This is a genomic window from Mesorhizobium sp. P170090 (genome assembly GCF_057786115.1).
Genome location: NZ_JBYNWH010000001.1, coordinates 2,549,878 through 3,451,200, shown reverse-complemented (window position 1 = coordinate 3,451,200; position 901,323 = coordinate 2,549,878). Strand labels below are relative to the sequence as shown.

Annotated in this window: 885 protein-coding genes, 6 tRNA genes, 14 pseudogenes and 1 riboswitch (2 of these 906 cut by a window edge); of the genes and pseudogenes, 408 read left to right on the top strand and 497 right to left on the bottom strand. The window is 63.2% G+C overall.

What is annotated here, in order from left to right:
- From AC3EML_RS16555 to AC3EML_RS16520, 8 genes are all read left to right on the top strand, one after another.
- Nucleotides 1-128: the final stretch of a (R)-mandelonitrile lyase gene (locus AC3EML_RS16555; protein ID WP_023700619.1), read on the top strand. 268 nt of this gene lie to the left of the window's left edge; the window shows 128 of its 396 coding nt (coding positions 269-396); its start codon lies off the left edge, out of view; its stop codon occupies nt 126-128.
- Between the two features lie 25 nt (nt 129-153).
- Nucleotides 154-1,170 (top strand): zinc-dependent alcohol dehydrogenase family protein, encoded by a 1,017-nt coding sequence (locus AC3EML_RS16550; RefSeq protein WP_352520935.1) that lies wholly within the window; start codon nt 154-156, stop codon nt 1,168-1,170.
- A gap of 150 nt (nt 1,171-1,320) precedes the next feature.
- Complete coding sequence (locus AC3EML_RS16545; protein WP_488505263.1) at nt 1,321-1,659, top strand: lipocalin-like domain-containing protein; 339 nt, start codon at nt 1,321-1,323, stop codon at nt 1,657-1,659.
- A gap of 29 nt (nt 1,660-1,688) precedes the next feature.
- Nucleotides 1,689-2,870 carry an arabinose transporter gene (locus tag AC3EML_RS16540; protein WP_352497281.1) on the top strand — a complete coding sequence of 394 codons (1,182 nt, stop codon included), beginning with the start codon at nt 1,689-1,691 and terminating at the stop codon, nt 2,868-2,870.
- 300 nt (nt 2,871-3,170) lie between these two features.
- On the top strand, nt 3,171-7,259 hold the full coding sequence (locus AC3EML_RS16535; protein ID WP_352520936.1) for a Pls/PosA family non-ribosomal peptide synthetase: 4,089 nt from the start codon (nt 3,171-3,173) through the stop codon (nt 7,257-7,259).
- Nucleotides 7,259-7,717 (top strand): GNAT family N-acetyltransferase, encoded by a 459-nt coding sequence (locus AC3EML_RS16530; RefSeq protein ID WP_031199606.1) that lies wholly within the window; start codon nt 7,259-7,261, stop codon nt 7,715-7,717. Before AC3EML_RS16535 ends, AC3EML_RS16530 begins: the two co-directional genes overlap by 1 nt.
- On the top strand, nt 7,714-8,382 hold the full coding sequence (locus AC3EML_RS16525) for a 4'-phosphopantetheinyl transferase family protein (RefSeq protein ID WP_023832847.1): 669 nt from the start codon (nt 7,714-7,716) through the stop codon (nt 8,380-8,382). Before AC3EML_RS16530 ends, AC3EML_RS16525 begins: the two co-directional genes overlap by 4 nt.
- 113 nt (nt 8,383-8,495) lie before the next feature.
- Complete coding sequence (locus tag AC3EML_RS16520; RefSeq protein ID WP_023712768.1) at nt 8,496-9,032, top strand: dihydrofolate reductase family protein; 537 nt, start codon at nt 8,496-8,498, stop codon at nt 9,030-9,032.
- Nucleotides 9,033-9,201: 169 nt separating this feature from the next.
- Here the strand turns inward: AC3EML_RS16520 and AC3EML_RS16515 are convergent, their stop codons facing one another.
- From AC3EML_RS16515 to AC3EML_RS16495, 5 genes are all read right to left on the bottom strand, one after another.
- Nucleotides 9,202-10,062: a patatin-like phospholipase family protein gene (locus tag AC3EML_RS16515; protein WP_023712767.1), complete on the bottom strand. Its 861-nt coding sequence runs from the start codon at nt 10,060-10,062 to the stop codon at nt 9,202-9,204.
- Nucleotides 10,059-11,435, bottom strand: a complete 1,377-nt coding sequence (locus AC3EML_RS16510; protein WP_023821174.1) for a M16 family metallopeptidase — start codon at nt 11,433-11,435, stop codon at nt 10,059-10,061. Before AC3EML_RS16510 ends, AC3EML_RS16515 begins: the two co-directional genes overlap by 4 nt.
- 188 nt (nt 11,436-11,623) lie before the next feature.
- Nucleotides 11,624-12,979, bottom strand: a complete 1,356-nt coding sequence (locus AC3EML_RS16505; RefSeq protein WP_352520937.1) for a M16 family metallopeptidase — start codon at nt 12,977-12,979, stop codon at nt 11,624-11,626.
- Nucleotides 12,980-13,075: 96 nt separating this feature from the next.
- Nucleotides 13,076-13,630 (bottom strand): 16S rRNA (guanine(966)-N(2))-methyltransferase RsmD, encoded by a 555-nt coding sequence (gene rsmD, locus AC3EML_RS16500; protein ID WP_023671544.1) that lies wholly within the window; start codon nt 13,628-13,630, stop codon nt 13,076-13,078.
- A gap of 47 nt (nt 13,631-13,677) precedes the next feature.
- Nucleotides 13,678-15,876, bottom strand: coding sequence for a pseudouridine synthase (locus AC3EML_RS16495; RefSeq protein ID WP_352520938.1), 2,199 nt, complete (start codon nt 15,874-15,876; stop codon nt 13,678-13,680).
- Between the two features lie 180 nt (nt 15,877-16,056).
- Between AC3EML_RS16495 and AC3EML_RS16490 the strand changes: the two genes are divergently transcribed.
- On the top strand, nt 16,057-16,509 hold the full coding sequence (locus AC3EML_RS16490) for a nucleoside deaminase (RefSeq protein ID WP_352520939.1): 453 nt from the start codon (nt 16,057-16,059) through the stop codon (nt 16,507-16,509).
- Between the two features lie 28 nt (nt 16,510-16,537).
- On the opposite strand, the gene AC3EML_RS16485 is transcribed toward AC3EML_RS16490, so the two are convergent.
- The 3 genes from AC3EML_RS16485 to AC3EML_RS16475 form a co-directional block, all read right to left on the bottom strand.
- Nucleotides 16,538-17,221 carry a hypothetical protein gene (locus AC3EML_RS16485; protein ID WP_023682973.1) on the bottom strand — a complete coding sequence of 228 codons (684 nt, stop codon included), beginning with the start codon at nt 17,219-17,221 and terminating at the stop codon, nt 16,538-16,540.
- A gap of 201 nt (nt 17,222-17,422) precedes the next feature.
- Nucleotides 17,423-20,404 carry an isoleucine--tRNA ligase gene (gene ileS / locus AC3EML_RS16480; protein ID WP_352520940.1) on the bottom strand — a complete coding sequence of 994 codons (2,982 nt, stop codon included), beginning with the start codon at nt 20,402-20,404 and terminating at the stop codon, nt 17,423-17,425.
- A gap of 234 nt (nt 20,405-20,638) precedes the next feature.
- Nucleotides 20,639-21,442: a MipA/OmpV family protein gene (locus tag AC3EML_RS16475; RefSeq protein ID WP_023824511.1), complete on the bottom strand. Its 804-nt coding sequence runs from the start codon at nt 21,440-21,442 to the stop codon at nt 20,639-20,641.
- Nucleotides 21,443-21,653: 211 nt separating this feature from the next.
- On the opposite strand from AC3EML_RS16475, the gene AC3EML_RS16470 reads away from it, so the two are divergent.
- The 4 genes from AC3EML_RS16470 (at nt 21,654) to AC3EML_RS16455 (ending at nt 23,552) form a co-directional block, all read left to right on the top strand.
- On the top strand, nt 21,654-21,959 hold the full coding sequence (locus AC3EML_RS16470; protein WP_023671538.1) for an ArsR/SmtB family transcription factor: 306 nt from the start codon (nt 21,654-21,656) through the stop codon (nt 21,957-21,959).
- Nucleotides 21,956-22,438 (top strand): SRPBCC family protein, encoded by a 483-nt coding sequence (locus tag AC3EML_RS16465; protein WP_352520941.1) that lies wholly within the window; start codon nt 21,956-21,958, stop codon nt 22,436-22,438. Before AC3EML_RS16470 ends, AC3EML_RS16465 begins: the two co-directional genes overlap by 4 nt.
- A gap of 12 nt (nt 22,439-22,450) precedes the next feature.
- Nucleotides 22,451-22,864 (top strand): MAPEG family protein, encoded by a 414-nt coding sequence (locus AC3EML_RS16460; protein WP_352520942.1) that lies wholly within the window; start codon nt 22,451-22,453, stop codon nt 22,862-22,864.
- A gap of 133 nt (nt 22,865-22,997) precedes the next feature.
- Complete coding sequence (locus AC3EML_RS16455) at nt 22,998-23,552, top strand: HdeD family acid-resistance protein (RefSeq protein ID WP_352520943.1); 555 nt, start codon at nt 22,998-23,000, stop codon at nt 23,550-23,552.
- Nucleotides 23,553-23,581: 29 nt separating this feature from the next.
- On the opposite strand, the gene AC3EML_RS16450 is transcribed toward AC3EML_RS16455, so the two are convergent.
- On the bottom strand, nt 23,582-24,565 hold the full coding sequence (locus AC3EML_RS16450; protein WP_352520944.1) for a bifunctional riboflavin kinase/FAD synthetase: 984 nt from the start codon (nt 24,563-24,565) through the stop codon (nt 23,582-23,584).
- Nucleotides 24,566-24,574: 9 nt separating this feature from the next.
- Nucleotides 24,575-25,435, bottom strand: a complete 861-nt coding sequence (locus AC3EML_RS16445) for a TIGR01459 family HAD-type hydrolase (RefSeq protein WP_352520945.1) — start codon at nt 25,433-25,435, stop codon at nt 24,575-24,577.
- Between the two features lie 337 nt (nt 25,436-25,772).
- Between AC3EML_RS16445 and AC3EML_RS16440 the strand changes: the two genes are divergently transcribed.
- The 4 genes from AC3EML_RS16440 (at nt 25,773) to AC3EML_RS16425 (ending at nt 31,320) form a co-directional block, all read left to right on the top strand.
- A complete protein-coding gene (locus AC3EML_RS16440; protein WP_023805011.1) occupies nt 25,773-27,689 on the top strand; it encodes a TadE/TadG family type IV pilus assembly protein in 1,917 nt (638 codons plus the stop codon).
- A 189-nt stretch (nt 27,690-27,878) separates the two neighbouring features.
- Nucleotides 27,879-29,852 carry a TadE/TadG family type IV pilus assembly protein gene (locus tag AC3EML_RS16435; RefSeq protein WP_352520946.1) on the top strand — a complete coding sequence of 658 codons (1,974 nt, stop codon included), beginning with the start codon at nt 27,879-27,881 and terminating at the stop codon, nt 29,850-29,852.
- A 158-nt stretch (nt 29,853-30,010) separates the two neighbouring features.
- Nucleotides 30,011-30,643, top strand: a complete 633-nt coding sequence (locus AC3EML_RS16430) for a LysE family translocator (RefSeq protein ID WP_023671530.1) — start codon at nt 30,011-30,013, stop codon at nt 30,641-30,643.
- A 146-nt stretch (nt 30,644-30,789) separates the two neighbouring features.
- Entirely contained in the window at nt 30,790-31,320 is a 531-nt protein-coding gene (locus AC3EML_RS16425) for a CAP domain-containing protein (RefSeq protein WP_488505262.1), read from the top strand.
- Nucleotides 31,321-31,349: 29 nt separating this feature from the next.
- On the opposite strand, the gene AC3EML_RS16420 is transcribed toward AC3EML_RS16425, so the two are convergent.
- The 5 genes and pseudogenes from AC3EML_RS16420 to AC3EML_RS16400 all read right to left on the bottom strand — a co-directional run.
- On the bottom strand, nt 31,350-33,968 hold the full coding sequence (locus AC3EML_RS16420) for an EAL domain-containing protein (RefSeq protein ID WP_352520948.1): 2,619 nt from the start codon (nt 33,966-33,968) through the stop codon (nt 31,350-31,352).
- Nucleotides 33,969-34,301: 333 nt separating this feature from the next.
- Complete coding sequence (locus AC3EML_RS16415; protein ID WP_023671527.1) at nt 34,302-35,837, bottom strand: DHA2 family efflux MFS transporter permease subunit; 1,536 nt, start codon at nt 35,835-35,837, stop codon at nt 34,302-34,304.
- A gap of 349 nt (nt 35,838-36,186) precedes the next feature.
- On the bottom strand, nt 36,187-37,380 hold the full coding sequence (locus AC3EML_RS16410) for an HlyD family secretion protein (protein ID WP_023671526.1): 1,194 nt from the start codon (nt 37,378-37,380) through the stop codon (nt 36,187-36,189).
- Entirely contained in the window at nt 37,377-37,847 is a 471-nt protein-coding gene (locus AC3EML_RS16405) for a MarR family winged helix-turn-helix transcriptional regulator (RefSeq protein ID WP_023705728.1), read from the bottom strand. The genes AC3EML_RS16410 and AC3EML_RS16405 overlap by 4 nt, the downstream gene beginning before the upstream one ends.
- Nucleotides 37,848-37,973: 126 nt before the next feature.
- Nucleotides 37,974-38,182, bottom strand: a pseudogene (locus tag AC3EML_RS16400) (iron chelate uptake ABC transporter family permease subunit); the annotation flags it as partial.
- 128 nt (nt 38,183-38,310) lie between these two features.
- Between AC3EML_RS16400 and AC3EML_RS16395 the strand changes: the two are divergent.
- The gene (locus AC3EML_RS16395) at nt 38,311-39,141 is read left to right on the top strand and encodes an AraC family transcriptional regulator (protein ID WP_023705726.1); all 831 of its coding nucleotides are present in this window, start codon (nt 38,311-38,313) and stop codon (nt 39,139-39,141) included.
- A 6-nt stretch (nt 39,142-39,147) separates the two neighbouring features.
- On the opposite strand, the gene AC3EML_RS16390 is transcribed toward AC3EML_RS16395, so the two are convergent.
- Together AC3EML_RS16390 and AC3EML_RS16385 are read right to left on the bottom strand one after the other, a co-directional pair.
- On the bottom strand, nt 39,148-40,083 hold the full coding sequence (locus AC3EML_RS16390; RefSeq protein WP_352520949.1) for a bifunctional helix-turn-helix transcriptional regulator/GNAT family N-acetyltransferase: 936 nt from the start codon (nt 40,081-40,083) through the stop codon (nt 39,148-39,150).
- Between the two features lie 79 nt (nt 40,084-40,162).
- On the bottom strand, nt 40,163-41,350 hold the full coding sequence (locus AC3EML_RS16385; protein WP_027049676.1) for an MFS transporter: 1,188 nt from the start codon (nt 41,348-41,350) through the stop codon (nt 40,163-40,165).
- Between the two features lie 170 nt (nt 41,351-41,520).
- Between AC3EML_RS16385 and AC3EML_RS16380 the strand changes: the two genes are divergently transcribed.
- Nucleotides 41,521-42,147: a TetR/AcrR family transcriptional regulator gene (locus tag AC3EML_RS16380; protein WP_023712752.1), complete on the top strand. Its 627-nt coding sequence runs from the start codon at nt 41,521-41,523 to the stop codon at nt 42,145-42,147.
- Here the strand turns inward: AC3EML_RS16380 and AC3EML_RS16375 are convergent.
- The gene (locus AC3EML_RS16375; RefSeq protein WP_352520950.1) at nt 42,144-43,013 is read right to left on the bottom strand and encodes a hypothetical protein; all 870 of its coding nucleotides are present in this window, start codon (nt 43,011-43,013) and stop codon (nt 42,144-42,146) included. The two genes, AC3EML_RS16380 and AC3EML_RS16375, sit on opposite strands and share 4 nt — an antisense overlap.
- A gap of 82 nt (nt 43,014-43,095) precedes the next feature.
- On the opposite strand from AC3EML_RS16375, the gene AC3EML_RS16370 reads away from it, so the two are divergent.
- From AC3EML_RS16370 to groL (AC3EML_RS16360), 3 genes are all read left to right on the top strand, one after another.
- On the top strand, nt 43,096-43,893 hold the full coding sequence (locus AC3EML_RS16370) for a class I SAM-dependent methyltransferase (protein WP_023682988.1): 798 nt from the start codon (nt 43,096-43,098) through the stop codon (nt 43,891-43,893).
- Between the two features lie 184 nt (nt 43,894-44,077).
- Complete coding sequence (gene groES / locus AC3EML_RS16365; RefSeq protein ID WP_006203049.1) at nt 44,078-44,374, top strand: co-chaperone GroES; 297 nt, start codon at nt 44,078-44,080, stop codon at nt 44,372-44,374.
- Between the two features lie 63 nt (nt 44,375-44,437).
- Nucleotides 44,438-46,093 (top strand): chaperonin GroEL, encoded by a 1,656-nt coding sequence (groL, locus tag AC3EML_RS16360; RefSeq protein WP_023709705.1) that lies wholly within the window; start codon nt 44,438-44,440, stop codon nt 46,091-46,093.
- Nucleotides 46,094-46,164: 71 nt separating this feature from the next.
- On the opposite strand, the gene AC3EML_RS16355 is transcribed toward groL (AC3EML_RS16360), so the two are convergent.
- A complete protein-coding gene (locus AC3EML_RS16355) occupies nt 46,165-46,773 on the bottom strand; it encodes a TetR/AcrR family transcriptional regulator (RefSeq protein ID WP_023671514.1) in 609 nt (202 codons plus the stop codon).
- A gap of 102 nt (nt 46,774-46,875) precedes the next feature.
- Between AC3EML_RS16355 and AC3EML_RS16350 the strand changes: the two genes are divergently transcribed.
- The 3 genes from AC3EML_RS16350 to AC3EML_RS16340 are packed head-to-tail and all read left to right on the top strand — an operon-like array spanning nt 46,876 to nt 48,781.
- On the top strand, nt 46,876-47,886 hold the full coding sequence (locus AC3EML_RS16350; protein WP_352520951.1) for a zinc-dependent alcohol dehydrogenase family protein: 1,011 nt from the start codon (nt 46,876-46,878) through the stop codon (nt 47,884-47,886).
- Nucleotides 47,887-47,927: 41 nt separating this feature from the next.
- Complete coding sequence (locus AC3EML_RS16345; protein ID WP_023671512.1) at nt 47,928-48,377, top strand: OsmC family peroxiredoxin; 450 nt, start codon at nt 47,928-47,930, stop codon at nt 48,375-48,377.
- Nucleotides 48,378-48,394: 17 nt separating this feature from the next.
- The gene (locus tag AC3EML_RS16340; protein WP_023735849.1) at nt 48,395-48,781 is read left to right on the top strand and encodes a nuclear transport factor 2 family protein; all 387 of its coding nucleotides are present in this window, start codon (nt 48,395-48,397) and stop codon (nt 48,779-48,781) included.
- Between the two features lie 71 nt (nt 48,782-48,852).
- On the opposite strand, the gene AC3EML_RS16335 is transcribed toward AC3EML_RS16340, so the two are convergent.
- Both AC3EML_RS16335 and AC3EML_RS16330 read right to left on the bottom strand, forming a co-directional pair.
- Nucleotides 48,853-49,368: an OsmC family protein gene (locus AC3EML_RS16335; protein ID WP_352520952.1), complete on the bottom strand. Its 516-nt coding sequence runs from the start codon at nt 49,366-49,368 to the stop codon at nt 48,853-48,855.
- 56 nt (nt 49,369-49,424) lie between these two features.
- Nucleotides 49,425-49,850 (bottom strand): GFA family protein, encoded by a 426-nt coding sequence (locus AC3EML_RS16330; RefSeq protein WP_352520954.1) that lies wholly within the window; start codon nt 49,848-49,850, stop codon nt 49,425-49,427.
- 182 nt (nt 49,851-50,032) lie between these two features.
- On the opposite strand from AC3EML_RS16330, the gene AC3EML_RS16325 reads away from it, so the two are divergent.
- Complete coding sequence (locus AC3EML_RS16325; protein ID WP_352520955.1) at nt 50,033-51,025, top strand: AraC family transcriptional regulator; 993 nt, start codon at nt 50,033-50,035, stop codon at nt 51,023-51,025.
- A 23-nt stretch (nt 51,026-51,048) separates the two neighbouring features.
- Here the strand turns inward: AC3EML_RS16325 and AC3EML_RS16320 are convergent, their stop codons facing one another.
- The 8 genes from AC3EML_RS16320 to AC3EML_RS16285 form a co-directional block, all read right to left on the bottom strand.
- The gene (locus tag AC3EML_RS16320) at nt 51,049-51,660 is read right to left on the bottom strand and encodes a LysE family translocator (protein ID WP_352520956.1); all 612 of its coding nucleotides are present in this window, start codon (nt 51,658-51,660) and stop codon (nt 51,049-51,051) included.
- A 69-nt stretch (nt 51,661-51,729) separates the two neighbouring features.
- A complete protein-coding gene (locus AC3EML_RS16315; RefSeq protein WP_023671506.1) occupies nt 51,730-52,062 on the bottom strand; it encodes a YkgJ family cysteine cluster protein in 333 nt (110 codons plus the stop codon).
- Nucleotides 52,063-52,114: 52 nt separating this feature from the next.
- Complete coding sequence (locus AC3EML_RS16310) at nt 52,115-52,279, bottom strand: hypothetical protein (protein WP_023671505.1); 165 nt, start codon at nt 52,277-52,279, stop codon at nt 52,115-52,117.
- A 1-nt stretch (nt 52,280) separates the two neighbouring features.
- Entirely contained in the window at nt 52,281-52,688 is a 408-nt protein-coding gene (locus AC3EML_RS16305; protein WP_023814785.1) for a hypothetical protein, read from the bottom strand.
- A complete protein-coding gene (locus AC3EML_RS16300) occupies nt 52,688-52,912 on the bottom strand; it encodes a hypothetical protein (RefSeq protein ID WP_023689917.1) in 225 nt (74 codons plus the stop codon). The genes AC3EML_RS16305 and AC3EML_RS16300 overlap by 1 nt, the downstream gene beginning before the upstream one ends.
- Before the next feature lie 293 nt (nt 52,913-53,205).
- On the bottom strand, nt 53,206-53,415 hold the full coding sequence (locus AC3EML_RS16295) for a cold-shock protein (protein ID WP_023671502.1): 210 nt from the start codon (nt 53,413-53,415) through the stop codon (nt 53,206-53,208).
- A 466-nt stretch (nt 53,416-53,881) separates the two neighbouring features.
- Nucleotides 53,882-54,211, bottom strand: a complete 330-nt coding sequence (locus AC3EML_RS16290; protein WP_050589967.1) for a YciI family protein — start codon at nt 54,209-54,211, stop codon at nt 53,882-53,884.
- A gap of 30 nt (nt 54,212-54,241) precedes the next feature.
- Nucleotides 54,242-54,895 carry a glutathione S-transferase family protein gene (locus AC3EML_RS16285; RefSeq protein ID WP_352520957.1) on the bottom strand — a complete coding sequence of 218 codons (654 nt, stop codon included), beginning with the start codon at nt 54,893-54,895 and terminating at the stop codon, nt 54,242-54,244.
- Between the two features lie 171 nt (nt 54,896-55,066).
- On the opposite strand from AC3EML_RS16285, the gene AC3EML_RS16280 reads away from it, so the two are divergent.
- The gene (locus tag AC3EML_RS16280; protein WP_023694693.1) at nt 55,067-55,246 is read left to right on the top strand and encodes a CsbD family protein; all 180 of its coding nucleotides are present in this window, start codon (nt 55,067-55,069) and stop codon (nt 55,244-55,246) included.
- Between the two features lie 50 nt (nt 55,247-55,296).
- Here the strand turns inward: AC3EML_RS16280 and AC3EML_RS16275 are convergent, their stop codons facing one another.
- The gene (locus AC3EML_RS16275) at nt 55,297-56,421 is read right to left on the bottom strand and encodes a metallophosphoesterase (protein WP_352520958.1); all 1,125 of its coding nucleotides are present in this window, start codon (nt 56,419-56,421) and stop codon (nt 55,297-55,299) included.
- A 132-nt stretch (nt 56,422-56,553) separates the two neighbouring features.
- Between AC3EML_RS16275 and AC3EML_RS16270 the strand changes: the two genes are divergently transcribed.
- The gene (locus AC3EML_RS16270) at nt 56,554-57,147 is read left to right on the top strand and encodes a hypothetical protein (RefSeq protein WP_352520959.1); all 594 of its coding nucleotides are present in this window, start codon (nt 56,554-56,556) and stop codon (nt 57,145-57,147) included.
- A gap of 18 nt (nt 57,148-57,165) precedes the next feature.
- Here the strand turns inward: AC3EML_RS16270 and AC3EML_RS16265 are convergent, their stop codons facing one another.
- Complete coding sequence (locus AC3EML_RS16265; RefSeq protein WP_023689911.1) at nt 57,166-57,852, bottom strand: TetR/AcrR family transcriptional regulator; 687 nt, start codon at nt 57,850-57,852, stop codon at nt 57,166-57,168.
- A gap of 85 nt (nt 57,853-57,937) precedes the next feature.
- Here AC3EML_RS16265 and AC3EML_RS16260 point away from each other — a divergent pair, with 85 nt between their 5' ends.
- From AC3EML_RS16260 to AC3EML_RS16235, 6 genes are all read left to right on the top strand, one after another.
- Nucleotides 57,938-58,699: an NIPSNAP family protein gene (locus tag AC3EML_RS16260; RefSeq protein WP_023705704.1), complete on the top strand. Its 762-nt coding sequence runs from the start codon at nt 57,938-57,940 to the stop codon at nt 58,697-58,699.
- A gap of 127 nt (nt 58,700-58,826) precedes the next feature.
- On the top strand, nt 58,827-59,588 hold the full coding sequence (locus AC3EML_RS16255; protein WP_031246519.1) for an SDR family oxidoreductase: 762 nt from the start codon (nt 58,827-58,829) through the stop codon (nt 59,586-59,588).
- A gap of 4 nt (nt 59,589-59,592) precedes the next feature.
- On the top strand, nt 59,593-60,678 hold the full coding sequence (locus AC3EML_RS16250) for a glycosyltransferase family 10 domain-containing protein (RefSeq protein ID WP_245262867.1): 1,086 nt from the start codon (nt 59,593-59,595) through the stop codon (nt 60,676-60,678).
- Between the two features lie 582 nt (nt 60,679-61,260).
- Nucleotides 61,261-62,658, top strand: a complete 1,398-nt coding sequence (gene fumC / locus AC3EML_RS16245) for a class II fumarate hydratase (RefSeq protein ID WP_023671491.1) — start codon at nt 61,261-61,263, stop codon at nt 62,656-62,658.
- A gap of 255 nt (nt 62,659-62,913) precedes the next feature.
- Nucleotides 62,914-63,336: a DoxX family protein gene (locus AC3EML_RS16240; RefSeq protein ID WP_352520960.1), complete on the top strand. Its 423-nt coding sequence runs from the start codon at nt 62,914-62,916 to the stop codon at nt 63,334-63,336.
- A gap of 137 nt (nt 63,337-63,473) precedes the next feature.
- On the top strand, nt 63,474-63,881 hold the full coding sequence (locus tag AC3EML_RS16235) for a DoxX family protein (RefSeq protein ID WP_023715186.1): 408 nt from the start codon (nt 63,474-63,476) through the stop codon (nt 63,879-63,881).
- A gap of 262 nt (nt 63,882-64,143) precedes the next feature.
- On the opposite strand, the gene ppx is transcribed toward AC3EML_RS16235, so the two are convergent.
- Both ppx and AC3EML_RS16225 read right to left on the bottom strand, forming a co-directional pair.
- Entirely contained in the window at nt 64,144-65,676 is a 1,533-nt protein-coding gene (ppx, locus tag AC3EML_RS16230) for an exopolyphosphatase (RefSeq protein ID WP_023804989.1), read from the bottom strand.
- Complete coding sequence (locus tag AC3EML_RS16225; protein ID WP_023689905.1) at nt 65,676-67,868, bottom strand: RNA degradosome polyphosphate kinase; 2,193 nt, start codon at nt 67,866-67,868, stop codon at nt 65,676-65,678. The genes ppx and AC3EML_RS16225 overlap by 1 nt, the downstream gene beginning before the upstream one ends.
- 234 nt (nt 67,869-68,102) lie before the next feature.
- On the opposite strand from AC3EML_RS16225, the gene AC3EML_RS16220 reads away from it, so the two are divergent.
- Together AC3EML_RS16220 and AC3EML_RS16215 are read left to right on the top strand one after the other, a co-directional pair.
- Nucleotides 68,103-68,348: a zinc-finger domain-containing protein gene (locus tag AC3EML_RS16220; protein ID WP_023705697.1), complete on the top strand. Its 246-nt coding sequence runs from the start codon at nt 68,103-68,105 to the stop codon at nt 68,346-68,348.
- Nucleotides 68,349-68,367: 19 nt separating this feature from the next.
- Complete coding sequence (locus tag AC3EML_RS16215) at nt 68,368-69,606, top strand: FAD-dependent monooxygenase (RefSeq protein WP_352520961.1); 1,239 nt, start codon at nt 68,368-68,370, stop codon at nt 69,604-69,606.
- 223 nt (nt 69,607-69,829) lie between these two features.
- Here AC3EML_RS16215 and AC3EML_RS16210 read toward each other — a convergent pair whose 3' ends face one another.
- The 6 genes from AC3EML_RS16210 to AC3EML_RS16185 form a co-directional block, all read right to left on the bottom strand.
- Entirely contained in the window at nt 69,830-70,480 is a 651-nt protein-coding gene (locus AC3EML_RS16210; RefSeq protein WP_352520962.1) for a TIGR02117 family protein, read from the bottom strand.
- 105 nt (nt 70,481-70,585) lie between these two features.
- The gene (locus AC3EML_RS16205) at nt 70,586-71,389 is read right to left on the bottom strand and encodes an amino acid ABC transporter ATP-binding protein (protein ID WP_023671483.1); all 804 of its coding nucleotides are present in this window, start codon (nt 71,387-71,389) and stop codon (nt 70,586-70,588) included.
- 22 nt (nt 71,390-71,411) lie between these two features.
- Nucleotides 71,412-72,569 (bottom strand): amino acid ABC transporter permease, encoded by a 1,158-nt coding sequence (locus AC3EML_RS16200; RefSeq protein WP_023684325.1) that lies wholly within the window; start codon nt 72,567-72,569, stop codon nt 71,412-71,414.
- 4 nt (nt 72,570-72,573) lie between these two features.
- Entirely contained in the window at nt 72,574-73,761 is a 1,188-nt protein-coding gene (locus tag AC3EML_RS16195) for an amino acid ABC transporter permease (protein ID WP_023689901.1), read from the bottom strand.
- A gap of 62 nt (nt 73,762-73,823) precedes the next feature.
- A complete protein-coding gene (locus AC3EML_RS16190; RefSeq protein ID WP_023684327.1) occupies nt 73,824-74,852 on the bottom strand; it encodes an amino acid ABC transporter substrate-binding protein in 1,029 nt (342 codons plus the stop codon).
- A gap of 89 nt (nt 74,853-74,941) precedes the next feature.
- The gene (locus tag AC3EML_RS16185; RefSeq protein WP_023684328.1) at nt 74,942-75,133 is read right to left on the bottom strand and encodes a hypothetical protein; all 192 of its coding nucleotides are present in this window, start codon (nt 75,131-75,133) and stop codon (nt 74,942-74,944) included.
- A 178-nt stretch (nt 75,134-75,311) separates the two neighbouring features.
- Here AC3EML_RS16185 and AC3EML_RS16180 point away from each other — a divergent pair, with 178 nt between their 5' ends.
- The 5 genes from AC3EML_RS16180 to AC3EML_RS16160 all read left to right on the top strand — a co-directional run bounded on the left by AC3EML_RS16180 (nt 75,312) and on the right by AC3EML_RS16160 (nt 79,528).
- The gene (locus AC3EML_RS16180; protein ID WP_352520963.1) at nt 75,312-76,481 is read left to right on the top strand and encodes a cystathionine beta-lyase; all 1,170 of its coding nucleotides are present in this window, start codon (nt 75,312-75,314) and stop codon (nt 76,479-76,481) included.
- A 224-nt stretch (nt 76,482-76,705) separates the two neighbouring features.
- Complete coding sequence (locus AC3EML_RS16175; protein WP_352520964.1) at nt 76,706-77,794, top strand: HPP family protein; 1,089 nt, start codon at nt 76,706-76,708, stop codon at nt 77,792-77,794.
- Nucleotides 77,795-77,897: 103 nt separating this feature from the next.
- Nucleotides 77,898-78,566: an RNA polymerase sigma factor gene (locus tag AC3EML_RS16170; RefSeq protein ID WP_352521097.1), complete on the top strand. Its 669-nt coding sequence runs from the start codon at nt 77,898-77,900 to the stop codon at nt 78,564-78,566.
- 115 nt (nt 78,567-78,681) lie between these two features.
- Nucleotides 78,682-79,206: a DUF4142 domain-containing protein gene (locus tag AC3EML_RS16165; protein WP_023697729.1), complete on the top strand. Its 525-nt coding sequence runs from the start codon at nt 78,682-78,684 to the stop codon at nt 79,204-79,206.
- Nucleotides 79,207-79,216: 10 nt separating this feature from the next.
- The gene (locus AC3EML_RS16160) at nt 79,217-79,528 is read left to right on the top strand and encodes a cupredoxin domain-containing protein (RefSeq protein ID WP_023730436.1); all 312 of its coding nucleotides are present in this window, start codon (nt 79,217-79,219) and stop codon (nt 79,526-79,528) included.
- Here the strand turns inward: AC3EML_RS16160 and AC3EML_RS16155 are convergent.
- The gene (locus AC3EML_RS16155; protein ID WP_352520965.1) at nt 79,504-80,388 is read right to left on the bottom strand and encodes a crotonase/enoyl-CoA hydratase family protein; all 885 of its coding nucleotides are present in this window, start codon (nt 80,386-80,388) and stop codon (nt 79,504-79,506) included. The two genes, AC3EML_RS16160 and AC3EML_RS16155, sit on opposite strands and share 25 nt — an antisense overlap.
- 81 nt (nt 80,389-80,469) lie before the next feature.
- Here AC3EML_RS16155 and AC3EML_RS16150 point away from each other — a divergent pair, with 81 nt between their 5' ends.
- Complete coding sequence (locus tag AC3EML_RS16150; protein WP_023730434.1) at nt 80,470-81,060, top strand: TetR/AcrR family transcriptional regulator; 591 nt, start codon at nt 80,470-80,472, stop codon at nt 81,058-81,060.
- 92 nt (nt 81,061-81,152) lie between these two features.
- On the opposite strand, the gene AC3EML_RS16145 is transcribed toward AC3EML_RS16150, so the two are convergent.
- Together AC3EML_RS16145 and AC3EML_RS16140 are read right to left on the bottom strand one after the other, a co-directional pair.
- On the bottom strand, nt 81,153-82,379 hold the full coding sequence (locus AC3EML_RS16145) for an anion transporter (protein ID WP_352520966.1): 1,227 nt from the start codon (nt 82,377-82,379) through the stop codon (nt 81,153-81,155).
- A 763-nt stretch (nt 82,380-83,142) separates the two neighbouring features.
- A complete protein-coding gene (locus AC3EML_RS16140; protein WP_352520967.1) occupies nt 83,143-83,379 on the bottom strand; it encodes a hypothetical protein in 237 nt (78 codons plus the stop codon).
- A 274-nt stretch (nt 83,380-83,653) separates the two neighbouring features.
- On the opposite strand from AC3EML_RS16140, the gene AC3EML_RS16135 reads away from it, so the two are divergent.
- From AC3EML_RS16135 to AC3EML_RS16110, 6 genes are all read left to right on the top strand, one after another.
- Nucleotides 83,654-83,980, top strand: a complete 327-nt coding sequence (locus AC3EML_RS16135; protein WP_023727873.1) for a hypothetical protein — start codon at nt 83,654-83,656, stop codon at nt 83,978-83,980.
- Between the two features lie 414 nt (nt 83,981-84,394).
- Entirely contained in the window at nt 84,395-84,745 is a 351-nt protein-coding gene (locus tag AC3EML_RS16130) for a hypothetical protein (RefSeq protein WP_352557177.1), read from the top strand.
- Between the two features lie 5 nt (nt 84,746-84,750).
- Nucleotides 84,751-84,918, top strand: coding sequence for a Thivi_2564 family membrane protein (locus AC3EML_RS16125; RefSeq protein WP_023671469.1), 168 nt, complete (start codon nt 84,751-84,753; stop codon nt 84,916-84,918).
- A 13-nt stretch (nt 84,919-84,931) separates the two neighbouring features.
- Nucleotides 84,932-85,225: a hypothetical protein gene (locus AC3EML_RS16120; protein WP_352520968.1), complete on the top strand. Its 294-nt coding sequence runs from the start codon at nt 84,932-84,934 to the stop codon at nt 85,223-85,225.
- Between the two features lie 161 nt (nt 85,226-85,386).
- Nucleotides 85,387-85,857, top strand: a complete 471-nt coding sequence (locus AC3EML_RS16115) for a GFA family protein (protein ID WP_023715175.1) — start codon at nt 85,387-85,389, stop codon at nt 85,855-85,857.
- Nucleotides 85,858-86,428: 571 nt separating this feature from the next.
- Complete coding sequence (locus tag AC3EML_RS16110; RefSeq protein WP_023824484.1) at nt 86,429-86,623, top strand: hypothetical protein; 195 nt, start codon at nt 86,429-86,431, stop codon at nt 86,621-86,623.
- A gap of 83 nt (nt 86,624-86,706) precedes the next feature.
- Here AC3EML_RS16110 and waaF read toward each other — a convergent pair whose 3' ends face one another.
- Nucleotides 86,707-87,729 carry a lipopolysaccharide heptosyltransferase II gene (gene waaF / locus AC3EML_RS16105; RefSeq protein ID WP_023824483.1) on the bottom strand — a complete coding sequence of 341 codons (1,023 nt, stop codon included), beginning with the start codon at nt 87,727-87,729 and terminating at the stop codon, nt 86,707-86,709.
- A gap of 519 nt (nt 87,730-88,248) precedes the next feature.
- On the opposite strand from waaF, the gene AC3EML_RS16100 reads away from it, so the two are divergent.
- On the top strand, nt 88,249-89,232 hold the full coding sequence (locus AC3EML_RS16100) for a glycosyltransferase family 25 protein (protein WP_352520969.1): 984 nt from the start codon (nt 88,249-88,251) through the stop codon (nt 89,230-89,232).
- A 19-nt stretch (nt 89,233-89,251) separates the two neighbouring features.
- Here the strand turns inward: AC3EML_RS16100 and msrA are convergent, their stop codons facing one another.
- The 22 genes from msrA to AC3EML_RS15990 all read right to left on the bottom strand — a co-directional run bounded on the left by msrA (nt 89,252) and on the right by AC3EML_RS15990 (nt 106,905).
- A complete protein-coding gene (gene msrA / locus AC3EML_RS16095) occupies nt 89,252-89,770 on the bottom strand; it encodes a peptide-methionine (S)-S-oxide reductase MsrA (RefSeq protein ID WP_352520970.1) in 519 nt (172 codons plus the stop codon).
- Nucleotides 89,771-89,838: 68 nt separating this feature from the next.
- A complete protein-coding gene (locus AC3EML_RS16090) occupies nt 89,839-90,162 on the bottom strand; it encodes a hypothetical protein (RefSeq protein ID WP_023689880.1) in 324 nt (107 codons plus the stop codon).
- 3 nt (nt 90,163-90,165) lie between these two features.
- Nucleotides 90,166-90,357: a hypothetical protein gene (locus AC3EML_RS16085; RefSeq protein ID WP_023671459.1), complete on the bottom strand. Its 192-nt coding sequence runs from the start codon at nt 90,355-90,357 to the stop codon at nt 90,166-90,168.
- Nucleotides 90,342-90,581, bottom strand: coding sequence for an ABC transporter permease (locus AC3EML_RS16080; RefSeq protein WP_352520971.1), 240 nt, complete (start codon nt 90,579-90,581; stop codon nt 90,342-90,344). Before AC3EML_RS16080 ends, AC3EML_RS16085 begins: the two co-directional genes overlap by 16 nt.
- 96 nt (nt 90,582-90,677) lie before the next feature.
- Nucleotides 90,678-90,881, bottom strand: coding sequence for a Pam3-gp28 family putative phage holin (locus tag AC3EML_RS16075; protein ID WP_023689878.1), 204 nt, complete (start codon nt 90,879-90,881; stop codon nt 90,678-90,680).
- Nucleotides 90,878-91,570 carry a glycoside hydrolase family 108 protein gene (locus AC3EML_RS16070; protein WP_352520972.1) on the bottom strand — a complete coding sequence of 231 codons (693 nt, stop codon included), beginning with the start codon at nt 91,568-91,570 and terminating at the stop codon, nt 90,878-90,880. Before AC3EML_RS16070 ends, AC3EML_RS16075 begins: the two co-directional genes overlap by 4 nt.
- A gap of 170 nt (nt 91,571-91,740) precedes the next feature.
- Nucleotides 91,741-92,685 carry a glycosyltransferase gene (locus AC3EML_RS16065; protein WP_023814807.1) on the bottom strand — a complete coding sequence of 315 codons (945 nt, stop codon included), beginning with the start codon at nt 92,683-92,685 and terminating at the stop codon, nt 91,741-91,743.
- 36 nt (nt 92,686-92,721) lie between these two features.
- A complete protein-coding gene (locus tag AC3EML_RS16060; protein ID WP_352520973.1) occupies nt 92,722-94,731 on the bottom strand; it encodes a pyocin knob domain-containing protein in 2,010 nt (669 codons plus the stop codon).
- Nucleotides 94,732-94,841: 110 nt separating this feature from the next.
- The gene (locus AC3EML_RS16055; RefSeq protein WP_023734801.1) at nt 94,842-94,994 is read right to left on the bottom strand and encodes a hypothetical protein; all 153 of its coding nucleotides are present in this window, start codon (nt 94,992-94,994) and stop codon (nt 94,842-94,844) included.
- Nucleotides 94,985-95,287: a hypothetical protein gene (locus AC3EML_RS16050; RefSeq protein WP_352520974.1), complete on the bottom strand. Its 303-nt coding sequence runs from the start codon at nt 95,285-95,287 to the stop codon at nt 94,985-94,987. The genes AC3EML_RS16055 and AC3EML_RS16050 overlap by 10 nt, the downstream gene beginning before the upstream one ends.
- A 369-nt stretch (nt 95,288-95,656) precedes the next feature.
- On the bottom strand, nt 95,657-95,914 hold the full coding sequence (locus tag AC3EML_RS16045) for a hypothetical protein (RefSeq protein WP_352520975.1): 258 nt from the start codon (nt 95,912-95,914) through the stop codon (nt 95,657-95,659).
- A 10-nt stretch (nt 95,915-95,924) separates the two neighbouring features.
- Nucleotides 95,925-96,326 (bottom strand): hypothetical protein, encoded by a 402-nt coding sequence (locus tag AC3EML_RS16040; RefSeq protein ID WP_488505256.1) that lies wholly within the window; start codon nt 96,324-96,326, stop codon nt 95,925-95,927.
- A gap of 41 nt (nt 96,327-96,367) precedes the next feature.
- Entirely contained in the window at nt 96,368-96,574 is a 207-nt protein-coding gene (locus tag AC3EML_RS16035; RefSeq protein ID WP_023734799.1) for a hypothetical protein, read from the bottom strand.
- Nucleotides 96,571-96,966 (bottom strand): SMI1/KNR4 family protein, encoded by a 396-nt coding sequence (locus tag AC3EML_RS16030; protein ID WP_023735867.1) that lies wholly within the window; start codon nt 96,964-96,966, stop codon nt 96,571-96,573. Before AC3EML_RS16030 ends, AC3EML_RS16035 begins: the two co-directional genes overlap by 4 nt.
- Before the next feature lie 2 nt (nt 96,967-96,968).
- Nucleotides 96,969-99,287: a hypothetical protein gene (locus AC3EML_RS16025; protein WP_352520976.1), complete on the bottom strand. Its 2,319-nt coding sequence runs from the start codon at nt 99,285-99,287 to the stop codon at nt 96,969-96,971.
- Nucleotides 99,288-99,818, bottom strand: coding sequence for a hypothetical protein (locus AC3EML_RS16020; RefSeq protein ID WP_023743954.1), 531 nt, complete (start codon nt 99,816-99,818; stop codon nt 99,288-99,290).
- 2 nt (nt 99,819-99,820) lie between these two features.
- Complete coding sequence (locus AC3EML_RS16015) at nt 99,821-100,540, bottom strand: hypothetical protein (protein WP_352520977.1); 720 nt, start codon at nt 100,538-100,540, stop codon at nt 99,821-99,823.
- 251 nt (nt 100,541-100,791) lie between these two features.
- Nucleotides 100,792-103,272 carry a phage tail protein gene (locus AC3EML_RS16010; protein ID WP_352520978.1) on the bottom strand — a complete coding sequence of 827 codons (2,481 nt, stop codon included), beginning with the start codon at nt 103,270-103,272 and terminating at the stop codon, nt 100,792-100,794.
- Nucleotides 103,269-103,871: a phage connector family protein gene (locus AC3EML_RS16005; protein WP_023743951.1), complete on the bottom strand. Its 603-nt coding sequence runs from the start codon at nt 103,869-103,871 to the stop codon at nt 103,269-103,271. The genes AC3EML_RS16010 and AC3EML_RS16005 overlap by 4 nt, the downstream gene beginning before the upstream one ends.
- Nucleotides 103,872-104,139: 268 nt before the next feature.
- Nucleotides 104,140-105,129: a hypothetical protein gene (locus AC3EML_RS16000; RefSeq protein ID WP_023751142.1), complete on the bottom strand. Its 990-nt coding sequence runs from the start codon at nt 105,127-105,129 to the stop codon at nt 104,140-104,142.
- 44 nt (nt 105,130-105,173) lie between these two features.
- Nucleotides 105,174-106,085: a hypothetical protein gene (locus AC3EML_RS15995; RefSeq protein ID WP_352520979.1), complete on the bottom strand. Its 912-nt coding sequence runs from the start codon at nt 106,083-106,085 to the stop codon at nt 105,174-105,176.
- Between the two features lie 247 nt (nt 106,086-106,332).
- Nucleotides 106,333-106,905, bottom strand: a complete 573-nt coding sequence (locus AC3EML_RS15990) for a hypothetical protein (RefSeq protein ID WP_352499182.1) — start codon at nt 106,903-106,905, stop codon at nt 106,333-106,335.
- 256 nt (nt 106,906-107,161) lie between these two features.
- Between AC3EML_RS15990 and AC3EML_RS15985 the strand changes: the two genes are divergently transcribed.
- A complete protein-coding gene (locus tag AC3EML_RS15985; protein ID WP_023695029.1) occupies nt 107,162-107,479 on the top strand; it encodes a YMGG-like glycine zipper-containing protein in 318 nt (105 codons plus the stop codon).
- A 564-nt stretch (nt 107,480-108,043) separates the two neighbouring features.
- Here the strand turns inward: AC3EML_RS15985 and AC3EML_RS15980 are convergent.
- The 8 genes and pseudogenes from AC3EML_RS15980 to AC3EML_RS15945 form a co-directional block, all read right to left on the bottom strand.
- Nucleotides 108,044-108,805 carry a phosphoribosyltransferase gene (locus AC3EML_RS15980; protein ID WP_023739166.1) on the bottom strand — a complete coding sequence of 254 codons (762 nt, stop codon included), beginning with the start codon at nt 108,803-108,805 and terminating at the stop codon, nt 108,044-108,046.
- A 132-nt stretch (nt 108,806-108,937) separates the two neighbouring features.
- Nucleotides 108,938-109,066 (bottom strand): annotated as a pseudogene (locus tag AC3EML_RS15975) (IS1595 family transposase); the annotation flags it as partial.
- Between the two features lie 273 nt (nt 109,067-109,339).
- Nucleotides 109,340-109,660 (bottom strand): Bbp19 family protein, encoded by a 321-nt coding sequence (locus AC3EML_RS15970; RefSeq protein WP_023749681.1) that lies wholly within the window; start codon nt 109,658-109,660, stop codon nt 109,340-109,342.
- Entirely contained in the window at nt 109,657-111,450 is a 1,794-nt protein-coding gene (locus AC3EML_RS15965; protein ID WP_352520980.1) for a portal protein, read from the bottom strand. The genes AC3EML_RS15970 and AC3EML_RS15965 overlap by 4 nt, the downstream gene beginning before the upstream one ends.
- A 213-nt stretch (nt 111,451-111,663) precedes the next feature.
- Nucleotides 111,664-112,851 (bottom strand): acyltransferase family protein, encoded by a 1,188-nt coding sequence (locus AC3EML_RS15960; RefSeq protein WP_352520981.1) that lies wholly within the window; start codon nt 112,849-112,851, stop codon nt 111,664-111,666.
- Nucleotides 112,852-113,266: 415 nt separating this feature from the next.
- Nucleotides 113,267-113,392 carry a hypothetical protein gene (locus AC3EML_RS15955; protein ID WP_023740006.1) on the bottom strand — a complete coding sequence of 42 codons (126 nt, stop codon included), beginning with the start codon at nt 113,390-113,392 and terminating at the stop codon, nt 113,267-113,269.
- A 10-nt stretch (nt 113,393-113,402) separates the two neighbouring features.
- Complete coding sequence (locus tag AC3EML_RS15950) at nt 113,403-113,930, bottom strand: hypothetical protein (protein ID WP_023743326.1); 528 nt, start codon at nt 113,928-113,930, stop codon at nt 113,403-113,405.
- A gap of 404 nt (nt 113,931-114,334) precedes the next feature.
- Complete coding sequence (locus tag AC3EML_RS15945) at nt 114,335-115,072, bottom strand: hypothetical protein (RefSeq protein WP_352520982.1); 738 nt, start codon at nt 115,070-115,072, stop codon at nt 114,335-114,337.
- Between AC3EML_RS15945 and AC3EML_RS15940 the strand changes: the two genes are divergently transcribed.
- Nucleotides 115,071-115,232, top strand: coding sequence for a hypothetical protein (locus AC3EML_RS15940; protein ID WP_352520983.1), 162 nt, complete (start codon nt 115,071-115,073; stop codon nt 115,230-115,232). The genes AC3EML_RS15945 and AC3EML_RS15940 overlap by 2 nt on opposite strands.
- Nucleotides 115,233-115,564: 332 nt before the next feature.
- Here AC3EML_RS15940 and AC3EML_RS15935 read toward each other — a convergent pair whose 3' ends face one another.
- Together AC3EML_RS15935 and AC3EML_RS15930 are read right to left on the bottom strand one after the other, a co-directional pair.
- The gene (locus AC3EML_RS15935) at nt 115,565-116,539 is read right to left on the bottom strand and encodes an IS1595 family transposase (RefSeq protein WP_352520985.1); all 975 of its coding nucleotides are present in this window, start codon (nt 116,537-116,539) and stop codon (nt 115,565-115,567) included.
- 110 nt (nt 116,540-116,649) lie between these two features.
- Nucleotides 116,650-116,853, bottom strand: a complete 204-nt coding sequence (locus tag AC3EML_RS15930; RefSeq protein ID WP_352520986.1) for a hypothetical protein — start codon at nt 116,851-116,853, stop codon at nt 116,650-116,652.
- A 688-nt stretch (nt 116,854-117,541) separates the two neighbouring features.
- Here AC3EML_RS15930 and AC3EML_RS15925 point away from each other — a divergent pair.
- Both AC3EML_RS15925 and AC3EML_RS15920 read left to right on the top strand, forming a co-directional pair.
- On the top strand, nt 117,542-118,027 hold the full coding sequence (locus tag AC3EML_RS15925; protein ID WP_352520987.1) for a hypothetical protein: 486 nt from the start codon (nt 117,542-117,544) through the stop codon (nt 118,025-118,027).
- Between the two features lie 23 nt (nt 118,028-118,050).
- Complete coding sequence (locus tag AC3EML_RS15920; protein WP_352520988.1) at nt 118,051-118,470, top strand: hypothetical protein; 420 nt, start codon at nt 118,051-118,053, stop codon at nt 118,468-118,470.
- Between the two features lie 251 nt (nt 118,471-118,721).
- Here AC3EML_RS15920 and AC3EML_RS15915 read toward each other — a convergent pair whose 3' ends face one another.
- From AC3EML_RS15915 to AC3EML_RS15900, 4 genes are all read right to left on the bottom strand, one after another.
- Complete coding sequence (locus AC3EML_RS15915) at nt 118,722-119,330, bottom strand: hypothetical protein (protein WP_352520989.1); 609 nt, start codon at nt 119,328-119,330, stop codon at nt 118,722-118,724.
- Entirely contained in the window at nt 119,287-120,777 is a 1,491-nt protein-coding gene (locus AC3EML_RS15910; protein ID WP_352520990.1) for a hypothetical protein, read from the bottom strand. The genes AC3EML_RS15915 and AC3EML_RS15910 overlap by 44 nt, the downstream gene beginning before the upstream one ends.
- A gap of 138 nt (nt 120,778-120,915) precedes the next feature.
- Entirely contained in the window at nt 120,916-121,671 is a 756-nt protein-coding gene (locus tag AC3EML_RS15905) for a phage terminase large subunit family protein (RefSeq protein ID WP_352520991.1), read from the bottom strand.
- Nucleotides 121,672-122,043: 372 nt separating this feature from the next.
- Nucleotides 122,044-122,748 carry a hypothetical protein gene (locus tag AC3EML_RS15900; protein ID WP_352519808.1) on the bottom strand — a complete coding sequence of 235 codons (705 nt, stop codon included), beginning with the start codon at nt 122,746-122,748 and terminating at the stop codon, nt 122,044-122,046.
- Between AC3EML_RS15900 and AC3EML_RS15895 the strand changes: the two genes are divergently transcribed.
- On the top strand, nt 122,729-123,616 hold the full coding sequence (locus tag AC3EML_RS15895; protein WP_023712570.1) for a HEAT repeat domain-containing protein: 888 nt from the start codon (nt 122,729-122,731) through the stop codon (nt 123,614-123,616). The genes AC3EML_RS15900 and AC3EML_RS15895 overlap by 20 nt on opposite strands.
- Before the next feature lie 334 nt (nt 123,617-123,950).
- Here the strand turns inward: AC3EML_RS15895 and AC3EML_RS15890 are convergent, their stop codons facing one another.
- Genes AC3EML_RS15890 through AC3EML_RS15880 form a run of 3 tightly spaced genes read right to left on the bottom strand, consistent with a single transcriptional unit; the run spans nt 123,951 to nt 125,395 of the window.
- Nucleotides 123,951-124,688, bottom strand: a complete 738-nt coding sequence (locus AC3EML_RS15890; protein ID WP_488505403.1) for a terminase large subunit domain-containing protein — start codon at nt 124,686-124,688, stop codon at nt 123,951-123,953.
- Nucleotides 124,588-124,977: a hypothetical protein gene (locus tag AC3EML_RS15885; RefSeq protein WP_352520992.1), complete on the bottom strand. Its 390-nt coding sequence runs from the start codon at nt 124,975-124,977 to the stop codon at nt 124,588-124,590. Before AC3EML_RS15885 ends, AC3EML_RS15890 begins: the two co-directional genes overlap by 101 nt.
- Nucleotides 124,970-125,395, bottom strand: coding sequence for a hypothetical protein (locus AC3EML_RS15880; RefSeq protein ID WP_023730425.1), 426 nt, complete (start codon nt 125,393-125,395; stop codon nt 124,970-124,972). The genes AC3EML_RS15885 and AC3EML_RS15880 overlap by 8 nt, the downstream gene beginning before the upstream one ends.
- Nucleotides 125,396-125,642: 247 nt before the next feature.
- Here AC3EML_RS15880 and AC3EML_RS15875 point away from each other — a divergent pair, with 247 nt between their 5' ends.
- From AC3EML_RS15875 to AC3EML_RS15855, 5 genes are all read left to right on the top strand, one after another.
- Nucleotides 125,643-126,653 carry a class I SAM-dependent methyltransferase gene (locus AC3EML_RS15875; protein WP_352557178.1) on the top strand — a complete coding sequence of 337 codons (1,011 nt, stop codon included), beginning with the start codon at nt 125,643-125,645 and terminating at the stop codon, nt 126,651-126,653.
- Between the two features lie 247 nt (nt 126,654-126,900).
- On the top strand, nt 126,901-127,344 hold the full coding sequence (locus tag AC3EML_RS15870; RefSeq protein ID WP_023671447.1) for a Ros/MucR family transcriptional regulator: 444 nt from the start codon (nt 126,901-126,903) through the stop codon (nt 127,342-127,344).
- 42 nt (nt 127,345-127,386) lie between these two features.
- A complete protein-coding gene (locus AC3EML_RS15865) occupies nt 127,387-127,581 on the top strand; it encodes a hypothetical protein (protein WP_023689866.1) in 195 nt (64 codons plus the stop codon).
- Nucleotides 127,582-127,709: 128 nt separating this feature from the next.
- Nucleotides 127,710-127,973 carry a hypothetical protein gene (locus tag AC3EML_RS15860; protein ID WP_352519804.1) on the top strand — a complete coding sequence of 88 codons (264 nt, stop codon included), beginning with the start codon at nt 127,710-127,712 and terminating at the stop codon, nt 127,971-127,973.
- A gap of 91 nt (nt 127,974-128,064) precedes the next feature.
- The gene (locus AC3EML_RS15855) at nt 128,065-128,370 is read left to right on the top strand and encodes a hypothetical protein (protein ID WP_023671444.1); all 306 of its coding nucleotides are present in this window, start codon (nt 128,065-128,067) and stop codon (nt 128,368-128,370) included.
- A 22-nt stretch (nt 128,371-128,392) separates the two neighbouring features.
- Here AC3EML_RS15855 and AC3EML_RS15850 read toward each other — a convergent pair whose 3' ends face one another.
- Together AC3EML_RS15850 and AC3EML_RS15845 are read right to left on the bottom strand one after the other, a co-directional pair.
- Entirely contained in the window at nt 128,393-128,806 is a 414-nt protein-coding gene (locus tag AC3EML_RS15850; RefSeq protein ID WP_352519803.1) for a DoxX family protein, read from the bottom strand.
- Nucleotides 128,807-128,951: 145 nt separating this feature from the next.
- Nucleotides 128,952-129,281, bottom strand: a pseudogene (locus AC3EML_RS15845) (Lrp/AsnC family transcriptional regulator); the annotation flags it as partial.
- 128 nt (nt 129,282-129,409) lie between these two features.
- Between AC3EML_RS15845 and AC3EML_RS15840 the strand changes: the two are divergent.
- From AC3EML_RS15840 to AC3EML_RS15830, 3 genes are all read left to right on the top strand, one after another.
- Nucleotides 129,410-129,775, top strand: coding sequence for a VOC family protein (locus AC3EML_RS15840; protein ID WP_352520994.1), 366 nt, complete (start codon nt 129,410-129,412; stop codon nt 129,773-129,775).
- A 402-nt stretch (nt 129,776-130,177) separates the two neighbouring features.
- Entirely contained in the window at nt 130,178-130,354 is a 177-nt protein-coding gene (locus tag AC3EML_RS15835; protein WP_023671438.1) for a hypothetical protein, read from the top strand.
- 113 nt (nt 130,355-130,467) lie between these two features.
- On the top strand, nt 130,468-130,761 hold the full coding sequence (locus AC3EML_RS15830) for a DUF982 domain-containing protein (RefSeq protein WP_023685943.1): 294 nt from the start codon (nt 130,468-130,470) through the stop codon (nt 130,759-130,761).
- Between the two features lie 49 nt (nt 130,762-130,810).
- Here AC3EML_RS15830 and AC3EML_RS15825 read toward each other — a convergent pair whose 3' ends face one another.
- On the bottom strand, nt 130,811-131,530 hold the full coding sequence (locus tag AC3EML_RS15825; protein ID WP_023671436.1) for a Crp/Fnr family transcriptional regulator: 720 nt from the start codon (nt 131,528-131,530) through the stop codon (nt 130,811-130,813).
- 284 nt (nt 131,531-131,814) lie between these two features.
- Between AC3EML_RS15825 and AC3EML_RS15820 the strand changes: the two genes are divergently transcribed.
- Together AC3EML_RS15820 and AC3EML_RS15815 are read left to right on the top strand one after the other, a co-directional pair.
- A complete protein-coding gene (locus AC3EML_RS15820; protein ID WP_023671435.1) occupies nt 131,815-132,045 on the top strand; it encodes a DUF6894 family protein in 231 nt (76 codons plus the stop codon).
- Nucleotides 132,046-132,151: 106 nt separating this feature from the next.
- Complete coding sequence (locus AC3EML_RS15815; protein WP_023685942.1) at nt 132,152-132,652, top strand: hypothetical protein; 501 nt, start codon at nt 132,152-132,154, stop codon at nt 132,650-132,652.
- A 37-nt stretch (nt 132,653-132,689) separates the two neighbouring features.
- Here the strand turns inward: AC3EML_RS15815 and AC3EML_RS15810 are convergent, their stop codons facing one another.
- The 3 genes from AC3EML_RS15810 to AC3EML_RS15800 form a co-directional block, all read right to left on the bottom strand.
- Entirely contained in the window at nt 132,690-134,804 is a 2,115-nt protein-coding gene (locus tag AC3EML_RS15810; RefSeq protein WP_488505253.1) for an EAL domain-containing protein, read from the bottom strand.
- 145 nt (nt 134,805-134,949) lie between these two features.
- On the bottom strand, nt 134,950-135,507 hold the full coding sequence (locus AC3EML_RS15805; protein ID WP_352520996.1) for an RNA polymerase sigma factor: 558 nt from the start codon (nt 135,505-135,507) through the stop codon (nt 134,950-134,952).
- A gap of 150 nt (nt 135,508-135,657) precedes the next feature.
- Nucleotides 135,658-136,047, bottom strand: a complete 390-nt coding sequence (locus AC3EML_RS15800) for a DUF427 domain-containing protein (protein ID WP_023671430.1) — start codon at nt 136,045-136,047, stop codon at nt 135,658-135,660.
- Nucleotides 136,048-136,863: 816 nt separating this feature from the next.
- Here AC3EML_RS15800 and AC3EML_RS15795 point away from each other — a divergent pair.
- The 4 genes from AC3EML_RS15795 to AC3EML_RS15780 are packed head-to-tail and all read left to right on the top strand — an operon-like array spanning nt 136,864 to nt 141,459.
- Entirely contained in the window at nt 136,864-137,355 is a 492-nt protein-coding gene (locus AC3EML_RS15795; protein ID WP_023671429.1) for a Csu type fimbrial protein, read from the top strand.
- Nucleotides 137,356-137,382: 27 nt separating this feature from the next.
- Nucleotides 137,383-138,105, top strand: coding sequence for a fimbrial biogenesis chaperone (locus AC3EML_RS15790; protein WP_031215130.1), 723 nt, complete (start codon nt 137,383-137,385; stop codon nt 138,103-138,105).
- Nucleotides 138,077-140,500, top strand: a complete 2,424-nt coding sequence (locus AC3EML_RS15785; RefSeq protein ID WP_352460556.1) for a fimbria/pilus outer membrane usher protein — start codon at nt 138,077-138,079, stop codon at nt 140,498-140,500. The genes AC3EML_RS15790 and AC3EML_RS15785 overlap by 29 nt, the downstream gene beginning before the upstream one ends.
- 14 nt (nt 140,501-140,514) lie before the next feature.
- The gene (locus tag AC3EML_RS15780) at nt 140,515-141,459 is read left to right on the top strand and encodes a Csu type fimbrial protein (RefSeq protein WP_352520997.1); all 945 of its coding nucleotides are present in this window, start codon (nt 140,515-140,517) and stop codon (nt 141,457-141,459) included.
- Here the strand turns inward: AC3EML_RS15780 and AC3EML_RS15775 are convergent.
- The 7 genes from AC3EML_RS15775 to AC3EML_RS15745 form a co-directional block, all read right to left on the bottom strand.
- Nucleotides 141,453-142,442: a branched-chain amino acid ABC transporter permease gene (locus tag AC3EML_RS15775; RefSeq protein WP_352520998.1), complete on the bottom strand. Its 990-nt coding sequence runs from the start codon at nt 142,440-142,442 to the stop codon at nt 141,453-141,455. The two genes, AC3EML_RS15780 and AC3EML_RS15775, sit on opposite strands and share 7 nt — an antisense overlap.
- A 1-nt stretch (nt 142,443) precedes the next feature.
- Nucleotides 142,444-143,331: a branched-chain amino acid ABC transporter permease gene (locus tag AC3EML_RS15770; RefSeq protein WP_023671423.1), complete on the bottom strand. Its 888-nt coding sequence runs from the start codon at nt 143,329-143,331 to the stop codon at nt 142,444-142,446.
- Between the two features lie 171 nt (nt 143,332-143,502).
- Nucleotides 143,503-144,207, bottom strand: coding sequence for an ABC transporter ATP-binding protein (locus AC3EML_RS15765; RefSeq protein WP_352520999.1), 705 nt, complete (start codon nt 144,205-144,207; stop codon nt 143,503-143,505).
- On the bottom strand, nt 144,204-144,995 hold the full coding sequence (locus AC3EML_RS15760) for an ABC transporter ATP-binding protein (RefSeq protein ID WP_352460554.1): 792 nt from the start codon (nt 144,993-144,995) through the stop codon (nt 144,204-144,206). Before AC3EML_RS15760 ends, AC3EML_RS15765 begins: the two co-directional genes overlap by 4 nt.
- A 14-nt stretch (nt 144,996-145,009) precedes the next feature.
- The gene (locus AC3EML_RS15755; protein ID WP_352521000.1) at nt 145,010-146,218 is read right to left on the bottom strand and encodes an ABC transporter substrate-binding protein; all 1,209 of its coding nucleotides are present in this window, start codon (nt 146,216-146,218) and stop codon (nt 145,010-145,012) included.
- Between the two features lie 207 nt (nt 146,219-146,425).
- Nucleotides 146,426-147,484, bottom strand: a complete 1,059-nt coding sequence (locus AC3EML_RS15750) for a GSU2403 family nucleotidyltransferase fold protein (protein ID WP_352521001.1) — start codon at nt 147,482-147,484, stop codon at nt 146,426-146,428.
- Between the two features lie 210 nt (nt 147,485-147,694).
- Complete coding sequence (locus AC3EML_RS15745; protein ID WP_031204812.1) at nt 147,695-148,291, bottom strand: YdeI/OmpD-associated family protein; 597 nt, start codon at nt 148,289-148,291, stop codon at nt 147,695-147,697.
- Nucleotides 148,292-148,460: 169 nt separating this feature from the next.
- Here AC3EML_RS15745 and AC3EML_RS15740 point away from each other — a divergent pair, with 169 nt between their 5' ends.
- The gene (locus AC3EML_RS15740; protein ID WP_023693763.1) at nt 148,461-149,075 is read left to right on the top strand and encodes a hypothetical protein; all 615 of its coding nucleotides are present in this window, start codon (nt 148,461-148,463) and stop codon (nt 149,073-149,075) included.
- Nucleotides 149,076-149,266: 191 nt separating this feature from the next.
- Here the strand turns inward: AC3EML_RS15740 and AC3EML_RS15735 are convergent, their stop codons facing one another.
- Nucleotides 149,267-150,178: a S1C family serine protease gene (locus tag AC3EML_RS15735; protein WP_023671416.1), complete on the bottom strand. Its 912-nt coding sequence runs from the start codon at nt 150,176-150,178 to the stop codon at nt 149,267-149,269.
- Nucleotides 150,179-150,608: 430 nt separating this feature from the next.
- Here AC3EML_RS15735 and yghU point away from each other — a divergent pair, with 430 nt between their 5' ends.
- Entirely contained in the window at nt 150,609-151,478 is an 870-nt protein-coding gene (yghU, locus tag AC3EML_RS15730; protein ID WP_023671415.1) for a glutathione-dependent disulfide-bond oxidoreductase, read from the top strand.
- Nucleotides 151,479-151,598: 120 nt separating this feature from the next.
- Here the strand turns inward: yghU and AC3EML_RS15725 are convergent, their stop codons facing one another.
- Entirely contained in the window at nt 151,599-152,798 is a 1,200-nt protein-coding gene (locus AC3EML_RS15725) for an aminotransferase-like domain-containing protein (protein WP_352521098.1), read from the bottom strand.
- Nucleotides 152,799-153,068: 270 nt separating this feature from the next.
- Between AC3EML_RS15725 and AC3EML_RS15720 the strand changes: the two genes are divergently transcribed.
- Nucleotides 153,069-153,809, top strand: coding sequence for a sulfotransferase family protein (locus tag AC3EML_RS15720; protein WP_023754595.1), 741 nt, complete (start codon nt 153,069-153,071; stop codon nt 153,807-153,809).
- A 22-nt stretch (nt 153,810-153,831) separates the two neighbouring features.
- Here AC3EML_RS15720 and AC3EML_RS15715 read toward each other — a convergent pair whose 3' ends face one another.
- From AC3EML_RS15715 to AC3EML_RS15700, 4 genes are all read right to left on the bottom strand, one after another.
- The gene (locus AC3EML_RS15715; RefSeq protein WP_023671412.1) at nt 153,832-154,020 is read right to left on the bottom strand and encodes a hypothetical protein; all 189 of its coding nucleotides are present in this window, start codon (nt 154,018-154,020) and stop codon (nt 153,832-153,834) included.
- A 285-nt stretch (nt 154,021-154,305) separates the two neighbouring features.
- A complete protein-coding gene (locus AC3EML_RS15710; protein ID WP_352521002.1) occupies nt 154,306-155,010 on the bottom strand; it encodes a Crp/Fnr family transcriptional regulator in 705 nt (234 codons plus the stop codon).
- A gap of 163 nt (nt 155,011-155,173) precedes the next feature.
- Nucleotides 155,174-155,347 (bottom strand): hypothetical protein, encoded by a 174-nt coding sequence (locus AC3EML_RS15705; protein WP_023689840.1) that lies wholly within the window; start codon nt 155,345-155,347, stop codon nt 155,174-155,176.
- 140 nt (nt 155,348-155,487) lie between these two features.
- Nucleotides 155,488-155,643 (bottom strand): DUF1127 domain-containing protein, encoded by a 156-nt coding sequence (locus AC3EML_RS15700; protein WP_352515062.1) that lies wholly within the window; start codon nt 155,641-155,643, stop codon nt 155,488-155,490.
- Nucleotides 155,644-155,876: 233 nt separating this feature from the next.
- Here AC3EML_RS15700 and AC3EML_RS15695 point away from each other — a divergent pair, with 233 nt between their 5' ends.
- Both AC3EML_RS15695 and AC3EML_RS15690 read left to right on the top strand, forming a co-directional pair.
- Nucleotides 155,877-156,032, top strand: a complete 156-nt coding sequence (locus AC3EML_RS15695) for a hypothetical protein (RefSeq protein WP_352515061.1) — start codon at nt 155,877-155,879, stop codon at nt 156,030-156,032.
- A gap of 218 nt (nt 156,033-156,250) precedes the next feature.
- Nucleotides 156,251-157,087 (top strand): SLC5/6 family protein, encoded by an 837-nt coding sequence (locus tag AC3EML_RS15690; protein WP_023693768.1) that lies wholly within the window; start codon nt 156,251-156,253, stop codon nt 157,085-157,087.
- A gap of 317 nt (nt 157,088-157,404) precedes the next feature.
- On the opposite strand, the gene AC3EML_RS15685 is transcribed toward AC3EML_RS15690, so the two are convergent.
- Nucleotides 157,405-158,472, bottom strand: a complete 1,068-nt coding sequence (locus AC3EML_RS15685; RefSeq protein ID WP_352521003.1) for a M35 family metallo-endopeptidase — start codon at nt 158,470-158,472, stop codon at nt 157,405-157,407.
- Between the two features lie 268 nt (nt 158,473-158,740).
- Here AC3EML_RS15685 and AC3EML_RS15680 point away from each other — a divergent pair, with 268 nt between their 5' ends.
- The 4 genes from AC3EML_RS15680 to AC3EML_RS15665 all read left to right on the top strand — a co-directional run bounded on the left by AC3EML_RS15680 (nt 158,741) and on the right by AC3EML_RS15665 (nt 164,689).
- Nucleotides 158,741-159,367, top strand: coding sequence for a nuclear transport factor 2 family protein (locus AC3EML_RS15680; RefSeq protein ID WP_352521004.1), 627 nt, complete (start codon nt 158,741-158,743; stop codon nt 159,365-159,367).
- Between the two features lie 48 nt (nt 159,368-159,415).
- A complete protein-coding gene (locus AC3EML_RS15675) occupies nt 159,416-161,374 on the top strand; it encodes a hypothetical protein (RefSeq protein WP_023734000.1) in 1,959 nt (652 codons plus the stop codon).
- 97 nt (nt 161,375-161,471) lie between these two features.
- Nucleotides 161,472-164,555 carry an ATP-binding protein gene (locus tag AC3EML_RS15670; RefSeq protein WP_488505251.1) on the top strand — a complete coding sequence of 1,028 codons (3,084 nt, stop codon included), beginning with the start codon at nt 161,472-161,474 and terminating at the stop codon, nt 164,553-164,555.
- The gene (locus tag AC3EML_RS15665; RefSeq protein ID WP_155921578.1) at nt 164,552-164,689 is read left to right on the top strand and encodes a hypothetical protein; all 138 of its coding nucleotides are present in this window, start codon (nt 164,552-164,554) and stop codon (nt 164,687-164,689) included. The genes AC3EML_RS15670 and AC3EML_RS15665 overlap by 4 nt, the downstream gene beginning before the upstream one ends.
- Nucleotides 164,690-164,784: 95 nt before the next feature.
- On the opposite strand, the gene AC3EML_RS15660 is transcribed toward AC3EML_RS15665, so the two are convergent.
- The 16 genes from AC3EML_RS15660 to AC3EML_RS15585 form a co-directional block, all read right to left on the bottom strand.
- Nucleotides 164,785-165,768, bottom strand: a complete 984-nt coding sequence (locus AC3EML_RS15660) for a substrate-binding domain-containing protein (RefSeq protein WP_352521005.1) — start codon at nt 165,766-165,768, stop codon at nt 164,785-164,787.
- Nucleotides 165,769-165,896: 128 nt separating this feature from the next.
- A complete protein-coding gene (locus AC3EML_RS15655) occupies nt 165,897-166,949 on the bottom strand; it encodes an ABC transporter permease (RefSeq protein ID WP_023705098.1) in 1,053 nt (350 codons plus the stop codon).
- Nucleotides 166,949-168,466, bottom strand: coding sequence for a sugar ABC transporter ATP-binding protein (locus AC3EML_RS15650; protein ID WP_352521006.1), 1,518 nt, complete (start codon nt 168,464-168,466; stop codon nt 166,949-166,951). The genes AC3EML_RS15655 and AC3EML_RS15650 overlap by 1 nt, the downstream gene beginning before the upstream one ends.
- On the bottom strand, nt 168,463-169,476 hold the full coding sequence (locus tag AC3EML_RS15645; RefSeq protein ID WP_352515053.1) for a LacI family DNA-binding transcriptional regulator: 1,014 nt from the start codon (nt 169,474-169,476) through the stop codon (nt 168,463-168,465). The genes AC3EML_RS15650 and AC3EML_RS15645 overlap by 4 nt, the downstream gene beginning before the upstream one ends.
- 266 nt (nt 169,477-169,742) lie before the next feature.
- Entirely contained in the window at nt 169,743-170,207 is a 465-nt protein-coding gene (locus AC3EML_RS15640; RefSeq protein ID WP_352497247.1) for a GFA family protein, read from the bottom strand.
- Nucleotides 170,208-170,239: 32 nt separating this feature from the next.
- Nucleotides 170,240-170,776, bottom strand: coding sequence for a cysteine hydrolase family protein (locus tag AC3EML_RS15635; protein ID WP_023747809.1), 537 nt, complete (start codon nt 170,774-170,776; stop codon nt 170,240-170,242).
- A gap of 79 nt (nt 170,777-170,855) precedes the next feature.
- Nucleotides 170,856-172,865: an amidase gene (locus AC3EML_RS15630; RefSeq protein ID WP_352521007.1), complete on the bottom strand. Its 2,010-nt coding sequence runs from the start codon at nt 172,863-172,865 to the stop codon at nt 170,856-170,858.
- Between the two features lie 231 nt (nt 172,866-173,096).
- A complete protein-coding gene (locus tag AC3EML_RS15625; protein WP_352521008.1) occupies nt 173,097-173,297 on the bottom strand; it encodes a tetratricopeptide repeat protein in 201 nt (66 codons plus the stop codon).
- A 6-nt stretch (nt 173,298-173,303) separates the two neighbouring features.
- Nucleotides 173,304-174,479, bottom strand: coding sequence for a tetratricopeptide repeat protein (locus AC3EML_RS15620; protein WP_352521009.1), 1,176 nt, complete (start codon nt 174,477-174,479; stop codon nt 173,304-173,306).
- An 80-nt stretch (nt 174,480-174,559) separates the two neighbouring features.
- Nucleotides 174,560-176,170 carry a WD40 repeat domain-containing protein gene (locus AC3EML_RS15615; RefSeq protein WP_352521010.1) on the bottom strand — a complete coding sequence of 537 codons (1,611 nt, stop codon included), beginning with the start codon at nt 176,168-176,170 and terminating at the stop codon, nt 174,560-174,562.
- A 105-nt stretch (nt 176,171-176,275) separates the two neighbouring features.
- Complete coding sequence (locus tag AC3EML_RS15610; RefSeq protein WP_023727066.1) at nt 176,276-177,046, bottom strand: exodeoxyribonuclease III; 771 nt, start codon at nt 177,044-177,046, stop codon at nt 176,276-176,278.
- Between the two features lie 7 nt (nt 177,047-177,053).
- Entirely contained in the window at nt 177,054-177,698 is a 645-nt protein-coding gene (locus AC3EML_RS15605; protein WP_352521011.1) for an alpha/beta hydrolase family protein, read from the bottom strand.
- 212 nt (nt 177,699-177,910) lie between these two features.
- A complete protein-coding gene (locus AC3EML_RS15600; RefSeq protein WP_488505249.1) occupies nt 177,911-179,038 on the bottom strand; it encodes a tetratricopeptide repeat protein in 1,128 nt (375 codons plus the stop codon).
- Nucleotides 179,035-179,940, bottom strand: a complete 906-nt coding sequence (gene ku / locus AC3EML_RS15595; RefSeq protein WP_352521013.1) for a non-homologous end joining protein Ku — start codon at nt 179,938-179,940, stop codon at nt 179,035-179,037. The genes AC3EML_RS15600 and ku overlap by 4 nt, the downstream gene beginning before the upstream one ends.
- 273 nt (nt 179,941-180,213) lie before the next feature.
- Nucleotides 180,214-182,700, bottom strand: coding sequence for a DNA ligase D (ligD, locus tag AC3EML_RS15590; protein WP_352521014.1), 2,487 nt, complete (start codon nt 182,698-182,700; stop codon nt 180,214-180,216).
- 116 nt (nt 182,701-182,816) lie between these two features.
- Nucleotides 182,817-183,041 (bottom strand): hypothetical protein, encoded by a 225-nt coding sequence (locus AC3EML_RS15585; RefSeq protein WP_352521015.1) that lies wholly within the window; start codon nt 183,039-183,041, stop codon nt 182,817-182,819.
- Nucleotides 183,042-183,440: 399 nt separating this feature from the next.
- Between AC3EML_RS15585 and AC3EML_RS15580 the strand changes: the two genes are divergently transcribed.
- The 5 genes from AC3EML_RS15580 (at nt 183,441) to AC3EML_RS15560 (ending at nt 189,128) form a co-directional block, all read left to right on the top strand.
- A complete protein-coding gene (locus tag AC3EML_RS15580; protein WP_023742427.1) occupies nt 183,441-184,448 on the top strand; it encodes an aldo/keto reductase in 1,008 nt (335 codons plus the stop codon).
- 407 nt (nt 184,449-184,855) lie between these two features.
- Nucleotides 184,856-185,803: a substrate-binding domain-containing protein gene (locus AC3EML_RS15575; RefSeq protein WP_023673481.1), complete on the top strand. Its 948-nt coding sequence runs from the start codon at nt 184,856-184,858 to the stop codon at nt 185,801-185,803.
- Between the two features lie 231 nt (nt 185,804-186,034).
- On the top strand, nt 186,035-187,606 hold the full coding sequence (locus AC3EML_RS15570) for a sugar ABC transporter ATP-binding protein (protein WP_352521016.1): 1,572 nt from the start codon (nt 186,035-186,037) through the stop codon (nt 187,604-187,606).
- A complete protein-coding gene (locus AC3EML_RS15565) occupies nt 187,603-188,619 on the top strand; it encodes an ABC transporter permease (RefSeq protein ID WP_023685887.1) in 1,017 nt (338 codons plus the stop codon). The genes AC3EML_RS15570 and AC3EML_RS15565 overlap by 4 nt, the downstream gene beginning before the upstream one ends.
- Before the next feature lie 11 nt (nt 188,620-188,630).
- Nucleotides 188,631-189,128 (top strand): GNAT family N-acetyltransferase, encoded by a 498-nt coding sequence (locus tag AC3EML_RS15560; protein ID WP_023814844.1) that lies wholly within the window; start codon nt 188,631-188,633, stop codon nt 189,126-189,128.
- A gap of 66 nt (nt 189,129-189,194) precedes the next feature.
- Here AC3EML_RS15560 and AC3EML_RS15555 read toward each other — a convergent pair whose 3' ends face one another.
- Nucleotides 189,195-189,428, bottom strand: a complete 234-nt coding sequence (locus tag AC3EML_RS15555) for a hypothetical protein (protein WP_031193476.1) — start codon at nt 189,426-189,428, stop codon at nt 189,195-189,197.
- Between the two features lie 145 nt (nt 189,429-189,573).
- The gene (locus AC3EML_RS15550; protein ID WP_023703088.1) at nt 189,574-190,203 is read right to left on the bottom strand and encodes a glutathione S-transferase family protein; all 630 of its coding nucleotides are present in this window, start codon (nt 190,201-190,203) and stop codon (nt 189,574-189,576) included.
- 210 nt (nt 190,204-190,413) lie between these two features.
- On the opposite strand from AC3EML_RS15550, the gene AC3EML_RS15545 reads away from it, so the two are divergent.
- The 7 genes from AC3EML_RS15545 (at nt 190,414) to AC3EML_RS15515 (ending at nt 197,907) form a co-directional block, all read left to right on the top strand.
- A complete protein-coding gene (locus AC3EML_RS15545) occupies nt 190,414-191,400 on the top strand; it encodes a tagatose kinase (protein WP_023814845.1) in 987 nt (328 codons plus the stop codon).
- Nucleotides 191,397-192,674: a D-tagatose-bisphosphate aldolase, class II, non-catalytic subunit gene (locus tag AC3EML_RS15540; RefSeq protein ID WP_023673474.1), complete on the top strand. Its 1,278-nt coding sequence runs from the start codon at nt 191,397-191,399 to the stop codon at nt 192,672-192,674. The genes AC3EML_RS15545 and AC3EML_RS15540 overlap by 4 nt, the downstream gene beginning before the upstream one ends.
- Before the next feature lie 52 nt (nt 192,675-192,726).
- Nucleotides 192,727-193,317 carry a DUF922 domain-containing Zn-dependent protease gene (locus AC3EML_RS15535; protein WP_023673473.1) on the top strand — a complete coding sequence of 197 codons (591 nt, stop codon included), beginning with the start codon at nt 192,727-192,729 and terminating at the stop codon, nt 193,315-193,317.
- Between the two features lie 194 nt (nt 193,318-193,511).
- The gene (locus AC3EML_RS15530) at nt 193,512-194,597 is read left to right on the top strand and encodes an ABC transporter ATP-binding protein (protein WP_023673472.1); all 1,086 of its coding nucleotides are present in this window, start codon (nt 193,512-193,514) and stop codon (nt 194,595-194,597) included.
- Between the two features lie 39 nt (nt 194,598-194,636).
- A complete protein-coding gene (locus AC3EML_RS15525; protein ID WP_023693796.1) occupies nt 194,637-195,962 on the top strand; it encodes an ABC transporter substrate-binding protein in 1,326 nt (441 codons plus the stop codon).
- Nucleotides 195,963-196,103: 141 nt separating this feature from the next.
- A complete protein-coding gene (locus tag AC3EML_RS15520; protein ID WP_373432851.1) occupies nt 196,104-197,003 on the top strand; it encodes a carbohydrate ABC transporter permease in 900 nt (299 codons plus the stop codon).
- A gap of 1 nt (nt 197,004) precedes the next feature.
- Nucleotides 197,005-197,907 (top strand): carbohydrate ABC transporter permease, encoded by a 903-nt coding sequence (locus AC3EML_RS15515; protein ID WP_023673469.1) that lies wholly within the window; start codon nt 197,005-197,007, stop codon nt 197,905-197,907.
- A gap of 30 nt (nt 197,908-197,937) precedes the next feature.
- Here the strand turns inward: AC3EML_RS15515 and AC3EML_RS15510 are convergent, their stop codons facing one another.
- A complete protein-coding gene (locus AC3EML_RS15510) occupies nt 197,938-198,642 on the bottom strand; it encodes an SDR family oxidoreductase (protein WP_352521018.1) in 705 nt (234 codons plus the stop codon).
- A gap of 131 nt (nt 198,643-198,773) precedes the next feature.
- On the opposite strand from AC3EML_RS15510, the gene gcvA reads away from it, so the two are divergent.
- Nucleotides 198,774-199,673, top strand: coding sequence for a transcriptional regulator GcvA (gene gcvA, locus AC3EML_RS15505; protein ID WP_352521019.1), 900 nt, complete (start codon nt 198,774-198,776; stop codon nt 199,671-199,673).
- Between the two features lie 58 nt (nt 199,674-199,731).
- Here gcvA and AC3EML_RS15500 read toward each other — a convergent pair whose 3' ends face one another.
- Together AC3EML_RS15500 and AC3EML_RS15495 are read right to left on the bottom strand one after the other, a co-directional pair.
- Nucleotides 199,732-200,835 carry a flavin-containing monooxygenase gene (locus tag AC3EML_RS15500; RefSeq protein ID WP_023685900.1) on the bottom strand — a complete coding sequence of 368 codons (1,104 nt, stop codon included), beginning with the start codon at nt 200,833-200,835 and terminating at the stop codon, nt 199,732-199,734.
- Nucleotides 200,836-201,285: 450 nt separating this feature from the next.
- Nucleotides 201,286-201,702 (bottom strand): winged helix-turn-helix transcriptional regulator, encoded by a 417-nt coding sequence (locus AC3EML_RS15495; protein WP_352521020.1) that lies wholly within the window; start codon nt 201,700-201,702, stop codon nt 201,286-201,288.
- 136 nt (nt 201,703-201,838) lie between these two features.
- On the opposite strand from AC3EML_RS15495, the gene AC3EML_RS15490 reads away from it, so the two are divergent.
- Nucleotides 201,839-202,426: a dihydrofolate reductase family protein gene (locus AC3EML_RS15490; RefSeq protein WP_023673464.1), complete on the top strand. Its 588-nt coding sequence runs from the start codon at nt 201,839-201,841 to the stop codon at nt 202,424-202,426.
- 95 nt (nt 202,427-202,521) lie between these two features.
- Here AC3EML_RS15490 and AC3EML_RS15485 read toward each other — a convergent pair whose 3' ends face one another.
- Nucleotides 202,522-202,950 carry a VOC family protein gene (locus AC3EML_RS15485; protein ID WP_156936038.1) on the bottom strand — a complete coding sequence of 143 codons (429 nt, stop codon included), beginning with the start codon at nt 202,948-202,950 and terminating at the stop codon, nt 202,522-202,524.
- Nucleotides 202,951-203,197: 247 nt separating this feature from the next.
- Here AC3EML_RS15485 and AC3EML_RS15480 point away from each other — a divergent pair, with 247 nt between their 5' ends.
- Nucleotides 203,198-204,406 carry an MFS transporter gene (locus tag AC3EML_RS15480; RefSeq protein WP_023735437.1) on the top strand — a complete coding sequence of 403 codons (1,209 nt, stop codon included), beginning with the start codon at nt 203,198-203,200 and terminating at the stop codon, nt 204,404-204,406.
- A gap of 30 nt (nt 204,407-204,436) precedes the next feature.
- On the opposite strand, the gene AC3EML_RS15475 is transcribed toward AC3EML_RS15480, so the two are convergent.
- Nucleotides 204,437-206,731 (bottom strand): cation:proton antiporter domain-containing protein, encoded by a 2,295-nt coding sequence (locus AC3EML_RS15475; protein WP_352521022.1) that lies wholly within the window; start codon nt 206,729-206,731, stop codon nt 204,437-204,439.
- Between the two features lie 238 nt (nt 206,732-206,969).
- Between AC3EML_RS15475 and AC3EML_RS15470 the strand changes: the two genes are divergently transcribed.
- Nucleotides 206,970-207,701 (top strand): DUF2270 domain-containing protein, encoded by a 732-nt coding sequence (locus tag AC3EML_RS15470; RefSeq protein WP_023673885.1) that lies wholly within the window; start codon nt 206,970-206,972, stop codon nt 207,699-207,701.
- A gap of 37 nt (nt 207,702-207,738) precedes the next feature.
- Here the strand turns inward: AC3EML_RS15470 and AC3EML_RS15465 are convergent, their stop codons facing one another.
- On the bottom strand, nt 207,739-208,083 hold the full coding sequence (locus AC3EML_RS15465) for a PQ-loop domain-containing transporter (RefSeq protein ID WP_023673886.1): 345 nt from the start codon (nt 208,081-208,083) through the stop codon (nt 207,739-207,741).
- Nucleotides 208,084-208,367: 284 nt separating this feature from the next.
- On the opposite strand from AC3EML_RS15465, the gene AC3EML_RS15460 reads away from it, so the two are divergent.
- On the top strand, nt 208,368-208,673 hold the full coding sequence (locus AC3EML_RS15460) for a hypothetical protein (protein WP_023689804.1): 306 nt from the start codon (nt 208,368-208,370) through the stop codon (nt 208,671-208,673).
- Nucleotides 208,674-208,725: 52 nt separating this feature from the next.
- Here AC3EML_RS15460 and AC3EML_RS15455 read toward each other — a convergent pair whose 3' ends face one another.
- Nucleotides 208,726-209,358, bottom strand: coding sequence for a Vgb family protein (locus AC3EML_RS15455; RefSeq protein ID WP_023730380.1), 633 nt, complete (start codon nt 209,356-209,358; stop codon nt 208,726-208,728).
- Between the two features lie 29 nt (nt 209,359-209,387).
- Complete coding sequence (locus AC3EML_RS15450; protein WP_488500309.1) at nt 209,388-210,608, bottom strand: helix-turn-helix domain-containing protein; 1,221 nt, start codon at nt 210,606-210,608, stop codon at nt 209,388-209,390.
- Nucleotides 210,609-210,997: 389 nt separating this feature from the next.
- On the opposite strand from AC3EML_RS15450, the gene AC3EML_RS15445 reads away from it, so the two are divergent.
- The 3 genes from AC3EML_RS15445 (at nt 210,998) to AC3EML_RS15435 (ending at nt 213,162) form a co-directional block, all read left to right on the top strand.
- Nucleotides 210,998-211,750 carry a DUF899 domain-containing protein gene (locus AC3EML_RS15445; protein WP_023695474.1) on the top strand — a complete coding sequence of 251 codons (753 nt, stop codon included), beginning with the start codon at nt 210,998-211,000 and terminating at the stop codon, nt 211,748-211,750.
- Nucleotides 211,751-211,836: 86 nt separating this feature from the next.
- Nucleotides 211,837-212,109 carry a hypothetical protein gene (locus AC3EML_RS15440; protein ID WP_352521023.1) on the top strand — a complete coding sequence of 91 codons (273 nt, stop codon included), beginning with the start codon at nt 211,837-211,839 and terminating at the stop codon, nt 212,107-212,109.
- A 48-nt stretch (nt 212,110-212,157) separates the two neighbouring features.
- Complete coding sequence (locus tag AC3EML_RS15435; RefSeq protein WP_352521024.1) at nt 212,158-213,162, top strand: zinc-dependent alcohol dehydrogenase family protein; 1,005 nt, start codon at nt 212,158-212,160, stop codon at nt 213,160-213,162.
- An 18-nt stretch (nt 213,163-213,180) separates the two neighbouring features.
- Here the strand turns inward: AC3EML_RS15435 and AC3EML_RS15430 are convergent, their stop codons facing one another.
- The 3 genes from AC3EML_RS15430 to AC3EML_RS15420 form a co-directional block, all read right to left on the bottom strand.
- A complete protein-coding gene (locus AC3EML_RS15430; RefSeq protein WP_352521025.1) occupies nt 213,181-215,043 on the bottom strand; it encodes an ATP-binding cassette domain-containing protein in 1,863 nt (620 codons plus the stop codon).
- A 72-nt stretch (nt 215,044-215,115) separates the two neighbouring features.
- On the bottom strand, nt 215,116-216,261 hold the full coding sequence (locus AC3EML_RS15425; protein WP_032923983.1) for a sugar ABC transporter substrate-binding protein: 1,146 nt from the start codon (nt 216,259-216,261) through the stop codon (nt 215,116-215,118).
- 158 nt (nt 216,262-216,419) lie between these two features.
- Nucleotides 216,420-217,076: an SGNH/GDSL hydrolase family protein gene (locus tag AC3EML_RS15420; protein WP_352521026.1), complete on the bottom strand. Its 657-nt coding sequence runs from the start codon at nt 217,074-217,076 to the stop codon at nt 216,420-216,422.
- A 166-nt stretch (nt 217,077-217,242) separates the two neighbouring features.
- Here AC3EML_RS15420 and AC3EML_RS15415 point away from each other — a divergent pair, with 166 nt between their 5' ends.
- From AC3EML_RS15415 to AC3EML_RS15405, 3 genes are all read left to right on the top strand, one after another.
- On the top strand, nt 217,243-218,478 hold the full coding sequence (locus tag AC3EML_RS15415; protein WP_352521027.1) for an ROK family protein: 1,236 nt from the start codon (nt 217,243-217,245) through the stop codon (nt 218,476-218,478).
- Nucleotides 218,479-218,721: 243 nt separating this feature from the next.
- Nucleotides 218,722-221,271 (top strand): caspase family protein, encoded by a 2,550-nt coding sequence (locus tag AC3EML_RS15410; protein WP_352521028.1) that lies wholly within the window; start codon nt 218,722-218,724, stop codon nt 221,269-221,271.
- 14 nt (nt 221,272-221,285) lie between these two features.
- Nucleotides 221,286-221,594 (top strand): hypothetical protein, encoded by a 309-nt coding sequence (locus AC3EML_RS15405; protein ID WP_352521029.1) that lies wholly within the window; start codon nt 221,286-221,288, stop codon nt 221,592-221,594.
- Nucleotides 221,595-221,618: 24 nt separating this feature from the next.
- Here AC3EML_RS15405 and AC3EML_RS15400 read toward each other — a convergent pair whose 3' ends face one another.
- Nucleotides 221,619-221,981: a hypothetical protein gene (locus tag AC3EML_RS15400; protein ID WP_352521031.1), complete on the bottom strand. Its 363-nt coding sequence runs from the start codon at nt 221,979-221,981 to the stop codon at nt 221,619-221,621.
- A 134-nt stretch (nt 221,982-222,115) separates the two neighbouring features.
- On the opposite strand from AC3EML_RS15400, the gene AC3EML_RS15395 reads away from it, so the two are divergent.
- Entirely contained in the window at nt 222,116-224,212 is a 2,097-nt protein-coding gene (locus tag AC3EML_RS15395; RefSeq protein ID WP_031195131.1) for an alpha/beta fold hydrolase, read from the top strand.
- A 9-nt stretch (nt 224,213-224,221) separates the two neighbouring features.
- Here the strand turns inward: AC3EML_RS15395 and AC3EML_RS15390 are convergent, their stop codons facing one another.
- Nucleotides 224,222-224,839: a TetR/AcrR family transcriptional regulator gene (locus AC3EML_RS15390; RefSeq protein WP_032897510.1), complete on the bottom strand. Its 618-nt coding sequence runs from the start codon at nt 224,837-224,839 to the stop codon at nt 224,222-224,224.
- Nucleotides 224,840-225,299: 460 nt separating this feature from the next.
- Between AC3EML_RS15390 and AC3EML_RS15385 the strand changes: the two genes are divergently transcribed.
- The 3 genes from AC3EML_RS15385 to AC3EML_RS15375 are packed head-to-tail and all read left to right on the top strand — an operon-like array spanning nt 225,300 to nt 229,071.
- On the top strand, nt 225,300-225,794 hold the full coding sequence (locus tag AC3EML_RS15385; protein ID WP_352521032.1) for a (2Fe-2S)-binding protein: 495 nt from the start codon (nt 225,300-225,302) through the stop codon (nt 225,792-225,794).
- A complete protein-coding gene (locus tag AC3EML_RS15380; RefSeq protein ID WP_352521033.1) occupies nt 225,791-226,774 on the top strand; it encodes an FAD binding domain-containing protein in 984 nt (327 codons plus the stop codon). Before AC3EML_RS15385 ends, AC3EML_RS15380 begins: the two co-directional genes overlap by 4 nt.
- A complete protein-coding gene (locus AC3EML_RS15375) occupies nt 226,771-229,071 on the top strand; it encodes a xanthine dehydrogenase family protein molybdopterin-binding subunit (protein ID WP_352521034.1) in 2,301 nt (766 codons plus the stop codon). The genes AC3EML_RS15380 and AC3EML_RS15375 overlap by 4 nt, the downstream gene beginning before the upstream one ends.
- Nucleotides 229,072-229,254: 183 nt before the next feature.
- On the opposite strand, the gene AC3EML_RS15370 is transcribed toward AC3EML_RS15375, so the two are convergent.
- Complete coding sequence (locus AC3EML_RS15370) at nt 229,255-230,265, bottom strand: zinc-dependent alcohol dehydrogenase family protein (protein WP_352521035.1); 1,011 nt, start codon at nt 230,263-230,265, stop codon at nt 229,255-229,257.
- A 106-nt stretch (nt 230,266-230,371) separates the two neighbouring features.
- Between AC3EML_RS15370 and AC3EML_RS15365 the strand changes: the two genes are divergently transcribed.
- Both AC3EML_RS15365 and AC3EML_RS15360 read left to right on the top strand, forming a co-directional pair.
- Nucleotides 230,372-231,319 carry a LysR family transcriptional regulator gene (locus AC3EML_RS15365; RefSeq protein WP_023688979.1) on the top strand — a complete coding sequence of 316 codons (948 nt, stop codon included), beginning with the start codon at nt 230,372-230,374 and terminating at the stop codon, nt 231,317-231,319.
- A gap of 95 nt (nt 231,320-231,414) precedes the next feature.
- Nucleotides 231,415-231,915, top strand: a complete 501-nt coding sequence (locus tag AC3EML_RS15360) for a hypothetical protein (protein ID WP_352521036.1) — start codon at nt 231,415-231,417, stop codon at nt 231,913-231,915.
- 140 nt (nt 231,916-232,055) lie between these two features.
- Here the strand turns inward: AC3EML_RS15360 and AC3EML_RS15355 are convergent, their stop codons facing one another.
- The 3 genes from AC3EML_RS15355 to AC3EML_RS15345 are packed head-to-tail and all read right to left on the bottom strand — an operon-like array spanning nt 232,056 to nt 234,816.
- Entirely contained in the window at nt 232,056-232,946 is an 891-nt protein-coding gene (locus AC3EML_RS15355) for a ribokinase (protein ID WP_023824452.1), read from the bottom strand.
- Nucleotides 232,943-233,818, bottom strand: a complete 876-nt coding sequence (locus tag AC3EML_RS15350; protein ID WP_023824451.1) for a MurR/RpiR family transcriptional regulator — start codon at nt 233,816-233,818, stop codon at nt 232,943-232,945. The genes AC3EML_RS15355 and AC3EML_RS15350 overlap by 4 nt, the downstream gene beginning before the upstream one ends.
- The gene (locus tag AC3EML_RS15345; RefSeq protein ID WP_023805590.1) at nt 233,815-234,816 is read right to left on the bottom strand and encodes a sugar phosphate isomerase/epimerase family protein; all 1,002 of its coding nucleotides are present in this window, start codon (nt 234,814-234,816) and stop codon (nt 233,815-233,817) included. Before AC3EML_RS15345 ends, AC3EML_RS15350 begins: the two co-directional genes overlap by 4 nt.
- 238 nt (nt 234,817-235,054) lie before the next feature.
- On the opposite strand from AC3EML_RS15345, the gene AC3EML_RS15340 reads away from it, so the two are divergent.
- From AC3EML_RS15340 to AC3EML_RS15315, 6 genes are read left to right on the top strand one after another with little or no spacing between them, the layout of a single operon-like run.
- The gene (locus tag AC3EML_RS15340) at nt 235,055-235,657 is read left to right on the top strand and encodes a CDP-alcohol phosphatidyltransferase family protein (protein ID WP_352497223.1); all 603 of its coding nucleotides are present in this window, start codon (nt 235,055-235,057) and stop codon (nt 235,655-235,657) included.
- A gap of 41 nt (nt 235,658-235,698) precedes the next feature.
- Nucleotides 235,699-237,480 (top strand): bifunctional alpha/beta hydrolase/class I SAM-dependent methyltransferase, encoded by a 1,782-nt coding sequence (locus AC3EML_RS15335; protein ID WP_488505401.1) that lies wholly within the window; start codon nt 235,699-235,701, stop codon nt 237,478-237,480.
- A 4-nt stretch (nt 237,481-237,484) separates the two neighbouring features.
- The gene (locus tag AC3EML_RS15330; protein WP_352497221.1) at nt 237,485-238,855 is read left to right on the top strand and encodes a phosphatase PAP2/dual specificity phosphatase family protein; all 1,371 of its coding nucleotides are present in this window, start codon (nt 237,485-237,487) and stop codon (nt 238,853-238,855) included.
- A gap of 10 nt (nt 238,856-238,865) precedes the next feature.
- Nucleotides 238,866-239,300: a hypothetical protein gene (locus AC3EML_RS15325; protein ID WP_023693832.1), complete on the top strand. Its 435-nt coding sequence runs from the start codon at nt 238,866-238,868 to the stop codon at nt 239,298-239,300.
- A gap of 3 nt (nt 239,301-239,303) precedes the next feature.
- Nucleotides 239,304-239,972: a lysophospholipid acyltransferase family protein gene (locus tag AC3EML_RS15320; RefSeq protein WP_023672504.1), complete on the top strand. Its 669-nt coding sequence runs from the start codon at nt 239,304-239,306 to the stop codon at nt 239,970-239,972.
- Between the two features lie 39 nt (nt 239,973-240,011).
- On the top strand, nt 240,012-240,941 hold the full coding sequence (locus tag AC3EML_RS15315) for a phosphatidate cytidylyltransferase (RefSeq protein WP_031201228.1): 930 nt from the start codon (nt 240,012-240,014) through the stop codon (nt 240,939-240,941).
- 10 nt (nt 240,942-240,951) lie between these two features.
- Here the strand turns inward: AC3EML_RS15315 and AC3EML_RS15310 are convergent, their stop codons facing one another.
- The 6 genes from AC3EML_RS15310 to AC3EML_RS15285 all read right to left on the bottom strand — a co-directional run bounded on the left by AC3EML_RS15310 (nt 240,952) and on the right by AC3EML_RS15285 (nt 247,845).
- Nucleotides 240,952-242,559: an FGGY-family carbohydrate kinase gene (locus AC3EML_RS15310; RefSeq protein WP_352521037.1), complete on the bottom strand. Its 1,608-nt coding sequence runs from the start codon at nt 242,557-242,559 to the stop codon at nt 240,952-240,954.
- A 119-nt stretch (nt 242,560-242,678) separates the two neighbouring features.
- Entirely contained in the window at nt 242,679-243,407 is a 729-nt protein-coding gene (locus AC3EML_RS15305) for an SDR family oxidoreductase (protein ID WP_352521038.1), read from the bottom strand.
- 28 nt (nt 243,408-243,435) lie between these two features.
- On the bottom strand, nt 243,436-244,695 hold the full coding sequence (locus AC3EML_RS15300) for a sugar ABC transporter permease (protein WP_023685459.1): 1,260 nt from the start codon (nt 244,693-244,695) through the stop codon (nt 243,436-243,438).
- Nucleotides 244,692-245,516, bottom strand: coding sequence for an ATP-binding cassette domain-containing protein (locus AC3EML_RS15295; protein ID WP_023715131.1), 825 nt, complete (start codon nt 245,514-245,516; stop codon nt 244,692-244,694). Before AC3EML_RS15295 ends, AC3EML_RS15300 begins: the two co-directional genes overlap by 4 nt.
- A 151-nt stretch (nt 245,517-245,667) precedes the next feature.
- The gene (locus AC3EML_RS15290) at nt 245,668-246,732 is read right to left on the bottom strand and encodes an ABC transporter substrate-binding protein (RefSeq protein ID WP_023672498.1); all 1,065 of its coding nucleotides are present in this window, start codon (nt 246,730-246,732) and stop codon (nt 245,668-245,670) included.
- Between the two features lie 228 nt (nt 246,733-246,960).
- Nucleotides 246,961-247,845: an AraC family transcriptional regulator gene (locus AC3EML_RS15285; protein ID WP_023824443.1), complete on the bottom strand. Its 885-nt coding sequence runs from the start codon at nt 247,843-247,845 to the stop codon at nt 246,961-246,963.
- A 307-nt stretch (nt 247,846-248,152) separates the two neighbouring features.
- On the opposite strand from AC3EML_RS15285, the gene AC3EML_RS15280 reads away from it, so the two are divergent.
- The 4 genes from AC3EML_RS15280 (at nt 248,153) to AC3EML_RS15265 (ending at nt 252,030) form a co-directional block, all read left to right on the top strand.
- Nucleotides 248,153-249,214 (top strand): maleylacetate reductase, encoded by a 1,062-nt coding sequence (locus AC3EML_RS15280; protein WP_352521039.1) that lies wholly within the window; start codon nt 248,153-248,155, stop codon nt 249,212-249,214.
- Between the two features lie 302 nt (nt 249,215-249,516).
- A complete protein-coding gene (locus tag AC3EML_RS15275; protein WP_352521040.1) occupies nt 249,517-250,398 on the top strand; it encodes a metal ABC transporter solute-binding protein, Zn/Mn family in 882 nt (293 codons plus the stop codon).
- Between the two features lie 26 nt (nt 250,399-250,424).
- Entirely contained in the window at nt 250,425-251,219 is a 795-nt protein-coding gene (locus AC3EML_RS15270) for a metal ABC transporter ATP-binding protein (protein ID WP_023693839.1), read from the top strand.
- Nucleotides 251,203-252,030, top strand: a complete 828-nt coding sequence (locus AC3EML_RS15265; protein ID WP_023727023.1) for a metal ABC transporter permease — start codon at nt 251,203-251,205, stop codon at nt 252,028-252,030. The genes AC3EML_RS15270 and AC3EML_RS15265 overlap by 17 nt, the downstream gene beginning before the upstream one ends.
- 692 nt (nt 252,031-252,722) lie before the next feature.
- On the opposite strand, the gene AC3EML_RS15260 is transcribed toward AC3EML_RS15265, so the two are convergent.
- Nucleotides 252,723-253,076 (bottom strand): cupin domain-containing protein, encoded by a 354-nt coding sequence (locus AC3EML_RS15260; protein ID WP_023672492.1) that lies wholly within the window; start codon nt 253,074-253,076, stop codon nt 252,723-252,725.
- 459 nt (nt 253,077-253,535) lie between these two features.
- Here AC3EML_RS15260 and AC3EML_RS15255 point away from each other — a divergent pair, with 459 nt between their 5' ends.
- On the top strand, nt 253,536-255,491 hold the full coding sequence (locus AC3EML_RS15255) for an acyltransferase family protein (protein WP_352521042.1): 1,956 nt from the start codon (nt 253,536-253,538) through the stop codon (nt 255,489-255,491).
- A gap of 50 nt (nt 255,492-255,541) precedes the next feature.
- Here the strand turns inward: AC3EML_RS15255 and AC3EML_RS15250 are convergent, their stop codons facing one another.
- A complete protein-coding gene (locus AC3EML_RS15250) occupies nt 255,542-256,534 on the bottom strand; it encodes an HNH endonuclease (RefSeq protein ID WP_023831081.1) in 993 nt (330 codons plus the stop codon).
- Nucleotides 256,535-256,777: 243 nt separating this feature from the next.
- On the opposite strand from AC3EML_RS15250, the gene AC3EML_RS15245 reads away from it, so the two are divergent.
- Together AC3EML_RS15245 and AC3EML_RS15240 are read left to right on the top strand one after the other, a co-directional pair.
- Entirely contained in the window at nt 256,778-258,052 is a 1,275-nt protein-coding gene (locus AC3EML_RS15245) for a DUF763 domain-containing protein (RefSeq protein WP_023824439.1), read from the top strand.
- A gap of 147 nt (nt 258,053-258,199) precedes the next feature.
- Nucleotides 258,200-258,967: a COG3904 family protein gene (locus AC3EML_RS15240; protein ID WP_156933462.1), complete on the top strand. Its 768-nt coding sequence runs from the start codon at nt 258,200-258,202 to the stop codon at nt 258,965-258,967.
- A 57-nt stretch (nt 258,968-259,024) separates the two neighbouring features.
- On the opposite strand, the gene AC3EML_RS15235 is transcribed toward AC3EML_RS15240, so the two are convergent.
- Nucleotides 259,025-259,909, bottom strand: coding sequence for an NmrA family NAD(P)-binding protein (locus AC3EML_RS15235; protein ID WP_023730350.1), 885 nt, complete (start codon nt 259,907-259,909; stop codon nt 259,025-259,027).
- A gap of 203 nt (nt 259,910-260,112) precedes the next feature.
- On the opposite strand from AC3EML_RS15235, the gene AC3EML_RS15230 reads away from it, so the two are divergent.
- Complete coding sequence (locus AC3EML_RS15230; protein WP_023831082.1) at nt 260,113-260,421, top strand: hypothetical protein; 309 nt, start codon at nt 260,113-260,115, stop codon at nt 260,419-260,421.
- 66 nt (nt 260,422-260,487) lie between these two features.
- On the opposite strand, the gene AC3EML_RS15225 is transcribed toward AC3EML_RS15230, so the two are convergent.
- From AC3EML_RS15225 to AC3EML_RS15215, 3 genes are all read right to left on the bottom strand, one after another.
- Nucleotides 260,488-261,087 carry a DUF6456 domain-containing protein gene (locus tag AC3EML_RS15225; RefSeq protein ID WP_023831083.1) on the bottom strand — a complete coding sequence of 200 codons (600 nt, stop codon included), beginning with the start codon at nt 261,085-261,087 and terminating at the stop codon, nt 260,488-260,490.
- Nucleotides 261,088-261,413: 326 nt separating this feature from the next.
- Complete coding sequence (locus AC3EML_RS15220; protein ID WP_023689006.1) at nt 261,414-262,106, bottom strand: GcrA cell cycle regulator; 693 nt, start codon at nt 262,104-262,106, stop codon at nt 261,414-261,416.
- Between the two features lie 86 nt (nt 262,107-262,192).
- Nucleotides 262,193-262,567 (bottom strand): hypothetical protein, encoded by a 375-nt coding sequence (locus AC3EML_RS15215; protein ID WP_023689007.1) that lies wholly within the window; start codon nt 262,565-262,567, stop codon nt 262,193-262,195.
- Nucleotides 262,568-262,647: 80 nt separating this feature from the next.
- Between AC3EML_RS15215 and AC3EML_RS15210 the strand changes: the two genes are divergently transcribed.
- Nucleotides 262,648-263,310 carry a LexA family transcriptional regulator gene (locus AC3EML_RS15210; protein WP_023727016.1) on the top strand — a complete coding sequence of 221 codons (663 nt, stop codon included), beginning with the start codon at nt 262,648-262,650 and terminating at the stop codon, nt 263,308-263,310.
- Nucleotides 263,311-263,482: 172 nt separating this feature from the next.
- On the opposite strand, the gene AC3EML_RS15205 is transcribed toward AC3EML_RS15210, so the two are convergent.
- From AC3EML_RS15205 to AC3EML_RS15190, 4 genes are all read right to left on the bottom strand, one after another.
- Entirely contained in the window at nt 263,483-264,490 is a 1,008-nt protein-coding gene (locus tag AC3EML_RS15205) for an ABC transporter substrate-binding protein (protein ID WP_023689009.1), read from the bottom strand.
- Nucleotides 264,487-265,269: an ABC transporter ATP-binding protein gene (locus AC3EML_RS15200; RefSeq protein WP_023689010.1), complete on the bottom strand. Its 783-nt coding sequence runs from the start codon at nt 265,267-265,269 to the stop codon at nt 264,487-264,489. Before AC3EML_RS15200 ends, AC3EML_RS15205 begins: the two co-directional genes overlap by 4 nt.
- Complete coding sequence (locus tag AC3EML_RS15195) at nt 265,266-266,108, bottom strand: ABC transporter permease (RefSeq protein ID WP_023689011.1); 843 nt, start codon at nt 266,106-266,108, stop codon at nt 265,266-265,268. The genes AC3EML_RS15200 and AC3EML_RS15195 overlap by 4 nt, the downstream gene beginning before the upstream one ends.
- A 255-nt stretch (nt 266,109-266,363) precedes the next feature.
- Nucleotides 266,364-266,972, bottom strand: coding sequence for a YkoF family thiamine/hydroxymethylpyrimidine-binding protein (locus tag AC3EML_RS15190; protein WP_352521043.1), 609 nt, complete (start codon nt 266,970-266,972; stop codon nt 266,364-266,366).
- Nucleotides 266,963-267,075, bottom strand: a riboswitch (TPP riboswitch). Its footprint overlaps the gene before it by 10 nt.
- 341 nt (nt 267,076-267,416) lie before the next feature.
- On the opposite strand from AC3EML_RS15190, the gene AC3EML_RS15185 reads away from it, so the two are divergent.
- Complete coding sequence (locus AC3EML_RS15185) at nt 267,417-267,668, top strand: hypothetical protein (RefSeq protein ID WP_023735464.1); 252 nt, start codon at nt 267,417-267,419, stop codon at nt 267,666-267,668.
- A 158-nt stretch (nt 267,669-267,826) separates the two neighbouring features.
- Here the strand turns inward: AC3EML_RS15185 and AC3EML_RS15180 are convergent, their stop codons facing one another.
- The 4 genes from AC3EML_RS15180 to AC3EML_RS15165 form a co-directional block, all read right to left on the bottom strand.
- On the bottom strand, nt 267,827-268,066 hold the full coding sequence (locus AC3EML_RS15180) for a DUF2934 domain-containing protein (protein ID WP_023684825.1): 240 nt from the start codon (nt 268,064-268,066) through the stop codon (nt 267,827-267,829).
- Between the two features lie 92 nt (nt 268,067-268,158).
- Nucleotides 268,159-268,374, bottom strand: coding sequence for a hypothetical protein (locus AC3EML_RS15175; protein ID WP_023670360.1), 216 nt, complete (start codon nt 268,372-268,374; stop codon nt 268,159-268,161).
- A 98-nt stretch (nt 268,375-268,472) separates the two neighbouring features.
- Nucleotides 268,473-268,802, bottom strand: a complete 330-nt coding sequence (locus AC3EML_RS15170; RefSeq protein ID WP_023670359.1) for a DUF1236 domain-containing protein — start codon at nt 268,800-268,802, stop codon at nt 268,473-268,475.
- Nucleotides 268,803-269,143: 341 nt separating this feature from the next.
- On the bottom strand, nt 269,144-269,446 hold the full coding sequence (locus tag AC3EML_RS15165) for a hypothetical protein (RefSeq protein ID WP_023684824.1): 303 nt from the start codon (nt 269,444-269,446) through the stop codon (nt 269,144-269,146).
- Nucleotides 269,447-269,606: 160 nt separating this feature from the next.
- Here AC3EML_RS15165 and AC3EML_RS15160 point away from each other — a divergent pair, with 160 nt between their 5' ends.
- Nucleotides 269,607-269,936: a hypothetical protein gene (locus AC3EML_RS15160; protein ID WP_023705173.1), complete on the top strand. Its 330-nt coding sequence runs from the start codon at nt 269,607-269,609 to the stop codon at nt 269,934-269,936.
- Between the two features lie 140 nt (nt 269,937-270,076).
- Nucleotides 270,077-270,307 carry a hypothetical protein gene (locus AC3EML_RS15155; protein WP_023702926.1) on the top strand — a complete coding sequence of 77 codons (231 nt, stop codon included), beginning with the start codon at nt 270,077-270,079 and terminating at the stop codon, nt 270,305-270,307.
- 20 nt (nt 270,308-270,327) lie between these two features.
- Here the strand turns inward: AC3EML_RS15155 and AC3EML_RS15150 are convergent, their stop codons facing one another.
- The 3 genes from AC3EML_RS15150 to AC3EML_RS15140 form a co-directional block, all read right to left on the bottom strand.
- Entirely contained in the window at nt 270,328-270,549 is a 222-nt protein-coding gene (locus tag AC3EML_RS15150) for a hypothetical protein (RefSeq protein ID WP_023693867.1), read from the bottom strand.
- 266 nt (nt 270,550-270,815) lie between these two features.
- Nucleotides 270,816-271,223 carry a heme-copper oxidase family protein gene (locus AC3EML_RS15145; RefSeq protein WP_023684822.1) on the bottom strand — a complete coding sequence of 136 codons (408 nt, stop codon included), beginning with the start codon at nt 271,221-271,223 and terminating at the stop codon, nt 270,816-270,818.
- Between the two features lie 154 nt (nt 271,224-271,377).
- Complete coding sequence (locus AC3EML_RS15140; RefSeq protein ID WP_023670353.1) at nt 271,378-271,614, bottom strand: hypothetical protein; 237 nt, start codon at nt 271,612-271,614, stop codon at nt 271,378-271,380.
- Between the two features lie 233 nt (nt 271,615-271,847).
- On the opposite strand from AC3EML_RS15140, the gene dinB reads away from it, so the two are divergent.
- Nucleotides 271,848-273,089, top strand: coding sequence for a DNA polymerase IV (gene dinB, locus AC3EML_RS15135; protein ID WP_023749883.1), 1,242 nt, complete (start codon nt 271,848-271,850; stop codon nt 273,087-273,089).
- Between the two features lie 26 nt (nt 273,090-273,115).
- Here dinB and AC3EML_RS15130 read toward each other — a convergent pair whose 3' ends face one another.
- A complete protein-coding gene (locus AC3EML_RS15130) occupies nt 273,116-274,078 on the bottom strand; it encodes a LysR family transcriptional regulator (RefSeq protein ID WP_352521044.1) in 963 nt (320 codons plus the stop codon).
- A gap of 111 nt (nt 274,079-274,189) precedes the next feature.
- Between AC3EML_RS15130 and AC3EML_RS15125 the strand changes: the two genes are divergently transcribed.
- The 6 genes and pseudogenes from AC3EML_RS15125 (at nt 274,190) to AC3EML_RS15100 (ending at nt 276,314) form a co-directional block, all read left to right on the top strand.
- Nucleotides 274,190-274,813, top strand: a complete 624-nt coding sequence (locus AC3EML_RS15125) for an SDR family oxidoreductase (RefSeq protein WP_352521045.1) — start codon at nt 274,190-274,192, stop codon at nt 274,811-274,813.
- Between the two features lie 11 nt (nt 274,814-274,824).
- Nucleotides 274,825-275,100, top strand: coding sequence for a hypothetical protein (locus AC3EML_RS15120; protein ID WP_352521046.1), 276 nt, complete (start codon nt 274,825-274,827; stop codon nt 275,098-275,100).
- Nucleotides 275,101-275,102: 2 nt separating this feature from the next.
- Nucleotides 275,103-275,692: pseudogene (locus AC3EML_RS15115) on the top strand (DUF924 family protein).
- A 199-nt stretch (nt 275,693-275,891) separates the two neighbouring features.
- The gene (locus AC3EML_RS15110; RefSeq protein ID WP_023670351.1) at nt 275,892-275,990 is read left to right on the top strand and encodes a hypothetical protein; all 99 of its coding nucleotides are present in this window, start codon (nt 275,892-275,894) and stop codon (nt 275,988-275,990) included.
- Between the two features lie 59 nt (nt 275,991-276,049).
- Nucleotides 276,050-276,148 (top strand): hypothetical protein, encoded by a 99-nt coding sequence (locus AC3EML_RS15105; RefSeq protein ID WP_023684816.1) that lies wholly within the window; start codon nt 276,050-276,052, stop codon nt 276,146-276,148.
- Nucleotides 276,149-276,221: 73 nt separating this feature from the next.
- Nucleotides 276,222-276,314 carry a hypothetical protein gene (locus tag AC3EML_RS15100; protein WP_023689018.1) on the top strand — a complete coding sequence of 31 codons (93 nt, stop codon included), beginning with the start codon at nt 276,222-276,224 and terminating at the stop codon, nt 276,312-276,314.
- Nucleotides 276,315-276,404: 90 nt separating this feature from the next.
- Here AC3EML_RS15100 and AC3EML_RS15095 read toward each other — a convergent pair whose 3' ends face one another.
- The 9 genes and pseudogenes from AC3EML_RS15095 to minC form a co-directional block, all read right to left on the bottom strand.
- Nucleotides 276,405-277,580: a hypothetical protein gene (locus AC3EML_RS15095; protein WP_352460523.1), complete on the bottom strand. Its 1,176-nt coding sequence runs from the start codon at nt 277,578-277,580 to the stop codon at nt 276,405-276,407.
- A gap of 145 nt (nt 277,581-277,725) precedes the next feature.
- Nucleotides 277,726-278,607 (bottom strand): EamA family transporter, encoded by an 882-nt coding sequence (locus AC3EML_RS15090; RefSeq protein ID WP_023749550.1) that lies wholly within the window; start codon nt 278,605-278,607, stop codon nt 277,726-277,728.
- Nucleotides 278,608-278,785: 178 nt separating this feature from the next.
- A complete protein-coding gene (locus tag AC3EML_RS15085) occupies nt 278,786-279,607 on the bottom strand; it encodes an integrase core domain-containing protein (protein ID WP_286487484.1) in 822 nt (273 codons plus the stop codon).
- 301 nt (nt 279,608-279,908) lie between these two features.
- Nucleotides 279,909-280,490: a dihydrofolate reductase family protein gene (locus AC3EML_RS15080; protein ID WP_352521047.1), complete on the bottom strand. Its 582-nt coding sequence runs from the start codon at nt 280,488-280,490 to the stop codon at nt 279,909-279,911.
- 165 nt (nt 280,491-280,655) lie between these two features.
- Nucleotides 280,656-281,192: an SRPBCC family protein gene (locus AC3EML_RS15075; RefSeq protein WP_023738676.1), complete on the bottom strand. Its 537-nt coding sequence runs from the start codon at nt 281,190-281,192 to the stop codon at nt 280,656-280,658.
- A 119-nt stretch (nt 281,193-281,311) separates the two neighbouring features.
- Nucleotides 281,312-281,635, bottom strand: a pseudogene (locus AC3EML_RS15070) (ArsR/SmtB family transcription factor); the annotation flags it as partial.
- 309 nt (nt 281,636-281,944) lie between these two features.
- On the bottom strand, nt 281,945-282,217 hold the full coding sequence (gene minE, locus AC3EML_RS15065; protein WP_023684809.1) for a cell division topological specificity factor MinE: 273 nt from the start codon (nt 282,215-282,217) through the stop codon (nt 281,945-281,947).
- A complete protein-coding gene (minD, locus tag AC3EML_RS15060) occupies nt 282,214-283,029 on the bottom strand; it encodes a septum site-determining protein MinD (RefSeq protein WP_023670342.1) in 816 nt (271 codons plus the stop codon). Before minD ends, minE begins: the two co-directional genes overlap by 4 nt.
- Before the next feature lie 49 nt (nt 283,030-283,078).
- Nucleotides 283,079-283,909 carry a septum site-determining protein MinC gene (minC, locus tag AC3EML_RS15055; protein ID WP_027048754.1) on the bottom strand — a complete coding sequence of 277 codons (831 nt, stop codon included), beginning with the start codon at nt 283,907-283,909 and terminating at the stop codon, nt 283,079-283,081.
- A 758-nt stretch (nt 283,910-284,667) separates the two neighbouring features.
- On the opposite strand from minC, the gene AC3EML_RS15050 reads away from it, so the two are divergent.
- On the top strand, nt 284,668-286,488 hold the full coding sequence (locus tag AC3EML_RS15050; RefSeq protein ID WP_352521049.1) for an ATP-dependent nuclease: 1,821 nt from the start codon (nt 284,668-284,670) through the stop codon (nt 286,486-286,488).
- A gap of 74 nt (nt 286,489-286,562) precedes the next feature.
- The gene (locus tag AC3EML_RS15045; protein ID WP_352521050.1) at nt 286,563-287,549 is read left to right on the top strand and encodes a GIY-YIG nuclease family protein; all 987 of its coding nucleotides are present in this window, start codon (nt 286,563-286,565) and stop codon (nt 287,547-287,549) included.
- 187 nt (nt 287,550-287,736) lie between these two features.
- Here the strand turns inward: AC3EML_RS15045 and AC3EML_RS15040 are convergent, their stop codons facing one another.
- The 4 genes from AC3EML_RS15040 to AC3EML_RS15025 all read right to left on the bottom strand — a co-directional run bounded on the left by AC3EML_RS15040 (nt 287,737) and on the right by AC3EML_RS15025 (nt 293,996).
- Nucleotides 287,737-288,054 (bottom strand): DUF2934 domain-containing protein, encoded by a 318-nt coding sequence (locus tag AC3EML_RS15040; protein WP_488505248.1) that lies wholly within the window; start codon nt 288,052-288,054, stop codon nt 287,737-287,739.
- 85 nt (nt 288,055-288,139) lie between these two features.
- On the bottom strand, nt 288,140-288,724 hold the full coding sequence (locus tag AC3EML_RS15035) for a BA14K family protein (protein WP_352518970.1): 585 nt from the start codon (nt 288,722-288,724) through the stop codon (nt 288,140-288,142).
- A gap of 190 nt (nt 288,725-288,914) precedes the next feature.
- A complete protein-coding gene (metH, locus tag AC3EML_RS15030; protein WP_352521052.1) occupies nt 288,915-292,724 on the bottom strand; it encodes a methionine synthase in 3,810 nt (1,269 codons plus the stop codon).
- Nucleotides 292,725-292,874: 150 nt separating this feature from the next.
- Nucleotides 292,875-293,996, bottom strand: a complete 1,122-nt coding sequence (locus AC3EML_RS15025; RefSeq protein ID WP_352521053.1) for a KamA family radical SAM protein — start codon at nt 293,994-293,996, stop codon at nt 292,875-292,877.
- A 201-nt stretch (nt 293,997-294,197) separates the two neighbouring features.
- On the opposite strand from AC3EML_RS15025, the gene AC3EML_RS15020 reads away from it, so the two are divergent.
- From AC3EML_RS15020 to AC3EML_RS15010, 3 genes are all read left to right on the top strand, one after another.
- Nucleotides 294,198-295,844 (top strand): acyl-CoA synthetase, encoded by a 1,647-nt coding sequence (locus AC3EML_RS15020; protein ID WP_352521054.1) that lies wholly within the window; start codon nt 294,198-294,200, stop codon nt 295,842-295,844.
- Between the two features lie 205 nt (nt 295,845-296,049).
- Nucleotides 296,050-296,943: a hypothetical protein gene (locus tag AC3EML_RS15015; RefSeq protein WP_023693888.1), complete on the top strand. Its 894-nt coding sequence runs from the start codon at nt 296,050-296,052 to the stop codon at nt 296,941-296,943.
- Nucleotides 296,944-297,205: 262 nt separating this feature from the next.
- Nucleotides 297,206-299,827: a bifunctional diguanylate cyclase/phosphodiesterase gene (locus AC3EML_RS15010; protein ID WP_023827696.1), complete on the top strand. Its 2,622-nt coding sequence runs from the start codon at nt 297,206-297,208 to the stop codon at nt 299,825-299,827.
- A 45-nt stretch (nt 299,828-299,872) separates the two neighbouring features.
- Here AC3EML_RS15010 and AC3EML_RS15005 read toward each other — a convergent pair whose 3' ends face one another.
- Together AC3EML_RS15005 and AC3EML_RS15000 are read right to left on the bottom strand one after the other, a co-directional pair.
- Nucleotides 299,873-301,495, bottom strand: coding sequence for an ABC-F family ATP-binding cassette domain-containing protein (locus AC3EML_RS15005; RefSeq protein ID WP_352521055.1), 1,623 nt, complete (start codon nt 301,493-301,495; stop codon nt 299,873-299,875).
- 377 nt (nt 301,496-301,872) lie between these two features.
- The gene (locus AC3EML_RS15000) at nt 301,873-302,616 is read right to left on the bottom strand and encodes a 2OG-Fe(II) oxygenase (protein WP_023705198.1); all 744 of its coding nucleotides are present in this window, start codon (nt 302,614-302,616) and stop codon (nt 301,873-301,875) included.
- 65 nt (nt 302,617-302,681) lie between these two features.
- Between AC3EML_RS15000 and AC3EML_RS14995 the strand changes: the two genes are divergently transcribed.
- Nucleotides 302,682-303,140, top strand: a complete 459-nt coding sequence (locus AC3EML_RS14995) for a hypothetical protein (RefSeq protein WP_050586866.1) — start codon at nt 302,682-302,684, stop codon at nt 303,138-303,140.
- Nucleotides 303,141-303,186: 46 nt separating this feature from the next.
- On the opposite strand, the gene AC3EML_RS14990 is transcribed toward AC3EML_RS14995, so the two are convergent.
- Complete coding sequence (locus tag AC3EML_RS14990; protein ID WP_352521056.1) at nt 303,187-303,726, bottom strand: carboxymuconolactone decarboxylase family protein; 540 nt, start codon at nt 303,724-303,726, stop codon at nt 303,187-303,189.
- A gap of 44 nt (nt 303,727-303,770) precedes the next feature.
- Complete coding sequence (locus AC3EML_RS14985; protein WP_023670326.1) at nt 303,771-304,193, bottom strand: OsmC family protein; 423 nt, start codon at nt 304,191-304,193, stop codon at nt 303,771-303,773.
- Between the two features lie 200 nt (nt 304,194-304,393).
- Between AC3EML_RS14985 and AC3EML_RS14980 the strand changes: the two genes are divergently transcribed.
- The 9 genes and pseudogenes from AC3EML_RS14980 to AC3EML_RS14940 all read left to right on the top strand — a co-directional run bounded on the left by AC3EML_RS14980 (nt 304,394) and on the right by AC3EML_RS14940 (nt 311,538).
- The gene (locus AC3EML_RS14980; RefSeq protein ID WP_352521057.1) at nt 304,394-305,119 is read left to right on the top strand and encodes a 3-keto-5-aminohexanoate cleavage protein; all 726 of its coding nucleotides are present in this window, start codon (nt 304,394-304,396) and stop codon (nt 305,117-305,119) included.
- A gap of 36 nt (nt 305,120-305,155) precedes the next feature.
- A pseudogene (locus AC3EML_RS14975) lies at nt 305,156-305,560 on the top strand (acyltransferase family protein); the annotation flags it as partial.
- A gap of 23 nt (nt 305,561-305,583) precedes the next feature.
- Entirely contained in the window at nt 305,584-306,333 is a 750-nt protein-coding gene (locus tag AC3EML_RS14970; RefSeq protein ID WP_023834740.1) for an acyltransferase family protein, read from the top strand.
- A 319-nt stretch (nt 306,334-306,652) separates the two neighbouring features.
- A complete protein-coding gene (locus AC3EML_RS14965) occupies nt 306,653-307,162 on the top strand; it encodes an Lrp/AsnC family transcriptional regulator (protein ID WP_023670324.1) in 510 nt (169 codons plus the stop codon).
- Complete coding sequence (locus AC3EML_RS14960; protein ID WP_023733917.1) at nt 307,159-308,322, top strand: saccharopine dehydrogenase family protein; 1,164 nt, start codon at nt 307,159-307,161, stop codon at nt 308,320-308,322. The genes AC3EML_RS14965 and AC3EML_RS14960 overlap by 4 nt, the downstream gene beginning before the upstream one ends.
- Nucleotides 308,323-308,430: 108 nt before the next feature.
- The gene (locus AC3EML_RS14955) at nt 308,431-309,219 is read left to right on the top strand and encodes an ABC transporter substrate-binding protein (RefSeq protein ID WP_023684789.1); all 789 of its coding nucleotides are present in this window, start codon (nt 308,431-308,433) and stop codon (nt 309,217-309,219) included.
- A gap of 171 nt (nt 309,220-309,390) precedes the next feature.
- Nucleotides 309,391-310,068, top strand: a complete 678-nt coding sequence (locus AC3EML_RS14950; RefSeq protein ID WP_023693902.1) for an amino acid ABC transporter permease — start codon at nt 309,391-309,393, stop codon at nt 310,066-310,068.
- Nucleotides 310,065-310,739, top strand: a complete 675-nt coding sequence (locus tag AC3EML_RS14945) for an amino acid ABC transporter permease (protein WP_023684787.1) — start codon at nt 310,065-310,067, stop codon at nt 310,737-310,739. The genes AC3EML_RS14950 and AC3EML_RS14945 overlap by 4 nt, the downstream gene beginning before the upstream one ends.
- A gap of 70 nt (nt 310,740-310,809) precedes the next feature.
- Nucleotides 310,810-311,538: an amino acid ABC transporter ATP-binding protein gene (locus AC3EML_RS14940; RefSeq protein ID WP_023670319.1), complete on the top strand. Its 729-nt coding sequence runs from the start codon at nt 310,810-310,812 to the stop codon at nt 311,536-311,538.
- Between the two features lie 208 nt (nt 311,539-311,746).
- Here the strand turns inward: AC3EML_RS14940 and AC3EML_RS14935 are convergent, their stop codons facing one another.
- The 9 genes from AC3EML_RS14935 to AC3EML_RS14895 form a co-directional block, all read right to left on the bottom strand.
- A complete protein-coding gene (locus AC3EML_RS14935) occupies nt 311,747-312,814 on the bottom strand; it encodes a cyclic nucleotide-gated potassium channel (protein ID WP_023684786.1) in 1,068 nt (355 codons plus the stop codon).
- Between the two features lie 144 nt (nt 312,815-312,958).
- Nucleotides 312,959-314,029, bottom strand: coding sequence for an adenylate/guanylate cyclase domain-containing protein (locus AC3EML_RS14930; RefSeq protein WP_023693905.1), 1,071 nt, complete (start codon nt 314,027-314,029; stop codon nt 312,959-312,961).
- 3 nt (nt 314,030-314,032) lie between these two features.
- Entirely contained in the window at nt 314,033-314,527 is a 495-nt protein-coding gene (locus tag AC3EML_RS14925; RefSeq protein WP_023670316.1) for a Rab family GTPase, read from the bottom strand.
- An 11-nt stretch (nt 314,528-314,538) separates the two neighbouring features.
- A complete protein-coding gene (locus tag AC3EML_RS14920) occupies nt 314,539-317,217 on the bottom strand; it encodes an OmpA family protein (protein WP_031204504.1) in 2,679 nt (892 codons plus the stop codon).
- Between the two features lie 7 nt (nt 317,218-317,224).
- Nucleotides 317,225-317,890, bottom strand: a complete 666-nt coding sequence (locus AC3EML_RS14915; protein ID WP_023670314.1) for a hypothetical protein — start codon at nt 317,888-317,890, stop codon at nt 317,225-317,227.
- 197 nt (nt 317,891-318,087) lie between these two features.
- On the bottom strand, nt 318,088-318,489 hold the full coding sequence (locus AC3EML_RS14910; RefSeq protein WP_023715108.1) for a GFA family protein: 402 nt from the start codon (nt 318,487-318,489) through the stop codon (nt 318,088-318,090).
- Nucleotides 318,490-318,510: 21 nt separating this feature from the next.
- Nucleotides 318,511-319,569, bottom strand: a complete 1,059-nt coding sequence (locus tag AC3EML_RS14905) for a Gfo/Idh/MocA family protein (RefSeq protein WP_023670312.1) — start codon at nt 319,567-319,569, stop codon at nt 318,511-318,513.
- A 103-nt stretch (nt 319,570-319,672) separates the two neighbouring features.
- Nucleotides 319,673-320,458 carry a ThuA domain-containing protein gene (locus AC3EML_RS14900; RefSeq protein ID WP_352521058.1) on the bottom strand — a complete coding sequence of 262 codons (786 nt, stop codon included), beginning with the start codon at nt 320,456-320,458 and terminating at the stop codon, nt 319,673-319,675.
- Nucleotides 320,459-320,708: 250 nt separating this feature from the next.
- A complete protein-coding gene (locus tag AC3EML_RS14895) occupies nt 320,709-322,271 on the bottom strand; it encodes a DUF2778 domain-containing protein (RefSeq protein ID WP_488505245.1) in 1,563 nt (520 codons plus the stop codon).
- 482 nt (nt 322,272-322,753) lie between these two features.
- On the opposite strand from AC3EML_RS14895, the gene AC3EML_RS14890 reads away from it, so the two are divergent.
- The 3 genes from AC3EML_RS14890 to AC3EML_RS14880 all read left to right on the top strand — a co-directional run bounded on the left by AC3EML_RS14890 (nt 322,754) and on the right by AC3EML_RS14880 (nt 324,253).
- Entirely contained in the window at nt 322,754-323,302 is a 549-nt protein-coding gene (locus tag AC3EML_RS14890; RefSeq protein WP_352521059.1) for a cytochrome c, read from the top strand.
- Nucleotides 323,303-323,431: 129 nt separating this feature from the next.
- The gene (locus tag AC3EML_RS14885; protein ID WP_023684778.1) at nt 323,432-323,854 is read left to right on the top strand and encodes a hypothetical protein; all 423 of its coding nucleotides are present in this window, start codon (nt 323,432-323,434) and stop codon (nt 323,852-323,854) included.
- A 237-nt stretch (nt 323,855-324,091) separates the two neighbouring features.
- Nucleotides 324,092-324,253, top strand: coding sequence for an FCD domain-containing protein (locus AC3EML_RS14880; protein ID WP_352521060.1), 162 nt, complete (start codon nt 324,092-324,094; stop codon nt 324,251-324,253).
- A gap of 324 nt (nt 324,254-324,577) precedes the next feature.
- Here AC3EML_RS14880 and AC3EML_RS14875 read toward each other — a convergent pair whose 3' ends face one another.
- Together AC3EML_RS14875 and AC3EML_RS14870 are read right to left on the bottom strand one after the other, a co-directional pair.
- Nucleotides 324,578-325,510 carry a dimethylarginine dimethylaminohydrolase family protein gene (locus AC3EML_RS14875; RefSeq protein WP_023693913.1) on the bottom strand — a complete coding sequence of 311 codons (933 nt, stop codon included), beginning with the start codon at nt 325,508-325,510 and terminating at the stop codon, nt 324,578-324,580.
- 19 nt (nt 325,511-325,529) lie between these two features.
- A complete protein-coding gene (locus AC3EML_RS14870; protein WP_352521061.1) occupies nt 325,530-327,131 on the bottom strand; it encodes a zinc-binding metallopeptidase family protein in 1,602 nt (533 codons plus the stop codon).
- Nucleotides 327,132-327,214: 83 nt separating this feature from the next.
- Here AC3EML_RS14870 and AC3EML_RS14865 point away from each other — a divergent pair, with 83 nt between their 5' ends.
- The 6 genes from AC3EML_RS14865 to AC3EML_RS14840 all read left to right on the top strand — a co-directional run bounded on the left by AC3EML_RS14865 (nt 327,215) and on the right by AC3EML_RS14840 (nt 332,888).
- Nucleotides 327,215-328,111: a LysR substrate-binding domain-containing protein gene (locus AC3EML_RS14865; protein WP_023705214.1), complete on the top strand. Its 897-nt coding sequence runs from the start codon at nt 327,215-327,217 to the stop codon at nt 328,109-328,111.
- Nucleotides 328,112-328,214: 103 nt separating this feature from the next.
- The gene (locus AC3EML_RS14860) at nt 328,215-329,306 is read left to right on the top strand and encodes an ABC transporter ATP-binding protein (RefSeq protein ID WP_023727814.1); all 1,092 of its coding nucleotides are present in this window, start codon (nt 328,215-328,217) and stop codon (nt 329,304-329,306) included.
- Nucleotides 329,307-329,389: 83 nt separating this feature from the next.
- Nucleotides 329,390-330,505 (top strand): ABC transporter substrate-binding protein, encoded by a 1,116-nt coding sequence (locus tag AC3EML_RS14855; RefSeq protein ID WP_023727815.1) that lies wholly within the window; start codon nt 329,390-329,392, stop codon nt 330,503-330,505.
- Between the two features lie 21 nt (nt 330,506-330,526).
- Complete coding sequence (locus AC3EML_RS14850) at nt 330,527-331,360, top strand: ABC transporter permease (protein ID WP_023670301.1); 834 nt, start codon at nt 330,527-330,529, stop codon at nt 331,358-331,360.
- A complete protein-coding gene (locus AC3EML_RS14845) occupies nt 331,360-332,166 on the top strand; it encodes an ABC transporter permease (RefSeq protein ID WP_023695543.1) in 807 nt (268 codons plus the stop codon). Before AC3EML_RS14850 ends, AC3EML_RS14845 begins: the two co-directional genes overlap by 1 nt.
- Before the next feature lie 107 nt (nt 332,167-332,273).
- Nucleotides 332,274-332,888: a LysE family translocator gene (locus AC3EML_RS14840; RefSeq protein ID WP_245259945.1), complete on the top strand. Its 615-nt coding sequence runs from the start codon at nt 332,274-332,276 to the stop codon at nt 332,886-332,888.
- Between the two features lie 46 nt (nt 332,889-332,934).
- Here AC3EML_RS14840 and AC3EML_RS14835 read toward each other — a convergent pair whose 3' ends face one another.
- Entirely contained in the window at nt 332,935-333,825 is an 891-nt protein-coding gene (locus AC3EML_RS14835) for an alpha/beta fold hydrolase (RefSeq protein WP_023727817.1), read from the bottom strand.
- A complete protein-coding gene (locus AC3EML_RS14830; protein ID WP_031198108.1) occupies nt 333,825-334,160 on the bottom strand; it encodes an antibiotic biosynthesis monooxygenase family protein in 336 nt (111 codons plus the stop codon). Before AC3EML_RS14830 ends, AC3EML_RS14835 begins: the two co-directional genes overlap by 1 nt.
- A gap of 130 nt (nt 334,161-334,290) precedes the next feature.
- Here AC3EML_RS14830 and AC3EML_RS14825 point away from each other — a divergent pair.
- Nucleotides 334,291-334,364: transfer RNA gene (locus tag AC3EML_RS14825), tRNA-Cys, on the top strand.
- Between the two features lie 20 nt (nt 334,365-334,384).
- Here the strand turns inward: AC3EML_RS14825 and AC3EML_RS14820 are convergent.
- Nucleotides 334,385-334,461 (bottom strand) — tRNA-Arg (locus AC3EML_RS14820).
- 60 nt (nt 334,462-334,521) lie between these two features.
- On the bottom strand, nt 334,522-334,827 hold the full coding sequence (locus tag AC3EML_RS14815) for an ETC complex I subunit (RefSeq protein ID WP_023670294.1): 306 nt from the start codon (nt 334,825-334,827) through the stop codon (nt 334,522-334,524).
- A 173-nt stretch (nt 334,828-335,000) separates the two neighbouring features.
- Between AC3EML_RS14815 and AC3EML_RS14810 the strand changes: the two genes are divergently transcribed.
- The 4 genes from AC3EML_RS14810 to AC3EML_RS14795 all read left to right on the top strand — a co-directional run bounded on the left by AC3EML_RS14810 (nt 335,001) and on the right by AC3EML_RS14795 (nt 337,421).
- A complete protein-coding gene (locus AC3EML_RS14810) occupies nt 335,001-336,185 on the top strand; it encodes a flavin-containing monooxygenase (protein ID WP_352497184.1) in 1,185 nt (394 codons plus the stop codon).
- Nucleotides 336,186-336,236: 51 nt separating this feature from the next.
- Nucleotides 336,237-336,313 (top strand) — tRNA-Pro (locus AC3EML_RS14805).
- 180 nt (nt 336,314-336,493) lie between these two features.
- On the top strand, nt 336,494-336,805 hold the full coding sequence (locus tag AC3EML_RS14800; protein WP_023670292.1) for a hypothetical protein: 312 nt from the start codon (nt 336,494-336,496) through the stop codon (nt 336,803-336,805).
- A gap of 373 nt (nt 336,806-337,178) precedes the next feature.
- The gene (locus tag AC3EML_RS14795; RefSeq protein WP_352497183.1) at nt 337,179-337,421 is read left to right on the top strand and encodes a hypothetical protein; all 243 of its coding nucleotides are present in this window, start codon (nt 337,179-337,181) and stop codon (nt 337,419-337,421) included.
- Between the two features lie 307 nt (nt 337,422-337,728).
- Here AC3EML_RS14795 and AC3EML_RS14790 read toward each other — a convergent pair whose 3' ends face one another.
- The 5 genes and pseudogenes from AC3EML_RS14790 to AC3EML_RS14770 form a co-directional block, all read right to left on the bottom strand.
- Entirely contained in the window at nt 337,729-338,145 is a 417-nt protein-coding gene (locus AC3EML_RS14790) for a type II toxin-antitoxin system VapC family toxin (RefSeq protein ID WP_023684763.1), read from the bottom strand.
- The gene (locus AC3EML_RS14785; RefSeq protein ID WP_023670289.1) at nt 338,142-338,396 is read right to left on the bottom strand and encodes a FitA-like ribbon-helix-helix domain-containing protein; all 255 of its coding nucleotides are present in this window, start codon (nt 338,394-338,396) and stop codon (nt 338,142-338,144) included. The genes AC3EML_RS14790 and AC3EML_RS14785 overlap by 4 nt, the downstream gene beginning before the upstream one ends.
- 123 nt (nt 338,397-338,519) lie before the next feature.
- Nucleotides 338,520-339,224: a DnaA regulatory inactivator HdaA gene (gene hdaA, locus AC3EML_RS14780; RefSeq protein ID WP_023670288.1), complete on the bottom strand. Its 705-nt coding sequence runs from the start codon at nt 339,222-339,224 to the stop codon at nt 338,520-338,522.
- 2 nt (nt 339,225-339,226) lie between these two features.
- The gene (locus AC3EML_RS14775) at nt 339,227-340,420 is read right to left on the bottom strand and encodes an AI-2E family transporter (RefSeq protein WP_023711891.1); all 1,194 of its coding nucleotides are present in this window, start codon (nt 340,418-340,420) and stop codon (nt 339,227-339,229) included.
- A pseudogene (locus AC3EML_RS14770) lies at nt 340,392-340,948 on the bottom strand (CDP-alcohol phosphatidyltransferase family protein). The gene AC3EML_RS14775 and the pseudogene AC3EML_RS14770 overlap by 29 nt, the downstream one beginning before the upstream one ends.
- Before the next feature lie 187 nt (nt 340,949-341,135).
- Between AC3EML_RS14770 and purM the strand changes: the two are divergent.
- Genes purM through AC3EML_RS14755 form a run of 3 tightly spaced genes read left to right on the top strand, consistent with a single transcriptional unit; the run spans nt 341,136 to nt 343,450 of the window.
- Nucleotides 341,136-342,215, top strand: a complete 1,080-nt coding sequence (gene purM, locus AC3EML_RS14765; RefSeq protein ID WP_352521101.1) for a phosphoribosylformylglycinamidine cyclo-ligase — start codon at nt 341,136-341,138, stop codon at nt 342,213-342,215.
- Complete coding sequence (gene purN, locus AC3EML_RS14760) at nt 342,212-342,919, top strand: phosphoribosylglycinamide formyltransferase (RefSeq protein WP_023689060.1); 708 nt, start codon at nt 342,212-342,214, stop codon at nt 342,917-342,919. Before purM ends, purN begins: the two co-directional genes overlap by 4 nt.
- A 6-nt stretch (nt 342,920-342,925) precedes the next feature.
- Nucleotides 342,926-343,450 carry a SixA phosphatase family protein gene (locus AC3EML_RS14755; protein ID WP_023705321.1) on the top strand — a complete coding sequence of 175 codons (525 nt, stop codon included), beginning with the start codon at nt 342,926-342,928 and terminating at the stop codon, nt 343,448-343,450.
- Between the two features lie 193 nt (nt 343,451-343,643).
- Here the strand turns inward: AC3EML_RS14755 and AC3EML_RS14750 are convergent, their stop codons facing one another.
- The 6 genes and pseudogenes from AC3EML_RS14750 to AC3EML_RS14725 all read right to left on the bottom strand — a co-directional run bounded on the left by AC3EML_RS14750 (nt 343,644) and on the right by AC3EML_RS14725 (nt 349,468).
- Nucleotides 343,644-343,877, bottom strand: coding sequence for a DUF680 domain-containing protein (locus AC3EML_RS14750; protein ID WP_023689062.1), 234 nt, complete (start codon nt 343,875-343,877; stop codon nt 343,644-343,646).
- A 237-nt stretch (nt 343,878-344,114) separates the two neighbouring features.
- Nucleotides 344,115-344,888: a 4-hydroxy-tetrahydrodipicolinate reductase gene (dapB, locus tag AC3EML_RS14745; protein ID WP_352521062.1), complete on the bottom strand. Its 774-nt coding sequence runs from the start codon at nt 344,886-344,888 to the stop codon at nt 344,115-344,117.
- Nucleotides 344,889-344,951: 63 nt separating this feature from the next.
- Nucleotides 344,952-345,755: an agmatinase gene (gene speB, locus AC3EML_RS14740; protein ID WP_023689064.1), complete on the bottom strand. Its 804-nt coding sequence runs from the start codon at nt 345,753-345,755 to the stop codon at nt 344,952-344,954.
- A 96-nt stretch (nt 345,756-345,851) separates the two neighbouring features.
- Nucleotides 345,852-347,024, bottom strand: coding sequence for an amidohydrolase (locus tag AC3EML_RS14735; RefSeq protein ID WP_023743827.1), 1,173 nt, complete (start codon nt 347,022-347,024; stop codon nt 345,852-345,854).
- Nucleotides 347,017-348,263: pseudogene (locus AC3EML_RS14730) on the bottom strand (allantoate amidohydrolase). Before AC3EML_RS14730 ends, AC3EML_RS14735 begins: the two are co-directional and overlap by 8 nt.
- A gap of 2 nt (nt 348,264-348,265) precedes the next feature.
- Entirely contained in the window at nt 348,266-349,468 is a 1,203-nt protein-coding gene (locus AC3EML_RS14725) for a diaminopropionate ammonia-lyase (protein WP_023752542.1), read from the bottom strand.
- Between the two features lie 103 nt (nt 349,469-349,571).
- Between AC3EML_RS14725 and AC3EML_RS14720 the strand changes: the two genes are divergently transcribed.
- On the top strand, nt 349,572-350,048 hold the full coding sequence (locus AC3EML_RS14720; protein ID WP_023689068.1) for an Lrp/AsnC family transcriptional regulator: 477 nt from the start codon (nt 349,572-349,574) through the stop codon (nt 350,046-350,048).
- A 57-nt stretch (nt 350,049-350,105) separates the two neighbouring features.
- Here AC3EML_RS14720 and AC3EML_RS14715 read toward each other — a convergent pair whose 3' ends face one another.
- The 3 genes from AC3EML_RS14715 to AC3EML_RS14705 all read right to left on the bottom strand — a co-directional run bounded on the left by AC3EML_RS14715 (nt 350,106) and on the right by AC3EML_RS14705 (nt 353,694).
- Entirely contained in the window at nt 350,106-352,214 is a 2,109-nt protein-coding gene (locus AC3EML_RS14715; protein WP_352521063.1) for a molybdopterin-containing oxidoreductase family protein, read from the bottom strand.
- Between the two features lie 159 nt (nt 352,215-352,373).
- Nucleotides 352,374-352,787, bottom strand: a complete 414-nt coding sequence (locus AC3EML_RS14710) for a GFA family protein (RefSeq protein ID WP_023689070.1) — start codon at nt 352,785-352,787, stop codon at nt 352,374-352,376.
- On the bottom strand, nt 352,780-353,694 hold the full coding sequence (locus AC3EML_RS14705; RefSeq protein ID WP_081730967.1) for an NAD(P)-dependent oxidoreductase: 915 nt from the start codon (nt 353,692-353,694) through the stop codon (nt 352,780-352,782). The genes AC3EML_RS14710 and AC3EML_RS14705 overlap by 8 nt, the downstream gene beginning before the upstream one ends.
- Nucleotides 353,695-353,819: 125 nt before the next feature.
- On the opposite strand from AC3EML_RS14705, the gene AC3EML_RS14700 reads away from it, so the two are divergent.
- On the top strand, nt 353,820-354,158 hold the full coding sequence (locus tag AC3EML_RS14700; RefSeq protein ID WP_023689072.1) for a winged helix-turn-helix transcriptional regulator: 339 nt from the start codon (nt 353,820-353,822) through the stop codon (nt 354,156-354,158).
- Between the two features lie 224 nt (nt 354,159-354,382).
- Here the strand turns inward: AC3EML_RS14700 and AC3EML_RS14695 are convergent, their stop codons facing one another.
- The 5 genes from AC3EML_RS14695 to AC3EML_RS14675 form a co-directional block, all read right to left on the bottom strand.
- Entirely contained in the window at nt 354,383-356,260 is a 1,878-nt protein-coding gene (locus tag AC3EML_RS14695) for an ABC-F family ATP-binding cassette domain-containing protein (RefSeq protein WP_023689073.1), read from the bottom strand.
- A gap of 137 nt (nt 356,261-356,397) precedes the next feature.
- Nucleotides 356,398-356,844 carry a Ros/MucR family transcriptional regulator gene (locus AC3EML_RS14690; protein WP_023670270.1) on the bottom strand — a complete coding sequence of 149 codons (447 nt, stop codon included), beginning with the start codon at nt 356,842-356,844 and terminating at the stop codon, nt 356,398-356,400.
- A gap of 167 nt (nt 356,845-357,011) precedes the next feature.
- A complete protein-coding gene (locus AC3EML_RS14685; protein WP_023684750.1) occupies nt 357,012-357,245 on the bottom strand; it encodes a hypothetical protein in 234 nt (77 codons plus the stop codon).
- The gene (locus AC3EML_RS14680; RefSeq protein WP_352560211.1) at nt 357,238-358,194 is read right to left on the bottom strand and encodes a DMT family transporter; all 957 of its coding nucleotides are present in this window, start codon (nt 358,192-358,194) and stop codon (nt 357,238-357,240) included. The genes AC3EML_RS14685 and AC3EML_RS14680 overlap by 8 nt, the downstream gene beginning before the upstream one ends.
- Before the next feature lie 25 nt (nt 358,195-358,219).
- A complete protein-coding gene (locus AC3EML_RS14675) occupies nt 358,220-359,053 on the bottom strand; it encodes a hypothetical protein (protein WP_352518950.1) in 834 nt (277 codons plus the stop codon).
- A 111-nt stretch (nt 359,054-359,164) separates the two neighbouring features.
- Here AC3EML_RS14675 and AC3EML_RS14670 point away from each other — a divergent pair, with 111 nt between their 5' ends.
- A complete protein-coding gene (locus tag AC3EML_RS14670) occupies nt 359,165-360,133 on the top strand; it encodes a LysR substrate-binding domain-containing protein (RefSeq protein WP_352518949.1) in 969 nt (322 codons plus the stop codon).
- Between the two features lie 238 nt (nt 360,134-360,371).
- Here the strand turns inward: AC3EML_RS14670 and AC3EML_RS14665 are convergent, their stop codons facing one another.
- Nucleotides 360,372-360,524: a hypothetical protein gene (locus AC3EML_RS14665; protein ID WP_352518948.1), complete on the bottom strand. Its 153-nt coding sequence runs from the start codon at nt 360,522-360,524 to the stop codon at nt 360,372-360,374.
- Nucleotides 360,525-360,660: 136 nt separating this feature from the next.
- Between AC3EML_RS14665 and AC3EML_RS14660 the strand changes: the two genes are divergently transcribed.
- The 3 genes from AC3EML_RS14660 (at nt 360,661) to AC3EML_RS14650 (ending at nt 363,421) form a co-directional block, all read left to right on the top strand.
- Nucleotides 360,661-360,828, top strand: coding sequence for a hypothetical protein (locus AC3EML_RS14660; protein ID WP_023701895.1), 168 nt, complete (start codon nt 360,661-360,663; stop codon nt 360,826-360,828).
- A gap of 50 nt (nt 360,829-360,878) precedes the next feature.
- The gene (locus AC3EML_RS14655) at nt 360,879-362,960 is read left to right on the top strand and encodes an ATP-dependent helicase (protein ID WP_023735480.1); all 2,082 of its coding nucleotides are present in this window, start codon (nt 360,879-360,881) and stop codon (nt 362,958-362,960) included.
- Between the two features lie 158 nt (nt 362,961-363,118).
- The gene (locus AC3EML_RS14650) at nt 363,119-363,421 is read left to right on the top strand and encodes a DUF982 domain-containing protein (RefSeq protein WP_023670262.1); all 303 of its coding nucleotides are present in this window, start codon (nt 363,119-363,121) and stop codon (nt 363,419-363,421) included.
- Nucleotides 363,422-363,780: 359 nt separating this feature from the next.
- Here the strand turns inward: AC3EML_RS14650 and AC3EML_RS14645 are convergent, their stop codons facing one another.
- The 3 genes from AC3EML_RS14645 to AC3EML_RS14635 are packed head-to-tail and all read right to left on the bottom strand — an operon-like array spanning nt 363,781 to nt 366,335.
- A complete protein-coding gene (locus tag AC3EML_RS14645) occupies nt 363,781-364,908 on the bottom strand; it encodes an acyltransferase family protein (protein WP_196813603.1) in 1,128 nt (375 codons plus the stop codon).
- A gap of 34 nt (nt 364,909-364,942) precedes the next feature.
- Nucleotides 364,943-365,722 carry a methyltransferase domain-containing protein gene (locus AC3EML_RS14640; RefSeq protein WP_155923276.1) on the bottom strand — a complete coding sequence of 260 codons (780 nt, stop codon included), beginning with the start codon at nt 365,720-365,722 and terminating at the stop codon, nt 364,943-364,945.
- 16 nt (nt 365,723-365,738) lie between these two features.
- Complete coding sequence (locus AC3EML_RS14635) at nt 365,739-366,335, bottom strand: acyltransferase family protein (protein ID WP_155923277.1); 597 nt, start codon at nt 366,333-366,335, stop codon at nt 365,739-365,741.
- 477 nt (nt 366,336-366,812) lie between these two features.
- Here AC3EML_RS14635 and AC3EML_RS14630 point away from each other — a divergent pair, with 477 nt between their 5' ends.
- The 3 genes from AC3EML_RS14630 to AC3EML_RS14620 are packed head-to-tail and all read left to right on the top strand — an operon-like array spanning nt 366,813 to nt 371,808.
- Nucleotides 366,813-367,745 (top strand): class I SAM-dependent methyltransferase, encoded by a 933-nt coding sequence (locus AC3EML_RS14630; RefSeq protein WP_245260074.1) that lies wholly within the window; start codon nt 366,813-366,815, stop codon nt 367,743-367,745.
- Between the two features lie 8 nt (nt 367,746-367,753).
- On the top strand, nt 367,754-371,023 hold the full coding sequence (locus tag AC3EML_RS14625; protein WP_196813604.1) for a glycosyltransferase: 3,270 nt from the start codon (nt 367,754-367,756) through the stop codon (nt 371,021-371,023).
- 2 nt (nt 371,024-371,025) lie between these two features.
- Entirely contained in the window at nt 371,026-371,808 is a 783-nt protein-coding gene (locus AC3EML_RS14620) for a hypothetical protein (RefSeq protein ID WP_155923278.1), read from the top strand.
- Between the two features lie 35 nt (nt 371,809-371,843).
- Here AC3EML_RS14620 and AC3EML_RS14615 read toward each other — a convergent pair whose 3' ends face one another.
- The 3 genes from AC3EML_RS14615 to AC3EML_RS14605 form a co-directional block, all read right to left on the bottom strand.
- Nucleotides 371,844-372,629 carry a GGDEF domain-containing protein gene (locus AC3EML_RS14615; protein ID WP_023705331.1) on the bottom strand — a complete coding sequence of 262 codons (786 nt, stop codon included), beginning with the start codon at nt 372,627-372,629 and terminating at the stop codon, nt 371,844-371,846.
- A 392-nt stretch (nt 372,630-373,021) separates the two neighbouring features.
- On the bottom strand, nt 373,022-373,672 hold the full coding sequence (locus AC3EML_RS14610) for a hypothetical protein (protein WP_352521064.1): 651 nt from the start codon (nt 373,670-373,672) through the stop codon (nt 373,022-373,024).
- 447 nt (nt 373,673-374,119) lie between these two features.
- On the bottom strand, nt 374,120-374,632 hold the full coding sequence (locus AC3EML_RS14605) for a DinB family protein (protein ID WP_023673440.1): 513 nt from the start codon (nt 374,630-374,632) through the stop codon (nt 374,120-374,122).
- 248 nt (nt 374,633-374,880) lie between these two features.
- Between AC3EML_RS14605 and bluB the strand changes: the two genes are divergently transcribed.
- Nucleotides 374,881-375,516, top strand: a complete 636-nt coding sequence (gene bluB / locus AC3EML_RS14600) for a 5,6-dimethylbenzimidazole synthase (RefSeq protein WP_352521065.1) — start codon at nt 374,881-374,883, stop codon at nt 375,514-375,516.
- Between the two features lie 9 nt (nt 375,517-375,525).
- Here the strand turns inward: bluB and AC3EML_RS14595 are convergent, their stop codons facing one another.
- Nucleotides 375,526-375,687, bottom strand: a complete 162-nt coding sequence (locus tag AC3EML_RS14595) for a hypothetical protein (protein WP_023689085.1) — start codon at nt 375,685-375,687, stop codon at nt 375,526-375,528.
- 300 nt (nt 375,688-375,987) lie between these two features.
- Between AC3EML_RS14595 and ndk the strand changes: the two genes are divergently transcribed.
- On the top strand, nt 375,988-376,410 hold the full coding sequence (gene ndk / locus AC3EML_RS14590; RefSeq protein ID WP_023673443.1) for a nucleoside-diphosphate kinase: 423 nt from the start codon (nt 375,988-375,990) through the stop codon (nt 376,408-376,410).
- A 67-nt stretch (nt 376,411-376,477) separates the two neighbouring features.
- On the opposite strand, the gene AC3EML_RS14585 is transcribed toward ndk, so the two are convergent.
- On the bottom strand, nt 376,478-376,933 hold the full coding sequence (locus tag AC3EML_RS14585) for a MarR family winged helix-turn-helix transcriptional regulator (protein WP_023727329.1): 456 nt from the start codon (nt 376,931-376,933) through the stop codon (nt 376,478-376,480).
- A gap of 64 nt (nt 376,934-376,997) precedes the next feature.
- Here AC3EML_RS14585 and AC3EML_RS14580 point away from each other — a divergent pair, with 64 nt between their 5' ends.
- Nucleotides 376,998-377,474 (top strand): cupin domain-containing protein, encoded by a 477-nt coding sequence (locus tag AC3EML_RS14580; protein WP_023701902.1) that lies wholly within the window; start codon nt 376,998-377,000, stop codon nt 377,472-377,474.
- 3 nt (nt 377,475-377,477) lie between these two features.
- Here AC3EML_RS14580 and AC3EML_RS14575 read toward each other — a convergent pair whose 3' ends face one another.
- The 6 genes from AC3EML_RS14575 to AC3EML_RS14550 all read right to left on the bottom strand — a co-directional run bounded on the left by AC3EML_RS14575 (nt 377,478) and on the right by AC3EML_RS14550 (nt 382,656).
- Nucleotides 377,478-378,245, bottom strand: coding sequence for a YbaY family lipoprotein (locus AC3EML_RS14575; RefSeq protein ID WP_023814922.1), 768 nt, complete (start codon nt 378,243-378,245; stop codon nt 377,478-377,480).
- Nucleotides 378,246-378,315: 70 nt separating this feature from the next.
- Nucleotides 378,316-378,789: a molybdenum cofactor biosynthesis protein MoaE gene (locus AC3EML_RS14570; protein WP_023733882.1), complete on the bottom strand. Its 474-nt coding sequence runs from the start codon at nt 378,787-378,789 to the stop codon at nt 378,316-378,318.
- A 4-nt stretch (nt 378,790-378,793) separates the two neighbouring features.
- The gene (gene moaD / locus AC3EML_RS14565; protein ID WP_023689089.1) at nt 378,794-379,051 is read right to left on the bottom strand and encodes a molybdopterin converting factor subunit 1; all 258 of its coding nucleotides are present in this window, start codon (nt 379,049-379,051) and stop codon (nt 378,794-378,796) included.
- Nucleotide 379,052: 1 nt separating this feature from the next.
- Nucleotides 379,053-379,649, bottom strand: coding sequence for a CDP-diacylglycerol--glycerol-3-phosphate 3-phosphatidyltransferase (gene pgsA / locus AC3EML_RS14560; RefSeq protein ID WP_023673449.1), 597 nt, complete (start codon nt 379,647-379,649; stop codon nt 379,053-379,055).
- Between the two features lie 170 nt (nt 379,650-379,819).
- Nucleotides 379,820-381,895, bottom strand: a complete 2,076-nt coding sequence (gene uvrC, locus AC3EML_RS14555; RefSeq protein WP_352521066.1) for an excinuclease ABC subunit UvrC — start codon at nt 381,893-381,895, stop codon at nt 379,820-379,822.
- Nucleotides 381,892-382,656, bottom strand: a complete 765-nt coding sequence (locus AC3EML_RS14550; RefSeq protein ID WP_023684725.1) for an SDR family oxidoreductase — start codon at nt 382,654-382,656, stop codon at nt 381,892-381,894. The genes uvrC and AC3EML_RS14550 overlap by 4 nt, the downstream gene beginning before the upstream one ends.
- 412 nt (nt 382,657-383,068) lie before the next feature.
- Between AC3EML_RS14550 and AC3EML_RS14545 the strand changes: the two genes are divergently transcribed.
- Nucleotides 383,069-383,719 (top strand): outer membrane protein, encoded by a 651-nt coding sequence (locus AC3EML_RS14545; protein WP_023743811.1) that lies wholly within the window; start codon nt 383,069-383,071, stop codon nt 383,717-383,719.
- A gap of 63 nt (nt 383,720-383,782) precedes the next feature.
- Here AC3EML_RS14545 and AC3EML_RS14540 read toward each other — a convergent pair whose 3' ends face one another.
- The 3 genes from AC3EML_RS14540 to AC3EML_RS14530 form a co-directional block, all read right to left on the bottom strand.
- Entirely contained in the window at nt 383,783-384,379 is a 597-nt protein-coding gene (locus tag AC3EML_RS14540; RefSeq protein WP_023689091.1) for a glutathione S-transferase family protein, read from the bottom strand.
- Nucleotides 384,380-384,719: 340 nt separating this feature from the next.
- Complete coding sequence (locus AC3EML_RS14535; RefSeq protein WP_023673454.1) at nt 384,720-385,109, bottom strand: hypothetical protein; 390 nt, start codon at nt 385,107-385,109, stop codon at nt 384,720-384,722.
- Nucleotides 385,110-385,689: 580 nt separating this feature from the next.
- The gene (locus tag AC3EML_RS14530; RefSeq protein ID WP_352521067.1) at nt 385,690-386,217 is read right to left on the bottom strand and encodes a DinB family protein; all 528 of its coding nucleotides are present in this window, start codon (nt 386,215-386,217) and stop codon (nt 385,690-385,692) included.
- A gap of 62 nt (nt 386,218-386,279) precedes the next feature.
- Between AC3EML_RS14530 and AC3EML_RS14525 the strand changes: the two genes are divergently transcribed.
- Nucleotides 386,280-386,903, top strand: coding sequence for a TetR/AcrR family transcriptional regulator (locus tag AC3EML_RS14525; protein ID WP_488505242.1), 624 nt, complete (start codon nt 386,280-386,282; stop codon nt 386,901-386,903).
- 96 nt (nt 386,904-386,999) lie between these two features.
- Here AC3EML_RS14525 and AC3EML_RS14520 read toward each other — a convergent pair whose 3' ends face one another.
- From AC3EML_RS14520 to AC3EML_RS14500, 5 genes and pseudogenes are all read right to left on the bottom strand, one after another.
- The gene (locus AC3EML_RS14520) at nt 387,000-387,446 is read right to left on the bottom strand and encodes a hypothetical protein (RefSeq protein WP_352521068.1); all 447 of its coding nucleotides are present in this window, start codon (nt 387,444-387,446) and stop codon (nt 387,000-387,002) included.
- Between the two features lie 202 nt (nt 387,447-387,648).
- Entirely contained in the window at nt 387,649-388,071 is a 423-nt protein-coding gene (locus AC3EML_RS14515) for a VOC family protein (RefSeq protein WP_023684718.1), read from the bottom strand.
- Between the two features lie 303 nt (nt 388,072-388,374).
- Nucleotides 388,375-388,557: pseudogene (locus AC3EML_RS14510) on the bottom strand (MarR family winged helix-turn-helix transcriptional regulator); the annotation flags it as partial.
- Between the two features lie 244 nt (nt 388,558-388,801).
- On the bottom strand, nt 388,802-389,650 hold the full coding sequence (locus AC3EML_RS14505) for a 23S rRNA (adenine(2030)-N(6))-methyltransferase RlmJ (RefSeq protein WP_352521069.1): 849 nt from the start codon (nt 389,648-389,650) through the stop codon (nt 388,802-388,804).
- A gap of 7 nt (nt 389,651-389,657) precedes the next feature.
- Nucleotides 389,658-390,272 carry a hypothetical protein gene (locus AC3EML_RS14500; RefSeq protein ID WP_352521070.1) on the bottom strand — a complete coding sequence of 205 codons (615 nt, stop codon included), beginning with the start codon at nt 390,270-390,272 and terminating at the stop codon, nt 389,658-389,660.
- Between the two features lie 182 nt (nt 390,273-390,454).
- Between AC3EML_RS14500 and AC3EML_RS14495 the strand changes: the two genes are divergently transcribed.
- Complete coding sequence (locus AC3EML_RS14495; protein ID WP_352521071.1) at nt 390,455-391,612, top strand: ATP-grasp domain-containing protein; 1,158 nt, start codon at nt 390,455-390,457, stop codon at nt 391,610-391,612.
- 58 nt (nt 391,613-391,670) lie between these two features.
- On the opposite strand, the gene AC3EML_RS14490 is transcribed toward AC3EML_RS14495, so the two are convergent.
- From AC3EML_RS14490 to AC3EML_RS14440, 11 genes are all read right to left on the bottom strand, one after another.
- Complete coding sequence (locus AC3EML_RS14490; RefSeq protein ID WP_023672747.1) at nt 391,671-391,964, bottom strand: addiction module antidote protein; 294 nt, start codon at nt 391,962-391,964, stop codon at nt 391,671-391,673.
- 1 nt (nt 391,965) lies between these two features.
- On the bottom strand, nt 391,966-392,253 hold the full coding sequence (locus tag AC3EML_RS14485; RefSeq protein ID WP_023672746.1) for a type II toxin-antitoxin system RelE/ParE family toxin: 288 nt from the start codon (nt 392,251-392,253) through the stop codon (nt 391,966-391,968).
- Between the two features lie 52 nt (nt 392,254-392,305).
- Nucleotides 392,306-393,310, bottom strand: a complete 1,005-nt coding sequence (locus AC3EML_RS14480; RefSeq protein ID WP_352521072.1) for a Rieske 2Fe-2S domain-containing protein — start codon at nt 393,308-393,310, stop codon at nt 392,306-392,308.
- A complete protein-coding gene (locus tag AC3EML_RS14475; protein WP_023689099.1) occupies nt 393,307-394,440 on the bottom strand; it encodes a GNAT family N-acetyltransferase in 1,134 nt (377 codons plus the stop codon). The genes AC3EML_RS14480 and AC3EML_RS14475 overlap by 4 nt, the downstream gene beginning before the upstream one ends.
- The gene (locus AC3EML_RS14470) at nt 394,437-395,693 is read right to left on the bottom strand and encodes a F390 synthetase-related protein (protein WP_352521073.1); all 1,257 of its coding nucleotides are present in this window, start codon (nt 395,691-395,693) and stop codon (nt 394,437-394,439) included. The genes AC3EML_RS14475 and AC3EML_RS14470 overlap by 4 nt, the downstream gene beginning before the upstream one ends.
- Nucleotides 395,690-396,514: an MBL fold metallo-hydrolase gene (locus AC3EML_RS14465; protein ID WP_352521074.1), complete on the bottom strand. Its 825-nt coding sequence runs from the start codon at nt 396,512-396,514 to the stop codon at nt 395,690-395,692. The genes AC3EML_RS14470 and AC3EML_RS14465 overlap by 4 nt, the downstream gene beginning before the upstream one ends.
- A complete protein-coding gene (locus AC3EML_RS14460) occupies nt 396,511-397,515 on the bottom strand; it encodes an NAD-dependent epimerase/dehydratase family protein (RefSeq protein WP_352521076.1) in 1,005 nt (334 codons plus the stop codon). The genes AC3EML_RS14465 and AC3EML_RS14460 overlap by 4 nt, the downstream gene beginning before the upstream one ends.
- Nucleotides 397,512-398,450 (bottom strand): 3-oxoacyl-ACP synthase III family protein, encoded by a 939-nt coding sequence (locus AC3EML_RS14455; RefSeq protein ID WP_352521077.1) that lies wholly within the window; start codon nt 398,448-398,450, stop codon nt 397,512-397,514. The genes AC3EML_RS14460 and AC3EML_RS14455 overlap by 4 nt, the downstream gene beginning before the upstream one ends.
- Before the next feature lie 142 nt (nt 398,451-398,592).
- On the bottom strand, nt 398,593-399,042 hold the full coding sequence (locus AC3EML_RS14450) for a DNA polymerase III subunit chi (protein WP_352521078.1): 450 nt from the start codon (nt 399,040-399,042) through the stop codon (nt 398,593-398,595).
- A gap of 8 nt (nt 399,043-399,050) precedes the next feature.
- Nucleotides 399,051-400,541 (bottom strand): leucyl aminopeptidase, encoded by a 1,491-nt coding sequence (locus tag AC3EML_RS14445; RefSeq protein WP_023752528.1) that lies wholly within the window; start codon nt 400,539-400,541, stop codon nt 399,051-399,053.
- A 49-nt stretch (nt 400,542-400,590) separates the two neighbouring features.
- Entirely contained in the window at nt 400,591-400,884 is a 294-nt protein-coding gene (locus tag AC3EML_RS14440; protein ID WP_155923279.1) for a hypothetical protein, read from the bottom strand.
- A gap of 32 nt (nt 400,885-400,916) precedes the next feature.
- Here AC3EML_RS14440 and lptF point away from each other — a divergent pair, with 32 nt between their 5' ends.
- From lptF to AC3EML_RS14400, 8 genes are all read left to right on the top strand, one after another.
- Complete coding sequence (gene lptF / locus AC3EML_RS14435) at nt 400,917-402,116, top strand: LPS export ABC transporter permease LptF (protein WP_023672737.1); 1,200 nt, start codon at nt 400,917-400,919, stop codon at nt 402,114-402,116.
- A 2-nt stretch (nt 402,117-402,118) separates the two neighbouring features.
- On the top strand, nt 402,119-403,201 hold the full coding sequence (lptG, locus tag AC3EML_RS14430; protein WP_023731132.1) for an LPS export ABC transporter permease LptG: 1,083 nt from the start codon (nt 402,119-402,121) through the stop codon (nt 403,199-403,201).
- Nucleotides 403,201-405,651, top strand: coding sequence for an LPS-assembly protein LptD (locus tag AC3EML_RS14425; protein ID WP_023685694.1), 2,451 nt, complete (start codon nt 403,201-403,203; stop codon nt 405,649-405,651). The genes lptG and AC3EML_RS14425 overlap by 1 nt, the downstream gene beginning before the upstream one ends.
- Nucleotides 405,652-405,742: 91 nt before the next feature.
- Nucleotides 405,743-406,672 carry a peptidylprolyl isomerase gene (locus AC3EML_RS14420; RefSeq protein WP_023685693.1) on the top strand — a complete coding sequence of 310 codons (930 nt, stop codon included), beginning with the start codon at nt 405,743-405,745 and terminating at the stop codon, nt 406,670-406,672.
- A 12-nt stretch (nt 406,673-406,684) separates the two neighbouring features.
- Complete coding sequence (pdxA, locus tag AC3EML_RS14415) at nt 406,685-407,713, top strand: 4-hydroxythreonine-4-phosphate dehydrogenase PdxA (RefSeq protein WP_023685692.1); 1,029 nt, start codon at nt 406,685-406,687, stop codon at nt 407,711-407,713.
- A 25-nt stretch (nt 407,714-407,738) separates the two neighbouring features.
- Nucleotides 407,739-408,578, top strand: coding sequence for a 16S rRNA (adenine(1518)-N(6)/adenine(1519)-N(6))-dimethyltransferase RsmA (rsmA, locus tag AC3EML_RS14410; RefSeq protein WP_352521103.1), 840 nt, complete (start codon nt 407,739-407,741; stop codon nt 408,576-408,578).
- A gap of 115 nt (nt 408,579-408,693) precedes the next feature.
- Nucleotides 408,694-408,897 (top strand): hypothetical protein, encoded by a 204-nt coding sequence (locus tag AC3EML_RS14405; protein ID WP_352521079.1) that lies wholly within the window; start codon nt 408,694-408,696, stop codon nt 408,895-408,897.
- 9 nt (nt 408,898-408,906) lie between these two features.
- Nucleotides 408,907-409,485 carry a Fic/DOC family protein gene (locus tag AC3EML_RS14400; protein ID WP_352521080.1) on the top strand — a complete coding sequence of 193 codons (579 nt, stop codon included), beginning with the start codon at nt 408,907-408,909 and terminating at the stop codon, nt 409,483-409,485.
- An 84-nt stretch (nt 409,486-409,569) separates the two neighbouring features.
- On the opposite strand, the gene gmk is transcribed toward AC3EML_RS14400, so the two are convergent.
- From gmk to fabD, 7 genes are all read right to left on the bottom strand, one after another.
- Entirely contained in the window at nt 409,570-410,244 is a 675-nt protein-coding gene (gene gmk / locus AC3EML_RS14395) for a guanylate kinase (protein ID WP_023672729.1), read from the bottom strand.
- 6 nt (nt 410,245-410,250) lie between these two features.
- Nucleotides 410,251-411,141, bottom strand: a complete 891-nt coding sequence (locus AC3EML_RS14390) for a YicC/YloC family endoribonuclease (protein ID WP_023695597.1) — start codon at nt 411,139-411,141, stop codon at nt 410,251-410,253.
- A 264-nt stretch (nt 411,142-411,405) separates the two neighbouring features.
- On the bottom strand, nt 411,406-412,662 hold the full coding sequence (mltG, locus tag AC3EML_RS14385; RefSeq protein ID WP_023715070.1) for an endolytic transglycosylase MltG: 1,257 nt from the start codon (nt 412,660-412,662) through the stop codon (nt 411,406-411,408).
- A gap of 202 nt (nt 412,663-412,864) precedes the next feature.
- Nucleotides 412,865-414,127, bottom strand: a complete 1,263-nt coding sequence (gene fabF, locus AC3EML_RS14380; RefSeq protein ID WP_023685687.1) for a beta-ketoacyl-ACP synthase II — start codon at nt 414,125-414,127, stop codon at nt 412,865-412,867.
- Nucleotides 414,128-414,161: 34 nt separating this feature from the next.
- Nucleotides 414,162-414,398 carry an acyl carrier protein gene (locus AC3EML_RS14375; RefSeq protein ID WP_006203723.1) on the bottom strand — a complete coding sequence of 79 codons (237 nt, stop codon included), beginning with the start codon at nt 414,396-414,398 and terminating at the stop codon, nt 414,162-414,164.
- 221 nt (nt 414,399-414,619) lie between these two features.
- On the bottom strand, nt 414,620-415,357 hold the full coding sequence (gene fabG / locus AC3EML_RS14370; RefSeq protein WP_023685686.1) for a 3-oxoacyl-[acyl-carrier-protein] reductase: 738 nt from the start codon (nt 415,355-415,357) through the stop codon (nt 414,620-414,622).
- Nucleotides 415,358-415,417: 60 nt separating this feature from the next.
- Nucleotides 415,418-416,365, bottom strand: coding sequence for an ACP S-malonyltransferase (gene fabD, locus AC3EML_RS14365; RefSeq protein ID WP_023743797.1), 948 nt, complete (start codon nt 416,363-416,365; stop codon nt 415,418-415,420).
- Between the two features lie 277 nt (nt 416,366-416,642).
- Between fabD and AC3EML_RS14360 the strand changes: the two genes are divergently transcribed.
- The 13 genes from AC3EML_RS14360 to AC3EML_RS14300 all read left to right on the top strand — a co-directional run bounded on the left by AC3EML_RS14360 (nt 416,643) and on the right by AC3EML_RS14300 (nt 430,656).
- Nucleotides 416,643-418,571, top strand: coding sequence for an LTA synthase family protein (locus tag AC3EML_RS14360; RefSeq protein ID WP_023743796.1), 1,929 nt, complete (start codon nt 416,643-416,645; stop codon nt 418,569-418,571).
- Nucleotides 418,572-418,882: 311 nt separating this feature from the next.
- Complete coding sequence (gene rpsF, locus AC3EML_RS14355) at nt 418,883-419,383, top strand: 30S ribosomal protein S6 (protein ID WP_023672722.1); 501 nt, start codon at nt 418,883-418,885, stop codon at nt 419,381-419,383.
- Nucleotides 419,383-419,631: a 30S ribosomal protein S18 gene (gene rpsR, locus AC3EML_RS14350; protein WP_006203718.1), complete on the top strand. Its 249-nt coding sequence runs from the start codon at nt 419,383-419,385 to the stop codon at nt 419,629-419,631. The genes rpsF and rpsR overlap by 1 nt, the downstream gene beginning before the upstream one ends.
- Nucleotides 419,632-419,897: 266 nt before the next feature.
- The gene (gene rplI / locus AC3EML_RS14345; RefSeq protein ID WP_023672721.1) at nt 419,898-420,485 is read left to right on the top strand and encodes a 50S ribosomal protein L9; all 588 of its coding nucleotides are present in this window, start codon (nt 419,898-419,900) and stop codon (nt 420,483-420,485) included.
- Nucleotides 420,486-420,671: 186 nt separating this feature from the next.
- The gene (locus AC3EML_RS14340; RefSeq protein WP_023672720.1) at nt 420,672-422,021 is read left to right on the top strand and encodes a cyclopropane fatty acid synthase; all 1,350 of its coding nucleotides are present in this window, start codon (nt 420,672-420,674) and stop codon (nt 422,019-422,021) included.
- Between the two features lie 157 nt (nt 422,022-422,178).
- Nucleotides 422,179-423,144: a small ribosomal subunit Rsm22 family protein gene (locus AC3EML_RS14335; protein ID WP_023695601.1), complete on the top strand. Its 966-nt coding sequence runs from the start codon at nt 422,179-422,181 to the stop codon at nt 423,142-423,144.
- Between the two features lie 230 nt (nt 423,145-423,374).
- The gene (locus AC3EML_RS14330) at nt 423,375-424,868 is read left to right on the top strand and encodes a replicative DNA helicase (RefSeq protein ID WP_023672717.1); all 1,494 of its coding nucleotides are present in this window, start codon (nt 423,375-423,377) and stop codon (nt 424,866-424,868) included.
- Between the two features lie 230 nt (nt 424,869-425,098).
- Entirely contained in the window at nt 425,099-426,502 is a 1,404-nt protein-coding gene (radA, locus tag AC3EML_RS14325; protein WP_023672716.1) for a DNA repair protein RadA, read from the top strand.
- Nucleotides 426,503-426,550: 48 nt separating this feature from the next.
- Nucleotides 426,551-427,216: a CvpA family protein gene (locus AC3EML_RS14320; RefSeq protein ID WP_023672715.1), complete on the top strand. Its 666-nt coding sequence runs from the start codon at nt 426,551-426,553 to the stop codon at nt 427,214-427,216.
- Nucleotides 427,217-427,324: 108 nt separating this feature from the next.
- Nucleotides 427,325-428,806 (top strand): amidophosphoribosyltransferase, encoded by a 1,482-nt coding sequence (gene purF, locus AC3EML_RS14315; RefSeq protein ID WP_023672714.1) that lies wholly within the window; start codon nt 427,325-427,327, stop codon nt 428,804-428,806.
- A gap of 30 nt (nt 428,807-428,836) precedes the next feature.
- On the top strand, nt 428,837-429,592 hold the full coding sequence (locus tag AC3EML_RS14310) for an SDR family NAD(P)-dependent oxidoreductase (protein ID WP_023672713.1): 756 nt from the start codon (nt 428,837-428,839) through the stop codon (nt 429,590-429,592).
- Nucleotides 429,593-429,669: 77 nt separating this feature from the next.
- Nucleotides 429,670-430,299: a hypothetical protein gene (locus AC3EML_RS14305; protein WP_023752520.1), complete on the top strand. Its 630-nt coding sequence runs from the start codon at nt 429,670-429,672 to the stop codon at nt 430,297-430,299.
- A 135-nt stretch (nt 430,300-430,434) separates the two neighbouring features.
- Nucleotides 430,435-430,656, top strand: coding sequence for a hypothetical protein (locus AC3EML_RS14300; protein WP_023689120.1), 222 nt, complete (start codon nt 430,435-430,437; stop codon nt 430,654-430,656).
- A gap of 153 nt (nt 430,657-430,809) precedes the next feature.
- On the opposite strand, the gene AC3EML_RS14295 is transcribed toward AC3EML_RS14300, so the two are convergent.
- Nucleotides 430,810-431,316 carry an OsmC family protein gene (locus AC3EML_RS14295; RefSeq protein WP_488505241.1) on the bottom strand — a complete coding sequence of 169 codons (507 nt, stop codon included), beginning with the start codon at nt 431,314-431,316 and terminating at the stop codon, nt 430,810-430,812.
- Nucleotides 431,317-431,605: 289 nt separating this feature from the next.
- On the opposite strand from AC3EML_RS14295, the gene AC3EML_RS14290 reads away from it, so the two are divergent.
- From AC3EML_RS14290 to AC3EML_RS14280, 3 genes are all read left to right on the top strand, one after another.
- The gene (locus AC3EML_RS14290) at nt 431,606-433,111 is read left to right on the top strand and encodes a S10 family peptidase (RefSeq protein WP_352521081.1); all 1,506 of its coding nucleotides are present in this window, start codon (nt 431,606-431,608) and stop codon (nt 433,109-433,111) included.
- A 149-nt stretch (nt 433,112-433,260) separates the two neighbouring features.
- Nucleotides 433,261-434,148: a DMT family transporter gene (locus tag AC3EML_RS14285; protein WP_023689123.1), complete on the top strand. Its 888-nt coding sequence runs from the start codon at nt 433,261-433,263 to the stop codon at nt 434,146-434,148.
- Nucleotides 434,149-434,199: 51 nt separating this feature from the next.
- Nucleotides 434,200-435,108 carry a DMT family transporter gene (locus tag AC3EML_RS14280; RefSeq protein WP_023727358.1) on the top strand — a complete coding sequence of 303 codons (909 nt, stop codon included), beginning with the start codon at nt 434,200-434,202 and terminating at the stop codon, nt 435,106-435,108.
- A gap of 134 nt (nt 435,109-435,242) precedes the next feature.
- Here the strand turns inward: AC3EML_RS14280 and AC3EML_RS14275 are convergent, their stop codons facing one another.
- On the bottom strand, nt 435,243-436,106 hold the full coding sequence (locus AC3EML_RS14275; RefSeq protein ID WP_023689125.1) for a LysR substrate-binding domain-containing protein: 864 nt from the start codon (nt 436,104-436,106) through the stop codon (nt 435,243-435,245).
- 112 nt (nt 436,107-436,218) lie between these two features.
- Here AC3EML_RS14275 and AC3EML_RS14270 point away from each other — a divergent pair, with 112 nt between their 5' ends.
- A complete protein-coding gene (locus AC3EML_RS14270; protein ID WP_352521082.1) occupies nt 436,219-436,629 on the top strand; it encodes a tautomerase family protein in 411 nt (136 codons plus the stop codon).
- A 3-nt stretch (nt 436,630-436,632) separates the two neighbouring features.
- Here the strand turns inward: AC3EML_RS14270 and AC3EML_RS14265 are convergent, their stop codons facing one another.
- Nucleotides 436,633-437,139: an RES family NAD+ phosphorylase gene (locus AC3EML_RS14265; protein ID WP_352521083.1), complete on the bottom strand. Its 507-nt coding sequence runs from the start codon at nt 437,137-437,139 to the stop codon at nt 436,633-436,635.
- Nucleotides 437,136-437,624 (bottom strand): type II RES/Xre toxin-antitoxin system antitoxin, encoded by a 489-nt coding sequence (parS, locus tag AC3EML_RS14260; protein ID WP_352521084.1) that lies wholly within the window; start codon nt 437,622-437,624, stop codon nt 437,136-437,138. The genes AC3EML_RS14265 and parS overlap by 4 nt, the downstream gene beginning before the upstream one ends.
- Before the next feature lie 199 nt (nt 437,625-437,823).
- Here parS and AC3EML_RS14255 point away from each other — a divergent pair, with 199 nt between their 5' ends.
- Complete coding sequence (locus tag AC3EML_RS14255) at nt 437,824-440,046, top strand: AMP-binding protein (RefSeq protein ID WP_023715065.1); 2,223 nt, start codon at nt 437,824-437,826, stop codon at nt 440,044-440,046.
- 160 nt (nt 440,047-440,206) lie between these two features.
- Here the strand turns inward: AC3EML_RS14255 and pssA are convergent, their stop codons facing one another.
- Nucleotides 440,207-441,022 (bottom strand): CDP-diacylglycerol--serine O-phosphatidyltransferase, encoded by an 816-nt coding sequence (pssA, locus tag AC3EML_RS14250; protein WP_023672701.1) that lies wholly within the window; start codon nt 441,020-441,022, stop codon nt 440,207-440,209.
- A gap of 3 nt (nt 441,023-441,025) precedes the next feature.
- A complete protein-coding gene (locus AC3EML_RS14245) occupies nt 441,026-442,039 on the bottom strand; it encodes a phosphatidylserine decarboxylase (protein WP_352521085.1) in 1,014 nt (337 codons plus the stop codon).
- Between AC3EML_RS14245 and AC3EML_RS14240 the strand changes: the two genes are divergently transcribed.
- Together AC3EML_RS14240 and AC3EML_RS14235 are read left to right on the top strand one after the other, a co-directional pair.
- Nucleotides 441,988-442,665, top strand: coding sequence for a lysozyme inhibitor LprI family protein (locus AC3EML_RS14240; RefSeq protein ID WP_352521086.1), 678 nt, complete (start codon nt 441,988-441,990; stop codon nt 442,663-442,665). The two genes, AC3EML_RS14245 and AC3EML_RS14240, sit on opposite strands and share 52 nt — an antisense overlap.
- Nucleotides 442,666-442,763: 98 nt before the next feature.
- Complete coding sequence (locus tag AC3EML_RS14235) at nt 442,764-443,636, top strand: SMP-30/gluconolactonase/LRE family protein (RefSeq protein ID WP_352521087.1); 873 nt, start codon at nt 442,764-442,766, stop codon at nt 443,634-443,636.
- Here AC3EML_RS14235 and AC3EML_RS14230 read toward each other — a convergent pair.
- The 4 genes and pseudogenes from AC3EML_RS14230 to AC3EML_RS14215 form a co-directional block, all read right to left on the bottom strand.
- The gene (locus AC3EML_RS14230) at nt 443,615-443,962 is read right to left on the bottom strand and encodes an antibiotic biosynthesis monooxygenase (protein ID WP_352521088.1); all 348 of its coding nucleotides are present in this window, start codon (nt 443,960-443,962) and stop codon (nt 443,615-443,617) included. The genes AC3EML_RS14235 and AC3EML_RS14230 overlap by 22 nt on opposite strands.
- Nucleotides 443,963-444,224: 262 nt before the next feature.
- Nucleotides 444,225-446,104, bottom strand: a pseudogene (locus AC3EML_RS14225) (ABCB family ABC transporter ATP-binding protein/permease).
- A 24-nt stretch (nt 446,105-446,128) separates the two neighbouring features.
- Nucleotides 446,129-446,464, bottom strand: coding sequence for an ArsR/SmtB family transcription factor (locus tag AC3EML_RS14220; RefSeq protein ID WP_023672695.1), 336 nt, complete (start codon nt 446,462-446,464; stop codon nt 446,129-446,131).
- A gap of 229 nt (nt 446,465-446,693) precedes the next feature.
- Nucleotides 446,694-448,379, bottom strand: coding sequence for a LysM peptidoglycan-binding domain-containing protein (locus AC3EML_RS14215; protein ID WP_352521089.1), 1,686 nt, complete (start codon nt 448,377-448,379; stop codon nt 446,694-446,696).
- Between the two features lie 124 nt (nt 448,380-448,503).
- Here AC3EML_RS14215 and AC3EML_RS14210 point away from each other — a divergent pair, with 124 nt between their 5' ends.
- On the top strand, nt 448,504-449,115 hold the full coding sequence (locus AC3EML_RS14210) for an LOG family protein (protein ID WP_023673582.1): 612 nt from the start codon (nt 448,504-448,506) through the stop codon (nt 449,113-449,115).
- Between the two features lie 32 nt (nt 449,116-449,147).
- Here AC3EML_RS14210 and AC3EML_RS14205 read toward each other — a convergent pair whose 3' ends face one another.
- The 9 genes from AC3EML_RS14205 to cysS all read right to left on the bottom strand — a co-directional run bounded on the left by AC3EML_RS14205 (nt 449,148) and on the right by cysS (nt 457,175).
- On the bottom strand, nt 449,148-449,834 hold the full coding sequence (locus tag AC3EML_RS14205) for a glutathione S-transferase family protein (protein WP_352521090.1): 687 nt from the start codon (nt 449,832-449,834) through the stop codon (nt 449,148-449,150).
- A gap of 11 nt (nt 449,835-449,845) precedes the next feature.
- A complete protein-coding gene (rarD, locus tag AC3EML_RS14200; RefSeq protein WP_352521104.1) occupies nt 449,846-450,775 on the bottom strand; it encodes an EamA family transporter RarD in 930 nt (309 codons plus the stop codon).
- Nucleotides 450,776-450,914: 139 nt separating this feature from the next.
- On the bottom strand, nt 450,915-452,531 hold the full coding sequence (cimA, locus tag AC3EML_RS14195) for a citramalate synthase (protein ID WP_023684468.1): 1,617 nt from the start codon (nt 452,529-452,531) through the stop codon (nt 450,915-450,917).
- Nucleotides 452,532-452,718: 187 nt separating this feature from the next.
- A complete protein-coding gene (gene pip / locus AC3EML_RS14190) occupies nt 452,719-453,675 on the bottom strand; it encodes a prolyl aminopeptidase (protein WP_023684469.1) in 957 nt (318 codons plus the stop codon).
- Between the two features lie 8 nt (nt 453,676-453,683).
- Entirely contained in the window at nt 453,684-454,160 is a 477-nt protein-coding gene (locus tag AC3EML_RS14185) for a GFA family protein (RefSeq protein WP_023684470.1), read from the bottom strand.
- Nucleotides 454,157-454,648, bottom strand: a complete 492-nt coding sequence (locus AC3EML_RS14180) for a GFA family protein (protein WP_023684471.1) — start codon at nt 454,646-454,648, stop codon at nt 454,157-454,159. The genes AC3EML_RS14185 and AC3EML_RS14180 overlap by 4 nt, the downstream gene beginning before the upstream one ends.
- 22 nt (nt 454,649-454,670) lie before the next feature.
- Nucleotides 454,671-455,057 (bottom strand): VOC family protein, encoded by a 387-nt coding sequence (locus tag AC3EML_RS14175; RefSeq protein WP_023684472.1) that lies wholly within the window; start codon nt 455,055-455,057, stop codon nt 454,671-454,673.
- Nucleotides 455,054-455,458 carry an endonuclease domain-containing protein gene (locus AC3EML_RS14170; protein ID WP_352521091.1) on the bottom strand — a complete coding sequence of 135 codons (405 nt, stop codon included), beginning with the start codon at nt 455,456-455,458 and terminating at the stop codon, nt 455,054-455,056. The genes AC3EML_RS14175 and AC3EML_RS14170 overlap by 4 nt, the downstream gene beginning before the upstream one ends.
- 283 nt (nt 455,459-455,741) lie before the next feature.
- Nucleotides 455,742-457,175: a cysteine--tRNA ligase gene (gene cysS / locus AC3EML_RS14165; RefSeq protein ID WP_023738583.1), complete on the bottom strand. Its 1,434-nt coding sequence runs from the start codon at nt 457,173-457,175 to the stop codon at nt 455,742-455,744.
- Nucleotides 457,176-457,565: 390 nt separating this feature from the next.
- Between cysS and AC3EML_RS14160 the strand changes: the two genes are divergently transcribed.
- Nucleotides 457,566-457,721, top strand: a complete 156-nt coding sequence (locus AC3EML_RS14160; RefSeq protein ID WP_023673568.1) for a hypothetical protein — start codon at nt 457,566-457,568, stop codon at nt 457,719-457,721.
- A gap of 136 nt (nt 457,722-457,857) precedes the next feature.
- On the opposite strand, the gene AC3EML_RS14155 is transcribed toward AC3EML_RS14160, so the two are convergent.
- Complete coding sequence (locus AC3EML_RS14155; protein ID WP_352459643.1) at nt 457,858-458,616, bottom strand: SOS response-associated peptidase; 759 nt, start codon at nt 458,614-458,616, stop codon at nt 457,858-457,860.
- A gap of 126 nt (nt 458,617-458,742) precedes the next feature.
- On the opposite strand from AC3EML_RS14155, the gene AC3EML_RS14150 reads away from it, so the two are divergent.
- The 4 genes from AC3EML_RS14150 to AC3EML_RS14135 all read left to right on the top strand — a co-directional run bounded on the left by AC3EML_RS14150 (nt 458,743) and on the right by AC3EML_RS14135 (nt 461,088).
- Nucleotides 458,743-459,150, top strand: a complete 408-nt coding sequence (locus tag AC3EML_RS14150) for an NUDIX hydrolase (protein ID WP_352522220.1) — start codon at nt 458,743-458,745, stop codon at nt 459,148-459,150.
- 67 nt (nt 459,151-459,217) lie between these two features.
- Entirely contained in the window at nt 459,218-459,595 is a 378-nt protein-coding gene (locus AC3EML_RS14145) for a TIGR02301 family protein (protein ID WP_023684478.1), read from the top strand.
- A 325-nt stretch (nt 459,596-459,920) separates the two neighbouring features.
- Nucleotides 459,921-460,178: a hypothetical protein gene (locus AC3EML_RS14140; RefSeq protein WP_023673564.1), complete on the top strand. Its 258-nt coding sequence runs from the start codon at nt 459,921-459,923 to the stop codon at nt 460,176-460,178.
- 106 nt (nt 460,179-460,284) lie between these two features.
- Nucleotides 460,285-461,088, top strand: a complete 804-nt coding sequence (locus tag AC3EML_RS14135; RefSeq protein WP_023735503.1) for a hypothetical protein — start codon at nt 460,285-460,287, stop codon at nt 461,086-461,088.
- Nucleotides 461,089-461,109: 21 nt separating this feature from the next.
- On the opposite strand, the gene AC3EML_RS14130 is transcribed toward AC3EML_RS14135, so the two are convergent.
- The 3 genes from AC3EML_RS14130 to AC3EML_RS14120 all read right to left on the bottom strand — a co-directional run bounded on the left by AC3EML_RS14130 (nt 461,110) and on the right by AC3EML_RS14120 (nt 463,514).
- Complete coding sequence (locus AC3EML_RS14130) at nt 461,110-461,838, bottom strand: nucleotidyl transferase AbiEii/AbiGii toxin family protein (RefSeq protein WP_352522229.1); 729 nt, start codon at nt 461,836-461,838, stop codon at nt 461,110-461,112.
- Nucleotides 461,839-461,900: 62 nt separating this feature from the next.
- On the bottom strand, nt 461,901-462,128 hold the full coding sequence (locus AC3EML_RS14125) for a hypothetical protein (protein ID WP_027049982.1): 228 nt from the start codon (nt 462,126-462,128) through the stop codon (nt 461,901-461,903).
- Nucleotides 462,129-462,182: 54 nt separating this feature from the next.
- Nucleotides 462,183-463,514 (bottom strand): dihydroorotase, encoded by a 1,332-nt coding sequence (locus AC3EML_RS14120; RefSeq protein WP_352522221.1) that lies wholly within the window; start codon nt 463,512-463,514, stop codon nt 462,183-462,185.
- A gap of 82 nt (nt 463,515-463,596) precedes the next feature.
- Here AC3EML_RS14120 and ygfZ point away from each other — a divergent pair, with 82 nt between their 5' ends.
- The 3 genes from ygfZ to AC3EML_RS14105 all read left to right on the top strand — a co-directional run bounded on the left by ygfZ (nt 463,597) and on the right by AC3EML_RS14105 (nt 467,295).
- On the top strand, nt 463,597-464,457 hold the full coding sequence (gene ygfZ / locus AC3EML_RS14115) for a CAF17-like 4Fe-4S cluster assembly/insertion protein YgfZ (protein ID WP_352522222.1): 861 nt from the start codon (nt 463,597-463,599) through the stop codon (nt 464,455-464,457).
- On the top strand, nt 464,457-465,095 hold the full coding sequence (locus AC3EML_RS14110; RefSeq protein WP_023742620.1) for an HD domain-containing protein: 639 nt from the start codon (nt 464,457-464,459) through the stop codon (nt 465,093-465,095). The genes ygfZ and AC3EML_RS14110 overlap by 1 nt, the downstream gene beginning before the upstream one ends.
- A gap of 67 nt (nt 465,096-465,162) precedes the next feature.
- Nucleotides 465,163-467,295, top strand: coding sequence for a putative bifunctional diguanylate cyclase/phosphodiesterase (locus tag AC3EML_RS14105; RefSeq protein ID WP_023670259.1), 2,133 nt, complete (start codon nt 465,163-465,165; stop codon nt 467,293-467,295).
- Here AC3EML_RS14105 and AC3EML_RS14100 read toward each other — a convergent pair.
- Nucleotides 467,264-468,112, bottom strand: coding sequence for an AraC family transcriptional regulator (locus AC3EML_RS14100; protein WP_352522223.1), 849 nt, complete (start codon nt 468,110-468,112; stop codon nt 467,264-467,266). The two genes, AC3EML_RS14105 and AC3EML_RS14100, sit on opposite strands and share 32 nt — an antisense overlap.
- Before the next feature lie 91 nt (nt 468,113-468,203).
- Between AC3EML_RS14100 and AC3EML_RS14095 the strand changes: the two genes are divergently transcribed.
- Nucleotides 468,204-469,370 carry an amidohydrolase gene (locus AC3EML_RS14095; RefSeq protein WP_352522224.1) on the top strand — a complete coding sequence of 389 codons (1,167 nt, stop codon included), beginning with the start codon at nt 468,204-468,206 and terminating at the stop codon, nt 469,368-469,370.
- 12 nt (nt 469,371-469,382) lie between these two features.
- Here AC3EML_RS14095 and AC3EML_RS14090 read toward each other — a convergent pair whose 3' ends face one another.
- Nucleotides 469,383-470,300, bottom strand: coding sequence for a fatty acid desaturase family protein (locus AC3EML_RS14090; protein ID WP_352522225.1), 918 nt, complete (start codon nt 470,298-470,300; stop codon nt 469,383-469,385).
- An 85-nt stretch (nt 470,301-470,385) separates the two neighbouring features.
- Between AC3EML_RS14090 and AC3EML_RS14085 the strand changes: the two genes are divergently transcribed.
- Nucleotides 470,386-471,285: a LysR substrate-binding domain-containing protein gene (locus AC3EML_RS14085; protein ID WP_352522226.1), complete on the top strand. Its 900-nt coding sequence runs from the start codon at nt 470,386-470,388 to the stop codon at nt 471,283-471,285.
- A 13-nt stretch (nt 471,286-471,298) separates the two neighbouring features.
- Here AC3EML_RS14085 and AC3EML_RS14080 read toward each other — a convergent pair whose 3' ends face one another.
- From AC3EML_RS14080 to AC3EML_RS14045, 8 genes are all read right to left on the bottom strand, one after another.
- The gene (locus AC3EML_RS14080; RefSeq protein WP_352512320.1) at nt 471,299-471,571 is read right to left on the bottom strand and encodes a DUF3303 domain-containing protein; all 273 of its coding nucleotides are present in this window, start codon (nt 471,569-471,571) and stop codon (nt 471,299-471,301) included.
- Between the two features lie 39 nt (nt 471,572-471,610).
- A complete protein-coding gene (locus tag AC3EML_RS14075) occupies nt 471,611-473,074 on the bottom strand; it encodes a RimK family ATP-grasp domain-containing protein (protein ID WP_488505240.1) in 1,464 nt (487 codons plus the stop codon).
- Nucleotides 473,075-473,079: 5 nt separating this feature from the next.
- Nucleotides 473,080-474,177 carry a peptidase C39 family protein gene (locus tag AC3EML_RS14070; RefSeq protein WP_023692865.1) on the bottom strand — a complete coding sequence of 366 codons (1,098 nt, stop codon included), beginning with the start codon at nt 474,175-474,177 and terminating at the stop codon, nt 473,080-473,082.
- 159 nt (nt 474,178-474,336) lie between these two features.
- Nucleotides 474,337-475,128, bottom strand: a complete 792-nt coding sequence (locus AC3EML_RS14065; protein WP_023670251.1) for an anti-sigma factor family protein — start codon at nt 475,126-475,128, stop codon at nt 474,337-474,339.
- A complete protein-coding gene (locus tag AC3EML_RS14060) occupies nt 475,125-475,643 on the bottom strand; it encodes an RNA polymerase sigma factor (RefSeq protein WP_023670250.1) in 519 nt (172 codons plus the stop codon). The genes AC3EML_RS14065 and AC3EML_RS14060 overlap by 4 nt, the downstream gene beginning before the upstream one ends.
- Before the next feature lie 162 nt (nt 475,644-475,805).
- A complete protein-coding gene (locus AC3EML_RS14055; protein WP_352522227.1) occupies nt 475,806-476,222 on the bottom strand; it encodes a type II toxin-antitoxin system VapC family toxin in 417 nt (138 codons plus the stop codon).
- Nucleotides 476,222-476,464, bottom strand: a complete 243-nt coding sequence (locus tag AC3EML_RS14050) for a type II toxin-antitoxin system VapB family antitoxin (protein WP_023670248.1) — start codon at nt 476,462-476,464, stop codon at nt 476,222-476,224. Before AC3EML_RS14050 ends, AC3EML_RS14055 begins: the two co-directional genes overlap by 1 nt.
- 47 nt (nt 476,465-476,511) lie before the next feature.
- A complete protein-coding gene (locus AC3EML_RS14045; RefSeq protein WP_488505239.1) occupies nt 476,512-479,310 on the bottom strand; it encodes a DUF2339 domain-containing protein in 2,799 nt (932 codons plus the stop codon).
- A 247-nt stretch (nt 479,311-479,557) separates the two neighbouring features.
- Here AC3EML_RS14045 and AC3EML_RS14040 point away from each other — a divergent pair, with 247 nt between their 5' ends.
- Together AC3EML_RS14040 and AC3EML_RS14035 are read left to right on the top strand one after the other, a co-directional pair.
- Nucleotides 479,558-480,022: an NUDIX hydrolase gene (locus tag AC3EML_RS14040; protein ID WP_023687287.1), complete on the top strand. Its 465-nt coding sequence runs from the start codon at nt 479,558-479,560 to the stop codon at nt 480,020-480,022.
- 100 nt (nt 480,023-480,122) lie between these two features.
- The gene (locus AC3EML_RS14035) at nt 480,123-481,205 is read left to right on the top strand and encodes a transposase (protein WP_488505238.1); all 1,083 of its coding nucleotides are present in this window, start codon (nt 480,123-480,125) and stop codon (nt 481,203-481,205) included.
- A 248-nt stretch (nt 481,206-481,453) separates the two neighbouring features.
- Here the strand turns inward: AC3EML_RS14035 and recO are convergent, their stop codons facing one another.
- The 11 genes from recO to rpoZ form a co-directional block, all read right to left on the bottom strand.
- Nucleotides 481,454-482,245 (bottom strand): DNA repair protein RecO, encoded by a 792-nt coding sequence (gene recO / locus AC3EML_RS14030; RefSeq protein WP_023692858.1) that lies wholly within the window; start codon nt 482,243-482,245, stop codon nt 481,454-481,456.
- A gap of 102 nt (nt 482,246-482,347) precedes the next feature.
- Nucleotides 482,348-483,241 carry an aminoglycoside phosphotransferase family protein gene (locus AC3EML_RS14025; protein ID WP_352522266.1) on the bottom strand — a complete coding sequence of 298 codons (894 nt, stop codon included), beginning with the start codon at nt 483,239-483,241 and terminating at the stop codon, nt 482,348-482,350.
- A gap of 44 nt (nt 483,242-483,285) precedes the next feature.
- A complete protein-coding gene (gene era / locus AC3EML_RS14020; RefSeq protein WP_023670243.1) occupies nt 483,286-484,212 on the bottom strand; it encodes a GTPase Era in 927 nt (308 codons plus the stop codon).
- The gene (gene rnc / locus AC3EML_RS14015) at nt 484,209-484,925 is read right to left on the bottom strand and encodes a ribonuclease III (protein ID WP_023692856.1); all 717 of its coding nucleotides are present in this window, start codon (nt 484,923-484,925) and stop codon (nt 484,209-484,211) included. Before rnc ends, era begins: the two co-directional genes overlap by 4 nt.
- Complete coding sequence (gene lepB / locus AC3EML_RS14010; RefSeq protein ID WP_023670241.1) at nt 484,925-485,674, bottom strand: signal peptidase I; 750 nt, start codon at nt 485,672-485,674, stop codon at nt 484,925-484,927. Before lepB ends, rnc begins: the two co-directional genes overlap by 1 nt.
- Nucleotides 485,675-485,764: 90 nt before the next feature.
- Nucleotides 485,765-486,178 (bottom strand): holo-ACP synthase, encoded by a 414-nt coding sequence (acpS, locus tag AC3EML_RS14005; RefSeq protein WP_023670240.1) that lies wholly within the window; start codon nt 486,176-486,178, stop codon nt 485,765-485,767.
- Nucleotides 486,175-486,759: a DUF2062 domain-containing protein gene (locus tag AC3EML_RS14000; protein WP_023670239.1), complete on the bottom strand. Its 585-nt coding sequence runs from the start codon at nt 486,757-486,759 to the stop codon at nt 486,175-486,177. The genes acpS and AC3EML_RS14000 overlap by 4 nt, the downstream gene beginning before the upstream one ends.
- Nucleotides 486,760-487,048: 289 nt before the next feature.
- Nucleotides 487,049-487,429 carry a VOC family protein gene (locus tag AC3EML_RS13995; RefSeq protein WP_023670238.1) on the bottom strand — a complete coding sequence of 127 codons (381 nt, stop codon included), beginning with the start codon at nt 487,427-487,429 and terminating at the stop codon, nt 487,049-487,051.
- An 11-nt stretch (nt 487,430-487,440) separates the two neighbouring features.
- A complete protein-coding gene (pyrE, locus tag AC3EML_RS13990) occupies nt 487,441-488,019 on the bottom strand; it encodes an orotate phosphoribosyltransferase (protein ID WP_023670237.1) in 579 nt (192 codons plus the stop codon).
- Between the two features lie 80 nt (nt 488,020-488,099).
- Nucleotides 488,100-490,331, bottom strand: a complete 2,232-nt coding sequence (locus tag AC3EML_RS13985) for a RelA/SpoT family protein (protein WP_023670236.1) — start codon at nt 490,329-490,331, stop codon at nt 488,100-488,102.
- 127 nt (nt 490,332-490,458) lie between these two features.
- The gene (gene rpoZ, locus AC3EML_RS13980) at nt 490,459-490,860 is read right to left on the bottom strand and encodes a DNA-directed RNA polymerase subunit omega (RefSeq protein WP_023670235.1); all 402 of its coding nucleotides are present in this window, start codon (nt 490,858-490,860) and stop codon (nt 490,459-490,461) included.
- Nucleotides 490,861-491,190: 330 nt separating this feature from the next.
- Here rpoZ and AC3EML_RS13975 point away from each other — a divergent pair, with 330 nt between their 5' ends.
- Together AC3EML_RS13975 and AC3EML_RS13970 are read left to right on the top strand one after the other, a co-directional pair.
- Nucleotides 491,191-491,772 carry a LabA-like NYN domain-containing protein gene (locus AC3EML_RS13975; protein WP_023670234.1) on the top strand — a complete coding sequence of 194 codons (582 nt, stop codon included), beginning with the start codon at nt 491,191-491,193 and terminating at the stop codon, nt 491,770-491,772.
- Complete coding sequence (locus AC3EML_RS13970; protein ID WP_023731417.1) at nt 491,769-492,434, top strand: uracil-DNA glycosylase; 666 nt, start codon at nt 491,769-491,771, stop codon at nt 492,432-492,434. The genes AC3EML_RS13975 and AC3EML_RS13970 overlap by 4 nt, the downstream gene beginning before the upstream one ends.
- Nucleotides 492,435-492,444: 10 nt before the next feature.
- Here the strand turns inward: AC3EML_RS13970 and AC3EML_RS13965 are convergent.
- Nucleotides 492,445-492,908 (bottom strand): annotated as a pseudogene (locus AC3EML_RS13965) (zinc-binding dehydrogenase); the annotation flags it as partial.
- Nucleotides 492,909-492,916: 8 nt separating this feature from the next.
- Between AC3EML_RS13965 and AC3EML_RS13960 the strand changes: the two are divergent.
- Nucleotides 492,917-493,072: pseudogene (locus tag AC3EML_RS13960) on the top strand (winged helix-turn-helix transcriptional regulator); the annotation flags it as partial.
- A gap of 37 nt (nt 493,073-493,109) precedes the next feature.
- On the opposite strand, the gene AC3EML_RS13955 reads toward AC3EML_RS13960, so the two are convergent.
- Nucleotides 493,110-493,598 (bottom strand): Lrp/AsnC family transcriptional regulator, encoded by a 489-nt coding sequence (locus AC3EML_RS13955; RefSeq protein WP_050592001.1) that lies wholly within the window; start codon nt 493,596-493,598, stop codon nt 493,110-493,112.
- Between the two features lie 138 nt (nt 493,599-493,736).
- Here AC3EML_RS13955 and AC3EML_RS13950 point away from each other — a divergent pair, with 138 nt between their 5' ends.
- The gene (locus AC3EML_RS13950) at nt 493,737-494,636 is read left to right on the top strand and encodes a DMT family transporter (RefSeq protein ID WP_245263125.1); all 900 of its coding nucleotides are present in this window, start codon (nt 493,737-493,739) and stop codon (nt 494,634-494,636) included.
- Between the two features lie 36 nt (nt 494,637-494,672).
- On the opposite strand, the gene AC3EML_RS13945 is transcribed toward AC3EML_RS13950, so the two are convergent.
- The 3 genes from AC3EML_RS13945 to dapA all read right to left on the bottom strand — a co-directional run bounded on the left by AC3EML_RS13945 (nt 494,673) and on the right by dapA (nt 496,882).
- The gene (locus AC3EML_RS13945) at nt 494,673-495,413 is read right to left on the bottom strand and encodes a glycoside hydrolase family 25 protein (protein ID WP_023670227.1); all 741 of its coding nucleotides are present in this window, start codon (nt 495,411-495,413) and stop codon (nt 494,673-494,675) included.
- Between the two features lie 82 nt (nt 495,414-495,495).
- A complete protein-coding gene (gene smpB, locus AC3EML_RS13940; RefSeq protein ID WP_023670226.1) occupies nt 495,496-495,975 on the bottom strand; it encodes an SsrA-binding protein SmpB in 480 nt (159 codons plus the stop codon).
- A 25-nt stretch (nt 495,976-496,000) separates the two neighbouring features.
- Nucleotides 496,001-496,882, bottom strand: a complete 882-nt coding sequence (gene dapA, locus AC3EML_RS13935) for a 4-hydroxy-tetrahydrodipicolinate synthase (RefSeq protein ID WP_023684500.1) — start codon at nt 496,880-496,882, stop codon at nt 496,001-496,003.
- Between the two features lie 278 nt (nt 496,883-497,160).
- Between dapA and AC3EML_RS13930 the strand changes: the two genes are divergently transcribed.
- Both AC3EML_RS13930 and AC3EML_RS13925 read left to right on the top strand, forming a co-directional pair.
- Nucleotides 497,161-499,194 (top strand): lytic transglycosylase domain-containing protein, encoded by a 2,034-nt coding sequence (locus AC3EML_RS13930; protein ID WP_352522267.1) that lies wholly within the window; start codon nt 497,161-497,163, stop codon nt 499,192-499,194.
- Nucleotides 499,195-499,494: 300 nt separating this feature from the next.
- On the top strand, nt 499,495-500,415 hold the full coding sequence (locus AC3EML_RS13925; protein WP_352522268.1) for an alpha/beta fold hydrolase: 921 nt from the start codon (nt 499,495-499,497) through the stop codon (nt 500,413-500,415).
- Between the two features lie 40 nt (nt 500,416-500,455).
- Here AC3EML_RS13925 and AC3EML_RS13920 read toward each other — a convergent pair whose 3' ends face one another.
- Both AC3EML_RS13920 and AC3EML_RS13915 read right to left on the bottom strand, forming a co-directional pair.
- Nucleotides 500,456-501,532: a tyrosine-type recombinase/integrase gene (locus AC3EML_RS13920; protein ID WP_352522269.1), complete on the bottom strand. Its 1,077-nt coding sequence runs from the start codon at nt 501,530-501,532 to the stop codon at nt 500,456-500,458.
- A 240-nt stretch (nt 501,533-501,772) separates the two neighbouring features.
- The gene (locus AC3EML_RS13915; RefSeq protein ID WP_023731410.1) at nt 501,773-502,987 is read right to left on the bottom strand and encodes a porin; all 1,215 of its coding nucleotides are present in this window, start codon (nt 502,985-502,987) and stop codon (nt 501,773-501,775) included.
- Nucleotides 502,988-503,451: 464 nt separating this feature from the next.
- Between AC3EML_RS13915 and AC3EML_RS13910 the strand changes: the two genes are divergently transcribed.
- From AC3EML_RS13910 to AC3EML_RS13900, 3 genes are all read left to right on the top strand, one after another.
- Nucleotides 503,452-503,542: transfer RNA gene (locus AC3EML_RS13910), tRNA-Ser, on the top strand.
- Between the two features lie 271 nt (nt 503,543-503,813).
- Entirely contained in the window at nt 503,814-504,056 is a 243-nt protein-coding gene (locus AC3EML_RS13905; protein WP_352521909.1) for a GIY-YIG nuclease family protein, read from the top strand.
- 121 nt (nt 504,057-504,177) lie between these two features.
- The gene (locus AC3EML_RS13900) at nt 504,178-505,350 is read left to right on the top strand and encodes a porin (protein ID WP_352521857.1); all 1,173 of its coding nucleotides are present in this window, start codon (nt 504,178-504,180) and stop codon (nt 505,348-505,350) included.
- A gap of 71 nt (nt 505,351-505,421) precedes the next feature.
- Here AC3EML_RS13900 and AC3EML_RS13895 read toward each other — a convergent pair whose 3' ends face one another.
- Nucleotides 505,422-505,601, bottom strand: coding sequence for a hypothetical protein (locus AC3EML_RS13895; RefSeq protein WP_352521858.1), 180 nt, complete (start codon nt 505,599-505,601; stop codon nt 505,422-505,424).
- Between AC3EML_RS13895 and AC3EML_RS13890 the strand changes: the two genes are divergently transcribed.
- The 9 genes from AC3EML_RS13890 (at nt 505,600) to AC3EML_RS13850 (ending at nt 514,138) form a co-directional block, all read left to right on the top strand.
- A complete protein-coding gene (locus AC3EML_RS13890) occupies nt 505,600-506,712 on the top strand; it encodes a pyridoxal phosphate-dependent aminotransferase (protein ID WP_352521859.1) in 1,113 nt (370 codons plus the stop codon). The two genes, AC3EML_RS13895 and AC3EML_RS13890, sit on opposite strands and share 2 nt — an antisense overlap.
- A gap of 146 nt (nt 506,713-506,858) precedes the next feature.
- Entirely contained in the window at nt 506,859-507,149 is a 291-nt protein-coding gene (locus AC3EML_RS13885; RefSeq protein WP_352521860.1) for an acylphosphatase, read from the top strand.
- A gap of 69 nt (nt 507,150-507,218) precedes the next feature.
- Entirely contained in the window at nt 507,219-507,863 is a 645-nt protein-coding gene (locus tag AC3EML_RS13880) for a TetR/AcrR family transcriptional regulator (protein ID WP_352521861.1), read from the top strand.
- A complete protein-coding gene (locus AC3EML_RS13875; RefSeq protein ID WP_352521862.1) occupies nt 507,832-508,995 on the top strand; it encodes an isovaleryl-CoA dehydrogenase in 1,164 nt (387 codons plus the stop codon). The genes AC3EML_RS13880 and AC3EML_RS13875 overlap by 32 nt, the downstream gene beginning before the upstream one ends.
- A 1-nt stretch (nt 508,996) precedes the next feature.
- Nucleotides 508,997-510,604, top strand: a complete 1,608-nt coding sequence (locus tag AC3EML_RS13870) for a carboxyl transferase domain-containing protein (RefSeq protein WP_352521863.1) — start codon at nt 508,997-508,999, stop codon at nt 510,602-510,604.
- A 1-nt stretch (nt 510,605) separates the two neighbouring features.
- Nucleotides 510,606-511,136 carry an O-acetyl-ADP-ribose deacetylase gene (locus tag AC3EML_RS13865; RefSeq protein ID WP_352521864.1) on the top strand — a complete coding sequence of 177 codons (531 nt, stop codon included), beginning with the start codon at nt 510,606-510,608 and terminating at the stop codon, nt 511,134-511,136.
- A gap of 120 nt (nt 511,137-511,256) precedes the next feature.
- Complete coding sequence (locus AC3EML_RS13860; RefSeq protein ID WP_023670207.1) at nt 511,257-511,631, top strand: hypothetical protein; 375 nt, start codon at nt 511,257-511,259, stop codon at nt 511,629-511,631.
- Nucleotides 511,632-511,676: 45 nt separating this feature from the next.
- A complete protein-coding gene (locus AC3EML_RS13855; protein ID WP_352521865.1) occupies nt 511,677-512,051 on the top strand; it encodes a hypothetical protein in 375 nt (124 codons plus the stop codon).
- Nucleotides 512,052-512,176: 125 nt separating this feature from the next.
- Nucleotides 512,177-514,138: an acetyl/propionyl/methylcrotonyl-CoA carboxylase subunit alpha gene (locus AC3EML_RS13850; protein ID WP_352521866.1), complete on the top strand. Its 1,962-nt coding sequence runs from the start codon at nt 512,177-512,179 to the stop codon at nt 514,136-514,138.
- 66 nt (nt 514,139-514,204) lie between these two features.
- Here AC3EML_RS13850 and AC3EML_RS13845 read toward each other — a convergent pair whose 3' ends face one another.
- Together AC3EML_RS13845 and AC3EML_RS13840 are read right to left on the bottom strand one after the other, a co-directional pair.
- Complete coding sequence (locus tag AC3EML_RS13845) at nt 514,205-515,326, bottom strand: ABC transporter substrate-binding protein (RefSeq protein ID WP_023687260.1); 1,122 nt, start codon at nt 515,324-515,326, stop codon at nt 514,205-514,207.
- 386 nt (nt 515,327-515,712) lie between these two features.
- Nucleotides 515,713-515,979, bottom strand: a complete 267-nt coding sequence (locus AC3EML_RS13840) for an SEL1-like repeat protein (RefSeq protein WP_006199745.1) — start codon at nt 515,977-515,979, stop codon at nt 515,713-515,715.
- A gap of 437 nt (nt 515,980-516,416) precedes the next feature.
- On the opposite strand from AC3EML_RS13840, the gene AC3EML_RS13835 reads away from it, so the two are divergent.
- Nucleotides 516,417-516,758 carry a DUF2147 domain-containing protein gene (locus AC3EML_RS13835; RefSeq protein WP_023687258.1) on the top strand — a complete coding sequence of 114 codons (342 nt, stop codon included), beginning with the start codon at nt 516,417-516,419 and terminating at the stop codon, nt 516,756-516,758.
- Between the two features lie 136 nt (nt 516,759-516,894).
- On the opposite strand, the gene AC3EML_RS13830 is transcribed toward AC3EML_RS13835, so the two are convergent.
- The gene (locus AC3EML_RS13830; RefSeq protein WP_352521912.1) at nt 516,895-517,125 is read right to left on the bottom strand and encodes a hypothetical protein; all 231 of its coding nucleotides are present in this window, start codon (nt 517,123-517,125) and stop codon (nt 516,895-516,897) included.
- Between the two features lie 51 nt (nt 517,126-517,176).
- Between AC3EML_RS13830 and AC3EML_RS13825 the strand changes: the two genes are divergently transcribed.
- The 3 genes from AC3EML_RS13825 to AC3EML_RS13815 all read left to right on the top strand — a co-directional run bounded on the left by AC3EML_RS13825 (nt 517,177) and on the right by AC3EML_RS13815 (nt 520,263).
- A complete protein-coding gene (locus AC3EML_RS13825) occupies nt 517,177-517,371 on the top strand; it encodes a hypothetical protein (RefSeq protein ID WP_023670200.1) in 195 nt (64 codons plus the stop codon).
- 277 nt (nt 517,372-517,648) lie between these two features.
- Nucleotides 517,649-519,109, top strand: a complete 1,461-nt coding sequence (locus tag AC3EML_RS13820) for an AMP nucleosidase (protein ID WP_023731828.1) — start codon at nt 517,649-517,651, stop codon at nt 519,107-519,109.
- A gap of 140 nt (nt 519,110-519,249) precedes the next feature.
- Nucleotides 519,250-520,263, top strand: a complete 1,014-nt coding sequence (locus AC3EML_RS13815) for an endonuclease/exonuclease/phosphatase family protein (RefSeq protein WP_488505400.1) — start codon at nt 519,250-519,252, stop codon at nt 520,261-520,263.
- A gap of 25 nt (nt 520,264-520,288) precedes the next feature.
- On the opposite strand, the gene AC3EML_RS13810 is transcribed toward AC3EML_RS13815, so the two are convergent.
- The gene (locus tag AC3EML_RS13810) at nt 520,289-521,035 is read right to left on the bottom strand and encodes a DUF922 domain-containing protein (RefSeq protein WP_488505237.1); all 747 of its coding nucleotides are present in this window, start codon (nt 521,033-521,035) and stop codon (nt 520,289-520,291) included.
- On the bottom strand, nt 521,032-522,711 hold the full coding sequence (locus tag AC3EML_RS13805; protein ID WP_023692823.1) for an electron transfer flavoprotein-ubiquinone oxidoreductase: 1,680 nt from the start codon (nt 522,709-522,711) through the stop codon (nt 521,032-521,034). The genes AC3EML_RS13810 and AC3EML_RS13805 overlap by 4 nt, the downstream gene beginning before the upstream one ends.
- Nucleotides 522,712-523,013: 302 nt before the next feature.
- Here AC3EML_RS13805 and AC3EML_RS13800 point away from each other — a divergent pair, with 302 nt between their 5' ends.
- The 3 genes from AC3EML_RS13800 to AC3EML_RS13790 all read left to right on the top strand — a co-directional run bounded on the left by AC3EML_RS13800 (nt 523,014) and on the right by AC3EML_RS13790 (nt 525,625).
- Complete coding sequence (locus AC3EML_RS13800) at nt 523,014-523,568, top strand: hypothetical protein (RefSeq protein WP_023698594.1); 555 nt, start codon at nt 523,014-523,016, stop codon at nt 523,566-523,568.
- Between the two features lie 141 nt (nt 523,569-523,709).
- On the top strand, nt 523,710-524,588 hold the full coding sequence (locus tag AC3EML_RS13795) for a uracil-DNA glycosylase (protein ID WP_352521867.1): 879 nt from the start codon (nt 523,710-523,712) through the stop codon (nt 524,586-524,588).
- Between the two features lie 224 nt (nt 524,589-524,812).
- Complete coding sequence (locus AC3EML_RS13790; RefSeq protein ID WP_023687252.1) at nt 524,813-525,625, top strand: helix-turn-helix domain-containing protein; 813 nt, start codon at nt 524,813-524,815, stop codon at nt 525,623-525,625.
- A 19-nt stretch (nt 525,626-525,644) separates the two neighbouring features.
- Here the strand turns inward: AC3EML_RS13790 and AC3EML_RS13785 are convergent, their stop codons facing one another.
- Nucleotides 525,645-526,547: a DMT family transporter gene (locus AC3EML_RS13785; RefSeq protein ID WP_023687251.1), complete on the bottom strand. Its 903-nt coding sequence runs from the start codon at nt 526,545-526,547 to the stop codon at nt 525,645-525,647.
- Between the two features lie 420 nt (nt 526,548-526,967).
- Between AC3EML_RS13785 and pepN the strand changes: the two genes are divergently transcribed.
- On the top strand, nt 526,968-529,607 hold the full coding sequence (gene pepN / locus AC3EML_RS13780; RefSeq protein ID WP_352521868.1) for an aminopeptidase N: 2,640 nt from the start codon (nt 526,968-526,970) through the stop codon (nt 529,605-529,607).
- Between the two features lie 310 nt (nt 529,608-529,917).
- On the top strand, nt 529,918-532,239 hold the full coding sequence (locus AC3EML_RS13775) for a PAS domain-containing sensor histidine kinase (RefSeq protein WP_352521869.1): 2,322 nt from the start codon (nt 529,918-529,920) through the stop codon (nt 532,237-532,239).
- A gap of 103 nt (nt 532,240-532,342) precedes the next feature.
- Here AC3EML_RS13775 and AC3EML_RS13770 read toward each other — a convergent pair whose 3' ends face one another.
- The 5 genes from AC3EML_RS13770 to AC3EML_RS13750 all read right to left on the bottom strand — a co-directional run bounded on the left by AC3EML_RS13770 (nt 532,343) and on the right by AC3EML_RS13750 (nt 539,911).
- A complete protein-coding gene (locus AC3EML_RS13770; RefSeq protein ID WP_023754798.1) occupies nt 532,343-532,816 on the bottom strand; it encodes an EF-hand domain-containing protein in 474 nt (157 codons plus the stop codon).
- A 64-nt stretch (nt 532,817-532,880) separates the two neighbouring features.
- A complete protein-coding gene (locus AC3EML_RS13765) occupies nt 532,881-535,847 on the bottom strand; it encodes a bifunctional [glutamine synthetase] adenylyltransferase/[glutamine synthetase]-adenylyl-L-tyrosine phosphorylase (protein ID WP_488505236.1) in 2,967 nt (988 codons plus the stop codon).
- Nucleotides 535,847-537,322, bottom strand: a complete 1,476-nt coding sequence (locus AC3EML_RS13760) for a sensor histidine kinase (protein WP_023684525.1) — start codon at nt 537,320-537,322, stop codon at nt 535,847-535,849. Before AC3EML_RS13760 ends, AC3EML_RS13765 begins: the two co-directional genes overlap by 1 nt.
- 107 nt (nt 537,323-537,429) lie before the next feature.
- Nucleotides 537,430-538,104, bottom strand: a complete 675-nt coding sequence (locus AC3EML_RS13755) for a response regulator transcription factor (RefSeq protein WP_352521871.1) — start codon at nt 538,102-538,104, stop codon at nt 537,430-537,432.
- Nucleotides 538,105-538,357: 253 nt separating this feature from the next.
- A complete protein-coding gene (locus AC3EML_RS13750) occupies nt 538,358-539,911 on the bottom strand; it encodes a Do family serine endopeptidase (protein ID WP_023752740.1) in 1,554 nt (517 codons plus the stop codon).
- 191 nt (nt 539,912-540,102) lie between these two features.
- On the opposite strand from AC3EML_RS13750, the gene AC3EML_RS13745 reads away from it, so the two are divergent.
- The gene (locus AC3EML_RS13745) at nt 540,103-540,372 is read left to right on the top strand and encodes a CopG family ribbon-helix-helix protein (RefSeq protein ID WP_352521872.1); all 270 of its coding nucleotides are present in this window, start codon (nt 540,103-540,105) and stop codon (nt 540,370-540,372) included.
- The gene (locus tag AC3EML_RS13740) at nt 540,369-540,677 is read left to right on the top strand and encodes a type II toxin-antitoxin system RelE/ParE family toxin (protein WP_023670182.1); all 309 of its coding nucleotides are present in this window, start codon (nt 540,369-540,371) and stop codon (nt 540,675-540,677) included. Before AC3EML_RS13745 ends, AC3EML_RS13740 begins: the two co-directional genes overlap by 4 nt.
- Here the strand turns inward: AC3EML_RS13740 and AC3EML_RS13735 are convergent.
- From AC3EML_RS13735 to AC3EML_RS13700, 8 genes are all read right to left on the bottom strand, one after another.
- The gene (locus AC3EML_RS13735; RefSeq protein ID WP_352521873.1) at nt 540,674-541,135 is read right to left on the bottom strand and encodes a cytochrome c-type biogenesis protein; all 462 of its coding nucleotides are present in this window, start codon (nt 541,133-541,135) and stop codon (nt 540,674-540,676) included. The two genes, AC3EML_RS13740 and AC3EML_RS13735, sit on opposite strands and share 4 nt — an antisense overlap.
- A complete protein-coding gene (locus tag AC3EML_RS13730; protein WP_023702187.1) occupies nt 541,132-543,123 on the bottom strand; it encodes a heme lyase CcmF/NrfE family subunit in 1,992 nt (663 codons plus the stop codon). Before AC3EML_RS13730 ends, AC3EML_RS13735 begins: the two co-directional genes overlap by 4 nt.
- The gene (ccmE, locus tag AC3EML_RS13725; RefSeq protein WP_023705431.1) at nt 543,123-543,566 is read right to left on the bottom strand and encodes a cytochrome c maturation protein CcmE; all 444 of its coding nucleotides are present in this window, start codon (nt 543,564-543,566) and stop codon (nt 543,123-543,125) included. The genes AC3EML_RS13730 and ccmE overlap by 1 nt, the downstream gene beginning before the upstream one ends.
- 3 nt (nt 543,567-543,569) lie before the next feature.
- A complete protein-coding gene (gene ccmI, locus AC3EML_RS13720; protein WP_023754802.1) occupies nt 543,570-544,724 on the bottom strand; it encodes a c-type cytochrome biogenesis protein CcmI in 1,155 nt (384 codons plus the stop codon).
- A gap of 85 nt (nt 544,725-544,809) precedes the next feature.
- Complete coding sequence (locus tag AC3EML_RS13715; protein WP_023687241.1) at nt 544,810-545,253, bottom strand: RT0821/Lpp0805 family surface protein; 444 nt, start codon at nt 545,251-545,253, stop codon at nt 544,810-544,812.
- A gap of 174 nt (nt 545,254-545,427) precedes the next feature.
- Nucleotides 545,428-546,846 carry an ATP-binding protein gene (locus AC3EML_RS13710; protein WP_023747490.1) on the bottom strand — a complete coding sequence of 473 codons (1,419 nt, stop codon included), beginning with the start codon at nt 546,844-546,846 and terminating at the stop codon, nt 545,428-545,430.
- The gene (locus tag AC3EML_RS13705) at nt 546,830-547,495 is read right to left on the bottom strand and encodes a response regulator transcription factor (RefSeq protein WP_023670175.1); all 666 of its coding nucleotides are present in this window, start codon (nt 547,493-547,495) and stop codon (nt 546,830-546,832) included. The genes AC3EML_RS13710 and AC3EML_RS13705 overlap by 17 nt, the downstream gene beginning before the upstream one ends.
- Before the next feature lie 82 nt (nt 547,496-547,577).
- Nucleotides 547,578-547,838, bottom strand: coding sequence for a hypothetical protein (locus AC3EML_RS13700; protein WP_023670174.1), 261 nt, complete (start codon nt 547,836-547,838; stop codon nt 547,578-547,580).
- Between the two features lie 279 nt (nt 547,839-548,117).
- On the opposite strand from AC3EML_RS13700, the gene AC3EML_RS13695 reads away from it, so the two are divergent.
- A complete protein-coding gene (locus AC3EML_RS13695) occupies nt 548,118-548,504 on the top strand; it encodes an ester cyclase (RefSeq protein WP_023732030.1) in 387 nt (128 codons plus the stop codon).
- A 6-nt stretch (nt 548,505-548,510) separates the two neighbouring features.
- On the opposite strand, the gene AC3EML_RS13690 is transcribed toward AC3EML_RS13695, so the two are convergent.
- Nucleotides 548,511-548,918, bottom strand: a complete 408-nt coding sequence (locus tag AC3EML_RS13690; protein ID WP_023670173.1) for a DUF3168 domain-containing protein — start codon at nt 548,916-548,918, stop codon at nt 548,511-548,513.
- A gap of 217 nt (nt 548,919-549,135) precedes the next feature.
- On the opposite strand from AC3EML_RS13690, the gene AC3EML_RS13685 reads away from it, so the two are divergent.
- Both AC3EML_RS13685 and AC3EML_RS13680 read left to right on the top strand, forming a co-directional pair.
- On the top strand, nt 549,136-549,345 hold the full coding sequence (locus AC3EML_RS13685) for a hypothetical protein (protein ID WP_352521874.1): 210 nt from the start codon (nt 549,136-549,138) through the stop codon (nt 549,343-549,345).
- A gap of 7 nt (nt 549,346-549,352) precedes the next feature.
- Nucleotides 549,353-549,544 (top strand): hypothetical protein, encoded by a 192-nt coding sequence (locus tag AC3EML_RS13680; RefSeq protein ID WP_023670171.1) that lies wholly within the window; start codon nt 549,353-549,355, stop codon nt 549,542-549,544.
- Nucleotides 549,545-549,586: 42 nt separating this feature from the next.
- Here AC3EML_RS13680 and AC3EML_RS13675 read toward each other — a convergent pair whose 3' ends face one another.
- Nucleotides 549,587-549,853, bottom strand: coding sequence for a DUF1488 family protein (locus AC3EML_RS13675; protein ID WP_023698579.1), 267 nt, complete (start codon nt 549,851-549,853; stop codon nt 549,587-549,589).
- Nucleotides 549,850-550,122: a hypothetical protein gene (locus AC3EML_RS13670; protein WP_023698578.1), complete on the bottom strand. Its 273-nt coding sequence runs from the start codon at nt 550,120-550,122 to the stop codon at nt 549,850-549,852. Before AC3EML_RS13670 ends, AC3EML_RS13675 begins: the two co-directional genes overlap by 4 nt.
- A 248-nt stretch (nt 550,123-550,370) precedes the next feature.
- Here AC3EML_RS13670 and AC3EML_RS13665 point away from each other — a divergent pair, with 248 nt between their 5' ends.
- The 3 genes from AC3EML_RS13665 (at nt 550,371) to AC3EML_RS13655 (ending at nt 552,724) form a co-directional block, all read left to right on the top strand.
- Entirely contained in the window at nt 550,371-550,733 is a 363-nt protein-coding gene (locus tag AC3EML_RS13665) for a co-chaperone GroES (RefSeq protein ID WP_023698577.1), read from the top strand.
- Nucleotides 550,734-550,797: 64 nt separating this feature from the next.
- Nucleotides 550,798-552,426 (top strand): chaperonin GroEL, encoded by a 1,629-nt coding sequence (groL, locus tag AC3EML_RS13660; RefSeq protein ID WP_023705440.1) that lies wholly within the window; start codon nt 550,798-550,800, stop codon nt 552,424-552,426.
- Nucleotides 552,427-552,559: 133 nt separating this feature from the next.
- The gene (locus tag AC3EML_RS13655) at nt 552,560-552,724 is read left to right on the top strand and encodes a hypothetical protein (protein WP_023687237.1); all 165 of its coding nucleotides are present in this window, start codon (nt 552,560-552,562) and stop codon (nt 552,722-552,724) included.
- Between the two features lie 12 nt (nt 552,725-552,736).
- Here AC3EML_RS13655 and AC3EML_RS13650 read toward each other — a convergent pair whose 3' ends face one another.
- Both AC3EML_RS13650 and AC3EML_RS13645 read right to left on the bottom strand, forming a co-directional pair.
- Nucleotides 552,737-554,290 carry a trimethylamine methyltransferase family protein gene (locus AC3EML_RS13650; RefSeq protein WP_023684538.1) on the bottom strand — a complete coding sequence of 518 codons (1,554 nt, stop codon included), beginning with the start codon at nt 554,288-554,290 and terminating at the stop codon, nt 552,737-552,739.
- On the bottom strand, nt 554,272-554,577 hold the full coding sequence (locus tag AC3EML_RS13645; RefSeq protein WP_245264567.1) for a glycine cleavage T C-terminal barrel domain-containing protein: 306 nt from the start codon (nt 554,575-554,577) through the stop codon (nt 554,272-554,274). Before AC3EML_RS13645 ends, AC3EML_RS13650 begins: the two co-directional genes overlap by 19 nt.
- A 127-nt stretch (nt 554,578-554,704) precedes the next feature.
- On the opposite strand from AC3EML_RS13645, the gene AC3EML_RS13640 reads away from it, so the two are divergent.
- The 4 genes from AC3EML_RS13640 (at nt 554,705) to AC3EML_RS13625 (ending at nt 559,470) form a co-directional block, all read left to right on the top strand.
- Nucleotides 554,705-556,864 carry a transglycosylase domain-containing protein gene (locus tag AC3EML_RS13640; protein ID WP_023684539.1) on the top strand — a complete coding sequence of 720 codons (2,160 nt, stop codon included), beginning with the start codon at nt 554,705-554,707 and terminating at the stop codon, nt 556,862-556,864.
- Between the two features lie 73 nt (nt 556,865-556,937).
- On the top strand, nt 556,938-557,522 hold the full coding sequence (locus AC3EML_RS13635; protein ID WP_352521875.1) for a DUF1214 domain-containing protein: 585 nt from the start codon (nt 556,938-556,940) through the stop codon (nt 557,520-557,522).
- Nucleotides 557,515-558,063, top strand: a complete 549-nt coding sequence (locus AC3EML_RS13630; protein ID WP_023684541.1) for a DUF1254 domain-containing protein — start codon at nt 557,515-557,517, stop codon at nt 558,061-558,063. Before AC3EML_RS13635 ends, AC3EML_RS13630 begins: the two co-directional genes overlap by 8 nt.
- A gap of 396 nt (nt 558,064-558,459) precedes the next feature.
- On the top strand, nt 558,460-559,470 hold the full coding sequence (locus tag AC3EML_RS13625) for a hypothetical protein (protein ID WP_352521876.1): 1,011 nt from the start codon (nt 558,460-558,462) through the stop codon (nt 559,468-559,470).
- Here AC3EML_RS13625 and AC3EML_RS13620 read toward each other — a convergent pair.
- From AC3EML_RS13620 to AC3EML_RS13610, 3 genes are all read right to left on the bottom strand, one after another.
- Nucleotides 559,457-559,804 (bottom strand): DUF1491 family protein, encoded by a 348-nt coding sequence (locus tag AC3EML_RS13620; protein ID WP_023698568.1) that lies wholly within the window; start codon nt 559,802-559,804, stop codon nt 559,457-559,459. The two genes, AC3EML_RS13625 and AC3EML_RS13620, sit on opposite strands and share 14 nt — an antisense overlap.
- Before the next feature lie 73 nt (nt 559,805-559,877).
- On the bottom strand, nt 559,878-560,666 hold the full coding sequence (locus tag AC3EML_RS13615) for a peptidoglycan-binding domain-containing protein (RefSeq protein ID WP_023727647.1): 789 nt from the start codon (nt 560,664-560,666) through the stop codon (nt 559,878-559,880).
- The gene (locus AC3EML_RS13610; RefSeq protein WP_352521877.1) at nt 560,641-562,386 is read right to left on the bottom strand and encodes a sensor histidine kinase; all 1,746 of its coding nucleotides are present in this window, start codon (nt 562,384-562,386) and stop codon (nt 560,641-560,643) included. Before AC3EML_RS13610 ends, AC3EML_RS13615 begins: the two co-directional genes overlap by 26 nt.
- A gap of 532 nt (nt 562,387-562,918) precedes the next feature.
- On the opposite strand from AC3EML_RS13610, the gene AC3EML_RS13605 reads away from it, so the two are divergent.
- Both AC3EML_RS13605 and AC3EML_RS13600 read left to right on the top strand, forming a co-directional pair.
- Nucleotides 562,919-563,287, top strand: a complete 369-nt coding sequence (locus tag AC3EML_RS13605) for a DUF5330 domain-containing protein (protein WP_023732038.1) — start codon at nt 562,919-562,921, stop codon at nt 563,285-563,287.
- Nucleotides 563,288-563,404: 117 nt separating this feature from the next.
- Complete coding sequence (locus AC3EML_RS13600; protein WP_023684547.1) at nt 563,405-563,833, top strand: SufE family protein; 429 nt, start codon at nt 563,405-563,407, stop codon at nt 563,831-563,833.
- Nucleotides 563,834-563,959: 126 nt separating this feature from the next.
- Here AC3EML_RS13600 and AC3EML_RS13595 read toward each other — a convergent pair whose 3' ends face one another.
- Nucleotides 563,960-564,385: a Ros/MucR family transcriptional regulator gene (locus tag AC3EML_RS13595; protein WP_023673680.1), complete on the bottom strand. Its 426-nt coding sequence runs from the start codon at nt 564,383-564,385 to the stop codon at nt 563,960-563,962.
- Between the two features lie 412 nt (nt 564,386-564,797).
- A complete protein-coding gene (locus tag AC3EML_RS13590; protein ID WP_352521910.1) occupies nt 564,798-565,172 on the bottom strand; it encodes an SH3 domain-containing protein in 375 nt (124 codons plus the stop codon).
- Nucleotides 565,173-565,286: 114 nt separating this feature from the next.
- Between AC3EML_RS13590 and AC3EML_RS13585 the strand changes: the two genes are divergently transcribed.
- From AC3EML_RS13585 to AC3EML_RS13575, 3 genes are all read left to right on the top strand, one after another.
- Nucleotides 565,287-567,434 (top strand): S9 family peptidase, encoded by a 2,148-nt coding sequence (locus AC3EML_RS13585; RefSeq protein ID WP_352521878.1) that lies wholly within the window; start codon nt 565,287-565,289, stop codon nt 567,432-567,434.
- Nucleotides 567,431-568,057 (top strand): LysE family translocator, encoded by a 627-nt coding sequence (locus AC3EML_RS13580; protein ID WP_023684550.1) that lies wholly within the window; start codon nt 567,431-567,433, stop codon nt 568,055-568,057. Before AC3EML_RS13585 ends, AC3EML_RS13580 begins: the two co-directional genes overlap by 4 nt.
- Before the next feature lie 145 nt (nt 568,058-568,202).
- The gene (locus AC3EML_RS13575; protein ID WP_460221704.1) at nt 568,203-568,592 is read left to right on the top strand and encodes an SET domain-containing protein; all 390 of its coding nucleotides are present in this window, start codon (nt 568,203-568,205) and stop codon (nt 568,590-568,592) included.
- Between the two features lie 20 nt (nt 568,593-568,612).
- Here AC3EML_RS13575 and AC3EML_RS13570 read toward each other — a convergent pair whose 3' ends face one another.
- The 4 genes from AC3EML_RS13570 to AC3EML_RS13555 all read right to left on the bottom strand — a co-directional run bounded on the left by AC3EML_RS13570 (nt 568,613) and on the right by AC3EML_RS13555 (nt 571,756).
- Complete coding sequence (locus AC3EML_RS13570; protein WP_023699274.1) at nt 568,613-569,563, bottom strand: cytochrome c; 951 nt, start codon at nt 569,561-569,563, stop codon at nt 568,613-568,615.
- A gap of 9 nt (nt 569,564-569,572) precedes the next feature.
- Nucleotides 569,573-570,010 (bottom strand): c-type cytochrome, encoded by a 438-nt coding sequence (locus AC3EML_RS13565; RefSeq protein WP_023687226.1) that lies wholly within the window; start codon nt 570,008-570,010, stop codon nt 569,573-569,575.
- A 159-nt stretch (nt 570,011-570,169) separates the two neighbouring features.
- Nucleotides 570,170-570,772 (bottom strand): superoxide dismutase, encoded by a 603-nt coding sequence (locus AC3EML_RS13560; protein WP_023699276.1) that lies wholly within the window; start codon nt 570,770-570,772, stop codon nt 570,170-570,172.
- A 105-nt stretch (nt 570,773-570,877) separates the two neighbouring features.
- The gene (locus AC3EML_RS13555; protein WP_023673688.1) at nt 570,878-571,756 is read right to left on the bottom strand and encodes a branched-chain amino acid aminotransferase; all 879 of its coding nucleotides are present in this window, start codon (nt 571,754-571,756) and stop codon (nt 570,878-570,880) included.
- A 168-nt stretch (nt 571,757-571,924) separates the two neighbouring features.
- Here AC3EML_RS13555 and AC3EML_RS13550 point away from each other — a divergent pair, with 168 nt between their 5' ends.
- The 9 genes from AC3EML_RS13550 (at nt 571,925) to AC3EML_RS13510 (ending at nt 582,804) form a co-directional block, all read left to right on the top strand.
- Nucleotides 571,925-572,587, top strand: coding sequence for a haloacid dehalogenase type II (locus tag AC3EML_RS13550; protein ID WP_488505235.1), 663 nt, complete (start codon nt 571,925-571,927; stop codon nt 572,585-572,587).
- A 175-nt stretch (nt 572,588-572,762) separates the two neighbouring features.
- Nucleotides 572,763-573,572 carry a L,D-transpeptidase gene (locus AC3EML_RS13545; protein WP_352521879.1) on the top strand — a complete coding sequence of 270 codons (810 nt, stop codon included), beginning with the start codon at nt 572,763-572,765 and terminating at the stop codon, nt 573,570-573,572.
- Nucleotides 573,573-573,862: 290 nt separating this feature from the next.
- Nucleotides 573,863-574,063 carry a hypothetical protein gene (locus tag AC3EML_RS13540; protein ID WP_023702206.1) on the top strand — a complete coding sequence of 67 codons (201 nt, stop codon included), beginning with the start codon at nt 573,863-573,865 and terminating at the stop codon, nt 574,061-574,063.
- Between the two features lie 806 nt (nt 574,064-574,869).
- Complete coding sequence (locus AC3EML_RS13535) at nt 574,870-575,805, top strand: helix-turn-helix domain-containing protein (protein WP_023752755.1); 936 nt, start codon at nt 574,870-574,872, stop codon at nt 575,803-575,805.
- Between the two features lie 233 nt (nt 575,806-576,038).
- Nucleotides 576,039-576,458: a hypothetical protein gene (locus AC3EML_RS13530; RefSeq protein WP_023687221.1), complete on the top strand. Its 420-nt coding sequence runs from the start codon at nt 576,039-576,041 to the stop codon at nt 576,456-576,458.
- Between the two features lies 1 nt (nt 576,459).
- Nucleotides 576,460-581,037: a YadA-like family protein gene (locus tag AC3EML_RS13525; protein WP_352521880.1), complete on the top strand. Its 4,578-nt coding sequence runs from the start codon at nt 576,460-576,462 to the stop codon at nt 581,035-581,037.
- A 9-nt stretch (nt 581,038-581,046) separates the two neighbouring features.
- Nucleotides 581,047-581,622 carry an invasion associated locus B family protein gene (locus AC3EML_RS13520; protein ID WP_023670757.1) on the top strand — a complete coding sequence of 192 codons (576 nt, stop codon included), beginning with the start codon at nt 581,047-581,049 and terminating at the stop codon, nt 581,620-581,622.
- Nucleotides 581,623-581,635: 13 nt separating this feature from the next.
- Nucleotides 581,636-582,331 (top strand): hypothetical protein, encoded by a 696-nt coding sequence (locus AC3EML_RS13515; RefSeq protein WP_023727661.1) that lies wholly within the window; start codon nt 581,636-581,638, stop codon nt 582,329-582,331.
- Nucleotides 582,328-582,804, top strand: a complete 477-nt coding sequence (locus tag AC3EML_RS13510; protein WP_023687219.1) for a DUF4189 domain-containing protein — start codon at nt 582,328-582,330, stop codon at nt 582,802-582,804. The genes AC3EML_RS13515 and AC3EML_RS13510 overlap by 4 nt, the downstream gene beginning before the upstream one ends.
- Before the next feature lie 4 nt (nt 582,805-582,808).
- On the opposite strand, the gene AC3EML_RS13505 is transcribed toward AC3EML_RS13510, so the two are convergent.
- The 7 genes from AC3EML_RS13505 to AC3EML_RS13475 form a co-directional block, all read right to left on the bottom strand.
- A complete protein-coding gene (locus AC3EML_RS13505) occupies nt 582,809-583,678 on the bottom strand; it encodes an aldose 1-epimerase (protein ID WP_023742672.1) in 870 nt (289 codons plus the stop codon).
- A gap of 2 nt (nt 583,679-583,680) precedes the next feature.
- Nucleotides 583,681-584,436, bottom strand: a complete 756-nt coding sequence (locus tag AC3EML_RS13500) for an SDR family oxidoreductase (protein WP_352521881.1) — start codon at nt 584,434-584,436, stop codon at nt 583,681-583,683.
- Nucleotides 584,437-584,448: 12 nt separating this feature from the next.
- Complete coding sequence (locus AC3EML_RS13495; RefSeq protein WP_023692780.1) at nt 584,449-585,180, bottom strand: ATP-binding cassette domain-containing protein; 732 nt, start codon at nt 585,178-585,180, stop codon at nt 584,449-584,451.
- A gap of 3 nt (nt 585,181-585,183) precedes the next feature.
- A complete protein-coding gene (locus AC3EML_RS13490) occupies nt 585,184-586,161 on the bottom strand; it encodes an ABC transporter permease (RefSeq protein WP_023702213.1) in 978 nt (325 codons plus the stop codon).
- An 87-nt stretch (nt 586,162-586,248) separates the two neighbouring features.
- Nucleotides 586,249-587,226: a sugar ABC transporter substrate-binding protein gene (locus AC3EML_RS13485; RefSeq protein ID WP_023692778.1), complete on the bottom strand. Its 978-nt coding sequence runs from the start codon at nt 587,224-587,226 to the stop codon at nt 586,249-586,251.
- A gap of 35 nt (nt 587,227-587,261) precedes the next feature.
- Nucleotides 587,262-588,452, bottom strand: a complete 1,191-nt coding sequence (locus AC3EML_RS13480; RefSeq protein WP_031208948.1) for a mandelate racemase/muconate lactonizing enzyme family protein — start codon at nt 588,450-588,452, stop codon at nt 587,262-587,264.
- A gap of 1 nt (nt 588,453) precedes the next feature.
- Nucleotides 588,454-589,173: a FadR/GntR family transcriptional regulator gene (locus AC3EML_RS13475; protein ID WP_352521882.1), complete on the bottom strand. Its 720-nt coding sequence runs from the start codon at nt 589,171-589,173 to the stop codon at nt 588,454-588,456.
- Nucleotides 589,174-589,278: 105 nt separating this feature from the next.
- Between AC3EML_RS13475 and AC3EML_RS13470 the strand changes: the two genes are divergently transcribed.
- Complete coding sequence (locus AC3EML_RS13470; RefSeq protein WP_352521883.1) at nt 589,279-590,208, top strand: SMP-30/gluconolactonase/LRE family protein; 930 nt, start codon at nt 589,279-589,281, stop codon at nt 590,206-590,208.
- 6 nt (nt 590,209-590,214) lie between these two features.
- Here the strand turns inward: AC3EML_RS13470 and AC3EML_RS13465 are convergent, their stop codons facing one another.
- Nucleotides 590,215-591,759 carry a helicase HerA-like C-terminal domain-containing protein gene (locus AC3EML_RS13465; RefSeq protein WP_352521884.1) on the bottom strand — a complete coding sequence of 515 codons (1,545 nt, stop codon included), beginning with the start codon at nt 591,757-591,759 and terminating at the stop codon, nt 590,215-590,217.
- Nucleotides 591,760-592,108: 349 nt separating this feature from the next.
- Between AC3EML_RS13465 and AC3EML_RS13460 the strand changes: the two genes are divergently transcribed.
- From AC3EML_RS13460 to AC3EML_RS13450, 3 genes are all read left to right on the top strand, one after another.
- Entirely contained in the window at nt 592,109-593,551 is a 1,443-nt protein-coding gene (locus AC3EML_RS13460) for a methylmalonyl-CoA mutase subunit beta (RefSeq protein ID WP_352521885.1), read from the top strand.
- Nucleotides 593,548-595,668 (top strand): methylmalonyl-CoA mutase, encoded by a 2,121-nt coding sequence (scpA, locus tag AC3EML_RS13455; protein ID WP_352521886.1) that lies wholly within the window; start codon nt 593,548-593,550, stop codon nt 595,666-595,668. Before AC3EML_RS13460 ends, scpA begins: the two co-directional genes overlap by 4 nt.
- A gap of 64 nt (nt 595,669-595,732) precedes the next feature.
- Entirely contained in the window at nt 595,733-595,969 is a 237-nt protein-coding gene (locus AC3EML_RS13450) for an AbrB/MazE/SpoVT family DNA-binding domain-containing protein (protein ID WP_023698162.1), read from the top strand.
- A gap of 7 nt (nt 595,970-595,976) precedes the next feature.
- Here the strand turns inward: AC3EML_RS13450 and greA are convergent, their stop codons facing one another.
- On the bottom strand, nt 595,977-596,450 hold the full coding sequence (gene greA, locus AC3EML_RS13445; protein ID WP_352521887.1) for a transcription elongation factor GreA: 474 nt from the start codon (nt 596,448-596,450) through the stop codon (nt 595,977-595,979).
- Between the two features lie 137 nt (nt 596,451-596,587).
- Between greA and AC3EML_RS13440 the strand changes: the two genes are divergently transcribed.
- The gene (locus tag AC3EML_RS13440) at nt 596,588-597,943 is read left to right on the top strand and encodes a TIGR03808 family TAT-translocated repetitive protein (protein WP_352521888.1); all 1,356 of its coding nucleotides are present in this window, start codon (nt 596,588-596,590) and stop codon (nt 597,941-597,943) included.
- Here AC3EML_RS13440 and AC3EML_RS13435 read toward each other — a convergent pair.
- Entirely contained in the window at nt 597,936-598,940 is a 1,005-nt protein-coding gene (locus AC3EML_RS13435; RefSeq protein WP_488505234.1) for an asparaginase, read from the bottom strand. The genes AC3EML_RS13440 and AC3EML_RS13435 overlap by 8 nt on opposite strands.
- Before the next feature lie 27 nt (nt 598,941-598,967).
- Nucleotides 598,968-600,134, bottom strand: a complete 1,167-nt coding sequence (locus tag AC3EML_RS13430) for an acetyl-CoA acetyltransferase (protein ID WP_352521890.1) — start codon at nt 600,132-600,134, stop codon at nt 598,968-598,970.
- Between the two features lie 189 nt (nt 600,135-600,323).
- Here AC3EML_RS13430 and betI point away from each other — a divergent pair, with 189 nt between their 5' ends.
- From betI to betB, 5 genes are read left to right on the top strand one after another with little or no spacing between them, the layout of a single operon-like run.
- Nucleotides 600,324-600,914: a choline-binding transcriptional repressor BetI gene (betI, locus tag AC3EML_RS13425; protein ID WP_352521891.1), complete on the top strand. Its 591-nt coding sequence runs from the start codon at nt 600,324-600,326 to the stop codon at nt 600,912-600,914.
- A gap of 11 nt (nt 600,915-600,925) precedes the next feature.
- Nucleotides 600,926-602,452: a choline-sulfatase gene (gene betC / locus AC3EML_RS13420; protein ID WP_352521911.1), complete on the top strand. Its 1,527-nt coding sequence runs from the start codon at nt 600,926-600,928 to the stop codon at nt 602,450-602,452.
- Entirely contained in the window at nt 602,449-603,453 is a 1,005-nt protein-coding gene (locus tag AC3EML_RS13415; RefSeq protein ID WP_352521892.1) for a threonine/serine dehydratase family protein, read from the top strand. Before betC ends, AC3EML_RS13415 begins: the two co-directional genes overlap by 4 nt.
- A 3-nt stretch (nt 603,454-603,456) precedes the next feature.
- Nucleotides 603,457-605,109 (top strand): choline dehydrogenase, encoded by a 1,653-nt coding sequence (betA, locus tag AC3EML_RS13410; protein ID WP_352521893.1) that lies wholly within the window; start codon nt 603,457-603,459, stop codon nt 605,107-605,109.
- A gap of 34 nt (nt 605,110-605,143) precedes the next feature.
- On the top strand, nt 605,144-606,607 hold the full coding sequence (gene betB, locus AC3EML_RS13405; RefSeq protein ID WP_352521894.1) for a betaine-aldehyde dehydrogenase: 1,464 nt from the start codon (nt 605,144-605,146) through the stop codon (nt 606,605-606,607).
- Between the two features lie 73 nt (nt 606,608-606,680).
- Here the strand turns inward: betB and AC3EML_RS13400 are convergent, their stop codons facing one another.
- The gene (locus AC3EML_RS13400; protein WP_352521895.1) at nt 606,681-608,918 is read right to left on the bottom strand and encodes a mannose-1-phosphate guanylyltransferase/mannose-6-phosphate isomerase; all 2,238 of its coding nucleotides are present in this window, start codon (nt 608,916-608,918) and stop codon (nt 606,681-606,683) included.
- 11 nt (nt 608,919-608,929) lie between these two features.
- Entirely contained in the window at nt 608,930-610,450 is a 1,521-nt protein-coding gene (locus AC3EML_RS13395; protein ID WP_352521896.1) for a phosphomannomutase/phosphoglucomutase, read from the bottom strand.
- Nucleotides 610,451-610,650: 200 nt separating this feature from the next.
- Here AC3EML_RS13395 and AC3EML_RS13390 point away from each other — a divergent pair.
- Together AC3EML_RS13390 and AC3EML_RS13385 are read left to right on the top strand one after the other, a co-directional pair.
- Nucleotides 610,651-610,727, top strand: a tRNA-Pro gene (locus tag AC3EML_RS13390).
- Nucleotides 610,728-610,898: 171 nt separating this feature from the next.
- Nucleotides 610,899-611,237 (top strand): hypothetical protein, encoded by a 339-nt coding sequence (locus AC3EML_RS13385; protein ID WP_023684572.1) that lies wholly within the window; start codon nt 610,899-610,901, stop codon nt 611,235-611,237.
- 41 nt (nt 611,238-611,278) lie between these two features.
- Here AC3EML_RS13385 and AC3EML_RS13380 read toward each other — a convergent pair whose 3' ends face one another.
- From AC3EML_RS13380 to AC3EML_RS13315, 14 genes and pseudogenes are all read right to left on the bottom strand, one after another.
- Nucleotides 611,279-612,898, bottom strand: coding sequence for an ABC transporter ATP-binding protein (locus AC3EML_RS13380; RefSeq protein WP_023702233.1), 1,620 nt, complete (start codon nt 612,896-612,898; stop codon nt 611,279-611,281).
- A gap of 47 nt (nt 612,899-612,945) precedes the next feature.
- Nucleotides 612,946-614,073 (bottom strand): ABC transporter permease, encoded by a 1,128-nt coding sequence (locus AC3EML_RS13375; protein WP_023709835.1) that lies wholly within the window; start codon nt 614,071-614,073, stop codon nt 612,946-612,948.
- A gap of 9 nt (nt 614,074-614,082) precedes the next feature.
- Nucleotides 614,083-615,006, bottom strand: coding sequence for an ABC transporter permease subunit (locus AC3EML_RS13370; protein ID WP_023684574.1), 924 nt, complete (start codon nt 615,004-615,006; stop codon nt 614,083-614,085).
- A 426-nt stretch (nt 615,007-615,432) separates the two neighbouring features.
- Nucleotides 615,433-616,578, bottom strand: a pseudogene (locus tag AC3EML_RS13365) (peptide ABC transporter substrate-binding protein); the annotation flags it as partial.
- Nucleotides 616,579-617,221: 643 nt separating this feature from the next.
- Nucleotides 617,222-618,871 carry a beta-galactosidase BglA gene (gene bglA / locus AC3EML_RS13360; RefSeq protein ID WP_352521897.1) on the bottom strand — a complete coding sequence of 550 codons (1,650 nt, stop codon included), beginning with the start codon at nt 618,869-618,871 and terminating at the stop codon, nt 617,222-617,224.
- Nucleotides 618,871-620,871, bottom strand: coding sequence for a glycogen debranching protein GlgX (gene glgX, locus AC3EML_RS13355; protein ID WP_352521898.1), 2,001 nt, complete (start codon nt 620,869-620,871; stop codon nt 618,871-618,873). The genes bglA and glgX overlap by 1 nt, the downstream gene beginning before the upstream one ends.
- Nucleotides 620,872-621,028: 157 nt before the next feature.
- Nucleotides 621,029-622,657, bottom strand: coding sequence for an alpha-D-glucose phosphate-specific phosphoglucomutase (locus AC3EML_RS13350; protein ID WP_352512842.1), 1,629 nt, complete (start codon nt 622,655-622,657; stop codon nt 621,029-621,031).
- Nucleotides 622,658-622,660: 3 nt separating this feature from the next.
- Nucleotides 622,661-624,106, bottom strand: a complete 1,446-nt coding sequence (gene glgA, locus AC3EML_RS13345) for a glycogen synthase GlgA (protein WP_023670730.1) — start codon at nt 624,104-624,106, stop codon at nt 622,661-622,663.
- Nucleotides 624,107-624,125: 19 nt separating this feature from the next.
- Entirely contained in the window at nt 624,126-625,391 is a 1,266-nt protein-coding gene (gene glgC, locus AC3EML_RS13340) for a glucose-1-phosphate adenylyltransferase (RefSeq protein ID WP_023715696.1), read from the bottom strand.
- 83 nt (nt 625,392-625,474) lie between these two features.
- Nucleotides 625,475-627,688: a 1,4-alpha-glucan branching protein GlgB gene (gene glgB / locus AC3EML_RS13335; RefSeq protein WP_488505233.1), complete on the bottom strand. Its 2,214-nt coding sequence runs from the start codon at nt 627,686-627,688 to the stop codon at nt 625,475-625,477.
- A 70-nt stretch (nt 627,689-627,758) separates the two neighbouring features.
- Complete coding sequence (locus tag AC3EML_RS13330; protein ID WP_023687197.1) at nt 627,759-630,221, bottom strand: glycogen/starch/alpha-glucan phosphorylase; 2,463 nt, start codon at nt 630,219-630,221, stop codon at nt 627,759-627,761.
- 140 nt (nt 630,222-630,361) lie between these two features.
- Complete coding sequence (locus AC3EML_RS13325) at nt 630,362-631,165, bottom strand: ATP-binding cassette domain-containing protein (RefSeq protein ID WP_245269849.1); 804 nt, start codon at nt 631,163-631,165, stop codon at nt 630,362-630,364.
- Nucleotides 631,141-632,202: an ABC transporter permease gene (locus tag AC3EML_RS13320; protein WP_023670725.1), complete on the bottom strand. Its 1,062-nt coding sequence runs from the start codon at nt 632,200-632,202 to the stop codon at nt 631,141-631,143. The genes AC3EML_RS13325 and AC3EML_RS13320 overlap by 25 nt, the downstream gene beginning before the upstream one ends.
- A 150-nt stretch (nt 632,203-632,352) precedes the next feature.
- Nucleotides 632,353-633,330, bottom strand: coding sequence for a sugar ABC transporter substrate-binding protein (locus AC3EML_RS13315; protein ID WP_081725578.1), 978 nt, complete (start codon nt 633,328-633,330; stop codon nt 632,353-632,355).
- A gap of 264 nt (nt 633,331-633,594) precedes the next feature.
- On the opposite strand from AC3EML_RS13315, the gene AC3EML_RS13310 reads away from it, so the two are divergent.
- The 4 genes from AC3EML_RS13310 to AC3EML_RS13295 all read left to right on the top strand — a co-directional run bounded on the left by AC3EML_RS13310 (nt 633,595) and on the right by AC3EML_RS13295 (nt 637,627).
- Nucleotides 633,595-634,821, top strand: a complete 1,227-nt coding sequence (locus tag AC3EML_RS13310) for an ROK family transcriptional regulator (protein WP_023702241.1) — start codon at nt 633,595-633,597, stop codon at nt 634,819-634,821.
- Nucleotides 634,822-635,268 carry an RbsD/FucU family protein gene (locus AC3EML_RS13305; protein ID WP_023684581.1) on the top strand — a complete coding sequence of 149 codons (447 nt, stop codon included), beginning with the start codon at nt 634,822-634,824 and terminating at the stop codon, nt 635,266-635,268.
- The gene (locus AC3EML_RS13300; RefSeq protein WP_023684582.1) at nt 635,265-636,188 is read left to right on the top strand and encodes a carbohydrate kinase family protein; all 924 of its coding nucleotides are present in this window, start codon (nt 635,265-635,267) and stop codon (nt 636,186-636,188) included. Before AC3EML_RS13305 ends, AC3EML_RS13300 begins: the two co-directional genes overlap by 4 nt.
- A gap of 296 nt (nt 636,189-636,484) precedes the next feature.
- On the top strand, nt 636,485-637,627 hold the full coding sequence (locus AC3EML_RS13295) for a DegT/DnrJ/EryC1/StrS family aminotransferase (RefSeq protein WP_352512846.1): 1,143 nt from the start codon (nt 636,485-636,487) through the stop codon (nt 637,625-637,627).
- A 1-nt stretch (nt 637,628) separates the two neighbouring features.
- Here AC3EML_RS13295 and cysQ read toward each other — a convergent pair whose 3' ends face one another.
- Genes cysQ through cysD form a run of 3 tightly spaced genes read right to left on the bottom strand, consistent with a single transcriptional unit; the run spans nt 637,629 to nt 641,273 of the window.
- The gene (gene cysQ / locus AC3EML_RS13290) at nt 637,629-638,417 is read right to left on the bottom strand and encodes a 3'(2'),5'-bisphosphate nucleotidase CysQ (protein WP_352459697.1); all 789 of its coding nucleotides are present in this window, start codon (nt 638,415-638,417) and stop codon (nt 637,629-637,631) included.
- A gap of 10 nt (nt 638,418-638,427) precedes the next feature.
- Nucleotides 638,428-640,365: a sulfate adenylyltransferase subunit CysN gene (cysN, locus tag AC3EML_RS13285; protein ID WP_023670718.1), complete on the bottom strand. Its 1,938-nt coding sequence runs from the start codon at nt 640,363-640,365 to the stop codon at nt 638,428-638,430.
- A gap of 2 nt (nt 640,366-640,367) precedes the next feature.
- Complete coding sequence (cysD, locus tag AC3EML_RS13280) at nt 640,368-641,273, bottom strand: sulfate adenylyltransferase subunit CysD (RefSeq protein WP_023670717.1); 906 nt, start codon at nt 641,271-641,273, stop codon at nt 640,368-640,370.
- 414 nt (nt 641,274-641,687) lie between these two features.
- Here cysD and AC3EML_RS13275 point away from each other — a divergent pair, with 414 nt between their 5' ends.
- Together AC3EML_RS13275 and AC3EML_RS13270 are read left to right on the top strand one after the other, a co-directional pair.
- Complete coding sequence (locus AC3EML_RS13275; RefSeq protein ID WP_031198404.1) at nt 641,688-642,980, top strand: O-antigen ligase family protein; 1,293 nt, start codon at nt 641,688-641,690, stop codon at nt 642,978-642,980.
- Nucleotides 642,977-643,912, top strand: coding sequence for an NAD-dependent epimerase/dehydratase family protein (locus AC3EML_RS13270; protein WP_023670715.1), 936 nt, complete (start codon nt 642,977-642,979; stop codon nt 643,910-643,912). The genes AC3EML_RS13275 and AC3EML_RS13270 overlap by 4 nt, the downstream gene beginning before the upstream one ends.
- Here the strand turns inward: AC3EML_RS13270 and AC3EML_RS13265 are convergent.
- From AC3EML_RS13265 to AC3EML_RS13200, 14 genes are all read right to left on the bottom strand, one after another.
- Nucleotides 643,900-644,439 (bottom strand): sugar transferase, encoded by a 540-nt coding sequence (locus AC3EML_RS13265; protein ID WP_023684586.1) that lies wholly within the window; start codon nt 644,437-644,439, stop codon nt 643,900-643,902. The two genes, AC3EML_RS13270 and AC3EML_RS13265, sit on opposite strands and share 13 nt — an antisense overlap.
- A 17-nt stretch (nt 644,440-644,456) precedes the next feature.
- Nucleotides 644,457-645,389 (bottom strand): glycosyltransferase family 2 protein, encoded by a 933-nt coding sequence (locus AC3EML_RS13260; protein WP_023732070.1) that lies wholly within the window; start codon nt 645,387-645,389, stop codon nt 644,457-644,459.
- A 138-nt stretch (nt 645,390-645,527) separates the two neighbouring features.
- The gene (locus AC3EML_RS13255) at nt 645,528-647,516 is read right to left on the bottom strand and encodes an SDR family NAD(P)-dependent oxidoreductase (RefSeq protein ID WP_352521899.1); all 1,989 of its coding nucleotides are present in this window, start codon (nt 647,514-647,516) and stop codon (nt 645,528-645,530) included.
- Between the two features lie 297 nt (nt 647,517-647,813).
- Entirely contained in the window at nt 647,814-649,130 is a 1,317-nt protein-coding gene (locus AC3EML_RS13250; RefSeq protein ID WP_352563479.1) for a glycosyltransferase family 2 protein, read from the bottom strand.
- Between the two features lie 3 nt (nt 649,131-649,133).
- Nucleotides 649,134-650,654, bottom strand: a complete 1,521-nt coding sequence (locus tag AC3EML_RS13245; RefSeq protein WP_352521901.1) for an ABC transporter ATP-binding protein — start codon at nt 650,652-650,654, stop codon at nt 649,134-649,136.
- Nucleotides 650,644-651,432, bottom strand: coding sequence for an ABC transporter permease (locus tag AC3EML_RS13240; protein ID WP_352521902.1), 789 nt, complete (start codon nt 651,430-651,432; stop codon nt 650,644-650,646). The genes AC3EML_RS13245 and AC3EML_RS13240 overlap by 11 nt, the downstream gene beginning before the upstream one ends.
- Before the next feature lie 97 nt (nt 651,433-651,529).
- On the bottom strand, nt 651,530-652,300 hold the full coding sequence (locus AC3EML_RS13235) for a class I SAM-dependent methyltransferase (protein WP_352521903.1): 771 nt from the start codon (nt 652,298-652,300) through the stop codon (nt 651,530-651,532).
- 46 nt (nt 652,301-652,346) lie between these two features.
- Nucleotides 652,347-654,041 carry a rhamnan synthesis F family protein gene (locus AC3EML_RS13230; RefSeq protein WP_488505232.1) on the bottom strand — a complete coding sequence of 565 codons (1,695 nt, stop codon included), beginning with the start codon at nt 654,039-654,041 and terminating at the stop codon, nt 652,347-652,349.
- Nucleotides 654,034-656,715 carry a glycoside hydrolase family 99-like domain-containing protein gene (locus AC3EML_RS13225; protein WP_488505231.1) on the bottom strand — a complete coding sequence of 894 codons (2,682 nt, stop codon included), beginning with the start codon at nt 656,713-656,715 and terminating at the stop codon, nt 654,034-654,036. Before AC3EML_RS13225 ends, AC3EML_RS13230 begins: the two co-directional genes overlap by 8 nt.
- Nucleotides 656,712-657,614, bottom strand: coding sequence for a dTDP-4-dehydrorhamnose reductase (gene rfbD, locus AC3EML_RS13220; protein ID WP_352521906.1), 903 nt, complete (start codon nt 657,612-657,614; stop codon nt 656,712-656,714). Before rfbD ends, AC3EML_RS13225 begins: the two co-directional genes overlap by 4 nt.
- Entirely contained in the window at nt 657,611-658,705 is a 1,095-nt protein-coding gene (gene rfbB / locus AC3EML_RS13215) for a dTDP-glucose 4,6-dehydratase (protein ID WP_352521907.1), read from the bottom strand. The genes rfbD and rfbB overlap by 4 nt, the downstream gene beginning before the upstream one ends.
- A 25-nt stretch (nt 658,706-658,730) precedes the next feature.
- Entirely contained in the window at nt 658,731-659,285 is a 555-nt protein-coding gene (rfbC, locus tag AC3EML_RS13210) for a dTDP-4-dehydrorhamnose 3,5-epimerase (RefSeq protein WP_352521908.1), read from the bottom strand.
- 1 nt (nt 659,286) lies between these two features.
- Nucleotides 659,287-660,168 carry a glucose-1-phosphate thymidylyltransferase RfbA gene (gene rfbA, locus AC3EML_RS13205; RefSeq protein ID WP_023732078.1) on the bottom strand — a complete coding sequence of 294 codons (882 nt, stop codon included), beginning with the start codon at nt 660,166-660,168 and terminating at the stop codon, nt 659,287-659,289.
- 272 nt (nt 660,169-660,440) lie between these two features.
- Nucleotides 660,441-661,034, bottom strand: coding sequence for a biotin transporter BioY (locus AC3EML_RS13200; RefSeq protein WP_023684601.1), 594 nt, complete (start codon nt 661,032-661,034; stop codon nt 660,441-660,443).
- Nucleotides 661,035-661,151: 117 nt separating this feature from the next.
- On the opposite strand from AC3EML_RS13200, the gene AC3EML_RS13195 reads away from it, so the two are divergent.
- Entirely contained in the window at nt 661,152-662,060 is a 909-nt protein-coding gene (locus AC3EML_RS13195; protein WP_352522280.1) for an MBL fold metallo-hydrolase, read from the top strand.
- Between the two features lie 2 nt (nt 662,061-662,062).
- On the opposite strand, the gene AC3EML_RS13190 is transcribed toward AC3EML_RS13195, so the two are convergent.
- Nucleotides 662,063-662,845, bottom strand: coding sequence for a DUF1499 domain-containing protein (locus tag AC3EML_RS13190; RefSeq protein WP_352522281.1), 783 nt, complete (start codon nt 662,843-662,845; stop codon nt 662,063-662,065).
- Between the two features lie 122 nt (nt 662,846-662,967).
- Nucleotides 662,968-664,596 (bottom strand): fatty-acid--CoA ligase, encoded by a 1,629-nt coding sequence (locus AC3EML_RS13185; RefSeq protein WP_352522282.1) that lies wholly within the window; start codon nt 664,594-664,596, stop codon nt 662,968-662,970.
- Between the two features lie 297 nt (nt 664,597-664,893).
- Here AC3EML_RS13185 and AC3EML_RS13180 point away from each other — a divergent pair, with 297 nt between their 5' ends.
- Together AC3EML_RS13180 and AC3EML_RS13175 are read left to right on the top strand one after the other, a co-directional pair.
- The gene (locus tag AC3EML_RS13180; RefSeq protein WP_023670697.1) at nt 664,894-665,253 is read left to right on the top strand and encodes a hypothetical protein; all 360 of its coding nucleotides are present in this window, start codon (nt 664,894-664,896) and stop codon (nt 665,251-665,253) included.
- Nucleotides 665,254-665,412: 159 nt separating this feature from the next.
- Complete coding sequence (locus AC3EML_RS13175) at nt 665,413-665,802, top strand: DUF427 domain-containing protein (RefSeq protein WP_023698131.1); 390 nt, start codon at nt 665,413-665,415, stop codon at nt 665,800-665,802.
- A gap of 165 nt (nt 665,803-665,967) precedes the next feature.
- On the opposite strand, the gene AC3EML_RS13170 is transcribed toward AC3EML_RS13175, so the two are convergent.
- From AC3EML_RS13170 to ppdK, 3 genes are all read right to left on the bottom strand, one after another.
- Nucleotides 665,968-666,738, bottom strand: coding sequence for a polysaccharide deacetylase family protein (locus tag AC3EML_RS13170; RefSeq protein ID WP_352522283.1), 771 nt, complete (start codon nt 666,736-666,738; stop codon nt 665,968-665,970).
- 89 nt (nt 666,739-666,827) lie between these two features.
- Nucleotides 666,828-667,928 (bottom strand): glycosyltransferase family 9 protein, encoded by a 1,101-nt coding sequence (locus tag AC3EML_RS13165; protein ID WP_352522284.1) that lies wholly within the window; start codon nt 667,926-667,928, stop codon nt 666,828-666,830.
- Nucleotides 667,929-668,102: 174 nt separating this feature from the next.
- A complete protein-coding gene (ppdK, locus tag AC3EML_RS13160; RefSeq protein ID WP_352522285.1) occupies nt 668,103-670,808 on the bottom strand; it encodes a pyruvate, phosphate dikinase in 2,706 nt (901 codons plus the stop codon).
- A gap of 216 nt (nt 670,809-671,024) precedes the next feature.
- Between ppdK and AC3EML_RS13155 the strand changes: the two genes are divergently transcribed.
- Together AC3EML_RS13155 and AC3EML_RS13150 are read left to right on the top strand one after the other, a co-directional pair.
- Nucleotides 671,025-671,369 carry a VOC family protein gene (locus tag AC3EML_RS13155; RefSeq protein ID WP_023670692.1) on the top strand — a complete coding sequence of 115 codons (345 nt, stop codon included), beginning with the start codon at nt 671,025-671,027 and terminating at the stop codon, nt 671,367-671,369.
- A 108-nt stretch (nt 671,370-671,477) separates the two neighbouring features.
- A tRNA-Gln gene (locus AC3EML_RS13150) sits at nt 671,478-671,552 on the top strand.
- 118 nt (nt 671,553-671,670) lie between these two features.
- Here the strand turns inward: AC3EML_RS13150 and AC3EML_RS13145 are convergent.
- From AC3EML_RS13145 to AC3EML_RS13130, 4 genes are all read right to left on the bottom strand, one after another.
- Nucleotides 671,671-671,979, bottom strand: a complete 309-nt coding sequence (locus AC3EML_RS13145; protein ID WP_352522286.1) for a hypothetical protein — start codon at nt 671,977-671,979, stop codon at nt 671,671-671,673.
- 1,237 nt (nt 671,980-673,216) lie between these two features.
- The gene (smc, locus tag AC3EML_RS13140) at nt 673,217-676,675 is read right to left on the bottom strand and encodes a chromosome segregation protein SMC (RefSeq protein ID WP_352522287.1); all 3,459 of its coding nucleotides are present in this window, start codon (nt 676,673-676,675) and stop codon (nt 673,217-673,219) included.
- A 69-nt stretch (nt 676,676-676,744) separates the two neighbouring features.
- On the bottom strand, nt 676,745-677,473 hold the full coding sequence (locus tag AC3EML_RS13135; RefSeq protein ID WP_023692056.1) for a DsbA family protein: 729 nt from the start codon (nt 677,471-677,473) through the stop codon (nt 676,745-676,747).
- A gap of 167 nt (nt 677,474-677,640) precedes the next feature.
- Nucleotides 677,641-678,147: a DUF721 domain-containing protein gene (locus AC3EML_RS13130; protein WP_023687168.1), complete on the bottom strand. Its 507-nt coding sequence runs from the start codon at nt 678,145-678,147 to the stop codon at nt 677,641-677,643.
- A gap of 50 nt (nt 678,148-678,197) precedes the next feature.
- Between AC3EML_RS13130 and mutY the strand changes: the two genes are divergently transcribed.
- Together mutY and AC3EML_RS13120 are read left to right on the top strand one after the other, a co-directional pair.
- Entirely contained in the window at nt 678,198-679,319 is a 1,122-nt protein-coding gene (gene mutY / locus AC3EML_RS13125; protein ID WP_352463259.1) for an A/G-specific adenine glycosylase, read from the top strand.
- Nucleotides 679,320-679,341: 22 nt separating this feature from the next.
- The gene (locus AC3EML_RS13120; RefSeq protein ID WP_352522288.1) at nt 679,342-679,953 is read left to right on the top strand and encodes an HAD family hydrolase; all 612 of its coding nucleotides are present in this window, start codon (nt 679,342-679,344) and stop codon (nt 679,951-679,953) included.
- Between the two features lie 256 nt (nt 679,954-680,209).
- Here AC3EML_RS13120 and AC3EML_RS13115 read toward each other — a convergent pair whose 3' ends face one another.
- Nucleotides 680,210-681,292: a transposase gene (locus AC3EML_RS13115; RefSeq protein WP_286459149.1), complete on the bottom strand. Its 1,083-nt coding sequence runs from the start codon at nt 681,290-681,292 to the stop codon at nt 680,210-680,212.
- A gap of 212 nt (nt 681,293-681,504) precedes the next feature.
- Nucleotides 681,505-682,638 (bottom strand): site-specific DNA-methyltransferase, encoded by a 1,134-nt coding sequence (locus AC3EML_RS13110; protein WP_023687165.1) that lies wholly within the window; start codon nt 682,636-682,638, stop codon nt 681,505-681,507.
- Nucleotides 682,639-682,826: 188 nt separating this feature from the next.
- On the opposite strand from AC3EML_RS13110, the gene AC3EML_RS13105 reads away from it, so the two are divergent.
- Nucleotides 682,827-683,513: an HAD family hydrolase gene (locus AC3EML_RS13105; RefSeq protein ID WP_023706677.1), complete on the top strand. Its 687-nt coding sequence runs from the start codon at nt 682,827-682,829 to the stop codon at nt 683,511-683,513.
- 5 nt (nt 683,514-683,518) lie between these two features.
- Here the strand turns inward: AC3EML_RS13105 and AC3EML_RS13100 are convergent, their stop codons facing one another.
- The 7 genes from AC3EML_RS13100 to AC3EML_RS13070 form a co-directional block, all read right to left on the bottom strand.
- Nucleotides 683,519-683,950: a DUF1801 domain-containing protein gene (locus tag AC3EML_RS13100; protein WP_023668394.1), complete on the bottom strand. Its 432-nt coding sequence runs from the start codon at nt 683,948-683,950 to the stop codon at nt 683,519-683,521.
- Nucleotides 683,951-683,963: 13 nt separating this feature from the next.
- On the bottom strand, nt 683,964-684,422 hold the full coding sequence (locus AC3EML_RS13095) for a DUF1801 domain-containing protein (protein ID WP_352521294.1): 459 nt from the start codon (nt 684,420-684,422) through the stop codon (nt 683,964-683,966).
- A gap of 3 nt (nt 684,423-684,425) precedes the next feature.
- Nucleotides 684,426-684,647, bottom strand: a complete 222-nt coding sequence (locus AC3EML_RS13090; protein WP_023668396.1) for a hypothetical protein — start codon at nt 684,645-684,647, stop codon at nt 684,426-684,428.
- A 25-nt stretch (nt 684,648-684,672) separates the two neighbouring features.
- Entirely contained in the window at nt 684,673-685,065 is a 393-nt protein-coding gene (locus tag AC3EML_RS13085; RefSeq protein WP_023716120.1) for a VOC family protein, read from the bottom strand.
- A gap of 57 nt (nt 685,066-685,122) precedes the next feature.
- A complete protein-coding gene (locus tag AC3EML_RS13080) occupies nt 685,123-685,548 on the bottom strand; it encodes an SRPBCC family protein (RefSeq protein ID WP_352521293.1) in 426 nt (141 codons plus the stop codon).
- Nucleotides 685,545-685,868: an ArsR/SmtB family transcription factor gene (locus AC3EML_RS13075; protein WP_023738492.1), complete on the bottom strand. Its 324-nt coding sequence runs from the start codon at nt 685,866-685,868 to the stop codon at nt 685,545-685,547. The genes AC3EML_RS13080 and AC3EML_RS13075 overlap by 4 nt, the downstream gene beginning before the upstream one ends.
- 197 nt (nt 685,869-686,065) lie before the next feature.
- Entirely contained in the window at nt 686,066-686,797 is a 732-nt protein-coding gene (locus tag AC3EML_RS13070) for a hypothetical protein (protein WP_352519998.1), read from the bottom strand.
- A gap of 128 nt (nt 686,798-686,925) precedes the next feature.
- Here AC3EML_RS13070 and thrC point away from each other — a divergent pair, with 128 nt between their 5' ends.
- The 4 genes from thrC to AC3EML_RS13050 are packed head-to-tail and all read left to right on the top strand — an operon-like array spanning nt 686,926 to nt 693,133.
- A complete protein-coding gene (gene thrC / locus AC3EML_RS13065) occupies nt 686,926-688,323 on the top strand; it encodes a threonine synthase (protein WP_352519997.1) in 1,398 nt (465 codons plus the stop codon).
- Nucleotides 688,324-688,337: 14 nt separating this feature from the next.
- The gene (locus AC3EML_RS13060; protein ID WP_023668402.1) at nt 688,338-689,630 is read left to right on the top strand and encodes a M16 family metallopeptidase; all 1,293 of its coding nucleotides are present in this window, start codon (nt 688,338-688,340) and stop codon (nt 689,628-689,630) included.
- A 14-nt stretch (nt 689,631-689,644) separates the two neighbouring features.
- A complete protein-coding gene (locus AC3EML_RS13055) occupies nt 689,645-690,241 on the top strand; it encodes a GNAT family N-acetyltransferase (protein ID WP_023668403.1) in 597 nt (198 codons plus the stop codon).
- Nucleotides 690,242-690,244: 3 nt separating this feature from the next.
- Complete coding sequence (locus AC3EML_RS13050; protein ID WP_023754851.1) at nt 690,245-693,133, top strand: EAL domain-containing protein; 2,889 nt, start codon at nt 690,245-690,247, stop codon at nt 693,131-693,133.
- 186 nt (nt 693,134-693,319) lie between these two features.
- Here the strand turns inward: AC3EML_RS13050 and AC3EML_RS13045 are convergent, their stop codons facing one another.
- The gene (locus AC3EML_RS13045; RefSeq protein ID WP_023668405.1) at nt 693,320-693,928 is read right to left on the bottom strand and encodes a YqgE/AlgH family protein; all 609 of its coding nucleotides are present in this window, start codon (nt 693,926-693,928) and stop codon (nt 693,320-693,322) included.
- A 215-nt stretch (nt 693,929-694,143) separates the two neighbouring features.
- Between AC3EML_RS13045 and AC3EML_RS13040 the strand changes: the two genes are divergently transcribed.
- The 3 genes from AC3EML_RS13040 (at nt 694,144) to AC3EML_RS13030 (ending at nt 696,111) form a co-directional block, all read left to right on the top strand.
- Entirely contained in the window at nt 694,144-694,950 is an 807-nt protein-coding gene (locus AC3EML_RS13040) for a protein-disulfide reductase DsbD domain-containing protein (protein WP_023687156.1), read from the top strand.
- A 111-nt stretch (nt 694,951-695,061) separates the two neighbouring features.
- The gene (locus tag AC3EML_RS13035) at nt 695,062-695,544 is read left to right on the top strand and encodes a peroxiredoxin (RefSeq protein ID WP_023698522.1); all 483 of its coding nucleotides are present in this window, start codon (nt 695,062-695,064) and stop codon (nt 695,542-695,544) included.
- Between the two features lie 87 nt (nt 695,545-695,631).
- The gene (locus tag AC3EML_RS13030; RefSeq protein WP_352521292.1) at nt 695,632-696,111 is read left to right on the top strand and encodes a DUF2938 domain-containing protein; all 480 of its coding nucleotides are present in this window, start codon (nt 695,632-695,634) and stop codon (nt 696,109-696,111) included.
- A gap of 72 nt (nt 696,112-696,183) precedes the next feature.
- Here AC3EML_RS13030 and AC3EML_RS13025 read toward each other — a convergent pair whose 3' ends face one another.
- The 13 genes from AC3EML_RS13025 to coxB form a co-directional block, all read right to left on the bottom strand.
- Entirely contained in the window at nt 696,184-696,768 is a 585-nt protein-coding gene (locus tag AC3EML_RS13025; RefSeq protein ID WP_352521291.1) for a histidine phosphatase family protein, read from the bottom strand.
- 29 nt (nt 696,769-696,797) lie between these two features.
- A complete protein-coding gene (gene rnhA / locus AC3EML_RS13020) occupies nt 696,798-697,334 on the bottom strand; it encodes a ribonuclease HI (protein ID WP_023692070.1) in 537 nt (178 codons plus the stop codon).
- Nucleotides 697,331-698,293, bottom strand: coding sequence for a homoserine kinase (locus tag AC3EML_RS13015; RefSeq protein WP_352521290.1), 963 nt, complete (start codon nt 698,291-698,293; stop codon nt 697,331-697,333). Before AC3EML_RS13015 ends, rnhA begins: the two co-directional genes overlap by 4 nt.
- Before the next feature lie 7 nt (nt 698,294-698,300).
- Nucleotides 698,301-699,311, bottom strand: a complete 1,011-nt coding sequence (ispH, locus tag AC3EML_RS13010; RefSeq protein WP_488505229.1) for a 4-hydroxy-3-methylbut-2-enyl diphosphate reductase — start codon at nt 699,309-699,311, stop codon at nt 698,301-698,303.
- 161 nt (nt 699,312-699,472) lie between these two features.
- Entirely contained in the window at nt 699,473-700,228 is a 756-nt protein-coding gene (locus tag AC3EML_RS13005) for an SURF1 family protein (protein ID WP_352521288.1), read from the bottom strand.
- Complete coding sequence (locus AC3EML_RS13000) at nt 700,225-700,611, bottom strand: DUF983 domain-containing protein (RefSeq protein ID WP_023740707.1); 387 nt, start codon at nt 700,609-700,611, stop codon at nt 700,225-700,227. The genes AC3EML_RS13005 and AC3EML_RS13000 overlap by 4 nt, the downstream gene beginning before the upstream one ends.
- 13 nt (nt 700,612-700,624) lie before the next feature.
- Entirely contained in the window at nt 700,625-700,765 is a 141-nt protein-coding gene (locus tag AC3EML_RS12995; RefSeq protein WP_023668415.1) for a L,D-transpeptidase family protein, read from the bottom strand.
- A gap of 77 nt (nt 700,766-700,842) precedes the next feature.
- A complete protein-coding gene (locus tag AC3EML_RS12990) occupies nt 700,843-701,724 on the bottom strand; it encodes a cytochrome c oxidase subunit 3 (RefSeq protein ID WP_023668416.1) in 882 nt (293 codons plus the stop codon).
- A gap of 1 nt (nt 701,725) precedes the next feature.
- The gene (locus tag AC3EML_RS12985; RefSeq protein WP_023692073.1) at nt 701,726-702,352 is read right to left on the bottom strand and encodes a cytochrome c oxidase assembly protein; all 627 of its coding nucleotides are present in this window, start codon (nt 702,350-702,352) and stop codon (nt 701,726-701,728) included.
- An 8-nt stretch (nt 702,353-702,360) separates the two neighbouring features.
- Nucleotides 702,361-702,516: a hypothetical protein gene (locus AC3EML_RS12980; protein ID WP_023821033.1), complete on the bottom strand. Its 156-nt coding sequence runs from the start codon at nt 702,514-702,516 to the stop codon at nt 702,361-702,363.
- A complete protein-coding gene (locus AC3EML_RS12975; protein WP_023668419.1) occupies nt 702,513-703,457 on the bottom strand; it encodes a heme o synthase in 945 nt (314 codons plus the stop codon). The genes AC3EML_RS12980 and AC3EML_RS12975 overlap by 4 nt, the downstream gene beginning before the upstream one ends.
- A 71-nt stretch (nt 703,458-703,528) precedes the next feature.
- On the bottom strand, nt 703,529-705,181 hold the full coding sequence (gene ctaD, locus AC3EML_RS12970; RefSeq protein WP_023668420.1) for a cytochrome c oxidase subunit I: 1,653 nt from the start codon (nt 705,179-705,181) through the stop codon (nt 703,529-703,531).
- Nucleotides 705,182-705,219: 38 nt separating this feature from the next.
- On the bottom strand, nt 705,220-706,116 hold the full coding sequence (gene coxB, locus AC3EML_RS12965; protein WP_050485823.1) for a cytochrome c oxidase subunit II: 897 nt from the start codon (nt 706,114-706,116) through the stop codon (nt 705,220-705,222).
- Between the two features lie 363 nt (nt 706,117-706,479).
- On the opposite strand from coxB, the gene AC3EML_RS12960 reads away from it, so the two are divergent.
- The 5 genes from AC3EML_RS12960 to AC3EML_RS12940 all read left to right on the top strand — a co-directional run bounded on the left by AC3EML_RS12960 (nt 706,480) and on the right by AC3EML_RS12940 (nt 709,780).
- Complete coding sequence (locus AC3EML_RS12960) at nt 706,480-707,082, top strand: invasion associated locus B family protein (RefSeq protein WP_488505228.1); 603 nt, start codon at nt 706,480-706,482, stop codon at nt 707,080-707,082.
- A 69-nt stretch (nt 707,083-707,151) separates the two neighbouring features.
- Nucleotides 707,152-707,349 carry a hypothetical protein gene (locus AC3EML_RS12955; RefSeq protein ID WP_155923284.1) on the top strand — a complete coding sequence of 66 codons (198 nt, stop codon included), beginning with the start codon at nt 707,152-707,154 and terminating at the stop codon, nt 707,347-707,349.
- A complete protein-coding gene (tldD, locus tag AC3EML_RS12950) occupies nt 707,346-709,049 on the top strand; it encodes a metalloprotease TldD (RefSeq protein ID WP_023816786.1) in 1,704 nt (567 codons plus the stop codon). The genes AC3EML_RS12955 and tldD overlap by 4 nt, the downstream gene beginning before the upstream one ends.
- Before the next feature lie 79 nt (nt 709,050-709,128).
- Complete coding sequence (locus AC3EML_RS12945) at nt 709,129-709,404, top strand: AbrB/MazE/SpoVT family DNA-binding domain-containing protein (protein WP_081725433.1); 276 nt, start codon at nt 709,129-709,131, stop codon at nt 709,402-709,404.
- Nucleotides 709,391-709,780, top strand: a complete 390-nt coding sequence (locus AC3EML_RS12940) for a type II toxin-antitoxin system VapC family toxin (RefSeq protein WP_023687145.1) — start codon at nt 709,391-709,393, stop codon at nt 709,778-709,780. The genes AC3EML_RS12945 and AC3EML_RS12940 overlap by 14 nt, the downstream gene beginning before the upstream one ends.
- Nucleotides 709,781-709,846: 66 nt before the next feature.
- On the opposite strand, the gene AC3EML_RS12935 is transcribed toward AC3EML_RS12940, so the two are convergent.
- Nucleotides 709,847-711,082 (bottom strand): class I SAM-dependent RNA methyltransferase, encoded by a 1,236-nt coding sequence (locus AC3EML_RS12935; RefSeq protein WP_023668426.1) that lies wholly within the window; start codon nt 711,080-711,082, stop codon nt 709,847-709,849.
- A complete protein-coding gene (locus AC3EML_RS12930) occupies nt 711,079-711,873 on the bottom strand; it encodes a TlyA family RNA methyltransferase (RefSeq protein WP_352521286.1) in 795 nt (264 codons plus the stop codon). Before AC3EML_RS12930 ends, AC3EML_RS12935 begins: the two co-directional genes overlap by 4 nt.
- A 146-nt stretch (nt 711,874-712,019) precedes the next feature.
- Here AC3EML_RS12930 and AC3EML_RS12925 point away from each other — a divergent pair, with 146 nt between their 5' ends.
- A complete protein-coding gene (locus AC3EML_RS12925) occupies nt 712,020-712,421 on the top strand; it encodes a GFA family protein (RefSeq protein ID WP_352521285.1) in 402 nt (133 codons plus the stop codon).
- Here AC3EML_RS12925 and AC3EML_RS12920 read toward each other — a convergent pair.
- The 9 genes from AC3EML_RS12920 to AC3EML_RS12880 all read right to left on the bottom strand — a co-directional run bounded on the left by AC3EML_RS12920 (nt 712,418) and on the right by AC3EML_RS12880 (nt 719,532).
- The gene (locus tag AC3EML_RS12920; protein WP_023740703.1) at nt 712,418-712,702 is read right to left on the bottom strand and encodes a hypothetical protein; all 285 of its coding nucleotides are present in this window, start codon (nt 712,700-712,702) and stop codon (nt 712,418-712,420) included. The two genes, AC3EML_RS12925 and AC3EML_RS12920, sit on opposite strands and share 4 nt — an antisense overlap.
- Nucleotides 712,703-712,847: 145 nt before the next feature.
- Nucleotides 712,848-714,761, bottom strand: coding sequence for a 1-deoxy-D-xylulose-5-phosphate synthase (gene dxs / locus AC3EML_RS12915; protein WP_023685414.1), 1,914 nt, complete (start codon nt 714,759-714,761; stop codon nt 712,848-712,850).
- A gap of 101 nt (nt 714,762-714,862) precedes the next feature.
- Nucleotides 714,863-715,783, bottom strand: coding sequence for a pirin family protein (locus tag AC3EML_RS12910; RefSeq protein ID WP_023685413.1), 921 nt, complete (start codon nt 715,781-715,783; stop codon nt 714,863-714,865).
- Nucleotides 715,784-715,793: 10 nt separating this feature from the next.
- Nucleotides 715,794-716,060 (bottom strand): DUF2277 domain-containing protein, encoded by a 267-nt coding sequence (locus AC3EML_RS12905; RefSeq protein ID WP_023668432.1) that lies wholly within the window; start codon nt 716,058-716,060, stop codon nt 715,794-715,796.
- A 38-nt stretch (nt 716,061-716,098) separates the two neighbouring features.
- Complete coding sequence (locus AC3EML_RS12900; RefSeq protein WP_023668433.1) at nt 716,099-716,350, bottom strand: exodeoxyribonuclease VII small subunit; 252 nt, start codon at nt 716,348-716,350, stop codon at nt 716,099-716,101.
- A 3-nt stretch (nt 716,351-716,353) separates the two neighbouring features.
- Nucleotides 716,354-717,280: a histone deacetylase family protein gene (locus tag AC3EML_RS12895; protein WP_023692080.1), complete on the bottom strand. Its 927-nt coding sequence runs from the start codon at nt 717,278-717,280 to the stop codon at nt 716,354-716,356.
- 71 nt (nt 717,281-717,351) lie between these two features.
- Nucleotides 717,352-718,329: a hypothetical protein gene (locus AC3EML_RS12890; protein WP_023692081.1), complete on the bottom strand. Its 978-nt coding sequence runs from the start codon at nt 718,327-718,329 to the stop codon at nt 717,352-717,354.
- A gap of 85 nt (nt 718,330-718,414) precedes the next feature.
- Nucleotides 718,415-718,789, bottom strand: coding sequence for an Imm8 family immunity protein (locus AC3EML_RS12885; protein WP_352521284.1), 375 nt, complete (start codon nt 718,787-718,789; stop codon nt 718,415-718,417).
- A gap of 134 nt (nt 718,790-718,923) precedes the next feature.
- The gene (locus tag AC3EML_RS12880; RefSeq protein WP_023692083.1) at nt 718,924-719,532 is read right to left on the bottom strand and encodes a TetR/AcrR family transcriptional regulator; all 609 of its coding nucleotides are present in this window, start codon (nt 719,530-719,532) and stop codon (nt 718,924-718,926) included.
- Between the two features lie 119 nt (nt 719,533-719,651).
- Here AC3EML_RS12880 and AC3EML_RS12875 point away from each other — a divergent pair, with 119 nt between their 5' ends.
- The gene (locus tag AC3EML_RS12875; RefSeq protein ID WP_023692084.1) at nt 719,652-720,875 is read left to right on the top strand and encodes an MFS transporter; all 1,224 of its coding nucleotides are present in this window, start codon (nt 719,652-719,654) and stop codon (nt 720,873-720,875) included.
- A 63-nt stretch (nt 720,876-720,938) separates the two neighbouring features.
- Here the strand turns inward: AC3EML_RS12875 and AC3EML_RS12870 are convergent, their stop codons facing one another.
- The 3 genes from AC3EML_RS12870 to aroC form a co-directional block, all read right to left on the bottom strand.
- A complete protein-coding gene (locus AC3EML_RS12870; protein ID WP_023692085.1) occupies nt 720,939-721,361 on the bottom strand; it encodes a hypothetical protein in 423 nt (140 codons plus the stop codon).
- Between the two features lie 18 nt (nt 721,362-721,379).
- Nucleotides 721,380-722,480 (bottom strand): 3,4-dihydroxy-2-butanone-4-phosphate synthase, encoded by a 1,101-nt coding sequence (gene ribB / locus AC3EML_RS12865; RefSeq protein ID WP_023685407.1) that lies wholly within the window; start codon nt 722,478-722,480, stop codon nt 721,380-721,382.
- 74 nt (nt 722,481-722,554) lie between these two features.
- A complete protein-coding gene (gene aroC, locus AC3EML_RS12860) occupies nt 722,555-723,670 on the bottom strand; it encodes a chorismate synthase (protein ID WP_352521283.1) in 1,116 nt (371 codons plus the stop codon).
- Nucleotides 723,671-723,853: 183 nt separating this feature from the next.
- On the opposite strand from aroC, the gene AC3EML_RS12855 reads away from it, so the two are divergent.
- A complete protein-coding gene (locus tag AC3EML_RS12855; RefSeq protein WP_023685405.1) occupies nt 723,854-724,108 on the top strand; it encodes a DUF1344 domain-containing protein in 255 nt (84 codons plus the stop codon).
- A gap of 84 nt (nt 724,109-724,192) precedes the next feature.
- On the opposite strand, the gene AC3EML_RS12850 is transcribed toward AC3EML_RS12855, so the two are convergent.
- The 3 genes from AC3EML_RS12850 to mddA all read right to left on the bottom strand — a co-directional run bounded on the left by AC3EML_RS12850 (nt 724,193) and on the right by mddA (nt 726,607).
- Nucleotides 724,193-724,780 (bottom strand): histidine phosphatase family protein, encoded by a 588-nt coding sequence (locus tag AC3EML_RS12850; protein WP_352521282.1) that lies wholly within the window; start codon nt 724,778-724,780, stop codon nt 724,193-724,195.
- 46 nt (nt 724,781-724,826) lie between these two features.
- On the bottom strand, nt 724,827-725,648 hold the full coding sequence (gene fabI, locus AC3EML_RS12845) for an enoyl-ACP reductase FabI (protein ID WP_023727494.1): 822 nt from the start codon (nt 725,646-725,648) through the stop codon (nt 724,827-724,829).
- Between the two features lie 224 nt (nt 725,649-725,872).
- The gene (mddA, locus tag AC3EML_RS12840) at nt 725,873-726,607 is read right to left on the bottom strand and encodes a methanethiol S-methyltransferase (RefSeq protein WP_023723279.1); all 735 of its coding nucleotides are present in this window, start codon (nt 726,605-726,607) and stop codon (nt 725,873-725,875) included.
- Between the two features lie 186 nt (nt 726,608-726,793).
- Here mddA and AC3EML_RS12835 point away from each other — a divergent pair, with 186 nt between their 5' ends.
- Nucleotides 726,794-727,429 carry a TetR/AcrR family transcriptional regulator gene (locus AC3EML_RS12835; protein WP_023692089.1) on the top strand — a complete coding sequence of 212 codons (636 nt, stop codon included), beginning with the start codon at nt 726,794-726,796 and terminating at the stop codon, nt 727,427-727,429.
- Between the two features lie 19 nt (nt 727,430-727,448).
- Here the strand turns inward: AC3EML_RS12835 and AC3EML_RS12830 are convergent, their stop codons facing one another.
- Both AC3EML_RS12830 and AC3EML_RS12825 read right to left on the bottom strand, forming a co-directional pair.
- Nucleotides 727,449-728,378 carry a DnaJ C-terminal domain-containing protein gene (locus AC3EML_RS12830; RefSeq protein WP_352521281.1) on the bottom strand — a complete coding sequence of 310 codons (930 nt, stop codon included), beginning with the start codon at nt 728,376-728,378 and terminating at the stop codon, nt 727,449-727,451.
- A gap of 124 nt (nt 728,379-728,502) precedes the next feature.
- Nucleotides 728,503-728,964 (bottom strand): RT0821/Lpp0805 family surface protein, encoded by a 462-nt coding sequence (locus AC3EML_RS12825; RefSeq protein WP_023687129.1) that lies wholly within the window; start codon nt 728,962-728,964, stop codon nt 728,503-728,505.
- Between the two features lie 28 nt (nt 728,965-728,992).
- On the opposite strand from AC3EML_RS12825, the gene pdxH reads away from it, so the two are divergent.
- Complete coding sequence (gene pdxH, locus AC3EML_RS12820; RefSeq protein ID WP_081725434.1) at nt 728,993-729,622, top strand: pyridoxamine 5'-phosphate oxidase; 630 nt, start codon at nt 728,993-728,995, stop codon at nt 729,620-729,622.
- Between the two features lie 22 nt (nt 729,623-729,644).
- On the opposite strand, the gene AC3EML_RS12815 is transcribed toward pdxH, so the two are convergent.
- The 6 genes from AC3EML_RS12815 to AC3EML_RS12790 form a co-directional block, all read right to left on the bottom strand.
- Nucleotides 729,645-730,208 (bottom strand): hypothetical protein, encoded by a 564-nt coding sequence (locus tag AC3EML_RS12815; RefSeq protein WP_352512909.1) that lies wholly within the window; start codon nt 730,206-730,208, stop codon nt 729,645-729,647.
- Nucleotides 730,205-730,801, bottom strand: coding sequence for a hypothetical protein (locus AC3EML_RS12810; protein ID WP_023685398.1), 597 nt, complete (start codon nt 730,799-730,801; stop codon nt 730,205-730,207). The genes AC3EML_RS12815 and AC3EML_RS12810 overlap by 4 nt, the downstream gene beginning before the upstream one ends.
- A complete protein-coding gene (locus AC3EML_RS12805) occupies nt 730,798-731,382 on the bottom strand; it encodes a hypothetical protein (protein WP_023702034.1) in 585 nt (194 codons plus the stop codon). Before AC3EML_RS12805 ends, AC3EML_RS12810 begins: the two co-directional genes overlap by 4 nt.
- A complete protein-coding gene (locus AC3EML_RS12800) occupies nt 731,375-732,712 on the bottom strand; it encodes a hypothetical protein (RefSeq protein WP_352521280.1) in 1,338 nt (445 codons plus the stop codon). The genes AC3EML_RS12805 and AC3EML_RS12800 overlap by 8 nt, the downstream gene beginning before the upstream one ends.
- Before the next feature lie 198 nt (nt 732,713-732,910).
- A complete protein-coding gene (locus tag AC3EML_RS12795) occupies nt 732,911-733,663 on the bottom strand; it encodes a crotonase/enoyl-CoA hydratase family protein (RefSeq protein ID WP_352521279.1) in 753 nt (250 codons plus the stop codon).
- 31 nt (nt 733,664-733,694) lie between these two features.
- Complete coding sequence (locus AC3EML_RS12790; RefSeq protein WP_023752611.1) at nt 733,695-735,464, bottom strand: acyl-CoA dehydrogenase family protein; 1,770 nt, start codon at nt 735,462-735,464, stop codon at nt 733,695-733,697.
- Nucleotides 735,465-735,912: 448 nt separating this feature from the next.
- Here AC3EML_RS12790 and AC3EML_RS12785 point away from each other — a divergent pair, with 448 nt between their 5' ends.
- Nucleotides 735,913-737,025 carry a glycoside hydrolase family 25 protein gene (locus tag AC3EML_RS12785; RefSeq protein WP_023723281.1) on the top strand — a complete coding sequence of 371 codons (1,113 nt, stop codon included), beginning with the start codon at nt 735,913-735,915 and terminating at the stop codon, nt 737,023-737,025.
- A 3-nt stretch (nt 737,026-737,028) separates the two neighbouring features.
- Here the strand turns inward: AC3EML_RS12785 and purD are convergent, their stop codons facing one another.
- Nucleotides 737,029-738,315, bottom strand: coding sequence for a phosphoribosylamine--glycine ligase (purD, locus tag AC3EML_RS12780; protein ID WP_352521278.1), 1,287 nt, complete (start codon nt 738,313-738,315; stop codon nt 737,029-737,031).
- A gap of 133 nt (nt 738,316-738,448) precedes the next feature.
- Nucleotides 738,449-739,243, bottom strand: coding sequence for a phytanoyl-CoA dioxygenase family protein (locus AC3EML_RS12775; RefSeq protein ID WP_023706642.1), 795 nt, complete (start codon nt 739,241-739,243; stop codon nt 738,449-738,451).
- A gap of 91 nt (nt 739,244-739,334) precedes the next feature.
- Here AC3EML_RS12775 and AC3EML_RS12770 point away from each other — a divergent pair, with 91 nt between their 5' ends.
- The gene (locus AC3EML_RS12770) at nt 739,335-740,246 is read left to right on the top strand and encodes a LysR family transcriptional regulator (RefSeq protein ID WP_023687123.1); all 912 of its coding nucleotides are present in this window, start codon (nt 739,335-739,337) and stop codon (nt 740,244-740,246) included.
- 51 nt (nt 740,247-740,297) lie between these two features.
- A complete protein-coding gene (gene ubiA, locus AC3EML_RS12765) occupies nt 740,298-741,281 on the top strand; it encodes a 4-hydroxybenzoate octaprenyltransferase (protein WP_023687122.1) in 984 nt (327 codons plus the stop codon).
- 262 nt (nt 741,282-741,543) lie between these two features.
- On the opposite strand, the gene AC3EML_RS12760 is transcribed toward ubiA, so the two are convergent.
- The 3 genes from AC3EML_RS12760 to AC3EML_RS12750 all read right to left on the bottom strand — a co-directional run bounded on the left by AC3EML_RS12760 (nt 741,544) and on the right by AC3EML_RS12750 (nt 744,708).
- Nucleotides 741,544-742,110, bottom strand: a complete 567-nt coding sequence (locus AC3EML_RS12760) for a DUF6101 family protein (protein ID WP_023668457.1) — start codon at nt 742,108-742,110, stop codon at nt 741,544-741,546.
- A 183-nt stretch (nt 742,111-742,293) separates the two neighbouring features.
- On the bottom strand, nt 742,294-743,724 hold the full coding sequence (locus AC3EML_RS12755) for an FAD-binding oxidoreductase (protein ID WP_352521277.1): 1,431 nt from the start codon (nt 743,722-743,724) through the stop codon (nt 742,294-742,296).
- Nucleotides 743,725-743,742: 18 nt separating this feature from the next.
- Nucleotides 743,743-744,708: an L-threonylcarbamoyladenylate synthase gene (locus AC3EML_RS12750; protein WP_352521276.1), complete on the bottom strand. Its 966-nt coding sequence runs from the start codon at nt 744,706-744,708 to the stop codon at nt 743,743-743,745.
- Between the two features lie 369 nt (nt 744,709-745,077).
- Between AC3EML_RS12750 and AC3EML_RS12745 the strand changes: the two genes are divergently transcribed.
- Nucleotides 745,078-745,536 (top strand): hypothetical protein, encoded by a 459-nt coding sequence (locus tag AC3EML_RS12745; protein ID WP_352521275.1) that lies wholly within the window; start codon nt 745,078-745,080, stop codon nt 745,534-745,536.
- A 165-nt stretch (nt 745,537-745,701) separates the two neighbouring features.
- Entirely contained in the window at nt 745,702-746,085 is a 384-nt protein-coding gene (locus AC3EML_RS12740) for a hypothetical protein (RefSeq protein WP_081731237.1), read from the top strand.
- An 80-nt stretch (nt 746,086-746,165) separates the two neighbouring features.
- Here the strand turns inward: AC3EML_RS12740 and glyS are convergent, their stop codons facing one another.
- The 3 genes from glyS to AC3EML_RS12725 form a co-directional block, all read right to left on the bottom strand.
- Nucleotides 746,166-748,634, bottom strand: a complete 2,469-nt coding sequence (gene glyS / locus AC3EML_RS12735; RefSeq protein ID WP_352521274.1) for a glycine--tRNA ligase subunit beta — start codon at nt 748,632-748,634, stop codon at nt 746,166-746,168.
- Between the two features lie 425 nt (nt 748,635-749,059).
- A complete protein-coding gene (locus tag AC3EML_RS12730; RefSeq protein WP_023692101.1) occupies nt 749,060-749,461 on the bottom strand; it encodes an endonuclease domain-containing protein in 402 nt (133 codons plus the stop codon).
- A gap of 397 nt (nt 749,462-749,858) precedes the next feature.
- Nucleotides 749,859-750,803, bottom strand: coding sequence for a glycine--tRNA ligase subunit alpha (locus tag AC3EML_RS12725; protein ID WP_023684365.1), 945 nt, complete (start codon nt 750,801-750,803; stop codon nt 749,859-749,861).
- Nucleotides 750,804-750,979: 176 nt separating this feature from the next.
- Between AC3EML_RS12725 and AC3EML_RS12720 the strand changes: the two genes are divergently transcribed.
- Nucleotides 750,980-751,441: a GNAT family N-acetyltransferase gene (locus AC3EML_RS12720; protein ID WP_023684366.1), complete on the top strand. Its 462-nt coding sequence runs from the start codon at nt 750,980-750,982 to the stop codon at nt 751,439-751,441.
- 209 nt (nt 751,442-751,650) lie between these two features.
- On the opposite strand, the gene AC3EML_RS12715 is transcribed toward AC3EML_RS12720, so the two are convergent.
- From AC3EML_RS12715 to AC3EML_RS12695, 5 genes are all read right to left on the bottom strand, one after another.
- A complete protein-coding gene (locus tag AC3EML_RS12715; RefSeq protein WP_488505399.1) occupies nt 751,651-753,426 on the bottom strand; it encodes a tetratricopeptide repeat protein in 1,776 nt (591 codons plus the stop codon).
- Between the two features lie 191 nt (nt 753,427-753,617).
- Entirely contained in the window at nt 753,618-754,034 is a 417-nt protein-coding gene (locus AC3EML_RS12710; RefSeq protein ID WP_352521273.1) for a DUF1284 domain-containing protein, read from the bottom strand.
- A 110-nt stretch (nt 754,035-754,144) separates the two neighbouring features.
- Nucleotides 754,145-754,738, bottom strand: coding sequence for a biotin transporter BioY (locus tag AC3EML_RS12705; protein ID WP_352521272.1), 594 nt, complete (start codon nt 754,736-754,738; stop codon nt 754,145-754,147).
- A 353-nt stretch (nt 754,739-755,091) separates the two neighbouring features.
- Nucleotides 755,092-755,760, bottom strand: a complete 669-nt coding sequence (locus tag AC3EML_RS12700) for a GntR family transcriptional regulator (RefSeq protein ID WP_460221696.1) — start codon at nt 755,758-755,760, stop codon at nt 755,092-755,094.
- A gap of 87 nt (nt 755,761-755,847) precedes the next feature.
- Nucleotides 755,848-756,864, bottom strand: a complete 1,017-nt coding sequence (locus AC3EML_RS12695) for a polyprenyl synthetase family protein (protein ID WP_023668471.1) — start codon at nt 756,862-756,864, stop codon at nt 755,848-755,850.
- Nucleotides 756,865-757,085: 221 nt separating this feature from the next.
- Here AC3EML_RS12695 and AC3EML_RS12690 point away from each other — a divergent pair, with 221 nt between their 5' ends.
- From AC3EML_RS12690 to AC3EML_RS12660, 7 genes are all read left to right on the top strand, one after another.
- A complete protein-coding gene (locus AC3EML_RS12690) occupies nt 757,086-757,310 on the top strand; it encodes a putative signal transducing protein (RefSeq protein ID WP_488505225.1) in 225 nt (74 codons plus the stop codon).
- Entirely contained in the window at nt 757,310-758,104 is a 795-nt protein-coding gene (locus AC3EML_RS12685) for a tRNA1(Val) (adenine(37)-N6)-methyltransferase (protein WP_023684372.1), read from the top strand. Before AC3EML_RS12690 ends, AC3EML_RS12685 begins: the two co-directional genes overlap by 1 nt.
- 120 nt (nt 758,105-758,224) lie before the next feature.
- Nucleotides 758,225-759,082, top strand: a complete 858-nt coding sequence (locus AC3EML_RS12680) for a S49 family peptidase (protein ID WP_023668474.1) — start codon at nt 758,225-758,227, stop codon at nt 759,080-759,082.
- 72 nt (nt 759,083-759,154) lie between these two features.
- A complete protein-coding gene (locus tag AC3EML_RS12675; RefSeq protein ID WP_023668475.1) occupies nt 759,155-759,340 on the top strand; it encodes a membrane protein in 186 nt (61 codons plus the stop codon).
- Nucleotides 759,341-759,366: 26 nt separating this feature from the next.
- On the top strand, nt 759,367-760,260 hold the full coding sequence (locus tag AC3EML_RS12670) for a 4-(cytidine 5'-diphospho)-2-C-methyl-D-erythritol kinase (protein WP_352521271.1): 894 nt from the start codon (nt 759,367-759,369) through the stop codon (nt 760,258-760,260).
- Nucleotides 760,247-760,801, top strand: a complete 555-nt coding sequence (moaB, locus tag AC3EML_RS12665; RefSeq protein WP_023726394.1) for a molybdenum cofactor biosynthesis protein B — start codon at nt 760,247-760,249, stop codon at nt 760,799-760,801. Before AC3EML_RS12670 ends, moaB begins: the two co-directional genes overlap by 14 nt.
- Nucleotides 760,802-760,927: 126 nt before the next feature.
- Complete coding sequence (locus tag AC3EML_RS12660) at nt 760,928-761,359, top strand: GFA family protein (RefSeq protein WP_023687107.1); 432 nt, start codon at nt 760,928-760,930, stop codon at nt 761,357-761,359.
- Here the strand turns inward: AC3EML_RS12660 and AC3EML_RS12655 are convergent.
- Both AC3EML_RS12655 and AC3EML_RS12650 read right to left on the bottom strand, forming a co-directional pair.
- Complete coding sequence (locus tag AC3EML_RS12655; RefSeq protein WP_023687106.1) at nt 761,349-762,323, bottom strand: hypothetical protein; 975 nt, start codon at nt 762,321-762,323, stop codon at nt 761,349-761,351. The genes AC3EML_RS12660 and AC3EML_RS12655 overlap by 11 nt on opposite strands.
- Nucleotides 762,324-762,575: 252 nt before the next feature.
- A complete protein-coding gene (locus AC3EML_RS12650; RefSeq protein WP_023684377.1) occupies nt 762,576-763,079 on the bottom strand; it encodes a glycosyltransferase in 504 nt (167 codons plus the stop codon).
- 150 nt (nt 763,080-763,229) lie between these two features.
- Between AC3EML_RS12650 and AC3EML_RS12645 the strand changes: the two genes are divergently transcribed.
- Nucleotides 763,230-764,384, top strand: a complete 1,155-nt coding sequence (locus AC3EML_RS12645; RefSeq protein ID WP_460221947.1) for a PA0069 family radical SAM protein — start codon at nt 763,230-763,232, stop codon at nt 764,382-764,384.
- A gap of 154 nt (nt 764,385-764,538) precedes the next feature.
- Nucleotides 764,539-765,234, top strand: coding sequence for a ribonuclease HII (gene rnhB / locus AC3EML_RS12640; RefSeq protein ID WP_023747565.1), 696 nt, complete (start codon nt 764,539-764,541; stop codon nt 765,232-765,234).
- A gap of 250 nt (nt 765,235-765,484) precedes the next feature.
- Here rnhB and AC3EML_RS12635 read toward each other — a convergent pair whose 3' ends face one another.
- The 7 genes from AC3EML_RS12635 to AC3EML_RS12605 form a co-directional block, all read right to left on the bottom strand.
- Complete coding sequence (locus AC3EML_RS12635) at nt 765,485-765,976, bottom strand: F0F1 ATP synthase subunit B (RefSeq protein ID WP_023668483.1); 492 nt, start codon at nt 765,974-765,976, stop codon at nt 765,485-765,487.
- Nucleotides 765,977-765,986: 10 nt separating this feature from the next.
- A complete protein-coding gene (locus AC3EML_RS12630) occupies nt 765,987-766,586 on the bottom strand; it encodes a F0F1 ATP synthase subunit B (RefSeq protein ID WP_023684380.1) in 600 nt (199 codons plus the stop codon).
- Between the two features lie 92 nt (nt 766,587-766,678).
- Complete coding sequence (locus AC3EML_RS12625) at nt 766,679-766,903, bottom strand: F0F1 ATP synthase subunit C (RefSeq protein WP_006206606.1); 225 nt, start codon at nt 766,901-766,903, stop codon at nt 766,679-766,681.
- A 65-nt stretch (nt 766,904-766,968) separates the two neighbouring features.
- On the bottom strand, nt 766,969-767,727 hold the full coding sequence (locus AC3EML_RS12620) for a F0F1 ATP synthase subunit A (RefSeq protein WP_023696586.1): 759 nt from the start codon (nt 767,725-767,727) through the stop codon (nt 766,969-766,971).
- A gap of 65 nt (nt 767,728-767,792) precedes the next feature.
- Nucleotides 767,793-768,185 carry an AtpZ/AtpI family protein gene (locus tag AC3EML_RS12615; protein WP_352521270.1) on the bottom strand — a complete coding sequence of 131 codons (393 nt, stop codon included), beginning with the start codon at nt 768,183-768,185 and terminating at the stop codon, nt 767,793-767,795.
- 265 nt (nt 768,186-768,450) lie between these two features.
- A complete protein-coding gene (locus AC3EML_RS12610; protein ID WP_023668487.1) occupies nt 768,451-769,635 on the bottom strand; it encodes a cell wall hydrolase in 1,185 nt (394 codons plus the stop codon).
- A gap of 136 nt (nt 769,636-769,771) precedes the next feature.
- A complete protein-coding gene (locus AC3EML_RS12605) occupies nt 769,772-771,067 on the bottom strand; it encodes an MFS transporter (RefSeq protein ID WP_023726389.1) in 1,296 nt (431 codons plus the stop codon).
- Nucleotides 771,068-771,184: 117 nt separating this feature from the next.
- On the opposite strand from AC3EML_RS12605, the gene AC3EML_RS12600 reads away from it, so the two are divergent.
- A complete protein-coding gene (locus tag AC3EML_RS12600; RefSeq protein ID WP_023668489.1) occupies nt 771,185-772,093 on the top strand; it encodes a LysR substrate-binding domain-containing protein in 909 nt (302 codons plus the stop codon).
- Nucleotides 772,094-772,326: 233 nt separating this feature from the next.
- On the opposite strand, the gene der is transcribed toward AC3EML_RS12600, so the two are convergent.
- Together der and AC3EML_RS12590 are read right to left on the bottom strand one after the other, a co-directional pair.
- Complete coding sequence (gene der / locus AC3EML_RS12595; RefSeq protein WP_023668490.1) at nt 772,327-773,757, bottom strand: ribosome biogenesis GTPase Der; 1,431 nt, start codon at nt 773,755-773,757, stop codon at nt 772,327-772,329.
- Nucleotides 773,758-773,833: 76 nt separating this feature from the next.
- The gene (locus AC3EML_RS12590) at nt 773,834-774,496 is read right to left on the bottom strand and encodes a tetratricopeptide repeat protein (RefSeq protein WP_023726388.1); all 663 of its coding nucleotides are present in this window, start codon (nt 774,494-774,496) and stop codon (nt 773,834-773,836) included.
- A gap of 193 nt (nt 774,497-774,689) precedes the next feature.
- Here AC3EML_RS12590 and AC3EML_RS12585 point away from each other — a divergent pair, with 193 nt between their 5' ends.
- The gene (locus tag AC3EML_RS12585; RefSeq protein ID WP_031214688.1) at nt 774,690-775,694 is read left to right on the top strand and encodes a polysaccharide deacetylase family protein; all 1,005 of its coding nucleotides are present in this window, start codon (nt 774,690-774,692) and stop codon (nt 775,692-775,694) included.
- A 26-nt stretch (nt 775,695-775,720) separates the two neighbouring features.
- Here AC3EML_RS12585 and sbmA read toward each other — a convergent pair whose 3' ends face one another.
- From sbmA to AC3EML_RS12570, 3 genes are all read right to left on the bottom strand, one after another.
- Nucleotides 775,721-776,989 carry a peptide antibiotic transporter SbmA gene (gene sbmA, locus AC3EML_RS12580; RefSeq protein ID WP_023704870.1) on the bottom strand — a complete coding sequence of 423 codons (1,269 nt, stop codon included), beginning with the start codon at nt 776,987-776,989 and terminating at the stop codon, nt 775,721-775,723.
- A 115-nt stretch (nt 776,990-777,104) separates the two neighbouring features.
- Complete coding sequence (locus tag AC3EML_RS12575) at nt 777,105-778,262, bottom strand: YbfB/YjiJ family MFS transporter (RefSeq protein ID WP_352521268.1); 1,158 nt, start codon at nt 778,260-778,262, stop codon at nt 777,105-777,107.
- A gap of 81 nt (nt 778,263-778,343) precedes the next feature.
- On the bottom strand, nt 778,344-778,559 hold the full coding sequence (locus tag AC3EML_RS12570) for a hypothetical protein (RefSeq protein WP_023668495.1): 216 nt from the start codon (nt 778,557-778,559) through the stop codon (nt 778,344-778,346).
- Nucleotides 778,560-778,653: 94 nt separating this feature from the next.
- On the opposite strand from AC3EML_RS12570, the gene AC3EML_RS12565 reads away from it, so the two are divergent.
- The 3 genes from AC3EML_RS12565 (at nt 778,654) to AC3EML_RS12555 (ending at nt 781,284) form a co-directional block, all read left to right on the top strand.
- Nucleotides 778,654-779,568: a LysR substrate-binding domain-containing protein gene (locus AC3EML_RS12565; protein WP_023687096.1), complete on the top strand. Its 915-nt coding sequence runs from the start codon at nt 778,654-778,656 to the stop codon at nt 779,566-779,568.
- Nucleotides 779,569-779,654: 86 nt separating this feature from the next.
- Nucleotides 779,655-780,911, top strand: coding sequence for an aminopeptidase (locus AC3EML_RS12560; RefSeq protein WP_023729299.1), 1,257 nt, complete (start codon nt 779,655-779,657; stop codon nt 780,909-780,911).
- A 16-nt stretch (nt 780,912-780,927) separates the two neighbouring features.
- The gene (locus tag AC3EML_RS12555) at nt 780,928-781,284 is read left to right on the top strand and encodes a DUF488 domain-containing protein (protein WP_352521267.1); all 357 of its coding nucleotides are present in this window, start codon (nt 780,928-780,930) and stop codon (nt 781,282-781,284) included.
- A gap of 210 nt (nt 781,285-781,494) precedes the next feature.
- Here AC3EML_RS12555 and AC3EML_RS12550 read toward each other — a convergent pair whose 3' ends face one another.
- Complete coding sequence (locus AC3EML_RS12550; protein WP_023709906.1) at nt 781,495-781,842, bottom strand: ArsC family reductase; 348 nt, start codon at nt 781,840-781,842, stop codon at nt 781,495-781,497.
- Nucleotides 781,843-782,007: 165 nt separating this feature from the next.
- Here AC3EML_RS12550 and AC3EML_RS12545 point away from each other — a divergent pair, with 165 nt between their 5' ends.
- Together AC3EML_RS12545 and AC3EML_RS12540 are read left to right on the top strand one after the other, a co-directional pair.
- On the top strand, nt 782,008-782,364 hold the full coding sequence (locus tag AC3EML_RS12545) for an ArsR/SmtB family transcription factor (protein ID WP_488505222.1): 357 nt from the start codon (nt 782,008-782,010) through the stop codon (nt 782,362-782,364).
- Nucleotides 782,361-782,840: an SRPBCC family protein gene (locus AC3EML_RS12540; protein WP_352521266.1), complete on the top strand. Its 480-nt coding sequence runs from the start codon at nt 782,361-782,363 to the stop codon at nt 782,838-782,840. Before AC3EML_RS12545 ends, AC3EML_RS12540 begins: the two co-directional genes overlap by 4 nt.
- 91 nt (nt 782,841-782,931) lie before the next feature.
- On the opposite strand, the gene AC3EML_RS12535 is transcribed toward AC3EML_RS12540, so the two are convergent.
- Nucleotides 782,932-783,285 (bottom strand): nuclear transport factor 2 family protein, encoded by a 354-nt coding sequence (locus AC3EML_RS12535; protein WP_023668502.1) that lies wholly within the window; start codon nt 783,283-783,285, stop codon nt 782,932-782,934.
- 187 nt (nt 783,286-783,472) lie between these two features.
- Here AC3EML_RS12535 and AC3EML_RS12530 point away from each other — a divergent pair, with 187 nt between their 5' ends.
- Entirely contained in the window at nt 783,473-784,177 is a 705-nt protein-coding gene (locus AC3EML_RS12530) for an SOS response-associated peptidase (protein ID WP_352521265.1), read from the top strand.
- A 440-nt stretch (nt 784,178-784,617) separates the two neighbouring features.
- On the opposite strand, the gene AC3EML_RS12525 is transcribed toward AC3EML_RS12530, so the two are convergent.
- The 6 genes from AC3EML_RS12525 to AC3EML_RS12500 all read right to left on the bottom strand — a co-directional run bounded on the left by AC3EML_RS12525 (nt 784,618) and on the right by AC3EML_RS12500 (nt 790,780).
- Nucleotides 784,618-785,703 carry an ABC transporter ATP-binding protein gene (locus AC3EML_RS12525; RefSeq protein WP_023668504.1) on the bottom strand — a complete coding sequence of 362 codons (1,086 nt, stop codon included), beginning with the start codon at nt 785,701-785,703 and terminating at the stop codon, nt 784,618-784,620.
- Complete coding sequence (locus AC3EML_RS12520) at nt 785,693-786,292, bottom strand: helix-turn-helix domain-containing protein (RefSeq protein WP_023684396.1); 600 nt, start codon at nt 786,290-786,292, stop codon at nt 785,693-785,695. The genes AC3EML_RS12525 and AC3EML_RS12520 overlap by 11 nt, the downstream gene beginning before the upstream one ends.
- Nucleotides 786,293-786,568: 276 nt before the next feature.
- On the bottom strand, nt 786,569-787,675 hold the full coding sequence (locus AC3EML_RS12515) for an ABC transporter substrate-binding protein (RefSeq protein WP_352521264.1): 1,107 nt from the start codon (nt 787,673-787,675) through the stop codon (nt 786,569-786,571).
- Between the two features lie 25 nt (nt 787,676-787,700).
- Nucleotides 787,701-788,528, bottom strand: coding sequence for an ABC transporter permease (locus tag AC3EML_RS12510; RefSeq protein WP_023709184.1), 828 nt, complete (start codon nt 788,526-788,528; stop codon nt 787,701-787,703).
- Nucleotides 788,525-789,406: an ABC transporter permease gene (locus AC3EML_RS12505; protein WP_023830315.1), complete on the bottom strand. Its 882-nt coding sequence runs from the start codon at nt 789,404-789,406 to the stop codon at nt 788,525-788,527. The genes AC3EML_RS12510 and AC3EML_RS12505 overlap by 4 nt, the downstream gene beginning before the upstream one ends.
- A gap of 96 nt (nt 789,407-789,502) precedes the next feature.
- Nucleotides 789,503-790,780: an NAD(P)/FAD-dependent oxidoreductase gene (locus AC3EML_RS12500; RefSeq protein WP_352521263.1), complete on the bottom strand. Its 1,278-nt coding sequence runs from the start codon at nt 790,778-790,780 to the stop codon at nt 789,503-789,505.
- A 175-nt stretch (nt 790,781-790,955) separates the two neighbouring features.
- Between AC3EML_RS12500 and AC3EML_RS12495 the strand changes: the two genes are divergently transcribed.
- The 7 genes from AC3EML_RS12495 to AC3EML_RS12465 all read left to right on the top strand — a co-directional run bounded on the left by AC3EML_RS12495 (nt 790,956) and on the right by AC3EML_RS12465 (nt 799,105).
- A complete protein-coding gene (locus tag AC3EML_RS12495) occupies nt 790,956-792,113 on the top strand; it encodes a fumarylacetoacetate hydrolase family protein (RefSeq protein WP_352521262.1) in 1,158 nt (385 codons plus the stop codon).
- Between the two features lie 137 nt (nt 792,114-792,250).
- Nucleotides 792,251-793,795 (top strand): sugar ABC transporter ATP-binding protein, encoded by a 1,545-nt coding sequence (locus AC3EML_RS12490; protein ID WP_352521261.1) that lies wholly within the window; start codon nt 792,251-792,253, stop codon nt 793,793-793,795.
- A complete protein-coding gene (locus AC3EML_RS12485) occupies nt 793,792-794,820 on the top strand; it encodes an ABC transporter permease (RefSeq protein ID WP_352521260.1) in 1,029 nt (342 codons plus the stop codon). Before AC3EML_RS12490 ends, AC3EML_RS12485 begins: the two co-directional genes overlap by 4 nt.
- Before the next feature lie 298 nt (nt 794,821-795,118).
- On the top strand, nt 795,119-796,051 hold the full coding sequence (locus tag AC3EML_RS12480; RefSeq protein WP_023692133.1) for a substrate-binding domain-containing protein: 933 nt from the start codon (nt 795,119-795,121) through the stop codon (nt 796,049-796,051).
- A 109-nt stretch (nt 796,052-796,160) separates the two neighbouring features.
- The gene (locus AC3EML_RS12475) at nt 796,161-797,147 is read left to right on the top strand and encodes an ABC transporter permease (protein ID WP_023668514.1); all 987 of its coding nucleotides are present in this window, start codon (nt 796,161-796,163) and stop codon (nt 797,145-797,147) included.
- 4 nt (nt 797,148-797,151) lie between these two features.
- Nucleotides 797,152-797,946 carry an ATP-binding cassette domain-containing protein gene (locus AC3EML_RS12470; protein ID WP_023668515.1) on the top strand — a complete coding sequence of 265 codons (795 nt, stop codon included), beginning with the start codon at nt 797,152-797,154 and terminating at the stop codon, nt 797,944-797,946.
- A 136-nt stretch (nt 797,947-798,082) separates the two neighbouring features.
- Nucleotides 798,083-799,105 carry a LacI family DNA-binding transcriptional regulator gene (locus tag AC3EML_RS12465; RefSeq protein WP_352521259.1) on the top strand — a complete coding sequence of 341 codons (1,023 nt, stop codon included), beginning with the start codon at nt 798,083-798,085 and terminating at the stop codon, nt 799,103-799,105.
- A 336-nt stretch (nt 799,106-799,441) separates the two neighbouring features.
- On the opposite strand, the gene AC3EML_RS12460 is transcribed toward AC3EML_RS12465, so the two are convergent.
- Nucleotides 799,442-800,023 carry a TetR/AcrR family transcriptional regulator gene (locus tag AC3EML_RS12460; protein ID WP_023668517.1) on the bottom strand — a complete coding sequence of 194 codons (582 nt, stop codon included), beginning with the start codon at nt 800,021-800,023 and terminating at the stop codon, nt 799,442-799,444.
- A gap of 242 nt (nt 800,024-800,265) precedes the next feature.
- Between AC3EML_RS12460 and AC3EML_RS12455 the strand changes: the two genes are divergently transcribed.
- The 8 genes from AC3EML_RS12455 to AC3EML_RS12420 all read left to right on the top strand — a co-directional run bounded on the left by AC3EML_RS12455 (nt 800,266) and on the right by AC3EML_RS12420 (nt 810,568).
- A complete protein-coding gene (locus tag AC3EML_RS12455) occupies nt 800,266-800,526 on the top strand; it encodes a hypothetical protein (protein WP_023692134.1) in 261 nt (86 codons plus the stop codon).
- Nucleotides 800,520-803,708, top strand: coding sequence for an efflux RND transporter permease subunit (locus AC3EML_RS12450; protein WP_352521258.1), 3,189 nt, complete (start codon nt 800,520-800,522; stop codon nt 803,706-803,708). The genes AC3EML_RS12455 and AC3EML_RS12450 overlap by 7 nt, the downstream gene beginning before the upstream one ends.
- A gap of 14 nt (nt 803,709-803,722) precedes the next feature.
- Nucleotides 803,723-804,877, top strand: a complete 1,155-nt coding sequence (locus AC3EML_RS12445) for an efflux RND transporter periplasmic adaptor subunit (RefSeq protein ID WP_023740662.1) — start codon at nt 803,723-803,725, stop codon at nt 804,875-804,877.
- A gap of 179 nt (nt 804,878-805,056) precedes the next feature.
- Nucleotides 805,057-805,764, top strand: a complete 708-nt coding sequence (locus tag AC3EML_RS12440; protein WP_352521257.1) for a GntR family transcriptional regulator — start codon at nt 805,057-805,059, stop codon at nt 805,762-805,764.
- A 17-nt stretch (nt 805,765-805,781) separates the two neighbouring features.
- Nucleotides 805,782-806,885, top strand: coding sequence for a mandelate racemase/muconate lactonizing enzyme family protein (locus tag AC3EML_RS12435; protein ID WP_352521256.1), 1,104 nt, complete (start codon nt 805,782-805,784; stop codon nt 806,883-806,885).
- A gap of 161 nt (nt 806,886-807,046) precedes the next feature.
- Nucleotides 807,047-808,369: an NAD(P)H-dependent oxidoreductase gene (locus tag AC3EML_RS12430; protein ID WP_352521255.1), complete on the top strand. Its 1,323-nt coding sequence runs from the start codon at nt 807,047-807,049 to the stop codon at nt 808,367-808,369.
- Nucleotides 808,370-808,389: 20 nt separating this feature from the next.
- Nucleotides 808,390-809,877, top strand: coding sequence for a xylulokinase (locus tag AC3EML_RS12425; RefSeq protein ID WP_352521254.1), 1,488 nt, complete (start codon nt 808,390-808,392; stop codon nt 809,875-809,877).
- 97 nt (nt 809,878-809,974) lie between these two features.
- Entirely contained in the window at nt 809,975-810,568 is a 594-nt protein-coding gene (locus tag AC3EML_RS12420) for a hypothetical protein (protein WP_352521253.1), read from the top strand.
- 17 nt (nt 810,569-810,585) lie between these two features.
- Here the strand turns inward: AC3EML_RS12420 and AC3EML_RS12415 are convergent, their stop codons facing one another.
- Nucleotides 810,586-811,548 carry a sugar-binding transcriptional regulator gene (locus tag AC3EML_RS12415; protein WP_352521252.1) on the bottom strand — a complete coding sequence of 321 codons (963 nt, stop codon included), beginning with the start codon at nt 811,546-811,548 and terminating at the stop codon, nt 810,586-810,588.
- 287 nt (nt 811,549-811,835) lie between these two features.
- On the opposite strand from AC3EML_RS12415, the gene AC3EML_RS12410 reads away from it, so the two are divergent.
- From AC3EML_RS12410 to AC3EML_RS12360, 11 genes are all read left to right on the top strand, one after another.
- On the top strand, nt 811,836-812,819 hold the full coding sequence (locus tag AC3EML_RS12410) for an ABC transporter permease (protein ID WP_488505398.1): 984 nt from the start codon (nt 811,836-811,838) through the stop codon (nt 812,817-812,819).
- A gap of 129 nt (nt 812,820-812,948) precedes the next feature.
- On the top strand, nt 812,949-813,887 hold the full coding sequence (locus tag AC3EML_RS12405) for a substrate-binding domain-containing protein (protein ID WP_488505221.1): 939 nt from the start codon (nt 812,949-812,951) through the stop codon (nt 813,885-813,887).
- Nucleotides 813,888-813,917: 30 nt separating this feature from the next.
- Nucleotides 813,918-815,426: a sugar ABC transporter ATP-binding protein gene (locus AC3EML_RS12400; protein WP_352521250.1), complete on the top strand. Its 1,509-nt coding sequence runs from the start codon at nt 813,918-813,920 to the stop codon at nt 815,424-815,426.
- Nucleotides 815,427-815,532: 106 nt separating this feature from the next.
- Nucleotides 815,533-816,297, top strand: a complete 765-nt coding sequence (locus tag AC3EML_RS12395) for an SDR family oxidoreductase (RefSeq protein WP_023754060.1) — start codon at nt 815,533-815,535, stop codon at nt 816,295-816,297.
- 9 nt (nt 816,298-816,306) lie between these two features.
- Nucleotides 816,307-817,092, top strand: coding sequence for an SDR family oxidoreductase (locus AC3EML_RS12390; protein WP_352521249.1), 786 nt, complete (start codon nt 816,307-816,309; stop codon nt 817,090-817,092).
- 425 nt (nt 817,093-817,517) lie between these two features.
- Nucleotides 817,518-818,492, top strand: a complete 975-nt coding sequence (locus AC3EML_RS12385) for an ABC transporter substrate-binding protein (protein WP_023740654.1) — start codon at nt 817,518-817,520, stop codon at nt 818,490-818,492.
- 70 nt (nt 818,493-818,562) lie between these two features.
- On the top strand, nt 818,563-819,642 hold the full coding sequence (locus AC3EML_RS12380) for a quaternary amine ABC transporter ATP-binding protein (RefSeq protein WP_352521248.1): 1,080 nt from the start codon (nt 818,563-818,565) through the stop codon (nt 819,640-819,642).
- Complete coding sequence (locus AC3EML_RS12375) at nt 819,639-821,618, top strand: ABC transporter permease (RefSeq protein WP_352521247.1); 1,980 nt, start codon at nt 819,639-819,641, stop codon at nt 821,616-821,618. The genes AC3EML_RS12380 and AC3EML_RS12375 overlap by 4 nt, the downstream gene beginning before the upstream one ends.
- Nucleotides 821,619-821,625: 7 nt before the next feature.
- The gene (locus AC3EML_RS12370) at nt 821,626-822,426 is read left to right on the top strand and encodes a hypothetical protein (protein ID WP_352500548.1); all 801 of its coding nucleotides are present in this window, start codon (nt 821,626-821,628) and stop codon (nt 822,424-822,426) included.
- Nucleotides 822,427-822,430: 4 nt separating this feature from the next.
- A complete protein-coding gene (locus AC3EML_RS12365; protein WP_023726364.1) occupies nt 822,431-822,568 on the top strand; it encodes a hypothetical protein in 138 nt (45 codons plus the stop codon).
- A 154-nt stretch (nt 822,569-822,722) separates the two neighbouring features.
- A complete protein-coding gene (locus AC3EML_RS12360) occupies nt 822,723-823,517 on the top strand; it encodes a hypothetical protein (protein WP_352521246.1) in 795 nt (264 codons plus the stop codon).
- Between the two features lie 41 nt (nt 823,518-823,558).
- On the opposite strand, the gene AC3EML_RS12355 is transcribed toward AC3EML_RS12360, so the two are convergent.
- Complete coding sequence (locus AC3EML_RS12355) at nt 823,559-824,917, bottom strand: trimethylamine monooxygenase (RefSeq protein WP_352521245.1); 1,359 nt, start codon at nt 824,915-824,917, stop codon at nt 823,559-823,561.
- A 269-nt stretch (nt 824,918-825,186) separates the two neighbouring features.
- On the opposite strand from AC3EML_RS12355, the gene AC3EML_RS12350 reads away from it, so the two are divergent.
- On the top strand, nt 825,187-825,900 hold the full coding sequence (locus AC3EML_RS12350; RefSeq protein WP_352521244.1) for a helix-turn-helix domain-containing protein: 714 nt from the start codon (nt 825,187-825,189) through the stop codon (nt 825,898-825,900).
- 165 nt (nt 825,901-826,065) lie between these two features.
- Here AC3EML_RS12350 and AC3EML_RS12345 read toward each other — a convergent pair whose 3' ends face one another.
- Genes AC3EML_RS12345 through AC3EML_RS12330 form a run of 4 tightly spaced genes read right to left on the bottom strand, consistent with a single transcriptional unit; the run spans nt 826,066 to nt 829,850 of the window.
- Nucleotides 826,066-827,106: a heme-dependent oxidative N-demethylase family protein gene (locus tag AC3EML_RS12345; RefSeq protein WP_023819018.1), complete on the bottom strand. Its 1,041-nt coding sequence runs from the start codon at nt 827,104-827,106 to the stop codon at nt 826,066-826,068.
- Between the two features lie 9 nt (nt 827,107-827,115).
- Nucleotides 827,116-828,081 carry a PDR/VanB family oxidoreductase gene (locus AC3EML_RS12340; RefSeq protein ID WP_352460075.1) on the bottom strand — a complete coding sequence of 322 codons (966 nt, stop codon included), beginning with the start codon at nt 828,079-828,081 and terminating at the stop codon, nt 827,116-827,118.
- Entirely contained in the window at nt 828,078-828,674 is a 597-nt protein-coding gene (locus AC3EML_RS12335; protein WP_352521243.1) for a dimethylamine monooxygenase subunit DmmA family protein, read from the bottom strand. Before AC3EML_RS12335 ends, AC3EML_RS12340 begins: the two co-directional genes overlap by 4 nt.
- A 42-nt stretch (nt 828,675-828,716) precedes the next feature.
- A complete protein-coding gene (locus tag AC3EML_RS12330) occupies nt 828,717-829,850 on the bottom strand; it encodes an aminomethyl transferase family protein (RefSeq protein ID WP_352521242.1) in 1,134 nt (377 codons plus the stop codon).
- Nucleotides 829,851-830,034: 184 nt separating this feature from the next.
- Here AC3EML_RS12330 and AC3EML_RS12325 point away from each other — a divergent pair, with 184 nt between their 5' ends.
- From AC3EML_RS12325 to AC3EML_RS12250, 16 genes are all read left to right on the top strand, one after another.
- Nucleotides 830,035-830,424 carry a hypothetical protein gene (locus AC3EML_RS12325; protein WP_352521241.1) on the top strand — a complete coding sequence of 130 codons (390 nt, stop codon included), beginning with the start codon at nt 830,035-830,037 and terminating at the stop codon, nt 830,422-830,424.
- Nucleotides 830,425-830,452: 28 nt separating this feature from the next.
- The gene (locus AC3EML_RS12320; RefSeq protein ID WP_023668545.1) at nt 830,453-830,830 is read left to right on the top strand and encodes a hypothetical protein; all 378 of its coding nucleotides are present in this window, start codon (nt 830,453-830,455) and stop codon (nt 830,828-830,830) included.
- A gap of 27 nt (nt 830,831-830,857) precedes the next feature.
- A complete protein-coding gene (locus AC3EML_RS12315) occupies nt 830,858-831,019 on the top strand; it encodes a hypothetical protein (protein ID WP_023668546.1) in 162 nt (53 codons plus the stop codon).
- A gap of 14 nt (nt 831,020-831,033) precedes the next feature.
- On the top strand, nt 831,034-832,428 hold the full coding sequence (locus AC3EML_RS12310; RefSeq protein WP_023696629.1) for an APC family permease: 1,395 nt from the start codon (nt 831,034-831,036) through the stop codon (nt 832,426-832,428).
- Between the two features lie 42 nt (nt 832,429-832,470).
- A complete protein-coding gene (locus AC3EML_RS12305) occupies nt 832,471-833,160 on the top strand; it encodes a hypothetical protein (protein WP_352521240.1) in 690 nt (229 codons plus the stop codon).
- Nucleotides 833,157-833,474, top strand: coding sequence for a hypothetical protein (locus AC3EML_RS12300; protein WP_352521239.1), 318 nt, complete (start codon nt 833,157-833,159; stop codon nt 833,472-833,474). Before AC3EML_RS12305 ends, AC3EML_RS12300 begins: the two co-directional genes overlap by 4 nt.
- An 84-nt stretch (nt 833,475-833,558) precedes the next feature.
- On the top strand, nt 833,559-834,455 hold the full coding sequence (locus tag AC3EML_RS12295) for a class II glutamine amidotransferase (protein WP_488505220.1): 897 nt from the start codon (nt 833,559-833,561) through the stop codon (nt 834,453-834,455).
- A gap of 4 nt (nt 834,456-834,459) precedes the next feature.
- Nucleotides 834,460-835,188, top strand: coding sequence for a GltB/FmdC/FwdC-like GXGXG domain-containing protein (locus AC3EML_RS12290; protein ID WP_023684434.1), 729 nt, complete (start codon nt 834,460-834,462; stop codon nt 835,186-835,188).
- Between the two features lie 6 nt (nt 835,189-835,194).
- Nucleotides 835,195-836,523 carry an FMN-binding glutamate synthase family protein gene (locus AC3EML_RS12285; RefSeq protein ID WP_352521237.1) on the top strand — a complete coding sequence of 443 codons (1,329 nt, stop codon included), beginning with the start codon at nt 835,195-835,197 and terminating at the stop codon, nt 836,521-836,523.
- 30 nt (nt 836,524-836,553) lie between these two features.
- Complete coding sequence (gene glnT, locus AC3EML_RS12280; protein WP_023726360.1) at nt 836,554-837,861, top strand: type III glutamate--ammonia ligase; 1,308 nt, start codon at nt 836,554-836,556, stop codon at nt 837,859-837,861.
- A gap of 36 nt (nt 837,862-837,897) precedes the next feature.
- Entirely contained in the window at nt 837,898-839,151 is a 1,254-nt protein-coding gene (locus AC3EML_RS12275; RefSeq protein ID WP_352521236.1) for a sarcosine oxidase subunit beta family protein, read from the top strand.
- A 10-nt stretch (nt 839,152-839,161) separates the two neighbouring features.
- The gene (locus tag AC3EML_RS12270) at nt 839,162-839,437 is read left to right on the top strand and encodes a sarcosine oxidase subunit delta (protein ID WP_352521235.1); all 276 of its coding nucleotides are present in this window, start codon (nt 839,162-839,164) and stop codon (nt 839,435-839,437) included.
- A gap of 181 nt (nt 839,438-839,618) precedes the next feature.
- Nucleotides 839,619-842,612, top strand: a complete 2,994-nt coding sequence (locus AC3EML_RS12265) for a sarcosine oxidase subunit alpha (protein WP_352521234.1) — start codon at nt 839,619-839,621, stop codon at nt 842,610-842,612.
- Nucleotides 842,590-843,222 (top strand): sarcosine oxidase subunit gamma, encoded by a 633-nt coding sequence (locus AC3EML_RS12260; protein WP_352521233.1) that lies wholly within the window; start codon nt 842,590-842,592, stop codon nt 843,220-843,222. The genes AC3EML_RS12265 and AC3EML_RS12260 overlap by 23 nt, the downstream gene beginning before the upstream one ends.
- A 349-nt stretch (nt 843,223-843,571) precedes the next feature.
- On the top strand, nt 843,572-845,941 hold the full coding sequence (locus AC3EML_RS12255; protein ID WP_352521232.1) for a trimethylamine N-oxide demethylase: 2,370 nt from the start codon (nt 843,572-843,574) through the stop codon (nt 845,939-845,941).
- 306 nt (nt 845,942-846,247) lie between these two features.
- Nucleotides 846,248-847,957, top strand: coding sequence for a trimethylamine N-oxide permease (locus AC3EML_RS12250; protein ID WP_023825985.1), 1,710 nt, complete (start codon nt 846,248-846,250; stop codon nt 847,955-847,957).
- Between the two features lie 61 nt (nt 847,958-848,018).
- On the opposite strand, the gene AC3EML_RS12245 is transcribed toward AC3EML_RS12250, so the two are convergent.
- From AC3EML_RS12245 to AC3EML_RS12225, 5 genes are all read right to left on the bottom strand, one after another.
- The gene (locus AC3EML_RS12245; protein WP_023752568.1) at nt 848,019-849,374 is read right to left on the bottom strand and encodes an LLM class flavin-dependent oxidoreductase; all 1,356 of its coding nucleotides are present in this window, start codon (nt 849,372-849,374) and stop codon (nt 848,019-848,021) included.
- Between the two features lie 275 nt (nt 849,375-849,649).
- Nucleotides 849,650-852,787 carry an efflux RND transporter permease subunit gene (locus tag AC3EML_RS12240; RefSeq protein WP_352521231.1) on the bottom strand — a complete coding sequence of 1,046 codons (3,138 nt, stop codon included), beginning with the start codon at nt 852,785-852,787 and terminating at the stop codon, nt 849,650-849,652.
- 248 nt (nt 852,788-853,035) lie between these two features.
- Nucleotides 853,036-854,175 (bottom strand): efflux RND transporter periplasmic adaptor subunit, encoded by a 1,140-nt coding sequence (locus AC3EML_RS12235; protein WP_023692166.1) that lies wholly within the window; start codon nt 854,173-854,175, stop codon nt 853,036-853,038.
- A 58-nt stretch (nt 854,176-854,233) separates the two neighbouring features.
- A complete protein-coding gene (locus AC3EML_RS12230; protein WP_023668564.1) occupies nt 854,234-854,839 on the bottom strand; it encodes a TetR/AcrR family transcriptional regulator in 606 nt (201 codons plus the stop codon).
- Nucleotides 854,840-855,002: 163 nt separating this feature from the next.
- Entirely contained in the window at nt 855,003-856,643 is a 1,641-nt protein-coding gene (locus tag AC3EML_RS12225; protein ID WP_352521230.1) for an acyl-CoA synthetase, read from the bottom strand.
- A 190-nt stretch (nt 856,644-856,833) separates the two neighbouring features.
- Between AC3EML_RS12225 and AC3EML_RS12220 the strand changes: the two genes are divergently transcribed.
- From AC3EML_RS12220 to AC3EML_RS12200, 5 genes and pseudogenes are all read left to right on the top strand, one after another.
- A complete protein-coding gene (locus AC3EML_RS12220; protein WP_352498080.1) occupies nt 856,834-857,805 on the top strand; it encodes a sugar-binding transcriptional regulator in 972 nt (323 codons plus the stop codon).
- Nucleotides 857,806-857,899: 94 nt separating this feature from the next.
- Nucleotides 857,900-859,954 (top strand): bifunctional aldolase/short-chain dehydrogenase, encoded by a 2,055-nt coding sequence (locus tag AC3EML_RS12215; RefSeq protein WP_352521229.1) that lies wholly within the window; start codon nt 857,900-857,902, stop codon nt 859,952-859,954.
- A 214-nt stretch (nt 859,955-860,168) separates the two neighbouring features.
- A pseudogene (locus tag AC3EML_RS12210) lies at nt 860,169-860,503 on the top strand (D-alanine--D-alanine ligase A); the annotation flags it as partial.
- Nucleotides 860,504-860,597: 94 nt separating this feature from the next.
- Nucleotides 860,598-860,858, top strand: a complete 261-nt coding sequence (locus AC3EML_RS12205) for a ribbon-helix-helix domain-containing protein (RefSeq protein WP_023692171.1) — start codon at nt 860,598-860,600, stop codon at nt 860,856-860,858.
- Nucleotides 860,851-861,054 (top strand): type II toxin-antitoxin system RelE/ParE family toxin, encoded by a 204-nt coding sequence (locus AC3EML_RS12200; RefSeq protein ID WP_023668570.1) that lies wholly within the window; start codon nt 860,851-860,853, stop codon nt 861,052-861,054. Before AC3EML_RS12205 ends, AC3EML_RS12200 begins: the two co-directional genes overlap by 8 nt.
- Nucleotides 861,055-861,209: 155 nt before the next feature.
- On the opposite strand, the gene AC3EML_RS12195 is transcribed toward AC3EML_RS12200, so the two are convergent.
- From AC3EML_RS12195 to AC3EML_RS12185, 3 genes are all read right to left on the bottom strand, one after another.
- Nucleotides 861,210-862,262 (bottom strand): substrate-binding domain-containing protein, encoded by a 1,053-nt coding sequence (locus tag AC3EML_RS12195; protein WP_023687049.1) that lies wholly within the window; start codon nt 862,260-862,262, stop codon nt 861,210-861,212.
- Nucleotides 862,263-862,308: 46 nt separating this feature from the next.
- Complete coding sequence (locus AC3EML_RS12190; protein ID WP_023668572.1) at nt 862,309-863,304, bottom strand: ABC transporter permease; 996 nt, start codon at nt 863,302-863,304, stop codon at nt 862,309-862,311.
- 74 nt (nt 863,305-863,378) lie between these two features.
- Nucleotides 863,379-864,890 (bottom strand): sugar ABC transporter ATP-binding protein, encoded by a 1,512-nt coding sequence (locus tag AC3EML_RS12185; RefSeq protein ID WP_352521228.1) that lies wholly within the window; start codon nt 864,888-864,890, stop codon nt 863,379-863,381.
- Between the two features lie 137 nt (nt 864,891-865,027).
- On the opposite strand from AC3EML_RS12185, the gene mtnK reads away from it, so the two are divergent.
- From mtnK to fba, 3 genes are all read left to right on the top strand, one after another.
- The gene (gene mtnK, locus AC3EML_RS12180) at nt 865,028-866,296 is read left to right on the top strand and encodes an S-methyl-5-thioribose kinase (RefSeq protein WP_023687046.1); all 1,269 of its coding nucleotides are present in this window, start codon (nt 865,028-865,030) and stop codon (nt 866,294-866,296) included.
- Complete coding sequence (gene mtnA, locus AC3EML_RS12175) at nt 866,293-867,387, top strand: S-methyl-5-thioribose-1-phosphate isomerase (protein WP_352521227.1); 1,095 nt, start codon at nt 866,293-866,295, stop codon at nt 867,385-867,387. Before mtnK ends, mtnA begins: the two co-directional genes overlap by 4 nt.
- A 315-nt stretch (nt 867,388-867,702) precedes the next feature.
- The gene (fba, locus tag AC3EML_RS12170; protein ID WP_031247178.1) at nt 867,703-868,767 is read left to right on the top strand and encodes a class II fructose-bisphosphate aldolase; all 1,065 of its coding nucleotides are present in this window, start codon (nt 867,703-867,705) and stop codon (nt 868,765-868,767) included.
- 157 nt (nt 868,768-868,924) lie between these two features.
- Here the strand turns inward: fba and AC3EML_RS12165 are convergent, their stop codons facing one another.
- From AC3EML_RS12165 to AC3EML_RS12145, 5 genes are all read right to left on the bottom strand, one after another.
- Nucleotides 868,925-870,031 (bottom strand): isopenicillin N synthase family dioxygenase, encoded by a 1,107-nt coding sequence (locus AC3EML_RS12165; RefSeq protein ID WP_023701524.1) that lies wholly within the window; start codon nt 870,029-870,031, stop codon nt 868,925-868,927.
- Between the two features lie 136 nt (nt 870,032-870,167).
- Nucleotides 870,168-870,824: a methionine ABC transporter permease gene (locus tag AC3EML_RS12160; RefSeq protein ID WP_023668578.1), complete on the bottom strand. Its 657-nt coding sequence runs from the start codon at nt 870,822-870,824 to the stop codon at nt 870,168-870,170.
- A complete protein-coding gene (locus AC3EML_RS12155; RefSeq protein ID WP_352521226.1) occupies nt 870,805-871,893 on the bottom strand; it encodes a methionine ABC transporter ATP-binding protein in 1,089 nt (362 codons plus the stop codon). Before AC3EML_RS12155 ends, AC3EML_RS12160 begins: the two co-directional genes overlap by 20 nt.
- An 84-nt stretch (nt 871,894-871,977) precedes the next feature.
- Nucleotides 871,978-872,832, bottom strand: a complete 855-nt coding sequence (locus AC3EML_RS12150) for a MetQ/NlpA family lipoprotein (RefSeq protein ID WP_023668580.1) — start codon at nt 872,830-872,832, stop codon at nt 871,978-871,980.
- Between the two features lie 172 nt (nt 872,833-873,004).
- Complete coding sequence (locus tag AC3EML_RS12145; protein ID WP_023668581.1) at nt 873,005-873,688, bottom strand: SDR family NAD(P)-dependent oxidoreductase; 684 nt, start codon at nt 873,686-873,688, stop codon at nt 873,005-873,007.
- A gap of 213 nt (nt 873,689-873,901) precedes the next feature.
- On the opposite strand from AC3EML_RS12145, the gene AC3EML_RS12140 reads away from it, so the two are divergent.
- Nucleotides 873,902-875,017 carry an anhydro-N-acetylmuramic acid kinase gene (locus AC3EML_RS12140; RefSeq protein ID WP_023709949.1) on the top strand — a complete coding sequence of 372 codons (1,116 nt, stop codon included), beginning with the start codon at nt 873,902-873,904 and terminating at the stop codon, nt 875,015-875,017.
- On the opposite strand, the gene AC3EML_RS12135 is transcribed toward AC3EML_RS12140, so the two are convergent.
- Nucleotides 875,014-875,433 carry a GNAT family N-acetyltransferase gene (locus AC3EML_RS12135; RefSeq protein WP_023684459.1) on the bottom strand — a complete coding sequence of 140 codons (420 nt, stop codon included), beginning with the start codon at nt 875,431-875,433 and terminating at the stop codon, nt 875,014-875,016. The two genes, AC3EML_RS12140 and AC3EML_RS12135, sit on opposite strands and share 4 nt — an antisense overlap.
- Before the next feature lie 60 nt (nt 875,434-875,493).
- Nucleotides 875,494-876,672 (bottom strand): MFS transporter, encoded by a 1,179-nt coding sequence (locus AC3EML_RS12130; RefSeq protein WP_023696650.1) that lies wholly within the window; start codon nt 876,670-876,672, stop codon nt 875,494-875,496.
- Nucleotides 876,673-876,720: 48 nt separating this feature from the next.
- On the opposite strand from AC3EML_RS12130, the gene AC3EML_RS12125 reads away from it, so the two are divergent.
- The 6 genes from AC3EML_RS12125 (at nt 876,721) to AC3EML_RS12100 (ending at nt 884,780) form a co-directional block, all read left to right on the top strand.
- On the top strand, nt 876,721-877,260 hold the full coding sequence (locus AC3EML_RS12125) for an Lrp/AsnC family transcriptional regulator (protein ID WP_023724276.1): 540 nt from the start codon (nt 876,721-876,723) through the stop codon (nt 877,258-877,260).
- A 98-nt stretch (nt 877,261-877,358) separates the two neighbouring features.
- Nucleotides 877,359-878,762, top strand: a complete 1,404-nt coding sequence (locus tag AC3EML_RS12120; protein WP_352521225.1) for an SWIM zinc finger family protein — start codon at nt 877,359-877,361, stop codon at nt 878,760-878,762.
- Nucleotides 878,759-880,192: a DUF5691 domain-containing protein gene (locus AC3EML_RS12115; protein ID WP_023738416.1), complete on the top strand. Its 1,434-nt coding sequence runs from the start codon at nt 878,759-878,761 to the stop codon at nt 880,190-880,192. The genes AC3EML_RS12120 and AC3EML_RS12115 overlap by 4 nt, the downstream gene beginning before the upstream one ends.
- Before the next feature lie 19 nt (nt 880,193-880,211).
- Nucleotides 880,212-881,291, top strand: coding sequence for an ATP-binding protein (locus tag AC3EML_RS12110; protein WP_023673899.1), 1,080 nt, complete (start codon nt 880,212-880,214; stop codon nt 881,289-881,291).
- A gap of 4 nt (nt 881,292-881,295) precedes the next feature.
- The gene (locus tag AC3EML_RS12105; RefSeq protein ID WP_352521224.1) at nt 881,296-883,548 is read left to right on the top strand and encodes a DUF5682 family protein; all 2,253 of its coding nucleotides are present in this window, start codon (nt 881,296-881,298) and stop codon (nt 883,546-883,548) included.
- A gap of 2 nt (nt 883,549-883,550) precedes the next feature.
- A complete protein-coding gene (locus tag AC3EML_RS12100; protein WP_352521223.1) occupies nt 883,551-884,780 on the top strand; it encodes a VWA domain-containing protein in 1,230 nt (409 codons plus the stop codon).
- Nucleotides 884,781-884,803: 23 nt separating this feature from the next.
- Here the strand turns inward: AC3EML_RS12100 and tssH are convergent, their stop codons facing one another.
- Entirely contained in the window at nt 884,804-887,623 is a 2,820-nt protein-coding gene (tssH, locus tag AC3EML_RS12095; protein ID WP_352521222.1) for a type VI secretion system ATPase TssH, read from the bottom strand.
- 324 nt (nt 887,624-887,947) lie between these two features.
- Here tssH and tssA point away from each other — a divergent pair, with 324 nt between their 5' ends.
- From tssA to tssM, 12 genes are all read left to right on the top strand, one after another.
- A complete protein-coding gene (gene tssA / locus AC3EML_RS12090) occupies nt 887,948-889,126 on the top strand; it encodes a type VI secretion system protein TssA (protein WP_023687034.1) in 1,179 nt (392 codons plus the stop codon).
- A gap of 6 nt (nt 889,127-889,132) precedes the next feature.
- Nucleotides 889,133-889,669, top strand: a complete 537-nt coding sequence (gene tssB / locus AC3EML_RS12085; protein WP_023673718.1) for a type VI secretion system contractile sheath small subunit — start codon at nt 889,133-889,135, stop codon at nt 889,667-889,669.
- Between the two features lie 3 nt (nt 889,670-889,672).
- Complete coding sequence (gene tssC / locus AC3EML_RS12080; protein WP_023682611.1) at nt 889,673-891,178, top strand: type VI secretion system contractile sheath large subunit; 1,506 nt, start codon at nt 889,673-889,675, stop codon at nt 891,176-891,178.
- A 52-nt stretch (nt 891,179-891,230) separates the two neighbouring features.
- Nucleotides 891,231-891,680 carry an Hcp family type VI secretion system effector gene (locus AC3EML_RS12075; protein WP_023673716.1) on the top strand — a complete coding sequence of 150 codons (450 nt, stop codon included), beginning with the start codon at nt 891,231-891,233 and terminating at the stop codon, nt 891,678-891,680.
- Nucleotides 891,667-892,422 (top strand): type VI secretion system baseplate subunit TssE, encoded by a 756-nt coding sequence (gene tssE, locus AC3EML_RS12070; RefSeq protein ID WP_023687033.1) that lies wholly within the window; start codon nt 891,667-891,669, stop codon nt 892,420-892,422. Before AC3EML_RS12075 ends, tssE begins: the two co-directional genes overlap by 14 nt.
- A 3-nt stretch (nt 892,423-892,425) precedes the next feature.
- Nucleotides 892,426-894,300, top strand: a complete 1,875-nt coding sequence (tssF, locus tag AC3EML_RS12065; RefSeq protein WP_352521221.1) for a type VI secretion system baseplate subunit TssF — start codon at nt 892,426-892,428, stop codon at nt 894,298-894,300.
- Entirely contained in the window at nt 894,264-895,307 is a 1,044-nt protein-coding gene (tssG, locus tag AC3EML_RS12060; protein ID WP_023687032.1) for a type VI secretion system baseplate subunit TssG, read from the top strand. The genes tssF and tssG overlap by 37 nt, the downstream gene beginning before the upstream one ends.
- Nucleotides 895,304-896,773 (top strand): type VI secretion system-associated FHA domain protein TagH, encoded by a 1,470-nt coding sequence (gene tagH / locus AC3EML_RS12055; RefSeq protein ID WP_023687031.1) that lies wholly within the window; start codon nt 895,304-895,306, stop codon nt 896,771-896,773. The genes tssG and tagH overlap by 4 nt, the downstream gene beginning before the upstream one ends.
- A gap of 3 nt (nt 896,774-896,776) precedes the next feature.
- Entirely contained in the window at nt 896,777-897,229 is a 453-nt protein-coding gene (gene tssJ, locus AC3EML_RS12050) for a type VI secretion system lipoprotein TssJ (RefSeq protein WP_023687030.1), read from the top strand.
- A 158-nt stretch (nt 897,230-897,387) separates the two neighbouring features.
- Entirely contained in the window at nt 897,388-898,722 is a 1,335-nt protein-coding gene (gene tssK, locus AC3EML_RS12045; protein ID WP_023687029.1) for a type VI secretion system baseplate subunit TssK, read from the top strand.
- A 4-nt stretch (nt 898,723-898,726) separates the two neighbouring features.
- On the top strand, nt 898,727-900,052 hold the full coding sequence (gene icmH, locus AC3EML_RS12040; protein ID WP_023754025.1) for a type IVB secretion system protein IcmH/DotU: 1,326 nt from the start codon (nt 898,727-898,729) through the stop codon (nt 900,050-900,052).
- Nucleotide 900,053: 1 nt separating this feature from the next.
- Nucleotides 900,054-901,323 carry the 5' portion of a type VI secretion system membrane subunit TssM gene (gene tssM, locus AC3EML_RS12035; protein ID WP_352521220.1) on the top strand. 2,267 nt of this gene lie beyond the right edge of the window, so the window shows 1,270 of its 3,537 coding nt (coding positions 1-1,270); its start codon is at nt 900,054-900,056; the stop codon falls past the right edge of the window.

Here is a 901,323-nt window from a genome sequence, read left to right as displayed (position 1 = left end):
CCGGCGAAAAGCACTGGCACGGCGCGTCGCCTCGGACCGCCATGACCCACATTGCCCTCCAGGAGGTCAAGGACGGCAAGGTCGTGGACTGGCTGGAACATGTCAGCGAAGCCGACTACGGCGGCTGATCTTCTCCCCTCGGAAGGAACCAACATGCTTGCAACCGTTCTTCACAAACCGGGCGACATACGCTGCGAGGAAATCGCCGATCCGAAAATCATGCGGCCGACGGACGCCATCATCAAGCTGTCGGCAAGCTGCATCTGCGGCTCGGACCTGTGGCCCTATCGTGGGCTGCAGCCGGTCGCCGGGCCTATGCATATGGGCCACGAATATTGCGGCATCGTCGTCGAGGTCGGCACAGAGGTGCGCACGGTCCGTCCCGGCCAGTTCGTCGTCGGGTCGTTCTGCCTCTCGGACAACACCTGCCCGCATTGCCGCTTCGGCTTCCAGTCGTCTTGTGTGCAGCGCGAGTTCATGTCGGGCGCGCAGGCGCCTTACGCCCGCGTACCCTTGGCCGATGGCACACTGGTCGCCACCGCCGAGGTGCCGCCGGCCGACCTCATCCCTGACCTGCTGGCGGTGTCCGATGTGCTCGGCACCGGCTGGTATGCGGCCGACGCAGCCGAGGTCCGCGAAGGATCGACGGTGGTCGTGGTCGGCGATGGTGCGGTCGGCCTGATGGGCGTGCTTGCGGCCAAGGAGATGGGCGCCGAGCGCATCATCGCCATGAGCCGGCACGCCAGCCGCCAAAAGCTCGCCCGCGAGTTTGGCGCGACCGACATCGTCGCCGAGCGCGGCGAGGAAGGCGTGGCCCTCATCAAGGAACTCACCAAGGGCGTCGGCGCGGACTCCGTGCTGGAATGCGTCGGCACGGGAGAATCCTTCGACCAGGCGCTGGCCTGCTCCCGCCCCGGCGGCACCATCGGCTATGTCGGCGTGCCGCATGGCGTGAACTTCGACGGCCAAAAACTATTCTTCGGCCAGAAACGCATGCTGGGCGGCCCGGCGCCGGTGCGCCGCTTCCTGCCCGACCTGATGGACCGTGTGCTGCAAGGTCGGATCAAGCCCGGCAAGGTCTTCGACCTCAAGCTGCCGTTGGCCGAGGTCGCTGAAGGCTACCGCGCCATGGACGAGCGTCGCGCCATCAAGGTCATGCTTTCGGTGTGAGCAGCAATCAGGCGGACGGCCTGTGCGCACCCAAAACTCAGAAAAGGAACAACATATGACAATGAGATTGAAGATTGCCGCCTTGCGCTTGCGCTTTCGGTCGCCACGCCGGCTTTCTCGCAAGAATCCGCGATCATCGGCGCATGGCGCATGATTTCGCTCGAGGCCGGGGCAGAGGGAAACCTGAAGCCCGTGCCCTATTCCGGCCAGGTCATCTTCACCGAGGCCGGCACCCTCTCGGTGCAGGCGCAGAACCCCGACACCAAGGCGCCGGACACGCCTTACACGGCGAATGGCTACGAAGCCTATTACGGGCCGGTCGCCATCAACGACCAGGACAAGACCTTCGTCATCACAATCGATTCCTCCCTGGTCCGCAACCTCGTCGGGAAGAGCATGAAACGCAAATTCGAGGTCTCGGACAACAAACTGGTCCTCACGCCTGACAACCCGGCCGAAGGCTGGCGCGTGACCTACGAACGCTACTGATCCGAACAGTTGGGTTGCCGATGGCCAAGATGGCGCGGATTTCAGACCGAAATGGCGTCATGGCGGAACTGGTGCCGATCATGGCGGCTGTCTTCGCCGGCTTCCTGCTGATCGGCCTGGCGCTACCCGTCCTGCCGCTGCATCTTGACCAGCAGCTCGGCTTCGGCCCCTTCGCAGTGGGACTGGTGACGGGCAGCCAGTTCGTCGCCTCGATGCTGTCGCGCATCGGGGCTGGAAACTATGCCGATGGACGCGGCGGCAAGCGCGCCGTCATCGTCGGCCTCGTTGCCGCTGCCCTTGCCGGGCTATTTTACCTCGGCTCGCTGGCATTGCTCGACCGGCCGGTAGCGTCCGCATCCGCGCTGTTCGCCGGACGGGCGGTACTGGGCGCGTCCGAGAGCTTCATCATCACCGGCGGCGTCGCCTGGGGCCTCTCCGTTGCTGGCGGACAGAACTCCGGAACAGTCATAGCCTGGGTGGGCACGGCGATGTTTGCGGCGCTCGCGCTGGGAGCGCCGGTCGGATCCGCGCTTTATGCGGCGAGCGGTTTCACCGCGATCGCACTCGCGACGATCGTCCTGCCGCTGGCGACGCTGCTTGCCATCCTGCCGATGCGCGGCACCGGCGCCGTCGCGGGCAGCGCGCCGCAGTCATGGAGGAGCGTGGCGAAAGCGGTCTGGCTTCCTGGCGTCGGAGCTGCTTTCAGCAGCCTCGGCTATGGTGCTATTCTGGGCTTCGGCGCCCTGCTCTTCGCCGAGCGGGGCTGGCAGCCGGTATGGCTTCCCTTCACGGCCTATGCCGCGTCGCTGATCGTGGCAAGGCTGTGCTTCGGCCACCTGCCCGACAGGCTTGGAGGCGCACGCGTCGCCGTGATCTTCGTCGCGGTCGAGGCGGCAGGGCTGATGCTGATCTGGCTTGCGACCGGGCCTGTTGTCGCCGCAATCGGAGCGGGTCTGACTGGCCTCGGCTACTCGCTGGTCTATCCCGGCCTCGGCGCCGAGGCCGTAGGCCATCTTCCGTCGCGCAGCCGCGGCCTGGCCATGGGACTCTACACCGTCTTCCTCGACGTGGCGCTCGGCTTCGGCAGTCCGGCGCTCGGCCTGGTCGCCGCGTCGACCGGGCTGCAATTCGTCTTCTTCGCCGTTGCGGCGGCAACGCTTCCGGCGTTGGGCATCGCTCTGCTGCTGGGTCGCCGTAGCGCTCCATTATAGACAGCTCGCCGGCGCCGTCTGCATGAGGTTCGCTCATAGTCTCTTTCCGGGTCGCCACGGAGGCTGAACCCCTCCCCGCAAGGGTCGACGAGGCCCCGGCAAATCCCCGCCCAGACACACTCCAGAAACAAAATTCAACAGTTCGGAAAAACCGGCGAAAAGATCGGGTGGCATAAGCTTCCCGGATTCCGGGTTCTTCCTTTTTGGAAGCCCTCCACCAACAAAATCGCAGCGGCGGCGCAGTGCCTCCTCCAGCGGCCGCATGAACAGCCGGGCAATGCCCGGCGAGGACGAGAAAGTATGGACATGGACTACGATATCGCCGAACTGGACAGCGACGCGGCAACGGCGATCGGCAGCCTGGCAAGCATCGATGCGCTGGCAAGGATCGCTCGCGGCCCGGCAAGGGACGGCCAGGTCCTGACGGGCGCCGACTTTGCCCTGCAGCCGGGTGAGCGGCTCGATACGGTGTTCGAGCAGCTCGCCGTGACATTCGCCACGTTGCCGGCGGTGATCTCCGACGGACGCGTGTGGACCTATCAGGAGCTGAACAGCCGTGCCAACCAGTTCGCCCGCATGCTGATCAAGCACGGCGTGCGGCCGGGCCACCGGGTCGGGCTCATTCTCGATCGGTCGGCGGAGACCTATGTCGCGTTGCTGGCGGTGATGAAGGCGGGGGCTGCCTTCGTGCCGCTGGCCACCGCGTTTCCGCAGGAGCGGATGGCGCTGATCATCGAAGACGCCGCCGTCAGCATGATCGTCACCATCGCCGCCTATGCGTCGCGCGCCGGTCAACTGCCCGTTCCCCATGTGCTGATCGACAGCGCCGCCGCCGAGATTTCCGCGCAGTCGCCCGCGCCGCTGAAGCCGCAGGCGGCCGACGACATTTGCTACATCCTCTATACCTCGGGCACCACCGGCAAGCCCAAGGGCGTGGTCATCACGCACCAGAGCTTCGTCAATTTCATACACGTCGCGGCCGCCTCCTACGGCTACCGGCCGGGCGACCGGGTGTATCAGGGCATGACCATTGCCTTCGACTTTTCCTCCGAAGAGATCTGGGTGCCGTTCGTCGCCGGCGCGACGGTGGTGCCGGCTCCTGGCCAGATGCCGCTGGTGGGCGAGGAACTGGCGGATTTCCTGCGCCTCCATGACATCACCTGCATGGCCTGCAGCCCGACCTTGCTGTCGTCGATGACATCGGACGTTCCCAGCCTGCGCACGCTTCTGGTGGGCGGCGAGGCCTGCCCGCACAATCTGGTGGTGCGCTGGTCGAAGCCGGGCCGGCAGATCCTCAACACCTACGGGCCGACCGAGGCGACCGTCACCGCAACGATGGGGGCGCTGACGCCGGACCGTCCCGTCACGATCGGCGCGCCGTTGCCGACTTACTCGATCGTCATTCTCGACGCTTCGCTGCCGCAACTTGCCGAGCCCGGTGAACTGGGCGAGATCGGCATTGCCGGCATCGGGCTCGCCGTCGGTTATCTGAACCGGCCGGACCTGACCGACCAGAAATTCATCGCCGATTTCGTCGGCCTGCCGAACAACCCGTCGCAGCGCATCTACCGCACCGGCGATCTTGGCCGGATCAACGATAGCGGCGAGATCGAGTATGCCGGGCGCATCGACACGCAGGTGAAGATTCGCGGCTATCGCATCGAGCTCGGCGAGATCGAGGCGGTGCTGCTCGACCAGCCCGAGATCGCCCAGGCCGCCGTCACCACCTGGGAGATCGAACCCGGTCGCGTCGAACTGGTTGCCTATTACGCGCTTAAAACCGGCGTAGCGGCGATTTCCCGAGGGGATCTCGCCCAGACGATGAAGCGGCGGCTGCCCGACTACATGGTGCCCGGCTATCTGGAGGAACTGCCTGCCATCCCGATGACCGTCTCCAACAAGGTAGACCTGCGCCAACTGCCGAAGCCGACGAGCGTCCGGCTTTCGGCCGATCGCACAATGGTGCCGCCCGGCAATGAGGACGAGCGATTCCTGGCGGAAGCGCTGGCCACGGTGCTGAAATTCGACGCGGTGTCGGTCGAGGATCACTTCTTCGACGATCTCGGCGCCAACTCCTTGCTGATGGCGCATTTCTGCGCGCGCGTGCGCACCAGGAAGGAATGGGCGACGACGTCGATGCGCGACATCTATCTCTATCCCACAGTGGCGCGCCTGGCGCTGCATCTGGGGGTAGCGGAGGAGATGACGACGGCAACCAACGAGCCGGTCCTCACCCGCCGGGCCTCGAATTTCGCCTACTGGACCTGCGGCGCGGCGCAGCTTTCGTTCTACGGCCTCTACAGCTACGTGGCGCTCTGGGCGATCAATGACGGCCTCAACTGGATGTATGACGCGCTCGACGATCCGCTGCAGCTCTATATCCGGTGCGTGGCGCTTTCGGCGGCCGTGTTCTTCGGCATGTCGGGCTTTGCCGTCCTTGCGAAATGGGTGCTCATCGGCCGGTGGAAGGCCGAGGCGTTTCCGATCTGGGGCGTGCCCTACTTCCGCTTCTGGGTGGTCAAGACATTGATCCGCACCGCGCCCGTCGTGCTGTTCCGCGGCAGCCCGCTCTACAGCCTCTATCTGCAGCTGCTCGGCACCAAGCTCGGGAAAAACGCCGTCATCGAATCGAAATCCGTGCCCGTCTGCACGGATCTTATTTCCATCGGCGCCAACACCATCCTGCGCAAGGAATCGATGATCCTCGGCTTCAGGGCCCAGTCCGGTTATATCCACACCGGGCCGCTGACCATCGGCCGCGATGCCTTTGTCGGCGTCGGCTCCACGCTCGATATCGACACCAGGATCGGCAACGGCGCCCAGCTCGGCCATTCGTCCTCGCTGCATCGCGGGCAAAGCATTCCCGACGGCGAGCACTGGCATGGATCGCCGGCGGTGCCGACCACGGCGGACTATTGCAAGGTGCGCAATGTCAATCCTTACCAGGTCCGGCGCTTCCTCTATGAAGCGCTGCAGCTGATCGGCCTGTTTGGCCTCGTCACCCCGCTGCCGCTCCTGTTCCACAGCTACTGGGAATATGTCGGCGACGACTATCAGGAGACGATCGGCCTTGTCGCAATCGGCACCACGGTCACGCTTTTCGGCTATATCGCGGCGGCTTTCCTGGCAGCGACGCTGGTGCCGCGCCTGACCAGCCTCATCTTGAAGCCGGGCCGCACCTACACGCTTTACGGTTTCCGCTACTGGCTGCAGACCGTCGCCGAATTCGCCAGCAATTCCCGCGTGCTCGGGCTCCTGGCCGGCGACAGCTCGGCCGTCGTGCACTACATGCGCGCCATCGGCTGGAACCTCAACAGAGTGGTGCAGACCGGCTCCAATTTCGGCTCCAACCAGCAGCACGAAAATCCGCTTCTGTGCGAGATCGGCACCGAGACCATGGTCTCGGACGGGCTGTTCATGATCAACATGCACAAGTCCGCCTCGGCCTTCAGGCTCGAGCCGACGCGCATCGGCGAACGCAACTATCTCGGCAACAACATCTATTATCCCCCGGACGGCCGCACCGGCGACAACGTGCTGCTCGGCACCAAGGTGATGATCCCCATCGATGGGCCGGTGCGCGAGAATGTCGGCCTTCTCGGTTCGCCTGCGTTTGAAATCCCGCGCATGGTGAACCGCGACAAGGAGCTTATCGCCGGCGTCGACGAGGCCGACCGGCGCCGGCGCATCCCGCACAAGAACCGCCACAACCTGGTGACCATTCTTCTGTTCCTGGCAACGCAATGGGTCATGCTGTTCGTCACGCTGGCGATCTGGGACCGGGCGCTGAACTACTATACGGAATGGGCGGAGGTCGCCCTGTTCGCCGCCGTGCTTTTGACCTCGGCGATCACCATTCCGTTCTACATTCTGGTCGAGCGGGCAAGCCTTGGCTTTGGCCGGTTAAAGCCGCAGATGACGACGATCTACGACGTCGCCTTCTGGCGCCACGAACGCCACTGGAAGCTGGCGGATTCGCCGATCGTGCGCCTGTTCGCCGGCACGCCGTTCCGGCCGATGATCCTGCGCCTGCTCGGCGTCAAGGTCGGCAGCCGGGTCTATGATGGCGGCAGCAACCTGACCGAGCGCTCGCTGGTCGAGATCGGCGACGACGTCACGCTCAACGAGGGCTGCGTCATTCAGGCCCACTCGCTGGAAGAAGGCGCGTTCAAGTCCGATTTCATCCGCATCGGCGATGGTTGCACGCTCGGACCTTCCGCCTTTGTCCACTACGGCGTGGTGATGGGCAAAGGCTCGATGGTCGACGCGGACTCCTTCGTGATGAAGGGCGAAGAGCTGGAACCCAACTCGATCTGGCGGGGCAACCCGGCCAAGCTGCATCGCTTCGTCGAGCCGCTGCCGGAGGATAGCGTCAAGGCAACGGCTTGATGGGCGCAGACGTCCGTCTCGTTTCGGTGACTGCGGCCAACCGGGCCCTGGTCGCGGCTCTGGAACTGGCCGCGGATCAGATCGATTTTGTCGCCAGCAATGCGGAGTCGCTGGACGAAGCCGAAACCGACGGGGACGCACGGCCGCGCGTCGTCATGGCAGGGGATCGCGTCGTCGGTTTCCTGATGTATGAGGCGCCAGAGGACGACGACGAGGCGCGGATCTACCGCTTCATGATCGATCGCGTCCATCAGGGCCAAGGCTACGGCAAGGCCGCTTTGCGCGAAGTGCTGGATGAAATCATGCGGCTCGGCCACATCAGCCACGTTTCGATCTGCTACGAACCTGGGAATGAAGCGGCACGCCGCCTCTATCGCGCTGCCGGTTTCGTCGAAGAAGGGCCCGACGAGGACGGGGAAATGATCGCCGACCTCGCTCTGCGGGGCGAACAGCCATGACGCGCCCGCTCGATGCCGGCGCCAGCCTGTCGGCGCAGTTGCTGGCGGCGATGGCCGCCATGGCACCCGCCGGCGTTCGGATCGGATGCCGCACGATCCGCGAAGGCGATGAGAACCATTTGCTGCCGCAGGAAGCACACTCCATCCCGTCACGCCTGCCGCTGATGCGGCGGGCGAGTGGCGCGGCGCGGTGGATCGCGCACGAGTTGCTGGCGGATATGGGCTTGAACGACGTCGCTATCCTCCGCGGCTCCTCCGGCGCACCGGTATGGCCTCATGGAGTAACGGGGTCGCTGGCTCACGACGACGAGATGGCCGTGGCGGCCGTCGCGCCGCTCTCCCACGTCGCCTCGCTCGGCATCGATATCGAGCCCGCTTTGCCCCTGCCCGACGACATCTTCGCGCTGGTTGCAGCCCCCGCTGACCGGATCGACGCAACCGACCCGTATCTTGCCGGTCGCATCCTTTTTGCCGCCAAGGAAGCTGTCTACAAGGCCGCCTACCCGCTTGATGGCGAAGTGCTGGGCTATGAGGACATCACCGTCGATCTCGACGCAAGCGACGCTGTGACGAAGACGGGCCGCAGAGCGAGACTGGTTTACTGCGTTGCTCCGTGTGTGGTCGTTCTGGCGTTTGTCGATGGTGTCCGAAGCGCCCCCCTTTAAGCGCGATGGGCCAGCGCCCGACAGCAACGCCTGCTCAACAAAGCGCTTTTTTTTCGCAGAGCGGTCGCAAAAGGCTCACACGGTTCGTCCTTTGACAGAAGAAGGAGAGCGCCATGAGAAACCTTATTGTCACCGAATTCATCAGCATCGATGGCATCGCCGAGGTCGAGAAGCTGCCCAGCGTGACCTGGAACGATGAGATGCAAAGGTTCAAGGAGGACGAGCTTGCCGACAGCGGGGCCATGCTTCTGGGGCGCACGACCTACGAGATTTTTGCCGGCTCTTGGCCCAAGGAAACCGGAGACTTCGCCGACCGGTTCAATGCGCTGCCGAAATATGTCGCGTCGACAAGCCCGAAGGCACTCGACTGGAAACCGGCCGAGTTGCTGAAGGGTGTGTTGCCGGAAGCGGTTCGGGCGCTGAAGCAAGGCAGCGGCGGCAACATCTATGTGCATGGCAGCCTGAGCGTCGCGCGGGAATTGCTGCGCCATGGTCTGGTCGATCGCGTCAGGCTGCTGAGCTACCCTGGCTCCGTCGGGGAGGGCAAGAAGCTGTTCCCGCCCGATATGCCGGTGGCGTTGGAGCCGATCTCGACCGTACAGTTCAGCAATGGCGTGGTGGCGCTGGAATATGCGGCTGGGAGGGTGTGAGACGCTGGTGGGGTAATCTCCCCTTTAGGGGGAGATGTCGCCGAAGGCGACAGAGGCGGTCGGTCCGTCCTGACGCAACCTCCTATCGACAGTAGGAGGTCTAGCTTCACGCGAGACGACCCCCTCTGGCCTGCCGGCCATCTCCCCCTCGAGGGGGGAGATCGGCAGCTCACCCTACTTTCTTCCCCCGCTTGCCCTTGGCACGCGCCTCGACCACTCTTTCCACCTCGCGCTTCAGTTCGTCCTTGACCTCCTGCGTCTCGGCCATCAGCGTGTCGATCTTCATGAAATCGAGCACGCGGTATTTCGACACTGGCGGGCGGATCAATATGTCTGGTGGGCGCTGGTTCAGCTTGTGGGCGATGATCGACTGCATCATCAATTGCGTCGCGCCATACATCAGGTCGACCGTGGTCGGGTGCTTGCGCTCGGCCTCGCTCGGCGCGCCGACGACGTCGATGGCGATGATGATGTCGGCGTCGTTTTCGATGAGGTCGAACGGCACCGGATTGTAGATGCCGCCGTCGATCAGCACGCGGTCGTCGCGCGTCACCGGGCGGAACACGGCGGGAATGGCAGCCGAGGCGGCGAGCGCCGAATGCAGGTCGCCCTCGTCGAAGACGGCCAGCTTGTGACCGAAATAGTCCGTCGCCGTCACCTTCAGCGGGATTTTCAGCTCGGCGAAGGTTTCCGGGATGGCTTCCGGCAGGAACGCCTTCAAGATGCGCTCTATGTTGAACTGGCTGACTCGGATGCCGCCCTGCATCGCCTCGGCGATGGTGCCGGGACGCGAGCGCCACATGCGCGCCGCCACCTCGGCGCGGCGGCCGAGGATCGAGCGGGCGTAGTCCTCGATGTCCTTGCCGCTCATGCCCGAGGCCATGCCGGCGCCCATGATGGCGCCGATCGAGGAGCCGGCGATGGCCACGGGCTTGATGCCGAGCTCGTCCAGCGCCTCGACGATGTGGATATGGGCGAGGCCGCGCGCGCCGCCGCCGCCAAAGGCGATACCGAAAGTCGGACCTGTCATTTGGCCTCCAGCTTCGGCCCGATGCTCATGATCGCGGGCGCCGGCGTCAGCAGCTTCTTCGCCGCTGCCTTGACCTGATCGAGCGTCACGCCGTTGATGAGCGCCGCGCGGCGCTGCACGTAGTCGATGCCGAGATTGTCGAGCTGCAATTCCACCAGGGTCGCGGCAATGGCGCTGGAAGAATCCAGATTGCTGATAGCATAGGAGCCGACCATGTATTTCTTGGTCGCGTCCAGCTCGGCCTCGGTCGGCCCCTCCTGCGCCATCTTCTTGACCACCTCCTTGACGATGCCGAGCGTCTCGGCGGCGCGGTCGGAACGCGTCGCCGTGGTGATGATCAGCGCATTGGAATGCTGGTGGTCGACCAGGTTGGAATCGACGGAGTAGGCCAAGCCGCGCTTTTCCCGCACCTCGTCATAGAGGCGCGAGGTGAAGGTGCCGCCGCCGAGAATCTGGTTCATCAGCACCGCAGGGAAGAAATCCGGCGCATCGCGCTTCACACCGGGATAGGCAAACTGCAGCGAGGTCTGCGGCAGGTCGTAGTCGACCTCGAGCTGCTGGCCGAGCTTCAGCTCGGTATCGGCAACCGGTTGCAGCACCTGCTTTTCCGGCAGATCGCCGAAGACCTCGTCGAGCTTCCGTTTCAGCGTCGCGGCATCTATGTCGCCGACCACCGCAACATGCAGGCCGCTGCGGGCGAAATTGGCCTTGTGGAAGGCAGCCAGATCCGCCGCCGTGATGGTGGCGATGCTGTCCTTGGTGCCCTGGTCGGGCCTGGAATACGGATGTTCGCCATAGATGGCGCGCAGCCATTTGGTTTGCGCGACGGTGTTGGGGTCACGCTCATTGGCGATGATGCCGGACAGGATCTGGGCGCGGATACGGTCGATCGGCGCCTGGTCGAAGCGCGGGCTGGTGACCGCCAGCCTGAGCAGGTCGAAGGCCGCATCCTTCTGCTCGGCCAGCATCCGCATCGCGCCATAGGTGCCGTCGCGCGCCGCTTCGAAGCCCATTTCGGCGCCGGCATCGTCAAGCTTGATCTGGAAGGCCTCGCTGTCGAGGTCGCCGGCGCCCTCGTCGAATAGGCCGGTCATCAGATTGACCAGCCCTTCCCGCCCCGCCGGATCCTGCGTCGAGCCGCCATCGAAGACGAAGCGGATGGCGACGATCGGAATGGAGTGGTCCTCGACCAGCCAGGCGTTGACGCCTTTCGATGAGGTCACCGGCTGAATGTCCATCGCGTGCGCGGCAAGCGCCGGCAGGATGAGGAAGAAGATGCCGAGGAACAGTGTGGCGAAGACGTGGAGAACCGCGATGCGCCTATGAGTAATCCCATCAGGCCATTGATCGCCAAGGTCAGCTCCGCCCCTCATCGCGCTGCCGGGCACTTCTCCCCGTATAGTGACGGGGAGAAGGGGTCTCGCCGCGACGCTGGCGCTCTTCTTACGACGCTGATGGTTGGTGAAATCGACGATGACAGCGCCCCTCTCCCCGTCACTATAGGGGGAGAGGATGCCGGCAGGCAGGTGAGGGGCAGCGCTAACGCTCAATCTCGTCATCATCAATTCCCCGCCTGTTGCTGCGGCAAGAGATAGCCGGTCGTCGTACGATCGAGCAGCAGATAGCGTGCGGCGACCGCCTTGATCTCATCGGCGGTGACCTTGCGAATGCGTTCCGGCCATTCCTCGTTATCCCTGACGTTGCCGCCGGTGGCGAGCTCGGCGCCGTAGAGATTGGCCATCTCGTCCTGCTTGTCGCGGGCGAAGATCATGGCCCTGATATAGCGGGCCTTGGCCTTCTCCAGCTCATCGGCGGTGACGCCGTCCTTGACGATGCGGGCGATCTCGGCGTCGACGGCCGCCTCGACGTCGCTCAGCTTGGCGTCGCCGCGCGGCGCGCCATAGACGGTGAAATTGGTGGCGTCGAGCATCGTACCCTGGAAGAAGGCGCCGGTCGCCGATGCGATGCCTTGCTTGACCACGAGTTGCTGGTAGAGCCTGCTGCGGCTGCCGCCGCCAAGGATCTCTCCCAGCAGGTCGAGCGCCTCGGCCTCGCCGGGTTTTGCCGTGTGGTAGGACGGAACCACCCATTGCGTCGAAAAGCTCGGCACCGAAACGCGCCCATCGGTGAGCGTCACCGTGCGCTTGGTGTTCTGCTCCGGCTCGACCGGGCGGATGCGCGGGGGCAGGTCGGGACCGCGCGCGACCTTGCCATAGGTTTTTTCGGCCAGCGCCTTCACGACCTCCGGCTCGACATCGCCGGCCACGATCAGCACCGCATTGTTGGGGCGGTAGTATTTGTCATAGAAGGCAACCGCATCGGTGCGGTTCAACTGCTCCATCTCCTGCATCCAGCCGATCACCGGAATGCGGTAGGGCTGGTTCTGCCAGAGCGTCGCGTCGACCTCCTCGTCGAGCACCGCCTGCGGATTGCTGTCGATGCGCGCGCGGCGCTCTTCCAGGATCACGTCGCGCTCGGTCTTGATGACCTCGTCGGTCAAGATGAGGTTGCGCATGCGATCGGCCTCGAAGCTCATCATCTCACCGAGTGCCGAGGGCGCCACCGTCTCGTGGAAGGCAGTGTAGTCATAGGAGGTGAAGGCGTTGTTGGAGCCGCCGATGGCCGATATGGCGCGGTCGAACTCGCCCGCGGCGTGGTTGGTCGTGGCCTTGAACATCAGGTGTTCGAAGAAGTGCGCTATGCCGGACTTGCCTGGCGGCTCGTCGGCGCTGCCGATCTTGTACCACACCATATGGGTGACGATGGGGGCGCGGTGATCGGGAATGACCACCACCTCCATGCCATTGTCGAGCAGGAAGTTGGCCACCTTGCCATCGTCCGCGGCCAGGGCCGGGCCGGCCATGGTCAGCGCGGTGGCGAGCAAGGCTCTCCGCAGCCATTCAGTATGAAATGTCATTGATGGCTCCGGTTGTTATCGCGCGACGATAGGCAAGGTTAGCCGCGGAGGCAAAGTGAATTGTGCGTCATTTTGAAGGCGCCGGTCGCTCCACCCTTACGCAAGCTCGATGAACCGGACCACCGTCTCGCCGTAGTTTCGTTCATCAACCACCGAGAATTCCGGCCCAATCTCGAAGGGCGCCGAGGCGGCTTCCTCGACCACGCAGAGCGCGCCGGGCAGCAACCAGCCGCCATCCCTGGCCGAGCGCAGGGCGCGCTCGCCAAGGCCCTTGCCATAGGGCGGATCGGCGAAGACCAGGCCGAATGCCGCAAGCGTACCGGCCTCACCCAGGGCGGTCGCGTCGCGGCGGAAGATCTTGGTGCGGCCGGTAAGGCCAAAAGCTTCGACATTGGTGCGGATCAGGCCGCGTCCTTCGGCCGATTCTTCGATAAAGACGCCATAGGAAGCGCCGCGCGACAGCGCTTCGAGGCCGAGAGCGCCGGTGCCGGCGAAAAGGTCGAGCACACGCGCGCCGTCGAGCTTGTCGGCAAAGCGGTGCGCCAGCACGTTGAAGACGGCCTCGCGGGCGCGGTCGGTCGTCGGGCGGATGGCATGGTCGCGCGGCGTCGCCAGCGGACGCCCGCGAAATTGGCCGCCGACGATTCTCATTTATGCCCGGGTCTCATTTAAGGCCGGATCTCATTTAAGTCCCGGCATCATCTGGTCCTCGGGCCCTTGGGACCGTTGCGTGGCCGCTCGCCGCCCCGACCGCCATCCGGACGCTCGCCACCCGGCTTGCCGAACGGCTTGGCTCCGCCCGGCTTGCCATAGGCCGGCTTGCCATAGGACGGCTTGCCATAGGACGGCTTGAACGACGCCTTGCGCGCCTTGGCCTCGGCCGCCTTGGCGGCATCGGCTTCCGCCCTGCCCTTGCCGATCGGACGCGCGCCCGGCGCCATCCAGACATTAGCCTTGCGCTGGCCCGGCGGATCGATCGGCCGCTGCTCGCGCTCGGGCTTCTTGCCGCCGCGCGGTTTGTCACCAAAGGCGCCGCGCGGCTTGTCGCCGAAGCCTCCACGGGGCTTGTCGCCAAAATCGCCGCGCGGCTTTTCGCGAAACTCGCTGCGCGGCTTGTCCGAAAACTCGCTGCGCTCGGGTCTCGGGCCGCGTTCGCCAAAGCTCTTTTCCGGCCTCGCGCCCCTTTCGGGACTGGTCGACAGCTTGCCGAGCGCTTCGTCGCGGCTGCCTTCGCGGCGCTTGCGGTTCTTGATCAGACCGCCCTCGCCGATCGGCCGATGGTCACCCTCGCGGGTGACTTTCGGCCGTTCCGGCTCCGCGTCACGCTCTCGCCGCACCGGCTGGTTGGAAAACGGCTTGATGATCTCGGCGTCGAAATTGGCGCCGGATTCCTCGACCAGTCGCTCGCCGAGCTGGTCGCGCAAGACGCGGCCCTTGATCTCCAGCACATGGCCTTCGGCGAGATCGTCGAGCTGGAACGGTCCGTAGGAGATACGGATCAGCCGCGTCACGTCGAGGCCGAGCGATCCAAGGATGTTCTTCACTTCGCGGTTCTTGCCTTCGCGCAGGCCGATCGTCAGCCAGGCGTTGGTGCCTTGCTCACGGTCGAGCGTCGCTTCGATGGCGCCGTAGAAGACGCCGTCGACGGCAATGCCTTCACGCAGGCCTGCGAGCATGCTTTCCTCGACCTTGCCATGGACGCGCACGCGGTAACGGCGCAGCCAGCCAGTGGCAGGCAGTTCGAGCACGCGCGACAGACCGCCATCATTGGTGAGCAGCAGCAGGCCTTCGGTGTTGATGTCGAGGCGGCCGATGGTCATCAGCCGCGGCAATTCGGCCGGCAGCACGTCGAACACGGTCTTGCGGCCCTCGGGGTCGCGGTTGGTGGTAACGACGCCGGCCGGCTTGTGAAACAGGAACAGGCGGGTGCGCTCGATCGGCGGGATCTCCATGCCGTCGAGATGGATGATGTCGCCCGGCATGACGTTGAAGGCCGGCGAGGTCAAAGCCCGGTTGTTGACCTTGACACGGCCCGCCGCAATCAGGTCTTCGGCGTCGCGGCGCGACGCAAGGCCGGCGCGCGCCAACCGCTTGGCGATACGCTCGCCGGCTTCTTCAGCCTCGGCCGGACGCGGGCGCGGCTTGAAGGCGCCGCCAGATGCTTGCGGCCGGTCACCGCCGAAATCGCGCTTGGGGCGATCGCTGAAGTCACGCTTGGGACGATCTCCGGCGTCGCGCTGCGGGCGATCGCCAAAGTCGCGCTTTGGCCGGTCAAAACGCTTTTCGCCCTCGGCGGAAGCAGGCCGATCGCCGCGCGGTGCGTAGGGCTTGCGCGGCCCTTCACGCTTTTCGAAAGGCTTGCCTTCGGGACGCGGCCCCTTGCTGAACGGCCGATCGCCGCCCTTGAAATCGCGCTTTGGCCGCTCGCCATCGGCCGCAATCGGCCGATCGCCGCGCGGTACATAAGGCTTGCGCGGCCCCTCGCGCTTTTCATACGGCTTGCGTTCACCCTCGGCCGCCATAGGGCGATCCCCACGCGGCGCATAGGGTTTGCGCGGCCCTTCGCGCTTTTCATACGGCTTGCGCTCGCCTTCGGCTGCCATCGGCCGGTCACCGCGTGGTGCATATGGCTTGCGCGGTCCCTCGCGCTTTTCGAAAGGCTTGCCTTCGGGACGCGGACCCTTGCTGAATGGCCGGTCGCCACTTTTGAAATCGCGCTTGGGCCGCTCGCCCTCAGCCACTGCCGGCCGGGCGCTGCGCGGTGAATAGGGTTTCTTGGCCCCGAAGGAGGGTTTGCCGCTTTTGCCGGCGGCGCCATCGCGGCGCGGCCCCGCGGCTCCAGGGCCGCTTTTGCCCGGGCCTTTGTGGCGCGGAGATTTCTTGTCGTTGTCGTCCATGTGGCCTTTGCCTTGTTGCGCTGCTACAGCGTGGCGCATCCTTTCGGACGCGCAAAGGACGCTATAGCACTTTGATTTGGCGCATGATCATTTCCGAAAATCTGTTCCGATATTCGGGTTGACGCGCTCCATAACAGGATCACCGCCAAGTGGCGAGGAGATAATCGGAATGGAAACCGCTTGAAGCGGCCGGGTTTCATGGCGCTGGCGCTGAAAGAGGCGCAAGCCGCCGCCTTGCGCGGAGAAGTTCCCGTTGGCGCCGTCATCGCCAGCGGCGACACGGTGGTGGCATCCGCCGGCAACCGCACCCGCGAACTTGCCGATCCGACGGCGCATGCCGAAATGCTGGCGATCCGCGCGGCCTGCCAAACGCTCTCCAGCGAGCGGCTGACCGGCCACGACCTCTATGTGACGCTGGAACCCTGCGCCATGTGCGCCGGCGCCATTTCCTTCGCCAGGCTGCGCCGGCTCTATTTCGGCGCGGCCGACGAGAAGGGCGGCGCGGTGGTCAACGGCGTGCGCTTCTTCGCTTCGCCGACCTGCCACCATACGCCCGACATCTATCCGGGCATGGCCGAAGCCGATGCGGCGCTGCTGCTCAGGGACTTCTTTCGGGAAAGACGCGAAACGTAGAGCCTTCAGCTACCGAAGGCGACGGTTCCTACCAGGAGGGCAGCCAGTCGAAGAGCCCGCCGCTCTTGCCCTTGGCGGCCGCTTCCTTCTTGAGGCGGCGTTCCTTCTTGTATTCATCCTCGCCGAGTTCGCCCTGCGGCGCCGTGTCGGAGGCAGCTCGATAGGCCAGAGGCGGCTCGCTCAGGTATCTGCGAGTGTTGGGATCGCCCTGCTTTTGCTCTGCGGTGCGGCGCTGGATCTCGGCGGCGCGGCCCTTGTCTGAATCCTTCGGCGACCAGGCCGGCGGGTGGCTTGAGCCCGAATCCGCCAGCGCCTTCTTCACGGAAGCCGGATCGGTCTGCACGTCGTCGACGATCCCCGACTGATAGGACGGGTCGTCCTGGTGGGCAGTGGCGTCGGCACGCAGGCGGGCGCGGCGCTGCTCGGGCGATTCGGGCCAATCGGTGCTCGCCGTCTCGATGCTTTCCTGAGGCGGCGGCAGCACTTCCTTCTGCCCCGGCGCCGGCTTTACCAGCTCCGGACGCGGCCTGTAGTCGATCTGTTCCTTGTGCTTGGGCGTGATGGCGAAGGCGCCGGAAAGGTCGCCGGCAAGCTGCTCGCCAGCCGTCTTGTCGGTGCCGTAGGTCGGCGAACCCATGCAACCGGACAGAGCGAGGCCGGACGCGACAAGCGGCGCCAGCAGCGCAACGCGCACGGAAGTTCTGTCGATCATGCCAAAAAGTCCCACTCTAGACAGCCTCTCGATCGTCACCGGCCAAAGGCCCCGGTCCCCATCGTCCACGCTCTTGCGACGGAATTCCGGCGACAATTTGTCTTCCGGAGTTTCGCGTGTTTATCTCAACCACTCGTTAAGGGCAACGCGCGGGCGCTTTTCACCCGCCCGCCGTGGCATTTGTGCACCGGCTTTGAGCACTCACAAACGTCCCAGAGCCTTGAGTTCATGCAGCACGGCGGCATCGCGGGCAGACACGTCGGGGAATTCCACGTCCTGCCCGACATCGGCGGTATAGCGCCACGAACGCGCGCATTTGACCAAGCCGCGGTCCTCGGCCTTTTCGACCACCACCGCGACACCTTTGACATCGTCGAGCGCAAAGGCGCCTTCCGGCGCCTTGCCGTGGGCGATGACGAGATCGCTGGTGATCGCCATTTCGGCCATGTCGACATCGGCGATCGCGGCTTCAAGCGCGGCATCGTCGAGGGTCACGACCGGCACGGCTTCCAGCGAGGCACCGATGACCTTCTGAGCGCGTGCGATCTCGAGCGCGCCGGTGACGACGCGGCGAACCTGCCGCACCTTGCGCCATTTCTCAGCCAGTGCCTCGTTCTTCCAGTCGGCCGGAATCTCGGGGAACTGGTCGAGATGCAGCGAGACAGCATCCGGATGACGGTCGAGCCAGGCTTCTTCCGTGGTGAAGGGCAGCATCGGCGCCAGCCATTTCACCAGGCAGTCGAAGAGGTGGCGCACCACTTGCACCGAGGCCTTGCGCTTCACGCTGGCGGGTCCCTCGCAATAGAGCGCGTCCTTCCTGATGTCGAAATAGAAGGCCGACAGCTCGACCACCATGAAGTCGAGCAAAGTGCGGGTGATGCGTTTGAACTCGAACGCGTCGTAGCCCGAGCGCACGACCTCATCGAGCTCGGCCAGCCGATGCAGCATCAGCCGCTCCAGTTCCGGCATCTTGTCCAGCGGCACCTCCTCGCCATCGTCATGGGCGAGCGTGCCCAGCATCCAGCGGATGGTGTTGCGGAGCTTGCGGTAGGCGTCGATGTTGGTCTGCAGCACGTTCTTGCCGAGACGCTGGTCTTCCCAATAATCCGTCGTCACCACCCATAACCGCAGAATGTCGGCGCCGGACTGCTTGATGACGTCCTGCGGCACGACGGTGTTGCCGAGCGATTTCGACATCTTTCGCCCCTCCTCATCCATGGTGAAGCCATGGGTGACGACGGTGTCGTAAGGCGCCCTGCCCCTGGTACCGCAGCTTTCGAGCAGCGAGGAGTGGAACCAGCCGCGATGCTGGTCGGAGCCTTCGAGATAGACGTCGGCCGGCCATTTGAGGTCCGGACGGTCTTCCAGCGTGAAGACATGCGTCGAGCCCGAATCGAACCAGACGTCAAGGATGTCCATCACCTGCTTCCATTTGGAGGCCTCGTGATTGCCGAGGAAACGCTCCTTGGCGCCGGCAGCGAACCAGGCGTCGGCGCCTTCCCTCTCGAATGCGTCCATGATGCGCTGGTTGACGGCTTCGTCCTTCAGCACATTGCCGTCCTCGTCGGCAAAGACGGCGATCGGCACGCCCCAGGCGCGCTGGCGCGACAAGACCCAATCCGGGCGTTCCTCGATCATGGCGCGGATACGGTTCTGGCCGGCCGCCGGCACGAAGCGTGTGTCATCGATCGCCTTCAGCGCACGGCTGCGCAGCGTCGTGCCGTCGCCGAGGTCCTTGTCCATATAGACGAACCATTGCGGCGTGTTGCGGAAGATGATCGGCTTCTTCGACCGCCACGAGTGCGGATAGCTGTGCTTCAGCCGGCCGCGCGCGAACAGCGCATTGCGCTTGATCAGTTCGTCGATGACCGCCTGGTTGGCATTGCCCTTCTTGCCGTTGTCGTCGATGACGCGCGCCGCCCCGCCTTCGCGATCCGGGCCAAAACCCGGCGCGTCCCTGGTGAAGAAGCCGGCATCATCTACAGTGAAGGGGATGGCAGGGTCGATGCCACGTGCGCGCAAATCCGATGCCGCATCCATCCAGGCATCAAAGTCCTCGCGGCCATGGCCGGGCGCGGTATGGACGAAACCGGTGCCGGCATCGTCGGTCACATGATCGCCGGCCAGCATCGGCACGGCGAATTCGTAGCCGCCGCCGAGACCTTTGAAGGGATGTGAAAGTGTAAGGCTTCCAAGCTCTTCGACCGAAACGCTGCGAAGCCGATTCAAGGTGACCTTGGCCTTGGCCGAGGAGTCTTCGGCAAGCGCATCTGCAAGAATCAGCTTTTCACCGGGCTGTGGACCGAACGAATTTTCGGCTGCGGTAACTTCATAAAGGCCGTAGCCGATCCGTGACGAATAATTGACGGCACGGTTGCCGGGGATCGTCCATGGGGTTGTCGTCCAGATGACGACGTGGGCGTTGTCCAAAAGTGCAACGCTTTCCGGAACGCGCATGGACGGTGCAGCGTCTGATACAAAGTGCTCAACGCTCCAAAATCCTGACACAACTGGAAACTTCACCCAGATCGTGTCGGACTCATAGTCCTGGTATTCGATCTCGGCCTCGGCCAGTGCGGTGCGCTCGACGACGCTCCACATTACCGGCTTGGAGCCGCGATAGAGCTGGCCCGACATGGCGAACTTCAACAACTCCCCGGCGATGCGCGACTCCGAGTGGAAAGCCATTGTCGTATAGGGGTTCTTGAAATCGCCAACGACGCCGAGCCGCTGGAACTCGCCGCCCTGCACCGTGATCCAGTTCGCGGCGAAGTCGCGGCATTCCTTGCGGAACTCGTTGACCGGCACCTCGTCCTTGTTCTTGCCCTTGGCGCGGTACTGTTCCTCGATCTTCCATTCGATCGGCAGGCCGTGGCAGTCCCAGCCGGGCACGTAATTGGAGTCATAGCCGCGCATCTGGAACGAGCGGGTGATGACGTCCTTGAGGATCTTGTTCAGCGCGTGGCCGATATGGATGTTGCCGTTGGCGTAAGGCGGGCCGTCATGCAGCACGTATTTCTCGCGGCCTGCGGCCTCTTCGCGCAGCTTGCGGTAGAGATCCATGTCCTGCCAGCGCTTGACCAGCAGCGGTTCCTTTTCCGGCAAGCCGGCGCGCATCGGGAAATCCGTCTGCGGCAGGTAAAGCGTCTTGGAATAGTCGATCGTTTCAACAGTGTCGGTCATTGGTCTGCCATGTGCATTGCCCGGCGGGCGTAAAAGCTCGGGCGTGAACTATCATGATTTGGAAAAGCGCGAGGGGGGCGCGCAAAACTCCCGGCGGCTCCGGCGGCGCTCAGGCCGCCCGGAACACCGGGCCTGTAATTCGTATCGTCAGCGCGCGAACGCGTGAAAAGCTCGTCATTGCCGGGCTTTTAGCCGAGAAAGCCGCAGGAATAAAGCGTCTCTTGTTCGATTCACTTACATCGCGAAGTCGAAGCGATAGGTGGTCGAGACGCCGACCGTGAACTGGTTACGGTCGCCGCGCTCCTTGACCAGGCTGGAATCGGCGGCCGGGCCCATCAGGCGCGCATATTCGCCGAACAGGCTGGCGGTCATCGGATCGGTCACCTTCCAGGTGATGGCGCCACCAAGGCCGGTCGATTTCAGGCCGCCGCCAGGATGGTATTCGCTCAGGCCCGAGGCCGCAGCCTCCTTGGCGTTGACACCATAATAAGAGTCGAAATAGCCCGACGAGGCAAAGGACACGCGTGGTCCGCCCGAAATTCTGACAGTCGGCGTCACGTCGTAGAAAGCATCGGCGGCGATGTCGGCGACAAAGCCATCATGGGCACGAATGCCATGGCGCAGTTCGGCGCGGGCGCGCAGCCAGTCCGTCGGATAGATTTCGAAGAAGCCGCCGACCTCACCGCCCCAGCGCACCGGGTCGAGGCCCTTGAGCTCATCCTTGCTGTCGCGGGAAAACAGGAATTTTCCGGTCAGGCCGGCGCGGACGCCGCCATCGTCGACCAGCGCCAGCGAGATGTTGTCGTTGCGCGAGGTAAAGCGCGCGGCCGGGCCGGCCTTGCCCAGCGAGATGATCGGCGATGCGCTGAGCAGATAGCTGTTGGAGCCCTCGAATTTCGGCGCGACCATGCCGGTGGCGCCAAGCGTCAGGTACCAGTCGCCGGACATCCAGCCGAAGGCACCCTCGCCCGCATTGGCGGTGGACACAGTGAGCAGCGCCGAGGCGAGAAACAGCGGAATCGTCCAGACAATACGCATCATCACCCCATACGCGAAACAAACGGAGAGAACACCCGGCAGCCAAAGCCATGGCGCCGGTTCGGTAAAATTTGACTTAAAATCTACAGCAGTGGCGGCAACTGCGACCCTGTTTTTTGCGCTGTGGCCCATTTGAACAGGGCGCCGCCGGGCCTGTGGCGAGTTGACAGAAATAGCGAGGTTGCCTAAATTCGCGTTAGTGCAGACTAACATGAACAGATGGACCGCGCTTGGCGACCCGACCAGGCGGACGATCTTCGAACTGCTGGTCGAACAACCCTGTTCGGTCGGGGAATTGGCTCGTGCGCTTCCTGTCACCCGGCCGGCGGTCTCGCAGCACCTGAAGGTGCTCAAGGACGCCGGCCTCGTGGCCAACACACGGCTAGGCAAGCAACGCATCTACCGGGTCGATCCGGAAGGCTTGGCCAGCCTGCGCGCCGAACTCGACCGGTTCTGGAGCAAGACCTTGGCGGCCTACAAAGTGGTCGTCGAACAGCCCTTGAAGGAGCAGGAATGAGCACGCATCAACCGCCCGTGAGGCACTCCATCCTTGTCGAGGCTCCGATCGCGCATGCCTTCAAGGTTTTCACCGAGCACTTCGGCAGTTTCAAACCCAAAGAGCATAACCTGCTTGCGGTGCCGATCGCGGAGACGATCTTCGAACCCCGCGTTGGCGGTCACGTCTACGACCGCGGTGTGGATGGCAGCGAGAGCCGCTGGGCACGGGTGCTGGCCTACGAGCCGCCGAACCGACTGCTTCTGAGTTGGGATATCAGCCCTCAATGGCAGATCGAGACCAATCCGGACAGGACCAGCGAGTGGGAAGTCCGGTTTACGGCGGAGACGAATAGCCGGACCCGCGTCGAGATCGAGCATCGCAATCTCGAACGTCATGGCGAAGGCTGGGAAGGCGTGCGCTTTGGGATCGACGGGGATCAAGGCTGGCCCCTCTATCTCAGGCGATTCCAAGATCTTTTTGCCAGCAAGGTGACCTGAAGGAGCACAATTATGGAACCCTATTGGCTAAGCATCCTCGGTGTACTGATCCTCTGTCTTTTGTCAGTCGCGCTGGCGGTTTACTCGGGTTCGTCCAAGGGATTTGCCGGAGCGCTTTCCGGTCCGGTGATCCCGGCCGACGACGCCAATCTCCTCTACAGGATCGACCGCGTGCATATGAACTCGGTCGAGGCGCTGGCGCCTTTTGTCGTCCCGGCGGTGCTGGCCATGATGGTTGGCGTTGGGTCGGCCACGTTGGCGACCATTGTCTGGGTTCATGTGGCGATACGCCTGCTTCACCTGGGGGTTTACCTACGCGGCGGCAATGCCGCCAAGGGTGGCAGTGTCAGAACGATCGTCTACGTCTCTGGAGCGCTCGTCACGCTTGTCCTCGTCCTTGTGACTGGGTGGGCTGCCATAAGTTGACACATACGCGCGAACCTCAAGCCGCGCCACCGACGCTTTGTTTGTTTGGTAGCCGTCGCCATCGGCTGGACGTCCGCTACAGCCGGGGCTAACCTCCCGGCAAGGTGCCAGGCGATTTCGAGGAGATGCAGCCATGACGTTGCACGGTGATACCCTGAAAGATGCGATCGGCCGGACACGGGACAAATGGGGGTGGTTCGTCGCGCTCGGCGTGCTGCTGCTCATCTTCGGCGGCATTGCCTTCGGCAATCTGTTCATCGCCACCGTCGCCTCGGTCTATGTCGTGGGCTGGCTGATGCTGATGGCCGGCATCATCGAGATCGTGCATGCCTTCGGCGTGAAGACCTGGAGTCGCTTCTTCTATTGGCTGCTCAGCGGCCTACTTTATGCCGTTGCCGGTTTCTTTGCCTTCGACAATCCGCTGCTGGCCTCGACGGTGCTGACCTTGCTGCTGGCGGCGGCGCTGGTCGCTTCAGGCGCGCTCAGGGCCTGGGTCGGCTATAGCCACCGACCGGAAAAGGGCTGGGGCTGGGTCGTCGCGGCGGGCCTGATCAGCGTGCTGGCGGGGCTGACCATCGCCATGGGCTGGCCGGTCAACAGCCTGTGGGTGCTCGGGCTGTTCCTGGCCATCGACCTGATCTTCCAGGGCTGGAGCTTCATCGCTCTCGGACTGGCGTTGAAGAAGTAGGGGCTTGAAGAGGTAAGCGGCCGGAAGGCTCAAAAAGCGATGGCGCCGTCCAGATCCGAAAGCGGCCTGACGCCGGCCAGCAGCGCGCGCGCCTCCGCCTCGTCGCGCTTCATTTGTGCCACCAGCCCATCGAGCCCATCGAACTTCACCTCGGGGCGCAAAAAGCCGAAGAACGATACGTCGCAGATCTCACCATAGAGATCGCCGGCAAAGTCGAAGACGAAGGTTTCGAGCAGCGGCGCGCCATTGTGGTCGACAGTCGGGCGACGCCCGAAGCTGGCGACACCATCATGCAGCGTGCCGTCGCCGCGGCGAAAGCGGACGGCATAAATCCCTTCCTTCAGAGTCGTTTCCGGCGAAAGCCTCATGTTGGCTGTCGGGAAGCCGAGCGTGCGGCCGAGCTGCTGGCCGCCGATCACTTCGCTTTCGACGGTGAAGCGGTAGCCGAGCAGGCCTGCGGCCTCGGCGACCTCTCCCTCGCAGAGCAGCTCGCGGATACGGCTCGACGACACGACCTCGGCGCCCTCGTCGCGAAAGGCGTCGACCAGGGTGACGCCGAAACCATGGCGCTCGCCTGCCGCCATCAGAAACGCAGGACCGCCCTGCCGGTCCTTGCCGAAGTGGAAATCGAAGCCGGTCACGGCATGGGTGATGCCGAGGTTCGTCTCCAGTACATCGGTCACGAAAGCCTCGGCCGACAGGCCGGCAAAGGCGCGCGTGAACGGCTGTTCGACGAGTGCGGCAAAGCCCAGATGCGACAACAGCCGCGCCTTCATCGGCGGCGGCGTCAACACGAACAGCGGCATATCCGGCCTGAACACCTTGCGCGGATGCGGCTCGAAGGTCAGCACCAGCGCCGGCACGCCGCGCCGCCCGGCTTCGGCAAGCGCGCGATCGAGCACCGCCTGGTGGCCGCGATGGACGCCGTCGAAATTGCCGATCGCCACCACGCCGCGGCGCAAATGCGGCGGCAGCGGCGCGGTTGCTGAAATGTGTTCGAAAGCTGCGCTCATGCAGCAACCCTACCGCAGTCTCGGAATGACGGCGACCGGCCGGTAGCCGTGCTTTTGCAGAAAGCCCGCGAGCCTGGCGGGGTCCGGCTGCATGGGATCGCCATAGTCGCGCGCGTGAATGCCGCCCGAGACGTAAAGCACATCGATGCCGTTGTCGGCCGCGCCCTTGACATCGGTCATCATGCCGTCGCCGATGGCCAGCACCTCGGAGCGCGCGACGTCGCGGTCGAGAAGCACGGCAACCTCCCGCAGCGCTACGTCATAGACCGGCGCATAGGGTTTTCCGGCGATCAGCGTGCGGCCGCCAAGCTGGGCATAGTCGCGCGCCAAGGCGCCGGCGCACCAGATCATGCGCTCGCCGCGTTCGACCACGATGTCGGGATTGGCGCAGATGAAAGGCAGGTTCCTGGCGCGCAGCCGGCGCAGCATATCGGCGTAGTCCTCAGGCGTTTCCACCTCGTCATCGAACAGCCCGGTGCAGACCACGCCGGAAGCCTCGAACTCCTCGACGAGCTCGACGTCGAGACCGTCATAGAGGGTGAAATCGCGGTCGGCGCCGATATGGAAGATTTTTCGTGGACCTTCGGCGATAAGGTCGCGGGTCACATCGCCTGAGGTGACGACGCGATCGTAGGCGGCGGCGGGAACGCCGATCGCATTCATCTGCGCCACCACATCGGCATTGCGGCGCGGCGAGTTGGTGATCAGGACGACCGGGACCTTCGCCGCACGCGCGGCGGCAAGCGCTTCGGCAGCCGCCGGAAAATGCCATTCGCCATTGTGGATCACGCCCCAGACATCGCACAGGATGGCCGAGTAGGCGCCCGACAAATCCGCGAGCGAGCCGATGATGTCAGGCGAATCCGCCATGCCGTTTTCCTGCTGTGACGATCATTGCGAGAGCTGCAGCCGACGGTCCGCCGCAACCGGCCCCGCATTAACCGAAGCGTTTCATCCTGTCACCAGCTTTTCGGCACTTGCGAGGCTGTTGCGCAACGGGCTGATCGAAGGTTGCAACAGGCAGGAACCACCCTTCTCCGAGCTTCGGTCGATCGAAACAATGTCGCACCGCTGATCACCAGGGCCGAGTGGTTAACGAGCCTTGAAAAGATGGCCCTATGTTGAACGCAGTTCAGCAACCTGAAATTTAACGATTTTGTGGGCATCTTCGGACCGATATTGGGGTCCTGGCAGGGGTGCTGAAGGCATGATCCGCAGATTTCTGAACGACAGACGCGGCAACTATGCCTTGATGACAGTGATCACCATGGTGCCCTTGATGGGCGCGCTGGCGCTTGCCATCGACTACACCGACCTCCTGCGTCAAAAGCAGAACATGCTGAATGCGCTGGATGCCGCCGGGATCGCCACAGCGCAGCAGATCGTCGCCGGGGCGACCGACGCTGCGGCCAAGACCTATGCCAAAGTTTTTTTCGAGGGCAATCTCGGCCGCGTCAAAGCAACCAACACGGCGCTGACCGTGACACTGCCCAACAACAACACAGGCGGCGGCACGCTAAAGCTGTGCGCCACTTTGACGTTCCACCCTTATTTCCTGCCGGCAGCGGCCATGATGATCGGAAGAACCGCCGCCGACGTCACAACGTCGGCATGCTCGGAGATCCGTCTGAAGAACACGCTGGAAGTGGCGCTGGTGCTCGACAACTCCGGCTCGATGGACCAACTGGGGCATGGGTCCAACGAGGTGCGGTTCACCTTGCTCAAGAAAGCCGCCAAGCAGCTGGTCGATCAGCTGGCCGCCCAAGCGCAACAGATGAGGCAGGTCACCAGACCGGTGCAGTTCAGCCTCGTCCCCTTTGCAGCCTCCGTCAATGTCGGCCCGACAAATGCCGACGCACCGTGGATGGACACGACAGGCGTTTCGCCCCTCGACCAGGAGAACCTCGATTGGTCGACGCTTACCTCGGCTAACTCCCCAAACCAGTACGCACAAAAGTCCGGCAACTACTATTATGCGAAAGGCTCGGCCTGGGATGCGACGCAGCTGAACCAGGTGCTGACGCGCTTCTCGATCTACAAATGGATGAAGCGCATTTCGTCGTGCAAAACCTCAAACGGCGTCTGCACGTCCAATATAGTTTACGCACCGATTGCGACCTGGGGCGGCTGCGTCGAATCGCGTCCCTATCCTTACAACATACAGGATACGGCGGCTTCGACCTCGACACCGGCGACGATGTTCGTGCCAATGTTCGCCCCTGACGAGACCGACAATACCCAGAGCAAGAGCGGCCACCTTCTCCCCGCAAACAACAACTGGCACCTCGATATAACGTCAGGCACCGATTCTATACGTCAGAAATACATGCCAAAATATTTTAACGCCGGCGTCGGAAACAAGGTGACGCCGGCCTACGGGTCCAATGCCGGGCCGAACGCCAGCTGTAGCACGACCCCAATCACGCCGCTGACGGATGTGTCACCCGACGCCGGGGCGGCGGTAAAGAAAGCTATAGACGACATGGTCGATGTCGGCGCCACCAATGTGCCGGAAGGAATGGCCTGGGGCTGGCGGACCCTTTCGCACGCGGCGCCGTTCACGGGCGGCCGGCCCGAAACCGAAAAGGGCAACGACAAGGTGCTGATCGTGCTGACTGACGGTGCCAACACTTACTACACGCCAGACAGTGTGAGCGCTCAGCAATACTCGGGCACCGACTACCAGTACGGCGGCAACGACCTCGCCGGTAGCAAGGCCCTCTATTCGTCTCTCGGGTACCTCGCCTATCCCGGCCAGACCAAGCCCTTCAACAGCGCCTACACCTATGGCCGTCCGTTCCTCGGCACCACCACCAACGTCAGCAAGAGCGACTATTCGAATCCCAACTACACCAAGGCGATGAACGAGCACTTCGCCACGCTCTGCGACAATGCAAAGTTGGCCGGCGTGATCGTCATGACGATCGCGCTTGACCTCGACGCAAGCAAGGCCGCCGAGTCGGCACAGATGACTGCCTTGAAGACCTGCTCGTCGAATTCTCGCTTCCGCAAGGATGTGGCCGGCAATCCGGAGAAGCTGTTCTATAACTCGACGGGTGCCACGCTGTCGGACGATTTCAAGAAAATCGGCGACGAACTGTCCAATTTGCGCATCGTCAGCTGACCGGCGTAATCCAAAGGAACGAAGCGCCACTTCTCCAGCGGGGCGTTTTGCGTTCGGCAGCTGGCGCATTTGGTTAGCGCCTGGTGAAGCGCTATCCGCGCAATCGAGCAGTTTCCCAAACCCGTCCTTCAACGTTTTGTGAAACTGTGGCGGCATTGAAGAATCCGCAGGCGGGGCCGCTTACATCACATGCGTGAACTCTGGCGCACATTCCGGCGTGACTTCTGGCGTGACCGCCGCGGCAATTACGCTCTGATGACCGTTGTGGCGATGGTGCCACTGATGGGCGGCGTGGCAATGGCTGTCGACTACACCGGCGTGGTCAGCGAGAAGCAGAGGGTGGTCAACGCGCTTGACGCCGCCAACTTCGCCACAGCGCGCCGGCTGGTGGAAGGCGCCACCGACGACCAGTTGCGGGCCTATGCGCTCGACTTCTTCAAGGCAAACCTCAACGACGTCGATCCCGCCGACACGACGCTCAGCGTTACGCTGCCCAGCAGCACGACCGGCGGCGGCATCGTCAAGCTGTGCGCCAGCCTGGTCTACAAGCCCTATTTCCTGCCGGCAGCGGCGATGCTGATCGGCAGGACGTCGGAAAACGTCACCTACTCCGTGTGTTCGCAAGTCCGGCTGAAGAACACGCTGGAAGTGGCCATGGTGCTCGACAATTCGGGGTCGATGTCGAACACGGGCACGGGTGCGGGACAAAAGCGCATCGACCTTCTCAAGCAAGCCGCCAAGCAGCTGGTCGACACGCTTGCCTTGCAGGCCGCGATGATCAAGCAGATCGACAAGCCGGTCCAGTTCAGCCTGGTGCCGTTCGCCGCCTCTGTCAATGTCGGCGCCAGCAACGACAACGCGTCATGGATCGACGCCTACGGGCTGTCGCCCATCCACAACGAGAATTTCGCTTGGTCGACGCTTAACGCAGCCGACAAATATGCCCAGAAGATCGGCGGCATCTGGTACAAGAAAGGCACTGGCTGGGGTGAGCAGGAGGGGCAGATGCTGACCCGCTTCTCGCTCTACCGCGACATGAAGGTGGTCACCAGCCACGAGCGCATCGTCGGCAGCAAACGCGTGGTCTGCGACAAATATCGTGCCAATCATACATGCTCGGACAGCCACAACGAATACGACTACAACGACACATACGGACCGTTCGCCAGCTGGCAGGGCTGCGTCGAGGTCCGTCCCTACCCCTATAATGTCACCGACGCGCCGGCCTCCGGCGGACCGAACAACACCGGCACCGGCGTCGGCGATCCCGCGACCATGTTCGTGCCGATGTTCGCGCCAGACGAGCCGGGCAATCATTGGTACATAACGCAGGACCCCGACGAGGTGGCCCCCAAGACCTATGGCGCGGCCAACAGCTGGTGGAACGACGATCCGGCGAGCACCTCCGGCAAGTCCAGGCAGTCCAACATGGCCAAGTATTTCCAGCCGCGGCCGATCAATGCTCCGGTGCTGTCGGCCGGTGCCGGTCCTAACTACAGCTGCACGACGACACCGATCACGCCGCTGACCGACGTCTCCAACACCGCCGGGCTGACCAAGATCAAGGCTGCGATCGACCTGATGGCGCCGAACGGCTTCACCAATGTGCCGGAGGGCATGGCCTGGGGCTGGCGCACCGTCTCCAGCACGGAGCCTTTCACAGGAGGACGTCCTGAGACGGAGCGCGGCAACGACAAGGTGGTCATCGTGCTCACCGACGGCGAGAACACCTACGCGGTGCCCAGCAGCGATCCCGCCGGCAACAAGTCGACCTATGCCGGCTATGGCTATACCGGCGTCGGCTACAACGGCACTGCGGTCACCCGCCTGTTCGGCGGCACGTCGAGCGCCAGCGGCCAGCTCAACTATTCGTCGAGCAACTACACCGCCGCCCTCAACGAGCAGATGGCGACGCTGTGCAACAACGCCAAGGCGGCCAACATCATGGTGATGACGGTGGCGCTCGATATGTCGACGACCGACGCCGGCGACAAGAGCGCGATGGAGGCACTGAAGGTGTGCTCGTCGGACTCGCGCTTCCGCAAGGATCCGGCCGACCCGAGCAAGCCTGCAAAACTGTTCTGGAACGCGACCGGCGCCACGCTGTCCGACAATTTCAAGGAAATCGCCAACGAGCTCTCGAACCTGCGCGTGGTGAGCTGAGGGTTGAAGCTGCTGATCTTCCCCCACCTTGCGGGGGAAATTGGCGGCTTCGCCGCTTTCGCCAATTTTCGACGCTGGCGCAAAGGCTCCGGCCATCATGCTCTTGCGGTGAGTCAAAACGCGTGGTGGGTATCGTCACCGCTTCCCGGAGATTGCCCGTGCCCGAAACCGCCAACCATCTCGCCTTCGCGCTGGTCTGCCTGGGCATGGTGCTGACGCCCGGGCCGAACATGATCTACCTGATCTCGCGCTCGCTGTCGCAAGGCCCGAAGGCCGGGCTGATCTCGCTCGGCGGCGTGGCGGCCGGCTTTCTGTTCTATGTCGTATCGGCTGCGCTGGGCATCACCGCGCTGCTGCTTGCCGTGCCGTTTGCCTATGACGCACTGCGCATTGCCGGCGCGCTCTATCTGCTATGGCTCGCCTGGCAAGCGGTGCGGCCCGGCGGGCGCTCACCATTCCAGGTGCGCGAACTGCCGAAGGACAGGCCGCGCAAGCTGTTCGCGATGGGCCTGATGACCAATCTCCTCAATCCCAAGGTGGCGGTGCTTTATCTGTCGCTGCTGCCGCAGTTCATCTCGCTGGGCAACGGCCATGTGCTGTCGCAGCTTCTGGTGCTCGGCGCCACGCAGATCTCGATCAGCCTGACCGCCAATGCCATCATCGCGGTAACGGCCGGTTCGATCGCCACCTTCCTTGCCGGACGGCCGCTATGGATGGTCATCCAGCGCTGGATGATGGGCACGGTGCTCGCCGCGCTGGCGCTTAAAATGGCGACCGACGCGCAACGCTGATCGGACGCAGCGCGCCGAGACTACATCGGCCGCCGACCTTCCCATTCGAATCGGCCGGCCGAACCTGCACGGAGGCCAGCGATTGAGATTTTCGCAGCCCTGCCCGGCAAAAGCCATGATCGCCGCTAAGTCAGGCAGGCATGACAATGATCTGCACCACCAATCATCCGCTCGCGCAAACCCGCTCTGGCGCAGCAAGTCCAAAACCAAGCAGGCGCCTGCTGCTGATCGGCCTTGCAGCCATGGCCGGCCTCGCTGCTTGCAGTACGGTCTCGGTGCCGACCGGCGAAGGCGCCGGTGTGTCGTCCTCGGCCACCGCGACGCTGGCCGGCATCCGAGCTTCGGCCGGACTGCCGGCGCTGGTGCCGGACGCCCAGCTCGAGCAGGCCGCTCGGCAGCAGGCCGGCTATATGGCCTCACGCGAACGCATGAGCCACACGACGGGCTGGGGAAAGGATTTCGCGTCGCGGATGAAGGACAATGGGGTGCGGGGCGCCGCCGCCGAGAACATCGCCGAGGGCCGCTTCGACCAGCAGAAACTGTTCGACATCTGGATGCATTCGGCTGGCCACCGCCGCAACATGCTCGATCCGGATTTCAGCCGCTTCGGCCTCGCCTATGTACGCGACGGACGCGACAGCGCCATCCGCTACTGGAGCCTGGTGCTCGGAAAATAGCAGCCAGCGGTTACGGCGCGAGCCAGCCGTCAGCCTTTCGCGATCAGCTCGCCGATATCCCCAGCCGACAGGGGTTTGCTGAAATAATTGCCCTGCACCTCGTCACAATTGTTCTTGCGCAGGAAGGCGACCTGGTCTTCCGTTTCGACACCTTCGGCCAGCACCCGAAGGTTCAACTTCTGCCCCAGGGAAATCACGGCGCCAGTGACCGCTTGATCGTTCTCGTCGGTCGCGAGATCGTTGATGAAGGACTTGTCGATCTTCAGCCGCGCCACCGGAAACGTCTTGAGAGCGCTGAGACTGGAATAGCCTGTTCCGAAATCGTCGATCGATATCTGCACGCCGAGCTTTTGCAGTCCGTTCATCGTTGCGACCGCCAGCTCGAAATCCTGCATGATCAGGCTTTCCGTCACTTCGAGCTCGAGATACCTCGCCTCCAGGCCGCTTTCCTTCAATGCGTTGACGACGCGGTCGATCAGGTTCTTCTCCCGGAACTGCCGCGCCGACACGTTGACGCAGACGGTTACGGGCGACAGACCGGCGCGCTGCCAGGCTTTGTTCTGCCGGCAGGCTTCGTGCAGGATCCAGTCGCCGAGCGGCACGATCAGCCCGGTCTCCTCGGCGGTCGGGATGAACATCGCCGGCGAAACCAGGCCTCGCGTCGGGTGGTTCCAGCGCACCAGCGCTTCGACGGCGAAAACCTGCCCCGATCGCAGATCCACCTGTGGCTGATAATGCAGAGCGAATTCCGACCGGGCGAGCGCGTTTCGCAATTCCTCCTGAAGCAGGAATTTTTCATGTGCCGTTGAGTTGAACTCCGGGGCATAGAACTGGAAATTGTCGCGGCCGAATTCCTTGGCGCGATACATGGCGGCGTCGGCATTGGCCAACAGCGTATCCGGGCTGGTCCCGTCCTTCGGGTAATTTGCGATGCCGATGCTGGCCGTCGTTCTCAGCCGATGCTCTCCGACAAGAACCGGTTCCGCGATCGCATCCCTGATCGTCTGCAGGGTTTCCGAGACCACATCGACATTGGTGGTTTGGTCGAACAGGACGATGACAAATTCGTCGCCGCCAAGCCGCACGACGGTGTCGGTGGCCTTCACGCATCCAACCAAACGGCTGGCGACGGTCTTGAGGAGTTCGTCGCCGGCATTGTGGCCAAACGTATCGTTCACCAGTTTGAAATTGTCGAGATCGATGAACACTACCGTCATCCAGCGATTGTATCGCTGCGCGTAGAGGACCGCCTGGGAAAGCCGATCCTCCAGCAAAGCGCGATTGGGCAGGCCGGTCAGCGCATCATGGTTGGCCATGAAGTGGATCTGGTCTTCCGCCAATTTGCGCTCGATTGCGATGCCGGCAATGTGTGTGGTGAATTCGATCAGGCGGGTCTCGGCATGGGTGGGTTCGCGCACGGTCATCGAATACATGGCAAAGGCGCCCAACACGACGCCCCGATGCGACAGGATCGGGGTTGACCAGCACGAACGATAGCCATGGGGTGCCGCCAGTTCGCGGTAATCGTCCCAAAGCGGATCCTGCAGAATATCGGTAACAATGACCGGTTCCCGCCGGTAGATGGCGGTTCCGCAGGATCCCACCTTGGGACCGATGGCGGCCCCATCGATGGCGCTCGTATAGGCTTTCGCCAGGCCCGGCGCCGCACCGTGACGCAAATGAATGCCGTCCTTGTCGAGCAGCAGGACGGAACCGAATATCCCCTTCAACTGAGACTCGACGAAGCGCATGAGGCGGTCGAGCACGTCCTCCAGCGGCGCGCTCGTGGCAATCATTTCGAGGATCTGCGCCTGCCCGCTGCGAAGGACATCCGCCTGCTTGCGGGCGGTGATGTCGTGGGCGATGCCAACCAGGCCGAAGATTTCATTTTGACGATTGCGCAGCGGCACCTTCGTCGACGAAAGCCATTTGCCGTTCCCCGACGCATCGACGACAAACTCTTCCGCGTCGATCATTGGTTGTCCGCTCTTGAGCAGGCGCTGCTCGACCAGGCGAAATTTCCGCGCAAATTCCGGGGGGTGGAGATCAAAATCGGTCAAACCGATCATGTCGCTGGTCTTGTTGCGGCCGCTATCGGTCGCAAGGGCGCTGTTGACCACGACGAAACGGCTTTGCGTATCCTTGACCCAGAGATAATCGGGCACCCAGTCGATCAGCGCCTGCAGCGAAATGCGCTCGTCGACGATCTGCCGATTTGCGAGGAGTTCAGTGATGTCCTCATGCGTGGCGATCCAACTGCCATCGGGCATGGGCTGGTTACGGATCTGGATTGTGCGACCATCGACAAGTTTGGCGGTCCAGAGCCGCGAAGCCTTGCCCGAATTGATCGAGCGAGCCGTTGCGAGATAGGTGTCGGCGGCCGTCGCCGCCGTGCCGGCGGCAACGCGGCGTTCGACTATTTCGCTCAGTGTCACGCCAGGCCGCAATTCCTCGGGCGCAATGCGGTAGATTTCCGCATAGCGCCGGTTGCTCAGGATCAGCCGTTCATCGGCATCGAAAAAGCAGATGCCTTGCGAAATATTCTCGATCGCAGTCTCGAAGCGCAGGGTCTGCCCTTCGAGACCCGCAATGGTCGTGCGAAGTTCTCCCTCGAGCGTATCGTAGGAAACGTCAGCCAGTCTTGCCAATGCGGCTACGCCCACCGGCCGGCGCGCCCCGACGGATCTTCTGGATGACTTCGTGACCAAACAGACCTCCTCCGGTTTGGCACCTGAAACAAGAAAGGGCCTCTGTCGTGCCAGACGAAAGTCGACTGACAATGTTACAGATGTGCTAATTCAAGATGAACTGTAACGGAATTGGAGGCGTCAGCAACCAGATACCAAAGGTGCAAATGTCATTTCAAATCAACTTCCAACGGCTCATTATCGATATTCTTTTGCACACGCGGGTTTTGACGATCATCCGAGCAACAATCATCAGGGGCAACCAGCTTGCTGCCAGCGCTACCGGCGCCCGCCTCAATCCATATGCGCGGCAGGAGCGGCCGCGCCGGCCGGAGCGGTCTTCGGCTTGCGCAGCAGGAAGACAAACGGAATGGCAACCAGCGTCATCACCATCAGCAGTTTGAAGTCGTTGACGTAGGAGATCATCATCGCCTGGATGTTGACCATGCGGTCCACCTGCGAAAGTGCCGTCGGATCGCCGCCTGCTGCCGCCGGCGAGGCCGCCCACAAATTGGGGTTGAACGGGTTGATGAAAGCCGACAGTTCGGTGTGATTGACCTGCGTGTTGCGCACCATGAGAACCGTCACCACCGACACGCCGATCGACGAACCGAGATTTCGAACCAGGCTGAACAGGGCCGTGGCGTCGGTGCGGAAGCGCACGTCGAGCGTGGCGAAGGCCACCGTCGACAGCGGCACGAACACCATGCCCATGCCCAGGCCCTGGATGACGCCGGAGCTAAGGATCAGCCAATTGTCCATCTGCGGCGTGAAGGAGGACATGGTGTAGAGCGACTGCGCGGTGAGCAGAAAGCCGATGACGACGAGGATGCGGGCGTCGATCCTGCTCATGAGCCGTCCAACGACAAGCATCGAAATCATCGTGCCGACACCGCGCGGCCCCAGGACGACGCCGATGGTGACGGTCGGATAGCCGAAGATGGTCGACAGCATCGGCGGCAGCAGCGACATCGAGGCCAGGATCAGCACGCCCATGACGAAGATGAAAGCCAGACCGGTGACGAAATTGCGGTCGAGGAAGATCTTGGGGTCGATGAAAGGACGTTCCGCCGTCAGTGTATGGATGATGAAAACCCAGAAGCCGGTGATCGAAAGAGCAAGCTCGATCCAGATTTCGACCGAGGAAAACCAGTCGACCTCGCCGCCGCGGTCGAGCAGCAGCTGCAGCGCGCCGACGCCGAGCGAAATCATGGCGAAACCGAAGAAATCGAAGCTGCGGATCCGCCGGGCAACGACCGGCAAATAGGCTGCCATGCCGAGGAAGGCGATGATGCCGACCGGCAAATTGATGAAGAACACCCAGCGCCAGTTGAAATTCTCGGTCAGCCAACCGCCCAGCGTCGGACCCAGGATCGGCCCCAGCATGATGCCGGCGCCCCAGATGGCCATCGCCTGGCCGTGGCGTTCCCTGGGGTTGATGTCGAGCAGGAAGGTCTGCGACAGCGGCACGATGGCTGCGCCGAACACGCCCTGCATCAGCCGGAAGAACACTATGCTCTCCAGGCTCCAGGCAATGCCGCACAGCATCGAGAACACGGTGAAGCCGACAACCGCCGCCAGGAACAGTTCCTTGCGGCCGAAGCGGTCGGCCAGCCAGCCGGTCACCGGCGTCATGATCGCGGCGGCAACGATGTAGGAGGTCAACACCCAGTTGATGTTGTCGGGCGACGCGCCGAGGTCGCCGGTCATGGTCGGCAGCGCGACATTGGCGATCGTGGTGTCGAGCGCCTGCATGACCGTCGCCAGCATCAGCGCCACGGTGATCAGGCCGCGATGCGGCACTTCCTTGAAAGGTTCTGGTGTGGTCATGATGCGGAACTTCCGACAGGTAACAAAAAGGTGTACATTAGGTTTCCGGGCGGCGAGGCCTTCTCTGGTGAAGAGACCCTCATCGCGGTGGGACGCGATCTATCGATGTGGGGGTTACATCGATCGAAGGTCTCGACACATCAGGCGCTTGCCGCCCGGAAATCCAAGGTCCGAAGGATGGGCGCCGAAGTGGTCCAGGTTCTGGGCAGGCCGCGATGCGGCCCGGTCCAATCCACCCCTCGTTCAACCTGCCGTCGGACCGATCCTGTCATCTCAACTTCACCTCGCCTGCGGCGGGCGTTCTGCCGGGCCGTGATCCTGCTTTTCGAGATCACGGTCCATTCACAGTCTATTGTGCTTCGCCTGCGGTGGCGTGGCCGAAGATAGCGGGGAACCCGCGAGCAACGCCGGTATCCACCGTAACCGAGGCGCTCATACCGGTGCGCAGCGCCATTTTGGCGTCGGCATCGGTCAGCTCCAGGCGCACCGGAATGCGCTGCGTGACCTTGACCCAGTTGCCGGTGGCGTTTTGAGCAGGCAACAGCGAAAACTCCGCGCCGGTGCCGGCGCCGATCGCCTTGACGGTGGCCTCGAAAGTTCTGCCCGGATAGGTGTCGACGACGATCTCGGCCTTCTGGCCAGGCTTCATGTGGGTAAGCTGGGTTTCCTTGAAATTGGCATCGATCCAGGTGTCGCCGGTCTCGACCAACGCAAACAGCGGCGTGCCGGAACCGACATACTGGCCGATCTTGAACGAGGAGGCCTGGCTGATGACGCCGTCGGCCGGCGCCTTGACCGTGGTCTGCGCCAGATCGTAGGCGGCCTTGTCGCGCGCGGCGAGTGCGGCCATCACCGTCGGATGCTTGTCGGTCTCGATATCGGGATTGCCGGCGAGAGCCGCCTTGGCGCTGATGATGCCTTGCTCGGCAACGGCCAGTTGCTGCCTGGCTTTGTCGAGATCGTTCTTGGCCTCGTCCAGCGACGATTTGGCGTTGATGCCCTTCTGGGCAAGGTCGGCGGCGCGGTCATACTGCGACTGCGCGTAGTCGACCTGGCTGGCATCGGACTTTTCCTGCGCCAGCGCCTGGCTGTAGGCGGCGCGCAGCTGTTCGATACCGACGCGTGCGACTGCGACCGCCGCGTCGGCCTGCGCCAATGCAATCCGGTAGGGCTCGGGGTCGACGGCAAACAGCACATCGCCCTGCTTGACCTGCTGATTGTCCGAGATGCCGACCTGAACGATGCGTCCGGCGGTGTCCGAGGCGATCGACACCTTGGCCTGCTGCAAATTGGCGTTCTCGGTTTCCTGATAGCGGCCGCCGGTCACCCAGACATAACCGCCACCAATGGCCAGCGCGGCCGGCAGGGCGACCATCAGCAGCAAGCGGCCGAGGCGGCGCTTCTTGACCGGAGCCGGAGCGGGTTGAACCGGGGGAGCCACCGCGACAGGTGCTGCGGCCGGCTGTGCAGGCGCTTCGGCGGCCGGCTTTGCCGGCGTCTCGATCTTGGTTACATTCTCGTCTAGTTTGGCTGCCGCGTTCATGCTGCTGCCCCTTCCGTACTCTTCAAGGACGACGTCTCGCCGTCCGCCAGGTTTTGCACGATGGTGTCCAGCGCCCGGATCAGGACGCGGCGGTCGTCCGGCGAAACGCCGACCAGCGATTCCTCATAAACTTCGCCGGCAAGGCTTTTGACCTCGGCATAGGCCGCGTTCGCCTTGGCTGTCGGGAAGATCATGCGCACGCGCCGGTCAGTTGCATCGGAGCGCCGTTCGATCCAGCCGCCCTCCTCCATCCGGTCGACGAGGCGTGAAACGCTGATCGGCTCGATTTCGAGAAGTTCGGCGAGGCGAGCCTGGGCGACGCCCGCCTCCTTCGCAACGCGAACCAGAAGCCGCCATTGTGCCGAGGAAAGGCCAAGTCCGCTGGCGCGCGCCTCGAAGCGCTTGCGCATAAGGCGCTGCACGTCGTGGATCAAAAAGCCCAATCTATCTATGCCGTCGGAAACCATGAGCGGTATATATTATAAGCGTGCTTACCATTCAAGGCGCCGCATTGCACCAGAGCCGAAAAAGAGGGATGGCAGCCATGCAGATGCGGTCATGGCACAGTCAATGACGGTTGCGGATGACCTCCCGACCGTGACGTGAATTGCCGTCGAGAACGCCGCGAGGAGAAAGGTCGTCTTGCGCGTCCTCGCCACCGGCACACCTAGGCTTTCGGCGGCATTTTCGCCGGCGGCGAAGGCATCGAGCCGGCGGTGGTTCCACAGCGCATAGGCAAGGATGGTGCCCGCACCCAGCGCGCCCAGATATTGTCCCAGCGAGCCAGGCCGAGGCCGCCCAGCAACGGCTTTCCACGATGGTGACCTGCCACAGTCGACCAGCGCCCTTCGATTTTACGACAGGCGCAATTTCGATCAAACTGGCCTCGCAAAAAGCCGACAAAATGTGCCGCCAAATGCGAGGAGACCTATGAACCCGACCGAGAAAGCGCTGTGGTTTGTCGAGAGCCATCTGCCGGAAGCGATCTCGCTTGAAGATGTCGCGCAAAGCAGCGGCGTCTCGCGCTTTCATGTGACGCGCGCCTTTGGCGCCGCCACCGGCCGTTCGGTGATGGGCTATATGCGCGCGCGCCGGCTGACCGAAGCGGCGCGCAAGCTGGCTTCCGGCGCGCCCGACATCCTCGCGGTCGCGCTCGATGCCGGCTACGCCTCGCACGAAGCCTTCACCCGCGCCTTCCGCGATCAGTTCGGCACGACGCCGGAACTGGTGCGCGCGCAGGGCAGCCTCAGCAATCTCGACCTGGTGGAGCCGATCCTGATGGACCAGTCCTTCCTCGCCTCACTGCCGCCGCCGCGCTTCGAGACCGGCCGTCCCTTCCTCATTGCCGGCCTCGGCGAGCGCTACAGCTGCGAAACCAGCGCGGCCATTCCGATGCAGTGGCAGCGCTTCGGTCCCTATATCGGCAACATTCCGGGCGAGACCGGCGACGTCGCCTATGGCGTCTGCGTGAACGGCGACGATGCCGGCAATTTCGACTATATCGCCGGCGTCGAAGTTTCGGATTTCTCGGACCTGCCGAAGGAGCTTTCGCGGGTGCGGGTGCCGGCGCAGAAATACGCCGTGTTCACCCATGCCGAGCACATCTCCACGATCCGCCGCACCGTCAACACGATCTGGAACAAATGGCTGCCGGCCTCGGGGCACGATATAGCCGACGGCCCCGAATTCGAGCGCTACGGCCCGGAGTTCGATCCGCGCAGCGGCAATGGCGGGCTGGAGATATGGGTCCCGGTGGCCTGAACGCCGCTACAGCTCCAGGTTCCAGTTCTGGCCGACCAGATCCTTGCCGAAGGCGTGATGGCGCTCTTCGTCTACCAGCCTGAAGCCGGCACTCTCGTAGATGTGGCGGGCGGCGGTCAGGATGTCGTTGGTCCATAGGGTCAGCGTCTTGTAGCCCTTGGCACGAGCAAAGCCGATGCACTCCTGAACCAGCCGCTTGCCGATGCCGAGGCCGCGCGCCGATGGTTCGACATAGAGCAGGCGCAGCTTCGCCACCGCGTCGGATTTGCGCACGACGAAGACCGAGCCGACCACCTCCCCTTGCCGTTCGGCAATCCAGCTGCGTTCCCATTCTGGATCGAAGGATTTTACGAAGGCGCCGAGGATTTCGGCGACCAGCGCCTCGTAGGTTTCGTCCCAGCCATAGTCCTGTGCGTAGATCTGTCCTTGGCGGCGCACCACCCAGCCGATGTCGCCGACCTGCAAGGGGCGCAGCATATACGGCACTTTGGACTCCGGGCTGTCGCCCAGGAGTTGCTGCACCGTCTGCATGGCCTTGACCAGCCGGTCCTGTTCGGCAGCAGGAAGCCGCTCCAGCAAGGCCGCGACCTGGTCGTGCGAAGCCCGGTTCAGCGGCGCGAAGGCCTGCCGCCCCACCGGCGTCAGCGTGATCGACGACTGCCGCGCATCCGACGCCAGCGACGCGCGCGCAATCAGCTGCAGGTGCTCGAACTTCTTCAGGAGCCGGCTGACATAACCGGCGTCGAGGCCGAGATCGCGGATGAGATCGCTGGCGGTCAGGCCATCGCGATGCGCCAGTTCGTAGAGCACCCGCGCCTCGGTCAGCGAGAAGGCGCTTTTCAGCAGGCCTTCGTCGAGCAGACCTATCTGGCGGGTGTAGAAGCGGTTGAAAGCCCGCACCGCGTCGATGCGCTCCTTGCCGGGTTGATGATGGATCGTCATGGGAAGCCTCCTGCCCATCAACGATCGGTCATTTATTTGACTTAGTCAAGTATGTACGAGATGCTCACGCGGTCGCTTCTCAGGCGATCGCGCGGCGGCGCCGCGCGATCAGGACGAACAGGCCGAGCAGCACGACGCTGGCCGCCGCACTGGCGGCGGCAAATTCCGGCACCGGGCGAAAATCCTTGCCGTCGATCAGCAGCGATGCCGCGACCGGGCCGATCGCCAGACCGAAAAGCTGGGCCGCCGGCACCAGAAGCACGGCCGTGCGCGTCTCGTCGGCGGTGATCGCCAGCCGGATCTGATAGGGCACGATGAACAGAAGGATGAAGCCCATGATCAAGGCCGCGACCCAGAAAACCGTCAGGCCGGGGCTGCCGGCGAGCACCACGGAACTGGCGACGGCGACCACGCCGATCGCCACGATCGCGAAGCGGTAATCGATGCGCGCCTCGAAGACGGTAGCCGTCATTGCGCCCAGCACCTGCAATGCGAGGTTGGCCGAGACGATCAGGCCGACGGTGCGGCCATCGATGCCGTATTGTGCGCCAAGTGGCTCGAGAAACGCCCAGACCGAGCCGAAGAACATGAAGTAGCAGAAGACGCTCAGCAAAGCGGCAAGCGAAGGAACGGTCAGCACATTGCTGAACTGTTCCTCCTTGGGCAGGTCGGCATAGCTATCGGGGACGATGAAGGCGACCGCCACCGAAGCGATGCAGACGACGGCAAGGACGATGAAGCCGCCTGCCGATCCGGCGGCCGGGATGACGTAAAGCGCCACCAGCAGGGCAAGGGCGCATTGCGCCAGGGTCTGAAGGGTGACGAAGAAGCCGCCGATGCGCTCGGCCCGGCGCGAACGGGCGATCAGTTCCGTGGCGACCGCCACCAGCCCGCCCTCGGCGAGGCCGGCCACCGCGCGGGCGGCAATCAGCGAGGTGGAGGTCAGCGCATAGGAGGTCGCCCAGTTCGCCAGCGCCAGCAGGACCAGAAGGACGGCACTTTTCCAGCGCATATTGTGGGCGGAAAGCATCATGGCCACCACAGCCGAACCGATGCCGATGGCAATCATCTCGGCCGTGGCGACCAGCGCGAGTTCGTCGCCGCTGACATGCCCCTCGGTATAGAGTGCGCCGAGCAGCACCGGCTGCAGCCCGAGAATGAGCAGGCCGACCGAGCCGATCCACAATGCCGAGGCGAGTTGCGCCCCAGTGGGGTTGCCGACCAGCCAGTCGCCGTTCCCGGCATCGGCGTTACCAGCAGAAGTCACGGTCGCCTCCCAACGTCCTTGCCTGGCGGCAAAAAAACTGACAGTCTGTCAGCATTTAGAAACTGATACTCGATCATATTCGTTTGTCAATCAGTAGCGGGACTTGGCACCAACAAGGCTGGGGATGGTCTTGGCGATCGAATGGTCTGGGCGATCGAGAGGATGGCGGCATGAACGAAGCAGTGCAGATGACGACCGAACCGAGGCGCAGGCCCAAACAGGAGCGCAGCCGCGAGCGCATCGACGCCATCCTGTCGACGACCATGCGGCTGATCGGCGAGAAAGGCATCGACGCCGTCACCATGAAGGAAGTCGGCGCACAGGCCGGCGGGCCGATCGCCACCGTCTATCATTACTTCCCCAACAAGTCGGCGATCCTGGCGATGCTCTACGAGCGATTCTCCGAAGTGAGCCGCGCCCGGCTTGCCGCGATCGTTGCCGACGTCGGCGGGCTGAGCGACGTTATCGCTGCGGCCGACCGGCTGCTCGACGACTACTATGAGCGCGTCGCCGGCGACCCCGCCATTCAGGACCTGCAAAACGCCATCCAGGCTGACAAGGCGCTGAAGAATCTCGACATCGCCGAAACCCGGCACCAGGCGACGATGTTCTGCGACCATGTCGGCCCCTTTCTCGCGCCAGAGCGACGCAATGAGTTCGGCCGTATGGTTTTCCTGATCTTCCAGCTGGCCGGCGGCGTCGTGCGCATGGCGCTGACCCAGGACCAGGAGGAAAGCCGCCACACCATCGAGGACTACCGGTCGATCATCCATACGCAGTTGGGACTGTTTCTCTAGCGCCCGATTCGACCCCGTCCGGTCTGGTGGATGAGGTTTTCGAAGCCGTCGGCCAGGTTGGCGGCGCCGGCGGCGACGATCTTCGACAGGTTTCTGGCGCGACCCGGGGTCTTGTTGGCATCGAGCAGCACGGCCCTGCCCTCATGCACGACAAAGTCGAATTTGCCATAGTCGAAGCCCAGCTTCCGACGCAGGGCGCGCAATTCGTCGGGAACCGCAACCGGCTCCCGGCGGATGGTGTCGTCGCCCTTGACCAGGCGCTGTGGCGAGACATAGCGGATGCAGCGCTCCCGATCGCCGCAGAATATCCAGAACCGCGCCGCAAACCCGTCGGGCTCGATTTCGGGAATGAATTTTTCCACGATCAGGTCGGCACGCCTGAAAATCTCCGGCGCCACATCGGCCAGCGAGGCATGCACCTGATAACGGTCGAAGGTCTGCGCGCCCGGGAAAGGCACTGCCTTGCCGGCGCGAACGGATTTTCGGTTGAGCTGCTCCTCGGGCGTCCCCCAATGATTGAGGTTGCTCTTGACGATGACCTGGCCGCTCCAGTTGGCACCCTCCTCGAGGATCGCACCGCTGATGCGGCGCTTGGAAATGTCGGTCGCACCAAGATTGAGACAAATCGGAAATCCGCGCGCGTAGTCGACATAGTCCGATGGCGTCACTGTCGCGTCGACATGCAGGACGGCAATATCGGCGTTATGACTTGCCGAGGGTCCACGCATGATCTGCACGGAGTGACCGCGCCGTTTCAGCTCCGCCAGGACGTCGAACAGCATGTAGGGGCTGTCCTGGCGCAGCAGGAGGCCCCGCCGGCTCTGGAAGCGGTCAAATTCATGCGTTATGACGGCAATGCGGGCCATGGCCTTTCCTGCATGAGGTAACTCGCAAGGCAACCAACAGCCTGGAAGGAAATATGTCCAGCCTTTCCCCAAACCGTTCCGCATGACTGAGCATTGGGACGCAATTCGCCGTCATTGGCGGCTTCTCGGGTCGCCGCTGTGTCCGCCCCCGGAAGCTGTCGCCGCCTATGAGCGCGAACTTAGCCTGCAATCAGTCGATGTGGTGCTGCTCGGGGTCACGCCGGAGCTTGCCGGCCTCGGAAGGACCATGCTCGCGATCGACGAGTCCACTGCCATGATATCGGGCATCTGGCCGGGCGATACCGCCTCACGCAAGGCGGTGATCGGCAACTGGCTGGAGTTGCCGCTGGGCGACGAAAGCGCCGGGGCGGTGATCGGCGACGGCTGTCTGTCGGCGCTGGACTCCTCGGTTGCACGGCAGGCGCTGCTTGCCGAGATCGCGCGTGTGCTGAAGTCCGATGGGCGGGCTGCATTGCGCGCCTATGCAAGCCCTCAGGTGCCGGACGATCTGCAGGAGGTCCGGGCGCTGACGCTGTCCGGTGGTGTCGCGACCTTCCACGAACTCAAATGGCGCATTGCCATGGCTTGTGCCGGCGGCGATCCCGACCGCGCCATTCCGGTGCGGGCGATCCTCGACGCCTTCGATGCGCTGTTTGCCGACCGGGAGGCCCTTGCCGCGACGACCGGATGGGAGATGCCGGTCATCGGCACCATCGATGTCTATGCGAATTCGCAGACTGTCTACAGTTTCGCCCCGGCGGCGACGCTGGTCGAAGAGGCGAGCCGGTTTTTTGACAGTGTCCGCCTCGCGCCGACAGGGACCTATGGGCTGGCTGAACGCTGTCCGCTTCTGGTGCTTATATCGCCGCGGCGCCGGTAGGGTCTGCCGTCGGATCGCGGCACGGCTCCAATTGGCACAATTGTGCTCACCGTTCGCCTTGACTCTCGAAAGCCACGCGCTTATTTCAGCGCACGTTAGCACTCTCCCCAGGTGAGTGCTAACGCACATCCGGCACCGCCGGATCGAGGAACAGCTCTCACCGTTCTCATTCGAGGAAGAAAAAATGGCAAAGTCGAAGTTCCGCCCGCTTCATGACCGCGTGGTCGTACGCCGGGTCGAATCCGAATCCAAGACCGCCGGCGGGATCATCATCCCGGATACGGCAAAGGAAAAGCCGCAGGAAGGCGAGATCATCGCCGTCGGCTCCGGCGCTCGCGACGAAGCCGGCAAGCTGGTCCCGCTGGACGTCAAGGCCGGCGACCGCATCCTGTTCGGCAAGTGGTCGGGCACCGAAGTCAAGCTCAATGGCGAAGACCTTCTGATCATGAAGGAATCCGACATTATGGGCATCATCGGCTGATCATCGGCCTCACCGTCAACTAATTTCGGGCTTGATCGCAAGCCCCCTGCCAGGAGCTAAAAAATGGCTGCTAAAGACGTAAAATTCTCCCGCGACGCCCGCGAGCGCATGCTGCGCGGCGTCAACATCCTCGCCGACGCAGTGAAGGTCACGCTCGGCCCCAAGGGCCGCAATGTCGTCATCGACAAGTCGTTCGGCGCACCGCGCATCACCAAGGACGGCGTCACCGTCGCCAAGGAAATCGAGCTTGAAGACAAGTTCGAAAACATGGGCGCGCAGATGGTCCGCGAAGTTGCTTCGAAGACCAACGACATTGCCGGCGACGGCACCACGACCGCGACCGTTCTGGCGCAGTCGATCGTCCAGGAAGGCCACAAGGCCGTTGCCGCCGGCATGAACCCGATGGATCTGAAGCGCGGCATCGATCTGGCCGTCACCGAAGTCGTCGCGGCTCTCGGCAAAGCTGCCAAGAAGATCAAGACCTCCGAGGAAGTTGCCCAGGTCGGCACGATCTCGGCCAATGGCGACGAGTCGGTCGGCGCCATGATCGCCGAAGCGATGCAGAAGGTCGGCAATGAAGGCGTCATCACGGTTGAAGAAGCCAAGACCGCCGAGACCGAGCTGGAAGTCGTCGAAGGCATGCAGTTCGACCGCGGCTATCTCTCGCCCTACTTCGTCACCAACGCCGACAAGATGGTTGCCGAGCTCGAGGACGTCTACATCCTCCTGCACGAGAAGAAGCTGTCCAACCTCCAGGCCATGCTGCCGGTTCTCGAAGCCGTCGTGCAGACCTCCAAGCCGCTTCTTATCATCTCGGAAGACGTCGAAGGCGAGGCTCTGGCCACGCTGGTCGTCAACAAGCTGCGCGGCGGCCTGAAGATCGCCGCCGTCAAGGCGCCGGGCTTCGGTGATCGCCGCAAGGCCATGTTGGAAGACATCGCCATCCTCACCGGTGGCCAGGTCATCTCGGAAGACCTCGGCATCAAGCTCGAGAATGTCGGCCTCAACATGCTCGGCCGCGCCAAGAAGGTGTCGATCTCCAAGGAGAACACCACCATCGTCGACGGCGCCGGCAAGAAGGCCGAGATCCAGGGCCGCGTTGCCCAGATCAAGCAGCAGATCGAAGAGACCACGTCGGACTACGACAAGGAGAAGCTGCAGGAACGTCTGGCGAAGCTCGCCGGCGGCGTTGCGGTGATCCGTGTCGGCGGCGCGACGGAAGTCGAAGTCAAGGAAAAGAAGGACCGCGTCGATGACGCCCTCAACGCGACCCGTGCGGCCGTGGAAGAAGGCATCGTTGCAGGCGGCGGCGTCGCTCTCCTGCGCGCTTCGGCCAACATCAAGGTCACCGGCGTCAATGCCGACCAGGCTGCCGGCATCAACATCGTTCGTCGTGCACTGCAGGCTCCGGCCCGTCAGATCGCTTCGAACGCAGGTGCTGAAGCTTCGATCGTCGCCGGCAAGATCCTCGACAACAAGGGCGCGACCTACGGCTACAACGCCCAGACCGGCGAGTATGGCGACATGATCGCCATGGGCATCGTCGACCCGGTCAAGGTCGTTCGCACCGCTCTCCAGGACGCGGCTTCGGTCGCCGGCCTGCTCGTCACCACCGAAGCCATGATCGCGGAGGCTCCCAAGAAGGAGTCGGCTGGCGGCGGCATGCCTGGCGGCATGGGCGGCGGCGGCATGGGCGGCATGGGCGGCATGGATTTCTAATCCAAGCTATCTGGCTTATGCATACGGAAAGGGCGCCGAGAGGCGCCCTTTTTATTTTGGAAAGCGGATGGTTAGGCGGCGCTGTCCGCCTGCCGCGCAACCTTGCCTGCAAGCACCGCCTGCTCGACAAGCGCCGCCACCTCGTCGGCCACCACCAGCACCGGTGCACGGTCGCGGGTGGCCCGCGCAATCACCATAAGCCCTTCCAGCGACGATTCGATCAGCAGCGCCAAAGCGTGCGCGCGGCGTTCGGGCACCCCTGCCCTGACGAAGGCCTGTCGCAGCAAGCCGATCCATTGCTCGAAAGCCGATCGGCAGAGTTCCGCCAGTTCCGGCACATCGGTGGGTGAATCCAGCACCACCGGCGCGATGGGGCAACCCAGCGAAAAATCATTGTCCTCCAGCATGCGCCCGACCGACTGGTAGATGTGATGGACGGCCACTGCAGGATCGCTCTCGGCTGCCAGTGCTTCGCCCAGCTTTTTCGTGACGTCGGCAACGCTGTTGCGCGTCACCTCGATGACCAGTTGGTCCTTGCCGCCCGGGAAATGAAAATAGAGCGAGCCGCGCGGCGCCCCGCTGGCGCCCAGAATGTCGTTGAGCGAGGTGCCGTGATAGCCGCGCTGCCTGAGCAACAGGCCTGTGGTCTCGAGTATGCGGGTGCGGGTGTCGTTGGCCATGTCAACCTCTGTCAGCAGTGACGCATTATAGGCCTTGCCAAGAATATGACAACCGGTCTATATAATATGTAGATCAGTCTATATATTATTAAGGAGAGTGACATGCGCAGCTACCGTCTTGGAGGGTTTGGTGGAACCGAATCCCTGGCGATGCGCGAGGAGGCGCGGACGGAACCGAAACCGCATGAGATCGTGGTGCGAGTCCGCGCCGCCTCGCTCAATCGGCGCGACACGATGATCCTTGGCGGCACCTATCCGTTGCCGCTGCGGCAAGGCATCGTGCCGCTGAGCGACGGCGCCGGTGACGTCGTCGCAATCGGCGATGCCGTTACCCGTTTTGCCGTCGGCGACCGCGTCACCGGCAGCTACTTCGCCCGCTGGATCGATGGCCGCATCAATGCCGGTCTGATCGACCAGCTCGGCTGTACGCTGGACGGCATGCTGACTGAGTTTGCCGTGCTCGACGAACAATGGGCGGCGCGACTGCCCGATCATCTGAGCTGGCACGAAGCGGCGACGCTGACCTGCGCCGGCGTGACGGCCTGGAACGCGGTGACCCGGACCCGGATTCCGAAGCCCGGTCAATGGGTTCTCACCATCGGTTCGGGTGGCGTTTCGCTGTTTGCTCTGCAGTTCGCCAAGTTGCTCGGCTGCCGGGTTGTCGCCATCACATCGCGCGCGGAGAAGGCCGACAGGCTGCGGGCGCTGGGCGCCGACCTCGTTGTCTCCAGCACCGACATACCGGAATGGGGCGGCTGGGCGCGCGAGCAGACAGGCGGCATCGACCTCGTCGTCGAAACCGGCGGCCCGGCCACCTTCGCGCAGTCGCTGATTGCCAGCACGCTTTATGGACACATCGTGCTGCTGACGCTGCAGGACGCCAGTGGCAGATCGATCGAGATGCCGGCAGCGCTTTATCAGCGCAGCCTCGCCACCATCAGCCGCCTGTTCGTCGGCAGCCGCAGCAATCTTGAGGCCATGCTGCGCGCCGTGTCGCAGCATCGCCTCAAGCCCGTTATCGACAGGGTCTTCCCCTTTGCCGAAGCCCCCGAAGCGTACCGCCACTTCCAGCAGGGCGACGTGTTCGGGAAGGTTGTCATCGACTGCGCCTGACCCAATTGCCCGCTTTTCAACCCCGAATCAGGAGAACGACCATGACCATCCGTGAAGCTTCCGCAGAATGGCAAGGCACGCTGAAGGAAGGCGGCGGCCGTCTGCGGCTTGGCAGCGGCGTCTTCGAAGGCGCCTATTCCTTTCCGTCGCGGTTCGAGAACGGTCCGGGCACCAATCCCGAAGAGCTGATCGGGGCAGCACATGCCGGCTGCTTCTCGATGGCGCTGACCTTCATCCTCGGCCAGGAAGGCCACGTCGCCCGCACCATCCGCACCGTCGCCAAGGTGCATCTCGGCGCGACCGCCGCCGGGCCGACGATCACCCACATCGAGCTCGAAACGGAAGCAGAGATTCCCGGCCTTCAGCCTGCCGAATTCCAGCGTATGGCGGAGACGGCGAAGACGACCTGCCTTGTCTCTCGCGCTTTGGCCGGCGTTACAACCATCACCCTCAAGGCCGAGCTGGCCGCCACCACTGCCACGGAACAATGAAAACCAGGAGATATGAGATGAGCCAGGACAGCATCACGAGCATTCATCCGGGCGACCACTCTAGCCAGACGGCCGAGATCATGCGTCGCTTCAACGATGTGTTCCAGTTGCACGATCCGTCCGCGCTTGCCGAGTTGGTGGCGCAGGATTGCGTTATCGAAAACACCGTGCCGGCGCCGGACGGCGCCCGCCATGCCGGCAAAGAGGCATGCATTGACCTATGGTCGGCGATCGCCACCCAGCCCGGCACGCGCTTCGACCTCGAGGAAACCTTCGTCGCCGGTGAACGGGCGACGATCCGCTGGCGCTACTTCATGGCCGACGGCAACTCCATCCGCGGCGTCAACCTGATGCGTGTCGCGGACGGGCTGATCGTCGAGGCGATGGGTTACGTCAAAGGATAGAAGCGTTGCCCGGCACTCCCGTTCCCAGCCCGGAATCTCGCTCAAGTCGAGTTTCCGGGCCGGTTTTCTGGTCACTGGATGACGCGGTGCAGCTTCACCGTGGTGCCGGGACTGTTCTGGATGGTCTGGAAGATCACGCAATAGCGATCCGTGAGTTCGAGCAGTTGGTCGAGCTGACTTTGGGGAGCGTCGGTGTCGATGTCGAACCGCAAGCGGATTTCCTTGAAGCCGACTGGAACACCCGCAGTCACGCCGAGCGTGCCGCGAAGATCGACGTCACCTTCCGCGGAAACTTCGGCGGACCTGATCGGAATTTCGAGCACGGCCGCCGCCGCGCGCATCGAGACACCGGCGCATGCGATCAGCGCCTCGAGCAGCATGTCGCCGGAGCACAGTTCCTGGCCGCTGCCCCCGGCCATCGGATGAATGCCGGCAAGCGCCAGCCCGCGTCCGGTCTCGACCTTGCAGGTCACGGTGGACGCGTCGGCGACGCCTTTGGCCTTCAAGGTGAGGAACGCGGCCTTCGCATCCCTGCGATAGAGATCCTTGATCGGCTCCTGCGTGGCGCGAAATGTTGCGATTTCCATGAACAATCTCCTGTCTTGAATTGCCGTTGTCAAAAATGGCGAGCAGTGGCCGGGCCTTATTCCGGCACCGCGATGCCGGAGCCGCCGAGCTCAGCCGGAAAGTCCCTGAGCTTGGGCAGCCCGTCCTTCATCGGCAGCACGGTCTCAGCGTAGTTGACGTGAACTCCAGGCGTGAATTTCACGCCTGGTATCGTTGCCGCATAGACATCGACCAGGCCGAGCGGCGGATGAACGGTCATCAGATGACCACCGCATTTCGTGCAGAACTGGCGATCGCTCATTTCGGTCTTCTCGAACCCGGACAGGAACTCCGCGCCCCCGGTGACCTTGACGTTCTGAGGCTTCCACAGCGTGAATGCGTTCACGGGAGACGCCGACCACGATCGACACGAACCGCAATGGCAATAGCCCATTGCCTCGGCGGCTCCGTGCACTTCGATTTCCGCAGCGCCGCAAAAACACCCGCCCTTATGTACCGTCATGATATTTGTCCCTGGTTGGTTTCGACAGCACTCAGCGCCCACTCTCGGCAGCGCTTGAGCACCGGTGCAGGTTTAGGAGTTCTGGCCGCGAACTGAATGATACGGCGTCCGCCTCGCTTGACAGCGCGTCCGGAACTCGAAAGGGATGGCTGGCCGGCTAGCCGGGTGCGGGACGAAACGGAATGGCCGGGGATGCTCTGTCTGACCTGTTGAGGACGGTACGCCTTACCGGCGCGACGTTTTTTGACATTGAGGGCCACGAGCCGTGGGCCGTCTGCTCGCCGGCGCCATCGTCCATCCTGCCGAAGATCCTGCCCGGTGCGGACCATCTGATCTCCTACCATGTGGTAACGGCCGGTCGCTGCTTCGCGCGCATCGTCGGCCAGGAAGCGATCGCGCTGGAGGCAGGCGAAGTCGTCGTCTTCACCAGGAGCGACCCGCATATTATGTCCAGCAATCCGGCGCTGCGCGCCGATCCGCCGACAGCCGACGTTCTCGACATCGCAACATCCAGCCGGATGCCGGTTTACATCAACTGCGCCGGCGACGGCGCGGCCTCGGCCAGGCTGGTTTGCGGCTATCTCGCCTGTGATGCACAGCCTTTCAATCCACTGCTCGAGGCTTTGCCGTCGGTGATCAAGGCCGGAGATGCCAAAGGCGATGGCGGCTGGCTCAGCCAGTTCATCAACCTGGCTGTCACGGAGGTGGCGCAAAAGCGCGCAGGCAGTGAAACGGTGCTCACCAAACTGAGCGAACTGATGTTTGTCGACGTGTTGCGCCGCTACTTGGAATCGCTGCCGCCACAAACCACGGGATGGCTGGCTGGCCTGCGCGATCCGCACCTGGCGAGGGCACTGGCGCTGATCCACGACCGGCCGGCGCATAACTGGACGGTGGAGGCGCTGGCGAAGGACTCCGCGCTGTCGCGCAGCGTGCTCGCCGAACGCTTCACCAGGCTGGTCGGCATGCCGCCAATGCATTATCTCGCCAAATGGCGCATGCAGATCGCCTCGGAGCTGCTCAGCGCCGGCTCCAGCAACATGGCCAGCATCGCCGCTGAAATCGGCTACGAATCCGAGGCAGCGTTCAGCCGCGCCTTCAAGAAGATGATCGGCCTTCCGCCCTCGGCCTGGCGTCTAGGCATCCGGACCGGATCCGGAACCGACGAAGAGTAGGCCGAGGCCTGGCAGCTCCTGTTCTATCGATCAGCCAGCGCCAGCTTGGCGCCGAGCATGACAAAGGCGCCGGCGAAGGTGCGGCGCATCCAGGTCAGCACCATCGGCCGCGACACGACATGGCTGCGGATCGAGGCGGCAAAGATGCCGTAAGCGACGAAGACGACGAAGGTCAGCAGCATGAAGACGCTCGAGAGCTCCAGCATCTTGGCAAATGCGTTCGGTTCGGTCGTGCTGACGAATTGCGGCAGGAAGGCAAAGAAGAAGATCGACAGCTTCGGGTTCAGGATGTTGATCAGGATGCCGGAGGTGATGACCTTGGCTGCCGAGCGGGGTGCCGCGTTTTCATCGACGCTCAGGCCGCCCTTCTCCTTCAGCGTGTTCCAGGCCATGTAGAGGAGATAGGCGACGCCGAGATATTTCAGCGTCTCGAAGGCGACAGCACTTGTGTGCAGCAGCGCCGCCAGGCCGGTGATGGCGGCGGCCATATGTGGGATGATGCCAAGCGTGCAGCCGAATGCAGCAGTGATCGAGGCGCGCGTGCCTCGCGAAAGCCCGGCGCTCAGCGTGTAGAGAACGCCGGTGCCGGGCGAAGCCACGACGATCAGCGACGTCAACAGGAATTCGATGCTCATGGTTCCTCCAACGCCCTGCCCGTAGTGGAAGCTATCGGGGGATGTGGGATCAGGCAAGGTGGGCGTCGGCTAGATCGTTGGCATCCCGTGCGCCTTGCGCGCCATCAGGCAATCGTCGCCGCCAGGCATGCAGGCGTGGCAGACGTCCGGGCGGATCTCGTAGATGCCGCAGGCCGTGTGCTTGCCGATCTCGCCCGTAAGCGCCGAACAGCGCACGCCCTCGCAGCGCATCCCGGACAGGTCGGCGGACACGAACTTTTCCGGAATCCGGTCAAGTTGCGCATCGTCCTCGGTCGAGAAGCGCGGCCATTCGGCCGAGTAGGAACAGCAGGCGCCGCAGCTCTGGCAATCGAAAACCGGCTGGTCGTCCTGTTTTGACGACCGGATATCCCTGGCGGCCAACGCGACCAGCCCAGGTGCTGCGAGATTGCGATCGGCTTGGTGCGGCAAGGCGCTATTTCTTCTTGCCTGCCTTGCCCTTGGGCGTGGCGGCTGGCGCCTCGAACAGATCGGTTGCCGACGGTTCGGCGGCCTTCGGCGCGGCAGCGGGCTTGGCCTGCTTTGCAGTGGCAGCAGCCGGCGCTGCCGGCTGGTCCTTGGTGGAAAACTTTATGGCCATGTCAGTCCTCGTCGGAAAAGCGGGATGATGGTGCGCGCGGATTGCGCAAGCGGCCGATCAGCGCCGAGACCGCTGTGATGTTCATTTCCTCGGGCGACCAGTTCCTCGCCTCGGCAATGTGGTGCGCCGCCAGTTCGCGATGCGTGCTGCCGCTATAGGCGGCATCCTGGTAGGTCACGCGCTCCTGGGTCCTTTTGTCCTCGCGGACATATTCGACCAGATAGTTCGGGGCTTCGGCACGGCCGCGCACGCCGACGCGCACCTGGGCATCGCCATGCGCGCGCTTGCAGCGCTCGAGCTTTTCCAGCACACGGCGGACATATTCGACCGGCTTGTCCAGGCCCGGGACCATGGACGCTATGGTCGCATCGGCATCGATCGGCGTCGGCGGTACGCGCTTGGTGGCCATCAGCGTTTGCCTGCCCGCTTCGGCAGCGCCGCAAGGACTGCGGCCGCTGCCATGTCGTCGGCTTCCTTTTCCTTGCGCAGTTCGCGCAAGCGCGCGGTCTTGGCTTCGCGCGCCTCGCTGACGGCATCACGCTCGGACAGGATGCGGTTGAGTGACATCGACTGGGTTTGCGTCTTGCTGAACAGCGAGCCGGCCTGGTCGGCGGTCTTGGATTGAGTGGTCAAAACTTTCTCCTGTCGGGAGCCTGGTGCCGATAGAGCGAGAGCGGTCTTCGATTACGACCAAAGCAATACGGCAGCGGGGCAGTATGGGCGGTTCAGATTGCTGGAGCGTCCCTTAGCACGTTCCGGCCGGCGTGCGGCGCACTTTTAGCGGCACGACGCACAAAATGAAAAAGGCCAGGCACCGCCTGACCTTCCATGAAAGCGCCGCGCATCCAGTTGGATGCGCAAGGCGCTCCTTTCAGCCTTTCATCGGTGCCAGTACATCCGTGGTCACCGGAAGGCCGAATTCCTTATCAGGCCGCCTTCAACTGGTCGGCGGACATCTTGCCCGACTTGTTGTCGCGGGTCATCTCGTAGCCAAGCTTCTGGCCCTCGACGATGTCACGCATGCCGGCGCGCTCTACGGCCGAGATGTGGACGAAAACGTCGGCGGAGCCGTCGTCAGGCTGAATAAAACCAAAACCTTTGGTGGCGTTGAACCATTTCACTGTGCCGGTGGCCATGAAGAACCCTTTCCCTGGCAAATATTCGTTCACCATCGTGCGACTGCACAACAGCGTTTTGTCTCGATTTTTGATGGGGAAGTTCGTCAAAGGCGCGCATCATGCGCGGATAACAAAAGTCGGTCAAACAAATATCGACATATTTCTTATAGACTTCTCTTAGCGCCGAGTCAATTTCTGGTTTGGCCGCAGCCCAAATTCAACCTGAGGATGCCTGAGGCATAAGCCTCAACTGACGAGGTGGCGGAGCGCAAGGCGTTCCCAAAAAATATTTCACGCCCCGGAACCAATCGCAAGCCGGCGCATTTCCGTGGTGTCAGCAATTCAGAGAGCAATCTCGGTAATGCTGGCAAAAGGACGCCTCCCGCACATTAAACGGTGCGAGAGGCGTTCTTGTATGTGCCGTTGTCTGACACAATTCCCAAGGGAAAACCGTTTGCACACTTTTCCTTAAACTTACGCTCGCCTACAGGATCGCGCTGATCAGCGGCAGGATCTCGTAGCGGAAACCGCGGCCGGAGCTCGACACCGGATCGCCGTCGGTGACCGCTCTTGCCTCGGCTTCGCTGCCGACACGCAGGATCAGCAGACCCCAAGGGCCGGCCGGGTCGGCGACCGGCCCGGCCAGGATCATGGCGCCCTCGGCAAGCTTGCCGCGCAGATAGTCGGCATGCCGGCCCATCAACTCCCTCTCCTCCTCCGTCAGGGTGAAGGCGAAGTCCGGCCGAGGCGGGATCAGCCGGCAGTGGAAGATTGTTGGCGCGGTAGTCTCACGCGGTCCATCATTGCTGGCCATCGGTCACTCACCGTGATGTCATTAGTGGTCCTATTCGTCCGGGCCGGGTTCCGGCCAAGTCTCCTTCGCTGCTTCCGCATACCAGTGCCGCATCGCCGGCGTTGCCAACACGGCGTCGACGTAGGCGCGCGTGTCGGGCGCGAGCTTGCCGCCATAGGTGTCGAAGCGGGTGACGACAGGTGCATACATGGCATCGGCCGCGGTGAAATGACCGAACAGGAAGGGGCCGCCTTTGCCGTATTGTTCCCGGCACTGGCGCCAGATCGTTTCGATGCGCGCGCGCTGCATTTCGCCTTCGGCGTCGAGCGGCTTGTGGCCCTTCGGCCGGCGCAAATTCATCGGCCAGCCATAGCGCACCTCGCGAAAGCCGGAATGCATCTCGGTCGCCACCGAGCGAGCCAAGGCGCGGGCGCCGATATCCTGCGGCCAAAGTTTTTTCTCCGGAAACAGGTCGGCCAGATATTCAAGGATGGCAAGGGTTTCCCAGACAATCCTGCCATTGTGATTCAACACTGGCACAAGGCCGGTGGGCGAGACTTTCGCCAGAGCGGCAAAAGTCTCGGGCGTGCGCAGGCGCACGAAACCTTCCTCGAACGGGATCTCCAGATGCTTCATCGCCACCCATGGCCTCAGCGACCAGGACGAAAAGCACTTGTTGGCGATGATGAGCGTAAATACAGCCAAGGCGGTCTCCCCAAAATTTCGTCACATTAGTCACACGATACGACGCGGCAAAGCGTTTCGGCGACCATATAAGCGACCAGATGCGACGATGATCGCCGCCCAGGGAACCTAAGCCAAGCCGGCCCGTTTGCCTCCTGCGAATGAATCCCCGGAATCCCAGGAGATGCAAAGATGGTGAACAAGGATCAGGTTGCCGGCGTGGCCAAGCAGGTCAAGGGCTCGGTCAAGGAGGTCGGCGGCAAGGCGACCGGCAACAGGCAGACCCAGGCCGAAGGCACGGCCGACAAGACCGCCGGCAAGGTGCAGAAGGTCTATGGCGACGTGAAGGACAAGATCAAAAAGGCGCTCTGATTCGATCTTGCAGGCAATGAGGAAGGCGGCTCAAGGCCGCCTTTTTCTTGTCAGAGGCTGAGGCTCTTGCTGAAGGCGCTGGTGAACTTGACCCCGCCCCGGTCGCCCGCCGCCTCGCCCAGCACCACGTCCATGCCGTCCCCGGTTACCCTCACCAGCGCGAAGCCACCCATATAGGCAGCCTTCGGCTTGAACAGGTCGAGGCCATCGCTTTTGTAGATCATAGGCACTTCGTGCTGATGGCCATGGAAGATGGCGATGACATTGTAGCCCTTCAGCGCCGCCAGCATCGCCTGGCGGTCGGCCTCGCTCCACCAGTGCGGCGCGCCTGCGCCGTCATCGTCATAGGTGCGCTTGGCCGGGTCCCAGCGCTCGACCGAGAAAGTGTCCCAGCCATAGTGCTGGAACAGGATGACGGGACGGCCATCCGCCGCGTAGGTCGCCAGATCCTGCTTCAGCCACGGCAGGCTGCTCACCGCGCCGTGGCCGGTGTCGCCGGCAAAGCGGTGGGTCTGGACGAGATGCAGGCCGCCCCAGTCCCAGGAATAGCAGTCGGTGTCGACATCGTATTCGGTGGCCGGCACCGGCGGCTTGAAGAACACGCCGGGGCGGTGGTTGACCTCGACATAGTCGCGCAGTTCACGCCGATACCAGTCGACATGGGGCGGCGAGCCGTTCTGGTCGAGATCGTGGTTGCCGAGGCCGACATAGACCGGCATGTGCACGCGGTCCGGGCCGACGCCTTGTTGATAGCGCTGGCTGAACTGCAACAGTTGCGTGCCTTCGCTGGGCTCGGTGATCTGGCCGCCGCCATCGTCGGTGATGTCGCCGCCGACAACGAGGCCGAGCGGCGCATCGATGCGGCTGCCGGCCGAACGCAGGCGGGTTGCAACGCCATCGATCTCGACTGGCCATTGCCGGCCGGCCAAGCCATTGAGGACAGCGACATTGCGCAACAGCGCGGCATCGGTCTTGCCTTCCTCCAGGCAGTTGGGGCTGAGGCCGCTCGACATGCGGCAGGCATGGACATCGGCGATGAACAGAAAGGTGGCGTCGATGGGCTGGATGCGCTTGCCGGTCTGGCCAAGCGCGGCGCGCGGCAGCATGCCAGCCATGGCAAGGCCGGCTGCCTTTGCGAGGAAATTGCGACGGGAGAGGACGAGCTTGCGATTCATGACCTGAAATTCAGCACAGCCGGCGCCCCACCGTCCAGTTGCCAGGAATGGCAGGTCGACACGGCACCTGAGGCTCTGGCATTTCTTGGGTCATGCTGGCGCGCAGCAAATACAAGCAGAGGGGAGGATTTCATGAGAGCCGTTTCGATAGGCGTGGTGCTGGCTGGGTTGCTGCCGGGGGCTGCGGTGCATGCCGCCGATTGTGTCGACGCAAAATCGGCCAAGGCCGGCTTCGTTCTGGAAATGCCTGGCGTCCGCAGCGAGTTTCGGCCGGTGGCCGGCGGCATGGTGTCCGTCGCCAACACCTACGAATCGCAATCACCGCAGACACAGTTCCTGTTTGCAGGCCTGGTCGAAGTGTTTCGCGACAGCGGTACCGGACGGGTGGCGACGATCCCGTTTTCCGATCTGCGAAAACTGTTTCCGCTGAAGACGGGAGCCAAGAGCACGATCGAATTCGTCGAGTTGTCGCCGAACAAGCAGCCGAAGAGCACCAAGACACTGAGCCTGGTCGTCAAGGGCAAGGAGACGTTCAGCGTCGGCGGCTGCAAATACAACGTGCTGGCGGTCACGGAGACCTTCAAGAACGGCGCCGGCGAAACGCTGGACACATTTACCGCGCTTTATGCTCCCGATCTGCAAGCGTCTCTCGCCCGGCGTTACGACGAAGGGACCAGCGCGGAATCGGTGAACGGTTACGAGACGATCAAGCCGCTTTCCAACTAGAACAGCGCAGTTCCGGCCTCAAGGTTTTCCCGGCCGCAGCAGGATCCTGCGACGCCGCTTCGCTCTGCTCGGGAATGGCGGCGTTGAGCTGCCTTGAAGTTCGGCCAGGCAATCGCGCAGCACGCTGGCATCCTGTGCCGCCTTGGCCATCGACATGGCGCCGGAATAGGCGGCGATGGCGAGTGCCGCAAAGCGCTCGGGGTCGGTGCCCTGCTCCCTCCCCGACTGCTGGTCGGCTCGCACCTTGTCGGCAACCGCCTGACGCCATCCGGCAAAGATATCGTCCAGAGCGGCGCGGAAATCCGGGTCAGCGAGCGACAGTTCATGCGCCAGATTGTTGAGCGGACAGCCGCGCACGAAGCCTTGCTGCTCAAGCTCGGTCGCCACCGCCTCGAACACCGCGCGCACGCCTTCGCGCGCCGAGCCTGCCGCCCGTACAGGGTTGATCCAGGTTTCATCGAGGGCCGCTGCCACGCGCTCCTCGATCACCGCCAGAGCGAGCGCCTTCTTGGTCGGGAAATGATGATGCAGCGCGCCGCCGCTGACGCCTGCGGTCGTCATCAACTCGCCAAGAGCTGATGCATGATAGCCACGCGCCTGGAACGACGCTTCGGCGATATCGAGCACCTTGTTGCGCAGCCCTTCGGGATCGTTGGTGCGTTTTCGCGGCGGCCCTTTCGGAGCCCGAGCAATCTCTGCTGACATTTGCCAACGATAGCAGATTGACAAAACAGGACAACCGGTCTGTTTTATAAACCGGATGATCATCCTGTTTTTTGGAGACGACACAATGACCGTACCCCTGAATGCGCCTGCGACGGCAAGCCTGCTCGCTTCGCCTGTCGTCGAGTTGCGGCAGTACACGCTGAAGCCGGGCCGGCGCGAGACGCTGATCGACATCTTCGACAGTCGGTTCATCGAAGGCCAGGAACACGCCGGCATGACCATCATCGGACAGTTCCGCGACCTCGACCGCCCCGACATATTCGTCTGGCTGCGCGGCTTCGATGGCATGGAAGCGCGGAAGCAGGCGCTCACCGCCTTCTATGACGGGCCGGTGTGGACGGCGCACCGCGACGCCGCCAATGCGACGATGATCGATTCCGACGATGTGCTGCTCTTGAAGGCGGCATGGCCAGGCGCCGGCTTCGATCTGTCAGGCGCGCAGCGAGGCGCCATGGCGGCGGATGGAAAGCCAAGCGCAGACAATGGCTTGACCGGTGTTGTTGTCATCCAGATTCATCATCTGCGGTCTGGCGCCGAAGCCGATTTCGCCGGCAATTTCGAAACGGATGCCGTTCCGGTCCTTATCGGCGCCGGCGGACGGTTGCTTGGCGCCTTCATCACCGAGCACGCCGAAAACAGCTTTCCCCGCCTGCCGGTGCGCTTGAGCGAAAACGTCTTTATCGCGGTGACGGGTTTCAACAGTCCCGAGGCGCATGCCAGTTACGAAGCCGCAGTTGCCGCTTCGCCCCAATGGCAAGCGGCCGATGTGACCTGGCGGACCGAAACCTTGCGCCTGACGCCGACGTCGCAGTCGCTGCTGCGGTAACCGGATCGGCACGCGGCCAACCGAAGTTCATACTGAGCGATAGGCCGGCGGCTTGACCGCCCTCGCCGATCGGCATTGCCTTCGTGACGCGGGCAACAGCGAGAGCATTCGATGCGACTGGCCTTCAATGAGACTTTCTGGCAAACGAGCACTGGTGACCGGCGGCTCGGACGGCATCGGCCTGGCGATATCGGAAGCTTTCTTGCGCGAGGGCGCCGACGTGCTGATCGTCGGTCGCGACACCAGCAAGCTCGAGACCGCCCGCGAGACCCTTGCGGCGGAGGGCAACGTCGGCACCCAGTCGGCCGATCTCTCGACCTCTTCCGGCATCGATGCCGTGGTCGATCGCGCGAAAGCAACCGGCCCACTCGACATCCTCGTCAACAATGCCGGCGTCGCCTATCTGGTGCCGTTCGAGACCGTCACCGAGCACCTCTTCCAGCAATCCTTCGCGCTCAATGTGACGGCGGCGTTCTTCCTTACCCAGCGGCTGCTGCCGCATCTCGGCGCCAACGCCTCCGTCATCAACATCTCGTCCTACTTCGCCGACAAGATGATCCCGAAGCGGCCGTCGAGCCTGTATTCCTTGTCCAAGGGCGCGCTGAATTCGCTGACCAAGTCGCTGGCCTTCGAGCTTGGTCCGCGCGGCATCAGGGTCAATGCGATTGCGCCCGGCACGGTCGACACCGCCATGCGGCGCAAGTCGATCGACAACCTGCCGGCGGCAGCGCAAGCCGAGCTGAAAACCTATGTCGAGCGCAGCTACCCGCTCGGCCGCATCGGCCAGACCAGCGATCTTGCCGGCATCGCCGTCTATCTCGCCAGCGATGAGGCGGCGTGGACCAGCGGCGGCATTTTCGCGATCGATGGCGGGTATACGGCGGGGTGACCGTTTGGACGGCCCTCGGCCTCGAACAAGCGGAGCACTTGACCAAACTTCCGATACCGCGTCTGTCTGCAGATTGAGCAATGCTTCAGACATTCGTGGTGCCATGCCGTCTATCGATCCACTGATCCTCTTCTACACAACGTTCTTCAGCAAACCCGTCGATATCGCGTCGATACAGTGCGAAATGCCCGGGCGGTGGACACTGGACAAACGACGGATTTCCGAGGCCGCGGCAGTCGTCTTCCATATTCCGAACTTTCGCGAAGTTGGCGATGCCTACAAATACCCTGGTCAATATTGGGTCGCCTGGTCGATGGAATGCGGCCAAAACTACAAGCGACTTGCCGACCCCAAAATCATGCGGCACTTCGATATCATCATGACGCATGAATCCCGGTCCGATGTCTGGGTACCCTACCTTCCGCGTGCGGTGTGGTGGAAAGATGCGCTGGCCAGACCAATCGTGCCGAAAACGGAAGAAGCGCCGGTCGCACTCTTCCAGTCGGCCGGCCTGAATTATAGCGGCCGTGTCGATCTGGCGAACGAACTGGCGCGCCACATGAAGATCGATTCTTATGGCCGATATCGCAACAACCGATCGGTCTCTGGCCCCGATCTGGGCTCGAAGACCAAGATCGAAACCATTGCGCGGCACAAATTCTGCCTGGCCATGGAGAACTCGATCGAGGCCGACTATGTCACCGAGAAAATCTATGACGCGTTCATGGCCGGCACGGTGCCGATCTACCTTGGCGCTCCCAATGTGGACGAGTTCGTTCCGGAGCACTCCTTTATTGACGCCAGGGCCTTCGCCAGCGCCAGCGATCTTGCAGCCTATCTCCAGCGCCTGATAGCAACGCCGCAAGACTACGAGGCTTATTTCGACTGGCGCTCAAAGCCATTGCCCGACAATCTCGTCAAACGGGTGCAATCATTGGAAACACCCGCGTTCTGCAGACTGATGAGCGTCGTGCGCCAGCGTCTGGAGGCGCGGACAAGCAAGCCTTCCGGACGGCGAACACTTCCGTTCGGCTATAGATCCTATCTCAGGACAAAGCTGCGCCGTTGGAGGAAAAAGGTTCCGAGCTGACGGTCCGCGATCAGGCGCGCTTTCAGCAAAATACGGAGGACAAAGAGCGTCCCTTGCGACGTCGAGACGGCTTCGACCTTGCCGCCATGCATCTTGGCAATCCCCGAGGCTATGTGGAGGCGCTCCCAGGGTGGACTTGAAATTCTCGGCTTCGCGATCCGAAGCTCGATCCGGATGCGATGCCGGATTTTGGTCGGGAAACTGAACAGAAGGACAAGCGCGTAAGCTACCTCATCGCTGCTGTTGCCTGTGAGACGCCGGTACGGATGGTAGTTTGGATCGTGTGGCAGCGTCGCTCGTAGGTAGACGTGAATTGCGCATTGCTGATCCTGGGGGAAGTTTGCGTAGAGCAATCCGCCAGCTCGACATGATCTCATCGAGCAAATCCGCAAGTTTCCGTCCACTTTATGGGATCAAGCCGCACTGAGGAGCAATTTCCTTCACACGAAAGTGGAGGGTGCAGGATCCCGAAGGCCGGCGCTACCGCTTCAACCGATTTACTGCCTGCCGGCCGCAATCTCTGCTTGAAGGCCATTGTGCAACGCGATACGCCGTTGCCGAATTCGATCGTCGGAGAGACAAGTGACCGCTGCCAGGACCAGAACCGAAACCGACACGTTCGGCCCCATCGAGGTTGCCGCCGACCGTTACTGGGGCGCGCAGGCGCAGCGTTCCCTCGGCAATTTCAGGATAGGCTGGGAAAAGCAGCCGGCCTCGATCGTGCGTGCGCTCGGCATCGTCAAGCGAGCGGCGGCGGAAGCCAATATGGAGCTGAAGCGGCTCGATCCGGAAGTCGGCAAGGCGATCATCGAGGCGGCGCAAGAGGTGATCGACGGCAAGCTCAACGACCATTTCCCGCTGGTCGTGTGGCAGACCGGCTCGGGCACGCAGTCCAACATGAACGCCAACGAGGTGATCTCCAACCGGGCGATCGAACTTCTGGGCGGCGTCATGGGCTCGAAGAAGCCGGTGCACCCCAACGACCACGTCAATATGAGCCAGTCGTCGAACGACACCTACCCGACAGCCATGCACATCGCTTGCGCCGAGCGCATCGTGCACGATCTGCTGCCGGCGCTTAGGCATCTGCACGCCGCGCTCGAGGTCAAGACAAAGGCTTTCGCCCACATCATCAAGATCGGCCGCACCCATACGCAGGATGCCACCCCCCTCACGCTGGGCCAGGAATTTTCCGGCTATGCCGCACAGGTGGCCTCTTCGATCAAGCGCATCGAGATGACGCTGCCCGGCCTGCAGGAACTGGCGCAGGGCGGCACCGCAGTCGGCACCGGCCTCAATGCGCCGGTCGGCTTTGCGGAAAAGGTGGCGGCGCGCATCGCCGACATTACCGGCATTGCCTTCGTCACCGCGCCGAACAAGTTCGAGGCGCTCGCCGCGCACGATTCCATGGTGTTCTCGCATGGCGCCATCAACGCGGCGGCCGCCGCCCTCTTCAAGATCGCCAACGACATCCGCTTCCTCGGCTCCGGCCCGCGCTCGGGCCTCGGCGAACTGTCGCTGCCGGAAAACGAGCCGGGTTCCTCGATCATGCCTGGCAAGGTCAACCCGACGCAGTGCGAGGCTCTGACGCAGGTCTGCGTGCAGGTGTTCGGCAACAACGCCTCGCTGACCTTCGCCGGCAGCCAGGGCCATTTCGAGCTCAACGTCTACAACCCGCTGATGGCCTACAACTTCCTGCAGTCGGTGCAGCTGCTGGCCGACGCTTCGATCTCCTTCACCGACAATTGCGTCGTCGGTATCGAGGCGCGCGAAGACAACATCAAGGCCGCGCTCGACCGCTCGCTGATGCTGGTGACAGCGCTGGCGCCGACGATCGGGTACGACAATGCCGCCAAGATCGCCAAGACCGCGCACAAGAAGGGCACCACCTTGCGCGAGGAAGCACTGGCCACCGGGCTGGTCAGCGAGGCAGACTACGACCGGCTGGTGCGGCCGGAGGACATGACGCATCCGGGTTAAGCGATTCCAGGGAAAGTGCCTTGCGTTTCCTCGGGAAGCGCGCAGCCCCTCTTCTTGGGAATTGCGTCAACTAGAATCCGAATTGTGTGGCGGGACAATTTGCTCCCGCCGCTGCTGGCCGCGACAAGAATTTTGCGTCGGTCGAACGATCCCGAAATGTACGTCCTGTGAACAATGTGTCGCCGGACTGGCGGCTTTGGTGAACAGTCGGCTTGGTCTATCTGACGGGACATCAACCCTTTTCGGAGAGCCACCATGTCCATCAACACTTCCGCTGCCGGCGCCGGCATCGCGTCCAACAGTTCCACCACCATCCTGCTCGGCCGCATCCTGCTCGCCGCCACCTTCCTGCTTTCCGGCTTCGGCAAGCTCACCGCCATTTCGGGCACCGCCGGCTATTTCGGCGCCATGGGCCTGCCGGTGCCGACCATAACGGCCATTGTCGTCGGCCTGATCGAATTGCTCGGCGGCCTTGCCGTGCTCGTTGGCTTTCAGACCCGCATCGCCGCCTGGGTGCTCGCGGTCTTCACCATCGCCTCGGCCTTTGTCGCCCATACCGGCTGGGCCGACCAGAACCAGATGATCCATTTCCTGAAGAACGTCGCCATCACCGGGGGTTTCCTGCTGCTGGCTTCCTCAGGCCCTGGCGCCTACTCGATCGACGCCAAGCGCGGCTGAGCTTTCCCTCCCAAGCCTGAAAAAAGCGGCGTGGAATTTTCCACGCCGCTTTTTCGTTGTCTGCCCAAGCGCGCGCCCGTCCCATCCCTGCTAGGATCGGTCTCGAAACAGCCGGCGGACAGACAACGGAGATGACCATGCCCCGCGATGCATTGCTTCTGATTTCCCGGCTGCTGCTCGCCGCCCTGCTCGTTCCCTCCGGCTACCACGCGCTCGCCGACATTGCCGGGACGACCGGCTATTTCGCCGGCCTCGGCATGCCATTGCCGACGCTTGCCGCCTGGGGCACCGGGCTGTTCGAGTTGATTGCCGGTCTCTTGATACTGGTCGGCTTTCAGACGCCGGTCGTTGCGATACTTCTTGCCGCTTTCTGCATCGTTGCAGGCTCCATCGGCCACTACGGCCAGGGCGGCGATGACCCGATGCTCACCTTCCTGCACCAGCAGATGCTGATGAAGGATATTGCCATCGCCGGCGGATTCCTGGCGCTAGCCATGGCCGGCGCCGGGGCCTGGTCGATCGACGGGCGCGGTGCCGCGGTCTGATATCGTCAAATATCGTCCCGGTTGAACCATCGATGCCCGAGGCAGGTCGACCCCCACTCCGTCTCGGCTTCGCCGAGCCCCCTCTCCCCCGATCGACGGGGTAGAGGAAGGGCGCGAGCCTATTGCCGCCAACGCTTTCCAACGAGGCTCCCTTCCTTTCCCTCCGGAGGGGGAAGGTGGCGGTGCGAAGCAGCGACGGATTGAGGAAGCCGGTGCTCGAACGCGAGGCCGACGACGACATGGTTTTGCTGTCAGGCCGCGCCTACTTCACCGACACGCTCTGCCCACCCTCGACCGCCAGCACCAGCCGGCGGTTGGTGATCCGCGCCAGTTGCGCCAGCCGTCCGGCCGGGCGTTCGCCGTAAAGATCGGAAAGTGAGGCCGGCAGCACCAGCGCCAACGTGCCATTGCCGCGGTTTTCCCATTTCAGCCGCGGCATGACGCCGGGCATGGCCGCAGTCAGCAGATAGACGACGCGCAGCACCGCCGCCAGGATGCGGGCGCGCTCGAGATAGCGCGGCGTCGCCAGGCCGCGGATTTCCGGCGCCGCATCGTTGAACACGCCTTCGTGGCGGAACAGGCCGACCAGCGCCAGGAAGGCACGGCCGGGGTGATCGACGCCAATGAAGGATGCGTGGGCAATGATGTTGAGCGACTGCTTGCCGCGATATTCCGGGTGTGCGCGCCAGCCTATATCGGCCAGCAGACAGGCAGCGTGGCGATAGCGTGCCTCATCCTCCGTCTCGTCGATGCCGAAGGCGGCAAAGGTCTTGTCCGTCCATTCAACAAGCTCATGCGCATGGGTGACCGAGCGCGACCGCAGCCGCGCCAGTTCCTCCGAAGCGGAGACCAGCGGATCGGCCTTCTGCTCGGCAGGGTCGAGCAGCGAATAGAGAAACCCTTCGCGCACGCCCAATGCCGAGACGATGATCTTCGACGGTTGCATCGCCGCCATGATCTCCTGCAGCACGACCGCGCCATAGGGCAGCAGCGAACGGCGGTTCTTCGACACACCTTCGATGCCCTTGACCTTCTCGATCTCGCCTTTCGCCACCTGCTTCAGGAAATTGGCGGCGCTTTCGACACCGATCTCATAGTGGTGCATGACGCCAAGCGGGTAGTTGGTCATTTCCATGTGCAGCCGGGCAAGGTTTCGCCAGGTGCCGCCAACGGCGTAAAAGGGCCGTCCCAGCCCGCCCTTCAACAATTTGGCGCGCGCCAGTTCGTCGCGGGTGATCTTTGCCGCCTGGGCGAGCGAATTCCTGGCCATGTCCTGCAGCCGCAGGCCACCCAGCGGCAGCGTGATGCCGTCGCCGATCGCCTCGCCATTGATGTCGATAAGCTCCAGGCTGCCGCCGCCAAGATCACCGGCAATGCCATTGGCGGGGTGGAAGCCCGAAATGACGCCAAGCGCCGAATAATGCGCCTCCTGCCGGCCAGTGAGCACGCGGATCTCGGTCTTGAGCACATCCTGGGCGCGGTGGATGAAATCGGGGCCGTTGATCGCTTCGCGGGCCGCGGCCGTCGCCAACACATACATGTGCTCCGCGCCGGCCTGGTCGGAGAGCGCACGGAAACGGCGGAACTCCTCCATCGAGCGCGTCACCGCCTCGGGGTCGAGCTTGCCGGTCGAAACGATGCCGCGGCCTAGGCCGGCCAGCATCTTTTCGTTGAACAGCAAGGTCGGCGAGCGCGCCAGCCCCTCATAGACGACAAGGCGGATCGAGTTCGAGCCGATGTCGATAATGGACAGCGGCCGGCGATCCTGCAGCCGGCCTTGGGACGTTGAAATCATCAGCCGGTGTTCTTCTTGCGACGCTTGAACTGCGCGATGCGCTTGGGCGCATGCGACTTCAGCGCGTCACCCCGTCCCGACAGGCTCGGATTGGTCATGAAATATTCCTGCGCGTTGAACGGTTCCTCACCCTCCTCCAGCACGACGCGCCGGGAGGTTCCGTCAGCCAATACGTCGAAACTTTGCTGGTTGTCCATGATGTTGCCCAGCATGATCTGGCCAAGGATCTGTTCATGCACCGTCGGGTTGGTGATCGGCACCATGGTCTCGACGCGGCGGTCGAGATTGCGTGGCATCAAGTCGGCCGAGGCGATGTAGACGATCGCCTCGTCCGACGGCAGGCCATGGCCGTTGCCGAAGCAATAGATGCGGCTGTGTTCGAGGAAGCGGCCGACGATCGACTTGACCCTGATGTTTTCCGACAGGCCGGGCACCTGCGGCCGCAGGCAGCAGATGCCGCGCACGACGAGATCGATCTCGACGCCGGCACGGCTGGCGTCATAGAGCGCATCAATGATGTTGGGATCGACGAGCGCGTTCATCTTCATCCAGATGCGCGCCGGACGGCCAGCCAGCGCGTGGGCGACCTCGTCGGCAATGTGCTTGAGGATACGGCTGCGCAGCGTAAACGGCGAGATGGCGATCCGCATCTCATCGGTCGGCTCGGCATAGCCGGTGATGAAGTTGAACAGCTGGGCGACATCGCGCGCGATCGTCGGATCGGTGGTGAAGAAGGACAGGTCGGTGTAGATGCGCGCGGTCACCGGATGGTAGTTGCCGGTGCCGAGATGGACATAGTTGCGCAGCTTGCCGTCCTCGCGCCGCACCACAAGCGACATTTTCGCATGGGTTTTGAGTTCGAGGAAGCCGAACACGACCTGGACGCCGGCGCGTTCGAGGTCGCGCGCCCAGCGGATGTTGGCTTCCTCGTCGAAGCGCGCCTTGAGCTCGACCAGGGCGGTCACCGACTTGCCGGCCTCGGCCGCGTCGACCAAGGCGCGCACGATCGGGCTGTCGTTGGAGGTGCGGTAGAGCGTCTGCTTGATTGCCACCACCTCCGGGTCGGCCATTGCCTGGCGCAGGAACTGGACCACCACGTCGAAGGATTCATAGGGGTGGTGGACGACGATGTCCTTCTCGCGGATGGCCGCGAAACAATCGCCGCCATGCTCGCGGATGCGCTCGGGAAAGCGCGGATTGTAGGGGGTGAACTTCAGGTCGTCGCGCGGCACGGCGACGATCTCGGAAATCTGGCTGAGCGCCAGCGGGCCGGTCAGAACGCTGATGCGGCTCGAAGAGACGCCAAGCTCGCCGGCGACGAACTCGCGCAATTCACCGGGCATCGACTTGTCGAATTCGATGCGGATGACCGAACCGCGGCGGCGCCGCTTCAGCGCCGTCTCGAACAGGCGCACGAGATCTTCCGACTCTTCCTCGACCTCGATATCGCTGTCCCGGATGATGCGGAAGGTGCCGGAACCCTTGACCTCATAGCCGGGGAACAGCTTGCCGATATAGAGGCCGACAGCCTCCTCCAGTGGAATGAAGCGAACGTGCTGCTTGCGGTCGGGCAGGCGGATGAAGCGCTTCAGCGCCACCGGCAGGCGCAGAAGCGCGCTCATCTCCTCGCCATTCTTGCGGTGGCGCAATTGCAGCGCCATCGAGAAGCCGAGATTGGGAATGAACGGAAACGGATGCGCCGGGTCGATCGACAGTGGAGTCAGGACCGGGAAGACCTGGTCCTGGAAATGATCTTCCAGCCAGACTTTCTCATCCTTGGTCAGTGCATCGCGGGTGATGCTCTCAATGCCTTCCTTGTTGAGCAGCAACATCAGCGCCGAAAGGCTGTTCTGCTGGTCCTCCTGCAGCCGCTCGACCTCGCGCAGCAATTGTTCCAGCTGCTGCTCCGGCGTGCGGCCGTCGGGGCTCTTGAGCGCAATGCCTTCGCGCACCTGGCCGGCAAGGCCGGCGACGCGGACCATGAAGAATTCGTCGAGATTGGCGGCTGAAATCGACAGGAAACGGACGCGTTCGAGCAGCGGATGGTGCTGGTTCTGGGATTCCTCGAGCACACGCCGGTTGAACTGCAGCCAGGAGAACTCACGGTTGACGAACCGATCGGGGTTGCCGCCCTCGGGGCTCGCCACCTCGACATTGATGAATTCGCTCTGCACCGGCTTCAGTTCGTTCATGGTTCCTGCTCTTCCCCCGCCAACCGTCCCTTGGAGCGCCGCTGGACGTGCCATGCCTCTAACACGCTTTTGTGGCGCATGACCCTTCGGCGAAAACCGTTCCGATTTCAGGGACATGCACTTAACCGGCTCAACGTATCCTCTGACAGGCTTTTGCGACAGTTTCATTTCATCGATCTTGCAAACAGGCCTGTTATGTTCCAGATGCTTTTCGACGAGATCAAGGAGACGACGATGGCAGGCGGTTCCATTCCCCATTTCCAGAACGATGCGGGCCATCCGGCAATCGACATCGGCGTCAAGGAATTCATGTGCACCGGCGCCAACCCGCCCTTCGACCACCCGCATGTGTTCCTCGACATGGGCGACGACAATGAAAAGGTCTGTCCCTACTGCTCGACGCTCTACCGCTATTCGGCGAAGCTGAGGGCGACGGAAACGCTGCCGGCCGGTTGCCTTTATATCGACCAGGCCGCCTGATCCTTCCGCGACAAGCCCGATGGAAGACATCAGGTCCCGGCAGGTCATAATCGCCGGGGCCGGCATCGCCGGGCTGACCGCTGCCCTTGCCTTCGCCGGACGGGGTTATCCGGTAAAGCTGATCGAACAGGCACAGCACCTAGACGCGGCCGGCGCCGGCATCCAGCTTTCGCCCAACGCAACACGCATTCTTGGAAAACTCGGCGTGCTCGACCGGCTGCTGCCGGCAGCGTTGCGGCCGGAAGCGGTCGTGCTCAAGGACGCCGGGACGCTGCGCGAACTGGCGCGGGTACCGCTTGGGCAAGCCGCCGAAGCGCGCTGGCAGGCGCCTTATCTCGTCGCTCACCGCGCCGATCTGCAGGCAGCGCTGCTGGCGCAAATGGCCGAACGGCCAGAGATTGAGCTCATCACCGGCGCCCGCGTGACCGGCATCGTCAAAGACGCGCAATATGTCGCCGTGACCGCCGAAGTGGACGGCCGCGAGATCGAGGCACGCGGCAAACTGCTGGTCGGCGCCGACGGCGTCTGGTCGGCGGTCCGGGCGCAACTCGCAGGCGAGGACTTCGTCAAAAGCCGTTTTTCGGGCGAACTCGCCTGGCGGGCTACAATCGCAGCCGACGGTGCGGCCGGAGAAGCCTTTGCCGCGATCGGCGCCGCCGACTGCGTCACCACGTTCCTGCATCCTGGCTTCCACATGGTCGCCTACCCCGTCAGCAAAGGCCAGGCCTTCAATCTCGCCGCCTTCACCAAGGGTGAGCGCATGGCCGAAGGTTGGTCGGGCCATGCCGATCCCGCGATCCTCACGGCTGCCCTGCGCGGCACCGCGCCGGGCCTGACGAAGCTTGTGGCACTGGCCGGCCCATGGACGGCCTTTCCGATCCACACCGTCGAACAGAAGCGGTGGACGAGCCCGCAGGGCATCGCGCTGATCGGCGACGCCGCGCACGCGATGACGCCGTTTGCGGCGCAAGGTGCCGCGATGGCGATCGAAGATGCCATCACGCTTGCCGAGGCTATCGCCGATTTCCCTGGCGATCTGCCCAGAAGTTTTCGAATCTGGGAAAATCTTCGGCGGCCGCGTGTCGCCAAGGCCGCGCGTCGTGGGGCCGTAAACCGCCTCGCCTGGCATGCTGCCGGCCCGGTGGCGATCGCCCGCAATCTGTTCCTGGCCATGCGCTCGCCCGACAAGCTCGCCGCCGACCTCGACTGGCTCTATGGATGGCGAGCGGACACTCGGCAGTCTAGATCGTCGACGTAGCGATCCTTCCCACCCCCCTCTGTCCTGCCGGACATCTCCCCCGCAAGGGGGGAGATTGGATGTCGCCGTCGCCTTCGCCAAAATCGCCGGCGTTGCAGCAGGAGCGCCGCGGGCAAAACGGCTGATCTCCCCCCTTGCGGGGGAGATGGCCGGCAGGCCAGAGGGGGGTGCCGTCCCGCTGACTTCAAAAGATCCAACACTGTCGCGGTGCGATGAAGGACTGCTAGTTATAAAACCGCATCGACAAGCCCAGCGAGGCCGGCAGCGGGTTCCACCAGCCGGTGCGCAGGCCGGCGGCTGTCCAGGTGTTGCAGCCGACCAGCGCGTTGAAATGGCCGTTCGCCTCGAAGAAGCGGTCGAAGCTGGAATAGGCGGCGTTCTCGATGACCACAGGACCGTGCGGCCCTTGCTGGAAACTCGCGTCGATATAGTCGAGCAGCGCTGCAAAACGTTCCTCATCGATGTCGAAACCGGTGGCAGCAGGGTGCGGCTCGGCGATGGCCCCGGCGATATCGACATGCATGACCGAGGCGTCCAGTGTCAGCGCCTTGAGGACGGGCACTGTCTTCAGCTGCGACCAGCTCGGCGTCTCCAGATAGAAGGCCCGGCCGCCCCAGCCAAAGACGATGTAGCGCACTTCCGGGGCGTCGACAGGGATGCCGGCAGCGACCAGGAAATGGAAGCGCCGGCGCACCTCGTCATCGACGGGAATGGCGATGTCGGTGTGGATCGGATTCTCCAGCACCAGAATATGGCGCGTGCCCTCACCCGCCGCTGACGCCGGCCACAGCGGACGCGGCACCAGCGTGCCGAGCGTGGCAGCGAGCGCGACCACGATAATCAGCATGGCCAGGAAACGCAGGGTTTTTCTCATGCGGCGGCGGCTTTGCGTTTCAATGGAGAAGATCAATCCCGACCCCAGATAGCAAAAGAGCCCGGCCGCATTGCGGCCGGGCTCTTTTGCTTCGCATGAAAATGCTCAGTGCAGGATCTGCGACAGAAACAGCTTGGTGCGCTCGTGGCGCGGATGGTCGAAGAACTCGGCCGGCGTGTTCTGTTCGACGATCTGGCCCTGATCCATGAAGATCACCCGGTTGGCCACTTTGCGGGCAAAGCCCATTTCGTGGGTGACGCACAGCATGGTCATGCCTTCCTCGGCCAGGCCCACCATCGTCTCCAGCACTTCCTTGATCATTTCTGGATCGAGCGCCGAGGTCGGCTCATCGAACAGCATGATGCGCGGGTTCATGCACAGCGAACGCGCTATCGCCACGCGCTGCTGCTGGCCGCCCGACAGCTGGCCCGGATATTTGTTGGCCTGTTCGGGGATCTTGACGCGCTTGAGGAAGTGCATGGCGATTTCCTCGGCCTGCTTCTTCGGCGTCTTGCGCACCCAGATCGGCGCCAGCGTGCAGTTCTCCAGGATGGTCAGATGCGGGAACAGGTTGAAGTGCTGGAACACCATGCCGACCTCGCGGCGCACCTCGTCGATCTTCTTGAGATCGTTGGTGAGTTCCTTGCCGTCGACGATGATCTTGCCCTTCTGGTGCTCTTCCAGCCGGTTGATGCAGCGGATCATGGTCGACTTGCCCGAGCCCGAAGGACCGCAGATGACGATGCGCTCGCCGCGCATCACCTTGAGGTTGATGTCCTTCAGCACATGGAACTCGCCATACCATTTGTGCATGCCGATGATGTCGATTGCGACATCGGTGGTCGAGATGTGCATCTTCTTGGCATCGACCTTGATCTCTTCGGCGCTGACGGCGTTTTCTATGACCATGGCAGGTTCCCCTTATTTGTTTTTAACGTTTGTGGCCGGTGTCCAGCCGGCGTTCCGTATACATCGAATAGCGCGACATGCCGAAGCAGAACAGCCAGAAGACGAAGGCAGCGAAAATCAGGCCGGACTTGGTGGTCTGCGGCGTCGCCCAGTTGGGATCGGAGAAGTTCTGCTTGACGACACCGAGCAGGTCGAACATCGAGATGATGATAACCAGGCTTGTGTCTTTCAACATGCCGATGAAGGTGTTGACGATGCCGGGTATGACCAGCTTCAGCGCTTGCGGCAGCACGATAAGGTTCATCTTCTGCCAGTAACCGAGACCAAGCGAATCCGCACCCTCATACTGGCCCTTGGGGATCGCCTGCAGACCGCCGCGCACCACCTCCGCCATGTAGGCGGCGGCAAACAACGAGAAGCCGATCAGCGCCCTGAGGAACTTGTCGAAGGAAACGCCGGGGGGCAGGAACAGCGGCAGCATGACGCTGGCAAAGAACAGGACGGTGATCAGCGGGATGCCGCGAACGAATTCGATGAAGATAACGCACAGCATCTTGACTATCGGCATCTTCGAGCGCCGACCGAGCGCCAGCACGATGCCGAACGGCAGCGACACTGCAATGCCGACGAAGGCCAGGCTGAGCGTCACCAGCAGGCCGCCCCATAGCTGCGTCTCCACATGCGGCAGGCCGAACATGCCGCCGACCAGCAGCACGAAAGCGACGATCGGCAGCACCAGGAAAAGCAGGATCGCGTTCAGCCCCTTGCGCGGCACGCGCGGGATCAGCAGCGGCACCAGCAGCGCCACGAATAGTATGGCGACCAGGATCGGCCGCCAGCGCTCCTCAATAGGATAGCGGCCGAGCATGAATTGGCCGAACTTGGCGTTGACGAACGCCCAGCAAGCGCCGGACCAGCCATCCGGCTGAACGCCGCCTTGCGCCGCCGTGGCGCATACCGAGCGATCGGACCCTACCCACTGGGCGCTGATGAAGGCCCAGTTGATGATTGGCGGCAGGATCATCACCACCAGTGCGATGCCCAGTACGGTCAGGATGGTGTCGCCCACCGAACCGATCAGGTTCTTGCGGACCCAGGCGATAGGCCCCCGCACGCCGGCCGGCGCCTGTTGCGCCAGTGCCATTTCGGTCCGCACCCAAGCGGTATCATGTTCCTGCATGGCCTTACCTCTCCACCAGCGCCATCCTGGCGTTGACCACATTCATGACCGCCGACGTCACCAGGCTGATGACGAGATAGACGACCATCATGATCAGCACGTTTTCGACCGCCTGCCCCGTCTGGTTGAGCACTGTGCCGGCGGTCGCCGTCAGATCCGGGTACGCAATAGCGATGGCCAGCGATGAGTTCTTGGTCAGGTTGAGATACTGGCTGGTCAGCGGCGGGATGACGATGCGCATGGCTTGCGGCACGACGACAAGCCGCAGGATCGATCCCGGCCGCAATCCCAGAGCACCAGCCGCTTCCGACTGGCCCTTCGAGACGCCGAGAATGCCGGCACGCACGATCTCTGCAATAAAGGAGGCCGTGTAGCAGGACAGCGCCAGATAGAGCGAAAGGAATTCCGGCCCGATGTGGAAACCGCCGGCCAGGTTGAAGGTCGATTGCTTCGGAAAATCGAAGGTCAGGGGAAAGCCGCTCAGCGCATAGGCCAGAAGCGGCAGGCCGACGATCAGCGCCAGGGACGTCCAGAACACGGGAAACTGCTGACCGGTCGCCATCTGCCGCTGGCGCGCCGTGCGGGCGACGAACCATGCCATGGCGATGCCGACAAGCAAGGCGACAAAGATCAGCCAGGAGCCATCACCCCAGATGGCACGAGGAAGATAGAAGCCGCGCTGGTTGAGAAAAGAGCCGAATGGCAGGTTGATGCTTTCGCGCACCACGGGCAAGACCGCCAGCACGCCCGAATACCAGAAGAAGATCACCAGCAGCGGCGGGATGTTGCGGAAAATCTCGACATAGACCGTGCAGATCTTGCGGATCAGCCAGTTGTGCGACAAGCGGCCGATGCCGACGATGAAGCCGATGATGGTTGCGGTGATGATGCCGGCAACGGCGACGATGAGGGTGTTGATCAGCCCGACGACAATGGCTTTGCCATAGGTGTCGTCCGAGTTGTAAGGGATGGCACTGACTGAGATATCGAAGCCGGCACGGCTTTTCAGGTAGCCGAACCCGGAAGAAATGTGCAGGCGCTGCAGATTGTCGATGACGTTGTGGACAATCCACCAGACGCTCGCCACCAGCAAGACGACAACCACCGCCTGGAAGACAACTCCACGGACTTTTGGATCGTTGATGAAGGAACCGCGGCTCGGCTCCTCGCGTAGGACTTCCTGCGACGCCATTGCCCATCCCCTGCAAAGAGAAACCGGAAGGCAGACAATCTGCCTTCCGGATCGCATTTCGATCAGCGGATCGGTGGCGCGTATTGCAGGCCGCCCTTGGTCCACAGCGCATTGATGCCGCGCGCGATCTTCAGCGGGCTGCCGGTGCCGACATTGCGCTCGAACATCTCACCGTAATTGCCGACTGCCTTGACGATGTTGACGACCCAGTCATTGCTAACGCCGAGATCGGTGCCGATCTTGGTTTCGGGTTCCTGGCCGAGCACGCGCTTGATCTCCGGGTTGTCCGAGGTCTTCATCTCGTCGACATTGGCCTGGGTGATGCCCAGTTCCTCTGCCTGCAGCAGCGCGAAATAGGTCCACTTGACAATGTGGTACCACTGGTCGTCCCCCTGGCGCACGGCCGGGCCGAGCGGTTCCTTGGAGATGATCTCGGGCAACACGACATGGTCTGCCGGCGCGCTGAGCGTCAGGCGGATGCCGTAGAGACCCGACTGGTCGGTGGTGTAGACATCGCAACGGCCCGCGTCATAGGCGGCGTTGACCTCTTCAAGCTTTTCGAAGACGACCGGGTTGTACTCCATCTTGTTCGCCTTGAAGTAGTCGGCGAGGTTGAGCTCGGTCGTGGTGCCGCTCTGCACGCAGACTGCCGCACCCGAAAGCTGCAGCGCCGAATTGACGCCCGGCAGCTTCTTGGCGTTGATCATGAAGCCCTGGCCGTCATAATAGGTGACGCCGACGAAGTTCAGGCCAAGTGCCGTATCCCGATTGATGGTCCAGGTGGTGTTGCGCGACAGGATGTCGACTTCGCCCGACTGCAGCGCGGTGAAGCGCTCCTTGGCGCTGAGCGGCGTGAACTTGACCTTGGTGCCGTCGCCGAAGACGGCGGCCGCGACCGCGCGGCAGAAATCCACATCGATGCCTTTCCATTCACCCTTGTCGTCAGGCGCAGCGAAGCCGGCAAGACCTGTGTTGGTACCGCACTGGATGAAGCCTTTCGCCTTGACGTCGTCGAGCGTGCTCGCCGACGCGGCCGAAGCCATCCATCCAAGCGCAGCGGCGCCGAGAATGCCAATTGCAATGTGTTTCATAACCCACAGACCCTTTTCTGTTTTCAGGTAAACCCTGATCCTCAGGCAAATCCTGATCTTTTCCCGCGTGAACCCGGCTCCCATCCGGCTCATTCCCGGAACCCCGCGTCGTAACCGACGCCCGGCCCCTCCCATTCACGAACTGCATCGAAGGCGATTATCTCTGTGAGGTCAAGGGAAATGACCGTTTCACGACAGCTTTGAAAACCAATTGCCGCAAATGCCTGAATTGCAGACAACAGCATCAGGAAAGCAGCAAGCCCCGCAAATAAAACCGGCAAAGTCCGTCGACGCTAATCCACATCCACTCATGAAATCCGCGGCTCTGGATCGCCACGCATTCCAGACTATTCATGGGGGAATTGGCCTATGCAAAGGGCACCGCCTGGCGGGCGCCCGCTGTTGCACAGCCAATGCCGCCGCTCTATGGCTAGCGCTTTCACCACAAGGCGAAGAGCAATGGCGACTGACGGCAACGAAATGGGTATCAACACGCGGCTTGCCCATTCGGGCAACAATCCGCACGACTATTTCGGCTTCGTCAATCCGCCGATCGTGCATGCCTCGACCGTGCTCTATCCCAATGCGTCGGCGATGGCGGCGCGCAGCCAGAAATACACCTATGGCACACGCGGCACGCCGACCACCGATGCGTTGGCGCATGCGATCGACGCGCTGGAAGGCTCCGCCGGCACCATAATCGTGCCGTCGGGCCTGGCGGCGGTGACCGTCCCGTTGCTGGCGTTTCTCTCGGCAGGCGATCACATCCTGATTGTCGATTCCGTCTACCATCCGACCCGCAATTTCGCCGACACGATGCTGAAGCGGCTGGGTGTCGAGGTCGAGTATTACGATCCGCATGCCGGCGCCGGCATCGCCAGCTTGATCAAGCCGAACACCAAAGTCGTGTTTACGGAATCACCGGCCTCCAACACCTTCGAGGTGCAGGACGTTCCGGCAATCGCCAAGGCGGCGCATGAAACGGGCGCCATCGTCATGATGGACAACACCTGGGCAACGCCGCTCTATTTCCGTCCGCTCGACCACGGCGTCGATATCTCGATCCATGCGGCGACGAAATATCCGGCCGGCCATTCGGACGTGCTGCTGGGCACAGTGTCGGCCAATGCCAACTGCTGGAAGCAGCTTTGCGAGACGTTCTACACGATGGGCTGCTGCGCCGGCCCCGACGACGTCTACCAAGTCCTGCGCGGCCTGCGCACGATGGGCGTTCGGCTGGATCACCATCAAAAGAGCGCGCTTGCCATTGCCGCCTGGCTTGAAGGCCAGCCCGGCGTGGCCCGCGTGCTGCACCCGGCGCTCTCCAGCCACCCCGACCACGCGGTGTGGAAGCGTGATTTTTCCGGCTCGAGCGGCATCTTTTCCATCGTGCTCAAAGGCGGCGGCCAGAGACAGCAGCATGCCTTCCTCGATGCGTTGAAAATCTTCGGTCTCGGCTATTCCTGGGGCGGCTATGAGAGCCTTGCCGTGCCGGTCTTCCTCGGCGACCGTACCGTCGCCAAGGGCCCCTATGACGGCCCGCTGATCCGGCTGCAGATCGGGCTCGAGGATGTCGAGGACCTCAAGGCCGATATCCTGCGCGGGCTGGAAGCGGCCGCTGCGGCATGACACCAGCAAACTTGCCAAGCTGATTCCGCTAGCCGGCTTAACCCGTTGAAAGGATTGGCGAGCGACTTTCGTAGGACGATCGACCTCGCAAAGCCGCTCATCGGTCAACCAAGCGCAATGTTATTTCCCCAACGCGCTTTTTCGGATCGGTTTGACTTTCAAAATCGTCGGTCCAACGCCATTGCAGGCGCTGCGCGCACAATTCCAGCCGGACTGAGCTTGCCATGGCCTTTCGTCTCTTTGTCCCCATTCTCGCCGGCGCGACGCTGCGCGAGCGCCTCATCGCCTGCATCGGGGCGATGATCGGCATTGCGCTGACCGGCGCGATCGGCGCGCTGGTGCTTGGCAATGGCCCGCATGTGCCGCTGCTGGTGGCGCCGATGGGGGCGTCGGCGGTGCTGCTGTTTGCGGTGCCTGCAAGCCCGCTGGCGCAGCCATGGTCGATCATCGGCGGCAATACAATATCGGCGCTGGTCGGCGTGATCGTGGCCCATTTCGTCCCTCAGCCCGTTCTCGCCACGGGCATTGCCGTGGCGATGGCGATCGCCGCCATGTCGTTCTCGCGCTGCCTGCATCCGCCGGGCGGAGCCGCCGCACTGACCGCCGTGCTCGGCGGGCCGGCCGTGATCGGTGCCGGCTTCCTGTTTCCGTTCGTGCCGGTGGCGCTGAACTCCATGATGCTGGTCGCGCTCGGCTATGCTTTCCACAGGCTGTCGCGACGCAGCTACCCGCATGTGCCGGCCCCTGCCCCGAAAAGCACGCACGGAACCATCGATCCGCCGGCTCAGGAGCGCATCGGCTTCCGGGCCGAGGACATCGATGCCGCGCTGGCTGCGCTCGACGAGACCTTCGACATCGACCGCAACGATCTCGAACAGCTGCTGCGACAGGTCGAACTGCAAGCGACGATGCGCGCACACCGAACCATGTTGTGCGAGGACATCATGTCCCGCGACGTGATTTCGGTCGATGAACACGCGTCCGCCGATCGGGCGCGTCATCTGCTGCTCGACCACAATATCCGCACGCTGCCGGTTGTCGACAAGGACGCCAGGCTGGTCGGCACCGTTGGATTAAGGGAATTGGCGCGAGCCGACGAAGCCGTCGGAAGCGTTACCTCGACAGCGTCGACCGCCGCCGCCGGTACGCCCGCCATGGCCCTGCTACCGGTGCTCACCGACGGCCGCACCCATGCAGTCATCATCTTGGACGGGGACAGCCGCATCCTTGGCCTGATCACGCAGACCGACCTGCTTGCGGCCACGGCGCGAGCGCAGGCTGCTGACAAGCCGCTGGCGGAAGCAGTATTCTAGGCGCCGTCGGAGCCGGGCGAAAATGGCCGGGAACCTTTTGCCGGCGATGTCATCCAATGTCTTGATCGAGGTTTCGGACGGGGATTGGATCGAGGAACTGGCCATGCCTGCTATGTCTGTACCAATGCCCACAGCTGCTTCAAGCGAGATGCTTCTCGTGCGCCGCGCGCTGGCACGCGAAGGCAACGCCTTCCGCATCATCATGAAGACCCATAATCAGCGGCTCTATCGCATCGCTCGCGGGGTGGTGCGCAACGATGCTGAAGCCGAGGACATCGTCCAGGAGGCCTATGTCAGAGCCTTTGCCCATCTCGGTGCCTTTCGCGGGGAGTCCTCATTGGCCACCTGGCTGTCGCGCATCGTCATCAACGAGGCGCTCGGCCGTCTGCGCAAAAGGCGGCGGACGGTGGCGAAAAACCCGCAAGCCGAAATCATCCAGTTCCCCCTCAATCCCAGCGACGATCCGGAGCGGACGATGGCGCAGCGGCAGATCCTCGAGTTGGTGGAACGGGCGACCGACAGCCTGCCCGATGTTTATCGGACGGTGTTCGTGGCGCGGGTTATCGAGGGGCTCAGTATCGAGGAGACCGCCGAGCTGCTTGGCGTGCGGCCGGAAACCGTCAAGACAAGGCTACACCGCGCCCGCGCCCTGGTACGCAAGGCACTCGACGACCAGATCGGGCCGGTGCTGCTCGACGCCTTCCCGTTTGCCGGACGGCGCTGCGACAGGCTGACCAGCGCCGTCATGCAGCGGCTCGGCCTGGAGAGCTGATCATCGGCTGATTTGGCCGATTTCCCCGGGAACGTTTGCCACCGCTGCGCATCCAATGACCGTCAACTGAAAAACATGGCCCGGCGCGATCCCGCGTCCGGGCGAAGGAGATGCCATGCTTACCCGACACACCGCCGCCCTCGCTGCCTTGCTGCTGCTTGGCGCTGCCCCGCTCGCACAAGCCGCCGACAAGCCGACGGACCCTCAGATCGCCCACATCGCCTACACGGCGGGCGTCATCGATGTGGAAGCCGCCAAGCAGGCGATCAAGAAATCGAAGACCAAGGAGGTCGTGGATTTCGCCAACGACATGGTGCGCGACCACGAAGCGGTCAACGCGCAGGCACTGGAACTGGTAAAGAAGCTGAAGGTGACGCCGGAAGACAACGCAACCAGCCAGGCGCTGACCAAGGCTGCGGCCGAGGAGCGGGCGAAGCTCGCCAAACTCGACGGCGCAGCCTTTGACAAAGCCTATGTCGACAACGAGATCGCCTACCACAAACAGGTCGACGGCGCGCTTGAAACCCTTTTGATCCCATCGGCCAGCAACGCCGAGTTGAAGAGCCTGCTGCAGACCGGCCTGAAGATTTTCCAGGGCCATGAACAGCACGCCGAGCATGTTGCAGGTATGCTGAAGTAAGGACCAGGCCATGTCGAAACGGCTGCTATGGATTGCACTGGCGCTGGTCTTCGGGACCTCACCCGTGCAGGCCGAAACCATCCAGGTCACCATCGACAAGCTTGTCTTTTCGCCGGCCACCGTCGAGGCGAAGGTCGGCGACACGATCAAGTGGGTGAACAATGACGTGTTCGCCCACACGGCTACCGTCAAGGGCGGCTGGGAAGTGATGATCCCACCGAAGTCAACAGCGAGCCTGACCCTGCAGAAGGCGGAAGCGGTCGACTATTTCTGCCGCTTCCACCCCAACATGAAAGGTCATGTGGCCGTGACGGCGCCTTGATCGCGGTCCGCAAGCCCGTCCTGCTGCGTTGAGGCTCGCCTGGCTTCATCCGGCCGGGTGATGTGCGTCCACGAGCCGTGACAGCCCGGCTGGCGGCGTGCGATCCAGGCATCCAGCCCTTCGCGCAGATCAGCGGTCGGAGCCATGCGGGCGAACTGCTCGGCCTCGACAGCCAAGCCATCCGCGATGCTCTGGTTCAGGCCGCGCGCCACTGCTGTGAGGATCGAGGCAATTGCTGCAGGAGAATGCCTGGTCATGCGCCGGGCGAGATCAATTGCGGCGGGCATCAGCTCCTCATGCGGCACCACCTGATTGACGAGGCCGAGTTCGAGGGCGCGCGGCGGCGGGAACCAATCGCCGGTCAACAGCAGCTCGAGCGCCCTCTTGCGCCCTGCCAGCCTCGGAAGCCGCTGCGTGCCGCCGAAAGCAGGCGGCATTGCAAGGTTGATCTCAGGCTTGGCGAACAAGGCGCGGTCGCTGGCGATAGCGAGCGGCACGGCTTCGGTGATCTCGCAGCCGCCGCCGAAGGCGATGCCGTTGACGGCGGCGATGACGGGCTTGCGGAACGCCTCCAGCCTTGCCGTCAGCCGCTGTCCGCGCATGACGAAGTCGCGCAGGGCAACGTCGACGCCGATGGCCACGCTGCCTGAGAATTCATGGATGTCGCCGCCGGCGGAGAAGGCGCGCTCTCCTGCTCCAGTGAGGATGACGGCGCGGATGGCATCGTCGGTCTCGGCGGCATCGAGGAGCGCAAGCAGGCGATCAATCAGCGCATAGTTCAAGGCGTTGAGCTTCTCCGGCCGATTAAGTGTGAGGATGGCGATCCCGTTGCGGGCCCCGGTGAGCACAAGCTCGGTCATGTCTTTTCCTTCCCTGTGTTTGTCGACGGAGAGGATCAGGCTTTCGGTTGTATGTATATTCACTAGTCGGTATACTTGCGTATGAGCGAAGCACCAAGCCCTACCCGCAAACGCATTGTCGATGCCGCAACGAAGCTGTTCTATGCCGAGGGGATCGGCCGCGTCAGCGTCGATGCAGTGGCGGAAAAAGCCGGGCTGACCAAGCGCACGCTCTACTATCATTTCAAGAGCAAGGACGATTTGATCGCGGCCTATCTCGACGGTCGCGACCAGCCGAACCTCAAGCAGATAGCCGGCTGGTTCGAGATGGCCGAAGGCGATGTCGAGCGCAAGGTCGAGGCGATTTTCACCAATCTGGCGCGCGTGGCGAAGCACCCGAAATGGAGAGGCTGCGGCTTTCTGCGCACGGCAGCCGAACTCGCTTCCATGCCCGGACACCCGGCCGTTAAAGCGGGGGCGCGGCATAAGCAGAATTTCGAGACCTGGCTGGCCGGCGAACTCACAGGCCACGGCGTCGACGAGCCGCAGACCCTGGCGCGCGAAATCGTGCTTTTGATGGACGGCGCGTTCTCGATCATGCTGATCCACCGCAACCCCGACTATGTCGAGGCCGCCGGACATGCCGCTGCAACGCTGGTTCGAGCAAGGTCAGGATCGGCGACTATCCGCTAGAGCGTTCACCGTTTAATGGAGACGGCGAAACACGCTATTTCTTTGACGCAATTCCGGACGGAGAACCACTTCACACTTTTCGTGGAGTTGCTCTAGAATCCAGCCGCCAGCCATGCCGTGCCGACGGCAAGGGTGAGCAGCGTCAGTGGCAGGCCGACCTTGAAGAAGGCTGAGAAGGACAGCTGCGTGCCGGCCGCCCGCGCCTGTTCGGCGACGATCAGGTTGGCGACCGAGCCAAGCAAGGTGAAGTTGCCGGCCAGCGTCGAGCTCATCGCCACCACCAGCCAGGCACGCCCGGGGTTCTCAAGGCCGGGTATGAATGGCCGCAGCGCCAGCACGGCCGGAACATTGCTCATGATGTTGGAGAGCACCGCGGTGAAGCCCGATAGACGCCAGACGTCGTCCAGCCCGAGGTTCTTGGCCGAGGCGATGATGTCGGGCGTCAGCAGCGTCTTTTCGGCGCCGGCGACAACGATGAACAGGCCGGCGAACATGAACAGCAGCGGACCGTCGATCTCGCGGTAGACGCGGGCCGGCTTGATGGCGCGGGTGAGCAACAGGATGGCGCCGCCGATGAGCGCTGCCTTGGCAACCGGAACGCCGGCGAAGAAGGCGATGGCCAGGCCGATGCAGACAACCACCGCCTTCAGCACCTGTCCCGGCAGCATGCGGCCGCGATAGACTTCCGGGTTGAGATCGGCGGTGCGGGCGAATTCGGCGCGGTAGACGATGCGCACGATGACGACGACCGCGACGAGGCCGAAGAGGGCAACCGGCGCCAGGGCGGCCGAAAAGGCCGGGTAGGAAATTCCCGACAGCGCGCCGATGACCATGTTCTGCGGGTTGCCGGTGATGGTGGCGACGCTGCCGCAGTTGGACGCGGTGGCGGTGGCGATCAGATAGGGAATGGGATTGCGATTGATGACACGGGTGACGTGGACGACGATCGGCGCCATGACCAGGCAGATGGCGTCGTTGACCAGGAACGCCGACAGCACGCCGGTCAAAAGCGTCACCATCACCAGCAGCACGAAAGGCGCGTGCGCATGCTCGATAGCGTAGGCGCCAAGCGCCCGGAAGGCGCCGGACACCTTCAGATGCGCCACCACGATCATCATCCCGAGCAGCAGCGTAATGGTGTCGAAATTGATGGCGCGATAGGCATCTTCCATACTGAGTGCGCCGATGGCGATCATCGCCGCACCCCCCAGCAAGGCGATCCCTGCCCGGTCGAGACGGAGGCCTGGAATACGCCCGATTGCGACGCCGGCATAAGTCAGGACAAGGATCAAAAGTGCCGCTGCGCCCATCAATGTCATTGGCAGACATCCTTGTCCAAACGAACCGACGCAGGAACGGACTGTTCCCGCTCAGGCATTTGCCGGGCAGCTTTAACGCCGCTCCAGCAAAGCGAAAGCCTATAACGATCCGAATGCGAAAATCGGTGGGCAAAATCGCGGGTCGACCGATGCCGGGAGCAACCGGAGCTTGATCTTGAGACGGCCGAGATTGGGAATGAGACACGCGCGGCGGACTGCAGGTGGCCTGAGATTGCCATCCGCGAACTTCCCCTCGGAAGGCTCTCGTGGCGTATGTAATTAAATTCTAATTTAGGCTTTCCGGGTATGGATGCTTAGCCATATTTCGGCCTTGGGGTATCAGATGGTCCAGGTTCTTGAGAGGGAATGCCGTGTCTCGGAGAACGAGGCTCTGCTGGCGCGTCCGATGGAATGTCCACAATGCCACGGAACCCGCAAGGTGTTTGTCTGTGCCCGGTGGGCCAGCTCGAACGGCCATTGCTGCCCCGGAGGAACACACCGGCTCAGTTGCCCCGGTCACAGCGTCGCGTGCACGGAGTGCGAAGAGAACCTTGAGCGTGTCTGAAGCGATCGCGACTATTTCCTGTCGGGAAAACGCAAAAAGCCGCTCCGGCGAACCGGAGCGGGCTTTGCAACCATACGCCAAGAGTACCCTGCTGAGACCAGTACCCTGCCGAGAGCCGACCCGCTTTGCGTTTCCGCCACGGCAATAAATTGGTAGCGGCACTTCCAGAAAAGCGATTGTTGGCTAACCGCCGTCGAATTACTCGCCCGACTGGCCGTCGCCAGTCACAATGCTCCCCAGAATTCCAAAGTCCTGAGACTTAGTTCCTTGGCCCGCAGTCAGGAATCCATCCGCATCCAGGCCGCGCCGCAGCAGTTCCCGCACCGCCGCGGACCGGCTTGGCATGCGCTTTTCGAAGCGCCAGTTTTCCAAGGCAGCCAATTCCTCGGCTGTCAGCATGATCTGCAGTCGCTCGGGTCGTTCCAGCTCGGCCATTCGCGCCTCCAACCGTCAAGACCAAAAAATATGGTGAGTTAGTATGTGTCTCAATTGCAGTATAGCTAGGGGTCCCCGTGCAGCGCGTCAAGAGAGGCTGATGGGTGACTCACATAGAAGACCAACGATGAGGAAGACACGCCGATAGCACAACCCGCGCAGTCTGCTAACTACTTGATTTACTTAAGAATATTTTATATTCTTCTTGCCATCTGAAGGTCGTTGGCGCATCTTGACCACGACGGGACAACCGGCTCCTGAAAGGAAGGTTTCCATGCGCTACGGATATTCGGCTCGGCTACGGGAGGATCTCAATTCACGGGTCCTGGGCGCGCTGCGCTCGCGCGGAATGGTCAATATTGCGGTGGTTGCCGAGGACATACGATTGCGTAACCTGGACGAGAACGTCGCCCTTGAAGATGTCGAGCGGCTTGTGATGCAGACGGCCCAACTCTACGGCGCGGTGATGGAGTTGGACGGACTGACCTCCGTCGAGGCGGGGAGATTGACTTCGCTTGCCGACGATAAGCACGAACTGTCTGGCATCGGCAATTCCGACACCACAGGCGGTCAAACCGCTCCCCTGCTGGGATTGTCCTAAGGCGCGACCCGCCTTTCAATCGACAAAATCCGCGAGAGAGATTTGGACCGAGCTCAGCGGCGCTTTGAGCGTCCAGACGACGCCTTGTTCCCCAAATTCCAGTTGTCCGGTGCCGCTAAGCGCTTGTGGTGCAACCCGCTTGAGCACGACGGAGCCAAAACCGCGGCGCGTCGTCCCACTCAAGTTCGGCGGCCTCGTTGTAGAAGGTGATGCGGCCCCGTGTGTCGATGGTGTAGGCTGCAACGGGCAACGCTCCCAACAAACTGGCGGGCCCGACACCTGGGATTCCAATCCCCGCATGTTGGATGACGTATTTCCCTACCCCAAATTCCCCACCTGCTCGATTTGCCCGTTCCGCGGTAGCTGAGATGCACGTGCGAGGTTTCGGTTCCCGTCGTCCCCTTGGGACGGCAATTGTTCTCCTGCGAAAAGGCGATCACCCGCCGGGCGGCGCCGGATCTCAGGGCTCGCGCAAATGTCGACAACGAAGCGCAACTCAGGCCGTCTTTGTCGGAAGCTCGTCAACCCGAGGCGGTTCTCCCGTTAGCCCGCCTGACGCCAGCAACAAGTTGCCTGGAAACCGTGTCGCCGATGGCAAACGACAACCATTGCGGCAAACAGGCCCTGATCGGCATCCAGCTTCAAAGGCGGAACGTTGTTTCGCGGCCTTTACGCTGCGCCGATGGCTTCGCATCGACAGGAACCAATCAAGGGCCAGAGCGTTTGCCGCTGCGTACTCTTCTCAGACGTAGCCAGACCGAGTGAGGGACATGGCTTCATCGGTACTTATCGGCATTCTAATCACTTTCCTGGTGATCATCCTGGTGCTCTATCTCATCCAGCGTCTGCCGCTCGATGGCCGCACGAGGCAGATCGCGCAGATCGTTGTCATCATTATCGGCATCATTTCGCTGTTGAAATACCTGGCCGTATTTTAGGATAAGGATCGCCATGACATCCCAAACAATCGCATGGATCATTGGAACGGCCTTGTTTGCAGCAACAAGCACGGCCCACGCCCGACCCGACACGCGTTCGATGAGCTGCGAGGAGACGCAGCACCTGATCCAGAGCCATCACTCGGCGGTGTTGACGACCGGCCGGAATACTTACGATCGCTATGTCCGCCAATACGGCAACGAGTGCGACTGGCCGGAGGTGCCGGTCGCTGCCTCCGTTCCGACACGTGATGGCCAGTGCCGTGTCTATTGGTGCCGGGAACCGGTGTTCGATTTCCCGAACTGACATATCCAGCAGCCTTGCGGCGGTCGTTGCCATGGCGCTCCCGGGTTCAGACGATGCATTGCGCGAGGCGACATGGAACCCTTGCGCCGCGCGTGAATTGATTGTGCGCATGGCGCTGCAAGATGTAGCGGTGTGATGCCCAACCAGATGGAGGAGCGGTCATGCCCAATGATACAAGGCGGAGCGGCAGCTGCCTGTGCGGCGGCATCCAGTTTTCGGTGACGGGAGATCCCTTTCGGATTGGCCTTTGCCATTGCAAGGACTGCCGCAAGGCTAGCGGGTCGGCTTTTTCGGCGTTTGCAGTGTGGCCGCTCGAGGCGTTCGAAACGACGGGTATCGTCAACAGCTACGGCGACAGAAGTTTTTGTCCCACCTGCGGCGGCCGGGTCCCTTTGGTTCGTGAGAATGAGGTGGAAGTGACGATTGGCAGCCTCGATGAGGTGCCCACCGAAGGGCTGGAGCCCAGCTATGAACTCTGGGTCAATCGCCGTGAGCACTGGTTGCAACCCTTGCCTGCCGCCCGGCAATTCGAGCACGACCGGGTCGATGACGAGCCGACAAACCGGACAGCCGAACCGATTTCTGACGGTGTCGAGACGCCGTCTAGCTTGCCGCAACGCAAGTCGGCCTAGCGCGAGCGGCGCAGACAGCCGGCAGGCAGGAAATTCATTCTCGAAACCGCCCGATGTCGACAGGGCCGGGTCCGACAACATTTCACCCGGTAGAAGCCAAACGCAAAAAGCCCGCCTTGGCGTCAAGCCAAGGCGGGCGGTAGATCATCCGGCCTGCGCTGCCGTGGAACGATGGGTTGGCCAAAGCCCTGGGCTGAGACCCGGTGCCGTTTGTAACCGGCGATTGACTACGGAGCGGCCCCGGTCAGCTGGAATTCGTCTTGTGGTTGCAACGATGCTACGTTTTGTTTGGAAACGAGAGCCTAAGGCCACGCAATATCGTTACGTCAACTATGCTGTCCAAGTATCTCGTGGTGTGAACTGAAGGAATCTTCCTGTCTTGTACAAAAGAACGCTTTGTTTATTTTCTTTCCGTCAAATAGTGTAGCGAATCTTGAAGCCGGATGGGGCGGGTTTCATGCAGCCAGCGCCTTCGCAGGATCGCGGTCCGCACGTGCAATATCCACTTCACGGCTATCTTCATGCAAGCATAGTCGGCGCAAAGTTCATGCGCAGACATTGGGGGGCACCGATGGACCAGCCGAGCAAAATGGAGAACCTGCAGTTCGCGCAAGCGATACTGCGGGAGCTTCGGCAGAAAGCCGAAGCCGACGGCGAGAAGCTTCTGACCTACCTCATTGACATGGCCTACCTTGAAGCCAGCGACCGCATCCGTGCCCACTGGGTCGGCAATCACGAGCCCGAAAACCGCAGGGCCAAGGGGTAGTGTCAAGGGGTAAACCCGAAACGGGGCTATGGTTGCCCCCACGGAGCGTTTGATCAGACGCTTGGGGCCGGCGAGGCCACCGGTCAGTTGGCAATACCGGCTGAGAGGTCAGCCAGAACCTCCCTCACCCGAGTTTCGCTGACGCCGCGCGTGTCCTTGACCCAGCTAGGCGTCGAAAGCGGCGGTTCGATAAAGCGAACATGGTTGTTTACGGGCCCATGCACATAGGGGCGATTCAGCCCGTAGATGAGCGCGCATGGGACGTTCAGGGCAGCGGCGGCGTGGGAAATCCCGCCATCAACCCCGAGGAACATGGTCGACGCGGCGATCTGGCACATCGCGTCAGCAATCGACGGGGTCGAGGTGAAGTCGATTGCCTCAGGAATGGCGGCGCGGATTTTTGCGGCACCGGCGTGCTCGCGCGGTCCGCCCACAATCCAGATTGCCCAGCCGCGATCATGATGGTCTCTGGCGATCGAAATGAAGCGCTCGACGGGCCATGAGCGGAAATTCTCAATGTCGGCAGTATAGAGCGCCAGGGCCGGTCGGCCGGCATCGATCTTCTTGTGCTGGCGCCAATCGTCCAACTCGGCCGGATCGACCACAAGCCGGGGCGCCGGCCACTCTGCGCCCGCAGCCGGCTTTTCGCCAAGCGAGGCAATCGAGCAGACCTCCTCGAAGAGCCGCGTCTTGCGGGGTCCGAAGGCCCATAGATGCGCCAACCAGCCGGCGGGGAAGCGATTGAGGAGGCCGAATTGCAACTCCTGCGGATAGCCGATGCGCTCCTCTATTCCGGCCATGAACGCCATCAGCGCCGCCTTGGTGCTGCTGGTCATCAGATAGGCCGTACGGTAATTTTCCTTGCGCAACTCACCAACCAGGCGGCTGCGCTCGCCAAAACCGGGGCGCTGATGACGCTTGGCAAGCGCCCAGCCCTTCCTGACATGCGGCATCAGGCGCGCCAGCGGCGCTGCGACAGGCGAGGTGACGACATCTATGGGGCGATCAGGAAATCGCGCAGCGATGATCTGGATGGCAGAATGGCAACGGACGAAGTCGCCGACCGCGGGGAAGCCGACGAAGAGGATTGGATCGCCGGTCGTCAAGGAAGCGCTTCGCCGTCAACGATGCGGAGTGTAGGGGTCGCGCGAAAATGGACGGGAGGCATTTCGGGATCGATCGAGGCGTGCAGGACTTCGTCCTGTGGGCGGCCGGTGCCGGCCGACGACCTAGCGCCGGTGCAAACCAAATCGACATGACGCTGAATCAGCCGCATTGACCTTGCCTCACAATGCTCTCAAGACGGCCCAGTTGCGTCACGGGCTGGGCATTGTCAAGGTCGCGCCAGAAACGCAAAAAGCCGCGGCGGCCTCGACCGGGTTACGGAATCGTTAATCAGCGCTTGCTACTATGCCGGATGACCAAGAATCTCGGCAATGCGCCCACGACCATCTCCAGGCAACAGCCAAAGACCTCCGCTCTTGGTCGGCTGGCGCCCGCCCTGTTTCCCCTTGTGGTCGTCGCGCTTGGATACATGATCGGCCGGCAATTCTTCGGCTTCTAGGGCGACTCAACTCGTCTACCCGCGCACGGTTAAGCCTCGCGCCTCGCCGGGGATGCAGTCAATGTCCACCCAACCTCCAAAATCAACCGGCGGCACGTACGCCGCTACCCACTGCCCCGCACGTAAGCAAATTTTGTGCAATAACGGGAACGTGATATTCACTGATCACCGGACAAAGGGGGCGCTGATGAGGTGTCTGGTGATCAATCTTGATCGTTCTCGCGATCGGCTGGCGCATGTCGCGTCCGAGTTCGGCCGGATCGGAGTACCATTTGAGCGTGTCTCCGCCATTGGTTGCCCCGATTGCTGCTCTGTCGCCAAAAGCCCGCTGAGCGCTGCTGAGGTTTGCTGTTTCCTGAGCCACCGCTCGTGTTGGGAGATCGTTGCGAACGGCGCGGATCAATATGGCGCGGTTTTCGAGGACGACGTCGTTTTCGGCGCTGGCGCCGGCTCGCTGCTTGCTTCCGATCAATGGGTGCCACGCGATGCCGATGTGATCAAGCTGGAAACGCATTTTGCCAAAGTGAGGGTCGGACGCAAGGAAGTCGCTCTCGATGATGGGTTTTCGCTTGCCAGACTTTATGGGCTGCACGCGGGCGCCGCAGGCTATGTCCTCTCCAGATCGGCAGCGCAAAGATTGCTGCGCAGGACCATGCATCTGAGAGGAGAGGTCGACTTCGTTCTTTTTCACCCAGGATTCATGACCTGCTCGCTCAACCGAATCTATCAGATCATGCCGGCGCTTTGCGCACAGCACCATTTTGTTTCGGGACGAGAGCGCTTTCCAAGCCTAGTGCGACGGCCCGGGAGGCGGCCAAAGCCGTTTCTCGATCGAATTGTTGGAGAAGCGGTGCGAACCTTCGCCTATCTTCGAAACCAGAGCCTGACCGGAACAAAGAAGATCGAGGCCGTCGCGTTCTCAGACTCTGAGGTCGACGGCAAACCCGTCCACGGCGCGTTCGTCTATGGGCAGCCCGAGCATGGCCACCTCTACGAGGCGGCCGGCATACCGATCGCGCGGAAGAATAGTTCGACCGCCAGATAAGCAGACGATAGCGGCTGCGTTACGAAACAGCCTTTTCGCGGACCGGAAGCTTCCAGCCCGGCCTGACAAAGTGGCAGGTATAGCCGTTGGGGTATTTCTCGAGATAGTCCTGATGCTCTGGCTCCGCCTCCCAGAAATCGCCCGCCGGCGCAAGCTCGGTGACGACCTTGCCCGGCCACAGTCCAGAGGCATCGACTTCGGCAATGGTGTCTTCGGCGACGCGCTTCTGCTCGTCGCTGGTGTAGAAGATCGCCGAGCGATAGCTCATTCCGACATCGTTGCCCTGGCGGTTCCTGGTGGTCGGATCGTGGATCTGGAAAAAGGATTCGAGCAATGTGCGAAAGCTGATCCTGGCCGGATCGAAAACGATCTCGATGGCTTCGGCATGGCTGCCGTGGTTGCGATACGTGGCGTTGGGCACATCGCCACCGCTATAGCCGACGCGGGTAGAGATCACGCCGGGATAGCGCCGGATCAAATCCTGCATGCCCCAGAAACAGCCGCCGGCAAGGACTGCACGTTCGGTGGACGTCGCCATATCATACCTCCATTGGATTGCTCCTTAGGTAGGCATTGTCGCCGGCTTCTTCCAGCATCTCAAGTGCATCACTCGTTGCCGGCCGAGCCGAACCGCCGCACGATGACCTCGAAGACGATGTCGGAAATCCACATGGCCGAGACGCCGATCAAAAAGGCGGCGGCGAGCGTCGTGGTGTCGTCGGCCGGATCGGGGATAGGCATGCCGGTTGCCCTGAACCAGGCGACGGCAGGCAGCGTCAGATACGCAGCCGCCAGCGCCCCGCAGATCGGCGAGGCAATCATCTCGCGCAGCTTGTAACGATGGCGCGACAGTGCTCGCAGCACGCCGCCAGCTAGCCCGGCGGCGACGACCGGCCCCTTGATGCCGAGCATGTCGAAGAGGTCGTGCATCGGCTAAGGCCTCCATCCGCAGAGCTTTTGTCCCTTGCGGTTGTGCGCCAGGAGCGCTCTCGCCTCGGCGTCCGACAGGACGTCGACGGCTTCGGCCGACAGGCGCAGCGGGCTCGAAATCGCGCAGAAGCCGCCCGAAGCAGTCGTGCACCCGGCAAGCGCCACAAGCAGCGCAAGCATCAGTCCCTTGCCCATGATTTCAGCTCCTTTCGAACAGCGTCCGCCGGCAGTGCTCCGACGTCGTCCTGCACCTGCTCAGCGACCGCGCGCGCCGCGGCCTCAGCGGCCGCCAGTTTGCCGCGCTCGGCCCTGGCGCCGGCCAGCCGCTGGTGAGCGCCCCAACAAAGGGCGGCGATGACCGATGCCAGGAAGCCCAGCAGCGCTTTGTTGCCAAGCAGGACGGCGAGGAGCGCGCTCACAGCAGCCACCCGGCGACAAGCCCGGCGGCAAAGCCGATAGCATAGGGTTTCGCGGCTTCGAAATAGGCGATGAGCAGTTGTTGAAACCCTTCCATGTCAGTGCTCCCAGCCGGATTTGCGGGCCAGCCAATGCCAGGTCTCGGTGACCGAGGCGATGGCGAGACCGGCGGCGATCTCCAGACCAGCTTGAATGTCGGGGTCGGAAGAAAATGCCGCCGCGTCGTCGGCGCCGAGCAGGCCACGCGCGACCAGAACACCGGCGCCGTAACGCAAGCCGATGCGGATGAAGACGGCGATCATGACGAACTCCTTGCGAAAATCGATTTCAGGATTTGAAGCAGCGCACGCCAGAACGGCAGGCGTTCGACGGGGCTGACGCGCCCGCCGGTAGACACCGGCGGCATCGCACTGCCGGGCTTCGGCGAGAGCGCTGATGGCAGGGTCGGGGAGCCCGGCAAAGGTGCCGGAGCGGGCTGTAGTGCCGACATCAACAGCGCCTGGGAACGGACCGACCTGATGCGATCGCTCCAACCCTTGCCGAAAACCGGCCAGGTCGGCAGCCGCCGCAGGAATGCCAGGCGGGCATCGCAAAGATCGTCGATGACTGCGCCCGGTGGCCTGGCGCCGACAGCTTTGAGCGTGGCCGGGCCGATCCTGCCGTCCTGTGGGGTGCCAACTGCCGCCTGCAGATATTTAGCCGCCCTGCCCGGCCCACTGTTCACGGCGAAGTCGAAGACAGCATAGTCGACACCGCCGGGAAGCTCGGCGCCGGCTACCGCGTCCCAATAGAAGCGGCGATAGACCGTCGCCACCTGAGCGTTGCTGATCTCTCGCAGATCGGCCTTGCTGGCATCCGCCTTCACGTAGCGGCGGAAATTGGCGATGGTAACGCCTTTCATGGTAGCGCCACCGGGATCGGCCGGATTGTCGGACCAGCCGCCTTCCGATTTGAGGACGAGCGCAAGCGCCCGCGCGAAGTTGCGGTCCATGGGTAACCTCTGGAGATTGTGGAATTTAGCTCGGAGATTTTAGCCAGTCACAGATCACGCAAAGGAGACGAGTGTCCTGTTGATCCTGTTTGTGCCGACGGCATGTCGGTTGGCCAGCTATAACGCTTCCTCACCGGATAGGAATTTTGGATGGAGCGGCTAAAGCGGGCTCACGGAAGCACTTCCCCGTCAAGGATGCGCTTATAGAGTTCCAGGTAGGCCGTTGCGGTTTTCTGGATCGGAAATCTTTCGGCTGCCGATTCACGGCATGCTCGCGCGGAAATGCTGTTGATCTCATTGAGACCGTGAGCAAACTCATCATCGGTTTCGAAGAAACGCCCGCTGTCTGCATCGACCGTTTCGGCAAGCGCACCGCACCGAGTGGTCAGCACAGGCGTTCCGCACAGCATTGCTTCGACCGCCGCCATGCCGAACGGCTCTGCCCAGGAGATCGGGTTAAGGAAGGCGTACGCCTCGCCGAGCAATCGGAGCTTTTCCTCGCCATCAACAGTGCCGTGGAAGCGGTAGCGCCGCGATAAGCTCTTGAAGAACAGAGACTCTTTCCGGGTTTGGCTGCGCCCGAGCAACTTCCACCTCGAGCCACCCGCAATATCGAGAGCGAAGTTAAATTTCTTCGCCAGATCGACGGCCCGGTTGAGGCCCTTCCCGGCCCTCGCGATACCGCCCAAAAACAACAGCCGCTCACCTTTCCGATCTGCCAGCCGGTAGGCATCCACAGGGAAGCCGTTGTAAACAAACGTTTCTCGATCATGATGATGCGCGTGACTGGCGCTGACGAAGCTGTAATTTTGTCCCTTCCTCGGGGCGTTTGGAACATAGCCGTGCAGAGTGTAAAGCGCACGATATGGGCTTTCTACATCGTACCAGCCGTTGAAATGCACGATGTCAGTATTGATAGGGATCGCCCCCAGACATTCCACTACTGACGCGGCCTGCCGGACCTCGCAACGCGGATGGGTGGAGCCCACTCCGGCAATGAGTGTGATTTCATGTCCGAGAGATGCGAGTGCGCTGGCGAGCCAATCGATTTGCCGCTGGGTGCCGCCATAGCCTCTACAGGGAATTTTGCCTTGCACTGCAATAGTAATATGCATGTTCCAACGTTTAGACCGTTGCTCACATTTCGCAAGCTAGGCCCACGCTCTCACAACGAGTTTCCAGCTAGCGTTCGTTATGTCGTTAAAACCTGTTCCAGCCTTGTTAAGGACTTTAAGTGCGCCAGCAGCATTACCAATCCGCACATTCAAATTGGTCGCATCTGGCACGATGCTAATAGCTTGAGCGGTCGCATCAGTTGTATTGAGAGATGGGTTAATGGGTATCTCGTCACCAACCGAATACCCCGAATTAACCGTAGTACATTGAATGAAGGCCGCATAGAGCTTCGGCTTCACCCCCAGCCCATGAGCCAACGTCAGCGACCCGCCGGATGTGATGGTCTGCTGCGCGCTTTCATAAAACTTCTGAAGCAACGCCGTGGACGACTGGACATAGCGTGCATCCTGTTCGGCCTGCGACCATTGCAGCTTGATCCATCCTCCCCAGGCACCGCCAGCCTGCCTGCGCCGCCATAGCTTTTGGTCTGCCGCCGTAGTGTCGTTGACGAAATCATGCACCGTCTGCGTCCGGTAGCCAGTGCTTCCGTGCGCTTCCACAAACCCCAGGAACCAATTTACGCCGTCCGGCGCATTAGCCGCCGCCGAGGCCATATACCAGCCATTGTCCAGGGCGTTGTTCCAATCGGTGATCGTCTGCGCGACGACACCAAGGTTGGAACGGCTATCAAGTTTCAGATCAAACCCAGCCTTGACGAACCCCGTTGTAGCCAATTGCGTGGTATTCGTTCCAGGCGCTGCGGTCGGCCCCGTTGGCGTCCCGGTGAATGTCGGGCTGGCCTTCGGCGCCAGGCTGGACACCGCAATCCCACTGTCCTTCCCCACCTTGCCCGTGGTGCCCGCGAAAGTGACAATATCGTCGGTTGCCGAAGACGCAGGCCCCAAAAAATCTCCTACTCCCGTCCCGTCGGCGCCTCTGTCGCCGGCGCGGTCGAACATCAACCAGATGCCGTTGGCCACCGTCGGCAAAGTGCCGGCGCCACTGACATAGGCGAGCGTCAGTTTGCGGTAGCCGCTACCATCTACAACTGCGCCACTGACGTTATAGACATAGTAGATAGCGGTGGAGGCTTTCGAGCGCAGGGTCAACTGGCCCTTGATGGGGTTCGTGCTGTCATCAAAGCCATCGAGGATGCCACTCACGGTGGCGCCGCCGGCATCGAGATTATCGATATAGGCCGCGGTCACCAAGGCGGCGCTCGCATTGTTCAGCCGCAAGGTGCCGTTGCCCGGATCGGCGTCGGCTGTGGTCGTGGAAAAGGTGTAGCCGAGCGCCGCCACCGAGGTTGATGCCGCCGCAGCGCTGGCCGCCGCATTGGAAGCGGAGGTCGCGGCATTGGTGGCTGAGGTGGAAGCCGCGGTTGCCGAGCCCGAGGCAGCGCTCGCCGAACCGGCTGCAGCTGTAGCCGAGTTGCCTGCGTTGGTGGCGCTGGTCGCCGCGCCCGATGCCGAGCCGGAAGCCGCCGTTGCCGAATTGCCGGCATTGGTGGCGCTGGTCGCGGCTGTTGTGGCGGAGCCGGCGGCGGCCGTGGCCGAACCCGCGGCGGCGCCGGCCGAGGTGCCGGCATTGGTGGCGCTGGTGGCGGCAGCGTTCTTCGAGGTGAGCGCCGCAGCGGCACTGGCGGCAGCAGCGCTGGCCGCGCCCACCGCATCGCCCAGCGTGTCCTCCGACAGGTAAAAGGCGATCGTGACCGCGTCGGTGCCGATCACCGGATCGAGCGTTTCGAAAACATAGACGAAGTCGGCCGAGACCGCGCCCTGCTGAACATGCACCGTCGTGCCCTTCTGCATGGTGCGGCTGGTGCGGGCATCGGCGGCACGGAACCATTGGCCTTCGCTGGCGGTATAAATGCCGTTGTCGCGGGCATCGGTCTGGTTCTTGACCAGCACGCGGTCGCCGACCTCGGCCGGCACGCCGTCGATGGTCTGCAGGCCGTAAAGGGTGATGTTGCCCGTCGTCGCCAGGCGCACGGGTTCGCGTTCGCCGGTCAACAGGCGAACGGCGGCAGTTGCAGGTCGGGCCATAAGGCTTGCTCCATGAAAAAAGCCCCGCGATAGCGAGGCTTGAAAGAAGTTCCAATTTGGTGCGCCAGGATCAGCGCTGTGACGAAGGCCGAAGAGTTAGACGCGGCGCATCACCCCTCCTCAGGGTGCTTGCGCAGGTAGCGCAGCCGCTTGCGCTGCGCAGGCGTCACATAGCCATCCCCGGCCTCGGCCAGAATACGCTCTTCTTCGGTCGGCACTTTCTCCGGTTCAGCCGGCAGCCCAAGCTCGATCCTCAGCGCCATTGCCTCGGCGTCGCCCTCTGCATGACTGTGCGACCGATGTCATCAAAGTCCAGCAAGGGGTAAAAGCTGCGGTGTTCCCAACCCGTGGCATTCCGCTTTTTCTCTTCGTGGAGTTGATTCCATTCTTCGTATTTGGCCAGTAGCTCTGGCCTTTCCGAAGGATCACATGTCTCCAGCCGCCACAACCAGGCTATGGTCGGGTGTTGCCGCCGCTTGTTCAGTTCGATGTCGTCGTCATAGGAAACGTTCCACCGAGAAGTATCTTCCTGCCCATGTTCATTGCGGCGAGCCAAGGCCGCCGTCCCATGCGATTTTCAAGGTGACCGCTGGCCAGCCCTTCAGATGTAAGTGGGCGCCAGCGTAGCGAATCTAATAGACATTGCTGTTCTCCTCAACGGGTCCGTCCATACTGGAGCCACTTTGTCCGCTGGACAAGTATAACCCGGCAGTTCCTCCAACGCCCACGATCAGGCTGTCCAGCTGAATTATGCGTCTCAATGCTTCCGATTACGGTGACAGTGCACTCTTTTCAATTTGTCAGCTTTAGAGCTTTCGCTCTACCTCGCACTGGTGCGGACCTCTAGAAATACGCTGTCACCGTAATCCATCATTCTCGAAATTTTCATCTACGAACATCTCGGCAAATTTCTGAGGCGAAAGCGTTACGTCGTTGTCGCGAGCGATTTCGAGGTTCTTCGCCCATAGACCCCGGATTTCCGCCGGTATTCCTCGGAAAAATGAACAGATGCGGCAATTGCGCCCTGCCACTGTCCATCGCCTCCATAGAGAGTGTGCAGTTTGGGAGCTATCGCCTTCAAGGATTTATCCACCTCTTCGGGCAGCTCACCAATTACCCACAAAACATAAAATTCCAATAGTTTAAGCAGCGGCTTTCCGTCATAGCGCGGGTTATGTTCCACTCTATCTCTCCTATGCGTCATTGATGGCGTATTCGATAAGCCTTTGACAAACCCCCGCTAGGCTAGGTTTTTCTTTTATTGAGGCAAGCCAACCCTCGATGACTTCTCGACAGATATGTATCTCAAGAAAATATTCCAAACCGGCTTCGACGGCCTCCGGTGGCGATCTTCCCGTGTCCAGCCCGGTAGCAACCATCGCATCGGAATCCTCGGTCCAAGGCTCCGACGCATAAATCGTGTCGTACTCGTCAAACTCCGACAGCCTTGCAACTATGTCTATCAGCCTGCCTACTTGCCCCAAAGAGAAACCCTCCGCCACGATTCGGATGCAAAACCTCCTGGAAGATGGTACCATTATTATGTTGGGATCTAGGGACGAGTTGCTTGCGCCGGCGGTTCGTTGGATTTGCAAATGATCGTCCGACGCTGGTCATGGCTCGTGCTCCTTGCACTCTATTCCCCGTTTCGTCCCGCCTTTTCCAGTGCCGCCTTACGCTGAACTTCGATAGTTCGATTCCAAAAGCGCACCACTTGAAAATGCTCTTGCCTGGTCAACCAGATCTTGTTCTCCATGCTAACTGGATCGCCGCCAACCGCTACCGGTTTGATCTCGAACAATTCCATGCCTTTGGAACGCGAATCTGTACCTTGGACGCTCATTTCAAGTCCTCCAACGCAGCAAATAGACCGGCGAGGTCACGCGCTATCGTCTCGGCGGATTGCCGTTCCATAAATATGAATGGGATGCGCACGATCGGCATTTCCACATCGTGGGTGTCGAAGCCATAGGCTTCCCCTCCTCCATTCGACGCAAACAAGAGGATGCCTGGTGCGTATTTCTCAACCTCATATTCTCGATTGAAGTCTACCAACTCTTCAGCCTTGAAAAAAATTATATAGCTGTCGCCGATGAAGCCTTCACCTCCATTATGCTCCCTAAGGAAATTGGCGTAATCCTTCGGCAACGTCACTCCCAGGCTTGCGGGCAGGCCATCGACAACTGCAGCTTGAGCCGGTGGGTCGAAACGTCCCTTAGTTAGTGCATATCCCACTGCTATTCTCCAATGTCTTTTAGTAATTTGTTCCACCAGGGCGTAACCTGCTGCTGATGAACTTCTCGGGGCAGAATGACCTTGTTGGACGGATCGGTCGGACTCCCGCCAAACTTCACTGGCTTAATTTCATGCACATCCACGGGCTGGCCGACAAGGCCTCGCTCTTGGCGGATAATGCGATTGGCCTGATCAGCCGCTTTTCTAGCAGCTTTTTGCTGTGTACCTTCTAGCCGTATGAATAATCCATCTGGCTTGGGCACAACCGCTATCGGATAATCTGCCCAATCTGACATTGAGAAACTGCCCGAGGGGAGATCGGGAGCGACGGCCGGGTGTCCGCTGCCACCTTCGACGAGTCCCGCGCCTTCCTTAGACAACTCACCGGGAAGCTCTTTGGCGATGAGACCTTCGGCGCGCCCCGACGCCATGGCACTCAACGGCTCAAGTGTGCGAGGTATCCCTTTCGCGGCAACAGCAGCTCGCCCAATGCCCGGCCCAGGTATCGCCCAGCTCAATGCGTCATTTCCCTGACGCATCATCACCTTCTCGGCATTGTTCGAAGGCTCGAAGTAGCCTTGGCTGAAATCGGGAGGATCGCTTGTTCCAAGGGAAGCCCCGTAGCCAATCCCCTTCATCAATTTGCCTGCGAATATCCCCGCATTCGCACCTGCCTTGCCAAGGCCTCTGGCCTCCGATCGAAATACCTCGATCGCCGAAAGGCCAGGCTTGCCGCCAGGAAGAATCCCGCCCAGGCCGGCCTCATCCAATTCCCGAACCAAAGCTGCTCGTGCGACAGGACCCTTCGTGCGCGCGAACAACTCGCTCGCCTTCGCGTAGTTGTCCATGAAGTACATGCTTCCGCTGTCGCGCTGCTCGGCAAGCTTGAGGAGAAAAGAGAACGGCACGGGTTGGAGATTTTCATCAGCGATGCCCAATGCATTTTGCTGGGCGACAGACAAGGCTAGTGTTTTGTCGTAAGTATCTTGGTCGAAAGCCTCTGAATCAGAGGGCCCAGTGCCAAATACGGCTTTCCAACCCTCCGAGATTTCTGAAGACAATCCATCGACATAGTCACCTGGATAGACTCGTCTCCTTTCCAGGACCAGATTTGCCGCGGCAGCGGTTGAATCGTGGCCCGCCTGATCCGCCGGTGAAGCGTTCGGCCCCGGCTCGGCACTGACAACGGCGGCATTGATCTCCTGGTTCGACATGGTCGCCATGTCGAAAATCTTCTTGCCGACATTGGTACGCCATTCGAGACCCTGCCGGCGCCTGTCGCCCTCATCGAGGCCATAGATGGTCCTGTAGGCGTCCTTGCCCGGCATTGGGCCGGAGTAGGCGCCCGTGCGTGCTATCTCGTCCGGCGCTTCCCTCTCGGCGCGACCGATCTCGACGCGCGTCTGGATGTCCTGACTGAATTTTGCGACCTTTGCCTTTAAGGCCAGCGCATCCTGTTCCTCCTGCGGAAGATCGTCCCTGAACGCCTGCGCGATGCGGTCATCCGGCGTCTGCGTGCCGACGCGGTCTTCTTTCCCGGGCGCCATCCTTGGGCCGTCCACAAAGGAGTTGCCCGCAGCCTGCGCGCTATCGCCAGCGGTCTCGCCGCCGGCGGCCGCTGCGCCGCCCAGCATTTCAGCAGCCCGGTTCGGGTCCGTGGCGATCATCGCCTGAACCAGCGCCTTGGCCGAGTTGGTGCGCCAGGCGGCTTCCGCCGCTTGCCTGGCAAGCGGGTTGCCGATCTTGGCGATCAGGTCGAGCCCGCTCTGCCGGATCGCCTCGAAGGTCGCGGTGTCGTTCGGGTCGCCTTTTGCGATGGCGATGGCATTGGTCGTCAGTGTCGTGTCGACGGTGGCCTTCTCGTAGTCGTCGCGTTTGGTCTTTTGCCGCAGCGCCATGCGGTATGCGCCAACGACGCGCTTGTTTTCCTTCTGACCTGCGAAAGCGGCGCGCTGGCTTTCGGGCATCGTCCGTTTCGCATCGTCGAACAGCGTATCGTACAGGCCTGGTTTCACCACCCGGCCGGCGCGCAGGTCGACCTCGCCATACATGGCTTCATGCATGCCTGCGCCATCCGCCGGCGCGTTCGCCGCCACTTCATCTTCGGCCTGCGCGATCCGCGCGTCGAAGCCGCGACGCGCCAGCTCGGCGTCGAACGCGTCCTGCTGGTCCTTCATCTGCTGGTAGCGTTCGGCAAGAGCGGAAAGGTGGTCGCCGAAACCTTGCATGGCGCCGCCGATCGGCGACCCCTGGGGATATTGCACGGCGTTGCCGGTATCGAGCCGGCGCTGGCCGACGGAAAGGGGGATGATGTGTACCATCTAGGTGTTCCCCGCCCACGGAGCCCTGAGGGCCGCACTGCCGAAGATCACGGAGCGGCCCGGCACAGCGGCGGCCGCAGCGCTTGACGCTGCCGCTTTCGTCGGGTCGTTGATTTTGGAGAGGCCGCCAACGAGCGCGCTGCCGGCGTTGAAGATTGACGCCGTCACCGCCTGCTTGCCCTGGAAGCGCGAGATGGCGGCTTGGCTGTTGAGATTGTTCTGGCGCAGCTTCGAGCCATACAGCAGCGCGCCGAGATCCGCCTGGCCCTGCCTGGCATTCGCCGCCAGCACCTCGGTCGGCGAGCCGGCTATGCCGACGCCGGACGCGCCGGCCTGGGCGCGCGCCTGCGCCTGCAGCAGGTCCTGCTTGTGGCGCTCCTGGCCTTGCTCGAAGGCGGCGGCTTGAGCGTCCGCCTGCGCCTGCTGCTGATACGCCTTGGCCTGATAGTCGGCCATCTGCTTCGACTGCTGGCCCTCGGCCAGCGCGCCGCCGACGGAAAGAACGGTGCCGAGAAGGGCAAGTGTGCACATGGTCAGCCTCGTTCGCCCAGGGGTTTGTTTGCAGGAATGGGTTTTCTCGCGGGAATGGGTTTGATTGCGGGAATGGGTTTGCTTGCGGGAATGAACTTGCTTTTGACGCCGGCGACCGGCGCGCCAAGCTGCGGGCGCGGGTCGAGCGCACCGCCGGTGGCGAGCAGGGACAAAAGCAGCCGGTCGGCCTGCAGGCCGGCGCGGCTGAGGCGAGCGGGTGCGGCTGCCCGTGCGCCGGCCATGGCGGCGCGGCGGGCGGCGGTGAGGTTTATCTTCAGCTCGGCGACGCTGGCGGCGTCGAACAGGCCATTGGCGGTGGCGATGGCACGGACGAGCGCATCGGCCTCGAACAGTTCCTGGCGCAGCAGCTCGACCAGCCGGGCAGCGTTGCGCCAGCGCTCGGTCAGGGTGGCGGCTTTGGCCGCAATCTCGTCGCCAATAGCGGCAATGTCGGCGCGGGCTTCGCTCTCGGCGGCGTCGATGCGGCGCGTGTCGGCGACGCAGATGGTTTTTTCCAGCAAGGTGATGACGTCGTTGCAGGCATCGAGCGCGGCGCGCGCCGCGGCCAGGTCGCCGTCGCCAAAGACGGCCCGGTCCTCGGCCTGCTCCAGCGCGCGCCTGCGGACGACGGCGTCGTTAATGTCGGTGTCGAGCAAGGCGATGACGGCCGCGAAATCGGCAGCCGTCCGCGCCTTGCCGAGGGTCTCGGCATGGGGGGTCATTGGGGTCGGTTCCTTGGTGGGAATGGTGCGAGAATGGTGACGTCGGCGGGACAGCACCCCCCTCTGTCCTGCCGGACATCTCCCCCGCATGGGGGGAGATTGGCAGCTCGGGCAGGCTCGCCAGTCTTGCTACGTCAGCGATTAGTGAAGGCAAAGATGCCGTTGATCTCCCCCCTTGCGGGGGAGATGGCCGGCAGGCCAGAGGGGGGTGGGCGGGAACTCGGCGTTGACTATTGCCGCATCAAATTTTTCTACGGCTCGGCGTCGAATACCGGCGTAAACGCCAGGATCGTGCAGGGCGTCGGGTTGACGTGGCGGATGCGGACCCTGCCCTGCCCTTCCCAGCTGTCGTCGACCGGTACATCGACATTGCCGGTGTAGAGTTTCGCATTGCCGTCGGGTGCGACGATGCTCGGCATGCGCACGCTCTCCCAGCGGCCGCGGAGGAAGGACTGCACCTGCAGCCCGGTGGTGTCGGTCTCGAGCAGCGACAGGATGACTTTCGCCACCTTCTTGCGGCGGCCGATGACGGAACCGTCCTGGCCGCCGACGTCGAGTTCCAGCGTGTTGGCCTCGGACTGGAAGGGCAGCCCGACCTGCCACTTCCGAGCTGTGGCGCCGGCGGGCAGCGCCACCTGGCCGGAGGCAACCGGCAGGCCGCGATAGACCTTGCCGCCGGCCAGCACGTCGACCAGTTGGCCGTTGAGATGGCCGAGCCCGGAGACGACGTTGACGGGTGCACCCGAATAGGTCAGTCCGCAATCGACCTGGAAGGCATCCTCCAGCATGCCGTATTCGAATGGCGTGGTCATGATTTCGATGTAGCGCCTGGTCACCCCGCCAATCGTGCGCTTGACGATCAGCCAGATGTCGTCGACGCCGTTCTGGCCAGGCGTCACCACGGCGCTTTCAACGACCGCCCAAGTGGGTTGACCGGGGGCGGATCCAGCGAAGCTGCCGCCGAAGCGATGGCGGTGCATGCCGCGCACCTCCTGGCTCGGCTGGTGGGTGTAGCCGCCAAGTTCGCCATTTTCGAGCGGGAACCACAGCATCGGGTCGGGGTCGGTCTGGAAGGCGAGTTCCACCACGCCTTGCTTGGGGATATGTTCCGAGATCTGGCCGATGTCATCGGAGGTGAATTTGGCTGTAGAACTCTGCGTCAGCTCGGCGATCGATCTGCGCGAGCGGGTGACATAGAGGAAGGACTGCCCGGCATCGACCGGGCGGATGCGGGCGCAGCCAAAGGTGCGCGAACGGCGGTTCTTGAACGAGGACGGGGTGAGTGCCTCGTCGATGCCGGAGCCGGACAGTGCCCTGATACCGCCCGACGTGCCGATCAGCAGCGCACCATCGGAATCGGAGATCCAGACGATGTCATTGGCCTGGCCGCCGCCGGCCTGGACGAATTCCAGCGCGTCGTCATCTTCCTCGCCGAGCGCGAAATTGTCGAAGTCGCCGGTCGCCGATGCATAGACCGAGAATTTTCGACTGAAGGCCAACCGCTCCTCATAGAGCGAGCCCGCCTCGACATATTTTCCGGGCACGAAGGTGCCAAGCCGCCAGCGACTGATCGGACTGAGATCCGGCAAGGCATGGCCATACAGACGAACGGTAACGACTGTCGCGCTCGTGCGCGCTGCAATCTTGGCCCAGCGCCACCGCCCATCCGAACCGAGCAGCCGGATGGCCCGGCCAACGTCCGATGTCTGGAACCCGGTATCATCGTTGATACCGGTGATCGATGACGCCGTCAGATTGAACGGCGTCATAAGGTCGCCGTCCTCGTTCGGCGCCCATTCGGCGAAGTCGGTTCTGGTACTGTCGGAGCCGCCGCCACCGTCCATGTCCATGCGCAGATATTCAAAGGCGGCCTTGTTGAAGAATTCGAAGAACCGGCGCTCGGAGTTACCCCAGCCTATCTGGCCAATCCGCGAGTCGATGGTTGTCCATGTCGATCCGTCGTTCGAGCCCTGGATTTCCCATTGCGTCGGCATGTTTTCTGCTTCCGACGCGCTGTTCATGGCTTGCACCCAGTAGGCGTTGCAAACCTTCTGCGCTCCGCTCGCCTGCCGATATTGGACCCAGCCATTGGTGCCGGCACCGATCTCCGCACCTGTTCTGCTGTCCTTGTCGAAAATCGCCCACGCTGACGCGGAACCGTTGCTGGCCAAAGCCGTTCCGGCCGGAGCCGTCAAGCCTGTCATCTTCGGCACGTACGAGCCGTAACTGGCCGGCGTCATCGTGGTGCCGGTCGTGTTGATTGGGTCGTAAGGGCCGTCGAGGAACTCGTAACCTGCCAGCGTCCATGTCGTGTGGGCGGTGCGGGTCAGCACTTTGGGCGCATAGTTCTTGTGGGTGATCCACATCTGGTCGGCTGACTGGACATAGGCGAGGTCGAACAAATCGGCCTCCAGATAGGGCGAGGCCACCTCGACCGTGCCGACGCGGGCGCCATAGGCATAGACGCGGATATAGAGGTCGCCGAACTCCAGGCAGTAGGCCTGCTCGGAGGAGAAGATGAAGGGGATGGCGCGCGTCTTCCTGGCCGAATTCTTCACCTCGTTGACGAAATAGCTGCCGCCGCGGGCGCGGATACCGCCATGCGGCAACGTGACGAAGTTCTCACATTTGGACAGCGCCGCACGATAGAGATCGAGTGAGGCGCGCGCGTGCAGGCGCGGGCTGATTTCGCCACGGGTGAAAACGTCCTGGATAGGGTAGAGCGCGGTCATCGGGCAGACACCCTGAAGTCGCCGCGCTGCTGCGCCCAGGATGAGGTGTAGAGCCGGCCGCCGCGCTGGATGGCGTTGGCGGCGAAGGCCGCGTCCAGCGCCCGGTCATAGGCGGAGCGGGCGATGTCGATCATGCCCGCCTTGTGCGTCAAGGGATGCGCGATCTTGATGGCAAGGGCGGAGACCAGCACTTCGGTGAACAGCGCGTCCCAGTCGTTCGGGTCGGTAAGGTTGGCGATGTAACGGATGATCAATGGACCGGACCGATCGCTGTAGATCAGTCCGGCTTCCTGGCGCCACGAGATCGGCACGCCGTTGGGCTCGCCATTTGCGGTCAGCGGCAGCGGCCGCAGGCAATCGGCGGGCAGTTCATAGGCGAAGTTCAAGGTGCAATTGCCGCTGCCGGTGTCGGCGCCGGCGACGCTGGCGGCAAGGATGGCGAACACCCAGGCGTGCCTGGCGAGTTCGGCTTCCCGCGTCAGGTCGAAATGCAGGTTGAGCAGGCGCGCCGCCTTGACGTCCTGGTCGAGACTGTCGATCGGCGCCTCGTCGAGGACGGCGAGCGCCATATTGGCGATGTCGAGCGGGGTGATGGCCATGGATCAGCGCCTCGTGGATGGTGGTTGATTGGGCAAGGGCATATGGCGGAGCGCCAATCTCCCCCCTTGCGGGGGAGATGGCCGGCAGGCCAGAGGGGGGTGCTGTCCCGCCGACCTGACGTAATTTGGAGAAGCGGTTGTGGGTTGAAGGGGGTTGAAAGGGACCGGAAGTTGGCGATCCTTCACACCCCCCTCTGTCCTGCCGGACATCTCCCCCGCAAGGGGGGAGATCAGCAGTTTCGGCGACCCGCTGGCCGGACGAAAGGTACTACGCCTCGGTCGTTTTCAGCGCGATGAACGTCATGCTCTTGACGCTGGAGGCCGTACGGTCCCAGTTTGCCGCCAGCGCGAGTTCGGCGTCGGTGGCGAACTCGCCGGCCGAAGACGCGTCGAGGAAACGGGTGCCGGGCACGTGCGGGACGAAGTGCCTGCGGCCGACCATCTCGGTGACGCCGCCGCCATGGCCCTGGCGCGGCTTGCGGTCGAACTCCAGCGGGCCGCCTTCCGTGTTGACCGGAAGCTCGTTCCACAGGATCGCCTTGTCCTTGAACATGAAGGCGGTGTAGACGCCGGCCGCGACCGGAATGTCGTCATCGACCACGCAGCGCAGCCCCATGTAGTAGGGGATGAGCGGCCCGCCCTGCTCTGACGACGGAACATAGTCGATGAGATCGGCGAGCTTCAGTGCCTTCATCTGCTTGGAGTGCATCCAGATCGTCTTGAACTTGTCCGCGCGGTCGCCCATCAGATAGGCGGCCTCGATGATGTCGGTATCGACGATGGAGGCGCCGGTGACGCGCACCAGGTCGCCGCCGTCATTGGCGATGTTGTCGGCGACGACACCCTTCAGAATGCCGAGCAGGGTCAGCTTGTTGGCGCGCTGCCAGTACTCGGTCTGGCGCTTGACGATCAGCTTCTGCGGATCGTCGCCGGCCAGGATCGAGGTCAGGTCCGGAACGCCCCAGGCCTGGGCGCGGACATTGCGGGCGGCGACCTCGCGGCGGGCGCCGATCTTCTTCATCTCGATGGAATCGGCCGGATCGTCATTGACCGGTTCGGACGGATCGTTGCCGAGATCCTTCCAGCCGGGCATGTCGACCGAGCGGCCGCCCATCGACAGCTTGGCGGTGATGGCCGGGTCGTTGAACAGGATGCCGGCCTGGAAGATTTCCAGCGACTGGACGTGCTCCTCGAACGAGTACTGGGCATAAACGGACGGAACGATCGCGTCCGCGATACGGGTATAGGCGTCTGCCATTTTTCACTTCCTTTGAGGTTGATGTGGCGGCGAGCTTTGGAGGACTAGAGCGGGTTGTTGGGCATCCAGAGGTCGGGGTTTTCACCGGCCTCGCGTGCCAGCCGCCGGGCGCGGGCGGGGTCGCTTTTGACAAGGGCTGAAATCGCCGAAATGTTGCGGTCACCGGCGGCGTTGCGCTTGAACGGATTGCCGCCGCTCAAAGCCGCGCCGCCGTCGATCGTGTCTTCCCTGAACATCGCCTCGCCGACGGCATGGAACGCCTTGGCGATCTGCGGATCGGTCAATGCGCCGTCCGGCAGCAGGATGCCCTTGGCCTTATAGGCATCGACCAGTCCGAGCTTCTTCATCGCCCGGTTGGCGACCTCCAGCTTCTGGCGAAAGCCATCACTGCCGGTCGGTCCCCAGTCGCGCACGAGATCGTCATGCGTGGCCTCGACCGAGCGGGCAAGCGCGATGTCCTGGCGCGCGGCCTGTTCGGCCATGTAGCCGACGAAGCGGTCGTGATAGGCCTGCGCCACTTTGGGCGTGGCGCCGGCCTCGACTGCCCAGGCCTTGGACGCCTGGGCAAGCTCGTCCGAATAAGCGAAGTTTTCAGGCAGGCCGTCGGGCCGCCTGTACTCGACCTTGTCGGGCGATGTCAGCGGACGCATGGTCTCCGGCAGCCGGGCATGAAATTTCTGCCAGTCTTCCGGGGATGCGTCCGGTGCGGGAACGCGCAGGCTCTCACCCTGCTGCCGCTCCAGCTCCGCATAGGAATTGAAAACCCGATCGAGGTTTTCGGCCCTGGTCCAGCCCTTGGCTTCAGCGAGCTTGCGGTTGCCTTCGGAAAGACCGTCAAACCAACTTTTGGCCGGAAGCGCGGCGGACCCGTTATCCGCGCCTGCCGGTGGCCGTACTGGGTTGCCCGCCGGCTGCGCACGCGCCGCCACGGACCCGGCATCTACCAGATCTGTCATGAGTGGATTCCTTTGATTGTTGTTAGAAGGAGCCGGCGGCGAAGCTGCCAATCTCCCCACCTGTGCGGGAGATGTCCGGCAGGACAGAGGGGGGCGCGAAGGAACGCCAGCGTTCGGGCACTTCGTCAGCCGAAGCCTCTCCGAATAACGCAAGTGTAAAATCGACAGGACAGGCCGGCGGGACAGCGCCCCCCTCTGCCCTGCCGGGCATCTCCCCCACGAGGGGGGAGATTGGCTGTATCACCGCCTACGCGTTATCGCCCCAGTTCTCCCACAGCAGCGTGATCGTGCCCGTGACCGCCAGCGTCCCGTCGGCGTCGATATCGGTGCCGGTGGCAAACGCCAGGTTGAGGTAGAGATCCACCGGCGTCGCCGTGCCGTCCAGCGTGGCGGCTGCCGCGACATCCGCGGTCGAGGCCGTCGACAGCGCGGCGCCCAGGCCATCCAGTGTGCGGGCCGTCGAAGCCAGCACATTTACCATGGCGCCGGCCAGCGTCGCACTCGATGCCGCCACAGAGCCCAGCGACCAGGTCAGCGCCGCATTGTCGTTGATGGTCGCCGCGCGGGTGGTCAGTACCGCAAATTGCAGTCTGGCCGTGCCGCCCTTGATGCGCACCTTGCCGTCGGCGAAATCGAGCAGTTTCTGGCTGGCATAGGCCAGCGCGTCGGCGACCGGCACCTGCATGCCGGCAAGGGTGAAGACGGTGCGGTACGAGCCGCCCTGCCCCGTGGTGACGGCCTTGAGGCCGAATTTGGGCGGGGCAGATCCGGCCTCGCGGGCGGCGGCGCGCGACAGCGTCCGGGGAAGACCTCGGGTCATTGGTATCTCCATTTCTGTTCGGAATTCTGGAAAGGACGTTATTCAGAAAGCGCCGGATCAGCGCTGGCGTATCGATTCAAACCGAGGCGCTATGGCCCTGTTCGCGCAAGGCGTTTCCGCTTTGGCGACCATTGTCTTCAAGGCCCGAGAAACCACGTCTCATAGTGAGCGGGCGCGCCGCCGTTTGGCCGCAATGCGACAGCTACTGGCAACCATTCGCTCCAATCCGCGTTTGGGGCTTCAAAGGAGTTCCAAGATGATCATCAGACAAGCCATTGCCGCCGTGCTCATGACTGCCGCTCTGGCAGGCTGCGCGACCCAGACCGAACAGCAGCAGAGGGCAACCAACGGCGCGCTCATCGGCGGCGGCGTCGGCGCGCTCGCCGGCCAGGCGCTGGGCGGCAACACCAAGAGCACCGTGATCGGCGCCGCCGGCGGCGCCCTGCTCGGCGCCGTCATCGGCCAGGCCACCACGCCGCAGCGCCGCGGCGAACAGCTGTGCCGCTACCAAGATCGCTACGGCCGCATCTACACGGCGCCTTGCGACGACCGGTATTACAACGGCGATTATTGAGCCGGATTCCCTTCTCCCCGTTCACGGGGAGAAAGTGCCCGAAGGGCCGATGAGGGGCAGCGCCACCATCTGAAAAGCTGGCGCTGCCGAAGCTCAATCCGCGAAATTGCGGTCTTATGTAGCAAACGCACCAACATTCCGACTGCCGCTACCTGGTGGCTTCACATAAAATCCGGGAATGCCAAGAGCTGCCCCCATCGTTCGCTCGACCCGATACGAACACGCGATAAACACGCTTGTGGCGAATCGCGCGGAGGTCGCGCCATTGCGGCGGCAGCCCTGCCGCTTCCGGAAAGGCGAGCTTTACGGATAATCCTGAAGTGCGAGGCGGAAGGCAGCAAGGAGACGGCCCAGCGCATTGTTCAACTGAGGGGCTGGGAGCCGTCGCTAGTCGAGCGGATCAGGCAGTGCGTCAATACCGCGAAGGTGCGGCGAAGGCGGAAGGCCAAGGAGACAGAGCGCGTCGAGAGACGAGTTTAGACGTTAGCGCCCGCTTTGCGTGCCGCTAAGATTCGGGGGTTAACCTTGTGGCCACGCGCGGCGCGGATTTTAAGCGCAGAATCGCTATTCGCCTTTAGCTGCTGCCGCAGCGAGGCGATCTCTGAGTCGTTGAAATGGGCTGGCCCCATCGGAGCTTGGGTTTCTTTTTGGCCAGTCGGCCAGAAATGTTCCTTCACTCTCTGTAAGACACCGAATGTCATGGCCAATTTCCTCTATCCAGAGGGACGAAATGTCCACAGAATAAGTCGACTTAAGCACATCAACCGTATTCCCAGCAATGGGAAAACGACAGTGTAGGCCGTCATTGGTTGATAAAGCTGTAACTGCCGCGATGGTTCCACCCTTCGAAAGGATGTAGTTCCGCAGCGTCGCCAACGTGCCGCCAAGGGTACAATTGTCGTCGGCCAAGACATAGGTGCAATCTTGTCGCACCTCTCCCGCGAAGGCTGGTTGCCACAAAAACCGTGGGAACCGCTTCAATTTCGTGCGACCCGGACGCGCCGTTTCGATGATCTGGTCATCGATGGGGCAGTCCATTTCTTGGGCGAGATATGCGGCGTAGGCAAATGGAAGCGCATTTGTCGGGCGAAGGGCATTTCCTCCTTCGTCCATATCGTGAGGATCATATTCCGGGTGAGGAATCACTATCCGAGCGGGTTTCTTCTTGGCGAGAACAAGATCAATTATCTGCTCAACCACAGTCTGACGCACGCATTGGTCGACCAAATCAGCGGCGGCGCTTTCGTCAAACTGCTTCTTGGCGCGCTCGTATATCTCTGTCCCTCTAGCCGCCTCCTTTGCCGATTTTTTATAGGTTCCCTTCAACTCGCTCCATCGACAGTGCGAAAGAATGAGCTGTGGGTCATCTGCCTGCCAAGGTAGACGGGGATGCCGGCCAATTTTGCTATTCACGCGGGCACATTCAGCAGAATCTCAACAATCGCCTCTTCTGCAATACTATTCCGCTCTTTGCCAGTACCCAGCCCATACGCGGCTAACAGAATGATTGAGCGCACCACCAAGCAATGCGAAGGCATTGCCGCCATTCGACTGGCGACGGTGATCTTCCAGCCATGCGGCGTGATTGGTTGAGGTAGCGGTGCGAAACGAGCAATGGTCGAAGAAGGGATGAAAAAGAATGATCCCGGCCGGATCTAAAGGCCAGAAACGGCCAGCCGAGGGGATCGGCATGCCGTCTGCGACATGTGCATTTGTGGCCAGGTCCGGAGGCATATCCCGAAATATTGCCTGGAGCAGCTGCAATCACGGCAAACGCTGGCGGGACAGCGCCCCCCTTTGTCCTGCCGGACATCTCCCCCACACGGGGGGAGATTGGCAGCTCTACGGATGCCGCCTCACCTACCCTTCCGCCCGTGCCGCCTTCTCCAGCGCAGCCAGCTGCGTCTCGTCCAACGTCAGAAATCCCATAATGTGCTGCACCACTTCAGCCCGCGCATTGCTGAGCGCGCTGTGCAGCTCGAAACCGTTCGGCGTTCTCGTCCTGGCCATCCACTCGCCATAGGACGGGCGGCGGTAGTAGCCGACGGTTGCGGCGAGGTCGGCCAGCACCATTTCGCCGTCCTCGCCGGAGAAGACCCTGAGATAGGCCTTGGTCAGCGCGTCGCGCGCCTTGGCGGGACCGCCCGTCTGGCCGGCTCGGGCGAAGCGTTTGGCGCTCATGCTCCCTGCTCCCGCGCGGCCGGCACGGCCGTCGCTTGCCCGCCGGCGCCCGGCGCGGCCGATCCGGCCGTCGCCTCTCCGCCGCCGCCCGCCTGCTGCATCAATACGTCGAGCAACCCGCTGTCGCGCGCCTGCACCGCTGCCGGCACCGCGTCCTTGGCGACCTTGCCGGCGGAGGCGATCGCCGCCATGCCGGCCTGGGCTTGTTGGGCCTGTGCTCTTGCTCCACGCAGACCTTCCACCTCCTCCTTGCGGCGAAAGATGCGCTGCGGGCTGCGGCCGGCGCTCTGCACGATCTTCAGCGCTTCGTCGCCGTCGATATTGTCCATGATGCCGGGATCGAACTGCGCCATCTGCATGGCCGTCGTCACCACCTGGATGGTGTCGCGCGCCTCGGCCGAGCGGCGCAGCACATCGAGCGGGCCGGTGAAGGTCGGCCGTACCGACTTGCCGGCGAGGCTTTCCGGCGGCGCGAAGCGGCTGTCCTCGTCATAAAGGCCCTTTTCTTCCAGAATGCCGAGTTCGCGGTCGAGATTGCTGGCAAATCCGGCCTGGATGATCGAGCCCGAGGGGCCGAGCAGCGCGCCCTTCTCCTCTTGGCGGATCAAGGCTTCGGTCGCCGTCATCTGCGGGTTCTGCACCAGCGTCTGGAACAGGTTGACGAACATCATGTCGCGGATTTCCTCCGCCCGGCTCGCCGCATAGTTGAAGGCATAGGTCGGGTTCTGTCCGGTCGCGATCGGCTGGATCAGCGGCCTTCCATTGTCGTCGATGAGGCCGGGATAATTCTCGCCGGGGTTGAGCACCGGGACATAATCGAGCCTGGCTTTCGAGGCGGTGGCCGGATCGGTGATCTGCTGCAGGGCGCGCAGGCCCGAGCGCCGCACCGCGTTTTCCTCGCGCACCGTCGTCAGCGCCTCGATGGTCGGCGAGATACCATAGGGATCGCCCTCGTAGCGGCGCCAGTTGAATGTCGACACCGGGAAGGAGCGGAAACCGCTTTCCCTGACGATCTCCTCCTCGTCCTCGATGACGTGATAGGAGGCGAATGCCGTGTCGAGATACTGGTAGTCGCCGGAAAGCCGGTACATCTTGCGCTCGTCGCGCGGCTGGATGCACTGGATCAGCGAGATCCTGGTCTCGCATTTGGCGGGATCGTCGACCAGCATCTTGATCCGCGCCGGCAGTTTGTCATAACCGAGCAGCTGCGCCGCCTGTCTTGCCGTGCGCTCGTAGCGGCGGTGGAAAATGTCGACCTGGCCCCAGCGGTTGCGGGCGAGATAGCCCTCGACCACGGGGATCGAGGCATAGCGGATCAGCGTGCCGCCAAAGCCTTCCTCGGCATAGAGATAGGCCGGACCGTAGCGCACGACATTGCGCAGGCAAGCCTGCGTTGCCGGAACGAAATTGGAGTTGGCGGAATAGCGCAACGCAAACAGGAAATCGCGCAAGCCTTCCGCCCATTCCTTCTCCTCGTCGGTCTCCTCGTCGTTCATTTCTGCGGTGGTCAGCCCGTGCCATTTTTCCGACTGCGGGATGATCAGGCTTTCGAGCCCGGCGGCGAGGCGATTGGCGGCCGAGTTGATGGTGTTGGCATAGACGCGGGCACCGCGCCGCTCCTGCCGCTCGGCCTGCGAATCCGGTCCGCCGCTCCTGCGCCCGCTCCAGACATCGGGCGCATCGGGATCGCAAAATTCCGCCACCTGCTCCCACACCGCCTCGTACTGAGAGCGCTCGGTCTCGAGCTCGGATTGGCGGGACAGGATATCGCGGGCACGGGAATCGGTCATGAGGGGCTCGCTGGGTAGGATGTGAATGGACGGCGAAGCGGCGCTTCTCCCCACTTGAGGGGGGAGATGGCCGGCAGGCCAGAGGGGGTCGCCGCGCGTAGAGCGCTAGCGTCATCTGTCGGTGGCGGGAGGTCGCGTCCGGTCGCACCGACCCCCTCTGTCGCCTTCGGCGACATCTCCCCCTCGAGGGGGGAGATCGGCAGAGTCAGCCGACTACGCGCTGCGCTTGATGCCCTCGAGCACCGGCGCAGTTTTCCGGCCAAAGCGCTGGACGACGAAGCGGCCCGCCTTCTGGCCGGGGACCTCGATCAAAGTATAGGTGATCCAGGACAGCAACGTCACCGTCGGCAGCACAACGGCAACGACGATGGCGAAGCGCAGCGGCGCCGACAATTGGTGGCCGAACTCACTGATGACGAACGCCGCGACGGGCTGCAGCACCAGCAGATGGATCAGGTAGATGCTGAAGGAAAGCTCGCCCATCAGGTGGAAGAACCGGTTGCTGAGCGTCACGGCGATCGCTCGCGCCAGCGTTCCCGCCCTTCCAGGCAGCATGCGGTAGAGAACCAGCGCAAAGAAGCCCGCCACCAGCGCTTCACGCACCAGAACCTTGCCCAGCCCCTGGTCGCCGCCAAAGGGCAGCGCCGCCAGCAGCAGCGCCAGTGCCAAGTACAGGATAGATCGCGGCTGGCTCTGATGCACGACTCCGGCCAGCAGCATCCCGCACAGGAATATCTGTATCTTGAGCGGCAGAAAGGACGGCATCGGAAAATGGATCGACAACAGCCGCATCGCAAACACGATGACGCAGCCGGCCGCCGCGACCACAAGGGCGCTCCTCATCCAGTCCAGCCTGCGCACCAGCAGCATGACGGCCGGGAACACGGCATAGAACTGCATCTCCAGCCCCAGGCTCCAGTCAGGCAGCGGCGTGCGATAGGCGAGGTTCGGCACCAGCCCAAACAGGAACGTGAGATGAGCGACGATGTTTTTCAGGCTGCCGTCGAGGTAGCGTTCCGGCGCCTGGTGCGATCTGGAGAGGAAATCGTCGATGATGATCCTGCAATCGTAGAGATAGGGGCCAAGCGCCAGCGCCAGGAAAAGCATGACATAGAACAGCGGCGCGATCCTGAAATAGCGGCGCGTCCAGAATTTCAGCCAGGTTTCCGGTCTTAGCCAAGGCTCCTTTTCCTGGCGCAGCTGATAGTGGAACACCATCAGGAAGCCGGACAGCATGATGAACAGGTCGACGCCGAGATCCGGCTCGCCGACGATCGGAATTTGCCAGCCGGTCAAAAGCATGCAGTGCCCGACCAGCACCCAGATCGCCGCAAGCGCGCGAAGCCCGTCCAGGCATTCGATGCGCGACGACTTGATGATGCTGGTTTCGTAGCTAGCCATGTTGCACTGCAGCATGGCGCCTGAGGAGCGATTGTCAAGCCGCTGAGAGATGACGAATTGCACGCGACGGTTACGGTCTAGGAGATCGTTGTCTCCCATGGCCTTGAGCATTGCCAGATGCAGAAGAAGCGCGGCGGCGATTAGCCAATCTCCCCCCTTGTGGGGGAGATGTCCGGCAGGACAGAGGGGGGCGCGAAGGGACGCCGGCATCTCAGCCTTTCGGATACAATGCCGTGGAAGGCTGTCGTTAAGCGGATAAAGTCGGCGGGACAGCGCCCCCCTCTGCCCTGCCGGGCATCTCCCCCACACGGGGGGAGATCAGCCAATCACCGCCTTCTCACCAGCCCGGCATGCCGTCGCCAGTACCACCACGCCAGCACGCGCTTGCTGAAACTGCGTTTCATCGCGGTCATGGTCATACCCCCAGCAAAACGCGGCGCTGGCCGGTGAGGTCGCCGGGCGCGAGGTCGGTTTTCACCGTCGCCGCCGTGCCCTGGCGCTGTTCGAGTTCAGTCCGCAGGGCGGCCTCGCGCGCCTGCACGTCCTTGTCTTCAATGGTCGGGGTCGGTGGCAGCGGCTTCAGCGCCGGCGGCTTTTGAAAGAGACACATGGTTCCAGCCTTCTCTTGTCCAGTCGTAGAGGAAAAAGTCTTCGCCGTTGCGGCCATATCCAGGCAACCGGCAGCGTTGGGTGGCGCCGAGCCGGCCGAGCCAGCGCAGAGCCAGTTCGTTGGCGGCGAGCGCCCGCGCCTCGACCCGCCAGGCGCCCCGCGCCGCAACCTTCGGCCCAAGCACCGCATGGAAGTGGCCGGTGATGCCAGGCACGCAGCGCTTCATGCGGCGCGTGCCCCAGCTCCAGGCGATCCACAGCCCGCCGCGCTGTTCGGCAGCGCCAAAGCCGGCCTCCGGATTGCCGTCTAGCTCGGCAACATAGGCAAAGCCCTGCAGCGCGGTGACCGCCAGCAGGGCCGGCGACCAATGGTCAAGCTGGCAGTCGATCTCGGCCCGGTCCTCGGCACGCAGATTTGCGGCGATGTAGGAGAGATCGCGCAGCGTGGCGGAGATGATGCGGAGGGTCATGCGTGGACCTTCGTCAGCCAGAAGCGAAGCCATCGTCAGTGAAGGAAGCGAGACGTCCCCCATCCTTCGTCATCCTATGGCGAAGCAAGGAGCGAAGCGACGCGGCGCAGACCCCTGGAGCTGCTCCGCAGCCCAAGGGATCCATGCCGTGACCTGCGAGCGGTGCAGCGGTGCAGAATTCTGAGGCGCCGCGTTCTCTCGCAATCGTCGCAGCATCCGCACCGGCTATCGCGCAAACAAAAACCCGCCTGATGGCGGGTCACTGGCGCAAATCAGCACCATGGATAGAAGTATACCATTGCTGACCTCACCCGTCAACGGATTTAAGAATAAAATCCTAATTATATACGTGACAAAAGTCACAGTTAGGAATACTTCCTATGGCTGACAGGCCGGCAAACCGATCAGACGTCAAATCCGTCGATGATTTCACGGGCAAGTTTGGAGAAATTGCGCAGCGTTTCAATGACCGGCTGACTGCCGGCCTCGGGAATTTCGCGGAACGATACCGCATGGGAGAGGTTGAGTTTGATCTGAGGGTCCGCATCCACACTGACGACTGCCATGGGCTCGCCGTCTGGTCCTTTTCCCTTATGAATCGTGACCTTACGAACGTGCCCTATGACGCCAGTGTTCGTGAAGGTGGCCGAGATGGGATGATGCATTGCGGTGACCAAATCGCGATGCTTGCTCTTGTTGCTGAGCCAATGAAGGGCGTACAGGAGATTATTCCCTCCTTTGTACGGTTTAAGTGCCATGACAGCGGCTTGGTCGATATCGGAGAGAGAGCCGATCTTGCGCAGGGTACCTTTATCGGCGAAACGCGTTTCGCTGTCGCAGATCGGGAATTCAGGTACCGTCATTTTGACGGCCCCGTTCTTACGTGCCAGCGCTACGATGAGGTGGTCGAGACTGTCGCGCTGGGCCTGAATGATCATGCCCGTCGCCGTCTTGATATCGTCCGGGACGAGCGCGTCGTTCCGATAAAGTGTGGCACGTCTCATCTCACCTTTTGGATCGGGCCGGAATTCTGTGACGTTCTGTGCCATGAAGGCAGCGATTTGCGTGCTGAGGATTGTGATTTGATTGTCCGACCACTTTAGCTTGGCGCGGGCGCCAGAGAGGTCTAATTTAGTGGCCATGAACGACACCGACAGAGACAAGGACCTGGATGAAACCAAGCGCATTATGGAGCGCCTGGTGAAGCAGCCGCCGCAGCCTCACAAGCCACACGAAAAGGCGGATGATGATGCGGCTCCGGTTAAACGCAGCGATAACAAAGAGTCTCAGCGGAAGCCGTAAAGAACGGCTGCCCGCATTCCGTGCACTGTGCGTTTCCCTCGGGCGTTCGTCCTGTTCGCAACCCTAAGCTTGCCAGCGTCCGGTGGCGCGACTGCCACCACTTGCGCTCACGGTCTTGGCTTTCCTGTACAGCTTGTGTCCGCTCGTAGCGTTCCCACGCGCCGTCCAGCAATTCATCATGTTTTCGGAGATCTTCCAAAGCCCACACCTTCCCACTTCCTGAGTGGCAAGATGCTATCCCCTAGTACGGCTGCGGGCGAGTCATGAATCATGGACGATTGCGTTTTCGAAGCGTCAGTAGCCTTCGCGCCTTCTGCTTTGGTGTCTTTGCCTTAGTGAGCGCTTCGATAGGTCAACCGCTTGCCTTCGATGCCTTCCATGATGGCGTCAACGCGCATCTTGTCGGTGAAGCCAAGAACCGTGCGGCGATTGTAGCGGAAATCGAACTCAGCAAGGTAGCGGTGCAAATGAGCCTCGCCGCAATGCTGGTAGACGCCGACCATGCCGCGCTTGAAGACTGAAAACACGTTCTCAATCGTGTTCGAATGGATAGCGATGCCTTCCTCGTAGCGAACGTATTCGCCGTCCGAATGCTTCGTGGTCTTGTGAGTAGCGAACTCACCACCAGTTTCGGTGTAGAGGTTCGAAGCATCGGTGTAGAGGTTGGTATCGCGCGACACGTTGCGGACCAGCACATCGCGAACGGTGGCCTTGGTAGCGTCGTTCAGGTGGAACATGCGGGCCTTGCCGCCTCGCTCGACCAGACCGACGACGATGCGCTTCTCGCGACCGCCGCCCTTGCCCTTCTTGGTGAAGGGGCGGCCCTTGCGTTGGGCAGAAATGCGCGGCGTCTCGCGCTTGCCGATGTAGGTTTCGTCGGCTTCGACGGTCTTGCCTTCACCGCCAAGCGGGCCAGACGATGCTACGTCTTCCTTCATGGCTTCGCGGATACGGTGCGCCATAAACCAAGCCGTCTTGTAGGTCACGCCAAGCATACGGTGCAGTTGGTGTGCGGACATGCCTTTCTTGGATGATCCGAGAAGATGCGTCGCCAGCCACCACTTGGACAGCTTGATCTTAGAGCGCTCAAACACAGTGCCGACAGTTACCGTGAACTGACCTTTGCATTCGTTGCAATAGTAGAGACCCGGACGATGCGACCGCTTCTTGCCCTCTACTTTGGCGATCTTGTCGGGATTCGCGTTGCCGCAATGCGGGCAGTTCGGACCATGCGGCCAGCGGACGGATTCAAGCGCCTCGCGAGCGGCATCGTCATCGTGGAACATGGGGTGCTGAAGGTCGGTCATGCGGGTAACTCCTTGGATTTGTTATCGTCCAAGGCGCTACTTTTGTCAAGTACATAATTAGGAATAAAATCCTACTGCCCGTCGACAGGAGGCATCGCCCTAGTGAATGCTCAGTCCTTGTTCGGTTTCGCCGCCATCCGGCTGTCGATCTCGCTCAACTTGGCCAGGATGCCTTCCTGCGCGCGCGCCATCTGCTGCTGAACGCGGATGAGTTTGAATGCGAGCCAGATGCTCACCCAGACCTGCGCCACCAGATAAACCAGCAATGGCAGGTAGGAAATAATGTATGCGAGAATGCTGGTTTCCGCTTCCATGATGATGCCTCAGGTTGCTGATGCCGAACGCATCGTAAGGTCATTCCGCAAAAACCGATGATTGGCGAGCCCCGGTGAACAGTACAGAGGCTCTCGCCTCACTCGCCTCCCCCGCAGCCAGTTCCGATGCACGTCAAGCCGTATTCTTTCATCAGCCGGTGACCAAATCCCTGATCCGCTCCTCCCGCGCGTCACTCAGCCCTCCGTGGGACACTCTTCGATAGCGTAGCCGGCAGCGACGTCCGGGTTACCCTGATCGCGTGCCTTGCTTAGAACGCAGGAGAATGCCTTCCATTCTTTCTTTGAAAGGGTGATTGCCGACGCGGGCACGGCGTAGACAAGGCCAAGGGAAAGGCTCGCGAGCAGGACTGAACGTGCCTTCCACAAACTCCCAGATTGCTCCCTCACTCGCCGTCCCCGCAGCCGGTTCCGATGCATTTCAAACCGCTCTCCCTCATCAAGCGGCCAATAACCAGGTCCGGCGTCGGGCACTCATCTATGACAAAGTTTGCTGCCACCTCTGGATTACCCATAGTGCGCGCTTTTTTCAATCCTATCCCATATCCTTCCCAGCGATGTCAGCACTTGCTACAACCAAAATGGCGCTATAGCTTGCAACATACAATTTAAGAGAGCACCCTTGCGATCACTCATTCTCGCCCCAGTTGTCGCTCCAAGAGCCAACGTCATGAGAACATTTGGCTTCGCCTTCGGCCTCCTGGCGCTGTCGACGCCGATGGCCGTTGCCAAGGAGCCTATCAAATGGATCGAGTCGTTAAGCGGCGGAAGCAAGATCGAGATCCCCGAATTCTTTGAAGATGGCGATGGTTGGTTGCTTGGTGGGTTCGCCGAAAACTACGGCTCGGTGTTCCGTCCGGCATCGTATCCGGACGCAGAGCTTCGTCAGTACCGAGCCCTTGAAAAAAAGATGACTCCGTTTGAGTACCTTAAACAGGCAATCGTCGGTGATGACAGCATCGTAACGTATAAGATTGACAGGCCATCGCTCGCAGTGATTTCCGGGACCTCGCCCGATGGCGAATTCATTTTCTACGGCATGTGTCAGAAACACCGTACCGTCACCTGCTTCAATATGCATTGGAACAAGAAGGATCAGGCGCTGTTTCAGCCAATTGCCGAGCGCATTGCTCGGTCATTCCGCAAAAATCGGTGACCTGTACCGTCCTAGGAGGCAAATTGCGATCGCTCATTCTCGCCGCGATGGCGGTGTTTGCGTTGCCATTTGGCGCGGCTCAGTCGGACGACGTGGATAAGACGGACACTCTGTGGCAAAGCTGCCCAAAGGGCGTGCTCTTCACGGAACTCGAGTCGGGGATTGTCGTGACCGTCATCCGACAAGGTTCCGGTAAAGCCGCCTTCACGGCGGATAAGAAGCTTTTGCAGCCGGCCACGGCGGCGGAGCTGGTGACGAAAGAGGGCGACCACGGATTTATCAGTGGTCCGATGCCTTCCTATATGTTTGCGGTAGGTCCGGATACAGTCAAGAACTTCAATTGGAGGCCCGCTGAAACTTACCCAGATGCATTCTATACCGTTCGGGACGATGAAGGCGTCGAACCACTACTAAATTTTGTTGATGTTGGCTGCGCGCCGTAGCTGAACGGATGATGATTGTTTTCACAAATAAAGGACACCGCCTAATAAAGAGGTGGCCCTTTCTGAGCGGCACCGATATCGATCTATTTTACGGCCAAGCTGAATAGTAGTCCTCTGGTAGATTGATACCAAATTTTCCCGGAAGGAACCGCAGCAAATCGGGAGGCGTACCATGCAAATGAAGACCACGCTTCATTTTTTAATTTCAGTAACCACTTAAGACCAGATTCGTCTGCATAATCTGGATTACCTTAGCTAAGATTATCCTCAACCGATGACGGCTCGCCTGATGCACGCTGCATTAGGTATTCGTCAACTATCCTCGATGCTTTAGGAAAACGTGGGTCGCCGATGGGTACTTGATCGATGTCGGATCGATTATGCTTAGACCTGGAGGTCGGACCATTAACGTCTGAGAATTGATCCTTGCTGTTTACTACGCTTTCAATGCTGTAGCACCAATGCTGGGAAGCCAGCCGATTTAGAACCGCGTCGATAACTGCTTTAGCCTCGATTTCGTCGCTCTTAGGATAGTATTCCGTCGCAACTGTTTTCTTTAATCGAAGAATGTCTGCCGGAGATAGATCGATTGACTTCGCGAATTTTTCATTTGATGGACGCTCGGAACCGGCATCGTCAAACCCATCCGCATCCGGCTCGCCGTCAGACGCTGCCAGCGCATCTGATTGTGCCGCCTTGATATTATCCAGCTGCGTGGCCAGCGCTTTGCGCGATTTCTGATCAATTATTGCTTCAAGCGCCTTGCGCTCGGCTTCCTCCGGATCGGGGGTATCATTCCACGCTTTGATCAAACCTTCAGCGTCGGATAGGGGCAGCGGCTGAGGCTTCGCGATACCCAATTGACGCTGAGCGGCAAATGATAGCGCGACCGCGGCTTGCAAGTCCTCTGGTGTCGACAAGTTTTTGAAGGCTGTATCGACGGCCGGGGATCACCTTGCGCACGTAAGCCGCCGGGTCGATCTGCCGCTGTTGTATGATGAAAGCTGCAGCGTCCGCGTTCAATTCATAGCGCTTCTGATCTTTTTCGAAGCGCGCCTGATCCATCCTATACAGTTCGGGATCTTCCTCCTGCGAGAAGCGGTTCGGGAGGGGTTTTGCGGCAAAGATTGACGCATCGATCTGACTTGTCGGCATGACTCGCATATCGGCAAGATATGGGCTGACATCCGCTCTCCAATTGAAAGCTCTGGATCGTTTGCCGCCCTCTTCGGCACCAAAGACAGAAGTAAACTCGGTATCGTCATGTCTTGTGCCGGAATAGGGTGTCATGTTGATTATGGCTGCCCGCGCGTTTTGAGAAGCGATGTCGAGATCGGCATGGGTGCCGATGAGACTTGCCGCATCCGCGGTGCGCGCCTTGCGAACAACATCGTCATAGGAACCAGGCGAAAGCTCGGCAAGCAACGTATCGATCGGAAGATCGTCCTGAAATGCCCGCCTTATCCGTTCATTCGACGTGAGTCGGCGAACGCGGTCACCTTTTTCGGTTGACTCGTCAGAACTATCCGTTCCGGCAACAGAGTCGGTGATGATATCATCCATCCCCTGCTCCGGCTGATTGCTTTCCTGAGTGGTAAACGCTGTCGGCACGAGCAGATTGAGGGCCCTTTTCGGGTTCTGAGTTATCAGAGCCTCAATCCGTGTCTTTGCCGTGCTATCCCGCCACGCGGCTTCGGCCTGCAACTTGCCCTGCGGGTCGAGGCCCATCTTGTCGCGAACATCGAGGCCGCGCCGGCGAGCGGCGTTAAAAGCCACAGTGTCGTTGGGATTGCTTTGAGCGATGGCGTCAAGCTCGGCGCGCTGGACCCCGGACCATTGGTTCTGTTCATAATCCTTGCGCCGCTGGAGCTGCCGCTGCGCCATGCGCACCGCGCCTGCCATGCGCATCGCCTCCTTCTGCTTGGCAAAGTTGGCGCGTTGGCTTTCGGGCATGCTCGGCAAGACCTCGCCGAACATCTTGTCGAACAGACCGGGCTTCACCGCTCGGCCGTCATACGGGTCCAGCTGGCCGTACATGGCCTCGTGCATGCCCGCGCCGTCGGCCGGCGCCTTCGCCGCCAGCTCGTCTTCGGCCAACGCGATCCGGCCGTTGAATTGGCGGCGTGCGATCTCGGCGTCGAAGGCCTCCTGTCGCTCTGTCATCTTCCGGTAGTGCTCGGCCAGTGCGGAAAGCTCGTCGCCAAAACCCTGCATGGCGCCGCCGATGGGCGACCCTTGCGGATACTGCACTGCGTTCCCCGTATCGAGCCGTCGCCGACCAACGGAGAGTGGGATGATGTGTACCATTGTTGGCTGCTCCCTGGCTTTGAACAAAGGCGCGCAGCGCTGGCGACCACAGCAGGGCCGGGCCACACGCGTTCGCCCGCCCGCCTCGCGGGCTTTGTCGGATCGAAGACTCTTGGAAAGATCGAGGGCGCTTGCCCCTCACCGAAACGCCCCCAGCGGATCACTCTGCCCGGTCGTCCGCCTCGCGCTCTTGAACTCCGCGGGATCAACCACCGCTTCCCGCAGCATCATCACGCCATAGCGCGTCGCGGCCATCAAATCGTCGCGCAGTTTCACCACCTTGCCGTCCTTGCGATGGTAAAGCCGAAATTCCTCGAACCAGGGCAGCAGCGACGAGAACACCTTGAAGCGGCCGGACTGCATGCGGTCGAGCATCTCCATCAGCCCGGCCTCGACCGAGACCGAGCCGTCGGCGAAGCGGGCGTGGCCCGACAGCATGTTCAGCCCATGCGCGGAATATTGTCTGGCAAGTGCGGTGCCCGCCCCTTCCAGCGTCTCGCGGCGGCCGTCGCGCGGCCAGGCCCAGGGCAGCCACTCGCCCCACGGCTTCAGGGCCAGTACCTGCATGGCCGGCGTCTGCTGCGAGGCCCGCGCCGCCTTGGAGATATAGACGACATCGGCCTCCGTATCCCAGGCCAGCTCGACCGCGGCCGACGGATGGTCCCAGCCGAAATCGAGCGCGCCTATCCGCGGCCAGTAGCGCGGCAGCCGGAACGGCTCGCAGGCAATCAGCTCCTCGGCAATCGGAAAGATGCGGCCGGAGCCCAGCACCGGAATGCCGCGCGCCCGCGCCTCGCGCTCATGCTCGGGATAGGCGGCAACGATCGCGGCGCGCTCGTCCGGCGAATAGTGTTCGGCGTCGTCTATGGTCATGAAGGTGACGTGACGGGTCATGCAAGCATGCTCCAATAGAGTGTGGCCATTGATACCAGCGCTCATCAATGCGAAGCTGACCCAAGACTTGGGGAACACATGATTCGGATTGCAATCGTTGTCGGCATTGCCGCCAGTGCATCGGCATGCACCAGCCAGGCGAATGTTCCTTACGATACGAGTAAAAAAATCTGCAGAACCCGTACCGATCCGGGAACAGGGTTCAAACGCGAGGTCTGCGTCCCCGACACTCCCAATCAATCCTGTATGCTCTATATATACCAGTATACCGGTCGAGAGAAAATATTGTGCGGCCCATTAACGCGCAAATCGCCAACCGCCGAGGGTCGTGCCAGGCAGCTTGCGGGCACCAAATATCCCTGATTCGACTTATCAACTGGGTTTGATGCGGATCACCTTTGGCGCCTGCGCATCCATGAACATGTAGCACCTGCCAAGCAGCGCCTTTTTGCCGAGCTCATCGAACACATTCTGCCCCAGCGGCGTGATCAGCACCTCGCCCGTAGCCAGCCCATCCTGGTGGCGGGCCTCGATCTCTTGCCAATGCGCATTCGCAACGTCGGAAAGCACGACATTGAAGGCTGGATGATTGTAGCTGACCAGCACGTTGCCATCATCCATGTCGGACGGCTTCATGTCCGGGTGATAGTTGTAAATCATGGCAAGCGTCTGGATGGCGGCCATGGCTGCCGCCTCATCGGACAGGCCGGCTTCCGTCAGCACGCAGGTGCCGTTTTCAAGGATGGCAAAGTCACGGCCTCTGTCGAAGTAATAGCCGAACCGTTCCTCGATGCGATCGACGGGTTGTGAAAACGAGGGTCGCCATTTGGGCACCTGGGGCTTTGATACCTCAGCACCACCCTCCGGCGACACGACAAGCGACGACAAACCGCCTGTCAATACCTGCCGCCTGTTCATGGACTTGGTTCCTCGACAACCTGGCCACCAGTCTGGTCGCGGTTCGCGATTCCGCAACGCGCCGAAACGGGAAAGCTTCGCTCTCATCTTTTCCTTTATCGCTTTATGCGGTAGGTCTTGCCGTGCATCGGCGACATCGATGCGTCTGGGCTGGTGCATTCTGCGCGGCCTGTACTCTACGCGGGTGGGACAGCCACTCTTTGCCATGACAGATCTATTCGAGGCGATGCGCCTGTCCGCCGAGGACAGCGAGGTTGCTCATCTTTTTTTCAGCGAAGGCGGTAAGATCCTGCTGCCACTCGGCAAATCGACTAATGCCATGACAGGTCAGGAGATGCTGGAGCGGCTGCTGTCGTCCCCGCATGATGACGATGGCGCGCTTGCCAACGACCTTCTCGGCGAGCTCGGCAAGACGGTGCCGTTGGAAAGCCTTCGTCTCCTGCTGACATCTGCCAATGCTGAGACGCGAGCGGCGGGTGCGTTTATTGCCACCTTTCAAAACCAGAACATAAGTTCGATGGTGGGTGAGCTGGCCGCGCTGCTTGGGGACAGCAACCCGCGCACGCGCTTCGATGCCGTGGAGTCTATCTTGCGATGCAGTACGCGGAACGATGGTCAGCATCTCGCGCAGGCGTTGTTTGCCCTTGATGATTATCACGATGGTGTACGCATGGGAGCCGTCAAATTTGTGCGCTTTGCAAAAGACTGGCAGTTAAAGCTTGCGCGTCAGCACGCCGCGTTGCTCAGGCCGCAAACGCCGTTTTCGGCGATCGCCGATATCTCCGGGCAATGGCGAGGTGATGCATCAGGCATGATCCGTGCGATGCTCGACCATTCAGAGCCGGTAGTGCGCCGTTACGGCCTGGGGCTGGCCAGCCGGGCGAGGTTGGTCGTTGTTGACGCGTTCGTCGAATGGGCGCAGGCGTCCGCCGATCCTGAAATCAGCAAACTGGCAACCGATTGCATCGAGCACAACCAGATATCGCACCACGCCGTATGGCAATCATCATTGCCGGCAATCGCCTGAGGCACCGCTGATCTCGGGGTCAAGATAGCGACGTGACAGGACGTAGAGCCTGCCGAACTGATTCAAAGTAATGTCGCATGATGTTGTCCGAGCACGATTTTTGCGCCGGGCGTGGCGGTTCTTACCTTCTCCCCTTGTGGGGTGAGAAGCGGTCCGCGTGGCGGACGAAAAGCCAATTGATTGGCTTTTCGAGCTTCGAACGCCCTGAGCCTGCGAAGGCCCGGGTGGTGGCCGATCCATCCCTGCCGGGTCCCCGCTGCTCCGCAGCGTCCCGGCGTTCGCCGGCCTTTCGTCGTGCCACTGGCACGACGAATTCGCTTCGCGAACCAGCTGCTCACCCCACAGGGGGAGAAGGAAGAGCCTCCTGCGCAGACAAAAACCGCAGCACTACGTCGCTCATGCCCAGCAGCGGCGTGAACGTCACGATGGTGATGCCGCCGGTGGCGTTGGTGCGGGTCAGGCCTTCGGAATAGATATCGAGCGGCGGCTCCTCGTCGAACCAGACGCCGTGCAGGGTTTCGCCCTGCCACTTTTCGCGGCCCTTCTCATAGCTCTTGAACGAAAGCACCGATTCATCGGCCTGCACGTCGCCGCCGCCGCCCCAGCGCACCACGATGCTGTCGAGCGCGCCCGGGGCGCCGCGGCCCATGGTCGTGTGCAGGATGGCGTTGGCCGGGATCATGCCGGTGCCCCATGCCGCCTGCTGCTGCGGCGGGCCGACCAGCACGCGCTGCGGGTTGTCGCGCGTGCCCTCGCCCGTCACGCCGGCAGCCCATAGCCTGACGGGGGTGTCGAAGGTCTTGCCCTGCCACCACGCGGGGTAGCGGCCGGTGAGATGCATGGCCCATTCGGCGCCGCCGGCCCTGGTCTTGCCGAGCTGGTTGCCGGCCATGAACAGACGTTCCCGGTTCTGCGCGCCGGCGGCGTGAAACTCCGCCTGCCTGGGATAAGGCCGGTAGGCGGCAAGCTGGTTAGTCCTGCGCCTGCGGTCCAGCTCCTGCAGCAGCGCCAGATAGTGGCGGCGCGCCTTCAGGCTGGTCGCCAAACGGCCCGAGGACGGCTTCGAGGCCACGGATGCGGCGGCGGACCTCGTCATCGCTCAGGGCTTCCAGATTGTCAGATGAAACATGCAAATCCTTGGCCAGATCCTTGGGCAGCACCGATTGCACGATCTTCAGATACTGGTCGGGCTTGTCGGCCCGGACCGCGGCAATGACGCCGGCGCCATGGGCGCGGAAATCGGCGCGCACCGCGTCGAGGAAATCATCGCCAAGCGTCTTCTTCGTCCGCTTCGGCTTGGCAGCGGCGGCGGCAGGCGCCTTGCCGTCAGGGCGCGCACGCGGCGCCGTCCGGTCAGCCATGATCCGAGATCCCGGCGGGCTCGGCGGTCGCTGCCTGTTTCGCCTGCTTTGCCGGCCTTGCCCGCTTGATCTTGCCGGACTTGATCTTGCCGGACTTGCGCCGTGCCGATTTTGGCCCTGACCGTGTTGGGGCGGCCTTGCGGGCTGCATCAGCGGCCGGCGCGTGGCGCTTTCCGGCAGACGCGGCTTTCAGGCTTGCCCTGGCGATCGCCCTTGCGTCGTGCGCGCCGCGTGGAAAGCCGAAGCCGCCGATGGCATCGACAGGACCACCGCGAACCATGCCGATCAGCACGCCCGGCACGACCGGCTCGATACGGCCGATGCGCGCCTGCGGGGCAGCGCCCTCGAACACGCCAATGGCGCTGACGACCTCGCGGCCGTCATCGTCGGTGATGATGGTGGCATAGCGGTTGGACAAGGGAGGCCTCGCGGATAAGGCAGAATGAACCGAGGATAGCGTTCCTTCACGCCCCCCTCTGTCCTGCCGGACATCTCCCCCTCTAGGGGGGAGATTGGCAGCTCCAGGGTCGCGACCAATTTGCAGCGCTGACGATTGGCGAAAGCAAAGCGGCAGTCCGATCTCCCCCTTGAGGGACCCTTGAGGGGGAGATGGCCGGCAGGCCAGAGGGGGGTGCTGTCCCGCCGACATCCGATATCCGCACGTTGTGGGCATCAGGAACACAAAACCCGCCTTGTGGGCGGGTCGCTGGCGCAAATCAGCACCATGGGTAAATAATAGCAAAGCTGCCCTCACCCGTCAATACAAAAAAGGAAATGATTCCTACTCCCTCGTCCTTGGCGGCGGCGCGCATTGCGCGAGGGCCGCATCGATGGGATGCTGGGTCTCGTCGGAGAGAGCAATGAGCAATGTGACCAGTCACTATGGCAGCGGCGGCATCGTCGAGCGCATCCTGTCGGCTGTGCCGGACGCCAGGGCCGGCAGCCTCGCAGCCGAACAACTCTATCCGTTCGACCAGCTTCATGGCCGCGAGCTGATCGCCACGCAGGACCATGCCGCGCGTCTTGCGCCCTCCGCTTCTGATCGGGTTCTGGACATCGGCAGCGGCATTGGCGGCCCGGCCCGGTTCCTTGCCGAGACCTATGGGTGCAGCGTCGACGGCGTCGACCTGACGCCGGCGTTCGTCGAGGCATCCCGCCGATTGACCGAGTTCTGCGGCCTCAGTGACAAAGTCCGTTTTCATGAGGCCGATGCGACAAGGCTGCCTTTTGCGGACGACACATTCGACGCGGCGATCTGTTTCTATGTCGGCATGAATATCGCCGACAAGGCGGCGGTCATCGGGCAAGCGTGGCGCGTACTGAAGCCGAAGGCCAGGCTTGTCTGGACCGAGGCGGTGCTGGCGGACGGCGAGCCTCACTATCCCTTGCCTTGGGCGGTGTCGGCTGTGGCCAGCCATCTCGTCGACCGCGAAACCCTGAAGGCTCTGTTTGCTTCAGCCGGATTCCGGGTCGACGACGTCATCGACGAAACCGGCGATCACGTCGAGCTGGCGTTGAAACGGGCAAATTCCGGCATCGTGCCCTCGCCGGCCCAGCAGCAGGCCAATGAGATCGTGCTCGGCGCCGAGTTCGTGCATCGGCGAAAAAACTACATAAGCAGCCTGAGCGAGGGAAAACTCGCGTCACTGGCCGTTATTGTTTCCAAGCCGGCATGAAACAAAAACCCGCCTCGGCGGCGGGTTGCTGGCGCAAATCAGCACCATGAACAAATCATAGCATAGCTGCCCTCACCGGTCAAGATATGTCAGGAAAGAATTCCTACATCGACATCGATCGGAGACTCGGCGATGCTAGCGCTACCACATCCGGCGTCAAGTCATATGCATATGTTCTAAAGTGCCATGCCGTCGGCGGATGTTGTCTGATAATTTGCCCTTTGGCATCAAGGGGGCAAAAGAAGCCATGTCTGAGGACAAAATCCGAAATATAAATCTGACCGCCGACATCGTCGCGGCATTCGTGCGCAACAATTCAGTGCCTCCGGATAGCCTGCCGGCGTTGATCGAGAGCGTCAATGCAGCGCTCGCGGCCGTGGACAATCCCGTTGCTCCGCCGCAACCTGCGCCTGAGCCTGCGGTCAACCGCAAGCGCTCGGTAACGCCGAATTTCATTTACTGCCTCGAGGATGGCAAGAAGTTCAGGTCGCTGCGGCGTCATCTCGGCTCCGCCCATGGCATGACGCCGGAAGCCTATCGCGCCAAATGGGACCTGCCCGGCGACTATCCGATGACGGCGCCCAGCTACGCCGCCAAGCGCTCGGAGCTGGCAAAGGAGTTCGGGCTCGGCATCAGGACACCCGAGGCGCCGGCCGCCAAGGCGCCGGCCAAGAGTAAGACCAAGGCGTAAAGGCACGCCCCCTCCGTGCCGTACGCCTGCTGGAGGACGATCGTGGTGGCCGGAGAGCCCAATGACGTTCGCGTGGAACGTGTCGACCGCCGCCAATGGGCGGTGCTGGTTGCCGAGAATGGCACGGTGACCCAGCATCTGTTCATGGCCCAGGAAGCGGCCGAGGAGTTTGCCGACGGCGAGCGGACAAGGCTCGGCCTTCCCGCCAGGCCGCCGGCGGCGGATCCGCTGGCCTGAACAGTCCTTCAACCGGCTGCAGCATATCGCCGGCACTTGCGGCGGATCACAAGACGCAGCCTTCTACAGGCATCGACCGACTGGTCATTAGCTGGCTCTTATGGAACTCCAACTCGGGGGAGAGCGGGATGGACAAACCAGCCATGGCATCCGTGTTCAGGATGCGGCAAGCGCCAGCCACTGTTTCGGGCGTTCGCAGCGTCGGCCAAGGCCAGGCCGATCCGGTCATCGGCAGAAGGCCGCTCGGCGAGGCGATCCGCTTCGTCATCGACGCCCATTACGACATCAGCGGCGTTTTGATCGCCTATGGCGACGGCGCCGCCCCGCGCCTCGGCAGCCGGGAGGTCAAGGCGCTGTGGGCCGAATATGGCCGCCGCTGGATGGAAGAGTAGCGCAGGTCGGCCGACGCCTATCGCTTGTATCCCCGTCCGGATCGTAACAGCGGCTCATGCGTTGAGCCTGAGCCAAATGGGAGCAACAGCCATGAACGTCGCCAATCTGCAACTCGAAGGCCTGCTGATGGCCGTCGCCTCGATCAATCAGGTGCTGGTGCGCAAGGGCCTGCTCACGGTGGAGGATATCGACATTGCGCTGCGCAAGGCCGAGGCCATCGAAACCGGCGAGGAGCGGTCCGACGGCATGTCGGAGTCCAACCGCGACGCCGTCAACTTTCCGATCCGACTGCTGGAACTGGCCAATCAATGCCAGCCGGAGGCGGACATGCCGTCCTTCTCGAAACTGGCCCGCATGGTCGGCCAGATGAAGGAACCCTACAACGACCAGATGTGAGGCGGTCTGCCGACGCGGGGCCTCACCCTCGGCCGAGTTTCGAGGCCAGCACGCTGCCCGGTCCATGCACGGCGGCGAACAACAAGCCGGCGGCGAACGGGAAATGGGACATGAAGGCGCCGACCTCGGCCTGGTTGCCGGTCCAGTGCGACGGACCGTGGAAGGCAAAGCCGAGGAAGACCACATAGACGGCGGCGACCAGGGCGGCCGGTGTGAAGAATGCTCCGGTCAGGAGGGCGATCACCAGCAGCGTTTCGAGGATCGCGGCGCACCAGGCCAGAAACAGCGGGAACGGGAAGCCGGCGGCGGCGATGTAGCCGGCGGTCATGTTCATATCCATGAACTTGAACGCTGCTCCCATCGCGAACATGGCGGCCAGGGTCAGGCGGGCGATGAGAATGGCCGCGGTCTGCCACGGCGATTGAACGGCTTCCATGATGTGCTCCAAAGGTTTGCAACGGGTTTCATCCCAAGGACGGGCGCGACGCCGCCGATCCGACATCGTCCCGCAAAATTCTTTCCCGGCGAAGCAGAACTTCTGAAAAGGCCGCCGCTTGCGGGCAAGCCTGATTGCCGCCCGCTCAGAGCTTCGCCATCAGCTCCCGCCCCAACCGCTTCGGCGGCTCGGCGCGCAGCACCACATTGGTCGTCACCGCGCCGTAGCGGCCGATGGCGTCGACGATGCTTTCGAGGTCGGGCGGCGACGGGACGACGACCTTGACCAGAAAACAATCCTCGCCGGTCACCCGCAGCACCTCAACCACTTCCGGCATGGCCGCGAATTTCTTCAGGCAGGTCTGGATGTGCTCATGCGTGGTGCGCAGGCGGATCATGGCCATGGTGCCGAGACCGAGGGCGGTGGGATCGATCGCGGCCCGGTAGCCGGCGATGATGCCGCGCTCCTGCTGACGGCCTTCGTGAGAGAGAGACAGGCCGACCACGCAATCGCACCATAGACACCCGAAGCGTGCGCGCGGGCTTGCCCCGACTTGTCCCGCCAGCTATCTCTCGGAAGGGGCCTTTGTGAGGGAGACTGCGAATGGTGTCCGTCCGATATCTGGTCCGCGATGTCGATCTGTCCATCGCGTTTTATACGAGCCATCTGGGCTTCGCGCTGAAGCAGCAATTCGGTCCGGCGATGGCCATCCTGACGCGCGGCGACCTTTCGCTCTGGCTCGCCGGCCCCCTGGCGTCGGCAGCCAGGCCGATGCCGGACGGCCGGACACCCGAGCCGGGCGGATGGAACCGCTTTGTGCTCGAAGTCGAGCAGTTGCCGGCAGTCGTGACTGAGATGGTCGAGGCCGGCGTGCGGTTCCGCAACCAGATCGTCGAAGGTCCGGGCGGGCGACAGATTCTTTGTGAAGACCCGTCCGGCAACGTGATCGAGCTGTTCGAGCCCAGCTAGACTTCGGCCGTCGCCTCGGATTCGGCGCCGGGCTTTGCCTGGCCTTCCCACTGCCGCTCCGCCTCTGCTTTACGCTTCGGACAATCCTCGTAGTCATGCTCTCGCGAACCGCAATAGGAGCAGCATTTTGCCGGCGTGTCGGTTCGAAGCATTGTGGCCATGCACAAGAATGCACGAAAATTCATCCGGTTGCAGCAGCGTCCGCGACGTCGCTGCTGGGATGCGTGACCGCCAGCCTGGCACCGCCCTCAATAGCCGCCGCCGAGGATCGGCAGAATCTCGGCGGCAGACATTGCGCGCGGCGCGTATTCGTCCGGCCTATATCAAAGTTAAATGCGGATGCTGGGCGTGAGGTGGTAGGTGATCGCGATGGGGGGACTCTCAACGCGCTCGAGGTGTCCCATGGACGTTCGAAATCTGATTGCCAAATTGTCAGCCGCGGTATTGCACCGCCGCGCCGCGTCTTCGCCGATACTGTTCAGGCCGATCCGCAACTCGCTCGCCGACATCCCGTTGAAGCCGGCGCCGCGGCCGCCTTATCGTCCGCATCGGCCGATCTGGCCGGCAAGCAACATGTAGCTCGCCGGGCTGCAACCAGTTTGTGATTTCCTCGTTTATGGCGATCCCGTTTTCAAGGAGGCAAGTGATGAGATCGATCCGGGCGAGGCGCGAATGGTTTGGATGGTGAGCGCATGAGCCGTTTTCTGCCCCTGACGATCAGATTCGTGGACGGCAGCGCGATGACGGTGTCGTCGATCGCCGACGCCAGGAGGGCGCTAGGCGGAACATGGAAGAACAAGCAGACGGCGGCCTACAAGGCGGCCGACAGGCTGGTGGATGACGCGTTGAACGGCATTTGCCGCCCGGACATCGCCTTTGCCGCTTTCCAGAATGCCGCCGCCCAACAGGGCTTGCTGAAGCCGGCCAAGCCAAGTGCCGCCCTTGCCATGCTCGACGAATTGGCGTCGCTGGATGGGCATCGTTGAAAGACCGGCTGACGGATTGCCGGCGATGTCATGGCGAACGCCGGATAGCCTATCTCGGCTCGCGGTTCATGCTGAGATAAGTCGGGTCGAACTCGGCGATTTCCACCAGTTGCTGCCAGTCCAGAATGGTCACCATGTAATTCGCCCAGCCGATCACACCGATCTTGCGTAGCGCGCCGATGACCCGGTTCATGTGGACGACCGAAAGCCCAAGCACATCGGCCAGTTCCGCCTGCGACAGGGGAAGCCGGAAACTCATGCCGTTGGTCTGCTTGACGACCTGGAGCCGCACGAACAGCTCGCACACAAGATGCGCCAGATGCGAAGTCTTGGACCGCCGGCCCATGGCCACGATCCATTCCCGATGGATGGCGCCATCGACGAGCGTGTCCAGCCAAAGCAAGCGGCTGAGATGAGGCGCCTGTTCGGTGATCGTCCTTAGCCGACTGTGGTCGGCGGCGATCACCCGGCATGGCGACAAAGCTATAATGCCATGGTCCATTGTCTTGAGCAGGAAGGCGTGCAAATCGACAAAATCGCCGGGCACCTGCAACGAGGTGAACTGGCGGCCGCCATCCTCCAGCACTTTGTAGCGCGCCGCCAATCCCTCGATGATGAGCGTGCTGTAGCCTGGCCTCGACCCCTCGGAAACGATGTCCTGGCCAGTGGCAAAATCCATCTCGATGGTCATGGCGGCGGCCAGCAGCCCCTTTTCCTGCTCGGACAAAGCGTCATGCTGGCCAAGGTTGAGATAAAGCGGTTCTAGCATCGAGGATCCAGTTCGAGATTTCGTGGACATTCGTGGCCTAGCCAAACGCCGGAGATCGGGTGCGGTTGCAATCGGCCGGCACGGCGACGGCTCCTGGCAGGAAATCTGCTCAGGACACAGTCGCATGGAACCATGGGTGCGGGTTGGGATTTAATCCATGTCGCTCAAAAATGGCCCCGATTTTGAGACAACGACATGCATAAAAACACAGACCTGAAGCGCGTCGCCTGCGTCCTTTCAACCGCGGCGCGCCTTAGCGTTCTCACGCAGGGATCCTTGCACACATGGAACGGTTCTACTTCGACTTGTACAACGCCGAGACCCAGATTGATGAAGAGGGGCAGCTTTTTCCCAGCCGGGAGCGTGCGGGAGCCGAAGCGCTGCGCATATTGCACGATGTGGCGCGCGACGAGATTCCGGAGGGCGACCACCGGCGGATCACCGTCAAGATGCTGAACGAGAACAGGGAGCAGATATTCGAAGCGTCGCTGACCATGGCGTCGCTGTGGAGTTGAACTCGTCGACCCTGTCGAGGACTGTATGGAACCTCTTGCCCTCCCCTCTGTTTCCTAAGGAGGGGCCAGCGGCAGAAGCTGCCCGGCTGATTGACTGGAGGCATCTATGTCCTTGCAAAAGCTTCATCCCGAGCAGGTCGACGACACACGCAGGCTTGCCTATTCGACCTTTGCCCCGGCGCTGATCGGTTCGCTCACCAAGCGTCTGGCGCGGTGTCAGGGCGTCAAGGAACTGGGCGCCCTGGAAAAGTCGCTCATCCGGCTGATCGAAGACTCCGATGTCGATGGGCCGCAAGCCGAGGCGATGAAAGAGTTCGCAATCGAGCTGGTGGTGTCGACGATATCGGAAGCCCGCGCTCACCCCGACACCAAGAGCGATGTCGAAGCCGTTGGCGAGCGCCGCGCCGAAGGCCGCTCCGAGAACCCGCAGACGCTCGAGGAGCAGTTGCAATCAGGCCTCGAAGACAGTTTTCCGGCCAGCGATCCGCCCGCCGTCGTCTCGACCGCCATTTCCGGCGGCTCGAAGGACCTTGTCGGTACAGATGAGGTGTTGCGCCGCAAGAAAGAGGCGGCGCAGCGAAAGCAGGAAAAGGCCGACGCCGGTTAGCCGGACAAGTCGCGCGAGCCCGAGGCGATGAGAGCCGTCAGCCGAAGCGCTTTTCCGGTGACTGTCCGCTGGCCGGTGACTGTTCGCCGGCCCGCGCGACGATCGCCTCAAGCGGCTCCGGCCGGTGCAGCAGAAAACCCTGGCCATAGGCCACGCCCATGCCGCGCAGAATGTCGAGCGCTTCCTGCTGCTCGATCTTTTCGGCCACCACCGCGCAGCCGAGACTTTTGGCGATGCCCGCTATGGCCGAGACGATCTCGCGGTCGAAACGGCTTTCCGCGATATTCTCGATGAACGAGCCGTCGATCTTGATCTGATCGACCGGAAAGCGCCGCAAATATTCGAACGAGCTCATGCCGGCGCCGAAATCGTCGAGGCTGACACGGCATTGCCGCTCGCGCGCCTTGCGCACGAACTGCTCGGCGGCGTCGAAATTGGTTACGGCCGCGGTCTCGGTGATCTCGAAGCCGATGCCGGAATGCGGCGCCCCGGTCTCGGCGATGACGGCGTCGACGAAATCCCATAGCAGCGGATCGCTCAGCGTCTGCGCCGACAGGTTGAAGCCGAGCAAGATGGCGCCTGAGCGCATCGCCTCGCCATGCTGCGAAAGCGCTGTCCTGATGATCCAGCGGTCCAGCCGCGAGGCAATGCCGAAGCGCTCGGCGACCGGAATGAATTCGTTGGGCGGGATCAGCTTGCCATTGCGCCCGGCAAGCCGCGCCAGCACCTCGACATGGCGGCTCTCCTGCCAAGGCTGGCCCAGAAGATGGATCTCCTGGCCGAACAGTTTCAGCCGCCCGTCATCCATGGCGTCGACAGTGTCGGCGGCGACACGCGCCGCGTTGAGGCCGCCGGAGCCCGACGCCGCATCGGCCGAAAACACCGCGAAGCGATTGCGCCCGGCCGCCTTGGCCGCATAGCAGGCGTCGTCGGCGCAGGCCAACGCATCGGCAACCGTGGTGGTGGTGTCCTCGACGAAGGCGATGCCGATGCTGGCCGCGAGCTTTCGCGAGGTCGCCGGCAGTCCGAGGTCGGCGTCACGGACCGCCGCAAGGATGGCGCCGGCCAGCGCCTCGGCCTTGGCCGATTGGCAATTGGGCACCAGCAGCGCGAACTCGTCGCCGCCGAGGCGCGCGGCACGTGCCGATGCCGGCAGGCAGCCCAGAATACCGGCGGCGACACCCTTCAGCGCCAGGTCGCCGGCGGCGTGGCCGGCGAAGTCGTTGAGCGCCTTGAAGTAGTCGAGATCGACGTAAAACACCGCCAGCGGCAAAGCCCGCTCGGTGGCGATGTGCACGGCCAGCAGCCGGTCGAAGGCGGCACGGTTCAAGAGGCCCGTCAGCGCATCGTGGTGAGCGGCGTAGGCGAGTTCCCGCTCGCGTTTCTTGTCCTCGGTGATATCGCGCACGGTGCCGAGAATCTGGCCCGCTGTCTCAGGCGCCGCGATGAAGCGCACCAGCAATTCGACATGGCGGATTTCGCCGTCGCGCCTGACGATGCGGTATTGCGCGGCGACGACGCCGTCGGTCGAAAGCGGCGCCAGATGGGCGCGCTCTGCGGCATCCTTGTCGTCGGGGTGCAGATAGGAATGCCAGAGGTCGGCGGCCACCTCGTCGGTGTCGGCGACCAGGCCGAATATCTCCCTGGTGCGGGCGTCCCAATAGCTCTTGTTGGCGTCGATATCGTGATGCCAGATGCCGGTGCCGCTGGCCGCCAGCGCCAGGCGAAAGCGCACATTGACCCGCTCCAGTTCGGCTTCCGCCTCTTTCTGCCGGCTGATGTCGGTCTGCACGCCCATCAGCCTGACCGGCTTGCCCGTCTCGTCACGCTCGACAATGCCGCCGCGGTCCAGCACCCAGATCCAGTGGCCGTCCTTGTGCTTGAGGCGCAGCTCGGTCTCGATCGAGGCGGTCAGGCCGGAAATGTGCCGCTCGCCGCTGGCCAGCGCCCGCTGGCGGTCGTCGGGATGCGTCAGCTTCAGCCAGAGGTCGTCGCTGTTGGCAAGCTCGCCATCCTCATAACCCAGCATGTGCGACCAGGTCGGCGAATAGAAACAGTCGCCGCTCAAAATATTCCAGTCCCATACGCCGAGATGAGCGCGTTCGAGCGCAAGCGCCCAGAATTCGCCGTTGCGTATTTTCTCTTCAGCCATGCCCTGGTTTCGCTCACTCCGTCGCCGCCACTATGCACGCAAGCAGAGAAGAAACCGTTACCGGGTGCGCCGCGCCCACAGTGCGGACAAGGCCTGCAATCGTGCCGGACCATGCCGTAAGGCGTCATCATGCGATTGGGGCTCGTCATGCCATTGGCGCCCTGATTGGAACCGCCCTGGCCGGGCCTGGCTCGACGATCCTTATCGCGCGGCGGCGCGCATTGTCCTCAAGCAGGCCGCGCAGTTCCTCACGGCCGCGCGCGATGCGCGACATCAGGGTGCCGGCCGGCACGCCGAGCATCTCGGCGGCCTCGGCATAGGAGAAGCCCTCGATGGCGACCATGGTCAGCGCGGCACGGCGGTCCGGGCTGATCGCCTGCAGCGCGGTGATGATCTCGCGCGCGGCTACGTTCTCCAGCTGGTCGGCGGGAGAGGCCTGCACCTCGCCGGCCTCCAGCGGCAGCATCGAGGCCTCGCCTCGCCGGTTCACCTTGCGCATCTGGTCGATGAACAGATGATGCATGATCGTGAACAGCCATTTTCGCGGGCTCTCTCCCGTCTGCCAGTTGTCCAGCCGCAGCAGCGCCCGCTCCAGGCAGTCCTGGACGAGATCGTCGGCGGAATCGCGGTCGCGCAGCAGCGAGCGCGCATAGCGGCGCAGGCGCGGGATTTCGTCGAGAATTGCTCTCTGCTTTTCGTCCATGACCTTTTGTCTTCGTTTCGGCATGCCGTTGCCGCAAAACCGCTGCGCCCCCGGGTGAGGACAGCTTTGGCTGATCTGAAAAATTCCTCTGTTCATGCCTGTCGTCGGCTCCAAAAACGCTGGCCACTTTTGGGCGACAGGCATGACGCGCTAGCGCGGCGTGGCGTCGATGGCGACCCGGTCGGGATAGAAGGCGCCGTGGGCGCGAATCTCGGCCATCTCGTCGAAGGGCTGCTCATAGGCCCACATCGCATCGTTGCCGGTTTCACCCGCCGGCAGCACGTTCCAGTAGCTGGCGTCACCCTTGTAGGGGCACAGCGTCGACCGCTCCGTCTTCTTGAGCTTGCGGAAGTCGATGTCCTCGAACGGGATGTAGAAGGAGAAGGGATGGGGCGGCTCGGTCACCATTTTGGCTTTTGCCGAGGAAGCGATGATGTTGCCGCTTGCAAACACGACGACACGCCCGTTGAAGGGCTCGACGGTGATCACCTTGCCGGGATTGCGCCTGAAGCCGGGTGACGGGTTCGCATGCTGATCCATGACTGCTCTCCTTGTCCGCTGGTGGTTCGATGCCGGTCGACGGCGTCAGCTCTCACTGGTCACTGATGGGCCGGCGACAGCCGTCACGCGCGACAGCTTCTGGCGCTTTTCGAGCTTTGGCTTTTCATAGGTCTTCTTCATCGTTCTTCCTTTTCTGACGTCTGGCAGCCGGTCCGCGCGGCTACCGGCCGTACGATCATGGCTCCAAGGGACAACAGGCGCATCTCCCGTCCGGCCGATGCGCCGCCGAAGAAATCGGGGTCAGCGTGGCAAGAATGATTCGCATCGCCGCGATCCGACGGCGGTGGATTTATCTCAGCCGGGACGGCCATGCTTGGGCCGGGCGGAACACGGTTTTGGCGAATGCGGCCCTGTCAGCATGATCGCAAGGCTTGGACAGGCTGGAACAGCCACCCGCGCGGCTATATGGCGATGGCTGCTTGGCGCCGGTGCACGCCGCGAAATATCGATAATAAAGGACGGCAGGTGAGACTCTACAAAATTAAGATGATCTGCCAGATATTTTCGCCTTTTCCGCACGAGAACTAAAATAAATTATCGACAGACGAACTTTCACTTTGGAAAAATGTCCATTTTATCTCTGTTAACCAAATATTAACCAAAATTATCCGATACATACCGAAGTTATTCGCTGTCGCAATCCGAATCTAAGTTGTAATAATAATTGCACAGTTCGCTTGTGACATTACTGTACCGTTGATGTCTTGCGAAGCATGCAGCGGAGGAGCTGTAGGGGTGAAATCCGGGTCAAGACCGTTTTGCGAAGAACGATCTGCCCCGACGGAGGGCCATCGCATGAGATTGCTAAAATACGCGCTGCTGCTGGGTGGGTCGCTGCTTGCAACCCTTCCCGCGACCTCCACCGTCTTGACCACCAACTTTAACGTGAAGATCACGATCACAAACGAATGCAAGATCCTGACGGCTAGCGATCTTATTTTCGGTTCGCACGGTATCATTGATACCAATGTGGACCAGACCAGCACCATTGGCGTGCAATGCACCGCCGGACAGACCTACGTCGTGGGTCTGGGTCTCGGAAATGGCGCGGGCACAACCGTCGGGAGTCGCAAGATGACCGGGCCGGGCGCAGCGGTGGTCAACTATAGTCTTTACCAGGATGGCGGCCATGCGCAGGTCTGGGGCATCACATCCGGCACCGACACGCAAGCGGGAACCGGCAATGGCAGCGTCCAGAGCCTCACGGTCTACGGGCGCGTTCCGATCCAGCCGACACCGGTGGCGGGCGACTATGCGGACATCGTTCAGGTCACCCTAACCTACTGATTATCGGCACCAATTACGAGGAAGACCATGCGATCCATGCTTTCATGCATTGGCGCCACGGCTCTTTTATTGCTCTGCGCCGGGACGTCACACGCTGCCTCGCTGAGAGTAGCGCCGACAGGCCTCGAACTGATCGCTCCCGACAGCGCGGCGGTTCTCAACCTCGCCAACGATGACGCCAAGCGGCCGATCAATGTGCAGATCCGGGTCTTCGCATGGAGCCAGGCCGGCGGCATCGAAACGCTGACGCCGACCACGGACGTGGTCGCCAGCCCACCATCGACCAAACTCGGACCCAATGCCCAATACGTGGTTCGCGTCGTGCGCGTGTCGAAGGCGCCGGTGCGGGCCGAGGAAAGCTACCGCGTCATCGTCGACGAACTGCCGGACCCCTCACGCAAGAAGGCCGGTACGGTCGCGCTCGCGCTTCGCTATTCGGTGCCGGTGTTTTTCCGCAATGCCGATGCAGCGGCGCCGGCAGTTGCGTGGAGCATTTCGCGCAAGGGCGGCGGCCTTGTGCTGACCGCCAGCAACAGCGGCGAAAGTCGCCTCCGCCTGTCCAACCTATCCCTGACCCAGAACGGCAAGAAGCTTGGCAGCCGAAACGGACTCGTCGGTTATGTCCTGGGCGGCGCCACCATGCAGTGGCCGATCGGCAGCAGCAAATCACTGTCCGCGGGCTCGGTGCTTTTGAAGGCACAGAGCGATCTTGGACCTTTCGATGCCAAAGTTGCCGTCAAGGGCCGCTAGCACCGCGATTGTCGTCGCGCTCGCGACTTTCACACCTTGCCCGGCAGTGAACTCGCAAGAGCTGCCGGCCGTGACGAACCCTGAAGAGCCTGAATCCGTTTTGCCAGCCGGCCGCAGCCTCTATCTGGAGGTGTTCATCAACGACGCCTCGACGAAACTGATCGGCAATTTCACCGAAATGCCGGGCGGCGGCCTGGCGGCGACTCCGGAAGAGCTGAAAGGGGTCGGCCTGAAGCCGCCGGAGGGCGTAGCCGACGCCGGCGGCCTGGTCAGGCTCGACCAGCTGGCGGACGTGTCGTTTCAGGTCGACGAGGCCACGCAGCGCCTCTATGTCACGGCGGCCGATGACAGCCGAGAGGCGCGCATCGTCGATCTCGGCTTACGCTTGCAGGAGGACCGGCCGGCGCCGCAGTCGGGCTTGGGCGCGGTTCTCAACTATTCGCTGTTTGCCAGCTCCAACTCATTGTTCGACAAGGACGTCGAGCTGTTCCAGGGCGTTTCCGGCGGTTTCGATGCGCGCGTGTTCAGCCCCTACGGGACGCTCAGCCAATCCTTCATCGCCGGCTATTCCGACGGCAGGCTGGGTGGCTTCACCCGGCTCAATACGACCTGGAGCTATTCCGACCCCGACCGGCTGATGACCTACCGAGCCGGCGACTTCATCTCCGGCGGATTGTCGTGGACGCGTCCGGTCTATCTCGGCGGTATCCAGGCGCAACGCAACTTCCACCTGCGATCGGACCTGGTGACGCTGCCCCTGCCCTCCTTCGCCGGCACCGCGGCGGTGCCGTCGACGCTGGAGGTCTATACGCAGAACGTGCGCACCTATTCCGGCGACATCCAGCCCGGGCCGTTCCAGGTCACCAACCTGCCGGTGTTCACCGGCGCCGGACAGGCGCAGGTGGTGTTGCGCGACAGCCTCGGCCGCGAGACCACGGCCACCTTGCCATTCTATGCCTCCAGCATGCTGCTGCGCCAGGGACTGCTCGACTTTTCCGTGGAGGCAGGGATGGCGCGGCGCAATTTCGGCATCTCCTCCGACGATTACGACGGCCGCGTCATGGGGGTCGCCACGGCGCGTTACGGCGTGACCGACCGGCTGACATTGGAAGCCCATGCCGAGGGCGGCGCCGACCTGATCAATGGCGGCATAGGCGCTGCCTTCCCGCTCGGGGCATATGGCGCGGCTTCGCTGGCAGTCGCCGGCAGCCATCATGACGGGCGCACCGGTTCGCTGGTCGATGCCAGGGCCGAGTTCGGTTATGACGGCTGGGCGGTCAATGCCCGCATGCAGCGGGCGTTCGGCGGCTATGATGACATCGCTTCGGTGACGGCACAGCCGGTCATACTCGATCCAGATGATTTCACCCGTTTCAGCGCCGGTGTGCCGCGGGCGGTCGACCAGGTGACGCTCAGCGTGCCGATGCCGATCGATTTCTCCAGCCTCAACTTCTCCTATACCCACCTCAAGGATGCCGAAGGCGAGACCAGCCAGATCGTCGGCCTCTCCTATAGTCAGGCGATCTTCAAGCGCAGCACGCTCTATGCCACGGCCTTCGCCGATCTCGACGACGGCGACAGTTATGGCATCTTTGCGGGGATTTCGATCCCGTTCAATGACGACGTCATGGCGTCGACGGGTGTCGAGCATGGGCCTGACGGCCTCAATATCGTGGCCGACCTCGCCAAATCGGAGCGGGCCGAGGACGGCAGCATCGGCTGGCGGCTGCGCACCTCGGAGGGCGAGGTCCCCAATCGTTCGGCAGCGGTCAGCTACCGCGCGCCGTTTGCGCGTTTCGAGGCCGGCGCCCAGCAATTCGACAAGGACTTTCGCGTGACCGGACAGATGGACGGCGCCATTGCGGTCGCAGGCGGCGGTGTGTTCGCCACCAACCGCATCGACGATGCCTTTGCCGTCGTCGATGTCGGCACGCCGGACGTCGAGGTCCTGCATCAGAACCGGCCGGTGGGGAAGACCGACAGCAAAGGCCGCATCCTGGTCACCGGGCTGAATTCCTATGAGCCCAACACGGTGTCGATAGACCCGAAGAACCTGCCCGTCGACGCCGATATTCCGACCACCAAGGAGACTGTCGTTCCGGCCGACCGCAACGGCGTCGTGCTGAAGTTCGGCGTGTCGGAGGCGGCGCAGGCCGCGCTGGTGACGCTGGTCGACCCGAGCGGCACGCCGCTCGAAGCCGGGCTTGCCGGCCGCGTCGACGGCGGCACGGAAGATTTCGTCGTCGGCTATGATGGGCAGGCCTACATCAAGGGCCTCGGCAAGCAGAATGCGGTGGTGGTCGGTCTGGCGGACGGCAGCTCGTGCCGAGCGGATTTCCCGTTCGAAGCGGTGCGAGGCCGGCAAGTGACGATCAAGGATGTGGTGTGCCAATGAAAATCCCAGGCCAAATGATGCGCGCTGCAGTCGTTATAATCCTCGTACTGCTGCCGTCGCTGGCCCGGGCGCAGAGCTGCACCGGTACCGTCACCGACATGAATTTCGGTCTCATCGACACGCTGTCGGCCACCGCAGCCACCGCGACGGCGACACTCAACATGAATTGCACCGGCGGCGTGGTGCGCATCCTGTTCTGTCCGCATATCGGCGCCGGCAGTGGGGGTGCTACCTCGGCGGCAGCCAGGCAGATGGCGAGCGGCGCCAACAGCCTTAACTACCAGCTCTATTCAGACCCCGGAATGAGCGTCGTGTGGGGTTCCTATACCTGGGCCTATGCATCGCGCCCGCCGCCGCAGGTGCTGGTGCCCATTCTCATCGGCAATGCATCCGGCAGCGCCACGATCTACGCTCGGGTGACCGGCGGCCAGTCAGCGGTTCCGCCGGGCACCTATCAGTCGATATTTTCGGGCATCCACGTCGAGTTTCGCTACCAGAACGACCTGCTCGGCAACAGCTGCAACACCGGCTTCGGTCTGACGGCGCCCGATCCGACCTTCACCATCAACGCCACGGTCCAGGCAAACTGCCTGGTCACCACCCAGAACATCGATTTTGGCTCAAAGGGCGTGCTCACCGCTAATGCCGATGCCACCGGCCAGGTCTCGGTGACCTGCACGCCGTCGACCGCCTATACGGTTTCCCTGGATGGCGGCACGACAGGCGGCACGCCGACCAACCGCAAGATGTCGAAGGGGGCCGAGCGGGTCACCTACGGCCTCTACAAGGACATTGCGCGCGCGCAGCCCTGGGGTGATGCCGGAACGCCGGGAAGCACGGTGGCCGGCACCGGAACCGGTACGGCCCAGGCGCTCACCGTCTATGGCCGCGTGCCGCCGCAGACGACGCCCTCGGCCGGCGTCTACACCGACACGGTGGTGGTGACCATCACCTATTGATCGCGGCCCTCCTCGCCGTTGGCGGCCGGCGCCAGCCAGCGCGCGTAAATCTCGCCGACGATGCCGCGGCGAAAGACCAGCACGCAGATCATGAAGATCAGGCCGGTGGCGATGGTCACCGGGAAGCCGGAGGTGGCGAGGGTGTTTTCCAGCCCGACTACCAGGCCGGCGCCGACTACAGGACCGACCATGGTGCCGATGCCGCCGAGCAGTGTCATCAGGATCACCTCGCCCGACATCTGCCAGGTGACATCGGTCAGCGTCGCGAACTGGAAGACGATCGCCTTGGTGGCGCCGGCAAGCCCAGCAAGGGCTGCCGACATGACGAAGGCGGCGAGCTTGTAGCGGCCGACCGAATAGCCCAGCGAGATGGCGCGGTTCTCGTTCTCGCGGATCGAACGCAGGATCATGCCGAAGGGCGAGTTGACGATGCGCCAGACGGCGAAGACGCCGATGAGGAAGACGGCAAGCACGACGAAATACATGTTGAGCGTGACGTTGAGATCGACGATGCCGAACAGATGCCCGCGCGGCACGCCCTGTATGCCGTCCTCGCCTTCGGTGAACGGCGCCTGGACACAGAAGAAATAAAACATCTGCGCCAGCGCCAGCGTGATCATCGAGAAATAGATGCCTTGCCGGCGGATGGCGAGGAAGCCCATGACCAGGCCGAGCACGGCCGCTCCGGCGGTGCCGAGCAGGATGCCGGCCTCGGGCGGCCAGCCCCATGCCTTGACGGCGTAGGCGCAGAAATAGGCGGCGGCGCCGTAGAAGGTGGCGTGGCCGAACGACAACAGCCCGGTGTAGCCGAGCAGCAGGTTGAAGGCGCAGGCAAACAGCGCGAAGCACAGCATCTTCATCAGGAAGATCGGATAGACGAAGAAGGGCGCGGCTATCAGCGCCAGTATGGCCAATGCCAGCAATACCCGCTCCAGCCGCACGGAGGCGGCGGTGCGCTGTTGGTGAAGGGTTGCCTCGCTCATCTCAGGCGTCCCTTCCGAACAGGCCGGCGGGGCGCAGGAGCAGCACGACCGCCATGATGACGAAGACGACGAGGTTCGACGCCTCGGGATAGAACACCTTGGTCAGGCCCTCGGCGAGGCCAAGCATATAGCCGGTGACGATGGCCCCGAGGATCGAACCCATGCCGCCGACCACGACGACGGCAAAGACGACGATGATGATATCGGAGCCCATCAGCGGACTGACCTGGTAGACGGGCGCGGCGAGAATACCGGCAAGGCCGGCGAGCGCCGCGCCGAGCCCATAGGTGAGCGTCAGCAGCAGCGGCACGTTGACGCCGAAGGCCTGCACCAGCTCGGGATTTTCGGTCGCGGCGCGCAGATAGGAGCCGAGCCTGGTCTTTTCGATCAGGAGCCAGGTGCCGATGCAGATAATGAGCGAGGCCACCACCACCCAGCCGCGATAGTTGGGCAGGAACATGAAGCCGAGATTGGTGCCGCCGGCAAGCTGCGCCGGAACGGCATAAGGGTTGCCCGACACGCCGTAGTAGAAACGGAACACGCCTTCGATGACCAGCGCCAGTCCGAAGGTGAACAGCAGCCCGTAGAGCGGATCCAGGCGGTAGAGCCGCGACAGCGCCACGCGCTCGACCGCCATGCCGAAGACGCCGACGATGAGCGGAACCAGGAGCAGCGCCGGCCAGTAGCCGATGCCGAGATGGACGAGCAGCAGGTAACCGATGAAGGCGCCGAGCATATAGAGTGCGCCATGGGCGAAATTGATGATCCGCAGCAGGCCGAAGATGACGGCCAGGCCGAGGCTCAGCATGGCGTAGAAGGAGCCGTTGATCAGCCCGACCAGCATCTGGCCGAGCAAGGCCTGGACGGGGATGCCGAAGATCATGGTCATGGCGCCGTCACCGAGGGTGTTGCAAGCGGGATGCATCTGTGCGGCACGTACCCCCACCCGGACCTTCGGTCCGACCTCCCCACAAGGGGGAGGTAGGGCGGTGGCCCTCCCCCTTGTGGGGAGGGTCGCTGCGCAGCAGCGGGGTGGGGGTACTGCCGTGGGCTGTCGTCATCATACCCCCAACACCTCGTGCAGCTGTTGCGTGTGAGCGGCAAGCTCGCTTACGGCAAAACCCTCCACCACCTTGCCGTGCTCCATCAGGTAGAAGCGGTCGGCGATGCGGGCGGCGAAGCGGAAATTCTGCTCGACGAGCAGGATGGTCATGCCGCGCTTTTTCAAGGTCGCCAGCAGTTCGCCGATGCGCTGGACGATGACCGGCGCCAGGCCTTCGGTCGGCTCGTCGAGCAGCAGCAGCTGCACGCCCGTCCGCAGGATGCGGGCGATGGCCAGCATCTGCTGTTCGCCGCCGGAGAGTTTGGTGCCGGGGCTGTTGCGGCGCTCCTTGAGGTTGGGGAAGAGGTCGAAAATCTCCTCGACGCTCATGCCGCCCTTGGCCACCACCGGCGGCAGGATCAGGTTCTCGTCGACGGTGAGCGTGGCGAAGATGCCGCGTTCCTCCGGCACGAAGCCGATGCCGCGATGGGCAACACGATGCAGCGGCAGGCGCATCAGGTCGCTGCCATCGAAGGCGACGCTGCCGCTGCGCTTGCGGACCAGCCCCATGATGGCGCGCAGCGTTGTGGTCTTGCCGACGCCGTTGCGGCCGAGCAGCGTCACGGTCTCACCGCGAAAAACGTCGAGGTTGACGCCATGCAGCGCATGGCCCTCGCCATACCAGGCATGGAGATCGCGCACGGCAAGCAGCGGCTCACTCATGCTCGGTCCCCCTGCTCGGTCCCCATGTAGGCGACCCTGACGCGCTCATCGTTGCTCACCGTCGCGTAGTCGCCGGCGGCGAGCACCTGGCCGCGCTGCATGACGGTGATCCAGTCGCAGAGGTCGGCGACGACGGTGAGATTGTGCTCGACCATCAGCACGGCGCGGTCCGTTGCCAGCGAGCGGATGATGCCGGAAATGACGCCGACATCCTCGTGCCCCATGCCGGCCATCGGCTCGTCGAGCAGCAGCACTTTCGGGTCGAGCGCCAGCGTGGTGGCGATCTCGAGCACGCGCTTTCGGCCATAGGAGAGATCGCCGGCCGGACGATGCGCGACATCGTCGAGACCGACGACGGCAAGCAGTTCGCGCGCCCGTGGAGTCAGTTGGTCAAGCGCGGCCAGCGAGCGCCAGAACTGGAAGCCGAGCCCGCTCGGCCGCTGCAAGGCGACGCGGACATTGTCGAGCACGCTCAGATGCGGAAAGATCGCCGATATCTGGAACGAGCGGACGAGACCCATGCGCGCCACCCTGGCCGGCGCGGTGCGGGTGATGTCGTTGCCCAACAGTTCGATCCTGCCGCTGCTCGGCTGCAGGAACTTGGTCAAGAGGTTGAAGATCGTCGTCTTGCCGGCGCCGTTCGGCCCGATCAGTGCATGGATCTGGCCGTGATGGACGTCGAGGTCGACATTGTTGACGGCGACGAAACCGGCAAAATCGCGCCGCAGGCCGCGGGCGGAGAGCACCACCCGCGGCTTGATTTCGGCACCGTCCGGCTGGACGGCCACGGCTTGCGCCAGCGTCACTTGGTGACGAGCGGGCAGCCGCTGTCTTCAGCCTTGATGAAGGCCTTGTCGCCCGGAATGGTCGCAAGGTAGGTGTAGTAGTCCCAGTCCTTCTTCGACTCCTCGGGCTTTTTGACCTGATAGAGATACATGTCGTGCACCATCGAGCCGTCGGCCTGTACCTTGCCGTTGGCGTTGATGATGTCGTCGACGGGCATTTCATGGAGTTGCTTGGCGACCGCCTCGGTTTCGTCGGTGCCGGCCTTGTCGATGGCCTTGAGATATTGCAGCACCGCCGAATAGGTGCCGGCCTGGATCATGTTGGGCATGCGGTTGGTGCGCTTGAAGAAGCGCCCGGCGAAGTCGCGGCTCTTGTCGTCGCGGTCCCAGTAAAACCCTTCGGTGAGCACCACGCCCTGCGCCGCCTGCAGGCCGAGGCCGTGCACCTCGGCAAGCGTGAACAGAAGTGCTGCCAGCCGCTGGCCGCCGGCGACGATGCCGAACTCGGCCGCCTGCTTGATGGTATTGGAGGTGTCGAGGCCGGCATTGGCAAGGCCGATAACCTTGGCGCCGGAGGACCGCGCCTGCAGCAGGAAGGAGGAATAATCCGTCGATCCCAAGGGGTAACGCACCTCGCCCAGCACTTTGCCGCCGCTTGCCTCAACAACCTTTGAGGTCTGCTCCTTCAGCGAATAGCCGAAGGCATAGTCGACGGTGATGAAATACCAGCTGTCGCCGCCCTGCTGCACAAGCGCGCCGCCGGTGCCGACCGCCTGCGAGTGGGTATCGTAAGCCCAGTGGAAACCATAGGGCGAGCATTGCTTGCCGGTCAGGTCGGCCGATGCCGCTCCGGTAACGATGTCGATCTTCTTCTTTTCCTTGGACAACCCCTGGACGGCGAGCGCCACCGAGGATGTCGTCAGTTCCATGATCGCGTCGACCTGTTCGGTGTCGTACCACTGGCGCGCAATGTTGGAGGCAATGTCGGGCTTGTTCTGGTGATCGGCGTTGACGATCTCGATCGGCGCGCCCTGCACCTTGCCGCCAAAATCCTCGACCGCCATCCTGGCGGCCTCGACCGACCATTTGCCGCCGAAATCGGCATAGACGCCCGACTGGTCGTTGAGGATGCCGATCTTGACCTTGCCGTCGGAAATTTCGCCGGCCGCCGCCGGCATCGCAGTCGCCGCAAGCAGCACGGCTGAGACGAGATAGGATGCTTTCACAGGTGGTTCCTCCCTTGTGGCCGACGCTGGAAAACGCGGCGGCCTTGCAATGGTTCAACAACTCCGTCCGGTTCTCGCTGAAATCCGGGCCAGCGCCCGCCACTTCTCCTCTTGGCAACCCCTCCGCCCTGGGTGCGCCGGGAACCGTAGCATCACATGCGCGAGGCGAGAATGCTATTTTCGTAGCATGGCGTGCTAGCGCGGCCGCTACCAGTCGGGCTCAATTGGAAGGTCTTCGGAAAAGCCGCTCGGGCCAGGCAGAGAGAGCGTTGCGGCCGCAGCGTCCAGCAGTGGCCCCGGAAGCCCTTTGAGATGCTCGCTGTCCAGCGGAAGCGCAAGATAGCCCGTGGCAATGCGTGCAGCCGCTTCCGCCTGTTCACGATCTCTCATTGCCTTGACCGCAGACCGATCAGGCCGCGTGGCCAGCCAAGCCTTGTGCAGAGCGAACATTCGAGGGTCGACCGTCGGCATGCTTACGGGATAGCCACGCTCATCGATCGCCACAGCCTCCACCTTCGGGGCGTTGATGAGCCATTGCAGCCCCTCCATGGGTGCGCTGTCGAGGTCATCGGCAAGCTGTGTAATCGAGGTAATGGCGTTGTTCTTGAGGACATGTCTTGCCTGCGGACGGATCACGTCGACCAGATAGCCATCACGGTTCGCTGCCCTGAAGGCCCGGGGCTGGAGCGGCTTGAAGGACCTGTCCACTTTACGCAACACGCCTATCAGGCCGGACTGGCTTACCCTCTCGCCGGTCACGAAGCTGATGCGGCGTCGGGAATCGAAGAGCAGGTCAATGTCGCCGGTTGCCGTGAGACCGCTGGTGATCTGGACGCCCGCCAGAGCCTCGTAAGCGAACAGCGCATTCGTGCCGACGACCAGCAACTGCTTGCCCAGCAGGTCTGTTTCGGCGCACCGCCGCAATATCCGTGCGGCGATGGCCGGTACCCTGCCCAACCCCATTGCCACATTGACTTTCGCCAGGCCGTTCAGGCGATCGGCCAGACCTGCCAGCAGATCCTTGTTCTGCACCCTGCCCTCGGAAAACGCAGCGAACGCCTTCTCCGTCTGGCTGCTTTTCGGCCCGAGTGAATTCTCGACCTGCCGGACCTTCCGCAGCAGGTATTCAGCACCGCTGCGCTCAACCCAGCGCATGCTGCCTGCAAAGCGCCTTTGGCGCTGGTCATCAGCATGCTGCCAGGCCTCGTAGACCTGTTGCGTATCTATGAGTTGGCGCCGCTGCTCGCCGGTCAACTCTCTCAGCATCGTTTTCCACTCTTAAGCCAGGATCAAGTTAACATAGTGGAAAACTCTTAATTAACAATATGTTGTTACTTTTTTCCACTATCGCAGCTATCACCCGCACGACGAGTGGAAAATACCGTAAAGACAATATGTTATGTCCGGGCAAGCGAGGCCAGAACCTCACAAGCGGGTTTTTAGCTGCGCGCACCATGGCAGCCGCTTGCCGTCGCCTCACCGCTTCTGCGGATAGATCGTCTCGCCGCGCTTCAGCATCGCGACGAAAGCCTCGATCTTCTTCTTGCGCCCCGCCTCCGTCTTCATGTTGTGGGTGCGGAAGGCGAGCGCGAAGCGGTTTTGGGCGGAAAGCTTCGCCAGCATCTCTTTCGCCTTTGGCTCGGCATCGATGGCGGCCTGCAGATCGTCAGGGATCTTCATGTCCTTGCCTGAGGCATAGGCGCGGTCCCAGCGGCCGTCGGCCTTGGCCGCCTCGACCTGTTTCAGCCCGTGTTCGGTCATGCGGCCCTCCTCGACCAGGCGGGCGACATTGTCGATGTTGATCTTGCTCCAGATGCTCTTCTTGCCGCGCGGCGTGTAGCGCTGCAGAAAGCTCTTGTCGTCGAGCGGCTTGCGTATGGCGTCGATCCAGCCGAAGCACAGCGCCACGTCGATGGCCTGCTTCGGCGTGATCGAGGCGAGGCCCGAGCCGACCTTGTGGACCTTGATCCAGACCTCGCTCTCGCCGGCATGATTTTCGCGCAGCCAGGCGTAAAAACTGTCGGGATCGGGGAATTCATGAACCTTGTCGGGATCGACCTTGAACGGCGCCATCATCACCTCGTTGTTGCCGGGCCGGCTGTATCGGCTGTCGATGCCAGTTTCCGTCAGCGGCGTCGATACCCCCTAGCCTATTGCGAGCCGGCTTGCGCCGCAGCCGACGCCCGTGGCAGTTTCCTGCTGGTCAGCCGGGCAAGGCAGACTGCAATTCGGGGGAAATGCCATGCGAGCGATGTTACTCGGCCTCATCCTTCTGCTGCCGACCTCGGCACTGGCCGAACCGATCGAAACCCAGAAGATCATCACCGCGCTGACCGGCGACTTCAATGGCGACGGCGCCGCCGATCTGGCGATGATCGTCGAGACCGAGCCCGAAGACGATACCATGGACATGCATTTCTTCCTGAGGGACAAAAAGTACAATTTTCTGAAACCCGCCGGCGTCGTGCATGAGCAGGTCTACGGCGAATGGAACGACTACGACCAGCCGCATTATGAGGGCTCCGGCATCGAACCGGAGTTGACCTTGCTGCCCAACGGCTCGATCAAGATCTATCTGCCGGGGCTGATCGGCCCCGGCGAGCGGACCGACATGACGCTGACCATCGCCTGGCGCAACGAGGCCTTCGTCGTCGCCGGCGTTGCCTATGACCATTACAAATACCAGTCCGTTGTCGTCTACAGCAGCTGCGACTACGACGTGCTGACCGGCAAGGGCAAAAGTATGCAGACGCAGGATGATGATAGCAAGGTGAACAGTATCGTGTCTGTCGAAGGCCAGGTCGTGCCCTTCGCGGAGTGGGACACGGGGACGCCTTTTAGGGTGTGCGGGGATTGAGGGGGCAGCCAATCTCCCCCCTTGTGGGGGAGATGGCCGGCAGGGGGGCCGCTGTCCCGCCAACGCACCGGCCAGTGTCAGCCACGTTTATCCCGCGATTCTTGTCAGAAAATAGATCGAGAGGTCGCGATCCTTCGCGCCCCCCCCCTCTGCCCTGCCGGGCATCTCCCCCACTTGGGGGGAGATTGGCTTCACTGCAGATGCGGTTTCTTCAAAAAGCTGTTTCGGTCGGCGGATTTCACTCGCAGCCAAGTCTCACGACCGTCACGCACGACCCTGAGAGGAATCTCCGAACCCGCCGGATTCTGCCATAGCTTGCGGTAGAAATCGGCGAGACCGTCGACCTCGCCATCGCGCACGTCGGAGATGATGTCGCCCTGGCGCAGGCCGGCCTTGGCGGCGGGGCCGCCTTCGGCGACGCTCATCACCACGACCGCACCGTTCGACTCGGCCGAGAAGGCGCCGAGCCATGGGCGCGGCGGCTTCGCCACCTGGCCGCGCGTCAGGAGATCGTCGAGGATCGGGGTCAGAAGGTTGATCGGCACGACCATGTTGATGTCGGCGACCTCGCCGTTGCGGCTCATCTGCAAAAGCAGCGAACCGATGCCGAGCAGGCTGCCATCCTGGCCGATGAGCGCCGCGCCGCCCCAGGACGGATGCGCCGGGGCAATGAAGATCGCCTCGTCGAGCAGATATTCCCAATAGCCGGCGAATTCCTGCTTGGTGACGATGTGTGCCTTGACCGAGCGGCCGGTGCCGTCGGCAAACACCACGGGGTCGCCGATCTTCGCCTTCGAGGCGTCACCCAGCGCCACCGCCGGCAGGCCGAGCGGCGCCAGCGCCTGCACTAGGCCGAAGCCTGTCTCCTGGTCATAGGCCAGCGCATGCGCCGGCACGACGCGGCCGTCCTGGTCGGTCAGCCAGACCTCCTCGGCCTCGGTGATGAGATAGCCGATGGTGAGCACCAGCCCGTCGCCGCGGATGACGACGCCGCTGCCTTCCCGGCGCGTGCCCAGGGCATTGGCCGTGAAGGCATCGTCGGGAACCATGGCGCGCACGCCAACGACGGAGCGCAAGAGCGGGGAAACGGGATCGATCGGCATGCGGTCATCCTGGCAGATATGCGTGGGCAGTATCCTCTATAGGTATGCCGCGCTGCACAGGGCGCAAGGGCTTAGGCAACAAGGCAATCATTTCAGAGGCTGGCGCTGCTCCTCGTCCGCCTGCCGGCACCTTCTCCCCCGTATGGCGACGGGGAGAAGGGAGATGGCCGCAACATCGGCGCTCTTGGCAACGCTGGCAATTGGCGAAATCAATAGGCGACAGCGTCCTTCTCCCCGTCACTATACGGGGAGAAGTGCCCGGCAGGGCGATGAGGGGCGGCGCCGACATCGATAATAGTTCAACACAAGTTGAACCTTTCTGAATTGCACCTATGTGTTCCCGTATCTAGGTTCCGCCGACTTTTCCGCCATCAGTCTCGCGCCCTCGCGCAAGTCGTTTTCGCCCCGCCAAACCCAAGGAATTTCCCGCATGACCGAATACACCCCGCCGAAAGTCTGGAGCTGGAAGAAAGCCAATGGCGGCACGTTCGCCAGCATCAACCGGCCTATTGCCGGTCCGACGCATGACAAGGTGCTGCCGGTCGGCAAGCATCCGCTGCAGCTCTATTCGCTGGCGACGCCGAATGGGGTCAAAGTGACTGTCATGCTGGAGGAGCTTCTGGCGCTCGGCCACAAGGGCGCCGAATACGACGCCTGGCTGATCCGCATCAACGATGGCGACCAGTTCGGCTCGGGGTTTGTCGAGGTCAACCCCAACTCCAAGATCCCGGCGCTGCTCGACCGCAGCGGCAAGACGCCTGTCCGCGTCTTCGAGTCCGGTTCGATCCTGCTTTATCTCGCGGAAAAGTTCGGCGAGTTCCTGCCGACCGAACAGCCGGCGCGCGCGGAAACCTTGTCGTGGCTGTTCTGGCAGATGGGTTCGGCGCCCTATCTCGGCGGCGGCTTCGGCCATTTCTACGCCTATGCGCCGGAAAAGTTCGAATACGCCATCGACCGCTTCGCCATGGAGACCAAGCGCCAGCTCGACGTGCTCGACCGGCGGCTGGCAGAGACCGAATATCTCGGCGGCGCCTTCTATTCGATCGCCGACATGGCGGTATGGCCCTGGTATGGCGGCCTGGCGCTCGGCCGCATGTACAATGATTCCGCCGAGTTCCTGTCGGTGCAGGACTACGAGCACGTACAACGCTGGGCCAGGGCGATCGACGCCCGCCCGACCGTGCAACGCGGCCGCATGGTCAACCGCGCCTTCGGCGACCCCGCCATGCAACTGCACGAGCGCCACGACGCCAGCGATTTCGAGACGAAGACGCAGGATAAATTGGTGGTGGCGGAGTGACTTTTTTACCCTCCCCCTTGTGGGGAGGGTCGATCCGCAAAGCGGATCGGGGTGGGGGTCGGCGCCAAGCACCCCCACCCGACCTTCGGTCGACCTCCCCACAAGGGGGAGGTAGGGCGCCTAGCCCTTCATCAATTTCGCCAGCCTCGGCACGCCCTCACCCACGGCGCGTTCATCAGCCAGCGTAAAGCTCATCCGCATCGTGTTGCGGCCCGAACCGTCGGCGTAGAATGCGTTGCCCGGCACGAACGCCACGCGGGCTTCCTTGACCGAGCGGGCGAGCAGTGCCGTGGCGTCCGCACCTTCGGGCAGCGTCAGCCAAACGAACATGCCGCCTTCCGGTCGGCTCCAGCTGACGCCATCCGGCATTTCCGCTTCGAGTGCTGCAAGCAAGCCGTCGCGGCGCTGGCGATAGGCGCCGATCAGCTTTTCCACCTGGCTGTCGTACACGGCCTCGGAGACGCGGTGCATGACCAGCTGGTTGATCGACGGGCTGTGCAGGTCCGACGCCTGCTTCATCAGCACCAGCCGCTCGACGACACGGCGCGGCGCGCAGACCCAGCCGACGCGCATGCCCGGCGACAGAATCTTTGAGAACGAGCCGCAATAGAGCGTGCGGGCGTTTTCGATGCCGCCGGAGCGTTCGCAGTCGAGCGCCAGGATCGGCGGCTGGCCCTCGCCGTCATAGCGCAGCGCGCGATAGGCGGCGTCCTCGATGACGGCAATGTCGAGCTCGCCGGCAAGGTCGAGCACCGCCTCGCGCTGCTGGCGGTTCAGCGTCTCGCCGGTCGGGTTGGCGAAATCGGGCACGAGATAGGCAAATTTCACCTTGCCGCCTGCAGCGGCAGCCGCCGCCTGGTAGGCGCCGGGCGTCATGTTGCCGCCATCCGGCGTCAGCCGGTGGTAGCGCGGCTCATAGGCGTTGAAGGCCTGCAACGCGCCGAGATAGGTCGGCCATGTCACGAGTGCTGTGTCGCCCGGCGACAGGAACAGCTTGCCGAGATAATCCAGCGCCTGCTGCGAGCCGGAGGTGATGAAGATGTTGTGCTCGTCGCAGGCGATGCCAAGCTTGCCCATCTGGCCCGCCAGCCATTTTCTGAGCGGCAGATAGCCTTCGGAGACCTGATACTGAAGTGCTGCGCTCGCCTCCGCGCCGCCCAGCACCGAGGCGTAAGCATCGGCGATGGCTTGCGCCGGAAACAAGGCCGGATCGGGGATGCCGCCGGCAAAGGAGATGATATCGGGCTGGTCGAGCAGTTTGAGCAGCTCGCGGATTTCCGACGCCTTCATGCGCGAGGCGCGCGACGCCAACAGGTCCATCAAACTCACGAGCCAACCTCCCGGGATACGGCATCTGGTCCAGCATGACCGTCCCGGCCATGCGAATTTAGGTCAATCTGGCTGACCTATTATCAGGCTCCCCCACCCGCGGGAATAGCCAGACCGTCATTCCGCGTGGCCCAGACGAAAAAGCAAACACATTTTGACCCCTGCACAGGGAAAATTGTTGCGCGCCGAGGGGCGCGGATGCAACCTCATTCCGAGCGGACCGGCATAAAAAGAAAAGCGGTCTCAACCAGGGGAGATAAAATGGCGCTTGAGCTCATCGGGGCCGGATTCGGCCGCACCGGCACATGGTCGACCTTTGCCGCGCTGAACAGGCTGGGCCTTCCCAGCTACCACATGCAGGAAGTCATCCTCAACAAGGCCAACAAGGGCCATCTCGACTTCTGGCGCAAGGTGGCCAACAGCCCGCCCGGCAGCCAGCACGACTGGACCAGAGTCTTTGCCAACTACAAGGCGACGGTCGACAATCCGGGATGCTGCGTGTGGCGCGAATTGATGGCCGCCTATCCCGACGCCAAGGTGCTGCTCACCCTGCATCCGCGCGGCGCCGAGGCCTGGTACGACAGCACCATCGACACGATCCACTTCACCGAGACATTGTGGCAGTTCAAGGTGCTGGAATGGCTGACGCCGTTCGGCCGCAAATTCGGCGACATGTCGCACAGGCTGATCTGGGGCCGCACGCTTGCCGGCGTGATGGACGACCGCGCCAAGGCGGTGGCGCGCTACAACGCCTATACCGAGGAGGTGATAGCGGCCGTGCCGCCGGAGAAGCTTCTGGTGTTCAAGGTCAGCGATGGCTGGGCGCCGCTCTGCGGCTTCCTCGGCGTGGCGCTGCCCAACGAGCCTTTCCCCAACCTCAACGACCGCGAAAGCGTCAAGAAGATCATCCGCGACATCATCAAGGGCAGCTACATCATGCTGGGGCTGTCGGTGGTGGCGGTGCTTGCGGCGGTCGCGGCGCTGTGGTGGTGGCTGGGGTAGCCGCCGGACCGTCAGGGTACCGCTACTTGCGCGTGATCCAGCCGAGGAGATCCGGCTCGACATCTTCGTGGTCGGTCAGGTCGCGAACCAGGGAGGCGGCGAGCGCGCGCCAGCGCTTTTCCGGGACATTGTCTTCCATCACCGATTTGATGAAGGCGGCGCGCAGGATGGCGCAATCGAAGGCGGATACATCGAAAAGCAGTTCTGCCATTTCGGTTTTCCCCGTTCACATCGGGCGCGCGAGCCTGTCGAAGCCTCAGGCGCCAGCGCCCCATATACATGGTCGACGACAGCAGATTCATACTCTTGCCGAACCAAGGTTCAACACAATTCGATTGTACGGTTTTTACCAAGCCATTGCGGTTCGTTGCCCGCTTTTGCGCCGATGCTAGATTTGCCGGGCGGCCTCTCCCCAGACGGCCGCAAATGGCCGGCGCGGCTCTGGCAACATGCTTTCACCGGCATTCGCGTCGGCCATTTCCAGCCCGTGCCAGGCTCAGCCCAGCAGGCGTTCGTATTCGGCCTCGGCCTGGCCGTAGAAGCCGTCGGCGACGGCGATCAGGCCATCCCGGTCGCGGATGACGATCTCGCCGCGCCGCGACCGGATCAGGCCGCGCCCTTCCAGGATCTGCAGGCCGATGGTGACGCCCGGACGCCTGACGCCGAGCATGACGGACAGGAACTCATGCGTGATCTGGATCTGATGGCCGACCACCCTGTCGTCACACATCAGGAGCCATCGGGCCAGCCGATCCTCGAGCTTGGCGCGGGCATTGCTCAGTGCCGTGGATTTGGTCTGGCCGTGCAGATAATGGGCATAGCGCAGCAGGAAGGCGCGAAGCGTCGGGCTTTTCTGCAGCGCTGCCTTGAACGGCTCGGAATCGATGCACACCGCCTCGCCCGGCATCTGCATGTAGCAATCATGGGGCGCCCAGTCGGCGCCCATCACCAAAGCGGAGCCCGACATGCCTTCGTGGCCGATGATGCCGACCTCGGTGTCCAGGCCCGGCCGGTTCCTCGCCACCACCGAGGCCAAGCCGCTTTCCAGGAAGCATACCGAGCCGACCGGCTCGCCCGCCATTTCGAGCGGGGCTTTGAGATCGAGCACACGATGATGCAAATGCGGCGCAAGCAGTGCGAAGTCGGCCGGGTTCATGCGGCGCAAAAGGCCGCTTTTCTCCTTGCTGACCGACTGGTCCATCGCTCTCTCCCCAAGGGCAAGAGCACATGTCATCCGTCGGCGCCCTGCCCAAATGCAAACGGTCATTGGACGATAGCTGACTCGGATTCAGCCATTGTACTTCGTACAAAACCGACAAATCAGGGGCGACGCCCCATGGATCAATCCAGCAGCTTTTCCTGGATCAGCGCTTCGGGCGGTCAGCCGCAACCATGCGCGCTTCGCGCACGATGGACGAGCGATCGTTGCCGATCAGCGATGCGATCTCTTGTATCTGCTGCTCGGAGGCCCCGGTTTCCCGCGCCAAGGCCGCGAGCGCCTCGGCGCTCAGACCGGACTGTCTCGGTTGCTCCGCCATGGCTCCAATGCCTCCTGTCGGGGCAGGAGTGCGATGGTCGCTCCCAAGCGTCAGCGCCCATTGATGTGGCCGACGATGCTGCACTGTACGCTTCCGAACAATCGATGGCGAGCGATATATTAGCGACGCTGGATGCGGCCCTAGAACGGCAGCCTTATCTCATCGATCGACCTCGACTCCGTCCAGCCAATGTCCTTCTGGATCTCCGTCGGCAGCGCATTCAGTGCGCGCACGGTCTTCCTGTGCTTGCTGGCGCACGCCAGGGCAGCGCGAATTCTGCTGAGACTTTCAAACATCGGTTACCTCCATGCAGCAGCAGAGCGCTGCCTTAGGCCCGCTCTTGCACGGCCTCTGTAACCGATCGATTGCGCGGCAACGGTGAAGCGCTTCACAAACCGATGCCGGCCAGAAACATTTGTATACAAATCAATTCAGGGAACGGGAGAGTCGCTAAGGAAGCCGCGCCAGACTGCCCGCGTCCAAAAGGCCGATATCCGCGTCGAGCTTGCGGGACGCTGGACCCAGGGGCATGACGGTCTGCAATTTCGAGAAAATGGGCGGCATGCACCATTTCGGCGGCACGGCGAGCGAGCAGACCGACTTCCGTCACAGCGTGGCGGTGAAGCTCGACCATGCGAAGTTTTGCGATCTGATCGTGGCTGCGCTGGAGCGGCTCAAGGGGTGACTCCCTCTTCCCGGGCAATCGCGTAGGATGCGCCGCCTTATGCGATTGCCCTGCCCTCCGGCGTCCGCCCGCCTCGGCTATGGACGAATCCCATCATGCGCAATAAGGATGGGGTCTGCCGTGGCGCTTTCGCGCCGAGGCAGGCGACGTTCGATCAATGACGCTGCGCCGGGCGCCTTTGACGCCCCGCAAAAGTGTCGATACCGGGGGATCTGGTCATGACCGACAACAAGCCGACCGTAGACGTTACCAAGGACTGGCAGGCAACGCAGGGCCAGAAGTCCGGGGCCACGCGGCTGCGCCTGTTCGCCGTGCTGTCGTGGGTCATCGCCATTGGCGGCGAGATCGCCGGGATCGTACTGCTCTACAAGCACAAGTTCGACCAGGGAAACCTGCCGCTGCTGATCGGCATCCTGGTCGGGATCGCGATATTCGCCATCGCCGGCAGCCTGCTCTGGAAGGCGGCCAACCGGAAGGACCCGGCCCGCGAATCCGACACGTTCCGGTTCTTTGTCCAGAACCAGCTCGGCGCGATCATCACCCTGATTGCCTTCCTGCCGCTGGTTCTCTTGATCCTCAACGACAAGAACATGGACCCGAAGAGCAAGAAGGTGGCCGGCGGTATCGGCGCCGTGCTGGCCGTGCTGGCGACGCTGATCGGGGTCAGCTACCAGCCGCCATCGGTCGAGCAGTACACGCAGGACATGAACACCTGCGCGGAACAGATCAAGGCGGGGCAGCCGACCACGGCCTGTTCGCCCGAAGTCGCCGCCCAGGCGCAGGCGATCGCCACCGACTCCACCACGGTGGCCGCGGCGACGAAGGACGCGGCGCACCCCAATGGCCAGGATGTCGTCTACTGGATCGCGCCGGAAAACGGCGCCGCCAAGTCCGACACCGAGCATGTCTTCCACCTCTGCGCAGCGGTCAGCCCGCTGAAGGACAAGACCGTCAACAGCGGCTCGGTAACGGAAGCCTACGCCCAGAACGCCATCCGCATCACGAAGCAGATCGAGATGGAACAGAAGCAGTGCGGGTTTACGGCTGCGCCGTGAATCGGCCAGGGTTTGGCGCGCGCAGTGGATCACTGCCAAACCGGTCCAGTTCGTGTTGTCCGCATTAGCATGCGCGCCAGGACTTCGATCCTACATTTCGGAGCCAGCCGGCGGGCGGCTTGCCAAATCCTGACAGGACGAGACGAAAGTTGAAAGTCGCATTTTGGCCGAGAGCGACCGGACCGCTTTCGGTGTGCGGGAGCGATAGCGGACATTCACCATGCGATCGCAATGTGTCCGGCCCTCGGTGATCTTTTCTCGTTTCTGATGGCAATACGGCACCCGTATCCACGCTGGATCAGTTGCCTGGGTGTCCCTCACATCGGAAGATCCGGGTTGTTCTCCGCAAAGTATTCATGACTATCGGCATTTTCTGTGGCTTGCGGGGGGTTTTCAACCGCGAGTAGCTTGGCGGTATTTTGACCACCAGAGGAATAGTCGTCTGTGAAGACGACGACCTCAAAGTGACTAATTTCGTGTACAATCGTTCCAGATCTTGAATCCGTTCCTTTCAGAGCGGCTGACCAGAACTTTTGACAAACAAAGATATTATAAGGTTGACCACGGAACACATACGCATAAACTCCCGGTCCGCAGACGCTGCCGTGACATCCAAACGATATTGCTTTGTTTGCAAGAGCATCCGCAATCTTCGAGAAATTTCCAGTGGCCTTCGCGTACAGTCCTACGGTATGCGCCCCAAACCATGTCAGATATCGTTGGGAATTCGGTTGCTGGGCAGAAGGCGTGCCCTGCAAAACCTGCAGGGCAGCCGAGGCTATGTTGTTTGCTTCCGCCAGCGCAGCGCCAATATCGTCCTGTTGAGAGCTGTCACACTGGTCGAATTTGGGTGCCGAGAGCGGTATCCGTTCCGGAGGAATTCGACCGGATAGAAGCCTGAACGTGACGGCGTTGCTCAGAACCTGGGCGCGTCTCAGGGCACCTTGAGGGCCAACCAGCAGACCCACTCTCTCTGTATCATAGGTAACCGCATAGATCCCTGCTTCATAGATGGCGTAGTACAATGACAGATCGACGGGCACCGAAATCGATTGTCCGGGTTCGATATTGATAAAGTCAGCCTCGGTCGGTTCTGCTCGCTTCACCAAAGGGCCAATATACTGAATTGGCTGCGACCCTCTCGCTACTGAAAAAATTTCGCCCGAGACGCCGTCGATCGGCGTGGTCCACCTGAGCAGTCTGATCGGGCTGCGTGACCGGTTCGTGAGAGTAAAGTCAATAATTAGTGGGGTATCGTTTCCAAAAGAAGTCAGGCGCGATTGCAGAACTATCTCAATTTCCTGATTCTGCTGCGCAAACGCCAAAGGAACTATACTAAAAAAGGATGAAATTAGAAACACCATATTTCGAACAATGTTCGGCATTTTTTGCTCCTGTGTAACCACGATTAGAATCTATTGTTTCGACTACGTGAGCTTTTATTTTGCTAACACATGCCAGATTACCCACAGCTGATCCGGCAATCAGGAATAAAATTGCTGCAGACAGGGGAGTACAACTTACCACAAATTCACAAATTCAGGAATACGACATCCCCGGCCTCCAATGACATCGATTTTCACTGGCGCCTTTTTTGGCGTGGTATAAGATGAACCGCTACTTTCCCATCAAGCTCCATCCGAGGGGGCCATTATGAGCGAGCGTTGGAAAGGCTTAATAACAGTCTGCGCGATTTTGAGGTATTTTGCCCTGGCGTATGGGTTCTGTTTTGCTTTCAGCGGCACTGCTTTGGCTGATTCATGTGGAACAGAGGCTACTCATGGCTGGAACGTCAATAATAATCCTCCGGCCGAAGACCGTCAGGCAATCCAAGATCTTTTGTCCCGCTACGCCTGGACGATCGACGAAAAAAATGCAGCCGCGTTCGCCACCCTCTTTGCGGAACCTAAATCGTCTTACTATGAGATTTGCGATGCAGGCAGCAGTGTCCTCGAGCTGACACTCGACCTTGGCCCAGAGTCGGCACATGATCTTCTCGTGCAAATGAAAATAATAGTTAAGAAACTGGAAACCGATAAACTCCAGACCCGGCATCTCGTGACCAACACCTTGTTCGACGTGGTTGACGACAAGACGGTGAACACCAAATCGATAGTCCTTGTGACAATGCAGGACTCCCACTCTTCGGCACCGAGTGTTGACTATTCGGCGGATGCCCGCGCGTCTGTTGTAAAGGGCGATGACGGCATGTGGCGATTTCAATCGCTTACTGTCCACGCTGACTATGACGCTGGCTCTGTCGCAGCGAAGAAGCGATGACGCCCAGAGATCGGCCATGGGTTCACTGGCACGCTCCAGTGGGCTGAGATGCGTGCTGTTGCGCTGATCGCTGCTGTCCTCGGCGTTGCGTTTCTCCTGTTGTCCGGGACGATCGGACATGAAGCTTTCGTGTCGACGCCGCGAGCCGGCGAGAGGCAAGGCTCCAATCAGGCCGACATGATTTGCAGCAAGGCGGGCAACTGCGCGGCGTCACCATTGCCAGGCAGTTCCGCTTTCGAGCCGCTGCGCCCTCGCAGCGTCGCTTTCGCTCCCGCTGAACTCGATGGGAAGGCGTTCGCCGAAGCCGTTACGCGATGGAACCCTGACATCTTTTGGGCGCCAGCCTCAAAGAGCACCGACGTCATAACGAGGTCTGGCGATGAAGCGCGGGCGGTGTTCGGTCCTATTCCAGAGGGCGATTGCGGCAGCCCACAGATGAAGGTCATCCCACTGGAAGTTGATGGCAATGTCGTCGACCTCAAGCCCAATCCGACAAAACCGGGCTCTCCGCTGGAGTTCGAGCACAGCAATGAGAACGGAGAGGTGGTGAAATGGACGGCGACATTGCCCAGATGCGACAAGCCTTCGCTAACTGGCAGCTCAACCTACTGTGGGCTGAACTCACGTGCAGTAAGGGTCGTGCGCGGCAACGTGGAATGGCTGTTCCTCTGCAGAAAGTCCAATATCAGCCACGAGGTCAGCACCGATCCCTACTGGACACGGTCGGATCCGAGATTTTCCGTCTTCGGCACCATCGGGTTCAATCGGAAATCCGGAGAAATCATCTTCTTCGACGGCCGCAAGGACCGGAGCGAGTTCGATTGGTCAAAGCCCTTCGTTCCGCCAGGCGGGCGCAACTATTCCGATGACATCGGAAGGGTTGCGGCGGAGAAAATATATGACCCGACGTTCCAGATCTCGTGCCATGCATGCCATGACAACAAAAGCCCCTATGTGATAGATCCGCACATTGAACAGAGCAGGGTCGGTTTCCGTTCAGCCCGCGATTCCAAATCGACCGCCTTCAGCCTGGGAGATTTTCTACCGCGCCGACCGCGGTTGCCGGGCGCGCCGTTCCGCGTGGTCGGCTCCGGTTACACCGGCACCTATCCCAATGAACTTAGCCAAGCCAGGACGGTCGAAGATCCGACCGGAAACTGCACAAGCTGCCACACGCTTACCACACAAATCACCGGCCGCCGTTTTGCCGCGGACGCAGTCGGGTACGAACCGGCGGTCACATCGCCAACCTGGGTCCAATTGCTCGAGCTGCACGAGGAACAGACCGTCTACGCCGGCATAGAAGCACATCGCACGGACTGGGCGATCGGCAGCAGCGGCATCCATCCCTGGATGGTGCCGGGGTCCGGCAATGACCTGTCCTCAGGAACGCCTCGATTGAGCTTGGAAGACTGGCGCAAGCTGAGCGACTGTCTGTGGGGAGCCGGCGGTCCTGAGTGTGGCTACCGCCCACTCTACACGCGCTGCCCGGCGCCAGAAGCGCAGGATGAAGGCTCTTCGCTTGCCGATGCCGAGATTCGGGTTTTGCCTCCACCGCCCGGAGAGGACGTCAGGACGCGTGTCCTTCGCTTAAGCTGGACCTTTCGCAACAGCTACGGTGGTGTTCCCGAGCGCGACGATATCAGGATCAATGTGGCAGTCAGCGCGGGCACGATTCCGGCAAACGGGGATCCGCCGCAAAGTGGCGAGTATCCAAGCATCGAGCAGGCAAAGGGCATCAGCGTCGAGGCTATCTCCGGTCCAGTCGGTTCAGCCGGCTCCAGCTTGTGGATCGAGAACGTTTCGTTTGCTGGTCACAAGAAATGGAGCGATCCGGCGCCGTCGATGTCGCCGCGCACCTTCCAGATCGATCTGCCCGGTGAATGCAACCGACGCACCTTAGTTCGTTTGGTGCCCAAACGGTTCTGCTTCGACCAGAGCCAAGCGGCATTTAGCGAGGCAGACCATTTGATCTACGCCGATGTTCAGTGTGGCGAGCTTCAATGAACCACCTGACGCGATCGAAAGCGACTGGTGAGCGCCGGGATTTGCGATAACATGACTGGGTGCTACATGGTCGCCGCACTAAGGAGGGTCCCGGAGCGTGACCACGCCGGTTCCATTGGCTAGCCCCATTTTGCCCGGCAATCCGGCGAAACCTGTTGCGGAACGGCGTTATCTCACCATCCTGTTCTGCGACATGGTGGGGTCAACCGAATATGCCGACCGCCTGGATCCCGAGGATTTCCAACACCTGATTGAGAGCTTTCTACAGACCTGCAGCAGCGTCGTCCGGCGCCGCAAGGGCGTGACGGCTAGTTACATCGGCGATGCTATTCAGGCCTATTTCGGCTATCCAACAGCTGGTGAGGACGACAGCGAGTTCGCGGTGCTGGCCGCGCTCGAGATCGTTGATGCGGTGGCCACCATCTCCGCAAATCAGGGATATCCGTTGCAAGTGAGGATGGGTATCGCGAGCGGCCAAGTCGTGGTGGGTGAGTTCGTCGGCGCACCGAGCGGTGTATCCACCGTCGCCTTCGGTCACGTCGCGCATCTAGCGGCACGGCTGCAGGTACTGGCCAAGCCGAATACGATCCTTGTCGACGCGGCGACCTTCGAGGCCGCAAGCGGTGCGGTTGATTTCACCGGGTTCGGCAAACATGAACTGAAGGGATTCGCCGCGCCAGTCCAGGTTTGGCAGGTGCAAAGGGCGCGCATGGTGCCGACCCGCTTTGCAAAGCGGGCGCGTATGACCAAGCTGTGCGGCCGCAACGCCGAATTGCGACTGCTGATGGAGCACTGGGAGACTGTCGTGCGCGACAGGCGTGGCAATGCCGTGTTGGTCTCGGGGGAGTCGGGAATCGGCAAGTCCCGGTTGCTCAACGAAATCCAGCAGCGTCTGCGCAGCTTTCCGCAACTGACCATGCAATGTTCTCCGACCTTTGAGAACAGTACCCTTTATCCATTCCTTGCAGAGTTGCAGAGGATTGCAACGATCGAGGACGGTGACTCAACGGAAGAAAAGCTTCGAAAGCTCCGCAACGGATTGTCGATAGGCTCGGTGTCCAGCGACATCGCGCTGGCGATCTTCTCAGGCCTGCTCGGGATGCCGACGACAATGCCGGACAGGCTTGAAGGGATAAGTGCCGAACGACAGCGCAACATTGCCGAGCAAGCATTCATCGATCTGGTCAGTTATTTGGCGCGAACTACCCCGATCCTGATCTTGTTCGAGGATGAGCAATGGGCCGATGCGACCTCGCGCGACCTTCTCGAAAAAATCGTCGCCAGCCTGGCTTCGACACCCGCCCTCTTGCTTGTGTCGAGCAGGAACAACGCAAGCGTTCCATGGGTCGACGGTCCTGACGGGCACCATATCAGGCTTGAAGCGCTCAGCCGAGCGGACGCTGAAGCGATTGTCCATGACATTAGTCCGAACGCGCTCGCTGCTGACGTAGCAGCGGTGCTCGATCGCGGTGAAGGCGTCCCGCTCTATATCGAAGAGCTTACTCGAAGCGTGGTCGAAACAGGGTTGCGCCTAGACGTATCGCAGCCCAAGCGTCTGTCACTCACGAACAACATTCCAAACTCTCTGCAGTTCTCGTTGCTTGCCCGTCTCGACAGGCTGGGGACCGCCAAGGAAGTCGCGCAGGTCGCGGCGGCGATCGGCCGCGAATTCGATTTCGACATGCTGCGCGAAATTTGTGATTGGCCTGAAGCGGAGTTGCGCGCTGCGGTTGGTGAGCTGATGCGCACAGGGCTGATCGTAGCCGAGCGAGGGACGGCCGGAGCAGGCTTTTCGTTCACCCACGTGCTGCTACAGCAGGCCGCTAGAGGCACGATGCTGCACGAACGTGCGCAACAAATTCACAAATCGATTGCCGAATGCATCGAGCTGCGCGACCCCAACGCGGGCTTTGCCTATCCCGAAGTGCTCGCTGAGCATTTCGCCGACGCCGGTCTGTTCGATCGCGCCGCTGACTACTGGCTGCAGGCAGGGCTGAAGGCCGCCAAGACTTGGGCGAAAGTTGACGCAGTGCGTATCTTCAGGAAAGGGCTTGAAGCAGCGAAACTCTTGCCTGACTCCGACGATCGTAGCCGCAGGTTGCTTCGCTTCGAACTGGAACTGGGCGACGTTCTGTACGCTGCGCTCGGCTACGTGACGGGCGAAGGCAGTGCCGCGTATCAGCGGGCCATAGCGCTGAGCGGGAAGCTTGGCGAACTGGAGGCGACGATTAGGGCACTCGACGGGCTTTTCGGTACCCATTTCAACTCGGGCCAGTTTGGTAAGGCCCTCGCGGCCAGTGATGAATTAATTCGAGTCGGCGAGGAGGGCGGCTACCTAAACGCGCTCGTTATAGGTCTGCAGTTTAAGGGCATGAGTCTGTTCTGTCAGGGTGAGTTGGCGGAGGCTCGGCAATATCTTGAGCGCGCTCTCAGCCACAAGGGCAGTGCAGACGAGGTCGGCAGCGACTTTCCGAGTATGGCCATGATCTACCTTTCGTGGACCTTGCATATTCTGGGGTATCGCCGTCAAGCGCTGAAACTCTACCTCGAGGCGGAGGCGACCGTTCGGCAGCAATCCGCCTATCGCTTGGCCGCCTGCTTGGGAAACGGGTGTGTGTTGTTCGCCTTCCGCGAAGAGAGCAGGGATATCGCTCGGCTGGCGGATGAACTTCTGCCATTAGCGCAGGAAAACGGTTTCAACCTCTGGACACGGGTGGCGCGCTTTTTTGGTGGCTTGGCTGCATCAAGCCTCGATGACAGTCTGGTGGGAAGCCATATGATGGCATTGACCGAGAGTGACCTTGAAGATCAGGAAGTCGACAAATCGTGTTATTTAGGCTTACTGGCCAAAGCTTTCATTAACTCTGGACAATTCGATATAGCGGCAGAGACCGTCGAGAAAGGTCTGCGCGAGGCCGAAAAGATTGGCGAGCATTACTTTACAGCTGCCTTGCTTCGCATTCGCGGCGAGATCGAACTTGCAAATGGAGTCGGAGACAGAGCGGCAGAGGCTTCTTTCCGCGAGGCTATTGCCTTTGCGCGGCAGCAGCGCGCTAGGAGTTGGGAGTTGCAGGCGACCAATAGTCTGGCAAAGCTATTGCGGTCACAGGGTAAATTCGAAGAGGCGCGTGCGGAATTGCGGGAGATCAACGATTGGTTCATCGCAGCAGACATTGAGTGATTAACGACGCATCACGTTCTGCCGGCAATCTCGACGAGCGCGGATTCGGCAACATCACGATCCCCGGCGCAGCCGCAACTTACGGTTTAAAGCAGACCAACGTCCGCTTACGGGTAGCGATGGCATTGATCTGAAGGCCGGCAGCGGCCATTCACCCGTAGCTCGCCGCAACGCAACAAGGCCCCTCCCGGGGCCTTGCTTTCAACCTCAGTGCTGAGCGTCGCCCCCCTCACTTCCCCATCAGCTGCTTGGCATTCTCGGCCGTGATCGCCGTCGTCTCCACGGTCACCGTCTTGTCCACCTCGGTCGCGCAGTCGAGCAGGATCTTTTTCGACATCTCGATCGCTTCCTTGGCGCCTGTCGGGTAGGTGAAGGTTGCGACCCAGTCGCCCTTGGCGACGGCTTCGATGCCGCCGGCCGGGCCTGGCAGGCCGTCTGTGCCGATGATCTTGACGTCCTTGCCCGCGCCCTTGGCGGCAAGCAGCGCGCCGGCGGCCATCATGTCATTGGAGGCGTAGAGCACCTTGATGTCGGGGTGCGCCTGCAGCATGGCGGCGAAGGCGACCTGCGCCTTGTCCGGCACCCAGTCGGCGGCCTGCTCGGCGACGATCTGGACTTTCGGGTTGCCCTTGACGCCTTCCTTGAAGCCGTTGAGGCGTTCGACAGCCGGCGTCGAGCTCGGCAGGCCTTGCAGCACCGCCGCCTCGCCGCCATCGGGCAGCAGCGTCTTGGCGGTGTACTTGCCGGCTTCCTCGGCGATCTTGAAATTGTCGCCGCCGATGAAGGCGGTGTAGTCCTTGCCGGGGTCGCCGACCGTCTTGCGGTCAAGCTCGATGACCGGGATGCCGGCATCCATGGCGCGCTTCACCGCCGGCGTCAGCGGTGCGGCCTCGAAGGGCGAGATCAGCAGGATGTCGACCTTCTGGGTAATGAAATTGTCGACCTGCGAGGTCTGCGTGTTGACGTTGCCGGCACCGTCGGCGATCTGCAGCGTGAAGCCAGGCACTTCCTTGGCGGCCGCCTCCAGCTCGTCATTGACGTGCTGGCGGTAGGGCTCGGCATTGTTGGCCTGCGAAAAGCCGACGACGAACTGGCCGTCCTTGGCGCAGGCTTTCACCAGCGGCTCGGCGGCGTAAGCGGAGCCTGCAATGCACAGGCCAGCGCCTGCCAGCAGCACGGCCTTGAGGGTCGATCCTCTTAGTGTCGTTTTCATAACTCACTCTCCTCCTCGTCCGGCCGGGGGGCCAGACCTTGGTTTGACGTTCACGTGTTGCCGTCTCCTCCTTGTTTGTTTGTGCATGTCGTCATCGCAAAACCGATGTCACTTTTGCGCGACATGCACTAACGACCCAACCCCTCGCGGCGGCGAACGAGGGATTGAAGCACTGCCGCCAAAACGATGATCGCGGCGGTCGCGAGCAGCTGCATGGCGGGCGTGATGTTGTTGAGCTGCAGGATGTTGGCTAGCGCGCCAAGCATGATGGTGCCGGCAACGGTGCCGACCATCGAGCCGGCGCCGCCGAACAGGCTGGTGCCGCCGATGACCACGGCGGCGATGGCCGTCAGCTCATAGCCCATGCCGTCATTGGCGCTGCCGAAATTGAACTGGCCGGCATGCACAATGCCGGCAAGGGCGGCGGCAAAGCCGGTGATGGCATAGACCGAGATTTTCACCATCGACACCGGCACGCCGGATATGCGCGCGGCGCGCTCATTGCCGCCGACGGCAAAGACATAGCGGCCGAAGCGCGTGGTGTTGAGCACGATGGTGGCGATCGCGGCAAAGACGACGAACACAAGCGTCGCCACGGGCACGGTGTTGTTGAACAGCCGCTCGCCCAGCACGGCGAACACCGGCGGCGCCAGGCCCGGCCCTTCGCCATAGGAAATGTTGATGTACTGGTTGCCGGAGACGACCAGCGCCAAGCCGCGCGCGGCCTGCAGGCCGGCCAGCGTGACGATGAACGGCTCCAGCCTGAAACGCGTCGAGATGGTGCCCTGGATGGCGCCGAAGACGATGCCCAAAGCGAGCACGGCGAGGATGGTGGGGATCAGGCCGAAGCCGCCGGAGATCATCATCGAGGCGGTGACGACGCTGGACAGGCCAAGCACCGCGCCGACCGACAGGTCGATGCCGGCGGTGATGATGACGAAGGTCATGCCGATGGCGATGATGCCGGTCTCCGACACGGCGCGCACGATGTTGGCGATGTTGTCGGGGTTGAGGAACAGGATCTCGCCGTGGCGGCGCGGCGAGAAGATGATGCCGCCGATCGCCACCAGCACCAGGCCGATCAGGCTCTGGAAGCGCACGATGAGCGCCAGCGGGTCGCGATGCTTTTGAGGCGCCGCCATCACCGGGCTCGCTGCCACTGGATTGTTGTCCTGGGACATCAGGCCTCCCTGCCGTTAGCCGCGGCCAGCACCGTGTGCTCGTCGACGCCGCCCATGAATTCCGCCACATTGCGCCCCTGGCGCAGCACCACGACGCGGTCGCACAGACCGATCAGCTCCGGCATCTCGCTGGACGCCACCAGAATGCCGAGCCCTTGCGCGGCGAGTGCCCTGAGCCGCTGGTAGATCTCGCCCTTGGCGCCGACATCGACGCCGCGCGTCGGCTCGTCGAGAAGCAACAGGCGCGGATTGCCGAGGATTTCCTTGGCCAGCACCACCTTCTGCTGGTTGCCGCCCGAGAGCGCGCCGACGGCGATATCGGGGTTCTTCGGCCGGATATCGAACTGACCGAAGGATTCCTTCACCGCCTCGGCCTGGCGGCGCGGCGAGACCAGCCAGTTCGGCGAGATTCGGGATATGACCGACATCACCAGATTGAGGCCGACGGCCATGCGCAGCATCAGGCCCGAGCCCCGGCGGTCGTCGGTGACGAAGGCGATGCCGGCGTGGCGGGCAGCGCTGATCGAATCCAGTTTCACCGGCTTGCCGCCGACAGCGACCTCGCCCTCCCAGCGGCCGGACAGGCCGGTGCCGTAGAGCGCGGACAACAGTTCGGTGCGCCCTGCCCCCATAATGCCGGCCAGGCCGACGATCTCGCCTTCATGGACATCGAGCGAAACGCCTTGCGGCGCCTGCCAGCCGGCGCTGTCGCGGGCGAGCTTGAAGCTGGCGTTCCTCAGGCTGAGCAGCGGCTTGCCCGCGGCCTTGGCGCGTTGCGGATAGAGTTCGTCCAGCGGACGTCCGACCAGCAGCCTGACCAGCTCGGCCTGCGGCGCGTGCGGCTCGGTGATGCCGGCGACACGGCCGTCGCGCATTACCGTCACCCGGTCGGCAATCCCTGGCACTTCCTCCAGCCGGTGCGAGATGTAGACGATGCCGACGCCGGTGGCTGCGAGTTTTCTCATGATGTCGAACAGCCGCTCGACTTCGCCGACGGTAAGTGCGGCCGTCGGCTCGTCCATGATCAGCACGCGCGAGGCGTAGGACAGCGCCTTGACGATCGCCACCACCTGGCGCTGGCCGATCGACAGGTCCGCCACCATGGCGGCCGGATCGATGGCGATCTCGATGGCTTCCAGCCGCTTCTTGGCCTCGCGGCGCATTGCCGGCACGTCGAGGAAGCCGCCCGGACGCATCAGTTCGCGGCCGAGGAACAGATTGGCGGCGACATCCAGCGACGGCACCAGGTCGAGCTCCTGGAAGATGGTGGCGATGCCGGCCGCTTGGGCCTCACGCGGGTTGTTGAAACGCACGGGTTTGCCGTCGATCTCGATCGTGCCTTCGTCCGGCGTGTAGACGCCCGACAACAGGTTCATCAGGGTCGACTTGCCGGCGCCGTTCTCGCCGAGCAGCGCGTGGATCTCGCCCGCCTTGAGGTCGAAGTCGACGCCGCGCAGCGCCTGCACGCCGCCGAAGCGTTTGACGGCGCCGGTCATCACCAGCAGCGGCGCGGTCATGTTAGCCTCGTGTGGGTCGGCCTCCCGCAGGAGGCGCGCGCCCGCAGCGTCGCCTGCAGCCGCACCGAACGCGGCGCGGAACCGGTCGCCGCGATGCGGGCGCTGAGCAGGGCCGCGGCCTGCCTGCCTATCTCGGTGCAGGGCTGCGCGACCAGCGTCAGGCGCGGTTCGAAACAATCGGCCCATTCGAAATCGTCGAAGCCGGCCAGCGACAGATCGCCCGGAATGGTGAGGCCTTTTTCGCGGATGGCGCGGACGGCTCCGATCGTCGTCATGTTGTTGCCGGTGACCAGTGCGGTTGGTGGCGACGGCAGCGACAGGATGGCGTGGGTGGATGCGGTCGCCGCCGCCGTGTCGACATTCTCGGCCGAGAGATAGCGCGGCACGCTTTCAAGTCCATTGGCGGCGAGCGAAGCCTGGAACGCCTCGATGCGCTCGCGCGTCGTCGTCAGGCCGGGCTGTCCGGCGATATAGCCGATGCGCTTGTGGCCGAAGGAGGCGACATGGTCGATCAGCGCGCGCATCGACGTTTCGTTCTCGACGCCGATCTGGTCGAAGCGCTGGTCGGCGAAACGGTCGATCAGAACGCATGGCATCTTCTTGTCGGCGAGGTAATCGATGGCGCGCTGCGGCGAGCCCGACGGGGCCAGGATGACGCCGTCGACGCGGCGCTGATGGAAAGCGCGCACCACCTGCAGCTCGCGGTCGGGATCTTCCTGGGTGTCCGACAGGAAGACCATCAGCCCGAGCCGCGCGCATTCGGCCTCGACCGCGCAGATGATGTCGGTGAAATAAGGGTTGGAGATCGCCGAGATCGCCAGGCCGACGCTGTTGGTGGTCGAGGCCTTCAGCGAGCGCGCCAGCTCGTTAGGCTGGTAGCCCATGGCGGCAATGGCGTCGTTGATCAGCCTCGCCTTTTCCAGCGAAACGAAGCGCGTGTTGTTGACGACATGCGAGACGGTCGACACCGACACACCGGCGCGCCGCGCCACTTCAGCCATTGTCGGCAAGACATATCAGCGCCTGCAAGCGCTCCTCCCTAGTATGCGTTTCCCATCCGCTCTGATGGCGGATTTCAAGGGAGCTTAGGGTGATCGAAACGTTTGCGCAATCAATTCGATCCAAATTTTTAGCGGGGCTTATCTCCCCCCTCGAGGGGGAGATGTCGCCGAAGGCGACAGAGGGGGTCGGTTCGACTAGGCTCGGCCTCCTGCGGCAGATGGAGGTTGGCGCTTCACGCGATGCGACCCCCTCTGGCCTGCCGGCCATCTCCCCCTCAAGGGGGGAGATTCGCAGTTTCACCGAACTCCGCCACCAGCCCCTCATACGCCTCAAAGGCCGGCAGCGCCTCGTAACTGTGCACCGCGGGCGTCGTCGCCCAGGGGAGTTTCTCGCTGGTCCATGTCTCGATGAACGGCGTGAACCAGCCAGGCTCGTCGAGCATGGTCGGACGCAGATTGACGAACCAGTCGAGCCCTTCGGGGCGCGTGAACATCCAGCTCATGCAATGTGGGCAGAAGTAATGACGCGAGGCGCCGTGCAGTCCGCCGATCACCGGCTCGCCTTGCATGATCTCGAACCCGTCCGAGGGAATGGCGGCGCTCAGCGAATAGGCGCTGGCCGACATGCGCTGGCAGCCGATGCAATGGCAAGCCATGGTCAAAAGCGGTTTTGCGGAAATCTTGAGCCGCACACGTCCGCAGCGGCATCCGCCTTCGGCCGGCAATTTCAGGGTTGGCACGGCGGTCTCCCACTCTTCGAAGCGCCGGCGCTTCAGTCGCCGGTCAGCGCCTTCGTCGTCACCAGCGTGACGCCGGCATCGGTGAAGTCCGCATTGTACCGGGCGATGATCTCGGTCGCGGTTTCGCCTTCAGTGTCCAGCGTCGAGTGCGCATCGGAAACGACAGTGACGCCGAAGCCTTCGGCCAGGGCGCCCTCAACGGTGCCGGCGATGCAGAAATCGGTTTGCGCTCCGGCAAGCACGACTTCGCCGACTCCTTGCCCGGCCACCCAGGCGCCAAGCTCGGCATTCGAGAAGGCGTTGCGGACGGTCTTGGAGAATGTCGGCTCGTCCTTGGCCTGGCCGAGTTCCGGCCATACCGGCCAACCCGGCTCGCCGGGCGCCAGCGGATCGCCGGCCGGCCCGTCATGCCTGACGAAAGCAACCTTGCGCCCCTCGCGCCGCGCCCAGTCGATCAGCGAGCAGGTACGCTCGGCTATGCCAGGCGCATCGTGGATCGGCGGCTCGACGCGGCCGTCGAACATGTTGGTCTGGAGGTCGATGACGATGAGGGGAGCGAGGTTTGGCATGGCGCGAAGATAACGCGGGCGATGGGAGGGTCAAGACGGCGAAGCTGCTGATCTCCCCCTTGGGGAGATTACATGTACCTCACCCGATTCCACCCGCGACCACGTAAGCACCAGCCGTGCGTCCATCCTCCAGCCGGATGACGGCCGTAACGATCGAGCCGTAAGCGCCTCGCCACACACTGTGCATTCTTTCGTGCTCGCCGGCGGGCACCAGGATGCGACCGTGAAAGCTTGTGCCGCTGCGCCGCAGAGCGACCGGTTCGCCATTGACGTGAACCTTGACGCCAGCGGTCTCCGCATCGAGTTCAACCGTCACGGCGATCTCGGCCTGGTCTCCTCGCCGCGTCGTCTCGGCAACAAGCGTAAGCCTCGGCGCCGGCGCATCGCTGGCCCGCAATCCACCAGGCCGCCCCGCAAACGCATCGTCCGGCAATTCCGGCGTGCGCGGCGGGCTGGTGCGGCGTTGGGTGGCGCGCTCGTAATCGCCGGCGAGCCGCAGCAACTCCGCATCATCATAGGCCTTGCCCGCAAAGGTCAGCCCGACCGGCATGCCGATATCGGCCATCGTTCCCATAGGCACGGTGACGGTCGGAATGCCGAGATGACGCCACACCAGATTGCCATTGGCGACCCAGGTGCCGTTGCGCCAGGCGATTTCTGCAGAGGTCTGGTTGACGTCGGCGCTGGCCGGCCCGACATCGGCGACCGCCGGCAGCACGACGGCGTCGAGCCTGTGCTCGTCCAGCCAGTCCTCGAAGTCGATGCGCCGCGTCGCCTCCAATCCCTTCAGACCTTCCGCCAGCGTTGGGATATCCAGCAATGGCATCACGCCCTGCTTGGCGCTCGTGACGTAGTCGGCCAGATCGAAATCGTCGTCGCCATAGCGGTCCGGCAGCGCGCCCGGCGGCTGCGGGAAAATCTTTGGGCCGTCGACCGCAGCCAGATCGGGGATCGCCGGATCGGCATTTGCGCGCAGGAAATCGTCCCAGCCCCAGATGCAGAGATCCCAGATTTCGCGCTCTGCAAAGGCTTCCGGCACCAGCCCGCGTTCGACCATGGTTTTTGTGCCCGGACGGTCGCGCTCATAGTTCGAGACGACGGGGAAATCGACCTCGACCACCTCCGCGCCGAGCTTTTCCAGGTCACGCGCCGCCTGCCGCCAGAGGTCGAGCACCGAGGCGCGGGTCTCGATGGGTTTGGGCGCGCCGCCGTCGCGGCCAATATACATTTTCGGCACGCCGAGGCGTTTGCCTTGTAATGAGCCTTGCAGTTGGAGCGCAGTGTAGCTTGGCGGCCTGAGAGCAGCGCTCTTCGCGATCGACACCCAAGGCTGCACACGCCAGAAATCGCCGCGCGTCTCCGCATCGTCGGCGACGATCACATCCAGCAACTCCAGCATGTCGGCAATGCCGCGCGTGTGCGGCACCACCACATCCATGGTCGGCACCAGCGGCCAGTTGCCCCTGACCGAAATGACGCCGCGCGACGGCGTGTAGGCGACAAGTGCATTGTTGGACGCCGGCGCGCGGCCGGAAGACCATGTCTCCTCGCCCAGCCCGAAAGCGGCAAAGCTCGCAGCGGTCGCGGTGCCGGAACCGTTGGACGAGCCGGAAGCGAAGGCGGCGGTCAGGTAATCTGCATTGTAGGGGCTTTCGGCGCGGCCATAGACGCCGCGCTGCATGCCGCCATTCGCCATTGGCGGCATGTTGGTCAGCCCGATCAGCACCGCGCCGCCGGCCCGCAGCCTGGCAATGGTGAAGGCGTCCTCATTGGCGACGAGATGCTCGAAGGCGGGCGAGCCGGCGGCCACCGTCAGGCCCTTCACCTTATAGCTGTCCTTGGCGGTGTAGGGGATGCCGTCGAGCGGCCCGAGGGTGGCGCCATTGCGCCGCCGCAGGTCGGACGCCGCCGCCTCCTCGAACATTGCCGGGTTAAGCACCGGCACGGCATTGAGCGCGATGCCATGGCGGTCGTAGTGCGCGATGCGCCTGAAATACGCGCCGGCCAGCTCGACGCTGGTGACGGTACCGTCTTCCAACGCGCGCCGCAGATCGGCAATCGAGGCTTCGACGATGTGGAGGTTGGGCATGGGATTCTCGAGGTGCAGCGGCAAATGAGTCTTCGCATCGTGCGATGCGAGTGTCACGCCTCAAACGGAAGGCGTGACGGCGACGCTGCTGATCTCCCCAAGTGGGGAGATGGCCGGCAGGCATAAGTGGCCTCCGAAATTGACTGATGAAAGACAGTTTTGGTATCCGCTGCCGATGTCCATTATATGACACGACCTCACCGACGTCATCGGCGTTGCCTGACCCTGAGCTCACAGCGTCTTGCTGTCGAACTGGCCTTTTTCCTTCATCATTTCGAGGAAGGTCCTGGCCTCGGCGTTTCCGTGGCTTGCCGATGTGGAAAACCACTTGGCAGATTCCGGATAGTTCGGCTTGCCGCCGATCCCGGTGTAATAAAGCTTGCCAAGGTTGAGTTCTGCTTCGACATTTCCCGCCTTGGCTGCCTCCAGCAACCAGAATTAGGCGGATTTTTCATCCTTGGCTATCCCTCTGCCGCGGGCATAGGCAACAGCCAGGTACAGTTCAGACGAAACGTCCCCCTGCTTTGCGGCCTTGAGCCACCACGAAACGGCATCAGCGTCGCTCTGAGTCAGTCCGGCGCCCGTCCAATATGCAAGGCCGAGGTTCGCCTGCGCATAGGCGTCTCCCTGGCTCGCCGCCTTCAGCCACCAGGACGATGCTTCGGCATCACTTTTGGCAATGCCCTTGCCCGTAGCATAGGCAAAGGCCAGCGCAGACTGCGCCCGGACATTGTCCTGTTCCGCCGCCTTGACCAACCAGGCGAACGACTGGGCGTCGTCCTTGCCGATGCCTTTTCCCAATTCATACGCATTTGCTAATGAGTATTGCGCTTCCGGCACACCGGCGATCGCGGCTTTCATCCACCATTCGAAGGCCAGGCGGTCATCCTGACCGACGCCGTGACCAAGCGAATACAGCGTGCCCAACAAAGACTGGGCATTCGGCTCACCCATGTCGACCGCCTTTCGCACCCACATCACGGCGAGCTGATCGTCCTTCTCGACGCCTTCACCGAGATAATAGGATCGACCGATGCAGTAGGCAGCTTCGGTACTGCCGCCATCGGCTGCCTTGCGCCACCAGGAGAGAGCTTGCTCATAGCTTTGCGGAACACCTTGGCCCTGCGCGTACAGGGTGCCGATGGCATAGTAACCATTCGCGTTGCTCTTGTCGGCCGACTGTGTGGCAAATTTTAACGCCAGCTGGTCGTTTCTTTCGACACCTCGGCCATGGGAATAGGCCTGGGCGAGCAAGGATGCCGCATCTGCATTTCCTTGCTCGGCTGCTTTGCCCCACCAGTAGGTCGCCTGCCTGTCATTTTGGGCAATACCCTGGCCACGCCAGTACATTAATCCCAGATTGTACTGTGCGTCAGCATTTCCCATGTCGGCCAGCACGGAGATCTGATGGAATTGCTCGCGATAATCCTTTGCCAGGACAGCCGCTTGAATCTTCTTAATGGCCGACCACTGCACATAATAATTTCGGCCAGGACCGAGCAGCACATAAGCCGCCAGCAACACCAGAACGACGGTAAGGACCCCTCGGCGACGCGACTTGGGCGGGCTGTAGACAGGTGTATCCACTTTGGGCGCCCAGTCGTTGTTGCTCACCGTCCCCAATCCATTTGCAGCCACCAGTAATCCATAGCGCAAGCCAGGCTGTTCTGGAATATCCAAAGTATTTGATGTCGCTACTGCGGTGCGCCGGCGAACAGGATTTCGCCATCGCCGCCAGCCGCCGGCCAATCCCTGATGGTGCGGTCGTTGCCGCCGGTGAGCAGTGTGCCGTCGGCGGCGAAGGCAACGGCGTAGATCGGGCCGGTGCGGCTGTCGAACATGGCGATCTGGTCTCCAGTGCCGACATCCCACAGCCGCGCCGTGCCGTCGAGCGAGCCGGAGGCCAGGCGCTCGCCGTCGGCCGACAGGGCCAGCGTATAGACGGTGCCTTCGTGGCCCTCGAAGCGGTGCAACTCCCTAAACGTGTCGAGGTCCCAGAGCTTGATCGTGTAGTCGCCGCTGCCGGTGACGACATGATGGCCGTCGGCGGTGAAGACGGCGCCGTAGGTGCCTTGCTCGTGGCCGTGCCAGCTTCGCAATTGCTTGCCGCTTTCAACGTCCCACAATTTCAGCGTGCCGTCGATGGAGCCGCTCAGCGCGCGCGTGCCGTCGGGCGAGATTGCGACCGTGCTGATCGGCCAGTCATGTCCGGTCATCACATGCAGCACCGATTTGTTGACGAGATCCCAGACGATGACGTTGCCGGTGTCGTGGCCACTGACGGCGCGCTTGCCCTCCGGGCTGATCGCCAGCTTGCGCACGCCGCCATTCGCGCCCGACGAGAAGACATGCAGCACCGCGCCGTCGGCAAGCTTTCGCAGCACGATCTCGCCATCGTCGCCGGCGGTCAGCGCGGTTGCGCCGTCGGGCATGAACAGCGCCGTGCGCGCCATGTCCTTGTGTTCACCAAGGTTGCGGATCAGCCGCTTGCCGGCGATGTCCCAGAGCTTGATCATATGGTCGGTGCTGGCGCTCATGACGTCGCGGCCATCGGCCGAGACGGCGAGCCAGACGACGGCGTCGCGATGGCCGTCGGGCTCGGTCGGCAGCGCCGGCGGAGGCGGCGGCAAGGGCGCGACGGTTTGCGGTGGCGGTGTCGCCGGAGCCGGCGGTGGAGCAGTCTCCGGTGGCGGTGTCGCCGGAGCGACTGCGACTTGTGGCGGCCGAGGGGGAGCAGCCGGAGGCGTAGGCTGCGCCGGTTCCGGCGGTTTGGCAGCCTGCTCAGGCGGGGTTGGCTCGGGAGGCGTGGCGAGCGGCGGCGAACTCGGTGGAACCGCCGGCGTCGCCAGGTCCGGTGGGACGCCGGCGATATCCTGGCCCTTCGGCTCGGCTTTGGGCTCCTTCGGGGCGACGACCTCAGCGCCCGGGCCGGCGTCACGCGCCCAAGGGAAGTGGTCGGCCAGCAGCGCCAACACGGCGAGCACCGGCAACATGAGGAAGGCGCGCCGCCAGCCTGGGCGACCCTTGGATTCCATCTCGGCGTCGCGGCCAAAAAGCGGCGTTCCAGCAGGCTGGCTTCGCCGACCCGGCAGCAGTCCGGCCCAGAACGACAGGGCGCCAAGCAGGCAAAGCCCGCCGACGGTCAGGAACACCACCGGTCGCAGCGTGGCTGGGCCGTGCAGCATGTGGTCGATCCCGCTCCAGCTGAAATCTCTGTCGCCGAGCAGCAGATACGCCCGCACCAGACAAGCCAAAGCGGCCGCCAGCAGCGGAAGCGCAAACAGCCTTTCGGCCAACCTGTCCATCGGACTCCCCTCCGGTGCCGCACCTTGCTCATCATGCGGCCGCCGCAGCGAAACAAATAGCGCAAAACTGCGCCCACGAAAGTGGGCGCGATCACGCAGCCAAATTCACTTCAATTCGACCCATACCGGCGCGTGGTCGCTGGCGCCGTCCTCACCTCTGACATCGCGGTCGATGCCGGCAGCAGTGAGGCGGCGCGCCAGTTTCTTCGACAGCAAGATGTGGTCGAGCCGCAGCCCGGCATCGCGCGGCCAGCGGTTGCGGCGGTAGTCCCAGAATGTGTAGAGCGTTTCCTTCGGATGCTTCTTGCGCAGCGCATCGGTCCAGCCCTGCTCGAGCAGACGCTGGAATGACGCCCGGCTTTCTGGCTGCACCAGCGCGTTGTCGTCATAGGAGCGGGTGGCGTAGATGTCGCGCGGCTCGGGCACGATGTTGTAGTCGCCGACCAGCGCCACCGGCAGGCCGGTGTCGAACAGTTCTGCGGCATGCGCCTCCAGCCGCGCGTGCCACGCCAGCTTGTACTGGAATTTCGGCCCCGGCTGCGGGTTACCGTTGGGCGCGTAGAGACAGGCGATGACGACGCCCGACACCGCCGCCTCGATGTAGCGGCTCTGCTTGTCGGCGGTATCGCCGGGCAGTTCGTCACGGGTCAGCACCGGCTCGGCTCCTCGCGCCAGTATGGCTACGCCGTTCCAGGTCGGCTCGCCCTTCCACACCGCGCCATAGCCGGCGTCGGCCAGTGCCGTGCGCGGAAACTGCAGGTCGCGCGCCTTCAGCTCCTGCAGGCAGACGACATCGGGCTTGGCTGCCGCCAGCCACGCCAGCAGGTTTTGCAGCCGGCTGTTGACGTTGTTGATATTGAAGGTGGCGATTTTCATTTGGCGATCAGGAAACGATCCGCCCTGTCCACGCCTTCACCGTCCCGGCCAGCGTCTTCAAATGATCGGCGGTCGAAAACCCCGACACGCTCTTGCGCGGCTTCAGGTCGTGGTCGCCATCCTCCAGCCAGATCACCTCGATGGCTTTGGAGAGGCCGTAGGTCGCGACCTCTTCTTTCGTGCCGAACTCGTCGCGGGTGCCCTGGAAGATCAGCGTCGGCGTCTTGAGGTCGGCGAGATGTTTTGTCCTGAGTTGCTCGGGCTTGGCCGGCGGATGAAAGGGATAGCCGAGGCAGACGAGGCCCGAAATCTCGCCCTTGGCGAACATCTCGTCGGCGACCATCGAGGCGACGCGCCCGCCCATCGACTTGCCGCCGATGATGAGCGGACCAGCGACGCCCCTCGCCCTCAGATCGGCGATGGCCTTGATGTATTCCGGGTTGACCGTCTCGGCGCGCGGCGGCGGCTTGCGCTGGCCATAGCGTCGCGCCGCCATATAGTGGAATTCGAAGCGCGCAACCTGGAAGCCGGCTGTGGCGAGCGCCTTGGCGGTGTCGGTCATCGAGGGGGAATCCATCGACGCGCCGGCGCCGTGGGCCAACACGATGGTGACCGGGGCGGTTTCGTTACCGTCGAAGAGGAAGGCGGTCATGGGGTGCGCTGCCGGTAAAGGCCGAGTTCCTTCGCGCCCCCCTCTGTCCTGCCGGACATCTCCCCCTCAAGGGGGGAGATTGGCAGTTTCAGCGCCTCACGGACCTCGCGACGATAGTGATTGGCGAAAGCGATGGCGACATCCAATCTCCCCCCTTGAGGGGGAGATGGCCGGCAGGCCAGAGGGGGGCGCTCAAGCGCTGCCATTGCGCCCTACCCCGCCGTCCGTGCCAATTGCAGATCGACGAACTGTATCCCCTTTTGCGCAGTGCGCGCCCATTCGCTGTCAGCATCGAGTTCGAGATAGCGGACCCAGTGGCGGCGGGCTTCGGTCAGATTGCCGGCGTCGAACTCCAGCCGGGCAAGGTTGAACACCGGATCGGCGTAGCTCTTGTCGAGCGCAATGGCCTTGACCAGATGCCGGCGCGCCGAGGCGATCTTGCCTTCGTCGCTCATCAGCCCGGCGAGGTTGAACCAGGCCTCGACGAACGCCGGATCGAGCTTGATCGCTCTTGCATAGTCATGCGCCGAGTTGGCCACGCGACCGGCGCCACGCAAGCAATTGGCGCGGTTGAACGCGGCGATGGCGTCGCTCGGATCGATGCTGAGGCAGCGTTGGTAGAGCGCCGCGGCATCGTCGTGCCGGCCCTCCTCTTCCGCGCTTTCAGCCTCGGCGAACAATTCTTCCAGCGTGTCGTCGCCGGCTGCGCTTGCGCTGCCGAGATCGAACAGCAGCTGGCCGTCGAGTTCGCTCTGGCCGCCTTCGAGATAGATCGCATCGGGCCTGCCATGCTGCGAGCCGACATTGAGCGATTTGGCGGTGAGCGAGGCGACCGGGCCGGAACGGTGGACCGAGCGCGCGATGGCGCCCCAGGATGCGCCGCCGGCGACCAGCCCGGCATATTTGCGGGCAAGGATCAGATCGCGGAACGAGTAGGGTTCGCCATCATGCTCGAACGCATCGAACAGGCTGAGCAGGTCGAGGTCGGCGCCCGGCAGTTTTGACTGGTCGATGAGCGACTGCCTGGACAGCGAAGACGCCTCGGGCGCCTTCATCAGACCGAGCAGGCGCAGGAAGCCATTTTCGCTAAGGAGCGTGCGGCCGGCGGCTCGCTCGGCCGCGACACGGCGTTCGATCTCGGCATCACCGGCTTTCGCCAAGCCGGCCTTGGCAAGCAGCGTGCGCCCGAACACGACGTGCGTCGTGCGTCGGGTAACGCCGCGCCGCAGCTGGCCGTGCTGACGCTCCACCTCACGGGCCGCGAGCCGCAGCGGAAATGCCGTCAGCGCGCCGATGGCGCCGAAGACGGCGCCCGGGATTATACCGGTCGGCGCCGTCACCCCTTGCTCTTGCCGACGGCCTTGAGCAGATTGGCCTTCAACGGGTTTTCCTTGGCCGCACCCGCCTTACCCTTGGCGGCAGGTTTTTCAGCGTCGCCGGTCTTGCTCTTCGACTTGGCCGGCGGCTTGGCTGATTGCGACAGGCTCGCCTTCAACGCGTCCATCAGGTTGATGACATTGCCACGCTCGGGCGCCGCCGCAATGATCGGCTTATGGCCCTTCAGTTTCTCGCGGATCATCGTCATCAGCGCGATCTCGTAGCGGTCCTCATAATTCTTCGGATCGAAGGTGGTTTCCTTCTGCTTGATCAGCGCTTCGGCCAATTGCAGCATTTCGGGATCCGGCTTGCCAGCCGGGATGTTGCCGAAATATTCAGCCGTGCCGCGCACTTCGTTCGGGTTCCTCAACGTACACACGAACATGCCGTTCTCGCGCGCGCCGATCGTCACCACGCGCTCGCGGCTGGACAGGACAAGGCGGGCAATGGCCAGCTTGCCGGATTTGCGCATTGCCTCGCGCAGCACGGCGAAGGTTTCCTCCGCCATGGCGCCATCCGGCGCCATGTAGTACGGCGCATCCTGATAAATGACGTCGACCTCGTCTTCGTCGACGAAGGCCTCGATGTTCATCGTGTGATTGGATTCGATGCGCACTGCTTCGAGGTCGGCCTCATCGATGATGATGTACTGCTTGTCCTCGTATTCGTAACCCTTGACCAGGTCCGCGCGCTCGACGAGGCCGAGTTCAGGGTCGACCGGCTTCATGTTGATGCGGTTGTGGGTCTTCTTGTGCAATTGGTTGAACGATATGCGCTCGCTGGTCGTCGTTGCCGGATAGAGCCGGACCGGACAGCTGACGAGGCTGAGCTTGAGGTAACCTTTCCAACTTGCCCTGGGCGCCATGATACTCTCCTACGCGGCCACGCACTGACATTTCAGACTGAGCATGATCTTATCCGAAAACCGGTTCCCACTTTTCGGGATCATGCTTACTGCAGCGCTTCGTCCAAAGGACGAATGGTGCTGCGGAAATCCTACACCGACCGGGCACGATACAGGCAAATCCCTAGCGAAATCTTCCAGTCGCCCTGAAGGTCCAAGGCCGAGAATAATTCAAATTGTCCGAAGCGTCGATGGACTTGGGTTCCTCGCCCCGATGAAATGGGGAGAAAAACCTTATTTGAAGGCCGGCAAATCCCTCGCGAAATCCTCCATGTCCGCCCAGGGGTCGCCCGAGGTCGCCAACAACCCCGGCAGCGAGGAATAGTTCAGATCCTGCGGCGCATCGATCGTCTCAAGGTCGCTCCAGTTCACCGGCGTCGACGCCGGCAGGTTGGTGCGGGCGCGCAGCGAATAAGGCGCCGCGGAGGTGTGGCCGCGCGCGTTGCGGTGGTAGTCGATGAAGATGCGGCGCTTCCGGTTTTCCTTGCCCATTGTGGTGGTGAAAGTGTCGGGCGCCGTGGCCGCCAGATGCGTGGAGATGGCGCTGGTAGCCTGGTGCAGCTTCTTCCAGTTCTGCTTTTGCGTCACCGGCACGGTTATGTGGATGCCGCCGCCGCCGGATGTCTTGGCGAACGGCACCAGGCCGAGCCGTTCCAATTCGCCCTTGATGTGGACGGCGGCCTCGACCACCTCGCGCCAGGCGATGCCCTCACCCGGATCGAGATCGAAAACGATCTGGTCGGGCTTGTCGAGGCTCAAGCGATGCGTGCCCCAGGTGTGGAACTCGACGACGCCGAACTGCGCCAGCGCCAGATAGCCTTTTGCTCCCTCGACCGACAGATAGGATTTGGTTTCACCTTCGGAGTTGGTGGCGTCAAAAGTGACCACCGACGGCGGCATGCCGGTGAAGGCGTGGCGCTGGAAGAAACAGTCCTTCGGCAGGCCCGTCGGGCAGCGCACCAGCGACACCGGGCGGCCCATAATGTGCGGCAGCATGAAATCGCCGACCAGCGCGTAATAGACGGCGATGTCGAGTTTGGTCGGTCCGGTCTTGCCGAACAGCCGCCGCTCCGGATTGGTCACCCAGATGGTTGCGAGATCAGCTTCGGCGATCAGCCGCTTGCGCTTCGGCGACACCGGCGTCGACAGGCCGACATCGCGCAAGCCCCGAAACACACCGTGGCGCAGCGAATTGTCCGCCGTTCGGTTGGCGTAGTGGATGCGGGCCGACAGCATCGGCCGCACCCATTTCATCTCGCGCATGATCTCGCGCGGCACACCCTCGGGTGCTGTCGCGCCGTCGCGCAGCGGCTGCAGCCGGGCCAGCAAGTCGCCCGCCGTAGCGGCATCGAAGCCGGTGCCAACCTTGCCGCGATAGTGCAGTTCGCCATCCGCGAATTCAGCCATGCCGAGTGCCGCCAGTCCTTCGGCCGCGTCGGAAACGGTGTAGCCGGCGATGATGAAATCGCCGGTCTCCAGCGCCTTGACCTTGGTCCAGCTCTTCGTGCGGCCGCTCTGGTACATGGCGTTGGCGCGCTTGGAGACGACGCCTTCCAGCCCAAGGATCGAGGCCTGATCGTACAGCCCCTGTCCGTCGCCTTCGACATGGTCGCTCAGCTGGATGGCGGAGTTGGCGCCCTGTCCGGCTAGCAGTTCGGCGAGCAGGGCCTTGCGCTTTGCGAGCGGCGCCTTGCGGAGGTCCCAGCCGTCGAGATGCAGCAGGTCGAAGGCATAGAAATGGAGCTTGCTGCCCGCACCCGCCGACAGCGCATCCTGCAGCAGCGCGAAACGCGAGATGCCCTTCTCGTCCAGCACCATGATCTCGCCGTCGATGATCGCCTGGCTGAGGGGCAGCCGGGCGAATGCCTGCGGCAGGTCGCCGTAACGCCTCGTCCAGTCGATGCCGCCGCGGGTGATCAGCCTGACCTCGCCATCGGCGATATGCGCCATGGTACGGTAGCCGTCGAATTTTATTTCGTGCAACCAGAGTTCACCTGTGTCTTCCACTGGCCCACCCGGTGGCTTCGGCACCTGCGTGGCGAGCTGCGGCTCGATGCGCGACGGCGGATCGCCCCTGATCGCGCCGGGCAGTGCACCGGGTTTCAGCGCGCCGGGTTTTGGCGGCAGCCGCGCCGGCTTTTTCGGCGGCGCCACCAGCTCCTCGATGCGCTTGCCGGTCTTCACGCTTTCCGGCCGCGCTTCCAGAATGTCGAGGCTGGTGTCGGAGGCGAGGTCGCGCTCCTTGAACAGCAGCCAGTTTTTCTTGTTCTCGTCCTCGCCGGGTCTGGGCTTCAGCCGGGTCAGCATCCAGCCGCCATTGAGCTTTTCGCCGGCCAGCCGGAACTTGAAAGCGCCGGTGCGCAGGCTTTTTTCGACATCGTCCATCGGCGCCCAGATGCCGGTGTCCCAAACGATCATCGGCCCGCCGCCATATTCGCCTTCGGGAATGACGCCCTCGAAGTCAATATATTCGAGCGGATGGTCCTCGGTTTCGACCGCCAGCCTTTTGTCGGCAGGGTTGAGCGAGGGGCCGCGCGGCACCGCCCAGCTTTTCAGCACGCCGCCTACCTGCAGGCGCAAATCGTAATGGTCCGCGGTGGCGTGATGCTTGTGGACGACGAAGCGGTTGCCGTCGCCTGAAATGACCCCGCCCGCCGGTTCCGGCGTCTTGGTAAATTCGCGCTTGGCGCGATAGGCCTTGAGTGTTGGCGGGGTTGGCATGGGTCAGGCGGGAGCGGCGGCGGCGGACGAACCTTCCCTGCGCAGCGTTCCTGCACAGTGCTGTCCCGCCAACATTTCAAATTTCCCAGCGCGGTGCGAAGGAACGGCGTTCACACTCAATCGTCGGTGGCCGGCGTCAGGTCTAGCTCGGCCGGGGACAGACCCTGCTGCAGCTGGCCCAGCCGGAATTCGTCGACCCAGTAGGCCTCGCCGTCGACCAGCACGCGGGCCGAGTAGACACCACCGGAAAAGCTTTGCGCGGTGACGTAGACCTTGTGGCGGTCGAGCGCCTTGCGCACCGCGGCGCGCTTGGAATTCTGGCTGGTGACGGAACTGGCCATGGCTCACTCATACACAAGAGCCGCTAGGCATGGCGGCTACCTAAGGATGCTGGAGATCAGGTGCTCTGTCAATTTTGACCGCCTGCTTCTGGCAGCGCTATGATCCGGCGGCAGCAAAAAACCGCTGCGCTTCGGCAGTGGACTTTGCAATGGCGACGACAATATTCGGTTAGTGGTCCGAAGGAATTATGAGCGCGGTGACGCGCGAGAGCTGCTGACGCCGGTTCAGCGTCGACTTCTCGTAGATCTTCTTCATTGGTATCCCCATGGCCCCCAATGGCCGCCGGCAAGGGCGCTTGCGGCTGGGTTTGTCAAGGGAAGCGCTGTTCTTCCGCCGAACAGCTATGGAAACTGGAGGAGCGGCCGCTATAGTTTTCCTCAGCCCCAAGGAGAACGGCAATGACCCTCAGCACCCGCAAACTCGGCAGCCAGGGGCTGCAGGTCTCGGTGATCGGCCTCGGCTGCATGGGCATGAGCCAGTCCTACGGCCCTGCCGACGAGGCGGAATCGATCGCCACCCTGCACCGAGCCATCGAACTCGGCTGTACCTTCCTCGACACGGCGGAAGTCTACGGCGCTTATGCCAATGAAGAACTGCTCGGGCGGGCGCTGAAGGGCCGGCGCGATGAGGTGACCCTTGCCACCAAATTCGGCTTCCGCATCGAAAACGGCAGACAGGTCGGCACGGAGCGTGACAGCCGGCCCGACCATATCCGCGAGGCGCTGGAGGGCTCGCTGAAGCGGCTCGGCACCGACCATATCGACCTTTACTACCAGCATCGCGTCGATCCGGCGGTGCCGATGGAAGACGTCGCCGGCACGGTCGGCCGGCTGGTTGCCGATGGCAAGGTGCGCTTCTTCGGCCTGTCGGAAGCGGGCGCGGCGAATATCGGCCGTGCGCATGCCGTGCACCCTGTCTCGGCGCTGCAGAGCGAGTATTCGCTTTGGGAGCGCAATCTGGAGCCGGAGATCATCCCGCTGCTCAAAAAGCTCGGCATCGGCCTGGTGCCGTTCGCGCCGCTCGGCCGCGGTTTCCTCGCCGGCGACGTCAAACGCGCCGAGGATTATCCGGAAGGCGATTTCCGCCGCGGCGACCCCCGCTATCAGGGCGCCAACTACGACGCCAATGTCGCGGCTGCGGCTGCGGTGCAGGAGGTGGCCGCGGCCAAAGGGGCAAAGCCCGCACAGATCGCGCTGGCCTGGGTGCTCGGCAAGGGCGACGGTTTCGGCATTGACATCGTGCCGATCCCGGGGACAAAGCGGCGCAAGTATCTCGAAGAAAATGTTGCTGCGGCCGCGATCACGCTCGACGCGGCCGAGATAGCTGCGCTCGACGCAGCCCTTGCGCCGGGCAAGGTCTCAGGGCCGCGCTACAATGAGCGGGTGATGACAACGATCGACAGGTAGAGGCGTCTAAGCTGCCAATCTCCCCCCTCGTGGGGGAGATGCCTGGCAAGGCAGAGGGGGGCGCGAAGGATCGCCCGCATCAAGTATTCTGCGTAGAGGTTAGCTCAAAGATGTAAGTGAAATTGGCCAATGTCGGCGGGACAGCGCCCCCCTCTGTCCTGCCGGACATCTCCCCCACAAGGGGGGAGATTAGCAGTTTCAGCCCCTCGCCTCACCTTGCGTAATCGATTTTCCTTGGCTAGCATCCTCGGGTCGGCGCCGTGCGGAGGAGAACGTTGCGGCGGACCGGCTGGAGCGCCTCGCGTCCCCTCGGGGCGGTCACAGGACACTCCATTTTTGAATTGACGCAAGGACCGTCCCGAGCCGCTCCCGGTTTCGGGCTCCTGCGTTCATGTGGAGGATATCTGATGAACAGACGCGAATTCCTGTTGTCGACGGTGGCGACCGGCGCCATGGCGCTGGCCGCGCCCATGGCCTTTGCCGCCGACAAATTGACCATATTGGGCTCGGTGCCCAATCTCGGCTTTCCGTTCTTTGTGCACATGCTGAACGAGATCAAGGCGGAGGCGCAGGCGCAAGGCGTCAATCTGACCGAGAGCGACGGCCAGAACTCGGCGCCGAAGCAGACCGCCGACATCGAGGCCGCACTTGTGCAGAAGGTCAACGCCATCGTGATTTCGCCGCTTGACGTCAACGCGCTGGCGCCGGCGATCGAGGAAGCGGTCAAGGCCGGCGTTCCGGTGGTGACGATCGACCGCCGCGTCGACGGCGTCGAGGGCATTCTCGCCCATGTCGGCGCCGACAACGTCAAGGGTGGCGAAGCCGAGGCGCAGGCCATGGTGGCGGCGTTCCCCAACGGCGCCAAGCTGTTCCATTTGCAGGGCCAGCCGGGTGCCGGGCCAGCGATCGACCGCAACAAAGGCGTCCACAATGTGCTCGATCCGCTCAAGGACAAGTACCAGATCATCTTCGAGCAGACCGCTAATTTCGCCCGCGCCGAAGCGCTGTCGGTGACCGAGGCCGGGCTTGCCGCCAACGGCAAGCCGGACGCCATCATCTGCGCCAATGACGACATGGCGCTCGGCGCGCTCGAAGCCTGTGCCGCGCGCAACTTCACCGACGTCAAGATCTACGGCTTCGACGCGCTGCCGGAAGCGCTGGTCGCCGTGCGCGACGGCAAGCTCGCCGGCACGGTCGAGCAGTTCCCCGGCGAACAGTCGCGCAAGGCGGTGCAGATCGCGGTCGCCTTCGCCAGGGACAAGACCGAGCCGAAGGAGAAGCTGGTGCTGTTGACGCCGATCGTCATCGGCAAGGACAATCTCGACAAGGCGGAGAGGTTGAACGAGACGAAGTGAGAGTAGGGCCCATGACGGGTGGAGGTCGCGCTCTGTCGCGCCCCCCTCTGTCCTGCCGGACATCTCCCCCACTTGGGGGGAGATTGGCCGTCACGTCTGCTTTCGCCAATCGCCAGCCTTGCAGTGAAGGTGCCACCGGCGAAACTGTCAATCTCCCCCCGTGTGGGGGAGATGTCCGGCAGGACAGAGGGGGGCGCTGTCCCGCTGCCTATCGCAATCCGGGAGCAATGCTTGTCCGCCGTTGAATCCACCGCATCATCGCCCCCGCTCCTTTCCGTCGAAGGCGTGACCAAGCATTTCTCCGGCGTCACCGCACTCAGCGATGTCTCGCTCGAGGTGCGGTCCGGCGAGATCCTCGGCCTGCTCGGCGAGAACGGCGCCGGCAAGTCGACGCTGCTGAAAATCCTGTCCGGCGTGATGCCGCCGTCGAGCGGCAGCATCGTCTTCGACGGCGCTGACTACGCGCCGTCCAGCCCGCAGGACGCCAAGCGGCACGGCATCGTCACCATCTACCAGGAGCTCAGCCTGATCCCGACACTGACGGTGGCGGAAAACATCTTCATCGGCCGCGCGCCGATCGGTCCGCTCGGGCTGGTCAGCTGGCGCAGGATGGAGGACGCCTCGCGCGCGATCATCGCCCGCGTCGGTCTCGACATCGATCCGGCAACGCCGGTGTCCTCGCTGTCGGTAGCCGAACAGCAGCTGGTCGAGATCGCCCGCGCTCTGTCGCTGGAAAGCCGCCTGATCATCATGGACGAGCCGACCTCGGCGCTGACCGAGACCGAAGTGCAGAAACTGATGTCGATCATGGACCGGCTGCGCAAGGACGGTGTCGCCATCATGTTCGTCACCCACCGGCTGGAAGAAGCGTCCGCCATTTGCGACCGCATGACCGTGCTGCGGGACGGCAGGCTGGCCGGTCATCTCGACCGCGACGGCCGGCCGATCCAGATTCCGAAGATCATCGAGAAGATGGTCGGCCGCGCCGCCTCCGAACTCTACGCGCGGCCGACGCAGCGCGACGTCGCCGGCGAGGTCCGGCTCTCGGTGCGAGGCTTGCGAACGGTGCGCGATCCGCTGGCGCCGCACGCCATCGTGCTCGAAGGTGTCAACCTCGATCTGAAGGCCGGCGAAATCCTCGGCGTTGCCGGTCTCGTCGGTTCCGGCCGCACCGAGCTTGCCCGCGCTATTTTCGGCGCCGACCGCATCGCGGCCGGCACGATTGCGCTCGACGGCAAGCCGATCGCCCCGGCTTCGCCCGCCGACGCCATCAAACTCGGCATCGGGTTGGTGCCGGAAGACCGCAAGCACCAGGCGATTTTTGCAGCACTTGGCATTCTCAACAATTTCTCCATCGCCTCGCTCGGCCGCTACAGCAATGGGGCCGGCTTCATGGCCGAACGGCGCGAGCGCGAGGCGCTGGCCGGCTATCGCAAGGCACTGTCGATCCGCATGGCCTCGCCCGAGCAGGCGATCGAGGGCCTGTCCGGCGGCAATCAGCAAAAGGTGATCCTGGCCCGCTGGCTGGCGCGCGACCCGAAAGTACTTATAGTCGACGAGCCGACGCGCGGCGTCGATGTCGGCGCCAAGGCCGAAGTGCACCAAATCCTGGTGCAGCTTGCCGCACGCGGCATCGCCATCATGATGATCTCGTCGGAGCTGCCGGAGGTGCTGGCAGTGTCGGATCGCATCGTTACGATGCGGCGCGGCCGTATCACTGGCGAAATGCCGGGCATCGAAGCGACCGAGGAAAAACTGATGGAACTGATGGCGCTCGACCGCAAGCAGGACGCAACGCAATGACCAGCACCACCGAACAGACCCAGCGCAGCGGCATCAACATCGCGCGGCTTCTGATGAGTTTTGGGCCGCTGATGTTCCTGGCGGTGTTGATCGTCATCTTCACCGTGCTGAAGCCTAGCTTCATCGATCCAATCAACCTGTTCAACATTTTGAGGCAGATCTCGATCACCGGGCTGATCGCGCTCGGCATGACCTTCGTCATCCTCACTGCCGGCATCGACCTGTCGGTCGGCTCACTGCTCGCCTTCTGCGGCATGGTGGCCGCGGTGGTGGCCAAGGGCGGCACCGCCAACACGCTGTCGCTGTCGACCACGGGCACGCAAGGCTATGGCTGGTTCGCCGCCTTGCTTGCCGCCGTCATCGTCGGGGCGCTGGCCGGCGGCGTCCAGGGCTTTGCCATCACCCGGCTGAAAGTACCGCCCTTCGTCGTCACGCTGGGTGGTCTCACAGTGTTTCGCGGCCTGACGCTGACCATCTCCAATGGTGGACCGATCTCCGGTTTCGACGCCTCGATGCGCTGGTTCGGCACCGGGCTCATCGGACCGGTGCCGGTGCCGGCGATCATCTTCGCGGCGGCGGCCATCCTGTGCCACATCGTGCTGCGCTATACGCGCTATGGCCGCGCCGTCTATGCCGTCGGCGGCAATGCCGAGGCCGCACGCCTGTCGGGCCTGCGCGTCGACCGCATTCTGATCTCGGTCTATGTCATCGTCGGCTTCTTCGCCGGGCTGGCCGCCTTCGTTTTGTCAGCACGGCTCAACTCCTCCGAAGCCGTGGCCGGCATCGGCTACGAGCTTACGGTGATTTCGGCCGTGGTCATCGGCGGCACCTCGCTATTCGGCGGCATCGGCTCAGTCGGCGGCACGGTGGTGGGCGCAGCACTGATCGGCGTGCTGCAGAACGGGCTGCAGTTCAACAATGTCTCGTCCTACACACAAAGCATCGTCATCGGCCTGATCCTGATCCTCGCCGTGGCCTTCGATCGTTGGCTGAAGTCGCGGGTGAGGCGGTGAGGATTTAGGCCATGGTTCAGATCAGGGCGATGACCGAGAAAAATATAGCGGCGGTGTCGCGGCTGTTGGGGGAATCCTGGCGGCGCACCTATTCGGCGATTATGGGGCCAGAGACCACTGCGCGGCTCTCGGACGACAAGCATGCGCCCGAGCGGCTGGCCGAGGAACTTGCGGACGACAACAAGATGTCGTTCGTGGCCGAACGGCCGGACGGTTCGATCGCCGGCTACGCGATGGCGGCGATGGACGATCGTGGCGATGTCCTGCTCGACCGGCTGCACATCGACAAGACAGAGTTCGGCAGCGGGCTCGCCACCGACCTGCTGCACGCGGTGCTTGTCGCGCATGCCGGCATCCCCAGCATTGCGCTGGAAGTGATCGAGGGCAACGACCGGGCGATCGCCTTCTATCGCAAGCACGGTTTCGAAGTGGTCGAGCGCCGCACGGCCGCGCACGGCGTTGGCGGCCACGCCTCGCTGATCATGCGCCGGCTGCTGTCGAGGGCGTAAGGGGAGGGAATAGGCCGTAGGGAATAGGGAATAAGGTGGCGCAGACCGATACCCTACGCCTACAGCCTACTGCGCCGCCGCTTGCCGGCCGTCCTCGTCGTCCGGCATATCGAGAATTTCGATCAGCCGCGCCACCTTCGTTCCCGGCAAGGGGCGGCCCTCGTTGACCAGCGCCTCGTCGGCACCGAGCCAGGCGAACGCCTCGCGCAGTTCTTGAAGGGTGGCGCCGGTCAGCGCGATGTCGGCTATGACCGCCTCGTCTACCGGCCCCAACACCGAAATGATGTCGTCGCGTGTCATGGTCACCTCCATGCTAAGTGCCGGCAGGTCGTCGAGTTGACGCCGGGATCCGGCCATCCAGTCAACGGATTGCGAGCGAAAGCCGCCGACAAAGCAGAATCTGGGTCTTCTTTTCGACTAAGCAAGGTGAACGCGCCTTTTGCCTTCAAGCAGCCGAATGCCGATCGATGCTGTAGAGATGCACGGGATAGCCGGGACCGATGGCGTCGCGTACCCGGCCCGTCCAGGCACGAACCGCCGGATAAGCCGCCAGCGCAAAGCCGCAATCTTCGGCACGGTGGCCGTAGGCATAGACAGCAATGTCGGCGATGGTGAGCATGTCGCCGACAAGGAACGGCGTGTCGTTCAGGCTGCGCTCCAGCGCTGCCAGCGTGCGGGCGCCGGCTTCGCGCTTGGCCGGAAGCGTCGCCTGGTTGCGCTCCAGCCTTCCGGCCAGCGTCCAGAAGCGCAGGGAGCCGATGACCGGCTCGACATGGTACTGTTCGAAGAACAGCCATTGCATAACTTTCGCGCTGACATAGCGATCCGCCGGCAGCAAGGGCGTGCCTTCGGCGAGATAAATGAGGATCGCATTCGATTCGGCGATAGCACGGCCATCCTCGAGTTCGAGCACAGGAACGGCGCCGGCCGGGTTGAGCTTCAGGAAGGCGTCGGTGTGGCTCTCGCCCTCGAAAATCGACACCAGGCGGCTTTCATAGGGAATGTTGAGCAGGCCGAGCACGACCCTCGCCTTCCAACCGTTTTGCGACGGCAAATAATCATGAAGCGTGAGCATGGCTGTCCTTTCGCTGCGGTCGACGCCTGATTTGCACGGTGCCACGATACCAGCCACCCGAATCCTGCAATGTGTACGCGCGGAAACAGATAAACTATACGCATGTAGAGTTTTATTGACTTCGCTGTATGTGCGATTTACCCGATAAACACTTGCGTCGGATAACTGCGCGGGCAAGCAATCAGTTTGCGTGTGAGAGGAATCGCAAGCATGAGCCTTTCGCGCCGAAGCGAGATCGCCGCCGAGGCCGTGGGGCCAACGATTGTCGCCGGCGAAATCCTGGTCGAGATCATGGCGACGGAACGGGGTTTCGGCTTCCTCGAGCCGCAATCGCTTGTCGGGCCATTCCCCAGCGGTGCGCCGGCGATCTTCATCGATCAGGTCGCCCGGCTGGGAGGCGGCGCCGGCATTATCGGCTGCGTCGGCCGCGACGATTTCGGCACGCTCAACCTGGACAGGCTGGAGCGCGACGGCGTCGACGTCTCAGCCGTCGATATCAGCGACCGCTTCCCGACGGGATGCGCCTTCGTGCGCTACCGGCCCGATGGTATCAGGGACTTCGTCTACAACATCGCCGAATCCGCCGCCGGGCAGATCCACCTGACCACTGCTGCGCGCCTGCTGGCGGACAGGGCCGGCCATCTGCATATCATGGGATCGACGCTGTCGGTGGCAGGGCTGAAGGAGATCGTCAGCTACGCAGTGAAGGCGGTTCGTGCCCGCGGCGGCTCGACCTCATTCGACCCGAATGTGCGCAAGGAGCTGATCGACGGCTCCGACGGCGCACTGTTTTCCGCACTCATCGACGATGCCGACCTGCTGCTGCCGTCCGGCGACGAATTGCTCGCTACGGCGGGCGTCGATGACGAGCACCGGGCGGTGGCGGCGCTGTTTGCCAGGGGCGTCGGCGAGATCGTGCTGAAGCGCGGTGCTGACGGCTCTTCCTGGTTCGGCGCCGACGGCGCCAGGATCGACTGCGCCGGTTTTCAGGTCGAGGAAGTCGACCCGACGGGCGCCGGCGATTGTTTCGGCGCCACCTACCTGACCTGCCGCCGCCAGGGGATGGAGCCCGGCAAGGCGCTGCTTTATGCCAATGCCGCCGGCGCCCGCAACGTCACCCGGCGCGGCCCGATGGAGGGCGTCACCAGCTTCGACGGACTCGATCAATTCATCAAGGGAACAGCGAGACGGACATGAGCGCCAACCCGCTTGCAGGCCTCGCCAGCGCGCGCAAAAACGGCTCGCCCTACGGCATCACCTCGATCTGCTCCGCGCATCCGCTGGTGATCCAGACGGCGATCAGGCGCGCCGTTGCCGACAGGGAGAAAAACCTGCTGATTGAGGCAACCTGCAATCAGGTCAACCAGTTCGGCGGCTATACCGGAATGACCCCGGCGCTGTTCGTCGCCTTCGTGCTGGAGATCGCCTGCCGCGAGGGGCTGGAAGCCTCGCGTATCATCTTCGGCGGCGACCATCTGGGACCGAACCCGTGGCGCGCAGAGCCGGCGGCGCAGGCGATGGACAAGGCCGAGGCCATGGTCGGCGCCTATATCGCGGCCGGCTTCACCAAGATCCATCTCGACGCATCGATGGGCTGCGCCGGCGAGCCGGCGGCGCTTGACGACGAGACCATCGCCACCCGGGCGGCGCGGCTGGCAAAGGCGGCCGAAACGGGCGCGCACGCCGCAGGCAGCACCTTGCCGGTCTACATCATCGGCACCGAAGTTCCCGCCCCCGGCGGCGTCGACCATGCGATCAGCGAGTTGAAGCCGACCGAGGCGGCGGCGGCGCGGCGCACGATCGAGGTTCACCGGGAGATCTTTGCCCGCGAAGGCCTGACCGAGGCGTTCGGCCGCGTCATGGCCGTGGTGGTGCAGCCGGGCATGGAATTCGGCAGCCAAAATGTCGTCGCCTACGCGCCCGAAAAATCCAAGGGCCTGACCGGCTTGCTCGATGAGCAGCCGTCGCTCGTCTACGAGGCGCATTCGACCGACTACCAGACCCGTGCGGCTTTGACCGCGCTGGTCGCAAACGGCTTTCCTATCCTCAAGGTCGGCCCCGGCCTGACCTTCGTCTTGCGCGAGGCGCTTTACGGGCTCGACCTGATCGCCTCCGAAATGGCCAGGGACTATGGCGACCGGTCGCTCGCCCGGACCATGGAAAGCGCGATGCTGGCAGCCCCCGGCCATTGGCACAGCCACTATCACGGCAATGAAGCAGAGCTCTATGTGCAGCGGCATTACAGCTACAGCGACCGCATCCGCTATTATTGGAGCAACCCCACCGCTGTCGCGGCCGTCGAGCGCCTGCGCAAGGCGCTGGACGACGTTGCCATTCCCGAAACGCTGATGCGGCAATTCCTGCCGGCGCTGCCGGCCGAACTCGGGCCGGCGGGCAATCCCGAGGCTATCCTTCTCGAAGCTGTCGATCAGGTGCTGGCCGACTATGACGCGGCCTGCCGTGGGACCTGAGTGCATTGCGCCGGGTTGATCTTTGCCTCAGCCCAGTGTCTCTGACGTTTCCATGAAACCAGCCATGTTCTTTCTCCTGTTCGCGGCCTCCCTGCTGGCGTCGCCGGCACGGGCCGACTGGAAGCCGGTCGAAAAGGTCGAGACCTACGCCATCGCAGGGCGGACCGGCCCGGAACTCTATGCCGCGATCGGCGAAGCCGGCCCCTTGCTCGGCAAGGGTCGGGTCATTGCGCACACCAATTTCAAGCTGACCTGGACCAGGGACTACAGGCCGCAAGGCGACGCCTGCGTGCTCAAATCGGCGCGCCCGAAACTGATCATCACCTACACCTTGCCGAAGCCGGCCGAACCGTTGCCGGCTTCCGTCCAGAAGAACTGGACGGTGTTCATCGCCGGGCTCGCCGCCCACGAGAGAGTGCATGGCGCAGCCATCGCCGAGATGGTGCGCAAGATCGAGGCGGTGAGCGTCGGCCTGACCGTTACTGATGACCCCGCCTGCAGCAAGATCAGAACCGAGCTGACGAGGCAACTCGCCCAGATCTCGCTGGCTCAGCGGCAGGCGAGCCGCGACTTCGACCGGGTCGAATTCGGCCCCGGCGGAAACCTGCAGAAGCTGGTGCTGGCTTTTGTGAATGGGGGGTAGTTTGCCGGCGAACCGGTCATTGCGCCGGTGTTCCGAATGACAAGAGCACCGGCCGCATGGCCGCTTTACAGGCAGGCTTGGTAGCGCTACCGTCTGATCGTCACGCGACCTGTTGGGGGAATGGGAGACGGTTGCGAGGCGGGAGAGGAGCGGTTTCCTTCGGGGCGTCGCAAGAAGCATTCGGGAGGAGATCGATGGCGTCTGTCGCGATCGGCGATGTTTACAAATCGTTCGGGACCGTCGAGGTCCTGCATGGCGTCAGTGTGGATATCGACGACGGCGAATTCGTCACGCTGGTCGGCCCGTCGGGTTGCGGAAAATCGACCCTTCTCAGGATGATCGCCGGCCTGGAAAAGATTTCTCGGGGCGAGATCGCGATCGGGGATCGGGTCGTCAACAACGTTGCGCCGAAAGAGCGCGACGTTGCCATGGTGTTCCAGAACTACGCGCTCTACCCGCACATGACGGTCGCCGAGAACATGGCGTTCTCGCTCATGCTCAAAGGTGTTTCGAAGGCCGATTGCGCTACCAGCATTCAGCGCGCCGCCGAAATCCTCGGGCTGGTGCCATTGCTGACGCGATATCCGCGCCAGCTTTCCGGCGGCCAGCGCCAGCGCGTCGCCATGGGCCGGGCGATCGTGCGCGATCCACAGGTTTTCCTGTTCGACGAACCGCTCTCCAATCTCGACGCCAAGCTCAGGGTGCAGATGCGCGCCGAGATCAAGGAACTGCACCAGCGGCTCAAGACGACCACAGTCTATGTCACCCACGACCAGATCGAGGCCATGACCATGGCCGACAAGATCGTCGTCATGCATGACGGCATCGTCGAACAGATCGGACCGCCGCTGGAGCTCTACGACAGGCCAAACAATCTCTTCGTCGCCAGTTTCATCGGCTCGCCCGCCATGAACCTGATCAAGGGCGAGATCGTCACCGACGGGTCTCCGTCCTTTCGCGGCGCCGGGGGAATTTCCGTGCCGCTGGCCGGCGCGCCGGCCGTTGGCAACGGTCATCCGGTGGTGCTGGGAATACGGCCCGAGCATTTGCGGCTATCGTCAGACCAAGGCATTCCAGTCACCGTCGCGGTGGTCGAGCCGACCGGGTCGGAAGTGCAGATCATCGGCCGCACCGCCGGCGGCGACGAGATCGTCGCCAATTTCCGCGAACGCCATGCCTTAACACCGGGCGAATCCATACGCCTCTCTGCCGCGCCTGGCCTGATTCATCTCTTTGACGGCAAGACCGGAACACGATTTGAAACGCGTAACGGATGGTAAGGACCGCATAGCAAGGAAGATAAACCGGAGGAGACGACCATGAAATTCACGAGACGCGATGTAATCCGCACGACCGCAGGTGCCGCGGCGGGAGCTCTGGGAAGCCGGTTCGTCGGCTCGCCGGCTTTTGCCCAGGAGGGCTTGAAATACAAGCCCGAGGAAGGCGCAAAGCTGCGGCTGCTGCGCTGGTCGCCCTTCGTCAAGGGCGATGAGGATCAATGGCTGGCCAACACCAAGCGCTTCACCGAGGCGACAGGTGTCGAGGTTCGTGTCGACAAGGAAAGCTGGGAGGACATTCGCCCCAAGGCAGCGGTCGCCGCCAATGTCGGTTCCGGCCCGGACCTCATGTTCGTCTGGTTCGACGACCCGCATCAATATCCCGACAAGCTGCACGACGTGACCGAGCTCGGCGAGTATCTGGGCTCGAAATATGGCGGCTGGCACGACGGACCAAAGCAATATGCGACGCGGGACGGCAAGTTCGTCGGCCTGCCGCTGGCCACGATCGGCAATGCCATCGTCTATCGCGAAAGCTGGGTGAAGGAGGCCGGCTTCTCCGAATTTCCGAAGGACACGGCAGGCTTCCTCGAGCTTTGCAAGGCGTTGCAGGCGAAGGGACATCCGGCTGGCTTCACGCACGGCCACGGCGTCGGCGACGGCAACAATTACGCGCACTGGCTGCTGTGGAGCCATGGCGGCCAGATGGTCGACGAGAGCGGCAAGGTGGCGATCAACAGCCCCGAGACGCTAAAGGCGATCGGATACGCGCAGGAACTCTACAAGACCTTCATTCCCGGGACCGAAAGCTGGCTCGACGTCAATAACAACCGCGCCTTCCTGGCCGGCGAACTCGGCGTCATCGCCAACGGCATTTCCGCCTACAATACGGCCAAGATCAACAAGGACAACGATCCGAAGCTGGCTGAGATCGCCAAGGACATCCGCACCACCAACCTGCCGATCGGTCCCGTCGGGAAATCGGTCGAACTGTTCCAGGTGACCACCGCCGTCATCTTCAACTACACGCCCTACCCCAATGCGGCCAAGGCCTATCTGCAGTTCATGTTCGAGGATCCGCAGATGACCGACTGGATCACCTCCTCGGCGGGCTATTGCTGCCAGACGCTGAAGGCCTTCGACAACAATCCAGTGTGGACGGCCGACCCGAACAATGCCGCCTATGCCAAGGCCTCGGCGACGCTGCGCCCCAACGGCTATGCCGGGCCGCTCGGCTATGCCTCGGCGGCGACCATGGCCGACTATGTCCTGGTCGACATGTTTGCCAAGGCGGTGACCGGCCAGGCGACGCCGCAGGAGGCGATGGAGGAGGCGGAGAAGCGCGCCAACCGCTACTACCGCGTTTGATCACGGCACCGCCGGGCAGCGTCTAGTGCGCTGCCCGGCCCGTCGCACAATCCCATGGCGGCCGTTGACGCCGTGACCTGATTCTCCGATGAGGAGCCCTCCATGGCCGTGCCGTCCGTTGCCGCCCAGCCGCGTCCGTCGATGCTTTCGCGGATCTCCGAAAGCCGCAACGCGCTGGGCTTCGGCTTCATGCTGCCGGCGGCGGCGCTGCTGCTGGTCTTCCTGACCTATCCGCTCGGGCTGGGCGTCTGGCTCGGTTTCACCGATGCCCGGATCGGCCGCCCCGGCATCTTCATCGGCGTCGAGAATTATCAGTACCTTTGGAATGACAACGTCTTCTGGCTCTCCGTCTTCAACACGCTGCTCTACACGGTCAGCGCCTCGATCCTGAAGTTCGTGCTCGGCCTGTGGCTGGCGCTCATCCTCAATGAAAACCTGCCGTTCAAATCGTTCTTCCGCGCGATAGTCCTGCTGCCCTGGGTGGTGCCCACTGTACTGTCAGCCATCGCCTTCTGGTGGATCTACGATTCGCAGTTCTCCATCCTGTCCTGGGCGCTGCAGCAAATGGGCCTGATCGACCACCGCATCAATTTCCTCGGCGATCCGGAGAATGCGCGCGCTTCGGTTATCGCCGCCAACGTCTGGCGCGGCATTCCTTTCGTCGCCATCACGCTGCTCGCCGGCCTGCAGACCATTCCGCAGTCGCTCTACGAGGCGGCCACGCTCGACGGCGCCAGTCGCTGGCAGTTGTTTCGTTATGTGACGCTGCCGCTGCTGACGCCGATCATCGCCATCACCATGACCTTCTCGGTGCTTTTCACCTTCACCGATTTCCAGCTGATCTACGTGCTGACCCGCGGCGGACCGGTGAATGCCACGCATCTGATGGCGACATTGTCTTTCCAGCGCGGCATTTCCGGCGGCCAGCTTGGCGAGGGCGCGGCCATCGCGGTGGCCATGATCCCGTTCCTGCTGGCGGCGATCCTGTTCAGCTATTTCGGCCTGCAACGCCGCAAATGGCAACAAGGCGGCGGAGACTGACATGGTCAAGACGGCCGCGACAAGGAAGGCGAAACGTGGGGATATCGACGAAGGCGGCATGGGCTACCTGCAGAGCCTGCCGCGCCGCGTGGTGACGGTCTATCTGCCGCTGCTGGTGTTCGTCTTCGTGCTTTTGTTTCCATTTTACTGGATGACGATCACGGCGGTTAAGCCCAATCTCGAGATGACCGACTATGCGCAGTTCAATCCGTTCTGGGTGGTGCATCCGACATTGGAGCATATCCGCTATCTCCTGTTCGAAACCTCCTATCCGGGCTGGCTGCTCAACACGATCATCATCTCGACCGCCGCCACGTTCCTGTCGCTGCTGGCGTCGGTGTTCGCCGCCTATGCGATCGAGCGGTTGCGCTTTTCCGGGGCGCGGCAGGTCGGCCTCGGCATCTTCCTCGCCTATCTGGTGCCGCCCTCGATCCTGTTCATTCCGCTGTCGGTGATGGTGTTCAACCTCGGGCTCTACGACACGCCCTTCGCACTCATCCTTACCTATCCGACCTTCCTGGTGCCGTTCTGCACGTGGCTGTTGATGGGTTACTTCCGCTCCATCCCGTTCGAACTGGAAGAATGCGCGCTGATAGACGGAGCGAGCCGGTGGCAGATCCTCACCAAGATCGTGCTGCCGCTGTCGGTGCCCGGCCTGATCTCCGCCGGCATATTCGCCTTCACCCTGTCATGGAACGAGTTCATCTACGCGCTGACATTCATCCAGTCCTCGGAAAACAAGACCGTGCCGGTGGGTGTGCTGACCGAGTTGGTGCGCTCCGACGTCTACGAATGGGGGGCGCTGATGGCGGGAGCGCTGATCGGCTCGCTGCCGGTGGTGGTGCTCTATTCGTTCTTCGTCGAGCACTATGTCTCGTCGATGACCGGCGCGGTGAAGGAGTGACGCGCCGGCTCACGCGAGGCGACCGCGCGGTCAGATCGCGCCGATGATGCCGCCGTCGACGCGGATGTTCTGGCCGGTGATGTAGCCCGCCCCTTCGGAAGCGAGGAAGGCGATGGTCGCGGCAATTTCCTCCGAGGTGCCGTAGCGCTGCATCGGCACGCTGTCGCGGCGCTCCTCGGTGGCCGGCAGGCTGTCGATCCAGCCGGGCAGCACATTGTTCATGCGCACATTGGCGGCGGCGTAGGTGTTGGCGAAGATCTTGGTGTAGGCGGCAAGACCGGCGCGGAACACGGCGGATGTCGGGAACATCGGGCTCGGCTCGACCACCCAGGCGGTCGAGATGTTGATGATGGCGCCGGCCCTCTGCTTGACCATCTGCGGCGCCACGATGCGCACCGGCCGGATGACGTTCATCAGATAGACGTCGAGACCGGTGTGCCACTGCTCGTCGGTGATTTCGAGGATCGGCGCGCGTGGCCCGTGGCCGCCGCTGTTGACCAGCACGTCGATGCGGCCGTAGCGCTCGAGCGTGAGGTCGGCGAGCCGCTGCAGATCGTCATTCGACTGGTTGGAGCCGGTGACGCCGAGGCCACCAAGCTCTTTCGCCAAGGCCTCGCCCTTACCTGAGGACGACAGGATCGCGACCTTGAACCCGTCCGCCGCCAGCCGCTTGGCCGCCGCCGCACCCATGCCGCTGCCACCGGCGACGACCACTGCCACTTTTTCTACATTCATCTTGATTTTCCTTCGCACGGGTTGGCGGGACTCTGAAGCCCATGTTTCCGACCTTCGAGCAATGCTATAAACGGTGTTGCCATCTGGTTCGAACCAGAAAGCCTGAAATCAAGCTGTAGAAAAACTCCTGCATGCCTGAAGCCTTCCTGAGCCTGCCACCATTGAATGCGCTGCGTGCCTTCGAAGCCGCCGCGCGTCATCTCAACTTCCGCATCGCCGCCGAAGAGCTGAACGTGACGCAAGGGGCGGTGGCGCAGCATATACGCGGGCTGGAGGCGGATCTCGGCGCAAAGCTGTTCGACCGGCTGCCGCGCGGCCTGGCGCTGACCGATGAGGGACGTGCCTATGCGCCGAACATTCGCCGCGCCTTCGAGCTGATCTCCGAGGCAACGCTGCTGTTGCGGCCCGAGCCGGCGCGGCTGACGATCAGCGTCACGCCGAGCTTTGCCACCAAATGGCTGATCCCCAAACTGCCGGAGTTCGTCGCCCACAACCCGCTCGTCGATTTGCGCATCCTGGCCAGCCAAAGCCTGTCGAGTTTTCAGGCCGACGGCGTCGACATTGCGGTCAGGCAAGGCCGCCCGCCCTTCGGCGCCGGCCTGATGGTCGACCTGTTGTTCCCACAGCAGATCGTCGCCATCTGCAGCCCTGCCCTGCTGCCAACCGAGGCGAACGAGATCGCGACGGCCGATATCCAGCATCATGTCCTGTTGCACGACGCGCACAATCTGTGGCCGGAATTCATGGAGAGAGCGCTCGGGCTGAAGATGGCCACCGAGGCCAAACGCATGCGCTTCAACCAGACAGGCCTCGCGATCGACGCCGCCATTGCCGGCCAGGGCATCGCGCTGGCCAGCCGGTTTCTCGTCGCTGCCGACATTGCCGCCGGCCGGCTGGTGCAGCCGATCAACGCAGAGATGCGTGGGACGCACGATTTCTATGTCGTGATGCCGCGCAAGCAACGGCACCCAGAACCGACGCAAGCCGTGCGGCAATGGCTGCTCGATGAGGGCGACGCGGCGGGGCTGTGATGGATAGCCGATCTCCCCGCAAGGCGGGAGATCCGCAGCTTGGCCGACGCCGCCCCTTTCAGCCTCGCCGAGCAATGTCGGCCGCCACTGCCTTCGCCTCGCGTCCAATTTCCCTGAGCAGACCGGTGACCGGATTGTAGAAGCCGACGAGGTAGAGGCCGAGTTGCGAGGCGCGGGCGTTGACGCCACTGCGCTCCGGCTGCAATTCCACGGGCAGAAACTTTTCGTAGCCCGGGCGATAGCCGGTGGCGAGGATGACGGCGTCGAAATTTTCCTGCCTGCCGTCGGTGAACGCAGCGCCGCGCTCGGTGAAGCCCGCTATGTCGGGCGCGATCTTGATGGCGCCTTTGGTGATGGCGTCGACCGTGCCGACGTCGATGACCGGGATGCGGCCGACTTCGTCGATCTGTTGCAGGATGCCCTGTTTCGGCCTGACGATGCCGTATTTCTCGAGCTTGCCCAGCGCGAAATCGAGGATGATCGGAAACATCCAGTCGTTCAGCGCCTGCGGCATTGGCCGGCTGGCGATGCCGACCATCTGGATCGGCACGCCAAACAGCTGGCGCGGCACGATGTGGACGCCCTTGCGCACCGAAATGGTCGGACGCGCGCCACTTTCCGCCAAGTCGAGCGCGATCTCGGCGCCGGTGTTGCCCATGCCGACGATCAGCACCGAGCGGCCGGCAAAGGGCGCCGCTTGCGTATAGTCGGCGCTGTGCAGCACCTCGCCCTTGAAAGCTTCGATGGCAGGGAGCCGGGGGACGATCGGCTCGGCATTGTTACCGCTGGCGATAACGACATGGCGCGCCTTGAGGTTGTCCGATCCTGTCTCGACCAGAAAACCGCCGTCCCCGAGGCGAATGGCTTTCACCGTCACGCCGAAGCGCGGGCGCAGATCGAATTTTTCCGCGTAGTCGTCGAGATAGCGGACCACCAGTTCGCGCGGCACGTAGCGCGGATAATTTTTGGGAAAGGGCAGGAACGGCAGCGACGAGAACGACTTGACCGTATGCAGATGCAGCCGCCGATAGTGCCGCCGCCAGGCGGGCGCGATCTCCTGCGATTTTTCGAGCAGGATGAAATCCACTCCTGCCCGCTTCAGGCAGGCACCGACCGCAAGGCCGGCGGGCCCGGCGCCGACAATAACGACAGTGGTGTCCAAGCGATTCTCCTCCCGCTAGCTCCTTAGGCTACGCGTAGAAGCGCAGGCGGGACAAGGCGCGCCTCACCTTCTCCCCTTGTTGGAGAAGGTGGACGGCGCGCTAGCGCCGAGACGCCTTCGCATCGCGGCGCGCACGCTACGCATCCTGTCCGGTCTCGGCTCACCCCGGTGACGAATGTCTATCCCGGCAATCGCCCCATGCTGTCGGACGGGCTGCCTGTCGCCGGCCGCACCGCGGTCGAAGAGCTCTACGTGCATGGCGGCATAGGCCCAATCGGCATGCATGCCGCCCCCGCCACCGCGCGCTGGCTGGAGGAGGCCGTGGTTCGGGCGATGGCAATCCGAAGCAGACATGGCTCCGGCCACAGCGATTTGCGGGATGGGAAGGGTGAGGCTGCGCGATGTCGTGTCGATCTAGCCCGCCACCAGCGCGAAGGGAGGCGTTCCTCCCTAGCCGACATGCTCGGCGCGCAGCTTCTTCTTTATCTGCTCGAGCGCTGCCTCGCCGCCGGCCGCCAGTTCGTCGGCGATCCTGGCCAGCTTGTCGTCGGCGTTGCGGTATTTGCTGCCCCAGGCGCCGAGCGTCGCCAGCACCGGCAACAGGTCGATGCCGGCCTCGGTCAGCCTGTAGATCGCCTTGAGCTTGTGCGTGGGGTCGTCGCTTCTGGTGACGATGCCCTCATCCTGCAAGGTCTGCAGCCGCTCGGCCAGCGTGCGCGACGAGATGCCTTCGCCTGATAGCAGGAACTCCCTGAAGTGCCTTTTTCCCGCGAAAATCATGTCGCGGATGATCAGCAGCGTCCAGCGGTCACCCAGCAGTTCGAGCGACAGGCTGATGGGGCAGCCGGATCTTTCCCTGGTCGACATTTCAATGCTTCCATTTCTAAATCACTTTACTATTGACATCATTTTTCTCTCGTGTCAATGGTTCCGAAAGTAAAGCAATAACCAACGCCGCCTGACCTGGCGCTGGTGACACCAGAGCTCAATCAGGAGAACGACGATGAGAAAACTGATCCTGCAGATGCAGATGTCGGTCGACGGTTTTGTCGGCGCGGCCGGCGATGAGCACTGGCAGCTCTGGGAATGGGGCGCCAACTGCCCGTGGGACGACGACTTGAAGCAGGATTTCAACGCGGTGTTCGCCGGCATCGATACCATTCTGCTCAGCCGCAAGATGGCCGAAGAAGGCTATCTAACCCATTGGGGCAATGCGGCAAAAAACTATCCGCGCGATCCCTTCTACGCCTTTGCGCAGCGCATCGTCGAGGCGCGCAAGGTGGTGCTGAGCGACAAGCTCGCGGCATCGCGGTGGGAGCGCACGACGCTTGCCAGCGGCGACCTGCCGCGCGAGGTCAAGGCCCTGAAAGCTGAAGGTGAAGGCGACATGGCGGTATTCGGCGGCGCCGGCTTTGCCTCGGCGCTGATTGCAGCGGGACTGGTCGATGAGTTCCAGCTGTTCATCAATCCGGCCGCGCTGGGCGACGGCGAGCGGATTTTCGACTGTGGCGGCTTCCTGAAATTGCGCCTGCTCGGCTCTAAAGCCTATGCCTGCGGAATGGTGGTGAACCGCTACGCGCCGGCAATGTGAAGTAGTTCAGCGATTGAATCCGTGGACCGCTTCAACTCTTTGTTTTTACGAGAACTCCGGACGGATCACCGCAACCCGCTCCTCGTGAACCTGCGCTAGAAATTGATCTCGACCGAAGCGGCACTTCGCTTTGCCGGCCCGTGAAACACCGCCTCGATGTTGTTGCCGTCGGGGTCGAGCAGGAAGGCGGCGTAGTAGCCGGGGTGGTAGGGCCGCTCACCCGGCGCGCCATTGTCGGCGCCGCCGGCATCGAGGCCGGCCTTGTAGAACGCATCGACCATGGCCTTGTCCCTGGCCTGGAGGGCCAGATGATGGCGCCCGGTCAGCTGTCCCTTCGCCGCCCGGCTGTCGAGGCTTGAGATGAACAGCTCGTCGGCCCAGAAATAGTCCTCTGCCTCGCCGCCGATCGGAATGCCGAGCACCTTGAAGACGGCTTCATAGAAGCGCCGGCTCGCCTTGAGGTCCCTGACCACCAGCTGGACGTGGTCGATGAGGCGGCCGCGATGCAGTTCCATGAGCGATATCTCCCGTCGCGAGACCACAAAGCTAGTGCCGCGGAGCGGCTCGTCAATTCGGCAGTCTATCTTGTCGGCGCGCTTGGCAGCCTTACGCCCCTGCTTTTGTCATATCCGGATGGACTTCCACGCAGACCGGATAAAAAATGCAATCGGATCGTCGGATTCGAAATCCCGCCAACGTCCTTCGGACGCAAGCGGCGCAACGGAGCTGGAGCGAGTGGCGCCGCATCGAAACCGATCTCGGGAGAAGAGCATGAACAGTTCCTACCGTTGGGTGATCGTCGCGTGCGGCGCGCTGATGACCTGTGTGGCGCTCGGCGCGATGTTTTCGCTGGCGATCTTTCTCGAGCCGATGGCGCTCGACACCAACTGGTCGCGAACCGGCATTTCCAGCGCCATGACGCTGAATTTCTTGGTGATGGGCGCAGGCGGTTTCGCCTGGGGCGCCATCTATGACCGTGTCGGCGCCCGCCCGGTGGTTTTTGCCGGCGCGGTGCTGCTCGGTCTGTCGCTGGTGGTGGCAAGCCGAGCCCAATCGCTGCTGGTCTTCCAGCTGAGCTATGGCGTCATCGTCGGGCTGGCGGCCAGCGCCTTCTTCGCGCCGATGATCGCGCTGACCACCGCCTGGTTCGAGACCCATCGCAGCCTGGCCGTGTCGCTGGTCTCGGCCGGCATGGGCGTGGCGCCGATGACCATTTCGCCCTTCGCACGCTGGCTGATCACGGCCTATGACTGGCGTACCGCCATGTTCGACATCGGGATCATGGCTTGGGTGCTGTTGCTGCCGGCCGTCTTCCTGGTGCTCCAGCCGTCGGCGGCGGTCGCGGCAGCGGATGGCAGCGCGCCCGCACCTGCCGCGGCCCCCGGCATGTCAGTCGGCCAGGCGTTGCGCTCGCCGCAATTCCTGGTGCTGGGCATGACCTTCTTCGCCTGTTGCGCGGCGCATTCGGGGCCGATCTTCCACATGGTGAGCTATGCCATGTCGTGCGGCGTGGCGCCGATGGCAGCCGTGTCGATCTACAGCGTCGAGGGCCTTGCCGGCCTTGGCGGGCGCGTGCTCTACGGCGTGCTCGGCGACAGGCTGGGCGCCAAGCCGGTGCTGATCGTGGGCCTCGCCATCCAGGCGGTGGTGATCGCCGCCTATCTCGCCGTCGGCAATCTCGAGCAGTTCTATCTCCTGGCGATCATCTTCGGCGCCACATATGGCGGCGTCATGCCGCTCTATGCGGTTCTGGCGCGCGACTATTTCGGGCCACGCATCATCGGCACGATACTTGGCGCCGCGACCCTGTTGTCCAGCCTCGGCATGTCGTTCGGCCCGCTCGCCGGCGGCATGATCTTCGACGCCTATGCCAGCTATTCCTGGCTGTTCATCGGCTCGGCGCTGATCGGCCTCGGTGCTGCCGGCATCGCCATCGCCTTCCCGCCGCAGCCCGGCCGAGAGAGGCTGCAGGCGGCATGAGCGAAATTTCCCCTCGAGGGGAAATACTCATCACCCTGTCCCCGTTCCCGAGCGCAGCTCTTCTCTGCCCTCGTCGTCGCGGCTGAGCCTGGCGTCCGAGATCAGCACCACCGGGCATTGGCAGCGCTGCAGCACGCCGGTGGTCGTCTCGCCGAAGAAGAGTTCCTCGCCAGGGCGCCGCGCCACGCCCATGACGATCAGCGCCGCCCCCCTGCCGGCCTGGCGGGCAATGGCATCGGCGGCGGCGGCCCGGCTGCGGATGGCCGTCTCGATCTCGACGCCATAGCGGTCGGCTAGTGCGACGGTATCCTTCAGCACCGCCTCCCTGCGGCGATGCGAGACAGTGTCGCGCGGTTCGTCGCGGCCGACGCGCGCGACATAAAGTATCTTGACCCGCGCACCCGTGACCGCTGCAATCGCCAGCGCCATTTCGGCACCCCGGCGGGCGATCGCGGTGCCGTTGACCGGAACCAGAATCTTCCCGCCTTCAGGTCCTAGCCTTGGCATCTGGCGGCCGGCGCCGGTCGCCTTCAGCACCAGGCATAGCGGGCCCTCGAAGGCGCCGGCGATCTCGTTGATGCGGCGGGCAAACCCACCTTTCGACGTGACCGCGCGGCCGAGCCCGATCAGCAGCAGCCCATAGCCTTTGCGCGCCTCCTTGGCAACCGTTTCGGCCGAAAGCTCGGCCTCGTGGCGCCGCGTGACAGGCGCCGCGCGGGCCAGCTCCTCGTCCGAACTCCTGGCGGCCTCGCGGCTGTCCTCGGCACCCTTTTCGATCGGCTCGAGCTTCGCATCCGTGCCGGGCTCGGCCTCCTCCCCCTCGCCTCGGACATGCAGCACCGTCGTCGGCCTGCCGGCGCCCACGACTCCTGCGAGGTAAGCAGCAAAGCGGCCGACAACGCCCTCATCGGTCACCACCAGCAGTCGTTCCAGATTGGCGATGAAGCCGCGTTGGTCGATCTCCTCGCGCTCCAGACGCTTCTTCTCGTTCTCGCCCATCGGCAAGCGGCCGAGTGCCCAACGCAAGGTCGGCGGCATGGCGAGCGTGGTGATGACGGCCATGGTCACGATCATGGTGAAAAGATCGTGCGACAGAACGCCGATCGACAGGCCAATCGAGGCGACGATGACTTCGGTCGAGCCGCGCGCGTTCATGCCGCAACCGACGGCGATGCCTTCCTTGCGGCTCATGCCGGCAAGCTCGGCGCCGATGAAGGCGCCGGCGAATTTGCCGAAGCTGGCGATCAGCACCAAAGCGGCCGTGAGTAGCGCAAGCTCGTGGTCGACAAGCACGGTGAGATCCGCCGAAAGGCCGGCGACGCCGAAGAAAACCGGCATGAACAGCGCCATGATGACGCCGCGCAATTGCCCTTCGATATGACGCGACAGGATCGGCGATTCCCCAACCAGTATGCCGGCGACGAAGGCGCCAAGCACGGTGTGGACGCCGATCAGATCGGTGATCAGCGCCATTGCGCCCATGATGGCGAGAATGACGGTGACGACGGCGTATTCGCTGCGGAACGTATCGTTGGTCCAGCGGATGGCGTCGAAGACGATGCGGCGGCCAATCGTGAAGGAAAACCCCATGAAGGCGGCAACGCCGACAATGGTGAAGGCAAGGCTGCCGAGCTCGAAGCGCCCCTTGGTGGCGATGCCGATGGTGATGGCGATGATCACCCAGCCGATCGTGTCCTCGATGATGGCCGACGAGACGATGGTCTGACCGAGATCGCGGCGCATGAAGTTCATCTCGCGCACCACCATGGCGACGATCTTGACCGAGGAGATCGACAGCGCCGTGCCGAGGAAGAGACCGGCGACAATGCGCTCGGTTCCGTCGGCCAGCAGCGAGGCCGGCATGAGCTGTGCGGCGGTGAAGCCGAGCGCGAAAGGCACGGCGACGCCCGCGGCGGAGATGGAAAAGCACGCACGGCCGACCCTGCGCACCAGCCGCAGATCCGTCTCCATCCCGGTGAGCAACAGAAGCATCAACACGCCGAGCTGTGCGATGGCGCTGATCATGCTCTTTTGGGTGGCGTCGCCTGAAAAGATCACGCGTTCTGCTTCCGGCAATAGCCAGCCGAGCAGCGATGGCCCGAGCAGGATGCCGCCGATGAGCTGACCCATCACCGCCGGCTGGCCGAGACGCTCCAGCAATTCGCCGATGCCGCGGCCGACGAGAAGCAGAAGGAGGATTTCGAGAACGAAAATGCCCTCGCTGGACATGCCGGTCTTTTCGGCTGCCAACGATGCGGCCGGCATGAATGCGAAGGCTGCCGCGGCAAGCGCGACCGACCGGCGCCGGTTGACCACGAAGGACATGCACCCCCTCATCGTGCCCGGTATAACGTTTGCGGGCGAGATCGGTTGCACGCCACGCTCCCTTGGCGCGCCGCAGGTTCCTCCTTACCTGAATCGCATAACGGGCCTATCTGACTGCGGATAAACCGCCGAGACCCGGGCCGGCGACGGAACATTTTCAACCGATTGCGCGTTGCGCGGATGGGGATGACCGGCGTCGTTTCGGCCGGCCATGGCGTTGGGAGGCGCGTGGCAAGGGATGTCCCAGGTCAAGACCGTGAAAACCGACGAAGCGGCTGCAGCGCCGCGGGCCTCTGATGCGTTCGCGCTGAAGCTCACCTCATCGGAATTCGTGGCCACCATGTCGCATTTCCACCGCGCCGAAATCGCCCGCATGGCCGGCTGGCGCGACCGGCTGGACCGTACCAGCAACTGGGCGATTACTGTCGTCGCCGCCATGCTCTCAGTCTCACTCTCGACGCCCAGCGCCCATCATGGGGTGCTGCTCTTTGCCATGCTGCTGACCACGCTGCTGCTATGGATCGAGGCGCGGCGCTATCGTTTCTTCGACGTCTACCGGGCCAGGGTGCGCCAGTTCGAGCGCTATTATTTCGCGCAGATTTTCTCGCCGCAGCCCGACTACGCCTCCAACTGGCTGGCCATCGTCGGCGAAGGCCTGCGTTCGCCGCGCTTCCTGATCTCGCAACGCGCGGCGTTGGTGCGCCGGCTGCGCCGCAACTACATTTTCATGTACACGATCCTGATGCTGGCGTGGGTGCTGAAGATCACGACGCCCAGTCTGCAGCGCGAAGGGTCGCCGATAGGCTTGGGCGCGTCATTTCTCGACGCCGCGCGCGTGGCGCAGCTCGGCCCGGTTCCAGGCATCTATGTCGTGTGCATGGTCGGGCTGTTCTATGTCGGCCTACTCGCAGCCGCTTTCCTCATCTCAAGCGACGAGGGCGAGCTTTCGCATGGCACCGTGCATGTCTGAGAGCGGCCTCGAAAAGCGCAATCTGCCGCGGTGATCTTCAGCAGACATTGTCGACCATCAGAGCGGTCGCTTCCGACCGGCTTGCGGCTTCCTCAACCGGAAGCCGTGCGCGATGGCGCTTGTAGGCGGTGAGCGCGATGACCAGCACGCAGCATACGGCGTTCAGCCAGTTGATCGCCGCCAGAGCGGGATCGTTCAGATTGATGTGGGCGTAGAGTCCCGTCGTGGCGTTGGCGCCTGTCCACAACAGCCAGGTCGCGTAGGAAATCGCCGACGCCCCGTGCCTGTCCCGGGCCACCCGCACGATCTGCGGCAGGTAGGACACCACCCGCAAGCCATTGAAAATAGTGAAAAGATAAAAAGACAGATCAGCAAGTGTCATCCGAAACCCCTGTCATGGCCGGACGTCCCATAGCGTTCCTTGCAGTGGCGGCATGTGAGCCCGTTCACATGCCGGTTTCGATTTTCCTGTTGCGGCCCGGCATCCGGATTCTTTCGCCATGGGGGCGTTCGCCGTGAGCCAGCCCGACGAGGTCGACATGAACCAGATCTTGTTTCGGCCGACGGCGCGGGAGTGCTAAACAGATCTCGTGCTTGGGCAAAGTTCGGGTTGACCGCTGCCAAGCGCGCGGCGACTATCCCTGCAACGTGCAGGAGGACATGAGAATGGACGAACCCGATCGCTGGCGGCACATGGCGAGCGCCCCCAAGGACGGCAGCCGCATCCTGGTCACGGTCAGGCCATCGGAACAGGGGCCGGCCGAGGTCGACCTCGCTTACTGGTCGCGCGCCGACCAGTTCGGCACGGAGGGCTGGCGCTCTTCCGATTCGTCGCCAGGACGGGTGATCGAATACCCCGAACCGGAGTTGAAATGCTGGATGCCGCTGCCGACGGCCAATCTGAGCCGGGCTTCAATGCCAAGTCCGTGGCAAGGCGAAGACGTCCCGCTGCTCGACGGCTCCGGGATATGATCTCGGCGGGATGACCGTAGGAAATACGCTGCCGGCCCAATACTTGACGGCCTTACTTCGGCCGACGCACCGATCGCACCATGCCGCCAGGGCCGCTGCCGCAAAAGAAGCGGTCGCCGCCGTCGGATTCGAGCCCGGAAACGCCCACCCCCGCCGGCATGTCGAGCCGTTCCAGCACCTTGCCAGTTTGCGGATCGACGCGCCGGACATCGCTCTGGTCGCCTTCCCAGGTGCCGTGCCAGAGCTCGCCATCGACCCAGGTCACTCCGGTGACGAAGCGGTTTGAGTCGATGGTGCGCAGGATTTTCCCGGTCTCGGGATCGATCTGGTGGATCTTGCGCTCCCGGTTCTGCCCCACCCAGAGCGTGCCCTCGGCCCAGGTCATGCCGGAATCGCGGCCGCCGCCGGGCGCCGGGATGGTGGAGAGCACCTTGCCGGTATCGGGGTCGATCTTCTGGATGCGGTCCCCGGCGAGCTGGAACAGATGCCGGCCGTCATAGGCGGTGCCGGCATGTGCCGCGACATCGATCGAGCGCAGCGTCTCGCCGCTTGCCGGATCGAAGGCGGTCAGCCGCTCGCCCGTCGCAAACCAGACATTCTGTCCGTCGAAGCTCACGCCGTGCACGGTGTCGACATCAGGAAAGGGCCCGTATTCGCGCAGGATTTCCGCTGCTGAATGTTTCATGTCCTGGTCCTCGATCATGGTCACCTTTCCTAGCCGTTCGGCAGCGGCGACGGGAGTAACAAGGTGGTCGTGAAACCAGCGACCGGTGGCGTCATCCAGCGCCGCGCCCGGCCGTGGCCGAAGGACTGCACTTTGCCGGTCTCGGCCAACTGCTCGAGCGCCCGCTGTACGCTGCGCTGTCCGGCGCCCAGCGCCAGCGCCAACGCCGAGCTGGCCCAGGATTTACCATCGGCCAGGAAGGCCAGCACCGCGGCGTGCCGCTCCTCGATCGGCCGCGCCAGCACCGCCACGGAGCCTGCTTCGCGCGGCTTTAGCGCAAAGCCCTGGCTGGTCGCGCCGATGCCCGCCAGCGGCCGCAATTCGGCGCGCAGCCGGCCGATCTCGACCCGCAGCCTGGCGCGATGCGATTCATCGGCATGCCGGCCGCCAAAGGCGCGGGCAATCAGCGTCGCCCTCGGCACATCCGCCGGCCAGGCTTCGGCAAGCGCGCGCGCCAGCGCAAACAGCACCGGCCGCGTTGCCAGCGAGATCGTTGTTTCCTGCTTGTGCACGATATAGCGGAACGTATCGACGACCAGCGCGCGCGACGCCTGCAGCGCCTCGACTTCTTCGAGCAACAGCGGATGCTCCTCGCCGCCTGCGATCAGCCGCGCCGCCGGCGTCTCCAGCGCCAGGAAGGCGCTGTCGACCTCCGCCATGAGACCCGGAATGCCGGCCCGGCGGGCGGCATGGCGCGCCCACTCAAGGGCTGCGCGCGCGGCCTTCGTCTTCAGGCGCCGCATGGCGATGCCGGCAACCGCGAGTTCATGCGCGGCGCGTGAGGCCGGCGGAAGCGGCGACGGATCGAGCCCAGCCAGCACGTCTTCAGCCTCGTCGAGGCGGCCGATCAGCAGCAGGCGGCGCACTTTGAGATGCCCGGCATGCGCCGCGTTCAGCCGGTCGCCATGCTTTTCCAATGTCGACCGCGCCGCGTCGAGCGCCTTGGACGGCCAGCCGAGATCACGCGAAACAAGTGCGATCTCGGCTTCGGCGACAACGCACCTGGCGCGCGCCACCGCCTCCTTTGGACCGAAGGCACGGCCGGCCCTACGCAACAGTACTTTGGCGCGATCGAAATCGCCGAGCTGCGCCATGGCAATGCCGCGCAACGCCAGCGCCGGGGCATCCTCGCGCAAGGCGACGCGGTCGAGTGCCGCCAGAGGATTGCCCGCCGCCAGCGCCAGCCCTGCCGCGGTGATCAGCGAGTCCATGCAAATCCCGTCACATTTGTAACTCCCACCGCTCCCCTTATCGGCCCTAACTTAAGTCACCACCGCCAAGCAGCAAGCCGCGGACGGCGACCTAGCCATCTGGACTGGTTGAAGACGCCCAGGCCTGCGTTGACGGCAATATTCGCATTCGCTAGCCTGAGCATCTCAGACAGTCGTGTTAAGCTTCTCAATAAGGAAAAACCGACCATGCCTGCTTCCGAGGACTTCGAGCCCACCGTGCGGCCTCGCCACCCCTGCTGCGGTGGCCCCCCTGCAAATGCCGTCACATTTGTAACTCCGCCCTCGCCGCCTCGCGGCCCTAGCCTGCCTCACGATCAACAGGCAACGACAAGCCACAACGGCTCAACAACTGGCAAAGGAAACAAGCAATGACCAAGCACGTGGCAATGAAGACCCCACCGGTCGTTTCAAGGCAAGAATGGGAAGCCGAGCGCGAAAAGATGCTGGTGAAGGAAAAGGCAACGATGCGCGCCAGGGACGCGCTGTCGGCCGAGCGCCGGCGCATGCCATGGATGGAAGTAGACAAGGCCTATGTGTTTGAAGGTCCCAACGGCAAAGCGAGCCTGCTCGATTTGTTCGAGGGCCGGCGCCAGTTGATCGTCTACCGCGCCTTCTACGAACCCGGCGTCCACGGCTGGCCCGAACATGCCTGCCGCGGCTGTTCGCTCGGCGCCGACCAGGTCGGCCATCTCGCCCATCTCAACGCCCGCAACACCACGCTTGCCTATGCCTCCCGCGCGCCGCAGGCCGACATTGCCAGCTTGAAGCAGCGGATGGGTTGGGAGATGCCCTGGTACACAATCACCGACAGTTTCGACAAGGATTTCGGCGTCGACGAATGGCACGGCCACAACGTGTTCATCCAGGACGGCAAGAAAGTGTATCGCACCTACTTCATCAACAACCGCGGCGACGAGCAGATGGGCACGGTCTGGAGCTACCTCGACGCAACGCCGCTCGGCCGCCAGGAAATCTGGGAGGATTCGCCCGAAGGCTATCCGCAGACCGAGCTCTACAGCTGGTGGAACTGGCACGACAATTACGACGCCGCACCCGACAAGACGTGGGAGGAAGTGTCGGCGGCCGGCGAAGCCGCGTTCCGCAACAAGGACGGCAAGTAAGGACCTGGAGCGGCGCCCATCCAGCTTGGTTTCCTGTCCCTCACGGGACAGGAAAGCCGGGCATTGATCATCAAGGGATTATGACCATGAGCGATATCGGCACAGGCACCGGCAGTGAGGTCCCTCAACGCTCCGATGCAGTTTCTCTCCGCACCGCCGAGTGGCTATGCCTCGCCGCGGCCCCTGTTTTCGCCGTGATGGCGCTGCTCACCTGCATTCACGCTGGCGACGGCGCCATGTCGTGCCTGGGGGCCGATGCCTCCCCGCTCACCGGCATGCCGCTGATGTATCTCTTGATGAGCGCCGTCCATCTGGCGCCTTGGCTGCGCGTGATTTCCGGCCGGCCGGTCCGGCGATAGGCTGGACCGCCGCCGCCATGCTAACGCTCTTTACGTCGGAGAGAGACTATGAAGCTGGTCAGGCTGAGAGCGCCGGGCGGGTTGGACAAGCTAGACCTGGTCGAGGAGGATCAGCCCCGGCCTGGGCCGGGAGAAATGCTGGTCAGGATTCGCGCTTGCGCGCTGAACATGCGCGACGATTTCGCCGTACAGGGCAAGGTGCCGCTCGCCGACGGCCGCGTGCCGCTGTCGGATGGCGCCGGCGAGGTGATCGCGATCGGTGACGGCGTCGACACGTTCAAGCCGGGCGACAGCGTCGTCAGTGTTTTCTACCCCTGGTGGCTGGCCAGCGACATGAGATCCGATACAAGCCGCGACATTCCCGGAGACAGTTTCGACGGCTTCGCCAGCGAGTATGTGTGCATGCCGGCGCAGGCCTTCACCACGGCGCCGGCGGGCTATACGCATCTCGAGGCGGCAACGCTGACCTGCACGGGCGTCACGGCCTGGCGCGGCCTGGTGACATGCGGCAAGGTAAAGCCCGGCGACACCGTGCTGATCCTTGGCACCGGCAGCGTGTCATTGTTTGCGCTGCAATTTGCCAAGGCCGCCGGCGCAAGGGTCATCGCCACGTCGTCCGATGAAGAGAAGCTGGAGAAGCTCAGACGGCTCGGGGCCGAGAGCGTCATCAACTACAAGGCGGTGCCGCAGTGGGGCGGCAGGGCCAGGGAACTGACGGACGGACGCGGCGTCGATCATGTGATCGAGGTCGGCGGACCGGCGACGCTGGCGCAGTCGATAACGGCCTGCCGGACAGGCGGGCATATCGCACTCATCGGCGTCCTGACCGGCTTTGCTGCAGAAGTTTCGATCCCGGCGCTGTTTTCGAACCAGATCCGCATCAGCGGAATTTCCATCGGCAGCAAAGCCGACCAGCAGGACATGATCCGTGCCATAGAGGTCAACCGCCTGAAGCCCGTCATCGACAGCAGCTTTCCACTGCAGGATATCGCCGCCGCCTTCAGGCACTACGAAGCGCAAAGGCATTTCGGCAAGGTCTGCCTCGAGCTTTAGATCCTGCGATCGGCATTCCTACCCAGCGGCCGGCGCCAGCGTCCCGCTTGCCATCAGGCCCCAGAGCTGATCGGCGGTCAGCTGTCTGGCCGAGCCGTCGTAAGCCACCCTGCCGAGGCTGAGCACGACGATCCTGTCGGCCAGCGCCCTGACCGTCGACAGGTCGTGCGTGACCAGGATGACGCCGGTGCCGCTGGCGGCGATCGAACGGATCAGCTTGACGACCTGCGCGGTCTGCTTGACGCCGAGCGCGGCGGTGGGCTCGTCGAGGCAGATCAGCTTGACGTGATCGGCAAGCGCGCGGGCAATGGCGATGGACTGCCGCTGGCCGCCCGACAGCGAGCGCACCAGAACGTTTTCGTCGCGAAGCGTGACGCCCAGCGCGGCAAGCCGGGCACAACACTGCTCGGCGGCCTTTCGGTCGTCGCGAACCGGGAAGACACCGAGCCAACGCCGCGTTTCCTCACGCCCGAGGATCATGTTGTGGGCGACGCTGAGGTTTGGGCAGAGCGCCAAATCCTGGTAGACCGTCTCCAGGCCGGCGCCGCGTGCATCCTGCGGGCTCCTGAAGGAAATCGGCTGGCCCTCGAGGGTCATCGCGCCGGCATCGGGCTGGATGGCGCCCGAAATAATCTTCACCAGCGTCGACTTGCCGGCGCCATTGTCGCCGAGCAGACAGACGATCTCGCCTTTGCCGACCGTGAAGCTCGCCTCTTCCAGGGCCGTCAGCGCGCCGTAGGATTTGCGGGCGCCGGCAATCGAGAATGCCGGACCTTGCGGGGCTTCTCCATTGCCCGCCGTCACGGCAGGGCCGGCCGATGCGACGGCACCATTGTCCGCCACCGTGAAGTTGGTCGCGGCCACCAGGGCGCGCCGGCCGCGAAAACCGATCGCAGCCTGGTCGGCCACCAACGCGAGCAACAGCATGCTTCCCACCGAAATGGATTGCCACCATGATTGCAGGCCGACGAAGATCAGTCCTGCATTGAGGATGCCAATGGTGGCAACGCCGATGGCGATGCCGAGCGGCCTGCCGGAGCCGCCGGAAAACGCAACGCCGCCGAGGATTGCAGCGGTGAGCACGTCGAGCTCGAAGCGAACGCCGATGGTCGGCGTGATGCTGCCGAGACGACCGGCGATCAGAACCGAGACCAAACCGATCAGCAAGCCATTGGCGGCGTAGAGGCCAACCACCGTGCGCCGCACCGGAATGCCGCAGAGTTCGGCTGCGCGCGGGTCGCCGCCTATGGCGTAGAGCCTCAAGCCGGTGACCGTGCTGGTCAAGACAAAGGCTCCGATCACAAAGACCAGCGCGGCGATGATCACGGTGTACTGGATGCCGAAGATCTTGCCCCGCCCCAATTCGAGCAGAGCCTCGGGAAAACCATAGACCGCGGTGCTGGAGACGACGAAGGCAAGGCCGCCATAGAGCGCCAGCATCGCCAGCGTGACGATCAACGGCGAGATGCTCAGCCTGCGCACCAGCAGACCGTTGAGCAGACCGAGCAAAAGGCCCAGACCCAGGCCGACGCAGATCGCCAGCAGCGCGCTCTGCGTCGCCACCGCAACCTTGGCAGTGATGATGCCGATCAAGGCGACCATGCTGCCGATGGAGAGGTCGACATAGCCGGCGATCAGCAGCGCGGAGGTGCCGAGCACGGCAATCAGGATCGAGGTCGAGTTGACGCCGATGACGACGAAATTGTCGAGGCTGAAGAACGATTTGTTCAACAGCGAGAAGGCGACGATCAAGCCCAGCGCAACCAGGGCAAGGCCGACGCGGCCAGACGCTTCGCCCGGCGCCTTGACGCCCGGCAGCAAGGATGAAAACCGGCCCGTTTGCAGCGGCGTCGTCCCCGTTCGAAGGCTGTCTGTGCTCATGCTTGCCTCTGACTGAAGCGAGCGGTTTCAGGTCAGGCTGAACCCGCCCGTACCGCGCGGGAAAAACAGGCGCTACTTTGCCTCGGATGACCAGGGGAAATTCACATACTGGTCGCGCGTATCGTAGCAGATGTTGCCGTACATCCTGAGATAGATGTCGCGGCGCTTCGGGTCCTTGTAGACCGCGGCCGGGTCGGCGACGTCGGCCTCGTACTGGGCCATGTAGTCGCTGGTCAGCGCCACGGGCAGGATATCCATCGCCTGCGGGATGCTCTTGCCCTCCAGCCAGTCGGCGGCATGCTGGCCCATGGCGTAGGCGAAGACCGGCGAAGCAAGGCTGATGCTTGCCTTGTAGGGACCGCCGCCTTTCTTGATCGCGGCGACCGCTTCCGGCTCGCCGTCGATGCCGCCGAGGAACTGGTCCGGCCGCGCCTTGCCCGCCGCTTCCAGGGCAGCCAGCGCGCCGAGCACGACCGTGTCGGCGCCGAGCACGACATCGACGTCGGGATGGGCCTGGAGAATAGTGCTCATCGTGGCAAAGCCGCCTTCCTTGTTGACGGGATTGGGCGAGATGTCGGCGACGATGGTGACGCCTGGCATAGCCTTGAAGATGTCGCGCATGGCGGCAAAGCGCGGCGCCAGGAATTCCATGCTGTCATGCGACAGGATGACGACATTGGCCTTGCCGCCGAGCTTGTCCTTTATGTAGGCCGCGGCCGCTTCGGCCAGCACCTTGCCGGTCTCGTATTGCGGCGCGTTGAGCAGCGACGTCGCCGGCGGCGGCACGATGGTGCCGACATAGGCGCCCGACCAGATAAGCTCCTGCAGGCTGCGGCTCATCGAGGCCGGGTCCACGGGGGCTGCGACCAGACCGCCGATCTTGGAGGCGAGAAACAATTGCACCTGCTCGACGCCCTTGGCGGCGTCATTGTTGGCAAGCGCGCGGCGATATTCCAGCCCGCGATCCTTGGCGGCGGCGGCCAGGCCGCGGTCGACGCCCTGCATGAATTCACGCTCGTTATCCTGCGCGAAGGCCAGCACCTTGTTCAGGCCGGGCGGTGGGCTGCAGGCCGGCGCCTTCGGATCGAACGGCGCAAATACCGCCGGCTTGGTGAGCCCGGCCGGGCCGTCCTGCGCGCTTGCCAGAATGGTACCGCCCGCGAGCACACCGGCAACGCCGAGCAGCGTGGCCAGCATCATGTTCCTGTCAGATCGCATTTTACTTCCTCCCTGTCGTTGATTGTTGCCGCGCATCGCAAGCCTCGCGGTCGCTACTCTTCCCAGTCTCCCCAGATACCCACCTTCCCGCTCGCAAGTCAAAACTTTTTCCAGTGGAATTAATTAATCGGAGATAGTTGGGTGGCTCGCCCACGCGATCACGCCTTGGCGATCAGCGACTGGACGACTTTGGCCAATTCCGTGCCGAGCACGCGATGCGCGTCGCTGTCGAGGTGAATGCCGTCTACCGCGCTCGACTCGACGACGTCGCCGGCGTTGAAGAACGCGGCGCCGGCGCGCCGGGCCGCATCGCGGAACAGGCCGGCAAAGTGCATCGACTTTGCGGCGCCGCCCAGGAACATCTGGCCGAACCAGTCGACCTCCAGCATCGGCGGCGGCGCTACTATCAGGACCGCGGGCGCCACGCCCGCGGGGCCAGCTTCGCTGCGCAGGACAATTCTGGCCAAGATCTCAATAGAATCAGCGACGTCGTTCGGCGTTACCGAGAACCTATGCTTCAGATCGTTGGTGCCGAGCATCAGGATGACGAGGTCGAGCGGCATATGCGTTTCCAGGCACACCGGGAGCGATTTGAGCCCGTTCTTGTGGAGACCTTCGATCGGATCGTCGTGCACGGTGGTGCGCCCGCCCTGCCCTTCTTCGATCACATCCCATCCGCTGCCGAGCTGGCGGCGCATGATGCCCGGCCAGCGCCGGTCGGGCGTGAAGCGGCGCCGTCCGACGCGGGCCAGGGTGGGAATGGCGCCATAGGTATTGGAATCGCCAAAGCACATGATTGTCCGGGTCTGCGTCACGGCATTGCTCCTCCAGGCTTGCATACTTTGAACGACAGCAGGCCGGCCGGCGTCAACTACATTTTTCCATCGGGTGGATTTAAGTGTTGCCTTGCCGTGCCCGCATTGCTACGTCAGCGCTTTGATCGGCTCGCCTTGCGGCCAACCTCCTTGCGCAGGGGAAAGCGTGACCGGCACCAGCTTCTTCAGTCTCGAAAAGATCGCCGAGGGCCGCAGCGGCGGAACCACGCAGGCCGAGAGCCGCATCTACAACGAACGCCTGATCGTCTCGCTGATCCGCCGGCACGGCCAGCTGGCCAAGACCGATTTGACGCGGCTGACCGGGCTGGCCGCGCAAACCATTACCACCATCGTCAACCGCGCCGCCGACAACAAGCTGCTGCTGCGCCTGGAGCCTCTGCGCGGACGGCTGGGGCAACCCTCGGTTCCCTATGCGTTGAACCCGAAAGCCGCCTATGCCTTCGGCCTCAAGGTCGACCATCGCAGCGCCGACGTCGCCCTGGTCAATTTCGTCGGCGACGTGATGGCGTTCGAACGCACACTGTTCGACTATCCGACGCCCGTCGAGGTGATGAAATTCGCCAAGGGCGCCATCGCGCGCATGTGCCGCAAGCACAGATCGATAGAGCAAGACCGCATCGCGGGTCTTGGCATCGCCTCGCCATTCCATCAGTGGAACCTGAGCGAAGAGGGCGCGGTGCCGGCGAGCAGGCTGGATGCCTGGAGGGAAATCGACATTCGCGCCGAACTGGACCGGGCGTTCGACTGGCCGGTGTTCCTCTACAACGACGCCACGGTGTCGGCCGCGGCCGAACTGATGTTTGGCGCCGGCGGATCGCGCGCCGACTTTCTCTATGCCTATGTCGGGCACTTCATCGGCGGCGGCCTGGTGCTCGATCATCACTTGTTCCCCGGCCGCAACAAGCTGGCCGGGGCGCTGGGCGACATGCCGGTGCCCGCGCCGGGGCGCAAGGGCGACCGGATGACCCCGCTGCGGCGCGTCGCTTCGCTGCATTCGCTGGCCGGCAAGCTCAACGACCAGGACAATGGGGACGAGGGCGCCGGCCGCATCTGGTCGTCGCCCGACGACTGGGGCGACCTTGGAGAGCCGCTCACCGCGTGGATCGATGAGGTTTCGGACGGGCTTGCCTATGCCGCCCGCAGTGCCGTTGCCTTGCTCGACATCGACAATGTGGTGATCGATGGCGCCATACCCAATGGCGTGCGCAAGGAGATCGCCAAGGCCATGCGCAGAAAGCTGGCACGGATCCTTGTCGATCGCCCCGAGCCGTTCTCCGTCATCGAGGGGACGTTTGGCCATCTCGGCCCCGTCATCGGCGGCGCCAGCATTCCGCTGCTGGTGAAATATTCGAACGACAAGGAATTGCTCTTCAAGGAATAGGCGCGCAGCCGCCGGCACCAGGCATTTCCCCAAAACAGCGAACTGTGAGACTTGTCACATACCTGCTCGTGAAGCGCGTGCTACTTGCACTCTGCGGTTGGTCAACGCCGAAAGAAATCGCCTGCCATGGTCTGGCGGTGACGGGCCTTTCACTTTATGCTGTGGCAGGTTGCATATCTCAACGGACCTTGATGCCGCAAGCGGTGTTCTCGTCGGCGTCAGGCCGCGACCAGGAGTTTTGTCATGCTCCGACTTTGCGGATTTATCGCGGCCTTCATCCTTGCCGGCCTCACAAGCTTCGAGGCCTTCGCCGATCGAAGGGTCGCGCTCGTCATCGGCAATTCCGATTATCGCGACATCCCGGCGCTGAAGAACCCGGCCAAGGATGCCCAGGACGTATCGGCCACGTTCCGGCTGGCCGGCTTCGAGGTTTTCGTCGCCGAGAACCTCACCAAGCAGCAGTTCGAAGGCCAGTTCCGGGACTATCTGGCCGCCGCCGACGGCGCCGATCTCGCCGTCGTCTACTATTCCGGGCACGGCTTTCAGATCGGCGGCGAGAATTTCCTGATACCCGTCGACGCCTCGTTGAAGAAGGCGGCCGACATCGAGGTCCAGGCCATCAAGCTCAACGACGTGCTGGAGCAGCTGCGCTCGAAGTCGAAGATCCAGGTGATCATCCTCGATGCCTGCCGCAACAACCCCTTCCCGCGCAACAATTACTGGCTGCGCGACCAGCTTGTCACCGCCGGCAATACCGGGCTGGCGCAGGTGCGAAGCTCGCTCAACACGCTGATTGCCTTCGCCACCGAACCAGGCGCGGTCGCCTATGACGGCAGCGGCGACCTCAGCCCGTTTTCATCGGCCTTTTCGCGGCGCGCGCTGGCGCCGAACCAGGAGATCCGCACGGTCATGTCGGCGGTGCGCCGCGATGTCGTGCAGGCCACCAACGGCATGCAGGTGCCCTGGGAAAATTCCTCGCTGATCGATGACGTGGTGCTGGTGCGCCGCAACAACCGGCCTTCGCTGCCGCCAGTGCTGGAGAAGGTAGTGCTCTCGGGGGTCGGTCCTGTCGCTCTCGGCCTGCCGGAGCCGGTCGATGTCGATGGCGGCGCTATCAGCGTCAGCATCGAACGTCCGCCGGCAATGGGCCGTCTGGTGCTGGACGGCAAAGACGTCGCGGTGGGCGAACCGATCGCCGGCAAGGACCTGCCGCGCCTGCAAATGGATGTCCCCAAAGGCGCCGCCACGCAGGACGAGGTGGATATGCTGGCCTATGCCACGCATGACAATTGGGGCGGCGGGAGCCAGGGCATACTCGTGTTCCGCGTCAAGAGCGGCGAAGGTGCGGCGGGTCAGCAGATCATGGCTTCTCTCGAGGCCGAGCAGAAGCAGCAGGTGCTGGATCGCGGCATCCACATCACCGGGGCTGCCGAAGCGATCGAGAACCGCAAGCTTGATATTCCCGTCGGCGTCGGCCCGGTCGCGCTCAATCTGGATTTCCCCACCGACGATCCGGCGGTCAGCCTGAAGGTCACGGGGTATCCGGCAACGGGAACGCTGTCATTGCCTGATCGAACCTTGTCGCCGCAATCCAGCCTTCTGGCCGGTGAAGTCGACCATCTCCGTTACGAGCCGCAGATCGGCGCCGGCGCGCCGGTCGAGGTCGGCTTCGAAATCCGGGCCGACAGCAGCTCGGCCAAGCCGGCGACGATGAAGCTGTCGCCGACGGTCGATGCCTGCGATACCGCCGCCGGCGAGCCTCTCGACCTGCAAGGGGTGGTGCCCGGCCTGCTGCCGAACGAGATCGGCGCCGGTGCGGTGGCAGCCTGCGAGGCGGCCGTGAAAACCTATCCAGACGTCGCCCGCTTCCACTACGAGCTCGGCCGCGCCCTGCTTGCGGCAGGCCAGGTTAGAGAGGCCAGGACAGCCATCGAGGACGCCGCCAAGAAAGGCCATGTGCGCGCCGTCTTCGAACTCGGCTATCTCAACGCAACCGGAACCGGAACGACCATAGACCGCACCCAGGCCAACGCTCTCTACAAGGCTGCCGCCGACAAGGGCGATCCTTACGGCATGACCTCGTGGGGACGCGCGCTGTTCAATGGTTATGGCGTCAACCGCGATACGGCCAAGGGCCTCGACCTGCTGCTCAAGGCGGCGGCCATGGGGCACACCTATGCCATGAACGATCTTGCCGCCATCTTCACCGAGGGCCGCAATGGCGTGCCTGCCGATCCGGCCCGCGCCGTCGCCTTCCTGCAAGCGGGGGTGCAGCGCCAGGACATGTATTCGATGAACCTGCTCGGCCGCAATTACCTCGCCGGCCAGGGCATCGACAAGGATCCGAAGACGGCGCAGGCGCTGTTCCAGCAGGCCACCGATCTTGGCCAGCCCTACGCTCCGGGCAGCCTCGCCCGCATGTACAGGGATGGCGCCGGTGTGCGTCAGGACCCGGCGGAAGCGCAAAGGCTGTTCGAACTGGCGACCACGCGCGGCGATCCGTCGAGCGCCTATGATCGCGCGGCGCTTGAAATGGCGAAAGGCGACAAGGCCGATCAGGCTGTCGCGGTGCGCTTCCTGGCATTCGCCGTCGCGCTCGATCTGCGCAAGGAGCTGCCGGACGCCAAAAAGGGCCTGGCGCAGTTCGGCACCAAGCCGAAAACGGCAGCTTTGGACGCCCTGCGTCAGGAGCTCAAGTCGAAGATCCCCCCATCCGGTTCGCTGGACACGCAACTGGTCAATGCGGCCCGGGGGGTCTGGGAAGAGGCTAATCCGCGTCGGGATTTGTTCTGAACAATAAGGAGGCCATGGTGGGCAAGGCATTCAAGCAGACATTCATCGGGCAGGCATTCATCGGGATAATTCTATCCGGCGTTCTGGCCGGGCTCATGGGCTGCACCTCGGTGTCGCCGATGTTTGAGCCGGCATCGCCGGTGAAACATCGCAAGGTGGTTCGCGCAGCACCCCAGCCAAAGGTGGTCAGATTCAAGAAGGCGGCCACCGGCAAAGTGATCAAGCCGGCCGAGGAGATCCCGCAAAAGCCGCCCGTGATTCCTTCTCTCGGCGGCAGCGGAAGCGGCGGTGGGGCTGGCGGCGGCGGCGGCGGTTGGGGATGAGATCGTCGACCAAGGGCGCTGCACTCAGCGGCCCCAAAGGGTCTTGCTAAGATCCGCATGAGCCTTGGACAACGTCAAGCCGAAATCGTCCATCCCTGTCGCGGCATCGGGTGGCCAGCGGACAATTCGGCGCAGCGCTGCACGGAAAAGGCAGCGGACGAACGCTGCCAGTGCAGAGGCCACGACCGCCGCCGGATCGAGTCTGCGAGCCGCCAATGCCCGATGGGCCTGTTGTGTTTCGAGATAGCGGGCCAGCGCAACATCGTGACGCGATGGTGCGCCAAGCTCCTGCCGGTCGCGCCCGGGGTCGTCATGCCAGATGGGCCACTCGGTCGGGCCAGGGTGATGCACGGTATCCTCCTGCGAAAAGAGATCCAGTGCGAACAATCTCCTCAAGCGCCGTGAGCAACGCGTGGGAACCTGCGTGATGGAATCGTGAAAAGCGCCTCGGCGGCGGAATAAGTGTTGAAATGGACCGAGCTTGAGCGGATCGTCGTCGCGCTGTGACCGTGGCGGATCCGATGACCGGACCTTATCTTCACCTGCTGGGTGGTTTCGACTTTGCCGGCGTCGGGGCCACGGTTCCAGCCATCAGCCGCAAGGCGCGTGCGATGGTCGCCTATCTCGCGCTGCAGTCGGGGCATTCGCAGTCGCGCGAGAAGCTGGCGACCCTGCTCTGGGGCATCAACAGCGAGGCGCAGGCGCGAATGAGCCTGCGGCAAGCGGTATCGTCTGTCAGGAAGGCCATGCAGACGTGCGGCGGCGGCCGCTTCCTCACCGATGGCAACAGCGTCGCTCTGCATCTCGACGGCCTTGATTTCGACGTCGCGCGGTTCGAGGCGCTGGTCGCCAGCCCGGCACCCGAAGACCTCGAACTGGCGCTCAATGTCTACCGCGGCGACCTGCTCGACGGCTTCGGCCTGAAGGAGGAGCCATTCGAGGACTGGCTGAGGATCGAACGCGAGCGGCTGCGGGCACTGGCCGTCGCGGCGCTCGACAGGCTCGTCGCGCATTATGCAGCGACGAACGATCCTGCCGCATGCGTGCGCGCGGCGGCGCGCCTGCTGGCCATGGACCCGTTGAGGGAGGATGTCCACCGTGCCCTGATGCGCGCCTATGCGGCGCAAGGCAGGACCAATCTCGCGCTGAAGCAATATGAGCACTGCCGCACCGCGCTTCTACGCGATCTCAAGCTGCAGCCGGAGCCGGAGACGCGGCAATTGTTCGAGACGCTGCGCACACGCCGCACAATGGCGCCGGCACGGCCACCCACGACTGATGCGGATGACGCTACCGGCTTCAGCCACGAACTCGCAGCCCCCCCGACCCACTATGTCAAATCGGCCGGGATCAACATCGCGTATCAGGTGACCGGCGACGGTCCGGTCGACCTGATCCATGTGCCGGGATGGGTCTCCAACCTCGACCACGCCTGGGGCTCGCCGCGGCTTTCGCATGTGCACCGGCGGCTCGGCACTTTCTCGCGCCTAATCCGCATGGACAAGCGCGGCACCGGGCTCTCGGACCGCAATGTCGGTCTGCCGACCCTGGAAGAGCGGATGGAAGATGTGCGGGCAGTGCTGGATGCGGTTGGCTCGAAGCGCACGGTGCTTTTCGGCAGCTCCGAGGGCGGCCCGATGTGCATGCTGTTCGCGGCGACCTATCCCGAGCGCACAGCGGCACTCGTGCTCAATGGGGCCTACGCCCGCGGCAGGTGGTCACAAGACTATCCGTGGGCGAAGACAAGCGAGCAGGTGGAAGAGGATCTGGCGATCGTCGAGAAAGAATGGGGAGCGGCGGCGGATATGAGCAACGCGGCGCCCAGTCTGATGAGCGACACGTTCGAGACAGAATGGTTCGCCGCCTATCTCAGGAATTCTGCCTCGCCCGCCGACGCGATCGCCCTGTGGCGCTGGGGAGCCGAAATCGATGTTCGCGACATTCTGCCTGCTGTCCATGTTCCGACACTGATCATGCAGACGACTGGCGACGGCTGGGTGAAGCGGGAAGAAGGACGTTACCTGGCGACGCACATCGAGGGCGCCCGATACATTGAGTTCGCCGGCCGCGACCACGTCATCTGGGGCGAGAATTCCGATCGGATCGTCGACGAGATCCAGGCTTTCGTCACCGGCGCCTTGCCGGCGGCCCCAGGCGAACGGCTGCTTGTGTCGGTGCTGTCCCTCGATATGACGGGCTCGCCTTTCGGCATCGACCCGGCCGAGCGGCACGCCGAAGCGCTCCGTGGCGAACTCCTCGCGGCCGAAGGCAGAGAGATCAGCCGATCGGACGGCAAGGTGCTCGCGGTGTTCCAGCGGCCAACGCGGTCGATCCAGTGCGCGATCGCCATCCGCGATCGCTTGCGGCAATCCGGTGTCGAGGTCCGCTCGGCGGTGCATATCGGCGAGTGCGAGCAGCGGGGCCATCAATTTTCAGGCGCGGCGATCGAACTGTCATCGCGTCTGCTTGACCATGCGCGGCCGGGCGAAATCATTGCATCAAGGACGGTGCGCGATCTCGTGGTCGGCTCCGGCCTGCGGTTCGAGGAGCGTGGCGAAATGGCGGCAAGCGGGCTGCCCGGCGCGTTTCGGTTCTATGCGGTCGATGGTTCGGCTTGAGCCGCTAGGTCACCTCTTCCCAGCCCCGAACCGCAGCCCGTCCATCAGCAGCGATACCAGCCGGCGCGAGCGGTCGCGCCAGTCCTTGGTGTCGGGGGCCGAGTAGATGCCGCCGAGTGCATGCAGCACATCGGAGGCATCGATGTCGCTGCGGATCGAACCTTCGGCCACTGCCGCCTCAACCAGTTGCCGCAAGGCCAACGACACCCGGCCAGACATGTCGGAGAACACGGCGGAATTGGTGTTGAACAGGATGCGCAGGCTGGCCGCCAGGCCACGCTTGGTGGCGATGTAGTCGACGAAGCGCTGCATCCATTGCTCCAGCGCCACATCGGCCGAATGGTGGCTGGCGAGGTCATCGGCAGCCGCGCAGAGCGCCTCGACTTCACGCCGATAGACCACTTCGACCAGATGCTCGCGGGTTGGAAAATGCCGGTAGAGCGTGCCGATACCGACGCCCGCCTGGCGCGCGATCTCCTCCAGCGAGGCATCGACGCCGTGCTCGGCAAAGGCCGCTGCCGCGACCTCGACCAGCCGGTCGCGGTTGCGCTGCGCATCGGCGCGCAGCGGCCTTGGCGCTGCGGCTTCGCGCTTCTCGTCGGCAATTGCTTGCGACTGCTCGGTCAATTTTTTCTCCACTGTCGATATATGGGGGCTTGAACCCAAAGGGGTAAGCCCCCAATTGGATAAACGGAGGCACCTCCGTTTTAGTGGAGCAGCCTCATCATATAATCAGGGGAGCCGGTATGTCACGTGTTGAGATTGTGAAGACTGAAGCATCCCCTGCCGGCTGGAGAGTTGGGGCGGCAGAGCTGTCAATCTCCCCCCTCGTGGGGGAGATGTCCGGCAGGACAGAGGGGGGCGCTGTCCCGCCAGCCTATCGAGGCCTGACCAACACCCGCTTGGAAAAGGTCTATTTCGACGCATGTAAATCGGGAACGTCGCATTCCTTCGCGCCCCCCTCTGCCCTGCTGGGCATCTCCCCCACAAGGGGCGAGATTAGGCGCACCGTCGCCTCTTCCCTTTTCCTCTCCCACTCGGACGCCATTTCAATCCCCTAGCGTCAAGCAACTGGAGCCAGACGCCCATGACCGACCAAACCAAATCCACCACTATCCCAATCCGTCTCACCATCAACGGACACAGTCACGAACTGCAGGTCGAGCCGCGCGTCACGCTGCTCGATGCATTGCGTGATCGCCTCGACCTGACCGGCACCAAGAAGGGTTGCGACCAGGGCCAGTGCGGCGCCTGCACGGTGCATGTCGACGGCCAGCGCGTGCTGTCCTGCCTGACGCTTGCAGCACAGGTCGAAGGCCGCGAGATCACCACCATCGAAGGGTTGGCCGGCGACGACGGCACGCTCAACGCGGTTCAGACTGCTTTCCTCGACCAGGATGCTTTCCAGTGCGGTTACTGCACGCCGGGACAGATCATGTCGGCGGTGGCGTGCATCCGCGAGGGCCATGCCGGCTCGGATGACGAGATCCGCGAATACATGGCCGGCAATCTGTGCCGCTGCGGCGCCTATCCGCATATCGCTGCCGCCGTGCGCCAGGCGGCACTGGAGGTGGCGTCATGAGGGATTTTTCCTACGTTCGCGCCGATAGCATCGATGCCGCACGCCAAGCTGCCGCCCTGCCCGGGGCCATGCTGCTTGCCGGCGGCACGACGCTGGTCGATCTCGCCAAATGCGGCGTTGCCGAACCCGACAGCCTTGTCGACATCACCCATCTCAAAGGGCTCGACGCCATCAAGGTCGACGCCGGCAGTGCCATGATAGGCGCGCTGGCCAAGATGAGCCACGTCGCCGACCATGCCGAGATCAAGAGCCGCTTTCCTGCGGTCTCCGAAGCGCTGTGGCAGGCGGCTTCCGCGCAACTGCGCAACATGGCGACCATCGGCGGCAATCTGATGCAGCGCACGCGCTGCCCCTATTTCCGCGATCCCGCGAATTTTTCCGCCTGCAACAAGCGCTCGCCCGGCACCGGCTGCTCGGCGATCGGCGGCGTCACCCGCGGCCATGCCGTGCTCGGCACCAGCAACGCCTGCATCGCCATGTATCCCGGTGACCTCGCCACCGCGCTGGTCGCCTTCGACGCCGTGGTTCATCTTGGCGAACGCCAGGTTGCCGTCGACGACTTCTTTCTCCTGCCCGGCGCCACGCCCGACAGGGAACATGCCATGCAACCGGGCGAGATGATCACGGCCATCAGCATCCCGGCTTCAGCCGCCGCCCGGCAGTCGACCTATCTCAAGGTTCGCGACCGGCAGTCCTATGAGTTCGCCGCTGCAAGCGCCGCAGTCGGCATCGACTTCGAAGCCGATGGCCGCACCATTCGCGACCTGCGCGTCGCGCTGGGCGGCGTCGCGACGAAGCCGTGGCGGGCGCACGCCGTGGAAGCGGCGTTGAAGGGCAAGGTGCTCAGCGAAGACAGGGTGCGGGCAGCCAGCTTGCTCGCCATGGAAGGGGCGATCGACCACGGCGCCAACCACTACAAGATCGAACTGGCGCCGCGCGTCGTTGCCCGCGCCATCCTCAAGACGGGAGCCATGTCATGACCATTCACGACCCGAGGACACGGCACGGCGACGCTTCGGACGGCACTGCCGATCAGGTTGGCGGGCGGCTGTCGCGCGTCGACGGCCCGGCCAAGATTACCGGTGCGGCAAAATACGCCGTCGAGCAGCAGCTCGACGGGCTAACCTACGGCGTTCTGGTCGAAAGCACGATCGCGTCAGGCAAGGTGCGCTCGATCGACACGTCAGCCGCCGAGGCGGCACCTGGTGTGCTCAAGGTGCTGACGCCGGACACCATCATGCCGCTGAAGACTGCATCGGACTGGTTCGGCACACCGCCGCCGGACAAGCCCTACTGCCCGCTGGCGCGCGATATCACCTTTTCGGGCCAGCATGTCGCCGCGGTCATCGCGGAGACCTTCGAGCAGGCCGTTGCGGCCGCAGCCCTGGTCAAGGTCAGCTATGACGAGACGCCGGCCATCGTCGACCTCAGCGACGCCAAGGCGGGCGACGGCATTCCGATCGCCGCCATGACCAAGGAATGGGGCGATGCGCAGGCCGCTTTCGCCGCTGCCCCGGTGCGCGTCTGCGGCGCCTATAACACGCCGCGCGAATACCAGGCGCCGATGGAGCCGCATGGCCTCATCGCCCGCTGGGAGGGCGACCGGCTGACCGTGTGGGAACCGAGCCAGTGGCTCGACGGCATGGCCCGCACCTATGCCGAATGGTTCGGCGTGCCGTTCGAAAATGTACGGCTGGTCTCGCCCTATATCGGTGGCGGCTTCGGCTCCAAGGCGCTGGCGCTCGGCCACGGCGCGGTAGCGGCTGCCGCAGCCAAGATGCTGGGACGGCCCGTGAGGGTGGTCATGACTCGGCCGCAGACTTTTACCGGCTATGGCGGCCGCGCCGCGACCCGCCAGACGGTGACGATCGGCGCCGACCGTGACGGAAAAATCCAGTCGATCGTGCATCGCGGCGTCAATGAAACGTCGATCGACGGCATGTGGGTCGAGCCTTTGGGCGTGGTCACCTCGATCATGTATGCGACGCCCAACTTCTCCTCGAAGCAGAATGTCGTGCGGGTGAATTCGGTGGTGCCTGGCGCCATGCGCGCGCCGGGCGAAAACCCTAGCGCCTTCGGCATCGAAAGCGCCATTGACGAGCTCGCCTACGAGGTCGGCATCGATCCGCTGGAGATCCGGCTGAGGAATTACGCCGAGCAGGATCCGCACGCAAAAAAGGCTTGGTCGACGCGGCAGTTGCGCGAGGCTTTCGCGGCTGGCGCCGAACGCTTCGGCTGGGCCCAGCGCACGCCCAAACCGCGTTCGATGCGCGACGGCAACCAGCTGATCGGCTGGGGCGTCGCCGCCGGCACCTATCCGGTACGGCGCGCTTACGGCGAGGCCATCGTGCGTATCCTTGCCAACGGCTCGGTCGAGGTCGAAAGCTCCTCGATCGACATGGGCCAGGGCACCTACACGATCCTGGCGCAGACAGCGGCCGAAACGGTCGGCGTGGCGGCCGACCATGTCGTGGTGAAGCTCGGTGATTCCCGGTATCCCCGCGCCGGCGTGGCCGGCGGGTCGCGGCTGGCCGGCGTGATGACGGGCGCGGTCTACAAGGCAGCGACATCGGCACTCGACCAGCTGGTTGGTCTGGCGATCAGCGATTCGCGCTCGCCCTTCCACGCGCTGCAGGCCAACACGCTGGTCATCGCCAATGGCCGCATCAGGTCGCCGCGCGGCGACGGTCCCGATGTCTCGATTGCCGACCTGCTGGCCAGCGTCGGCCGCGACCGCATCGAGGCCACCGGCGACACCATGCCGGCGAACTCGACCGCCGAGGATCGCTACAAGAACTACACCACCATCGCGGCGGCGCTGCCGCACACCGAGGGCGATTACTCGCGCCACTCCTGGTGCGCGCATTTCATCGAGGTGCGCGTCGACGAGGATTTCGGCACGGTGCGCGTGTCGCGCGTGGTATCGGCGCTGGATTCGGGCCGGCTCTACAACCCCAAGCTGGCCGAAAGCCAGTGGAAGGGCGGCATCATCATGGGCATCGGCCAGGCGCTGCTGGAAGAAGGCATTGTCGACCGCAGGCATGGCCGCATCGTCAACAACAATCTCGGCGACTATCTGGTGCCGACCAATGCCGACATCCCCGATATCGAGGTCATCTCGGTCGGCATTCCCGACCTGCACTCTTCGGTGCTCGGCGGCAAGGGTGTCGGCGAACTGGCCATCGTCGGCGTAGCGCCAGCGATCGCCAATGCGGTGTTCCATGCGACGGGAAAAAGAGTGCGGGATTTGCCGATCACGCTGGAGAAGTTGATCTAGGAAGCGGCGTGCGTAATCTCCCCCCTTGAGGGGGAGATGTCGCCGAAGGCGACAGAGGGGGTCGCCTCTCGTAGAGCGCCAACCTCCTTCCGCCGCAGTAGGTCGAGCCCGGTCGGACCACCCCCTCTGCCCTGCCGGGCATCTCCCCCTCAAGGGGGGAGATTGGCAGCTCGCGCGCCTCGGCTACCAGTCGAGCTTGAACGCAAGTTTGCCGAAATGCTGCCCGCCCGCCGACATGTGCGCGTAGGCTTCGGCCGCCTGCTCCTGGCTGAACACCTTGTCGACGACCGGGTCGATGCGGGCGGCGGCGATGGCGCGGACGGCGGCGCGAAGGTCAGATACCGACCCGGTGTTGTTGCCGACCACCTTCAGCGCCTTGATGATGATCGGCAGCAGGTCGACCGTGGCCTCGGCGCCGGTGACGAAACCGATGGTGAACAGCGTGCCGCCAGCCGCGGTGGCGTTGACGGCGCGGGCGAAGGTGGCGGTGCCGGCGGTCTCGACGACGAGGTCGGCGCCGAGGCCGCCGGTCAGTTCCAGCACCTTGCCGTCCCAGTCGGGCGTTGCGCGGTAGTTGATGAGATGATCGGCGCCGAGTGCCTTCGCCCGCTCCAGCTTCTCGTCCGACGAAGAAGTGATGATGACGGTTGCGCCGGCGGCTTTCGCCAGCTGAAGGGTGAAGATGGAGACGCCGCCGGTGCCGAGCAGCACGACGACCGAGCCCGGCCCGACATCGGCGGCGCGGACGGCGTTCCAGGCGGTGGTCGCGGCGATCGGCAGGGTCGACGCCGCCTCGAAAGAGAGACGAGCCGGTACCGGCACGAGCGAGTTGGCCGGCAGCGCGACATATTCGGCGAGCGACCCCGGCAGCGAAATTCCGCGCATCTGCGTCATCTCGTTAGGCCGGGGCGGACCGCCGATCCAGCGCGGCTTGGCATGGGCAACGACGCGATCGCCGACGGCGAAATCCGTAACGCCCTCCCCCAGCGCGACGATCTCGCCGGCGCCGTCGGCGACGGGAATGAGCGGAAAGCCGGGCACGCGATAATTGCCGCTGACCACCGCCACATCGACGAAATTCAGGCTCGCGGCGCGCTGGCGGATCAGCACTTCGCCGCGCTGCGGTTCAGGCGTGGCAATGGTGGTGGCGCGAAAGGCGTCCAGCTTGGCGGCGGTCAGTTCGATGGCTTTCATGGCTCACGCATTCCTGTTTAAGGGGTCAATCGTCAGGATTGAGTGAAGCTATCTGCTGCGCTACAAGCAGATAATCTGGAATTTTTACATTTGAATCCTGTGCTTTATGCAGCAATCACACGACCCCGCCAGCCTTGCCGAAATGGCCGCCTTTGCGGCCATCACGGAAGCGCGCTCCTTCACCAAGGCAGCGTTGCGCGTCGGGCGCGACTCGACGGTTCTGTCACGCCGCCTGCAATCGCTGGAGGAGCGGCTCGGCGTGCGGCTGCTGCACCGGACCACCCGAAGCGTGTCGTTGACGGAGGCCGGAGCGGAGTTCCTGGTGCGTGTCCGCGCCATCCTGGCCTCGGTAGACGAAGCTGAGGCTGCTGCTTCCGCGCATGCCAGCGGGGCTCCGCGGGGCTTGCTGCGGCTGGCGATGCCGGGAACCTTTGGCCGTATGTGGATCGGGCCGCTGCTGCCGCAATTTCTAGCGACGTTCCCGGATGTCCGCATCGAGGCCGAGTTCTCCAACCGGTTCGTCGATCTCGTTGCAGAGAACTTCGATGTCGCCGTCCGTCTCGGCGCGCTGGAGGACTCGCGCCTGGTGGCGCGCAAGATCGCGACACGGCGGCGGTTGCTGTGCGCTGCTCCCTCCTACCTCGCCCGCCGGGGCACGCCGGAAGCGCCGGAAGCGCTCACAGAACACGCCTGCCTCGGCTTCTCCGGCTTCCAGACCTTTCCAACCTGGGAGATGACCGACAGTTCGGGACGCCGCGTCAACGTCGACGTCTCGGGGCCGATGGTGTGCGACGATGCCGAGGTGCTGGTCGAAGCCGCGGTGCAAGGCCTCGGCCTGATGATGAGCACCGACTGGCTTGTCGGACGCGAACTCGCCGACGGACGGCTGGTGCCGGTGCTGGCGGACTGGACGCTGGCCGACGAAGGCGCGGTCTATGTCGTCATGCCCTCGGCCAAGGGACAAGCCGCCAAGACACGCGCCTTCGCCGAGTGGATCGGCAAGCGCTTCGCGCCGGAGCCGCCCTGGACGTCGAGGCCGGTCTCAAAGGCTTGATCAATGGGGCGCGCCGGGGGCTAAGACGGCATATGCCGCTGTCACCAGGCCTTTTGTCCTGTATGATCTCGTTGAATGTAGCTTGGGAGGGGATCATGCAAAGTGCATTGGCGAAGTTCATGATGGCAGGTTCCGTTCTGGCCGCGCTGCAAGCCGCGCAGCCGGCTTTTGCCGCATCCTGCAACTGGAGCGCCAAGATGGAAGAAGACGAAGGCGGCAGCGTGCTGACGGCTTCGGTGTGCGGCGGACCGAAGGCCGATGCGCATCTGATGCTCGTCTGTTTCGACAAGCCGGTGCTGAGCTACGATCTGGGTGCGGCCGGCCAGCAGCTGGAACCCCGCATCAGCGCTTCCTTCACCTTCAAGGGCGGTGACAAGAGCGTGACCAAAAAGCTCGACCTCGAGGCCATGTATAATTACTTCACGGCTGAGCTGAGCAAAGACGATCCACTGCTCGGCCTGTTGCGCGGCAAGGGCGACGTCACGGTTACGGCCGACAAATATGGCGAGAACAGCTTTCCGCTGACGGGCTCGAGCGCTGCGATCGGTAAGGTGCTGGCGCAGTGCGGCAAAAGTTCGGCCGGCGAAGCGGACTGAAGCTCCCTACTTTCGACCACGCAGCTTGGTCCCGCGCCTCCATCAGGGCAAAGCCAAGCAGGTTCTCGCCGCGCCCGGTTTGCCGTTTCGCTCATCGACGGGGGCACGGGTTTGGAGGCGGCAATATGCGGCCTGAGTTTTCAACGCGAGCTGCGCTTTCCCTCCGGTGTCGCCACCAGCGAGGCGGCGGCGGCATTGGCCGTGGCGATCGCCGCTTCCATCGGATGGCCACGGGCGAGGCCTGCCGCGAAGGCGCCGACGAATTCGTCGCCGGCGCCATGGGTGCTGACGACCTTGACCGGGACGGCCGCCAGTGCGAAGGCCGCGCCGGTCCGGTCGCAATAGGCGACACCTTCGCCGCCGGCGGTGACGATCGCCGAGGGGTAGGCATCGATCAGCCGCCGCGCGGCTTCGGTTGCGCCGGCGAGCGTATCGACAACCGGAACGCCGGCCAAAAATTCCGCTTCGATGGCGTTGACGATGACGATGTCTATCAGCGCGGTCAATTCGGCCGACAGTGTTCGCGCCGGTGCGGCGTTGAGCACGACGCGGCCGCCGGATGCCTTCACCGCGCGCGCGGCAGCGATGTTTGCGGCGTCGGGCACTTCGTTTTGCAGCAACAGCACTGCCGTCTGTACCACCACCTCCCTTGCTGCCACGACGTCATCATCGTCCAGCGTGAGATTGCTGCCGGAGACGATCACCGCACCATAGTCGCCATCGCTGTCGAAGATCGCCACGCTCATGCCGGAGCCTGCGCCTGCCGCCACGCGCACGAAGCGGCGATCGAGGCCAGCGCGATCGAGATTGGCCAGCAGCGCCGTGCCGAAATCGTCGTCGCCGACGGCGCCGATCATCGCCGCGCGCACGCCGGCGCGTGCCGCCGAGACCGCCTGGTTGCCGCCCTTGCCGCCGCATTTCGGCTGCCAGGCATGGCCGGTCACAGTCTCGCCCTTGCGCGGACGGTCGGGCGCGTCGACCATGATGTCGTAGTGCAGGCTGCCGAAGACGGTGACCAGCGGAACCGTCATGTGCCCCGGTCTTTTCGTTTCGAGGTGACCGCCGACATGGTGCGGCCGAGATTGCGCTCCGCCGCCTGGTAGTCGCGCTGCGCCACCGCCACGAACAGCGCGTCGAGGATGTTGAGCTGCGCGATGCGCGCCGCTGCGTTTTCGCCCATCAGCGGCGATCCCTGCGCCGTCGAGCACAGCACGATGTCGGCAATCCGGGCCAGCGGCGAGTTGTCGTAGTTGGTGATGGCCAGTGTGCGGGCGCCGCTCTTGCGGGCAAGATGGATGGCGTCGATGACGGCCGACGTGTTGCCGGAATGCGAGAAGCCGACGGCGATGTCGTCGGCGCCGAGCAGCGAGGCCGACATCAGCATCATGTGCGAGTCATCATAGACAGACGCGCGGATGCCGATGCGCAGGAATTTGTGCGAGACGTCGCGGGCGATCTGGGCGGAGCCGCCGACGCCATAAAAATCGCGGTTCCTGGCGCGGTAGAGCAGATCGGCGGCACGGTCGAAATCGTCCATGTCGAGGATCGCGAGCGTCTCCTCCAGCGCCTGGATCGAGGTGCGGAACACTTTCTGCACGATCTCGGCCGAGCTGTCGTCGACCGACAGTTCCTGGTGCATCTCGGCGGTCGGGAGGCGGCTGTATTCATAGACGGCGGTGCGGAAGTCGCGGTAGCCGGAGAAGCCGAGTTTCTTGGCGATCTTGACCACCATCGCCTCCGACACGCTGGCCTCCTCGGCGATCTGCTTCAGCGGAATGGTCTGGTCGAAACCGCGCCGGCCGAAGACGGTTTCCACCACCTTGGCCTCAAGCGGGGTGAGATGCGGCATCATCATGCGGATGCGCGGCCCGACGGCTTTCAGATCGAGATTGCTCAACGTCATCCACGTCCCCTCGTCTCCGGCCCGAGCATGGCTTCCTGGACGATAGCCTGCGACGTCACGGCGTCCTGACTGTCCATGGCGGCGGACAGGCGGTTATCCTTCTCCAGCCGGTCGACAACGCGCAGCAGGCGCTTGACGGTGGCGATGTTGACTTCGCATTCGCGCACCGGATCGAGCCCGGTCATGTCGGGGAAGGTGTCGAAGTAGATGGCGCCGGCGTAGCCGTCGCGGCGGATCTGGCGCAGCAGTTCGATGGTCTGCAGCGTGTGCACCGCGCCGACCATCAGGCCGTCGTCGCGCTTGGCATAGCCATCGTTGAGATGGACGCCGAGCAGCTTGCTGTGGCGAGCGATCAGCGCCGCGGCGAAGGCCGGCTGTTCGTCGGCATAGAGCACATGGGCGAAATCGAGCGTGACGCCGAGATTGGGTAGGCCGACCTCGCGGATCGCCAGCAAGGTGGTCGCCGCATCCGGCATCAGCGAGTAGGAGCGCGGTTCGTTAGGCTTGTACTCCAGGCTGATCTGGCAGCCGGGATCATGCGCGGCAACTTCACGAATCCCCTCGATTTCGTGCTGCCAGAGCGTCGCATAGTCAGTTTGAAATGCATAGTCGAAGCCATCCTGGCCCAGCCACAGCGTCATCAGACTGGCGCCGGCCGCGCGCACCGCATCGATACCGGCCTTGGTCAAGTCGATGGCTTCGCGGCGCACCGCCGGGTCCGGATTGGTGAAGGCGCCGAGCTTGAAGGCCGGATTGGAGTAGTAACGCATGGCAAAGCCATTGATGGAAAGCCCGAAATCGCCGAGCTTTCGGGCGATTTCAGCCGGCTTTTCACTGACATGATCGGGGAAATTAAGATCAAGATCGGTCAACCCGTCGACCTTGGCCGCGCGAGTGGCCATCTGCAGCATGGACGGCTTGCCGGTGAGATCAGGCCATTCGGCTTGCGGCCGCGAGGCGAAGGAATTCAGGCGGGTGGCGAAGCGACTGTTTGTCATGATCGACCTTTCAGTGATTTACTTCACATAAATACGAGTATTTGTAAAGTTATCATTTGCGAGGCGGTTTGTAGCGCGCAACATCCTGCTTGGCCGAGATCTTCGGCTGCGCCTCTGCATCCATGCCGGGAGTTTCGAGTCCCGCAACGGTGCGGATGCTGGTGCGAGCCCTTGCGCCCTGCCTGCCGATTGACCAATCTGGCCGACACTGTCATGAGCCGCGGTTGGGGGATCGCACATGCCAACGCTTTATCAACTGAAACCGGCCTTTCAGGCCAGGCTGCGGCCGTTGGCCGACCGGCTGGCCGATGCCGGCGTCACCGCCAACCAGATCACGCTTCTCGCCGCAGCACTGTCCATCGCCACAGGCCTGGTGGTCACTGCCTTTGCCTTCCATCCCCTGGTGTTCCTGTTGATGCCGGTGGTGCTGTTTGTGCGCATGGCGCTCAACGCCATTGACGGGATGCTGGCCAGGGAACATGGGCAAGCATCAAAACTCGGCATGTATCTCAACGAACTCTGCGACGTCGTCTCGGACCTGGCGCTGATCCTGGCCTTTGCCACCTTGTTCCCGGCCTGGGGTGTCGTCGCCTTCGCTATTACCGCCATGCTTGTCGAGTTCGCCGGCGTGCTTGGCGTTGCCGCAGGCAGCGGGCGCAACTATGCCGGGCCGTTCGGCAAGAGCGACCGAGCCCTGGTGCTCGGCGTCATCGCCTTCCTCATCGCCTGCGGCCTGTGGTTCCAAGCGATTGTGCCCTTTGTGTTTCCGGTCATGGCTACACTGTCAGTCGTAACCGCCATCAACCGGATACGCGGCGGCCTTAGAGCGGGCGGCGCATGATGCCAAAGCGTCAGGCACCCGACCGCCAGAGGGAAACCATGATCCACCAGACCATTGCAGCCGGAGCACCGGCAAGCCTCGAGCGCATCGCGCAGGAGCGCACGTTCAAGAGCCATGACGGCACCGAGATCTTCTACCGCTACTGGCCGGCCGCCGGGTCGACGCCAAAGGGTGCGATCCTTCTGTTCCATCGCGGCCACGAGCATGGCGGCCGCATGGCGCATCTGGTCGACGAACTCGCCATGCCCGACCATGCCTTCTACGCCTGGGACGCGCGCGGCAATGGCCGCTCGGCCGGCGAGCGCGGCTATGCGCCATCCTTTGCCACCCTGGTTCGTGACATCGACTGCCTGGTGCGTGAGATCGGCCGGGATGGTTTTGGCCAGCGCGACATCGCGCTGATCGCGCAGTCCTTCGGCGCCGTGCTGGCCGCTGCCTGGGTGCATGACTATGCGCCCGACATCCGCGCGCTGGTGGTGGCTTCACCGGCCTTTTCGGTCAAGCTCTACGTGCCCTTCGCCAAAGAGGGCATTGCGCTGTGGCAGAAGCTCAAGGGCCGCTTCTTCGTCAATTCCTACGTCAAGGCGAAGTTCCTGACGCATGACGCCGAGCGCATCGCTTCCTTCGACGCCGATCCGCTGATCACGCGACCGATCGCCTCCAACATCCTGGTCGAGCTTTACGACCACGCTGCCCGCATCGTCTCGGACGCGCGCGCCATCACCGTGCCGACGCAGCTCTTGATCTCCGGCAGCGATTGGGTGGTGCGGCATGGACCGCAGCACGAATTCTTCGTCAATCTCGGCAGCAGCGCCAAGGAGCGGCATGTGCTGCCCGGCTTCTTCCACGACACGCTGGGCGAGCGCGATCGCAAGCAGGCGCTGGACTTGATCCGGCCGTTCCTCGAAAAGCAATTTGCCACGCCGGAGAAAACCATCGACTTGCTTCAGGCCGACCGCGCCGGCTACACCCGCGACGAGGCCGAGAGGCTGGCCTCGCCGCTGGCGCTGCTGTCGCCAAAGGGTATCTACTGGGCGGTAAGCCGCGCCTCGATCCGCATGGGCGCCTGGCTGTCTTCGGGCATGAAGACCGGCATCGCCACCGGCTTCGATTCCGGCTCGACGCTCGACTATGTCTACGAGAACGACGCGCGCGGCATCGGCTTCATCGGCCGCATGATAGACCGCACCTTCCTCGACGCCATCGGCTGGCGCGGCATCCGCCAGCGCAAGCTGCATCTGGAAGAGCTGATCGGCAACGCCGCCGCCAGCCTGAAGGCAGCCGGCCGTCCCGTCCACATGCTCGACATCGCCGCCGGTCACGGCCGTTATGTGCTCGATGCCGTCGCAAAATGCACTGAACCGCCGGCAAGCGTGCGGCTGCAGGATTATTCCGAGCTCAATGTCGGGTTGGGTTCGAAGCTGATCGCCGAGCGGCAGCTGCCGACCAGCGTCACCTTCCATCAGGCCGACGCCTTCGATGCCGACATGCTGGCCGGGCAAAAGCCGGCGCCGGACCTCGCCATCGTCTCCGGGCTTTACGAATTGTTCGCCGACAACACGATGATTTCCCGCTCGCTCGGCGGGCTGGCCAGCGCCATGCAACCCGGCAGCCTGCTCGTCTACACCAACCAGCCATGGCATCCGCAGCTGGAGATGATCGCGCGCAGCCTGACCTCGCATCGCGGCGGACAGGCCTGGGTGATGCGGCGGCGCACGCAAGGCGAGATGGACCAGTTGGTGACGGCTGCCGGTTTCGCAAAGATCGACCAGCGCATCGACCAATGGGGCATCTTCACCGTCTCGGTCGCACGGCGCGTCTGAGACCATGGCCCTGCCTGTCGCTGACCCTGCCCCGGCGCGGGAACCCTATTTGGGCATCGTGCTGAGGGCAGCCCTTTGGCTGGCGCTGCTGGCGCCATTCTTCTATTCGACCTATGGCTTTGCCAACTGGCTGGCGTCGCGGCGCGACCATGTCGGCAGCATCGTGTTTGCCTGGGAACACGCCATCCCGTTCGTCGCCTGGACGATCGTGCCCTATTGGTCGATCAATCTGTTCTACGGCCTATCGCTGCTGCTCAACACGACCAGGCGCGGCGTCGACCGGCTCGCCGGCCGCTATCTCTCGGCGCAGATCATTGCCGTCGCCTGCTTCATCGCGTTCCCGCTGACGGCGACATTCGTGCGGCCGGAAACCACCGGCCTGCCGGGTTTCCTGTTTGCAGTGCTCGGTGGTTTCGACAAGCCGTTCAACCAGGCGCCATCCCTGCACATCGCACTCCTGGTGATCATCTGGGACCATTGGCGTCACGTTCTGGCACGTCACCGTCTCGGCGGCATTCTCCGCCCCGTCTGGCACGTCTGGTGTTTTCTCATCGGCGCCTCGGTGCTGACGACGTGGCAGCATCATTTCATCGACATTCCGACCGGCGCGCTGCTCGGCCTGTTTGCGCTATGGCTGTTTCCGTTCAAGGGCGAATTGCCTTTCTGGGGTTTTCGTCTGACCGCCGACCCCAAGGCGCGGCGGCTTGCGGGCTACTACGCGCTGGGCGCCGCCCTTGCCTTGGCCGGCGCTGCCGGCGGAGCGTTTGTCTCCGCCGATTTTCTCATCCTGTTGTGGCCGGCATTGGCGCTGGCCATCGTCGCCTTCGCCTATGCCGGGGCCGGCGCCAAAGTGTTCCAGAAGGCGGCCGATGCCAGTGTCTCACTGGCCAGCCGCATCCTGCTCCTGCCCTACCGGCTTGGCGCCCGGATCAATGTGTGGGTATGGACCCGCCAACTGGCGCCGCAAGCGGAGATCACCGACGGTGTTTTCCTCGGCCGGTTTCCGAGTGCCGACGAGGCCAACCGCTTCGGCACAGTGATCGACCTTGCCGGCGAGATGGAACGGCCGCGCGGCGTGACCTGCCGCTGGATCAGCTACGCGATGCTCGACCTCGTGGCGCCGCCTCACGACAGGCTGGAGCGAGCGGTGGCGGCGATCGAGCTGGCGCGCCGGCGCGGCACCGTCCTGGTCTGCTGCGCGCTCGGCTTCCAGCGCAGTGCAGCCGTCGTCGCCGACTGGCTGGTGGTGACGGGGCGCTCGTACACAGCTGCACAGGCGCGCAAGAAACTCGCCGCGTCGGGCAGGCCCGTGCACCTTCAGATCGGGCTGGATGAACCGGGGCTGGAAGAACCGGGGCTGGAAGAACCGACATGAGTTGGCCGGCATGAGTGGCGACAATTTTCCCGAGAAGGCCGAAATATTCGCCGCCGGGCTGATGGTGCAGGCGGTGTGGCCGATCCTGCTGGTGGTCGCGGCTGTGATGGCAGCGCCGGTCATCGGCCTGGTGGCCGGACCGCAGACGACAGCGCTGTCCGCGGCGGCCTGGCTGGTCGCGGCGGCGAGCGCCGTGGCCACGCTGGCTCTTTCGGCCTTGCTTTTGTTCGATGCGCTGCTGTTCCGGCTGATGGCAAGCCACGCCAGCGAGGCCGCCGGGGGTGCCGCGGTCGACGATGTGCTGGCGCGCATGCGCCTGAAATCCACCACTGCCGGCGGCCGCTCGCTCGACCATCGCATGGCAGGCACGCGCCGCCTGCTGACAAGGCAGCGCATGGCGCTCGCCATGTTTGCTGCGGCATCCCTTTTCGCAGCATTTGTTTGAGCCATGACAAAACTTCACCTGCGCGCCAACACCTTCACCTTGCTGCAGACGGTGACGTCGGTCGGCCTGTCGGCGGCGGCCTGGGTGGTAACCGGCGTCAGACCAATCTGGAACGGCAGCCAGCCGTCGGAGCGGCAGCGCATCTACTTCGCCAACCATGCCAGCCATGGTGATTTCATCCTGCTGTCGGCCTGTCTGAGTGAGAAGGTGCGCGCCCGGACCCATGCGATCGCGGCGGCCGAATATTGGGGCAAGTCGCGGCTCCGCCGCTTCATCGCGCAGGACATGCTGTCGTCCGTGCTCATCCACCGGCAGTGGACCGACGAAACGCAACACCCGATCTCGATCATGCTGTCGGTGCTCGACGACGGCCACTCGCTGATCCTGTTTCCCGAAGGCACTCGCAACACGACGGAGGCGGATCTGCTGCCGTTCCGCTCCGGCCTCTACAATCTGTCGATGGCGCGGCCCGATGTCGAACTCATCCCGTGCTGGATCGAGAACATGTCGCGCGTGCTGCCCAAGGGCCAGTTCCTGCCGGTGCCGCTTCTGTGCCGCGTCGTCTTTGGTCCGCCGGTGGCGATCGCGCCCGGCGAAGAACGCCGCACCTTCCTCGAGCGCGCGCGCCAGACGCTGCTGTCGCTCAACCCGCGTCCCGATCGGGACCACTAGCATGACCAGGCAAAGAGACTTCGTATGACACTGCCGCCAATGCATGAAACCGTCATCCTGCTGGCCGGCCTGATCTGCGTGCTGACCATGGCGAGCATCGTTGCCGGTATCCTCTCATGGCGGGCGCCGAAGCCGTTGCCCTCGACGCTCGTCAACTTGAACCAGCGCATCAACGCCTGGTGGGTGATGGTGCTGGCGATCACCGTCGCCTTCTTCTTCGGCCGCACCGGCATGACCATCCTGTTTGCGCTGATCTCGTTTGCCGCGCTGCGCGAGTTCGTGACGCTGACGCACAGCCGGCGCAGCGACCACTGGGTGCTGCTCGGCATGTTCGGCATCATCATTCCCTTCCAGTACTGGCTGGTGTGGACCGCCTGGTACGGGCTCTTCACCATTTTCATCCCCGTCTACTGCTTCCTCTTGATGCCGGCGATCACCGCGCTCAACGGCGACACCGAGCGCTTCCTCGAGCGGGTGTCGGCGCAGCAATGGGCGGTCATGATCTCGGTCTACTGCGTCAGCCATGTGCCGGCGCTGCTGACGCTCAACGTGCCCGGTTTCGAGGGCCGCAACCTCCTGCTCATCGCCTTCCTGATCATCACCGTGCAAGGCAGCGACGTGCTGCAATACATTTTCGGCAAGCTGTTCGGCCGGCATTTTTTGTCGCCGTCCGTTTCGCCATCAAAGACTTGGGAAGGGCTGATCGGCGGGCTGGTGTCATCGAGCCTGCTCGGCGCGCTGCTGTCGTTCCTGACGCCGTTCTCGCCGCTCGCGGCGGCAGGCGTCGCCTTCATCGCCTGCCTGATGGGGTTCCTCGGCGGGCTGGTGGCGTCGGCGATCAAGCGCGACCAGGGCGTCAAGGACTGGGGTCACCTGATCGAGGGTCACGGCGGCATGATGGACCGCGCCGACAGCCTGGTCTTCGCCGCACCGGTGTTCTTCCACATCGTCCGCTATTTCTGGACGTGAGCCAAGCCGTTCAATCGCGGATGGCGCGGCCTGCCTGCTGCAGCAATTCGAAGGCGGCGAAGCGCTTGTCGTGCCAGGGCACGAGGTCGCCACCGGCCGGGCGATAGATGTCGCCGACGCGCGACATGCCGGTCATCGCCGCGATCACATCGGGATATTTTTGCGCCGCCACCGCCGCCAATATGGCCGAGCCGAGCAGCACCGGTTCGGGCGAGGTCGAACCGGCGACGGTCAGCCCCGTCGTGTCGGCCAAAAGCTGACGTACCAGCTCGCTTTGCGCCGCACCGCCGCTGACGACGATAGTGTCGATGGCAATGCCTTTTTTGGCCATCGCCGCCAGGATCTGGCGAACGCCGTAGCCGATGCCCAGCAGGCCGCCGACATAGAGCGCGACCAGACTGTCGAGGGACGTGTCCATGCCAAGCCCGGCGATCAGGGCCTTGGACTCGGGATCGGCGAAGGGCGAGCGGTTGCCGAGGAATTCCGGCACAACATGCAGTCCATCGGCCAGGTGCGCTACGGCGGACAGGTCGGCGGACTGCTTCGCCGCCTGCTGACCAAGCCAAGCGGTCAGGCCGAGACCTTCCGCCTTGGCTTTTGCGGATGCCTCAGCCGTGGCCGGATGGAAAGCGACGAGGTGGTCGATTGCAGCACCCGCCGCCGATTGCCCGCCTTCATTGAGCCAAAGCCCCGGCACCATCGAGGAAAAATACGGGCCCCAGACGCCGGGCACGAAGGCCGGCTCGCTGGTGCTGGCCATGGTGCAGGCCGAGGTGCCGAAAACATAGGCCATGCGCGACTGCAAGGTGCCGACGGAGCCCTGCCCGCCAACCGTGCCGACTCCCCCGGCATGGGCATCGATCAGGCCGGCAGCAACCGGCGTTCCCGGCAGCAGGCCGAGATCGGCCGCGGCGGCCTCAGTGAGGCCTTGGGCAAGTGCCGTGCCACCCTCGACGATTTCGGTGCCGATGCGGGCAAAGCCTTCATCGGCGAGCGCGCCGAGGCCGATGGCACGGAAATAGGCACCGTCCCAGCGCCGCTCATGACCGAGATAGGTCCATTTGCAGGTCAGCGTGCAGATCGAGCGCGCCAGGCTGCCGGTTGAGCGCCAGGTCAGATAGTCGGTGAGGTCGAAGAAATGCTCGGCCGCATCGAAGGTGGCGGGCAGGTTCTCGCGCAGCCACAGCAGCTTCGGCGTTTCCATTTCCGGCGAGATGGTGCCGCCGACATAGTCGAGCACGGCGTGCTTGCCGGCATTGATGCGCTGCGCCTGATCGAGCGCGCGGTGATCCATCCAGACGATGATGTTGCGCTGGCTGTCGCCGGAACTGCCGACCGGCAACGGCGCGCCGTCCTTGCCGACCACGACCAGCGAACAGGTGGCGTCGAAGCCGATGCCGGCAATGTCGCGCCCAGCGAGCCCCGACTTCGTCACCGCCTCGCGCACGCTGGCGCAAACCGCGCGCCAGATGTCCTCGCTCGACTGTTCGGCGATTTCGCCGGGCTCGATGAACAGAGCGATGTCGCGCTTCGCCGAGGCAAGCATGGTGCCCTTGCTGTCGAACACCCCCGCCCTGGCACTGCCAGTGCCGACGTCGATGCCGAGGAAGTGGGACATGGGAACCTCAGAAGTTAGGCAGTAGGCAGTAGGCAGTAGGCAGTAGGCGAGATGGTCAGCAGTGAACGGTCAGTTCCAAGAGCCTCTCCCCCATTCCCTACTGCCTAATGCCTACTGCCTCACAAATCATTGCTCTGCGGCAGGATCACCAGATCCCGGATGGTGACATTTCTCGGCCGCGTCAGCATGAACAGCACGGCTTCGGCGACCTCGACCGGTTGTATCAGGCCGCCCTTGGCCAGTTCATCCTCAAGCTTGTCCTTCGGCCAATCGCTGATCAGCGCTGTCACCACCGGCCCCGGCTGCACCGCGCCGACGCGCAGGCCATGCGGGGCGACCTGGCGGCGCACCGTATGGACGAAGGCCTGCACCGCGTGTTTCGACGCTGTGTAGATCGGCTCCCAGACCACGGGCACCAGTCCGGCGATCGAAGACGTGACGATGATGTCGCCGGTCTTTCGTTCGACCATATGCGGAAGCACCGCGTGTATGGAGCGGAACACCGCGTTGATGTTGAGGTTCAGCATGCGGTCCCACACATCGGGGTCGCCTTCGAGCACCGGGCCTCCGACATAGGCGCCGGCATTGGCGTGGAAGATATCGAGCTGGCCGGCCTTGTCCAGGATTTGCGGCATCATCGTCGCGACGCTGGCCGGCTTCATCAGATCGATCACCAGCGGGATCGCGTTGGGACCGAGTTCGGTGCAGACGCTTTTCAGCGCGTCTTCGGCGCGATCGACGAGCACAACGCGGACGCCGGCGGCAATCAGCGCTCTCGCGCATTCCAGGCCTATGCCCGACGCGGCGCCGGTGATCGCCGCGACCTTTCCACTCAAATCCTGAGCCATTCTATCCTCGTATCGATTGCGGTTGCGTTCAGGCGCGGCCGTGGGAAACCCGCGAGCGGCGTGCCAGGGAGTCGACGATGACCGCAATTGCCAGAACGGCGCCGGTGATCATGTAGCGAAGCGACGATGACAGATCGAGCAAGGTCAGCCCGCTGGCGATCGACTGGATGACGATGATCCCGAGCAGCGCGGAATAGGCGCTGCCACGGCCGCCAAACAGGCTGGTGCCGCCTATGACCGCCGCCGCAATGGCGTTGAGGTTGACGTCGCCGGTGCCGGCCTGCTGGCTGGCGGAGGCCAGCCGCGCCGCCGACAGGACGCCGCCGAGGGCGGCAAACATCGAGCACATGACGAAGGCGCTGAGGTAGATCGAGCGCACCTTGATGCCGGCCCGGCGCGCCGCTTCGCGGTTGCCGCCGACGGCGGTCATCGAGCGGCCCCATTGGGTGCGGGTCAGCGCATAGTTCATCGCCACCACCAGGCCGACGAACAGGCCGAACATCCACGGTATGCCGCGCGCCTGGTTGAGATAACCGACGATCAGTTCGAGCAGGATGGTCAGGGCGGCGACGCGCACGATGAGGCCGCCGACAGACGGCGCCGACAAATTGACGGCCCGGCGGCGGCTGACGGTGCGCAGGCCGCTGATCAGCATGACGATGCCGGGCAATGCCGCCAGTGCATAGGACAGCCAGTCCGGCATGACCAGCAACTGGCCGAAATTCACCAGGTTCGACCCATAGGGCAGATTGATCGAGCCGGTGGAGCCCAGAATATACAGTTGCAGGCCGAGCACGGCGAGCAGGCCGGCGAGCGTCGAGACGAAGCTTGGCATGCCGAGCCGGTTGAACAGCAAGGCATAGAGCCCGCCGATGAAACCGCCGACGGCGATCGCGGCGAGGATGGCGAGCGCCACCGGCCAGCCCTGGTTGACCCACAGTGTGCCGACCATGGCCGAAGCAAAGCCGCTGATCGAGCCGACCGACAGGTCGATCTCGCCGACCATCAGCACACAGACGATGCCGAGCGCGATGACGCCGACGGTCGAGCAGTCGAACAGGAGATTAACGAGGTTGCTCGACGAGACGAACACCGGATTGAGGGCGGTGAACACGCTCCAGATGATGACCAGGCCGACGATGACCGGCAGCGAGCCGAGGTCGCCGGAGCGGACGCGGTCGAAGAAGGCGCTGATGGCGCCACCAACGCCGGCCTGGTGCTTGACGCGCACGTCGCTGCGGTCGAGCGCCGTCGATGAGGAGGTGTCCTGCTTGGGCTCCGCGCTCATGGCCGCTGCTCCTGATTGTTCGCTTGTTCGGCGGCCTTGCGCCGTTCGGCGCGGCGCGACACTGCATTGTTGGCGGCGCCGGTGATGGCGCTGACCAGTTCCTGGTTCGAGGCGTCGGGTTCGAAGACGCCGTTGTTGCGGCCGAGCCTGAGCACGACGATGCGGTCGGCGACGGCGCGCACGTCCTCCATATTGTGACTAATCATCAGCACGCCGAGCCCACGCTCGCGCACCCGGTCGATGAGGTTCAGCACTTCCGCCGTCTGGGCGACGCCAAGAGCGGCGGTCGGCTCGTCGAGCAGGATGACCTTGGGGTCGAGCAGCAGCGAGCGGGCGATCGCCACGGTCTGGCGCTGGCCGCCGGACAGCGAGGCGACCGCCTCGCGGACGCTTGGAATACGCGCCGACAATTCGTTGAGCAGCGTCCAGGCGCGAATTTCCATCGCCACCTCGTCCAGCCGCAGCGGGTTGATCTCCTTGCCGAGAAAGATGTTGGCGACGACGTCGAGGTTTTCGCACAGTGCGAGATCCTGGAAGACGGTGGCGATGCCGAGCGTCAGCGCGGCGCTCGGGTCGGGCATCGTCACTTGCCTGCCGCGGAAATTGATGGTGCCCGAGCTCGGCTGGTGGACGCCGGCCAGAATCTTGACCAGCGTCGACTTGCCGGCGCCATTGTCGCCGACCAGCGCCACCACCTCGCCGGCATGGACATCGAGATCGATATCGGTGAGCGCCGAAACGGCGCCGAAATTCTTCGAGATGCCGCGCAGGCTGAGCACCAGCTCGCCTGCCGAAACCGGTCCGTCAGAGATGTCAGACATGGTGGCAAACCTTTCCGGATGGGCGGTCAAGAGTGACTGCGAACTTCCGGCCGCCGCAAGGGCGGCCGGAAAGCAGGATCAGGATTCTAGGTCATCCTTTTATGCATGTCTTATCCCAAAACCGCTGCGCGATTTTGGGCGACCTGCATTGTCACTTTGTGATGCCGAGCTTCTTGCAGCCTTCGGCATAGCGGTCGACGCAGAGCTCTTCGGCGGTGTTGATCTTCTTGTCGATGATCTCGGCCTTGAGGTTTTCCTGCGTCACCACCGCCGGCGTGAACAGCTGCGATGGGGTGTCGTAGAGGGTCATTTCGGCCTTCGGCGTCTCGCCCGACAGAAGCTGGACGGCGACGTTGGCGGCAGCCGCCGCAACGATCTCGCTCGGCTTGGAGATGGTGTTGTACTGATCGCCGGCGATGATCAGCTGCAGTGCGGCGATCGTCGCGTCGTTGCCGGTCACCGGCGGCACCGGATCGACACCGGCGGCCTTGAAGGCGGCGATGGCGCCACCACCGGTGCCGTCATTGGCCGCAACGACGCCGACGATCTGCGTGGAGAAGCGGGTGATCTGGCCGCTTGCCCATTGCTGCGCCTTCGGCGGCGCCCATTCCGGCGTGTCGTATTCGGCAAGGATCTTGTATCCGCTGTTGTCGAGGCTGGAATGGATGCCCTTCTTGATCAGCCCGGCGGCCGCGTCGGTCGGCGATCCGTTGATCTGCAGCAGGCCGCCGCTGGCGGGGTCGACCTTCAGCGCCTTGAGGTGTTCGACGAGCGAGTCGGCAATGGCCTTGCCGATGCCTTCATTGTTGAACGAGACGTAGAAGTCGGCAGGTGCAGTCGGGATCGGGCGATCATAGGCGATGACCTTGACGCCCTGGCTCTGCGCCAGCTTGACCAGCGAGGCGGCGGCGGTCGAGTCGACAGGGTCGAGCACGATCGCCTTGGCGCCTTGCGAGATCACCGAGTTGAACTGCTGCTGCTGGCGCGAGGCGTCGGCATCGGCGTTCTGGTAGATCACCTTGCAGCCGGGGCAGAGTTTTTTCATCTCGGCGACGAAGCCGGGATAGTCGTGCTGCTCGTAGCGCGTCGAGGCCTGGTCGGGCATCAAGAAGGCGACCGTGGCGTCGGTAACCGGGGCGGCAAAGGCAGCGGTGCCGCCAAGAAGAGACAGAGTGAGCGCAATGGCTCCCGTCGATTTCCAGGCAAATCTGGTCATTTTGATAGCTCCGTTTCAAGGAATGGTTTCATGAAGCCCTGGACACCACATGGCGCCGGGCCTTGACTGCAGTCGGCTGTTGCGAGGAACAACGGAGCACTTGATCCGTGCTGCGCATCCCCTTGATATCCCTGGATTTTGGGACAAGCGATCTCCAGCACGGGGCGCCTCCAACGCACCCCGCGTTCTTACCTCAGTAAATGTCTAGGCTCCTCCCGGTCCTCCCTGTTAGGCGGCAATCTCCGCGCTGATGTTTTCCGCCAGCAGGGCCCTGAAGCGCGAAGGCGACATGCCTTTCTGGGTCAGGAACTGGCGGTTGAAATTCGAGATGTTGTTGTAGCCGGCGGCATAGCAGATCTCGGTGATCGGCATGTCGGCCTCGCTCATCAGCAGTTGGCAGGCGAGGTTGATGCGCAACCGGTTGACATACTGCACCAGCGCCATGCCGGTATGGCGGCGGAAGCTGCGCGAAAACGCGCTCGGGCTGCGCCCGGCAATCGCCGCCAGATCGCTTTCGCTGAACGGCTCGGTCAGGTTGGCGTTGATATAGGCAAGCGCCTTGTTGACGCCGGCCGACATGAAGCCTGAGGGATCTGGCAGATAGCTGGCGCTGGTGAGCGTCCTCACATCGGCGGCGCGGCTCAGAATGTCGATGAGCTCCATGAACAAAGCGATGCGACGCACGCCTTGCGCTTCGACCAGTTCGGCCAGCACAGGTGCGGTGAGCTTGGCGGTAGCGATGGAGAACAGCGCGCCGCGGCGGCTGAGCTCGAGAATGTTTTCACAACCGGCAAGTTCCGGCAACGCGGCGGTGGCGTCGGCAATGAACTCTTGCGAGAACTGCACGACGCGGCCGCGCAGCGGCACGCTGGCGCCTGCCGGCACGTCGCTGACCCAGTTGTGCGGCAGGTTCGGGCCGGTGAGCACGAGATTGCCGGGCTCGAACTCGCCGATGAAGTCACCGACGAAATAATGGCCCGTGGTGGCGACGACGTGATGGATTTCGTATTCGGGGTGGAAGTGCCAGCGCACCGTGTGGAAGGGGTAGCCGTGGGCCCAGGCCTTGAACGACTCGCCGCGTCTGATCTGGACGACTTCCAAGTCCGGATTCATGTCAGTTCCCCCGGCGCCGGTCCGGTCATGCGACCAGTTGCAGTGCCATCTCCCGCAGGCCGCGTTTGCCGCTCTCTGCAGTGATCGAAGCTTAGGCTGCAATTCATGCAGCCGCCACCACGGTGTGTCCACCTCACTGATACTTTTTTGACGTTTTTGTGGTCAAGGCGATACGTTTGCGAGTACGCGGGAGAGATCAGGCCCCGCTTGCGAGACGGTAACGACGCAAACGTGTCGCCGGCGACGAGAGCTGGTCGTTCGATTTCGGCTCCGTCACAGTGATAGTATGCAAAGGGAGCGGATCGGCATGACAAGGACGTTCACCTACTCCGGCAGCCCTGCGCATATTGTATTCGGCAATGGCGCGTCGTCCGAGGTGGGCACCTGGATCGAAAAGCTCGGCTGCAAGCGCGCGCTGGTGCTGTCGACGCCGCATCGGGCTGCCGACGGCCAGGCGCTTGCCAAATCCCTCGGCGCGCTGGCGGCCGGCATCTTTTCGGGCGCCGCCATGCACACGCCGGTCGAGGTAACCCAAACGGCAATGGCCAAGGCGACCGAGGTCAAGGCTGACTGCGTTGTCGCGCTTGGCGGCGGCTCGACCACCGGTCTCGGCAAGGCGATCGCCTGGCGCACCGACCTGCCGCAGATCGTCATCCCGACCACCTATGCCGGCTCGGAGGTGACGCCGATCCTCGGTCAGACCGAGAACGGCGAAAAAACCACAATGCGTGACGCAAGGATCCTGCCGGAAGTGGTGATCTACGATCCAGAGCTGACCGTCGGCCTGCCGACAGCGATGAGCGTCGCGTCAGGACTCAACGCCATGGCGCACGCGGCCGAAGCGCTTTACGCGCAGGATCGCAATCCGATTTCCACCCTGATGGCGAAAGAAGGATTGCGCGCCATGAAGACGGCGCTGCCGGTGTTGACCAAGGAGCCTGGAAACATCGATGCACGCGGCGATGCGCTTTACGGCGCCTGGCTGTGCGGTACGGTGCTCGGCGCCGTCGGCATGGCGCTGCATCACAAGATCTGTCACACGCTCGGCGGCTCTTTCGACATGCCGCATGCCGAGACGCATGCGGTGATGTTGCCGCACACGATCGGCTTCAACGCCGCCGCGGTGCCCGACTTGTTGAAGCCGGTCGCCGACTTGTTTGGCAGCAGCGCCGGTAGCGGTCTCCAGGATTTCGCCAAGGCGGTCGGCGCGCCCCTTACATTGAAAGAACTCGGCCTCAAGCAGGCCGATCTCGACCGCGCCGCCGAGATTGCGACCAGGAACCCATACTGGAATCCGCGGCCTTTCGACCGCGCCGCAATCCGCGCCCTGTTGCAGGACGCGTGGGAGGGAAGGCGTCCGCAAAACTGACGGCAACAAGCAAGGAACTTACCCGCCGCGAATTCATCAGGATACCGCCACGACCGGTGTGCTCGCGGCGGCCTCGCGGTGCCGGCGATCGCCTGCCCTTTCGCATATAGCCGACAGGCATGAGTGGCTCCGCCTGATCGGCGCAGGCCGCTCACGCTTTTGTGCGCGTGAAAAACTGCGCGGCTCGAAAAGCCCATTGACATCAGCCGTATTTTCGACGCAAACGTTATATTGTTACTGTTATACAGTTACACAGCCCGCCTCTCCGGCGACATACATTTCAGACTGCAAGGAGACCACGGATGCGTCGCATTCCCTTTCTCGCCGCGCTGCTCGTCGCGGTGCCGCTTTTGACCGGCACGGCTGTCGGCGCCGAAGACAAGCTGACCATCGTGGCGGCCGAGAATTTCTATGGCGACCTTGCCCGCCAGATCGGCGGCAGCAACGTCACCGTTACCAGCATCCTGGCCAATCCCGACGACGATCCGCATCTGTTCGAGACCAGCCCGTCGACGGCGCGCACCATCGCCGATGCCAAGATCGTCATCTATAACGGCGCCGATTACGATCCGTGGATGGACAAGCTGCTGTCGGCCTCGACAGCCAAGGATCGCACGACCATCGTCGCCGCCGACCTGATCGGCAAGAAGTCGGGCGACAATCCGCATCTGTGGTACGACCCGGCGACGCTGCCCGCCATCGCCAAGGCGCTGAGCGCCGATCTTGCCAAGCGCGATCCGGCCAATGCCGTGCATTATGAGGCGAACCTGAAGGCATTCCAGACCTCGCTCGAGGCCATTGACAAGGAAATCGCCGACGTCAAGAACACCTATGCCGGCACCGAGGTGACGGCTACCGAGCCGGTCTTCGGCTACATGGCGGAAGCGCTCGGTCTCAAGATGCTGAACTACGATTTCCAGGTGGCCTTGATGAACGATGCGGAGCCGAGCGCCACGCAGGTGGCGGCGTTCGAAAACAGCCTGAAGGACGGCTCGGCCAAGATCCTGTTCTACAATTCGCAGGTGACCGACGAGGCAACGACAAGGCTGCTCGACATCGCCAGGCAGAACAAGGTCACGGTCATCGGCGTCACCGAGACGGAACCGGCGGGCCAGACGATCCAGACCTGGTTCGGCGGCCAGATCGACGCGGTCCAGAAGGCGCTCGCCGCCCGCACGCAATGAACGTGACTGCGAATGAATGTGACTAAATGAACGCAATCGAATTCGACAAGGTCACGCTGACCTATGGGGGACGCCGGGTTTTATCCGACGTCTCCTTTTCGATTCCGCAAGGCGCCTTTGTCGGCCTGCTCGGCGCCAATGGCGCCGGCAAGACGACGATGCTGCGCGCCATTCTCGGCCTGATCAAACCGGCCGGCGGCGCCATTTCGGTGCTTGGCAAATCGCCGACGCGCGGCAACGCCGACATCGGCTATATGCCGCAGGCGCGGCGCGCGCTTGGCGATGTCGGCGTCAGCGGCCTCGACTTCGTGCTGAGTGCCGCCGGCGGGCATCGCTGGGGCTGGCCCGTCGCATCGGCTGCCGAGAAGGAGGCGGCGTGGAAGGCTCTTGAAGAGGTGGGCGCCGGCGACCTTGCGCGGCGGCCGCTGGGCGAGCTTTCCGGTGGCGAGCGCCAGCGCATCCTGATCGCGCAATCCTTGATCGGCAATCCGCAACTGCTGCTGCTCGACGAGCCGCTGATCAGTCTTGATGCGGGCCATCAGCGCGCGATCATCGACCTGGTGCATCAGATCGGCGAACGGCTCGGCATTGCCGTGCTGTTCTGCTCGCACGAGATCAACCCGCTGCTGCGCGCCGTCGACCGCGTGCTCTATCTCGGCAACCGCAAGGCGGCGATCGGCTCCGTCGACGAGGTCATCAGTGGTCCGGTGCTGTCGAAACTCTACGGCACGCATATCAATGTGGTGCGGGTTGCCGGCCGCATCTTCGTCATGGCCGACGATGTAGAACTCGAGAGCGGGGCGCATGTCCACGATCTTTGACTATGAATTCATGCGCAACGCCTTCTATGCCTGCACCATCGTCGGCATCGTTTCGGGCGCGGTCGGCTATTTCCTCGTGCTCCGGGGCCAGACCTTCGCCGGCCATGCGCTCTCCCATGTCGGCTTTCCCGGGGCCACGGGGGCCGGCCTGATCGGGCTGTCGCCGTTTCTCGGCCTCACCGTGTTTACCGTCGTCGCCGGCATCGGCATCGGCCTGCTCGGCGAGCGCGCGCATCGCGACGTCGCCATCGGCATCGTCTTGACGCTGTCGCTCGGCCTGGGCTTGCTGTTTCTGCATTTCTACACCGCCTTCGCCTCGCAGGCGACCAACGTGCTGTTCGGCAATGTGCTGGGCATCAGCCTGCGCACCGTTATCGTGCTTGCGGTGCTGGCGGTGGCGATCCTTGTCGCGCTTTTGCTGATCGCGCGGCCGCTGCTGTTCGCCAGCCTGCAGCCGGAACTCGCCGAAGCGCGCGGCGTGCCGCTCACTCTTGTCTCGACCCTGTTCATGGTGCTGGTCGCCGTCGCCACGTCCGAGGCGGTGCAGATCGTCGGCGTGCTGCTCGTCTTCGCGCTGATGGTGGCGCCTGCAGCCACCGCGCTCAGGCTTACCAGCGGCGTCGGGGCCGGCGTGCTGACGTCCATCGCGCTTGCCGTGATCATCGCCTGGATCAGCCTGACGCTCGCCTTCCTGACCGACTGGCCGACGAGCTTCTGGATCACGGCGCTGGGCGCGGCGGCCTATGTCGTCAGCGGCATCGTCCGGCGCCCGTCGGTCCGAGAGACTCAGAGCGCCGACGCCGGCCCCTGAGGCTTGCCCTCCGGCAGGTCGATCGGGCCGGCTGGGGTGCAAAACTGACGTGAGGGAAATACACCCAAAAAAAGTCAGGTCTACAATCCGGCTCCTGAAACGTTTCAGCCGCGAAAGACAAATTCATCCAATCGCCTAGATCGCGACCTCTGTCGCGCCAAAGGTCCGCTCCGGAGCGGCCGGAACACCCGGAAAACCGCCATTTCAAGCGCATTTTGCAGCGGCGAGAGGCTTGCGCGAGGCCGGCTGGAAAGCTGGCCGGGAGGCGCAAAAGGACCTCCCGCGGCCATTGCGGGCGGCGTTGACAGACCGCGGTGCTGCATGCGTATAGCAAGCTATGGGTCACGCCATGGCCGTGGCGGTTGAGACGGGGCTGGGGGGTTTCGTAACAACAGCATTGACGGCCCGGCGCCGGACGGGCGGCATGCACTCTCGAAGTGCGCCGCTCGCTCTTGGCTGACGCGCCGGCGACCCGGCAGCAGACCTGGCCTGCGTTCTCTCGACCAGGCTCCGCAGAACGCCATCGTCTCAGCTTTTCGATCCGCATCGGTTCGAAGCGAACGAGGTGACGCCCTCTTAACCGATATTCGCTTCGCTACGTCCCCCTCCCCCTGCTGGGCGAGGGGGACGCTGGCGATGAACCGCGCCGGCCGACGTGTATCGGCACGGATCAGACACCCCTGACGACGCGATCAAGCAAGCTTGACGACGAAGTGCTTGGTTACCGGCTCGATGATCTGCCAGGTGCCCTTGAAATCGGCTTCGACCACGAACGCATCGCCCGGACCGACCTCGACCGGCGTGCCGCCATCGGGCGTGATGATGATGCGGCCGGCGATCATGTGCACGAACTCATAGTCGGTGTAGGTGGCGTGATAAGTGCCGGGCGAGGCCCGCCAGGTGCCCGACAGCACCTTGCCATCGGCGGTGGTGTGCTGCACGGCGGTCTGCATGGTCGGTCGGCCCGCCACAACGATCCAGCCCGGCAAGTCGCCGCCCTCGGCATGCTCGACAGCGCCGAATTTGAAAATGGTGGTGTTGGTCATGGGAGGCTCCGTTTGAATTGCATGGCTGCCGGTTGGATAGCCGATGCGTGTGACGGGGGCAACGCAAGGGCCGACCCCGGATGTCGGAGATTTGGCGAAGGAGGCGGGGAGCTAATCTCCCCCATCGAGGGGGAGATGTCGCCGAAGGCGACAGAGGGGGTCGCCGCGCGTGGAGCGCCTGCCTTCACTTGCAGGATTGGGCCAGTCCGGTCGAACCGACCCCCTCTGGCCTGCCGGCCATCTCCCCTCAAGGGGGGAGATCAGCGGCGTCGCCTCCTCCAATGTTGCACTGCGTTAGATTTGTTGCATTGCGATATCGATCCATAGGGCGGAGTCTTCGTCCGACTGTCAACGGTTGCAGCGCCGTGTCCCGTTGGGCGCAAAGCTGCCGCACGTATGATCCCGGCGCGATCGTTACTCGCCGAGGCGGGGTCATGCACCAGCACGAGGTGGCAAATCGTGTCAGCATCGTTCCGGCCCGATATCGAAGGACTGCGTGCCTTGGCGGTGGCAGGCGTGATCGCCTTTCATTTCGGCTTCACCGGCCTGCCCGGCGGCTTCACCGGCGTCGACATCTTCTTCGTCATCTCGGGCTATCTGATCACAAAACACCTGCTTGCCGAAATCACCGAGACCGGGCGGCTCAACCTGTGGCGGTTCTATGCCAGGCGCGCTCGGCGGCTGTTGCCGGCGTCGCTGTTCGTCATCCTCGCCACACTGGTGGCCGGCGCCTTCATCCTGTCGCCGGAGGAACAATCGCTCTATTCCAAAGGCGCCATGTTCGCCTCGGCCTACATGATCAATCTGTGGCTGATCCGCTGGTCGTTCGATTATTTCGCCGCCGATGCGGCCAGCAACCCGTTTGTCCATTTCTGGTCGCTGTCGGTGGAGGAGCAGTTCTATGTCGCCTGGCCGGCGCTGCTTGTGCTGGCGGCATGGCTGCGCCCCGGCAAGCGCGGCGCGATCCTGGTGATCGGCATTGCCGGCCTCGTCTCGTTCGCCGTCTGCGCGTGGCTCACCACGGTCTCGCAGCCCTGGGCTTTCTATTTCTCGCCGCTACGCGCCTGGGAGTTCGCCGCCGGCGGACTGGCCAGCATGGTGCCGCAGCAAGTCTGGCAAAACCGCCCGCGGCTCGCCACGCCGCTGGCGTGGCTCGGCCTAGCGCTGATTGCCGGCGCCTATCTTTCCTTCAGCGACGAAACGCCCTTCCCGGGTTTCCTCGCCCTGGTGCCGGTGGCCGGCACCGTGCTGTTGCTGCTGGCAGGAGCGGCGCACGCGCAGCAGGAGAGCGCTAAGAAAAGCCCGATCGAGGCACTGGCGCTGGCGCCGCTGCAATGGGCCGGCAAACTCTCCTACTCGCTCTATCTCTGGCACTGGCCGGTGATCGTGTATGCCACGATGCTGACGCCGGAACTTTCGCCGCTGCAGCGGCTCGGCTGCTTGGCGCTGACGCTGGCGCTGTCGGGGTTCACCTATCATGTCATCGAAAACCCGATCCGCCGCAATGGCTGGCTGATGGCCAGTGCGGCGCGGGCGCTGGTGCCGGCCGTCCTCCTGACCGGCACCGGCGTCGCAGCCGCCTACGCCAATGCCAGGCTTGCCGTCCACGATCTGGACCCTGAGCAGCGCAGCATTGCCGCCAGCGCCGCGCAGCCGTCCACGGCGCGCGCGGCCGGCTGTATTCTCTCCTTTGAGACGGTGACGCCGAAGGCCTGCGTGTTCGGCAACAAGGACGCCGGGCGCTCGATTGCGCTGTTCGGCGATTCGCATGCCGACCACTGGTCGACGCCGCTGATCGAGGCGGCGGCCAAGAACAATTATCGCCTCGTCACCTATCTCAAATCGTCCTGCCGTGCCTCGCGGGTGACGACCTGGAACTGGCGGCTGAAGCGCGACTACACCGAATGCGACCAGTGGCGGGAGCAATCGGTCAAGGACATTATCGCGTTGCACCCGCACATGGTGGTGATCTCGGAATTCTCGATCGGCAATGTGATGAAGGAATCGCCCGAGGAACTGAAGCACGCCGATTGGAACGAGGAGTGGAAGGCCGGCCTGCGCTGGACGCTGGCGGCATTCAGCCGGGCCGGGATCAAGGTCGCGGTAATCCGGGACGTTCCCTACAATGGAAGCTATGCCGACAAATGCGTGGCGCGGGCGCTGTGGCGCGGGCAGGTGCCTGAAGTCTGCGACACGCCGAGGGACGCGGCGGCGAACGACGACATCGCCGCGGCCGAGCGCGACGTCGTGCGCAGCGTGCCCGGCGCCACCTATGTCGACCTGACCAGCCAGTTCTGCGACGCCCAAACCTGCCACGTGTTCATCAACGGCCAACTCGCCTTCCGCGACCGGCACCACCTGGCGACGCCATTTGCTGAATCACTGGAGCCGGTCTTGGAGAAGGCGGTGTTTTAGGGGGCGGCGAGGTAGGGGGACCTGACGGCTGACCGCTCAGTTGATGGGAGCTATGCCACAAACACATCCTCTCGATGGTGAGCGAGGTAAGCCTGCTGCGGCGGGGTGAAGGTGCTAGTGCGCCAGACGGCGGGGGCTTCGGCAAAGCCGAAACTCTGCATCACCAATTGCTCGAAACCGAGCCGCCGCAAATCAGTCTTGTCGACGCGCTGGGATATGAGGACCTGCCCGCTATCTTCAAAACTGATGAAGCCACGGTCAAAGAGGTGGTCGGCATCAGGCGTGAGGAGCAGCCTGTTCATGCCGTCCAAGCGCTCCTGCGCGGAAGCGCATAGGCGCCAAGGCTTGATGTGGCTTGCAATCAGCAACGAGGGATTGGTGACCCCTGTGAGTCGGCACGAGCGCTCCATGGCTTCGACATTGGAACGAAATTTACCTTGGCCGCGACGAGCTTGAATGACGCTCGTCTTTACAGTGTCCTCGAGTTGGAGGTCGTCTCGGATACGGCGCTCAACCACGTCCTCTAAAATTTCATTGACGACTTCGAAAGTGAGACTGTTTGCGCCACCACGCCTCAGAGCTTCGCGGTCGAAAGCTGTACCCGCGACAATTGTGTGAAACACCTCTTGCGATACGCTCGCGAGATAGGCGTTTTGACGGCCTGATCCGGAGTTTGGGTCGATGGGCGAGTATCGGGGAGGCAGAAGCGGACCCAATTCGCCAATTATGTCCGACGGGCGCACCGTCGGCAGGAGCGGCGCCCAATACACCGGGAGAAGCCAACCTTCCTCGTTCCAATTGGCTCCAGTGTTCTTGAACTCCGGTGGTTTCGGTGCTGTGAATGCAAACTCCGCTACCCGACCAATATAGCGCACGGCTTGACCGAAAAAAGACAACACGAGGTCACCAGGTGTCGCCCGACGCATATTTTTGTAGAACTCGCTGCGTGCCCCATTCTTCTGAGTTTTGGGCGACCAGAGATATTGCCCGTCGATCTCTTGGCGGGCGGTCTGACTGTGATTTACCCACCAGAATTGCGACATCGTTTTGGTTTTAATAGTTGCCGTCGGTTGGATAAGCTCTATTCGAGACCTGTCTCGCCTTCAAGCAGGGAGCCGACCTTATTGCCAGGTGCGACAGGCGGCGTAACTGCATCTTTCGGCGAGACACCAAGAAGAGCGTAGGGCGACGATAGTCGCCGCCCCCACCCCGCTTGCAAATCGCCCCCCAAATGCCATCTACATCACAGGCGCACCGCCGGTGCGCGGCATCCACGGAGCATTCACTTGACGCAGCGAAGCGGCAGTGCGGACTTGCCGCTGCATGGCGGGCGGGTTCCGAAATGGCTGGGCGATCGTATGACGCGGCTGGGTGCGGTGTTGTGCGAGGCGATCATCCATCACTATGGCCGCGACGAGCTGTTGCGGCGGCTGGCGCATCCGTTCTGGTTCCAGTCCTTCGGCGCCGTCATGGGCATGGACTGGCACTCCTCAGGCATCACCACCTCGGTCGTCGGCGCGCTGAAGCGCGGGCTGAACCCGATGTCGCGGGAGCTCGGCATCCATGTCTGCGGCGGGCGCGGCGCGCATTCGCGCAAGACGCCGCAGGAGCTGATGGCGATCGGCGAGCGCGTCGGCATCGATGGTGCGGCGCTTGCCACCGCCAGCCGCTTGGTCGCCAAGGTGGACAGTGCGGCCGTGCAGGACGGTTTCGACCTCTATCTGCACGGCTTCATCGTCACCGACGACAGCCGCTGGGTGGTGGTGCAGCAAGGCATGAACGGCGACAGCCGCCAGGCGCGGCGCTATCACTGGCTGTCGGAAGGGCTGACAAGCTTCGTCGACCAGCCGCATGCGGCGATCGAGGGCGAGCGGCAGGGCGAGATCGTCAACCTGACCGACCATCGCGCCGCGCCGTCACGTAGCGGCCAGATCGACCTGTTGAAGACCATGAGCCCGGAACGGATCCTCGACGAGCTTGCCGTGCTGGAGCCGCCGCCGAAAGCAGCGCCTGCGAAACCGGCGGCGCAGCCGATGCTGCCCAATCTGGTGATGCCGGCGCATCACGACGTGCGCGAGAGCGACATCGTCATGCACCGGCTGCACGGCAACATTTCCGCCGCCATCGAAAGCGGGCCGGCCGACTTTCCCGAGCTGCTGCTGGTGCCCGGCGTCGGCGCGCGCACGGTGCGGGCGCTGGCCATGGTGGCGGAAGTGGTGCATGGCGCGCCCTGCCGCTTCTCCGATCCGGCGCGCTTCTCGCTCGCCCATGGCGGCAAGGACCGCCACCCCTTCCCGGTGCCGCTGAAAGTCTATGACGAGACGATCGCGGTGCTGAAATCGGCCGTCGGCAAGGCCAAGCTCGGCCGCGAGGAAGAGCTCGGCGCGCTGCAGCGGCTGGATGGCGAAGCGCGTCGGCTGGAGCGCTACGTCACCGGGCCGAGCCTGAAGGAAATCGTCGCCGGCGAGTTCGATCAGTCGCATCTGCTGGGAGGGCGCAGTGTGTTCGGGTGGGAGGGGGCGGCGGAAAGCGACGACGGTTCAGACAGGGGCCGCCAGTAGCGGCCTGTCCATCATGCAGAGATAGTGCGCGGCCCATAGAAACACGTGCTCGGCTTGTTTTGATAATACTTGCAAAGACCCATTTCTCAAGTGATGCTCTGCCAGGCGAGGCTCGGCATGAAGACATTCGCATGGACGTTGGTTTTCGTGCTGCTGGCGATTGGCGGCGCGATCGCCCAAACGACGCCTGAGCCTGCCATACTGGCATATACACCGCCGATGCACTTCGTCGTTGTACGCAACAGCACGCCAGGATGCGAGCCGACATGCCCGGAATGGATTTCGGCGGAAGGTCACATCGTGGCCGGCACGCCAGCTTTGCTGAAGGCTTTGCTGAAAAAACTCGGCCCCCGCAAATTGCCTTTGGCGTTGAATTCCCCGGGCGGCGAGACCGATGCGGCGATGGCGCTTGGCCATATGATCCGCGCCAGCGGGCTCGACACGATGGTTGGCAAGACGGAGTTCTCCGAATGCGCGCCAGACACAAAAGCCTGCGGGCCGGGCGACCTCCGCTTCGGCGTCGCCAACCCCGTCGGCGCAGTCTGTTCGTCAGCTTGTACGATGGTTCTTGCGGGCGGCGTACGGCGCCTGGCAGACAGCCGCGCCTTTGTCGGCATTCACCGGATCATGCTGCCGACCGCCAAGAAAATCCACGGCAAGAAGACCATCGTCCTCGTTCCGATACCCAAATGGTATGAACGCAAGGTCGACAGCTATTTCACCGAGATGAAAGCAGGTTCGTGGATCGTATCGGCCATGCAAAAAATACCCGACGACAGCATACGATACCTCGTGACATACGAACTTTTGGACCTGAATCTGATAACCGAAACCGGTCACGGCGACACGCGCACCTCCATCGATATCTGCAAGACCACGCCGCCGGCGGGCAACTGCCGAACGGTCAGGCAATAGGAATAGCGGGCCACGTAGGTCGTCGAAGCGCCTGTTTCTCAACAGCAACCCTTCACTTTACGCGGCACCCTTCAACAGGTCTTCCGGCCGCCCCTCGACGAGCGCAGCAATATAGCTTTCCAGGCTGGTCGTGCCGCGCTCCGGGTTTTCCGGCTCCGCCGGCTTGTCCAGCGTGGCCCCGGTCATGCGGGTGTAGGACTCGGCCGCCGCTTTGGAGAAGCCGAGTTTTTCGTAGGTTTCTGTCCAGCGCTCGCGCGGCACCGTGACCACGCGCACGTTTTTGCGCAACGCCGCACTGAAGGCTGCGGCGACATCGGCGGCTGAGTAGCGCCGAGGGCCCTCGATATAGTGCGTGCCGGTCTTGTCCGTCGGCTCCAGCAGACGTCTCGCCGCGGCCTCGCCGAGATCCTGCGGCGCCACCATCGGCAGCTCGAAATCCGCCGGGAAGAAGGAGGTGATGACGCCGTCGCGCCGCGCCGTCTCCAAGGCCTGATCCCAGTTGCTCATGTAATAGGCGGCGCGGTTGATGCTTGCCGGAATGGCCTGGGCCTTCAGCTTCTGCTCGAGGCCGTAAAGGACGGTGAGATCGCCGACACCCTCGCCGGCCTGCGCGCCGTAGGTCGATTCCGCCACCAGCTTTTCGAGGCCGGAGCCCTCCAGCGCCGCCGCAATGGCGCCAACCGTCTTGCGCTCCTCGGCGTCGGTGTCGGTCGATGGATCGGCCGGCGGGTTGAGCAGAAACGCCCGCTTGCCGCGCCGCAAGACTTCACGCAGCGCCTCGACATCGAGCACATCGGCAACCGCGGCCTCCGCGCCCTGTTCAACCAACCATGCGGCCTTCGACTCGTCGCGCGTCACCACCGTGACATCCTCGCCCTGCCGCAACAGCGCCATTGCCGCCGCCGAGCCGACATGGCCGGTACCTCCAAGAATGACATGCATGGTCTCGTCCTTCCCTTGCTGATTCATGCCGGATTAATGGCTGGGGCGGCGAAGGGTTCAAAAATCGGGGGGCGATGCTGACAGGAGGTGACGCTGACTTTCCTCGCAATGCACGGCGCAGGGGTCGTTCGCATCTTGCAAAATTATGGAACGAGGTCGTGCCCAGCGAGTTATATTAGCGCAACCTTGAATAGGAGGCAGCTATGAGAAAGCTCCTGCTTGCTTCGGCTATCGCTATCACTGCGGCTGCGGCGATCATCGCCCCGGCGAATGCCGGCGGGCGCGTCGTGATCGGCATCGGCAACGGCTACTATGACGATGACTACAATGACAGCTATGGCGACTATTACGATCGCTACGCTCCTCGCCCCTACTACCAGTATGACGCCTACGACAACGGCTTCAGGTACCACAGGTATCACAGGCACCATCGCCATTGCCGTATAGAGTTGGTCAAGCATTGGCGCCATCATCACAGGATCGTCGAGGAAATTCGCGTTTGCGAACGGTGATCCGATAGGGTGAAACCGGTTCGGCCGGCATCTGCCGGCCGGCCGCTTCCTGCGCGGCTGCCGGCCTTATCGCGGCTTCCGCATCAGCATCATCCCGTAACCCACGGCCAAAAGGTCGAGCCCGACCTTCAACATCTTCACCACCACATCTCGTCCCTCGCCGGTGCGTTCGGCGAGCGCCTTCACCGACTGGCCTTCGAGGCAGATTTTGCGAACCACCTCCGCCACTTCCCAGTGGGCCATGGCGGCGATGGCATGGGTGTGGGCGCGGCCGGCGTTGAGCACGCGGTCGGGGATGCCGCCATTGATGCGGCCGCCGTCAATGCGCTCTTCCCACGGCATCGGCCGCAGCCCGTCACGCGAGGCGCGCTCAAAATCGTCGCGAAACCGTTGGCCGGCCTCGCGTTGCTGGCGCGTCAGTGAGGTGATGCCGACCAGCGGATCGACATTGCGCACCCGCACGATGCCGCCGGTCGCGGTGTAGCCGTCATTGGAGACCTCGTAGACGCGCCGCGCCTCTTCGGTGCCGACGCTCAACCGCTTGCGGCCGAAGCGATCGTCCTTCAGCGCGAAATCATGGCCGATCTCGCGGCGGATGCGCACCTGCTCGGCTTCGCCTGTGGGGAGTTTTGGTGGCTGCCGTTTCTGCGCGGTTTTTTTGCTCATCGGAGGATCCTTGTGGGATTGGGTTGTTGAGCCGGAAGGTTGGCGTTCCTTCGCGCCCCCCTCTGCCCTGCCGGGCATCTCCCCCACGAGGGGGAGATTGGCAGTTTCGGCGGCTGCGCCTCTGCAACGTTGGCAATTGGCGAAATCGGCGGCGATATCCGATCGCCCCCCTCGTGGGGGTTGAGGAGTGGTCCGCGAAGCGGACGGAAAGCCAATTGCTTGGCTTTCCGAGCGACGAACGTCCGGCAGGACAGAGGGGGGCGCTGTCCCGCCGGCTTTCGATCATTGGTGGGGTCGTCCGGAGGCGAGGAACGGAGCCCAGCCGCTCACACCACCTCCGCCACAGGTCGGTGGAAACGCGTCTGATGATATTCGCAGTAGCTTTTCAGCGCCCTTGTGCGCAGGCCGCAGCACAGCATCTCGAGCCCCGGCCGACTGCCGGGAGCATCGTTGTCGGGGTCTTCCTCCAGCGTCAGGTCGAGCGGCGCGCGGCAGCGGTCGAACAGGCAGTCGATGAAGCGCATGGCGGCGACATGCGGCTGACGCCCGAGCGAGGCAGGGCGCGGCGCCGGCACATTGAAGCGGTAGATTTCGCCGTCCACCACCAGCCGTCCTTCGCCCGGGATCGAGGGCGCCGGACGGGCTGGCAACAGAGGCCTGGCCGATGGCTGACGGCTCGGTTTGGCGGCCGGTTTGACCGGCGCGGCCTGCTTCGAAACTCCTACTTCCGTTACGGGCTTGCTTGGCTGCGCCGGCGGATTCCTCTTGGCGGTATTCTCGTTTGCCGCAGTCTTCCCCGTCGCATTCTTCCTCGGTCGGCCGCCGGACCTGCCGCCTCTGGGGTTGGCGAAGCCGATGGTCTTCAACGCGCTGTTGCGGTGGACGATGCCGATGATGGCATTGCGCGAGACCGGACTGCCGCGCAGCGCCGTGAAGCGGACGGCGATCCCTGTGGCCGACAGGCCATCCCTCAGCCAGACGGCGATCTCCTGCAATTCGGTGTCGGTATAGGCAGTCATGTCGGTATCCATTGATTGCGCGCGCAAAGGCCGAGCGCCGGCCCCGGGGGCCCACGGGAAAAAATCAGAGCGGATGGTCGGCGCGGTCAGCCGATACTGGCGGCCGGCAGCGAGCCGGCGAGATGCCGCAAGGCGGCTTCGGCGGCCGCTTTGGTGAGGGCGGAAACCGCCCTGCCCGTCAGCCGGTCGAACAGGATGACGGTGCCATCTTCCGTGCGGATGCAGGAAATACCCTGCCCGCCGGAGACAGCCCTTGGCGCACCGGCGGCGCCATGGGCTGAAGAGGTGGCCGGAGCCGGGAGAGGAGCGGCTCCGGCCGTTCCGGTCGATCGGGGGGACGACGGTTCGACCGGATCCGGGGCAGAAGCCCCGGTTTGCGTCCGGACCGGGGAGGAGGACAGCCCGGACGATGGGAGAAAGCTGAGGATGTCTGCGGAAACGCTTGCGATTTGTTCGATCATGCGCTAAGCGTACGATATGTACGAAACGTACGCAAGCGAAATCGTACATATTGGACGATAAATTTCAGGCAATTTGTACGATGCAGGAACCGAGGCACAGATTGCAGCAGGCGCGGGCGGAGGCGGGCTATGCCTCGCCGAGCGACGCTGCGCGGGCATTGCGCGACATCAACAAGAACACGCTGATCAGTCACGAGAACGGTAACCGGCCGCTGTCGCGCAAGGCGGCGGAGAAATACGGCCGCCTGTTCGGCGTCGATCCCGGCTGGCTCTTGTTCAACGGTGACGGCGGCAGCCTTGCGGGGGGCCATTTCGGCTTTGACGAGTCGGGCCGGCAGATTCCGATGCCGTCGCTGGCCACCGTCGATGTGCCCATCGTCTCGTGGATCAGCGCCGGCGAACTCGGCAGCCAGGATACGGTGGTCAATCTCAGCGACTATCCGACCATCCCCACCACCGATCTGGAGCAGGGCCAATGGATTGCGCTGCGCGTCGACGGCCCGTCGATGAACAAGATCTCGCCACCGGATTCGATCATCTTCGTCAACCTCAGGGACAAGCGGCTGGTGACCAATGGCTGCTATGTCATTTCGGACGAAAGCGGCCAGGCCACCTACAAGCGCTATCGCCCCAACGAGAACCCGCCCTTCCAGCCGGCCTCCTACATGGACATCCCGCCGCCGGCGCTCGAAGGCGCCATCACCATCATCGGCCGGGTGAAGCGCTCGATGATCGATATGTGAGGGAGAAGGCGGTGAGGCGCAATCTCCCCCCTCGAGGGGGAGATGGCCGGCAGGCCAGAGGGGGTCGCCGCGCGTAAGGCGCTGACGTCCTCTGTCCGCGATAGGAAGTCGCGTCAGGACGTACCGACCCCCTCTGTCGCCTTCGGCGACATCTCCCCCTCGAGGGGGGAGATTACGCTCCCAAAAACTCGTTCGTAAAATACCCCCCGAAATCCGGCTTCTCCTTCAGAGCCTTGCCATCGCCATCGAGCAATATGCCGGCCCTGAAGAGGTAGGTACCGATCGCCTCGATCTTGGCCCTGTCGATGGTGCCGATGACGCCGTCCTGGCTGCGCAAGAAATGCCCGTCGACGAGCATCTTCAGCGAAGCGTGGATCAGCGCCGGGTCGGTCAGCGCATCCTTGTTGGAAGCCATCAGCAGATCGCCGGCTTCCTGCGGGTGATCGCAGGCAAATTGGTAGCCGCGCCGCGTTGCCTCGACGAAGGCCGATGCGGCCTTCGGGTTTGCCTGGAGATAGGCATTGCTGGAGGCGATCAAGGTAGTGTGCTCGTCGGGCACGCCGTAGTCGGCGTAGCGGAAGCCGCGCTGCCTGACGCCTTTCAGCTCGGCAGCGACGCCTTCCCAGGTCGAGACCTCCAGCGTGAAGTCGACCGAGCCGTTGGCCAGCGCCTCATAGGCCGAGGTGCCTAATGTCACCGTCTCGAAAACGCCCTTGCCGCCATCGTGGCGGATGATGGTCGAGATCAGCGTGTTTTCCCAGGCGCTGCCGAAGCCGCCATAGGTCAGACCGTCGAGATTCCTGGGACTCTTGATCTCGCCGCGATCCGCGTTGAAGACCAACCGGCCGGTCTCCTGCTGGACCACGGCGTAGACCGCCTTGAGATCGGCGCCGGCAGCCCGCTGGGTGAACAGGCCGACGCCGGCAATGCCGAAATCGGCGATGCGGTTGGCGACCAGCGTGCCGCCGCCAGTATCGCCATAGGGCAGGATCTCAACATCGAGCCCGACCTCGTGGTAGAACCCTTTGTCGCGGGCAACGAACAGGCCGACATGGTTGGTGTTGACCGTCCAGTCGAGCGCGACGGTGATTTTTTGCGTAGCCGCATGAGCGCGAGAGGCAAGCGGCAGTCCGGCAGCCAGCGTCAGCAGCAAAGCCTGCCGGCGTGTGAATTCGGTCATGAAAAACTCCTTTGAGCGGTCTGCGGGAACGAGGGCCGGTCAGTCCCGGGATTGAGCAGCGTGTCGAGGATGTCGGCTTCGAGCGCGGCGGCCTGGCGCGCGGCATCGCTGCCGGTGGTGCGCGGGCGCGGCAGCGGCACGGCAATCTCGCCGATGATGCGGGCCGGCCGCGCCGACATCAGATAGATGCGATCGGAGAGGTAGACGGCTTCGCGCACGTCATGGGTGATCAGCAGCGCCGTCCAGCGTTGGCGCTGCCACATGCCTTCCAGCCAGCGCTGCATACCCGCGCGGGTCAGTGCATCCAGCGCGCCAAAGGGCTCGTCGAGCAGCAGCATGTCGCGCTGCTGCACCACGGTGCGCAAAAGGGCGGCGCGCTGGCGCATGCCGCCGGAAAGCTCGGCCGGCCAGGCGCGCTCGAAACCGGCAAGGCCGAACTCAGCGAACAACGGCGCGACGCGTTCGCGCGCCGCCTTGCGGCCAAGACCCTGCACTTCCAGCCCCAGCGTCACATTGTCGATGACGCGCCGCCACGGCATCAGCGCGTCGCGCTGCGGCATGAAGGCGAAGGGGCTGCCCTGCAATGGCGCGCCGTCGAAGCGCATGTCGCCCTCGCCTTTCAGCGCGCCGGTCAGCAACTGGAACAGCGTCGACTTGCCGGCGCCGGAAGGGCCGAGGATGGAGACGAACTCGCCGGCCGCGACATGAAGCGAAATGCCGGCGAGCACCTCAAGCGCGCCGAAGTTCTTCCTGATGTCCCGGAGTTCGAGCCGCGTCATTGACGGTTCTCTTCTGCAGCTTCAACCTTGCCGTCGCGGCTTTCGCTCCCTGCATTCTCCCAAGGCATGGCGAAGCGCTGGACGAGCACCGCAATGGCGAACAAGACAAGCGTGAGCGCGGCGCTGACGGCGACCGCGGCGAGCACCAGATCGGGCCGAAAGTTGTTCTTGGCATTGAGCATGTAGATGCCCAGCCCCTTCGCCGCCCCCGCATATTCGGCGAAGATCGCGCCGACGACGGCGTAGGTGATGGAGATGCGCAGCCCGGCGAAGAAATAGGGCAGCGCCGAAGGCAGGCGCGCCAGCCAGAAGATGCGCCAGCGCCCTGCCCCCATGGTGGCGAGCATCTGCGAAATCGCCTTGCTGGTCGCGGCAAAACCCTCGACCAGCGCCACCATCATCGGGAAGAAGGTAACGAGCGCCACAAGCAAGATTTTTGGCATCAGCCCGAAGCCGAACCACAGTACGATGAGCGGCGCAATCGCGACCAGCGGCAAGGTCTGGCTGACAATCAGCAGCGGAAACAGCGCGCGGCGCAGCGGGGCCAAGAAATCGACCAGCGCCGAAAGCACGAAGGCAGCGACCAACGAGCAGGCGAAGCCGGCTGATGTGGCGCGGATGGTGGGCAGCGTGTTGTCGGCAAGGGCAGCGCGATGCTCCCAGGCCTGCTGCAGCACGCGCGACGGCGCCGGCAGCATGGTGGGCGCAGCGCCACCATAGCGGGCGTAGAGCTCCCACGCCGCGAGGAGCAGGGCGGAGGCGCAGGCGGCGGGGATGGTCTTGGCGATGGCTGCGGCTAATCTCCCCCCTCGAGGGGGAGATGTCGCCGAAGGCGACAGAGGGGGTCGTCTCGCATAGAGCGCCCACGCCTTGCCGATGCGAAAAGGACGTCGGCGCTCCACGCGCTGGGACCCCCTCTGGCCTGCCGGCCATCTCCTGCTCGAGGGGGGAGATTCGTGGGCATCGCGGTCTTCGCCAATCGCCAATGGCTCCCCTCCTCTCTGTGCTGAGGGGTCAGAGGCATCTCCTCCACGCAATGGGTCAGATAAACCAGCCACGGCAATATCCTCAAGGAACGACGCTTGAGCCGCGGCTCAGACGGCGCTCGGGCTGTTCGCCGAGATCGTGATGTCGAGGGTGACGTGGCCGGCGCCGGGGCCGAAGCGGCAGAAGGCCTCGTTGAGCGTGGCAAACACCGCACCGGCATCGCCACGCAATTTGGTACAGAAGTTCTTTGAGCGCTCAAAGACGCCGGACTGTTTCAGGAAATCGATGCAGCCGTAGATCTCGTCCATATGGTCGCCCGTGCCCATAACGTAGAGCGAGAACTGCGCCGCCACCGGCTGGCCGGTCGACGGCGTGGCCTGGACAGCGCGGATCCCGGCGATCTTGCGCTCGTCCAGCGGAATGGCGGGGCCGCCGGTCTCGTCGGAGCGGCAGATCGGATCGTCGGGCTCGCCCGGACAGCCGCGCGAGACCGCCGCCGAAAGCACGCAGTGCTTGCCGCTTTTGGCCGCCGCGACGAACAGGTCGCGCATGGCGGGAAACAGCACCTCGGGCGGCCCGACCATAAGGGTCGAGATGTCATCGGTTTCGATCCGCAGCCGGTCGCGCCAGGGATCGAGCGCGCCGAGCGCGCCGAGGATGACGCCGACGAAATCGTCGGTCATGGGATAAAGGGAAATCTGTGCGCCTGAAAACATCGCCCGCCTCGCTCCGCTGGTATTATCCAGATCAGCTTTAGGGTCCGAAGGCTTGCCGCCCTCATCTCAGCCCCGACGATACGGAGCACCCCTGTGGATGGGCGGGTTAAAGCACCGTTCGCGGCATTGGGGAAGCCGTTTGTTGAGGCACTGCGGGAAAGTGTTTTGGGCCAGACGTGCCGGGCGCCCGGGCGTTAACAGACGACTCGTCAGTTCGTTGCGTTATCGTCCCAACTGTACGAAATTGGCTTGACGCTCATTCGTACATAAAGTACGATATCTCTTTTCGCAGAGAGGAATGTCCTTGAGCACAGCGAACCATGTTGCCTTCGCCGATCTCTCTCGTCTTTGCGGTCATCTCCGTCGTTGCCGCCGCCTTTATTGCCGCCCCCTTTGTTGCCCTTGTCATTCGATCAGTGCGAACGCCTCGCCGGGGCCTGGCGAATGGCCAGCCAAGACATCGCCGACGACATCCGCTTCATCCGCCAATATCTGAAAGTCGTTGCCGAGAAGGACGAGAGGCTGTCGACCGGCACCCTTGTTCACAGCCGCGCCTATGTAGAGGCCTGCGCCGGCTGGCTGCCACAGACCGTGACGCGCTATCTGCGCCACCTGCGCCAGATCACCGAATGCGAACTGACCATGACAGCTGCCGGCATTCGCTTTGCGCTGTCGAGTTATGCCTGGGAGGCATGAGGGCGCCTGTCGCCAAACACAAGGAATTGCGCTGCCCGTCGCAGGCGCAATTCGTCAGGTTGAGAGGCTCGGGCGCGCCTGAACGGCGGGCGCCAAGGATGGCCCGGCCAGCGAATTCCGGCCTTGCTTTATTTCGACTGACTTATTTCGACTTGGCCTTATTTCGATTTGGCTTTGCCGGACTTTGCGGCGGCAGGCTTCGCTGCCTTTGGCTTGGCGGCTGCCTTGGCGGGCTTGGCGTCAGCTTTCTTCGCCGCCTTTTTGGGCTTGGCGACCGCGCCATCGACTTCAGCCGTGGCCTGCTCCCAGTGTTCCTGATGCGCGCCTTCAGGCCGGCCGGCCTTTTCCCAGATCTCGTGCGCGCGCTGGCGAATGCGGTCCTGTTTGTCGTCCGTCACTTAAGCCTCCGTGGTTGGGTCCGGTCGGTTGGTCCAGATTCCACGAAAACATTAGCCGAAAATTCGACCGGCGTCTTGAGTGACGAGACATCTCAGCGCGGGTCGGAAATCACCGCAACGCCGAGCAGCGCCGCTTTCTTGACGATCAGCCCGGCGAGGTCGGCATCCGAACGATCGGTGCCGGTGCGCTCCCGCAGGAGCGCGATCGCTTCCTTCATCGATAACAGCGCCGTGTTGCGCTCGGCCAGCAACTTGTCGCAACACGCCGCAACATTGGCGGAGTTCGGGGTCTCGACATGCGGCAACATGGCAATTCTCCTTTCATCATGTTCATCATTCGGCCCTGCCGCCCTTTTAGGAAGAACGACAGGGCCGTATCACCGATGAAGGGTTAGGTTGTCGAGCGTTACTCGACCACCTCGACAATCCTGCGCGTGCTGGGGTCGACCAACACGGTATGGTTGTCGACGACGGCGTATCTGTACTGAACGTCGGGAACCTCCTGCAGCTCGACAGTATCAGGCAAGGCAGTGCCGACATTCAATTCGACGCCGAGCAGATTGACCGAGGCAAGCGGATGTTTCTTTACGTACTGGTGCACGACCGTGCGCTGTTCCGGGGTGATGATCACCTGCTGCTGTGCCGGCTGCGTGACGATGACCTCGTCGGCGGCGGCAATGCCGATACCAGCGATCATGGCGAGCCCGGCGACGGCGGGAATAAGGATGGTTTTCATCTTCGTCTCCTGTCGTTGTTGGCGAGCTCCGCCGTGTTCCCGCATGAGGCGAAAACAGCGCAGATCGAGGTGGCGGGCTCCTGGAGGCAAACGCAGCCGGTACGGTCTTGTTCCGCAAGCGGAGACTAAATTGATCGGCTTCCCGGTCATGCCAGCAGAACCCGCACCCGCAAGATTCGCATTGAAGCACAATCCCTCAGGAGACCTTCGACATGGATGATGCACGGCTCCAATTCCGGTGGCGATCGCGGCCGGCGCCGGCATTGATCCGGTGACCTCGTCGCCCGGCCAAGACGGGAACCGACCGCCTTCGTGCCACGCCGTGAAGTTTCAAGCAAAGGTCATTGCTTCGGCGGCTGCGCAGGCACCTCGCCAGGCTTGATCACCGGCGTCTTGCCCTGATCCGGCGGCGGCTGCGTCATACCCTGGTCACCACTGGGCGGCGGCTGCAGCACGCCGCCGCAGGGACCGAGCGTGCTGGTCGATTCGCCGCCGCCATTGGCGACCGGCGGCTTCTGACCATCGTCCTGAGGCTGCGCCTGGCAAGGCGCGGCAGGGCCGTGCTGGTCGCCATTGTCCTGCGCAGCCGCCGGGTCGGCCAGCGCCAAGAGCAGCACGCATGGGATGAGGGGGAAAGTCTTCATGGTCCAGCTCCTCTGGATTCATCTCCTTGGCAAAGCAGACTAGTCCTTGGCAAAGCAGACTGGCGGCAATTGGTTCCACGGAGATGGAGTGGTTGCCGGAACCTGACAGCCGGAAGTGAGTTCCACCTTCTCGACGCAAAGCCGCCCGGAGGAGGCAATCATGGAAGAACGAAACAGAAAACCCAATGACGAGGTCGAGGCGCCACCGAGCAAAAACGATGCCCGCGACAGGATCGCCAATGACGAGGTGGAAGCGCCGACGCCGCGCCGGCAGGATTGGGATGCGCTGCGTGGCGCAACGGTCCTGCCCGACGGAGCAGATGAGGAAAGCCTGCCGGACACCACCGGTGTCGAGAAGGAAGGCGAATTGCCCGAGGAGGATGACGACAACCCCTACCAGGACAGTGACGATGCCTTGCCCGACGACGCCGAGGAAGCCGCCATTGGTCACGATCTGGCGAGGCGCGGCGGCCCGTTCGACGACGTGTAAGGCAGCGACCGCGGACTTTCGAGAGGTTTCCCGGGACGTCCACGCCGTCACCAGTTGGACCAAGGATGAGCTGAAGGCGATGCCGGAGCATCGCGATATTTCGAAGAATCCGGCTGGCCGGATCCTTCGTTTAAGGCGCCTTGGCGGTTTGGCTTAGCCCTTGTGGTCAAGGGCTGGACGGCGACAATCTCGGCACCTTCGACAGCCGAGAAGCAGCCGAGAAGCACGAACGCGAAGCCCAATATTTCAAGCGCCGTCGAGGCCGCTCGCCTGAAATCTTCAAAGTGCGCAAGAAATCCCCGCCGCGGGCGGTGCAGACACGCTCCGGCATCGCGGCGCTGCGAACCGGGCCATCGACCGCCGGCACTTGAGTGCCGACGGGCTCTGACCTTCAATTCGACCCGGGATCGCCGAGCGCCTCGGTGACGAAGGACGCCGCGATCAGGTCGTCGGCGTCGAGGCGTAGGGAGCCTTCGACACCTCCCATGATGGCTGCGACCTTCTGGAAGGTCTGCATCTCGTGTTCAGTAACGCTGGCGTCTCGCATCCTGGCTTTCAGATCGGCGATGCGTCGGCCCAGTGAGGCCGACGTTCCGATTTCTCTTTTCGACATGGTGGCCTGCTCCTCCCCCAACCCATGCTGTGGACGTACTCAAGTCTGCCTATATATAAGGCAGCGCGAATACAGTCGCCGCAACGCGCGATATCTGGGAAGGTTCCGGCGCCAAATAGTCACGAAATAATACGTGGTGGGACTCGGGTATGTTAAGCGCCGACGCGGCGATAGACACCGCAGCCAGCGGCTGCGGCCATCGGCCTGGCCAACCCGTGTCGCGGGTCGCGAATGCGGGTCGGACTTTGATCGCCGCGCGCGAACAGTCAGCGAGAGGCCGGCACCACGCCGGACACCGAGCGCGCCGTTTCGGGCGAAAACACCACGAAAGCAAAAACCAGAACGGCAGCGGCGACGATGAGCGAGCCGCCGGCGACGATCGGTTCAAGCGCCGGGTTTCCCTGCAGCATCACATACAGCGCCGGCAGCATGATCACCAGGCCGAGTGTGTAGAGCCCGTAGTGGATCATGGCGATGCGACGCGCCGCCTTTTGCGGATTGAGCGCGTAGTAGCCGCCGAAGATGGCGCTCGTCACCCAACCGAGCAGATTGATATGCGCGTGCGCCGGAAAAGCGGCGTGGTCACCCGAGATCGCCATCTGCAGGCCGGCCGCAATCCCCAACATCAGGAACAAGATGGCAGTTTTGAAAAAGAGTTCTGAAACCCTCGGCATGTCATTTCTCCCCCTATGCGGTCTGCGACCGCTTGCGACCTGGAGAATACACCCACGCGCAGAACTTTTCCACGCCCCGGTTATGGGGCCATGCCTGCACAGCTTTTTGCACGCTGTTCGACTTTTCTGGCTGCCACAACCCGGCGCCGCCGCGCTACGGCGTCAGCAAGATGTCGGCGCCCGCTCGCTCGTCGAACACCACCGCGCAGCCGCGCCCCAGCGCCACTGCCGACAGCGCGTTGGCCACCGTCTCGTCCGGCGATACGAAATCACCGGTCAGCACTCGCAACTCCTCCACCGCCCTGGCCATTGACACGCAGTGCCCGGCAACGCGATCGCTCGTGCAGGCGTCAATGACGCTGACGAGGTCGATCATCTCGAACTGGCCCATACCGGCCTCCACAAAAACAGCGTCCCGTCGCGGATATGAACGCCGAGGCGAGAGACAATGTTCCGCAGGTCCGATGCCCAGGCGGAGCACTCGACAGCCCGACCTGGAACGGGCCGGCCGGCGACAACCGCTTCGCTTGACAATAGGCCCTGTTTGTTCTCTATTTGTTCGGCAAAAACGCCTCTCACAACAGACGCGGCTAATGCTGCAACGCCGCAAAGGGAACGGTCGGGATGGAGCCCACCATCCTGCATGCGGATCTCGACGCCTTCTACGCCTCGGTCGAGCAGTTGCTCGACCCGGCGCTCAGGGGCAAGCCGATCGCCGTCGGCGGCGGCGTCGTGCTTGCCGCCTCCTACGAAGCCAGGGTTTTCGGCGTGCGCGGCGGCATGCCCGGACGAAGTGCGCGCGAGCTTTGCCCCGGACTGATTTTCGTCGGCGGCCATTTCGCCGACTATCAGCGGCTGGGCGACGCCGCCATCAAGGTGCTCGACGATTTCACGCCGCTGGTCGAGCGGATTTCCATCGATGAAGCCTTTGCCGACGTCGCCGGCTGCACGCATCTGTTCGGGCCGCCGGCCGAGATCGCCGCCACGGTGCGTCGGCGCGTCCGGGCAGAGCTCGGCCTGCCGATCTCGATCGGCGTGGCGCGCACCAAGCATCTGGCCAAGATCGCCTCGCAGGTGGCCAAGCCCGACGGGCTGGTGGTGGTCGATCCGGACACCGAACTTGCCTTCCTGCATGATCTGCCGGTCGGGCTGATGTGGGGCGTCGGCCCGGCGACCAGAGCGCGGCTGGCCGAGATCGGCATCGAGACCATCGGCCAGTTGGCAAAAACGCATAGCGGGGCGCTGCGAAGGTTGCTCGGGCCCGCCGCCGGCGAAAAGCTGGCGTCGCTGGCATGGAACCGCGACCCGCGAAAGCTCGAAACCCACAGGCCGTCGCATTCCGCCGGCGCGCAGTCGGCGCTTGGCAGACGGCCGGCCGAGGCGCGTATCTTCGGACCCGTCCTGCTGCATCTGGCAGACCGGGTCGCCAGCCGGCTCAGGGCGAAATCACGGCCCGGGCGCACGGTGACGGTGCGCGTGCGTTTCGCCGATCTGCACGCTGTCACACGCTCGCTGACGCTCGATCAGCCGATTTCGGCAACCGCGATGCTGGCCGAAATCGCCGGGGAGCTGGTGCGCGGCGTGCTGGCCGCCAACCCTCGGGAGAAGACCATCTCGCTGCTGGCGATCTCGGTGTCGCAGCTAGAAGAAAGTGCCGAGCTGCAGCTGGAGCTGCCGCTCGGGCTTGCCGATGAAAAGCAGCGGCCCGGCAGCAGGCAAGGCCTGGCGCGCTTTGGCGCCGACCGCGCCATCGACAAGATCCGCCAGCGCTTTGGCAGAGAGGCTGTCGGCTATGGCGCCGTGGCGCTGGAAGCCCGGCGCTCGGTTCCCGATGCCTTCCGCGAACTGGCGGAGAAGGAACTGTGAGTGCGGCGCGACGGCAAGGCCAATGTTTAGGCTGGGCCAGTCCGCGCTGCATTGCCGCTCTGTTTGAGCAGGCCGACCAACCAGGCCAGACCCGCATCCATCAGCGCAACCTTCGGCACGATGCTGTTGATGTTGAAGTGGCCGAGCCGGATGGGCGCATCGACGCCGACGACACCGAAACGGCCGCCATACATGGCGAGGAACCGGCGCGGATAGGCCGATATCAGATCAGTCTGCGCAAGCACGGCCAGTCCGAACATGAAGTTGGGGACAGTCAGCGCGACGCGACGCGACAGGCCGCGTTCAGCCAGCACCCTGTCGACAAACCCGTTCGGATCGCCATTGCTCGAGACGACCATATGCTGCACGCTGCAATAGGCGTCGAGGCACGGATCGCCGGCGAAGCGGTGGCCGGCGCGCATGGCGACAACGAAATCCTCCTCATAGAGCTTGTCGACGGTGAAGCGTGCCGGCAGGCCGTCGAACGGAATCACCGCGACATCCATGGCGCGCGCTTCGAGTTCGGCGACACAGTCGCTCCAGGCAGTAGTGGGCGACGGTTCACCTTGGCGTGGCAGCAGTTGCCGGATGCCGATGTCGATGCCGGGGGCCAAAAGGCGGATCTGGTCGAGCAGCGGCGGCAGGAGCACGGACGACACCGCATCCGGCGCACCGATGGTGAAGCGGCGCGTCGAGCGGGCCGGATCGAACGGCTCGGCGCTGGCGATCACCCGGCGCACCCGCGCCAGGATCTCGGCCACCGGTTCGGCAAGCTCCGTTGCCCGGTCGGTGGGCACGACGCCGCGCGGCGTCTTCAGGAACAGCGGATCGCCAAGCAGCTTGCGCAGCCGGCCAAGGCCATGGCTGACCGCCGAGGCCGACAGGTTTAGCCGCTCCGCCGAGCGACCGACATGCCGCTCCTCCATGATGGCCTGGAACAAGACCAGCAAATTGAGATCGGCGCGCGCCAGGTCAATTTTGTTCAGCATATTCCTGAAATCATATCACTGGATTCAGCAGAGTAAAGTTGCGAATGCCTTCTTCGACGCGAAGACGGTGGTGCCGGTTTCGTCGGCACTCATTCAGAGAGGAGCAAATCCATGCCAAACTTTCCCAATTCGGTTCTGGTCACCGGCGCCTCCGGCGCCCAAGGGTCGGCCATTGTCAGCGCTTGCCGCGCCGCCGGCGCCACGGTGCGTGTCCTGTTACGCAAGGGCTCGCCCGATCCGTTCGGCGATGGGGTCAACATCGTGCGCGGTGATCTCGCCGACCCCGGCCGACTGGCCCTCGCCTGCCTCGGCGTTGATGCGGTGGCGCTGACCTTGCCGGTCGGTGCAAGCCCTGAAGAGATCCTGCGCTACGGCCGCAACATTGCGGATGCGGCGCAGCAAGGCGGCGTCAAGCTTCTGGTGTTCAACACCAGCGGCCATGTGTCGGGCCATTCCGGCACGGCGGTGATGGACGCCAAGGCCGAACTCATCGACTACATCAAGACGTTCGGCCCGCCATCTATCGTCCTCAAGCCGACGCTGGCCATGAGCAATATCGCGGCGCCCTGGAGCGCGCCGGCGATCATGCATCAGGGCGTCCTCGCCTATCCGCTGCCGGCCAACTTCCAGACCTCCTGGATCTCCTGGCAGGATATGGCGGCCTACGTGTCGAAGCGCTGCGGCATCCGGAGCTTGCCGGTGCCAGCTTCGACATTGGCGGGCCGCAGGCGCTGACCGGACCGGAGATGGCCGTCATCCTGTCAGGCATTGTCGGCCGCGAAGTCAGCTATTATCCGGTGCCGCTGGCGGACTTCGCCGCCGCGCTCGAAACCGTGCTCGGCAAGGACGCCGCCGAACAGACTGCCGCCAGCTATGCCTGGATCCACAACCAGAAGCAGACCGTGCTTGCCGTCGATTTCGGCCAGACGACCCGTCTGCTGCCGGTGAAGCCGACCTCATTCGCCGATTGGGCAAGAGCGCTGGACTGGGCGGCACTGGCCGGCGATGCGAAGGCGGCCTGACAATGGACGCCATCGCAACCGTCGAACCGGGCGGCCTCGCCGCCCGGAAGAATGTGCCGGATGCCGCTGCCGCCGTGGTCGGCTTCTGGTGGCAGGCAGGACCTGCCGCGTGGTTCGCCAAGGATGCGGCCTTCGACCGCGAGTTTCGCGATCGCTTCCTGCGGCTGCATGAGGCCGCAGCGCGCGGCGACTGCGATGGCTGGATGGCGACGCCCTACGGGGCTCTGGCGCTGCTCCTGCTGCTCGACCAGTTCCCGCGCAACGCCTTTCGCGACACGCCGCGCATGTATGCCAGCGACGCGAAGGCCCGCGCGATCGCTACTGAGGCGATCGATGCCGGGTTCCAGCGGATGGTCGATCCCTCGCTGCGGCTGTTTTCGGGCTGCCCTTCGCGCATTCCGAAGCGATTGCCGACCAGGACCGCTCGGTGGCGCTGTCGCGCGACATCGGCCCGTCCGACCTGAAGCGGGCCGAACATCACCGCGACATCATCCGCCGTTTCGGACGTTTTCCGCACCGCAACCCGATCCTCGGTCGCGCCATGCACGCCCAAGAACAACGCTTTCTCGATGAAGGTGGATTTGCGGGTTAGAGCATGATTCCAAAAAGCGGGTCCGGTTTTTGGAAAAGATCATGCTCCAACAAAGGGTTAGATCATGATGAGATTGCAACCAAATCTCATCATGATCTAGTGCATCGGGACCGAGAAAACCCGGGGCGGGACGACGGCGCCGCGAAGGTTGACAGTGCCGATCCGTCTGGCATTATCGCGTAAGCTTGGAGGATTTACTATGAAGAAAACCTATTCGAAGCCTGTTCTGGTCAAAAAAGGCAAGCTTTCGCAGGTTACGGCGCTCGCCAATGGAGCGGGTTCCGGCCCGATCGAGTGAAGTCGTTGAGTCGGACTGTCGCCTGATCTGGCGGCCTCGCCTGACACTGGAGATGCGGCATGAAGAAGACCTATTCGAAGCCGGTGCTGGTCAAGAAGGGCAAGCTCTCGCAGGTTACAGCCGACAATGGTAACGGCTCCGGGCCGGTCGCCGTCTAGCAGCCGATTATCCGACGCCTCGTGCCGTCTGGCCGGGAACAGGGCTTTGGGTGCCCGACGTGGAGAGTGGAAAATGAGGAAGACCTATTCCAAGCCAGTGCTGGTAAAAAAGGGCAAGCTCTCGCAGATCACCGCGAACGGCGCTTCTGCTCCTATTCCGGGCTAAACTCGTTCCCCGGTAGATCGAGATCCTCCTGGCAGAGTCGGGCGGCTTGATCGTTTCCGGAGCATGATCTCCCGCAGGCGGCGGGACCGTTCAGCGCACAACCACCAGATCGTCGAGCACGAGCTGCCAATAGTGGCTCGTGGAGAGGCGCACGCGCGTCACCGCCGCCAGCATCGGCGCATAGTGGACGGGCGCCAGTGCCGACAGGACGATCGTGTCGCTGGCGATCAGCCGGTCGCCAAGCCAGCTCTCGACCAGTGCGGTTTCGCCTTCGGACTTCAACCATGCCGCTGTCAGCATCACGGAATGGAACCCGAACGGTTTGTCGCTCGAGAATTCGGCCGGGTGTCCGCTGCTCGTATAGCAGACATGGTCTCCCGAGATATTGCCGTTGACGTAGCCTTCGCTGCCTTCGGTATGATCGCGCGCCAGTGCGTTCAGGTTGAACCAGGTCAACCCGGCATAACCGGACGGCACCTTGCGTAGGCCGCGCGTCGTGACATCGTCGAAACCGATGGCCTGCAAGGACGCGGCGCTGTCGACAGCCGCGTTCTCGGGCGACAGCAGGCCGAGCTCGGTCGGGTAGGCGGACAAGGCCAGTCGTCGTTCCATGCCATCGCCGGTGACTTCGATCGCGTCGGCGTCATCGGGCAGATCGAGACGGAAGCCAGCCCCAGCACTTAGCGGATGCACTGCCACCTTTTGCCCTTTCGCCATCACCGAGATGCTCGCCGAAGCACCGTCCGCTACGCGGCCGCTGAGCCGGCGTATCGCAAACAGGCCGACCGGCTGCAGCATTGCTTCCGAGGCCAGCCCGGTGGGCGAGCCCGGCAGCGGCCGGAGGTGCTGCGACTGGACCTCGTTGGCGCTGCTCGCGCGCCAGCCGGGCGGAACCGACACGGTGAAGCGGTAGCTGCCCGGCACATGGATGGGCGCGGCGCGACGTTTCGTCGACGCCAGGAAATTGGCAAAGCCGCCGCGATTGCTCCGCGCCGCGGCGACGAAGCGGCCGTCGCCATCATGCAGTCTGACCATGATGCCGGCCATCGGGCGGTCGCCGAGCCCGTAGCGGCCGTCGCGATCGGCATCGAAATAGACAAAGGACGAATGATTGAGCTTGCCGTGGTTGCCCGACCAGTCGCGGCGCACGGCGTAGTCGTTGGCCGGATCTTCACGAAGCCGGGCTCTGCGACGAGACCGCGCCAGCCGCCAGGCGAGAGCCGCAACGACAGCGGCGAACCCGACAAGGAGTATTGCCTTGATCACGGACGGCTCAAGCAATGCTGTCGGCCCTGCTCATCTGGATCTCCTGCGCATACATCGATCCATATATCGATGCTGCAGGCGCTTGAGCAACCGGACACGGGACCGGCGGACCACGGCATCGGCGTCACATATCCATTTCAGGCAACTATTCCGGCGACGGTACCGGCGGCTTCGTCGTCAGCGCCGCGCCGAAGGCGGCGACGACCACGGCGGCGATGCCCGCGCATTGCAGCGGGCTCAGGATTTCGTGCAGGAACAGGAAGCCGGCCAGCGCGCCCAGCGCCGGCTCCAGACAAGTCAGCGTGCCGTAGAGCCTGGCCGGCATCCGGGTCAGCGCCACCATCTCCAGCCAGAACGGCAAGGCGCTGGAGAACAGCCCGACCAGCAGCGCGCTGACCAGGATCGCGGGTGCGATCAGGCCGGTACCCGCCTCGGCGAGGCCGAACGGCAGGCCGACGGCAGCGGCAATGACCAGCCCGTAAGCCGTGGTCTGGCTGCCAAGCTCCGCGCCGGCCTTTTGTGCAAAGACGATGTAGAGCGCCCAGCAGCCGCCGGCGGCCAGCGCCAGCATCACGCCGACCGGGTCGAGTGAACTGCCGGAGTGGATGAAGGGCGACAACAGCAATATGCCGGCAACGGCCAGCACCACCCAGACGAAGTCGGTGGCGCGCCGCGACGACAGCGTCGCCACGAGCAGCGGGCCGGAGAATTCGAGCGCCACCGCGACGCCGAGCGGAATTCTGGCGAGCGCTGCGTAAAACAAAAGGTTCAGCGCCGCGAGGTTGACGCCATAGGCGATGAGCCAGGGCAGCACGGCGCGCGACGGCCGCACCCGCCACGGCCTCAGCACCGCCGCCAGCATCAGCGCGCCCACGACCAGCCGCAGCGCCGTGGTGCCGTTGGCGCCAATCAGTGGAAACACGCCCTTGGCGAAGGTGGCGCCGATCTGGATCGACACCATTGCGCCAAGCAACGCGCCGATCGGCAAGGCCTTCGCTTCAGCTACGGCAATCGGCGTCGACGTCAATTCCAGTCCCCCCCGCGGTGCGCCGCAGCGTTGGCCCGAGATATGGATAATAGGCCTGGCTGTCGTGTGGCACGGGCAGACTGTTGATGGGGCAAGACGTGGAAGGCGAACGCCGACGTGTCCAGCCGATAGATGGGTAACACTTTGAACCGGATACATAGGTGACACTTCTCTCCCCCTATGCGTCCGCCGCAGCGCCAAGCGGATTGGTTGGCGCGGCGCTGCGGCGGACAAGCTTCATGTGCCGTGTGTCGATGATGCCGAGCGGGTGGGCATGGAATGAGAGTGTCCATTGTCCGTCTTCGGTCTCCAACGCAGCGACCGGTTCGCCCGCCAGCGCTTGCGAGACATATATGAAGCCGCCATTCCATCGGATCTCGCCATTGTGGCGCACGCGGCGGACCGAGGCCTCGGCCGGATAGACGGGCTCGGGTGGTGTCCTGGGCATGGCGCGCTGTGAGGACCGGTAGTGCTGGGCGGGCGTATCCATGCCCAGCGCCTCATGGGGACGTTCCTCATTGTAGCTGTGGCGGAAGGTCTCGAAGGCCTGGCCCTGTGCCGTTCGGTCGGCTTCCGGTGCCTCGGCCATCGGCAGCATGGTCAGGTGAAAGCGCTCGTGACGTCCGTTCTGCTGTGGCCTGCCGGGTGCGATCCGCTCCAGCGTGATGCCAAGCTTGATGAAGCGCACGAGGAACTCGGGAGCCGTGCGCCTGAGCCGTGCCACGATCTTCTTTGGACCCCAAAGCGGATGCAGCTCCTTGGCCGCCACAATCCGCTCAACCAGATCCTGAGCTGTCGCCCGGCCATGATTGAGCGGGGCTCGCGGCAGGTCGTGCAAACCCTCAGGCCCAAACGTCCGATAGCGTCCTAGCCATTTGTAGCCGTTCTTGCGTGAGATCCCGTAGGCCGCACAAAGCGCAACCATCGTCTCATCCCCAGAAAGACACTCCACAACAAACCGTAGCCGCTCGTCCATGATGCCAGTCTCTCGCCAAACCATCGCCGGTCCTCCGGCGGACAAGAAAACTGTCACCCATGCTATCGGTCCATTCTGTTACCTATCTATCCGGTTCGGACAGACGCATTTCCTCTCCCCCGTCGATCGGGGGAGAGGTGTCGAGCGTAGCTCGACGGAGTGGGGGTCGACCGTTCATCCGCCTGATTGTCTGCTTGCAGGCGTTTCGCGCTCGCTTCCGTCGCTCCTGTTTTGCGGCGACCGTGGGTTTCATGACCGCCTTCCCCCACTCCGTCGCCGCTTCGCGGCGCCACCTCTCCCCCCTCCGGAGGGAGAGGAAAAGAAGCTAGCTCGCCAGCCCATACACCAGGCTCACACGTCCATCCGAAAGCGCCTCGGCCTTGCGCAGTTCCAGTCCGTGCCGGGCGTGCACCATGCCGAACAGCGCCTTGCCGTCGCCGGCGAGCAGCGGATAGACGATCAGCCGCATTTCATCGACCAGGCCGGCTTCGATCAGGCTGGCGGTGATGCAGGCGCCGCCCATGAGGTAGATGTTCTTGCCGGGCTCGCGCTTCAGCGCCGCGACGTCGTCGAGGCGGCGCAGGAAGCGCGTCGAGGCCCAGGCTGACGTCGTCATGGTGTTCGACAACACATAGTGCGGTGTCTTGGCGGCAAAGCGCGCCCATTCGAGTTCGGCCGGGTCGACCAGTCTGCCGGTCATCGGCAATGGCTGGTCCGGCTCGTTCTGTTGGATCGCGCTCCAGTAGCGCTCATAGCCGGCATACATGACGCCGCCGAGCAGGCAGGCGTCGATCTCAGGCATCAGGCCATATTCCTCCGACCAGTTGTCGACCCAGTCGGCAAAACCTTCGGGGCCTTCCATCTTGCCGTCGATGGAGATCTTCATTCCGGTGATCAATTTACGCATGACTTCCTCCTTCGGGCTTGCGGGATGCAAGCACGTTGCCTGGTTTCACTTCCGATGACGCGCCGCGGTGTCTGGCGAAGGCGCGTGTTTCGCCGACCCTTGCGCCGGCATCCGGCGCAAGGGATCGATGGTGCCCGGTTGGACCGGGCGATGCGTTAGGTCAGGTCAGGCCGGCAGGCGCCGATCGTATTCCGCCACGATACGGCTAAAGCTGTCCCAGAACGGTTCGGGCTTCTCGGCCGCCACGCGGGCAACCAGGAGGTCGAGATGCACGTGCCAGCCTGCAGCATGCATCATCAGGCTCGAGCGGTCTGGCAGGCGGCGGTGGACCAGGGTGAGCAAGACGTCGTCGCCGCGCTGCGCCAATTCGAACGTGACATTGCCGCTGCCGTTCCAGGTGATGGTGAGCTTGAGCGGCGGGTCGCACTCGACGATCTGGTTGTGCATCCGCTGCTCGCCGCCACTGAAGCTGGCCGGCCTGTCGCCGGGCGGGTCGGTCAGTTCGTCGTTGCGCCAGACCAGCTCGAAGGAAGAGCCTTCCTCCATCTCCATGTCGCCGGCCGCCAGCCATTGGCGGCGCAGATCGCTCTGCGTCAGATATTCCCAGACGCGCTCCCTGGTTCCGGGTAAAAGCCGTTCGACCCTCAACGTGGCCGGCTGGATCAGCTGGGCGTAGCCGTCGAAGCTGTTCATCTGGTTCATCGGTCGTCTCCCTCGGATGATGTTGGCCTGGATGTGTCTGGCTTGGGTGATTCCGGCTTGGATCGTTCTGGATTTGCCGGTGCCGGCGTTGACGGCGTTGTCGACGTTTTGCGCCCCGCCTCCTCGCGCAAAAGCTGTTCGAGGACATCGAGGCGGCTGTTCCAGAAACGCGCGTATTGGCCGAGCCACTGATAGGCGGTGGCCAGCGGGCGGGCCTCGAGGCGGCAGACATGGGTGCGGCCGCGCACTTCACGCCGGATCAGCCCGGCATGCTCCAGCGCCTTGATGTGCTTGGAGGCGGCGGCCAGCGACATGGCAAAGGGCTGTGCCAACTCGCTCACCGTACGCTCGCCGCCGGCGAGGTGGTTAAGCATGTTCCGGCGCGTGGCGTCGCCGAGGGCGTGAAAAACCTGGTCCATCTGGGGCGTCTCTAATTCAACCATGTAGTTGAATATAGAGGCGAGATTTTAGATAGTCAACTGGTTGGTTGAATGTTTTTTGGAGAGACGGAAAAGGCCGGCTAACGGCGATGGTTGGCGAAGCCGAAGAGGCGCGCAATCTCCCCCCTCGTGGGGGAGATGTCCGGCAGGACAGAGGGGGGCGCGAAGGATCGCTACGTTCGACAAGTCGTGTCGGCTAGGACCGACTTCGGCCCAAGCCGTTGCCAAACAATCGACAGGCCAGCGGGACAGTGCCCCCCTCTGGCCTGCCGGCCATCTCCCCCACAAGGGGGGAGATCAGCAGCTTCAATCTCACCCCGCCATCGCCAGCGGCACCGCGCTCTTGTTGGGGATCTGGATGTCGATCTCCAGCGTCGACATGGTCTCGCCGCGGTCCATCGAAACTTGCAGATAATCCTGGTCGATCTGCACATGCTTGGCGATCACCGCCATGATCTCTTCGCGCAGGATGGAGACGAGATCGGGCTGGCTGCGGTTGCGGCGCTCATAGGCAAGCAGCACTTGCAGCCGTTCGCGCGCCACCGGCGCGCTGGTGCGCCGCTTGAAGATGTCGAGCAGGTTCATGCCGCCCTCCTTCCCAAAAGACGATCGAGGAAGCCCTTGCGCTCGAAGGGCACGATGACCGGCAGCTGTTCGCCCTCGAGCCGCTTGGCCGCGTCGATGTAAGCCTTGGCAGCGGCGTTCAGCGGCTCCGACAGCGTCACCGGCGAACCGAGGTTGGAGGCGCGCAGCACATCCTGGCTTTCCGGAATGATGCCGAGCAGCGGCACCGACAGTATCTCCAGCACATCGTCGATCGACAGCATTTCACCGCGCGCGGCGCGTCCCGCATCGTAGCGTGTGACCAGCACATGCTTGGCGATCTGCTCGCCCTCCTCGGCGCGCAAGGTGCGGGAATCGAGCAGGCCGATGATGCGGTCGGAATCGCGCACCGACGACACTTCCGGATTGGTGACGATGACCGCCTCGTCGGCAAAGCGCATGGCGAGCTGCGCGCCGCGCTCGATGCCGGCCGGGCTGTCGCAGAAGACATAGTCGAAGACCGAGCGCAGCTTGCCGATGACCTCGGCCACGCCCTCCTCGGTCAGCGCATCCTTGTCGCGCGTCTGCGAGGCCGGCAGCAGGAACAGCGTCTCGACCCGCTTGTCGCGGATCAGCGCCTGCGACAGCTTTGCCGAGCCCTGGATGACGTTGACGAGGTCGAACACGACGCGCCGTTCGGCGCCCATGATCAAATCGAGGTTTCGCAGGCCGACGTCGAAATCGACCAGCGCCACCTTCTTGCCGGTCTTGGCGACCGCCGCCCCCAGAGCCGCGGTCGAGGTCGTCTTGCCGACGCCCCCCTTGCCCGAGGTGACCACCACTACCTTGCCCATCAATAAAGCCTCCGTTGTTGTTCGTTATGTCGTTGTCGGGCGAGACGCATTAGCTGAAAGGGGCGATGCGCAGCATGCCGTTGTCGAGAAATGCCTGCACAGGCTTGCCCCGGACTGACGGGTCCATCTCCTCGGCGGTGCAATACCAGCCATCCACCGAGAGAAGTTCGGCTTCGTTCCTGCGGCAGAAGACACGCGCCGCCGTGTTGCCCTGCGCGCCTGCCGAAGCGCGGCCGCGCAGCGTGCCATAGACGTGGATGGAACCGGTGGCGACGATCTCGGAGCCGGACGCGACGGAGCCCAGCACGATGACATCGCCATGCGGATGGAAGATCAGCTGCCCTGAACGGATCGGCGAGCGGATCATCAGCGTGCCAGCGTCGGGTGCGGCAATTTTGGCGTCTTTCGGCTGTGCCTTGGCATCGCTCGCCGGTTTCAAATCGCCCGCCTTCAAATCGCCGGCCTCTGCCTTGATGTCACCGGCCGCCTTCATGTCGCTTACCGCAGTGTCCTCCTCCGCCCTGCCCGCCTTGCGGCTCGGCTGCAGCAGCCCGTCGGTGGTCGCCTCCTTGGCGCCGACCAGCACCGGCGGCAGATGCGTGCCAAGCTCGGCGCCACCATCGAGTTCCATGGCATAGATGCGGATTCCGCGCTGGCCGAGCAGATCGACCAGCGCTTCGATGGCCACGACATCGGGCTTCAGCACGTTCAGGTCGAGCACCACCGGGCGCCCGGCAAAATAGCCCGGCGAATTGCCGACCCAGCGATCGAGGCTCTCCAGCCAAACGTCCAAAGGCGCCTCCGGCGTCAGCGTGAATGCGACGAAGGAGCGGGCGCGAAAGCGAATGGATTTGGCCTCGAGGGGAGCGGCAAAGGTCACAGCGGGCGATTCCTTACTGAGAGGTAAACGCTAGCCGTGGTATGGTTAATGAAAGGTTAACGGGAGGGGGTATTCGCGAGCAGAGGGGGCGCCTTTCTTGACAGCCCGGGCCAGGCATCCTGCCACCCTTGCAAGAGCACGAATCGACGCGATCATTCGCCGGCCGCCGGCAAGGCAAGCTGCAATCGTAACGACCGCAACGCAGCAAGTGTCGGCGCAGATTGTTGAAAATAATCATGTATTGCCGAGCGTTGAATACTTGCGCGCCGCCATGCGCCGCGTAATGTCGGCATGGGATGGGTTTAATGGGGGAATAATGAAACGTAGTTTTTGACACTATCGCTGCTGGCTGGCCTCGCAGGGTGTGCCACGCCGCCCGACAAGATTGCAGGCGTTCCGAATTCCGGCCCCTGCACGCCAGCCGAGAGACAACGCCTTGCTGTCATTTCAAACCAGCAGAACAAGTCAGCATCCGGTGATGCGCTTGGTGTCTTCCTGATCGGCGTGCCGATTGCATCCATGTCGGGTGGCGACCACGAGGCCGAGATAGCGATTCTCAAGGGATGCTGCGGGCCGCCTAAGACTTAGACACCGCCGACCACGGCATTTTAACAGCCGGGTCTGCTAGCTGGTAATGCGTCCCCATATCGATATGCTCGGTTTATGCGTTGGAATGTCTCAGGAAGCATCCCGTTAAACTGGCACCATACTGGCAGCAATTAATCATAACAACACTCTGAAATTCGGAAATAGCTCTAATGAGAGTATCTAGGATCAGAATAAAGGGCTTTCAGTCGTTTGAAGACACAGGGGATATATCCTTCACTGATGGAATTAATATCATAATAGGGCAAAATAATTCTGGGAAAAGCGCCCTACTTCGCGCACTGCTGCCTTCTATTCCCGACGACAGACATCGCACACCGGATAAATGGGAGGCATTTCGACTAAAGCGACCCGAGATAGAATTCACTCTGGAAATTAGCGGGGCTGAGATACGAGATTGGATTCTAATATCTGGATCCACTCAATATTTTCCATTGCAAACCCTGCCTGGTCTTGATCCGGAGGCATATTTACAACAGCTATTCAATATTGATGAAATGCGTATTGACGTAAAAAGAAATGAAAACACAGAATTCTATTCTTCTTACCCATCCCACAATTTATTTTATTACGGCGATGGAACACCACAAACTTGTGCATCCGCGACACCAACAAACGGCGAAATAACATTTGGTATACAAAGCTCTGGAAATGACACTTTGCCTAACTTGCTTTTTGCAGCATGGCAACGCGAAATGTTCTATTTTGCGGCTGAGCGCCTAACGATCGGTGAGGCGGCATTTGGTTATGCAGGACGCCTCCAATCAAACGCGGGCAATTTGCCGAATGTGCTTCATACTTTGAACAGTGAACGAGGCGACATTTTTCGGCAACTGGTGGATCATCTTCGAGAAGTGTTCCCCACAGTCGCCAATCTCAGTATCAGAACGCGACCAGAGAACAACCAATTAGAAGTCCGGGTCTGGCCGACTGAGGTAATGGAACGAGTTGAACTTAGCTTTCCGCTCAACTCAAGCGGAACAGGCGTGTCTCAGGTTATCGCGCTTCTCACTGCGATAATGACGATCGATAAGGCCGTGATTATAATCGACGAGATCAACAGCTTTTTGCACCCCGCAGCGGTTAAGGCGCTGCTCCGAATTTTGCAGACGCGATATGCTCATAATCAATACATAATTTCTACACACGCCCCTGAGGTGATCGGCTTCAGTAACCCCACGACAATTCATCTCGTCAAGCGCGCCGGATACGAATCCTCAGTCGAGCGACTGAACCTCGATGAGGTTGGGAAGTTTCGTGAGGTAGCCGAGCACTTAGGTGTCTCAATGGCAGACGTGTTCGCGGCCGAACGTGTGGTGTGGGTGGAAGGTCCGACGGAGGAGCTGTGTTTCCCTTATCTGTATCAACAGCTAGTTGGACCGCTGCCGCGCGGAACTATTATCACGTCGGTTGCGGCAACGGGTGACTTCAACACGAACAGGCGCGATCCGGCAATCGTGTATGAGGTTTACAGCCGCTTGAGCTCCGCCGCTGCTACGCTGGTTGTGTCGGTTGCTTTCAGCTTCGACACAGAGAAGCTGACCGATGCAGAAAAAACGGAAATGAAGCGGAAGGCCGGCGGCTTGCTGCATTTCTTGCCTAGGCGCCACCTGGAATGCTTCTTTATCGACCCCGCAGCAATTGCGGCCTTTGTCATAAGCAAGGATCCCGGGTCGGTTGCAACCGTTACGCCAGATACGGTCGAAGCAACTTTGAAGGCCGCGGCTGCCAAGCGCCCGCTTCTTGTTCCGGAATGGAGTGACGACATAAGGAACGTGGAGTGGCTTACCCACGTCGACGCGGCCAATCTTATCGCCAGTGTGTGCGGAACCCTCTCCGAGCACCGCGCGCCTTTCGCCAAGAAGAATGACTCTCTATTTCTGCTGAAGCACATACTTGAACATAACCCTGAGCAGCTGACGCCACTGCGGGACTATGTACAGAGCCTTGTTGCAGCGGTAGCAGCAACCTGAAACATAAATCACTATGAAAACTTGCCATTTTCGATCAGGTGTCGTTGCCAACAAGGTGAATGCTGGGGTGGGTGATGAGTGAAGTGGCTGCGGAACTTCCTGAAGATCGACAGGTGTGGCTTCGTGCTTTTTACGGCTTCAGCCCTGAAGAAGCAGGCTATCTTGGCTTTACGTATGAGCCTCAGCGCGAAACCATGCTCGAACGGATGAGGGATGGCGATCTGGTCCTGATCTATGGGGCGGTAGACCATCTGACGGATACATCGCTGAAGCGTCAGGCTTTGGGCTTTCTGGAGGTCACAGGGGAGCGCTGCTCCGATCGGGAACGCTCTGCCCCGCCGGCTATCGATTGGAAGGAGGAACATGGCTTCCTAGACAGATGGACTTTCGGCGTGAAGGTTCGGCGCGCATGGCGGGTGAGGAACCGCGTCCGTGTTAACACAATCGCACCCGAAGCATACGCGAATGAGAATCGATTCGAGCGAACAACTCGCGCAATTTTGCTGACGCCTGAAGAGCGCGAACGCGCGCTGAGCCATCCTGTCTTTCAGGTCAACGTATACGGCGAGCCATCAATCTCCGAAGCTGAATTGGCCAAAGGGGTGATGGGCGAACTGCTCAAGCCTTCGCGCGGTTTCCCTCCCAGCCTTGGCACCCGGACGGCAACCCATGAGGACGGCGAAAACAACCTGTATCTAATGATGCTTGAAGGTGGCGCCGAGGCGCTACTCGGCCGAACAGGATCTCATGTCGGCAAGGCTTTGGTAAAGGTCGGACGTTCGAACGACCCTAAGCGGCGGCTTAAGGAGGTTAATGGGGGATTCCCGGAAAATGGAACATGCCGCTGGAAGCTCGTGAATAGTCAGGCCTTTCCGGATGTCTCTACCGCCCATCGCCACGAGGACGAACTGAAGGACCTGTTTAAAGTCCGTTTTAGCTCTCAAGGCGGGGAATTCTTTACAGCGGATAAGCGCGAAATCGAAAACGAATTTATGAGATTTTGCGTATCAAAGATGCCAGCGATAAAGAGCGCGCCTGGAAAGGCCAAGGGCATAAATTAGGCACCAGTTCGAATAGGAGGCCCCGCGCTTAGCGAACGAGTCCCTCAACGTCCATCGTGCAGTTTGGCCGATATCTTGGACACATTCGTCGATGTAGCGCCTCTCGACCGAATCGCCGCACACCAGCCGGATCAGCTTGATCTTCCAAGTGCCCTCGTTCTTTGAAATGAAGCGATAGACCATACCGTCACGACTTCGCCCGCCGCTTCCCCTCAATCCCCCTCGCCGCCTGCTCAACCGCCGCCCGGTCCGCGCCGAGTTTGTCGATCAGCTCCTGCGCCTCGTCGCCCGCTATGCCGGTGCGCACGGCGAGTTCCTCGACCGTCAGGACGTCGGTGCTGGCGATCTCGCGCGGCAGGGCGTCGTCGGCGGTCAGCGGCAGGGCTGCTTCGCGGTCGATTTCGGCCTCGGCCCGGTGCCAGTGGTGCTCGGGGTCACCAGTGCCTTCGCGCTCCCAGATCTGGTAGGCGCGCTGCTGTATCTTGTGATGCCGGTCGTCTTCCATGGTGGTTCTCCCCTGGGCTTTGAGGACGATCCGAACGATCCCAGAAATCGCGCGGTCGCAATCGTTGCGGCGCCCTTCGCGCTGGCTATTCGCATTGCCGTCTCGGCCCGCCGGAATATGGCTGGTAGCTGTTGTCTTCCGGACGGTAGGAGCGATAGCGGCTGAAGCAGGATTCGACATGGTCGCCGCCGGCGGCCGCGTAGGCGCCCGCGCCCTCGACGTAGCTTGCCTCTCGCGGCGCGACGCGGTCGGCGGCGAGATAGGGCGATACGCAGGTGCGCTGCTGTCCGCTATAGGACATGTAGCTGTTGTTGTCGGGATCGTAGGAGCGGTATCGGCTGGCGCACCAGGCGAGATGCGGCGGCGGCAGTTCGGTCCGCGCGATGGCGCCGGTGACTGTGGGATCGGGCTGCTGCCTGGCCGGGTCCTGGGCTGGCTCCTTGGCGGCGATGTCGGCAGGCGCGGACTGCTCGGGCGGCACACGTTCGAAGTCCTGCGCCGTCTTGTCCACCGGCCGCGCTTTCCGGGTCCACAGTTCCGCCACGCTGACGGTGGGCCTTGCCTCCCGCACAGGCTTGGCGGCAAGCAGCCAGGCTGCGAAAACCAGCCCGCTGCCGAACACCGCAAGGGTCAGCACGAAGCCGCCGACCAGTCCCAAAATCGCTTTCACTCGACACTCCTTGTGTCCCTGCCAATAAAATGCGGGACATCACGGCTTGTTCCAGAAAAGCAGGCGCGAGGGACCTAAGTCTGACCGACCGACAACCGGCAGCTCGCCGAGAACCGGGTGCGGCGCGATTTTTTTCGACGGTGAAAAATCAAGGGAGCGGTCGAGCAGCCGTTGGGCCACGTCGCAGCCGCTATTCCGCCGCCTCGGCATAGTGCTGAGGGACATAGTTGAGGATCGGGCCGAGCCAGCGCTCGACATCGGCCAGCGGCATGGCTTTGCGGCGGGCATAGTCCTCGACCTGGTCGCGCTCGACTTTGGCGACGCCGAAATAATAGCTTTCGGGATGGGCGAGATAGATGCCGGAGACCGAGGAGCCCGGCCACATCGCATAGCTCTCGGTCAGGCTGACGCCGGCATTGCGCTCGCCGTCGAGCAGCCGGAACAAGGTCGCCTTCTCGGTATGATCGGGCTGCGCGGGATAGCCGGGCGCCGGGCGGATGCCGCGATAGGGCTCGCCGACCAGTTCGTCGGGCGCCAGCGTCTCGTCTGATGCATAGCCCCAGAATTCCTTGCGCACCTTCTCGTGCATGCGCTCGGCGAACGCTTCGGCGAAACGATCGGCCAGCGCCTTGACCATGATCGAGGAATAATCGTCATTGGCGCGCTCGAAGCGCTCTGATATCGCCACCTCCTCGATCCCCGCGGTGACGATGAAGCCGCCGATATAGTCCGGCTTGCCGCTGTCGGCCGGCGCGACGAAATCCGACAGCGCGACATTGGCCTTGCCGTCGCGCTTGGTCAGTTGCTGGCGCAGCGTGAAGAAGGTTGCCAGTTCCTGCGAGCGTGCCTCATCCGTGAACAGCCTGATGTCGTCGCCGACGGCGTTCGCCGGCCAGAAGCCGATGACGGCGCGCGGCGCGAACCATTTTTCGGCGATGATTTTCTCCAGCATCGCCTGCGCATCCTCGAACAGCTGGCGCGCGGCGGGTCCCTGCTTCTCGTCCTCAAGGATCTTGGGATAACGCCCCTTCAGCTCCCAGGTCTGGAAGAACGGCGTCCAGTCGATGTAGCGCGAGAGCTCAGTCAGGTCCCAGTTCTCGAACACTTTCACGCCGGTGAAGGACGGCTTCGGCGGTTCATAGGCGGACCAGTCCACCCTGTGCGCATTGGCCCTGGCCTTTGCCAGCGGCAGCCGCTGCTTGTCGGCCTCGGAGCGGGCATGCGCGTCGGCGACCTTTTTGTACTCGGCCCGCACTGTGTCGACGTAGCCGCCCTTGGTCTCGTTCGACAGCAAGGACGAGACGACGCCGACCGCCCGGCTGGCGTCATTGACATAGACCGTCTGTCCCCTGGAGTAGCGGGGATGGATCTTCACCGCCGTGTGCACGCGGCTGGTTGTCGCGCCGCCGATCAGCAGCGGAATGTCAAACCCTTCGCGCTCCATCTCGGCGGCCATGTGCACCATCTCGTCCAGCGATGGGGTGATCAGGCCGGACAGGCCGATGACGTCGACATTTTGCTCGCGAGCCGTCTGCAGGATCTTCGCCGCCGGCACCATGACGCCGAGATCGATGATCTCGTAATTGTTGCAGGCCAGAACGACGCCGACGATGTTCTTGCCGATGTCGTGGACATCGCCCTTCACAGTCGCCGTCAGGATTTTGCCGGCCGTCTGGCGCTCGCCATTGTCGATGCCATTGGCGGCATTCGCCAGTTTTTCCGCCTCCATGTGCGGCAGCAATCCGGCCACCGCCTGCTTCATCACGCGCGCCGACTTCACCACTTGCGGCAGAAACATCTTTCCAGCGCCGAACAGATCGCCGACGACATTCATGCCGGCCATCAGCGGGCCTTCGATGACATGCAGAGGCCGCTCGGCCGCAAGCCGCGCCTCTTCGGTGTCGGCGTCGATGAATTCGGTGATGCCGTTGACCAGCGCATGCGAAATCCGCCGCTCGACCGTCCAGTCGCGCCAGGCGAGATCGCGCTCCCTGGCTTCCTTGCCGGCGGTGCCCTTGAAGCGCTCGGCGATCTCCAGCATGCGTTCGGTGGCGGTGCCGCCGGCCCTGGGCGCGCGGTTGAGCACGACGTCCTCGCAAGCCTCGCGCAGTCCCGGTTCGATCGTGTCGTAGACGGCAAGCTGGCCGGCATTGACGATGCCCATATCCATGCCGCGCTGGATAGCATGGTAGAGGAACACCGCGTGGATCGCCTCGCGCACCGGCTCGTTGCCGCGGAAGGAGAAGGACAGGTTCGAGACGCCGCCCGAGATATGCACATGCGGCAGCGTGGCGGTGATCTCGCCGGTGGCCTCGATGAAGTCGACGCCGTAATTGTCGTGCTCCTCTATGCCGGTGGCGACCGCGAAGACATTGGGGTCGAAGACGATGTCTTCGGGCGGGAAACCCGCCTGTTCGGTGAGCAGCTTGTAGGCGCGGGTGCAGATCTCGACTTTGCGCGCCTTGGTGTCGGCCTGGCCGGCTTCGTCGAAGGCCATGACGACCACGGCCGCGCCATAGGCGCGCACCAGTTTCGCGTGATGCAGAAACGCTCCCTCGCCTTCCTTCATCGAGATGGAATTGACCAGCGGCTTGCCCTGTACGCATTTCAGCCCGGCCTCGATGATCTCCCATTTCGAGGAGTCGACCATGACCGGAACACGGGCGATATCAGGTTCGGCGGCGATCAGGTTGAGATACTCGACCATCGCCTTCTTCGAATCGATCAGGCCTTCATCCATGTTGATGTCGATGATCTGGGCGCCATTGGCGACCTGGTCGCGCGCCACGTCGAGCGCGGGGACATAATCGCCCGCCGTGATCAGCTTTCGGAACCTGGCCGAGCCGGTGACATTGGTGCGCTCGCCGACATTAACGAAGGGAATCTCGTCAGTCAGCGTGAACGGCTCCAGCCCGGACAGGCGCATCTTGCGCTCGATCTCGGGGATGGCGCGTGGCGGATATTTCTTGACAGCCTCGGCGATGGCGCGGATGTGGTCCGGCGTCGAGCCACAGCAGCCGCCGACGACGTTGACCAGCCCTTCCCGCGCAAAATCCTCGATCTGCGCGGCCATGAAGTCCGGGCTCTCGTCATAGCGGCCGAATTCATTGGGCAGGCCGGCATTCGGATAGGCGCAGACGAAGGTGTCGGCGGCGCCTGAAATTTCGGCCAGATGCGCGCGCATCGCATTGGCGCCGAGCGCGCAGTTGAGGCCGATGGTGAAGGGGTTGGCATGGCGCACCGAATGCCAGAAGGCGGTCGGCGTCTGGCCCGACAGCGTGCGGCCGGAGAGATCGGTGATGGTGCCCGAAATCATCACCGGCAGGCGCACGCCCTTTTCGAGGAAAATCTCGTTGCAGGCAAAGATCGCCGCCTTGGCGTTCAGCGTGTCGAAGATGGTCTCGATGAGAATGATGTCGGCGCCACCGTCGACCAGTCCGCGCAACTGCTCGCCATAGGCCAGGCGCAGATCGTCGAAGGTCACGGCGCGATAGCCGGGATTGTTGACGTCGGGCGACATCGAGGCGGTGCGGTTGGTCGGCCCGAGCGCGCCGGCGACGAAGCGCCGCTTGCCGTCCTCCTGCTGTGCCCTCGCCGCTGCCCGACGCACCAGCCGCGCGCCGTCGCGGTTCAGCGCGTAGACGGCATCCTCCATGCCGTAATCCGCCTGGGCGATCGAGGTCGAGGAGAAGGTGTTGGTCTCGAGGATATCGGCGCCAGCGATGGCGTATTGATAATGGATCTCCTCGATCGCCTTCGGCTGCGTCAGGATCAAGAGGTCGTTGTTGCCCTGCTGGTGGCAGGCGCAGCCGGCGAATGCCTCGCCGCGAAAATGCTCCTCGTCGAAAACGAGACCCTGAATCTGCGTGCCCATGGCGCCGTCGAGAATGAGAATGCGCTCGCGCGCCGCTGCCGTGAGCGCCGCAAGCACTTCGGACCCATCGGGCTTTGCCGCGACGGGGCCGAACAATGCGTCCAGCGATGCAGAATTCTGCGACATTTTTTATCCTTGAGGCGACAACCATCACATAAGGATATCTTTATGTCAACATACGGAATGCAAGCGAACGCGTCGTGGCGAGAGTTTGGTGCGATGGTCATCCCGATCGACAATGTGACGGCGGCGGTCATCGTCGCCGCTGCGCCCTGCCTACACCACGGCGTCCCGATACAGCCTCACCTCGCCGTCCTGGCCGCGGATGCGCCAGTCCTGCCCGTCCCGGCCCTCGACATGGCATGGCCCGAGCGGCACCTTGCCACCGCCTTCCGGCAGGTCCAGCACATAGACCGGATTGCAGATGCCCGACAGGCGGGCGCGCAGCGCGCCGGCCAGCGCCTGTCCCTGCGCAATCGTGGTGCGCCTGTGCGCCATGCCGCGCGCGAGGTCGCCATGGTGCAGGTAATAGGGTTTGACGCCGAGCCGGTACATCAGTTCGCGGCAGAGTTCCTCCAGCACCTCGACCGTGTCGTTGACGCCCTTGAGCAGGACACTCTGGTTGAGCAGCACGAAGCCTGCCTGGCGCATGACGCGGCAGGCCAATTCGGTGGCCGGCGTGATCTCCCGCGCATGGTTGAAATGGGTGACGATTGTGACCATCAGCCGGCCCTGCAACGCGCCAACCAGCCCCGGCGTGATGCGCGCGGGCAGTACGACAGGCACGCGCGTGTGGATGCGCAGCAGCCTGACATGCGCGATCGCCTCGATGCGGGCGCGGATTTCGGCCAGCGCCTTGTCCGGCAGCGACAGCGGATCGCCGCCGGTCAGGATCACTTCGCGGATTTCGGTATGGCCCTCGATATATGCAAAAGCCTCTTCGAGCGCTTCTCGCGTATAGCCGCGGCCGATCGAGGTCAGGGATTCCTTGCGGAAGCAGAAGCGGCAATAGACCGCGCATTGGTAGGTCGCAAACAACAGCACGCGGTCGGCGTGGCGGTGCGTCAGTCGCGGCACCGGACTGAAGGCATGGTCGGCGATCGGATCGTCGAGCTCGCCTTCCGTTTCCGTCAGCTCATCCGGCGATGGAATGATTTGCGCGCGGATCGGGTCGGCGGGATCGTTCCAGTCGATCAGGTCGAGATAGGTTTTGGGGGCACGCACCTTGTGGTGTACGGCCGCCTCCTGCGCCGCCGCGCGCTCGGCGGGTGACAGCGGCAGCGAGGCGAGATCGCGGACGTGGCGCACGCCCGCGCGGATGTCGTTTTGCCAGGCGGTGTCGGCATCGCGTCCTTCGTCGGCGATGGCCGCGTCATCGAAAGTTGAGTCTGGGGTCATTGGGGCCTCGGGGCAATTCTGGCGGTGCTATCGGCCGGATGGACGGTTCGGTCAACAGCAGTGGCTCGGCGCGGATTGTCGCTGCGCTGCGATCCTTCGCATCCCCCGACTATCGCCGTAATCGACCAGCGCAGCAATTTCAGGCAATCTGACCGATAAGGCGCTCCAAGGGGAGATGGGCGCCGCTTAGGGAGGACCGCAATGAGCAAAATGCCGCGCTATGAGGATGCCGTTCAGCGCTTTCGCATCGAAGATGAGATCGCGTGGTTGTATGGCAACCCTGGAACCGGCATCAATGCCTATGTCGAATGCTGCGGCCGCTACACCGGACAAAACCGGCTGGCGCTGCGCGCGATCTCGGCCGGCGGTGAGCTTCGCGAATTCAGCTTCGACGATCTCGCCGACATGTCGGGGCGCGCCGCCAATGTGCTCAAGGCCGCCGGCGTCCGTGCCGGCGATGTCGTCGCCGGCATGCTGCCGCGCGTCCCCGAACTGGTGGCGCTGATCCTCGGGACGTGGCGCATCGGCGCGGTCTACCAGCCGCTGTTCACCGCCTTCGGTCCGAAAGCCATCGAGCACCGCCTCGGCTATAGCGGCGCCAGGATCGTGGTGACCAACCCGGCCAATCGCGGCAAGCTCGACGAGGTCGAGACATCAGCGCAAATCGCCACCATTCTTGGCAATGGCGGTGAGCTACCTGCAGGCGACATCGATTTCCGCGCCGCGCTTGCCGCCGCCTCGCCCGAGTGCCAGCCGGTGATGCGCAAGGGCGACGACTTGTTCATGATGATGTCGACGTCGGGAACGACCGGCCTGCCCAAGGGCGTGCCGGTGCCGCTTCGCGCCCTGCTCGCCTTCGGCGCCTATATGCGCGACGCGATCGGCTTGCTGCCCGACGACATCTTCTGGAACATCGCGGACCCCGGCTGGGCCTACGGCCTCTATTACGCCATCACCGGCCCGTTGCAGCTCGGCATCGCCACGACCTTCTATGAGGGCGCCTTCAACGCCAAGAGCACTTACGACATCATCGAGCGGCTCGGCGTCACCAGCCTTGCCGGCTCGCCGACCGCCTATCGCCTGCTGATGGCGGAAGGCGCGGAAGCTGCGGCCCGTGTCAAAGGCAGACTGCGCGTGGTGAGCAGCGCCGGCGAGCCGCTCAACCCGGAAGTCATCCGCTGGTTCGACGCAAATCTCGCCGCGCCCATTCACGACCATTACGGCCAGACCGAGAACGGCATGATGGTCAACAACCATCATGGGCTCTCGCACGTCGTGCGCGTGGGCTCGGCCGGCTTCGCAATGCCCGGATATCGCATGGTGGTATTGGACGAGGCCGGCAACGAGCTCGGCCCCAACCAGCCCGGCATCCTCGCCGTCGACATCGCGAAGTCGCCGCTGCGCTGGTTCGACGGCTATCACCAAGCCGAGACGCCAGCGATCACGGGCGGCTACTACCGCACCGGCGACACGGTGGAGTACGAGCCGGACGGTTCGGTCTCCTTCATCGGCCGCGCCGACGATGTCATCACTTCGGCCGGCTATCGCATCGGCCCGTTCGACGTCGAAAGCGCGCTGATCGAGCATCCGGCGGTCAACGAGGCGGCTGTCGTCGGCGTGCCCGATCCGCAGCGCACCGAGATCGTCAAGGCCTTCGTCGTTCTGGCGCCGGCTTACAAGGGCAATTCGGAGCTCGCCGAAGAGCTGGCCCAGCACGTCAAGAAACGGCTCTCGGCGCACGCCTACCCGCGCGAGGTCGAGTTCATCACGGAACTGCCGAAGACCCCAAGCGGCAAGATCCAGCGCTTCCTGCTGAGGAAGGCGGAGGTGGAGAAGCGCAAGGCGTGATTAGGCGACAGAGGGGGTCGTTGCGCGTGAAGCGCTAACGTCGTCTCGCGCTGCAAAAGGAGTCAGCGCTTCACGCGCGGCGACCCCCTCTGGCCTGCCGGCCATCTCCCCCTCATGTGGGGAGATCTGCAGCTCCAACGGCGTCTTTTTTCAGCCCAATGTTGTCATGTATCCTTGGAATCGAACGTAGAGCAGGGTTTATATCATGCGGTGGGTCTGGACGTTTCTGTTTGCACTGGTGAGCAGCGTGGCTTTCGCGGCCTCGCCGGAGGACGACTATGTGGCCGCGCGTGACAAGGCGATTGCTGATATCGCAGCGCTGAACAGTGCGAACGCGGCAATCGAGACCATCGACGCTGAGAACGAGAAGGCGCTGGCCGACCTCCAGCAGCGTCTTGCCGGCATTATCGGGCCGCTGGCGGTCAAGGACTTTCCGCCAACCGGCACAATCAATATCGAAAGCCTCAGCGACTCCGATATCGGCTATGGCATGCTCGATGGGCTGCGATACACCAAGGGCGACGACGGCCCCAGCCTGGTGGCAACGACGCGAGGGCTGCTGGAGCGCTGGCTCCAGTCCAGAACCGCCGAGACCGACGAAAGTTTCAAACTGCCCGCCGGCATCGATGAGGCGCTTAAGCTCGATGCCTTCTACACCCAGGCGATCAACAGCGACGCCGCCTTCGAGGGAACGCTCGACTTTCCATTGAAGAAACCCGAAGGCGCCGACATCGCCTTCGCACGGCTCGGCGGCTGGACGCAGGACGTCGGGCCGATCTATGAGCAGGAAGTCATCGTTACGCTCGTCAAAGGCAACAGCGTGAGAATTATCGCAGCGCCGGCAGCCCCTGCCGTTCCGAAGATCGCCGCCTGCGACGCCGTGTGGGCTGCTGCGGACGCCGCCGCGCAGAAATTCCAGGAGGCCTACCAGGCATCGGACCTGAAGGACGAAAAAGCGTTCGAGTCCTCCAACGCCGCCTGGGACAAGGGCGACAGCGACTACCGGGCCTGCATGGCGCAGCGCCTGCCGGCTGACCCGGCTTTCCCGGCGCTGCTCGCCCAGGCGCAGGCGCTGGCCGATCAAATGGCTGGGAAGTAAGCCTCCCGCAAGGGCCCGCGCGGCAAGATCAGGCGGCTTGTTGCAATCTGAGGCGAATATGACTTCGCCGCTGGGTTGCAGAACGCTGCAACCTGGCGTCCTACTTTCGGACACTCATTCAGATTTCGGCTGGACCCTGGCAGCCAAAAGCTTACCGTTTGTTCTCGGATTCGTCTCGAAGCTCAAACTTAAGCTTTAGCTACTATGGTCGACCGAAGGACTACTGTCCTGGAAAGGTCTTCGGATCGAGTTGGCAGGTGCAATGCTCAATTCCGGCCGGTTGAAACGGGCCGTTTTTTCTTCCGCCAACTTGCCGGCGGCGATTGCCTTTGTCGTGCTTCTCGTCTGCGCCCTGGTTGCCGACCAGAGGAACAGAGAGGTCTCCGATCAGCTGGCGCGCGCCGACGTCCTGGCCAAGGTCAACATCATACGCGCCAAGCTCGAAGGCAACATAGGCGGCAATCTCCAGCTGGTTCAGGGTCTCGTTTCGACAATCGTTACCGAGCCCTATATGGGCCAGCAAAGATTTGCGGCACTCGCCCGTAATCTGTTCGAGCAAAAATCGCAGTTGCGCGATATTGCCGGCGCCCCCGACCTCGTCATCGCGCTGATGTATCCGCTGGAAGGCAATGAAAAAGCCATCGGGCTGGACTACCGCAAGAGCGATACGCAACGCATGGCCGCGCTTCGCGCCCGTGACCAGCGCGCGCTGGTGCTCGCCGGGCCGGTCAAACTGGCGCAAGGCGGACGTGGCTTCATCGGCCGTATCCCGGTCTTCGTGCCGACGGCGGGTGGCGGCGACCGTTTCTGGGGTATCGTCTCGGCCGTGATCGATGTCGATCGGCTCTACGCTGCCAGCGGACTGACCGACCCTGATCTGGATATCGATGTGGCGCTTATCGGCAAGGATGCGCTCGGCGGCGGCGGGGAACTGTTCTTCGGCGGCGATAATGTCGTGTCCGGCAATCCGGTGATGGCAGAGGTGCAATTGCCTTCAGGCTCCTGGCAAATTTCAGCCATACCGAAGGGCGGCTGGCCGACCGCTCCGAAAAATGAGTGGCTGTTGCGTCTGCTCATGGCGCTTGCCGGCGCGCTGGTGGTGCTGCCGATCCTCGTGGCAGGACGTCTTTTCGGTGAGCGGCAGAAAAGTGACGCCGAGTTGAGGCGCCTGTCCCGGCGGCTGGAGCTGGCGTTGGAAGCCTCTGCTATAGGCGTGTGGGAGCACGATACCGTCAGCAACGAACTCGTATGGGACGACCGCATCAACGAAATCTATGGCAAACCCGGCGGCGGCAAGACCCGTAGCTATGACGACTGGGCGCTGGCGATCCATCCCCAAGACTTCGAACGGGCTAAAGCAGATTTCGATTCGGCTGTTGCAACACAAGGCCCCTACTCTTCGCAGTATCGGCTCCTGCGGCCGGACGGCACCATTCGCCATGTGCGCACCCGCGCCAGTTTCTTCCGGGACATCGACGGCACGCCAAAAATGATCGGCGCCGAATGGGATGTGACAGGCGACGTGCTGCTCAACGAGAATCTCGTGCGTGAACGTCGCCTTTCAGAATCGAAAAATGCCGAACTGAACCTGGCCAAAGCCCGCATCGAGCATGTCGCGATGCATGATTCGCTGACCGGTCTGCCCAACCGTCGGTATCTGGACGAGATGCTTGCCGAAAACCGCGAAGCCGACGGCCGTGCGGCGTTGCTGCATCTCGACCTTGACCGGTTCAAGCAGATCAACGACACGCTCGGCCATGCAGCGGGCGATGCATTGCTGGTGCATGCTTCGAAAGTCATCAAGGCCAGCGTCGGCAGTGCCGATTTCGTTGCGCGCATCGGCGGCGACGAGTTTGTCGTGCTGAGCCATGGACGCGACGACAAGGAACTCGCCGCGCTGGCCGACCACATTATCGATGCGATGCGCCAGCCGGTCGACTATCTGGGTCACCAGTGCCGGTTCGGCGTCAGCATCGGCATTGCGGCCAATAGCGGCGTCGATGCAAGGCAGTTGCTTGTCAATGCCGATCTGGCGCTGTACCGGGCGAAAGGCCGCGGCCGCAACCGCTACGAGTTTTTCAACGAAGAGCTGCAGAGCGAGATCGTGCGGACCAAGCAGACCGCCGACGAGATTCTGGGCGGGCTCGAGCGGAACGAATTCATCGTCTACTATCAGCCGCAGTTCGACGCCAAGACGCTGGAGATCGTCGGCGTCGAGGCGCTGTCGCGTTGGGATCATCCGCAACGCGGCATGCTGACCCCCGACGCCTACATCAAGGTGGCTGAAGAACTTAATGTCGTGGCGCTTATCGACCGCACCGTCCTGGAGCAGGCGCTCGATAATTTTGAGCGTTGGTCGCGCAGCCACCTCAACATCCCGCGCGTCTCGGTCAACGTTTCCGCACGGCGCCTGGAAGACAGGGACCTGATCAAGGGTTTGCGCAAGCTTCCGATCAAGGAAGGGACCGTGTCGTTCGAACTGGTGGAGTCGATTTTCCTCGACGAAAACGACGAGCTGGTCAGCTGGAACATCGAACACATCAAGGGGCTCGGCATCGACGTCGAGATCGACGATTTCGGCACCGGGCATGCCTCGATCGTCTCGCTGTTGAAGTTGCGGCCCCGTCGCCTCAAGATCGACCGCCAGCTGGTCACCCCCATCACCAGCTCAACCGCACAGCGGCAGCTTGTGTCGTCCATCATCGACATCGGCAAGTCGCTCGGGATCGAAGTGATCGCCGAGGGCGTCGAGACGATGGAGCACGCGCGCATCCTGAAAGAGCTTGGCTGCGACATCCTGCAAGGCTTCCTGTTCGGCTACCCGATGGATGCCAAAGCCTTCAAGGCCTTCGCGCAGTCGCGCAAATGGCTGGCGGCGAGCTGACAAATCCTGGCTTTGCTGGACGCAAATGCGGACGCAGGACCTGCGTCAGGTCCGCAGCCCCGGCGCCTCGTGCCCGGTCCTCTCCACATATTCGGTATAGCCGCCGCCATAGGTGTGGATGCCTTCTGGCGTCAGTTCCAGCACGCGGTTGGAGAGTGCGGCCAGGAAATGGCGGTCGTGCGAGACGAACAGCATGGTGCCTTCGTATTGCGACAGCGCCGTGATCAGCATCTCCTTGGTCGCGATGTCGAGGTGGTTGGTCGGCTCGTCGAGCACCAGAAGATTGGGCGGATCGAACAGCATCAGCGCCATCACCAGGCGCGCCTTTTCGCCGCCTGACAGAACCCGGCATTTCTTCTCGATCTCGTCGCCGGAAAAGCCGAAGCAGCCGGCGAGTGCCCTGAGCGGCGCCTGGCCGGCTTGCGGAAACGCGTCCTCCAGCGTCTGGAACACGGTGCGTTCGACCTCCAACACCTCCATGGCGTGCTGGGCGAAATAGCCCATTTTCACACTCGGCCCCCGAGCAACTGTGCCGGCATCCGGGTCAGACGCGCCGGCCACCAGCTTCAGCAGTGTCGACTTGCCGGCGCCGTTGACGCCCATGATGCACCAGCGCTCGCGGCGGCGGACCTGGAAGTCCAGCCCCTCATAGATCGAGCGGCTGCCATAGCCCTTGTGGACGTTCTTCAGCGTCACGACATCCTCGCCGCAGCGCGGCGCCGGCTGAAAATCGAAATTCACGATCTGACGGCGCTTGGGCGGCTCGACACGATCGATCTTGTCGAGCTTCTTCACCCGGCTCTGCACCTGGGCGGCGTGTGACGCCCGCGCCTTGAAGCGCTCGATGAAAGCGATCTCCTTGGCCAGCATGGCCTGCTGGCGCTCGAACTGCGCCTGCTGCTGCTTGTCGGCGATCGCCCGCTGCTGCTGGTAGAATTCGTAATTGCCGGAATAGGCGGTGAGCGAACCGGCGTCGATCTCGACCACCTTGTTGACGATGCGGTTCATGAACTCGCGGTCGTGCGAGGTCATCAGCAGCGCGCCCTCATAACCTTTCAGGAACTGCTCCAGCCAGATCAGGCTTTCGAGATCGAGATGGTTGGACGGTTCGTCGAGCAGCATGACATCGGGCCGCATCAACAGGATGCGGGCCAGCGCCACGCGCATCTTCCAGCCGCCGGACAGTTTGCCGACATCGCCGTCCATCATTTCCTGGCTGAAGCCCAGGCCGTCCAGCACTTCGCGGGCGCGGCCATCGAGCGCATAGCCGTCGAGTTCCTCGAAACGGTGCTGCGCCTCGCCATATTTCTCGATGATCTCATCCATCCGGTCGGCCTGCTCGGGATCGGCCATGGCCGCCTCGAGTTCGGCCATTTCGGCCGCCACGTCGCTGACCGGCCCGGCGCCGTTCATCACTTCGGCCACAGCACTGTGGCCGGCCATGTCGCCGACATCCTGGCTGAAATAGCCGATGGTGACGCCGCGATCGACCTGCACCTGGCCCTCGTCGGGCTGCTCCTGGCCGGTAATCATGCGAAACAAAGTCGTCTTGCCGGCGCCGTTCGGACCGACAAGGCCGATCTTCTCGCCCTTCTGTAGCGAGGCCGAGGCCTCGATGAAGACAAGCTGGCGGCCGTTCTGTTTGCTGATGCTTTCAAGACGGATCATGCGACTGGAAGAACCTTGGAGGATTTTCCCCGGCCCTTACGCGATCGGCCGCGCCAGAGGAAGCGCCCATTTGACGCCGCGCGCAAAAGCCGCTGCGGTCCGCACCTCCAGAATGCAAAACAGCCCGCCGCGCGATTTTGCGCAACGGGCTGTTTTTGAACCAGCTTCTGTACTCAGTTCGGTGCGGGCACTTCCGCTTCTATTGACGGCACCTGCTGGGCGGCGAGCGAGGCGAGCTTGCCCCGTCTGACGAGTGTCGGCTTCTCATAGGATCGTTTCATAAATGCCCCTCTCTTACACAAGCGGAGACGTTCCGCCGAACTCGCCATGTCAATAAGCAGCGGTAGTGAGGTGCTTTGGCTGTGTCCGACGAATTGTCACTTCGCGTCGTGGAAGATGATTCCCACCGTATGCCGCCGTCCCGAGCGCAGGCGGCTGACGCCGTGCCGGAGATTGACGCGGTAGTGCCCTTTCGTACCTTGCACCGGGCGATTGTGGACAGCAAAGATCACTGCATCGCCCCGGGTCAGCGGCACCACTTCGGCACGGCTTTGCATGCGCGGGCGCTGCTCGGTCAGCACGAATTCGCCGCCGGTGAAATCCTCGCCCGGCTGCGACAACAGGATCGCGACCTGCAGGGGAAAAGCGAGGTCGCCATAGAGATCCTGGTGGAGGCAGTTGAAGTCGCCGGGGCCATATTGGAGGAGAAGCGGCGTCGGCCGCGTTTGGCCGCCTTCGTGGCAAAGCTGGAGGAAGGCGGCGTGGTCATCGGGATAGCGCCGTGCCGCGCCCATGCGATCGTTCCAGTCGTTCGCGACGCCGGCCAGCCTGGGATAGAGCGCGGTGCGCAGGCCACCGACCAGATCCGGCAGCGGATAGCGGAAATAGCGGTACTCGCCCTTGCCGAAGCCATGGCGGGCCATCACCACATGGCTGCGGAAATGGTCCTCATGCGGATAGAGACCGGCGATCTCGGCGCACTCCTCGGGTGCAAGCAACGCCGGCATGACGGCGCTGCCGTGGCTGTTCAGTTCGCCGATCAGAGCACTCCAGTCCTGCGCTGCGACGCGCGCTTCGGCCGAATGGGCTGCGCGTTTGGTGCTTATCGAATGGATGGTCATGGATGCCTCCTTTGCTTGCGGTCAAAGTGGGGCGAACGAGGCGCCTGGGCCACCCGATTCCTGCGATGAACATTGTCATCTGCTGCCGGCAGCGATTAACTGTGTACATGCATCTTTCGATCGAACCGCTAAATGGCGTCAAAGGGCTTCCTCTCGGATCGTCTAAGGCGACTGTCAGATCCTTCTTTTCAGGAGAGCTCAAGGTCTTTCGGCGGAGCCCAACCAGCGTTCCGGCCGACTATTGGCCGGACCTTGGAGTATTCGCCTATTACAAGGCCGATGGCGCACTCGAAGCGCTAGAATTCACCTCGCCTGCGATCTTGGAACTGGGTGGCGCGTCGCTGTTTCCGATTTCCATGGAGGTTGCGCTGAGGTTCTTGAGACAAACCGACCCCAATGTGAAGGTCGAGATCGATAGCGCGATTTCGAATGCTCTCGGCATCAGCATCTGGACAGCCATAGGAAAAGAAGCGGACTCCCAGGTGGAAACACTTTTGCTGTTTGGAGCCGGCTACTACGGCTGATCCTTCCGGGCGATATCCACTGCAGATCGACTGCGTATCGATCGCATCAGACCGGATCGGCACCCTTGCGGCGATACGCCTCCAACTCAGGGTCCAGATCGACCCTCACCGCGTTTGTGAACAGGCAGGTCGCCACCATGATGCCGGCGAAGGCGACGAGGTTGACCAGCAGCGTGTCGTCATAGCGAGCCTTCAGCGCTGCCCAGATGTCGTTCGGAATGACATTGGCATCGGCGGCGACTGCCTTGCCAAATTCGATCAGCAACGCCTCGTCGGAGGTTGGCTGGATTGCCTCGGGATCAAGGCCACCATCGATCAGCGCGCGGCGGAAGAAGGTAAGCGGTATCTCGGCGCGGCATCTCTCGGAGATCGCCAGCGACAACAGCCAGACAGCGCGGTCGTCGAGTGCGGGCTTGAGCAGATCGCGCAGGGTGAACCATTCGGCATAGATGCGGTGGGCCGCCGGTGAATGCAGCAGGATGCGCTTCATGTTGGTCATGCGTCCGCGCAGGCCAAGCTCCCTGTCGTGCTCGGCGCGGATGTCTTGCGATGCCGAGGCGTAGTCGATCGGCGGGATCATGGCCATGGGACGGTCCTTGGTTGGTGGCAGCGAGGCATTCTGCGAAGCCCTCACCCAAGCGTCGTATGCAATTGCGGCGCGGCGCGCAGCGTGTTGGACACCGTGCAGATCGCTTCGGCGTCCTCGACGATCCGCTGCTTGGTCGCAGCGTCGAGATCGCCTGAGATGTCGAGCCTGATGTTGAGCCTTTCGACGCGCGACGGCTCGTCCTTGGCCTTCTCGCCGCTGACCTCGGCGCGCACCTCGCCAAGCGCGGCGGCAACCCCGAGGCGGGAGGCGGCGATGCGCGCACTCAGCACCATGCAGGCGGCGAGCGAGGCGTAGAGCAGGTCGAGCGGATTGAAGCCCGGCGCGCTGACGCCGGTGACGACATCGACTGCACCGCCGGTCGGAGTGGTGATGGAAGGCAAGCCGCCGGGCTGCAGCGTCGCCGTCGCGCCGGTGACGCGGGTTCTGACCTTCAACTCAGCCATCGCAAATCCTTCTGGCCGGCAGTCCGGCAAAGGGGTAAGGATCGCCCGTGGCGTGTCCTGTCCCGCTATATGGTATGTCCTGGGCCGATACCGCAACCTCCGCAGAAGCGGCACCCTGTCAGCAATCTTCACCACGCCCGTTCCCTCTCCGCCCTGCCCTGCGGTAGGCTCGCGCGATCCGCAACAGGATCGCGAGAGCCATGATCGTCCAGACCTGCATCAACGGCGCGCGCGCCGCCGATTTTCACCCCACGCTGCCGCTCGACGCCGAGGCCATGGCGCGCGACGGCGCGGCCTCTGTCGCCGCGGGTGCGGCCGAGCTGCATGTCCATGCCCGCGGAGCGGACCGCCGCGAGAGCCTTGCGCCGGCAGCGATGGACCTGACGATCGCAGGGCTGCGCCGTGCCTGCCCTGGTACGCTGATCGGCGTCTCCACCGGCGCCTGGATCGAGAATGACGATACAAGCACGCTGGTCGCCATCGCCGGCTGGCGCGAATTGCCGGACTATGCCTCGGTCAATCTCAGCGAGGCGGCGGCACCGATCGTCATGGAGAGCCTGCGCCAGCGCGGCATCGGCATCGAGGCGGGTCTGGCGTCGGTCGCCGACGCCGAGCGGCTGGTCGGCCTCGACCATGGCGGGCGCGTGCTGCGCGTGCTGATCGAGATTTCCGAGCAGACGCTAGACGAGGCTTTTGCGGTCGCCGACGGCATCGAACAGGTCCTGGAGCGCGCCGGCATTCGCCGTGCCATCCTGCTGCATGGCGAGAACGCGACGGTGTGGCCGTTCGTGCGCCGTGCCGCGGATCGCGACTGGTCGACGCGCGTCGGGCTGGAGGATGGGAAGCATCTGCCGGATGGCACGGTTGCGGCCGGCAATGCCGCGCTGACGGCGGCAGCGGTGGCGATCTTCCAGACCGGGCGATAGCGCATACAAGCAGCGCGCCAAGGCATCGCCGAGACGATGGCGATCGCAAGGCCCGGGCCGCGAAAGTCGGTGAAAGCTATTCAAATTTTATGTATTATTAAACCGGCAGTTAATCGTCGCATCAACGATCTCATCCGTGTTAATACTCTCCGGCATCGGGGACATTTTTTAATGAACGTCATTCCGGATAATGATCACGCTGCGCCGCGTTGGATTCAACAATATACATCGATACAGACCCTGCGGGGGCTAGCAGCCCTAATGGTTGTTATCTATCATCTTCCGGCCGCACTAGGCGTGCTCGATTTGCCTATTCCCATTCTAAACAGCGGCGTCGACCTGTTTTTCGTCATCAGCGGTTTCGTCATGGTTCTCTCGACGGAGAACAGACATCGCGACCACCGTGCTTTTTTGATGCAGCGGTTCACGCGCGTCGTTCCGTTCTATTGGGTCAGACCTTCCTCATGGTCGCCGCACTTTGGCTGTTTGCCGGTCGTGGAGTGTCCTTTGAGCAGATTACCAATAGCCTGCTTTTCGTGCCCTATCTCGATACGGCCACAGGCTATGTCCAGCCAGTGCTTGGCGTGGGTTGGACGCTCAATCTGGAAATCCTGTTTTACATTCTGTTCGCGGCGACTATGGGTTTTGGTGCGCTGACGCAAATGGCCACGATTGGCGTTGTCTTTGCAATCGCCGTAGCCGCACGCATTATCTTCAAACCCGCCGCCGACACTGTGCTGTTTTTCTATACCACGCCAATCCTGTTTGAGTTCCTTGCCGGCATGGCTGTCGGCCATCTGGTCGGCAGACTGGTGCGTTTGCCCGCTTTCCTGGGTGCCTCGGCTGTCGGGTTCGCTATTGTGTCCACACTGGTGATGGTACTTGGCTTCAACTTGCCGCGAACCCTTGCTCAAGGTATCCCGGCGCTGATCCTTGTCGCGGGTTGCATCAGCCTGGAGAGCTACTTCCGACTTTTTGCTCCTCGCGTGCTGGCAAGGCTGGGAGATGCTTCCTACTCTCTCTATCTGACCCATCCTATCGTGCTGCTCGCGATCGCTCCTGTCGTTGCAACCGCCAATGTGTCACCATGGCTTGCAAGCATAGCTATTGTCACCGCTTGCATCGCCGTGTCCCTGGCGAGTTATAGTTTTATCGAAAGGCCGCTTTTGGCCATGTCGCGAATGAGCCTCTCCGCTTATCAGGTGAAGGCGTGAGTTGCGGCTACGCCGCAGCTCGGTCGGCCTGCCATTCGGGTGCGTTGCTCACTACGACCTACCGTCGCGTTCAAGCGACCACGGCCGCGGCAAGATCGTCTTCGAACTCCGTCACCTAGTGCTGTCGCGCACATCCTCGACTGCCCCAAAATGTGCAGCGGTTTTGGGACGACATGCATCCTGTCTTGCCTGAACGCACACGGGAACTGGCACAGAGGGATGACATAGCTCTTGCTGCTGTTAAAAATTTCCCATAAGGTATTTTTCATATCCGAAAGAAAATCCCATCGTTTCTTTCCCTTTATGAAAGCCTTGCCTTTTGCGTGAGCATCTCGATCAAACCGATCGACGGCTGGTAAAGCTGTTGTCGCAAGATGCCCAGCCCGGCATCAACCGGCTCGCCGAGACGATGGCGATCTCGGTGCCGACGGTGCGCTCAAGGTTGCGCAATCTGCTCGACCGCAACCTCTTGAAGATCGTCGGGCTGCTCAATCTGACCGAACGCCCCGAGTTGATCTCGGCCATTGTCGGCATCAACGCTCAGGGACGTGGCCGCGCCCGGGAACTGGCGCAGCGCATTGCCGAACTGCCTTTCGTCAACTCGGCCTCGGTGGTTACCGGGCGCTTCGACATCATCGTCGACGTGACCGTCGCCGGCGATGTCGCCGACCTCTACCGCATCACCAGCGAGCTGATTCCGGGCGCCGGCATTCCCGGGGAAGTCGTGCGCAGCGAAACCTTCGTCGTCATGGCTTCATGCAACAAATGGGTCAGCCTTCCCGAAGGCTGCTGGTCGGAAGAAACACCGTCACGCAAGGAGCCGGCATGAGAATAGCTGTTCTCGGCGGCCTCGGCCTGCAGGGACGGGCGGCCATCGCCGATCTCGTCGCCAGCGCCGGTGTCGAGGAAGTCGTCTGCGTCGATACGTCGGCTGACGGCCCTGCCCGGCTTGCCGGGCTGACCGACCTTTCCCGCGTGCGTTTCGTCATGCCCGAGGGCGCGATCGGTCCGGCGCTTGCCACCGTGCTGGCGGATGTCGACGCCGCCATCGATCTGTTGCCGCAGCCATTGATGCGCGAGGCGGTGCAGGCCGCGATCGCAACGCGCACGCCGCTGGTCACTACCAATTACGGCAAGGCGATTGCCGATCTGGCGCCGGAGGCTGAACAGGCCGGCGTTTCGATCATGACCGAATGTGGGCTCGATCCCGGCATCGACCTCGTGCTCTATGCGCGCGCCGCAAAGCAGTTCTCTACGATCTCCTCGATCGATTCCTATTGCGGCGGCATCCCCGAACCGAAGGCGATGGCGAAGCCGCTTTGCTACAAGGTAAGCTGGAATTTCGACATGGTTCTGGTCAGCCAGAACCGCGACAGCGTGATGATCGAGCATGGCAAGCGCGTCGAAGTGCCGGCCGGCCGACAGCACGACAATGCCTTCATCCACGAGATCGAGGTCGCGGGCCTCGGCCGGCTGGAAGCTTTCCCCAATGGCGACGCTCTGCACTATGTCGAGATGCTGGCAGCCGCCAAGGGATTGCAACGCTCGGGCCGCTATACGCTGCGCTGGCCGGGATGGTCGGCGTTCTGGGCGCCGCTGAAGGAACTCGGCTTCCTCTCCGAAGACAAGGTGCCCGGCACCGGCGCCAGCCCACGCGAATTTCTCGGCCGTCTGCTCGGCCCGCAACTGCAATATGGCGCCGACGAGAAGGACCTTTGCGTGATGCGCAATGTCTTTTCCGGTCTCGAAGGCGGCCGCGCCAAAACGGTGACGTCGGACCTGATCATCGAACGCGACCTGGCATCAGGCCTGTTCGGCATGAGCCTTGGCGTCGGCTATCCCGCCAGCATCGTGGCGCAGATGCTGGCGCGGCGCGAGATCGCCACACCAGGGCTTTTGAACCCGCTGCTGCATGTGCCGGACGGGCCGTTCTTCGACGAGCTGGCCAGGCGTGGCATCAAGGTTGCCGAGACGGTGGCCTGGGACTGAGGATTTTCGAACGGTGGCTGCCGCCGGCAAACGGTGCCGCCGCTCAAAAAACACCCAAAAGGGTGGAATAACAAAGTGGAACAACAACGATAACAGGAGGAATGCCAAATGAAGATTGCCAAGCTTTTCATCGCCGGACTTGCGCTTGCGGGCCTGACCGCTGCTGCCAGTGCCGGAACGCTCGACGAGATCACCAAGCGCGGCGAACTGCGCGTCGCGGTACAGACGCAAGGACCTCCCTTCTCGCTGGTCGGCGCGGCCGGCGAGCGCACCGGCAGTTCGGTCGAACTCGCCGAACTGATGGCCAAGGAAATGGGCGTCAAGATCACCTTCCTCGACTATGATTGGGACGGGCTGATCCCGGCGCTGCTTTCGGGCAAGGCCGACCTGCTCGTCGCCGACATGACGCCGACGCTGGCGCGCGGCATGAAGGTCGCCTTCACCACACCTTACATGTATACGGGCAGCACCGTCTTCACCAAGGCCGACAGCAAGTTCAAGACAACCGAGGACTGCAAGGCCAAGGGCACCAAGATCGCCGTGCTGTTGGGCGCCACCGGCGAAAAGGAAGCCAAGAACGCCTTCCCGGATGCCGACATCAAGAGCTACAAGGGCGGCGGCCCGCTGCTGCTCGACGCAGTCAACAACGGCCAGGCCGATTGCGGCGTCAACGACGTCTCGGCGGTCAAGGGTCAGTCGACAGCCTATCCCGCCGGCACCTTCACCATCATGCCGGACCTGTTGTCGAAGGAGCCGCTTGCCTTCGCCACCCGCTACGACGAGCCGGACCTGTTGATCTGGATGAACCTGTTCCTCAACCAGGTCAGCATCGACGGCCGCCTGCAGAAGAACCTCGACTACTGGGTCAATTCCGACGCCTGGAAGAAGGATCACTAAGCAGAGGTAAGCAGGGAGTAGTGAGTAGGAAGTAGTGAATGGTGAATGGTGAATGGTGAATGGTGAATGGTGAATGGTGAATGGCCATTCCGGACGCTACTCACTACTCACTACTCACTACTCACTACTCACTACTCACTACTGCCCATTCACCATTCACCATTCACCGCCATGCTCGAAAATTTCAGCTTCCGCACCATCATCGAATATCTGCCTTTGTTCGGGCAGGGTCTGATCACGACCGTGTGGCTGTCGGCGCTGTCCTTTGCGGGCGCGCTGGCCGTCGGCATCGTGCTCGCCGCCATGAACCTGCAGCGCGGCCAGCTGTTTCGCGTGCTGGCCAAGGGCTATATCGATGCCGTGCGCGCCACGCCGTTGCTGGCGCAGCTCTACTTCCTCTATTTCGGCCTGCCGCGTCTCGGCTTCGTCCTGCCCGAGCTGGTCGTCGGCATCATCGCTCTGTCGCTGAACAGCGGCGCCTATGTCGCGGAAATCATCCGCGCCGGCATCCTGTCGATCCCGCGCGGCCAGGTCGAGGCCGGCGTCGCCTCGGGGATGACCTATGTCCAGCGCATGCGCCTGGTCATCCTGCCGCAAGCCTTCAAGGTGACGATCCCGCCGCTGCTCGGCCAGGCGATCGTGCTGGTCAAGGATTCCGCGCTTTTGTCGCTGATCTCGGTTTCCGAACTGACGCGCGCCGGCCAGTTGCTGGCGTCCGACCGCTTCATGCCGGCGGAAGGTTTCATCACCATCGCCGCCTTCTATCTGCTGCTCTATTACGGCCTCAAAGGACTGGCGGGGCTGTCCAGTCGCTGGCTCGGTCTGCAGCCGGCAAGGAGCAGCACATGATCTGGCAACAGCTGCAAAGCCTGGCCGGCAGCTACCCCCTCGCCTTGCGCGGCCTTGGCATGACCGTGATGCTGTCGGCGATCAGCCTGGTGCTGGGCACGCTGCTTGGCTTCGGCCTCGGCATATTGCGCACCGGCGGCAACCGGCTGATCTCGAGCGTGATCGGGGCCTGGGTCGACCTGATCCGCGGCACGCCGTTCCTGGTGCAGATCTTTCTGATCTTCTTCATCCTGCCGGAATTCGGCATCGAGCTCGATGCCTTCACCGCCGGCATCATCGCGCTCACCAACCTCGCCGCGTGCTTCATCTGCGAGATCGTCGCCGCCGGCATCCGCTCGGTGCCGACCGGCCAGGTTGAGGCAGCTCTGGCGTCCGGCCTGTCGCGCTGGCAACGCATGCGCCAGGTGGTGCTGCCGCAGGCGATGCGCATCGTGCTGCCGCCGCTGGTCGGGCAATATGTACTGTTGATCAAGGATTCTTCCGTCGTCTCGGCGATCGGGCTGACCGACCTCACCCGCGTCGGCTGGCTGGTGGTGCAGCGTGTGCCCAACGGCCTGCTGGTCTTCTTCCTGGTCGGCGTCGGCTATTTCGTCGTCTGCTATCCGCTGATCATGCTCGCCCGCCGGCTGGAGCGCCGCATGGGCGCGGCGCATGGCGAGGTGCAGCTGTGACATCGAACCCAAAGGGCTGACCGCCATGACCAATCCAAGCCCGACCAAGACAAACCTGACCAAAACGGGCATGATCGACTTTCGCGGCGTCAACAAATGGTTCGGCTCGCTCAATGTGCTGAAGGACATCACGCTCAGCGTCGAGCCGCGCGAAGTGGTCGTCGTCTGCGGCCCAAGTGGTTCGGGCAAGTCGACGCTGATCCGCTGCATCAACGGCCTGGAAGCGATCAAGGATGGCGACCTCGTCGTCGACGGCCAGCGCCTCGGCGACCCCGCCACCAACATGACGCAGCTGCGCACCGAGATCGGCTTCGTCTTCCAGTCGTTCAACCTCTACCCGCACAAGACGGCGCTGGAAAACGTCACGCTGGCGCCGATCCATGTGCGCAAGATCCCCCGCGCCGAGGCCGAGCAGGCCGGGCGCGACTTGCTGGCCAAGGTCGGCCTCGCCGACAAGGTCAACGCCTACCCGTCACAGCTGTCCGGCGGCCAGCAGCAGCGTGTGGCCATCGCGCGCTGCCTCGGCATGCGCCCCAAGATCATGCTGTTTGACGAACCGACCTCGGCGCTCGATCCCGAGATGATTTCCGAAGTGCTCGACGTCATGGTCGCGGTGGCCGAGGAAGGCATGACCATGATGGTGGTAACGCACGAAATGGGCTTTGCCCGCAAGGTGGCGCAGCGCGTGGTGTTCATGGACGCCGGCGCCATCGTCGAAAGCGGCACGCCGGAGGCGTTTTTCTCCGACCCGAAGACCGACCGCAGCCGGGCTTTTCTAAGCAAGATTCTAAGGCATTAGAGTTTAGCCAAAGCCGGTCGTCCGAAAGGCCGCGGGGCAGGAACTGTCGACGCATAGCGCCAAACAACGAGCCGCCGGTAGAGTGGATCGGCTACGTTTAGGTCTCCGGCTACGCCTCTGGGACCTTCCACGTGCCGTCCATAACCTCAGCGCGTGGTCGATAGAGCCGTACCATCCAGTTCCAGCCGGGCCACCATCGGCTGTACGGTCAAGCCACCGGCGCCGCGCCGCGCCGCTCGAGCGCGGTCCTGCGGATGATTTCCGCGATTTCCGGGCTACTGCTGCACAGCATCTGGAAATCCGCCGCGTGCAGCGACAGGAGTGAGACAGAAGTCGCGGCAGTGACGGTCGCCATACGCGGTTCGCCGCTGATCAGCGCCATCTCGCCGAAGAAGGCGCCAGGGCCAAGCTCCACCGGGTTGGGCGTCGCGACGCTGACGCGGCCCTCCACGACGAAGAACATCCGATCACCGGTCTCGCCACTGCGGCAGATCACGGCGCCCGCCGGCACCGTGCGAGGCCTTAACGCGCGCACGATCTCGACCAGCGTGGCCGGGCCAAGCTTCTGAAACAACGGAACGCCGGCAATCAATTGCCAATTGCGGACGAAATCCTCGCGACGGACTTCTTGATAAAAGCCGGAGGCAAGAATGCCGGCCCAGAGCCCGAAGATGCCGATGCCACACATCATGACAGCCCCGGCAAGGACGCGGCCGGCGAAGCTTTGCGGAATGTCGTCGCCATAGCCGGTAGTGGACAGCGTGACCACCGCCCACCACATTGTCTCGGGGATGCTGCCGAACTTTTCCGGTTGGACGTCGCGCTCGATGACATAGGCCGCGAGTGCGACACCGAACAGAACCAGGCCGAAGACCGTGGTGACGCCGACCAGGTTGCGCGCTTCGTTGGCCAGAACCCTGCCAAGCAGCGGGAAGAAGGTCGAGTCGCGCAGCGGCTTCAGCAGCCAGACAGCACAGTAGAGGCTCCGGTCGGGCGTGCCGTCGAGCAGAAATGCGGCGACTGGAACCAAAACCGCGAGCACATCGATCGCGATTGCCGGCGTCCTGTCCCTGAGGTCTCCCGCCCAGCGCTTGAGCAGGGTCTCGGCCATCTGCAGAAGATAGGCGGCCCAAATGACAGCAAGCACGGCAGCCAGAGCCAGTCTGCTTCGTCCGGACATGTTCGGCATCGTGAGCGCAGCCACCGCCAGAAGCCCAGGCGCAGCGAGCACCGCATTTAGCGGTGCGTAGATTCTCAGAAAAGGCAGTACCGACATTCTATCCCACCAGCGGCCACTGTGCTCCAGAATAGAGGCCTTCCGGGCAAGCGCAAAGGGTGCTTTGCGATCGCAAGATCAGGTCACGCCAATGGCTTTCGGGCGCCGCTATCGGCGCTCCACGGTCGCACCGCAGGCGACGGATCAGCTCGGGAGCCGCCACATTCGCACGCGACCCGCACCGCGCAATTCCGTTTCCTCGAGTGGGTCGCAAGCAAATTTCGGTCCAAGCAGTTGGCAAGTTGCATCGGAAATACGGATTTCATCGGGCTCCGCGGACGTTTGAATACGTGAGGCGAGATTAACGGTCTCACCCCACAGGTCATAGGCGAACCGCCTCTTGCCTATGACGCCGGCGACGATCGGTCCTGAGTGAATTCCAATTCTCAGCCTTATCGGCTCTCCTGCGAAGCGTTCCCGCTTGACCGCTTTGCGCAGCTCAATCGCATAGCGCGTGAGGGCCTTTGCATGATCGGATCGCGCCGTGGGCAGGCCGGCGACCACCATCACACAATCGCCAATTGTTTTGATCTTTTCGCAGCCGTATCGCTCAGAGAGCCGATCCGCCGCCTTGAAGAAGTAGTTTAAAATAGCGAGCGTCGTCACCGCTCCGACGCTGCGCGCTCGTTCCGTAAAACCGACGATGTCGGCAAAAAGCACACTCACCTCTGCGTGGTTGTCGGCAATTTTCTTTTGCGCTTTCAATCGCTCCGCGATCGAGGCCGGGAGAATGTTGAGGAGCAGGTTTTCGGCGCGCTGATATTCACGCGCCAATCCCTCCTGGCTCTTCCTCAACGCCTCGTTCGTCGATTGCAATTTTTCGTTGAGTTGACGCTCCCTCTCTTGCAGGAGCGTCATTTCATAGGCCTTCTGTTGAAGCCGCTGCCTGTTGTCTCGTTCGGCAGTGGCGTCCAGAAAAAGCAGCCACACGAACGCATTGTCAGCAAAAAAATGGAGGTCGGCGACACGCCCGCCGGGCAGTTCAACCATGTCCATGCGAAACGGAAGCTCCGGGCAAGGCAGCAAACCCTCCATGAATTCAAGCTGCTCGGCAACAGGCTTGCCGATGCGAAGTGATGACAGCCCGTAATGTTCAACATTGCCGCCCTTGGCAGCTATGCAAAGCTCAGGGTCGATTTTCAGATAAGCGACAGCGTGCCCGTCGAAGAAGAAATTGAAAAACCAATTTCTGACTTCTTTTGGCAATTCATGCATGGTCTATTTGGTGACCATCAAGGCAAGTTGACGAAAGGCGTCATCGACCTGCTCGCCCGAAAGCGCACTTGTTAGATAGATTTGCCATCCACGTTGCCTCAACTCGTTGATCTCACCATCCGATATCGCCCACCGATCGGCCAGATCGGACTTGTTGAACAGCAATACGAACGGCATGGCGCCGAATTCGGCCTCGACCCGTTCGCGCAGCGTGAGTGCCACGGCAAGAGTAGCGGCGCGGGTTCCATCGACGACAAGCACGAGCCCGGTTGCACCGCGAACATAGCTGACGCGGAATGAGCCGATATCGTCTTCGCCGGCCAAATCCCACAAAATCAGATCCACGGTTTTGTCCGGGAGCGCGACGCTTTTCTTGTCGATTTTCACTCCGACGGTGGTCAAGTAGGTTTCTGAGAAGATGCTCTGCACAAACCTGCGGACCAGACTCGTCTTTCCGACGGCGAAACCGCCCAGCATGCAGATCTTTTTTTGCAACATGTTGGGCTCCGCTAGTCCAGGTTTACCGTAATCGAAACCCGGCGATTGGTGGAGCTACCGGTTAGACTGTTTTCAGGTACAGCCGGCTCAAAAGTGCCCGCGCCCCGAACCAGCAGCAATTCGGGAGCGACGCCCCGCTTGTTGAGAAGCGCACGAACTGTCTCGGCGCGGGCGGCGCTGATCGACGCGTTGGCCGTCTCACGGCCTGTGGTGTCCGAATGCCCGGTCAACATGAACCGCGCCGTTACGCCGGAATTGCGGGCACTCTGGGCGAATTCCTTTATTTGGTCCGCCAACCTGTCGAGAACCGGCGTCTGCTCCGGTCCCGGCACAACTTTGCCGGAAGAGAAGAAAATATCGGTCGTCTGGATGGCCTGCCTCAAATGATTAAGTTCTGCAAGGTTCAGTTCACGCAGCTGCGAGACATCCAGAACCACGCCGTCCGCCGAAAGTTGTTCAGCGGCGGCCCGTGCCCGGTTGATCCAGCCGGCAGGAGCCTCACCCACGGCCACGATGCGACCCTGGATGATCGAGAGCTGAACGGTTTTCGGCGGGGACAGCGCCGCGGTCAGCCGCTTCACCACAAACTTCGGATCAAGGCTCTGATAGAATTGCCACTGTGCATGAACGCGGGCAGGATCAACGTCCGTTCCGGACAGCAGGGCTTGCGGGTCGGCGGCAAGCGGGTCTCTCAAGCCGGAAATGTAGAAATGTCCGCCCCTCGCGCTTTGTTGGGCGACGATGATTCCCGGTTGGGCCTCAAGTCGCGACACATAATACTGCCAGTGCTCCGCCGCGCGCGCTTCGGGGCTCACGTCACGAACCTTGGAGATGTCGAATTCGGGTCCGCCTGCCGAAAGCTGCCGGGCCGCCGCGCGCGCCCGATCTATCCAGGTGTCGGGAGCCTCGCCCTCGGCAACGATGCGATCATCGACAATCGAAAGTCGTACTGTATCCGGCGGATACAGCGACGCCGTCAGCCGCTTCAACACGAACTCCGGCTCAAGACTCTGATAGAATTGCCACTGCGCATGAACCCGGGCGGGATCGACCTCTGTTCCCGACAACAGCGATTGCGGATCGGCGCCAAGCGGGTCTCGCAGGCCGGCGATATAGAATTGGCCGTCGCGTATCTTTTGGTCTGCAACGATGATGCCCGGCTGGGTCTCCAGTCGCGACACATAAGCCTGCCAGCGCTGCGCCGCGTGCACTTCGGGGCTTACGTCACGAACCCCCGAGATGTCGAAGACCGGCCCGCCTGCCGAAAGCTGCTGGGCCGCCGCGCGCGCCCGGCTGATCCAGGTGTCGGGAGCCTCACCCTCGGCGACGACGCGACCATCGACGATCGAAAATCGCACTGAATCCGGCGGAGCCAGCGACGCCGTCAGCCGCTTCAGCACGAACTCCGGCTCAAGGCTCTGATAGAATTGCCATTGCGAATGAACCCCGGCCGGATCGACTCCCGTGCCTGACAACAGCGACTGCGGGTCGACGGCAAGCGGGTCCCTCAGGCCGGCAATATAGAACTGGCCATCGCGTACCTGCTGTTCGGCAACGATGATGCCCGGCTGGGCCTCCACTCGCGACACGTAAGCCTGCCAGCGCGACACGTAAGCCTGCCAGCGCTGCGCTGATTGCCAGGAAAGAAAGTACCAACCGCCTGCCAGACTCAAGAGCAACAGGGCAACGGCCGCCACCAGCCACGGAAATCCGTCGTTTGATTCCTCTTGCTTGAGCTCGACGCAGGTCTGCAACTGCGCCTCTACGCTGGCCAGCTGCGAACCGTCGCCGTCGAACTGCTCTAAAGCCTCTGAGGATTGCTCATGGATGCGAAGCAACACATCGCGAACGATTTCATGCAATTCCTCCGGCGGATTTCCCCGGATCACCGAAACCAGTGTCGCAAACGGTCCAACTTCCGACCAGAGACGAAGCTCGCCGAAACGGATTGTGTCCAGGCCGCTCTGCTCTTTCTCGTTAAATGAGTCTTTTACAAAATCCTGAATCGCACTGAGCATCGAAGAAATGAGCTGAGGATCTTCGCTCGTCGCATTGTCGGCAGTTACATGCGCTATCAAAAGGCCGGAATTCCGATGAATGAGAAAGGCATGTTCCACACGGTAGACAAGGGAATGCTTCAGAACAACTGCGGAGAAGCTTGCCCCTGTTCTCCAGGCTTCAAGTCTCCACTTGAGCCCGTGCCAGGTGAATATGTGCCTTAGAGTTTCATTCAGCGACTGAAAGGTCTGGTCGATCTTTTCGCCGATCGACTTGCGAATTGCCGGCAGAAACACCGGGTACAATATGTCCGTCAGCGTGCGCGGGCTCTTCTGGATCGACCGTTGCACAGCCCGTTCGACAGCTGGCGCAAGCGCCTCGCCGAGTTGCGCGTAAGGCGCTCGTCCGGCAGCACTGGGAAGAACGTCGCCCACGGCCGCCGCAAGCTGCTCGGGTTCGTCGAGCAGATGCGTGACGCGTGAAAGCTCGGAGATTTCGCGGCTGACCAGCAACTGCCGCAGCGTTTCCATGCGCGGATCGGCGGTTGGAACCGCCTCGAACTGCGCACGGTAGTCCGGATCAACGTTCCGGGCAATTTCGATCAAAAGACGAGCCAGAGCCTCGCGATCAATCTCTGTATCGTTCGAGGCTGTTCTTTGCGGAAGGTTGAATGGGTCGACGGTGGACGTCAAGGTCCCATCAACTCACTTTCCAGCTGCGGTCCGAGTTGCTCTTGCTCCCGACGGGATCCTGATTGAGACATTTTGCAACCTCGACAAACAGGCCAGCCAAAAGATTTCGGTCGGTCTTGACGTTGCTGAGGTCGGCAAACATCTTCTCGATCAGCATCTGAACGCCTTCATTCTTCTGCTTGATTTCCTCACGCAGCAAATGATCGTTTCGATTTATCCGGTCCGAAACGTCGCGCTCGAGCGCGCTCAACTGATCCGACAACGTGCGCACCTGCTTTTCAAGAGCCTGGTTTTGCTCGCGAAGATTCCGGTCGATCTCCTTGTCGGCATCGGCTCGTGAATCTTTTTCGCTCCGCAATTGCCCTGCAAGCGAATCGATCTGCTTCTTTGCATTCGACTCGTACATTTCGAGATTGCGCTTGGCCTCGGACTCGACATCCTTGAAGCGCTGCAACACCCGTTCTTCAAGCTTGGAAAAACGGCGGTCATAGTCCTGCATCTGGTTGCCGAAGAGCAGGTCACGGATCTTGTCGACACCGACGGCGTCGCCGGCGGTTCCGTTTTCGCGGGCCTGAACTCCCATGAAGTTCAGCCCGTTTCCTTCTGTGTTACCTATCAGATTTACGTCCGCCTTCTTTTCTGAAGAAGCGGAATTCGAAGATTCCTTAGCCATCCATATACCCCCATTGAACACATGCCGTCAGGTAAGCATGTCAGCAATCGGGCCGCAAGCCGGATTCGTCTTGACTTATGCCTATTCATGGGGCAGCCGAGCGCGGTGGCTAACGGCTCGGCAATGGCAATCAGGGGGCGATGCCCTCTCAAAGGCGCGGAGCGTGCGGACGGTTCCGGGTATCCAAAAAGCGGCCTTCAGTCGAACGTCGCCAGCGGCTCGGCGTTGATCTCGACCCACTCACAGCGACGGCTTTCGTGGTAAAAAGACTGGAAGGGCGGCGGGAACGACGGGTCGGCGAAGGCGCCGACGGGAATGGCGATCACACCGGGCTGCGTGTCGATGCGATAGTGGACGGCGGCGCCGCACTCCGGACAGAAATTGTAGATGACGCGGCCGCCCTCGTCGCCGGCGCGCGTGAACTGCTTCGCCCGCCCCTCGATCGATACATCAGCTTGCGCAAACCGGACATTGTAGCTGAAGGCGCTGCCGGTGCGGCGCTTGCAGTCGAGGCAATGGCAGACCGAGATGCGCACCGGCTCGCCCGAACAGACGGCTGAAAGCTGGCCGCAGAGACATTGCGCGCGGCGCGTGACCATTGTTTCTTCCTCCCCTTCACATCACTGCGTATCGGCGCTGGCCCTCAGTTCCGTCCGCTTCTGTTCCGAAACCATGGCCAGATCCAGCACCTTCTGCAGTTCGGCGGCATGGTGGAATGAAGGCTCGGCCTGCACGCCGCTGCGAACCGCATCGACGAAGCGCTGGTAATTGGTCGGCACCGTGCCGGCGTCGAGCACCTGCCATTTGGCGTTCTCGATATCCTCGCCGACACACGCCTTCAGTTCCGAACCCTCGAGATTGTGCACGACTTCGATGCCGCCCTTGTCGCCATAGATGCGCAGGCGCAATTCGTTGATGTGGCCGGTCGCCCAGCGGCTGGCGTGAACGACGCCAAAGGCGCCGTTGGAGAAATCCAGCGTCATGGCGAAGCTGTCATTGGCGTCGAGGTCGTATTCGCCGATGCGGTTGCCTGGCGCCTTGTCGAAGGTGCGCAGCCGGCAAAACACGTGGTCGACGTCGAGTGCGGCGCCATAGCTGGCGAAATCGAGGATGTGGATGCCGACATCGCCGAGCACGCCGTTGGAGCCGTGGTCGCGCGACAGCCGCCACAGCCATTTCGGGTCGGTGCGCCAGTCGCCCCAGAATTTCGAGACCAGCCAGCTCTGCAGATAGGAGGACTCGACGTGGCGGACGGTGCCGATCTCGCCGACCAGCACCATCTGCCGCGCCTTCTGCAAGGCAGCGACATTGCGATAGGTGAGATTGACCATGTTGACGATGCCGGCCGCCTCAGCCGCTTTGGCCATCTCGCTTGCCTTGCCGAAGTCTTCGGCCAGCGGCTTTTCGCACAGCACCGGCTTGCCGGCCGCGATCAACGCCATGGTGGTCGGGTGGTGAATGCGGTCCGGCGTGACGTTGGCGACCGCATCGAACTCGCCCCACGCCAGCGCGTCTTCCAGGGATGTGAACCGCTTCGGTATCTTGAACCCGTCGGCAAATTCGCCAACGCGCTTTTCATCGACGTCGACAGCACCGACGATCTCGACGCCGTCGATACCGCCGAAGCGGCGGGCATGCTCCTGCGCCATCCAGCCGGTTCCCAGTATCAAAAGCCGCATTTTCTGCACTCCGAGCGAATTGGTTCGATTCAATCATATGGCGCAGATACGGTCTAGGAAACCCATGCGGAAAACCGCTACGCCTTTTTTCCTGGATTTTGCTTTAGCGGAAGCCGGCCTCGCCCGAAGCGTGCAGCTTGCCGCCGCGCTCGACGATCGGCTCCAGCGCCTTCTCGACCGGCACGTTCGGCGCCTCAAGGATCGCCGACTTGGTGCCCTGCGGATTGTGCGCCCACTTCACCGCATTGCGCAGCACCTTGTGCACATTGGCGTCGTGATAGGTCGGATAGGTCTCGTGGCCCGGGCGGAAGTAGAAGACATTGCCGGCGCCGCGGCGATAGGTCAGCCCAGAACGGAACACCTCGCCGCCCTGGAACCAGGAGATGAAGACGGTCTCCAGCGGTTCGGGCACGGCGAACTGCTCGCCATACATTTCTTCATTCTCGAGCTCGAAATATTCGCCGACGCCTTCGGCGATCGGATGGCTGGGACTGGTCGCCCAGAGCCGCTCGCGCTCACCCGCCTCGCGCCATTTCAGCGTGCAGGGCGTGCCCATCAGCCGCTTGAAGATTTTCGAGAAATGGCCGGAATGGAGAACGATCAGCCCCATCCCCTCCCAAACGCGGCGGGCGACGCGCTCGACGATCTCGTCGGCAACGGCGCCATGGTCCTTGTGGCCCCACCAGACCAGCACGTCGGTCTCGGCCAGACGGTCGGCCGGCAGGCCATGCTCGGGCTGCTCGAGCGTCGCGGTCGAGGCGGAGATCGCCTTGTCGGCATTCAGCGCCTTGGCGATGGTCGTGTGCATGCCCTCGGGATAGAGGGCTGCGACCACCTCATTGGTCCGCTCATGGATGTTCTCGCCCCAAACGACAGCGCGTATTGTCATGATGTCCTCGTGGTGAAGCCGACCCGCAGCGGTCACTCATAGTCTGCCTGGGGGTGAAAAGGGAATAGGCAGTGGGGAATAGGCAATAGGGGCAGAAAAACAATCAACAGGCGATGGACGCTCCTGGGCCCTACTGCCTACTGCCTACTGCCTACTGCCTACTGCCTACTGCCTACTGCCTACTGCCTACTGCCTACTGCCTACTGCCTACTGCCTACTGCCTACTGCCTACTGCCTACTGCCTACTGCCTTACGATCCCCGGCCTTCCTGAGCGACCCGCGTCAGCGGCTTGGTCAGGCGCGGCACGACGACGAGGCGCTTGATCTTGCCTTTCTTGTAGGCGGCAAGGAAGCGGGCGTAGTCCTTGAAGACGACGCAGCCATTGGACTCCGCACGGCCGCCGCGCAGCATGTAGGTGTGGGCGAGCAGGCCGTCGCGGCCGTATTTGTTGCCGCCGCTGACGGGAGTGAGACGGAGCGCCTCGACGCCATGGAAGCGGGATTCGCGCAGCCGCAGATCATAGGTGTTGGGCGGCGTCGGGCCGACATTCTTCTTGTGCACGAAGCGCGGCTGGTCGACCATCGAGCCCAGCCCCGAATGGGCCTCCAGCCGCGAGCCGTCCGGCATATAGACGGTCTTGGCCGAGATATCGTAGACGGCGACGCCGCCGCCCATTCCGGGCGTGGCGAACAGATCCTTGAAGGCGCGACCGACACCGCCCGCCGGGACGTCCGGCTTGGCATAGGCCAGCATCTCGCCGGCCTGTGTCTTCGACCGTTTGCCAGGCTTGATCCGGCTTGATCGGATGCTCTGGCTGTCTGGCACGCCAGGCAGTGCGGCAACCTCCGAAGTACTGCGTGGCGACCGCGGCGACGAATTGCCCGGCGACTGGGGTGCGGGGCTCTCGGCCGTCCTGTCGGTCTGTGGCTTGGCTGCCCTGGGTTTGCTGGCTTGCCGAGGCTCTGCAGGCTGAGCGGTTTCGGCGCGTGGACGCCAACCCGGCAACGCAATGTTGTCGGGCAGATCGTCCTGCGGCGGCAGCGAAGCGACCTGAACCTCGGCCTGCTCAGGATCCTGCCCTCCGGCGATTGCTGCAACGGCGGGCGGCGGCGCCAGCATGTCAGCGTCTTCCGGCAAGCTGTTGGCCAGCGCCAGCGCCAGGCGCGACGAGCGTTCGATCTCAGCCACTTCCGGCCCAAAGCGTTCCGAAGCGGGGCCATGCTGATCGGGCAGCCGGACTTCGGCGAAACGGGCAGCGACCGGAAGGCTGGCAAGCATGAAGGGCGCATTCGAGGCCTTGGCGAAGGCGGCAGCCAGCTTTTGCGGCGACAGCTCTGCCTTGGCCACCACGCCGTCGAAGCGCATGCCGCGCGAAGTGGCGAGAGCGACGCTGGTGTTTGGCGCAATGTTTGAGGCGACACTGCTCGGGGCCACAGCGTGCGTGGCCGGCTTCAGCCGCGCCATCTTGCCGTCATGCGCGAAGTTCGCGGCGGCATGCGCGCAGCCGGCGTCGCATTGGCTGAGCAGCGAGGCCTGTGATTTTTGCGCCGAAAGCCGCGGCGCCCACGAATTGGCGAGGCTGCGGCGCGAATCGGCAAGTGCTGCGTTCGGCAGAAGCAGACTGTGCGGAAGGCTGTTGGAGGCTGCGGTGAGCGAGGTACCGAGCGAATAGAGGCCGGCCATGGTTGCCACCGACCACAGCGCCAAGGCCGCGCCGACAACCGGCACCACCACCCAGCGCTGGCCGGATCTCTTCGAAGTCAAACCCCGTTCAGGAGTGTCGCCCCGGTCTTTCAAACGCAAAAACGCCATACAACCACTCTCAATCGGCATGCAGGCTTGCGACCCTCGCATCCGTGACATCCACAGTTCGCTGGTGCCCCCTGCACCTTTCGCGTCTGTTGCCGATTGAATCAAAAGATGGACAAAGTTGGTTAACCAATCCCTCCATCAGCCACCGATTATGCGGCGCCTGATGCGAAAAAAAGAGCACTCCATGGTCTGCGCCACGGTAGAATGCTCTCCCTCACCCCCGCCTTGCTGCCCGTTTTTGCGATCCAAGTCAAGGAAACGCTGCGTCAGCTTGCTGCAAGCCTGTGCTCATTGCCCGCTGATCGGCCTTCTCAATCAGTTGACCTTCCGGTGGCTGGAAGGTCTATCTGATTAGAGACGGAGACCTCCGGCGATGGAAATTTACCGATGAGAACCGGCATCACGACCGAAGAATCCGACTGCATGTCGAACCCCTGCTGCGGCTGGCTGATCACGGATGGATGGGGCAAGGACATGGCGCCGTGAGATGGACTGTGAAAGCGGCGCTGCTGTGGCTGGTCTGTGCCCTTACGATGGCCGCCTCCGTCGGCAGCGGACCGATCGTCGCGGCCCGCCAGGCGTCGATGAAGGAGATGGCGGCGGCTGCGAAAACCATTGCCGGCATGTTCGACCGCAGGCAAGCCTATGACGCGGCAGCCTTCAAGGCGGCTGCGGACACGCTGCGCGCGCGCACCGGCCCTGCCCTGATTGCCGAATTTCCGAGCGGCTCGCTTGGACCGCCTTCGCAGGCCAGGCTGGTGATCGATCAGTCACGGGAATTCGAGGCGCTGGCAAATCATATCGGGGCGCTGGCGCGCGCGTTGGCCGCCAAGGCCCAAAGCGCGCCGGCCGTCATCACCGATGACATGCGCATGGGCACCGGCCTGGCGATGCGCGGCGGCAGCCTGCTCGGCAAGCACTCGATTCCAAAGGAAGCCGATCCGACCAAACTGCCGGCGGAGCATATCCTGCATCTCATCCTGCAGGATTGCTCGAACTGTCATTCGAAATTCCGGCAAAAGGTACAGTGAAGCAACATTATCCGGCGGAGGATTTCCTTGCTGGCCTGCGCCACAGCCACTTTGCATACAAGTAAATTCGTTTGTGCTAATATATCAAGGATCGTGCAATCCATGCATGACGAGCATCGGGAGGATGCAATGAAAACCATGAATCGCAGGTCTGCAATTGCCCTCGGTCTGACGACCGCCGCGGTAGCGCCTTTGTTCACCTTGGCGGCATCGGCAAAAATCAAGAAATACGGCCCGAAAGAGGGCAAGGAGATTGCGCCCGGTGTCAGGGTGGTGGAGGTCGGCACCGGCAATGCAGACATTCCCGCCTACAAGAGCATCGCAATTATCGACGTTGTGTTTCAGCCCGGAGCACATGCTCCTCAAACCGTGATGGACAACGACATGGTGTGCACCATTACCTCAGGTGCATTCACGATCAAGAAAGCGGACAAGGAATTCAAGCTCAAGACGGGTGATATGTACACCTGCTCCAAGGGCAAGACCGATGAAGCCACGAATACAAGCAAGGAGGTCGGCGTGCATCGCATCGCCGTATTGATACCCGCATAGCAGATGGAACTCCGGCCGGACCACGCCGTCGCGAGTCCGGCCGGCCAGACGAGGCGATCTCGTTCCGTCGTCAGCGCGGCCATCTCACGCCAGCCACTCCCTGATCGCCGGGCGGGCGGGAACCGCGCGCATGTGGTCTTCGCGCTATGGCTTTATTTGGGCATGATCTTTTGGGGAAGCTGGCTTGGTTTCAAAATCAACGGCTAGGTCGAATGGCTGATCAATCCGCGCATCCACGTGGCCAATACGGAGATCGAAAACCGCACGAGTTTTGCCGGCCACCAGGCGGTGTTCGAGGCGATCGAGCGCCGCGACCCGGAAGCGGCCGGCCAAGCGACGCGGGCGCATCTGGAAAACGCCCGGCGCAAGTTCAATTCAGGTTCGGGCAGATTGGACTAGCCCGGCAGACGCGGCAGCGCTCTGGCGCAAAGCAAAAAGCCCGCCGTTCAAAGCCGGCGGGCTCCCTTCAATCATACAGCGCGATCCGGTCGTCGATAACCAGGACGACCGAATTTCGGCCTCAGCGGCTGGTTGCGCTCAAGGGGCGGGCTTCGACGGGTTTGAAGCGACCAGCGATCCGAGTTTGCCGGCTTTGGCCAGACTCGGCTTTTCGTAAGTTTTCTTCACAGAATCCCTCCTCTGACGGCATCAATTTCCTCTGCCGGGCCTGTTTTGTCAAATCTGCCAGCAGTCCGTCACAGGTCCCGGCGGCAATTCGTGCCCTTACGCCGGCTCGCGCTTGAGCGCCTGCGCCATGCAGTGAATGCCGCCGCCGGTCTTGGAAATCTCGCTCATGTCGACGGCAGCAACCTCGAAGCCGCGCGCCTTGAGTTGGCCGATCAGCGACTGGCTCGAGGTCGGCGCGATCACCCTGTCCTTGCCGAGCGACATGAAGTTGCAGCCGAGCGCCATCGTGTCCTGGAAGGGCACGTCGATGATCTCGTGGCCCTTGCCCTTCAGCCAGTCGACGATGCCGGGCTCGGTGCAGGCGAGGCACACCGCGGTGAGCTTCTCGGCGATCGGCACCACCATCAGGTCGATATGGACGTAATATTCGTCGATGAAGGCGAGGCGCGTTTCCCAGCCTTCCTTTTCGAACCAGTCCTGCACCTGGCGGGCGCCCTCTTCCTGCGTCCGGGCGCCGCCGCAGCCGATCAGCACCACGCCCTCCTCGATGACGTTGAAGTCGCCGCCTTCGAAGGTGCCAGCCGTGACCATGTCGTAGATGGGGATGCCGAGCTTTTCATAGGTGCGGATGGCGGCATAGTTCTCGCCGCGCCGCCACCAATTGGCCATGGCGGTGATGAAGGCGCCGTAGGGCGTCATGACGCTGGAGTCTCTGGAATAGACCTGCATCGGCAGTTCCGGCGTCGGCTCGTGCCAGTGGATGTTGACGCCGAAATGCTCATAGGCGGCGACGAGGTCCTTGTGCTGCGCCTGGGCGATCTGGACGTTGCAGGGCGCTTCGCGCAAATGCTTGCGCGACAGCGAGCTGGTCGAGAGGTGGCGCAGGAAGTTTGGCGAGCCGAGCAACACGTCTGTCAGCACGTCGGTCTCGTTGGCAAAGCCCCATGATGTCAGCGGCTTGGTGCCGCCGGCGGGATTGCGGCGCTGCAGCGAGAACGGTTCGGCGACGATGCGGTCATGGACGGTCATAAGGTTCTCCTCGATTTGACTATGCAGCTTGATTGGATTGGCTGCTCGGAATCCACCAATCGCGTCCGCGCGCGGTGGTGACATATTCCGGCCAGCGGAAATTGATCGGCGGGTCATAGTCGCAAAGCGGCGCGATCCAGTTCGAGCCGCCGACGCCGCCGCCGGTGCGGGTGACGAATTCGTCCATGGCCGCATCGCGCGCGGACTTGTCCTCGAGCAGGCGGAGGGCTGCAAGCGCAACCGTCTTGGCGGCGCAAATGACCATCGGGTCGATGGTGGCCGAGATACCGCCCAGCGCGTTCATCGCCCAGGATGGATAGGCATGGCCATTCGCCGAGCGCAGCGCCGGGCGGGCGACATAGAAGCGTGCGGTCGGCGTGTGCCACGACATGTCGGTGTAGTCGTCGGAGGTCGAGTTGATCTGCGACGGAGGCAAATCGCGGCGCAGGATTGCCTCGGCCTCTCGCGGCGCAACCAGCCGCTCCATCTCGTCGATGAAAGGGTTGTCGGTCGCGGTGCCGCCGGCATTGACCTGGACCTCGCGACCGATCGCTTTCGCCGCCTCGTCCCAGTTCGGAGCGCCGACGGTGGACAGCGCCTCATAGGCAATCCCTGCCATGGCGTGATTGGCGAGGCCCGGCCGCGACTTCGACACCCAATGGCGCTCATAGCGACAACCGCTGATCGCCGCGGCCGCGGCCGCATTACGGTCGAGCACCGCGGTGACCTGCTCTGCCATGGCAATGGTCGGCACGCGGATCATGTACTGGATCTCGGCCAGCCCCGCCGGCAGATTGTCGGCGGTCGCCTGCCCGGCGGTGAGGATCGCCTCGCTGATCGACCAGCCGCCCTGGTGGGGTAGCATGGAATCGCGCAGCGCCTTGGAGGCCATGTACATCGTCATCAGTGCGTCGTTGGCGCCGGGCGCCCGCACCGCCGAATGCGCCTGCGGGATCGGCGCGCCATCGCTTGCGCGAACCCAGTTTTCGGGTTCGTCGCAGACAAAACGGTAGATCATCGCATAGGCGGCGCCGCAATGCGTGTCCCAGCGCGCCGTGTTGCAGAGCGGCAGCATATAGAAGGGATGGAACGAGATCATGCCGGCAAGGCCGTCATAGTAGCCCTTGGCCGCATGGATCGGCTTCGAGCCCCTGACCTTCTCGGCCGGCTCGCCGGTGAAGCGCAACGTCCCCTCGATGCCGTGGCGTTGCATTGCCGCCTTGGTGGCGAGAAGTCCGCCGAGGCCGGCAATGCCAAGCCCGGAATGCGGATCGGTGTGGCCGCCGGCCTCGCTGCCGAGGCCCGGCCGCGATCGCTTCACCGTTGCCGCGTCCTGGCAGTTGCCGGGCACCGCGTCGTATTCGCCGTACATGCCGATGGTCGGCCCCGGGCCATTCGTCCAGTGGGCACAAAAGGCGGTCGGCATGCCGGCCGACCCTTCCTCGACCGAAAAGCCCTCATGCTTCAGCCGCGCGACATACCAGGCCGCCGACTGGTATTCGCGCCAGGCTGTTTCGCCGAAATCGAAAATGGTGCGCGTCCACGCCGACAGCGACGGCTGGATGCTATCGAGACAGGCAAGCGCGGTGGCTTGCGCCAAGGTCGTCACCGGTTTCTCCATGCGGCCCAAGAAAGCAGTGAAGCGGCATTGCAAAAAGTGATATGTTTTTCCGGTTCATGCAAATTCGGTTCACCTGAGGCCTCTTGCGAATACCTTCCACACAGGCGCTGCGCGCCCTCGACAGTTTTGCCCGTCACGGCAGCGTCTGGCGCGCCGCCGACGAACTGCACCTCACCCGCAGCGCCGTCAGCCATCAGTTGCGGCTGCTCGAACGCGACCTCGGCTTCGACCTGCTGGAGCGCATCGGCAAGGGCGTGGCGCTGACACCGCGCGGCCAGCGCTATGCCGCCGATGTGAGAAAGGCGCTGACGGTGCTCGGCGATGCGGTGACGCGCCAGGCCGGCACGGGCGTCGGCGGTTCGTTCGCCGTTTCCTGCACGCCGGGCTTCGCCTCTCTGTTCCTGTGCACGCACATCGGCGAGTTCCGGCAGATGTATCCAGACGTGGCGCTGTCGATCCTGACGCCGCGGCGGCTGGACGATGTCAGCAATCCGGACGCCGATGCCTTCATTGCCTTCGGCGTCGGCAACTGGCCGAACCGCTCGGTGGAGTTGCTGTGCGAAATCTCGTTCACGCCACTTTGCAGCCCGACACTGCTCAACAAGGTCGGCGGCTTTTCAAAACCGGCCGACGTGCTGCGCGCCAATCTCCTGCATCTCGGCGACACCGAGGACTGGGCGCGCTGGCTGGCGCTGTCCAAGGTGGAAAACCCCGACACCGAAAGCGGTATCTTCTTCTCGGACATGAACCTCGTCTTCTCCGCGGCGATCGCCGGACAAGGCATCGCAATGGGCGACGAACTGACCAGCCGCCGCGCGCTCAGCGAAGGCCGTCTGGTGCGCCCCTTCGACATCGCGATCCCCTCGCCGCGCTCGTATTTCCTGGTGTCGGAACATGCCAAGGCCAGCCACCCGGTGCTGGAAGCATTCAATGGCTGGTTGAGGTCGAAGCTGTCGGAGAACCGGATCAGCCCGTACTAGCCTCCCATCCGTGAATTAAATTTGCCGATCAGGCGAAAACTATTCGGTTGCGGTGAGCCGGCGCACTGCCCTACGCTCAAGCCACGATCAAGGAAGAGGCAGGATGCAGCAACCCGGCCGGGCCGCAGAGATCAAGGCAATCGGGATCGGCAAGAGCTTCGGCTCGTTCCGGGCGCTGGACGACCTGACGCTCAATATCGGCCGCGGCGAGTTTTTGACGCTGCTCGGCCCCTCCGGCTCGGGCAAGACCACCTTTCTGATGATCCTGGCAGGCTTCGTGCAACCGACCGCCGGCAAGCTTTTCAGCGACGGTTTCGACATCACCGATCGGCCGGCAGAGCAGCGCGCCGCCGGCATGGTGTTCCAGGGTTATGCGCTGTTTCCGCATATGTCGGTCGAGGCCAACATCGCCTTCCCGCTCAAGGTACGCAAGAAATCGGCTTCCGAGATCAAGCGCCGCGTTGCCGAGATGATCGAGCGCGTCGGCCTCAAGGGCCATGAGACGAAACTGCCGGCGCAGCTTTCCGGCGGCCAGCAGCAGCGCGTGGCGTTGGCCCGCGCTTTGGTGTTCGAACCCGGCGTGCTGCTCCTCGACGAGCCGTTCTCGGCGCTCGACAAGAGCCTGCGCGGCCAGATGCAGGCCGAGATGAAGCGGCTGCATCAGGAGACCGGCACCACCTTCGTCTTCGTCACCCACGACCAGAGCGAGGCGCTGGCGCTGTCGTCGCGCGTCGCCATCTTCAACCACGGAAAATTGCTGCAGGTCGGAGCGCCGGACGAGGTCTACGACCGGCCGGACAACCGCTTCGTCGCCGAGTTCCTTGGCGAGATCAACATGCTGCCGTTGAAGGGGGTCAAGCCCGCCGACAATGGCTCGACGGGCCTCTGCGAGGACCGCGCGGTCAACATGCTCTGCAAGGCCGAGAAAGTCCGTGGCGATGCGATCCTGGCGATCCGGCCCGAGCATATGTCGATCGCGCGCGAAGCCGCCGCCGGCGAGAATGGCATCGCCGCCACCGCCATCGGCTCGACCTATCTGGGTGCGGCGACCAAACTCGATCTGACGACGCGCCAGGGCGCCAAGGTGACCGTCTCGGTGCCGAACGAGGTCGCCGCGGCTGCACTCAGCAAAGGCAATTCCGTCTGGCTGACCTGGCCGGCGGAAAAGGGTTTCCTCCTTCCGGACGGAGGATGACGACGAGAACGGCGAAGTCTTCCAGCAAAGAATCTGGAGCGCGCCATAACCACCGGAACCAACAACGAAAAAGGGGAACTAAAATGACAGACCAAAGCAAAAAACAAGCCATGGACGCGCTATCCGCCCGGGCTGTGCGCGGCGAGATTTCGCGCCGGCAATTCACCCAGCTTGCAGCCTTCGTGCTGGCCGGCACGCCGATGCTGCTGCGCTCGACCGGCGCGTTTGCGCAGGCCAAGGAACTGGTGCTGGTCAACTGGGGTGGCGATGCCCTCACCGCTTATGACGCCGCCTATGGCCAGGCCTTCACCAAGGAGACCGGCATCGCCGTCAAGATGGACGGTTCGGGCCCGACCGAAGGCGCGATTGCCGCACAGTTCAAGAGCGGCGCGCCGACCTGGGACCTTGTCGACGTCGACCCGTTCTCGGCCATCACGCTCGGCGCGCAGGGTGCGCTCGAGCCGATCGACTACGCCGTCGTCGACAAGAAGAAGATGCGCGAGGGGTTCGGCTGGGAATACGCGGCGTCGACCTATTTCTTCTCCTATGTCATCGCCTATGATTCCGAGAAATACGGCAAGGACGCGCCGACCGGCATGGCCGACTTCTTCGACGTGAAGAAGTTTCCGGGCAAGCGCTCGCTCTACAAATGGGGCGTGTCGAGTTGGGAAGCCGCACTTCTCGCAGACGGCATCGCGCCGACCTCGCTCTACCCGCTCGACCTGAAGCGCGCGCATGACAAGATCGCCGCCTTCAAGGAAAACGTCGTGGCTTACTGGGGCGGCGGCGCCGAGAGCCAGAGCGTGCTGCTCAACGGCGAAGCCTCGATGGCGATCGTGTGGTCGACCCGCGCCTCGCTGATCGAGCAGGACTCGGGCGGCAAGATCAAGTTCATCTGGGATCAGGGCCTGATTTCGCCCGGCGCGCTGGCCGTGCTCAAGGGCAACCCCGGCGGCAAGGACGCAGCGATGAAGTTCATCGCCAGCGCCCAGGATCCGGAGAAGCAACTGGTGATGTTCGACAAGCTCGGACAGGGTCCGGCCAATCCGGCCGCCGATGCGCTGATCCCCGCCGACAAGAAGCGCATCAACCCGGTCGATCCCGAAAACATGAAGAAGCAGATCGCGCTCGACATGGACTGGTACGCCAAGAATTACGGGGCAGCACTCGACGAATACACCAAGATCATCTCGGCCTGACCAGGCCGGGCACGAGCTTCGATGAGAGGCACCCTCTCCGACAGGATGGGCGCGGCGGTGCTGATGGCGCCGCTGCTGCTGTTCCTTGTGCTGGCCTACGCCTGGCCGTTCCTCGGCGTCGTCAAGTGGAGCGTCACCTTGCCGACACCGGGGCTCGGCCAGTATGGCGCGCTCGCCACCGATGCCCTGGTGCAGTCTGTGTTCATCCGCACGCTGCGCATCGCGCTGATCGTCACCGTGGTTTCCGTGGCGGCGGCATACGCCATCACCATGGTGTGGGTGCGCGGCAGCCCGGCACAGCGCATAATCGCTGAATTCTGCATTCTCGTCCCCTTCTGGATCTCGGTGCTGACCCGCGCCTTCGGCTGGGTGGCGCTTTTGTCCAACCGCGGCCTGATCAACACCTGGCTGCAATCGATCGGCTTCATCTCCGAGCCGCTGGCGCTGGTGCGCAACGAGTTCGGCGTCATCGTCGGTATGACGCATTTTTTGATCCCATTCGCGGTGTTCCCGCTGGCCTCCGCCATGCGCAGCCTCGACGAGCGCGTGCTGCTCGCGGCGCGCGGGCTCGGCTCCAGCCGCATGCGCACCTTCTGGACCGTGTTCGTGCCGATGACGCGCTCCGGCATCATCGGTTCGGCGATGATCGTGTTCGTCTTCTCGCTCGGCTTCTTCGTCACGCCGGCGATCCTCGGCGGCGGCCGCAGCGTGATGATCGCCGAGCTGATCTACCTCAGGATATTCCAAAGCCCCGACTGGGGACTGGGTGCGGCGATCAGCGTCGTGCTGGTGCTGTTCGTCGGCGCGCTCATGGCGCTGCTGTTCCGCTATGTCAGACCGAAGCAGCTGATCTGATGCCGACCTATCGCCCCGGTCCCGTCTCGCTGATCCTCGCCGTGCTGGTGGCGCTGTTCCTGCTGCTGCCGCTGCTGGCGGTCATCCCGGTGTCGCTGACGCCAAGCCGCATGCTGGCTATGCCGACGGGCGAACTGTCGCTGCGCCACTACCGCGCGCTGATCGAGGATCCGCGCTGGCTCGACGCCATCCTGCTGTCGGTCCGCATCGGCATCGTCAGCAGCGTCATCTCGACCGTGCTGGCGCTGTGCTTCAGCCTTGGCGTCTGGATGTTCCAGCCGCGCTTCACGGCCACCCTTGTCGGCTTCGTGCTGTTGCCGATGGTGGTGCCGCCGGTGGTCTCGGCGATCACGCTCTACTTCCTGCTGACGTCGATCTCGGGCATGAGCTCGTTCTTCGGCTACGACACCTGGCTCGGCGTCGCCATGGCGCATTCGGTGATGACGGTGCCTTTCGCCACGGTGCTGATCCTGGTCTCGCTCAGCCAGCTCGACCGCCGCATCGACCTTGCCGCGCGCGGCCTTGGCGCCGGCGTGTGGGAACGCGCCACGCGCATCATCATGCCCAACATCAAGTTCGGCATCGTCACCGCCGCGCTGCTGTCCTTCGTGCTGTCCTGGGAAGAGATCGGCGTCACCCTGTTCATCACCTCGGTCAACGCCATCACGCTGCCGCGGCTGATGTGGATGGGCCTGCGCGACAACATCGACCCGGCGATCGCCGCGCTCTCGGTGATCCTGATCATCATCACTGTGCTGGTGCTGGCGGTGAGGACTGTGGTGGTGAAGATGCGCGGCGGGCACTGAGCCAAGGTGGCCAACAACAATCGGCGATAGCCAAGCCGCTGTGTGAAGGGCGTTACGGACGGTGAGCGCCGGGTACATTACGCGGCGTCATGGGAAACCTGCCGCTGGTGACATTTGCCTTCGTGTCGGTGCTCGGAATGGCGGTTCCGGGACCGGACGTCGTGCTAGCCATCACCAACGGCTCCCGCTACGGTTTTCGACGCGCGTTTCTCGGCATGGCCGGCGTCGTACTGTCTGATTTCGTTCTTATCAGCATCGTCGCGCTGGGCTTCGGCGCTCTTCTGCTGGCTTCGGAATTCTATCTCTCGGCTCTCAGGATGTTCGGCGCGGGCTATCTGCTTTTCGTCGCCATCGGTACCCTGCGCGCCGCATCCCGACCTTCGTTCAACCCTAACCTTCCCGAAACACGCCATTCAGCCAAGGCACTCATTGGGCGCTGCTTCCTGGTGGCGGTCACAAATCCGGCGGCCTGGCTGCTTTTCCCCGCGATCCTGCCGCATTTTGTCCGCGTGGATGAGCCGATCGCGATCCAGTATGGCATCCTGGCCATTATCGCCGCGCTTGCCGATGTGTTTGTGCTGACGTTTTACGCAGCCCTTGGCGCGCGGGCTGCAAGGCTTCTGGCTGGGCCAAACGCCGTGTGGATCGACCGGTTTTACGGTATCGCCCTGCTTGGTCTTTCGAGCACTTTGATCCTGCAATCCCTCGGCCATCTGAGATAGTCGACACAGGAACACACAGGCCCGGATTTTAGCAATCGGCCCGCAGTCAGCTTGCGAAGAATCTCGACAGCCTTGCAGCCGTGTCTTCGGGGTGCTCTTCCGGGAAGAAATGCCCACCCTTGACCGAGCCGCCTCCGACGTTATCAGCCCATTGCCGCCAGATCGCCAACGGGCCGCCCTCCTCCGCATACCAGTTCTCCAACCCGCCCTCGCCGCTCCAGAGCGCAAGCAGCGGGCATCTGATGCGACAGCCATTAGCCTGGTCCTGCGCGTCGTGCTCGCGGTCGATGCCTGCGGCGGCGCGATATTCCTCGCAGATGGCGTGGGCATGGGCGGGATCACGCAGCGCCTCGATATAGGCGGCCCTGACCTCAGCGGGAAAAGCATCTGGAGCCGAGCCCCAGCCGGCGATCGCATTGTCGACAACTGCGTCGGGTGCTGCGGACAACAGGCGCTCAGGCAGCGGTTCCGGCTGGGCGAGCAGGCTCCACGGCCAGAAGGCCAGCGCCAACCTGGCATCGGCCCGATCCCAGGCGGAGGCCGTGGGGACGATGTCGAGAACGGCGACTTTCGACACGGTTTCGGGATGGTCGAGCGCCAGCCGGTAGGCGACGCGACCGCCACGGTCGTGGCCGGCAACCATGAAACGGTCGAAACCGAGAACGTCCATAACCTGCACCATGTCGCGCGCCATCGCTCGTTTGGAATAGGCGGCATGATTGGCTCCGGAAGCCGGACAGGCGCTTTGTCCGTAGCCTCTCAGATCGGCGGCAACCACGCTGAAGTGCGGCGCCAATGCCACGGCGATGTCCCGCCACATAACATGCGTTTCGGGAAAGCCATGCAGGAGCAGCAGCGGCGGCCCTGAGCCACCGGCCCTGACGAAGATCGATGTCTCCTCCATTTGAACGGTCCTGGCGTCAAAGCCCGCAAACATCAGCTGCCGCCAACCATTCCGTGGCTGGAACGGATTCGCAGCACCTGGACACCCTTCGGCAATTCGATCAGGAACTCCTTGTCGCGGTCGAGATGGTGGATGCTTTGCGGATCGCCGCCGGTAAAGGCGGCCATCGCCTCGACGCTCTCCCAATAGGAGATGGTGATGAATTCCGAATGCGTCGGCGTGTCCTCGCGAAAAGTCTGCACGCCCAGCGCTTTCTCGATCAGCGGCTTGATACCGACCTCGTAGTTGTAGCGCTCATAGGCGTCGGCCTTGTCGGGCAAGGTCCTGCCGCGCCAGATGCGCGCAATGGTCGGGGTTGTCGGTGCCATCAGCAACAAACGCCTGAACGCGAGCCGCGTTCCGAACATCTCGACTGGTGGCAGCCGGATCGCGGTCCGAACCTGCGAGCAGAGGCCGGCCAAGTTGACTAGCTGTCGCGGTCAATGCACAAGGAGCCATGGTCTGAGGGCGGGACGGTGACGCATCGGTCTGCAAAACCGACGTAGTGGGTTCAATTCCCACTCAGGCCTCCACACTATCTCTTTGAAGTTGTTGGCGATCCCGACAGGATTCGAACCTGTGACCATCGGCTTAGAAGGCCGGTGCTCTATCCAGCTGAGCTACGGGACCGCTGGCCGGCATTTGATATCTTGGCCGGCTGGTGTCTATGTGCCAGGCGCTGACCGCCGGTCAATGCGTCCAGGGTATCCTGCGGTCATAGCGGAAATTTTCCGCGTAGGAAATCTGCCGGCGCTTGGTCTCTTTCGGCTCCTCGACACGGAAGGCCAGCCCCTGCTTTTCGGCATAGGCCACCGCTTCTTCCCTGGTGTCGAAGGTCAGCCTGATCTGGCTCAGCATGTCGCCCGATGTGGTGTAGCCCATCAGCGGGTCGATCTTCTTGCGTTGGGCGGGATCGAATTCCAGCACCCAATGGCCGGTCTTGGCCTTGCCGGACTGCATCGCGGTTTTGGCTGGGCTGAAAATACGCGCGGACATGGGCACCTCGTAGCTGCGTTGGCGGTAGCGCCGCCTTATTTCAGTCAATACTGTGCAACACTGCCGACGGCAAGGCCGAAGCGGCCTGCAACCAGGCCGCTTCGGCAGCGGCATCGACTGGATACACTGGCGTAGCATCAAAAGTCATGGTCATGATGGCGACACAAAGAGGCATGGACGCAGGGATTTTGCACGCCGAGGCCGGCAGCCAAGCGATTTTCGACGGCGCGATCGTGATCGGCGCCGGGGCAGCCGGCTTGACCGCAGCCCATGCGCTGCTCAAGACCGGCGTGCCTGTGATGGTGTTGGAAAAGGAAGCCCGGCTGGCCGAGCCATGGCACGGCCGGCACGAGCGACTGCATCTCAACACGCATCGCGACCTTTCGGCGCTGCCGGGCGTTTCCTTTCCTGCCGGCACCCCTGCCTTTCCGCACCGAAACACCATCATCGGCCATTTGAACGAATTCCACGCCATGCACCGGCTGCCGGTCGAGTTCGGCATCGCGGTCGAGGAGATAGGCTTCGAGGGCGACCACTGGCTTGTGCGGACCAGTGCCGGGCCGCGGCTGGCGCGCCATGTCGTCATCGCCACCGGGCGCGACCGGCAGCCCTTCATTCCGGCCTGGAAAGGCATGAAGGCCTTTGCCGGACACATCATCCATTCGGCCGCATTCGGCGACGCCAAGGCCTATGCGGGCAAGAAAGTGCTGGTCGTCGGCGCCGGCAATTCCGGCTTCGACGTGCTCAATCACCTGGCGGCGGCCGGCACGGGACAGATCTGGCTGTCGGCGCGCAACGGTCCGGCACTGCTGCCCAAGCGCCTCGGCCAGATCGCCGTCCACCGGTTTTCGCCGATCCTGGCGCGGCTGCCGTTCAAGCTCGCCGATGCGGTGATGGCGGCGACGCAGCGATGGGCCTTCGGCGACCTCACGGCCTACGGCCTGCCGCCGACGCCTTCGGGCGGCGCAAGCCGGCTGGCGTCGGATTATACCGCCATCGCCACCGATGACGGCGCCGTCGATGCCATCAAGGACCGCAGGATCATCGTGCTGCCAACCGTGCGGGAATTTACCGGCGACACGGTCGTTTTCGACGATGGCGCGACGATCCAGCCCGATATCGTCATCGCCGCGACCGGCTACCGCACCGGGCTCGAGGCCATGCTGGGCAAGCTCGGCGTGCTCGACGAAAAGGGCGTGCCGCTGTTCAACGGCGCCGACAGCGACCCGCGACTGCCGGGCCTGTGGTTCACCGGCATGCGGCCAAGCATCCGCGGCTGCTTCGCCAATGCCCGCATCCAGGCCAAAGCGATCGCAGCCAGGATTGCACGGGAGCGCAGACCGCCAAGCCCCGTTTGACGATTTAGGGGTTGCGCGACAGGGTTCGGAACCGTATACGCCGCAGGGCCTCGGAGTGTAGCGCAGCCTGGTAGCGCATCTGGTTTGGGACCAGAGGGTCGGGAGTTCGAATCTCTCCACTCCGACCATTTCTTCCCACAAAGCCCATCCTTGCCCAGGTCACCCCCAAGGTCGCCAATGGCTGCCTCGCCGGTTGCGCCTGGCGGCACACATTGCCCAGCAGCAGCCGCTCGCCGATCGACCTACAATTTGTATTGGAACGGCAGTTCGCTCCGAGAGTTGTGTATGTTCAATGCAAGGAGCCAACAATGAAAACCCTTCTCGTCGCCTCGATGATCGCGTTCGCCGGAACGGCGGCTTTGATCGCACCGGCGCAAGCCGCCAGTCTGACTATCCAGTCCGATGACGACGATCAATATTCGTCCGACGATGGCGATATACAGATTCTTCGCCATCACCAGCGCCACAAAGACTATAGCGACGACTATGGCGACGACTACAGCGACAACCAGGATGGCCAATGGCGGCGCCACCATCGCCATCACCGCTGCCATATCGAACTGGTCAGGCACTGGCGCCATCACCACAGGGTCGTCGAAGAGGTCAGGGTCTGCGGCTGATCCGATCGCTTTAGACCTGCTACGGCCGAGTTTGGCGACCGGAGCACCAATCTGACCTAAAGCGCGTCTCATTTGAACGGACTCACGCGACGCGCTTGAGGTCTTGTTGATGCATGTGGTTCTCTCAAAACCGGGGCCACTTGAGCGACATGCATCAGGCGCCCGTATCATCGAACAGCATCCCTTCGGCGGGTTTGGCTGAAAATCCGACGCAGGGATAATCCCCTCGCTTCCACCTCTATCGCCGGTCTAAAAGCGCGTCGCGCTGAAACGTATCCAGGTGATGCATGTCGTTCTCTCAACCGGGACCACTTTGAGCGACATGCATTAGACTTCGGGCAAAGGGGAGATTCTGGATGCTTGGTCTCGAGGCATGGCTTTCGCTGATTGGCCTGCGTACTTCGCTTACATCGGCATCACGGTTCCGTTCGTCGTCGTCTGGGCCATTATCTGTGCGGCCCTGTGGATCTGGAACAACCGGCCGAGCAAGAGGCAAGGCCCTCCCCGCTCGTGGCCCGCCAGCGTGCTGTTCTTTGTCGTCGTCGCCGCGTGCTACGTGGCAGCGCATACGGTGGTCTATCTGCTGGTCCGGTATCTGGCGGCGTTGTGGCTATAGGGCACCCTCCCGGACACTCCGGTGACTGCTCTACGAAGGTAAGCTCGCCGGGCGAGAACCCCAATCATCACTCCCGGCGAGCCTACAACCCGATCAGGAACGCGACCAGGACCGGGGTCAGCCGGCAAGTTCCCAGGTGCAAGACGGATGCCAAATAATGTTTCCCGAAATGGGACAGCGGCCCTCATGCGGCGGTGGGCACGGAGAGATCGAGTGTATTCATTCGAACACGCTGTCGTCGCTGAAGAGGAAATCCTGCCGAAACGCATGTTCGCAGCTCGCGCTCTGGTCGGGCTGCCGTACCTGGTTACGGCTGCCAAGGATCGATGACAGGCACGCCGGCCGCATGGAATGGCGCCGTGTCACGCGAGGCGACATGAAAGCCGTTTGCGGAGGCGATTGCCGCGATGTAGCCGTCGGGCACAGGAAACCCCTTGCCGGCTGCCCTCGCCTTCACTGCAAGTCGGGCATAGTGCCGGGCCGCCTCGGTATCGAAAGGCAGGATGCGGCGCTCAAACACGGCGCACACACCGGCGAAGGTTTCAGCGAGCGCAGCCTTGCGACGACCCGCCGGCATGGCCTCGATGCCGAACAGCACTTCGGCGAGCGTCACACTGGAGAGGTAAAGCGTTTCCTCGGCCTGGTCATCAAGCCAGGCCAACACAGCTTGATGCGGTTCGGGCTTCATGGCCTCCGAAACGACATTGGTATCGAGGAGGATCATTCGAACCCCAGCGGTTCGGCCGGCGCCTTGTCGCGAGCCTGCTCCAGGACCTCCACGTCTTCATTGGTCAGCCCGGCGCGTCGGGCAATGTCTGCCAGAACGGAGCCGAGTTTCACACGGCCGTCCGGCCGCACCGCGTTTTCCAGAATGTCGCGTATCTCGGCCTCGGTGCTGCGACCGTGCAAGGCCGCCCGTACACGCAGAGCTCGGTGGGTCGCTTCCGGAAGATTTCGGACGGTCACTGCAGGCATTGATATCGCTCCGATGTCATTGATTGAAAGTATCATATTATTTCAGGTGATGTCACCATGCATGTTTTGAAAACGTCGCACGGGCGGGATCGACAATCGCCGTCCAGGGAATTGCAGCAGGATCTAAACCTCGAACTCGCCCTGCCCTTCGTCCATTGCGCTGACGGTTTCGGCGGCGAGCGCCCTGGTGATCGGCGTCTTGCGCTCGAGCGCGGTGCGGTCGAGGCGTTCGACCACGCGCATGGCGGTGGCCAGTGAGCGCTCGATGCGGCGCACCAGATATTGCACGACATGCGGCTCGACCTCGACCTGGCGGTCGGCGAAGAGTTTGGTGATGACACCAGCCAGAAGCAAATCGTCCGGCTCATGGATCTCGACCGTTGCCGCCGCCTTCAGCCGCGAGGCGAGATCGGGCAACGTCACCCTCCAGGCGGCGGGGAAGCGCCGCGCCGTCAACAGCAAGGTGGCCCCGGCGCCGCGCACTTCATTGATGAGATGGAACAGGCCCGCCTCGTCGATGGCTGTCTTGTCGACATCGTCGATCAGCGCCGGCCTGCCGCCAAGCCCGGTGATGGCATTGCCGATGCGCTGGGTATCGACCGCCACAGCGTTGGCCCGCGCTTGCCAGATCGAACCCAGATGTGTCTTGCCGGAACCGGCCGGGCCGGCGAGCACGATTACCGGCGACGGCCAGTCCGGCCAGCGGTCGACAAGGGCTGCCGCCTCGCGGTTGGTGGCCGACACCACCAGTTCGTCGCGCGAGTAGCCGGTGCCGTGGCCAAGGTCGAGCGGCAGCTGGCGCGGCGGTTCGGTCTTATGATCCGTCACGTTCAGCCGCGCGGCGACCGGTGGCCCCCGCCGCGAGCGGCGGGCAGCGGCGGGACGGGCTCGGTGGAGTGTCCCTTGTAGAGAGGCGATTCGAGATAGCGGGCAATGGCAAACCGCACCAGCACGGCAACCGCCGCCGAAGCAGGAACGGCGATCAAAAGGCCGACGAAGCCGAACAGGGCGCCGAAAGCGAACAGCGCAAACATCAGCCAGACCGGGTGTAGGCCGACGCTTTTTCCGACCAGCCTCGGCTGGAGGATGTTGCCCTCGATGAACTGGCCGATGAAGAAGACCACCGCGACAGCAACGATCATGGTCCAGTCCGGCCAGAACTGGACGAAGGCGACCCCGACGGCCAGCACCAGCCCGGTCAGCGAGCCGACATAGGGAATGAAGGAGATCAGCCCGGCGAAGAGGCCGATCAGGATGGCGAAATTCAGCCCGGTCAGCGTCAGGCCAGTGGCATACATGCCACCGAGCACCAGGCACAGCGTGCCCTGGCCGCGCACGAAGCCGGCGGTCGCGGTGTTGATGTCCCTGGAGATCGCCCTGACCGTCCCGACATAATCGCGCGGCACCCAGCTGTCGACGACCGCCACCATGCGATCCCAGTCGAGCAGCATGTAGAAAGCGACAACCGGAGTGACCACGAACAGGCTGACCACCGACACCAGAGCAACGCCAGAACTCCAGATCGAGGTGAAGACGGTGCTCAGCAGGCCGAAACCGGAAGTGAGCAGCGAATTCAGCCCGTCGCGCAGGCCATTGGCATTGACGCCGAATTTCTGCTCCAGCCATTTGGGATCGAAGCTGGTGATCAGCGACTGCAGCCGGGTCAGATATTCCGGCAGCTTGCTGGCGAAATCGGCCATCTGCGTGGCCAGAACCGGAACCAGGATGACGAAGGCCAGCACCAAAAGAACGATGAAGGCGATCAGGATGACCACCGTCGCCATCAGCCGGGAGAGGCCGAGGCGCTGCAGCCGGTCGGCGACCGGGTCGAGGAAATAGGCCAGCACCATGCCGGCAACGAACGGCAACAGGATGCTGGAAAAAATGTAGAGGAACAGCGCCAGGAAGATTGCCGTGCCCAGCCAGAAGAAAATCTGGCGGCGAAACGCCAGGGACGCAGCCGCGTCTGCTAACGCGGCAGTCGCGGCATTCTTGTCAACTACCCGGGGTGGAGCCTTCGCCATAGCCGCTCATATGCCTCAGCCAAGCCACGAGATAGGCCGCGGCCGAAGCCACGGTCAAGACCCCGGACAGCAATATGAGCGCAGGCCTGAGCGGGTCGAGGTGGAGGCCAAGGGCAAGTTCGCCCAGCACCACGGCGCCAGCACGATCTGGGCGGCGGTGTTGGCCTTCGACACATAGAGCGGCTTCATCTCGACCGGATGCGCCATGACCGTGGACAAGAGCACGGCGCAGATGATCAGCGCATCGCGTGACACCATGGTCACCACCAGCCACAGCGGCAATTGCCCGATGAAGCCCATGACCACGAACACCGAGACCAGAAGCACCTTATCGGCCATCGGATCGAGATAGGCGCCTAGTCTCGATTGCTGGTTGAAGCGGCGGGCGATGAAGCCGTCGACGCCATCGGAAATTCCGGCAACGAGAAATCCAGCAAAGGCCCAGTCCCAGCGCATGTTCAGCATCGCCAGCACCACCGCCGGCACCAGCACGAAGCGCAGGATGGTGATGAGGTTGGGAATGGTCAAAGGCATGTCCCGCCATGCTTGTTCTGCAGATCGATGATGGAGTTGGATTGTGGGTGCAAGGACCAGCGGTGAAGGGGCGACTGTCCACGTATTTATCTTGGGCAAAAGCCCGGTATCCTGTCGTCATCCTTGCCCCCCGAAACCATTCATGCGAAGAGCCGCCGAGGGAAACAGGGATGCGCCGACGATGAGCAAGGGCGACCGGGCCAAGCGCAAGAACGGGCTCACCTATGCCGAGGCGGGCGTCGACATCGATGCCGGCAACCTCATGGTCGAGAAGATCAAGCCGCTGGTGCGCGCGACGCGCCGGCCGGGCGCCGATGGCGAGATCGGCGGTTTTGGCGGCCTGTTCGACCTCAAGGCGGCGGGTTTCACGGATCCGGTGCTGGTTGCCGCCAATGACGGCGTCGGCACCAAGCTGAAGATCGCCATCGATGCCGGCAAGCACGACACGATCGGCATCGACCTCGTCGCCATGTGCGTCAACGACATCGTCGTGCAGGGCGCCGAGCCACTGTTCTTCCTCGACTATTTCGCCACCGGCAAGCTCGACCCCGACCAGGGGGCGGCAATCGTCGGCGGCATAGCAATCGGCTGCCGACAGGCCGGCTGCGCGCTGATCGGCGGCGAGACGGCCGAAATGCCCGGCATGTATAACGACAAGGATTACGACCTTGCCGGCTTCGCCGTCGGTGCTGCCGAACGCGGCCAGTTGCTGCCGACCGACGATATCGTCGAAGGCGACGTGCTGCTTGGCCTGGCTTCCTCGGGCCTGCATTCCAATGGCTTTTCGCTGGTGCGCCGCATCGTTGGCGTCAGCGGGCTTGCCTGGAGCGATCCGGCGCCGTTCAACGATGAGGCGACGCTGGGCGAAGCGCTGCTCGAGCCGACCCGCATCTATGTGAAGTCGATCTTGAAGGCGATCCGCAACACGCATGGCATCAAGGCGCTGGCCCATATCACCGGCGGCGGCTTTCCCGAAAACATTCCGCGCGTCCTGCCGAAGGACTTTTCCGCAGAACTCGATCTCAATGCCATCGATGTGCCGCCGGTGTTTTCCTGGCTGGCGAAGACTGGCGGCGTGGCGCCGGAGGAGATGATGCGCACCTTCAACTGCGGCATCGGCATGATCCTCGTCGTCGCCTCCGGCCAGGCGGCACAGGTCGCAGCCGTGCTGCAGGAGGCCGGCGAGACGGTGACGCCGATCGGCCGCATCGTGCCGCGCCGCGACGCCGGCGTTATCTATCGGGGCTCGATCGGCCTATGAGCAGGAAACGCACGGTTGTTTTGATCTCGGGACGCGGCTCGAACATGACGGCGCTAATCGCGGCGGCGAGCGACCCGGCCTATCCCGCCGAGATCGTTGGCGTCATTTCCGACCGGGCCAACGCCGCCGGCCTCGGCATCGCGGCCGCGCGCGGTATCCCGACCAAGGTCATCGTGCGCGCCGACCATGCCAGCAAGGAAGCCCATGATGCGGCGATCGACGCCGCGCTGATTGCGTTCAATGCCGAGATCGTGGCGCTGGCCGGCTATCTGCGCATTCTCTCCCGCGGCCTGGTCGAGAAGTGGCAAGGGCGCATGCTCAACATCCACCCTGCCCTGCTGCCGGCCTTCAAAGGGCTCGATACGCATGCGCGCGCCCTGCGCGCCGGCATTCGCATTCATGGCTGCACGGTGCATTTCGTCACATCAGAGATGGATGACGGCCCGATCATCGCGCAGGCAGCGGTGCCGGTGATGGTCGGCGACAACGAAGACACGCTGGCCGCCAGAGTGCTGAAGGCCGAGCACCGGCTTTATGCGCTGGCACTCGGGCTGGTCGCCGACGGCAAGGCGCACATGGAAGGCGGCCGCACCGTGCTGGCGCATTTCGCCGACGATGCCGAAAACGGAACTTCCGTGGTGATGGCGCCCGACCCGCTGCGCGAAGAACGCGATCTCGAACATCTGGCGCGGATCACGCCGTAGGCCGACATGGCGACACCGAGACAATTGCTCCTGCTGCGCCACGCCAAGTCGAGCTGGGACGACCCGGCGCTTGCTGATTTCGACCGGCCGCTCGGGCCGCGCGGGCTGAAGACGGCGCCGCTGATGGGGCGCGAACTGGCCCGGCGCAGTTGGCTGCCTGACCTGGCGCTGGTGTCGCCGGCGCTGCGTACGCGCGAGACATGGCGGCTGGTCTCGGCGGAACTGTCGGCGAGCGTAACGGTGGAGTTCGCCGAGGCGCTTTTCGAAGCCACGGCTGGCGACATTCTGGCCGAGCTGCAGCAGGCAGTCGCATCGGCTAGCTGTCTCCTGGTGCTCGGCCATAATCCCGGCCTGGAGGACTTTGCCCGCCGGCTCGCCGGTCCGCGATCGGGTGTGGCTGCTCTCAGGAAACTTGAAGAGAAATTCCCGACCGGCGCCCTTGCCCGCTTTGTCATCGACGGCGACTGGGCGGATCTCGGCTTCGGCGCGGCCCGGTTGACGCATTGCATCAAGCCGAAGGATCTAAGCTAGACCAAGCTGCCTAACGGGCTAGCCGCAGGTGACAGCCGCAAACCGTGTTTTGAAAAGACCACGGTCAAACAAGGAGATAGGACCAATTGCTGGCGGATTGATTCAAGATCTTTGCGGCCCCGAGTTGATTGCATAAAAACAAGAGCGGTGGGCCGGGCCCACCGCTCTTTGTGGTCGTAGATTTCTCAGAAAATCAACGACCCCAGATGCCCTGGCCGGATTCCGGCTGGTTCGAGTCGCCCTTGATCGTGAAATCGCCGAGGCTGGCCGGCTTGCGGATCGAGGCGGTATAATTGTGATCGATGTTGCCGGCGGGCGCTGTTACAGCAGGCTGGTTGACGCTGTCGGAGCCGTAGTGGTCGCTGCCTGCGAAAGCGGTGCCGGTGGCAAGGAGGATGGCAGCAGCGGTAAGTGCGATCTTGGTCATTTCAGGTAATCCAGATTTTTCAGTTCTGTCCGTCAAGTGGCGTGCCTTGGGAGGAATTCGCGTCGCTCGGACCACCCCGAAATGGGTGTGCGTTGCTGCCATTGCCAATCACAAAAATGTGCGAACCGAACCGTTCGGTTCGGTCGAGGAAGGCGCGAAATGGCGTAGTTGTTGCTATATTCTATTCTCTATACGGCTCCGACCTCGCAACGCCCCTCGTTGCGTTACGCTTGCATCTCAAAAGGTCGTGAAGCCCAGTACGTCGCGCATGTCGTATTCGCGGGGCGGCCGGACGGCGACCCAGCGTGCTGCCGCAATGGCGCCGCGCGCGAACATCGAGCGGTCGGCGGCCGAATGGGAAAGCGTGAGCGTCTCGCCCTCGGCCAGCAAGCTCACGCTGTGCTCGCCGACGATGCTGCCGCCGCGCAGCACGGCAAAGCCGATCTCGCCGGCAGGGCGTGGACCTGTAACGCCGTCGCGGATGCGTTTCGCCACATCGTCCAGCCTGACGCCATGTCCGCGAGCGGCCGCCTCGCCCAGCATCAGCGCCGTGCCCGACGGTGCGTCGACCTTCATGCGGTGATGCGCTTCCAGGATTTCGATGTCGGTGTCGGGACCAAGTGCTCGCGCCGCCTGCTCGACCAGCCCGGTCAGCATGCTGAGCCCGAGCGAGTAGCTGCCGGAGCGAACGATGGCGACGGAGTTCGAAGCAGTAGCGATGGCGGCGAGATCGGCCGGCTCGAAGCCGGTCGAGCCGATGACCAGCGCCGGGCCGCAGCGGGCCGCGCAAGCTTGTGCAAGATCGACGGAGGCCGCAGGCGTGGTGAAATCGATGACGACATCCGCAAGCGCCAGTGCTTCGTCGCGCTCGACCAGCCCCTCACCGATGCTGCCCGGCCTGTGAAAGCGGGCGACGAGCGCCAGCCTGGGATCGGTCTCGACGGCCAGCGCCATCTCCCTGCCCATGCGGCCGAGCGCACCGGCTATGGCTATTTTCAATGGATGCGGCATGGCGGCTTTCACTGGAAATGCGAGTCGCAACAATGATCTACCATGCCGCCCTGCCAGATTGATTCAGCCGGCGCCATGCGTCTTGAGCATCATGCCGGCGATCTCCTTGACCAGCTTGGCGGCAACCAGCGCGGTGAGATTGGAGACGTCCTGGCTTGCATTGTATTCGACGACATCGGCGCCGACGATGGGCTGGTCGATCCGCTGGATCAGGTTGATCACTTGCCGGGTTGTAAGACCACCGGGTTCGCGGTGCGACACGCCGGGCGCACAAGCCGGGTCGAGGCCGTCGAGATCGATCGAGAGATAGACCGGCGTCTTGAGATCGAGCTGCAGATCCTCGCTGAAATGCCGCGCCTCGATCATTTCGACGCCGAAGCGCTTGAGCTGGTCACGAAGCTCATCATTGAGGGTGCGCAAGCCGATCTGGATCAGCCGGTCAGCCAGCCCCTCCTCCAGGATGCGCGCGAAGGACGAGGTGTGGGACCGCCTGTTGCCCTGATAGGCATCGTAGATGTCGGGATGGGCGTCGATCTGGACGATCGTTAGCCTGGCATGGCGGCGGCGCACGGCACGCAGCACCGGCCAGGCGATGGCATGATCGCCGCCGAGGCTGATCAACGGGTGGCCGGCATCCAGCGCGCGGCCGACCTCGGCCTCGATTCGCTCCCACGGATCGCCGGCGCCTGAAAAGTCGATGTCGCCGTGGTCGACGAAACTGTCCGCCACATCGAAGCCGGTTTCGCTCCACGAGCTGTGCGCGTCGCTTTTGAGTTCGCGCCGGATCAGGGCCGGCGCTGCAGCCGCGCCCTTGAGATAGGACGAGTTCTCGTCATGTGGTATTCCCAGAAGCGAAACCCTGGTCATCGGCGTGCGATCTCCGGCAACAGGCAATCTCCCTAAACCCGGCATCTGGCTGGCGATAGCAGTGCCGCTTGGGCCAGTTGCGAAGGCGATCAGGCGTCACTTCCCGATCGCGCCGCCCAGTCTTTGCCTGACGATCGCGATATGGAAATCCGTGCCGTGCAACAGCCCGTCATCGTTGAAGTCGTAGCTGGAATTGTGCAGCGGCGGCGAGGTCTCGCCATTGCCGAGAAAGACGAAGCAGCCCGGTACGTGATCGAGGAAGCGGGCGAAATCCTCCGAGGCGGTCATCGGCTCCGCCGCGATGCTGGCGGCGCCATAGGCCAGCACGCGCCTTGCGGCGACAAAGGCCGCGTCCACCAGGTCGGCATCGTTCTGCAGCGGCACGAATTCCCTGCTATAGGTCACGTCGGCGGTGACATTGTAGGCGGCGGCGGTACCCGCTGTGATGACCCGCATCTGGCGCTCGATCTCGGCGCTGACCTCGGGACGAAAACTGCGGGCGTCACCGAGGATGCGGGCGAGGCCGGGCAATGCGTTGCGGGTGCCGTCGGTGATCAGTTCGGTCACCGAAACCACCGAAATGTCGGCCGGGCTCAGCCGGCGCGAGACGATGGTCTGCAGATTGGTGACCAGCGCGCAGGCGGCGACCAGCGTCTCGTTCCCGGAATGTGGCCGCGCCGCATGGCCGCCGATCCCCTTGAGCACGATCTCGAAATTGTCCTCCGCCGACATGAACGGGCCGGCACGGGTCTCGAAATGTCCAATGGGCAGGCCCGGCATGTTGTGCAGGCCAAAGATCTCGTCGAAGGGGAAGCGCTGCAGCAGCCCGTCATCGAGCATTGCCAGCGCGCCCTTGCCCCACTCCTCGGCCGGCTGGAAAACGAAACGCACGGTGCCGTCGAAACCGCCCTCGGCGGCGAGCAGCTTTGCCGCGCCGAGCAGCATGGTGGTGTGGCCGTCATGGCCGCAGGCATGCATGATGCCGGGGTTCTGCGAGCCATAGGCTGTCGCGGACTGCTCGGTGATCCGCAGCGCATCCATGTCGGCCCTGAGCGCAATCGCCCGGTTGCCGCTGCCGCGCTTCAACGTGCCGACGATGCCGGTGCCGCCGACCCCCTCTGCAACGTCGTCCAGCCCGAATTCGCGCAGCTTCGCGGCGACAAAGCCAGCGGTGCGCTTTTCCTCGAAACCGAACTCGGGGTGCGCGTGCAAATCGCGCCGCCAGCCCGTCATCTCCCGCTTCAGCGCATCACGATCGAGTTCAGCCATTTTTCTCCCCGACCTCTTTTGCAAGCTCACTGGCGACATCAAGCAGGATGTTGGCGCCGGCGACAAGCTCGGCATCTTCAGTGTGTTCGCGCGAATTGTGGCTGATGCCACCGGCGCTCGGCACGAAGATCATTGCCGCCGGCGCGAGGCGGGCCATCATCTGCGCGTCATGGCCGGCGCCCGATGTCATGCGCCTGACGCCGAGACCGCGGTTCTTCGCGGCCGCCTCGATCAGTTCGACGATGCCGATGTCGAACAGCACCGGTTCGAAGCGGGCGAGCCGCTCGACCGAGATCGATACGTTCTCCGAAACCTCAAGCTCCTCGAGATAGGCAGCAAGGGCCGCCTCATGCGCCTGCAGGCGCTGTTCGTCGGGATCGCGCAGGTCGATGGTGAAGACGGCGCGCGCGGGAATGACGTTGATGGCGTTGGGTTCGAAGCGCATCGTGCCGACCGTGGCCACGGTTGGCCCATTTGAAGCCCTGGCCCGATCGTGCAGGAAGGTGATGATGCGGGCGGCGGCGTGGCCGGCGTCGCTGCGCATCGACATCGGCGTGGTGCCGGCATGGTTGGCGGCGCCGTCGATGTGATGCGCTGCCAGGAAATGCCTTGCAAATTCTCGACCGCGCCGATCGGCACGCCTTCACGCTCCAGCACCGGCCCTTGCTCGATATGAAGTTCGAGATAGGCATGCGGCTTGAGGAAGCCGGGTTCGCGGTCGCCGGCATAGCCGATGCGGGCGAGCTCCTGGCCGAGCACGCTGCCATCCGCGCCGATGGCGGCCAGCACGGCCTCGGCGCTGACGCCACCGGCATGGCATAGCGAGCCCATCATGTCAGGCGTGTAGCGCACGCCTTCCTCATTGGTGAAAGCGGCGACCGCGACCGGGCGCGACGGCGAAAAGCCCGAAGCCTGCAGCGTCTCGATCACCTCCAGCCCGGCCAGCACGCCGTAGCAGCCATCATAGATGCCGGCATCGATAACGGTGTCGATATGCGAACCGATGAGCAGCGGCGCCTGCCCGGCATTGTCGGGGCTTTGCCAGATGCCGAAGATATTACCGACCCGGTCGATGGCGACTTCCAGCCCGGCCTGCCTGAGCCAGCCGACAAAGAGGTCACGGCCCTGTCTGTCTGTGTCGGAGGCGGCGAGCCGGATCAGCCTATCCTCACTGTCGCGGCCAACGGCGCCGAGTTCCCGGATGCGGCCAAGCAGACGCTGTGCATCGATCCCGATCATGGCTATGCCTCGGCCTTCAGCTTGCCGGCCAGCACATCGGCGGGGCTCTGCCCGACCAGCTCGGTATAGCGATGCGGGTCTGTGGCGCCTTCGGTGTTGATCAGCAGCACGCGGGATTTGTCGTCGAGCCCGAGCGCGGCCTTGTGGTCGGCCACCGCCCGGATCAGCCCGGCCAGACCGACGCCGCCGCTTTCGCCGGCGACGATCACTGGATCATTGCCAGCCGGCCGTGCCAGCCGCCGCATCACCGCGACCGCCTCCTCCTCATCCACTGTCATGAAGGCATCGGCAACCCGCGCCAGAACGCGCCAGGCAACTTGCGAGGCCTCGTAGCATTCGAGCATCGCCATCACCGTCGGCTGATCGTGTGCGACCTTGACCACGTGGCCCGCCCGGGCGGCTGCGACAACGCAGGCGGCGCGGGCCGGCTCGACGACGATGAAGGTCGGCCTGGCGTCACCGAGCACGATGGCGAGATGGCCGGCCAGGGCGGCGGCAATACCGCCGACACCGGCCTGCACGAAGACATGGGTCGGCGGCTGCGGCAACTGGCCCAACGCTTCGCGCACGATCGCCGTATAGCCCTGCATGACCAGACCGGGGATGCGCTCGTAGCCCGGCCAGGAGGTGTCGGACACCACGGTCCAGCCTTGCTCCGCTGAAACCTCGGCGGCCTGCCTGACCGAGTCGTCATAATTGCCGTCGACGCGGATCATCTCGGCGCCATAGCGGGCTATTGCTGCAATGCGCGCCTCGCTGACGCCGGCGTGAACGAAGATTGCCGCTTTCGCGCCAACCAACTGTGCACCTTGCGCGACCGAGCGGCCATGATTGCCGTCGGTGGCGCAGGCAACCGTCATGCCGGCAGCGACCGCCCGGACGTCGAACCGGTTGAGATCGGCCACGTCAACGGGCCGATGAAGCGATCGGCTCGCCTCCTCCAGCACCAGTCGAAAAACGGCATAGGCGCCGCCGAGCGCCTTGAAACTGCCGAGACCGAGGCGAAAGCCTTCATCCTTGATGTGGACGGCGCCGAGGCCGAGTTCGCCGGCCAGCGTCGGCAATGCATGCAACGGAGTTGCGAGGTGATTGTCGCGATGGGCAAGAAAGCGCTCGACCGTATCGGCACCGGCATTCCCCAGCGTTTCGGCATCGACCGGATCGAGCGGCCGGCGGTGCAAGGCATTGCTGTTGAGCAGGAACACGGGTGGCCTCCTTTGGGTGTGACGAAATCATATTGCAGCCGAGGCGCAAATAGCGCTGTTAGTGGCGCTTCGAAATGCAAGTTTGTTTCGCCAGGATAGCGCTTTGCCTCGATCGCCTTCGCTCGACAGTTTCGACCTCGCCATCCTTGCCATCCTGCAGCGGGACAACACGACGCCGCAGCGGCTGATCGGCGAAGCCGTCAACCTGTCGGCGCCGGCGGTGCAGCGGCGCATCAAGCGCATGGAACAGTCCGGCGTCATTGCGGGCAATGTCGCCGTGGTCGACCCGGCGGCGGTCGGCCATCCCATCACCATCTTCGTCGAAGTGGAACTGGAGAGCGAACGCTCGGACCTGATCGACGCGGCCAAGCGGCAATTCTCGGCAGAGCCCGAAGTGCAGCAATGCTACTACGTCACCGGCGAGGCCGACTTCATCCTAGTCATCACCGCGGCCGACATGGGCGCCTATGAAGCGCTGACGCGCAGACTGTTCTTCGACAGCAAGAATGTCCGAAAATTCCGCACCTTCGTTGCCATGGACCGTGTCAAGGTGGGGCTGACGGTGCCTCTGCCGGGATAGCCAGTCACTTCTATGCAATTCCGGACGGAAACCGCTCACACTTTTCCTGGAATTGCTTTAGCCCGCCGGCCGCAGCCAGACCTTGTTGTCGTGGAAGGCCGCACCGCCATAGGGCGCTGGTGCGTCGGCGCCGGTGAGCACATTGATGCCTTCGCCACGCTCATGGGCGCTGTTTGGCCAGATGCCCTCGGCGATCACCACGCCGCGCTTGATGCCATCGAACAGCTTTGCGTGCAGCACCACCTCGCCGCGCCGGTTGCCGACCTCGATACGGTCGCCGTCGTCCAAGCCAAGCGCGGCGGCATCGTCCGGGTGCACCAGGAGTTCCGGCCGGCCTTCCTTGGCTCTCGACACAGGTGTCTCGGCGAATGTCGAATTGAGAAAGTTGCGCGCCGGCGATGTGGCGAGCCGGAACGGATGCTCCGCATCCGCGACCTCGATCAGGTCGACATGGTCGGGGAATTCCGGGAGCTCCGCCACCGGCCCGAACAGGCCCATGATTTTCGGCGGCCGGTTGGGCGCCGCCTGCCCGCTCCAATTGGCGCGGAAGTGAAATTTCTTGTCGGCATGGCCGAAACCATCGATGAAATGCGCCGCCTCGAAATCCGGCTGCAGGTCGACCCATTTGTCTTCCTTGAGGCTGGCGAAGGAGCCCAGCCCGCGCTTGCCGAGGATGATGTCGATATGCTGCTGCTCGGTCAGGCCAAAGCCCGGCCGGTCTGCGACGCCGAGACGCTGCGCCAATTGCTCGATGACGAAATGGTTGGTGCGCGGCCCTTCCGGCGGTTCGATCAGCTTGGGGCCGAGCGTGATGTGCTGGTTGCCACCGCCCTTGTAGACGTCGTCATGCTCGAGAAACATCGTTGCCGGCAAAACGACATCGGCGAGCTTTGCCGTGTCGGTCATGAACTGCTCGTGCACGCAGGTGAACAGGTCGTCACGCAGGAAACCCTGCTTCACCAGCCGCTGCTCGGGCGCGACATTCACCGGGTTGGTGTTCTGGATCAGCATCGCCGTCACCGGCGGGCCACCGTAAAGCGCGTCCGCTGCACCGGTCAGCACCGGGCCGATACGCGACTGGTCGAGATGGCGAATATTGGGATCGCGCATCGCGGCGCCTTCCAGCACATCCTGGTTGAGCTTGAAGATGCCGGAATTGGAATGGAAGGCACCGCCACCCTCATATTGCCAGGCGCCGGTGACGGCGGCGATGCAGGATGCCGCGTGCATGTTGACCGAGCCATTGCGCTGGCGGGCAAAGCCATAGCCGAGGCGGAAATAGGTTTTCCTCGTCGTGCCGACGAGGCGTGCGAAAGCCTCGATCTCGGTGACGGCAAGACCGGTGATGGCGGAAGCCCATTCCGGCGTGCGCGTCTCCAGATGCGCTTCCAGCCCCTTCGGATCGTCGGTGTATCTTTCGAGATAGGCGCGGTCGGCCATGCCTTCCCTGAACAGCACATGCATGACCGCGCAGGCCAGCGCGCCATCGGTGCCGGGCTTCAGCACAAGGCCTATATCGGCCTGCTTCATCGTCGCGTTCTCGTAGACATCGATGACGACGATCCTGGCGCCACGCTCCTTCCGCGCCTTGATGGCGTGGGTCATGACATTGACCTGCGTGACCACGGCATTGGTGCCCCAGATCACCACGCAGTCGGACTTCGCCATCTCGCGCGGATCGGGACCGCGCAAGGCGCCCGCTCCCATCATCCAGCCGGTCCAGGCCAGATTGGTGCAGATCGAGCCGAAGAAGCCGGAGTATTTTTTCGCATGGCGCAGCCGGTCGATGCCGTCGCGCTGCACTAGCCCCATCGTGCCGGCATAGAAATAAGGCCAGACGGTCTCGGAGCCGTATTTTTTCTCGGCCGCGATGAATTTCTCGGCGACGAGGTCGAGTGCCGCTTCCCAGCTGGATTCCTTCCAGACGCCGGCGCCCTTGGCCCCGGCGCGAACAAGCGGCTTCAGCAGCCGGTCGGGATGGTGGACACGGTCGGCATAGCGCGCGACCTTGGCGCAGACCACACCAGCCGTATACGTATTGGACTTGGCGCCATGGACACGGCCGATGCGGTTGCCATCGAGCAGTTCGACCTCGAGCGCGCAGGTCGAAGGGCAATCATGCGGACAGGTGGAGTGGCCGATTCTGAGCTTGGCGTGCTGGTTCATGCGGGGTTTTTAGCGGGTTTCGCGGGCGGCGTGTAGGGCCAGAAGTGGCGCACCGCTTTGCCTCTGCGAGCAATGCCCCTTGCCTTCTCCCCTGGGGAAGAAGGCAAGGACACTGCCAAGCCGATCGCCACCCAAGACTGGGCCGGTCAGCTATCTGCCTCAGGAGGCTTCTGCCTGGGGCACGCCTTCCAGGCAGAGCCATTTGTGCTTCCTGTTGGGCCAATGAAGAATTGCCGGAGGCAGAAATTCCAGGTCCTCCAGACAGCCGACAGATACCGACAGCGCTTCCGTCAGGCCTTCGGCACGCATGAAGACGATCGATCCGCATGTGGTGCAAAATGTCTGCTCCAGCCATTGCCCTGACGAGCCGTTTCGTCGCCAGGATTTCGTCTCGCCTTTTCGGTCGACTATGGCGGAGTCGTCATAAATGGCTCGGTATGAGAACGCTGCGCCCGTGCATCTCTGGCATTCCAGGCAGCTGCAGGCATAGACGCGCCGAGGCTCCCCGGCGAGCACCAGTTCCACCCCGCGACACGAGCAGGTCGCCCGTCGCCTGGTCTTGCCATCACGCATTCGCAGGCTCCCTGCCATGATGCGGCGAACTATTTCCGAACAGGGGCGAGAGAGATGCAAAATCATCATCTGCGCGCCCGCCAGAAAGCGCCTGCTGGAAAATTGCGTCCATGGCGCGCGGCATGGCAGCGTCGAGACCTCGTTCCTGGCATGCTTCGAGCAGATGCCGGAAGGCGCTGTAGTGGGCGCCCAATGACGCGAGCGTTGCGTCGTCGCCGGCAAAACGGCGCGCCTTCGTCCGGTCAACCACATCGAACAAGGCGGCATCGACAACCGGCTTGAATGCAGTCAGATGGCTCCTGAACGTCTCCAGATCGAGACCTTCGGCCTCGGCGACAGCCATGCCCTGGAGCGCGCCAAAGAGCCCGCCCCACATCTGCGTGAGCAGCGCGGTATCAAGCGCGGAGGCCTGGCCCGGCACCTCGCCGACATAACTTGTGCCGCCGCCAAGCGCAAAGAGCAGGGTCTTGTTCGTTTCGTAGACGGCGCGGGAGCCTGAATAAAGCAATGCTGTGTCGGGTTTGCCGATAAAATCCGGGGTCGCCAGGATCGCCCCGTCCAGATAGCTGGCGCCATGCGCTTCTATCCAGCGCGCTTCCTCCCGTGCCAAGCGCGCTGAGCCGGAGGTGAGTTGCACGATGGCTTTGCCGGCCAGTGCCGAAGCAACACTGCGCTGCTTGAGCAGCGCATCGCTAGCGGCATAATCCAGAACATTTATGATCACGACATCGGCCGACCGGATTCCATCCTCGACTGAAGAGGCTACCCTCGCACCAAGAATACCTAGGGGCTGGCACCTGGCCGCAGTACGATTCCACACCGATGTTGGATAATTTCGGTCGAGCAACGTTCGAACAATGGACGAGCCCATGCGGCCCGCGCCGAGCACGCAGACATTGGATTTCATGACGATTTCTCCGATAGCGATAGCTGGTTTGTCTTTGGCGCGCTAATCTGAAGATATATATTCTTCCTGCGTTGAGAAGTACGCACCTTGAGGTAAGTTATTGGAATCATGTCAGGAGTAGTCACATGAGGAGCAAGGAAACAGACAGCTGCGGCTTTGCTGCCGCGATGCAGGCAATCGGCGGAAAGTGGAAAACCTCGTTGTTGTGGGAATTGCACCTGCGGCCTCACCGCTTCGCCGAATTGCACCGGCGGTTGTCGGGGATCAGTGAGAAGATGCTCGCGCAACAATTGCGACAGATGGAGGCCGACGGGCTTGTCAGCCGACGCGCCTATGACCAGGTACCGCCGCGCGTGGAATATTCGGTGACGCCACTGGGCTTCAGCCTGAACGATGCCGTGACCGCAATGTCGGCATGGGGGAAGCGGCACGAGACGTGGAAAGTTCAGCGGAAAGCCGCCTGAAAGCAGGAGCTCGTTTGGTGATCCGCGCGAGCCAAATTACGGTCCGCTTCTCGACGCCGAAGACGGCAATAAACACCGGGCCGCGTCGCCCGGGTGCGTAAGAGAAGCCGTAGCAAGAGCCTCGGTGCCGAAGGCTTTTCAGCCCCCTGTTGGATCCCCCGCTGCTTTGCAGCGTCCCGGCGTTCGCTGGCCTTTCATCATGCGACTGGGCGCAACCGGCCGCTTTACTCCGCCGTGCCCTCTTCATACTCCGCCGACATGGTCAGCCACTTTTCCTCGTGACCGGCAAGCTGCTGGGCCAGTTGCGAGCGCTCCTTGGCGAGCCGGGTCGCCGTCGACGGATCCTTTTCGTAGACGGCCGGATTGGCGAGTTCGTCCTCGATCAGGTCGATGCGCTTGCGGATGCGGTCCATCAGCGCTTCGGTGGCGCGGATTTCCTTGGCCAGCGGCTCGAAGGCGGCGCGGCGCGCCGCGGCATCGCGGCGGCGATCGGCCTTGGATGCCTTCTCGGCCTCGCGCTTGCCGCGTCGATCGCCGGACACGCCGGTGACCAGCGTCTTGTAGTCCTCAAGGTCGCCGTCATACGGGTTGACCGCACCATCCTTGACCAGCCACAGCCGGTCGGCGGTCGCTTCCAGCAGATGGCGGTCATGCGAGATCAGGATGACGGCGCCGGGAAACTCGTTCAGCGCATGGATCAAGGACTCGCGGCTGTCGATGTCCAAATGGTTGGTCGGTTCGTCGAGGATGAACAAGTTTGGCCCCTCAAAGGCCGACAGGCCCATCAGCAGGCGCGCCTTCTCGCCGCCGGACAGGTCCTTGGCGGCGGTGTTCATCTTCTCGGTGGTGAGACCGAACTGGGCGACGCGGCCACGTACCTTGGATTCCGGCGCCTCCGGCATCAGCCGGCGGACATGCTCGTAGGCGTTTTCATCAGGCCTGAGATCGTCGAGCTGATGCTGTGCAAAGATCGCCACCTTCAGGCCCGGCGCCACCGTCATGGTGCCGGTTTCCTGCTTCAGCCGGCCGGACAGGAGCTTGGCGAAGGTCGACTTGCCGTTGCCGTTGGCGCCGAGCAGCGCGATGCGGTCGTCGGCATCGATGCGCAGCGTCATCTTCTTCAGGATCGGCTGGCCCTCGGTGTAGCCGACATTGACGTTGTTCAAGGCAATGATCGGCGACGCCACCGTTTTCACCGGTTCGGGGAAAGAGAACGGCCGCACCGTGTCGTTCACGATCGCCGCGATCGGCTTCATCTTCTCCAGCGCCTTGATGCGCGACTGCGCCTGTCTCGCCTTCGAAGCCTTGGCGCGGAAGCGTTCGACGAAGGACTCCATGTGTTTGCGCGCGGCTTCCTGCTTGACACGGCCCTTCTCCTGCAACTCCTTCTGCTCGGTGTACTGGCGCTCGAACTGGTCGTAGCCGCCGCGCCAGAAGGTCAGCTTCTTCTGGTCGAGATGAACGATGGAATTGACGGCGCGGTTGAGCAGGTCGCGATCGTGCGAGATCAGAAGCACCGTGTGCGGATATTTCGACACGTAGTTTTCCAGCCAAAGCGTGCCTTCGAGATCGAGATAGTTGGTCGGTTCGTCGAGCAGCAGAAGGTCGGGCTCGGCAAACAGCACCGCGGCGAGCGCCACACGCATGCGCCAGCCGCCGGAGAAGGACGAGGCCGGGCGGCGCTGCGCGGCGTCGTCGAAGCCAAGGCCAGCGAGGATGGTGGCCGCGCGAGATTCCGCCGAATGCGCATCGATATCCGCCAGCCGCATATGGATGTCGGCAATGCGGTGCGCGTCGGTGGCGGTCTTTTCCTCCTCGAGCAATGCGGTGCGCTCGAGGTCGGCCTTGAGCACGATTTCGATCAGCGGCTCCTCGGTGCCGGGCGCTTCCTGCGCCACCTGGCCGATGCGGGTGTTCTTGGGCAGGCTGATCGAGCCGGTCTCGGAGGGAAAGTCGCCGGTGATGGCCTTGAACAGCGTCGTCTTGCCGGTGCCGTTGCGGCCGACGAGGCCGGCCTTGGTGCCGGCCGGCAAGGTCAGCGAGGCATGATCGAGAAGCAAGCGTCCGGCCATGCGGAGCGAAAGATCGTTGATGATAAGCATGCCGGGGCTTTTGCACGGGAGGGCGGCGCTTCGCAAGTGCCTGGGCGCTGGCGGGGGCATAAGGCATGAAGACGGCGCGCCCAAAGCGCGCCGTCCATCACTGCTAACTGCAGACTGACTTTAAGAGGCTGCCTGGTTCAGGCTTTGGGTTTGCGCTTCGTCACCTTGGCCGCGGCGGCCGGAACGGCCGGCTTGCGGCCGAGGCCCGAGGACTTGGCCAGTGCCGAACGGGTCGCGGAGTAGTTCGGCGCCACCATCGGATAGTCCGACGGCAAGCCCCATTTGCCACGATATTCCTCCGGGCTCAGACCATGGTCGGTCATCAGGTGGCGCTTCAGCGACTTGAATTTCTTGCCGTCCTCAAGACAGACGATGTGATCGGGAAACACCGACCGCTTCGGATTGACAGCGGGGTTCAGCGCGGGGCTTTCCACGGCGGCAATGCTGCCCAGCTTGCGCACCGATGCGCTGACGCTGGCGATCAGATCCGGCAGGCCAGACGCAGGGAGAGGATTGTTGCCGACATAGGCCGAGACGATGTCAGCAGTCAGTTCAATAGCGGTCTTGCTGTCGATGGTGTGCAATTCTGTTTCTCCCGCCGGTCATGAAGTTGCCGGCTTTTTTTAAGACTTCTCTTGATGTATCGACCTAGCTGCACCCCCCAACGGGTCGCTAAAGTCTCAATAAACGATCAAGAATCGGAACAGGAGGATGTTTCCACAACAGGTTGCAACGTTGCAAATTAGAAAATCTAATACTTGGAAACGGCCGACTTCGCGCCAGCAGATTTCAACTGCACGGACGCCGCAGGTTTAGAGTCGGCCAGTATGTCCAGAATGCGCTTCCAGCGGGCGCACCGGCCGAAATCTTTTTGCTCTATCGCCTTTTCGGCCTTCATGGCGGCGTAGAGCGGCGCCTCGGCGCCGAACTCCTTGAGCAGCCAGAATGCTTCCTGTCTGGCGAGGCGTTCATCGTCGTCAAGCATGTTCAGCCTCCGAGCGTTCTATGCCCACCGCAATACAGCTGCCGATGACGAGGACCGCACCGGCTATCGCGGTCAGCGTCAGCCTTTCGCCCGAAAGTGTCAGCAGCAGCGTCGATGCGATCGGGGTCAGATAGGCGATGACCGCAACCTTGCCGCCGCCTTCAAGCTTCAAGGCGCGCGACCAGAAATAATATCCCAGCCCCATCGGGCCGGCACCGAGATAGAGGCCAAGCAGGAGGTGCTCACTGGATGGCCAGGCAGCGCCGTCGTGAATACACCACAGCAAGGTCAGGCCGACGCCGACCAACGCCGAAGGCAAAAGCAAACGCTCCGACGGTGTGGCCAGGCGGGCGACCGCAATCGAATAGAAGGCCATGCACAGCGCCGAGCCGAAGGCAGCGAGATAGCCGACGATGCTGCCTTGGAGAAAAGGCTGGCCGCGACCACCCGAGATCACCAGCGCCACGCCGACAAAGCCGAGCACGGCAGTCAACCCCAGCAGCACGGGGCGTTGCCGCTTGCCCAGCACGATGACCGCCGCCGCGACCATCAGCGGCCAGGTGTAGGCGACGAGATTGGCCTCGATCACCGGCATGGAGGCAAAGGCGATGTATTGCAGCACCATGGTGCCGACCAGGCCAATAAAGCCGACCGCGACCGGCGCCAGGGTGCCGTCAGCACCCTTGGAAAAGGCTGCGTCTTGCGTGTCCCCCTTCCGGCTCGCCAGATGGATGACGGCGAACACCAGAGCCGCTCCACAAAATTGCAGCAACTGCACGAGCGATACTGGATGGCTGGCCAGCAGGGATTTGCCGACCAGCGCGTTGGTCGACCACAGGGCGACCGCGCCGGCGGCGAAGACCAGGGCCGATGGCGAGCCGGATCCATCCCGGAATCGGCGCGACGGTGCCTTGTCCTTATCGCCGACCATGATGTTACCGACGGTCAAACCGGCGTCCACTTCTATGCCCTGGCTACCATGATTCCCTTGATCCGCCCGGGACCGGCGCATCGGTCGCCGCCGCAACCGGACGCTCTTCCTCGAAGCGGCGATAGGCCGGCAGCTGGTTCGTCCAGACGTCTTCGGCCAGTTCGTTGACCCATTCGCGATCGTGATCATTGTCGGCTGCGAGATAGAACATGCGATTGTCGTCGACGTAGGGCTTGGCCACAGAGCGCTGGTTGAGGACCAGCGTGACGCGCGAGCCGAGCTGTATCGGCGCGGTGCGGTGCAGCACACCGAGAAACTGGCCGAGCGTGGCGTAGTTCTTCTTGTGGTCGATGCGCATGACCTGGTTGCGCGGAATCTCGCGGCCGGATTCAAGGATGGCGCGGCCGGTCTCGGAATCGTCGCAGTAGATTTCGAGATGGCCGCCGACCAGCGGATTGCTGATCGACAGCGGAATGAGTTCGGTGACCGGGACACCGTCGCAATGCCAATCGACGGCGCCGTCCTTGGGATTCATGAAAGTGACGGTCGAGCCGACGATCGACAGCGGATAGGGCTCGAGCTTGGTACCCATCATGTCGGACAGACGCTCCAGCCGCAGCTTGTCGTGCAGCAGTTCCTTGATCTCCGGGATGAAACGATCGGCGCCGGTGATGAACGTCAGGTCGAGGTGCTTGTGCACGGCGTGGCTGGCCTTGAGCTTCAACGCCGCCTCTTCGATCGCCGCCAGCAGCGCCGGGTCGTAGCCATGCAGATACTGCGCAACGCCGAAACCCGACACTTTCCAGGCCGTCTCATGGCCGATAATGGCTTCTCGGCTCATCGCGTAGCGCAGTTCAGGTATGGTATGGGCGTTCATTCTACTTCTCCAGGATGGGGGCATCACTTGGTAAACTGTCGATTAATTTCCCCACCCCTGTAAAATTAGGAATGCTGGTGCTAGTGTAAGCCCAGCTTAAGGTCGAAACGCGTGCGTCTGCTCAGTCAGGTCAACCTCAATTCGCTGAAGATTGTCGAAAGTGCCGCCCGGCACCGTAACTTCACGCGCGCGGGCGAAGAGCAGTTTATTACTGCTTCCGCCGTCAGCCAGCGCGTCAAAAGCCTCGAGGACCAGCTGCGCTTCAAGATCTTCCAGCGCGGCGGCAATGCGGTGTCGCTGACACCCGAAGGCGAGACCTATGTGTCGCGCGTTCGCGAGGCGCTGGAGCGCATCGTGGCGGCCAGCATGGAGGCGACCGGACAGTCGCAGGCGCATGTGCTGAAGATTTCGGTACTGCCGACGTTCGCGGCGCGCTGGCTGTTTGCCCGCCTGCCGCTGTTCCAGCGGCAATATCCCGAAATCGAAATGCGGGTCTCGACCTCCTACGCCACCAATGAGTTCGCCACCTCCGAGTTCGACCTCGAGATCCGCTATGGCGACGGCAGCTTTCCCGACCTCAAGGCGGACCTGCTGTTCAAGGAGGATTTGACGCCGGTGTGCAGCAGGAAGCTGTTCCACGAGGTTCTCGGCGACACGCCGCCGTCACAGGTGACGCCCGACGACCTCAGGCATTTCACGCTGCTGCATTCCGACACCTGCACACAGAACTGGCAGTCGTGGCTGGGTTTTGCCGGCGCGAGTTCCGTGCTCGGCGAGACCAAGAGCATCTATTTCGATTCCTGCATGATGTCCTATGAGGCGGCCAATGCCGGCATGGGCTTTGCAGTCGCCAACCGCGCCTATATGGCGAGCGAGATCCGCGCAGAGCGGCTGGTGGCGCCGTTTGCCGTGCATCACCCCAACACCGCCGGCTGGTATTTCGTCTGCCCGGTCACCGCGCCCTACACGCGCAAGGTGGAACTGTTCAAGCAGTGGATCATGGCCGAGGCGGCGCTGACGCAGTGCCAGCTGGACGCCGGGATTGCCGGCGGCCCGGTGCTGCGGCAGGCGATGGCCTGACGTCCTCCCGCCGAGTTTCGTTCCACACGCCATCTGACATCGAAGTTGTTTTGTGCAGAAGCGCCGTCATGAAGCAGGTCGATGCGGCCCACCTCATGACGTAGGCGAGAGACTCAGCTATCTTCGGTTGTGCGGCGGACCTGATATCCGCCTGGCCGGCGCTATCAGCTCACCTCCCAAGCGGCGCCGGCCTTCTTCTCCCGAAGGCCACCTCAGCCTTGTCGTCCCGCTAAAACGATCATTGCGCGGGCTGATCGCCGCCGGCCGCCGGCTTTGGCGCCGAATCCGACTGCGGGGTTTGATCGAGCACAGGGGCTTTGGTTGGCTGGATGTCGCCGTCGCAGGCGGCGAGCGCCAAGCTGGCGGCCAACAGAATCAGAAGCCTCTTCATGGCGACCTCCTAGGTCTGCCCTCTCCTTCGTAAGGCAACGAGGTGGTTCGGCTTTGGTTGCACGCTCGCAAACGACGCCGCGTCGGCTGGAACCAAACGGCGGCTCTGAGGTTGGTTGCCCAAAGGAGATCGCGCCATGATCCGTCTGTTCATTACCGGCCTTTTCGCTTACGCGACCTATCGCATCGCCAAGGAGATCATCAAGGACGTGCCCGACAATTTCGATCCGTTGCCGGTGCCTGGCGACGAACGCGCCACCTTGCGGCGCCCGTCGGCGGCGACGGGTGTCGCGCCACGGCGATAAGGGCGACTTCGGCCCGTTGCGAACAAAGCGGAAACGATGCTTGATAGGCGATGACCATCGCCATCAATGATTCGTCCTTGCAGCCCGCCTATCTGGCGAAGCTCAACGCCGAGCAGCGGCTCGCCGTCGAACATGGCGACGGCCAGATCGCCGGGCCGCTGCTGGTGATCGCCGGCGCCGGCTCCGGCAAGACCAACACGCTCGCCCACCGGGTCGCGCATCTAATCGTCAAGGGCGCTGATCCCAGACGCATTCTGCTTATGACATTCTCGCGCCGCGCCGCCACCGAAATGGCCAGGCGGGTCGAACGCATCGCCGGCGAGGTGCTGGGCCGAGACGCGTCCGTCATCGCCGACGCGCTGGCCTGGGCCGGTACGTTTCACGGCATCGGCGCCAGGCTGCTGCGCGACTATGCGCTGACGATCGGCCTCGACCCGGCCTTTACCATTCACGACCGCGAGGATTCCGCCGACCTGATGAATCTTGCCCGGCATGAACTTGGATTCTCGAAGACCGAAAGCCGTTTTCCGACCAAGGGCACCTGCCTGGCGATCTATTCGCGCGCCGTCAACGCGCAGGCGCCGCTTGGCGAGGTGCTGGGTTCGGCCTTTCCGTGGTGTGCCGGCTGGGCCGAACAACTGAAGGCGCTGTTCGCCGGATATGTCGAGGCCAAGCAGGCGCAGAACGTGCTCGATTACGACGACCTCCTGCTCTACTGGGCGCAGATGGCCGCCGAGCCGGAGATCGCGGCGCATCTGGGCTCGCGCTTCGACCATGTGCTGGTCGACGAATACCAGGACACCAACCGGCTGCAGGCCTCGATCCTTTCGGCGCTGAAGCCGGACGGCGCCGGACTGACAGTGGTGGGCGACGACGCGCAGTCGATCTATTCGTTTCGCGCCGCGGAAGTGCGCAACATCCTCGATTTCCCGCAACAATTCGCGCGAGCCGCCGATGTCATTATGCTGGAGCGCAACTACCGCTCGACCGAGACTATTTTGGCGGCAGCCAATGCGGTCATCTCGGAGGCGTCGGAGCGCTTCACCAAGAACCTCTGGTCGGAGCGCAAATCCTCGCAAAGGCCGAAACTGGTCAGCGTGCGCGACGAGGCCGAGCAGGCGAACTATGTCTGCCAGGCCATCCTGGCCGAGCGCGAGGCCGGCACGGTGCTGAAATCGCAGGCGGTGCTGTTTCGCGCCTCGCACCACAGCGGCCCGCTGGAGATCGAACTGACGCGCCGCAACATCCCCTTCGTCAAGTTCGGCGGGCTCAAATTCCTCGACGCCGCCCATGTCAAGGACGTGCTTTCGGTGCTGCGTTTTGCCGAGAACCCGCGCGACCGCGTCGCCGGCTTCCGCGTGCTGCAGCTCCTGCCCGGCATCGGCCCTTCGGCGGCGAGCACCATCGTCGAGACCATGGCGACATCGCTCGACGAGGAAATGGGGCTGGCCCGCTACCGGCCGCCGCAACGCGCGGCTGAGGACTGGCCAGCCTTCGTTGCGCTTTATTCCGGCCTGCGCGCCCGGTCGGGGAAATGGCCGGCCGATCTCGAACAGGTCAGGCTGTGGTACGAGCCGCATCTTGAGCGCATCCACGAGGATGCGACGACGCGGCGAGCCGACCTCATGCAGCTCGAGCAGATCGGTTCCGGCTATGCTTCGCGCGAGCGCTTCCTGACCGAGCTGACGCTGGATCCACCGGATGCGACCAGCGACCAGGCCGGGCCGCCGCACCGCGACGAGGACTATCTGATCCTGTCGACCATTCATTCGGCCAAGGGCCAGGAATGGAAGAACGTCTTCGTGCTCAACACCGTCGATGGCTGCATCCCGGCCGATCTCGGCGTCGGCACCAAGGAAGACATCGAGGAGGAGCGCCGGCTGCTTTACGTCGCGATGACGCGGGCCAAGGACGGCCTGCATCTGGTGACGCCGCAGCGCTTCTTCACTCACGGCCAGGCAGCGCGCGGCGACCGCCACGTCTATGCCTCGCGAACCCGTTTCATCCCGGCCTCGATCCTCGGCGCCTTCGAGCAGACGTCGTGGGCGAGCGTCCACGCCAAGGACGATCCGCGCCACAGACCTGAAGTCCGCGTCGACCTCGGCGCCCGCATGCGCGGCATGTGGAAATAGCCGCAACCGCGAATGCCGGCAGGGAGCGACCTCAAGAGCAAATCGTCCTGTCATGGCATCTCTCAGGGAACCTCGGGCCGCCGGCCGCGTTTTCTGGCGTCCAACCCGCGATCGGAGGGCGGCGGCCGCCGCCCTTCCGCCCATCCAGAGAGGCCAGAATGCACGACGCGATGTTCTTCACCCCGGTTGCCGTTAGCGTTGGCGCCGGCCACAAACGCATGCTCGCCTCGCTGTTCGAGATGCATGATTTCCTGACCGAATTTCCGCCGTCACGCCGGCGCCTGAGCTATGGCGCGGCCGTGAGGGCTTGCGAGGCGGCACGCGCCGGCGAAATCTCGACTGAGGCCGCACGCGATGCCCTGATCACCTTTGCAGTCACGGCAGGGATCCTCTGGCCCGCGGTCCAGCCGGCCGTCTCGGTCAAGCCGGTCGCACACGGTTATGGCGGCTACGCCGTCTGAGACGGCCGGGACCCAAGCCCAAAACCGCGAAAATATAGCTTCGGTCTGCCTGCCGGTGTCGTCCGGCTTCGACCAGCCTTACCCTATGCAAAGATGCTCGGGCCTGCCGGCGAACGGACAGGCAAGCCGCCGATGATAGAGCAACGGAACCCGGGTCGTCGGTGCCGTATTTCCGCAGAATCCTCGCGGCATGAAGAACGGGCCGCCCAGCCGCGAGATTGGACACACATGCCCTCATTGTGGTCGAAAATCGGCTCGCCAGATATTTGACGCCAAGGGATGAACGGATTACTGACGGCGGCTGGCGGCGGATTACTGCCATTTGCCGGCATGGACCGCATGTCACGCCAAACCAGGTCTCAGGTTTGCTGAACCGCCAGTCCGTTCGGCAGCGCAGGGGCAGGCAGCGGCGCGACGGCGACAGGAGAGCTCGGCGCCATCGACCCGGATTGCCCCGACCTGCGGAACAGACTGCCTGCCCATCGTGTCGACGGGCGCTCTATCCATCGATGGCTTGCCCAGCTTGCGATCAAGACACAAATGCCTGTGGAAAGAATGTAAAGGACGACACCCGCTGAACGGCTCAACCATGCACCAAACAGGAGCGACACTGCGATCATGATCGGCCAATGCCACATATAGCTCGAATATGAGATGTCGCCTAGAAATGTGAGCCACTCGGCCGGGCGCCAGCCTGCCCTTTCCACGGACAGAGCACCCCATACGATCAGCGACGCGGCTGTTCCATAAACTGCAACGCGAAGCAGCCCGGTCGTGGTTCCGAGCGGCTGGGCAGCGTAAAACCCTGCCACAGCGACGATGATACAACCCAGGACCATACCGGCTCGCGGCAACGGCAAAGACAGCCGAGGCGCGATGTAGCCGATCAGCAATCCCGGCAGGAACTCCAAAGTGATAGGGGTGGCAAAATACCATCCGCGGTCCCAGCCGCGCCCGGCGGCAATCACTGCCACAATATGGGCCGCGCCCCAGACTGCGATCGCCGGTCCAGACCTCCTGCCGAACAGCATGGCCAAACCCGCGACCAGATAGAATTGGATCTCATTGCAAAGCGTCCAACTGAGCGGATGCAGAGGACTCGTCGTCAGCAGGCCGATATTCCTCAACGTCAGCTGCGAAAAATCGACCGGATAGAGACCGCTGCTCCCGAGTGAGACGGCGATTGTCGCACCTAGCGAAAGCCAATAGATCGGATAAATCCTGACAAAACGCCTTACAAAGAATTGCAGGGAATGAAGAGGATGGTCAGCCTGTTTCTGCCGCAGCAGACCGGCGGTGATCACTCCGCTGACGACGAAAAAAATATCGACCCCGAATGCCCCAAACTGCAAGAAAAAATTGTAGGCATAAGCGCCCCATTGATTCTTCCCGAATGACGACATTGTGCAAACATGCAGTAAAACAACCAGTGTTGCAGCGGTTCCTCTTATTGCCTGGACAGAAAGTGATTTTGAAAGAGAGTCCACCAATCACCTGCGGAGAAATGACGCGTCAGCCGCTTTAGGACTTTTGAGGGGCCGGATAGCGATCGCCGTCTACCACATCGTCCGCTTGCACCTGCGTCCAATCGAAATTCACCGCCTCGCGATCTTTGCGACACAGGATCGAACTATGGCAGTACAGTTCAGGGATCGGCCGGCGCTGGAGATATTCATCGCAGTCGTCACTGAAGAAGCCCATCATCGGGTTGCTCATCCCCATATCGAGAATCTCGAAACCAAGCGACTTGTTGAACAAGACGCGAAGGCCAAGTTCCGAGAACTGAAAGAAGTTCCACGGGCGCTCGTGGGCGGCGTAGGCGAAGGTCGTTTCGATGTAGGCAACGCCACCGACCTTCATGACCTTGGCAATCTCCTGCGCGATCACCCAAGGCATATAGAGGTGCTCAAAAACGGCGAGCGAATAGACCAAGTCGAACCGCTGGCTTTCGTTGAAATATGTAGACAGTCTATGGGCGTCGCCGGCCACGTCGACATTCGGCCCTTCATAGAAGTCAAAGCCGACATAGTCTGCCTTGTCGAAATGCGCCCGATAGTTTGCTCCGGTGACGACGCGCGACCCTAATTCGAGCACACGTGCGCCGGAATGATTGTAGTTAGAGGAAAGATATCCCATTGCGCCCATATGCGTGACGATCTTTGGCGGCGCCACGGTATGGTCGCCGCGTGTCGGCATGATCAAAAACCCAGGGGTTGGTTCAGCCTGCGCTGGTTCAGCAATTGCGGCCGGCACTTCGGGGCTGATTGGTTTACATCCCTTCAACAGTTCTCGTAGGCGCATAAGGATATCCTCCTCTTCAAGCTAGCGGGGGCTGATGCGGGAGCGCTCCGGAGAATTGAACTGGATGCGCCGCTTTCAAGCTGGCTGCCAACCGCCGATCACGGATAGTTCTGAAGGGCATTTCCACGAACACGGCGAGCAGCGCAGCGAAAGCGATGCAGATAACAAAGACCGCTGCGGCTCTTGATGCTCCTGATATCGGTAGAGTTGTGCGCATCACCTCGAGGACCAGCAGATGCGAAATGTAGAGAGGATAGGAAAGCTCCCCAATCAGGCGGTCGATTCTGCTGTCCTTGGTCAGCGTAAACAGCACCGGCAGCCCGCCAGCCAGGGCGGAGGAGGTGACAGGGGATGGCAGACTATTCAGGCCGCCGATATATGTGTCGATACCAACATAGACAAAGGTGAGGGCGAGAACCAGCCAATAGGTCGGGTAGATTCTAAGGGCGCGATTCGAATAAAACAACCATGCAGATTTGTAGCGGCCGCCCAGAATGAGGCCCATGTAGAAACCAGAAACCATATAGAAGGCCTGGACACCAACCAAGCCGCCGGTCATTTGCAAACGACCAAAGTCGGCGTGACCGAACATCACGCCCAGCGCTAGCAGCACACGAAGAATCCCCCAAGACACTACCGGCCGCGAATGAGATCGACAAATGCGTTTCTGGCGTTCGTTATGATAGGGGTAAGAACGCGGTGTTCGTGGCGGCAAATGTTGGCGTCAACGATCGCTGACTGCTGCATGCTCATGCTGGGCCCCCTTGAAGCGACAAGAACCGTCTTCAGAATCCACTTTCTCATCCCTACCAGCAGGCTGTGGGGAAACACAAGACATCGATCGACAACTATCCGATTTCTGGTAGGTTATCTTACAGCGCGCTAAATATGGAATAAGCTGTGAATATCGATTTTTCCAGAGAGTACGATGCATCCGCGATTCAAACCGCTCTCGATGGCTTTATTGATATTTACATTGACACTTTGCTGAAGATGTTCATATTTTTTTGAATGCCTTAAGTAGAGGTTATGAATTGAGAATCTTACCATTAATCCGCTCCAGCCTTTCTCTGGCCCAGGGTGTTTTGTCATGATCGCAAGCTGGGCGAGCCACCTGTGCATAGGGCGTCTGATACACTGGGTCGCCGGTACGGCAAACGGATCGACCGCGCCAATGGCAACTCCAGGCGTATCGGTCGAATTGCCCGCAGCAACTCCTCCGCAGGCATTGCGCGACGCAATCCTTGATGCAGCCGGCAAAGCGAAATCTGCACTTGAGATCGGGCCCTTCTTCGCACCCTGCCTCACCGGCGCCAACGTCACCTATTTCGATGTCCTGACCAGCGACGATCTGGCGGAGCGAGCCAGGAAAATCGGATACGGCACTGACACCATTCCAGCAAGGATTGACTTTGTTTCACCTGTTGGCGACCTGCGCATAGTCGATCGCAAGTTCGACGCCATCGTCAGTTCGCATTGCATCGAACATCAGCCCGACCTAGTTCGTCATCTAGTCGATGTCGGCAATCTTCTGGAAAATGACGGCAGGTATTTCATCCTTGTTCCCGACAAGCGGTATTGCTTCGACAGCCGGCTGCCGGCATCGACCATTGCTGATGTTATCGACGCCCATTTTGACGATCGGCGCGTCCATACGTTGGCCAGCGTCGTCGCGACACGCGCGCTGACCACCCACAATGAGGCGTCAAGACATTGGCTGGGCGATCACGGTCCGGCGCCGAGCCTGGATGAATTGGCCATTCGGACCCAACACGCCATCGACGAATGGAAAAACAGCAATGGAGGCTACATCGATGTCCATGCTTGGCAATTCACGCCTGCAAGTTTCGCGGAGATCGTCATGATATTGGGGAGGCTCGGCATGATTGGATTGGAAGTTGAAGAGGTCCATGAGACGCTCACCAATGGCATTGAGTTCACCTGTATCCTGAGAAAGTCCAATTCGTTGCCGGCGATTGCGCCGGGGTCGGTCTTGCAAACTCCCGATGCGTGCGCTGCATGAAGGCCACCATGAGCGACAGCGGAACGACGGAAACCTTCAACTTCCAGATTCCGGCAACTGGATCGCTGAATGTGCGCGCCAAAGCGAAGCCGATTGCAAAGCGTACCTGCATTATGGTGCTCGGCATGCACAGTTCGGGTACCAGTGCTGTGGCCAGGGCAATCAGCCTGCTCGGTGCCGAACTTCCAAGGAACATATTGCCCCCCGCCGCAGACAACAGGAAAGGCTTTTGGGAATCTGTGCCGTTGGTTACACTGCATGAGCGACTGCTTAAGGAAGCTGGGAGCCGGTGGGACGATTGGCGCGATTTCGAAATCGCAAGTCTCCCAAGATCGCGCATCCGACACTACAAGGTCGAAATCGCACGCCTCCTCGTTGAGGAGTTTGGTGAGCCCGAACTCTTCGTCCTCAAAGAGCCGCGAATATCTCGGTTCGCACCGCTTTATGCAGAGGTATTGAAGGCCATGGGGGTTGACGTGCGTTACGTGCTCGTCAACCGCAACCCGTTTGAGGTCGCCGCCTCCCTGGAAAAACGCTATCAATTTACCCTGGGCTTCTGCTGTCTGCTCTGGCTACGTCACACCCTGGATGCTGAGCACGCGACTAGGGGCAAGCAACGTGTATTTGTGTCTTATCAGGACCTGACCTCCGAGTGGCGGCCAGCGCTTTCGAAAATAGTCGACGAGTTGGATCTCGCTTGGCCACTCACCCTTCGAGAGGCCGCTGACAACCTCAATCGATATGCTTCTACCGACCATCATACTGCCAGCGCTGCGGAGCTTGTCGACGACAACCGCATTTCCCTCTGGGTCAACGAGGCGTATGCGGCCCTCAATTCTCTAGCCATCGACAAGCGCGACAAATCCGCGAGCCATAGCCTTGATAGGATCAAGGCCGAATTGGACACCCTTTCGGCGATTTCCGGCGACACCTTTTTTTCCGAACTGGATGCTCGCCTGAAAGTCCAGCGTGAGAGTGGGGCGTTGCACAGGGAACAGCGCGAAGGTGTGACTCAAGCTTCGGTCGCAGACCAAGCGCAACGATCGAAATTGGAATTCCTGTTCAGTCAGGAGAGACTTCAGAGCCTTATCTCGGATCTAGTGGCTCTCAAAATGCACCACCGAGAACAAGCGGCAAGTCTCGAGACCGCGAATAAAATGACGTCAGAACTCTGCGAGGTCATCGGACAGATCCATGCCAGCCGCTCCTGGCGGGTAACTCGGCCTATGCGCGCTGTCGCGCGCATTTTGCGAGGTCAGGCAACGTTCTCGGGACTGTTTCGAAGAATGTTCCATCAGAGCCATGATTTGAAGGCACCCTCAAAGGCCGATGTACCAACGTCGGCAGTTTCGAAATTTCTTTTCTACTCGCGGGTTATCTCAACAGAGACAATCAGCCGCGTTCGAACTCCACATGACGCACTTGTCGTTCTCAGGCGTGCGCTCAAATCGCTAAAGACAGGCGGTGCTACCGCTCTGTTGTCGGATCTCCGTCGACTGGGAGCGCAAGGCACTGGGGATCAGAGCTATGCGTCGTGGATCTCAGCATACGATGCCTGCTCTAGTCGCGACATAACTGTTATAAAATCATTCGTGTCACATCTGCCTGAGAAGCCGCTGATCTCGATCGTTATGCCGGTATACGATACGCCTGAGCACTTCTTGCGGGAGGCAATTGAAAGTGTTTTGGCACAACACTATGAGCGCTGGGAACTATGCATAGCTGACGACGCCTCTACCCAGGAATCCGTTGCCGCGATCTTGGGCGAATACGCAGCCCGAGACCCTCGCATAAAAATCATCTTCCGGCCCCAGAACGGGCACATATCCCATGCTTCCAACTCGGCCATTTCGTTGTGTACGGGCGAATGGATTGCATTCCTCGACCATGATGACACACTTGCACCGCATGCTTTGGTATGTATTGCCAAAGCACTCGCTGACAACCCAGATGCCAAACTCTTGTATTCAGACGAAGACAAAATAGATGAGCAAGGGAACCGCTGCGATCCGTATTTCAAATCGGATTGGAACGTAGATTTATTCAGATCGCATAATCTGGTCACCCATCTAGCTGTATACCATACGCAAACTGTTCGGGATCTGGGAGGCTGTCGACCGGGGTTTGAAGGAGCACAAGATTATGATCTTGCTCTCAGATTCACGGAAGCCATAAGCCCCGAGCAAATCGTCCACATTCCTCATGTCCTCTACCATTGGCGGACTCACCAGGGCAGCACAGCAAAGACCTCCGATTCCAAGCCATATGCGATGCTTGCCGGTGAAAGGGCCCTCAACGAACATTTGAAACGAGTTGAGCCAAACGGTGTCGCGAAACTCGCGGGTTTCGGTTTCTTTACACGCTACCCAATTGCCGGCCCGCTGCCTTTGGTAAGTGTGATAATTCCGACGCGTAACGCGTCGCTACTCGTTCAAAATTGCATAGGGTCGATCAAGAACCTGACCGGCTACAGCAATTTCGAAATCATTCTGGTGGACAACGGTTCCACCGATCCGCAGGCGTTAGAATATTTCTCACAGCTTTCAAGAGACGGCATTGTTCGCGTAGTCCGGGACGATGGTCCGTTCAATTTCTCCCGGCTTAACAACAATGCCGTTAATGTTGCTTCGGGCGAAGTTATTGCTCTTGTGAACAACGACATAGAAGTGATCGCGCCAGATTGGTTGACCGAAATGGTTGAACACGCCCTCCGCCCGGGCATCGGCGCTGTTGGAGCGCGACTACTCTATCCCAACGGGACACTTCAGCATGGCGGTATAATCATGGGGCTTGGAGGGCTCGCCGCCCATGCTCATCAAGGATTCGATCGATGGTCCCCAGGATATGTCGGGCGTGCGGCGCTCAATCAGAATTTTGCGGCGGTGACAGGTGCGTGTCTGGTGGTCACCAAGGCGAATTACGAATCGGTCGGCGGCCTCAATGAGACCAATCTTGCCGTCGCTTACAACGATGTCGATTTTTGCCTTCGTCTTCGTGAGATCGGGTTGCGCAACATTTGGCTGCCCGGCGCGGAGCTATTCCATCACGAGTCGGCAACGCGTGGCTATGAAGACACCGCAGAAAAAAGAGAGCGTTTTGGACTGGAGAAGGCTTACATGGTAAAGCGTTGGTCATCGATAATTGCGAATGACCCTTACTATAGCCCGAACCTTACTGTGGACCGGACGGATTTCTCAATCGCCTTTCCACCCCGCGTGAGCAAGCCATGGGAAGTCTTGTCGCAACCGACAGGTATTAATGGGCAGAGAGGGAGATGAATATGCTGGTAAACGAACGATACTCCTCAGAACTCCCCTCTAAACAAGCTGCGATAGATGTTTTTTCAGGTCGCTGGACATCGGGGTTCCCGCGTGAATCCGGCCTGAAGAGCGGCGGTGTTGTTCCGCTGTTCGACGATCCCCGAATTGCCTATCTCGTTAACAAGCTCGGTGCATCGATTGTCGGGATCAACGCCGTGGAACTGGGTCCTCTTGAGGGAGGTCATAGCTATTCATTGATCCGTGCCGGGGTTGGGGAACTTACTGCCATCGAGGGGAATTCATTTTGTTATTTGAAGACGCTTATCACCAAGGAGGTTCTGAATCTGACGAACCTTCACGTCGAATATGGCGAGGTGGAAAAATGGCTGGATACCGAAAGCAGGAAGTTCGGACTTATTGTAGCCAGTGGGATACTTTACCATCTCGTTGATCCTCTGCGCGCTTTGGTCAATATGACGCGGAGGTCCGACAGCATCTTCTTATGGACGCATTTTTTCGACGAAGAGTATATGCCGGCGGGAGATCTTCGACGTGTTCCATTCTCTGGGCGGGTGACCGCAGCTCAATATATGGGATATACGGCGGAGTACTACTGGCGCTCATATCTGGGTGCTCAGACCACCGATCTCTTCAACGGTGGTATTCATGACACCTCCGTGTGGATGTCACGTAAGGGCATTCTTCACACTTTTGCCCGCGCGGGCTTCGACGTTGAGGAATCGTTTGTCGCGGCTGATCACGTCAACGGCCCGTCGGCTTGTTTCCTGGCCCAGCGGCGTTGACTGGTGGCACCAATTGATTGGCTGAAGTCGTCAGTTCAATGCAACGTCGGATCACCAGCCAGCAGGGCGCGCGGCCCTGTGGTCTCGAAACTGACCTGGTCGCGGCCGTTGGATTTGGCCTTGTAGAGGTGCCGGTCGGCCGTCAGGAACATGTCGGCATAGGTGGTGGGTCCGCTGAAGGCGACGCCGCCGATGCTCACCGAGAGCGGACAGGGCCGCCCATCCGGGGCAAACTCGACCTCGCGGATGCGCCGCCGGATCCCCTCGGCAACTAGCCAGGACTGCGACGGGTCGGCGCCAGGCAGGAAGATGGCGAACTCCTCGCCGCCGATGCGCCCGACAATGTCGGCGCCGCGCAGCTGGGCCTTGATCGTCTGCGCAATAAGCTTGAGCGCCTGATCGCCGCAATCGTGGCCCAATCGATCGTTGATGGTCTTGAAATGGTCGGCGTCGACGATCAGCAGGGCGCCGGCATCGACGACGGCCTGGCTGCGCGCCTGTTCGAGATAGGCCTCTACCAGCATCGAAAACGCGCCGCGGTTGAACACCGCGGTCAGGCTGTCGGTCGCCGCGACGATGCTCAGATTCTTCTGGGCGATCGCCAGCTGGCGCATCTTGTACATCAGGAAAGAGAAGAACGATCCACCCAGCACGAGCGGCAGCAACAGGTCGGTGAGCTGCGCCCAGCGCAACGCTTCGGGCGACAGCGACGGAAAATTGTAGGAATCGACAAGGAAGGCCGCCGCGATACAGATCGCCGTGCCGACAACCGTGACTGCTATGACCCTGCCCAAGCTCGTGGGCGAAAGATCGACCCGCATGCCATTTCTCCCACTGTGTTCGCCATTTTGCAGCGGGAACACAAATGAAACCCTAAAATCTTACCTGCAATTCGAATGTGGTTAACCAGAACAATTCCAGGAAAGTGTGAGCAGCTTTCCCGGGAGAAGCGCGTGGGCGCTTTCCCTGAGAATTTCAAGACAAAGGGATAGCGCGTTTCACCGTTTCCGTTAAACGATAAAAAGCTCCGGCAATCGAAAGGCGCGATCGGTTGCCTTGTGAGTGGCGACAAAAAGCCCGCCACTTGCGCGGCGGGCTTTCCGACTGGCCGGAGGCTTCTCGTCAGCGCATGTCCCTCGGGAAGTCTGGGCCATGCGGTAGGAGAGTGCCGTAAAGCCTCACGGCTGGCTCGACACTCCCGGCGAAACCTGTCTCAGCGACGCGAGATCATAAGGCATAGCTGCCGCAGATCGCTGTCGTAGGTGCCCTCGCTGGCGAGCACATCGACGCAGCGCTTCTTCATACGTGTCAGCTGGCTGTTCGACATGCTAGCGACGATACCGGGTGTCCCAGGGGTGCCTGGTGTTCCAGGAGTTCCTGGAGTGCCGGGGGTACCGGGCGTGCCCGGCGTTCCGCCAATGCCGACGCCGACACCGACGTTGATGCCGCTGCCGACGTTGACGCCGACACCGGCATTGATACCTCCGCTGCCGCCGACCGTGGCCCCAACACCGGCCTTGATGCCACCGGCTCCGCCGACCGTCGCGCCAGCGCCAGCCTTGATGCCGCTGCTACCGCCGACTGAGGCGCCGAGGCCTGCTGTAACGCCGCTATTGCCGCCGACCGTTGCGCCAGCACCCGCCTTGATACCGCCGCTGCCGCCAACCGAGGCGCCGGCACCGGCCTTGACCCCGCCGCTGCCGCCGATCGAAGCGCCAACACCGGCATTGATGCCGCCAGCACCACCGATAGATGCGCCGACACCGACGCCAATTCCGCCGCCTGCATTCGCGGGAGCGGCAAAAATGACGATAATTGCACCCGCCGCCAGTGTTCTAGCGATTTTTTGAGTGATATTAACCATGACACTCTCCTTGTTGCCGTTCTGCTTTGTGCATTGCAACATGCCAGCAAACCAAAGCAGACATATGCTTATGCACTCACAGCTACGCACGAGTCTTCCTTATAGTTTCTTTATTTTTTCCAAGAATAAGGATTGTAGTTCTCAAGGCGTGCACTGGTCTGCTAAAAAAAAATATGTTTTTGCTTCAATATTTAAACTTTGTTTAATTCTCTCGACAGAAATTCCACCGGAGTTGGAGCGGGTTGTGGCTGCGGCGGCCTGGAGCCGAAGGCCCACAAAAGGCGGGCCACTGACAGCCCAGCCACCTGGCCCAGTCACCTGGCAGCGTTGTGCCGACAGGGTCCTCAAAACCCGGCTTGGATCCAGAGCTGGTGCCGGGCATCGACGGCCGCGCAAATGCACCGGTTAACGCTCCCGTGCGTTTAAACGGGAAGCGCGGTCAGGAGATCAGGCGTAGGCGCGGCCTTCGTCGGTGCGTTGGAAAAACGCCAGGTCGAGCTGCACCGAAGGCCGGCCGAGAATGGTCAGGATGGTATGCGCCTGGCCGCGGTGATGGGTCTGGTGGTTGAAGACGTGTCCCAGCGCCGGCGCCAGCCGCTGCGAGACGGTGCGCATGTCGGAAACGGTCATGTAGGAGAAGCGGCCGGACAAAGCCTTTTCGGTCAAACCGCCGACCCAGTCGACGATCCGCCTGTCCTCGGCCTCACGCGCCAGCTTTAGGCCAGGCAATGCGCGGTGCAGGATGGCGTCGAGCTTTGCCGGCGCGTCGCCCTCGCCGGTGAAGCGTTTCATCCAGATGCGGTCGGTGGCCAGCAGATGGTTGAGCGTGCCCATCATCGAGCCGAAAAATGCGCCGACATCGCGGTTGAACTCTTCTTCGTCAAGTGCGGCGACGGCATCGTAGATGCGGCCATTGGCCCATTGATTGTAGGCCGCGAACATCATGAAATGCTGTTTCATCTTTTTCCCGCCGACGAGTTCCGCTTCAGCCGCAGGCGCCTAATTAGACCGCGAGGACGCAGCCGCCAATGACCATTCTGTTCTATGAACTCGTCGGACACGACGCGACTCGTCCGCTCAACCGGCATTGCTGGAAGGAGGCGGCGGCAGCAGCTTAGGGAATAGGCAGTAGGCAATAGGGTCTGAGCGCTGTACTGCCTACTGCCTACTGCCTACTGCCTACTGCCCACACAAGTCTCCTGATCGCCATGCCACCACCCCCCGATTTCACCGATGATTTTCGCGCCGGGCTGGTCACGCTGCTGCGCTGGCGCCGGGATGTGCGGCGCTTCGAGCGGACGGCTTTGCCCGAGGGTACGCTGGAGCGGCTGCTGGAGCTTGCCAGCATCGCGCCGTCCGTCGGTCTCAGCCAGCCGTGGCGCTTCGTGGTGGTCGAGAGCGCCGAGCGGCGGGGCGCGGTGAGAGACTGTTTCGAGCGGTGCAATGCCGAAGCGCTGGCATGCTTTTCGGGCGAGCGCGCCGCTCTCTATGCCCGGCTGAAGCTCGCCGGTCTCAATGAAGCGCCCTGCCAGTTCGCGGTTTTCGCCGACCGCACGACGCAACAGGGCCACGGGCTCGGCCGCATGTCCATGCCGGCGACCATCGACTATTCGGCCGTCATGGCGGTGCACACACTGTGGCTGGCGGCGCGGGCGGAAGGCATCGGCATGGGCTGGGTGTCGATCCTCGACGCCGCCGAGATGGCCGTAATCCTGGACACCCCGCCTGAGTGGACGCTGATCGGCTATTTCTGCCTCGGCTATCCCAGCGAGGAGCATGAGATGCCGACGCTGGAGCGCGAGGGCTGGGAGCGCCGGCGGCCGCCGGTAGTGATCAGGCGGTAAAGCTGCCCATCACTTCGTCTCTTCCTTGGCGATGAGCTTGACGCAGATCGGGTCGCCCTTCGGCATCGGAGTGCACTGCCATTCAGGCCCGAAACCGAAATTCGTATCTGTGCGGCGACCCAGAAGGAGCAGCAGAACAAGGCCCACGGCAGCAAAAATGCCGATAATCAATAGGCTCCCTTTTATGTCGCCCGGCCTGAGGTGGTGGTAGGCCAGCGCGTCCCGTCAAACATGGTCCGATGTCTTTCCGTTCCGCTGATTTCCGTTCGAAACCGTGCGTGCCTGCGCAATCGCCATTTTCCCGCAAAGCCTTGCCTTTGACCAGAGCGTTGCGAACAGCCATGCGGGCGGTCGCGGCCGAATAACGCTGCCGGGGCGCGTCCCCTTGGCAATGGGCCGGGCGGCTTGTATAGAGCCCGCCACTCCACATTCCGATCTCAAGACTTTCCATCTCAAGACAAGGACGACCCCATGGCGCTCGAACGCACCTTTTCCATGATCAAGCCGGACGCGACCCGGCGCAATCTTACCGGCGCCATCACCAGGATGCTGGAAGAGGCCGGCCTGCGCGTCGTCGCCTCACGTCGCGTGTGGATGAGCCGCCGCGAGGCCGAAGGCTTTTACGCCGTCCACAAGGATCGTCCGTTCTTCGGCGAACTGGTGGAATTCATGTCGTCGGCGCCGACCATCGTGCAAGTTCTGGAAGGCGAAAACGCCATTGCCAGGAACCGCGAAGTTATGGGCGCGACCAACCCCGCCAACGCCGCCGAAGGCACCATCCGCAAGGTCCACGCGCTGTCGATCGGCGAGAATTCCGTGCACGGCTCCGACGCGCCGGAAACCGCCGCGCAGGAGATCAAGTACTGGTTCTCCGACACCGAGATCGTCGGCTGAGCCGATAGACAGGTTTGACTATGAAAGCCGGGGCAAAACCCCGGCTTTTTGTTTTTGGCCCGCTCCCTTAGCGGATCAGCGGCGTGTCCCAGAGGTCGCCGAGCAGCGTTTTCAGCTCGGTGAAGCGCTTCTGCCCAAGCTCCTGCGCCCATTCCCGCTCGACGTCGAGCAGGATGTCGGCCATCTTCTGGTATGCGGCGCGCCCGCGGTCGGTGAAGTGGACGACGGTCCCGCCGCTCTCATCGGGCGCCGCCGAGCGAGTGATATAACCCATCGCTTCCAGCGTCTTCAGCAGTTGATTCATGGCCTGCTTGCTCATCGCGGCGCGCTCGGCGAGCGCGCTCGGCCGAAGGCCATCCGGGCCGGGATATTGGATCACCGCCATATGCGGCGGGCTGAGGTCCTCGAAACCCGACGCCCTGAGATCCCTGATCAGCTTGCGGTGAATGGCCATGGCCGGAACGCGCAGCAGTGCACCGATCAGCGGTGGCTTCTTTGGCGGTTCTTCCGCGGATAATGGCATTGACACTCTGGTAAATTGAGTTTACTCATTTCGGTAAATTCAATTTACCACGTGGGAGGATGAAATGCTAGACAGAGCTAGCCAGATCAGCGTCAATCCGGCCGACGAGACAATCAGCCATGGCGGCCTTGCCGTGCGCTTCCTGCTTACCGGCGACCAGTCGAACGGCAGCATCGCCGCCTTCGAACTGACGGTCGCCGGCTCGCAGCGCCTGCCCGCCCCGGCGCACAGCCACGATCACTATGAAGAGACGATGTACGGGATCGAAGGCGTGCTGACGCTGACCGTCGACGGACACCGGCACGATATCGGGCCTAGGCAGGCGCTGTGCATTCCGCGCGGCGCGGTCCATCGCTTCGACAACGACACCGCCGCGACCGCCAAGGTGCTGTGCGTGGTGACACCGGCGGCGATCGGCCCGGAATATTTTCGCGAGGCCTTCGCCATCTTCAGCACTGGCGGCCCGCCAGACCGCACCAGGCTGATGGACCTGATGCGCCGGTTCGGCCTGACGCCGGCGCCCCCGCCGCCGCAGTCTTGATTCTTAGCTCGCTGCGTTGAAGCGCAAGATGTCGTGGCCGTCCTTGTCGGCGATGATCAGCTTGCCGCCATCGACACGGTACGACGCCGCCTTGGCGAGCGCCTCGAACAGCGCCTTTTCCTCGGCCATGATCTCCGGCGCGCAGGCCTTGTAGGTCGAGCCGATGTCGCTGATGACGATGGTCTCGCCATCGACCTTGGCGGTGGCGAAATAGGCGTTGCACGGGCCGCTGCCGCCCGCCTTGCCGGCTTCGCTGACCCGGAACGTCGCCTGCGGCTCCGAAATCACGCCGATACCGTCGATATATTCGACTAGCCAGCTCTGGCCGAACAGCGAGGCCGAGGTCGGCTTGTCGCTCGGCGCCACCATTTTCAGCACAATGGCCTGCGGCGCCTCGCTGAGCGGATCGACCTGATAGCGCGAGTCCGTGACGAACAGCAGCTTGTCGTCGGCGGTGATGCGCGCCTGCAGCGCATAGGTCATGTTGGGCCGGATCACCGTTGGATCGAAGCTGATCTCGAACTTGATCGGCACCTGGCCGGCCGGCGCTACCTTGCGCTCGCCGACAATGGCGGCCGGCGCATCGGCCAGCGATACATCGGCAAGTTGAACCGACAGCACGGCGTTGGGCGGCAGCGCGATGCGCTCGCGATACATCACCTCGCCCTTCAGGGTTTTCTCGGCGGCGACGGAAGGCTCGGGAACGGCCAGAACGCCGATAACCAGCGGCACAAAACCGAAGACGAAGAATTCGGCGATCCTGTCCAGCATGCCCTTGCTCCCTTTTTGGCCGATGCGATTTGGCCAAGGGAATGCGGTCAATACATGGCTGCGCCGAGATTTATTCGGGCCGCGCCTTCCAGCGCGCCGCAGCCTGGTCGTCGGCGTCCTTGGCCTCGACCCAGCCGCCATCGGTGCCGTCCACGCGGTGCTCCTTCTTCCAGAAGGGTGCACGCGATTTCAGGAAATCCATCAGGAAATTGGCCGCTTCGAACGCCGCCTGCCGGTGCGAGGACGCTGCCACCACCAGCACGATGTTTTCGCCCGGTGCGATCTTGCCGTGGCGATGGATGACGGTCAGCCCTTGCAGCGGCCAGCGCTGAAGCGCCTCGCGGGCGATGCGGGTGATTTCGGCCTCGGCCATGCCGGGATAGTGCTCGAGTTCCAGGGCCGACAGCTGGCCCTGCTCGTCGCGGCAAAGTCCTGAGAAGGACACTACAGCGCCGATGTCGGCGCGACCCTCGGTCAGTTTCGCGATCTCGGCGGCAACGTCGAAATCGTCGCGCTGGATGCGCACCGTCGGCGCGCCGGACATGGTGTCAGCCCCCGGTCATCGGCGGAAACAGCGCGATCTCGCGCGCGCCGGCTATCTTCTCGCGATGCTCGACATGTTCCTGGTTGATGGCGACGCGGATCACATCAGGATATTGCAGCGCGTGCTCATATTCCTCGCCACGCGATTTCAGCCAGCGCAGGAGGTCGGCCACCGTCTCGATACCGGCGGGCAGTTCGACATCCTCTTCCGGCTTGCCGATCCGTTCGCGCACCCAGGCGAAATAAATGAGCCTGGTCGACATCTCACTCGTCCATGATGTGCTTGAGGCCGGCGCGGAAATAGTCGTAGCCGGTGTAGAGCGTGACGAGGGCTGCGATCCACAGCAGCACCAGTCCGGTCTGCGTGGTCAGCGGGAAGATCTTGTCGCCGGCAGGCCCGGCCAGCAGGAAGGCGATGGCGACCATCTGGATGGCGGTCTTCCATTTGGCGAGCTGCGTCACCGGCACCGAGACTTTCAATGCCGCCAAATATTCGCGCAGCCCCGAAACCAGGATTTCGCGGCACAGGATGATGATTGCCGCCCACAACGACCAGCCTGCGATGCCGGCATGGCGGTCGGTATCGGCGGCGAGCAGCAGCAGGCAGGTGGCGACCAGCAGTTTATCGGCGATCGGGTCCAGCATCTTGCCGATGTTGGACGTCTGCTGCCAGGCGCGCGCCAGATAGCCGTCGAGATAGTCGGTGATCGAAGCCAGCAGGAAGATGATCAACGCCGACCAGCGGGCGAAGTCGCTCGATTTCAGATGCCCCTCGAGAAAAAAGCACAGCACCACCAGCGGCACCGCGACGATGCGGGCATAGGTAAGCATGTTGGGCAGGTTGAACGCGCGCTTGGCCATATCTCAGGGACTCTTTCTGCCTGCGTACTCAAATCAGAACCGGATGTAGGGGGTCAACAGGCGAGATTCGATTGGCCAGACGAAAATAGCGCGCGATTGCCGGGATTCGAGTGGCCTGCGAGAAAAGAACGGCTGCTGCCATTTGATCGGGACAGCGGCGTCACCGGCGCTCAGCTCTCATGGAAATGATTGTAGACGAGCTTGGCGACCTGCTCTGAAATACCGTCGACCTTGACCAGATCCTCGACTGCCGCGCGGCTGACCGCCTTGGCAGTGCCGAAGGCCAGCAGCAGCGCGCGCTTGCGACCGGGACCGATGCCGGCGATCTCGTCGAGCGGGCTCTTGACCAATTCCTTCTTGCGCCGCGCGCGGTGCGAACCGATGGCGAAGCGATGCACCTCGTCGCGCAGCCGCTGGACGAAATAGAGCACGGGATCGCGGACGGGCAGCGAAAACGAGTCCCTGCCTCTGACGAAGAAACGCTCGCGGCCGGCATCGCGGTCCTGGCCCTTGGCGATGCCGATGGCCGCCACGCGATCCTCGATGCCGAGGTCGGCGAGGATCTTGCGCACCGCGCTCATCTGGCCCTGGCCGCCATCGATCAGGATGACGTCGGGCCAGGCCGGGAAGCTGCCGGAGATGTCTTCCTCGATGTCGTCGCCTGCTCCACCGGCTGCCGCGTCGTCGGGAACGACATCGCCATGTTCCTTCAGCAGCCGCGAAAAGCGCCGTTCCATCACCTCGCGCATCATGCCGAAATCGTCACCGGGCGTGATCTCGGTCGAGCGGATGTTGAATTTGCGGTACTGGTTCTTCACAAACCCTTCCGGCCCGGCGACGACCATGGCGCCAACGGCGTTGGTGCCCATAATGTGCGAATTGTCGTAGACCTCGATGCGCACCGGCGGCTTCGGCAGGCCGAAGGTCTCGGCAAAGCCGGCGAGCAGCCGGCCTTGCGTGGAGGTTTCGGCCAGGCGGCGGCCGAGCGCCTCGCGGGCATTCTGCAGCGCGTTGTCGGTCAAATCCTTCTTCTCGCCGCGCTGCGGCACCGAGATCGACACTTTACGGCCGGCGCGGGTGGACAGCGCTTCGGCCAACAGTTCCTGATCCTGGACGCCTCGCGACAGAAGGATGTTCCGTGGCGTCGGCTTGTCGTCATAGAACTGCGCCAGGAACGAGCCCAGCACTTCCGCCCCCTCCAGTGCCGGATCGGCCTTGGGGAAATAGGCGCGGTTGCCCCAGTTCTGGCCGGTGCGGAAGAAAAACACCTGGATACAGACCTGGCCGCCCTCCTGATGGATGGCAAAGACATCGGCCTCGTCGACCGTGGCCGGGTTGATGCCCTGATGGCTCTGCACATGGGACAGTGCAGCCAACCGGTCGCGATAAATGGCGGCGCGCTCGAAATCGAGCTCCTGCGAGGCCTGCTGCATGGCGGCAGAGATTTCGGTCTTCACCTTCTGGCTGCGGCCCGACAGAAAATCCTTCGCCTCGCTGACCAGCTCGGCATAGTCGCGATGCGAGATTTCGCCGGTGCAGGGACCGGCACAGCGCTTGATCTGGTAGAGCAGGCACGGCCGGGTGCGGTTTTCGTAGAAGGAGTTGGTGCAGCTCCTGAGCAGGAAGGCGCGCTGCAGCGAATTGATGGTGCGCCCGACCGCGCCGGCCGACGCAAAAGGTCCGAAATAGTCCCCCTTGCGCGAGCGCGCACCGCGATGCTTGTAGATGCCGGGCGAGACGTGATCGCCGGTCAACAGGATGTAAGGGAACGACTTGTCGTCCCGCATCAGCACATTGAAACGCGGCCGCAAGCGCTTGATGAGATTGGCCTCGAGCAGCAGCGCTTCGATTTCGGTGCGGGTGACGACGAACTCCATCGTCGATGTCTCGCGCACCATGCGGCCGATGCGGGCGGTGTGGAACCGGCCTTGCGCGTAGTTGGTCACCCGCTTCTTCAGGCTGCGCGCCTTGCCGACATAAAGCACGTCGCCGGCAGCGTTCATCATGCGGTAAACGCCGGGCGCATTGGGCAGCCGCTTGACCAATGTCTGGATGACCTCCGCGCCGACCATGCCGTCGGCGTCGCCGGCATGCGGCGCCCAGTCTATCGCTGTGAAGGCGACATCGGGCCCGGTGGCCTCGGGCTCGACGATCTCCTCGACCGCTTCATCCTCAAGCTCGATGTCGGGCGGCATATCGTCGGCGGCGCCGGCGCGCGTCTTGTGTTTCTGGTCTGCGGGACTCATTCCACCATGCCTGTCACATCCGGCGTCTGCCATGCAAGATGCTGGCCGCCGTCGAGCGCGATCATCTGGCCGGTCACCGAGCGCGCCTCCCAGAGATAGCGGATGGTGGCGCCGAATTCGGCCAATTGCGGGCCGCGCTTCAGAATCAGGCCATCGACCTGCTTTTGGAAATCATCATCGTCCTGGCGGGCATTCTTCAGCGCCGGACCGGGACCGATGGCGTTGACGCGGATGCGCGGACCGAGCGCCTGTGCCAGCATTTCGGTCTGCGTCCACAAGGCCGACTTCGACAGCGCATAGGAGAAATAGCGCGGCGTCGGTCGCCAGACGCGCTGGTCGATGATGTTAACGATCAGCCCCTCCTGCCCTTGCGGCAAGGCGCGGGCGAAGTTTTGCGCCAACAGCGCCGGCGTCTTCACATGGATGGCGAAGTGAAGGTCCCATGCCGCCCAGTCGAAGTCCTCGACGCTATCGTCGACGAACAGCGACGCATTGTTGACAAGAAGCGTGACCGGGCCGAGCGCTGCCGCGGCGCGGCCGACGAGATCGCCAACCGCATCCATGTCGGTCAGATCGGCGGCTACCACGCCGGCGCGGCCGCCTCCGTCCCTGATGCTCGCAGCCAGCGCGTCGGCCTCGGCGGTCGAGCGGTTGGCGTGGATGGCGACGGCAAAACCGTGCGCGGCCAGATCCTCGACGATCGCCTTGCCGATCCGCTTCGCCCCGCCCGTCACCAGCGCCGTTCCGGCGGCTTCGATCATCTGTCAATCCTCAATCTGCGCCTCAATTCCGCCAGCCGGCACATTGTGACGCGCCCAGGGGTTAAATACCGTTTCCACCTGGGGCAGGAATGTGGCGAAACGGCTTTTTCACCGCCTGGACCGCCCCGGATTCGGGTCGGCAGGACCGCAATATAGGACGCTGAACCCGTTGCACCAAGCCGAGTGCAGTGCAGCATCGCCTGCGTACTGACATTTCGCTGTTGCGAAGATGCAACGTCAAGCTTCGGCCTCATTCGTGCCGGGGAATGACCCATTTTCAGGTTCGCTGCCGCCGCATTTTGACACGACATTCGGAACCGTTGAGTGCCAGATCCGTTTCACCCCCCGGACGGGTTGATGGCGCTCAGGACAAACAAGCCTACGTGTCTTGTGGCTTAAGGAGTAAACAACAATGCAAACCAATCTCAAATTCGCGCCGCTCGCGGTTGCGCTGGGGCTCTTCGCCCTGAGCGGTACCGCTTTTGCTGCCGACGTCGTCTCGGAAGAGCCCCCGGCACCGGCACCGATCGCCGAGCTCCCCGTCGCTTCCTGGGCCGGCCCGTATGCCGGTCTCAGCGCCGGCTACGGCTTCAGCGGTCATGCCAAAGTCCACGACGGCGGCCCCGATATCAAGACCAAGGGCTTTGTCGGCGGCGTTTTCGGCGGCTACCAGTGGCAGCAGGAAAACTTCGTGTACGGTGCTGAAGCCGATCTCGGCTACAACGGCGTCAAGGGTGACAGCGGCGGCGTCAATTCCAAGGGCGGCTTCGAAGGCTCGCTGCGCGCCCGTCTGGGTTACGCCGTGACCCCGGAAATCCTGCTCTACGGCACCGGCGGCGGCGCCCTGAAGAACCAGAAGGTCTCGACCCCCTTGGGCAGCGACGACAACACCATGCTCGGCTGGACCGCAGGCGTCGGCACCGACATCAAGCTCACCGACAATGTGTTCGGCCGTGTCGAGTACCGATACACCGACTTCGGTTCCAAGAGCTTCGACAGTGTCGGCACCAAGGTCAAAGAGAGCGACAACCGCGTCACCTTCGGCGTCGGTATGAAGTTCTAACTGTCGTTCAAGCCACGACACAAGAAAGCCGGGCCTCGCGCCCGGCTTTTTTTGTTTCGCCCGTCAGGCCGGCACAGCCACCTTCAGCCCCGGAAACTTCTCATCGAAACGCGCTGCCCAGCGGGTCAGGCGGCCCCGGCCCTTTTCCCATTTGCCGGCGAAGCGCAGAGAGAGGTAGCCGAGGCAGGCACGCAACGCCAACTGGCCAAGCGTGATCTTCTTCGGCAGCTTCGGCGGATTGGCGTTGAGGAAATCGAGTGCGGCGGTGATCTTGGTCCACTGGCGATCGAGCCAGGGTTGATAGACCATCTCCTCCGGACGCGTGCGCCGCTCATAGACCATCGACAGCGCGCAGTCGCATATGCCGTCGGCCAGCGCCTCCAGCACTTCGGCCTCGAGGCGCTTGTCGGCATTGCGCGGCAACAACAGGCTCTTCGAAGCGCGGTTGAGATGCTGGGTGATGGCGCGGCTGTCGTGGATCGAGCGGCCGTCGTCGAGCACCAGCACCGGAATCTTGCCGAGAGGATTGGCTGACATCAGTTCAGCAGGCTTGTCCTCGGTCTTGACCGGCACCAGCTCGACGGCAATGCCGGCATGGAGTGCTGCCATGCGCACCTTGGAACTGTAGGGGGATGAGGACGCGTAGAGCAGCTTCGGCATGATCGGTTTCCTGTTTTCGGACGGCCAGTGCATGTCGCTCAAAAATGCGGTTCCGGTCTTGAGAACGACGCGCGTAAAACAAAGGTCTAGAGCGCGTCGCCTGAACCCCATCGGATGCGACCGCCTTAGTGTTGGCCGATCTTACCTGAGGGGCAACTGCCAGAAGGGCAAAACCAGGCGGCCAATCCGCCGACAATGAAGTCGCCAATGCATGTCGCATAGAATTGGCGTCGATTGCGAGAGAACGACGTGGATCAAAACGAGACCTAAATCACAACAAAAAAGCTCCCGGGAATTTGCCAGTCGGCAAAGTTCCCGGGAGCTTTGAGATGGACCGCTGTTACTTCTTCTTGGCGGCTGGCTTTTTGGCCGGTGCAGCCTTCTTCACAGCTGCCGTCGACTTGGCGGCGGCGGCCTTCATCGGAGCCTTGGCGGCGGGTTTTGCCGCTGCCTTGGCTGCCGGCTTCTTGGCGGCGGGCTTGGCTGCTGCCTTCGCAGCAGGCTTCGCCACAGCCTTGGCGGCCGGCTTCTTGGCGGCGGGTTTCGCTGCTGCCTTGGCGGCGGGTTTTGCTACTGCCTTAGCTGCCGGCTTTGCCGCTGCCTTGGCAGCCGGCTTTGCCGCTGCCTTCGGTGCTGCCTTCTTTACTGCTGCAGGTTTCGCGGCAGCTTTCGGTGCCGCTTTCTTTGCCGGCGCTTTCGCCGCCGGCGCCTTCGTCGTGGTCTTTGCCATGCGATGCCCCTTGCGTTTGTGCCGATGGCCGTGAGTGACCCGGCGAGCTAATGCATATCTGACTCGTGCGTATCTAGCCAGCGAAGCATTACATAGAATTTCGCAAATTAAGTTTCGGTTACGCTGAGAGCATTATCGCAATGATCGGCACAGAAATCGCCAAAGAATCTTCCCGCTTCGCAGCGAACTGTTGCGAGAGAAATCTCTGATATCGAGACTCACACGATCTTCTCGTCAAGCTCACATTCTCTTGCAACGCCGTCGATCTCACGCGGTCATCGGCGACCTATCGGATGGCAACAATCATCGCACCGCAGAGGCTGATCTTGCTTCATCCCAGCGGTCGCAGGAACAGCACTAAAGTGAACGCGAGCTTTTTACTCGTATATTGCGAGTGGGTGGACGGAAGCCAGGAAAGACAGCACTTGAAGGGACAGCCTGTTGTGTCGGACGTCTCCCCGACGAGAAGGGAGATCGCCGCTTCGGCGCAAGAGATGCCAAACGGAAATGGGAAACGAAAGATCGGGGAATCCTCCTCCCGGGAAGCCGCGATCCCTTGGAAGCCAAGGGGTGCAGGCCCCTAAGCGCCAACCCGCTCGCGCACCTGCAGCCGGCGCAAGGCTCGGCGTGGTGGAGGTGGACGGCAAACGCATCCCACGGCGGCGCAATGCCGGATCTGCATCAGGATCCGCCCGATCTCGCCGCGGTGATAGCCGCCATGCGTGACGACATGGGTCAGCATTTCCTGGCGTGACATCATCGCCCTGTCGCCGTCGGTGAAGGTGAAAGGCACAGGCTCTGACATGAGCTTTGGCGAGACGGCTTCGATATAGTCGAGATACCAACGATCCATCGCAGCGACATCAGCGCTCAATTCATCGAGTGCTGTCGTGTCCACGGTGTTGTCGGACGCATAGCCATGACGCGTGCCGGAAAGATGCGCGGCGAATATCTTCGATACGACGAGGTTGTGGTTGATGAGACGGGTCGCCGTGTGGCGCTGATCGACATGCTCCTGCTGGTCGAGGCCCGCAAGCTTCTGCAGCAATTCACCATTCGCCCAGGCTTGATAAACGAAGAGGCTGCGGAGCAAATCCAGCGCGTCCATGGTCTGTATCCTTTGCAAAAAATGTGAGTATATTATCTATATTCTTGGCTGCTGGAGCAGACATGTCTACTCGCATTGCAAAGCCGCGCTCACGCATGCGCAAGCAGCCGCGCCAGGCGCGTTCGAGAGCGACGGTCGAGGCGATCATCGAAGCCGGTGCTCATGTTCTAAGCGCGCTCGGCTGGGCCGGCTTCACCACCAACAAGGTGGCCGATGCGGCCGGCGTCAGCATCGGCTCGCTCTATCAATATTTTCCCGACAAGCTGTCGCTGGTCGAAGCAATTCGCCGGCGACATTTCGATCAGGTGCTGTCGGTGATCGCCGAATCAACAGAAGGCGACAAGCCGCTCAAACGATTCGCGCAGGAGCTGGTGCGCGGCATGATCGATGCGCACAGCATCCATCCGACGCTGCATCAGGTGCTGCTCGACGAGGCGCCGGGCGATCGCGGCTCACGCGCCGCCCATGCCTCGTTCCAGTCGCGCTATCTTGATCACTACACGGCGGCGGTGGCGCAATATCGCAGGCGCAGAAAGGACAATGAGACCGTGGCCCGGGTGCTGTCCTCAGCGGTCGAGGGCGTCATCCACAATGCCGCGCGGCGAGACATGCTCGACGCGCCGGAGCTGCAGAAGCAGTTGGTCGAGCTGATCTGCGCTTACGTGTCTGGTGGGAAGGCGGTGTGAGGCAGCGGCAGCAGTTCGGAGATTGGCGAAACCGGAGCGACATCAGATCTCCCCCTTGCGGGAAATGGCAGGTTCAACGGCGGTTCTTATCCGACCTTAGCGCAGGACGCGGCAGCGGCCGTTGTAGACCATCCAGCGGTCGAAGCCCGAGACGCAGAATTCGACATTGTCGCCGATCGAGGCAAAACCCTGGCCTTCCTCGATCAAGTACCAGATGGTGCGGGCGCGGCCATCGGAAAGGCTGACGGTGGCGCCGCAATAGCGGCGGCCGATCGGCCATTCTTCGCTGGCCGGGAGATAGCGATGCTGGTGGATGCGCTGGAAATCTGTGATCGAAACATCCGGCAGATGCGGCACGTGATGCACCTGGTAGGAGAAGCGGTTGGAGATCTTGCTTAGCACCCAGGCCTCGCCGCAAACGCCGCTGTCCTCGTCGGAATAGACGGAAAGGTCGGCGGCCTGTGCTGGCTGGCCGAGGGGTGCGGCCAGCGGCGTGCAAAGCGAAATCAGGGCAGCAAGAGCGGATTTGGCAAAGCGAGTCATGGCAGCCTCTCAAAGGTCGACTGCGCCCACTTTGCGGATTCGGCGGCGCGCGGTCAAGCGGTCGCGCTGCCGATGGTTTCCCGCTCCGCAACCGGTTTTTCCGGTGCGAAGCTGCGAAACCACGTCCTGACCTTTGAAAAAGCTCGCCTTGCCCATTAGGAAAAGCGGCCTGCCCATGGCCGGCGGGCCGCCGAAACCCGGTTCAGCCTTGCTTGGCGTCGCCCTGCGGTATGGCGGCCGGGTCCATCCACATCGCTTCCCAGACGTGGCCGTCAGGATCGGCCAGGCTACGATTGTACATGAAGCCATAATCCTGCTGGGCGTTGATGTCGGCGGCGCCGCCATTTTTCGCCGCCGCCTCGTTCATCGCATCGACCGCCGCGCGGCTGTCGCAGGACACGGCAAGCATGACCTCGCTCGAGGTGGCCGGCGGGATGGGGCGATCGGTGAACTGACGCCATTTGGCGTGGGTGAGCAGCATGACGTTGATCGTTTCGCTCAGCACCATGCAGGCTGCGGTGTCGTCGGTGAAGTGCGGGTTGTTGTCGAAGCCGAGGGCTTTGTAGAATGCCATCGACGCAGCGAGATCGGCGACGGGCAGGTTGACGAAGATCATGCGGGGCATAGGGTCTCCTTGACAGTACACACTTGAAACCGGACCGGCGTTTCGCCGGACCATCCTCCGATGCCTTCTCTCAACGCACCGGTTTTGCTTTGCCGCGCACCCTCTCGGTCTGCGCCTTCTGCATCGCTTCGACCTCTTGATAAGCCGAGCAAAAACTGCATCTCGGCCGCCGAGCAATGCGGCGCCCGCCTCGAGGATCGGATGGTAGCAGCGCCGGACGAGTTCCTCGGTCTTCTTGCCCGCCGCGACCATGACCTTGCGCCTGTCATCGGGATCCGGCTGACGGCTGACGAAGCCGCGCTTTTCCAGCCGGTCGATCAACGTCGTAACCGCCGCCGGCGTGAGATTTGTCTCCCTCGCTACGACGTTTGCCGGCCGCGGGCCGTGACTGATCGCGCCGAGACAGCGGCGCTCGGCCGCGCTCAGCACATAGATTTCGGCAACTGTCCCATCGAACGTTTCGACGGCATCCTGCCAGCGCGACATCGCGAAGCCTATCGCGTTGACCAGTTCCTTTTTTGTCGATCTTGGCTTTCGATTCGAAATCTAATAATTAGACATCTATCTATCTGATTCTGGGAATTAGCGTCAACGCCAAGCCGATTAGATGTGCATCTCCATGGTTTCGGTTCGTTGAACACAGCTGAGCATTCGCGGATGGCGCCACCGTCAAATCTTCTAGCGACGACTTTGTGTCTTTGCCGCGGGCGTCGCCCGCTGCCAAGCGTCGCTACTCCCCGGCCAGCCATTCCAGCGACCAGTGCGCCGGCTTTTCGACCGCCAGCAATCTGTGCAGGACCGGCAGCACGATGCGCAGTTCGCGCTCCAGCGTGAAGGGCGGGTTGACCACCACCATGCCGCTGCCGTCGAGGCTTGGTTCACGCGATGCCGGCCGGATCTCGAACTCGATGTCGAGCAGTTTTGGAACGCCGGATTGCTTGAGCGCCTTGCGGAAGGCGATGATCGCTTTGCGGTCCTTGATTGGATACCACAGCGCGTAGATGCCACCCGGCCAGCGCCTGTGCGCTTTCTGCATGCCATCGACCAGGCGGTCGAATTCGCCGGCTTCCTCGAACGGCGGATCGATCAGCACCAGGCCGCGCTTTTCCTTCGGCGGCAGATGCGCGCCAAGCGCCAGCCAGCCGTCGAGTTCGATCACCCTTGTCTGGAAATCGCCGGCAAACAGCGTCTTCAGCCTGGCAGCATCTGCCTCGTGCAGTTCGATCGCCGACAACCGGTCCTGCTTTCGCATGAGGTGCCTGGCGATCAGTGGCGAGCCCGGATATTTCTTCACCCCGCCATCGGGATTGAGCGAACGCACCGCTTCAAGATAGGGGGCAAGCAGCGCAGCCGCCGATTTTTCGATCGGGGCGTCGATCAAGCGGCCGATGCCGCCTTGCCATTCGCCGGTCTTTTGCGCTTCCGCCGATGACAGATCGTAGCGGCCAATGCCGGCATGAGTGTCGACGACACGGAAGGCCTTGTCCTTCTGCTTCAGATAGTCGAGCAGAAGGCTGAGCACGACATGCTTGACGACGTCGGCGAAATTGCCGGCGTGATAGGCGTGACGGTAGTTCATGCCGCGCTCATGTCGAGGAGCCTCTGCCCCAACGCGGCGGTGGCGGCTTCGAGTTCGGGTTCTCCGGCCGGCGACCGCCGAAAGCCAGAGTAAGCAGGAAGCCGATCAGGCCGACTGCCATCAGCCCATAGCCGACCGGCCGTGCGCGTTGATCGATCTCACCGGCGCCGGAGCGCAGTATCAGATCCACCGCGCGTATCGGGATATCGTCGGCGTCGCCCGGGCCGGCGGTGAAGAGATAGGCGCCGGGACTGACGGTTTCGATCACGCCGGCCTCGTCGCGAAAGATCTTGTCGGGCAGTTGTGGGCTGACCTGGCGCGGATTGTCGGCGTGGTTGAATTGCAGCGTCGAGGCAAGCACCGTGCGGCCGGCTGTGGCGGCAGTGAGCGTCAGCACAGTGCGCTGCTGCGAGACAATGCGCTCGGCCTTTGCCGCCAGGTCGACCAGCACTCTGACCGGCGCGTCGCCAGCTTTCAGCGTCACCGTCACAGGCCTAAACCGTCCCTGGTCGTAGACGCGCCAGGTGCCGATCTCGTGGCCGGAGAAATTGCTCATGGCCCAGGGATAGACGAAGCCAATGGCGGCGCCGGCAAGCAGTATCAGGACAAACAGAAAGCGCATTGAGGAGATCCGGGTGTTCGACAGATTGCCAATAACGCCCCGAAGGCCAAAAAGCGATGGCTGACGCAGCGGAGCCACCTTTGTGGAGTGCGTTGTCGGCACGCAAGCCATGTGGCACTTATGGCGAATGAAGCCTTCCGCAGAAGCATCGACTCGTCTTTTCCAACCGATGCCGGTGGCTCATGCCCAATAGCACCGTGCTGATCACCGGCGCCCGCGCGCCGGTGGCGCTGCACCTGGCGCGGCTGCTGCATGGCGCCGGTCGCCGGGTGATCCTGGCCGACAGCCCGGCCCGGCCGATCGCCGCAGCGAGCACGGCCTGCGCCGCCTACCATCGCCTGCCGCCGCCGCGCTTTGCCGCCGACGCCTATGCCAAGGCGGTGGAAGCGCTTGTCCGCGCGGAAGGCATCGAACTCGTTATCCCGACCTGCGAGGAAGTCTTTTATCTCGGTCGTCTCTGGCAGCACCGCGCCATGCCGGCCCGCCTCTTCGCACCCGAGATGGCGATGCTCGCCCGCGTTCACGACAAGCATGCCTTCATCCGGCTGGCGCAGAGCCTTGGGCTCGACGTGCCGGAAACGATACTGCTGCAAAGCGAGGCCGATCTCGACGGCGTTCGTGGCCAATCGCGCGAATTGGTGTTCAAACCTGTGTGGTCACGTTTTGCCCGTGACGTACTGCTGCGGCCATCGCCGGACGAACTCGACGCGGTCCGCCCCTCGCCCGCCGCTCCTTGGGTGGCGCAGCGCTACATCGCCGGTGAAGAGATCAGCGCCTATGCGGTGGCGATCGAGGGTGAACTCAAAGCGCTGGCGCTCTACCGTTCGCTCTATCGCGCCGGCAAGGGCGCCGGCATCTGTTTCGAGCCGGTCGAGGATATCGCGGCGCGGCGCTTCGTCGAAACCTTCGTCGCCGGCGCCGGCTGGACCGGCCAGATATCCTTCGACCTGATGCGCGAGAACAACGGCAGGGTGCTGCCACTGGAGTGCAATCCGCGCGCCGTGAGCGGCCTGCACTTCTTTCGCGATCCGCGGCGCTTCGCCGACGCGGTCCTGGAGGATGGCGCCGAGGTGAAGCCCGACGTGACGGCGCCGCAGACGGTGAGGCTGGCGATGTGGATCTACGGGATGCCGGCGGCACTGCGCTCCGGTGGTCTCGGCAGCTTTCGCCAGGCGATGCACGATGCCGATGAGCTGCTCGACTGGCCGGGCGACCCCGCGCCGAAGCGGGCGCAGTGGCGCACGCTGGCCGAGATCGCCGGGACGGCGATCAGCCAGCGCATCAGCCTTCAGGCCGCGTCGACGCGCGATATCGAGTGGAACGGGCCGGAGCAGGATTAGTCGAGTTGAAGCGGAACTTCCCGTTTTCAGCTGAGTGCGTAAGTCCTGCTAAGGTTGCCTAAACGGGATTAACTGGCTTTGCGGACAATTGCAGGCCAAGCGCCTTGGTTACGCCCAGCAATGTACTGAGGCGCGGATCGCCCTTTTCGCTCAGCGCCTTGTAGAGTGCCTCTCGGGTCACGCCGGCGTCCTTCGCTATGCTTGTCATGCCGCGGGCGCGCGCGACAATGCCGAGGGCGTGCGCAATATAAGTCGCGTCCCCGGTCTCGAACGCATCAGCGAGCAGTTCGGCTTGAGACTCAGCATCATCAAGATATTCGGCGGCGTCGAATGGTGTGGTTCTGAGGGTCATATCAAACTTCCTTTGCCATTTTCCTGGCTTTTCCGATGTCCCTGTCCTGCGAGCCTTTGTCACCGCCGCAGAGCAGGATAATGACCGTGTTGCCGCGCCGGACGAAGTACACGCGGTATCCCGGACCGTAATCTACGCGCAATTCTCCTATGCCATCGAAGAACTTGGCATCTCCCAACAGCCCAGCCTGAACGCGGACAATCCGTTGGGTGATCTTCTTTACGGCGCGAATGTCCGTGAGCCCTCTGAGCCATTTTCGGAATTCGTCAGTGGATCGAACTTCGATCATCCGTGAACTATAATTTACAGCAGAACTGGAATCAAGTGCCGTGAACTTTAGATTACAACTCGATTTGGTGCACCCGCGGCTCTGCCGCCGCCGGTGGCATCTTGCCGTCGATGATCGCCGCTATGTCGCGGCGCAGGAAATCCAGCGGGCCGATCGCCGGCTGAACCTGCGGCGATATACGGGCGTTGTCGCTGGCCGATTTCAGCACATGGCGATCCTGCTGCAGGGCAAAGGCAAAGAGCGGCCGGAAAGCAAGCGCCTTGAGTTCGCCGAACAGGCCCTGTCGCGGGCCGATCAGCCAGCCGACGCCTTCGACGGTCCGTTCGTCCGCCTGACGCAAATGGAAAGTGGTCGCCAGCGCCAGGCCGCCCTTGCCCCAATATTCGAGTTCGACGATGCCGGGATGGCGGTAGCGGCCGATGGTCCTGGCGCGCTCGCCTTCCAGCAGCCGGCTGACCAGCCCCTGTTGGCGGTCCTCGCCGGTGTAGCAGCTTTCGACCCAGCCCTTGCCGCCGGTCACCTCGACGCGCACGAGATGGCGCTTTGCGGTCAGGCCGCGCAGCACACCCTTGTGGGTGAAGTGGGTGTGAGTGGCGTCGAGAATGTTCTCGGCGGCGTCGAGCACCGTCGATCGCGCCGAGCTTCGCACCCGCTTCACGACGACATCCTTGCCTTGCATGCAATGGAGATAGGGCTCGCCCTCAGGCGTGCCTGCCGAGACGAAGACGACGCCGTCGCGCTCGATCGCGCTGTAGCGGCGGATACGGTAATGCGGGACGTCGCCGACATGGCCGGGAATGGCGGTGCAGCGCCCTTCCCCATTGTAGCGCCAGCCATGATAGGGACATTCGATCTCGCCACCGACGACCTTGCCGGTCGAGAGTTCGACCAGGCGGTGAGCGCAGCGGTCGAAGAGGGCGGCAATGCCTTTCGCCGAGCGGAACAGCACCAGTGGCGCGCCGTCGAACAGGATGCGCTTCGGCTTGGCTTTGATGTCGGCAGACCGCATCACCGCCTGCCAATAGTCTTTGTCTTTCTGCTGCCGGGTGTCGCTCAAAGTTCAAATCTCCTGAGCAGGGGAATGCCGATCTTCGCGAGCACAAATTCCATGATCCGCACCGCCATGCGTTGGCGGCGCGGCAGATGGGCAGCATAGACGGCGTTGTATTCCACCGTCGCCACGGCGCCGCGCAAGCGTTTGAAGGCGGCGGCACCGGCGCTCATGTTGAAGAACAGGCTGTGCGCCATCGCATGATCCTGCGCCAGCGCCATCATCATGCGGTAAAGGCCTTCGCTCACCGGGAGGCCGGTGTCGTAGCCGACGATGGGCTGCGTCAGTGTCCTGCCGTTCTGAGACAAAGCGGCGACGGCGACCAGTTCACCGCCGGGACGACGCAGGCCTGCCAGTTGCAGGATGCCGCGACGGTGCGTCTCGCCGATATAGCGGGCCGTGTAGTGCGGGTTGAGCGGCGTGTATTTGTCGAGATAGAGCATCCGGTAGAGCGCTTCGGCGCGCGCATAGTCGGCCTCGGTGAAGTCGCCATTGCCGACCTGCTCGAAAGGCGTCGTGGGCAGCCGCTTGCGGTCGCGCTTCATGTCGTTGGTCATGGCCGAACCGTCGCCTGCGAAGATGTAGATCTGCCGCGCCGCCAGCATTCGAAAACCCTCCGCCTTCAGCACTGCGATTGTCGAGGGATCGGCGATCTCGTTCAGGGAGCGGATGAGAACAGCGCGATCGGGAAAACGCGCGGTGAGATCGTCGCGCATCGCCGCGACCGCGTTGCGATCGAGCAGCGGCACCGGATTGGTCGAATAGAGCCAGTTGTTGACCTGAACCTGATGGTCAAGGCCGCTCATCCTGACCAGCGGCGCGCACAGGCCGATCAGCATCCGCATCGTTTTTTGCAGCAAGGGCGAGGAGACGAAATTGCGGGTCTCGTCGATGGCATAGTCGATATAGGCGCTGGACGGGCAGCAGATGTAGCAGTTCGGCGCTTCGCTTCTGTCGTTCAGCGTCAGCGGAAAGGAGCGGCCGGCGATCTCGAAGGTTTCGACAGCCACTGTCAGATTGCGCACGAGGTCGCGCACCGGCACCTCGTTGAAAAGCTGAACGAAGGCTTCGACCTCACGCGGGTTGTTTTCTACCCGGTTCGTCTGATCGAGTGGCAACATAGCGAGCCGGTTCATGATGCCGCTCCCAGGTGGCATTCGACCCGACGCAGTTTGCGGCCGGTCTCCAACGGCAGGTCCCTGCGAACAAGGCTGACCGAAGCTGTCGCCTGGCGCGCCGCCAGCAAATTGCGCACGGACTGATGGGCGGCGGTGGCGGCTTCGTCGGCAAGCCCGGGGGCCAGGCTGAGTTCGATTGCATCTTCAGCGGTCTGGACCAGGCGGAAATCGTCGATGCGCCGGTCGGCCTTGAGCACCGCATTGCGTAGTATGTCGGGCGTGACGAGGAGCTGCCCGTGCGGCGAGGCGAGCCGGAAAGCGTCGTCCATGCGGCCGACGATCTCGTCCAGCGTGCGCAGCGGCGAGCCGCAGCGGCATGGCTTTTCGGACAGCCGCAGCAAGTCGTTCATCCGGTAGCGCGCCATGATCTGGGTCCGGCGGCGAAAGGCGGTGATCAGCGGCATGACCAGGCCGTCGCCGGCCGGTTCGAACTCGAAGAACACCGAATCCTCGGCCAGATGCAGCCCGCCCTGGCGGCAGGTGACGGCGAACAGCCCTTCCGTCGCCATGTAGATCTGGTCGAGCTGACGACCAAAGAATGCCTCGATGACCGGCCGGTCAACCGGGTCGAGCGTTTCGGCGGCGCTGAAGACACGCTGCGGCTTGAGCCGAAAGCCCTCGGCCGCGAAGTGTCGCAGTATCTTCGGTGGCGCGATGATCACCGTCGGCGCGAAATCTTCGAGAGCGCCGCGCCAGCTCTCCGGACCGCGCGTCAGATCGAAGAAGCGCAGGTCGATAAGCCGCGATTTGCGCGCGCTATCGTAGAGCCCGGTGTTTTGCGGCAGGATCACCGCAACGCGCTGCCGGCGCCAGAGCAGATCGGGCACGGCCTTGGCCAGGATGGTGCCCAGCCAGCGGTATTTTTCCGCCTCGGAAATGACGAACAGGCCACGATTGCCCGACGTGCCGGTGCTGGAGCCGACAGTCAGCTCGCCAATGCGGCTATCGCCGGCCTGCGCCTTCCAGGCCTCGGCGGCCGAGACGCCATGAATGTTGAAGCGCTCGAAATTGCCCATCACCGTCGCCTTGTCGGTCACCGGCAGGTCGCCGAGAAGACGCGGCGCCTTGCCGTAGAACGGCGCGCGCGGCAGGTCGCGGTCGAGAAAGCGGCGCAAGGCTTGCGCCTGCCAGCGCTCGAGACTCTCGCGGCTTTTGCGCGAAACCCATTGCGTCAGCGCAAACGAGCGGATCGCTTCGGCCGGCCCGTTCACGCGCTCTCTCCGGCCACATCGTAGGCCGTCACCGCCGGATCATGACAAAGAACAACCTCGCCGCCGGTCGCCAGAAACCGACGCAACATTACGCTGGTCGGCTCGATCGCGGCGGCATCCTCGGCCAGCAGGGTTGCAGGCAGACCGGGAGTTCGGTTTTCCACCAATGCTCTGATCAGCCATTGCGCATCGACGGCGTAGAGCAGCGGCCGCTCCAGATTGGGGAACAAAAGGCCGAACTGGCCATCGGCATGGCCGGGCAGATCGACTGCGACGACGCTGCCGTCGCCGAACAGATCGGCGCCGTCCGGTACGCCGCCACGCGGCTCGACCTGCCGCTTCGACGACAGCCCGTCGAGTCGGGCCTCGAAGTCAGACGGGAACAGTTCCTTGAAGACGCCATGGCGCAGATTCTGCCGGGAAGTCTTGGCCTTCGCCCGCGCCCAGGCGGTGTCATTGGCGATAAGCCGAGCGTTGGGAAACAGCGACAGGCCCGACATGTGGTCGGCATGGAAATGCGTGACAATGACGGTGCGCACGTCCTGCGGCGAGAGGCCGAAGCGCGCCAGTACCGCGAGCGGCTGCTCGGCTTCGTTGAGCTGGGGCCGGAGGATCGCACTGTAAAGACGCAGCGCCGTGCTGCGCCCACTGCCTTGTGTCACATGCGGCGTGTAGCCGGTATCGATCAGTACGGGGCCGGCCTGTGGATGCATGATCAGGCCGTAGCGGACACGTAGCCTGACCTTCGCCCAGCTGCCGCCGCGCAGGATCAGGCGCTCGGCTGCGCTGACAGAGGCGCTGTTGGCGAAGACGATCTTCACGCAGCCTCCCTGCTTTCCGTCGCCTTGCCGAATGTGCGATCGAGCCCTTCCTCGAACGACACTTTCGGCGCCCAGCCGAGGATGCGGCCTGCCTTGGAAAGATCGAGGCTCTGCGCATAGGCGAACAGGCCAAGACCGTAGCGCGTCACCGGCGGTTCCGGGCGGCCGGGCAATATATTCGCTACCGTCTCCGCTATCCCGGCCGCCAGCATGGCGGGCCAGAGCGGCATTCTGCGCCAGCGCGGCTGCACGCCGGCGCGGGCGCAGGCCGCCTCGGCAATGCGGCGGACCGGCACCACTTCGCCGCCGGAGATGTTGAATATCTGTCCCTCGGCAGCGCTGCCGGCGGACAGCGCGGCAAGCACCGCATCGACGACATCCTCTATATAAGTGAGATCGATGCGCGCCTTGCCGTCGCGAAACAGCGGCAGCGGGCGCTGCCGTGCCACCTGCAGCAGACGCGGCAGCAGCGTGCGGTCGCCGGGACCGTAGAGGCCGCGCGGCCGCAGCACCACCGGGCTGATCTCAGGCGCCGCCAGCACGATCTCCTCGGCCTGCCGCTTGGTGCGGGCATAGTGGTTGACCGGAGGGGGCAAGGCCGCATTCTCGGAAACTCCGAGCTGGTCGCGATAGGCGAAACAGACCGTCGGGCTGGAGATATGGACGAAGCGGCGCACGCCTTGCCGGCGCGCGAAATCGCTGAGGTTGCGGGTAGCTGTGACATTTGCCGTCTGGAAATCCGCCAACCTGCCGAAGGGCGCGGAAAGTGCCGCGCAGTGGATGATCGCATCGACGCCGTCGAGAGCGCGCGCGGCAGCTGCATCGAATGGTTGAGACAAATCGAGCCGAACGACCCGATGACCAGCGGCTTCGAGCGCCGCGCAGCGTTTGGCGTCCCTGCCAAGACCCAGCGCCGGTGTGCCCAGTGCAGCCAGCCGCGCCATGACATGCGCGCCGAGGAAGCCGCTGGCGCCGGTGACGAGGACGCGTCCCACGGTCATGCTTCCAGCGCCATGCCGCCGAACGACACGCCGGCCGAGGTGCCGAGGAACAGCACTTTGGCGCCGGGCACAATGCGTTGTTCGCGGCGCGCGACGTCGAGCGCAAAGGGGATGGAAGCGGCGATCTGATTGCCGTAGCGCGCCGCGATGTCGACCAGCTTTTCCCTGGCGAAGCCGGTCTGGCGCGCCATGTGGGCGAGCGCCAAAGGGCTCGCCTGATGCGGCACGACGAGGTCGACATCGTCGTGCCGCCAGCCGGCGCGATCGAGCAACTCCGCTACAAAGCCGTTGAAATGGCGTGACGTGACGCGAAACAGTTCCTTACCCTCCATGTGGAACAGGCTGTGGCGGGCGAATTCCTCAGGCTCACGATGAAAGTCGAACCGGGTGCCACCGGAGCCGATGCTGCAGGCCTCATAGGCGGAAGGGTAGGTGCGCATCAGGTTGGCCGCGACCCGACCCTCGCTTGGGGCCTGTTGCAGCACGGCGGCCGCCGCGCCATCGCCGAAGAGGGCCGCAATTTCCGGCTGGTCCTGCCACGGCAGGGCGCGCGAGGCGATTTCAGACGAGAACACCAGCGCCGTCCGGCATTGCCCGGCCTCGATCAGGCGCGACGCGGTCTCGAAGGCTGTGAGGAAACCGAGGCAGGTGCTGTTGACGTCGAAGGCGGCCGCCGACCCATCGGCAAGGCCGAGGCGCTGCATGACCAGCGGAGCAGTCGACGGCAACGGCTGATAAGGCACGCCGCAACCGCCGATGACCAGATCGACACTGCCTGCCTCAAGTTCGGCATCGGCAAGCGCCAGACGGGCTGCGGCACAAGCAAGGTCGACCTGCGATTCGGCGTCGCAGACATAGCGTTCGATGACGCCGGTCGCGGCCTCGAAATGTCCGTCGCCAAACCCCAGCCGCGCGTCGAGGGCGCGCGAGGTCACGCATCGAGCCGGTACGGCTCGCCCGGTTCCGATGATCCTGATCCGCATTCTCAGCCCGCCGCTTGAGTTGCGCTTTTCGCAATTCCTAAGTCGGATCGTTCGGCGACAACAGCGTCGTTTTCAAGACGCGCCGCAAAAGCGCTTACGCCTTGCGCTCCCAGCGGCGGTCGGGCGTCTGCTGCCAGTAGGTGACCGCGTGGCCCGCTTCTTTCAACACCTTCCAATGCGTCCGCGCGCTTTCGACCTGGGCCGCGTCATGGCCGTCGAACAGGAACACGGCGCGTTCGTAGCCGGCGAGATCGGCGGGTGCGGCGCCATCGACGAGGAAGCGTATCTGCGCCTGGTTGGGGTTGGCGTCGCTCGTGGTGAGCAAGATTGGCTGTTCGGCCGGATGGGCTTCACGGTCGGTCGCGTGCGCGAGGAACGAATCGTCCCTGAATGTCCACAGATGCAGGTCGAGCGCATCGCGCCGCTCCTCGGTCCCGGTCTGCACCACGGCGCGCCAGCCGCGACCGACGCTGCGCTCGAGCAGGCCGGGAAGCGCATCCTCCAGCGTCGATTCGGTCAGGTGGTAGAACAGGACATCGGCCATGCCCTGCCTTATCCCTCGTAATTGTCGCGCACCAGCCGGTCGAGCAGCCTGACGCCAAAGCCCGAACCCCAGGATTGGTTGATCTCGCTCGGCGGAGAGCCCATCGCGGTGCCGGCGATGTCGAGATGCGCCCACGGCGTTTCCTTGACGAAGCGCTGCAGGAACTGCGCGGCGATGATGGCGCCACCATAGCGGCCGCCGATGTTCTTCATGTCGGCGTTCTTGGAATCGATCAGCTTGTCGTATTCGGGCCCAAGCGGCATGCGCCACAGCCGCTCCTGCGTCGCCTGGCCGGCCGCCGTCAACCTGTCCGACAGTTCGTCATTGTTGGAGAACAGGCCGGCATAATGCTGGCCGAGCGCGACCATGATGGCGCCGGTCAGCGTCGCCAGATTGACCATGAATTTCGGCTGGAAGCGGTCGTTGCAATACCACAGCGCGTCGGCCAGAACGAGGCGTCCTTCGGCGTCGGTGTTGAGCACCTCGATGGTCTGACCCGACATCGAGGTGACGATGTCGCCGGGGCGCTGGGCATGGCCGTCGACGGCATTTTCCACCAGCCCGACGATGCCGACGACATTGGCCTTGGCCTTGCGCGCGGCCAGCGCCTGGATGAGCCCGATGACGGCCGCGGCACCGCCCATGTCGCCCTTCATGTCTTCCATGCCGGAGGCCGGCTTCATAGAATTGCCGCCGGTGTCGAAGGTGACGCCCTTGCCGACGAAGGCGACCGGTGCGTCCTTGGCCTTGCCGCCCTTCCATTGCATGACAGCCATCCGGGCGCCGCGTGGCGAGCCTTGCGCGACACCGAGGAGCGAGCCCATGCCGAGCTTCTTCATTTCCTTCTCGGTGAGGATCTCGACCTCGACGCCGAGCGCTTCCAGTTCCTTGGCGCGGGCGGCGAATTCGATCGGGCCGAGCGTATTGGCCGGTTCGTTGACAAGGTCGCGCGCCAGAAGCACGCCGTCGATGACCGCAACCTCATCGGCGAAGGCCTTTTTCGCCGCGGCAGGATCGGCGGTGTGGATGGTCACCTTGACCGGTTTCTTCGGCTCGGCATCGTCCTTGTCTTTCCTGGTCTTGTATTTGTCGAAGGAGTAGCTGCGCAGAATGATGCCGGCGGCAAGGTTCGCCGCTTGCCTGCCGCCAATCTTTGCGCCCGGCACATCGAGGATGACGGCCACCTCCGCTGCCTTGCGCAGGGACGCGGCGATGGTGCCGCCAAGCTTCAGCCAGGCAAAGTCATCGAGGCCGGCGACCTTGCCGGCGCCGACCGCCACCAGTCGGTCGAGCGATGTTCCCTGCGGCGCCAGTACTTCGACGACACCGGCGAATTTGCCGGAAAACTCCGCCACCGGAAACGCCCGCGCCAGCGTTCCTGCCGGGTCGCAGGCCTTTGCCGGTTCGCCAAGACCACCATCGTCGGCCGCCAGCACGAAGATGCTGCCCTTTTTGGGTGCGGCAAATTTGGCGAAGGCGATCAATGGTCTCAAAGTCATCAGGTCCTGCTTTCGGGAAACGGCTCAGATTTTCAGGAAAAATGCATTCTCAGGGAAGATGCGCGACATTTGGTCGTTTTCCTTGATTTGGCAAGACTTTGCCGGAATCAGGGCTCATATGCGCAGCGGAATCGATAACGATTCGTCGCGGCACGGCCCCGCTTTCCTGCCGCAACCTGTTGTTAACCATCGATGTTCTCCCTTTCTTATCCATTGCCGCCGACACTCCGGCCTGCGGGACGGGCGATGTGGGACGGAGAATCGGATCGAACCGCCTGAAAGAAATGGCCAAACGCACCCAGTTGTACAGCCGCAGCCGGACGACTACCTTGTCCGCGGGCATGATGCCGTTCGGCAAATCGAGAAAAGCCTTACATGAAGGTCGTTGAACGCTACATCATGCGTCGCGCACTGGCGGTGTTTCTCGCTGCGCTGATCTGGACGCTGGCCATTGTCTGGACGACGCAGGTGCTTGCCCGCATCGACCTGGTCACCGATAGTGGCCAATCGGCGCTGACTTTTTTCGAGGTCGCGGGCCTCATCATCCCCACCATCATCCCGATCGTGGTGCCATTCGCCCTGGTGGTGGCGGTGGCCCAGACGCTCAGCGTCATGAACTCCGATTCGGAATTGGCCGTCATCAACGCCGCCGGCGCCTCGCGCTGGACGATTGTGCGGCCGGTCCTGCTGATCGCGCTGGCGGCCAGCGTCTTTTCCTTCGCGGTCGACAATGGCGTCGAACCCTATGCCAGGCAGAAGAACCGCCAGCTGATCGCATCCTCGCGCGCCGATCTCTTGTCGCTGATCATCCAGGAAGGCACGTTCCGCAAGATCGACGACGGGCTGTTCCTGCAGATAGGCGAGCGGCTGCCGGACAACCGGCTCGGCGGCATCTTCGTGGCCGATTCGCGCGAGGAAGGCGCCAATCTGATCTATTATGCCAAGAGCGGCAGCGTCGTCGAAAAGGGTGATGAGAAGGTGCTGATGATGAATGACGGCGTCATTCATCGCAAGACGCTGACCGGCGATCTGTCGGTCATCCGCTTCACGTCCTACGCCTTCGACCTTTCCGCCTTCATGTCGGCGGCGAACGATATCATGCTCCTGCCCAAGGACCGAACGACGCAATACCTGCTCAACCCGGATCCGAACGACAAGATCTTCCAGCGCAGGCCCGGCGCCTACAAGGCCGAGCTCGACCAGCGCTTTTCCGAATGGTCCTATTCGCTGGTGTTCGCGCTGATCGCGCTGGCGGTCGCAGGCGATGCGCGCTCACACCGCGAGGCGCGCATCCACCCGCTGATCACAGCCATCGCCATTGCGCTGTTCGTGCGCTGGCTGGGCTTCTTTGCCGCCGGCAAGGCGGACAAGATCCCGCAATACGCCTATATGGTCTATGGCGTGCCGGTCATCGCCTCGGCGGTCGCCATCTGGTTCATCGTCACCTCGCGAAGCATGGAACTGCCCGGCAGCTGGGCCGACTGGATGACGAATTTCGCCGGCCGCGTCAGCGATGGCTGGACGGCGCTCAAGCTGCGCCTCAATCGGCGCTACACATCCGGCCAGGGAGCCTGACGATGGGCTGGACCCTGGGCCGCTACTTCTTCTTTCGCTACGTGTCGATCACGATCTGGTTCTTCATCGGCCTTCTGGCGCTGGTGTTCCTGATCGACTTCACCGAGTTGTCCGGCCGCATCACCGGCCTGCCGGGCTTCACCTACGGCACGGCGGTCGCCATCTCGGCGCTGAGGATGCCGATGATCATGCTGCAGACGGTGCCGTTCGTCGGCCTGTTCTCGGCGATGGCGACGCTGGTCTCGCTCAACCGAAAATACGAGCTGGTGATTGCGCGCTCGGCCGGAGTGTCGGCCTGGCAGTTTCTGTTGCCCTGCTGCATCGGTGCGCTGTTATTCGGCATATTGTCGGTCAGCGTGCTCAATCCGATCGCCGCGCATGGCTTCTCATGGTCGGAGCAGATGGAAAACCAGCTGCGATCCGGCAATTCGAACGCGGTGGCGGCCGATGCCACGCCGTGGATCCGCCAGAAAACCAACTCCGGCGATACCATCATCGGCGCCCGCGCCATCCTGAACCAGGGCCTGGAAATGGCCGACACCGTGTTCTTCGTCCTCGATCCGCAGGGCAATATCGTCGAGCGCAAGGACGCGGCCCGGGCCTTTCTGCGCGACGGCTACTGGGAATTGCAGGACGTCAAGGTGTTCAAGGACGGCAACATCCGTTCCGAAACGACCGACCAGTTGCCGACCAACCTCAAGCCGGAATTCGTGCAGGAACGGCTGGCGCGCCCCGAAACCATCCCGTTTTACGACCTTCCCGGCAAGATTGAGGTTGCCCGCTCCTTCGGCCTCAAGGCAAATGCCTTCGCCATGCAGTTCGATTCGCTGGTGGCGTTACCGTTCCTGCTTGTGGCCATGACGCTGATTGCGGCAACAGTTTCAATGCGATTTGCGAGGATGGGGCAGTCGGCAACGATGATTCTGGGTGGCGTCCTCGCCGGCTTTCTGCTTTATGTCGTTTCGGTATTGGTCAAGGCATTCGGCGTTGCGGGATTCGTGCCCACAGCCGTGGCTGCATGGGTTCCGGTTGTCGTGGCTATGTTCTTTGGGGTGACATTCCTGCTATACAAGGAAGACGGCTAGTGAGGGAGGCGGCTTTGCGCAGCCATAGGCAGGCCGGTTTGGCGCGCCTCTATTCGGCGAGCGCCTTGGCATGCCTGCTCGCCTGCGGCGTGCTGACGGCCCCTGCGCTGGCGCAGGACGTTACCGACGTGGCAACGAAGGTTCCCTCCGGCTCCCAGATGCTGCTGGCGGCCGACACGCTCGTCTATAACAACGACAACCAGACGGTCACCGCCATCGGCGGCGTCCAGATCGACTATGGCGGCAACAAGCTCGTCGCCCAGCGCGTCGTCTATGATCGAAACACCAAGCGGCTGGTTGCCAGCGGCAATGTCGAGATCGTCAACAGCGACGGCACCAAGATCAACTCGCAGCATATCGACATTACCGACGATTTCGCTGACGGTTTCGTTAATGCGCTGCGCGTCGAAACGCCCGAAAAAGCCTATTTCGCCGCCGAAAGCGCCGAGCGCATGGGCGGCGTGCTGACAACGTTCCACAACGGCGTCTATACGGCCTGCGAGCCTTGCGAAGACAAGCCGGACAAGGCGCCGACCTGGCGGATCAAAGCCAGGAAGATCATTTGGAACGGCGAAAAGAAGACGGTTCGCTTCGAGAACGCGAATTTCGAATTCTTCGGCTTCCCGCTGGCTTATCTGCCGGCGTTCGAGATCGCCGACCCTACGGTCAAGCGCAAAAGCGGCTTCCTGATCCCCAGCATCGGCTACAACAACCGTCTCGGCGTCGGCGTCAAAGTCCCCTACTATTTTGCCCTGTCGCCGACCTATGACCTCACCGTTACCGGCAGCGGCTACACCAAGCAGGGTTTCCTCGGCGAGGCCGAGTGGCGCCAGCGCTTCAACAATGGCCAATACACGCTGAAGCTTGCCGGAATCAACCAGCAGGACCCTGGCGCTTTCCGTGATTTCGCGGCTTTCCCCGGCGGCTACAATGTCAATTCGGGGCCAGCAGGCGATCCGAACAAATTCCGCGGGATGATGGGCACCAAAGGCCAGTTCGCCATCAATCCGCGCTGGGACTTCGGCTGGGATATCCTGCTTCAGACCGACAAGAATTTTTCGCGTACCTACACGATCGAAGGCTACAACGACGCCGTGCATCAATCGTCGGTCTACCTGACCGGCCTAAACGACCGCAATTATTTCGATGTGCGCGCCATGCGCTTCCAGGTTCAGGAAAACACACCGGACGGCAACGTCGCATCGCGCAGCGACAAGCAGCCCTGGGTGTTGCCGTCGCTCGACTATGCCTACATCCCCGACATGTCGGTGGCCGGCGGCCAGCTGTCGTTCAACGTCAATGCACGAGTCATTCGCCGCGACGATCTCGATCAGGCCTATTTTACCCCCTACGTGCCGGGCTCCGGCGTCCAGCGCGTGCGCGGCATCGAGGGCGAATCCGGTCGCCTCACCGCCGAAGCCGAATGGAAGCGTACCTTCACCACGGACGGCGGATTGCAGTTGACGCCCCTTCTGGCTCTGCAGGGCGACGTCGACTATCTCAACGCTTCTTCGGCTTCGCTGACTGCGGTAAACCAGATGGCAACGAATGTCGGTGCCGCCGACGACATGCGGTCTTCCTTCGCCCGTTACATGGCGACCGCCGGCCTTGAGATGCGCTGGCCGGTGCTGTTTTCGATGGCCGGCTCCAGCCATATCGTCGAGCCGATGGCGCAGGTCTTCATGCGCCCGAACGAGCAGTATGTCGGCGGGCTCGCCGTTCCCAACGAGGATGCACAGAGCTTCGTCTTCGATGCCACGACGCTGTTCGAGCGCGACAAGTTCTCCGGCTACGACCGCGTCGAAGGCGGCAGCCGCGCCAATGTCGGATTCCGCTATTCCGGCGCCTATGACAATGGCTGGGGCACCAATGCCATCTTCGGCCAATCCTACCAGCTGGGCGGCCGCAACTCCTTCAATTCGCCGGATCTGGTCAATGTCGGCGCCAATGTCGATGGCGCTGCTAATTCGGGCCTGGAGACTTCGACCTCCGACTATGTCGGCCTTGTCGGCTTCAGCAGCCCGAGCGGCTTCTCCGGTTCGCTCAGCGGCCGCTTCGACGAGCAGACCTTCGAAGTTCGCCGTGCCGAGGTGAAGGCCGCCTATTCCGGGCTGCCGGTTTCGCTGAGCGCCAAATACGCCTTCATCCAGGCGCAGCCGCTCTATGGTTTCACCACCGATCGCCACGAAGTCACGCTCGGCGCCTCGACGCACCTGGCCGAAAACTGGCGCGTCTTCGGCACCGGCACCTACGACCTGCAACAAAGCGTGCTGGTCAAGGACGGCGTCGGCTTTGCCTACAATGATTCCTGCTTCACCTACCTGATGACGTACTCGGAATCACGCGACATCAACACCAAGGAAGTGTCGCAGAATGTCGGCTTCAACCTGTCGTTCCGCACGCTCGGCGATTTCGGCTCGTCCCAAAGCTCGATCGACTCCATCCAGTAGAGCCGGCTGACGACATCGTTTTGCCGCATAAAGCGGGCACGGATTTCGCCAATATCGGGCTGGAATCGGCCAAAACCGGGCTAGAATTGGGATGCTTTCGATGAGGAAATACCTGTTTTCGGCAGGATTCGCGCTCCTGTTCGCGGCGACCTCGGTCTCTGTCACCACGATGGTACCGCCGGCCTTCGCCAGTGAAATCAAGTATGTCGTCAACAACATGCCGATCACCACCGGCGACATCGCGCACCGGGCTGCCTTCCTGAAACTGCAGCGCAAGAAGGGTGACGCGGGTCAGGAAATGATCGACCAGACGCTGCGTATGGCGGAGGCCAGGCGTCTCGGCATCCGCATCTCCGACGCCCAGGTAGAGGCTGCCTATCAGCGCTTTGCCTCGAGCAACAAGATGCAGCTCAAGCAGCTCGACGGTGTCATGGCGCAGTCCGGCGTGACCAAGGAGCATTTCAAGGAATTCATCCGCTCCCAGATGGCGTGGAACCAGGCGCTGAGCGCACGCTACAGCGGCGGCGGCGGGGAGGTGAGCGAACAGGATCTGGTCAAGCGCATGCTCGAAAAAGGCGGCGCCAAGCCAAGCGCCACCGAGTACATGCTGCAGCAGGTGATCTTCGTGGTGCCGAAGGCCGAGCGCAGTGCCACACTCGCCAAACGCAAGCGCGAGGCTGAAGCCATGCGCGCCCGCTTCAATGGCTGCAACACCACGCGTGAATTCGCCAAGGGCCTGATCGACGTCACCGTTCGCGACCTCCCCCGATTGCTGGCGCCGCAACTGCCGCCGGACTGGGCCGAGCAGATCAAGGCCACCAAGCTGGGCGGCGCCACGGCCGTGCGCGAGACCGATCGCGGCATTGAATTCATCGGCATCTGCTCGTCGCGCGAGGTTTCCGACGACAAGGCGGCCCAGATGGTGTTCCAGAGCGAAGGCAGCGGCGACAAGAACGCCGACGAGCTCTCGGCCAAATATGTCGAAGAGCTGAAGGCGAAAGCCAAGATCGTTACGCGCTGAACCGGCCGAGCCGTGCGTGAGACAGAGCTTCCGCTGGCGCTGAGCGTCGGCGATCCATCCGGCGTCGGTCCGGAAATCGCCATTGCCGCGTGGCAGAGCGCCCGCGGTTCCGGTGCCGCGCCCTTCTATCTTCTCGCCGATCCGGCGCTGATTGCCGCGCGGGCGCGCCGGCTCGGCGCGGCGGTGGCAATCGCCGAGACGGTGCCGGCCCAAGCGGCTGGTGTCTTTCAACACGCCTTGCCCGTGGTGCCGCTGGCGGCCCACTTCACCGATGATCCCGGCCGGCCCGACCCGGCCAATGCCGCCGGCATCATCGAGGCCATCGATCGCGCCGTCGCCGACTGCCTTGCCGGTCACGCGGCCGCGGTCGTCACCTGTCCGATCGCGAAGAAGCCGCTTTACGATGCCGGCTTCGGCTTTCCCGGTCACACCGAATATCTGGCGCATCTGGCCTCGCTCCACACCGGCGGCACGGTGACGCCGGTGATGCTGCTCGCCGGCCCCGAATTGCGCACCGTTCCGGTCACCATCCACATCGGGCTGGCCGAGGTGCCGAAGACGCTGACGACGGAGCTGATCGTTGCCATCGCGCGCATCACCGCCGGCGATCTTGCACGCCGTTTCGGCATCGCCAGGCCGAGGCTCGCGCTTGCCGGCCTCAATCCGCATGCCGGCGAAAGCGGCGCCATGGGGACAGAGGACGAGCGCATCATTCGTCCTGCGGTCGACATGTTGCGGGCGCAAGGCATCGATGCCTTCGGACCGCTGCCGGCCGATACGATGTTTCATGCGCGCGCTCGCGCCGGCTACGACGTGGCGGTCTGCATGTATCATGACCAGGCGTTGATCCCGGCCAAGGCGCTGGCCTTCGACGAGGCCGTCAACGTCACGCTTGGCCTGCCGTTCATCCGCACCTCGCCCGATCACGGCACAGCCTTCGACATCGCCGGCAAGGGCATCGCACGTCCCGACAGCCTGATCGCGGCGCTGAAGCTGGCCCGCCGGCTGGCCGATACCGGCGCAAAGCCCGCAGTTGCATGAGCCAAAAATCATGAGCCCAAAATTCATGAGCATTGACGGGCTGCCGCCGCTGCGCGAGGTGATCGGGCGCCATGGACTGCAGGCAAAGAAGGCGCTTGGCCAGAATTTCCTGCTCGACCTCAACTTGACCGGCAAGATCGCGCGGGTAGCCGGCGACCTCAGCGACAGCACGGTCATCGAGGTCGGCCCCGGCCCCGGCGGGCTGACCAGGGCGCTGCTCTCTGCCGGTGCCCGTCGCGTTGTCGCCATCGAGCGCGACGAACGCTGCCTTGCCGCCTTGGCCGAGGTCTCCAACCACTATCCGGGCCGGCTCGAGGTGATCAGCGGCGACGCGTTGAAGACGGATTTTGCCACTCTTGCCAAAGCCGCGTCACAAGGCAGCGGCCCCGTGAGGATTGCCGCCAACCTGCCCTACAATATCGGCACCGAGCTGTTGATCCGTTGGCTTACCGTGGCGGACTGGCCACCCTTCTATCAATCGATGACGCTGATGTTCCAGCGCGAGGTGGCCGAGCGCATTGTCGCCGGTGCCGGCAGCGATGCTTATGGCCGGCTCGGCGTCCTGGCGGGCTGGCGGACCGAGGCGAGGATCGCCTTCGACGTGCCGCCGCAAGCGTTCACGCCGCCACCCAAGGTAACGTCGTCGGTGGTGCATCTGGTGCCGCGCGCCAGCCCTTTGTCAACCGACGTGAAAAAACTCGGTCGCGTCACCGAAGCCGCTTTCGGCCAGCGCCGGAAAATGCTGCGGCAGAGCGTGAAGAGCCTGGGTGGCGAGGCACTGCTGACGCGCGCCGGCATCGATCCGACCCGGCGTGCGGAGACGCTCAGCGTCGAGGAATTCGTGCGGCTGACAAACGCGGTTTGACCGGCGGCGCTAGCGCGGCCGTGGACCCAAATCGCATCCTGTGTGACAGCGATGACAAGCAGCATATAGCGGCATGCAGTTGCCGGTGAGTCGCCGAGCGTGATATTGTCGTCATATGAAAAAGAGTACCTCAAGCCTCCGGCCGACCCAAAATGGCCAGTTTGTCCTGACCAGCGGCAGGGGCGAAAAAATCAGCGCGGTTGAAGGCTTGAAGCTATCGCAACGTATGGGCTTCATTCTGAAGGAAAGCCGTGAGCGCGGCCTGAGCGGGGATGAGCGCAGGGCGCTTATCAAGGACCAAGTAACCCGCAAGCAGTAGGATCGGCAGGTGGTCTATGCCGCTGAACATGATCCGCTGTGCTACCCAGGCACGACCGTTCTCCGCAACAGGCTGAATATCAAAGACCAGGCCCAATTCGATGAATTCGAGTTGGCACTTTTCCTGACCAGGGCCGACGAACATATCCCCGCAGGCCGTCTGGATTTCGTGCACTACAAGGCTGTCCATCATCACCTGTTCCAGGACGTTTATGAATGGGCGGGAGAGGTTCGCGCCATCCGCATCGGCAAGGGGGGCAACTGGTTCTGCTATCCTGAGTATATCAACCAGGAAATGCATAGAATTTTCGGCGAACTCGCCGACGGTGATTATCTCTGCGAACTCGACCTCGACGCCTTCGCCGTTCGGGCCGCGCATGTTTTGGCCGAAATCAATGCCGTCCACCCGTTTCGCGAAGGCAACGGCCGCACGCAGCTTACCTTTCTGGCAATGCTGATGGAGAATGCGGGATTCCCATTCAATGCCGATATGCTCGGTCGCGAAAACGTCCTGAATCCGATGATTGAGAGCTTTGCCGGCGAGGAAACCCCATTTGCAGAACTCATAAAAGATACCGCCAGCCAGTAACAGATGCCCACAGCGTCCATATTGCCAGATCGTTTGCCAAAGACGCCTTCATGGGACAGCCGGCCATCGGGGAACGACAGCTGCCTATTCCGTCTTCTCGTCCAGCAACCCCGAGACGAAATCGAACAGCCCGGGCCGGCGGTCGCGCCGCAGCCTTTCCGCCGTCACGATGCCACGCACTTCGGCGAAGGCGCGGTCGAGATCGTCGTTGACGATGACAAAGTCATATTCCTTCCAGTGCTCGATCTCGTTGCGGGCGTTCTTCAGCCTGGTCTCGATCACGTGCTCCTGGTCCTCGGCGCGGCGCTTAAGGCGCGACTTCAATTCCTTCATCGACGGCGGCAGGATGAAGATCGAGACAATGTCGGCGCGCATCTTCTCCTTGAGCTGCTGGGCGCCTTGCCAGTCGATGTCGAAGAGCATGTCACGGCCCTGCGCCAGCGCCAGTTCGGCCGGCTCGCGCGGCGTCGCGTAGCAATTGCCGTGCACCTCGGCCCATTCGAGCAATGCGTCGGAATCGCGCAGCCGCTCGAACTCGCGCGTGGTGCGGAAGTGATAGTGGACGCCCTCGATCTCCGAGCCGCGGCGTGGCCTGGTAGTGACCGAGACCGATAATTCCAGGCTGCCGTCGCTTTCCAGCAGGTTGCGCGCGATCGTCGACTTGCCGGCGCCCGACGGCGACGACAGGACCAGCATCAGCCCGCGGCGGCGAATGCGGGATCCGAGATCCCTGGCAACCATCGGCTCCTTGCCACCCATTCGGGTTTACTCCAGATTCTGGACCTGTTCGCGAAACTGGTCGACCACCGCCTTCAGTTCCAGCCCGATAGCGGTGACAGTGGCGGCGTTCGACTTGGAACACAGCGTATTTGATTCGCGGTTGAATTCCTGCGCCAGAAAATCGAGCTTGCGGCCGATGGCGCCGCCATTTGCCAGCAGCGCTCTGCCCGACGCCACATGCGTCTTCAGCCGATCGATCTCTTCACGGATATCGGCCTTGGTGGCCAGGAACGCCGCTTCCATGTGCAGCCGGCCGGCATCGAGGTTGGCCGACGCATCCATCAGCAGCCGCACCTGTTCGGCGATTCGCTCGCGGATCGCCGCCGGTTCGCGCGACGGGTCGGCCTCGGCTTGAAGCGTCAACGCCTCGATGGCGTCGATATGGCCGGAAAGCAGCGAACGCAGCGCTTCGCCCTCGCTCTGGCGTGCCTGCTCGAGGCCTGTAAGCGCCGTTTCCAGCGCGGACAGGATTGACGCGTCGAGTGCTGCCCGCACCTCCTCGGTTTCGCTGGTTTCAGGGATATCGAGCACGCCGCGCAGGGAAAGCAGACCGTCGGCAGTTGCCGGACCAACACCGAACTGGTCCTGCAGCCGCTTGGCCAAGCCCGCCAGATCCCTGAGGAAGGCTTCGTTGACCACTGGCTGCGCCTGCTGGCCGGCGGCGCGGCCGACGGTCAGCGTCGCCTGGAAATTGCCACGCGAAAAGCGCTTCTGCAGCGTCTGCCGCACAGTCGGTTCGAGCCGCTCGAAACCTTGCGGCAGCCGCAACCTGACCTCGACGCTCTTGCCGTTGACCGACTTGACCTCCCAGGCGATCGAGGCGCCGTCATGTTCGGCAACAGTGCGTGCAAATCCGGTCATGCTCTGCAAATTCATGATGCGGCTCGTGTCTCCCTGATGGTCCGATTCTAATAATTGCGCATGCGTTCGATATCACGGGCAGCGCGAATGTCAGAATCGCAATACCGGCAAGATCTTGATTTCTGGTGTCGTTTCGATCTCGCGGGGCTGAAATCGAGCGAAGCAGAGGCACCCGAGCAAGACCGAAGACGCTTCGAACGGCGCTACTCGTTCAAAGCAGCAGCGCGTCCGCCTCTGTCCGCATCGCTTAAGGTCGATCCGTCTGAAAGCGCCGGCCTGCTACTGGGCGGCACCCGTATCGCCGGCATCACCGCTGTCACCGGCGGCATCGCCACTTGCGTCACCGTTGTCGTCGCCATCCGCCGGCGCATCGGTCTGGCCCGGAGTCTTGGCGCCCTTGGCGGCGTCTTCAGCCTGCTTCTTCTGCAGTGCCCGGTAGCGGGCAACGTTCTCATTGTGCTCGGCAAGCGTGGTGGCAAAGACGTGGCCGCCGGTGCCGTCGGCGACGAAATAGAGATCATCGGTCTTCGACGGGTTGGCGACGGCTTCGAGCGCGGCGCGGCCGGGATTGGCGATCGGCGTCGGCGGCAGGCCGTTGATCAGATAGGTGTTGTAAGGCGTCTGTTTCTGGATGTCAGATTGATAAATCGGCCGGTCGGCGGGTTTGCCCTTGCCGCCGAACAGGCCGTAAATGATGGTCGGATCGGATTGCAGCCGCATGCCCTTGGCCAGACGGTTGAGGAAGACGGCGGCAACGCGCGAGCGCTCGTCGCCCCGGCCGGTTTCCTTTTCGACGATCGAGGCCAAGGTGACGAAGTCGTCGACATTGGCCAGAGGCAGGTCGGGCGCGCGCCGCTGCCAGACCTCGTCGACCAGCTTCTTCTGGTCGGCGAGCAGCTTGTCGACCATCTGTTGGCGCGTGGCGCCGCGGGTAAAGCGCAGCGTGTCGGTGGCGAGGCTGCCCTCAGCCGGCTTGGCGGCCGGCATGTCGCCGGTCAGCGCATCCTGCTCGGCGATGCGCTGCAGCGCCTGCTCGACCGTCAGGCCCTCGGGAATGGTCAGCGAGTACATCACCGACTTGCCGCTCTTCAGAAGCTCCATGATGTCGCGCATGGAGGCGCGCGGCTTTATCTCGTATTCGCCTGCCTTCAGCGCTGAATCATTGCCATAGACCCGCACGGCGATGCGGAAGATGCGGGCATCGCTGATCAGCCCACGCCGTTCGAGCTGGTCGGCAATATCCTGGACGCCGGTGCTCGGCTTGACCAGGAAGGTGTCGCCGGCCACCGACGGGCCCGGTTCGTTGAATGCCTGCTTGCCGAAATAGAGCGAAACGCCGGCGGCGAGGATCATCAACATCACCGCGGAGATGACGAAGTTCATGAACACGACGACTTGGCTGCGCGAGGCGCGCGAGCGCTTTGGTGGTGGTGTGCCGGCTTCCGGGCGCAAAGCTTCGGCCGCGGTCTTCGGCACGATCGGGCCGGTCTGCTGGTTTTGTCCGAATTGTCCGCTGCCGCCCGGATTGGTGTTCATTAGCGCCCTACCATCTGATCTCTTAGAGCGACCATGCGCCCGATTGGACGCACAGCGTGCCCTAACATTTCAAGCCTACGCATCGTGCTTTTAAAAAAAGCGCCTTCGGTTTCAGGCCGATGCGACGAATCCCCAGCGGCAGAGTAGGCTTGAATATGGCAAAATTGACGACAGACCGCTGGCGCGCCGGTCGATACCGCAATCAGCCTGTATAACGCTGGAATACCAGCGAAGCGTTGGTGCCGCCGAAGCCGAAGGAGTTGGACAGCGCCACGTCGACCTGGCGATGCCGTGGCGTGTTCGGAACAAGATCGATCGCGGTTTCGCGTTCCGGGTTGTCAAGATTGATGGTAGCTGGCGCGATGTTGTCTCTGATAGCGAGGATCGAAAAGATCGCCTCGGCGGCACCCGCGGCACCCAGGAGATGGCCGATCGACGACTTGGTCGACGACATCGAGATTTTCGAGGCGGCGTTGCCGACCAGCCGCTCGACGGCGCCGAGTTCGATCGTGTCGGCCATGGTCGAGGTGCCGTGCGCGTTGATGTAGTCGACGTCGGCGGGCGTCAGCTTGGCCCGGTTCAGCGCCGCCGTCATGCAGCGGAAGGCGCCGTCGCCGTCTTCGGCCGGTGCAGTGATGTGATAGGCATCGCCGGTCAGGCCGTAGCCGGTGACCTCGGCATAGATCTTGGCGCCGCGCGCCTTGGCGTGTTCGAGTTCTTCCAGCACGACGACCCCGGCGCCCTCGCCCATGACGAAGCCGTCACGGTCGCGGTCATAGGGACGCGAGGCCTTCTCAGGCGTGTCGTTGCGGTCGGTGGACAGTGCCCGGCAAGCAGCGAAGCCGGCAAGCGATAGTCTGGTCACCGGCGATTCCGCGCCGCCGGCCAGCATCACGTCGGCATCGCCGAAGATGATCAGCCGGGCGGCATCGCCAATGGCGTGCGCGCCGGTCGAGCAGGCGGTGACGACGGCGTGGTTGGGGCCTTTCAGCCCATGCCGGATCGATACCTGGCCAGATACCAGGTTGATAATGTTGCCGGGAATGAAGAATGGACTGATACGGCGCGGTCCGCGCTCTTTCAGGATGATAGCGTTCTCGGCGATGCCCTCGAGGCCGCCAATGCCGGAGCCGATCATGACGCCGGTGGCGCAGCGCTCGGCTTCGGTGCTGGGCTCCCAGCCGGAATCCTTCAGCGCTTCGTCGGCGGCCGCAATCCCGTAAAGGATGAAGTCGCCGATCTTGCGCAGTTCCTTGGGCTCGAGCACGGCTTCGGGATTGAGCGTGCCGTTGGTGCCGTCACCGCGAGGAATGACGTGGGCGATCTTGCAGGCAAGATCTTCCACTTCGAACTCGGTGACGCGCTTCGCGGCGCTGCGGCCGGTCAGAAGTTCCTTCCAGCTGTGCTCGAAGCCCATGCCGAACGGCGAAACCAGGCCAAGGCCCGTGACGACGACACGCCTCATCGCAGGTCCTCCCCGGTGATGACTGCGGATGGTGTCAGGCCGAAGCCTTGTCGATGTACTTCACGGCATCGCCGACGGTCAGGATGGTCTCGGCCGCATCGTCCGGAATCTCGACGCCGAACTCTTCTTCGAAGGCCATGACGAGTTCGACCGTGTCGAGGCTGTCTGCGCCCAGATCATCGATGAAGCTCGCCTGCTCCGTCACCTTGTCGGCATCGACGCCAAGATGTTCGATGACGATCTTCTTGACGCGCTCTGCGGTGTCACTCATTTGGGGCATCCTCGTCTTTTGTTTGTCTGTCTTCGTTAGCGGGCAGAATGCCGCTAATCAAGCTGAAAGATGGTCCTGCCGGAAACGCAACGATGCCGGACCGGTTTTTGCCCGAACCGCCGGGTTGCGGGCCGCATTACACGAAAAATGGCTGAGGTCCAAGGCGAAATGGTCTCTTTTCACAAGCCGGCCATGTCTTCTTATCACCCGGCAATATCCTGTCAGATCATGGCCATGCCACCGTTGACATGGATGGTCTGGCCGGTGACGTAGGCTGCCTCGTTGGAGGCGAGATAGGCGACGGCCGACGCCACTTCAACACTCGTGCCCATGCGGCGCGTCGGGATCGCGGCCATTATCGCGTCTTTCTGCTTGTCGTTGAGCTTGTCGGTCATGGCCGATTCGATAAAGCCCGGGGCGACGCAGTTGACGGTGATGTTGCGGGTGGCGATCTCCTGCGCCAGCGACTTGGAAAAGCCGATCATGCCGGCCTTGGAGGCGCAATAATTGGTCTGGCCAGGATTGCCGGTGACGCCGACCACCGAGGTGATGTTGATGATGCGGCCATGGCGGCGGCGCATCATCGGATGGGTCAGCTCGCGGGTCAGCCGGAACACGGCGGTGAGGTTCACCTCCAGCACGCTGTCCCAATCCGCGTCCGCCATGCGCACGAACAGGCCGTCCTTGGTGATGCCGGCATTGTTGACCAGTATGTCGACGCCTTCGAGTTCGGCTTCGGCCTTCTGGCCAAGCGCCTTGACCTCGTCACGGTCGGCAAGATTGGCCGGGAACAGCTTTACCCGGTCGCCGAGTTCGCCGGCCAGGGTCTCCAGTTTCTCGATGCGGGTGCCGTGCAGGCCGACAATGGCGCCTTGCGCATGCAGCACCCGGGCAATCGCCTCGCCAATGCCGCCCGATGCGCCGGTGACGAGCGCCTTGCGGCCGGTCAGTTCGAACATTTTCGTCTCCTGATCTTAAGAGAACACCCTTCCCACGGGAGGGGTTGAATCGCCAGTGGATTATGCAAGCGCGGCCAGCGCCGCCTCGACATCTGGCGGCGTGCCGACGGCGGATGTGGCGATGTCGCGGTTGATCCGCCGCGCCAGGCCGGAAAGCACCTTGCCGGCGCCGATCTCAAACAGCGTGGCGACGCCGTTGGCGCCGAACCACTCCACCGTTTCGCGCCAGCGCACGCGGCCGGTGATCTGCTCGACCAGGCGGCGCGCGATCTCGTCGGGGTCGCTGGTCGGGGCTACAGTGACGTTGGAGACGACGGGCACGACCGGTGCATTCTTGGTCACGCCGGCCAGCGCCTCGCGCATGACATCGGCCGCCGGCGCCATCAGCGCCGAATGGAAGGGTGCGGAGACCTGCAGCATCAGCGCCCGCTTGGCGCCCTTTTCTGTGCACAGTTTCGCGGCGAGTTCCACCGCCGCCCTGGCGCCGGAGATCACCAGCTGGCCGCCGCCATTGTCGTTGGCGATCTGGCAGACTTTGCCGGATCCCGTTGCGGCCTCGGTGCAAGCGGCTTCGACGTCGGGCTGTTCCAGTCCGATGATCGCCGCCATGGCGCCCTCGCCGGCCGGCACCGCCGCCTGCATGGCGTTGCCGCGGATGCGCAGCAGCCGGGCAGCATCGGCGACCGAAACGAAACCGGCCGCGGCAAGGGCGGAATATTCGCCGAGCGAATGACCGGCAACGTAGGCAACCTTGTCCTTCAGCGAAAAGCCGCGCGCTTCCAGCGAGCGGATCGCCGCCAGCGAGACCGCCATCAGCGCCGGCTGGGCATTGGCAGTCAGGGTCAGCGCCTCTTCCGGGCCTTCCCAGATCAGTTTCGACAGCTCTTCGCCCAACGCATCATCGACTTCCTCGAACACCCTGCGTGCCTCGGGGAAGGCGTCGGCGAGGTCCTTGCCCATGCCGACAGCCTGGCTGCCCTGTCCCGGAAAGGTGAATGCGACGGCCATTTGGGCGCTCTCCAGCGGCTGATTTTTCCTGCCTGTGACGCAAGGCGGACCGTCAAGTCAAGCCCGGAGGCGGCATTTCGGCTCTCGCTTGAACCGGAGCTGACCTCGAGTCCCTGTTCCCAAAGGCTTTTTGCCGATCACACCTGATGAAAACCGCTCACGAATCGTTTGCTGGCTCTTCTTATTTTCGCCACAGGCGCTAGCTTTTGCATGACAGTTCTATGACAGAACGGTGGCGCGAGTGGAAATACGCGTTGCTTGGGCCGGGGGAAGAGACGTGGCTAGGATCAGGAAAGGCGCGGCCGTACCCGCGCCACAATTCTTGGAAGACGATCCGTCCACCGGCTACCTGCCGGGGCGCAGATGGCCGGTCATCCGCTACGGTCTGGTCACGCTGCTTGCCTCCGCCATCCTGGTGTTCGCTATCGAATGGATCGTGCGCGGCGACTTCTTCGGCACGGTCGACTTCTTCCTGCAGCCATTCAAGCCGGGCTGGACCACCATCATTGTCTTTGCATTGGTGCTGATGGGACTGGACGCCGTGCTTGGCCGCAGTCACCAGAGCCTGATGATCGTGGCGCCCCTGACGCTGGCGCTGGCCTTTGTCGGGCATCAGAAGTCGCATTATCTCGGCGATCCGCTCTACCCAACCGATTTTCTTTATTCGCGCCAGATCATGGCACTGATGCCGCTCCTGGTGCGCGAGCGGCCCTGGACGGCGCTCGCCATGGCGGTCGGCATCGTCGCCGGCCTGTCGCTGCTGATCTATGGCTGGCGGTTGTGGCGCCGCAAGGTTCCGATCCTCAGCCGCAAAGGGCGGCTGGCGCGGCTGACGCTGGCAGTGCCGCTGCTCGCCTTCTTCGTCTCGATCATGGACTACGCCACCTTCTCGTGGACCCGCGACCGGCTGCAGATCATCCCGATCATGTGGGACCAGAAGGAGAACTACGCCTCCAACGGGTTTGCGCTGGCCTTCGCGCTCAACGTGCCGATGGCGCATGTCTCGGCGCCGGCGGGCTATTCCGACAAGGCGATCGACGCGATCGACAGGCCTGCTGTGGCGGCCTCGGTACCGGATGAGAAACCCGACATCATCGTGGTGATGAGCGAATCTTTCTGGGATCCGACCAAGCTGCCCGGCGTCACAATCACGCCTGACCCGATCCCCAATGTGCGGGCGCTGCGTTCCGGCTATATGTTTTCGCCGGAATTCGGCGGCATGACCGCCAACATCGAATTCGAGGCGCTGACCGGCTTTTCCAATGCCTTCCTGCCGGCGGGCTCGATCCCCTACCAGCAATATGTGCGCACGCCGACGCCGTCGCTGGCGACCTTCCTGAAAAGCGAGGGCTACCGGGCGCGCGCCATCCATCCGGGCACCAACTGGTTCTGGAACAGGGGCGCCGTCTATGCCGATTTCGGTTTCAACGATTTCCGCTCGGAAGAGACGCTGCCGCCACTGGAAAAGCGCGGGCCGCTGGCTTCCGATGCGTCGATGACCGACGAGATCATCGCAGAGGCCGACGCCAGCGAGCGGCCGGTGTTCTTCTTCGCCGTCAGCCTGCAGAACCACGGTCCCTACGAGCCGTACCGCTATTACAATCCGACCCACAAGGTCGTGGCACCGATCAGCACGTGGGCGCGGGAATCGCTGCTCAGCTACGCCGAGGGATCGGCCGATGCCGACCGTGGCCTCGAGCGATTGATCGAATGGGCGAAGAAGCGCGAGCGGCCGACGGTCATCGCCTTCTTCGGCGACCATCTGCCGCCGCTCGGCCCCGTCTATGTCGAAACCGGTTACCTGAAGGACAATGTCGCGCCGCGCAAGGAACCGACGCCGGAGGCGGCACTGGAGCATCATCAGACGCCGCTGGTCATCTGGTCTAACCGCACCGGTCCGGCGCAGGATATGGGCGCGGTGAGCCCGGCCTTCCTGCCCTACCATATCCTTACCACGGCCGGGATCACGCACCCCTACTATACCGGCTTCCTGGGCGCGCTGCGCGAACGCTATCGCGTCGTCGACCGCAATCTGCTTTTGACACCGTCAGGTGAGGCCACGCCGGACTGGGCGCGGCAGAAGGACGTTGATCCGGCGATCAACGACTTCCGCCTGCTGCAATACGATATGATGTTCGGCAAGCGTAAGGCGGCTCCGGACTTCTTCCCCGAAACGATCAACGGTGGTACCCCGCATACGAGTTGATGCCTGGTATTTTTCCAACCCTGCGACGCCAGGACGCTGTCCGGAGCATGCGTTACCCTTGCCTTCCAGCCAATTTGCTATATAGACGCCCGCAATCTGCCGGTCCTTGCTGGGGGCTGAACGGAGGGCCGGAGGTTTTACCCAAAACCTTCGTGTGAAGCCAGAAGCGCTTCCGCCTCCCGTGTCTCCGCTCTCGACCGTCTCGAAATGCTCCTTTCTTCCCCGCCCCCTCGGGACCAGCGGGTCAGAGAAGTTGCAGAGGCTTTGCCGCGAGGATCCGGGAGAGAAACGAAGAAAGGCACTGAACCACTATGGCTCTATACGAACATGTGTTCCTTGCCCGGCAGGACCTCTCGCAGCAGCAGGTCGATGCGCTTGTCGAACAGTACAAGGGCGTCATCTCCGCAAATGGCGGGTCCGTCGGCCGGGTCGAGAACTGGGGACTGAAGTCCCTCACCTACCGGGTCAACAAGAACCGGAAGGCTTACTACACGCTTATGGACCTCAACTGCCCGCCGGCAGCGCTCAACGAGATGGAGCGCCAGATGGGCCTGTCCGAGGACGTGCTGCGTTTCCTGACCGTCAAGGTCGAGGCGCATGAGGAAGGCCCGTCGGCCATGATGCAGAAGCGCGAAGAGCGCTCGGAACGCGGCGGCTTCGGCGACCGCGACCGTGGTGATCGTGGTCCGCGCTCGTTCGGCGACCGTGATCGCGGCGACCGTGGCGATCGTCCGCCGCGCTCATTTGGCGACGCCGGTGGTGATCGTGGTCCGCGCCGTCCGCGCGAAGGCGTTGAAGGAGGTGCAGAATAATGGTCGACATCAATCAGATCCCGACCCGGCGCCCGTTCCATCGCCGCCGCAAGACCTGCCCGTTCTCCGGCGCCAACGCGCCCAAGATCGACTACAAGGACGTGCGTCTTCTGCAGCGCTACATTTCCGAGCGCGGCAAGATCGTGCCGTCGCGCATCACCGCCGTCAGCCAGAAGAAGCAGCGCGAACTCGCCAAGGCGATCAAGCGCGCCCGCTTCCTCGGCCTGCTGCCCTACGTGGTTCGCTAAGACTTTCGAGCGGGCGGTTCGCCGCCTGCTTCCTTCTCCCACGGCGACGGGCGCCGCAGGGGTAATTTGATGATGCATGTCGTTGTCCCAAAACCGGGACCACTCTTGGCGACGTGCATTGAAATCCCGAGTTGAGGTGAAAAGCCTCTAACTGCCGCGACAGGCAGGACAGCGACACCGGCGCCAAGGCGCTCAGAGCTTCCTGACCTGTTCCATTCAATTCGGCGCCGATCCCGCGGTCGGTGCCCAGACGAAGGAACAAGACCATGCAAGTGATTCTTCTCGAACGCGTTTCCCGCCTCGGCCAGATGGGCGATACCGTCAAGGTCAAGGACGGCTTTGCCCGCAACTTCCTCTTGCCGCAGGGCAAGGCGCTGCGCGCCAACGAAGCCAACAAGAAGAAGTTCGAAGGGCAGCGCGCGCAGCTCGAAGCGCGCAACCTCGAGCGCAAGTCGGAAGCCAGCCAGGTTGCCGAAAAGCTCGACGGCAAGAGCTTCATCGCCGTGCGTTCGGCCGGCGAGACAGGCCAGCTCTACGGTTCGGTGTCGACCCGCGACATCGCCGACCTGCTGACCGCCGAAGGGTTCTCGGTCAACCGCAACCAGATCCAGCTCAACCAGCCGATCAAGACCATCGGCGTCACCAATGTGGCGATTGCGCTGCATCCGGAAGTCGAGGTCACCATCAGCCTCAACATCGCCCGCACGGCCGACGAAGCCGAGCGCCAGGCCAAGGGCGAGACGCTGACCACCGCCGAAGCCATCTATGGCGACGACATCAACGACAACGCACGGCCGGAGAACTTCTTCGACCCGAACACCGAGTTCGAAGGCGGCGAAGAAGACAACGCCTGATCCCGCACGGGGCCTGATCGGGAAGCGAGGGGAGCAGCGCTCCAATCACTTCCTCGTCATCCAGCCTTTCTGGACCAATGCCCGGGCCTCTCGCCCGGGCATTTTTGTGCCAAATGGAACTTTTCGAACCCCTATATATTGTTGCAGAATTGGTCCGCCAGTCTGACCGTGAGGGGACATTTGGTGATGAATATTCTGTTGAAGCGCGTTCTCGACCGCCTGGTGCGTACGGGCAATCTGAAAGTCACCGGGCCGAAGGGCTCGACAGTGGTTTTCGGCGACGGCAGCGGCGAGCCGGTGCATATGCACATCAAGACCGCGCATGCCGAGCGCGCCATTACCTTCGATCCGATGCTGGCCGTGCCGGAAGCCTATATGGACGGCGAACTCGACATCATCGAGGGCGGCGTACTGGGTATGATGCGCATCGCCTTCCAGAACATGGGCAGCGGCGGTATCGACGCCACCTGGTCGAAGGCCATCGAGGGTCTGCGCCACGCCTTTCGCCGCCTGCAGCAGATCAACACCGCATCACGGGCGCGCCGCAACGTGCAGCGCCACTATGATTTGTCGGGTGACCTCTACCGGCTCTTCCTAGACGACGACATGCAGTATTCCTGCGCCTATTTCGAACAGCCGGACATGACGCTCGACGAGGCGCAGATGGCCAAGAAACGCCATATCGCCGCCAAGCTCAGGCTGAAGGCCGGCCAGACCGTGCTCGATATCGGCTCCGGCTGGGGTGGGCTCGGCCTCTATCTCGCCAAGGCTTTCGATGTCGACGTGCAAGGCGTGACGCTGTCGACCGAGCAGCACGGCGTCGCCACCGACCGGGCGCATGCGCAAGGCTTGCAGGACCGCGTGCATTTCGACCTCAAGGACTACCGCGAACTCAACGAACGCTTCGACCGCATTGTCTCGGTCGGCATGTTCGAGCATGTCGGCGTCAACCACTTCCGCACTTTCTTCGACAAGTCGGCGACGTTGTTGAAGCCCGACGGCGTCATGCTCTTGCACACGATCGGCCGCTCCGGCGTGCCGTGGGCGACCAGCGCCTTCATCCGCAAGTACATTTTTCCGGGCGGCTACATTCCCTCGCTGTCGGAGGTGATGCCGGCGATCGAGAAGTCGGGCCTTGTGGTCACCGACATCGAGATTTTGCGGCTGCACTATGCCGATACGCTGAAGCATTGGGGCCAGCGCTTTGCCGCCAACCGCGACAAGGCCAAAGCCATCTACGACGAGCGCTTCTGCAGGATGTGGGAGTTCTATCTGGCGGCTTCGGAAGCCGCCTTCCGCTGGCAGGATCTGGTGATCTTCCAGATCCAGATCGCCAAGAAGAACGACACGCTGCCGATGACGCGCGACTACATGGCCAAATGTGAAAAGGCGCTCGAAATGCGCGAAATGGGGCATCGTCAGGAGGCGGCGGCCGCCGAGCCTGCTGTCGCTAGGTCTGTGCCTGCCAGGTCCGTTGCTGTCAGGTCCGTTGCGGCCAAGCCAGCGCGCCGTCGCAAGGTGGCGGATCGCGAATAACGCCTCGATTGCGATTGCCGCTTGCCATTGACGGCTCTGACACTGAAAAAGGTCTCGTTCTCGCGAGACCTTTTTTAATGACCTGCCTGCCCACCATCGCCACCACCCTTGTCGAGTTCGCCCGCGCCTCGGTGCTCGCGGCACGCGGAGCCTGAGCGTGGAACTCCCCGCCTCGCTGCGACAAGGCGTCGAGCGCCTGCTCGAAACGATACCGCTGGCGGTGCTGCGCCAGGCGGCGAAGACGCTGTCTGACCGCTACCGCGCCGAATTGCGCGACGGCCGCCCGCACATGGCCGAAGAGATGGCGGTAAAAGCCTATCTGGCGACGCGGCTGCCGGCGACCTACGCGGCGGTACGGGCCGGTCTCGACGAACTCGCCTATGCGCGGCCCGATTTCCAGCCAACGAGCTTGCTCGATGTCGGCGCCGGTCCTGGCACGGTGCTTTGGGCCACTACAGACCTGTGGCCCGACCTCGAAGAGGCGGTTCTGGTTGAAGCAAGCGCCGCGGTGCGCAAGGTTGGCCAGTCGCTCGCCCTTGATACCATCGCCACCAGGATGGACTGGCGCGCCGGCGACGTGACCATCGACCTTGCCGATCTCAAGCCTGCCGATCTGGTCACCTGCGCCTATGTGCTGGACGAGATCGCGCCGGCATCGCTGCCGAAGCTTGTCGGCCGGCTCTGGCATTTGACCGGCGACACACTGCTGATTGTCGAGCCCGGCACACCGGCAGGCTGGCAGCGCATCCTGGCAGTGCGCAGGCAATTGCTGGAGGCCGGGGCGCATGTGCTGGCGCCTTGTCCGCATGAGGCGCCCTGCCCGCTTGAGCCGCCCGACTGGTGCCATTTTTCGCGCCGCGTCGCCCGCTCGCGCCTTCATCGCCTGGCCAAAGACGCGGACGTGCCGTGGGAGGACGAGAAATTCATCTACGTCGCGGCGTCGCGGCAACCCGCGCCTGTACATCCGCCCCGCGTGATTGCGCCGCCGAAATCGGGCTCCGGCAAGGTGCTGCTCAAACTGTGCCAGCCGGATGGCGGCGCCGGCGAGACACTTTTCACCAAGCGCGAGGGCGAGCTGTTCAAGGCAGCGCGGCGGCTGGACTGGGGCGATACACTGGACTAGAAGCGGATAATCACCGAGATTGTTCTTGCTCTGTTCCAACGACTCGGATAAAAGTCAGCGCCTTTCTGAGTCAACCGGAATCGGGGCGCGGAAACACTCTTCTGTGGACGGTTTGCCGCCCCTGTGAACAACGGGCATCGAGGTTGATTGGTCGTGCGGTGATGCAGAAAGGTCAGCACCGATTTATCTCGTTCTGATATCGAGAAGCCGGGATCAAAATCGGGGACATCATGGCAGAGGCAGCGCGAAAATTCGGCGTGGCGGAGCAGCAACCGCTTTATCGTGAAGCGCCGAACAACATTGAGGCCGAGCAGGCGCTGCTCGGCGCCATCCTCGTCAACAACGATGCCTTCTACCGCGTCTCCGACTTCCTCAAGGCCGGCCATTTCTACGAGCCGCTGCACCGGAAAATCTTCGAGGTCGCGGCCGAGCTCATCCGCATGGGCAAGGTGGCGACGCCGATCACGCTGAAAACCTTCCTGCCGGCCGACGAGAAGGTCGGCGACATGACGGTGGCGCAATATGTGGTTCGTCTGGCGGTCGAAGCCGTCACCGTCGTCAATGCCACCGATTATGGCCGCGCCATCTACGATCTGGCCACGCGCCGGGCGCTGATCACCGTCGGCGAGGACATGGTCAACATCGCCTATGACGCGCCGGTCGACATGGCGCCGTCCGAACAGATCGAGGATGCCGAGCGGCGGCTGTTCGAACTGGCCGAAACCGGCCGTTACGATGGCGGCTTCGAGAGCTTCACCGACGCGGTCAAGACCGCCGTCGACATGGCCAACGCCGCCTATATGCGCGACGGCCATTTGTCGGGCCTCGCCACCGGCATGCGCGATCTCGACCGCCGCATGGGTGGCCTGCAGGCGTCGGATCTGATCATCATTGCCGGCCGTCCGGGCATGGGCAAGACATCGCTAGCCACCAACATCGCCTTCAACATCGCCGAGATGTATGAGCCGGCGCAACAGGCCGACGGCTCGTTCAAGGCAGCCAATGGCGGCGTCGTCGGCTTCTTCTCACTGGAAATGTCGTCCGAGCAGCTCGCCACCCGCATCATTTCCGAACAGACGGAAATTTCGTCGTCAAAAATCCGCCGCGGCGAGATTTCAGAGATGGATTTCGAAAAGCTGGTCGCCTGCTCGCAGACCATGCAGAAGATCCCGCTGTTCATCGACCAGACCGGCGGTATCTCGATCGCGCAGCTGTCGGCGCGGGCGCGGCGGCTGAAGCGTCAGCGCGGCCTCGACCTCATCGTCATCGACTATATCCAGCTGATGCAGGGGTCGAGCGCGAAATCGTCGCAGAACCGGGTGCAGGAAATCACCGAGATCACCACCGGCCTCAAGGCGCTGGCCAAGGAACTCTCCGTTCCGATCATCGCGCTGTCGCAGCTGTCGCGTCAGGTCGAAAGCCGCGAAGACAAACGCCCGCAGCTGTCCGATCTTCGCGAATCCGGTTCGATCGAGCAGGACGCCGACGTGGTGATGTTCGTCTATCGCGAGGAATATTATCTGAAGAACCGCGAGCCGAAGCCCGGGACCGATGAATACATCAAATGGGAACACGAGATGAACGAGATGCGCGGCAAGGCCGAAGTCATCGTCGCCAAGCAGCGCCATGGCCCGACAGGTTCGGTGAGCCTCGCCTTCCATGGCGAGTTCACACGGTTTTCCGACCTCGCCGAAGAGCATCATATTGCGGAGAGGTTCGAGTAGCTTTTTGGCCTACCGCAGCGCTCCGTCACACCCCCCTCTGGCCTGCCGGCCATCTCCCCCGCAAGGGGGGAGATCAGCAGCTTTGCGGATGGCGCTCATCTTGCGACGTTGGCGATTGGCGAAAGCAGCGACGATAGCCAATCTCCCCCCTTGCGGGGGAGATGTCCGGCAGGACAGAGAGGGGTGTGCAGGATCACCCTCCTTCGGTCATTTGCAGGCAGCATCACTCCATGGCTAAATCGCGCGTCCAGTTCATCTGCCAGAATTGCGGGTCGGTGCATCAGCGCTGGGCCGGTAAATGCGATGCCTGCGGCGAGTGGAACACACTCGTCGAGGAAGGCACCTCGGGCGGCATCGGCTCGGGACCGGCCAACACGCGCAATGCGCGCAAGGGCCGCGCCGTGGTGCTGACCAGCCTGTCCGGTGACATCGAGGACGCGCCGCGCATCATCTCGGGCATTGGCGAACTCGACCGCGCCACCGGCGGCGGCTTCGTGCGCGGCTCGGCGCTGCTGGTCGGCGGCGATCCCGGCATCGGCAAGTCGACGCTGCTTACCCAGGCCGCAGCAGCATTGGCGTCAAAAGGCCACCGCATCGTCTATGTCTCGGGCGAAGAGGCTGTCGCGCAGATCCGGCTGCGGGCGCAGCGGCTTGGCGTCGCCGACACGCCGGTCGAACTTGCCGCCGAGACCAATGTCGAGGATATCCTGGCAACAATAGCCGACGGCAGAAGGCCGGACCTCGTCATCCTCGATTCCATCCAGACGCTGTGGACCGACATGGCCGACTCGGCGCCCGGCACCGTCACCCAGGTGCGCGCCTCGGCGCAAGCGATGATCCGCTACGCCAAATCCACCGGTGCTGCCATCGTGCTGGTCGGCCATGTGACCAAGGAAGGCCAGATCGCCGGTCCGCGCGTCGTCGAGCACATGGTCGACGCCGTTCTCTATTTCGAAGGCGAAGGCGGCCATCACTACCGCATCCTGCGCACGGTGAAGAACCGGTTTGGGCCGACCGACGAGATCGGCGTCTTCGAGATGTCGGACAAGGGCTTGCGCGAGGTCGCCAATCCGTCGGAGCTGTTCCTCGGCGAACGCCACGCAAAATCGCCGGGTGCCGCGGTATTTGCCGGCATGGAAGGGACACGTCCGGTGCTGGTCGAGATCCAGGCACTGGTGGCGCCGTCCACATTGGGCACGCCGCGCCGTGCCGTCGTCGGCTGGGACGGCGCACGGCTGTCGATGATCCTTGCCGTACTCGAAGCCCATTGCGGCGTGCGCTTCGGCACCCACGATGTCTACCTCAACGTCGCCGGCGGCTACCGGATTTCCGAGCCGGCGGCCGATCTGGCGGTTGCCGCTGCACTGGTTTCGTCGCTCACCGGTCTTGCCCTTCCCGCCGATTGCGTCTATTTCGGCGAAATCAGCCTGTCGGGCGCAGTGAGGCCGGTTGCGCATGCGCAGCAGCGCCTTAAAGAGGCCGAAAAGCTGGGTTTTGGAAGTGCGGTTCTGCCCTTGGGCAGCGAGGAGGTTGTCGGGGGGATCGGGGCCGGCGCTTTCCAGCCGACCGAACTTGCCGATCTCGTCGCACGCATAGCCGGCTCACGGCGCAGCCGTGTCGACGTGGAAGATTGACGCGGCTCGCCCGAGCCGTGAAAAGACAATCTGAGTGGGGCGAAAGACATGCCGATTACGCTGCTGGACGGAATTCTCGTCGGCTTCACCCTGGTCTCGGCGATGCTCGCCATGGTTCGCGGCCTGTCACGCGAAATCCTGTCCGTCGTGTCCTGGGCGGCTGCCGCCGCGGCGGCATTCTTCTTCTACAAGCCGGTGCTGCCTTACGTTCAGCCCTATGTCGAAAGCGACAAGATCGCCATGGCGGCATCCGCCGGCATCGTCTTCCTCATCGCGCTGATCGTCGTTTCCGTCATCACCATGAAGCTTGCCGACTGGATCATCGATTCCAGGATCGGCGCGCTCGACCGTACGCTGGGCTTCCTCTATGGCGCCGCGCGCGGCGTCCTCGTTGTCGCCGTGGCGCTGCTGTTCTTCAACTGGCTGGCCGGCGCCAAGGCGCCCGCCTGGATCGCCAACGCCAAGTCGAAGCCGCTGCTCGAGACCATCGGCGCCAAGCTGGAAAGCCTGCTGCCCGAAGATCCGGAAAACGCCATCCTGAAGAAGCTCAATCCGAATCAGCCGGCAGCCGAGACGCCTCCGGCGGCCGATGCACCGGCGGCGGATGCTCCGGCAACCGGTGACGATACGCCGGCGCCCGACGACGAGACCGACGCTCCGGCCGATAACGCACCCGCGCCCGCTGCTCCGGCTCCGGCCGCGCCGGCAAACTGATACGGACGGATGGTGCCGGACAGGCGCCATCCCGGCAGTTCCGGCCTGACTACGTTGCTTTCGCGGCGCTATCGCACTATATGGCCATTTTAGCGGAGCTTGAGCCCCATGGCAGTTTCGAAGGCAGACGCGGACGACGTGCTTTCCGCCGAAGCAGACGATCATTTCCACGACGAATGCGGGGTGTTCGGCATTTTCGGCCGGCAGGACGCTGCGGCCATCGTAACGCTAGGCCTGCATGCGCTGCAGCATCGCGGCCAGGAAGCGGCCGGCATCGTCTCCTATGACGGCACGCAGTTCCATGTCGAACGCCATGTCGGCCTGATCGGCGACACCTTCACCAAGCAGCACGTCATCGACAGCCTGCAAGGCAACCGTGCCATCGGCCACACGCGCTATGCCACGACCGGCGGCGCCGGCATGCGCAACATCCAGCCCTTCTTCGCCGAACTCGCCGATGGCGGCTTTGCCGTCGCCCATAACGGCAATCTCACCAACGCCATGACCGTGCAGCGCGCGCTGCAGAAGCAGGGCGCGATCTTCTCGTCGACCTCCGACACCGAGACGCTGCTGCATCTCGTTGCCACCAGTAAGGAACGCGATTTGAATTCGCGCTTCATCGACGCCGTGCGTCAGGTCGAAGGCGCTTTCTCGCTGGTCGCGATGACCTCCAAGAAGATGATCGGCTGCCGCGATCCGCTCGGCATCCGCCCGCTGGTGCTCGGCGACCTGGACGGCGCCTGGATCCTGGCCTCCGAAACCTGCGCGCTCGACATTATCGGCGCCCGCTTCGTGCGCGACCTGAAGCCCGGCGAAATGGTCGTGGTGACCTCGAAGGGCATCGAGAGCCTGTTCCCCTTCGAGCCGCAGAAGACCCGCTTCTGCATCTTCGAATATGTCTATTTCGCCCGCCCGGACTCCTCGGTCGAAGGCCGCAATGTCTACGAAGTGCGCAAGCGTATCGGCGCCGAATTGGCGCAGGAAAGCCCGGTCGAGGCCGATATCGTCGTGCCGGTGCCGGATTCCGGCACGCCGGCGGCAATCGGCTTCTCCCAGGCGGCAGGCATCCCCTTCGAACTCGGTATCATCCGCAACCACTATGTCGGCCGAACCTTCATCCAGCCCGGCGATTCGATCCGCCATATGGGCGTCAAGCTCAAGCACAACGCCAACCGCCGGATGATCGAGGGCAAGCGCGTGGTGTTGGTCGACGATTCGATCGTGCGCGGCACCACCAGCCAGAAAATCGTGCAGATGGTGCGCGACGCCGGCGCCAAGGAAGTGCATATGCGCATCGCCTCGCCGCCGACCAGCGCGTCGTGCTTCTACGGCGTCGACACGCCGGAGAAGTCGAAGCTTTTGGCATCGCGCATGTCGATCGAGGAAATGGCCGAGTTCATCCGTGTCGATTCGCTCGGCTTCCTCACCATTGACGGGCTCTACCGCGCCGTCGGCGAAGCCAGCCGCGACAATGAGCAGCCGCAATTCTGCGACGCCTGTTTCACCGGCCAGTACCCGACCCGCCTGCTCGACTTCGAAGGTCACGACAATGTGCGCACGCTGTCGCTGCTGGCGAACAACGGGGCGTAAAGCCCAACTGCTATCCTTGAAAGCGCTCGCATGACCCTCGACCTCTCCGGCCGCGTCGCGGTCGTTACCGGCGCCTCGCGCGGCATCGGCTACTTCATCGCCAAGGAACTTGCCGCCGCTGGGGCCCATGTCATTGCGGTAGCCCGGACCGTCGGCGGGCTGGAAGAACTCGACGACCAGATCAAGGCCGAGCGCGCGAAAACCGGCAAGGGCGAAGCGACGTTGGTGCCTCTCGACCTCTCAGACATGGCCGGCATCGACCGGCTGGGCGGCGCCATTCACGAGCGCTGGGGCAAGCTCGACATTCTGGTGGCCAATGCCGGTGTGCTCGGCGTCATCTCGCCGATCGGCCATGTCGAGGCCAAAACCTTCGAGAAGGTTATGACCATCAATGTCACCTCGACCTGGCGGCTGATCCGCTCGGTCGACCCGCTGCTCAGGCTGTCCGACGCCGGCCGCGCCATTCTCATGTCGTCCGGGGCCGCGCATTCGGCGCGCGCCTTCTGGGCGCCCTATGCGGCGTCGAAGGCGGCTGTGGAAGCCATGACGCGTTCCTGGGCGCATGAGACGCAGAGCCTGCCGCTCCGCATCAATGCGGTCGACCCCGGCGCCACCCGCACCGCCATGCGTGCGCAGGCCGCGCCCGGCGAGGATCCGGAAACGCTGCCGCACCCGTCAGAGGTGGCAAAACGCATCGTGCCGCTGGCGAGCCCCGAGATGAAAGAGACGGGGCTGATCTTCCAGGTCAAGAACAACCGCTTCGTCGCCTACCGGCAGCCGGAATAAACCGGGTTGTAGCGGGATTAAACAGGCCTCCAGTTACGTTTCTTCGAATGTAGGACATTCGAAACCGGAGGACCGACATGCGTAGACTTCTTCTCGTTGCCGCCGCCGCGATTGCCGCCACAGCCGGGGTGGCGCTGGCGCAAGACGCCAAGATGAGTTTCTTCGTCACCAGCGTCGGTTCCGGCAAGGGCGCCGATCTCGGCGGTCTCAAGGGTGCCGACGCGCATTGCGCCTCGCTGGCGGAAGCGGCTGGGGTTACCGGCAAGGAATGGCACGCCTATCTCTCGAGCGCCAATGTCGATGCGCGCGACCGTATCGGCAAGGGTCCCTGGGTCAACGCCAAGGGCGAGAAGATTGCCGATGACGTCGCCTCGCTGCACAGCAACGCCAACGCCATCAACAAGCAGACGGCGCTGACCGAGAAGGGCCAAGTGGTCAATGGCCGCGGCGACAAGCCGAACCGGCACGACATATTGACCGGCTCGAAGCCTGACGGCACCAAGCTCGCCGACCAGACCTGCGGCGACTGGACCTTGAGCGGCGCGGAGGGCGCGGCGATGATGGGCCATCACGACCGCACCGGCCTTGATGAGTCGGCGGCGGCGAAATCCTGGAACTCCTCGCATGCCTCGCGCGGCGGCTGCAGCCAGGAGGCGCTGAAAGGCACCGGCGGCGACGGCCTGTTCTACTGCTTTGCGACGAACTGAGAGACGTCTGGGAGCGGTTCGTTCACGGGTCTGTGATGATCCGGCAGGTCCCTCCCCGCTCGCCCTGCTTTCGCCATCAGCCGGGAGTTGCTAGGGTCGACCCGACTCCGACACTCAGCAAAGCGAGGAATTCCCATGGCTGCTCCCAGCGTAGCATTGGTCTGGTACCTGGTGATCGCCGGCCCGCAAGGCGGCATGGTGGTGCTGCCCAGCACCTTCGACACCCGCGAACAGTGCACAAACGCGATTACCGAATATCAGAAGCAGCCGACGCCGGCCGGCTGGGCGGTCAACTGCGTGCCGAGCGCCTCGCCGTTTACCGATGAGGGCGACGCGGAAGAGCCTGCTGCGCAGTAGCGCAATCTCCCCCCTCGAGGGGGAAATGGCCGGCAGGCCAGAGGGGGTCGCCTCGCGTAGAGTGCCAACCTCCTTCCGCACAAAGGGCGTCGCGTCCAGTCGGCCCGACCCCCTCTGTCGCCTTCGGCGACATCTCCCCCTCAAGGGGGGAGATCAGGCGCGCGCACTCACCGTCAGCTCCGGCTTGCTGTTGATGGTCTGGAACACCACGCAATAGCGTTCGGTCAGCTTGATGAGCGAATTGATGCGCGCCTGCGGCTCATCCGTGTCGAGGTTGAAATTCAGCCGGATGGCGCGAAAGCCCACGGGGGCGTCCTTGGCCACGCCCAGCGTGCCGCGAAAGTCGAGATCGCCTTCGGCCTCGACGGTGGCTGCGCCAAGCCTGAATTCCAGCGCCGTCGCCACTGCCTTCAGCGTCACGCCGGCGCACGCCACCAGCGCCTCCAAAAGCATATCGCCCGAACACAATTCGAGCCCGGAACCGCCGGTCGCCGGATGCAGGCCGGCGACCGCCAGCGCCCTGCCCGTCTCGACCTTGCAGGCAATCGACTGGTCGTCGATGGAGCCTTTGGCGCGAAGCGTGATCAGCGCTCGCGAGGAATCGTCGCGATAAGCCTCCTTGATCGGTGCCTGCATGGCCTTGAGTGCGGTGGCGTCCATGTTGCATTCCTTTTCGAGTCCGTCGCGCTTTGATAGCACTGATATGCCGGCGAGACAGCGCCCCCCTCTGCCTGCCGGCCACCTCCCCACAGGGGGGAGATCTGCAGCTTCGCCGATGGCGCTTTCTACGCCGGCGATTAGCGAAGGCGGTCGCGACATCCAATCTCCATCCCTGTGGGGGATGTCCGGCAGGACAGAGGGGGCGTGAAGGAACGCTAGCTCGCGAAGAGTTACTTTGACTTCGACCGCCCGAGCCATACCTAAGCAGAGTCATTCCCGCGGAGGCATCATGCCGTTCAAGCTGAAACTGATCTCGCTTACCCTGTTGGTGCTTGCAGCCTTCGCGCAGCCAGTCGTCGCCGAAACGCCCGAGCGCCCCGCACCGGCAGGCGGCGTGCTGTCGCTGCTGCCGGCACCGCAGACGACCAGCCATTCAATCACCATTGCCGGGCGCAAGCTGGACTATCAGGCTAAGGCCGGCACGCTGTCACTGCTATCCGGCAAGGGCGAGGTCACCGCGGAAATCTTCTATGTCGCCTATACGCTGCCGCCACTGGCGGGCGCGGAGAAGGCTCGCCCCATCACCTTCGTCTTCAATGGCGGCCCGGGCGCGGCATCCGCCTATCTGCATCTCGGCGCACTCGGCCCGCGTGTCGTCGCGACCGGCGCCGATGGCCAATTCCTGCCGCCGCCGCAAAAGCTGATCGACAATCCCGACAGCTGGCTCGACATGACCGACCTCGTCTTCGTCGATCCGGTCGGCACCGGCTACAGCCGCGAGGCCCCCGGCCAGGACACAAAAGATTTTTGGGGCGTCAGCCAGGACGCCAGTTCGATCGGCGCTTTCATCCGGCTCTATCTCGCCCAGAACGGCCGCACCGGATCGCCGCTCTTCCTTTCCGGCGAAAGCTATGGCGGGTTCCGCGCGGCACTTCTCGCCAGGACCCTGCAGGAAGATGTCGGCCTGAGCCCCAACGGCATCGTGCTGATCTCGCCTGCACTGGAGTTCACGCTGGTGCTGCCCGACGAATTCCAGCCACTGCATTGGGCGCTGGAACTGCCCTCGCTGGCGGCGGTGCGCCTGCGCAGCGAAGGCCTCAGCGGCGAGGCGCTGCGCGAAAAGCTCGCCGAGGTCGAACACTATGCTATGGGTGACTACCTCACCGCTCTGGCCGGCGGGCTGGAACAGGGTGGGCGGCTGGCCAGCCAGCGCGTGGCCGAGATCACCGGCCTGCCGCTCGACCTCGTGCAACGCAATTTCGCCCGCATCCCGACCGCCCTGTTCGCGCGCGAATTCCAGCGCCCCAGTGGCAAAGTGCTCAGCCCGTATGACGGCACCATCGCCACCAGCGACATCGCCCCGGAGAGCGCCCGCAGCGCCGGCCCAGATCCGGTGCTCGACCGCAGCGTGCCGGCGCTGACCTCGGCCTTTGTCGGTTATGCGCGCGACGAGCTGAATTTTCGCACCGATGTCAGCTACAGGTTGCTCAATGGCGATGTGACCCACGCCTGGGACTATGGCGGCTCGCGGCAAGGCTATGCCGGGGTGATGGACGATCTGCAGCGGGCGCGCTCGCTCAACCCGGGGCTCGGCGTGGTGATCGTCAACGGCGACACCGATCTGGTCACTCCCTATCTGGCCTCACGCTATCTGGTGAGCCAAATCCCGACGCTCGGCGGGGCAAAACCCATCCGTCTCGACGTCATCGAGGGCGGCCACATGATGTATCTCAGGCCGGGCGGCCGGCGCGCCCTGAAGGAGGCCGCTTCGGAGCTCTACCAGGCAACACAGTGAACGGCGTGCCCACGCTGTCGGCCAGGCTGCGCCAACGCAAGCTTGCCACTGGCGTAGCGCCCCGCAGGCTTTCGCCCGTGTAGCCTGCAATGGGAGCCTGATTGGGGCAGGCTTCTTCTTCGTCCTCTTGACAGCGCCGGACACGCCGCATGGCCGATATTGCCATTCTGGAAACCCGCGAAAGGGTGCTTGCCGGCATCCTGTTCACCGGCTGCGCCTATTTCCTGTTTTCGACGCAGGACGCCGCGATCAAGCTTCTGGTCGTCGGCATCAGCGTCTGGCAGATCATGTTCTTCCGCTCGATCGCTGTGCTTATCGGCTGTGCTGCAATCGGCGGACCGCCCATCTTTGCCGACACAATGCGCTCGCCCATCGTGCGGCCGATGCTGGTGCGCAGCGCCTTCACGCTCGGCGCCTGGCTCTGCTACTACAACGCGGCCCGCTCCCTGCAGCTGGCCGAACTCACCACCATCTATTACGCCGCCCCGATCATCGTCACCGTGCTGTCGGTGGTGATGCTTGGCGAAAAGGTGCCGCTGTTGCGCTGGCTGGCGGTGTTCATCGGCTTCGTCGGCGTCTTCATCGCCTGTGATCCCACTCGTCTCGGCTTGTCCGTGCCGATGCTCTTGGTACTGGCTGCGGCAGTGCTGTGGGGCATTGCCGTGGTGCTGTTGCGCAAGACGGCGCTGGCCGAGCGCACGCTGATCCAGCTTGTGCTCAACAATTTCTACTTCCTGGTGTTTTCCACGGTGCCGGCGCTGTTGGTCTGGCAGATGCCGGACTGGCGCCAGTTGCTGCTTTTGATCAGCGTCGGCGCGCTCGGCGGCGTGGCGCAATTTATGCTGTTCGAAGGCATGAAGCGGGCGCCGGTGTCGATCGTGGCGCCGTTCGAATACACCTCATTGGTCTGGGCCTTCGGGCTCGGCTTTGCGATCTGGGGCGACGTGCCGCGTCGCGAGGTGTTTCTGGGGGCGGCGTTGATCGTCGGCGCCGGCCTGCTGATCATCGGCAACGAGCATTTCCGCAAGCGGCTATGAGTACCCCGTGCTGACAGCATGGTGGCAGGAGAAGACGGATAGGCTGCTGAGATGACGGAAGCGCTCGACGGCCCAGGCACCACAGATACCGCTGCCGATCGTACGCTCGGCATCATGCTGGTGGCGGCCTCGGCGGCTTTCTTCGCCCTGACCGGCGTGCTGACCAAATCGATCCACGCCGACCCGCTGACCATCACTTGCTGGCGCGGCTTTGTCGGCGCGATCCTGATCACCTTCTATGTGCTGTGGCGCCGGCGCCGCTCCGGCGGGCGGGAAAGCTTGCGGCTTGGCTGGCGCGGCTGGTTGCTGGCCCTCGAGGGCGCCGCGGCCAGCATCGCCTTCATCTCGGCGTTCAAATTCACCTATGTCGCCAATGTCGCGGTCATCTACGCCACCGCGCCCTTCATCACCGCGCTGCTCGCCTTCGTGCTGGTGCGCGAGCCGTTCCGGGCGCAGACGCTTGCCGCCGCCGCCGTTTCGCTGTGCGGCGTGGCGATGATGGTCGGCTCCGGCTTCGGCAGCGGTCATCTGTTTGGCGATGGGCTCGCGCTGCTGATGACCGCCGGCAGCGCGCTCTACATGATCATGGTGCGCGCCTTCCGCGACACGCCGGTGGTGTGGGCGGGCGCAGTCTCGGCGCTTCTGCTGTTCGTGCTCGGCTGGTTCGTCACCGACCCCCTGGCGATTTCTGCTCGCGACGCCGTGCTGCTCGTCGCCTTCGGAGGATCGTTCGCAGCGGCGTCGATCCTGTGGACGGAAGGCTCGCGGCTGATCCCGGCGCCTGAGTCCGGCCTTCTCGGTGCCGCCGAAGTGCCGTTTGCGATCCTGTTCGCCTTCCTGTTCCTCGGCGAGATCGCGCCGGCCGCCAGCCTGATCGGCGGCGCCATAGTACTCTGCGCGGTTTTCGCCCATGCGGGGCGCGACTGGCTGGCTGCGAGAAAAAGTGCGGCAACCCAATAATTATTTTCCAAGTCATGGAACCATCATGCGGATCAGGCAGTTTTATGTGCGACGGGTCACCCCCCAAGTCCCCCCAAACCCCTCGACCCGTCCTCCTCAAAGCCGACCGTAAAGGTCGGCTTTTTCTTTGGACATCAGCCGGCAAAGCCGGGCAAGGCGAGGTTGTCGCTGAGCAGGATGGCAAGATCGCGCGCCGGCCGCTCAGCGCCCTGGCCGAGTTTTATCGCGAATTGCGCTGTCGGCACCGGCGGCAGGGCGAATTCGCGCGGTGCTTCGGCAATGCCTGAATGGGCAAAGCGGGCGGTGCGCAAGGTCAGCGCGATGCCGGCATTGACCGCCGTACGCAAGCCGGCAAGGCTGGCGCTGCCGGCGGCGATGCGGTAGCGGCGGCCGGCAGCATCGAGGGCCGCGAGTGCTGCTTCGCGAAAGCCGCAATAGGGGTCGAGCAGCGCCAGCGGCAATTCCTCTTCCCGCACGGCAAGCCCTTTTTGCGAGCACAGCCACAGCATCGGCTCACTGAACAGCCCGACTTCGTCATTGGCCGGCGTCTTGCGCATGACAACGGCCAGATCGAGCTGCCCGGCCTGCAGCGCCTCGCCAAGCTCGGCCGAACGGCCAACGCGGAGTTCGACCCTGACGCGCGGATGGCTGGTCGCGAAGGCGCGCAGCAGCTCCGGCAGGCCGCTATCGGCGAAATCCTGTGTCGTGCCGATGGCGACGCGACCAGCGGCACGCGCGCCCTTGAGCGCCAGCCAGGCCTCGCTGTGCACGGCAAGAATGCGGCGGGCATGACCGACAAGATCCTCGCCGGCCGGCGTCAGCCCGCGCCCGCGCCCCTGCGCCACCAGCAGCGGTTCGCCGACGATCTCCTCCAGACGCTGCATCTGCGCGGTCACCGCCGAGGGCGAGCGGCCGACAACAGACGCAGCCTGAGCCAGCGAGCCGCCATCGACAAAGGCAAGGAAGGTTTTGAGCAGATCGGGATCGAGAGCTTGCATACTTCGATAATACAGAACCTTTTGTTCGAGACAATTCGATTTTTTTGACTTAAAGACGGTGGCACTGTCTCTCCAACGGCAAACAGACGCCGCTCAAACGAAGGAGAGAAAAATGCCCATCATCAACATCAGCGTCACCGGCAAGCCCGACGCCAAGCTGTCCGCCACAATCGCCAAGGAAATCACCGGCCTGACCGCAGCCCATCTGCGCAAGGACCCGACGATCACCGCCGTCGCTGTCACCTATATCGACCCGCAGCACTGGTTCGCCGGCGGCAAATCGCTGGCAGAGCATGGCGCCAATACGTTCTGGCTCGACATCAAGGTGGTCGACGGCACCAACACCAAGCTGGAGCTGGAAGCCTATCTGAAGGCGATCTTTGAGGCCTTTGGTAAGTTGCTAGGTGGCGTGCACGAGGAAAGCTATGCCTTCGTGCATGAAGTCCCGGCCGCGGCGTACGGTTATGGCGGCAAGTCGCAGGAGTTCCGGTTCATCAGTGGGCGGCTGAAGGCCACGGCCTGATTGTTACCCAGCGGGAGGATGAAGCCTTGTATCAAGCGCGAAATCCTCCCGGAGATGCAAGCTATAAAGGCCTGCCGCCCGGTTGGGATCGAACACCAGGTTCCAGCTGTGCTGGGATACCGCGCTGGGGATCAGAAAGAACGGATGCTTTGCCAGCAGACCATCGCCGAACTGCTGCTGTCCCGCGCCCGGGATGCCGGGACGCAGCCAGTTCGCGTTCGGAATATCGTCGGTTTGGACCACATAAATCTCTGATGGATCGACGATGTCGAATGCCGTCAGCACGTGAGGGACAGTATCCAGCGTGCGAAACCCCTTGTGGACCGCCACCTCCAAGATGGCGGTCGATGGGTCGATGGACGCATATACGGCTCTGATCCCTTTGCTGTTCCACCTTCCCCCAAGCTTGAAGGCTCCTTCGCCACTGTCCCAGCTCGCCTTGAAGCGTCTGTGATCAAGCCTCCAGCCCAACAACTTCCCTGTTGCGAGGGAGCCCGGCAAAGGCGTCACGCGTAGACACCATAGTCGAGCCGCTCAAGAAACTCCTGCACAAGCGCAGTGCCCGCCGCCGTGGCCAGCAGATCGATCGGCCGGCGATTGTCCAAACCCATGGCAGGCTCGATCATCCATTTTTCCGCGTCTTCCTGAGTCCCGAGCACGGACGTGGCCTTTGTCAGGAGCTTGGCGAAGTTCCAGGTTCTGGAACCTTGCTCCCGACTGAGGGTCTTGGAGTGATCCGATTTGTGCCGCTGAAATGTCCGCTCGCTCATGCCGAATGCGGTCTCAAACGCATCGGCGGGATCAATGACCATCAGATGGCTGACGAGGCTTTCGAGCGCCTGGCCCGGAATTCCATGCAGGATCATTTCATGTGCCTCAAGAGGACTGGCTACCGAGAATCCAAGAACCTTCCGTCCACCAAACAGGTCGACCATTCGTTCGAACTCCGGCTCCATATGTGGTGCCTCGGCAAAGCCCAGCGGGGAACTGGCCATATTACCTCTCCGTCACGTGTCGCTTTATTTACGACACGTGTCGCAACATTTCAAGGCCTGCGTTTGGGTCATTGCCTGGTGAGGTCAGGTGGAACACCGCTCCCTCGCACCCGCGCATTGACCTTGCCCCCCATTGCGCTACCCTCTGCTCTCCAAGCGGACGAAGAGCCGCATACCGGACCGTTGGGAGAGACGCGGCATGATCCTGACACTGGCGCTGCTTGCAGGCCTCGTGCTGGCCTGGCTGCTGATTGGCGCGATCGAGACGTTTCGTCTCGACCTGCGCTTTACCCAGGCGCTGCTCTATGTGCCGTTCAAGCTCGCCTACCGGATCGATGACCGGCGCATCCGCATTGCCCGCAACGCGCCGACGCCGGTGATCTATGTGGTCTCGCACCAGTCACGCTTCGAGCCGGCGCTGATGCTGTCGCTGCTGCCCGACGACACGCTGCACATTCTCGACGAGGCTTCGGCGCGCTCGCCCTGGATGGAGCCTTGGCGCGAGCTTGGCCGCACCATCGCCTTCAACGCCGAGCATCTCTTCGTCAGCCGGCGGCTGGTCAGGGTGCTGAAGGGTAAAGGCCGGCTTGCCGTCTATCTGCCCGATGACGTCGAGCCCGATGTGAAGACGTTTCGCCTGTTCCGCGCCGTCACCCGCATCGCCATGCAGGCCGACGCCCGCATCGTGCCGATCTTCGTCACCGGCTCGCGCGACCTGCCGGTTTCCTTGACGCCAAAGAACCGGGCGCCGCGCCACTGGTTCCCAAAACTCTCGATCAGCGTGCTGGAGCCAATGACGATTGCCGAACTGGTGGCGCGCAACCCCGACCAGGCTTCCAACACCAATGCGTTGTTCGACCGCATCGCCGAGGCGCGGCTTTATGGCAGCAACCTCGATCGCGGCCTGTTCCTGGCCATGCGCGATGCCGCGGATCGCACCGGCGCCTCGCATCCGATCATCGAGGATGTGATCAGCGGCTCGCTCAGCTATCGAAAAATGTTCATCGGCGCGCGCGTGCTCGGCCGCCGTTTCCAGGCGGTGGCGGCGCCCGGCGAAGCGGTCGGGGTTTTGCTGCCCAACGCCAATGGCGTGGTGCTGTCCTTCGTCGGCCTGCTCTCGGCCGGCCGGGTAGCGGCGATGATCAACTACACGGCAGGGCCGGCCAGCGTAACCGCCGCGGTGCGCGCGGCAGTCATCCGAACGGTGGTTTCCTCGCGCGCGTTCGTCGAGAAGGCGGCGCTTGCCGACATCATCGCCGCGATCGAGGCCGGCGGCGCCAAAATGCTGTGGCTGGAGGATGTGCGCGCAAGCGTCACGACGCTGGAAAAGCTCGCAGCAGCGGTGCTGTGGCGGTTCCCGCTGCAGCGGCAGGATGCGGCCAAGCCCGCCGCAATCCTGTTCACCTCAGGCTCGGAAGGCACGCCCAAGGCCGTGGTGCTGTCGCACCGCAATCTCCACGCCAACGCCATGCAGGCCGAGGCGCGCATTACCATTTCGCCGTCCGACATCCTGCTCAACGTGCTGCCGGTTTTTCACTCTTTCGGCCTGACCGGCGGTACCATCCTGCCGCTGGTGACCGGGGTGAAACTGTTCCTCTACCCGTCACCGCTGCACTACAAGATCATCCCGGAGATCGCCCGCAAGGTGAAGCCGACCATCATGTTCGGCACCGACACTTTCCTTGCCAACTATGCCCGCACCGCCAAGGATGGCGATTTCTCAAGCCTGCGCTTCGTCGTCGCCGGCGCGGAAGCGGTGAAGCCGGAGACGCGGCGCGTTTATCGCGAGCGCTTCGATGCCTCGATCATCGAGGGGTTCGGGCTGACGGAGGCCGCTCCCGTCGTCGCCGTCAACACCGCCATCCATGGTCGCGACGGCACGGTCGGACGGCTGTTGCCGGCGATGCGCATGAAGCTCGAACCGGTCGAGGGTATCGAGGGTGCCGGCCGCCTGTGGCTCGACGGGCCGAATTTGATGATGGGCTACATGACCGCTGACCGGCCCGGCGAATTGCAGCCGCTGGACGGCTGGCACGACACCGGCGACATCGTCTCGGTCGACCGCGAAGGCTTCATCACCATTCGCGGGCGGGCAAAACGCTTCGCCAAGATCGCTGGCGAGATGGTGTCGTTGGGCGCCGTCGAGATGCTGGTGCAGTCGCTGTGGCCGGAAGAGCGCCACGCCGCGGTGGCGGTGCCGGACAAGAGGCGCGGCGAGCGCATCGTGCTGGTCACCACCGCCGACGACGCCGATCCGGAAGAACTGCGCGCCTTCGGCAAGAAGGCAGGTGCGGCCGAACTGATGGTGCCCAACGACATCGTCAAGGTCGACGAGATCCCGGTGCTGGGTTCCGGTAAGACGGATTATGTCTCGACGCGGAACCTGGCGATCGAGAAGCTGGGGCTGGGCCTGGCGGCTTAGCGTATCTCCCTCCTTGAGGGGGAGATGGCCGGCAGGCCAGAGGGGGTCGCCTCGCGTGAAGCGCCGACGTCCTCTTCGCTCAAACGAGGTCGCGTCCGGGGCGTACCGACCCCCTCTGTCGCTTTCGGCGACATCTCCCCCTCAAGGGGGGAGATAACAACTACCCAATATCCGACGGCGGCACTTTTTCGCCCTCGCGCTTGGCGCGCTTCGAATACGCCCGCACGCTGAAAGGCAGGAAGATGAGATAGCCTGCGACAGAGGCGGTCAGCGTGTACCAGGGATAGGTCATCAACAGCAGGACGTATAGAACGACCGCCAGGATGATCGGCAGCACCTTATCGCCCGGCACTTTCAGGCTTTTGCCGGAATAGACCGGCAGCCGGCTGACCAGCAGGAAAGCGACCAGCACAGTGAAGCCGGTGGCGACGAATGCCGTCAGGCGGTCCGGCTCGAGACCGAGCCGCAGGAAGGACAGATAGAGCGGCAGCATAACCAGCACGGCGCCGGCCGGCGCCGGCACGCCGACGAAGTATTCGCTCTGCCAGATCGGCCGGTCATGGTCTTCGTCGAGCACGTTGAAGCGCGCCAGCCGCAGGCCACAGGCGATGGTGAACAGAAGAGCTGCGATCCAGCCGAAGGAGCCGGCGCGGTCGAGCAGGAAGGCGTAGAGCACCAGTGCCGGCGCGACGCCGAAATTGACGATGTCGGCCAGCGAATCCATCTGCGCGCCGAATTTGGATGTCGCCTTCAACATGCGCGCCAGGCGCCCGTCTATGCCGTCCAGGAAGGCGGCGAGCAGCACCATCACCACGGCCGGCTCGAAACGGCCCTCGAAGCCGAAGCGGATGCCGGACAGGCCGGCGCAGATGGCAAGCACGGTGACCAGATTAGGCAGCACCATGCGCATCGGAATTTCGCGGATGCGCGGGCCGCCGCTGCCATGGGCCTCGAACTTTTTGAACGGCGCGCCCACCGCTTACGAAATCCTGACGAGCGGGGTTGCGGCGACGCCGCCGAATTCGGCGAGCACGGTTTCGCCGCCGACCGCCGTCTGGCCGACGGCGACGCGCGGCACCGCGGTCGACGGCAGGAAGACATCGACGCGCGAGCCGAAGCGGATCAGGCCAAAGCGTTCGCCGACGGCAATGGAGCCGCCGGTCTCGGCCCAGCAGACGATGCGGCGCGCCACCAGGCCGGCAATCTGCACGGCGACAACGATGCCGTTGGGACTGTCTATGACCAGCCCGTTGCGCTCGTTCTCCGAGCTTGCCTTGTCGAGTTCGGCATTCAGGAACTTGCCCGGCCGGTGCTCGATTTTGGTGATGCGGCCGCGCACGGGAGCACGGTTCACATGGCAGGAGAAGACATTCATGAACACCGAGATGCGGGTCATTTCGGTGTTGCCGAGGCCGAGCTCGCGCGGTGGCACGGCCGGGCCGACCGCCGAGATGACGCCGTCGGCGGGACTGACCACCAGCCTGTCATCGACCGGGGTGACACGCTCGGGGTCACGGAAGAAATAGACGCACCAGGCGGTCAGGATCAGGCCGATCCAGAACAGCACCGAGGAGAAATAGCCGAGGAACAGCGTGCCCGCACCAAAGGCGGCAATGAACGGATAGCCCTCGCGATGGATCGGAACGAAGGCATTCTTGATCGAATCGACAAGGCTCATCGGATGGGGCTCATGGGATGGGGGCGGTCCCTGTTTCAGGTCCGGCCTCAATACCGGAAAGGCTCCGCTGCCGCAACGCACATTGGGCAAGGCCGCGTCGTCCGCAGCCGGCAGGAACGGTGACGTGCTTGCCTGTCGGCTGCTTTGCCGCCAGAGTTCGGGCCAACGCCGGCTGAACGCGCGGCGAAAAGGCCGACTGCCATGGCGCCAATTCAGGCAAAACGTATCTTGTTGCCATACGATCGTCAGCCGTGGGTGCCGTTTTGACCGTACTTGTGGCAGCGAGCGACCACGCAGTTGCGCAAGGCAAGCCATCCTTCGACTGCGCCAAGGCCGCCAGCTTGGCGGAAAAGGCCATTTGCGCCGATCCGGTCCTGGCGCAAGCCGATGCCGACGTCGCGAAGAATTATACCGCGCTGCTGAAGAGGCTCGATGCTCATGCCGGGAAGGCGCTGCGGGACGACCAAAGCGATTTCATCGCCTATCGCGATCAGATCGCCGGTTTCAACGAAAGTTCGCCCAAGAACCAACAGACTTTCGATCTCGGCGAATTCCTGCGCGACCGCGCAACCTTCCTGTCCGGCATACGCAAGCCCCCCGATGCAGGTTTGATCGGCACATGGAGCAGCGTGCGCGGTAGCGTCGACATCAAGGCTGTTGGCGGAGGCAAGGTCGAGATCTCGGAAGAGGTCGTTTCCAATCCAGTCTCGGGAAGTGGGTCATGCGAGATCGACGGCACGGTCGAGAAGCGCAACACTCTGCGACTGGTCGACACCGACGACAACGACAACCCAACCGGTTTTGTCTTCACCTTTCGCCGCGATGGCGATGCGCTTGTCGTCGAGCAGAGCGGCACCGGCAAGGATGACAGAACGGAGCCGCCGTCATGCGGCGCCAACGGCCATGCCGATGGCACGTTCTTCCTGACCGAAAAACAGTAAACCCGCTGTCGGGGAACCACCCCCTCGCCCGTCCTTGGTGAGACAGCGCCGATCATGGCCCTTGCCATGATTGCGCTCCCAACAAGGAGTTTCCCCAAATGCAGAACCAAACGCGTCTTGTTGCCACCGGCCTCGCTTTCGGAGAGTCTCCCCGCTGGCACGACGGACGCCTGTGGCTCTGCAACTGGGGAACCGGAGAGATCGTCGCGGTGGATGAGGACGGCGGGAACCAGGTGATGCTCACCGTGCCGGCCATCCTGCCTTATTCGATCGACTGGTTGTCGGATGGCCGATTGCTGATCGTCTCGGGTCGGGATGGCTTGTTGCTGCGGCAGGAGGCGGATGGAACGCTGGCCACCCATGCCGATCTTCGGTCGCTGTCAAACAGCCCGTGGAACGAGATCGTCGTCGACGGGCGCGGCAACATCTATGTCAATGGCGGCGGGTCGGCGCCTGCACCGGGCGAGCATTTCGGGCCCGGCACCATCGTGCTGATCACGCCGGACGGCTCGGTTCGACAAGTGGCCGAGAACATCGCTTTCGCCAACGGCATGGCGGTGACGCCGGACAACAGGACACTGATCGTGGCGGAGTCGCATGCCAACCGGCTGACCGCCTTCGATATCGCGGAGGATGGCGGGCTTTCCAACCGCTGCGTCTGGGCCGATCTCGATGGCTTTCCCGACGGCGTCTGCCTCGATGCCGAAGGAACTGCCTGGTATGCGGATGTTCCCAACAAACGCTGTGTGCGGGTGCGCGAAGGTGGTGAGGTCTTGCAGTCCGTCAATGCCGATCGCGGCTGCTTTGCCTGCATGCTCGGCGGCCTGGATGGCAAGACGCTGTTCATCGTTGCCGCCCAATGGCGTGGTTTCGAGAACATGATCAGCGATGCCCGCACCGGCCAGGTGCTGAGCGTCGAGGCGCCAGCACCTGGCACGGGCTGGCCCTCCTACATCTCAGGCAGACGCTGATAGTTGGCGATATCGGCCTTCACACCCAGCCGGGCAATGGTCTCCTGCGGGTTGAAGCCCGCCCGCTCGTGGGCCGCCTTGACGATCGGCACGACATTGTCGACGGCCGCCTGGTTTTCCCATTCGACAATGGTGACCAAGTTGAACTCACCCGGACCCGAAAATTGCTCGAGCACGAAATCCTGGACGAAGCCTTGCTGCAGACGCAGCAATTCATGAGTCGCCCTGACCTTGCGAAGGATTTCTTCACGGGCCTCGGCAGGAACGACGAATTTGTCGACCCTGAACACGGCTTCACTGGTAAGCTGTTGATTGAGTTGATCCATTTCAATTGTCTCCGTTCCTGAACGACTTGGGTTCTGTGGCTCAGGAACGGGTTTGCGGTCTCAACCAAGGTTGAGGTCAAGAGGGAAAATCGCGAGCGTTCTTCCTTCTCCCCTTGTGGGAGAAGGTGGATCGGCGCGACAGCGCCGAGACGGTTGAGGGGTGTTCCAGCGGAGTGAGGCGTTGGCGTTCCCTGGAACACCCCTCATCCGTCGCCTTCGGCGACACCTTCTCCCACAAGGGGAGAAGGGGAAGGCGTCGACGCTAGCTCACCTCCGAAGTCCGCCTGCGCACAACCACACCCAGCTCATCGCTCTCGCGTGCAACTCGAAGCCTCTCTTCGGCTTCTGTCGCTTCGCGCTGGCGGTCCCACATCGACGCGTAGAGGCCATGCTTTTGCATCAGCTCGGCATGGGTGCCGCGCTCGGCGATCTCGCCGTCCTTGAGCACGATGATCTCGTCGGCGGTGATCACCGTCGACAACCTATGCGCAATGACGATGGTGGTGCGGCCCTTGCTGACCAGGTCGAGGGCGGCCTGGATTTCCTGTTCGGTGTGGCTGTCCAGCGCCGAGGTCGCCTCGTCGAGCATCAGGATCGGCGGCGCCTTCAAAATCGTGCGGGCAATCGCCACGCGCTGCTTTTCGCCGCCCGACAGTTTTAGCCCACGCTCGCCGACCATCGAGCGGTAGCCTTCGGGCAGTCGTTCGATGAACGGGCCGATCTGGGCAAGCTCGGCGGCTTTCTGCATTTCTTCCTCGCTGGCGCCGATGCGGCCGTAACGGATGTTGTAGGCGATGGTGTCGTTGAACAGCACGGTGTCCTGCGGCACCATGCCGATGGCGCCGCGCAGGCTCGCCTGCGTCACATCACGGACATCCTGGCCGTCGATCAGCACCTGACCGCCCTGGACGTCGTAGAAGCGGAACAAGAGCCGCGAAATCGTCGACTTGCCGGCGCCGGACGGGCCACGATGGCCACCGTCTTGCCGGCCGGAACCTCGAAGGAGACGCCCTTCAGAATCTTGCGGCTGGGGTCGTAGGCGAAGTGCACGTCGCGGAACTCGACCTTGCCGGCTTTAACAGTGAGCGGCTTGGCATCCGGCTTGTCGGTGATTTCCTGCGGCACATCGAGCAGGTCGAACATCTGCTCGATGTCGGTCAGCCCCTGGCGGATTTCGCGGTAGATGAAGCCGATGAAATTGAGCGGCACCGAAAGCTGCATCAGCATGGCATTGATGAAGACGAAATCGCCGACCGTCTGCGTGCCGGCCTGCACCTCCAGCGCCGACATGCACATGACGATGACGGTGCCGAGACCGAAGATGATGCCCTGGCCGAAATTCAGCCAGCCGAGCGAGGTCCATATCCTGGTCGCCGCCATTTCATAGCGCGCCATCGAACGGTCGAAGCGCTCAGCCTCCATACCCTCGTTGTTGAAGTATTTGACCGTCTCGTAGTTGAGCAGGGAGTCGATCGCCTTGGTGTTGGCGTCGGTGTCGCTGTCGTTCATGTCGCGGCGGATCGAGATCCGCCAGTCGCTGGCGCGAACCGTGAACCAGACGTAGAGCCACACCGTGGCCGCCACCACGACCACATATTTCCAGCCATAAGTGTAGGCGAAGATACCGGTGGTCAGCGCGAATTCGAGGATGGTCGGCGCCGTGTTCAGCATGATGAAGCGCACGATCGTCTCGATGCCCTTGGTGCCGCGCTCGATGATGCGCGACAGGCCGCCGGTGCGGCGCTCGAGGTGAAAGCGCAGCGACAGCTGGTGCATGTGAACGAAGGTGCGGAACGCGAGCTGGCGCACCGCATATTGGCCAACGCGGGCAAACAGCGCGTCGCGCAGCTGGTTGAAGCCAAGCTGCACCAGCCGCACGACATTGTAGGCGACGACCAGCATCACCGGCGCCAGCAGGAAGGATGGCAGCGGCGGCGGCGATTTGGCGTCACCGGCCAGAGAATCGGTCGCCCATTTGAAGAAGTACGGCCCGGCAACCAGTGTCAGCTTGGCAACGACCAGAAGCAGCGTTGCCCAAGTGACGCGTGCCCTGAGATCGGCGCGGTCGGCCGGCCACATATAGGGCCACAGATTGCGCAAGGTGCTGAAGGTCGAGCTATCGGAAACGGTTTTTTCTGCCACTTGTCTTGCCTTTTGGGTGAGAAATCAGCGGCCGGAGCAGCAGGAATTGACGAGTGCGGTCAGCGATGCGGAAACGTCGGCGAGCGCGGCGCGGTCGAGTTGATAGCGCGAGCGCTGGCGGTCGGGCTCGAAGCGGACCAAGCCTGCTTCGACCAGGATTTTCAGATGCTGGGAGACCGTCGACTGCGCGAGGTCGAGATGGTCGACAACCTCACGGCAGCAGCAGGAGCGGCTGGCCGACAGATGTCTAAGGATCTCGATGCGCGCCGGGTGCGAGAGTGCGGCGAAGCGAGCGGCAACGGCGCGGCTTTGGGGCGGTGCGCAGTTTGCGTGGTCTGGTTCAGCGAGCGAGTCTGCCATCGTTCATCGGCGATAGACGATGAACGGGTGCGTGGCAAGCTAACCCGATGGGTAGAGCGACCTAATCTCCCCCCTCGAGGGGAGATGTCGCCGAAGGCGACAGAGGGGGTCGGTACGTCCTGACGCAACGTCGTTTGCAGCAAAGAGAAGGTCGGCGTTCTATGCGCGGCGACCCCCTCTGGCCTGCCGGCCATCTCCCCCTCAAGGGGGGAGATCAAGCGCTCGGCCGCTACTGCGTCTTCACCGGCGCCGTTGTCACCTGCTCGCCCATCGCCTTGAGGTCGGCGGCTTCGCCTTCCTTGGACTTTTCCGGAACCTTGAACACCTGCCCCGGCCAGATGCGGTCGGGATCGCTGATCTGGTCCTGGTTGGCGAGATAGATGGTCGAGAAGCGCACGCCGTGACCGTAGACGCGCCGTGAGATCCGCCACAGCGTGTCGTGCCTGCGGATGATCACCGCGCCGTCGGCATGTTCAAGCTTTGGCGCCACCGTCTCTGGCACATCGGGCGTTGCCGCCGCGACGACGGCTGGAACCTCAGCGGCAGGCGCTGCCGGTGCCGCAGGTGCCCCGGCAACCGCCGGGGCAGCCGGAGCCGGCGCTTCAGCCGCCGGTGCGGCTGGTGCGGATGCGGCAGCAGCTGGTGCGGGCTTCGCAGGGGCAGCCGCGATAGTGGCTGGCGCCGCAGGCTTCGGAGCGGCCGGTGCTTCGGCAGCAGCCGGTGCGGCCGGCTCAGCAGGCTTTGCTTCGGCGGGCTTGGTCTCGGTGGGCTTGGCCTCCGCGGGCGCCACGGCGGCGATCGCTTCGCCGGGTTCGCGCTCGAACGGCACGGCGGCGCGGGCCACGACCTTCACGCCGTCGGCGTCGAGACCGTCGACATGGATGGTGTAGCTGCCGACCGGGATGTCGCGCGTCGCCTCGACCAGGAAATGACCGTCGGGCGAGGTCACCGCATCACCAAGCAGGATATCGTTGGCATAAGCGCGCACCTTGCGGCCGGCGTCAGCCAGACCGGCGACGAAGATCTTGTTGCCGTCGATCTCGACCGCCTCGACGACGATCTTGGGTGCAGCCACGCCTGCCGCCGGCGGCGCTGCAGGTACTGCTGGCGCTGCAGGGGCAGTTGCGGCTTCCACAGCCGGAGCAGCAGGTGCTGTCTCAGCGGCCACGGCAGGCCCAGCCGTAGCAGGCGCCTCAGAGGCTGGGGCAGCGGCCTGATCGCCGGCGGCCGGTGCCGCGGGCTTGGTCTCAGGCGCCGGGACGCTAAGCAGCTCGGCCGGCTTGCCGGGTTCCTCGACCATCGCCAGCACCTGGCCGGCGGCGTCCTTGGGAACCGAAACGACGGCGGTCTGCACGGAAGGGGTAACCACATCGCCGGCCGTCGCGCGCAACGCAATCGTATAGTCGCCGGGCTTCAGCGGATCATCGAGAACGATGACGAAGGCGCCGTCCGGACCGGCGACAGTCGAGCCAAGCACCGAGGAGCCGTTGAGGATCTCGATCTTCGAATTGGGCGCAGCATTGCCGGCAACGACGATCGAGCCGTTGCTTTCGACGCGCACGACGTCGAAGCTCGGCGCAACCGGGCCGGCCGCGGCCGGCGCTGGGGTTGTTGGGGCAGCAGCGGGCGCGGCAGGTGCCGCCGGAGCCGCAGCTTCGGTCGCGGGAGCCGTTGCGTCGGCAGGCGCGGGTGCTGCGGGAGCCTTGGCATCGGTGGGCGCGGCGGGCGCCGGCGGCAGCCTTCCCTCGGTCCCCGGATCGGCCAGCTTTTCAGCCGGCGGCGTCAGCGATGCAATCGCCGCAGGCGGCGTGGGATTCAGATACGGGTCGAGTGCGCCCGATACATAGGCGGTTCCGACGACCGCGACGGTCCCACCGGCCGCGAACAGAAACGCCTTCAATGGATTAACAGCCATATTTCCCCTACCCCTTAGCCACCTGAAGCCGGTCTAGCGTGTTTTGCCGGCACCGACAAGAAAAAGCCCGGGCTTGTCAGCCTTGGGGCTTGACCCCGCATTCAGACCCAATCACCAATCACGAATGAACACGATTCGATCCGTCTGCGTCTATTGCGGCTCGTCTCCGGGCCGCGATGAAATCTATGCCAAGGCCGGGCACCTGCTTGGCCGCTCGCTCGCCAAAGCCGGCCTGCGGCTGGTCTATGGCGGCGGCACCAAAGGCATTATGGGCGCAGTCGCCGAAGGCGCGCTCAAGGCCGGCGGCAAGGTAACGGGCATCATTCCGCGCTTCCTCATCAACAAGGAGGCGACCGAAACCGCGCTTGACCGGCTCGACGAGTTGCTGATCACCGACAACATGCACGAGCGCAAGCACAAGATGTTCGAGAAATCCGACGCCTTTGTGGCGCTGCCCGGCGGCATCGGCACGGTCGAGGAAATCGTCGAGATCATGACCTGGGGCCAGCTCGGCCATCACCGCAAGCCGATCGTCTTCGCCAACGTTCAAGGATTCTGGGATCCGATGCTGGCGCTGCTCGACCATATGGCCAGCGAAGGCTTCATCCACACCGCGCAACGGGTCAAGCCGCTGGTGGTCGAAGACCCCGAGGCCATCGTCGCCGCCATCATGGTGGCGGGGTCGTCGGTCGATGCGCCGACGGAAGGCGTGCAGTCGGTGATTGATAAAATGTGATAGTGACTAGTGAGAGAGGCCCCGCTGCGCCATCACGCCGTAGCGCGAAGATCCTCGACGATGGTGCCGGCGGCAGCGACCTCCGCCTCATGGTCCGGCTCCCGCCAGGTCTCGGCGAGACCCGCCGCATACCATTCCTGCATGGCCGGCAGGCCAAGCAATTGCGGGGGATAGGCTGCAGCTGCCCCTTCGAAAGACAGCCCATAGGATAGCACACGGAACGCCACCGGAGCAAAGAAGGCGTCGACGGCGGTAAAATGGCCGCCGGCAAGGAACGCCCCGCCGAACAGGGCAAGGCCATCGTTCCAGAGATCGCCCAAACGGAACAGATCCTGCTTCAGCGCGTCCGACATCGGCAACGGTTTCACCCGCAAGCCGCAATTCATCGGGCATGCGCCGCGCAAGGCCGTGAAACCAGAATGCATTTCGGCGGCGGCCGAGCGCGCCCAGGCTCGCGCCTTGGCCTCGGCAGGCCACACACCATGGTGGCGCTCGGCGAGATACTCGGCAATAGCCAGCGAATCCCAGACAGCCCAGCCGTCATCCACCAGGCAAGGCACGCGCCCGCTGGGCGAGAACGCCCGGTAGAGATCGAAACTGGGCCCGGTCGGAAACGGCGTCAATTGCTCCTCGAACGGAATGTCGAGGGTGCGCATCAGCACCCATGGCCGCAGCGACCATGACGAATAGTTCTTGTTGGCGATATGCAGCACGTACATCGAAAGGCTCCCTACTTCGGGGCCAACGCCACCGGGCGGATTTCACGGCCACGAAACATCGACCAGGAATACATCGCCAATGCCGCCCAGATCAACGCGAAGGCAATTGCTTGCGTGGTGCCGAACGGCTCGTCGAAAATCAGCACGGCTATCAGGAACACCATGGTCGGTGCGATGTACTGCATGATGCCGATGGTGGAGAGGCGCAGAAGCTTGGCGCCGAAGGCGAACAGAAGCAGCGGCACCGAGGTGACTGGGCCGCAGCCGATGAGCAAAGCCATATCGGTGCCGTTGCTGGAGATGAAATGGTCCTGGCCGTTGACGACCAGGAAGACGATGTAGGCAAGCGCCGGGACCGACAGCAAAAGCACTTCGAGCAGAAAGCCCTGGCTCGGGCCGATCGGCAGCGTCTTGCGGAAGAACCCATAGGCAGCGAAGGAAAACGCCAGCGCCAACGACACCCAAGGCAATTTGCCGGCATCGACGGTCAGAACGGCAACTGCGACCGCCGCCAGCAACACGGCCGCGATCTGCAGCCGGTCGAGCTTCTCGCCGAGCAACAACGCGCCGACGACGATGCTAACTAATGGGTTGATGTAGTATCCGAGCGCGGTCTCGACGGTGCGGTCGACCGAGATCGCCCAGACATAGATGGCCCAGTTGACGGAGATCAGGGTCGCCGTCAGCGCCGCCATGGCGATGCTGCGCGGCGAGCGGATCGCCGCCTTGAAATCGGCTGTGCGGCCGGCCCAGACCAGCACTGCAGCAGCAATCGGCACCGACCAGACGATGCGGTGGGCGATCACCTCGATCAGCGGCAGATGCGCAACCGCCTTCATGTAGAAAGGCAACAGGCCCCATAGCACATAAGCGCCGAGCGCGAGGAGAAAGCCGCTGCGGGCTTTGGAGTCGGCGTCGGGCTGGATCGTGTCGCTGGCCATGGCAAACGCTATGGCCCAGTGGGCCATCCAAAACCATCGCAAAATTATGATGGATCAATGGACTTCCGCTGATGGCTCAAGGGGCGGCGCCAGTTCCTCGCCCCACTTCGGGGGGCGAGGAAACCCACGTCTTGCAACCCTACTCCGCCGCCACCAATCCCGCCATGTCGCGGTTCTTCATCAGCTTGTAGACGATCGAATCCATCAGCGCCTGGAAGGAGGCGTCGATGATGTTTTCCGACACGCCGACCGTCCACCAGCGTGCGCCGGTGCCGTCATGCGATTCGATCAGGACGCGAGTGATCGCCTCGGTGCCGCCATTGAGGATACGCACCTTGAAATCGGCGAGCTCCATGTCGGCGATCTCGCTCTGGAACTTGCCGAGGTCCTTGCGCAACGCGATGTCGAGCGCGTTGACCGGGCCGTGGCCTTCGGCCACCGACATCTTCTCCTCGCCCTCGACCATCACCTTGACGATGGCTTCGGAGACCGTCTTCAACTGGCCGTTGGCATCGAAGCGGCGCTCGACCATGCAGCGGAACGAAGTGACGTTGAAGAACTCCGGCAGGCCGTGCAGCATTTTGCGCGCCAACAGCTCGAAGGAGGCATCGGCGCCCTCATAGGCGTAGCCCTCGGCCTCGCGCTCCTTGACCACCGAGATCAGCGCATCGAGACGATGGTCGTCTCTGGGCACATCGATGCCGCGCCGCTTCAGCTCGGCGAGGAAATTGGCCTTGCCGCCCTGGTCCGAAACCATAACGCGGCGGCGGTTGCCTACCGCCTCGGGCGGCACATGTTCATAGGTCGCCGGCTCCTTGGCCAGTGCGGAGGCATGGATGCCGGCCTTGGTGGCGAAGGCCGAGGCGCCGACATAGGGCGCCTGCGCTTCCGGAGCACGGTTCAGCAATTCGTCGAAGGCGCGGGAAAGCCGGGATATCCCGGTCAGCGCCTCGGCCGAGATGCCGGTTTCAAACCGATCGGCGAAGGCCGGCTTCAGCGCCAGCGTCGGTACGATCGAGACCAGATTGGCGTTGCCGCAGCGCTCGCCGATGCCGTTCAGCGTGCCTTGGATCTGGCGCACGCCGGCCTCGACGGCGGCGAGCGAATTGGCCACCGCCTGGCCGGTGTCGTCATGGGCATGGATGCCGAGATGGCCGCCCGGAATACCTGAAACAATGACCTTGTCGACGATGGCGCGCACTTCCGAGGGCTGCGTGCCACCATTGGTGTCGCACAACACCACCCAGCGCGCGCCGGCATCATAGGCGGTCCTGGCGCAAGCCAGTGCGTAGTCCGGATTGGCCTTGAAGCCGTCGAAGAAATGCTCGCAATCGACCATCGCTTCCTTGCCGGCGGCAACAGCTGCTTCGACCGACGCGTTGATCGAGTCGAGGTTTTCCTCATTGGTGCAGCCGAGCGCGACGCGGACATGATAGTCCCAGCTCTTGGCGACGAAGCAGATGGCGTCGGACTTGGACTGCACGAGCGCTGCCAGGCCCGGGTCGTTGGATGCCGACACGCCTGCCCGCTTGGTCATGCCGAAGGCGACGAACTTTGCCTTCGCCGTGCGCTTCTGCTGGAAGAAGGCGGTGTCGGTCGGATTGGCGCCGGGATAGCCGCCTTCGACATAGTCCATGCCGAACTCATCGAGCAGCTTGGCAATCGCGATCTTGTCCTCGACGGAAAAGTCGATGCCCGGCGTCTGCTGGCCATCGCGGAGGGTTGTGTCGAAGAGATAGAGGCGTTGTTTGGTCATTGTTCTGTTGGCGCGCGAGCACCCCCCTCTGGCCTGCCGGCCATCTCCCCCTCAAGGGGGAAGATCGGCAGCTTTAGCGTCGGATCGTTTCCTGCAGCGATGAAGATTTGCGAAAGCGCCGATGACAGCCAATCTCCCCCCTTGAGGGGGAGATGTCCGGCAGGACAGAGGGGGGTGCCACGCGCTGTCATTTCCCCGCAAACCCATCCGTCGCGCGTATCAGCCGATCCAGAATCCCCGGCTCCGAATAGGAATGGCCGGCGCCTTCGATGAGGTGGAAATCCGCCTTCGGCCAGGCCTTGTGCAGGGCCCAGGCATAGCGCGCCGGGCACGGCATGTCGTAGCGGCCGTGGACGATTGTGCCGGGAATATCCGCGAGCTTATGGGCATCGCGCAGAAGCTGCCCCTCCTCCAGCCAGCCGGCGTGGACGAAATAGTGGTTCTCGATGCGGGCAAAGGCGATGGCGAAGTGGTCCTCGCCGAACTTGTCGCTGGTCTCCGGCTCCGGTAGCAGCGTGATCGTCTCACCTTCCCACAGGCTCCAGGCAAGGGCGGCTTCCAGCTGCGCCTTGCCATCGGCGCCGACCAACCGCCTGCGGTAAGCGGCCATCATGTCGCCGCGCTCGGCTTCAGGAATTGGCGCCAGGAAACGCTCCCATTTGTCGGGGAACATCTCGGAGACGCCGAACTGATAGTACCATTCGAGTTCGGCGCGGGTCAGCGTGTAGATGCCGCGCACGACAAGCTCGCTGACGCGATTAGGATGCGTCTCGGCATAGGCCAGCGCCAGCGTCGAGCCCCACGAGCCGCCGAACACCAGCCATTTTTCGAAGCCGCACATCTCACGCAGCCGCTCGATGTCGGCAACCAGGTGCCAGGTGGTGTTGGCCTCGAGCGAGGCGTTGGGTGTCGATTTCCCGCAGCCGCGCTGGTCGAACAGGATGACGTCGTAAAGCTTCGGGTCGAACAATTGCCGATGTTTTGGCGAGAAGCCGCCGCCGGGACCGCCATGCAGGAAAACGGCCGGCTTGGCGCCCCTGGTTCCGGAGCGCTCCCAGTAGATATGATGGCCGTCGCCGACATCGAGCATGCCGGACTCGAACGCCTCGATCTCTGGATAAAGAGTACGAAGTTCACTGTTCATTTCATTGCTCATATCTTCAGGCCGTGCGCGGGCCAGTCCGTGGTTTCGTGGTCGGGATGCTGGAAGGAGATGATCTGCTCCTGGCGGGAGTAGAAATCCGGATCCTGATGCACGGGCTGGTCAAAGATCGTTTCCACCCAAGGCAATCGGACCGCGTAGTTGACCTGGATCTGCGGCGCCAGATCGGAGCGGTCGTCGAAGGCGCCGATGGCGATCTCCAGTGCGCCAGGTTGGCGATAGGTCAGCGGTGTACCGCAGCGGGCACAGAAGCCGCGATCGATGTTGACCGACGACTGGAAGTAGGTCGGCTCCTCGCGCACCCATTCGACGCCATCCTTGGGCACTGTCACCAGGGCGCCGAAAAACGACCCGAACTGTTTCTGGCACATGCGGCAATGGCAGATGGACGCCCGGCCAAGCTTGCCCTTGATGCGGAAACGGACGGCGCCGCACTGGCAGCCGCCGGTTCGAACTTCATCGGTCATAACTTTTCCTCTGGCGGCCATTGTTCGGTGTCATGATCGGGATGCTGGTAGGAGACAAGCTCGGCAAGATAAGGCGCCGACGACATGTCGGCCATCGTGTCCTCGCCCGGCAATTGCGGAAGGGTGTCGACATAGGGAAGTTTTGCCTCCGTGCCCCACTGGATCAGCGGCACGATATCAGCCGGATTGTCGAAGGCGCCGATGGCGAGGCCGATGCCGTCGGGCGCGGTAAAGGTCAGCGGCGTGCCGCAATTGCCGCAAAAGCCACGATCGACGTGGCTGGACGAGGCGAAATATTTCGGTTCGCCGCGCGTCCAGTCGAGTTTGGCGCCACGCACCGAGACCAGGGGCGCGTAAAATGAGCCGAACGCCTTCTGGCACATGCGGCAATGGCAGATCGAGGCGTCACCTAGCGCACCCTCGACGCGAAAGCGCACCGCGCCGCACTGGCAGCCGCCGGTGTAGATCGGCCGGTTGTCGAGGCTCATGGCGTTTCACTCCGTTTCATAGTCATTCGGGCGCATGGCAGACGGCCTCGACATTGTTGCCGTCGGGATCCAAGACGAAGGCGCCGTAATAGTCCGGGTGATAATGCGGGCGCAGCCCCGGCCCGCCATTGTCCTTGCCGCCGGCGGCGAGCGCCGCGGCATGGAAGGCGTCGACCTCGGCGCGGCTGCGCGCGGTGAAGGCGACGTGCTGATGGGTCCTCGGCTTGTCATCGCTGGCCTGCAGCCAGAACACCGGCCGGTCGCGGCCATAACCGCCGACCTTGGCGCCGCCGGTATATTCCAGTGGCACCATGTAAATCAGCGAGGCGCCAAGCGGCGCCATCGCCTGGTCATAAAAGGCTTTCGACGCGCCGAAATCGGCGACATTGATGCCGAGATGGTCGATCATGAAACAAGCTCCTCCCTTGCTGGCGCCGGCACGTCGGCGCCGGCCAAGCCGGCCTCGATCACGATGTGCTGGCAGACATTGTCGATATCGCGGATGACGTCGTCGTTCCAGAAGCGCAGGATGGTCCAGCCACTGGCACTCAATTGAGCGCTGCGTGCCTTGTCGCGTTCTGCATCTTCTACGTCGGCATGCTGACTGCCATCAACCTCGACTACGAGGTGGTGGGCCGAACAGGCGAAGTCGACAATGTAGGGTCCAATCGGTACCTGTCGGCGAAAGCTCATCCCGATCAGCCGGTGAGCCCGCAACTCATTCCACAGTTTCAGCTCGGCATCGGTCATGACGCGACGCATGGACTTTGCATTCTTGCGCTGACGCGATGGAACGAGGTCGTGACCCATGCTCAGGCCACTCCGCGCTGGCGATTAGCGAAAACCGAGGCGAGGGCTGATCTCCCCCCTTGCGGGGGAGATGTCCGGCAGGACAGAGGGGGGTGCTGTCCCGCCAGCGTCTCAACCGGCAGCCATTGCGTTCTCAGAAAGTGGCCGAAATGAAAGTGGGCAAGAAGGAACGCTGGCGTTCCTTCGAACCCCCCTCTGTCCTGCCGGACATCTCCCCCGCAAGGGGGGAGATTGGCTGTCGCTGCCGCCTTCGCCAATCTTACAACGGTGTCTCGCGCCACCCTCACCGCTTCACCTCCCACGTCGTCACGCGTTCGTTGGTGACAGGATCCTTGCCGTCCTTCAGCTGCACGCCTTGCTCCAGAAGCTCGTCGCGGATGCGGTCGGCCTCGGCCCAGTTTTTCGCTGCGATCAGTTCCAAGCGCTTGGCGATCGCCTTGGCGATCGCTGCCTCGTCGACCTTGGCCGCGCCGATATCGAAGCCGAGGAACAACAGCGATGCCTTCAGCGATGCGGCCGCTTCGTTGCCCTCCGCGGCCTCACCGGCAAGCTGCGTGAGCTGCTGGAAGGCGGCATAGGTGGCGAGGTCGTCCGACAGCGCCGCCACAATCTCCGCCGGGACTTGCCCTGCCGACGGCGCCAGGTCAGCCGCGCGTTTCCATTTGCGCAGCGTGTTCTCGGCTTCCTCCAGCTTGCGCACGGAGAAATCGATCGGCTCGCGGTAATGCGTCATCAGCATCGCCAGACGCAGCACCTCGCCCGGCCATTTGCGGCCGCCGAAAGTTTCGGTCTCCAGCAGTTCGGCGATCGCGTAGAAATTGCCGACGCTCTTCGACATTTTCTGGCCCTCGACCTGCAGGAAGCCATTGTGCATCCAGATATTGGCCATGACGTCGGTGCCGTGGGCGCAACGCGACTGGGCGATCTCGTTCTCATGGTGCGGGAAGATCAAATCGAGGCCGCCGCCATGGATGTCGAAGACATCGCCGAGATAGGCGGCCGACATGGCCGAGCATTCGATGTGCCAGCCCGGCCGGCCCCTGCCCCATGGGCTGTCCCAGCCGGGCTCTTCCGGTGACGACAATTTCCACAGCACGAAATCGCCCGGGTTCTTCTTGTGAGCGTCGACGGCAATTCGCGCACCGGCCTGCTGTTCGTCGAGATTGCGCTTCGACAGCTCGCCATAATCCGGCATCGAGGCGGTGTCGAACAGCACTTCGCCGGCGGCGACATAGGCGTGGCCGCGTTCGATCAAACGTTCGATCAAGGTGATCATGTCAACCTTGCCGTCGGCGCGGCGCGCGACGAACTCGGTGGCGCGTGGCTCGACCGTCGGCGGCAAGCAGCCGAGTGCGGCGACATCCTTGTGATACTGGTCGGCGGTTTTTTCGGTGACGCGGCGGATCGCCTCGTTGAGCGTCAGGCTTCCCGACGCGATCTCGGCGCCGAAATCGCGCAGCGCGCGGGCGTTTATCTTGTCGTCGACATCTGTGATGTTGCGCACATACGTGACACCAGCCTCGCCATAGAGGTGACGCAGCAAACGGAACAGCACGTCGAAGACGATCGCCGGACGCGCATTGCCGATATGGGCAAAGTCGTAGACGGTTGGGCCGCAGACATACATGCGCACATTCGACGGGTCGATCGGGAGGAACACGTCCTTCGTCCGCGTTAGCGTGTTGTAGAGGCTGAGACCCTTCGATGCGTCAGACATGCGTGCCCTTCCGGTCCGTTAAGTTCTGGAGAGAGCCTTACCTGTGCCAAGGCACAAATCGGGCTCCAGCCTGCTGGCCGGGGCGTTTGTCCACTCTGGGGAAAGATGAGGCGAAAACGTCCGGACCAGCGCGAAGCTAGCCAATAATGCAAATGCCACAAATGGCGAAAAACGTTTTCATCGGCGGCTTTATCGCCTTGGCCGGTGTTGCCGTCAAGTCGCAACTTCCGGCAAAAGCATCGCTGGTTCATAGGTCAGGAGCCGCTGAAACATTTTATTAAACATGTCGGCACAGTCATGAAACATTCGCCGGCTAGTTCACCATAGGTCACGATTCGGTCAGATTCGGCCGGCAAACGCAGACACGGAAATGTTACAGGGAAGAGATCGATGTCACGAACCAAGCAGGAATCGAGCCGCGCCAAGCAACCGGCGCTCGCCAACCACTACCGTGCGATCGGCCCGGCCGCGATCGTCGCCGCCCTTCTCCACACCGCGAAGAATAAAAAGCCGGCGCCGAAAATCACTTCGCCCCGCGCTGCCTGAACAGGCATCGTGCCGCCGCCGACAAGGCGTGCGCCGGAACGGAAGGCTGAGGCCCCATAGCGCGCCTGAAAACAACAGCTCTTCCTATTGAGCAGGTTCTTCCCGAAGACCGGACATGGCTTCTTGGGAGCGCGCTCTAAAACAGCGTCATCTGACTGTCGTCCGCGCCGGGCTTCTGGCGCCTGACCTTGCCGGGCTCGACGATGCCCATGTCCTGTATCTCGGGCCCGATGTTGGCGACCTTGTTGACGAGGTCGGAGACCGGAATTGCCTCGAAGAAATCGGGCAGCGCGGGCTTGAGCAGGTCGGCCACATCGCGCGGTTCGAGCGTGCGGCAGTCCAGCCAGCGGGCAAAATCTTCAGGCGCGATCACCACCGGCATCCGGTCATGGATATGGGCGGTGCCGGCATTGGCGTTGACGGTAAGAATAGCGCCGGTGTCCATTTCCGAACCGCCCGGCTCGGCATAGGTTTCGATCAGCCCGGCAAAGGCGATCAACCCGCCATGCCTCGGCCGTATCCAGTAGGGCTGGCCCTTCTTGCCGCTCCCGGATTGCTGCCACTCATAGAAGCCGGAGGCCGGCACCAAGGCACGGCGATGGCGCATGGCGGCTCTGAACGAGGCTTTTTCAATAGCGCCTTCCGAACGCGCGTTGATGAGCAGCGGAAATTCCCTGGTGTCCTTGACCCAGGTGGGGATCAGTCCCCAGCGCACCAGCATCGCCTGGCGATCCGGGAAATTCGAGCCCGGCATGCGCGGCGGCCCCGACAGCGCCATCAGCACCGGCTGCGTCGGCGCGATGTTGTAGCGGGCCGGAAAATCCTCCAGCTCCGCCAGGCCGAGCAAGGCGGCGGTCTGGTCCGGCGTGGCCGTCAGGGCAAAGCGTCCGCACATGGGAAAGCTCGATGAAATGATCCGATCGCGAAAGTGGCGATGGAACCGGCGTTGCGCAACCGCTAAAGCTCAATGCCGCCGGCCGGTCCACAAGGGTCTGGCCTCACATAGGCGAAAACGAGATCGATGAACGAGCAGCGCAAGACACTTCCCGCAGTCTCGGTCGCCGTCGTGCGCGGCAGGACGGTGCTGCTGGTCAAGCGGGCGCGGCCGCCGTCGCAGGGGCTTTATGCCTTTCCCGGCGGCAAGGTCGAGCCCGGCGAGACGCTGCAAGAAGCAGCAGTGCGCGAGTTGCTGGAGGAAACCGGGCTGCGGGCGCAGGACTATCGTCCGCTTCGCGACATCCACATCGACGGCAGCGGCGAGAATCACCCGGTCGACTATCTGCTGACCGTGTTCAGCGCCGTTTATGCCGGCGGCGAAGCTACGGCCAGCGACGATGCCGAGACCGCCGCCTTCTATAGTCTTGATGAAATGGCGACGCTGCCGCTCGCGAGTGACGTCGTGGAGGTGGCTGAAGAGCTTTTGGCCTGAAGCAAACCGGTATCCGCCCCTCCGAGAATCGCCTTGCAGGCGACAAAATGTTTCGCCAGATAGACTTATGACCCGCACCTCGCTGTTCCTTGCCGCATGCCTCGCCGCCGCCACGGCTGTTGGCGTGCAGCCGGCGCTGGCCGCCGAGTCGCCGTTCGAGCCCGGGCTGATGCGACTGGCCGAGGTGCTGGGATCGCTGCATTTCCTGCGCAATCTGTGCGGCGAAAAGGGCGACCAGTGGCGCACCGAGATGGAAAAGCTGATCGATTCGGAAAATCCCGATCCCGAGCGGCGCGCCCGCTTCATCGCCAGCTTCAACCGCGGCTACCGTTCCTTCGGCGGCACCTATACCCAATGCACGCCGTCAGCGACCGAAGCCATCAGCCGCTACATGAAGGAAGGCGAGACGCTGTCGCGCGACATCGCCTCGCGTTACGGCAACTGACGAGCGCCAGACGGCGTTTAGCCACGCCTTTTCGAGCACCCGCCTTGTATCCACGGCACGTTGATGCAATCTTGGTGTTGCACTTGCGCAACAGTATTAACGAAACGTTAGCGCGCGAATGCGGAATTAACTCAAACTGAAGGTTTTCATCCCGCTCACCGGTCTAATCGGCTAAGTTTGAATCGGACCGGACGCAGGCGACGAAGTTTGTAAAGACGATCAAAAAAATGTCGTATTTACAGACACTTACTTAGCCTGCGTGAGATAGGGGCAGCCAAGCCGGATCCGACCCGTCGGACCGCCGCTTGAAAGGTGGACATCGCAAATGGAACATGGCGTCAACGACATCGACGCGCTGGTCAGGGAAGAAAAGCGCCTGACCGCGGTGGAAAGCCATAGCGAGGCCTGGGCGGAAGGTCTGTCGGCCGGCATAGAACCTGAAATCATCGCCGAGGCAGCGCTTGAAACCGCGTTCGGCGAGATGCTGCGAGCCAATGGCGAAACCTCGGCCCTTGCCCTGCTCGATCGCATGCGTGAAAAGGTGATCGCCGGCGCCTTCGAGCCGGAGCGGTTTCGGCACTAGGCGTCGCGCGTCTCAGAGGGTGCACTGTCAGCTTACCGGTTCTTTGACGACGGCGAGTCGTTTGGGCATCATGCCTGAAGAGCCTAGGCCCGAGGAGAGGCAAGCGGTGAATTTTTCGATGTCAGGCCGGCCTCGCGGCGTGGCCCTCAGCATCTGGCTTGCCGCTTCCTGCGCCGCGGGTCCGCTGGCGTTTGTCCTGACCAGCAACCCTGCCTACGCGTTGAGCGAGATCAAGCGCGAGGAGCTTCCAGTTCCTGCCGGGCCACCAGCCAATGGTGAGACGGCGCCGTCTGAAAATTCAGTGCCAATGCCCGATCTGCCCGGCACGGCGCCACCGGCGGCCAGCCAGCCGAAATCGCCCACGGAGCCCGGACAAAGCCAACCGGAGGCCCCCGCCAACGATGGCGGCGTGGCCAACCCGCGTGCCGATCCAGAAGCGCCGGTGCCCGAAGTCGTCTACGACCTTTCCAAATTGCCGGAGCCCGTCAGGCGCATGCGCGATCTGATGGTCGAGGCCTGCGTCAGCGGCGACATCGAGAAGCTGCGGCCGCTGATCGGCAAGGGCGACACCATGACCCAATTGTCGCTGGGCGAAATCGAGGGCGACCCGATCGCGTTCCTGAAAGGGCTATCGGGCGACAAGGAAGGTCAGGAAATCCTCGCTATCCTGGAAGAGGTGCTCAATGCCGGCTATGTCCATGTAGACGTCGGCACACCGCAGGAACTCTATGTCTGGCCATATTTCTTCGCCCTGCCGCTGGACAAGCTCAACGCCAGGCAGCGGGTCGAACTGTTCAAGATCGTCACCGCCGGCGACTATGACGACATGAAGCAGTTCGGCGCCTACATCTTCTACCGCGTCGGCATCACGCCGGCCGGGCAGTGGACATTCTTCGTCGCCGGGGATTGAACGGCGATTCCCCTGGGATGGCTACTGGCTAGGGCTAGAAAGCTCGAGGCCTGTGTCAGGCCATATGCGGATACCTTCATTTCGAAGGGCCGAAATCGCTTCGACCGCCGCGTTGGGATCCATTTGCAGCACCTCGGCGGCATGCCGCAATTCTTCCTTGTCCCGCAGCCTGTTTACCACCCAAGCCACCTTGCGCTCGATATCCACGCCATAGGCCGCCTTCACCTTGCCAACAGCGTCGCTCGGGATTTCCTTATAGATGCCAACCAGCACTCCAAGATCGATGGCATCGCGATATGCAATTGCACGGTCCTGACATCGATCCGCGTTCGCCAGCAACTTCTCGGCAAACATATCCGCCGGGACCAGGGCGGATACATTCAGATCGTCGTCGAAATGGCCTCGCAGTTTTATGCGGCCTTCGCGGATGACTTCAAACTTGATCGTTTGGCCTTTCAACCGCACGATCGTCCGCAAGCCATATTGATCGATCTGGAAGTCCCGAACAGCCTCGACCGGCTCAGGAAAGAATGCTCTGACGCCACGTTCGGCTGCGGAGGTCCGCAATTCGCGATAGCCATCACTGTCGGCACACAGGAAGTCCACATCCAGTGAGCGGCGATATTCCCCGAATTTCATAACGATCGCAGTGCCACCGCCGAACCAGCACTGGTTTGCGGTCAGGAAATGGCGATCCATCAATCCGAGCGCTTCGGCAATGATCTGGTGCTCGGGCCTCTTGAATTCCATCATGACGCTCGCGGTGTGTCCTGTTGATATTCCGGCTGCGAGGAACGATCAGGTGAGGGAAATCAGCCGGCGGTCAAGAGCACGCCGTGACCGAATTTGTCTGCCAAACTTTGGATAAGCATCTTCTCACGCACAGTAAGACGCTTTTGATCGACAAACCGCCAATTACGCTCATACAGCGCAAATGCCTCTTCGGCCGGAATCGGGCGTGCCGCATCGCGGTTCCAGGCGAGCGCCTGGAGCTCCGGAAACTCCGCAGGGACAATCATGGGCGCGATATCTGCGTTCATAATGCCCTTAACGTAGTGGATAGCGCTTAAGAAATCCAACGCAGCAAGAAACCGCTAAGCCGGCAGCGCCTCGGAAAACTCTACCGGCCTGCCCTGCCCGGGCGTGACGATCTCGCCTTCCCACATCACGCGACGACCGCGCACGATGGTGCCGATCGGCCAGCCGGTGACTTCCTTGCCGTCATAGGGCGTCCAGCCGGCCTTGGAGCCGGCTTGCGCATTGGTGATGGTCTCGCGCCGCTGGAGGTCGACAATGGTGAAATCGGCGTCATAGCCTGCGGCGATACGGCCTTTCCGGGCCATGCCGAAAATGCGCTGTGGGCCATGGCTGGAGAGGTCGACGAAGCGCTGCAGGGTCAGCCGGCCTGAATTGACGTGGTCGAGCATGATCGGCACCAGCGTCTGCACCCCGGTCATCCCCGACGGTGAGGCCGGATAGGGCTTTGCCTTTTCGGCCAGCGTGTGGGGGGCGTGGTCGGAGCCGAGCACATCGACGATGCCTTGCGCAATGCCGTGCCAGACGCCGTCGCGATGGCGGGCCGCGCGAACCGGCGGATTCATCTGGATCAGCGTGCCCAGCCGCGCATAGTCGTCGGCGGCGAGTGTCAAATGGTGCGGCGTCGCCTCGCAGGTGGCGACATCCTTGTGCTGTTGGAGGAAGGTGATTTCCTCGGCAGTGGAGATATGCAGCACATGGATGCGGGCGCGGGTGTTTCGCGCGATGCGCACCAGCCGCTCGGTACAGCGAAGCGCCGCGATCTCGTCGCGCCAGACGGGATGCGATGACGGGTCGCCCTCGACGCGCAGGCCCAGGCGCTCGCGCAGCCGGAACTCGTCCTCCGAGTGAAAGGCGGCACGGCGGCGGGTGTTGCGCAGGATCGATGCGACACCCTCGTCGTCCTCGACCAGCAGGTCGCCGGTGGACGAGCCCATGAACACCTTTATCCCGGCAGCACCCGGCAGCCGCTCGAGCTCACCGACATCATCGGCATTCTCGCGCGTGCCGCCAACCCAGAAGGCGAAGTCGCAATGCATCCGGCTGGTGGCGCGGCGCACCTTGTCGGCAAGCGCCGCCTCGCTGGTGGTCAGCGGATTGGTGTTGGGCATTTCGAAGACGGCGGTGACCCCGCCCAGCACAGCCGCGCGAGATCCACTCTCGAGATCTTCCTTGTGCTCCAGCCCCGGCTCGCGAAAATGCACCTGGCTGTCAACGACGCCGGGCAGGACGTGCAGCCCGCGACAGTCGATCGCTTCGCCGGCCGAAGCTTGGCGAAGATCGCCCATTGCGACGATGCGACCACCCTTGACGCCGACATCGCGCGCGCCCTCGCCATCATGGTTGACCACCGTGCCGCCTGTCAGGATGAGGTCGTAGGTGGTGGCCATGGGCGTTCGGTCTCTTGCGGGGGGAGTATCGTCGGCTTACGTAAAGGCCGACCGTTTTGCAAGATCAGGTTCTTTGCCGCCCATGCCTTTTGCCCTGCTCAAAGACCGCGCTCTCATTTCTGTGTCAGGCCCGGATGCCGAGCATTTTTTGCAGAACATCCTCACCACCGACCTCGACACGCTGGGCGCCGGTGCGGCAAAACCCGGTGCGCTGCTTTCGCCGCAAGGCAAGATCCTGTTTGATTTCCTGATCTCGCGTAGCCGCGAGGACGGATTCCGGCTGGATTGCCGTGCCGACGTCGCAGACGACTTCCTGCGCCGGCTGATGCTTTACAAGCTGCGCGCCAAGGCCGAGATCGCGAAGCAGGATCAAGTGCTTGTGACGGTTGCGTGGGGCGATGATTCAAGCGCCTCACCTTCTGATTCAACGACACTTGCCGATGCCCGCTTCCGCGATGTGGTTGTGAGCCGTTCCTATGGCGGCGCATCCGTAGGTGGCGATCCGGCTGCGTGGCAGGCGCTCCGCATCGCCAACGGCATTGCCGAAAGCGGTTCCGATTATCAGCTCGGCGATGCCTTCCCGCACGACGTGCTGCTCGACGAGACCGGCGGCGTCGGCTTCAAGAAAGGCTGCTATGTCGGCCAGGAAGTGGTCTCGCGCATGCAGCATCGCGGCACCGCCAGGCGGCGCGTGCTGATCGTTTCGGCCGACCATGCCTTGCCCGCGCCGGGCTCGGAGCTGACGGTTGCGGGGCGGCCGGTCGGCACGCTCGGTTCCAGCGCGGGCACGGCCGGACTCGCCATTGCCCGCATCGACCGGGTCAAGGCGGCGCTCGACGCTGGCCAGCCGGTACTGGCCGGTGATGTCACCGTCTCGCTCGCCATCCCGTCCTGGGCGAAGTTCAGCTTTCCCAGGGAAGCCATCGGCGCGGAGGACGCCTGATGGCTGCCGATCGCGTCGGAGCGCCACCGCGCGCGTGGCAGCGCATGCTGTCGGGGCGGCGGCTCGACCTGCTCGATCCCTCGCCGCTCGACATCGAAATCTCAGACATCGCCCACGGGCTTGCCCGCGTTGCCCGCTGGAACGGGCAGACCCGCGGCGATCACGCCTTTTCGGTCGCCCAGCATTCGCTGCTGGTCGAGGCGCTGTTCAGCGAGTTGCAGCCGGACGCCTCGGCCAATGCGCGGCTGGCAGCACTGCTGCATGACGCGCCGGAATATGTCATCGGCGACATGATCTCGCCGTTCAAATCGGTAATGGGCGGCTCCTACAAGGAGTGTGAGCTGCGTCTCCAGCGCGCCATCCATCAGCGCTTTTCGCTGCCGCCCGAACTCGGCGTCGGCTTGCGCAAGGAGATCAAGCGCGCCGACCAGATCGCCGCCTATTACGAGGCGACGCTGCTTGCCGGTTTCTCGACCGCAGAAGCAACCGAGTTCTTCGGCCGGCCGCGCGGGTTCAATGCCGACCGCTTCGACTTTAAGCCGCACTCGGTGACCTCGGCGCAAGCTGCCTTCCTCAAACGCTACGCAACGCTTGAAAAGCAACGCCAGGCAACGGTTGCCGTGCATTCGGCGCAGTGAACATACGCTAAATTAACCAGCGGTAACCACAGTACCGGGTTTCGATCACGGTCAGCAGGCACGCCTCATGTCCGTTGCGCACGTCAAGGGTGGTTCGCCCGTCCGCAGACGGGGAGCCGGAGGCGTCGCCGCGCCACGGCAGATCGCCGACGAACTGCGCCACCAGAACGAGCGCTTTTCGGCGGCCGTCGAGAATATGTCGCACGGGCTGTGCATGTTCGACGCCGACGAGCGGATGATCATCTGCAACGGCAACTATATCAGCATCTTCTCCCTCGACGCGAAGATCGTGCGGCCCGGCATCGCGTTCCTGGACATTCTAAAGCACAGCGTCGACATCGGTGTCGCCTCACAGAGCGCCGAAGACCTGTATGCCATCCGCAAGCCCTATATCGAGCGCGCGCAAGCCTCGACCTACGAGGAAATACTGTCGGACGGACGCATCGTTTCCATCACGCACCGGCCGCTGGCCTCAGGCGGCTGGGTGTCGATCTATGAGGACATTACGGAGCAAAGACGGGCCGAGCAGGAACTGAAGGAGCAGCACCGCCGCTTCGATGCGGCGCTCGCCAACATGTCGCAAGGCCTGTTGATGTACGACGCCGAAGGCACGCTGATCGTGCGCAACCAGCGCTTCCTCGACCTCTACAAGGTCACGCCTGACGACTTCCCGCTCGGCATGAGCCAGCGCGCCCTGCTCGAACAGATGGTGCGACTGCGCATCTATCCGTCGATGGACATCGACGGCGAGATCGCCAACACCAGAGCCAGCCTGCAGGCCGGTGAGGAGCGTTCGACCGACCGCAGCCTTGCCGATGGCCGAACGCTGCTGGTTGCGCGCCGGCCGCTTGCCGGTGGCGGCTGGGTGGCGACCTTCGAAGACATCACCGAGCGCCGGCGCGCCGAAGAGCGCATGAGCCACCTTGCCCATTACGACACGCTGACCGACCTGCCCAACCGCTCGATGTTTCGCGAACGGCTCGACCAGGCGATGGCCGGCGATACACCGTTGGCGATCTTCTCGCTCGACCTCGATCGCTTCAAGGCCGTTAACGACACCTGGGGACACCCGGCCGGTGACTGGCTGCTGAAATGCGTGGCGGAGCGGTTGCGGCACAGCCTGCGCAGCGACACCGATGTGGTCGCCCGCCTCGGTGGCGACGAGTTCGCCATCCTGCAGTTTAATCCCAAAGGCGCCACCGATGCGGAACAACTGGCAAAACGCATCGTCGCTGTCGTCAGCCAGCCGTTTCGCGACAAGGGCCGCGACATGCATGTCGGCATCAGCCTTGGCATCGCGCTGTATCCCGGTGACGGCAAGGACGCCGACACGCTTTTGAAGAACGCCGACATGGCGCTTTACAGCGGCAAGAGCGAAGGCCGCAACGTCTACCGCTTTTTCGAGCCCGGCATGGATGCCTTGGTGCGGGCGCGCCTGGCGCTCGAAACCGATCTCGAGACGGCACTGAAGCGGCGGGAGTTCGTGCTGGAGTTCCAGCCGATCACCAACATCGCGTCGGGCAAGATCGTCGGCGCCGAAGCGTTGATGCGGTGGAATTCACCGACGCGCGGCCTGGTGGCGCCCGACGATTTCATCGCAGCCGCCGAAGACAGCGGGCTGATCGTTCCGCTGGGCGAATGGGCGCTGAAACAGGCCTGCAGCGTGGCCGCCGGCTGGCCGCCTGGAATGCGCATCGCCGTCAATGTCTCGGCAGTGCAGATCAGAAGCGCCGACTTTGCCCGCAGCGTGATTTCGGCGCTGGCCGTTTCCGGCGTGCCGGCCAGCCGGCTCGAACTGGAAATCACCGAGACCGTGCTGATGGATGAGAGCGAGACGGTGCTGAAGACGCTGAGACAGCTGCGCGAACTCGGTATCCGCATCGCGCTCGACGATTTCGGCACCGGCTATTCGTCGCTCGGCTATCTCAGGCGTTTTCCCGTCGACAAGATCAAGATCGACCGCTCCTTCATCCACGATATCGACAACAAGGACACGGCGGCGATCGTGCGCACGATCATCGGGCTTGGTGCCGAACTTGGCATCACTGTCACCGCCGAAGGCGTCGAGACCGAAGCGCAGCTCGATATATTGCGCAAGGCTGGCTGCGTCGAGGCGCAGGGCTTTCTGATCGGCATGCCGTCAAAGGCCGCCGACATGGCTCGACTTCTCAAGACGAGGGCAGCGTCCCGGCGCGCCTGAACATCCCCGGCGTCATTCCATGCGCGGCGCGGAAGGTGCGCGAGAGATGGCTTTGGTCGGAGAAGCCGGCCGCAAAGGCGGCACCGGCGAGATCTGAACCTTGCCGGATCAGCAGATCGGCACGGCGCAGCCTGCGGTCACGGATGAAGGCAGCAGGGGTGAGACCCAGCACTTTCCTGAAATCGCGGATAACTTGAAAGCGCGTCACGCCTGCGGCTTCAGCGAGCCGCTGCAAATCGAGGCCCGAGTTCAGATGGTCTTCGATGACCTGTTCATAGACCCGGAGCCGGCTTTTCGATCCGAAGCTTTCGACCGCCTCGCGCCGCCGGCCGCCCCAATCGCCATGGCGCAGGATGAGCTTGCGCAAGGCGATCAGCATGGATGTTTCGGCGCTCGTGGCATCACCCGATGTCGAAGCCAAGTGCGCGACGCCTACTGCCTGGACGAGATCGGCATCATCGACGATCGCTTGCGAAAACAACGGCGGGCGATCCTGCCCGAGTTCGTCCGCGATAGTACCCATGAGCGAGGCCGACGGATAGAAGGTGCGGTAAGCCCAACCCTGGTCGGCGCCCGCCTCGCCGTCATGCCATATCTCCGGATCGACGAGCAGAACCGTGCCCGACGGCGCGAGGACAGTCTCGTTGCCGATGCGGACCCGCTCGCACCCTTGCGTGATCAGGGCGACGACATAGGTCGGGTGCGTGTGCAGCTGGTAGCGATGCCGCGTGAAGCGCGCCTTGAGCATGCCAAGATCGCGAAAGCGCGGATGACGCCAGAACTGCGTCGTCTCCTGAGGCTGTTGAATTCCAGACACGGTCAATCCTGTTCAAGACGCTGCCGGCGCAAATCCTTTACGTGCTGGCATCGACAAGGCCGAATTTACGATAGCCGGCAAGGAGAGCGCAATGCTGCACAACGACCCCATCGCCGCCCTCACCCCGCAGGTGGTGGAATGGCGGCATCACATCCACGCCAACCCCGAACTCGGTTTCCAAGAGTATGAGACCGTGCGCTTCGTCGCCGACAAGCTGCGCACCTTCGGGCTCGACGAGGTTCATGAAGGCATAGGCGGCACCGGCGTGGTTGGCGTCCTCAGAGGACGACCAGGCGTGCGCGCCATCGGGCTTCGGGCCGAACTCGATGCCTTGCCCGTGCTGGAGAAGACAGGATTGCCATATGCGTCGAAGAAAGACGGCGTGATGCATGCCTGCGGCCACGACGGGCACATCGCGATGCTGCTCGGCGCCGCCAAGCTGCTCGCCGACAACAGAGCCTTCGACGGCACCGTCTGTTTCATCTTCCAGCCGGCGGAAGAAAATGAAGGCGGCGCCATGCTGATGATCGAGGACGGACTGTTCGAGCGCTTCCCCGTGGAAGCCGTCTACGCCGTCCACAACTGGCCGGGGCTGCCGCTCGGAAAGATCGCGGCCCGTGCCGGGTCGATGATGGCGGCCGTCGACACTTTCGAACTGACCTTCGAAGGGACCGGCGCACATGCCGCCATGCCGCAGCTTGGCGACGATCCCGTGCTTGCGGCCGGCGCCTTCGTTCAAGCCGTTCAGCGCATCGTCAGCCGTTCGGTCGACCCGCAGGGGGCGCTGGTCGTCTCGATCACGCAGATCCATGGCGGCAACGTCGGCAACATCGTGCCGGGCAAGGTCTGGCTGCAGGGAACCTGCCGCTTCTTCGAGCCCGCTTTGTCGGACCATTGCGAAAGGCTGATCGGCGATATCGCGCAAGGCATTGCGTCGGCGCATGCCCTCACCCCCAAGCTCGCCTACAAGAAAGGCTACCCGCCGCTGGTCAACACGTCAGCCGCGACGGCCCAAGCCGTCCAGGCGGCAACCGCGGTTGTCGGCCGCGAGCAAGTCGAGACCGCATTCAACCCGAGCCTCGGCTGCGAGGATTTTGCCTACATGGTCCGCGAAGCCGGCGGCTGCTATGCCTGGGTCGGCGCAGGAGCGGTCAGACCGGGCGAAGGGCTGCACGGCGATCGCTATGTCTTCAACGACGCCATCGTCCCCACAGTGCTCCGCTATTTCGTCACGCTCGTTGAGCAGACGCTACGCTGACGGCCGAGCGCCTCAGCGCAAGGTCTCGACGTATTTCTCGTGGAAGCTGACATAGCCGGGTTCGACGACTTTGAGATGGCGCTCGATCAGCTGGTGGAAGGCCGGCAGCTGATGGAAGGGCACGCCGGGATAGGCGTGGTGCTCGGCGTGATACGGCATGTTCCAGGCGACTTTGCGCACCAGCCAGTTGGTCAGCGTGGTGCGGGTGTTTTCCAGCATGTTGGCGACAAGCGGGCAGCGGCCATGCTCGGCCAGCAGATAGAGCCTGAGGAAGGGCTGGCCGAGCAGCGCCGGCACGATCCAGACATAGAGCAGTACACTTGCCTCGAACCACAGGGCTAGCGCGGCGACCACGACATAGAAAGCGATCATGGCGCGGGCTTCAGTGCGCACCTTGGGCAGGCCTTTCGGCGGCACGTAGCTGTCGTGGCAGCCGCCAATCGCGTTGGTGTAGAGTGTCTGCAAATGCCCCCACCACACCGGCAGGCCCGAGACGTGGACGATGTATTGCCGCATCGTCTCCGGTTTCGGGAAGGCGAGTTCCGGATCGGTCTCTGGATCCTGGGTGAAACGGTGATGGGCGAAGTGGAAATAGCGAAACCAGACGGCGGGCAGCGCGATCGCCAGGCTGCAGACCCTTGCGGCGGCATCGTTGAGCCACTGCGTCTCGAACGCCGTCCTGTGCACCGTCTCATGCAGCAGCGTGAACAGGAAGACGATAAGAATGCCTTGCGGCAACATCAACAGCGGCCAGTACGGCACCTTGGCCGCAATCAGCCCGCCGATAGCCACAATCGCGCCGAGATGGAAGGCGAGTTGGACCAGACCCGGCCCATCCGACTTGCCGGTCAGGCGGCTGCGCTGCTCATTGGTCAGAGACGCGACGACGTCGCGATGGTCTCTGGGTTCAAACTGGGCCGATACGGTCATGGCGCCAAGCTACTCGAATAAGAAAGCTTTCGAAAAACGAGGATTTCTGCGACATAGATAAGCTTACCTTACTATCGGATAGCCCATGACCGCGCTTCCTTCCCTGAGAGGACTTCAAGCCTTCGAGGCGGCGGCGCGCTCGGGGAGTTTCGCCGCAGCGGCGGATGAGCTCTCGATCTCGGCGGCCGCGGTCAGCCAGCTCATTCGCACCGTCGAGGAGCAGATGGGTCGAAAACTGTTCCATCGCGTCAACCGCCGCGTGGTGCTGACGGAAGCCGGCGTCGAGATGCTGCCCCGGCTGACCCTGGCTTTTCGGGAGATCGGCAGCATCGCGCGTGGCAGCGATGCCTTCCGCCCGCGGCTTGTCATATCGGTGCCGCCGTCCATGGCGATGGGGTGGCTTTCCGAACGTCTCGCCGGCTTTGTGGCCAGCCACGGCGCCGTCGACATATCCCTGCGCGGCGATGACGATCCGGTGCCGTTCGACCGCGAACTGATCGACATCCGGCTGTCCTTCGGCCCGCACTATCGTGAACACCCGACCGAAGACATTGTCAGGGACGCCGTCTACCCCGTCTGCGCGCCAGAACTCACCGCCAAAACCGACAGCCTCGCCGGCCTGCCACTGATTCACACCGACTGGGGACCGACCGGCGCGTCGTTTCCGTCTTGGCGCACATGGTTCGAGGCGGCGGGCATAGAGCCCGGCCGCACAGTGCAGCGCGGCCTGTCGGCGAACTCGTCGCGGGCAGCGCTCGACCTTGCCATTTCAGGGCTGGGCGTGGCGCTGGCGCAAGGCATTTATTGCGCCGGGGCGCTGGAATTGGGCCGTTTGGTCCGGGCTAATGCCCTATCGATCGCGCTGCGTCAGCCCTATTGCCTGACGATCCCGGAACGCAGTGCAAGGCGCGACCTGGTGGCGGCGTTTCGCAATTGGCTGATTGAGGAATGCCGGCGGTCGGTGGGTTCGCCGGTGCTCGGCTGATGGCCCGAGCTGCTCAGAGATGGCCGGCCAGTGCGGCGACCATGTCCTTGTTCGTCGCCACGGGAATGATCTCGAACTCCACCAGGTCAGCCCATTCGATAACCCAGCGCTGCAGCAGCGTGACGTCATCGGCTTCGACCAAAAGAAAGCAGCGGCTCATATCAGCCGCGATCCAGGAGTGGTGCACGACAAGCGCGTCCGGCTTCAATCGGCCGCGCTCGCCGAAACGGCGGTAGATCTCCTTGCGGTCGCAGCCGGTGAAATCCTCGATGACGATGAACTGCATTTTTCCCCCTCGGTTGAATTACCGCCCGGGGGCGGCAAACTAACGCCCGGGACGGTCCAGCCGCTCCAGGAACCATTGCGTCAGCCGCACCCAGACTTCGTCCTTTTCGCCGGAATCCTCCCAGCCATGGTCGAGGTTCGGGTTGTCGTTGACCTCGATGACGAAGACGCCATCCTTGGTTTCCTTGAGATCGACGCCGTAAAGCCCGTCGCCGATGCAGCGCGCCGCCTTCACCGCGGTGTCGACGACATGCGGCGGCGTCTCTTTCAGCGTGAAGGTCTTGATGCCGCCCTGGTCGGGCTTGCCGCTGGCCTTGTGGTTGACGATCTGCCAGTGTTTTTTCGCCATCAGATAATGCACGGCAAACAGCGGCTGCCCGCCGAGCACGCCGACGCGCCAGTCATATTCGGTCGGGATGAATTTCTGCGCGATCAGGAGATCGAAATCCTCCAGCCACTCGGTGGCGAGCGTCTTCAGTTCTTCGAAGTTGCCGCATTTCTTGACGCCGCGCGAGAACGATAAATCCGGGATCTTCAGCACCAGCGGAAAGCCGAGCGTCTGCGCCGCCAGTTCGAGATCCGAGGTGCCGGCTATCATCACCGTCGGCGGCACCGGCACCTTGTTGTAGGCCATCAGTTCGTTGAGATAGACCTTGTTGGTGCAGCGGATCATCGACAGCGGGTCGTCGATCACCGGCATGCCTTCCTGCTGGGCGCGGCGCGCGAAGCGGTAGGTGTGGTTTGAGATCGAGGTGGTCTCGCGGATGAACAGCGCGTCGTAATTGGCGAGCTTGGCCAGGTCCTTCCTGGTGATCGGCTCGATTTCGACGCCCATCTTTTCGGCGATCTTGGCCCAGTAACGCAGCGAGGAAATCTCCGACGGCGGCAGTTCCTCATGCGGATCGACCAGCGTGGCGAAGGTGTACCGTGCCGGGGTGCGGCCCTTGGTGTCGCGCCACTCGCGGTTGGTGTACGTCTCGAGCGCCTGCACGAATAAGGCTTCTTCCTCCTCGGCCATCCTGGCCAGCGGCAGGAATCCGATCTTGCGGATCGAAGCCCATTCGGCGCTGTCCTTGATGTGAACCTCAAGCGCCGGAGCGCGGAACCAGTCGAACAACAGCTTGGCGAAGCGGTCCCAGACCTTCGACGGTCCAATGCCGAAGAAGATGCAGATTTTTTGCGGGAAAACGCCTCCGAGATCCTTGCGGCATTTGTTGAGCGCCAGCTCCAGTTCCGGCAGCGCGTGCTCGTAGAGCTTGCGCTCGGACAGGTCGATCATCGTCTCGACCGTCGGGATGACCTTGTGGCCGCGCGAACCGGCGAGCAGAGAGGCATAATAGCCGCGGCTCTGGTAGGCGTAATTGTTCGATAGGTTGATGACCTTCGGCTGCTGGCCGCGAAACAGCGCCGGATGCGCAAGATAGTCACGGTTGGTGATGATCTTGTGCGGCGTCGCCGCCGGGTCGAGATCGTTCTGACGGCCGGTGAGGATGACCCAGGTCATTGTTATCAGCGTTTCCCAAGAGTGATGGCAGCACGCAGTCCGTCGCGGCCAAATTGCGCCATGTTCATGAAGATGCCGTGCGGCACGGGAATGTTGGCGGCATCGAGGATGGTCTCCTGTCGTTCGTCCTCCACCCAGGGATCGTGGATCAGGATGTGGTCGCCATCGTCGCCGATAGCCAGCACCCAATGCGGCACCTTCTTGCCGAACATCAGGAAGCCGCTGATCAGCACCAGCACCAGTTTTCCCTGAGCCAGGGCGCCGCGTATATCGTCGATGGTGAATGGACGGTAATTCACCGGGATGCCGTAAAGTTCCGCGCGGCGGCGAAAGTCCACCTGGGCAAGTTCCATCACCCGGCGCTTGTCGTCGCTGCGCACCGATTGCAAGAACAGCGCGCCATAGAAGGACACGAAGATTTCCGCCGCAAGCCCGCTTTCGTAGCCGGAAACCGCAAGGCCGAAGGGCTCGCAGCCGCCCGGGCCGGACATCATGAACACGGTCGTTGCCTCGCGCCATAGGCGGATTTCCATGACCGGATCGGGCACGAAGCCGGAATCGAAATTGGCCATCGCCATCATCAGGCAGCATGGACCGCAGGTGAACTCGCAGGTCTGCTGGTAGAACGGGACTTTGGTGGCGACCGGAATATCGCCGCGCAAGGTCTTTTCGTAGCGCAGCGCGGTGGCGCCATCCTCGTAATAGTGAGGCTCGCGACCGATCTTGCGGTAGCCGCTCTGCTCATAGATGCCGATGGCGCGAAGATTGTCCTCGCGCACTTCGAGGCGCAACATCATGCGGTCGTGCTCGAAGGCAGCTTCTTCGGCCGCTGCAAGCAGCATGCGGCCAATGCCGCGGCCGCTGAAAAACGGGCTGGTGGCAAGCGAATAGAGCCGGGCGACGCCGCTGCCCTTGCGAAACAGCACGATGGCGTAGCCGGCGACACGGCCATCGCTTTCGGCGACCAGCATCTCGGCTGTCTCGCGTTCGATCAACAGGCGGAAGGAGCGCCGGGAAATGCGGTCACTGGAAAAGACCGCCTTCTCGATGGCGGCGAGGTCATCGACGTCGGACGCGCGGGCCTTGCGAATCTCGGCAGGCATGCGGGTTTGGAAAACCTCGATTGGGTGGAGGAAAAGGCCGCGGTCAAAAACGTCGCAAACATCAGCCGAAACGCTGATATCCATCAAGCGCTATCGCACTTCGAATAGGGCCGAATTGTGACACTTTCTACCCAGGCGCATTCCCGAAACGGAATGCGCTTAGCTGGCGATACCCGCCAGAAGCTGACCGTAGGCGCGCTTGGCGACCGCAGCCAGTTGCTCGCGCGGCAGCGAGCCGACGACGGCGCAGGCATAGCCCTTGTCCAGCCAGTAGACCGCCTCGGGGCCGTCGGCCTCGGCCATGTAGGTGCCCTTGGACTTGGCTGAGGAATCAGCGGTAACGAACAAGGAGATGCGCTGACCCTTGGCGTCCTCGTAAAGCAGCATCGCTGCCTTGCCCTGGCCGGCGGGCAGCAGCCGGCCGCCAACCAGCTGGAAGCCTTCCGCCACCAGATCCGGCGCCACCAGTTTCAGGCCGACGCGGTTGGACAGCCAGGTCTGCAGGTGATCCTTGTCGCTTGCCGGCACTTCCACCGCATGGCGCTGTTCGGCGGCATAGATGACATGGGCGGCGATCGCCTCTTCGGCCAGTTGGTCATCGGCGCCATCTTCCCTGCCGATGCCGTCGATGCCGGCAAAATAGCCGCCAAGACCGCCGATGACGAGCACTGCGGCCGCCGCGGCCGCAAGCCACCAGCGCGACTGCCGCGCCGCCGCTTTGGTCGCGCCTTCACCGCTAACGATCTGCTTGAACAGCACCGGCACGGGCTCGTCGAGCACACCGGCAAAGGCGGCGCGCAACGCGGCGCGGTCGGCGGTGTAGCGGGCGCTTTTCGCCTTCATTTCGGGATTGGCGTCGATCCAGGCGTCGTAGGCGGCGCGCTCGTCGCCCGGCAGCTCGCCGTCGAGAGCCATGTGGATATCGCGTTCGGAAAAATCGCGGCGGGTCATTTCTCGACGATCCTTATCGAGCGGCGGCGCGCCGTGTCATCGAGCAGGCTGCGCAACTCCTCGCGTCCGCGCGCTATGCGCGACATCAGCGTGCCGGCGGGCACGCCGAGAATGTTGGCGGCTTCGGCATAGGAGAATCCTTCGATGGCGACCATGACGAGAGCGGCGCGACGGTCGGGGCTGATCGCCTGCAATGCGTCGATGATCTCGCGCGAGGCGGCGTTCTCCGCCTGCTCGGCGGGGACTGCCTGCGCCTCGTTTGCGTCAAGCGGTAGGATCGCCGCCTCACCGCGCCGGTTCACCTTGCGCATCTGATCGATGAACAAATGATGCATGATCGTAAATAGCCACCTCCGGGGGCTTTCTCCCGTCTGCCAGCTTTCAAGCCGCAAGAGCGCTCGTTCGAGGCAATCCTGGACGAGATCGTCAGCGGATTCGCGGTCGCGCAGAAGCGAGCGTGCGTAGCGGCGCAGGCGCGGTATTTCGCCAAGGATTGCTGCCTTCTTTTCGTCCATGACCGCTGGTTCTGAGGTCGCCCTTGTTTAACCCGATTGAACGCGCCTTCCCGGCGCGGCGCAAGCGGCCAGCGCGAAGCGGTCTGCCGCCCCGGTCACCCAAGCAGTGAGATAACGAGTTGATCGGCTAAATTATTCCCCGCAATCAACAAAAGGGCCGAATTATCCTAAATCGGTCAGTGCGAAATCATGGCCTTTGTACAGCAGTGGAAGATCGCGGCTTTTCGCGCAGGCGTAAGCAAAACAGTCCCCGAGATTCAGATCCGCCTTGTGGCCAACGGCTTTGCCGTAACGGGCACTCGCGTCAATGGCCCGAGAGCTGATGTTGTCGTCAATGGCCAGACTCTCTCCCATGATCTCCACAATGAACTCATCGATCAGATCGCGGGCATGGAGAAGGGCTTCAGCGCTGGGTCTGCGCGGGTCGGCGCCAGCCCTTGCCAATGCCTGTGTTGCTTCGAAGTGAACCAACGGAGAAACCCAGACCTGCCCGGAAAAACCGGATAGCTGCTTCAGCAATTCCTCCCACCCAGGTTCCTGGTTGAGAATGGCGACGATCACCGACGCGTCGACAAACATCAGTCTTCCCACATCTCGTCGGTGAACTTCTTCATATCGAAATCGGGATTGGGCAGGCCAAGCTTCCTGGCCCTGTCCTGAAGACTGGCGATCCGATCGCGCAGCGGCACCTTCGCCCGATTGCGCTCAAGTTCGTGCACGAGCGCGACCCGCACCGCCTCCGTTTTGCTCGGAGCGTTCGTCTCGCGTTGCAATCTGCTGGCCAGCGCATCCACTTCGTCGTCGCGGATATAGAGCGGCATCGAATATCCTCCGTTGGATATTCATATATTCCATCCCGTATATCACTTCAAGTTGCAGCGTTGGCCTCCCTCGCCGCCCGCGTCAGCAGCCGCTGGTAGAACAGGCCGATGCCGATCAGCACGGCGCCAAGACCGATGAAGGACAGCGCCCTGAGCACGCCTTCCAGTTCCGACATGTCGAACAGGAAGACTTTTACCACGGCAATCGCGATCAGCGCCGCCGAGGCAATGCGCAGCACCTGCGACTTCAGCCAGACGCCGGCGGTCAGCAGCACGACGCCGATGACCAGCCAGAGCGCCGAATAGGTGTAGGTCTCAAGCTGCCCGAGGCCGCTCCACAGGCCGATGAACTCGCCCTTGAACACGCGCCTGACCGACAGTGTGGCGTAGGCGAAGACAAGCAATGCCGCCACTACCGCCAGCATCTGCGCATACCATGGCGGCCGCTTGTCCCTGGCATAGAGCGCCAGCCCGCCGGCGGCTATGGCCGGCAACAGGTAAGCCAGGAACAAGAGGTTGAACACCGGGATCTGGCCGGTCAATTCGTCGGTGAACAGCGGATTGAGCACCAGGAAATGCCGGAGGACGATGAAGGCGACCGAGAGCACGCCGGCGGCCATCGAGCCGTAGCGCAGCACAGAGCTTGGCGAGCGCATGTCGATGGCCACCAGTATCGCGCCGGCACCGATGGCGATCAGCGTATAGATCGCCTGTTCGGCGAGCGTCACCGGGCCGGTGTCGATGACGCCGCCATGCATGGCGTGGCGCACCAGCATGGCGACGGTGAGCAGCGCAAACAGGGCTGCACCCGCCTCCATCGCAAGGCGCGGCCGGCCATTGCCAGTTGTTGGTAGTGCGGGGGTGGTACGCGCGAGTTGCCAGGCGGCAAAGCCGAAGGCCAGCGCCGGTACGCCGTATCCCGGCAGCAGCCAGTTGAACACCGGCGTCGTCGTCAGGAACTCGGCACCGACGATGGTCGAATCGAAGGCGACGCGGCCCAGCACGGCAACGACCGCGCCGACCGAAATCCAGCCAAGCACCGGATAGCTGCGCCACCGCGTCGCCAGCGCCGGCACGATGGCGGCAACGCCGGCAAGAATGGTCGTCCAGCCGGAACCGAAGGCCATGTGCAGCATCAGGAGCCCGGCCAGAGCCGAGCCGCAAAGCGCGAAGGAGACGGCGACGTTGCCCTTGAGCGGCGGCTGTTCGGCGCGCGCAATCCATTCGCCGCCGGCGGCGAAGACGACGACCAGAAGGGCAGCTATCGCTGCGTAGACAAGGTCGCGGTCGAGATTGCCGTAGGCGAACCACAGCGTCAGCAGAATAAGCAGCGGCGAAGCGACGCCCCATGCCGCCCAGCATGCCGCGCGGACCCGTGCTGAGGCGGCGAAGCGGCGTGCGGCCCAGAAGCCGGCGCCGATGAAAACCAGGCCGAGGGCAATGCCGATGCGCAGCGTCAACGGATTTCCGGCCGCCACCGGCATGCCGTCAAAGCCGAAATTCCCCTGGGTTATGTCGGAGCCGATGGTGGTGGGCGGAATGATGCCGAGATGGATCATCACGCTCACCACGCCGGCGGCATGCAGCAGCGGCAGCGCGCGCGGCCGGTAGAGTGCGGTAGCGACAAGGGCGACGAGGACGAAGGCGCCCGGCAAGGCGCCACCGGCGGCGACCAGCGTCGTGTCGACGGACAGGCCTAGCGCTGAAAACGCAACGAAAACGCCAGGCATGATCGAGGGCCAGTCGAAGCCCGCCTTTGCAGGTTCCGCTTCGCCGCCACGACTGCCCAGGCAAACAAAGGCAAGCACCGCCAGCGTCACCGCGTCGATGAACAGGATGACGGCAAGGTCGGCGAACCGGATGACGGCAAGGTCGGCGACGAGCGTACTCATCATGTAGGCGATGGTCCAGGCGCCGGTGCCGAAGAAGGCGGCCGCAATCAGGAATTTCCAGTCGCGAATGCGGGCGATCACGGCTGTGGCGGCAAGCACGATCGCCAGGTAGACGAACAGCGCCCATGGGTTGGGCGCCTGCGAGGACACAAGCGCCGGCGTCGCCATCGAGCCGACAAGGCCGATGCCGGCCAGGGCCTGACCGTGGACGAGAGCGGCGACAATGGTCGCTACGCCGATGGCGCCGAGCACGGCGAAAGCGAAGGCCGGGCCGACGAAACCGTAAATGGCGTGCGCGGCATAGACCGTACCGAACAGAATGAAGGCGCCGGCAGCCGTCAGGATCGCCGGAATATAGGCGCCTGCAGCCCCTTGCACCGGCACCTTGAAGCCGGTGCGGCGGATGAACTCGCCGCCGCCGATCAGCACCAGGCCGAGCAGCGCCGCCAGGGACAGCCGCACTTCGGGGCCGAAAATGCCGGCCTCGATGGTGTAGCGGATCAGGAACAGGCCGCCCAGGGCCAGCGCGACGCCGCCGACCCAGACCGCCCATCGTGTGCCGAGCGCGGTTTCGACCTCGGACTGGCGGGCTGCCTTCGCCGTGGCGGCAGGCGCGGATCCGGTGAATGCCGCCTTGGCCGCGGCTGACAGTTCTGGCACGGCCTCGCTGGTGGCCGCATCGGCTTCGGCGGCCGGTGCCTGGGCATGTGCCGCGTCGGCTGTTGTTGGCGAAGCTATGTCGGCAACTGGTGCGGTGGCCTGAGCGGCATCCGCCGGTGCGCTTGCAACCTGCTCGACCGGTTTGGCAACGGGCGGTGTCGCATGCACGCCGGACAGAACCAGGCTGCGCAGCGCTCCGAGCTCGCGCTCGATCAGACTGACGCGGCCCTGCTGGCGCAAGACGAGGACAAAAAGCACGATAACGACGACGGCGCCAATCAGGCTTTCAAACATGGCGGTTCCCCCAAACCAGGCCAGTTTTCACTGACAATTGCGGCGGCCACACGGCCACCCCAGACGGCTATTCAAGTCACGCCACCGCAATGGTGGCCGAAAAGAAGTTATCGAGCATGTTTCGTCGGCAAATTCCAGCGGCCTACGGTCTTTATCCTCACCCATCATCTGAGATAGCCAGGAATGGCATGCCGCCGCCACTTGCCCAGGAGCCATGCTATCCTCGGATGAACTGTGGGGAAATCGAATGCCGAAACGAAGTGCAGGGCTGCTGATCCACCGGACAAGGGCCGGCATTCTCGAATTTCTGCTCGTCCATCCCGGCGGCCCATTCTGGGCAAGGAAGGATGAAGGCGCTTGGTCGATCCCCAAGGGCCTCGTCGAGGACAATGAAGATGAGTTGGCCGCCGCCCGGCGCGAGGCTGGGGAAGAACTCGGAGTCAGTATCGAGGGTGATTTCGAGCCTGTCGGCAGCTATCGGCAAGCCGGCGGCAAGATCGTCATCGCCTGGAGTGTCGAAGCCGATTTCGATCCCGATGCCGTTAAAAGCAACATGTTCACGATGGAATGGCCGCCCAGGTCAGGCGTGACGAGGGAATTTCCCGAAATCGACAGGGCCGGCTGGTTTTCCTTCGCGGAGGCCAGCCTCAAGATCCTCGGCGGTCAGCGCGCCATCCTCGATGATTTCATGGAGCATCGCAAGGCCGGCTGAGGCTCTTGCCCTACGAGTACCCCCACCCTAACCCTCCCACAAGGGCATAGGCGCTAAGATAGGTATTGCCTTGCGGAATCGGGTGTGATTCTACGCTGCGATGACACACGAATCGCTTGTTGATGACGGCTGGGCCGAGACGATTGAGCTTCTGGGCGGCGAAGAGTTGATCGCAGGAAGTGCCCGCGAGACGAAGGCGTTCCTGCGCCCGCGCGGCGTCAGGTCGGCGAGCGACCTGTTGCGCCTGACACTGGCTTACTGCCTTGGCAAGGTTGGCATGCGGGGCGTCGTGGCCTGGGCGGCGGCGAGCGGGATTGCCGACATTTCGGACGTGGCGTTGCTTGGCCGGCTGCGCAATGCAGGACCATGGCTGCAGCAGTTGATTGGGCACCTTTTGAAGCGCGAGGATGCAGGTTTGGCCAAAGGCCGGCTGGTTCGCATCCTCGATGCGACAGCGGTTGCCAAGGCCGGTGCGTATGAGAAGAAGAACAATGGTCTTTGGCGCATGCACTGCGCCTTCGAGCTTGAGCGCGAGCAGTTCGACTTCATCGAGATCACCGACCAGAGCGAGGCCGAGCTGATCGACCGCGTGCCGGTGGTGGCGGGCGAGATCCGCATCGGTGACCGCGCCTATCTGCAGGCCGAGCGGATCGCCAAGGTGATGGCGCAAGGCGGCGATGTTGTTGTGCGCGCGTCGTGGAAAAACGCGCGATGGCTCGACGCCAACGGCAGGGCGTTCGATCTCATCGGCTACCTGGAGAGCTGCCGGGAGGAAGTCTGCGAAACGCCTGCCCGGCTGGCACTCAAGAAGGGCGAGCCTGTGAAGATGCGCCTGATCGCCTTGCGCAAATCCGAGGCCGCGGCACAAGAAGCGCGGCGCAAAATCAACAAGGAAGCCAGGGCCAAGGGCAACAAGGTTCAACCGCAGACGCTGATTGCGGCCGGCTTCGTCCTGCTTGTGACCTCGCTTGACCGGGAGGAGTTTCCCGCCGATACGGTCCTCAAGCTCTACCGCATGCGCAGGCGCATCGAACTCGCCTTCAAGCGCCTGAAGAGCCTGATCGGGCTGCGCTCTCCTCCCGCCAAGGACCCAAGGATCGCAAGGCCTTGGATTCTTGCACACTTCCTCATCGCGCTTGTGACCGAACCCCTCTCGCAGGAGTTGGGTGTCTCTCCCCCTTGAGCGACGGGCGCCCGCTGCTGTGGCGCGCAACCCGCCAGATCGTCGCCTCTCTGATCGCGACCATCTTTCCTCAACCTTCCTTGGCGGCCCTGCGCCAAAAACTCCATGCCTTGCGATATCGCTGGCGCGAACCACCACGAAAGCGCAAGTTTCAGTCCATGCCAAAGCTATCTTAGCGCCTATGCCCACAAGGGGGAGGGAATGCTGCCGCATGCAGCTTTTGCTGTGAACCTGGACGGTTGCGGAGGTCAGCACCCACCGAGTCTCCCTCCCCTTTCTGGCGCAGCGTCTGCCGTAGTGGCGGCATTGCCGCCCGAATGATGCTTGCGCAAGGCGGCGAGGAAGCCGGCACGGGCATCGGGCTGTTCAATGCCGCGCGGCTCGTAGACATGGCGGGTGAAAAAGAAACCGGTCAGATGGAAGGCGTCCTCGAGTGCCGCGTGGTCCGCCCGCAAGCCGGAGCCGCGCTGCAGGAAGGCCGGCAGCGCCAGCATCTTGTCGCGCCACGGCGCACCGGCGGCTCGCGACACCGCACGGCCGGATTTCGGCGAGACATAGGCCAGATCCTGCCTGGCGCCGGTCGCCGCGCACTGGCTGAGATCGAGGCCGAAGCCGAGTTCGTCGAGGATGAGCAGTTCGAAGCGCGCCACCAGTTCCCCGGCGGCATCCGAATCGTCCAGATGGGCGATCATCACGGCAAGCGTCTCATACAGGCCGCCATGGGCGTCGCGCTCCGGCAGGAGCCTGAGATGCGCGGCCATGGTCTGCAGGCCGTAGACGGCGACTGCGCTGTCCATCAACCGGGCGGCATTCATCTCGATCGCCTCGGCCTGGAAGGTGCCGAGATGCTCGTCGAGGCGTGCCCGCCACAAAAGGTCGACGCGGTTGCCGGGCTGCAGCACCGGCTGCTGCTTGCGCGAGCGCCCGCCGCGCACCAGGCCGAGATGGCGGCCATGCGCACGCGTCATTACCTCGAGAATGGCGCTGGTTTCGCCATGCTTGCGGGTGCCGAGTATGATTCCCTCGTCGCGCCATTCCATGGCAGGAGCTTGTCACCGGTTGCATGGCGAAATCAAGATTTTGGCGCACCGCGTGCGATCTGTGCTGACATTGGATCTCCGCACATCGTCGAAAGGCTCCGATCACGCGAATTTCCGGTGATCGGCCAGGACGTCGTCGATGACGCGGCGCGATCGCTCGGCTTCGGCCTGGTTGGCGTCGTGTCCGGCAACGGTGATCAGCGCCTTCCACAGCGTCCAGCCGCGGCCGCGCGCCCAGGTCGCTTCATCGACGTCGATGGCGGCACGGAACGCCTCCCGGCTCTCGCCCTGGAAGAACGTCCAGGCGATCGCCAGGTCGCAAGAGGGATCGCCGATCCCGGAGGTGCCGAAGTCGATGACGGCGCTCAAACGGCCGTTTTGGACCAGAAGGTTGCCCCAGGCGACGTCGCCGTGAAACCAGACGGGCGACCCTTGCCAGGTGGCGGCAAGGGCCGCATCCCAGACAGCGGTGGCCGCCTGGGTGTCGATCTGCCCCTCCAGCGCCTGGAGTGCTTCCCTTGTCTGGTTGTCATACACGCTCGGCGATCCGCCGCGGAAGAAATTGTGCTGGCCCGCGGGCGGCCCGCCCGCCGGATCGATCCGCCGGAGCGCAATGAGGAACTTGGCCAGATCGACCGCGAACTGTGGGCGATCGGCGATTTCGGCGGTCTTGGCTGTTTCGCCGTCGATCCAGCGGTAGACGGACCATTGCCAGGGGTAGTCCTCCCCAGGCTCGCCCATCGCCAGTGGAACCGGGATCGGCAGCGGCAGAAGCGGCGCCAGCCTGGGCAGCCAGCGGTGCTCTTTTTCGACCTGCAAGGCATATGGTGCGGCACTCGGCAGCCGCACAGTCATATCATTGCCGAGGTGGAAGGTTCGGTTGTCCCAGCCGCCAAACGTCACCGGGCTCACCGGCAGATGCCGCCATTGCGGAAACTGCGCGTTGACCAGCCGGCGCACGAGATCGGTATCGATGGTCGGTTTTGGATCAGGCATGTCATCGTCTCAAACTGCCGGGCGGCATTTCTAGACGATGAAGCTCAATGGGGAAACTCAAGCCCCATCTCGCGGTAGCGCTCGGGGTCGTCGCCCCAGTTTTCACGCACTTTGACGAACAAGAACAGGTGCACTTTCTGCTCGAGAATGCCGGCTATTTCCATGCGCGCCGACTGGCCGATGGCGCGGATGGTCTCGCCCTTGTGGCCGAGCACGATCTTCTTCTGGCTGTCGCGCTCGACATAGATGGTCTGGTCGATGCGCACCGAGCCGTCCGGTTTCTCTTCCCATTTCTCGGTCTCGATATGCGAGGAATAGGGCAACTCCTGATGCAGCCGCAGATACAGCTTCTCGCGGGTGATCTCGGCGGCCAGTTGGCGCATCGGCAGGTCCGAGATCTGGTCTTCCGGATAGTACCAGGGGCCGACCGGCAGCGCTTGCGCGAGATAGTCGAGCAAATCCTTGCAGCCGGAGCCGGTCAGCGCCGAGACCATGAAGGTGCGCTTGAACGGCACCTTTTCGTTTGCTGCCGCAGCCAGGGCCAGCAGCGCCTCGTGCTTGACCCGGTCGACCTTGTTGAGGATCAGCACCATCGGCTGGCGGACGTCCTTCAGCCGCTCGAGGATGGCGTCGGCGTCACCCCTGATGCCGCGCTCGGCATCGATCAGCAGCAGCACGATATCGGCGTCCTTGGCGCCACCCCAGGCGGTGGTCACCATCGCGGTGTCGAGCCGGCGCTTCGGCTTGAAGATGCCGGGCGTGTCGACAAAGACGATCTGCGCGTTGTCATGCGTGGCGATGCCGCGCACGATGGCGCGGGTGGTCTGCACCTTGTGAGTGACGATCGACACCTTGGCGCCGACCAATTGGTTGACCAGCGTCGACTTGCCGGCATTGGGCGCCCCGATCAGGGCAACGAAACCGGAATGCGTGGCCTCCGCGGCCGGAGGGAGATCTTCGCTGCCGGTCATGCCGCACTCCCTTGGTTGGCCCAGATGCCCTCGCGCATAAGAAACGCCGATGCCGCCGCTTCTTCGGCTGCGCGACGAGAGCCGCCCGTGCCGCTTGCCGGCGCAAAACCGCCGACCTTCACGGACACCGTGAAAACCGGTTGATGTTCAGGTCCCTCGCGTTTCTCGATCGCGTATTCGGGCCTGACATCGCTGGTCTTGGCGATCCATTCCTGCAGGTCGGATTTCGGATTGGGCGGCTTGGCCACCACCTTTTGCGAGCGCGGCTCCCAGTAGCGCAGGACGAATTGCCTTGCGGCATCAAGGCCGCCGTCGATATAGACCGCCGCGATCAGCGCCTCGACCGCATCCGCCAGATAGTTTCCGCCCGAGCCGCGCGAGCGCGCCTTCAAGGCAGCGTCGGCCCGAACCAGATCTTCGAGCTGCATTTCAATGCCGATCTCGGAGCATGTCCGCGCATCGACCAGGGCATTGAAGCGCGGGGCGATTTCACCTTCCGGCGCCTCAGGAAACTTTTCGAAAAGCAGGTCGGCAACGATCAGGCCGAGCACGCGGTCGCCAAGGAATTCGAGGCGCTGGTTGTTGCTGCTCGCCTTGACCGCACTGGAATGGGTCAGCGCGGTCTCGAGCAAACGGACGTCCCGGAAGGAATGGCCGGTTTTGGCTGTCACCAAATCGGCCAGAGTTTCACCCGTCGGGCGCTTCAAAGCCATCAATTCACGAAATGGAACAGGCGCGACAGGCGCACGAGCGACGGCCATTTCCAGATCTCGAGGGGGCTCGCCTTCCCGGCGATCGAGAAGAAGACGATGTTGGCGCGGCCGACAAGGTTCTCCGCCGGCACGTAGCCGACGCTGAGGCGGCTGTCGGAGGAATTGTCGCGGTTGTCGCCCATCATGAAATAGTTGCCGGGGGGCACGACGAACTCGCGGGTGTTGTCGGTGATCGAATTCGGTGTCAGGTCGAGCGTGTCGTAGCTGACGCCGTTGGGCAGGGTCTCGCGATAGACGTCGACCGGCTCAGGCACTTCCGTGATATCAGGATTTTGGATCTGGCCGGTTTTCACACGAGGCACGCCCTGGCCGTTGATGAACAATTGGCCGTCCTTCATCTGGATCTTGTCCCCCGGCAGGCCGACGACGCGCTTGATGTAGTCGAGCGACGGATCCGGCGGGAACTTGAAGACCACCACGTCGCCGCGCTTCGGATCGGAACCCCAGATGCGGCCGGAAAAGATGTCGGGGCCGAATGGCAGCGAATAACGCGAGAAGCCATAGGACCATTTGGTGACGAACAGATAGTCGCCTTCGAGCAAGGTCGGCCGCATAGAGCCGGACGGGATCGAGAAGGGCTGGAACAGCAAGGTGCGGATGACCATGGCCAGCAGCAAAGCCTGGATGATGACGCTGACGATTTCGCCAAGCCCGCCGGATTTCTTCTCGGATTTTTCAGCCACGCTCATGTCGTCCTCGATTGTGCGTTGGATGGTATAGAGTCTCGGCGCGCGCTGGGCAACGTCAAGTCGGCGTTAGATAGCGGTCGTCTGATGCAATCAATGTGGCGCTTGTTCGGCGGGCAACGCCTCGATGATCACAAAGGCTTGAGCAAGCGGGAAATCATCGGTGATTGTGAGGTGGATCGCCGCTCTGTGCCCCTGTGGCAGGATTTTGGCCAGCCGTGCCGCCGCTCCCCCGGTCAGCGCCATGGTCGGCGCGCCGCTGGGCAGGTTGGCGACCCCCATGTCGCGCCAGAACACGCCCTGCGCCAGGCCGGTGCCAAGCGCCTTGGCGCAGGCCTCCTTGGCGGCGAAGCGCTTGGCATAGGAGGCGGCGCGGCCCTTGCGGCCTTCGGAGCGGACCTGTTCGACCTCGGTGTAGATGCGCTGGATGAAGCGCTGACCATGCCGTTCCAGCGACTTTTCGATGCGTCTGATGTCGATCAGGTCGCTGCCGATGCCGATGATCATTCCGCCGGAACTTCCCGTCCGCGGTGCCCGGCCTTATGCGCCCGCTCTGCCATGCGCTTCCTGCGCTGCTCGCGAAAGGCTGTCATCCCCCAGCGGGTAATGCCGTAGAAGATCAGCCCGAAGATCAGGCCGAGCGGCACAGCGCCGATCAGCATCGGCTCGAGCACCGGGTGCCACAGCTTTGCAAACGACAGCGTGTGCATCATCTCACCAAGATGCGCAGGCGGTCCGTTCTTGGGCAGGCGCTCATGCAGGATCAGCTTGCCGACTTCCCAGGACGCTCCCCACAGCAGCGGGAAAGTCAGCGGATTGCCGAAGAATACCGCGCCGAGGGCGGCGGCCACCAGATTGCCGGCGACCACCCAGCAGAGCACGGCGGCGACGGCGAAATGGAAGCCGAGCGGAAAGAAGGAGGCGAAAACGCCGGCCGCGACGCCGGCCGCGACCGCATGCGGTGTCGCCTTCAGCCGCAGGATGCGCTTGGAGAAATATTGCAACGAGCGCGAAAACGAGCGGCGCGGCCACAGATAGGTACGCACCCGCTCCAGAATGCCATCAGGCTTTCGGCGTCGAAAAAGCACTCTGTTCCAGTTCCCGGTTCATCACGCCCAAATTGCAACCATCCCTGGCCGGGCGCGGTCGCTCCATCTTGCGCTTCGAGGGCGCAGAAAGGCAACAACGACTTTGATATAGCGACTGCCTTGCGGCGGAACAATGAAACGCCGCCGCGATGGTCTGCCGCAGGCGGGTAACGATGGTCTGCCGCAGGCGGGTAACAAGAGCGCCATTGGGGCGAAACTGAGGACAATATCGATGAAAGCTCCCTGACGACGGCAATGTCCGCGCGAAGACGACGCCGAGGCGGATAGACTATTCCCGATATTCGCTGACTTCGACCAAATTGCTGTCCGGATCGCGGAAATAGACCGACATCATCTTACCGCGGGCGCCGGTGCGCTCGACCGGGCCGACTTCGATGGCAACGCCGTTGGCTTCCAGACTGGCGCAAATCTCGGCAAGCGGCCTTGCGGCGATCAGGCAGAAATCGCCGGACCCAGGCATCGGCGTCTTGGCTTTCGGTTCAAAAGTGTGCGTTGCCTGATGCAGATTGATCTTCTGCGATCCGAACAGCAACGCCGTCGGCCGGTTCGGCTCGTCGAGGCGCTTGAGGCCAAGCACCCGCTGGTAGAAGGCGCAGCTGTCCTCCACCGAGCGGACCGTCAGCACGAAATGATCGATGCCGGCGATCATGGTGATGTCCCCTAAATGTTGCGGCTACCCGGCTTGATCGCCGGGATGGCGGCAAGTTCCGGCGGCAGGCGGTCGGCGGGATAGGCCGGCACCTCATATTCGGCAAGCGCGATCAGCGGCACGCCGACATTGGTCTTGCCGGCCGAGCGGTCGATGATGCAGGCCGCCGCCACGACCTCGGCGCCAATCGCGCGCAGGCAGTCGATGGTTTCGCGGATCGAAAGACCAGTGGTGACGATGTCCTCGACGATGACGACGCGCGATCCCGGCGCGATCTCAAAGCGGCGCAGCCTGAACTCGCCGCCTTCGCGCTCCACCCAGATTGCTGGCACACCGAGATGGCGCGACGTCTCATAGGCCGGGATCAGGCCGCCGATCGCCGGGCCGACGACGTAGTCGACCTTGCCCGGCACCGCCTTGCGGATCTTTTCGGCCAGCGCCTTGCAAAGCCGCTCGGTCTTGTCGGCATGCATGAAGACGCGCGCCTTCTGCAGGAAGACCGGGCTGCGCAGACCCGACGTCAGGATGAAATGTCCCTCCAGAACAGCGCCTGCCTCGCGGAAAATGCCCAGAACTTCGTCGGTATTCATAACTCGCCCCATGTCCATGGTGAATGGTGAATGGTGAATGGTAGTGAGAACGCCTTCTTTCACTATTCACTATTCACTATTCACCCATTCACACGCCGCGCATCGCTGACGCTCGAATTATCCTTGAGCTGCGACAGCAGCCGGTTGAGGTGCTTCAGATCCCAGACTTCGAGATCGATCAGCATTTCGGTGAAGTCGGGCGCGGTGCGCACCATCGACAGCGTATGAATGTTGGCGTCGTTGGAGGCAACGACCTGGGCGATGTCGGCGAGCGAGCCCGGCGCGTTGATGGCGGTGACCGAGACGCGCGCCGGAAAGCGCTCCTTGGTCTGCTCGTCAATGTCCCAGCGCACGTCGATCCAGCGCTCCGGCTGGTCGTCGAAGGCCTGCAGCGCCGGCGACTGGATGGGATAGATGGTGATGCCGGTGCCCGGCTGGACAATGCCGACGATGCGGTCGCCTGGCACGGCCCCTTCCGGCGCGAAACGCACCGGCAGGTCGCCGCGCACGCCGCGGATCGGCACCGCGCCATCGCGCGGCTGGTCCTTGTCCTTGCGCGCGGCTCGGGTGCCGGGCATCTGGAACAGCATGCCGGCGGCGTTGCGGATCTTCGACCAGCCCTCCTCGCGCTGCTTGGGGGCGCTGACGGTGACGCGCTCGTCCTTGTAGTCTGGGAAGACGGCCTTCATGACGTCGGTCGAGGCAAGTTCGCCGCGCCCGACCGAGGCCAGCACATCCTCGATGTCCTTGCGCGCCAGCCGGTGCAGCACCGGCTTCAGGCTTTCCTTGGTGAAGGTCTTGCCGGCGCGTTCGAAGGCGCGCTCGAGAATGCGGGCACCAAGACCTGAATATTGCTTGCGAATGGCGTTCTTGGTGGCGCGGCGGATGGCTGAGCGCGCCTTGCCGGTGACCACCACCGACTCCCACGCCGCCGGCGGCACTTGCGCCTTGGAGCGGATGATCTCGACCTCGTCGCCGTTCTTCAGTTCCGTCATTAGCGGCATGATGCGGCCGTTGACCTTGGCACCGACGCAGGTGTCGCCGACATCGGTGTGCACGGCATAGGCGAAGTCGATGGGCGTGGCGCCGCGCGGCAGCGCAATCAGCATGCCTTTCGGCGTGAAGCAGAATACCTGGTCCTGGAACAGCTCCAGCTTGGTATTTTCGAGGAAGTCTTCCGGGTTGTCGCCTTCTGCCAGTTGCTCGATGGTGCGCCGCAGCCAGGCATAGGCGTTGGTCTCCTTCGAGATCGCATGGGCGGCGCCGTTCGTCTTGCCGCCGGTGTCCTTGTAGATCGAATGGGCGGCGACGCCATATTCGGCGATCTTGTTCATCTCGCGGGTGCGGATCTGCAGTTCGACGCGCTGGCGCGACGGGCCGACAATGGTGGTGTGGATCGAACGGTAGTCGTTCTGCTTGGGCGTAGAAATGTAATCCTTGAAGCGGCCAGGCACCATCGACCATGTGGTGTGGATGGCGCCGAGCGCGCGGTAACAGTCTTCGACGCTGTCGACGACGACGCGGAAGCCGAAAATGTCCGAGAGCTGCTCGAAGGACAGCGCCTTGGCCTCCATCTTGCGGAACACCGACCACGGCTTCTTCTGCCGGCTCTTCACCCCGGCATTGATGGCATGCTTCTCGAACAGCGCCGACAGCGCCTTTTCGATGTCGGTCAGCACACCCTTGTTGCGCTCGAATATCTCGGCAAGCCGCGCGGTGACGGCGCGGTAGGCTTCCGGATTGATGAAGCGGAAGGCGATCTCTTCCAGTTCCTCGCGCATGCCTTGCATGCCCATGCGCCCGGCCAGCGGCGCGTAGATGTCCATCGTCTCCTCGGCGATGCGCAGGCGCTTGGCCTCGGGCATGTGGTCGAGGGTGCGCATGTTGTGCAAACGGTCGGCGAGCTTGACCAGCAGAACGCGGACATCCTCCGAGATGGCCAGCAACAGCTTGCGCAGGTTTTCCGCCTGCTCGGCCTTCTTGGAGACGAGATCGAGCTTCTTCAGCTTGGTCAGGCCTTCGACCAGCTTGCCCATTTCGGGGCCGAACAGATCGTCGATCTCGGCCCGCGTCGCGGTGGTGTCCTCGATCGTGTCATGCAGCAAGGCGACGGCGATCGTCGCCTCGTCCATGTGCATTTCGGTGAGGATGGCGGCGACTTCGAGCGGATGCGAGAAATAGGGATCGCCGGAAGCGCGCTTCTGGTGGCCATGCTTCTGCATGGCGTAGACATAGGCCTTGTTGAGCAACGCCTCGTTGACGTCAGGCTTGTAGCGCGCAACGCGCTCGACAAGCTCATACTGACGCATCATGGGCGGGTTCTCACGGTGCTGAAATGATTGATGCGCCGCACTGATGTACGGCGCATCTCATAGATAGCCACGAAACTCACGGGACGGAAGTGCCGGAACCATATTCCCGGCAGGTCCAGGGCAGCGATTAGTAGTCGTCGCTCTTTTCCGGGGGAACCAGGCCCTCGATGCCGGCCAAAAGGTCTTCCTCGGTCATGCGATCGAAGGTGACGTTTTCTTCGGCGTCGTCGGCATCGGTAGCTGCAACTGCGTTGCCGGTCTGGTCGGCGATCGCCTCGCCGTCGGCCTCGGGCTCGTCGACCTCGACATGCTTCTGCAGCGAGTGGATCAGATCTTCCTTGAGGTCGTCGGGCGACAGCGTCTCGTCGGCGATCTCGCGCAGCGCTACGACCGGGTTCTTGTCGTTGTCGCGGGGCACGGTGATCGGCGCGCCCTGGCTGATCTGGCGGGCACGGTGGCCGGCGAGCAGCACGAGCTCGAAGCGGTTGTCGACCTTGTCGATGCAGTCTTCAACGGTTACGCGGGCCATTGATTGCCCCTTTCATGCCTGGATTTGATGGAAAACAGGCGCGGTCCATAACCCGAACGCCGCCAAAATACAAGCATTATGGCGCCGTGGCCCCATCGGCTGGCGAATGCCAGTCTCTGGCGCCGGTGAATGCCTTGCCGGCAAAGCCCGCCTACCGGCGACGACACGGCTCCGATCACAATTGCTTGCAGTGCGCCCCGGCACCCTTGGATTGCCGTAAAACTGGCGCTATCTCGGTTGACGAAAGGTCAGCCGGTTTATTTACGAGCCGACCGATATAACGACCCATTTCGATTAGTCCGCCACCTATTTCGAAAAAGGAATATTGCCATGTTCGACCCCCGTGAAAAAATCGCTCTTTTCATAGACGGCGCCAATCTCTACGCCACCTCGCGCGCACTCGGCTTCGACATAGACTACCGCAAACTGCTGTCCAGCTTCCAGAAGCGCGGCTATTTGCTGCGCGCCTATTACTACACCGCTCTGGTCGAGGATCAGGAATACTCTTCGATCCGCCCTTTGATCGACTGGCTCGACTACAATGGCTTCAAGGTGGTGACCAAGCCGGCCAAGGAATTCACCGACTCGACCGGCCGCCGCAAGATCAAGGGCAATATGGACATCGAACTGACCGTCGATGCGCTCGAACTTGCCGATGTCGTCGACCACTATGTCATCTTCTCCGGCGACGGCGATTTCCGCACACTGGTCGAAGCGCTACAGCGGCGCGGCCGCAAGGTCTCGATCGTCTCCACCATGGCCTCGCAACCACCGATGATCTCGGACGATCTGCGCCGCCAGGCCGACCATTTCATCGATTTGACCTCGCTGAAGAACGAGGTCGGCCGCGATCCCTCCGAACGGCCGGTGCGCAGGCCCGAGCCGGCCGAAGTCGAAGAGGAAGACTATTGACGGCGGCGGCCTTGGACGCCGCTCCCGAACCCGACCGCGACTGCCCGCTCTGCCCGCGCCTGCATGATTTCATCGCAGACTGGCGGCAGCGCGAGCCGTCGTGGTTCAATGCGCCGGTGCCGACTTTCCTGCCGCCTGATGGCGAGGACGCCGTCGAGCTGCTGATCGTCGGGCTGGCGCCCGGCCTGCGCGGCGCCAACCGCACCGGGCGACCGTTCACCGGCGACTATGCCGGCGACCTGCTCTACTCAACGATGATCGCTCACGGTCTTGCCCGCGGCGAGTTCAAGGCGCGGCCGGATGACGGGCTCGAACTGATCGGCACCGCGATCACCAATGCGGTGCGCTGCGTGCCGCCTGAAAACAAGCCGGTCGGCGCCGAGATCGCCACTTGCCGCAGCTTTCTGGTGCCGACGATTGCACGCTTTCCCAAACTGCGCGCCCTGCTGGCGCTGGGCTCCATCGCCCACCAGTCGACCGTCAGGGCGCTGGGCCAGCGCGTCGCCGCCTATCCGTTCAAGCACGGCGGTCAGTTGCCGGCCGGCGGCGTCACGCTGTTTTCCAGCTATCACTGCTCGCGCTACAACACCAACACTGGGGTGCTGACCGAAGCGATGTTCGTCAAGGTATTCAGCGAGATCGCGTCGTTCCTGCGGAACTAGACGCTGCCTCTCAAAATCCCTCGAGCACGATCTTGCCCTTGGCCTTGCCGGTCTCGATCAGCGCATGGGCGCGCTTCAGATTGGCGGCATTGATTGGGCCGAACGTCTCGCCCAGCGTGGTGCGGATGGTGCCGGCGTCGACAAGGCGCGCCAGTTCGTTGAGATGTTCGCCCTGCGCGGCCATATCGGGCGTTTCATACAGCGAGCGGGTGAACATCGGCTCCCAGTGGACCGAAACGCTCTTGCGACCCAGTCGCGGGTTTCGGGCCGCGATGCGGTGGCGATCATCGTCAGATCGGTCAGCTGGCGCGCGAGCTGGACCGCGATCGACCCGACGCCGCCGGCGCCGCCGACGATCAGGATGGTGTTCGCGGCGCCGATGACTAGCTTCTTCACATTGAGGCGGTCGAACAGCGCCTCAAAGGCGGTGATCGCCGTCGTCGGCAGTGCTGCCGCCTGCGCATAGCCGAGCGAGCCAGACTGGGCTCATCGCCCGCAAGGTCTATGCGCAGATGCCGCCGAAGGTCGAGTACAGCCCGACGCCTCGTGGCCGAAGCCTAGAGCCCGTGATCACCGTGCTGAAGGTCTGGGGCGATGCGAATGTGACGCTGGCGCCGGAGGTTTCCCAGGCCGCTTGAAGCGGAGGCGTGGCAACCGCTTGCGTTGGTCCGGCCCTCACACCGGCAGCAGCGCGTCCGGCTTCACGTCCGATATCGACGCATAGGTGTGCGTTTCCCTGACACCCGGCAGCGGCAGGATCACGCGCTTCAAAAAATCCTGATAGGCGGCCATTTCCGAAATGCGCGCTTTCACCAGATAGTCGAAGCCGCCCACGACCATATGGCACTCCAGCACTTCGGGGGCCCTTGCTACCGCTTCGGCGAAACGGTCGAACACATGCGGCGCCGCCTGGTCGAGCCTGACTTCGATGAAGACGAGCGTGCCGCGGCCGATCTTTTGCGGATTGAGCACGGCCCGGACCGCGGTGATGAAACCCTCACGGAAAAGGCGCTTCACGCGCTGGCTGGTGCCGGTCGGCGACAGGCCGACACGGGCTGCTAGGTCAAGCGTCGTGCGACGCCCGTCCTCCTGCAGCAACCGAAGCAGGCTGCGATCGATGGCGTCGAGCTGATCGGATTCATGATTCACGTTTGCAGCGCCCATATCGCGTGACTTTCACTTCCACATTGCGAAAACAGCATATTTTGACGCACCATTTTCGACAATAGGCTGCGTTTTCAACGAAAGCCGTCTGGAGGAAGTACCCTTCCGCTGGCAGGATCGAGCGGGACAAGAATGCGCGTGACAGAGGACCGAAACACGAAGCCGGCAATCCTTGCTGCCCTGGCCATGATCGGCATCTACGCCGTGCAGTTCGTCGCCGCCCGCTTCAGCCTGCGGGAACATCTGACCGCGACCGATTTGGCAACGTTGCGCTTTGCCGGCGCCGGCATGGTCATGCTGCTGGTCGTCTGGAGAAACGGCCGGGCGACTGGCAAGGCATTGGGCTGGAGGCGTGCCTTGACGCTGGCGGCACTGGCCGGACTGCCCTACCCTATCATCATCAATTGGGGACTGACCTATGCGCCGGCAGCGCATGGTGCCGCACTTTGCCCTGCCTCGATCGTGTTCTTCTCATTCGTGCTGTCGCGCATCGCCACGAGGGAGAAAACCTCGCGCCAGCGAACCATCGGCGTCGCAGCCATCATCGCCGGGCTGATCCTGTTCATTGCACCCGTGCGCACTGGCGGCGGCATGAAGGATGTCCTCTTCGGCGATCTTCTGTTCGTCGGATCCGGCGCGATGTTTGCCACCTATGCCGTTCTCGTGCGGCGCTGGCGCGTCGTTCCGGTTGCGGCGACCGCAACGGTGGTGCTGCTGTCATGCGTGCCGCTGCCGTTGCTCTATTTCTTTGCCCCAAGCGGCCTCCGCGCGGCATCAGTGGCCGAGATTGCCAGCCAGATCGTCATTCAAGGGTTTTTGGCAGGTGCGGCCGCCATGTTCCTGTACACCTATATCGTCCGGCAGCTGGGGTCGCAGGCGCCATCGCTGTTCATGCCATGCGTGCCGATCGCAACCGTGCTGATCGCGATGACGGTGCTCGGCGAGACGCCGACCGGCGCCCAGTTCGCCGCCGTACTGATCATGGCCGCGGGGATGGCTTTTTCGGCTCTTTCCAGGCCTGTTCCCAAGCCTGCGTAAGACTGCGGATGCCAAACTCAAGGCCAGCTGATTCGTTCAAGGCGATGGAGGCTTTTGCGAAGAGAGCGATGCGGGCGCAGCAAATAGCTCGGCCAGCGTTTGCTGCCCACCCTGCAGGACGTTGAGATCGACATCGCCCTCGATCCCGTCGACACGGCCCATATTGTGGTACTGCCAGTAAATCCAGCCGTCCTCGCTCGGCTTGAACGCCAGCGAGCGCAGCCAGCGCTGCCGCACAGCCATCTGTCCGGCATAGGCGTCCTCAGCCTCGTCGGTCAGGTAGATGATCGCCGGCTTGCCGAACGCAGCTTCAACCGGTCCGAGGAAGGCCTGGAGTTCCGCGCTCAGCTGCTCCGGCGACGGGCGTTGCGGGCAGTTGCCGCCGAATTCGATGTCGACGACCGGCGGCAGCAGCGGCTGGTCGTGCGGCACCACCGCGATGAAATTTTTCGCCTGGTCGGCGCCCGGCCGGCAGAAGGTGAAGAAGTGATAGGCGCCGACGGCAAGTCCGGCCGCGCGCGCCTCGCGCAGGTTTTTGGCGAAGGCATCGTCGACATGGTCGCCGCCCTCGGTCGCCTTGATGACAGCGAAGGCGACATCGTCGGCGGCAACGCGGCGCCAGTCGATTTCACCCTGATGATGGGAAACGTCGATACCCCTGACCGGATAGCTGTCACGATCGGGCGAGAAGGTCCGGAAATAGAAGAAGCCGCCTGCTGCGACGAGGCCGGCAAAGACCAGACTGGCCGCACCCCAGAGGATGATCCGGTTCTTCAAACCTTTCCCCATCGTGTTTTGCTGTTGCAGCTGTTCGAAACTTGAAAGCCGATGTCTGGCTTTTCTGGGGCTGCCTGAGATTCTAGCCGCGTTCCTTCATGAGCCGGCCCTTTTCGCGCGACCAGTCGCGCTGCTTTTCTGTCTCGCGCTTGTCGTGCAGTTTCTTGCCGCGGCCGACGGCGAGCAGCAGCTTGGCACGGCCCTGGTCGTTGAAGTAGATTTTCAGCGGCACCAGCGTCATGCCTTCGCGGTCGATGCTCTGCGCAAGTTTTGCCATCTCGCGCTTGTTGAGCAGCAGCTTGCGGCGCCGTCTGGGCTCATGGTTGAAGCGGTTGGCCTGCAGGTATTCCGGCAGATAGGAATTGATCAGCCAGATCTCGCCGCCCTCCACCGAGGCGTAGCTGTCCTGGATGTTGGCCTGGCCCTGGCGCAGCGACTTGACCTCGGTGCCGGTCAGCACAAGGCCGGCCTCGACCGTGTCGAGCACCTCATAGGAAAACCGCGCCTTGCGGTTTTCCGCAACGGTCTTGTTGTTGGGATCGGCTTTTCTGACCTGGTTCATGATGCGGAGAGGTGGCGCCTCATCCTTAATTTATCAAGCCGGCGTGCTTCATCGCCGCATCGATCTTCTCGGCGGTCGATGGCTCGATCGTCACCAGCGGCGAGCGCACCACGTTCTCGACCTTGCCAATCTTCGACAGCGCGTATTTGACGCCGCACAGGCCGGGCTCAAGGAAGATGGCCTTGTGCAGCGGCAGCAGACGGTCCTGCAATTCCAGCGCCTTGGCGCTGTCACCGGACAGTGTGGCTTCCTGGAATTCGGCGCACAGCCGCGGCGCGACATTCGACGTCACCGAGATGCAGCCGACACCGCCATGAGCGTTGAAGCCGAGGGCAGAGGCATCCTCACCTGAAAGCTGGATGAACTCCTCGCCGCAGGTGGCGCGCTGTTCGGACACGCGCTCGACCTTGCCGGTGGCATCCTTGACGCCGACGATGTTCTTGAAGTCGTGCGCCAGCCTGCCCATCGTCTCCGGCATCATGTCGATCACCGAGCGCGGCGGGATGTTGTAAATGATGATCGGCAGCTTGGTCGCCCTGGCGACGGCAGCGAAATGCTCGTACAAGCCGCGCTGTGTTGGCTTGTTGTAATAAGGCGTGACGACCAGAGCGGCGTCGGCGCCCGCCTGCTCGGCGTACTGCACCAGACCGACCGCTTCAGCGGTGTTGTTGGAGCCGGCGCCGGCGACGACCGGAGCGCGGCCCTTGGCCACATCGATGCAGACCTTGACGACATGGCGATGCTCGTCATGCGACAGCGTCGGCGACTCTCCGGTGGTGCCGACCGGGACGAGGCCCGTCGTGCCCTCGCCAAGTTGCCATTCGACGAAGGCGCGAAAGGCTTTCTCGTCGAAACGTCCGCTCTTTTCGAACGGCGTCACGAGCGCAGTAAGCGAGCCTCTCAGCATGTCGTCCAACTCCTTGGAACTTGTTTGTTTATGCGTGTCATCGTCCCAAAACCGGTTCCCGCTTTTGGGCGACATGCATCGGGCGCCTTCTAGCCGAAAGCGAAGCCGCGCACCATAGTCTCGACACTGTTGCGCGGCAAGCATGCCGATGGTGCCAGCAAGCGCAATTCGAACGGCCTCGATAACCCTTTGTTTACGAGCTCTTCACGACCTAAGTCTAGGCTCTCGGGCACCTGGGCTTGCCATCTAAAGTGCCGCAATAGGGAAAGATCAGGATCATGCCGGCCAGTCGGCCACTCCGCTTCATATTGCTTGGCGCCGTTGCCCTGCTGATAGTGGGAACGGCGGCAAACGAGAGCGTCGACGAGCAGACGACCTCATCGATCCCGATGCCTGACATGCAAGATGGAGCGCAGACCGATGCGCCCTCCGCCAATATCGCCGTGTTGAAAGGCAGTCTCGACGCGTTGGCGACCGGCGATATCGCCGCGGCACGAGCGGTGCGCGAAACATTGCCGGCCAGTTCGCTGGACCGCCATATCCTGGCCTGGGCGATCGCGCTCTATGGCGGCGACCGTGTGCCGAGCAGCGAGATTGCCGATACCGCAAAGATGTTGCCGAATTGGCCGGGCACCATCGCTCTGCGCAAGAACAGCGAGCGCGCGCTTTATCGCGAAAACCCCTCGCCGCAGACCGTGGTGAAAGCCTTTGACGGCAGCCAGCCGCTGACCTTTCAAGGCGTGGTCATCCTTGCCCGTTCTTATGTAGCTCTTGGCAACACCAAGGCTGCGCTTTCCGTGCTGTCGCCATTCTGGCGCACCGAGAAGCTGGAAGCCAGGGACGAGGCGGCCGTCAGCAAGGAGTTTGGCGCCATCATTCCGGCTGCCGACCATCGTTTCCGCATGGAACGGATGTTTTATGCCGACCGGGAGAATTCGGCACTGCGGGTCGCAGCACTTGCCGGCGGGCAACCGCTGGCCGATGCCTGGGCCGCCGCCTCGCGTGGCGACAAGAACGCGGCCAAGCTGTTGAAAGCGGTGCCTGCCGCGCAGCAATCGGCCGGCTATTTCTTCGCGCAAGCCGAATATCTGCGCAAGCAGCGGAAGTTTGCGGACGCCGCCGCGGTGATGATGAAAGCGCCAACGAGCCGCGACGCGCTGGTCGATCCCGATGCCTGGTGGGTCGAGCGCCGCGTGCTGTCGCGCGCACTGGTCGACCAGGGCGACTGGAAGACCGCCTACAAGATCGTTGCCGCGCATGCCGCCGAAAGCCCCGCCAGCGCCGCCGAGGCCGAATTCCACGCCGGCTGGTATGCGTTGCGCGGCCTCAACGATCCTGCGACGGCCTCGACCCATTTTGCCCGCATCGCCGATCTCGCGCAGGGACCGATGTCGCTGTCACGCGCCTATTACTGGCTTGGCCGCGCGGCGGAAGTCGGCGGTCCCGGCAATGCGAAGGATTATTTCACCAAGGCGGCAGCCTATGGCACCACTTTCTACGGGCAGCTGGCGGCGGAACGGGTTGGCTTGCGCACGCTGAACATCGTCTATCCCGAGCCAAGCACTGACGACCGCCAAAGCTTTGACGGCCGCGAAGCCGTCAGCGCCATCAAGCGGCTGCAGGAGGCGGGCTACGACCGCTATGCCGAGACGCTTTACCGCGACCTCGCCGGGCAGTTGACCAGCCCCGGCGAGCTGGCGCTGCTTGCGGTGCTGGCGGAAAAGCAGGGCAATCATTTCATGGCGCTGAAGATCGGCAAGATCGCCGGCGCGCGCGGCATCGATGTCGGCGCGCTGTCGCATCCGCTGGGCGTCATTCCCGACACCGCCGACATATCCGGCTCGGGCAAGGCGCTGGCCTATGCGATCGCCCGCCAGGAAAGCGAATTCAATGTCGGCGCCGTCTCCAGCGCCGGCGCGCGCGGCCTGCTGCAGCTGATGCCGGGCACCGCCAAGCAATTGGCGAAGAAGGCAGGACTGAGCTTTTCCCAGGATCGGCTGACCAGCGATGCCGGCTACAATGCGACGTTGGGGGCTGCCTTCCTCGGCGAGCAGCTCGACCGCTTCGGCGGCTCCTATGTGCTGACCTTCGCCGGCTACAATGCCGGCCCCAACCGCGCCAGCCAATGGGTAGCCAAGTACGGCGACCCGCGCGGCAAGGGCATCGACGCCGTCGTCGACTGGATCGAGCGGATTCCCTACACCGAAACAAGAAGTTACGTGCAGCGCGTGATGGAGAATTACGAGGTCTACAAGATGCGTATTTCGGGGAAGTACGACATCGTTGGGGATTTGGTGAACGGGCGGGGTTGAGGCGGCAGAGCTGTCGCCATGGGCAGACGTTGGCGATCCTTCGCGCCCCCCTCTGGCCTGCCGGCCATCTCCCCCACGAGTGGGGAGATCAGCTGTCGTTGCCGATTTCGCCAATCTCCAACGTCGAAGGAAGGGCGTAGCGCCTGAACCGCCAATCTCCCCCCTCGTGGGGGAGATGTCCGGCAGGACAGAGGAGGGCGACATTTCCAAGAGTGTCAGCTTGCCGACAACCCTCGATTTGACCGCTCCCACCCTCGCCTGTAGCAGACGGAGACAATCCGGCCAGGGAGTCCTTTTAATATGTCGAGCACCGACGGCTTTTCCGATTTCTTCTACACAGCGCCGGACGGCCTCAGACTTCACGCTCGCATCTACGGTGAGACAAACTCGGGAACCTGGCCGGTGGTCTGCCTGCCTGGACTGACCCGCAACGCGCGCGACTTTCATGAGTTGGCGCTTTATTTGTCACAGCGGGCCGACAATCCGCGCAAGGTCATCGCCTTCGACTACCGTGGCCGCGGCCAGTCCGCTTACGACCCTGACATCGGCCACTACAATGTCGGCATCGAGGCCGGCGATGTCCTCGCCGGACTGGCCGCTCTGAACGTCGAGGAAGCGGCCTTTATCGGCACATCGCGCGGCGGGCTGATCATCCACGTGCTCGGCCCGCTGCGGCCAGCCGCGCTGAAAGCCATTGTGCTGAACGACATCGGACCGGTGATCGAGGCCGCGGGGCTCGCCCATATCCAAACCTATCTCGACCCGGCACCGAAACCGAAGAGCCGCGCTGAGGCGATCGATGCGCAACGCGTCGCGCACGGCGCGGATTTTCCCGCTCTGACCGAGGGGGATTGGGAGCGGATGGTGTCGGCCCTCTACCGCGAGACGGACGAAGGCCTCCTGCTGCCGGATTTCGACACGCAGCTGGTCGAGACGGTGGCGGGCCTCGACCTCAGCAAGCCGTTGCCGGATCTGTGGCCGCTGTTCGAGGCGCTGGCGGCGATACCTTTGCTTGCCATTCGCGGCGCCAACTCGAAACTCTTGTCGGCCGACACACTCGACGAGATGCAAAAGCGTCATCCCGGCATGGAAGCGACCACCGTCGAGGGCCAGGGTCATGCCCCCTTCCTGGAGACAGGCAATTTGCCGGGCGCTATCGCGGCTTTCCTGGATGAAGCGGAATGTTTGGATAGGATAAGTAAACCCCAAGATCAAATCTGATCCTGGGGTTGTCGTGGCAGTATATGAAAGCCTTGGGTAACTATTTGGCTTTCGAGCTTTTCCGGGGCGCCTTGGGTGCCTTCGCCGCTGCCGTTTTGCTTTTTTGAGCAGGCGCTGGCACTGAGGCCGTGGTCAGCGGCGATGCGAAGGCCGAGCTTTTTCCATCGCCGGACAGCCCTTCGCCGCGTGGTGTCTCCAGCACGACGACGCAGCCGTCGAGATCGTTGGTGGCCAGATGCGCATAGCGCATGGTCATCGAAAGCGTCTGGTGGCCAAGCCACATCTGCACGCGGCGGATGTCGATGCCGCCCTGGACCAGACGTGAGGCGCAGGTGTGACGCAAGATGTGCGGCACCACCTGGTCGTCGGCGCCGAGACCGACTTCAGCCTTGGCATCGTTCCAGATGGCGCGAAACTGTGCCTGGCTGAGTTTGGTGAACGGGCCCTTGGGCCGGCGGCCCTCTGACGGGGGCAGTTTGATGACCTCCTTGACCCGCTCGGTCATCGGGATGGTGCGGCTGCGGCCGGATTTGGTGATCCAGAACGAGACGCGGTGTTCCTGGATGTCGTTCCAGATCAGTCCGAGCGCCTCGCCGAGACGGCATCCGGTGTCCACGAGAAAGCATGAAAGACGGTAGGCATCCTCGCTGCGGGTCCTGATGGCGGCGAACAGCCTTGCTTCTTCGTCCCTTTCGAGGAAACGTATCCGTCCCGCCCGCTCCTTCTGGCGGCGGAACTCGGGCAGGCTGTGGATATCCCCCATCTTGTAAGCCTTGCGCAGCAGTTTGCTGAGGGCAGCCATCTTTCGATTGATGGTTGCGTTGCTGTTGCCGCGCTGGCGCAAGGTGCCGATAAGGTTGTCAAGGGTGCTCTGGTCGAAGGCGCTGAACCGTTCTCCGAGGAGAATCTCGTCTATTTCGCCGATGAAGGAGCTGACATTGTACTTATGTCGCCCATCATCCCAGAGTATGTCTCGGTATGCTGAAAAAAGCTCTCCGACCCGGTGCGACTTTACTTCTCTGATCTTGTTGTAGCTGTATTTTATCTTCGCATTTTGAGAAGAGAACATTGAGAAATGTTCGGAGGGGTCGCCCTCTTGTATCGCGTCGATGGTCATAAATTGCCACACCCCCGAGTGGATAGAGTCAGACCTACCCGCTTGGAAGCGTCCTTTCAAGAGATTTAATCACGCAGTTGTGAATTCATCCGCCCATCAGCGGATCCCACGAACTCACCCTACGGACTGTTCAGCTGCCGATTCCCCCTGTTCCTTCTGCTTGCCTTGTTCCAGTCACGAAACAAAACAGCCCGGGCGTAGATGCGCCCGGGCTGGTATTCACTTGCCTAAAGCCAGACCTTAGAACGAGCGCTGGAAGCGGAGCATGCCGCCGATGGCGTCGTCGCCATCAGTAATACCGGTCCAGTTGTGGTTCGTGCCAAGGGTATCGACCTCATCGATCTTGCCTGCATTGACGTAGTCAACTTCGGCAGTGATCGTGAACCCGGGAACGACGTCGTAGGCGATGTTGGCTGCGATGCCGAGGTTTTCACCTTCGTCATACGAAACCTGAGCGTTGAACGAGGTCTTCTCGTTGATGGTGTAGGTGCCACCACCCCAGACTGCCCAGTTGCCATCCCACGGCTTGTAGAAGCCGCGGCCGCCGGCCGGGAACGCGTAGCCCGTATCCGTCAGGTTGTCGTCGGTGCCGTAGCCGCCCATGATGAAGAGCGACAGGTTCTGCATCGGGGTGATGTCCAAACGAACCTTGCCGGAGACTTCTTCATAGTTGCTGTCGTAAGCGATGACGCCGGTGATGGCGCCCCAGCCCTGCGTGTACTTCAAGCCGCCGACGACATGCGGAACGTAGCTGTCGATCGTGCCCACGCCGTAGGAACCGGGAGTACCGCCGCCCGCGCCTTCTTCGAGCGAGATCACGGCCGAGAAGCCGTTGCCCGCATCGAAATAGTACTGGATGACGTTGGTGTCGAAATCGCCGTAGGGAACCAGCGTATCCTGAATGACGTTGCCGGCGTAGCCGATGAACGTGTTGAAGGCCGATTCGTCCTTACCGACGCGCAGGCCACCGAGCTGGATCCAGGCGAAGTTCAGCGAGACAGTGTCGCCGTTGCCAGCAGCATTGGGCGAGCCAAAGAGGGGGCCGGCTCCGTCCGGATCGAAGCCCGAATCACGGTTGTTGTTCTGGAAGTTGAAGCGGGTCTCGGTGTAGGTCTTCAAGGTGCCGAGCTCGGTTTCCTGGCCGGTCCAGGTCTTCAGCGAGAAACGGGCGTGCTTGAACCAGGTGTCGTTGCTGCCACCGTCCTCAACGTCGGCAGACGTCGCACCGTCGAACGAGCCGACGTCGCCGGCGCCGATATCGTAGCGGATATAGCCGCCGATGCGCAGGCAGGTTTCGGTGCCGGGGATGTAGAAGTAGCCCGAGCCGTAAACGTCGCAAATCTTGACGTATTCAGCCGGTTCCGGCTCGGCGACGACGACGGCGTCGGCGGCGCGCGCACCGGAAACTGCGATCAGGGCCGCAGCGGAGCCGAGGAGAAGGCTCTTAATGTTCATTTTCTGACCTCCAGTCAAAAGTTAAAAAACGGGTCTGGGTATTCTTTGCTGAAGGACAGCGTTCCCTGCCCCATCCCCACTACCGAAAAAGATGCGCACCGCGCCGCTCCTTCGAAATTGACATTACCCATGAGGCGGCGGCGTTCAACCATGATCGTACCGGCAAAAGGGCTGTGCGGGTGCTATCCCCCGGCGTTGTTGCACAAATGACACGATTTGGCCTCAGTCAGAAAGCTCTCATTAACTATCGAAGGGCCCGGAAGCCTTGTCCAGCGCGCCGCATTGCGGCCGAATCCGGCGATCGCCGGCCGGAATTGCGGCGCTGCTGCCGACTCGCCGGCCAGGGAGCGGCCGCAGATTCGCCGCATGCAAAAGGCGGCGCTGCGGCCAAATCCGGAATTTTCAGAGATAATGGCGCCGGCTTGTTGATTGTGCCCGCGCTTTTCTTTATCCAGCGGCGCAACGGAGAGGTGGCCGAGTGGTCGAAGGCGCTCCCCTGCTAAGGGAGTAGAGGTCAAAAGCTTCTCGTGGGTTCGAATCCCATCCTCTCCGCCATCCTGCTTCGCTCTTCGAGCTTCGCAGGACAAACCCAACCCTCAGCGCGAAGCAGGATGGCGGAGAGGATGCCCTCCGAAGCCTTGGCGTAGGAGGGCCGGACCGTGTGGCGTGCTACGTGCCGCACAGCGTAAGCCCAAAGCATCCCTTGCAAAATTCGATTGGCAGTCCTGCTTCGCTCTTCGAGCTTCGCAGGACAAACCCAACCCTCAGCGCGAAGCAGGATGGCGGAGAGGATGCCCTCCGAAGCCCCGGCAAAGGAGAGCAGCTCATGTGGTATGTGTATCTCCTGGAGAGTGCGGCTGCCGAAGGCGAACGCTATATCAGCATAACGACGGACCTGAAACGACGGCTTGTCGAGCACAATGCGGGGAAATCCAGCCATACATCCAAGTTTCTGCCGTGGCGGATCGTCACCTATATGGCCTTTTCGAACCAGGCCAAGGCAGCTTCATTCGAGCGCTATCTCAAATCCGGTTCAGGGCATGCTTTCGCAAACAAGCGCCTGTGGTGATGGCCGCATCACCCGCAGCAAAGTCCATTTTTCAATAAACCTCAACAATAACAACTGATTACAGCGAAAACGCCTGTCGCCGGCTTCACTATCTTGTTCGATTCTGACTGGAGGTCAGAAAATGAACATTAAGAGCCTTCTCCTCGGCTCCGCTGCGGCCTTGATCGCAGTTTCCGGTGCGCGCGCCGCCGACGCCGTCGTCGTCGCCGAGCCGGAACCGGCTGAATACGTCAAGATCTGCGACGTCTACGGCGCCGGCTACTTCTACATCCCCGGCACCGAAACCTGCCTGCGCATCGGCGGCTATGTCCGCTACGACATCGGCGCCGGCGACGTCGGCTCGTTCGACGGTGCGAGGTCCTTCGACCATAAGGATGGCGACGAGCAGGATACCTTCTACAAGAACGCCCGCTTCACGCTGAAGACCTGGACCGGCCAGGAAACCGAACTCGGCACCTTGAAGACCTACACCGAGACCCGCTTCAACTTCGGCAATCGTAACGGCTATCCGTCGGCAGACGATCCGGCAACGGAAGCAGACGAGTTCAACTCCAACCCTGCCGGCAACAAGAACGTTTCGCTGAACTTCGCCTGGATCCAGCTCGGTGGTCTGCGCGTCGGTAAAGACGAATCGGCCTTCGACACGTTCATCGGCTACGCCGGCAACGTCCTTCAGGATACGCTCGTTCCCTACGGCGACTTCGACACCAACGTCGTCCAGTACTACTTCGATGCGGGCAACGGCTTCTCGGCCGTCGTCTCTCTCGAAGAAGGCTCGGGCTTCGACACCATCGACAGCTACGTTCCGCATGTCGTCGGCGGCGTGAAGTACACGCAGGGCTGGGGCGCCATCACCGGCGTCGTCGCTTATGACAGCAACTATGAAGAAGTCGCCGGCAAGGTTCGGTTGGATGTCACCCCGATGCAGAACCTGTCGCTGTTCATCATGGGCGGCTACGGCACCGACGACAATTTGACGGACTCGAGCTATGCGATCGACGCTGGCGGCCGCGGCTTCTACAAGCAGTGGGGCGGCAACTGGGCATTCTGGGGTGGCGGCACCTACACCATCAACGAGAAGACCTCGTTCAACGCCCAGGTCTCGTATGACGAATGGAAGAATCTCGGCGTCGCCGCCAACATCGCCTACGATGTGGTTCCCGGCTTCACGGTCACGGCCGAAGTCGACTACCTCAACGCAGGCAAGTTCGACGACGCCAACTTCTCCAACTTCACCAATGCCGACAAGAAGAGCAGCATCGGCGGTCTCCTCCGCTTCCAGCGCTCGTTCTAACAGGCTCTGCCTGGCTGAAAAGCAAACCCGGCGGGCAACCGCCGGGTTTTTTTGAAGCATCCGTCGCCATGTCATTGGCTGCAGTGGCCTTCAAAAGGCTGCCGCCTACCGGCAGTCAAGTCGTAGAGCGTGGCCACCCGCGCCGATTTCATCCCGGGCGTCATGACCACCATTTCCAGCCGCGCCAGAACTTGCGCCGTCCTATCGGGCACGCTAGCAAGAAGGCTCATCTTCTCGTGAGCTTTTGCCATGCGCCAGCGCCCTGCCCTCACGCCGCTTGTCGGCGCGCTTCCCTCCACGGTGCCGTTTGTCGGACCGGAAGCGCAGGAGCGCGAGCGCGGACGTGCTTTTCGCGCCCGCATCGGCGCCAATGAGAGCAGTTTCGGGCCTTCGCCGCACGTTATCGGCCGTATGGAGCGCGTCGCGCGTGACCAGTGGATGTATTGCGATCCCGACAATTACGATCTGAAGCAGGCTGCGGCCCGCCATCTCGGCGTCGGCGCCGAAAACGTCGTGGTCGGCGAAGGCATAGACGGGCTGCTTAGCCTGGTGGCGCGCATGTATGTCGCGCCTGGCGACGCAGTGGTCACCTCGCTCGGCGCCTATCCGACGTTCAATTTCCACATTGCCGGCGTCGGCGGCCGGCTGGTCACGGTGCCTTACGAAAACGACAAGGAAAGTCTTGACGGCCTGCTGGCGGCGGTCACCCGAGAAAAGGCGCCGCTGGTCTATCTCTCCAATCCGGACAATCCGATGGGCAGCTGGTGGGAAGCAGGAGATATCACCCGCTTCGTCGAAGCGCTGCCGGAAACCACCATGCTGGTGCTCGACGAGGCCTATGGCGAATTGGGGCCGGCCTCGGCGCTGCCGCCGATCGATGTCGCGCGGCCCAACGTCATCCGCATGCGCACCTTCTCCAAGGCCTACGGGCTGGCCGGCATACGCTGCGGCTATGCGGTGGCCGAGGCTGAGGTGATCCGCGATTTCGAGAAGATCCGCAACCATTACGGCGTCAGCCGATTGGCGCAGATCGCCGGCGTCGAGGCGCTGGCCGACCAGGACTGGCTGCACAGCGTGGTGGCGCGAGTCGCTGCCGGACGCACACGTATAGCCGGGATTGCCGAGACGAACGGGCTGAAGCCGCTGCCATCGGCGACCAATTTCGTCACCATCGATTGCGGCAAGGACGGCGCCTTCGCGCTGAAAGTGCTGCAAAATCTTTTGTCGCGCGACGTGTTCATTCGCAAACCAATGGCGCCAGGGCTCGACCGTTGCATAAGGATCAGCGTCGGCCTCGATCATGAGCTCGACATCTTTGCCGAGGAACTGCCCGGCGCGCTCGCCGCTGCGCGGGGAAATTAGCCCGGCCGATTGCCGTCGCGACACGGCCTGCCAATGCCGCCAAAGGCCAAGACAGAATCAGCCGGGTCCCCGGCTTCCGTCGATCCAACAACAATCCAACCGTTCAAGGCTGTTGCTTTCATCCGATCCCGCGCCAGTTCTTGAGCATGGGAGATAACGACCGGCAAAAGGCGGTGCAGGCGCGCGTGCATGGTAAGGTGCAAGGCGTCGGCTATCGGATGTGGGCGCGACGCGAAGCGATAGGGCTTCGCCTCGTAGGTTGGGTACGCAATGAACGAGACGGCACGGTGACGGCCTCGATTGCCGGTGCCGATGCTGCGGTTTCCACAATGATCGAACGGCTCCGGCAAGGGCCACGGGGAGCTTCGGTTTCGAAGGTCGAGATCGAAGAATTCGAACTCCTCGACGCGCCCATCGACTTTCGGATCATTGTCTAGACGGAACCACTTTATTGCCGCTTGAATTAATTGAACGTTCGTTTTATTACTAAATACCGGGAGGCGATCATGGCACGCACAACGGGATCCGATGGCGAAAAAACTGAAGCGGCCGTCCGCGAGGCAGCGGTCAGCCTGATCGCCCGCTTCGGCTATGAGGCGACGTCGATGCGGCAGCTTGCCGCCGAGGTCGGCGTCCAGGCGGCCGCGCTCTACCGCTATTTTCCGACCAAGGAAGACCTGCTGTTCACGCTGATGCGCGAACATATGGAAGGGCTGATGGAAGCGTGGGACGCCGCACGCCCCGACGCAGCCGATCCGGCAACGCGGCTTGCCGCCTATGTCGAAAACCACATCGCTTTCCACATCGAGCGCCGCCACTCCACCCATGTCTCGAACATGGAATTGCGCAGCCTGTCGCATGACCGGCTGACGCAGATCCTGCGCATGCGCACCGCCTATGAGAAGGAGTTACGCACCATCCTGCGCGACGGCGCGGAGGCCGGCGCCTTCAGTGTCGATGACACCGGGCTCACTGCCATGGCCCTGATCCAGATGATGACCGGCGTCATCGTCTGGTTCCGGCCGGGCGAGCGGCTGTCGATGGCTGAAGTCACGGCGACATATCTTTCAATGACAATGCGCCTGGTTGGCGCGAAGATCGAAATCGGGGAGGAACGGCATGTACACGAACACACTCAGCTTCGGGCATGACGAGGACATCGAGGCGCTACGCGATCTGGTGCGCCGCTTTGCCCAGGAGAAAATAGCGCCGATCGCTGCCGAGATCGACCGCAGCAATCAATTCCCCACGCATCTGTGGAAAGAGCTCGGCGCGCTCGGCCTTCTCGGCATCACCGCCGATCCCGATTTCGGCGGCAGCGGCATGGGCTATCTTGCCCACGTCATTGCGGTGGAAGAGATTTCGCGCGCCTCGGGCTCGGTTGGTCTCTCCTACGGCGCCCATTCGAACCTCTGCGTCAACCAGATCAACCGCTGGGCGACGCCGGCGCAGAAGGAGAAATTCCTGCCGGCATTGTGCTCGGGCGAAAGGGCAGGTGCGCTGGCCATGTCGGAATCGGGCGCCGGCTCCGACGTCGTCTCGCTCAAGCTGCGCGCCGAAAAGCGCAACGACCGCTATGTGCTCAACGGCTCGAAAATGTGGATCACCAACGGCCCCGACGCCGAAACGCTGGTGGTCTACGCCAAGACCGATCCGGAGCGGAAATCGCACGGCATCACCGCCTTCATCGTCGAAAAGACCATGGCCGGCTTCTCGGCATCGCCAAAGCTCGACAAGCTCGGCATGCGCGGCTCCAACACCGGCGAACTGGTGTTCGACAATGTCGAGGTGCCCTATGACAATGTGCTGCATGAGGAGGGCCGCGGCGTCGAGGTCCTGATGTCGGGCCTCGACTACGAGCGCACCGTGCTCGCCGGCGGACCGCTCGGGCTCATGGCGGCCTGTCTCGACGTTGCCGTCCCCTATGTGCATGAGCGCAAGCAGTTCGGCCAGCCGATCGGCGAGTTCCAGCTCGTGCAGGGCAAACTTGCCGACATGTATTCGACGATGAACGCCGCGCGCGCTTACGTTTATGCCGTCGCGGCTGCCTGCGATCGCGGCCAGACGACACGCAAGGATGCCGCTGGCTGCGTGCTGTTTGCCGCCGAAAAAGCGACGCTGATGGCGCTCGACGCCATCCAGCTGCTTGGCGGCAACGGCTATACCAACGAGTATCCGACCGGCCGGCTGTTGCGCGACGCCAAGCTCTACGAGATCGGCGCCGGCACCAGCGAGATCCGCCGCTGGCTGATCGGGCGCGAGATCATGGCGGAAGGGGTTTAGCATGGCCTTACTTCAAACCCAGATCTCGCCCTCCTCCGAAACCTACCTCGCCAACACCGAGCGCATGCGGGCTCTGGTTTCCGACATTGCGGACAAGGCGGCAACCGTCGAGCGCGGTGGCTCGGAGGAGGCGCGCGAGCGTCATGTTTCGCGCGGCAAGCTGTTGCCGCGCGAGCGGCTGGCGCAGTTGCTCGACACCGGCTCGCCTTTCCTCGAGATCGGCCAGTTCGCGGCATGGTCCATGTATGGCGAGGAGATTTCCTCGGCCGGCCTCGTCGCCGGCGTCGGCCGTGTCGAAGGCACCGAGGTGATGGTCGTGGTCAACGACGCCACGGTGAAGGGCGGCACCTATTATCCGCTGACGGTGAAGAAGCATTTGCGCGCACAGGAGATCGCGCTGCAAAACAATCTGCCTTGCGTCTATCTGGTCGACAGCGGCGGCGCCAACCTGCCCAATCAGGACGAGGTGTTTCCCGATCGCGAGCATTTCGGCCGCATCTTCTACAACCAGGCCAACATGTCGGCGGCCGGCATTCCGCAGATCGCCTGCGTCATGGGCTCATGTACTGCGGGCGGCGCCTATGTGCCGGCAATGTCGGACGAGACGATCATGGTGCGCAACCAGGCGACCATTTTTCTCGGCGGCCCGCCTCTGGTGAAGGCGGCTACGGGTGAAGATGTCAGCGCCGAGGAGCTTGGCGGCGCCGACGTGCACACCAGGCTGTCCGGTGTCGCCGACCACTATGCGCTGGACGACGAACATGCGCTGGCCATCTGCCGGCGCATCGTCAAAAACCTCAACCGGCGCAAGACCGTAAGCCTGAGCTTACAGGAACCCACGCCGCCGCTTCACGATCCGCGTGAACTCTACGGCATCGTGCCGACGGATCTGCGCCAGCCCTATGATGTGCGCGAGGTGATCGCGCGCGTCGTCGACGGCTCCGAGTTCGACGAGTTCAAACAGAATTACGGCACCACGCTGGTCACCGGCTTTGCCCATCTGCAGGGCATGCCGGTCGGCATCGTTGCCAACAATGGCGTGCTGTTTTCCGAAAGTGCTGTGAAGGGCGCGCATTTCATCGAACTGTGCTGCCAGCGCAAGATCCCGCTGATCTTCCTGCAGAACATCACCGGCTTCATGGTCGGGCGAAAATACGAGGCCGGCGGCATCGCCAAGGACGGCGCCAAGCTGGTGATGGCGGTCGCCACCGCCAAGGTGCCGAAGGTGACGATGATCATCGGCGGGTCGTTCGGCGCCGGCAATTACGGCATGTGCGGCCGCGCCTACTCGCCGCGCTTCCTGTGGATGTGGCCGAACGCGCGCATTTCGGTGATGGGCGGCGAACAGGCGGCGACCGTGCTGGCGGTGGTCAAGCGCGAGGGCATCGAGCGCAAGGGTGGTGAATGGAGCACTGAGGAGGAAGCGAAATTCAAAAAGCCGATCCTGATGAAATACGAGCATGAGGGCCACCCGCTCTACTCCTCGGCGCGGCTGTGGGACGACGGCATCATCGACCCGGCGAAAACGCGCGAGGTGCTGGCGCTCAGCCTGTCGGCCGCGCTCAACGCCGACATCGAGGAAACGAAGTTCGGCGTGTTCAGGATGTAGGATGAGCAAGTTCGGCGAACGGATACATGTCCACACCGGCGACATCACCAGGCTTGCGGTCGATGCCATCGTCAACGCCGCCAATTCCTCGCTACTGGGCGGCGGCGGCGTCGACGGCGCCATTCACCGCGCCGCCGGCCCGGAGCTCGAATTCGAATGCCGGATGCTGAACGGCTGCAAGATCGGCGAAGCAAAGCTTACCAAGGGCTACAGGCTGCCGGCACGTTACATCATCCACACGGTCGGACCTGTCTGGCAAGGCGGCGGCAAAGGCGAAGCCGGGCTGCTCGCCTCCTGCTATATCAGATCGCTCGAAATCGCCGCCGCCAGGGATTGCCGGACTGTGGCATTTCCGGCGATCTCCACCGGCATGTACCGCTATCCGAAAAATGAGGCGACGCAGATCGCCGTTGGCATCGCAGGTACCTTCGTCGGACAGAACTCAACGCCCGAAACAGTTATTTTCTGCTGCTTCGACGAGCCAACAGCTCAACTATACCGACAAGCCGTTGCTGCCATTGGAGGATGCTAGTCTGCATGGATAAGATGGTTCCTCCACCTACGCAAAAGCAATTTTCGGTGAGCAGGCTGGCGGCACTGGAGAATAGACGCTATTGTTCATCCCGCATTGGGCAACGGGGATGGGGTAAAGATGAGGCCGAAATATTCGGGAAAAACGACTGCGTCGGTACTTGCAGTCTTGCTTATATTTGCGGTACCCGGCGTTGGCGCCGCGGCATCGCTGGCGGGAAGCAAAGGCGACATCCATTTCTATCCGTATTTGCCGAAAAGCCCGAAAGACCAGTGCACCATGGCTTACAACGCCTATGTGGCCGCCGGCGGCCATTCGGCCTATGCGACCACGCCGTATGCCCGGATCCGTTCGTTGTACATCATCTGCGGCTCGGGCTTGAATGCACCGTCACAGAAGGCTGCCGAAGAACGGGCTATGAAATCCTGCGAGTCTGCCCGCAGCCATTACAAGGTCATTACAGGGGCTGGCTGCGAAGTTGCGGCATCGAAGTAGGCCGACAAGCATCGGCTTGGGCATTTTTCAAATGGGCGGCGCAAGATGAAATCGACACGCATCAAACGAATTACTGTATCGATGCTTGCCGGCCTGCTCGTATTTACGGCACCCGGTATCGGGGCGGCTGGATCGCTGGCGGGCAGCAAGGGAGACACCCGATTCTGGCCGAAATTGCTAGGAAACCCGAAAGCCCCGTGCACCAAGGCCTTCAACGCCTATGTGGCGGCCGGCGGTCATTCAGCCTATGCGACCACGCCCTATATGCGGATAACGTCGTTATACATTATCTGCGGCTCGCGCCTGAACGCAGCGTCACAAAAGGCTGCCGAAGACGCGGCTTTGAAGTCATGCCAGGCTGGCCGCGGCGGATTGAAGGTCAACACCGGGGGCGCCTGCGAAATCGCGGCATCCAAATAGGGACGGCAACCTCAAAGCTTTTTTGACAACGGTCGGTTGCCAACGCAGGGTGTGGCAATAGCGAAGGCTTGCGTGAGAGAGGACATGTCGGGGCGGCGTCACCTATGGCAAACTCTGGAGGCTCCATGTTCGCCAAGATCCTGATCGCCAATCGCGGCGAGATCGCCTGCCGGGTGATCCGCACCGCACGTAGGCTCGGTGTGCGCACGGTTGCCGTCTATTCCGACGCGGATGCCGAGGCTCTGCATGTCGAGATGGCCGACGAGGCGGTGCATATCGGTCCCTCGCCCGTCGGCGAAAGCTATCTGCGCGGCGACAAGATTGTTGCGGCGGCGCTGGCGACCGGCGCCGAGGCCATCCATCCCGGCTACGGCTTTCTCTCGGAAAACCCTGATTTCGTCGACCAGGTGGTGGCGGCGGGAATGATTTTCATCGGCCCGTCGGCTGCCTCGATCCGCGCCATGGGTCTGAAGGACGCGGCCAAGCGGCTGATGGAAAAGGCCGGCGTGCCGGTGGTGCCCGGCTATCATGGCGAGGCGCAGGAGATCGTGCTGCTGGCGTCCAAGGCGCGTGAGATCGGCTATCCCGTTCTGATCAAGGCGCGCGCCGGCGGTGGCGGCAAGGGCATGCGCCGGGTCGAACATCCCGACGATTTCTCCGAGGCGCTGTCGGGCGCACGACGCGAGGCCAAGGCCGCGTTCGGCGACGATCGCGTGCTGGTGGAAAAATATGTCGAGAAGCCGCGCCACATCGAGGTCCAGATATTCGGCGACAATTTTGGCAATGCCGTGCATCTCTACGAGCGCGACTGCTCCGCGCAGCGCCGCCACCAGAAGGTGATCGAGGAAGCGCCGGCGCCCGGCATGACGCCGGCGCTGCGCGAGGCGATGACGGAAGCGGCGGTCAAGGCCGCCAAGGCGATCAGCTATTCCGGCGCCGGCACCATCGAATTCATCGTCGATGCGTCGCAAGGGCTGAAGGCCGACCGCTTCTGGTTCATGGAAATGAACACCCGCCTGCAGGTCGAGCATCCCGTCACCGAAATGGTCACCGGCACCGACCTCGTCGAATGGCAGTTGCGCGTAGCCGCCGGCGAAAAGCTGCCCAAGACGCAGAGCGAAATCCAATTTTCCGGCCACGCCTTCGAGGCGCGCATCTATGCCGAGGACGCGGCGAAAGGGTTTCTGCCGGCGACCGGTACGCTGCATCACCTGGCGTTTCCCGACAAGCCGCCCGAAGGCGCCACGATGCGCATTGAAACCGGCGTGCGGGCCGGCGACGCGATCTCGCCCTTCTACGATCCGATGATCGCCAAGCTGGTCGTCCACGCCAAGGACAGGCAGGCGGCGCTCGATGCGCTCGGCACTGCGTTGTCGCAGACCGAGATTGCCGGCTCGACCGTCAACACCGCGTTTCTCGCGGCACTTGCCGCGGACGCCGATTTTTCCGCCGGTGATGTCGATACCGGCCTGATCGGCAGGCATCAGGAAGCGCTGACCGCGGTGGCCCCGCCGAGCAGCGAGATCGTTGCCGCGGCGGCCCTTGCCGCGGCGGGCGCCGGTGCCTTGCCGCCGTCGAACGATCCGTGGTCGTCGCTTGCCGGCTATGCGCATTTCCACAGCATTGCGCGCCGCACGCGCCTGCGCCATGGCGAGGACGATATACTGGCGCGTGTTTCAGTGCGGCCGGACGGGCGCTTCGAGGTGGCGCTGGACGCGCCCTATGACAGCGTCAATTCGCATGATCTTCGCGCCGCCCCTCGCCTTGCCCGCTGGCCAGGCCACGTCACCGTCTTCGAAGGCGCGGTCGGCTACAGTTTCTTCGTCCCGGATCCGCTGGCGCGCACCGACGAGGCGGCCGCCGCTTCCGGCAGCCTGCGCGCGCCGATGCCAGGCGTGGTCAAGCTGGTGCGCGCGGCAAAGGGCGAAAGGGTGATCAAGGGCCAGCCGCTACTGATCCTGGAAGCGATGAAGATGGAGCACACGATCGCGGCCAGCCATGACGGCGTGATCGCGGAAATCGCCACCGAGGGCGCGCAGGTCCCCGACGGAACGGTGCTGGTGCGCTTCGTTGAAGAGGCTGCATAGCCGGCTGGAGGCTTGAACGAAAAATGGCCAGGACAAGCCCGGCCATTTCCTTGAGTACGCGGACGATTACTGCGCGATTGGCGCGTATTTGCCGTCATGCCACTGGTTGATGTCGTAGCTGGCGTTCTTCAGATCGCCCTTCTCATCAAAGGTCACGTCGCCGACCACGGTGCTGAAAGGCGTGCCGTTCTTCAGCGCTTCGGCTACCTTGACCGGATCGTCCGTTCCGGCGCGCTTGACGCCCTCTGCAAACGCCTGAACGACGGCGTAGGAGAACAGCGTAAAGCCTTCCGGCACGAAGCCGCCCGCCTTGATCTTGGCGATGGCCTCCTTGGCTTCCGGCTTGGCCTGCGGGTCCGACGGGAAGACGAACAGGGTGCCTTCACCGGCGGGGCCGGCGACCTGCCAGAATTCCGGCGAGGCGATCGAGTCCGGCATGATCAGCTGGAACTTGACGCTCTGCTCGGCCGACTGACGCAGGATAAGCCCGGCTTCCGGGTGATAGCCGCCGAAATAGACAACGTCGGCCTTGAGGTCCTTCAGCTTGGTGACGAGAGCCGAATAATCCTTCTCGCCGGCATTGATGCCTTCATAGTCGATCTCCTTGAGGCCACCGGCATTCATAGTCGCCTTCACGGCATCGGCAACGCCCTGACCGTAGGCGCTCTTGTCATGCAGGATAACGACATTCTTGCCGGCATATTTCTTGGCGATCCACGGGCCAATGAAGGCGCCCTGCGCGTCGTCACGCGTATAGAGACGCATGATCGTCGGCCAGCCGGCCTTGGCGGCGGCATCGGTCAGCTCGGGATTGGAAGAGGCCGGGCTCATCATCAGCGCGCCGGCCTCGGCGTAGACGGCGGAAGCCGGGATGCTCGAACCTGAACAGGCATGGCCGTCGATAAACTTGACGCTGTTGGCAACGATCCGGTTGGCCACCGAAACCGCCTGCTTGGGATCGCACTGGTCGTCCTCGATGTCGAGCTTGATCATCGAGCCGTTGACACCGCCGGCGGCGTTGATCGCGTCGGCGGCTGCCGTTGCGCCCTGCTTGAACTGGTCGCCGATCGTGGCGAGCTGTCCGGTCATCGGGCCGACCACCGAAATGGTGATGTCATCGGCAAAGGCAACCGGCGCGCTCATCATCAGGCCAAATACGGCCGCGCTCAAAATACCCGTTTTTTTCATGGTGATAGAACTCCTCCCACACTCGCGCAGCCGCTCTGGCCGCGCTTCTTTCCGAAGGCGGGACAATTTCATCCTTCATTGGGCCTGTCTAGGCGCATCGGCGCCGCTCGATTGGGCCTCATCAACGCAAAAAGCCACGCCAGCCTGTTCCGGCCGGTCGTGGCTTTTTGCTCGTAGCAGTCCCCATGCGCCCCCGCGCCACGAAAACCTGCCCGCCGTCCCCATTGTGCACGACTGGACCGTGCCGGCCTGCCGCGTTCTTGTTCTTTCATGGTCGGCCGTCTTGTCGCGGCCTTGTCGTTTCACCGGTTCCGACCGTCTTTGCGGTCTTGATCCCGGGGCTTCCCTGTTTTCGATAATCTGCCTGCGATAATCTGCTCGCGATCTCAGTGCATCGTCATCCATTCGCGGGCTTCGCGCAGCGCCTTGGCGATCTCGACCTTGGACATTGCGGCCGACAGTTCCGAGCGCAGTTCCGCGGCGCGGACCGAGCCCTTGATGGCGGCGATGTTGAACCATTTGTGGGCGGCAACGACATCGGTCTCGCAATCGCGGCCGGTCGCATACATCATGCCCAGTTCGAAAAGAATGTCGGCCTGGGCAGTTGCCCCCATGGCGCCGAAGCCGGCTTCAAGCATTTCAAAACGTGCCATTTTAGTCCCCTGTCTGGCTCCCGAGAGCGGGCCTCTTCTGTCCCCCGGTGTTCCCTGGGGAGCCGCTCTTTCGATGCTTCCGAGAATGAGGCCGAGCCTTGAATCCGTCGTTAAATGGCGTGCTTAATTTGGAGAAAACAAAGCTAAAACAAGAGGTAAACGCGGAAATTCGTTAAGGATACAAAGTCAGCAATCCCGCCGTTTTTCGATCGATTTGACGAAAATTTGCAAGGCGCCGATCAACACTCTGCTAACCACGCAAACCAAAGCCAACGCCTCGATCGTTTCATTTCCACGGGCTGCACTCTCCCGACCCTGCATGAAAATTGCGAAACCTTCCGTCGCGGCACGCTTTTGTTTTGCCGGGAGCTGGATTAGCTTACGTTTGCGTAAGGGGCAGAGAGGCGGCAGCCCCATCTAAACCAGGGAGGACAGATATGTTTCGCAAAGTGAGCTTGGCCCTGGCGGCCGCCGTGATGATGGCTGGTGCGGCTTGGGCCGATCCGATCGAAGGCAATTGGAAGACACAAGCCGGCGACACAGCAGTTATCGGCGGCAGCGGTTCATTCTCCATCACCCTGAAGACCGGCAAATATGCCGGGAAGACCATCGGTTCGCTCAAGGCGGCCGGGGCCAACAAATATGCCGGCAACATCACCGATCCGGCAAACGACAAGACCTATTCGGGCAAGGCAACACTGTCGGGCACCTCGCTCAAAATGAGCGGCTGCGTGCTCGGCGGGCTGATCTGCAAGAGCCAGACCTGGCACAAGCTCTGATCTAGCTGCTTTGACCTGACCAACGGGGCCTTCACAGGCCCCGTTTTCTTTTGCAGGACGGTGCGCGCCATAGCGACGACCGTGCCGTTTGCGGCGGCGCAAACCCGAACCGATGCGCTCCCTAAAACATCGTCAATCACTTTGAACCGCAGATGAACGCCGGCATCAGCGCCGGTTCAGTCGCATCAGGGCATTTTGATGGCGTGTTCAAGGAGACACCACGCAAATGCTCGCTCGCCGCTTCACCATCGTCTGCCTCTTGATGAGCCTGTTCGGGATGCTCTTCGCCATCCTCGTGGCCGAATCCGGCCGTCCGGCCCGTTCCTGGAATGCAGCCAGTTCCTGCCAATTCGATTGCATGAACCATTTTCGCCCCTGAGACGACAAAGACATAGATCCAAACAGAAAAGCAAAAGCCATGAACCGCATCGCCATCAACGCCCTCCAGACCCTTCGGCTCCTGCCGCGGGCGGCGCTCGTCCTGGTCGTGCTGTCGGCGCCGGTCCTGGCCATGCCAATGATGCGGGCCAATGCCGACACGACGATCGACGCGCCGGCGACGAAGAAGCATGGCGTCGGCTTTGTCTTGCTGGTCAGTCTGCAGCGCGGGTAAGGTGTGCCGGTATTAAGGTGATGCTGGCCTGCAAGTGGCGGCCTTGGTGCTCACATGCTTCGAGTACGCTCCGCTCCGGTTCTCGAAGCCAACCAGTTTGGTCGCTTCGCGCCCGTCCTCGACTCCGGCTCAGCCTTACCTGAATCTCAGCACACCTTGGGCGTGGACGAATAAATCGACCACTTGGCGGCCACCCTCCCCTCCCAAGTGCGGCCTCAAGTCTCTATATTGAGCCATGGAAAAGCGAATCTACCCACAAGCTATCGAATCGGTCGTCATGCCGGAGCCTTTCGGCAAGCAGAGCTTCGACGACGCCAAAAAGGCCGTGGCCGCCTTGCAGGTGCTCTACGACCGCAACACCAAGTTTCTGCGCGACTCCTTTGCCACGCTTGCCGCCGGCGGCGACGAAAGCAAGCGCTACCGCGCCTTCTACCCGGAGATCGGCGTCACCACCAATTCGTTCACCCAGATCGACTCGCGCCAGGCCTACGGCCACATGCCGACCCCCGGGCATTTCTCGACCACCATCACCCAGCCGGTGCTGTTCGAACGCTATCTCGTAGAGCAGCTTCGCCTGATCATGCGCAATCACGGCGTGCCGGTAACGGTTTCGGAATCGACCACGCCGATCCCGCTGCATTTCGCGTTCCTTGAAGGAACCCATGTCGATGGCGCCGCCGCCGACCGCATCAAACGGCCGATCCGCGACCTGTTCGACGTGCCGGATCTCGACGGCACCGACGACCAGATCGCCAACGGCACCTTCGAGGTCGCGTTCGGCGAACCAAGGCCGCTGGCGCCGTTCACGGCGCAGCGCATCGACTATTCGCTGCACCGCATGACGCACTACACGGCGACCAGCCCGCAGCATTTCCAGAACTTCGTGCTGTTCACCAACTACCAGTTCTACATCGACGAGTTCGTCGCCCGCGCGCGGGCCCAGATGGCTGAAGGCGGCCACGGCTATACCGAATTCGTCGAACCGGGCAATGTCATCACCAAGGCAGGGCAAAACGCGCCCAGCGAAGGCGTGGCGGCGCCGCGCCTGCCTCAGATGCCAGCCTATCATCTGAAGAAGCCGAACCATGGCGGCATCACCATGGTCAACATCGGCGTCGGCCCGTCCAACGCCAAGACGATCACCGACCATGTCGCGGTGCTGCGGCCACATGCATGGCTGATGCTCGGCCATTGCGCCGGCCTGCGCAACACTCAGGCGCTGGGCGACTATGTGCTGGCGCATGCCTATGTCCGGGAAGACCATGTGCTGGACGATGACCTGCCGGTGTGGGTGCCGATACCGCCGCTGGCCGAGATCCAAGTGGCGCTGCAGGAGGCGGTCGCCGAAGTCACCGGACTTTCCGGCTACGATCTCAAGCGCATCATGCGCACCGGCACCGTCGCCACCATCGACAACCGCAACTGGGAACTGCGCGACCAGCGCGGACCGGTGCAGCGGCTGTCGCAGTCGCGCGCCATCGCGCTCGATATGGAATCGGCCACGATCGCCGCCAATGGCTTCCGCTTCCGCGTGCCCTACGGCACGCTGCTTTGCGTCTCCGACAAGCCGCTGCATGGCGAGTTGAAGCTGCCCGGCATGGCGACCGAATTCTACAAGCGGCAAGTGGCGCAGCATCTGACCATCGGCATCAAGGCGATGGAGAAGCTGGCGGAAATGCCGATGGAACGGTTGCATTCGCGCAAGCTGAGAAGCTTTTCGGAGACGGCCTTTCAGTAGACCGGCTTGCCGTAAATGTTTGCCGCGAGGCGTTTCGTCATCTTGATTGGGCCGCATTTCAGCCGATAAAGGCCTGATACCTCGGCAATGTATTACCCGGTCTATGGGCAAAACCCGGTCTGATGGCACGCGTGCGAAAGATGATGGCTTCAATGGCGTTCCTGGCAATGCTCGGCCTCTCGGCCGCGCTTGTAGCCGGGTTCTTTGGCGCACTGCATCCGGCCTTCGATTCCTTCGCCCATTTCCGCATCCATTTTGCCGTGCTGATGGGGCTGATTGCGCTGCCGCTGCTCGCCACCTCGTTTCGCCTGCAGGCGGGCGTGGGCCTGCTGCTGGCCGTGGCCGCCTTCGCCAGCACGTTGAGCACCTTGCCGCGCCTGTGGCCGGTGCAGGCCGCCAATGACGCCGCGCCCGGCAACGAACCGGTCTACCGGCTGCTGCAGATGAACCTGCGTTTCAACAATCCGACACCCAAGAAGGTTCTTTCGCTGATCGCCAGGACCAACCCGGACGTGATCACGCTCGACGAAGTATCGGCCATGTGGGCGACCGAACTCGGCTATATCGAGAACGCCTATCCCTATCGCATCCTGTGCGCCCATCCCGACGGCGTGTGGGGCGTGGCGCTTTTGTCCCGGCGACCTTTTGCGGCCGGCACCGAGCCGCATTGCGAACCGCGCGGCGCGATGGCGGCCGCCACCGTCGATTTCGGCGGCACTCCGGTCGATGTCGCGGCGATCCATTTGAGCTGGCCGTGGCCGAAGGAACAATACTGGCAGATCGGCGAGTTGACCGAGACGCTCACCTCGCTCGGCGAGACGGCGATCATGGCCGGCGACTGCAACGCCGTGCCGTGGAGCGCCGCGGTACGGCGCGTTGCCTCGCTCGGCGGACTGACCGTGATGCCATCGGCCGGACCGACCTGGATCCACCGGACCCTGCCCGATTTCCTGCGGCGCTATGCGGGCCTGCCGATCGACCAGGTGTTTTCGAAGGGCGGGGTGACCATCCTGTCGTCGACGCAGATGGAAGAGACCGGCTCCGACCATCTGCCGGTGATGGTGGAATTTTCATTGATGCGCGACGAGACCAAGCCGGTCGACGAGGATTCTACCGCGACTGTGTCGCTGATCCAGCCCAGCATGGGCGGCTAGATCGTACGCCACGGGGCTTACGGTTTCACAAGCCTACCAAGGCCTCGATGATGCGCTCGACATGGCCGCCTTCACTGTGCTCGCGCGCGTCGAACGCGATCTGTTTTGCCTCATAGAGCTTGGAAGTGGCTTGCAAGCGCCGCGTGGCTTCGACGCGCGTTTTGTTGCATTGCGGATCGTTGGCAAATTTCAGGCCGCGAACCGACCGCTCGGCAGCCTGCATCATCTGCCCGGCGATACGGCCATGGGTTCCTTCATGAGCGAGAACGCCTGTGAAAAACCGGTTCCAGCGTTTGCGCAGCGCCGGCGTGACGGCCGAGGCGACGCGCGGGTAGGTGTAGGCGATGTTGAGCGTTCCATTGGCCTGGCGCAGGCGGCAGACGCCGTTGACCTGACCCACGTCCAGGCTCCAGTCGGCGGTGTAGCTTGTCTGCGCGATGGCGTGGGTCATGAAACCGTGCTTGGGGCCCCTGCGGTTCATGGCGATAACCAGACCGGCACCTGTCGTGCCGGTGATGTCATAGGTTCGCGTCTTGACGACGGTTTTCACCCCCGCCGACGCCGTCCCGACGACGCCGCAGGCCGCGCTTATGACGGCGACGCAAAACAAGACCAACACGCGCATGCCATTTTCCCCATGGACGCGGCAATGAGACCACAAGCAGACGACGGTTTCAACAATCTTTGGCGCCGAGCGCCTTACATGCCTTGGTAAACCCGGCCATCGCCGCCATTTTTGCTGGTTGAGACGGCCCCGGTCGGTGAGGCTCACATGCCCTGATAGACCGGGCCTTCGCCGCCTTGTGGCGGCACCCAGTTGATGTTCTGGTTGGGATCCTTGATGTCGCAGGTCTTGCAGTGCACGCAGTTCTGCGCGTTGATGACGAAGCGCACATCTTTGGCAGACGGATCGGCGGCGGCGTTGCCGTCCTTGTCGACCCATTCGTAAACACCGGCCGGGCAATAGCGGGTCGAAGGCCCGGCAAAGACATCATGCTCGGAACGCTTCTGCAACTCCATGTCGCCGACGATGAGATGCACCGGCTCGTTTTCCTCGTGGTTGGTGTTGGACAGGAACACCGACGACAGGCGGTCGAAGGTCAGCACGCCGTCCGCTTTGGGATAGGCGATCTTCTTGTGCTTGGCCGCGGGCTCAAGCGTGGCATAATCGGCCTTGCCATGTTTCAGCGTGCCGAAGGGCGAGAAGCCGAACAGCGTGTTCAGCCACATGTCGAGACCACCGAGGCCGACGCCGATAATGGTGCCGAAGCGCGACCAGAGCGGCTTGACGTTGCGGACCTTCTTCAAATCCTTGCCGATATCGGTCGCGCGCCAGGCGTCCTCATAAGACGACAGCTCGTCATTGGCGCGGCCGGAGCCGATCGCTTGCGCGACATGCTCGGCCGCCAGCATGCCGGACAGCACCGCATTGTGCGAACCCTTGATGCGCGGCACGTTGACGAAGCCCGCCGCACACCCCATCAGCACGCCGCCGGGGAAGGAGAGTTTCGGCACCGACTGCCAGCCGCCTTCGGTAATGGCGCGCGCGCCGTAGCCGATGCGCTTGGCGCCCTCGAAGGTGCGCGATATCGCCGGATGCGTCTTGAAGCGCTGGAATTCCTCGAAGGGCGACAGCCAGGGGTTCTTGTAGTTGAGATGCAGGACGAAGCCGACCGCGACCTGGTTATCCTCGAGGTGGTAGAGGAAGGAGCCGCCGCCTGTCTTCAGGTCGAGCGGCCAGCCGAAGGAGTGCTGCACCAGGCCCGGCCGGTGGTTCTCGGGCTTGACCTGCCACAGCTCCTTGAGGCCGATGCCGTACTTGCCGGGCTCACGGCCGTCGGACAGTTTGTATTTTGCGATCAGCTGCTTGGACAGCGAACCGCGCGCGCCCTCGCCGATCAGCACGTATTTGCCCATCAGCGCCATGCCCGGCGCAAAGCCCGGGCCATGTGTGCCGTCTTTTTCGACGCCCATGTCGCCGGTGACGACGCCCGTGACCGCGCCGGCATCGTTGTAGACGAGGCTGGCGGCAGCAAAGCCCGGATAGATTTCGACGCCTAGCGCTTCAGCCTTGGTTGCCAGCCAGCGGCAGACATTGCCGAGCGAGACGATGTAGTTGCCGTGATTGTTCATCAGCGGCGGCATCAGGATATTGGGCAGACGGAACGAGCCGGCGGGGCCGAGCACCAGGAAATCGTCGGCCGTAACCGGCGTCTTGAAGGGGTGGCCATCTTCCTCGCGCCAGCCCGGCAACAGGCGGTCGATGCCTATGGGGTCGACGACGGCGCCTGACAGAATGTGGGCACCAACCTCGCCGCCCTTTTCCAACACCACGACGGAAAGCTCGGGATTGACCTGCTTGAGACGGATCGCTGCGGCAAGGCCCGCCGGGCCGGCCCCGACGATGACCACGTCGAATTCCATGCTCTCGCGTTCGATCTCGCTCATCAACCCCTCCGCTCTGGCCAACCGTTTCCGGCATTTTGCTGGCTCCTGCGCTGCATAGCGCATCAATCCGCGACAGGAAACCGGCGCTGACGTGACAATGCCGATTTCGACAAAAAGTCGCGGATAACAACTCTGCCGCAAGCGTTTTGCGCGCGGCCGCGCTCAGCGTCCCATATTTTAATTGTTCGACGGCTCTCTTATCGGCCATACTTATTTCCATGCGCACGCCGTCCGGCTATTCATTGACGCGCTTCCCCCTTCCGCCCGGCCGGACCTGCCGAGCGATCCTTCTCGCCCTTTCAATGCTTACGCCGGTTCGCGCTCAGGCCGAGCCGGTGAAGGTGTGGGCGACCGGCGCCTATTCCTTTTCCGACGAGCTTGGCGGTTTCCACATCACCGGCGCCTCGGGCACCGGCACCAAGGAAGATCCGTTGGTCATCTCCGAGGAGCTGAATTCGTCGACGCCGGTGACGCTCACCATCCGCACCACCAAACCGATCCAGCCGTTCAGCACCAACGGCGAATTCGCCAACGGCATCCTGTACATGCGTATCGAGGTGCTCAACAACAGCGGCCAGGCCTGGGTCGAATTCCAGTTCGAGCTGCAGGAGATACTCAACCAGCCGAGCGTGTTCGGCGACGGCCTGTCCTTCGACCAGCGCAACAAGACGCCCGACAACATCCTGTCGAGCGCGTACGCCGATTTCGACCGCGATTTCGAACCCTATGACCGGCTCTTGTTCAAGAGTGGACAGATCGACCCGCTGAAGAGGGGACGCTTCGAGTTTCTGATCACCGACTACACGCCGCGCTGGACGTTCTATCTGGTGCAGGATCCGCGGATACCGACGGGGTAAGCGGCAGACGCCGTGAAAATCGCCACGAAATGCCCTTCGTGATTGGCGAAAGCCGACGAGCGCGTAATCTCCCTCCTTGAGGGGGAGATTACTAACCGCCCAACCTTGCAAATCGTCTCTCGGCGGACGAATGTGCCCGGTATGACTGCCGCCTCCCCCAACAACCGATCCGACCTGGCCGAGTTGCTCGCCTTCTACGCCTCTGCCGGTGTCGACGAAGCGTTGGAGGACGCGCCGGTGAACCGGTTTGCCGGGGCAGCACCGAAGCGCCCCGAGCGCGCACCGGCGCCAGCCGCGCCGCCTCGCGAAAACAAGGCACCGGAACAAGCCACGGCAAGCCCTGGTCTGGATGCGAGCCGGGTGCCGGACGCGCCGGCGCGCTCCGTGCCGGCCATGGCGACGGTGCCCGACGAGGCGCAGGCGGCTCTTGCCCGGCAAATGGCGGCAAGCGCCTCGACGCTCGACGCGCTGCGCCAGCACATGGCGTCCTTCGACGGCTGCAACCTCAAATTCACCGCCAAGAACCTGGTCTTTGCCGACGGCAATCCGGAAGCGTCGGTGATGCTGGTTGGCGAGGCGCCCGGCCGCGACGAGGACATTGAGGGCCTTCCCTTCGTCGGCCGCTCCGGCAGACTGCTCGACCGCATGCTGGCGGCGATCGGGCTTGATCGCACCTCGGTCTATATCGCCAACGTCATTCCCTGGCGGCCACCCGGCAACCGCACGCCGACGCCGCACGAGACCGAAATCTGCCGTCCCTTCATCGAGCGGCAGATAGAGCTGGTCAATCCGAAGGTGCTGGTCAATCTCGGCGGCCCTTCGGCCAAAACCCTGCTCAACACTACCGAGGGCATCCTGCGCCTGCGCGGCAATTGGCAGGTGCACACGACGGTGTCGGGCACTGCCATTCCGGCCATGCCGACGTTGCACCCGGCCTATCTCTTGCGGACGCCGGCGCACAAGAAACTGGCGTGGCGGGATTTTCTCGAGGTGAAAGCGAAGTTGCGAGAGGTGGGGTGAAGCGCGCCTCTTCCTTCCACCCTTGTGGGGGAAGGTGGATCGGCGCGCAGCGCCGAGACGGATGAGGGGTGTTCCAGCGGAGTGAGACGTTGGCGTTCCCTGGAACACCCCTCATCCGACCGAGCTTCGCTCGGCCACCTTCTCCCACAGGGGGAGAAGGGAGAACCGCGCCAATGACCTCCCAGGTAATTGAAATACGCCTCTCCCCGGCCTACTCATCCCCCATGACAACAGCCCAAACCTCCGCCGGCAGCCTGATCCGCGAATGGCGCACGCGCCGGCGCATGAGCCAGCTTGATCTCGCAATGGAGGCTGAGATTTCCCAGCGTCATCTCTCCTTCGTCGAAAGCGGCCGCGCCGCGCCATCGCGCGAGATGGTGCTGCATCTGGCCGAGCAGCTTGAGATTCCGCTGCGGCAGCGTAATCAGCTGTTGCTGGCTGCCGGCTTTGCCCCGAGCTTCAGCGAGCGGCCACTCACAGATACGACGCTGGCGCCGGCGCTTGCCGCGGTCGAGAGCGTGCTCAAAGGGCATGAGCCGTTCCCCGCCCTCGCCGTCGACCGGCACTGGAACCTGATTTCCGCCAATGCCGCCATCGGCCCGTTTCTGGCCGATGTTGCCGAGCCGTCGCTGCTCCAGCCGCCGGTCAATGTGCTGCGCCTCAGCCTGCACCCGAACGGCATCGCACCGCGCATCGTCAATCTCGCGGAATGGCGGGCGCATCTGCTGGAGCGGCTGAAACACCAGAACGATGCCGCCGGCGATCCCGTCCTGGTCGAGCTGGAGCGCGAATTGCGAACCTATCCGTCCGGGCTCAAGGGTGCGCGGCCGGTGCCGGTCGAGCCCAACGGCATCGTCCATCCGCTGCGGCTGGCGCATGGCGACCAGGTGCTGTCCTTCATCAGCACCATCACCGTCTTCGGCACGCCGCTTGACGTGACGCTGTCGGAACTGGCGATCGAGTCTTTCTTCCCGGCCGACGAGCAGACGCGAGCGGTGCTGGTGCGGCTGGCGAAGGAACGTGCGGAAGCTAACTGAGCCAACCCCGCGGACCTCCTCACCCCTGTGGTGGCGCTGCCTTGCGCGTTCGGGTGCGTTCCAGGCCGAGTTGGCGCTCGCGCCAGATGATGAACATGCCGGCGGCAACGACGATCACACCGCCGACGAGCGTGTTGATGGTGGCGATATCGCCAAAGGCGAAATAGCCGACGACCACGCCGAGGATCATCGAGGTGTATTCGAACGGCGCCACCACCGAAGCTTCGGCATGGCGGTACGCCGCCGTCATCAAAATCTGCGCCAGCCCGCCACAGAACCCTGCTGCGACCAGCAGACCGGCCTGCAGCGGCGTCAGCGCCTGCCAGCCGAAGGGCAGCGTAAGCAGCGCCATGACACTCGCCGTCGCCGAGAACCACAACACGATGGTCGCTGTTCGTTCAGTCTGGACAAGATTGCGCACGAGCAGGATGGCATTGGCGGAGATTGCTGCAGAAACAAGAGCAGCGATGACGCCCAGCACCTCCTGGTCGCCGAGCGCGACGCCCGACGTGAGCAGCGTCAGCTCCGGCCAGGAGATGATCAGCACGCCGACCAGACCGACCGCAACCGCGCTCCAGCGATAGACGCGAATGGCTTCGCCGAGGAATAGCGAAGAGAACACCACCACCAGCAAAGGCTGGGCATAGTTCAGCGTGATCGCCTCAGGCAGCGGCAGCCGGGTCAGCGCAAAGAAGCCGAGCCCCATGGCGCAAACGCCGACGACACCGCGCGCAATGTGGTTCAGCGGGCGTTTGGTGGCGAACGCCGTACCGAGTTTTCTCTTGAAGGCCAGGAAGGCGATGATCGGGAAGATGGCGAAGAAGGAGCGGAAGAAGACGATCTGGCCGGCCGGCAAAGTGCCGGCGGCCTTGATGCAGGTTTGCATGCCGACAAAGACTGCCACCGACATGACCTTGAGCATGATCCCGGTGAGAACATTAGAGCGCCGCGCGTCGTCTTCGACGCGTAAAGGACGCTCTGACACTTTAAATCTGCGCATCGTGCTTTCCAAAAATCGACATTGATTTTTGGGCCGATGCGCGCCGGGATGATCGGACAGTTTCCCGCCCGCTTCGTCTCCAGGCCCGGCTTTCACTGTTTTTGTTGCTTCCCGGATCTCCGCTGAGATGCGCGTCGAACGACGCGGTACACAGGCGCCCATGCCGAACTTCGATCTGACGACGGTCATCAAGGCCTCACGATGATGGCGGAAGGGGAACGCCCCGAAATAGGCATTGGCGCAGTTTTGTCGAGTGACCGTTTCGTGTAAAGAGCGCGCAACTTTAGATTAATGGGCCAGGACACGTCAGCGGCTCCGATAGCTACAGGGAAACCCAAGGGAATGCGAACCGATACCGGCCAGGTCTTCAAGCTCGAAGACTACCGCCCCAACGACTTTTCCATCCCGCAAACCGGCCTCACCTTCCGCCTTTCGCCAGACGCAACGCGTGTCACCGCAGTGCTGACGATCGAACGCCGCGATGGCGCCGCCGCCTCGACGTCGCTGGTGCTGGACGGCGACGGGCTGGTGCTCAAGCGCATTGCCATCGACGGTCGCGAGCTTGCCCCGGCCGAGTATCTCGCCACGCCGGACCAGCTGACCATTTTGAGGCCGCCGGCCCGTTTCCAGCTGCTGCTCGAGACCGAGATCGCGCCGGCCAGCAATGAGGCGCTGATGGGCCTCTACCGCTCCAGCAATGTCTATTGCACGCAATGCGAGGCCGAGGGCTTTCGCCGCATCACCTATTTCCTCGACCGCCCCGACATCCTGTCGGTCTATACCGTGCGTATCGAGGCAAGGTTGGACGAAGCGCCGCTGTTGCTTTCAAACGGCAATCCGGTCGAAAGCGGCGCGTTTGCCGACGGCTGGCACTTTGCAGTCTGGCACGACCCCTTCCCCAAGCCGTCCTATCTGTTTGCGCTCGTGGCCGGCAATCTCGGCAAGGTTGCGGACAGTTTCGTCACCATGTCCGGGCGCGAGGTCGAACTCGGCATCTATGTCGAGCCAGGCAAGGAGGGGCTTGCCGGCTACGCCATGGATGCGCTGAAGCGCTCGATGCAGTGGGACGAGCAGGCCTTCGGCCGCGAATACGACCTCGACGTCTTCAACATCGTCGCCGTTTCCGACTTCAACATGGGGGCCATGGAGAACAAGGGCCTCAATATCTTCAACGACAAGTATGTGCTGGCCGACCGGGAAACCGCCACCGATGCCGATTTCGCCAATATCGAGGCGATCATCGCGCATGAGTATTTCCACAACTGGACCGGCAACAGGATCACCTGCCGCGACTGGTTCCAGCTCTGCCTTAAGGAAGGGCTGACGGTCTTTCGCGACCATGAATTCTCCGCCGACCAGCGCTCGCGTGCGGTCAAGCGCATCGCCGAAGTGCGCACGCTCAGGGCGCACCAGTTCCCCGAGGATCAGGGACCGCTGGCGCATCCGGTGCGGCCGCGCCGCTACCGCGAGATCAACAATTTCTACACGGCGACGGTCTACGAAAAAGGCTCGGAAGTCGTGCGCATGATCCGCACTATCCTCGGGGCCGAGGCTTTCCGCGCCGGCATGGACCTCTATTTCGAGCGCCATGATGGCGAGGCCGCGACGATCGAGGACTTCCTGAAGGTGTTCGAGGACGCCTCCGGGCGCGACCTGTCTCAGTTCGCGCTCTGGTATCACCAGGCGGGCACCCCGAACCTGACCGTCAGTTCGACGCACAATCCGGCGACGCGCGAGTTTACCCTCGAGATCGAGCAGTCGGTGCCGCCGACACCGTCGGAGAGCCGCAAGCGCCTGATGCACATTCCGCTCGCCTTCGGCTTGGTCGGCGCCGGCGGCGAACCGGTCGCCTATGGCGGCGTCGAAGGCGCCACCGTCGAAGACGGTGTCATCCATATCCGCAAGCGCCGACATATGGTGCGCTTCTCAGGCGTTGCGGATCGGCCGGCGGTGTCGCTCAATCGCGGCTTTTCGGCGCCGATCACACTTTCGGTCGAGCAGAAGGCCGACGACCAGTTCTTCCTCGCCGGCCATGACAGCGATGCCTTCGCGCGCTGGCAGGCGTTCAACACGCTGCTCACCGATGCGCTGATAGCGGCCTTCCGCCAGATCCTCGGCGGCGCGAAGCCGGCTTTCACCGCCAGGCTGACCGGACTTGCCGGCAAGATCGCCGGCGACGAGACCCTGGAACCTGCCTACCGGGCGCTGGCGCTGTCACTTCCGGGCGAGGCCGACATTGCCCGCGACATCGGCACGAACATCGATCCCGACGCCATCTTTGCCGCTCGCGAGGCGTTGGCGCTGGCAATCGCGCGCGCCAATCAGCAAACGTTCACCGACCTATACGGCCGCCTCGCCGGCGACGGGCCGTTCAGCCCCGACGCGGCAAGTGCGGGACGCCGCGCGCTGCGCAACATCCTGCTCGACTACCTCTCGCTGCCGCCGGAAGGTGCTGCGCTCGCCGCCCGGCATTTCGAAACCGCGACCAACATGACCGACCGCGCCGCAGCGCTGACCGTCCTTGCGCACCGCCATGACGGTTCACCGGAGGCGACCAAGGCGCTGGCCGATTTCGAGGCGCGTTATGGCGCCGATCCGCTGGTCATGGACAAATGGTTCCAGATCCAGGCCAGCGTGCCGGGACCCCGGACAGTCGATACCGTACGCAAGCTGACTGGTCACGCAGCTTTCTCGATGGCCAATCCGAACCGGGTGCGCTCGCTGGTCGGCACATTCGCCAGCGCCAACCAGACCGGCTTCCACCGAGCCGATGGCGAAGGCTACCGGTTTTTTACCCAGACCGTACTCGAGGTTGAAAAACGCAATCCGCAAGTGGCGGCCAGGCTGGCCACAGCGCTGCGCTCGTGGCGCTCGCTGGAGCCGGGCAGGCAAGCCAAGGCCAGGGAAGCGCTGCTGGCGATCGCCGGTGCCGAGAACCTGTCGGCGGATTTGCGGGACATTGTGGAGCGAACGCTGGCCTGATCCCTCCCCCTTGAGGGGACGGTGGACAGCCGCCGAAGGCGGATGGACGGGTGGGGTCGTTGCGGCAGTGCGCGACATCGACCAACTTCGACCGTGATTGAGAGAGTCGAGCGCTTCGCCGAGGACCCCACCCGGCCCTTCGGGCCACCCTCCCCTCAAGGGGAGGGATTCCAGCGTTATTTCAATCAATTTTTAATGTTTTTCGGCCGCGCCTCTGGACAAGGCGAATCACCTTTGATTCTTTACAGACGATTCGGATGTGCGGTGTTGCCGGATCGTCAAGCGTACGGAAATTCGGGGAGTGCCATTTATGGCCAAGGCGGACGCGTGGGGCGCGCCCGAAGGGACGGCTTTTGAGCGGCGCAAGGCGCGAGGCGACGGCCTCGCCGGCAATACGCGGCTCATCGCTGAACCAGCCTACCGGCGGCTCCTGGCTGCCGAACCCCTTCTGCGCCGTTCGATACCGGCTCTCATCATCATCTTCCTGATCGTCATCGCCGCACTGCGCGTGCTGTCGCTGATGAACGAGCGCGACGAGGCCGAGCGCGACGGCAAGGCGGTGCTAGGTCTCGCCGCCGGCCAGATGGCGAACGCAATCTCGGCCGACCCGACCGCGGCATCCAGCGGTGCAATTGATCTTCTGGAAAGCACGAGCCGCCAGGGCGCCATGGGCAGAAGCCATGTGCTTGTGATCACCGACAGCGCCTTCAAGATCATTGCCGTGTCGCCGCTGTCGACCGGCTGGCAAGGGCGATCGCTGGACAACCTGGTGCTGGACGGCCAGCCGCTGTTCATGTTCGGCGACCGCGCCGGGGTCATGGATGTCAGCATCGGCGGCCAGGACTGGTACGCGGCGGTGAGCCTGACCCGGGACCGCAAGAACGCCGCCGCCGTGCTGGTGCCGCAGGAAGCGGCGTTCGACAACTGGCGCAAGACCGTCTCGCTCAACGTCACGCTGTTTGTGCTGACAGCCGGCGTGCTGATCATCATCCTCTACGCCTATTTCGGCCAGGCATCGCGCGCCCAGACAGCCGACCGCATCTATCTCGAAGCCCATCAGCGCATCGACATGGCGCTGGTTCGCGGTCGCTGCGGCCTGTGGGACTGGGACATGGTGCGCGGCAAGATGTACTGGTCGCGCTCGATGTACGACATGCTGGGCTACGAGCCCTGCAACTCGATGCTGTCGTTCGGCGAGGTCGACGACATCATCCACCCCGAGGACGGCGACCTGTTCGAGCTGGCCAACAAAATCGTCGAGCGCGAGATCGACCATATCGACCAGGTGTTCCGGATGCGTCACGCCGACGGCCAGTGGGTGTGGATGCGCGCCAGGGCCCAGGTGATCGACCCGGAAGCGCCTGAGATCCAGCTGATCGGCATTGCCGTCGACGTCACCGAGCAGCGGCATCTGGCGCTGCGCTCGGAGGCGGCCGACCTGCGCCTGCGGACCGCGATCGAAAACATCAACGAATCCTTCGTGCTGTGGGATGCCGCCCAGCGCCTGATCATGTGCAATTCCAAATACCAGAAGGACAACGGCCTGTCGGACCGCGACGTCATGCCGGGCGCTGCGCGCGCCGTGCTTGAAGAGCGCATGCTGGCCTTCGCCTCTGAACGGCGGCTGGCCAACACCAACGGGCCGCAAGGGGGCGCAACCTTCGAGCGGCAGCTCTCCGACGGCCGCTGGCTGCAGGTCAACGAACTGAGGACCCGGGACGGCGGCACGGTCTCCGTCGGCTCCGACATCACCCAGATCAAGCTGCACCAGGAAAAGCTGGTCGACAGCGAGCGCCGGCTGATGGCGACCATCCACGACCTCAGCCTCGCCCGCCGGGCCGAGGAAGAGCGCGCCAAGGAACTGGTCGAGCTCAACCGCGAATATATGAAGGAAACCGAGCGCGCCGAGGCCGCCAATCGGGCCAAATCCGAATTCCTAGCCAACATGTCGCACGAGCTGCGCACGCCGCTCAACGCCATCATCGGGTTCTCCGAACTGATGGAACAAGGCCTGTTCGGGCCGCTCGGTTCGCCGCGCTACGAGGAATATGCCAACGACATCAACGGCAGCGGCAAATATCTGCTCGGCGTCATCAACGACATACTCGATATGTCGAAGATCGAAGCCGGCCAATTCTCGGTGGACCGCGAGGAAATCGATCTCTGCCCGCTGATCCGCGAGACGGTGCGGGTGATCTCGCTGCAGGCGGCGGAGAAATCGATCACGGTCGAAACCCGCATCGCCGATACGATGACGCTGTTCGCCGACCGCCGGGCGATCAAGCAGATCGCCATCAATCTGCTGTCGAATGCGGTGAAGTTCACCGGCCAGGGCGGCCATATCTCGGTGCGCGCCCGCAACACGTCAGGCGCGCTGGTGCTGACCATCGAGGACAATGGCTGCGGCATTCCGAAGGAGGCACTGAGCAAGCTTGGCCGCCCCTTCGAACAGGTGCAGAACCAGTTTTCGAAGAACCACGCCGGTTCCGGCCTCGGCCTTGCCATCTCGCGCTCGCTGGCCGAGTTGCAAGGAGGAGCGCTGAAAATCCGCTCGACCGAAGGCGTCGGCACCATCGTGTCGGTGCGCATCCCGGTGAAGAAGGCGCAGCCGGCGGTGAAGGCGGCGGCCTGACGGCCCGCCAATGCCAGCGGTGCTCTCCGCCGCGTTCAAGGACTGAGTAGCCGCGGTCATGTAAGGGCTCCGGCGGCTTTCGCCGCCGGAGACATATCGCCACTCACTCCATGCTGTCGTCGCCGCCGTCCCATTGGTGGTGGCGGCCCATGCGGCCGTTCTTCGGTAGTTCGTTGCGCTCGATCTTGCCGTCATTGTTGCGGTCGAGCATCGCGAACACCTTTTTCTCGCGCCCGGTGATGTCGTCCGTGGTCAGCGTGCCGTCGCCCTTGCTGTCGTAGCGGGCAACGATGCGCTTGGCCATTTCCTCGAACCGCGCCTTCTCCAGCGCGTCAGCGAGCTGGGCGACTGTCAGCTTGCCGCCATTATCGGCGACCAGCTTCTTCAGCCGCGCGTTCATGGCGTCGGAAAACTGGTCGAAGCTGATGGTGCCGTTGGAATCCTTCATCGCCTTGTCGAGGCGCATCATGGTGCCCTCGCGCATTCTGGCGCTGGCATTGTTCTCGGCATAGGCGGTGGTGCCGACGGCGCCGGCAAGCGCGATGAAGGCAAGGGCAAGTCCGGTTGTCTTTCTCATGGGTATCTCCTGTTGCATCGTCACCCCCGATGCGATCCGAAACAGCCGCCAGCGCTTCACGCCCTCACAACCGTTTCGTACGAAGCAAAAGGTCGAAATCCTTTCTGACCTTTTGCGACGTTTCCTTGAGATGTGCTTCCAGCACACCGAAATCCGGCAGGTCAGTCACCGCCAGAAGCAGATCCGACAATCCCGGCGGAACGTCATCGCGTTCGAATGCACCGGTGAGGCAAAGCCGCGTCATCTGGGTCAGCGCCAGATAGAGTTGGTAGGCTTCGCAAAGCTGCTGCCTGACGTCAGCCTCGGCGAAATCCGGCGACAGATGCGCCAGGATTTCGCCGGTCGCGGTCACCCTGCGGCCGGCTTCGACCTGCCCGGTTATAACCGCCACCTGCGCGATGAATTCGAGGTCGATGAGGCCGCCGGAGATGAGCTTGATGTCCCAGAGATCGCGCGGCGATTTTTCCTTCTCGATCAGCGCGCGCATCTCGGATGCCTCCGCCCTCACCTTGGCGGCGTCGCGCGGCAAGGCCAGAAGTGCCGCCACCTCGGCCTCGACCTCGGCGCAAAGGGCCGCGTCGCCGCCGATGGCGCGCCCCCGGGCCAGCGCCATGTGCTCCCAGGTCCAGGCCTCCTGGCGCTGGTATTTCTTGAAGGCATCGATGTGGGTGGCCACCGGCCCCTTGTTGCCGGATGGCCGCAAGCGCAGGTCGAGCTCGTAGAGAACGCCTTCGGCGGTCGGCGCCGAGACAGCCGCGATCAGCCGCTGCGTCATCCTGGTATAGTAGTGCGATGGTGCGAGCGGCTTGTCGCCGTCGAACTCGTCGGCATTCGCGTCGTGGTCGTAGAGCAGAATGAGGTCGACATCGGAGCCGGCGGTGAGCTCGCGGCTGCCGAGTTTGCCCATGCCGAGCAGCGACACGGTGCCGCCGGCGATGCGGCCGTGGCGCAGCGCGAATTCGGTGGTCACCGCCTGCAATGCGGCGTCGATGGTGAGGTCGGCGAGATCGGAAAAGGCGCGGCCGGCGCGCGCCGGGTCGATCGAGCCGGCGAGCAGCCTGACACCGATCAGGAATTTCTGCTCGGAGGCAAAGATGCGCAGCCGGTCAAGCACATCCTCGTAGGGCCTGTCGCCATCGATGAAAGCGGCCAACCGCGCTGAGAGATAGGCGCGGTTGGGCAGTTCGGTGAGCAGCGCCGGGTCGAGCAGACCGTCGAAGACATGCGGGCGCCTTGTGATGATTGCCGCCAGCCGAGGCGCGGCGCCCATGATCGTCGCCATAAGCTTCAGCAGAGCGGGATTCGACTGCAGCAGCGAAAACAGCTGGATGCCGGCGGGCAGGCCGGCGAGGAGTTCATCGAAGCGAACCAGCGCCTCGTCGGCCCGGCGCGTCTGGCCGAAGGCTTTGAGCAGCGCCGGCGTCAGTTCGGTCAGCCGCTCGCGCGCTTCCGCCGACTGGGTGGCGCGATAGCGGCCGAAATGCCAGCCCCGAATGACGCGGCAGATGTCGCTTGGCCGCTGGAAGCCAAGGCCATGCAAGGTCTGCAGCGTGTCGGGATCGTCGACATCGCCGGTGAAGACCAGATTGCCGACGCCGGCCGACAATTCAGGCGCAGTCTCGAACAGCGCGGCGTAATGGCGCTCGACCTCATGCAAAGCCGCGCGAAAGGTTTCGGCAAATCTGGCGGCATCGGCAAAGCCCAGCATATGGGCGATGCGTTCCAGCCCTTCATCATCGTCGGGCAGAATATGCGTCTGCTCGTCGGCGACCATCTGGATGGCGTGTTCCACGCCGCGCAGAAACCAATATTGCTGCGTGAGCGCGTTGCGTGCATCGGCGGTGATCCAGTTGCGCGCCGCCAGCGCACCCAGCATCGGCACCGTCTCGCGGCCGCGCAGCTCCGGAAAACGGCCGCCGGCGATCAGTTGCTGGGTCTGGACGAAGAACTCGATTTCGCGAATGCCGCCGCGGCCGAGCTTGACGTTGTGTCCTTTGACCGCGATCTCGCCATGACCCTTGTGGGCATGGATCTGGCGCTTGATCGAATGAACGTCGGCGATCGCCGCATAGTCCATGTATTTGCGCCAGACATAGGGCTGCAATTCCCGCAGGAACGCGTCCCCGGCATCGAGATCGCCGGCCACGGGACGCGCCTTGATCATGGCGGCGCGCTCCCAGTTCTGGCCGCGCGCCTCATAGTAGCGAAGTGCTGCCTCGACCGGGATCGCCAGCGGCGTCGAGCCTGGATCGGGACGAAGCCTCAAATCGGTGCGGAAGACATAGCCGTGCCCGGTGCGGTCCTGCAGGATGCGGACCAGCCTGCGGGTCAGGCGCGCAAACAGCTCTGTGGCCTCGAGCGGATCGACGATCGCCGGCGCATCCGGATCGAAGAAGACGACGAGGTCGATGTCGGAGGAGAAATTCAGTTCATGCGCGCCAAGCTTGCCCATGCCGAGCACGATCCAGCCGGATTGCCGTGACGGATTTTCGGGATCGGGCAATTTGAGCTTGCCTTGGCTGTGCGCCTCGCGCAGCAGGAAGTCGACCGCCGCGCAGGTGCAGGCATCGGCGAGATTGCTGAGGCGCCTTACCGTCAGCGCGGTATCGGCCTCGCCGGAGAGGTCTGCAAGTGCGATCAGGAAGTGAGCTTCACCCTTCCACTGCCTGAGTTCCATCATCAGGCTGGATTCGGAAACGGTCTCGGAAAAGGCGGCCTTGCCGATCGCTTCGGCGATGGCGAGCAGCCGAGCCTCGACACTGCCATCGAACAGCGCGTCGAGGATTTGCGGCCGGCGGCGCGCGACATCGCGGAGGAAAGGCGAGAGATCGAAGACCGCAGCGAGAAACTCCTGGGCCGCGCCCTTGCCTCCTAGGAATTTCGCCAGCCGCGGCAGGTTCTCGTCCTTGGCATCGCCAGCGATCTCCGACAGTTCACGCCGGGCGCGGGTCTCATCCAGCGGCGCGAGCTGCGCCGCCAGTTGCAGGCGCCATTCGGTCTCGATCCGTTTCTGCGCCATCCGCACCGCCATCAATGGTCCTCCCGCCCCGGGAAGCTCATGATAACGGACAATCCGGGATTGGCAGGCAGAAGTTCAAGCCGGCCATTGTGAAAAGTCATGATCGCCTTGGCGAGGCTGAGACCAAGGCCGGATCCCGGCTGCGAGCGGCTCTTTTCCAGCCGCACGAAGCGCTCGGTCGCCCTGGCGCGGTCGGCATCGTCGGGGATGCCATGGCCATTGTCGGAAACGGAAAGGCGGATTTCGTGACCGACGCGCTGCAGGGCTACGCGCACGGCAGGCTTTTCCGTCGCATCGGTCGAGTATTTGATGGCGTTGTCGACGATGTTCGACAGTGCCTGGCCGATCAGCTCGCGGTTGCCATCGACGGAAAAATTCCCGTCCGCGGCAGTTTCAAGCACCACGCCAGCCTCCTCCGCCACCGGCTCATAAAGCTCGACAACGTCATGCACCGCGGCGGCGAGATCGACCTTGCTGGTGCTCTCCGAGGAATAGCCGGCCTCCAGCCTGGAGATCATCAGGATGGCGTTGAAGGTTTTTATCAACTGGTCGGATTCGGCGATGGTGCCTTCCAGCGCCAGCCGGTAGTCGGTGGTCTTGTGCTTGCCCGAAAGTGTGGCCTCGGCGCGGTTGCGCAGCCTGGTCAGCGGCGTCTTCAAATCATGGGCGATGTTGTCGGAGACCTGCTTCAGCCCTTCGTTCAGCGTCGCGATCCTGGCCAGCATGGTGTTGAGGTTTTCCGACAGGCGGTCGAACTCATCGCCGGCGCCGGTCACCGGCAGCCGTCCCGTGAGATCGCCGCCCATGATGCGGCGGCTTGCCTCCGAGACGCTGTCGATGCGCTTCAGCGCGGCGCGGCCGACAAGGAACCAGATCAGCAGCCCGCCCAGGCCCATCATGCCCAGCGCCAGCATCAGCGCGCGGCGGACGACGGCGCGGAAGCGCTCGGGCTCGCCGAGATCGCGGCCGACAAGCATGATCATCTGGTTGGGCAGCCGCAGCACCAGCGCGATGGCGTTGTGGCCCTTCTCGCCCTCGGACTGAATTTCAGTCTCGCCGGGCTGCGCGCCGTTCGGGTCGGCAGCCTGGTTGCGCTGCCGTTCGAGCTCACCTTCGCCGAAACGGCGATAGGAGAAGGGTTCGGTCGTCCAGCCATCGGTCTCGAGCACCCCCGGTGCCAGGCTCTGCACGTTGCCGGTGAGGATCTGGCCGTTGACATCGGCAATGAGATAGAGGTTGGCGCCGGGCTGGCGCGAGCGCTGCTCGACGACGCGCACCAGCCGCGGCAGGCCGCCGCTCTGATAGGCACGGGCGAGGCCGAGCACCTCGTCATTGATGGTCTGCTGGGTCTGGCCGGTCAGCATGCGGGCCGACAACGACGTCATGTAGAAGACCAGCAACACGGCACATAGCGCGAAAAGCAGGAAATAAAGCGCTGAAAGCCGCGCCGCCGTCGTCCTCATGATGGCCGGCAGGGAAAGGGCCATCGAGTTCTAGCTCATGATGAGATTTGGCTGAAATCTCATCATGACCTACCCCTTTGTTGGAGCATGATCTTCTCCAAAAACCGGTACCTACTTTTTGGGATCATGCTCTAGCCGCTCTTCAGCATATAGCCGGCGCCGCGAATCGTATGCAGGATCGGCTTGTCGAAACCCTTCTCGATCTTGCCACGCAGGCGCGAGACGTGAACGTCGATCACGTTGGTCTGCGGATCGAAATGATAGTCCCAGACATTTTCGAGCAGCATGGTGCGCGTCACCACCTGGCCGGCATGGCGCATCAGATATTCGAGCAGGCGGAATTCGCGCGGCTGCAGCGTGATCTCGCGCGCCGCGCGCTTGACCGAATGGGACAGCCGGTCAAGCTCGAGATCGCCGACCCGGTAGACGGTTTCGGCCTCCCTGGCGCTGGCGCGGCGGTTCAGCACCTCGACGCGGGCGAGCAATTCGGAAAAGGCATAGGGCTTGGTCAGATAGTCGTCCCCGCCGGCGCGCAGACCGGTGACGCGGTCATCGACTTCGCCCAGCGCCGACAGGATCAGCACCGGCGTGGTGTTGCCGCGCGAGCGCAGGCCGGCAATGACGGAGAGCCCGTCGCGGCGTGGCATCATGCGGTCGACGACCATCACGTCATAGTCGCCGGCATCGGCCAGCGCAAAGCCGGTTTCGCCGTCGCCGGCGACATGGGCGGTGTGCCCAGCCTCGGCAAAGGCCTTCTGCATATAGTCGGCCGCCTCGCGATCGTCTTCTATGACGAGAATCTTCATAGAGCCGTTATACGCGATTTCGCCGGAAGATTGAGGGGCGGCCATGAGCGCAAAAGCTTTCGTTCAAGCATGTCGTTTTGCCAAAACCGCCGTGCACTTTTGGGCGACATGCTTCGATGTTAGAGCGGCAGCGGGCGATGGGGCCCGCTGCCGCCGGGGGCAGAACACGATGACTGACTAACGCGTTCGGCCCCTTGCTTCCCGTGCGGCGGCTCGGGGGTGTTGAAACCGCCGCACTGGAAACTGTGTGATGTCAGCCTTTGGCGACTGGCAGCGCGACGAAGCGGTTTGAATCGTCGCGGGTGATCTGCATCAGCACCGCCTTGCGGCCGGACTTGACCGCATCGGCCATCGCCTTGGCGACGTCTTCGGTGCCGTTCACCTCCGTCGAATTGACCGAGGTGATGACATCGCCGGGCTGGATGCCGCGGTCGGCGGCATCGCTGTCGGGATCGACATCGGTCACCACCAGGCCCTTGCCGTTTTCCGACTTGGTGACGGTGAGGCCGAGATCGGCCAGCGCGGCGGGCTTTGCCGGTGCCGCGGGCTGCTGCGGGTCGGCCGAGGCCTGCTTGTCAGTGGATGGCAACGTGCCGAGATCGACCTTGATGGTCTGGCTCTTGCCGTCGCGCCACACCGTGACGTCGACCGACTTGCCGGGTGGGTAGGCGCCGATCAGACGAGCCAGTTCCTTCGGCGATGCGACGTCCTTGCCTTCGACCTGGGTGATCACGTCACCGGCGGTGATGCCGGCCTTCTTGCCGGGGCCACCGTCCTGGGCGCCCGAAACCAGAGCCCCGTTCTGCGACTTCAGGCCCAGCGATTCGGCGATGTCCGATGTAACCGGCTGGATTTCGACGCCGAGCCAGCCACGCTGCACCGAGCCGCTCTTCATCAGATCCTGCACCACCTGCTTGGCGGTCGAGGCCGGAATGTCGAAGGCGATGCCGACGCTTCCGCCCGACGGCGAGAAGATCGCGGTGTTGATGCCGACGACCTGGCCGTTAAGGTTGAAGGTCGGGCCGCCCGAATTGCCGCGGTTGACCGAAGCGTCTATCTGGATGAAGTCATCATAGGGACCGGCGCCGATATCACGGCCACGGGCCGAGACGATGCCGGCGGTGACGGTGCCGCCGAGGCCGAACGGATTGCCGACGGCCACCACCCAGTCGCCGACGCGAACCTTGGAATCGTCGGCGAAATCGACATAGGTGAACTTGCCGACGCCATCGACCTTGAGCACCGCCAGATCGGTGCGCGGATCGGTGCCGATCAGCTTGGCGTCAAGCTCCTTGCCGTCATTCATCACCACTGTGAAGGCGGAGCCTTCCTCGACGACATGGTTGTTGGTGACGAGATAGCCGTCATCGGAGATGAAGAAGCCAGAACCCTGCGCCACCGGACGCGGCTGGTCGTTGTTATGGTCGCGGTGGCTGAAGCGACGATTGCCGCCGTCATGGCCGTTCTGATCACCAAAGCCGCGGAATTGCTTGAAGAACTGGCGCAGCTGCGGATTGTCGGGCAGGTTGTTCATGCCGTCCGGATCGTCGGACTGGTCGGAGCCGTCATCGGCGGCAGGCTCGATCTTGGCCTTGACCTTGACGCTGACCACGGCCGGCGAAACGCGCTCGACGACATCGGCAAAGCCCGGCACCTGGGGCGCTTCGACCCGCACGGCGTCGGCCAGAACGGGAGCTGTACCAGTGGCAACGGCGCCGAAACCGATGCCGCCGGCAATGGCCAGCGAAGCGGCGGCGGCCAACAGGCGTTTGCGGGTGCGGGAATATGGGTTGGGGGCGATAGTCATGGGTCTCGTATCCTCTTTTCACTGGATGCGGCTCAGGCAGAGCATCCTCGGACAAGAGAAATAGAGAGGCGCACATTACGGCGCCATTTCCGGTGCATGAAAGTTTTGTAATGTTGGGCGGTCGCACAAATCGCTTGGTTGCGCTCGCCTGCTGCCCTATGGTGTACACAACTCAGCACAAGGCTTTCACAATGACAGCAAGCACCACCATGACCATTCGAGTCTCGTCCGAGACCAAGCTGAAGCTGGAGCAGATCGCTACCGATACCAGGCGTAGTAAATCGTTCCTCGCCGCCGAGGCGGTCTCAGCCTATGTCGATCGCGAGCTGGATATCATCGAAGGCATAAAACGTGGCATGGCCGACGCAGAGGCTGGCCGTGTCGTGCCCCACGACGACGCCATGGCGGAGCTCGACGCGGTGATCGAAGCAGTGAAAGCCAGGCGCGCAGGCAAGGCGTGAAGCGGTTCGTCACCTGGTCGCGAGAAGCGCTGGACGATCTCACGCAGCAAGTTGCCTTTATCGCTCAGGACAATCCTGCCGCCGCCCGACGCCTCGCGGACCGTATCCGTGAAATGGGCCGGGGCCTTGGTGATATGGCGACGGGCCGACCTGGCCGGGTAACAGGCACTTATGAGAAGCCCATCGGCCGCCTGCCCTACATCATTGCCTATGAATTGCGCCTGATCGCCGGCCGTCAGAGCATTGTTATCCTGCGCGCCATCCACACGTCGCGGGACTGGCCTTTGGAGGAATGGCCGAGCTAGTCGCTCAGCATCTTGTCCAGCGCCGCCTGTTCCTCGGCGCTCAGCGCCTTGGTTGCAAACGAGCGGCGGGAGCGTGTGGTCAGCACAATGAAAATGCCGCCGACTAGAAGCAGAAGCACCGGCGTGCCCCAAAGCAAGGCGTTGCGCGGGCTGAAGCGCGGCTTCAACAGCACGAACTCGCCGTAGCGCGACACGATATAGTCCATCACCTGCTGGTCGGTATCGCCGGCAACCAGGCGCTGGCGCACCAGGATGCGCAGGTCGCGGGCGAGGTCTGCATCGGATTCGTCGATGGACTGGTTCTGGCAGACCATGCAGCGCAGGCCTTCCGACAGCAGCCGCGCCCTCGCCTCGAGCGCCGCATCGGCGAGAACCTCGTCCGGTTTCACCGCTTGCGCCGCGCCGGCAAACAGCAGCGCCAGCAAAAGCACGAGCGAGGCCAGAGACCTGGTGCTCACGGCGCGCCTGCCGACGGCATGGAGGCTGCCTGCTTGCGGCGGCGCGAGGGTGCGCCAACCCGCAGGCGACGGTCGAGCAGCGACATTGCGGCTCCCGCCATCATCACCAGAGCTCCGCCCCAGATCAGCGTCACCAGCGGCTTCCACCACAGGCGCACCACGACGGATCCATCGGTGCCTTCATCGCCCAGCGACAGATAGAGCTGGCTGAAGCCGATCGTCTCGATGCCGGATTCGGTCGTCGTCGTCTGCCGCACCGGAAAGAAGCGCTTGGCCGAGGTGATTTCGGCTGAAACGCCGCCATCGGCGCCGATCAGGGAAAAGCGGCCGCGCTGCTCGCTGTAGTTCGGACCCTGCGCCGGGAAGAGGCCGTCGAAACGCAGCGTGTGGCCGGAGAGTTCGACGCTCTCGCCGGCATGCATCGACAGTATCCTTTCGGTGCCGAAGCACAGCGTGCCGACAATGCCGAGCGTCGTCAGCCCGAGGCCGAGATGGGCAAGTGCAGTGCCGAACACCGAACGCGGCAGGCCGGCGAAACGGCGCAGCATGATGGCGGGCGACACATTGCCAAAGCCGGACTTGACGGCGAGGTCGGTAAGCGCGCCGCAGACCAGCCAGCAGGCGAGGCCGACACCAAGGGCGGCGAACACCGACGCGCCGTCGATGAACAGCCCGGTGACCAGCATCGCCAGGAGAGCGGCGCCGAAAGCCGCCATCAGGCGCTGGGCGACGGCATAGAGGTCACCGCGCTTCCAGGCGAGCAGCGGCCCGAACGGAACCACGACCAGCAGCGGCACCATCAGCGGGCCGAATGTCAGGTTGAAGAAGGGGGCGCCGACCGAGATCTTGCCGGCCGAAAGCGCCTCGACCGCGAGCGGATAGAGCGTGCCGACCAGCACGGTGGCGGTGGCCGTGGTCAGGAACAGATTGTTGAGGACAAGCGCGCCTTCGCGCGAGATCGGGTGGAACAGGCCGCCGGCCGTCAGCCGCGAGGCGCGCAGCGCAAACAGGGCCAGCGAGCCGCCGATGAACAGCGTCAAAATGCACAGGATGAAGATGCCGCGGGTCGGATCGGTGGCGAAAGCATGCACCGAGGTCAGCACGCCGGAGCGCACCAGGAAGGTGCCGAGCAGCGACAGCGAGAAGGTGAGGATGGCAAGCAGCAGCGTCCAGATCTTGAGCGCCGAACGCTTCTCCATGACGATCGCCGAATGCAGAAGAGCCGTGCCGGCCAGCCACGGCATAAAGGAGGCGTTTTCGACCGGATCCCAGAACCAGAAGCCGCCCCAGCCGAGCTCGTAATAGGCCCAGTAGGAGCCCATCGCGATGCCGCCGGTGAGGAACATCCAGGCGACCAGCGTCCACGGCCGCACCCAGCGCGCCCAGGAGGCATCGATGCGGCCTTCGATGAGGGCGGCGACCGAGAAGGAAAAGCAGATAGAGAACCCGACATAGCCGAGATAGAGCAGCGGCGGATGGATGGCGAGGCCAAGATCCTGCAGGACCGGGTTGAGATCGCGGCCCTCGATCGGCGCCGGATTGAGCCGGGTGAACGGATTGGATGTCGCCAGGATGAACAGGAAGAAGGTGGCGCCGATAGCCCCCTGCACGGCCAGCACATTGGCGCGCAGCGTCGCCGGAAGGTTGGAGCCGAAGACAGCGACCAGCGCACCGAAGAAGGTCAGGATCAGCACCCAGAGCAGCATCGAGCCTTCGTGATTGCCCCAGGTTCCGGTGATCTTGTAGATCAGCGGCTGCAGCGAATGCGAGTTTTCCCACACGCTCGCCACCGAGAAATCGGAACTTGCATAGGCGCCGGCGAGTGCTGCGAACGATAGCGCCGTGAGCGCGAAGCCTGTGACCGTGACGGGACCGCCGACAGCCATCAGCCTCTGGTTGCCGGTACGGGCGCCGATCAGCGGCACCAGCGTCTGCACCAGCGACAGCACAAAGGCGAGGACGAGCGCGAAGTGTCCGGTCTCAACCATTACTGGCTCTTGCTCTCTTGCCACACGCCCTTGGCCTTCAGCCCGTCAGCGACTTCCTTGGGCATGTAGCGCTCGTCATGCTTGGCCAGCACGCTGTCGGCGACGAAAACGCCGTCGGCGCCAAAGCTGCCTTCGGTGATGACGCCCTGCTCCTCGCGGAACAGATCGGGCAGGATGCCGGTATAGCTGACCTTGACCGATTTGTGCGCGTCGGTGACCGAGAACGCAACCGTCGCGCCCTGCCCGCGCACGACTGTGCCCTTTTCGACGAGGCCGCCGAGCCTGATGCGCTGTCCCGGCTGCAAGCTGGCGGTGGTCAGATCGGCGGGCATATAGAAATAGGAGGCCTTCTGGCCCAACGCATAGAAGGTCAGCCCGGTGGCGGCGCCGAGGAAGGCAAGACCTCCGACAATCACCGACAATCGCTTCTGCTTGCGCGTCATGTCCTACTCCGTCGCCGTCAGGCCGAGCGAGGCGGCAAAGGCGGTGAATTTCTTCGCTTCCTCACTGTCGGCGCCAAACACGGCGATACCGCGATGCAGCGCGTCGCGCGCCTGGTCGGCCTTGCCCAGCACAACATAGGAACGAATGAGCCGCATCCATCCTTCCGTGTCGCGCGGTTTTTGCCGCAATTTTTCGTCGAGGCCGGCGACCATGGTTTCGATCATGGCCTGCCTGTCCTGCGGCGCCATCGACGAGGCGGCGTCGACGGCCGCGGCATCGGGGCCTTTCGCCGGCTCTCCTGAGGCGACGCTGCGGTTGGCAGCCTCGGCTAACGCCTGTTGGACAGCTCCGCGCCATGGTGAATCCTGCGGCAGGGAATCGAGCATTTTCTGCCACGCCGCGGTTGCCTCGGGTATGCGGCCTTCCTGGGCCAGCGCCATCGCCAAATAGAACGAGGCTTTCGCGTTTGCCGGGTCGAGTTTTAGCGCCTGTTCGAAAGCGGATTGCGCATCGGCCGAAACGATGCCGCCGGCCGCATTGGCAATCGCTTCGCCGAGGCCGGCCTCGCGGGCGGCCGTGTCGCCATCGAGGCGGATGGCATTGCGATAGGCGGTCACGGCATCGGGAAAGCGCTGCAGGCGCAGATAGATCGGGGCGAGCACGTCCCAGCCGCGTCCATCGCCAGGGTTGGCGGCAAGATGGGCCTCGGCGCGCGCCACCAACTCGTCGACCGAACTATCGGCCGGATTCTTGGCCAGCCGTTCGGCGAGCGGCTGCGACGGCAGATCCGGCGAGCCGAGCTGGCTGTACAGGCCCCAGCTGAGCAGCGGGACCACCAGCACCGCTGATGTTGCCATCAACCTGGCCGCCCTCGACGGCTGCCGCGCGCCAGGTGCATCGGCTTGACCGACATTGGCTTGACCAACATCTCCCAGGCGAAGGATGCGGCGGGCGATCTCAGTGCGCGCCTCCTCGGCTTCGGCCGGCTGAATCAGGCCGCGCGCGGCGTCACGCTCAAGCTCGGCCAATTGGTCGCGATAGACTTCGAGATCATGGTCGCTGCTGGTCGGAGCGCCCTTGCCGCCGCTGGTCAGCGGCAGCAGCACCGCCAGGCTTGCGCCCAGCGTGAGGAGTGCGGCTATGACCCAGAACAGCATGGTTCTTCCAATAGAGCGAGAGCCCTGCTCTCACAACATGAGGGTGCTGCGACGCTTTGACGGGATTCCGGCCCCGGCCCAATGTTCAGGTCAGCGGCGTCCAGCTGCCGTCGGCGTTGCGGCATGCGGTGCCCCGCGCGGTCTGGCCGGCCGTGCCGGTAAACACCGTATGGGTGTACTGGCGGCAATCCTGCGAGCCGACGCGGTAGGGCTGGGCCGCGACGACTTCGCCGGAATGAGCCGAACTGTCGCTCTTCCACGTCACCTTCTGGCCGCTCGCCGTATATTCGAGCGCCTTGTATTCCGCCTCGAGCGCCTTGCGCTTCTCGGTGCTGTTCAGGCCGCTGCCGATCGATCCGCCGACGAGCCCGCCGGCCATGGCCGAGATGATCGTCGTCGCGACTTTGGCCCCTGAAGGAGGCGACGCGGGCGGGTTGGTGATGGAGATATCCGGGCCACTGCCCTTGCCCAGCGTTCCGCAGCCGGAAAGAGCGAGCAGTGCGGAAACGAGCGCAACGCGAATCTTCATGCCAACAACCGGTTTTCTTGAACGGGATGCGCTGGGGGCCGCGTCATCGGGGGCGTCAGGACGTCATACTATTGATATTTGTCGGAAATTTGGCCGTTCTTAACGGCTTTTGCGCAATCGAGGGGCCGCCATAACACAGGCATTCGGCCGTGTCGATTGGCCCTGGGCAGTACATCATTGCAAGCTCCGCAAGCGCACAACCGCCTTCAGCCCGCCCATCGTGGAGCGTTCCAGCGCCAGCGCCCCGCCATACTCGTTGACGAGGTCGGCAACGATGGCAAGTCCGAGCCCGGTTCCCGGCTTTGTCTCGTCGAGGCGCCGGCCGCGTTTCAAGACATCGCGGGCCTTGTCCTCGGGGATGCCGGGACCGTCATCCTCGATCGATAGCTCGAACAGGCCGGCTGCGGCCGGCGTGACGGATACGGCAACAGTGCTCTTCGCCCATTTCATCGCATTGTCGAGAAGGTTGCCGAGCAGTTCCTCCAGATCCTCGCGCTCGCCGGCGAAGACGATGTCGGCCGCCGGCAACACAAGCGACAGGCTGACATCAGGCTTGAGTTTTTGCAGCACGCGCACCATGCGCTGCACCAGCGGCGTCACCGGCGTGCGGTAGACGACGCTGTCGCGCTGCGCCGCGACCCGTGCCCGCTGCAGGTAGTGGTCGACCTGTTTCTGCATCGACGCCGCCTGGTCGGCGATGAGCTGGCCCTTGGCGCCGCCGAGAGCCCGGCCCTCATTGATCAGCACGGCGAGCGGCGTCTTCAGCGAATGGGCAAGGTTGCCGACCTGCGTACGCGAGCGCTCGACGATGCGCTTGTTGTTTTCGATCAGCGCATTGGTCTCGTTGGCGAGCGGCTCGATCTCGGCGGGAAACCGGCCATCGAGCCGCTGCGCCGTGCCTTCGCGCACCTGGGCAAGCGCGTTGCGAACCCGGCGCAAGGGCTGGAGGCCGAGCAGGATAGCAATCGCATTGATGGCGATCATGCCGACGCCGAACAGGCTGAGATAGGTCAGCAATCGGCCCTGGAAGGTGGCGATCTCCTGTTCGAGCTCGGTCTTGTTGCCCATCACGCGGAAGCGCGCGGCGCGGTTCTTGGCATCGAGCACGAATTCGCTCTCGAACACTTCGAGCTGCTCGTCGCCGATACCGTCGGTGGAGTAGCTGCGCTGGAAGCTCGAATTGAACGGCACCTCGGCGACGGTCGGCGACGGGATCGTCGTGGTCATCGAGGACGAATGAAGGTTGCCGTGCACACCTTCGGAAGCCGGCTCCACCGACCAGTACCAGCCCGAATTCGGCTCCGAGAAGCGCAGGTCGCCAAGGTCGGGAGCACCGGTGAGCTGGCCGGATTCGGAAACGCCGACCGAGCCGATCAGATTGAACAGATGCGCCGACAGCAGGCTGTCGAAGCCGCGCTCGCTGGCCTGGCGGTAGAGCGTGGTGATCAGAGTGAAGATGACGATCAGGGTGAGGATCGCCCAGATCGTGGAAAAGCCGATGACGCGGAAGGCCAGCGAGCGCGGCCAGAGCCGCGCCGAAAAAGGCTTCCTTGCTGGTATGGGGAGCGGTTCCGCCTTACGCCTCCGGCTCACGCATGCGATAGCCCATGCCGCGCACGGTTTCGATCATGTCGATGCCCATCTTCTTGCGCAGCCGGCCGACAAAGACCTCGATGGTGTTGGAATCGCGGTCGAAATCCTGGTCGTAAAGATGCTCGACCAGCTCGGTGCGCGACACCACCTCGCCCATATGGTGCATCAGATAGGCCAGCAGGCGGAACTCATGCGAGGTCAGCTTCAGCGGCACGCCGTTGACATCGGCCTTGGAGGCCTTGGTGTCGAGGCGCAGCGGCCCGCAAGTGAGCTCGGACGAGGCATGGCCGGCGGCGCGGCGGATCAGCGCCCTCACCCTGGCCAGCACCTCCTCGATGTGGAACGGCTTGGTGACATAGTCGTCGGCGCCGGCATCGATGCCCGACACCTTGTCGCTCCAGCGGTCGCGCGCTGTCAGGATCAGCACCGGCATCTTGCGGCCGTTGCGGCGCCAGCGCTCGACGACGCTGATGCCGTCCATCTGCGGCAGGCCGATGTCGAGCACGACGGCATCGTAGGGCTCCGTGTCGCCGAGGAAATGCCCCTCCTCGCCGTCATAGGAGCGGTCGACGACATAGCCGGCATCGACCAGCGCGTCGGCCAGCTGCCGGTTGAGATCCTTGTCATCTTCTACGACGAGTACGCGCATGATCGGTCAGGCCTGTTGATGTGTCAGCTATAGGCCGATTCCGGTGGTCTGGGAAACGAGCCCTGCAAGAGGGAAGATTGGATCAGTTCGCCGGGACGACGATCTCGGAACGGCGCGGACGCTGGCCGTCCTTGCCCGGCACAAGCACGACGATGACGCAGACCTCCTGGCCGCCACGCGTCGTCTGCGAAGCCTTGGCCAGCGTGCCGCCATTCTGCTCGGCAACCTGCTGGCCGATCGCGTAGCAATCCGCCGCGGCTGCCGGCGTCGCTTGCGACGCCAACAGGCCGGCCGCTGTGAGCGCCAGTATCGCGGTTCTGACATGAGAGCGAAGCGTTTTCATGGTCGGCGTTGTAACGCAACTGTGCTGAACGTGAAATGAACGGTGAACGGGTGAAAATCCATCCCCGCAATACCCCCTGCGCGCGCAACGAATGAATGCGATCCTACCGCCCAGTCCCTCAGACCGGGCAATGGATTCATAACCGGAAAACCGGCTGCGCGGCTATGGTTTTTGCGCGCAGGTTCTCAATTCGCAGCCAGATTGGGAACAGGTCAAGGCGAGACCATTCTGGGGCCGCCCTAAATAGCGCGGGAAAACGTCAAATCATCGGAGTGCGCCATGACGGATAAACACCTTGCCGACCTTTACCGGGGCTATATCGCTTGCCTGAATGCCCAGGACTGGGCGAAACTTGGAGACTTTGTCGGCGACGAGGTGCAGCACAATGGCGAAATGCTCGGCCTGTCGGGTTATCGCCGTATGCTCGAAGGCGATTTCGAGGCGATTCCCGACCTCCGCTTCAACATCGAACTGCTGGTCTGCCAGCCGCCGCGCGTGGCGGCGCGCCTGCATTTCGACTGTCATCCCAAGGGCGTGCTGTTCGGCCTGCCGGTGAACGGCAAGCGCGTGTCGTTCGCTGAGAATGTTTTCTACGAATTCGGAGAGGGTCGCATCCGCGAGGTGTGGTCAGTCATCGACAAGGCCGAGATTCAGGCGCAAATCTAGGTTGCTTCAATCACTTTGCTCGGTGAGAGCGCGTATCCGCAGCACCCCGTGGTAGAGCGCCAGGTCCTCGTCGTAGCGGGCCTCGGCGAACTCCAGGGACAGGCGGGTCTGGTCGCGCGAGCCGGTGGCGAAAGCGGCGCCGTCAAGGCGCGCCCGGATGCTGTCCATGATCAGACGCGTCTCGGCCTCGCCTTGCGCCTTCGACCAGACATGCAGCGTGATGAGCTGGTCGTCATCATTGTCGGCGCCGGTGTCCAGATCGAATGCGCTGGTCCTGCCATAGGTCACATAAGGGAAGGCGGCACTGTCGGCCGCCTGCTCGCGCAACCCGGCGCCGCCGAGCAGCGCCGTCAGCGAGGCATCGCTCTTCAATCTCATGAACAAGGCTTGCAGCAAATCGCCGGGCGCCGTCATCGTCGTCTCCGTTCGCCTGTCACGCTTTGAACAACCTCAGTTTCGCGCGCAACCTAACCGCGTTGCACGGATTTCGCCAGATGACGATCCGCCTGATGGAAGGCGGCGAATCGGGCGGCATGGCCCTTTCACGGACCGGGTTCTATTTGGCATGCGGGGAGTTTCAAGAAGGGTGTTATGAGGAGCCCTGTTTTCTCCGGCAATTCGAGGTCATTTCATGCGAACGCCACCGCTGCTGCCGGCTTTTGGAAAGCTCGGCGTCAAGCCCCCGGTCGCGATTGCGGCAGCACCCGCCCTGTCGAAGAGCACCGTGGCCCTGCGCATGCGCGAGATACTTTCAATGCATGGCGGCCTGGCCTTGAAGCTGTCGGTGGTGGCCTGGACAATCCTGATCATGGCGGCGGCATTTTGCATGTCAAGGGCCTGATGCCGATATGGCAAACCGCTACGCGTTGCGCATGGACGAGCCCGAGAGCTGGACTATCTTCGACATCTTCACCGGCCAGCCTGTCGAGCTTAAGCAACAGGTAATGGTGGCCATGAATTTGCGGGATGCGGAAGCGATGGCCGACCGCCTGAACAGCCGGGACGTCAAGCGGCGGGCAAAAGCCGACCGCAAGTCCTGACGCACGCTGATCTCAGCCGCCCTGATGCAAGACGAACGCGCGCTAGCCGAAATCCGCGGCTGTGAGAACATAAATGCTCTTGCGGGTGCGGGCGTAGGCCTTGCTGGCAATGTCATGGATGGAGCTGGACGCGGTGTCGAAGGCCGCCAGATAGGTGGCTTCCGCGGTCGCCGTCCCTGATGGCACCTTCGAGAGGGCATCGGCTGCGACGGAGAAGGAAATCTGGAACATGCCGTCATGGCCGACAAAGCGGATGCGCTTGCCGGCCTCGTCATAGAAGCGACTTGGATTGGGGAATGTCAGGCTCATGACGTGCCCCCCTTCGGCGCGGCGGCGGCTTTCTTGACTGTCGCCACTGTCGCCCGCTTCTTCTTCGGTGTGGGGTTCAAGGCTTCCGCGACGCGGTCGGCCTCTTCCTTGGCCAGGCGCAATTCCCTGAGCCTTGCCGTCTTGATCTCCCTGGCCCTCGCTTCGGACATGTAGTCGGAGGTTGCCTTGTTGCGCTCGGCCGTCTTCTTCTGCTTGTCCATGAAGCGGGCTTCAGCTTTTTCCATGATGCTCTGATTGCCTTCGGCCATCGCCTAAATCTCTCCTCGTGCCTGAAATTGTGAAATCGAACTTACGATATAAATAGTCGCTTTGGCCTCGAAATTCAATTTTTCGAAATATCTAGGCGCCTCGCGACGTTTCGAACCCTGCAGACATCATAATACTTTTTAATATTTAATTTTGGCCACGAATAATTTTTGGCACTCCTATCTATCGAGTGCCAACACGCCTATAAGAACGGCGCGGTCGCCTATGCCGGCCCCAGAAAGAAGTTCTCATGAAGTTTCGGCCACTCCACGACCGCGTCGTCATCCGGCGCGCCGAAGGCGATGTCAAATCCAAGGGCGGCATCATCATTCCCGACAATGCCAAGGAAAAGCCGCAGGAAGGCGAAGTCATCGCCGTTGGGCCGGGCGCACGCGACGAAAACGGCGCGCTTGTCCCGCTCGACGTCAAGGCCGGCGACTTCATCCTGTTCGGCAAATGGTCGGGCACCGAGGTCAAGATCGACGGCGAGGACCTGCTGATCATGAAGGAAGCCGACATTATGGGCGTCATCGACAAGAGCGAGACGGCCGCTATCGGCAAGAGCGGGACGGTCGTCACCGAGAAAAGCGTCAAAGCCAAGAAGGCCGCCTGACCGGCCTGGCTTTGCCAGGCTCCGGCGAGCCGCTTGCTTCACCACACCAACGGGATTGAAAAAAATGTCTGCCAAGGAAATCAAATTCGCCACCGACGCGCGCGACCGCATGCTGCGCGGCGTCGAGATCCTCACCAATGCGGTGAAGGTCACGCTCGGCCCCAAGGGCCGCAACGTCATCATCGACAAGGCCTATGGCGCGCCGCGCATCACCAAGGACGGTGTGACGGTGGCCAAGGAAATCGAGCTTGCCGACAAGTTCGAGAACATGGGCGCGCAGATGGTGCGCGAAGTGGCTTCGAAGACCAACGACCTCGCCGGTGACGGCACCACCACCGCCACGGTGCTGGCCGCATCGATCCTGCGCGAAGGCGCCAAGCTGGTTGCCGCCGGCATGAACCCGATGGACCTCAAGCGTGGCATCGACCAGGCTGTCGCCGCCGTGGTCAAGGACATCAAGGCGAAGGCCAAGAAGGTCAAGTCGTCGGCCGAGATCGCGCAGGTCGGCACCATCGCCGCCAATGGCGATGCCAGCGTCGGCGCCATGATCGCCAAGGCGATGGACAAGGTCGGCAATGACGGCGTCATCACCGTCGAGGAGGCCAAGACCGCCGACACCGAACTCGACGTCGTCGAAGGCATGCAGTTCGACCGCGGCTATCTCAGCCCCTATTTCGTCACCAATGCCGACAAGATGCGCGTCGAGCTGGAAGAGCCTTACGTGCTCATCCACGAGAAGAAGCTCGGCAATCTGCAGGCGATGCTGCCGATCCTCGAGGCGGTGGTGCAGAGCGGCAGGCCGCTGCTGATCATCTCGGAAGACGTCGAAGGCGAAGCACTGGCGACGCTGGTCGTCAACAAGCTGCGCGGCGGCCTCAAGGTCGCGGCCGTCAAGGCGCCGGGCTTCGGCGATCGCCGCAAGGCGATGCTGGAAGACATCGCCGTGCTGACATCGGGCCAGATGATTTCCGAGGATCTCGGCATCAAGCTCGAAAACGTCACCATCGAGATGCTTGGCCGCGCCAAGCGCGTACTGATCGAGAAGGACACCACCACGATCATCGACGGCGCCGGCACCAAGGCGACCATCCAGGCGCGCATCGCGCAGATCAAGGGCCAGATCGAGGAGACCACGTCCGACTACGATAAGGAGAAGTTGCAGGAGCGGCTGGCCAAGCTCGCCGGCGGCGTCGCCGTGATCCGCGTCGGCGGCGTCACCGAGTCTGAAGTGAAGGAAAAGAAGGACCGCATCGACGACGCGCTGAATGCGACGCGCGCGGCGGTGGAAGAAGGCATCGTGCCCGGCGGTGGCGTGGCGCTTCTGCGCGCAAGATCGGCTCTGGCCGGCCTGACCGGCGCCAATGACGATGTGACCGCCGGCATTTCGATCGTGCTCAGGGCGCTTGAAGCGCCGATCCGCCAGATCGCCGAGAATTCCGGCGTCGAAGGCTCGATCGTCGTCGGCAGGCTGTCCGACAGCAAGGACCAGAATCAGGGCTTTGACGCCCAGAACGAGGTCTATGTCGACATGATCAAGGCCGGCATCGTCGACCCGGCGAAAGTGGTGCGCACCGCGTTGCAGGACGCCGGCTCGATCGCCGCCCTTCTGATCACCGCCGAAGCGATGATCACCGACGTTCCGGCCAAGGATGCGGCGCCTGCGGGCGGCGGTGGCGGCATGGGCGGCTACTGACCATCGCCCGAAAATTGCCCGCTGGAATCTGGGCGGGCATAAATCAGAACAGGCTGCCGGGGACATTTCCCCGGCGAGCCAGGAATTTCCGTCAGTCAGTCAAGACTGTCATCAACGACAGGGAGATCGACAGATGATCACATTCGCCCCGAAGCCAAACGCTGTATCCGCGACCAAGCCGGCGGAGGAGAGCCGCTTCGATCGCATCCGCCGGATTGCCGCCGACAAGCACAGGCAGGCCGATGCCGGGCCAATTCGCCGCGAGCCGTCGAAGACCGGCGACAAGCGGCCGACGTGACGGCTGCCAACCTCACGACACCGGCAACGCTCCGCCCTCTTCGGTGCGGCGGGCAATGAACTCGTCGAGCACATCGGATGTGGCAACGGCCGACGCAGGCGGCTGGAAGTCGGCCAGCGTCCGCTTCCAGATGCCGGTGGCGCGCTCGGTGGCCGACTTCGAACCGGACTGCGTCCAGCTGCCGAAATTCGACCAATCGGCGACCAGCGGCTCGTAGAAGGCGGTGCGGTAGCGCGTCATGGTGTGGCCGGCGGAGAAGAAATGCCCGCCCGGCTGGACTTCAGCGATCGCCTCGAAGCCGATCGAATCCTCGTCGCCGGGGGTCGTAGCGCAGAGTTCGGCAACCGTCTGCAATGCCTCGATATCGGTGATCAGCTTCTCGTAGGAGACGCTGAGGCCACCCTCCAGCCAGCCCGCGGCATGGATGCAGACGGTGGCGCCGGCAAGCACCGAGCCCCACAGCGCGAACTGCGTCTCGTGCGCCGCCTGCACATCGGAAATGTTGGCCGCACTGCCGCCGCCGGACCGCCAAGGCAGGCCGGTGAAGCGCGCCAGCTGGCCGGCGCCCAGCGTCGCCTTGACGTGCTCGGGCGTGCCGAAGGCCGGTGCGCCGGACTTCATGTCGACATTGGAGGAGAAGGATCCGTAAACCACCGGTGCGCCCGGCCGCACCATCTGCGCCAGCGCGAGACCAGCCAGCGCCTCGGCATGCTGCAGCGTCAATGCGCCGGCGACGGTGATCGGCGCCATGGCGCCGGCCAGGCAGAAGGGCGTGATGACAGAGACCTGGCCGGCCCTGGCGAAGTCGATGATGCCTTGCGCCATCGGGATATCGAGCTGGCGCGGCGAATTGGTGTTGATGACGGTATAGCAATGGACGCCGGCCAGGAACTCGTCCTGCGAGAGCCCGCGCGCCAGCCTGATCATCTCGAACCCATCCTCGACCTGCGGCGTGCCGCGGGCGAAGACGAAGGGGAACTTGTCCGACAGGGTCAGCTGCGCACGGTTGACGGCATAGTGGCGCAAATGGTTGTCGACATCCTGCGGCTCGATCCAGGGGCCGAGCATATGCAGCACGTCGAAATTCTGAACAAGCTTGGTCAGTTCTTCGAAAGCGGCGAGCGTGCCCGGACGCCGTCCGCGTTCGAGATCGGTGACGTTGGGCGCCCCGGCTCCGGCCAGGAACGTCATCGAGCCGAGCTCCAGCATGAGATCGCGGCTACGGTTGCCCGCCAGCGCCCGGATGGATTTCGGCGCCGAGGCCAGTGCCGCAGTGACAATATCGCGGCCGATGCGCACCATCTGGCTGTCCTCGTCGACCAGCGCACCGGCTTTGGCGTAGATCGCCCGTGCCTCCGGCAGCAGCACCTTGATGCCGAGCTCTTCCAGCACGCGCAACGCCGTGTCGTGGATGGCCGCGACCTGGTCGTCCGAAAACACCGGCTGCGGCAGGAACGGGTTCTTGAGCGAGCGATAGTTCGGGTGGCGGCTTGGCCCGCTGCCGGCCTCACCGGTGTGCCCGCGCCGGCGCTCGCGCCTGGTCTCCCTTATGATGTCATCGACCATGGCCAAAACTCCTCATTGCCGCATCGCCTGCCCTCGGGGTCGTATGGCGAGGCCGGAATAATTCGCGCCGGCCGCTCGACGCCGACAATGTGCACCGAAAGCGCGGTCCCCTCCCCGGCGAATTCGTCGCCCAGCAACGTCAGCGCGACGCTTTTGCCTATTGTGTAGCCATAGCCGGCTGAGGCGACGAAGCCGACGCGCCGGCCCTTGTGCCAGACTGGCTCGAAGCCACTGGCGTCGGCATCGACGGCGTCGACCTCCAGCGTCACGATCCGGGCGGCGCTCAACAAACCGTGCGGTGTGGCCTGGCTGCCCTTGTGAGCCGGGCTGAAATGGAAGAATAGTCTTCGCCGGGTATGCCCGCCCTGAAATTGCCCGCTTGCGGTTCTCAGGTGGGTTGGGTGAGTTTCGGGAATGGCCAGTCCTTTAGAACGACGTCCAAGACGAAGAGGTCCGATCGCCGCCGCACTGCTGGCGGTGGACGCGTGGATCGATTCCTCGCTCTACGAAATCGGCTTCAAGGCCGGACAGTTCTGGGAATCGGCGACCATTTTTTCGCGGCGCTTCCGAGTCACCGGCTGGCGACGCGGCATCATCGAGGTGCTGAGCGAAGGTTTTACGATGGGCGCCGGCGGCGTCGTCGTGCTGCTCGCACTCGCGATGCCGGCCTTCCAGATCACCACCGGCGACTGGCGCAGTCAGGGCGATTTCGCCGTCACCTTCCTCGACCGCTACGGCAACGAGATTGGCCAGCGCGGCATCATCCAGCGCGATTCCGTGCCTGTCGACGAGATGCCGGACCATGTCATCAAAGCAGTGCTGGCGACCGAGGACCGGCGCTTCTTCGAGCACTACGGCATCGACGTGCTCGGCCTGTCGCGCGCCATCTTCGAGAATGTGCGAGCCAATTCCGTCGTCCAGGGCGGCTCCAGCATCACCCAGCAGCTGGCCAAGAACCTGTTCCTGTCGAATGAGCGGACCTTCCAACGCAAGATCAAGGAAGCCTTCCTGTCGCTGTGGCTGGAGGCCAATCTGTCGAAGAAGGAGATCCTGCAGCTTTATCTCGACCGCGCCTATATGGGCGGCGGCACGTTCGGCATCGAGGCGGCGGCGGATTTCTATTTCGGCAAGAGCGTCAAGGATCTGAACCTCGCCGAGGCGGCGATGCTGGCCGGCCTGTTCAAGGCGCCGACCAAATACGCCCCGCACATCAACCTGCCCGCCGCCCGTGCTCGCGCCAATGTGGTGCTGTCGAACCTCGTCGATTCCGGTTTCATGACCGAAGGCCAGGTGCTGCAGGCAAGGCTGCATCCAGCCGAGATCGTCGACCGCGGCGAGCAGAAGAGCCCGGATTATTACCTCGACTGGGCCTTCGATGAGGTCAAGAAAATCGCCAAGCCCGGCCAGCATTCGCTCGTCGCACACACCACTTTCGATGCCAACATCCAGAAGGCAGCGGAAGAATCCGTCGAATTTCACCTGCGCCAGTTCGGCAAGGAGTACAACGTCACCGAGGGCGCCGTTGTGGTGATCGAGACCAATGGCGCGGTGCGCGCCATTGTCGGCGGCCGCGACTATGGCGCAAGCCAGTTCAACCGCGCCACCAAGGCGCTGCGCCAGACCGGCTCCTCGTTCAAACCTTACGTCTACGCCACCGCCATGGAGCACGGGTTCACCCCGGACTCGGTCGTCTCAGGCGGGCCGATCAGCTGGGGCGGCTGGTCACCGCACAATTACAATGGCGGCTCGGCCGGCAATGTGACGCTGATCACGGCGATCGCCAAATCGATCAACACCGTGCCGGTACGGCTGGCCAAGGACTATCTCGGCATCGGCCCGATCAAGGCGATGGCCGAATCATTCGGCGTGGAATCGCCGCTGGAGTCGCACAAGACCATGGTGCTCGGCACATCGGGCATGACGGTCATGGACCAGGCGACGGGCTACAGCGTGTTCGCGCAGAACGGCTTCGCCGGCTCGCGGCACGGCATCACCCAGCTCGTCACCCGCACCGGCGATGTCGTCTACGACTTTGCCAAGGATGCGCCGGCGCCGCATCGGGTTCTGTCGGAACAGGCTCTGAAATACATGAACACCATGCTGGCTGCGGTGCCGGCGATCGGCACGGCGCGGCGCGCGCAACTGCCCAACATCGTCGTCGCGGGCAAGACAGGGACGACGCAATCCTACCGCGACGCCTGGTTCGTCGGCTTCACCGGCAATTACACGGCTGCCGTCTGGCTCGGCAATGACGACTTCACCCCGACCCGCAACATGACCGGCGGCACGCTGCCGGCGATGGTGTGGCAGCGGCTGATGGTCTACGCGCACCAGAATATCGACCTGAAGCCGATCCCCGGCCTAGACAAACCCTTCGTCGACGAAGAGATCGCGGCCAAGGCCGAGGAAGCGGAGAAGAAAAATGCCGATCAGGCAGCAGCGGATGCCGCGGCCGAGCGCCCGGCGGTGCTGTCCAGCCGCACGACACAGACGCTGCGCGAGATGACCAAGGTGTTCCAGGCCGCGCCCGTGCTCGGCTCGCCGCAGACACCGGAGACCCTGTCGGCGCTTTGATTCCACAGCGCTGCTTGCTCTGCGGCCTGCCCCGCTATATCCCCCAACGATAATTCACTCGTCCCGGTTCTTCATGCTCAAGACCGCCTTTTTCACGCTGCTTTCGCTTGCCATAGCCATCGGCCTCGGCGGCGGCAGCGTCTGGTATGCGCTGCAGGCGCAGAGCGGCGTCGGCGCGATCAGCATCGGCGAATGGACCGCCTTTCCCGAGATCGGCACGCAAGATGCCGACCCCTATTCGAAGGCGCGCGTGGCGCGTGAAGGCGTGCTGGCGCTCGGCAAGGCCGAGGGCTTGTCCTTCATCGCCGAGCGCGATGCGGCCGGCAATGAGCTTCAGCGGCAATGCGACTACAGGATCGAGGGCAGTTTCCCCACAGCCCGGTTCTGGACGCTCTATGCCGCGGATCAATCGCTCGGCGTGGTCGACACCGGCAAGCCAAGGTTGGCGGCGCTGCAATCCTACCAGGTGCTGCGTCAGCCCGACAATTCGGTGATCATTGCCGTCGGCAACCGTCCGGCCCCCGGCAATTGGCTTCTGATCGAAGGTTTTGGCCGGATGTATTTCGTGCTCACCTTCTACGACACGCCGATTGCCTCAAGCACCGGCCTTTCCGACGTGTCGCTGCCCCGGATCGTCAAGGCTGGCTGCAATGCGTAGGCTGCTGCACGCCATCCTGCTCGGCCTGCTCGGCGCCGGCATCGTCCACATCGTGGTGCTTTTGCTGGTGCCGGAATTTACCGAGCGCGATGCCTGGTCACGGCTGGCGATGGCGTCCGACCTCTACAAGATGACCAGGCTGGATGCCGAGGCGGGCGGCGCGCCGGTGGTGAAGTCGGTAGATCCGCTGTTTTACGCCGCCGCCTGCCGCTTCGACCTTGCCGAAGGCATGGTGCGGATCAAGGCGCCGGGCAGCGTGCCGTTCTGGTCGGTGTCGGTCTATGACCGCAACGGCCACAATTTCTATTCCTTCAACGACCGCACGGCGACCGGCAGCAAGCTGGACACCGTGGTGCTGACGCCGGCACAGATGATCGACGTGCGCAGGGAGCTTCCCGAAGACCTGCAAGGGGCGATCTTCGTCGAGGCGCCGATCGAGGAAGGCATCTTCGTCATCCGCGCCTTCGTGCCTGACGACAGCTGGAAGCCGATAGTGTCGCAGTTCCTGGACCAGAGCTCCTGCGAACTGCAGGACTACTGACCTCAGCCCGACGACCAGCAAACTCAGTGGTGCGGAACAGGCGTCCGTGGTGTGCCCGGCTTGTCCGCCGGCCGCGCCTGGCCTGCCAATGGCGGATGCTCGTAGCGGACGCCGGGAAAAATGATCACCGCCGCTGGCGTACCGGTGTCCTGAACTGCTCGATTGACTGGTGCCGATCGCGGCACGAAAGACAGTACCATGCCCATGGTTCGCGTATTCCTCTCGGTTGCCCCGGAGCACAACGCAACGCCTCCAAATGTGATTAAGGCCGGCAGAGGGTTAACGGAGCGCTAACGGATCGCGGCTAATTTGATGTTTGTTCCAGGCCTTGCGCGAAACCGACACTGTTGCGGTTGAGCATGGCCCGGGTTGTGTCGAGTGTCGGGCGTATCTTCCGTGTCAGCTTCGGATTTCAGGCAAATCGCCATACGGACGGAATCGGGAAAAGCCGAAAGGCTGTTTCGCGCCGCCGTGTCGGCGTTCTGCTCGCTGACCCGCCCGTCGCGCCGCGAGATCGCCCAGCTCGAGGATCTGACGCTGCCGCTGTTCGACAGCGTGCCGGTCGAATCGCGCCGCTATGTCGCCGCCGCCCTGTCCGAATGCGAATATGCGCCGGCCGCCCTGGTGCGGCGGCTTTGCGAGGAGCCGGTCGATGTCTGCGCCCCCTTGCTCGTCCGTTCGCGGGCGCTGGGCGACATCGACCTGATCGCGTTGATCGGCCGCCACGGCCTGCCGCATGCGCGCGCCATTGCCCGCCGCAAGGATTTGAACCCGACCATCGCGCAGTTGATCAAGGCGCTGGAAAAGCCGACCCTGGTGCGCGTGCGGCAGCCCGAGCCGATCGCCGACGTGGCGGGCGCCGACGCCGAAGCCGCTGCCGCCGCTCCCAGCGCACCAAAACTGCCCGGCAGCGCCGCCGAAACCGCCAGGCGCCGCCTGCGCTCGATGATGCTCGCCGAGGGCGAGGCGACATCGGTCAATCCCTTCGCCGGCTCAGCAACTTACAGCAAGCTGCGCGAGACGGCGCTGACCGGCAACGCCGCCTTCTTCCAGACCGCGCTTGCCGACGCGCTCGATATCGACTTCTCGACGGCGCGGTCGCTGACCGAGCATTCGAGCTATGTCTCGCTGCTCGCCGCGCTGCGGGCGCTCGACCTCAGTGAGGACAGGGCATTCCTGATCGTGGTCGCGGTTTACCCCCGGGAGTTTCCGCACCCGCAGGCGATCCGCATCTTCCTCGACCGCTACCGGCTGCTGCACCACGAGGCGGCGCTCGACAAGGTGCGCGGCTGGAAGGCCGAAACATTGTCGCGAGCGGTGCGCGGCAACACCCCTGTCGCCGCGAATGGCGACCAAGCGCCGGACGTCGACAAAGCCAGCTTAGGGGCCAGCCTCAAGGCGTCTTGACGGAGAGAAGCTCCTCGACGGAAACCGTTCCGGCCTCGATCTCGACCACCCAGATGTCGGGATCGAATTTTTTCTCCCGCTCAAGCCTGGCGTCAAGCGCGGCGGCATCGTCGCCGGCGCCGAGCAGCGTGAAAAAGCGATCATCCGGTTTGTCCGAATCGTAGCTCGTCTGCGGCGCCGGGCCGAACAGGGAGACGTCGCCCAGCCTGCCGCGGGAGAGCACGAAGACAGCGCCGGCCTCGGTCGCGCCGCGCTTGACGACGGCCGCAAAGCCGCCGGCGCCGAAGACACGGCGCAGCAGGGCCGACACCCAAAACTCGGTGGTTACGCGCATGACGAGGCTCCGGAGGACATGCGCGGCGTCTTAGCCGGATTTTCGGCTATCCGCGAGCGGTCGTCTTGACCACTCAATTGGTCAGGCCGATCTCGCGCATCTTGACGTAGACGACCTCGTCGGGCTCGCCCGTTTCCGGCAGGCCGAACAGCGACTGGAATTCCTTGATCGCCGCCTTGGTGCGGGCGCCGACGACGCCGTCGAGTTGCATGTCGTCATTGCCGAATGCCTTCAGGCCGGCCTGGATCTTGACGATGCGGGCATCGGGCGCTTGGGCGGATACCGGCGCGGAAACCGGGATGGGCGCAGGCGCGGCCTCGGGCGCGGCAACTCGAGCGGCGGCCATATCCACGGGCCGCGGCAGCGGATGCGGGATGCCAGCTGTGGTCTGCTTGGCGCCGAGCTGGTCGAGCAGCACGGCGTCGATCTCACCGGAGGCCGGCAGGCCAACTTTCTGCTGGTAGGCCTGGATCGCCTTTTGGGTATTCGGCCCGGAAATGCCGTCGACCGTTCCCGTGTAGAAATCGAGATCCTTCAGGATGCCCTGGACCTGCTCGACGGTCGGGTCGCTTTTGACCGGTGCCGGGCCGGGCCGCAGGATGTTGATGGTGGTTTCGGGTTCGTCCGCGCCGGGGTGCGGAAAACCCTCGATGCTGCGGGTGGCGAAGAAGGCGCCGGCATGCGGAAACGGCTGGTACCACAGCGCGTTGGCGGAAACGTAGAACAGCGTCACCAGGAAGGCGGTCGACCCGCCGACCAGGACCGGATTGCGCGAGATCGCGCCGCCGAGCGCAATCGCGCCGGCCTCGAACGCGCCGCTGCGGCGCTTGACCGCCTTAGGCTGTTTTGCGGAGCGAGCCATTCCTGTCCCCTTTCGCGTCGCCTTTCGTCCTGGTCGCGGGCATCGGCAGCACGCCGTTCCTGTCGGTCGCGCTCCTCTTCGGCCCGTTCACCGGCAGGCTGATCGTGACCGTCGTCCCCTCGCCCGGCATGCTTTCGATCGACATCGTGCCGTCGTGCAGCGCCACCAGGCCCTTGACCAGCGACAGGCCGAGCCCGGTGCCCTCGAAGCGGCGCGTATAGTCGTTCTGGATCTGCATGAACGGCTTGCCGAGATTGACAAAATCTTCCTCGGCGATGCCGATGCCGGTGTCCCTGACCCAGAAATGCAGCCGCGAGCCGATCCGCTTGGCGCCGACGACGACATTGCCGCCATCGGGCGTGAACTTGACCGCATTGGAGATGAGGTTGATCAGGATCTGCTTCACGGCACGACGGTCGGCATTGATCTCGCCGGCGTCCGGCGCAATCTGCGCCTGGAGTCCGATGTTCTTGGCATTGGCCTGCAGCTGCATCATCGACTGGCACATCTCGACCGCTTCGATAAAGCGGAACGGTTCGGGCTCGGTCGCGTAGGCGCCGGCCTCGATCCTCGAGACATCAAGGATGGAGGTGACGACGGCAAGCAGATGCTGGCCCGACTCCTTCACCAGGCCGACATACTCCTTCTGGCGCGGGTCCTTGAAGCCGCCGAACATCTCATGCAGCAGCATGTCGGAAAAACCGATGATGGCGTTGAGCGGCGTCCGAAGCTCATGGCTGACGACCGCCAGGAAGCGGCCCTTCGCCACCTCTGCCGACGCTGCGGCCTCATTGGCGGCAGCAAGCTCGTCGCGCAATTCGGCAGTCTCGTCGTTCTCGCGCAGCAGCAGAGTGAAGGTCTCCTGCTGCTCTTCGGCGCGCATCAGTTCGAGCTGAAATGGCCGGTAATTGTCGGCCGTTGAGGCGCTGCCGTCCTGCGGCAGCCTTACCCGAAGATCGAGCCGGCGCGCCAGGGCGCCATCGCGCATGTCGGCAAGCGCGCTGAGATAAGCGACGCGATCGGACAGGTGGATGCGGTCGAACAGGCCGGCGCCGAAAAGCAGTTCCGGCGGCAGCTTCAGGATGGTGCGCGCCTTGGCCGAGGCATCCAGGACCTCGCCATGCCGGGCGACATGCAGGACAACGGCGTCGATCATGTCTTCAAGGCGGTCGTTTGGAAGGAGCGCGGGCTGCGCGCGTGCGGCATCGCCGAGGGCTGCGAGCCGGGGAACCAGCGTCAGGCCCCAGGCGAGCGGCAGCAGCCAGTGCCACGCCGCGACTTGCGCCCCGCCGAGCGGGACGACAGAGCCGACAAAGGGCTGCAGCAGCATTGCGGCCAAGGCTGAGAGGCCGCCCCAAAGTGCCGCGCGCTTTGAACCGCCGATCCACCAGGCCTCGAATGGCAGTGCCAGAGACAGCAGCGCAACCGGCGACGCCAGGCCGCCTGCTGCCGCGACGGCGCCGGCAAGGGCAAGACCGCCGGCGGCAAGGGCAACCTGGGCTGCCAGCGTCATCTTGCCTGACGCCGCCACCAGCAAGGCGGCGAACCAGCAAAGACCGAAGGCGGCGAAAATGGTTGCGACGGTGACGGCGGCGCCCATGCCCGAGGTGACCAGTGTCACCGCCGCACCGGCGGCGAAGAACGGAGCGGCAAGCATGATGCCGATGAACCGGCGCTGGCGCAGGCGATCGCCCTGGCCGATGATGGCCGGATGGACCATGCGTTCGCAACCAGCCGCCAGCGCGCCAGGCAGTTCAATATATCTGGCAGTTGTCAAACTCAACGCACTCGCACCCGGTCGTGACTGCCCCTGCTTTGCAGGTCGCTTTTGCTTGTTTGAAACTCGCATCCAGCGTTTAAGGAATGAATAAGGCTGACCCGAACAACGAGCGCGCTGCGGCAAAAATTGGAGCGCCGGCACCGGAATGCACCGCCATTTGTGGCCATAGTAAACGGAGCGTTATGTGCAAAGGGCGTGCCCGTGGCTGCGAAACCCTGAGCCGGCATGCCTGCTCTTCTGAAGATATCCATGCGCAACAATCGCTTAGATGGTTACTGCAAGGTTAAGAAAATCGCCGGCATTTGAGGCTAATGCACTGCAAAACGCCTCGCTTCGAATTTGCCTAAAATTTGAGGAAAATTTTCGCTGAGCAGGAAAGCCGTCCTTTGCGCCTCATGTGCCATTGTGGCTGATATAAAGAGGTCATTGCGCATGGACGCATGATCCGGTCATTGGACGAGAGGGCAGATCGATGGGCTTTTTGATAAGAATGGCGTTCTGGTTTTCGCTGGTGTTGCTAGCGCTGCCGCTGACCGTCGGCCCCGACGAGGATGGCCGCGAGAGCGTCGGGCCGTTCCAGGCGCTTTTTGCGGCGCGCGAAGCGGTCGGCGACATCGCCGGCATTTGCGAGCGCAAGCCGGACGTCTGCGAAACCGGCAAGTCGGCGATGCATACGATCAGCGCCCGGGCCAAGGAAACCGCCAAGATCGCCGCCGCCATGCTGGACGACAAGAGCGCCGAGACCTCGCCCGATACATCGCTGGCCACCGGCAGCGTCGCCGAGGACATCGTGCTGCCGGCGACAGTCAACATACCTGCCAAGCTGGTGGCGAAGAACTAAACACCGTTTCAGCTGGTATCTACAGCGACACCGCAGGCCGGTCGGACCTCTCGATGCCTGCGGTGCTTTTCTTCTTTTTCCGTGACGCCGCAGCCGCGGATGACTATATCCCGAGCAATGGCCACGACGATCCAGACGATCCGCGACGACTTCTCCCTGCTCGACGAGTGGGAAGACCGCTATCGCTATGTGATCGAGCTCGGCGAAGCGCTGCCGCCATTTCCCGACGCCGAACGCAACGCCGCCAACAAGGTGCCGGGCTGCGTCAGCCAGGTCTGGCTGACCACGAGCCGAGCGCCGGGCGCCGATCCGGTCATCACCTTCACAGGCGATTCAGACGCTCATATCGTACGCGGTCTGGTCGCCATCATGTTGGCGCTGTTTTCGGGACGGACTGCCAGCCAGATCCTTGAAACGGACGCCGAGGCGACGCTGAGGTCGCTTGGCCTCGACGAACATCTGTCGCCGCAGCGGGCCAATGGCCTGCGCTCAATGGTCAAGCGCATCAAGCGCGACGCCGAGATGGCTCTCAAGCAGACTGCTTGATTGCTCTATCTTCTCTTCTTTCGACGCAATTCCCAAGAGAAAGCGCTCGGCAGTTTTCCTGGAATTGTTCTAGAAACAAAACGGCGCCGTAAGGGGCGCCGTTGATCTTGTCCATTGGAGCCGGTGTTACCGCCCCTTGCGCTTGCGGCCGAGGCCCATCTTCTTGGCCAGCTGCGAACGGGCAGCGGCATAGTTAGGGGCAACCATCGGATAGCTGGCGTCGAGATTCCACTTCTCGCGGTATTCATCGGGCGTCAGACCGTAATGGGTCATCAGGTGGCGCTTCAGCGACTTGAACTTCTTGCCATCTTCAAGGCAGACGATGTAATCGTCATGAACAGAGCGCTTCGGGTTTACCGCAGGCTTCTGCTTGTCGGCCGGAGGCTGTTCGCTTGCTCCGCCCACGCGCCCGAGAGCGGCATGGACATCAGCGATAAGGTTCGGCAGTTCGCCGACGGGCACGGGATTGTTGCTGACATAGGCTGCCACCACATCGGCGGTCAGCTCGATCAGCGCATCGCTATTTCTGGAAGGTGTTTCGACGATATCCATGGTTTAGGCCCCAACGAAGGATGTTTCTGTTTGCGCCCTTTTTGGAAGATCGGGCATGGCGCGAATTTCACGCGGGAAGAGCTTCATGGATTCGCGTCCGGGCATCTTAATGAGCCCACAGACAAAGTAAGTCAATTCGCATCTTGCGCTATATTCAACGATATTCATCGAATAGTCGCTCTTCAGCTTCAATCTTTCGTGCACTCTGTAACTTCGCGATATTTTCTGGTCGGACCAGGACTAGCATGACGTAAGGTCACACCACCGCTAAATCAGCAAGGACTCATAAAGTGGGCAGCGATGCTTGGTCTATGCTTCGAGGTTTGGGCGGCTGATTGTCGGATTCGTACCAAACCGCAAGTTGCAAAGCGTTGGCGAAACCCGCCGAAGAAGATCTTCGGTCTGACCGGATTCAATACGGCGTGAGGTATTTTCCATAGACCCAGCCACTAACAAAACCACCATTTTGCGCCGGGTCGTGCCAAACTTGACACCATTGATAGCGAATTGCCTGTTTCTGTTTCCAGTGCGGCTGGCCGGCGATCTCCAGAAGATTCAAGCCGCTGGTGCACTTGCCGGTCATCTGCAGGATCGTCCCGTTGGGATAGGCGGCCTGCTTCTGCGAGGTGCCGGACGGATATTTGCGAACGTTGAGCGTGTCGCCGAACGGCACGCCAGCCACTTGCCAAGCGGCGAACGCGGTTGCATGAGACTGGCCGGTGAAAGCCATAACGGTCGAAGCGACGACGGCGAGAGCCGCAGCGGTGTTGATATGGAAATTCATCATCCTCTCCTTTTGGCTCATCTCCCGAGCCCGCCGCAACCAATACATCCCGGCCCTTGAACCCGCGCTGATCGGCGTGTTCATTTGCCATTCAAGTAATTTCTTCAGTGAGACGCAATGACCAAGACCTCAGCTTTTCCGACCGCCAGCCCGCCGAGCCCCGAGAAACACCCCGTCTTCGACACGCATCACGGCATTACCCGCACAGATGACTATGCCTGGCTGAGGGCCGAGAACTGGCAGGCGATGTTCAGGGACCCTTCCCTGCTTGAGGGCCGCATCCGCGCCCATCTCGAAGCCGAAAACGCCTATCAAGCAGTGCTTATGGCCGATACGCTAGAGCTTCGGAAGCAGCTGTTCGGCGAGATGAAGCGGCGCATCAAGGAAGATGATTCGACGGTGCCGATGAAGGATGGCCCCTATGCTTACGGCTCATCCTTCAAGCTTGGCGGCGAACAGCCCCGCTATTTCCGCATGCCGCGCGATGGCGGCGATGAGCAGATCCTGCTCGATGGCGACGCGGAAGCCGAGGGCAAGCCCTATTTCCGCCTCGGCGGCGTCGACCATTCGGCCGATCACCGCAAGCTGTTGTGGGCGTTCGACGACAAGGGCTCTGAATTCTTCACACTTCGCGTGCGCGATCTCACCAGCGGCAAGGAACTGAGCGACCAGATCGAGGCCACCAGTGGTGGCGGCGTCTGGAATGCCGCCGATGACGGCTTCTTCTACACAAGGCTCGACGACAATCATCGCCCGTCCAAGGTGCTGTTCCACGCGCTCGGCGGCAGCCCCCTTAATGACCGGCTGATTTATGAGGAAACCGATCCCGGCTTCTTCATGGATGTCGGCGGCACGCGCTGCAACGAATGGATCATGATCGGGATCAACGATCACGAAACCTCGGAATATCACCTGATGCGCGCCGATGAGCCTTTCGCCGAGCCAAAGCTGGTGGCAAAGCGCGAGACTGGCCTGCAATATGATCTGGAAGAAGGCGGCGACATCTTCTTCGTCCTCACCAATGCCGACGGCGCCAAGGACTTCAAGATCATGACGGCGCCGGCTAATGACCCGGTTCGCGCCAATTGGGAAGAGCTGGTGGCGCACGAGCCAGGCCGGCTGATCCTGTCGGTGGTCGGCTTCAGGGATCATATGGTCAGGCTCGAACGCAAGGAAGGGCTGCCGCGCATCGTCGTGCGCGATCGCCGCAGCGGCGAGGAGCATCTGATCTCGTTCGACGAAGAGGCGTTCTCGCTCGGCCTGTCGGGGTCCTATGAATACGACACCGAGATCATGCGCTTCACCTATTCGTCGATGACGACCCCGGCGCAGGTCTTCGACTACAATATGCGCAGCCGCGAGCGTGTGCTGCTGAAGACCCAGGAAGTGCCGTCCGGTCACAATCCGGATCATTATGTCACGCGCCGGCTGATGGCGCCGGCCGCCGATGGCGAACTGGTGCCGGTCTCGCTCCTGCATCACCGCGACACGCCGCTCGATGGCTCCGCGCCGTGCCTGCTTTACGGCTACGGCTCTTACGGCATTGCCATCCCGGCGGCGTTCAACACCAACTGGTTCTCGCTGGTCGACCGTGGCTTTGTCTTTGCCATCGCCCATGTCCGCGGCGGCAAGGACAAGGGCTATGGCTGGTATGACGACGGCAAGCGGGCGCACAAGATGAACACGTTCACCGATTTCATCGCCGTCGCGCAGCATCTCGTCGCCGAGCGTTACACCCAACACGACCGCATCGTCGCGCAAGGCGGCTCGGCCGGCGGCATGCTGATGGGTGCGATCGCCAACATGGCGCCGCAAAATTTCGGCGCCATCGTTGCCGAGGTCCCCTTTGTCGACGTGCTGACCACGATGCTCGACGCAAGCTTGCCGCTGACGCCGCCGGAGTGGCCGGAATGGGGCAACCCGATCGCGTCGGCGGAAGATTACCAAACGATCGCCGCCTACTCACCCTATGACAATGTCGCCGATCACGACTACCCGCCGATCCTGGCGCTGGCCGGCCTCACCGATCCGCGCGTCACCTATTGGGAGCCGGCCAAATGGGTGGCGCGGCTGCGCGAGCGCAAGAGCGGCGACAATCCGGTGCTGTTCAAGATCAACATGGATTCCGGCCATGCCGGCGCCTCCGGCCGCTTTTCAAGGCTGGAGGAGATCGCCTATACCTACTCCTTCGCGCTCAAGGTTACGGCCAAGCCCGAACCTGAGGTGACGGGCAAGGCTGAGAATGCAACGGAGGCGTCGCAATGATCGATCTATCCACCTTGACGGCTTACATAGCGGTTGTGCTTGGCTTTGTGTTTATTCCTGGCCCAGCCACGCTTTTGACGGTCGCGCGCGCGACGAGTTCCGGAACCAGGGTTGGCGTCGCGACGGGCGCGGGCGTCGCGGCTGGCGATGTGTTCCATACCATCATGGCGATGGTCGGCATTTCGGCGATCATCGCCACTTCGGCAACGCTGTTCAGCGTCGTAAAATATATCGGCGCGGCGTATCTGGTTTACCTCGGCATTCGCGCGATCATCGAGAGAATACCGGCCGACCCTACTGCCGGCGCACTCGCGATCTCCGCCAGCAAGGCGTTTCGTCAAGCTGTCCTGACCGAAGTGCTAAACCCAAAGACGGCGCTTTTCTTCCTCGCCTTCCTGCCCCAGTTCGTGCGGCCTGAAAACGGATCGGTGATGCTCCAGCTGATGACGCTGGGCATAATCTTTGTTCTGCTCGGCTTTTTCAGCACAATCGTCTTTGCCGTGAGTGCGGGCCGGCTCGGCACGTTCCTGCGCCGCAATCCGTCGGTGGTGAAATGGCAAGGCAAGGTGGTTGGCGGCATCTACTGCGCGTTAGGCGTTCGTCTGGCCTTGCAGCAGCGCTGATGTCGAAGCCAAAAGCGCGCCCGTCGAGGCGCGCCGGTCGTCACTTTTTGAATTCCGGGCTGCTCATTTTCACTCGCATTTGCAATGGCTGCGCGCTACCCATGCGCGCCACCTTCCAGACCATGACATACGCAAAGGGGCCACTATGTTGCTCGTCGACACCTATCTCGAGAAATCACCGATCCAGGGCATCGGGGTTTTCGCCAGGAACCACATTGCCAAGGGCACGCTGGTCTGGAAGCTCGACCCCAAATTCGACCGGATCATCGACGTCGAGACCTATGAAGGCGAGAGCGGCCCGGTGAAGAACTATCTCGACCGTTATTCCTATCCAGACCGCCGGGATCCGAACTACATCGTCTTCGAAGCCGACGACGCCCGCTACATGAACCATGACGACGAACCGAATTGCGATGTCTCCTCGCCCGAGGAAACCTATGCCTTGCGCGACATCGCACCCGGCGAGGAACTGACCTGCAATTACAGCCATTTCTTCGAGACGGGCTTCGACTTCCTCGGCGATCGCCACCTGTAGATGGCCACCTGTAGCCGGGATCACTTGGCCGGCTTGCTGCGCACCGGGTAGCCGTTGGGATGTGGCGGCACCGCCTTGAGATAGGCGGCTATCGCCGCGCGATCTGCCGGCGGCAGTTCGGCCATGTTGCGCTGCACGTCGACCATGGCGCCGCCTACCGAATCGAAATCAGGGGTAAAACCGGTTTCGAGATAGTTGGCGATGTCGGCTTCCGACCAGTCACCGAGCCCGCCTTCGCCCGATGTGATGTTCGGCACGATGCCGCTGCCTTCGGCGGCCGCCGCGCCAGCCAGCCACTGGCTCTTCCTGGTGGCGCCGGTGACGTCGCGCGGCGTGTGGCATTCGCCGCAATGGCCGGGTCCCTCGACCAGATAGCGGCCGGCCAGTACCGGATCAGGCGTGCCATCGGCAAAGGCAATCACCGGCTCCTTGCTGAGATAGAGCCGCTTCCACAGGCCGAGGCCGCGACGGATGTTGAAGGGGAAACTCAGCGAATTGTCCGGCGCCTTGCCGGCCACCGCCGGCAGCGTCTTCAGGAACGCATAGAGATCGGCAATATCAGCCGGCTTCATGCGGGCGTAGGATGTGTAGGGGAAGGCCGGATAGAAATGCTCGCCCGACGGCGACACGCCCTTCAGCATGGCGTTGGCAAGGTCCTCGACCGTCCAGGCGCCGATGCCGTCCTTGGGATCCTGCGAGATGTTGGGCGGCACGAAGGTGCCGAACGGCGTCTTGAGCTCGAGGCCGCCGACCAGTTGCAAACGGCCGTCGCCTTGCGAGCCCGGCTTGGCGTGACAGGAGGTGCAGCCGCCGGCATTGAAAATGCGCTTCCCCCTGGCGGCGTCGCCGGGGCCGAGCTGCGCCAGGGTGCCAGTGTCGAGCTTGACCGGCGCCGACAGGAACCAGCCGGCGCCGGCACCGACGACGCCCAGGACAAGGGCGGCGCCGACAAATTTTTTCCACAAGGGCATTGCCCGGGATCAGCTCTTCTTCACCCGATAGGTCTTGTGGCAGGTGCCGCAATCACTGCCGAGCGTATCGATCTGCGCCTTCAGCGCATCGACATCGGCGGGTGCGGCGGCGACTGCGGCCTTGACGTCGGCGAGGTACTTGTCCTCGGTCGATTTGAAGCCCGCCATGTCTTCCCAGATTTTGGGCGAGGCGGTGGTATCACCGCTGTCGCTGCCGGCCGGGAACAGCGCGTCGACATCGAACTTCTCGGCATTGACTTGCAGCGCCTGCAGCGCCGTCAGCACGGCGGCGGCATCGAAGTCTGCCTCGCCCTTGGCGATTTTCGACAGGCCGCCGACAATCTTGCCGCGTTCCTTCATCAGTCCCTGTCGGTCGAGGATCGGGTCGGCAAAAGCCGCCGAGGCGGCGAGGCTGAGCATAGAGATGGCGATAACAAGCTTTCTCATTCAATTGGCTCCAGGATGATGAGGGGTCGCGACCTAACGTTAACGGAGGGCGGGCCGGGATTATTCCCTGTCCGCCGGCCGGATTCTGCCGAATTTTGTGTGCCTGCTGCTTCAGCTGAGAAAGAAAAGCCCCGGAGTACCGGGGCTTCTCTGGGTCGATCAGGCTTTCGCCTCTTCGTACATTTCAAGGACATGGTCCCAGTTGATGAGGCTGTCAACGAAGGCCTCGAGATATTTCGGCCGCGCGTTGCGGTAGTCGATGTAATAGGAATGTTCCCAGACATCGACGCCGAGGATCGGCGATGCGCCATGGACGAGCGGGTTCTCGCCGTTCGGCGTCTTGGAGATCGCCAGCTTGCCGTCCTTGACCGAGACCCAGGCCCAGCCCGAACCGAACTGCGTGGTGCCGGCGGCGATGAAGTCGGCCTTGAACTTGTCGTAGCCGCCGAGGTCGGCGTCGAAAGCCTTCTGCAGGGCGCCCGGAAGCTGGTTGCCGCCGCCGCCCTTCTTCATCCACTTCCAGAAATGGATGTGGTTGTAGTGCTGGGCTGCGTTGTTGAAGAGGCCGGCATTCTTGCCGAACGACTGCTTGACCACCTCTTCGACCGACAGATCGCCAAGGCCCGCTTCGGCGGCCAGCTTGTTGCCGTTGTCGACATAAGCCTTGTGGTGCTTGTCGTGGTGATACTCCAGCGTCTCCTTCGACATGTAAGGCTGCAAGGCCTCGTAGTCGTAGGGCAAGGCGGGCAATTCAAAAGCCATCGGTCATACTCCTCATGGAAAAATCCGGTGCGGATACCGGATTAAGATAGGGCTGCATTGATCTGGAACAACTCCGGAATGAAGCGCCAATTGCCTTTTAGCGGCTCAACCGGCGGAAGTCGAATGCGCCCATTCCCAATAAAGGTCGCGCGCTTTCTTGGCCACCGGCCCGGGCTGCAGATCGCGGTCCTCGATGCGGGTGATCGGCACGACCTTGGAATGATTTCCGGTCGAAAAGATCTCATCGGCTTCGAGAAAGTCGCGCACCGACAGCATCTTCTCCGTGGTCTTGAAGCCGTAATCGCCAAGCAGCGTCATGGTGCGCGAGCGGGTGATGCCGGACAGGAAGGTGCCGTTGGGCGCCGGCGTCAACACGTGGCTGTCCTTGACCAGGAAGATGTTCGAGGTTCCGGTCTCGGCGACATTGCCCAGCATGTCCAGCACCAGCGCATTGTCGAAGCCGCGTCCCTTCGCTTCGAGGATGGCGCGGCCATTGTTGGGATAGAGGCAGCCGGCCTTGGCATTGGTCGGCATGGTCTCGATGGTCGGCCGCCGGAACGGCGACACGGTGATCGAAAAGCCGGTCGGCGAGATCATCGGCGATTCGTAGAGGCAGAGGCAGAAACGGGTCGAGGCCGGATCGGCCGGCACGCCCATATAGCCGCCATGCTCGGCCCAGTACATCGGCCTGATGTAGACCGCTGTCTTGCCGTCGAACTTCTTCAGCCCGTCCCAGGTCAGTCCAACAATCTCATCGGCGCTCATCGACGGCGCGAGGCCGAGCGCGGTCGCCGATGCGTTCACCCTAGCGGCATGCAGCTCGAGATCGGGGGCGACGCCTTCGAACCAGCGGGCGCCGTCGAAGACGCTGGTGCCGAGCCACATGGCGTGGCTGCGCGGACCCAGAATGGCGACGTTGCCTTCGTACCAGTCGCCGTCGACGAAGGTCCATGTCGCCGATAGCGCCGCAGTCGCCAGTGTCATTGTTCGGTTCCGCTTCAAAGCTGCCTGTGCCAAGCATTGGAAGATGCTTTGACCGGCGCCGTCAACCGGCATGGAGCGGTTTTTGTTGAGGCCAGAGCGCCCCAAGAAAGCGATCAAGACTACAATCGATGCTTGCACCTTGCGCCGCCTGCCCTCAAAACTGTCGCCATGCATTACGCGGCTTACGTTTTCGACGCCTATGGCACGTTGTTCGACGTGCACGCCGCCGTGCGCCGTCACGACGGCGAGATCGGCCCTGACGGCCCGCTGCTTTCGGAAATCTGGCGCGCCAAGCAGCTGGAATATTCCTGGGTGCGCACGCTGATGGGCGGCTATGCCGATTTCTGGCAGCTCACCGAACAGGCGCTCGATTTCGCCCTGCGCAAGGTTCCCTCCGCCGACAAGGGACTGAAGGCCAAGCTGCTCGAAGCCTATTGGCGGCTCGACTGCTATCCGGAAGTGCCGGCCGTGCTGAAGGCACTGAAAGCATCCGGCGCCAAGCTCGCAATCCTGTCCAACGGCTCGCCCGAGATGCTGGAAGCGGCGGTCAAGTCGGCCGCCCTCGACCAGGTGCTGGACGATATCTTTTCGGTCGACGCCGTCAGGCGCTTCAAGACCGACCCGTCGACCTACGACATGGTGGCGACGGGCTGGCAACTCTATCCGGGCGCCGTCTCGTTCCAGTCGTCCAACCGCTGGGACATCGCCGGCGCCACCAAATTCGGCTTTCGCACCGTCTGGATCAACCGCGCCAACCAGCCCGAGGAATACCGGGATTTCCCGCCGGCGCTGATCCTGCCGTCGCTTGAAGGCCTGCTGACCGGCGGCTGATCACTCTGTTGCCTTCGAGCAACAGTGGCAGGGCGGTCACAGCTTCGCCTTTGTTTGTCCACCCTCAGGCCAGAATCGGAACCGCCTATCGCGTCAGGCATTGGGGGAGGCCGACCACTGCGCCGCCTGAAGGCATTCACGCTTTCTTGCGATTTGAGACTTAAAAAAGGCAACCATGTTGAAGACCGAAATTGACCACTATCGCCTGAGCCGTCGCGGCTTTCTGAATGCCGCAGCCCTTGGCGCCGCCTCGATTGCGGTCTCCGCCTGCACCACCACCGGACCGGCACCGGCGCCGGTCGAACCGCCACCGCCGACCTATGATGAGCCGCCGCTCGGCGACTATGCGACGATGTACGGCCCGATTTCCGACAGCGGGTTCGAGCTCCCAGCGATCCCGATCAAGAAGATGGACCCGCAGTTCCTGCGCCAGATCGTTCCCGATCCGACCGGCCAGCGGCCAGGTACCATCATCGTCGATACGACCAACCATTTCCTCTATCTGGTGCGCGAAGGCGGCCAGGCGATCCGTTACGGCGTCGGCCTCGGCCGCGCCGGCTTCGAATGGTCGGGAGACGCCGTCGTCCAGTGGAAGCAGAAATGGCCGAAATGGACGCCGCCCGATGAGATGGTTGCCCGCCAGCCTGAACTGGAAGAATACAGCGCCAAGAACGGCGGCATGCCCGGCGGCCTCAAGAACCCGCTCGGCGCCCGCGCGCTCTACCTGTTCCACGACAACGTCGACACGCTCTACCGCCTGCATGGCTCGCCGGAATGGAACTCGATCGGCAAATCCGTCTCGTCAGGCTGCGTGCGCCTGATAAATCAGGACATCATCGACCTCTACGACCGCGTGCCGTCGAAGAGCCCGGTTATCGTGACGTCCGACATCGGCCAGCCGATGGCGGCGAGCGCAAACCGCAGAGCCATCCCGATCGATGGCGGGGTGCCGGATGGCTCGGTCCTGCTCGGCCCGGTGACCTGATCGACTTCATCGATGCCATGAAGCGGCAGGTTCCGCTCCATGCGGCAAACCCCCGCCAGGATCCCGATAGCTTTACGCGAATGCCTGGGGTTCGCATCCAAGATATGCAATGCCGGCAACAGGAGGCCAAAAAAGACGTCCAGACGAACCATGGAGCCGCTGCAATCGGGGCGGCCATGCCCTGTCAATCTCGACGCTGCTGTGTTTCGTTACCGATTGATGTATATTAGACGGGAGTATGATTGCAGAGACATACATTTCATTAGATCATTGATGGCGGGGGAACGCCGATGGTGGGATTTGATTTCGATAGTCCGCCTGCCGACGGCGCCGAGGCCAACCTGTCGGCCGAATGCGAGCGCCAATTGCTGCCGCTCGTCCGCGGAATTGTCGAGGCGGCGGTTGCCGCCGGGTGGAGCCAGGAAGACGTTCTTCTGGCCATGGTCGAGCTGTGCTGGGATCTGTACGAGAAACGCCGAGGCAATCTTTAGCAGGCCTGCGTGAGCCGGATAATTCCGTAGCGCCGGCCAAGCCAGGCCATGTTTTTCTCGCGCAAACTTTTTTCTTCACCTACAATGTTTTTTCTATCCGCGGGATGCGCTACGCTGCCTTTGGGCAGGACTATGGGGGATACAAATTACCGTCCGGATTTCCGGGTTGGCTGTTTGAACGGCACGGAATTTCGATGGGCTGGCAAAGCGGCTGAGGCAAGGCTGAATGAAAAATGCGGGCGAGGTTCAGGAACGCAGCGCAGGCGCCGATCGGGTCGATCGGCACGCCCTCGACACAATCCCCGAAAATGCCAATCCCAGAAGAGCAACCATGCGGGGGAGCGGGACATGCTCTGTCCGCAGCCCTGGATCGCTCCCGGAGGGTCGCCATCGCCGAAGTCGCCTACCTCGCGGGATTTTCGGATCAAGGCCATTTGGCCACCGCCATGAAGAAGCACAAGGGAAAGAAGCCATGATTCGGGCGATAACTGCTGCTGGATCCCGTGACAATGACAGATAGTCGACCAGCTCTGGCAATGGCCGCGCGATCTATATTCGGAATACAATGCTGGATTGTGACGGCACACTATGCACAATAACTAGGCAAAATGGTAAGATAAGATCGGAAAATAGTCAGGTAGCCTTGGCTAAAAATTCAAACCTGTAAATTTATAGTCAAAATCCTGGTAAAATTTTCATTTGAGCTCAAATTCTTCTTTGCAATATAAAGCAGCATCTGTAGGATTCGAAGGAACGCCCAGGAGCAAACGTGAATTCTGGGCGCCTCGATATAGCACAGGATTGGATTGATCGGCGCAGCAGTGGCAGAGACGAAGATGCAACATAGAGGCAACGTCCAGGAAAGCGCCGGGACAGAGCGGCGGCGCGCGGATCGTCGCATCTTCGACGGAATTCCGGAAAGCGCGGGGCGCTACCTGGTCACGTTTCGAGGCGGCGCGGCTCATGTCGTTCATCGGCCGGGATCACACACATTCAAAGCGGCGGAACATTTCGCTTCGGTTCTGCTTGCCCCCTCACCAGGGATAGCGGCATCGCTGGGCAGCGACAAAGTCCACGAATACGACGGCGACGTCGGTATGATCATGGTCGTCCCAGCCGATCTCGGCGGCAAGGTGACCCGGTCATCCACCACGGAAAGCGCAATCGTGGCGCTCACCCCCGAGAGTCTCTTCGAGCTGGCAACGCGTGAATTCGACACCGGCCATGCCGAGCTTCAACCGCCGCCGTACGGGACCGTCGACTTCCAGGCGCTGCAACTCGCGCAGTTGCTAAAGGCGGAACTGACGGATCGGGAAACTCCAAACGACTTCTATGTCGATTCGTTGGTCACCATGTTCGGCGTCCATTTGCTTCGGAACTACGCAGGAGCGCGAAAGTTGCCACAAGCCCCAAAGGGCGGTCTGTCGAACCGCAGCGCCCGGCGGGTGCGGGAATTCCTGGAGGTAAATTTTTCCAGCAAGATCGCGGTGGCCGAGCTGGCCGCACTCTGTGGCCTGTCGCCGAGCCATTTCATCCTGGCATTCACCAAGACTTTTGGCGAGCCGCCGCACAAATACCTGCTGCGGCTGCGTCTCGATTTCGCCGAAAAACTTCTCATCGAGAGCGACCTGTCGATTGCGGAAGTCGCTCATCTCAGTGGATTCTCGGACCAGAGCCACTTGACAGTCACCATGTCCAGATACCGGAACAGAACCCCCAGGCAGGTGAAGCTGCAACGTTAACGCTTGTTGCGGCGCGCATGATTGTCCGTGGCGATACCTCGATTGATCTTCAGTATAGTCGAAGGTTGTGTGGCAGAGCAGTCACAGTCGTCGCGCAGGGACCAAATACCGGATTTTCCTACAAAGATTCCGGATTATTCCAAAATACCTGCACCGCGAATGTGCTCATGGTCGCGATGGAAGTCATTTGGGGCGGGGGAGCAACCAGATGATACAGCATGTCGGATTGTCCCATGGACATTCAATTCGCGGAAATCGAGGTCTTCGCGCCTAAGGCCGAAGCGGCCTGGGCTGCACTTCAACGCCAATACGCCAGCCGGATCAGCGCTGCGGAACTCGACCATCTCCTGGCCTGTTTCGTGCTTGGACTGACCTCTCCCGCTTGTGGTGAAGGCGATCCGGGATTTCATTTCGATCTCTGCCGCGCGCTGGTGGCGGTAAGCCTGCCGCCGGAACGGACGGAGGCTGCACTGCATACGGTTCCAGAACCGACGCAGCCATGGGTCGCGAGCGCCTATCAGCTGATTGAAAAACAAGGCGCGAAGGTCGGTCTCTCGTTGCGGGAGAAGACGCGCAATTTCGAAGATTTTTTGGCCACCGAGGCGAATGGTGCGGCACATCAGAGCGCCTCGGCAATTGCGAGGAAAAACTAGCATGACCAAACGCGTCGAGGGGCGGAGAAGGATCGAACTTTCTTCAAGCTTTGTCGGAAACTGGATCGCGGGCGCGGCCGACAGCCGCTCGGTGCGGCGCCGCCTGATGGCGGTGCTGCGCAACGCGTGCCGCGTGCTCGGCATGCGACGCAAATGTCTGGGGCTTGGCACGCTGGGCAGCGGCAGAATTGCGGCAGCGGCGCTGGGTGCAATCGCATTCGGGAGCATCGCCACCCCGGCGTCCGCGCAGTATGCCGCCGGCGGCGGCACCGCGACCGCCAGTGGCTCAGTCGCTATCGGCCCGGCCGCGACGGCCTCTCAGCTCAATGCTGTTGCGATCGGGACCCGGTCTGTCGGGTCAACGCAATACGCAGTGGCAATCGGCCAGGATGCGCAGGCCACAGGCACCGGCGGCGCGGTGGCGATCGGCGGCGGCGCGATTTCAAACAACATCAATACGGTAGCCATTGGCGTTCAGTCCGACGCCACTGCGGCCGGGGCCAGCGCACTGGGCACAAACTCCCACGCTTCGGGATCGAACTCCACCGCGGTCGGTGTCGGCGCCACGGCCAGCAACAATTATGCGTTCGCCACTGGCTACGGGTCGGTAGCCAGCGCCCAATACGCATACGCCATGGGCTATCAGTCCAGTGCTAGTGGCCTGCGCGGTATGGCGCTTGGATATCAAGCAACCCAGAGCGGAATCGATTCCCTTGCCCAAGGTACCAACGCCAATGCAGGCAGTCAAAACGCCATCGCGATAGGCTTCCAGTCGGTCGCGTCCGATATCAACTCTATCAATATCGGCGCGCGCACCGTTGCGGGGTCAGGGGCCTTGGCCCAAGGCGCCATCGCCCTTGGCACGGATGTCACAGCAAATCAGCAAAACGCCCTTGCCATTGGCGTCCTGACCAAAGCAACGGGAACGAACGCCGCAGCGGTGGGTAGAGGAGCCAGTGCATGGGGCAACCAGTCCATCGCATTCGGCACGGGCGCGCAGGCGGGCGTTCAGGCCAACACGGCTGTGCCCAACAGCATCGCGATCGGTACCAATTCGCTCTCTTCGGGCGCTTTCGCCACGGCGATGGGTGCTACCTCGGTTGCGAGTGGCTCCGCCAGCACAGCGATCGGCAACACGGCTGTCGCCAGCGGCGCGAACGCCTCCTCATTCGGGTCCGGCGCGAATGCGACGGGAGACAATTCTCTTGCCGCCGGTGTCAGCGCCGCCGCTAGCGGGATTGCCAGCACCGCGCTCGGCATCGGCTCCAAGGCCAGTGCCACCAACGCCGTGGCGATCGGTAATGCTGCGGTCGCCAATTCCGCCGACGCGGTTGCCATCGGCACGGCCGCGACGGCCACGGGCGGCAAGGCTGTCGCCATTGGCGCCGGCAACACGGCTTACGGCAACGGCGCGGTCTCCATCGGCGATCCGAGCTATGCCAGCGGCACCGGCGCCTTCACCGGCGGCGCCAACAACATCGCCAACAGCGACGGCACGGCAACCGCCACAGCCGCAAACCAGGCCGCAGGCGCGGTTGCCATCGGCAACAACAACAAGGCCGTCGGGCAAGGCTCCGTGGCGCTGGGCAATGGCTCGACGGCGGGTGCAGCCGGCCTTGCCGGCAATGTCGCGCTGGGCAACGGCGCGACGGCGACGGCAAGCTCCGGCGACGTAGCGCTCGGTTCGGGCTCGGTGACCGCGACGGCGGTCGGCACCAGCGGCGCGACGATCGGCGGCACGGCCTACAGCTTCGCCGGCACGACGCCGACGAGCACTGTCAGCGTCGGCGCGCTCGGCGCGGAGCGGACCATCACCAATGTCGCGGCGGGCCGGCTCAGCAACTCGTCGACCGACGCGATCAACGGCTCGCAGCTGTTTGCGACCAACCAGCAGGTGACGCAGAACACGGCGGCGATCGCCGCCAACACCGCCGACATCACCAATCTCGGCAACACGATCAACAGCATCAGCACCGGTGGCGGCATCAAGTATTTCCACGCCAATTCGACGGCGGCGGACTCGTCCGCAACGGGCACGGACTCCGTTGCTATCGGACCAGTCGCGACCGCGACGGGGACAAACGCCATCGCGGCCGGCACCAATTCGAGCGCCTCCGACGCCAACGCCTCGGCCTTCGGCAGCGGCGCCGTCGCATCGGCGCTTGACGCAACGGCGATGGGATACATCTCCAAGGCCTCGGGCCAATACAGCACCGCCGTCGGTGCCAACGCCAATGCCACAGCCACGTCCAGCACCGCGATCGGCCAGAACGCGTTTGCAACCGCCTTTCAAGCGACCGCTCTCGGCGTAGGAGCGAATGCCGGCGCCCAGAATGCAATCGCGCTGGGCGCCCTCGCCAATGCCAGCAACGCCGGCGACGTGGCGCTCGGCTCGGGCTCGGTAACCGCCGCGGCGGTCGGCACCGCCGGCACGACGATCGGCGGCGTCGCCTACAACTTCGCCGGCACGACGCCGGCAAGCACCGTCAGCGTCGGCGCGGTCGGCGCGGAACGCACCATCACCAATGTCGCGGCGGGCCGGCTCAGCAATTCGTCGACCGACGCGATCAACGGCTCGCAGCTCTTCGCCACCAACCAGCAGGTGACGCAGAATACGACCGACATCGCCGCCAACACCGCCGACATCACCAATCTCGGCAACACGATCAACAGCATCAGCACGGGCGGCGGCATCAAGTATTTCCACGCCAATTCGACGCTGGCGGATTCGCAGGCGCTGGGGACGGATTCCGTTGCCATCGGCCCGAATGCTGTGGCCAACAATGCCGGCGACGTGGCGATCGGCGCGAATGCGGTGTCGACCGCGACCACGGCGGTCGGCGGCACCACGATCGGCGGCGTTGCCTACACCTTCGCCGGCGCGACGCCCGCGGGTGCATTCTCGGTCGGCTCGGTGGGCGCCGAACGCCAGATCCAGAACGTCGCGGCCGGGCAGTTGAGCAACTCCTCGACCGATGCGGTCAACGGCTCGCAGCTGTTTGCGACCAACCAGCAGGTGACGCAGAACACCACCGACATTGCCGCCAATACTGCTGACATCACCAATCTCGGCAATTCGATCAGCAATATTACGGGCGACACCTCGCTGGCCTACACCGACGCCAATGGCGACGGCATCCGCTATGTGCGCACCAACGACCGGACGCTCGCCGTCGCCGACTCTTTCGCGCAGGGGATCGGCTCGTCCGCCCTCGGCTACCAGGCGACCGCGAGCGCCGACAATGCGCTGGCGCTCGGCCGCGACACCCAGGCCAGCGTCATCGGCGGCGTGGCGCTCGGCGCCGGCTCGGTTTCGGACCGGGCGGTCGCGCCCGTATCGGGATCGATCCTCTCCGGCACCGGCCTCATTCCCTACAACACCGCGGACATGAGCCTGCTCGGCGCCGTCTCGGTCGGCACCTCCACCTCCTATCGCCAGATCATCAACGTGGCCGACGGCACGCAGGACCAGGACGCGGTCACGCTTCGCCAGTTGAAGGGCGCGCTGAGCTCGTTCGCGGTGACGGGAAGCTTGTATTTCCACGCCAATTCGACGGCAGCGGACTCGCTCGCGGTCGGCGTCGATTCGGTTGCGGTCGGTCCGCGCACCACCGTCAATGGCGACAATGGCATCGGCATCGGCAATGGCGCCATCGTGCAGCAGACGGCGCCGGGAGGCATTGCGATCGGCCAGAACTCGACCGTCAACCAGGCCGACAGTATCGCCCTCGGCACCAACGCGACCACCAACGGAGCGCAGGCGGTGGCGCTCGGCGCCGGCGCAAAGGCCAACGAGCCGGGCAGCGTCGCGCTCGGCGCGGGCTCGACGACGGCGGCGGCGGTCGCCACCACCGGCACCACGATCAACGGCGTTGCCTATACCTTCGCCGGAACAGCTCCGACGAGCACGGTCAGCGTCGGCACCGTCGGCAACGAGCGCACCGTCACCAATGTCGCGGCGGGCCGGATCAGCGGCACCTCCACCGACGCCATCAACGGCAGCCAGCTCTTCGCCACCAACCAGGCGGTCGAAGCCATGCAGGGTAGCGTCGGCGACCTCAACCAGTTCGCCGTCCAGTACGACAAGGACGGGAACGGCAACAAGTCCAACTCGATTACCCTTGCCGGCGGCGACCCGAACACGCCGGTGGTCATCCACAATGTCGGGCCGGGCGTTGCCAACACCGATGCGGTCAATGTTCAGCAGTTCAACAGCGGGTTAGCACTCAACCTGGACAATTCGAAGAACTACACCAACCAGGTGGCGGCCACCACGCTGCAGCAAGCCAATGCGTATGCGGACTCCAAACTCAGCCAGCTCAACATGGACATGGGAGAGGTCAGGGGCGAGGCGCGCCAGGCTGCGGCAATCGGCTTGGCGGCCGGCTCGCTGCGCTACGACGATCGTCCCGGCAAGCTGAGCGTGGCCGCCGGCGGAGGCTATTGGCGCGGTGAAGGCGCCCTGGCCTTCGGCGCCGGCTACACCAGCGAGGAAGGACGTGTTCGAGCGAACCTGTCCGGTACGACGGCAGGCGGACACTGGGGTGTCGGCGCGGGCGTCAGCCTTACGCTGAACTAGAGCCCGGCCATGATCAGGCAGGCAGTCCTTGCTGTCGCGATATCCATGACGTCAATGCTCCTGTCCGGCCCGTTAGCGGCCGGGCAGGAAGCGATCCCTTCCGGCTACAGGGTAAAACCTTCCGACGTAGCGATCCCTGCGGATGCGAAGCTTGGCGAATATCAACGGACCACCCGTCCGTTCGAGAACTGGACGCTGATCTGCGACGAGAACCTGAAGGCGCGCCAAAAGGTCTGCAATGTCACCCAGATCATCGAGGACCAGGCAGGACAGGTTGCGTTCAGCTGGTCGCTTGCCGCCACCAAGGAAGGCAACCCCTACATGATCTTGCGCGCCCCGCCGATCGCCAAGAGCGACGCTCCTGTCTCGCTGACATTCGAGGGGCGCAAGGAGCCGATAAAAATTCAACTCGACGGATGCAATCAGGCCGTCTGCGTCGGCATGCTGCCGGTTGGTCCGATCATGCGCGAACAGATTTCGAAGGCCGCGGCATCCGTCATCTCCTTCCCGACCACGGATGGCAGGACGATCAACGTAACCGCGACCCTCAAGGGCTTGGCCGCGGCCGTTGCGGCGATCAATTGACGAGGCAATCGCGATGAACCAGCAATCGATCCATGACCGGATAATGTCCCGCAACCAGGGAAAGGATGCTGTCCGGGTCGGCATCGAAGACCGGAGCAGACCGCAACGAAACCGCGCGAGGACCGCTGTCTTCTCGTTGCTCGCCATTGCCGTCGTCGCCACGGCCGGCTTCGCGGCCATGCGCTACGACCTGCTCCACAATTTATTGCCGCAGCCGGCGGTCGCGGAGACCAACCAGCCCAATCCGGCCCTGGCCGAGACGCCATTTCTGCAACACGCCAAAGAGGCAGGCTTGCAGTCTTGTTCCAACATTTTCCCAGCCCTTGGGCAGATGCTGACAACCGGCACGACGTACAGCGTCCAGTCGATCTGGAACAACGAGGCCCCCGACAAACACCTCGTGGAAGCCCTGGTCGGCATGAACTACGCCACACAGGGCTACAGCGGCCCGGCGGCAGGCCTGGTGTTCGCGGCACCCACCGCATCCGTTTGCGAAGGTACGATGGTCAGGGTGGCGCCATTCGCGGCCAATTGCGCCGATGTTCCGGCCCTGCTTCCGAAAGACAGCAAGCTCGCCAACAATCTTGGACAAATCAGCGTCTATGAACTGGCCAATGGAGGGGGCAACGCGATGCTGCTGCCAACCGGCAACAGCTGCGTCGTCATTTCCGTGGCCTCGGCAGCAGGTAAACAAGGAGGCGTACAATGAGGGTGAATTCCGCCATTGCGGCGATCGGCATGCTGTTGCTTTGCGCCGGACGGCTGGGCGCGGCGGACCTCGCCCCGGCGGCGGACGTGCCCGAGCCGCCGGCCCAGGAGGAGAGAGGCATCTGGGCGGCGATCGCCTATTCGAGCCCCGACGAGAAGCACGGCTTCTTTTGGGGCGCCGACAAGCGGCAGGAGGCGATGGACATCGCGCTGAAGCATTGCCAGAACGCCGGCGGCGGCAGCTGCGCCGTGGTCAGCGTATTCCGCAATCATCGCCATTGGGACGATGACGACAATACCGGCTTTCCCTACAAGCATTGCGGCGCCCTCGCCGTAGGCGAGAAGCCGGAAGGGCGGCTGACCAGTTGGGGCGCCGAGACGGCGCAAACACGCCGGGATGCCGAAGACCTGACACTGCAGGCGTGCGAGCGGAACGGACAAAAATGCAAGATCCGCGAGTGGGTGTGCACATGACGCATCAGAGCGAAGCAGCGGAACGCCAATCGAGGCGCATGTTTGCACTCAGTGTAGCGCCGTGCTCAAGCGGGGTCAGCCCTTTGCCGTGATGCGCATCGACGGTATGCGACACCGGCTCGAAGCAGAAGAAATCGGCATCCTGCGACGGCGAATAGAGGATGAAGACGTCGAGCAATGGCGAGGCGGTGAGCGAGATGGCGATCCTGTCCTCGGGCCGGGTGATCCTGGCGCGGCGGTCCCAGCCGTCGAAGGCGTTGTTGACCCAGCTTCGCGGCAACAGGGAGGCGTTCGAGAAATTCCACGCGGGGTAATCGGCCACCGGCGCCACGCCGACCGGCAGATGATGCTTGTCCTCCAGCCAGACCCGCGCCGCCTTCGCCTCGAGCGTCGTTCCGGCGCTGCGCGGGAACCACGGATGAAAGCCGAGCCCGTAAGGCAGGCGAATGCCGGTGCGATTCTCCACCGTGAGCGTGGCATCCAAGGCCCCGTCATGCAGCGCATAGGCGACCCGCGCCGTATATCGGTAGGGGCCGATTTCACCGGCGTCGAGGACCAGTTCTGCCTCGGTGGCGCTGTGGCTGGCAATCCGCCACTCCCTCTGGAAGCCGTCGCCATGGATTGGAAAGGCCTCCCCCGGCACGTTCGGCTCGATCGCATGGAAGCGGCCGTCGAAGGCGAAACCGCCGCCTGAGATGCGGTTCGACCAGGGAACCAGAAGCTGGCAGCCGGAGGCGCCGGTGCCATCGTCGGGGCGGAGCAGCGGCACCGTTGCGCCGCAGACCAGTGCGTCGAAGCGGGCGATCGCCGCGCCCTTTTGCGGCGCCAGGACCAGACGGGCGCTGTCGTCGCGCAGTTCCAGGAGGCCGGCCATCCCTACCAACCGCCGTCAATAGCGATATTTTGGCCGCTGATCATGTCCGAGGCGGGCGATGCGAGGAACAGTACGAGATCGGCAACGTGATGCGGCCCGATGCGCATCTTGAGACCCTGGTTCTCCAGGATCCACTCGTTGTATTGCGCCAGCCGGTCGCCGAACACCCGCGCCTCGGCCTCCGAAACAACCGCGCCCGGGGACACGGCGTTGACCCGGACGCCGTGCGGCCCAAGCTCCCGCGCCAGCGATTTGGTCAGACCCAGCATCGCGCCCTTGGACGCGACATAGGGCACGTAGCCGTCCCAGCGGCCGTTGAGCGTGATGGAGCAGAAATTGACGATCTTGCCATAGGCCTTCGCCTTCATCGCCGGCGCGCAGGCCCGCGCCAAGGCGAAGGCGGCCGAAGAGTTGACACGGATCTGATCCTCATACTCGGTCAGCGAGAATTCTTCGAACGGCCGGTTGATGATCAGGGCAGCGTTGTTGATCAAGACGTCGATGCCCCCTTCCCTCGCCGCCAGCGCCGCCACCGTAGCCTCCGCCTCCGCAAGCCGGTTGAGGTCGCAGCCGACAAAGGCGACGTTGCCGCCTGTCTGCGCGGCCATTTCCGAGGCAATCCCTGGCCCGTCTTCGCTATTGGGGCGATCGAGCACCAGCACGCGCGCGCCGGCCCGCGCCAGCGTCACCGCCTGGGCACGGCCGAGCGAGCCAAGGCCGCCGGTCAGAAGCACGACGCGATCGGCAAGGGCTTTCATTGCCGCCACCTCTTACAGAACGCCGTGGACTTCATCGATCGAGGTCTCCGCGACCCGCTTGTCCAGCACGATTTCGCCGCGCGCCATCGCCACGACGCGGTCGCAGCATTCGAAGACATGATGCATGTTGTGGCTGATGAAGACGCCGGTGATGCCTTGCTCTTTCAGGCCACGCACGAAGCCGATCACCTTCCTCGTCTCCTTGACGGAGAGATGGTTGGTCGGCTCGTCGAGGATCATCACCTTCGACTTGAAATGCATTGCCCGGGCGATGGCGACGCCCTGCCGCTGGCCGCCGGAAAGCTCGCCGACAAGGGCATCCGGCGAGCGCAGGTGCAGATCGACATTGGCAATCGCGCGGATGCTTTCGCTGGCCATCTTCTTCTGATCGAGCAAGCCGACGCCGAAGACCGAAAACCGGGTCGGCTCGCGGCCGATGAACAGGTTCCTGGCGATCGACATGGTCGGTACCATGGAATTGTACTGGTAGATCGTCTCGATGCCGAGATCCATCGCATCGCGCGGCTTGGCGATGCGGACAGTCCTGCCCTCGACCTTGATCTCGCCCTGGTCCGCCGTGTGGACGCCGGAGAGGATGTTGATGAGGGTCGATTTGCCGGCGCCATTGTCGCCGACCAGGCCAAGCGCCTCGCCCCGGGTGAAGTCGAGCGTCACCCCTTTCAGCGCATGGACGCCGGAATACCATTTGTGAAGGTTGTGCACGGAGATGATCGCGTCGGCCATCGCTCAATCCTCCATCTTGATGGCCTTGGCGCGCTTGCGCATCCAAGCATTGGCGACGACGGCGAATATGGTCAGGAAGCCGATGGCAAACTTGAACCAATTGGCGTCGACATGGCTGAGCACGAGGCCGTTGTCGATGACGCGGATAAGCGTCGTGCCGATGATGCCGCCCATCACGGTGCCGATACCGCCGGCGAGCGAAGCGCCGCCAATGACGGCGGACGCCACCGCCTGCAGTTCCATGCCCTCGCCGATCGAAGGCAAGGGCGAGCCCAGCCGCAGCACTTGCAGCATGCCGGCGAAGCCGGAGAGCATCGAACAGAGCATGAAACAGATGATCTTGACCCTGGTGGTCGGGATCCCCATCGCGGCGGCGGCCGGCGGGAAGCCGCCGGTGGCCTTGATCCAGTTGCCGAAATTGGTGCGCGAAAGCATCAGCGAGGTCAGCACCGCAATGCCGGCAAACCAGAGGAAGGACATGCGGAACATGTTGCCGGGGCCCACGAAGGATGTGAACAGCCAGTTCGGCAGGTCGGCAGGCAGCAGCGGCGGGAAGCCGCCCGAAACGACGACGGTGAGCGAGCGCGCCATGAACAGCATGCCGAGCGTGGTGATGAAGCTCGGTATGGCGAAGCGGATGGTGATGTAGCCGTTGATGAAGCCGATGGCGGCTGCGACAAGCAGTCCGGCGAGCAGCGCCAGCGGGAACGGGGCGTCGTGCACCATCAGCACCGCCATCGTCATCGGCATCAGCGCGAACACCGAGCCGACGGAGAGGTCGAACTCGCCACTGATCATCAGGATGGTGACGCCGATGGCAACAAGGCCGGCCTCCGGCAGGATGCCGAGAATGCCGCGAAGATTGTCCTGGTTGAGGAACACGCCATGCGAGCGGATCTGGAACACGATGATCAGCAGCAAGAGCAGGATCAGACCGGCCAGCTCCGGCTTTTCGAGATAGGTCTTGAACAGACGCTTCACGTCAGGCTCCAGGAATTCGAACTTCTGTTGAGGCATCGGCGGCGCGCGGGCGCCGCCGATGCAAAACCGCTCATCGGCGCTGCGCTGTCAGCGCATTCCCTGGGCGGAAAGCGCCATGATCGCATCGGCTTCGTTCGGCCGCACGATGCCCTGGCCGGTGTCGATGTCGGAAGGCGCCAGGCCGATCTTCTTGTTGAGATAGGCCTCCATCACCGGCATGAAGCCCTGCATGTAGGGCTGCTGGTCGACCAGCGCCTGCACGTAGCCCTTCTGCATCTGCTGCAGCACTTCGGGCACCAGGTCGAAACCGCCGAGCAGGACCTTGCCCGGCGCTACGCCACGGTCCTGCAGCACGCGGGCGACGCCGGCGCACCAGAATCCGGTGTCGAAATAGGCGGTGGTGTCGGCATGGGCGTTGAGATAGGCGCCGACGCGGTCGGAGGTGACGGCAAGATCGGTGCCGCTGTCGATGCGCTCCCACGACACATCGCGGTCGGCATGCGCGGCCTTGTATTCCTCAAGGAACTGCATCACGCCGGCGCCACGGCTCTCGGACCAGTTCTGGCCGGGCGCCGAGATGCCAACCAGCACCTTGATCGGGCCATCCTTCGGGAAGCTTTCGGATATAGCCTTGGCGAGCGAATAGCCCGCCGGCTTGAAGCCCTGCCCGACGAAGGCCTGGCGCGCATTGCCCTTGGCGCCTTCGGTGTCGTCGACATTGACGGCGATCACGAGCACGCCGGCATCGCGCGCCTCCTTGATGACGTCATCGAAAGCATGGTCGTCGACGATCGAGGTCAGCAGCGCGTCGGGCTTGGCGGCAAGGGCCGCACGCATGTTGGCGACCTGCTGTTCGATCGAACCCTCGGTCTGGGTGAAGACCATGTTGCAGCTGGCCTCGACCTTGGCGCAGCCGTCGTCAAAACCCTTCTTCACCGCCTGCCAGAAGGTGTTCGATGCCGACGAATGGTGGGTGAAGACGATGTTCAACCCGTTGGCACGCGCGGCGGTCTGGGCGCCGAAGATAGCGACGCCAAGCAGAAGTGTTGCAGTCAGTTTTCTCATTTCAATTCCTCCCTTTGGATTTCCTAGATGTCGGTCTAGTCGGAGACGCGGCGCTGGACGGTGTAGGCCTTGCCCAGGTCGGGGTTGAGCGCCAGCCCCAGGCCCGGTCCAGGCGGCACGGTGATCATGCCGTTCTTCACTTCCGGCAGCGCCGTCACCAGGTCCCGGTACCAGGTGCGGTAGAAGGCGCGCACGCTCTCCTGCACCAGCGCATTAGGCGCATTGAGCGACAGATGCGTCGAGGCGGCGAGCACGACCGGACCGGTGCAGTCATGTGGCGCGACCGGCAGCCGCCAGGCCTCCGCCATCGCAGCGATCTTGCGCGCCTCCGACAGGCCGCCGCACCAGGAGATGTCGAGCATGACGATCCCGGCAGCCCCGGTTTCGAGCAGGTCGCGGAAGGCCCAGCGGCTGCCCAGCGTCTCGGAGGCCGAGATCGGCGCCGGGCTGACCGCCTCGTAGCGTTTCAAGTCACCGAGGCTGTCCATGCGAATCGGGTCCTCGTGCCAGTAGGTGGCGTAAGGTTTCAGCGCGTCGGCGATCTTCATGGCCGGCAAAAGCTGCCACATCGAATGGAACTCGACCATGATGTCGATCTTGTCGCCGACGGCGCGACGGATCTTCTCGAACGGCTGCAGCGCCGATTTCAGGTCGGCCGCCGAGATGTCATTGCCACGCGTCTTTTCGGCGGCGTGATCGAACGGCCAGATCTTCATGGCAGTGATGCCGTCCTCGAGCAGTTCCTCGGCCAACTCGCCGGCGCGGTTGAGGAAGCCGTTGAGATCGTCGTAGTCGCGCCCGGCGCCGATGCCGTAATTGGCCGTCGTCTGGCCCTTGGCGTCCTTGATGTATTCGGTGCCGGCGCAGGTGTTGTAGGTGCGGATGGAGCGACGGCTGAAGCCACCCAGAAGCTGAGCGATCGGCTGGCCTGTGACCTTGCCGAAAATGTCCCACAGCGCGATGTCGAAGGCCGAATTTCCGCGCACCTCCGCGCCGCTGGAGCGGAAGCCGAGATAGCCGACAAGGTCGGCGGACAAAAGGTCGATCTCGAGCGGATCGCGGCCGATCACGCGTGGCGCGACATATTCGTGCAGATACGCTTCGACGGTGCGCGACAGGAAGAAGGTCTCGCCGAGCCCGGTGATGCCCTCGTCGGTATGGACCTCGACCCAGAGAAGGTTGGGCCGCTCCTCGATGCGAATGGTCTCGATCGCGGTGATCTTCATGTCAGGCGATTCCCGCGTCGAGGAGCGCCTTGACGCTCTTGTCGAAATGTTGCGCCATGTGCTCGACGGCGAGCCGCGGATCGCCCTTGAGGATCGCCTCGGCTATGTCCTCGTGCCCCTTGATCATCTTGAGCTGGTCTTCGCTGGAGGAGCGTGTCCGCCAGCCGATCACCCAGGTGCGGCGCGTGACCCCGCTGAAGGCGGTGACGATCAGCGAGAAGACCGGGTTGTGCGAGGCCGCCGCGATCGCCTCGTGAAAGGCGATGTCGTGCTCCATGACGATCTCAGGGTGCTGGAAATTCTCACGCATCAGCCTGGCGGATTGCGCGATTGCCGCGGCTTCCGCCTCGGTGCGGCGGAGCGCCGCCAGCGCCACGGTGCGCATCTCGATCGTGCGCCTGACATCATAAACCTGATGCACGCTGATCTGCTGCGTGGTGATGCCGTGCTCGATCACCATCGACATGGCGCCGGTGTCGAGCTTGGCGACGGTGGCGCGGCGCCCGGCGCTCATGTCGATCAGGCGCATTGCAGAAAGCGACCGGAACGCTTCGCGCACGACGGTTCGCGAGACATTGAGCTGACGCGTCATGGCCGCTTCGCTGGGCAGCGGATCGCCGGCCGCAAGGCCCTCCGAGCGGATGTGCTGGGTGATCGCCTGGATCGCCGTGCTCACAAGGCCGGGATTCGGCTCAGCCGCTGTCTCCGTCGGATCCTGCATGTCTCTCCCTTGAACCTGTATGACAGGTTGTTATTCAGTTGCTGATAATTCATCCGAAAGATATATGTCAAGCGTGTTCTGGATGCGCTGGTCTGGAGGAACCGCATGGACGATATGAACGCTGGCCTGCTCTTCGATGCGCGTGATGTCGTCGGCGAGAGCCTGCTCTGGGACGACCGCTGCGACCGGCTGGTCTGGATCGACATTATCGGCCGCAGGATCCACAGACTGGATCCGCTGACCTCAGTTCACGAGTCCTGGGAGACACCCGATCTGGTCACCTCGATCGGCCTGCGCACCGATGGCGGCGCCATTGTCGGCCTCAGGAACGAGATTGCCTTGTGGGACTTCGGCGGGAAGTTCCGAACGATTGCGACGATCGAGCCGGACAGACCCGACATCCGGCTGAATGAAGGCGTCATCGCGCCCGATGGGTCATTCTGGGTCGGCACGATGGCCAACAACATCGGACCGGATGATGCGCCCGTCGCCATCACGCAGGAGGCCGGGCAGCTGTTTCGGGTTGCTCCCGACGGCCGCGTGACGCGCCTGTCCGACGACCGCTTTGGCATCACCAACACCATGGCATGGACACCGGACGGTCGCTTCATCACCGCCGACACAATGAAGAACGAACTCTACAGCTATGCTTGGGACAGGACCGCATCGCGGCTTGAACACCGGCGCCGGTTTTTCGGGGCCTTCGAGCGGGGCCTGCCCGACGGCTCCTGCATGGACGCCGAAGGCTACATCTGGAACTGCCGGGTCGTCGGCGGCAGCTGCCTTGCTCGCATCGCGCAGGACGGCCGACTGGATCGGATCGTCGAACTACCCTGCTCCTGGCCGACAAGCTGCGCCTTTGGCGGCGCCAAACTCGATACGCTGTTCGTCACCTCGGCGCGCTTCACGATGACGGCGGAGCACCTTGACGCGCATCCGAACGAGGGCGGCGTTTTGCGCTCCGGCCGGGAGAACGAGGCCGACCGAGCAACCGTTTCGGTTAGGTGCCCGCCATGCGGCATTCTTGCGGGCTGATGCCTTTTACCGCCCCCTGGACAGGCTGCCCAGAATCCCGCGCACGATCGCGCGGCCGACCGACGAGCCGACCGAGCGCACCACCGCTTTGATCGCGGCTTCGGCCACCGTCTGGCGGTTGGACGGGCGCGGCGCCGGGGCGCGGCGACCGCCTGATTGCGGCGGCGGCGGATCGTCATTGCCGAAGCCCGGAATGGTCCAGCGCGAGCGGCCAGTGTCGGCCTGCTGCGCCTGCTCGTCCTGCGCATCCCTGGCTTTCTTCTGCAGCATCTCGAAGGCCGATTCGCGGTCGATGGTCTGGTCGTACTGGCCGGCGACCGGGCTCTGGTCGATCAGCTTGCGGCGCTCGTCCGCTGTGATCGGGCCAAGCCTGGACGATGGCGGCCGGATCAATGTCCGCTGCACCATGGACGGCACGCCCTTGACCTCCAGCGTCGAGACCAGCGCCTCGCCGGTGCCGAGCTGGGTGATGGCGGTGGCGCAGTCGAAATCCGGGTTGGGCCGGAAGGTGTCGGCGGCGGTCTTGACCGCCTGCTGCTCACGCGGCGTATAGGCGCGCAGCGCGTGCTGCACGCGGTTGCCGAGCTGGGCGAGAACCTTTTCAGGGATGTCCAAAGGGTTCTGCGTGACGAAATAGACGCCGACGCCCTTGGAGCGGATCAAGCGAACCACCTGTTCGACGCGGTCGATCAGCACCTTCGGCGCTTCGTCGAAAAGCAGATGCGCCTCGTCGAAGAAGAACACCAGCTTCGGCCTGTCGGGATCGCCGACCTCGGGCAATTCCTCGAACAGTTCCGACATCAGCCAGAGCAGGAAGGTGGCGTAGAGCCTGGGGTTCATCATCAATCTGTCGGCGGCAAGCACGCTGATGGCGCCACGACCGTCGCGAGTGGTGCGCATGATGTCGGCAATGCGCAAAGCCGGTTCGCCGAAGAAATGCGCCGCACCCTGCTGTTCCAGCACCAGAAGCGTGCGCTGGATTGCGCCGACCGACGGCTTGGTGACATTGCCGTAGCGCGAACTGATCTCGTCGGCGCGCTCGGCGATGTTGGCCAGCAGCGCCTGCAGATCCTTCATGTCGAGCAGCAGCAGGCCATCCTCATCGGCGATGCGGAAGGCGATGTTCATGATGCCTTCCTGCGCTTCGGAGAGGTTCATCAGCCGCGACAGAAGCAGCGGCCCCATTTCCGAGACGGTGGCGCGGATCGGATGGCCCTGCTCGCCGAACAGATCCCAGAAGATGACCGGGAATTCCTGGAAGTCGTAGGGATCGAGCTTGACCTGCTCGGCCCGCTTGACCAGGAAATCCTGCGGCTTGCCCATCATGGCAATGCCGGACAGGTCGCCCTTAATATCGGCGCAGAACACCGGCACGCCGGCATTGGAAAACCCCTCGGCCAGGATCTGCAGGCTAACCGTCTTGCCGGTGCCGGTGGCGCCGGTGATCAGGCCATGGCGGTTGCCATATTGCAGCAAGAGCTGTTCGGCGCGCTGATAGCTGTCGTCGGGCTTGCGGCTGGCGCCGAGGAAAATGCTAGTGTCGTCAGCCATATGGCCATGTCTCCGCAAACTGATGTGTTAAAAGCCTGTGGCCTTGCCGCAGGGTATAGTCAGGCCATTGCGCAGCGACAATGCTATTCTCCAATTGGGCTATCCATCCAGTTGGCTATTCATCCAGATTGGGCCAATCGTCTAAATTGAACCAATCCTCCAAATCGGTTTTTGGAACTTGCGGATTTTGCCGCTGTTTGGCAATCGTTCCATGGTTCGTCCACGCAGGCTGCCCTATGTCAGGGAAGCGAATCCCAACCGCGCAAGCGCATTGCATTGCGATATCTGGCAGGGAACCGTAGACTGGACGGCTGACGCTGGTGCGGCCGCATAAAAACGAGGAACATGGATGGGCGCCGGAGCCTTGACCAGGAGCATCGAACCCGCTGACGTCGAGCGCCAGCGTTGGCTGGCCTTGGCCGAAAAGGCGCTCGCCGGCGCCTCCTTCGAGGAAAAACTGGTCTCGCATACCGACGATCAGATTCGCATCGAACCGCTCTACGATCGCGCCGCCGGCGCCGAGCCGCTTGTGCGCGCCAACCCCAAATTGCCCTGGATCGTCAGCCAGCGCATTGACGATCCCGATATCGGACGCGCCAAGGCGCAGGCCCTGGACGATGTGGCACAAGGCGCGACGGGATTGTCGCTTGTCTTCGAGGGTGCTCCGAATGCGTTCGGCTATGGCCTGCCAAGGACGGCGCAGGCGCTGGAAACGGTGCTGGATGGCGTACCGCTCAACCGCACGCAGATCCGCATCGACGCCCATCCCTGGAGCCGTGCCGTCGCCGACTGGCTGGTGGCGTTCCTGAGCAAGCGCCGCTCCGACCCGGCAAAGCTGAACCTCTCCTTCGGCATCGACCCGGCGGCAATCTTTGCCGGAACCGGCCGGCTGCGCATGTCGATCGAGGCGTTGCAGGCATCGATGCCGCAATCGCTGGCGCATTTCTTCTCGCTGGGCGTGCCGGGTGTGCTGCTGGAGGCCGACGGGCGGGTGTTCCACAATGCCGGCGCCACGGAAGCGCAGGAACTCGGCACCATGCTCGCTTCCGCCGTGTCATACCTCAGGATGTTCGAGGATGCGCGCCAGCCGCTTGTCTATGCCGCTCCCCATATCGGCTTTGCGCTGAGCGTCGACCAGGACCAGTTCCTGTCGATGGCCAAGGTCCGGGCCTTGCGCAGGCTGTGGGCGCGCATCCAGGAAACCTGTTCCATCCCGGCATCGACAGCCAACATCCATGCCGAGACGTCGTTCCGCATGATGACGGCGGCGGATCCCGAAACCAACATCCTGCGCACCACCATCGCTAGCTTTGCAGCGGCAGCAGGCGGCGCGGACTCGATCTCCATCCTGCCACACACCATCGCCCTCGGGCTGCCGGCCGGCCTTGCCCGCCGCATCGCCCGCAATGCGCAGTTGATCATGGCCAATGAAAGCCATATCGACCATGTCGCCGACCCAGCATTTGGGTCGGGCGCAGTCGAGGCGCTGACCCTGGGCCTGTGCGAAGCGGCGTGGGAAGAGTTCCAGCGGATCGAAGCGGAAGGCGGCGTTCTGGCAAGCCTGCAGCAAGGGCATATCCAGAAGCGCGTCAAGGCAGCATCCGAGCGCCGCGCCGAGGCCTACCGGTCGGGTGAACGGGCAATCATCGGCACCACGCTTTACCCGCTGAAAAACGATGCCCCGGTCGAGACGCTGGCGGCTGAGCGGCGGCCGCCTTTCACAGAGGGCGTGGCGGTGTGCGAGGCGCTGTTTCCGGTCCGCATCGACCAGGCAATCGGAGCCGCACAGTGATCCCGGATTTCAGCCACATTGGCTGGTCGGCGCCACGGCGCGCGCCGGTCGAGGTCAAGGGCCAGCGGCTGACGCCGGAAGGTATTGCCGTCAAGCATCTCTACAGCCAGGGCGATCTCAAGGGGCTGCCGCATCTCGACACCTATCCGGGAATGCCGCCCTTCGTGCGCGGTCCCTACCCGACCATGTATGTCCAGCAGCCGTGGACGATCCGGCAATATGCCGGCTTCTCGACGGCCGAGGAATCCAACGCCTTCTACCGGCGCAATCTCGCCGCCGGCCAAAAGGGCCTCTCGGTCGCTTTCGATCTGCCCACCCATCGCGGCTATGACAGCGACCATCCGCGCGTTGCCGGCGATGTCGGCATGGCGGGCGTGGCCATCGATTCCATCCTCGACATGCGGCAATTGTTCGACGGCATTCCGCTGGGCGAGATGACGGTGTCGATGACCATGAACGGCGCGGTGCTGCCGATCATGGCGCTCTATATCGTCGCGGCCGAAGAACAGGGCGTTGCTCAGAAGGATCTCGCCGGCACCATTCAGAACGACATTCTGAAGGAGTTCATGGTCCGCAACACCTACATCTATCCGCCGAAGCCCTCGATGCGGATCGTGTCTGACATCTTCTCCTATACCTCCCAGCATATGCCGAAGTTCAATTCGATCTCGATCTCCGGCTATCACATGCAGGAGGCCGGCGCGACCGCGGACCTGGAGCTCGCCTACACCATCGCCGACGGCATCGAATATGCCCGCGCCGGCGTCGCCGCCGGGCTCGACATCGACCGTTTCGCCCCGCGGCTTTCCTTCTTCTGGGCGATCGGCATGAACTTCTTCATGGAGATCGCCAAGCTCCGCGCGGCGCGCCTGTTGTGGGCGACCCTGATGCAGAAGAATTTTGCACCGAAGGATGAACGCTCGCTGTCGCTGCGCACCCATTGCCAGACCTCCGGCTGGTCGCTGACGGCGCAGGACCCCTACAACAACATCACCCGCACCATGATCGAGGCGATGGCGGCGACGCAGGGACATACCCAGTCGCTGCACACCAACTCCTTCGACGAGGCGATGGCGCTGCCGACCGACCACTCGGCGCGCATCGCCCGCAACACGCAGTTGATCCTGCAGAAGGAATCCGGCACCACCCGCATCATCGATCCGTGGGGCGGCTCGGCCTATATCGAACGGCTGACGCACGATCTGGCGGCGCGTGCGCTCGCCCATATCGAAGAGGTCGAGGCGCTTGGCGGCATGGCGGCGGCAACGGAACAGGGCATTCCAAAACTGCGCATCGAGGAAGCGGCGGCGCGCACGCAGGCGCGTATCGATTCCGGCGAGCAGATACTGGTTGGCGTAAACGCGCATCGCCCCGAGAACGACATCGACGTCGACGTGCTGAAGATCGACAATGCCGGGGTCAAGGCCCGGCAATTGTCGAAGCTGCAGAACCTGAAAGGCACGCGCAATGTCGGCGCGGTCGAGAGCGCGCTCGATGCGCTGACCCGCGCTGCGCAGGGTAACGAAAACCTGCTGGAATTTGCCATCCGCGCCGCGCGCGCCAATGCCACGGTCGGCGAGATCTCGCTGGCGCTCGAAAAAGTCTTTGGCCGTCACGTCGCCTCGGTGCAAACGATCTCCGGCGTTTATCGCAATGCGCTCGGCGACAATCTGACGGTCGACCGATTGCTGGAGAAGCTCCAAGCTTTCGAGAAGAAGTCCGGCGGCAAGCCGCGCATCCTGGTCGCAAAGATGGGACAGGACGGCCACGACCGTGGCCAGAAGGTGATCGCCACGGCCTTCGCCGATCTCGGCTTCGACGTGACGGTCGGCGCGATGTTCCAGACACCCGAGGAGATCGCCAGGCTGGCGGTGGCGCAGGACGTCCATATCATCGGCGCCTCGTCGCTGGCGGCGGGGCACCTGACACTGATCCCCGAATTGCGTGATGCGCTGAAGAAACTCGGCCACGCCGACATACTGATCGTCGCCGGCGGCGTCATCCCGCCGCAGGACTATGACGCGGTGCTGGAAGCTGGCGCCGCGGAGATCTTCCCGCCAGGCACGGTTATTCCGGAGGCTGCGGATCGGTTGCTGGACCGGCTGCTGGCGAGCTGATGGAAACAGTTGCACTGCTTATCAAAGTTGCGTTACAGTATCGGGCGCAACCTATGGTATAGCTATGAACACCATCATTCACGGACTTGAGGACGGATCGGGCGTTGTAATCCTGCCGCGGGAAACGCTCGACAGCTTGAGCCTGCAAGTGGGCGATGAACTCCAGATCATCGAAACCGACGACGGCATCATCCTAAGGCCGGTGCCGTGTGACGACGTCGAACGGCAAATGCGTGCTGCTCGCGATGTCATGGACAAGTATGAGCCCGCGTTGCGAAAGCTGGCTGTGCAAATAGGGTGAGCTGGCGTCAGGCGTCCGACAGCTTGACGATTTCCCATTCCTTGCCGTTGACGCTTGCGACGTCGCCGACCTTCTTGCCGAACAGCGCCACGGCCATTGGCGAGACGTGTGAGATGCTGCCCTTTGAGGGGTCGGCCTCGTCCTCGCCGACGATCTTCCAGTGCACTTTCTTGCCGTCATCGCTTTCCAGCGTGACACCCATGCCGAAGCGCACCTGGTCGCTGCCCGGTTCCGGCACGGAAAGCTCGGCGCTTTCGCGGCGCGCTGTCCAGTAGCGCAGGTCGCGCGAGACGACGGCAATGCGCTCGCGATCGGCTTTTCGCTCGGCTTTCGCCAAAATGTCGCGCAGATCGGCCAGATTGTCCTCGATCATCGCCAGGCCGCGCCCCGTCACCAGATTGCGGTGTTGGCTGATCGGCCGCTCGCCGATGCCGGCAATGGCGTTTTCGCTGTCTTCCTCGCGGGTAAAAGCCCTGCTCATCGGATAAACTTAGGCCCGCTTCGGCGACTGTACAAGCCAGTTGCCTGACCGATCATTGACCGGGCTACGGCGGAGCGGAGCCTATGCGGCTGGCCCAATTCCTGCGAAGAACCGTTTCATCGCAGGGATCTGTGCCGATGTTGAACAGACGAACGCTTCTCAAGGGGACTGTCGGCTTTGCGGTGCTCGGCCTTTCGTTGGACAACGCCTTGGCGAAGACGGCAGCGCTTGGCTCGATCAATGCCGCCGAGCTTGGCGTGGAGCCGGACGCACCGGACGACCAGAGCAGGGCCTTCGCCAGGATGCTAGCCGAGGCAAGCCAGCGCAATGCGCCGGTGTTCCTGCCGCCGGGCACCTATGTCGTGTCCAACCTGACCCTGCCCGCCCGCGTCAGGCTTTCGGGCGTGCCGGGCGCCTCGCGCATCCTCTATGGCGGCAATGGCCATTTGCTGACGGCCGGACAGGCCGAGCATATAGAGTTCACCGCATTGGTCTTCGACGGCGCCAACGGCGGGCTGGCCGACGATGCGCAAGGCCTGCTCGACCTGCGCCGCGTCGCCCATCTCGTCATCGACAATTGCACGATCACCGGCAGCTGCAAGCATGGGCTGGCGCTGGAGCATGCGTCGGGCCGCGTCGAGCGCTCCGAGATTTCGGGGGCTGCGGACGCCGGCATCTACTCCGTCGAGGCCGCTGGCCTGGCGATATCCGATAATGCCGTATCCGACTGTGGCAATGGCGGCATTCTTGTCCATCGCTGGCAGCAGGCCGAGGACGGCACGATCGTCAGCGGCAACCGCGTGCAGCGGATCGGCGCGCGCAGCGGCGGCACCGGGCAGAACGGCAATGGCATCAACGCATTCCGTGCCGGCAATGTCTCGGTCACCGGCAACATCGTCTCGGACTGCGCCTTCTCGGCGATCCGCGCCAACAGTTCCAGCAATCTGCAGATGACCGGCAACACCTGCTCGCGGTCGGGCGAAACGGCGCTCTATTCCGAATTCTCCTTCGAAGGCGCCATCATCGGCAACAACATCGTCGATGGTGCCGCTAACGGCATCTCGATCGTCAATTTCAACGACGGCGGCCGTATGGGTGTCTGCTCGAACAACATCGTGCGCAACCTCTCGGCCACCGGCCCCTACCCCGCCGACGCGCCGGGCTTCGGCGTCGGTATCAGCGTCGAGGCCGACACCACCGTCTCGGGCAATGTCATCGAGAACGCGCCGCTCTACGGCATGCAGATCGGCTGGGGCGCTTATATGCGCAATGTTGTGGCGACGGGAAACATCATCCGTCAGGCCGGAACCGGCATCGCCGTCACTGTGGTAGAAGGCGCTGGAAACGCCATCATTTCCGACAACGTCATCGACGGCGCCAAGAACGGCGCCATCATCGGCCAGCGCTGGGCCGAACGGGCGACCGGCGACCTCGCGCGGTCAAGCGTAAGCGGCTATGCGCATCTGACGGTTGAGCGAAACAGGGTCAGCTGAGCGCCGTCGTCGGCCGCAGCGAGCCGACCTTGGCGCCGATGCGGCTTTCGATCGGCGGATTGGCCCGCTCCAGAAGGTTCGCCTCCAGTGCGCCGTCGGCGCTGAGAAGTTTTGCCAGCACAGCAGCAATCATCACCTCGGCGGCGCGGCCGGCGCCGTCATCACATTTTAGCGCGATGCCGAGGCCAAGCTCCGGGACGGCGGCGCAATAGACGCCCTCGGCGCCCGTCTTGACGAAGATGCGGCCGGGCGCGGCCTGCATCAGCGCCACATCGGCCTTGCCGGTGCCGGCGACCAGGAAAGGCTCGGCCATGCAGGCAGACAGCAGGCGTTTGGCCGCCTTGGCACGCTCAGAGCCAAAGCTCCTGCCCGTAGCCATGCGGGCAAAGCCAAGGGCAAGACTTTTCAGCGGCACGGCATAGGTGGGGATCGAGCAGCCATCGGTTGCCCGGTGATCCGCATCGTGGGCAGCGCCGGTCACCGCCTGCATGGCGTCGCGCACCATCTCCTGCAAACCATGGCTGGCCTTGACGTAGCCCTGATGGGCAATTCCAGAGTGCACGCAGGTGCAGAGAAAGCCGGAATGCTTGCCGGAGCAATTGTTGTGCAGCGCGTTCGGCGAGACGCCTGTGCGGGCCAGTGCGATCGTCGCGTCGTGGCTCGACGGCCAATGGGCGCCGCATTCCAGCGCCAACTCGTCGAGCCCGGCCTTGGCCAGCATCGCCTGCGCCAGTTCGACATGCGCGGGTTCGCCCGAATGCGAAGCGCAGGCCAGCGCCAGTTCGCGGTCGCCCAAGCCGTACGCATCGGCAGCACCCGTTTCGACCAGCGGCAGCGCCTGGATCGCCTTGACCGCCGAGCGCGGAAACACCGGCCGCGCCGTATCGCCGATCTCCAGGACAGGCTTGCCGTCACCGTCAAAGATTGCGACAGCGCCGCGATGGGCGCTCTCGACGATCGCGCCGCGCAAGACTTCGACCAGAACCGGATTTGTCATCACCACCCCGAAAAATACGGGCCGCTTCTACCTGATCCGGTCGAGGATGGAAACGTAGTTGGCGACGGCAGCGCCACCCATGTTGAAGATGCCGCCAAGCTTTGCGTCCGGCACCTGGATGCCGCCTGCTTCGCCGGTCAACTGCATGGCGGTCAGCACATGCATCGACACACCGGTGGCGCCGATCGGATGGCCCTTGGCCTTCAGCCCGCCCGAAGGATTGACCGGCAGCCTGCCGTCTTTTGCAGTCGTGCCGTCTAGCGCCAGCCTGCCGCCCTCGCCCGGCTTGGCTAGGCCCATCGCCTCATATTCGATCAGCTCGGCAATGGTGAAGCAGTCATGCGTCTCGACGAAGGAGAGGTCGTCGAGCGTCACGCCGGCCTTCTTCAAAGCCTGGTTCCAGGCCTGCTCGCAGCCTTCGAAAGACAGGATGTCGCGCTTCGACATCGGCAGGAAATCCTGGACATGCTCGTTGGCGCGGAAGGCGACGGCGCGGCGCATCTTCAACGCCGTCGAGGTGTCGGTCAGCACAAGGGCGGCAGCACCGTCGGAGACCAGCGAACAGTCCGTGCGCTTCAGCGGACCGGCCACGAACGGGTTTTTCTCGCTTTCCTGGCGGCAGAATTCGTAACCGAAATCCTTGCGCATCTGCGCGTACGGATTGTCGACGCCGTTCTTGTGGTTCTTGGCGGCGATCATCGCCAGCGCGTCCGACTGGTCGCCATAACGCTGGAAATAGGCCTGCGCGATCTTGCCGAAGACGCCAGCGAAACCGGCCGGCGTGTCGCCCTCCTCCGGCAGATAGGAAGCCTTGAGCAGGTTCTTGCCGATCTCGGGGCCGGGGGTCGTCGTCATCTGCTCGGCACCGACCACCAGCACGATGCGGGCGGCATTGGCGTCGATGGCGCGGATGCCTTGGCGGACCGCTGCCGAACCCGTGGCGCAGGCGTTCTCGACCCGCGTCGCCGGCTTGAAGCGCAGCCGGTCATCGGCCTGCAGCACCAGGCTGGCGGTAAAATCCTGAGGGGAGAAGCCGGCGTTGAAATGGCCGAGCACGATCTCGTCGACCTCGTCCGGGCCAATGCCGGCATGGTCGAGCGCGTCGACCGCGACCTTTGTGATCAGGCCCTCGAGCGTCTCGCCTTCAAGCTTGCCGAAGCGCGAATGCGCCCAGCCGACGATGCATGCGGTCATGGCAACCTCCGTTCGCCGCAAGCCTAACATGTCATAGCGCGGCATCAGCCTCCAATATTGTTCAACAGTGAACCGTTTTCCAGTCCAACGGATGGGCCAGAGCGACATGATCGGTTGATCCGAGCGCGAGTTTTTGATTGATTGATCCGTCAATAAAAAATAATCTCTGTTTTGATCTGGATCTCCCCAATGCCGAAAGTCGGAATGGAACCGTTGCGCCGCAAGGCGCTCATCGACGCGACGATCTCGGCGATCGGCGAGCGCGGCTCGCTTGATGTGACCATGTCGGAGATCGCCGGACGTGCCGGTGTGTCCTCGGCCCTCGCCCATCATTATTTTGGCGCCAAGGACGAGCTCCTTCTGGCGACAATGCGGCACATTCTGGCCGAACTGACCATCGACATGCGGCGCGCCCTGCAATCCGCCGGCTCGCCGCGCGAACGCGTTTCGGCGGTGGTCGCCGTCAACTTCTCCGACATCCAGTTCCGGCCGGAAACCATCGCGGCCTGGCTCGCCTTTTATGTCGAGGCACAGAAATCATCGGCCCTGCGCCGGCTGCTCAGGGTCTATGCGCGGCGGCTGCACTCGAACCTGATGAGCGGACTGACCGGCATACTGCCGCGCACCGAAGCCGACCGCGCGGCGGAAGCGGTCGCGGCGATGATCGACGGGCTGTACATCAGGCGCGCGCTGAAGGACGGCGTGCCGGATGCTCAAACCGCGATCGCGCTGGTCGAAGATTATCTCGAAATCAAACTCGGCGGGCGACAGACACAGTGACAGCCTCAGAGATATCAAGGCGACCCAACATCCTGATCGTCATGGTCGATCAGCTCAACGGCACGCTGTTTGCGGACGGGCCGGCGGACTTCCTGCATGTGCCGCATCTCAAGGCGCTGGCCGCACGCTCGGCGCGCTTCGGCAACAACTACACGGCCTCGCCGCTTTGCGCGCCGGGCCGCGCCGCTTTCATGAGCGGGCAATTGCCGTCGCGCACCCAGGTCTATGACAACGCCGCCGAATTCGCTTCCTCGATCCCGACCTATGCGCATCATCTGCGCAACGCCGGCTACTACACCTGCCTGTCGGGCAAGATGCATTTCGTCGGCCCTGACCAGTTGCACGGTTTCGAGGAGCGGCTGACCACCGACATCTATCCCGCCGATTTCGGCTGGACGCCGGATTACCGCAAGCCCGGCGAGCGCATCGACTGGTGGTATCACAATCTGGGCTCGGTCACCGGCGCCGGCGTTGCCGAGATCACCAACCAGATGGAGTATGACGACGAGGTCGCCTTCCACGCGGTGCAAAAACTCTACGATCTTGCCCGCACCTCCGAGGACGAGGCCAGCCGGCCCTGGTGCCTGACGGTTTCCTTCACCCACCCGCACGACCCCTATGTCGCACGGCGGCAATATTGGGAATTCTATAAAGACTGTCCGGCGCTTGAGCCGGAGGTGGGATTCATCCCCTATGCCCATCAGGACCCGCATTCGCAACGGCTTTACCGGGCCAGCGACTACGACAGTTTCAACATCACGCCGGAGCAGATCCGCCGCTCGCGGCGCGGCTACTACGCCAACATCTCCTATCTCGACGACAAGGTCGGCGAGTTGATGTCAGTGCTGGAGCGAACGCGCATGCTGGACGACACCATCATCCTGTTCTGCTCCGACCATGGCGACATGCTTGGCGAGCGCGGCCTGTGGTTCAAGATGAATTTTTTCGAGGGCTCGGCGCGAGTGCCTTTGATGATCGCCGGCAAAGGCATCCCTGCAGGGCTGATCGAGGCGCCGGTCTCCAACCTCGACGTGACGCCGACGCTGTGCGATCTCGCCGGCATCGACATCTCCGCGATCGCACCGTGGACCCATGGCCAGTCGCTGCTGCCGTTGCTTGATGGCGGACAGCGCACCGCGCCGGTGCTGATGGAATATGCCGCCGAGGGCTCCAACGCGCCGTTGGTGGCGATCCGCGACGGCCGCTACAAATTCATCCATTGCGAGATCGACCCGCCGCTTCTGTTCGATCTCGAAGCCGATCCGCAAGAACGCACCAATCGTGCCACCGATCCGGCGCATGCCGATCTGGTGGCGGCCTTCACGGGAGCCGTGCGAGCGCGCTGGGACATGGCGGCATTTGATGCCGCGGTGCGCGTCAGCCAGGCGCGGCGCTGGGTGGTTTATCCCGCGCTGCGCAACGGCACGCATTACCCCTGGGAGTTCCAGCCATTGCAGAAGGCGTCGGAACGCTACATGCGCAACCACATGAACCTCGACAATCTCGAGGAACAGAAACGCTTTCCGCGAGGCGAATGATGACAATTGTCCCCTCCCTCGAGCACCTCAGACAGGCCTATGCCGTGACGTCGAAGGCGACGCAGATCACGCCTTTGCTGGAATCGACAGCCTTGGCCAAGGAGACGGGTGCGGCCCGCGTCTTCATCAAACCGGAATCGCTGCAATGGGCGGGATCGTTCAAGGTGCGCGGGGCCTATTGGCGGTTGAAGCGGCTGTCGCCGGATGAGGCCAGAAAAGGCGTCGTCGCCTACTCATCCGGCAATTTCGCGCAAGGGTTGGCGGCTGCCGGCCAGGCGCTCGGCATTCCCGTCACCATCGTCATGCCGATCGACGCGCCGGCCGCCAAACGCGATGCGACGGCAGGTTATGGCGCGCGCGTCGTGCTGACCGATCATGGTGAGCGCGCCCGTGAAGAGGTCGCAGCCGCCAAGGCCCGCGAGATTGCCGAGACCGAAGGGCTGGCGTTGCTGCATCCATTCGACGATCCGGAGATCGTTGCCGGCCAGGCTGGCGCCGGGCTCGAAGCGCTCGAACAATTCGAGGCAAAGGACGCCAGTGCCGACCTTCTGTTCTGCTCGGTCGGCGGCGGCGGACTGATCGGCGGCATGTCGCTCGCCTTCCACTATCTGTCGCCAGCAACCGAGATCATCGGCGTCGAGCCGGAAGGCTTCAACGGCATGGGTGCATCGCTAGCGCATGGCGCCATCGAGACCATGCCGATCGCGCCGAAATCGATTTGCGACGGGCTGATGTCGCGGCGGCCGGGCGACGCGCCGTTCGCGGCGGTCAAGACCGCCGGCGTGCGCGGCATCACCGTCGACGACCAATCGGTTAGGCGAGCGATGAAGATCGCCTTCGAGCGGATGAAGCTGGTGCTTGAGCCGTCAGGCGCAGCGTCGCTGGCGGCGCTGCTCGGCGGCAAGGTGGATGTGGCGGGTAAAACCGTCCTGGTTGTGGCTACCGGCGGCAATGTCTCTCTCGCCGATTTTATTTCGCATATGAACGATGGGCGCATGTGAACCATGCTTGAAGCAGACTTCGTCATCATCGGCTCCGGCTCGGCCGGCTCGGCCATGGCCTACCGGCTGTCGGAAGACGGCAAGCATTCGGTCATCGTCATCGAGTTCGGCGGCACCGATATCGGGCCGCTGATCCAGATGCCGTCGGCGCTGTCGATCCCGCTCAACATGAGCCTTTACGACTGGGGCTTTGCCAGCGAACCGGAGCCGCATCTCGGCGGCCGCGTGCTGGCGACGCCACGCGGCAAGGTGATCGGCGGCTCGTCCTCGATCAACGGCATGGTCTATGTCAGGGGCCACGCACGCGACTTCGACCACTGGGCCGAACAGGGGGCCGCCGGCTGGGGCTTCGCCGACGTGCTGCCCTATTTCAAGCGCATGGAGGACAGTGACGGCGGCGAGGACGGCTGGCGCGGCCACGGCGGCCCGCTGCACGTCCAGCGCGGCCTGCGAAAGAATCCGCTCTACGGCGCCTTTGTCGAAGCCGGCCGTCAGGCGGGTTTTGAATTGACCGACGACTATAACGGTTCGAAGCAGGAAGGCTTCGGACCGATGGAGCAAACCATTCGCGGCGGCCGCCGCTGGTCGGCGGCGTCAGCCTATCTGAAGCCGGCGCTCAAGCGGCAAAATGTCAGCGTGATCAGAGGCTTCGCCCGCCGGGTGATCATCGAGAATCAGCGTGCCGTCGGAGTCGAGGTCGAAGCTCACAAACAGATTCAGGTCGTTAAGGCGCGACGTGAGGTGATCGTTGCCGCATCATCGATCAATTCGCCCAAGATCCTGATGCTATCCGGTATCGGCCCGGCCGCGCATCTCAAGGAGAACGGCATCCAGGTCGTGGCCGACCGGCCCGGTGTCGGCCGCAATCTGCAGGATCATATGGAGCTCTACATCCAGCAGGAATCGACCCAGCCGATCACGCTGAATTCGGTTCTCAACCCATTCTCCAAGGCGCTGATCGGGGCGCAGTGGCTGTTCTTCAAGACCGGCCTCGGTGCCACCAACCATTTCGAGGCCGCGGCCTTCGTGCGCTCGCAGGCCGGCGTCGACTACCCCGACATCCAGTATCACTTCATCCCGGCTGCGGTGCGCTATGACGGCAAGGCGGCGGCGAGGGCCCATGGCTTCCAGGCCCATGTCGGGCCGATGCGGTCGAAGTCGCGCGGCTCGGTGACGCTGCGCTCTCCCGACCCGAAAGCGGCACCGGTGATCCGCTTCAATTACATGTCGCATCCAGACGACTGGGCCGAGTTCCGCCACTGCATCAGGCTGACTCGCGAGATCTTCGGCCAGAAGGCTTTTGACGGCTTCCGCGGCAAGGAAATCTCGCCGGGTTCGCATGTCCAGTCGGACGAGGATCTCGACGCCTTCATCCGGGATCATGCCGAGAGCGCCTATCACCCGTGCGGCACCTGCAAGATGGGTCGGGCCGACGACATCACGAGCGTCGTCGATCCGGAGTGCCGCGTCATCGGCATCGACGGGTTGCGGGTCGCCGACTCCTCGATCTTTCCGCGCGTCACCAATGGCAATCTCAACGCGCCCTCGATCATGACCGGCGAAAAGGCCTCCGACCACATTCTCGGCCGCACGCCGCTGGCGCCATCCAACCAGGAACCCTGGATCAATCCGCGCTGGCAGGTGGCGGATCGATAGGGCATTGTCCGGCCAAGACCATTGGAGAATTCATATGCGCGCCCAGCCAACGGCATCGCACTATGTCAACGGCCGCTACATCGAGGACGAAGGCGGCGCGCCGCTGCCGGTGATCTATCCGGCGACCGGCGAGATCATCGCCACCTTGCATTCGGCGACGCCGAACGTGCTGGAACTCGCCATCGAAGCTGCGCGGGCCGCACAACCGGCCTGGGCGCGGATGAAGCCGGTCGAGCGTGGCCGCATCCTGCGCCGCGCCGCCGACATTTTGCGCGCGCGCAACGCCGATCTGGCGCGGATCGAGACGCTCGACACCGGCAAGGCGATCCAGGAAACGCTGGTGGCGGATGCGCCGTCGGCTGCCGACTGCCTCGAATATTTCGGCGGCGCGGTTGCCGCCTTCAACGGCGAGGCGATCGATCTTGGTGGACCTTTTGCCTATACGCGCCGCGAGGCGCTCGGTGTGTGCGTCGGCATCGGCGCCTGGAACTATCCGATCCAGATCGCCGGCTGGAAATCCGCCCCGGCGCTCGCCATGGGCAACGCCATGGTATTCAAGCCTTCGGAGAACACGCCGCTGTCGGCGCTGGCGCTGGCCGAGATCTACTCAGAGGCGGGCCTGCCCGACGGGCTGTTCAACGTCGTGCAAGGCTATGGCGATGTCGGCGCCGGCCTCGTCGGCCACGATGTCGTTGCCAAGGTTTCGGTGACCGGCTCGGTGCCGACCGGCCGCAAGGTGCTGTCGCTCGCCGGTTCGAAGATGAAGCATGCCACGATGGAGCTCGGCGGCAAGTCGCCGCTGATCGTCTTCGACGACGCCGACCTCGAAAACGCCATTAGCGGCGCCATGCTCGGCAATTTCTATTCGACCGGGCAGATCTGCTCCAACGGCACGCGTGTTTTCGTACAAAGCGGCATCCATGACCGCTTCGTCGACCGGCTGGTCGAGCGGACGAAAAAGATCCGCATCGGCGATCCGCTCGATCCTGAGACGCAGATGGGGCCGCTGGTCAACAAGGCGCAGCAGGAGAAGGTCGTTTCCTACATCGCGGCCGGCAGGCAGGATGGAGCAACGCTCGCCTGCGGTGGCAACGTGCCGTCGCTGCAAGGGTTCGATGGCGGCTTCTTTGTCGAGCCAACCGTGTTCACCGGTGTCACCGATACGATGCGCATTGCGCGCGAGGAGATTTTCGGGCCGGTGATGAGCGTGCTGAAGTTCGACGGCGAGGACGAGGTGATCGACCGCGCCAACGACACCGAATTCGGCCTCGCCGCCGGCGTCTTCACCCGCGACCTGCAGCGCGCTCATAGGGTGATCGCCGAACTGCAGGCCGGCACCTGCTGGATAAACGCCTACAATCTGACGCCGGTGGAAATTCCGTTTGGCGGGGTGAAGCAATCCGGCATTGGGCGCGAGAACTCGCTGGCGGCTTTAGCGCTCTATTCGCAGCTGAAGGCGGTGTATGTCGAGACCGGGGATGTAGCGAGCCCGTATTGAGGGGTTGGCGCGAGGCACCCCCCTCTGCCCTGCAGGGCAGAGGGGGGTGCCTCGCACCGGCCTCTCAACAACCTCACCCCTTCTGCGCTGTCCCATCAAGATACTGCGTCAGCGCGCAGACCAGATGATAGAAGATGCTGGCCGGCACGTCCGATGCCAAGGAGCGGCCGCGTTCGTCGATGCGGTCAATCCACAGGCCGAGCGGGGCCGGATCGATGTGCCAGCGGAACAGGCGGCCGACGCGCGCCTCGATCTCCGGCTTGAGGTCGGGGCCACCAGGCCCGTCAAGCGCGATCGCCGCCTTGATCGCTTCCGCCTGCGGCCAGCTGCGCGATACGAGGTCGAGCGGCAGGCCCTGCCGGGAGACCGCACCGTAGGCAAGGCCGGTGGCGCGGTTGAGGCCGTTGGCGATGGCCGAGGCGTAGAGCTTGCGGGCAAAATTGCTCAACTCGCCCTGACCGCTGTGGGCGACGAAATCGGTGAGCAGCGAGGCCCATTCGAAATGATGGCCGGGCTCGGTCCATGTGCCCTTCTCGCCGGCGGTCGGCTTCCACCCGGCGTCGAAATATTCGCCCAGCGTCCAGCTCTCGGCATCGAAGAAATGACTACGGAAAAGGTCGATGATGCGCGCGGCGCGGCGCAGATAGGTGCGGTCGCCGGTCGCCTCATACCAGGCGAGGAAGGCCTCGAGCAGATGCATATGCGGGTTGGAGCGCCGCTCGCCCTCGCCGTCCGACGTCTCGAGGAAGCCGGTCATGCGGCTGTCCTCGAGATGCGCGTCGAGGAACACGAAGGTCTCCTGGCCCAGCCGCAGCGCATCCGGATTGCCGCACATATGCGCATGCGCCAGCGCCAGCAGCACGCAGGAATGGTCGTAGGCATCCTCGGTTGGGTCGGCGACGGAGCCGTCGACATTGAGCGTGCGCACCCAGCCGCCTCTGTCGGTGCGGCCCTTGCCGGCCATGAAGGCGATGCCGTGGCTAATCAACCGGTCCGCCGGACCGTCCCAGCCGCGCGCCCTGGCGACCGCAAAGGCATAGACCTGTCTGGCCGTCGTGCGCATACGCTTGGGCTTCAACAGCGGATTGCCATCAAAACCCAGCGCCTCGTGGAAGCCGCCATGACGCTCATCGACGCCTGAAGTTGACCACAGCGGCAAGGTCTCCTCGAACAGCCAGTGATGCACGCGCCGACGCCAGGCGCCGCTCTCGATGACGCGGTCGTGTGCCGGCGTAAACCTGGTTTCCAGCCGTCCCGATTTCTCCAGCTGCTCGACGATCTTCTTGACGTGCTGGCTGTGGCTGACCGGTGCGACGAAGGTGGCGTCCGCCGTCGAGACGATCGCGACGTCCTTCATGCCGATAGCCGACAAAAGCCGGCCGTCGCTTCTGATGTAGGAGTTCTCGCAATCGATGGCGACAACATCGCCGACGACGACATTGCCATTGGCATCAGCAGGGCCGACATCGAGCAGCGACTGCCAGGAGCCGAGGTCGTTCCAGCGAAAGCCGGCCGGCACCATGACGATGTCCTTGGCCCGCTCCATGATGGCGTAGTCGATCGAGTTCGACGGGATGGCGGCGTAGAGGTCGAGCGGCATATAGAGGCCGGACAGATCCGAAGTCGCTGCCTTGTAGGCCGCTTCGGTGGCCTGCCAGATGTCGGGCTGGAAGGCCGCAAATGCATCGCGCATGGCGCCGGCGCGAAACAGGAAAATGCCGGTGTTCCAGTAGAAGGTGCCCGCCCTGAGATAGCTCTGCGCGATGGCGAGGTCGGGCTTTTCGACGAAGCGCGACACGTCGAAGACGCCAGCGCTTTCGGCTGCGACTTCGATATAGCCATAGCCGGTCTCGGGCTGCGTCGGCTTGATGCCGAACACCACCAGACGGCCGGCAAGCGCTGCCTGGCTGCCCGCCTCGACGCTCTGCCAGAACTGCTTGGGCGTGGCGATTTCATGGTCTGACGGCACCACCAGCACCAGGCTGTCGCCGAACTCCGACAATGTGCGCAGCGCGGCCAGCGCCACGGCGGCAGCCGTGTTGCGCCCGGTCGGCTCGAACAGCGGGCCACCGCCGGCGAGGTCGAGGCCGGCAAGGTCGGCATGCACGCGCTCGGCATGGCGCTCGGCGGCGATCAGGAAGATCGGCGTTTCGCCCTCCGGCCGCGCCGTCAGCCGGCGCAGTGTCTTGGCCAGCATCGAGCCGTCGCCGGAAAGATCGTGGAACTGTTTCGGGTTGTCCTCGCGCGACAGCGGCCACAGCCGCGAACCGACACCGCCGCTCATGACAAAACTGACGATGCGCTCGCTCATGAAAGGTCCAATCAGAACGTCTGGTTGTAAGCGCCGACTTCGGGGCTGCGGCGCAGCACGGCGTCGACCGCCTCGAACATCTGCCGGCGGCGGTCGGACGATACCGGGCTTTCGACAACCACGACAAGCTCCGGCTTGTTCGACGACGCCCGTACCAGGCCCCAGGTGCCATCTTCGGCCACGATGCGCACGCCGTTGACGGTGATCAGGTCGGCGATCTTCTGGCCGGCAAAAGCCTTGCCGGCGCGCTGCATCGCCTGGAAGTCCGCCACCACCCGATCGACCACGCCGTATTTCACGTCATCGGCGCAATGCGGCGACATGGTCGGCGTGCCGAAGGTCAGCGGCAGCGCGCGATAGAGATCGGCCATCGAACTTGTGGGGTTGCGGACGAGCATCTCACATATGGCTATTGCCGTGATGAGACCGTCATCATAGCCGCGGCCGATCGGCGGATTGAAGAAAAAATGGCCCGACTTCTCGAATCCGGCGACGGCGCCAAGCTCGGCGACGCGGCGCTTGATGTAGGAATGGCCGGTCTTCCAGTAATCGGTGACCGCGCCATTGGCGCGCAGGACGCTGTCGGTGTGGAACAGGCCGGTCGACTTGACGTCGACGACGAAAGTCGAGCTGGAATGCTGGCTGGAGATGTCACGCGCCAGCATGACGCCGACCTTGTCGGCGAAGATCTCGTTGCCCTCATTGTCGACCACGCCGCAACGGTCGCCGTCGCCGTCGAAGCCCAGCCCGACATCGGCGCCGGTCTCCAGCACCTTGTCGCGGATGGCGTGCAGCATCTGCATGTCTTCGGGGTTGGGGTTATAGCGGGGAAAACTGTGGTCGAGCTCGACATCGAGCCGGATCACCTCGCAACCGATGCGCTCCAGCGCCTGTGGCGCGAAGGCGCCGGCAGTGCCGTTGCCGCAAGCCGCCACAACCCTGATCTTGCGCGCGATGCGCTTGTCCTGGGTCAGGTCGTCGAGATAGGTCTCGCGAAAACCGGAGACGAATTCGTAGCAACCGCCGCCGGCGAGATCGAAATCGCCCGACAGCACGATCTGTTTCAGGGCGCTCATCTCCTCCGGTCCGAAGGTGAGCGGCCTCGCCGCACCCATCTTGACTCCGGTCCAGCCATTCTCGTTGTGCGATGCCGTGACCATGGCGACGGAAGGCGCGTCGAGCGCGAACTGGGCGAAATAGGCCATGGGCGACAGCGCCAGGCCAATGTCTTTCACCTTTGCGCCCGCAGCCATCAGGCCGGAAACCAGCGCCAGCTTGATGGCAAGTGAATAGGAACGGAAATCATGCCCGGTGACGATGTCGGGCCCGGCGCCAAGACGGCGGATCAAGGTGCCCAGGCCCATGCCCAGCGCCTGGACGCCGATCAGGTTCAGCTCCGGCGGTTGGGTGGAGCCGGCATGGCCAAACCACCAGCGCGCGTCGTATTCGCGAAAGCCGGACGCCTTGATCAGCGCTTCGGTTTCGAATTCGAAGCTGTTGGGCCGGGCGTCGCCTACGATTTTCAGGGGCAAGGCAGCAAAGCTCCAGATGGCGAAAACACGATCTATCGAGGCTGCGACTTAGCACACAAGGCTTTAAGCCGGGTTTATCCCGGGAGGGAAAGCCAAGCTTTGCGGCAATGCCCAACGAAAGCCAACGAAATGCGACAGAAGCGCTGCCATTGCCGCTTGCAGGAACGGTATGCGGCGGCTATAAGCCCGCGGTCTGGTCACGGAGTGTAGCGCAGCCTGGTAGCGCACCTCGTTCGGGACGAGGGGGTCGCAGGTTCAAATCCTGCCACTCCGACCAGAAAAAACAGACACTTAGGTGTTTGTTCTCCCGAGACCACAAGATGGCGTAATGCAAACCGGCCGCGTCGGCGTTCGCTGTCAGCATGGTGTTTTGACGCGACAACCATCCGCGCTACCTCGATAATAGGAATGCCGCCGAGACAGCGGCCCGGAACGAGGTTTGCGGAAGATGAATTTGTTGATTTCAAGCCGGCTGTCAGCGCTGCTCGCTTTGTCCCTGGCGGCAGGCTGCTCATCGCTGGGCAGCGCGGTGAACCCGGCGAAATACGACAGCATGACATGCGCCGAGCTCAACACCGCCGTAGGCGATACCGCGCGCGACATCTCGCAAACCGCCATCACCCGCGGCAAGGTCGCCAACACCAGCGTGCCGAACTGGCTGCTCGGCGGCACGCGCGTGAAGAGCGCAGTGGCCAAGCGTGAGACGGCCAGAATCGAACTGCTGAAGCAGCGGCAAGAGGCCATTGTCGCGACAAGGGCCAACAGATGCCCCAGGTCAGCGGGCTAAGCGAACTGGCCCTACCCTGACTATCTGCTGAACGTCACGCCTTAAGCACTCAGCCTGAAGCGCGTGACATCGATCGCCGCAGCCATCAGCGTCTGGGTGTAGGCAGCCTGCGGGTTGCTGAAGATCTCTTCCGTCGGGCCTTCCTCGACGATCTTGCCCTGCCTCATGACGATGATGTAGTCGGCCATGGCGCGCACCACGGAGAGATCGTGGCTGATGAAGAGGTAGGACAGTTCGTGGTCGGCCTGCAGCTTGCGCAGCAATTCGACGATCTGCTTCTGCACCGAGCGGTCGAGCGCCGAAGTCGGCTCGTCCAGCACCACCAGTTTGGGCTTCAGGATCACGGCACGCGCGATGGCGATGCGCTGGCGCTGGCCGCCGGAGAATTCGTGCGGGTAGCGGTTGCGTGCGTTGGGGTCGAGGCCGACCTCGAGCAAGGCCTCGACGGCGCGCTGATCGCGTTGCTTGCCTGACAGGTTCGGCTCATGCACCAGAAGCCCTTCGGTGATGATCTGGCCGACGGTCATGCGCGGCGACAGCGAGCCGAACGGATCCTGGAAGACGAGTTGCATCTCACGTCGCAGCGGTCGCATCGCCTGGCGGTCGGCGGTGGAGATGTCGCGGTCGCCGAAGCGGATGACACCGTCGCTGGGCAACAGGCGCAGAAGTGCGCGGCCGAGCGTCGATTTTCCCGAACCGGACTCGCCGACGATACCGATGGTCTGGTTGCGCTTCAGCCGGATCGAAATGTGATCGACGGCGCGTAGCAGCAGCGGTTCGCCGGCAAGGAAGCCGCCGCCGATCTTGAAGGTCACTTCGACATTGCGGCCCTCCAGCAGCACCGGAGCGCTGGGCGGCGGCGCCGCCTTGGTGCCGGTCGGTTCGGCGGCCAGCAGCATTTTGGTATAGGCATGCTGCGGGTTGGCGAAAAGTGCTTCCGCCTCGCCTTCCTCGACCACCTCGCCATAGCGCATGACATAGACGCGGTCGGCAAAGCGCCGGACGATGCCGAGATCGTGGGTGATGAAGACGATGGCCATGCCGAGCTTGCGCTGCAATTCGGCGAGCAGCACCAGGATCTGCGCCTGGATGGTGACGTCGAGCGCCGTCGTCGGCTCGTCGGCGATCAGGATGTCGGGGTCGTTGGCCAATGCCATGGCGATCATGACGCGCTGGCGCTGGCCACCCGACATTTCGTGCGGATAGGATTTCATCCGCCGCTCGGGATCGGGGATATGCACCAGCCTGAGCAACTTGAGCGCCTCGTTCCGTGCCTCGGCTGCGTTCAGCCCGCGGTGCTTGCGGATCGGTTCGATAAGCTGGTTGCCGATCGAATAGAGCGGATCGAGCGAGGTCATCGGCTCCTGGAAGATCATGCTGATCTTGGCGCCGCGCACCTTGTTGAGGTCGGGCTTGCTCATGGTCAAAAGGTTGCGGCCGCGATAATCGACGTGACCCGTCGCCTCGCCGTTGGACGCCAGCAGGCTCATCGCCGCCATCATGGTCTGGCTCTTGCCGGATCCGGATTCGCCGACCACGGCAACGGTTTCACCTGCCTTGACGTGGATGTTGATGCCCTTGACCGCTTCGACCGCGCCGTCGAGCGTGCGGAAGCGGACGCGAAGGTCCTTGACGCTGAGGATCGTTTCGGGCGTTTCCATCGCAACGGTCCCCATCTTATCGGTCCCCATCTTTATCGGTCCCATCTTCATCGGTCTCTCGGATCGAGCGCGTCGCGCAGGCCGTCGCCGACGAAGTTCAGTGCAAACAGCGTCGACACGAGGAAGAAGGCGGGGAACAAAAGCAGCCAGTTGGCGGTGCCGATGTTCTTGGCGCCGACCGAGATGAGCACGCCCCAGCTGGTCATCGGTTCCTGCACGCCAAGGCCAAGGAAGGACAGGAAACTTTCCAGGATGATGACCTGCGGCACCAGCAGCGTCATGTAGATCACCACTGGTCCGAGCAGATTGGGGATGACGTGGCGCAGCAGGATGCCGCGCTGGCCGACGCCCATGGCTTCGGCCGCCTGGACATACTCCTGCCGCCGGATCGACAGCGCCTGGCCGCGCACGATGCGCGCCATGTCGAGCCACAGCACCGCCCCCACCGCCAGGAACATCAGCACGAAATTGCGGCCGAAGAAGACCACCAGCATGATGACAAAGAAAATGAAGGGCAAGGAATAGAGCACGTCGACGATGCGCATCATCACCTCGTCGATCTTGCCGCCGGAAAAGCCGGCCGCCGCCCCGTAGAGGACGCCGATGACCACCGCGACAATGCCGGCAAGCAGGCCGATGGCCAGCGAGATGCGCCCTGCCATCAGCGTTCGCGAGAGAAGATCGCGACCGGTGTTGTCGGTGCCGAACAGGAAGTACTGCTGTTTGACCGACGCAGTCATAGTCAATTCGAGCCCGTCGGCCGATTTGCTCTCTATCTTGGTATCGTCGAAGGCATCGGAGCGGTCGAGATAGCGGATGTTGCGGTCGTCGATCGGTTTGGTCGAGGTGACGGTGACGGTGACGCGACTGCCCTCCAGTTTCCACTCCTTAATGTCGACGCGCATGCGCTTGATGGCATCCTTGAGCGCCGTCTCGATCATGTCCGGCTTCGGATAGGCTGAAAAGCTTGGTGGCGTCCGCACATAGTCGGCATAGATGGTGGTGTACTGATGCGGCACGAACCAGGGGCCGAAGATGCTGATGACGCCAATGAAGGCCAGGTAATAGAGGCTGAACATGGCGGCGCGGTTGGCTTTGAGGCGCGCCCATGCGTCGCCCCAGAGCGAGCGGCCGACGACGGCCGGCGGAGCGGCGGCGGCTGTGATGTCAGTCATAGCGCACCCTCAGTCATAGCGTACCCTCGGGTCGACGACCGCGTACATGACGTCGACGATCAGGTTGAAGACGATGGTGAAGAGCGCGATCACCACCACGGTCCCCATCACCAGCGTGTAGTCGCGGTTGAGCGCGGCATCGACGAAATAGCGGCCGACACCGGGAATGGAGAAGATGGTCTCGACGATGACCGAACCGGTGAGCAGCGCCGCGGCTGCCGGACCGGTGAAGGAAACGATCGGCAGGATGGCGCCGCGCAGCGCGTGCTTGACCACCACCGACCAGTCGGAGAGGCCGAGCGCACGCGCCGTTCGGATATGATGCGAACGCAAGCTCTCGATCATCGACCCGCGCATCAGGCGGGCAACGATGGCGATCTGCGGCAAGGCCAGCGTCAGCACCGGGCCGATCTTGTTGATCAATGCGCCATCACCCCAGCCGCCGATCGGCAACAGCTTCCAGGTCAATCCGAACACCAGCTGAATCACAGGAGCGATGACGAAGGTGGGGATAGTGCTGCCGGCGGTCGCCAGCGCAATCACCGTATAGTCGCCAAGCTTGTTCTGGTTGAGCGCGGCGATGGTGCCGAGCACCGAACCAAGCAGCAGCGCCAGGATCAGCGCGGAGGTGCCGAGCTGGACCGATATCGGCAGCCCCTTGGCAAACAGTTCGGTGACGGTGAAGTCAGGCAAATTGTAGCTCGGCCCGAAATTGCCGCGCAGGAGATTGCCGAGATAGTGGGCATATTGCAGCCAGAGCGGATCGTCGAGGCCGAACTGTGCTTCCAGATTGGCCCTGATCTCGGGACTGAGGCCCCGCTCCTGATTGAAAGGGCCGCCCGGTGCGACGCGTATCAGGAAGAACGCCATTGTCACAATGACGAACAGCGTCGGAATGGCGGTCAAAAGCCGCCGTAAGATGTATCGCAGCATCGGCGCCCCGCTTCGGCCAGAGCGACATACGTCCATGCGGACGCATTGCCACGCTCCGGCGCCAAATCTTCGCACCGGGCTTGCCGAAAATCGACCACGACTTTCGGACCGGTGCGATGACCGACCAGTCCGCCGCGCCCAAATGGGGCGCGGCGGTCCAGTCAAGGATGATTATCAGTCCTTGGAGACGAAGCGGGACGGATGGATGTCCATCACATTGTCATCGAAGCCATGCAGCTTCGAGGAAACGATATCGTGGAAGCTGTAGTAGAGAAGCGGAATGTTGCCGACGTCATCGACAAGGATGCGCTCGGCCTCGGTGAGGTCCTTCATGCGCTCTTCCGGCTTGCCGCCGGCAGCCGCGGCCTTGTCCATGGCCGCCTCATATGCCGGGCTGACGTAGTTCGAATAGTTGTTGCCGCTGGCCTTGCGGGTGATGCCGAGGAAGGTCTCGGGATCCTTGTAGTCGGCGATCCAGGCGGCACGCGCCACGTCGTAGTTGCCCTTCTGCTCGAGGAAGGAATAGTGGGTCTTGGTATCGGTGTTGAGCAGCGTGATCTCGACGCCAAGCGGCTTCAACTGTTCCTGGATGGCAACCGCGGTGTTCTTGTGGTTTTCCGAGGTGTTGTAGCGGATCTCCATCTTCAGCGGATGCTCGGGCGTATAGCCGAGTTTCTCAAGGATCTTCTTGGCGGCGTCCTCGCGGTCGATCTGCGGCATGTCGGCGTATTTGGCCATTGCCGGCGTGTAGCCGGCGATGCCCGGAGGCACCATCGAATAGCCAGGCAGCATGGAATTCTGCCAGACCTTTTCGGCCAGGAAGTCGCGGTCGATAGCCATCGAGATGGCGTTGCGCAGCTCGACATTGTCCCAGGGCGCCTTGTCGGTCTTGATCGCGTAATAATAGGTGCCGAGATACGGTCCGACGCGGACCTGATCGCCGAACTTGGTCTTGAGGTCAGCGAGCTGTTCGGTCGGCAGGTCGCCGTAGCTGTCGAGTTCGCCGGCCTCGAAGCGCTTCATCGCCGAAGAGCGGTCTTCGGTCGGGATGTAGTTGACGACGTCCATCTTGACGGTCGCGGCATCCCAGAATTTCGGATTCTTGACCAGCTTCATGTGGTCGTTGGGAATCCACTCGGCCAATGTATAGGCGCCGTTCGAAACGAGATTGCCCGCCTTGATCCAGTCGGCGCCGAGCTTGTCGATCGAGGCCTTGTTGACCGGGTAGGTAGCCTGGTGGGTCAGCATCTCCAGGAAGTATGGCGTCGGCGCCTTCAGCGTCACTTCCAGGGTGTTGGCGTCGATCGCCTTGACGCCCATGTCCTCGGGCTTGCCTTTCTTGGTGTTGACTTCCTCGGCGTTCTTCACGGGATAGAGCATGGAAGCGTATTCGGCGGCGGTCGCCGGATCCTCCAGCCTACGGAAGGAATAGACGAAGTCGTCCGCCGTCACCGGGCTGCCATCCGACCACAAGCCGTCCTTGCGCAGCTTGAAGGTGTAGACGGTGCCGTCATCAGATACCGTCCAGCTTTCGGCGGCGCCCGGGATGAGGTTCGTCTTCTGATCGTGCATGACCAGTCCCTGGAACAGGTCGCGTATGATATCGGCTTCGTAGACGGTCGAGGTCTTGTGCGGATCGACCGTCTCCGCTTCGGCGGCGCTGCCTCTGTTATAGACGGTCTCGGCAAGGACCGGCGTCAGGAACGTGCCTGCGGCAAAGGTCATGGTCGCGGCGACAAGCGTCGCCTTCAGCATATTTTTCAGCATGAAGTCTCTCCCTGTGGCGCTGCCCATCGGCTGCGCCTTACGAGTGTTGACGCCCCGGAACCGATTTCTGGCCCCTTCGAGCGCGCCGCCGGTTCCCGTTCCGGCAGCTGGTGGCAGGAGACTAGACAGACGGAAATATTATTTCAACCGAGTCTTGCTTGACGCTAAGTGAGCATCCTCACCCTAAACCAGCCATAGCTAATCTATATTACCAGGTTCAATTGGGTGCAGCTTGCGGTTGTCCTGTAATTTTGCGTTTTGCCCTCAGCAGTTGTAATTGGCGCAACCATCTGGAAACATTCCAGGAATGCCGTTCGTGGCCAAGCTCGACGAAAGTACCGAAGAAGCCCGAAAATGAAAAACATGGCGCCGGTGGCGTTGCACGGATCACTCGGCACGGTTGCATGCGGACACGATCTTTGTTGACGCCGGACGGCGTCCCTGAAGATCAGCCTACCTTGCCGACAAACCAGCCCAGGGCCGGCAGCAACAGCCCCTCCTCCTGCAGGACGGCACCGCCACCCAGAGCGATCGCCTCGACAGGCTGGAGATCCGGCGGCAGCCGCCAGTCGGCCGGCTTGTCGGCGAAATTGAAGACGCAGAGCAATATCTCGTCCTCGCCCTGCCGGATGAAGGCAAGGACATCGCCGTCGGTATCGAGAAAGCGGATCGGGCCCTTGACCAGCGCCAGATGCGCCTTGCGCAAGGCGAGCATCGTCCGGTAGCCGGCGAGCACGGACTTGTCGTCGGCGTTCTGGATATCGACCGACCGAGCGCGGTGGCTTTCCGGCACCGGCAGCCAGGGTTTTCCCGAGGAAAAACCGGCATTGTCGGCGCCCGCCTCCCAGACCATCGGTGTGCGGCAGCCGTCCCTGCCTTTGACCCCCGGCCAGAAACGGATGCCGACGGGATCGCGCAGATCCTCGAAGGTCAGTTCCGCCTCCTCCAGCCCAAGCTCTTCGCCTTGGTAGAGACAGATCGAGCCCCGCAGGCAGGAGAGCAAAGCGATAGCGAATGTCGCCACCGCATCTGGATCGCCGCCCGGCCGCGTCCAGCGGCTGACATGGCGCACGACATCGTGGTTGGAGAACGCCCAGCAGACCCAGCCGTCGGCGACAGCTGCCTCGAAGGCCTCGACGCAGCCGCGCACATGGGCGGCTGAGAATTGCTGACCGAGCAGGTCGAAGGTGTAGCACATGTTGAGCTTGTCGCCGCCGGATGTGTAGGCGGCCAGCGTCTGCAGCGAACGGCCTTCGTCGCCGACCTCCCCGACACTGGCGCGGCCGTCATATTCGTCGAGCAAAGCGCGGAAGCGCCTGAGGAAACCGAGGTTTTCCGGTTGCGTCTTGTCGAACAGATGCTCCTGGAAGAGATAGGTGTTGGTTTCGCCATTGGTGCCGGCGACGCTCGACGCCAGCGGCGGATTGCTGCGCAGCCAGCGGTCGTGGACATAGTAGTTGACCGTATCCAGGCGGAAGCCGTCGACGCCGCGCTCGAGCCAGAACCGCACCGTCTGCAACAACGCGTCTTGGACCTCAGGATTGTGGAAGTTGAGGTCCGGCTGCGAGGCGAGGAAATTGTGCATGTAGTATTGCCGGCGGGTCGCGTCCCACTCCCAGGCCGGGCCGCCGAAGACCGACAGCCAGTTGTTAGGCGCGTTGCCGTCCGGCCTGGTGTCGGCCCAGACATACCAGTCAGCCTTGGGATTATCCTTGCTGGCACGGCTCTCTACAAACCATTCGTGCTTGTCGGAGGAGTGCGACAACACCTGATCGATGATCACCTTCAGGCCGAGCCTGTGCGCCTCGGCAACCAGCGCGTCAAAGTCGTCGAGCGTGCCGAACATCGGATCGACCGCCTGATAATCGGAGACGTCGTAGCCCATATCGGCCATTGGCGATTTGAAGAAGGGCGACAGCCAGACGGCGTCGACGCCGAGCGAGGCGACGTGCGCCAGCCGTGAGGTGATGCCTGAGAGGTCGCCGCTGCCGTCGCCGGTGGTGTCCTGGAAGGAGCGAGGATAGATCTGGTAGATGACGCAGCCGCGCCACCAGTCGGCGCTCTGTTCGGGTCCCGGCTGGGCATTGTCGTCGGCCATCACGGACCCTTCCTGGCGCGGGCCTTTGCGGTCCGGCGCTCGATCATGAAACTGACACTGCGGCCGGGCAGCGGCCACGCGAGGTCGACCGCTTGCGCTTCAACAGCCGGCTGCCATTCAAACCCTTGCCGCGCGGGCAGCGTGAAGACGCATTGGCGGCGATCGCCATTGACGATCACAGCCAGGCGGCCTTCCCCGCCATCGCCGAGCAGCATGACGAGGCGATGGCGCGAGCCATCGTTCCAGTCGGCTTCGCCGAGCGGCGCGCCGGTCTCGGTCAGCCAGGCGACGTCGGGCACATCAGAACCGTCCGGCGGCTCTCCGGTCAGGAAGCGCGTATCGGAAAGCGCCGGCACCGCGCCGCGCAGAGCTGCGAGCGCGGACACATGGGCTTCCAGCCCGACGTCGCGCCCGGCCCAGTCGAGCCAGGTGATGGCGTTGTCCTGCGCATAGGCGTTGTTGTTGCCCCCTTGCGTGCGGCCGAATTCATCGCCCGCCGTCAGCATGATGGTGCCGCGCGAGGCAAACAGAGTGGCGAGCAGCGCGAAGCGATCATGGGAACGGGCCTCGGCAATCGCCTTGTCCGAGGTTTCGCCCTCGACGCCGTTGTTCCAGGACAGGTTCTCATTGTGGCCGTCGCGGTTCTTCTCGCCATTGGCCTGGTTGTGCTTGGCTTCATAGGCGACGATATCGGCCAGCGTCATGCCATCGTGTGCGGCGATGAAGTTGACCGTGCGGCTGGCGGATTGGCCCTCCCTGCCGAACACATCGGAGGAGCCGGCGAGCCTTGTCGCCAGCGCACCGACCGCGCCGGCATCGCCGCGCCAGAAGCGCCTGACGTCGTCGCGGTAGCGGTCGTTCCATTCGAGGTAAGGCGGCCGGAAATTGCCGAGCTGATAGCCATTCGGGCCGATGTCCCACGGCTCGGCGATCAGCACCCTATCGGCAAGCAGAGGATCGCCAGCGATGGTCTCGAGCAACGGGGCCGCCGGATCGAATACGCCAGCGACGCGGCCGAGGACCGGCGTCAGGTCGAAGCGGAAACCGTCGACGCCGGCATGGCGGACGAAATGGCGCAGCGTGTCGAGCACCATGCCGCGAACGACCGGATGATCGCAGGCGACCGTGTTGCCGGTGCCGGTGTCGTTGGCCAACCTGCCGTCCGGCTCGCTGCGGTAGTAGGCTTGATTGTCGAGGCCGCGCAGCGACAGCGTCGGCCCGAGCCGGTCACTTTCGCCGGTATGATTGAAGACGAGATCGAGGATGGTGCCAATGCCAGCCCTGCGCAGCACCCCCACAGTATCGCGCAACTCGGCGATGCCGCCGGGCGCCAGGCGCGGGTCGAGCGCCATGAAGGTGACTGGGTTGTAGCCCCAGGCATTGCTGAGGCCCAGCGGCGGCAAATGGCGCTCATCGACCCATGCCGTCACGGGCATTAGCTCAACGGCGGAGACGCCGATCTTCTTGAGATGTTCGACGATAGCCGGATGGGCAAGGGCTGCAATGGTGCCGCGCTGCGCTTCCGGTACGTCCGGATGCAGCCTGGTGAAGGAGCGGACGTTGAGTTCGTAGATCAGGCCGCCTGGCTGGAACAAAGGCGGCTTGGCCGGCAGCGGCTTCGGTTGAGCCCGCGCGATGGTCTTCGGCATCAGTGGCGCGGTGTCGGCGCCTTCGTTGCGCCGGGCGGCAAGCCGCCAATGATGCTGGTAGGGCCGGTCGATCTCGACGGCGTAGGGATCGGTGAGCAGCTTGTCGGGATCGAACCACAGCCCGCGCTCCGGCGCATATTCGCCGTCGGCGCGAAAGCCGTAGCGCGTACCCGCGGCAAGGCCGGCGACGAACAGCGCATGGACGCCTTCGCTTTCCGGCTGGAGTTCGAGCCGGTCGATTTCGCGGGCGCCGGTGTCGTCGAAGATCGACACCCAGAGCCGCCGCGCCGAGGACGACCAGGCGGCAAAACGGATGCCTTCGGGAGTGACCTTTGCGCCGAGTTGGGTCATCGGCGCATCCTCCACCCTCCCCCTTGTGGGGAGGGTCGCGAACCAAGTGAGCGGGGTGGGGGTCGGCGCGGGGAAAGCGCTTTACGAGCACCCCCAACCCGATCCGCTGCGCGGATCGACCCTCCCCACAAGGGGGAGGGTAAAGACGTCACCACCCTCAAGTAATCACGCTCGGCTTGTTGCGCCCGGTGTGGCTCTTGATCCCGGCGATATCATCGGCAGCCGCGATCAGGTCAGCGAGCGCCTCTTGCGTGTCGAGATCATGCCGCGCTCTGTCCGGCTCGTAGCGCTCGATGTAGACGCGCAGCGTAGCACCCGACGTGCCGGTGCCGGACAAACGAAACACGACACGCGAGCCGCCTTCGAACAGGATGCGGATGCCCTGGTTCTTGCTCACCGAACCGTCGACGGGATCGTGATAGGCGAAGTCGTCAGCATTGGCGATCTTCAGTCCGCGCACGCTGGTGCCGGGCAGCGAAGCGAGCTTGGCGCGCAACTCGTCGACCAAGGCGTTGGCGCGCTCGGTTTCGACCTCCTCATAGTCATGACGTGAATAGTAATTGCGGCCGTAGGTCGCCCAATGTTCGGTGACGACGTCCTTGCAGCTTTCGCCGCGCACGGCCAGGATGTTCAGCCACAACAGCACCGCCCACAGCCCGTCCTTTTCACGGACATGGTTCGAGCCCGTGCCGGCGCTTTCCTCGCCGCAGATCGTTGCCATGCCGGCATCGAGCAGATTGCCGAAGAACTTCCAACCGGTCGGCGTTTCGTAGATGCCGATGCCGAGCTTTTCGGCGACGCGGTCGGCCGCGCCGCTGGTCGGCATCGAGCGGGCGATGCCTTTGAGGCCGTCCTTGTAGCCGGGCGCCAACTGCGCATTGGCGGCAAGCATGGCCACCGAATCCGACGGGGTGACGAAAATGCCCTTGCCGATGATGAGATTGCGGTCACCGTCGCCGTCGGAAGCCGCCCCGAAATCGGGCGCATCCGGTCCCATCATCTCGTCATAGAGATGCTTGGCGTGGACCAGGTTCGGATCCGGGTGATGGCCGCCAAAATCCGGCAGCGGCTTGTAGTTGCGGCAGGTGCCATTCTCCGCGCCGAGCCGGCGCTCGAGAATTTCCTTGGCATACGGGCCGGTGACCGCATGCATGGCGTCGAAGCGCATGCGGAAGCCGTATTTGAAATTGGCGCGGATGGCGTCGAAGTCGAACAGGCTCTCCATCAATTCGGCATAGTCGGTGACCGGGTCGATAATCTCGACCGCCATGCCGCCGGCGGTCACCGTGCCGATCTTGTCGATGTCGATCTGGTCGATGTCGGCGGTCTTGAAGCTCGAAATCGTCTTGGTCTTTTCGAAGATCGCGTCGGTCAGCTTTTCCGGCGCCGGGCCGCCATTGCCGGCATTGTACTTGATGCCGAAATCCTCGTGCGGGCCGCCCGGATTGTGACTGGCCGACAGGATGATGCCGCCGAAGGTCTTGTATTTGCGGATGACATGCGACGCCGCCGGCGTCGACAATATGCCGCCCTGCCCGACCATCACCTTGCCGAAGCCGTTGGCCGCCGCCATGGCGATGGCCTTCTGGATGACCTCGCGGTTGTAGAAGCGGCCGTCGCCGCCGATCACCAGCGTCTTGCCCTCAAAGCCCTCCAGCGCGTCGAAGATCGACTGGATGAAGTTCTCGGCATAGTGCTCCTGCTGAAAGACAGGCACCTTCTTGCGCAGGCCGGACGTGCCGGGTTTCTGGTCGAGATAGGGTTTGGTGGCGACGGTCCGGATCATGCTTCAGGCAACCCTTTTCGAAAGCAGCAGGCGGTAGAGTTCAACGTATTTGTCGGCGCTCTTGTCCCAGGAGACATCGGCCTTCATACCCTGGCGCTGGATCTGTTCCCAGACGGCCGGGCTCGAATGCGCATCGACCAGCCGGCGGATGGCGTGCAGCATGGCGCCGCCATTGTTGGGCGCGAACTGGAAGCCGGTGGCGACACCGGCCGAGATCGCTGCTTCATTGGCGTCGATGATGGTGTCGGCAAGGCCGCCGGTGCGGGCGACGACCGGCACGCAGCCATAGCGCAGGCCGTAAAGCTGGGTCAGCCCGCAAGGCTCGAAGCGCGACGGGATGACGATGGCGTCGCAGCCGCCCTGCATGGCGTGGGAAAGCCCCTCGTCATAGCCGACGACGACGCCGACACGGCCGCGATGGCGGGCGGTGGCAGCCAGCAGCGCGCCTTCCAGGCCGGCGTCGCCTGAGCCAAGGATCGCCAGCCGCGCGCCGGTGGCGACGACGCCATCGACCACAGCCGCCAGTATGTCCATGCCCTTCTGCCAGGTCAGCCGGCTGACGACGCAGACGATCGGACTGTCGTCGCGCTCGAGGCTGAAGCGGTCCTCGACAACCGCCCGGTTGGGAAGGCGAGCCTTCAGCGTCGCGGCGGAGTAGGCCGACACCAGATGCTTGTCAGTCTCCGGGTTCCAGATGTCGGTGTCGATGCCGTTGACGATGCCGTAGAGGTCGGAAGAGCGCATGTTGATGAGGCCGTCGAGGCCCATGCCGAATTCCGGCGAGCGGATTTCTTGGGCATAGGTGGGGCTCACCGTGGTGATCGCCCAGGCCGCCTGCAGGCCGGCCTTGAGGAAGCCGACGCCGCCATAATATTCGACGCCGTCAAGCGCCATCGCCGCGGCCGGCAAGCCGAGCTCGCCAAAAATGCCGGCGCCGAACTGACCCTGGAAGGCAAGGTTGTGAACGGTGATCAGCGACGGTACGCCGACCGCCTTGCCGTAGCGCATGTAAGCCAGCGTCATCGCCGACTGCCAGTCATGGGCGTGCACCAGGTCGGGCTGGTAGCCGGAGATGGCGCCGCCGGCGATATCGCCGCCGACCTGGCTCAACGCTGCGAAGCGCCGCCAATTGTCGGGCCAATCGGCGCCGGCCGCATTGCCGTAAGGGCCGCCGGGACGGTCGTAGAGATGCGGCGCGTCGAGCACGAACAGGTCGAGCCCGGCGATCTTGACGGCATGGACCGAAGCCTTGCCGCCCTGCAGCAGCGGGTATTGGTAGACAGCCTTCTTTTTCTTGAAGGCGTCCATCACCTGGGGAAAGCCGGGGATGAGCGTGCGCATGGTCACGCCCTTGGCGGCCAGCGCGATCGGCAATGCACCGGTCACATCGGCAAGTCCGCCGGTCTTGATCAGCGGGAATATCTCGGGCGTGACCGACAGAACCTGCATGCGTTTATGGTATCCCGTCTTACAGCTTCAGCTTGTCGATCATGTCCTGCGTGACCAGGCAGATGCCCTTTTCCGAGACCCGGAAACGCTTGGCGTCGAGAACAGGGTCTTCGCCAACCACCAGCCCCTCCGGTATCCTTACACCGTGGTCGATGACGACGCGCTTCAACTTTGCGTTCCGGCCGACATGAACGTCGGGCAGCATGACGACCTCTTCCAGCGTCGAATAGGAGTTGATGCGCGCCCCGGTGAAGATCAAGCTGCGCTTCAGCGAAGCACCCGAGACGATGCAGTCGCCTGAGACCAGCGAGGAGACGGCCGAACCGCGCCGGCCATCCTCGTCATGCACGAACTTTGCCGGCGGCTTCAATTCGGCATAGGTCCAGATCGGCCAGTCGCGGTCGTAGAGGTCGAGTTCGGGAGTGATGTCGGTAAGGTCGATATTGGCTTCCCAGTAGGCGTCGACCGTGCCGACATCGCGCCAATAGGCTTCGTTCTCGGCCGTCGAGCGCACGCAGGACTTGGCGAAGCGATGCGCGATCGCCTTACCGTGCTGGACGATGTAGGGGATGATGTCCTTGCCGAAGTCGCGGCTCGAACCCGGCTCGGCCGCATCGCGGCGCAGTTGTTCCATCAGGAACTTGGTCTTGAAGACATAGATGCCCATGGAGGCCAGCGCGAATTCCGGCTTGTCGGGAATGCCGGGCGGGTCGGCGGGCTTTTCGACGAACGCGATGATGTTGTCCTTGCCGTCGACATGCATGACACCGAAGCCGGTCGCTTCCAAGCGCGGCACTTCGAGGCAACCAACAGTGACGTCGGCATTAGCGTCGACGTGCTGGCGCAGCATCAGCTCGTAGTCCATCTTGTAGATATGGTCGCCGGCCAGGATCACCATATATTCAGGGCCATAGGCCTCGATGATGTCGATGTTCTGGTAGACGGCGTCGGCGGTGCCTTCATACCACTGGGTTTCCGAGACACGCTGCGAGGCCGGCAGGATGTCGAAGCTTTCGTTTCGCTCCGGGCGCAGGAAGTTCCAGCCGCGCTGCAGGTGGCGGATCAGCGAATGCGCCTTATACTGGGTGGCGACACCGAGGCGACGAATGCCGGAATTCAGCGCATTGGACAGCGCGAAATCGATGATGCGCGTCTTGCCGCCGAAATAGACGGCCGGCTTGGCCCTGCGGTCGGTCAATTCCTTAAGCCGGCTGCCGCGGCCGCCGGCCAGCACATAGGCCATGGCATCGCGCGCCAGCGGCTGGGTTCTCTTCAAGTCTGCCATTTTTACCCTCCCAAATTACCAGTCTGGAGCATCGCCCGGTCCGCAACGAGTCGACGGACCTAATCCGAAACGAGTTGACGGACCTAGCCCGCAACGAGTTCAAGCATGATCGTCGACAGCGGCGGCAAAAGCATCGTTGCCGAAATGCCTCCTCCTTCCGCCCTGGCTTCGACCACACCGCCATTGCCCTTGCCCGAACCACCGTAGTCCGAAGCGTCGGTGTTGATGATTTCGCGCCATTTGCCGACCTTGGGCAATGGCACGCGATAATTGTCGCGCGGCACTGGCGTGAAGTTGGAAATGACGGCGATCGGGTTGCCGCCGGGCGCGCTGCGCAGCCAGGCGAAGACCGAATTTTCCTTGTCGTCGACGATCAGCCAGGAGAAGCCGTCCGGCTCGCAGTCGCGCGCATGCAGCGCCGGGCGCGAGCGGTAGAGATAGTTGAGGTCGCGCACCGTCTGCCAGACGCCGCGATGCGGGTGGAAGTCGAGCAGGTTCCAGTCGAGCGCGCGCGCCTCGCTCCACTCGCGGCGCTGGGCGAATTCCTGGCCCATGAACAACAGCTTCTTGCCGGGATAGCCCCACATGAAGGCATAGAAGGCGCGCAAAGTCGCGAACTTCTGCCAGTCGTCGCCGGCCATCTTGCCGAGCAGCGTGCCCTTGCCGTGCACGACCTCGTCATGGGACAGCGGCAGCACGAAATTCTCGGAGAAGGCGTAGGTCAGGCCGAAGGTCAGGTCGTTGTGGTGATGTTTGCGGAAGATCGGCTCCTTGGCGAAATACTCCAGCGTGTCGTGCATAAAGCCCATGTTCCATTTGAAGCCGAAGCCCAGCCCGCCTTCATGCACCGGCGCCGAGACCTTCGGCCATGAAGTCGATTCCTCGGCGATGGTCATCACGCCGGGATGGTGGCCGTAGACCTCCTTGTTCATCTTCTGCAGGAAGGAGACTGCTTCGAGGTTTTCGCGGCCGCCCTTCTCGTTGGGGATCCACTCGCCGGCCTTGCGCGAATAATCGAGGTAGAGCATCGAGGCCACCGCATCCACGCGCAAACCGTCGACATGGTATTTCTCGGCCCAGAACAGCGCGTTATTGACGAGGAACGACACCACCTCGCGGCGGCCGAAATTGTAGATCGCGGTGTTCCAGTCGGGATGAAAACCCTTGCGCGGATCGGCATGCTCATAAAGCGCTGTGCCGTCGAAATTGGCCAGGCCATGCGCGTCGACCGGGAAATGCGCCGGCACCCAGTCGAGGATGACGCCGACGCCGGCGCGGTGCGCACCGTCGACGAAACGGGCGAAGCCGTCGGGGTCGCCGAATTGCGCCGAGGGGGCATAAAGTCCGGTTGTCTGATAACCCCATGACGGGTCATAGGGATGTTCGGAGATCGGCAGGAACTCGATGTGGGTGAAGCCGGTCTCGACAGCATAGGGGATGAGCTGGTTGGCGAGTTCGTCCCATGACAGGAAGCTGCCATCATCGTGCTGCTGCCACGAACCGGCATGGACCTCGTAGATCGATATGGCTTCGCGCCGCGGATCGGCCTTTCGCCAGTAATTGCGATGCGCCTCGTCGCCCCATTCATGCGCCGGCGGCACCGCCGTCACGGATGCTGTGGCCGGGCGCAGTTCAGACTTGAAGGCGAACGGATCGGCCTTGAGCGGCAGGCGCACGCCGTCGGGGGCAATGATCTCGTATTTATAGGGGTGGCCGGCGCCGATATCGGGAATGAACAGCTCCCAGATGCCGGTGTCGCGGCGGTCGCGCATCGTGTGCCGGCGGCCGTCCCATTCGTTGAAGTCGCCGACCACCGAGACACGCCGCGCATTGGGCGCCCAGACGGCGAAGTGTACGCCGGAGGCGCCCTCGTGATCGATGAGATGAGCGCCGAGCTTGTCGAACAGCCTGAGATGCGATCCTTGGGCGATGTAATAATCATCCATCGGGCCGAGTACCGGGCCGAAGGAATAGGGATCGGTCAGCCACCAGTCGCCGCCGGCATTCTTGGCGTGATAGCGCAGCGGCTGACGCTTCTTGATCGACAGTCTGCCTTCGAAGAAACCGGCGTCGTCGCGCCGCGTGAGTTCGCCGGCGTTCTTGCCGGCCAGCGTGTATGCGGTGACGAACTCGGCATTGGGGACGAAGCAGCGGGCAACCAGGCTCTTGCCGGCATCATGCACGCCCAGGATTGCAAAAGGATCGCCATGCGTGCCTGCAACAATTGCGGCGACATCGCCGGCTGACGCCAGCCCGTCCGACCCGCTCGTCGTCGCGGTCGCGCGCGGTTTCTTCATCAGGCGGTGTCCCTCCCTGGGAACCAGTTCTTGTGCACAAGACCCATTGTCGTGGCCTCATGCAATCATATCAGGCGGGCACGTTCCAGATTTCTTTCGCATATTGGCGGATCGTGCGATCGGAAGAGAACCAGCCGACGCGGGCAACGTTGCGGATAGCGCGCGCGTACCAATCGGGGCTGTTGCGCCAGACGGCGTCGACATCGCGCTGGGCGGCGGCATAGGCGTCGAAATCCGCCGCCACCATGAACCAGTCGCTGTTGTAGAGACCGTCGACCAGCTCGCGGTAGCGATCCGGCTGGTCGGGCGAGAACACGCCCGACGATACTGCGGCAACAGCCTGCGCCAATTCAGGGGAGCCCTCGATCACGGCGCGCGGGTTGTAGCCATTGCTGCGCCGCTCGGCGACTTCCGCCGTGCTCAGGCCGAAGATGAAGATGTTGTCGTCGCCGACGCATTCCTTGATCTCGACATTGGCGCCGTCGAGCGTGCCTATGGTCAAGGCGCCGTTCAGCGCGAACTTCATGTTGCCGGTGCCCGACGCCTCCATGCCGGCAGTCGAAATCTGCTCGGACAGGTCGGCGGCCGGCATCATCACCTCGGCCAGGCTGACATTGTAGTTCGGCACGAACACCACTTTCAGCAGACCGCGCACCGACGGGTCGCTGTTGATGACCTTGGCGACGTCGTTGGCCAGTTTGATGATCAGCTTGGCATTGTGGTAGCTGGGCGCCGCTTTGCCACCAAAGAATTTCACACGTGGCATCCAGTCCTGCTCGGGATGCGAGCGGATCTGATCGTAGAGCGCGATCGCTTCCAGGATGTTGAGCAGCTGGCGCTTGTATTCGTGGATGCGCTTGACCTGGATGTCGAACAGCGCCGACGGGTCGAGCTTGATGCCGAGCCGGTCGGCGACCAGATTGGCGAGCTTGACCTTGTTGGAGCGCTTGACGGCGGCGAACTTGTCGCGGAAGGCGGCGTCACCGGCAAAGGCTTCGAGCCCCTTGATGGCGTCGATGTCGTCGAGGAAACGGTCCCCGATCGCCGCGCGGGTGAGCGCGGTGAGGCCTGGATTGCACTGGATCAGCCAGCGCCGTGGCGTGATGCCGTTGGTCTTGTTGTTGATGCGATCGGGATAGAGCTTGTGGAGATCGGCAAACACCGTCTCCTTCATCAGTTCGGTGTGCAACGCCGACACGCCATTGATCGAGTGCGAGCCGACAAAGGCCAGGTTACCCATGCGCACGCGGCGGTCGCCATTTTCCTGGATCAGCGAGATGCGGCTGATCTGCTCATTGGAAAACTGGTTGGTGGCGCGGGCCTCAAGCAAAACCTGCGCATTGATGGCGTAGACGATCTGCATATGGCGCGGCAAAAGCCGTTCGAACAGCGGCACCGGCCAGCTTTCCAGCGCCTCGGGCAGCAGCGTGTGGTTGGTGTAGCCGAAGGTGCGCTTGGTAATATCCCAGGCCTGGTCGAAATCCATGCCATGGACGTCCATCAGCAGGCGCATCAGCTCCGGCACGGCGATCGCCGGATGGGTGTCATTGAGATGGATCGCCGCCTTGTCGGGCAGCGAGGCGAGATCGCCATACTGGCTGAGATGGCGCTGGACGATGTCCTGCAGCGATGCGGTGGAGAAGAAATATTCCTGCCGCAGCCGCAGTTCCTGGCCGGCCTTGTGGGAATCGGCGGGGTAAAGCACGCGCGACAAGGCATCGGCCTTGTTGCTTTCGGCCAGCGCGCCGATGTGGTCGCCGGCGTTGAACTTGTCGAGCAGGATCGGATCGACCGGCATGCCGGACCAAAGCCGCAGCGTGTTGACGCGGTTGGCCCGCCAGCCAACCACCGGGGTGTCGTAGGCGACGGCCTGGACATGCTCGGTCGGCTTCCAGACGTGACGTTCGAGCCGGCCATCCTTGGAGGTGATCGATTCCACCGAGCCGCCGAAGCCGACTTCGAAGGCGCGTTCGCGGCGCTCGAACTCCCAGGGGTTGCCGTGGTCGAGCCAGGTTTCGGGCAGTTCGACCTGCCAGCCGTCATGGATCTCCTGGCGGAACATGCCGTTGGCGTAGCGAATGCCGTAGCCATGCGCGGGAATGTCGACGGTCGCCATGCTTTCCATGAAGCAGGCGGCGAGCCGGCCGAGACCGCCATTGCCGAGCGCTGCATCCGGTTCGAGCCCGGCGATGAGGTCGAGGTCGACGCCCAGCGACTTGAGCGCTTCTCGCATATTGTCCATCAGGCCGAGATTGGAGAAGGCATCGCGCATAAGCCGGCCGATGAGGAATTCGAGCGACAGGTAATAGACGCGCTTTTCCTGCTGGGCGTAGGCCTCCTGCGTCGCCTGCATCCAGTGATCGACGATGCGGTCGCGCACGACCTTGATCGAGGCGGTCAGCCAATCATATTGCGTAGCAACGGACGTGCCTTTGCCGACCCGGTATTTGAGAGCCAGCAAGACTTCGTCGGCCAGCGTCTTGGGATCGGGTATTTCGAGATCGGGGGCTTTGGCTGTCATTGTTCGCGTCATACTGCCTCTCGTGATCGTGCTGCGATCATACCGGCTTTCGCTCTCAGTCCCAGCCTATCCTAGTGCATCGCAACATACGTTCAATCGATTTAGACCAGCATGCCGCCAGTTCCCCTGCGGCAATTTATCCGTCGAGCGGATCAGGCAGCGAGTGCAGCCTCCGGCGGAACCTTCGCTCCCGTCATGAAGGCGACGGCGTCGGACATGGTATATTGCTTGGGATCGATGACGCAGAGGCGACGTCCCAGCCGATGGATATGGATACGGTCGGCCACTTCGAAGACATGCGGCATGTTGTGCGAGATCAGCACGATCGGCAGGCCTCTTTTCTTGACATCGAGGATCAGTTCCAGCACGCGGCGGCTCTCCTTGACGCCGAGTGCCGCGGTCGGCTCGTCCATGATCACCACGCGGCTGCCGAAAGCGGCGGCGCGCGCCACCGCCACGCCCTGACGCTGGCCGCCCGACAGCGTTTCCACCGCCTGGCTGATGTTCTGGATGGTCATCAGGCCAAGCTCGGTCAGCTTGTCGCGGGCGCGCTTTTCCATTGCCGGCCGGTCCAGCATGCGAAGCCAGTCGCCGAGGAAGCCGGGTTTGCGGATCTCGCGGCCGAGGAACATGTTGTCGGCGATCGACAGGGCCGGCGACAAAGCCAGGTTTTGGTAGACCGTCTCGATGCCCGCCTCGCGCGCCTCCATGGGCGATTTAAAAGCGACAGCTTTGCCTTCGAGTCGGATCTCGCCTTCGTCGGGCACGGCGGCGCCGGAAATCGCCTTGATCAGCGATGATTTGCCGGCGCCATTGTCTCCGATGACGGCCAGGATTTCGCCGGGGTAGAGGTCGAAGTCGGCATTGTCGAGGGCGGTGACACGGCCATAGCGCTTGATCAGGCCGCGCGCGGTGAGGATGGGTTCCACGGTCATGCCGAAACCTTTCTGATCCATTGGTCGATCGCCACGGCGCCGATGATCAGCACACCGGTGAGCAGCACCTTCCATTGTGGATCGGCGCCCAGCATGTTGAGGCCCATCGAGACGACGCCGACGATCATCGCGCCGAAAAGGGTGCCCAGAATTGAGCCGCGCCCGCCGAACAGTGAAATGCCGCCGATCACCGTCGCGGTTATCGCCTGCAGGTTGTAGTCGGTGACGGCCGCTGACGGCGAGATCGAGCCGTTGCGGCCGATGGAAACCCAGGCAGCGAAAGCGGCGATCAACCCGGCAAGGGTGTAGACCGTCATCAACACTTTCTTGGTCTGGATACCAGACAGCTTCGCCGCCTCCTGATCATCGCCAACGGCGTAGACATGGCGGCCCCAGGCGGTGTGATTGAGCACGTACCAGAGGATCAAAACGAGCACGACCGTGGCGATGACGCCCAGTGTCAGCACCGCCGTGCCGATCTTGAAACTCAGGGCAAAGAGATGCAGCAGCGGCGCCTGGGCGTCGACATCGGTATCGCGGATCGTCTCGTTGGCCGAATAGATGAAGTTCGTCGCCATGACGATGTTCCAGGTGCCGAGCGTGACGATGAACGGCGGCAGCTTCATGTAGGCGACCAGCAAACCGTTGAGCAGGCCGCAGGCTGCGCCGGCGGCAAGCCCGATGGGCACTGCGAGCACGGCCGGCATGCCGTAGCTGACCGCGCAATTGCCCATGATCACGGCTGAAATCACCATGATCACGCCGATCGACAGGTCGATGCCGGCGGTCAGGATGACCAGTGTCTGCGCGGCACCGAGGATGCCGACGATGGCGATCTGCTGCAGGATCAGCGTCAGCGTATAGGATGAGAAGAAACGCCCGCCAATGGCGATGCCGAAAATTACGATCGACAGGACCAGCACAATCAGCGGCACCGCCGCCGGCGTGGAGTGCAGGAAATGCTGGATGCGCTTGACGGCCGATTTGTGCTCGTCAAAGGCGGCAACGCTTGTGTCGCTGCTCGAGAGAACCTTCTCGAATTCCTGTGCTTGAGCCATGTTTCCTCCCCTGGGCTTCAGCTCCATGCCGATACCCGCTCGCGCCTGTCCGGTCTGCTGCCGGGATTATTCGCGTGACGCATCGTCCACCCGAAGCGGCCGGGGATCAAGCCCCCGGCCGTCAGCTTGCCGCTGGCTGTCAGGCAGCCATCAGCCCCAGCACTTGGCGAGGCCTTCCTTGGTGTCGATCGACTTCACGCCATTGGCCGGCTTGTCGGTGACGAGGTTGACGCCGGTGTCGAAGAAGTTCTTGCCTTCGGTCGGCTTCGGCTTGGCGCCGTCCTTAGCGAAGGCGGCGATCGCCTCGATGCCGAGTGCCGCCATCTGCAGCGGGTATTGCTGCGAGGTGGCGCCAATGACGCCTTCGGTCACCGACTTCACGCCGGGGCAGCCGCCATCGACCGAGACGATCAGCACCTGGCTTTCGAGACCGACCGCCTTGAGCGCCTGGTAGGCGCCGACAGCGGCGGGCTCGTTGATGGTGTGGATGACGGTGATGGAGTTGTCCTTCTGCAGAAGGTTTTCCATCGCCTTGCGGCCGCCTTCTTCATTGCCGTTGGTGACGTCGTGGCCGACGATGCGGGCATCGTCCTCATCGCCGATCTTGTTGGGATCCTTCACGTCGATGCCGAAGCCCATCATGAAGCCCTGGTCGCGCAGCACATCCACGGTCGGCTGTGAGGGGGTCAGGTCGAGGAAACCGATCTTGGCGTCCTTGGCCTTGTCGCCGAGGGTCGCGGCTGCCCAGGCGCCGATCAGCTTGCCGGCTTCCAGATTGTCCGTCGCGAAGGTCGCGTCGGCGGCATCGATCGGGTCCAGCGGGGTATCGAGCGCGATCACCAGCAGGCCGGCGTCACGCGCCTTCTTCACCGTCGGCACGATGCCCTTGGTGTCGGACGCGGTGATCAGGATGCCCTTGGCGCCGTCGGCGATGCAGCTTTCGATCGCCGCCACCTGGCTCTCGCTGTCGCCGTCGATCTTGCCGGCATAGGTCTTGAGGTCGACGCCAAGTTCCTTGGCCTTGGCGGTCGCGCCCTCCTTCATCTTGACGAAGAAGGGGTTGGTGTCGGTCTTGGTGATCAGGCAGGCGCCGACGCCGGCGGCCGATGCTGTCGAAGCAAACGCCATCAGGCCGAGGCCCGCCGCGGCGAACACGGTGGACTTCAATAAAGCTTTGGTCACGATCTTCCTCCCATGGAACCATGCGGATGCCGCCAACCGGCATCTTGAGCGCATCCACTGAAGTTCTCCCAGTGTGGACGCGCCCTCAAATGACACCAGCGGGAGCCGCCTGTCAATAATTAAATCACTCTTATTTATTATTGACAGCTTTGCGCGGTTCACTCATTCTGCCGCAAAAGCAGTAAGAATAAACCAAGGGAAGGAACAAGGGTGGAGACCGGCATTGCGAGGCACGGTTCGCCCGAGGCGGCCGCCAGCCGTCTCCACCGTGGCACCAACCAGAGCGGCATGCGCGACCACAATGAGCGGCTGGTGCTGTCGTTGGTTCGCCAGCACGGCAGCTTGGCCAAATCAGACATTGCGCGCATGACCGGGCTTTCAGCGCAGACCGTCTCGGTCATCATGCGCGAACTGGAGGAAGACAGCCTGCTGCTGCGCCAGGCGCCGTTGCGCGGCAAGATCGGCCAGCCCTCCATCCCGATGGCGCTGAACCCCGAAGGCGCCTTCTTCATCGGCCTCAAGATCGGCCGCCGCAGCGCCGAACTGGTGCTGATCGATTTCCTCGGAACTGTGCGTTCCATGCTGCAGCACTCCTACCGCTATCCGGCGCCGCGCGAGACGGTTGAGTTCGTCACCGAAGGCATGAAGACGATGCGCGCCGAACTGACACCTGCGCAGGACAAGCGCATTGCCGGGCTCGGCATCGCCATGCCGTTCGAACTGTGGAACTGGGCCGACACCGCCGGCGCGCCGCGCGACATCATGGACGAATGGCGCCATCGCGACATCCGTGCCGACATCCAGGCGCAGTGCGAATTCCCGGTCTATCTGCAGAATGACGCCACCTCCGCCTGCGGCGCCGAACTGGTGTTCGGCCAGACCGGCGGGGCGCGCGACTTCGTCTATTTCTATATCGGCGCCTTTGCCGGCGGCGGCATCGTGCTCAACGGCCGGCTGTTCGGCGGGCCAACCGGAAATGCCGGGGCGCTGGGTTCGATGCCGGTGCCGGGGCCGGACGGCAAGCCGACGCAGCTCATCGACGTCGCCTCGATCGCCATGCTGGAAAAGGCGCTTAACGCACGCGGCGTCGAGGCTTCGCATCTGTGGACGTCGCCTGAGGATTGGGGCGAGATCGGTCACGAGCTCGACGACTGGATCGCCAATGCCGCTCAGGCGCTGGCCTATGCCATCGTATCGGCGTCCTCGGTGATCGATTTCGAGGCCGCGGTGATCGACGGCTGGATGCCGCTCGCTGTCCGGCGCCGGCTCGTCGATGCGATCAGGCAGGCGATCGGTACGATCGATGGCGAAGGGCTGAAGCTTCCGGTGGTGCGCGAAGGCACCGTCGGCATCCATGCCCGCGCGCTGGGCGGCGCCAGCCTGCCGCTGTCCGAACGCTTCCTCATCGGTTCGACCACGATTTCCAGGAGCATCTGAATGCTGATCGGTATTCCGTCGCTGCTCGGTCCGGAGCTTCTGGCGACATTGCGCGCCATGGGCCATGGCGACGAGATCGCGCTCGTCGACGGCAACTATCCGGCGGAAGAACAGGCAAACCGGCTGATCCGCGCCGACGGTCTTCACCTCATACCGGTGCTTGACGCCATTTTGAGCGTGCTGCCGGTGGACGACTTCGTGCCGGAAGCGCTGTTTCGTGCCTCGGTAAAAGGCGATCCCTCGGTCGCCGATCCGGTCCACCATGAAATCGAAACGATCTGCACCAGGCGCGCGCCGGGCCGCAAGGTGGTTGCGCTGGCGGGCGCCGACTTCTATGCACGCGTCCGGTCGGCATATGCGATCGTCGGGACCAGCGAACCCCGGCTCTACGCCAACATCATCATCCGCAAGGGCGTGATCTATCCGCCGGAGAACAAGAAATCATGATCCTCTGCTGCGGCGAAGCCCTGATCGACATGCTGCCGCGCACCACGACACAGGGCGAGCCGGCCTTTGCGCCCTATGTCGGCGGCGCGGTGTTCAACACGGCGATCGCGCTTGGCCGCCTCGGCGCGCCCGCCGGCTTCTTTTCCGGCCTGTCGTCGGATCTGTTCGGCGGCCAGTTCCGCGAGGCGCTCGGCGCAAGCAAGGTCAGCTCCACCTATGCGCACACCTCCCCTCGCCCGACCACGCTCGCCTTCGTGCGGCTCACCAACGGCCAGGCGACCTACACTTTCTACGACGAAAACACCGCCGGGCGCATGCTGACGACAGAGGATCTGCCGAAACTGGGCGCCGAGATCGAAGCCATGCTGTTTGGCGCCATCAGCCTGATTTCGGACCCGGCGGGTGCTGCCTACGAAGAATTCATGAAACGCGAGCACGAACGCCGCGTAATGATGCTCGACCCCAACATCCGGCCGAACTTCATCCCCGACAAAGCCAAGCACCTCCGGCGCATCCGCTCGATGATGGCGATGGCCGACATCGTGAAGCTATCGGATGAGGATCTGCACTGGTTCGGCGAGGCCGGCTCGCATGAGGACGTCATCCGCAACTGGCTGGATCGCGGCCCGAAGCTGATCGTCGTTACCCACGGCAGCGAAGGTGCCGTCGGCTACAGCAGGGAACACAAGGTCACGGTGATGCCGCATAAGGTGGAGGTGGTCGACACGGTCGGCGCCGGCGACACTTTCAATGCCGGCATTCTGGCCTCGCTGCACGAGCAAGGCCTGCTCACCAAGGCCGGGATCGGCGGCCTTTCGGAGGACGCCATCCGTCAGGCGCTGGCGCTCGGCGCCAAAGCGGCGGCGGTGACCGTGTCGCGGGCCGGCGCCAACCCGCCCTGGCGGCACGAAATCGCCTGATCCACGCTTAGTCCGCCGCCAGCCGCTGCAAGCAGCCGATCACTTTATGTTTCCGCGAGCCGGAAAGACGGACTGATCAGCCGGATTAATAGGCGGCGAAGCCCGGATTTCCGGCATCTTGCGGCAATGCAGGGAAAGCCTGAAGTAACAGGCTGCGACACCTAGACAACCCGTCCCGCGGCCGGTCCGGCTTTCTAGACCGGCCCAACTCTGGTACCAGCGGCCCGGTTAAGTTGTTGTTTCTGTGCGTGTCATTGTCCCCGGGGCAGCCCGCACCACACCGTTTTGAGGCCGACATGCAGTTCATCGATCTTGGCGCGCAGCGCGAACGTATCCGCGACCGGCTGAAGGCCGCGATCGACAATGTCGTCGAGGAAGGCCGCTATATCCTCGGACCGCAAGTCACCGAATTCGAAAACAAGCTCGCAGCCTATATCGGCACCAAGCATGTCGTGGCCTGCGCCAACGGCACCGACGCGCTGCTGTTGCCGCTGTTTGCCGCCGGTATCGGCCCCGGCGACGCGGTGTTCGTGCCGAGCTTCACCTTTGCCGCGACGGCGGAAGTGGTGGCGCTTGCCAAGGCCGAACCAGTGTTCGTCGATGTCGAGGCCGAGACCTATAACATCGACATAGCCAGCCTCGAGGCGGCGATCGCCATGATCAAGAAGGAAGGCCGGCTGAAGCCGAAGGCGATCATTCCCGTCGACTTATTTGGGCTTGCCGCCAACTACGAGGCGATCATGGCGATTGCCAGGCGCGAAGGGCTGCTGGTGATCGAGGATGCGGCGCAGTCGATCGGCGGTTCGGCCGACGGCACAATGTGCGGCGCCTTCGGCCATGTCGGCTCGACCAGCTTTTATCCGGCCAAGCCGCTGGGCTGCTACGGCGATGGCGGCGCGATGTTCACCAATGACGACGCGCTGGCCGACCAGCTGCGCTCGTTTGCGTTCCACGGTAAGGGCGAGACGCAGTATGACAATGTCCGCGTCGGCATCAATTCACGCCTCGACACGATCCAGGCGGCGATCCTGATCGAGAAACTCGCCATCCTCGAAGACGAGATGGTCGCCCGCCAGGTGGTGGCCAAGCGCTACGCCGAAGGTCTCGGCGACATCGTCAAGGCGTCACGCAATCTGGGCGGTGGCCGCTCGGCCTGGGCGCAATACGCCATCGAGACGCCGAAGCGCGAAGGGTTGAGGGCGCATCTCGGCGAAAAGGGCATCCCTTCGGTGATCTATTATGTGAAGCCGCTGCACGAGCAGGTCGCCTATCGCGACTATCCGCGCACGCCGACCGGGCTTGCGGTTTCGGAGGAACTGCCGAAGCGCATCCTGTGCCTGCCGATGCATCCCTATCTCAGCGAAGCCGACCAGGACCGCATCATCGAGACGATCCGCAACTACATTGGCTCGAACTCGGCGCATGTAGCGGCGGCGTAAGTTACGCCGCGTCCGCCGCCTTCCCGCTCGCAATAAAATGCGGGTTGGCGAAATCCTCGTCGTCGCTCTGTTTGCGCTTGCCATAGGTGAGCGGCTCGCCGTCCAGCGTGCGCGTCATGCCGCCGGCGGCGCGCAGTACGGCGTCGCCGGCCGCCGTGTCCCATTCCATGGTGCGGCCGAAGCGCGGATAGATGTCGGCTTCGGCTGCGGCGAGCAGGCAGAATTTCAGCGATGAGCCGACCGAGACGATCTCGGCGGCGCCGAGATCCTTGATGAAGGCTTCGGTCTCCGGGGTGTTGTGCGAGCGGCTGGCAACGACCGCCAGCGGCGTGACCGCCCTCCTGACCGAAATCCGCCGGCGGCCGACGATACGGAAGTCGCCATCGACCTCGATTGCTTCGGCCCAGCCCGGCCGTCCAGAGAAGAACCGCCCGCTGCACGGTGCGAAGACGACGCCGATCTCCGGCACGCCGTGCCGGACAAGCGCGATGTTGACGGTGAAATCGGTCCGGCGGTTGACGAATTCCTTCGTTCCATCGAGCGGATCGATCAGGAAGAAGGCGCCATCCAGATCGGGCGGCACAATGCCTTCGGCGACCTCTTCCTCGGCCACGCAGGGAACATCGGGATAGGCCGCACGCAGGCCGGCGAGGATGATCGTCTCGCTCTCGCGGTCGGCTTCCGTGACCGGCGAGGAGTCCGACTTGCTGTCGACCGCGCAGCCGGCCTTGAAGACCCGCATCACCTCGCGTCCGGCTTCGAGCGCCAGGCGCTCGAACACGTCGAGCATCACTTCGTCGTCAGATGCCGCCGCCGCTGTCATATTGGTCTTCGGCAATGTCGCGCTCATTCAGCCAGTGTTCCAGAGCCTCTACCATCTCCTCGGCCGTCTTGCCGAGTGTCTTGAGATGGATTTCGGGATTTTCGGGAGCTTCATACGGGGAATCGACGCCGGTGAAGTTCTTGATCTCGCCATTCAGCGCCCGTGCGTAAAGGCCTTTCGGGTCGCGTCGGGCGCATTCCTCGAACGGCGTATCGACGAACACTTCGACGAACTCGCCGTCGGCCATCAACTCCCTGGCCATGCGCCGCTCGGCGCTGAAGGGGGAAATGAAGGAGACGATGACGATCAGCCCGGCATCGGCCATCAGCTTTGCCACTTCGGCGACACGGCGGATGTTTTCGACCCGATCGGCGTCGGTGAAGCCGAGATCGCGGTTGAGGCCGTGGCGGACATTGTCGCCGTCGAGAATGTAGGTGTGACGCCCCGAAGCGAACAGCTTCTTCTCAAGCAGATTGGCGATGGTCGACTTGCCCGAGCCGGAAAGACCGGTGAACCAGAATACGGCGGGGCGCTGGCTCTTGAGGTCGGAGCGGCCGCGCTTGCCGACATCGAGCGACTGCCAATGGATGTTTTCGGCGCGGCGCAAGGAATGCAGGATCATGCCGGCGCCGACCGTGGCATTGGTGATGCGGTCGATCAGGATGAAGGCGCCGGTATCGCGGTTGTCGGCGAAGGTGTCGAAGGCGATCGGCGCCCGGGTCGAGATATTGCAGATGCCGACTTCGTTCATCTCGAGCGACTTCGCCGCCTCGCGAGCGAAGTCGTTGACGTTGACGCGGTATTTCAGGTCGGTGACGGTGGCGCTGGTCTGGTCGGTCTCGGTGCGCAGTATATAGGAGCGTCCCGGCAGCAGCGCTGCCTCGTCGAACCAGACGATGTTGGCGGCGAACTGGTCGGCGACCTGCGGCCGTGCCGCCGGCGACACCAGCATGTTGCCTCTGGAGACCTCGACCTCGTCATCGAGCACAAGGGTGATGGCCTGGCCGGCCACCGCCTGGGCAAGATCGCCGCCTTGCGCGACGATGCGCTTGACCCGCGAGGCCTTGCCGGATTTGGCGACCACCACCTCGTCGCCCTGCGCGACGGAGCCGGACGCGATGGTGCCGGCAAAGCCGCGGAAGTCGAGATTGGGCCGGTTGACATACTGCACCGGAAACCGGAACGGCAGTTCGACCGCGGCCTCGTCGACCGATATGGTTTCGAGATGCTCGATCAGCGACGGGCCGGAATACCACGCCGTCTTGCCGGAGCGGCTGGTGACATTGTCCCCATAGCGGGCCGACATCGGGATCGGCACGATCGTCTGGAAGCCGAGCTCGTGCGAGAACTGCCGGTAATCCTCGACGATACGGTCGAACACCGCCTGGTCGAAATCGACGAGGTCGATCTTGTTGACGGCAAGCACGATATGGCGGATGCCGAGCAGCGAAGCGATGATCGAGTGGCGCCGGGTCTGGCGCAGCACACCCTGGCGCGCATCGATCAGCACGATGGCGAGATCGGCAGTCGATGCGCCGGTCGCCATGTTGCGGGTGTACTGTTCATGGCCGGGGGTGTCGGCGACGATGAACTTGCGCTTGGGCGTGGCGAAGAAGCGGTAGGCGACGTCGATGGTGATGCCTTGCTCGCGCTCGGCCTCGAGGCCGTCGACCAGAAGCGCGAAGTCGATGTCGTCGCCAGTGGTGCCGTGCTTGCGGGAATCGCGCTCGAGTGCGGCGAGCTGGTCCTCGAAGATCTGCTTTGTGTCGGACAGAAGACGGCCGATCAGCGTCGACTTGCCGTCGTCGACCGAGCCGCAGGTGAGGAAGCGCAGCAGCGACTTCTTCTCCTGCGCCGCCATGTATTCGCGCACGCCGTCGGTGGGAGCGAGGCTCTTGGCCAGGATATGGCGCATGCTCAGAAATATCCCTCGCGCTTCTTCTTTTCCATCGAGCCGGCTTCATCGCGGTCGATGAGGCGGCCCTGGCGCTCGGAGGTGCGCGCCGTCAGCATCTCGCCGACGATGGCTTCGAGCGTGTCCGCGTCGGATTCGATGGCGCCGGTCAGCGGATAACAGCCGAGCGTGCGGAAACGCACCAGACGGTTCTCCATCGTCTCACCGGGGCGCAATTGCATGCGATCGTCATCCTTCATGATCAGCATGCCGTCGCGTTCGACCACCGGCCGCTCCTTGGCGAAATAGAGCGGCACGATCGGGATGTTTTCCTGCAGAATGTACTGCCAGATATCGAGCTCGGTCCAGTTCGACAGCGGAAACACGCGGATCGATTCGCCCGGCGCGATGCGGGTGTTGAAGATCTTCCACATCTCCGGCCGCTGGTTCTTCGGGTCCCAGACATGCTGGGCGTTGCGGAAGGAAAAGATGCGCTCCTTGGCGCGCGACTTCTCCTCGTCGCGCCGAGCCCCGCCGAAGGCAGCGTCAAAGCCGTATTTGTCGAGCGCCTGGCGCAACGCCACCGTCTTCATGACATGGGTGTGGGTGTTCGAGCCATGGTCAAAGGGGTTGATACCGTCGCGCACGCCGTCTTCATTGACGTGGACCAGCAGGTCGAAGCCGAGCTTCTGCGCCATCTGGTCGCGAAAGGCGATCATCTCGCGGAACTTCCAGGTGGTGTCGACATGCAGGAAGGGGAAAGGCGGCTTGGCCGGATAGAAGGCCTTCATCGCCAGATGCATCAGCACGGAGGAATCCTTGCCGACGGAATAGAGCATCACCGGCTTGGAGAAGGAGGCGGCAACCTCACGGAAGATGTGGATGGACTCGGCCTCGAGCCGCTGCAGGTGCGTAAGCGCGATGTTCATGGACTGTGAGCGTTCTCTCGTGCAATCCAGACCTTGCATCAGATGGATCGGGCGTCCTTTTCAGCCGCCCGGTTCAAGCTTCACTGCTGGACACTATCGGTTCGTGCCGGCGTTCTAGCAGATCGCCACCTGATATAACAACGCTGGAAAGGCCGGCGGCCACACCGATCGGCAACGAATTTTCCATGAAAAGCCTAGAATCCGAAAATTCCTGCCCGACGGAGCGATAGCATTCAAAGGCCGGGAAAAATCTTCCCTGGACCGAAAGAAACGCCGGCCGGACCTCGTCGCACTTTCGAAAACCGCACCCAGCCGCTATACCGGCTCCTGAACCTGCGCCGGGCGGCATGCCGCAAATGCCGCCGCCAAACATTGTCCGTCGCCACGCGACCCAGCGCATTGTGAACCAGAGCATTGACCCCGATCTCCGCCATCAAGCAGCACGTTTCGCCGTCACGGATCAACGTCACCTTCTCCATTTTGTGCTTCTTTTTCCCGCCGGTACTGGGATCGGCGGTCAGCTTTTTGTTCAATGGCGGCGGCCTGTGGTCGGTGCTTCTGCTTGCGCTGAAAAGACGGCGTTTCAACATCGACCGGCCGATGACCGCGATGACGGTGGCCATCTATGCCTATTGCGCAGCCAGCGTGCTCGCCTCCATCGTCAACAATTCGATCGCCAGGGATGCGCCGCATCTGGCAGGGCTGATCACCTTCCTGTTTTTCCCTGTCTCATACGCGACCTGGAGCATTACCGAGAAAACCACGCTGACGCGCATCGTCGTGCTGGCGAGCGCCGCCGCCTGTTTTGGCGCCCTGCTGCTGGCGGTCGTGCAATATCACGGGCTGGGCATACGGGCCGAAGGCGGCGCCGGCAATCCGATCGTGTTCGCGACCGTCGCCTGCCTCAGCATGATGATGTGCCTGGCAGGCGCCTTATCGGGTGTCGAAAAGAACAGGGCGTTGCTGGCCTGCGCGACACTGGCCGGCGCGGTCGACATTGTCTATTCGGGGTCGCGGATCATCTGGCTGGCGATGCTGGTGGCCGGCATCGCGGTCCTGCTGATCAACCGTCGCAAGCTCAACAACAGAAACGCCATTCGGCTTTTGCTGATTGCGGGCGCGATCGGCATCGTCATCGCGGTCATTGGTCTCCCCATCATTTCCGAGCGCGCGGCCTTCCTGTTCAGCGACTGGGATGCGCTCGCCACGAAGGGCGACCACACGACCGCGCTCGGCTTGCGCGCAGCACTTTGGCAGATTGGGCTGAGCGCCTTCCACGACATGCCGATTTTCGGTCACGGCATTGCTGCAAGCCGTGAGCTGATAAAGGATGGATTCCACAATCAGTTCCACATGCCGTCCACGGGCTTCAGCCATTTTCACAATGGCTTCCTGACTGCATTGGTGGAGGCCGGGCTGCTTGGAGCCGTAACGCTCGCGGCTGTGTTCTTCGTTGCCGCGAGAAACGCGGCCATCGTGCTGCGCACCAGCACGGACGCGATCGAGCGGTTCGGCGCCACGATGATTGTCGTCACTGCGATCACCTACCTCATCGGCGGCCTGACCGGCATTCTGGTCGGCCACGACATCCTCGATGCCACACTGATGGTGTTCCTGGTGTCCGGGACATATCTTGCATCGGGCCGGCAACAAATGCTGCCGGAACAACAGGCACCGGCCCCGGCGCCCCAGGCAAGCCGGCCGTGAAAGTGCTGGTCACAGGCGCGACGGGTTTCATCGGCAGGCAGGTCGTCAACCAGCTGCGCGAAGCCGGGTTCGGGGTGCGCATGGCATCGCGCCACCCGGAACGGCTCGATCCCGTGAGCGATGCGGTTTTGTTGCCGGACTTCGACGCACCGGCTCAGGCATACCAGGCGCTGATGCGAGATATCACCCATGTCGTCCACTGTGCGGCGCTCAACAATGACCGCAAGGCGAGCGAAGCCGACTTCATGGCAGCCAACGCGACACTGACCGCGCAGCTGGCGCGCGCGGCCGCCTCGCGGACAAGCGGGCGCTTCATCTATCTGTCGTCGATCCGGGCAGTAGCCGGTCCCGGTTTCAGCGGAACGATCAGCGAGGCGACGCTCCCTGCCCCGCAATGCGCCTACGGGCGCTCGAAACGCGAAGGCGAGATCAAGACACTGGAAGCCTATGCGTCCAGGCCCTCCGATGCCACGGCGCTGCGCCTGCCGCCGGTCTATGGCGAAGGCATGAAGGGAAACCTGCGTGGAATGATGCGGGCTGCCGCCATTGCCTTACCATTGCCCTTAGGCGCTTTCACCGCAGTTCGTTCGCTGATATCGCGCGACGCGGTGGCTGGCGCCGTGGCGCATCTTTTGACTCGTCCCACGCCACCGCGCCCGACCTATGTCCTGGGCGATGCTTCCCCCGTTGCGATGTTCGAAATCTTGACTGCATTCAGGCACGGATACGACGTTCCGACCCGGCTCGTTCCTGTGCCGGCCTGGCCATTCAGGCTGTTCGCCACACTGCTTGGCAGAAAAGCAGCGTACGACGCTTCCATGGCGACACAGATTTGCGACCCGTCACTGCTGATCTCGGAAGGCTGGATGCCGGAAACCGACACGCTCGGCCGGATTGAGGAACTTGCACGACAGGCCCGTCAGGTCCGGTAGATTGTGCCAAGCAGGATTTTGACGTCGAGTCCGATCGAGGCTCCCCTGAGATATTCGGCATCGGTTTCGGCGCAGAGTTTCGGATCCGACATGTCGATGCCTCTCATCTGCGCAAGCCCGGTAATGCCTGGAAGTGCGGCAAGCACACCCAATTGCCTGCGGCGGTCGACCAACTCGGTTTGCGTGGGCAGGCATGGACGCGGCCCGACCAGGCTCATCTCGCCCTTCAGCACGTTCCAGAGCTGCGGCAGCTCGTCGATCTTGAATTTTCGCAGCACCTTACCGGCGGCGGTGACGGAGTTTGCCGGCGCCTGATGCGAGGGCAGAGATGGCGTTCCCACAACCATCGTCCTCAACTTGTGGCAGCGAAACAGCACCCCGTGCTGGCCGACGCGAGTTTGGGAGAGGAGTGCCGGTCCGGGCGACGACAGCCTGATTGCCAGTATGGCAAGCAGGGTGACGGGCGAGGTCAGCGGCAACAGAACCGCCGCCGCGACGAGATCGAAAGCTCGCTTGGGTCCCCTCATGGCCATCTCAGCATGCTCTAGATCCGCCGCCAGATGAAGGCCACATAGAGCCCAAGCGTCCCAGCCAGCGTCTGCCGGTAGACGCCGCTTTTCCTGAGAAGGCGCAGGCGTCGCAAGATACCGCCCTTTCGCGCCCTGATGAACAGGCCGAGACAGGCGGCGGCATCCCTCGTGAGGATGTCGCGATTGACGGCCAGGCCGCTCAGATTGTGATCGGTCCAGACGGCGAACTCGCCCCTGAAGAGGCGCCCCAGCCGCGACAGCCTCGCCTTCCACGACACGTTGGCGCCGACCAGGTTTGCCTCATGCTGGCGGTAGCGCACCAGCGGTCGCGGGTCATAGCGGACAATGCCGCCGGCAGCCGTGACGATCAGATAGGTCCACCAGTCATGGCTGACGAACTCGGTCCTTGCCGATGCCTTTGCCAGCAACTTTCGCGCGGCGCGGTTGATCATCATCGTGTTGCCGCCGGCAATGCTTTGCACAAGCGCATTGCGAAATGCGGGTGGATGCTGGAACAGCGGCGAATACCCTTGCGCTGCTCCGGTTTCGGACATGGTCGCGGTTCTGGAGCAAAACAGCAGCGGCGTTCCGGCGTCGTGCCCTTGCATCCAGGCAATGGCGCTCTCCAGCCTGTCCGGCTCCCAGATGTCGTCCTGGTCGCAGAAGGCGTAGTAGTCGGCCTCGATGCGCGGATCGATGATCATCGCGCGGAAATTGGCGGCAAAGCCTTGGCGAGGACCATTCGACAGGGTCAACCGGCCCTTGGACCAGCGGCTCTGCCAGGCGCCGATAATGGCCGAAGTGCCGTCTGTCGAACCGTCGTCGGAAACCCAGAGGTCGACAACAGGATGCGATTGCGCAGCCAGCGACGCGAGCTGCTCGTCAAGGAAAGCCGCGCCATCTTTCGTGCCCAGCAGCACGGCCACGCGCTGATCTTGTCTGCTCACTGGTTCAAAATCATCTGCAAACGCCTGGGAACGGCCATCGGATCGGTTTCAATAGCCAATCCCGGTCGATCAGGACAGGCTCTTTGTTTTGACGCAATCCCGGACGGAAAACCGCTCCACACTTTTCTTGGAATTGCTCTAACCAGCTTGCCCGACTGTTTTCGCAACGGTTTCCCGGCGTGCCTCACTTGGAGGCTCTTCCGCCTGATAGAGGCCGGCCATGACGGCGAGCGCCGAGGCCTTGTCCTGATCGCGCATGGCCGCCTGCAGCAATGTCAGCGCCGCCTGGACCTTGGGCCATCCCACGACATCGGTCCTGAGGCCGAAGATCTTGGGGATATCCAGCGCGACGATCTCCTCATTGCCGCCATGCAGCACTTCGTGAAGCTTCTCGCCCGGCCTGATCCCGGTGAAACGGATCGGAATGTCGGTGTAGGGGCTTTTGCCGGCCATGCGGATCATGGTTTCAGCGACTTCGAGGATCGGCACCGGCTTGCCCATGTCGAGCATGTAGATGGCGTAGTCGTCCTTGCCCTGGCGCCGCTCGGCGTCGGCCGCCGACATGATGACGAGGTCGACGGCTTCGGCCACCGTCATGAAGTAGCGGGTCATGCGACGATCGGTGATGGTGACCGGACCGCCGGCCTCGATCTGCGCCTGGAAGATGGTGGCGACCGAGCCATTGGAGCCGAAGACATTGCCGAACCGCACGGCGATGAACTTGGTGCCGGAGCGACGGCCGCTAGGCCCGGTGGCATGCGTTTCGTGCAGCGAAGAGACGATCTGCTCGGCGGCGCGTTTCGTCATGCCGAGCACCGAGGTCGGATCGACCGCCTTGTCGCTGGAAATCAGCAGGAACTGCGGCACCCCGCATTTGGCGGCAACCTCGGCGCAGACGAGGGTGCCTAAAATGTTGGTCTGGATCGCCGATTCCCAATTTTCCTCGAGCAGCGGCACATGTTTGAGCGCGGCGGCATGGAAGATGATGTCGGGCTTGAAATCGCTGACGACGCGGGTGATCTGGCGCCGGTCTGTGACATCGACGATGCGGCTCTTGAGCCGGACATGGTCCTTTTCGTCAACCTGCTGGTCGAGCTGGAAAATACCGAACTCCGAGATATCGGCGACCAGAACCGCCTCGGCGCCAAGTTCCAGCGACCGCTTGACCAGGATGCGACCGATTGAGCCGGCGCCGCCGGTGACCAGGACGCGCTTGCCACCGATAAAGCCGCCGATCCGCTCCATATCGGAAGCAACTGTGGAGCGGCGCAGGATGGTTTCCATCTCGACAGCGTCGAGTACCAGCTTTCCGCCTTGGCCGAGCTCCGAAACGCCGGAGAACTGGACGACGGCGATACCGCTGTGACGGGCGACACGGACCAGTTCCGAATATTCCTCGATCTCGCGTTCGGTGCCATTGCCGAAAATCAGCATGTCGAGGCTTTTGGTGCCTCTTGCATATTCTTCGAGGACCTCGACCAGGCGGGGCCGCACGGCCACCACCGGAACGCCCTGTATCTGCGTGCCCAACGGCGCGCCGTTCTCGATGGCCATGATGCCGGCGATGGAATATTCGGCCGGCTCGGCCGTGCGTGTGAAGCGGATGATGACGTCTGCTTCGCCAAGCCTGCCGACGAACAGCGCTTGTTTGATCGCCGCATTGTTTGCGTTGCGGCTCAGGATTCGCCAGCTCGCCCCGTCGCGCAGGAACCGGTAATAGAGCCGAGGCGCCGATATGATGGTGAAGGAGACGAGGAAAAAGACGATGAACTGGCGCTCGTTGAGGCCGGTCACCGGCTGAAACGATCGAACCGCCAGCGAGACGACATAGAGCGTGACGGTCAGGATGGCGCAGCTCTTCAGGATGTTGAAGAAGTCCGGCGTGGAGGCGAAACGCCACACGGTGTTGTAGAGGCCGCAATAGCGAAACAGCATATGGCTGAGAAAAACAATACTTGCCCAGCACGCCAGGCCGGCCGTGGAGAGCGCGTCGAATGAAAGTCTCGACTGAGAAAGCCCCAGACTCAGCGCCACCGCGACCAGGACCATGACCAGATCCTGGATCATTATAATGGCGCGCCGCATCTTCGGCCGAAGTCCGGACACGACCTCTACATAGGATGTCATTGGGTAGTACTGAACTCCAGGCGCAAGGACATGGACACTAACGTGGTGCAAGAGCGACGGAAACCCGTCACCGATCACCTGTTTAGAGTGCCAATCCCCAGCCCCGCCGCTTTGTATCGCATAGCGTGGAGTTGCGGTTATCGCCAGATATTTTTTGTTTGGCCTCTTGGTTAAGGGACTGAGAGCAATCGAACGACGTTTTCGCCAGGTATCGCAAATGTCGAAAGGCTGGGATGAAGGGCACACCCCACCCTGATTCGGCGCGAAAGCGGGACAACCGACTGGAACGGTCGGGTGTCACAGCGACCGCATCATCAATCGAATAGACCGCGGCACAGGAAAGCTGACGGTGCTCCAGCCATCCGAAGCCGGCATCGCTGAAAACATTGAGCTCGCCGACTGGCTCGCGTCGATCAGAAGCATCCTTGAGCGGGCCACCGCTTCGAGGACAAATTCACGCTCGATCGAGAACAGCTCCTCGGGAATGTAGCCTGAAAGAATCAAGAGATCGTAATTCTCGATCAATTCATGAGACGCACACCTGACGTGACCGGAAAGAGAATGCTCCAAAATGCGGGACTGCAAACGCTCCAGCATCAAGGCCTCGGTCTCATAACACACGGCCTGCCCAAATCCATTGTCCTGCAACGCGCGGCCCGCGGCTACAGCAACGCTGCCCGGCCCGGCTCGCACGACTCCAACGTTGTGAGGCTTGATCAGCCTGCAGAGTGCGTAGACGAAATCCAGCGTCTCCAGATCGAGTGACCCGTCGCCAAAAGTCGACCAACACCTTGCTTTGCTCTCTTCGGCTCCCCCGTAGCTCTCAGGCTGCCCCACCCATCCAAATATCCGACTCTGGCGATTTGGCTTCGGTGTACGCTTATGCTCATCGATGCGCTTTTTGAGGCCTTCAAGTTTCAGCCAGTATTTCTCTTCGTAATTGGCGTGATAATATTCCCAATCTCTCTCAAATTCCTGTAAGGTATGTCCAACGTTGATGGAATAATATCTACTGCTCCAAGCTGAAAAATATCCACTGGACTTAATTTGCTCAGAAAGCTTACTGTCGTTCGGAAGTTTAACTGTGGAATTTCCTGGGATATTTTCAAAATATATATTTTCCCTCTTTAAAATATCCCTCCTTATTATACTCGACATTCCGGTGTTGCCATGCGCTAGATAAAGGCCTTCGCCATTCTGATAGGCATAGGTAGCCGGTTTTGTAACCCATACCTCGTCATCCAGCGGCGCCGGCGCGTGCAGGGCAAGCTGGCCCAACTCGGGAAAGGCGGAGAAGACCGCGTCGACATACTCCCGCCAGCCCGGCATCAGTTCCTTGTCGTTGGCTAGTATGAAAACCAAATCCGACTCTACCATTCGAAGCGCGTCGTTTATCCAGTCCGCCCCTCTGTTTTCGGGCGCAAGAAAGGGCTCTATCCTGTCATCGACAGATGCCCACTTCCTGATGATATCGACAGAGCCATCGCTACTGTTGTTGTCGATCACTATGCACTTTTCGAACTCGCCAGTCGTGCTCAACAGCGATTGCAGGCATCGATCCAACAGGTCCTGCCGGTTCCAATTGAGAACCACCACGCTTATCGAATGGCGCATCATTTACTCCGCAGCTTCAAAATTAATAGAAATCTGCGGGGACACGTCGATGATTCCCGTGGCCAGCAGATCAGGCTCCGCGGCCACGCGAAAAGCCGTCACATCTACCAACCTATGCATGACGATTTGCTCATCGCCAGGCGATCCGAAAAGCCCACAGCTGATGAAATAGACGCCAGGCAGGAATATGTTCGTGAACTCGTATGAAATCCTGGCCGTGGTATTTGTCTTTATAGACCTGGTAAGTAGACTTCTGGAAAAAATTGTCTGCGCGCCCCCTAGACCAATACCGCTTACAGTCCTAAACCATATGCCGAACCCGACATTCCTGGCATTTGTGGAAAAGTCGACGGTGTACTCATATTTATACCGTCTACCCATCTGCAACACATTTATTTCGTCGCCACCTATAGTCGTTATTTTAGAATCTCGGATGCGCGCACCACGTTCTTCCAACGCGACGGTCGACTGTGAACGAAGTCCCGGATCGAAGTAGTCACCGTGCAGGGCAGCCATTGCCGATTGATCGATTTGAGGATTGGCCTCGGAAGCGGCGCCTAGCGCGCCGGCCGTTGCCGCAGCCGTTGTCGACGCAGTCGCATTGGAAGGCCGGTGTTCAAATAAATCAGAGTGGGTCATGGCGGGAGGCGCCGGCACAGACGGGGCGCGAACCTCCGCACTATTCTGCTGCACAATATCCGCGCGGATTCGGGACACAGCCTCCGGGCTTGCATTCACCAGCCGCTGATACTGCCCGACCACCGCCTTAGGCCGACCCTCCAGGATTTTTTCGCCGCCGTCGATCAACATTGCTCGCGTACACAGCTGAACGATTGTCGGCGCTCCGTGGCTGACAAACAGAATGGTGCCACCCTTGTCCTTGATGTCCTCGATGCGGGCGAAGCATTTGCGCTGAAACGCCTCGTCGCCTACTGACAACGCTTCGTCCACCACCAGGATATCGGGGTCGACATTGATCGCGGTGGCAAAGGCCAGTCGCACATACATGCCTGACGAGTAGGTTTTTACTGGCTGATCTATGAAAGGCCCAATATCGGCGAAACGCGCAATGTCGTCGAAACGCCACTCCATCTCCTTGCGTGGCACACCGAGAATCGACGCGTTGAGAAAGACGTTTTCGCGGCCGGTGAACTCTGGATTGAAGCCGGCGCCAAGCTCAAGCAACGCGGCGATCCGGCCGTTGACCTCGACCGAACCCGCAGTCGGCTGCAACGTGCCGCAGATGATCTGCAACAGCGTCGACTTGCCGGAGCCGTTGCGGCCGATGATCCCAACAGTTTCGCCCCGGCCAACGTCAAAGGAAATGCCGGACAGAGCAGCAAAGTCGCGAAAGTACCGGCGCGGCGGCCGACCGACCAGACGCTCTAGCCGAGGCACGATCATCTGCTTGAAGCGATCTTCCGGCCGCTCGAACATGACATAGTGTTTCGACACATCACGCACTCGGATAGCAACATCAGAGATACGGCCAGCCTTCTTGGCGCCGAGCTTGTCAAAGGACATCGGCAAAGCCCCTGCGGGTCTTCTGGAAAAACTGATAGCCAAAAAACGCGACCACAATCGCGATGATCGAGTAGGAGCCCAGCGCGGTCCAATTTGGCTGCACACCGAAGAGAACTACGTTGCGGAAATCCTCGACGGGGATCGCGAGCGGGTTGAGTGAGAGCCAAGGCTGCAGCCAGGTCGGCAGCGACGACCTCTGGAAGAATACCGGCGACAGGAACATGGTCGCGGTTACGAGCGGGGCCACAATCTGGCTCATATCGCGAAAATAGACGCCGATCGATGCCAGCATCCAGGCAATGCCGAGCACCATGACAATCAGCGGCACCAAAACCACAGGCGCCAGAATCACCGTGAGCGGGATATAGCCAAAAACGACATAGGCGAAGACCAGCAGCACCAGAAGGCTGACGGCCGTATGAAACAATGCGGCGCCGGCTGAAACCACCGGCAGGATCTGGATCGGGAAAACGATCTTCTTGACGTAGTTGGCGTTGCCCACGATCAGCCCAGGCGCCAGCGAAACCACCTCCGAGAAGAACTGAAAGACGATCAATCCACAAAACAGGATGACGGCAAACTCACCAGTGGAATGGGTAGCGCTCGGCTGGTCAGGAACCGTCCAGCGCGATTTCAGAACCACACCGAACACGAACGTGTAAACGGCAAGCATGAGCAAAGGATTGAGCAGCGACCACAACAAGCCGAAAGCGGAACCCCGATAGCGGCCCGACACTTCACGACGGATCAGAGAAACGATAAGTTGGGTAATGTTCATGATGCCGTTTGAACCGTCTTCCCAGCCACAACGGCCAGATAGATCTGCCTGTTACAACAGGGCAGGTGCGCCCCTCCTGCCAAGCGCCGATCAGCCATCACGATTTGCCTGCCAGTTCTAGGATGATTGCATCTTGACCGGCGCCGGGGTTAGAGCGCCGGCCGCTCCAAGCCCCCCAAATCGGGGACCCGGCCATTCGCAGATTTGCGTCCGCGACCATGGCCGCCACAGTCGCTTCCTCGTAAGCAACGGCATGCGTTGGCTTCTCCAGTTCGTGGACGTGGCAGCCATCGCCGACCGAGTGATAGAATGTGATGTAAGACTTCGGCCCCTGGTTCTTGAGGATGTCACCGTTGATGATGAAGAATGTGGCTAAAACCCTTCCGCTTGGCTTCAATATCCTAGCAAATTCATCGAGGTAGTGGGCAATATCCCGTCGCATCATGTGGGTAAAAACAGAGTGCAGTATGATTACATCAACCGACGAGTCCGGGACGGGAATTTGGCACTGCTGAAGCAGCTCGGTGCCATTCGGATTGTACCATTTCTCGGCCACATCAAAGTGGACGAATTTGAAATTCGGGTGCTTGGAAGTGATCGCCTGCTGGCACCAGTCGATCATCGGCTTGACCACATCGATACCTAAATATCGACCGTTTGCCGCAAGTCGCTCGGTGAGCGGTATCGCGTCGCGGCCGATGCCGCATCCGATCTCGACTATGGAATTATCTGGCGCAATGCCGACATACTCGTCAGCCTGTCGCATGTGTTCCTTAGAGATATGGTCGAAAGTGTCTTCGGCACCTCCGGTCATATGAGCCAGTTCTATTGGTATAGAGAACCCCTTGTAATTGAATATCTCAGCCATTCTCGCTCCTCAATTCATCATTCCGCTTTTGTAATGCCGCCTTCCCTCATAATACAGGGACACGATTCTCAGCTGTCGAATATTTGTGAATATCCTCTCCACGAAGAAGGACGCTGGATGCCGTGAACCCTTGACCGCGTGCGACCCAGCAAAACACCCTTTCGATCGCGTGCGCGAGTGTGCCATCCTGCTGCCCGTTTTCAGCTTCGAACGCGATACTCGCCTCGGTTATGTTCTTCAGAGGCGCAAGCGCCCGCGGCGCGAACCAGAACATCGAACCGGCAAAAAAGCCGAGTTCCAGATTCGCTTCCGGCTGGAGCGCCGTCATCTCTTCAAGCAGTCGGCGGACCGTAGCGCGATTTGCGCCCCAGAACTGGTCATCGGTCAGGTAATAGCGGTGCGGGCCGACGATGCCAACTTCGCCCGACTTAATCAACTCGATGGACCTCAACACAGTCAATAAATCGCCAGCGACCGAGCCGTAGAGCCTATCCCTCCAAAGAGTTCCGTTGGCGCTATAGGCACTTTTCTTTGAATGAATCTTCAGAACAGCCTCATACCGGTCGAGAGCGCCACTGCGATAGACCGAGACAAACGGCCCTATATCCCGACCTCTGTTCTCCGAGTAATATACGGAAATGCTCTGCGCCAAATCAGAGAATTTCGAAAAAATCTCATTGTAAAATCCCTCAAAAGAGGTCGTTACATAAACATCAAAGGGGAGAACGATATTTTTTAGTATCTTATGAATATCGGAAATCATATCGACATAGTGCAAATGGACGACAACCGCTACATTGACTTCCCCGGCCTTCGTTCGGCGCCATCGTGCGAGCTTGGTCACTGGGATGGGGCTAGCTTGGGATTTAAGTGTAGAAAGGTTGTCGCTCCCGCGCGCATAGCTGGCACGACTGCGGCTAAGCATTTCTTCTATTTCGTCCAGGCGCTCCCTTTCATAAATGTCATCGACAAAGGCCAGATCGATCTGATGAGGGTTCTCCCTTAAAACCTCAAGCTTCACATACCCAAGTTCGCGGGCGACCAAGTCGGCAAGATGGTGAACGGGGTTGAATTGGAGCGCCATCGAGGTTGCGTCAGAAAGAGACATGGGAGGATCGGCAAATTCCTTTCCCTCGCTGGTATTCCAACGCCGGTTGGCATGCTGAAGCTGCTCAGGCGACGGTTGCAGAAGTGTTGTAACTTTTGCACCATTGTTTCGAAGCGCAGCGGACAGGCCGAGCTCGAACTTGAATATTGTCTCTAATTTTGAGCTTGTGGGCGCGACGCTCGCAAGAAATCCTTCGAACCAGGGTGCCCGCAGCACCTTGGCTCCCAACAAAAGTAAATACGATTGTACATGCCACGAGAATTGGTACGACTCAGTCGAACCAACCACATCGTACTCCGGTGTTAATTCAAGCATCCTCGACAGGGTCCTGTCAAAGATCGCAGACGAAAGAACGCCAAAGCTTGAGTTTATCAGAAGCGCGTTTTCGATCTGCCAATTCCTCAGCGCATAATCCAAACCAACCTTGTAGCTGGAGAAATCGTACCCAAAATTTGGTCGTCTTATCAAGACGGCGTCTTTTGGGATTATGGTTACGACATCTTCCTCGATTTTACTTGTCGTCACCAAAACGATCCGGTCGAATCTCTTCGCAAGACAGGATAGTAGTTCGATGAAATTAGCTTCGACGCCGTCATTGACGTCGAAATGAGCCACAATTGCTACATCATCCATTGTCTATCTGCCTGGTGAGCAGTACGTGCTTATAAAGGAAGCTGGCGACAGAATGCAGTGGCGGCCATCTTCGCAGGAGCTTTGATGCATTCACGGCCATCCGGCTCGGGGGGGCAATCGCTGCCAGGGTTTCTTTGGAGATTGGCGCGCCCAAAATTGGCTGGTGCTTCGCCGAAACGAGCTGATCGAACAATCGCGACCGGGCGGCCTGCATTCCTTCGGGTTCTCTTGCTACGTCGAAGAATTTCCCGCGAAGTGTTTCCTCCAGGTAGGAGAGTCCCCACCGCCGGTCCGGCTCGAGGTAACAGCCCTCGCCCCACTCGTTCCATGCATTGATAAATACGATTCGGCTTTCCGGATCAGGATGATTTTGTCGGGCCTGAAAGCGCAGGAAACGGAGCCATTCGCCATAGAGTTCCGGCGTCGAATTGAGCACGATTGTCGGGTTGTTTTGCCGCCGGGCAGTATTGTCCCACCCCGGTATGATGCCCCTGAATATGTTGAAGGACGGCTTCGGACGATTGGCGCTTTGGGCAATTATTTTCCGATAGTCGACCACACCACCCGAGAAATTCGGATTCGTGAAGAGCGGGAACTCCGAAGGATGGTTCTGAGGCCCGTTGAATTTGTGCGGAGGAAATTCGACCAGGGAGTCAGCCCCCACTTCTTGGGGAGTCGATATGTCGTAGAAGTCGACGACACTGATGTGGATGCCCGGAAATCCATTGGCGACCGCATGATCTCGCCAAATGGAAAACCAGCGCCGTGGGTCAGGAATGTCCTTGGCTCGATATACCACCAACAGCGGCATACCGCCGATTTTTATGTATCGCTCGTCTTTGAAGTAACCGATCATCGTCTCGATAAAGGCTTTGGCGTCCTCCTCTGCGTACTTCTGCTCCAGCAGAATGTTCCTCGTGTCCCCATCCCAAGCACGGGTCCAATTTTCGTTGGCCCAGCAGAGGCAAAACTTGAAATCAATGTCAAATTCCAGGAACAAATCGACCGGCTTTTCCAGCACTCTTCGGCCGCTAAACCAATAGTGATAGAAACAGAAAGCGTGTAGTCCATAAAGTTTTGCGAATTCGACTTGCTCTCGCATCGTGTCCAGATGCGAGAGATCGTAATATCCTAGCTCACGAGGTATCCTCGGCTGGTCATGACCATAGAAATTCGGAGTCGCACGGGCGACATTCGTCCATTCCGTGAAGCCAGGTCCCCACCATTCTGAGTTTTCGTCAATTCTGTGGAATTGAGGGAGGTAGAAAGCAATCAACTTTGTGTCGTCGGTACAGATGCTTACTTCTTCCTGCTCATCCGGCATCCTTGAGAGGGCCAGAAACGAGGCGGAATCGGCACCGGCGTCGGCACTTACCTCTGTCGGATGGTGCTCCAATACTTCTTCCGATGCCGCTGAAGAGCGCTCCTTTTCTTCCGTCAGCTCTAGCTGCGTTTTCTCCAGAATTTCTTTCAGCCTGACATTGTCGTCCAAAGCCACCAACAACTCGGAACCGAGTTTTTGATTCTCTTCCCTGTTCCTCTCGATAAGCTTCGCTGCCGCAGCGCGCTCTTCCGCAACGCTTTGATGATATCCTGCTATATCTGCGTCCTTCTGCTGGAGTTGGCCTGCAAGCTGTGACGCGTTGGTCGCGTGCTCTTCCACAGCGCGCTGCAAGATCCCAATTGTCTCGGATAGAATCTGTTGTCTAGCTTGTAGCTCAGGGAAAAACGCTTCGCCAAAGATTGGAGCGACGCTGTCGAATTCAGCTTTGACGCGATCAAGTATCGCCATGGCCTCGGCGCCATTGGCGTCCGTTTCCAGATGCCTGAGTGCCGAATAAGTGTCCTTTACCCATCCGGCGATTCGCTCGTCAGCGAAGAGTGCGCCATCGCTCGCCGTATGATGCTGATGGTCACTTGAAATATAGGCGTCAACCTCAGATGCCGCCTTCTCGATCGCGCGAGGCCATGCAACCGAAAGCGCTGCCGTGATCTTGTCCAGCGTCGGCCGCCAACTCCGCATCATCGCCTCATAGGAGACGAACACACGTGGTGCGCCGCGTGTCGAGCGCTCGGCCTCCAATTCATGGCGAAGCCAAAGCAGGGCACCGAAGCCCGGCGTCGAGCGATCCCGTTTGCCTAGCGATGCAACGACCGCGAGCGGATTGCGACTTGCGAGAACGTATTGCAGGTCGATGTTCATGGACTTGAAAATGCTGGCGTAGAGCGGCACAAAACGCGAGATGCGTGGCTCCTTGAGCACCAGCAGAGGAGCATCGCCATATTCCTCGTCAATGAGGCGAGCGATTTCGACTCTGTAGAATTGAGCGCGCGCCTTCGACAAATCGCCGAGATCGAAACTACGCCAATCGTCCCACCTGCTGCCCGCCTCGGCGAGCATCTGGTCGTGCAGCGCGATCAGCTTCAAGGGTTCCCAGTGGCCCGTCGGATTGGTCGAATTGGCGCCGAGCAAATCATTTGGCAACTTCGCGCCGAGCAAGCTGATTGCCCTGGTCAGCGCGCTCGTGCCCGAGCGGTGCATGCCGAGCACCATGATGCAGGTACGTTTCGCGGGCTTGGTCGTCTTGGCGCGCTTCTTCGGCGCCGGTTGATAGATCCCCTGAGGGTCGGGCGTCAACTCATGCAATTGCTCGGGTGACGGATGCTTGTTCATGCACTCAATGCCTGTTTCGTCTTGCTCCCCGCCAGCCTGCGCACCACCTTTTCCGCCGACTCCTGCCACACCGGGGCCGTCCATTCAAACGCCGATGCGAACTTTTCGCTCGACAGGCGCGAATTGGCCGGACGTCGTGCCTTGGTCGGATAGTCCACTGTCGCGATGTCACGCACCCGCGCTGTGGGCCCGCCGTATTGCGCGCTTGTGTCGAGTATATGACGGGAAAAGCCGCTCCAGCTGGTCTCGCCGGTGCCGGCAAGATGATAAATGCCGTAGCCGTCAAAGTCGCCGCGCAACACCGCCGCCGCATGCAGGATCGCGTCGGCAATATCAAGTGCGGATGTCGGATTTCCCCATTGGTCGGCGACCACGGCGATCTCGTCGCGGTCGCCGGCCAGCCGCAGCATGGTTTTCACGAAATTCTTGCCGAACGGGCTGTAGACCCAGGCGGTGCGCAGGATCAGATGGCGCGGATTGACGGCGGCCACGGCCAGCTCGCCGGCAAGCTTGGAGGCGCCGTAGACGCCGAGCGGTGCGGTGGCGTCGGTCTCGACATAGGCGCCGTCCTTGGTGCCATCGAAGACGTAGTCGGTCGACAGATGGATTACGGGCACGCCGAGCTTCGCGGCCGCCTCGGCGACCTTGCCGGCGCCGACGGCGTTCACAGCGAAGGCAAGATCGGGCTCGTCTTCGGCCTGGTCGACGGCGGTGTAGGCGGCAGCCGACACCACGATATCCGGCCGCGCTGCCGCGAGTGCGTCGAACACCGTATCGGGCCGCGCCAGATCGAGCACTGGGCGGCCGAGGGTGACGACCTCGATGCCATCGCGCCTCTGCCCGGCCTCCAGCAGGCTGGCAGCGACCTGACCGTCGCGTCCGGTGACAACCAGCCTCACGCCGCGCCCTTCCTGCCTTCAACCTGGCCGCGCGACCGGACTTGCCCCAGCCGCTCGCCGGCGTAGCGCTGCTCGCGGATCGGTCCCCACCACCATTTGTTGTCGAGGAACCATTCGACGGTCCTTGCAAGGCCGCTGTCGAAACTCTCCGCCGGCGCCCAGCCGAGATCCCTGCCGATCTTGGAGGCATCGATGGCATAGCGGCGGTCGTGGCCGGGGCGATCGGTGACGAAGCTGATCAAATCGCGGTAGCTCCTGCCGCCGCTGCGCGGACGCCTGATGTCGAGCAGGTCGCAGATCGTCTCGACGACGCCAAGATTGGTGCGTTCGGAATTGCCGCCGACATTGTAGCTCTCGCCCGGCTGGCCCTTGGTGGCGACCAGCTCCAGAGCACGGGCGTGATCCTCGACGAACAGCCAGTCGCGCACATTGGCGCCAGCGCCGTAGACCGGCAGCGGCTTTTCGTCGAGCGCGTTGAGGATGACCAGCGGGATCAGCTTTTCGGGGAAGTGATAAGGCCCGTAATTGTTCGAACAGTTGGAGAGCACGACCGGCAGGCCGTACGTCTCGTGCCAGGCCCGCACCAGATGGTCGGATGCGGCCTTGGAGGCGGAATAGGGCGAGGATGGCGCGTAAGGCGTCTCCTCCACGAACATGCCGCCATCGAAGGGCAGATCGCCGAACACCTCGTCGGTCGAGACATGGTGGAAGCGGAAGCGCGCCTTCCTGTCCTCGTCAAGGCCGCGCCAATATTCGAGCGCCGAATTCAGCACCCGGTAGGTGCCGACGATGTTGGTCTCGATGAAGGCGCCGGGTCCGTCGATTGAGCGGTCGACATGGCTTTCGGCGGCGAGGTTCATGACGACGTCGATCTCGTCGCGGTGGAGGATGTCGAGAACCGCCCGCTCGTCACAGATGTCGGCCTGCGCAAATTTGTAGTTGTGTGCATTCTCGATGGTGCGCAGCGAGGCCAGATTGCCGGCATAGGTGAGCTTGTCGAGATTGGTCACATGGTAGGCCGGATTGGCGCACAAATGCCGGCACACGGCCGAGCCGATGAAGCCGGCACCGCCTGTCACCAGAAAATTCATGGCGCTCTCCCCACATCGTCGCGCGTCATGCGAACACCTCGGCCTCAGCAAGCGCCGGCGCCTTGAGGTCCTTGGCCGAGAGCTCGAAGGCGCCGGCCGGCGACGGCCAATCGATGCCGATATCAGGATCGTCGAAACGGATCGATCGATCATGCGCCGGCGAATAGGTGTCGGTGACCTTATACAGAACCTCGGTGTCCGGCACGAGCGTGACGAAACCGTGCGCGAAACCCTTCGGCACCAGGATCTGGTTGCCTCTCTCGGCCGATATTTCGAGCGCGACCCATTTGCCGAAGGTTTTCGAGCTGCGGCGGATGTCGACCGCCACGTCGAGAATCTTGCCTCGGATCACACGCAGCAACTTGTCCTGCGCGCGTGGAGGCAGTTGATAGTGAAGCCCCCGCACGACACCTGCGGCAGCCGAATAGGAATGATTGTCCTGGACGAAACGCAGATCGATGCCGGCCTCGGCAAAGGCCTCGGCATTCCAGGTTTCGATGAAATAACCGCGCGCATCGCCGTGCCGCTTCGGCACGATTTCCAGCACGCCGTCCAAACCGAGCTGCCTGACTTCCAGCACTCTATGTCTCCGTCAGCTCGGCGACACGCCGGCGCAGATAGGCGGCGTATTCGTTCTTGCCCAGGCGCGTGGCGCGCTCAAGCACCTTGTCGGCGGTCAGCCAGCCCTGCTCGAAAGCGATTTCTTCAGGACAGGCGACCTTGATCCCCTGGCGGTGCTCGATCGTGCGCACGAAGGAAGAGGCTTCATGCAGGCTGTCATGCGTGCCGGTGTCGAGCCAGGCATAGCCGCGGCCGAGCTGATGCACGTGCAATTTCCCGCGCTCGAGATAGACGTTGTTGACCGCCGTGATCTCGAGTTCGCCACGCGCCGAGGGCTTGATCGTCGACGCGATGTCGACGACCTCATTGTCGTAGAAATAGAGGCCGGTGACCGCCCAGTTGGACTTCGGCTCCCGCGGCTTCTCCTCGATTGTCAAAGCCGTGCCGCTGAGCTTGTCGAACGACACCACGCCGTAGCGCTGCGGGTCCTCGACATGGTAGGCGAACACCGACGCGCCGCTTTGGCGCTGCGCAGCAGTGCGGCAGAGCTGCGACAGGCCCTCGCCGAAATAGATGTTGTCGCCGAGAATCATCGACACATTATCCTTGCCGATGAAGTCGCGGCCGATGATGAAGGCCTCGGCAAGCCCGTTGGGCTGCGCCTGCTCGGCATAGGAGAATTCGACCCCGAATTCCGAACCGTCGCCCAGCAACTCCCGAAACACCGGCAAGTCGCGAGGTGTCGAAATGATCAAAATCTGGCGGATACCGGCGAGCATCAAGACGCTCAGCGGATAAAAAACCATCGGCTTGTCGTATATTGGCAGAATCTGCTTAGAGATCGCTAATGTAAGGGGATACAGACGCGTCCCGCTGCCTCCTGCAAGGATTATTCCCTTCAACAAGCTCTCCTTGAATTACCGGCCCCCGCCTCGAAATCAAGTTGCCCGTGCTTAGGTTTCGCGCAATGGCTTGTCAATTCAATCTCGGCCGTGGATCGGCGCCAGAATTGCTCTGCATCTGCCGCCTCGCGGCAATTTGACCGACCAGCACAGGCTGACGCTGCAATAGATGCGGCGATTTGGCAAACCGGCGTCCCGCCATCCTTTTGGATGCACAACAATAAAAAAGCCGGCGGGCCTTTGGCCCGCCGGCTCATTGTGTCGTCCGGTTTTCAGGGCTGCTTGGGCAGCAGCGACCATACCGCCGGCACCAGGCTGGCGGCGAGCGCAACCTTGATCAGGTCGCCGAGGACGAACGGCAAAACGCCGAACTGCCACGCCTTTTCCGCGCCGATGAGGGTGGCCAGCCAGGCAAAGCCCATGGCCATCATGACGATTTCGGCGACCAGCATGGCGTTGAACAACTTGATCGGGTGGCGGTCCCAGCCGCGGTCGGCGGCCCAGCCGACAATGGCCGCCATCACGACGAAGCCGGCGAGATAACCGCCGGTGCCGCCGATCATGTAGGCGATGCCGATGCCCTTTTCAGGCGTGCTTTGGAAGACCGGGAAGCCCATGGCGCCTTCGGCCATGTAGAGAAGCAGGGTAGCGACGCCAAGCCGCAGGCCAAATGCGGTGGCGATCAGCAGGACGGCCAGCGTCTGCATCGAGATGTCGACCGGCCCGAGCACGACTTTCGTCTTGGCCGACAGGGTCAAAAGCAGCGTTCCGGCGATCGCCAGCAAAAGCTGGGTTGCCAGGCGCTGCGCGCCCTCCTGGGGCAAAGCGAGAGAAACAAGCGGGCGCATCGTCGTTGCAAGTGCCATGGTCTTCCCCAATCCGGATTGCCGCAGATCGCGGCCTTGCGTTTTTCTATATTGGCTTCCGTGTTATGCGGCAATCAGTTTTGCCGTCCTCCTGAACAGAGGTTCAACGACACCGCCATGGCGCTCAAATTCGACACCAGCTTCGATCCCGCCTATGGCCGGGGCGTCACCGTCGCGCTCGAGGTCTTGCGCGTCACCGCCAAAAACCCCAGCCCATTCACCTTTCACGGCACAAACAGCTACATTGTCGGCCGCGACACACTGGCGGTGATCGACCCGGGTCCGGATGATGAAGCGCATTTCCAGACGTTGCTGAAGGTGATCGCAAACCGGCCGGTGAGCCATATTCTCGTCAGTCACACGCATCGCGACCATTCTCCGCTGGCCGCCCGGCTGAAAGCGCGCACCGGTGCCGCCGTGCTGGCCGAAGGCCCGCACCGCCCGGCAAGGCCGCTGCGGATCGGCGAGATCAATCCGCTCGACGCCAGCGCCGACACCGGTTTCGTACCGGATGTCACTTTGCCCGACGATACGCTGGTCGAGGGCGATGGCTGGACGATCCGGACGGTGCTGACGCCGGGCCACACCGCCAATCACGCGGCATTTGCGCTCGAAGGCACCGGCATCCTGTTTTCGGCCGACCATGTGATGGCGTGGGCGACGTCGATCGTGGCGCCGCCGGACGGCGCGATGGCCGACTACATGGCCTCGCTGGATAAATTGATCGCGCGCGGCGACCGCCTGCTGCTGCCCGGCCATGGCGGCCCGGTGAATGCGCCGCGCAGCTTCATGCGCGGGCTGAAGACTCACCGCAAGATGCGCGAACGGGCGATCCTCGAACGGATCCGGGGCGGCGACCGGACAATCCCGGACATGGTCAAGGCGATCTACAGGGACACCGACCCGCGCCTGCATGGCGCCGCCGGCCTGTCGGTGCTTGCCCATCTCGAGGACCTGGTGGCGCGCGGCCTGGTTGCTACCCAGGGTGACCCGGCCATCGACGGCGTTTTTGTTCCGGTGGGGTAGAACTACTCAGCCGGCGCCGCACCCACCTGGCCCGCAACTTCCTGATCAAGTTCGGCGAGGAACCCGACGATGCGCGCCGCATTGTCGCCGAGGTCGTAGCGGCCGTAGCGGGAGGCCGAGCACATGTCGACGACGATGGTGTCGCCATCATTGCTGACCCGGATGGCGACGTCGGCGGGCAGGCCGACGACGAAGCTCCGGGCCACGGCCGATATCGTCACCTCGTCTTGACCGTCGGTCACTGGGTATGGCGCGGTAAGTTGCCAATCGCGGCGGTCGAGCACGGTTTCAACGGCGTCGACGACGGTTTCGAAAGGCAGATTGTAGCTATGCCCGGTGACCAGCGGATAGGCGTCGGCCTGCAGGCGCGCTTCGCCCGGCGTTGGCAGCGCGAGCACGTTCATGTCCTTGGTGCGGTCGCTGGTGTCGAGCACTGGCGGATTGTCGAGGTCCGTCGTGATGTCCCTCAGGGGCGGCGTGGTCGCCGCCAAATAGGTGGCAAAGCCGTAGGGCGTCAGCACCAGCAGCGCCAGCAGGGCGCCGACCGAGAGGTCGCGGCCGCCACGGCCGCCGAAATGCCACAGCCGGGACAAAGCGAGGCCGGCAAACAGCAAAGCGAACGCGGCAAGCAAGGCGACGATCGCCAGCACCCACAGGAAGGCCGGCGTTTCGACCAGTTCGAAATGATGGCCGGCCAGCACGGTGAGCAGCAGGACCAGGGCAAAAGCGCCCGTGCGCCGCGACCAGCCGGCCGCCTTCGATGTCTGCCGCTCGTCAATTTCCATTGTCTTCAGCACCGCCCCAACCCGCACAGACGCTTAGAGCAAAGGATGCTCAAATTGAACATCCCCTGCCCTAACGTTTTTGCCGCCGGTAGCTTGAAGGTCAAGGAAACGCACGGTCCCGGTCAATCCGTCGGCAGGCGGTAGTCGCTGAACTGCTTGCGCAAGGTGATCTTCTGGATCTTGCCGGTGGCGGTGTGCGGGATTTCGCTGATGAAAGCGACGTCGTCGGGCATCCACCATTTCGCCACCTTGCCGTCCATGAACGCCAGTATGTCCGCCTTGCTCGGCTCCTTGCCGGGTTTGGCGACCACGACCAGCAAGGGCCGTTCGCCCCATTTCGAATGATGGACGCCGATCGCCGCGGCCTCGGCGACATCGGGATGGCCGACGGCGAGGTTCTCCAGGTCGATGGTCGATATCCACTCGCCGCCCGACTTGATGACGTCCTTGGCGCGATCGGTGATCTGCATGTAGCCGCCGGAATCGATATGGGCGACATCGCCAGTGTCGAACCAGCCGTCCTTGTCGAACTGCTCGGCTCCGACGCCGCCATAATAGGCGCTGGCGACGGCTGGACCGCGCACCTTCAGCCGGCCGAAGGTCTTGCCGTCCCAAGGCAGTTCCTTGTCGTCGTCATCCGTCACCTTCATCTCGACCCCGAAGGGCGGGTAGCCCTGCTTGCCCTGGATATCGAGCCGGTCCTCGCCCTCGAGCGCTTGATACTGCGGCTTCATGGTGCACAGCGTGCCGAGCGGCGACATTTCGGTCATGCCCCAGGCATGGATGACTTCGACACCGTAATTGTCCTGGAATTTCCTGATGATGGCGCGCGGGCAGGACGAGCCGCCGATGACGACTTTGCTGAGATAGGGAAGCTTCTTGCCGGTCTCTTCCAGATGCTGCAGCAGCATCATCCAGACGGTCGGCACGGCGGCGCTGAAGGTCACCTTCTCGGTGTCGAGCAGCTCGTAGATCGAGGCGCCGTCCATCTTGCAACCGGGCATGACCAGCTTGGCGCCGATCATCGGCGCGCTCTGGCCAAGGCCCCAGGCATTGGCATGAAACATCGGCACGACGGGGAGGATCGTGTCCCGCGCGGAGAGGCCCATGGCGTCGGGCATGGCGGCGATCATGGCATGCAGCACATTCGAGCGGTGGCTGTAGAGCACGCCTTTGGGATCGCCCGTCGTGCCGGAGGTGTAGCACATGCCGGCTGCGGTGTTTTCGCCGAAAACCTTCCAGGCGAAGTCGCCATCGGCCTCGTTCAACCAGTCCTCATAGGCAACCACATTCGGCAGCGTCGTTTCAGGCAGATGCGCCTTGTCGGTCAGGACGATCACCTTTTTCAGCGATTTGACCGCGCCGGCGATCTTTTCCAGCAGCGGCATGAAGGTCAGGTCGACGAAGATCCCTTCATCCTGCGCATTGTTCATGATCCAGACGATCTGCTCGGGGAACAAACGCGGGTTAAGCGTATGGTAGATGGCGCCGATGCCCATGATGCCGTACCAGGCCTCTATGTGGCGCGCCGTGTTCCAGGCCAGGGTCGCGATGCGGTCGCCGAGCACAAAGCCATCGCGCTCCAACCGTTGAGCGACCTTGAGCGCGCGGCGATGAACTTCAGCATAGGTGGTGCGAACGACAGGACCTTCGATCGAGCGCGAGACGATCTCGCGCGTCCCGTGCTGCCGCTCGGCATTGTCGATCAGCTTGTGGCAGAGCAGCGGCCATTCCTGCATCAGTCCGAGCATCTGGTTTCTCCCATTGCTTCCTCGTTTTTCCCGTCTTTTGTTCCATTGTGGGACGAACGGACGGATTGTCCAGCCATGACGTCTCCAACCGTTAACGGCTGAAGCAAGCAGTGATCGAAAGGCGGGGAAAACCGCCACAATCCGGCCATCGTCGACGTTAAGGTTCGTTAACGGGGTAGGGGTGCGGATTGGCGACTGAAAGAGGTTCGCATGGACACGCAGCTCGACGGCAAGCAGATCGACGACAGGCAGATCGACGACAGGCAGCTGGATGACAGCGGGGCCGAAGACGTGCAGTTGGACGATATTCAACTCGACGACAAAGAGCTTGAAGACACGCTTGCCGCAAGTCTGGCCGATCTCGTGCCGGAGGCCAAAAAGGTTTCCGAAGACGAATTTGTCGAGGTGGTCGGCGGCGCCCTTGAGGCGGTCGGCGGCACGCTGCTGTTCAAAATGTGCGTCCAAAACGAAGGCGAAGGCCAGCATGTCGCCGCCGCATCGATCGGCGACGGCGGCAATCGCCAGTTCCTGCTGCTCACCTTGCCGACCGGCGGCGGCCCGCTGAAGGTCGAGACGACGTCAAGAAGCACCAACCCGGTAGCCGGTATTGCCGCGGCCTATGCCGGCCTAATGGACGTGTTCAAGACCGCAGCCTAGCATTCCACGCGGGATCGTTTTTAGTGATCGGAAGGCCAGCTCTGGCCTACTGGCGAAGGCTTGCGCAACGAGTTCTCCAGACACATTTTAGGGACATGGGAAGCAACCCCGCACGCTCTCAATCGGACTGTGCTCCCAATCGAACAAGGAGAACCCCGCATGGACCAGATCGCCAACCCCGCCCCCGGCTTTCAGAGCAATCCCGGCAAGGTCATCACCGTCGAACCCTATCGCGGTACCGTGGTCGTGCGTGCCGGCGATACGGTGATCGCCTCATCGACGCGGGCGAAGCTTCTGTCCGAACCGCCCTACCCCCAGGCATTCTACATCCCCTTCGAAGACATCGACTTCACCCAGCTCGGCAAAACCACCCTGTCGACCCATTGCCCCTACAAGGGCGACGCCAGCTACTGGAGCGTGCTGCCGGCCGGTGAGACCGGCAAGGACGCGATGTGGGGCTATGAGCAGCCCTTCGACGAAATGGCTGAGATTCGCGACCATGGCGCGTTTTATCCCAACAGGGTCACTATCGAAGCAGCACCGGCCTGAGCAAGCGACTCAAGCCGCCGTTGCTCGCTTCGTCATCCCAGGGTCTTCGCGACGGAGCTTCGCTCCTGTTTCATCCTGGGATGACGAAGTTTAGAGGCCTCGGCTAATCTCAAGCGTCGGCGACGTTAGTCCAAAGGCGATGAAACTGCCTGCCGCCGCCCAATCCTAATCAGTCGTCCCGTCGTTGCCGACACCGTCGGCGTCATCCAGCCGCACGAACATCAGCCCCTTGGCCTTCAGCGCGAGCAGACCTTGCACGACGCCCTCGCCGGCGGCGTGGGTCGGCTGGTTGATGTGGGCGATGATGACATCGCCATCCTTGGCGGCGGCGATGCGCCGGGCGGTTTCTTTTGCACCAAGCAACGAGCCGCCATCGCCGTTGATCGAAAAGCCGGCGATCTTGAAGCCGAGCCTGCGGATCATGGCGATGGCCGACGGACTGTATTCGGCGGTCGCGCCGCGAAACCATTTCGGCGCCGGCTCGCCGGTGCCAGCGAGAGCGGCAGCGCCCGATTCGACTTCGGCCTGCACCGCTTCCGGGCTGCCGGCGCTGCGGATGCCATAGATCTTGCGCGGCGTGTCGACGGCCGGGATGTGATGGCCGCCGTGGTTTTCCAGTTCGAACAGGTCCGGATGCGCGCGCATGATCTCGACGGCGGCGGCGTTGCGCTTCAGCCAGATACCGGTGACGAAGATCGTCGCCGGAATCCGGTTCTCCACCAGCGCCGACAGGATCCTCGTATCGGTCTGGCCGCCGCAGGCGTCGAGCGTAAGCGCGACGCGGCCGACACTGCTACCGTCCTCAGCCTTCAGATGCAGCACCGGCTCGACAAGCGGCGCGGCCTGGGCCGAGGACACGGCCACGATAGATAGCGCCAAGGCGCAAAACAGCTTTTGCAAGGGATGCCTGTCTTGTCTGAGAATCGGCGCTGTCATAGCCGCATCCCAGGACCCGCAACAAGGCGGAAATCGGGATAGTGGCCGTGAGAAAGCTGATATCCCGACAATGTGACCGCCGCGCACCGTCAGACGGCGTGTTCCAGTTCCACATGCGTGCGTGACAGGACTTCGCGCACGGCCGCGACGACCGGTTCGACCTCGAGGCGCCAGACGCAGCAGGCCTTGCTGGGATCGAGCGGATTGCACAGGCTGCCCGCCACGCAATTGCACGGCATGGATGGCTGCAAGGCGAGGCTGGGCACGCCGACCGGTCCCCAGACGGCCGGGCTGGTCAGGCCGAAAAGGCCGACAACCGGCGTTCCGGCCGCTGCTGCCATGTGCATGGGGCCGCTCTCATTGCCGACAAACAGCCGCGCCTGCTGCAACACCGCCAGCAGCGTTTCCAGCGACAGCGCGCCGACGAGGTTGACGATCGACGCGGCACTGGCGAGGATCTGCTCGGCCGGCTTGCGCTCGTCAGGGCCGCCGACGAGTACGAAATCCAGTCCGGTTTCGCGCGAAATCGTGTCGATCACGGCGGCAAAGCGTTCATGCTGCCAGCGCCGGCCGTGAAAACTTGCGCCGGCATGCACCGCGACAAAGCCGTTTGGCCGCAAATGGTGTTTGTCCAGCAATGCCTGGGCCCTCGCCGTCTCCATCGGCAATGGCCGAATCGACGGCACCCGCACGCGCAGGCCGACGCCGAGCGGCTCGAGCGGCGAAAGGTAGCGGTAGAGATAGTGACGTTCGCCAAAACCGAACGGCTCGGCAAAGACATTGGCGGGCTGGCGCTCATGCCAGCGCAGCGGCCTTTCCGGAGGATTGTAGCCGATGCGGGTGCTGGCGTTGAGGAACCTGACGATGAGCCGCGATGTCTTTGAATCGGTGAGGTCGATGGTCAGGTCGAAACGGAATTGGCGCAGCTGGCTGATCATCGAATAGAGCTCGCGTCCACGCTCCAGCGGGGTGCCGCGCATGGCGGCGCGGCGGAAGCTGACGACCTCGGCGGCGATGCCGTGCGCGGTGACGAAACTGGCGAGGCGCGCCTCGCAGAGAAAGACGATCCTGACACCGGGATATTCGAGCTGCAGGTTCTTGGCGAGCGTGGAGGACAGAACAACATCGCCGATGAACTTGGTCTGGATAATCAGGATCGAGCGGAAGGGTCTGGGCGAAATCTGCAACATCTTTTTCTCGGCACCGGGCGGGTTGGGGGGCCGTGAAATTGGGCAGAAACGATGTCGGGATTGCGTGTTGAGCCGCGCACATCACCGTGAATTTGCTTACAAAATCGTAAGCTTAGCGCCATACGGCCACCCAGGGGTGGCCGTTTCATCGCTGCCGAAATGACTGTGTCGAAATCAGGATGCCGCGGCGCTCTTTTTGGGGCGCGGCACTGCTGTTTTGGCAATCTGCACCGCGGCTTGGGCTGCGGCCAATCTTGCGATCGGCACCCGGTAGGGAGAGCACGACACATAGTCGAGGCCGACCTCTTCGCAGAAGCGGATCGAGGCCGGATCGCCGCCATGTTCGCCGCATATGCCGAGCTTGATGTCGGGCCGCGTCGCCCTGCCTTTTTGCGCAGCCATGCGCACCAGTTCGCCGACGCCCTCGATGTCGAGCGAGACGAACGGGTCCTGCTCGATGATGCCTTTCTGCCGATAGGTCTCGAGGAAGGACGCCGCATCGTCGCGCGAGATGCCGAAGGTGGTCTGGGTGAGATCGTTGGTGCCGAAGGAGAAGAACTCGGCCGTAGCGGCGATGACGTGGGCGCGGATCGCCGCGCGCGGAAGCTCGATCATCGTGCCGGTGAGATAGTCGATCTTGACGCCGGTCTCGTCCATGACAGCCTTGGCGACCGCATCGATGCGCGCCTTGACGTAGTCGAGCTCCTTCACCAGGCCGACCAGCGGCACCATGATCTCGGGAACGACCAGCGCGCCGGCTTTCTTGCCGGCCTCGACGGCTGCCTCGAAAATGGCGCGCGCCTGCATCTCGGCAATCTCGGGATAGGAGACGGCGAGGCGGCAGCCGCGATGGCCGAGCATCGGGTTGAACTCGTGCAAGGCTTCGGTGCGCTGCCTGAGCTTGTCGGGCGAGACGTTCATGGCGGCGGCGACCTCCGCCACCTCCGCTTCCGTCTTGGGCAGGAATTCGTGCAGCGGCGGATCGAGCAGCCGGATCGTCACCGGCAGGCCGGCCATGATCTCGAACAGTTCGAGGAAATCCGAGCGCTGCATCGGCAACAGCTTGGCAAGCGCGGTGCGGCGGTCCTTCTCGGTATCGGCCAGGATCATCTCGCGCATGGCGACGATACGCTCGCCGTCGAAGAACATGTGCTCGGTGCGGCAGAGGCCGATGCCTTCGGCGCCGAAGGAGCGCGCCATGCGCGCATCGAGCGGCGTCTCGGCATTGGTGCGCACCTTCATGCGGCGCACCGCATCGGCCCATTCCATGATGGCGGCGAAATCGCCCGACAGTTCCGGCTGCAGCATCGACACGGCGCCCTTCAGCACCTGGCCGTTGCTACCATCGATGGTGATGATGTCGCCCTTGCGGAAGGTCTGGCCCATCGACATCAGCGTGCCGGCCTTGTAGTCGACACGCAGCGAGCCGGCGCCCGAAACGCAAGGCTTGCCCATGCCGCGCGCGACCACGGCGGCGTGGCTGGTCATGCCGCCGCGCGTGGTCAGGATGCCTTCCGAAGCATGCATGCCGTGAATGTCTTCGGGGCTGGTTTCGATGCGCACCAGGATTGCCTTGCGACCTTGCGTCTTCAGATCCTCGGCATCGCCCGAGGAGAAAACAATCTCGCCGGTCGCCGCGCCCGGAGAAGCCGGCAGGCCGACGCCGATGACATCGCGCGCGGCCTTGGGGTCGATGGTCGGATGCAACAGCTGATCGAGCGAGGCGGGATCGATGCGGGCGACCGCCTCCTCCGTCGTGATCAGCTTGTCGCGCGCCATTTCGACGGCGATCTTCAGCGCCGCCTTGGCGGTGCGCTTGCCGGAACGCGTCTGCAGCATCCACAATTTGCCGCGCTCGATGGTGAATTCGAGATCCTGCATGTCGCGGTAGTGCTGTTCCAGGCGGTCGGAGATGTCGACGAAGGAGCGGAACGCGTCCGGCATCAGTTTCTGCAGCGACGGCTTGTCCGAGCCAGCGGCAATGCGCGCCGCCTCGGTGATGTTCTGCGGCGTGCGGATGCCGGCCACGACATCCTCGCCCTGCGCGTTCACCAGGAACTCGCCGTAGAGCATCTTTTCGCCGGTCGAGGGGTTGCGCGTGAAGGCGACGCCGGTGGCCGACGTCTCGCCCATATTGCCGAACACCATAGCCTGGACATTGACCGCCGTGCCCCAGCTTTCCGGGATATCGTGCAGGCGCCGGTAGGTGATGGCGCGGTTGTTCATCCAGCTGGAAAACACCGCGCCGATCGCCCCCCACAGCTGCTCGTGCGGGTCCTGTGGAAACGGCCTGTCGAGCTCCTCCTCGACCTTGGCCTTGTAGAGGGCGATGACGCTCTGCCATTCCTGCGCTGTCAGTTCGGTGTCGAGCTCGTGGCCGAGGCTCGCCTTCTGGTCCTCCAGGATTTCCTCGAACACTTCGTGGTCGAGACCCATGACGACATCGGAATACATCTGGATGAAGCGGCGGTAGCTGTCATAGGCAAAGCGGGCATCGCCGGAATCGGCTGCCAGCGCCTCGACCGTCTCGTCATTGAGGCCGAGATTGAGCACGGTGTCCATCATGCCCGGCATCGAGGCCCTGGCCCCGGAGCGGACCGAGACCAGAAGCAGCTTCGACGGATCGCCGAAACGGCGCCCGGTCAGCTGCCCGATATGGTCCAGCGCCTTGACGACGTCGGCCTTCAACGCGGCCGGATAGCTGTTGCCGTTGGCATAATAGGCGTTGCAGACTTCGGTGGTGAGGGTGAAGCCCGGCGGCACCGGCAGGCCAAGACTGCACATCTCGGCCAGATTGGCGCCTTTGCCACCGAGAAGGTTGCGGTCGCCCGCACGTCCTTCCGCGGCGCCATCGCCGAAGGTGTAGACCCATTTGGTCATGCTCGCCCTCCAAGTTCTCGGAAGATTAGAACCCCGGGGCCAAGACCCGGTTCCCCCGCGCTCCGACCCGAGCGTTATTATGCTGCAGTGCGAAAGGCAAGGTGTGGCAGCGAAGCCCGGCGACTACAATCGATTAAGCAAAAGCTGCGTCGAAAAGACTTGCCGGATCGCTGCCCAGGATATAGAACATATAGGGAACAAGTTGGGAGCAGCGTGATGAAACTCAACGGAAAACTCGACTATCTCGAACTGCCCGCGACCGGCGCAACGCTGGACAGCGTCAAGGCTTTCTACAGCGCCGCCTTCTCGTGGTCGTTCACCGATTACGGGCCGACCTATTCGGCCTTCGGCGAAGGGCTCGATGGCGGCTTCCAGGCCGATGCAGCGGAGGCGCCGGCGAAACCATTGCCGGTGCTCTATTCGCAGGATCTGGAAGCAACGCTCGACGTTGTCGAAAGCGCCGGCGGCACGATCGTCAAGCCGATATTCTCGTTCCCGGGCGGCAGGCGGTTCCATTTCACCGATCCCGCTGGCAACGAGTTGGCGGTCTGGGGCGAATAGCGCGTCCCCGCGCCAAGCGGTGGATCAGTTTTGCACAGTGGCCAACTCGGCATTGAGCTTTCGTGCCGCTCGTCCTATAAGGCCGCGCAACGGGCAAAGCTCGCTTGCTGGGGCGTCGCCAAGTGGTAAGGCATCGGTTTTTGGTACCGACATTCCCAGGTTCGAATCCTGGCGCCCCAGCCAAATTACATGGCTTTTGGAATCAATGATTTACCGACCTTATGGATGGCTGCCGTCAGGAGCTATCTGACTCCCACGCGACCCCGACTCCGTCGACAGAGCCGGGGCCGTGCGGAGAGGATCAGTAATCGTTGTCGTCCTGGATGACGACGGGATGATGGCGATGATGTCGATAATAGCGATGATGGCTACGCTCGATCGAGCCGGTCACGATGACAGTATCCCGGCGATGATGTCTGCGGCCGTGGTCGTAGAAGGCAACCGTGCCGTGTCTGCGGTGATGAAGGCGTTGACCTTGGTCATTGATGATTCTGACGTTCCTGTGATGATGACGATGGTGGGTCGTGATGACCACGTCAGCTTCAGCTGCCGGAGCTACCGTCGGCACGGCAAGGAACAGTGCCAAGGCGCTCACGATCATTGTTTTCATTGTAATATCTCCATCTGCTAATTATCCCTTCGCGGGGATAACCGCGTCCCATCCCTTTGGTTCCGAGTAGCGTCGTTGGTCCACGGGCGCGATCAGTGACAGCTGCTCCCGCGCAACACGGCGTGTGAAGGAAGTAATTGCGACAACAGCTCTTGTTGGCAAATTCTGGTGAGCACGCTCTTTCAAGCCGGCCACCAGGGTTACGCCACTCGACAAAGGAGCGCTGCGCACGACCATTCTATGTCGTCGCGTTCGATCTCCTGATCTGTGACGGGAAACACTTGTCTTGCGAGGAGGACTGTCGGCACAACTTTTCAGATTTACGAGAATACGACCAATCAGGCCATCTTAGATCGCCTAAGTCGGGCGGTCTCAGATCCCGTAAGAAAGTGCAAGGTAAACCACCGGCGCCAAGATCAGCAGAACCGCGATTCCGATAACCACTGCGATTGCCAGGCGCTCTGTTCGCCTGACAAGCTCAGCGACCTTGTCGTCGTCAGCCGATGGTATGAGGTCAAGAACGGAAGAAACTTCCGCAGGACTGTCGTTGTCGTTTGCGGGTCGGGTTGCGCCGTCACGCACTGATCTCTGGACAAAGGTCACTGTCAGCCTCTCTATTGAACGAACACCGCTTGGCGGTGTCACGACAATCGGGTGCCCGCTAACCTCTCAGGAATGGCGGGCACCCGATTGACCACCGATGAAGGGACTCATGCTCGGCAGCCCGGTTCCAATGTATCGGGAGGGCATAGGTTGCCCGCCTTCAGGCCTATGGCTCCGACGTCAGGACTTCAGTCATACCGTGTTCGGACCTTGGTCTGGCAATCGACGAAGCGATGGCCGCCATTTTGTTTCGACGCAGAAAAATGCGGGAACATTAGTAGGCTCTTACGAGTTCACTCCCAGCAACTAATTCGGGAGAGATACGGTGAACAACATAATCTGGCTCATCGGAGCAGTCGTTATCGTGATTGCGATACTGAGCTTCCTTGGCTTCCGATAAACGTGGCAGCTGAATTGCGGTCGGAGCCTATTGCCATCTGTGCCTTATAGGCATCGCTTTCGCGTTGGCCGGGCGCTTTGCATGTGGGCTTTGGCGTTCGCTCTCAGGTGGCGCTTAAATTTCTTCTCTTCGAACCTTACAGAATGCGCGTCGCAAGCAGGTCGCAAGGGCGACGGTCCTGTTGCAACAGTCGGATCGACGCCATCGCCGACGAAATCAACAAAGCATGCTGCGTCAGCTCGCCTCGCGCATCGCCTCGGCGGCCTGCAGATCGACCGAGACCAGTTGGCTGACGCCCTGCTCGGCCATGGTCACGCCAAACAGGCGGTTCATGCGCGCCATCGTGATCGGGTTGTGGGTGATGATGACGAAGCGCGTCTCGGTGGTCGCGGCCATTTCGTCCATAAGGTTGCAGAAGCGCTCGACATTGTGATCGTCGAGCGGCGCGTCGACTTCGTCGAGCACGCAGATCGGCGCCGGATTGGTCAGGAACACGGCAAAGATCAGCGACATCGCCGTCAGTGCCTGCTCGCCGCCGGACAGCAGCGTCATGGTCTGCGGCTTCTTGCCGGGCGGACGGGCCAGGATTTCGAGCCCGGCTTCGAGCGGGTCGTCGGATTCGATCAGCTGCAATTCGGCCGTGCCGCCACCGAACAGATGCGAGAACAGCCGCTGGAAATGGCCGTTGACCACCTCGAAAGCGGCAAGCAGCCGTTCGCGGCCTTCGCGGTTCAGGCTCTGGATCGCTTGCCTGAGCTTGCGGATCGCCTCGATGATGTCCTCGCGCTCGGAGACGATGGTCTCCAGCCGGTCCGACAATTCCTTCTGCTCTTCCTCGGCGCGCAGATTGACGGCGCCGAGCCGCTCGCGCTCAACCTTCAGCCGGTCGAGCTGGCGCTCGATCTCGGCCATTTCCGGCATCGGGCTGTCGGCTTCCAGGCCAGTATGGCGAATGACCAGATGCGGCGGCGTGTTCAGCGTTTCCTGGATGCGCGCCTCGACCTCGAGCCGGCGCTCGTCGGCGGCGGTCAATCGCTCTTCGGCGCGGACGCGGGTTTCGCGGGAATCGGCCAGCGACTGGATCGCCGCGGTGGCGGCCTTGTCCAGCTCGGCCTGGTTGTTCTCGGCCTCCTGCAAACGGTCGGCGGCCGCCTTGCGCAAGGTCTCGGCCTCGGTCAGCTGCGACAGCAGCGCGCGCCGCCTGGCGTCGATCTCGTCGGGGGCGTCGGCCAGCGTTTCGCGCTCGGCCTCGGCCTCGGCCCTGCGCTCGCCCAGCGAGGCAATCTGCGTCGAGGCGTTTTCGGCCCGCTGCAACCAGTTGCTGCGCTCGGCGCCGATGGCGTCGAGCCGGCGCGTGCGCGCCTCGGCTTCGCGGCGCAGGCCTTCATGGACGGCGCGCGCGTCGGCCAAGGTTGCGCGATCGCGGCTGACATTGGCGGCGGATTGTTCAAGCTGCAATTGCAGGTCGCCGAGATCGGGGGCGTCCTGCAGCAGCATTTCGGCCTCGGCGAAGGCGGCGGCCGTTTCTTCATGGCTGTCGACGATTCGTGCGCGCGCCTCGTCCAGGGCGGCGCGGCGGCTTGCCAGCTCGCCACCGGCCTTTTCGGCCTCGGCCAGCGCGCTGCGGGCGGCGTCCAGGCCGTGCTGGGCGTCGCGCCCTGCCTGGCGCGCATTGCGTTCGGCCTCACTCGCCTGGCGCAGCGCCTGTTCGGCCTGGGCAAGGGCAGCCTCTGCCTCACGCACGATCTGCGTCGCCTGCACCGCCTCGGCATCGAGCTCGGCCAGCCGGTTCTTCTGCGCCAGCCTTTGCGCCGCAGCGGTCGGTGCATCGGCGCTGGCGGTCAAGCCATCCCAACGCCACAGCGCGCCGTCGCGGCTGACCAGCCGCTGGCCGGGAGCGAGCAGAGCCTGCAGCCGGCGGCCATCAGTGGCGTCGACGATGCCGATCTGCGCCAACCGGCGGGCAAGCTGCGAAGGCGCGCGCACCACGCTGGCGAGGCTCTTGAGGCCTTCCGGCAAGGCCGCATCGCCTGGTTGAACCTGGCTTTCGCCCCAATGCACCGGCGCGCTGCGGTCGAGCGGCACGTCGAGGTCCTCGCCAAGGGCAGCACCGAGGGCCGTCTCATAGCCACGTTCGACGCTGAGCTGCTCAAGCACCGACGGGAAAAGATCGCCGCTGGCGGCATTGAGGATCTTGGCCAGCGTGCGCGCTTCGGTCTCGATGCCGGCGAGCTCCGACCTGGCGTCCTGCAGCGGCGGACGAGCGGCACTCTCGGTGGCGCGCGCCTCGGCGACCGCCTGTTCGGCAGCAATGGCGCCGGCCTCCGCTTCCTCCAACCGGGCGAGCGCGTCCTCGACCAGAGCACGTTTTTCGGCCGGGTCAGGCAAGCCCGCAACCTTCGACACAATCTCGGACAATTCGCGGTCGACGTCGGCCAGCTGGCGGGCAAAGCGGTCGCGGCGTTCGGCGTTTTCGCGCAGCGTGCGTTCGATCTGATTGCGCGAGGCGGCGGCCTCCGCTCGTTCGGCGGTCAGCGCAGCGAGCTTTGCTTCGCTTGTTATAAGCGTTGCGCCGGCCTGCTCGAAAGCGGCCCGCGTCGTGGCTTCGCGCTCGGCGGCGCCGGCATTGTCTGAGTTGAGCGTGGCTTCTTCCTCGCGCAGGCGCTCAAGAATATCCGCATTGTCGCGGACCATGCGCTCCTCGCGGGCGATGTCGCCGTCGAGCTGCTGCAGCCGGCGCTCGAGTTCGGCCTGGCGGGCGCGGATGCGGCCTGCCTCCTCCTCGATCTGCGCCTTGGCGATCGACAGCCGCTGGAAGGCGGCGGCAGCCGCGGCCTCGGCGTCACGCAGATCGGGCAGCCGGTGGGCGCCGATGCCTTGCTCCCGGGCGGCAGCCATCTGGGCGGCGGCGCGGTCGCCGACCAGAGCTGTGGCAACCGCCAGCGCCGACCGCGCATCGCCCTCCTGGGTCTTGGCCAGCGTCCAGCGCAGATGCAAGAGCGTGGCTTCCGCCTTCCGGATATCGGCCGACAGGTTCTTGAAGCGCGATGCCTGGCGCGCCTGGCGCTTAAGGCTTTCGATCTGGCTCTCCAGTTCGCCGACGACATCGTCCAGCCGTTCCAGATTTTGTTCGGCCGCCTTCAGCCGAAGCTCGGCCTCGTGACGGCGCGTGTGCAGGCCGGAAATGCCGGCGGCTTCTTCGAGCAGCGCGCGGCGCGCCTGCGGCTTGGCCTGGATCAGTTCGCCGATGCGGCCCTGTCCGACCATGGATGGCGAGCGCGCGCCGGTCGACTGGTCGGCGAACAGAAGCTGCACGTCCTTGGCGCGGGCTTCCTTGCCGTTGATGCGGTAGAGCGAGCCGGCTTCGCGCTCGATTCGGCGCGACACTTGCAATTCATCGGCGTCGTTGAAGGCGGCGGGCGCGGTCCGGTCGCTATTGTCGAGGAACAGCGTGACTTCGGCGGTGTTGCGGGCCGGGCGCGTTCCCGAGCCGGAAAAGATCACGTCGTCCATGCCGGATGCGCGCATGTTCTTGTACGAGCTTTCGCCCATCACCCAGCGCATCGCCTCGACAAGGTTCGACTTGCCGCAGCCATTCGGCCCGACAATGCCGGTCAGGCCGCGTTCGATGACGAACTCGCCGGGTTCGACGAAGGACTTGAAGCCGAGGAGGCGAAGGCGCGAAAACTTCATTCGCGCCTGCCTGGAAGGCACAAAGGTGCGCTGACGCCGAAGCGCAGTCGCTCCGGCGCCGCCTGGACGTCAGAGCAGAGGGTCGATGATGGCCGATATTTCCTCAATCGACATCGCACCTTTGTAGGTTTTCCCGTTGATGAAGAAGGTCGGTGTCGAGTCGACCTTGAATTCATCGGCGCCGCGCTTCTGGACCGATCTCACATCGTCCAGAAGTTTCTGGTCCGTCAAGCAGGCCTCGAAGGACTCCTGTGTAAAACCGGCGAGCTTGGAGATCTGCAGCAGCGCATCCTTGGTATTGTTGACGCCGACCCAGTTGGCCTGCTGCTTGAACAGCACGTCGACCATCGGGAAATAATTGTCCTTCGAACAGCGCGCCAGCATGAAACCGGCCTCGGCGCTCGGATCGAACGGGAATTCGCGCAGGATGTAACGCGCCTTGCCGGTGTCGATGTACTTGGTCTTCAACTCAGGGAAGGTGGTCGCGGCGAAATGCGCACAATGCGGGCAGGTCATCGAGGCATATTCGACGATGGTGACCTTGGCGTCATCCTTGCCGAGCTGCTTGTCGGGCAAAGCGCCGGGCTTCAGCAGTTCGGCCATGTCGACATTGCCGGAAGACTCCGGGACCTTGACGGCGGCCGGAGTGGCAGGCGTCGAAGCAGGCGCGGGAGCCGCAGGCTTCACATCCGCTGCTTTGGCATCCTCGCCTGAATCGCTGCATGCGGCGAGCATAGCCACTGCCGGAATGACGGCCAGCGAAGACAGGAGGTTTCTGCGGGACAAGCTACGGTTCATGCGAATCACCTGACTGTGGTTTGATTTTGCAACGCAAAGGCTAGAAAAGGCGAGAGTTGGCGGGAATTAAGGCATCGCCGTCCCCATTCCAATCGCCAAACTCTACATGCAGGATCACGAATGCGCGAGATAGATGACGCGTTCATGACCGACTGATTACCGGTTGATTACCTTGGCCGCTTCCTTTGGCCAAGAATTGTGGCGCCAAGACGCTCCAGCGAGGCGCGCAAGCCTTCATCCTCGATCTTGCCGACGGTATCCGACAATTTGGCCTTTTCGACAGAAGTCAGTGCTCTCGGCGTCGGTTTCGGCCGGGCTTTGTCCCTCAGCACCGGCTTTTGCACGATCCGGATCCTGCCGATCGCGTTGAAGCCGAGAAAGGCATTGACGCGGTTGATGATCTCGCCGGTCTCGTGCTGTAGGTGCAGCGCGGCCATGCCCTCGCAGGCGATGACCAGCACCGCCGGCTCGAACGGATCGTCCTCATGCATGCGGCGCGGCCACTGGATTTTTTCGGGGCGCGAATGGCCGGCGAGCCTGGGGCCGGCGATCTCTTCCCATGACTGCACCAGCCCGATCGAAATGCCGGCCCGCTTGCGCAGCACGGGGTCGAGGATCGCGGTCGCGAGATCGCTCACCGGAACGGGATTGCCGTAAGGCGTTCTCCCTGCCATGTACGTTCTCCAGCCACGCTCCTCACCAGCCTAGAGCCAGCCCGCGATCAATGGCACTGCACGAACAGACCCGCAAGGCCGCATCCGAACCAACTCTATCAGGAGAGATCGCCGCGCGTCTGCTTGCCTGGTATGACGCGCACCATCGCGAACTGCCGTGGCGGATCACGCCGCGCGCGGCGGCCGGCGGTGCACGGCCGGACCCCTATCGCATCTGGCTGTCGGAAGTGATGCTGCAGCAGACCACGGTCGAAGCGGTAAAATCCTATTTTCGCGCCTTTGTCGAGAAATGGCCTGATGTGAAGGCGCTGGCGGCTGCGCCGGCCGAGGATGTGATGAAGGCCTGGGCCGGGCTCGGCTATTATTCACGGGCGCGCAACCTCAAGGCCTGCGCCGATCTGGTTGCGAGCCAGGGCGGCCGTTTTCCCGACAACGAAACGGGATTGAGGGAATTGCCGGGGATCGGCGCCTATACGGCGGCGGCGATCGCGGCGATCGCCTTCAACCGTCCGGCGGCGGTCGTCGACGGCAATGTCGAACGTGTCATCTCGCGGCTCTATTCGATCGCAACGCCGCTCAGCGAGGCAAAGCCTGAAATCCGCGCGCTCGTCGAAAGACTGGTTCCGCAGACAAGGCCGGGCGACTTCGCCCAGGCAATGATGGACCTCGGCGCCACGATCTGCACGCCAAGACGGCCGCGCTGCATGCTGTGCCCGGTGCGCGAGGATTGCAGCGCCATCCTGTCCGGCGACCCCGAGCGCTTTCCGGTCCGCCTGCCCAAGGTCGACAAACCACTCAGGCGGGGTGCCGCCTTCGTCGCCGAGCGCGGCGACGGCGCCATCCTGTTGCGCAAGCGGCCTGACAAGGGCCTGCTCGGCGGCATGACCGAGGTGCCGACCACAGGTTGGACAGCACGGATCGACGGTGCAACCACTTCGGAGGCAGCGCCCTTCCCTGCCGACTGGCGGCGCGCTGGAGAGATCGCGCATGTCTTCACCCATTTCGCGCTCGAGCTCGAAGTTTTTCACGCTCAAGTGAAAAGTGATGCGCCGGAAGGGCATTTCTGGTCGCTGGCCCATGACATTTCCGGAGAAGCGCTGCCGACGGTCATGAAAAAGGTCATCGAAGCAGCGATACCGGGCGCAACCAAAAAGCACCGCCCCATTGACTAGCATTCGCTTTGAAAGGCCAGAAATGACTGAAATCCGCCATATCGTGTTCGACATCGGCCGCGTCTTGCTCCACTACGATCCGAACATTCCGTTCAGCCGCCTCATTCCCGATGCCGAAGAGCGCAAGTGGTTCTTCGACAATGTCTGCACGCATGACTGGAACATCGAGCAGGACCGTGGCCGGACGTGGGAAGAGGCGGAAGCGCTGCTGATCGCGGATTACCCGGATCATGCTGAAAACATTCGCAATTTCCGACGCTATTGGAACGACATGGTGCCGCATGCCTATGAGGACAGCGTCGCCATCATGCTCGGCCTGATCGAGAGCGGCCACGACGTGACCATGCTGACGAACTTCGCCGCCGACACACTTGCCGAGGCAAGACTGCGCTTCGATTTCCTCAGCCGCCCGCGCGGCGTGACCGTGTCGGCCGATATCCGTGAGATCAAGCCCGACCGCGCCATCTACGACCATCACGTGGTCGCGTTCGGCCTGGAGCCCTCCGCCACGCTGTTCATCGACGACAGCCCCAGGAATGTCGACGGAGCCAGGGCGGCTGGCTGGAATGCTGTGCTGTTCACAGATGCAAAAACGCTCAAGGCGGACCTTGAGCGGTATGGCATCGCGACCTGAGCTACGCAGAGGGGTCGAGGTAGCGCTTTATGGCGCCCCCCTCTGCCCTGCCGGGCATCTCCCCCACGAGGGCATAGGCGCTAAGATAGCTTTGGCATGGACTGAAACTTGCGCTTTCGTGGTGGTTCGCGCCAGCGATATCGCAAGGCATGGAGTTTTTGGCGCAGGGCCGCCAAGGAAGGTTGAGGAAAGATGGTCGCGATCAGAGAGGCGACGATCTGGCGGGTTGCGCGCCACAGCAGCGGGCGCCCGTCGCTCAAGGGGGAGAGACACCCAACTCCTGCGAGAGGGGTTCGGTCACAAGCGCGATGAGGAAGTGTGCAAGAATCCAAGGCCTTGCGATCCTTGGGTCCTTGGCGGGAGGAGAGCGCAGCCCGATCAGGCTCTTCAGGCGCTTGAAGGCGAGTTCGATGCGCCAGCGCATGCGGTAGAGCTTGAGGACCGTATCGGCGGGAAACTCCTCCCGGTCAAGCGAGGTCACAAGCAGGACGAAGCCGGCCGCAATCAGCGTCTGCGGTTGAACCTTGTTGCCCTTGGCCCTGGCTTCCTTGTTGATTTTGCGCCGCGCTTCTTGTGCCGCGGCCTCGGATTTGCGCAAGGCGATCAGGCGCATCTTCACAGGCTCGCCCTTCTTGAGTGCCAGCCGGGCAGGCGTTTCGCAGACTTCCTCCCGGCAGCTCTCCAGGTAGCCGATGAGATCGAACGCCCTGCCGTTGGCGTCGAGCCATCGCGCGTTTTTCCACGACGCGCGCACAACAACATCGCCGCCTTGCGCCATCACCTTGGCGATCCGCTCGGCCTGCAGATAGGCGCGGTCACCGATGCGGATCTCGCCCGGCACCACCGGCACGCGGTCGATCAACTCGGCCTCGCTCTGATCGGTGATCTCGATGAAGTCGAACTGCTCGCGCTCAAGCTCGAAGGCGCAGTGCATGCGCCAAAGACCATTGTTCTTCTTCTCATACGCACCGGCCTTGGCAACCGCTGTCGCATCGAGGATGCGAACCAGTCGGCCTTTGGCCAAACCTGCATCCTCGCGCTTCAAAAGGTGCCCAATCAACTGCTGCAGCCATGGTCCTGCATTGCGCAGCCGGCCAAGCAGCGCCACGTCCGAAATGTCGGCTATCCCGCTCGCCGCCGCCCAGGCCACGACGCCCCGCATGCCAACCTTGCCAAGGCAGTAAGCCAGTGTCAGGCGCAACAGGTCGCTCGCCGACCTGACGCCGCGCGGGCGCAGGAACGCCTTCGTCTCGCGGGCACTTCCTGCGATCAACTCTTCGCCGCCCAGAAGCTCAATCGTCTCGGCCCAGCCGTCATCAACAAGCGATTCGTGTGTCATCGCAGCGTAGAATCACACCCGATTCCGCAAGGCAATACCTATCTTAGCGCCTATGCCCACGAGGGGGGAGATTGGCAGCCTCGCCGACGGCTCTTTCTTACAACGTTGAAGGTTGGCGAAAACAATGAAGCGCGCGATCTCCCCCCTCGTGGGGGAGATGGCCGGCAGGCCAGAGGGGGGCGCCGTAGGGCGCCGACCTTTATGTGGTAGCGTCAGGCCCCTGCCCGTTCCATGCCGAGCCTGGCGATGCGGCGCAGTTCGTCGATCGGGGTCAGGCCGCCCGAGCGCTCATAGTGCCAGAAGGTCCAGCCGTTGCAGGCGTCCAGGCCCTGCACTTCGGCGCCGATCTTGTGGATCGAGCCGGCGCTGTCACCGATGGCAACCGTGCCGTCGGCGCGTACCTTGGCCGACCAGCGCTTCTTGGCATCGTAAAGCGTGGCGCCGGGCTGCATAAGCCCGGTATCGATGAGGCTGACAAAGGCGACGCGCGGCTCGGCGCGCTTGCCGGTGAGCACGGCGAGATCGGCGCTTTCCAGCGGCCGCACCGCATCGATGCGCTCATTGGCGGCGTCGATATAGGCCTGTTCGCGCTCGATGCCGACGAAATGGCGGCCAAGCCGCTTGGCCACGGCGCCGGTGGTGCCGGAGCCGAAAAACGGGTCGAGCACGATGTCGCCCGGCTTGGTCGAGGCCATCATGATGCGGGCGAGCAGCGCTTCCGGCTTCTGCGTCGGATGCAGCTTGTCGCCATTGTCGTTCTTCAGCCGCTCGCCGCCAGTGCAGATCGGGAACAGCCAGTCGGAGCGCATCTGGATGTCGTCGTTCGATGCCTTCATGGCTTCGTAGTTGAAGGTATAGCCCTTGCCCTTCTGGTCGCGCGAGGCCCAGATCATGGTCTCATGCGCGTTCTGGAAGCGGCGACCGCGGAAATTAGGCATTGGGTTGGTCTTGCGCCAGACGACATCGTTGAGGATCCAGAAGCCGAGATCCTGCATCTTGGCGCCGACGCGGAAGATGTTGTGGTAGGAGCCGATGACCCAGATGGTGCCATTCGGCTTCAGCACGCGGCGTGCCGCCAGGAGCCAGGCGCGGGTGAAGGCGTCATAGGCCTCGAAACTCTCGAACTGGTCCCAGTCATCGTCGACGGCGTCGACCTTGGACTGGTCGGGCCGGTGCAAATCGCCGTCGAGTTGCAGATTGTAAGGCGGATCGGCGAAGATGACGTCGATGGATTTTTCCGGCAGCCGGTCGAGCGCGGCGACACAATCGCCCTTGAGGATCGTGTCCAGCCACTCGGATTGCTGGGGGGCGTGGGAGAGGTCGGCGAGAAGACGCACGGCAGACATTTTTACACCCAAGGCACGCGTTACTGTTTACTCCCCGTTATGGTTACCGATCAGCGTAAATATTCGGTGAAGGACGCAACGGTCCAGGCAGCCCTGACGTCGTCAATTTGCGCAGCCCGGCCCGTTGGTGTATGTCGCGCCGCTTGAGCCTTGCCGGGCCTCCATCACCCTCCCTCGTTCGGATTGCCATGCCCCAGCCAGATCTTGTCATCTTCGATTGCGACGGCGTGCTCGTCGATTCCGAAATCATCGCAGCCCGCGTCGAGGCCGAATTGCTGACCTTGGCCGGATATGAAATCTCGGCTGAGGAATACGCCGAAACCTATGCCGGACTGACCTTCAAGGACATCATGATGCGGGTCGAGCAAAAATCCGCCATCCCGTTCCAGGCCTCGATGATCGACCGGGCCGAAGAGCTGGTCGACCGCAAACTGCGCAGCGACGTGCGCGCCATCGACGGCGTGCGCGAGGCGGTCGCCGCGGTCACCGCGCCGCGCTGCGTCTGCTCGAACTCACGCTTGGAGCGGATCGAGTTCATGCTCGAGAAAGTGGGCCTGCTGCCGTTCTTCGCCGGCCGGATTTTTTCAGCGCTGGAAATACCAAGCAAGAAAACCAAGCCCGCGCCGGATGTGTTCCTGATCGCGGCGCAGCAACTCAACGCCAATCCGGCAAACACCTTCGTCATCGAGGATTCGGTGCACGGCGTCACCGGCGCCAGGGCCGCTGGCATGCGCGTGATCGGCTTCACCGGCGCCGCGCACAGCTATCCCGGCCATGCCGATGTGCTGACCGAAGCCGGCGCCGAAACCGTCATCCGCCGCTGGGCCGAACTGAAAAGTGTGGTTGCCGCTCTGTCGGAATGGTCGGACGCCTGAACCGATCAGTCCTTGGCTTTGGCCGACTTGGCCGGTTTCTTCTTTGCCCTGTTGTAGGCAATCGCGGCACGGACGAGCGCTTTCAGCGCATCCGCATCGATCTCGTCGCCCTCCGCCACATCGATGGCGCGCCACACCTTGCCGTTGAGCCCGTTGTTGAACAGCCTGTCGGGATCCGGCAGGCTGGCGCCGTGAGAAAAGGTCAGCTTCACCTTGTCCTTGTGAGCGTTGCCGACGGCGATCATGCCGTCGCGTGACCATACCGGGCTGCCCATCCACTTCCACTCCTCGATGATTTCCGGGTCGGCGTCGAGGATGGTCTTGCGCAGGCTGGCCAACGTCTTGCCCCGCCAATCGTCCAGCTCCCGGATTCGGGCATCTATCCGCTCGGAGGCAGAGGCGCCTCCCTCGTCCTTGCTCGACATGCTGACCTTCATGGTCTGCCTCCGTTCACATCTTCTCGCCGGGCAATCGGCTGGCCTGCTTCACCCAGGAGGCGAAGCGGGCTTCGTCGATCTCTTCGCCTTCATGGATGTCGAGATAGCGCACTTCCTTTTGCCTGGAACCGCCGGGAGGCACAGGATCGAGCGACGTGCCGCGAAAGAAGGCGACTTTGACGTATCTGGTGAAGCAATGCAGGCTGAGGAACCAACCGTCGCCCTCGATGCCATAGAACGGTGAGTTCCACTTCACCGCCTTGTAGACGCCGGGGACGGCGCTGACGATAAGTGCGTCGATCCAGCGCCCGACATCGCTTTTCCAGCCCGGCATGGCAGCAATATATGCCTGCACCGGAGCGTCCCCATAGGCCTTCGGGATCTGCGGGTTGCCGCCCGAAAGCAGGACCGGCTTTTCCGGCTTGTCTGGGGCCGGTTTTGCGACCTTCGATTTTCCCGGCGCCTTGGCCATGTCCTACCCTTGCGCGCCCTGCTCGCCACGCGATCTCGCGACGTAAGGCAGCACGAACATGTAGAGGCCGCTGAACAGCAGCAGGAATAGCGGCAGCAGCGGCGAATAGACCACCCAGGCCGGAGGTTGCCCGAACGCCATGGTGATGAAATTGGCTGCCACGGTCAGCGTGAAGATGATCGACAGCCAACGATGGGTTTGACGTATCCATTTGCTCAAGTTCATTGCAACTTCCTCTTGAAACCAGCGCCTACCAACGCGCCAGTTGGGTGATCTGGATGAGATTGCCGCAGCTGTCGTTGAGCTGGGCGATAGTCGAGCCGGTCACTTCTGTCGGCGCCATGGCGAACGCACCGCCGCGTCCCTTGATGCGCTCGTAATCACCCTTGACGTCGTCGGTGAACAGCATGAGCGCGGGCTGCCCCTGCTTGAAGATGGCCTGCTGGTAGGCCTTGGCGGCCGGGTTGTCGTTGAGCGCCAGCTGTAGCTCGGCTCCCTCGGGCTCATCGGGTGAGATGACGGTCAGCCAACGAAAAGGCCCATTGCTGAAGTCGACCTTCACGGCAAAGCCCAGCACGTCGGTGTAGAAGCGCAGTGCGTTGTCCTGGTTGTCCACATAGACGCTGGTCAGCTTGATCTTCATCGATTTCCTCCTTTTTGCATTCGGTGCCCCGCGATCAGGGCATGGTACCGGCAGGCTTCAATCCGGCTTCGCCAGGACCTGCTCCAGCTTGGTGAGGAATTGCTGCCACCCGGCCCTGGCGCCGCCATAGGCCTGCTTCTGGCTCGGATGGAAACCCGACTGCTCGACGCGCAGATGGGTCCCCATGCTGGTGGGCGTGAGCGTGAACGTCACCACGCTCTTCAGATTGTAGGCGGCATCCTCATGCGCAAAATCCCAGCTGTAGGACAGCGTCCTGCCTTGCTCGACGGCGAGAACCTCGCAATCGAGCACGCCGCCCCAGTCGCCGCGAAGATTGAAGCTGTGGCCGACGACAGGCTTGAAATCGTTCTTCATGAGCCATTCCTCCATCAGATGCGGCTGCGTCAACGCGCGCCAGATCCTCTCCGCCGGCCAGGATATTTCACGTTCGACGACGACGGTGCGCAGTTCGGGATTGCTCACTGGTCCATCCTTTTCAGCAGGTTCTCGAGGTCATCGAAGCGGCCCTCCCAGAATCCTGTCATTTGAACTGTCCAGTCGGTCAGCGGACCAAGTGCCGCGGGCTGGGCGCTGTAGTGGGTCTGGCGTCCGGCGTGGCGATCACGCACCAGCCCGGCCAGCTTCAGGACGCCGAGATGCTTCGACACCGCCGGTTGCGAAACCCCGGACTCCGCCGTCAGCGCCCCCACGGTCTGCTCACCCTGGCGGCAAAGGCGCTCGAAGATGGCCCGCCGGGTCGGGTCGGCAAGCGTTCTAAACAAAGTATCGTGGGCGTCTGGCATCGGGATCAATAACCTGCGAGCTATTGATCGACGTATAACTGCCGAGATATGAATGAGTCAAGTGCGCTGGCGGAATGGATCGAGATTACGCAGACGCGACCTGCCCGCAGGCGCACACCTGCAGGATTACGATCGGATCGTTTGGATCTTTCAAAGAGTTGACCGGCACCGTCGCAGCAGCGACGGCGCCCAGGCGCTTAGTTCGTCGCGGGAGCGCGCTTCTTTTTCTTGCCGGACTTCTTGTCCGCCGCCGCCGGCGCGGTGTCGTCATAGCCGGCATAGACAGTGTAATCCCGGGCGGAGGGTTCGGGCACGACGACGTTGGGATCGGTGAACACGAACTGGGTGGCGGTCGAGGGATCGCTGACCTGGATCTGATAGGGGTGGATCTGCGAATAAAGTACGTCGGGGCCGTGCATGACGGCAATGCGGATCGGCATGGTGATGGTGCCGGGGGCGAACAGCGGTCCCGGCACGATCTTGCCGGCAACCCCAACCTTCATCGTCAACTGGCCGTTGGCACGGCTGCAATCGCGGCTCACATCGCTGATCGAGGCCTGGTAGATGATCTTGGCCGGATCCTTGTTCGGATCGACGATGGAGCCGTCAGGCGCCGTCTGCGCGGCGGCAGCGGCCTCGGCATCCTGTGCCGCATCAGCCTTTTTCTTTTTCGGCTGCGGCGCGCCCTTGGCGTAGGTATTGAAGTATGCGGTGCCGTCACGCACCGTCACTTTCGGGCAGTAGGCCTGCAACTGGCTGGCGAGAACCTTGGGATCCTGAGGCGGTATTGGCGCATTCGGGTCGGTCTTCTTGCCGAAACCGAGATTGAGGATGCCATTGTCGCTCGATTGGCAACCGGCGGCGGCAAGCATAAAGCCGGTTAGCGCCAGACCCGCGACAAAGCGACGGTTGAACTTATGAAACGCCATGAAACTGCACTTCCCTCTCGCAAAGTTGGTGACGTATAGCAACGCCACGGCAAAAATGCGACTGAGGCGGCTCGGAAAATTAACCAATTGCCGTGGATGAAACCGGCGGCTGCAATGGACCTTTGACGATGCGCTATGTGAGTACCCGCGGGGATGCGCCCGTGCTTGGATTTGCCGATGCGGTGCTGGCGGGGCTGGCCCGCGACGGCGGGCTTTATGTGCCGCAGACATGGCCGCAGTTTTCGGCAGCCGAGATCCGCGCCATGCGCGGCCTGCCCTATGCGGACCTCGCCATCCGCGTGCTGACGCCCTTCCTCGGCGGCGAGATCGCCGCACCCGTCTTCGAGCGCCTGGTGCGAGAAGCCTATGCCACCTTCCGCCACCGGGCCGTCTGCCCGCTGGTGCAGACCGGCGCCAACACGTTCATCCTCGAGCTCTTCCACGGTCCGACGCTGGCCTTCAAGGACGTTGCCATGCAGCTGCTTGCCCGGCTGATGGACCATGTACTGACTGAGCGTGGCCAGCGCGCCACCATCGTCGGCGCGACCTCGGGTGACACCGGCGGCGCCGCCATCGATGCCTTCGCCGGCCGCGACCGAACTGACATTTTCGTGATGTTCCCGCATGGCCGCATCTCGCCGGTGCAGCAGCGGCAAATGACGACATCGACTGCCGCCAACGTCCAGGCGCTGGCGATCGAAGGCAATTTCGACGATTGCCAGGGCCTGCTGAAGGATATGTTCAACGATCATCGTTTTCGTGATCGCGTGTCGCTGTCGGGCGTCAATTCGATCAACTGGGCCCGCATCATGGCCCAGATCGTCTATTATTTTTCCTCGGCGCTTTCGCTCGGCGCGCCGGACAGGCCGGTCTCCTTTACCGTGCCGACCGGCAATTTCGGCGATATTTTCGCCGGTTACGCCGCCAAGAAGATGGGCCTGCCGATCGAGCGGCTGATCGTCGCCACCAACGACAACGACATATTGGCGCGCACTTTCGCGACCGGTGAATACCGCACCAAGGGTGTGTTTGCGACGACGTCGCCATCGATGGACATCCAGGTATCGTCGAACTTCGAGCGACTGCTGTTCGAGGCCTGCGACCGTAACGCAGAGACGGTGCGGCGTTACATGGCCGGCCTCAAGCAATCCGGCGCCTTCACCATCGAAACCGCAGAAATCGACCGGATGCGGTCCGAATTCGACGCCGGACGCGCTGATATGGACGAGGTTGCCGCCACCATCCGTTCAACGCTCGAATCCAGCAATTATCTGCTCGATCCGCACACGGCCGCGGCCGTGCATGTCGCCGCCGGCAAGGCTGACGGTGCAGTGCCGATGGTGGTGCTGGGCACGGCGCACCCGGCCAAGTTCCCGGCCGCGGTCGAAGCCGCCTGCGGCGTGTCGCCGGCCCTGCCCGCATGGCTGGGGTCCTTGATGTCAGCCGACGAAAAGTACACGGTACTTCCATCCGACCTGAAAATGGTGGAAGATTACGTGAGCCGCCACTCAAGGGCAGCGCGTTAGGGAGTACTTGCCATATGGGTGTTGAGGTAAGCCGTCTGTCGAACGGCCTGACAGTCGCCACCGAAACCCTTCCAAGCCTCGAATCCGTTGCCCTTGGCGCCTGGGTCAAGTCCGGCGCCCGCAATGAGCGTGACGACGAGCACGGAATGGCCCATCTGCTCGAGCATATGGCCTTCAAGGGTACGAAAAGGCGGACGGCCTTCGAGATCGCCTCGGAAATCGAGGATGTCGGCGGCGAGATCAATGCCGCCACATCAGTCGAGACGACGTCCTATTACGCCAGGGTGCTGTCCGACGATGTGCCGCTGGCGGTGGATATCCTTGCCGATATCCTGCAGGAGTCCGAATTCGACCCAGAGGAACTGGAGCGCGAGCAGCATGTGATCCTGCAGGAGATCGGCGCCGCGCACGACACACCCGACGACATCGTCTTCGACCGTTTCACCGAGACCGCCTTCCGCCACCAGACGATCGGCCGCTCGATCCTCGGCACGCCGGAAACCGTCAAATCCTTCACCTCCAAACAGCTGCATGATTTCATCGAGCGCCAATATGGCGCCGAGAAGATGGTGATCGTCGCGGCCGGCGACATCAAGCATGACAATTTCGTGCGCGAGGTCGAAAAACAGCTCGGCGGTTTCCGCAGCAAGTCCGACAGCACGATGCCCCAATATGCGCAGTATGTCGGCGGCGATTTCCGCGAGGATCGCGACCTGATGGACGCGCAGATCGTGCTCGGCTTCGAAGGCCGAGCCTATCATGTGCGCGATTTCTACGCTTCGCAGGTGCTGTCGATGATCCTCGGCGGCGGCATGTCGTCCCGGCTGTTCCAGGAGGTCCGCGAAAAGCGTGGCCTGTGCTATTCGGTCTATGCCTTCCACTGGGGTTTTTCCGATACCGGCATCTTCGGCGTTCATGCCGCGACCGGGCAGAGCGACATTGCCGAACTGGTTCCGGTCATTATCGACGAGCTGCAGAAGGCCGGCGAGAATATCCTTCAGGAAGAGCTCGACCGCGCCCGCGCGCAATACCGCGCCGGCCTGATCATGTCGGCTGAAAGCCCGGCCAGCCGCGCCTCGCAGATCGCCAGGCAGCTGCTTCTGTTCGGCCGGCCGATCGCCAAGGAGGAGTTGATGGAACGGCTGTCGGCGCTGACCGTCGAGCGGCTGACCGACCTTTCGTCCCGGCTGTTTTCGACCAAGCCGACGCTGACTGCGGTTGGACCGGTGGGTACGCTCGCGCCCTATGAGGCGATTCTCGATTCGCTTGCGGGCACGCACACCACGGCCCGCAAGCTCGCCGTCTAAGCCTTCAAGCGCCGGTGTTCGCGCTCCCTTTCTTTCGCCGTGACCTACCGGCACTGAAAGGCGACCGGGTCATGCTGCGCGTGCCCTACACCAACGACTATCGCGAATGGTCGGCGGTGCGCGGCGAAAGCCGTGCCTTCCTCGAACCGTGGGAGCCGCGCTGGACGCCCGATGAACTCGACCGCACCGCCTGGCGGCTGCGCATCGGCCGCTACCGCGAAGACTATGCGCAGGGGACAGCCATCGCCTTCTTCATCTTCGAGAAGGCGAGCGGCAAGCTTGCCGGCGGCATTACGCTCGGCAATATCCGCCACGGCGTCTCGCAAAGCGGCCATGTCGGGTACTGGATCGGGGAGCGGTTTGGCGGCCGCGGCCTGATGACCGACGCGGTCAAGGTGGTCTGCCGCTTCGCCTTCGATACGCTGAGGTTGCACCGGATCGAAGCTGCCTGTATTCCCGACAATGTCCGGTCGATCCGCGTGCTTGAAAAAGCCGGATTCCGGCGCGAAGGACTTCTGCGATCCTACCTCAGGATCAACGGCATCTGGCAGGACCACTACCTCTACGCCCGGATCGCGGACGATCCGCCGGGCGCTGGAACGAAGGACTGATTTTTGACGAATTTCCTGCGAAACGGGTCGCTGTTGGCCTTTGTTCTGGCGGTTGTCGTCACGCTTTGCGCGGCGCTCCCGGCCTTCGCCGTCGAACCGATCAAGATTGCCCGCGACGATGTCGCGCTCGACCTGTCGCGCGCCGTCGAGATTTACCGCAACCAGGGCGAAAACTTCCAGGTGTCGACCGCACCCGGCCCCGATGGCATCGTCCGGCGCATCGAGGTCGAGGCCAATGACGCGCGCTCGAGCGGTGACTGGGCGGTGTTCGCGCTCGCCAACACCACCGACCAGCAGCTTGACCGGCTGATCGTGGCGCCGCATTTCAGGCTGGTGAATTCCGGCATCTTCTGGCCCGATCTCGGCGCCACCCGCATCGCCGCGATCACACCCAGCGAGGGCTTCGCGCTCGACCGCCAGTCAAGCTCCGACGCCGACGTGTTCCGGGTGACGCTGAACCCGGGAACGGTGATCACCTTCATCGCCGAACTCGCCTCGCCGAAGCTGCCGCAGGTCTATCTATGGGAGCCGGAAGCCTACAAGGACTCGGTCAATTCCTATACGCTGTTTCGCGGCATCGTCATCGGCATCGCCGGGCTGCTGGCGCTGTTCCTGACCATCCTTTTCGTCGTCAAGGGAACCTCGATGTTTCCGGCGACAGCCGCACTTGCGTGGGCGGTACTTGCCTATATCTGCGTCGATTTCGGCTTTCTGAACAAGATCATAGAGATATCGCCCGGCAACGAGCAGATGTGGCGGGCGGGAACGGAGGTGGCGCTTGCGGCGACCTTCGTGGTGTTCCTGTTCGCCTATCTCAACCTCAACCGGTGGCACGGGCATTTCAGCTATGGCGCGCTGGTCTGGATTCTCGGCCTGGTGCTGATCGCGGGTGTGGCCATCATCGATCCGGCCGTCGCCGCCGGTATTGCCCGGCTGTCCTTTGCCGCCACCGCGCTGACCGGGCTCGGCCTCATCATCCTGCTCGGTCTTCGTGGTTACGACCGTGCGATCATGCTGGTGCCCAGTTGGGTGATGGTGCTGCTATGGCTGTGCGGGTCGTGGATGGCGATCACCGGCATGCTCGACAACGACATCGCCCAGCCGGCATTGGGCGGCGGGCTGATCCTGATCATCCTTTTGATCGGCTTCACCGTCATGCAGCATGCCTTTGCCGGCGGCGCGCTGCATCAGGGCCTGTTCTCCGATCTCGAGCGCCAGGCGCTGGCCGTCGCCGGCTCCGGCGACACGGTGTGGGACTGGGACGTGCTGCGCGACCGCGTCGTCACCAAGCCCGACGTCAGCATCCAGCTTGGCCTGGCGCCCAACAGCCTGGGGGGTGCGGCCCGCAACTGGCTGCCGGTGCTGCATGCCGACGACCGCGACACGTTCCGCACCACCCTCGACGTGGTGCTCGAACATCGGCGCGGCCGGGTCTCGCAGAATTTCCGCCTGCGCGGCGCCGACGGGCACTACCACTGGTTCTTGCTTCGGGCGCGGCCGGTGATCGGCTCGGATGGCGAAGTGATTCGCTGCGTCGGCACCATGGTCGACGTTACCGAGCAGAAAAAGTCCGAGGAAAGGCTGCTGCACGATGCCGTTCACGACAATCTGACCGGCCTGCCCAACCGCGAACTTCTGATGAACCGGCTGGAAGCCATCATCTCGATCGCGCGCACCGAAGAGAAGGTGCGCCCCACCGTCTTCGTCATCGACATCGACCGTTTCAAGCAGGTCAATGACGGGCTTGGCATCTCGGCCGGCGACACCATCCTGCTCACCATTGCGCGCCGCTTGCACCGGCTGTTGAAACCTAAGGATTCGCTGTCGCGCTTTGCCGGTGACCAGTTCGCCCTGATGCTGCTCTCCGAACAGGAACCCTCCCGCATCGCGGCGGTGGCAGACGCCATCAAGCACGCCATCAACAACCCGATCACCTTCGCCAAGCGCGAGATCGTGCTGACTGCCTCGATCGGCCTGATCACCTGGACCTCGGCGCAGACTTCGGCAGAAGACATGGTCAAGGACGCCGAGCTTGCCATGCACCAGGCCAAGCGCTTCGGCGGCGACAGGATCGAGCCGTTCCGGCCGGCCTTCCGCACCGTCGGCACCGACCGGCTGCAATTCGAATCCGATCTGCGCCGCGCCATCGAGCGGCGCGAATTCACCCTTGCCTACCAGCCGATCGTGCGGCTGGAGGACGGCAGCATTGCCGGCTTCGAAGCGCTGCTGCGTTGGGACCATCCGCGCCGCGGCATGATCCCGCCCGGCGATTTCATTCCGGTCGCCGAAAGCTGTGGCCTGATCGTGCAGCTTGGGCTGTTTGCCATGCAGCAGGCGGCCGAAGACCTCGCCGGCTGGCAAAAGCAGATCGGCGACACCCCGCTGTCGGTGTCGGTCAATCTGTCCAGCCGCCAGCTGATCCGCCGCGACCTGGTCAGCGATGTCCGCTCGGTCATCGCCCGCGCCAATCTGAAGCCGCGCTGCTTCCGGCTCGAACTTACCGAATCGCTGGTCATGGACAATCCAGAGCAGACCTCGCATGTGCTGACCAAACTCAAGCAGCTCGGCATCGGCCTGTCGCTGGACGATTTCGGCACCGGCTATTCCTCGCTCGCCTATCTGACCCGCTTCCCCTTCGACACCATCAAGATCGACAAGAGCTTCGTCGACGACGCGACGCCGAAGCGGGCGGTGCTGCTCAAATCCATGGTCAACATGGCGCATGAACTCGGCCTGTCGGTGGTGGCCGAGGGCATTTCCGACGAAAGCGATGCGCTGGAATTGCGCCAGATGGGCTGCGAATATGTGCAAAGCTTCATGTTCGGCGCGCCGATGCCAGGCGACCAGGTGCTGAAGGCGTTGAAAGAGCAGTACCCGATGACGCAGGCGTGACGGGTGAGGCATGCGTCGTGCAGGCGCGTGGTTACATTGGAATGAACCCCTGAAGCGACCGCGCCTTCGTCATCCTAGGGCGAAGCAAGGAGCGCAGCGACGCGGCGCAGACCTTAGGATGGCGAAAGTGGCGGGCGGCTTCGGCTAGTCGCGAAGGTTCGGCGGAACGTCGGCGAAGGCGAGGCCTCAGGCGTGCCCCGCGGCCAGGCTCAAATGCGCCAGATCAATCCCGATCGATGCCAGGATGCGGTCGTACTTCCGCTCGATGTCGGCGTCGAACAGCAGCTCCGGCGTGGCCGGACAGGTCAGCCAGCCATTCTCGGCGATCTCGGTTTCCAGCTGGCCGGCGCCCCAGCCGGAATAGCCGAGCGCCATCAACGCGCGCCGCGGGCCGCGGCCGGACGAGATGGCGCGCAATATGTCGACCGTGGCGGTCAGGCAGATATCGTCGGAGACGGTGAGCGAGGATTCCACCCGGTAGTCGCCCGAGTGCAGGACGAAGCCGCGGCTACGGTCGACGGGGCCGCCATTGCGCACGACGAAGTCGCGAGCCTGCGCCGGCAGCCTGATCGCCTCCTGCTCGTTCATGATGCCGAGCTGCACCAGAAGATCGGGAAACAGCATCTGTTGCGTCTGGTTGATGATCAGGCCCATGGCGCCTTCATCGCTGTGCGCGCAGATGTAGATGACCGAGCGCGTGAAGCGATCGTCCTTCATGCCGGGCATGGCAATCAGGAACTGGTCGTCAAGAAAGCCGCGTCCACCGGCTGTCTTTTTGTGGCGCAACAAGTCCATGCACTGGAGCGTAACGCGTTTCCGGGACGCCGAAAAGATGCGCCGCGTGCGATTCGGCCAAAGCCCAACGGTTGAAACAACGGAATCTTGACTGCGAACTTCACTCGGCCGATTGCTTGAAGCCAACTGTTCCTTGCCCGAAGGTCACGCAAATATGATACGCAGAGCGCCATGAAAACATTGCGCGGCCATGAACTGACGATCAAATCAACGCCATGCAAAGCTTGAAAATCCTGCTGCTCGGCGCCGCCATCGGATGCGGAGCAGCTATTCCCGCCGCCGCCTCGTCTTCCGACTGGTACAACAGCGAAGGCGGTAAGGTGCGGCTGGTGACATCAGGCAAGGCCGACGAGGCCGGTCGCATCCATGGCGTGCTCGACATCGCGCTCAAGCCCGGCTGGAAGACCTATTGGCGTGATCCGGGCGACGCCGGCGTGCCGCCGCAGATCGACGTTTCGGCCAGCACCAACATCACCGATGCGGCGTTTTCCTTCCCGCCGCCGCAGCGCCATGACGACGGCTACGGCAAATGGGCCGGCTACAACCATCCGGTCTCGCTGCCGGTGACGTTCACTTTGTCGTCGCCTGGGGATGCGGCCGTCATCGATGCCGACATCTTTCTTGGCATTTGCGAGACGATCTGTATTCCGGTGCAGACGCGGCTGAGCGTCGATCCCGCCGCCGATCCCGACAATGCCGAGGATGCGGCGCTGGTGAAGGCTGCACTCGCCACCTTGCCCGCGCCTGCCAAGCCCGATTTCGGGATCAAGGTGCTGCCGGGCGACCATGAGACGCTGATCGTCGAGGCGACTTTTCCCGGAGATCCGGAGGCGGCGGATTTCTTCGTCGCCGGGGGACGCGACTATATGTTCGGGGCGCCTGCACGCAGCGAAAAGGACGGCCGGCTGGTATTTACCATTCCGATCCTCGACCGGCCGTCGACGACACCGACCGATGGCGGGTTGTATTACACCCTGACAAGTGCCGAAGGCGCGGTCGAGGGCGTTCTGCCGTTCCCCTGATACCGAACCCGATCAGGGCTTTCCCTTGATCCAGGCCTTGTCGGCGGTTGCGGGAGATGCCCGATTTCGCTATCGCAAGAAACCTTCCCTGCTTTTCACACGAGGACCATCATGACGATTGCCGTTGGCGACAAACTGCCCGATGCGACCTTCAAGGAAATGACCGCCGACGGCGCCAAGGTGATCACCTCGGCCGAGATTTTCGCGGGCAAGAAGGTCGTGCTGTTCGGCGTTCCAGGCGCCTTCACGCCGACCTGCAGCAACAATCATCTGCCGGGCTATCTCGAGAACCACGATGCCATCCTGGCCCGCGGCGTCGACACCATCGCCGTCGTCTCCGTCAACGATGTCCATGTCATGGGCGCCTGGGCCAATTTCACCGGCGGTCAAGGCAAGATCCTCTATCTCGCCGACGGCAATGGCGACTTCGCCAGGTCGATCGGCCTCGACTCCGACTATTCCAGCGGCGGCATGGGATTGCGCTCGAAGCGCTTCTCGATGATCGTCGACAACGGCAAGGTCACCGCGCTCAATGTCGAGACCAAGCCAGGAGTCGACACATCGGGTGCCGCTCACATTCTGAGCCAGCTCTAAACCGCAGCGGCCGCGTCGGCTCATGAGCGCCATGGCCTGACGACCACGCGCTTCCAGCCGGATTGCCTGCTTTGGGGGACATCGACGATGTTTGACATCATCTGGCGCAGCGTTGCGATCGGCATCGGCGCCACGGTGCTGATGGATCTTTGGGCGCTGTTCCTGCATCTGGCGCTCAGCCAGCCGCGGCCGAACTGGGGGCCGCCCGGCCGCTGGGTCTGGCACCTTAGGGAAGGCAAGGTTTTCCACGACGATATCGCCCAAGCCGCACCCTATGCGCATGAGCAGGCGCTGGGCTGGGCCTTCCATTATGTCACCGGCATCGTCTACGGCTTCATCCTGGTGGCGCTGGCGGGCACGGCATGGCTGGACGCGCCGACCTTCCTGCCAGCCTTCATCCTCGGCATGGTCACCATCGGCGCCGGCTGGTTCCTGCTGGCGCCCGGCATGGGCGCCGGCTGGGCTGCGTCAAAGCGCCCCAACGCGATGCAGATCCGCGCCTTCAACGTGATCTCGCACACGGTGTTCGCGCTCGGCCTCTACGGCACGGCCCTGCTGATCCGCTGAGGACAGGTTCTATCCGCTGGTCGCCAGCGGCTTCATCACGGCTACGGTATCGATGATCTCCTGACATCCGCTTTAGCGCGGCGCCAGACTGTCTATCGGCCGCCATCCGTGGACGACGCGGCGCGTGCCGACATCATAGGCGAAGTAATTGCCGCCGCCGGCCGGCTGATCCGCCGCGCGGCTGATTGCGCGGCCGCTGAGCGAGAGCAGCAAGAGCGTTCCGACGCCGCCATGGCCGACGAAGGCAATGTCGCCGCCGTCGGCAGCACCCAGCACCGTTTCGACCTCGCTGACAATGCGTTGCTGGGCGTCGATGGTCCGTTCCCAGCCGCGAATGCTTTTGTGCGGATTGGCGAAGAACTGGTCGGCGACCGCCTCGAACTCCGGCGGCGGCAGGAAGCCGGTTGCCGACCGATCGTTCTCATGCATGCGCTCCCTCACCTCGACCGCGAGGCCGAGGTGTTTGCCAAGAATCTCGGCGGTTTCGATCGCCTTGCGTTCGGCCGACGAGACGACACGGCGGATCGATCCGCCCCATGGCTGATCGAGCATGGCTGATGCTGTCGCTCGTCCGATCTCGGATAGCCCCCAGTGCGGCACGGGAACGTTGGCATCGATCTGAACCTGGGGATGGGTGATGTAGTATACGATCGGCATGAGTGAGATCCCCTGCCGATAGCTTGAGCTCAATAGCTTTGGGTCGAGCGCCGTGCCCGTGGCGCCGGCTGCTTCTCGGATGCCGCCGGCTTCAGCGCCACTTTCGGCGCCGCAGGTTTGGCTGAGCCCCTCTTGAACGGCGCCATGCCTTCCCTTGCGAGTTCGTCGGCGCGTTCGTTCTCGGTGTGGCCGGCATGGCCCTTGACCCAGTTCCAGGTCACCTTGTGGCGCCGATTGGCCTCATCCAGCGCCTGCCACAGTTCACCGTTCTTGACCGGCTTCTTGTCGGCGGTCTTCCAGCCGTTTTTCTTCCAGCCGTGGATCCATTTGGAGATACCGTCCATGACATATTTGCTGTCGGTGTGAAGCTCGACGGCGCACGGCTCCTTCAGCGCATTCAGCGCCGAGATGGCGGCCAGCAGCTCCATACGGTTATTGGTCGTCTCGGCCTCGCCGCCCGACAATTCCCTGGTCTTGCCGTTGAAGCGCAGGATGGCGCCCCAGCCGCCGGGACCGGGATTGCCCGAGCAGGCGCCGTCGGTGAAGATTTCAACCTGCTTGGTCATGTCAGTCCGTATTCCGAAGGCGACCTGATCGCGCGGTGGAAGCGCATGCGGCGGATATATTCGGTCGGATCGCGCTTCATGACCAGCCCGCCCTCGGGAACGGTCAGCCAGTCATAGAGCCGGGTCAGCATGAAGCGCAGCGCCGAACCGCGCGAAAGGATCGGCAGCGCTGCTTTCTCGCCCTCGCTCAAAGGCCGCACGCTCTGATAGCCGGCCAGCAGCGCCGTGCCTTTGGTCAGGTTGAAGGAGAAATCCTTCTCGAAACACCAGGCATTGAGGCAGGTGGCGACGTCATAGGCGTAGAGGTCGTTGCAGGCGAAATAGAAGTCGATGAGGCCGGACAGTTTCTCGCCGAGGAAGAAGACATTGTCGGGAAACAGATCGGCATGGATGATGCCTGCCGGCAGGCCTTGCGGCCAATGGCGTCCGAAGTCGGCGAAATCCGCGTCGACCTCGGCCGCCAGTCCCGGCTCGACCTCGTCGGCTCGGTCGCGCGAGGCATTCCAGAGTTTGCGCCAGCCCTCGATGGCCAGTGCGTTGTTACGCGTCATCGCAAAATCCTGCCCGGCCAAATGCAGTGCGGCGAGGGACTTGCCGACCTCCGCGCAATGCGCCGCTGTCGGCCGCCGCAGCGACAGGCCTTCGAGGAAGGTGATGATGACCGCGGGACGGCCGGCCAGCGTGCCGATGACGGTGCCGTCATGCGCGGTCACCGGCAGCGGACAGGAAATGCCTTTGCGGGCGAGATGGCCCATCAGGCCGAGGAAGAACGGCAGGTCGGCCTTGTCGACGCGCTTCTCGTAGAGCGTCAGTATGTAAGAGCCGCTTGAGGTGTGCAGCAGGAAATTCGAATTCTCCGTGCCTTCGGCGATACCCTTGTAGGACAAGAGTTCGCCGACCGGATATGCCCTCAGGAACGCGCCGAGTTCGCCTTCATTGACGTCGGTGTAGACCGCCATGGGCTGTTCACGCGGCTCCGTTGACGAAGGCCATGTCGGCCCGCGTCAGTTCGACATCGCGCAGAACCCGCATGACTGGAAAATCCTCCGTTTCGGTGGCCGTGATCGCCAGGTCGATGGTCACCTCGAAGCGCTGGCGGAAGGCGTCGATGATCTCGTCGACGATGATCTCCGGCGCCGACGCGCCGGCAGACAGGCCGAGCGTCGAGATATTTGTGATGTCATTCCACGGAATTTCGGCGGCGCGCTGTACGAGAAGCGACATGGTGGCGCCGGCGCGCTCCGCCACTTCGACAAGACGGCGCGAATTGGAGGAATTGGGCGCACCGACGATCAGATAGAGATCGGCGCCGGCGGCGGTTTCCTTGACCGCTTCCTGGCGGTTGGTGGTGGCGTAGCAGATCAATTCGGCGGCCGGTGCATGCAGCTGCGGGAAGCGCTCCTGCAGCACCCGCAATATGCCGGCAGTGTCTTCGACCGACAACGTTGTCTGGCTGACGAAGCCGAGCGCTTCCGGGTCGGCGGGGGCAAAGATAGCAGCGTCGGCTTCGGTCTCGATCAGCGTGACGGCGCCTTCAGCCAGCTGGCCCATGGTGCCGATCACTTCGGGATGGCCGGCATGGCCGATCAGAAGCACATGGCGGCCGAGCCGCTGATGGCGCATCGCCTGCTTGTGCACCTTGGACACCAGCGGGCAGGTGGCGTCGAGATAGAAGAGCTCGCGTGCCTTGGCGTCGGCCGGCACCGATTTCGGCACGCCGTGGGCCGAGAAGACAACCGGCGACTTGCGGTGCTCGGCCGGGATTTCCGAGAGTTCCTCGATGAAAACCGCGCCAAGGCTTTGCAGGCCCTCGACGACATAGCGGTTGTGCACGATCTCGTGGCGGACATAAACCGGCGCGCCGTATTTCTTCAACGCCAGCACGACGATCTGGATGGCGCGGTCGACGCCGGCGCAAAAGCCGCGCGGCTGGCAGAGCCGGATCGTCAGCGGTGGTTTTGTGGCGGTCTGCAGCATGATTCCAGATCGGTTGATCGTATCGTGAGGCGAAATGAGGTGTGCACCCCTGCCCTGTCAAGGGCAGTTGGATCAGGTTGAATGGTCTACCTGATCTAACTCTTTGTTGGAGCATGATCTTGTCCGAAACCGGTTCCCACTTTTCGGGATCATGCTCTGGATCATTCAGTCTTTGCCGGACGGCGCAGCCTGATGATCAGAACCGCGGCAAGAGCCGCCGCCAGGCCATACCAGGTGAAGGCATATTGCAGATGAGAATTCGGCAGGTCGATGATGGTGACGCCGCCGACCGGCAGCCCGCCCGGGTTCGGCGTCTTGTCGGCGTCGATGAAGATCGGCACCAGCACGGCGCCAGCCGGCAGGCCGGCACTCGCCGCCATGACATCACGATCCTTCCAGTAGAAGATGTTCTTGGCCACGTCATTGTCGGGCAGCATCATCGACGGCTTGCCCGGCAGCGGGTTGCGCGCCAGGCCGGTGACCGTGACCTTGCCGGTCACCTGCCCTTGAGGGCGCTTGGCGGCATCCTTGAGATCATAGGGAACGAAGCCGCGGTTGATCAGGATATAGCGGCCATCGTCGAGGGCCAGTGGGGTGTAGACGTTGAAGCCGGCGTCGCCGTCCCATGTGGCGTAAAAATGCCGCTCGCCGGAGTGCAGGAACGTCCCGCTGACGGTGACCGGCGTGTAGTCGACATCACCGGTGGCGTCGAATTCCTTCTCGACGTCCGCCAGCGGCCGCGGCGCTGAATGGGTGCGCTGGTCGATGGTCTGCAGAAGGGCTTCCTTCCAGTACAGGCGCTGCACCTGCCATGTGCCAAGCCCGAGCAGGATGACGAACACCACCAGGCCGAGGCCGAGCAGCAACGCCGTCTTCGGCCGCGAACGGCCGCTGGGCTTGGTCAGTGCCTCGTTCATTGCCCCTGGTCCAGGCGGCCTTCGGCCGCCTTGTTGGCGTATTGAAGCGTCAGCAGCACCCCCTTGATCAGCCTCAGCGCCGTCAGGCACAGCGCCACGGCCAGCGGTATCCAGATGATGAAATGCAGCCACAGCGGCGGGCTCAGCTTCACCTCCACCCACAGCGCCAGCCCAACGACGATGAAGCCGATGATCAGGATGACGAACACCGCCGGGCCGTCGCCGGCATCGGCGTAGGAATAGTCGAGGCCGCAATTGTTGCAGCGCTTGCCGACGGTGAGGAAGCCGGAAAACAGCCGTCCTTCGCCGCAGCGCGGGCAGCGTCCGTGCAGGCCGGCCGAGATCGGCTCGATGGGTGGCCAGATCGCCCTATCTTCACTCATGGATAGTCATGCTTTACGGCTCGATTTCGATCAGCGTTCCATCCGGCACCATAGTCCAGATTTCGTCCATGTCGCAGTCGGTAACCCCAATGCAGCCATCGGTCCAGTCGACCAATTGAAGCAGCCAGCCCGACCAGCCGAATCCGTTGGCCATTGATGGGGCGCCGAAAAGAAGAAAGGCGACCGCGTTGCCGCGACCGCCCTTCTGATTTGTCGGTTCGGTGAAAGCCGTCAGTGGCCTTCGATCACCGCGCCGACCGATCCCCAGACGTAGATCGATGCGAACAGGAACAGCCAGACCACGTCGACGAAGTGCCAGTACCAGGCAGCCGCCTCGAAGCCGAAATGCTGCTTGGGCGTGAAGTCGCCTTTCCAGGCGCGGATCAGGCAGACCAGCAGGAAGATGGTGCCGATGATGACGTGGAAGCCATGGAAGCCGGTCGCCATGAAGAAGGTGGCGCCGTAGATGGAATCCTTGAAGCCGAACGGAGCGTGCATGTACTCGTAGGCCTGCACCATGGTGAACAGCATGCCGAGGCCGACGGTCAGCACCAGGCCGTTGATCAGGCCCTTGCGGTCGCCATGGATGAGCGAATGGTGCGCCCATGTCACCGTGGTGCCCGACAGAAGCAGGATGATGGTGTTGTAGAGCGGCAGATGGAAGGGATCGAGGACTTCGAGACCCTTCGGCGGCCAGACGCCGCCAGTGAAAGCGGTGCGGGCGTAATTCTGCACTTCGCTCGGAAACAGGCTGGCATCGAAATAGGCCCAGAACCAGGCAACGAAGAACATCACTTCCGAAGCGATGAACATGATCATGCCGTAGCGCAGATGCAGCGACACGACGCGCGTGTGGTGGCCCTCATGCGCTTCCTTGATGGTGTCCGACCACCAGGCAAACATCGTGTAGAGGACGATGACCAGGCCGATGAAGAACAGCCATGGATTGGCGATGTTGTGGCCGAAAATCGGAAAATCGCCGTTCTTGAGATACTGCATCAGGGCGACGCCGCCGACTGCAGTCACCAGCGCGCCGATCGACCCCAGGAAGGGCCACGGGCTCGGGTTGACGAGATGGTAGTCGTGTTGTGGTTTTGCGTGCGCGTCTGCCATATCAACCCCCGAGATTTGCTTCGGTATCTGAAACTTTGCTGCTGCTGTCCGGCGTCGATGACGCCACCGGCTTGTTCTTTTGGACCGGGAACATGGTGTAGGACAGGGTGATCGTCTTCAAGTCCTTCAGTTCCGGCACGTTGACGATATCGGGATCCACATAGAACACGACCGGCATGTCCAGCGTCTCGCCGGGCTTCAGCGTCGTGTCGGTGAAGCAGAAACACTCGACCTTGTTGAAGTAGGGGCCCGCCAGTTCCGGCTGCACGTTGAAGGTGGCGCGGCCGGTAACGGCGCGGTCGAACTTGTTGGTGGCGCTGTAATGCGCCTGCGTGGTCTCGCCGATCTTGATGGTGACCGAACGGGCGACCGGCTGGAACTGCCACGGAATGCCGTTGGTGTTGGCGTCGAAGCGCACGGTGATGTCACGGTCGAGGATGCGGCCGGCATATTGCTTTTCGGCGCGCTGCGTCGTGCCGCCATAGCCGGTGGCCTGGCAGAACATCTTGTAGAGCGGCACCGCGGCGTAGGCCATGCCGATCATGCCGCCGAAGAAGGCGACGCAGACGGCGGCGACGACGCGGTTGGTGTTCTTCTTCCTGGGATCGGTCACGGTCTGGCGGGTCATCATCGGCCTCATCCGGTATGGCCGAATTTCACGATGGTCGCGACGTAGAAGATGACGACCAGAATCGCCAGCGCGACGCCGATCGCCGCCGAACGGTTGCGCCGCGCCTTCCTCTGGCTTTCGGTCAGCGTGACCAGTTCAAGCTTCTTGTCGATCATGGTCATGCTCCACCGATGGCCAAAGCGCGACCGACGACACAGTCGGCAAGATAGATGGCGAAGATGGCGAAGAGGTAGAGCAGCGAATAGGCGAACAGAGCCTTGGCCGGCTTCATGACGCGGTCGCTATCGGTCATGCACAGCACTTTCCAGGCATACCAGACGAAGCCGGCGCCGAGAGCCACTGATGCGACGCCATAGAAGGCGGTGGTGAAACCGAGCACCCAGGGCAGCACACCGATCGGCGCCAGGATCAGGGCGTAGGCAAAGATCTGGCGGCGGGTCGAGGCCTGGCCGGCAACGTTCGGCATCATCGGGATGCCGGCCTTGGCGTAGTCGTCGGACTTGAACAGTGCCAGCGCCCAGAAGTGCGGCGGCGTCCACAGGAAGATGATCAGGAACAGGACGAGGCTTTCCAGGCTCACCGTTCCGGTCACCGCGGCCCAGCCGATGACCGGCGGGATGGCGCCGGCGGCGCCGCCGATGACGATGTTCTGCGGCGTCGAGCGCTTCAGCCACATCGTGTAGACGACGGCGTAGAAGAAGATGGTGAAGGCAAGCAGCGCCGCCGACAGCCAGTTGACCAGCACGCCCAGCGTCATCACCGACAGCACCGAAAGCACAAGGCCGAAGCTCAGGGCTTCGCCGGGCAGGATGCGGCCGGAGGGTACCGGGCGGCCGGCGGTCCGGCTCATTACTGCGTCGATGTCGGCGTCGTACCACATGTTGAGCGCACCAGAGGCGCCGGCGCCGATGGCAATGGCCAGGATGGCGATCACCGCCAGCAGCGGGTTGATGGTCACGGGCGCAGCGACCATGCCGACAAAGGCCGTGAACACCACCAGCGACATGACGCGCGGCTTCAGCAGGGCGAAGAAATCGCCCGACGTGGCTTCCGACATGCGAAAGCCCGCTTCGTCAATCATTGGGTCGTCGACAAGGGCCATGCGTACATAAGTCCAATCATTCCGTTGGCCGAAAACCGCCGGCGGGCCGGCGGTTTCGTATTCGGGCTGCCTTACTTGATCTTCGGCAGCTGTTCCCACTGGTGGAAAGGCGGCGGCGAAGGCAGCTGCCATTCGAGCGTCGTTGCACCCTCGCCCCACGGGTTGGCGCCGGCGACGCGCTTCTTCTGGAAGGCCTCGAACACGCCATAGAGGAAGATCACCACGCCGACGGCCGATATATAGGAGCCGTAGGACGACACCATGTTCCAGCCGGCGAACGCGTCGGGATAGTCGATGGTGCGGCGCGGCATGCCGGCCAGGCCGAGGAAATGCTGCGGGAAGAAGATCAAATTGACGCCGACGAAGGTGACCCAGAAGTGGGTGTTGGCGATCACCGGCGAGTACATGTAGCCGGTCATCTTGGGGAACCAGTAGTACCAGCCGGCGAAGATGGCGAAGACCGCACCCAGCGACAGCACATAGTGGAAGTGGGCAATGACGAAATAGGTGTCATGCAGCGAGCGGTCGAGGCCGGCGTTGGCGAGCTGGACGCCGGTGACGCCGCCGACCGTGAACAGGAAGATGAAGCCCAGCGCCCACAGCATCGGCGTCTTGAACGAGATCGAGCCGCCCCACATCGTCGCGATCCAGGAGAAGATCTTCACGCCTGTCGGTACGGCGATGACCATGGTGGCGAAGACGAAGTAGCGCTGCGTGTCGAGCGACAGGCCGGTCGTGTACATGTGGTGCGCCCAGACGATGAAGCCGACGGCGCCGATCGCGACCATGGCGTAGGCCATGCCGAGATAGCCGAACACCGGCTTCTTCGAGAAGGTCGAGACGATGTGGCTGATGATGCCGAAGCCCGGCAGGATCAGGATGTACACTTCGGGGTGACCAAAGAACCAGAACAGATGCTGGAACAGGATCGGATCGCCGCCGCCATCCGGGGCGAAGAAGGTGGTGCCGAAATTGCGGTCGGTAAGCAGCATGGTGATGCCACCGGCCAGAACCGGAAGCGACAAGAGCAGCAGGAAGGCGGTGATCAGAACCGACCAGGCAAATAGCGGCATTTTGTGCAGCGTCATGCCCGGCGCGCGCATGTTGAAAATGGTGGTGATGAAGTTGATGGCGCCGAGGATCGAGGACGCGCCGGCAATGTGGATCGACAGGATCGCCAGATCCATGGCCGGCCCGGGCTGGCCGGAGGTCGACAGCGGCGGATAGAGCGTCCAGCCGCCGCCAACGCCATAGGCGCCGGGCGCGCTCGGCATGAAAGCCGAAGCGATGAGCAGCAGGAAGGCCGGCGGCAGCAGCCAGAACGAGATGTTGTTCATGCGCGGGAAGGCCATGTCAGGCGCGCCGATCATGATCGGCACCATCCAGTTGGCGAAGCCGCCGATCAGCGCCGGCATGACCATGAAGAAGATCATGATCAGCGCGTGCGCGGTGCCGAAGGCGTTGTACATGCTCTTGCCGCCGTCGATGGCGGCATCGCCGTTCATGCCATAGACCATCTGCGCCAGACCGGTGAAGATCTGGATGCCCGGCTCCTGCAGCTCCATGCGGATGACGACCGAAAGCGCGCCGCCGACGATGCCCGCGAAGATCGCGAAGATCAGGTAGAGCGTGCCGATGTCCTTGTGGTTGGTGGAGTACACCCACCGGACCCAGCCATGATAGGGCTTGTGGTCGTGGTCGTCGTGAGCTGCAGCTTCTGCCATGGTCGGCTCCGTTCCCTAATTCTTGCTAACCCGCGGCATCAATTGCCGGCGGCCGCTACCTTGTTGGTACCGTCGACCTCGGCCATCAGCGCCTTGTTGGCGCCGGGGAGGTCGGTCTTGGCTGCTGCCAGCCAGGTCTTGTACTGCGCATCGGATACGACGCGGACGGCGATCGGCATGAAGGCATGGTCCTTGCCGCAGAGCTGCGAGCACTGGCCGTAATAGATGCCTTCCTTTTCCGCCTTGAACCACGTCTCGTTGGTGCGGCCGGGAACCGCGTCCATCTTGATGCCGAAGGCCGGAACGGCAAAGGAATGGATCACGTCGGCTGCGGTAACCAGGACGCGCGTCATGGTGTTGACCGGCACGACCAGCTCGTTGTCGACCGCCAGCAGGCGCGGATAGACCTTGCGGTCTTCCTTGCCGATCGCGGCGCGGTCGGCGTCCTGCAGGATGGCCGAGTTGAAGGAGAGCGTGTTCTCGGTCTGGTACTCATAGTCCCAGTTCCACTGATTGCCCGTTACCTTGACGGTCAGCTTGGCCTCTTCCGGCGGCGTGTACTGCGCCGTCAGCAACTGGAACGAGGGAATGGCGATGAACAGCAGGACGACGACCGGCCCGACTGTCCAGATGATCTCGATCAGCGTGTTGTGGCTGGTCTTGGACGGAACCGGGTTTTTGCTGGCGCGGAACCTGAAGATGCACCAGGCGAGAAGCGCCAGAACCAAAGCAGTGATCGGGACGACGAACCACATCGTGTAGTTCCCGAACCACTCGATCTGCCGCATCATGTCTGTCGCCGGCGGCTGAAAAGTCATCTCCCACGGCTGCGGCTGGGCCGCATGGGCGGAGGCACCGGCGAAAAATGCGGCGGCGGCGCCTGCCGTTGCCATCAATTTGGCGCTTGCTGGGAATTTTCTCATCGCCCTCTTCATCTCCCGGTTCCTCGCGATCGCGACGCAAGAATATCGAACAATGCCGGGATGGGAATCCCGGACAGTCCCAAGGGTGGTTCAAACCATACTCTATTTCCCTCCGCAAGAAAGGAGCGGGCGAAACCGTGCGGCATTTTTGCGCGCAAGTGCTGCCGCGCTGTTTCGACGGCCTCGTGGCCCGCGCGGGTCGTCGACAGACAGGCTATGCGGGCTTGTGTCAGGAATGCGCCCGACGGTCGCAATTCGGGCGAATTTGCTAGGGAAAAGCGCATTATTGCGCCTGCCGGGGCTGACCGGCGGTCGCCCTATCCTTTACTTGGCCTTGGCGCGGCTTAAAGTGCCGTGATTCGCAATGGAGCCGTCATGACCTCTTGGCTTTCGAGAAACGCTTGGCTTTCGAGAAACGCCTGGCATTCGAAGAGCGCCTGGCATTCGAAAAGCGCTTGGCTTTCGAGAAGCGGGGCGAAGGTCGTTTTTCTCGCCGCCCTGATCGGTATCGGCTCGTCCGCAACCGGCGTCGCCAATGCAGCGCAGCCCAGCGGCACGGTCAAGTCAACGCATGGCGCGTGGTCGATCATCTGCGACACGCCGGCCGGCGCCACCTCGGAACAATGCGTGATGATGCAGAACGTCGTTGCCGAGGATCGCCCGGAAATGGGACTGTCCGTCGTCGTCCTGCGCACCGCCGACAACAAGGCTGAGATCCTGCGCGTGCTGGCGCCGCTCGGCGTTTTGCTGCCCAATGGCCTGGGCCTCAATGTCGACGGCAAGGATATCGGCCGCGCCTATTTCGTGCGCTGCTTCCAGGACGGCTGCTATGCCGAGGTCATTCTCGAAAAGCCGCTGCTCGATACGCTGAAGACCGGGACGTCGGCCACCTTCATCGTCTTCCAGACGCCGGAAGAAGGCATCGGCATCCCCGTCGACCTCAAGGGCTTCGCCGACGGTTTTGCCGCCCTGCCCTGAGCTTGATGCTTGCGAAACCGTCTTTCCTCACAATTCCCACGGGTTTGATCTTTGGCTGTGGGGGTCATCATGCGTGCTTGTTCTTTGCTTTTGTCGACCGGTCTGATCCTGACCGGCGCCGTTTCCGTCGCCTTTGCCGAGGATTCCGAAATCATCACGGCGCCCGATCCGGCCGTCATTTTCGAGCTTGCGAAAGGCTATGGCTCGGCCAAGATGGACAAGGACGACGGGGCGATCCGATGGTCTCGGGCCGGCTTCAGGGCATGAAATATGTCATCTACTTCTATGGCTGCGAAAACCATGAGAAGTGCAAGTCGATCCAGTTCTCCTCGGGCTATACCGACCCCTTCACGGCCGACCAGGCCAATGAATGGAACAAGAAATATCGCTGGGTGAAGGCCTTTTCGGGTGACGGGTCGAACTTCAAGATGGATGTCATGTTCAGGGGCGGGGCTACCCGCTCCTACCTGCTGCGGATCGTCATTGCGGATTGTGCAGGCGCGTCTTCGCGCCTACATCGTGGCAACACCATTCCTCCTGTGAGCGGACCTGCCATGAACAGCCTGACCGGCCAATTCGACATTTCAGATGATCGCATCAAGCGAATCGTCGCCGACACACTGAACGGCGCCGACGACGGCGAACTGTTCCTCGAATACAGCGAGAGCGAAGCGCTGATGTTCGACAATGGCAGGCTGAAGACCGCCAATTTCAACACCGACCAGGGTTTTGGCCTGCGCGCCGTGGCCGGCGAGGCCAGCGGCTACGCTCATTCCAGCGATCTTTCGGAGGCGTCGCTGCTGCGCGCCGCCGACGCCGTCTCGACAGTCAGGGGCGGCTATTCCGGCACGCTTGCCGCGGCACCCGCGCGCACCAACCGCCATCTCTATGGCGAGGAGAACCCGATCCCCTCGCCCTCCTTCGAGGTCAAGGCCAAGCTGTTGCAGGAAATCGACGCATGGCTGCGCGCCGAGGACCCGCGCGTGCGCCAGGTGACGGCCTCGCTCGCGGCGTCCTGGCAGCATGTCGAGATCGTGCGCGCCGACGGCCAGATCGTGCGCGACATCCGCCCGCTGGTCCGCATCAACGTTTCCGTCGTCGTCGGCGACGGCGACCGCCAGGAAAGCGGCTCCTATGGCATGGGCGGGCGCAAGGCGTTCGGCGAGTTCCTGGTCGAGGACGCCTGGAAGCATGCGGCCAGGGAGGCGCTCAGGCAGGCGCTGGTCAATCTCGAAGCCATTCCCGCGCCGGCCGGAACGTTCGACATCGTTTTGTCCAGCGGCTGGCCAGGCGTGATGCTGCACGAAGCCGTCGGCCATGGGCTGGAGGGCGACTTCAACCGCAAGAAGACCTCCGCCTTTGCCGGCCTGCTCGGCCAGCAGGTCGCCGCCAAGGGCGTTACCGTGGTCGATGACGGCACCATGCCGGAGCGGCGGGGTTCGCTGACCGTCGACGATGAAGGCACGCCTTCGGCCCGCAATGTGCTGATCGAGGACGGCAAGCTTGTCGGCTACATGCAGGACCGCCAGAACGCCCGGCTGATGGGCATGAAAGCCACGGGAAACGGCCGGCGCGAAGGCTATGCGCACCAGCCGATGCCGCGCATGACCAACACCTATATGACGGCGGGCGACATGGAGCCGGACGAGATCATCGCCTCGGTCAAGAACGGCATCTATGCCGTATCCTTCGGCGGCGGCCAGGTCGACATCACCTCAGGCAAGTTCGTGTTCGGCTGCACCGAGGCCTACATGATCGAAAACGGCAAGGTGACGCAGCCGATCAAGGGCGCCATGCTGATCGGCAACGGACCGGACGCCATGCACCGTGTGTCGATGATCGGCAACGACATGAAACTCGACACCGGCATCGGCATGTGCGGCAAGGCCGGACAAGGCGTGCCGGTCGGCGTCGGCCAGCCGCATCTCAGGATGAACCAGATGACGGTCGGCGGCACCAGGGTTTGAGCGAGGAGACGTCGGCGGGCTTGAATAGTTCCCCTCACAGGGATATCTTACCTTTGTCTTACACAAGGGTAATACCGCAATGGGTGCAATAGAAAAGCTTATAACGACCGTCTCGACCAAGGGACAAGTCATCCTGCCCAGCGCTATCCGCAAACGGAGGGACTGGGGCGCGGGCACGCGCCTGCAGGTCGAAGACACACCGGACGGTGTACTTTTGAGACCGGCGCCTGCCTTTGCCCCGACACGACCAGAAGATGTCTTTGGTGTCCTGCCGCACAGTGGCAGACCGAAGACCTTGGAGGAGATGGACGCGGCCGTCCTTGCTGAAGCACGGCGGCGCCATGCTCGCGATTGATACCAACGTTGTCGTCAGGTATCTGACGAACGACGATCCCGAGCAGTCCCCGCGAGCCCGGCGGCTGATCGACGGTCAGCCCGTTTTCGTCGCCGTCACGGTGATCCTGGAGGCTGAGTGGGTGCTGCGCAGCGGCTATGGTTATGATCAGGCCTCGATCGTCAATGCACTGCGGGTGTTCGGCGGGCTTCCCACTGTCGAGATAGAGGATGCTGCGATGGTCTCTTCCGCGGTCGATCTAGCCGAGACGGGAATGGATTTCGCCGATGCGCTCCATCTGGGCAAGTCCTCGCACTGCTCAGCATTTGTGTCCTTCGACCGTAAGTTCATCAAGGCCGCACAAGCGGCCGGGTACGAAAGCGTTCGCGAAGGCTAGTTTGCCAGCCGGCTACGTCTTGCGGGGGGCGGCAAACTCAAGCACGGCCTTGTGAAAATCGGCGGATTAACGTCGCCGTTTCGGCTTCTCCAGCAGCGCCACGGCCTCGACATGCGGCGACCACAGGAACTGGTCGATGGGCGTGACGCTCTTCAAGATGTAGCCGCCGTCAATCAGGATGCGCAGGTCTCGTGCCAGCGTCACCGGATTGCAGGAGACGGCGGCGACGAACGGCACATCCGAGCGGGCGATCTGCTTCGACTGGTCCTCGGCGCCGGCGCGCGGCGGGTCGAAGACGACGCCATCGAAAGCATTCAGCTCCTTGAACGTCAGCGGCCGCCGGAACAGGTCGCGGCGTTCGCCGGTTACCCGCTTCAGGCCGGTGGCGAAGCGCGATCCGCGGTCGAGCGCCGAAAGGGCTGCCGCGTCGCCTTCGACCGCGTGGACTTCGGATTTGGCCGCCAGCCGAAGCGCAAAGCTGCCGCAGCCGGCGAAAAGATCCGCGACTTTCCTGGCACGCTTCAGATGTCCGCCAACGAGATCGGCCATCGTCTGTTCGGCGGCTTGCGTTGCCTGCAGGAAGGCGCCAGGCGGTATGGCGACAGCGACGGTGCCGAACATGACCACCGGCTTTTTCGGCTCGATGACAATCTCGTCGTCGATCGAAAGCCGGGCAAAGCCATTGGCCATGATGAAGTTGGAGGCGACCCGGCGCTGGTTCTCGCCCAGCTTGCCCGACTCATAGACAGCGACGTCAAGCCCCGAGCCCGTCACAGTGACCGCCATCCGGAACGATTTGGTGGTGGCGCAAACCAGGTCGGCGACCGACCTCAAGCGATCGAGCGCGGCAACGATCTCCGGCAGCGAGATCGGACATTCCTCGATGGGGATGATTTCCGGCGACAGATGGCGATGGAAGCCAAGCAGCATGCCTGTGTCGGCGCGCCTGGCGGCAAGCACGACGCGGCGGCGTGTGTGTGGCGCACACGGCACCAGGGCGCCGATGTCGCCGGCAATGCCTTTCAAGGCATGCACGACCTTGTCGCGTTTCCATTGCTGGTAAGCGTCGGCTTGCAGATGCTGGACGGCGCAGCCGCCACATTCGGTGAAATGCCGGCAGGCCGGATCGATACGCAGCGGCGACGTCTCCAATACCGCCATCAGCATGGCGCGATCCCTCTCGCGCGCGGCGGTGACGGTCTCGCCGGGCAGGGTGAAGGGAATGAACAGCTCGCCGGTTTCCGTCTCGGCGACGCCGTCGCCCTGCGAACCCAGTCTCTTGATGGTGAAGCCCGTGCTCATCGGTCCTTGGTCCCGGCATCCTTGGTCCCGGCATCCTTGATCCCGGCAAGCAGGAATTCGCGGTTGCCGTCCCCGCCTTCGATCGGCGACATGTGCAAGCCCAATGTACGCCAGCCAGGGACGCCTTCGAGCCATTCCTGCAGCAAGCCGGCCACACGGGCGGCGTCATAAGGGTCTTTCAAAAGACCGCCCTTGCCGATCGCCTCGCGGCCGGCCTCGAATTGCGGCTTGACCAGAAACACCGCACGAGCGCCGTCCCGTGCCAATGCCAACGCCGGTGGCATCGCCAGTTTCAACGAGATGAAGCTTACATCGGAGACGATGAAATCGGGGATACGGCCGCCGAGATCGGCAGCCGCGAGCTCGCGAGCGTTGAGGCCCTCGATCACGGTGACGCGCGGGTCGGACGAGACACCGGGATGCATCTGGCCGTGGCCGACATCGACGGCAGTGACATGGGCCGCGCCGCGTTCGAGCAGCACCTGGGTGAAGCCGCCTGTCGAGGCGCCGATATCGAGAGCTTCACTGCCCGCGGGATCGAGACTGAAATGGTCGAGCCCGGCGATCAGCTTCAGCGCCGCGCGTGAGACATAACCCTGCGCCGGGTCGTCGATGACGATGAGACAGTGCGGCAGAACCGTCTGGCCGGGCTTGCGGGCGACCACGCCGTCGACCGTCACGGTGCCGCGCTCGACCGCGTCGCGGGCGCGCGAGCGGCTCGCAAACAGGCCGCGCTGGACGAGCAATTCGTCGAGCCGCTGGCGTGTGCTGGCTGGCAGAGGGGAGTTCATCGGCCTTCATGGCGAAAGCCGGCCGCGAAGGCAAGGACATTGGCATAGGAGGACGTCGAGACCCGGGCCGCAAGCCAGTCCGCCCGGTTGAATAGCGCAGCCAGTCCGGCAAGATGTAGAGGCTCAGGCAATGCGGAGGAAGACGAATGCTGACGGGAACCTGCCATTGCGGCGCCGCCCACTGGACCCTGGAAGGCGATCCCGGCCCGATCACGGCCTGCAATTGCACGCTTTGCCGCCGCTATGGCACACTCTGGTCCTATGACTTTGTCGACGAGCGTATCCGGCTTGTGGGGCCTGTGCAGTCCTACACCCGCGTTGGCAAGGAGACGCCGTCGCTGGAAATACTGTTTTGCCCGACATGTGCCTGTGTGCTTGCCTGGCGCGGTTTGCGCCGCAGCGACAGCGGCCGCACGCGTATCGCCGTCAATGTCAGGCTGGCACCGCCTGAGGCGGTCGCCGACCTGCCGATCGACCATTTCGACGGGCTGGACACTTATGACGACCTGCCGCGCGATGGGCGCTGCGTGCGCGATATGTGGTTTTAGAAGATCGTCCGTGAGACCTGCCGTTCAACGGCCGGCATCAGGCCGTCGCTTCCGTCATCTGAAGCCTGCTTGCGCGGGCGCTCGACAGCAACGACTGGTGCGTCCGGCACGACGACAAGCTGCGGCACCTGCTTGTAGGAAAAAGCGCCCCTGATATCGCCCATCTTGCGGGCGACGATGCCTGCCACCGCCTGTTCGAGCTTGCGGTCATAGCGCGTCTCGGCCATGGCCGGCGGGGCGATGACGGCCAAAAGGGCCGCGCCGCACAGAAGCGTTCGCATTGTTTTTAACTCCCTGCCTGGAGGCAGTTCTAGCAGGGCGGCGTTGAAAAACGGCCAAAAGAGACGGTAAGCGAAACGCCAAAGAGAAGCGTTAACAAAGTGTCAGGCTTGCACAGGCAACTGCTTCAGCTGCGTGAGGTTTGATTCAGGCGCGCTGCGCGCGCGCGGAATGGCCGAGCGCGACGAACACGGTGCGCACGATGCCGGCCGCGTCGAGCCCGGCATCGGCATACATTTTTTCCGGCTTGGCGTGGTCGGTGAACTCGTCCGGCAGCACCAGCGGCCGAACTTTCAGACCGCTTTCCAGCAAGCCTTCATGGGCGAGGAACTGCAGCACGTGGCTGGCGAAACCGCCGACAGCCCCCTCTTCCACCGTCACCAGCACTTCGTGCGAGCGGGCGAGACGGCGGATCAAATCCTCGTCCAGCGGCTTGGCGAAGCGGGCGTCCGCAACCGTCGTCGAAAGCCCTGCCGCGCCGAGTTCCTCGGCCGCCAGCAGACAGTCCTGCAGTCTTGTGCCAAAGGACAGAAGCGCCACCTTGGTGCCTTCCCTGACGATGCGGCCCTTGCCAATTTCGAGCACCGAGCCGCGCTCCGGCATGTCGACGCCGACGCCATTGCCGCGCGGATAGCGGAAGGCGATCGGGCCTTCGTCATAATAGGCGGCGGTGCGCACCATGTGGCGAAGCTCCGCCTCGTCGGCGGCCGCCATCACCACGAAGCCCGGCAGCGTCGCCAGGAAGGTGGTGTCGAAGGCGCCGCAATGAGTGGCGCCGTCGGCGCCGACGAAACCGGCGCGGTCGATCGGGAAACGCACCGGCAGTTTCTGGATCGCCACATCATGGACGACCTGATCGTAGGCGCGCTGCAGGAAGGTCGAATAGATGGCGGCGAAGGGCTTGTAGCCCTCGCTGGCGAGGCCGGCGGCGAAGGTCACGGCATGTTGCTCGGCAATGCCGACATCGAAGGTCCGGGTCGGAAACGCTTCGCCGAACAAATCGAGGCCGGTGCCGTTCGGCATGGCGGCGGTGACGGCGACGATACGTTCGTCCAGGCGGGCTTCCTGGACCAGGCTTTCGGCAAACACCTTGGTGTAGGCCGGCGCATTGGCCGGGGCCTTGGTCTGCGCGCCGGTGATGACGTCGAACTTGTTCACGCCATGATATTTGTCGGCCGCAGCCTCGGCCGGCGCGTAGCCCTTGCCCTTCTGGGTCACGACATGGATCAGCACCGGACCGTCGGCATGGTCGCGGACGTTCTTCAGCACCGGGATCAGATGCTCGAGATTGTGGCCGTCGATCGGGCCGATATGGTAGAAGCCAAGCTCCTCGAACAGCGTGCCGCCGGTGACGTAGCCGCGCGCATGCTCGACCGCCCGCTTGATGGCGCGATCGGCACGCTTGCCGAGATAGGAGGTCAGTTTCTTGCCGAAGTCGCGCAGGCCAAGATAGGTCTTGCCAGAGGCAAGCCGCGCCAGATAGGCGCTCATGGCGCCGGTCGGCGGCGCGATCGACATGTCGTTGTCGTTGAGAATGACGATCAGGCGAGCATCGAGCGCGCCGGCATTGTTCATGGCTTCATAGGCCATGCCGGCAGACATGGCGCCGTCGCCAATGACGGCAATGACATTGTTGTGGCCGCCGGAGAGGTCGCGCGCCATGGCCATGCCGAGGCCAGCGGAAATGGAGGTCGAGGAGTGCGCGGCGCCGAACGGGTCGTATTCGCTCTCGGCGCGACGGGTGAAGCCGGACAGGCCGCCCTCCTGGCGCAGCGTGCGGATGCGGTCGCGGCGGCCGGTCAGGATCTTGTGCGGATAGGCCTGGTGGCCGACATCCCAGATCACGCGGTCTTCCGGCGTGTTGAAGACATAGTGCAGCGCCACCGTCAGTTCGACGACACCGAGGCCGGCGCCGAGATGCCCGCCCGTATGCGAGACGGCATCGATCAGCTCGGCGCGCAGCTCCGAGGCCAGCTGCGGCAGCTCGCTTTCGTCAAGCTTCTTCAGGTCGGCTGGAATGCGGACCTTGTCGAGAAGCGGCGTATGCAGCGTTGCGTTCACTGGTAAAGGGCCTGCTCAGCTATGATGCGCGTCGATCATGGCGAAATATGCCTGCGTCGCCGGAATGTAAATGCGTGTCAGTGACGCGGGTGATGCTGACGTTAATTGTCCGGTAACGGAATGAACTCTTCCTCGTCTCCGGGAACGATATCGAAGCGGCCCGTCTTCCATTCCTGCTTGGCCTGTTCGATGCGTTCCTTCGACGACGAGACGAAGTTCCACCAGATGTGGCGCGGGGAGCCGAGCGAAGCGCCGCCGAAGAGCATGAAATGGGCGCCGCGCTCGGACGACACGACGATCTCGTCGCCAGGCCGGAACACCAGCAGCCGTTCGGCCGGAAAACGGTCGCCCGAGATTGAGACATCGCCGTCCAGCGTGTAGATGGCGCGTTCCTCGGCGTCGGCGGGAATTTTGACGCTGGCGCCGGGCGCCAGCCTCAGATCGGCGTAGAGCGTCTCGGTGTCGGCTCTTACCGGCGAGCGCAGTCCCTGGAAATCGCCGATCACCACGCGGCCGGAAACACCTTCGGCGTCGATCTCGGGCAGAAGGAGCGCGGCCGTGTTCTCGAACACCGGCGCCACTTCCTCCTTGCCGTCGGGCAAAGCCAGCCATGTCTGCAGGCCGGAGACCGACATCGGCGCGCCGCGCAGTTCTTCGGGCGTGCGCTCGGAATGGACAATGCCGCGGCCGGCGGTCATCAAATTCACGTCGCCGGGCTGGATGACCATCTCGGTGCCGAGCGAATCGCGGTGCCTGATATTGCCGTCGAACAGATAGGTGACGGTGGAAAGCCCGATATGCGGGTGCGGGCGCACATCCATCGCCTGCCCGGCGCGCAAGATGGCCGGCCCCATGCGGTCGAAGAAGATGAAGGGACCAACCAGCCGCCGCTTTGCCGTCGGCAGAGCGCGGCGAACCTGGAAGCCGCCAATGTCCTTGGCGTTTGGAATGACCATGAGCTCGATCTGGTCGCTGGCGAAGGCATCGCCAGGCTCAGGGTCCTTGCCGGGGAAGAAACTCATCTGGATGTCCTCAGGCGAAGCGGAGCGCCGATTTGGCTTTTGCCTTGGCCGCCACCTCTTCGCGATTGCGCGGATGATGCGTGGTTTCCAGCGAATGCAGCAATTCATGCGCCGATTCGGCGATCGCCTCGACGGCGCGGTCGAAGGCTGCCTGGTTGCGCTGCGAGGGGCGCGTCGTTCCGCTCAGTTTGCGCACGAATTGAAGGGCGGCGTCGCGGATCTCGTCATGGGTCGCCGGCGGCTCGAAATTGAACAGGGTCTTGATGTTTCTGCACATGCTTGAACTCCTATCTGCTTTATGCCCGCCCCATTCCACTACTCCGCGTCGAGCGGCTCCGTTCCCACCGGTTTGCCATCACGCGACAGCCTGATCTTCTCGACCTTGTCTTCGGCCGCCTTCAGCAGCCGGTCGCAATGGGCCTTCAGCGCCTCGCCGCGCTCATAGATCTTGATCGACTGGTCGAGCGGCACGTCGCCGCGTTCGAGATCATCGACGATCTTCTCCAGCGCGTCGAGTGCCTGCTCGAAGCTCATCGCCTTGACGTCTTCATTTGCTTCGCCAGCCATACTTTACCCCTTCATCAGCCGCCCGACATGGGCGGCCACCGAAAATGCCAGTCCTTGCAGATCGTAGCCGCCCTCGAGCAGGCTGACGAGCCGGTTGCCGCTGTGGCGCCCGGCGCGCTCCAGCAGTTGGCCGGTCGCCCAGTCGAAATCGCCCTCGTTGAGGTTGATCTCGGCCAGCGGATCGCGATGGTGGGCGTCGAAACCGGCGGAAATGATGATCAGATCGGGCGCGAAATTGTCGAGCGCCGGCAGGACGCGCGACAGCAAGGCATCGCGAAAGACCTCTGAGCCGGTCTGTGGCGCCAGCGGCGCGTTGACGATGTTACCGGCGCCGGTTTCGGTCTTGGCCCCCGTGCCGGGATAGAGCGGCATCTGGTGCGTCGAACAATAGAGCACCGACGGATCGTCCCAGAAGATGTCCTGCGTGCCGTTGCCGTGATGGACGTCCCAGTCGACGATGGCGACGCGCTCAGCGCCGTGTTTCTTCTGCGCATAACGCGCGGCGATGGCCGCGGTGTTGAACAGGCAAAAGCCCATCGCCGTGGTCTTTTCGGCATGGTGGCCGGGCGGACGCGCGGCGACGAAGGCGTTGGCGACACGGCCCTCGAAGACATCGTCTACGGCGGCATTGGCCGCGCCGATGGCGGTCACCACCGCCTGCCAGCTTTTCGGGCTGGCGCTGGTGTCGGCGTCGATCGGGGCAATGCCGCTTTCAGGGATCGCGGCGCGGACCCGAGCCACGAAATCCTCAGGGTGGGCATAGAGGATCGTCGCCTCGTCGCCTTGCGGCGCCGTGACCCGATCGAGCGCCGCAAAGGCCTCGTCATCGAGCACGCGCTCGATGGCGCGCAAGCGGTCGGGTCGCTCCGGATGACCGGGCGGCGTCAGATGTTCGAGGAAGATCGGATGGGTGTAGAGCCTTGTGACCATGACCCGATATAGGCGCGCCCGGCCGCTTTGACCATGGTTTGACGCCGCGCCGCCCCGACGTTCAACAGGGTTTAGGTGCTCGGCTGCGTCCAGCGCGAGCCGCCGAATGAGGCCAGCGCCTTGTCCCTGAGCTCCCGGAACTTGGACGACGCCTCGGCCAGCCGCTGGTCCCATTCGGCGTTCGGCACCTGGCCTTCAATCGTCCTAAAATAGACCTGCATCAGGCAGGCGATGGCGAAGGGTTCGATGAATGCCGCCTTGAAGGCCCAGGCCAGCAGGATCGCCAGCACGAAGGCCCAGCCGCCGAGCTGCCCCGGGATGAACCACATGATGGCGGCGGCCGGCGCCAGCATCAGCAGGAAGATGACGAAGGACACGCCCCACATGATCACCGCCAGCCAGACGGCGTTCTTGACCATGGTCTTGCCGTTCTGGGCATAGAGCACGACGCCTTGCCGCGCCGTCTCGAAGGGCGAGGACGAGTTGATGCGGATGTTGTAGCCGAGGATGATCTCGTCGACATAGGTCAGCGACAGGCGGATGACTGTGTTGATGAAAGCGACCAGGCCGCCGAGGCCCGGAATGGGCAGGAAGGCGGCGATGCCGCCGATCAGGCCGGTGATGGCGCGGATGGCGCCCTTGACCAGCTGGTCGAGCACGAAAAGGATGTTGGCCTCGGCGAAACGCTCCTTCACAACATCCTTGGCGTAGGCGATCTGGTCCTGGCCATTGGGAACGTCCCTACCGTCGATCAGATGCACCATGACGGCGATATGGCCGGCTTTGACGACGTAGAGGATGTATTCGCGGATCCAGTAAAGCGCGATCGAAACGACGCCAATGCCGACGATGCCGCCCCAGAGTGCAAAGGACAGCGGCCCGTCGGGATCGGTGGAGATGTGGCCGACGCCATAGCCGACCGAGGCGCCGCTGCCGGTCGCCACGATATAAGCCAGCGTGATGCCGAAATAGACGATCATGCGAAAGACGATGAACGGCCATGTCCTGATCATGATGGACACCGACCTGCCGATTTCGAAATCCCACATGCGCCCGAATCTCCCCTCAGAGAATGGACGGCGAGGATGATCCCGGGCCTGGAATTGTCAACATCGGCAAATCCCGAGTCGTGGGTCAGTTTGAAATCTGAAGGTGATAGTCGAACTCCCAGCGTCCCAGCCTCGTTAGTTGCGCAGCTATCGCGTCCCATGTATCGCCCTCGGTAGCTGCGCAACGATCTATGAGAAACTTTTCCAGTTCAGCGTAGTCGAATCTGAGCATGAAAATTACGCTGTCTCCAGAAAACACGTTGCCGCTTTGCGAGCGAAGAAAATAGTTCGGAGAGCAGACTGTCGCCGTAAATGCGTCGGCGCTCGCATCTCGTTCTGGGCCCGCGTAGAAATCTATAGTAATGGAAAAGTCGGTGGGATCGCGCGGCTTCCACGTGTCAAGGGCGAATGTGCCAGCTTTGGTCTCTACAACTCGGTGACCCTTGTATTGTGCTCTCATAGGGGCAATTCTCCACGCTTTCTATAGGTGCCCGCACCATCGGCTTCTCAGCTTCCTTCGCCTCGATCAGCGCAACGATGTCCGCAATCTCAAACTGATCCACTGCCAAAATGCCGGGTCTCGGCGGTGAGATTTCAGACCGGCTGAGGACCCTGCTTCTTCAGCAACCCTTCGAGCAACTGTTTGAAGGCCGCCACCACGGTCTTCGACGTCGCTTCGGGGTCGCTCGAATTGGCGATGCGCTGCGCCGCCTGGCTGCTGGCGCCGTTGATCAGCCGCGCGGCGGTTTCGGGGTCGACACCGGGGACGACCACCCCCTCCTGCTGCAGAGCGGTCAGATGATCGGTCATTGAACCGACGCAGGCATTGGCATTCGGCCATTGCGCCGGATCCCCCAGCACGGCCGGGCCATCCCTGAACATGATGCGCTGGATTTCGGGCTCCAGCGCCATTTCGATATAGGTCGTGCATTCGTCGACGAAATGCTGCCAGCGGGTCGGCGCTTTCGACGCGATCTCATTTATGCGAACCGCCATCTCGCCATCGATTTCGGCGATGACCGCCTGCAGCAGCCCCTTCTTGTCGCCGAAATGATGGTAGAGCGCGCCGCGCGTCAGCCCGGCCGAGGCGGTGAAATCGTCCATCGACGCCTCGGCATAGCCGATCGTACCGAAGGCATGGCGGGCCGCCGTGATCAGCTTGGCGCGCGTTTCGGCGATCATCTCCTTGCGGGGTCTGTGCATGGTTCTGGCCTTATTCACATACGCATCGTAGGCCAATTGACATACGCCGCGTATGCACTATCTTACAATCATACGCATCGTATGTAATTGTTGAATTGGCCTTTGTCGAGGAGCCCGCAATGCAAAACCCCTACGCCGAAATCTTTCGTGCCCCCGGAGCCAAGGGCTTTGCCAGCGCCGGCTTCCTGGCGCGCCTGCCGATCGCCATGGCGCCGATCGGACTCGTGGCGATGCTGTCGCAAACGCATGGCGAATACTGGCTGGCCGGCGCCGTCGCGGCGACCTTCGCGCTGAGCAATGCTTTCGTGGCGCCGCAAATCTCAAGGCTGGTCGACCGGCTCGGCCAGACGCGTATCGTTGTTCCCACCACCATTGTCACCGTGATCGCCTTTGCGGTGCTGATTGCGGCAGCCAATCAGGACTGGCCGCTATGGACATTGTTCGTGTCGGCATTGGCGGCTGCCGCCATGCCCAGCATGCCGGCCATGGTGCGCGCGCGTTGGACCGAGATTTTCCGCGGCCGGCCGCAGATGAACACCGCTTTCGCCTTCGAGTCGGCTGCGGACGAACTCGTCTACATCGCAGGCGCATCGCTGTCGGTGGGCTTGAGCGCCGCCCTCTTCCCCGAAGCTGGTGTTCTGGTGAGCACGCTGTTCCTCGCCATCGGCTCGACAGCTTTCATCCTGCAGCGCTCGACCGAGCCGCAAGTGCGGCCGGTGGATCGTGTCACAAGCGGCTCGGCAATCCGGCTGCGCCCAGTGCAGATCATCACCTTCGCCCTGATCTTCGTCGGCACCACCTTCGCGACGACGGAAGTGAGCACGGTGGCGATCACCAAGGAACTCGGCCAACCGGGCGCCGCCAGCCTCGTTATCGGGGTCTATGCGCTGGGATCGTTCGTGCTCGGCCTCGTTGTCGGCGCGCTCAATCTGAAAGCACCGTTGCAGCGCCAACTGGCCATCGCGGTCGCTCTTGTCGCGCTCGGCACATTGCTGCCCCTAACGGCCGGCACCGTGCCGCTCTTGGCGCTGGCCGTGTTCATCAGCGGCGTGGCGATTTCGCCGACCTTCATCACCGCCTTCGGCCTGATCGAGCGGCACGTGCCGGAAGCGATGCTGACCGAGGGGATCACCTGGGTGATGACCGGGATTGGCATCGGCATGGCGCTGGGCTCGTTTGCCGCCGGCGCCGTCGTGGACGCCTTTGGAGCTCAGAACGGGTTCTGGGTCTCGGTGGCGGCCGGCACTATCGCACTGGTCACGGTGCTCGCCGGCCAGCGCAGCCTGGCCACCCATGAATGCGAGCTGGACGGATGCGACGCGGCCGCCGTTCCCGCGGAATAGGAGCACAAGCGTCCGGTTCAGCTCACGGAACGGACGCCGTTCACCTTGAAGAAGCCGGGCTTCCTAGGAGTGTTCAAACCTGTTGCGAATCTCGTCCCCATCAACAACGACGACGGGACTTCCCAGTGTCTCGACCATATCCGGGTTCAGATGGGGTATTGTTTCAGCGCGCCCGACCATCGGCGGACATTCTCCGGCGCAATACACGACCGAGCTGGTGACACGCAGGATTTTCCACAGCGCTTCGTAGAGGCGCGGATCGTCGGGCGGCCGCGCGACGGTGAAGCCTGAACATCGCGAGGCATCGCCGGGGTCGAAATTGAGATAGAGGTCGGCCGACGACGCATCGTCATAGGCGACGACCCAGCAGGTGAATTCAGGTTCACGCCTGGTGACGAACGGCGCGAAGGCATCCTCGACGATCGATGTGGGGAAGTAGCTCTCTTCGCCATCTTCAAAGCAATTGAGATAGGCCTCGAAGCTCATCCGACCGCCCCCTGTCCCCTAGAAAATCTCGGTCTTGGCGATATGAATGCCAAAGCCCTCAAGCCCGACATAGTGGCGTTCGCGCGAGGCGATCAAATTGATCGAGGAGATGCCGAGATCCTTGAGAATCTGCGCGCCGAGGCCGATTTCTCGCCACTCGTTCTCACGGCGGCGGGCCTCTTCGTGGTCCTCACGGTCGGCACTCATCGGCCGGTTGCGCTCCTGATGGGCGACGCCGACCGAACCCTCTCGGAGGTAAACGATGACGCCGCGCTTGCGTTCGCCCATCGCCTTCATAATGGCGTCGAGCCGGTGGCTGGTGCCGAACACGTCGGTCACCACATCCTCCGAATGCAGCCGCACCGGCACGTCCTCGCCGTCACGGATGTCGCCGAAAACGACCGCGACATGGTGCATGGAATCCCAGGGCAGCGTGTAGGTGAAGACCTGTGCCTTGCCGCCGAGTGTGTCGATTTCGGAGCAGGCGACGCGTTCGACCAGCGTTTCCTTGCGCTGCCGGTAGGCGATGAGGTCGGCGACCGAAACCTGCTTGAGGCCATGTTCCTCGGCAAAGCTCGCCACCTGCGGGCCGCGCTTGACGGTGCCGTCGTCATTGACCAACTCCGAGATCACGCCAACCGGCGGCAGGCCGGCAAGCTTGCAGAGATCGACCGCGGCTTCGGTATGGCCCGAACGCATCAGCACGCCGCCTTCCCTAGCGATCAGCGGGAAGATGTGGCCGGGGCGAACGAAATCCGAACCGCCGACATTGCCGTTGGCCAGGTTGCGCACGGTCAGCGTGCGGTCCTCGGCCGAAATGCCGGTGGTGGTGCCATGCTTGAAATCGACGCTGACGGTAAAGGCCGTGGTGTGGGCGGAATCATTGTCGGCGACCATTGGCTGCAGATTGAGCCGCTTGGCCTCCTCGCGCGGCATCGGCGTGCAGACGATGCCGGAGGTGTGACGGATGATGAAGGCCATTTTCTCCGGGCTGCAATGCACGGCGGCAACGATCAGGTCGCCCTCGTTCTCACGCCCGTCATCGTCCATGACGACGACGATCTCGCCGCGCTCGAAGGCGCGGATGGCTTCGACGATTTTCTTCTGATCGTATGGCATTGGCTCGCTTCGCTCGCAGGGAATAGGGGTTGGGCAGTAGGAGTTAGGGAAGGAAGTACGGGCTGGCTTATTGCCTAATCCCTACTGCCTAATCCCCGGCCTGTCTGTCCCCGGTGCCGCAGATAATGGTCGGCGATGGCGCAGGCAACCATGGCTTCGCCGATCGGCACGGCGCGGATGCCGACGCAGGGGTCGTGGCGGCCCTTGGTCATGACGTCGACGTCGTTGCCGTCCTTGTCGATGGATTTTCGCGGCGTCAGGATCGACGAGGTCGGCTTGACGGCGAAGCGGGCGACGATCGCCTGGCCGGTCGAGATGCCGCCCAGAATGCCGCCGGCATTGTTGGACAGGAAGACCGGCTTGCCGTCATTGCCGATGCGCATCTCGTCGGCATTCTGTTCGCCGGTGATGCGCGCGGCTTCGAAACCGTTGCCGATCTCGACGCCCTTGACGGCGTTGATCGACATCAGGCCGGACGCGATGTCCTGGTCGAGCTTGGCATAGATCGGCGCGCCAAGGCCGGCTGGCACGCCGTCGGCGATGATTTCAATAACCGCGCCCACCGAGGAGCCGGATTTGCGGATGCCGTCGAGATAGCTGGTGAAGACCGGAACGGAGGCCGGATCGGGGGTGAAGAACGGGTTTTCGGCGTCACCGATGAAATTCCAGTTCCAGTTGGCGCGGTCGATCGATTTTTCGCCCATCGAGACCAGCGCGCCGCGCACCACCATTCCGGGCACCACCTTACGGGCGAGCGCGCCGGCGGCTACGCGCGCGGCCGTCTCGCGGGCCGAGGAACGGCCGCCGCCGCGATGGTCGCGCACGCCGTATTTGACGTCATAGGTGTAGTCGGCGTGGCCGGGACGGTACTGGCGGGCAATCTCGCCATAGTCCTTGGAGCGCTGGTCGACATTCTCGATCAGCATCGAGACGGGCGTGCCGGTGGTGATCATCGTCTCGCCGTCCTCGTCGAGGATGAAGCCGGATAGCACGTTCACCTCGTCCGGTTCGCGGCGCTGGGTCACAAAACGCGACTGGCCGGGACGGCGCTTGTCGAGTTCGGCCTGTATCTCTTGCCGCGTGAAGCGGATGCCGGGCGGGCAGCCGTCGACCACGCAGCCGAGCGACGGGCCATGGCTTTCGCCCCAGGTGGTGACGCGGAAGAGATGGCCGAACGTGTTGTGAGACATGAATTTTAGCCCTGCCCGGCAGCGGACCGGATCAAAGGTGCGTTCTATTGGCGTTTTCCACAGCGGTCAAACTGTGATCCGGCCGTTTTAGTTTTGACACATTCGGTTGGTTTCTGCTCTCTTCCATCCGCCCGTTGAAAGCTCGCCGCCATCCGTGCAGGCGCAATGACAAAGAGGACGACGATGCGTACCCTGATTGGCGCTGCTGCCGCCATGTTGCTGATTTCCACCGCCGCCTATGCCGGCCAGACCGAAGGCCTGATCAAGAAGGTCGACAAGGACGCGCTGACGCTGACGCTGGAGGACGGTAAGTCCTTCAAGCTCAACGCCGAGACCGATCTCGATTCGCTGAAACCGGGCATGGATATCGTCATTGCCTATGACGTGACGAATGGCGAGAACGTCGTCACCGACATGGAACTGCCCGACACCGAGTAACACCGACATCGCACAGGCCCTTGCCGCTCGGCGGAGCCCTGCCCGGATAAACAGGACGGTCGTCCTGTTTTTATCTGCTCGAACCTAAAGCCAATCCAGACGCCCGTCCTGCAGCCTGAGCACCCGGTCCTGCCGCACTTCCAGGTTTGCCGCTTCGTGTTCGGAAACACCCTTGACCATCCTGAACAGGGTCCGCACGACGCCACCATGCGTGACGCAGACCGTCTGGCGGTCGAGCGCGTCGAACCACGGCTTCACCCGTTCGAGCAGCATCTGGTAGCTTTCGGCGCCCTCGCCCGGCGGCTGGAAATTCCATTTGTTGCGCCGTCGCGCCTTCGCCGAGCCCGGCATTCGCGCATCGAGTTCGGCATAGGTAAAGCCCTGCCAGTCGCCAAAGTGCACCTCGACCAGACGCGGGTCGATGCGGTAGGCATCGGGATCGAGCTGCATCGCCAAGCGTAGCCGCTGCATCGTCTCGCGCGTCCGCTTCATCGGGCTGGCGACAAAGTCGAAATCCTGAGGGTTCTGGATCAGTTCGGCCAGCCGCCGTCCATTGCGGGTCGCCTGCTCGCGGCCGAGCGCGTTGAGATCGGTGTCGGCCTGGCCCTGCAGCCGCGACTCGGCATTCCACTGCGTCTGGCCATGGCGCACGATGTAGACGAGCGGAACCATCAGGTCTTCCGGAAATCAGGACAGGCGGGCGGAAACCGCGGCAGAACTATTCCTTGACGGTCGAAATATCCGGCGCGTCGACCGCCTTCATGCCGACGACGTGATAGCCGGAATCGACATGGTGCACCTCGCCGGTGACGCCACGCGACAGGTCCGACAGGAAATAGACGGCGGAATCGCCGACTTCTTCCTGGGTGACGGTCTGCTTCAGCGGCGAATTGTATTCGTTCCACTTGAGGATGTAGCGGAAGTCGCCGATGCCCGAAGCAGCCAAGGTCTTGATCGGCCCGGCCGAGATGGCGTTGACGCGGATCTTCTTGCCGCCGAGGTCGACGGCGAGATAGCGCACGCTGGCTTCGAGCGCGGCCTTGGCGACACCCATGACGTTGTAATGCGGCATGACCTTTTCGGCGCCGTAATATGTCAGCGTCAGCAGCGAGCCGCCGTCGGTCATCAGCGCTTCGGCGCGCTTGGCGATGGTGGTGAAGGAATAGACCGAAATGTCCATGGTGCGCAGGAAATTGTCGCGCGTCGTCTCGACATAGCGTCCGGTCAGCTCGTCCTTGTCGGAAAAGGCGATGGCATGGACGAGGAAGTCGAGCTTGCCGCCCCAATGCTTGGCGACATTGGCAAACACCTCGTCGAGGCTCGCCGGATCAGTGACATCGCAATGACCGGCGACAAAGGCGCCCAATTCCGCAGCCAGCGGCTCGACGCGCTTCTTGAACGCCTCGCCCTGATAGGTCAGCGCGATCTCGGCGCCATGGTCGACGCAGGCCTTGGCGATGCCGTAGGCAATCGATCTGTTGTTGGCGACGCCCAGTATAAGGCCGCGCTTGCCGGCCATAAGGCCCTGTCCACCCGCCATGTCAGCGCTCTCCGAAAGATTTTCTGCTTTGGAGTGCCTATCGCACAGGCAGAAAGGCGCATCAAGCGCAGACGGGGCGCGCGTTCAATTCAGACACTCGGCGTGACAACGAATGGGGGATAATAACGTTGTTGTGAGATTTGAACGCCTCACTGCGGCCAGCGCGCCTTGATGGCCCAGGCCCGGCCGACCAGCCGAATCGGCTGGTCGGCAACGCATCGGCCCTATCCAGCCATTTTGCGCCAGGGAATGAGCATTCCCACCTGCTTGCGGTAGAGGCGGTACTGATCGCCAAACATCGCGACGAGATCGCGTTCCTCGAGGAAGATGCCGAGCAGGATGTAGCCGGTGCTGCCCGCCGCGAACAGAAGATGGCCCCATGTCATCGACGGCGTCGCCCAGAAGGCCAGGAGAAAGCCGACATAGAGCGGGTGCCGGACCCATTTGTAGAACAGCGGCGTCCTGAACACGGGCGGCGCCGGTTCGCTCTTGCGCAAAGCGGCGAGAACCTGGCGCAGGCCGAACAGTTCGAAATGGTTGATCAGAAAGGTGCTGGTCAACAATACCGCCCAGCCGAGCCAGAACACGCCATGGATGACGGCGACCCAGACCGGGTTCTCGACCGTCCAGACGAGACCGGGAATCGGCCGCCATTGCCAGTAGAGCAGCAGCAGGATGAGGCTGGCCAAAAGCACATAGGTGCTGCGTTCGGCCGCGTGCGGGACAATCCGTGTCCACCAGCGCTTGAAAACCGGCCGCGCCATGATGCTGTGCTGGGCGGCGAAAAGGCCGAGCAGCAGTGCATTGCCGATGACGGCTTCGACCGGACTTCCAGCGACTCCGGAATCGATCGATTTCGGCACAACCATGTTGCCGACGAAACCGACCGCATAGAGAAACGAACCGAGAAAAATCAGGTATGCGGCAACGCCGTAGATAAGGGTGATTACGCCCGCCATGAGTGCCCTCCATGCAAGCATCAGGATTCGGTCGGTCGACCGAATTCAGCGTCAAAAACCATAAATTTTCTAGCGAGTCAACTTGATCGGTCGCTCGACCGAGATAGAGTGGAGGGACGTCCAGCCCCGGACAGGAGAAGCTATGATCCGCCCAGATTGCACCGCTAACAGCGGCAGCCACGCCGCATGACGGACGCTGCCGAAGCCGTTACCCCGCCACAGAACAAGCAAAAGCGCGACACGCGCGCCGAACTGATTTCGGCCGCCGAGTTATGCCTCCATCGAGGCGGTTATGCCGATCTGTCGACGCGCCGCGTTGCCGAGATCGCCGGCGTTCCGCTCAGCCAGATCCATTACCATTTCGGCTCCAAGGAACGGCTGTTCCTGGCCCTGCTCGACCATCTGAACGAGGGCCTGCTGAAGCGCCAGGCGGAGACTTTTGCGGCACCTATGCCGCTGTGGCAACGCTGGGAGCGCGCTTGCGATTTCCTCGACGATGATCTGGCGTCCGGCTATGTCCGGATCCTGCACGAGATGATCGCGGCAAGCCTGTCGAGCCCCGAGATCGCCAAGGCGGTGCGCCGCGACCTGCGCGGCTGGTTCGAACTGCTGGACGGACTGGCGCAAGAGGCGGAGCGGCGGTTCGGCGGCCTCGGGCCATTCTCCGCCGCCGAAGTGACCAGCCTGGTCAGCGCCGCATTCCTCGGCAGCGAGACGATGATCCTGCTTGAGATCGAGAGCCCGCATGTCCCGGTGCGGCAGGCGTTGCGCCGCTTCGGCGAAACCATCCGGCGGATGGAGGAAGCAGCGCCCGGCAGCTAGGCAGCCAAGTCGGGCCGCGTCAGCCTTTGCGGCTGCGCATCAGCGCTTCGAGTTCGCTGTCGCCGCCTTCCGGCAGCATGATGCGGACATGGGCGTAGAGATCGCCATGGCCACCCGCTTTTTCCGGCAAGCCCCTGCCCTTCAGGCGCAGCACCTTATCGGAGCTCGACCAGGCCGGAATGTTGACCGCCAGCCTGCCGGTCGGCGTGTCGACCGGCACCTTGGCGCCCAGCACCGCGTCGGCCAACGCTACCTCCAGATCGGCATGCAGGTCACGGCCCTCGATGCGGTAGCGCGGGTGCCTGCGGATACGGATCTTGACCAGCGCATCGCCCGGCTGTCCCGGCCCCTGCTCGCCCTGGCCCTTCAGCCGGATGGTCTGTCCGTCCTCGACATAGACCGGCAGCTTGACCGCAATCTTGCGGCCGTCGGGGAACATCGCCGTCACCTTTTCTGCGGTCGCTATCTCCTCGATGGTGACGTCGAGCGTGACGTTGAGATCGGCGGCGGTCGCCTGCTGGCGGCGGTCGCCTGTTCCGGCGCCACGCGCGCCGGAAAAGGCGTCGTTGAAGATCTGGCTGAAAATGTCGCTGTTGCCGTCGAACGGATCGCCGCCCGGACGCCCCGATCGGAATTCGAAGCGCGAGCCGCCGGCGCCCTGCTGGCGGCGGAAGCCACCGAACGGATCGCCGCCGCCGGCTGCGCCCTCGAAGCCCTGGAATTTCGGCTTGCCGTCGGCGTCGATCTCGCCGCGGTCGAAGGCCGCACGGTTCTTCTCGTCGCCGACGACCTCATAGGCCTGATTGGCGGCGGCAAAACGGTCCTTGGCCTTGGGATCATTCGGATTCTGGTCCGGATGATACTTCTTGGCGAGCTTGCGGTAAGCCGATTTTATGTCCTTGGCCGATGCGTTCTTGGCAACGCCCAGCACCTCATAGGGGTCGCGCATGCGTCCTGCCCTGGAAAATGAGTTAAATCCACGTTGGCCCTTATATGCGCTCCCATAGGAAGAAATTCCAGTGGCGCGCAGGCTTATCGAGGGTTGAAATTGCGATGCCCGCAAACCTCGAAAATCAGAGCGGTTTGAAGTCCTGCATGTGCCAGCCGCCGGCCGCGGCGATGCACAATTGCCCCTTGAACAAAGCGACGCCGTCGAAGCTTTCGCGCGAGGCGGTAAAGCTGCGGCAGGCCTGGCCGTTGTCCTGCACTTCGGCGAGTTCGGTGATGGAGCCCCGCGAGCCGGTGTCGGCATTCGCCCACGGCACGGCCTGGCCGCGAAGCTCCTCGATGTCGGCCGAAGACACCGCATTGCCGATCGTGGTCTGGTCGGAAGCGCTGTCGGCGTCCGTCGATGTCACCCTCGCCGGCGCGCTTGAGGTGACGATGGAACGATCGACCTCGGCCTTTTCCAGGCTGAAGCCGCCGGCGCCGCAGGCGGCAAGCGGCAGTGCGATAATCACGATCACGGCTTTCGAACTGGCCGAAGCGATAACGCTCCATTGCCCGCTGTCAAAAGCTTGCGCGATACGCGACAATCGGCAACCTCCTGAAGCTCGAGACAATTTGAGAAAAACTATGAGTGACACTGAGTTAACAAGTAGTGACTTTACCGAAGCCGCCGAGCCGTTCCGGCTCTTTGCTGAGTGGCTGGAGGACGCCAAGAAAAGCGAAATCAACGACGCCAACGGCGTAGCACTTGCAACCGTCGATGCCGACGGCATGCCGGATGTGCGGATGGTGCTGCTCAAGGGTTTCGATGAAAGCGGCTTTGTCTTCTACACGAATTTCGAGAGCGCCAAGGGCCGCGAGATTCTTGGCAGCATGAAGGCGGCGATGTGCTTCCACTGGAAATCGCTGCGCCGCCAGGTGCGCATACGCGGTCCGGTGGAGATCGTCAGCGACGCTGAAGCCGACGCCTATTACGCGACGCGGCCGCGCGGCAGCCGGATCGGCGCATGGGCTTCGAAACAGTCGCGGCCGCTGGAAAGCCGCTTTGCCCTGGAGAAGGCGGTGGCCGAATACACGGCGCGCTACCCTATCGGCGAAATCCCGCGGCCAAAGCACTGGTCGGGCTTCCGCATCGTGCCGCAGGCGATCGAGTTCTGGCACGACCGGCCATTCCGGCTGCACGATCGGCTGGTCTTTTCGCGCAACGCCGAAGGCGGCTGGGACAAGACACGGCTTTATCCCTGAGGATCGCCGGGGCCGCCGGAGATCAGTCCTTCTCCATCTGGAACAGCAGGAAATGCGGCCGTTCGCTGGCAACGCCGACCGCTGGTCGTATAGTCCTGGTGACGTCCTTCGGCACCAGGAATGTCTCGCGCAGCTTGATCGTGTCCCCGGCCTTGGCGCCCGAAAACATCGCGGAAATGCAGGTCTGAACATTGTCCGGCGCGTTCAGCCTTACCGCCGATGTCGGCGACCAGCGCCTTCCCTCGGCATCGATCAGCATCACCTTGCAGCCAAGCCAGAGGTTCTGCAGGTCGGGATCGCCGATGGTCACCGCGAAATCCGCGAGCACCGGTACGGAATCGGGCGGCAGGTTCTTCATTCCGAAGGCGCCGCGCAGATCGGTCAGCTTCCACTCGCTGCCGCCGAAATGCGCGCTCTGGCCCCAGGCCACGCGGCGCTCGAACAGATCGTTGTCGCCGAGCAGCGCCTTGACGCTGTCATAGGCCTGCACCGCCAGGGTCAGGGGAACGAGCACAAGCAGCGCCCAAAGGCTGCGGCGGCGCCATTTTTTCTCCGTCAGCCCTCTATCCTCAATCAGCGCCGTCATTTCGGTTGCCCATCGATCGGCTGCGCCAGATCGAGCGTGCCGACGGTGCCGGCAGGCAGGCCGTCGGAACCGGCTGCGACCGGTCCGATCGAAATCTCGGCCTGCGAATCGAGCGCCGCCATCAGCTTGCTTGAAATCAGCACCGTCGCGTTGCCGGCCTCCTCTGGCCTCACCTCGAAGACCAGCCTCGCCTTCCGCGGCAGGCCGGGGTCGACAGCTACCGGGAGAATGCCTTTGTTGATGAACGACAGCCGCTCGGTGTGGTCGTAGGTCAAGCCCGTTGGTCCGCGCCATGAGGCGACCGCGACGATCGTGGACGCAGCCTTGGCCGCGAACTCGACGGTCACCACCGCCCACACGCCGCCAGTGGTCAGCACCTTGGTCTCGCCGAACCGGTCGGCCTTGAGCTTGCGCGCAAACTCCAGCTTTTCCGCGCGCACCTCGAAGCTGCGGCCGACGATTGTCTCTCCAACATTGCCCCGTACCGGGATCGGGCCAATCAGGTCGGCATAGTGCGGCTTCGAAACCTGCAAGCCGTAGCAGAGCGCTACGGCGGCGAGCAGCAGGACGAGATTGGCCAGTCTGCGCATCATGGCTGGCCTCCAGCATCGGGCGCGACAGGAATGGTCAGCGTGCCGACCGGGCTCGGATTGAACCAGCCGGGCAGGCCGTAGAGGTTGTCGCGCTGTTTGTAGATTTTGCGGATGACTGTCAGGTCGAGGCTGGCTGGAGCGGCAGCACCTTCCGGCAGCTCCCAGATATAGGCCATGCGCTCCGGCATATCCGGGTGCAGTTCCGGCGACAGCGTCTCGTCGCGCGTCAGCACGATGTACGGTTTTGTCGCCGGGTCGACAGCCGGCTGGCTTGCCTGGAAGAGTTCGAAATAATCCTTCGTCGACTGGGCCGTGCGGTTGGTCATGTCGACCTCGAAGACCAGCGCTTTGGTCCCGGGCTTGCGCAACGTGCCATAGACATATTTCTGGGCGCTGACATAGGCCTTCGCCGGCCGCAGCAGCCATTGCCCGGTTTCGATCGGGCCGGCTGGAGCCAGAACCGGCACCTGCGCATGCCTTTCCCCGAAGGCGCCCAGCACGCCGGCAACGGCAATCGCCGCCGCCGTGCCGATGCCGGCGGCAATCCACGCTTTCAGCCGCGATCGGGCGGTTTCAAGCATTCTGCGCCTCGCCTTCCGGACCGGCCGGACCAGCCGGCTGCGCAGCCTCGCTGGCCCGGCGCTTGGGCAGCGCAAATGCCGTTTCGAGGATCGCCGCAAGGAAGCAGATGCGCAACGGCTCGACCAGAATACCGGTCGATGAGTCCTGGAAGGCACTGCCGAACAGCAGCGACACGCCCTCGGACAGCACCTGCCAGATGTCGAGATCGTGCGGGCCGGCGATGCGCGTCGCGCCGAGCCACGCCCAGGCGGCCAGCCAGTCGATGAGACGATAGCCGACGATCAGCGTGAGCATGAGCACGACACCCGAGCTCAGCGTGATGCGCACGCCATTGGCGATCGGCAGATAGCGCGAGCGATAGCCGGAGATGAAGTGTTCGACGAAGTCGCGCATGAATTTCGGGATGCTTCGATAGCGGGCGCCGAGGCGCTCGACCCGGTCGTGCACGCGCAGCAGTTCCTTGTCGTCGCGTACATCATAGCCGTAGATCAACGCCGTCATGACCAGCCAGATCACCGGCAGCAGCATGTAGAAGAACAGCGCGATGAGTTTTGTTGTCGTATCGATCGAGGTGACTTCCACCGGAACCATCGGCTCGGCAAAGGCGGTGGAAACAGGATTGGCCACGCCGTCGGCTGCAGCTTGCAGGACGGAAAAAATGTTGCGGCTCATGATCCAGCCGACGATGTCGTCCTTCCAGCGCGAGATGACGTACAGACCGACGAAGATCCAGTTGGTCTCGCAGATCACGACCACGATTTGCCAGAAGGACTTTGCGCCGCCGCGCTTCTGCATCGCCTGGGCAAAACGCCTGACCAGCCAGGAGATGACGACGGAAAATATGAGCCAGCGCGAATCCAGCACATCGAGCACATTACCCGAGCCTTCGCCGAACGGCGCCATGTCGAGGGTGACGCGCGAATATTGCCGCACCGTGTCGCCGAGAAAACCCCAGGCGGCGTAGTAGGCGAAGAAGGGCAGGAGCGCGACAGTGACCATGTGCGTCAGCCTTGCGGCGCTGCTGCTCGGTTCTTCGCCAGATGTTTTATCGGAGGCTTTGTCCCGCGCGCCCTGTTGCGCCGCGCGGATCGCCGGCAGGCCGGGAAGCAGGGTCTGGAACATGGCGACGGTGACGATGAGCTGCGTCAAGGCGACGAGCGTCAGCAGCGCCAAGCCCGCCATATGGTTGAGGAAGGCGGCGCGCGCGGCGATCTGCATGAACAGGTCGCCGCCCAAAATGCCCAACAGCACCATGGCGATCAGCTGCGGCCAGAAGCGCCACCAGAGCCTGAACGTCAGGCCGAGCGGCCTTGCAAAATCGGCAAGCATGTCCCGGCGTTCAACCCGTCAACGGGCGCCGGCTTCGATGCTGTGCGCATCGATGACAACTTCTCGGGTCATGTCCTCTCCACCTGGCCGCCAGGATCGAGCGAGAAATAGTGCAGGCCGAAGCGCTTTGACAACCCTTGAGCGGTTTTCCCCTGACGCCTACCGCCACCGCCAAGGTCGGATACAGCTTGGCGTGACCTATGCCTTCTTGCGCGTCATGAAGGCCGTCAACGCGGCGCGCGCTTCGTCGGACTTCAGCCGCTCGGAGAAACGCTCGCTCTCCACCTTGATGCGGGCGACAAGCTCGTCGCGCGGGGCGCGCATCAGGTCACGAGCGATCTTCAGCGCCTGCGGCGGCTTGGCGGCGATCGCGCCGGCCGCGGCGAGTACCGCGGCTTCTAGCCCGTCCTCCTCGACCACCTCATAGATCAGGCCGGCGGCCTTGGCGCGTTCGGCGGAAAAACCTTCGCCGAGTCCAAGCAGCGCAAAGGCGCCCTGCCTGCCGAGGATGAGCGGCGCCAGCAGGCTGGAGCCCGCCTCCGGCACCAGGCCGAGGTCGACGAAGGGTGTGCGGAACACCGTGCGCGGCGTGGCGAAAGTCAGGTCGCAATGCAAATTGAGCGTGGTGCCGATGCCGACCGCAATGCCGTCGACGCCGGAGACCATCGGCTTCTCCGTTTTGGCCAGCGCCATCAGGAAGTCCCAGACCTCGTTGCCGCCCTCACCGCCGGTGGCGATGACCAGGAAATCGGCGAGATCGTTGCCGGAAGAGAAGGCGCCAGGCACACCGAGGAAGACATGGACGCGAACCGCCGGGTCGGCATCGCCATCGGCCAGCGCCTTGGACATTGTCGCGTACATGGCGCGCGTCAGTGCGTTCTTCTTGTCGGGACGGTTCATGCGGATGATCTGGATGGCGCCCTGGCGCTCGACGAGAATATGGTCTGTCACGGTCATTCTTCCCTGGTGAGCGCTCTGGTATTCAGGCCGTTATCAGCGCCTTGCCGGCGGTAGCGAGGCTCTCGGCGCCATCGATGACGCGTTCCTTCAAGGCGCTGACTTCGCCGAGCAGGTTTTCGGCGAAAAAGCGGCAAAGGGCGATGCGGCTCTGCTGGGCAAGTCCGCCACGCGCCAGATAAGCGCCGCCGGCAGCAAGCGAGATCAGCCTGAGATAGGGGGTCGCACCGGCTTGCGCTTCGTCCAGACGGCCGTCGGCCAGCAGCTTCTGCAGGAAGCGCGTCGCCTCGGTGAGATCGTCGAACGCCTGGTCAAGCGCTTCGGCGGTGCGGCCGAAGCCCTGCAGGTTCGAGGTCCGCACCTCGTCGGCGATGGCCTTCAGTTCGGCGATATAGCCATGCACATGCTCGCCGCCGCCAAGCGGCAATTTGCGGGCTACAAGGTCGATCGCCTGGATGCCGTTGGTGCCTTCATAGATCGGCGCAATGCGGGAGTCGCGATAGAGCGCGGCCGCGCCCGTCTCCTCGATGAAGCCCATACCGCCGTGGACCTGGACGCCGAGCGATGCGACATCGACGCCGATATCGGTGGAAAAGGCCTTGGCCAGCGGCGTCAGCAGATTGGCGCGATCGCGCCAATGCGCGGCCTCCTCGCCTGTCGACACACGCGCAAAGTCGATGGCATAGGCGCAGGAATACGAGATGGCGCGGGCGATCTGGGTCAAAGCCTTCATGGTCAAGAGATTGCGCTGCACGTCGGGGTGATGGACGATCGGCGCCATCCCGGCGCCTGAAAAGTCCGATGCCTTGCCCTGGCGGCGCTCATTGGCATAGGCGATCGCCTTCTGCGTCGCGGCTTCGGCCACTGCCACGCCCTGCATGCCGACGCAAAGCCTCGCGTTGTTCATCATGGTGAACATGCAGGCGAGCCCCTTGTTCTCCTCGCCGATCAGCCAACCGACGGCGCCGGGCGCAGCACCCTGGAACCCGTCGCCATAGATCATGGTGCAAGTCGGCGAGGCATGGATGCCGAGCTTGTGCTCGAGGCCGGAACAGAAGACGTCGTTGCGGGCACCGAGCGAGCCGTCATCATTGACCAGGAATTTCGGCACCAAAAACAGCGAGATGCCGCGCGTGCCGGCCGGTGCGTCGGGCAGCCGCGCCAGCACCAGATGGATGATGTTGTCGGTGAAATCATGCTCGCCATAGGTGATGAAGATCTTCTGGCCGAAGATGCGGTAGGTGCCGTCGCCGGCAGGCTCGGCGCGACTGCGCAAGGCGGCGAGATCGGAACCGGCCTGCGGCTCGGTCAGGTTCATCGTCCCCATCCACTCGCCGGAGACGAGCTTTGCCAGATACTTTGCCTTCAGCGCTTCGGAGGCATGCTTGTCCAGCGCCTCGACGGCGCCCATGGTCAGCGTCGGGCCGATGCCGAAGGCCATGGCGGCGGAGTTCCACATTTCGAGCGCGGCAACGCCGAGCATGGTCGGCAGGCCCTGGCCACCGAATTCTTCCGGTCCGGACAGCGCGTTCCAGCCACCGCCGATCCAGCTGCGGTAAAGCGCCCTCCAGCCGGGCGGCATGGTCACGGCTGCATCCTTCAGCACCGCGCCGTGCTCGTCGCCGATCTTGTAGAGCGGCGCCACTTCCTCGCTGGCGAAGCGGCCGGCCTCGGCCAGGATGGCGTCGACAAGGTCTTCGCCGAGGTCGCCGAACGCGCCGCTGTCGAGCGCCGGTTTGAGCCCGGCGACATGCTTGAGCGTGAACGAAATGTCGTCGACCGGGGCCTTGTACATGCCGCTTTCTCCTCCGCTGCTCCGACTGCTCGATCCTAGGACCCGGGCCGATGCAAAACCATCCGCCTCTGGGCGGCCTCCGACCTTCTTTTTACGTAAACGTCAAACTTTGTCACGCGGATTTTCATCGAACTTCGTCGTCCACAGGTGGAGCGGGAGCGTAGCGGATGCCGAGTACCATGTCGCGACCTCGCGCCAGGGGCGCAACGGTGCAGAATTCCGCGCCGTGGCAACGCTTCGAAGTCGCGGAATGCATACTATGGTCCGCGCCGCGTCGCTTCGCTCCTTGCTTCGCCATAGAATGACGAAATCGCGAGAGCGACAGGACTCCTGCCCGAAAGCACTTCCTTAACCATACCGGTCCACCATCGGTGTTTGGTCAGCGGGGATCCCCTGTTTGAAAACGCCGGCGCATCTTCTTCGCCGCTCAGCGATCGCTCTCGCGGCGATGATGGCGCTGACGTCAGCGGCTACAGCCTCGGACTTTTCCGAGCCTTGGCGGGATGGCGACCGCGCGCTGGTGGTCGACGCCTATGAATACAATTCCATCGACTGGGCGCAGCTTGCCACCGACAAGCGCATTGTCGGCTTCATCAACAAGGCCTCCGACGGGCTGCCGCCGCCCTATTTCTGCTACGGCGACGAGCCTACGGTCAAACTCTGCAAGACATTGTGGAAACGCTTTGCGGTGACGCGCGAGCTGTTTCAGACGCGCAAGGTGGTGGCCAAGGCGCTCGGCCTGAAATGGGGCGCCTATCATCTTGCCCGCCCCGGCAATCCGCTCGAGCAGGCCAACAGTTTCATCGATTTCGCCGAGCCAGCCCCTGACGATCTGCTCGCCCTCGATCTCGAAGGCAACGACCCCTCGCAATGGATGTCGCTCGAGGATGCCGAGGAATTCGTGCGCCAGGTGCACCGGCGGCTCGGCCGTTTCCCGATCCTCTACACCAACGGCAAGACCGCCCAGTACATCGCCGACAACCGCTACCAATACCGTCTGCTGTCGCGGCTGCCGCTCTGGTATGCGCGCTACAAGCCCGACATCGACGTGCATTTTCCGATGGGCAACTGGCAGGGCTATGCGCTGTGGCAGTTCTCGGCGCAGGCCAATTGCGGGCGCCTGCGCTGCCCCTACCGCGTCGCCGGCACGCCCAACGACATCGACGTCAACGTCGCGCCGATGGACGCGGCGGCACTGCGCCAGCAATGGCCCTTCGGCGGCCTGATCGACGTGCCGCCCGACTACCTCGCCTCGATACCGGTGCCGGTGTCGCGCGCGGCCGGGCTCGCCGGCAAAGTCACCATCACATACGCCGATGTGGCGACGCCACCGACGGTCGAGGAAATGGTGGCGGTGCTCGGCGCGCGCTGGCAGACATTCCGCGCCGCCTTCCGCATGCCGGTGGTCAAGACGGTGCCGCGCCGCGCGCGCTTCGGTATTGCCGAGTATGTCGCCTGGAAGCGGACCACGTATCGTTCGGAGGCTCTGCTCGAGGCCGCCTTCTCGCAGGCCGCCGACCCGGTCAGCACCGCTTCGACGGAACTGGTTCGCGAGCGCTGAGGCTTATGTGGCGGCGCTGGCCTTTTCCCGCGCCACCGCCTGCCAGCCTATGTCGCGGCGGCAGAAGCCTTGCGGCCAGTCGATACGGTCGAGCGCGGCGTAAGCGCGGCTTTGCGCTTCGCCCACCGTCTTGCCTGATGCCGTGACGTTGAGCACGCGGCCGCCATTGGCGACCAGCGCGCCGCCATTGATGGCAGTGCCGGCATGGAAAATCTCAACGCCTTCGCCAGCGGCTCCGTCGAGAGCCCGAATGACCGAGCCTTTTTCCGGCGTCCCGGGATAGCCCTGTGCCGCCATCACCACGGTCAGCGCGGCATCGTCGCGCCAGCGGATCGAACTGTGCGCCAACTGGCCGTCGACGGCGGCGTTGAGCAGCACCAGCAGATCGTCCTTCAGCCGCATCATCAGCACCTGACACTCGGGATCGCCGAAGCGGGTATTGTATTCGATCAGCTTCGGCCCCTTGTCGGTGATCATCAGCCCGGCAAACAGAATACCGGCGAACGGCGCGCCAAGCTCGGCCATGCCGCGCATGGTCGGCTCGACGATCTCGCGCATGGTGCGCTCGACAATTTCGGGGCTCATCACCGGCGCCGGCGAATAGGCGCCCATGCCGCCGGTGTTGGGGCCGGTATCGCCATCGCCGACGCGCTTGTGGTCCTGCGCGGTGCCAAAGGGAAGTGCGGTCGTGCCGTCGCACAGGCAGAAGAAACTCGCCTCCTCGCCGGTCATGAATTCCTCGACCACGACCTCAGCGCCGGCGTCACCGAATGCGCCGTCGAAACAAGCATCGAGGGCGGCGCGCGCCTCGTCCAGCGTCATGGCGATGGTGACGCCCTTGCCGGCAGCGAGCCCATCGGCCTTGATGACGATCGGCGCTCCCATCTTTTCGACGTAGGCCTTTGCCGCGGTCAGATCGGTGAAGCGGCCATAGGCAGCGGTCGGGATATCGTATTTGGCGCAGAGGTCCTTGGTAAAACCTTTCGAGCCTTCGAGCCTTGCGGCGCGCTTCGACGGTCCGAAGACGCGGATGCCTTCGCCGCGCAGGTCATCGGCAATGCCGGCGACCAGCGGGCCTTCCGGCCCGACGACGACGAGGTCGATCGCGTTGTCCTTGCAGAAGCTGGCAACAGCGGCATGGTCGGCGATGTCGAGCTTGACCAGTTCGGCCTCGTGGGCGATGCCCGGATTGCCGGGCGCGGCATAGAGCCTGGTCAAAAGCGGCGAGGCCGCGATCTTCCAGGCCAGGGCATGTTCGCGGCCGCCGGAGCCGATCAACAAAACGCGCATGCCGATGTCCCTTGTCATTTCACGACAGGGACTGCGCTATTGCCCCGGGCGGCGCGGGTCAAGAGTTTTACCTTGCGCCATACCGGTTGCGCACGGGAACGTCGCGCCGAGAGCACGGCGTCCCCGGCCGGTATCAGCTCTGGAAGACGACCGGGAACCAGTCCTCGCGCAGTTTCTGGCCGGGCTTCATGTCATGGCCGGGATAGGGCGGCGAGGTACGGCCGGGGCGCTCGACATAGCGCGCATCGTCGCCGACCCAGCGCAGCGACAGCGCCCGGCGACGCGCCGCGGTCGGATTGCCGCGCGCACCATGCGCGGTGCGGAAGTCGAACAGGATGGCGTCGCCCGGCTCCATCTCCCATTCGAGCACCTTCAGCGACGGGTCCTTGTCTGGATCCGGCACGGGCAGATAATCGCCCTCGCCGGCATAGAAATTGCTGTCATCGAGCCAGCGCACCGGCAGGATCATCTTGTCCCATTTGTGCGAGCCGGCGATCAGCCGCAGCGTCGCTTCCTTGACCGGATCGATCGGAATCCAGAAGCTGACGGTCTGGGTGCCATCGACGAAGTAATACGGGATGTCCTGGTGCCAAGGCGTCGGCTTTTGCGTGCCCGGTTCCTTGACCAGCACATGGTCGTGGAAGAACTGGGCGCTGCGCGACTGCATCGCCGCTGCCGCGAGTTCCGCGGCCGGGGAATTGCGCACCACGTCGACGAATTCGGGAATGCGCTCCCAATTGCAGTAATCGTCGAAGAAGCTGCCCTTGCCGTTGGCGATGTCCGAGGCCGTGGCGCTGCGGTTTTGCATGTTGCGCTCGATGCCGGCGGCGATGGTGCCGACCCAGTCCTTGAAGGCGCCGCGTATGCAGACCGCGCCGTCGCGCTGGTAGTCGGCAATCGCTGCGGCATCAATATGTCTGGCGGCCATCTCATGTCTTCCCTGTTTCGATGACCGACTATCGCAGCCGCCGCACATCGCGTAAAATAATAACTTCTCATCTCCCTTATAGCTTTACTCTATGAACCTGACCCTCACCCAGTTGCGCTACCTCGTCACTGTTGCCCGTCACGGCAGCGTCACCGTGGCCGCCCGGATGCTGAACGTCTCGCAGCCCTCGATCTCGGTGGCGATCGACAATGTCGAAGCGACGCTCGGCCAGAAACTGTTCGTGCGCCAGCGCGGCAGCGGCATCGCGCTGACCTCGTTCGGCCGCAGCGCGGTGGCGAAGGCAAAGCAGGTGCTGGCCGAAGCGGACGAACTGGTTGGGCTCGGGACGCGCGACGCCGATGTCGGGGGCGAACTTGTGCTCGGCTGTTTCGAGGATCTGGCGCCCTATTTCGCGCCGGCGCTGATCCGCGCTTTTTCGCAACGCTGCCCGGCGGTCACCGTGGTGGTCCGCGACGAGACCTTCGAGACGCTCGGCCGGCGGCTCGGCGATGCGGCAATCGATCTCGGCCTGACCTACGATCTCGGCCTGCCCTCGCACTTCGCCCGCATCCTGCTGCATGAGCTGCGGCCACACGCGCTTCTGCCGCAAGGCCACGCGCTGGCCAGCCAGGCCAGTGTCAGCCTGGCGGAGCTGGCGACCCATCCCTTGATCACCACCGACCAGCCGCACAGCTGGCAGCATATGCTGGACCTGTTCCTCAGCCGCGGCCTGTCGCCGGTCTCGCAATCGACGGCGAGTTCGTTCGAACTGCAGCGCAGCATGGTCGCCAACGGCTTCGGCGTCGCGGTGAGCTACACCAGGCCTTATGGCGACAGGAGTTATGACGGGCTGCCGCTGGTCTGCAAGCCGCTGTCCGATCCGCTGCCGATGCAGCGCATCATCCTCACCCATGACACAAGGCAAAGGCTGTCGAAGGCGGCGCTGGCCTTCACGGAGGTGGCGAAGGAATGGTTTGCCAGCCACGATATTTTCACCGCCTAAGCGACAATGCGGCCGCTTGACGGCGCACGCCGCTGCTGCCACTCCAGCACGATGGAAACCATCCAGTCGAAAGCCGCACAGGGCCGCGTCGCCGACGCGCCGAGCGGCCATTGGGTCTACAAGATATTGCCGCGCTGGCTGTGGCCTTACGCGCAGCTTGCGCGCTGGGACCGGCCGATCGGCTGGCAATTGCTGCTGTGGCCCTGCTGGTGGTCGGCAGCGCTTGCGGCCAGCGCCTATCCCCGCCCGGCAGACCCGTTGCTCACATTGCTGCCGTCGCCGTGGTTCCTGTTCCTGTTCTTTGTCGGCGCCGTCGCCATGCGTGGCGCCGGCTGCACCTATAACGACATTGTCGACCAGGACATCGACAACAAGGTCGAGCGCACGCGCTCGCGGCCATTGCCGGCCGGCAAGGTGACGCGCCGCCAGGCCTGGATATTCCTGGTCATCCAGGCGTTGCTGGGCCTGGTCGTGCTGTTGCAGTTCAACGACTTCGCCATTCCGCTCGGCATCGTCTCGCTGGTCATCGTTGCCGTCTATCCCTTCATGAAGCGCTTCACCAACTGGCCGCAATTGGTGCTCGGGCTCGCCTTCTCCTGGGGTGCGTTAATGGGCTGGGCGGTCGAGTTCGGCGATCTCGATGGCCCGGCCATCATGCTCTATATCGGCTCGATCCTGTGGGTGATCGGCTACGACACTATCTACGCGCATCAGGACAAGGAAGACGACGCCATCGTCGGCGTGCGCTCGACGGCGCGGCTGTTCGGCGACAACACCAAGACCTGGCTGGTCGGGCTTTATGGCGGCACGCTGGTCTGCTTCGCCATCGCCTTCGCCTCGGCGCAGGCGCCGGTGGTGGCGCTGGCCGGGCTGATCGCCGCCGGCGCCCATATGGCGCGGCAGATAGCGGTTCTGGATATCGACGATCCCGATCAATGCCTGCGGCTGTTCAAATCCAACAACCAGGTCGGCTGGTTGATCTTCATCGGCCTGATCGGCGGTGCGCTGTGGGTGGCGCTAAAGCCGCTGGTTTAATCTCCTTCTCCCCGTCACTACACGGGGAGAAGGTGGCGGCAGCCGGATGAGGGGCAGCGCCAATCTTTGCAGTTGAGGTGAGATGCACAGCGGCGATATTGCGAGAAATGCCTCGGTCAGCGCCGCCCCTCATCGCCCTGCCGGGCGTTGGTCACTCGAAAAGCCAAGCAATTGGCTTTTCGTCCGCTACGCGGACCGCTCCTCAACCCTCGTATAGTGAGAAGAAGGCTGTCGTCGGCGGTTTCGCCAATCGCCGGTCAAGCTACTCTCTCGAAATAATCTCCTGGCCGTCGATCACCAGTCTCAGCCCGAGATTGCCGGCCCTGCGGCGGGCGAGGAAGCGCGGGCGGCGCGTGGTCGAGACCCGGCCCTTGCGGCGATCCTTTGCCGGCAGCGCCTTGATGGCGGCGCCGAGCGATTCCTCAAGCGTGCGGGCAATGCCGTCGGATTCGATCAGCAGCATCTGCAGCCGGTAAGCATCGGCCCAGGCGCGCCAGTCGGCGGCGACGTCGTCGAGATCGTCGGCCACCAGCAGCGGCACCGACAGCATCGGGTCGTTGTGCAGGAGTTCGAGGGTTACCGTGACATTGCCTTGCGCATCCTCCATCGCGCGGGCGGCGACGCCGCGAAACGCGTTGGCGGGCAGCGCGATGATCGCCGGCACGCCGCTCATCTCGAGCGTGCGGCGGATGACGGCGCCGCGCTGGTCGATGGTGAAGGTAACGTCGCCATAGTCGTCGCGCGTGGCATAGCTCACCACTTGCGGCAGGCGGAATGGGTCGAGGCGCATGTTGCGCCCGGCCCAGACGGGCTTCAATACACTGTTCATCTGCTGCCTTCCTGTGTTTCTCCTGAGAGCCGTTTTGCGGGTCTCTCCGGGCCGGTTTTCCCGGCCTCGTTGTGTGAAACATTAGCGCGAGCTTCTGCCGCCCGGCTTAAGAAAGTCAGTTAAATTTTGCTGATCTCAGGCGATGGTTATCGGAATGAGACCAGCCACAAAATGTTGAAAGGATCAGATAACCTTACCGGGATTCATGATGCCGGCCGGATCGAAGACGGCCTTCACCCGGCGCATCAGTTCGATCGCCATTGGCGGCGCGGTGGCGATCAGTTCGTCGCGCTTCAACTGGCCGATGCCATGCTCGGCCGAGATCGAACCGTGGAAGGAGCGCACGACATCGTGCACGGCATGGTTCATGGCGTGGTAGAGGCCGAGAAACGCTTCGTCGTCACCGCCCTCCGGCCGGGAGATGTTGTAGTGCAGATTGCCGTCGCCCATATGACCGAAGCAGACCACGCGCGCCTGCGGACTGACCGAAGCCACTGCACCGGCCGCCTTTTCGATAAACGCCGGGATGGATGCCACCGGCACCGAAATATCATGCTTGATCGAAGCACCTTCGGGCTTTTGCGAATCCGGCAGCACCTCGCGGAAGTTCCAGAACGCGTCGCCCTGCGCCAGGCTGGCCGCGATCACCGCGTCGCCGACGATGCCTTGTTCGAGGCCTGCCGACAGCACTTCTTCGATCAGCCCCCTGGCGTCCTCGGCCAAACGGCCCGACGACACCTGCATCAACACATACCATGGCCAATCCTGCGCCAGCGGCCGCGTGACGCCCTGCGCATGGCGCAGCGTGAAATCATAAGGACGCTGGCCGATCAGCTCGAAGGCGGTGAGTGCCGCCCCTGCCCGGTCCATCGCCAGGCTGAACAGCGCAAGCGCTGCTTCCGGCGACGACAGGCCGGCAAAGGCGACTTCGCGCCCCTTGGGCTTGGGAAACAGTTTCAGCACCGCGGCGGTGATGATGCCGAGCGTGCCTTCGGCGCCGACGAACAGGTTCTTCAGATCGTAGCCGGTGTTGTCCTTCTTCAGTTTGCGGAGATCGTCGAACACCTCGCCGGTCGGCAGCACGACTTCGACACCAAGGCAGAGTTCGCGCGCATTGCCATAGGCAAGCACGCCGGTGCCGCCGGCATTGGACGAGAGATTGCCGCCGATCTGGCAGGACCCTTGCGCGGCAAGCGACAGCGGAAACAGCCGGTCGGCGGCGTCGGCGGCTTCCTGCAGCGTCTGCAGGATGACGCCGGCCTCGACGGTTACCGTGTTGGAGAAGACGTCGATCTCGCGAATGCGGTTCAGCCGCGACAGCGACAGCACGATCTCGCGGCCGGAGGCATCCGGCACCTGGGCGCCGACCAGCCCGGTGTTGCCGCTTTGCGGCACGACCGGCGTTCCCGTCTCGCTCGCCAGGCGCATGATCCGGCTGACCTCGTCGACGCTGCCGGGACGCAGCACCAAGGCGGTCCTGCCGTGCCATAGGCCGCGCCGCTCGGTAAGATACGGCGCAATATCGGCCTGGTCGCGCAGCGCAAATTTGTCGCCGACGATTGCCGCGAAGCGGGCGATGAGAGCGGGATCGAGGTCGAAGGGTGCGTCGTTCATGGGCGCAAACTATGGCGCTCAATCGAGCTTGTCACGGGGGGCAGCGGCACGAAACAGCCGATCGTTGATCGCCTCGCCGAGCCCATCGAACGGGATCGGCTCGACGGCGATCGTCGCCGCGCCGCTGCGGTCGAGTTCCTGCAAATACGCGAACAGATTGCTTGCGGCTTCGCGCAAATCGCCTGACGCGGACAGGTTGCGCAAGGCGGCCGCCGCTTGCCAGCCTTCGGCGCGGTCGCCACCAAAGGCCAGCAAGGCCTCGCCTTCAGCCACACTCTGTGCATCGAGCCGCACCGATGCGCGCGGCGCATAATGCGACGCCAGCATGCCGGGCGCCTCGATGCCGGCTGTCGCGCCGCGCTGCAGCTTGATGCCGGTGACGGCCTCGATATCGGCGGCAGCGATGCCGCCTGGCCTCAGCAGCCGCACGCTGTTGCCTTCGACCTTGACGATGGTCGATTCCAGCCCGACCGGGGTGGCGCCGCCATCGACCACCAGCCGGATTTTGGCGCCGAGATCGGCCGCCACGGCTTGCGCTGTCGTGGCGCTTATCTTGCCCGAAGAGTTCGCGCTGGGCGCGGCCAGCGGCCGGCCGAGCCTGGCGATCAGCTCGCCGCCGAAGCCCCTCGGCATGCGGAGCGCGATCGCATCGAGCCCGGCGGTGACCAGCGGATGGATGCCGTTGCCGGGTCGGAGCGGCAGCACCAGCGTCAGCGGCCCCGGCCAGAACGCCCCGGCCAGCCGCTTCGACAGCGGGTCGAAGATCGCAATGCGCTCGGCCATCGCGAGATCGGCGACATGGGCGATCAGCGGGTTGAAGCGCGGCCGGCCCTTGGCTTCGAAGATGCGGGCGACGCCGACGCCATTGGTCGCGTCGCTGGCCAGTCCATAGACGGTCTCCGTCGGGATAGCGACGACGTCGCCGCCCTCAAGCAGCGCCAACGCCTGCTCCATCGCTTCGCCGACGGATAGTATCTCAGCCACTCGCTTCACCTCACAGGCGCCGGACCTAAAGCGCGTCGCGCTGAACCGGATTCATGCGACTGCTTTAGGTCTTTGTTTTGATGCATGTCGTTCTCTCAAAACCGGGGCCACTTTTGAGCGACATGCGTTAGAGCGGTTCAGCTGTTCGCTGAAACGCTCTAAGTATTTGTTTTTGCGCAATTCCGGACGGAAAACCGCTACTCACTTTTCCTGGAATTGCTCTAATACGGCAGTGGTTTTCGGGCAAGCCGGCGTTGGCGAATTATCAATGCCTAAAATGCTACGTTTCCCTGCAAGCCGGCATCAATCCACTGGGGTTAGGCTACTTGGGTTAGGGCTGGCAGCTTGTTGGGCAAGGGGACGGTTTCGATGTCGATGCGTGTGCTTGGAGCGCTTGGTTTCACCCTGGCGGCGATGACCGGTGGGGCGCACGCCTCGTCGATCGTCTTTCTCGGCGTCTCGACCTCGACGCCATCAGTCATCAAGGTTGGCGGATCCGAACCGGTCAGGATCGCCTCGTCGCCATCGATCGTCGCGCTCGGCGATGCCCAGCCCGATGTGACTTATGAAAAGGTCGCGGCGATCCCCGAAAAGCCTAGGCACGGCCAGGACCCGATGATCATTCGCGGCGGCATCGTCGGCGGCGCCTTCGCCGCGCCGGCTCCGGCCAGGGCGAGCACTTCAGCGCCGGCAGCGGAGACGACGGCAGAGACCGCACCAGCAGGAACTGCAACGGCATCGAACGGCAAGCCCGAGTCGCAACCGGCAGCGCCGCAGCCGGCAGCAACACCGCAGCAGCCGATCGAGGGCGTCGGCAAAGCCGAGTAGGCCATTCAGCCAAGACAGTCGGCCAAGACAGTCGGCCGATCCATTCCGCTTGACGCCGATCGACGCCCCGGCGCACGATCGGCTTGGCGGCGGCGGCCCCAATTTCGCCAATCGGTTTTGGCATGAGCGCGCCGGGTTGTAGGAGAGCGAGGGGTTATCATGAACATGACGAAATCTTTGATTATTGCCGGCCTGTTGCTGGCGTCACCTATAGGTGTCGGCGGCGCGCAGGCCGGTGACGAGCTAGGGTCCTACGTCGCGCGCATTTCCGATCGCGACCACCATGCCAGCGACGGCTATGAGCTGAGCAGCGCAGCACAGATGGTGCGGCAGGACCGTGCCAACTGGCACAAGTTCCACCGGCGCGATGCCGACGACCAGGGCGATGACTGGTTCCGCAGCAACGATGATCGCGCGTATCTGGAACGCATGCTGAAGCGCGGTGGCGCGATGAGCTCCTCGACACGGAACGCCATCGTCAATGGCGAGCCGCTGATCCAGGTCGACGTCTATTCAGACAGCGTGCATGTCAGCATTTTGGAGGACTGACGGAGTCAGCCTCGGGAGGACTGAAAACAAGACGGGCGGCGTGTGAACGCCGCCCGTGTTCGGGCTTGTCCGTCCCTTAGCTAGCCAGCTATTCTGGAGAAATCAGCCACCTGGTCGGTGGCCGTGCGGATGCGGGCGAGCAATGCCAGACGGTTGGCGCGCACGGCCTGGTCCTCATCATTCACGAGAACACGTTCAAAGAATGAATCAACCGGTTCGCGCAGCACGCTAAGCGCCAGCATGGCGGCGGAAAAGTCTTCGTTTTGAATCGCTTCGCCGGCTTCTCTCTCCGCCTGATTCACCGCTGCAAACAGCGATTTCTCGGCCTCCTCGCGAAACAGCGCCGGCTCAACAGTCTCGGCGACGAGCGTTTTCTTCTTCTCCTCGGCCGCCAGAATGTTGGCCGCGCGCTTGGTGCCGGCGAGCAGGTTCTTGCCATTCTCGGTGTCGAGGAAGGAGCCCAACGCTTCGACGCGGCGGACGATCTGCAGGAGGTCGTCCGACTGCGATTGGCCGATCTCCCCCCTTGTGGGGGAGATGCCCGGCAGGGCCGAGGGGGGCGCGCCAGAATGAGAGGTCGGTTGGACAGCGCCCCCCTCTGTCGGCTTCGCCGCCCCCACAAGGGGGGAGATTGGCGCGCTTCCACCACCTGCCAGCACGGCGTCAATGAGATCATGCCGAGCGCCCTGGTCGCGGAGATAGACCTTCAGGCGATCGTGGAAGAAGGCGAGGAGGTCGGAGCCAAAGGCCCGTCCAGCCTTAGACGCGAGATAACTCGCCGTTTGATAGGCACTATCGAAGAGCGATGTCAGCGGCAGTGAGATCCCATTCTCGATCAGGATTCTCACCACGCCCAGTGCGGCCCTTCTCAGCGCGTAAGGATCCTTCGAGCCCGTGGGCTTTTCATCGATCGCCCAGAACCCGACCAGCGTATCGATTTTGTCGGCGAGTGCGACGGCAATCGACACCGGATCGGTCGGCACGCGGTCGGACGGACCTTGCGGCTTGTAGTGTTCCTCGATCGCCGCGGCCACGGACGGATGCTCACCCTGCAGCAGCGCATACTTGCGCCCCATGGCGCCTTGCAGTTCGGGGAATTCTCCGACCACTTCGGTGGTGAGATCGGCCTTGGCGAGCACCGACGCACGCCCGGCGAGCGCGGCAATCTCCCCCCTTGAGGGGGAGATGTCGCCGAAGGCGACAGAGGGGGTCGTCTCGCGTGGAGCGCCAACTCCCTCTTTCTTCGAGAGACCGGACGGCGTCGCGGCAGCCGAAGCGACCCCCTCTGGCCTGCCGGCCATCTCCCCCTCGAGGGGGAAGATGGAGTGCGCCACTGTCGGCGCGATCTCTTGCGCCAGCCGCTTGATCCGCTCCACCCGCTCGCCTTGCGTGCCGAGCTTGGCGTGGAAGGTGACATTGAGATGGTCGAGGCGGGCCATGCGCTGGTCGAGCGGTTTCTTCAGATCGAGGCCGAACTTTTTTGCCGATGCCTCGAGCTCTCCCAGATCGGGCAGATCGCCCTGGTCGGTCTTCCAGAAATACAGCGCGTCCGACAGGCGGGCACGCACCACCTTGCCGTTGCCGTGCGCGATCTCCTTGCCGCCGTCCTTGGCCTCGATGTTGGCGGTGAGGATGAAGCGGTTGGAGAGGTTTTCGCCGTCGCCTTGCGGCCGGGTGACAAAGCATTTCTGATTGGCGCGGATGGTTAGCCGGACCACCTCGGGCGGAATGGCGAGAAAGGCCTGCTCGTATTCGCCCATCAGCACCACCGGCCATTCGACCAGGCCCGACACTTCTTCCAACAACCCTTCGTCCTCGACCAGATCGAGCCCGTTGGCGAAGGCGAGGTTGCGGGCGTCGGCAAGGATGATCTCCTTGCGGCGGTCGCCATCGAGCACGACCTTGGCCGCTTCCAGCTTGGTCACGTAATCGTCGAAGCGGCGCACGGTGATTTCACCCGGCGCCATGAAACGATGGCCATAGGTGATATTGCCCGAGCGGATGCCATCGATCTCGAAATCGACCACCACCGGCTCCTCGGTCTCCGGGCCGAAGGTGCACAGGATCGTCTGCAGCGGCCGCACCCAGCGCAGCGAACCGGGCTTGGCCGAAGCCGGCCCCCAGCGCATCGATGTCGGCCACGGGAAGCTGCGGATGATGGCCGGCACCAGTTCGGCGACGATTTCTTCCGCCGCCCTGCCCGGCTTCGAAATATGGGCGACGTAGAAATCGCCCTTCTTCGGATCGGAATGGACATGCGCCTCGGCAACCGAGGCAAGGCCTGCCTTGCGCAGAAAACCCTGCACCGCCTGTTCCGGCGCCGCCGTCGACGGCCCCTTGATCTCCTCGTGGATGTCCTTCGAGCGCGCGGTCAGGCCCCTGACATCGAGCGCCAGGCGCCGCGGCGTCCAGTATTCGCGCGCGGCGTCATAGGTCAGACCCGCCTCGACCAGACCGTCGGTCAGCATCTTCCTGAGATCGCCCGCCGCCTTGCGCTGCATGCGGGCGGGGATTTCCTCGGAGCGGAGTTCCAGCAACAAATCCGGCATCAGAGTTTCTCCACCCGCATGCCTTCTCCCTGATTGCGCGTCCTCGCGCCTCCGGCGCTGCGGTTGCGCGGCCGGGCGGGGATTTCCTCGGAGCGAAGTTCTAGCAAAAGATCAGGCATCAGAGTTTCTCCACCCGCATGCCTTCTCCCTGATTGCGCGTCCTCGCGCCTCCGGCGCTGCGGTTGCGCGGCCGGGCGGGGATTTCCTCGGAGCGAAGTTCTAGCAAAAGATCAGGCATCAGAGTTTCTCCACCCGCATGCCTTCTTCCTGATTGCGCGTCCTCGCGCCTCCGGCGCTGCGGACGCGCGGCTGGGCGGGGATTTCCTCGGAGCGAAGTTCTAAGAGCAGGTCTGGCATGGTTAAGCTCCCACCCTCCCCTTGATGGGGAGGGTCGGCGCGTAGCGCCGGGGTGGGGTGGCGACCTCTCAGCCGCCGATACCTTCGGCACCATCGCGCAAACGCAGGTGTGATTTTCGTTCTTCCACCGCCGCATAGATCGTATCGAGCACGGAATCCAGTTCGTTTTTGATTTCATGGTTCCAGAAGCGAATGACGCGGTAGCCTTGGCTCTCGAACCATTTCGTTCGACGCTCGTCATGGCGCAGCTGGTCATCGAAGCTGTGATGGGCACCGTCCACCTCAATGATCAGCTTCAGCCGGTGGGAGATGAAATCAGGGAAGTAAACGCCTACCGACGCCTGCCTGCGAAAATGAGTGCCTTCTACTGGAATGCGCCACAGATGCCGCCACAGGATGCGTTCCTCGTCGGTCATCGCCGCGCGAAGCCTTTGCGCAGACTGCAGCTTGAATCGATCGAGTTTTGGCATGGAACGTCGCGCTGTCACCCCCACCCGCCGCTTCGCGGCGACCTCCCCCATCTAGGGGGTGGTAAGAGGGCATGGCAACTCGGCTGACCGCTGTTTCCAGGAATTTTGACCCCCCCTGTCGGGCCGCAACCAGCCCGCCCGTCCTTTGATCAAAGATTTCCATGAACCAAACGCAGCGCTGAAGCGACCAACGCTCAGGCAGGGACCTATTGGCTGAACGACCATGAAAACGGCATCGAGACTTCTCCAGATCATCGCGCTCAGCGCCTGTTTCGCCGCGCAGGTGCATGGCGCCTTCTCGATGCCGGGCGTACGGCAGGCTATGCGGACCATGGCGGGGTCGACTGGCCCGATGTTGGCCCCAATCAACATTTCCCTCGAAATGATGAAGTGAGCCTCAGGCGGCGAGCCCGCCGGCCTGGGTCTGCAAAAATGCCTCGCCGCAGGCTTTCGCCAGATTGCGCACCCGCAGGATGTAGCTCTGCCGCTCGGTCACCGAAATCACGCCGCGCGCGTCGAGCAGGTTGAAGACGTGGCTGGCCTTGATGCACTGGTCATAGGCCGGGAAGACCATGCGGTGCATCGGCAGATTGTCGTTCGAAGCCGGGGCGCCGGCCGCGAGCAGCGCCTTGCATTCGGCTTCGGCGTCCTCGAAATGCCTGAGCAGCATGGCGGTGTTGGCATATTCGAAATTGTGCCTGGAATATTCCTGCTCGGCCTGCAGGAAGACATCGCCATAGGTGACTTTTTCGGCGCCTTCTCGGCCATTGAAGTTGAGGTCGTAGACATTGTCGACGCCCTGCACATACATGGCCAGCCGCTCCAGGCCGTAGGTCAGTTCTCCCGCCACCGGCGCGCATTCGATGCCGCAGACCTGCTGGAAATAGGTGAACTGCGACACTTCCATGCCGTCGCACCAGCACTCCCAGCCGAGCCCCCAGGCGCCAAGCGTCGGGCTTGCCCAGTCGTCCTCGACGAAGCGAATGTCGTGCAGCAACGGATCGACGCCGATCGCCTTGAGCGAGCCGAGATAGAGCTCCTGCAGGTTCGGCGGGTTGGGCTTCAGGATCACCTGGTACTGGTAATAATGCTGCAGCCGGTTGGGGTTTTCGCCGTAGCGGCCGTCCTTGGGCCGGCGCGAGGGCTGGACATAGGCGGCGTTCCAGCCCTTGGGCCCGAGCGCGCGCAGCGTGGTGGCCGGATGGAAGGTGCCGGCGCCGACTTCCATGTCGTAAGGCTGCAGGATGACGCAGCCATAGGCGGCCCAGTAATTGTGCAGGGTCAGGATCAGCCCCTGGAACGAGCGGCTGGGATGTATATGGGCTGGACTGTCTGACGTCACGGCGGCCTCGGAAAGCGCTGAAATGATGCCATTCCCTAGTTGCCGGGCCGGCTAGCGTCAAGGCAGCGCCTATCGCCGCCTTGATGAGAGGTTGAACGCTTTGCTTCGGACTGGCCCATTGCCGGACGGTGCCGGTGGCCGTTTGCTCGCCCAGCTTCAACGACAGAGGTTCAGCCATGCAAGGCCAGCTCACCGTACGCCCCGTCACCCGAGAGGATTACGAGCAATGGCTGCCGCTGTGGGACGGCTACAATGCGTTTTACGGCCGCTCGGGCGAGACCGCCCTGCCCGGTGACATCACTGCAATGACATGGTCGCGCTTCTTCGATGCCTATGAGCCTATGCATGCGCTGGTCGCGGAGAGCGAAGGCAAGCTTCTCGGTCTTGTCCACTATCTCTATCACCGCACCACGACGGCGATTTCGCCGAACTGCTATCTGCAGGACCTCTTCACCAATGAGGCGTCGCGCGGCAAGGGCGTCGGCCGGGCACTGATCGAAGACGTCTATACCAGGGCGCAAACCGCAGGCTCCAGCCGCGTCTACTGGCTGACACACGAAACCAACCACACGGCGATGAAGCTCTACGACAAGATCGGCGATCTCTCGGGCTTCGTCGTCTACCGAAAGCTGTTCTAGAATGAGCGCCAACGCTGGGTCTGCGCCCCGTCGCTTCGCTCCTTGCTCCGCCATAGAATGACGATCGCGATAGGGCGTCTCTATCTCTTTGTTTCTGTCGCAATTCCGAGCGGAAAACCGCGCACACTTTTCCTGGAATTGCTCTAAGACGCCAAGCCGAAACAAAAACGGGGCTCAGCGAGCCCCGTTTCATCAGAAGTATGGCCCGATCACCCCTTCGGCGCTGGCGGGGTGGCCGGCTTGACCTTCGGGGTTTCCTGCGCCGTGTTGGATTCGATCGGCGGCAGGCCCTTCATCAGCTTCTGCTGCAAAATGGCAAGCACATCGGGATCCGGCTTCAGGTCGCGCGCCTGGTTCCACTGGAAAGTGGCTTCGAGCTTGCGGCCGACGCGCCAATAGGCATCGCCGAGATGGTCGTTGAGCACCGGATCTTCCGGCTTGAGCGACACGGCGCGCTCCATTTCGCGCACGGCGTCGTCGAACCGGCCCATGCGGAAATAGGCCCAGCCCAGCGAATCGACTATGTAGCCGTCGCTCGGCCTGAGGTCGACGGCCTTTTGGATCATCGCCAGGCCTTCCTTGAGGTTCATGTTCATGTCGACCCAGGAATAGCCGAGATAGTTCAGCACCTGCGGCTGGTCGGGGAACAGTTCCAGCGCCTTGAGGAAGTTCGGTTCGGCCTTGGGCCATTCCTTCAGCCGCTCATAGGCGATGCCGCGCTGATAGTAGATGTTCCAGTTGGCATTGGTCGGCGTCTTCAGCACCGCGACCGCCTTGTCATAGAGAGTGGCGGCGGAGCGGAAATCCTCCTTCGAGGCATAGACCCCGCCGAGCGCCAGATAGGCGCGCATGTCATCGGGGTGAGCTTCGACGAATGTCTTCAGATGGGCGATCGCCTCGTCGTGACGGTTGAGATCGGCAAGGTTGAGGCCGAGCTGCAGGTCGGAAAGCTCTTTCAGAGGCGAAGAGGCTGGAATGCGGCTATAGAGGGCAATGGCGCCTTCGCCGTCCTTCAACTGCTCCGCAACGGCGGCAAGCTGCACCAAAGCGGCGTCGCTGTCGGGCTTGAGCGCGAGCGCATATTGCAGATAGAGGCGCACGAACGGCTCGCCGCCGCCGCGATTGAGCGCGATGGCGAGGTCGAGCAGGATTTCAGCGGCGCCTTCGGAGGGACTGGCGACGAAGGGCTCGATCTTGTCGCCCTTGCTGATCCTGTCGCGAAGCGCCTGGATGTCGAGCTTGCCGGGCGCGAACGCCTCGGCCTTGTCGAGCACGTAGAGCGCCTTGTTCTTGTTGCCCTTGCGCGCCAGGAAAGACGCGTAGGCCTGGGCGTTGCGCATCCATGTCTCGGGCGCGGCACCGCCGGCCGTGACGTCGGTCAGGGTCGCGTCATAAAGCGCGTCGGCCTTGTCCGATAGGCCTGCGGCATCGGCGATCAGCGCGCGGTGGAAGGACTTGAACAGGCCGAACCAGTCAGGCCCCTGCAGTTTGTCGATCGAGGCCATCGCCCCGGTGGGGTCGCCGGCGCCCTCTTGTGCCCAGCCGGACATGACGCCGGAAATCAGTCGGTCGAGATCGGATTCGAGCGACAGCTTGAGCCAGTACTGCGCCTTGGTGAAATCCTTCTTGTGGAAGGAATCGACCGCCAGAGCCAGACGCGAGAAGCGCTCGACGTCGGGAACTGCCTTGAGGTTGTCGGCATAGACCAGCGATTCCTCGAAGCGGCCTTGCGCGATCAGCGACAGCATCAGGCTTTGCTGCAGCGAGGTGTCGCCGGGATTGAAGGCGAGCGCCTGCTTGTAATAAGCGATGGCATTGTCGAGGTCGTTGTCGCCTTCGGCGATGCGGGCGGCGAGATAGGCGCCCGAGAAGGAGGTGATCTTGACCGGGTCGGTCAATTCCTTGGCGTAGGCAGGCAGCGGAGAAATCGCCATCCCTGCCACAATTGCCAGCCCCGCGAGCCAGCGCGCACTTCCTTGCCGCATCGTATCCCTTTCAGCCAAGCGCCATCCCGCGTCGGCGCGGAGAAGCCATAGACTCGATGTTTCCTGACAAAGCATGGCCTTTTTGGGGTCAGGCTTCAATCCGGGCCGAATTCACAATCGGGTCACCCGATTAACAAACCATGGCGACGCAGACACTGTCGGTTCCGACAATAGCAGATCGGGGTTGGGAGCTACAGCCTGACGTCGCGATATCCGCCTGCCGCTATCGTGCTGCACAGGCCGGCCCACTCGCAACCCTGGCAGGCCTCACGCGTCACGCCGGCTGAAAAGGCCGCGCGCAAGGCGGCAAGCGTTGCCGCGTCGAGGCTGAGACGGACGCCCGCCTCGATGGGCCGGGCCAGCAGCTTGCCGACATCGCGTGCTGCCAGCTCGTCCCGGCCTGCCGCGCTTTCGCGCAAGCAGTGGGGCTCGGCCTCGCCGAGCAGCGGCCGACAGATGTCGTCGGGGCCGGAGACGATCAGAATATCCTCGCCCCGGCCCAGACGTTTCGCGATCACGTCATAATTGGCGACGAAGGCTGCGCTGTACCCTTCGCCAATATAGGTCAGCAGGCAAAGCAGATGGTGGGAGCGCAGCCGGACGGTCATCGGTCAGGACGCGCCAGCGGAGCCTGTTCCATCCCGATGGTATCGGGATGGGGCTCCATCTCTTTGTTTGAGCATGATCTCTTCCGAAAACCGGACTCCACTTTTCGGGATCATGCTCCTGCCGGGTCCGCCTTGTTGCTCCAAAACAGCTTGAGCGTCGCGGCGCCGAGCGCCGATTTCAACAGACCGCCGACGAGGAACGGCAGGAAACCGAAGGCGATGGCCTGTTCGAGGCCGATCATGACGGCGAGCCAGGCCGTTCCGAGAACCAGGCAGGTGAGGTTGCCGAGGACCATGCCGGCGAAGGCGAGCAGCACGCGGTTGCCGTTCCAGCCGCGTTCGGCCAGCCAGCCGACCAGCGCGCCGACGACCGGGAAGGCGAAGAGATAACCGGCGGTCGGCCCGGCAAAATGCTGGATGCCGGCAGCTCCGCCCGATAGCACCGGCAAACCCACAGCGCCCTCGACGAGCCATGCGGCGATGGTGATCGCGCCGAGCCGCCAGCCGTAGAGCGCGCCCACCAGCGTCACCGCAAAGGTCTGCATGTTCATTGGAACCGGCAGCATCGGCACTTCCATGTAGGAGGCGAGCGCAATGGACAGCGTGCCGATGACGATGGCCGCGGCTTGCCAGGCATACGAGCGGGTTTGCAGGCGCAACGGGCTGAAGGAGGGCTTGGAGGGCGAAAAGGCGATGTCGGTCATGGCGGCTTCCCTGGCTGGTTTGAATTATAGATAATTTTGTTGTTCGATCTATTATCGAATCCATATTTGCGCGGGAATGGCAACCCTCGCCCCTAAAAAGGCTTGGGCTTGCGTGTCGAATAAAGGACATTTGGAAAAGCTGGCGGGACAGCACCCCCCTCTGGCCTGCCGGCCATCTCCCCCGCAAGTGGGGAGATCGGATGTCGCCTTTGCTTTCGCCAATGGCCGACGTTGCAGGACTAACGCAACGGCAAAGCTGTTGATCTCCCCCCTTGCGGGGGAGATGTCCGGCAGGACAGAGGGGGGTGTGAAGGATCGCTACGCGCGGAATCCGACGACTTGTCCCTTCGTCCCTACCCGACGATGGCAAACGCTTCGCGCATCTTGCCCGACGCGGTCTTGACCGGTTTCTGGCCGATCCACTGAACGTGCCGGCCAAGCGTGGCCGCGGCCAATTCGGTGTTGCCTTGCCGCAGCGCGCTCAGGATCGCGCGATGATCCTGGTCGGTGCGGATTTCCCATTCCGAGCGCCAGGCGGCGAACAGGAAGCGGGCGCTTGCGGCGTGCAAATCGTCGATGGTGGCGATGAGCCGCGGCATGCCGCAGGGCGCCAGGATCAGCCGGTGGAAGGTGCGGTTGGCCTCCTCCCAAGAGCGGACATCGCGGGATTTGTCGCCGGCCTTTGTGGCTTCTTCGGCAAGGTTGAGAATGGAAGCCGTCAGATGCGGCGCGGCATGGCGCAGCGCCAGCACTTCGAGCGCTGCCCGCATTTCGGCGACTTCCCTGACTTCGCCGAGGTCGAAGGCGGCGACGCGTACGCCCCGCCTGGGCTCACTGACCGCCAGCCCTTGCGCCTCCAGGCGCCGGAAGGCTTCGCGCACCGGGACATGGCTGGTCTGGAATTCCTCGGCGATGTGATCCTGCCGCAGCCGGGCTCCCGGTTCGATCGCACCCGATATGATGCGATCCGCCAGCACCTTGCTGATGCGCACGGCGATGGTGTCGTCTGCGGTCTTTGCCATGTTTTATAGATAATTTGCACTGCTGCCGATTGTCGAGCGGTGATTGCCCGATTTTGCGTGCAAACTTGCTTTGGCGCCAGGCGCGGGTCAGTTCACCCGGCTGATGCAGAAGTCGATGACGTCGATCAGCGCCGATTTCTGCGGCGTCGCTTCCAGCGGCGCCAGCGCGTCGCGGGCGATCTCGCCGAAATGGCGGGCCCGTCCGATGGTGTCGGCAATGGCGCCATGGCGGGTCATCAGGCCGATCGCCTTTTCCAGGCCGGCATCGTCGGTGACATTGTCCTCGATGGCGCGCTTCCAGAAGGTGCGCTCGGCCTTGGTGCCGCGCCGGTAGGCGAGGATGACCGGCAGCGTCACCTTGCCTTCGCGGAAATCGTCGCCGACATTCTTGCCCAGCTCCTGGCTGGAGCCGCCGTAATCCAGCGCATCGTCGATGAGCTGGAAGGCAAGGCCGAGATTCATGCCGTAGGAGCGCAATGCGGCGCGATCGTTGCGCGTCGCCGATGCGATGACCGGACCGACCTCGGCGGCAGCCGAGAACAGCGCCGCGGTCTTGGCCTTGATGACGGCGAAATGCTCGTCCTCGGTGGTATCCAGGTTCTTGGCTGCCGCCAGCTGCATCACCTCGCCCTCGGCGATGATCGAGGCGGCGCTGGACAGGATGTCGAGCGCTTCCAGCGAACCGACATCGACCATCATGCGAAAAGCCTGGCCGAGCAGGAAATCGCCGACCAGCACGCTCGCCTGGTTGCCCCAGATCATGCGGGCAGTCTTTTTGCCGCGCCGCATGCCGCTCTCGTCGACGACGTCGTCATGGAGCAGCGTGGCGGTGTGCATGAACTCGACCGCGGTGGCGAGCTTGACGTGGCCCTCGCCGGAATAGCCGAACATCTGGGCCGCCGCGAGCGTCAGCATGGGACGCAGCCTTTTGCCGCCCGACGAGATCAGATGATTGGCGACCTCCGGGATCATCTCGACGTCGGAGCCGGCCTTGGACAGGATCAGTTTGTTGACGCGCCCCATATCGGCTGCTGTCAGGTCGATGAGATCCTTGATGGAGGCGGGTTCCCGCTTCCCGTTTTCGATGTTGAGAACGACACCCACCAACAAACACTCCCGTCTTTGATCACGCGTGCGACGGCACCCTGGTCCCGCCTGGGACTCTAGGGCGGCACATACGGGCACGGCAAGAGGCGAATTGGCGCGGCTGCGGTGACGGCGTGTCAACCTTAGCGACCGCATGCCGTTGCCCGAAAACCGCTCCACACTTTTCGGCGCCATGCTCCAGCGTTTACATCAACGCTGCAACCTGCGAACTTCGTCCGATGATAGAACTCGTGCGCACCAACGATGCCGTGATCATCTCCTTTGTCGAATTGCTGATGCGCGATGCCGGGATTGCCTGCTTCGTCGCCGACCAGAACATGAGCATTCTCGAAGGGTCGATCGGTCTTTTGCAGAAGCGCGTGATGGTCGATGCCGACCAGGCCGATCAGGCGCGGCGCATCTTGAAAGACGCCGGCATCGAGAACGAAATCCGCCTGACATAATGGCTGAAGCGAGCGCGCTTACCAGCGATACGCCGGCCCACACGGTCGATGCCTTCCATCGCGGCCGCTTCTGGCTTGTCCAGCCCAGGACAGGGCATCGCGCCGGGATGGATGCCATGATGCTGGCGGCAGCAGTTTCATCCGGCTTTTCTGGACGCCTCGCCGATTTCGGCGCCGGCGCCGGTGCGGCGGGTCTCGCCGTGCTGTCGCGCTGCCCAGAGGCGCAGGTCGTGCTCGTCGAACGGTCGGCCGAGATGGCAGGCTTCGCCACAACCACGCTCGCCCATCCCGGCAATGCGCATCTCGGCAATCGCGCCTCGGTGCTGACCGCCGACGTCACGCTGTCAGGCCGGGCGCGGACGCAAGCCGGCCTCGCCGACAATTCCTTCGATTTCGTCATCATGAACCCGCCCTTCAACGCGGCGCAAGACCGCGCCACGCCAGATCCGCTGCGGCGGCAGGCGCATGTCATGGACGACGGGCTGTTCGAAAGCTGGATCCGGAGTGCGGCTGCCGTCGCCAAGCCGCGCGGGGGCCTGGCCGTCATTGCGCGGCCGGAACAGCTTGGCGACCTCCTCCATGCGCTGTCGGGCCGCTTCGGCGACGCCGAGATGCTGGCCGTGCATCCGCGCCCGGAAGCAGCCGCAATCCGCATTGTCGTCAGGGCAGCGCTCGGCGCGCGCGGCAAGCTGTCGATCCGCCCGCCTTTGATGCTGCATGGGCAAACGGGCGACGGCCCGTCGGAACGAACCGAGATGATCAACAACGGACTGGCATCGCTGTTTGGCGATTGATTTGGGCCCGTCAGTGTCGTTGCCGCAAAACCGGCACACAGTTGGCTGAGATGGATTGCAGCATTGCCGTTGACCGGCAAATCCCTACATGCGTTGAAGCCATTTGGAGACAGCCACCTCGTGAAACGCCTTTTCAACCGCCTGCTGCCGAAATCCTGGCGATCCAGCGTCGTCACCATTCCCGTCATCAGGCTGCATGGCACCATCATGGCCGGCGGCGGCCCGTTCCGGCCGAGCCTCTCCTTGGCGTCCACCGCCGCCCTCATCGAAAAGGCGTTCCTGTTCGATGCGCCCGCCGTCGCCATTTCGATCAATTCGCCTGGCGGCTCGCCGGTGCAGTCGCGGCTGATCTTCAAGCGCATCCGCGACCTCGCGGTCGAGAAGAACAAGAAGGTGCTGGTCTTCGTCGAGGATGTGGCGGCCTCGGGCGGCTACATGATCGCGGTCGCCGGCGACGAGATCTTTGCCGATCCGTCCTCCATCGTCGGTTCGATTGGTGTCGTCTCGGCCTCGTTCGGCTTTCCCGAGTTGATGAAGAAGATCGGTGTCGAGCGCCGTGTCCACACCGCCGGCCAGAACAAGGCGGTGCTCGACCCGTTCAAGCCGGAGAAGAGGGAAGACGTCGAGCGCCTGAAGGCGCTGCAGCTGGAAGTGCACGAGACCTTCATCGACCTGGTCAGGGAACGCCGTGGCACCAAGCTGAAGGACGATCCGGACCTGTTCACCGGCCTGTTCTGGACCGGCAAGAAAGGGCTGGAGCTTGGCCTCGTCGATGCGTTGAGCGACATGCGCACGGTACTGAAAACCCGCTTCGGCGCGAAAACCCAGCTCAGGCTGGTCACCGCGCCGCGTGGCCTGTTTGGCCGCATCGGCCTGTTCGGCTCGAACTTTTCAGCGCCCGATATTGCCGCCGCCGCCGCAAGCGGCGTGATCGATGCGGCGGAAGAGCGCGCATTGTGGGCGCGCTTCGGGCTTTGAAAAAGCGGGGAAAGCGTCTAGCATAAGCGCTTGACAGTCTGCCTTGCCGCCTTGCGAGGGAGGAGCTTTGAAATGCCACAGATCATTTTCTTCGCAGTTGTCGGCGCCGCCGCTTATTTCGGCTACCGCACTTTCGTCCGCGAGGCCGAACGTGTGACCGCCAAGGTGCGGCGCACCGAAAAGCAGGCAGCCAACGGCACCAACGGCACGCTGGTCCAGGATCCCAAGACCGGCGAATACCGCTTGGCCAAGGACTGAGCATCATCCCGTCAGCAGCCGACAGTTTGGATGCCGCAGCCCGGACGTGGCTTGCGCCCGCCAAGATAAATCTGGCGCTGCACGTCACCGGCAGGCGCGCCGACGGGTATCATCTGCTTGAGAGCCTGGTCGTTTTCACCCGCTTCGGCGATAGGGTCGAGATCGAGCCTGCCGACGCCGACCGGTTCTCCGTATCGGGCCGTTACGCGACTTCCGTGCCGATCGACGACAGCAATCTGGTGGTGAAGGCGCGCGAGGCGCTGCGCAGGCAGGCCGGCCAGCAGAGCACGGCGCCGGTTGCCATCCGGCTGGAAAAGAACCTGCCGGTCGCATCCGGGGTCGGCGGCGGCTCGAGCGACGCGGCGGCGGTATTGCAGGGTCTTGTCCGGACCTGGGGGCTCGACATCGGTGAGGCCGAACTGAGCCGGATCGGTCTCACGCTCGGCGCCGACGTGCCGATGTGTCTTGCGGCAAAACCGCTGGTTGCGCGTGGCGTCGGCGACGAGCTGTCGCTGGTGCCGGATTTTCCGGCGCTCGCTTTGGTGCTGGTCAATCCCGGCGTCGCCGTCTCGACGCCCGATGTGTTCAATGCACTTGAAAAACGCGACAATGAAGGACTGCCGCCGCTGCCGCGCGGTTTCGATTTCCACGGCGTCCGCAATTGGCTGGAGATCACCCGCAACGATCTTGAGGAACCGGCGCAAGCAATACAGCCGCCCATCGGCAGAGCGCTTTCCCTGCTGAACAGGGCCGGATCTGGATTCTCGCGCATGTCGGGCTCCGGCGCGACATGCTTCGGGCTGTTCGAGACCGGCAATGTCGCCAAGCGCGCCGCCGCCGAGATCCGCAGCCGCGAACCGGAGTGGTTTGTCGCCGCGACACGAAGCATCGCTTCAGAGGGGGCCGATGACCAAAATTGACGAAAGCCGCCTGTTCATCCCGGTGCGCATCGCGGTGCTGACGGTGTCCGATACGCGCAGCCTTGCCGACGACAAATCCGGCCAGACGCTGGCTGATCGCATCGCCGAGGCCGGCCATGTCCTGGCCGCGCGCGACATCGTCACCGACGACCGGGAGAAAATCCGCGACAAGGTGCTGGGCTGGTCGCGCGACGAAGACATCGATGTCGTCATCACCACCGGCGGCACCGGTTTTACCGGCCGCGACGTGACGCCGGAGGCGCTGGAGCCGATCTTCGAGAAGCGCATGGATGGCTTTTCCGAAGTGTTCCACCGCATTTCCTACGACAAGATCGGCACCTCGACAGTGCAGAGCCGAGCGACGGGCGGCGTCGTCAACGCCACCTTCGTCTTCGTGCTGCCGGGCTCGCCCGGCGCCTGCAAGGACGCCTGGGACGGCATCCTGAAACCGCAGCTCGACTACCGCCACATGCCCTGCAACTTCGTCGAGATCATGCCGCGCCTGGACGAGCATTTGCGGCGCGGCAAGGCCGCCTCGTAAACCAAGGCAAAGTGCCGGCCAAGTGCTGCCTTTGTCAGGCAGAATGGCGGCTGCGCCTTCGAGAGGTCATTTCCTCCGGGTCGTCGGGCGGATAGTCTGTCGCCAAGTCAAGACGGAAGAGATCCAATGAGCGCGCACCGCGGCGGCTGCCATTGCGGCAACATCCACCTGACCTTCGAAACGGGAATCGAGCCGGCCGAGGTGGAGATCCGCGCCTGCCAGTGCGCGTTCTGCGTCCGGCATGGTTCGCGCGCCGCTGCCGATCCGCAGGGCCGATTGATCGTCTCGGTCGAGGACGAGGCGCGGCTGCACCGATACCGGTTCGGATTGCGCACCGCCGATTATCTCATCTGCCGGGACTGCGGCGTCTATGTCGCTGCTGTGACCACCGACGGCGAACCGAGAGCGATCGTCATCGTCAATGCGCTGGATCACCGGCCGCGGTTCAACCGCGAGCCGGTCCCAATGGACTATGATGCCGAGAACAAAGAGGGTCGCATTGCCCGGCGGCAAGCGCGCTGGATGCCGGTCGAGATCCGCTCCGGCGTCAGCGGATGACCGGCTCGCCGTGGAAGCGGCGGCGCGAGGGCGGCGAGACGCCGAAGCCGACCTCCATCATCAGCCGTGGCGTGGTGGACGGCACGGTGCCCATGTGGAAGCCGAACGGGTCCTCGACGAAGCCGAGGCCGGCCTCGCCGGTCAGCGTGACCGGGCTGTCGTCGCCATAGACCTTGAGCACGTCTTGCGCCGGATGGCCGACCAGCAGCGTCAGCTGGTGCTTGAGACTGCGCCTGTTGTGGCTGCCTTTGACATAGACATGCGGACCGGTGCCGGCATCGCAGGGTTTCAGATAGAAGAAGAATTTCAGCATCCGCCAGTCGTCGAGATCGAAATGATATTTGCCGAGCGAGGCAAGGTTCTTGTCGGCGTCGGAAGCCTCGCCGGTCGGAAAGCTCCACCAGACACGCGTGGTGATCAGCTTTGCCTGCCCGCCCAGATAGTGCTGGGCGATGTCGAGCAGCAGCGGGTCGTTCTGGATGGCGAGTGCCGCCTTGCAGCCGAGGATGCGCTCGAAATAGTGGCCGCTGAGCAAAGAGCGGCCGAACCGCTTCTCGGCTTCTGCGTGTTCTCCGGGCATGAATTCGAGCCGGCGGTCGAAATTGCCGAAGCACGGCGTGCTCTGAGCAAAGCTGGCGATCTCTTCGTGGATTGCCTGCGGAAGGACCAGTCCGGAGAACAGGCCATCGGTGCGCAGCGCCGCGACGATCGACTTGAGGTCGACGCCCCTGAACATCGTCGCTCCGGCACTCTGCGCGGGGCGCGCGGCTTTGGCGCCAAGCCAGTGCAGCTTGCGCGCCGGCATGGTGCGGGCAAGCACGAACATCGGCAGCCATGCGGGATTTTCGCGCAGGTCGGACAGATAGGTCGGGATACGCACCGCAATGCGGCGGAGCAGGCTGCCGTTGCGGGCAATGGCTTCCAGACTGGGGGCGCCGGATTTGTCAGGGGACGAAAGGTTCATCGGGGTCCTCAGATATGAACGGCAGCAACGACGACGCGGCGCTTGCTTACCGCTCCGGCACTACCCAAACCCCGATATCCCGCATCAACGGAATGCTAATCCCGCGTCAGCTTTTGTGCAATGCACAATAGCTTTTTGCGGCGAAAAAGAGGGATGGTGCTGCGACCGTGCCAATGCGGATGAGACGCCGACGCTGCCCCTCATCCGCCCTTCGGGCACCCTTCTCCCTGGGAACGGGAAAAGGGAGAAACATCACTTCTTCGGCGCCAGCCAGATTTCGGCGTCGAGCCGCCTGGTGGCGAGACCGCGCGCAAGGGCTTCGGCGCTGTGCGCGTTCTTCGACAGGGCAGCGGCCTGGCGCTTGCTGATGACCAGCCCTTCGGCCAGCGCCCGGTTGCCCGAAAACACCCGTGACAGGAACGGCGTGCGGCTGCCGCGCGCACGGGAAAAGCGCGCCGGCATGGTTTGCCGCGCCGTGTGAGCGACAACGTCGTCGATCCAGCCCTCCGCCAGCCTTGCGCCGGGTTCCAGAAACAGCAGCCAGTCACCCTTCGCCTGCCTGATTCCCGCGGCAATGCCGCCGGCCACGAAGTGGCAGCCGGCATGATCGGCAACCCGATGCGTCTGGTCGGTCGAGCCGGTGTCGCAGACGATGACATCGCGCACCACGCCCTCGACCGCGCCGCCGATCAACGAGGCGAGCGTGCGGGCAAGGCCTTCTTCGTCATCCCGGGTTTCGATGAGAACGCTGAGCATTTTTAGCCGAATAGCGGAAAGCCCGGCGCAGCGCCAGTTTTGCATGGCCCAACGAAAAAGTTCTTGCTTTGTTCTCATCAGCGAAATAGGATTATTTTCATGAACAGAGCGATTCGACAGCCAGCCGACAGTCCTTGGGAAAGGGCCAAAATGGAACATATCGTGCGTGCGGACATTGCTGCTTTCGGAGCAGGGCGAGCCGAGATGGCCAATGCGATGATCGAACAGAGCGGCATGCGCGTCCGTCCGGATCGCAACCGCGGCCGTTCCGCGGGCATCAACCCGTCCGGCCGGTTCGAGCCGGTCAGCCGGCATGTGTTCGACGACGGCTGGAATTCGCTGGAGGAATTGCCGCCGTTCAAGACCGAAGTGCAGGTCGAGAAGCCGCGCACCATCATCACCCGCAACGAATCGCCCGACATTTCCTTCGACCGCTCGATCAACCCCTATCGCGGCTGCGAGCATGGCTGCGTCTATTGTTTCGCCCGGCCGACGCATTCCTTCATGGGCCTGTCGCCGGGGCTGGATTTCGAAGCGAAGCTGTTTGCCAAGCCGGATGCGGCGCGGCTGCTCGACAAGGAACTGTCGAAGGATGGCTATCAGCCGCGCACCATCGCGATCGGCACCAACACCGATCCCTACCAGCCGATCGAGAAACAATACCGGATCATGCGCGAGATCCTCGAAGTGCTGGAGGCGCGCGGCCATCCGGTCGGCATCGTCACCAAATCCCATCTGGTGACGCGCGACATCGACATCTTGTCGCGCATGGCCGAACGGGGCTTGGCCAAGGTGGCGCTGTCGGTGACAACGATGGACCGCATGCTGGCGCGCACCATGGAGCCACGCGCGTCGACGCCGACCAAGCGGCTTGAGGCGATCCGGCAGCTTTCCGATGCCGGCATCCCGGCTTCTGTCATGGTGGCGCCGATCATTCCCGGCCTGACCGACCAGGAGATGGAGCGCATCCTCAATTCGGCACGCGCCGCAGGCGCCCGCGAGGCCGGCTATGTGATCCTGCGCCTGCCGCTCGAGGTGGCGCCGATCTTCAAGGACTGGCTGCTGCGCCACTATCCCGACCGCTACCGGCACGTGATGTCGCTGATCCGTTCGATGCGCGACGGCAAGGACTATGATTCGGAATGGGGCAAGCGGATGAAAGGCGCCGGCCCCTATGCCTGGCAGATCGGCCGGCGCTTCGAGATCACGGCCAAGCGGCTCGGCCTCAACGCCGAGCGGCGCACGCTCCGAACCGACCAGTTTGTCGCCGCCGCCAAGGCGACCGAGCAGCTGATGCTGCTCTGAGAGTAGCGCCTGCCCTGCCCTCGTGGCTGTCAGGCGACCCAAGAATCCCGTCCGGCCTGTCCCCCGGCCTGCAGACGGTGCCCTCCCGGTCTTGCCCCACTCGACCCTGGAGGGACTTGCGGAGAATCGGAGCCGATGCGAACCTCGCCGCAACATGGCTCGCGCACGTTCCGATTCTCCGCTTCTTTTCGAAATCGTCGAAAAGCCCGACTTCTCCTTCGAGACGAAGGCGATGGCGGAAGGCCTGTGGCCGGTGGCAGGCATGGACGAGGCCGGCCGCGGTCCGCTGGCCGGGCCGGTGGTGGCGGCGGCGGTGATCCTCGATCCCGCCAACATTCCCGACGGGCTAGACGATTCCAAACGGCTCAACCATTTGCAACGCGAGGCGCTGTTCCTGAAAATCCTGGGGTCAGCGCTCGGCGTGTCGATGGCCTCGGTCAGCGCCGAAGGCATTGACGGCAGCAACATCCTCAAGGCCAGCCTGGAAGCCATGCGCCGCGCCCTTGCCGGCCTGCCGATCCAGGCGAAGCTGGCGCTGGCCGATGGCCGCGATGTGCCGCCGGGCCTCCTCTGCGAAGGCCGCGCGCTGATCAAGGGCGACCAGCGCTCGCAATCGATCGCCGCCGCCTCGATCGTCGCCAAGGTGATGCGCGACCGCATGATGTGCGGCTGCGGCAGCCATCACGAGCGCTACGGGTTCGAGGTCCATATGGGCTACGCCACCGTGCGGCACCGCACCGCGATCGAAGCGCATGGGCCGGTGGCAAGGCTGCACCGGGCATCATTCGCGCCGTTCAGGCTGGGTGGGGTTGAGGTGGTTGAGGAAGAGAGCTTCGCCGGGTTGGAGTAATGGTAATCTCCCCCCTTGAGGGGGAGATGGCCGGCAGGCCAGAGGGGGTCGCGCGCGTGAAGTGCTAGCCCTTCTTGGTCGCAGAAAGAGCGTCGCGCCTGGTCGAACGGACCCCCTCTGTCGCCTTTGGCGACATCTCCCCTCGAGGGGGGAGATCAGGCGCACCACCGCCTTCGCCAATCTCCGTCGCCGCTCAACAAAAAAGCCGCCAGGTTGCCCGGGCGGCTTGATGTCAGCGAGTTATCCCCGCTCAGTTCAGCCTGGCCTTCACGTCCTGCAGCGCGGACTTGAAAAGATCCGCGCCGGCCTTGGCGTCGATCTTGCCGGCGAGCAGCGTGCGGGCCGCCTCGACGGCGATGTCGACGGCGCTGGCGCGCACTTCGGCGACGGCTTCGCGCTCTGCCTGGCCGATCTTCTGCTCGGCAAGCGCAGTGCGGCGGGTGACATAGTCTTCGGTCTTCTTGTGCGCCTCGGCGGCAAGCATGTCGGCCTCGCGCTTGGCGGCAGCGACGATGGCTGCGGCCTCCTGCTCGGCTTCCTTGCGCTTCTTCTGGTACTGTCCGAGCAATTGCTGGGCCTCTTCGCGCAACCGGCGGGCTTCCGCAAGCTCGTCGCTGATCTTGGTCGCGCGGGCGTCGAGCGACTTGGCGATCAGGCCCGGCACCTTGATGTAAACGGCAACGCCGAGGAAAATGACGAGGGCAACCGTTGCCCAGAGCGTTGCGAGAGATGTGGCGTCCATAATGTGCTCCTCACCGGGCCACGGATTTGACCGCAGCCGAGATCTCGGCCTTGCTGGTCTTGCCGCCGACAAGCGCATCGACGATGGCTGAAGCGGTGTCCTCGGCAATCGTGCCGACTTCCTTCATGGCGTTGGCCTTGATGGAAGCAATGCTGGCCTCCGCCTCGCCGAGCTTCTTGTCGAGGGCGGCCTCGACCTTCTTGCGGGCAGCCTCGGCTTCAGCCTTGGCAGCGTCGTTGGCCTGCTGGCCGATCGCGTTGGCCTTGGCCTTGGCTTCCGCCAGTTCCTGCTCGTAAGCGGCAACGGCGGCGTCGGCCTCGCCCTTCAGCTTGGCGGCCTGGTCGAGGTCCTGCGTGATGCGATCGCTGCGGACGTCGATGATGCCGCCAAGGCGCGGCATCACCACCTTCTTCAGGAACAAATAGAACAGCCCGAACGTGATCGCCAGCCACAGAAGCTGGGACGGAAACGTCGCCGGATCGAATGGCGGGAACGTGCCGTGCGCCTCGGCAGGCACGCCGGTGCCGGAATGCGTGTCGCCTTCCGTACCGGTGTGGGCGCCTTCAGCGGCGGGTGCGGACTCTTGCGCAAACGCAGATGTCACGAACATGGACTATCCCCTGATATCAGGCATGGCCGCAGGAATGCGGCCAGCCAATTCTTCCCAATGCTCGTCCGACCGATAATTGGCCGAACAGGGGCTCAGCCGAACAGGGCGAGAAGCGCGATGAGAAGCGAGAAAATGCCCAGAGCTTCGGTCACGGCGAAGCCGAAAATCAGGCGGCCGAACTGGCCATCGGCGGCCGACGGATTGCGCAGGGCGCCCGCCAGGTAGCTGCCGAAGATGTTGCCGAGGCCAATGCCCGCGCCGCCCATGCCCAGGCAAGCGATACCGGCGCCGATGTACTTTGCTGCTTCTGCGTCCATTTTAAACTCCTTTGGATCTGTAATTCGTTGCAATTCCATCCGGGGAAAGATGCCGGAAATTCTATCTAGTGCGAAGGATGCAGCGCATCATTCAGGTACATGCAGGTGAGCACGGCGAACACATATGCCTGCAAGAGCGCCACGAGCAACTCCAGCGCGGTCAGCGCCACAGCCATCGCCAGCGGCAGGATCGATCCCGCAACGCCGAGCGCGCCGAGCGCACTCAGGCTGACCACAAACCCGGAAAACACCTTCAGGGTAATGTGGCCGGCGAGCATATTGGCGAACAGACGAACCGATAGGCTGACCGGACGCGAGACAAAGGAAATCACCTCGATCGGAACGACAAGCACCATCATCAGGATGGGCACGCCCTTCGGCACGAAAAGCTTGAGGAAGCCCAGACCGTGCTTCATGAAGCCATAGACGATGACGGTTCCGATCACTAGCGCGGCCAGGCCGAAGGTGACGATGATGTGGCTGGTGATGGTGAAGAAATAAGGAAAAAGGCCAAGCAGATTGGCAACAAGCACGAACATGAACAGCGAGAACACTAAGGGAAAGAACTTCATACCTTGGGTTCCGGCTGCATCGCGCAACATGTTCGCGACGAACTCGTAGGCCATTTCCGAAACCGACTGCAGGCGGCCGGGAACAAGGCTGCGGCTTGCGGTCGAGAGGTAAAGAAACGCCGATGCAATGGCCACGGTCGCGACCATGAACAGAGCCGAATTGGTGAAGGACAGGTCATAGCCGCCGATATTGATCGGAATCAGCTTGACGATATGGAACTGGTGGATCGGATCGACCTTGTCAGCAGCCATTTACATCCCCGTCAAAACCGCGAGCGGCCTTAAGTGTCCTTGTGCGCCATTGGCGGCGCGCCTTTTCATTCTTTCGGATCGTGCGACTTCTCGCTTTTTCCGAATTCCGCCACAACACCTGACGAACGCAGGACATTGAGCACGCCGGCGCCAAAGCCCAGCAACAAGCCGACGACCAGACCCCATGGCGAGGTTCCCGCCACACGATCCAGAAACCAGCCAAGGCCCACACCCACCACTATCCCGGCGATGAACTCGCTGGACAGCTTGAGCGCCTGGCCATATCCGGCCGTCGCTTTCGCGCCGTCATTCCCCTCGAACTGATCCGGCCGTCTTGTCGCAAGCGATGCTCCAAGCTCACGCCGGCGGCGTTCGAGATCTTCGTCGCGGATGTCGGCCTCGTGCTTGCTGCCGCGGCCGGTTTCTCCGGTTCCGTCTGGCCCGTTCTTGTCGGCCATCGTAACCCCCCTGCCCGGTCAGACCGTCACCGTCCGTCCGCTTCTAAAGTCGCCGGCAACATAGTTAGAGGGTTTGCGCCCGTCAAGCCACGGGCGGGACTTCAAAGCCATGTATTTTTTCTATTGGAATCAACCACTTGGCGAGGTGCGACATCGTGCCCGGCACTATCGGGTCGGCACATGCCCCGAATCCGTCCGGCGACCGCTGTCCGATTTCGGCTTCCAGGGCCTTTGCGGTTCGTTTGCGACAGGCAAGCCGAAGGGCTCAGCTCCAGCCGCCGCCATACGTGCGGTAGAAGATATGCAGGCCGATCTTGGTCATCTTCTGCATCGTGCGCGCCCAGCCCGGATGGACGTAGTTGGCGTAGTAGTGGGTCGATGAGCCGACTTCGGGAATGAATATCTTGCCGGCGGTGACCGCCATCGCGACGTCCTGCGCGGTCTTGTAGTGGGCGGGGCTCTCGATGCGCTTCTTGCGGCCGTCGCAGGCGAAGGAGAACTGGCAGCGGTTCAGCCAGTTGTCGTTCTGGTAGACGACGCCGCAAATCGAGTTCGGATAGGCCGGATTGCGGACGCGGTTGAGAATGACCTGCGCGACGGCGGCCTGGCCGCGCACGGATTCGCCGCGCGCCTCGAAATAGATGCCGTTGGCGAGGCAGGCCTGCTCCTTCGTGGAGAAGACGCTGGCCGGCAGCGGGTTCTGGATCCACGAGTGGTCACCCTTGGCCATCGGCGGAATGAAGCGCCCGCTGCTCGGCTCCTCGTCCTGCAGCAGCGCTTCGAAGGGTGAGGCCTTGGCGTAATCGGGTTCGGCCTGGGCATAGGCGGTGGCCAGCACGTCCGGTCTGTCATTGTTGACCAACGCGGCAAGCATGGCCGGCACGCCGGGATCGGGCTTCTTGTCCACGTTGGTGTGGAAGGCCTGGGCGATCTGGATTTCCTTGCCCTTGATGCCGGGCTTGGCGAAGGCGAGCTTCAGGCCGCTGTCCATGCTCGGCCGCAGCAGCGAGGACGTGCGCTGAAAGATCGAGCCGGCATTGAAGTTCTTCGGCGGCGCCACCGGCGAGACCTGGATGATGCGGCCCTTCTTGTCGGCGCGCATGATGCGGTCCTCGTCGGGCGTGATGCCGGCGACATTGCCCTTGCCGCGAAACGAGACCTTGCCGACGCCGGGCAGGCGCACGCCCGAGCCCGAGAGCGAACCGGTGGTGACGGAATCGATGAAAGGCATTTCGGCGGCATGAACCGAGCCGGCGACGGAGCGCTCGACATAAGAGTTCCAGCGGGTGCCCGAAGCTTCGAGGCCGGAAATCAAGCTGCCCATGTCCTGGTAGGCGACGACGGTCGGAAAGCCGATCCAGATGCCGAGCCCGATGACCAATGGCGATACGAAGGAACGTTTTTTCTCACCGGCGGCGGCGGCCAGCCGCTTCAGGACACGTCGATGCACGGGGAACTCTCCAGAAACGCCACTGAGCCACTGGAGAGCCAAAGTGAAGCATTAACCTTGATGCGGGGTTAACGCGGTTGATCGTGTTTTTCCGAAGCGGCCCGAAATGGGACGCCGTTTGCCGACCGGCAACCCGTCAGTTCGGCCGCAGGAAAATTGGCCATGCAATCAAGGCGCAGAGCGCGCCCACCAGCCAGACGCCAGGCCACGACCAGATGAGCAGCAATGCCGGAATGGCGGTCGGCACCACGAAGAAGGCGATGAAGACGAAGCTGTTGGCAAGACCGAGCGCGGTTCCGGCGCGGCTGGCGCCGGCAAGCGTGGCGAGTTCGGTGTAGGCGACGCCATGCCAGGCGGAGACCGAAATGCCGGCAACGACCAGCAGCACGGCGATCGCCAGGATCAACGCGGCATGGGCGTCTGGCGTGGCTCCTGCCGCCAGGACCAGCAGGCCGACGGCCGCGAAGCCAAGCGCGCTTGTCATGCTGCAGAGGCGCAGGAACCAGCGGCGGTTGCCATGGCGGTCGGTGAAGCGGCCGCTCCAGACGCGCATCACCATGGCGCCGGTCTGCACCGCGGCAAGGCTGGCGCTGATCGTGAGCGTGGCCATGCCGGCGAAATCGTGCAGGAAGACCGAGGCAAAGGTCAGCACCGCCACTTGCGGAAAGCAGAGCAGGCCGATGGCGGTGGCGATGCGCCAGACCTCGACATTGCGCAGCGGCGCCGGACCGCCCGACTTTGCCATGGCCATGCTGCCGGCATTGTCCAGTTCCGGCGGCTGGTGCAGCCATCGCCAGGCAAACAGCGCAGAGACGGCGTTCATGGCGGCCAGCAGCCCGAAGACCGCCGCGAAACCGTGCACCGATGCCAGCGACGGCAGGACCAGCGCGCCGAGCCCGCCGCCGAGCGGCACGGCGGTCTGCCTAATGCTCATGGCAAAGCCACGTTCGCCTTCGTGGAACCAGGCCATGATGGCGCGGCCGCTGGAACCGTTGACGCTGCCGCCGAGCAGGCCGGCGACCAGAAGGCATGCGGCCAGCATTGCGACGCCAGGCACATAGGTCACTGAGGGCACGATGAACAACGCCATCAAGGCGAGCCACGCCGCGGTCGCGCCAAGGCCGGTCAACAGCACGCCGCGATCGCCCCAGCGGTCGGTGAGCAGACCCCAGGGCAGTTCGCTCAAGGCAACGCCCAGTCCGAGAAGGCCGAGGACCAGGCCGAGATTGCCATTGCTCAAGTGATAGCCCGACCGCAGAAACACCGCCGCCGCCGGTATGCCGGCGAAGGTGGCGGAGAAACTGGCATTGGCGGCAACGCCGATGCCAAGCACCTTCCAGCGATGATTGGCGCGAAATCGTTCAGCCTTCGACCTGACGGCGGCGGCTCGGCCAACCCGGCCTGGCTCACGATTTGCGTCGGCAATCGACATGGCGGGACTCCTGTTGATGCCCTTTCGGGACCTTGACGCCTCGTCTTTACCGCCATAACTTCATCCCGAATATCGGGAATTTTTTGACAATTGTTCCCGAAAAACAGGACCGTTTTGATGCGCCGCGTAACCTTCGACCTCGATGTCCTCCGAAGCTTCGTCACCGGCATGGAACTCGGCAGCTTCGCCAAGGCCGCCGACCGGCTTGGACGCTCGACTTCGGCGGTGAGCGCGCAATTGAAGAAGCTGGAGGACCAGGCGGCGACGCCGATCTTCCGCAAGTCGGGCCGCGGACTGGCGTTGACCGAAGCCGGCGAAACCATGCTCGGCTATGCCAGGCGGCTGCTCGAGTTGAACGACGAGGCGGCCTCGGCCATCCACGACGTGGAACTGGAAGGCTGGGTCAGGCTCGGCCTGCAGGAGGATTTCGGCGAGGCGGTGCTGCCGGAGGTGCTCGGACGCTTCGCCCGCGCGCACCCCAAGGTCAAGATCGAGGCGCGGATCGGGCGCAGCTATGAACTCGCCGAGCGGATCACATCAGGCAATCTCGACATTGCGCTGGCCTGGGACAGCGGCCAGGCGCTGCCTTACAGCCGGCATGTCGGCGACGCGCAATTGCGCTGGATCGGGCCGGCAAAGCTGATCGAGACCAGGCTGCGCGAGGGCGAGGCACTGCCGCTGGTGGCGCTGGAAGCGCCATGCCTGCTGCGCACAGTGACGACGGAAACGCTCGACCGCGCCGGCCTGCCATGGCGGATGGCCTTCTCCAGCCCCAGCCTTGGCGGCATCTGGGCGGCGGTCGCCGCCGGCCTCGGCCTGACGATCCGCACCGATATCGGCCTGCCGGCCAATGTCAGGGCGATGGCGCCGCAAACGCTGGGCTTACCCGCGCTGCCGACCATGGCGCTGGTGCTGCACCAGAAAGACGCCGAACTGGACCCGGTGGCGGCGCGGCTGGCGGATATATTGTGGCACGCGGCGGTGGCGGCGCTGCCGCAGGACGAGCGGTTGAGAGAGGTCGCTTAGACGGAAGCGGCTGTCCAGCGTAGCGTTCCGTCACACCCCCCTCTGTCCTGCCGGACATCTCCCCCGCAAGGGGGGAGATTGGATCTCGCGAATGCTTTCGCCAATTTTCAACGTTGCAAGAGAGGCTCCAAAGACGAAACGACTGATCTCCCCCCTTGCGGGGGAGATGCCCGGCAGGGCAGAGGGGGGTGCTGTCCCGCCAATCTTGCGGAGAATTCCGCAACCGTCATCGCTCACTTGCGCTTGTTCGCTCTCCCCGCGAACGGGTTGTCCGAAGTCCGCAGCGCTATCCGGATCGGCACGCCGGGCATGTCGAAGGCTTCGCGCAGGCTGTTGGAGAGGTAGCGCACGTAGGATTGCGGCATCGCGTCGGGCCGCGAGCACTGGACGACGAAACCCGGCGGCCGGGTCTTGGCCTGGGTGACATATTTGACCTTGAGCCGGCGGCCGGCGACGGCGGGTGGCGGGTGATGCGCCAGAATGCTTTCCAGCCAACGGTTGAGCTTGCCGGTGGAAACGCGGCTGTTCCACACCTTGTGCGTCTTGATGACGGCATCCATCAGCTTGTCGAGGCTGCGGCCGGTCTCGGCCGAAACCGTCACCGCCTGGATGCCGCGCACCTGCGGCAAAAGCCGTGTGGTCTTTTCGCGCAGTTCCGTCAGCAGTTCCTGCGGATTGTCGATCAGGTCCCATTTGTTGAAGGCGATGACCGGCGCCCTGCCTTCGCGGATGATCAGGTCGGCGATCTGCAGATCCTGCTTCTCGAACGGGATGGTGGCGTCGAGCACGATGATGACGATCTCGGCAAAGCGGATGGCGCGCAAGCCGTCCTGCACCGACATCACTTCCAGCTTCTCGTGGATCCTGGCCTTGCGGCGCATGCCGGCAGTGTCGAACAGTTTTAGCCGGCGGCCATGCCAGTCCCAGTCGACGGAGATGGAATCGCGGGTGATGCCGGCTTCCGGGCCGGTCAGCAGCCGCTCCTCGCCGATCAACGCGTTGATCAGCGTCGACTTGCCGGCATTGGGCCGGCCGACGACGGCGATGCGCATCGGCTTGGTGTCGTCATAGGCGGGTTCGGCGTCGGGATCGGTGATGTCCTCGCCGATCAGCACCTCGCTGGCGGCGACGTCCTCGGCCTCGTCTTCTTCCTCGCCGAAGGCGCGGTCTTTGCCCAGCGCCTCGATCACCGCGTCGCGCAGATCGGGCATGCCCTGGCCGTGCTCGGCCGAGACCGGGATCGGCTCGCCCAAGCCCAGTTCCCAGGCTTCCAGCATGCCGCCCTGGGCGCCCTTGGCCTCGGCCTTGTTGGCGACCAGCACGACCGGCTTGCCGGACTTGCGCACGATCTCGGCAAAGGTGCGGTCGTCGGGCAAAAGCCCGGACTTGGCGTCGATGGTGAAGAAGATCAGGTCGGCTTCGCGGATCGCGATCTCGGTCTGCGCGCGCATGCGGCCGGGCAACGTCGAGGCGGCGGCGTCTTCGAAACCGGCGGTGTCGATGACATCGAAATGCAGATCGTAGAGTTTGGCCGCGTGGACGCGACGGTCGCGGGTGACGCCCGGCGTGTCGTCGACAAGCGCCAGCTTCCGTCCCACCAATCGGTTGAAAAGCGTCGATTTGCCGACATTGGGCCGGCCGATAATGGCGACTTTGAAGCTCATCCGGCTATCCATATCATCGCCCAAACCGCAGCGCGCCCTTGGGTCAGGCCCGAGGGCAGGCTTTGGGCGATGCGTATCATGACGCGCCCGAGCCGCGGATCAATTCCGACATCAGCGTCGCCCGCTGGCGCGCGTTGCGCGGGGCGCCGTCATCGGCGGCGATCTGGTCGAACAGTTTCAGCGCATCCTGGGTCTTGCCTTCCTTCCAGGCGGCAAGGCCGAGCGCTTCGCGCGCTGTGTGGCGCAGCGTGTTGTTGTCGGCGGTCAGCGCCTCGACGCGGCTGGAGACGTCGGCGAAGGAGCCGTGATCGACGAGCAGCAGGGCGGCCCGCAGGCGCGCCATGTCGCGAATGCCCTGCGGAATGGCGGTGTCGGCGGCGACGCCATCGAAATCCGTAACGGCGGCGGCAAAGTCGCCCTTGTCGGCCTTGACGGTTGCGGCGCGCATACGGGCGAGCAGTGGATAGGCGCCGTAGCCATCCTTTTCCAGCTGTTCGAGCGCTGTCAGCGACTCGTCGCTCTTGCCGTCATTGGCAAGCTTCAGCGCCTGCGAAAACGCATCGCCCGAGCGGTTGGCGCGGGTCTCGTCCCAATAGCGGTAGCCGACGAAGGCAGCGGTGCCGAGCACCACCAGGACGGCGAGGACAAGGATCGCCGGGCCGAAACGATCCCAAAGCACCTGCGCCTTTTCGCGACGGATCTCGTCGTTGACTTCGCGGATAAAACTGTCGTCGGACATCAATCAAAACCATTGCTGCCCCAACAGGGGCGCTTCTTGAGCCCGCGTTTTAGCGAAATTTCGCGGGCATGGAAGGGGCTCGGCAGGAAAATCGGCTAATCGCCAGGCGCATAGCTGCCGACGTTGATCGCACCCACGCCACATTTTGCCGATAGCCGGCTTGGACTGCCTCCAGATCAAGCCCAGATTGCCGATGCCACGTTTGTCCCGCGTTGTTGCGTTTTCCTCAGCCGTGTTTGCCATGGCTGGTGCGGCTTTCGCCGACCCGCCGGCGGCGCCATCCCCGGCAAAGCCGAAGCAGATCGTCATCATCTCGTTCGACAGCGCCCGTGAGATATCGCAATGGCAGCGCAGCCGGGCGCTAGCCAAGCGCACCGGCGCGCATTTTACCTACTTCCTTTCCTGCGTGTTCCTGCTGTCGCAGCAGACACGCGCCGAATACACCGCGCCGGCCAGGTCCGCGGGCAAATCCAACATCGGCTTTGCCGTCTCGAAGCAGGAAGTCGCGGACCGACTCGACCAGATCGGGCTTGCCGCTGCGGAGGGCCATGACATTGCCAGCCATGGCTGCGGCCATTTCGACGGCAAGGACTGGAGCAAGGCCGACTGGCTGAAGGAATTCGCCTCGTTCGGGCGCATTCTGGAGAACGCCTATACGATCAACGGCATTGCGCCCGAGCCCGCAGGCTGGCGCGCTATTGCCCATGCCGTGGTCGGCTTTCGCGCGCCCTATCTGTCGACCAGCAAAGGGCTCTACGAGGCCCTGCCTGAAGCCGGCTACCACTATGACGCCAGCGGCGTCTCGAACGGCCCGGTCGAGCCGCCGACCGGCGGCGGCTTGACCCGCTTTTCGCTGCCACAGATCCCGGAAGGCCCGAGTTCAAGGCCGGTGATCGCCATGGACTACAATCTCTATGTCAGGCATTCCGGCGGTTTCGAGCGGCCGAGCCAGGCAGCCGAGTTCAGCGATCGGACCTACCAGGCCTTCCGTGCTGCCTTCGACAAGCAATATCAGGGCAAGCGCATCCCATTGGTGCTGAGCTTCCACTTCACCTTGATGAACAACGGCGCCTACTGGAACGCGCTGGAGCGCTTTGCCGACGAGACGTGCGTGAAAGCCGACGTCGAATGCATCAGTTTTCGCGATTATGTGCAGCGGCAACGTGGTAGCGAGAGGCAGGCGGCGGTGGGCGGCTGAGCCGCCAACCGTCTGTGCAAATAGGATCAAGCCGGGTCGGGTTCCTTTGCCTGTTCCTGACGCTCCATGAAGTGGCGGTCAATGTCGGGCAGCGGCTCGCCGCGAATTGTCGCCTCGAAGGCGCGAAGGCGCTTGTGAACTGACAGAAGCTCGACAATCGTCGACCAAGAATTGACGAGATACTGGAATGAGTTGGTTACCTGACTGAAGGCTGAACTGACCTGGTTGATGAGACCCAGCGTCAGCGTTCCAGCGATCATGGAAGGCACCATCAGGAAGTAGGAGAAGACGTTGTTGGTCTGAAGATAAAGATAGCGGACCACGTTGAAATACACATAGTGGAAATACAGGCGAAAGTAGTTTTGCCGCACACTCGCAAACAGCTCCGCGACGGTCGGCGGCTGCGCCCGGGCCGGATCGTCCTCACCGTAGACGAGTTCCTTGCGATATGCTGCCTCGACGCGCTGGTTACGAAACTGCAAGCCAGGAAGCTTGATGCCTGCGGTCGCAATGATGACTGTACCGAAGACTGCCCAGAAGATCGCAGCCAAAACCAGCGGCTGAGGAACATGACCGATCAATGGCAACTCTGTGACATGCTTAGAATAACTGAGCAGGATCGGCATGAAAGCGATAAGCGTCATGATGGAATCGACGAAGCTAGTGCCAAGGTCTTCCATTATCTTGGAAAACCGCATCGTGTCTTCCTGCACACGCTGTGCAGCGCCCTCAATATGGCGCAGCTTCGGCCAATAGGACATGTAGTAATTGTTCATCGCAGTGCGCCAGCGAAACACCCAGTGGCTGACGAAGAAGTTTGTCAAAACGAACACGGTAACCGCGACAAGAGCGATACCGAGGAAAGTGATTATTTGAGCGTAAAGATCAGCCTCGGTTGCCTTGACCGTTTTGCTAACGATGCCCTGAATGAGGTCCCAGAATGGTCCATACCATGCGTTGATCGCCACGCTTACCTGCACCTGAAAGTAGGTCGTGAACAGGAGCAGCGAACTGCCGAGGATAGACCATTGGTCCCACGGGTGCGGAGAATACCAGTGCCAGAAGCCATAGAATATCAAAACGCCAAGCGCATAGTAGATGTAGAACCAGAGGAACGGAGGCGACCAGAACACCGAGACGCCTATGATGGGCGGCGCGTCGGCAAGAGCCGGAGGCAAGCCGAGAAACGCGCCAAGCTGGTCAGCACCGAGGAACCAGGCTGCCACGAGAACCGCAGTCCAGACGACGGCCGAGATGAAAAACAGCTTCGGCTGCGGGAAGAAGGATACGAACACTGTGGTGAAATCCTCGGTCGGTGCGCAAATCAGCGGGGTTCGGCGGGCATAAAGTCACACATTAGGTGGAAAGCAAATGCCCGTACCCGATGCCCGGCATCGAGCAAGACCACAATCATGGCGATTTTGGCGCGGCCGACCAGGTGATCCCAGCAGATACCAGCAATACGCCAGCAGCGACGATCGAGGCCAGGAAGAAGTTGCCCGAGGCTTGCGCCAGCAGTCCGGCGACGATCGGGCCGACGATCTGGCCGATGCCGAAGGAAGCGGTCATCAGCGCAAAAATCCGGCGCGGCGCCTCCGGCACGAGCTGCCTTGCCGTCTGCAGGCCGAGCGCGGTGATGGCGATGAAGGTGCCGCCGAGCAGGACGCCCGCCAGCAGCGGCCCGGCGGTGCCGCCGATGGCGACGCTGGCGGTGACGCCGACCACCTCGACCAGGCAGCCCAAGGCATAGGCGGTATAAAGCCCGATCCGTGCCGCTACCTTCTGCCACAGCCAGACCGAGGGAAAGCCGGCAAGGCCGGTGACCATCCAGACGCTTGCCTCGAAGACGCGGCCGCCGCCGCCCTGGCGCACGATGGCGACCAGGAAGGTCGCCGTCACCACATAGCCGAAGCCGAACAGGCCGTAGGCAACGATGACTTTTGCCAACGACCGGTCCCTCGGCAGTGCCGGTTCGCGGTCGGCCACGCCGCGGCCAGGTGCGGTGCCGCCGGCGAGCAAGGCGACCATCGCAAGGCCGCCGGCGGAAATCGCTGCCGACCACAGCCAGCCCGAAGCCCAGCCGGCATGTTCGGTGACCAGAACCGCCATCAGCGCTGAGGATGCCGCGATGCCGAGGCCGACGCCGCCGAAATGCAGCGCCTGCAGGTCGCTTCTGTTGGCGGCTGCCAGGTGACCGAAGACGATCGAGGCCATGAACACCATGACGAAGGCGCTGGCGAGACCGGCAAGGAAGCGGAGGACGACAAAGGCGGTCATCGTCTCGCTCAGCCCCATCAGGGCGGCGAGCGCAGCACTGGCGGCAAGGCCGCCAAACATCAGCAGGCGCTCGCGCCCATGCGCGCAGCCGCCGGCCGCCGCAAGCGCGCCGACGAGGTAGCCGAGGTAGTTGGCCGACGCGATCCAGCCGGCATCAGCCGGCGACAGATGCAGCTCCTCCATCATGCCGGGCAGGATCGGCGTGTAGACGAAACGGCCAATGCCCATGGCGACGGCCATGGCGATCATGCCAGCGAGAGCAAGGCGCAAGGGTGATGGAGCGGCGTTCATTGCAGCGCACCATAGAATTGGCGACCGATGAAACAATCCGCTTTGTGTTGGGCCAGCGGGCGCGACTAACGCCCCCGCATCTCAGCCGCAGCCGACCGCCCCGGTCTCGTAGGCGGTGCGGCGCGCCGTCAGCCGGAACGGGATATCTCCGAGTTCGCGTTCCGACATGGTGTCCAGCACCGGATGCGACAATGGGTCGGTAACCCAGTCGATGACATCGCCGCCGTGCATCCCATCATAGCGGTCCGGCCGGAGGCCGGCAGCGGCTAAGATCTTGAACAATGATACGATCGTCATCCTCGCCTCCTCGGTCTGACTGTCCCACTAAAATCTGCCTTGTCGGGCTGTCTTTCAATTGAGATTTCAGCCGCGCCGGTTTAGAAAAACTGAAATGGCTATGCTGAACCGCGTCCATCTCAACGGCCTGCGCGCCGTCGAAACCGTCGCCCGCCTCGGCTCGCTGGCGGCCGCTGCCGGCGAGCTCAACGTCTCCGTCAGCGCCGTCAGCCAGCAGATCAACCGCACCGAAAAGCAGCTTGGACAGGCGCTGTTCGAACGAACGGCGAGCGGGCTGGTGCTGACCGAGTTCGGCACGGTTTTTTCCGCCCGGCTTGGCGCCGGTTTTCGCGAGCTGGCGCAAGCGGTGGCGCTGGCCGACGAGGCAAGCCAGTGCACGCTGGTGGTTTCGGTGGCGCCGGCCTTCGCTTCGAAATGGCTGCTGCCGCGATTGTCGCGGCATTTCGACCGCCATCCCAACGTGCTGCTGCGCATCGACGCCTCGGTGCGGCTGGCCGATCTCGAGCGCTCCGACATCGACATCGCCATCCGGCTTGGCGACGGCAAATGGCCGGGCGGCCGGGCGGAACTTTTGTTGGCGCAGGAAGTCTTTCCGGTCTGCGCGCCGGTGATCGCCAAGAAACTGAAGTCGATCGAAGACCTGGCGCAGACCTGCGCCATCACCGACGAACGGGCGATGATCAACTGGGAGAGCTGGTTCAAGGCTGCCGGGGCCGAGCCGGTCAGCTTCCGCAAGGGCGCGCGCTTCACCGACCCGATGCTGTGCCTGGAATCGGCGATCGCCGGCCATGGCGTCATGCTCGGCTGGCAATTGCTGGCCGCCGATGCGCTGGCCGACGGCCGCCTCGTCGCGCCTTTCGGCGTGCGGGCGCAGAGCGGCCTCGGCTACTGGCTGGTGACCTCGGCGACCAAGACCGAAAGCCGCAAGGTGCGCGATTTCAAGATCTGGATCCGCGAGGAAATCGCGGCGACCGTGGCGCAGTTTAGCGCGCTGGAAAGCGCTGCCTAGGGCTGTCCGTCGCGACGGTGCTGGAAAGCACAGCCGCGCCGATCTATGTTGGAGCTTCACCTCCAAGACCAAGGCAGGGCAGGATCATGACCACACATTCGCGCGGCGTTTCCGCAACCATCGACCCGGTGAAGCTCGACAGGCTGGCGGAAGTCGCCATCAAGGTGGGGCTGCAATTGCAGCCGGGGCAGGATCTGGTGCTGACCTCGTCGATCGCCGCACTGCCGCTGACCAGGCGCATCGTTGAGCACGCTTATAAAGCGGGCGCCGGGCTGGTGACCCCAATCTTCAATGATGACGAGATCACGCTGGCGCGCTTCCGCTACGGCGCGGATGCCGGCTTCGACCGCGCCGCCGGCTGGATGTATGAAGGCATGGCGAAGGCCTTTTCCAACAATGCGGCGCGGCTTGCCGTGCGCGGCGAGGACCCGTCGCTGTTGTCGGCGCAGGACCCGGCGAAAGTGGCGCGCGCCAACAAGGCGAACTCTATGGCCTACCAGCCGGCGCTGGAAAAGATCACCGGCTTCGACATCAACTGGAACATCGTCGCTTTCCCAGATCTCGCCTGGGCAAAACAGGTCTTCCCCGGCGATGCCGACGATGTCGCGGTGGTGAAGCTCGCCGATGCGATCTTTTCGGCATCACGGGTCGATGTGGAAGACCCGATCGCAAACTGGACGGCGCACAATGCAGCGTTGCGCAGCCGCACCGAATGGCTCAACGGCCATAATTTTCACGATCTGCATTTCAGCGGCCCGGGCACCGACCTCACCGTCGGGCTGGCCGATGGCCATGAATGGATGGGCGGCGCTTCGACTGCCAAGAACGGCGTCACCTGCAATCCGAACATCCCGACCGAGGAGGTCTTCACCACGCCGCATGCACGGCGCGTCTCCGGCCATGTCTCCTCGACCAAGCCGCTGTCCTACCAGGGCACGCTGATCGACGATATCTCGGTGCGTTTCGAAGAGGGCAGGATCGTCGAGGCCAAGGCTTCGAAGGGCGAGGACGTGCTGAAGAAAGTGCTCGACACCGACGAGGGTTCGCGCCGGCTCGGCGAGGTGGCGCTGGTGCCGCATTCCTCGCCGATCTCGGCCAGCGGCCTGCTGTTCTTCAACACGCTGTTCGACGAGAACGCCGCCTGCCACATCGCGCTCGGGCAGTGCTATTCAAAATGCTTCGTCGACGGCGCCTCGCTCACCCAGGACGAAATCGCCCAGCGCGGCGGCAACAAGAGTTTTATCCACATCGACTGGATGATCGGCTCGGACAAGATCGACATAGACGGCGTGCACAAGGATGGCCGCAAGGTGCCGGTGATGCGCAAGGGTGAGTGGGCGTAAGCTCGCGGAGCGGCGGATGGGTTTCGACCTGACGGTCAAGCGAATTTACGAAGCACCCGCGCCCGATGACGGGCAGCGGGTGCTGGTCGATCGCATCTGGCCGCGCGGCATCAGCAAGGAGGATGCCGCGCTGACGCTGTGGCTGAAGGAGATCGCGCCGAGCGATGAATTGCGGAGGTGGTTCGGACATGAGCCGGCGCGATGGGCGGAGTTTCAGGTGCGGTATTCGGTCGAGCTGGATGGGAATAGAGAAGCGGTGGCGAAACTGCGTGGCCTGCTCGGCAAGGCCAAGGTGACGCTGCTTTATGGCGCGCATGACGAGGCGCATAACAATGCGGTGGCGTTGGCGGGGTATTTGCGCGTGACGGGTTGAGAGACAGCGAACCGCTGCATACGCCGCAAGCGAAAGCCTTCACAATTAGCGATCGCCCTCCACGCGTTCGTCATCCTCGGGCTGACCCGAGGATCCTGTGTGTTGTTCCCATGCTATGTTTGGGGTGGGAAGGAGACCGACAGGATCCCATGGTCTGCGCTGCGTCGCTTCGAACCTAGCTTCGCCACAGGATGACGAAGCGAGGCTACGCTACTTCACCACCCCTTCATAAGCCTCCGGCTTGAACCCCACCAAAATCTCATCCCCGACCTCGAGCACCGGGCGCTTGATCATCGTCGGGTTGGCCAGCATCAGCTTCCTGGCCTTCTTCTCGTCGAGCCCTTGCTTGTCCTTGTCCGGCAGTTCGCGAAATGTGGTGCTGCCCTTGTTGAGCAGCTTTTCCCAGCCAACCTTGCCGACCCACCCGTCCAGTCTGCCCGCCTCTATCCCCTCGGCCCGGTAGTCGTGAAAGCGGTAGGGCACAGCATGGCCCTCCAGCCAGGTGCGTGCCTTGCGGATCGTGTCGCAGGTGGTGATGCCGTACATGGTGATCGTCAAAACGCGCTTCCCTTGACTGACAGTCGAATCCTCAGACAGCCTAAAACCGCCCTCCCCGCTTTGCCAGCGTCCCAATCGCTAGCGGCGCTTTTTTAGAGGTTGCCAATACTAAGGAAATTTCCTAAGTATCTGTCTGCACCGCGTCGACAGACCTCAGGATCGCCCATGCCAAGCCTCCACGCCCCAACTACAAGTCTCCCGCCGATCGACGGCATCTTCCGCGCGCTGGCTGACCCGACGCGGCGGCGCGTGGTCGAGCGGCTGAACCGCAGTCCCGCCTCAGTCAGCGAGTTGGCGCAGCCTTTCGAGATGGCGCTGCCTTCCTTCATCGAGCATCTGAAAGTGCTGGAAGGCTGCGGACTGGTGCGATCGGAAAAAATCGGCCGCACCAGGACCTATCAGCTGGCGCCTGAACCGCTGCAGCTGGCCGAAAACTGGCTGGCCGAACAGCGCACGCTGTGGGAGCGCCAACTCGATCAATTCGACGCCTATGTGATGAGCCTCAAGGAGCAAGAAAAGTGAGCTATCCCTTCAAGCCCGACCCCAGACTGGACCTTGTGCTGGAGCGCATGCTCGACGCGCCGCGCGAACTCTTGTGGCGCGCGATGACGGTGCCGGAGCATGTCAAGCAATGGTTCACGCCCAAGCCCTGGCTGATCACCGATTGCGAGATCGACCTTCGTCCGGGCGGACTGTTCCGGACGCGCATGCAATCGCCCGACGGCAAGGAGGTCAACGACCGCCATTGCTGCTATCTCGAGATCGTGCCGAACGAGCGGCTGGTGTGGACCGATGCGCTGCTGCCGGGCTATCGGCCCTCGGGCGAGCCCTTCATCACCGCAGTCATTTCGCTTCAGTCGGATGACAAGGGCACGCGCTACACGGCAACGGCCATCCATCGCGACGAGGCTACCCGCAACAATCATGAAGAGATGGGGTTCTTCGACGGCTGGGGCACGGTGGCCGATCAGCTGGCGCAGTATGTGAAGACCATTTGAGCTTTTCCCACTGCGGCCAGGACTTTGTCCCGGCCGCCTGGTTTTTGGGTCGTGCAGCGAAGCGCGCGCCGGAACCCGACGGCACCCGGGCTCAGTAGTAGAAGCGCTCTTCGGTGATCTTGCCGTTCTTGACCGTGTACAGGCCAACCTCGTCCATGGTGACCCGTTCGCCGGTGGCCTTGGGCGTTATGTCGAACTTGAAGCGCACCGCGAACTGGTCGCCGTTGACATAGGGGCCTTCGACAGAGCCGCCATGGACTTCGTGGTTCGCTTGCCACCATTCGCCCTTTTGCCTGAGAGCCTCCTTGCCACGGGCGATGGCCATCGGCCCCTCCATGGCTTCGAGGCTGACGATATCATCGGCATTGTACTTTTCACCAGCACCCAGGTGATCCCCCTGCTGGAGCATTTCGGTGAAATCCTTGGCAACATCCGCGATGGTCATGTGTGTTCCTCCTGTTCAGACTGGTTTGAAGTAGGGAAGCGCTTGCCGGCCCGCCACCTTTACCCGCACGACAGCTGACACGGTGTGTCAGGACGATGGATATAGCGCGGCTGTGTGACGACGATTGCGGCGGCGTCGGACAGCGACTTCGGTTGCAGACAAAAGCCAATTCCGCAATGCTGGGTGCATGTGCAACCTCTACAACATCACGACGACGCAAGAGGCGGTCCGCCAATGGACCCGCACATTGCACGATATCAGCGGCAACCTCGAACCTTCGCTTGATGTCTATCCCAATCAACCTGGGCTTGTCGTTCGCAACAGGGCGGATGGGGAGCGTGAACTGGCGAAACTGCTTTGGGGTTTGCCAACGCCGCCCGAGCGCATGAAAGGTAAGGCCGACTACGGCACCACCAACGTTCGCAATCCGCAATATTCGCACTGGCAGCAATATGTGGGGGTCGAGCACAGATGTGTCGTGCCGGTGACCAGCTTTGCCGAGCCCAGCCCTGCGGCGAACGATAAAGACCCGGAAACAGGAATCCAGCGAAATTACTGGTTTGCCCGTGGCGAGAGCCGGCCGTTGTTCTTCTTCGCTGGTTTCTGGACGTCTTGGCAGGGCGTGCGAAAGGTCAAGGACGGTCCCGGCGACTTCGAGCTATACGCCTTCATGACCACCAAGCCTAATGCTCTCATTGCGCCGATCCATGAGAAGGCTATGCCCGTGATCCTCACCACGCCGGAGGAAACCGAGGCTTGGCTGACGGCGCCATGGTCGGAAGCACGGCATTTGCAGCGGACGGCGCCCAACGACGCGTTGGTGATCGTTGAGAAGCCAGCCACACAGATCAAGTTCCCACCACAGGCCCCGGCCCAAGGGTCTCTGTTTTAGCCCGAAATCGGCTCTCCTCAATCGTCGTCTCGCCAGATTACCCGGCGAACCATGCGGATTTCGACAAGACGTCTGACGCGAATTTTAAGGCGTTCAGCAGCGCTTGGCAGAATGATGCCTGCATCGAGCTCACGACCTTTGCAGCGCTCGCACCGCATGTGCCGCTCCACATCCCAAAAGGGGATATCACCAACCAGCTTTGCGAGATCGCCAGGCAGATAGTGTCGAGTGATGTTGCAGTTCCGACATCGAACACGAATTAGCTGCCCGACTTCATGCGCCAAGCAGAGGGTTTGCACATTTCGGCGCGGTCGGGTGCTTAGTTCGGGCATCCCGCAAAGTAGGAATATGTTCCTTTGCGAGTCAATTCACACTTAATTCCACCTTGGCGATCTTCACAGCAGGTTAAATCCAACCGTCGATGAAGGGATTGGGTTGGATCAGCTTGGCAGCATAGGGCAGTTGGCACCACGGCGCAGGCTGATATGCGCCACGTCGCCGACGCTGAATTGAAAGCCCTCGGCCTGGCGCGGCGCATCGATCACCACCGGCAATCCCTGCCCCAGCTCAGCATGCAGCCGCAGCGTGCGGCCGTGGAAGACGATGGAGTTGACGCGCGCCGGCGCGGTGCCGGCGGCGGCATCGGTGGTGGCCAGCAAGTCCTCGGGGCGAACGCCGATGGTGCGCTCAGTGCCTTCGCCGGGTGTGTCGCCGGTTTCAGATGTTGCTTCCAGCGAAAGCCCGCCAGCGGCGAAGCGCAGGCGGTCGCCGTCGCGGCCGATGAAGCGCGATTGCAAGAGGTTCATGGTGCCGATGAAGCTTGCGACGAATTTCGTCGCCGGCCGGTCGTAAAGCGTAGCCGGCGGCGCGATCTGCTCGATGCGGCCCTTGTTCATGACGACGATGCGGTCGGAGATCGACAGCGCTTCGGTCTGGTCGTGGGTGACCATGACGAAGGTGGTGCCGAGCCGCGACTGCAGCCGCTTCAGTTCGACCTGCATCTGTTCGCGCAGATGCGCATCGAGCGCCGACAGCGGTTCATCGAGCAACAGAACGCGCGGCTCGCAGACTATGGCGCGGGCGAGCGCGACGCGCTGGCGCTGGCCACCCGACAGTTCGGAAACGCGGGCGCCGAGCTTGTCGGCGAGGCCGACCATGTCGAGGGCTTCGCGGACGCGCTTTGCCTGCTCGGCGCCGGACAGTTTGCGCAGCGACAGGCCGAAGCCGACATTCTCGGCGACCTTCATATGCGGGAACAGCGCATAATCCTGGAACACGGTGTTGACGGGACGGTCGAACGGCCTGAGCGCGGTGATGTCGCGACCATCGAGCAGCACCTTGCCGCTCGACGGGCTCTCGAAACCGGCAATGACGCGCAGGCTGGTGGTCTTGCCGCAGCCCGAGGGCCCGAGCAGGGTGATGAACTCGCCGCTGATAATGTCGAGATCGACGGCGTCGAGCCCGACAATGCCGCCGGGGAAAACCTTCGAGACCGTGTCCAGGCGTACCAGCGCATCAGGCGCCATCGCGAACCTCGGACGGCTTGGTGGTGTTGACCCAGAGGATCTGGCAAGGCTCGGTGCCGGGATTGCGGAAGGCGTGCAGAAGCGTGCTCTTGAAGGCAAAGGAGTCGCCGCTCTTCAGCACGTATTTTGTCGAGTCCACCACCAGTTCGACCTCGCCCGACAGGACATAGCCGAACTCGTGACCGATATGCGCATAGGCTTCCGCCGTGCCGCCATCGGCTTCCACGGTCACCAAGAGGCCGGTCAGCGCCGCGCCCGGCGGCGACAGCAGCGCCTTGGCGATGCCTTCCGACTTGACCGGGAGCTGCCGCCTTTTGTCGGCGCGCACGCAATAGAGATCGTTGGCGGCTTCGTTGCCGTCGGTGATCAGCGCCGAAGGCTCGATGTCGAGCGCGGCCGCAAGCGGCCAGATCACCTTGACGCGCAGCGAAGACAGGCCGCGCTCGATCTGGCTCAGCGCACCGATGGAGACGCCGGCTTTTGCTGCCAGCTCGGCCAGCGACAAATTGCGCTCCAGCCGCAGCGCCCGCACGCGCCGGCCGACGCGAATGTCGGCGTCGGCCTTTGGTTTCGCTTCAAGCATGTCCATCAGTTGGTCCTTGTTGCAGTCTTTGACGCGGCGGCAAGACCCGCGGGCTTCAGGAGATTAGTCACAATTACCTGCCGTCGGCGCTGCCCCTCCCTGCCGGACATTTCTCCCCGTATAGTGACGGGGAGAAAGCGGCTGGTCGCAAACTCGGCGCCATTTCTGCAACGTTTGCGGTTTGCGAAATCGCTGGTGACAGCGCCCCTCTCCCCGTCTCTATACGGGGAGAGGATGCCGGCAGGCAGGTGAGGGGCAGCGCAACCGTCGGCGATGGATCCCTCACCCGCCCGCCTTCACTTTCTCGAACATCTTCGCCACATCGTCGTTCTGCTTCATCGGGCCGGTGAAGATGGTGGTCTTCAGCATCACCTCCGGGTCGGCCGGCAATTGCAGCTTGTCCAGTTCGTCCTTCGCCACGCCGGCGAAGGCGGTGCTCAGCGAGCTGCCATAGCCGTAGGCTTGGATCAGGTACTTACCCGAGTCGGCGTCGAGCCGGCTGTTGATGAAGTCATAGGCGAGGTCGACGTTTTTGGCGTCCTTGAGCATGACGAAGCCGCAGGCCCAGGTCAGCATGCCCTCCTTCGGCTTCATGAACTCGACCGGCACGCCCTGCTTCTTCAGCGAGGTTGCCGACGCGTTCCAGGTCATGGCGGCGACCAGCTGGCCGCTGGCCAGCGCCTGTTCGACCGAGGTCATGTCGGTGGTGTAGTTGGAGAGCAGCGGACGCTGCTCGCGCAATTTTTCCGCCACCTTGTCCATCTGCTCCGGCGTCATATCGAAGGGGTTTACGCCGGCCAGAAGTGCTGCAACGATCGGCGTGTCATGCACGGCATCGATGGTCGCCATGCGGCCGGCATATTGCTTGTCCCACAGAAGGTTCCAGCTCGCTTCCGGGTTCTTCACCAGATCGGTGCGGTAGAGGATCGAGGTGTTGCCCCAGTCCCACGGCACCATCCAGACCTTGCCGTCGCCGGCCTGGATGTCGGGCAGGTTCTTGAACACCGGGAAGATCGAATCCCAGTTCTTGATGCGCTTGGTATCGATCGGCTGCAGCAGGCCTTCCTTGTTCCAGCGCGCCACCTTGTCGTAGCAGGGATGGGCGATATCGGGGCGGAAGCCGGCCTTGACCTTGGTGAAGGCATCGTCGTCGTCGCCGAAGATCGAGGCCTCGACGCCATCGAGATGGGCCGTCAGGAAGCTCTTGTTGAAGTCGGGCAGTTCATAGCCGGACCAGGTGAAATATTGCAGCTTGTCGGCGGCGAAGGCGACAGTCGACGACAGGACGATTGCAAGCGCGGCAAGCCCGGTGCGGGCTGTCTTTGCAGTGATCGATTTCGGGCCAGTGATCGATTTCAGCCCAGTAATTGATTTCGGGTCGAATGCCATTTCGGTTCTCCTCTTTTGTTATGGTTCAGGCTGGACTGGTGGGCGCCGTCCGACGGGCTGTGCTCAGCCCGCGATGGCGCAGGATTTCGGCGATGCCGGCGATGATGACGGACACAGCAAGGATAGCTGTCCCCAGCGCCATCACGGTCGGCAGCGAGCGAGGAAAACGCAGTTGGCTCCAGATGTAGAGCGGCAGCGTCGGCTCGGTGCCGGCGAGGAAGAAGACGACGATGAACTCGTCGAAGGAAATCAGAAAGGCCAGCATGAAGGCCGAGACGATGGCCGGCAGCGAGAGCGGCAACATCACCCGCCGGAAGGTCGTCCAGTCGGAAGCGCCGAGATCGAGTGCGGCCTCGCGAATGGTTTTCGGAATTGCGGCAAACCGGCTGCGCATGATCACCACGGTGGTCGGCAGCGCCACCAGTATGTGGCCGAGAACGATGGCGATGCGCGACGGGCCGAGGCCGATGAGATTGACGAGGATCAGCAACGATATGCCGACGATGACGCCGGGGATCAGGATCGGCAGCCTGGAGATGGCGCTGATGGTGGCGGCGAGCGGCGAACGACCGTAGAGGTCCATATAGGAGACGGTGATGCCGCAGAGCGTGGCGCCGGCGGCGGCCACGACGCCAATGACGAGACTGTTCAAAAGCGCGCCGGACAGCGCCGGATTGCCATAGAGCGTGGCATACCATTCGAGCGTGAAGCCCTGCAGCGGAAACGCGGCCTGGATGGAGTTGTTGAAGGAAAACAGCGGGATCAACAGCACCGGCAGATAGAGGAAGACGAGATAGGCAAGCACATAGACGCCGAGCCAGCCGCGGCCATCATCTCTCCGCGCCGCGCTCATGTGCGGCTGCCGAATTTGCGGTCGGCGCCGCGTGCGACCAGCACCACGCAGAGGATGACCAGCATCACGCAGACTGAAAGTGCCGCCCCGAACGGCCAGTCATTGGCCTTGCCGAACTGCGACTGGATCAATGTGCCGATCATGGTGCTGGCGGGACCGCCGACCATGGCCGGGGTGACATAGTCGCCGACCGTCGGCACAAAGACGACGAGGGCGGCCGCCAGAACGCCCGGCATCGAATTGGGCAAGACGACGCGGCGAAACGCCGTGAACGGTCTGGCGCCGAGATCGGAGGCGGCTTCGAGCAGTGATTTCGGGATGGTGTCCAGCGCCACATAGATCGGCAGGATGGCGAAGGGCGCATAGGCATGCGCCAGCGTGACGACCACCGCCGCCGGCGTGTTGAGGAAGGCCAGCGTCGGCTCCGACCAGATGCCGCTTTCGATCAGCGCCGAGTTCAAGACGCCGTTGTAGGCGAGCACGATCTTCCAGGCGAAGACGCGCAGGAGATAGCTGGTCCAGAACGGCAGGGTCACCAGAAACAAAAGCAGGCTGCGGCGGCGGCCGGCATAGAAGGCGAGATAGTAGGCGACGGGATAGGCGGTGACGACGGTCGCCAGCGTCACCAGGCCGGCGATCACCAGAGAGCGCAGCGTCACCGTCCAGTAGAGCGGATCGGAGACCACGGTGATGAAGTTGCCTGCCCTGAAGCCGGCGCCGAGCAGCGAACCGTCATTGCCGCGAAGTGAGAGGAAGAGCACAAGGCCAAGGGCAAACAGGATCAGGAACAAGGTGACCAGCCCGCCCGGCAGCAACATGGCGAAGCGGAAGCCTCGGGACGACCCTGCCGGCGCTTCTGTTGCAACGATGCTCGACATCGGACTGCTCAACGGAAATATGAAATCGGCTTAGCTTTTTTCATATTTGTGAAACTGTCAAGCTGAATCCACGAGGCCTAGGCGACCGGCGCCCAATCAGCGCTCGAAGGCGTCGAGCATCCGGTACCAGGCGATGGTCGCGGCGACGCCGACCTGGCGGAAGGCGTGGAACGGGATCGGCCGGACCGGCGACAGCGGGAACGGCAATTGATTGACATCGCCGCCCGCGAGGTAGCCCGCCATGCGTTTTCCCAGCGCGGTCATCAGGCCGACGCCCCTGCCCTGGCAACCAACCACGGCGAGCAGGCCCTTTTCCGGCTCATGGATGTGCGGCAGGTGATCCGGTGTCATCGCCACGCGGCCGAACCAGCGCTTCTCGATGACGACATCGGAGAGCGCCGGATAGAGCCGCACCAGCGCGCGCTGCAGATGCGCCCAGTCGGCCTCGCTCCTCGGCCGCGCCATGCGACCGCGGCCGCCAAGCACCAGATGGCCGTCGGCTGTTTTGCGGTAGTAGACGAGAATGCGCCTGGAGTCGGACACCGCCTGCCCTTCCGGCAGGATCGTCGCCGCAAGGTTGGATGACAGCGGCGCGGTCGCGACCTGGAAGGAATGCAGCGGCACGATCGTTTCCGCGAGGCCCGGAAGCAGTCCATCGGTATAGGCGTTCGTCGCCAGGACAACCGCTTTCGCCCGCACCTCGGCGCCGCTTTCGGTTGAGACACGCCAAAGGCCGGCCTCCTTGCGGAGTTTCACCACCTTCTGCCGCTCGGCAATGCTGGCGCCGGCGGCGGCGGCGATGCGCGCCAGTTCCACTGTATAGGCGAGCGGATCGATGATGCCGGCGCGGCGGTCGAGCCAGCCGCCGAGATAGCCTTGCGCGCCGGTCATAGCGGCGATCTCGCTTTCATTCAGAAGCCGGACATCGGCGCCACGCGCCCGCCATTGACGATCCCTGTTCGCCGCCGCTTTCAATGCGGTTTCGGTATGCGCGGCCTGGATCCAGCCATTGCGGGTGAACGGCACCGCCAGCTTTTCGTCTTGGATGAGATCGAACACCGTATCCGCCGTCGAGGCGGCGAAATCGACCAGCGCTTGGCCACGCTCGGGGCCGAAATGCTCGAGCAGCCATTCGGGATCATATTTCAGGCCGGGAATGACCTGGCCGCCATTGAGGCCCGAGGCGCCCTGGCCGATCTCGCCAGCCTCCAGCACCTGTACACCGAGACCGAGCCCGGCTGCGTGCAAGGCGGTCGACAGGCCCATGAAGCCGCCGCCGACGATGGCAACGTCGACCGGCGCAGTGACGAGCAACTGGAAGGCGGATGCGGTCTGCGGCTTCTGCCAGATCGGAACGGAAAACGGTGCGGGCAAGGCTTCACCTGGAGTATGCGGAAATGAAAATTCTAGTGCCAGTTTCATTTTTTTGAAAGAGCGGGCCTCATGTCAGAACCGACAATTGCCTGCGCCACTGGATAGACCTTTGGCGTGAATCCGGTGAAAGTGCAGCGGCCCAGCTGCCATCTCGATCATCAAAGGACCGTAAGCCATGACGAACCCAACGCAGCTTCCCGCCGACGGGCTCTTCATCGGCCGAGCCAGGGCAAGCGATGCCTCGCATCCGCTGGTGGTCACCGTGCGCGACGGCATCGTTTTCGACGTCACCTCGACCACCGCACCCACAGTGCGCGACATCTGCGAGATGGCCGATCCGGCCGGACACGTGCGCTCTGCCAAGGGCGAACCGATCGGCTCGCTCGACGCGATCGCCGCCAACAGTTTTCAGGCCACCCGCGATCCGGCAAAACCCTATCTGCTCTCGCCTGTCGACCTGCAGGCGGTGAAGGCGTCGGGCGTGACCTTCGTGGTCAGCCTGCTCGAACGCGTCATCGAGGAGCAGGCGCGCGGCTCGGCGGAAAAGGCCGACGCCATCCGCGCCGACATTGCCGGGCTGATCGGCCACGATCTGTCCAAGCTGAAGCCCGGCTCGCCCGAAGCGATGGAGATCAAGGCCAAGCTCATCCAGCGCGGCGCCTGGTCGCAATATCTGGAAGTCGGCATCGGCCCCGACGCCGAGATCTTCACCAAATGCCAGCCGATGGCGTCCGTCGGCTTCGGCGCCGATGTCGGGCTGCATCCTGTCTCCACCTGGAACAACCCCGAGCCGGAGATCGCCCTGATCGCCGCCAGCACCGGCAAGATCGTCGGCGCGACCATCGGCAACGACGTCAATCTGCGCGACGTCGAGGGACGCTCGGCGCTGCTGCTCGGCAAGGCCAAGGACAACAATGCCTCGGCCTCGCTTGGGCCCTTCATCCGGTTGTTCGACGCAAGCTTTTCCATCGACGATGTCAAGCGCGCCACGGTGCGGCTGAAGGTCGAGGGCGAGGACGGGTTTTCGCTGGAGGGCGCGAGCTCGATGGCCGAGATCAGCCGTTCGCCCGAAGAGCTGGTCGCGGCCGCCATGGGGCCGCACCACCAGTATCCCGACGGCTTGGCGCTTTATCTCGGCACCATGTTCGTGCCGTCGAAGGATCGCGGCGAGAAGGGCAAGGGATTCACCCACAAGATCGGCGACATCGTCACCATCTCGTCGGAGAAATTCGGCGCGCTGGTGAACCGCGTGCTTCTGTCGCCCGATTGCCCGCACTGGACCTACGGCGCCAGCCATCTCATGCGGGACCTCGCCAAGGCCGACCTGATCTGATTTCGGAGCAGCGGGACGAACGGATAGCCGATAAACGTTCGTATCCGGTCCCTGTAAGCCGTTTGTTAGCGGAATCCGGGTGACTGTATCGGAAATTCGCTCCAGGATCGGGGCGCGGTCTGTGGGGGCCGAATCGCATGCTCGGTTTGCCGATGATATCGGTGCGCAATCTCGCCATGCGTTATGGCGGCGTTGTCGCGCTCAGGGATATGAACCTGTCTGTCGGACAGGGGACCATCCATGCTGTCGTCGGTGAAAGCGGCGCCGGAAAGTCGACGCTGGTGAAGGTGCTTGCCGGCGTGCTCCGGCCCAACAGCGGCACCATCCGCGTCGGCGACCAGATCGTCACCGTCGACAGCCCGATCGCTGCACGCAAGCACAGCTTCGGCGTCGTCCACCAGGGGCTCGGCCTGTTTGCCGACCGCTCGGTGCTGGCCAATCTGTTCGTCAATCGCGAGCCGTTGCGCAATGGCTTCGTCTCCAGGCGCGAGATGGAGGCACGCAGCCGCACCTTGCTTCGGCAACTCAAGCTCGACGTCGATGTCCACGCTCCTGTGGGACAACTCGGCATGGGCGAACGGCAATATGTCGAACTCGGCCGCGCAATTCTGGAAGGCCCGAGGCTGCTGATCCTCGATGAACCGAATTCTGCGCTCGACCGGCGCCAGACCGAGCACCTGTTCACCGTACTAAGTGACCTCAAGGCCAAGGGCACGAGCGTGCTCTATGTCTCGCACCGGCTGGAGGATGTGTTTGCGATCGCAGACCAGGTCACCGTGATGCGCAACGGCCGTGACGTGCTGACAAGTGGGCGCTCGGCGTTGAGCGAAGCCGATGTGATCGACGCCATGATCGGCCAGCAGCGCGACAGCCTGTTCCCGCCTGCACTGCCGGCCAATGCCAGCACGATAAGGCCGCGGATCACGGTGGAGGGTCTGAGCGGCGGCCGGATTTCCGGCGTCAGCTTCACCGCCCGCTCCGGCGAGATCCTCGGCTTGGCCGGGCTTGAGGGGTCAGGCGTTGAACACCTGTTCGAGATGCTGTTTGGCCTGCGCAAGGCGCAAAGCGGCAGGGTGCGGCTCCCCGACGGCTACGGCTTGCCTGGAAATCCGACCGAAGCGGCGCGGCGCGGCATCGGCCTGGTGCCGGCCAACCGCCTGTGCAACGGCCTGATGCCCGACCGGTCGCTGGCCTTCAACATAGGCAACATCGCTACCGGCGCCCGCAACTGGGGGTCGCGCCGCTACTCGCCCAAGGCCGCGATCGCCGCCGCCGCAAGGCAGATCGATGCGCTGCGCATCAAGGGCCTGCCGGACGCGCCGGTGAATTCGCTGCTGGCCGGCGATCAGCAGAAGATCGTAATCGCCAAATGGCTGGAGACGGCGCCGCAAGTGCTGCTCCTAGACAATCCGGCTGGCGGTATCGAGGCGGCTGCCAAGCGCAAGATCTATGCGCTGATCCGGCAGATGGCGGCCAATGGCTGTATCGTTTTGCTGCGTTCGGTCGAGCCGTCCGAACTGACCAACCTCAGCAACCGCGTCCTTGTCTTCCACCGCGGCCGGGTCGCCGGCGAGCTGTCCGGCGCCGAGATGAAGCGAAGGACAGTGCTGCAACTGACCACCACCGGCGAGATGCCGGAGGCGGAGCGGCCGAAAAAGAAACTCGTGGGAGCCATGGCATGACACGATTGGATCCCACACTGCAGCTTGCCGGTTCGGCTGCCCACCCGAAGCGCAGCCTTCGCCTGCCCGTCGAACTCAGGCCGCTCATCGGGCTCGTTGTCTTGGTGGCGATTACAGGCTTTGCCCGGCCGGATTTCCTCGATGAGGCCAATGTGCTGTCGTTGCTGGAAACCGCTGCGTATCCCGGCATGCTGGCGATCGGCATGGTGTTCGTGCTCGCACTCCGCGAGATCGACCTTTCCGTCGGCTGGATATTCCATCTCGCGGCCCTTCTCACCGCATTCCTTCTGGCCACCGGCATCGACCCGTGGCTTGCCGCCCTTGCCGGCGTGCTGCTCGGCGCCGGGCTCGGCCTCGTCAACGGCCTGCTGGTGGTGGCGCTGCGACTGCCGGCCATCGTCGTTACGCTGGGCACCTTTGCAATGTTCCGGGGCCTGGCGGCGGTGGCCGTCGAGATGCAAGCGACAGCTCCGGCCAGCCCAGGCGGCGACTTCTTTGAGATCGTTCACGGCAAGCTGTTCGGCCTTGTGCCGACGGCTGTCTTTGTCTTCGTCGCAATGGCGGTGGTGATGCACCTCGTGCTTCACCGCAGCCGCTTCGGCTACCGGATTCAGGCCGTCGGCAGCAATCCGCAGGCGGCGCTCTATGCCGGCATCCCGACAGGTGCTGTGCGGCTGCAGACGCTGGTGCTGATGGGCGTCGTCTCGGGGCTGGCGGGCGCGCTGTGGCTTGGCTCTCCCGTTACCGACGTCGACCAAGGCGGCGGTTTCGTGCTGATGGCGATTGCCGCGGCGATCATCGGCGGCACCCCCCTTTACGGCGGGCGCGGCACCGTCTTCGGTGCGGTGATCGGCATGCTGATCGTCCAGGTCATCTTGAGCGGCGTGACCCTGTTCGGCATCGACGCCGCATGGAGCCCGTTCGTGATCGGCGCGGTGATGGTGCTGGTGCTCGCGATCGACCGGCTGGCCAAGGTGCTGCGCAACCGCCAGGCCGAGCGCTTTCAGGAAAATCCGCGCGCCTGAAGTTTAAGCCCCGCCTGCTTGCCGGGGAATATCTCTATCTCTTGGTTTGACGCAATTCCGGGCGGAAAACCGTTTCACACTTTTCCTGGAATTGCTGTCTAACTGATGCGATCTGATGGGATCGCTGATGGCGCGTTGCATCGCGCCACCATCCATTGGGCGGATAGAGGCTTGCCATCGGCCGCAAAAGAAGATGCTCTGCGCATCCGGGTCGGCGCTGGCAGGAGGAGAGGATCAAGGGCATGGCCCGGATCATCGCCGGACGTGGAGGTCGTTTTTCAACATGGGAGGAAAGCAAATGCTGACGAGGCTACGATTACTCGTGCTTGGCTTGATTGTGGCGCTGGCCATTCCGGCGGCGGCACAGGCCAAGACGTTCTACTGGATTTCGCATGGCGGCCCGGCCGACCCGGTCTGGACCTACTTCCTAGCCGGTGCCAAGCAATGGGCGAAGGACACCGGCAACACCGTCAACACCTCGTTCCACAATGGCGACGTTGCCTCGCAGCAAGAGGCCGTGCGTGCCGCGATCTCGGCAAAGGCCGACGGCATCGTCACCACCAGCCCCGATCCGGGCAGCCTGATCGAAATCGCCAAGGAAGCCAACACCGCCAAGATCCCGATCATCAACTTCAACACGCCCGATCCTAAGGCAAGCTTCGACGCCTATGTCGGCGGCGACAACGTCACCTTCGGCAAGCACTGGGCGCAATATCTGGTCGACAAGGGTCTGGTGAAGAAGGGCGACTTCGTCTGGATGCCGGTCGAAATCCCCGGCGCCACCTACGGCGTCCAGGAAGAGGAAGGCATCAAGAGCGTCTTCGAACCGCTGGGGATCACCTATGAGATCACCGAAGCGACGCTCGACCAGGCCGAAGCCATCAACCGCATGGTCGACTATCTCACCGCGAACAAGGCCAAGGTCAAGGCAATCATCGGCCTCGGCGATCTGGTCACCGGCTCGATCAAGCGGGTGTTCGACCAGGCCGGCATCAAGCCGGGCGAAATCCCGGTCGTCGGCTGGGGCAACTCGCTCGACACCACCCAGGAAGTGCTGACCGGCTACGTCAATGCCGGCCAGTGGCAGGACCCGCAGGCGACCAGCTACGTCGCGCTGTCGCTGGCCAACATGGCGGCGTCAGGCATTCCTCCGGGCTTCAACGTCATCACCGGCGCGCTCTATGAAAAGGACACCGCGCAGGTCTACGACGACATCCTGTCCGGCAAATAACCCAGACCTTCAACAGTCGCGGCCGCAGCCGCGGTCGCGACTGTCTTTTCGCCGAGCCCTTCGCGTTGCGCGCTGGGCTCAGCCTTCCCCTTCCTGTCGCAGGTTATCAGTGGAAAACCGTTCGCTCATCCAACGCCTGATCGCGAGGCCGGAATTCGGGCCCTTCGTTCTGCTCATCGTCGAAATCGCGGTATTCTGGAGCATCAACCACGATTTCCTGTCGCCGCAGAACATCTCCAACACGCTGGCCTTCACCGTCGAGCTCGGGCTGATCGCGCTGGCGATGACGCTGTTGATGACGTCGGGTGAATTCGATCTGTCGGTCGGCTCGCTGTTCGGCTTTTCGCCGGTGCTGATGTGGACGCTGTTCAACAGCGGCCTGACCTCGCTGGAGGTCGGCTTCCTCGCCGCGCTGCTGATCGCGGCCTTCATCGGCCTGGTCAATGGCTGGTTCGTCACGCAGCTGAAAATCCCATCCTTCCTGGTGACGCTCGGCATGCTGCTGGTGGTGCGCGGCACCGCGCTGTTCGTCACTGACGGCTTTCCGCAGCGGACGTGGAGCGCCGAGGGCAGCTGGCTGGCCGAAGCGCTGGTCGGTGATTTCTTCATCGGCCCGTTCCGCATCTACATGTCGCTCTTCTGGTTCATCGCGGCGGCCATCGCGCTGGGCTACGTGCTGACGCAAAGCCGGACCGGCAACTGGATCCAGGCAGCCGGCGGCAATCCAGGCGCCGCAAGGGCGCGCGGCGTCAACGTCAGCGGCGTCAAGATCGGCCTGTTCGTGCTGTCGTCGGTGATGGCTTCGCTTGCGGGCGTCATCTCGTCGCTGCGCACGTCGGCCGCCAACCCCAACAGCGGCACCGGCTACGAGCTCGAAGTCATCGCCATGGTGGTGATCGGCGGCACGGCGCTGACCGGTGGGCGCGGCACCATCATCGGCACCGTGCTCGGCATCCTCATCCTGCGCGTCATGCGCAACGGCATCGTGCTGATCGGCGTGCCCGGGCTGGCCTACAACATCTTCATCGGCGCCATCATCCTCGGCATGATGGCGCTGCACTCATGGCTGGAACGCCGGCATCAGGCAGGGACCTAGAACCATGGCTGAACCGCTCATCCGCATGTCCAACATCAAAAAGTCCTACGGGCGCGTGCAGGCGCTCGAAGACGCCAATTTTCATGTCAACGAAAGGGAGATCGTCGGCCTGCTCGGCGACAATGGCGCCGGCAAATCGACGCTGATCAAGGTGTTGTCGGGGGCGGTGCCGCTGACCAGCGGCGACATTTTCATCCGCGGCAAGAAGGTCAATCTGCGCAGCACCAGCGACGCCATCGCGCACGGCATCGAGACGATCTACCAGGATTCGGCACTGGTGACGCAGCTGTCGATCGCGCGCAACCTGTTCCTCGGCCGCGAGCCGATCAAGCCGCCGCGTTTTCTGAACCGCATGGACCAGGAGGCGATGAACAATGTCGCCCGCGACCTGTTGAAACAGGTCGGCATCTCCAAGAACATCCCGCCGACGACGCCGATCGGCTCCCTGTCCGGCGGCGAGCGGCAGGCCGTCGCCATCGCGCGCGCCATGCACTTCGACAGCGACCTGATCATCCTCGACGAGCCGACCAACAATCTCGGCGTCGCCGAGACGCAAGGCGTGCTGAGCTTCGTGCGCAACGCGCGCGATTCCGGGCATTCCTGCATCTTCATCGCCCACAACATCCACCATGTCTTCCAGGTGGTTGACCGCATCGTCGTCATGCGCCGGGGCAAGGTGGTGGCCGACGACATCGACCCGAAGAAGACCAGCGTGGCCGAGGTCGAACGCATCATCACCGGGATGTCGGACAAGGAGATCCGCGACGCCATCATCGAAGGCGGGCCATCGCACGGCTGAACCGTCTTCGCGCCGTCTGGCACGGAAACGCATCCGCTCTAACTCGTTGTAGAGCATGACCTTTTGACAAAACGGTTCCCGTTTGTCCGAGAAAACCGGTTCCCACTTTTCGGGATCATGCTCTATGACTACAGCCATGAAAGCCACCGTTGCCGACATAGCCAGGAGCTGCGGCCTGTCGACCGCGACCGTCGACCGGGTTCTGAACAACCTGGCCGGCGCGAGCGCCGCCAACCGCCAACGGGTGATGGAGGCGGCCAAGCAGCTCGGCTATTTGCCGGTGGTCGATCAGGTGACGCTGCCGTCGCGGCCGGCGCATCTTGAATTCTTCCTGCCGATCGGCGTCAACGGTTTCATGATCGACCTCGCCGGGCACATCGAGGACTATGCGGGGCGCCTGCCGCTGGTCGCCTCGTGCCGGATCCACAATCTCGGCGGCATCTCGCCGGCAGCGCTGCAGGCGGCGGTTGAAAATCTGTCGCTGAAGGCCAATGGCGTCGGCGTCATTGCCGTCGATCATCCGCGAACGCGCAACATATTGCGCGATGTGGTCGAGGCAGGCATCCGCCTTGTCACGCTGGTCTCCGACGTTCCAGCCGCCCCGCGTTCGGCCTATGTCGGCATCGACAACCGGGTTGCCGGACGCACGGCGGCGCTGTTGATGGGGCGCTTCCTCAATGGCCGCCAGGGTCATCTGGCGATGGTCGTCGGCTCGCGTTCCTATCGCGGGCACGAGGAGCGCGAGATGGGCTTTCGGTCGGTGCTGACAGAGGAATTCCCCAATCTCACGGTCTCGAGTGCGGTCGAGATCAATGACGAACCGGAGGGCAGCTACACCGCAACGATGCAGGCGCTGCACAACGAGCCGGAACTGCTCGGCATCTACTGCGTCGGCGCTGGGCGCTCAGGTGTGGCGAGAGCGCTGCTTGAGGCCAAGCCAAAGAAGAAGCCGGTCTTCATCTGCCACGACCTGACCAAGGAAACGCGCGGCTATCTCGTCGACGACCTCGCCGATGTCGTCATCGACCAGAATGCGCGGCTGATCGCGGAGCAATCTGTGATCCGCCTGCTCGGCTCGATCGCGTCCGCCGCGCCCTACCTGACGAAGAAGTTCATCGAGCCACGGCTGATCTTCAAGGAAAACGTGCCGGTGCAGTGAAGTCGCGCCGTGGCGGTTTCTCCGATTTGTACGACAAGTCGGGGTAGATGCCGCAAATCTGCACAGCAGCCATGCAACTTTCATTGTTGCCGAATCATTGGGCAACCCGTACTCATCTGGGTGTCGGCCATCTACTCCTCCCAGATGCGATGCCGACGCTGAGCGCGGTGCACCTCCTCCCGCATCTCGTTCGAAATCGAGCCCGCTGCCACCTCCTCCCGGCAGCGGGCTTTTTTCATTCTCAAATGAATCTAAATTAGAGTTGACGGGCAAGTTCGGAGAATAGCCAAAAGCCCCGCCGGATGATGGGGACTCCTCAACTCCGAAAGCTGGAATTCAGCGCGCCCTGAAAGAGCTGATCAGGCCTTCAGCCATGCGCACGAACTGCGTGCTGGGGCCCTGGCAGCCCATGGTCTGCACGCTGACGCGCGCCCCTTCGAACAGCAGCGACAGCGTATCGGCCAGAAGCTCGGCCTGACCGATGCCCGCATCCCGGCACAGCGCAACGAGGCGATCGCGCTGAGCGCTCTTGAGCTCCTTGATCACGCTCCTGGCGGGATGGTCCGGCTCGGTCAATTCGGCGGCGGCATTGGCCATGTCGCAGCCGCGACCGTCAGCCGCCAGGCAAGCAGCGGCCATGCGAATCCAGGCATGCAACTGGGCGAGCTTGTCGCCGGGATGCTCAGCCTCGAATTGGTCCCACATCGCGGCGCCTTTAGCCGCCGACGCGCGCAGGCATTGGACGATCAGTTCGTCCTTCGACTCAAAATGACGGTAGAGCGTCATCTTGTTGGTGCCGGCGGCTTCCGTGATGGCGTCGACACCGACGCCCTTGATGCCATGCTTGTGAAACATGTCCTGCGCCGTCTCCAGGATTCGGTCCCGGGGGCGCACGCGATCGGTAATGCCGTCTGCCATCGCAGTCTCCTTGTCTCCCTAAAAATTCGGTTCACCTCTTGACTAGGGTGTTACCGGTCTGTAACTATCCGAATGTTACTTACTGGTAACACCTATGTGGCCTTCCGTCAATAACAAGGCCGTGAACTGGTCCTGCCAGATCACAAAGGGTGAAAATTGCAGGTCATGCGGCTCCGGCCGGTGAAGAGATGAAAACCGGTTCGCGATCGTCCGATGCGGGCCGCTGGAATGGAGACGCTCCAATGTCGCAGCGCAAGGATTTGACCATCGATGAAGCCATCCGGGATCCGATGATCCGGCTGGTGATGAAAGCGGACCGCGTCAATCCGCGCGCCTTCGAAGCGATGCTGAGGACCGTTGCCGATGAGCAGGGCCTCAGCGGTGCGGCGCCGTCTTCGTATTTTTTGCAGGACCCGGGTTCGGTGCGCGGCCGGCGGCTGTCCCGGTCTGCCAATTCTTTTAAAGAGGCCGGTTCTTCTAAAGAGGTTTGCGTGTCGTGGTAAACTTTTTCATCCATCGTCCGATCTTCGCCTCGGCCATCGCCATCATCATGGTGCTCGCCGGGACGATTTGTTATTTCCTTTTGCCGGTTTCGCAGTTTCCCGACATCACGCCGCCGCAGGTCGTGGTCAGTGCGCATTATCCGGGCGCCAGCGCGCAAGTGGTCGCCGATACGGTGACGACGCCGCTGGAGCAGCAGATCAACGGCGTCGAAGGCATGACCTACATGTCGTCGTCGAGCTCCAATGACGGCTCCTCGACCATCACCATCACCTTCGATGTCGGCTATTCCTTGAGCACCGCGGCCGTCGACGTCCAGAACCGCGTCTCGCAAGCCGCCTCGTCGCTGCCGGCGATCGTCAACCAGGGTGGCGTGACGATCAAGAAGCAGAACCCGAATTTCGTCCTCATCGTCAATCTGACCTCGCCCGACAGTTCGGTCGATCCGGTGGCGCTGAGCAACCTCGCCTATCTGCAGGTTGTCGATCCTTTGAAGCGGCTGCCCGGCGTCGGCGACGTGCAGATCTTCGGCGAACGCCGCTATTCGATGCGCGTCTGGCTCGATCCGGACAAGCTCGCCAATCTCGGCATCACCGCTGTCGACGTCCAGAACGCCATCTCGGAACAGAACGTCCAGGTGGCGGCCGGCAAGATCGGCCAGTCGCCGGCGCCCGCCGGCACCGCCTTCGAGATGCAGGTCAACGCCGTCGGCCGCCTGAGCGACCCCAAGGAGTTCGGCGACATCGTCGTGCGCGCCAACACCGGCACCGGCTCGCTGGTGCGGCTGCGCGACGTCGCCCGCATCGAGCTCGGCGCGCTGCAATATTCGTCGTCGGCCTTCTTTGGCAAGGACCCCACGGTGGTGCTGGCCGTCTACCAGATGCCCGGTTCCAACGCGCTCGATCTGCAGCAGCACGTCAAGGACAAGATGCAGGAACTGTCGGCCCGTTTCCCCAAGGGCGTCTCCTACGCCATGCACTACGACACCACGCGCTTCGTGTCGGCATCGATGCATGACGTGCTGATCACGCTTGGCGAAGCGCTGGTGCTGGTCGTGGCCGTGGTGTTCATCTTCCTGCAGAGCTGGCGCACGACGATCATCCCGACCATCGCCATTCCGGTGTCGCTGGTGGCGACGATGGTCGTCATGGAAATGATGGGCTTCTCGCTCAACATGCTCTCCCTGCTCGGCATGGTGCTGGCCATCGGCCTCGTCGTCGACGACGCCATCGTGGTGGTCGAAAATGTCGAGCGACAATTGGAGGCGGGCCTCAAACCGCTGGCGGCGACCAAGGCCGCGATGGCCGAGGTCACCGGACCGATCATCGCCACCACCGCGGTGCTGATGGCCGTCTTCGTGCCCGTTGCCTTCATTCCTGGCGTCTCCGGCAAGCTCTACAATCAGTTCGCGCTGACGGTGGCGATTTCGGTCGGAATATCCGCCTTCAACTCGCTGACGCTCAGCCCGGCGCTGAGTGCCGCCTTCCTGCGCCATCGCGGGGAGACGCAGTTCGCCCCGTTCCGCTGGTTCAACACGGGTTTCGACAGGCTGTCGCATGCCTATGCCCATGGCGTACGCATCCTCATCCGGCTGCGCTGGATCATGCTCGGTCTGTTCGCGGCCGGCCTGGTCGCCACCTACTTCGTCTGGCAAAAGCTGCCCTCGACCTTCCTTCCGGTCGAGGACCAGGGTTACTTCTTCGTCGTCATCCAGCTGCCTGACGGCGCCTCGCTGGAACGCACTGACGCCGTGGCCCAGAAGGCGCGCGACATCCTCCAAGCTACGCCCGGCGTCGAGATTGTCGGCTCGATCAGCGGCCTGAACTTCCTGACCAGTGCCGCGCAGTCGAACTCGGCTGTCGAGTTCGCCATCCTGAAGCCGTGGGAAGAGCGCGGCCCCGACCAGAGCGCGTCGAAGCTCGTCGCCGACGTGCGCGGGAAGCTGATGCAGATTCCGGAAGCCTTCGCGCTGTCCTTCGATCCGCCTTCGATCCCGGGTATCGGCACCACGGGCGGCTTCGAATTCGTCGTCGAGGATCTCACCGGGCGCGGCAGTTCAGCCCTCAACGACGCGACGCAAGCCGTGATCGCCGAGGCGCGCAAGCAGCCGGAAATCAACCCGCAGCAGCTGTTCTCGCCGTTCTCGACCTCGACGCCGCAGTTCAACTACGACCTCGACCGCAGCAAGGCCAAACTGCTCGGCCTCAACCTGCCCGACGTCTTCAACACGCTGCAGATCTATCTCGGCTCGCTCTACGTCAACGACTTCAACCTGTTCGGCCGCACCTTCCGGGTGACCATCCAGGCCGACAAGGATGCACGTGCCGACGCAGGCGACCTTTCGCGGCTCTATGTGCGCAACGCCTCCGGCGGCATGGTGCCGCTGAGCACACTGGGCAAACTGGTGCCGTTCGTCGGCCCGGAAACCGTGCCGCACTACAACAACAACGCCTCGGCCACGATCAATGGCGGCGCAGCCCCCGGCTTCTCGTCGGGCCAGGCGGTTGCCGCGATGGAACGGGCCGCCGCCACCGCTTTGCCCAGGGATTTCGGTTTCGAATGGACCGGCATCACCTTCCAGGAGCTCAAGGCAGGATCGATCGCGTCGGTCGTCTTCGGCCTCGCCATCGTCTTCGTCTTCCTGATCCTGGCGATGCAGTATGAGAGCTGGGCGATGCCGTTCATGGTGCTGCTGGCGGTGCCACTGGCCCTGTTCGGCGCCTTCGCAGCCCTGTTCTTGCGCGGCATGCAGATCGACGTCTACTCGCAGATCGGCTTCGTCATGCTGATCGGCCTCGCCGCCAAGAACGCGATCCTGATCGTCGAGTTTGCAAGGCGGCGGCGCGAGGAGGGACTGAGCATTGTCGACGCGGCAATGGAAGCTGCGCGGCTGAGGCTGCGGCCGATCCTGATGACGGCCTTCGCCTTCATCCTCGGCGTGCTGCCGCTGATGTTTGCGACGGGTGCGGGTGCGGCAAGCCGGCAGTCGATCGGCACCACCGTGTTTGGCGGCATGGTCGCGGCGACCATCCTGTCGCTGGTGTTCGTGCCAGTCTTCTACGCGGTCATCGAACAGCTGCGCGAACGCCGCGTGCGCAGCGAACCCAACGCTGCTCATGACCAGGACAATAATGAACCGACTGCCGAACCAGCGCCGATGCGCCTGGCCGAAGCAGCCGAATAGAATTGGAGACCAAAATGCGTAAATGGAAAATAGCTTTGGGAACGGCCGTCGCCCTGGGAGCGATCTCGGTGGCAAGCGTCCACTTCCTCGACATGGGCAATCTCAGCCTCAATGCCGGCACGGCGGCAGCGACGGCAGCACCTGCGGCATTCGTCATGCCGGTGCCGGTGACGAGCGTGGTCAAGAAGACGATCCCGATCTACCTTGACTACGCCGCCCGCATCGAGGCTATCCGCAGCGTCACCTTGCAGGCCCGCGTGCCCGGCTATCTGCAGGAGCAGACGGCTAAGGACGGCGCGGATGTGCGCCAGGGTGATCTGCTCTACAAGATCTCGCCTGACGACTTCAAGGCGGCTCTCGACCAGGCCAAGGCCGAAGTGCAGCGCGACCAGGCGAGCCTCGACTATGCGCGCTCCAATCTCGGCCGCGGCTCCGAACTCGCCAAGAGCGGTTATCTGGCCAAGGATGGGTTCGACCAGCGCACGAGCACCTTGCGTCAGGCCGAAGCGTCGCTTGCCGTCAACCAGGCGGCGGTGCGGACGGCCGAGCTTAATTTGAGCTACGCCGAAATCCACGCTCCGTTTGCCGGCCGCGTCGGCCGCAACCAGGCTTCGGTCGGCACGCTGGTCAGCGTCGCCGGCACGGTGCTGAACACGCTGGTGCAGCTCGACCCGATCTACGTCACCTTCAATCCGAGCGAGACGGATCTGGCCGAAATCGAACAGGCCCGGGCCGCCGGCCCGATCGAGGTCGAGGTGCTGCTGCCCGGCGAGACCGAAGCCAGCCAGAAGGGCGAACTCACCTTCATCGACAACACGGTCGACCACTCGACCGGCACGATTACGGCGCGCGCCACCATCGGCAATGCGAAGTTCTCGCTGCTGCCGGGCCAGTATGTCCGCGTGCGGCTGCACATCAAGCAGCTGCCCGACGCGCTGATGGTGCCGCAGGTGGCGCTGGGTTCGAGCCAGCTCGGCAAATATGTCTATGTCGTCGGCAAGGGCAACACGGTCGACCAGCGCATCGTCTCGCTCGGCGCGACCAGCGGCGACCTTGTGGCGGTGCTCAGCGGCGTTGCCGAAGGCGACCAGGTGATAACCGGCAATCTGCAGAAGATCGGACCAGGAATGCCGATCTCGCCGTTGCCCCAGGAGAAACCGGCCAGCTGATAACCCCCATCAGCCCCGGTCCTGCGGCGCCTTCGGCTTCCACGCCGAGGGCGCCGTTTTTTATGGAGCGCCGCACGCCGTTTTTGGAGTAACCGCAAGGCACAAGAATCCGGAACAGACATATTGTAGGATTGTCGACAATCTGCTTGTCTGTTTCCGGCTCTCACTGGAGTGACGGAATGGCCAAGCTGGACTTCAATCCGATCGCGGATACGACACGCCGAGCCGAGATCGTTGCGCTGTTGCGGCGGGCGATCCTGACCGGCCAGCTGGAACCCGGCCAAAAGCTGAACGAGCTGAGGATCGCTGAGCAGATGCGGGTCAGCCGTGCGCCGTTGCGCGAGGCGATGCGCGAGCTGGTGCAGGAAGGCATCCTGACCAGCATTCCCTATGCCGGCACCTTCGTCATCGATGTCACCGCCAAAGATATCGACGACGCCTATTCGCTGAACAAGGTGCTCGATGAATTCGCCATCGAGCGGACATGGAAGCTGCGCGACCAGCGCTTCTTCGATGAACTCGACCGCCGGCACGAAGCGGTGAAGCAGGCAACGCGCGCGCGCGACACCACCCGCCAGATCGAGACCGCACTGCAATTGCACGGGCTGATCTATGAATGGGCCGACAATTCGGTGCTGCTGGAAACCTGGCAGCGGCTGACCAGCCGGCTGCAAATGTACTTTGCCCTGCACCAGCGGGCCCGCAACGAGCCGGTGCCGGCCGAAGATCTCCACGAAACCTATGTGCGGCTCTTGAAGGGCGCCGACATGCGCGCTGCCCAGCGCCATGCGCGCGAGCATATCGACCTCGATTTCGAAGAGCTGCTTGCCTATGCGCGTGGCCTCGAGCAGCGGAACATCGAAGGGCTGACCCTCCTCAACGCCTAGAGACAACGGACAGACAAGTGCAGATCAAAACCATCAAGGCCTATCGCGTCGTGCAGCCCTTCGTGGACGGGCCCTACCGCATGTCCAAGGGGCGGGTTGCAGACTGCTTCGATGCGGTGATCGTCGCCATCACCTCCGACAGCGGCGTAACCGGCTGGGGCGAGATGGCGCCGCTCGGCAATTTCTATTCGGCCGCCTTTCCGGCGGGAACGCGTGCGGGCGTGGTCGAGATCGCGCCGCACCTGATCGGCCAGGACCCGCGTGGCCTCGCCGGCATCGGCCGATTGATGGATACGGTGTTCAAGGGCCATCCCTACATCAAGTCGGCGCTCGACATGGCCTGCTGGGATCTGGCGGCCCGGGCCGCCGACGTGCCGCTGGTGACCATGCTTGGCGGCCGCGAGAGCGACATGGCGGAGACCTACCGCGTCGTCACCCACGGCACGCTCGACCAGATGGCGGCACTGGCCAAAAGGATCATCGCGGAAGGCTGCCGGCGGCTGCAGGTCAAGGTCGGCGGCAATGTGCATGACGACATCGACAGGGTGAGCGCAGTCGCTTCGGCCGTGCCGAAAGGCACGGTGATTTTCTGCGACGCCAATGCCGGCTGGATACCCTACCAGGCGCGGCAGTTCGCCGATGCCACGCGCGGCATCGATTACACGTTCGAGCAGCCCTGCACGACGATCGAGGAGAACATGTCGGTGCGCCGCATGCTCGACAAGCCGATGGTGCTGGACGAGAGCGTCATCTCGCTCGAGGCGATGGTGGAAATCCACCGCCTGGGCGCCGCCGACGGGCTGACGCTGAAGATCTCGCGGCTTGGCGGCGTAACCAGGACAAGGCAAATCCGCGACGTCGCCGTCGATCTCGGTTTCATGATCACCGTCGAGGATACGGGCGGCGCCGAGATCGACACGGCGGCGATGGCGCATCTGTCGCTGTCGACGCCGGAAGAACGCCGGCTGCACGCCATCGCCTTCCATGAGTGGGTGACGGTGCGCACGGCCTCCAACGCCCCACCGGTCACCGGCAGCCACATGGGCATTCCCGACGGGCCCGGCCTCGGCATCGATGTCGTGCCCGACCTGCTCGGCAAGCCTTTCCTAGAGATCGGCTGAGATCAAGCGCAGCATGAACCTGTCACCCCACGAATCCTCCGTGGGAGATTTGGTCCTGCAGCCATTCTCCGATTTGCGGGTTGAAATATTTTTCAAATGGAAATAGGAATGTTCAAAATGATGATTTGACGCTGCGGCGCGTCATGACTGGAGGAAGCGATATGGCCCATCCGCAATTTGCAGCGGAACTTCTGCAGCGCGCTGAAGCCCAAGGGCCCATCACCATCGGACTCGCCGGCGCCGGGCAGATGGGCACCGACATCGTCGTCCAGGTGGCGCTGATGCCGGGCATGCGGATCGGTGCCATTTCCGAGGTGCGGCCGCAAGCGGCGATCGATGCCGCACTGCTCGCCGGCCATGACCGCTCCGACATCGTCCAGGCTGCGAACGCCTCTGCCATCGACCGCGCCATCGAGGCCGGCAAGATCGCTGTCACCGAAGATCTGCATGCGCTGGCCGCGGCCGGCCGCATTGATGTCATCATCGACGCGACAGGCAATCCCAACATCGGCACGCTGTTTGCGCTCGAAGTGATGAAGAACGGCAAGCACATCGTTATGCTCAATGTCGAGGCGGACATTACGATCGGCCGCTTCCTCAAGGAGGAAGCGCGCAAGGCTGGCGTGGTCTACACCGGTGCGGCCGGCGACGAACCCGCCTGCACGCTGGAGATCATCGGCTTCGCCAAGAGCCTCGGCTTCAACATCATCGCCGCCGGCAAGGGCAAAAACAACCCGCTCAAGATCGACGCCATGCCCGCCGACTACGAGAAGGAAGCGGCCGAGCGCAACATGAATGCGCGCATGCTGGTCGAGTTCGTCGACGGTTCCAAGACGGCGATCGAGATGGTGGCTATCGCCAACGCCACCGGGCTGGTGCCCGACGTGCCGGGCATGCACGGCCCGACGGCGACGCTGGAGGAACTGGCCAGCGTGCTTTGCCCGCGCGAGGATGGCGGCGTGCTGCACCGCAAGGGCGTGGTGGACTATTCTATCGGCAAGGGCGTGGCGCCCGGCGTGTTCTGCATCATCGAAACGAGCCATCCGCGCGTGCTGGAGCGCATGGTCGACCTCAAGGTCGGCAAGGGCCCCTATTTCACGATCTACCGTCCCTATCACCTGACAAGCCTTGAAGTGCCACTGTCGGCGGCGCGCGCCGTGGTCTACAAACGCGCCGACATGGAGCCGCTCGACCACCCGGTGGCCGAAGCGGTGGCGGTGGCCAAGAGCGATCTCGGCGCGGGCCAATCGCTCGGCATGATCGGCGAGAACGACTATCGCGGCTTCGCCATGACCTGGGAGGACGCCCGCGCCAAGGGCGCGCTGCCGCTCGGGATTGCCGAACGCGCCAAGGTGGTCAAGCCGGTCAAGACCGGCGACTTCCTCACCTATGAAAATTGTGTACCCGACGATTCGATGGTGATAACGCAGATCCGCCGCCGTCTCGACCAGTCGGACGGACAGTTTGTGACCAACGCCGCCTGAACCTTCGGGATCTCCCTGTGATGGACTATGTCGTTATCGGGATCGATGCCTCGACGACGGCGGTGAAGGCGATCGCCTTCACCCGCGACGGCGCGGAGCTGTTCCAGGCGCGCGAGGCCTATCCGCTGGCCAATCCGAAGCCCGGCCATTTCGAGCAGGATGCCGAACATTGGTGGGCAGCCCTCATCAGTTCGCTGAAGCAGGTTGCCGACAAGGTCGGCGCAGCGCGCGTGGCGGCAATTGCCATAGCCCATCAGCGCGAGACCTTCACCCTGATCGATCAGGCCGGCACGCCGCTCATCCCGGCGATCCTGTGGCTTGACGAGCGCGCCCGGCCTCAAGTCGCCAAGCTGTCGGCCGAGCTTGGCCGCGAGACGATCCGCGACTGGAGCGGCAAGCCGCCGGATCCGACGCCGGCGCTCTATGCCATCGCCTGGCTGGCGGAACACCAGCCGCAGGTGCTGGCCAACGCCGCCGCCCTGGTCGATGTTCATGGCTTCTTCGTTCACCGGCTGACCGCACGGCTGGTAACCAGCACGGCAAGTGCCGACCCGCTCGGCTTGCTCGATGTCACGACAGGCGAATGGCACCCTGAGCTTGTCTCGGCTGCAGGGTTGCAGCCACGGCAGTTGCCGGCGCTGATCGGCCCAGGCGAAATCTGCGGCGGCCTTGCCGAAAGCATTGCCCAGCTGACTGGCCTCAAAGCGGGCACGCCAATTGTCGCCGGCGCCGGCGATGGCCAGGCCATGGGTCTCGGCATGGGCGTCTATGGTGCCGGCAGGAGCTATCTCTCGCTCGGCTCCGGCGTCGTCAGCGGCTGCTATTCCGGCACGGTCACCACATCGGATGCGTTTCGCACGCTGGTCTCGCCGACCGGCTCCGGCTTCATGCTGGAAACCGTGCTGCGCTCGGGCATGCAACTGGTCGACTGGATCGTGCGCACCACCGGCGCGTCTTCCGCGGCAGAACTGGAGAAGGGTGCGGTCGATGTTGCGGCCGGCGGCGACGGTCTTTTGGTCATGCCCTATTGGGCCGGCGTCATGAGCCCCTATTGGGATGGCGCGGCGCGCGGCGCCGTTGTTGGCCTGTCGCTCGACCATGAGCCCAGGCATCTCTTCCGCGCCACGCTGGAAGGCATCGCTTTGGAGCAGGCCATCGCCAGCGAGGCGATGGAGGCCGAAAGCGGCGGCAAGTCGGGAGAGATGATTTCCGCCGGCGGCGGCACCAATTCGGCGCTGCTGATGAAGATCATGGCCAGCGTGCTGGAGCGGCCGCTGTTCGTGTCGCCGGTCAACGAGGCGGCGGCCCTTGGCGCGGCCATGCTGGCTGCTTCGGCGATCGGCTGGTTCGCCTCGGCGGAAGACGCCGCCAAGGCAATGGCGGCGGCGCCGGCCAGGCGTGTCGATCCGGATATGACGCTGGTGCCGGCTTACCGGGCGCGCAAGGCGATCTACCGCGACCTCTATCACGCGACACGCGACATCCACGCGCGGCTCGGTGCGATCTGAGTTCAAGCGCAGCTTGCCTGCGTGAGGCTCCCATGCCCAACCTGCCCAGCTTGCCGATTTTGCGTCCTGCCCGGCCAATGCTAAACTCATCGGGCTCATGAAAGCAGTATTTCACCTTGCCGCCCTTCCCTGGATTGTCGCGCTTGCGGCAGCTCCGATGACGGCGCGTGCGCAGGACGAGCCGCCCTTCGAGGTCACGCTCGACATGGACAATGACGGCAGGATGGATCGGGCCGCGATCGCGGCGGATTCCGACACCGGGCTGGCGGATCTCTCGATCTATCTGGCTGCCGGCGAAGGAAAGCTCGATCCTTCGCGCAAGCCTGACTTTGTCAAAAAGGCGCTGACGCAGGACCGTATTCTCGGGCTCGAAAGCAAGGGCAAGGGATCGCTTGTCGTCACCTCGTGCTTCGGCTGCGGCGCCAACAAATCATGGGATACAACGCTGACCATCGTCTGGCGCGGCGGTAAATTCCTTGTCGCCGGCTACAGTCGCGACTGGGACTGGAATGTTCAGAAAGCCGACGGCTCGGTCGAGACGACGCTGGGCGGTTGCGACATCAATTTTCTCACCGGCAGAGGCGTTGCCTCAAAGGACCTGGACGACGGCAAACCGGTCGCGGGAAAATTCGTGCCGATCGCACTGGCCGACTGGTTGGACGACAGTCGTCCGGAGCCCTGCGAATTCTGACCGACGCCGGACAGCGCTCAACGATTGAGCAGGCCTTTGGCCGCATCCTCATCGGTAATGAGCACCGAAACCCTGGTGTTGGCGAGCGCGGCGCGCATGACGGCGACCTTCTCCTGACCGCCTGACACCAGGATGATGCTCGGAATATCGGACAGATCCTGCAGCGGATAGGCGCAGACGCGGCGGTTGACCTCATGGTCGACAGAGTGGCCCTCGGCGTCGATGAAATGGCACAAGAGGTCGCCGACCGCGCCGGCCGCCTGCAATTCCTCGAGTTCGCTCGGTTTGATGAAGCCGTAATTGGCGATCGGGCTGTCCTTGGAAAACGAGCCGACGCTGAGCACGGCGATGTTGGCGCGGCGCGCGCGGAAGACGACATCCTGAACGCTGCGCTGGCTCATGAAGGCATCGCGCTGTTCCGGCTTGTCGGCATAGACCGGCACCGGCAGCAGGAAACATTCAGCGCCGATCTTTTCGGCGAACTCCCAGGCGCTTTCGGTCGGGTTGAGCGGCTGCGCATGGGTGAGGCCGCCGAGCATCGAGACGACCGTCGTCCTGGCAATCGGCCGCCTCGGCAATTCGTTGATGGCGAATTTCAGCGTCCGGCCCCAGCCCAGCGCAATGACGTCGCCGGCATTGACGTTGTCGGCGAGATAGGCGGCAGCCGCGTGGCCGATCATCAGCGGCGCGTTGCTGCGATCAGCGGCCGACGGCACCACGACCGCCTGGCTTAGCCCAAAGCGCTGCTTCAGGCCCTCCTCGAGCTGCACACATTCGACGACACTGTCGCGAATGCGGAACTGGACAATGCCTTCCTCGCGGGCAGCCGACAGGATCCGGTGCACCTTGATGCGGCCGACGCCAAGAATCTCGGAGATGCGCTCCTGCGTCAGCCCTTCGACATAGTAATGCCAGGCGGCGCGGGCCTTCAGCTCGGCATCGGGGAAGCGCGAGGCCTTCTCATTTTCGACGGTCGCCATGCTCGTGCTCTCCCGCGGCAGATTTCGGAAATCTTTTCCGCAAAGCGCCGCCCCCTGGCCTTCCCTAGGACAAACCGCCCGGTGGCGCAAACCTTCGCCGAATGGCGCAACGGCTCTTGACAATTTTCTAATGAACAGTTTAGCTGAACAAAATTGCATATCAAAGAAAAATTGTTCACAGGGAGGTGCCTGGTGAACAAGAGCGGACGGCAGGCCATCGCCGTTTCGCTGACGGAGGAGACGAAGTGGCCGTGAGTAATGATGCAAGCGAGTCGAAGGCTGGCGAGTTGAAAGCCGCGCCCGGCACTCAAGGTGCGACGGCCGCGAAGCTTTCGGCACTGTTTGCCGGAACCATGGGACCGCTGATCGGACTGCTGCTGCTCTGCCTGGCGCTGACGTTGACCACCGACACGTTCCTCACCGTGCGCAACATCCTCAACGTGCTCGACCAGATCACCGTGCTCGGCATCATGGCAATCGGCATGACGCTGGTGATCCTGATCGGCGGCATCGATCTCTCGGTCGGCTCGGTGCTGGCGCTGGCCGCCATGGTGATGGGCTTTGTCTCCCATCCCGACTATCTCAATCTCGGCCTTGCCGCCGGCGTCGTCGCCGCACTTGTGGTGGCGGGCCTTTGCGGCCTAGTCTCGGGCCTGCTGGTGACCGTCACCCGGCTGCCGCCCTTCATCGCGACGCTGGCGATGATGTCGGTGGCGCGCGGTCTTGCCAACATGATCACCGACGGTTCGCAGATCGTCGGCTTTCCCGACTGGTTCACCAACCTGTCGATCATCCGCCATTTCGGCTTCCTGTCGGTCACCGTCGGGGTGATGATGGTGTTGGCGATCGTCTTCGCCATCTTCCTCAACTACCGCGCCACCGGCCGCAGCCTTTACGCCATCGGCGGCAGCGCCGAGGTGGCGCGGCTCTCCGGCATTCCGGTGAAGTCGCTGACCACCTGGGTCTATGCCATCTGCGGCGTGCTTGCGGGTCTTGCCGGCATCGTGCTCGCCGCGCGGCTGGATTCGGTGCAGCCGAGTTCCGGCCTGGGCTATGAACTCGACACCATCGCGGCGGTGGTGATCGGCGGCGCCAGCCTCTCGGGCGGCGTCGGTTCGATCGGCGGCACAGCGGTCGGCGTGCTCATCATCGGCGTGCTGCGCAACGGCCTCAATCTGCTCGGCGTCTCGCCCTTTATCCAGCAGGTGGTGATCGGCGTGGTGATCGCGCTGGCGGTCGCCAGCGATACCTGGCGGCGCAGGGCGCGATAGAGAACGGGGTACAATTGAGAATTCGCCCGGAGCGTCCGGGCGATAGACGGATCGGTCGATCCGAAACTGGGATGTTCCAAGGGGCGCGATGCGCTGGCGGGACAGTTTGACTATCAACGGAGGAAACACATGCTGACCAAACGTTCATTGCTGCTTGCCGCTGCCGCCATCATTCCTATGCTCGGGCTGACCGACATGGCCTCGGGCAAGGAGGCCAAGAAACTCGGCCTCGCCGTGGCCAATTTGCAGGCCGACTTCTTCAACCAGATCAAGCAGTCGGTCGAAGCCTACGGCAAGGAGAAGGGCATCGAGATCGTCACCGTCGACGCCAAGGGCAATTCAGCGACCCAGGTCAGCCAGGTGCAGGATCTGATCACGCAGAACATCGACGCGCTGATCTACATTCCGGCCGGCGCCACAGCCGCCACCGTGCCGACCAAGACCGCCAAGGCTGCCGGCATCCCGGTCGTCAATGTCGACCGCAACGCCGACGGCGCGCCCGGCGACACCTTCATCGCCACCAACAGTGTCGCCTCGGCGCAGGCGGTGTGCGACTACATCGCCAAGCAGGCCGGCGGCAAAGGCGAACTGATCATCATCCACGGCCAGAAGGGCACCACGCCGGAAGTCGATCGCTCGAAGGGCTGCGGCGAAGCGCTCAAGGCCTATCCCGATATCAAGGTGGTCGGCGAATTGTGGAGCGAAGGCTGGCACCAGGACGAAGGCTTCAAGCTGACGCAGGACCTGCTGCAGTCGCATCCCGATGTCTCCATCGTCATCGGCCAGGCCGATGCGCTGGCGCTGGGCGCGGCACAGGCGGTCAAGGTCGCCAATCCCGGCCACAAGGTCTGGGTCGCCGGCTTCGATGGCGACGTGGCCGCACTCAAGGCGCTGAAGGACGGCGTGTTCGACGTCACCGCGACGCAGCAGACGCAAGGCATGGGCCGGCTCGCCGTCGATGCGGCGATCAAGCTGGTGGCCGGCGAAAGCGTTCAGGCCGAGCAGCTGCAGGATGCGACGCTGACCACCAAGGACAATGTCGAACAGTTCATCGCCAAGCACCCGTAATAACCCGCACCGCTTAGAGAGAGCGCCACGATGTCTCCTGATCCTCGCCACAGCGAACGCCCGCACAACGGGCTCTTCGTCAACGGCCTTTGCAAGAGCTACGGACCGGTCCAGGTCCTGGCCGATGCAAGCTTCGAGGTGCGGCCGGGCGAGGTCGTGGCGCTGCTCGGCGAAAACGGCGCCGGCAAGTCGACGGTGTCCAACATCATCGCCGGTTCGACAAAGGCCGATGCCGGCACTATCATCTGGCGGGGGAAACATTATTCCCCCGCCTCGCCTGCCGCGGCAATCGATGCCGGTGTGGGCATGATCCATCAGGAACTGAAGCTGCTGCCGGACCTGTCGGTGGCGGAAAATGTCTATGTCGGGCGCCTGCCGATGCGCCGCGGCCGCATCGACCGCGCGGAGATGAACGCCAAGGCCTCGGCGCAGTTGAAGCGGCTTGGCCTCGACGTCTCGCCCGAGCGCAAGGTGGGCACGCTGCGCATCGCAGCCCAGCAGCAGGTCGAGATCGCCAAGGCGCTGACGCTGAATGCCGAATTGCTGATCTTCGACGAACCGACCGCAGCGCTTGGCGGCGAGGAAACGGAGCTTTTGTTCCAGCAGATCCGCAAGCTCAAGGCGGAAGGCATGTCCTTCATCTATATCAGCCATCGTCTCGACGAGATCGCGCAGATTGCCGACCGCGTGGTGGTGATGCGCGACGGACGCATCGTCGCCCGCCACGAGCGCGCCGATATTCCCGTGCGCACAGTGGTCGAGCAGATGGTCGGCCGCTCGGTCGAGCGGATGTTCCCGCATCTGACGCCGCCGCGCGAGGAAACACTGCTCGAGGTCGAGAACCTGTCTTCGCCGGAGAAGAGTTTCAACAACGTCTCCTTCTCGGTCAAAGCAGGCGAGATTCTCGGCATTGCCGGGTTGATCGGCGCCGGCCGCACAGAACTGGTGCGGGCGATCGCCGGCGCCGATCCGATCTCGTCCGGCTCGGTGCGTGTTGCCGGCGAACCGGTGCATCTCAGCGGGCCGGCGGCGGCGATCAAGGCCGGTGTCGTGCTGGTGCCGGAAGACCGCAAGGCGCAAGGCGTCGTGCTCGACCAGACCATCGGCGAGAACCTGGCGTTCGGCAATTTCGACCATGTCGCGCCGAAGGGCTGGGTGTTTCCCAAAGCAGTGCAGAAATTCGCCGAGGCCGGCATCGCAAGGCTCGGCGTCAAGGGCAAGCCGAACCAGGCGGTCAGCAAGCTTTCCGGCGGCAACCAGCAGAAGGTGATCATCGCCAAATGGGTGTCGCGACCGCCGAAGGTGTTCATCCTCGATGAGCCGACGCGCGGCATCGATGTCGGTGCGCGCGCAGCGATCTACGACGTCATCGCCGACCTCGCCCGCTCCGGCATGGCCGTGGTGGTGGTCAGCTCCGACCTCGAGGAGGTGCTGGGGCTATCGCACCGCGTGCTGGTGCTGAGCCGCGGCCGCCAGCGCGGCATTCTCGGCCGCAGCGAGGCCAGCAATGTCGCGGTGATGGAACTCGCCACGAGCTGAGGACAGGAGTCGGAACAAAGCGCAGCAGGTGGTATCCTCCCAAGGACCGGACCGCGCGGGGCGCCAGCAAAGACTGGCGCCCCTTCATTTCAGGAGGGGGAACAACATGAAACTATTCGATCTCAGCGGCGACGTAGCACTGGTAACAGGCGCCGGCAGCGGCATCGGGCAAGCGATCGCCATTGGATTGGCCGAAGCCGGCGCCGATGTCGTCTGTTTCGGCCACACCTCCAAGGGCGGGCTGGACGAGACGGCGCACAAGATTTCGGCACTTGGCCGCAAGGCGCTGGTGCTGACCGGCACGGTGACGTCGGAGGCCGATCTCGCGTCAGCGATCGAGCGCACCGAGAACGAACTCGGCGCGTTGACCATCGCCGTCAACAATGCCGGCATCGCCGGGGCCGAGCCGGCCGAGACGCTGCCGCTGGAGACGTGGCAGAAAATCTACGACGTCAATGTCAGCGGCGTGTTCCTGTCTTGCCAGGCCGAAGCGCGCGCCATGCTTTCACGACGCAAGGGCTCGATCATCAACATCGCCTCCATGTCGGGTTCGATCGTCAATCGCGGCCTGACCCAGGCGCATTACAATTCGTCGAAGGCGGCGGTCATCCACATGTCGAAAAGCCTCGCCATGGAATGGGCCGATCGCGGCCTGCGCGTCAATGTGGTGAGCCCAGGCTACACGCTGACGCCGATGAACAAGCGGCCGGAGGTCGCCGAACAGATCAAGATCTTCGAACGCGACACGCCCATGGGGCGCATGGCGACGCCGGAAGAGATGGTCGGCCCGACCGTGTTCCTGGCCAGCCGCGCCGCGAGTTACGTCACCGGCATCGACCTGATCGTCGATGGCGGTTTTGTCTGCTGGTAAGGAGAAAAGATGCAGAAGCGTTTTGAAGGCAAGACTGCGGTCATCACCGGCGCGAGCGGTGGCATCGGCGCGGCGATGGCGAAGCGCTTCGCCGAGGAAGGTGCCGCGGTGGTGGTCAGCGCCATCGATACCCGCGTCGAGGACGTCGCCGCCGGCCTGAAAGCGGCAGGCGCCAAGGTCGCGTCGATGCGCATGGACGTTACCAGGAAGGATGAGGTCACCGCGCTTTACGACCTCGCCGAGAAGGAATTCGGCCGTGTCGACATTTCGGTGCAGAATGCCGGCGTCATCACCATCGCCCGGATCGAGGCGATGACCGAGGCCGAGTGGGACAAGGTGATGGCGGTCAACACCAAGGGCGTGTTCCTGTGCTGTCAGGAAGCGATCGCCCGCATCCGCAAGCATGGCGATGGCGGCCGGCTGATCAACACGGCATCGGGCCAGGCGCGGCAGGGTTTCATCTACACGCCGCATTATGCGGCGTCGAAGTTCGGCGTCGTCGGCGTCACCCAGAGCCTGGCCAAGGAAGTAGCCAAGGAAAAGATCACCGTCAACGCGATTTGCCCCGGCATTATCGACACTGACATGTGGGCTTACAACGACGCCGCCTGGGGCAAGCTGATGGGTGACTACAAGCCCGGCGAGCTGATGGCCGAATGGGTGAAGAACATCCCAATGGGGCGCGCCGGCAGCGGCGAGGACGTGTCCGGCCTGGTCAGCTTTCTCGCCAGCGACGACGCCACCTACATCACCGGCCAAACCATCAATGTCGATGGCGGCCTGATCATGTCGTGAACGTCAGCTCCGGCGGTTGGCAATCGACCAGTCTGAAATTCCGCAGTGCACAGGGCATCAGCCGTTGCGCGGCATGAACGTTGGTATATATAATTTCATCCCATGAAACGGCCTTGGCGGGGATGGGGCTCGCCGGCCGAGACCATGGGACCTTGATGGCTCGCACGTCTGAGAGCGCCGCTGGAGCGGCGATCGATCTGTTGACGATTGCTCACGCAGCAATCCATCCGATGCCATGACGCGGGCCCGCCCGGCATCACATAAACACCAAGTCGAGGAACCATTTCGCCTGCGCAAGTTGCGGCCGCGGCAATGGCATGGTGCGAACGAACTTGCGCAACGACCCGCCTTTCCAACACAATCAAGAAAAGACGCAAGAAGGGAACGGTCAAGAAATTTCCACATGGTTTGACAGGAGAACAAGCATGTCATTTCGCAGTGTGATTTCGAACCTATCAATGGGAGCCCTTGCACTTGCCGCCGCAAGTGCGCTTACATCACCGGTCCACGCAGCAGCACCCGAATCCAACGACCCGATCAAGATCGCGCTCTTCGACTGGACCAGCGTCAACCTCAACGCCAAGATCCTTGGCGGTATCCTCGAAAAGCTCGGCTATACCGTCGAATATCCGACCGCCGACTACCTCTCCAGCCTGACCACCGGTCTCACCAATGGCGACCTCGATGTCGGCCTGGAGTTCTGGGACACGACGGCCGGCGAGGCGATGAAGGCTTCAGACGCCACCGGCCAGACCGAGCGGCTGGGCAAGCTCGGGCCGAAGGCCAAGGAGGAATGGTGGTTTCCCGAATATATGAAGGAGAAATGCCCCGGCCTGCCCAATTGGGAAGCGCTGAAGGACCCGAAATGCGCCGAGGCGTTCTCGACAGCGGAGACGGCGCCGAAGGGCCGCTATCTCGGCGGCCCGGTAACCTGGGAGGGTTTTGACGACGAGCGCGTCGAGGCGCTGAAGCTGCCCTTCACCGTCATCCATGCCGGCACCGACGCGGCGATGTTCGCCGAGTTGGACTCGGCCTATCAGCGCAAGGCGCCGATCATGCTGTGGATCTATTCGCCGCACTGGGCGCCGGCCAAGTACAAGGGCGAGTGGGTTGAATTCCCGGAGTATACGCCCGAATGCTACACCGATCCGAAATGGGGCACCAACCCGGATGCCAAATATGATTGCGGCAAGCCGCATGGCGAGATCTGGAAATACTCCTGGTCCGGCATGAAGGACAAATGGCCGATCGCCTACAAGGTGGCCAAGGCCTACACGATCGACACCGATGAGCTCAACAAGATGAGCGGCGAGATCGATCTTGGCGGCAAGACGCCGGAAGACGTCGCCGCCGCCTGGATCGCTGCCCACGAAGCCGACTGGAAAGCCTGGGCGCAGTGATCGCCTGACTGGAAGCCGGACCCGGCCCTAGCGGCCGGGTCTTATCTCCATTTTCCAGAAGGACCATTGGATGACGGAAGCGACTGAACCGCAGGCAGTTGGCACGCCAAAGGATGCGCGGCCGATAAAGCTTGCTTGCCGCAATGTCTGGAAACTGTTCGGATCGAACGCGGCCAGCTTCATCCGCGAGCGTGACGGCAAGGCCAGCATGGCCGATGTCGCTGCCGCAGGACTGGTGGGTGCGGTGCGCGCCGTCGATCTCGAAATACGCCAGGGCGAGATCTTCATCATCATGGGGCTATCCGGCTCCGGCAAGTCGACGCTGGTGCGCTGCATGTCGCGGCTGGTCGAGCCGACCCACGGCAAGGTCGAATTCGAAGGCAACGACCTGCTCAAGATTTCCGATGCGGCGCTGATCGAACTGCGGCGTCATCGCATGGGTATGGTGTTCCAGAATTTTGCGCTGCTGCCGCATCTTAACGTGCTCGACAACATTGCCTTTCCCCTGAGCATCCAGGGCCAGGACCGACCGACGCGCGAAGCGAGAGCGCGGGAGGTGATCGATCTCGTGGGCTTACGCGGCCGCGAGCATTTCTATCCGCGCGAACTCTCCGGCGGCCAGCAGCAGCGCGTCGGCATTGCCCGCAGCCTCGCGACCAAGCCGGAGATCTGGTTCCTCGACGAGCCGTTCTCGGCGCTCGACCCGCTGATCCGCCGCGAGATGCAGGACGAGCTGATGCGGCTGCAGACCATGCTGCACAAGACCATCGTCTTCATCACCCATGATTTCGACGAGGCGATCAGGCTCGCCGACCGCATCGCCATCATGAAGGATGGCGAGGTCATCCAGATCGGCACGCCGGAACAGCTGGTAGTCAATCCGGCGACCGACTATGTCGCCGAGTTCACTAGAGACGTCGACCGCGCCAAGGTGATTTCGGCGCGCAGCCTGATGCGTGCCTGCGATGGCGCCGAACATGGCGGCACGGTTTCGCCCGACGCCAGGATCGCCAGCTTCTCGGCCAGCATCGTCGCTTCGGGAAAACCGTTCGCGGTGGTCAACGGCAGCGGCAAGCCGATCGGCGAGGTGACGCCGCAAGCCGTGATCGGACTGCTGGCCGGCATCGACAAGCAAAGAGCTGGCGCATGACGGTCACGGCAAGCGCCAGCCAATCGAGGCCGCCGGTTCAGCGCTGGCTGCTGGTCTGGGCGCTGGCGCTGGCCGCCGTGCTGGTGGTATTCCTGCTGCAGGAGAGGCTGCCATGGGCGGTCGACTATCCGGCCGATGCGGTCGTTCCCGTCGCCGACTGGGTCAGTGCGCTGATGCGCTGGATCAAGTCGAACTTGTCCTGGCTGACCCGCTCGATCACCGCGGTGCTCGGCGTTCCCCTCGATTTCGCGCTCGACCTGCTGGCCAAGAATTTCAAGATTGGTCACGGTGCCGATGCCTATTTCCTGCCGCGCCTGTCCTGGATCGGCGTCTGCGTAGCCGCCTTCATCGCCGGGCACGCCGTGGGCGGTAGAAAACTCGGCCTACTGGTCGGCGGCTGCTTCCTCTACACCGCGCTGTTCGGCCAATGGACCAGCGCCATGCTGACACTGGCACTGATTTCCATCGCCGTGCCCTTCTGCATCGTCACCGGCCTGTTCGCCGGCATCTGGGCGTGGCGCAAGCCATGGGCCGAGCGGCTGATCATCTCCCCAGCGCTTGATCTGATGCAGACCATCCCGACCTTCGCCTATCTCATCCCGATGCTGCTTCTGTTCGGCAACAGCCCGGTCTCGGCGATGATCGCCACCGCCATCTTCGCCACGCCGCCGATGGTGCGGGCAACGATGCTGGGTCTGTCGCGGGTGCCCTCCGAGATCGACGATTTCTCAGAGATGGCCGGCTGCACGGCGCGGCAGAAATTGTGGCGCGTGCTGCTGCCGTCGGCGCGGCCGACACTGATGATCGGCGTCAACCAGGTGATCATGCTGGCGCTGAACATGGTGATCATCGCCTCGATGATCGGCGCCGGCGGCCTCGGCTATGATGTGCTGCTGGCGCTGCGTGCGCTGAAGGTCGGCGAAGCGATGGAAGCCGGGCTCGCCATTGTGGCGCTCGCAATCGCGCTCGACCGGCTGAGCCAGGCGATCGCGCATAAGCAGGCAAAAGGCCACGTTCAACGGCAGGCGAACCAGAGCGTTTGGCGGCGCTATCCCAATCTGTCGCTGGCCATCGCCATCCTGGTCGTGACGACGCTGCTCGGCCTGTTCGTACCGGCCTTCGCGGCGGTGCCGAAGGCGATCACCTTCACCACCGCGCCATTGTGGAAGGCGGCGGTGAGCTGGGTGACGATCAACTTCTTCGACGTGATCGAAGCGTTTCGCGTGGCGCTCATCCTCAATGTACTGAACCCGCTGCGCGCCTTCTGCGAAGGCTTTCCGTGGCTCGGCGCGGTGGCCCTGCTCGGCCTCGCCGGCTACCAGCTCGGTGGCCTGCGTCTCGCCGCCCTCGTCGCGGCGCTGACCGCATTCTGCGCCGTCACCGGCCTGTGGGAAAAGACCATGGCGACGGTTTATCTCTGCGGCATCTCGGCCTTCATCGCTTGCCTGATCGGCATCCCGATTGGCCTGATGGCCGCGCGCAGCGACCGCTTCGAAAAGATCGTCACGCCCATCATCGACACGCTGCAGGTGCTGCCGTCCTTCTGCTTCATCATTCCCGTGGTGATGCTGTTCCGGGTCGGCGACGTCACCGCCATGATCGCAACGGTGGCCTTCGCCGTGGTGCCGGCGATCCGTTACACCAATCACGGCATCCGGCAGGTGCCGCCGGCGCTGATCGAGGCGGCGAAGGTTTCCGGCTGCACGCCGCGCCAGACCTTCTTTCGGGTACAATTGCCACTGGCGCTTCCCGAAATCATGCTCGGCGTCAACCAGACGATCCTGATGGCGCTGGCGATGATCATCATCTGCGCCATGGTCGGCACACGCGACCTCGGCCAGGAAGTCTTCATCGCGCTGTCCAAGGCCGATTCCGGACGCGGCATTGTCGCGGGTCTCGCCATCGCTTTCATCGGCATCGTCGCAGACCGGCTGTTCAATGCCTGGACGGCGAAGGCGCGGGCAAGACTAGGATAATTGTTGAATGTCCAATCCCGGCGAACCGCCTTTTGCCGTACTCGTCTTCGACATGGCCAAGACCGGCGAGCCGGACGGGGAGCACGTAGTTTCGGGGTTTGAGACGCTGGAGGCGGCGACGTCCTACGCCATTGCGCGGGTTCGCGCCTCGGTGGAGGAGTTGCGCGAGCCCGGCATCGCCACTGCAGAGCTTCGCCAGCTCTGGCACCTCTATGGCGAAGACTGTTCGGTGCTGAACGCCGGAGTGGGCGGCAGCGATCTACTCGACGATTTCATTGCGACGCCGTCGATGCCGGCCGAATGCAACTGGCAAGTTCTCGCGCCAAGGCTGCGCCGCTTCCGCGCCTCGCTGCTGATCTCCAACGGCAACAACGAATCCGTCTGGGCGGGCGGCTTCTTTCGCTCGACCTACAGGCTGACGCGAGACGGCCTGCTCGAGCGCTTTGGCGACGACGCCATTGCCGCCTTCAAGGCCAAGGGGATCGAGCCGGCGGAGCCGACGAAGCTCATGGTCGCCAATTACTTCGAGCTTCCCGACCCGCCCTACCCGCCGCCAGGCGTGACGCTGCGATCCTGGAAGGTCGAGGTCGGTTTTGTCTGCCATGACGTGAAGTTCGGCGGCGACGCCGCCGGAATCTTCGCCTGGCCGCAAGAGCCCACCGACTGGGCGCTCAGAACCATGCAGTTCCTGCTGATGGCCGACATGATGGCCATGCGCGGCGATGGCCCCGACTGGGCCAACGACTGCGAGATACTAACCGCCAAGGTGACCGAGACGGAGGCGCCTCCCGACTATCCGCTGGATTGAAGTGATGATCATCACCTGCCCCGTGGCCGGCACACGCGATCTCGGCCAGGAAGTGTTGGTCGCACTGTCCAAAGTCGCGGCATTGTCGCGGGCTGGCAACAACCTGCCATCGACATCATCGCGGTCGGTCTTCGACCCCTGAGCCGCGAAAGCTCAAGCACGGCTCGGATAGACGGTTTCGCCTCTTCTGGAGTTCGCCTCTTCTGGAAATGGCAGGCCGCGCTCCAGCTCTTGACTTTGACGCATTTTCGCGCGGAAAGCTGCTTCATCCTCGACCAGCCTGAGCTTGCTGCCGAATGCCCGATCAGCGCGAACCGCCTTTTACTGTCGACGTCTTCGACATGGCCAAGACCGGCGAGCATGTGGTTTCGGGGTTTGAGACGTTGGATGCGGCTACGTCCTACGCGATTGCTCGGGTTCGCGCCTCGGTGGAAGAGCTGCGCAAGCCCGGCATCGCAGCAGCCGAGCTCCGGCGGCACTGGCATATCCATGGTGAGGATTGCACGGTGCTGAACGCCAATGTGCGCGGCAGCGATCTGCTTGACGATTTCATCGCGACGCCGGGGACACCGGCCGAATGCGACTGGCCGGCGCTGGCGCCACGACTGCGCCGTTTCTACGCCGCTGTGAACGTCTTCAACAACGACGGCAAATCTATCCGGGTCAGCGGCTTTTTCCGCGCGACCTACCGGTTATGGCACGCTGGCCTGCTCGCAAGATTTGGCGACGACGCCATCGCCTCCTTCAAAGCCAAAGGCATCACGCCGGCAGTGCCGACGAGAGTCTCGGTCGACCATCACTTCGAGCAGCCCGATCCGCCGCGCCCGCCGCCCAGCGATATCAGGCCGTTGCTGTCGTGGAAGGTGGAGATCGATTTCGGCTGCACCGATGTGAGGTTCGGCGCCAAAACCGACGGCGTCTTCGCCTGGCCCGAGGAGCCGACCGGCCGGGCACTCAACGACATGACACATCTGCTGATGGCTGACAGGCTGTCTATGTACGGCACCGGCCCGGAGGGCGCCTATTATAGCGAATTGGTGTGGGTCAAGGTGACGGAGACCGATGCGGCTCCCGACTACCCTCTGAATTGAAACCGGGCCGGTGCCGGCGCATTGTTTTGCATCACGCCGACCTATTCCGCCGCGACGCCCTTTACCTGAAGATAGCTTTCCATCGAGTCGTCCAGCGCCTGCAGCCAGGGCGTATGGTGCAATGGCGCCATGGTGCCGGTCATCAGCGAGCGGTAGGCGTGGTCGCGAAAGCTCATAATGTCTTCCGCCTTGTGGTGCTCCCATTCCATGAAGGTTTGGTTGACCGCCTCGACATCGAAACCGGGATAGTCGGTCTGGTCCATCAATTCCTTGGTGTAGTCGCCCTGGAACCAGATCATCTGCTCGGCGTCTTCCAGCGTCTCTTCGCGTGCCCGCCACTTGGCGCCGTGCTCGGCCATCGCCTGTACCGACGGCAGCTTGATACGGCCCATGATGACGTCGCGGGCGAACCAAGCCTGGGCGTCGAACATGTTGAAAGTGTAGAACTGGTCCTGCATGCCGATATAGGACAGTTTCGGGTTCTTCTCCCACACGACGCCCTCATAGAGCCCGTCCGGCCACATGCGATTGGCGGTCTTCAGTTTCAGCTCTTCCGTAAGGAACGGGAAGGAATGCAGGTAGCCGGTGCACAGGATGATGGCGTCGACATCTTTTGTGGTGCCGTCCTTGAAGTGCGCCGTCTTGCCGACGACCTTCTGCAGCAGCGGCACTTCCTTCCAGTTCTCCGGCCATTTGAACCCCATCGGTTTGGAGCGGTAGCTGGAAGTGATCGATTTGGCACCGTATTTGTAGCACTGCGAGCCGATGTCCTCGGCAGAATAGGAGCGGCCGATAATCAGTATGTCCTTGCCCTTGAACTCCATCGCGTCGCGGAAATCATGGCTGTGCAGGATGCGGCCGTTGAAGGTGGAAAAGCCCTCGAAATAGGGAACGTTGGGAACCGAGAAATGCCCTGAGGCGACGACGACATTGTCGAACTCTTCGGAGTAGGTGACGTCGTTTGAGCGGTCATGCGCGGTGACGGTGAATTTTCTCGTCTCGTCGGAGAAGGTGACCATGCGCACCGGGCTGTTGAAGCGCACCCATTTGCGCAGGCCTGATTTCTCGACGCGACCCTTGATGTAATCCCACAGAACCGCGCGCGGCGGGTAGGATCCGATCGGGCGGCCGAAATGCTCCTCGAACGTGTAGTCGGCGAATTCCAGGCATTCCTTCGGTCCGTTCGACCAGAGGTAGCGGTACATCGAGCCGTGGACGGGGTCGCCATGCTCGTCGAGGCCGGTGCGCCAGGTGTAGTTCCACAGGCCGCCCCAGTCCGACTGCTTTTCGAAGCAGACGATTTCGGGGATCTCGGCGCCCTTGTCGGCAGCCGACTTGAAGGCCCTGAGCTGGGCCAGACCGGATGGCCCCGCTCCAATGACGGCAACGCGCGTTTTCATGGCAGGCCTCCCGGTGTCATTCGATTTTTGGAATTGCTCTTACGAAACAAATTTCACTCACAGGACAGTAATTGCCTCTTGGATGCTGTCAACAGGCCTTGTGGCGAAACCGCGTTTCGCCCCAGCGGATTTCCGGAAAAACCGATGACGGCGCAAATCCGGTGCGGACACCATTCGACTTAACGGGCTTGCTGCGCGGTTGCGTTTCTGTATCGGCACCGAATATGTTCACCTGGAGTGAAATAAAGTCACAGGGATTCGGGGGCGAGATGGCGAAGACAAGTTCCGACTCCAAGACTGCTTCGACAAGGGCAAAGCCACTGGCAAAGGCCTCCGTGGACGGAAAACCCATCCGCGCGCCGCTGACGCAGAATCCGCACGCCATTCGCGACACCCGCGAAAAAGTGCTGGAGGTGGCGATCGGGCGCGAGGTGCGCGCCTTCCGCAAGAAGCTCGGCATTACCGTTGCCGATCTCGCCGTCGCCACTGACATTTCGCTGGGCATGCTGTCGAAGATCGAGAACGGCATCACCTCGCCGTCGCTGACCACACTGCAGGCGCTGTCGAGGGCGCTCGGCGTTCCCGTCACCGCCTTCTTCCGCCGATTCGAGGAAGAGCGCAGCGCCGTCTTCGTCAAGGCCGGCGAAGGCCTCGATGTCGAACGCCGCGGCACCCGCGCCGGCCATCAATACAATCTGCTCGGCCATATCGGCTCCAACACCAGCGGCGTCGTCGTCGAACCCTATCTGATCACACTGACCGAGCATTCGGATGTGTTCCCGACCTTCCAGCATGAGGGCATGGAATTCCTCTACATGCTGGAGGGCGAGGTGGTGTACCGGCACGGCAGCAACCTCTATCCGATGAAGCCGGGCGACAGCCTGTTCTTCGACGCCGATGCGCCGCATGGGCCGGAGCAGCTGACAAAACTGCCGATGCGGTATCTGTCGATCATTTGCTATCCGCAGAATAGCGCTGGGTAATCGGACCGCCGCAGCCCCCTCACCCGGATTGCCAAGGCCGAATTGCAAGAGCAATTCGGGGCAATCCGACCTCTCCCCGAGGGGAGAGGAGTCTGGCGTCAGCGCTGGCGATCTCTTCTCCGTTCGGGGAGAAGGTGGCCGCGCAGCGGCCGGATGAGGGGGCCTTTAGTCCGGCCCGAACCCCGGTGACGTCGCACTGCCATCATCCAGCTTCGACAGCCATTCGAGCAGCGTCGGCCGATACCGCGTCAGGCCCTTGTAGGTGGCCAACTCTTCGGGCAAATCACGGATCACACGATGCAGTCGCCTTGCCCATTTCGGCTGTGTCACCAGTTCGTCCATCTTGATGAGATAGCAGCGGATCGGGAAGACGATGCCGTTCGAGCGCGGCAGGCGCCAGAAGCTTTGCAGTTCGACGCGCAGATGCACCTTGTCGCCGACATTTTCGGGCGTCACCGTCGCGCGGTCCGGGCCCCATTTGTGGTAATTCTCCGGGCTGGTGTCGAGGCGCGGGTTTATGGTCATCGTCCAGTTGAGACGCCGCGCCGGCTTGCCCTGCTGGATGTTGGTGAGGAACTTCAGCGCCCTGACGAAAATCCCCTTCTCATGCGCCAGCGGCACCGGCGCGTGCCATTCGAAGAAATTCATGCCGATGTCGAAATCGAGCGACCAGTCGGCCTGAGTGGTGACCATGCCGGCGTCCATCCAAAGATTGCCGTCGCGCTGATCGAGAATGCAGAAATCACCCTGGCTCTGGCGGGTGATGTACTCCATCGGCCCGTAAGGCAGTGTCGAGGTGTCGCCGAAGGTGAAGGTGTCGTCGATGCCGAGCGGCCGGTTGATCCAGCGCCAGCGGTCGCCGTCGCGGGTCAGGGTGAAATGCTCGGGATAGCCAAGTGCCTGTTGCTCCATCAAAAGTTCGAGCAGGTCCCAGCCGGCCAGCGTCATATGCGGCAGCGACTGGCAGCGCAGCGGATCGTCGGCCAGCACCAGTGCACGGTCCTGCATCTCGGCGACATAGTGCTCGTCGACGTCGATCAGGTTTTCCAGAACGCTGCCCTTGGGGCCAACCACATGCGGCTCGATGTTGACCGCATACATGTAGGCGTCTTCGTGGAACGGGAACGGAAACCGCCTGATGTGTTCCGGGCTGTTCTTGAAGGTGAAATCGTCCCGAAACGTTTCCTTGCGAAAGGTGATGCCCAAGCTCGCCTCCTATCTTTCCAGGACCAGTGACTTGCCTTCGAAGCGCGACACGCACGGCATGATCTTGCAGCCGGAACGGTGGTCTTCCTCACTCAGCCAGTGGTCGTTGTGGATGAACTTGCCGTCATACGAGACGACGTTGGTCTCGCACTGGCCGCAGACACCGCCGCGGCAGAGATAGGGCGGATCGACGCCGGCGGCCTCGATGGCTTCGAGCAGGCTCTGCTGCTCGCCGACGCGGATGGTCTTGGCGCTGACGGCAAGTGTGACGTCGAACGGCAGGCCGGGCTGGGGTGCCGCGAAATGCTCGTAATGCACGGTCTCCGCCGGCCAGCCGAGAGCCGCGGCGCGCTCGCGCACCCAGTTGATCATGCCGGCCGGGCCGCAGACATAGAGATGGGTGCCGAGCGGCTGCGAGGACAAGAGACGGTCGAGTTCGATGCGCTCGCCGCGGTCGTCGTGATAGAGCCGGACGCGACGGCCATAGCGCTCCTGCAGCACATCGGCATAGGTGCCGAGCGAGGCGGTGCGGCAGGTGTAGTGCAGCTCGAAATTGCCGCCGGACCCGGCGAGCTGCGCGGTCTGCGCCATGAACGGCGTGATACCGATGCCGCCGGCAAGCATCAGATGCTTCTTTGCCCTGAGGTCGAGCGAGAACAGATTGACGGGGTAGCTGACCACCATCTCCAGGCCGGGCTTGACGCTCCGGTGCATGAACAACGAGCCGCCGCGGCCGACATCGTCGCGGCGCACCGAGATGGTGTATTCGCGGGTGTCGAGCGGCGATCCCATCAGCGAATAGGGATTGAGCCTTGTGCGGTCGCCATCGCGCATCTCGACCACGACATGGGCGCCGCCGGAAAAGGTCGGCAAAAGCTCACCGTCACGGCGGCGGAAATGGAAGCGCGTCACCAGTTCGTTGACCGGGACGACGTCGCTGACGACGACATCGAGCTTGGTGGTGCCGGCGCTCATGGGAAGACCTCCTCGATGGGAGGTATCTCCGAGCGATCCTCGGCATTTATGCAGACGCCCTGGAATGCGGCCAGCCGTCGCGAATAATGATCGCGCACCAGAAGCAGCAGGCCGCAATGCGCGCAGGTGGCCGGCTGCGTCGTCACATTTTCGGTGATGCCTTTGCAATGCACGCACTGCATGCGCCGCGCCAATGACCCGCGATGCTCGGTCTGCATGGAGGTATGATCGATGCCGGCTTCGAGCGCCACCTGCATGGCCTGGCCGATCAGCCCTTCGGTGCCGGCGAGATAGAGGCGCAGGCCCATATGCGCGTTGGCAAGCGTCTGCTTCAGCCGGGGCAGCAGGCTGGCGAAGGTTGGCGCGACATGAAATTGCGCGGACTTCAGTGCCTCAAGAGCGGCAACGTGCTTGCCGTCGGCCCCGGGAATGAAGACGATTTCGGCGCCGTCGAAGAAGCCGGGGGGCGACGTCCTTGCCATATCGACGATCGCCAGCGCGCCTTCCGCATCCGCCACGAAAAGATGATGCTTGCCGGGCTGCGGGGACAGGGTTCCGTAGATGGGCCGGCTGATGATCGTTTTGGCTGCCATTCTCTACTTCGTACCTCGAAACCCCTCGCTGTCGATTGTGCCTCAGCCTTTCGCCGTGCGCTTGGTCTTTTTGGGATCGTCGAAGGGCAGAGGCTGCGCCGTCGCCCTGATCGAACCGCTCTTGTTGCGGATCTCGAGCTTGGTGTCCTTGACCGCGCAGTCGACGTCGAGGCGGGCGATTCCCATCGATTTCTCGACCAGCGGCGAATACATGGCGCAGGTGACCACGCCCACCTTTTTGCCGTCGCGATAGACCGGCGCGCCCTCATCCGCGGGTTGCTTGCCGTCGAGCAGCACGCCATAGATCTTGAAGCGCTCCTTGCCCTTGAGGCGGTAATGCTCTTCGGCGCCACGAAAGCCGGTCTTGCCGGGGCTGACGGTGAAGTCGAGGCCGAGCTCCCACAGCGTGTCGCCGGGGCCTTCATTCTCGAACGGATATTTCTGCGAGTTGTCATAGGGATAAAACAGCAAATAACTTTCGACGCGCAGCATATCGAGCGTGGTGAAGCGGCACGGAATGATGCCGGCGCTCTTGCCCTCGTCGAGGATCCTGTCCCAGATCGTACCGGCCTCCTGACCGCGGCAGAATATCTCGTAGCCGCGCTCGCCGGTATAGCCGGTGCGCGAGATCATGACGGGAAAGCCGAACAGCTGCGTCTGCATATGATGGAAATAGTTGAGGTCGCGAATGCCCGGCACATGCTTTGAGAGATAGTCGACCGCGGTCGGCCCCTGCAGCGACAGGTCGTGCAGATTGTCGTCGAAGCGCAGCGATACGTCGCGGCCGACGGAAGCGCGCTGCAATTCCTCATGGCCGGTGCCGGAGCCGTGCACCACCATCCAGGCGTTCGGCCCGGTGCGGTAGAGGATGCAGTCGTCGGTGAATTTGCCGGCCTCGTTCAGCATGCAGGCATAGGCCGACTTGCCGGGATAGATCTTCTCCACGTCGCGCGTCGTTGCCAGGTCGATAAGGTGTGAGGCGTGCGGCCCGGTGATGTGAACCTTCTTGAGGCCCGACACATCCATCAGCCCGGCCCTGGTTCGGATGGCGGTGTATTCCTCGTCGGCGTCCTTGTCGTAGGTCCAGGCGGTGCCCATGCCGCTCCAGTCTTCGAGCTTCGAGCCTAACGCGCGATGGCGATCCGCCAGGGTCGAAAATCTCCAGGATGCCGTCATCCTCAAATCCTCCGTTCGAAAATGCTATTGTGTTCCCGGCTCCCTGCGCGGAGGCGGAAGCATTTGGTTGAATTTGATCGCAAACGTCCTGATGCCGCAATACCCGCAAGCAAATAATTTCATTGTCAGGCAAAATTTACCGCTGGGGACAAACGGTTAACCCAACGTAAAATCGGCTTGACAATTGCTGGATTCGGCCCGAATTTATGAAAAAAATTTCACTCTGTTGAAAGAGGGCAGCGGGCGGCCAATTCGGGGTCGGGCGCTGGAAAAAGGGGAAAGACCGATGTCAGACCTGCCGCAGCGCATCGAAGCGCTGTACCGTTCCGACCTGCGCGGATCCGCGCTCCTGATCATCTGCCTTTGGGCGACGATCCTCTTCGTGCTTATCATGACATGGCCCTACATCCCGGACACCGGGATCAAGATCGTCGTCGCCATCGCTGCCGCCGCCGTGCTGATCTTCAATACGGCCGCCATCCTGGCGATGGTCAATCACTACAAGGAAGACAAGGACTTCATCTACGGTCTCGACATCAAGAACGCCGACGCGGCCCGCAACCGCAAGTCCTGAAAACAGAATGTCCTGAGGGGTAGAAGACATGTCGCGCTACACGCCGCCGGAACAAGGCAAGGCCGGGCAGATTTTCGATATCGTGGTCGTCGTGGTCGCCATTTTCGTGGCGCTGTGGCTGCCATTGAAACTCGGCCTGGCGGGTGCGGCGAAATCCATCGACGCGCTCGATGCCAAGACCTGGGAAGCGTTGGGACAGAACCCGACCATGGCCTCGATCTGGGAAAAGCTCGGCTATACGCCGGAGACCGCGCACGACATCATCCAGAACCGCTTCCACTACATCATCGACTGGCCGACGCTGATCATCATGGCGGCGGTGCTGATCGGCTATTTCGTCTTCCTGTTCCGCGCCTCCGACCGCGAATATCGCGACGTCATCAACGAAAAATTCGACGACAAGTAACGCCAGAGATTTTGGGGAAGCACGCTCATGTGGGTCGCACTCTCTTACGCATCGTGGGGCATCTCGGTCGTGCTTGCGCTGTGGATGCTCTACGACTGGTTCAAGATCGACACGACCTATTCCGAGGAGGTGCTGACTTCCTCGCGCGAAGGCGAGCTTGAAGCCGCTTCCGAAAAACACCGGATCTGAGTGGGGATTGAACAATGACGATCACGCTTGAACCGGCAATACACGGCGACAGAGTTTCACTGCTACGCGTGCTCGGCCCGGCCCATGTCTGGGCGCTTGGCGTCGGCATCGTGCTGGTCGGCGAATTCACCGGCTGGAATTTCTCGGCCGACAAGGGCGGCGCACTGGCGGCGCTGATCGTCTGCTGGGTGGTCGGGCTCTTGTACACTTCGGTCGCCATGATCGACTCCGAGGTGACATCGACGGTTGCCGCCGCCGGCGGCCAATACGCGCAGGCTAAGCACATTGTCGGGCCCCTGATGGCCTTCAACGTCGCGCTGTTCCTGGTCTTTGCCTACACCATGCTGGAGGTTTCGGACGCCATCCTGCTCGGCGACACCATCGTCGCCAAGGCCGGCGTCGAAGGGCTCACCCACAACTCCTTCATTGCCGCCACCATCGTCGTGCTGGCATGGCTGAACTATCGCGGCGTGCTGATGACGCTCAACGTCAACTTCGTCATCACGGCGATAGCCTATGTCTCGATCGTTATCCTGTTCTTCTCGGTCAGCCCGTGGACGCAGGGTGCTGTGCTGAAGCTCAACGAGCTGGTCACCCCCGGCAATGCGCTGCCCTATGGCTGGATCGGCGTCATCGCGGCCTTCCAGTTCGGCATCTGGTACTATCTCGGCATCGAAGGCACCACGCAGGCCGCCGAGGAAGTGCGCTCGCCGGCGCGTTCGCTGCCTTACGGAACCATGGCCGGCATGATCACGCTTTTGATCGCCGCCGCCATGACCTGGTATGTCTGCGCCTCGCTGATGCCCTGGGAGTACCTCGGTATCACCTATTATCCCCTGTGGGACGCCGGCAAGCTGACCGGCAGCCCGCTGCTGGAAAACCTGTTGTTCATCGCCACGCTGCTCGCGGCACTGGCGTCGGCCAATGGCTGTATCAACGATGCGGCCCGCGCGTGGTTCTCGCTTGGACGCGACCGCTATCTGCCGACTTGGTTCTCGGCTGTGCACCCGAAATACCGCACGCCCTATCGCTCGATCCTGTTCCTGTTGCCGATCGCGCTCGCCTTCGCCTTCATTGCCGACCTCAACCAGGCGATCACCTTCTCGATCCTGTCGGGCGTGCTGCAATACACCTTCATGAGCATCAACATCATGATGTTCCGCAAAAAGTGGCCGCTGGGCACGATCCGCCGCGGCTATACGCACCCGTTCCACCCGATCCCGGCGATCGTGCTGTTTTGCCTCTGCGTGGTGACCTTCTTTGCGATCTTCCTCGGCTACGGCACGCAGCTGATCGCCATGGTCGCCTTCTACTTCCTGATCTCGCTGTGGTTCCACTTCTACCGTTACCGCTATGTGCGCCGCGGCGACCAGTTCACCATGCCGTGGCCGAAGCCGCAGGGCTATTGACAGGAGAGGGCCTGCCGGTCTGGGCGGGCATGGCGTGACGAGGTGTCTGACGTGACGACAGCATTGCTGGCCGGGGCGGTCGCCGTGGCTCTCGTCCTGCACCTCGCCTGGCATGCGCGCGCCAGCCGCAAAAAGGCCAAGGCTGATCTTGCAGCCGAGGCAGCCAGCAGCCGGACCGTCATCACAGATGCCGTTGATGTCTCTGATAACACAGCCGGCGTTGTCACCTGGGCGGGTTCGTGGAACGGACAGCGCGTGCAGCTGCGCACCATCGTCGACACGCTGGCGACGCGAAAGCTGCCGGCGCGATGGTTGAGTGTCACGATCACAGAGCCGGTTGCGGTGCCGGCGACCTTCGACATGATGATGCGGCCGGGCTCGCCGACGACCTTCTCCAATTTCGACCACCTCCAGCACACACTGCCGAAGGCACCCGGCTTCCCGGCCGAAGCGGTGCTGCGAACCAACCTCAGGGCGGCGCGCTTTCCGCAGAACCTCATCGCCAGCCATCTCGACATCTTTGCCGAAGGCCGCGCCAAGGAACTTTTAATCACCCCGAATGGCGTGCGCATCGTCTGGCTGCTGGCCGAGGCCGAGCGGGCGCGCTACGGCGTGTTCCGGCAGGCCGCATTCGGCGGCGCAAGGCTGGATCCAACGCTGGTCGAGAGACTGCTGACCTCGGCCTCAGTGCTGCGCGATGCCATCAACCGACAGGAAAGGCAGGTCGCATGAGCGCACCCGCACCGACAAACCCGTATCTGGTGCTCGGCGCTGCCCTCGTCTTACCGGCCAGCGGCCACGTCATTCTGGGCGTGCCGGTGCGCGGCCTGCAATTCCTGTTCTTCATGGTGATCCTCGCCTGGGTGACGGCCAAGATCGCGCCGGCCGATGCTAGCTTCGTCGGCCGCCACGCCGGCGGCTTCCTGATCTATGCGCTGTCGATCCTCGACGCCTACAAAATCGCCCGCATCCGCACCGCTACATGGGTTCACAGCGCCCGCGACGGCAGCGATAGTGCACCAAGCGGCATCGAACCGCATACGTAACTACAGGAATATTTTTTTCATATGATTGAATTCGCACGACGCATTCGATACATCATCGTCTAGTGGTAACGCCGGGAGGCTGACATGTGTGGAATCGTCGGACTTTTTCTGAAAGACAAGTCGCTTGAGCCGCAGCTCGGCTCGATGCTGTCGCAGATGCTGATATCGCTCAGCGATCGCGGCCCCGACAGCGCCGGCATCGCCATCTATGGCGCGCCTTCCAGGAATGAAGCCAAGATCACCATCCAGTCGGCGAAGCCCGAGCGCGATTTCCGCGGCCTCGACGCCGAACTCGCCAAGGCCATCGGCGCGCCGGTGAGCATTGCGGTGAAGTCCACCCATGCAGTGTTGAGAACCGCGCCAGACAAGGTCGACGCCGCCCGCGAAGTACTGCAGTCAATCCGCCCCGACGTGCGCATCATGGGCGCCGGCGAAGCGGTGGAAATCTACAAGGAAGTCGGTCTGCCGGAAGCGGTCGTCGACCGCTTCGACGTCCGCTCGATGACCGGCACGCATGGCATCGGCCATACCCGCATGGCGACGGAATCGGCCGTCACAACGATGGGCGCGCATCCGTTCTCGACCGGCGCCGACCAGTGCCTGGTGCACAATGGCTCGCTGTCCAACCACAACAATGTGCGGCGTGAGCTGGTGCGGGAGGGCATGAAATTCGAGACCGAGAACGACACCGAGGTCGCCGCCGCCTATCTCTCGTCGCAGATGGCGCATGGCAAGAACCTCGGCGAGGCGCTGGAAGGCACGCTGTCCGACCTCGACGGCTTCTTCACCTTCGTCGTCGGCACCAAGAACGGTTTCGGCGTGGTGCGCGATCCGATCGCCTGCAAGCCCGCCGTCATGGCCGAGACCGATCAGTATGTCGCCTTCGGCTCGGAATATCGGGCGCTGACCAAGCTGCCCGGCATAGACAATGCGAGGATCTGGGAGCCGGAACCCGCAACCGTCTATTTCTGGGAGCATTGAGCCCATGCCGGCAACCAAACTTTCGAAGGCGGCGCAAGACCAGGCGTCCCGGGTTTTCGATCTTGATGTGTCGTCGCTGCGTGAGCTCAACCAGGCGCTTCACAATCTGACGCCCGGTTCCAACGAGACGGCGTGGGAAGTGCTGCACCCGAAGGGCAGCCATTCGGTTGCCGTCGGCGTCGACCAGCCTGTCAGCATCGATGTGCGCGGCAGCGTCGGCTACTACTGCGCCGGGATGAATGACGGCGCTGCGATCACAGTGCACGGCTCGGCCGGCCCCGGTGTCGGCGAAAACATGATGTCGGGCTCGATCGTCATCAAGGGCGACGCCAGCCAGTATGCCGGCGCCACCGGCAAGGGCGGGCTGCTCGTCATCGAGGGCAACGCCTCGTCGCGCTGCGGCATCTCGATGAAGGGCATCGACATCGTCGTGCACGGCAATATCGGCCACATGTCGGCCTTCATGGCGCAGTCCGGCAATCTGGTGGTGCTGGGCGATGCCGGCGACGCACTTGGCGATTCCATCTACGAAGCGCGGCTGTTCGTGCGCGGCAAGGTCGAAAGCCTGGGCGCCGACTGCATCGCCAAGGAGATGCGGCCCGAGCATATCGCACTGCTGCAGGGACTGCTCGACCGCGCCGGCGTCACCGGCGTCAAGCCGTCGGAATTCAAGCGCTACGGCTCGGCGCGCACGCTCTACAATTTCAATATCGACAACGCCGACGCGTATTGAGGCAGCATGACCTACAAGAACCCGCCGACGACGCCGCGCAAATCCGCGACCTTCGACGACTACACGCTTTCCGAAATCCGCCGCGCCGCGGCTACCGGCATCTATGACATCAGGGGCGCCGGCGCCAAGCGCAAGCTGCCGCATTTCGATGACCTGCTGTTCCTCGGCGCGTCGATTTCGCGCTACCCGCTGGAAGGCTATCGCGAACGTTGCGACACCAGCGTCGTGCTGGGCTCGCGCTATGCCAAGAAGCCGATCGAGCTGAAAATCCCGATCACCGTTGCAGGCATGAGCTTCGGGTCGCTGTCCGGCCCGGCCAAGGAAGCGCTCGGCCGTGGCGCTACGCTCTCAGGCACGTCGACCACCACGGGCGACGGCGGCATGACCGAGGAAGAGCGCGGCCATTCCAAGCAACTGGTCTACCAGTACCTGCCGTCACGCTACGGCATGAACCCCAGGGATTTGCGCCGTGCCGACGCCATCGAAGTCGTTGTCGGCCAGGGCGCCAAGCCCGGCGGCGGCGGCATGCTGTTGGGACAAAAGATTTCCGACCGCGTCGCCGAAATGCGCACGCTGCCGAAGGGCATCGACCAGCGCTCGGCCTCACGCCATCCCGACTGGACCGGGCCGGACGATCTCGAGATCAAGATCCTCGAGCTGCGCGAGATCACCGACTGGGAGAAGCCGATCTACGTCAAGGTCGGCGGCGCCCGCCCCTATTACGACACAGCACTTGCGGTGAAGGCCGGCGCCGATGTCGTCGTCGTCGACGGCATGCAGGGCGGCACGGCGGCCACCCAGGAAGTATTCATCGAAAATGTCGGCCAGCCGACGCTTGCCTGCATCAGGCCGGCGGTGCAGGCGCTGCAGGATCTCGGCATGCACGGCAAGGTGCAGCTGATCGTGTCGGGCGGCATCCGCAATGGCGCCGACGTCGCCAAGGCGCTGGCGCTCGGCGTCGACGCGGTGTCGATCGGCACGGCAGCGCTCGTCGCGCTCGGCGACAACGACCCGCGCTGGGAGGCCGAATACAATGCGCTCGGCACCACCGCCGGGGCCTATGACGACTGGCACGAGGGTCGCGACCCCGCGGGCATCACCACGCAGGACCCCGAACTGATGAAGCGGGTCGATCCGGTCGCCGCCGGACGGCGGCTGGCGAACTACCTCAAGGTGATGACGCTGGAGGCGCAGACCATTGCGCGTGCCTGCGGCAAGAACAGCCTGCACAATCTCGAGCCCGAGGATCTCGTAGCCCTCACCATCGAAGCCGCCGCCATGGCCGGCGTGCCGCTGGCCGGCACCAACTGGATACCGGGGAAAAACGGCTTCTAAAAAACACATCAAAATAAGCGAGGAACTATAATGGGGAACGATCTCGCCGCATTCGCCAAAGAGAACGGCGTCAAATATTTCATGATTTCCTACACCGACCTGTTCGGCGGCCAGCGCGCCAAGCTGGTGCCGGCGCAGGCGATCGCCGACATGCAGAAGGACGGCGCCGGCTTCGCCGGTTTCGCCACCTGGCTCGACCTCACGCCGGCGCATCCTGATATGCTGGCGGTGCCGGATCCGGATTCGGTGATCCAGCTGCCGTGGAAGCCCGAGGTCGCCTGGGTCGCCGCCAACTGCATCATGGACGACAAGGAGGTCGAGCAGGCGCCGCGCAACACGCTGCGCCGGCTGATTGCGGAAGCCGCCACTGACGGTATGCATGTCAAGACCGGCGTCGAGGCTGAGTTCTTCCTGATCTCGCCGGACGGCAGCGTCATCTCCGACAAATACGACACGGCTTCAAAACCCTGCTACGACCAGCAAGCGGTGATGCGCCGCTACGATGTCATCGCCGAGATCTGCGATCATATGCTGGCGCTGGGCTGGAGCCCCTACCAGAACGACCATGAGGACGCCAACGGCCAGTTCGAGATGAACTGGGCCTTCGACGATGTGCTGGCGACCGCCGACAAGCACTCGTTCTTCAAGTTCATGGTCAAGTCGGTGGCGGAAAAGCACGGCCTGCGCGCGACCTTCATGCCTAAGCCCTTCCAGGGCCTGACCGGCAATGGCTGCCACGCCCATATTTCGGTGTGGGACAAGGCCGGCAAGGTCAACGTCTTTGCCGACAATGCGATGGAGCTCGGCCTGTCGGCCAAGGGCAAGAATTTCCTTGGCGGCATCATGAAACATGCCTCGGCGCTGGCCGCCATCACCAACCCGACGGTGAACTCCTACAAACGCATCAACGCGCCGCGCACCATTTCGGGCGCCACCTGGGCTCCGAACACGGTGACCTGGACCGGAAACAACCGCACCCACATGGTGCGCGTGCCCGGCCCCGGCCGCTTCGAGCTGCGGTTGCCGGACGGCGCCGCAAACCCTTATCTGCTGCAGGCCGTCATCATTGCCGCCGGTCTCGACGGCATCCGCTCCAAGGCCGATCCCGGCAAGCGCTACGACATCGACATGTACCAGAACGGCCACACGGTGAAAGGCGCGCCGAAGCTGCCGCTCAATCTGCTCGACGCGCTTCGCGAATACGACAAGGACAAATCGCTCAAGGCGGCGCTGGGTGAGGAATTCTCGTCGGCTTATCTAAAGCTGAAGCACCAGGAATGGAATTCCTATGCTTCGCACTTCACGCAATGGGAGCGCGACCACACGCTGGACATATAATCGTCCCCGCTGTGCGAGCGACCTCGGAATGACCTGATGAAATATTCGATCTTCTCGCTCGCCCGTGCTGCCCTTTCCGGCCACAAGAATTGGCAGCGCACCTGGCGCGATGCGGCGCCCAAGGACCACTACGATGTGGTGATCATCGGCGGCGGCGGCCATGGGCTCGCCACCGCCTGGTTCCTCGCCAGCGAGTTCGGCATCAGAAACGTCGCTGTGCTGGAAAAGGGCTGGATCGGCTCCGGCAATGCCGGCCGCAACACCACCATCATCCGTTCCAATTACGGCCTGCCCGGCAATACCGGCTTCTACGAGCTTTCGATGAAGCTTTGGGAGCGGATGGAGCAGGACCTCAACTATAACGCCATGGTCAGCCAGCGCGGCGTCCTCAACCTCTATCATTCCGATGCGCAGCGCGACGCTTATGCGCGGCGCGGCAACACCATGCGCATCAATGGCATCGATGCCGAACTGCTCGACCAGGCAGCGCTGAAGAAGATGCTGCCGTTCCTGAATTTCGACCATGCGCGCTTTCCCGTGCAGGGCGGCCTCCTGCAGCGCCGCGGCGGCACCGCGCGGCATGACGCGGTGGTCTGGGGCTATGCCCATGCGGCGAGCGAACTCGGCGTCGACATCATCCAGAACTGCGAGGTCACCGGCTTTGTCCGGGACGGCAACGGCAAGGTGACTGGCGTCGAGACGTCGCGCGGCAAGATCGGCGCCGGCAAGGTCGGCATGGCAGTCGCCGGGTCATCGTCGCGTGTCGCAGCGATGGCGGGCATGCGCCTGCCGATCGAAAGCCATGTGCTGCAGGCTTTCGTCTCGGAGGCGATCAAGCCGCTCATTCCTGGCGTCATGACCTTCGGCGCCGGGCATTTCTATGTCAGCCAGTCCGACAAGGGCGGGCTGGTCTTCGGCGGCGACATCGACGGCTATAATTCCTACGCCCAGCGCGGCAATCTGCCTGTCATGGAAGATGTCTGCGAGGGCGGCATGGCGCTGATCCCGATGATCGGCCGCGTGCGACTTCTGCGCCAGTGGGGCGGCATCATGGACATGTCGATGGATGGCTCGCCGATCATCGACAAGACGCCGGTCGACGGGCTCTACCTCAACGCCGGCTGGTGTTATGGCGGCTTCAAGGCGACGCCCGGTTCCGGCTTGGTCTTTGCCCATCTTCTGGCGCGTGACGAAACGCACAAGGAGGCGGCGCTGTTTCGGCTCGACCGCTTCCAGCGCGGCGCCATGATCGACGAAAAGGGCCAAGGCGCCCAACCGAACCTGCATTGAGGCTGGCGAGATGCGTATTGTCTGTCCCTTCTGCGGCGAACGTGAACTCGGCGAGTTCAGCTATCTCGGCGATGCCAAGCCTGTACGGCCGGCGGCGGATGCCGGCGAAGATGCCGTCTACGACTATGTCTACCTGCGCGACAACGTTGCCGGCGTGATGGCTGAGAACTGGTATCACGGCGGCGGCTGCCGGGCCTGGCTGAAGGTCACCCGCAACACGCTGACGCATGAGATTTCGGCGGTGGAGCCGGCGGCGGGCGCCGGGGCGAGGCAGGTGGCGAAATGAGCTATCCTGTCGAAATCGTAGCCGTCGCGAAAAGCGCCAGCCCCCTACCTCCCCCTTGTGGGGAGGTAGGACCGCAGGTCCGGGTGGGGGTCGGTGCCGCACCCCCACCCCGCTGCTGCGCAGCGACCCTCCCCACAAGGGGGAGGGTAAGGGGCGGCGCCATCCTTCGCCATGACACCATATGGATCAGAGGCTGGACATCGTGACCTCTCATCGTCTCTCATCCGGCGGTCTCATCGACCGTTCCACCCCCCTCACCTTCCGCTTCGACGGCACGACATTTTCCGGCTTCCAGGGCGACACGCTGGCGTCGGCGCTGGTCGCCAATGGCGTCAAGCTGGTCGGCCGCTCGTTCAAGTATCATCGCCCGCGCGGCATTCTCACCGCCGGCTCGGAAGAACCCAACGCGCTGGTCGAACTGCGCACCGGCGCACGGCGCGAGGCCAACACCAAGGCCACCACCGCCGAACTCTATGAAGGCCTCGAAGCGGCCAGCCAGAACCGCTGGCCGTCGCTGCGCCACGATGTGATGTCGGTGAACCAGCTGTTCGCACCGATCTTCGTCGCCGGCTTCTACTACAAAACCTTCATGTGGCCGGCAAAATTCTGGGAAATGGTCTACGAGCCGGCGATCCGACGCGCCGCGGGTCTGGGTCGCGCGGCGGTCACCCCCGATCCGGATCACTACGACAAGGCCTGGGCGCATTGCGATGTGGTGATCGCCGGCTCCGGTCCGGCCGGTCTCGCCGCCGCACTCGCTGCAGGCCGCAGCGGTGCGCGCGTCATCCTGTGCGAAGAAGATTTTGCGCCCGGCGGCCGTCTGTTGTCGGATGGCGGCACGATCGACGGTCTGCCGGCCGCGGAGTGGCTGTCGCGCACACTGGCCGAGCTCAGCTCGATGCCGGATGTCCGCATCATGACCCGCACGACCCTGTTCGGCGTCTATGACGGCGGTACCTATGGCGCGATCGAGCGGGTCAACGATCATCTGCCGGTGCCGCCCGAGCATCAGGTGCGCCAGCGCCTGTGGCGCATCGTGGCCAAGCGCTGCGTCGTCGCCGCCGGCGCGATTGAGCGTCCCATCGTCTTTGCCGGCAATGACACGCCCGGCGTGATGATGGCGTCCGCCATCCGCACCTACGTCACACGTTATGCGGCGACGCCGGCAAAGCGGATCGCGCTGTTCACCAACAATGAGGATGGCTGGCGCACGGTCGAGACGGCACTCGGCGCCGGGCTGCAGATCGCGGCGGTGGTCGACGCGCGGCCTGACGTCTCGCCTGCCCATCGTTCTCTCGCGTCCAGGAACGGCTTCACCGTGCTGCATGGTTCGGTCAGCGGCGTCGACGGCGGCAAGGACGGCGTAAGAAAAATAGCAGTGTCGCTGACCGGCGGCGCGCGCGCCGAGGTCGAGGCCGACGGGCTTGCCGTTTCCGGCGGCTGGAATCCGGCGGTCGGGCTCACCTCTTACCATCGCGGCCGGCCGAAATGGCGAGACGACATCGCCGCCTTCGTGCCGGACGGCGCGCCGCCCGGTATGGTCGCCGCAGGTGCGGCTAACGGCGACTTCGGGCTAGGCGCCTGCCTGCGCGCAGGTTTCGAGGCCGGCGCCGCAGCGGCGCGGGACGCGGGACGCAATGGCAATCCGGGCTCTGCAGCTGTTGCCGGCGACGAGTCCTTCTCACTGACCCCGCTCTGGCACGTCGCCGGCAAAGGCAAGGCCTTTGTAGACCAGCAGCATGACGTCACCGCGTCCGACATCGAGCTGGCGCAGCGCGAGGGTTTTGAATCGGTCGAGCATCTGAAGCGCTACACCACGCTCGGCATGGCGACCGACCAGGGCAAGACGTCCAATGTCGCCGGCCTCGCCATCATGGCGGCGGTGTCGGGCAAATCCATTCCCGAGACCGGCACGACCATCTATCGCCCGCCGTACGTGCCGGTCGCCATCGGCGCCTTTGCCGGCCACCATCGCGACGAAAATTTCCATGCGACGCGGCTGACGCCGTCGCATCACTGGGCGGCCGAACAAGGCGCGATCTTTGTCGACACCGGCCTGTGGAAGCGCGCGCAATGGTATCCGCGCGCGGGCGAGAAGGACTGGCTGGGATCGGTCACCCGCGAGGTCAAGGCGGTGCGCTCGGGCGTCGGCTTCTGCGATGTCTCGACGCTGGGCAAGATCGATGTGCACGGCCCCGATGCCGGCGCCTTCCTCGACCGCGTCTACATCAACACCTTCTCAAACCTTGCCGTGGGAAAAGCCCGCTACGGGCTGATGCTGCGCGAGGACGGCCTCGTCTATGATGACGGCACGACCTCGCGGCTGGCCGAGGACCATTATTTCCTCACCACGACCACGGCGAAGGCCGGGCTGGTGATGCAGCATCTCGAATTCTGCCGGCAGGTGCTATTCCCCGAACTCGACGTGCAACTGACCTCGGTCTCCGACCAGTGGGCGCAGTTCTCGATTGCCGGGCCAAGGACGCGAGACCTGTTGAAGGAAATCGTCGACCCTGCCGAGGACCTTTCGAACGAAGGTTTTCCCTTCATGGGCGTGCGCGAAGTCGCTTTGCGCGGCGGCATCAAGGCGCGGCTGTTCCGCATCTCCTTCTCCGGCGAGATGGCGTTCGAGATTTCGGTGCCGGCGCGTTACGGTGAAGCGATGGCACGCAATTTGATGCTGGCGGGAAAACCGTTCGGCGTGACGCCGTATGGCACAGAAGCCCTCGGCGTCATGCGCGTTGAAAAGGGCCATGTCGCCGGACCGGAACTGAGCGGCATGACGACCGCCGCCGATCTCGGCCTCGGCAAGATGATGTCGACCAAGAAGGATTTCATCGGTCGCGTCATGGCCGGCCGCGAGGCGCTGGTGGCGCCGGACCGGCAGGTCGTGGTCGGCATCAAGCCGATCGACAAGGCGCGCCGCCTGCGCTCCGGCGCGCACATCATCCCGAAGGGCCAGACGCCCGGGCCTGATAACGACCAAGGCTACGTCACCTCGGTCTGCTTCTCGCCGACGCTCGACCAGTGGATCGGTCTCGGCCTTGTCGAGCGCGGCCGCGAACGCATCGGCGAGATCGTCCACGCGCATGATCCGCTGCGCGGTGAAGACTATGATGTCGAGCTCTGCAATCCCGTCTTCTACGATCCCGATGGAGGGCGCCAGCGTGGCTGATTTTTCCTGGGATGTTCGTAGCCCGCTCGAGCGCGCGCTCGCTCCTGGCGCTTACGGCCCGCAAGGCGATGCCGGTGTGTCGCTGACCGAGATCCGCAATTTCGACCTCGTCCAGGTGATGGCACGGCGCGGCAAGGCGGGTGATTTGGCCAAGGCCACGAACGCTCGTTTCGGCGTCGCGGCTCCGGAAACGCCGAAGGCGGTTGGCACCGCGGATGCGACGCTGATCTGGTCGGGACCGGATCAGTTTTTTGTCCTGTCGAAGGGTGGCAGGACTGAGGTGCTCGCTCAGACCTTTGCATCTTCCGCTTCGCTATCCGACCAATCGCATGCACGCGTGCTGATCAGCATCTGCGGCCCCAAGGCGCGCGCCATGCTGGCGAAACTGTCGTCGATTGATTTGCATCCCGATGCGTTTCCGGTTGGCGCTGCTGCCGCGACCTCGATGGATCACACCAGCGTCACGCTCTGGCGTGGTGGTGACAAGGCGGATGGGCAGGCGGTGTTCAACCTCCTGATGTTTGCGACGTTTGCCGAAAGTCTGTGGCACACGATGTTGGATTCGGCTGCGGAGTATGGTGTGGCTATCGGGCATTCCGAGGAGCTTTAGCTCGATAGTTTCAGGTGTTGGCGCCGCCCCTCATCGCCCTGCCGGGCATTTCTCCCCGTATAGTGACGGGGAGAAAGAAGCTGGTCGCAGCCTCGGCGCTCGTCCTGCAACGTTGGCGATTGGCGAAACCGGCGTCGACAGCTTCGCCCGTTTACGGGGAGAAGATGGCGGCAGCCAGATGAGGGGCGGCGCTGGCGTTCGGAAGATGGGTTCGATTGGAAGGGTCTAACCTGCAGCGACCGCGTCGAGAACGCCACCTCCACCTTGCCAAACCCAACCGCGCTGCTATTCTTGCTGCTAAAATAATTTTACACACAGGCAAACTTGTTTCTGTAACCGCAAGGCTGAGATGAGCCAGTCGCCCTACCCTTCAGTGACAGCCGGGCCGCCGCGGCCGAGCCTCATCCTGAGGCCCGGCCAGATCGCGCTGCCGCCGGGCATGGAGCGCCATACTATCTTGGGGAATGGCGCGGTGCTGATCGAGGTCGAGGCCGGCGATACGTTCACCGTGCGCAATGTCGAGGGCGGGCAGGCTTGCGAGTTGCTGGCCTGGGACAGGACCGGCGCCACCGATCCTTCCATCCTCGGCGAAAAGTCCAACAGCAATGCCGCCGGGATCAAGGCGCTTCTGGCCGAGGGCGATGACAGCCTGGCTTCCGTCCGTCGTGGCCTTGAGCGCCGCCAGGTGCAGCTCGACGAGCCCAAGGCGGTGCGTGTGTTCGGCGGCGCAACGCCTGCCGGCACCGAGCAGGCATTCACGGTCAGGCGCGACGGCGCGATGCTGATTGCCGCACCCGGCGGGCCGATGCTGGTCGACGGCCACGACACGGCAACGCCGCTCACCGTCATCGTCCGCCGTGCCACGGTGCGCCTGAAATCGAAATCGCAGCTCGCCGATCCGCTCGCCGATCCGGTGCTCGATTTGCGCGTCCATTCGGCAACCGCCGAATCCTATTTCGTCAAGGCCGGCGACTATCTGCAGATCATCGACGTCGATGGTCGCCAGTGCACCGACTTCCAGTGCTTTTCTGCGCGCAAGCTGGACAAGGGTCTCGACCATCCGCTCGACGTAACGACCACGCGCACGCTGATGGGGTCGAGCTACCCGATGCCGGGCCTGCATTCGAAATATTACGACCAGGACATGGAGCCGCTGGTCGAGGTTATCCAGGACACATGCGGGCGACACGACGCATTCGCGCTGGCGTGTGCCGCCAAATATTACGATGACATCGGCTATCCCGGCCACACCAACTGCTCGGAGAACTTCAATCGCGCGCTGGCCGACAAGGGCGTGACGCCCCGCGCCGGCTGGATGGCGATCAACTTCTTCTTCAACACGGCGATCGACGCCCATGGCGTGATGGTGTCGGACGAGCCGTGGTCGCGGGCGGGTGACTATGTTCTGCTCAGGGCGCTCACCGACATCGTCTGCGTCTCCTCCGCCTGTCCCGACGACACGACACCGGCCAATGGCTGGAACCCGACCGACATCCATGTGCGAACCTATTCCGGCCAACACAAATTCTCGCGAGCGATCGCCAGACGCATGACGCCCGATTCGGAACCGAAAATGACCCGCGAGACAGCCTTTCATTCATCCTTCGCCAAGCACACCCGCAACTTCGTGGAATACCGGGGTTATTGGCTGGCCAATTCTTTCGCCAAAGAGGGGCCGATCGCCGAGTACTGGGCCTGCCGGCAGGACGCGGTGATCATGGACCTGTCGCCGCTGCGCAAGTTCGAGGTCACCGGCCCGGATTCCGAGGCGCTGCTGCAATACACGCTGACCCGCGACGTCAAGAAGCTCGGCGTCGGCCAGGTCGTCTATTCCGCCATGTGCTACGAGCATGGCGGCATGATCGACGACGGCACGCTGCTGCGGCTCGGCAAGGACAATTTCCGTTGGGTCGGCGGCGACGACCTGTCCGGCGAATGGCTGCGCGACACCGCGAAAAAGCTTGGCCTCAACGTGCTGGTGCGTTCCTCCACCGATCAGATGCACAATGTCGCTGTCCAAGGGCCGAAGAGCCGTGACATTTTGCGAGAGGTGGTCTGGACCTCGCCGCTGCAACCGTCGATCGACGACCTCGAATGGTTCCGCTTCGCTGTCGCGCGCATCGGCGGCGGCAATGGCATTCCGGTCGTGGTGTCGCGCACCGGTTATACCGGCGAGATCGGCTACGAAATCTGGTGCCACCCACGCGACGCCGAAAAAGTGTTCGATGCCATCTGGGAGGCCGGCCAGCCGCACGGGCTGAAGCCGATGGGCCTGCAGGCGCTCGACATGGTGCGCATCGAAGCCGGGCTGATCTTCGCCGGTTACGAATTCTCCGACCAGACCGACCCGTTCGAGGCGGGCATTGGTTTCACCGTGCCGTTGAAGACCAAGACCGACGATTTTATAGGCCGCGAGGCGCTGATAAGGCGCAAGGAACATCCGCAGCACAAGCTCGTCGGCCTCGACATCGACAGCAATGTCGCGGTCGGCCATGGCGACTGTGTCCATATCGGCCGCGCCCAGATCGGCGTCGTCACCTCGGGCATGCGCTCGCCGGTGCTGAACAAGAACATCGCTCTGGCGAGGCTTGACGTCACCCATGCGGCCACCGGCACAGAGGTCGAGATCGGCAAACTCGACGGCCACGCCAAACGGCTGCCGGCGCGCGTCGTGGCCTTCGCCCATTACGATCCGCAAAAGACCAGGCCGCGATCCTGAGGGTTGTACCCCCGGCCCTTCGCAGGCTCAGGGCGTTCGAAGCTCGAAAGCAATTGGCTTTCCGTCCGCTACCGCGGACCGCTTCTCACCCCACAAGGGGAGAAGGACAAAGCGAGCGTTTCGCAACCGTGATGTGCACGACGCCACAAATCACTTGACGTGAAAGCGCGCCGGATCAATCTTCACTGTTAAGAAAAAAATACGACTGAGTGGAAACACTGGAGTCGTGCGGTCATGTACCGGGGAACAAGCTTCGCGAAGCCGAGGCATCACCGGCCGGGAACACAAAATGGGGAATTCAGACAGATGAGCACGATTACCACTGCCCTGGAGCAGCCCGCTGAAGGCAAGCTGCTCCGCAACATCGACTGGCGCGGCGCCTTCTGGGTGGCGAGCGGCGTTCCTGCCCTTGTCCTGTTTTCGATCGGCGGCATTGCCGGAACGACGGGAACGCTGGCCTTCGGGATCTGGATCGCTTCCATGATCATGGGCTTCCTGCAATCCTTCACCTATGCCGAGATCGCCGGCCTGTTCCCGAACAAGTCGGGCGGCGCCTCGATCTACGGCGCCACCGCCTGGCTGCGTTATTCCAAGTTCATCGCGCCGCTGTCGGTATGGTGCAACTGGTTCGCCTGGTCGCCGGTGCTGTCGCTGGGCTGCTCGATCGCCGCCGCCTATATTCTCAACGCGCTGGCGCCGGTGCCGCTGTTCACCGAGGCGTCGCCGGACGTCGTCGCCTATATCGCGGCGCATGCCGGCACGGTGCCTGCCGACGCCATCGCCGCGGTGACCGCGGCGGCCACGCCGGCGATCCGCAACTGGACGCTGTTCAGCCACACGCTGGGTCCTGTCTCCTTCACCCTCAATGCCACTTTCTTCATCGGCGCGGTGCTGATGCTGATCATCTTCTCGATCCAGCATCGCGGCATTCTCGGCACCGCCAATGTGCAGAAGTATATCGGCCTGCTGGTCATTATCCCGATGCTGATCGTCGGTGTCGTGCCGATCGTCACCGGCCAGATCAACTGGGCGAACTTTTCGCCGCTGGTGCCGCTGGCGGCGGCTTACGCGCCGGAGCCCGGCTCGTGGAACATTGCTGGCTGGACGCTGGTGCTGGGCGGCATGTTCATCGCCGCATGGTCGACCTATGGTTTTGAGACCGCCGTCTGCTACACATCGGAGTTCAAGAACCCGGGCACCGACACGTTCAAGGCGATTTTCTATTCCGGCCTGCTCTGCATGCTTCTGTTCATCCTGGTGCCCTTCACCTTCCAGGGCGTGCTGGGCCTCAACGGCATGCTGGCGACGCCGATCGTCGACGGCTCGGGTGTCGCCGATGCACTGGCCGGCATGGTCGGGGGTGGCGCATTGATCCACAGCCTCTTGGTGATGCTGATGATCCTGGCGCTGGTGCTGTGCATCATGACGGCAATGGCCGGCTCGTCGCGCACGCTCTACCAGGGCTCGGTCGATGGCTGGCTGCCGCGCTATCTCAGCCACGTCAACGAGCATGGCGCGCCGACGCGCGCCATGTGGACCGATCTCGTCTTCAACCTGATCGTGCTGGCCATCGCCTCGGCCGACGCGACGAGCTTCTTCTTCATCCTCGCCGTGTCGAACTGCGGCTACATCATCTTCAACTTCCTCAACCTCAATGCCGGCTGGATCCACCGCATCGACAACGGCCACATCAACCGGCCGTGGAAGGCGCCGAGCTGGCTGCTCGGCCTCGGCGCCATCTTCGCCTATGTAAACGCCATCTTCATGGGCGCCGGCGCCAAGGTGTGGAACCCGATGGCGCTCTGGGCCGGCCTGATCACAGCCGCCTTGATCATCCCGGTGTTCTGCTACCGGCACTACGTCCAAGACAAGGGCAGGTTCCCCGACCACATGCTGGCCGACCTCGGCATGGCGGGCGCAGACCTCTCGGTCAAAAAGGCAGGCATGCTGCCCTACCTGACGCTGGTCGCCGGCCTGGTGGTGATGCTGCTCGCCAACTGGTACTTCGTCATCTGAAAGTGATGGCTGAAAAGAATGGGCGCGCTTCGGCGCGCCCGTTTCTTTTTGTGGCAGGACGTCAGCCGGCCTTGCGAGTGGCCGCTTCGGAGCCTTCGAAGAACCGGTTCGGCGGACGCTTCAGGCCGAGATTCTCGCGCAAGGTGGTGCCCTCATACTCGCGCCGGAAGAGCTTTCGCCGCTGCAGCTCGGGCACCACCTTCTCGGCGAAGTCGTCGAGCCCGGCAGGCAGATAGGGGAACATGACGTTGAAGCCGTCTGACCCCTCGGCAACCAACCATTCCTCCATCGCGTCGGCGATGGTTTTAGGCGTGCCGACGAAGGCAAGGCCGGAATAGCCGCCGAGCCGCTGCGCCAGCTGGCGGACGGTCAAATTCTCCCGGCGCGCCAGCTCGATGACGCGCTCGCGGCCGCTCTTCGAGGCATTGGTCTCGGGGATTTCGGGCAAGGGCGCGTCGGGGTCGAAGGCCGACGCGTCATGGCCGAGCGCGATCGACAGCGAGGCAATGCCGCTCTCGTAATAGACCAGGCTGTCGAGCTTGGCGCGTTTGGCCTGTGCTTCCTCGACACTGTCGCCGACGATGACGAAGGCGCCGGGCAGGATCTTGATGTCGTCGCGCGAACGGCCGAGCTTCTCGGCCCGGCTTTTGACATCGGCAAAGAAGCGCTGCCCAGCCGCCAGATCGGAATGGGCGGCGAAGATCACCTCCGCCGTTTCGGCTGCCAGCTGCCGCCCGGCCTCAGATGCGCCGGCCTGGACGATGACCGGCCAGCCCTGCACCGGCCGCGCAATGTTGAGCGGGCCGCGCACCGAGAGATGCTCACCCTTATGGTCGAGCACATGCAGCTTCGCGGGATCGAAATAGAGCCCGCTCTCGGCGTCGCGGATGAAGGCGTCGTCGGCAAAGCTGTCCCAGAGGCCGGTCACCACATCGTAGAATTCCCGCGCATTGTGATAGCGCTCGTCGTGCTCGACATGCTCGTCGAGGCCGAAGTTCAGCGCGGCGTCGGGATTGGATGTGGTGACGATGTTCCAGCCGGCGCGGCCGCCGCTGATATGGTCGAGCGAGGCGAAGCGACGGGCAATGTGATAGGGCGCGTCGAAGGTCGTCGATGCGGTGGCGACAAGGCCGATATGATCGGTGACGGCGGCGAGCGCCGACAGCAGCGTGAACGGCTCGAACGAGGTCACCGTGTGGCTGCGCCGTAGCGCCTCGATCGGCATGTTGAGAACGGCCAGATGGTCGGCCATGAAGAAGGCGTCGAACTTCGCCGCCTCAAGCGTCTGCGCGAAGCGCTTCAGATGGGCGAAGTTGAAGTTGGCATCGGGATATGAGCCGGGATAGCGCCAGGCCCCGGTGTGAAGACTGACCGGACGCATGAAGGCGCCGAGCCGCAATTGCTTATTGTCTACCATGGGATGATCACCTGATGCGAATGAGCGTTGCCGCTCCGATATGTAAGCAGGATCGGACGGCTTTGCCGTCCTGGAAAGGAATTCTGTTTTGCAAAACCGGCGCCGCGAAGCATTTTCATACAGGTGGCCGTTCAACCTATTTTGATGAACCCGCCTGGTGTTGAGATACTTGCCTGGGTGCTCGGTGCCACCGGCAAGGAGAAAGCCAGAACGCCGCACGTCAAGCGTACGGCGTTCCAGCATTTTCCAAGGAAGATCCTGTGCCCCAGCAGCGCCTACTCGGCGGCCAGCGCCAGTGGCGGCCTGTCATTGTCCTGCACGGCCTCATCAGCCGGCTTCCTGCCTTTCTTCGGCTCGCGGCCGAAGAACAGCGCGTAGCCTGCCGGCAGCACCAGGATGGTGAGTACGGTGGCGACGAGGATGCCGCCCATCATGGCGTAGGCGAGCGGTCCCCAGAACACCGCACGCGAGATCGGGATCAGCGCCAGCACCGCCGTCATCGCCGTCAGCACGATCGGCCGGAAACGGCGCACGGCCGAGCCGATGATGGCCTCCGATCGGTCCATCCCCCTGGCGATGTCCTGATCGATCTGGTCGACCAGGATGATCGAGTTGCGCATGATGATTCCGAGCAGCGCGATGACACCGAGGATGGCGACGAAGCCGAACGGCGCGCCGCTGATCAACAGAGCCGCCGCCGCACCGATGATGCCGAGCGGACCGGTGGCCAGCACGAGCATCGCCTTGCCGAAATGCTGCAGCTGGATCATCAGGAGCACGACGATGACGGCCAGCATGATCGGCGCCTTGGCGGCAATCGAGGCCTGGCTTTCGGCGGAATCTTCCGCACCGCCCTGGATCTCGATCTTGTAGCCGGGCGCCAGGCCGGCGCGCATGCCCTGCATGTCATTGTAGAGCTTGGTGACGACGTCGTTCGACTGCACGCCATCCGGCAGCGTGGCGCGCACCGAGATGGTCGGCAGGCGGTCGCGCCGCCATTCGACGCCCTGCTCGAGCACCGGCACCACCTTGGCCACCTGCGACAGCGGCACGAAGCCGCCGAAATCGGTCGGGATATAGACCGAGTCGACCGAGGACAGCAGGCTGCGGCTGGCGTCCGGTTCGCGGGCGACGATGGAAACCGTCTCCTCGCCATCACGGAAGTCATCGAGCGGCGCGCCGGACATCGCTGCCTGCAGCATCTGGCGGATGCGTTGCGAGGTGACGCCAAGCGCTCGCGCGCGGTCCTGGTCGATGACCAGCTTCATCGCCGGTACCGGCTCCAGCCAGTCGTCATGGACGGCGCCGAGCAGCGGATTTTCGGCGAATTTCGCCTTCACCTGGTCGGCGATGCGGCGCACCTCCTGGCGGTCCGGACCCATGATGCGCATCTGCACCGGCCAGCCGGTTGGCGGGCCGAGGAACAGACGGTCGACCTTGGAACGGATCGAGGGGAAATCCTGCGCCAAGATTGAGCGCAGCTTGAGGATCAGCCGCTCGCGCGCCGGTTCGTCATTGGCCATCACCAGAAGCTGCGCATAGTTCGGATTGCGCAATTGCTGGTCGAGCGGCAGGAAGAAGCGCGGCGCGCCTTCGCCGATATAGGTGGCGATGAAGCGCTTGTCCTTGTCGTCCATCATCCGGGCTTCCAGCGCCTTGGCCTGCGTCTCGACTTCCTTGATCGAGGTTCCCTCAGGCAACCAGAGATCGACGAGGATTTCCGGCCGCGAGGATTGCGGGAAGAAGTTTTGTGGGATGAACTGGAACGCCCACAGGCTGGTGGCGAAGGTGACCAGCGTCATCACCAGAACGATGATGCGGTGGCGCACCGCCCAGCCGACCGTGGCGCGCAGCCGCCGGTAGAAGCCGGTGTCGAAGGCGTCATGATGGTTGCCGGCATGCTTGCGCTGCTTGAGGATCATGTAGCCCAGCCACGGCGTGAAATAGACGGCGACGAACCATGACACGACCAGCGCGATGCCGACGACATAGAACAGCGTGCGCACATATTCGCCTGCGGTCGAGGCGGCGAAGCCGACCGGGATGAAGCCGGCGATAGTGATCAGCGTGCCGCTCAGCATCGGGAAGGCGGTCGAGGAATAGGCGAAGCTCGCCGCCTCGATCTTGACCAGCCCCTCCTCCAGCTTGCGCTCCATCATCTCGACGACGATCATGGCGTCGTCGACCAACAGCCCGAGCGCGATGATCAGGGCGCCGAGCGAAATGCGCTGCAGATCGATGCCGAGCTCGTACATGATGGCGAAGGTGGCGGCCAGCACCAGCGGAATGGCAATGGCGATGACCAGGCCGGAACGCCAGCCGATCGACAGCAGCGAGACAGCAAGCACGATCAGCAGCGCCTCGCCGAGCGCCTCCATGAACTCGTTGACGGCGTCCTTGACAACCTCGGGCTGGTTGGAGATCTGATCAACCGCAACGCCGTAGGGCAGCGCTTCCTCGAAGCGCTTGTAGGTCGCCTCGACATCCGTGCCGACGTCCCTGACGTTGAAACCCTTGGCCATGACGACGCCGACCTGGACGCTTTCGTGGCCGTTGAAGCGGTACTTGCGCTGATAGGGATCTTCGAGACCGGAACTCACGGTGGCAATATCGCCAAGACGTGTCACCTGACCACCGGCGCGCAGGCGCAATTCCCTGATGTCGGCAGCCCTGGTGACATCGCCCTCGACCGAGATGCGCACCGAGCGCAGGCCGGTGTCGACGGAGCCCGCCGGATCGACATTGTTCTGGCCCTTGATGGCGTTCTGCAGGTCGGTCAGCGTCAGGCCGCGTTCGGCCAGGGCCTTGGACGAGACGTCGATATAAAGCTTCTCCGGCTGGTCGCCGATGATGACGGCCTTCTCGACGCCCGGCGTCGTCAGCAGCATGTCGCGAGCCTGGGTGGCGAATTTCTTCAGCTCCGGATAGCTGTAGCCATCGCCGCCGATCGAGTGCAGGGTGATGAAGGTGTCGCCGAACTCGTCGTTGAAATAGGGCCCGAGCAGGCCTTGCGGCAGGTCGCCGGAGATGTCGCCAACCTTCTTGCGCACCTGGTAGAAGGCGTCCTTCACCTCCTCTGCATTGGAGTCGCCCTTGATCTGGACGGTGATGATGGCGCTGCCGGCGCGGGTGTAGGAACGGACGAAGTCGAGGTGCGGCGTTTCCTGCAGCTTGCGCTCGATCTTGTTGACGACCTGGTCTTCCATCTCCTGGATCGAGGAGCCCGGCCAGATCGCCTGGACGACCATGACGCGGAAAGTGAAATCGGGGTCTTCCTTCTGGCCCATGCGCATAAGGCCGAGCGCGCCGGCAATGATGATCAGACCGAACAGGAAGCGCGCGATCGAGGGATGGCCGATGGCCCAGCGCGAAAGATTGAAAGGCTGCTTTTCAGTGCTGTCGGTGGCGGTCATCGGCGTCAGTCCAATTCGTTGATCGTGCGCGCATACGCTTTGCATGCAGCTAGGATATTCCGATGCTGGCTTCCGGGCGGCGAGGCTTTCCGAGCGGAGAGACACTCATCGCGGTGGGACGCGCGGATCGATGCGGGGGAACTCGATCTTGGCGTCTCGACCATCGGGCGCTCGCCGCCCGGAAACCCTGAATTCGCTTGCCCAGCCCTTTCGCCGAAGCGACGATCAAGCCGGCTTCATGCCTGCGGTCAGCGCAGGGCCTTTGCGGCATCGCCTTCCGCAGAGGCGGCCTGGACCGCATCGCCGGTCAGCTTGACCTTGAGATTCTCGGTCATGAACTGGGTGCCGGCGGCAACGACGACATCCCCCGGCTTGAGCCCGTCGGCGACGCTGACGCCGTCGGCGGTGAACTCCGCAACCTTGACCAGGCGCTCGTGCACCGTCTCGCCGGCGCGGTCGACGGTCCAGACAATCTTGCGACCATCCTTTTCCGCAAGCGCGCTGAGCGGGATCGACACCATCTCCTGCTTCTTGGCCACCGAGGCCTCGATGTTGGCGGTCATGCCGAGCAGCACGCGCGGGTCGTCGGGCAGCGAGACGCGGACGGCAAAGGTGCGCGACTGCTGGTCGGCGCTGCCGGCGACTTCACGCACTTTGCCGGAGAGCGCCAGCGCGTCATCGGACCAGAAGCTGGCCTTGACGTCCTTTCCCGGCTTGAAGGCGGCGATGTCCATTTCGGGAACCGCGATCAGCACTTCCTTTTCGCCGTCGACGGCAACGGTCATCACAGGCGTTCCGGCGCCGACCACCTGGCCGACATCGGCCGAGACCGCCGTGACGATGCCGTTCTCGCTCGCCTTGAGATCGGTGTAGACGACCTGGTTCTGCGCCTGGGCAAGGGTAGAGCGGGCGGCATCGCGCGTCGCTACCGCCTGGTTGTAGCTCAGCGTCGCCTGTTCGAGCTGCGACTTGGAGGTGAAGTTCTTGGCAAAAAGCTGTTCGGCGCGCTTGCGGGACAGATCGACCGTCTCGACCTGCCGCTCGGCGGCGTCGAGGCTGGCCTTGGCGCTCTTGACCGACAACTCATAGTCCGTGGGATCGATACGGGCTAGCACATCGCCTGTCGTCACATGCTGGCCGATGTCGACCAGACGCTCAGTGACCTTGCCCGAGATGCGAAAGCCGAGGTTCATTTCGGTACGGGCTCGCACCGAGCCGGAATAGGTGAGTTCGCGACTCTTTTCGGCCTGGCCGATCTCGACCACCTTGACCGGACGGATGATGTCCTGGACCTCGGTCTTCTCCTGGCTGCAGGCGGCGAGCCCGAGCGTGGCGACGATCAGGCCGGCGACCGGCAGCTTGCGGATGATGGAACTGGACAAAGACACTTTCGTACTCCCGACTGGAGATGAACGGTCGACACCGGCGCCCGGCGGGCGGCGGCTATTACTTCAGAGCCTTGATCGCGTAATCGATGAGATCGTCGGGCATCGCCCGATTGGTCTTGGCAAGGCACTGCGCCACCATTTGCGGGTGGCACAGAATGACGGTGGCGGCGCCGAAGCAGCGCGATGCGATGACCGGATCCTGGTCGGCAAACTCGCCGGCCTCGATGCCCTCGCGGATGACCTCGGCAAACAGGTCGTGAATGCTGTCGATATGCTTGTCGATGACGCCCCAGTCGCGCTCGAGCGCGACGATGACCATTTCGTGGACCTTCTGGTCGTCGAGCATGACTTCCAGCGTCATCTTGTACTGCGCATGCACGTAGCGGCGCAGCCGCTCCTCGGCGCTGATCGGCAACCGGGAAATCTCGTAGGCCATGTTGTAGCTGGCGAGGAGCATGCGGCCGCAAACGGCCTGGTGGATTTCGACCTTGGAGGCGAAGAAACGGTAGATATTGGCCGGCGACATGCCGAGTTCGCGGGCGATGTCGGCGACATTGGTCTTGCCGTAACCATAGTGCCGGAACAGGCGTTCGGCACAGTCGAGAATGCGGGTGACATTCTCCTGGCGGGTGGAGTCGGCCATTATGCTGGCGGCTTCGGACATGGCTCTCTGTCGATTTATGAGTGACGAATTTCAACTTTCGTCAGTCGTAAATCGAAAAGAGGGAAGTGTCAATGCGAATTCGACGTACGCGTATAATTTGGTGACAGAGGGTGACAGAGGGTGTGCGCGAACTCGACCTTGCGCGTGCCGTTGCGCTCTGGAACTAAGATCCCTTCGCCATTTCCCGCAGCTGAAACTTCTGGATCTTCCCCGTCGATGTCTTCGGGATCTCGGCAAAAATCACCGCCTTCGGCACCTTGAAGCGGGCGAGCAGCGCGCGGCAGTGTTCGATGATCTCGGCCTCGCTTGCCACCTTGCCGGGCTTCAGTTCGACATAGGCGACCGGCACCTCGCCCCATTTGTCGTCTGCCTTGGCGACGACGCCGCAGGACGCCACGGACGGGTGTTTGTAGAGGGCCTCCTCGACCTCGATCGATGAAATGTTCTCGCCGCCGGAGATGATGATGTCCTTGGAGCGGTCCTTGAGCTGGATGTAGCCGTCGGGATGCATGACGCCGAGGTCGCCGGAGTGGAACCAGCCGCCGGCAAAGGCCTCTTCGGTCGCCTTCCTGTTCTTCAGATAGCCCTTCATGACGATGTTGCCGCGAAACATGACCTCACCGATCGTCTCGCCGTCGGCCGGCGTCTTCTGCATCGTCTCCGGGTCCATCACGGTCAGGCCTTCGAGTGCGGCATAGCGCACGCCCTGCCTTGCCTTCTTCTGCGCCTTCGATCCCTTGTCTAGATCGTCCCAGGCGCCGTGCCATTCGTTGACGACCGCCGGGCCATAGGTCTCGGTCAGCCCGTAGAGATGGGTGACGGCAAAGCCGGCATCGGCCATGCCCGACAGCACCGCTTCCGGCGGAGGTGCTGCCGCCGTATTGAAGGTCACCGTCTGGGGGAACGTCCGCTTGTCCTCGTCCCTGGCGTTGATCAGCACCGACATGACGACCGGCGCACCGCACAGATGCGTCACGCCGTGGTCGGCGACGGCATCATAGATCGGCTTCGGCCGCACCCAGCGCAGGCAGACATGGGTGCCGGCCTGGACGGCCATTGTCCATGGGAAGCACCAACCATTGCAGTGGAACATCGGCAGCGTCCACAGATAGACGGCGTGCTTGGCCATGCCGGCATGGATGGTGTTGGTGTAAGCCATCAGGGCAGCGCCGCGATGGTGGTAGACGACGCCCTTCGGATTGCCTGTCGTGCCGGAGGTGTAGTTGAGCGAGATGGCGTCCCATTCGTCGTCGGGCATCGACCAGGCGTAGCCCTGGTCACCGCCGGCGACGAACGCCTCATAGTCGATCGCGCCGATGCGCTCGCCCTTGGGATAGGGTGCATCGGCGGCATAGTCGGGATCGTCATAGTCGATGACCAGCGGCTTCACCTTGGCCAGTGCCAGTGCCTGTTTGACGACAGCGGAAAATTCGCGGTCGACGATGAGCACCTTGGTCTCGGCATGGTCGAGCTGGAACGCGATGACGGCGGCATCGAGCCTTGTGTTGAGCGAATGCAGCACCGCTTTGGCCATCGGCACGCCGAAATGCGCCTCCAGCATGGGGGGCGTGTTGGACAGCATGACGGTCACCGTATCACCCTTGCCGATGCCGCGCTTCGACAGCGCCGAGGCCAGCTTCAGCGAGCGCCGCCAGAAGGTGCGATAGGTGATGCGCTGGCTGCCATGGATGATGGCGACATGATCGGGATAGGTGCTTGCCGCCCGCTCCAGATAAGTGAGCGGCGTCAGCGGCTGATGGTTGGCGGCGTTCTTGCCGAGATCCTGCTCGTAGGGACTGCCCATCCCGTGCTCCCCGAATTTTCATTGTTGAGAACTTCTAACCACAGGTTCCCGCCACGTCACCATCAGCGATTCCCGACCGGGCACATTTGGCGCAATGATCGTCCAGATTCGATCGGCAAAGAGGTATCATGTACCCACGCAAGTTTGACTTTTGTCGAGAGCCGTGAATAATGTCAGCCGAGGAGACGGCATGGCGATCCGACCGGCAGAACAGCTTATCCACAAGGCCGCATGGCTCTATTATGCCCATGGCTTGCGCCAGGACCAGGTCGCCAGCCAGCTTAACATCTCCCGCGCCTCGGTCGCCATGTATCTGCGCAAGGCGCGCGAGACCGGCATCGTCAACATCTCGACCTCGACGCAGCTGTTCACCGACGACGTGCTGGCGCGCCAGATCGAGGATGCGTTGAAGCTGGATGCGGTGTGGATCGCGCCGGAAAACGACTATGTCCTCGATCCATCGACCGACATTGCGGTGCTGGCGGCGAGTGTCTTTCTCGAATTGGTCAAGAAAGGCGACCGGATCGGCGTCGCCTGGGGCCGCACCGTCTACACCATCGCCGACGTCATGTCCTATGCCGACCTGCAGGACGTCACCGTTGTGCAGCTCTGCGGCAATCTCGGCGCGCCCTACTCCTACCGGCCCGACCAGTGCACGATGGAGATCGCCCGGCGGCTCAACGCCAAGGGCCTTAATTTCTACGCGCCGCTGGTGCTGACAACGGAATTGCTGGCGCATGGGCTGCGCGCCGAACCGGTGATCCGCGAACAACTGGCCGATATTGCCAACTGCGATCTGGCGCTCTATTCGGTCGGCACGGTCGATGGCGACAGCCATGTCGTCAAATGCGGCGCGCTCAGCCCCGGCGAGATGGGGCTGTTGCGCGAGGCGGGTGCCGCCGGCGTCGTTGCCGGCCAGATCATCGATGCCGCCGGCAAGGCGCTCGACTGCAGCTACAACCGCCGCGTCATCTCGGCCTCGCTGTCGTCGCTGCGGAAGATCGAAAAGCGGCTGATGGTGGTGCAGGAAGACAGCAAGTTCGAACCGCTGCTCGCCGCACTCGCCGGCGGGCTCTGCACGCATCTCGTCGTCGGCGCCAGCATGGCGCGGCGGCTGCTCGACCATGCCGGAGCCAGTGCGGGGGCAAAAAAGGCTTCCTGACCAACGAAATCCCAGCAGCCGGCGCATTGTCATCAAGGCGTCGCGGCACTCCTGTTCACAGCAACATCAAAGACAGCAAAGCGGACATAGCGACATGAAGAACCTTTGGAATGACGGCGACGCGGAAAGACTGGTTGCCGACTATGCGAAAAAGGGCGTTGCCCGCGACCTCGCGCTGCGCGTCTACACGACCCGGCTGCTCGGCGGCGAGCCGCGGCTGGTGCTGCATGGCGGCGGCAACACCTCCTGCAAGACCAAGGCCACCGATCTCGTCGGCGACGAATGGGATGTGCTGTCCGTCAAGGGCAGCGGCTGGGACATGGGTGTGATCGAGCCGCAAGGCCTGCCGGCGGTCAAGCTCGGCGCGCTGCTGAAGGCGCGTGCGCTGGCCAGCCTCGCCGACGAGGACATGGTGGCGCTGCAGCGGGCGAACCTCATCGACCCCGCCTCCCCCAATCCATCGGTCGAGACGCTGCTGCACGCCTTCCTGCCGCATAAATTCGTCGACCACACGCATTCGACCGCGATCCTCGCCATCGTCGACCAGGCGGACAGCAAGCCGCTGATCAAGACCGTGTTCGGCGACAAGATGGGGTACGTGCCCTACATCAAGCCGGGCTTCGACCTCGCCAAGGTGGCCGCCGATGTCTACGACGCCGACCCCAGCGTCGAAGGCCTGATCCTCGACAAGCATGGCATCTTCACCTTCGGCGACGCTGCGAAGCAGGCCTATGACCGCATGATCCATTATGTGAACGTGGCCGAAGACTATGTGGCGAAGAACGGCAAGCCGAAGACAGCGAAAGCCGCACTGCCGGCCAAGCTCGCAACGCCGGCAGCGATCGCGCCGATGCTGCGTGGCGCGGTGGCGGTGGCGCGTGGCGAAGGCCGCTTCGACCGCATGATCAGCGATTTCCGCACTTCGGACGCCATCGTCGATTTCATCAACTCAGCCGGCATTGCAGACTATGCCGGACGCGGCGTGTCGACGCCCGACCTGTCGATCCGCATCAAGACCGGACCGATGGCGGTTCCGGCGCCAGACGCCGACAAGATTGGCGACTACAAGGCCGTCATCAAGAGCCATGTCGACGCCTTCGCCAACGACTATCGCGCCTATTTCGAAACCAACGATGCGCTGGACGACGTCCAGCGCACCATGCTCGACCCGATGCCGCGGCTGACGCTGGTGCCGGGCCTCGGCATGTTCGGCCATGGCCGCACGCTGAAGGATGCGAAGATCGCATCTGATGTCGGCGAGATGTGGATCGAGGCGGTGCGCGGCGCCGAGGCCGTCGGCAGCTTCCATCCTCTATCGAAGGCCGACCTCTTCCCGCTGGAGTACTGGTCGCTTGAGCAGGCCAAGCTCGCCTCCAACAAGCCGAAGCCGCTGACCGGCCAGGTGGTGCTGATCACTGGCGGCGCCGGCGCGATCGGTGCTGCGACGGCAAAACTGTTCGCCGCCAATGGCGCGCATGCCGTCGTCGTCGATCTCGATGCGGCCAGGGCGGCCGAGGCGGCAAAGGCAGCCGGCAACAATTCGATCGGCGTCGGCGCCGACATCACCAACCCGGCCGAGCTGCGCGCCGCCTTCGACAAAGCTGTCGCTGTCTATGGCGGCGTCGACATTCTGGTCTCCAACGCCGGTGCCGCCTGGGAAGGCCGCATCGGCGAGCTCGACGATGCCCTGCTGCGCAAGAGTTTCGAGCTCAACTTCTTCGCCCACCAGTCGGCGGCGCAGAACGCGGTGCGCCTCATGCTGGAACAGGGCACCGGCGGTGTGTTGTTGTTCAACACCTCCAAGCAGGCGGTCAACCCGGGTCCGAAATTCGGCGCCTATGGTGTGCCGAAGGCGGCGACGCTATTCCTGTCCCGGCAATATGCGCTCGACTACGGCGCGCACGGCATCCGCTCCAATGCGGTCAACGCCGACCGCATCCGCTCCGGCCTGTTGACCGACGCCATGATCGCCAGCCGTTCCGGCGCGCGCGGCGTGTCGGAGAAGGAATACATGTCGGGCAATCTGCTCGGACAGGAGGTGACGGCAGAAGACGTGGCGCAGGCCTTCCTGCACCAAGCATTGGCCGAACGCACCACCGCCGATGTGACGACGGTCGACGGTGGCAACATCGCCGCAGCGCTGCGCTAGACATAGACCTGGAGCGGTTCATCGTTCACCAAAACGACGAACCGCTCTCCCGCCTGAAGGACTCCAGGCGGAGAACTGCTTTTGCAGGTCGTGCTGAAAAACTGCTCGAACTGGTCAAAATCCACTCCAATCCTTGGCCTATTGCTCGACCACTTTAGGGCGCGCCTTGTGTTTCGCATGCGAGCTCCGACCCTGATCCTTGGTGGAGTTGTCGATGGCTGCGAAGAGACTTCGTGTCGGCGTGCTGTTCGGCGGGCGCTCCGCCGAGCATGAGGTTTCGCTGCTTTCGGCAACCATGTCATGCGTACTCTGGATCGGCGAAATACGACTCCGTTCCCACCTTCGTCACCCGCGAAGGCCAATGGCTGCTGAGCGATTTCAAGGACGGCGCGCTGGCGACACCGTCTGATGGGACGCAGCTTTGCCTGCCGCCGGGCGGGCATGGCGGATGCTGGCGATCCCGCCAAGGGCGCCGCATGGCCTGCCTGCCATCGAATATGGTGTTCCGGTGCTGCACGCCTGCATGGCGAGGACGGCGCGGTGGCTGGTGCGCGTCGGGCGGTCATGATGCAGGGGCAGATTCCTAACAGATATTGTTAGATCTTGTTGGCTGCATTATAATGTGGGTATGAAAAACGAACCTATGCGCACCCTCACCATATCCCTTACCGCGCAGCAGATAGCTCGCCTGCAAAGCGCTATCGAAGGTGGCGGTTATGCTTCCAACAGCGAGATTGTCCGCGACGCCCTGCGCTTATGGGAGCAGCGCGAGGAATTGCGCACGCTCGAACTCCAGCACTTGAAGCGGGCCTATGCCGACGGGATGGGCAGCGGCAAGCCAGTGGCTGTCGACCCCACCGAGTTCATCGGCAGCCTGAAGGCAGAACGCCGCGCCCGTGGCTAGCCATCGGCTCACACCGCGCGCTTCGCAGGATTTGCGAGACATCTGGCACACCATCGCCGCCGACAATGAAAAGGCAGCAGACAGACTGTTGATGCGCATTTTCGAAAGACTGGAGCTGGCGGCGCAGCACCCCAAGATGGGCAGCGCACGGCCCGAGTTAAGCGCAACGGCCCGCGTGCTCGTCGAAGACCGCTAAATCATCATCTACGAGCCGCAGCCCGATGGTGTTATCGCTGTGGCGATTGTCCACGGGATGCGCGATCCAGACCATTGGTTGTAGGCCGGCAGGCTTACCATCAATATGAAAAGAGCGGCCCATAGCCGCCCTTCGCATCTATCAGACGACCGATCCTACTTCGCGTTCGGGTTCGGCATCCAGGCCGGCATGGCGACATCGGCATGGGCGAATTGCGGCAGCTTGGCCGACAGGTCCTCCATGTTCTTGATGTCCTTGTCGATCAGGTCCTTCTGGGTGATCAGCGTCGGCGGCACGACGACGTTGTGGCCGGGATCTTCACCGGCGAGCAGCTGCGCCAGCGCGCGCACCGAGACCTGGCCGACGACGGCAGGGTTGGTGGCGGCGGTGGCGGCCCAGGCGCTGTCGGTCTCGCGCATGGCCGCGATGTCCGAGGTAGAGATGTCGGCGGAGTAGATCTTGATCTTCTTGTTCAGCCCCGCCTCGTCGACGGCGATCTTCACACCCTTGGCGAACTCGTCATAGGGCGCGAACATCACATTGATGTCGGGATGCGCCTGCAGCACCGAGCGCGCCTGGTTGGCGACCGAGTTGGCGATCGGGTTGTCGAGCGTGCCGAACATCGCGACTTCCTTGATGCCGGCATGTTTCTTCTTCACGTCGACCCAGGTCTCGTTGCGGCGGTCGAGCGGCGCGATGCCAGCGACATAGACATAGCCGGCGTTCCAGCTCTCGCCATTGTCCTTGACCGCCTGCTCGAGCGCCAGGCGCGCAAGGTCCTTGTCGGACTGTTCGATCTGCGGGATCTTGGGGTTTTCGACATTGACGTCGAAGGCGACGACCTTGATGCCGGCATCGACCGCGCGCTGGGCGGCGTCCTTCATCGATTCCGTCAGGCCGTGCTGGATGATGATGCCCTGCACGCCGAGTGCGATGGCCTGGTCGACCATGTCGGATTGAAGGGCGGCGTCCTGGCGGCTGTCGAGCACGCGCAGATCGATGCCGAGCGCCTTGGACTGGGACTCGACGCCCGAGAGATAGGCCTGGAAGAAATCGCCGGTCGAGAGATAGCGCACCAGCGCGATCTTGACGCCGGGCTTGTCGAACGGCGCCGGCTTGTCGGCGGCAAAGGCCGGGACCTGCATCAGCATTGTTGCGCCGGCCAATCCGAGCGCGACCTTCCCCAAAAGTCGTCTTGTGATGTTCACGTTCTTTCCTCCGTTTGTTGAACCCAAAACTGTCCCGGCAGCCATTCTATCTCCTGCCCCGGCCGGAAAGGGCGAAGGTAAAGACAAGGGCGACGACGAGAACCACGCCCTTGACGAAATCCTGCGTGTAGTAAGGCGCGTTCATCATCGTCAGGCCTTGCAGCAGGATGCCGACGAACAGCGCGCCGATGGCGGTGCCGAAGGCGTTCGGCTTGGCGGCGCCGAGCACCGCGTAGCCGATCAGCGCCGCGGCAACCGCATCGAGCAGCAGATTATTACCCGACGCGATGTCACCGCGTCCAAGCCGTGCGGCCAGCAAAATCCCGCCGATCGAGGCAAAAACTCCTGAAATGACGTAGGCCCAGATCTTGTATGCCTTGACAGGCGCGCCGGCGAGTTCGGCGGCCCGTTCATTGCTGCCCACGGCATACATCATGCGGCCGAAGCGTGTGTATTCGAGGAAGAACCAGATCAGCACGGCGAGCACGATCAGCACGACCACCGAGACCGGAATGAGGTTCGGGATGAAGAAGTCGAAGCGGTGGCGGCCGAGCGCCAGGAAGGCGTCGGAGAATTTGCCGTTGGCGACCGAGCCGTCCGGCATTGTCATACCGGTGGCGATGGAGCGTCCTTCAGTCGGGATGCGCTGGAGGCCGACGAGCAGGAACATCATGCCGAGCGTCGCCAGCAGATCGGGCACGCGCATATAGACGATCAGCCAGCCATTGATGAGGCCGACAAGGGCGCCGATGAGCAGGCAGATGAGGACAGCGACGACAACGTTCTGCTCCAGCACCACCATGACATAGGCAGCCGCCATCATGGCCGATGTGGCAACCGAGCCGATCGAGAGATCGAAGCCGCCGACAACCAGTGTGGCGGTGACGCCCAGCGCCAGCACGCCGGTGATGGCGACCGACTGGAAAATGAAGACGGCACTTTGCGGCGAGACGAACCCGTCGGCGGCGATGGCGAAATACGCGATCAGCCCGAACAGAAGCACGATGAACCCGTAGCGGATAGCGTAATCGCGCAGCGTCATTCAGCGCCCGCCGTCAATACCCAACTCAAACCCGTGCACTCCATTCCAACCCTCAGTTCTTCAATCATCGTGGCTCAGGCCGCACTGTGCAACGGCCCGCCCGCGACTTCGGCCAGCAGACGGTCGAGATCGACATCGGCGTTGCGGTGTTCGCCGACGATGGTCTGCTCGGACATCACCAATATGCGATCGGCCGTCTCCAGTGCCTCGTCGAGTTCGGTGACGAACAGCAGCGTGGCGCGGCCATTGGCGCTGGCCCTCAGCTTGGCGGCGATGTCGCGCCTGGCGGAGATATCGACGCCCTGGAACGGTTCGTCGAGAATGAACAATCGGGCGTCCTGCGCCATCCAGCGGGCCACCATCACCTTCTGCTGGTTGCCGCCCGACAGAGTGGTCATCTCGTCCTTCTCCGAGCGGCAGACGATGGCGAGATCCTCGATCTGCCGGCGGGCAATAGTGCGTTCAAGGCCGCGTTTGAGAACTGAAAAGCGCGACATGCGCTTGTGGAAGGGCAGGCTGATGTTTTCCTGGATGTTGAAGCCGCCGACGATGCCGTTTTCGCCACGGTCCTTGGCGACCAGAAACACGCCGGCGGCGATGGCTTCGCCGGTCGACGCGGGCGCATAGGGCTTGCCATATAAAGTCATCGTGCCGGACAGCGGTTTGCGCAAGCCGAACAGCGTCTCGGCGAGCGCGGTCTTGCCGACGCCAACGAGGCCGGTGATGGCAACGACCTCGCCGTCGCCGAGCGTCAGCGAGAATGGCCGGGCACCAGGGGCGATGCGCAAGGCATCGACGGTCAGGATCGGCTTGGCAGAACTCCTGGCTTCGATGCGGTCAAGATGGATCTTGCGGCCGAGCATGGCGTTAACGGCACCCTCATAGTCGAGAGGCTTGCTGTCGAAGACGCCTGAGATGACGCCATCGCGCATCGAGACGATGCGGTCGGCCAGCCGCCTGATATCCGACATGCGATGCGAGATGTAGAGGATGGCGACGCCCTGCTCACGCAAGCGGTCGAGCAGCGCAAACAGCCGGTCGGCCTCGGCGCTGGACAGCGACGAGGTCGGCTCGTCGAGGATCAGCACTTTCGGCTGGTGCGCCATGGCGCGCGCGATGGCCACCATCTGGCGATCGGCCAGCGACAGGTCGCTGATGCGGGCCTTGAGGTCGATGGCGAGCCCCATGCGGTCGGCCACCGCTTTGGCTTCGCGGCGCACCCGGCCGGGGTTGAACAGCAGCGGCGCGCCCTTGCCGCTCAGCCGGTCGAGCGTCAGATTGGTGGCGACATCGAGATCGGCGACGATGCCGTCATTGATGTTTTGGTGCACGGTAACGACACCGGCGCGGATCGCCTCTGCCGGCGTGTTCGGCGCAAAGTTGCCGCCAGCGAGGTGCATGATGCCGCCGTCATGGTCGTAGACGCCGCTGATGATTTTGACGAGGGTGGACTTGCCGGCGCCGTTGGCGCCCATCAGCACACTGATCTCACCGGCATGCAATTCGAGCGAGACGCCGCCAAGCACCTCGATATGGCCGAAGGATTTCCTCAGCCCGTCCACGCGGAACACGGCATCATTGCCCATTCGTTCCTCCCTAACGATGACGCTATGGGCTACGTCATCAATTGTCAACTCGATTGACAATTGCCAGTCAGCTTCCTAGCTTGGCCTCACCGCCATCGCTCCACTATGATTGGAGCGAGCAAGCGGGAGGGTGAGGAATGACTGCGAAATTGCCGTTTGAAGCACTGTCGGTGGAGACGCTTGCAACGCGCCTCGGTACGAACGAAGCGCTGTGCGCCAAAATCGGCAAGGGCCCTTGGAAGGTGCGCGAGGTCGGCGACGGCAATCTGAACCTCGTCTTCATCGTCGAGGGCGTGTCGGGTGCGGCCGTGGTCAAGCAGGCCCTGCCCTATGTTCGCCTCGTCGGCGACAGCTGGCCGTTGCCGCTCAAACGCTCCTTCTTCGAGTATCACGCGCTGACGCGGCAAGAGGCGCGCGCGCCGGGTTCGGTGCCGGCGATCCTCCATTTCGACGAAGCCCAGGCGCTGATCATCATGGAATATCTGGCGCCGCCGCACATCATCCTGCGCCGTGCCCTGATCGGCGGCCGCGAGTTGCCAAATATTGCCCGCGACATCGGCCTGTTCATGGCCCGCACTTTGTTCCGCGGCTCCGATCTCTCCATGCCGACCAAGGACCGCAAGGCCGACCTGGCGCTGTTCGCCGACAATGTCGAGCTCTGCGGCATCACGGAAGACCTGGTGTTTTCCGATCCCTATTTCGACGCCAAGCTGAACCGGCACACCTCGCCGCAGCTCGACGGCCTGGTTGCCGAACTGCGTGCCGACCGCGACCTCAAGGTCGAAGCGCAGCGGCTGAAGCATATCTTCGCCGCCAACGCCGAGACGCTGCTGCATGGCGACCTGCATTCGGGCTCGATCATGGTCACCGACACCGAGACGCGGATGATCGATCCGGAGTTCGCCTTCTACGGTCCGATGGCCTTCGACGTCGGCATGCTGCTCGCCAATTTCTGGATGTCCTACTTCTCGCAGCGCGGCCATGAACAGAAGGGCAAGCGTGACGCCATGCGTGCCTATCTGCTCGGGGTGACCAACGACACCTGGACGGTGTTCCGCGCCGAGTTCTCGCATCTATGGCGCACCGAGCGCACCGGCATGCTTTACCAGAAGAGCCTGTTCGAGGATCAGGGCGACATTCTCGCCTCGGAGCAGGCGCTCGACCATGTGCTGCACCAGATCTGGACCGACCTCTTGGGCTTTGCCGGCATCGAGGTGCACCGGCGCATCCTCGGCCTCGCCCACAATGCCGATTTCGAGACCATCGAGGACGAGGATCTGCGAGCCTCCTGCGAGGCCAAGGCGCTGAAATTCGGCCGTCACATCGCCGTCAACCGGCGCCAGATTCACGGCATGGACGAGGTTAATAATCTGGCCGCTTTGATCGAACGGGAGAGCAGGATTTGAACGTCGGCGAGCGCCACTACCGCACCATCTGGCTGAGCGACGACCAGCGTTCGGTCGAGATCATCGACCAGCGCTGGCTGCCGCACGAGTTCCGGGTCGAGACGATCGGGAGCGTTGCCGGCATCGCCACCGCGATCCGTGACATGTGGGTTCGTGGCGCGCCGCTGATCGGCGTCACCGCGGCCTACGGCGTCGCCATCCAGATGGCGGACGATCCGTCTGACGAAGCGCTCGACGCGGTCTGGGAGACGCTGCACAAGACGCGGCCGACTGCGATCAATCTACGCTGGGCGCTGGACGAGATGCGGCGGTTCCTAAGGCCGATCGTATTGGGACAGCGCGCGGAGGCGGCCTATAAGCGCGCTGCCGAAATCGCCGACGAGGATGTCGATCTCAATCGCGCCATCGGCGAGAACGGGCTTGCCATCATCAAGGAGATCGCGGCACGCAAGAAGCCGGGCGAGCCGGTCAACATCCTCACCCATTGCAACGCTGGTTGGCTGGCGACGGTCGATTACGGCACCGCCACGTCGCCGATCTATCTCGCCGTCGAGGCCGGCATTCCGGTCCATGTCTATGTCGACGAGACGCGCCCGCGCAACCAGGGCGCCCAGCTGACCGCCTGGGAGATGGCCGGCCACGGCGTGCCGCACACGCTGATCGTCGACAATGCCGGCGGCCATCTGATGCAGCGTGGCGCGGTCGACATGGTGATCGTGGGCACCGACCGCACCACGGCCAATGGCGACGTCTGCAACAAGATCGGCACCTATCTCAAGGCGCTCGCCGCCTCCGACAACGACGTGCCCTTCTACGTCGCTCTGCCCTCGCCGACCATCGACTGGACGGTGGGTGATGGCCTCACCGAAATCCCGATCGAGGAACGCTCCGGTGACGAGGTGTCGCTGGTCTGGGGCAAGACGGCGGACGGCAAGATCGCGCAGGTTCGGGTTTCGCCCGAAGCGACGCCGGCGGCCAATCCGGCGTTCGATGTGACGCCGGCACGGCTGGTGACGGGGCTGATCACCGAGCGCGGTGTGGCCAAGGCTTCGCGCGAAGGCTTGAAGGCGATGTTCCCCGAACGCGGATAATCTCCCCCCTTGAGGGGGAGATGTCGCCAAAGGCGACAGAGGGGGTCGGCGCGTCCTGACGCGACCTCCCAGCACCGACAGATGATGCTAGCGCTCCAGTCGAACCGACCCCCTCTGGCCTGCCGGCCATCTCCCCCTCAATGAGGGAGATTAGCGCCTCACCGGCTGGCTACCGGATTTCAGCCCTGCAACAAGAATTGCGGCCTCGATGGCGGCGGACGGTTGCGGTTCTGGCGAAATCCGGCCAGAAGCATCTGGCCGGCAACCGGCCGGCCCGCGACGTTGCGCTTGAAACCAGATACGGGAGACTATTGGGTGGCTCGCATAACACTGAGACAATTGCTCGATCACGCCGCCGAGTACGGCTACGGCGTACCCGCTTTCAACATGAACAATATGGAACAGGGCCTCGCCATCATGGAGGCGGCCGAGGAGACCAAGTCGCCGGTCATCCTGCAGGCAAGCCGCGGCGCCCGCGCCTACGCCAATGATGTGGTGCTGGCCAAGCTGATCGACGCGCTGGTCGAAATCCACCCCGACATCCCGGTCTGCATGCATCTCGACCATGGCAACAACGAAGCCACCTGCGTCACCGCCATCCAGTACGGCTTCACCTCGGTGATGATGGACGGCTCGCTGAAAGAGGACGGCAAGACGCCGGCCGACTATGCCTACAATTCCGGAATCACCCGGCGCGTCGTCGACATGGCGCATTGGGGCGGCGTGTCGGTGGAAGGCGAGATCGGTGTGCTCGGTTCGCTTGAGAGCGGCGGCGGCGAGCAGGAAGACGGCCACGGCGTCGAAGGCGCCATCAGCCACGACCAGCTCTTGACCGACCCAGTGCAGGCGGTCGAATTCGTCAAGGACACCCATGTCGATGCGCTGGCTGTCGCCATGGGCACCAGCCACGGCGCCTACAAATTCTCGCGCAAGCCGGACGGCGCGGTGCTGGCGATGAATGTCATCGAGGAAATCCACCGCCGCCTGCCCAACATGCATATGGTCATGCACGGCTCGTCCTCGGTGCCCGAGGACCTGCAGGAGATCATCAACAAATATGGCGGCCAGATGAAGCCGACCTGGGGCGTGCCGGTGGAAGAGATCCAGCGCGGCATCAAGCACGGCGTGCGCAAGATCAACATCGACACCGACAACCGCATGGCGCTGACCGGCGCCATCCGCAAGGTGCTGACCGAAAACCCGAGCGAGTTCGATCCGCGCAAATATCTGACGCCGGCGATGGCGGCGATGCGCAAGCTGTGCAAGGAGCGCTTCGAGCAGTTCGGCACCGCCGGCAATGCCCAGAAGATCAAGCCGCTGCCGGTAGCTGAGATGGCCAAGCGCTACAAGTCGGGCAGCCTTGATCCGAAGTTTGGGTGAAGTCCCCTGGCGCCTCTTCCTTCTCCCCTTGTGGGGAAGAAAGAAGAGCTACATAAAAAAGGCCGGGCGCGAAAGCGGCCCGGCCAAAAGAAGGTCAAGAACCTTCAGAGGGGAACACCGCTCGGTGGAATGGGAGGAAACCGCCGAACGATAATTCCTATATGCGCGTATTCGCGGCAGATGGCGACGAACGGCTTTCTAAAACAACGCGAGATTCGGAAATTTCGATCTCGTTTTGAAAGATTTCAGCCGGTGAGGCGCCGGTTTCCAGGAGATCGGCGTAGTGCCGGCGCGCCACGTCGGGATGCGAGCGCAGGCGGCTCTTCAGCACATTGGTGCCGACATTGCGAAACAGCGGATTGTCGGGATCGCTGGCCGGGCCCCGCGCCTCGGCCGCCAGTTCCTCGGGCAGGTCGAGCAGCGGAATCGTGGCGTCGAGCCGGGCGCTGAAGAAGAACGGGACCGAGACGCGCTCGACGCCGGCCGGCGGTGTCACCACACGGTGGACTGTCGCCCGGAGATAGCCGTTCGACGCCAGTTCGAGCAGTTCGCCGATGTTGACCACCAGCGTGTCGGGCAGCGGATCGACGTCGACCCAGGCACCGTCATATTCGACCTGCAGCCCCTTGCTCTCGTCCTGCAACAGAAGCGTCAGGAAACCGCCATCCTTGTGCGCGCCGACGCCCTGGTTGTCGCCGGTGGCGTCGCGGCCGGGGTAGCGCACGATCTTCATGCGATGGTTGGGCTCGGCCCGGTAGACGGGATCGAAGGCGTCCTCGGCCTGATCGAGCGACAAAGCGAAGGCCCGGAGCAGCCGGATCGCCACCGCCGTCGCCTTGGCCTGCCATGCGAGTAGCGCCGGCTTCAGCTCGGGCAGCGTGGCCGGCCACTGGTTGGGCCCTTGCAGCCGCGTCCAGGCGGGCACGCCGGGGCCTTGTTCGATGGCCGGGCGTTCGACGCCGATGTCGAGCTGTTCGCGCCAGTCGGCCTTGCCTTTGGTCAGCTCGCCGCCGGCGCGCGTATAGCCGCGGAACTGCGAGGACTTCACCATTTCGATCGCCAGTTTGTCGGCTTCCGGCAAGGCAAAGAACCGGCGCGAGGCGTCGAGCACTTCTGCGGTATCCGCAGCCGATATGCCGTGGCCGGTCAAATAGAAGAAGCCGACATCGCGCGCGGCCGTGCGCAGGTCGAAGAGAAACGTTCGCCGCTCGGAAGCGCCCTGTTCGAGACGGCCGAGATCAAGCACGGGTACGATCCTGGGCATGGTCAAGCTCCTTGTTCCGCTGTCACGGTGGCACGCAGGCCGGTCCGATCAAAGCAACGCGCAATCCAATCTCGGCGCCGATAGAGAAAGCCGGCGCTGCGTTTGGCAGCCTGCCGGCAAATAACGTTCGTGGCGCTCATCCGCGCCGGTCCAGCCTGGCGACCAGCCGGTCACCGACCCACTGGATGCCGCAAACGAGGATGATCAGCACAATGACCACGGCGACCATGACGCTGGTCTCAAAACGCTGGTAGCCATAGCGGATGGCGAGGTCGCCAAGCCCGCCGGCACCGATGGCGCCGGCCATGGCCGAGGCACCGATCAGCGTTACCAGCGTCACCGTGAAACCGGCGACGATGCCGGGCAATGCTTCGGGCACCAGCACCTCGCGGATGATGGTCCAGCGGTTGCCGCCCATGGCGCGCGCCGCCTCGATCAGGCCGCGATCGACCTCGCGCAGCGACACTTCGGCGATGCGGGCATAGTAGGGCGTCGCCGCAATCGACAACGGCACGATCGCCGCCCAGGTGCCGATCGAGGTGCCGACGATCAGCCGCGTCACCGGGATCAGCGCCACCAGAAGGATGATGAAAGGCACCGAGCGGAAGCCGTTGATGACGGCGCCGAGCGCGCGGTTCACCCACAGGCTTTCGGCAATGCCGCCGCGCTCGGTGGCAATCAATGCCAGGCCGAGCGGCAGCCCGAAGACGAGCGAGATGAGACCGGACGCGGCTGTCATCAGGACCGTCTCCCAGATCGAACGCAGCAGAAGTTCAAACAGAACCGGCGACATGGCCAAGCACCTCCACCCGCGCGTCGCGGGCCTTCAGGAATGCGATTACTTTCGACAGATGTTTCGGATCGTTGCCCGCGACCGCAAGGAACAGCGTGCCGACCGGCTGCTGTTGGACATGGTCGATGCCACCATGGACGAGGCGGAAAGGCCCCGGCACCGCCACCGCAAGATCGGACAGCAGCGGACCGCGCGCGGCCTCACCTGCGACGTCGACCCTGAGGATGAGCTCGGCGCCGCCTCCGGGAGCAAGCCGCCCGGCAATCTCGGCCGGCAGTTGCGGGCGGATGCCGCCGAGCAGGCTCCTGGTGATTTCGGAACGCGGCTCGGCAAAGACCGACCACACCGGGCCTTGCTCGACGATGCGCCCGGCATCGATCACCGCGACGCGGTCGGCGATCGAGCGGATCACCTCCATCTCGTGGGTGATGAGCAGGATGGTCAGGCCGAGCTGCCGGTTGATGTCTTTCAGCAAGGCCAGGATGGAGCGCGTCGTCTCCGGATCGAGCGCTGAGGTCGCCTCGTCGGACAGCAGCAGCGCTGGCCGCGCGGCCAGCGCCCTGGCGATGCCGACGCGCTGCTTCTGGCCGCCCGACAGCGAGGACGGATAGGCCTTCGCCTTCTCCGACAGGCCGACGAGGTGGAGCAATTCGGCGGCGCGCGCCAGCCGTTCGGCCTTTGGGCGGCCCTCGATCTTCAGCGGCAGCGCGACATTGTCCTCCACGGTCTTGGCCGACAGCAGATTGAAGTGCTGGAAGATCATGCCGATGCGACGCCGCAGCGGCTGCAATTCACGCTCGCCGAGCCGGCCGATCTCGCGGCCCTCGATGAAGACGTCGCCGGAGTCCGGCCGCTCCAGCCCGTTGAGGCAGCGGATCAGCGTCGACTTGCCGGCGCCGCTGCGGCCGATGATGCCGAGGATCTCGCCCTTGCGCACCGTCAGCGAGACGCCGTCGAGCGCAGGCGTCGCGCCAAAGCGGCGCTTGAGGTCGACCAGGCGTACGACATCTTCTTGCCCGGCCGATATATTGACCGGACCGGATGCCTCGGCCGTGACGTGCTGGTTCATCTCACTGTCCGTTTCAACGCTCGACAAAATGCGACAGCGGCCCGCTCAACAGCGGGCCGCCTGCTCCTGACAACCAGGCGCCAATCAATAGGCGCTGATCCCGGTGCCCTTGTAGACCTTGTCGAACTCGGCCTTGACCGCCTCGTTCTGGTAGGACGCGACCAGCGTCTTCACCCACGCCTCGTTCTCGTTGCCGGATTTCACGGCGATGAAGTTGCGGTAGGGGTTGTCGGCCACTGGCTCCTGGGCGATGCGGTTGTCCGGGCCGAGACCGCTCTTCAGCGCCCAGTCGGTGTTGACGACAGCCGCGTCGAGATCCTCGACCGAGCGCCCGACAATGCCGGCATCCAGTTCCTTGATGACGACCTTCTTCGGGTTCTCGGCAATGTCGGCGGTGGTCGCCAGGATGCCGGTGCCGTCCTTCAGCTTGATCACGCCTTCGTTCTGCAGAACGCGCAACGCGCGGCCCTCATTCGAGGGGTCGTTGGGCAAGCCGATGACGGCGCCTTCGGGCAGGTCGGCAACCTTGGTGTATTTCTTGGAGTAGAGGCCGATCGGCCAGACGCCGGTGTAGCCGACGCGCACGATGTGGTACCCTTGGGTCTTGATCTGGTTGTCGAGATAGGGCTGGTGCTGGAAGGCGTTGGCGTCGATCTCGCCGCGCTCGAGCGCCTCGTTGGGCTGGGTGTAGTCGTTGAACACCACGGTCTCGACGGTCAGGCCTTTTTCGGCGGCCTGGGCGACGACGACGCGCCAGACATCCTCATCCTCGCCGCTGATGATGCCGACCTTGATAGACTTCTTGTCCTCGGCGAAGGACGGCGTCGGCTGAGCCAGACCGGCAAGCGTGACGGCCGAGGCAAAAAGTGCCGCAAGGGCAGCTCGCCGGCTGATGGCTGAAAAAAGAAGAGAGCTGGAAGCGTTTCCGCGTTCGGACATTGTCGATCCCTCGTAATCCTGAAGTCATTGCGGCGAGGTGGAATACCAAGCCTTGACGACATCATCGGCAATGCTGCTTGCCGGATCAAAGAACCGCATTTCTTCTCAAACACGAAGCCGGGAATATTCTCTCAAAGATTTCGCAATTGCGAGAACGGTCACGCCGGACCGGTCAGAATGTCTCGACAAAGGGCCGCAGCTCGACCTCGAAGCTCCAGGCGCTGCGATGCTGGCGATGGGTCGCGAGATAGGTCTGCGCGATCGCATCGGGCGACAGCTGGCTGTCCGGTCGCTCGGGCTTCGTCCCGACCGGCTCGATCTGGCCGTCGATAATGAAATGGGCGACATGGATGTTCTTCGGGAAGAGTTCGCGCGCCATCGACTGAGCCAGACCGCGCAGGCCGAATTTCGGCATGGCAAAGCCGGCGGAGTTGGGAAAGCCCTTGATGCTGGCGGAGGCGCCGGTGAAAAGAATCGAACCGGAGCCGCGCGCAAGCAGCCGCCGCGCCGCTTGCTGGCCGACCAGGAAGCCGCCATAGGCGCCGACAAGCAAGGCTTGTTTGACCGCATCGGGATCGACCTCGGCGATCGGGCCGCGCGTGCGGCCGCTGGCATTGAAGACGGCAAGGGCCAGCGGGCCTTGCTTGTCGGCGGCGTCAAACAGGCCGGCGACGGAGGCCGGATCGGCGACGTCGGTTTCGACGGCCAGCGCGCCGGTTTCCCCGACCAGCGCCGCGAGTTTGGCCGTGTTGCGGGCGGCCAGCACCACACGATAGCCTTCCGTGGTGAGAAGGCGTGCCAAAGAGGCGCTCAGGCCCGCACCCGCGCCGGCGATCACTGCGACTTCGGATGCCATGTCGTTTCTCCTTGGCGATGACGTGTTCGTCTCATAGCTGGCGTCTTGAGCGGCGAGACGCAAGAACGACGTTGCTCGATTTTCGCTGTTCGGTGAAAAACCCTGCCGGCAGGTTCGGAGCAATCGACCGCGGCCAGGGTCTTGCCTGGCGAGACAATCCGTCCGACAGGTGATTGCGTTGGAATCGCAAACGGTGTCGCAAGGGAGTCGACCGTGGAACCAATCTGGGCCGTCGGCCTGATGACCGGCACCGTGCTTGACGGCAATATCGACGTGGCGCTGATCAAGACCGATGGCGAGCGGATCGCCGATTTCGGCACCTATACGCTGGCCCCCTACCCCGCAGCGATCCGTGCCTTGCTGGAGGAGACGCTGCGTCAGGCCCGGGTGTGGAATTTCGACGGGCCGGAGCCGGCGATCTTTGCCGAAGCCGAGGAGGCGCTGACGCGGGCGCAGTCGGCGGCGGTGAAGGACCTTGTCGAAAGCTACGGCCTGACCATGGGCGATATCGGCGTGGTCGGTTTTCACGGCCAAACCGTGCTGCATCGTGCCCCGCAACCCGGGCGGCGCGGCGATACGCGCCAGTTGGGCGATGGCGCGCTGATGCATTCCATTTTGGGCGCCAAGGTCGCCTATGATTTCCGCTCGGACGATGTGCGCGCTGGCGGCCAGGGCGCACCACTGGCGGCTGCCTACCACGCGGCGCTTTTGAGGGAAGCCGACGCCAGCGGGGACACCGCTGTGCTCAATCTCGGCGGTGTCGGCAACGTCACTTGGTGGGACGGCAAGGACAACATCGTCGCCTTCGACACTGGCCCGGCCAACGCGCCGCTCAACGATTTCATCAAGGCAAACGGCCTCGGCGAGATGGACCGCGACGGCGCACTGGGCGCGGCCGGCACCGTCGATGAAGTGCGGCTGGCCAAATTGCTCCAGCATCCGTATCTGACCAAGCCCTATCCGAAATCGCTCGACCGTTTCGACTTCGGCGCCGCCATGGCCGACGGCCTCGGCGCAGAGGATGGGGCGGCGACGCTGACGGCCTTCACCGTCTCGGCCGTCGGCAAGGCGCTCGATTTGTTGCCGCGCCGGCCGAAGCGGCTGGCGGTCAGTGGCGGCGGCCGCCGCAACCCGACGATGATGGCGATGCTGGCGAGGCGCGCCAACGTCGAGGTTGTGCAGGCCGAGACACTGGGCTGGAAAGGCGATGCGGTGGAGGCCGAATGCTTTGCCTTCCTTGCCGTGCGCGTGCTGCGCGGCCTGCCGATCAGCTTTCCCAGCACCACCGGCGTGCCGCGGCCGATGCAAGGCGGGCGGCTGGCAGGTTAGAGCTTCTTCTGCAGGAAGATGCGGCTGCGGCCGACGGGAAAGTCAGGCAGTTCGCCGAAGCGCCGGTAGCCTTGCCGCTCATAGACTTTGGCCGCTGTCGGATTGAACGTATCAATCCAGGCGTTTTGGCAGCCGCGCTTGACCGCTTCCTCCTCGGCAGCGCCCAGCATGTCGCCGGCCATATGCCGGCCGCGCAGGCGTTCGTCGACCCACAGCCACTGCACATAGAGCCAGCCCCAGGCGGTGTATCCCGAAATGCCGGCGACGACAGCGCCGTGCTCATCACGAACGAAGACGGCGATCGGCTTGCGGCCGGAGGGGCCGACATCGCCGTCATTGAACGCCGTCAGCCGCTCGGCCAGGAAGGCGAGGTCGTCTGACGAGGGGTCGGCAGTGGTTTCAAGCGTCGTCTTCATCCGGGCGGGGCTCGCATGGCAAGCCAAGCTCTAGCGAAGGACGGGATGAGAACGCAAGCTTTACGGCTTGATGGGCAGCGGCGATCGCCATGACCCCGCTGCTGCCGCAACCAGCATCAGCACGGCGGCGACGATGGCGCAGATGGCAAAGCCGAACGATGAATAAAGCGGCCCGAAGCTGGTGGTGCCGATGAAGACGGCGAGGTAGGTGACCGAGCTGTTCAGGCCCATGATGGTGCCACGGCGCGACGGATCGAGCGCGGTAAGGCGCATCACCAGCACGTTCAGGCCGAAATGATTGGCAAGGCCCCAGATGGCGATCATAGCCAGGATCAGCACGAAATTGCTGCTTGCGAGCGCGATCGCGACATAGACGACGGCGACCAGCAGATAGGCGAAAGGCATGACGCGCCGTGCGCCGATGCGGTCGATGACGCCGTCGAGGAAGGCCGCGGCGCCGAAGCCGGCGCCGTAGGCGAGTGCGGCCAGCGCATTGGCGCTGACGGGCTCGCCCAGATCCTGGTGCAGATGATCGCCGAGATAGCCGTAGACGCCGTAAAAAGCGGTCATGAAGGCGGTGCAGGCGATGAGCAGCGGCACGATGCCCGGAATGGCCAGCGCAACGAACGGCGACGGCGCCGGGCCGCTCTTCCTGACGTCGCTGAGCGAGGTCATCGACAAGGCAGCAAGCGCAATGGCGGAAAGCACCGCGACGGCGGCGAAGACGGCGCGCCAGTGCACGAGATCGGCAAGCACGGCCGACAGCGACACGCCGGCCACCATGGAGACCGTCCAGCCGGTCAGCACGACGCCGATCGTGCCGCTTTCGCGGCCGGGCGGCGCAATTGCCGCTGCACTGGCATAGATGGCCGGCATGGCGACGCCGGCGGCGATGCCGGCGACGGCCTGGGCCGCGACCAGCATGATCACCGTCGGCGCCAGCGCGCTGGCGAGAAGCCCGACCGTCAGCAACAGCAGAGCGCCCTGCAGCATGCGGCGGGCGCCGACGCCGTCGATATAGCGGGCGAGGAACAAAGCGCTGGCGGAAGTGCCGAGACCGAAGGCAGCCGACGCGGCCATCACCGCCGGCACGCTGGTGCCGAAGGATGCGGCGACTGCCGGAGCAATTGGACCCAGGACCAGCGAGTTCGAGCCGATGACGGCGATGCAGCCGGTCAGGAGATAGGCCAGCGCCGGGATCGGCTGATGGAGCGTTGCAGCTTGATGCGCGTTCGTCATCGGGTCATAATGGCCGAACTGAATTCCGCGACAACAAGGAATTTCGATATGGACGAAGAAACAGATGGGGTTCTGCAGAATAAGGTAGCTCCCCGAGAGCTCGACGCAATCGACCGAAAAATATTAGGCGTGCTGGTCGAGGATGCGACGATCAGCTACGCCGAACTTGGCGAACGCGTCTGCCTGTCGCCGCCGGCGGCGCATGAGCGGGTCAAGCGCCTGCGGCGCAGCGGCGCCATCCGCGGCACGGCTGTGATCATCGACCCGAAGGCGGTGAAAAAGCCGCTGCTCACCTTCGTGCATATCGATACCAAGGGCTGGGGCAAGACGCCGGAGCTGATGGCCGTTTCGCAATATCCTGAGGTCGAGGAAATCCATTCGGTGGCCGGCGACACCTGCCTGCTGCTCAAGGTCCGCACCGAGGACACCAGGGCGCTCGAAGGCCTGCTGGCGCGTCTCTACGAAACGCCCGGCGTCACCTCGACGCGAAGCTATGTCGTGCTGTCGACCTATCTCGAGCGCCCGGTGCAGCCCGAGATCACCGCGCAATGGCCGACGCCCCGGCATATGGCCACGCCGTTGTACTGATCTGCGCTATCTTCGTCTTGCCGGGGCCACAACAATCCTTCACAAACGGCACCCTATATTGATGCCAGGCATTGATTTGGGGTGACGAGAGGCGCGGCTTGGAATTCGAACTGAAAACCATCGAGGCGCTGGCCCCCGATCAGGCGTCGCTAAGCGCCGCCTCGAAGCTCACCAAGCGCTCGAACTGGCCGCGGCTGGAGAAGAACGAGCAGCAGGCGCTGATCTGGGGCGAATGCCAGGGCTCGGGATCCAACCCCTATCGCACCGTCGTCGACACCGGCGACCACGGCTACAAATGCACCTGCCCGTCGCGAAAATTTCCCTGCAAGCACACGCTGGCGCTGATGTGGATCGCCGCCACGGCGCCGGCCAGCTTCACATCAGCCGAAACAACGCCGGAATGGGTCAATGACTGGCTTGGCCGGCGCAGGAAGAGTGCGCCCCCGCCGGTCGACGCAAAGTCTGGCAGGGGCGCGTCTGGCAAGAGCATTGGCGAGGCCTCGCAGGCAGAGGAAAGCACCGTCGATGACGCCGCCGCGACGGAGCGCCGCGAGACGGCGCAGCGCAAGCGGGCGGAAGATACGCGCACCGCGGTGGCAGGCGCGCTGGACGAACTCGACCAGTGGATTGCCGACCAGCTGCGGCTCGGCCTTTCCGCCTTTGCCGACGCCAGCAGCGAGCGCTGCCGCCGCATTGCCGCCAGGCTGGTCGACATGAAAGCAACGGCGCTTGCGGGACGCATCGACGAAATCCCGGCCCGGCTAATGGCGCTGCGCAGCGAGGAACGGCCGGACGCGGCGATCCGCGAACTCGGCAAGCTGGTTTTGCTGGCCAAGGCCTGGCGCTCGGCGCCAGACGATCCCGAATTGAAGCGGCTGGTGTCGGCATCCGAAACCCGCGACCAGGTGCTGGCCAATCCCGATGCAAGACAGGTCGACAGCCAGTGGGAAGTCATCGGCGAGAAGATCGAGACCCGCCGCGACGGCCTTGTCAGCCATTCTACCTGGCTGCTCGACCTGAAAAGCCCGACGCCGCAATTTGCGCTGCTACTCGATTTCTTTCCGGCCTCGGCCGGCCGCCGCTCTGCCGCGTTCACACCTGGCGACCGGTTCGATGCAAGGCTGGTGTTCTATCCGTCACGCCAACGGCTGCGGGCGCTGGTAGCGGAGCGCAAGGGCGATGTCGTGTCGGGCGCCTGGCCGGATTTCGGCCTCGGCATTGTCAAGGATCCGCTGGCGGCGCATGCGGCGCACCAGGACGCAGCACCCTGGTCGACCGATAGCCCGCTGATGCTGCCTGCCGGCGCGATCCTGCTCGATGAGCGCGGCACCGCCTGGTGGCAAGCGGCGCACGACCCGCAACGGATCGCCCTGCCTGTCGCCGGAACCGTCGATCAAACCGTGCTCGGTCTCGACCTTTCGGCAACGGCAGCCCTGTGGAACGGCGCGCGGCTCGATCTGCTCGCCGCGCAAAGCGGCTTCGGGAGGCTCGATCTGTCATGAACGAGCTCGAGCAAACCGGCCTGGCGACGATGCGCGACTGCTGGATCACCGGCGGAACTGCGTTCGATCTGGCGCCAGCCGCGTGGAAGGAAATCGCCGGCGGCGCAAGCCCGGACGAACGGGAGCGGCTGTTGCTGGCCATCGCCGCGCAGGCGCTCGATGTGGGCTTAAGGCCAGCCGCGCCGAAGTCGCTGAAGCGGCGCCCGCCGCTGCCGAGGCTTGGCCTGCCGCTGCTGCCGGAGCGGTTGCGGCCGCTGTTGCGGGCTGCCTTGAAGAACACCGCCGATGCGCGGCGCAAGGCGCGCGTGGCGACGCTCGTCGCCGGCCGTGGCTACGTGCTGCATCCGATGGACTGGATGCCGTCGGCATCAGACCAGAACAGCCCTGACATCTATGCACCGTGGATCGACTGGCAGGCCAGCGTCGAGGGGCTGAAGATTGCGCCGCAGGAGCAACTGACGGTGCAGAACTGGGATGACTTTTACCCCGCCGCGCGCCGTATCGCGTTGACCGAGATGCGCCGTCGCGATCCGGCCACGGCCCGCAGCCTGATGGAAGCGAAGGCGCCCGGCGAGCCGGCGGAAGTCCGGCTGGCACTGATCGAACTCATGCATTTCGGCCTGACGCCTGAGGACGCGCCGTTCCTGAAAAGCCTGGCCACTGACCGCTCCGGCAAGGTGCAGGAACTGGCGAGCCGGCTGCTGGCGAGGTTGGGCGAGCACGGTCGTGTTGGTGGCGGTGCCGACGATCCCGTTGCCGAACTTGCCGCCTTCATCGCAGAAGGCAAATCCGGCTTTATCCGCCGCCGCACCACCTACACGCCGGCAAAGCTCAAATCGCCGGCGCAGGAAAAGCGCCGCGCCGAACTGTTCGAGACCTGCAATCTGGTCGACCTTGCTTCCCGATTTGGGGTCAGCGAACCCGATTTCATTGCAGCCTGGCAGTTCGGTGCCGACAACAATGCGGACATCCAGATCTCACGAATGGTCGCAGCGTCGGGCAGCGACGCTGCAGTAACGCAGATGGCCGACACGCTGATCGCCGAGGGTGGCAAGCCGGCACTGTTCGTGCTGCACCTGACACCGCGCCTGGATAGCCGCAGGAAGCGTGTCCTGGTCAGACTGATCCTGAAAGATACGCCGCAGTATGTTAGCACGCTCACCCTTGCCGAGGGCTTCGAAGCCAACTGGCTGGATTGGCCCGACCTGACGAACGGCCAGAGCTTGGCGGTGTTGCGTTCGGCTGTCGCCGGCAATGATGACGCGATGAAGCGAACCGTCGACGACCTGTTGGAAACTTTGGGCTTTCTGGCCACTGCGGCGACAGCGGAAAAATTGATCGAGCATGTCGTTGCGGCCGGCATGCCGCCGGCGGCAGCCTCGCTCGCTTTCCTGCGCCTCAACGCGGCCCTGACGGGAACCAACCCATGACAATCCGGAGAACAGCACCATGAACGCAGCCATCCGCCTCCCCGTCGAGCAGGCCTATGCCGCTGAACTGCAGGCGCTGGCGCGCAATGACGACAAGCAAAAACCTGCGGGATGGAGCCTGTCGCCAAAGGCCGTTCTGACCTACCTGCTCGGCGGCAAGGCAAGCGACGGCACCGTGATATCGCCAAAATATGTCGGCCGCCGCCGGCTGATGGAAACGGCGGTGGCGACACTCGCCACGGACCGCGCGCTGCTGCTGCTCGGTGTTCCCGGCACCGCAAAATCCTGGGTGTCGGAACATCTCGCCGCCGCCATCATGGGCAATTCCACGCTGATCGTGCAGTGCACGGCCGGTACCGACGAGAACCAGGTCCGCTACGGCTGGAACTATGCGCAGCTTTTGGCCAAAGGGCCGAGCCAGGAGGCGCTGGTGCCGACGCCGCTCTACCGCGCCATGGAGAGCGGCAAGCTATGCCGCCTGGAAGAGTTGACGCGCATGGGCTCCGATGTACAGGATACGCTGATCACCGTGCTGTCGGAAAAGATGATGCCGATCCCGGAACTCAACACGTCGCTCTATGCCCAGCGCGGCTTCAACATCATCGCCACCGCAAACAACCGCGACAAGGGCGTCAACGAGCTGTCCTCGGCGTTGAAACGCCGCTTCAATGTGGTGGTGCTGCCGCTGCCCGAGGACATGGCGGAAGAGGTGGCGATCGTCTCCAAGCGGGTCGACGAGATGGCCGGCGGGCTCGACCTGCCGGTGCCGAAAAATGTCGGCGAGGAGATCGCTCGAGTGTTGACCATTTTCCGCGAGCTGCGCTCGGGCGCAACCGCCGACGGCAAGGTGACGCTGAAGACGCCTTCGGGTTCGCTCTCGACCGCCGAGGCGATCGCCACCATGGTCGGCGGCCTCAGCCAGGCGGCGTGGTTCGACAGCGGCAAGCTCGGCGCCGAAGGCCTCGCCGCCAGCCTTGTCGGCGCCATCGTCAAGGACCCGGTGCAGGACAAGGTGGTGCTGGAGGAATATCTCGAAACGGTGCTCAAGAAGCGGCCGGACTATGCCGGCTATTACGCGGCGCTGAACGCAGCGATCTGAGGTCATGAGCGACGTCGCCTATTTCGGCATCCGCCATCACGGGCCGGGCTCCGCCGACAGCCTGGTGCAGGCGCTGCGGGACTTGCAGCCGGTCGCGGTGCTGATCGAAGGGCCGAGCGACGCGTCCGCCCTGCTGCCATTGCTGGCGCGCCCGCAGATGCAGCCGCCGGTGGCGCTGCTCTGCTACCCCGAGGACGATCCGGCCGCGACAAGTTTCTGGCCGTTCGCCGAGTTCTCGCCGGAATACCAGGCGGCGGTGTGGGCGGTGGCGAACAAGGCGGCATTGCGGTTCATCGACCTGCCGTCATCGGCACGGTTCGCGGCACCGGCAACCGACGACCCCGACAAAACGGCTGACGCCGACAAGCCCGAACCCAAGGACGAAACCGGTGAGGATGGCGAGCCCGCATCGCATCGCGACCCGATCGGCACGCTGGCTGCGGCCGCCGGCTATGAAGATGGCGAAAGCTGGTGGGCCGACATTATCGAGCAGAATCCGCAGCCGGGTCCAATCTTCGCTGCCATCACCGATGCGATGACGACGCTGCGCGACGGCGAAGGTGCGATCGCGCCGTTCGAGGCCAAGCGTGAAGCGCATATGCGATTGGAAATCGCCGCCGCGCGCAAGGAATTCGCCGGACCGATCGCCGTCGTCTGCGGCGCATGGCATGTGCCGGCCCTGCAGGCCGCGCACACGCAGAAGAACGACCAGGCGCTGATCAAGGGAATTGCCCGGCGCAAAAGCATCATGACATGGGCGCCATGGACCGGGCCGCGTCTTGCGCTGGGCTATGGTTATGGCGCTGGCGTCGTCGCGCCCGGCTGGTGCAAGCATCTGTGGCGCACACGAGGGCGGCGCGACGCCGCGACGCTGTGGCTGGCGACGATCGCGGCGGTGCTGCGGGCGAAGGGCCATCTGGTGTCGACCGCGTCGCTGATCGAGGCCGAGCGGCTTGCGCGCACACTGGCTGCCATTCGCGAGCGGCCGAAGCCCGGCTTCGAGGAATTGCGCGATGCCGCGATCGCGGCGCTGTTCAACGGCGAAGCGGTGCTGTGGGCGCTGGTCGAGGCCGAGCTGCTTTTGGGCGCGGATGTCGGCGAGATTCCGCCCGACACGCCGCTGGCGCCGCTGATCGAGGACCTGCAGCGCAACCAGAAGGCGGCGCGGCTGAAGCCGGAGGCGCTGGAACGCGAGCTGTCGGTCGATCTGCGCAGCGAAAGCGGACTGTTTCGTTCGACATTGCTGCACCGGCTGAACGTGCTTGGCGTGCAATGGGGCAGGCTGGCCGACGCCGGCCGCAGCCGCGGCACCTTTCGCGAAAAATGGACGCTGGCCTGGGAGCCGGAATATGCCGTGCGCCTGGTCGAGAACCTGATCTACGGCCCGACTATCGAAAAGGCCGCCAATGGCCGCCTGATCCAGATGCTCGGTGCGGCCGCGAGCCTCGACACGCTTGCCGCCCTTGTCCAGAGCGCCATTACGGCGGATCTGTCGGAGGCCGCGAGCGCCGGCCTTGTAGCGTTGGAGGCGCGCGCAGCGCACAGCAGCGAATGCCTGGAGATGCTGGCCTCGGTGCCGCCGCTTGCCGACATCATCCGTTACGGCGAGGCGCGCAAGACCGAAACCAACCGGCTGTCCGGTTTGTTGGAACGGTTGATCGTCGAAGGCGCGATCGCGCTGCCCTATGCGGTGCGCGACCTGGACGAGCAGGCCGCCACCACGCTGGTCGGTGCTGTGCGCAAGGCCGACACGGCGATCCGGCTGGTCGAGCCCGGCGAAGGCGTGCTCGATGCATGGCGCAACGGCCTGACCGGCGTGCTGGAAGGTCCGGGCTCGACGGCGCTGCTCGCCGGCTGCGCCGCGCATCTGCTCTATGAAGCCGGCCAACTGTCGGCAGAGGACGCCGCCGGGCTGCTCGGACGCAGGCTGTCGCCGGGGACGCCGGTCGCCCAGGCAGCGGGGTTCTTCGAAGGTTTCTTCAGCACTGCCGGCCAGCGGCTGATCTACGACGAGGGCCTGCGCGGCGCCGTCGATGGGTGGCTGAAATCGCTCGACGAGGACGCTTTCATCGCGCATCTGCCATTGCTGCGCCGCGTCTTCTCCAATCTGGACTCGATGGAGCGGCAGCGGTTGATCGAGGCCGTGCTCGGCCGCACCGCAAGGTTGCCGGCCGGCCTGACGCCGGCGCCGGATGGCGGCGAGGGCTGGCGCCGTCACCTGGAGCGGCTTGGGCCATTGCTGGCGGGCGGAGTGTGACAATGGATGACGAAGCCGAAGTGCCCGACCCCGGCCCAGCATCCTCCGATAGCGGGCGCGAGCGCCGCTGGCGGCTGGCGATCGGCGCCGATGACGAGGCTTCCTCCGCCCTTTCCAGTGATGACAAAAAACTGTCTTCGGCGCTCGATGCGCTTTACGGCGACGGCGCCAATGCCGATGCCGACCCGCGCAAGCGGCGCGGCGGGCTCGGCCGCTCGGCGCCACGCGTGGCGCAATGGATGGGCGATATCCGCTCCTTCTTTCCCGCCCAGGTGGTCCAGATCGTCCAGAAGGATGCCTTTGAGCGGCTGAACCTGAAGCAGATGCTGATGGAGCCGGAATTCCTCAAGGCGATCGAGGCCGACGTCAACCTCGTCGCCGACCTGATCTCGCTGCGTTCGGTGATGCCGGCCAAGACCAAGGACATCGCCCGCACCATCATCGCCGACATCGTTGCCAAGCTGATGCAGCGGCTTGAGCAGAAGACCGCCGAGGCGATCCGTGGCGCGCTCGACAAGTCGCGACGCACCAACCGGCCGCGCCAACGCGACATCGACTGGCCGCGCACCATCTCGGCCAATCTTCGGCACTACCAGCCTGAGCACAAAACCGTCGTGCCGGAAAAACTGGTCGGCTTCATGCGCAAGCAACGCCGGCTGGTCGATCTCGACGAAGTGGTGCTGTGCGTCGACCAGTCCGGCTCGATGGCGAGCTCGGTGATCTACGCCTCGATTTTCGCCGCGGTGATGGCGTCGCTGCCGGTCGTGCGCACCAAGCTGGTCTGTTTCGACACGGCCATCGTCGACCTGACCGAAGAGCTCAGCGACCCGGTCGAGGTGCTGTTTGGCGTGCAGCTCGGCGGCGGCACCGACATCAACCAGGCGGTCGCCTATTGCGCCGACCGCATCGAGCGGCCGACCAAATCCCACTTCGTGCTGATCACCGACCTCTATGAGGGCGGCAACGGCCAGGACTTGCTGCGGCGGCTTGCGGCGCTGGTCCGGTCCGGCGTCAATGTCATCGTGCTGCTGGCGCTGACCGATCAGGGCCGGCCGGGCTATGATCCGGCGATGTCGGCTTCGGTCGCGGCACTTGGCATACCGGTCTTCGCCTGCACGCCGGACCTGTTTCCCGACATGATGGCGGCGGCGTTGCGGCGCGAGGATATCGGCGCCTGGGCAGCCGGCGCCGACATCAAGCTGATCCGCGCCGAGACGGAGACGCCGCAATAGAGGGGGCTCGCAGTCAGGCCTGACTATTCGAACGAATAGGCAAACCCGTCAGTGGAAGCGCTGACGGTCACCTTGGTCATCTTCTCGCCGTCGAGCGACCGGTTCAGCACGCCGCGGCTGAGTTCCGGCAACAGCGTGTTGGTGAGGATGGCGTCGATCATGCGGCCACCGGACTCGATTTCGGTGCAGCGCGCCTTGACCAGCGCCATGACGCCGTCGCCGATCACCAGTTCGGCGTCGTGGCTGGCGCGCAGCCGCCGCGCGATCTTGCCGAACTGATGGCGGGTAATGGCCTCGATCATCGAATCCGAAAGCGGATAGTAAGGGATGGTCACGACGCGGCCGAGGAAGGCCGCTGGAAACACCTTCAGCAGTGGAGCGCGCAGGGCAGCATCGAGGCCGTCGAGCCCTGCCCTCACCGTGCCGTTGCCGGTCCGCTCCATGATGACTTCGGAGCCGACATTGGACGTCAGCAGGATCAGCGTGTTCTTGAAGTCGATGCGCCTTCCCTCGCTGTCATCCATCATGCCCTTGTCGAAGACCTGGAAAAAGATCTCGTGGACGTCGGGATGCGCCTTCTCGACCTCGTCGAGCAGGATCACCGAATAGGGTTTTCGGCGCACGGCCTCGGTGAGAATGCCACCCTTGCCGTAGCCGACATAGCCGGGCGGTGCGCCCTTGAGCGTCGAGACGGTGTGCGCCTCCTGGAATTCGGACATGTTGATCGAGATCAGGTTCTGCTCGCCGCCATAGAGCGTCTCGGCCAGCGCCAGGGCCGTCTCGGTCTTGCCCACACCGGAGGGGCCGCAGAGCAGGAACACGCCGACCGGCTTTTCCGGCGCTCCGAGCCCGGCGCGGCTGGTCTGCACGCGCTTGGCGATCATCTCCATGGCGTGATCCTGGCCGACGACTCGTTCGGACAAAGTGTCGGCGAGCTTGAGCGCCTTTTCGGTCTGGCTGGACAGCATCCGTCCCGTCGGGATGCCGGTCCAGTCCTGGACCACGGCAGCGACCGCATTGCGGTCGACCGATGGCAGGATCAGCGGCGTCTCGCCTTGCGCGGTGGCAAGCTCGGCCATGAGTTCACGCAGCCGCGCCAGATCGGCGACAGGATCTGACGGCGCAGCCTCGGCAGCCGGCGCTTCGGTCTCGGACGCTTTGGCCTTCGGCTTTTCAGGCTTGAACGTTCCGGCCTTGGGCGTCTCGGCCTTGGGCGTCTCGGCCTTCGGTACCTTGGTCTTTTCTTCGTCCGGCGCTGCTGGTTCGGCATCGGTCTCGGCTGTCGCCACCGCATCGAGCGGCACGCCGTCGCCGCGCAGCCGCGCGCGCAGTTCGAGGATCTCGGCAACCAGCGCCTTTTCGCGCTCCCAGCGCTCCTCGGCGGCGGCGAGCATGGTCCCGGTCTCAGCGAGCCCGGCCTCGACCCGCGCCTGCCGGTCAGTTACTTCGATGCCGATCGCGGCCTCGCGGCCGATGATGCCGCTTTCGACTTCCAGCGCCTGGCGGCGCCGCAAAATGTCCTCGACCTCGGCCGGCGTCGCATGCTGCGAGATCGCCACCCTGGCGCAAGCGGTGTCGAGCAGGCTGACCGCCTTGTCGGGCAATTGCCGCGCCGGGATGTAGCGATGCGACAGGCCGACCGCCGCCTCGATCGCCTCGTCCAGGATCTGCACCTCGTGATGCTGTTCGAGCACGTCGGCGACACCCCGCAGCATGAGCACGGCGACCGCTTCCGACGGCTCGTCGATCTTGACCACCTGGAAACGGCGGGTCAGCGCCGGGTCCTTTTCGATGTGCTGCTTGTACTCGGCCCAGGTCGTTGCCGCGATGGTGCGCAGTTCGCCGCGCGCCAGCGCCGGCTTCAAGAGATTGGCGGCATCGCCGGTTCCCGCCGCACCGCCGGCGCCGATCAGCGTGTGTGCCTCGTCGATGAACAGGATGACCGGCGTTTCGGATGACTGAACTTCGTCGATGACCGCCTTCAGGCGCTTTTCGAACTCGCCTTTGACGCTGGCGCCGGCCTGCATCAGGCCGATGTCGAGCATGCGTACGCTGATACCCTGGAGTGGCGGCGGCACGTCGCCCTGGGCGATGCGCAGGGCAAAGCCCTCGACCACCGCAGTCTTGCCGACGCCGGCCTCGCCGGTCAGGATCGGGTTGTTCTGCCGGCGCCGCATCAGGATATCGATGATCTGCCGGATTTCCGGATCGCGGCCGACGACCGGATCGATCTTGCCGTCATGGGCGCGCTGGGTCAGGTCGGTGGCGTATTTGGCCAGCGCGGAGTCCCCGCCCGGAGCTCGCCGCGGCGCCTCCGCGGTGGGAGCCACTGCTGCCGTGGCGCCGGCTTCGAGCGAACCGTCCACCACCTCGGCAAAGCGGGCGATGACCCCGTCGGCGTCGATCTTGTCGAATTCGCCGCTGATCTTCGCCACCAGGCCTTCCAGCACCGGCGTCTTCAGGCAGGCGAGCACGACATGGGCGCTGCGGACCTCCTCCATGCCGAATTCCAGCGTCGCTAGGTTCCAGGCCTCCTGGATGGCGTGAAAGATGTGGTCGGAAAATTCCTCGATCGAGGTGGCGCCGTAGGGCAGCTTGTCGACGGCGCGGGTCATTTCGCTGGTAAGCCGGCTGGCATCGACGCCGGCATCGGCAATGATCATCTGCACATCCGAACGCTCGGACAGCACCAGTTGTTCTATGAAATGGACGAGTTCGACGTAAGGATTGCCGCGCAGCTTGGCGCTGTCGGCGGCGGCCTTGAAGGCGCGCAGGCAGACCGGATTGAGCTTGCCAACCAGTTCCTTGCGTTTGAACCCCTGCGACGACCGGCGCTGTTCCATCGAACGTGCTCCTGCAATCTGCCCGTCGACAGCCTGCCACATAAGCAGCCGCTTGACAAAGCGCTTGATGCAGCCGGCCTTTTCCCTTTGTGGAGAGTCCCGCGCCGCCAAATGCAGACAACCACGATTTTTTCTAATCCTATGCGATGCGCTTCACATACGAGGTTGGCCAAGCACGCCATGAATTGCGCCATCCGAGACGCAGTTGCACCGACATTCATTAGCGCTCGTTAACTTTTGAGCGGATGGCGAATTGTGGGAATATGCAACCGTGTGCTAACGTTGGGTCACGTACGGTTTTAGAGCCGGTCGCCGGGGGTATCTGTGATCGATCTCGCACTCTGGCTTGCTCCGCTGGACGGTGAAAATCCGTCAGGCGAAGACTTGCGCAACGATCCGGCTTTTCATGAGCTGGAGCGGCTCACGGAGCCGCAGGTCAAGGTCGTCCATGACGGGCGCAACAAGCCAGCCGCGCAATCGACCATTCCGGTCGACTGGCCTGCCGTGCTCGGCAAGGCCGAGGAGTTGCGTTCGCATGGCCGCGACCTGCGCCTGCTCGTCATTGTCGCCCGGGCGCTGGCCAATGAAGAGGGATTGGCCGGACTGGCACAGGGCCTGACCCTGATTGCAAGGACCTTCGAGACGCATTGGGAGACGATGCACCCGGCGCTGCGGGCCAGCCCCCAACCACGCGAGGCCGCCTTGCGCCGCCTCAACGCGCTGGCCGACCTGCAGAACGGCCAGGAAGGCCTGCTGGCGAACCTCAGGCAGATGGTCTTCTTCGCGCCGCGTCCCATCGGGCCGATCAGCGGACGCGATCTCGAACAGGGTGCGCTCGACGATCGCGTCATGCTTCAGGAAGCGGCGTCGGGATTGAATGCCACGGAGAAGGCAGCACTGGTCAGCGCGCACGGACAGCTCCTGAACCGGGTGGGCAGCGGTTGTGCCGCCCATCAGGACCAGGCCGGTGAACAGATGACGGCGCTCATCGCCGGGGCGCACGCAGCGATCGAGGCGCTCGACGCGGTCGATGCGGCGCTGAATGCCCGCCTTGACAGCAACGGGGCCGCCGTCCCGGACCTGAAACGATTTTTGCAGCGCGTGCTGACGACGCTGGAACGCAATACGGCGGTCGAGACCACGGAAGAGGCAGCGACGAAGGGGGCGGCCAGCCCGGCTGCTCCCCCGGCAAGCCCGGCCGCGCCGGTCAGAAACGGTCATGGAGCCGAGACGATGGCAAGCTACGCGGAGACCGGTGCGGGGCTCCCGGACAGGATTTCCTCGCGCGACGATGTGGTGAAGTGCCTCGACCTTGTGGTCGCGTTCTACGACCGCACCGAGCCGTCGAGCCCGATCCCGCATCTCGCCCGCCGGGTGCGCAGGATGGTGCACATGGATTTCGTTGAACTGATGGAAGACCTCGCCCCGTCGGGGCTCAAGGAATTCCGGCTGCTCGCCGGCGTTCCCGACGCCAAGAAGACTGCCCAGAAGGATGAAAGGTAGCAACACATGCCAGCCGAAAGCAAAGCGAAGGTCATCGAGCGAAATCGCGCCCCGCGCGTGCAGATCGCCTACGATGTCGAAACCTACGGCAGCCCGACGACGATCGAACTGCCGTTCGTCATGGGCGTGATGGCCGACCTGTCGGGCGCATCGCAGACCAGGGAAGCGTCCAAGACGGTGCTCGACCGTTCCTTTGTCGAGACCGATGCCAACCGCTTCCCCAAATTCATGGAAGCGCTGGGACCCAGGGTCAAGGCGCGGGTGAAGAACACGCTGCCGCAGGCCGAGGGACAGGAGCGCGACGAAGAACTGGCGCTCGACCTGACCTTCACCAAGATGGGCGATTTCGCCCCCGACAAGATCGCCGAACAGGTCCCGCAACTGGCCGAAATCCTCAAGATGCGGCGCCAGCTCGAGGAGCTGCTCGGCTTCATGGACGGCCGCGTCGATGCCGAAAAGCGCATCGCCCAATTGCTGAACAACCAGCCGCTGCTTGGCCAGATCGCCGCCCAGGCGCTGTCCGACGACAAGGGTGAGGAATAGATCATGGCCGAACAGCAAAAGACCGCAGCATCCGTCGCCGAGGCCGAGGCCGTCGATCTCGGCGAATTCAGCCAGCTCTTGGAGAAGGACTTCAAGGTCAAGAAGGACGACAGCGAGAAGCTGCAGCAGCTGGTTCGCAACCTGGCTCTGGCGGCGCAGTCGCGCTCCGAGACGACGACGATTTCGTCCAACTCGATCAAGTCGATCAAGTCGTTGATCGCCGGCATCGACAAGATGCTGACGACCCAGGTCAACGAAATCCTGCACGCGCCGGAAGTGCGGCAGATGGAAGGCACCTGGCGCGGCCTCTGGTACCTCATCAACAACACCGAGACGGATCAGAAGCTGAAGATCCGGGTGATGAACATTTCCAAGGAGCAGCTGGCCGATACGCTCGAAGACTATGAAGGCCAGATGTGGGACCAGAGCCCGATCTTCAAGAAGGTCTACACCGACGAGTATTCGATGCTCGGCGGCGAACCGATCGGCTGCGTCATCGGCGCCTACGAGTTCTCCAACCACCCGCGCGACGTCGGCCTGTTGCGCAACATCTCCGGCATCTGCGCCTCGGCGCACACGCCATTCATCGCCGCCGCCTCGCCACGGCTGTTCCGCATGGACAGCTGGCAGGAACTGCCCAACCCGCAGGACCTGCAGCAGATCGTCTCCAACCCGGCCTACGCCTCGTGGCAATCGCTGCGCGAGAGCGAGGATGCGCGCTATATCGGGCTGACCATGCCGCGCGTGCTGGCGCGGCTGCCCTACGGCTCGGAGACCGTGCCGGTCAAGGGCTTCTCCTTCGAGGAGGAAGTGCAGGGCGATCACAACAAATATGTCTGGATGAACGCCGCCTTCCCGATGGGCGTCAACATCAACCGCAGCCACAAGCTCTATGGCTGGGGCACGCAGATCCGCGGCGTCGAGAATGGCGGCACTGTGCTTAACCTGCCGGTGCACTCCTTCCCGACCGATGACGGCTCGATCGCGATGAAATGCCCGACGGAAGTCGCCATCGACGACCGGCGCGAGGCGGAACTGGCCAAGCTCGGGCTGATGCCGATCCTGCACCGCAAGAACACCGATCTCGCGGCCTTTATCGGCGCCCATTCGCTGCAGGATGACGAGACGCGGGCGGGCCGCCTGGTCGACCCCGACGCCCAGTCCAACGAGCGGCTCTCCGCCAACCTGCCCTATCTGTTCCCGGTCTCGCGCTTCGCCCACTACCTCAAGGCGATTGCGCGCGACAAGGTCGGCTCGTTCAAGGAACGCACCGACATGCAGATCTGGTTGACCGAATGGATCAACCGGTACGTGCTGGCCAACCCGGCCTTCGCCGACGACAAGGCGCGCGCCAAGCGTCCGCTTGCCGCCGCCGAGGTGCAGGTCGACAGCGTGGAGGGCCGGCCGGGCTACTACAACGCCCGCTTCTATCTGCGCCCGCACTACCAGCTGGAGGGCATCAACGCCTCGCTTAGGCTGGTGTCGGAATTGCCGTCCGTGAAGACCTGATTGCAGCAACCAAACCTTTGTTTGAAAGCGGTGGAGAACGAAAATGCCCACAATGAAGATCGACGGTTTTCTGAAAGTTCCGGATATCAAGGGGCCCAGCACACGCGACGGCCATGACGACGAGATCGAAATCCATGGCGTCGATTACAAGATGGTCGCGCCCTACGACCCCAATTCCCTCTCGCGCCGAGGCCGCGTGTCGATGGGCATGATCAAGTTCACCAAGCACTATGACAAGGCCTCACCCTATCTGGCCAAGGCCCTGTTCGAAAACAAGGCGCTGGACGAGGTCAAATTCTCCGCGCGGCGGACCATCGACGGCGAGAGCAAGGACTATCTGGTCGTTACCCTGACCGACGCCTCGATCATGGAATACGACATGTCGCAGGCCGATGATGAAGCCGACCTGATCCAGGAGGAAGTCTCCTTCGCCTACAAGAAGATCAAGTTCGTCTATGACGACAATGACGAAGCCGAAATGGATGTCTATGTCGGCAAGTGACGGGCGAGCAAAGCGCCCTGCCGCCGACAAGGTACAGGCGGGCGGTTCACGGGCCAAGCGCGAGGCGGTACAGCCTTCGCTGTGGGACCGCCTCGTCAACGACCTGCCGGGCCTGAGCTCGGAGATAGACGGGCTCAGGCAGGCTCTGCAGGAGGAGCTTGGCGCAGAGCGCCTGGACGAGCTGCTGGCAGACGGACCGAGGCGCATCGACGCCGATGACGCATTGAACCCCGATCAGAAGCGCCGGCTGCACCGGCTGGCGTTTCAGAACCGGCACCGTGGCGAGCTTGAAAGCCGAGGCATCGTGGTGTCGCCCGATGTGCTGCGCGAGGCCGTGCGGCGCGACATCGAGGCGCTGTTCAACACCGAGCGTTTCGAATCCGCGCCGCTGCTATCCGATCTCGAGGCCGAGCAGATGACCGACAGTCCGACATCGCTGGCCGACTTTCCGGAGGTGCGCCGCAGCGTTGTCAATTATGGCGTGCCGTCCTTCTCCGGCCGGTCGTCGCGCGACTTCGATCGCGATGTTCTGGCACGCGAGATCCGCGCCGTGCTCGCCGCATTCGAGCCGCGGCTGAAGGAGAGCGCGACGAAAGTCACGGTCAACCTCGGCGACAAGACCGGCCTGAAGATCGAGATCGACGCCGTGCTGATCATGACGCCGACGCCCGAGCGCATGCGCCTGCGCACGACGATCAATCTCGACAACGGACTGGCGCGCACCGAGTTCAGGGAAGCCTGAGAGATGGACCGGGTCTTCGTAGAATATTACGAGGAGGAACTGTCCCACATACGCGGGCTGGCGGCGGAGTTCGCCGACATGCATCCGGCGGTTGCCCGCAATTTGTCGCTGGATACGGTGCCGTGTCCCGACCCCTATGTCGAGCGGCTGCTCGACGGCGTCGCCTTCCTCGCCGCGCGCACGCGCCTGAAGGTGGATGCCGAGCGCTCGCGGTTTTCGCGCAGCATCCTCGACGTGCTTTATCCCGATCTCGTCACGCCGGCGCCGGCAACCGCCATGGTGGTGCTGAAGCCCGGCCAGCAGGTGCAGACAATGCTTGCCGGCCACGTCGTCAAGCGCGGCACGCGGCTGGTCTCCAGCCTGCAGGCCGGCCTGTCGACACGCTGCACCTTCACCACCGCGCAGGACATGACGCTGTTTCCGATCGCGATCAGTTCGGTCGGCTATTTCCAGGACCGCAGCGCGCTTGCCGCCGCCGGCATCGGCCCGATCGCCGGCAAGGCCGGCGAAGCGGCACTTCGCATCACGCTGGCGCGGACCGGCAAAGGCAAGCTCGACGAACTGGCGCTCGACCGGCTCGACTTCTATTTCGCCAACCGCACCAAGGCGCCGCTGATCTTCGACGCCATCTTCGGAGTTTGCTCTGGTGTCGGCGCTCGACCGGAAGGCAAGACCAATCCATTGTCGCCGCTACCGCCGCCGGAGATGGTCGGCATTGCCGATGCCGAGGCGCTGATGCCGCGCACGCGGCCGACCTTCGAAGGCTACCGCCTGCTGCGCGAATATTTCATGATGCCCGAGCGCTTCCATTATGGGCGCGTCACCGGCTTGCTGCCGGTCGTGCGCAAATGCCAGGCCGGGCTCGAAATCATCTTCCTGTTCCGGCGTCCGGTGCCCGAACTCGCCGATCTGACGCCGGCGGATTTCGATCTCTTCGCCACCCCGATCATCAATCTCTTCGAGCGCGAGTGCAACATCGTCGAGCTCGACCAGCGCAAGACGCGCCAGGTGCTGCATGCCGACCGCACGCGGGCGCGCGACTTTGAAATCTACCGCGTCATCCGCGTCGAAGACGCCGATGCCGAGGGACCCGACGCGGAGATACCGGAACTCTTCAGCCTTGGGCAAAATCGCGGCAGCGGCTGGGTCTATTCGACGGAGCGGCGGCCGCGCCGGCCGACCGAGGACGAGCGGCGCCAGGGCGTGACGCGGACCTCCTATGCCGGCGACGACGTCTTCCTGGCGGTTTCGCGCCCGGTCCACAGTCAGGCTAACCGGCCGCTGAAGCGCGTCGACATCATGGCGCTTTGCACCAATCGCGACCTGGCCATCCTCGACGACACGCCGACCCTGACGCTGGAAGCCGGCGACCCTGTGGAGACGGTCCGGCTGCTCGGCGCATTGCGTTCGCCGCAGCCGGCGATCCCGGCAGCGCTGCCGACCGGCGCCGACGGCGAGTCGCGCGCCGACGACCTGGCCTGGCGACTGGTGTCACAGCTGGCGCTCAACTTCCTCAGCCTGGCCAAGGAAGGCCGCGGCGTCGATCCGCTGCACGCGCTGCTCGATCTCTATGCCGAGCGCGGCGACCCCGGGCTCGCCCGCAATGTGCGCTCGATCGTGCGCATCGACTCGCGCGCGGTGATCGAAAGGCTGGCGATCGAAGGGCCGATGTGCTTCGGCCGCGGCACGGAAGTGACGCTGCATGTCGACCAGTCGGTGCTGGCGGGACAGAGCACTCTGCTGCTGTCGGGCCTGCTGTCGCGGCTGTTTGCCCGCCATGCCGGCATTAACGGGTTCGTGCGCACGCGCACGCGGTTGCTCCAGAAACAGGAGGATGTGCCATGGCCGATGACGCCCGGCAATCGCTACCTGATCTAGAGCGAGCCGCAACCCTGTCCGAGAGTTTCGACTTTTTCGAACTGCTGCGCCGGCTCGAACGGCAAGGCGGCCTGTTCGGCCATTCCGGCCGGCCGGACCGCGAGCCGGCAAGGCTCGGCCAGAATGTGCGGCTGTCCTTCGCAGTGCAGGACGTGGTGGATTTCCGCGAGCCGACGGACAAGTCGCCGGCACGCGTCACGGTCAACAATCTCGGCCTGCTCGGACCCGAAGGGCCGATGCCACTGCATCTGACGCGCTGGGTGCTCGATCGGCTTTCGCAGCGCTGGTATGCGGGCGCCGAGGCGCGGCAGACGAGCGACACGACCTTCGTCGATTTCGTCAACATCCTGCAGCACCGGATGATCGCGCTTTATTATCGCGCCTGGGCGGATGCGCATCCGGCCGTGCAGGTCGAACGCGGTGTCGGCGGCCGAGTCCGTTCGATGCTGGAAGCCATGGCCGGCATTGGGCTGCCGGGCACGCAGGACGCCGTACTCGATGCGGTAAAGCTTCGCCAGGCCGCCTCGCTCGCCAGCCAGGTCGAGGGTCCCGAACGGCTGACGCTGTTCATTGCCGAAGCCTTCAAGGTTCCGGTGGTGCTGAAGGAATTCGTCGGCGCCTGGATGACCATTCCCAAGGCGCTGCAGAGCCGGCTGGCCGGCAGCTATGCCACACTCGGCCGCAGCGCCACCATCGGCCCGCGCAGCTTCAGCCGGCAAAGCCGAATCGAACTGCGCATCGGTGCGCTCAGCTATATTGACTACAAGGCGTTCCTGCCCGGCGGCGAGCGGCTGAAGTTGTTGAAGCAGGCGGTGCGCGACCTGATCGGCGAGACCATCGATGTCGATCTCAGGATCGTGCTTGCGGCAAAGGCAGTGCCGCCGGCGAAGCTCGGCACCGTCCAGCTTGCCCGCACCACCTGGCTGGCGCGACCGGTCGAAAAGGGGGACGCCGACGACATGCGGTTGCGGACCATCGTCGGCTGGCGGGAAGAGGTGGCGGCATGAGCCTGCTTCTGATTCTCGAACAGGGACCACGCGCGCAAGTCACGCGGCAGGCGCGGCTGGACGAGGGCGAGCTGGTAATCGGCCGCAGCGCCGACGCCGACTGGCAGATCAACGATCCCGACATGTTCGTCTCGCGCGCCCACTGCAAGATCACCAGCAAGCAGGGCGGCTATTTCGTCACCGATACCTCCAGCAGCGGGTTGTTCATCGACGATGCCGCCAGCCCGCTCGGCGCGGGAAATACCGCGCGCCTGCAAAGCGGCATGCGACTGCGACTGGGCGACTATGTGGTGTGGGTCGATTTGCAGACGGCGAAGACCGAGGCGCCGGCCTCCAGGCCTTCAGCGCCTGCCAGTAAGCCGGCGGCGTCGCGGGCGCCGGTCAGCCTCGGCGGCGACGATTTCTTTTCGTCCACCACGGAAGAAGAGCCGGGACGGCCACGCCCTGCCAACCTGCCCGATCCATTCGAAAAGCCGGTGCCCGGGGCGTTCGCGCGTGCAGATGAACGCAGCTCGCAGGCGTTCGATGATCCATTCAGCCTCGACCCGGTGGCGACGCCTGCGCCCGAGACCGCCCCCGACAAGGCTGTTGGCAAGCCGCTGTTCGACGATCCCTTCGGCCTCGATTCCGCACCGCTGTCGCGAGAGCCGAGCAGATCCAGTTCCGAGAAGCTGCCGGCCTACGATGACGGGTTTGGTTTTGGCCCGGCCGAGTCCACCAGTCTCGACGCAGGCGCGACGGATGGCGGCGCGATCGATGCGGCCTCGCCTGCTCCCTCCGCCGCGCCTTGGGAGCTGCCGGCTCGCGCGGCCGAGCCATCGCCAAAGCCAACCCCGCAACCACCGCCCCGCCCTCCTGTACGGCAAGCTGCAGCGCGGCCGTCGGCCGGACAACCGGACGCGGACCTTCGCGCTGCTTTCCTGCGCGGCATGGGTGTGGACGAGCCCGGCTTTCCCGGCCGCGATCCGGTTGCCGACATGGAGAAATTCGGCCGCGAGTACCGGCTGATGATGGAAGGGCTGATGCAGCTTTTGCGCAAGCGCGCCGAAGAGAAGGGCAACGCCCGCGTCGCCCAGACCGTGGTTGGCGCGTCCGAGGTCAACCCGCTCAAATTCCTGCCTTCGGTCGACGATGCTCTGGTGACCATGCTGGCCGAGCGCAGCCCCGGTTTCCTCGGCGCCGAAGCGGCGATCAAGGACGCGGTGCGCGATCTGGCGCAGCACCACGTTCGTGCCTGGCGCGGCGTGCAAGGCGCGCTCAAGCGCATGATCGACCGCTTCGATCCGGCGGCGATCGAGCAGGAACTGAAGTCGGGCTCGGCGATCGGCAATCTGCTGACCGGCGGGCGCGGCGCCAAGCTCTGGGAATTGTACCAGAAACGCCACCGTGAAATCGCTCACAGCGCCGAGACGCGCTTTCTGGGCGAAATCGGCGCTGATTTTAGGGACGCATATGAGGAGGACTGAGACATGATCGACAGACGCGAATTCATTCTGGCCATCGGGGCTACGGGACTGCTGACGGCTTGCCAGAGCGGCCCGCCTAAACCGTCCGTCATAACGGTCAATTTGGCCGGTGGGGCCGGCATGAACCCGGGACCGGGCGGCGGCGACAGGCCGGTAACGGTAATGGTCTTGCGGCTGAAGAGCACCGGCGCCTTCAATTCGGCCGATTATTTCGCCCTGCAGGGCGGTGCCGGCTCCGCACTTGGCGGCGATCTCATCGGCTCCGACACGATTTCCGTCGGACCCGGCAAGACCGCATCGAAGACCATCACGGTCGAGCCGGAAGTGGCCGCACTCGGCTTCGTCGCGCTGATCAGGGAACCCGGCGGGCGCAACTGGCGTACGACCAAATCGGTTTCGCCGGGATCGAAGTTCACCGTCAATGTGAAGCTCGGCAGCGGCGGCATTTCCGCCTAAAGCGCGTCGCGTTTGAACGCGATCAGGCGACGCGCTTTAGGTCTTTGTTTTTATGCATGTCGTTCTCTCAAAACCGTGACCACTTTTGAGCGACATGCATTGGGCGGCGAAATCCGCAAAGCCGCCAAGGTGATGAGCAGGAAGCAGAGAGTGCCGGCATGAGCGATGCAAACAGGGTGCTGTGGTCGGAGGGGCTTTTCCTTCGCACCCAGCATTTCCAGCAACAGGACCGCTTCTTCGAAGCGACGGTGCGCGGCGCCTTGCAGGCCGGGCATCTGCATACGTTCGGCTTTCGAACGTTGACGCTCGATCAGGCACAGCTCGATGCCGGCCAGATCTCGGTGCTTTCGGCGCGCGGCATCTTTCCCGACGGGACGCCGTTCGCGATCCCTGAGACGATGGATGCGCCGCGGCCGCTGGCGGTGACGCCGGAGATGGGCGCGGGGCCAGTGCTGATCGCACTGCCGCTCGAACCGCCCGGCGGCGTCGGCTTCGACCCGGCTCACGCCGAGCCGTCAGGCGCACGCTATCGCGGCCGGATCGTCTGGGTGCGCGACGCCGTGCATGGCGGCTCCGACCCCGAGGAAATCGAGATTGCGCGGCCGCAGGCGCTGTTGCTGGCGCCGGGCACGGCCGTCGGCGGTTACACCGCGCTGCCGGTGGCCGAGCTCAAGGGCGTGCGCGCCGATGGCGGCGTGGCGCTCGACGACACCTTCCTGCCGCCGACCTTGGTCATCGGCGCGGCGTCCTGGTACAGCCGCCTGCTGCAGGAAGTGGTCACCGGCCTCGACCAGATCGCCGAGGCGCATGGCAAGATGGTGCTGGGCGGCCCCGGCCGCAGCGTCGAGGATCTTCTGATCCTGAACCTGGTCAACGCCGCGCGGCCGCGGCTGGCGCACATGCTGGCGCAGGACGTGTTCCATCCGGCCGAGGTCTACATGGAACTTGCCGGCCTTGCCGGCTCGATGGCGACCTACGGTTCGAGCGCAAGGCGGCTCGGCGAACTGCCTGTCTACGACCACATGGCGCCCGGACCCGCCTATTCGGCGCTGGCCGACGCGCTGCGTTCGCTGATTCTCAGCCTGCGCTACATCGAGCCGAAATCGCGCGCCCTGCCGGTCATGCGCCATGCCACCAATGTGTGGAAGATCCGCATCGACAACCCGAAACTTCTGGTGGCGAGCCGCATCGTGGTGCGGATCGGCTCCGAACTGTCGGAGGATGCCTTGCGCAAGATTTTCGTCAACCAGGCGACGGTCGGCTCGGCCAGCGAATTCGAAGGGCTGTGGAAATCACGCCTGCCCGGCATTCCGCTGAAGCCCCTTCATTCGCAGCCGCGCGAAATTCCCTATGACGGCGACCGGCTGTGTCTCGAACTGGACCAGAAAAGCGAGCACTGGGCCTCGCTGCTCGAAGCGCCGGGTTTTGTGATCGGCGTTTCGGGCGTGCTGCCCAGCGAACCGCAGGTCGACTGCTACTCGGTCAACAGGTGAGATGATGAGCAGGGACGATCCGTTCGGACTGTCCGAGGATCGCGAGCGGACGCGCATTCGGCTGAGCGGAGCGCCAACGCCGCGCGCCATGCCGCTGCCGGCGTCAGGCGTGACCGCGAAACGCTCCGCGCGCGCGCATCCGAACGTGCTCGTCAACGCGTTCTCGCCGCTGCTGGAATTTGCACCCGAACTCGAAAACGCGCAGCCGCCTGAGAACCCGGAAGCCCTGCGCACCAGGCTGCTCGACGAACTTGTGCGCTGCCGCGACGCCACCATGGCGCAGGGCTCCTCGCTCGAGCGCGCCGACCAGGCCGCGTGGCTGGTGGCTGCGTTGCTTGATGATCTGGCGCTGAACACGCCGTGGGGCGGCGCCAGCGCATGGCCACGCCAGCCGCTGGTGGTGATGCTGCGCGGCGACGTCGATGCCGGCGCGCAGTTCTTCGCCCGGCTCGAAGAGCTTGAACGCCATCCCAATCGCGACCGCGAAATGCTGGAGTTGCAATATCATTGCATGGCGCTCGGCTTCCGCGGCAAATATCGCGTGCCTGGCCGCTCCGGCGACCGTTCGCTCAATGCGGTGCGGGTGGCCGCGGCGCGTTTCCTGCGCGACAGCGACGCCGAAGGCGCACCGCTTTCGCCCAACTGGAAGGGCGTGATCGCCTCCGACGAACCGCAGCGCTTCATCGTGCCGATCTGGGTGATGGTTGCGGCGGCGGCGGTGATCGCCACCGCCATCCATATCGGCCTGTCGATGAGCCTGAGCAGCCAGGCGGTCGAGCTTTCGGCGCTGGTTCGCGCCTTGCCGCCGCCGACGCGTACGGATGTCACCCGCGCTTCGCCGAAGGTCGACGCGCCGCCGCCGGTGGCGGTGGATTTCGCGCTGCTGCCGGAATTCCAGGCCGCGGCGCCGGACGAGCTCAAGAGAGCGCTGAGCGGCACGGAGAGCGTGTCGCTGGCGCGGCTGGTCATCCAGGCCTCCAATCCCGAACTCTTCCAGTCGTCGCGCGCGCAGCTGACAGACGGCTTCGATCCGCTCATCGCCTCGGTCGCCAAGGTGATCCTCGAGAACCAGGAACTGATCGGCGATATCACCGTGGTCGGCCACACCGACGGCGTTCCCTTGCAAAAGACCAACCCACTGTCCACCAACCAGCGGCTGTCGGAAGCCCGCGCCGCGGAAATTGCCGATATCCTGATTCAGAACGGAGTGCCGAAGGAGCGCGTGCGCTCCGAAGGCCGGGCCGCCACCGATCCGGTGGCCGACGACGGCACACGCGAAGGCCGGGCCTTGAACCGCCGCGTCGAAGTGCTGGTCGAAAAGAGGCTGTGACATGTTCATCCTGCGCTTCCTCTGGGCGGTCCTGACTTCGCGTTTCCTGTGGACGCTGATCGGCCTGGCGCTGCTGTCGCTGATCATCTGGGTATTCGGCCCGATCGTACGGGTCGGCGACTATGTGCCGATGGCGTCGGAGACAGTGCGCATCGTCATCATCGCTCTTCTGGTGATCTTCTGGCTGATCTGGCTGATCGTCGCGCAGCGCCGCGCGATCCGCGCCAACCGCATGTTCGTCGCCGAGATTTCCGCCCCGGTCGAGGAAAAGCGGCTCAGCCCGGGCGAGGAAAACGTCGCCGCGGTCGGCGCCAAGTTCCAGGACGTCATGGTCGAGTTGAAGCGCCGCAAGCTCGGCGGCCGCAAGTTCCTGCGCGAGATGCCGTGGTATGTGATCGTCGGCCCCCCGGCGACCGGCAAGACGACGGCCTTGCGCCAATCCGGCCTCAACTTTCCGATCGACCTGACCGACGATCTGCAGGGCATCGGCGGTACCCGCAACTGCGACTGGTTCTTCTCCGAAAACGCAGTGATGATCGACACCGCCGGGCGCTATGTCCAGCAGGAAAGCCAGCCCGATGTCGACGCCGTGGAATGGCTGGGTTTCCTCGATCTGTTGAAGAAGCATCGTGGCCGTCGTGCGCTGAACGGCGTCATCGTTGCGCTTGGGATCGACGCGCTGTCCGAGGGCGACGAAGCCGTCAAGGCGCATGGCCGCAAGATCCGCAGGCGCCTGGCCGAGCTCGAAGAGCGGCTGGAAATCCGCCTGCCAGTCTATCTGATGCTGACCAAGGCCGATCTGATCAGAGGCTTCGAGGCTTTCTTCGGCGGCCTGTCGACGGCGGCGCGCGAACAGGTATGGGGGACGACCTTCCCGCTCGATGCACGCGTCGACGCCAAGATGATCGCGGGCGAAATCACGACGCTGTCGAGGGAGCTGGAAAAGCGGCTGGTGCCGCGGCTGGAGGATGAGGACAAGCTGGCCGAACGGGCCGAGATCTTCCGCTTTCCCGCACAGCTGCAAAGCCTGTCCGAGCCGATCCAGGTGCTGGTCGAGGCGATGTTCGGCGAGAGCCGCTACGAGGAGGCAGCCTGGCTGCGCGGCCTCTATCTCACCTCGGCGACCCAGGAAGGCGCGCCGATCGACCGGCTGACCGCGGCGCTGGCCTCCTCCTTCGGGTTGCCGGCACGACGCACGATGCCGGCGCAGCGCTTCGAGAAGCGCAGCTTCTTCCTCAAGAACCTTTTGACCGAGGTGATCTTCAAGGAGG

Coding starts and splice junctions, on each gene's coding strand:
- AC3EML_RS16550 (WP_352520935.1), top strand. CDS start 154: ATGCTTGCAACCGTTCTTCACAAACCGGGCGACATACGCTGCGAGGAA.
- AC3EML_RS16545 (WP_488505263.1), top strand. CDS start 1,321: ATGATTTCGCTCGAGGCCGGGGCAGAGGGAAACCTGAAGCCCGTGCCC.
- AC3EML_RS16540 (WP_352497281.1), top strand. CDS start 1,689: ATGGCGCGGATTTCAGACCGAAATGGCGTCATGGCGGAACTGGTGCCG.
- AC3EML_RS16535 (WP_352520936.1), top strand. CDS start 3,171: ATGGACATGGACTACGATATCGCCGAACTGGACAGCGACGCGGCAACG.
- AC3EML_RS16530 (WP_031199606.1), top strand. CDS start 7,259: ATGGGCGCAGACGTCCGTCTCGTTTCGGTGACTGCGGCCAACCGGGCC.
- AC3EML_RS16525 (WP_023832847.1), top strand. CDS start 7,714: ATGACGCGCCCGCTCGATGCCGGCGCCAGCCTGTCGGCGCAGTTGCTG.
- AC3EML_RS16520 (WP_023712768.1), top strand. CDS start 8,496: ATGAGAAACCTTATTGTCACCGAATTCATCAGCATCGATGGCATCGCC.
- AC3EML_RS16515 (WP_023712767.1), bottom strand. CDS start 10,062: ATGACAGGTCCGACTTTCGGTATCGCCTTTGGCGGCGGCGGCGCGCGC.
- AC3EML_RS16510 (WP_023821174.1), bottom strand. CDS start 11,435: ATGAGGGGCGGAGCTGACCTTGGCGATCAATGGCCTGATGGGATTACT.
- AC3EML_RS16505 (WP_352520937.1), bottom strand. CDS start 12,979: ATGACATTTCATACTGAATGGCTGCGGAGAGCCTTGCTCGCCACCGCG.
- rsmD (WP_023671544.1), bottom strand. CDS start 13,630: ATGAGAATCGTCGGCGGCCAATTTCGCGGGCGTCCGCTGGCGACGCCG.
- AC3EML_RS16495 (WP_352520938.1), bottom strand. CDS start 15,876: ATGGACGACAACGACAAGAAATCTCCGCGCCACAAAGGCCCGGGCAAA.
- AC3EML_RS16485 (WP_023682973.1), bottom strand. CDS start 17,221: ATGATCGACAGAACTTCCGTGCGCGTTGCGCTGCTGGCGCCGCTTGTC.
- ileS (WP_352520940.1), bottom strand. CDS start 20,404: ATGACCGACACTGTTGAAACGATCGACTATTCCAAGACGCTTTACCTG.
- AC3EML_RS16475 (WP_023824511.1), bottom strand. CDS start 21,442: ATGCGTATTGTCTGGACGATTCCGCTGTTTCTCGCCTCGGCGCTGCTC.
- AC3EML_RS16470 (WP_023671538.1), top strand. CDS start 21,654: ATGAACAGATGGACCGCGCTTGGCGACCCGACCAGGCGGACGATCTTC.
- AC3EML_RS16465 (WP_352520941.1), top strand. CDS start 21,956: ATGAGCACGCATCAACCGCCCGTGAGGCACTCCATCCTTGTCGAGGCT.
- AC3EML_RS16460 (WP_352520942.1), top strand. CDS start 22,451: ATGGAACCCTATTGGCTAAGCATCCTCGGTGTACTGATCCTCTGTCTT.
- AC3EML_RS16455 (WP_352520943.1), top strand. CDS start 22,998: ATGACGTTGCACGGTGATACCCTGAAAGATGCGATCGGCCGGACACGG.
- AC3EML_RS16450 (WP_352520944.1), bottom strand. CDS start 24,565: ATGAGCGCAGCTTTCGAACACATTTCAGCAACCGCGCCGCTGCCGCCG.
- AC3EML_RS16445 (WP_352520945.1), bottom strand. CDS start 25,435: ATGGCGGATTCGCCTGACATCATCGGCTCGCTCGCGGATTTGTCGGGC.
- AC3EML_RS16440 (WP_023805011.1), top strand. CDS start 25,773: ATGATCCGCAGATTTCTGAACGACAGACGCGGCAACTATGCCTTGATG.
- AC3EML_RS16435 (WP_352520946.1), top strand. CDS start 27,879: ATGCGTGAACTCTGGCGCACATTCCGGCGTGACTTCTGGCGTGACCGC.
- AC3EML_RS16425 (WP_488505262.1), top strand. CDS start 30,790: ATGATCTGCACCACCAATCATCCGCTCGCGCAAACCCGCTCTGGCGCA.
- AC3EML_RS16415 (WP_023671527.1), bottom strand. CDS start 35,837: ATGACCACACCAGAACCTTTCAAGGAAGTGCCGCATCGCGGCCTGATC.
- AC3EML_RS16410 (WP_023671526.1), bottom strand. CDS start 37,380: ATGAACGCGGCAGCCAAACTAGACGAGAATGTAACCAAGATCGAGACG.
- AC3EML_RS16405 (WP_023705728.1), bottom strand. CDS start 37,847: ATGGTTTCCGACGGCATAGATAGATTGGGCTTTTTGATCCACGACGTG.
- AC3EML_RS16395 (WP_023705726.1), top strand. CDS start 38,311: ATGAACCCGACCGAGAAAGCGCTGTGGTTTGTCGAGAGCCATCTGCCG.
- AC3EML_RS16390 (WP_352520949.1), bottom strand. CDS start 40,083: ATGACGATCCATCATCAACCCGGCAAGGAGCGCATCGACGCGGTGCGG.
- AC3EML_RS16380 (WP_023712752.1), top strand. CDS start 41,521: ATGAACGAAGCAGTGCAGATGACGACCGAACCGAGGCGCAGGCCCAAA.
- AC3EML_RS16375 (WP_352520950.1), bottom strand. CDS start 43,013: ATGGCCCGCATTGCCGTCATAACGCATGAATTTGACCGCTTCCAGAGC.
- AC3EML_RS16370 (WP_023682988.1), top strand. CDS start 43,096: ATGACTGAGCATTGGGACGCAATTCGCCGTCATTGGCGGCTTCTCGGG.
- groES (WP_006203049.1), top strand. CDS start 44,078: ATGGCAAAGTCGAAGTTCCGCCCGCTTCATGACCGCGTGGTCGTACGC.
- groL (WP_023709705.1), top strand. CDS start 44,438: ATGGCTGCTAAAGACGTAAAATTCTCCCGCGACGCCCGCGAGCGCATG.
- AC3EML_RS16355 (WP_023671514.1), bottom strand. CDS start 46,773: ATGGCCAACGACACCCGCACCCGCATACTCGAGACCACAGGCCTGTTG.
- AC3EML_RS16350 (WP_352520951.1), top strand. CDS start 46,876: ATGCGCAGCTACCGTCTTGGAGGGTTTGGTGGAACCGAATCCCTGGCG.
- AC3EML_RS16345 (WP_023671512.1), top strand. CDS start 47,928: ATGACCATCCGTGAAGCTTCCGCAGAATGGCAAGGCACGCTGAAGGAA.
- AC3EML_RS16340 (WP_023735849.1), top strand. CDS start 48,395: ATGAGCCAGGACAGCATCACGAGCATTCATCCGGGCGACCACTCTAGC.
- AC3EML_RS16335 (WP_352520952.1), bottom strand. CDS start 49,368: ATGGAAATCGCAACATTTCGCGCCACGCAGGAGCCGATCAAGGATCTC.
- AC3EML_RS16330 (WP_352520954.1), bottom strand. CDS start 49,850: ATGACGGTACATAAGGGCGGGTGTTTTTGCGGCGCTGCGGAAATCGAA.
- AC3EML_RS16325 (WP_352520955.1), top strand. CDS start 50,033: ATGGCCGGGGATGCTCTGTCTGACCTGTTGAGGACGGTACGCCTTACC.
- AC3EML_RS16320 (WP_352520956.1), bottom strand. CDS start 51,660: ATGAGCATCGAATTCCTGTTGACGTCGCTGATCGTCGTGGCTTCGCCC.
- AC3EML_RS16310 (WP_023671505.1), bottom strand. CDS start 52,279: ATGGCCATAAAGTTTTCCACCAAGGACCAGCCGGCAGCGCCGGCTGCT.
- AC3EML_RS16305 (WP_023814785.1), bottom strand. CDS start 52,688: ATGGCCACCAAGCGCGTACCGCCGACGCCGATCGATGCCGATGCGACC.
- AC3EML_RS16295 (WP_023671502.1), bottom strand. CDS start 53,415: ATGGCCACCGGCACAGTGAAATGGTTCAACGCCACCAAAGGTTTTGGT.
- AC3EML_RS16290 (WP_050589967.1), bottom strand. CDS start 54,211: ATGGCCAGCAATGATGGACCGCGTGAGACTACCGCGCCAACAATCTTC.
- AC3EML_RS16280 (WP_023694693.1), top strand. CDS start 55,067: ATGGTGAACAAGGATCAGGTTGCCGGCGTGGCCAAGCAGGTCAAGGGC.
- AC3EML_RS16275 (WP_352520958.1), bottom strand. CDS start 56,421: ATGAATCGCAAGCTCGTCCTCTCCCGTCGCAATTTCCTCGCAAAGGCA.
- AC3EML_RS16270 (WP_352520959.1), top strand. CDS start 56,554: ATGAGAGCCGTTTCGATAGGCGTGGTGCTGGCTGGGTTGCTGCCGGGG.
- AC3EML_RS16265 (WP_023689911.1), bottom strand. CDS start 57,852: ATGTCAGCAGAGATTGCTCGGGCTCCGAAAGGGCCGCCGCGAAAACGC.
- AC3EML_RS16260 (WP_023705704.1), top strand. CDS start 57,938: ATGACCGTACCCCTGAATGCGCCTGCGACGGCAAGCCTGCTCGCTTCG.
- AC3EML_RS16255 (WP_031246519.1), top strand. CDS start 58,827: ATGAGACTTTCTGGCAAACGAGCACTGGTGACCGGCGGCTCGGACGGC.
- AC3EML_RS16240 (WP_352520960.1), top strand. CDS start 62,914: ATGTCCATCAACACTTCCGCTGCCGGCGCCGGCATCGCGTCCAACAGT.
- AC3EML_RS16235 (WP_023715186.1), top strand. CDS start 63,474: ATGCCCCGCGATGCATTGCTTCTGATTTCCCGGCTGCTGCTCGCCGCC.
- ppx (WP_023804989.1), bottom strand. CDS start 65,676: ATGATTTCAACGTCCCAAGGCCGGCTGCAGGATCGCCGGCCGCTGTCC.
- AC3EML_RS16225 (WP_023689905.1), bottom strand. CDS start 67,868: ATGAACGAACTGAAGCCGGTGCAGAGCGAATTCATCAATGTCGAGGTG.
- AC3EML_RS16220 (WP_023705697.1), top strand. CDS start 68,103: ATGGCAGGCGGTTCCATTCCCCATTTCCAGAACGATGCGGGCCATCCG.
- AC3EML_RS16215 (WP_352520961.1), top strand. CDS start 68,368: ATGGAAGACATCAGGTCCCGGCAGGTCATAATCGCCGGGGCCGGCATC.
- AC3EML_RS16210 (WP_352520962.1), bottom strand. CDS start 70,480: ATGAGAAAAACCCTGCGTTTCCTGGCCATGCTGATTATCGTGGTCGCG.
- AC3EML_RS16205 (WP_023671483.1), bottom strand. CDS start 71,389: ATGGTCATAGAAAACGCCGTCAGCGCCGAAGAGATCAAGGTCGATGCC.
- AC3EML_RS16200 (WP_023684325.1), bottom strand. CDS start 72,569: ATGCAGGAACATGATACCGCTTGGGTGCGGACCGAAATGGCACTGGCG.
- AC3EML_RS16195 (WP_023689901.1), bottom strand. CDS start 73,761: ATGGCGTCGCAGGAAGTCCTACGCGAGGAGCCGAGCCGCGGTTCCTTC.
- AC3EML_RS16190 (WP_023684327.1), bottom strand. CDS start 74,852: ATGAAACACATTGCAATTGGCATTCTCGGCGCCGCTGCGCTTGGATGG.
- AC3EML_RS16180 (WP_352520963.1), top strand. CDS start 75,312: ATGGCGACTGACGGCAACGAAATGGGTATCAACACGCGGCTTGCCCAT.
- AC3EML_RS16175 (WP_352520964.1), top strand. CDS start 76,706: ATGGCCTTTCGTCTCTTTGTCCCCATTCTCGCCGGCGCGACGCTGCGC.
- AC3EML_RS16170 (WP_352521097.1), top strand. CDS start 77,898: ATGCCTGCTATGTCTGTACCAATGCCCACAGCTGCTTCAAGCGAGATG.
- AC3EML_RS16165 (WP_023697729.1), top strand. CDS start 78,682: ATGCTTACCCGACACACCGCCGCCCTCGCTGCCTTGCTGCTGCTTGGC.
- AC3EML_RS16160 (WP_023730436.1), top strand. CDS start 79,217: ATGTCGAAACGGCTGCTATGGATTGCACTGGCGCTGGTCTTCGGGACC.
- AC3EML_RS16155 (WP_352520965.1), bottom strand. CDS start 80,388: ATGACCGAGCTTGTGCTCACCGGGGCCCGCAACGGGATCGCCATCCTC.
- AC3EML_RS16150 (WP_023730434.1), top strand. CDS start 80,470: ATGAGCGAAGCACCAAGCCCTACCCGCAAACGCATTGTCGATGCCGCA.
- AC3EML_RS16145 (WP_352520966.1), bottom strand. CDS start 82,379: ATGACATTGATGGGCGCAGCGGCACTTTTGATCCTTGTCCTGACTTAT.
- AC3EML_RS16140 (WP_352520967.1), bottom strand. CDS start 83,379: ATGGCCGAGCTGGAACGACCCGAGCGACTGCAGATCATGCTGACAGCC.
- AC3EML_RS16135 (WP_023727873.1), top strand. CDS start 83,654: ATGCGCTACGGATATTCGGCTCGGCTACGGGAGGATCTCAATTCACGG.
- AC3EML_RS16125 (WP_023671469.1), top strand. CDS start 84,751: ATGGCTTCATCGGTACTTATCGGCATTCTAATCACTTTCCTGGTGATC.
- AC3EML_RS16120 (WP_352520968.1), top strand. CDS start 84,932: ATGACATCCCAAACAATCGCATGGATCATTGGAACGGCCTTGTTTGCA.
- AC3EML_RS16115 (WP_023715175.1), top strand. CDS start 85,387: ATGCCCAATGATACAAGGCGGAGCGGCAGCTGCCTGTGCGGCGGCATC.
- AC3EML_RS16110 (WP_023824484.1), top strand. CDS start 86,429: ATGGACCAGCCGAGCAAAATGGAGAACCTGCAGTTCGCGCAAGCGATA.
- AC3EML_RS16100 (WP_352520969.1), top strand. CDS start 88,249: ATGTCCACCCAACCTCCAAAATCAACCGGCGGCACGTACGCCGCTACC.
- msrA (WP_352520970.1), bottom strand. CDS start 89,770: ATGGCGACGTCCACCGAACGTGCAGTCCTTGCCGGCGGCTGTTTCTGG.
- AC3EML_RS16090 (WP_023689880.1), bottom strand. CDS start 90,162: ATGCACGACCTCTTCGACATGCTCGGCATCAAGGGGCCGGTCGTCGCC.
- AC3EML_RS16085 (WP_023671459.1), bottom strand. CDS start 90,357: ATGGGCAAGGGACTGATGCTTGCGCTGCTTGTGGCGCTTGCCGGGTGC.
- AC3EML_RS16075 (WP_023689878.1), bottom strand. CDS start 90,881: ATGATCGCCGTCTTCATCCGCATCGGCTTGCGTTACGGCGCCGGTGTT.
- AC3EML_RS16070 (WP_352520972.1), bottom strand. CDS start 91,570: ATGGACCGCAACTTCGCGCGGGCGCTTGCGCTCGTCCTCAAATCGGAA.
- AC3EML_RS16065 (WP_023814807.1), bottom strand. CDS start 92,685: ATGCATATTACTATTGCAGTGCAAGGCAAAATTCCCTGTAGAGGCTAT.
- AC3EML_RS16060 (WP_352520973.1), bottom strand. CDS start 94,731: ATGGCCCGACCTGCAACTGCCGCCGTTCGCCTGTTGACCGGCGAACGC.
- AC3EML_RS16055 (WP_023734801.1), bottom strand. CDS start 94,994: ATGGCGCTGAGGATCGAGCTTGGGCTGCCGGCTGAACCGGAGAAAGTG.
- AC3EML_RS16035 (WP_023734799.1), bottom strand. CDS start 96,574: ATGAGCGTCCAAGGTACAGATTCGCGTTCCAAAGGCATGGAATTGTTC.
- AC3EML_RS16025 (WP_352520976.1), bottom strand. CDS start 99,287: ATGGTACACATCATCCCCCTTTCCGTCGGCCAGCGCCGGCTCGATACC.
- AC3EML_RS16020 (WP_023743954.1), bottom strand. CDS start 99,818: ATGTGCACACTTGCCCTTCTCGGCACCGTTCTTTCCGTCGGCGGCGCG.
- AC3EML_RS16015 (WP_352520977.1), bottom strand. CDS start 100,540: ATGACCCCCCATGCCGAGACCCTCGGCAAGGCGCGGACGGCTGCCGAT.
- AC3EML_RS16010 (WP_352520978.1), bottom strand. CDS start 103,272: ATGACCGCGCTCTACCCTATCCAGGACGTTTTCACCCGTGGCGAAATC.
- AC3EML_RS16005 (WP_023743951.1), bottom strand. CDS start 103,871: ATGGCCATCACCCCGCTCGACATCGCCAATATGGCGCTCGCCGTCCTC.
- AC3EML_RS16000 (WP_023751142.1), bottom strand. CDS start 105,129: ATGGCAGACGCCTATACCCGTATCGCGGACGCGATCGTTCCGTCCGTT.
- AC3EML_RS15995 (WP_352520979.1), bottom strand. CDS start 106,085: ATGACAGATCTGGTAGATGCCGGGTCCGTGGCGGCGCGTGCGCAGCCG.
- AC3EML_RS15990 (WP_352499182.1), bottom strand. CDS start 106,905: ATGACCCGAGGTCTTCCCCGGACGCTGTCGCGCGCCGCCGCCCGCGAG.
- AC3EML_RS15985 (WP_023695029.1), top strand. CDS start 107,162: ATGATCATCAGACAAGCCATTGCCGCCGTGCTCATGACTGCCGCTCTG.
- AC3EML_RS15970 (WP_023749681.1), bottom strand. CDS start 109,660: ATGAGCGCCAAACGCTTCGCCCGAGCCGGCCAGACGGGCGGTCCCGCC.
- AC3EML_RS15965 (WP_352520980.1), bottom strand. CDS start 111,450: ATGACCGATTCCCGTGCCCGCGATATCCTGTCCCGCCAATCCGAGCTC.
- AC3EML_RS15960 (WP_352520981.1), bottom strand. CDS start 112,851: ATGGCTAGCTACGAAACCAGCATCATCAAGTCGTCGCGCATCGAATGC.
- AC3EML_RS15950 (WP_023743326.1), bottom strand. CDS start 113,930: ATGACCCTCCGCATCATCTCCGCCACGCTGCGCGATCTCTCCTACATC.
- AC3EML_RS15940 (WP_352520983.1), top strand. CDS start 115,071: ATGAACGACACCGACAGAGACAAGGACCTGGATGAAACCAAGCGCATT.
- AC3EML_RS15945 (WP_352520982.1), bottom strand. CDS start 115,072: ATGGCCACTAAATTAGACCTCTCTGGCGCCCGCGCCAAGCTAAAGTGG.
- AC3EML_RS15935 (WP_352520985.1), bottom strand. CDS start 116,539: ATGACCGACCTTCAGCACCCCATGTTCCACGATGACGATGCCGCTCGC.
- AC3EML_RS15930 (WP_352520986.1), bottom strand. CDS start 116,853: ATGGAAGCGGAAACCAGCATTCTCGCATACATTATTTCCTACCTGCCA.
- AC3EML_RS15925 (WP_352520987.1), top strand. CDS start 117,542: ATGAGAACATTTGGCTTCGCCTTCGGCCTCCTGGCGCTGTCGACGCCG.
- AC3EML_RS15910 (WP_352520990.1), bottom strand. CDS start 120,777: ATGGTACACATCATCCCACTCTCCGTTGGTCGGCGACGGCTCGATACG.
- AC3EML_RS15905 (WP_352520991.1), bottom strand. CDS start 121,671: ATGACCCGTCACGTCACCTTCATGACCATAGACGACGCCGAACACTAT.
- AC3EML_RS15895 (WP_023712570.1), top strand. CDS start 122,729: ATGCGTCTGGGCTGGTGCATTCTGCGCGGCCTGTACTCTACGCGGGTG.
- AC3EML_RS15900 (WP_352519808.1), bottom strand. CDS start 122,748: ATGCACCAGCCCAGACGCATCGATGTCGCCGATGCACGGCAAGACCTA.
- AC3EML_RS15885 (WP_352520992.1), bottom strand. CDS start 124,977: ATGGCTGACCGGACGGCGCCGCGTGCGCGCCCTGACGGCAAGGCGCCT.
- AC3EML_RS15870 (WP_023671447.1), top strand. CDS start 126,901: ATGTCTGAGGACAAAATCCGAAATATAAATCTGACCGCCGACATCGTC.
- AC3EML_RS15860 (WP_352519804.1), top strand. CDS start 127,710: ATGGACAAACCAGCCATGGCATCCGTGTTCAGGATGCGGCAAGCGCCA.
- AC3EML_RS15855 (WP_023671444.1), top strand. CDS start 128,065: ATGAACGTCGCCAATCTGCAACTCGAAGGCCTGCTGATGGCCGTCGCC.
- AC3EML_RS15850 (WP_352519803.1), bottom strand. CDS start 128,806: ATGGAAGCCGTTCAATCGCCGTGGCAGACCGCGGCCATTCTCATCGCC.
- AC3EML_RS15840 (WP_352520994.1), top strand. CDS start 129,410: ATGGTGTCCGTCCGATATCTGGTCCGCGATGTCGATCTGTCCATCGCG.
- AC3EML_RS15835 (WP_023671438.1), top strand. CDS start 130,178: ATGGACGTTCGAAATCTGATTGCCAAATTGTCAGCCGCGGTATTGCAC.
- AC3EML_RS15830 (WP_023685943.1), top strand. CDS start 130,468: ATGAGCCGTTTTCTGCCCCTGACGATCAGATTCGTGGACGGCAGCGCG.
- AC3EML_RS15825 (WP_023671436.1), bottom strand. CDS start 131,530: ATGCTAGAACCGCTTTATCTCAACCTTGGCCAGCATGACGCTTTGTCC.
- AC3EML_RS15820 (WP_023671435.1), top strand. CDS start 131,815: ATGGAACGGTTCTACTTCGACTTGTACAACGCCGAGACCCAGATTGAT.
- AC3EML_RS15815 (WP_023685942.1), top strand. CDS start 132,152: ATGTCCTTGCAAAAGCTTCATCCCGAGCAGGTCGACGACACACGCAGG.
- AC3EML_RS15810 (WP_488505253.1), bottom strand. CDS start 134,804: ATGGCTGAAGAGAAAATACGCAACGGCGAATTCTGGGCGCTTGCGCTC.
- AC3EML_RS15805 (WP_352520996.1), bottom strand. CDS start 135,507: ATGGACGAAAAGCAGAGAGCAATTCTCGACGAAATCCCGCGCCTGCGC.
- AC3EML_RS15800 (WP_023671430.1), bottom strand. CDS start 136,047: ATGGATCAGCATGCGAACCCGTCACCCGGCTTCAGGCGCAATCCCGGC.
- AC3EML_RS15795 (WP_023671429.1), top strand. CDS start 136,864: ATGAGATTGCTAAAATACGCGCTGCTGCTGGGTGGGTCGCTGCTTGCA.
- AC3EML_RS15790 (WP_031215130.1), top strand. CDS start 137,383: ATGCGATCCATGCTTTCATGCATTGGCGCCACGGCTCTTTTATTGCTC.
- AC3EML_RS15785 (WP_352460556.1), top strand. CDS start 138,077: ATGCCAAAGTTGCCGTCAAGGGCCGCTAGCACCGCGATTGTCGTCGCG.
- AC3EML_RS15780 (WP_352520997.1), top strand. CDS start 140,515: ATGATGCGCGCTGCAGTCGTTATAATCCTCGTACTGCTGCCGTCGCTG.
- AC3EML_RS15775 (WP_352520998.1), bottom strand. CDS start 142,442: ATGAGCGAGGCAACCCTTCACCAACAGCGCACCGCCGCCTCCGTGCGG.
- AC3EML_RS15770 (WP_023671423.1), bottom strand. CDS start 143,331: ATGACCATGATCTTCGGCATCCCCGTCCAGGCCTTGCTCGGCCAGATG.
- AC3EML_RS15765 (WP_352520999.1), bottom strand. CDS start 144,207: ATGAGTGAGCCGCTGCTTGCCGTGCGCGATCTCCATGCCTGGTATGGC.
- AC3EML_RS15750 (WP_352521001.1), bottom strand. CDS start 147,484: ATGCTGAGAGAGTTGACCGGCGAGCAGCGGCGCCAACTCATAGATACG.
- AC3EML_RS15745 (WP_031204812.1), bottom strand. CDS start 148,291: ATGGCGCCGTTCAAGGTCGATCCCGACAAGGTTCATGAATTCCCCGAT.
- AC3EML_RS15740 (WP_023693763.1), top strand. CDS start 148,461: ATGCGAGCGATGTTACTCGGCCTCATCCTTCTGCTGCCGACCTCGGCA.
- AC3EML_RS15735 (WP_023671416.1), bottom strand. CDS start 150,178: ATGCCGATCGATCCCGTTTCCCCGCTCTTGCGCTCCGTCGTTGGCGTG.
- yghU (WP_023671415.1), top strand. CDS start 150,609: ATGACCGAATACACCCCGCCGAAAGTCTGGAGCTGGAAGAAAGCCAAT.
- AC3EML_RS15725 (WP_352521098.1), bottom strand. CDS start 152,798: ATGGACCTGTTGGCGTCGCGCGCCTCGCGCATGAAGGCGTCGGAAATC.
- AC3EML_RS15720 (WP_023754595.1), top strand. CDS start 153,069: ATGGCGCTTGAGCTCATCGGGGCCGGATTCGGCCGCACCGGCACATGG.
- AC3EML_RS15715 (WP_023671412.1), bottom strand. CDS start 154,020: ATGGCAGAACTGCTTTTCGATGTATCCGCCTTCGATTGCGCCATCCTG.
- AC3EML_RS15710 (WP_352521002.1), bottom strand. CDS start 155,010: ATGGACCAGTCGGTCAGCAAGGAGAAAAGCGGCCTTTTGCGCCGCATG.
- AC3EML_RS15705 (WP_023689840.1), bottom strand. CDS start 155,347: ATGGCGGAGCAACCGAGACAGTCCGGTCTGAGCGCCGAGGCGCTCGCG.
- AC3EML_RS15700 (WP_352515062.1), bottom strand. CDS start 155,643: ATGTTTGAAAGTCTCAGCAGAATTCGCGCTGCCCTGGCGTGCGCCAGC.
- AC3EML_RS15695 (WP_352515061.1), top strand. CDS start 155,877: ATGACGGTCTGCAATTTCGAGAAAATGGGCGGCATGCACCATTTCGGC.
- AC3EML_RS15690 (WP_023693768.1), top strand. CDS start 156,251: ATGACCGACAACAAGCCGACCGTAGACGTTACCAAGGACTGGCAGGCA.
- AC3EML_RS15685 (WP_352521003.1), bottom strand. CDS start 158,472: ATGCCGAACATTGTTCGAAATATGGTGTTTCTAATTTCATCCTTTTTT.
- AC3EML_RS15680 (WP_352521004.1), top strand. CDS start 158,741: ATGAGCGAGCGTTGGAAAGGCTTAATAACAGTCTGCGCGATTTTGAGG.
- AC3EML_RS15675 (WP_023734000.1), top strand. CDS start 159,416: ATGCGTGCTGTTGCGCTGATCGCTGCTGTCCTCGGCGTTGCGTTTCTC.
- AC3EML_RS15660 (WP_352521005.1), bottom strand. CDS start 165,768: ATGAAAACGACACTAAGAGGATCGACCCTCAAGGCCGTGCTGCTGGCA.
- AC3EML_RS15655 (WP_023705098.1), bottom strand. CDS start 166,949: ATGTCCCAGGACAACAATCCAGTGGCAGCGAGCCCGGTGATGGCGGCG.
- AC3EML_RS15650 (WP_352521006.1), bottom strand. CDS start 168,466: ATGACCGCGCCGCTGCTGGTGATGACCGGCGCCGTCAAACGCTTCGGC.
- AC3EML_RS15635 (WP_023747809.1), bottom strand. CDS start 170,776: ATGCCAAACCTCGCTCCCCTCATCGTCATCGACCTCCAGACCAACATG.
- AC3EML_RS15630 (WP_352521007.1), bottom strand. CDS start 172,865: ATGCCCAACCTCCACATCGTCGAAGCCTCGATTGCCGATCTGCGGCGC.
- AC3EML_RS15615 (WP_352521010.1), bottom strand. CDS start 176,170: ATGGACAGGTTGGCCGAAAGGCTGTTTGCGCTTCCGCTGCTGGCGGCC.
- AC3EML_RS15610 (WP_023727066.1), bottom strand. CDS start 177,046: ATGAAAATCGCCACCTTCAATATCAACAACGTCAACAGCCGGCTGCAA.
- AC3EML_RS15605 (WP_352521011.1), bottom strand. CDS start 177,698: ATGACCGCCTTCCTCTTCGACGGTAACGAAACCGCCCCGGTCACCATC.
- ku (WP_352521013.1), bottom strand. CDS start 179,940: ATGGCGCCCAGGGCAAGTTGGAAAGGTTACCTCAAGCTCAGCCTCGTC.
- ligD (WP_352521014.1), bottom strand. CDS start 182,700: ATGCCAACCCCGCCAACACTCAAGGCCTATCGCGCCAAGCGCGAATTT.
- AC3EML_RS15585 (WP_352521015.1), bottom strand. CDS start 183,041: ATGGCCAGTTCCGTCACCAGCCAGAATTCCAAGCGCGCCGCGGTGCGC.
- AC3EML_RS15580 (WP_023742427.1), top strand. CDS start 183,441: ATGACCCTCAGCACCCGCAAACTCGGCAGCCAGGGGCTGCAGGTCTCG.
- AC3EML_RS15575 (WP_023673481.1), top strand. CDS start 184,856: ATGAACAGACGCGAATTCCTGTTGTCGACGGTGGCGACCGGCGCCATG.
- AC3EML_RS15565 (WP_023685887.1), top strand. CDS start 187,603: ATGACCAGCACCACCGAACAGACCCAGCGCAGCGGCATCAACATCGCG.
- AC3EML_RS15560 (WP_023814844.1), top strand. CDS start 188,631: ATGGTTCAGATCAGGGCGATGACCGAGAAAAATATAGCGGCGGTGTCG.
- AC3EML_RS15555 (WP_031193476.1), bottom strand. CDS start 189,428: ATGACACGCGACGACATCATTTCGGTGTTGGGGCCGGTAGACGAGGCG.
- AC3EML_RS15550 (WP_023703088.1), bottom strand. CDS start 190,203: ATGCTCACGCTTCATGATTATTTGCCGTCGCAAAACGGTTGGAAGGCG.
- AC3EML_RS15545 (WP_023814845.1), top strand. CDS start 190,414: ATGAGCCTTTCGCGCCGAAGCGAGATCGCCGCCGAGGCCGTGGGGCCA.
- AC3EML_RS15540 (WP_023673474.1), top strand. CDS start 191,397: ATGAGCGCCAACCCGCTTGCAGGCCTCGCCAGCGCGCGCAAAAACGGC.
- AC3EML_RS15535 (WP_023673473.1), top strand. CDS start 192,727: ATGAAACCAGCCATGTTCTTTCTCCTGTTCGCGGCCTCCCTGCTGGCG.
- AC3EML_RS15530 (WP_023673472.1), top strand. CDS start 193,512: ATGGCGTCTGTCGCGATCGGCGATGTTTACAAATCGTTCGGGACCGTC.
- AC3EML_RS15525 (WP_023693796.1), top strand. CDS start 194,637: ATGAAATTCACGAGACGCGATGTAATCCGCACGACCGCAGGTGCCGCG.
- AC3EML_RS15520 (WP_373432851.1), top strand. CDS start 196,104: ATGCTTTCGCGGATCTCCGAAAGCCGCAACGCGCTGGGCTTCGGCTTC.
- AC3EML_RS15515 (WP_023673469.1), top strand. CDS start 197,005: ATGGTCAAGACGGCCGCGACAAGGAAGGCGAAACGTGGGGATATCGAC.
- AC3EML_RS15510 (WP_352521018.1), bottom strand. CDS start 198,642: ATGAATGTAGAAAAAGTGGCAGTGGTCGTCGCCGGTGGCAGCGGCATG.
- gcvA (WP_352521019.1), top strand. CDS start 198,774: ATGCCTGAAGCCTTCCTGAGCCTGCCACCATTGAATGCGCTGCGTGCC.
- AC3EML_RS15495 (WP_352521020.1), bottom strand. CDS start 201,702: ATGTCGACCAGGGAAAGATCCGGCTGCCCCATCAGCCTGTCGCTCGAA.
- AC3EML_RS15490 (WP_023673464.1), top strand. CDS start 201,839: ATGAGAAAACTGATCCTGCAGATGCAGATGTCGGTCGACGGTTTTGTC.
- AC3EML_RS15480 (WP_023735437.1), top strand. CDS start 203,198: ATGAACAGTTCCTACCGTTGGGTGATCGTCGCGTGCGGCGCGCTGATG.
- AC3EML_RS15475 (WP_352521022.1), bottom strand. CDS start 206,731: ATGTCCTTCGTGGTCAACCGGCGCCGGTCGGTCGCGCTTGCCGCGGCA.
- AC3EML_RS15470 (WP_023673885.1), top strand. CDS start 206,970: ATGTCCCAGGTCAAGACCGTGAAAACCGACGAAGCGGCTGCAGCGCCG.
- AC3EML_RS15465 (WP_023673886.1), bottom strand. CDS start 208,083: ATGACACTTGCTGATCTGTCTTTTTATCTTTTCACTATTTTCAATGGC.
- AC3EML_RS15460 (WP_023689804.1), top strand. CDS start 208,368: ATGGACGAACCCGATCGCTGGCGGCACATGGCGAGCGCCCCCAAGGAC.
- AC3EML_RS15455 (WP_023730380.1), bottom strand. CDS start 209,358: ATGAAACATTCAGCAGCGGAAATCCTGCGCGAATACGGGCCCTTTCCT.
- AC3EML_RS15450 (WP_488500309.1), bottom strand. CDS start 210,608: ATGGACTCGCTGATCACCGCGGCAGGGCTGGCGCTGGCGGCGGGCAAT.
- AC3EML_RS15445 (WP_023695474.1), top strand. CDS start 210,998: ATGACCAAGCACGTGGCAATGAAGACCCCACCGGTCGTTTCAAGGCAA.
- AC3EML_RS15440 (WP_352521023.1), top strand. CDS start 211,837: ATGAGCGATATCGGCACAGGCACCGGCAGTGAGGTCCCTCAACGCTCC.
- AC3EML_RS15435 (WP_352521024.1), top strand. CDS start 212,158: ATGAAGCTGGTCAGGCTGAGAGCGCCGGGCGGGTTGGACAAGCTAGAC.
- AC3EML_RS15430 (WP_352521025.1), bottom strand. CDS start 215,043: ATGAGCACAGACAGCCTTCGAACGGGGACGACGCCGCTGCAAACGGGC.
- AC3EML_RS15425 (WP_032923983.1), bottom strand. CDS start 216,261: ATGCGATCTGACAGGAACATGATGCTGGCCACGCTGCTCGGCGTTGCC.
- AC3EML_RS15410 (WP_352521028.1), top strand. CDS start 218,722: ATGCTCCGACTTTGCGGATTTATCGCGGCCTTCATCCTTGCCGGCCTC.
- AC3EML_RS15405 (WP_352521029.1), top strand. CDS start 221,286: ATGGTGGGCAAGGCATTCAAGCAGACATTCATCGGGCAGGCATTCATC.
- AC3EML_RS15395 (WP_031195131.1), top strand. CDS start 222,116: ATGACCGGACCTTATCTTCACCTGCTGGGTGGTTTCGACTTTGCCGGC.
- AC3EML_RS15385 (WP_352521032.1), top strand. CDS start 225,300: ATGACCGACCAAACCAAATCCACCACTATCCCAATCCGTCTCACCATC.
- AC3EML_RS15380 (WP_352521033.1), top strand. CDS start 225,791: ATGAGGGATTTTTCCTACGTTCGCGCCGATAGCATCGATGCCGCACGC.
- AC3EML_RS15375 (WP_352521034.1), top strand. CDS start 226,771: ATGACCATTCACGACCCGAGGACACGGCACGGCGACGCTTCGGACGGC.
- AC3EML_RS15370 (WP_352521035.1), bottom strand. CDS start 230,265: ATGAAAGCCATCGAACTGACCGCCGCCAAGCTGGACGCCTTTCGCGCC.
- AC3EML_RS15365 (WP_023688979.1), top strand. CDS start 230,372: ATGCAGCAATCACACGACCCCGCCAGCCTTGCCGAAATGGCCGCCTTT.
- AC3EML_RS15360 (WP_352521036.1), top strand. CDS start 231,415: ATGCAAAGTGCATTGGCGAAGTTCATGATGGCAGGTTCCGTTCTGGCC.
- AC3EML_RS15355 (WP_023824452.1), bottom strand. CDS start 232,946: ATGACGGTTCCGCTGGTCACCGTCTTCGGCAGCCTGCACTACGACATC.
- AC3EML_RS15350 (WP_023824451.1), bottom strand. CDS start 233,818: ATGACGTTGAGCAATCTCGATCTGAAAGCCGTCGGGCCGCGCATCCGC.
- AC3EML_RS15345 (WP_023805590.1), bottom strand. CDS start 234,816: ATGACAAACAGTCGCTTCGCCACCCGCCTGAATTCCTTCGCCTCGCGG.
- AC3EML_RS15340 (WP_352497223.1), top strand. CDS start 235,055: ATGCCAACGCTTTATCAACTGAAACCGGCCTTTCAGGCCAGGCTGCGG.
- AC3EML_RS15330 (WP_352497221.1), top strand. CDS start 237,485: ATGGCCCTGCCTGTCGCTGACCCTGCCCCGGCGCGGGAACCCTATTTG.
- AC3EML_RS15325 (WP_023693832.1), top strand. CDS start 238,866: ATGAGTGGCGACAATTTTCCCGAGAAGGCCGAAATATTCGCCGCCGGG.
- AC3EML_RS15320 (WP_023672504.1), top strand. CDS start 239,304: ATGACAAAACTTCACCTGCGCGCCAACACCTTCACCTTGCTGCAGACG.
- AC3EML_RS15315 (WP_031201228.1), top strand. CDS start 240,012: ATGCATGAAACCGTCATCCTGCTGGCCGGCCTGATCTGCGTGCTGACC.
- AC3EML_RS15310 (WP_352521037.1), bottom strand. CDS start 242,559: ATGTCCCACTTCCTCGGCATCGACGTCGGCACTGGCAGTGCCAGGGCG.
- AC3EML_RS15305 (WP_352521038.1), bottom strand. CDS start 243,407: ATGGCTCAGGATTTGAGTGGAAAGGTCGCGGCGATCACCGGCGCCGCG.
- AC3EML_RS15300 (WP_023685459.1), bottom strand. CDS start 244,695: ATGAGCGCGGAGCCCAAGCAGGACACCTCCTCATCGACGGCGCTCGAC.
- AC3EML_RS15295 (WP_023715131.1), bottom strand. CDS start 245,516: ATGTCTGACATCTCTGACGGACCGGTTTCGGCAGGCGAGCTGGTGCTC.
- AC3EML_RS15290 (WP_023672498.1), bottom strand. CDS start 246,732: ATGACCAGATTTGCCTGGAAATCGACGGGAGCCATTGCGCTCACTCTG.
- AC3EML_RS15285 (WP_023824443.1), bottom strand. CDS start 247,845: ATGAATCCGGACTTGGAAGTCGTCCAGATCAGACGCGGCGAGTCGTTC.
- AC3EML_RS15280 (WP_352521039.1), top strand. CDS start 248,153: ATGACAAGGACGTTCACCTACTCCGGCAGCCCTGCGCATATTGTATTC.
- AC3EML_RS15275 (WP_352521040.1), top strand. CDS start 249,517: ATGCGTCGCATTCCCTTTCTCGCCGCGCTGCTCGTCGCGGTGCCGCTT.
- AC3EML_RS15270 (WP_023693839.1), top strand. CDS start 250,425: ATGAACGCAATCGAATTCGACAAGGTCACGCTGACCTATGGGGGACGC.
- AC3EML_RS15265 (WP_023727023.1), top strand. CDS start 251,203: ATGTCCACGATCTTTGACTATGAATTCATGCGCAACGCCTTCTATGCC.
- AC3EML_RS15260 (WP_023672492.1), bottom strand. CDS start 253,076: ATGACCAACACCACCATTTTCAAATTCGGCGCTGTCGAGCATGCCGAG.
- AC3EML_RS15250 (WP_023831081.1), bottom strand. CDS start 256,534: ATGTCGCAATTCTGGTGGGTAAATCACAGTCAGACCGCCCGCCAAGAG.
- AC3EML_RS15235 (WP_023730350.1), bottom strand. CDS start 259,909: ATGCATGTCATTCTTGGAGGTACCGGCCATGTCGGCTCGGCGGCGGCA.
- AC3EML_RS15230 (WP_023831082.1), top strand. CDS start 260,113: ATGAGAAAGCTCCTGCTTGCTTCGGCTATCGCTATCACTGCGGCTGCG.
- AC3EML_RS15225 (WP_023831083.1), bottom strand. CDS start 261,087: ATGAGCAAAAAAACCGCGCAGAAACGGCAGCCACCAAAACTCCCCACA.
- AC3EML_RS15220 (WP_023689006.1), bottom strand. CDS start 262,106: ATGACTGCCTATACCGACACCGAATTGCAGGAGATCGCCGTCTGGCTG.
- AC3EML_RS15215 (WP_023689007.1), bottom strand. CDS start 262,567: ATGATCGAACAAATCGCAAGCGTTTCCGCAGACATCCTCAGCTTTCTC.
- AC3EML_RS15210 (WP_023727016.1), top strand. CDS start 262,648: ATGCAGGAACCGAGGCACAGATTGCAGCAGGCGCGGGCGGAGGCGGGC.
- AC3EML_RS15205 (WP_023689009.1), bottom strand. CDS start 264,490: ATGACCGAATTCACACGCCGGCAGGCTTTGCTGCTGACGCTGGCTGCC.
- AC3EML_RS15200 (WP_023689010.1), bottom strand. CDS start 265,269: ATGACGCGGCTCGAACTCCGGGACATCAGGAAGAACTTCGGCGCGCTT.
- AC3EML_RS15190 (WP_352521043.1), bottom strand. CDS start 266,972: ATGTTTTCAGGCGCACAGATTTCCCTTTATCCCATGACCGACGATTTC.
- AC3EML_RS15185 (WP_023735464.1), top strand. CDS start 267,417: ATGGCCAGCCAAGACATCGCCGACGACATCCGCTTCATCCGCCAATAT.
- AC3EML_RS15175 (WP_023670360.1), bottom strand. CDS start 268,374: ATGTTGCCGCATGTCGAGACCCCGAACTCCGCCAATGTTGCGGCGTGT.
- AC3EML_RS15170 (WP_023670359.1), bottom strand. CDS start 268,802: ATGAAAACCATCCTTATTCCCGCCGTCGCCGGGCTCGCCATGATCGCT.
- AC3EML_RS15165 (WP_023684824.1), bottom strand. CDS start 269,446: ATGAAGACTTTCCCCCTCATCCCATGCGTGCTGCTCTTGGCGCTGGCC.
- AC3EML_RS15160 (WP_023705173.1), top strand. CDS start 269,607: ATGGAAGAACGAAACAGAAAACCCAATGACGAGGTCGAGGCGCCACCG.
- AC3EML_RS15150 (WP_023693867.1), bottom strand. CDS start 270,549: ATGTCGAAAAGAGAAATCGGAACGTCGGCCTCACTGGGCCGACGCATC.
- AC3EML_RS15145 (WP_023684822.1), bottom strand. CDS start 271,223: ATGCCGAGGGTTTCAGAACTCTTTTTCAAAACTGCCATCTTGTTCCTG.
- AC3EML_RS15140 (WP_023670353.1), bottom strand. CDS start 271,614: ATGGGCCAGTTCGAGATGATCGACCTCGTCAGCGTCATTGACGCCTGC.
- dinB (WP_023749883.1), top strand. CDS start 271,848: ATGGAGCCCACCATCCTGCATGCGGATCTCGACGCCTTCTACGCCTCG.
- AC3EML_RS15130 (WP_352521044.1), bottom strand. CDS start 274,078: ATGCTGAACAAAATTGACCTGGCGCGCGCCGATCTCAATTTGCTGGTC.
- AC3EML_RS15125 (WP_352521045.1), top strand. CDS start 274,190: ATGCCAAACTTTCCCAATTCGGTTCTGGTCACCGGCGCCTCCGGCGCC.
- AC3EML_RS15120 (WP_352521046.1), top strand. CDS start 274,825: ATGGCCGTCATCCTGTCAGGCATTGTCGGCCGCGAAGTCAGCTATTAT.
- AC3EML_RS15110 (WP_023670351.1), top strand. CDS start 275,892: ATGAAGAAAACCTATTCGAAGCCTGTTCTGGTCAAAAAAGGCAAGCTT.
- AC3EML_RS15105 (WP_023684816.1), top strand. CDS start 276,050: ATGAAGAAGACCTATTCGAAGCCGGTGCTGGTCAAGAAGGGCAAGCTC.
- AC3EML_RS15100 (WP_023689018.1), top strand. CDS start 276,222: ATGAGGAAGACCTATTCCAAGCCAGTGCTGGTAAAAAAGGGCAAGCTC.
- AC3EML_RS15085 (WP_286487484.1), bottom strand. CDS start 279,607: ATGGTTTGGCGAGAGACTGGCATCATGGACGAGCGGCTACGGTTTGTT.
- AC3EML_RS15080 (WP_352521047.1), bottom strand. CDS start 280,490: ATGCGTAAATTGATCACCGGAATGAAGATCTCCATCGACGGCAAGATG.
- AC3EML_RS15075 (WP_023738676.1), bottom strand. CDS start 281,192: ATGAACCAGATGAACAGCTTCGACGGCTACGCCCAGCTGATCCAGCCG.
- minE (WP_023684809.1), bottom strand. CDS start 282,217: ATGAACCTGCTCGACATCTTCAAGCGGCGCACCAGCGCGCCGGTGGCG.
- minD (WP_023670342.1), bottom strand. CDS start 283,029: ATGGGCAAGGTAGTGGTGGTCACCTCGGGCAAGGGGGGCGTCGGCAAG.
- AC3EML_RS15050 (WP_352521049.1), top strand. CDS start 284,668: ATGAGAGTATCTAGGATCAGAATAAAGGGCTTTCAGTCGTTTGAAGAC.
- AC3EML_RS15045 (WP_352521050.1), top strand. CDS start 286,563: ATGAGTGAAGTGGCTGCGGAACTTCCTGAAGATCGACAGGTGTGGCTT.
- AC3EML_RS15040 (WP_488505248.1), bottom strand. CDS start 288,054: ATGGAAGACGACCGGCATCACAAGATACAGCAGCGCGCCTACCAGATC.
- metH (WP_352521052.1), bottom strand. CDS start 292,724: ATGTCGCAGAATTCTGCATCGCTGGACGCATTGTTCGGCCCCGTCGCG.
- AC3EML_RS15025 (WP_352521053.1), bottom strand. CDS start 293,996: ATGACCCCAGACTCAACTTTCGATGACGCGGCCATCGCCGACGAAGGA.
- AC3EML_RS15020 (WP_352521054.1), top strand. CDS start 294,198: ATGAGCAAAATGCCGCGCTATGAGGATGCCGTTCAGCGCTTTCGCATC.
- AC3EML_RS15015 (WP_023693888.1), top strand. CDS start 296,050: ATGCGGTGGGTCTGGACGTTTCTGTTTGCACTGGTGAGCAGCGTGGCT.
- AC3EML_RS15010 (WP_023827696.1), top strand. CDS start 297,206: ATGCTCAATTCCGGCCGGTTGAAACGGGCCGTTTTTTCTTCCGCCAAC.
- AC3EML_RS15005 (WP_352521055.1), bottom strand. CDS start 301,495: ATGATCCGTCTTGAAAGCATCAGCAAACAGAACGGCCGCCAGCTTGTC.
- AC3EML_RS15000 (WP_023705198.1), bottom strand. CDS start 302,616: ATGACCATCCATTCGATAAGCACCAAACGCGCAGCCCATTCGGCCGAA.
- AC3EML_RS14995 (WP_050586866.1), top strand. CDS start 302,682: ATGAACATTGTCATCTGCTGCCGGCAGCGATTAACTGTGTACATGCAT.
- AC3EML_RS14990 (WP_352521056.1), bottom strand. CDS start 303,726: ATGGCCATGATCCCGCCGATCGACTACGCCTCGGCATCGCAAGACATC.
- AC3EML_RS14985 (WP_023670326.1), bottom strand. CDS start 304,193: ATGGCTGAGTTGAAGGTCAGAACCCGCGTCACCGGCGCGACGGCGACG.
- AC3EML_RS14980 (WP_352521057.1), top strand. CDS start 304,394: ATGATCGTCCAGACCTGCATCAACGGCGCGCGCGCCGCCGATTTTCAC.
- AC3EML_RS14970 (WP_023834740.1), top strand. CDS start 305,584: ATGGTCGCCGCACTTTGGCTGTTTGCCGGTCGTGGAGTGTCCTTTGAG.
- AC3EML_RS14960 (WP_023733917.1), top strand. CDS start 307,159: ATGAGAATAGCTGTTCTCGGCGGCCTCGGCCTGCAGGGACGGGCGGCC.
- AC3EML_RS14955 (WP_023684789.1), top strand. CDS start 308,431: ATGAAGATTGCCAAGCTTTTCATCGCCGGACTTGCGCTTGCGGGCCTG.
- AC3EML_RS14950 (WP_023693902.1), top strand. CDS start 309,391: ATGCTCGAAAATTTCAGCTTCCGCACCATCATCGAATATCTGCCTTTG.
- AC3EML_RS14945 (WP_023684787.1), top strand. CDS start 310,065: ATGATCTGGCAACAGCTGCAAAGCCTGGCCGGCAGCTACCCCCTCGCC.
- AC3EML_RS14940 (WP_023670319.1), top strand. CDS start 310,810: ATGATCGACTTTCGCGGCGTCAACAAATGGTTCGGCTCGCTCAATGTG.
- AC3EML_RS14935 (WP_023684786.1), bottom strand. CDS start 312,814: ATGTCGGTACTGCCTTTTCTGAGAATCTACGCACCGCTAAATGCGGTG.
- AC3EML_RS14930 (WP_023693905.1), bottom strand. CDS start 314,029: ATGCATGAATTGCCAAAAGAAGTCAGAAATTGGTTTTTCAATTTCTTC.
- AC3EML_RS14925 (WP_023670316.1), bottom strand. CDS start 314,527: ATGTTGCAAAAAAAGATCTGCATGCTGGGCGGTTTCGCCGTCGGAAAG.
- AC3EML_RS14915 (WP_023670314.1), bottom strand. CDS start 317,890: ATGGCTAAGGAATCTTCGAATTCCGCTTCTTCAGAAAAGAAGGCGGAC.
- AC3EML_RS14910 (WP_023715108.1), bottom strand. CDS start 318,489: ATGGTCACGCGCCGCGCGCAATGTCTCTGCGGCCAGCTTTCAGCCGTC.
- AC3EML_RS14905 (WP_023670312.1), bottom strand. CDS start 319,569: ATGCGGCTTTTGATACTGGGAACCGGCTGGATGGCGCAGGAGCATGCC.
- AC3EML_RS14900 (WP_352521058.1), bottom strand. CDS start 320,458: ATGACAATACGCGCTGTCGTTTGGGGCGAGAACATCCATGAGCGGACC.
- AC3EML_RS14895 (WP_488505245.1), bottom strand. CDS start 322,271: ATGGCGTTTTTGCGTTTGAAAGACCGGGGCGACACTCCTGAACGGGGT.
- AC3EML_RS14885 (WP_023684778.1), top strand. CDS start 323,432: ATGAAAACCATGAATCGCAGGTCTGCAATTGCCCTCGGTCTGACGACC.
- AC3EML_RS14875 (WP_023693913.1), bottom strand. CDS start 325,510: ATGACCGTCCATGACCGCATCGTCGCCGAACCGTTCTCGCTGCAGCGC.
- AC3EML_RS14870 (WP_352521061.1), bottom strand. CDS start 327,131: ATGGAGAAACCGGTGACGACCTTGGCGCAAGCCACCGCGCTTGCCTGT.
- AC3EML_RS14860 (WP_023727814.1), top strand. CDS start 328,215: ATGCAGCAACCCGGCCGGGCCGCAGAGATCAAGGCAATCGGGATCGGC.
- AC3EML_RS14855 (WP_023727815.1), top strand. CDS start 329,390: ATGACAGACCAAAGCAAAAAACAAGCCATGGACGCGCTATCCGCCCGG.
- AC3EML_RS14850 (WP_023670301.1), top strand. CDS start 330,527: ATGAGAGGCACCCTCTCCGACAGGATGGGCGCGGCGGTGCTGATGGCG.
- AC3EML_RS14845 (WP_023695543.1), top strand. CDS start 331,360: ATGCCGACCTATCGCCCCGGTCCCGTCTCGCTGATCCTCGCCGTGCTG.
- AC3EML_RS14835 (WP_023727817.1), bottom strand. CDS start 333,825: ATGTTTGCGGGCTTTGACGCCAGGACCGTTCAAATGGAGGAGACATCG.
- AC3EML_RS14830 (WP_031198108.1), bottom strand. CDS start 334,160: ATGGCACCGACAACCCCGACCATTGCGCGCATCTGGCGCGGCAGGACC.
- AC3EML_RS14815 (WP_023670294.1), bottom strand. CDS start 334,827: ATGTCCGCGCGTATTTTCAGCCCAGCCAAAACCGCGATGCAGTCCGGC.
- AC3EML_RS14810 (WP_352497184.1), top strand. CDS start 335,001: ATGGACGCAGGGATTTTGCACGCCGAGGCCGGCAGCCAAGCGATTTTC.
- AC3EML_RS14800 (WP_023670292.1), top strand. CDS start 336,494: ATGAAAACCCTTCTCGTCGCCTCGATGATCGCGTTCGCCGGAACGGCG.
- AC3EML_RS14795 (WP_352497183.1), top strand. CDS start 337,179: ATGGCTTTCGCTGATTGGCCTGCGTACTTCGCTTACATCGGCATCACG.
- AC3EML_RS14790 (WP_023684763.1), bottom strand. CDS start 338,145: ATGATCCTCCTCGATACCAATGTCGTTTCGGAGGCCATGAAGCCCGAA.
- AC3EML_RS14785 (WP_023670289.1), bottom strand. CDS start 338,396: ATGCCTGCAGTGACCGTCCGAAATCTTCCGGAAGCGACCCACCGAGCT.
- AC3EML_RS14775 (WP_023711891.1), bottom strand. CDS start 340,420: ATGGCGAAGGCTCCACCCCGGGTAGTTGACAAGAATGCCGCGACTGCC.
- purM (WP_352521101.1), top strand. CDS start 341,136: ATGAGCAAGGGCGACCGGGCCAAGCGCAAGAACGGGCTCACCTATGCC.
- purN (WP_023689060.1), top strand. CDS start 342,212: ATGAGCAGGAAACGCACGGTTGTTTTGATCTCGGGACGCGGCTCGAAC.
- AC3EML_RS14755 (WP_023705321.1), top strand. CDS start 342,926: ATGGCGACACCGAGACAATTGCTCCTGCTGCGCCACGCCAAGTCGAGC.
- AC3EML_RS14750 (WP_023689062.1), bottom strand. CDS start 343,877: ATGACCAAGATCGCACTTACCGCTGCTGCCATCCTCCTTGCCACCGGC.
- dapB (WP_352521062.1), bottom strand. CDS start 344,888: ATGCCGCATCCATTGAAAATAGCCATAGCCGGTGCGCTCGGCCGCATG.
- speB (WP_023689064.1), bottom strand. CDS start 345,755: ATGACCAGGGTTTCGCTTCTGGGAATACCACATGACGAGAACTCGTCC.
- AC3EML_RS14735 (WP_023743827.1), bottom strand. CDS start 347,024: ATGGCTGAACTCGATCGTGATGCGCTGAAGCGGGAGATGACGGGCTGG.
- AC3EML_RS14715 (WP_352521063.1), bottom strand. CDS start 352,214: ATGAACCAGCACGCCAAGCTCAGAATCGGCCACTCCACCTGTCCGCAT.
- AC3EML_RS14710 (WP_023689070.1), bottom strand. CDS start 352,787: ATGCGTGATGGCAAGACCAGGCGACGGGCGACCTGCTCGTGTCGCGGG.
- AC3EML_RS14705 (WP_081730967.1), bottom strand. CDS start 353,694: ATGAAATCCAATGTCTGCGTGCTCGGCGCGGGCCGCATGGGCTCGTCC.
- AC3EML_RS14700 (WP_023689072.1), top strand. CDS start 353,820: ATGAGGAGCAAGGAAACAGACAGCTGCGGCTTTGCTGCCGCGATGCAG.
- AC3EML_RS14695 (WP_023689073.1), bottom strand. CDS start 356,260: ATGCTTATCATCAACGATCTTTCGCTCCGCATGGCCGGACGCTTGCTT.
- AC3EML_RS14685 (WP_023684750.1), bottom strand. CDS start 357,245: ATGCTTGACGACGATGAACGCCTCGCCAGACAGGAAGCATTCTGGCTG.
- AC3EML_RS14675 (WP_352518950.1), bottom strand. CDS start 359,053: ATGAACGCCCATACCATACCTGAACTGCGCTACGCGATGAGCCGAGAA.
- AC3EML_RS14665 (WP_352518948.1), bottom strand. CDS start 360,524: ATGAAGAGGCTTCTGATTCTGTTGGCCGCCAGCTTGGCGCTCGCCGCC.
- AC3EML_RS14660 (WP_023701895.1), top strand. CDS start 360,661: ATGATCCGTCTGTTCATTACCGGCCTTTTCGCTTACGCGACCTATCGC.
- AC3EML_RS14655 (WP_023735480.1), top strand. CDS start 360,879: ATGACCATCGCCATCAATGATTCGTCCTTGCAGCCCGCCTATCTGGCG.
- AC3EML_RS14650 (WP_023670262.1), top strand. CDS start 363,119: ATGCACGACGCGATGTTCTTCACCCCGGTTGCCGTTAGCGTTGGCGCC.
- AC3EML_RS14640 (WP_155923276.1), bottom strand. CDS start 365,722: ATGCGCCTACGAGAACTGTTGAAGGGATGTAAACCAATCAGCCCCGAA.
- AC3EML_RS14630 (WP_245260074.1), top strand. CDS start 366,813: ATGATCGCAAGCTGGGCGAGCCACCTGTGCATAGGGCGTCTGATACAC.
- AC3EML_RS14625 (WP_196813604.1), top strand. CDS start 367,754: ATGAGCGACAGCGGAACGACGGAAACCTTCAACTTCCAGATTCCGGCA.
- AC3EML_RS14620 (WP_155923278.1), top strand. CDS start 371,026: ATGCTGGTAAACGAACGATACTCCTCAGAACTCCCCTCTAAACAAGCT.
- AC3EML_RS14615 (WP_023705331.1), bottom strand. CDS start 372,629: ATGCGGGTCGATCTTTCGCCCACGAGCTTGGGCAGGGTCATAGCAGTC.
- AC3EML_RS14610 (WP_352521064.1), bottom strand. CDS start 373,672: ATGGTTAATATCACTCAAAAAATCGCTAGAACACTGGCGGCGGGTGCA.
- AC3EML_RS14605 (WP_023673440.1), bottom strand. CDS start 374,632: ATGAAACAGCATTTCATGATGTTCGCGGCCTACAATCAATGGGCCAAT.
- bluB (WP_352521065.1), top strand. CDS start 374,881: ATGCCACCACCCCCCGATTTCACCGATGATTTTCGCGCCGGGCTGGTC.
- ndk (WP_023673443.1), top strand. CDS start 375,988: ATGGCGCTCGAACGCACCTTTTCCATGATCAAGCCGGACGCGACCCGG.
- AC3EML_RS14585 (WP_023727329.1), bottom strand. CDS start 376,933: ATGCCATTATCCGCGGAAGAACCGCCAAAGAAGCCACCGCTGATCGGT.
- AC3EML_RS14580 (WP_023701902.1), top strand. CDS start 376,998: ATGCTAGACAGAGCTAGCCAGATCAGCGTCAATCCGGCCGACGAGACA.
- AC3EML_RS14575 (WP_023814922.1), bottom strand. CDS start 378,245: ATGCTGGACAGGATCGCCGAATTCTTCGTCTTCGGTTTTGTGCCGCTG.
- AC3EML_RS14570 (WP_023733882.1), bottom strand. CDS start 378,789: ATGTCCGGCGCGCCGACGGTGCGCATCCAGCGCGACGATTTCGACGTT.
- moaD (WP_023689089.1), bottom strand. CDS start 379,051: ATGTCGACCAGGCTCATTTATTTCGCCTGGGTGCGCGAACGGATCGGC.
- pgsA (WP_023673449.1), bottom strand. CDS start 379,649: ATGGCCAAGCGCGCGTTCAACCTGCCCAACATGCTTACCTATGCCCGC.
- uvrC (WP_352521066.1), bottom strand. CDS start 381,895: ATGAGTCCCGCAGACCAGAAACACAAGACGCGCGCCGGCGCCGCCGAC.
- AC3EML_RS14550 (WP_023684725.1), bottom strand. CDS start 382,656: ATGATCGAAGCCGCCGGAACGGCGCTGGTGACGGGCGGGGCGAAGCGG.
- AC3EML_RS14545 (WP_023743811.1), top strand. CDS start 383,069: ATGCAAACCAATCTCAAATTCGCGCCGCTCGCGGTTGCGCTGGGGCTC.
- AC3EML_RS14540 (WP_023689091.1), bottom strand. CDS start 384,379: ATGCCGAAGCTGCTCTACGCGTCCTCATCCCCCTACAGTTCCAAGGTG.
- AC3EML_RS14535 (WP_023673454.1), bottom strand. CDS start 385,109: ATGGCAAAGACCACGACGAAGGCGCCGGCGGCGAAAGCGCCGGCAAAG.
- AC3EML_RS14530 (WP_352521067.1), bottom strand. CDS start 386,217: ATGGACGCGCTGGATTTGCTCCGCAGCCTCTTCGTTTATCAAGCCTGG.
- AC3EML_RS14525 (WP_488505242.1), top strand. CDS start 386,280: ATGTCTACTCGCATTGCAAAGCCGCGCTCACGCATGCGCAAGCAGCCG.
- AC3EML_RS14520 (WP_352521068.1), bottom strand. CDS start 387,446: ATGACTCGCTTTGCCAAATCCGCTCTTGCTGCCCTGATTTCGCTTTGC.
- AC3EML_RS14515 (WP_023684718.1), bottom strand. CDS start 388,071: ATGCCCCGCATGATCTTCGTCAACCTGCCCGTCGCCGATCTCGCTGCG.
- AC3EML_RS14505 (WP_352521069.1), bottom strand. CDS start 389,650: ATGAACTACCGTCACGCCTATCACGCCGGCAATTTCGCCGACGTCGTC.
- AC3EML_RS14500 (WP_352521070.1), bottom strand. CDS start 390,272: ATGCGCTTTCTGTTTGTCCTGATACTGCTTGCCGGCGCCGCCATTGGC.
- AC3EML_RS14495 (WP_352521071.1), top strand. CDS start 390,455: ATGCCCAATAGCACCGTGCTGATCACCGGCGCCCGCGCGCCGGTGGCG.
- AC3EML_RS14490 (WP_023672747.1), bottom strand. CDS start 391,964: ATGACCCTCAGAACCACACCATTCGACGCCGCCGAATATCTTGATGAT.
- AC3EML_RS14485 (WP_023672746.1), bottom strand. CDS start 392,253: ATGATCGAAGTTCGATCCACTGACGAATTCCGAAAATGGCTCAGAGGG.
- AC3EML_RS14475 (WP_023689099.1), bottom strand. CDS start 394,440: ATGAACCGGCTCGCTATGTTGCCACTCGATCAGACGAACCGGGTAGAA.
- AC3EML_RS14460 (WP_352521076.1), bottom strand. CDS start 397,515: ATGACCGTGGGACGCGTCCTCGTCACCGGCGCCAGCGGCTTCCTCGGC.
- AC3EML_RS14450 (WP_352521078.1), bottom strand. CDS start 399,042: ATGGCCGATGTCCTGTTCTACCACCTGACCGAATCGACGCTGGAGGAT.
- AC3EML_RS14445 (WP_023752528.1), bottom strand. CDS start 400,541: ATGACTTTGAGACCATTGATCGCCTTCGCCAAATTTGCCGCACCCAAA.
- AC3EML_RS14440 (WP_155923279.1), bottom strand. CDS start 400,884: ATGCCCGCGGACAAGGTAGTCGTCCGGCTGCGGCTGTACAACTGGGTG.
- lptF (WP_023672737.1), top strand. CDS start 400,917: ATGAAGGTCGTTGAACGCTACATCATGCGTCGCGCACTGGCGGTGTTT.
- lptG (WP_023731132.1), top strand. CDS start 402,119: ATGGGCTGGACCCTGGGCCGCTACTTCTTCTTTCGCTACGTGTCGATC.
- AC3EML_RS14420 (WP_023685693.1), top strand. CDS start 405,743: ATGCTTTCGATGAGGAAATACCTGTTTTCGGCAGGATTCGCGCTCCTG.
- rsmA (WP_352521103.1), top strand. CDS start 407,739: ATGAGCATTGACGGGCTGCCGCCGCTGCGCGAGGTGATCGGGCGCCAT.
- AC3EML_RS14405 (WP_352521079.1), top strand. CDS start 408,694: ATGAAAAAGAGTACCTCAAGCCTCCGGCCGACCCAAAATGGCCAGTTT.
- gmk (WP_023672729.1), bottom strand. CDS start 410,244: ATGGGTGGCAAGGAGCCGATGGTTGCCAGGGATCTCGGATCCCGCATT.
- AC3EML_RS14390 (WP_023695597.1), bottom strand. CDS start 411,141: ATGAATTTGCAGAGCATGACCGGATTTGCACGCACTGTTGCCGAACAT.
- mltG (WP_023715070.1), bottom strand. CDS start 412,662: ATGAACACCAATCCGGGCGGCAGCGGACAATTCGGACAAAACCAGCAG.
- fabF (WP_023685687.1), bottom strand. CDS start 414,127: ATGAGGCGTGTCGTCGTCACGGGCCTTGGCCTGGTTTCGCCGTTCGGC.
- AC3EML_RS14375 (WP_006203723.1), bottom strand. CDS start 414,398: ATGAGTGACACCGCAGAGCGCGTCAAGAAGATCGTCATCGAACATCTT.
- fabG (WP_023685686.1), bottom strand. CDS start 415,357: ATGTTCGAACTGACCGGCCGCAAGGCGCTCGTCACCGGCGCATCGGGC.
- fabD (WP_023743797.1), bottom strand. CDS start 416,365: ATGGCCGTCGCATTCACCTTTCCGGGACAGGGCAGCCAGGCTGTCGGC.
- rpsF (WP_023672722.1), top strand. CDS start 418,883: ATGGCTCTATACGAACATGTGTTCCTTGCCCGGCAGGACCTCTCGCAG.
- rpsR (WP_006203718.1), top strand. CDS start 419,383: ATGGTCGACATCAATCAGATCCCGACCCGGCGCCCGTTCCATCGCCGC.
- rplI (WP_023672721.1), top strand. CDS start 419,898: ATGCAAGTGATTCTTCTCGAACGCGTTTCCCGCCTCGGCCAGATGGGC.
- AC3EML_RS14340 (WP_023672720.1), top strand. CDS start 420,672: ATGAATATTCTGTTGAAGCGCGTTCTCGACCGCCTGGTGCGTACGGGC.
- AC3EML_RS14330 (WP_023672717.1), top strand. CDS start 423,375: ATGGCAGAGGCAGCGCGAAAATTCGGCGTGGCGGAGCAGCAACCGCTT.
- radA (WP_023672716.1), top strand. CDS start 425,099: ATGGCTAAATCGCGCGTCCAGTTCATCTGCCAGAATTGCGGGTCGGTG.
- AC3EML_RS14320 (WP_023672715.1), top strand. CDS start 426,551: ATGCCGATTACGCTGCTGGACGGAATTCTCGTCGGCTTCACCCTGGTC.
- purF (WP_023672714.1), top strand. CDS start 427,325: ATGGCAGTTTCGAAGGCAGACGCGGACGACGTGCTTTCCGCCGAAGCA.
- AC3EML_RS14310 (WP_023672713.1), top strand. CDS start 428,837: ATGACCCTCGACCTCTCCGGCCGCGTCGCGGTCGTTACCGGCGCCTCG.
- AC3EML_RS14305 (WP_023752520.1), top strand. CDS start 429,670: ATGCGTAGACTTCTTCTCGTTGCCGCCGCCGCGATTGCCGCCACAGCC.
- AC3EML_RS14300 (WP_023689120.1), top strand. CDS start 430,435: ATGGCTGCTCCCAGCGTAGCATTGGTCTGGTACCTGGTGATCGCCGGC.
- AC3EML_RS14295 (WP_488505241.1), bottom strand. CDS start 431,316: ATGGACGCCACCGCACTCAAGGCCATGCAGGCACCGATCAAGGAGGCT.
- AC3EML_RS14290 (WP_352521081.1), top strand. CDS start 431,606: ATGCCGTTCAAGCTGAAACTGATCTCGCTTACCCTGTTGGTGCTTGCA.
- AC3EML_RS14285 (WP_023689123.1), top strand. CDS start 433,261: ATGGCCGATATTGCCATTCTGGAAACCCGCGAAAGGGTGCTTGCCGGC.
- AC3EML_RS14280 (WP_023727358.1), top strand. CDS start 434,200: ATGACGGAAGCGCTCGACGGCCCAGGCACCACAGATACCGCTGCCGAT.
- AC3EML_RS14275 (WP_023689125.1), bottom strand. CDS start 436,106: ATGCAAGCTCTCGATCCCGATCTGCTCAAAACCTTCCTTGCCTTTGTC.
- AC3EML_RS14270 (WP_352521082.1), top strand. CDS start 436,219: ATGCCCATCATCAACATCAGCGTCACCGGCAAGCCCGACGCCAAGCTG.
- parS (WP_352521084.1), bottom strand. CDS start 437,624: ATGGCCAGTTCCCCGCTGGGCTTTGCCGAGGCACCACATATGGAGCCG.
- AC3EML_RS14255 (WP_023715065.1), top strand. CDS start 437,824: ATGATCCTGACACTGGCGCTGCTTGCAGGCCTCGTGCTGGCCTGGCTG.
- AC3EML_RS14245 (WP_352521085.1), bottom strand. CDS start 442,039: ATGGCTTGCCTTGCGCAACTGCGTGGTCGCTCGCTGCCACAAGTACGG.
- AC3EML_RS14235 (WP_352521087.1), top strand. CDS start 442,764: ATGCAGAACCAAACGCGTCTTGTTGCCACCGGCCTCGCTTTCGGAGAG.
- AC3EML_RS14230 (WP_352521088.1), bottom strand. CDS start 443,962: ATGGATCAACTCAATCAACAGCTTACCAGTGAAGCCGTGTTCAGGGTC.
- AC3EML_RS14220 (WP_023672695.1), bottom strand. CDS start 446,464: ATGGCAGACTCGCTCGCTGAACCAGACCACGCAAACTGCGCACCGCCC.
- AC3EML_RS14215 (WP_352521089.1), bottom strand. CDS start 448,379: ATGGCTGTTAATCCATTGAAGGCGTTTCTGTTCGCGGCCGGTGGGACC.
- AC3EML_RS14210 (WP_023673582.1), top strand. CDS start 448,504: ATGAACACGATTCGATCCGTCTGCGTCTATTGCGGCTCGTCTCCGGGC.
- AC3EML_RS14205 (WP_352521090.1), bottom strand. CDS start 449,834: ATGTACGTGCTGCATATCGCCAACAAGAACTATTCGTCATGGTCGCTG.
- rarD (WP_352521104.1), bottom strand. CDS start 450,775: ATGGCCAGCGACACGATCCAGCCCGACGCCGACTCCAAAGCCCGCAGC.
- cimA (WP_023684468.1), bottom strand. CDS start 452,531: ATGACCAAACAACGCCTCTATCTCTTCGACACAACCCTCCGCGATGGC.
- pip (WP_023684469.1), bottom strand. CDS start 453,675: ATGAACAGTGAACTTCGTACTCTTTATCCAGAGATCGAGGCGTTCGAG.
- AC3EML_RS14185 (WP_023684470.1), bottom strand. CDS start 454,160: ATGACCGATGAAGTTCGAACCGGCGGCTGCCAGTGCGGCGCCGTCCGT.
- AC3EML_RS14180 (WP_023684471.1), bottom strand. CDS start 454,648: ATGAGCCTCGACAACCGGCCGATCTACACCGGCGGCTGCCAGTGCGGC.
- AC3EML_RS14175 (WP_023684472.1), bottom strand. CDS start 455,057: ATGATCGACCATCTCGGCATCAATGTCGCCGATTTCGGCGCGTCGAAA.
- AC3EML_RS14170 (WP_352521091.1), bottom strand. CDS start 455,458: ATGGGTCACGACCTCGTTCCATCGCGTCAGCGCAAGAATGCAAAGTCC.
- cysS (WP_023738583.1), bottom strand. CDS start 457,175: ATGTCTGACGCATCGAAGGGTCTCAGCCTCTACAACACGCTAACGCGG.
- AC3EML_RS14160 (WP_023673568.1), top strand. CDS start 457,566: ATGTCACGAACCAAGCAGGAATCGAGCCGCGCCAAGCAACCGGCGCTC.
- AC3EML_RS14155 (WP_352459643.1), bottom strand. CDS start 458,616: ATGTGCGGACGCTTTGCCCTGACGGCCACGCCGGACCAGACCGCCGCC.
- AC3EML_RS14150 (WP_352522220.1), top strand. CDS start 458,743: ATGAACGAGCAGCGCAAGACACTTCCCGCAGTCTCGGTCGCCGTCGTG.
- AC3EML_RS14145 (WP_023684478.1), top strand. CDS start 459,218: ATGACCCGCACCTCGCTGTTCCTTGCCGCATGCCTCGCCGCCGCCACG.
- AC3EML_RS14140 (WP_023673564.1), top strand. CDS start 459,921: ATGGAACATGGCGTCAACGACATCGACGCGCTGGTCAGGGAAGAAAAG.
- AC3EML_RS14130 (WP_352522229.1), bottom strand. CDS start 461,838: ATGGAATTCAAGAGGCCCGAGCACCAGATCATTGCCGAAGCGCTCGGA.
- AC3EML_RS14125 (WP_027049982.1), bottom strand. CDS start 462,128: ATGAACGCAGATATCGCGCCCATGATTGTCCCTGCGGAGTTTCCGGAG.
- AC3EML_RS14120 (WP_352522221.1), bottom strand. CDS start 463,514: ATGGCCACCACCTACGACCTCATCCTGACAGGCGGCACGGTGGTCAAC.
- ygfZ (WP_352522222.1), top strand. CDS start 463,597: ATGCCTTTTGCCCTGCTCAAAGACCGCGCTCTCATTTCTGTGTCAGGC.
- AC3EML_RS14110 (WP_023742620.1), top strand. CDS start 464,457: ATGGCTGCCGATCGCGTCGGAGCGCCACCGCGCGCGTGGCAGCGCATG.
- AC3EML_RS14105 (WP_023670259.1), top strand. CDS start 465,163: ATGTCCGTTGCGCACGTCAAGGGTGGTTCGCCCGTCCGCAGACGGGGA.
- AC3EML_RS14095 (WP_352522224.1), top strand. CDS start 468,204: ATGCTGCACAACGACCCCATCGCCGCCCTCACCCCGCAGGTGGTGGAA.
- AC3EML_RS14090 (WP_352522225.1), bottom strand. CDS start 470,300: ATGACCGTATCGGCCCAGTTTGAACCCAGAGACCATCGCGACGTCGTC.
- AC3EML_RS14085 (WP_352522226.1), top strand. CDS start 470,386: ATGACCGCGCTTCCTTCCCTGAGAGGACTTCAAGCCTTCGAGGCGGCG.
- AC3EML_RS14080 (WP_352512320.1), bottom strand. CDS start 471,571: ATGCAGTTCATCGTCATCGAGGATTTCACCGGCTGCGACCGCAAGGAG.
- AC3EML_RS14075 (WP_488505240.1), bottom strand. CDS start 473,074: ATGACCTGGGTCATCCTCACCGGCCGTCAGAACGATCTCGACCCGGCG.
- AC3EML_RS14070 (WP_023692865.1), bottom strand. CDS start 474,177: ATGCCTGCCGAGATTCGCAAGGCCCGCGCGTCCGACGTCGATGACCTC.
- AC3EML_RS14065 (WP_023670251.1), bottom strand. CDS start 475,128: ATGACCCGCCGCGATTTTTCCGAACGCGATATCCACATGGCTCTCGAC.
- AC3EML_RS14060 (WP_023670250.1), bottom strand. CDS start 475,643: ATGGACGAAAAGAAGGCAGCAATCCTTGGCGAAATACCGCGCCTGCGC.
- AC3EML_RS14055 (WP_352522227.1), bottom strand. CDS start 476,222: ATGTTTGTCGACGCGTCGGTGATCGTCGCCATTCTCAACCAGGAACCT.
- AC3EML_RS14050 (WP_023670248.1), bottom strand. CDS start 476,464: ATGCCGCTCTATATCCGCGACGACGAAGTGGATGCGCTGGCCAGCAGA.
- AC3EML_RS14045 (WP_488505239.1), bottom strand. CDS start 479,310: ATGTTTGAAAGCCTGATTGGCGCCGTCGTCGTTATCGTGCTTTTTGTC.
- AC3EML_RS14040 (WP_023687287.1), top strand. CDS start 479,558: ATGCCGAAACGAAGTGCAGGGCTGCTGATCCACCGGACAAGGGCCGGC.
- AC3EML_RS14035 (WP_488505238.1), top strand. CDS start 480,123: ATGACACACGAATCGCTTGTTGATGACGGCTGGGCCGAGACGATTGAG.
- recO (WP_023692858.1), bottom strand. CDS start 482,245: ATGGAATGGCGCGACGAGGGAATCATACTCGGCACCCGCAAGCATGGC.
- AC3EML_RS14025 (WP_352522266.1), bottom strand. CDS start 483,241: ATGCCTGATCCAAAACCGACCATCGATACCGATCTCGTGCGCCGGCTG.
- era (WP_023670243.1), bottom strand. CDS start 484,212: ATGACCGGCAGCGAAGATCTCCCTCCGGCCGCGGAGGCCACGCATTCC.
- rnc (WP_023692856.1), bottom strand. CDS start 484,925: ATGGCTTTGAAGCGCCCGACGGGTGAAACTCTGGCCGATTTGGTGACA.
- lepB (WP_023670241.1), bottom strand. CDS start 485,674: ATGAGCGTGGCTGAAAAATCCGAGAAGAAATCCGGCGGGCTTGGCGAA.
- acpS (WP_023670240.1), bottom strand. CDS start 486,178: ATGATCATCGGCATCGGCAGCGACCTGATCGACATCAGACGCATCGAA.
- AC3EML_RS13995 (WP_023670238.1), bottom strand. CDS start 487,429: ATGATCGCCGGCATCGATCATTTCGTGCTGACGGTCCGCTCGGTGGAG.
- pyrE (WP_023670237.1), bottom strand. CDS start 488,019: ATGAATACCGACGAAGTTCTGGGCATTTTCCGCGAGGCAGGCGCTGTT.
- AC3EML_RS13985 (WP_023670236.1), bottom strand. CDS start 490,331: ATGATGCGTCAGTATGAGCTTGTCGAGCGCGTTGCGCGCTACAAGCCT.
- rpoZ (WP_023670235.1), bottom strand. CDS start 490,860: ATGGCCCGCGTAACCGTTGAAGACTGCATCGACAAGGTCGACAACCGC.
- AC3EML_RS13975 (WP_023670234.1), top strand. CDS start 491,191: ATGTTCGACCCCCGTGAAAAAATCGCTCTTTTCATAGACGGCGCCAAT.
- AC3EML_RS13955 (WP_050592001.1), bottom strand. CDS start 493,598: ATGGGCGCTGCAAACGTGAATCATGAATCCGATCAGCTCGACGCCATC.
- smpB (WP_023670226.1), bottom strand. CDS start 495,975: ATGAACCAGGTCAGAAAAGCCGATCCCAACAACAAGACCGTTGCGGAA.
- dapA (WP_023684500.1), bottom strand. CDS start 496,882: ATGCTGAGAGGCTCGCTTACTGCGCTCGTGACGCCGTTCGAAAAGAGC.
- AC3EML_RS13930 (WP_352522267.1), top strand. CDS start 497,161: ATGCCGGCCAGTCGGCCACTCCGCTTCATATTGCTTGGCGCCGTTGCC.
- AC3EML_RS13925 (WP_352522268.1), top strand. CDS start 499,495: ATGTCGAGCACCGACGGCTTTTCCGATTTCTTCTACACAGCGCCGGAC.
- AC3EML_RS13920 (WP_352522269.1), bottom strand. CDS start 501,532: ATGACCATCGACGCGATACAAGAGGGCGACCCCTCCGAACATTTCTCA.
- AC3EML_RS13915 (WP_023731410.1), bottom strand. CDS start 502,987: ATGAACATTAAGAGCCTTCTCCTCGGCTCCGCTGCGGCCCTGATCGCA.
- AC3EML_RS13905 (WP_352521909.1), top strand. CDS start 503,814: ATGTGGTATGTGTATCTCCTGGAGAGTGCGGCTGCCGAAGGCGAACGC.
- AC3EML_RS13900 (WP_352521857.1), top strand. CDS start 504,178: ATGAACATTAAGAGCCTTCTCCTCGGCTCCGCTGCGGCCTTGATCGCA.
- AC3EML_RS13890 (WP_352521859.1), top strand. CDS start 505,600: ATGCGCCAGCGCCCTGCCCTCACGCCGCTTGTCGGCGCGCTTCCCTCC.
- AC3EML_RS13895 (WP_352521858.1), bottom strand. CDS start 505,601: ATGGCAAAAGCTCACGAGAAGATGAGCCTTCTTGCTAGCGTGCCCGAT.
- AC3EML_RS13885 (WP_352521860.1), top strand. CDS start 506,859: ATGGGAGATAACGACCGGCAAAAGGCGGTGCAGGCGCGCGTGCATGGT.
- AC3EML_RS13880 (WP_352521861.1), top strand. CDS start 507,219: ATGGCACGCACAACGGGATCCGATGGCGAAAAAACTGAAGCGGCCGTC.
- AC3EML_RS13875 (WP_352521862.1), top strand. CDS start 507,832: ATGTACACGAACACACTCAGCTTCGGGCATGACGAGGACATCGAGGCG.
- AC3EML_RS13870 (WP_352521863.1), top strand. CDS start 508,997: ATGGCCTTACTTCAAACCCAGATCTCGCCCTCCTCCGAAACCTACCTC.
- AC3EML_RS13865 (WP_352521864.1), top strand. CDS start 510,606: ATGAGCAAGTTCGGCGAACGGATACATGTCCACACCGGCGACATCACC.
- AC3EML_RS13860 (WP_023670207.1), top strand. CDS start 511,257: ATGAGGCCGAAATATTCGGGAAAAACGACTGCGTCGGTACTTGCAGTC.
- AC3EML_RS13855 (WP_352521865.1), top strand. CDS start 511,677: ATGAAATCGACACGCATCAAACGAATTACTGTATCGATGCTTGCCGGC.
- AC3EML_RS13850 (WP_352521866.1), top strand. CDS start 512,177: ATGTTCGCCAAGATCCTGATCGCCAATCGCGGCGAGATCGCCTGCCGG.
- AC3EML_RS13845 (WP_023687260.1), bottom strand. CDS start 515,326: ATGAAAAAAACGGGTATTTTGAGCGCGGCCGTATTTGGCCTGATGATG.
- AC3EML_RS13840 (WP_006199745.1), bottom strand. CDS start 515,979: ATGGCACGTTTTGAAATGCTTGAAGCCGGCTTCGGCGCCATGGGGGCA.
- AC3EML_RS13835 (WP_023687258.1), top strand. CDS start 516,417: ATGTTTCGCAAAGTGAGCTTGGCCCTGGCGGCCGCCGTGATGATGGCT.
- AC3EML_RS13830 (WP_352521912.1), bottom strand. CDS start 517,125: ATGGTTCATGCAATCGAATTGGCAGGAACTGGCTGCATTCCAGGAACG.
- AC3EML_RS13825 (WP_023670200.1), top strand. CDS start 517,177: ATGAACCGCATCGCCATCAACGCCCTCCAGACCCTTCGGCTCCTGCCG.
- AC3EML_RS13820 (WP_023731828.1), top strand. CDS start 517,649: ATGCCGGAGCCTTTCGGCAAGCAGAGCTTCGACGACGCCAAAAAGGCC.
- AC3EML_RS13815 (WP_488505400.1), top strand. CDS start 519,250: ATGATGGCTTCAATGGCGTTCCTGGCAATGCTCGGCCTCTCGGCCGCG.
- AC3EML_RS13805 (WP_023692823.1), bottom strand. CDS start 522,711: ATGAGCGAGATCGAACGCGAGAGCATGGAATTCGACGTGGTCATCGTC.
- AC3EML_RS13800 (WP_023698594.1), top strand. CDS start 523,014: ATGCTTACGCCGGTTCGCGCTCAGGCCGAGCCGGTGAAGGTGTGGGCG.
- AC3EML_RS13795 (WP_352521867.1), top strand. CDS start 523,710: ATGACTGCCGCCTCCCCCAACAACCGATCCGACCTGGCCGAGTTGCTC.
- AC3EML_RS13790 (WP_023687252.1), top strand. CDS start 524,813: ATGACAACAGCCCAAACCTCCGCCGGCAGCCTGATCCGCGAATGGCGC.
- AC3EML_RS13785 (WP_023687251.1), bottom strand. CDS start 526,547: ATGCTCAAGGTCATGTCGGTGGCAGTCTTTGTCGGCATGCAAACCTGC.
- pepN (WP_352521868.1), top strand. CDS start 526,968: ATGCGAACCGATACCGGCCAGGTCTTCAAGCTCGAAGACTACCGCCCC.
- AC3EML_RS13775 (WP_352521869.1), top strand. CDS start 529,918: ATGGCCAAGGCGGACGCGTGGGGCGCGCCCGAAGGGACGGCTTTTGAG.
- AC3EML_RS13770 (WP_023754798.1), bottom strand. CDS start 532,816: ATGAGAAAGACAACCGGACTTGCCCTTGCCTTCATCGCGCTTGCCGGC.
- AC3EML_RS13765 (WP_488505236.1), bottom strand. CDS start 535,847: ATGGCGGTGCGGATGGCGCAGAAACGGATCGAGACCGAATGGCGCCTG.
- AC3EML_RS13760 (WP_023684525.1), bottom strand. CDS start 537,322: ATGGCCCTTTCCCTGCCGGCCATCATGAGGACGACGGCGGCGCGGCTT.
- AC3EML_RS13755 (WP_352521871.1), bottom strand. CDS start 538,104: ATGAAGATTCTCGTCATAGAAGACGATCGCGAGGCGGCCGACTATATG.
- AC3EML_RS13750 (WP_023752740.1), bottom strand. CDS start 539,911: ATGACTATCGCCCCCAACCCATATTCCCGCACCCGCAAACGCCTGTTG.
- AC3EML_RS13745 (WP_352521872.1), top strand. CDS start 540,103: ATGACAGCAAGCACCACCATGACCATTCGAGTCTCGTCCGAGACCAAG.
- AC3EML_RS13730 (WP_023702187.1), bottom strand. CDS start 543,123: ATGGTTGAGACCGGACACTTCGCGCTCGTCCTCGCCTTTGTGCTGTCG.
- ccmE (WP_023705431.1), bottom strand. CDS start 543,566: ATGACGCGCAAGCAGAAGCGATTGTCGGTGATTGTCGGAGGTCTTGCC.
- ccmI (WP_023754802.1), bottom strand. CDS start 544,724: ATGCTGTTCTGGGTCATAGCCGCACTCCTCACGCTGGGCGCAAGCCTG.
- AC3EML_RS13715 (WP_023687241.1), bottom strand. CDS start 545,253: ATGAAGATTCGCGTTGCGCTCGTTTCCGCACTGCTCGCTCTTTCCGGC.
- AC3EML_RS13705 (WP_023670175.1), bottom strand. CDS start 547,495: ATGCGCGTACTCGTCGTAGAAGATGACAAGGATCTCAACCGGCAGCTG.
- AC3EML_RS13700 (WP_023670174.1), bottom strand. CDS start 547,838: ATGAAAACGCTTCGCTCTCATGTCAGAACCGCGATACTGGCGCTCACA.
- AC3EML_RS13695 (WP_023732030.1), top strand. CDS start 548,118: ATGACGGATAAACACCTTGCCGACCTTTACCGGGGCTATATCGCTTGC.
- AC3EML_RS13690 (WP_023670173.1), bottom strand. CDS start 548,918: ATGACGGCGCCCGGCGATTTGCTGCAAGCCTTGTTCATGAGATTGAAG.
- AC3EML_RS13685 (WP_352521874.1), top strand. CDS start 549,136: ATGCGAACGCCACCGCTGCTGCCGGCTTTTGGAAAGCTCGGCGTCAAG.
- AC3EML_RS13680 (WP_023670171.1), top strand. CDS start 549,353: ATGGCAAACCGCTACGCGTTGCGCATGGACGAGCCCGAGAGCTGGACT.
- AC3EML_RS13675 (WP_023698579.1), bottom strand. CDS start 549,853: ATGAGCCTGACATTCCCCAATCCAAGTCGCTTCTATGACGAGGCCGGC.
- AC3EML_RS13670 (WP_023698578.1), bottom strand. CDS start 550,122: ATGGCCGAAGGCAATCAGAGCATCATGGAAAAAGCTGAAGCCCGCTTC.
- AC3EML_RS13665 (WP_023698577.1), top strand. CDS start 550,371: ATGAAGTTTCGGCCACTCCACGACCGCGTCGTCATCCGGCGCGCCGAA.
- groL (WP_023705440.1), top strand. CDS start 550,798: ATGTCTGCCAAGGAAATCAAATTCGCCACCGACGCGCGCGACCGCATG.
- AC3EML_RS13655 (WP_023687237.1), top strand. CDS start 552,560: ATGATCACATTCGCCCCGAAGCCAAACGCTGTATCCGCGACCAAGCCG.
- AC3EML_RS13650 (WP_023684538.1), bottom strand. CDS start 554,290: ATGGTCGATGACATCATAAGGGAGACCAGGCGCGAGCGCCGGCGCGGG.
- AC3EML_RS13640 (WP_023684539.1), top strand. CDS start 554,705: ATGGCCAGTCCTTTAGAACGACGTCCAAGACGAAGAGGTCCGATCGCC.
- AC3EML_RS13635 (WP_352521875.1), top strand. CDS start 556,938: ATGCTCAAGACCGCCTTTTTCACGCTGCTTTCGCTTGCCATAGCCATC.
- AC3EML_RS13630 (WP_023684541.1), top strand. CDS start 557,515: ATGCGTAGGCTGCTGCACGCCATCCTGCTCGGCCTGCTCGGCGCCGGC.
- AC3EML_RS13620 (WP_023698568.1), bottom strand. CDS start 559,804: ATGCGCGTAACCACCGAGTTTTGGGTGTCGGCCCTGCTGCGCCGTGTC.
- AC3EML_RS13615 (WP_023727647.1), bottom strand. CDS start 560,666: ATGGCTCGCTCCGCAAAACAGCCTAAGGCGGTCAAGCGCCGCAGCGGC.
- AC3EML_RS13610 (WP_352521877.1), bottom strand. CDS start 562,386: ATGGTCCATCCGGCCATCATCGGCCAGGGCGATCGCCTGCGCCAGCGC.
- AC3EML_RS13605 (WP_023732038.1), top strand. CDS start 562,919: ATGGGCTTTTTGATAAGAATGGCGTTCTGGTTTTCGCTGGTGTTGCTA.
- AC3EML_RS13600 (WP_023684547.1), top strand. CDS start 563,405: ATGGCCACGACGATCCAGACGATCCGCGACGACTTCTCCCTGCTCGAC.
- AC3EML_RS13595 (WP_023673680.1), bottom strand. CDS start 564,385: ATGGATATCGTCGAAACACCTTCCAGAAATAGCGATGCGCTGATCGAG.
- AC3EML_RS13590 (WP_352521910.1), bottom strand. CDS start 565,172: ATGATGAATTTCCATATCAACACCGCTGCGGCTCTCGCCGTCGTCGCT.
- AC3EML_RS13585 (WP_352521878.1), top strand. CDS start 565,287: ATGACCAAGACCTCAGCTTTTCCGACCGCCAGCCCGCCGAGCCCCGAG.
- AC3EML_RS13580 (WP_023684550.1), top strand. CDS start 567,431: ATGATCGATCTATCCACCTTGACGGCTTACATAGCGGTTGTGCTTGGC.
- AC3EML_RS13575 (WP_460221704.1), top strand. CDS start 568,203: ATGTTGCTCGTCGACACCTATCTCGAGAAATCACCGATCCAGGGCATC.
- AC3EML_RS13570 (WP_023699274.1), bottom strand. CDS start 569,563: ATGCCCTTGTGGAAAAAATTTGTCGGCGCCGCCCTTGTCCTGGGCGTC.
- AC3EML_RS13565 (WP_023687226.1), bottom strand. CDS start 570,010: ATGAGAAAGCTTGTTATCGCCATCTCTATGCTCAGCCTCGCCGCCTCG.
- AC3EML_RS13560 (WP_023699276.1), bottom strand. CDS start 570,772: ATGGCTTTTGAATTGCCCGCCTTGCCCTACGACTACGAGGCCTTGCAG.
- AC3EML_RS13555 (WP_023673688.1), bottom strand. CDS start 571,756: ATGACACTGGCGACTGCGGCGCTATCGGCGACATGGACCTTCGTCGAC.
- AC3EML_RS13550 (WP_488505235.1), top strand. CDS start 571,925: ATGCATTACGCGGCTTACGTTTTCGACGCCTATGGCACGTTGTTCGAC.
- AC3EML_RS13545 (WP_352521879.1), top strand. CDS start 572,763: ATGTTGAAGACCGAAATTGACCACTATCGCCTGAGCCGTCGCGGCTTT.
- AC3EML_RS13540 (WP_023702206.1), top strand. CDS start 573,863: ATGGTGGGATTTGATTTCGATAGTCCGCCTGCCGACGGCGCCGAGGCC.
- AC3EML_RS13530 (WP_023687221.1), top strand. CDS start 576,039: ATGGACATTCAATTCGCGGAAATCGAGGTCTTCGCGCCTAAGGCCGAA.
- AC3EML_RS13525 (WP_352521880.1), top strand. CDS start 576,460: ATGACCAAACGCGTCGAGGGGCGGAGAAGGATCGAACTTTCTTCAAGC.
- AC3EML_RS13520 (WP_023670757.1), top strand. CDS start 581,047: ATGATCAGGCAGGCAGTCCTTGCTGTCGCGATATCCATGACGTCAATG.
- AC3EML_RS13515 (WP_023727661.1), top strand. CDS start 581,636: ATGAACCAGCAATCGATCCATGACCGGATAATGTCCCGCAACCAGGGA.
- AC3EML_RS13510 (WP_023687219.1), top strand. CDS start 582,328: ATGAGGGTGAATTCCGCCATTGCGGCGATCGGCATGCTGTTGCTTTGC.
- AC3EML_RS13505 (WP_023742672.1), bottom strand. CDS start 583,678: ATGGCCGGCCTCCTGGAACTGCGCGACGACAGCGCCCGTCTGGTCCTG.
- AC3EML_RS13500 (WP_352521881.1), bottom strand. CDS start 584,436: ATGAAAGCCCTTGCCGATCGCGTCGTGCTTCTGACCGGCGGCCTTGGC.
- AC3EML_RS13495 (WP_023692780.1), bottom strand. CDS start 585,180: ATGGCCGACGCGATCATCTCCGTGCACAACCTTCACAAATGGTATTCC.
- AC3EML_RS13485 (WP_023692778.1), bottom strand. CDS start 587,226: ATGAGAAAACTGACTGCAACACTTCTGCTTGGCGTCGCTATCTTCGGC.
- AC3EML_RS13480 (WP_031208948.1), bottom strand. CDS start 588,452: ATGAAGATCACCGCGATCGAGACCATTCGCATCGAGGAGCGGCCCAAC.
- AC3EML_RS13475 (WP_352521882.1), bottom strand. CDS start 589,173: ATGCAGGATCCGACGGAGACAGCGGCTGAGCCGAATCCCGGCCTTGTG.
- AC3EML_RS13470 (WP_352521883.1), top strand. CDS start 589,279: ATGGACGATATGAACGCTGGCCTGCTCTTCGATGCGCGTGATGTCGTC.
- AC3EML_RS13465 (WP_352521884.1), bottom strand. CDS start 591,759: ATGGCTGACGACACTAGCATTTTCCTCGGCGCCAGCCGCAAGCCCGAC.
- AC3EML_RS13460 (WP_352521885.1), top strand. CDS start 592,109: ATGGGCGCCGGAGCCTTGACCAGGAGCATCGAACCCGCTGACGTCGAG.
- AC3EML_RS13450 (WP_023698162.1), top strand. CDS start 595,733: ATGAACACCATCATTCACGGACTTGAGGACGGATCGGGCGTTGTAATC.
- greA (WP_352521887.1), bottom strand. CDS start 596,450: ATGAGCAGGGCTTTTACCCGCGAGGAAGACAGCGAAAACGCCATTGCC.
- AC3EML_RS13440 (WP_352521888.1), top strand. CDS start 596,588: ATGTTGAACAGACGAACGCTTCTCAAGGGGACTGTCGGCTTTGCGGTG.
- AC3EML_RS13435 (WP_488505234.1), bottom strand. CDS start 598,940: ATGACAAATCCGGTTCTGGTCGAAGTCTTGCGCGGCGCGATCGTCGAG.
- AC3EML_RS13430 (WP_352521890.1), bottom strand. CDS start 600,134: ATGACCGCATGCATCGTCGGCTGGGCGCATTCGCGCTTCGGCAAGCTT.
- betI (WP_352521891.1), top strand. CDS start 600,324: ATGCCGAAAGTCGGAATGGAACCGTTGCGCCGCAAGGCGCTCATCGAC.
- AC3EML_RS13415 (WP_352521892.1), top strand. CDS start 602,449: ATGATGACAATTGTCCCCTCCCTCGAGCACCTCAGACAGGCCTATGCC.
- betA (WP_352521893.1), top strand. CDS start 603,457: ATGCTTGAAGCAGACTTCGTCATCATCGGCTCCGGCTCGGCCGGCTCG.
- betB (WP_352521894.1), top strand. CDS start 605,144: ATGCGCGCCCAGCCAACGGCATCGCACTATGTCAACGGCCGCTACATC.
- AC3EML_RS13400 (WP_352521895.1), bottom strand. CDS start 608,918: ATGAGCGAGCGCATCGTCAGTTTTGTCATGAGCGGCGGTGTCGGTTCG.
- AC3EML_RS13385 (WP_023684572.1), top strand. CDS start 610,899: ATGAATTTGTTGATTTCAAGCCGGCTGTCAGCGCTGCTCGCTTTGTCC.
- AC3EML_RS13380 (WP_023702233.1), bottom strand. CDS start 612,898: ATGGAAACGCCCGAAACGATCCTCAGCGTCAAGGACCTTCGCGTCCGC.
- AC3EML_RS13375 (WP_023709835.1), bottom strand. CDS start 614,073: ATGACTGACATCACAGCCGCCGCCGCTCCGCCGGCCGTCGTCGGCCGC.
- AC3EML_RS13370 (WP_023684574.1), bottom strand. CDS start 615,006: ATGCTGCGATACATCTTACGGCGGCTTTTGACCGCCATTCCGACGCTG.
- bglA (WP_352521897.1), bottom strand. CDS start 618,871: ATGGCCGACGACAATGCCCAGCCGGGACCCGAACAGAGCGCCGACTGG.
- glgX (WP_352521898.1), bottom strand. CDS start 620,871: ATGACCCAACTCGGCGCAAAGGTCACTCCCGAAGGCATCCGTTTTGCC.
- AC3EML_RS13350 (WP_352512842.1), bottom strand. CDS start 622,657: ATGATCCGGACCGTCGCCACCAAACCCTATCTCGACCAGAAACCCGGC.
- glgA (WP_023670730.1), bottom strand. CDS start 624,106: ATGCAGGTTCTGTCGGTCACGCCCGAGATATTCCCGCTGATCAAGACC.
- glgC (WP_023715696.1), bottom strand. CDS start 625,391: ATGGCAGACTTGAAGAGAACCCAGCCGCTGGCGCGCGATGCCATGGCC.
- glgB (WP_488505233.1), bottom strand. CDS start 627,688: ATGAAGAAACCGCGCGCGACCGCGACGACGAGCGGGTCGGACGGGCTG.
- AC3EML_RS13330 (WP_023687197.1), bottom strand. CDS start 630,221: ATGACGCGAACAATGACAGCCAAAGCCCCCGATCTCGAAATACCCGAT.
- AC3EML_RS13325 (WP_245269849.1), bottom strand. CDS start 631,165: ATGGATCAGAAAGGTTTCGGCATGACCGTGGAACCCATCCTCACCGCG.
- AC3EML_RS13320 (WP_023670725.1), bottom strand. CDS start 632,202: ATGGCTCAAGCACAGGAATTCGAGAAGGTTCTCTCGAGCAGCGACACA.
- AC3EML_RS13315 (WP_081725578.1), bottom strand. CDS start 633,330: ATGGCGTTTGCTTCGACAGCATCGGCCGCCGGCGTCGGCGCCTGCCTG.
- AC3EML_RS13305 (WP_023684581.1), top strand. CDS start 634,822: ATGCTGATCGGTATTCCGTCGCTGCTCGGTCCGGAGCTTCTGGCGACA.
- AC3EML_RS13300 (WP_023684582.1), top strand. CDS start 635,265: ATGATCCTCTGCTGCGGCGAAGCCCTGATCGACATGCTGCCGCGCACC.
- AC3EML_RS13295 (WP_352512846.1), top strand. CDS start 636,485: ATGCAGTTCATCGATCTTGGCGCGCAGCGCGAACGTATCCGCGACCGG.
- cysQ (WP_352459697.1), bottom strand. CDS start 638,417: ATGCTCGACGTGTTCGAGCGCCTGGCGCTCGAAGCCGGACGCGAGGTG.
- cysN (WP_023670718.1), bottom strand. CDS start 640,365: ATGCGCCATATCCTGGCCAAGAGCCTCGCTCCCACCGACGGCGTGCGC.
- cysD (WP_023670717.1), bottom strand. CDS start 641,273: ATGAACATCGCGCTTACGCACCTGCAGCGGCTCGAGGCCGAGTCCATC.
- AC3EML_RS13265 (WP_023684586.1), bottom strand. CDS start 644,439: ATGAGGGGACCCAAGCGAGCTTTCGATCTCGTCGCGGCGGCGGTTCTG.
- AC3EML_RS13255 (WP_352521899.1), bottom strand. CDS start 647,516: ATGACATCCTATGTAGAGGTCGTGTCCGGACTTCGGCCGAAGATGCGG.
- AC3EML_RS13250 (WP_352563479.1), bottom strand. CDS start 649,130: ATGCGCCATTCGATAAGCGTGGTGGTTCTCAATTGGAACCGGCAGGAC.
- AC3EML_RS13245 (WP_352521901.1), bottom strand. CDS start 650,654: ATGTCCTTTGACAAGCTCGGCGCCAAGAAGGCTGGCCGTATCTCTGAT.
- AC3EML_RS13240 (WP_352521902.1), bottom strand. CDS start 651,432: ATGAACATTACCCAACTTATCGTTTCTCTGATCCGTCGTGAAGTGTCG.
- AC3EML_RS13235 (WP_352521903.1), bottom strand. CDS start 652,300: ATGGCTGAGATATTCAATTACAAGGGGTTCTCTATACCAATAGAACTG.
- AC3EML_RS13230 (WP_488505232.1), bottom strand. CDS start 654,041: ATGGATGATGTAGCAATTGTGGCTCATTTCGACGTCAATGACGGCGTC.
- AC3EML_RS13225 (WP_488505231.1), bottom strand. CDS start 656,715: ATGAACAAGCATCCGTCACCCGAGCAATTGCATGAGTTGACGCCCGAC.
- rfbB (WP_352521907.1), bottom strand. CDS start 658,705: ATGAATTTTCTGGTGACAGGCGGTGCCGGCTTCATCGGCTCGGCCGTG.
- AC3EML_RS13200 (WP_023684601.1), bottom strand. CDS start 661,034: ATGGCACTTGCAACGACGATGCGCCCGCTTGTTTCTCTCGCTTTGCCC.
- AC3EML_RS13195 (WP_352522280.1), top strand. CDS start 661,152: ATGGCGCTCAAATTCGACACCAGCTTCGATCCCGCCTATGGCCGGGGC.
- AC3EML_RS13190 (WP_352522281.1), bottom strand. CDS start 662,845: ATGGAAATTGACGAGCGGCAGACATCGAAGGCGGCCGGCTGGTCGCGG.
- AC3EML_RS13185 (WP_352522282.1), bottom strand. CDS start 664,596: ATGCTCGGACTGATGCAGGAATGGCCGCTGCTCTGCCACAAGCTGATC.
- AC3EML_RS13175 (WP_023698131.1), top strand. CDS start 665,413: ATGGACCAGATCGCCAACCCCGCCCCCGGCTTTCAGAGCAATCCCGGC.
- AC3EML_RS13170 (WP_352522283.1), bottom strand. CDS start 666,738: ATGACAGCGCCGATTCTCAGACAAGACAGGCATCCCTTGCAAAAGCTG.
- AC3EML_RS13165 (WP_352522284.1), bottom strand. CDS start 667,928: ATGTTGCAGATTTCGCCCAGACCCTTCCGCTCGATCCTGATTATCCAG.
- ppdK (WP_352522285.1), bottom strand. CDS start 670,808: ATGACCAAATGGGTCTACACCTTCGGCGATGGCGCCGCGGAAGGACGT.
- AC3EML_RS13155 (WP_023670692.1), top strand. CDS start 671,025: ATGAAACTCAACGGAAAACTCGACTATCTCGAACTGCCCGCGACCGGC.
- AC3EML_RS13145 (WP_352522286.1), bottom strand. CDS start 671,979: ATGAAAACAATGATCGTGAGCGCCTTGGCACTGTTCCTTGCCGTGCCG.
- smc (WP_352522287.1), bottom strand. CDS start 676,675: ATGAAGTTTTCGCGCCTTCGCCTCCTCGGCTTCAAGTCCTTCGTCGAA.
- AC3EML_RS13135 (WP_023692056.1), bottom strand. CDS start 677,473: ATGAACCGTAGCTTGTCCCGCAGAAACCTCCTGTCTTCGCTGGCCGTC.
- AC3EML_RS13130 (WP_023687168.1), bottom strand. CDS start 678,147: ATGGCAGGGAGAACGCCTTACGGCAATCCCGTTCCGGTGAGCGATCTC.
- mutY (WP_352463259.1), top strand. CDS start 678,198: ATGGCACTGCACGAACAGACCCGCAAGGCCGCATCCGAACCAACTCTA.
- AC3EML_RS13120 (WP_352522288.1), top strand. CDS start 679,342: ATGACTGAAATCCGCCATATCGTGTTCGACATCGGCCGCGTCTTGCTC.
- AC3EML_RS13115 (WP_286459149.1), bottom strand. CDS start 681,292: ATGACACACGAATCGCTTGTTGATGACGGCTGGGCCGAGACGATTGAG.
- AC3EML_RS13110 (WP_023687165.1), bottom strand. CDS start 682,638: ATGTCTGCCGTGCGTCTTCTCGCCGACCTCTCCCACGCCCCCCAGCAA.
- AC3EML_RS13105 (WP_023706677.1), top strand. CDS start 682,827: ATGCCCCAGCCAGATCTTGTCATCTTCGATTGCGACGGCGTGCTCGTC.
- AC3EML_RS13100 (WP_023668394.1), bottom strand. CDS start 683,950: ATGAAGGTCAGCATGTCGAGCAAGGACGAGGGAGGCGCCTCTGCCTCC.
- AC3EML_RS13095 (WP_352521294.1), bottom strand. CDS start 684,422: ATGGCCAAGGCGCCGGGAAAATCGAAGGTCGCAAAACCGGCCCCAGAC.
- AC3EML_RS13090 (WP_023668396.1), bottom strand. CDS start 684,647: ATGAACTTGAGCAAATGGATACGTCAAACCCATCGTTGGCTGTCGATC.
- AC3EML_RS13085 (WP_023716120.1), bottom strand. CDS start 685,065: ATGAAGATCAAGCTGACCAGCGTCTATGTGGACAACCAGGACAACGCA.
- AC3EML_RS13075 (WP_023738492.1), bottom strand. CDS start 685,868: ATGCCAGACGCCCACGATACTTTGTTTAGAACGCTTGCCGACCCGACC.
- AC3EML_RS13070 (WP_352519998.1), bottom strand. CDS start 686,797: ATGGCGTTTCATAAGTTCAACCGTCGCTTTGTCGCGGGTCTGGCGCTA.
- thrC (WP_352519997.1), top strand. CDS start 686,926: ATGCGCTATGTGAGTACCCGCGGGGATGCGCCCGTGCTTGGATTTGCC.
- AC3EML_RS13060 (WP_023668402.1), top strand. CDS start 688,338: ATGGGTGTTGAGGTAAGCCGTCTGTCGAACGGCCTGACAGTCGCCACC.
- AC3EML_RS13045 (WP_023668405.1), bottom strand. CDS start 693,928: ATGGACTTGTTGCGCCACAAAAAGACAGCCGGTGGACGCGGCTTTCTT.
- AC3EML_RS13040 (WP_023687156.1), top strand. CDS start 694,144: ATGCAAAGCTTGAAAATCCTGCTGCTCGGCGCCGCCATCGGATGCGGA.
- AC3EML_RS13035 (WP_023698522.1), top strand. CDS start 695,062: ATGACGATTGCCGTTGGCGACAAACTGCCCGATGCGACCTTCAAGGAA.
- AC3EML_RS13030 (WP_352521292.1), top strand. CDS start 695,632: ATGTTTGACATCATCTGGCGCAGCGTTGCGATCGGCATCGGCGCCACG.
- AC3EML_RS13025 (WP_352521291.1), bottom strand. CDS start 696,768: ATGCCGATCGTATACTACATCACCCATCCCCAGGTTCAGATCGATGCC.
- rnhA (WP_023692070.1), bottom strand. CDS start 697,334: ATGACCAAGCAGGTTGAAATCTTCACCGACGGCGCCTGCTCGGGCAAT.
- AC3EML_RS13015 (WP_352521290.1), bottom strand. CDS start 698,293: ATGGCGGTCTACACCGACGTCAATGAAGGCGAACTCGGCGCGTTCCTG.
- ispH (WP_488505229.1), bottom strand. CDS start 699,311: ATGCTGCAGACCGCCACAAAACCACCGCTGACGATCCGGCTCTGCCAG.
- AC3EML_RS13005 (WP_352521288.1), bottom strand. CDS start 700,228: ATGAACGAGGCACTGACCAAGCCCAGCGGCCGTTCGCGGCCGAAGACG.
- AC3EML_RS13000 (WP_023740707.1), bottom strand. CDS start 700,611: ATGAGTGAAGATAGGGCGATCTGGCCACCCATCGAGCCGATCTCGGCC.
- AC3EML_RS12995 (WP_023668415.1), bottom strand. CDS start 700,765: ATGGCCAACGGATTCGGCTGGTCGGGCTGGCTGCTTCAATTGGTCGAC.
- AC3EML_RS12990 (WP_023668416.1), bottom strand. CDS start 701,724: ATGGCAGACGCGCACGCAAAACCACAACACGACTACCATCTCGTCAAC.
- AC3EML_RS12985 (WP_023692073.1), bottom strand. CDS start 702,352: ATGACCCGCCAGACCGTGACCGATCCCAGGAAGAAGAACACCAACCGC.
- AC3EML_RS12980 (WP_023821033.1), bottom strand. CDS start 702,516: ATGACCATGATCGACAAGAAGCTTGAACTGGTCACGCTGACCGAAAGC.
- AC3EML_RS12975 (WP_023668419.1), bottom strand. CDS start 703,457: ATGGCCCTTGTCGACGACCCAATGATTGACGAAGCGGGCTTTCGCATG.
- ctaD (WP_023668420.1), bottom strand. CDS start 705,181: ATGGCAGAAGCTGCAGCTCACGACGACCACGACCACAAGCCCTATCAT.
- coxB (WP_050485823.1), bottom strand. CDS start 706,116: ATGAAGAGGGCGATGAGAAAATTCCCAGCAAGCGCCAAATTGATGGCA.
- AC3EML_RS12960 (WP_488505228.1), top strand. CDS start 706,480: ATGACCTCTTGGCTTTCGAGAAACGCTTGGCTTTCGAGAAACGCCTGG.
- AC3EML_RS12955 (WP_155923284.1), top strand. CDS start 707,152: ATGCGTGCTTGTTCTTTGCTTTTGTCGACCGGTCTGATCCTGACCGGC.
- tldD (WP_023816786.1), top strand. CDS start 707,346: ATGAAATATGTCATCTACTTCTATGGCTGCGAAAACCATGAGAAGTGC.
- AC3EML_RS12945 (WP_081725433.1), top strand. CDS start 709,129: ATGGGTGCAATAGAAAAGCTTATAACGACCGTCTCGACCAAGGGACAA.
- AC3EML_RS12940 (WP_023687145.1), top strand. CDS start 709,391: ATGCTCGCGATTGATACCAACGTTGTCGTCAGGTATCTGACGAACGAC.
- AC3EML_RS12935 (WP_023668426.1), bottom strand. CDS start 711,082: ATGAGCACGGGCTTCACCATCAAGAGACTGGGTTCGCAGGGCGACGGC.
- AC3EML_RS12930 (WP_352521286.1), bottom strand. CDS start 711,873: ATGAACTCCCCTCTGCCAGCCAGCACACGCCAGCGGCTCGACGAATTG.
- AC3EML_RS12925 (WP_352521285.1), top strand. CDS start 712,020: ATGCTGACGGGAACCTGCCATTGCGGCGCCGCCCACTGGACCCTGGAA.
- AC3EML_RS12920 (WP_023740703.1), bottom strand. CDS start 712,702: ATGCGAACGCTTCTGTGCGGCGCGGCCCTTTTGGCCGTCATCGCCCCG.
- AC3EML_RS12910 (WP_023685413.1), bottom strand. CDS start 715,783: ATGAGTTTCTTCCCCGGCAAGGACCCTGAGCCTGGCGATGCCTTCGCC.
- AC3EML_RS12905 (WP_023668432.1), bottom strand. CDS start 716,060: ATGTGCAGAAACATCAAGACCCTGTTCAATTTCGAGCCGCCGGCGACC.
- AC3EML_RS12900 (WP_023668433.1), bottom strand. CDS start 716,350: ATGGCTGGCGAAGCAAATGAAGACGTCAAGGCGATGAGCTTCGAGCAG.
- AC3EML_RS12895 (WP_023692080.1), bottom strand. CDS start 717,280: ATGGTCACAAGGCTCTACACCCATCCGATCTTCCTCGAACATCTGACG.
- AC3EML_RS12890 (WP_023692081.1), bottom strand. CDS start 718,329: ATGTGGGATTTCGAAATCGGCAGGTCGGTGTCCATCATGATCAGGACA.
- AC3EML_RS12885 (WP_352521284.1), bottom strand. CDS start 718,789: ATGAGAGCACAATACAAGGGTCACCGAGTTGTAGAGACCAAAGCTGGC.
- AC3EML_RS12880 (WP_023692083.1), bottom strand. CDS start 719,532: ATGCACAGACCCCGCAAGGAGATGATCGCCGAAACGCGCGCCAAGCTG.
- AC3EML_RS12875 (WP_023692084.1), top strand. CDS start 719,652: ATGCAAAACCCCTACGCCGAAATCTTTCGTGCCCCCGGAGCCAAGGGC.
- AC3EML_RS12870 (WP_023692085.1), bottom strand. CDS start 721,361: ATGAGCTTCGAGGCCTATCTCAATTGCTTTGAAGATGGCGAAGAGAGC.
- ribB (WP_023685407.1), bottom strand. CDS start 722,480: ATGCCATACGATCAGAAGAAAATCGTCGAAGCCATCCGCGCCTTCGAG.
- aroC (WP_352521283.1), bottom strand. CDS start 723,670: ATGTCTCACAACACGTTCGGCCATCTCTTCCGCGTCACCACCTGGGGC.
- AC3EML_RS12855 (WP_023685405.1), top strand. CDS start 723,854: ATGCGTACCCTGATTGGCGCTGCTGCCGCCATGTTGCTGATTTCCACC.
- AC3EML_RS12850 (WP_352521282.1), bottom strand. CDS start 724,780: ATGGTTCCGCTCGTCTACATCGTGCGCCATGGCCAGACGCAGTGGAAT.
- fabI (WP_023727494.1), bottom strand. CDS start 725,648: ATGGCGGGTGGACAGGGCCTTATGGCCGGCAAGCGCGGCCTTATACTG.
- mddA (WP_023723279.1), bottom strand. CDS start 726,607: ATGGCGGGCGTAATCACCCTTATCTACGGCGTTGCCGCATACCTGATT.
- AC3EML_RS12835 (WP_023692089.1), top strand. CDS start 726,794: ATGACGGACGCTGCCGAAGCCGTTACCCCGCCACAGAACAAGCAAAAG.
- AC3EML_RS12830 (WP_352521281.1), bottom strand. CDS start 728,378: ATGCGCGACCCCTATGAGGTGCTGGGCGTTGCCAAGAACGCATCGGCC.
- AC3EML_RS12815 (WP_352512909.1), bottom strand. CDS start 730,208: ATGACGGCGCTGATTGAGGATAGAGGGCTGACGGAGAAAAAATGGCGC.
- AC3EML_RS12810 (WP_023685398.1), bottom strand. CDS start 730,801: ATGATGCGCAGACTGGCCAATCTCGTCCTGCTGCTCGCCGCCGTAGCG.
- AC3EML_RS12805 (WP_023702034.1), bottom strand. CDS start 731,382: ATGCTTGAAACCGCCCGATCGCGGCTGAAAGCGTGGATTGCCGCCGGC.
- AC3EML_RS12800 (WP_352521280.1), bottom strand. CDS start 732,712: ATGCTTGCCGATTTTGCAAGGCCGCTCGGCCTGACGTTCAGGCTCTGG.
- AC3EML_RS12790 (WP_023752611.1), bottom strand. CDS start 735,464: ATGTACAAGGCCCCGGTCGACGACATTTCGTTCACGCTCAAGCATGTC.
- AC3EML_RS12785 (WP_023723281.1), top strand. CDS start 735,913: ATGATGGCGCTGACGTCAGCGGCTACAGCCTCGGACTTTTCCGAGCCT.
- purD (WP_352521278.1), bottom strand. CDS start 738,315: ATGCGCGTTTTGTTGATCGGCTCCGGCGGCCGCGAACATGCCCTGGCC.
- AC3EML_RS12775 (WP_023706642.1), bottom strand. CDS start 739,243: ATGGCCGCCAGACATATTGATGCCGCAGCGATTGCCGACTACCAGCGC.
- AC3EML_RS12770 (WP_023687123.1), top strand. CDS start 739,335: ATGAACCTGACCCTCACCCAGTTGCGCTACCTCGTCACTGTTGCCCGT.
- ubiA (WP_023687122.1), top strand. CDS start 740,298: ATGGAAACCATCCAGTCGAAAGCCGCACAGGGCCGCGTCGCCGACGCG.
- AC3EML_RS12760 (WP_023668457.1), bottom strand. CDS start 742,110: ATGAACAGTGTATTGAAGCCCGTCTGGGCCGGGCGCAACATGCGCCTC.
- AC3EML_RS12755 (WP_352521277.1), bottom strand. CDS start 743,724: ATGAACGACGCACCCTTCGACCTCGATCCCGCTCTCATCGCCCGCTTC.
- AC3EML_RS12745 (WP_352521275.1), top strand. CDS start 745,078: ATGTCGATGCGTGTGCTTGGAGCGCTTGGTTTCACCCTGGCGGCGATG.
- AC3EML_RS12740 (WP_081731237.1), top strand. CDS start 745,702: ATGACGAAATCTTTGATTATTGCCGGCCTGTTGCTGGCGTCACCTATA.
- glyS (WP_352521274.1), bottom strand. CDS start 748,634: ATGCCGGATTTGTTGCTGGAACTCCGCTCCGAGGAAATCCCCGCCCGC.
- AC3EML_RS12730 (WP_023692101.1), bottom strand. CDS start 749,461: ATGCCAAAACTCGATCGATTCAAGCTGCAGTCTGCGCAAAGGCTTCGC.
- AC3EML_RS12720 (WP_023684366.1), top strand. CDS start 750,980: ATGCAAGGCCAGCTCACCGTACGCCCCGTCACCCGAGAGGATTACGAG.
- AC3EML_RS12715 (WP_488505399.1), bottom strand. CDS start 753,426: ATGCGGCAAGGAAGTGCGCGCTGGCTCGCGGGGCTGGCAATTGTGGCA.
- AC3EML_RS12710 (WP_352521273.1), bottom strand. CDS start 754,034: ATGACCGTCCGGCTGCGCTCCCACCATCTGCTTTGCCTGCTGACCTAT.
- AC3EML_RS12705 (WP_352521272.1), bottom strand. CDS start 754,738: ATGACCGACATCGCCTTTTCGCCCTCCAAGCCCTCCTTCAGCCCGTTG.
- AC3EML_RS12700 (WP_460221696.1), bottom strand. CDS start 755,760: ATGGCAAAGACCGCAGACGACACCATCGCCGTGCGCATCAGCAAGGTG.
- AC3EML_RS12690 (WP_488505225.1), top strand. CDS start 757,086: ATGATAGAACTCGTGCGCACCAACGATGCCGTGATCATCTCCTTTGTC.
- AC3EML_RS12685 (WP_023684372.1), top strand. CDS start 757,310: ATGGCTGAAGCGAGCGCGCTTACCAGCGATACGCCGGCCCACACGGTC.
- AC3EML_RS12675 (WP_023668475.1), top strand. CDS start 759,155: ATGCCACAGATCATTTTCTTCGCAGTTGTCGGCGCCGCCGCTTATTTC.
- moaB (WP_023726394.1), top strand. CDS start 760,247: ATGACCAAAATTGACGAAAGCCGCCTGTTCATCCCGGTGCGCATCGCG.
- AC3EML_RS12660 (WP_023687107.1), top strand. CDS start 760,928: ATGAGCGCGCACCGCGGCGGCTGCCATTGCGGCAACATCCACCTGACC.
- AC3EML_RS12655 (WP_023687106.1), bottom strand. CDS start 762,323: ATGAACCTTTCGTCCCCTGACAAATCCGGCGCCCCCAGTCTGGAAGCC.
- AC3EML_RS12650 (WP_023684377.1), bottom strand. CDS start 763,079: ATGCTCAGCGTTCTCATCGAAACCCGGGATGACGAAGAAGGCCTTGCC.
- AC3EML_RS12645 (WP_460221947.1), top strand. CDS start 763,230: ATGGAACATATCGTGCGTGCGGACATTGCTGCTTTCGGAGCAGGGCGA.
- rnhB (WP_023747565.1), top strand. CDS start 764,539: ATGGCTCGCGCACGTTCCGATTCTCCGCTTCTTTTCGAAATCGTCGAA.
- AC3EML_RS12635 (WP_023668483.1), bottom strand. CDS start 765,976: ATGGACGCCACATCTCTCGCAACGCTCTGGGCAACGGTTGCCCTCGTC.
- AC3EML_RS12630 (WP_023684380.1), bottom strand. CDS start 766,586: ATGTTCGTGACATCTGCGTTTGCGCAAGAGTCCGCACCCGCCGCTGAA.
- AC3EML_RS12625 (WP_006206606.1), bottom strand. CDS start 766,903: ATGGACGCAGAAGCAGCAAAGTACATCGGCGCCGGTATCGCTTGCCTG.
- AC3EML_RS12620 (WP_023696586.1), bottom strand. CDS start 767,727: ATGGCTGCTGACAAGGTCGATCCGATCCACCAGTTCCATATCGTCAAG.
- AC3EML_RS12615 (WP_352521270.1), bottom strand. CDS start 768,185: ATGGCCGACAAGAACGGGCCAGACGGAACCGGAGAAACCGGCCGCGGC.
- AC3EML_RS12605 (WP_023726389.1), bottom strand. CDS start 771,067: ATGTCGATTGCCGACGCAAATCGTGAGCCAGGCCGGGTTGGCCGAGCC.
- AC3EML_RS12600 (WP_023668489.1), top strand. CDS start 771,185: ATGCGCCGCGTAACCTTCGACCTCGATGTCCTCCGAAGCTTCGTCACC.
- der (WP_023668490.1), bottom strand. CDS start 773,757: ATGAGCTTCAAAGTCGCCATTATCGGCCGGCCCAATGTCGGCAAATCG.
- AC3EML_RS12590 (WP_023726388.1), bottom strand. CDS start 774,496: ATGTCCGACGACAGTTTTATCCGCGAAGTCAACGACGAGATCCGTCGC.
- AC3EML_RS12585 (WP_031214688.1), top strand. CDS start 774,690: ATGCCACGTTTGTCCCGCGTTGTTGCGTTTTCCTCAGCCGTGTTTGCC.
- AC3EML_RS12575 (WP_352521268.1), bottom strand. CDS start 778,262: ATGAACGCCGCTCCATCACCCTTGCGCCTTGCTCTCGCTGGCATGATC.
- AC3EML_RS12570 (WP_023668495.1), bottom strand. CDS start 778,559: ATGACGATCGTATCATTGTTCAAGATCTTAGCCGCTGCCGGCCTCCGG.
- AC3EML_RS12565 (WP_023687096.1), top strand. CDS start 778,654: ATGGCTATGCTGAACCGCGTCCATCTCAACGGCCTGCGCGCCGTCGAA.
- AC3EML_RS12560 (WP_023729299.1), top strand. CDS start 779,655: ATGACCACACATTCGCGCGGCGTTTCCGCAACCATCGACCCGGTGAAG.
- AC3EML_RS12555 (WP_352521267.1), top strand. CDS start 780,928: ATGGGTTTCGACCTGACGGTCAAGCGAATTTACGAAGCACCCGCGCCC.
- AC3EML_RS12545 (WP_488505222.1), top strand. CDS start 782,008: ATGCCAAGCCTCCACGCCCCAACTACAAGTCTCCCGCCGATCGACGGC.
- AC3EML_RS12535 (WP_023668502.1), bottom strand. CDS start 783,285: ATGACCATCGCGGATGTTGCCAAGGATTTCACCGAAATGCTCCAGCAG.
- AC3EML_RS12530 (WP_352521265.1), top strand. CDS start 783,473: ATGTGCAACCTCTACAACATCACGACGACGCAAGAGGCGGTCCGCCAA.
- AC3EML_RS12525 (WP_023668504.1), bottom strand. CDS start 785,703: ATGGCGCCTGATGCGCTGGTACGCCTGGACACGGTCTCGAAGGTTTTC.
- AC3EML_RS12520 (WP_023684396.1), bottom strand. CDS start 786,292: ATGGACATGCTTGAAGCGAAACCAAAGGCCGACGCCGACATTCGCGTC.
- AC3EML_RS12515 (WP_352521264.1), bottom strand. CDS start 787,675: ATGGCATTCGACCCGAAATCAATTACTGGGCTGAAATCGATCACTGGC.
- AC3EML_RS12510 (WP_023709184.1), bottom strand. CDS start 788,528: ATGAGCGCGGCGCGGAGAGATGATGGCCGCGGCTGGCTCGGCGTCTAT.
- AC3EML_RS12505 (WP_023830315.1), bottom strand. CDS start 789,406: ATGTCGAGCATCGTTGCAACAGAAGCGCCGGCAGGGTCGTCCCGAGGC.
- AC3EML_RS12495 (WP_352521262.1), top strand. CDS start 790,956: ATGACGAACCCAACGCAGCTTCCCGCCGACGGGCTCTTCATCGGCCGA.
- AC3EML_RS12490 (WP_352521261.1), top strand. CDS start 792,251: ATGCTCGGTTTGCCGATGATATCGGTGCGCAATCTCGCCATGCGTTAT.
- AC3EML_RS12485 (WP_352521260.1), top strand. CDS start 793,792: ATGACACGATTGGATCCCACACTGCAGCTTGCCGGTTCGGCTGCCCAC.
- AC3EML_RS12480 (WP_023692133.1), top strand. CDS start 795,119: ATGCTGACGAGGCTACGATTACTCGTGCTTGGCTTGATTGTGGCGCTG.
- AC3EML_RS12470 (WP_023668515.1), top strand. CDS start 797,152: ATGGCTGAACCGCTCATCCGCATGTCCAACATCAAAAAGTCCTACGGG.
- AC3EML_RS12465 (WP_352521259.1), top strand. CDS start 798,083: ATGAAAGCCACCGTTGCCGACATAGCCAGGAGCTGCGGCCTGTCGACC.
- AC3EML_RS12460 (WP_023668517.1), bottom strand. CDS start 800,023: ATGGCAGACGGCATTACCGATCGCGTGCGCCCCCGGGACCGAATCCTG.
- AC3EML_RS12455 (WP_023692134.1), top strand. CDS start 800,266: ATGTCGCAGCGCAAGGATTTGACCATCGATGAAGCCATCCGGGATCCG.
- AC3EML_RS12445 (WP_023740662.1), top strand. CDS start 803,723: ATGCGTAAATGGAAAATAGCTTTGGGAACGGCCGTCGCCCTGGGAGCG.
- AC3EML_RS12440 (WP_352521257.1), top strand. CDS start 805,057: ATGGCCAAGCTGGACTTCAATCCGATCGCGGATACGACACGCCGAGCC.
- AC3EML_RS12430 (WP_352521255.1), top strand. CDS start 807,047: ATGGCCCATCCGCAATTTGCAGCGGAACTTCTGCAGCGCGCTGAAGCC.
- AC3EML_RS12425 (WP_352521254.1), top strand. CDS start 808,390: ATGGACTATGTCGTTATCGGGATCGATGCCTCGACGACGGCGGTGAAG.
- AC3EML_RS12420 (WP_352521253.1), top strand. CDS start 809,975: ATGAAAGCAGTATTTCACCTTGCCGCCCTTCCCTGGATTGTCGCGCTT.
- AC3EML_RS12415 (WP_352521252.1), bottom strand. CDS start 811,548: ATGGCGACCGTCGAAAATGAGAAGGCCTCGCGCTTCCCCGATGCCGAG.
- AC3EML_RS12405 (WP_488505221.1), top strand. CDS start 812,949: ATGCTGACCAAACGTTCATTGCTGCTTGCCGCTGCCGCCATCATTCCT.
- AC3EML_RS12400 (WP_352521250.1), top strand. CDS start 813,918: ATGTCTCCTGATCCTCGCCACAGCGAACGCCCGCACAACGGGCTCTTC.
- AC3EML_RS12395 (WP_023754060.1), top strand. CDS start 815,533: ATGAAACTATTCGATCTCAGCGGCGACGTAGCACTGGTAACAGGCGCC.
- AC3EML_RS12390 (WP_352521249.1), top strand. CDS start 816,307: ATGCAGAAGCGTTTTGAAGGCAAGACTGCGGTCATCACCGGCGCGAGC.
- AC3EML_RS12385 (WP_023740654.1), top strand. CDS start 817,518: ATGTCATTTCGCAGTGTGATTTCGAACCTATCAATGGGAGCCCTTGCA.
- AC3EML_RS12380 (WP_352521248.1), top strand. CDS start 818,563: ATGACGGAAGCGACTGAACCGCAGGCAGTTGGCACGCCAAAGGATGCG.
- AC3EML_RS12375 (WP_352521247.1), top strand. CDS start 819,639: ATGACGGTCACGGCAAGCGCCAGCCAATCGAGGCCGCCGGTTCAGCGC.
- AC3EML_RS12370 (WP_352500548.1), top strand. CDS start 821,626: ATGTCCAATCCCGGCGAACCGCCTTTTGCCGTACTCGTCTTCGACATG.
- AC3EML_RS12365 (WP_023726364.1), top strand. CDS start 822,431: ATGATCATCACCTGCCCCGTGGCCGGCACACGCGATCTCGGCCAGGAA.
- AC3EML_RS12360 (WP_352521246.1), top strand. CDS start 822,723: ATGCCCGATCAGCGCGAACCGCCTTTTACTGTCGACGTCTTCGACATG.
- AC3EML_RS12355 (WP_352521245.1), bottom strand. CDS start 824,917: ATGAAAACGCGCGTTGCCGTCATTGGAGCGGGGCCATCCGGTCTGGCC.
- AC3EML_RS12350 (WP_352521244.1), top strand. CDS start 825,187: ATGGCGAAGACAAGTTCCGACTCCAAGACTGCTTCGACAAGGGCAAAG.
- AC3EML_RS12340 (WP_352460075.1), bottom strand. CDS start 828,081: ATGAGCGCCGGCACCACCAAGCTCGATGTCGTCGTCAGCGACGTCGTC.
- AC3EML_RS12335 (WP_352521243.1), bottom strand. CDS start 828,674: ATGGCAGCCAAAACGATCATCAGCCGGCCCATCTACGGAACCCTGTCC.
- AC3EML_RS12330 (WP_352521242.1), bottom strand. CDS start 829,850: ATGACGGCATCCTGGAGATTTTCGACCCTGGCGGATCGCCATCGCGCG.
- AC3EML_RS12320 (WP_023668545.1), top strand. CDS start 830,453: ATGTCGCGCTACACGCCGCCGGAACAAGGCAAGGCCGGGCAGATTTTC.
- AC3EML_RS12315 (WP_023668546.1), top strand. CDS start 830,858: ATGTGGGTCGCACTCTCTTACGCATCGTGGGGCATCTCGGTCGTGCTT.
- AC3EML_RS12310 (WP_023696629.1), top strand. CDS start 831,034: ATGACGATCACGCTTGAACCGGCAATACACGGCGACAGAGTTTCACTG.
- AC3EML_RS12300 (WP_352521239.1), top strand. CDS start 833,157: ATGAGCGCACCCGCACCGACAAACCCGTATCTGGTGCTCGGCGCTGCC.
- AC3EML_RS12295 (WP_488505220.1), top strand. CDS start 833,559: ATGTGTGGAATCGTCGGACTTTTTCTGAAAGACAAGTCGCTTGAGCCG.
- AC3EML_RS12290 (WP_023684434.1), top strand. CDS start 834,460: ATGCCGGCAACCAAACTTTCGAAGGCGGCGCAAGACCAGGCGTCCCGG.
- AC3EML_RS12285 (WP_352521237.1), top strand. CDS start 835,195: ATGACCTACAAGAACCCGCCGACGACGCCGCGCAAATCCGCGACCTTC.
- glnT (WP_023726360.1), top strand. CDS start 836,554: ATGGGGAACGATCTCGCCGCATTCGCCAAAGAGAACGGCGTCAAATAT.
- AC3EML_RS12275 (WP_352521236.1), top strand. CDS start 837,898: ATGAAATATTCGATCTTCTCGCTCGCCCGTGCTGCCCTTTCCGGCCAC.
- AC3EML_RS12270 (WP_352521235.1), top strand. CDS start 839,162: ATGCGTATTGTCTGTCCCTTCTGCGGCGAACGTGAACTCGGCGAGTTC.
- AC3EML_RS12265 (WP_352521234.1), top strand. CDS start 839,619: ATGGATCAGAGGCTGGACATCGTGACCTCTCATCGTCTCTCATCCGGC.
- AC3EML_RS12260 (WP_352521233.1), top strand. CDS start 842,590: ATGGAGGGCGCCAGCGTGGCTGATTTTTCCTGGGATGTTCGTAGCCCG.
- AC3EML_RS12255 (WP_352521232.1), top strand. CDS start 843,572: ATGAGCCAGTCGCCCTACCCTTCAGTGACAGCCGGGCCGCCGCGGCCG.
- AC3EML_RS12250 (WP_023825985.1), top strand. CDS start 846,248: ATGAGCACGATTACCACTGCCCTGGAGCAGCCCGCTGAAGGCAAGCTG.
- AC3EML_RS12245 (WP_023752568.1), bottom strand. CDS start 849,374: ATGGTAGACAATAAGCAATTGCGGCTCGGCGCCTTCATGCGTCCGGTC.
- AC3EML_RS12240 (WP_352521231.1), bottom strand. CDS start 852,787: ATGACCGCCACCGACAGCACTGAAAAGCAGCCTTTCAATCTTTCGCGC.
- AC3EML_RS12230 (WP_023668564.1), bottom strand. CDS start 854,839: ATGTCCGAAGCCGCCAGCATAATGGCCGACTCCACCCGCCAGGAGAAT.
- AC3EML_RS12225 (WP_352521230.1), bottom strand. CDS start 856,643: ATGGGCAGTCCCTACGAGCAGGATCTCGGCAAGAACGCCGCCAACCAT.
- AC3EML_RS12220 (WP_352498080.1), top strand. CDS start 856,834: ATGGCGATCCGACCGGCAGAACAGCTTATCCACAAGGCCGCATGGCTC.
- AC3EML_RS12215 (WP_352521229.1), top strand. CDS start 857,900: ATGAAGAACCTTTGGAATGACGGCGACGCGGAAAGACTGGTTGCCGAC.
- AC3EML_RS12205 (WP_023692171.1), top strand. CDS start 860,598: ATGCGCACCCTCACCATATCCCTTACCGCGCAGCAGATAGCTCGCCTG.
- AC3EML_RS12190 (WP_023668572.1), bottom strand. CDS start 863,304: ATGACGCTGCGCGATTACGCTATCCGCTACGGGTTCATCGTGCTTCTG.
- AC3EML_RS12185 (WP_352521228.1), bottom strand. CDS start 864,890: ATGGGCAATGATGCCGTGTTCCGCGTGGACGGGCTGAGGAAATCCTTC.
- mtnK (WP_023687046.1), top strand. CDS start 865,028: ATGACTGCGAAATTGCCGTTTGAAGCACTGTCGGTGGAGACGCTTGCA.
- AC3EML_RS12165 (WP_023701524.1), bottom strand. CDS start 870,031: ATGCCCAGGATCGTACCCGTGCTTGATCTCGGCCGTCTCGAACAGGGC.
- AC3EML_RS12160 (WP_023668578.1), bottom strand. CDS start 870,824: ATGTCGCCGGTTCTGTTTGAACTTCTGCTGCGTTCGATCTGGGAGACG.
- AC3EML_RS12155 (WP_352521226.1), bottom strand. CDS start 871,893: ATGAACCAGCACGTCACGGCCGAGGCATCCGGTCCGGTCAATATATCG.
- AC3EML_RS12150 (WP_023668580.1), bottom strand. CDS start 872,832: ATGTCCGAACGCGGAAACGCTTCCAGCTCTCTTCTTTTTTCAGCCATC.
- AC3EML_RS12145 (WP_023668581.1), bottom strand. CDS start 873,688: ATGGCATCCGAAGTCGCAGTGATCGCCGGCGCGGGTGCGGGCCTGAGC.
- AC3EML_RS12135 (WP_023684459.1), bottom strand. CDS start 875,433: ATGAAGACGACGCTTGAAACCACTGCCGACCCCTCGTCAGACGACCTC.
- AC3EML_RS12130 (WP_023696650.1), bottom strand. CDS start 876,672: ATGACGAACGCGCATCAAGCTGCAACGCTCCATCAGCCGATCCCGGCG.
- AC3EML_RS12125 (WP_023724276.1), top strand. CDS start 876,721: ATGGACGAAGAAACAGATGGGGTTCTGCAGAATAAGGTAGCTCCCCGA.
- AC3EML_RS12115 (WP_023738416.1), top strand. CDS start 878,759: ATGAACGAGCTCGAGCAAACCGGCCTGGCGACGATGCGCGACTGCTGG.
- AC3EML_RS12110 (WP_023673899.1), top strand. CDS start 880,212: ATGAACGCAGCCATCCGCCTCCCCGTCGAGCAGGCCTATGCCGCTGAA.
- AC3EML_RS12105 (WP_352521224.1), top strand. CDS start 881,296: ATGAGCGACGTCGCCTATTTCGGCATCCGCCATCACGGGCCGGGCTCC.
- AC3EML_RS12100 (WP_352521223.1), top strand. CDS start 883,551: ATGGATGACGAAGCCGAAGTGCCCGACCCCGGCCCAGCATCCTCCGAT.
- tssH (WP_352521222.1), bottom strand. CDS start 887,623: ATGGAACAGCGCCGGTCGTCGCAGGGGTTCAAACGCAAGGAACTGGTT.
- tssB (WP_023673718.1), top strand. CDS start 889,133: ATGCCAGCCGAAAGCAAAGCGAAGGTCATCGAGCGAAATCGCGCCCCG.
- tssC (WP_023682611.1), top strand. CDS start 889,673: ATGGCCGAACAGCAAAAGACCGCAGCATCCGTCGCCGAGGCCGAGGCC.
- AC3EML_RS12075 (WP_023673716.1), top strand. CDS start 891,231: ATGAAGATCGACGGTTTTCTGAAAGTTCCGGATATCAAGGGGCCCAGC.
- tssE (WP_023687033.1), top strand. CDS start 891,667: ATGTCGGCAAGTGACGGGCGAGCAAAGCGCCCTGCCGCCGACAAGGTA.
- tssF (WP_352521221.1), top strand. CDS start 892,426: ATGGACCGGGTCTTCGTAGAATATTACGAGGAGGAACTGTCCCACATA.
- tssG (WP_023687032.1), top strand. CDS start 894,264: ATGGCCGATGACGCCCGGCAATCGCTACCTGATCTAGAGCGAGCCGCA.
- tagH (WP_023687031.1), top strand. CDS start 895,304: ATGAGCCTGCTTCTGATTCTCGAACAGGGACCACGCGCGCAAGTCACG.
- tssJ (WP_023687030.1), top strand. CDS start 896,777: ATGATCGACAGACGCGAATTCATTCTGGCCATCGGGGCTACGGGACTG.
- tssK (WP_023687029.1), top strand. CDS start 897,388: ATGAGCGATGCAAACAGGGTGCTGTGGTCGGAGGGGCTTTTCCTTCGC.
- icmH (WP_023754025.1), top strand. CDS start 898,727: ATGAGCAGGGACGATCCGTTCGGACTGTCCGAGGATCGCGAGCGGACG.